Origin of the sequence: Bacillus sp. FSL K6-1560, assembly GCF_038592935.1 — a bacterium.
Classification (GTDB): domain Bacteria; phylum Bacillota; class Bacilli; order Bacillales; family Bacillaceae; genus Bacillus; species Bacillus subtilis.
This window is the reverse complement of record NZ_CP151946.1, coordinates 157,380-1,080,125: the sequence shown is the minus strand read 5'-3', so window position 1 is coordinate 1,080,125 and position 922,746 is coordinate 157,380. Positions and strand designations below refer to the sequence as shown.

Annotated in this window: 933 protein-coding genes, 23 tRNA genes, 3 rRNA genes, 1 other RNA gene, 16 pseudogenes, 5 riboswitches and 5 other annotated features (2 of these 986 running past the window's edge); of the genes and pseudogenes, 257 read left to right on the top strand and 719 right to left on the bottom strand. The window is 44.3% G+C overall.

Features of this window, described 5'->3' with window-relative positions:
- On the bottom strand, positions 1-136 hold the beginning of the coding sequence (locus tag NYE22_RS05805; RefSeq protein WP_014480629.1) for a FixH family protein. It extends 302 nt beyond the left edge of the window; the window shows 136 of its 438 coding nt (coding positions 1-136); it begins with the start codon at positions 134-136; its stop codon lies beyond the left edge, outside the window.
- Positions 137-255: 119 nt separating this feature from the next.
- Positions 256-729, bottom strand: a complete 474-nt coding sequence (locus NYE22_RS05800; protein ID WP_003219361.1) for an S-ribosylhomocysteine lyase — start codon at positions 727-729, stop codon at positions 256-258.
- A 128-nt stretch (positions 730-857) separates the two neighbouring features.
- On the opposite strand from NYE22_RS05800, the gene yidD reads away from it, so the two are divergent.
- A complete protein-coding gene (gene yidD, locus NYE22_RS05795; RefSeq protein WP_003229076.1) occupies positions 858-1,085 on the top strand; it encodes a membrane protein insertion efficiency factor YidD in 228 nt (75 codons plus the stop codon).
- Here yidD and NYE22_RS05790 read toward each other — a convergent pair.
- The gene (locus tag NYE22_RS05790; protein ID WP_014477744.1) at positions 1,082-1,645 is read right to left on the bottom strand and encodes a carbonic anhydrase; all 564 of its coding nucleotides are present in this window, start codon (positions 1,643-1,645) and stop codon (positions 1,082-1,084) included. The genes yidD and NYE22_RS05790 overlap by 4 nt on opposite strands.
- Before the next feature lie 93 nt (positions 1,646-1,738).
- Positions 1,739-1,987 (bottom strand): type B 50S ribosomal protein L31, encoded by a 249-nt coding sequence (locus tag NYE22_RS05785; RefSeq protein ID WP_003219346.1) that lies wholly within the window; start codon positions 1,985-1,987, stop codon positions 1,739-1,741.
- A 205-nt stretch (positions 1,988-2,192) separates the two neighbouring features.
- On the opposite strand from NYE22_RS05785, the gene NYE22_RS05780 reads away from it, so the two are divergent.
- The 3 genes from NYE22_RS05780 to NYE22_RS05770 are packed head-to-tail and all read left to right on the top strand — an operon-like array spanning position 2,193 to position 4,820.
- Positions 2,193-3,524: a cytochrome ubiquinol oxidase subunit I gene (locus NYE22_RS05780; protein WP_342412380.1), complete on the top strand. Its 1,332-nt coding sequence runs from the start codon at positions 2,193-2,195 to the stop codon at positions 3,522-3,524.
- Positions 3,525-3,567: 43 nt separating this feature from the next.
- Positions 3,568-4,608 carry a cytochrome d ubiquinol oxidase subunit II gene (locus NYE22_RS05775; protein ID WP_014477746.1) on the top strand — a complete coding sequence of 347 codons (1,041 nt, stop codon included), beginning with the start codon at positions 3,568-3,570 and terminating at the stop codon, positions 4,606-4,608.
- Between the two features lie 53 nt (positions 4,609-4,661).
- Positions 4,662-4,820 (top strand): DUF1540 domain-containing protein, encoded by a 159-nt coding sequence (locus tag NYE22_RS05770; RefSeq protein ID WP_003229069.1) that lies wholly within the window; start codon positions 4,662-4,664, stop codon positions 4,818-4,820.
- A gap of 18 nt (positions 4,821-4,838) precedes the next feature.
- Here the strand turns inward: NYE22_RS05770 and mntD are convergent, their stop codons facing one another.
- From mntD to NYE22_RS05720, 10 genes are all read right to left on the bottom strand, one after another.
- Complete coding sequence (mntD, locus tag NYE22_RS05765; protein ID WP_041851129.1) at positions 4,839-5,726, bottom strand: manganese ABC transporter permease MntD; 888 nt, start codon at positions 5,724-5,726, stop codon at positions 4,839-4,841.
- Positions 5,716-7,023 (bottom strand): manganese ABC transporter permease MntC, encoded by a 1,308-nt coding sequence (gene mntC / locus NYE22_RS05760; RefSeq protein WP_021480362.1) that lies wholly within the window; start codon positions 7,021-7,023, stop codon positions 5,716-5,718. The genes mntD and mntC overlap by 11 nt, the downstream gene beginning before the upstream one ends.
- Before the next feature lie 5 nt (positions 7,024-7,028).
- Positions 7,029-7,781: a manganese ABC transporter ATP-binding protein MntB gene (gene mntB, locus NYE22_RS05755; RefSeq protein ID WP_014480635.1), complete on the bottom strand. Its 753-nt coding sequence runs from the start codon at positions 7,779-7,781 to the stop codon at positions 7,029-7,031.
- A gap of 18 nt (positions 7,782-7,799) precedes the next feature.
- The gene (gene mntA, locus NYE22_RS05750) at positions 7,800-8,720 is read right to left on the bottom strand and encodes a manganese ABC transporter substrate-binding protein/adhesin MntA (protein ID WP_163116949.1); all 921 of its coding nucleotides are present in this window, start codon (positions 8,718-8,720) and stop codon (positions 7,800-7,802) included.
- Positions 8,721-8,999: 279 nt separating this feature from the next.
- A complete protein-coding gene (menC, locus tag NYE22_RS05745; RefSeq protein ID WP_342412379.1) occupies positions 9,000-10,115 on the bottom strand; it encodes an o-succinylbenzoate synthase in 1,116 nt (371 codons plus the stop codon).
- Positions 10,112-11,572, bottom strand: coding sequence for an o-succinylbenzoate--CoA ligase (locus NYE22_RS05740; protein WP_103803289.1), 1,461 nt, complete (start codon positions 11,570-11,572; stop codon positions 10,112-10,114). The genes menC and NYE22_RS05740 overlap by 4 nt, the downstream gene beginning before the upstream one ends.
- Before the next feature lie 90 nt (positions 11,573-11,662).
- On the bottom strand, positions 11,663-12,478 hold the full coding sequence (menB, locus tag NYE22_RS05735; RefSeq protein ID WP_003229054.1) for a 1,4-dihydroxy-2-naphthoyl-CoA synthase: 816 nt from the start codon (positions 12,476-12,478) through the stop codon (positions 11,663-11,665).
- A 34-nt stretch (positions 12,479-12,512) separates the two neighbouring features.
- Positions 12,513-13,337 carry a 2-succinyl-6-hydroxy-2,4-cyclohexadiene-1-carboxylate synthase gene (menH, locus tag NYE22_RS05730; RefSeq protein WP_342412378.1) on the bottom strand — a complete coding sequence of 275 codons (825 nt, stop codon included), beginning with the start codon at positions 13,335-13,337 and terminating at the stop codon, positions 12,513-12,515.
- A complete protein-coding gene (menD, locus tag NYE22_RS05725; protein WP_342412377.1) occupies positions 13,325-15,067 on the bottom strand; it encodes a 2-succinyl-5-enolpyruvyl-6-hydroxy-3-cyclohexene-1-carboxylic-acid synthase in 1,743 nt (580 codons plus the stop codon). The genes menH and menD overlap by 13 nt, the downstream gene beginning before the upstream one ends.
- Complete coding sequence (locus NYE22_RS05720; RefSeq protein ID WP_085187212.1) at positions 15,064-16,479, bottom strand: isochorismate synthase MenF; 1,416 nt, start codon at positions 16,477-16,479, stop codon at positions 15,064-15,066. The genes menD and NYE22_RS05720 overlap by 4 nt, the downstream gene beginning before the upstream one ends.
- 289 nt (positions 16,480-16,768) lie before the next feature.
- On the opposite strand from NYE22_RS05720, the gene NYE22_RS05715 reads away from it, so the two are divergent.
- Positions 16,769-17,488 carry a yteA family sporulation protein gene (locus NYE22_RS05715; protein WP_003229046.1) on the top strand — a complete coding sequence of 240 codons (720 nt, stop codon included), beginning with the start codon at positions 16,769-16,771 and terminating at the stop codon, positions 17,486-17,488.
- An 8-nt stretch (positions 17,489-17,496) separates the two neighbouring features.
- Here the strand turns inward: NYE22_RS05715 and NYE22_RS05710 are convergent, their stop codons facing one another.
- Positions 17,497-18,315, bottom strand: a complete 819-nt coding sequence (locus tag NYE22_RS05710) for a UTP--glucose-1-phosphate uridylyltransferase (protein ID WP_049140990.1) — start codon at positions 18,313-18,315, stop codon at positions 17,497-17,499.
- 171 nt (positions 18,316-18,486) lie between these two features.
- Here NYE22_RS05710 and NYE22_RS05705 point away from each other — a divergent pair, with 171 nt between their 5' ends.
- From NYE22_RS05705 to NYE22_RS05695, 3 genes are read left to right on the top strand one after another with little or no spacing between them, the layout of a single operon-like run.
- Complete coding sequence (locus NYE22_RS05705; protein ID WP_101502222.1) at positions 18,487-19,773, top strand: UDP-glucose/GDP-mannose dehydrogenase family protein; 1,287 nt, start codon at positions 18,487-18,489, stop codon at positions 19,771-19,773.
- Positions 19,770-20,720, top strand: coding sequence for an NAD-dependent epimerase/dehydratase family protein (locus NYE22_RS05700; RefSeq protein ID WP_124047995.1), 951 nt, complete (start codon positions 19,770-19,772; stop codon positions 20,718-20,720). Before NYE22_RS05705 ends, NYE22_RS05700 begins: the two co-directional genes overlap by 4 nt.
- A 2-nt stretch (positions 20,721-20,722) precedes the next feature.
- Positions 20,723-21,946 carry a glycosyltransferase family 4 protein gene (locus NYE22_RS05695; RefSeq protein ID WP_015714581.1) on the top strand — a complete coding sequence of 408 codons (1,224 nt, stop codon included), beginning with the start codon at positions 20,723-20,725 and terminating at the stop codon, positions 21,944-21,946.
- A gap of 73 nt (positions 21,947-22,019) precedes the next feature.
- On the opposite strand, the gene NYE22_RS05690 is transcribed toward NYE22_RS05695, so the two are convergent.
- From NYE22_RS05690 to cotSA, 3 genes are read right to left on the bottom strand one after another with little or no spacing between them, the layout of a single operon-like run.
- Entirely contained in the window at positions 22,020-22,454 is a 435-nt protein-coding gene (locus tag NYE22_RS05690; protein WP_342412376.1) for a hypothetical protein, read from the bottom strand.
- A gap of 1 nt (position 22,455) precedes the next feature.
- Positions 22,456-23,511, bottom strand: coding sequence for a spore coat putative kinase CotS (gene cotS, locus NYE22_RS05685; RefSeq protein ID WP_015714583.1), 1,056 nt, complete (start codon positions 23,509-23,511; stop codon positions 22,456-22,458).
- Positions 23,512-23,525: 14 nt separating this feature from the next.
- Positions 23,526-24,659, bottom strand: a complete 1,134-nt coding sequence (gene cotSA / locus NYE22_RS05680; protein WP_038829928.1) for a spore coat protein CotSA — start codon at positions 24,657-24,659, stop codon at positions 23,526-23,528.
- Positions 24,660-24,848: 189 nt separating this feature from the next.
- Between cotSA and cotI the strand changes: the two genes are divergently transcribed.
- Complete coding sequence (gene cotI / locus NYE22_RS05675) at positions 24,849-25,922, top strand: spore coat kinase CotI (RefSeq protein ID WP_342412375.1); 1,074 nt, start codon at positions 24,849-24,851, stop codon at positions 25,920-25,922.
- Positions 25,923-26,001: 79 nt separating this feature from the next.
- The gene (locus NYE22_RS05670) at positions 26,002-26,469 is read left to right on the top strand and encodes a TspO/MBR family protein (protein ID WP_342412374.1); all 468 of its coding nucleotides are present in this window, start codon (positions 26,002-26,004) and stop codon (positions 26,467-26,469) included.
- 30 nt (positions 26,470-26,499) lie between these two features.
- Here the strand turns inward: NYE22_RS05670 and glgP are convergent, their stop codons facing one another.
- From glgP to NYE22_RS05525, 29 genes are all read right to left on the bottom strand, one after another.
- On the bottom strand, positions 26,500-28,896 hold the full coding sequence (gene glgP, locus NYE22_RS05665) for a glycogen phosphorylase GlgP (protein WP_342412373.1): 2,397 nt from the start codon (positions 28,894-28,896) through the stop codon (positions 26,500-26,502).
- Positions 28,883-30,337 (bottom strand): glycogen synthase GlgA, encoded by a 1,455-nt coding sequence (gene glgA / locus NYE22_RS05660; RefSeq protein ID WP_342412372.1) that lies wholly within the window; start codon positions 30,335-30,337, stop codon positions 28,883-28,885. Before glgA ends, glgP begins: the two co-directional genes overlap by 14 nt.
- A complete protein-coding gene (gene glgD / locus NYE22_RS05655) occupies positions 30,334-31,365 on the bottom strand; it encodes a glucose-1-phosphate adenylyltransferase subunit GlgD (protein WP_080286227.1) in 1,032 nt (343 codons plus the stop codon). Before glgD ends, glgA begins: the two co-directional genes overlap by 4 nt.
- Positions 31,366-31,388: 23 nt before the next feature.
- Positions 31,389-32,531, bottom strand: a complete 1,143-nt coding sequence (locus NYE22_RS05650; protein WP_038829923.1) for a glucose-1-phosphate adenylyltransferase — start codon at positions 32,529-32,531, stop codon at positions 31,389-31,391.
- Positions 32,528-34,411: a 1,4-alpha-glucan branching enzyme gene (gene glgB, locus NYE22_RS05645; RefSeq protein WP_038829922.1), complete on the bottom strand. Its 1,884-nt coding sequence runs from the start codon at positions 34,409-34,411 to the stop codon at positions 32,528-32,530. The genes NYE22_RS05650 and glgB overlap by 4 nt, the downstream gene beginning before the upstream one ends.
- 232 nt (positions 34,412-34,643) lie before the next feature.
- Positions 34,644-34,715, bottom strand: a tRNA-Glu gene (locus tag NYE22_RS05640).
- A 25-nt stretch (positions 34,716-34,740) separates the two neighbouring features.
- Positions 34,741-34,831: transfer RNA gene (locus tag NYE22_RS05635), tRNA-Ser, on the bottom strand.
- Positions 34,832-34,834: 3 nt separating this feature from the next.
- A tRNA-Asn gene (locus tag NYE22_RS05630) sits at positions 34,835-34,909 on the bottom strand.
- 10 nt (positions 34,910-34,919) lie between these two features.
- Positions 34,920-34,996 (bottom strand) — tRNA-Ile (locus NYE22_RS05625).
- Between the two features lie 15 nt (positions 34,997-35,011).
- A tRNA-Gly gene (locus tag NYE22_RS05620) sits at positions 35,012-35,085 on the bottom strand.
- A 10-nt stretch (positions 35,086-35,095) separates the two neighbouring features.
- Positions 35,096-35,171: transfer RNA gene (locus NYE22_RS05615), tRNA-His, on the bottom strand.
- Between the two features lie 17 nt (positions 35,172-35,188).
- A tRNA-Phe gene (locus tag NYE22_RS05610) sits at positions 35,189-35,264 on the bottom strand.
- 12 nt (positions 35,265-35,276) lie between these two features.
- Positions 35,277-35,353, bottom strand: a tRNA-Asp gene (locus tag NYE22_RS05605).
- Between the two features lie 11 nt (positions 35,354-35,364).
- Positions 35,365-35,441 (bottom strand) — tRNA-Met (locus NYE22_RS05600).
- A gap of 17 nt (positions 35,442-35,458) precedes the next feature.
- Positions 35,459-35,551 (bottom strand) — tRNA-Ser (locus NYE22_RS05595).
- A 6-nt stretch (positions 35,552-35,557) separates the two neighbouring features.
- A tRNA-Ile gene (locus NYE22_RS05590) sits at positions 35,558-35,634 on the bottom strand.
- A gap of 2 nt (positions 35,635-35,636) precedes the next feature.
- Positions 35,637-35,713: transfer RNA gene (locus tag NYE22_RS05585), tRNA-Met, on the bottom strand.
- Positions 35,714-35,733: 20 nt separating this feature from the next.
- Positions 35,734-35,806: transfer RNA gene (locus NYE22_RS05580), tRNA-Ala, on the bottom strand.
- Positions 35,807-35,811: 5 nt separating this feature from the next.
- Positions 35,812-35,888 (bottom strand) — tRNA-Pro (locus tag NYE22_RS05575).
- Between the two features lie 15 nt (positions 35,889-35,903).
- Positions 35,904-35,980 (bottom strand) — tRNA-Arg (locus NYE22_RS05570).
- A gap of 9 nt (positions 35,981-35,989) precedes the next feature.
- A tRNA-Leu gene (locus tag NYE22_RS05565) sits at positions 35,990-36,075 on the bottom strand.
- A 14-nt stretch (positions 36,076-36,089) separates the two neighbouring features.
- Positions 36,090-36,164: transfer RNA gene (locus NYE22_RS05560), tRNA-Gly, on the bottom strand.
- A gap of 5 nt (positions 36,165-36,169) precedes the next feature.
- Positions 36,170-36,256 (bottom strand) — tRNA-Leu (locus tag NYE22_RS05555).
- Between the two features lie 10 nt (positions 36,257-36,266).
- A tRNA-Lys gene (locus NYE22_RS05550) sits at positions 36,267-36,342 on the bottom strand.
- A 37-nt stretch (positions 36,343-36,379) separates the two neighbouring features.
- Positions 36,380-36,455 (bottom strand) — tRNA-Thr (locus tag NYE22_RS05545).
- 32 nt (positions 36,456-36,487) lie between these two features.
- Positions 36,488-36,563, bottom strand: a tRNA-Val gene (locus NYE22_RS05540).
- 22 nt (positions 36,564-36,585) lie between these two features.
- A 5S ribosomal RNA gene (gene rrf, locus NYE22_RS05535) occupies positions 36,586-36,701 on the bottom strand.
- Between the two features lie 132 nt (positions 36,702-36,833).
- Positions 36,834-39,761, bottom strand: a 23S ribosomal RNA gene (locus tag NYE22_RS05530).
- 170 nt (positions 39,762-39,931) lie between these two features.
- Positions 39,932-41,481 (bottom strand): 16S ribosomal RNA (locus tag NYE22_RS05525).
- The 16S, 23S and 5S rRNA genes sit together here with 21 tRNA genes alongside, the layout of an rRNA operon.
- Before the next feature lie 464 nt (positions 41,482-41,945).
- Positions 41,946-42,047: riboswitch (TPP riboswitch) on the top strand.
- A gap of 99 nt (positions 42,048-42,146) precedes the next feature.
- On the opposite strand from NYE22_RS05525, the gene thiT reads away from it, so the two are divergent.
- Positions 42,147-42,725 (top strand): energy-coupled thiamine transporter ThiT, encoded by a 579-nt coding sequence (gene thiT / locus NYE22_RS05520; protein ID WP_163117262.1) that lies wholly within the window; start codon positions 42,147-42,149, stop codon positions 42,723-42,725.
- 38 nt (positions 42,726-42,763) lie between these two features.
- Here the strand turns inward: thiT and NYE22_RS05515 are convergent, their stop codons facing one another.
- From NYE22_RS05515 to NYE22_RS05505, 3 genes are read right to left on the bottom strand one after another with little or no spacing between them, the layout of a single operon-like run.
- Positions 42,764-43,285: a GNAT family N-acetyltransferase gene (locus NYE22_RS05515; RefSeq protein ID WP_038828481.1), complete on the bottom strand. Its 522-nt coding sequence runs from the start codon at positions 43,283-43,285 to the stop codon at positions 42,764-42,766.
- Between the two features lie 17 nt (positions 43,286-43,302).
- Positions 43,303-44,832, bottom strand: coding sequence for a flotillin lipid rafts scaffold protein FloT (gene floT / locus NYE22_RS05510; protein WP_003228960.1), 1,530 nt, complete (start codon positions 44,830-44,832; stop codon positions 43,303-43,305).
- 20 nt (positions 44,833-44,852) lie between these two features.
- Complete coding sequence (locus NYE22_RS05505) at positions 44,853-45,377, bottom strand: NfeD family protein (protein WP_032727091.1); 525 nt, start codon at positions 45,375-45,377, stop codon at positions 44,853-44,855.
- A 167-nt stretch (positions 45,378-45,544) separates the two neighbouring features.
- Here NYE22_RS05505 and NYE22_RS05500 point away from each other — a divergent pair, with 167 nt between their 5' ends.
- Complete coding sequence (locus tag NYE22_RS05500; protein ID WP_003242867.1) at positions 45,545-46,033, top strand: DinB family protein; 489 nt, start codon at positions 45,545-45,547, stop codon at positions 46,031-46,033.
- 5 nt (positions 46,034-46,038) lie between these two features.
- Here NYE22_RS05500 and NYE22_RS05495 read toward each other — a convergent pair whose 3' ends face one another.
- The 3 genes from NYE22_RS05495 to betB all read right to left on the bottom strand — a co-directional run bounded on the left by NYE22_RS05495 (position 46,039) and on the right by betB (position 49,402).
- Positions 46,039-46,617 (bottom strand): MOSC domain-containing protein, encoded by a 579-nt coding sequence (locus tag NYE22_RS05495; protein WP_014477775.1) that lies wholly within the window; start codon positions 46,615-46,617, stop codon positions 46,039-46,041.
- An 87-nt stretch (positions 46,618-46,704) separates the two neighbouring features.
- Positions 46,705-47,913, bottom strand: coding sequence for a choline dehydrogenase (gbsB, locus tag NYE22_RS05490; protein WP_014477776.1), 1,209 nt, complete (start codon positions 47,911-47,913; stop codon positions 46,705-46,707).
- Positions 47,914-47,929: 16 nt separating this feature from the next.
- Positions 47,930-49,402: a betaine-aldehyde dehydrogenase gene (gene betB / locus NYE22_RS05485; RefSeq protein WP_003243430.1), complete on the bottom strand. Its 1,473-nt coding sequence runs from the start codon at positions 49,400-49,402 to the stop codon at positions 47,930-47,932.
- A 198-nt stretch (positions 49,403-49,600) separates the two neighbouring features.
- Here betB and gbsR point away from each other — a divergent pair, with 198 nt between their 5' ends.
- The 4 genes from gbsR (at position 49,601) to ktrB (ending at position 53,264) form a co-directional block, all read left to right on the top strand.
- Entirely contained in the window at positions 49,601-50,143 is a 543-nt protein-coding gene (gene gbsR / locus NYE22_RS05480; protein ID WP_015251366.1) for a transcriptional regulator GbsR, read from the top strand.
- 197 nt (positions 50,144-50,340) lie between these two features.
- The gene (gene bslA / locus NYE22_RS05475) at positions 50,341-50,886 is read left to right on the top strand and encodes a biofilm surface layer hydrophobin BslA (protein ID WP_003243556.1); all 546 of its coding nucleotides are present in this window, start codon (positions 50,341-50,343) and stop codon (positions 50,884-50,886) included.
- A 144-nt stretch (positions 50,887-51,030) separates the two neighbouring features.
- Positions 51,031-51,179: riboswitch (cyclic di-AMP (ydaO/yuaA leader) on the top strand.
- Positions 51,180-51,251: 72 nt separating this feature from the next.
- On the top strand, positions 51,252-51,920 hold the full coding sequence (ktrA, locus tag NYE22_RS05470; RefSeq protein WP_003228942.1) for a potassium uptake protein KtrA: 669 nt from the start codon (positions 51,252-51,254) through the stop codon (positions 51,918-51,920).
- A 6-nt stretch (positions 51,921-51,926) separates the two neighbouring features.
- Positions 51,927-53,264, top strand: a complete 1,338-nt coding sequence (ktrB, locus tag NYE22_RS05465) for a Ktr system potassium transporter KtrB (protein WP_124047981.1) — start codon at positions 51,927-51,929, stop codon at positions 53,262-53,264.
- Positions 53,265-53,299: 35 nt separating this feature from the next.
- Here ktrB and NYE22_RS05460 read toward each other — a convergent pair whose 3' ends face one another.
- From NYE22_RS05460 to NYE22_RS05450, 3 genes are all read right to left on the bottom strand, one after another.
- Entirely contained in the window at positions 53,300-53,563 is a 264-nt protein-coding gene (locus NYE22_RS05460; RefSeq protein WP_003222348.1) for a YiaA/YiaB family protein, read from the bottom strand.
- Between the two features lie 108 nt (positions 53,564-53,671).
- Complete coding sequence (gene lytG, locus NYE22_RS05455) at positions 53,672-54,520, bottom strand: exo-glucosaminidase LytG (RefSeq protein ID WP_032726765.1); 849 nt, start codon at positions 54,518-54,520, stop codon at positions 53,672-53,674.
- Positions 54,521-54,680: 160 nt separating this feature from the next.
- Positions 54,681-56,216, bottom strand: a complete 1,536-nt coding sequence (locus tag NYE22_RS05450; RefSeq protein WP_342412371.1) for an MFS transporter — start codon at positions 56,214-56,216, stop codon at positions 54,681-54,683.
- A gap of 502 nt (positions 56,217-56,718) precedes the next feature.
- On the opposite strand from NYE22_RS05450, the gene cdoA reads away from it, so the two are divergent.
- The gene (gene cdoA / locus NYE22_RS05445) at positions 56,719-57,204 is read left to right on the top strand and encodes a cysteine dioxygenase (RefSeq protein WP_015251362.1); all 486 of its coding nucleotides are present in this window, start codon (positions 56,719-56,721) and stop codon (positions 57,202-57,204) included.
- Between the two features lie 106 nt (positions 57,205-57,310).
- On the opposite strand, the gene NYE22_RS05440 is transcribed toward cdoA, so the two are convergent.
- From NYE22_RS05440 to NYE22_RS05430, 3 genes are all read right to left on the bottom strand, one after another.
- A tRNA-Ala gene (locus tag NYE22_RS05440) sits at positions 57,311-57,383 on the bottom strand.
- Between the two features lie 107 nt (positions 57,384-57,490).
- Complete coding sequence (locus tag NYE22_RS05435; RefSeq protein ID WP_014477785.1) at positions 57,491-58,321, bottom strand: undecaprenyl-diphosphate phosphatase; 831 nt, start codon at positions 58,319-58,321, stop codon at positions 57,491-57,493.
- Between the two features lie 92 nt (positions 58,322-58,413).
- Positions 58,414-59,580 (bottom strand): AI-2E family transporter, encoded by a 1,167-nt coding sequence (locus tag NYE22_RS05430; protein ID WP_021480467.1) that lies wholly within the window; start codon positions 59,578-59,580, stop codon positions 58,414-58,416.
- A 181-nt stretch (positions 59,581-59,761) separates the two neighbouring features.
- On the opposite strand from NYE22_RS05430, the gene iolU reads away from it, so the two are divergent.
- Positions 59,762-60,748 (top strand): scyllo-inositol 2-dehydrogenase, encoded by a 987-nt coding sequence (gene iolU / locus NYE22_RS05425; RefSeq protein WP_041850599.1) that lies wholly within the window; start codon positions 59,762-59,764, stop codon positions 60,746-60,748.
- A 40-nt stretch (positions 60,749-60,788) separates the two neighbouring features.
- On the opposite strand, the gene rhaA is transcribed toward iolU, so the two are convergent.
- From rhaA to mcpB, 9 genes are all read right to left on the bottom strand, one after another.
- Positions 60,789-62,063: an L-rhamnose isomerase gene (rhaA, locus tag NYE22_RS05420; protein WP_342412370.1), complete on the bottom strand. Its 1,275-nt coding sequence runs from the start codon at positions 62,061-62,063 to the stop codon at positions 60,789-60,791.
- A gap of 25 nt (positions 62,064-62,088) precedes the next feature.
- Positions 62,089-62,403: an L-rhamnose mutarotase gene (gene rhaM, locus NYE22_RS05415; protein WP_003243762.1), complete on the bottom strand. Its 315-nt coding sequence runs from the start codon at positions 62,401-62,403 to the stop codon at positions 62,089-62,091.
- A gap of 17 nt (positions 62,404-62,420) precedes the next feature.
- Positions 62,421-63,878: a rhamnulokinase gene (gene rhaB / locus NYE22_RS05410; RefSeq protein WP_266107652.1), complete on the bottom strand. Its 1,458-nt coding sequence runs from the start codon at positions 63,876-63,878 to the stop codon at positions 62,421-62,423.
- Positions 63,879-63,882: 4 nt separating this feature from the next.
- The gene (rhaR, locus tag NYE22_RS05405; RefSeq protein WP_342412369.1) at positions 63,883-64,659 is read right to left on the bottom strand and encodes a rhamnose catabolism operon transcriptional regulator RhaR; all 777 of its coding nucleotides are present in this window, start codon (positions 64,657-64,659) and stop codon (positions 63,883-63,885) included.
- Between the two features lie 56 nt (positions 64,660-64,715).
- Entirely contained in the window at positions 64,716-66,785 is a 2,070-nt protein-coding gene (locus NYE22_RS05400) for a bifunctional aldolase/short-chain dehydrogenase (RefSeq protein ID WP_085185970.1), read from the bottom strand.
- A gap of 137 nt (positions 66,786-66,922) precedes the next feature.
- Entirely contained in the window at positions 66,923-68,911 is a 1,989-nt protein-coding gene (gene tlpB / locus NYE22_RS05395; protein ID WP_003243983.1) for a methyl-accepting chemotaxis protein TlpB, read from the bottom strand.
- Positions 68,912-69,024: 113 nt separating this feature from the next.
- Positions 69,025-71,010: a methyl-accepting chemotaxis protein gene (gene mcpA / locus NYE22_RS05390; RefSeq protein ID WP_161986845.1), complete on the bottom strand. Its 1,986-nt coding sequence runs from the start codon at positions 71,008-71,010 to the stop codon at positions 69,025-69,027.
- A gap of 125 nt (positions 71,011-71,135) precedes the next feature.
- Positions 71,136-73,124: a methyl-accepting chemotaxis protein TlpA gene (gene tlpA, locus NYE22_RS05385; protein WP_342412368.1), complete on the bottom strand. Its 1,989-nt coding sequence runs from the start codon at positions 73,122-73,124 to the stop codon at positions 71,136-71,138.
- A 176-nt stretch (positions 73,125-73,300) separates the two neighbouring features.
- The gene (gene mcpB / locus NYE22_RS05380; protein ID WP_003243461.1) at positions 73,301-75,289 is read right to left on the bottom strand and encodes a methyl-accepting chemotaxis protein McpB; all 1,989 of its coding nucleotides are present in this window, start codon (positions 75,287-75,289) and stop codon (positions 73,301-73,303) included.
- Between the two features lie 157 nt (positions 75,290-75,446).
- Here mcpB and NYE22_RS05375 point away from each other — a divergent pair, with 157 nt between their 5' ends.
- Positions 75,447-76,184, top strand: a complete 738-nt coding sequence (locus NYE22_RS05375) for a protein-glutamine gamma-glutamyltransferase (protein ID WP_015384485.1) — start codon at positions 75,447-75,449, stop codon at positions 76,182-76,184.
- A gap of 13 nt (positions 76,185-76,197) precedes the next feature.
- Here the strand turns inward: NYE22_RS05375 and NYE22_RS05370 are convergent, their stop codons facing one another.
- The 7 genes from NYE22_RS05370 to NYE22_RS05340 all read right to left on the bottom strand — a co-directional run bounded on the left by NYE22_RS05370 (position 76,198) and on the right by NYE22_RS05340 (position 81,334).
- Complete coding sequence (locus NYE22_RS05370; RefSeq protein WP_003244393.1) at positions 76,198-76,452, bottom strand: hypothetical protein; 255 nt, start codon at positions 76,450-76,452, stop codon at positions 76,198-76,200.
- A 257-nt stretch (positions 76,453-76,709) separates the two neighbouring features.
- Positions 76,710-77,108 (bottom strand): secondary thiamine-phosphate synthase enzyme YjbQ, encoded by a 399-nt coding sequence (locus NYE22_RS05365; RefSeq protein ID WP_032726779.1) that lies wholly within the window; start codon positions 77,106-77,108, stop codon positions 76,710-76,712.
- On the bottom strand, positions 77,068-77,202 hold the full coding sequence (locus NYE22_RS05360; RefSeq protein WP_003243642.1) for a hypothetical protein: 135 nt from the start codon (positions 77,200-77,202) through the stop codon (positions 77,068-77,070). Before NYE22_RS05360 ends, NYE22_RS05365 begins: the two co-directional genes overlap by 41 nt.
- Before the next feature lie 25 nt (positions 77,203-77,227).
- Entirely contained in the window at positions 77,228-78,892 is a 1,665-nt protein-coding gene (locus NYE22_RS05355; RefSeq protein WP_021480477.1) for an alpha-glucosidase, read from the bottom strand.
- A gap of 126 nt (positions 78,893-79,018) precedes the next feature.
- A complete protein-coding gene (locus tag NYE22_RS05350) occupies positions 79,019-80,308 on the bottom strand; it encodes a hemolysin family protein (RefSeq protein ID WP_038828450.1) in 1,290 nt (429 codons plus the stop codon).
- A 43-nt stretch (positions 80,309-80,351) separates the two neighbouring features.
- On the bottom strand, positions 80,352-81,029 hold the full coding sequence (locus NYE22_RS05345; RefSeq protein WP_003228889.1) for a zinc metallopeptidase: 678 nt from the start codon (positions 81,027-81,029) through the stop codon (positions 80,352-80,354).
- 41 nt (positions 81,030-81,070) lie between these two features.
- The gene (locus NYE22_RS05340; RefSeq protein WP_015483620.1) at positions 81,071-81,334 is read right to left on the bottom strand and encodes a membrane protein; all 264 of its coding nucleotides are present in this window, start codon (positions 81,332-81,334) and stop codon (positions 81,071-81,073) included.
- A 46-nt stretch (positions 81,335-81,380) separates the two neighbouring features.
- Here NYE22_RS05340 and mstX point away from each other — a divergent pair, with 46 nt between their 5' ends.
- Both mstX and kbfO read left to right on the top strand, forming a co-directional pair.
- A complete protein-coding gene (gene mstX / locus NYE22_RS05335) occupies positions 81,381-81,713 on the top strand; it encodes a biofilm formation protein MstX (RefSeq protein ID WP_021480479.1) in 333 nt (110 codons plus the stop codon).
- Positions 81,710-82,696, top strand: coding sequence for a potassium channel protein KbfO (gene kbfO, locus NYE22_RS05330; RefSeq protein WP_003228881.1), 987 nt, complete (start codon positions 81,710-81,712; stop codon positions 82,694-82,696). Before mstX ends, kbfO begins: the two co-directional genes overlap by 4 nt.
- Here kbfO and NYE22_RS05325 read toward each other — a convergent pair.
- The 5 genes from NYE22_RS05325 to NYE22_RS05305 all read right to left on the bottom strand — a co-directional run bounded on the left by NYE22_RS05325 (position 82,693) and on the right by NYE22_RS05305 (position 87,491).
- Entirely contained in the window at positions 82,693-83,097 is a 405-nt protein-coding gene (locus tag NYE22_RS05325) for a YugN-like family protein (RefSeq protein ID WP_003228878.1), read from the bottom strand. The two genes, kbfO and NYE22_RS05325, sit on opposite strands and share 4 nt — an antisense overlap.
- A 60-nt stretch (positions 83,098-83,157) precedes the next feature.
- Positions 83,158-83,529, bottom strand: a complete 372-nt coding sequence (locus NYE22_RS05320; RefSeq protein WP_072175168.1) for a hypothetical protein — start codon at positions 83,527-83,529, stop codon at positions 83,158-83,160.
- Between the two features lie 58 nt (positions 83,530-83,587).
- Positions 83,588-84,940, bottom strand: coding sequence for a glucose-6-phosphate isomerase (locus NYE22_RS05315; protein WP_003243401.1), 1,353 nt, complete (start codon positions 84,938-84,940; stop codon positions 83,588-83,590).
- 111 nt (positions 84,941-85,051) lie between these two features.
- Positions 85,052-86,224: an iron-containing alcohol dehydrogenase gene (locus NYE22_RS05310; RefSeq protein ID WP_032726782.1), complete on the bottom strand. Its 1,173-nt coding sequence runs from the start codon at positions 86,222-86,224 to the stop codon at positions 85,052-85,054.
- A 103-nt stretch (positions 86,225-86,327) separates the two neighbouring features.
- Positions 86,328-87,491 carry an iron-containing alcohol dehydrogenase gene (locus tag NYE22_RS05305; protein ID WP_342412367.1) on the bottom strand — a complete coding sequence of 388 codons (1,164 nt, stop codon included), beginning with the start codon at positions 87,489-87,491 and terminating at the stop codon, positions 86,328-86,330.
- Between the two features lie 228 nt (positions 87,492-87,719).
- On the opposite strand from NYE22_RS05305, the gene NYE22_RS05300 reads away from it, so the two are divergent.
- A complete protein-coding gene (locus NYE22_RS05300) occupies positions 87,720-87,956 on the top strand; it encodes a DUF378 domain-containing protein (RefSeq protein WP_003220771.1) in 237 nt (78 codons plus the stop codon).
- Between the two features lie 77 nt (positions 87,957-88,033).
- Here NYE22_RS05300 and yugI read toward each other — a convergent pair whose 3' ends face one another.
- From yugI to NYE22_RS05285, 3 genes are all read right to left on the bottom strand, one after another.
- Positions 88,034-88,426, bottom strand: a complete 393-nt coding sequence (gene yugI, locus NYE22_RS05295; RefSeq protein WP_003228864.1) for a S1 domain-containing post-transcriptional regulator GSP13 — start codon at positions 88,424-88,426, stop codon at positions 88,034-88,036.
- A 201-nt stretch (positions 88,427-88,627) separates the two neighbouring features.
- Positions 88,628-89,788, bottom strand: coding sequence for an aminotransferase (locus NYE22_RS05290; RefSeq protein WP_003228862.1), 1,161 nt, complete (start codon positions 89,786-89,788; stop codon positions 88,628-88,630).
- Positions 89,789-90,289: an Lrp/AsnC family transcriptional regulator gene (locus NYE22_RS05285; RefSeq protein WP_009968070.1), complete on the bottom strand. Its 501-nt coding sequence runs from the start codon at positions 90,287-90,289 to the stop codon at positions 89,789-89,791.
- A 147-nt stretch (positions 90,290-90,436) separates the two neighbouring features.
- On the opposite strand from NYE22_RS05285, the gene NYE22_RS05280 reads away from it, so the two are divergent.
- Positions 90,437-91,258 (top strand): alpha/beta hydrolase, encoded by an 822-nt coding sequence (locus NYE22_RS05280; RefSeq protein WP_032726784.1) that lies wholly within the window; start codon positions 90,437-90,439, stop codon positions 91,256-91,258.
- Positions 91,259-91,282: 24 nt separating this feature from the next.
- On the opposite strand, the gene NYE22_RS05275 is transcribed toward NYE22_RS05280, so the two are convergent.
- The gene (locus NYE22_RS05275; protein ID WP_032726785.1) at positions 91,283-91,543 is read right to left on the bottom strand and encodes a YugE family protein; all 261 of its coding nucleotides are present in this window, start codon (positions 91,541-91,543) and stop codon (positions 91,283-91,285) included.
- 86 nt (positions 91,544-91,629) lie between these two features.
- Here NYE22_RS05275 and patB point away from each other — a divergent pair, with 86 nt between their 5' ends.
- From patB to kapB, 3 genes are all read left to right on the top strand, one after another.
- Complete coding sequence (patB, locus tag NYE22_RS05270) at positions 91,630-92,793, top strand: cystathionine beta-lyase PatB (protein ID WP_070547696.1); 1,164 nt, start codon at positions 91,630-91,632, stop codon at positions 92,791-92,793.
- 125 nt (positions 92,794-92,918) lie between these two features.
- Positions 92,919-94,205: a sporulation sensor histidine kinase KinB gene (kinB, locus tag NYE22_RS05265; protein ID WP_015714613.1), complete on the top strand. Its 1,287-nt coding sequence runs from the start codon at positions 92,919-92,921 to the stop codon at positions 94,203-94,205.
- A gap of 45 nt (positions 94,206-94,250) precedes the next feature.
- Positions 94,251-94,637 carry a kinase-associated lipoprotein KapB gene (kapB, locus tag NYE22_RS05260; RefSeq protein WP_342412366.1) on the top strand — a complete coding sequence of 129 codons (387 nt, stop codon included), beginning with the start codon at positions 94,251-94,253 and terminating at the stop codon, positions 94,635-94,637.
- 26 nt (positions 94,638-94,663) lie between these two features.
- On the opposite strand, the gene kapD is transcribed toward kapB, so the two are convergent.
- Complete coding sequence (gene kapD / locus NYE22_RS05255; protein WP_014480688.1) at positions 94,664-95,281, bottom strand: 3'-5' exonuclease KapD; 618 nt, start codon at positions 95,279-95,281, stop codon at positions 94,664-94,666.
- 75 nt (positions 95,282-95,356) lie between these two features.
- The gene (locus NYE22_RS05250; protein ID WP_003243502.1) at positions 95,357-95,560 is read right to left on the bottom strand and encodes a hypothetical protein; all 204 of its coding nucleotides are present in this window, start codon (positions 95,558-95,560) and stop codon (positions 95,357-95,359) included.
- On the opposite strand from NYE22_RS05250, the gene NYE22_RS05245 reads away from it, so the two are divergent.
- The 3 genes from NYE22_RS05245 to NYE22_RS05235 all read left to right on the top strand — a co-directional run bounded on the left by NYE22_RS05245 (position 95,493) and on the right by NYE22_RS05235 (position 99,072).
- Positions 95,493-96,671, top strand: a complete 1,179-nt coding sequence (locus NYE22_RS05245) for a multidrug efflux MFS transporter (RefSeq protein WP_072692755.1) — start codon at positions 95,493-95,495, stop codon at positions 96,669-96,671. The two genes, NYE22_RS05250 and NYE22_RS05245, sit on opposite strands and share 68 nt — an antisense overlap.
- A gap of 92 nt (positions 96,672-96,763) precedes the next feature.
- Positions 96,764-98,638 carry a transglycosylase domain-containing protein gene (locus NYE22_RS05240; protein ID WP_080529730.1) on the top strand — a complete coding sequence of 625 codons (1,875 nt, stop codon included), beginning with the start codon at positions 96,764-96,766 and terminating at the stop codon, positions 98,636-98,638.
- Positions 98,639-98,658: 20 nt separating this feature from the next.
- A complete protein-coding gene (locus NYE22_RS05235) occupies positions 98,659-99,072 on the top strand; it encodes a thiol-disulfide oxidoreductase DCC family protein (RefSeq protein WP_133954398.1) in 414 nt (137 codons plus the stop codon).
- Positions 99,073-99,294: 222 nt separating this feature from the next.
- Here the strand turns inward: NYE22_RS05235 and NYE22_RS05230 are convergent, their stop codons facing one another.
- On the bottom strand, positions 99,295-99,852 hold the full coding sequence (locus NYE22_RS05230; RefSeq protein ID WP_003228837.1) for a YufK family protein: 558 nt from the start codon (positions 99,850-99,852) through the stop codon (positions 99,295-99,297).
- A gap of 177 nt (positions 99,853-100,029) precedes the next feature.
- Between NYE22_RS05230 and maeL the strand changes: the two genes are divergently transcribed.
- From maeL to maeN, 7 genes are all read left to right on the top strand, one after another.
- Positions 100,030-101,631, top strand: coding sequence for a two-component system sensor histidine kinase MaeL (gene maeL, locus NYE22_RS05225; RefSeq protein WP_342412365.1), 1,602 nt, complete (start codon positions 100,030-100,032; stop codon positions 101,629-101,631).
- A complete protein-coding gene (gene maeM / locus NYE22_RS05220) occupies positions 101,624-102,331 on the top strand; it encodes a two-component system response regulator MaeM (protein WP_014477821.1) in 708 nt (235 codons plus the stop codon). The genes maeL and maeM overlap by 8 nt, the downstream gene beginning before the upstream one ends.
- A gap of 473 nt (positions 102,332-102,804) precedes the next feature.
- A complete protein-coding gene (nupN, locus tag NYE22_RS05215; RefSeq protein WP_015384509.1) occupies positions 102,805-103,884 on the top strand; it encodes a guanosine ABC transporter substrate-binding protein NupN in 1,080 nt (359 codons plus the stop codon).
- A 75-nt stretch (positions 103,885-103,959) separates the two neighbouring features.
- Positions 103,960-105,492: a guanosine ABC transporter ATP-binding protein NupO gene (gene nupO / locus NYE22_RS05210; RefSeq protein WP_003228830.1), complete on the top strand. Its 1,533-nt coding sequence runs from the start codon at positions 103,960-103,962 to the stop codon at positions 105,490-105,492.
- Positions 105,485-106,531, top strand: a complete 1,047-nt coding sequence (gene nupP, locus NYE22_RS05205) for a guanosine ABC transporter permease NupP (RefSeq protein WP_321541242.1) — start codon at positions 105,485-105,487, stop codon at positions 106,529-106,531. The genes nupO and nupP overlap by 8 nt, the downstream gene beginning before the upstream one ends.
- Positions 106,532-107,491, top strand: coding sequence for a guanosine ABC transporter permease NupQ (gene nupQ / locus NYE22_RS05200; protein WP_014480697.1), 960 nt, complete (start codon positions 106,532-106,534; stop codon positions 107,489-107,491).
- A 154-nt stretch (positions 107,492-107,645) separates the two neighbouring features.
- Positions 107,646-108,992 carry a sodium/malate symporter MaeN gene (gene maeN / locus NYE22_RS05195; protein WP_342412364.1) on the top strand — a complete coding sequence of 449 codons (1,347 nt, stop codon included), beginning with the start codon at positions 107,646-107,648 and terminating at the stop codon, positions 108,990-108,992.
- 35 nt (positions 108,993-109,027) lie between these two features.
- Here maeN and NYE22_RS05190 read toward each other — a convergent pair whose 3' ends face one another.
- A complete protein-coding gene (locus NYE22_RS05190) occupies positions 109,028-109,243 on the bottom strand; it encodes a hypothetical protein (protein WP_041052857.1) in 216 nt (71 codons plus the stop codon).
- A 230-nt stretch (positions 109,244-109,473) separates the two neighbouring features.
- Here NYE22_RS05190 and NYE22_RS05185 point away from each other — a divergent pair, with 230 nt between their 5' ends.
- Genes NYE22_RS05185 through mnhG form a run of 7 tightly spaced genes read left to right on the top strand, consistent with a single transcriptional unit; the run spans position 109,474 to position 115,242 of the window.
- On the top strand, positions 109,474-111,879 hold the full coding sequence (locus NYE22_RS05185) for a Na+/H+ antiporter subunit A (protein ID WP_017695526.1): 2,406 nt from the start codon (positions 109,474-109,476) through the stop codon (positions 111,877-111,879).
- Positions 111,872-112,303 carry a Na(+)/H(+) antiporter subunit B gene (locus NYE22_RS05180; protein WP_003228819.1) on the top strand — a complete coding sequence of 144 codons (432 nt, stop codon included), beginning with the start codon at positions 111,872-111,874 and terminating at the stop codon, positions 112,301-112,303. Before NYE22_RS05185 ends, NYE22_RS05180 begins: the two co-directional genes overlap by 8 nt.
- Positions 112,303-112,644 carry a Na(+)/H(+) antiporter subunit C gene (locus NYE22_RS05175; RefSeq protein WP_003220730.1) on the top strand — a complete coding sequence of 114 codons (342 nt, stop codon included), beginning with the start codon at positions 112,303-112,305 and terminating at the stop codon, positions 112,642-112,644. Before NYE22_RS05180 ends, NYE22_RS05175 begins: the two co-directional genes overlap by 1 nt.
- On the top strand, positions 112,637-114,118 hold the full coding sequence (locus NYE22_RS05170; RefSeq protein ID WP_043940184.1) for a Na+/H+ antiporter subunit D: 1,482 nt from the start codon (positions 112,637-112,639) through the stop codon (positions 114,116-114,118). Before NYE22_RS05175 ends, NYE22_RS05170 begins: the two co-directional genes overlap by 8 nt.
- A gap of 5 nt (positions 114,119-114,123) precedes the next feature.
- Positions 114,124-114,600 carry a Na+/H+ antiporter subunit E gene (locus NYE22_RS05165; RefSeq protein ID WP_003228815.1) on the top strand — a complete coding sequence of 159 codons (477 nt, stop codon included), beginning with the start codon at positions 114,124-114,126 and terminating at the stop codon, positions 114,598-114,600.
- The gene (locus NYE22_RS05160; RefSeq protein ID WP_003228814.1) at positions 114,600-114,884 is read left to right on the top strand and encodes a Na(+)/H(+) antiporter subunit F1; all 285 of its coding nucleotides are present in this window, start codon (positions 114,600-114,602) and stop codon (positions 114,882-114,884) included. Before NYE22_RS05165 ends, NYE22_RS05160 begins: the two co-directional genes overlap by 1 nt.
- Positions 114,868-115,242, top strand: a complete 375-nt coding sequence (gene mnhG / locus NYE22_RS05155) for a monovalent cation/H(+) antiporter subunit G (protein WP_161986412.1) — start codon at positions 114,868-114,870, stop codon at positions 115,240-115,242. Before NYE22_RS05160 ends, mnhG begins: the two co-directional genes overlap by 17 nt.
- A gap of 38 nt (positions 115,243-115,280) precedes the next feature.
- On the opposite strand, the gene NYE22_RS05150 is transcribed toward mnhG, so the two are convergent.
- The 6 genes from NYE22_RS05150 to degQ form a co-directional block, all read right to left on the bottom strand.
- On the bottom strand, positions 115,281-115,661 hold the full coding sequence (locus tag NYE22_RS05150) for a hotdog fold thioesterase (protein WP_014477831.1): 381 nt from the start codon (positions 115,659-115,661) through the stop codon (positions 115,281-115,283).
- A gap of 18 nt (positions 115,662-115,679) precedes the next feature.
- Positions 115,680-116,324, bottom strand: coding sequence for a two-component system response regulator ComA (gene comA / locus NYE22_RS05145; protein ID WP_003220716.1), 645 nt, complete (start codon positions 116,322-116,324; stop codon positions 115,680-115,682).
- An 80-nt stretch (positions 116,325-116,404) separates the two neighbouring features.
- Positions 116,405-118,702, bottom strand: coding sequence for a histidine kinase (locus tag NYE22_RS05140; RefSeq protein ID WP_033884760.1), 2,298 nt, complete (start codon positions 118,700-118,702; stop codon positions 116,405-116,407).
- Between the two features lie 7 nt (positions 118,703-118,709).
- A complete protein-coding gene (gene comX, locus NYE22_RS05135; protein WP_003241045.1) occupies positions 118,710-118,871 on the bottom strand; it encodes a competence pheromone ComX in 162 nt (53 codons plus the stop codon).
- Between the two features lie 14 nt (positions 118,872-118,885).
- Positions 118,886-119,746, bottom strand: a complete 861-nt coding sequence (locus NYE22_RS05130; RefSeq protein ID WP_342412363.1) for a polyprenyl synthetase family protein — start codon at positions 119,744-119,746, stop codon at positions 118,886-118,888.
- A gap of 184 nt (positions 119,747-119,930) precedes the next feature.
- Positions 119,931-120,071 carry a degradation enzyme regulation protein DegQ gene (gene degQ / locus NYE22_RS05125; RefSeq protein WP_003220708.1) on the bottom strand — a complete coding sequence of 47 codons (141 nt, stop codon included), beginning with the start codon at positions 120,069-120,071 and terminating at the stop codon, positions 119,931-119,933.
- Between the two features lie 221 nt (positions 120,072-120,292).
- Here degQ and NYE22_RS05120 point away from each other — a divergent pair.
- A pseudogene (locus NYE22_RS05120) lies at positions 120,293-120,355 on the top strand (hypothetical protein); the annotation flags it as partial.
- Positions 120,356-120,533: 178 nt separating this feature from the next.
- Positions 120,534-120,902, top strand: a complete 369-nt coding sequence (locus tag NYE22_RS05115) for a hypothetical protein (RefSeq protein ID WP_017695529.1) — start codon at positions 120,534-120,536, stop codon at positions 120,900-120,902.
- Here NYE22_RS05115 and pdeH read toward each other — a convergent pair.
- The 7 genes from pdeH to NYE22_RS05080 form a co-directional block, all read right to left on the bottom strand.
- Positions 120,878-122,107, bottom strand: a complete 1,230-nt coding sequence (pdeH, locus tag NYE22_RS05110; RefSeq protein ID WP_161986411.1) for a cyclic di-GMP phosphodiesterase — start codon at positions 122,105-122,107, stop codon at positions 120,878-120,880. The two genes, NYE22_RS05115 and pdeH, sit on opposite strands and share 25 nt — an antisense overlap.
- 136 nt (positions 122,108-122,243) lie before the next feature.
- Positions 122,244-123,716 carry a nicotinate phosphoribosyltransferase gene (locus tag NYE22_RS05105; RefSeq protein ID WP_003228788.1) on the bottom strand — a complete coding sequence of 491 codons (1,473 nt, stop codon included), beginning with the start codon at positions 123,714-123,716 and terminating at the stop codon, positions 122,244-122,246.
- A gap of 15 nt (positions 123,717-123,731) precedes the next feature.
- Complete coding sequence (locus NYE22_RS05100) at positions 123,732-124,283, bottom strand: isochorismatase family cysteine hydrolase (protein ID WP_014477836.1); 552 nt, start codon at positions 124,281-124,283, stop codon at positions 123,732-123,734.
- Between the two features lie 96 nt (positions 124,284-124,379).
- Positions 124,380-124,778 carry a YueI family protein gene (locus NYE22_RS05095; protein WP_014480710.1) on the bottom strand — a complete coding sequence of 133 codons (399 nt, stop codon included), beginning with the start codon at positions 124,776-124,778 and terminating at the stop codon, positions 124,380-124,382.
- A gap of 71 nt (positions 124,779-124,849) precedes the next feature.
- Entirely contained in the window at positions 124,850-125,098 is a 249-nt protein-coding gene (locus NYE22_RS05090; protein WP_003228783.1) for a YueH family protein, read from the bottom strand.
- A gap of 72 nt (positions 125,099-125,170) precedes the next feature.
- Positions 125,171-125,392, bottom strand: coding sequence for a spore germination protein (locus NYE22_RS05085; RefSeq protein ID WP_015384524.1), 222 nt, complete (start codon positions 125,390-125,392; stop codon positions 125,171-125,173).
- Between the two features lie 59 nt (positions 125,393-125,451).
- A complete protein-coding gene (locus tag NYE22_RS05080) occupies positions 125,452-126,561 on the bottom strand; it encodes an AI-2E family transporter (protein ID WP_014480712.1) in 1,110 nt (369 codons plus the stop codon).
- Between the two features lie 114 nt (positions 126,562-126,675).
- On the opposite strand from NYE22_RS05080, the gene NYE22_RS05075 reads away from it, so the two are divergent.
- The gene (locus NYE22_RS05075) at positions 126,676-127,065 is read left to right on the top strand and encodes a DUF2283 domain-containing protein (RefSeq protein WP_015714629.1); all 390 of its coding nucleotides are present in this window, start codon (positions 126,676-126,678) and stop codon (positions 127,063-127,065) included.
- Between the two features lie 40 nt (positions 127,066-127,105).
- Here NYE22_RS05075 and NYE22_RS05070 read toward each other — a convergent pair whose 3' ends face one another.
- The 9 genes from NYE22_RS05070 to NYE22_RS05030 all read right to left on the bottom strand — a co-directional run bounded on the left by NYE22_RS05070 (position 127,106) and on the right by NYE22_RS05030 (position 139,270).
- Positions 127,106-127,342, bottom strand: a complete 237-nt coding sequence (locus NYE22_RS05070; protein WP_003220677.1) for a YuzF family protein — start codon at positions 127,340-127,342, stop codon at positions 127,106-127,108.
- A 177-nt stretch (positions 127,343-127,519) separates the two neighbouring features.
- A complete protein-coding gene (locus tag NYE22_RS05065) occupies positions 127,520-128,050 on the bottom strand; it encodes an HD domain-containing protein (protein WP_021480502.1) in 531 nt (176 codons plus the stop codon).
- Between the two features lie 197 nt (positions 128,051-128,247).
- Positions 128,248-128,979 carry a (S)-benzoin forming benzil reductase gene (locus tag NYE22_RS05060; RefSeq protein WP_015251328.1) on the bottom strand — a complete coding sequence of 244 codons (732 nt, stop codon included), beginning with the start codon at positions 128,977-128,979 and terminating at the stop codon, positions 128,248-128,250.
- A 62-nt stretch (positions 128,980-129,041) separates the two neighbouring features.
- The gene (essA, locus tag NYE22_RS05055) at positions 129,042-129,497 is read right to left on the bottom strand and encodes a type VII secretion protein EssA (RefSeq protein ID WP_015251327.1); all 456 of its coding nucleotides are present in this window, start codon (positions 129,495-129,497) and stop codon (positions 129,042-129,044) included.
- A gap of 31 nt (positions 129,498-129,528) precedes the next feature.
- Positions 129,529-132,753, bottom strand: coding sequence for a type VII secretion protein EsaA (esaA, locus tag NYE22_RS05050; protein ID WP_342412362.1), 3,225 nt, complete (start codon positions 132,751-132,753; stop codon positions 129,529-129,531).
- Positions 132,750-137,237 carry a type VII secretion protein EssC gene (gene essC / locus NYE22_RS05045; RefSeq protein ID WP_120028529.1) on the bottom strand — a complete coding sequence of 1,496 codons (4,488 nt, stop codon included), beginning with the start codon at positions 137,235-137,237 and terminating at the stop codon, positions 132,750-132,752. Before essC ends, esaA begins: the two co-directional genes overlap by 4 nt.
- 60 nt (positions 137,238-137,297) lie before the next feature.
- Positions 137,298-138,653: a type VII secretion protein EssB gene (gene essB / locus NYE22_RS05040; RefSeq protein ID WP_021480506.1), complete on the bottom strand. Its 1,356-nt coding sequence runs from the start codon at positions 138,651-138,653 to the stop codon at positions 137,298-137,300.
- A gap of 14 nt (positions 138,654-138,667) precedes the next feature.
- Entirely contained in the window at positions 138,668-138,907 is a 240-nt protein-coding gene (gene yukD, locus NYE22_RS05035) for an ESX secretion system protein YukD (protein WP_003228763.1), read from the bottom strand.
- Between the two features lie 69 nt (positions 138,908-138,976).
- On the bottom strand, positions 138,977-139,270 hold the full coding sequence (locus NYE22_RS05030; protein ID WP_003220661.1) for a WXG100 family type VII secretion target: 294 nt from the start codon (positions 139,268-139,270) through the stop codon (positions 138,977-138,979).
- A gap of 521 nt (positions 139,271-139,791) precedes the next feature.
- On the opposite strand from NYE22_RS05030, the gene adeR reads away from it, so the two are divergent.
- From adeR to NYE22_RS05015, 3 genes are all read left to right on the top strand, one after another.
- On the top strand, positions 139,792-141,060 hold the full coding sequence (adeR, locus tag NYE22_RS05025; RefSeq protein WP_050496054.1) for a sporulation transcriptional activator AdeR: 1,269 nt from the start codon (positions 139,792-139,794) through the stop codon (positions 141,058-141,060).
- A gap of 101 nt (positions 141,061-141,161) precedes the next feature.
- Positions 141,162-142,298: an alanine dehydrogenase gene (ald, locus tag NYE22_RS05020; RefSeq protein ID WP_029725879.1), complete on the top strand. Its 1,137-nt coding sequence runs from the start codon at positions 141,162-141,164 to the stop codon at positions 142,296-142,298.
- 111 nt (positions 142,299-142,409) lie between these two features.
- Complete coding sequence (locus NYE22_RS05015) at positions 142,410-143,087, top strand: YukJ family protein (RefSeq protein WP_160244674.1); 678 nt, start codon at positions 142,410-142,412, stop codon at positions 143,085-143,087.
- A gap of 43 nt (positions 143,088-143,130) precedes the next feature.
- Here the strand turns inward: NYE22_RS05015 and NYE22_RS05010 are convergent, their stop codons facing one another.
- The 8 genes from NYE22_RS05010 to NYE22_RS04975 all read right to left on the bottom strand — a co-directional run bounded on the left by NYE22_RS05010 (position 143,131) and on the right by NYE22_RS04975 (position 157,006).
- Positions 143,131-143,340 carry an MbtH family protein gene (locus tag NYE22_RS05010; protein ID WP_003228753.1) on the bottom strand — a complete coding sequence of 70 codons (210 nt, stop codon included), beginning with the start codon at positions 143,338-143,340 and terminating at the stop codon, positions 143,131-143,133.
- A 15-nt stretch (positions 143,341-143,355) separates the two neighbouring features.
- Positions 143,356-150,492 (bottom strand): non-ribosomal peptide synthetase DhbF, encoded by a 7,137-nt coding sequence (gene dhbF, locus NYE22_RS05005; RefSeq protein ID WP_342412361.1) that lies wholly within the window; start codon positions 150,490-150,492, stop codon positions 143,356-143,358.
- Positions 150,493-150,511: 19 nt separating this feature from the next.
- Positions 150,512-151,450 carry an isochorismatase gene (locus tag NYE22_RS05000; protein ID WP_070547710.1) on the bottom strand — a complete coding sequence of 313 codons (939 nt, stop codon included), beginning with the start codon at positions 151,448-151,450 and terminating at the stop codon, positions 150,512-150,514.
- 27 nt (positions 151,451-151,477) lie between these two features.
- Positions 151,478-153,097, bottom strand: coding sequence for a (2,3-dihydroxybenzoyl)adenylate synthase (locus NYE22_RS04995; protein WP_070547711.1), 1,620 nt, complete (start codon positions 153,095-153,097; stop codon positions 151,478-151,480).
- A gap of 28 nt (positions 153,098-153,125) precedes the next feature.
- On the bottom strand, positions 153,126-154,322 hold the full coding sequence (dhbC, locus tag NYE22_RS04990; RefSeq protein WP_021480516.1) for an isochorismate synthase DhbC: 1,197 nt from the start codon (positions 154,320-154,322) through the stop codon (positions 153,126-153,128).
- A 25-nt stretch (positions 154,323-154,347) separates the two neighbouring features.
- Complete coding sequence (locus NYE22_RS04985; RefSeq protein ID WP_031315322.1) at positions 154,348-155,133, bottom strand: 2,3-dihydro-2,3-dihydroxybenzoate dehydrogenase; 786 nt, start codon at positions 155,131-155,133, stop codon at positions 154,348-154,350.
- A 193-nt stretch (positions 155,134-155,326) separates the two neighbouring features.
- Entirely contained in the window at positions 155,327-156,196 is an 870-nt protein-coding gene (besA, locus tag NYE22_RS04980) for a ferri-bacillibactin esterase BesA (RefSeq protein WP_070547713.1), read from the bottom strand.
- A gap of 213 nt (positions 156,197-156,409) precedes the next feature.
- Positions 156,410-157,006, bottom strand: coding sequence for a sulfite oxidase-like oxidoreductase (locus tag NYE22_RS04975; RefSeq protein WP_342412360.1), 597 nt, complete (start codon positions 157,004-157,006; stop codon positions 156,410-156,412).
- A 100-nt stretch (positions 157,007-157,106) separates the two neighbouring features.
- Here NYE22_RS04975 and NYE22_RS04970 point away from each other — a divergent pair, with 100 nt between their 5' ends.
- Entirely contained in the window at positions 157,107-157,709 is a 603-nt protein-coding gene (locus NYE22_RS04970) for a BioY family transporter (protein WP_003228737.1), read from the top strand.
- A gap of 53 nt (positions 157,710-157,762) precedes the next feature.
- Here NYE22_RS04970 and NYE22_RS04965 read toward each other — a convergent pair whose 3' ends face one another.
- Both NYE22_RS04965 and NYE22_RS04960 read right to left on the bottom strand, forming a co-directional pair.
- On the bottom strand, positions 157,763-159,091 hold the full coding sequence (locus tag NYE22_RS04965) for a Na+/H+ antiporter family protein (RefSeq protein ID WP_003228736.1): 1,329 nt from the start codon (positions 159,089-159,091) through the stop codon (positions 157,763-157,765).
- A 147-nt stretch (positions 159,092-159,238) separates the two neighbouring features.
- Complete coding sequence (locus tag NYE22_RS04960) at positions 159,239-160,741, bottom strand: leucyl aminopeptidase (protein WP_342412359.1); 1,503 nt, start codon at positions 160,739-160,741, stop codon at positions 159,239-159,241.
- A gap of 157 nt (positions 160,742-160,898) precedes the next feature.
- Here NYE22_RS04960 and NYE22_RS04955 point away from each other — a divergent pair, with 157 nt between their 5' ends.
- The gene (locus tag NYE22_RS04955; RefSeq protein WP_003244337.1) at positions 160,899-161,375 is read left to right on the top strand and encodes a divergent PAP2 family protein; all 477 of its coding nucleotides are present in this window, start codon (positions 160,899-160,901) and stop codon (positions 161,373-161,375) included.
- Positions 161,376-161,404: 29 nt separating this feature from the next.
- On the opposite strand, the gene spsC is transcribed toward NYE22_RS04955, so the two are convergent.
- From spsC to NYE22_RS04935, 4 genes are all read right to left on the bottom strand, one after another.
- Positions 161,405-162,049 carry a stationary phase survival protein SpsC gene (gene spsC / locus NYE22_RS04950; protein ID WP_163182295.1) on the bottom strand — a complete coding sequence of 215 codons (645 nt, stop codon included), beginning with the start codon at positions 162,047-162,049 and terminating at the stop codon, positions 161,405-161,407.
- Between the two features lie 114 nt (positions 162,050-162,163).
- Positions 162,164-162,484 (bottom strand): YuiB family protein, encoded by a 321-nt coding sequence (locus NYE22_RS04945; RefSeq protein WP_257437328.1) that lies wholly within the window; start codon positions 162,482-162,484, stop codon positions 162,164-162,166.
- Between the two features lie 53 nt (positions 162,485-162,537).
- A complete protein-coding gene (locus NYE22_RS04940) occupies positions 162,538-162,681 on the bottom strand; it encodes a YuiA family protein (RefSeq protein ID WP_003243733.1) in 144 nt (47 codons plus the stop codon).
- A gap of 172 nt (positions 162,682-162,853) precedes the next feature.
- The gene (locus NYE22_RS04935) at positions 162,854-164,074 is read right to left on the bottom strand and encodes an NAD(P)/FAD-dependent oxidoreductase (protein ID WP_161986403.1); all 1,221 of its coding nucleotides are present in this window, start codon (positions 164,072-164,074) and stop codon (positions 162,854-162,856) included.
- 331 nt (positions 164,075-164,405) lie between these two features.
- On the opposite strand from NYE22_RS04935, the gene yumC reads away from it, so the two are divergent.
- Complete coding sequence (gene yumC / locus NYE22_RS04930; RefSeq protein ID WP_003220618.1) at positions 164,406-165,404, top strand: ferredoxin--NADP reductase 2; 999 nt, start codon at positions 164,406-164,408, stop codon at positions 165,402-165,404.
- Positions 165,405-165,441: 37 nt separating this feature from the next.
- On the opposite strand, the gene NYE22_RS04925 is transcribed toward yumC, so the two are convergent.
- Positions 165,442-165,582 (bottom strand): hypothetical protein, encoded by a 141-nt coding sequence (locus NYE22_RS04925; protein ID WP_161621278.1) that lies wholly within the window; start codon positions 165,580-165,582, stop codon positions 165,442-165,444.
- A gap of 277 nt (positions 165,583-165,859) precedes the next feature.
- On the opposite strand from NYE22_RS04925, the gene guaC reads away from it, so the two are divergent.
- Positions 165,860-166,840, top strand: a complete 981-nt coding sequence (gene guaC, locus NYE22_RS04920) for a GMP reductase (RefSeq protein WP_014480732.1) — start codon at positions 165,860-165,862, stop codon at positions 166,838-166,840.
- 73 nt (positions 166,841-166,913) lie between these two features.
- Here guaC and paiB read toward each other — a convergent pair whose 3' ends face one another.
- The 6 genes from paiB to NYE22_RS04890 all read right to left on the bottom strand — a co-directional run bounded on the left by paiB (position 166,914) and on the right by NYE22_RS04890 (position 171,424).
- A complete protein-coding gene (gene paiB / locus NYE22_RS04915) occupies positions 166,914-167,537 on the bottom strand; it encodes a protease synthase/sporulation negative transcriptional regulator PaiB (protein WP_069322868.1) in 624 nt (207 codons plus the stop codon).
- A 23-nt stretch (positions 167,538-167,560) separates the two neighbouring features.
- On the bottom strand, positions 167,561-168,079 hold the full coding sequence (paiA, locus tag NYE22_RS04910; protein ID WP_014477872.1) for a spermidine/spermine N(1)-acetyltransferase: 519 nt from the start codon (positions 168,077-168,079) through the stop codon (positions 167,561-167,563).
- A 339-nt stretch (positions 168,080-168,418) separates the two neighbouring features.
- Positions 168,419-168,781, bottom strand: a complete 363-nt coding sequence (locus NYE22_RS04905; RefSeq protein ID WP_003244166.1) for an iron-sulfur cluster assembly accessory protein — start codon at positions 168,779-168,781, stop codon at positions 168,419-168,421.
- A 78-nt stretch (positions 168,782-168,859) separates the two neighbouring features.
- The gene (gene dapF / locus NYE22_RS04900; protein ID WP_003243745.1) at positions 168,860-169,714 is read right to left on the bottom strand and encodes a diaminopimelate epimerase; all 855 of its coding nucleotides are present in this window, start codon (positions 169,712-169,714) and stop codon (positions 168,860-168,862) included.
- A 122-nt stretch (positions 169,715-169,836) separates the two neighbouring features.
- On the bottom strand, positions 169,837-171,051 hold the full coding sequence (locus NYE22_RS04895; protein ID WP_003228710.1) for a NupC/NupG family nucleoside CNT transporter: 1,215 nt from the start codon (positions 171,049-171,051) through the stop codon (positions 169,837-169,839).
- A gap of 136 nt (positions 171,052-171,187) precedes the next feature.
- Positions 171,188-171,424: a YuzB family protein gene (locus NYE22_RS04890; protein ID WP_003222913.1), complete on the bottom strand. Its 237-nt coding sequence runs from the start codon at positions 171,422-171,424 to the stop codon at positions 171,188-171,190.
- Between the two features lie 262 nt (positions 171,425-171,686).
- Here NYE22_RS04890 and NYE22_RS04885 point away from each other — a divergent pair, with 262 nt between their 5' ends.
- Complete coding sequence (locus NYE22_RS04885) at positions 171,687-172,754, top strand: NAD(P)/FAD-dependent oxidoreductase (RefSeq protein WP_003228707.1); 1,068 nt, start codon at positions 171,687-171,689, stop codon at positions 172,752-172,754.
- Between the two features lie 25 nt (positions 172,755-172,779).
- Here NYE22_RS04885 and NYE22_RS04880 read toward each other — a convergent pair whose 3' ends face one another.
- On the bottom strand, positions 172,780-173,106 hold the full coding sequence (locus NYE22_RS04880) for a YuzD family protein (RefSeq protein WP_049140550.1): 327 nt from the start codon (positions 173,104-173,106) through the stop codon (positions 172,780-172,782).
- Positions 173,107-173,205: 99 nt separating this feature from the next.
- Here NYE22_RS04880 and NYE22_RS04875 point away from each other — a divergent pair, with 99 nt between their 5' ends.
- The gene (locus tag NYE22_RS04875; protein ID WP_010886606.1) at positions 173,206-173,541 is read left to right on the top strand and encodes a NifU family protein; all 336 of its coding nucleotides are present in this window, start codon (positions 173,206-173,208) and stop codon (positions 173,539-173,541) included.
- Positions 173,542-173,583: 42 nt separating this feature from the next.
- Here NYE22_RS04875 and NYE22_RS04870 read toward each other — a convergent pair whose 3' ends face one another.
- The 5 genes from NYE22_RS04870 to cotNH form a co-directional block, all read right to left on the bottom strand.
- Positions 173,584-175,557, bottom strand: a complete 1,974-nt coding sequence (locus NYE22_RS04870) for a S9 family peptidase (RefSeq protein WP_342412358.1) — start codon at positions 175,555-175,557, stop codon at positions 173,584-173,586.
- A gap of 107 nt (positions 175,558-175,664) precedes the next feature.
- Complete coding sequence (gene thrB / locus NYE22_RS04865; protein ID WP_003228699.1) at positions 175,665-176,594, bottom strand: homoserine kinase; 930 nt, start codon at positions 176,592-176,594, stop codon at positions 175,665-175,667.
- Positions 176,591-177,649, bottom strand: a complete 1,059-nt coding sequence (thrC, locus tag NYE22_RS04860; RefSeq protein ID WP_032727094.1) for a threonine synthase — start codon at positions 177,647-177,649, stop codon at positions 176,591-176,593. The genes thrB and thrC overlap by 4 nt, the downstream gene beginning before the upstream one ends.
- Positions 177,649-178,950, bottom strand: coding sequence for a homoserine dehydrogenase (locus tag NYE22_RS04855; RefSeq protein WP_014477878.1), 1,302 nt, complete (start codon positions 178,948-178,950; stop codon positions 177,649-177,651). Before NYE22_RS04855 ends, thrC begins: the two co-directional genes overlap by 1 nt.
- Positions 178,951-179,117: 167 nt before the next feature.
- Entirely contained in the window at positions 179,118-180,170 is a 1,053-nt protein-coding gene (cotNH, locus tag NYE22_RS04850) for a spore coat-associated protein CotNH (RefSeq protein WP_342412357.1), read from the bottom strand.
- 152 nt (positions 180,171-180,322) lie between these two features.
- On the opposite strand from cotNH, the gene NYE22_RS04845 reads away from it, so the two are divergent.
- On the top strand, positions 180,323-180,823 hold the full coding sequence (locus NYE22_RS04845; RefSeq protein WP_003243814.1) for a phosphatidylglycerophosphatase A: 501 nt from the start codon (positions 180,323-180,325) through the stop codon (positions 180,821-180,823).
- 26 nt (positions 180,824-180,849) lie between these two features.
- Here the strand turns inward: NYE22_RS04845 and nucF are convergent, their stop codons facing one another.
- The 3 genes from nucF to NYE22_RS04830 are packed head-to-tail and all read right to left on the bottom strand — an operon-like array spanning position 180,850 to position 182,382.
- Entirely contained in the window at positions 180,850-181,620 is a 771-nt protein-coding gene (nucF, locus tag NYE22_RS04840; RefSeq protein WP_021480535.1) for a 5' nucleotidase NucF, read from the bottom strand.
- Between the two features lie 28 nt (positions 181,621-181,648).
- Positions 181,649-182,083: a DUF86 domain-containing protein gene (locus NYE22_RS04835; RefSeq protein ID WP_003228684.1), complete on the bottom strand. Its 435-nt coding sequence runs from the start codon at positions 182,081-182,083 to the stop codon at positions 181,649-181,651.
- Between the two features lie 23 nt (positions 182,084-182,106).
- Positions 182,107-182,382: a YutD family protein gene (locus NYE22_RS04830; protein WP_003228682.1), complete on the bottom strand. Its 276-nt coding sequence runs from the start codon at positions 182,380-182,382 to the stop codon at positions 182,107-182,109.
- Between the two features lie 113 nt (positions 182,383-182,495).
- Between NYE22_RS04830 and NYE22_RS04825 the strand changes: the two genes are divergently transcribed.
- Positions 182,496-183,128, top strand: a complete 633-nt coding sequence (locus NYE22_RS04825) for a YhcN/YlaJ family sporulation lipoprotein (protein WP_021480537.1) — start codon at positions 182,496-182,498, stop codon at positions 183,126-183,128.
- A gap of 15 nt (positions 183,129-183,143) precedes the next feature.
- On the opposite strand, the gene lipA is transcribed toward NYE22_RS04825, so the two are convergent.
- Positions 183,144-184,040: a lipoyl synthase gene (gene lipA, locus NYE22_RS04820; protein ID WP_003222888.1), complete on the bottom strand. Its 897-nt coding sequence runs from the start codon at positions 184,038-184,040 to the stop codon at positions 183,144-183,146.
- 234 nt (positions 184,041-184,274) lie between these two features.
- Here lipA and lytH point away from each other — a divergent pair, with 234 nt between their 5' ends.
- On the top strand, positions 184,275-185,255 hold the full coding sequence (gene lytH / locus NYE22_RS04815; protein ID WP_003243462.1) for an L-Ala--D-Glu endopeptidase: 981 nt from the start codon (positions 184,275-184,277) through the stop codon (positions 185,253-185,255).
- A gap of 27 nt (positions 185,256-185,282) precedes the next feature.
- Here the strand turns inward: lytH and yunB are convergent, their stop codons facing one another.
- The 7 genes from yunB to NYE22_RS04780 form a co-directional block, all read right to left on the bottom strand.
- Complete coding sequence (yunB, locus tag NYE22_RS04810; RefSeq protein WP_015483652.1) at positions 185,283-186,050, bottom strand: sporulation protein YunB; 768 nt, start codon at positions 186,048-186,050, stop codon at positions 185,283-185,285.
- A gap of 72 nt (positions 186,051-186,122) precedes the next feature.
- Positions 186,123-186,428: a YunC family protein gene (locus NYE22_RS04805; protein WP_019712942.1), complete on the bottom strand. Its 306-nt coding sequence runs from the start codon at positions 186,426-186,428 to the stop codon at positions 186,123-186,125.
- A gap of 64 nt (positions 186,429-186,492) precedes the next feature.
- Positions 186,493-187,881: a bifunctional UDP-sugar hydrolase/5'-nucleotidase gene (locus tag NYE22_RS04800; RefSeq protein WP_038429566.1), complete on the bottom strand. Its 1,389-nt coding sequence runs from the start codon at positions 187,879-187,881 to the stop codon at positions 186,493-186,495.
- 19 nt (positions 187,882-187,900) lie between these two features.
- Positions 187,901-188,722, bottom strand: coding sequence for a sulfite exporter TauE/SafE family protein (locus tag NYE22_RS04795; protein ID WP_003228670.1), 822 nt, complete (start codon positions 188,720-188,722; stop codon positions 187,901-187,903).
- A 17-nt stretch (positions 188,723-188,739) separates the two neighbouring features.
- Positions 188,740-189,588 (bottom strand): DUF72 domain-containing protein, encoded by an 849-nt coding sequence (locus NYE22_RS04790; protein ID WP_003243895.1) that lies wholly within the window; start codon positions 189,586-189,588, stop codon positions 188,740-188,742.
- 37 nt (positions 189,589-189,625) lie between these two features.
- Positions 189,626-189,973: a hypothetical protein gene (locus tag NYE22_RS04785; RefSeq protein WP_161986396.1), complete on the bottom strand. Its 348-nt coding sequence runs from the start codon at positions 189,971-189,973 to the stop codon at positions 189,626-189,628.
- A 96-nt stretch (positions 189,974-190,069) separates the two neighbouring features.
- Positions 190,070-191,410, bottom strand: a complete 1,341-nt coding sequence (locus tag NYE22_RS04780; protein WP_161986395.1) for an allantoinase — start codon at positions 191,408-191,410, stop codon at positions 190,070-190,072.
- A 174-nt stretch (positions 191,411-191,584) separates the two neighbouring features.
- On the opposite strand from NYE22_RS04780, the gene pucR reads away from it, so the two are divergent.
- From pucR to yuzJ, 6 genes are all read left to right on the top strand, one after another.
- The gene (gene pucR, locus NYE22_RS04775) at positions 191,585-193,180 is read left to right on the top strand and encodes a purine catabolism transcriptional regulator PucR (RefSeq protein ID WP_014477890.1); all 1,596 of its coding nucleotides are present in this window, start codon (positions 191,585-191,587) and stop codon (positions 193,178-193,180) included.
- 144 nt (positions 193,181-193,324) lie between these two features.
- Positions 193,325-194,674 carry a uric acid permease PucJ gene (gene pucJ / locus NYE22_RS04770; RefSeq protein WP_032727095.1) on the top strand — a complete coding sequence of 450 codons (1,350 nt, stop codon included), beginning with the start codon at positions 193,325-193,327 and terminating at the stop codon, positions 194,672-194,674.
- A gap of 5 nt (positions 194,675-194,679) precedes the next feature.
- Positions 194,680-195,972 (top strand): uric acid permease PucK, encoded by a 1,293-nt coding sequence (pucK, locus tag NYE22_RS04765; protein WP_041850568.1) that lies wholly within the window; start codon positions 194,680-194,682, stop codon positions 195,970-195,972.
- A gap of 12 nt (positions 195,973-195,984) precedes the next feature.
- Positions 195,985-197,469, top strand: coding sequence for a factor-independent urate hydroxylase (gene pucL, locus NYE22_RS04760; protein ID WP_043940190.1), 1,485 nt, complete (start codon positions 195,985-195,987; stop codon positions 197,467-197,469).
- On the top strand, positions 197,469-197,813 hold the full coding sequence (uraH, locus tag NYE22_RS04755; RefSeq protein ID WP_161986394.1) for a hydroxyisourate hydrolase: 345 nt from the start codon (positions 197,469-197,471) through the stop codon (positions 197,811-197,813). The genes pucL and uraH overlap by 1 nt, the downstream gene beginning before the upstream one ends.
- Positions 197,814-198,236: 423 nt before the next feature.
- Positions 198,237-198,368, top strand: a complete 132-nt coding sequence (yuzJ, locus tag NYE22_RS04750; RefSeq protein WP_038829787.1) for a YhzE/YjcZ family sporulation protein YuzJ — start codon at positions 198,237-198,239, stop codon at positions 198,366-198,368.
- Positions 198,369-198,575: 207 nt separating this feature from the next.
- On the opposite strand, the gene pucE (NYE22_RS04745) is transcribed toward yuzJ, so the two are convergent.
- Both pucE (NYE22_RS04745) and NYE22_RS04740 read right to left on the bottom strand, forming a co-directional pair.
- Positions 198,576-199,097 (bottom strand): xanthine dehydrogenase subunit E, encoded by a 522-nt coding sequence (pucE, locus tag NYE22_RS04745; protein ID WP_038829786.1) that lies wholly within the window; start codon positions 199,095-199,097, stop codon positions 198,576-198,578.
- Positions 199,088-199,579: pseudogene (locus NYE22_RS04740) on the bottom strand (molybdopterin cofactor-binding domain-containing protein); the annotation flags it as partial. The pseudogene NYE22_RS04740 and the gene pucE (NYE22_RS04745), both read right to left, overlap by 10 nt.
- Before the next feature lie 347 nt (positions 199,580-199,926).
- Here NYE22_RS04740 and NYE22_RS04735 point away from each other — a divergent pair.
- Positions 199,927-200,589, top strand: a complete 663-nt coding sequence (locus NYE22_RS04735) for a hypothetical protein (protein WP_326256402.1) — start codon at positions 199,927-199,929, stop codon at positions 200,587-200,589.
- A gap of 76 nt (positions 200,590-200,665) precedes the next feature.
- Here the strand turns inward: NYE22_RS04735 and NYE22_RS04730 are convergent, their stop codons facing one another.
- Positions 200,666-200,878, bottom strand: coding sequence for a transcriptional regulator (locus NYE22_RS04730; RefSeq protein WP_229043862.1), 213 nt, complete (start codon positions 200,876-200,878; stop codon positions 200,666-200,668).
- Positions 200,871-201,098 carry a hypothetical protein gene (locus NYE22_RS04725; RefSeq protein WP_229043864.1) on the bottom strand — a complete coding sequence of 76 codons (228 nt, stop codon included), beginning with the start codon at positions 201,096-201,098 and terminating at the stop codon, positions 200,871-200,873. Before NYE22_RS04725 ends, NYE22_RS04730 begins: the two co-directional genes overlap by 8 nt.
- A gap of 106 nt (positions 201,099-201,204) precedes the next feature.
- On the opposite strand from NYE22_RS04725, the gene NYE22_RS04720 reads away from it, so the two are divergent.
- Entirely contained in the window at positions 201,205-201,393 is a 189-nt protein-coding gene (locus NYE22_RS04720; protein ID WP_044430359.1) for a hypothetical protein, read from the top strand.
- Positions 201,394-201,437: 44 nt separating this feature from the next.
- Here NYE22_RS04720 and NYE22_RS04715 read toward each other — a convergent pair whose 3' ends face one another.
- Both NYE22_RS04715 and NYE22_RS04710 read right to left on the bottom strand, forming a co-directional pair.
- On the bottom strand, positions 201,438-201,569 hold the full coding sequence (locus NYE22_RS04715) for a hypothetical protein (protein ID WP_257962800.1): 132 nt from the start codon (positions 201,567-201,569) through the stop codon (positions 201,438-201,440).
- Positions 201,569-202,699, bottom strand: a complete 1,131-nt coding sequence (locus NYE22_RS04710; protein WP_326374330.1) for a Rap family tetratricopeptide repeat protein — start codon at positions 202,697-202,699, stop codon at positions 201,569-201,571. The genes NYE22_RS04715 and NYE22_RS04710 overlap by 1 nt, the downstream gene beginning before the upstream one ends.
- 211 nt (positions 202,700-202,910) lie before the next feature.
- Here NYE22_RS04710 and NYE22_RS04705 point away from each other — a divergent pair, with 211 nt between their 5' ends.
- Positions 202,911-204,626: a T7SS effector LXG polymorphic toxin gene (locus NYE22_RS04705; RefSeq protein WP_342412356.1), complete on the top strand. Its 1,716-nt coding sequence runs from the start codon at positions 202,911-202,913 to the stop codon at positions 204,624-204,626.
- A complete protein-coding gene (locus tag NYE22_RS04700; protein ID WP_326331041.1) occupies positions 204,627-204,908 on the top strand; it encodes a hypothetical protein in 282 nt (93 codons plus the stop codon).
- A gap of 26 nt (positions 204,909-204,934) precedes the next feature.
- On the opposite strand, the gene NYE22_RS04695 is transcribed toward NYE22_RS04700, so the two are convergent.
- The 16 genes from NYE22_RS04695 to NYE22_RS04620 all read right to left on the bottom strand — a co-directional run bounded on the left by NYE22_RS04695 (position 204,935) and on the right by NYE22_RS04620 (position 218,495).
- On the bottom strand, positions 204,935-205,906 hold the full coding sequence (locus tag NYE22_RS04695; RefSeq protein WP_342412355.1) for an N-acetylmuramoyl-L-alanine amidase: 972 nt from the start codon (positions 205,904-205,906) through the stop codon (positions 204,935-204,937).
- A 46-nt stretch (positions 205,907-205,952) separates the two neighbouring features.
- Complete coding sequence (locus tag NYE22_RS04690; RefSeq protein ID WP_019713127.1) at positions 205,953-206,375, bottom strand: phage holin family protein; 423 nt, start codon at positions 206,373-206,375, stop codon at positions 205,953-205,955.
- 45 nt (positions 206,376-206,420) lie between these two features.
- The gene (locus NYE22_RS04685) at positions 206,421-207,314 is read right to left on the bottom strand and encodes a phage portal protein (RefSeq protein ID WP_342412354.1); all 894 of its coding nucleotides are present in this window, start codon (positions 207,312-207,314) and stop codon (positions 206,421-206,423) included.
- Between the two features lie 87 nt (positions 207,315-207,401).
- Positions 207,402-207,566, bottom strand: coding sequence for an XkdX family protein (locus NYE22_RS04680; RefSeq protein WP_003229944.1), 165 nt, complete (start codon positions 207,564-207,566; stop codon positions 207,402-207,404).
- On the bottom strand, positions 207,563-207,898 hold the full coding sequence (locus NYE22_RS04675) for an XkdW family protein (RefSeq protein WP_009967793.1): 336 nt from the start codon (positions 207,896-207,898) through the stop codon (positions 207,563-207,565). The genes NYE22_RS04680 and NYE22_RS04675 overlap by 4 nt, the downstream gene beginning before the upstream one ends.
- Before the next feature lie 9 nt (positions 207,899-207,907).
- Positions 207,908-209,008 carry a pyocin knob domain-containing protein gene (locus tag NYE22_RS04670; protein ID WP_003229943.1) on the bottom strand — a complete coding sequence of 367 codons (1,101 nt, stop codon included), beginning with the start codon at positions 209,006-209,008 and terminating at the stop codon, positions 207,908-207,910.
- Positions 209,009-209,010: 2 nt separating this feature from the next.
- The gene (locus tag NYE22_RS04665; protein WP_003229942.1) at positions 209,011-209,283 is read right to left on the bottom strand and encodes a hypothetical protein; all 273 of its coding nucleotides are present in this window, start codon (positions 209,281-209,283) and stop codon (positions 209,011-209,013) included.
- Entirely contained in the window at positions 209,280-209,858 is a 579-nt protein-coding gene (locus NYE22_RS04660; RefSeq protein WP_003229941.1) for a YmfQ family protein, read from the bottom strand. Before NYE22_RS04660 ends, NYE22_RS04665 begins: the two co-directional genes overlap by 4 nt.
- Complete coding sequence (locus tag NYE22_RS04655) at positions 209,842-210,888, bottom strand: baseplate J/gp47 family protein (protein ID WP_003229940.1); 1,047 nt, start codon at positions 210,886-210,888, stop codon at positions 209,842-209,844. The genes NYE22_RS04660 and NYE22_RS04655 overlap by 17 nt, the downstream gene beginning before the upstream one ends.
- Positions 210,881-211,306 carry a DUF2634 domain-containing protein gene (locus NYE22_RS04650; protein ID WP_004398572.1) on the bottom strand — a complete coding sequence of 142 codons (426 nt, stop codon included), beginning with the start codon at positions 211,304-211,306 and terminating at the stop codon, positions 210,881-210,883. Before NYE22_RS04650 ends, NYE22_RS04655 begins: the two co-directional genes overlap by 8 nt.
- 12 nt (positions 211,307-211,318) lie before the next feature.
- Positions 211,319-211,582 carry a DUF2577 family protein gene (locus NYE22_RS04645; RefSeq protein ID WP_003229938.1) on the bottom strand — a complete coding sequence of 88 codons (264 nt, stop codon included), beginning with the start codon at positions 211,580-211,582 and terminating at the stop codon, positions 211,319-211,321.
- Positions 211,579-212,559 (bottom strand): hypothetical protein, encoded by a 981-nt coding sequence (locus NYE22_RS04640; protein ID WP_003229937.1) that lies wholly within the window; start codon positions 212,557-212,559, stop codon positions 211,579-211,581. The genes NYE22_RS04645 and NYE22_RS04640 overlap by 4 nt, the downstream gene beginning before the upstream one ends.
- A gap of 12 nt (positions 212,560-212,571) precedes the next feature.
- Positions 212,572-213,231: a LysM peptidoglycan-binding domain-containing protein gene (locus NYE22_RS04635; RefSeq protein WP_003229936.1), complete on the bottom strand. Its 660-nt coding sequence runs from the start codon at positions 213,229-213,231 to the stop codon at positions 212,572-212,574.
- Positions 213,224-217,864, bottom strand: a complete 4,641-nt coding sequence (locus NYE22_RS04630; protein WP_342412353.1) for a phage tail tape measure protein — start codon at positions 217,862-217,864, stop codon at positions 213,224-213,226. The genes NYE22_RS04635 and NYE22_RS04630 overlap by 8 nt, the downstream gene beginning before the upstream one ends.
- 2 nt (positions 217,865-217,866) lie before the next feature.
- A complete protein-coding gene (locus NYE22_RS04625) occupies positions 217,867-218,004 on the bottom strand; it encodes a hypothetical protein (RefSeq protein WP_180960774.1) in 138 nt (45 codons plus the stop codon).
- 41 nt (positions 218,005-218,045) lie between these two features.
- Positions 218,046-218,495, bottom strand: coding sequence for a phage portal protein (locus tag NYE22_RS04620; RefSeq protein ID WP_213391359.1), 450 nt, complete (start codon positions 218,493-218,495; stop codon positions 218,046-218,048).
- A 147-nt stretch (positions 218,496-218,642) separates the two neighbouring features.
- Between NYE22_RS04620 and NYE22_RS04615 the strand changes: the two genes are divergently transcribed.
- On the top strand, positions 218,643-218,747 hold the full coding sequence (locus tag NYE22_RS04615; protein WP_164834088.1) for a putative holin-like toxin: 105 nt from the start codon (positions 218,643-218,645) through the stop codon (positions 218,745-218,747).
- A gap of 281 nt (positions 218,748-219,028) precedes the next feature.
- Here NYE22_RS04615 and NYE22_RS04610 read toward each other — a convergent pair whose 3' ends face one another.
- From NYE22_RS04610 to NYE22_RS04380, 47 genes and pseudogenes are all read right to left on the bottom strand, one after another.
- Positions 219,029-219,472 carry a phage tail tube protein gene (locus tag NYE22_RS04610; protein WP_095317842.1) on the bottom strand — a complete coding sequence of 148 codons (444 nt, stop codon included), beginning with the start codon at positions 219,470-219,472 and terminating at the stop codon, positions 219,029-219,031.
- Positions 219,473-219,474: 2 nt separating this feature from the next.
- The gene (locus tag NYE22_RS04605) at positions 219,475-220,875 is read right to left on the bottom strand and encodes a phage tail sheath family protein (protein WP_342412134.1); all 1,401 of its coding nucleotides are present in this window, start codon (positions 220,873-220,875) and stop codon (positions 219,475-219,477) included.
- Positions 220,876-221,067, bottom strand: coding sequence for a hypothetical protein (locus NYE22_RS04600; protein ID WP_080010045.1), 192 nt, complete (start codon positions 221,065-221,067; stop codon positions 220,876-220,878).
- Positions 221,064-221,501 (bottom strand): DUF6838 family protein, encoded by a 438-nt coding sequence (locus NYE22_RS04595; RefSeq protein WP_019712743.1) that lies wholly within the window; start codon positions 221,499-221,501, stop codon positions 221,064-221,066. Before NYE22_RS04595 ends, NYE22_RS04600 begins: the two co-directional genes overlap by 4 nt.
- Positions 221,502-221,513: 12 nt before the next feature.
- On the bottom strand, positions 221,514-222,017 hold the full coding sequence (locus NYE22_RS04590; RefSeq protein ID WP_048655172.1) for an HK97 gp10 family phage protein: 504 nt from the start codon (positions 222,015-222,017) through the stop codon (positions 221,514-221,516).
- Entirely contained in the window at positions 222,014-222,376 is a 363-nt protein-coding gene (locus tag NYE22_RS04585) for a YqbH/XkdH family protein (protein ID WP_048655173.1), read from the bottom strand. The genes NYE22_RS04590 and NYE22_RS04585 overlap by 4 nt, the downstream gene beginning before the upstream one ends.
- Positions 222,373-222,765 (bottom strand): DUF3199 family protein, encoded by a 393-nt coding sequence (locus tag NYE22_RS04580; RefSeq protein ID WP_048655174.1) that lies wholly within the window; start codon positions 222,763-222,765, stop codon positions 222,373-222,375. The genes NYE22_RS04585 and NYE22_RS04580 overlap by 4 nt, the downstream gene beginning before the upstream one ends.
- Before the next feature lie 5 nt (positions 222,766-222,770).
- Complete coding sequence (locus tag NYE22_RS04575) at positions 222,771-223,088, bottom strand: YqbF domain-containing protein (protein ID WP_048655175.1); 318 nt, start codon at positions 223,086-223,088, stop codon at positions 222,771-222,773.
- A 10-nt stretch (positions 223,089-223,098) separates the two neighbouring features.
- Positions 223,099-224,033 (bottom strand): annotated as a pseudogene (locus NYE22_RS04570) (phage major capsid protein).
- Between the two features lie 31 nt (positions 224,034-224,064).
- Positions 224,065-225,249 (bottom strand): XkdF-like putative serine protease domain-containing protein, encoded by a 1,185-nt coding sequence (locus NYE22_RS04565; protein ID WP_342412352.1) that lies wholly within the window; start codon positions 225,247-225,249, stop codon positions 224,065-224,067.
- Positions 225,250-225,316: 67 nt separating this feature from the next.
- The gene (locus NYE22_RS04560; RefSeq protein ID WP_342412351.1) at positions 225,317-225,520 is read right to left on the bottom strand and encodes a hypothetical protein; all 204 of its coding nucleotides are present in this window, start codon (positions 225,518-225,520) and stop codon (positions 225,317-225,319) included.
- Between the two features lie 34 nt (positions 225,521-225,554).
- Positions 225,555-226,472 carry a phage head morphogenesis protein gene (locus tag NYE22_RS04555; protein WP_342412350.1) on the bottom strand — a complete coding sequence of 306 codons (918 nt, stop codon included), beginning with the start codon at positions 226,470-226,472 and terminating at the stop codon, positions 225,555-225,557.
- Entirely contained in the window at positions 226,469-228,001 is a 1,533-nt protein-coding gene (locus NYE22_RS04550) for a phage portal protein (RefSeq protein WP_342412349.1), read from the bottom strand. Before NYE22_RS04550 ends, NYE22_RS04555 begins: the two co-directional genes overlap by 4 nt.
- Positions 227,998-229,320, bottom strand: a complete 1,323-nt coding sequence (locus tag NYE22_RS04545) for a PBSX family phage terminase large subunit (protein ID WP_342412348.1) — start codon at positions 229,318-229,320, stop codon at positions 227,998-228,000. Before NYE22_RS04545 ends, NYE22_RS04550 begins: the two co-directional genes overlap by 4 nt.
- Positions 229,317-230,207, bottom strand: a complete 891-nt coding sequence (gene terS, locus NYE22_RS04540) for a phage terminase small subunit (protein WP_342412347.1) — start codon at positions 230,205-230,207, stop codon at positions 229,317-229,319. Before terS ends, NYE22_RS04545 begins: the two co-directional genes overlap by 4 nt.
- 87 nt (positions 230,208-230,294) lie before the next feature.
- Positions 230,295-230,822, bottom strand: coding sequence for a YfbU family protein (locus NYE22_RS04535; RefSeq protein WP_048655183.1), 528 nt, complete (start codon positions 230,820-230,822; stop codon positions 230,295-230,297).
- 115 nt (positions 230,823-230,937) lie between these two features.
- Entirely contained in the window at positions 230,938-231,186 is a 249-nt protein-coding gene (locus NYE22_RS04530; RefSeq protein WP_019713103.1) for a hypothetical protein, read from the bottom strand.
- A gap of 134 nt (positions 231,187-231,320) precedes the next feature.
- On the bottom strand, positions 231,321-231,932 hold the full coding sequence (locus NYE22_RS04525) for a protein Mom (RefSeq protein ID WP_048655185.1): 612 nt from the start codon (positions 231,930-231,932) through the stop codon (positions 231,321-231,323).
- Positions 231,929-232,444, bottom strand: coding sequence for a ParB N-terminal domain-containing protein (locus NYE22_RS04520; RefSeq protein ID WP_342412346.1), 516 nt, complete (start codon positions 232,442-232,444; stop codon positions 231,929-231,931). The genes NYE22_RS04525 and NYE22_RS04520 overlap by 4 nt, the downstream gene beginning before the upstream one ends.
- Positions 232,445-232,500: 56 nt before the next feature.
- The gene (locus tag NYE22_RS04515) at positions 232,501-232,977 is read right to left on the bottom strand and encodes a hypothetical protein (RefSeq protein ID WP_019712757.1); all 477 of its coding nucleotides are present in this window, start codon (positions 232,975-232,977) and stop codon (positions 232,501-232,503) included.
- A 64-nt stretch (positions 232,978-233,041) separates the two neighbouring features.
- The gene (locus NYE22_RS04510; protein WP_019712758.1) at positions 233,042-233,386 is read right to left on the bottom strand and encodes a hypothetical protein; all 345 of its coding nucleotides are present in this window, start codon (positions 233,384-233,386) and stop codon (positions 233,042-233,044) included.
- Between the two features lie 94 nt (positions 233,387-233,480).
- Positions 233,481-233,648, bottom strand: coding sequence for a hypothetical protein (locus tag NYE22_RS04505; protein ID WP_010330145.1), 168 nt, complete (start codon positions 233,646-233,648; stop codon positions 233,481-233,483).
- 487 nt (positions 233,649-234,135) lie between these two features.
- Entirely contained in the window at positions 234,136-234,522 is a 387-nt protein-coding gene (locus NYE22_RS04500; protein ID WP_019712760.1) for an ArpU family phage packaging/lysis transcriptional regulator, read from the bottom strand.
- Positions 234,523-234,603: 81 nt separating this feature from the next.
- Positions 234,604-235,002 carry a hypothetical protein gene (locus tag NYE22_RS04495; protein ID WP_342412345.1) on the bottom strand — a complete coding sequence of 133 codons (399 nt, stop codon included), beginning with the start codon at positions 235,000-235,002 and terminating at the stop codon, positions 234,604-234,606.
- Positions 234,999-235,259 carry a hypothetical protein gene (locus tag NYE22_RS04490; protein WP_342412344.1) on the bottom strand — a complete coding sequence of 87 codons (261 nt, stop codon included), beginning with the start codon at positions 235,257-235,259 and terminating at the stop codon, positions 234,999-235,001. The genes NYE22_RS04495 and NYE22_RS04490 overlap by 4 nt, the downstream gene beginning before the upstream one ends.
- A 19-nt stretch (positions 235,260-235,278) precedes the next feature.
- Positions 235,279-235,782 (bottom strand): hypothetical protein, encoded by a 504-nt coding sequence (locus tag NYE22_RS04485; RefSeq protein WP_342412343.1) that lies wholly within the window; start codon positions 235,780-235,782, stop codon positions 235,279-235,281.
- Positions 235,779-236,381, bottom strand: coding sequence for a hypothetical protein (locus NYE22_RS04480; RefSeq protein WP_342412342.1), 603 nt, complete (start codon positions 236,379-236,381; stop codon positions 235,779-235,781). The genes NYE22_RS04485 and NYE22_RS04480 overlap by 4 nt, the downstream gene beginning before the upstream one ends.
- Positions 236,382-236,414: 33 nt before the next feature.
- Complete coding sequence (locus NYE22_RS04475; RefSeq protein ID WP_342412341.1) at positions 236,415-236,687, bottom strand: hypothetical protein; 273 nt, start codon at positions 236,685-236,687, stop codon at positions 236,415-236,417.
- Positions 236,684-236,971, bottom strand: coding sequence for a hypothetical protein (locus NYE22_RS04470; protein ID WP_342412340.1), 288 nt, complete (start codon positions 236,969-236,971; stop codon positions 236,684-236,686). Before NYE22_RS04470 ends, NYE22_RS04475 begins: the two co-directional genes overlap by 4 nt.
- Before the next feature lie 17 nt (positions 236,972-236,988).
- Positions 236,989-237,468 carry a hypothetical protein gene (locus NYE22_RS04465; RefSeq protein ID WP_342412339.1) on the bottom strand — a complete coding sequence of 160 codons (480 nt, stop codon included), beginning with the start codon at positions 237,466-237,468 and terminating at the stop codon, positions 236,989-236,991.
- Positions 237,469-237,509: 41 nt separating this feature from the next.
- Positions 237,510-237,713, bottom strand: a complete 204-nt coding sequence (locus tag NYE22_RS04460; protein ID WP_014112378.1) for an XtrA/YqaO family protein — start codon at positions 237,711-237,713, stop codon at positions 237,510-237,512.
- A 73-nt stretch (positions 237,714-237,786) separates the two neighbouring features.
- Entirely contained in the window at positions 237,787-238,023 is a 237-nt protein-coding gene (locus NYE22_RS04455) for an ASCH/PUA domain-containing protein (protein ID WP_342412338.1), read from the bottom strand.
- Complete coding sequence (locus NYE22_RS04450) at positions 238,020-238,202, bottom strand: hypothetical protein (protein ID WP_342412337.1); 183 nt, start codon at positions 238,200-238,202, stop codon at positions 238,020-238,022. Before NYE22_RS04450 ends, NYE22_RS04455 begins: the two co-directional genes overlap by 4 nt.
- Positions 238,203-238,328: 126 nt before the next feature.
- Positions 238,329-239,021 carry a hypothetical protein gene (locus NYE22_RS04445; RefSeq protein ID WP_342412336.1) on the bottom strand — a complete coding sequence of 231 codons (693 nt, stop codon included), beginning with the start codon at positions 239,019-239,021 and terminating at the stop codon, positions 238,329-238,331.
- Positions 238,994-239,449, bottom strand: coding sequence for a RusA family crossover junction endodeoxyribonuclease (locus tag NYE22_RS04440; RefSeq protein ID WP_225494315.1), 456 nt, complete (start codon positions 239,447-239,449; stop codon positions 238,994-238,996). The genes NYE22_RS04445 and NYE22_RS04440 overlap by 28 nt, the downstream gene beginning before the upstream one ends.
- A gap of 532 nt (positions 239,450-239,981) precedes the next feature.
- Positions 239,982-240,677 carry an ATP-binding protein gene (locus NYE22_RS04435; RefSeq protein WP_342412767.1) on the bottom strand — a complete coding sequence of 232 codons (696 nt, stop codon included), beginning with the start codon at positions 240,675-240,677 and terminating at the stop codon, positions 239,982-239,984.
- Between the two features lie 73 nt (positions 240,678-240,750).
- Positions 240,751-241,560 (bottom strand): DnaD domain protein, encoded by an 810-nt coding sequence (locus NYE22_RS04430; protein ID WP_342412335.1) that lies wholly within the window; start codon positions 241,558-241,560, stop codon positions 240,751-240,753.
- A 206-nt stretch (positions 241,561-241,766) separates the two neighbouring features.
- A complete protein-coding gene (locus NYE22_RS04425) occupies positions 241,767-242,468 on the bottom strand; it encodes an MBL fold metallo-hydrolase (RefSeq protein ID WP_342412334.1) in 702 nt (233 codons plus the stop codon).
- Entirely contained in the window at positions 242,465-243,205 is a 741-nt protein-coding gene (gene bet / locus NYE22_RS04420) for a phage recombination protein Bet (protein ID WP_342412333.1), read from the bottom strand. Before bet ends, NYE22_RS04425 begins: the two co-directional genes overlap by 4 nt.
- Entirely contained in the window at positions 243,198-243,449 is a 252-nt protein-coding gene (locus NYE22_RS04415) for a hypothetical protein (RefSeq protein WP_010330164.1), read from the bottom strand. The genes bet and NYE22_RS04415 overlap by 8 nt, the downstream gene beginning before the upstream one ends.
- The gene (locus NYE22_RS04410; protein WP_342412332.1) at positions 243,446-245,434 is read right to left on the bottom strand and encodes a hypothetical protein; all 1,989 of its coding nucleotides are present in this window, start codon (positions 245,432-245,434) and stop codon (positions 243,446-243,448) included. Before NYE22_RS04410 ends, NYE22_RS04415 begins: the two co-directional genes overlap by 4 nt.
- Positions 245,431-245,616, bottom strand: coding sequence for a hypothetical protein (locus NYE22_RS04405; protein ID WP_342412331.1), 186 nt, complete (start codon positions 245,614-245,616; stop codon positions 245,431-245,433). The genes NYE22_RS04410 and NYE22_RS04405 overlap by 4 nt, the downstream gene beginning before the upstream one ends.
- 409 nt (positions 245,617-246,025) lie before the next feature.
- Positions 246,026-246,190, bottom strand: coding sequence for a hypothetical protein (locus NYE22_RS04400; protein WP_342412330.1), 165 nt, complete (start codon positions 246,188-246,190; stop codon positions 246,026-246,028).
- Positions 246,191-246,421: a hypothetical protein gene (locus NYE22_RS04395; RefSeq protein WP_342412329.1), complete on the bottom strand. Its 231-nt coding sequence runs from the start codon at positions 246,419-246,421 to the stop codon at positions 246,191-246,193.
- 1 nt (position 246,422) lies between these two features.
- Positions 246,423-246,689, bottom strand: coding sequence for a helix-turn-helix transcriptional regulator (locus NYE22_RS04390; protein ID WP_342412328.1), 267 nt, complete (start codon positions 246,687-246,689; stop codon positions 246,423-246,425).
- 91 nt (positions 246,690-246,780) lie between these two features.
- Complete coding sequence (locus NYE22_RS04385; protein WP_342412327.1) at positions 246,781-246,948, bottom strand: hypothetical protein; 168 nt, start codon at positions 246,946-246,948, stop codon at positions 246,781-246,783.
- Between the two features lie 31 nt (positions 246,949-246,979).
- Positions 246,980-247,213: a helix-turn-helix domain-containing protein gene (locus NYE22_RS04380; protein ID WP_342412326.1), complete on the bottom strand. Its 234-nt coding sequence runs from the start codon at positions 247,211-247,213 to the stop codon at positions 246,980-246,982.
- Between the two features lie 122 nt (positions 247,214-247,335).
- Here NYE22_RS04380 and NYE22_RS04375 point away from each other — a divergent pair, with 122 nt between their 5' ends.
- From NYE22_RS04375 to NYE22_RS04355, 5 genes are all read left to right on the top strand, one after another.
- Positions 247,336-247,752, top strand: coding sequence for a helix-turn-helix domain-containing protein (locus NYE22_RS04375; protein WP_342412325.1), 417 nt, complete (start codon positions 247,336-247,338; stop codon positions 247,750-247,752).
- A gap of 42 nt (positions 247,753-247,794) precedes the next feature.
- On the top strand, positions 247,795-248,457 hold the full coding sequence (locus NYE22_RS04370; RefSeq protein WP_342412324.1) for a hypothetical protein: 663 nt from the start codon (positions 247,795-247,797) through the stop codon (positions 248,455-248,457).
- A 107-nt stretch (positions 248,458-248,564) separates the two neighbouring features.
- Positions 248,565-249,071, top strand: a complete 507-nt coding sequence (locus NYE22_RS04365) for an ImmA/IrrE family metallo-endopeptidase (protein WP_342412323.1) — start codon at positions 248,565-248,567, stop codon at positions 249,069-249,071.
- Positions 249,068-249,274, top strand: a complete 207-nt coding sequence (locus NYE22_RS04360) for a recombinase family protein (protein ID WP_342412322.1) — start codon at positions 249,068-249,070, stop codon at positions 249,272-249,274. Before NYE22_RS04365 ends, NYE22_RS04360 begins: the two co-directional genes overlap by 4 nt.
- A complete protein-coding gene (locus NYE22_RS04355) occupies positions 249,271-250,527 on the top strand; it encodes a recombinase family protein (protein WP_342412321.1) in 1,257 nt (418 codons plus the stop codon). Before NYE22_RS04360 ends, NYE22_RS04355 begins: the two co-directional genes overlap by 4 nt.
- Positions 250,528-250,538: 11 nt before the next feature.
- Here the strand turns inward: NYE22_RS04355 and pucE (NYE22_RS04350) are convergent, their stop codons facing one another.
- The 7 genes from pucE (NYE22_RS04350) to allC form a co-directional block, all read right to left on the bottom strand.
- Positions 250,539-251,060 carry a xanthine dehydrogenase subunit E gene (gene pucE / locus NYE22_RS04350; RefSeq protein ID WP_342412320.1) on the bottom strand — a complete coding sequence of 174 codons (522 nt, stop codon included), beginning with the start codon at positions 251,058-251,060 and terminating at the stop codon, positions 250,539-250,541.
- Positions 251,051-253,294, bottom strand: coding sequence for a xanthine dehydrogenase subunit D (pucD, locus tag NYE22_RS04345; RefSeq protein WP_342412319.1), 2,244 nt, complete (start codon positions 253,292-253,294; stop codon positions 251,051-251,053). The genes pucE (NYE22_RS04350) and pucD overlap by 10 nt, the downstream gene beginning before the upstream one ends.
- Positions 253,295-254,128, bottom strand: coding sequence for a xanthine dehydrogenase subunit C (gene pucC / locus NYE22_RS04340; protein ID WP_161986392.1), 834 nt, complete (start codon positions 254,126-254,128; stop codon positions 253,295-253,297). It lies immediately after the preceding gene.
- Entirely contained in the window at positions 254,125-254,742 is a 618-nt protein-coding gene (gene pucB, locus NYE22_RS04335; RefSeq protein WP_017696714.1) for a xanthine dehydrogenase accessory protein PucB, read from the bottom strand. Before pucB ends, pucC begins: the two co-directional genes overlap by 4 nt.
- Positions 254,739-255,731, bottom strand: coding sequence for an XdhC family protein (locus NYE22_RS04330; protein WP_120028548.1), 993 nt, complete (start codon positions 255,729-255,731; stop codon positions 254,739-254,741). The genes pucB and NYE22_RS04330 overlap by 4 nt, the downstream gene beginning before the upstream one ends.
- Before the next feature lie 226 nt (positions 255,732-255,957).
- Entirely contained in the window at positions 255,958-257,208 is a 1,251-nt protein-coding gene (gene pucG, locus NYE22_RS04325; protein WP_082200973.1) for a (S)-ureidoglycine--glyoxylate transaminase, read from the bottom strand.
- A 16-nt stretch (positions 257,209-257,224) separates the two neighbouring features.
- Entirely contained in the window at positions 257,225-258,463 is a 1,239-nt protein-coding gene (gene allC / locus NYE22_RS04320; RefSeq protein WP_049139632.1) for an allantoate deiminase, read from the bottom strand.
- 244 nt (positions 258,464-258,707) lie between these two features.
- Between allC and NYE22_RS04315 the strand changes: the two are divergent.
- A pseudogene (locus NYE22_RS04315) lies at positions 258,708-258,829 on the top strand (hypothetical protein); the annotation flags it as partial.
- Positions 258,830-258,910: 81 nt separating this feature from the next.
- Positions 258,911-259,777 carry an endonuclease I family protein gene (locus NYE22_RS04310; protein WP_014480775.1) on the top strand — a complete coding sequence of 289 codons (867 nt, stop codon included), beginning with the start codon at positions 258,911-258,913 and terminating at the stop codon, positions 259,775-259,777.
- Between the two features lie 33 nt (positions 259,778-259,810).
- Here NYE22_RS04310 and ugpC read toward each other — a convergent pair whose 3' ends face one another.
- A complete protein-coding gene (gene ugpC, locus NYE22_RS04305; RefSeq protein WP_024572486.1) occupies positions 259,811-260,914 on the bottom strand; it encodes a sn-glycerol-3-phosphate ABC transporter ATP-binding protein UgpC in 1,104 nt (367 codons plus the stop codon).
- Between the two features lie 181 nt (positions 260,915-261,095).
- Between ugpC and frlR the strand changes: the two genes are divergently transcribed.
- Positions 261,096-261,824 (top strand): transcriptional regulator FrlR, encoded by a 729-nt coding sequence (gene frlR / locus NYE22_RS04300; protein WP_014480777.1) that lies wholly within the window; start codon positions 261,096-261,098, stop codon positions 261,822-261,824.
- A 24-nt stretch (positions 261,825-261,848) separates the two neighbouring features.
- Here frlR and frlD read toward each other — a convergent pair whose 3' ends face one another.
- From frlD to NYE22_RS04265, 7 genes are all read right to left on the bottom strand, one after another.
- Positions 261,849-262,703, bottom strand: coding sequence for a fructosamine kinase FrlD (gene frlD, locus NYE22_RS04295; protein WP_003228626.1), 855 nt, complete (start codon positions 262,701-262,703; stop codon positions 261,849-261,851).
- Between the two features lie 13 nt (positions 262,704-262,716).
- Complete coding sequence (locus NYE22_RS04290) at positions 262,717-263,619, bottom strand: carbohydrate ABC transporter permease (protein ID WP_003228625.1); 903 nt, start codon at positions 263,617-263,619, stop codon at positions 262,717-262,719.
- Between the two features lie 3 nt (positions 263,620-263,622).
- Positions 263,623-264,501, bottom strand: a complete 879-nt coding sequence (locus NYE22_RS04285; protein WP_077671106.1) for a sugar ABC transporter permease — start codon at positions 264,499-264,501, stop codon at positions 263,623-263,625.
- A 57-nt stretch (positions 264,502-264,558) separates the two neighbouring features.
- The gene (locus NYE22_RS04280) at positions 264,559-265,827 is read right to left on the bottom strand and encodes an ABC transporter substrate-binding protein (protein WP_049139634.1); all 1,269 of its coding nucleotides are present in this window, start codon (positions 265,825-265,827) and stop codon (positions 264,559-264,561) included.
- A gap of 80 nt (positions 265,828-265,907) precedes the next feature.
- The gene (frlB, locus tag NYE22_RS04275) at positions 265,908-266,894 is read right to left on the bottom strand and encodes a fructosamine deglycase FrlB (protein WP_015251278.1); all 987 of its coding nucleotides are present in this window, start codon (positions 266,892-266,894) and stop codon (positions 265,908-265,910) included.
- A 215-nt stretch (positions 266,895-267,109) separates the two neighbouring features.
- The gene (locus tag NYE22_RS04270) at positions 267,110-267,484 is read right to left on the bottom strand and encodes a nucleotide excision repair endonuclease (protein ID WP_003228617.1); all 375 of its coding nucleotides are present in this window, start codon (positions 267,482-267,484) and stop codon (positions 267,110-267,112) included.
- Positions 267,485-267,586: 102 nt separating this feature from the next.
- Complete coding sequence (locus tag NYE22_RS04265; RefSeq protein WP_342412318.1) at positions 267,587-268,705, bottom strand: FAD-binding oxidoreductase; 1,119 nt, start codon at positions 268,703-268,705, stop codon at positions 267,587-267,589.
- A 158-nt stretch (positions 268,706-268,863) separates the two neighbouring features.
- Between NYE22_RS04265 and sspG the strand changes: the two genes are divergently transcribed.
- Entirely contained in the window at positions 268,864-269,010 is a 147-nt protein-coding gene (sspG, locus tag NYE22_RS04260; RefSeq protein WP_015384584.1) for an acid-soluble spore protein SspG, read from the top strand.
- On the top strand, positions 269,010-269,285 hold the full coding sequence (locus tag NYE22_RS04255) for a hypothetical protein (RefSeq protein WP_003243521.1): 276 nt from the start codon (positions 269,010-269,012) through the stop codon (positions 269,283-269,285). The genes sspG and NYE22_RS04255 overlap by 1 nt, the downstream gene beginning before the upstream one ends.
- Before the next feature lie 63 nt (positions 269,286-269,348).
- Here NYE22_RS04255 and glxB read toward each other — a convergent pair whose 3' ends face one another.
- The 21 genes from glxB to NYE22_RS04150 all read right to left on the bottom strand — a co-directional run bounded on the left by glxB (position 269,349) and on the right by NYE22_RS04150 (position 287,185).
- Entirely contained in the window at positions 269,349-269,732 is a 384-nt protein-coding gene (gene glxB, locus NYE22_RS04250) for a methylglyoxalase (protein WP_003240869.1), read from the bottom strand.
- Between the two features lie 109 nt (positions 269,733-269,841).
- A complete protein-coding gene (locus NYE22_RS04245; protein WP_015251274.1) occupies positions 269,842-270,120 on the bottom strand; it encodes a metalloregulator ArsR/SmtB family transcription factor in 279 nt (92 codons plus the stop codon).
- 263 nt (positions 270,121-270,383) lie between these two features.
- Positions 270,384-271,781: a Fe-S cluster assembly protein SufB gene (gene sufB / locus NYE22_RS04240; protein ID WP_003228608.1), complete on the bottom strand. Its 1,398-nt coding sequence runs from the start codon at positions 271,779-271,781 to the stop codon at positions 270,384-270,386.
- Between the two features lie 20 nt (positions 271,782-271,801).
- Positions 271,802-272,245, bottom strand: a complete 444-nt coding sequence (gene sufU / locus NYE22_RS04235) for a Fe-S cluster assembly sulfur transfer protein SufU (protein WP_003222809.1) — start codon at positions 272,243-272,245, stop codon at positions 271,802-271,804.
- On the bottom strand, positions 272,235-273,455 hold the full coding sequence (gene sufS, locus NYE22_RS04230) for a cysteine desulfurase SufS (RefSeq protein ID WP_015714668.1): 1,221 nt from the start codon (positions 273,453-273,455) through the stop codon (positions 272,235-272,237). The genes sufU and sufS overlap by 11 nt, the downstream gene beginning before the upstream one ends.
- Entirely contained in the window at positions 273,455-274,768 is a 1,314-nt protein-coding gene (gene sufD / locus NYE22_RS04225; protein ID WP_014480787.1) for a Fe-S cluster assembly protein SufD, read from the bottom strand. The genes sufS and sufD overlap by 1 nt, the downstream gene beginning before the upstream one ends.
- 17 nt (positions 274,769-274,785) lie before the next feature.
- Complete coding sequence (sufC, locus tag NYE22_RS04220) at positions 274,786-275,571, bottom strand: Fe-S cluster assembly ATPase SufC (RefSeq protein ID WP_014477918.1); 786 nt, start codon at positions 275,569-275,571, stop codon at positions 274,786-274,788.
- Between the two features lie 193 nt (positions 275,572-275,764).
- On the bottom strand, positions 275,765-275,902 hold the full coding sequence (locus NYE22_RS04215; RefSeq protein WP_003228600.1) for a hypothetical protein: 138 nt from the start codon (positions 275,900-275,902) through the stop codon (positions 275,765-275,767).
- Positions 275,903-276,095: 193 nt separating this feature from the next.
- Complete coding sequence (locus tag NYE22_RS04210) at positions 276,096-276,473, bottom strand: carboxymuconolactone decarboxylase family protein (protein WP_014477920.1); 378 nt, start codon at positions 276,471-276,473, stop codon at positions 276,096-276,098.
- Between the two features lie 84 nt (positions 276,474-276,557).
- The gene (gene metQ / locus NYE22_RS04205; RefSeq protein ID WP_021480560.1) at positions 276,558-277,382 is read right to left on the bottom strand and encodes a methionine ABC transporter substrate-binding lipoprotein MetQ; all 825 of its coding nucleotides are present in this window, start codon (positions 277,380-277,382) and stop codon (positions 276,558-276,560) included.
- A gap of 13 nt (positions 277,383-277,395) precedes the next feature.
- Positions 277,396-278,064 (bottom strand): methionine ABC transporter permease MetP, encoded by a 669-nt coding sequence (gene metP / locus NYE22_RS04200; RefSeq protein ID WP_003228593.1) that lies wholly within the window; start codon positions 278,062-278,064, stop codon positions 277,396-277,398.
- Positions 278,057-279,082, bottom strand: a complete 1,026-nt coding sequence (gene metN, locus NYE22_RS04195) for a methionine ABC transporter ATP-binding protein MetN (RefSeq protein ID WP_003242531.1) — start codon at positions 279,080-279,082, stop codon at positions 278,057-278,059. The genes metP and metN overlap by 8 nt, the downstream gene beginning before the upstream one ends.
- 105 nt (positions 279,083-279,187) lie before the next feature.
- A riboswitch (SAM riboswitch) is annotated at positions 279,188-279,294 on the bottom strand.
- 114 nt (positions 279,295-279,408) lie between these two features.
- Positions 279,409-279,753, bottom strand: a complete 345-nt coding sequence (locus tag NYE22_RS04190; protein WP_003228587.1) for an SCP2 sterol-binding domain-containing protein — start codon at positions 279,751-279,753, stop codon at positions 279,409-279,411.
- 106 nt (positions 279,754-279,859) lie between these two features.
- Positions 279,860-280,180 carry a thioredoxin family protein gene (locus NYE22_RS04185; RefSeq protein ID WP_257436930.1) on the bottom strand — a complete coding sequence of 107 codons (321 nt, stop codon included), beginning with the start codon at positions 280,178-280,180 and terminating at the stop codon, positions 279,860-279,862.
- A gap of 1 nt (position 280,181) precedes the next feature.
- Entirely contained in the window at positions 280,182-280,544 is a 363-nt protein-coding gene (locus NYE22_RS04180; RefSeq protein WP_342412766.1) for a toprim domain-containing protein, read from the bottom strand.
- 77 nt (positions 280,545-280,621) lie between these two features.
- On the bottom strand, positions 280,622-280,858 hold the full coding sequence (locus tag NYE22_RS04175; protein WP_003228581.1) for a YusG family protein: 237 nt from the start codon (positions 280,856-280,858) through the stop codon (positions 280,622-280,624).
- 55 nt (positions 280,859-280,913) lie between these two features.
- Complete coding sequence (gene gcvH, locus NYE22_RS04170; protein WP_003222781.1) at positions 280,914-281,297, bottom strand: glycine cleavage system protein GcvH; 384 nt, start codon at positions 281,295-281,297, stop codon at positions 280,914-280,916.
- 66 nt (positions 281,298-281,363) lie between these two features.
- Positions 281,364-281,720 carry an arsenate reductase family protein gene (locus NYE22_RS04165; RefSeq protein ID WP_003222779.1) on the bottom strand — a complete coding sequence of 119 codons (357 nt, stop codon included), beginning with the start codon at positions 281,718-281,720 and terminating at the stop codon, positions 281,364-281,366.
- A gap of 110 nt (positions 281,721-281,830) precedes the next feature.
- Positions 281,831-283,615 carry an acyl-CoA dehydrogenase FadE gene (fadE, locus tag NYE22_RS04160; RefSeq protein ID WP_342412317.1) on the bottom strand — a complete coding sequence of 595 codons (1,785 nt, stop codon included), beginning with the start codon at positions 283,613-283,615 and terminating at the stop codon, positions 281,831-281,833.
- 14 nt (positions 283,616-283,629) lie between these two features.
- Positions 283,630-284,805 carry an acetyl-CoA C-acetyltransferase gene (locus NYE22_RS04155; protein ID WP_029318441.1) on the bottom strand — a complete coding sequence of 392 codons (1,176 nt, stop codon included), beginning with the start codon at positions 284,803-284,805 and terminating at the stop codon, positions 283,630-283,632.
- A 10-nt stretch (positions 284,806-284,815) separates the two neighbouring features.
- A complete protein-coding gene (locus NYE22_RS04150) occupies positions 284,816-287,185 on the bottom strand; it encodes a 3-hydroxyacyl-CoA dehydrogenase NAD-binding domain-containing protein (RefSeq protein WP_342412316.1) in 2,370 nt (789 codons plus the stop codon).
- 174 nt (positions 287,186-287,359) lie between these two features.
- Here NYE22_RS04150 and NYE22_RS04145 point away from each other — a divergent pair, with 174 nt between their 5' ends.
- Positions 287,360-287,506 (top strand): YuzL family protein, encoded by a 147-nt coding sequence (locus tag NYE22_RS04145; protein ID WP_003240817.1) that lies wholly within the window; start codon positions 287,360-287,362, stop codon positions 287,504-287,506.
- 24 nt (positions 287,507-287,530) lie between these two features.
- Here NYE22_RS04145 and NYE22_RS04140 read toward each other — a convergent pair whose 3' ends face one another.
- A complete protein-coding gene (locus NYE22_RS04140) occupies positions 287,531-288,439 on the bottom strand; it encodes a proline dehydrogenase (RefSeq protein WP_342412315.1) in 909 nt (302 codons plus the stop codon).
- A 93-nt stretch (positions 288,440-288,532) separates the two neighbouring features.
- On the opposite strand from NYE22_RS04140, the gene NYE22_RS04135 reads away from it, so the two are divergent.
- The 4 genes from NYE22_RS04135 (at position 288,533) to mdtP (ending at position 291,371) form a co-directional block, all read left to right on the top strand.
- Positions 288,533-288,778, top strand: coding sequence for a hypothetical protein (locus NYE22_RS04135; protein WP_014480799.1), 246 nt, complete (start codon positions 288,533-288,535; stop codon positions 288,776-288,778).
- 12 nt (positions 288,779-288,790) lie between these two features.
- Entirely contained in the window at positions 288,791-289,123 is a 333-nt protein-coding gene (locus NYE22_RS04130; RefSeq protein ID WP_003222766.1) for a spore coat protein, read from the top strand.
- A gap of 158 nt (positions 289,124-289,281) precedes the next feature.
- Entirely contained in the window at positions 289,282-289,749 is a 468-nt protein-coding gene (gene mdtR / locus NYE22_RS04125) for a MarR family transcriptional regulator MdtR (protein ID WP_014480800.1), read from the top strand.
- Positions 289,746-291,371 (top strand): multidrug efflux MFS transporter MdtP, encoded by a 1,626-nt coding sequence (gene mdtP, locus NYE22_RS04120; protein WP_003228559.1) that lies wholly within the window; start codon positions 289,746-289,748, stop codon positions 291,369-291,371. The genes mdtR and mdtP overlap by 4 nt, the downstream gene beginning before the upstream one ends.
- 35 nt (positions 291,372-291,406) lie before the next feature.
- Here mdtP and NYE22_RS04115 read toward each other — a convergent pair whose 3' ends face one another.
- Positions 291,407-291,790, bottom strand: a complete 384-nt coding sequence (locus tag NYE22_RS04115) for a tautomerase family protein (protein WP_015251261.1) — start codon at positions 291,788-291,790, stop codon at positions 291,407-291,409.
- 18 nt (positions 291,791-291,808) lie between these two features.
- A complete protein-coding gene (locus NYE22_RS04110) occupies positions 291,809-292,549 on the bottom strand; it encodes an SDR family NAD(P)-dependent oxidoreductase (RefSeq protein WP_021480566.1) in 741 nt (246 codons plus the stop codon).
- 133 nt (positions 292,550-292,682) lie between these two features.
- Here NYE22_RS04110 and NYE22_RS04105 point away from each other — a divergent pair, with 133 nt between their 5' ends.
- Positions 292,683-293,570, top strand: a complete 888-nt coding sequence (locus NYE22_RS04105) for a LysR family transcriptional regulator (protein ID WP_342412314.1) — start codon at positions 292,683-292,685, stop codon at positions 293,568-293,570.
- Positions 293,571-293,589: 19 nt separating this feature from the next.
- On the opposite strand, the gene NYE22_RS04100 is transcribed toward NYE22_RS04105, so the two are convergent.
- The 4 genes from NYE22_RS04100 to NYE22_RS04085 all read right to left on the bottom strand — a co-directional run bounded on the left by NYE22_RS04100 (position 293,590) and on the right by NYE22_RS04085 (position 297,290).
- Positions 293,590-293,877 (bottom strand): YusU family protein, encoded by a 288-nt coding sequence (locus NYE22_RS04100; RefSeq protein ID WP_021480568.1) that lies wholly within the window; start codon positions 293,875-293,877, stop codon positions 293,590-293,592.
- 24 nt (positions 293,878-293,901) lie between these two features.
- A complete protein-coding gene (locus tag NYE22_RS04095; protein ID WP_080265401.1) occupies positions 293,902-294,729 on the bottom strand; it encodes an ABC transporter ATP-binding protein in 828 nt (275 codons plus the stop codon).
- A gap of 217 nt (positions 294,730-294,946) precedes the next feature.
- A complete protein-coding gene (locus NYE22_RS04090; protein WP_342412313.1) occupies positions 294,947-295,384 on the bottom strand; it encodes a YusW family protein in 438 nt (145 codons plus the stop codon).
- Positions 295,385-295,493: 109 nt separating this feature from the next.
- Entirely contained in the window at positions 295,494-297,290 is a 1,797-nt protein-coding gene (locus tag NYE22_RS04085) for a M3 family oligoendopeptidase (protein ID WP_032726831.1), read from the bottom strand.
- A 134-nt stretch (positions 297,291-297,424) separates the two neighbouring features.
- On the opposite strand from NYE22_RS04085, the gene NYE22_RS04080 reads away from it, so the two are divergent.
- Both NYE22_RS04080 and mrgA read left to right on the top strand, forming a co-directional pair.
- The gene (locus NYE22_RS04080) at positions 297,425-298,267 is read left to right on the top strand and encodes an oxidoreductase (RefSeq protein WP_032726832.1); all 843 of its coding nucleotides are present in this window, start codon (positions 297,425-297,427) and stop codon (positions 298,265-298,267) included.
- Between the two features lie 89 nt (positions 298,268-298,356).
- Positions 298,357-298,818, top strand: a complete 462-nt coding sequence (gene mrgA / locus NYE22_RS04075) for a metalloregulation DNA-binding stress protein MgrA (protein ID WP_014477938.1) — start codon at positions 298,357-298,359, stop codon at positions 298,816-298,818.
- A gap of 42 nt (positions 298,819-298,860) precedes the next feature.
- Here mrgA and htrB read toward each other — a convergent pair whose 3' ends face one another.
- Positions 298,861-300,237 carry a serine protease Do-like protein HtrB gene (gene htrB, locus NYE22_RS04070; RefSeq protein ID WP_015251256.1) on the bottom strand — a complete coding sequence of 459 codons (1,377 nt, stop codon included), beginning with the start codon at positions 300,235-300,237 and terminating at the stop codon, positions 298,861-298,863.
- Between the two features lie 277 nt (positions 300,238-300,514).
- Here htrB and cssR point away from each other — a divergent pair, with 277 nt between their 5' ends.
- Both cssR and cssS read left to right on the top strand, forming a co-directional pair.
- Complete coding sequence (cssR, locus tag NYE22_RS04065; RefSeq protein ID WP_003228529.1) at positions 300,515-301,192, top strand: secretion stress-responsive two-component system response regulator CssR; 678 nt, start codon at positions 300,515-300,517, stop codon at positions 301,190-301,192.
- On the top strand, positions 301,189-302,544 hold the full coding sequence (gene cssS, locus NYE22_RS04060) for a secretion stress-responsive two-component system sensor histidine kinase CssS (protein WP_342412312.1): 1,356 nt from the start codon (positions 301,189-301,191) through the stop codon (positions 302,542-302,544). Before cssR ends, cssS begins: the two co-directional genes overlap by 4 nt.
- 27 nt (positions 302,545-302,571) lie before the next feature.
- Here the strand turns inward: cssS and spxO are convergent, their stop codons facing one another.
- Complete coding sequence (gene spxO / locus NYE22_RS04055) at positions 302,572-302,736, bottom strand: anti-adapter protein SpxO (RefSeq protein WP_003221681.1); 165 nt, start codon at positions 302,734-302,736, stop codon at positions 302,572-302,574.
- Positions 302,737-302,903: 167 nt separating this feature from the next.
- Between spxO and NYE22_RS04050 the strand changes: the two genes are divergently transcribed.
- Positions 302,904-303,779, top strand: coding sequence for a TetR/AcrR family transcriptional regulator (locus tag NYE22_RS04050; protein ID WP_003243192.1), 876 nt, complete (start codon positions 302,904-302,906; stop codon positions 303,777-303,779).
- A 39-nt stretch (positions 303,780-303,818) separates the two neighbouring features.
- Here NYE22_RS04050 and fumC read toward each other — a convergent pair whose 3' ends face one another.
- Together fumC and NYE22_RS04040 are read right to left on the bottom strand one after the other, a co-directional pair.
- Positions 303,819-305,207: a class II fumarate hydratase gene (fumC, locus tag NYE22_RS04045; RefSeq protein ID WP_003228523.1), complete on the bottom strand. Its 1,389-nt coding sequence runs from the start codon at positions 305,205-305,207 to the stop codon at positions 303,819-303,821.
- A gap of 66 nt (positions 305,208-305,273) precedes the next feature.
- Positions 305,274-305,459 carry a YvzF family protein gene (locus NYE22_RS04040; protein WP_003221676.1) on the bottom strand — a complete coding sequence of 62 codons (186 nt, stop codon included), beginning with the start codon at positions 305,457-305,459 and terminating at the stop codon, positions 305,274-305,276.
- Between the two features lie 117 nt (positions 305,460-305,576).
- On the opposite strand from NYE22_RS04040, the gene gerAA reads away from it, so the two are divergent.
- The 3 genes from gerAA to gerAC are packed head-to-tail and all read left to right on the top strand — an operon-like array spanning position 305,577 to position 309,209.
- The gene (gene gerAA, locus NYE22_RS04035; protein WP_038429601.1) at positions 305,577-307,025 is read left to right on the top strand and encodes a spore germination receptor protein GerAA; all 1,449 of its coding nucleotides are present in this window, start codon (positions 305,577-305,579) and stop codon (positions 307,023-307,025) included.
- Positions 306,994-308,091, top strand: a complete 1,098-nt coding sequence (gene gerAB / locus NYE22_RS04030) for a spore germination receptor protein GerAB (RefSeq protein WP_342412311.1) — start codon at positions 306,994-306,996, stop codon at positions 308,089-308,091. Before gerAA ends, gerAB begins: the two co-directional genes overlap by 32 nt.
- Positions 308,088-309,209 carry a spore germination receptor protein GerAC gene (gerAC, locus tag NYE22_RS04025; protein WP_342412310.1) on the top strand — a complete coding sequence of 374 codons (1,122 nt, stop codon included), beginning with the start codon at positions 308,088-308,090 and terminating at the stop codon, positions 309,207-309,209. Before gerAB ends, gerAC begins: the two co-directional genes overlap by 4 nt.
- Before the next feature lie 7 nt (positions 309,210-309,216).
- Here gerAC and liaR read toward each other — a convergent pair whose 3' ends face one another.
- The 11 genes from liaR to NYE22_RS03970 all read right to left on the bottom strand — a co-directional run bounded on the left by liaR (position 309,217) and on the right by NYE22_RS03970 (position 319,231).
- Positions 309,217-309,852: a two-component system response regulator LiaR gene (gene liaR, locus NYE22_RS04020; protein ID WP_021480575.1), complete on the bottom strand. Its 636-nt coding sequence runs from the start codon at positions 309,850-309,852 to the stop codon at positions 309,217-309,219.
- Complete coding sequence (gene liaS / locus NYE22_RS04015) at positions 309,830-310,912, bottom strand: two-component system sensor histidine kinase LiaS (protein WP_342412309.1); 1,083 nt, start codon at positions 310,910-310,912, stop codon at positions 309,830-309,832. The genes liaR and liaS overlap by 23 nt, the downstream gene beginning before the upstream one ends.
- Positions 310,909-311,634 carry a LiaRS two-component regulatory system accessory protein LiaF gene (liaF, locus tag NYE22_RS04010; RefSeq protein ID WP_003228510.1) on the bottom strand — a complete coding sequence of 242 codons (726 nt, stop codon included), beginning with the start codon at positions 311,632-311,634 and terminating at the stop codon, positions 310,909-310,911. The genes liaS and liaF overlap by 4 nt, the downstream gene beginning before the upstream one ends.
- 33 nt (positions 311,635-311,667) lie before the next feature.
- Positions 311,668-312,540 carry a DUF4097 domain-containing protein gene (locus NYE22_RS04005; RefSeq protein WP_342412308.1) on the bottom strand — a complete coding sequence of 291 codons (873 nt, stop codon included), beginning with the start codon at positions 312,538-312,540 and terminating at the stop codon, positions 311,668-311,670.
- Between the two features lie 100 nt (positions 312,541-312,640).
- The gene (locus NYE22_RS04000; RefSeq protein WP_015714684.1) at positions 312,641-313,318 is read right to left on the bottom strand and encodes a PspA/IM30 family protein; all 678 of its coding nucleotides are present in this window, start codon (positions 313,316-313,318) and stop codon (positions 312,641-312,643) included.
- A gap of 26 nt (positions 313,319-313,344) precedes the next feature.
- The gene (gene liaI / locus NYE22_RS03995) at positions 313,345-313,725 is read right to left on the bottom strand and encodes a cell envelope stress-induced membrane anchor protein LiaI (RefSeq protein WP_003228504.1); all 381 of its coding nucleotides are present in this window, start codon (positions 313,723-313,725) and stop codon (positions 313,345-313,347) included.
- A gap of 161 nt (positions 313,726-313,886) precedes the next feature.
- The gene (locus NYE22_RS03990) at positions 313,887-315,155 is read right to left on the bottom strand and encodes an MFS transporter (protein WP_038427906.1); all 1,269 of its coding nucleotides are present in this window, start codon (positions 315,153-315,155) and stop codon (positions 313,887-313,889) included.
- Between the two features lie 181 nt (positions 315,156-315,336).
- The gene (locus NYE22_RS03985) at positions 315,337-315,912 is read right to left on the bottom strand and encodes a cob(I)yrinic acid a,c-diamide adenosyltransferase (RefSeq protein ID WP_019712957.1); all 576 of its coding nucleotides are present in this window, start codon (positions 315,910-315,912) and stop codon (positions 315,337-315,339) included.
- Positions 315,913-315,934: 22 nt separating this feature from the next.
- Positions 315,935-317,263: an ATP-binding cassette domain-containing protein gene (locus NYE22_RS03980; protein WP_342412765.1), complete on the bottom strand. Its 1,329-nt coding sequence runs from the start codon at positions 317,261-317,263 to the stop codon at positions 315,935-315,937.
- Entirely contained in the window at positions 317,263-318,324 is a 1,062-nt protein-coding gene (locus NYE22_RS03975; RefSeq protein WP_161986381.1) for an iron ABC transporter permease, read from the bottom strand. The genes NYE22_RS03980 and NYE22_RS03975 overlap by 1 nt, the downstream gene beginning before the upstream one ends.
- Positions 318,287-319,231: an ABC transporter substrate-binding protein gene (locus tag NYE22_RS03970; protein ID WP_161986380.1), complete on the bottom strand. Its 945-nt coding sequence runs from the start codon at positions 319,229-319,231 to the stop codon at positions 318,287-318,289. Before NYE22_RS03970 ends, NYE22_RS03975 begins: the two co-directional genes overlap by 38 nt.
- 104 nt (positions 319,232-319,335) lie before the next feature.
- Positions 319,336-319,475: riboswitch (cobalamin riboswitch) on the bottom strand.
- Positions 319,476-319,628: 153 nt separating this feature from the next.
- Here NYE22_RS03970 and NYE22_RS03965 point away from each other — a divergent pair.
- Positions 319,629-320,420, top strand: a complete 792-nt coding sequence (locus tag NYE22_RS03965) for an SDR family oxidoreductase (RefSeq protein WP_015384617.1) — start codon at positions 319,629-319,631, stop codon at positions 320,418-320,420.
- Between the two features lie 36 nt (positions 320,421-320,456).
- Here NYE22_RS03965 and NYE22_RS03960 read toward each other — a convergent pair whose 3' ends face one another.
- The 5 genes from NYE22_RS03960 to sigO all read right to left on the bottom strand — a co-directional run bounded on the left by NYE22_RS03960 (position 320,457) and on the right by sigO (position 324,785).
- Complete coding sequence (locus NYE22_RS03960) at positions 320,457-321,335, bottom strand: SMP-30/gluconolactonase/LRE family protein (RefSeq protein WP_003228493.1); 879 nt, start codon at positions 321,333-321,335, stop codon at positions 320,457-320,459.
- 71 nt (positions 321,336-321,406) lie between these two features.
- Positions 321,407-323,149 (bottom strand): two-component system sensor histidine kinase YvrG, encoded by a 1,743-nt coding sequence (gene yvrG, locus NYE22_RS03955; RefSeq protein WP_046381321.1) that lies wholly within the window; start codon positions 323,147-323,149, stop codon positions 321,407-321,409.
- On the bottom strand, positions 323,146-323,859 hold the full coding sequence (gene yvrH / locus NYE22_RS03950) for a two-component system response regulator YvrH (RefSeq protein WP_003243545.1): 714 nt from the start codon (positions 323,857-323,859) through the stop codon (positions 323,146-323,148). The genes yvrG and yvrH overlap by 4 nt, the downstream gene beginning before the upstream one ends.
- 152 nt (positions 323,860-324,011) lie before the next feature.
- Positions 324,012-324,251, bottom strand: coding sequence for a sigma-O factor regulator RsoA (gene rsoA, locus NYE22_RS03945; RefSeq protein ID WP_003228484.1), 240 nt, complete (start codon positions 324,249-324,251; stop codon positions 324,012-324,014).
- Positions 324,252-324,254: 3 nt separating this feature from the next.
- Positions 324,255-324,785, bottom strand: a complete 531-nt coding sequence (sigO, locus tag NYE22_RS03940) for an RNA polymerase sigma factor SigO (RefSeq protein WP_003228469.1) — start codon at positions 324,783-324,785, stop codon at positions 324,255-324,257.
- Between the two features lie 201 nt (positions 324,786-324,986).
- Here sigO and NYE22_RS03935 point away from each other — a divergent pair, with 201 nt between their 5' ends.
- From NYE22_RS03935 to rsiO, 3 genes are all read left to right on the top strand, one after another.
- Entirely contained in the window at positions 324,987-325,139 is a 153-nt protein-coding gene (locus NYE22_RS03935) for a YvrJ family protein (RefSeq protein ID WP_017696403.1), read from the top strand.
- Between the two features lie 120 nt (positions 325,140-325,259).
- Positions 325,260-326,417 (top strand): oxalate decarboxylase, encoded by a 1,158-nt coding sequence (gene oxdC, locus NYE22_RS03930; protein ID WP_021480584.1) that lies wholly within the window; start codon positions 325,260-325,262, stop codon positions 326,415-326,417.
- Positions 326,418-326,477: 60 nt separating this feature from the next.
- The gene (gene rsiO, locus NYE22_RS03925; protein ID WP_003243579.1) at positions 326,478-326,888 is read left to right on the top strand and encodes an acid stress-sensitive anti sigma factor RsiO; all 411 of its coding nucleotides are present in this window, start codon (positions 326,478-326,480) and stop codon (positions 326,886-326,888) included.
- Between the two features lie 33 nt (positions 326,889-326,921).
- Here rsiO and NYE22_RS03920 read toward each other — a convergent pair whose 3' ends face one another.
- The 6 genes from NYE22_RS03920 to NYE22_RS03895 all read right to left on the bottom strand — a co-directional run bounded on the left by NYE22_RS03920 (position 326,922) and on the right by NYE22_RS03895 (position 333,062).
- On the bottom strand, positions 326,922-328,151 hold the full coding sequence (locus NYE22_RS03920) for an ABC transporter permease (protein ID WP_003244568.1): 1,230 nt from the start codon (positions 328,149-328,151) through the stop codon (positions 326,922-326,924).
- Positions 328,144-328,833: an ABC transporter ATP-binding protein gene (locus NYE22_RS03915; protein ID WP_021480586.1), complete on the bottom strand. Its 690-nt coding sequence runs from the start codon at positions 328,831-328,833 to the stop codon at positions 328,144-328,146. The genes NYE22_RS03920 and NYE22_RS03915 overlap by 8 nt, the downstream gene beginning before the upstream one ends.
- Positions 328,817-330,010 carry an efflux RND transporter periplasmic adaptor subunit gene (locus NYE22_RS03910; protein WP_021480587.1) on the bottom strand — a complete coding sequence of 398 codons (1,194 nt, stop codon included), beginning with the start codon at positions 330,008-330,010 and terminating at the stop codon, positions 328,817-328,819. Before NYE22_RS03910 ends, NYE22_RS03915 begins: the two co-directional genes overlap by 17 nt.
- 170 nt (positions 330,011-330,180) lie before the next feature.
- Positions 330,181-330,990 carry an ABC transporter ATP-binding protein gene (locus NYE22_RS03905; protein ID WP_003243882.1) on the bottom strand — a complete coding sequence of 270 codons (810 nt, stop codon included), beginning with the start codon at positions 330,988-330,990 and terminating at the stop codon, positions 330,181-330,183.
- Between the two features lie 15 nt (positions 330,991-331,005).
- Positions 331,006-332,016 (bottom strand): iron chelate uptake ABC transporter family permease subunit, encoded by a 1,011-nt coding sequence (locus tag NYE22_RS03900; protein ID WP_003244298.1) that lies wholly within the window; start codon positions 332,014-332,016, stop codon positions 331,006-331,008.
- Positions 332,016-333,062 carry an iron ABC transporter permease gene (locus NYE22_RS03895; protein WP_038427907.1) on the bottom strand — a complete coding sequence of 349 codons (1,047 nt, stop codon included), beginning with the start codon at positions 333,060-333,062 and terminating at the stop codon, positions 332,016-332,018. Before NYE22_RS03895 ends, NYE22_RS03900 begins: the two co-directional genes overlap by 1 nt.
- A 205-nt stretch (positions 333,063-333,267) precedes the next feature.
- Here NYE22_RS03895 and NYE22_RS03890 point away from each other — a divergent pair, with 205 nt between their 5' ends.
- Positions 333,268-334,215 (top strand): iron-hydroxamate ABC transporter substrate-binding protein, encoded by a 948-nt coding sequence (locus tag NYE22_RS03890; protein ID WP_021480591.1) that lies wholly within the window; start codon positions 333,268-333,270, stop codon positions 334,213-334,215.
- A 234-nt stretch (positions 334,216-334,449) separates the two neighbouring features.
- On the opposite strand, the gene NYE22_RS03885 is transcribed toward NYE22_RS03890, so the two are convergent.
- Both NYE22_RS03885 and sspJ read right to left on the bottom strand, forming a co-directional pair.
- Complete coding sequence (locus tag NYE22_RS03885) at positions 334,450-335,859, bottom strand: amino acid permease (protein ID WP_021480593.1); 1,410 nt, start codon at positions 335,857-335,859, stop codon at positions 334,450-334,452.
- Between the two features lie 103 nt (positions 335,860-335,962).
- Positions 335,963-336,142, bottom strand: a riboswitch (Lysine riboswitch).
- A 116-nt stretch (positions 336,143-336,258) separates the two neighbouring features.
- Positions 336,259-336,399, bottom strand: a complete 141-nt coding sequence (gene sspJ / locus NYE22_RS03880; RefSeq protein WP_003221612.1) for a small acid-soluble spore protein SspJ — start codon at positions 336,397-336,399, stop codon at positions 336,259-336,261.
- Positions 336,400-336,565: 166 nt separating this feature from the next.
- Here sspJ and NYE22_RS03875 point away from each other — a divergent pair, with 166 nt between their 5' ends.
- Complete coding sequence (locus tag NYE22_RS03875; protein ID WP_003228444.1) at positions 336,566-337,048, top strand: metal-dependent hydrolase; 483 nt, start codon at positions 336,566-336,568, stop codon at positions 337,046-337,048.
- Between the two features lie 79 nt (positions 337,049-337,127).
- Positions 337,128-338,981 (top strand): LTA synthase family protein, encoded by a 1,854-nt coding sequence (locus tag NYE22_RS03870; RefSeq protein WP_021480594.1) that lies wholly within the window; start codon positions 337,128-337,130, stop codon positions 338,979-338,981.
- 27 nt (positions 338,982-339,008) lie between these two features.
- Here the strand turns inward: NYE22_RS03870 and NYE22_RS03865 are convergent, their stop codons facing one another.
- Positions 339,009-339,935, bottom strand: coding sequence for a substrate-binding domain-containing protein (locus tag NYE22_RS03865; RefSeq protein WP_124047933.1), 927 nt, complete (start codon positions 339,933-339,935; stop codon positions 339,009-339,011).
- Positions 339,936-340,045: 110 nt separating this feature from the next.
- On the opposite strand from NYE22_RS03865, the gene modA reads away from it, so the two are divergent.
- Positions 340,046-340,828: a molybdate ABC transporter substrate-binding protein gene (gene modA / locus NYE22_RS03860; protein WP_021480596.1), complete on the top strand. Its 783-nt coding sequence runs from the start codon at positions 340,046-340,048 to the stop codon at positions 340,826-340,828.
- The gene (gene modB / locus NYE22_RS03855; protein ID WP_124047932.1) at positions 340,800-341,492 is read left to right on the top strand and encodes a molybdate ABC transporter permease subunit; all 693 of its coding nucleotides are present in this window, start codon (positions 340,800-340,802) and stop codon (positions 341,490-341,492) included. Before modA ends, modB begins: the two co-directional genes overlap by 29 nt.
- 30 nt (positions 341,493-341,522) lie before the next feature.
- Here the strand turns inward: modB and pgoN are convergent, their stop codons facing one another.
- Positions 341,523-342,353, bottom strand: a complete 831-nt coding sequence (gene pgoN, locus NYE22_RS03850) for a glyoxal/methylglyoxal reductase (protein ID WP_015483687.1) — start codon at positions 342,351-342,353, stop codon at positions 341,523-341,525.
- Between the two features lie 222 nt (positions 342,354-342,575).
- Here pgoN and yvgO point away from each other — a divergent pair, with 222 nt between their 5' ends.
- Positions 342,576-343,061 carry a stress response protein YvgO gene (yvgO, locus tag NYE22_RS03845; RefSeq protein ID WP_032726846.1) on the top strand — a complete coding sequence of 162 codons (486 nt, stop codon included), beginning with the start codon at positions 342,576-342,578 and terminating at the stop codon, positions 343,059-343,061.
- Between the two features lie 43 nt (positions 343,062-343,104).
- Here yvgO and NYE22_RS03840 read toward each other — a convergent pair whose 3' ends face one another.
- The 4 genes from NYE22_RS03840 to helD all read right to left on the bottom strand — a co-directional run bounded on the left by NYE22_RS03840 (position 343,105) and on the right by helD (position 351,425).
- Positions 343,105-345,117, bottom strand: coding sequence for a Na+/H+ antiporter (locus NYE22_RS03840; protein WP_015714699.1), 2,013 nt, complete (start codon positions 345,115-345,117; stop codon positions 343,105-343,107).
- Between the two features lie 254 nt (positions 345,118-345,371).
- The gene (gene cysI / locus NYE22_RS03835; RefSeq protein WP_249852296.1) at positions 345,372-347,087 is read right to left on the bottom strand and encodes an assimilatory sulfite reductase (NADPH) hemoprotein subunit; all 1,716 of its coding nucleotides are present in this window, start codon (positions 347,085-347,087) and stop codon (positions 345,372-345,374) included.
- Between the two features lie 25 nt (positions 347,088-347,112).
- The gene (locus tag NYE22_RS03830) at positions 347,113-348,930 is read right to left on the bottom strand and encodes an assimilatory sulfite reductase (NADPH) flavoprotein subunit (protein WP_342412307.1); all 1,818 of its coding nucleotides are present in this window, start codon (positions 348,928-348,930) and stop codon (positions 347,113-347,115) included.
- A gap of 170 nt (positions 348,931-349,100) precedes the next feature.
- The gene (helD, locus tag NYE22_RS03825; protein WP_253137280.1) at positions 349,101-351,425 is read right to left on the bottom strand and encodes a DNA helicase IV; all 2,325 of its coding nucleotides are present in this window, start codon (positions 351,423-351,425) and stop codon (positions 349,101-349,103) included.
- Between the two features lie 577 nt (positions 351,426-352,002).
- Between helD and NYE22_RS03820 the strand changes: the two genes are divergently transcribed.
- Positions 352,003-352,437 carry a hypothetical protein gene (locus NYE22_RS03820; RefSeq protein WP_014477979.1) on the top strand — a complete coding sequence of 145 codons (435 nt, stop codon included), beginning with the start codon at positions 352,003-352,005 and terminating at the stop codon, positions 352,435-352,437.
- A gap of 109 nt (positions 352,438-352,546) precedes the next feature.
- On the opposite strand, the gene NYE22_RS03815 is transcribed toward NYE22_RS03820, so the two are convergent.
- The 7 genes from NYE22_RS03815 to csoR form a co-directional block, all read right to left on the bottom strand.
- Positions 352,547-353,158, bottom strand: coding sequence for a trimeric intracellular cation channel family protein (locus tag NYE22_RS03815; RefSeq protein WP_003228419.1), 612 nt, complete (start codon positions 353,156-353,158; stop codon positions 352,547-352,549).
- A 185-nt stretch (positions 353,159-353,343) separates the two neighbouring features.
- Positions 353,344-353,760: a disulfide oxidoreductase gene (locus NYE22_RS03810; protein ID WP_033883427.1), complete on the bottom strand. Its 417-nt coding sequence runs from the start codon at positions 353,758-353,760 to the stop codon at positions 353,344-353,346.
- A gap of 4 nt (positions 353,761-353,764) precedes the next feature.
- Positions 353,765-354,433, bottom strand: coding sequence for a disulfide bond formation protein BdbD (bdbD, locus tag NYE22_RS03805; RefSeq protein WP_003228414.1), 669 nt, complete (start codon positions 354,431-354,433; stop codon positions 353,765-353,767).
- Positions 354,434-354,552: 119 nt separating this feature from the next.
- Positions 354,553-356,661, bottom strand: coding sequence for a heavy metal translocating P-type ATPase (locus NYE22_RS03800; protein WP_342412306.1), 2,109 nt, complete (start codon positions 356,659-356,661; stop codon positions 354,553-354,555).
- A 160-nt stretch (positions 356,662-356,821) separates the two neighbouring features.
- A complete protein-coding gene (gene copA, locus NYE22_RS03795; protein WP_342412764.1) occupies positions 356,822-359,233 on the bottom strand; it encodes a copper-exporting P-type ATPase CopA in 2,412 nt (803 codons plus the stop codon).
- An 83-nt stretch (positions 359,234-359,316) separates the two neighbouring features.
- Complete coding sequence (gene copZ / locus NYE22_RS03790; protein WP_003228406.1) at positions 359,317-359,526, bottom strand: copper chaperone CopZ; 210 nt, start codon at positions 359,524-359,526, stop codon at positions 359,317-359,319.
- Positions 359,527-359,601: 75 nt separating this feature from the next.
- Positions 359,602-359,907, bottom strand: coding sequence for a copper-sensing transcriptional repressor CsoR (gene csoR / locus NYE22_RS03785; protein WP_003228404.1), 306 nt, complete (start codon positions 359,905-359,907; stop codon positions 359,602-359,604).
- A 127-nt stretch (positions 359,908-360,034) separates the two neighbouring features.
- Here csoR and iolW point away from each other — a divergent pair, with 127 nt between their 5' ends.
- Positions 360,035-361,111, top strand: coding sequence for a scyllo-inositol 2-dehydrogenase (gene iolW, locus NYE22_RS03780; protein ID WP_014480865.1), 1,077 nt, complete (start codon positions 360,035-360,037; stop codon positions 361,109-361,111).
- A 36-nt stretch (positions 361,112-361,147) separates the two neighbouring features.
- Here iolW and azoRB read toward each other — a convergent pair whose 3' ends face one another.
- The 6 genes from azoRB to NYE22_RS03750 form a co-directional block, all read right to left on the bottom strand.
- Positions 361,148-361,783 carry an FMN-dependent NADH-azoreductase AzoRB gene (gene azoRB, locus NYE22_RS03775; protein WP_003228400.1) on the bottom strand — a complete coding sequence of 212 codons (636 nt, stop codon included), beginning with the start codon at positions 361,781-361,783 and terminating at the stop codon, positions 361,148-361,150.
- 158 nt (positions 361,784-361,941) lie between these two features.
- Complete coding sequence (locus tag NYE22_RS03770; RefSeq protein ID WP_167568479.1) at positions 361,942-363,837, bottom strand: FUSC family protein; 1,896 nt, start codon at positions 363,835-363,837, stop codon at positions 361,942-361,944.
- Positions 363,838-363,999: 162 nt separating this feature from the next.
- A complete protein-coding gene (locus NYE22_RS03765; protein WP_167568478.1) occupies positions 364,000-364,401 on the bottom strand; it encodes a YvaD family protein in 402 nt (133 codons plus the stop codon).
- Positions 364,398-364,757 (bottom strand): multidrug efflux SMR transporter, encoded by a 360-nt coding sequence (locus NYE22_RS03760; protein ID WP_003228392.1) that lies wholly within the window; start codon positions 364,755-364,757, stop codon positions 364,398-364,400. The genes NYE22_RS03765 and NYE22_RS03760 overlap by 4 nt, the downstream gene beginning before the upstream one ends.
- A complete protein-coding gene (locus NYE22_RS03755; RefSeq protein ID WP_032722523.1) occupies positions 364,754-365,326 on the bottom strand; it encodes a TetR/AcrR family transcriptional regulator in 573 nt (190 codons plus the stop codon). The genes NYE22_RS03760 and NYE22_RS03755 overlap by 4 nt, the downstream gene beginning before the upstream one ends.
- Positions 365,327-365,436: 110 nt before the next feature.
- Complete coding sequence (locus NYE22_RS03750) at positions 365,437-366,231, bottom strand: SDR family oxidoreductase (RefSeq protein WP_003228388.1); 795 nt, start codon at positions 366,229-366,231, stop codon at positions 365,437-365,439.
- A gap of 218 nt (positions 366,232-366,449) precedes the next feature.
- On the opposite strand from NYE22_RS03750, the pseudogene NYE22_RS03745 reads away from it, so the two are divergent.
- A pseudogene (locus NYE22_RS03745) lies at positions 366,450-367,296 on the top strand (IS3 family transposase); the annotation flags it as partial.
- A 109-nt stretch (positions 367,297-367,405) separates the two neighbouring features.
- Here NYE22_RS03745 and NYE22_RS03740 read toward each other — a convergent pair.
- From NYE22_RS03740 to secG, 6 genes are all read right to left on the bottom strand, one after another.
- The gene (locus NYE22_RS03740; RefSeq protein ID WP_342412305.1) at positions 367,406-368,971 is read right to left on the bottom strand and encodes a glycosyltransferase family 2 protein; all 1,566 of its coding nucleotides are present in this window, start codon (positions 368,969-368,971) and stop codon (positions 367,406-367,408) included.
- 201 nt (positions 368,972-369,172) lie between these two features.
- Positions 369,173-369,535: a transfer-messenger RNA gene (gene ssrA, locus NYE22_RS03735) on the bottom strand.
- Between the two features lie 175 nt (positions 369,536-369,710).
- Positions 369,711-370,181 carry an SsrA-binding protein gene (smpB, locus tag NYE22_RS03730; protein ID WP_003220025.1) on the bottom strand — a complete coding sequence of 157 codons (471 nt, stop codon included), beginning with the start codon at positions 370,179-370,181 and terminating at the stop codon, positions 369,711-369,713.
- A gap of 144 nt (positions 370,182-370,325) precedes the next feature.
- Complete coding sequence (gene rnr / locus NYE22_RS03725) at positions 370,326-372,665, bottom strand: ribonuclease R (protein WP_021480613.1); 2,340 nt, start codon at positions 372,663-372,665, stop codon at positions 370,326-370,328.
- A gap of 18 nt (positions 372,666-372,683) precedes the next feature.
- Entirely contained in the window at positions 372,684-373,424 is a 741-nt protein-coding gene (locus tag NYE22_RS03720; RefSeq protein WP_003242610.1) for a carboxylesterase, read from the bottom strand.
- Between the two features lie 131 nt (positions 373,425-373,555).
- Positions 373,556-373,786 (bottom strand): preprotein translocase subunit SecG, encoded by a 231-nt coding sequence (gene secG / locus NYE22_RS03715; RefSeq protein WP_003220028.1) that lies wholly within the window; start codon positions 373,784-373,786, stop codon positions 373,556-373,558.
- Between the two features lie 148 nt (positions 373,787-373,934).
- Here secG and NYE22_RS03710 point away from each other — a divergent pair, with 148 nt between their 5' ends.
- The gene (locus NYE22_RS03710; RefSeq protein WP_124059116.1) at positions 373,935-374,708 is read left to right on the top strand and encodes an alpha/beta hydrolase; all 774 of its coding nucleotides are present in this window, start codon (positions 373,935-373,937) and stop codon (positions 374,706-374,708) included.
- A 33-nt stretch (positions 374,709-374,741) separates the two neighbouring features.
- On the opposite strand, the gene NYE22_RS03705 is transcribed toward NYE22_RS03710, so the two are convergent.
- Positions 374,742-374,975 (bottom strand): helix-turn-helix transcriptional regulator, encoded by a 234-nt coding sequence (locus NYE22_RS03705; protein ID WP_003220031.1) that lies wholly within the window; start codon positions 374,973-374,975, stop codon positions 374,742-374,744.
- A 151-nt stretch (positions 374,976-375,126) separates the two neighbouring features.
- On the opposite strand from NYE22_RS03705, the gene rghR reads away from it, so the two are divergent.
- The 4 genes from rghR to NYE22_RS03685 all read left to right on the top strand — a co-directional run bounded on the left by rghR (position 375,127) and on the right by NYE22_RS03685 (position 378,239).
- Entirely contained in the window at positions 375,127-375,534 is a 408-nt protein-coding gene (gene rghR, locus NYE22_RS03700) for a transcriptional repressor RghR (protein WP_003220034.1), read from the top strand.
- 29 nt (positions 375,535-375,563) lie between these two features.
- Positions 375,564-375,983, top strand: coding sequence for a helix-turn-helix transcriptional regulator (locus NYE22_RS03695; protein WP_014480905.1), 420 nt, complete (start codon positions 375,564-375,566; stop codon positions 375,981-375,983).
- 91 nt (positions 375,984-376,074) lie between these two features.
- A complete protein-coding gene (gene catR, locus NYE22_RS03690) occupies positions 376,075-376,401 on the top strand; it encodes a catDE operon transcriptional regulator CatR (RefSeq protein ID WP_003242888.1) in 327 nt (108 codons plus the stop codon).
- A gap of 128 nt (positions 376,402-376,529) precedes the next feature.
- Positions 376,530-378,239 (top strand): methyl-accepting chemotaxis protein, encoded by a 1,710-nt coding sequence (locus NYE22_RS03685; RefSeq protein ID WP_342412304.1) that lies wholly within the window; start codon positions 376,530-376,532, stop codon positions 378,237-378,239.
- Here the strand turns inward: NYE22_RS03685 and opuBD are convergent.
- From opuBD to opuBA, 4 genes are read right to left on the bottom strand one after another with little or no spacing between them, the layout of a single operon-like run.
- On the bottom strand, positions 378,228-378,908 hold the full coding sequence (opuBD, locus tag NYE22_RS03680) for a choline ABC transporter permease OpuBD (protein WP_342412303.1): 681 nt from the start codon (positions 378,906-378,908) through the stop codon (positions 378,228-378,230). The two genes, NYE22_RS03685 and opuBD, sit on opposite strands and share 12 nt — an antisense overlap.
- A 16-nt stretch (positions 378,909-378,924) precedes the next feature.
- Complete coding sequence (gene opuBC, locus NYE22_RS03675) at positions 378,925-379,845, bottom strand: choline ABC transporter substrate-binding lipoprotein OpuBC (RefSeq protein ID WP_021480617.1); 921 nt, start codon at positions 379,843-379,845, stop codon at positions 378,925-378,927.
- Between the two features lie 11 nt (positions 379,846-379,856).
- Positions 379,857-380,510 carry a choline ABC transporter permease OpuBB gene (gene opuBB, locus NYE22_RS03670; RefSeq protein WP_064671587.1) on the bottom strand — a complete coding sequence of 218 codons (654 nt, stop codon included), beginning with the start codon at positions 380,508-380,510 and terminating at the stop codon, positions 379,857-379,859.
- A 16-nt stretch (positions 380,511-380,526) separates the two neighbouring features.
- Complete coding sequence (opuBA, locus tag NYE22_RS03665) at positions 380,527-381,672, bottom strand: choline ABC transporter ATP-binding protein OpuBA (protein WP_049140428.1); 1,146 nt, start codon at positions 381,670-381,672, stop codon at positions 380,527-380,529.
- 283 nt (positions 381,673-381,955) lie between these two features.
- Here opuBA and NYE22_RS03660 point away from each other — a divergent pair, with 283 nt between their 5' ends.
- Positions 381,956-382,489: a GbsR/MarR family transcriptional regulator gene (locus tag NYE22_RS03660; protein WP_014478002.1), complete on the top strand. Its 534-nt coding sequence runs from the start codon at positions 381,956-381,958 to the stop codon at positions 382,487-382,489.
- Positions 382,490-382,520: 31 nt separating this feature from the next.
- Here NYE22_RS03660 and opuCD read toward each other — a convergent pair whose 3' ends face one another.
- From opuCD to opuCA, 4 genes are read right to left on the bottom strand one after another with little or no spacing between them, the layout of a single operon-like run.
- A complete protein-coding gene (gene opuCD / locus NYE22_RS03655; RefSeq protein ID WP_342412302.1) occupies positions 382,521-383,195 on the bottom strand; it encodes a glycine betaine/carnitine/choline/choline sulfate ABC transporter permease OpuCD in 675 nt (224 codons plus the stop codon).
- A gap of 17 nt (positions 383,196-383,212) precedes the next feature.
- Entirely contained in the window at positions 383,213-384,124 is a 912-nt protein-coding gene (gene opuCC, locus NYE22_RS03650; protein WP_080481290.1) for an osmoprotectant ABC transporter substrate-binding lipoprotein OpuCC, read from the bottom strand.
- A gap of 19 nt (positions 384,125-384,143) precedes the next feature.
- The gene (gene opuCB / locus NYE22_RS03645) at positions 384,144-384,797 is read right to left on the bottom strand and encodes a glycine betaine/carnitine/choline/choline sulfate ABC transporter permease OpuCB (protein ID WP_003228349.1); all 654 of its coding nucleotides are present in this window, start codon (positions 384,795-384,797) and stop codon (positions 384,144-384,146) included.
- A 22-nt stretch (positions 384,798-384,819) separates the two neighbouring features.
- On the bottom strand, positions 384,820-385,962 hold the full coding sequence (gene opuCA, locus NYE22_RS03640; RefSeq protein ID WP_003243370.1) for an osmoprotectant ABC transporter ATP-binding protein OpuCA: 1,143 nt from the start codon (positions 385,960-385,962) through the stop codon (positions 384,820-384,822).
- Between the two features lie 263 nt (positions 385,963-386,225).
- Between opuCA and opcR the strand changes: the two genes are divergently transcribed.
- Entirely contained in the window at positions 386,226-386,783 is a 558-nt protein-coding gene (opcR, locus tag NYE22_RS03635) for an opuC operon transcriptional regulator OpcR (protein ID WP_003228345.1), read from the top strand.
- A gap of 16 nt (positions 386,784-386,799) precedes the next feature.
- On the opposite strand, the gene NYE22_RS03630 is transcribed toward opcR, so the two are convergent.
- Positions 386,800-387,435 carry an NAAT family transporter gene (locus NYE22_RS03630; protein WP_077671078.1) on the bottom strand — a complete coding sequence of 212 codons (636 nt, stop codon included), beginning with the start codon at positions 387,433-387,435 and terminating at the stop codon, positions 386,800-386,802.
- A 149-nt stretch (positions 387,436-387,584) separates the two neighbouring features.
- Between NYE22_RS03630 and NYE22_RS03625 the strand changes: the two genes are divergently transcribed.
- Both NYE22_RS03625 and NYE22_RS03620 read left to right on the top strand, forming a co-directional pair.
- Positions 387,585-388,199: a PH domain-containing protein gene (locus NYE22_RS03625; RefSeq protein ID WP_003228342.1), complete on the top strand. Its 615-nt coding sequence runs from the start codon at positions 387,585-387,587 to the stop codon at positions 388,197-388,199.
- A 131-nt stretch (positions 388,200-388,330) separates the two neighbouring features.
- Entirely contained in the window at positions 388,331-389,029 is a 699-nt protein-coding gene (locus NYE22_RS03620; protein WP_342412301.1) for a zinc ribbon domain-containing protein, read from the top strand.
- A gap of 35 nt (positions 389,030-389,064) precedes the next feature.
- Here NYE22_RS03620 and NYE22_RS03615 read toward each other — a convergent pair whose 3' ends face one another.
- Positions 389,065-390,882, bottom strand: a complete 1,818-nt coding sequence (locus tag NYE22_RS03615; protein WP_064671585.1) for a zinc ribbon domain-containing protein — start codon at positions 390,880-390,882, stop codon at positions 389,065-389,067.
- A gap of 119 nt (positions 390,883-391,001) precedes the next feature.
- Here NYE22_RS03615 and NYE22_RS03610 point away from each other — a divergent pair, with 119 nt between their 5' ends.
- Positions 391,002-391,469 (top strand): GNAT family N-acetyltransferase, encoded by a 468-nt coding sequence (locus tag NYE22_RS03610; RefSeq protein ID WP_077671075.1) that lies wholly within the window; start codon positions 391,002-391,004, stop codon positions 391,467-391,469.
- Positions 391,470-391,514: 45 nt separating this feature from the next.
- Here NYE22_RS03610 and NYE22_RS03605 read toward each other — a convergent pair whose 3' ends face one another.
- The 17 genes from NYE22_RS03605 to araE all read right to left on the bottom strand — a co-directional run bounded on the left by NYE22_RS03605 (position 391,515) and on the right by araE (position 411,188).
- Positions 391,515-392,747: an MFS transporter gene (locus tag NYE22_RS03605; RefSeq protein ID WP_128441848.1), complete on the bottom strand. Its 1,233-nt coding sequence runs from the start codon at positions 392,745-392,747 to the stop codon at positions 391,515-391,517.
- Complete coding sequence (locus tag NYE22_RS03600; protein WP_342412300.1) at positions 392,725-393,642, bottom strand: TIM barrel protein; 918 nt, start codon at positions 393,640-393,642, stop codon at positions 392,725-392,727. The genes NYE22_RS03605 and NYE22_RS03600 overlap by 23 nt, the downstream gene beginning before the upstream one ends.
- A 3-nt stretch (positions 393,643-393,645) precedes the next feature.
- Positions 393,646-394,323 carry a PIG-L deacetylase family protein gene (locus tag NYE22_RS03595; protein WP_015483702.1) on the bottom strand — a complete coding sequence of 226 codons (678 nt, stop codon included), beginning with the start codon at positions 394,321-394,323 and terminating at the stop codon, positions 393,646-393,648.
- The gene (locus NYE22_RS03590) at positions 394,286-395,044 is read right to left on the bottom strand and encodes a WbqC family protein (RefSeq protein WP_032726875.1); all 759 of its coding nucleotides are present in this window, start codon (positions 395,042-395,044) and stop codon (positions 394,286-394,288) included. The genes NYE22_RS03595 and NYE22_RS03590 overlap by 38 nt, the downstream gene beginning before the upstream one ends.
- The gene (locus NYE22_RS03585; protein ID WP_124047918.1) at positions 395,017-395,898 is read right to left on the bottom strand and encodes a GNAT family N-acetyltransferase; all 882 of its coding nucleotides are present in this window, start codon (positions 395,896-395,898) and stop codon (positions 395,017-395,019) included. The genes NYE22_RS03590 and NYE22_RS03585 overlap by 28 nt, the downstream gene beginning before the upstream one ends.
- A 16-nt stretch (positions 395,899-395,914) precedes the next feature.
- A complete protein-coding gene (locus NYE22_RS03580; RefSeq protein WP_077671072.1) occupies positions 395,915-397,150 on the bottom strand; it encodes an aminotransferase class V-fold PLP-dependent enzyme in 1,236 nt (411 codons plus the stop codon).
- On the bottom strand, positions 397,116-398,045 hold the full coding sequence (locus NYE22_RS03575) for an NAD(P)-dependent oxidoreductase (protein WP_032726878.1): 930 nt from the start codon (positions 398,043-398,045) through the stop codon (positions 397,116-397,118). Before NYE22_RS03575 ends, NYE22_RS03580 begins: the two co-directional genes overlap by 35 nt.
- Complete coding sequence (locus NYE22_RS03570) at positions 398,042-399,172, bottom strand: DegT/DnrJ/EryC1/StrS family aminotransferase (RefSeq protein ID WP_077671071.1); 1,131 nt, start codon at positions 399,170-399,172, stop codon at positions 398,042-398,044. Before NYE22_RS03570 ends, NYE22_RS03575 begins: the two co-directional genes overlap by 4 nt.
- Before the next feature lie 48 nt (positions 399,173-399,220).
- On the bottom strand, positions 399,221-400,555 hold the full coding sequence (locus NYE22_RS03565; RefSeq protein WP_128441851.1) for a nucleotide sugar dehydrogenase: 1,335 nt from the start codon (positions 400,553-400,555) through the stop codon (positions 399,221-399,223).
- 262 nt (positions 400,556-400,817) lie between these two features.
- Positions 400,818-402,095 (bottom strand): M20/M25/M40 family metallo-hydrolase, encoded by a 1,278-nt coding sequence (locus NYE22_RS03560; protein WP_077671070.1) that lies wholly within the window; start codon positions 402,093-402,095, stop codon positions 400,818-400,820.
- Positions 402,096-402,276: 181 nt separating this feature from the next.
- Positions 402,277-403,569: a phosphopyruvate hydratase gene (gene eno, locus NYE22_RS03555; protein ID WP_342412299.1), complete on the bottom strand. Its 1,293-nt coding sequence runs from the start codon at positions 403,567-403,569 to the stop codon at positions 402,277-402,279.
- 29 nt (positions 403,570-403,598) lie between these two features.
- Positions 403,599-405,134: a 2,3-bisphosphoglycerate-independent phosphoglycerate mutase gene (gpmI, locus tag NYE22_RS03550; protein WP_003228330.1), complete on the bottom strand. Its 1,536-nt coding sequence runs from the start codon at positions 405,132-405,134 to the stop codon at positions 403,599-403,601.
- Positions 405,127-405,888: a triose-phosphate isomerase gene (tpiA, locus tag NYE22_RS03545; protein ID WP_003243394.1), complete on the bottom strand. Its 762-nt coding sequence runs from the start codon at positions 405,886-405,888 to the stop codon at positions 405,127-405,129. The genes gpmI and tpiA overlap by 8 nt, the downstream gene beginning before the upstream one ends.
- A gap of 30 nt (positions 405,889-405,918) precedes the next feature.
- Complete coding sequence (locus NYE22_RS03540) at positions 405,919-407,103, bottom strand: phosphoglycerate kinase (RefSeq protein WP_003243051.1); 1,185 nt, start codon at positions 407,101-407,103, stop codon at positions 405,919-405,921.
- 316 nt (positions 407,104-407,419) lie between these two features.
- On the bottom strand, positions 407,420-408,427 hold the full coding sequence (gap, locus tag NYE22_RS03535) for a type I glyceraldehyde-3-phosphate dehydrogenase (protein ID WP_003219957.1): 1,008 nt from the start codon (positions 408,425-408,427) through the stop codon (positions 407,420-407,422).
- A gap of 46 nt (positions 408,428-408,473) precedes the next feature.
- The gene (gene cggR / locus NYE22_RS03530; RefSeq protein ID WP_017695173.1) at positions 408,474-409,496 is read right to left on the bottom strand and encodes a gapA transcriptional regulator CggR; all 1,023 of its coding nucleotides are present in this window, start codon (positions 409,494-409,496) and stop codon (positions 408,474-408,476) included.
- A 297-nt stretch (positions 409,497-409,793) separates the two neighbouring features.
- The gene (gene araE / locus NYE22_RS03525; protein ID WP_342412298.1) at positions 409,794-411,188 is read right to left on the bottom strand and encodes an arabinose-proton symporter AraE; all 1,395 of its coding nucleotides are present in this window, start codon (positions 411,186-411,188) and stop codon (positions 409,794-409,796) included.
- Positions 411,189-411,391: 203 nt separating this feature from the next.
- Here araE and araR point away from each other — a divergent pair, with 203 nt between their 5' ends.
- Positions 411,392-412,480, top strand: a complete 1,089-nt coding sequence (gene araR / locus NYE22_RS03520) for an arabinose utilization transcriptional regulator AraR (protein WP_015483709.1) — start codon at positions 411,392-411,394, stop codon at positions 412,478-412,480.
- A gap of 48 nt (positions 412,481-412,528) precedes the next feature.
- On the opposite strand, the gene NYE22_RS03515 is transcribed toward araR, so the two are convergent.
- The gene (locus NYE22_RS03515; protein ID WP_003228318.1) at positions 412,529-413,539 is read right to left on the bottom strand and encodes an MsnO8 family LLM class oxidoreductase; all 1,011 of its coding nucleotides are present in this window, start codon (positions 413,537-413,539) and stop codon (positions 412,529-412,531) included.
- Positions 413,540-413,695: 156 nt separating this feature from the next.
- The gene (locus tag NYE22_RS03510) at positions 413,696-414,574 is read right to left on the bottom strand and encodes a LysR family transcriptional regulator (RefSeq protein ID WP_003228316.1); all 879 of its coding nucleotides are present in this window, start codon (positions 414,572-414,574) and stop codon (positions 413,696-413,698) included.
- Between the two features lie 99 nt (positions 414,575-414,673).
- Between NYE22_RS03510 and NYE22_RS03505 the strand changes: the two genes are divergently transcribed.
- Complete coding sequence (locus NYE22_RS03505; RefSeq protein WP_029946021.1) at positions 414,674-415,591, top strand: DMT family transporter; 918 nt, start codon at positions 414,674-414,676, stop codon at positions 415,589-415,591.
- 40 nt (positions 415,592-415,631) lie between these two features.
- Here NYE22_RS03505 and NYE22_RS03500 read toward each other — a convergent pair whose 3' ends face one another.
- From NYE22_RS03500 to NYE22_RS03455, 10 genes are all read right to left on the bottom strand, one after another.
- The gene (locus tag NYE22_RS03500) at positions 415,632-416,975 is read right to left on the bottom strand and encodes an amino acid permease (RefSeq protein WP_003228313.1); all 1,344 of its coding nucleotides are present in this window, start codon (positions 416,973-416,975) and stop codon (positions 415,632-415,634) included.
- A gap of 68 nt (positions 416,976-417,043) precedes the next feature.
- Positions 417,044-417,279: a binding site (T-box leader), on the bottom strand.
- A 97-nt stretch (positions 417,280-417,376) separates the two neighbouring features.
- Positions 417,377-418,411, bottom strand: a complete 1,035-nt coding sequence (locus tag NYE22_RS03495) for a glycoside hydrolase family 18 protein (protein WP_029318387.1) — start codon at positions 418,409-418,411, stop codon at positions 417,377-417,379.
- A gap of 108 nt (positions 418,412-418,519) precedes the next feature.
- A complete protein-coding gene (lutC, locus tag NYE22_RS03490; protein WP_163136668.1) occupies positions 418,520-419,242 on the bottom strand; it encodes a lactate utilization protein LutC in 723 nt (240 codons plus the stop codon).
- The gene (lutB, locus tag NYE22_RS03485) at positions 419,242-420,681 is read right to left on the bottom strand and encodes a lactate utilization iron-sulfur protein LutB (RefSeq protein WP_014480926.1); all 1,440 of its coding nucleotides are present in this window, start codon (positions 420,679-420,681) and stop codon (positions 419,242-419,244) included. Before lutB ends, lutC begins: the two co-directional genes overlap by 1 nt.
- A gap of 26 nt (positions 420,682-420,707) precedes the next feature.
- A complete protein-coding gene (gene lutA, locus NYE22_RS03480; protein ID WP_014478017.1) occupies positions 420,708-421,424 on the bottom strand; it encodes a lactate utilization iron-sulfur protein LutA in 717 nt (238 codons plus the stop codon).
- 174 nt (positions 421,425-421,598) lie between these two features.
- The gene (gene yvfU, locus NYE22_RS03475) at positions 421,599-422,201 is read right to left on the bottom strand and encodes a two-component system response regulator YvfU (RefSeq protein ID WP_015251201.1); all 603 of its coding nucleotides are present in this window, start codon (positions 422,199-422,201) and stop codon (positions 421,599-421,601) included.
- A 16-nt stretch (positions 422,202-422,217) separates the two neighbouring features.
- A complete protein-coding gene (yvfT, locus tag NYE22_RS03470) occupies positions 422,218-423,333 on the bottom strand; it encodes a two-component system sensor histidine kinase YvfT (protein WP_342412297.1) in 1,116 nt (371 codons plus the stop codon).
- A gap of 3 nt (positions 423,334-423,336) precedes the next feature.
- On the bottom strand, positions 423,337-424,074 hold the full coding sequence (locus tag NYE22_RS03465; RefSeq protein WP_342412296.1) for an ABC transporter permease: 738 nt from the start codon (positions 424,072-424,074) through the stop codon (positions 423,337-423,339).
- Positions 424,075-424,977, bottom strand: a complete 903-nt coding sequence (locus NYE22_RS03460; protein WP_064671569.1) for an ABC transporter ATP-binding protein — start codon at positions 424,975-424,977, stop codon at positions 424,075-424,077.
- A gap of 22 nt (positions 424,978-424,999) precedes the next feature.
- Positions 425,000-425,131 carry a hypothetical protein gene (locus tag NYE22_RS03455; protein WP_021480633.1) on the bottom strand — a complete coding sequence of 44 codons (132 nt, stop codon included), beginning with the start codon at positions 425,129-425,131 and terminating at the stop codon, positions 425,000-425,002.
- Positions 425,132-425,264: 133 nt separating this feature from the next.
- On the opposite strand from NYE22_RS03455, the gene rsbQ reads away from it, so the two are divergent.
- Positions 425,265-426,074: a sigma factor SigB/phosphatase RsbP regulator RsbQ gene (gene rsbQ / locus NYE22_RS03450; protein WP_015251197.1), complete on the top strand. Its 810-nt coding sequence runs from the start codon at positions 425,265-425,267 to the stop codon at positions 426,072-426,074.
- Positions 426,075-426,109: 35 nt separating this feature from the next.
- Positions 426,110-427,321: a phosphoserine phosphatase RsbP gene (rsbP, locus tag NYE22_RS03445; RefSeq protein ID WP_038829407.1), complete on the top strand. Its 1,212-nt coding sequence runs from the start codon at positions 426,110-426,112 to the stop codon at positions 427,319-427,321.
- 52 nt (positions 427,322-427,373) lie between these two features.
- Here the strand turns inward: rsbP and ganB are convergent, their stop codons facing one another.
- The 7 genes from ganB to lutR form a co-directional block, all read right to left on the bottom strand.
- Entirely contained in the window at positions 427,374-428,663 is a 1,290-nt protein-coding gene (gene ganB / locus NYE22_RS03440; RefSeq protein WP_085185734.1) for an arabinogalactan endo-beta-1,4-galactanase, read from the bottom strand.
- A gap of 79 nt (positions 428,664-428,742) precedes the next feature.
- Complete coding sequence (ganA, locus tag NYE22_RS03435; protein ID WP_080478427.1) at positions 428,743-430,806, bottom strand: beta-galactosidase GanA; 2,064 nt, start codon at positions 430,804-430,806, stop codon at positions 428,743-428,745.
- Between the two features lie 18 nt (positions 430,807-430,824).
- Entirely contained in the window at positions 430,825-431,676 is an 852-nt protein-coding gene (gene ganQ / locus NYE22_RS03430) for an arabinogalactan oligomer ABC transporter permease GanQ (RefSeq protein ID WP_014478026.1), read from the bottom strand.
- A gap of 3 nt (positions 431,677-431,679) precedes the next feature.
- On the bottom strand, positions 431,680-432,936 hold the full coding sequence (ganP, locus tag NYE22_RS03425) for an arabinogalactan oligomer ABC transporter permease GanP (protein ID WP_014480936.1): 1,257 nt from the start codon (positions 432,934-432,936) through the stop codon (positions 431,680-431,682).
- 39 nt (positions 432,937-432,975) lie between these two features.
- Positions 432,976-434,241, bottom strand: a complete 1,266-nt coding sequence (ganS, locus tag NYE22_RS03420; RefSeq protein WP_041850515.1) for an arabinogalactan oligomer ABC transporter substrate-binding protein GanS — start codon at positions 434,239-434,241, stop codon at positions 432,976-432,978.
- Between the two features lie 134 nt (positions 434,242-434,375).
- A complete protein-coding gene (ganR, locus tag NYE22_RS03415) occupies positions 434,376-435,374 on the bottom strand; it encodes a galactan degradation operon transcriptional regulator GanR (RefSeq protein WP_021480639.1) in 999 nt (332 codons plus the stop codon).
- A gap of 179 nt (positions 435,375-435,553) precedes the next feature.
- Complete coding sequence (gene lutR / locus NYE22_RS03410; RefSeq protein ID WP_021480640.1) at positions 435,554-436,276, bottom strand: L-lactate utilization/bacilysin biosynthesis transcriptional regulator LutR; 723 nt, start codon at positions 436,274-436,276, stop codon at positions 435,554-435,556.
- A 227-nt stretch (positions 436,277-436,503) separates the two neighbouring features.
- On the opposite strand from lutR, the gene lutP reads away from it, so the two are divergent.
- A complete protein-coding gene (lutP, locus tag NYE22_RS03405) occupies positions 436,504-438,195 on the top strand; it encodes an L-lactate permease LutP (protein WP_342412295.1) in 1,692 nt (563 codons plus the stop codon).
- Positions 438,196-438,221: 26 nt separating this feature from the next.
- Here lutP and rpoN read toward each other — a convergent pair whose 3' ends face one another.
- Complete coding sequence (rpoN, locus tag NYE22_RS03400; RefSeq protein WP_031315345.1) at positions 438,222-439,532, bottom strand: RNA polymerase factor sigma-54; 1,311 nt, start codon at positions 439,530-439,532, stop codon at positions 438,222-438,224.
- A gap of 78 nt (positions 439,533-439,610) precedes the next feature.
- On the opposite strand from rpoN, the gene yvfG reads away from it, so the two are divergent.
- Positions 439,611-439,829: a protein YvfG gene (gene yvfG / locus NYE22_RS03395; RefSeq protein ID WP_003219905.1), complete on the top strand. Its 219-nt coding sequence runs from the start codon at positions 439,611-439,613 to the stop codon at positions 439,827-439,829.
- 9 nt (positions 439,830-439,838) lie between these two features.
- On the opposite strand, the gene NYE22_RS03390 is transcribed toward yvfG, so the two are convergent.
- From NYE22_RS03390 to NYE22_RS03320, 15 genes are all read right to left on the bottom strand, one after another.
- A complete protein-coding gene (locus NYE22_RS03390) occupies positions 439,839-440,807 on the bottom strand; it encodes a polysaccharide pyruvyl transferase family protein (RefSeq protein ID WP_038427926.1) in 969 nt (322 codons plus the stop codon).
- A complete protein-coding gene (locus NYE22_RS03385; RefSeq protein WP_032726894.1) occupies positions 440,786-441,952 on the bottom strand; it encodes an aminotransferase class I/II-fold pyridoxal phosphate-dependent enzyme in 1,167 nt (388 codons plus the stop codon). Before NYE22_RS03385 ends, NYE22_RS03390 begins: the two co-directional genes overlap by 22 nt.
- 4 nt (positions 441,953-441,956) lie before the next feature.
- A complete protein-coding gene (locus NYE22_RS03380) occupies positions 441,957-442,607 on the bottom strand; it encodes an acetyltransferase (RefSeq protein WP_014480944.1) in 651 nt (216 codons plus the stop codon).
- Entirely contained in the window at positions 442,604-443,212 is a 609-nt protein-coding gene (locus tag NYE22_RS03375) for a sugar transferase (protein ID WP_015251185.1), read from the bottom strand. The genes NYE22_RS03380 and NYE22_RS03375 overlap by 4 nt, the downstream gene beginning before the upstream one ends.
- Positions 443,209-444,726 (bottom strand): MATE family efflux transporter, encoded by a 1,518-nt coding sequence (locus NYE22_RS03370; protein ID WP_253137244.1) that lies wholly within the window; start codon positions 444,724-444,726, stop codon positions 443,209-443,211. The genes NYE22_RS03375 and NYE22_RS03370 overlap by 4 nt, the downstream gene beginning before the upstream one ends.
- On the bottom strand, positions 444,723-445,748 hold the full coding sequence (locus tag NYE22_RS03365) for a glycosyltransferase (protein WP_253137242.1): 1,026 nt from the start codon (positions 445,746-445,748) through the stop codon (positions 444,723-444,725). The genes NYE22_RS03370 and NYE22_RS03365 overlap by 4 nt, the downstream gene beginning before the upstream one ends.
- Positions 445,745-446,821 (bottom strand): polysaccharide pyruvyl transferase family protein, encoded by a 1,077-nt coding sequence (locus NYE22_RS03360; protein WP_342412294.1) that lies wholly within the window; start codon positions 446,819-446,821, stop codon positions 445,745-445,747. The genes NYE22_RS03365 and NYE22_RS03360 overlap by 4 nt, the downstream gene beginning before the upstream one ends.
- Before the next feature lie 4 nt (positions 446,822-446,825).
- On the bottom strand, positions 446,826-447,860 hold the full coding sequence (locus NYE22_RS03355) for a glycosyltransferase (RefSeq protein ID WP_342412293.1): 1,035 nt from the start codon (positions 447,858-447,860) through the stop codon (positions 446,826-446,828).
- Between the two features lie 24 nt (positions 447,861-447,884).
- Positions 447,885-448,988 (bottom strand): biofilm exopolysaccharide biosynthesis protein EpsG, encoded by a 1,104-nt coding sequence (gene epsG / locus NYE22_RS03350; protein WP_003228259.1) that lies wholly within the window; start codon positions 448,986-448,988, stop codon positions 447,885-447,887.
- Positions 448,985-450,139, bottom strand: coding sequence for a glycosyltransferase family 1 protein (locus tag NYE22_RS03345; protein ID WP_032726901.1), 1,155 nt, complete (start codon positions 450,137-450,139; stop codon positions 448,985-448,987). The genes epsG and NYE22_RS03345 overlap by 4 nt, the downstream gene beginning before the upstream one ends.
- The gene (gene epsE / locus NYE22_RS03340; protein WP_342412292.1) at positions 450,132-450,968 is read right to left on the bottom strand and encodes a glycosyltransferase EpsE; all 837 of its coding nucleotides are present in this window, start codon (positions 450,966-450,968) and stop codon (positions 450,132-450,134) included. Before epsE ends, NYE22_RS03345 begins: the two co-directional genes overlap by 8 nt.
- Positions 450,965-452,110 carry a glycosyltransferase family 4 protein gene (locus tag NYE22_RS03335; protein ID WP_128747243.1) on the bottom strand — a complete coding sequence of 382 codons (1,146 nt, stop codon included), beginning with the start codon at positions 452,108-452,110 and terminating at the stop codon, positions 450,965-450,967. The genes epsE and NYE22_RS03335 overlap by 4 nt, the downstream gene beginning before the upstream one ends.
- An 11-nt stretch (positions 452,111-452,121) precedes the next feature.
- Positions 452,122-453,942 (bottom strand): nucleoside-diphosphate sugar epimerase/dehydratase, encoded by a 1,821-nt coding sequence (locus NYE22_RS03330; RefSeq protein WP_172861509.1) that lies wholly within the window; start codon positions 453,940-453,942, stop codon positions 452,122-452,124.
- 234 nt (positions 453,943-454,176) lie between these two features.
- Positions 454,177-454,860 (bottom strand): protein tyrosine kinase EpsB, encoded by a 684-nt coding sequence (epsB, locus tag NYE22_RS03325; protein WP_021480653.1) that lies wholly within the window; start codon positions 454,858-454,860, stop codon positions 454,177-454,179.
- A gap of 5 nt (positions 454,861-454,865) precedes the next feature.
- Entirely contained in the window at positions 454,866-455,570 is a 705-nt protein-coding gene (locus NYE22_RS03320) for a YveK family protein (RefSeq protein WP_021480654.1), read from the bottom strand.
- A 245-nt stretch (positions 455,571-455,815) separates the two neighbouring features.
- Between NYE22_RS03320 and slrR the strand changes: the two genes are divergently transcribed.
- The 3 genes from slrR to NYE22_RS03305 all read left to right on the top strand — a co-directional run bounded on the left by slrR (position 455,816) and on the right by NYE22_RS03305 (position 458,013).
- Entirely contained in the window at positions 455,816-456,274 is a 459-nt protein-coding gene (gene slrR / locus NYE22_RS03315) for a transcriptional regulator SlrR (protein ID WP_014478046.1), read from the top strand.
- A 75-nt stretch (positions 456,275-456,349) separates the two neighbouring features.
- On the top strand, positions 456,350-457,819 hold the full coding sequence (gene pnbA / locus NYE22_RS03310) for a para-nitrobenzyl esterase (protein WP_087961276.1): 1,470 nt from the start codon (positions 456,350-456,352) through the stop codon (positions 457,817-457,819).
- A gap of 2 nt (positions 457,820-457,821) precedes the next feature.
- A complete protein-coding gene (locus NYE22_RS03305; RefSeq protein ID WP_021480656.1) occupies positions 457,822-458,013 on the top strand; it encodes a hypothetical protein in 192 nt (63 codons plus the stop codon).
- Positions 458,014-458,039: 26 nt separating this feature from the next.
- Here the strand turns inward: NYE22_RS03305 and padC are convergent, their stop codons facing one another.
- The 5 genes from padC to NYE22_RS03280 form a co-directional block, all read right to left on the bottom strand.
- Complete coding sequence (gene padC, locus NYE22_RS03300; RefSeq protein WP_003243190.1) at positions 458,040-458,525, bottom strand: phenolic acid decarboxylase; 486 nt, start codon at positions 458,523-458,525, stop codon at positions 458,040-458,042.
- A 22-nt stretch (positions 458,526-458,547) separates the two neighbouring features.
- On the bottom strand, positions 458,548-459,003 hold the full coding sequence (locus NYE22_RS03295) for a DUF3237 domain-containing protein (protein ID WP_342412291.1): 456 nt from the start codon (positions 459,001-459,003) through the stop codon (positions 458,548-458,550).
- Between the two features lie 131 nt (positions 459,004-459,134).
- Positions 459,135-459,818, bottom strand: a complete 684-nt coding sequence (gene racX / locus NYE22_RS03290) for a broad specificity amino-acid racemase RacX (protein ID WP_032726905.1) — start codon at positions 459,816-459,818, stop codon at positions 459,135-459,137.
- Between the two features lie 15 nt (positions 459,819-459,833).
- On the bottom strand, positions 459,834-461,189 hold the full coding sequence (locus tag NYE22_RS03285) for a serine hydrolase (RefSeq protein ID WP_342412290.1): 1,356 nt from the start codon (positions 461,187-461,189) through the stop codon (positions 459,834-459,836).
- A 148-nt stretch (positions 461,190-461,337) separates the two neighbouring features.
- Complete coding sequence (locus tag NYE22_RS03280; RefSeq protein WP_122894744.1) at positions 461,338-461,889, bottom strand: hypothetical protein; 552 nt, start codon at positions 461,887-461,889, stop codon at positions 461,338-461,340.
- Positions 461,890-462,544: 655 nt separating this feature from the next.
- On the opposite strand from NYE22_RS03280, the gene sacB reads away from it, so the two are divergent.
- The 6 genes from sacB to NYE22_RS03250 all read left to right on the top strand — a co-directional run bounded on the left by sacB (position 462,545) and on the right by NYE22_RS03250 (position 468,675).
- Positions 462,545-463,966, top strand: a complete 1,422-nt coding sequence (gene sacB, locus NYE22_RS03275) for a levansucrase (protein WP_327841254.1) — start codon at positions 462,545-462,547, stop codon at positions 463,964-463,966.
- A gap of 73 nt (positions 463,967-464,039) precedes the next feature.
- Positions 464,040-465,590, top strand: coding sequence for a 2,6-beta-fructan 6-levanbiohydrolase (gene levB, locus NYE22_RS03270; RefSeq protein WP_342412289.1), 1,551 nt, complete (start codon positions 464,040-464,042; stop codon positions 465,588-465,590).
- Positions 465,591-465,696: 106 nt separating this feature from the next.
- Positions 465,697-467,259 (top strand): aspartate/proton symporter AspP, encoded by a 1,563-nt coding sequence (aspP, locus tag NYE22_RS03265; protein ID WP_003228228.1) that lies wholly within the window; start codon positions 465,697-465,699, stop codon positions 467,257-467,259.
- 94 nt (positions 467,260-467,353) lie between these two features.
- Positions 467,354-467,938 (top strand): TetR family transcriptional regulator, encoded by a 585-nt coding sequence (locus tag NYE22_RS03260; protein WP_031315347.1) that lies wholly within the window; start codon positions 467,354-467,356, stop codon positions 467,936-467,938.
- 81 nt (positions 467,939-468,019) lie between these two features.
- Positions 468,020-468,355, top strand: a complete 336-nt coding sequence (locus tag NYE22_RS03255) for an SMR family transporter (RefSeq protein ID WP_014480966.1) — start codon at positions 468,020-468,022, stop codon at positions 468,353-468,355.
- A complete protein-coding gene (locus NYE22_RS03250) occupies positions 468,355-468,675 on the top strand; it encodes a QacE family quaternary ammonium compound efflux SMR transporter (protein ID WP_003228222.1) in 321 nt (106 codons plus the stop codon). Before NYE22_RS03255 ends, NYE22_RS03250 begins: the two co-directional genes overlap by 1 nt.
- A gap of 35 nt (positions 468,676-468,710) precedes the next feature.
- Here the strand turns inward: NYE22_RS03250 and NYE22_RS03245 are convergent, their stop codons facing one another.
- Together NYE22_RS03245 and NYE22_RS03240 are read right to left on the bottom strand one after the other, a co-directional pair.
- A complete protein-coding gene (locus tag NYE22_RS03245; protein WP_072175092.1) occupies positions 468,711-469,223 on the bottom strand; it encodes a DUF3231 family protein in 513 nt (170 codons plus the stop codon).
- A 155-nt stretch (positions 469,224-469,378) separates the two neighbouring features.
- A tRNA-Arg gene (locus tag NYE22_RS03240) sits at positions 469,379-469,454 on the bottom strand.
- Positions 469,455-469,724: 270 nt separating this feature from the next.
- Between NYE22_RS03240 and clpP the strand changes: the two genes are divergently transcribed.
- On the top strand, positions 469,725-470,318 hold the full coding sequence (gene clpP / locus NYE22_RS03235; protein ID WP_003228214.1) for an ATP-dependent Clp endopeptidase proteolytic subunit ClpP: 594 nt from the start codon (positions 469,725-469,727) through the stop codon (positions 470,316-470,318).
- A 44-nt stretch (positions 470,319-470,362) separates the two neighbouring features.
- On the opposite strand, the gene pgmB is transcribed toward clpP, so the two are convergent.
- The 10 genes from pgmB to NYE22_RS03185 form a co-directional block, all read right to left on the bottom strand.
- Positions 470,363-471,037, bottom strand: coding sequence for a beta-phosphoglucomutase (pgmB, locus tag NYE22_RS03230; protein ID WP_072175093.1), 675 nt, complete (start codon positions 471,035-471,037; stop codon positions 470,363-470,365).
- On the bottom strand, positions 471,034-472,719 hold the full coding sequence (malL, locus tag NYE22_RS03225) for an oligo-1,6-glucosidase (protein ID WP_342412288.1): 1,686 nt from the start codon (positions 472,717-472,719) through the stop codon (positions 471,034-471,036). The genes pgmB and malL overlap by 4 nt, the downstream gene beginning before the upstream one ends.
- On the bottom strand, positions 472,712-474,985 hold the full coding sequence (mdxK, locus tag NYE22_RS03220) for a maltose phosphorylase (RefSeq protein WP_342412763.1): 2,274 nt from the start codon (positions 474,983-474,985) through the stop codon (positions 472,712-472,714). The genes malL and mdxK overlap by 8 nt, the downstream gene beginning before the upstream one ends.
- Positions 474,963-475,847, bottom strand: a complete 885-nt coding sequence (locus tag NYE22_RS03215; protein WP_101501489.1) for a DUF1189 domain-containing protein — start codon at positions 475,845-475,847, stop codon at positions 474,963-474,965. Before NYE22_RS03215 ends, mdxK begins: the two co-directional genes overlap by 23 nt.
- Positions 475,848-475,852: 5 nt before the next feature.
- A complete protein-coding gene (gene mdxG, locus NYE22_RS03210; protein WP_038429693.1) occupies positions 475,853-476,689 on the bottom strand; it encodes a maltodextrin ABC transporter permease MdxG in 837 nt (278 codons plus the stop codon).
- On the bottom strand, positions 476,690-477,997 hold the full coding sequence (gene mdxF / locus NYE22_RS03205; RefSeq protein WP_124072690.1) for a maltodextrin ABC transporter permease MdxF: 1,308 nt from the start codon (positions 477,995-477,997) through the stop codon (positions 476,690-476,692).
- A 39-nt stretch (positions 477,998-478,036) separates the two neighbouring features.
- Positions 478,037-479,290: a maltodextrin ABC transporter substrate-binding protein MdxE gene (gene mdxE, locus NYE22_RS03200; RefSeq protein ID WP_003243721.1), complete on the bottom strand. Its 1,254-nt coding sequence runs from the start codon at positions 479,288-479,290 to the stop codon at positions 478,037-478,039.
- Positions 479,291-479,385: 95 nt separating this feature from the next.
- Positions 479,386-481,155, bottom strand: a complete 1,770-nt coding sequence (gene mdxD / locus NYE22_RS03195) for a maltogenic alpha-amylase (protein ID WP_342412287.1) — start codon at positions 481,153-481,155, stop codon at positions 479,386-479,388.
- A 112-nt stretch (positions 481,156-481,267) separates the two neighbouring features.
- Positions 481,268-482,218, bottom strand: a complete 951-nt coding sequence (locus NYE22_RS03190; protein WP_049140405.1) for a LacI family DNA-binding transcriptional regulator — start codon at positions 482,216-482,218, stop codon at positions 481,268-481,270.
- 191 nt (positions 482,219-482,409) lie between these two features.
- Positions 482,410-482,985: a TIGR00730 family Rossman fold protein gene (locus NYE22_RS03185; RefSeq protein ID WP_003228180.1), complete on the bottom strand. Its 576-nt coding sequence runs from the start codon at positions 482,983-482,985 to the stop codon at positions 482,410-482,412.
- Between the two features lie 116 nt (positions 482,986-483,101).
- Here NYE22_RS03185 and NYE22_RS03180 point away from each other — a divergent pair, with 116 nt between their 5' ends.
- Entirely contained in the window at positions 483,102-483,422 is a 321-nt protein-coding gene (locus tag NYE22_RS03180; RefSeq protein ID WP_003242570.1) for a MazG-like family protein, read from the top strand.
- Between the two features lie 26 nt (positions 483,423-483,448).
- On the opposite strand, the gene NYE22_RS03175 is transcribed toward NYE22_RS03180, so the two are convergent.
- Positions 483,449-485,041, bottom strand: coding sequence for a SulP family inorganic anion transporter (locus NYE22_RS03175; RefSeq protein ID WP_003228175.1), 1,593 nt, complete (start codon positions 485,039-485,041; stop codon positions 483,449-483,451).
- An 18-nt stretch (positions 485,042-485,059) separates the two neighbouring features.
- Positions 485,060-485,653 carry a carbonic anhydrase gene (locus NYE22_RS03170; RefSeq protein WP_003228173.1) on the bottom strand — a complete coding sequence of 198 codons (594 nt, stop codon included), beginning with the start codon at positions 485,651-485,653 and terminating at the stop codon, positions 485,060-485,062.
- Positions 485,654-486,036: 383 nt separating this feature from the next.
- Here NYE22_RS03170 and NYE22_RS03165 point away from each other — a divergent pair, with 383 nt between their 5' ends.
- A complete protein-coding gene (locus NYE22_RS03165; RefSeq protein ID WP_342412286.1) occupies positions 486,037-487,014 on the top strand; it encodes a D-glycerate dehydrogenase in 978 nt (325 codons plus the stop codon).
- A 36-nt stretch (positions 487,015-487,050) separates the two neighbouring features.
- On the opposite strand, the gene psdB is transcribed toward NYE22_RS03165, so the two are convergent.
- The 4 genes from psdB to psdR all read right to left on the bottom strand — a co-directional run bounded on the left by psdB (position 487,051) and on the right by psdR (position 491,605).
- The gene (gene psdB, locus NYE22_RS03160; RefSeq protein ID WP_342412285.1) at positions 487,051-488,991 is read right to left on the bottom strand and encodes a lantibiotic ABC transporter permease PsdB; all 1,941 of its coding nucleotides are present in this window, start codon (positions 488,989-488,991) and stop codon (positions 487,051-487,053) included.
- Entirely contained in the window at positions 488,966-489,745 is a 780-nt protein-coding gene (gene psdA / locus NYE22_RS03155; RefSeq protein WP_003228167.1) for a lantibiotic ABC transporter ATP-binding protein PsdA, read from the bottom strand. The genes psdB and psdA overlap by 26 nt, the downstream gene beginning before the upstream one ends.
- An 82-nt stretch (positions 489,746-489,827) precedes the next feature.
- Positions 489,828-490,898, bottom strand: a complete 1,071-nt coding sequence (gene psdS / locus NYE22_RS03150; protein WP_049140409.1) for a two-component sensor histidine kinase PsdS — start codon at positions 490,896-490,898, stop codon at positions 489,828-489,830.
- Positions 490,892-491,605 (bottom strand): two-component system response regulator PsdR, encoded by a 714-nt coding sequence (gene psdR / locus NYE22_RS03145; protein WP_342412284.1) that lies wholly within the window; start codon positions 491,603-491,605, stop codon positions 490,892-490,894. The genes psdS and psdR overlap by 7 nt, the downstream gene beginning before the upstream one ends.
- 146 nt (positions 491,606-491,751) lie before the next feature.
- Between psdR and NYE22_RS03140 the strand changes: the two genes are divergently transcribed.
- Positions 491,752-491,961: a hypothetical protein gene (locus tag NYE22_RS03140; protein WP_021480676.1), complete on the top strand. Its 210-nt coding sequence runs from the start codon at positions 491,752-491,754 to the stop codon at positions 491,959-491,961.
- 35 nt (positions 491,962-491,996) lie between these two features.
- Here NYE22_RS03140 and NYE22_RS03135 read toward each other — a convergent pair whose 3' ends face one another.
- The 21 genes from NYE22_RS03135 to NYE22_RS03035 all read right to left on the bottom strand — a co-directional run bounded on the left by NYE22_RS03135 (position 491,997) and on the right by NYE22_RS03035 (position 512,809).
- Positions 491,997-492,761 (bottom strand): arylamine N-acetyltransferase, encoded by a 765-nt coding sequence (locus NYE22_RS03135; protein ID WP_326274696.1) that lies wholly within the window; start codon positions 492,759-492,761, stop codon positions 491,997-491,999.
- Positions 492,762-493,019, bottom strand: coding sequence for an HPr family phosphocarrier protein (locus tag NYE22_RS03130; RefSeq protein WP_077671033.1), 258 nt, complete (start codon positions 493,017-493,019; stop codon positions 492,762-492,764). It lies immediately after the preceding gene.
- Positions 493,020-493,042: 23 nt separating this feature from the next.
- Positions 493,043-493,993 (bottom strand): DNA-binding protein WhiA, encoded by a 951-nt coding sequence (whiA, locus tag NYE22_RS03125; RefSeq protein WP_003243775.1) that lies wholly within the window; start codon positions 493,991-493,993, stop codon positions 493,043-493,045.
- 22 nt (positions 493,994-494,015) lie between these two features.
- Positions 494,016-494,969 carry a gluconeogenesis morphogenetic factor gene (gene mgfK, locus NYE22_RS03120; RefSeq protein ID WP_049140423.1) on the bottom strand — a complete coding sequence of 318 codons (954 nt, stop codon included), beginning with the start codon at positions 494,967-494,969 and terminating at the stop codon, positions 494,016-494,018.
- A gap of 1 nt (position 494,970) precedes the next feature.
- Positions 494,971-495,858, bottom strand: coding sequence for an RNase adapter RapZ (gene rapZ / locus NYE22_RS03115; protein ID WP_003228143.1), 888 nt, complete (start codon positions 495,856-495,858; stop codon positions 494,971-494,973).
- A 24-nt stretch (positions 495,859-495,882) separates the two neighbouring features.
- A complete protein-coding gene (locus NYE22_RS03110; RefSeq protein WP_010886622.1) occupies positions 495,883-496,359 on the bottom strand; it encodes an 8-oxo-dGTP diphosphatase in 477 nt (158 codons plus the stop codon).
- Positions 496,360-496,677: 318 nt separating this feature from the next.
- Positions 496,678-497,628 carry a thioredoxin-disulfide reductase gene (gene trxB, locus NYE22_RS03105; RefSeq protein ID WP_003228139.1) on the bottom strand — a complete coding sequence of 317 codons (951 nt, stop codon included), beginning with the start codon at positions 497,626-497,628 and terminating at the stop codon, positions 496,678-496,680.
- A 205-nt stretch (positions 497,629-497,833) separates the two neighbouring features.
- A complete protein-coding gene (cwlO, locus tag NYE22_RS03100; protein ID WP_326274694.1) occupies positions 497,834-499,243 on the bottom strand; it encodes a peptidoglycan DL-endopeptidase CwlO in 1,410 nt (469 codons plus the stop codon).
- Between the two features lie 380 nt (positions 499,244-499,623).
- Positions 499,624-501,078 (bottom strand): tetratricopeptide repeat protein, encoded by a 1,455-nt coding sequence (locus tag NYE22_RS03095; protein WP_032726925.1) that lies wholly within the window; start codon positions 501,076-501,078, stop codon positions 499,624-499,626.
- A gap of 125 nt (positions 501,079-501,203) precedes the next feature.
- Positions 501,204-502,973 (bottom strand): ABC transporter ATP-binding protein, encoded by a 1,770-nt coding sequence (gene bmrA, locus NYE22_RS03090; protein ID WP_217000129.1) that lies wholly within the window; start codon positions 502,971-502,973, stop codon positions 501,204-501,206.
- A gap of 166 nt (positions 502,974-503,139) precedes the next feature.
- Entirely contained in the window at positions 503,140-503,499 is a 360-nt protein-coding gene (locus tag NYE22_RS03085) for a hypothetical protein (protein WP_116315814.1), read from the bottom strand.
- A gap of 14 nt (positions 503,500-503,513) precedes the next feature.
- Positions 503,514-505,421 carry a DUF6792 domain-containing protein gene (locus NYE22_RS03080; protein WP_342412283.1) on the bottom strand — a complete coding sequence of 636 codons (1,908 nt, stop codon included), beginning with the start codon at positions 505,419-505,421 and terminating at the stop codon, positions 503,514-503,516.
- A 1-nt stretch (position 505,422) separates the two neighbouring features.
- Positions 505,423-506,139: a hypothetical protein gene (locus tag NYE22_RS03075; RefSeq protein ID WP_026113626.1), complete on the bottom strand. Its 717-nt coding sequence runs from the start codon at positions 506,137-506,139 to the stop codon at positions 505,423-505,425.
- Between the two features lie 245 nt (positions 506,140-506,384).
- Complete coding sequence (gene hisIE, locus NYE22_RS03070; RefSeq protein WP_003228125.1) at positions 506,385-507,014, bottom strand: bifunctional phosphoribosyl-AMP cyclohydrolase/phosphoribosyl-ATP diphosphatase HisIE; 630 nt, start codon at positions 507,012-507,014, stop codon at positions 506,385-506,387.
- On the bottom strand, positions 507,011-507,769 hold the full coding sequence (gene hisF, locus NYE22_RS03065; RefSeq protein ID WP_015714777.1) for an imidazole glycerol phosphate synthase subunit HisF: 759 nt from the start codon (positions 507,767-507,769) through the stop codon (positions 507,011-507,013). The genes hisIE and hisF overlap by 4 nt, the downstream gene beginning before the upstream one ends.
- Entirely contained in the window at positions 507,766-508,503 is a 738-nt protein-coding gene (gene hisA / locus NYE22_RS03060) for a 1-(5-phosphoribosyl)-5-[(5-phosphoribosylamino)methylideneamino]imidazole-4-carboxamide isomerase (RefSeq protein WP_124072684.1), read from the bottom strand. Before hisA ends, hisF begins: the two co-directional genes overlap by 4 nt.
- Positions 508,500-509,138, bottom strand: coding sequence for an imidazole glycerol phosphate synthase subunit HisH (gene hisH, locus NYE22_RS03055; RefSeq protein WP_015251140.1), 639 nt, complete (start codon positions 509,136-509,138; stop codon positions 508,500-508,502). The genes hisA and hisH overlap by 4 nt, the downstream gene beginning before the upstream one ends.
- Positions 509,139-509,723, bottom strand: a complete 585-nt coding sequence (hisB, locus tag NYE22_RS03050) for an imidazoleglycerol-phosphate dehydratase HisB (RefSeq protein ID WP_003243389.1) — start codon at positions 509,721-509,723, stop codon at positions 509,139-509,141. It lies immediately after the preceding gene.
- A complete protein-coding gene (gene hisD / locus NYE22_RS03045) occupies positions 509,720-511,003 on the bottom strand; it encodes a histidinol dehydrogenase (RefSeq protein WP_124072683.1) in 1,284 nt (427 codons plus the stop codon). The genes hisB and hisD overlap by 4 nt, the downstream gene beginning before the upstream one ends.
- On the bottom strand, positions 511,000-511,641 hold the full coding sequence (gene hisG, locus NYE22_RS03040) for an ATP phosphoribosyltransferase (protein WP_015251138.1): 642 nt from the start codon (positions 511,639-511,641) through the stop codon (positions 511,000-511,002). Before hisG ends, hisD begins: the two co-directional genes overlap by 4 nt.
- Complete coding sequence (locus NYE22_RS03035) at positions 511,634-512,809, bottom strand: ATP phosphoribosyltransferase regulatory subunit (protein ID WP_014481016.1); 1,176 nt, start codon at positions 512,807-512,809, stop codon at positions 511,634-511,636. Before NYE22_RS03035 ends, hisG begins: the two co-directional genes overlap by 8 nt.
- Before the next feature lie 250 nt (positions 512,810-513,059).
- Between NYE22_RS03035 and NYE22_RS03030 the strand changes: the two genes are divergently transcribed.
- On the top strand, positions 513,060-513,812 hold the full coding sequence (locus NYE22_RS03030) for a C39 family peptidase (protein WP_015483750.1): 753 nt from the start codon (positions 513,060-513,062) through the stop codon (positions 513,810-513,812).
- 239 nt (positions 513,813-514,051) lie between these two features.
- The gene (pelC, locus tag NYE22_RS03025; RefSeq protein WP_021480690.1) at positions 514,052-514,717 is read left to right on the top strand and encodes a pectate/pectin lyase PelC; all 666 of its coding nucleotides are present in this window, start codon (positions 514,052-514,054) and stop codon (positions 514,715-514,717) included.
- Between the two features lie 19 nt (positions 514,718-514,736).
- On the opposite strand, the gene hprF is transcribed toward pelC, so the two are convergent.
- Genes hprF through hprK form a run of 5 tightly spaced genes read right to left on the bottom strand, consistent with a single transcriptional unit; the run spans position 514,737 to position 518,623 of the window.
- Positions 514,737-515,255: a heptaprenylglyceryl phosphate O-acetyltransferase gene (gene hprF, locus NYE22_RS03020; RefSeq protein ID WP_021480691.1), complete on the bottom strand. Its 519-nt coding sequence runs from the start codon at positions 515,253-515,255 to the stop codon at positions 514,737-514,739.
- Between the two features lie 3 nt (positions 515,256-515,258).
- The gene (gene ppaX / locus NYE22_RS03015) at positions 515,259-515,909 is read right to left on the bottom strand and encodes a pyrophosphatase PpaX (RefSeq protein WP_342412282.1); all 651 of its coding nucleotides are present in this window, start codon (positions 515,907-515,909) and stop codon (positions 515,259-515,261) included.
- Positions 515,906-516,844 (bottom strand): nucleoside recognition domain-containing protein, encoded by a 939-nt coding sequence (locus tag NYE22_RS03010; RefSeq protein WP_021480692.1) that lies wholly within the window; start codon positions 516,842-516,844, stop codon positions 515,906-515,908. Before NYE22_RS03010 ends, ppaX begins: the two co-directional genes overlap by 4 nt.
- 23 nt (positions 516,845-516,867) lie before the next feature.
- Positions 516,868-517,677: a prolipoprotein diacylglyceryl transferase gene (gene lgt, locus NYE22_RS03005; protein WP_021480693.1), complete on the bottom strand. Its 810-nt coding sequence runs from the start codon at positions 517,675-517,677 to the stop codon at positions 516,868-516,870.
- A gap of 13 nt (positions 517,678-517,690) precedes the next feature.
- Positions 517,691-518,623 (bottom strand): HPr(Ser) kinase/phosphatase, encoded by a 933-nt coding sequence (gene hprK, locus NYE22_RS03000; protein WP_003228097.1) that lies wholly within the window; start codon positions 518,621-518,623, stop codon positions 517,691-517,693.
- Between the two features lie 181 nt (positions 518,624-518,804).
- On the opposite strand from hprK, the gene nagA reads away from it, so the two are divergent.
- Genes nagA through nagR form a run of 3 tightly spaced genes read left to right on the top strand, consistent with a single transcriptional unit; the run spans position 518,805 to position 521,469 of the window.
- The gene (nagA, locus tag NYE22_RS02995; protein ID WP_038829910.1) at positions 518,805-519,995 is read left to right on the top strand and encodes an N-acetylglucosamine-6-phosphate deacetylase; all 1,191 of its coding nucleotides are present in this window, start codon (positions 518,805-518,807) and stop codon (positions 519,993-519,995) included.
- Positions 519,992-520,720 (top strand): glucosamine-6-phosphate deaminase, encoded by a 729-nt coding sequence (gene nagB, locus NYE22_RS02990; protein WP_342412281.1) that lies wholly within the window; start codon positions 519,992-519,994, stop codon positions 520,718-520,720. The genes nagA and nagB overlap by 4 nt, the downstream gene beginning before the upstream one ends.
- Positions 520,721-520,737: 17 nt before the next feature.
- Positions 520,738-521,469 (top strand): N-acetylglucosamine utilization transcriptional regulator NagR, encoded by a 732-nt coding sequence (gene nagR, locus NYE22_RS02985; RefSeq protein WP_342412280.1) that lies wholly within the window; start codon positions 520,738-520,740, stop codon positions 521,467-521,469.
- Positions 521,470-521,489: 20 nt separating this feature from the next.
- Here the strand turns inward: nagR and NYE22_RS02980 are convergent, their stop codons facing one another.
- Positions 521,490-525,359: a metallophosphoesterase gene (locus NYE22_RS02980; RefSeq protein ID WP_342412279.1), complete on the bottom strand. Its 3,870-nt coding sequence runs from the start codon at positions 525,357-525,359 to the stop codon at positions 521,490-521,492.
- Between the two features lie 164 nt (positions 525,360-525,523).
- Here NYE22_RS02980 and NYE22_RS02975 point away from each other — a divergent pair, with 164 nt between their 5' ends.
- Complete coding sequence (locus tag NYE22_RS02975; RefSeq protein ID WP_021480697.1) at positions 525,524-525,985, top strand: MarR family transcriptional regulator; 462 nt, start codon at positions 525,524-525,526, stop codon at positions 525,983-525,985.
- A 38-nt stretch (positions 525,986-526,023) separates the two neighbouring features.
- Here the strand turns inward: NYE22_RS02975 and cypX are convergent, their stop codons facing one another.
- Positions 526,024-527,241, bottom strand: a complete 1,218-nt coding sequence (cypX, locus tag NYE22_RS02970) for a pulcherriminic acid synthase (protein WP_021480698.1) — start codon at positions 527,239-527,241, stop codon at positions 526,024-526,026.
- 15 nt (positions 527,242-527,256) lie between these two features.
- Entirely contained in the window at positions 527,257-528,003 is a 747-nt protein-coding gene (pchC, locus tag NYE22_RS02965) for a cyclo(L-leucyl-L-leucyl) synthase (protein WP_101501508.1), read from the bottom strand.
- Positions 528,004-528,428: 425 nt separating this feature from the next.
- On the opposite strand from pchC, the gene pchR reads away from it, so the two are divergent.
- Positions 528,429-528,938: a pulcherriminic acid biosynthesis transcriptional regulator PchR gene (pchR, locus tag NYE22_RS02960; protein WP_003228073.1), complete on the top strand. Its 510-nt coding sequence runs from the start codon at positions 528,429-528,431 to the stop codon at positions 528,936-528,938.
- Positions 528,939-528,958: 20 nt separating this feature from the next.
- Positions 528,959-530,170 (top strand): MFS transporter, encoded by a 1,212-nt coding sequence (locus NYE22_RS02955; protein ID WP_003228068.1) that lies wholly within the window; start codon positions 528,959-528,961, stop codon positions 530,168-530,170.
- A gap of 27 nt (positions 530,171-530,197) precedes the next feature.
- Here NYE22_RS02955 and NYE22_RS02950 read toward each other — a convergent pair whose 3' ends face one another.
- From NYE22_RS02950 to yvlA, 4 genes are read right to left on the bottom strand one after another with little or no spacing between them, the layout of a single operon-like run.
- Positions 530,198-530,557, bottom strand: coding sequence for a phage holin family protein (locus NYE22_RS02950; RefSeq protein ID WP_003228066.1), 360 nt, complete (start codon positions 530,555-530,557; stop codon positions 530,198-530,200).
- A 1-nt stretch (position 530,558) separates the two neighbouring features.
- On the bottom strand, positions 530,559-530,756 hold the full coding sequence (locus NYE22_RS02945; protein WP_003228065.1) for a PspC domain-containing protein: 198 nt from the start codon (positions 530,754-530,756) through the stop codon (positions 530,559-530,561).
- A gap of 4 nt (positions 530,757-530,760) precedes the next feature.
- Entirely contained in the window at positions 530,761-531,858 is a 1,098-nt protein-coding gene (locus NYE22_RS02940; protein WP_038829905.1) for a DUF4097 domain-containing protein, read from the bottom strand.
- A 24-nt stretch (positions 531,859-531,882) separates the two neighbouring features.
- The gene (gene yvlA, locus NYE22_RS02935) at positions 531,883-532,209 is read right to left on the bottom strand and encodes a protein YvlA (RefSeq protein WP_003244375.1); all 327 of its coding nucleotides are present in this window, start codon (positions 532,207-532,209) and stop codon (positions 531,883-531,885) included.
- 217 nt (positions 532,210-532,426) lie between these two features.
- Between yvlA and NYE22_RS02930 the strand changes: the two genes are divergently transcribed.
- Positions 532,427-532,657: a hypothetical protein gene (locus NYE22_RS02930; RefSeq protein WP_003235419.1), complete on the top strand. Its 231-nt coding sequence runs from the start codon at positions 532,427-532,429 to the stop codon at positions 532,655-532,657.
- Positions 532,658-532,855: 198 nt separating this feature from the next.
- On the opposite strand, the pseudogene NYE22_RS02925 reads toward NYE22_RS02930, so the two are convergent.
- The 4 genes and pseudogenes from NYE22_RS02925 to NYE22_RS02910 all read right to left on the bottom strand — a co-directional run.
- Positions 532,856-533,419 (bottom strand): annotated as a pseudogene (locus NYE22_RS02925) (flagellin); the annotation flags it as partial.
- Positions 533,420-533,499: 80 nt separating this feature from the next.
- On the bottom strand, positions 533,500-536,373 hold the full coding sequence (gene uvrA / locus NYE22_RS02920) for an excinuclease ABC subunit UvrA (RefSeq protein ID WP_101501510.1): 2,874 nt from the start codon (positions 536,371-536,373) through the stop codon (positions 533,500-533,502).
- Between the two features lie 7 nt (positions 536,374-536,380).
- Positions 536,381-538,366 (bottom strand): excinuclease ABC subunit UvrB, encoded by a 1,986-nt coding sequence (gene uvrB / locus NYE22_RS02915; protein ID WP_024573253.1) that lies wholly within the window; start codon positions 538,364-538,366, stop codon positions 536,381-536,383.
- A 185-nt stretch (positions 538,367-538,551) separates the two neighbouring features.
- Positions 538,552-538,782, bottom strand: coding sequence for a CsbA family protein (locus tag NYE22_RS02910; RefSeq protein WP_003228053.1), 231 nt, complete (start codon positions 538,780-538,782; stop codon positions 538,552-538,554).
- Between the two features lie 445 nt (positions 538,783-539,227).
- Between NYE22_RS02910 and NYE22_RS02905 the strand changes: the two genes are divergently transcribed.
- From NYE22_RS02905 to NYE22_RS02895, 3 genes are all read left to right on the top strand, one after another.
- Positions 539,228-541,723, top strand: a complete 2,496-nt coding sequence (locus NYE22_RS02905) for a PEP/pyruvate-binding domain-containing protein (RefSeq protein WP_114523626.1) — start codon at positions 539,228-539,230, stop codon at positions 541,721-541,723.
- A 75-nt stretch (positions 541,724-541,798) separates the two neighbouring features.
- Positions 541,799-542,368, top strand: a complete 570-nt coding sequence (locus NYE22_RS02900; RefSeq protein ID WP_003244088.1) for a TetR/AcrR family transcriptional regulator — start codon at positions 541,799-541,801, stop codon at positions 542,366-542,368.
- 30 nt (positions 542,369-542,398) lie between these two features.
- Positions 542,399-543,733, top strand: a complete 1,335-nt coding sequence (locus NYE22_RS02895; protein WP_032726943.1) for an MFS transporter — start codon at positions 542,399-542,401, stop codon at positions 543,731-543,733.
- A gap of 47 nt (positions 543,734-543,780) precedes the next feature.
- Here the strand turns inward: NYE22_RS02895 and minJ are convergent, their stop codons facing one another.
- The 30 genes from minJ to degS all read right to left on the bottom strand — a co-directional run bounded on the left by minJ (position 543,781) and on the right by degS (position 569,973).
- Positions 543,781-544,974: a cell division topological determinant MinJ gene (minJ, locus tag NYE22_RS02890; protein WP_003242631.1), complete on the bottom strand. Its 1,194-nt coding sequence runs from the start codon at positions 544,972-544,974 to the stop codon at positions 543,781-543,783.
- 78 nt (positions 544,975-545,052) lie between these two features.
- Positions 545,053-545,406: a swarming motility protein SwrAA gene (gene swrA / locus NYE22_RS02885; RefSeq protein WP_015251121.1), complete on the bottom strand. Its 354-nt coding sequence runs from the start codon at positions 545,404-545,406 to the stop codon at positions 545,053-545,055.
- 383 nt (positions 545,407-545,789) lie between these two features.
- Entirely contained in the window at positions 545,790-547,232 is a 1,443-nt protein-coding gene (gene ctpB, locus NYE22_RS02880; RefSeq protein ID WP_342412278.1) for a carboxy-terminal processing protease CtpB, read from the bottom strand.
- A gap of 139 nt (positions 547,233-547,371) precedes the next feature.
- Positions 547,372-548,262, bottom strand: a complete 891-nt coding sequence (ftsX, locus tag NYE22_RS02875) for a permease-like cell division protein FtsX (protein WP_009968247.1) — start codon at positions 548,260-548,262, stop codon at positions 547,372-547,374.
- Positions 548,255-548,941 carry a cell division ATP-binding protein FtsE gene (ftsE, locus tag NYE22_RS02870; protein WP_003228039.1) on the bottom strand — a complete coding sequence of 229 codons (687 nt, stop codon included), beginning with the start codon at positions 548,939-548,941 and terminating at the stop codon, positions 548,255-548,257. Before ftsE ends, ftsX begins: the two co-directional genes overlap by 8 nt.
- Positions 548,942-549,174: 233 nt before the next feature.
- On the bottom strand, positions 549,175-549,513 hold the full coding sequence (gene cccB, locus NYE22_RS02865; RefSeq protein ID WP_021480707.1) for a cytochrome c551: 339 nt from the start codon (positions 549,511-549,513) through the stop codon (positions 549,175-549,177).
- Between the two features lie 48 nt (positions 549,514-549,561).
- Positions 549,562-550,407 (bottom strand): YitT family protein, encoded by an 846-nt coding sequence (locus NYE22_RS02860; protein WP_003242677.1) that lies wholly within the window; start codon positions 550,405-550,407, stop codon positions 549,562-549,564.
- 165 nt (positions 550,408-550,572) lie between these two features.
- A protein-coding gene (prfB, locus tag NYE22_RS02855; protein ID WP_010886623.1) for a peptide chain release factor 2 occupies positions 550,573-551,674 on the bottom strand; the annotation gives its coding sequence in 2 pieces (ribosomal slippage) (positions 550,573-551,601 and positions 551,603-551,674; 1,101 coding nt in all).
- Between the two features lie 69 nt (positions 551,675-551,743).
- Entirely contained in the window at positions 551,744-554,269 is a 2,526-nt protein-coding gene (gene secA, locus NYE22_RS02850; protein WP_003228033.1) for a preprotein translocase subunit SecA, read from the bottom strand.
- A gap of 167 nt (positions 554,270-554,436) precedes the next feature.
- Positions 554,437-555,006, bottom strand: a complete 570-nt coding sequence (gene hpf / locus NYE22_RS02845) for a ribosome hibernation promotion factor (protein ID WP_003228031.1) — start codon at positions 555,004-555,006, stop codon at positions 554,437-554,439.
- A 190-nt stretch (positions 555,007-555,196) separates the two neighbouring features.
- The gene (locus NYE22_RS02840; protein ID WP_003244377.1) at positions 555,197-555,574 is read right to left on the bottom strand and encodes a hypothetical protein; all 378 of its coding nucleotides are present in this window, start codon (positions 555,572-555,574) and stop codon (positions 555,197-555,199) included.
- 9 nt (positions 555,575-555,583) lie between these two features.
- Complete coding sequence (gene fliT / locus NYE22_RS02835; protein WP_003242603.1) at positions 555,584-555,925, bottom strand: flagella biosynthesis regulatory protein FliT; 342 nt, start codon at positions 555,923-555,925, stop codon at positions 555,584-555,586.
- Positions 555,922-556,323 (bottom strand): flagellar export chaperone FliS, encoded by a 402-nt coding sequence (gene fliS / locus NYE22_RS02830; protein ID WP_003243747.1) that lies wholly within the window; start codon positions 556,321-556,323, stop codon positions 555,922-555,924. The genes fliT and fliS overlap by 4 nt, the downstream gene beginning before the upstream one ends.
- A gap of 21 nt (positions 556,324-556,344) precedes the next feature.
- Entirely contained in the window at positions 556,345-557,841 is a 1,497-nt protein-coding gene (locus NYE22_RS02825) for a flagellar hook-associated protein 2 (RefSeq protein ID WP_163117116.1), read from the bottom strand.
- A 17-nt stretch (positions 557,842-557,858) separates the two neighbouring features.
- Positions 557,859-558,188 carry a flagellar protein FlaG gene (gene flaG / locus NYE22_RS02820; RefSeq protein ID WP_021480710.1) on the bottom strand — a complete coding sequence of 110 codons (330 nt, stop codon included), beginning with the start codon at positions 558,186-558,188 and terminating at the stop codon, positions 557,859-557,861.
- A 232-nt stretch (positions 558,189-558,420) separates the two neighbouring features.
- Positions 558,421-559,338, bottom strand: coding sequence for a flagellin Hag (gene hag, locus NYE22_RS02815; protein ID WP_085185617.1), 918 nt, complete (start codon positions 559,336-559,338; stop codon positions 558,421-558,423).
- A gap of 144 nt (positions 559,339-559,482) precedes the next feature.
- On the bottom strand, positions 559,483-559,707 hold the full coding sequence (csrA, locus tag NYE22_RS02810; protein WP_003219727.1) for a carbon storage regulator CsrA: 225 nt from the start codon (positions 559,705-559,707) through the stop codon (positions 559,483-559,485).
- Positions 559,701-560,132 carry a flagellar assembly protein FliW gene (fliW, locus tag NYE22_RS02805; protein WP_003228007.1) on the bottom strand — a complete coding sequence of 144 codons (432 nt, stop codon included), beginning with the start codon at positions 560,130-560,132 and terminating at the stop codon, positions 559,701-559,703. Before fliW ends, csrA begins: the two co-directional genes overlap by 7 nt.
- A gap of 20 nt (positions 560,133-560,152) precedes the next feature.
- Positions 560,153-560,728: a DUF6470 family protein gene (locus NYE22_RS02800; protein ID WP_283933815.1), complete on the bottom strand. Its 576-nt coding sequence runs from the start codon at positions 560,726-560,728 to the stop codon at positions 560,153-560,155.
- Positions 560,729-560,774: 46 nt separating this feature from the next.
- Positions 560,775-561,671: a flagellar hook-associated protein FlgL gene (gene flgL / locus NYE22_RS02795; RefSeq protein ID WP_101501515.1), complete on the bottom strand. Its 897-nt coding sequence runs from the start codon at positions 561,669-561,671 to the stop codon at positions 560,775-560,777.
- Between the two features lie 10 nt (positions 561,672-561,681).
- On the bottom strand, positions 561,682-563,205 hold the full coding sequence (gene flgK, locus NYE22_RS02790; RefSeq protein WP_046160905.1) for a flagellar hook-associated protein FlgK: 1,524 nt from the start codon (positions 563,203-563,205) through the stop codon (positions 561,682-561,684).
- An 18-nt stretch (positions 563,206-563,223) separates the two neighbouring features.
- Entirely contained in the window at positions 563,224-563,706 is a 483-nt protein-coding gene (flgN, locus tag NYE22_RS02785) for a flagellar protein FlgN (protein WP_014481048.1), read from the bottom strand.
- 15 nt (positions 563,707-563,721) lie between these two features.
- Entirely contained in the window at positions 563,722-563,988 is a 267-nt protein-coding gene (flgM, locus tag NYE22_RS02780; RefSeq protein WP_014481049.1) for a flagellar biosynthesis anti-sigma factor FlgM, read from the bottom strand.
- Positions 563,989-564,068: 80 nt separating this feature from the next.
- Entirely contained in the window at positions 564,069-564,488 is a 420-nt protein-coding gene (locus tag NYE22_RS02775; protein WP_003227995.1) for a TIGR03826 family flagellar region protein, read from the bottom strand.
- 73 nt (positions 564,489-564,561) lie between these two features.
- The gene (comFC, locus tag NYE22_RS02770) at positions 564,562-565,284 is read right to left on the bottom strand and encodes a comF operon protein ComFC (RefSeq protein WP_305090688.1); all 723 of its coding nucleotides are present in this window, start codon (positions 565,282-565,284) and stop codon (positions 564,562-564,564) included.
- Positions 565,248-565,544, bottom strand: a complete 297-nt coding sequence (gene comFB, locus NYE22_RS02765) for a late competence protein ComFB (RefSeq protein WP_116315796.1) — start codon at positions 565,542-565,544, stop codon at positions 565,248-565,250. Before comFB ends, comFC begins: the two co-directional genes overlap by 37 nt.
- A 59-nt stretch (positions 565,545-565,603) precedes the next feature.
- Positions 565,604-566,995 carry an ATP-dependent helicase ComFA gene (gene comFA, locus NYE22_RS02760; RefSeq protein ID WP_014481052.1) on the bottom strand — a complete coding sequence of 464 codons (1,392 nt, stop codon included), beginning with the start codon at positions 566,993-566,995 and terminating at the stop codon, positions 565,604-565,606.
- A 105-nt stretch (positions 566,996-567,100) separates the two neighbouring features.
- Positions 567,101-567,946 (bottom strand): DegV family protein, encoded by an 846-nt coding sequence (locus tag NYE22_RS02755; RefSeq protein WP_003227986.1) that lies wholly within the window; start codon positions 567,944-567,946, stop codon positions 567,101-567,103.
- 97 nt (positions 567,947-568,043) lie between these two features.
- Complete coding sequence (gene degU, locus NYE22_RS02750) at positions 568,044-568,733, bottom strand: two-component system response regulator DegU (RefSeq protein WP_003219701.1); 690 nt, start codon at positions 568,731-568,733, stop codon at positions 568,044-568,046.
- 82 nt (positions 568,734-568,815) lie between these two features.
- Positions 568,816-569,973 carry a two-component sensor histidine kinase DegS gene (gene degS / locus NYE22_RS02745; RefSeq protein WP_003227983.1) on the bottom strand — a complete coding sequence of 386 codons (1,158 nt, stop codon included), beginning with the start codon at positions 569,971-569,973 and terminating at the stop codon, positions 568,816-568,818.
- 216 nt (positions 569,974-570,189) lie between these two features.
- On the opposite strand from degS, the gene NYE22_RS02740 reads away from it, so the two are divergent.
- Together NYE22_RS02740 and tagV are read left to right on the top strand one after the other, a co-directional pair.
- Positions 570,190-570,843 (top strand): YigZ family protein, encoded by a 654-nt coding sequence (locus NYE22_RS02740; protein ID WP_003227979.1) that lies wholly within the window; start codon positions 570,190-570,192, stop codon positions 570,841-570,843.
- Positions 570,843-572,018: a polyisoprenyl-teichoic acid--peptidoglycan teichoic acid transferase TagV gene (tagV, locus tag NYE22_RS02735; protein WP_161986328.1), complete on the top strand. Its 1,176-nt coding sequence runs from the start codon at positions 570,843-570,845 to the stop codon at positions 572,016-572,018. The genes NYE22_RS02740 and tagV overlap by 1 nt, the downstream gene beginning before the upstream one ends.
- 70 nt (positions 572,019-572,088) lie before the next feature.
- Here tagV and NYE22_RS02730 read toward each other — a convergent pair whose 3' ends face one another.
- From NYE22_RS02730 to NYE22_RS02675, 12 genes are all read right to left on the bottom strand, one after another.
- The gene (locus NYE22_RS02730; protein WP_032726968.1) at positions 572,089-573,165 is read right to left on the bottom strand and encodes an MraY family glycosyltransferase; all 1,077 of its coding nucleotides are present in this window, start codon (positions 573,163-573,165) and stop codon (positions 572,089-572,091) included.
- 144 nt (positions 573,166-573,309) lie between these two features.
- A complete protein-coding gene (locus tag NYE22_RS02725) occupies positions 573,310-574,503 on the bottom strand; it encodes a glycosyltransferase family 1 protein (RefSeq protein WP_080332566.1) in 1,194 nt (397 codons plus the stop codon).
- Positions 574,504-574,531: 28 nt separating this feature from the next.
- Positions 574,532-575,290 (bottom strand): glycosyltransferase family 2 protein, encoded by a 759-nt coding sequence (locus NYE22_RS02720; protein WP_003242619.1) that lies wholly within the window; start codon positions 575,288-575,290, stop codon positions 574,532-574,534.
- Positions 575,291-575,313: 23 nt separating this feature from the next.
- Complete coding sequence (locus NYE22_RS02715; protein ID WP_072173455.1) at positions 575,314-575,994, bottom strand: Wzz/FepE/Etk N-terminal domain-containing protein; 681 nt, start codon at positions 575,992-575,994, stop codon at positions 575,314-575,316.
- Positions 575,995-576,022: 28 nt separating this feature from the next.
- Positions 576,023-577,489: a teichuronic acid biosynthesis protein TuaE gene (gene tuaE, locus NYE22_RS02710; protein ID WP_032726971.1), complete on the bottom strand. Its 1,467-nt coding sequence runs from the start codon at positions 577,487-577,489 to the stop codon at positions 576,023-576,025.
- Between the two features lie 84 nt (positions 577,490-577,573).
- The gene (gene tuaD / locus NYE22_RS02705; RefSeq protein WP_032727104.1) at positions 577,574-578,959 is read right to left on the bottom strand and encodes a UDP-glucose 6-dehydrogenase TuaD; all 1,386 of its coding nucleotides are present in this window, start codon (positions 578,957-578,959) and stop codon (positions 577,574-577,576) included.
- Between the two features lie 61 nt (positions 578,960-579,020).
- Positions 579,021-580,190 (bottom strand): glycosyltransferase family 4 protein, encoded by a 1,170-nt coding sequence (locus NYE22_RS02700; RefSeq protein ID WP_070547874.1) that lies wholly within the window; start codon positions 580,188-580,190, stop codon positions 579,021-579,023.
- On the bottom strand, positions 580,187-581,638 hold the full coding sequence (locus NYE22_RS02695) for an MOP flippase family protein (RefSeq protein WP_286317791.1): 1,452 nt from the start codon (positions 581,636-581,638) through the stop codon (positions 580,187-580,189). Before NYE22_RS02695 ends, NYE22_RS02700 begins: the two co-directional genes overlap by 4 nt.
- 55 nt (positions 581,639-581,693) lie before the next feature.
- A complete protein-coding gene (locus NYE22_RS02690) occupies positions 581,694-582,353 on the bottom strand; it encodes a sugar transferase (RefSeq protein ID WP_003242561.1) in 660 nt (219 codons plus the stop codon).
- A gap of 226 nt (positions 582,354-582,579) precedes the next feature.
- Positions 582,580-584,070, bottom strand: a complete 1,491-nt coding sequence (locus NYE22_RS02685) for an N-acetylmuramoyl-L-alanine amidase (RefSeq protein ID WP_342412277.1) — start codon at positions 584,068-584,070, stop codon at positions 582,580-582,582.
- Between the two features lie 30 nt (positions 584,071-584,100).
- Positions 584,101-586,221 (bottom strand): SpoIID/LytB domain-containing protein, encoded by a 2,121-nt coding sequence (locus tag NYE22_RS02680; RefSeq protein WP_161986327.1) that lies wholly within the window; start codon positions 586,219-586,221, stop codon positions 584,101-584,103.
- A gap of 24 nt (positions 586,222-586,245) precedes the next feature.
- Positions 586,246-586,551 carry a hypothetical protein gene (locus NYE22_RS02675; protein WP_134983447.1) on the bottom strand — a complete coding sequence of 102 codons (306 nt, stop codon included), beginning with the start codon at positions 586,549-586,551 and terminating at the stop codon, positions 586,246-586,248.
- 183 nt (positions 586,552-586,734) lie between these two features.
- On the opposite strand from NYE22_RS02675, the gene lytR reads away from it, so the two are divergent.
- A complete protein-coding gene (gene lytR, locus NYE22_RS02670; RefSeq protein ID WP_342412276.1) occupies positions 586,735-587,655 on the top strand; it encodes a transcription antiterminator LytR in 921 nt (306 codons plus the stop codon).
- Between the two features lie 39 nt (positions 587,656-587,694).
- On the opposite strand, the gene wecB is transcribed toward lytR, so the two are convergent.
- Entirely contained in the window at positions 587,695-588,837 is a 1,143-nt protein-coding gene (gene wecB, locus NYE22_RS02665; RefSeq protein ID WP_021480729.1) for a UDP-N-acetylglucosamine 2-epimerase (non-hydrolyzing), read from the bottom strand.
- A 246-nt stretch (positions 588,838-589,083) separates the two neighbouring features.
- On the opposite strand from wecB, the gene galU reads away from it, so the two are divergent.
- Positions 589,084-589,962 (top strand): UTP--glucose-1-phosphate uridylyltransferase GalU, encoded by an 879-nt coding sequence (galU, locus tag NYE22_RS02660; RefSeq protein WP_003227944.1) that lies wholly within the window; start codon positions 589,084-589,086, stop codon positions 589,960-589,962.
- A gap of 37 nt (positions 589,963-589,999) precedes the next feature.
- Here galU and tagH read toward each other — a convergent pair whose 3' ends face one another.
- The 5 genes and pseudogenes from tagH to tagD all read right to left on the bottom strand — a co-directional run bounded on the left by tagH (position 590,000) and on the right by tagD (position 596,683).
- Positions 590,000-591,583, bottom strand: coding sequence for a teichoic acids export ABC transporter ATP-binding subunit TagH (gene tagH, locus NYE22_RS02655; protein ID WP_342412275.1), 1,584 nt, complete (start codon positions 591,581-591,583; stop codon positions 590,000-590,002).
- 19 nt (positions 591,584-591,602) lie between these two features.
- Positions 591,603-592,430, bottom strand: coding sequence for a teichoic acids export ABC transporter permease subunit TagG (gene tagG, locus NYE22_RS02650; protein ID WP_161986325.1), 828 nt, complete (start codon positions 592,428-592,430; stop codon positions 591,603-591,605).
- Between the two features lie 165 nt (positions 592,431-592,595).
- Positions 592,596-594,791: a bifunctional glycosyltransferase family 2 protein/CDP-glycerol:glycerophosphate glycerophosphotransferase gene (locus tag NYE22_RS02645; protein ID WP_161986324.1), complete on the bottom strand. Its 2,196-nt coding sequence runs from the start codon at positions 594,789-594,791 to the stop codon at positions 592,596-592,598.
- A gap of 137 nt (positions 594,792-594,928) precedes the next feature.
- Positions 594,929-596,122: pseudogene (locus NYE22_RS02640) on the bottom strand (CDP-glycerol glycerophosphotransferase family protein); the annotation flags it as partial.
- Between the two features lie 171 nt (positions 596,123-596,293).
- A complete protein-coding gene (gene tagD, locus NYE22_RS02635) occupies positions 596,294-596,683 on the bottom strand; it encodes a glycerol-3-phosphate cytidylyltransferase (RefSeq protein WP_134983313.1) in 390 nt (129 codons plus the stop codon).
- A 416-nt stretch (positions 596,684-597,099) separates the two neighbouring features.
- On the opposite strand from tagD, the gene NYE22_RS02630 reads away from it, so the two are divergent.
- The 3 genes from NYE22_RS02630 (at position 597,100) to NYE22_RS02620 (ending at position 600,498) form a co-directional block, all read left to right on the top strand.
- Entirely contained in the window at positions 597,100-597,870 is a 771-nt protein-coding gene (locus NYE22_RS02630; RefSeq protein ID WP_161986322.1) for a WecB/TagA/CpsF family glycosyltransferase, read from the top strand.
- Positions 597,871-597,903: 33 nt separating this feature from the next.
- Positions 597,904-599,049: a teichoic acid glycerol-phosphate primase gene (gene tagB / locus NYE22_RS02625; RefSeq protein ID WP_064671512.1), complete on the top strand. Its 1,146-nt coding sequence runs from the start codon at positions 597,904-597,906 to the stop codon at positions 599,047-599,049.
- Positions 599,050-599,169: 120 nt separating this feature from the next.
- A complete protein-coding gene (locus NYE22_RS02620; RefSeq protein WP_064671511.1) occupies positions 599,170-600,498 on the top strand; it encodes a hypothetical protein in 1,329 nt (442 codons plus the stop codon).
- A 59-nt stretch (positions 600,499-600,557) separates the two neighbouring features.
- Here the strand turns inward: NYE22_RS02620 and lytD are convergent, their stop codons facing one another.
- Positions 600,558-603,200 carry a beta-N-acetylglucosaminidase LytD gene (gene lytD, locus NYE22_RS02615; RefSeq protein ID WP_286317335.1) on the bottom strand — a complete coding sequence of 881 codons (2,643 nt, stop codon included), beginning with the start codon at positions 603,198-603,200 and terminating at the stop codon, positions 600,558-600,560.
- Between the two features lie 128 nt (positions 603,201-603,328).
- Positions 603,329-604,279, bottom strand: coding sequence for a mannose-6-phosphate isomerase, class I (manA, locus tag NYE22_RS02610; RefSeq protein ID WP_161621176.1), 951 nt, complete (start codon positions 604,277-604,279; stop codon positions 603,329-603,331).
- A 265-nt stretch (positions 604,280-604,544) separates the two neighbouring features.
- Here manA and gerBA point away from each other — a divergent pair, with 265 nt between their 5' ends.
- From gerBA to gerBC, 3 genes are read left to right on the top strand one after another with little or no spacing between them, the layout of a single operon-like run.
- Positions 604,545-605,996, top strand: coding sequence for a spore germination protein GerBA (gene gerBA / locus NYE22_RS02605; protein WP_038829878.1), 1,452 nt, complete (start codon positions 604,545-604,547; stop codon positions 605,994-605,996).
- A 5-nt stretch (positions 605,997-606,001) separates the two neighbouring features.
- Entirely contained in the window at positions 606,002-607,108 is a 1,107-nt protein-coding gene (gene gerBB / locus NYE22_RS02600; protein WP_342412274.1) for a spore germination protein GerBB, read from the top strand.
- Positions 607,105-608,229 (top strand): spore germination protein GerBC, encoded by a 1,125-nt coding sequence (gene gerBC, locus NYE22_RS02595; protein ID WP_342412273.1) that lies wholly within the window; start codon positions 607,105-607,107, stop codon positions 608,227-608,229. The genes gerBB and gerBC overlap by 4 nt, the downstream gene beginning before the upstream one ends.
- A gap of 36 nt (positions 608,230-608,265) precedes the next feature.
- On the opposite strand, the gene NYE22_RS02590 is transcribed toward gerBC, so the two are convergent.
- Positions 608,266-609,639: a sugar porter family MFS transporter gene (locus tag NYE22_RS02590; protein ID WP_070547904.1), complete on the bottom strand. Its 1,374-nt coding sequence runs from the start codon at positions 609,637-609,639 to the stop codon at positions 608,266-608,268.
- A gap of 332 nt (positions 609,640-609,971) precedes the next feature.
- Between NYE22_RS02590 and tagT the strand changes: the two genes are divergently transcribed.
- Positions 609,972-610,940 carry a polyisoprenyl-teichoic acid--peptidoglycan teichoic acid transferase TagT gene (gene tagT / locus NYE22_RS02585; protein WP_161621173.1) on the top strand — a complete coding sequence of 323 codons (969 nt, stop codon included), beginning with the start codon at positions 609,972-609,974 and terminating at the stop codon, positions 610,938-610,940.
- Positions 610,941-611,095: 155 nt separating this feature from the next.
- Positions 611,096-611,956 (top strand): 5-amino-6-(5-phospho-D-ribitylamino)uracil phosphatase YwtE, encoded by an 861-nt coding sequence (gene ywtE, locus NYE22_RS02580; RefSeq protein ID WP_021480751.1) that lies wholly within the window; start codon positions 611,096-611,098, stop codon positions 611,954-611,956.
- A 33-nt stretch (positions 611,957-611,989) separates the two neighbouring features.
- On the opposite strand, the gene pgdS is transcribed toward ywtE, so the two are convergent.
- From pgdS to pgsB, 5 genes are all read right to left on the bottom strand, one after another.
- A complete protein-coding gene (pgdS, locus tag NYE22_RS02575) occupies positions 611,990-613,231 on the bottom strand; it encodes a gamma-DL-glutamyl hydrolase (protein ID WP_003242751.1) in 1,242 nt (413 codons plus the stop codon).
- A 140-nt stretch (positions 613,232-613,371) separates the two neighbouring features.
- Complete coding sequence (edmS, locus tag NYE22_RS02570; RefSeq protein ID WP_003227896.1) at positions 613,372-613,539, bottom strand: extrachromosomal elements maintenance protein EdmS; 168 nt, start codon at positions 613,537-613,539, stop codon at positions 613,372-613,374.
- A 14-nt stretch (positions 613,540-613,553) separates the two neighbouring features.
- The gene (gene pgsA / locus NYE22_RS02565) at positions 613,554-614,696 is read right to left on the bottom strand and encodes a capsular polyglutamate synthetase PgsA (protein ID WP_003227891.1); all 1,143 of its coding nucleotides are present in this window, start codon (positions 614,694-614,696) and stop codon (positions 613,554-613,556) included.
- Positions 614,697-614,714: 18 nt separating this feature from the next.
- The gene (gene pgsC / locus NYE22_RS02560; RefSeq protein WP_003227889.1) at positions 614,715-615,164 is read right to left on the bottom strand and encodes a poly-gamma-glutamate biosynthesis protein PgsC; all 450 of its coding nucleotides are present in this window, start codon (positions 615,162-615,164) and stop codon (positions 614,715-614,717) included.
- Between the two features lie 14 nt (positions 615,165-615,178).
- Positions 615,179-616,360, bottom strand: a complete 1,182-nt coding sequence (pgsB, locus tag NYE22_RS02555; protein WP_003227883.1) for a poly-gamma-glutamate synthase PgsB — start codon at positions 616,358-616,360, stop codon at positions 615,179-615,181.
- 783 nt (positions 616,361-617,143) lie between these two features.
- Between pgsB and NYE22_RS02550 the strand changes: the two genes are divergently transcribed.
- From NYE22_RS02550 to NYE22_RS02515, 8 genes and pseudogenes are all read left to right on the top strand, one after another.
- Positions 617,144-618,124, top strand: coding sequence for a LacI family DNA-binding transcriptional regulator (locus NYE22_RS02550; RefSeq protein ID WP_015714821.1), 981 nt, complete (start codon positions 617,144-617,146; stop codon positions 618,122-618,124).
- A gap of 1 nt (position 618,125) precedes the next feature.
- Positions 618,126-619,007: a ribokinase gene (gene rbsK / locus NYE22_RS02545; RefSeq protein WP_015251074.1), complete on the top strand. Its 882-nt coding sequence runs from the start codon at positions 618,126-618,128 to the stop codon at positions 619,005-619,007.
- Positions 619,004-619,399 (top strand): D-ribose pyranase, encoded by a 396-nt coding sequence (gene rbsD / locus NYE22_RS02540; protein ID WP_161986313.1) that lies wholly within the window; start codon positions 619,004-619,006, stop codon positions 619,397-619,399. Before rbsK ends, rbsD begins: the two co-directional genes overlap by 4 nt.
- Positions 619,400-619,414: 15 nt before the next feature.
- Positions 619,415-620,895, top strand: a pseudogene (gene rbsA / locus NYE22_RS02535) (ribose ABC transporter ATP-binding protein RbsA).
- Position 620,896: 1 nt separating this feature from the next.
- On the top strand, positions 620,897-621,865 hold the full coding sequence (rbsC, locus tag NYE22_RS02530) for a ribose ABC transporter permease RbsC (RefSeq protein ID WP_003227873.1): 969 nt from the start codon (positions 620,897-620,899) through the stop codon (positions 621,863-621,865).
- Between the two features lie 12 nt (positions 621,866-621,877).
- Positions 621,878-622,795, top strand: coding sequence for a ribose ABC transporter substrate-binding protein RbsB (gene rbsB, locus NYE22_RS02525; protein ID WP_161986312.1), 918 nt, complete (start codon positions 621,878-621,880; stop codon positions 622,793-622,795).
- A gap of 81 nt (positions 622,796-622,876) precedes the next feature.
- Positions 622,877-623,413: an SH3 domain-containing protein gene (locus tag NYE22_RS02520; RefSeq protein ID WP_342412272.1), complete on the top strand. Its 537-nt coding sequence runs from the start codon at positions 622,877-622,879 to the stop codon at positions 623,411-623,413.
- 155 nt (positions 623,414-623,568) lie between these two features.
- The gene (locus tag NYE22_RS02515; RefSeq protein WP_003227867.1) at positions 623,569-623,865 is read left to right on the top strand and encodes a DUF3892 domain-containing protein; all 297 of its coding nucleotides are present in this window, start codon (positions 623,569-623,571) and stop codon (positions 623,863-623,865) included.
- Between the two features lie 39 nt (positions 623,866-623,904).
- On the opposite strand, the gene NYE22_RS02510 is transcribed toward NYE22_RS02515, so the two are convergent.
- The 3 genes from NYE22_RS02510 to alsS all read right to left on the bottom strand — a co-directional run bounded on the left by NYE22_RS02510 (position 623,905) and on the right by alsS (position 627,073).
- Positions 623,905-624,432: an NAD(P)H-dependent oxidoreductase gene (locus NYE22_RS02510; protein ID WP_015714827.1), complete on the bottom strand. Its 528-nt coding sequence runs from the start codon at positions 624,430-624,432 to the stop codon at positions 623,905-623,907.
- 99 nt (positions 624,433-624,531) lie between these two features.
- Entirely contained in the window at positions 624,532-625,299 is a 768-nt protein-coding gene (gene budA / locus NYE22_RS02505; protein ID WP_024572687.1) for an acetolactate decarboxylase, read from the bottom strand.
- 61 nt (positions 625,300-625,360) lie between these two features.
- On the bottom strand, positions 625,361-627,073 hold the full coding sequence (gene alsS / locus NYE22_RS02500; RefSeq protein WP_072173802.1) for an acetolactate synthase AlsS: 1,713 nt from the start codon (positions 627,071-627,073) through the stop codon (positions 625,361-625,363).
- A 157-nt stretch (positions 627,074-627,230) separates the two neighbouring features.
- Between alsS and alsR the strand changes: the two genes are divergently transcribed.
- On the top strand, positions 627,231-628,139 hold the full coding sequence (gene alsR / locus NYE22_RS02495) for an acetoin biosynthesis transcriptional regulator AlsR (RefSeq protein ID WP_003227859.1): 909 nt from the start codon (positions 627,231-627,233) through the stop codon (positions 628,137-628,139).
- A gap of 210 nt (positions 628,140-628,349) precedes the next feature.
- A complete protein-coding gene (locus NYE22_RS02490) occupies positions 628,350-629,678 on the top strand; it encodes an arsenic transporter (RefSeq protein ID WP_077670997.1) in 1,329 nt (442 codons plus the stop codon).
- 56 nt (positions 629,679-629,734) lie between these two features.
- Here NYE22_RS02490 and NYE22_RS02485 read toward each other — a convergent pair whose 3' ends face one another.
- From NYE22_RS02485 to cotH, 3 genes are all read right to left on the bottom strand, one after another.
- Positions 629,735-630,412: a DUF2642 domain-containing protein gene (locus NYE22_RS02485; RefSeq protein WP_064671505.1), complete on the bottom strand. Its 678-nt coding sequence runs from the start codon at positions 630,410-630,412 to the stop codon at positions 629,735-629,737.
- A gap of 59 nt (positions 630,413-630,471) precedes the next feature.
- Positions 630,472-631,668, bottom strand: a complete 1,197-nt coding sequence (locus tag NYE22_RS02480; RefSeq protein WP_064671504.1) for a hypothetical protein — start codon at positions 631,666-631,668, stop codon at positions 630,472-630,474.
- A gap of 128 nt (positions 631,669-631,796) precedes the next feature.
- On the bottom strand, positions 631,797-632,885 hold the full coding sequence (cotH, locus tag NYE22_RS02475) for a spore coat protein CotH (protein WP_014478176.1): 1,089 nt from the start codon (positions 632,883-632,885) through the stop codon (positions 631,797-631,799).
- A 141-nt stretch (positions 632,886-633,026) separates the two neighbouring features.
- On the opposite strand from cotH, the gene cotG reads away from it, so the two are divergent.
- The 3 genes from cotG to NYE22_RS02460 all read left to right on the top strand — a co-directional run bounded on the left by cotG (position 633,027) and on the right by NYE22_RS02460 (position 634,915).
- Entirely contained in the window at positions 633,027-633,611 is a 585-nt protein-coding gene (gene cotG / locus NYE22_RS02470) for a spore coat protein CotG (protein ID WP_080478428.1), read from the top strand.
- Between the two features lie 173 nt (positions 633,612-633,784).
- Positions 633,785-634,402: a flavin reductase family protein gene (locus NYE22_RS02465; protein ID WP_070547914.1), complete on the top strand. Its 618-nt coding sequence runs from the start codon at positions 633,785-633,787 to the stop codon at positions 634,400-634,402.
- Between the two features lie 177 nt (positions 634,403-634,579).
- The gene (locus tag NYE22_RS02460; RefSeq protein ID WP_046160935.1) at positions 634,580-634,915 is read left to right on the top strand and encodes a DUF4181 domain-containing protein; all 336 of its coding nucleotides are present in this window, start codon (positions 634,580-634,582) and stop codon (positions 634,913-634,915) included.
- A gap of 4 nt (positions 634,916-634,919) precedes the next feature.
- Here NYE22_RS02460 and ggt read toward each other — a convergent pair whose 3' ends face one another.
- Positions 634,920-636,497, bottom strand: coding sequence for a gamma-glutamyltransferase (ggt, locus tag NYE22_RS02455; RefSeq protein WP_101501541.1), 1,578 nt, complete (start codon positions 636,495-636,497; stop codon positions 634,920-634,922).
- Between the two features lie 213 nt (positions 636,498-636,710).
- Between ggt and chrS the strand changes: the two genes are divergently transcribed.
- From chrS to chrA, 3 genes are read left to right on the top strand one after another with little or no spacing between them, the layout of a single operon-like run.
- Positions 636,711-637,187 (top strand): chromate efflux transcriptional regulator ChrS, encoded by a 477-nt coding sequence (chrS, locus tag NYE22_RS02450; protein ID WP_101501542.1) that lies wholly within the window; start codon positions 636,711-636,713, stop codon positions 637,185-637,187.
- Positions 637,188-637,200: 13 nt separating this feature from the next.
- Positions 637,201-637,794 carry a chromate efflux transporter subunit ChrB gene (gene chrB, locus NYE22_RS02445; RefSeq protein WP_015251064.1) on the top strand — a complete coding sequence of 198 codons (594 nt, stop codon included), beginning with the start codon at positions 637,201-637,203 and terminating at the stop codon, positions 637,792-637,794.
- Positions 637,791-638,327: a chromate resistance efflux protein ChrA gene (chrA, locus tag NYE22_RS02440; protein ID WP_014665634.1), complete on the top strand. Its 537-nt coding sequence runs from the start codon at positions 637,791-637,793 to the stop codon at positions 638,325-638,327. Before chrB ends, chrA begins: the two co-directional genes overlap by 4 nt.
- Before the next feature lie 132 nt (positions 638,328-638,459).
- Here the strand turns inward: chrA and NYE22_RS02435 are convergent, their stop codons facing one another.
- The 12 genes from NYE22_RS02435 to NYE22_RS02380 form a co-directional block, all read right to left on the bottom strand.
- Positions 638,460-639,173, bottom strand: a complete 714-nt coding sequence (locus NYE22_RS02435) for an endonuclease V (RefSeq protein WP_342412271.1) — start codon at positions 639,171-639,173, stop codon at positions 638,460-638,462.
- Positions 639,174-639,304: 131 nt separating this feature from the next.
- Positions 639,305-639,658, bottom strand: coding sequence for a hypothetical protein (locus NYE22_RS02430; protein WP_014481129.1), 354 nt, complete (start codon positions 639,656-639,658; stop codon positions 639,305-639,307).
- A gap of 12 nt (positions 639,659-639,670) precedes the next feature.
- Positions 639,671-641,536, bottom strand: coding sequence for a T7SS effector LXG polymorphic toxin (locus tag NYE22_RS02425; protein ID WP_342412270.1), 1,866 nt, complete (start codon positions 641,534-641,536; stop codon positions 639,671-639,673).
- 18 nt (positions 641,537-641,554) lie between these two features.
- Positions 641,555-641,815, bottom strand: a complete 261-nt coding sequence (locus tag NYE22_RS02420; RefSeq protein ID WP_003227825.1) for a YwqI/YxiC family protein — start codon at positions 641,813-641,815, stop codon at positions 641,555-641,557.
- 9 nt (positions 641,816-641,824) lie between these two features.
- Complete coding sequence (locus tag NYE22_RS02415) at positions 641,825-642,247, bottom strand: DUF5082 family protein (protein WP_010332155.1); 423 nt, start codon at positions 642,245-642,247, stop codon at positions 641,825-641,827.
- Between the two features lie 216 nt (positions 642,248-642,463).
- Positions 642,464-642,571 (bottom strand): hypothetical protein, encoded by a 108-nt coding sequence (locus NYE22_RS02410; protein WP_125121105.1) that lies wholly within the window; start codon positions 642,569-642,571, stop codon positions 642,464-642,466.
- Positions 642,572-642,619: 48 nt separating this feature from the next.
- The gene (locus NYE22_RS02405) at positions 642,620-643,405 is read right to left on the bottom strand and encodes a YwqG family protein (protein ID WP_064671498.1); all 786 of its coding nucleotides are present in this window, start codon (positions 643,403-643,405) and stop codon (positions 642,620-642,622) included.
- A gap of 191 nt (positions 643,406-643,596) precedes the next feature.
- Positions 643,597-644,919: a UDP-glucose 6-dehydrogenase UglF gene (gene uglF / locus NYE22_RS02400; RefSeq protein WP_003243223.1), complete on the bottom strand. Its 1,323-nt coding sequence runs from the start codon at positions 644,917-644,919 to the stop codon at positions 643,597-643,599.
- A gap of 194 nt (positions 644,920-645,113) precedes the next feature.
- Positions 645,114-645,878, bottom strand: a complete 765-nt coding sequence (locus tag NYE22_RS02395; protein WP_342412269.1) for a tyrosine-protein phosphatase — start codon at positions 645,876-645,878, stop codon at positions 645,114-645,116.
- Positions 645,879-645,926: 48 nt separating this feature from the next.
- Positions 645,927-646,643 carry a tyrosine-protein kinase PtkA gene (gene ptkA, locus NYE22_RS02390; RefSeq protein WP_064671496.1) on the bottom strand — a complete coding sequence of 239 codons (717 nt, stop codon included), beginning with the start codon at positions 646,641-646,643 and terminating at the stop codon, positions 645,927-645,929.
- Positions 646,633-647,379, bottom strand: a complete 747-nt coding sequence (gene tkmA / locus NYE22_RS02385) for a protein-tyrosine kinase activator TkmA (RefSeq protein ID WP_003227811.1) — start codon at positions 647,377-647,379, stop codon at positions 646,633-646,635. The genes ptkA and tkmA overlap by 11 nt, the downstream gene beginning before the upstream one ends.
- A gap of 233 nt (positions 647,380-647,612) precedes the next feature.
- A complete protein-coding gene (locus tag NYE22_RS02380; protein ID WP_003242876.1) occupies positions 647,613-647,756 on the bottom strand; it encodes a hypothetical protein in 144 nt (47 codons plus the stop codon).
- A 203-nt stretch (positions 647,757-647,959) separates the two neighbouring features.
- Here NYE22_RS02380 and NYE22_RS02375 point away from each other — a divergent pair, with 203 nt between their 5' ends.
- Complete coding sequence (locus NYE22_RS02375) at positions 647,960-649,570, top strand: SWIM zinc finger family protein (protein ID WP_342412268.1); 1,611 nt, start codon at positions 647,960-647,962, stop codon at positions 649,568-649,570.
- On the top strand, positions 649,557-652,325 hold the full coding sequence (locus NYE22_RS02370) for a DEAD/DEAH box helicase (RefSeq protein ID WP_064671494.1): 2,769 nt from the start codon (positions 649,557-649,559) through the stop codon (positions 652,323-652,325). The genes NYE22_RS02375 and NYE22_RS02370 overlap by 14 nt, the downstream gene beginning before the upstream one ends.
- Positions 652,326-652,452: 127 nt before the next feature.
- On the opposite strand, the gene ywpJ is transcribed toward NYE22_RS02370, so the two are convergent.
- From ywpJ to ywpG, 4 genes are all read right to left on the bottom strand, one after another.
- A complete protein-coding gene (gene ywpJ, locus NYE22_RS02365) occupies positions 652,453-653,310 on the bottom strand; it encodes a phosphatase YwpJ (RefSeq protein WP_342412267.1) in 858 nt (285 codons plus the stop codon).
- Between the two features lie 5 nt (positions 653,311-653,315).
- The gene (gene glcR, locus NYE22_RS02360) at positions 653,316-654,092 is read right to left on the bottom strand and encodes a transcriptional regulator GlcR (protein WP_342412266.1); all 777 of its coding nucleotides are present in this window, start codon (positions 654,090-654,092) and stop codon (positions 653,316-653,318) included.
- Positions 654,093-654,316: 224 nt separating this feature from the next.
- Positions 654,317-654,658, bottom strand: coding sequence for a single-stranded DNA-binding protein SsbB (gene ssbB / locus NYE22_RS02355; RefSeq protein ID WP_014478203.1), 342 nt, complete (start codon positions 654,656-654,658; stop codon positions 654,317-654,319).
- 76 nt (positions 654,659-654,734) lie between these two features.
- Positions 654,735-655,118, bottom strand: coding sequence for a DynA interaction protein YwpG (ywpG, locus tag NYE22_RS02350; protein WP_003227796.1), 384 nt, complete (start codon positions 655,116-655,118; stop codon positions 654,735-654,737).
- Between the two features lie 174 nt (positions 655,119-655,292).
- On the opposite strand from ywpG, the gene NYE22_RS02345 reads away from it, so the two are divergent.
- Positions 655,293-655,703 (top strand): YwpF-like family protein, encoded by a 411-nt coding sequence (locus NYE22_RS02345; RefSeq protein WP_003227794.1) that lies wholly within the window; start codon positions 655,293-655,295, stop codon positions 655,701-655,703.
- A gap of 124 nt (positions 655,704-655,827) precedes the next feature.
- Here NYE22_RS02345 and NYE22_RS02340 read toward each other — a convergent pair whose 3' ends face one another.
- From NYE22_RS02340 to NYE22_RS02330, 3 genes are all read right to left on the bottom strand, one after another.
- Positions 655,828-656,466 carry a class A sortase gene (locus tag NYE22_RS02340; RefSeq protein WP_032727025.1) on the bottom strand — a complete coding sequence of 213 codons (639 nt, stop codon included), beginning with the start codon at positions 656,464-656,466 and terminating at the stop codon, positions 655,828-655,830.
- Between the two features lie 103 nt (positions 656,467-656,569).
- Complete coding sequence (locus NYE22_RS02335; RefSeq protein WP_342412265.1) at positions 656,570-662,533, bottom strand: SpaA isopeptide-forming pilin-related protein; 5,964 nt, start codon at positions 662,531-662,533, stop codon at positions 656,570-656,572.
- Between the two features lie 317 nt (positions 662,534-662,850).
- Complete coding sequence (locus tag NYE22_RS02330) at positions 662,851-663,927, bottom strand: response regulator (RefSeq protein ID WP_015384861.1); 1,077 nt, start codon at positions 663,925-663,927, stop codon at positions 662,851-662,853.
- A gap of 182 nt (positions 663,928-664,109) precedes the next feature.
- On the opposite strand from NYE22_RS02330, the pseudogene NYE22_RS02325 reads away from it, so the two are divergent.
- A pseudogene (locus NYE22_RS02325) lies at positions 664,110-666,047 on the top strand (sensor histidine kinase); the annotation flags it as partial.
- Between the two features lie 177 nt (positions 666,048-666,224).
- Positions 666,225-667,196: a histidine kinase gene (locus NYE22_RS02320; protein ID WP_250540491.1), complete on the top strand. Its 972-nt coding sequence runs from the start codon at positions 666,225-666,227 to the stop codon at positions 667,194-667,196.
- A 46-nt stretch (positions 667,197-667,242) separates the two neighbouring features.
- Here the strand turns inward: NYE22_RS02320 and mscL are convergent, their stop codons facing one another.
- Together mscL and fabZ are read right to left on the bottom strand one after the other, a co-directional pair.
- The gene (gene mscL, locus NYE22_RS02315) at positions 667,243-667,638 is read right to left on the bottom strand and encodes a large conductance mechanosensitive channel protein MscL (protein ID WP_021445844.1); all 396 of its coding nucleotides are present in this window, start codon (positions 667,636-667,638) and stop codon (positions 667,243-667,245) included.
- A gap of 72 nt (positions 667,639-667,710) precedes the next feature.
- A complete protein-coding gene (gene fabZ / locus NYE22_RS02310; protein WP_003221796.1) occupies positions 667,711-668,136 on the bottom strand; it encodes a 3-hydroxyacyl-ACP dehydratase FabZ in 426 nt (141 codons plus the stop codon).
- Positions 668,137-668,327: 191 nt separating this feature from the next.
- Here fabZ and rapD point away from each other — a divergent pair, with 191 nt between their 5' ends.
- Entirely contained in the window at positions 668,328-669,392 is a 1,065-nt protein-coding gene (rapD, locus tag NYE22_RS02305) for an aspartate phosphatase RapD (RefSeq protein WP_342412264.1), read from the top strand.
- A 22-nt stretch (positions 669,393-669,414) separates the two neighbouring features.
- Here the strand turns inward: rapD and flhP are convergent, their stop codons facing one another.
- The 5 genes from flhP to NYE22_RS02280 all read right to left on the bottom strand — a co-directional run bounded on the left by flhP (position 669,415) and on the right by NYE22_RS02280 (position 672,805).
- Positions 669,415-670,224 carry a flagellar hook-basal body complex protein FlhP gene (gene flhP / locus NYE22_RS02300; protein ID WP_014478212.1) on the bottom strand — a complete coding sequence of 270 codons (810 nt, stop codon included), beginning with the start codon at positions 670,222-670,224 and terminating at the stop codon, positions 669,415-669,417.
- A 32-nt stretch (positions 670,225-670,256) separates the two neighbouring features.
- Positions 670,257-671,069 carry a flagellar hook-basal body complex protein FlhO gene (gene flhO / locus NYE22_RS02295; RefSeq protein ID WP_032727034.1) on the bottom strand — a complete coding sequence of 271 codons (813 nt, stop codon included), beginning with the start codon at positions 671,067-671,069 and terminating at the stop codon, positions 670,257-670,259.
- A 162-nt stretch (positions 671,070-671,231) separates the two neighbouring features.
- Complete coding sequence (gene mbl, locus NYE22_RS02290; protein WP_003227776.1) at positions 671,232-672,233, bottom strand: cell shape-determining protein Mbl; 1,002 nt, start codon at positions 672,231-672,233, stop codon at positions 671,232-671,234.
- A gap of 165 nt (positions 672,234-672,398) precedes the next feature.
- A complete protein-coding gene (gene spoIIID, locus NYE22_RS02285; RefSeq protein WP_003221804.1) occupies positions 672,399-672,680 on the bottom strand; it encodes a sporulation transcriptional regulator SpoIIID in 282 nt (93 codons plus the stop codon).
- A 14-nt stretch (positions 672,681-672,694) separates the two neighbouring features.
- Positions 672,695-672,805, bottom strand: a complete 111-nt coding sequence (locus NYE22_RS02280) for a protein usd (RefSeq protein ID WP_010886628.1) — start codon at positions 672,803-672,805, stop codon at positions 672,695-672,697.
- 224 nt (positions 672,806-673,029) lie between these two features.
- Here NYE22_RS02280 and NYE22_RS02275 point away from each other — a divergent pair, with 224 nt between their 5' ends.
- Together NYE22_RS02275 and NYE22_RS02270 are read left to right on the top strand one after the other, a co-directional pair.
- Positions 673,030-673,443: a MarR family transcriptional regulator gene (locus NYE22_RS02275; RefSeq protein ID WP_003227771.1), complete on the top strand. Its 414-nt coding sequence runs from the start codon at positions 673,030-673,032 to the stop codon at positions 673,441-673,443.
- A 21-nt stretch (positions 673,444-673,464) separates the two neighbouring features.
- Complete coding sequence (locus tag NYE22_RS02270) at positions 673,465-674,655, top strand: MFS transporter (protein ID WP_003227769.1); 1,191 nt, start codon at positions 673,465-673,467, stop codon at positions 674,653-674,655.
- Positions 674,656-674,746: 91 nt separating this feature from the next.
- Here NYE22_RS02270 and NYE22_RS02265 read toward each other — a convergent pair whose 3' ends face one another.
- The 5 genes from NYE22_RS02265 to NYE22_RS02245 form a co-directional block, all read right to left on the bottom strand.
- Positions 674,747-676,153, bottom strand: coding sequence for a right-handed parallel beta-helix repeat-containing protein (locus NYE22_RS02265; protein ID WP_153257076.1), 1,407 nt, complete (start codon positions 676,151-676,153; stop codon positions 674,747-674,749).
- Positions 676,154-676,257: 104 nt separating this feature from the next.
- Positions 676,258-677,730: an allantoin permease gene (pucI, locus tag NYE22_RS02260; protein WP_342412263.1), complete on the bottom strand. Its 1,473-nt coding sequence runs from the start codon at positions 677,728-677,730 to the stop codon at positions 676,258-676,260.
- A 178-nt stretch (positions 677,731-677,908) separates the two neighbouring features.
- Complete coding sequence (locus tag NYE22_RS02255) at positions 677,909-679,267, bottom strand: MFS transporter (RefSeq protein WP_032727108.1); 1,359 nt, start codon at positions 679,265-679,267, stop codon at positions 677,909-677,911.
- Positions 679,267-679,836, bottom strand: coding sequence for a hydrolase (locus tag NYE22_RS02250; protein ID WP_003227761.1), 570 nt, complete (start codon positions 679,834-679,836; stop codon positions 679,267-679,269). Before NYE22_RS02250 ends, NYE22_RS02255 begins: the two co-directional genes overlap by 1 nt.
- 183 nt (positions 679,837-680,019) lie before the next feature.
- Positions 680,020-680,484 carry a hypothetical protein gene (locus NYE22_RS02245; RefSeq protein ID WP_072173785.1) on the bottom strand — a complete coding sequence of 155 codons (465 nt, stop codon included), beginning with the start codon at positions 680,482-680,484 and terminating at the stop codon, positions 680,020-680,022.
- Between the two features lie 281 nt (positions 680,485-680,765).
- Between NYE22_RS02245 and amtB the strand changes: the two genes are divergently transcribed.
- The 3 genes from amtB to bcrC all read left to right on the top strand — a co-directional run bounded on the left by amtB (position 680,766) and on the right by bcrC (position 683,104).
- Positions 680,766-681,980, top strand: a complete 1,215-nt coding sequence (gene amtB / locus NYE22_RS02240; protein ID WP_015251031.1) for an ammonium transporter AmtB — start codon at positions 680,766-680,768, stop codon at positions 681,978-681,980.
- Positions 681,981-681,991: 11 nt separating this feature from the next.
- Positions 681,992-682,342: a P-II family nitrogen regulator gene (locus tag NYE22_RS02235; RefSeq protein ID WP_003221829.1), complete on the top strand. Its 351-nt coding sequence runs from the start codon at positions 681,992-681,994 to the stop codon at positions 682,340-682,342.
- 180 nt (positions 682,343-682,522) lie between these two features.
- Complete coding sequence (bcrC, locus tag NYE22_RS02230) at positions 682,523-683,104, top strand: undecaprenyl-diphosphate phosphatase BcrC (protein ID WP_015714854.1); 582 nt, start codon at positions 682,523-682,525, stop codon at positions 683,102-683,104.
- A 40-nt stretch (positions 683,105-683,144) separates the two neighbouring features.
- Here bcrC and NYE22_RS02225 read toward each other — a convergent pair whose 3' ends face one another.
- Both NYE22_RS02225 and spoIIQ read right to left on the bottom strand, forming a co-directional pair.
- On the bottom strand, positions 683,145-683,567 hold the full coding sequence (locus NYE22_RS02225) for a VanZ family protein (protein WP_003227753.1): 423 nt from the start codon (positions 683,565-683,567) through the stop codon (positions 683,145-683,147).
- Positions 683,568-683,678: 111 nt separating this feature from the next.
- On the bottom strand, positions 683,679-684,551 hold the full coding sequence (spoIIQ, locus tag NYE22_RS02220) for a stage II sporulation protein spoIIQ (protein WP_014481160.1): 873 nt from the start codon (positions 684,549-684,551) through the stop codon (positions 683,679-683,681).
- 140 nt (positions 684,552-684,691) lie between these two features.
- On the opposite strand from spoIIQ, the gene NYE22_RS02215 reads away from it, so the two are divergent.
- From NYE22_RS02215 to NYE22_RS02205, 3 genes are all read left to right on the top strand, one after another.
- Positions 684,692-685,183 (top strand): GNAT family N-acetyltransferase, encoded by a 492-nt coding sequence (locus NYE22_RS02215; RefSeq protein ID WP_072173812.1) that lies wholly within the window; start codon positions 684,692-684,694, stop codon positions 685,181-685,183.
- The gene (locus NYE22_RS02210) at positions 685,180-685,698 is read left to right on the top strand and encodes a DUF5362 family protein (protein ID WP_038829839.1); all 519 of its coding nucleotides are present in this window, start codon (positions 685,180-685,182) and stop codon (positions 685,696-685,698) included. The genes NYE22_RS02215 and NYE22_RS02210 overlap by 4 nt, the downstream gene beginning before the upstream one ends.
- 158 nt (positions 685,699-685,856) lie before the next feature.
- A complete protein-coding gene (locus tag NYE22_RS02205) occupies positions 685,857-685,988 on the top strand; it encodes a hypothetical protein (RefSeq protein ID WP_017696029.1) in 132 nt (43 codons plus the stop codon).
- Here NYE22_RS02205 and NYE22_RS02200 read toward each other — a convergent pair.
- The gene (locus NYE22_RS02200; protein ID WP_003244359.1) at positions 685,985-686,419 is read right to left on the bottom strand and encodes a DUF5392 family protein; all 435 of its coding nucleotides are present in this window, start codon (positions 686,417-686,419) and stop codon (positions 685,985-685,987) included. The genes NYE22_RS02205 and NYE22_RS02200 overlap by 4 nt on opposite strands.
- Positions 686,420-686,661: 242 nt before the next feature.
- Between NYE22_RS02200 and cls (NYE22_RS02195) the strand changes: the two genes are divergently transcribed.
- Positions 686,662-688,110, top strand: coding sequence for a cardiolipin synthase (gene cls / locus NYE22_RS02195; protein ID WP_003243311.1), 1,449 nt, complete (start codon positions 686,662-686,664; stop codon positions 688,108-688,110).
- A gap of 23 nt (positions 688,111-688,133) precedes the next feature.
- Here cls (NYE22_RS02195) and mta read toward each other — a convergent pair whose 3' ends face one another.
- On the bottom strand, positions 688,134-688,907 hold the full coding sequence (gene mta / locus NYE22_RS02190) for a transcriptional activator Mta (RefSeq protein ID WP_120027576.1): 774 nt from the start codon (positions 688,905-688,907) through the stop codon (positions 688,134-688,136).
- A 144-nt stretch (positions 688,908-689,051) separates the two neighbouring features.
- On the opposite strand from mta, the gene NYE22_RS02185 reads away from it, so the two are divergent.
- Positions 689,052-689,435: a DUF5362 family protein gene (locus NYE22_RS02185; RefSeq protein WP_003227738.1), complete on the top strand. Its 384-nt coding sequence runs from the start codon at positions 689,052-689,054 to the stop codon at positions 689,433-689,435.
- Positions 689,436-689,469: 34 nt separating this feature from the next.
- Here the strand turns inward: NYE22_RS02185 and NYE22_RS02180 are convergent, their stop codons facing one another.
- The 21 genes and pseudogenes from NYE22_RS02180 to NYE22_RS02080 all read right to left on the bottom strand — a co-directional run bounded on the left by NYE22_RS02180 (position 689,470) and on the right by NYE22_RS02080 (position 704,428).
- A complete protein-coding gene (locus NYE22_RS02180) occupies positions 689,470-690,111 on the bottom strand; it encodes an NAD(P)-dependent oxidoreductase (RefSeq protein WP_032727040.1) in 642 nt (213 codons plus the stop codon).
- A 67-nt stretch (positions 690,112-690,178) separates the two neighbouring features.
- On the bottom strand, positions 690,179-690,580 hold the full coding sequence (locus NYE22_RS02175) for an Rrf2 family transcriptional regulator (RefSeq protein ID WP_003227734.1): 402 nt from the start codon (positions 690,578-690,580) through the stop codon (positions 690,179-690,181).
- A 132-nt stretch (positions 690,581-690,712) separates the two neighbouring features.
- Entirely contained in the window at positions 690,713-692,422 is a 1,710-nt protein-coding gene (gene ureC, locus NYE22_RS02170; protein WP_003243090.1) for an urease subunit alpha, read from the bottom strand.
- Complete coding sequence (gene ureB / locus NYE22_RS02165; protein ID WP_151869995.1) at positions 692,419-692,793, bottom strand: urease subunit beta; 375 nt, start codon at positions 692,791-692,793, stop codon at positions 692,419-692,421. The genes ureC and ureB overlap by 4 nt, the downstream gene beginning before the upstream one ends.
- On the bottom strand, positions 692,790-693,107 hold the full coding sequence (ureA, locus tag NYE22_RS02160) for an urease subunit gamma (RefSeq protein ID WP_003227724.1): 318 nt from the start codon (positions 693,105-693,107) through the stop codon (positions 692,790-692,792). The genes ureB and ureA overlap by 4 nt, the downstream gene beginning before the upstream one ends.
- Positions 693,108-693,301: 194 nt before the next feature.
- On the bottom strand, positions 693,302-693,460 hold the full coding sequence (locus NYE22_RS02155; protein WP_124059325.1) for a hypothetical protein: 159 nt from the start codon (positions 693,458-693,460) through the stop codon (positions 693,302-693,304).
- Positions 693,461-693,560: 100 nt separating this feature from the next.
- Entirely contained in the window at positions 693,561-693,629 is a 69-nt protein-coding gene (locus tag NYE22_RS02150; protein ID WP_144486809.1) for a hypothetical protein, read from the bottom strand.
- 96 nt (positions 693,630-693,725) lie between these two features.
- Positions 693,726-693,937 (bottom strand): annotated as a pseudogene (locus NYE22_RS02145) (urea ABC transporter substrate-binding protein); the annotation flags it as partial.
- A 215-nt stretch (positions 693,938-694,152) separates the two neighbouring features.
- Entirely contained in the window at positions 694,153-694,341 is a 189-nt protein-coding gene (csbD, locus tag NYE22_RS02140) for a stress response protein CsbD (protein ID WP_003227718.1), read from the bottom strand.
- Positions 694,342-694,413: 72 nt separating this feature from the next.
- Complete coding sequence (locus NYE22_RS02135) at positions 694,414-694,893, bottom strand: hypothetical protein (protein ID WP_003244390.1); 480 nt, start codon at positions 694,891-694,893, stop codon at positions 694,414-694,416.
- Between the two features lie 153 nt (positions 694,894-695,046).
- Positions 695,047-696,180: a response regulator aspartate phosphatase RapB gene (gene rapB, locus NYE22_RS02130; protein ID WP_032727043.1), complete on the bottom strand. Its 1,134-nt coding sequence runs from the start codon at positions 696,178-696,180 to the stop codon at positions 695,047-695,049.
- A gap of 192 nt (positions 696,181-696,372) precedes the next feature.
- Positions 696,373-697,398, bottom strand: a complete 1,026-nt coding sequence (gene moaA / locus NYE22_RS02125; RefSeq protein ID WP_015483814.1) for a GTP 3',8-cyclase MoaA — start codon at positions 697,396-697,398, stop codon at positions 696,373-696,375.
- A 15-nt stretch (positions 697,399-697,413) separates the two neighbouring features.
- Positions 697,414-698,202 (bottom strand): formate dehydrogenase accessory sulfurtransferase FdhD, encoded by a 789-nt coding sequence (gene fdhD, locus NYE22_RS02120; protein ID WP_021480805.1) that lies wholly within the window; start codon positions 698,200-698,202, stop codon positions 697,414-697,416.
- Between the two features lie 232 nt (positions 698,203-698,434).
- Entirely contained in the window at positions 698,435-698,596 is a 162-nt protein-coding gene (locus tag NYE22_RS02115) for a hypothetical protein (RefSeq protein ID WP_003227706.1), read from the bottom strand.
- Between the two features lie 94 nt (positions 698,597-698,690).
- The gene (locus NYE22_RS02110) at positions 698,691-699,365 is read right to left on the bottom strand and encodes a VWA domain-containing protein (protein WP_003243553.1); all 675 of its coding nucleotides are present in this window, start codon (positions 699,363-699,365) and stop codon (positions 698,691-698,693) included.
- 52 nt (positions 699,366-699,417) lie between these two features.
- Positions 699,418-699,558: a hypothetical protein gene (locus NYE22_RS02105; RefSeq protein ID WP_014478246.1), complete on the bottom strand. Its 141-nt coding sequence runs from the start codon at positions 699,556-699,558 to the stop codon at positions 699,418-699,420.
- A gap of 130 nt (positions 699,559-699,688) precedes the next feature.
- On the bottom strand, positions 699,689-700,372 hold the full coding sequence (locus NYE22_RS02100) for a VWA domain-containing protein (protein ID WP_003227700.1): 684 nt from the start codon (positions 700,370-700,372) through the stop codon (positions 699,689-699,691).
- 385 nt (positions 700,373-700,757) lie between these two features.
- Complete coding sequence (gene spoIID, locus NYE22_RS02095; RefSeq protein WP_038829831.1) at positions 700,758-701,789, bottom strand: stage II sporulation protein D; 1,032 nt, start codon at positions 701,787-701,789, stop codon at positions 700,758-700,760.
- 195 nt (positions 701,790-701,984) lie between these two features.
- Positions 701,985-703,295, bottom strand: coding sequence for a UDP-N-acetylglucosamine 1-carboxyvinyltransferase (gene murA, locus NYE22_RS02090; RefSeq protein ID WP_003227695.1), 1,311 nt, complete (start codon positions 703,293-703,295; stop codon positions 701,985-701,987).
- Positions 703,296-703,328: 33 nt separating this feature from the next.
- Positions 703,329-704,069 carry a YwmB family TATA-box binding protein gene (locus tag NYE22_RS02085; RefSeq protein WP_342412262.1) on the bottom strand — a complete coding sequence of 247 codons (741 nt, stop codon included), beginning with the start codon at positions 704,067-704,069 and terminating at the stop codon, positions 703,329-703,331.
- A 128-nt stretch (positions 704,070-704,197) separates the two neighbouring features.
- Complete coding sequence (locus NYE22_RS02080; RefSeq protein ID WP_003227691.1) at positions 704,198-704,428, bottom strand: DUF1146 family protein; 231 nt, start codon at positions 704,426-704,428, stop codon at positions 704,198-704,200.
- 169 nt (positions 704,429-704,597) lie between these two features.
- On the opposite strand from NYE22_RS02080, the gene NYE22_RS02075 reads away from it, so the two are divergent.
- Positions 704,598-705,071: a hypothetical protein gene (locus tag NYE22_RS02075; RefSeq protein ID WP_339203365.1), complete on the top strand. Its 474-nt coding sequence runs from the start codon at positions 704,598-704,600 to the stop codon at positions 705,069-705,071.
- A 33-nt stretch (positions 705,072-705,104) separates the two neighbouring features.
- Here the strand turns inward: NYE22_RS02075 and NYE22_RS02070 are convergent, their stop codons facing one another.
- The 18 genes from NYE22_RS02070 to spoIIR form a co-directional block, all read right to left on the bottom strand.
- Positions 705,105-705,503: a F0F1 ATP synthase subunit epsilon gene (locus NYE22_RS02070; RefSeq protein ID WP_014478254.1), complete on the bottom strand. Its 399-nt coding sequence runs from the start codon at positions 705,501-705,503 to the stop codon at positions 705,105-705,107.
- 23 nt (positions 705,504-705,526) lie between these two features.
- A complete protein-coding gene (atpD, locus tag NYE22_RS02065) occupies positions 705,527-706,948 on the bottom strand; it encodes a F0F1 ATP synthase subunit beta (protein ID WP_342412261.1) in 1,422 nt (473 codons plus the stop codon).
- A 25-nt stretch (positions 706,949-706,973) separates the two neighbouring features.
- A complete protein-coding gene (atpG, locus tag NYE22_RS02060; RefSeq protein ID WP_003244388.1) occupies positions 706,974-707,837 on the bottom strand; it encodes an ATP synthase F1 subunit gamma in 864 nt (287 codons plus the stop codon).
- A gap of 76 nt (positions 707,838-707,913) precedes the next feature.
- Positions 707,914-709,422 (bottom strand): F0F1 ATP synthase subunit alpha, encoded by a 1,509-nt coding sequence (gene atpA / locus NYE22_RS02055; RefSeq protein WP_342412260.1) that lies wholly within the window; start codon positions 709,420-709,422, stop codon positions 707,914-707,916.
- A gap of 16 nt (positions 709,423-709,438) precedes the next feature.
- Positions 709,439-709,984 carry a F0F1 ATP synthase subunit delta gene (locus NYE22_RS02050; RefSeq protein ID WP_017696011.1) on the bottom strand — a complete coding sequence of 182 codons (546 nt, stop codon included), beginning with the start codon at positions 709,982-709,984 and terminating at the stop codon, positions 709,439-709,441.
- Positions 709,981-710,493: a F0F1 ATP synthase subunit B gene (gene atpF, locus NYE22_RS02045; protein WP_003244051.1), complete on the bottom strand. Its 513-nt coding sequence runs from the start codon at positions 710,491-710,493 to the stop codon at positions 709,981-709,983. The genes NYE22_RS02050 and atpF overlap by 4 nt, the downstream gene beginning before the upstream one ends.
- Positions 710,494-710,655: 162 nt before the next feature.
- Positions 710,656-710,868, bottom strand: a complete 213-nt coding sequence (gene atpE / locus NYE22_RS02040; RefSeq protein ID WP_003151167.1) for a F0F1 ATP synthase subunit C — start codon at positions 710,866-710,868, stop codon at positions 710,656-710,658.
- 45 nt (positions 710,869-710,913) lie between these two features.
- Positions 710,914-711,648 carry a F0F1 ATP synthase subunit A gene (atpB, locus tag NYE22_RS02035; RefSeq protein ID WP_003242621.1) on the bottom strand — a complete coding sequence of 245 codons (735 nt, stop codon included), beginning with the start codon at positions 711,646-711,648 and terminating at the stop codon, positions 710,914-710,916.
- 7 nt (positions 711,649-711,655) lie between these two features.
- On the bottom strand, positions 711,656-712,039 hold the full coding sequence (atpI, locus tag NYE22_RS02030) for an ATP synthase subunit I (RefSeq protein WP_003243159.1): 384 nt from the start codon (positions 712,037-712,039) through the stop codon (positions 711,656-711,658).
- Positions 712,040-712,461: 422 nt separating this feature from the next.
- Positions 712,462-713,091: a uracil phosphoribosyltransferase gene (gene upp / locus NYE22_RS02025; RefSeq protein ID WP_003227670.1), complete on the bottom strand. Its 630-nt coding sequence runs from the start codon at positions 713,089-713,091 to the stop codon at positions 712,462-712,464.
- Between the two features lie 134 nt (positions 713,092-713,225).
- The gene (gene glyA, locus NYE22_RS02020; RefSeq protein ID WP_015714869.1) at positions 713,226-714,473 is read right to left on the bottom strand and encodes a serine hydroxymethyltransferase; all 1,248 of its coding nucleotides are present in this window, start codon (positions 714,471-714,473) and stop codon (positions 713,226-713,228) included.
- 206 nt (positions 714,474-714,679) lie between these two features.
- On the bottom strand, positions 714,680-715,222 hold the full coding sequence (locus NYE22_RS02015) for a TIGR01440 family protein (protein ID WP_003227667.1): 543 nt from the start codon (positions 715,220-715,222) through the stop codon (positions 714,680-714,682).
- Positions 715,223-715,234: 12 nt separating this feature from the next.
- Positions 715,235-715,684 carry a ribose 5-phosphate isomerase B gene (gene rpiB / locus NYE22_RS02010; protein ID WP_003221910.1) on the bottom strand — a complete coding sequence of 150 codons (450 nt, stop codon included), beginning with the start codon at positions 715,682-715,684 and terminating at the stop codon, positions 715,235-715,237.
- Between the two features lie 156 nt (positions 715,685-715,840).
- A complete protein-coding gene (gene prpB, locus NYE22_RS02005) occupies positions 715,841-716,293 on the bottom strand; it encodes a protein arginine phosphatase PrpB (protein ID WP_015384897.1) in 453 nt (150 codons plus the stop codon).
- A gap of 75 nt (positions 716,294-716,368) precedes the next feature.
- Positions 716,369-716,926, bottom strand: coding sequence for a manganese efflux pump MntP family protein (locus tag NYE22_RS02000; RefSeq protein ID WP_003227661.1), 558 nt, complete (start codon positions 716,924-716,926; stop codon positions 716,369-716,371).
- Positions 716,927-717,004: 78 nt separating this feature from the next.
- Positions 717,005-718,045, bottom strand: a complete 1,041-nt coding sequence (locus tag NYE22_RS01995; RefSeq protein ID WP_153257084.1) for an L-threonylcarbamoyladenylate synthase — start codon at positions 718,043-718,045, stop codon at positions 717,005-717,007.
- A gap of 156 nt (positions 718,046-718,201) precedes the next feature.
- Complete coding sequence (locus tag NYE22_RS01990) at positions 718,202-718,645, bottom strand: hypothetical protein (RefSeq protein WP_153257085.1); 444 nt, start codon at positions 718,643-718,645, stop codon at positions 718,202-718,204.
- A gap of 66 nt (positions 718,646-718,711) precedes the next feature.
- On the bottom strand, positions 718,712-719,386 hold the full coding sequence (gene spoIIR, locus NYE22_RS01985; protein WP_003227654.1) for a stage II sporulation protein R: 675 nt from the start codon (positions 719,384-719,386) through the stop codon (positions 718,712-718,714).
- Positions 719,387-719,526: 140 nt separating this feature from the next.
- Between spoIIR and NYE22_RS01980 the strand changes: the two genes are divergently transcribed.
- Positions 719,527-719,889 carry a UPF0715 family protein gene (locus NYE22_RS01980; RefSeq protein ID WP_014665730.1) on the top strand — a complete coding sequence of 121 codons (363 nt, stop codon included), beginning with the start codon at positions 719,527-719,529 and terminating at the stop codon, positions 719,887-719,889.
- 16 nt (positions 719,890-719,905) lie between these two features.
- On the opposite strand, the gene NYE22_RS01975 is transcribed toward NYE22_RS01980, so the two are convergent.
- From NYE22_RS01975 to prfA, 3 genes are read right to left on the bottom strand one after another with little or no spacing between them, the layout of a single operon-like run.
- Entirely contained in the window at positions 719,906-720,193 is a 288-nt protein-coding gene (locus NYE22_RS01975) for a DUF5316 family protein (protein ID WP_003244050.1), read from the bottom strand.
- A 59-nt stretch (positions 720,194-720,252) separates the two neighbouring features.
- Positions 720,253-721,119, bottom strand: a complete 867-nt coding sequence (gene prmC, locus NYE22_RS01970) for a peptide chain release factor N(5)-glutamine methyltransferase (protein WP_041850424.1) — start codon at positions 721,117-721,119, stop codon at positions 720,253-720,255.
- 1 nt (position 721,120) lies between these two features.
- Complete coding sequence (gene prfA, locus NYE22_RS01965) at positions 721,121-722,191, bottom strand: peptide chain release factor 1 (RefSeq protein ID WP_003227645.1); 1,071 nt, start codon at positions 722,189-722,191, stop codon at positions 721,121-721,123.
- 125 nt (positions 722,192-722,316) lie between these two features.
- On the opposite strand from prfA, the gene NYE22_RS01960 reads away from it, so the two are divergent.
- Both NYE22_RS01960 and racA read left to right on the top strand, forming a co-directional pair.
- On the top strand, positions 722,317-722,703 hold the full coding sequence (locus NYE22_RS01960; RefSeq protein WP_082090419.1) for a VOC family protein: 387 nt from the start codon (positions 722,317-722,319) through the stop codon (positions 722,701-722,703).
- A 121-nt stretch (positions 722,704-722,824) separates the two neighbouring features.
- Positions 722,825-723,379: a chromosome-anchoring protein RacA gene (racA, locus tag NYE22_RS01955; protein WP_342412259.1), complete on the top strand. Its 555-nt coding sequence runs from the start codon at positions 722,825-722,827 to the stop codon at positions 723,377-723,379.
- Between the two features lie 34 nt (positions 723,380-723,413).
- Here the strand turns inward: racA and NYE22_RS01950 are convergent, their stop codons facing one another.
- The 11 genes from NYE22_RS01950 to spo0F form a co-directional block, all read right to left on the bottom strand.
- Entirely contained in the window at positions 723,414-724,373 is a 960-nt protein-coding gene (locus NYE22_RS01950; RefSeq protein WP_003242497.1) for an AEC family transporter, read from the bottom strand.
- Between the two features lie 81 nt (positions 724,374-724,454).
- Positions 724,455-726,152, bottom strand: a complete 1,698-nt coding sequence (gene malS / locus NYE22_RS01945; RefSeq protein ID WP_003244309.1) for an oxaloacetate-decarboxylating malate dehydrogenase — start codon at positions 726,150-726,152, stop codon at positions 724,455-724,457.
- Between the two features lie 289 nt (positions 726,153-726,441).
- Positions 726,442-727,029, bottom strand: coding sequence for a thymidine kinase (locus tag NYE22_RS01940; RefSeq protein ID WP_014478269.1), 588 nt, complete (start codon positions 727,027-727,029; stop codon positions 726,442-726,444).
- Between the two features lie 88 nt (positions 727,030-727,117).
- Positions 727,118-727,318 carry a 50S ribosomal protein L31 gene (gene rpmE, locus NYE22_RS01935; protein WP_003151132.1) on the bottom strand — a complete coding sequence of 67 codons (201 nt, stop codon included), beginning with the start codon at positions 727,316-727,318 and terminating at the stop codon, positions 727,118-727,120.
- A gap of 119 nt (positions 727,319-727,437) precedes the next feature.
- On the bottom strand, positions 727,438-728,721 hold the full coding sequence (gene rho / locus NYE22_RS01930; protein WP_003221939.1) for a transcription termination factor Rho: 1,284 nt from the start codon (positions 728,719-728,721) through the stop codon (positions 727,438-727,440).
- 30 nt (positions 728,722-728,751) lie between these two features.
- Complete coding sequence (locus NYE22_RS01925) at positions 728,752-728,913, bottom strand: hypothetical protein (protein ID WP_003227632.1); 162 nt, start codon at positions 728,911-728,913, stop codon at positions 728,752-728,754.
- Positions 728,914-729,127: 214 nt separating this feature from the next.
- Positions 729,128-730,093: a class II fructose-bisphosphatase gene (gene glpX / locus NYE22_RS01920; protein ID WP_014481197.1), complete on the bottom strand. Its 966-nt coding sequence runs from the start codon at positions 730,091-730,093 to the stop codon at positions 729,128-729,130.
- Between the two features lie 30 nt (positions 730,094-730,123).
- Positions 730,124-731,413 carry a UDP-N-acetylglucosamine 1-carboxyvinyltransferase gene (locus NYE22_RS01915; RefSeq protein ID WP_003227628.1) on the bottom strand — a complete coding sequence of 430 codons (1,290 nt, stop codon included), beginning with the start codon at positions 731,411-731,413 and terminating at the stop codon, positions 730,124-730,126.
- A 377-nt stretch (positions 731,414-731,790) separates the two neighbouring features.
- Positions 731,791-732,429, bottom strand: coding sequence for a fructose-6-phosphate aldolase (gene fsa, locus NYE22_RS01910; protein ID WP_003227626.1), 639 nt, complete (start codon positions 732,427-732,429; stop codon positions 731,791-731,793).
- A gap of 119 nt (positions 732,430-732,548) precedes the next feature.
- The gene (locus tag NYE22_RS01905) at positions 732,549-733,406 is read right to left on the bottom strand and encodes a class II fructose-bisphosphate aldolase (RefSeq protein WP_003243339.1); all 858 of its coding nucleotides are present in this window, start codon (positions 733,404-733,406) and stop codon (positions 732,549-732,551) included.
- A 180-nt stretch (positions 733,407-733,586) separates the two neighbouring features.
- The gene (spo0F, locus tag NYE22_RS01900; RefSeq protein ID WP_003227621.1) at positions 733,587-733,961 is read right to left on the bottom strand and encodes a sporulation initiation phosphotransferase Spo0F; all 375 of its coding nucleotides are present in this window, start codon (positions 733,959-733,961) and stop codon (positions 733,587-733,589) included.
- Positions 733,962-734,126: 165 nt separating this feature from the next.
- Between spo0F and NYE22_RS01895 the strand changes: the two genes are divergently transcribed.
- A complete protein-coding gene (locus tag NYE22_RS01895; protein ID WP_014481199.1) occupies positions 734,127-734,648 on the top strand; it encodes a DUF2529 domain-containing protein in 522 nt (173 codons plus the stop codon).
- 81 nt (positions 734,649-734,729) lie between these two features.
- On the opposite strand, the gene pyrG is transcribed toward NYE22_RS01895, so the two are convergent.
- From pyrG to NYE22_RS01875, 4 genes are all read right to left on the bottom strand, one after another.
- Complete coding sequence (gene pyrG, locus NYE22_RS01890; protein WP_021480821.1) at positions 734,730-736,337, bottom strand: CTP synthase (glutamine hydrolyzing); 1,608 nt, start codon at positions 736,335-736,337, stop codon at positions 734,730-734,732.
- Positions 736,338-736,578: 241 nt separating this feature from the next.
- Positions 736,579-737,100 carry a DNA-directed RNA polymerase subunit delta gene (rpoE, locus tag NYE22_RS01885; protein ID WP_003227609.1) on the bottom strand — a complete coding sequence of 174 codons (522 nt, stop codon included), beginning with the start codon at positions 737,098-737,100 and terminating at the stop codon, positions 736,579-736,581.
- Positions 737,101-737,282: 182 nt separating this feature from the next.
- Complete coding sequence (gene acdA / locus NYE22_RS01880) at positions 737,283-738,422, bottom strand: acyl-CoA dehydrogenase AcdA (RefSeq protein ID WP_014478272.1); 1,140 nt, start codon at positions 738,420-738,422, stop codon at positions 737,283-737,285.
- On the bottom strand, positions 738,419-740,536 hold the full coding sequence (locus NYE22_RS01875) for a heterodisulfide reductase-related iron-sulfur binding cluster (RefSeq protein ID WP_128740803.1): 2,118 nt from the start codon (positions 740,534-740,536) through the stop codon (positions 738,419-738,421). Before NYE22_RS01875 ends, acdA begins: the two co-directional genes overlap by 4 nt.
- Positions 740,537-740,690: 154 nt before the next feature.
- Here NYE22_RS01875 and cls (NYE22_RS01870) point away from each other — a divergent pair, with 154 nt between their 5' ends.
- The 3 genes from cls (NYE22_RS01870) to NYE22_RS01860 all read left to right on the top strand — a co-directional run bounded on the left by cls (NYE22_RS01870) (position 740,691) and on the right by NYE22_RS01860 (position 743,215).
- On the top strand, positions 740,691-741,887 hold the full coding sequence (cls, locus tag NYE22_RS01870; protein WP_049140954.1) for a cardiolipin synthase: 1,197 nt from the start codon (positions 740,691-740,693) through the stop codon (positions 741,885-741,887).
- A gap of 12 nt (positions 741,888-741,899) precedes the next feature.
- The gene (gene uvsE / locus NYE22_RS01865) at positions 741,900-742,862 is read left to right on the top strand and encodes a UV DNA damage repair endonuclease UvsE (protein WP_032727054.1); all 963 of its coding nucleotides are present in this window, start codon (positions 741,900-741,902) and stop codon (positions 742,860-742,862) included.
- An 80-nt stretch (positions 742,863-742,942) separates the two neighbouring features.
- A complete protein-coding gene (locus tag NYE22_RS01860) occupies positions 742,943-743,215 on the top strand; it encodes a hypothetical protein (protein ID WP_003227597.1) in 273 nt (90 codons plus the stop codon).
- A gap of 41 nt (positions 743,216-743,256) precedes the next feature.
- On the opposite strand, the gene NYE22_RS01855 is transcribed toward NYE22_RS01860, so the two are convergent.
- From NYE22_RS01855 to arfM, 9 genes and pseudogenes are all read right to left on the bottom strand, one after another.
- Positions 743,257-743,781 (bottom strand): dihydrofolate reductase family protein, encoded by a 525-nt coding sequence (locus tag NYE22_RS01855; protein ID WP_014481206.1) that lies wholly within the window; start codon positions 743,779-743,781, stop codon positions 743,257-743,259.
- Between the two features lie 9 nt (positions 743,782-743,790).
- Positions 743,791-745,518, bottom strand: a complete 1,728-nt coding sequence (locus NYE22_RS01850) for an ABC transporter ATP-binding protein (protein WP_087614766.1) — start codon at positions 745,516-745,518, stop codon at positions 743,791-743,793.
- An 88-nt stretch (positions 745,519-745,606) separates the two neighbouring features.
- Positions 745,607-747,109, bottom strand: coding sequence for a cardiolipin synthase (cls, locus tag NYE22_RS01845; RefSeq protein WP_021480827.1), 1,503 nt, complete (start codon positions 747,107-747,109; stop codon positions 745,607-745,609).
- 130 nt (positions 747,110-747,239) lie between these two features.
- A pseudogene (locus NYE22_RS01840) lies at positions 747,240-747,448 on the bottom strand (YitT family protein); the annotation flags it as partial.
- 157 nt (positions 747,449-747,605) lie between these two features.
- The gene (gene narI / locus NYE22_RS01835; RefSeq protein WP_003242665.1) at positions 747,606-748,277 is read right to left on the bottom strand and encodes a respiratory nitrate reductase subunit gamma; all 672 of its coding nucleotides are present in this window, start codon (positions 748,275-748,277) and stop codon (positions 747,606-747,608) included.
- On the bottom strand, positions 748,274-748,828 hold the full coding sequence (gene narJ / locus NYE22_RS01830; protein WP_342412258.1) for a nitrate reductase molybdenum cofactor assembly chaperone: 555 nt from the start codon (positions 748,826-748,828) through the stop codon (positions 748,274-748,276). The genes narI and narJ overlap by 4 nt, the downstream gene beginning before the upstream one ends.
- 25 nt (positions 748,829-748,853) lie before the next feature.
- Positions 748,854-750,317, bottom strand: a complete 1,464-nt coding sequence (narH, locus tag NYE22_RS01825; protein WP_032727059.1) for a nitrate reductase subunit beta — start codon at positions 750,315-750,317, stop codon at positions 748,854-748,856.
- Complete coding sequence (locus NYE22_RS01820) at positions 750,307-753,993, bottom strand: nitrate reductase subunit alpha (protein ID WP_049140950.1); 3,687 nt, start codon at positions 753,991-753,993, stop codon at positions 750,307-750,309. Before NYE22_RS01820 ends, narH begins: the two co-directional genes overlap by 11 nt.
- Before the next feature lie 193 nt (positions 753,994-754,186).
- Positions 754,187-754,663 carry a Crp/Fnr family transcriptional regulator ArfM gene (gene arfM / locus NYE22_RS01815; protein WP_342412257.1) on the bottom strand — a complete coding sequence of 159 codons (477 nt, stop codon included), beginning with the start codon at positions 754,661-754,663 and terminating at the stop codon, positions 754,187-754,189.
- A 143-nt stretch (positions 754,664-754,806) separates the two neighbouring features.
- On the opposite strand from arfM, the gene NYE22_RS01810 reads away from it, so the two are divergent.
- Positions 754,807-755,526: a YwiC-like family protein gene (locus NYE22_RS01810; protein ID WP_342412256.1), complete on the top strand. Its 720-nt coding sequence runs from the start codon at positions 754,807-754,809 to the stop codon at positions 755,524-755,526.
- A gap of 31 nt (positions 755,527-755,557) precedes the next feature.
- Here NYE22_RS01810 and fnr read toward each other — a convergent pair whose 3' ends face one another.
- From fnr to NYE22_RS01790, 4 genes are all read right to left on the bottom strand, one after another.
- Positions 755,558-756,274 carry a fumarate/nitrate reduction transcriptional regulator Fnr gene (gene fnr, locus NYE22_RS01805; protein WP_014481215.1) on the bottom strand — a complete coding sequence of 239 codons (717 nt, stop codon included), beginning with the start codon at positions 756,272-756,274 and terminating at the stop codon, positions 755,558-755,560.
- 98 nt (positions 756,275-756,372) lie between these two features.
- On the bottom strand, positions 756,373-757,560 hold the full coding sequence (gene narK, locus NYE22_RS01800) for a nitrate transporter NarK (RefSeq protein WP_342412255.1): 1,188 nt from the start codon (positions 757,558-757,560) through the stop codon (positions 756,373-756,375).
- Positions 757,561-757,695: 135 nt separating this feature from the next.
- A complete protein-coding gene (gene argS, locus NYE22_RS01795) occupies positions 757,696-759,366 on the bottom strand; it encodes an arginine--tRNA ligase (protein ID WP_015250994.1) in 1,671 nt (556 codons plus the stop codon).
- A complete protein-coding gene (locus NYE22_RS01790; protein WP_003243604.1) occupies positions 759,363-759,791 on the bottom strand; it encodes a DUF1934 domain-containing protein in 429 nt (142 codons plus the stop codon). Before NYE22_RS01790 ends, argS begins: the two co-directional genes overlap by 4 nt.
- 311 nt (positions 759,792-760,102) lie before the next feature.
- On the opposite strand from NYE22_RS01790, the gene sboA reads away from it, so the two are divergent.
- From sboA to albG, 9 genes and pseudogenes are all read left to right on the top strand, one after another.
- A complete protein-coding gene (gene sboA / locus NYE22_RS01785) occupies positions 760,103-760,234 on the top strand; it encodes a subtilosin A (RefSeq protein ID WP_003222002.1) in 132 nt (43 codons plus the stop codon).
- Positions 760,191-760,343, top strand: a complete 153-nt coding sequence (sboX, locus tag NYE22_RS01780) for a bacteriocin-like protein SboX (protein ID WP_010886632.1) — start codon at positions 760,191-760,193, stop codon at positions 760,341-760,343. The genes sboA and sboX overlap by 44 nt, the downstream gene beginning before the upstream one ends.
- A 24-nt stretch (positions 760,344-760,367) precedes the next feature.
- Positions 760,368-761,713, top strand: a pseudogene (gene albA, locus NYE22_RS01775) (subtilosin maturase AlbA).
- Between the two features lie 12 nt (positions 761,714-761,725).
- Positions 761,726-761,887 (top strand): antilisterial bacteriocin subtilosin biosynthesis protein AlbB, encoded by a 162-nt coding sequence (gene albB / locus NYE22_RS01770; protein WP_003222006.1) that lies wholly within the window; start codon positions 761,726-761,728, stop codon positions 761,885-761,887.
- Positions 761,884-762,603 carry an ABC transporter ATP-binding protein gene (locus NYE22_RS01765; protein WP_342412254.1) on the top strand — a complete coding sequence of 240 codons (720 nt, stop codon included), beginning with the start codon at positions 761,884-761,886 and terminating at the stop codon, positions 762,601-762,603. Before albB ends, NYE22_RS01765 begins: the two co-directional genes overlap by 4 nt.
- Complete coding sequence (gene albD / locus NYE22_RS01760) at positions 762,596-763,906, top strand: antilisterial bacteriocin subtilosin biosynthesis protein AlbD (protein ID WP_120027588.1); 1,311 nt, start codon at positions 762,596-762,598, stop codon at positions 763,904-763,906. Before NYE22_RS01765 ends, albD begins: the two co-directional genes overlap by 8 nt.
- Complete coding sequence (gene albE, locus NYE22_RS01755; RefSeq protein ID WP_077671151.1) at positions 763,896-765,056, top strand: antilisterial bacteriocin subtilosin biosynthesis protein AlbE; 1,161 nt, start codon at positions 763,896-763,898, stop codon at positions 765,054-765,056. Before albD ends, albE begins: the two co-directional genes overlap by 11 nt.
- Positions 765,057-765,060: 4 nt before the next feature.
- On the top strand, positions 765,061-766,341 hold the full coding sequence (locus tag NYE22_RS01750) for a pitrilysin family protein (RefSeq protein ID WP_077670955.1): 1,281 nt from the start codon (positions 765,061-765,063) through the stop codon (positions 766,339-766,341).
- The gene (gene albG / locus NYE22_RS01745; RefSeq protein WP_077670954.1) at positions 766,338-767,039 is read left to right on the top strand and encodes an antilisterial bacteriocin subtilosin biosynthesis protein AlbG; all 702 of its coding nucleotides are present in this window, start codon (positions 766,338-766,340) and stop codon (positions 767,037-767,039) included. The genes NYE22_RS01750 and albG overlap by 4 nt, the downstream gene beginning before the upstream one ends.
- A gap of 5 nt (positions 767,040-767,044) precedes the next feature.
- On the opposite strand, the gene NYE22_RS01740 is transcribed toward albG, so the two are convergent.
- The 3 genes and pseudogenes from NYE22_RS01740 to NYE22_RS01730 form a co-directional block, all read right to left on the bottom strand.
- Positions 767,045-768,421, bottom strand: a complete 1,377-nt coding sequence (locus NYE22_RS01740) for a YncE family protein (protein ID WP_077670953.1) — start codon at positions 768,419-768,421, stop codon at positions 767,045-767,047.
- A 38-nt stretch (positions 768,422-768,459) separates the two neighbouring features.
- On the bottom strand, positions 768,460-769,815 hold the full coding sequence (locus NYE22_RS01735; protein WP_015250986.1) for a YncE family protein: 1,356 nt from the start codon (positions 769,813-769,815) through the stop codon (positions 768,460-768,462).
- A pseudogene (locus NYE22_RS01730) lies at positions 769,812-770,042 on the bottom strand (hypothetical protein). The gene NYE22_RS01735 and the pseudogene NYE22_RS01730 overlap by 4 nt, the downstream one beginning before the upstream one ends.
- Before the next feature lie 2 nt (positions 770,043-770,044).
- Here NYE22_RS01730 and rapF point away from each other — a divergent pair.
- The 8 genes from rapF to NYE22_RS01690 all read left to right on the top strand — a co-directional run bounded on the left by rapF (position 770,045) and on the right by NYE22_RS01690 (position 775,635).
- The gene (gene rapF, locus NYE22_RS01725; RefSeq protein ID WP_038829812.1) at positions 770,045-771,190 is read left to right on the top strand and encodes a response regulator aspartate phosphatase RapF; all 1,146 of its coding nucleotides are present in this window, start codon (positions 770,045-770,047) and stop codon (positions 771,188-771,190) included.
- Positions 771,174-771,293, top strand: coding sequence for a phosphatase RapF inhibitor PhrF (gene phrF, locus NYE22_RS01720; RefSeq protein WP_009968329.1), 120 nt, complete (start codon positions 771,174-771,176; stop codon positions 771,291-771,293). The genes rapF and phrF overlap by 17 nt, the downstream gene beginning before the upstream one ends.
- A 252-nt stretch (positions 771,294-771,545) precedes the next feature.
- The gene (locus NYE22_RS01715) at positions 771,546-772,025 is read left to right on the top strand and encodes a hypothetical protein (protein WP_103804110.1); all 480 of its coding nucleotides are present in this window, start codon (positions 771,546-771,548) and stop codon (positions 772,023-772,025) included.
- Positions 772,026-772,175: 150 nt separating this feature from the next.
- The gene (locus NYE22_RS01710) at positions 772,176-772,964 is read left to right on the top strand and encodes a membrane protein (protein WP_038829810.1); all 789 of its coding nucleotides are present in this window, start codon (positions 772,176-772,178) and stop codon (positions 772,962-772,964) included.
- Positions 772,951-773,625 carry a hypothetical protein gene (locus NYE22_RS01705; RefSeq protein ID WP_015714894.1) on the top strand — a complete coding sequence of 225 codons (675 nt, stop codon included), beginning with the start codon at positions 772,951-772,953 and terminating at the stop codon, positions 773,623-773,625. Before NYE22_RS01710 ends, NYE22_RS01705 begins: the two co-directional genes overlap by 14 nt.
- A gap of 9 nt (positions 773,626-773,634) precedes the next feature.
- Positions 773,635-774,432, top strand: a complete 798-nt coding sequence (locus NYE22_RS01700; RefSeq protein ID WP_235701103.1) for a hypothetical protein — start codon at positions 773,635-773,637, stop codon at positions 774,430-774,432.
- Positions 774,433-774,434: 2 nt separating this feature from the next.
- Positions 774,435-775,082, top strand: coding sequence for an ABC transporter ATP-binding protein (locus NYE22_RS01695; RefSeq protein ID WP_342412253.1), 648 nt, complete (start codon positions 774,435-774,437; stop codon positions 775,080-775,082).
- Positions 775,075-775,635: a hypothetical protein gene (locus tag NYE22_RS01690; protein ID WP_342412252.1), complete on the top strand. Its 561-nt coding sequence runs from the start codon at positions 775,075-775,077 to the stop codon at positions 775,633-775,635. Before NYE22_RS01695 ends, NYE22_RS01690 begins: the two co-directional genes overlap by 8 nt.
- 48 nt (positions 775,636-775,683) lie before the next feature.
- On the opposite strand, the gene speB is transcribed toward NYE22_RS01690, so the two are convergent.
- Both speB and speE read right to left on the bottom strand, forming a co-directional pair.
- On the bottom strand, positions 775,684-776,556 hold the full coding sequence (gene speB, locus NYE22_RS01685) for an agmatinase (RefSeq protein ID WP_172861278.1): 873 nt from the start codon (positions 776,554-776,556) through the stop codon (positions 775,684-775,686).
- 60 nt (positions 776,557-776,616) lie between these two features.
- Complete coding sequence (gene speE, locus NYE22_RS01680; protein ID WP_003227543.1) at positions 776,617-777,447, bottom strand: spermidine synthase; 831 nt, start codon at positions 777,445-777,447, stop codon at positions 776,617-776,619.
- A gap of 201 nt (positions 777,448-777,648) precedes the next feature.
- Between speE and NYE22_RS01675 the strand changes: the two genes are divergently transcribed.
- Positions 777,649-779,724, top strand: coding sequence for a transglycosylase domain-containing protein (locus NYE22_RS01675; RefSeq protein WP_032727073.1), 2,076 nt, complete (start codon positions 777,649-777,651; stop codon positions 779,722-779,724).
- A gap of 27 nt (positions 779,725-779,751) precedes the next feature.
- Here the strand turns inward: NYE22_RS01675 and NYE22_RS01670 are convergent, their stop codons facing one another.
- The 3 genes from NYE22_RS01670 to NYE22_RS01660 form a co-directional block, all read right to left on the bottom strand.
- Positions 779,752-780,189, bottom strand: coding sequence for a hypothetical protein (locus NYE22_RS01670; protein WP_231573525.1), 438 nt, complete (start codon positions 780,187-780,189; stop codon positions 779,752-779,754).
- A gap of 135 nt (positions 780,190-780,324) precedes the next feature.
- Positions 780,325-780,843: a YwhD family protein gene (locus tag NYE22_RS01665; RefSeq protein ID WP_003227538.1), complete on the bottom strand. Its 519-nt coding sequence runs from the start codon at positions 780,841-780,843 to the stop codon at positions 780,325-780,327.
- A gap of 13 nt (positions 780,844-780,856) precedes the next feature.
- Positions 780,857-781,516, bottom strand: coding sequence for a site-2 protease family protein (locus NYE22_RS01660; RefSeq protein ID WP_003243167.1), 660 nt, complete (start codon positions 781,514-781,516; stop codon positions 780,857-780,859).
- Positions 781,517-781,624: 108 nt separating this feature from the next.
- On the opposite strand from NYE22_RS01660, the gene NYE22_RS01655 reads away from it, so the two are divergent.
- Positions 781,625-781,813 (top strand): 2-hydroxymuconate tautomerase, encoded by a 189-nt coding sequence (locus NYE22_RS01655; RefSeq protein WP_003222038.1) that lies wholly within the window; start codon positions 781,625-781,627, stop codon positions 781,811-781,813.
- Positions 781,814-781,854: 41 nt separating this feature from the next.
- Here the strand turns inward: NYE22_RS01655 and NYE22_RS01650 are convergent, their stop codons facing one another.
- The 7 genes from NYE22_RS01650 to NYE22_RS01620 form a co-directional block, all read right to left on the bottom strand.
- A complete protein-coding gene (locus NYE22_RS01650) occupies positions 781,855-782,274 on the bottom strand; it encodes a MarR family transcriptional regulator (RefSeq protein ID WP_003242889.1) in 420 nt (139 codons plus the stop codon).
- A 119-nt stretch (positions 782,275-782,393) separates the two neighbouring features.
- Positions 782,394-784,310: a threonine--tRNA ligase gene (gene thrS, locus NYE22_RS01645; protein WP_282627152.1), complete on the bottom strand. Its 1,917-nt coding sequence runs from the start codon at positions 784,308-784,310 to the stop codon at positions 782,394-782,396.
- A 53-nt stretch (positions 784,311-784,363) separates the two neighbouring features.
- Positions 784,364-784,585: a binding site (T-box leader), on the bottom strand.
- 31 nt (positions 784,586-784,616) lie between these two features.
- Positions 784,617-784,838: a binding site (T-box leader), on the bottom strand.
- A gap of 33 nt (positions 784,839-784,871) precedes the next feature.
- Positions 784,872-785,100: a binding site (T-box leader), on the bottom strand.
- A 54-nt stretch (positions 785,101-785,154) separates the two neighbouring features.
- The gene (locus NYE22_RS01640) at positions 785,155-786,555 is read right to left on the bottom strand and encodes an MFS transporter (RefSeq protein WP_282627153.1); all 1,401 of its coding nucleotides are present in this window, start codon (positions 786,553-786,555) and stop codon (positions 785,155-785,157) included.
- Complete coding sequence (locus NYE22_RS01635; RefSeq protein ID WP_017696247.1) at positions 786,555-787,025, bottom strand: Rrf2 family transcriptional regulator; 471 nt, start codon at positions 787,023-787,025, stop codon at positions 786,555-786,557. The genes NYE22_RS01640 and NYE22_RS01635 overlap by 1 nt, the downstream gene beginning before the upstream one ends.
- Before the next feature lie 111 nt (positions 787,026-787,136).
- On the bottom strand, positions 787,137-787,637 hold the full coding sequence (locus NYE22_RS01630) for a YwgA family protein (protein ID WP_003227524.1): 501 nt from the start codon (positions 787,635-787,637) through the stop codon (positions 787,137-787,139).
- A gap of 35 nt (positions 787,638-787,672) precedes the next feature.
- Entirely contained in the window at positions 787,673-788,974 is a 1,302-nt protein-coding gene (locus NYE22_RS01625) for an HD domain-containing protein (RefSeq protein WP_064671823.1), read from the bottom strand.
- A gap of 161 nt (positions 788,975-789,135) precedes the next feature.
- On the bottom strand, positions 789,136-789,360 hold the full coding sequence (locus NYE22_RS01620) for a DUF1450 domain-containing protein (RefSeq protein ID WP_003222050.1): 225 nt from the start codon (positions 789,358-789,360) through the stop codon (positions 789,136-789,138).
- Positions 789,361-789,575: 215 nt separating this feature from the next.
- Here NYE22_RS01620 and rsfA point away from each other — a divergent pair, with 215 nt between their 5' ends.
- Positions 789,576-790,352, top strand: a complete 777-nt coding sequence (gene rsfA, locus NYE22_RS01615; protein ID WP_003227516.1) for a prespore-specific transcription regulator RsfA — start codon at positions 789,576-789,578, stop codon at positions 790,350-790,352.
- A 143-nt stretch (positions 790,353-790,495) separates the two neighbouring features.
- Here the strand turns inward: rsfA and NYE22_RS01610 are convergent, their stop codons facing one another.
- The 4 genes from NYE22_RS01610 to pta form a co-directional block, all read right to left on the bottom strand.
- Positions 790,496-791,386, bottom strand: a complete 891-nt coding sequence (locus NYE22_RS01610) for a carboxylate/amino acid/amine transporter (RefSeq protein ID WP_208944745.1) — start codon at positions 791,384-791,386, stop codon at positions 790,496-790,498.
- A gap of 167 nt (positions 791,387-791,553) precedes the next feature.
- The gene (gene ywfL, locus NYE22_RS01605; RefSeq protein ID WP_021480904.1) at positions 791,554-792,399 is read right to left on the bottom strand and encodes an octanoyl-[GcvH]:protein N-octanoyltransferase; all 846 of its coding nucleotides are present in this window, start codon (positions 792,397-792,399) and stop codon (positions 791,554-791,556) included.
- Between the two features lie 48 nt (positions 792,400-792,447).
- Positions 792,448-793,347: a cysJI operon transcriptional regulator CysL gene (cysL, locus tag NYE22_RS01600; protein ID WP_014481233.1), complete on the bottom strand. Its 900-nt coding sequence runs from the start codon at positions 793,345-793,347 to the stop codon at positions 792,448-792,450.
- A gap of 145 nt (positions 793,348-793,492) precedes the next feature.
- Entirely contained in the window at positions 793,493-794,464 is a 972-nt protein-coding gene (pta, locus tag NYE22_RS01595; RefSeq protein ID WP_003235941.1) for a phosphate acetyltransferase, read from the bottom strand.
- 269 nt (positions 794,465-794,733) lie between these two features.
- Here pta and hemQ point away from each other — a divergent pair, with 269 nt between their 5' ends.
- Positions 794,734-795,498, top strand: coding sequence for a hydrogen peroxide-dependent heme synthase (hemQ, locus tag NYE22_RS01590; protein ID WP_003242896.1), 765 nt, complete (start codon positions 794,734-794,736; stop codon positions 795,496-795,498).
- A 132-nt stretch (positions 795,499-795,630) separates the two neighbouring features.
- Positions 795,631-796,410, top strand: coding sequence for an NADPH-dependent reductase BacG (bacG, locus tag NYE22_RS01585; protein ID WP_015714908.1), 780 nt, complete (start codon positions 795,631-795,633; stop codon positions 796,408-796,410).
- 14 nt (positions 796,411-796,424) lie between these two features.
- Here bacG and bacF read toward each other — a convergent pair whose 3' ends face one another.
- The 23 genes and pseudogenes from bacF to spsA form a co-directional block, all read right to left on the bottom strand.
- The gene (gene bacF / locus NYE22_RS01580; protein ID WP_339231509.1) at positions 796,425-797,624 is read right to left on the bottom strand and encodes a transaminase BacF; all 1,200 of its coding nucleotides are present in this window, start codon (positions 797,622-797,624) and stop codon (positions 796,425-796,427) included.
- A complete protein-coding gene (gene bacE, locus NYE22_RS01575) occupies positions 797,625-798,809 on the bottom strand; it encodes a bacilysin exporter BacE (protein WP_019712823.1) in 1,185 nt (394 codons plus the stop codon). It lies immediately after the preceding gene.
- Positions 798,806-800,224, bottom strand: coding sequence for an alanine--anticapsin ligase (bacD, locus tag NYE22_RS01570; RefSeq protein WP_003242921.1), 1,419 nt, complete (start codon positions 800,222-800,224; stop codon positions 798,806-798,808). The genes bacE and bacD overlap by 4 nt, the downstream gene beginning before the upstream one ends.
- A gap of 18 nt (positions 800,225-800,242) precedes the next feature.
- Positions 800,243-801,004, bottom strand: a complete 762-nt coding sequence (gene bacC, locus NYE22_RS01565) for a dihydroanticapsin 7-dehydrogenase (protein WP_326208814.1) — start codon at positions 801,002-801,004, stop codon at positions 800,243-800,245.
- A 2-nt stretch (positions 801,005-801,006) separates the two neighbouring features.
- A complete protein-coding gene (gene bacB, locus NYE22_RS01560; RefSeq protein ID WP_003244300.1) occupies positions 801,007-801,714 on the bottom strand; it encodes a 3-((4R)-4-hydroxycyclohexa-1,5-dien-1-yl)-2-oxopropanoate isomerase in 708 nt (235 codons plus the stop codon).
- Positions 801,704-802,318, bottom strand: a complete 615-nt coding sequence (gene bacA, locus NYE22_RS01555; RefSeq protein ID WP_009968341.1) for a prephenate decarboxylase — start codon at positions 802,316-802,318, stop codon at positions 801,704-801,706. Before bacA ends, bacB begins: the two co-directional genes overlap by 11 nt.
- 151 nt (positions 802,319-802,469) lie before the next feature.
- Entirely contained in the window at positions 802,470-803,708 is a 1,239-nt protein-coding gene (locus tag NYE22_RS01550; RefSeq protein WP_015384960.1) for an MFS transporter, read from the bottom strand.
- A 208-nt stretch (positions 803,709-803,916) separates the two neighbouring features.
- Positions 803,917-805,328 (bottom strand): annotated as a pseudogene (locus tag NYE22_RS01545) (amino acid permease).
- Complete coding sequence (locus tag NYE22_RS01540) at positions 805,328-807,028, bottom strand: M20/M25/M40 family metallo-hydrolase (RefSeq protein WP_187001949.1); 1,701 nt, start codon at positions 807,026-807,028, stop codon at positions 805,328-805,330. Before NYE22_RS01540 ends, NYE22_RS01545 begins: the two are co-directional and overlap by 1 nt.
- 73 nt (positions 807,029-807,101) lie before the next feature.
- Positions 807,102-808,649, bottom strand: a complete 1,548-nt coding sequence (pruA, locus tag NYE22_RS01535; protein ID WP_342412251.1) for an L-glutamate gamma-semialdehyde dehydrogenase — start codon at positions 808,647-808,649, stop codon at positions 807,102-807,104.
- A 226-nt stretch (positions 808,650-808,875) separates the two neighbouring features.
- Positions 808,876-810,150, bottom strand: a complete 1,275-nt coding sequence (rocG, locus tag NYE22_RS01530; protein WP_342412250.1) for a glutamate dehydrogenase — start codon at positions 810,148-810,150, stop codon at positions 808,876-808,878.
- 176 nt (positions 810,151-810,326) lie between these two features.
- Positions 810,327-810,791, bottom strand: coding sequence for a biofilm surface layer hydrophobin BslB (gene bslB / locus NYE22_RS01525; RefSeq protein WP_014478326.1), 465 nt, complete (start codon positions 810,789-810,791; stop codon positions 810,327-810,329).
- Positions 810,792-811,114: 323 nt separating this feature from the next.
- Positions 811,115-811,570, bottom strand: coding sequence for a dTDP-4-dehydrorhamnose 3,5-epimerase family protein (locus NYE22_RS01520; protein ID WP_003222100.1), 456 nt, complete (start codon positions 811,568-811,570; stop codon positions 811,115-811,117).
- A complete protein-coding gene (gene rfbD / locus NYE22_RS01515) occupies positions 811,563-812,414 on the bottom strand; it encodes a dTDP-4-dehydrorhamnose reductase (protein ID WP_015250965.1) in 852 nt (283 codons plus the stop codon). Before rfbD ends, NYE22_RS01520 begins: the two co-directional genes overlap by 8 nt.
- A gap of 13 nt (positions 812,415-812,427) precedes the next feature.
- Complete coding sequence (gene rfbB, locus NYE22_RS01510) at positions 812,428-813,375, bottom strand: dTDP-glucose 4,6-dehydratase (protein WP_003244201.1); 948 nt, start codon at positions 813,373-813,375, stop codon at positions 812,428-812,430.
- Positions 813,375-814,115: a sugar phosphate nucleotidyltransferase gene (locus tag NYE22_RS01505; protein ID WP_017696230.1), complete on the bottom strand. Its 741-nt coding sequence runs from the start codon at positions 814,113-814,115 to the stop codon at positions 813,375-813,377. Before NYE22_RS01505 ends, rfbB begins: the two co-directional genes overlap by 1 nt.
- A gap of 24 nt (positions 814,116-814,139) precedes the next feature.
- Positions 814,140-815,159, bottom strand: a complete 1,020-nt coding sequence (locus NYE22_RS01500) for a PseG/SpsG family protein (RefSeq protein ID WP_342412249.1) — start codon at positions 815,157-815,159, stop codon at positions 814,140-814,142.
- A gap of 2 nt (positions 815,160-815,161) precedes the next feature.
- Complete coding sequence (locus NYE22_RS01495) at positions 815,162-815,884, bottom strand: spore coat protein (protein ID WP_342412248.1); 723 nt, start codon at positions 815,882-815,884, stop codon at positions 815,162-815,164.
- Entirely contained in the window at positions 815,877-816,998 is a 1,122-nt protein-coding gene (locus NYE22_RS01490) for an N-acetylneuraminate synthase family protein (RefSeq protein WP_342412247.1), read from the bottom strand. The genes NYE22_RS01495 and NYE22_RS01490 overlap by 8 nt, the downstream gene beginning before the upstream one ends.
- Positions 816,998-817,867, bottom strand: coding sequence for a GNAT family N-acetyltransferase (locus tag NYE22_RS01485; protein ID WP_003227457.1), 870 nt, complete (start codon positions 817,865-817,867; stop codon positions 816,998-817,000). The genes NYE22_RS01490 and NYE22_RS01485 overlap by 1 nt, the downstream gene beginning before the upstream one ends.
- Positions 817,868-819,037, bottom strand: coding sequence for a DegT/DnrJ/EryC1/StrS family aminotransferase (locus tag NYE22_RS01480; protein WP_048654797.1), 1,170 nt, complete (start codon positions 819,035-819,037; stop codon positions 817,868-817,870).
- A 20-nt stretch (positions 819,038-819,057) separates the two neighbouring features.
- A complete protein-coding gene (locus tag NYE22_RS01475) occupies positions 819,058-820,482 on the bottom strand; it encodes a CDP-glycerol glycerophosphotransferase family protein (protein ID WP_342412246.1) in 1,425 nt (474 codons plus the stop codon).
- Between the two features lie 4 nt (positions 820,483-820,486).
- Positions 820,487-821,257, bottom strand: a complete 771-nt coding sequence (gene spsA / locus NYE22_RS01470) for a spore coat dTDP-glycosyltransferase SpsA (protein ID WP_029946239.1) — start codon at positions 821,255-821,257, stop codon at positions 820,487-820,489.
- A 319-nt stretch (positions 821,258-821,576) separates the two neighbouring features.
- Here spsA and gerQ point away from each other — a divergent pair, with 319 nt between their 5' ends.
- Positions 821,577-822,122, top strand: a complete 546-nt coding sequence (gene gerQ / locus NYE22_RS01465) for a spore coat protein GerQ (RefSeq protein WP_014481253.1) — start codon at positions 821,577-821,579, stop codon at positions 822,120-822,122.
- A 43-nt stretch (positions 822,123-822,165) separates the two neighbouring features.
- On the opposite strand, the gene NYE22_RS01460 is transcribed toward gerQ, so the two are convergent.
- The 3 genes from NYE22_RS01460 to NYE22_RS01450 form a co-directional block, all read right to left on the bottom strand.
- Entirely contained in the window at positions 822,166-822,537 is a 372-nt protein-coding gene (locus tag NYE22_RS01460) for a DUF423 domain-containing protein (RefSeq protein WP_003227446.1), read from the bottom strand.
- A gap of 61 nt (positions 822,538-822,598) precedes the next feature.
- A complete protein-coding gene (locus NYE22_RS01455; protein ID WP_021480922.1) occupies positions 822,599-823,921 on the bottom strand; it encodes a purine/pyrimidine permease in 1,323 nt (440 codons plus the stop codon).
- Between the two features lie 19 nt (positions 823,922-823,940).
- Entirely contained in the window at positions 823,941-824,258 is a 318-nt protein-coding gene (locus tag NYE22_RS01450) for a YwdI family protein (protein WP_031315435.1), read from the bottom strand.
- 167 nt (positions 824,259-824,425) lie between these two features.
- Between NYE22_RS01450 and NYE22_RS01445 the strand changes: the two are divergent.
- Positions 824,426-825,786, top strand: a pseudogene (locus NYE22_RS01445) (aldehyde dehydrogenase).
- Between the two features lie 24 nt (positions 825,787-825,810).
- Here NYE22_RS01445 and NYE22_RS01440 read toward each other — a convergent pair.
- The 5 genes from NYE22_RS01440 to NYE22_RS01420 all read right to left on the bottom strand — a co-directional run bounded on the left by NYE22_RS01440 (position 825,811) and on the right by NYE22_RS01420 (position 828,945).
- Positions 825,811-826,488, bottom strand: coding sequence for a uracil-DNA glycosylase (locus NYE22_RS01440; RefSeq protein WP_014478341.1), 678 nt, complete (start codon positions 826,486-826,488; stop codon positions 825,811-825,813).
- Positions 826,489-826,501: 13 nt separating this feature from the next.
- Positions 826,502-827,308 (bottom strand): glycosyltransferase family 2 protein, encoded by an 807-nt coding sequence (locus tag NYE22_RS01435; protein WP_014481257.1) that lies wholly within the window; start codon positions 827,306-827,308, stop codon positions 826,502-826,504.
- 89 nt (positions 827,309-827,397) lie between these two features.
- Entirely contained in the window at positions 827,398-827,931 is a 534-nt protein-coding gene (locus tag NYE22_RS01430) for a hypothetical protein (protein WP_009968358.1), read from the bottom strand.
- A 47-nt stretch (positions 827,932-827,978) separates the two neighbouring features.
- Positions 827,979-828,614 carry a permease prefix domain 1-containing protein gene (locus NYE22_RS01425; protein ID WP_003227434.1) on the bottom strand — a complete coding sequence of 212 codons (636 nt, stop codon included), beginning with the start codon at positions 828,612-828,614 and terminating at the stop codon, positions 827,979-827,981.
- Positions 828,607-828,945, bottom strand: a complete 339-nt coding sequence (locus tag NYE22_RS01420) for a PadR family transcriptional regulator (protein ID WP_041850387.1) — start codon at positions 828,943-828,945, stop codon at positions 828,607-828,609. The genes NYE22_RS01425 and NYE22_RS01420 overlap by 8 nt, the downstream gene beginning before the upstream one ends.
- A gap of 143 nt (positions 828,946-829,088) precedes the next feature.
- On the opposite strand from NYE22_RS01420, the gene NYE22_RS01415 reads away from it, so the two are divergent.
- On the top strand, positions 829,089-829,904 hold the full coding sequence (locus tag NYE22_RS01415; protein WP_003242645.1) for a bifunctional hydroxymethylpyrimidine kinase/phosphomethylpyrimidine kinase: 816 nt from the start codon (positions 829,089-829,091) through the stop codon (positions 829,902-829,904).
- A gap of 89 nt (positions 829,905-829,993) precedes the next feature.
- On the opposite strand, the gene NYE22_RS01410 is transcribed toward NYE22_RS01415, so the two are convergent.
- From NYE22_RS01410 to scrA, 3 genes are all read right to left on the bottom strand, one after another.
- Positions 829,994-830,242, bottom strand: coding sequence for a hypothetical protein (locus NYE22_RS01410; protein ID WP_003243437.1), 249 nt, complete (start codon positions 830,240-830,242; stop codon positions 829,994-829,996).
- 93 nt (positions 830,243-830,335) lie between these two features.
- Positions 830,336-831,775: a sucrose-6-phosphate hydrolase gene (gene sacA / locus NYE22_RS01405; protein WP_125121066.1), complete on the bottom strand. Its 1,440-nt coding sequence runs from the start codon at positions 831,773-831,775 to the stop codon at positions 830,336-830,338.
- A complete protein-coding gene (gene scrA / locus NYE22_RS01400) occupies positions 831,772-833,157 on the bottom strand; it encodes a PTS system sucrose transporter subunit IIBC (RefSeq protein WP_029318665.1) in 1,386 nt (461 codons plus the stop codon). The genes sacA and scrA overlap by 4 nt, the downstream gene beginning before the upstream one ends.
- A 301-nt stretch (positions 833,158-833,458) precedes the next feature.
- Here scrA and NYE22_RS01395 point away from each other — a divergent pair, with 301 nt between their 5' ends.
- A complete protein-coding gene (locus NYE22_RS01395; RefSeq protein ID WP_003243563.1) occupies positions 833,459-834,229 on the top strand; it encodes a formate/nitrite transporter family protein in 771 nt (256 codons plus the stop codon).
- A 38-nt stretch (positions 834,230-834,267) separates the two neighbouring features.
- Here the strand turns inward: NYE22_RS01395 and sacT are convergent, their stop codons facing one another.
- Entirely contained in the window at positions 834,268-835,098 is an 831-nt protein-coding gene (gene sacT, locus NYE22_RS01390) for a sac operon transcriptional antiterminator SacT (RefSeq protein ID WP_342412245.1), read from the bottom strand.
- A 39-nt stretch (positions 835,099-835,137) separates the two neighbouring features.
- Positions 835,138-835,440: a hypothetical protein gene (locus NYE22_RS01385; RefSeq protein ID WP_003222155.1), complete on the bottom strand. Its 303-nt coding sequence runs from the start codon at positions 835,438-835,440 to the stop codon at positions 835,138-835,140.
- A gap of 529 nt (positions 835,441-835,969) precedes the next feature.
- On the opposite strand from NYE22_RS01385, the gene vpr reads away from it, so the two are divergent.
- The gene (gene vpr / locus NYE22_RS01380; RefSeq protein ID WP_342412244.1) at positions 835,970-838,390 is read left to right on the top strand and encodes a serine protease Vpr; all 2,421 of its coding nucleotides are present in this window, start codon (positions 835,970-835,972) and stop codon (positions 838,388-838,390) included.
- A 37-nt stretch (positions 838,391-838,427) separates the two neighbouring features.
- Here the strand turns inward: vpr and NYE22_RS01375 are convergent, their stop codons facing one another.
- The 3 genes from NYE22_RS01375 to rodA form a co-directional block, all read right to left on the bottom strand.
- Entirely contained in the window at positions 838,428-839,429 is a 1,002-nt protein-coding gene (locus NYE22_RS01375) for an LLM class flavin-dependent oxidoreductase (RefSeq protein WP_003244349.1), read from the bottom strand.
- A 173-nt stretch (positions 839,430-839,602) separates the two neighbouring features.
- The gene (gene nfsA / locus NYE22_RS01370) at positions 839,603-840,352 is read right to left on the bottom strand and encodes an oxygen-insensitive NADPH nitroreductase (protein WP_014478349.1); all 750 of its coding nucleotides are present in this window, start codon (positions 840,350-840,352) and stop codon (positions 839,603-839,605) included.
- Positions 840,353-840,457: 105 nt separating this feature from the next.
- Positions 840,458-841,639: a cell shape-determining peptidoglycan glycosyltransferase RodA gene (gene rodA, locus NYE22_RS01365; protein WP_003227413.1), complete on the bottom strand. Its 1,182-nt coding sequence runs from the start codon at positions 841,637-841,639 to the stop codon at positions 840,458-840,460.
- 494 nt (positions 841,640-842,133) lie between these two features.
- On the opposite strand from rodA, the gene ywcE reads away from it, so the two are divergent.
- Entirely contained in the window at positions 842,134-842,397 is a 264-nt protein-coding gene (ywcE, locus tag NYE22_RS01360; protein WP_003227411.1) for a spore morphogenesis/germination protein YwcE, read from the top strand.
- Between the two features lie 41 nt (positions 842,398-842,438).
- On the opposite strand, the gene qoxD is transcribed toward ywcE, so the two are convergent.
- Genes qoxD through qoxA form a run of 4 tightly spaced genes read right to left on the bottom strand, consistent with a single transcriptional unit; the run spans position 842,439 to position 846,385 of the window.
- A complete protein-coding gene (qoxD, locus tag NYE22_RS01355; RefSeq protein ID WP_003227410.1) occupies positions 842,439-842,813 on the bottom strand; it encodes a cytochrome aa3 quinol oxidase subunit IV in 375 nt (124 codons plus the stop codon).
- 1 nt (position 842,814) lies between these two features.
- Positions 842,815-843,429 carry a cytochrome aa3 quinol oxidase subunit III gene (qoxC, locus tag NYE22_RS01350; RefSeq protein ID WP_003227409.1) on the bottom strand — a complete coding sequence of 205 codons (615 nt, stop codon included), beginning with the start codon at positions 843,427-843,429 and terminating at the stop codon, positions 842,815-842,817.
- Positions 843,430-843,442: 13 nt separating this feature from the next.
- On the bottom strand, positions 843,443-845,392 hold the full coding sequence (gene qoxB, locus NYE22_RS01345) for a cytochrome aa3 quinol oxidase subunit I (RefSeq protein ID WP_003227407.1): 1,950 nt from the start codon (positions 845,390-845,392) through the stop codon (positions 843,443-843,445).
- Positions 845,393-845,419: 27 nt separating this feature from the next.
- On the bottom strand, positions 845,420-846,385 hold the full coding sequence (gene qoxA / locus NYE22_RS01340; protein WP_010886637.1) for a cytochrome aa3 quinol oxidase subunit II: 966 nt from the start codon (positions 846,383-846,385) through the stop codon (positions 845,420-845,422).
- Positions 846,386-846,900: 515 nt separating this feature from the next.
- Between qoxA and NYE22_RS01335 the strand changes: the two genes are divergently transcribed.
- The gene (locus NYE22_RS01335; protein WP_009968363.1) at positions 846,901-847,146 is read left to right on the top strand and encodes a GlsB/YeaQ/YmgE family stress response membrane protein; all 246 of its coding nucleotides are present in this window, start codon (positions 846,901-846,903) and stop codon (positions 847,144-847,146) included.
- Between the two features lie 70 nt (positions 847,147-847,216).
- Here the strand turns inward: NYE22_RS01335 and galT are convergent, their stop codons facing one another.
- The 4 genes and pseudogenes from galT to slrC all read right to left on the bottom strand — a co-directional run bounded on the left by galT (position 847,217) and on the right by slrC (position 851,094).
- Positions 847,217-848,764, bottom strand: coding sequence for a UDP-glucose--hexose-1-phosphate uridylyltransferase (gene galT / locus NYE22_RS01330; RefSeq protein ID WP_161621136.1), 1,548 nt, complete (start codon positions 848,762-848,764; stop codon positions 847,217-847,219).
- A gap of 3 nt (positions 848,765-848,767) precedes the next feature.
- The gene (locus NYE22_RS01325) at positions 848,768-849,940 is read right to left on the bottom strand and encodes a galactokinase (RefSeq protein WP_046160978.1); all 1,173 of its coding nucleotides are present in this window, start codon (positions 849,938-849,940) and stop codon (positions 848,768-848,770) included.
- A gap of 82 nt (positions 849,941-850,022) precedes the next feature.
- A complete protein-coding gene (locus NYE22_RS01320) occupies positions 850,023-850,406 on the bottom strand; it encodes a GtrA family protein (RefSeq protein WP_032725134.1) in 384 nt (127 codons plus the stop codon).
- Positions 850,407-850,423: 17 nt separating this feature from the next.
- A pseudogene (gene slrC, locus NYE22_RS01315) lies at positions 850,424-851,094 on the bottom strand (transcriptional regulator SlrC).
- A gap of 353 nt (positions 851,095-851,447) precedes the next feature.
- On the opposite strand from slrC, the gene slrA reads away from it, so the two are divergent.
- The 3 genes from slrA to NYE22_RS01300 all read left to right on the top strand — a co-directional run bounded on the left by slrA (position 851,448) and on the right by NYE22_RS01300 (position 853,895).
- Entirely contained in the window at positions 851,448-851,606 is a 159-nt protein-coding gene (gene slrA, locus NYE22_RS01310) for a transcriptional regulator SlrA (protein WP_014478351.1), read from the top strand.
- A gap of 442 nt (positions 851,607-852,048) precedes the next feature.
- On the top strand, positions 852,049-852,357 hold the full coding sequence (locus NYE22_RS01305) for a DUF485 domain-containing protein (RefSeq protein ID WP_003222190.1): 309 nt from the start codon (positions 852,049-852,051) through the stop codon (positions 852,355-852,357).
- On the top strand, positions 852,354-853,895 hold the full coding sequence (locus NYE22_RS01300) for a cation acetate symporter (protein WP_064671801.1): 1,542 nt from the start codon (positions 852,354-852,356) through the stop codon (positions 853,893-853,895). Before NYE22_RS01305 ends, NYE22_RS01300 begins: the two co-directional genes overlap by 4 nt.
- A gap of 12 nt (positions 853,896-853,907) precedes the next feature.
- Here the strand turns inward: NYE22_RS01300 and NYE22_RS01295 are convergent, their stop codons facing one another.
- The 7 genes from NYE22_RS01295 to NYE22_RS01265 form a co-directional block, all read right to left on the bottom strand.
- A complete protein-coding gene (locus tag NYE22_RS01295) occupies positions 853,908-854,528 on the bottom strand; it encodes a DsbA family protein (RefSeq protein ID WP_021480940.1) in 621 nt (206 codons plus the stop codon).
- Positions 854,529-854,811: 283 nt separating this feature from the next.
- Positions 854,812-856,062: an iron uptake transporter deferrochelatase/peroxidase subunit gene (gene efeB, locus NYE22_RS01290; RefSeq protein WP_041850379.1), complete on the bottom strand. Its 1,251-nt coding sequence runs from the start codon at positions 856,060-856,062 to the stop codon at positions 854,812-854,814.
- A gap of 18 nt (positions 856,063-856,080) precedes the next feature.
- Positions 856,081-857,238 (bottom strand): iron uptake system lipoprotein EfeM, encoded by a 1,158-nt coding sequence (efeM, locus tag NYE22_RS01285; RefSeq protein WP_015714920.1) that lies wholly within the window; start codon positions 857,236-857,238, stop codon positions 856,081-856,083.
- Entirely contained in the window at positions 857,235-858,680 is a 1,446-nt protein-coding gene (gene efeU, locus NYE22_RS01280; RefSeq protein WP_342412762.1) for a ferrous ion permease EfeU, read from the bottom strand. The genes efeM and efeU overlap by 4 nt, the downstream gene beginning before the upstream one ends.
- Positions 858,681-858,836: 156 nt before the next feature.
- A complete protein-coding gene (gene thiE / locus NYE22_RS01275) occupies positions 858,837-859,505 on the bottom strand; it encodes a thiamine phosphate synthase (RefSeq protein ID WP_342412243.1) in 669 nt (222 codons plus the stop codon).
- Positions 859,502-860,320: a hydroxyethylthiazole kinase gene (gene thiM / locus NYE22_RS01270; protein WP_342412242.1), complete on the bottom strand. Its 819-nt coding sequence runs from the start codon at positions 860,318-860,320 to the stop codon at positions 859,502-859,504. The genes thiE and thiM overlap by 4 nt, the downstream gene beginning before the upstream one ends.
- A 7-nt stretch (positions 860,321-860,327) precedes the next feature.
- A complete protein-coding gene (locus tag NYE22_RS01265; RefSeq protein ID WP_003227377.1) occupies positions 860,328-861,233 on the bottom strand; it encodes a LysR family transcriptional regulator in 906 nt (301 codons plus the stop codon).
- Between the two features lie 105 nt (positions 861,234-861,338).
- On the opposite strand from NYE22_RS01265, the gene NYE22_RS01260 reads away from it, so the two are divergent.
- The 4 genes from NYE22_RS01260 (at position 861,339) to NYE22_RS01245 (ending at position 863,920) form a co-directional block, all read left to right on the top strand.
- Positions 861,339-861,725 carry a CidA/LrgA family holin-like protein gene (locus NYE22_RS01260; RefSeq protein ID WP_003227375.1) on the top strand — a complete coding sequence of 129 codons (387 nt, stop codon included), beginning with the start codon at positions 861,339-861,341 and terminating at the stop codon, positions 861,723-861,725.
- The gene (locus tag NYE22_RS01255) at positions 861,707-862,384 is read left to right on the top strand and encodes a CidB/LrgB family autolysis modulator (RefSeq protein WP_014478359.1); all 678 of its coding nucleotides are present in this window, start codon (positions 861,707-861,709) and stop codon (positions 862,382-862,384) included. Before NYE22_RS01260 ends, NYE22_RS01255 begins: the two co-directional genes overlap by 19 nt.
- A 102-nt stretch (positions 862,385-862,486) precedes the next feature.
- Positions 862,487-863,689, top strand: coding sequence for a major facilitator superfamily domain-containing protein 6 (locus NYE22_RS01250; protein ID WP_015250930.1), 1,203 nt, complete (start codon positions 862,487-862,489; stop codon positions 863,687-863,689).
- A 33-nt stretch (positions 863,690-863,722) separates the two neighbouring features.
- Positions 863,723-863,920 carry a YwbE family protein gene (locus NYE22_RS01245; RefSeq protein WP_032725123.1) on the top strand — a complete coding sequence of 66 codons (198 nt, stop codon included), beginning with the start codon at positions 863,723-863,725 and terminating at the stop codon, positions 863,918-863,920.
- Positions 863,921-863,954: 34 nt separating this feature from the next.
- Here NYE22_RS01245 and NYE22_RS01240 read toward each other — a convergent pair whose 3' ends face one another.
- Positions 863,955-865,145 carry a class I SAM-dependent rRNA methyltransferase gene (locus tag NYE22_RS01240; protein ID WP_342412241.1) on the bottom strand — a complete coding sequence of 397 codons (1,191 nt, stop codon included), beginning with the start codon at positions 865,143-865,145 and terminating at the stop codon, positions 863,955-863,957.
- 120 nt (positions 865,146-865,265) lie between these two features.
- Between NYE22_RS01240 and glxA the strand changes: the two genes are divergently transcribed.
- Positions 865,266-865,646 carry a glyoxalase GlxA gene (gene glxA / locus NYE22_RS01235; protein ID WP_003243380.1) on the top strand — a complete coding sequence of 127 codons (381 nt, stop codon included), beginning with the start codon at positions 865,266-865,268 and terminating at the stop codon, positions 865,644-865,646.
- 37 nt (positions 865,647-865,683) lie between these two features.
- Here the strand turns inward: glxA and NYE22_RS01230 are convergent, their stop codons facing one another.
- Complete coding sequence (locus NYE22_RS01230; RefSeq protein ID WP_103803648.1) at positions 865,684-866,361, bottom strand: DUF2711 domain-containing protein; 678 nt, start codon at positions 866,359-866,361, stop codon at positions 865,684-865,686.
- A 78-nt stretch (positions 866,362-866,439) separates the two neighbouring features.
- Positions 866,440-867,774, bottom strand: a complete 1,335-nt coding sequence (gene celB / locus NYE22_RS01225; protein ID WP_103803670.1) for a PTS cellobiose transporter subunit IIC — start codon at positions 867,772-867,774, stop codon at positions 866,440-866,442.
- A gap of 227 nt (positions 867,775-868,001) precedes the next feature.
- Here celB and epr point away from each other — a divergent pair, with 227 nt between their 5' ends.
- The 3 genes from epr (at position 868,002) to sacY (ending at position 872,647) form a co-directional block, all read left to right on the top strand.
- A complete protein-coding gene (epr, locus tag NYE22_RS01220; RefSeq protein WP_342412240.1) occupies positions 868,002-869,939 on the top strand; it encodes a minor protease Epr in 1,938 nt (645 codons plus the stop codon).
- 432 nt (positions 869,940-870,371) lie between these two features.
- Positions 870,372-871,751 (top strand): SacY negative regulator SacX, encoded by a 1,380-nt coding sequence (gene sacX / locus NYE22_RS01215; protein ID WP_024572918.1) that lies wholly within the window; start codon positions 870,372-870,374, stop codon positions 871,749-871,751.
- A 53-nt stretch (positions 871,752-871,804) separates the two neighbouring features.
- The gene (gene sacY, locus NYE22_RS01210) at positions 871,805-872,647 is read left to right on the top strand and encodes a transcription antiterminator SacY (protein ID WP_342412239.1); all 843 of its coding nucleotides are present in this window, start codon (positions 871,805-871,807) and stop codon (positions 872,645-872,647) included.
- A gap of 52 nt (positions 872,648-872,699) precedes the next feature.
- On the opposite strand, the gene NYE22_RS01205 is transcribed toward sacY, so the two are convergent.
- Complete coding sequence (locus tag NYE22_RS01205; RefSeq protein WP_015714932.1) at positions 872,700-873,560, bottom strand: glycosyltransferase family 8 protein; 861 nt, start codon at positions 873,558-873,560, stop codon at positions 872,700-872,702.
- Positions 873,561-873,669: 109 nt separating this feature from the next.
- Positions 873,670-874,383: a TIGR02206 family membrane protein gene (locus tag NYE22_RS01200; protein ID WP_342412238.1), complete on the bottom strand. Its 714-nt coding sequence runs from the start codon at positions 874,381-874,383 to the stop codon at positions 873,670-873,672.
- A gap of 150 nt (positions 874,384-874,533) precedes the next feature.
- On the opposite strand from NYE22_RS01200, the gene ywaE reads away from it, so the two are divergent.
- From ywaE to ywaD, 3 genes are all read left to right on the top strand, one after another.
- Positions 874,534-875,049, top strand: a complete 516-nt coding sequence (ywaE, locus tag NYE22_RS01195) for a tyrZ transcriptional regulator YwaE (RefSeq protein WP_019712840.1) — start codon at positions 874,534-874,536, stop codon at positions 875,047-875,049.
- Positions 875,044-875,258 (top strand) — a binding site (T-box leader). Its footprint overlaps the gene before it by 6 nt.
- A 41-nt stretch (positions 875,259-875,299) precedes the next feature.
- On the top strand, positions 875,300-876,541 hold the full coding sequence (gene tyrS / locus NYE22_RS01190) for a tyrosine--tRNA ligase (protein ID WP_342412237.1): 1,242 nt from the start codon (positions 875,300-875,302) through the stop codon (positions 876,539-876,541).
- Positions 876,542-876,696: 155 nt separating this feature from the next.
- Complete coding sequence (gene ywaD, locus NYE22_RS01185) at positions 876,697-878,064, top strand: aminopeptidase YwaD (RefSeq protein WP_021480952.1); 1,368 nt, start codon at positions 876,697-876,699, stop codon at positions 878,062-878,064.
- A 29-nt stretch (positions 878,065-878,093) separates the two neighbouring features.
- Here the strand turns inward: ywaD and ywaC are convergent, their stop codons facing one another.
- The 3 genes from ywaC to NYE22_RS01170 form a co-directional block, all read right to left on the bottom strand.
- Positions 878,094-878,726 carry a GTP pyrophosphokinase YwaC gene (gene ywaC, locus NYE22_RS01180; protein WP_003244564.1) on the bottom strand — a complete coding sequence of 211 codons (633 nt, stop codon included), beginning with the start codon at positions 878,724-878,726 and terminating at the stop codon, positions 878,094-878,096.
- 141 nt (positions 878,727-878,867) lie between these two features.
- Positions 878,868-879,803: a 1,4-dihydroxy-2-naphthoate polyprenyltransferase gene (locus NYE22_RS01175; protein ID WP_015250916.1), complete on the bottom strand. Its 936-nt coding sequence runs from the start codon at positions 879,801-879,803 to the stop codon at positions 878,868-878,870.
- 162 nt (positions 879,804-879,965) lie between these two features.
- Positions 879,966-880,100: a hypothetical protein gene (locus tag NYE22_RS01170; RefSeq protein ID WP_021480955.1), complete on the bottom strand. Its 135-nt coding sequence runs from the start codon at positions 880,098-880,100 to the stop codon at positions 879,966-879,968.
- Between the two features lie 149 nt (positions 880,101-880,249).
- On the opposite strand from NYE22_RS01170, the gene NYE22_RS01165 reads away from it, so the two are divergent.
- The 7 genes from NYE22_RS01165 to NYE22_RS01135 all read left to right on the top strand — a co-directional run bounded on the left by NYE22_RS01165 (position 880,250) and on the right by NYE22_RS01135 (position 886,625).
- On the top strand, positions 880,250-880,399 hold the full coding sequence (locus tag NYE22_RS01165) for a teichoic acid D-Ala incorporation-associated protein DltX (protein ID WP_003227330.1): 150 nt from the start codon (positions 880,250-880,252) through the stop codon (positions 880,397-880,399).
- 17 nt (positions 880,400-880,416) lie between these two features.
- A complete protein-coding gene (gene dltA / locus NYE22_RS01160) occupies positions 880,417-881,928 on the top strand; it encodes a D-alanine--poly(phosphoribitol) ligase subunit DltA (RefSeq protein WP_049140910.1) in 1,512 nt (503 codons plus the stop codon).
- Positions 881,925-883,112: a D-alanyl-lipoteichoic acid biosynthesis protein DltB gene (dltB, locus tag NYE22_RS01155; protein WP_342412236.1), complete on the top strand. Its 1,188-nt coding sequence runs from the start codon at positions 881,925-881,927 to the stop codon at positions 883,110-883,112. Before dltA ends, dltB begins: the two co-directional genes overlap by 4 nt.
- A gap of 16 nt (positions 883,113-883,128) precedes the next feature.
- Positions 883,129-883,365, top strand: coding sequence for a D-alanine--poly(phosphoribitol) ligase subunit DltC (gene dltC / locus NYE22_RS01150; RefSeq protein WP_003227325.1), 237 nt, complete (start codon positions 883,129-883,131; stop codon positions 883,363-883,365).
- Positions 883,365-884,543 (top strand): D-alanyl-lipoteichoic acid biosynthesis protein DltD, encoded by a 1,179-nt coding sequence (dltD, locus tag NYE22_RS01145; protein ID WP_003227323.1) that lies wholly within the window; start codon positions 883,365-883,367, stop codon positions 884,541-884,543. The genes dltC and dltD overlap by 1 nt, the downstream gene beginning before the upstream one ends.
- Positions 884,544-884,633: 90 nt before the next feature.
- Entirely contained in the window at positions 884,634-885,392 is a 759-nt protein-coding gene (locus NYE22_RS01140; RefSeq protein WP_003242574.1) for an SDR family oxidoreductase, read from the top strand.
- 141 nt (positions 885,393-885,533) lie between these two features.
- Entirely contained in the window at positions 885,534-886,625 is a 1,092-nt protein-coding gene (locus NYE22_RS01135; protein ID WP_128747278.1) for a branched-chain amino acid aminotransferase, read from the top strand.
- Positions 886,626-886,657: 32 nt separating this feature from the next.
- On the opposite strand, the gene licH is transcribed toward NYE22_RS01135, so the two are convergent.
- The 7 genes from licH to NYE22_RS01100 all read right to left on the bottom strand — a co-directional run bounded on the left by licH (position 886,658) and on the right by NYE22_RS01100 (position 893,010).
- Complete coding sequence (gene licH, locus NYE22_RS01130) at positions 886,658-887,986, bottom strand: 6-phospho-beta-glucosidase LicH (protein ID WP_003244285.1); 1,329 nt, start codon at positions 887,984-887,986, stop codon at positions 886,658-886,660.
- Positions 887,983-888,315 carry a PTS lichenan transporter subunit IIA gene (licA, locus tag NYE22_RS01125; protein WP_003227313.1) on the bottom strand — a complete coding sequence of 111 codons (333 nt, stop codon included), beginning with the start codon at positions 888,313-888,315 and terminating at the stop codon, positions 887,983-887,985. The genes licH and licA overlap by 4 nt, the downstream gene beginning before the upstream one ends.
- Positions 888,316-888,333: 18 nt before the next feature.
- A complete protein-coding gene (licC, locus tag NYE22_RS01120; RefSeq protein WP_064671782.1) occupies positions 888,334-889,692 on the bottom strand; it encodes a PTS lichenan transporter subunit IIC in 1,359 nt (452 codons plus the stop codon).
- A 15-nt stretch (positions 889,693-889,707) separates the two neighbouring features.
- Entirely contained in the window at positions 889,708-890,016 is a 309-nt protein-coding gene (gene licB, locus NYE22_RS01115; protein WP_003218755.1) for a PTS lichenan transporter subunit IIB, read from the bottom strand.
- A gap of 128 nt (positions 890,017-890,144) precedes the next feature.
- Complete coding sequence (licR, locus tag NYE22_RS01110; protein ID WP_342412235.1) at positions 890,145-892,070, bottom strand: transcriptional regulator LicR; 1,926 nt, start codon at positions 892,068-892,070, stop codon at positions 890,145-890,147.
- A 162-nt stretch (positions 892,071-892,232) separates the two neighbouring features.
- Positions 892,233-892,391: a hypothetical protein gene (locus tag NYE22_RS01105; protein WP_009968374.1), complete on the bottom strand. Its 159-nt coding sequence runs from the start codon at positions 892,389-892,391 to the stop codon at positions 892,233-892,235.
- A 28-nt stretch (positions 892,392-892,419) separates the two neighbouring features.
- Complete coding sequence (locus NYE22_RS01100) at positions 892,420-893,010, bottom strand: DNA-3-methyladenine glycosylase (RefSeq protein ID WP_003227303.1); 591 nt, start codon at positions 893,008-893,010, stop codon at positions 892,420-892,422.
- Positions 893,011-893,138: 128 nt separating this feature from the next.
- Between NYE22_RS01100 and katX the strand changes: the two genes are divergently transcribed.
- Both katX and NYE22_RS01090 read left to right on the top strand, forming a co-directional pair.
- Positions 893,139-894,782 carry a catalase KatX gene (gene katX / locus NYE22_RS01095; RefSeq protein WP_032725113.1) on the top strand — a complete coding sequence of 548 codons (1,644 nt, stop codon included), beginning with the start codon at positions 893,139-893,141 and terminating at the stop codon, positions 894,780-894,782.
- Between the two features lie 103 nt (positions 894,783-894,885).
- Positions 894,886-896,088, top strand: a complete 1,203-nt coding sequence (locus tag NYE22_RS01090; RefSeq protein ID WP_342412234.1) for an MFS transporter — start codon at positions 894,886-894,888, stop codon at positions 896,086-896,088.
- Here the strand turns inward: NYE22_RS01090 and NYE22_RS01085 are convergent.
- Genes NYE22_RS01085 through sigY form a run of 6 tightly spaced genes read right to left on the bottom strand, consistent with a single transcriptional unit; the run spans position 896,085 to position 898,989 of the window.
- Complete coding sequence (locus NYE22_RS01085) at positions 896,085-896,861, bottom strand: ABC transporter permease subunit (RefSeq protein ID WP_342412233.1); 777 nt, start codon at positions 896,859-896,861, stop codon at positions 896,085-896,087. The genes NYE22_RS01090 and NYE22_RS01085 overlap by 4 nt on opposite strands.
- On the bottom strand, positions 896,858-897,745 hold the full coding sequence (locus NYE22_RS01080; protein ID WP_161986625.1) for an ABC transporter ATP-binding protein: 888 nt from the start codon (positions 897,743-897,745) through the stop codon (positions 896,858-896,860). The genes NYE22_RS01085 and NYE22_RS01080 overlap by 4 nt, the downstream gene beginning before the upstream one ends.
- Positions 897,746-897,751: 6 nt before the next feature.
- Positions 897,752-897,940 (bottom strand): sigma Y negative regulator YxlE, encoded by a 189-nt coding sequence (gene yxlE / locus NYE22_RS01075; RefSeq protein WP_003227293.1) that lies wholly within the window; start codon positions 897,938-897,940, stop codon positions 897,752-897,754.
- Positions 897,937-898,143 (bottom strand): sigma Y negative regulator YxlD, encoded by a 207-nt coding sequence (yxlD, locus tag NYE22_RS01070; RefSeq protein ID WP_003227291.1) that lies wholly within the window; start codon positions 898,141-898,143, stop codon positions 897,937-897,939. The genes yxlE and yxlD overlap by 4 nt, the downstream gene beginning before the upstream one ends.
- The gene (locus NYE22_RS01065) at positions 898,140-898,460 is read right to left on the bottom strand and encodes a YxlC family protein (protein ID WP_161986623.1); all 321 of its coding nucleotides are present in this window, start codon (positions 898,458-898,460) and stop codon (positions 898,140-898,142) included. The genes yxlD and NYE22_RS01065 overlap by 4 nt, the downstream gene beginning before the upstream one ends.
- A complete protein-coding gene (gene sigY / locus NYE22_RS01060) occupies positions 898,453-898,989 on the bottom strand; it encodes an RNA polymerase sigma factor SigY (protein ID WP_071577796.1) in 537 nt (178 codons plus the stop codon). The genes NYE22_RS01065 and sigY overlap by 8 nt, the downstream gene beginning before the upstream one ends.
- 211 nt (positions 898,990-899,200) lie before the next feature.
- Between sigY and NYE22_RS01055 the strand changes: the two genes are divergently transcribed.
- A complete protein-coding gene (locus tag NYE22_RS01055) occupies positions 899,201-900,574 on the top strand; it encodes a cytosine permease (RefSeq protein WP_003244111.1) in 1,374 nt (457 codons plus the stop codon).
- 14 nt (positions 900,575-900,588) lie between these two features.
- Here the strand turns inward: NYE22_RS01055 and NYE22_RS01050 are convergent, their stop codons facing one another.
- The 5 genes from NYE22_RS01050 to cydA all read right to left on the bottom strand — a co-directional run bounded on the left by NYE22_RS01050 (position 900,589) and on the right by cydA (position 907,338).
- Positions 900,589-901,419: an NAD(P)H-hydrate dehydratase gene (locus NYE22_RS01050; protein ID WP_124059430.1), complete on the bottom strand. Its 831-nt coding sequence runs from the start codon at positions 901,417-901,419 to the stop codon at positions 900,589-900,591.
- A gap of 85 nt (positions 901,420-901,504) precedes the next feature.
- A complete protein-coding gene (gene cydC / locus NYE22_RS01045) occupies positions 901,505-903,232 on the bottom strand; it encodes a thiol reductant ABC exporter subunit CydC (RefSeq protein WP_161986621.1) in 1,728 nt (575 codons plus the stop codon).
- Positions 903,229-904,932 (bottom strand): thiol reductant ABC exporter subunit CydD, encoded by a 1,704-nt coding sequence (gene cydD, locus NYE22_RS01040; protein ID WP_161986619.1) that lies wholly within the window; start codon positions 904,930-904,932, stop codon positions 903,229-903,231. Before cydD ends, cydC begins: the two co-directional genes overlap by 4 nt.
- On the bottom strand, positions 904,932-905,948 hold the full coding sequence (gene cydB, locus NYE22_RS01035) for a cytochrome d ubiquinol oxidase subunit II (protein ID WP_161986618.1): 1,017 nt from the start codon (positions 905,946-905,948) through the stop codon (positions 904,932-904,934). The genes cydD and cydB overlap by 1 nt, the downstream gene beginning before the upstream one ends.
- On the bottom strand, positions 905,932-907,338 hold the full coding sequence (cydA, locus tag NYE22_RS01030) for a cytochrome ubiquinol oxidase subunit I (protein WP_069703973.1): 1,407 nt from the start codon (positions 907,336-907,338) through the stop codon (positions 905,932-905,934). Before cydA ends, cydB begins: the two co-directional genes overlap by 17 nt.
- Before the next feature lie 553 nt (positions 907,339-907,891).
- Here cydA and cimH point away from each other — a divergent pair.
- The 3 genes from cimH (at position 907,892) to NYE22_RS01015 (ending at position 911,311) form a co-directional block, all read left to right on the top strand.
- Positions 907,892-909,244 (top strand): citrate/malate transporter CimH, encoded by a 1,353-nt coding sequence (gene cimH / locus NYE22_RS01025; RefSeq protein WP_015714950.1) that lies wholly within the window; start codon positions 907,892-907,894, stop codon positions 909,242-909,244.
- A 123-nt stretch (positions 909,245-909,367) separates the two neighbouring features.
- Entirely contained in the window at positions 909,368-911,056 is a 1,689-nt protein-coding gene (locus NYE22_RS01020) for a M56 family metallopeptidase (RefSeq protein ID WP_342412232.1), read from the top strand.
- Positions 911,057-911,113: 57 nt separating this feature from the next.
- On the top strand, positions 911,114-911,311 hold the full coding sequence (locus NYE22_RS01015; RefSeq protein ID WP_033882860.1) for a hypothetical protein: 198 nt from the start codon (positions 911,114-911,116) through the stop codon (positions 911,309-911,311).
- A gap of 13 nt (positions 911,312-911,324) precedes the next feature.
- Here NYE22_RS01015 and NYE22_RS01010 read toward each other — a convergent pair whose 3' ends face one another.
- The 14 genes from NYE22_RS01010 to NYE22_RS00945 all read right to left on the bottom strand — a co-directional run bounded on the left by NYE22_RS01010 (position 911,325) and on the right by NYE22_RS00945 (position 921,983).
- Positions 911,325-912,164 (bottom strand): polysaccharide deacetylase family protein, encoded by an 840-nt coding sequence (locus NYE22_RS01010; protein ID WP_033882859.1) that lies wholly within the window; start codon positions 912,162-912,164, stop codon positions 911,325-911,327.
- A gap of 104 nt (positions 912,165-912,268) precedes the next feature.
- Positions 912,269-913,366, bottom strand: coding sequence for a maltodextrin ABC transporter ATP-binding protein MsmX (gene msmX, locus NYE22_RS01005; RefSeq protein WP_003242648.1), 1,098 nt, complete (start codon positions 913,364-913,366; stop codon positions 912,269-912,271).
- 120 nt (positions 913,367-913,486) lie between these two features.
- Complete coding sequence (locus NYE22_RS01000; protein ID WP_046664013.1) at positions 913,487-914,380, bottom strand: PucR family transcriptional regulator; 894 nt, start codon at positions 914,378-914,380, stop codon at positions 913,487-913,489.
- On the bottom strand, positions 914,377-914,817 hold the full coding sequence (locus tag NYE22_RS00995) for a putative metallopeptidase (protein ID WP_342412231.1): 441 nt from the start codon (positions 914,815-914,817) through the stop codon (positions 914,377-914,379). The genes NYE22_RS01000 and NYE22_RS00995 overlap by 4 nt, the downstream gene beginning before the upstream one ends.
- Positions 914,818-914,819: 2 nt before the next feature.
- Positions 914,820-914,990, bottom strand: coding sequence for a Fur-regulated basic protein FbpA (locus NYE22_RS00990; protein ID WP_017695850.1), 171 nt, complete (start codon positions 914,988-914,990; stop codon positions 914,820-914,822).
- Positions 914,987-915,526 (bottom strand): ERCC4 domain-containing protein, encoded by a 540-nt coding sequence (locus NYE22_RS00985; protein ID WP_342412230.1) that lies wholly within the window; start codon positions 915,524-915,526, stop codon positions 914,987-914,989. Before NYE22_RS00985 ends, NYE22_RS00990 begins: the two co-directional genes overlap by 4 nt.
- Entirely contained in the window at positions 915,523-915,960 is a 438-nt protein-coding gene (locus tag NYE22_RS00980) for a hypothetical protein (protein ID WP_108029295.1), read from the bottom strand. The genes NYE22_RS00985 and NYE22_RS00980 overlap by 4 nt, the downstream gene beginning before the upstream one ends.
- Positions 915,938-916,309 carry a hypothetical protein gene (locus tag NYE22_RS00975; RefSeq protein ID WP_108029294.1) on the bottom strand — a complete coding sequence of 124 codons (372 nt, stop codon included), beginning with the start codon at positions 916,307-916,309 and terminating at the stop codon, positions 915,938-915,940. Before NYE22_RS00975 ends, NYE22_RS00980 begins: the two co-directional genes overlap by 23 nt.
- 222 nt (positions 916,310-916,531) lie before the next feature.
- The gene (locus tag NYE22_RS00970; protein ID WP_159376599.1) at positions 916,532-918,964 is read right to left on the bottom strand and encodes a phage/plasmid primase, P4 family; all 2,433 of its coding nucleotides are present in this window, start codon (positions 918,962-918,964) and stop codon (positions 916,532-916,534) included.
- A 60-nt stretch (positions 918,965-919,024) separates the two neighbouring features.
- Positions 919,025-919,465: a DUF669 domain-containing protein gene (locus tag NYE22_RS00965; RefSeq protein ID WP_017695845.1), complete on the bottom strand. Its 441-nt coding sequence runs from the start codon at positions 919,463-919,465 to the stop codon at positions 919,025-919,027.
- Positions 919,465-920,397: an AAA family ATPase gene (locus tag NYE22_RS00960; protein WP_017695844.1), complete on the bottom strand. Its 933-nt coding sequence runs from the start codon at positions 920,395-920,397 to the stop codon at positions 919,465-919,467. The genes NYE22_RS00965 and NYE22_RS00960 overlap by 1 nt, the downstream gene beginning before the upstream one ends.
- Before the next feature lie 3 nt (positions 920,398-920,400).
- On the bottom strand, positions 920,401-920,955 hold the full coding sequence (locus tag NYE22_RS00955; protein ID WP_017695843.1) for a host-nuclease inhibitor Gam family protein: 555 nt from the start codon (positions 920,953-920,955) through the stop codon (positions 920,401-920,403).
- 193 nt (positions 920,956-921,148) lie between these two features.
- Positions 921,149-921,424 carry a YqaH family protein gene (locus tag NYE22_RS00950; protein ID WP_017695841.1) on the bottom strand — a complete coding sequence of 92 codons (276 nt, stop codon included), beginning with the start codon at positions 921,422-921,424 and terminating at the stop codon, positions 921,149-921,151.
- Positions 921,402-921,983, bottom strand: coding sequence for a hypothetical protein (locus NYE22_RS00945; protein ID WP_017695840.1), 582 nt, complete (start codon positions 921,981-921,983; stop codon positions 921,402-921,404). The genes NYE22_RS00950 and NYE22_RS00945 overlap by 23 nt, the downstream gene beginning before the upstream one ends.
- A gap of 57 nt (positions 921,984-922,040) precedes the next feature.
- Here NYE22_RS00945 and NYE22_RS00940 point away from each other — a divergent pair, with 57 nt between their 5' ends.
- Complete coding sequence (locus NYE22_RS00940; protein WP_159376597.1) at positions 922,041-922,382, top strand: hypothetical protein; 342 nt, start codon at positions 922,041-922,043, stop codon at positions 922,380-922,382.
- A gap of 24 nt (positions 922,383-922,406) precedes the next feature.
- On the opposite strand, the gene NYE22_RS00935 is transcribed toward NYE22_RS00940, so the two are convergent.
- Together NYE22_RS00935 and NYE22_RS00930 are read right to left on the bottom strand one after the other, a co-directional pair.
- Positions 922,407-922,649 (bottom strand): hypothetical protein, encoded by a 243-nt coding sequence (locus NYE22_RS00935; protein ID WP_017695838.1) that lies wholly within the window; start codon positions 922,647-922,649, stop codon positions 922,407-922,409.
- A 58-nt stretch (positions 922,650-922,707) separates the two neighbouring features.
- Positions 922,708-922,746, bottom strand: partial view of a hypothetical protein gene (locus NYE22_RS00930; protein WP_017695837.1) — the 3' portion only. The gene runs 117 nt beyond the window's last position; only the last 39 of its 156 coding nucleotides appear in the window; the start codon falls outside the window, past its right edge — the gene reads right to left on this strand; the stop codon is at positions 922,708-922,710.

Genomic DNA, 922,746 nt, shown 5'->3' with positions numbered 1-922,746 from the left:
GATTTACTTTTTCAGGCCCGGTCAGCTTGACATCCAAAACCTCGGGCGTCTCAGCTGTATTTGCTTTGCTTTCACCAGATCCGCATCCATTAAGCAAAAAAGCAGAAAAAAGCAGAACAACCAACATCTTTTTCATGCCATCACCCTTTCATCGTTTACCTAAATAGTAGCAAACGCTTACAGCAAATGGTACATAAAATATGAGACGTCACAAAAAAGACCTTTTTGCTTATGCGCAAAAAGGTCCTTTCTATTTTAGCCAAATACTTTTAGCAATTCTTCTTTATCCTGTGAAAGCCAGAAACGCATTAAACGTTTAGCGCCTTCCAGATCATGAAGCTTCGCTTGGCCGCACTGCTTTTCATTCGCAGCTGGTATTTCTGTAATCTCTACCGCTTCCTTCATTGTGTCTTCAAGCAGATCAACGATTTCCGCTGATGTCGGCTCTCCGCTCACAACTAGATAATAGCCTGTCTGGCAGCCCATTGGAGAAATATCAATGATATCAAAATGATCGTATTTCTCAGCGTGAGAACGAATCGTAAACGCGAGCAAATGCTCGAGTGTGTGAATGGTGTCAGGCTTCATCGCCTGTTTATTTGGCTGGCAAAAACGAATGTCAAATTTATTTACAACGCCGTCTGTTCCCACTTTATGCACGCCGCAATGTCTTACATATGGAGCAACAACCGCATTATGATCAAGCTCAAAACTTTCTACTGAAGGCATAATGGCACTCTCCCCTTTTTTAAAAATGTAATTTCATTATAACATACTTTTCCGATAAGAATTATTGATTAACTTTTCAATCTGTGTTTTTTTTCTTATACTTGCATCAGAAAGGTTGCTGAAGAAACATGAAAACCCTATTCATCGCTCTGATCAGAGGATATCAAAAATTCATCTCGCCCCTGACACCGCCAACGTGCCGCTTTTATCCGACCTGTTCCCAATATGGAATCGAAGCGATTAAAACACATGGCGCTTTAAAAGGCGGATGGCTGACAATCAAACGGATTTTGAAATGCCACCCGTTCCATCCGGGAGGAGTCGATCCCGTTCCTGAAAAGAAACAAAAACATTAATTGTTATAACCGTTTACGATAAGATCCAGTTTTCCGGTTTTAGGATCAATGACTAAGCCATGGACCGGAACGTTTTCAGGGAACAGCGGGTGATGTTTAATAACGTCTACGCTGTCTTTCACACTCGCTTCCACTGAATCAAAGCTTTTAAACCATTGATCAAAGTCTACACCGGAGTACTTTATTGTTTCGATGCGTTCTTCCGGAATCCCTCTTGCTTTGATTTTTTCAAGCATGCTTTTGCTGCTGATTTTGCTCATGCCGCAATCGTGATGCCCGATCACACACACCTCATCTGCATTCAGCTCGTACACTGCGACGAGTAAACTTCTCATGATGCTTCCGAATGGGTGTGTCACAAGCGCACCGGCACTTTTAATGATTTTCACATCACCATTTCGCAAATTCATCGCATGCGGCAGCAGTTCAACCAGACGAGTGTCCATGCAAGAAAGAATCGCCATTTTTTTATCTGGAAATTTTGATGTTTGATACTTTTCATACTCTCTTTGTTCAGTAAATGTCTTGTTAAATTCAAGAATATCATTTAGAAGACTCATGTTCGTTGTCCCTTTCTATTCTTTTTACTCTTCAATATATCACAACCCTTGTTTATTCGTCATAATAAAAAAAGACAAACCCTCTGGTCTGCCTTATTTCCCCATGTTATAGCGTTTTTTGAACTGCTCAACTCGTCCGCCTTTTTCATTGAATTTCTGGCGGCCAGTATAAAACGGATGCGTGTCAGAGCTTACTTCTACTTTAATGACAGGATATGTGTTTCCGTCTTCCCACTCTGCTGTTTCATTAGATGTTTTCGTAGAGGTGCTGAGAAAACGGTAGCCGCTGTTGACATCCTGAAATATCACTTTGTGGTTCTTCGGATGAATTCCTTCTTTCATGTGAATCTCCTTTCAATAAATCGTAATAATTACGTTTTATTTTATAACCTTACAAACGTTTTGTCAATCTTCTTATATCCTTCCCTCTGTTTTCACATCGTAAACCTCATGGCATTTAAGAATAGGAAGAATAATCTAACCGAGGAAGCAAATAATAAACCCAAAATACATACAGAACGTCTTTTTAGAAAGGTGGTTTACGATTGTGGATGATTTAGTTTTGGCCAGAAGCCTCTTTGGCACGACAATGGGCTTTCATATCATTTTCGCAACGCTTGGAGTCGGTCTCCCGCTCATGATTTTAGTGGCGGAATTGATCTATCAAAAAACGAAAGATGACCATTATGCGATCATGGCGAAAAGATGGACGAAAGCACAAGCCGTTTTGCTGGGGGTCGCCATACCGACCGGAACGATCGCGGGCACTCAGCTCGCGCTTTTATGGCCGGGATTTATGGAAGTCATCGGCCGGGTGATGTCCCTGCCATTTCAAATTGAAATCTATGCTTTTTTTGTTGAAGCCCTATTCATGTCGATTTATGTATACGCTGCAGACCGTTTGTCACCTGCAATGAGGATTGTTGCTGTTTTCTTTGTGTTAGTCGGGGCAGCAGCATCAGCTGTTCTGATTACGAATGTTCACGCTTTTGAAGGTACGCCCGCCGGTTTTAAAATTTTAAACGGAAAAATTACAGATGTTGACCCGTGGGCTGCGTTTTTTAATCCTAGCTTTTTTATCACTGCCGGCCATGTCGTGCTGTCCGCGTTTATGACCGGTGCGTTTATCGTGGCTTCTGTTGCGGCGTATAAAATGATCCGGACGAGGAAAAAGGAAAAGGTCTATCGCTTTCACCGGAAAGCCCTTTTGCTCGCACTGACGATCGGCGGTATTTTTTCGTTGCTGACCGCTTTGAACGGACACGAATCTGCACAAATGCTGTACGAATACCAGCCCGAAAAATTAGCCGGTGCGGAAGGCCTGTTTGAAACAAGATCCCACGCCCCGCTCGCTATCGGCGGTTTTACCGACCCGAATGAAGAAAAAGTAAAATGGGCAATCGAGATTCCATGGGCTTTAAGCTTTTTGGCAGCGAACCGTTTTGACACTGTTGTAAAGGGATTAAATGCATTTCCGAGAGATGAATGGCCGCCGCTTTTCATTCACACGCTGTTCAACGCAATGGTCGGAGTAGGCATGCTGCTTATTCTTTATTCCATTATCGGAGTGATCTGGAGAAAGGTGCTCAAGAAAGACCGTTTCCCAACGTGGCTTTTGGTCATTTTCATGACAGCAGGCCCTTTTAGTCTCATCGGCATTGAATTAGGCTGGATTTTCGCATGTACGGGGAGGCAGCCTTGGGTCATCTATCATCTGCTGAAAACGTCAGATGTCGTAACAACGACTGGCTCGATCGGGGTGCTGTTCTTATTTTTCACATTTGTTTATGCCGTGTTAGGCGCAGCTGTCGTCTACGTGCTGCTGTATTATTTCCGCAAGCACCCGGTTGACGAAGATTTAAATACAGCGGAGTCGTAATGGCTCCGCAAACAGGAAACCAAATGGAAGGAAGATCGTACAAATGGAGATTTCAACTGACGCTCTGATCGCCATCTCAATTATCTGGGGCTTTGTGTTTATTTACGCCGTCATGGCGACAATGGATTTTGGAGCGGGATTTTGGTCTATGATCTATTTAAACAAGGAGCATATGAAGGCCACCGATATTGCGAATCGCTTTTTGTCCCCGACTTGGGAGGTCACAAACGTCTTTATTGTGGCCATCGTCGTGGCGCTTTTCAGTTTTTTCCCCGGCGCGACATTTGTGCTCGGAACCGTTTTATTAATTCCCGGAAGCATGATTTTGCTGCTTTTAGCGATTCGAAGCGGATTTCTCGTTTTTTCAAATACAGCAAAGGAGCGGAAAACGCTAAGATATATTTCCGGCATCTCCGGTTTTATCATTCCTGCTATTTTAATTTTGGTGCTTCCTGTGACACACGGAGGGTTTATAGAAAAAACGGATGGAATCTATAACTTAAATATGTCTAAAATCTTTTCAAGCCCCAACGCCTATTCATTTATCGGGTTTGCGATTTTAAGCACCTTATTTTTGTCCTCGCTGCTGCTTGCAGATGTTTCAAATGTGGCAGAGGAACAGGATGCGTACCGAGCCTACAGAAAAAGCGCCCTGATTACCGGCCCGATTTCACTGTTGTTTGCTGTATGCATCATGGTGACAATGCGGAATGAAGCAAACTGGCTGTACAGCGGAATGCTGAATGATTTTACTTGGATTATTGCATCGTTTATTACATTTGTCATTGCTGGAATCGCCCTTTTTCTGCCTAATAAGAGCTTTGGGCAAAACATTGGAAAACCGCGGCTTGCACTTGTCGCGATTGGGATACAGTATTTTCTCGCAAGCTACGCGTACGGGCGGGCGCATCTTCCGTATATGATTTATCCCGATGTGACAGTCATGTCAGGCTTCACAGAGCCAGCAACGTTCAGAGCGCTGTTTGCAACGTATATCGTTGCATTTATCATTCTATTTCCGGGCTTTTATTTCTTCTGGAAAATGTTTATGCGAGATAAACGCTATATCCGCCAGGAGGAATAGAGGGCAAACCAGCCGGCTATACTAATCCAGAACCTTTATAAGGAGGGGATGGCATGGAGCAGAAAATTCTATGTGAGGTCAACAACTGTTCTTATTGGGGCAAAGGTAACAAATGCACCGCTGATGCCATTTATGTTGTCAGCCATACTGGTGAAACGGCTGAAAACAGCCGGGAAACAGACTGCAAAACGTTTAAGCCGCATGATTTGTAATTAAAAGAAAGAGCTGCATCAGCCAGCTCTTTCTTTTTGCATGTTGAGTGTTCTCAGCTTTTTAGTTATGACCCCGTTTGCAGGTGAAAACAAAAAGGCGCTTGCATAACATACACCTGTCATGGCCGCCATCGCTCCTGAAATCGAAACATTAAGCCACGTTGCGAAGAAATAGCCCATGACCGCCGACAGCCCGCCAATCAACGCGCTGAGAATCAGCATATAAAGAAGCCGGTCTGTCAGCAAATGTGCCGCAGCCGGCGGAACAATCAGCATGGCCACAACCAATACAGCACCCACCGAATCAAAGGAAGCAACAGTCGTCAGGGACAGCATGCCCATTTGCACGTAATGAATGAGCAAAACTGGTATTCCCAAGGCTAAAGCCATTTGAGGATCAAACGAAGCGATTTTAAACTCCTTATAGCACACACTGATCAACACTACGTTTAAAACCAGAACAGATGTCAGCATCCAAAACGCTTTCGGCCCAATATCAACCCCGAATACCGTCACCGTATTCCACGGCACAAAAGCGATTTCTCCCATTAACGAGTGCTCAATATCGAGATGGACATTCGCTCCATACACAGAAAGCAAAATAACCCCGATTGCAAATAAAGATGTAAACACAACTCCTATGGCAGCATCTGATTGAACCCCCTTGCTATGAAGAAGCTGAACCAAGAAAGCCGTTAACAGACCGGTTGCGGCTGCGCCAATAAACATAGAAATCCCATCGAGACTTCCCGTCACTAGAAAAGCGCCGACAATGCCAAGCAACACTGTATGACTGATTGCGTCGGCCAGCATCGCCATGCTTCTCAGCACAAGAAATGTGCCGATCAATCCGCAGCTTACACCGACTAATACACCGGTAGCTATAATCCATGCTTCAAAACTCATTTGCGATCTGTCCCTTCTCGGCATCATGAGACGCTTTTCGACGCTCAGGCATCCGTCCATACAGTTTTAAGAGTGAATAAAGCCGCTCTCTCGTTTCTCTCGGTAAACGGTCCGGATCAAAGCAGTCCTGATCGGATTCTATATTGGCAAGTTCCATTTCATGCATGAGATACACTTCATACATCCGCTGCTTCAAAGCTGTGTGATAGCCTTTTTCTATCCCTTTGCTTGTGATTTGCCAAATCCCATTTTCGATACGCTCAATGCACCTCTCTTGTTCCAAGTCATTTAATGCCTTAAGGCATAATGAAGGGGATAGGCGTCTTTTCTTTCTTACACTTTCAACAGTTACACAAAGATTATTCTTTTCATACTGTTCATAAATCTCCAAAAGCACTTGCTCCCTGCTTGTTCTGCGCCGCAGCCTCATCAGCCTTATGGCTTTAGCAGCCAATCCCCGCTTAGGCGCGCAAATCATTGAAAAAAGAAAGAGCAGCGTTGCAGATAAGATCATTAATGGCCCTGTCGCCATTCCCTTCATCGTGGTGCTAAGCAGGGTTCCGGCCACGCCGCTGACCCCGCCTGTAATCCCGGCAATGACGATCATCCCGGTTAATCGTTCGGTCCAATATCTCGCAGCTATGGCAGGTGTAATCAGCATAGCCGCCATTAATATCACACCAACAGTCTGAAGCCCAATGACGACAGCACAGACAATCAGACAAGCCAAAAGCCCGTTTAAAAAACGCACCGGGATTCCTAATCCCTTTGCAAACGCGAGATCAAAAGTAATCAATGTAAATTCCTTAAAGAAAACAATACATAGGAGCAGCAGAGCAGCGGATATTCCTGCAATAAGGATGATATCCTGCCTGACCAATGAAGCAGCCTGGCCGAATAAAAAAGAATCAAGCCCACTTTGGCTTCCCGCCCCCTGTTGCTGAATATATGTCAGCAGAATGATCCCGACGCCAAAAAACACAGAAAGAACAATCCCGATCGCCGAGTCCTCCTTTGTTTTTGAAAGCCGCGGAATCAGCTGTATACAAAACGTTCCGAGCAGCCCGGCGAGCGCCGCACCCAGCAAAAAGAAAGGCAGTGATTTTTGCCCAGTGAACAGAAAAGCGAGACACACTCCCGGCAGAGCTGAATGGGCCATCGCATCGCCGATTAAACTTTGCTTTCTCAGCAGCACAAAGCTGCCCAAAACACCGCTTGCCATCCCGAGCAAAAGCGTACCGGCCAGCACCCACTGTGTATTCGGATGCTGAAGCTGCAGCCACAAACTTTCAAACATTGCGCTCACTCCTTATGTCCTTCTGCCAGCACTTTATCTTTTAAAAACGTAAGCCTTCCTCCATATGTTTTTTGCAGGTTTTCGATCGTAAAAACGTTTTCCGCCGGTCCGAAAGCGATTTTCCTTAAATGAAGCAGTAAGATCCAATCGAAATAATCCTCGGCGGTCTGCAGATCATGATGGACGACAAGCACGGTTTTTCCTTTTTCTTTGAGTTCTGCCAACAGCGTCATAATCGCGCGCTCCGTCGCTGCATCGACACCTGCAAACGGTTCATCCATAAAATAAATGTCAGCGTTCTGGCAGAGTGCCCGGGCAAGAAACACCCGCTGCTGCTGGCCGCCTGACAGCTGGCTGATCTGCCTCTTCGCATAATCAAGCATCCCGACTTTTGCTAATGCGGCCTTCGCCATCTCCACATCCGCTTTCTTTGGCCTCTTTAATAAACCGATTCTCCCGTATCTTCCCATTAGGACGACATCGAGCGCGCTTGTGGGGAAATCCCAGTCAACCGAGCCGCGCTGCGGAACATATCCGATTCTGGTCCGCTGATCCTTATAGTCTTTGCCGTAAATAGAGATGTCTCCGGAAGCTCGGGGCACAAGACCGAGAATCGTTTTGATCAAGGTTGATTTTCCCGCGCCGTTTGGGCCGATAATGCCAATAAGTTTTCCTTCAGGCACCTGCAGCGAAATGTCCTGCAGTACAGGCTTTTTATGATAAGCAACCGTCACATTATCAAGCTCAACAGGGAACATATCCTCCACCTCTTTTCTTTATTTAAGCGCTTTAGTAATCGTGTTGATATTGTGGCGGAACATTCCTTCGTATGTGCCTTCTTTTGTGCCCTTTTCACCCATGGCATCCGAATAAAGCTGACCGCCGATTGTGACTGTATGGCCTTTTTCTTTAGCGCCTTCCACCACTGCATTGATTGATTTTTCAGATACACTGCTTTCTACGAACACAGCTTTTATTTGTTTTTCTGTCAGAAGATCAACCAGCTCCTGAACATCCCTTAATCCATAGTCCGAATCTGTGCTGAGTCCCTGCAGGCCTTTTACCTTAAATCCATACTCATTCCCAAAGTACGCAAACGCATCATGAGCAGTCACAAGCACACGGCTTTTCTCCGGAATATGTGCGATCTCTTTACGCGACCACTTATCTAAATATTGCAAATCTTCTTTGTACTCTTTGGCATTTTTCCGAAAGGCATCTGCGTGCTGAGGCATTGCTTTGCTGAATTGCGCTTCAATTTCATCCACCGCATAGATCCATAACGGAATGCTGAACCAGACGTGGGGATCAAACGTCTTGCCTTCCCCCGCGGGAATAAGCTTATTTTTCGGAATGGCCTCAGCTACTGCCGTCGCTTGTTTTTGTTCGCCGATTTTTTGGAGGACATCCTCTATTTTCCCTTCCAAATGCAACCCGCTGTACAGAACAACATCGGCAGACATTAATTTTTTCGTGTCACCTTGGGAAGCTTTGTAGAGGTGCGGATCAACCCCCGGTCCCATTAAAGAGGTGACTTTTACATGCTTACCTCCGATGTTTTCTGCTGCATCGGCAATTTGAGATGTTGTCGCTGTCACTTGTAATTGCTGATCAGCGCTTTTTCCGGCTGAATCCGTTCCGCATCCCGTTAAAGCAAAGGTCGCAAAAAGCACTGCTGCCATCAGCCCTCGTCTCATATTTCTCCTCCTCTTTGCCATAAATGTCCGATTGTTTTATCTTATGTTGTCAGTTCTTAGACATGTGACATTAAATTAGCCAAAAGCATGTTTTATTTACACAGGACAAAAAGTTTCCTTTGTGCAAAATTATCGCGTTTGACCATTTTTGTCAAGCTAATTTACATAAAAAAACCGGCTGGGTCAGCAGCCGGTCCAAACGAGAAGGGATGTATTCAACGAACACTTTTACTGTAACAGCACAGTGTCATTTATTCAAAATAGCAAAATGCTTTTTTCTTACCCATGCTGTGTGAAAACATCCATTTTGGTCACATATTTTCGCATAATGTCTTGGTTTACCTCAACCCCTAAACCAGGCTGTTTTGACACAGAAATAAATCCATTATCAATACGAATATCAGGAGTTACAATATCTTCATCCCAATAGCGTGAGGATGAAGATATATCGCCAGGTATTGTGAATTGAGGCAGTGAAGCAAGCGCCACGTTCTGCGCTCTTGATATGCCTGTTTCCAGCATTCCGCCGCACCAAACCTCCATATGATGCTCTTTGCATAAATCATGAATTTTTAAGGCTTCTGTTAAGCCGCCGACACGAGAAGGTTTTATATTAATAATTTTGCAGCTTCCTAGCTCAATCGCCCGTCTCGCATCATCAACTGAACAAATGCTCTCATCAAGGCAAATGGCCGTTTTCAAATGTTTCTGCAGGTGGCGGTGGTCAACGATATCGTCGGATTGAAGGGGCTGCTCAATCATCATTAAATGGTAGTCATCAAGCTCCTTTAAACGGCTGATATCCTTCAATTCGTACGAGGAATTGGCATCGGCCATAAGCGGGATGGTTGGGAATCGGCTGCGGATGGCCTTGACCAATTCCACATCCTGCCCAGGCTGAATTTTAATTTTTATTCTTTGATAGCCTTCTTTTTGATAGCTCTCAATTTCCTTCAGCATATCGTCAAGAGGCGCCAGGCCGACTACCACCCCGGCAGGGACTTTATCTCTTGTTCCGCCCAATGCCTCAGCAAGGGATACGCCCTTCTTTTTGGCATAGATATCCCAGACAGCCGATTCAAGTCCCGCTTTTGCCATCCGGTTTCCTTTATAACGCGCCAGGCTGTCCGGCACTTCTGAAGGGTGATTGAATTCACGGCCGACCACATTTGGGATAAAAAAATCTTTTAGCATATGCAAGCATGTTCCAATGGTTTCCTCGGTGTACCAAGGCGAAGAGAAAGCGGAAACTTCTCCCCAGCCTGTGACACCTGTTGTATCAATGGCTTCCACGATCAGAAATTTACGCTCTTGAAGCGTTTCGATACTGTTTTTAAACGGTTTCTTTAAGTTCATGCTCAAATGGTAAAGCGTGATTTTTTCTATTTCGATCATAGCAGTTCTCCTTTACGCGCATCCTTCAGCTGATTTCGCAAGAGCTTATTAGACGCATTGCGCGGCAGGCGGTCAAGCACAAAGAATTTTGCCGGAATTTTATACTTCGCCAAGCGTTCTTTGCAGTAGTCAGTCAATTCTTCTGCGCTCACAGGCTTGTGAAGGACAAGATAGGCGTGAGGCACTTTCCCCCATTTTTTGTCCTCAGCCCCTGAAACCCCGGCTTCGGCCACAGCGGGGTGTGAAAGCAGCACTGACTCCACTTCGGCCGGATAAATGTTTTCTCCGCCGGATATGATCAGATCTGAACGTCTGTCTAATACATATAAAAAGCCTTCGCTGTCCAAATAACCAAGATCACCTGTTTTCAGCCAGCCATTTTGAAAGGAAGCTTCGTTTGCGCTCTCCCGGTTAAAATAGCTTTTCATGACATTCGGGCCTTTGACCATGATTTCACCGTGTTCAAACGGTTCACATGCCTGTCCGTCCCGCTCTATTTTGATTTCACACGAAAACAGCGGTTTCCCCGCAGATCCGAGCTTTTCCATACTGAATTCCGGCGACAGGGTAACAATTTGCGAGCATGTTTCTGTCATTCCATATGACTGAAAGACAGGGAATCCTTTCTCACGGCATTCCTCAAGCAATGGCAGCGGTGCAGGGCCGCCGCCGAGAAGAATGCATCTGATGGATTCAGGGCAGCGGCTTGTTTCTTCCAAAAGACTGGCCAGCATAGTCTGCACCGCAGATATCATTGTCACTTCATGCCTGTTGATAGAATCCAGCACATCACTTACGGAAAAACGCTGGTGAAGCACGACAGTTATTCCATAGATGACAGATTTAAATAATGCGGACAAGCCGCTGATATGAAAGAGCGGCAATGCGATAAGCCAGCGGTCTTGTTCTGTTATACCCAAATTAAGCGCGGACGACACCGCACTGAAATAGTGGTTTCCGAACGTTTGCTGAACTCCCTTGGGCTTTCCTGTCGTACCCGACGTATACATCAGCGTTGCCGTTGCATCCATTTGCATATAAGCTTGGATCTCAATTTCCTGTGCTGCTTCTTTCATCAATTCATCCACATCAATCGTTTGAACGATGTGTTCATACTCTTTCTTGTTAAAGCTTGAATCTGTCAGTAAAAAGCCGGATCCGGAATCCTCCAGCTGAAACAGCCTTTCATGTGTTGACAGCTTCGTATTCAAAAGCACCGCCTTAACACCAAGCAAAAAACAAGCGTGAACGGCGTATACCATTTCCGCACGGTTTTGGAGCAAAATAGCCGCAGTATCCCCTTTCCGAACCGAATGAGCGGCAAGCTGTGCCGCCATTCGTTTAGACGCGGCAAATAATTCTGCAAATGTCACGGTTTGGTCTCTATAAATGAGAGCGATTCTCTCAGGTGTCAGCTGTGCCCGCTGCATGAGCCAGTTGGGCTGTTCTGTCAGCATGTCATCATCTCCGAGGTAAAATGTCTGTATTGAAAAGAAAACAGCTTGGACCGCAAAGTCTCAAGCTGTTGGTTTACTAAGTATTGCTGATCACGGGAAACGAGGGAACTGTCCGAAATCAGGTTTGCGTTTTTCCTTAAAGGAATCACGGCCTTCTTTTGCTTCATCTGTTGTGTAGTAAAGAAGGGTAGCATCCCCTGCAAACTGCTGAATTCCAGCAAGTCCGTCTGTGTCCGCGTTAAACGCAGCTTTAAGAAAGCGCAGTGCGGTCGGGCTTTTTTCAAGCATTTCTTCACACCATTTAATCGTTTCTTCTTCAAGCTGTTCCAAAGGAACGACTGTGTTGACAAGACCCATGTCCAGTGCTTCCTGTGCGTTGTACTGACGGCATAGGTACCAGATTTCACGTGCTTTTTTATGTCCTACAATTCGAGCCAGGTAGCCAGAACCGTAACCTGCATCGAAGCTTCCCACTTTAGGGCCTGTTTGTCCGAAAATTGCGTTGTCCGCAGCAATTGTCAAGTCACATACGATGTGAAGCACATGGCCTCCGCCGATCGCATATCCGGACACCATCGCAACAACCGGTTTCGGGATGACGCGGATTAAACGCTGAAGATCCAATACGTTAAGACGCGGGATCTGGTCGTCTCCTACATATCCACCGTGGCCGCGCACTTTTTGGTCTCCGCCAGAACAAAATGCCTTGTCCCCTGCACCGGCAAGCACGATAACCCCAACGTTTTGGTCGTCTCTTGCGTCAGCAAACGCATCAATCATTTCAGCAACCGTTTTAGGGGTAAACGCATTATGTACCTCAGGTCGGTTGATTGTTATTTTTGCAATGCCATTATACGTTTCATACAATATCTCATCGTATGTCCGTTTTGTTTTCCATTCAGCCATATGATGACCTCCTTTTATTCTCTATGTGAATGAGTCAGATGCTTGTCAAAAACTCACTCACTATTTTACCAAACAATCGCGGCTGTTCCACATGGACCGTATGTCCTGCTTTTGGAACAATCTCTATTCTACTAGAAGGAAGCATCTTATGCACCTCTTGATTGACGGCGCAAAATTTTTCGTCCCACTCCCCGCAGATAAGAAGCACAGGAACATCTATTTCCTCTACACGGCTCCACAAGGAAGGCTGTGAACCGGTGCCCATGCCGGTTAAACTGTTCGCAAGCCCAATCTTATTGTTCCGCAGACGGCCCGATCGTATCCTGTGCCGAATATCTTCAGCCAGCCTCTGCTGAGATGAAAACAAAGGGATATTCTCCCAATACGCAACAAACGCTTTGAGCCCGTCTCGTAAAATAAAATCAGCAAGCTTCCGGTCCCGCATGATTCGTTCCCGCCGTTCCCCAAGTGTTTTGAGCCCCGGCGTCGTGCTTTCAAGCACAAGTGCCGATACCCGCTCGGGATATGTCATCGCAAAAGAGTAAGCAAGCCTTCCTCCCATAGAATACCCAATCAATTTCACTTTGTGAAGTTTTAATTGATCAAAAATCTCGGCAAGGTCAGAAACTTGCCGGCTTGTGCTGTATCTTTTCCCATTCAGCGGGGCATCGGTTTCCCCATGCCCTAAACAATCAATTTTGATCAAACGGGAATCAGGCAGCATTTCATCAAGAAAAGTCCATGATTGTTTGCTGCCGGTAAACCCGTGCAGACAGACGACGGCTTCGGAAGCATTCGGCCCCTCGTCTGCCACTGCATATCGGACACCATCTGATACCGTTATGTTTACAGTTCCCATTGTTTTTTCACTTCCCGCACAGCCTCATTCAGCATATCGCGATGAAGCTGGACTCTTGATTGGCGATCCGTTTTGATTTCAATCAAATGGAGTCCGGGCTTGTCTGCCTGCGGCGCGTAAAATGTTTTGAATTCATCCCAAGAAGCCGGGCATGAATACGTTCCGCCGTAAAGTGCAGCCGCATGCTTGAAATCGAGCCCAGTCGGTGTGCCGAACAAATCTTCAAAGTGTGTCTTCTCAGAAGCCTGCGGCAAAAAGGAGAAAATCCCGCCTCCGTCATTATTGACAAGAATCACAGTAAGAGGAATACCCAGCTTTTTGGCCGCCAGCAGGCCGTTTAAATCGTGATAAAAAGATAAATCTCCAATCACAAGGGTAACAGGCGCTTTTGTTCCTTCACATACCCCCATGGCAGAGGAGACGACACCGTCTATCCCGTTTGCTCCCCGGTTTGAATAAATCCGGAAAGGGCGGTCCTGCTTTTCAAAAAACGTATCAACATCCCTGATCGGCATGCTGTTTCCCACAAACAGCGAGCTGTTTTCAGGCACAAGATGCTGAAGGATTCGATAGAGATTGCCTTCAAACGAAACATCTTCACTGCTGATTGTTTGCAGATGCTCGCGGAACCGCCCATTGACAAACTGCCACTTTTCCAGCCACTCTGAGGATCTGGCAGCAGCAGTAAGGCCTGCCATGATCTCCTCAGCAAAAACAGACGCATTACAATGAATCATATGCGCGCTTGCCTGTGTCGGGTCTCTCCACCCTCCATCCTCGTCAATCACGATTTGCTGAATCGCCGGATCATCCCTAAGCCATAAGAAAACCGGTTTTGAAACAGGCATCGGTCCAAACCGAATGACAACATCAGGACGGAGTTTCCGCTTCAGCTCATCATCTTTTAAAAACGAATCATACGCATCAATAACAGTGCTTTTATCATGAACACCATTCCGCAGATTAGACAGCGGATCCGCTAAAATTGGATACTGAAGCGCTTTTGAAAGCGCAATAATGTTTTCCTTGTCCGCATCACTATGGAGCTCTCCGCAGACGATCATTCCTTTTTCAGCCTCTGCGAGCATCTCAGCCACATCAGACAGGGACTCGCGGTCAACAGACTGCGTACCCGTTTTCACAGACACATGACGGCCTGTTCTCATTCTTCCAAACGGCTCATCTGAAAGATCCGGCATCAGCGGTTCGCGCAGCGGCACATTCACATGGACAGGCCCCATTGGGCGCTTTTGTGCTTCTCCGGCAGCGCGGCTTGCCAGCGTTCGGATGTATCTCAGCATTTGCGGAGACTCTTCAGGAAGAGCAGAGTCTGTGAAAAACTTAACAAAGTTACCGAATAAGAAGTGCTGATTAATAGCCTGCGGTGCGCCTACTTCGCGCAGCTCATGAGGCCGATCAGCAGTTAACACAATAATAGGCACCCTTGAATAATGGGCTTCAACCACAGCCGGATAAAAGTTGGCCGCGGCTGTTCCAGATGTACAGATCAATAGTACGGGACGCTGCTTCGCTTTTGCCAAACCTAAGGCAAAAAATCCGGCAGATCTTTCATCAATTTGGACATGGACGCTGATATCGGGATGCGCAGCACAAAGAACAGCCAGCGGTGTAGATCTTGAGCCCGGACAAACGACGGCGTCCGTAATTCCGGAAAGGGCGAATTCATCAATAAAACTTCCGATGTAATGAGTAATCGGGTTGACTGTCAACGCCTCTCACCTCCTAATGCAGAGATCATCGGCTTCAATTTAATCTGTGTTTCTTCATATTCCGAGATTGGTTCCGAGTCTTCCACAATACCGCACCCGGCAAACAGCCTTGCTGTGCTTCCTTCGATGAGCCCTGAACGAATGGCTACCGCGAATTCCCCGTTATCCTGGCTGTCAATCCAGCCGATAGGGGCCGCATACCAGCCGCGGGACATCGGTTCAATCTCTCTGATCACGTCAACAGCTTTTTCCTGAGGTGCTCCCCCAAGCGCCGGAGTGGGGTGCAGCTTCTCAATTAAGTCAAAAATCGATGCAGACTCGCGCAGCTGTCCGACAATCGGCGTAAACAGGTGCTGAACGCTTTTTGTTTTGTACAAAACAGGTCCATCAGGCTTTTCAACCTCTGAACAGCTTGATACAAAAGCATTATGAATCATACCTACCACAATATCATGCTCAAGCAGGTTTTTCTCATCGTTTAATAATTCAAGGCCTATCCGGCGGTCGTCTTCTTCATTCACGCCTCGTTTAATGGAGCCTGCCAGACAGGAAGACATAACAGTGCCGCCGTCTCTTTTGATCAGTCTTTCCGGAGACGCGCCGACAAAAGTTTTGCCTTCTTGTTCAATTGCAAAAACATAGCTTGTATGCTGATCGTCCAGAAGCGTTTTAAGCACCGGTTCAATTTGGATTGGACCGTCAAACGTGAGCAGTAGCTCTCGGGCAAGAACAACCTTATCATATTGTTTCTCTTTAATTTGGCTTGTGGCCGTTTCGATTGCTTTCAGCCAATTATCCTTATCCAGCTCTTCGGCTGCTGCAATCACAGCCTGATCTTCTTGCTTGAAATCGGGAACCATAAATTCCGCCGCAAAAGCTTTTAAGCCTTCTAAAACAGCTTCTGCGTCTTCTCCTCCGCTTACCCATCTGTTAACTGTTAAGAACGGACCTTCAGCAGTCATCGTCAGCATAAGCGCCGGCACAAAGAAATCCCCTTCCGAGAAATGGTCCCATTGTGAACCTCTTTCTTCGCAAGGGTCAAAAGAAAATCCTCCGAATAACACAGGTCCCACTGCAGAATGCTGCAGCTTTTCTTCTTCATAAATATGAAAAGCCGTCTTTTTAAAGCGCTCCCATTGTTCAAAAACCTCACGATACCGCTCGCTGTTTTTTTGATTTGTCTGGAAAACCGCTTCTTTGCCAAGACCGACTATTGTCAATTCACTTTCAGGATCTGACCAAAAAAATCGATTGCCTGTATATTTTTTTGCTCCGTAATTGAAAAATGATAGAGGGTCAAGAGACTCGATTTGTCTCGAATAGCTTATTAAGACAGCATGGTTGACTTCTTTGGCTTTATGTAATGCATGTAGAACTTCCTTTCGGAACGTACGCTGCACCGTTGTCACCATGAGACATTCCTCCATAATCCTTAAAATGCTTTTAATACCATACACCTGTGTCTCCTTTGTGTCAAACACAGATCATGCAGTCCAAATGGCCTGCCTTACCTATTATAAACCTAATTTCAGAAATGAAAAAGAAACAAAGCTTAAATTTCTTTCTCCACTGATAGCAAAGGTTGTATCCGCTTACCATAAAAGGAAAACCTCCTATATTCCTCCACCCGCCATTTATGAAAGTTCTCAGGCGATCTGTTCATACTAAAGGTATGCATCACAGAGAAACGAGGCGATCACATTGCTTACGAAAGAACAGCTTCAGCATTTAAAAAATGAACTGGAACAAACGAAAAAAGATATCTTAAACCGTTTCAAAGACAATGATCATTTTCAGCTCAACTCAGCATTTCCTTATGATTCGTGGGGTGAGCTTTCAGCATACGACAACCATCCCGGCGATCAGGCGACAGAACTTTACGAGCGTGAGAAAGACATCGCTCTAGACTTGCATGAGCGAGAGCACCTTCGGGACATTGAGCATTCATTGAAGGCAATAGAAAACGGTACGTATGGCATTTGTGAAGTCAGCGGAAAGGAAATCCCTTTCGAACGACTTGAAGCGCTTCCGACTGCCACAACCCTCGCGGAGTATTCTTCACAGGACGTGGTTTCCAAAGACCGTCCGATTGAAGAAGAAACACCATTCGGGCAATTTGAATTTGATGATGATGAAGAAATCAGAGCGCCATATGACAGTGAGGATTCCTATCAGGATGTCGAAAAATATGGGAACTCACAAACGCCGCAGGATATGGAAAACCCTCCGCTCAGCTATGATGATATGACGATGAATGCCGAAGAGAATATCGGCAATACGGAGTCTTACGAAAATTTCATCGCTACAGATATCACTGGAAAAGAAATTACCGTTTATCAAAGCAGAGCCCATGAGCGCTATGAAGAAGAACTTGACGAAGAGGGAATCATGACCACATTCGGCGATCTCCACGCTGATTGAACCCCCGATTATTGGGGGTTCTTTTCCGTTTTCAGCATATCGTAAATCAGCTTCAGATAATCCTTTTGCAGGCCGATGTCATACCGCTCGCCCTCTAGCAATTTCCCGTATACGGTACATGCCCCGAGCGAAGCTTTTATCGCATCCGTTACCTGTACTTCTCCTCCGCTATCAGCTTCTAATGCCTCCAGCTCATTAAAAATATCCGGTGTGAAAATATAACGCCCTGCTGCGGCAAAATGAGACGGAGGGTTTTGTTTAGGCTTTTCCACAATATCCTGTATGCGATAAAGCCCTTTTTCAACAGGCTCCCCTTTTATCACCCCGTAATGATGTAAATCCTCCGTTTTTGTTTCTTTTAAGCCGATCACACTGGACTGATATTTCGTATACACTTCAATCAGCTGCCCCAAAGCCGGCTGATTGGCGGAAAAAATCAGATCATCAGGCAAAACGACGGCAAAAGGCTCTCCGCCTGCAAATTGCTTTCCGAAAGAAATGGCGTCGCCAAGACCCTTTGCATAAGGCTGCCGCACATAGTGAATCCGTATATCCGGAATGGGATGTTCACTAAGCAAATGCAGTTTATTCTTAGAGGCCAAAAAAGCCTCAAGTGCCAAAGAGGAATCAAAATAGTCGACAATCAGATTTTTATGGCTCGATACAACCATCAAAATGTCCTCAATGCCTGACTCCTTTAATTCTTCAACAAGATAATGAATCACAGGCTTAGATCCTACCGGAAACATTTCTTTCGGAATCACCTTCGTCACCGGCAGATTTCTCGTGCCGAATCCGCCTGCAGGAATGATCGCTTTTTTTATCATGTTATTTTCCCCTCAGCTCATGTTTATTACATGATATTCCAAGAGCGCATCCCGATGTTTGTACATCTGAAATTAGGCGGAAGCAACTGGGCAGAAAGCGGAATCACGAACCAGCCCTTTTTTAATAGGATATTGATATATGACCAGTAATCTTGTAAAGGAGCTCAGGTGATGAAAATTTGTGTGGTTGGCGCCGGGTATGTCGGTTTAACCCTATCAGCGGCACTGGCATCCATCGGACATGACATGATATGCACAGACAAAGACGTCAAAAAAATCGGGCAGCTGAAAAAAGGAGTCATTCCCTTTTACGAGCCTGGGCTTTCAGATGCAATACTTCGTTGCGGCAATCTCTCGTTTTCTTCTGAAGTGAAATCGAGCATGGAGGAATGTCCCGTTATTTTTATCGCAGTCGGAACCCCGCCGCGTTCGGACGGATCAGCTGATACGAAAGCCCTGCAGTCCGTCATCGGTGATTTAAGAGAGGCAATCCGATCGTATAAAACCATCATTACGAAAAGCACTGTTCCGCCCGGGACAAATGAAAACATAGCAAAACAGCTGATTGCCTCCGGAGTGTCTAAAAACCTCTTTAATATCGTATCCAATCCGGAGTTTCTGCGGGAAGGCAATGCCTTATATGACATGCTGCATCCTGACAAAACAGTCATCGGTGTTCAGGAAGAAGATCACGTATCGGCAGCCATCGTCAAATCCATTTACAAACACATTGATACCCCTTTTATCGTTACAAGCTTAGCGGGAGCAGAGCTGATCAAATATGCCAACAATTTCTTTTTAGCGGCCAAAATTTCGTTTATTAACGAAATGGCCCGCATATGTGAAGCCTATCAATCAGATATCTCAGATATTTCCCGCGCTATCGGTCTAGACCCAAGGATCGGGAAGCACTTTTTGCAGGCAGGCATCGGATACGGAGGCTCTTGTTTTCCAAAGGATCTGCAGGCGCTGCAATTTGCTGCCCAGGAAAAAAACACGGAGACCTTCCTGCTCCGGGCCGTGCAGCACATTAATGACACCCAGCTTGGCCTGTATATCAAAAAAATACAGTCATTCTTCGAAACACTTCAAGGCAAGAAAGCGGCTGTACTCGGCATTTCCTTCAAACCGAATACCGATGACATCAGGAATTCTCAGGCTGTCAGACTGATGGAAAGGCTGGCGGAGCTGGGATGTGATGTTCATGCATATGATCCTGAAGCTGTACTTCCAGAACATTTGCGGCAGCATGTAACTCAGCATTCTCAAGCTTTTGATGCGATCGAAGAAAGCGACTTTTTATTTTTGGCGACAGAATGGCCCGAGTTTTTAGCGTTTGATTGGAAAAAGGCTGCAGGCATCATGAAAGGGCGTCTTGTGATTGACGGACGCAACGTACTAAAAAAAGAACTGATCGAGGCTTGCGGCCTGATCTGTACGGGAGTTGGCCGTCCATGAAAATACTCGTCACAGGAGCAGCGGGCTTTATCGGCTCCCACCTCTGCGAAGAATTACTAAAAGATAAGAAACATAACGTTATCGGAATCGATGACTTTATCGGTCCTACTCCATTTTCCTTGAAATTAAAAAACCTTAAAAACCTGCTGCCGGAAAAGCGATTTACGTTCATAAAGGAAAATCTGCTGACAGCGGATCTTGCTCCCTTACTGGAAGGAGTGGACGTCATCTTTCATTTGGCGGCCATACCGGGTGTCCGCTCAAGCTGGGGCAGTCATTTTCACCCATATGCCGCACATAATATCCAAGCGCTCCAAAGGCTCCTCGAGGAGTGCCGGGAACATTCTATTCAAACGTTCGTCTTTGCATCCACCTCTTCCGTCTATGGCGAAAAACAAGGAAAAGTTAGCGAAAACACATCGCTTTCTCCTTTATCTCCGTACGGGGTAACAAAGCTTACGGGAGAAAAGCTTTGCCATGTGTATCAACAAAGCTTTGACATTCCAATTGTGATTCTCCGTTTTTTTACCGTATACGGGCCAAGACAGCGGCCGGATATGGCTTTTCACCGGCTCATTAAGCAGCACCTTCAGCAAAAGCCGCTTACCATCTTCGGTGATGGGCAGCAGTCAAGAGATTTCACTTATATCAGCGACTGTGTCAAAGGCATCACCGCTGTTCTTGAGAAACCCCACCTTATTGGTGAAACAGTAAATATCGGCGGTGCTGAGCGTGCCTCAGTCTTAAAGGTTGTCTCCCTCATTGAGGATATTTCCGGTAGAAAAGCAACACTGCACTTTTCGGACAAAATAGCAGGGGAACCGCGCAACACGTGGGCGGATATTTCAAAAGCAAAGCAGCTCTTGCATTATGATCCCGCCACATCCTTAAAGGATGGCTTGACCAACGAAATCGCCTATTTATCGTCGCTGTATCAGGGGGAATAAAAATGAAGCTTGCCTTTATCTGTACAGAAAAGCTGCCGGCGCCCGCAGTACGCGGCGGCGCTATTCAAATGATGATTGACGGTGTCACGCCCTATTTCAGCAGCAGGTACGACCTGACCATTTTTTCAATTGAAGATCCATCGCTTCCAAAAAGAGAAACAAAAGACGGCGTACATTATATCCATCTGCCAAAAGAACATTACCGCGAGGCGGTAGCCGAAGAGCTGCGAGCCTCTTCCTTTGACCTCATTCATGTGTTCAACAGGCCTTTAAATGTCTCTTTATATAAAAAAGCCTCACCAAACAGCAAGATCGTTCTGAGCCTGCATAACGAAATGTTTTCTGAAAAAAAGATGACCTTCGCGCAAGGAAAAGAAGTACTCGACAATGTCTCCATGATCACAACTGTGAGCGAATTTATTAAACAAACCGTCATTGAACGTTTCCCTGAAGCAGAGGACATCACAAAAGTTGTGTATTCCGGCGTTGATTTAAACTCTTATCCGCCTGTCTGGACGATGAAAGGCTCGGCTGTCAGAAAAACATACCGGAAAAAATACGGTATTGAAGATAAAAAAGTTATTTTATTCGCCGGCCGCTTAAGCCCGACAAAAGGACCTCACCTTCTCATTCACAGCATGAGACGGATTTTGCAGCAGCACCCTGATGCTGTACTGGTCATAGCAGGCGGGAAGTGGTTCAGCGATGACAGCGAAAACCAATATGTAACCTATCTGCGCACGCTGGCGCTGCCATACAGAGACCACATAATCTTTACAAAATTCATTCCCGCTGACGACATCCCAAACCTTTTTCTGATGGCAGATGTATTTGTGTGCAGCTCTCAGTGGAACGAACCCCTCGCCCGTGTGAATTATGAAGCAATGGCGGCCGGCACGCCCTTAATTACCACAAACCGGGGCGGAAACGGAGAAGTCGTAAAAGACGAAGTCACCGGCCTTGTCATCGACAGATACAACAAACCTTCTTCATTTGCAAAAGCAATTGACAGAGCCTTTACAGATCAAGAATTAATGAGCAAAATGACAAAAAACGCCCGACAGCATGTAGAAGCTTTATTTACCTTTACCCATGCGGCCAAAAGGCTCAATACTGTTTACCAATCCGTTCTCACTCCGAAAAACAAACAATTTCCGCCGCCTTTTCTGACGCAAAATTTTGATTTATCATCTATCAATCAGCTTTTTGTGAAAGCAAAAACATAAAACCTACAGCTCGTGTTGCAAAACGGGCTGTTTTTTTGCTGCAGAGAACATGAAAAAAGGCATAAATATGACTTTATGCCTTGCGCTTTACGGTTTGAGAAAACCATGGAGCTGGTTTAGATTCACTTGGAAGAATGATGATTTCCACTCTAGCTTCCTCCGCTAAGTCTGGTTCTTCATCTTCCTCCTCTTCTTCTACATATGGGGGCGCTGAGCGTTTCGAATCACGTTCCTCCTCAGGCTCTAGAATGGTTTCGAATTTCGTTTCTTCTTCATCATCGACGATTTTGTGATCTGTTTCCTTTTCCTTCGTTTCTTCTTGATATTCTTTCGGTGCATTGATGTGAGGGAGCTCTCGAATGCTGCCCACATCTAAATGCTTCTCCTCTTCTTCCTTCTCAGCTGAGGTTGAGTCATGAGCCTGCCATCCCATCGGTCCAGGCGGTGTAAATACGAATTGGTCGAGATCCAGTTTAGAAATAGAGGCTTTTTGTCTCGATGACCACATGTCAATTCGCCTCCCGATACGCTTTTATCTTTTTATACAGTTCCGGCAGTTTATCCAAAAACGAATCTTTAGATTCTTCAACAGAAATCATGTTTTGCAACGCCCAGTTATACTTCTCATCTGACCACGTTTTCTTTTGCTTCAAATAATATTTGTGCCCGATTGCACAGAACAAATGCGGAAACGCGAGATCAATCCAAAGTACCTCGTACTGTTTTTCTGTGAGTGGATACACTGCGTCGTAGGACGCAAGCAGTGCAACCATGAAATCAGTATCCCATACAGAAAGCTTAACCATCACTTTATTCAGCAGAATACGAAGGTCTCTTGACGGCAAATCGTAGGTAATCGAGTGAAGCTCCTTTAAAAAAGGCTCCCCTTCAATCTCTGTCAAACGTGCCAATGTAAAATCCTGAAAACAGAATCCGCCATGCTCGAGCGTTTCTTTTGTCCAGGTTTCGTATTCTGAGTCATCAAGCGCCTGAAGAGCTTCTTTTCCTCTTGCCAGCATTTTATCAGCATGTTTTAAGAAAGTTTGCGAAAATACGTCATCAGGATAGGATGCCGCGATCTGCATATTCCCTTCAAGTTCCTGCAGCTTCCATCGGTACAATTTGTGCCATTTTCCCAGCCTGCTTCTCTTCTTGCTTTCATCTGTGCAAACATATCCTTTTGAGGCATGATGAAAATGGCCGGCAAATGACATGACTTTTTTCATTTGCTCTGCATCATAGTAAATCATTTCTTTTCCTGTCACTTTGTCATATAAGCTGTAAGAAACCTGATCCGTGCCCAAGCAGCTCCCGCCATTTTTTGTTTGATGAATCGGTGCTATCGGCAGCCCTTTCTCTTGTAAATGGGCGTGTGCCTGAGTGATAAAAAGCATCCGCTCCGGTTTCATTTGCGCTTCTTTTAGCAGCTTTGGGCCATGATCAGTTTCGACTTCCCAGATTTTGCGTCCGCTTTTGTTCGATTTCAGCGCCACATTGTCAATATGAAAAGGATAATAGCTGAGAATTTCGGACACAATCTGTTCTTCATGCTCTTTTTGGTACACTCTGTTCACCCCTTCTATCTGTTCTTTTCATAGACGCTGAGCAGATTTTCAGCCACCCTCTGCCAGCCAAATTTGTTTTCTGCCTCGCGGCGGCTGTATTTCCCAAGCCGTTCCCGCTTTTCAGAGCTGCTCAGCAAATCATTGATGCGTTCGGCATATTGTTTAGGATTTTCAAAGTCATGAATGATGTAGCCGTTTTTCCCTTCCTCTATGACCTCTGGATTGCCTCCCCGATTGCTTGTAATGATAGGCAGTCCTGCAGCCATCGCTTCATAATGCACCCTTGCTAAAGGCTCCTGCCATTGCGAAGAGCATACAAATACATCTGACATGGTATAAAGGCGCGGAATGTCCTTTGGCTTCACAAATTGAATAAATGTGACATGATCCTTTTGCATCGCACCAAGGGTATGAAGATGTTTGACATAGTTATTTAATTCATTATCTCCGAACCATTTTGACCCGATAAACACCATCATGACATCGGGGTGCTCCTCAATGATGTCCGGCAAAGCCTGCAATAATATGTGCGGGCCTTTGACTTTGCTAAGCCGGCCGACAAACAAGACGATTTTTTTGCCGTGAAGCCCCAGCTCGCTTCGCATCTCTTCGCGAGCTCGCTGCCCTTCATTCGTCCAGCGAGGGTGGTACGTTTTTAAATCCACACCGGAATACACCGTTTTTGTTTTTGATCGTGCTGACGGAAAACGGCTTGTGATCGTCTGTCCGATATAATCGCTGACCGTAACAATCTGCGCTACGGAGTCGATGCAAATCTCGCCTTCCGCCTGGCTGATTTTATCGTAAGCGAACATTTCATTGTGAACGCTTAAAATAAAAACAGCATCCGGCGCCTGTTTCTTCAATTTCGGAACCCAGCTTGGGCGATTACAAACATGCACAAGATCAAAACGGCTCTTTTTCAGCTCTGCTCCAACGGCTTCTTCATAACGGTCTTCATCCAAATGCACATAATGGACACCGTCTACCTTCTCTCTATCAGCGAGATTCGGATCTTTAATAGAAAACACAGTCACCTCATGTTTTTTTGCAATTAAAGGGGCAACCGCTTCGAGGTAGATTTGAATGGCGCCTCCTCGAACCGATGGGACAGGAAGCTTCTCTGTGGCGATCAGTGCTATTTTCATACATAGCCTCCATTCCTGCATGATTTTTAACTAGTTAGAATCATGATACGGCTGAACAACCAACTTGTGCGGAATGGGACTGCCCTAAAAACAAAACGGGTAAACAACCAGATTCATCTATTAAATATAGTCAAATAACTCAATCATTTTTTCCTTTTGATTCATAAGGTAGGAGTAAAACAGGTAAGGATGTGTCCTTTAATGGCAGAAAACCATGAAGTCATTGAGGAGGGGAATTTATCAGAGCTTCCTTTATCAGCAGAAGATGCAAAAAAATTAACGGAGCTGGCTGAAAATGTGCTTCAAGGATGGGATGTGCAGGCTGAAAAAATAGACGTCATTCAGGGAAACCAGATGGCGCTTGTCTGGAAGGTCCACACAGACTCCGGCGCGGTTTGTCTAAAACGAATACACAGGCCAGAAAAGAAAGCGTTGTTTTCCATTTTCGCGCAGGACTATTTAGCAAAAAAAGGCATGAATGTTCCTGGCATACTCCCAAACAAAAAAGGTAGCCTATATTCTAAGCACGGCTCATTTCTATTTGTCGTATATGACTGGATCGAAGGAAGACCGTTTGAGCTGACTGTAAAGCAGGACTTGGAGTTTATCATGAAAGGCCTTGCTGATTTTCATACAGCTTCCGTCGGATATCAGCCGCCAAATGGTGTTCCCATATTTACCAAATTAGGTCGCTGGCCGAATCACTACACGAAACGATGCAAACAGATGGAAACGTGGAAGCTGATGGCGGAGGCGGAAAAAGAAGATCCTTTCTCACAGCTTTATCTTCAGGAGATAGATGGCTTTATTGAAGACGGGCTGCGCATCAAAGACCGGCTTTTGCAATCGACCTATGTTCCATGGACTGAACAGCTGAAAAAAAGCCCTAACCTTTGCCACCAGGATTACGGAACCGGGAATACACTCTTAGGAGAAAATGAACAGATTTGGGTCATCGACTTAGATACCGTATCATTTGATCTGCCTATTCGCGATTTGCGCAAAATGATTATTCCGCTTTTGGATACGACGGGTGTTTGGGATGACGAGACATTTCATGTCATGCTGAACGCATACGAATCCAGAGCCCCATTAACTGAAGAACAAAAACAAGTCATGTTTATAGATATGCTGTTTCCTTATGAGCTTTACGATGTCATTCGCGAAAAATACGTCCGCAAGTCTGCTTTACCGAAGGAAGAATTAGAATCAGCTTTTGAATATGAACGCATTAAATCAAACGCATTGCAGCAGCTGATTTAACCCCATCATTTCCCCCGCATATCGGGGGTTTGATCTTTATAAGATAAAGGGTAAATAAATACATGCGGAGGTTGCAAATATGAAAAAGATTGTCGGCGCTTTAGCCGTTTTTATGATTACATATGCGCTGTTTTCAGCCGCGGGCTACCTGTTTCCTGTGGACCAAGAATGGTACAATTCATTGAAAAAACCGGACTGGACGCCAAGCGGAACTGCGATCGGCATCATTTGGGCCATCCTGTTTGCCCTGATTTCCCTTTCAGCAGCCATTGTATATGCTGCGTTTTCATTTAAAGGTGCGAAAAGCTTTTGGTTTACACTTTTGATAAATTACGTGCTCAATCAAGCCTTCAGCTATTTTCAGTTTACGCAAAAAAATCTGCTGGCTGCATCGCTTGACTGCCTGCTTGTCGCCATCACAGCAATCGTATTACTGATCATTGCCAAAAAATACAGCAGAGCCGCAAGCTATCTTCTTTTGCCTTATTTTTTATGGAGTGCATTTGCGACGTTCTTATCCTTTACAATCAATTCAATGAATCTGTGAACAAAAAAAGCCGCTTATACAGCAGCTTTTTCACATCATCGGCTTGATGCCCCAAATGTCCTTCGCATATTCCCGGATCGTGCGGTCGCTGGAGAAATATCCTGAATGAGCAATGTTTACAATCGAACGCTCAGACCATTTCCTTCGCTCTCGATAATCAGCTTGAATTCGCTCCTGCGCATCTGCATATGAGCTGAAATCCTTCAGCACAAAATACTCATCATTATGCGGAAGCAGCGAGTCAAAGATCGATTCAAATTCATCTGCTTCTCCTTCAAAAAAACCATTGATCAGCTGATCCGCTACCTGCCTGATTCTTCTGTCATGCTGATAATATTCCCTCGATCTATAGCCGCCGTTTTCCTGATACGATAGAACCTCATCCGCCTTTAAGCCGAACGTGTAAATACAGTCAGGGCCCACCCGCTCAAGGATCTCGATATTTGCTCCGTCATGCGTGCCGATCGTCAAAGCCCCGTTCATCATAAACTTCATATTCCCTGTACCAGACGCTTCCTTGCTTGCGGTTGAAATTTGCTCACTTACGTCTGATGCCGGAAAAATTCGCTCAGCCATAGAAACTCTATAATTTTCTAAAAAAACAACTTTGATCAGCTGTTTGACCGCCGGATCATAATTGACTTTTTCTGCGACAGAATGGATCAGCTTAATGATTTTCTTGGCATAATAATAGCTTGGTGAAGCCTTTGCCCCGAAAATAAAGGTTTGCGGGTAGATTGAAAACCCCGAATCCTCCTTGAGGCGGTTATACAAATACATAATGTGAAGAACATTCAGCAGCTGCCGTTTATATGCATGAAGCCGTTTCACCTGTACGTCGAATATGCTCTCAGGGTGCACAACCACCCCGGCCGTGCAAAAAATCAAATCGGCAAGCTCTTGTTTTTTCTTGATTTTGTTGTTTTGAAACTGTTCAATAAATGCAGGATCAGTGGCGTACGGTTCTAAACGGATCAGTGATTCCGGCTGTTTGACCCATTCATCGCCGATCGCCTCTGTAATGATGGCAGACAAGCCTGGATTCGCTTTTAACAGCCAGCGCCTGTGGGCAATTCCATTCGTCTTATTGTTAAAACGATTCGGAAACAGCAAGTGAAAGTCGCGCATCTCCCTTTCCTTTAATATATCGGAATGTATTTTTGCAACGCCATTTACACTGTAGCTGCCTACTATGGCCAGATGAGCCATTTTGACAACACCATGCGCTGTAATCGCCATGTTCTCTATCCTTTTCCAGTCTCCCGGATACTTTTCCCAAACTGCGCGGCAAAACCTCTCATTGATCTCTTCAATAATCATGTACATTCGCGGGAGCAGCGGCTTAAACAAATGAATCGGCCATTTCTCGAGCGCTTCTGACAATGTTGTATGATTTGTATAAGAAATCGTATGTACAGTGATATGCCAAGCTTCTTCCCAGCTCATGTTCTCTTCATCGAGCAAAATCCGCATCAGCTCAGGCACCGCAAGCGCAGGGTGAGTGTCATTAATATGAATGCTCACTTTTTTATGCAGGCCGGATAAAGATTTATGTGTTTTACGGTAATTGTTCACAATGCTTTTTAAGCTTGCGCATACTAAAAAATACTGCTGCTTCAGCCGTAAAATTTTCCCCTCATCATGGGTGTCATCGGGATATAAGAATTCAGAAACCGCTTCTGTTTCTCGCTTATAAGACAAAATATTACCGCCGTGATAATGCGCATAGGGCTCGGCGTTCCAAAGCCTTAACGTGTTGACAGTGCCCGTTTCATAGCCGATGATCGGTATATCATAAGGAACAGCGGTAACAATTGTCGCTTGTTCGTGGCGAAAATGCAGGCGCCCGCTTTTTTCTGTCATATGGACTTCGCCCCAAAACGGCACGTCCACTGCTTGATCCGCATTCCTTACTTCCCATACGTTCCCGTTTTTCAGCCATTGCTCAGGCAGCTCCACCTGATGCCCGTCTACAATTTTTTGCTCAAACAAACCATGCTTATAACGTATGCCCATCCCGTGCCCCGGCAGGTTCAACGAAGCAAGAGAATCTAAAAAGCAAGCGGCCAAGCGGCCAAGCCCGCCGTTGCCGAGACCTGCATCGTTCTCTATCTGAAGGATTTCCTCTAAATTGATGCCGATTTCTTTTAAACCAGCTTCTACAACATCACGAACACCAAGATTCATTAAGTTTTGCTCAAGGAGCTGACCGAGCAGAAATTCGATTGATAAATAATATGTCTGCTTCCCGGAATTTGATCTGCTTTTTTCATTTGTTTCGATCCAATCAGCGCTGATATACTCTCTGACCATATTGCCCAACGTTTTATATTGATCCAGCTTGGCAGAATCTTTAAAGCTTTTTCCGCACGTCATTTCCAGACGCTTTAAAAATAAGTCTGCAAAGCGTTCTTTACTCGAGAACATCCTGTCCACTCCTTGTCACCTGCTCGAAAATACGCTGATACTCTTTAGCCGACTTCCCCCAGCTGTAATCTGCATTCATAGCGGTCTTCACGATGCTCTTCCATACATCCTGTTGGCGATAAAACGACAGTGCCCTTTCTATCGTAAATTTCAGATCATGCGCATTAAAGGCGGAAAACGTAAAGCCATTGCCCGTTCCCTCTTCCTCCTGATAGGCACGGACAGTGTCGTAAAGACCGCCCGTTTCCCTGACAATCGGAATGGCGCCATATTGAAGAGCAATGAGCTGCCCCAAACCGCACGGCTCAAATTTAGACGGCATCAAAAACATATCAGAGCCCGCATAAATTTGATGGGCTAGCGGCTCATCAAACCCGATATAAGCCCGGCACTTCTCATGATAAGCAAATTCTGCATACCGGAAATAATCTTCAAATTCACGTTCTCCTGTGCCCAGCACAACCAGCTGTATGTCTTGCTCCTCAAGAAGTTCGTGCATAATTCTGCGGACAAGATCAAGCCCCTTTTGTTTAGTGAGCCTTGTCACCATACTGATCAGCGGAATATCGTTTTTCTCTGGAAGCCCCATCCGCCGCTGAAGCTTCGTTTTGTTTTCCAACTTGCATGCAAGATCCCCTGAATCGTATTGCGCCTCTATATAAGGATCGCTTTTCGGCTGATAGAACGTATCATCAATGCCATTTAATATGCCGGTTACATCATTTTCCCTATATTGCAAAACCTGTTCCAATTGCTCACCATAATACGGCGTCAATATTTCATTTCTGTAAGTGGGGCTCACAGTTGTCACATGATCAGCCGCAATGATGCCCGCCTTCATAAAATTAACAAATCCGTTGCATTCTAACCTTTCATAATGAAAATGATCCATCTCAAGACCCAGCAAGTCATGTGTGACATCAGGAGGAAATATGCCTTGAAACTGCAGGTTGTGGATCGTGAGCACGCTTTTCATACGTTCATAAAAAGGATGTTTTCTGTACTCCTCTTTCAGCAAATAATTGACCATCGCTGTATGCCAATCGTGAGTATGAACAATATCGGCTGGAACATTCACAACTTTGGCAGCCTCCAGCACAGCTCTTGAAAAAAAGGCAAACCGCTCACCGTCATCATAATGCCCGTACAACGAATCCCTGTTGAAATAGTACTCATTGTCGATGAAGTAATAATTCACATCATCTTCGTCCATATGTTCAATTCCGCAATATTGCTGACGCCAGCCGACAGCTACGGTGCACTCAGCCTTTTTCTTCATACGCTTTTTCCACGGCTCAGGTATTTGGCTGTACTTCGGCAGCATCACATATACTTCATTGCCTAATCGCGCAAGCGCCTTCGGAAGAGCGCCTGCTACATCGGCAAGACCTCCTGATTTAACAAATGGGGTGCATTCAGACACAGCAAATAATATCTTCAAGAATTCATCAGCTCTCCTTGCACCAAACCTTTTCTTAATACAAGCGGCTGGTCAGCTGTTCCAGCAGCTTCCGTCGCCTTGCCGATTTTAACGTCCTTATCAGAAATGACCTGCTCAAGAAGGCAATCCTCGCCAATCTGCGTTTTTTGCATAATAATGCAGTTTTTCAGCTTCGTCCCCTTTCCGACATGGACCGCCCTGAACAAAATGCAGTTTTCAACCTCTCCTTCAAGCACACAGCCGTTTGCCACCAAAGAATTTTTGACAGTGCTGTGTTTTCCGTATTTCGTCGGCGGTTCATCCTTCACTTTTGTGTAGATAGGCTGCTGCGGCAAAAACACCTGCTGCCAAAAACGGGGCTGAATGAGTTCCATACTGTGGGTATAATATTTTTCCACCGAATCAATAACTGCGGCATAACCTGAATATTCATAAGGGCAAATGGTCAAGGCGGAAGATTCCTTTTCAACAGCCTCCTGAATGGTTTTATAGCCTTTTTCGCTATGTCCGTAGATCAGATCCTTTAAAAGCGTTGTTGACATGATATAGATTTGCAGCGACTGGCCGTCCTGAAATACCTCGGTGACGTCGCAGCCAACCTCCTGGTGGCGTTTCAGCACATATTGAAATTGAATGTTGCATACGGTATGGCTGTTGGAGATAACAGCATATTGCTGAGTGCTTCTGTGGAAGTAATCTAGATGGTCCGAAAACTGGCGAAAGGAACCGAATTCATCGTATTCGTGATGAAGATGGGGAGACGGGAAAAAAAAGAGGCCGTCCTTTTTCCGGTGCAAATCCCATTCCTTACCCGCCCCAAGGTGATCCATGAGCGAACGGTAACGATACTTCGGAAAAATTGCAACACTCCTAATATCCGCATTCACCATGTTGGAAAGCATAAAATCAATCAGTCGGTACCTGCCGGCAAAAGGGATCGCCCCGAGCGACCGCTGTGCTGTTAAATCCTGAAGAGAATGCTTATATGTGGTTTCATCTATAACACCTAACATTTGATTATTGAACACTGACTCTGCCCCCTCTTCAGTAATTAAATCAATTCTTTTTCTACAAATTCCTCTGAAACGAGCAGCACCTCTTCAATGTCTTTTTCGGAGCGAATCACTGCGCCATCCGGCAGCACCATCCCATTAGGAACAATGGCATTTTCAATGACTACATGCTCCCCAATCGTCACATCCGGCATTATGACGGATGATGTAACAGTCGTATGCTTTCCAACAGTCACACCTTGAAAAAGAACGGAGTGAGACACATTTCCATATACAACACAACCTTCGTTCACAAGCGAATCGTGAACCTGCGCATCAGATGAAATAAATTGCGGAGGTTGATTTGGATTGACGGAGTAAATTTTCCATTTGCGTTCAAACAGCTTCAGCTCCGAGTCCTCTTTTAACAAATCCATATTGGCTTCCCACAAGCTCTGCACCGTTCCGACATCCTTCCAATATCCCTTGAACGGATAAGCAGAAAGCTTCTTTTTCTCTTCCAAAAGCAGAGGAATAATGTCTTTGCCGAAGTCGTGGCTAGAATAAGGGTTTTGATCGTCCATCTCAAGATACTGTTTCAAAAGCGGCCAATTGAATATATAAATTCCCATTGAGGCAAGATTGCTCTTAGGGAATTTGGGCTTTTCATCAAAATGTGTGATCGTCCCATCTGGATTGGCCTTCATGATGCCGAACCGGCTTGCTTCCTCCCAGCCCACTTCGATGACAGAGATGGTCACATCTGCTTTCTTTTCAATGTGATAATCAAGCATTTTGCCGTAGTCCATTTTGTATATGTGATCTCCTGATAAAATCAGTACATACTCAGGATCATACTGATTCAAATAATTGAGATTTTCATAAATGGCGCTTGCCGTCCCTTTATACCATTTGACTTCTGATGACTCGGCATAAGGAGGTAAAACCGTCACGCCGCCATTATATCTATCCAGATCCCATGCACTGCCGATCCCAATATAGGAATTCAGCTCAAGCGGCTGATATTGCGTTAAAATCCCGACTGTGTCTATGCCTGAATTAGAACAGTTGCTTAGGGTAAAATCAATAATCCTGTATTTTCCCCCGAAAGATACAGCCGGTTTGGCCATATTTTTTGTTAATCCGCTGAGACGGCTGCCCTTCCCGCCGGCAAGGAGCATGGCTACACATTGTTTTTTCATCTTTTTATCTCTCCTCTTTTTTTAACCGCCCGTAAAATCGAGATGCCGTAAGGGGGGATGGTCATCGTGATATAACACGGTTTATGATGAAGTGCTCCCTTTTTAGCCGATAACGGCTTTTTGTTGATTTGCCCTGAGCCTCCATATGTTTCACTGTCACTGTTAAGCACTTCAATGTATTGAGTAAAAAAAGGAACTCCAACATCATATTGATGATAGACCACGGGTGTAAAATTACAAATGATGACAAGCGCCTCACCGTGCTTTTTGCCATAACGAATAAAAGAAAAGATTGATTGTTCGTCATTATGGACATCAATCCATTCAAACGATTGTGCACGATGGTCATGCTCATAAAGGATTTTGCTTTTTTGGTAAAAGCGGAGAAGATCTTGCGTAAAAACGCTGGCTTTCTGATGCATGGGGAAGGAGTCCAAAAACCAATCAAGCTGTTCTGTATCTTTCCATTCATCAAATTGGGCAAACTCTGATCCCATAAAGATCAATTTCTTTCCGGGATGCACTGTCATATAGCCCAGCAAAAGCCGATACTGGGCAAATTTCTGCCAGTAGTCGCCAGGCATTTTATTGAGAAGTGATTTTTTTCCGTATACGACTTCATCATGAGAAAACGGCAATACAAAATGTTCACTAAACGCATATAGTAATGAAAAAGAGATAAGCTGATGACAATGCCGCCTTTCTTCGGGCGGCGTCTCCATGTATTTCAGTACGTCATTCATCCATCCCATATTCCATTTATAATGAAAACCAAGCCCCCCTTCCTCAACGGCACCTGTCACTTGAGGCCATTCTGTAGAATCTTCCGCAATCATCATCACATGTGGATATGCCTCTCTCATGGTTTGATTGAGTTTTTTTAAAAAATCAACAGCATATGGATTCGTGTGGCGTTCATCCTGATTTGGCCAATACAGGATATTAGCCACTGCATCAACCCTAAATCCATCTATATGATAGAATTCCGCCCAGTACAACGCATTCGAAATTAAAAAACTATGAACTTCCGGTTTCCCCAGGTCAAAGTTTGCCGTACCCCATAACCAGTTCTCCCGATCACGTTCTTCTTTGTATTCATAAAGCGGTTCTCCATCAAACATATAAAGGCCATGTGCATCTTTACAAAAATGTCCGGGGACCCAATCCAAAATGACTCCGATATTTTGTTGATGACATTCATCAACAAACTTCATCAGATCATGCGGCGGGCCAAACCTGCTTGTCGGGCTGTAATACCCCGTTCCTTGGTACCCCCATGAACGATCATATGGATGCTCATACACCGGAAGCAGTTCAATATGGGTAAACCCATGCTCCTTGATATAAGGGATAAGCGTCTGACTTAATTCTTTATAGGAATAATGCCTGCCATCAGAATGCTTCTTCCAAGACCCAAGATGCAGTTCATAAATGAAAACAGGTTTTTCATACAGCGTCTTAGCCTTCTGTTTCTTTTGCCATTTTTGATCTTGCCAGCTGTACCCTTCCAAATCGTAAGTAAGTGACGCTGTGTTTGGTCTGACTTCTGAATAAATAGCGTATGGATCTGCCTTCAGCCTGATCTCACCGTTATTCGTCACGATTTCATATTTATATCGTTCCTTTTCTCCTATACCTGGAATAAATAACGTCCAAATGCCATTATCATTCACTCTGTGCATCACATGCTCTTCTCCAGACCAGCTGTTAAAATCTCCAGCCACTCGTACTTCCGACGCATGAGGCGCCCACACACAGAATTCATATCCGCTTTTGCCATTCAGCTCGCGGTAATGCGAGCCAAACAGCTGATAGCTTTTAAACAGACTGCCTTCGTGAAAAAGATAAACATCATGTGCTGTCGGGCTGGCAGCGGCCATGTAATCATCCTTTCTGACATCATAGTTTTCATTTATAGTATTTATTCGAAGAAATAAAAAAAAGCCCTTTCCTGAAAGCGCTTATACTTATAGACAATTAACTTCATTTTCTGAAGAAAAACGAAATATATGGAGATTTTTGTAGTCTGTTTTTAAAATAAAGAACAAAATCTAAGACATATCATGATTTATAAAAACAAAAAAACCTTGCAGGATATGCAAGGCTTCTGAATGACCCGTACGGGATTCGAACCCGTGTTACCGCCGTGAAAGGGGGGTGTCTTAACCGCTTGACCAACGGGCCGATAATTATGATATCTGTAATCATATGGCGGAGAAGGAGGGATTTGAACCCTCGCGCCGCTTACACGACCTACACCCTTAGCAGGGGCGCCTCTTCAGCCACTTGAGTACTTCTCCATTTGGCTCCACAGGCAGGATTCGAACCTGCGACCGATCGGTTAACAGCCGATAGCTCTACCACTGAGCTACTGTGGAACAAAAGTCATGGTGGGCCTGAATGGACTCGAACCATCGACCTCACGCTTATCAGGCGTGCGCTCTAACCAGCTGAGCTACAGGCCCATGACGACATAGAAATGGAGCGGGTGATGGGAATCGAACCCACGACATCAGCTTGGAAGGCTGAGGTTTTACCACTAAACTACACCCGCAATTTTTATTTGGGGCGATTGATGGGAATCGAACCCACGAATGCCAGAGCCACAATCTGGTGCGTTAACCACTTCGCCACAACCGCCAAAATATATTGATAAATGGTGGCTCGGGACGGAATCGAACCGCCGACACACGGATTTTCAGTCCGTTGCTCTACCAACTGAGCTACCGAGCCTAAGTATTTAAATGGCGGTCCGGACGGGACTCGAACCCGCGACCTCCTGCGTGACAGGCAGGCATTCTAACCAACTGAACTACCGGACCATTTTAAAATTTGGTTGCGGGGGCAGGATTTGAACCTGCGACCTTCGGGTTATGAGCCCGACGAGCTACCGAACTGCTCCACCCCGCGATGATTAGGAATATGTATGGCGGAGGAAGAGGGATTCGAACCCCCGCGGGCTTTGACACCCCTGTCGGTTTTCAAGACCGATCCCTTCAGCCAGACTTGGGTATTCCTCCGTATAGTGGTGGACCTTGTAGGACTCGAACCTACGACCGGACGGTTATGAGCCGTCTGCTCTAACCAACTGAGCTAAAGGTCCATTGGTAGCGGCGGAGGGGATCGAACCCCCGACCTCACGGGTATGAACCGTACGCTCTAGCCAGCTGAGCTACACCGCCAAATATTTTTTGAAACCAAGTGGAGCCTAGCGGGATCGAACCGCTGACCTCCTGCGTGCAAAGCAGGCGCTCTCCCAGCTGAGCTAAGGCCCCAAGAATGGTCGGGAAGACAGGATTCGAACCTGCGACCCCATGGTCCCAAACCATGTGCTCTACCAAGCTGAGCTACTTCCCGATTTCATATAGATCATGGCGCGCCCGAGAGGAGTCGAACCCCTAACCTTTTGATCCGTAGTCAAACGCTCTATCCAATTGAGCTACGGGCGCAAAACTTAATGCCGAGGGCCGGACTTGAACCGGCACGGTAGTCACCTACCGCAGGATTTTAAGTCCTGTGTGTCTGCCAATTCCACCACCCCGGCGTGGATGGTATAGTTGGAGCGGAAGACGGGATTCGAACCCGCGACCCCCACCTTGGCAAGGTGGTGTTCTACCACTGAACTACTTCCGCAGAAATGGTGCGGATGAAGGGACTTGAACCCCCACGTCTGTAAAGACACTAGAGCCTGATTCTAGCGCGTCTGCCAATTCCGCCACATCCGCAACATGTAAATGGTGAGCCATGAAGGACTCGAACCTTCGACCCTCTGATTAAAAGTCAGATGCTCTACCAACTGAGCTAATGGCTCTTCTTACAAGAGACTTGAATATTATATCATATAAAAGTGGTGCCGGCAAGAGGACTTGAACCCCCAACCTACTGATTACAAGTCAGTTGCTCTACCAATTGAGCTACACCGGCATATATGTAAAACCGATATGTATAATGAAAAATGGTGGAGGATGACGGGCTCGAACCGCCGACCCTCTGCTTGTAAGGCAGATGCTCTCCCAGCTGAGCTAATCCTCCATACTTGCACTAACGTGCAATTGCTTGGCGGCGTCCTACTCTCACAGGGGGAAACCCCCGACTACCATCGGCGCTGAAGAGCTTAACTTCCGTGTTCGGTATGGGAACGGGTGTGACCTCTTCGCTATCGCCACCAAACAAATGCCTTCAGGATGAAGGTACTGGGCGTTTCTCACAGGATGTGAGAGCCCTTAGCGGAGTTTCCTTACCTTCCGCCTTTAGAGAGTGTTCTCTCAAAACTAGATAACAGGTGTGACATCATTCAAAAATATGGTTAAGTCCTCGATCGATTAGTATCTGTCAGCTCCATGTGTCGCCACACTTCCACCTCAGACCTATCAACCTGATCATCTTTCAGGGATCTTACTTCCTTGCGGAATGGGAAATCTCATCTTGAGGGGGGCTTCATGCTTAGATGCTTTCAGCACTTATCCCGTCCGCACATAGCTACCCAGCGATGCCCTTGGCAGAACAACTGGTACACCAGCGGTGCGTCCATCCCGGTCCTCTCGTACTAAGGACAGCTCCTCTCAAATTTCCTGCGCCCGCGACGGATAGGGACCGAACTGTCTCACGACGTTCTGAACCCAGCTCGCGTACCGCTTTAATGGGCGAACAGCCCAACCCTTGGGACCGACTACAGCCCCAGGATGCGATGAGCCGACATCGAGGTGCCAAACCTCCCCGTCGATGTGGACTCTTGGGGGAGATAAGCCTGTTATCCCCGGGGTAGCTTTTATCCGTTGAGCGATGGCCCTTCCATGCGGAACCACCGGATCACTAAGCCCGACTTTCGTCCCTGCTCGACTTGTAGGTCTCGCAGTCAAGCTCCCTTGTGCCTTTACACTCTGCGAATGATTTCCAACCATTCTGAGGGAACCTTTGGGCGCCTCCGTTACCTTTTAGGAGGCGACCGCCCCAGTCAAACTGCCCACCTGACACTGTCTCCCCGCCCGATAAGGGCGGCGGGTTAGAAGGTCAATACAGCCAGGGTAGTATCCCACCGATGCCTCCACCGAAGCTGGCGCTCCGGTTTCCAAGGCTCCTACCTATCCTGTACAAGCTGTACCAACATTCAATATCAGGCTGCAGTAAAGCTCCACGGGGTCTTTCCGTCCTGTCGCGGGTAACCTGCATCTTCACAGGTACTATAATTTCACCGAGTCTCTCGTTGAGACAGTGCCCAGATCGTTGCGCCTTTCGTGCGGGTCGGAACTTACCCGACAAGGAATTTCGCTACCTTAGGACCGTTATAGTTACGGCCGCCGTTTACTGGGGCTTCAATTCGCACCTTCGCTTACGCTAAGCGCTCCTCTTAACCTTCCAGCACCGGGCAGGCGTCAGCCCCTATACTTCGCCTTACGGCTTCGCAGAGACCTGTGTTTTTGCTAAACAGTCGCCTGGGCCTATTCACTGCGGCTCTCTCGGGCTTGCACCCTAACAGAGCACCCCTTCTCCCGAAGTTACGGGGTCATTTTGCCGAGTTCCTTAACGAGAGTTCTCTCGATCACCTTAGGATTCTCTCCTCGCCTACCTGTGTCGGTTTGCGGTACGGGCACCTCTCACCTCGCTAGAGGCTTTTCTTGGCAGTGTGGAATCAGGAACTTCGCTACTATATTTCGCTCGCCATCACAGCTCAGCCTTATGGGAAACGGATTTGCCTATTTCCCAGCCTAACTGCTTGGACGCGGATATCCAATACCGCGCTTACCCTATCCTCCTGCGTCCCCCCATTGCTCAAATGGTGAGGAGGTGGTACAGGAATATCAACCTGTTGTCCATCGCCTACGCCTTTCGGCCTCGGCTTAGGTCCCGACTAACCCTGAGCGGACGAGCCTTCCTCAGGAAACCTTAGGCATTCGGTGGAGGGGATTCTCACCCCTCTTTCGCTACTCATACCGGCATTCTCACTTCTAAGCGCTCCACCAGTCCTTCCGGTCTGGCTTCACAGCCCTTAGAACGCTCTCCTACCACTGTTCGAAGAACAGTCCGCAGCTTCGGTGATACGTTTAGCCCCGGTACATTTTCGGCGCAGAGTCACTCGACCAGTGAGCTATTACGCACTCTTTAAATGGTGGCTGCTTCTAAGCCAACATCCTGGTTGTCTAAGCAACTCCACATCCTTTTCCACTTAACGTATACTTTGGGACCTTAGCTGGCGGTCTGGGCTGTTTCCCTTTCGACTACGGATCTTATCACTCGCAGTCTGACTCCCAAGGATAAGTCATTGGCATTCGGAGTTTGACTGAATTCGGTAACCCGGTAGGGGCCCCTAGTCCAATCAGTGCTCTACCTCCAAGACTCTTACCTTGAGGCTAGCCCTAAAGCTATTTCGGAGAGAACCAGCTATCTCCAGGTTCGATTGGCATTTCACCCCTACCCACACCTCATCCCCGCACTTTTCAACGTGCGTGGGTTCGGGCCTCCATTCAGTGTTACCTGAACTTCACCCTGGACATGGGTAGATCACCTGGTTTCGGGTCTACGACCACGTACTCATGCGCCCTATTCAGACTCGCTTTCGCTGCGGCTCCGCATCTTCTGCTTAACCTTGCACGGGATCGTAACTCGCCGGTTCATTCTACAAAAGGCACGCCATCACCCGTTAACGGGCTCTGACTACTTGTAGGCACACGGTTTCAGGATCTCTTTCACTCCCCTTCCGGGGTGCTTTTCACCTTTCCCTCACGGTACTGGTTCACTATCGGTCACTAGGGAGTATTTAGCCTTGGGAGATGGTCCTCCCGGATTCCGACGGAATTTCACGTGTTCCGCCGTACTCAGGATCCACTCAGGAGAGAACGAAGTTTTGACTACAGGGCTGTTACCTCCTATGGCGGGCCTTTCCAGACCTCTTCATCTACCTCGTTCTTTTGTAACTCCGTACAGAGTGTCCTACAACCCCAAGAGGCAAGCCTCTTGGTTTGGGCTAATCCCGTTTCGCTCGCCGCTACTCAGGGAATCGCATTTGCTTTCTCTTCCTCCGGGTACTTAGATGTTTCAGTTCCCCGGGTCTGCCTTCTCATATCCTATGAATTCAGATATGGATACCACTCCATTACGAGTGGTGGGTTTCCCCATTCGGAAATCTCCGGATCAAAGCTTGCTTACAGCTCCCCGAAGCATATCGGTGTTCGTCCCGTCCTTCATCGGCTCCTAGTGCCAAGGCATCCACCGTGCGCCCTTTCTAACTTAACCGTTAAAAAGAATCACTATGTGATATCTTGTATTACTAATTGAATGTGATGTCTACTGTTATCTAGTTTTCAAAGAACACGTTTCGAAGGAATGATCCTTCAAAACTAAACAAGACAGGGAACGTTCTGTTTATAAGACCCAAGGTCTTATATTCCGTATAATATCCTTAGAAAGGAGGTGATCCAGCCGCACCTTCCGATACGGCTACCTTGTTACGACTTCACCCCAATCATCTGTCCCACCTTCGGCGGCTGGCTCCTAAAAGGTTACCTCACCGACTTCGGGTGTTACAAACTCTCGTGGTGTGACGGGCGGTGTGTACAAGGCCCGGGAACGTATTCACCGCGGCATGCTGATCCGCGATTACTAGCGATTCCAGCTTCACGCAGTCGAGTTGCAGACTGCGATCCGAACTGAGAACAGATTTGTGGGATTGGCTTAACCTCGCGGTTTCGCTGCCCTTTGTTCTGTCCATTGTAGCACGTGTGTAGCCCAGGTCATAAGGGGCATGATGATTTGACGTCATCCCCACCTTCCTCCGGTTTGTCACCGGCAGTCACCTTAGAGTGCCCAACTGAATGCTGGCAACTAAGATCAAGGGTTGCGCTCGTTGCGGGACTTAACCCAACATCTCACGACACGAGCTGACGACAACCATGCACCACCTGTCACTCTGCCCCCGAAGGGGACGTCCTATCTCTAGGATTGTCAGAGGATGTCAAGACCTGGTAAGGTTCTTCGCGTTGCTTCGAATTAAACCACATGCTCCACCGCTTGTGCGGGCCCCCGTCAATTCCTTTGAGTTTCAGTCTTGCGACCGTACTCCCCAGGCGGAGTGCTTAATGCGTTAGCTGCAGCACTAAGGGGCGGAAACCCCCTAACACTTAGCACTCATCGTTTACGGCGTGGACTACCAGGGTATCTAATCCTGTTCGCTCCCCACGCTTTCGCTCCTCAGCGTCAGTTACAGACCAGAGAGTCGCCTTCGCCACTGGTGTTCCTCCACATCTCTACGCATTTCACCGCTACACGTGGAATTCCACTCTCCTCTTCTGCACTCAAGTTCCCCAGTTTCCAATGACCCTCCCCGGTTGAGCCGGGGGCTTTCACATCAGACTTAAGAAACCGCCTGCGAGCCCTTTACGCCCAATAATTCCGGACAACGCTTGCCACCTACGTATTACCGCGGCTGCTGGCACGTAGTTAGCCGTGGCTTTCTGGTTAGGTACCGTCAAGGTACCGCCCTATTCGAACGGTACTTGTTCTTCCCTAACAACAGAGCTTTACGATCCGAAAACCTTCATCACTCACGCGGCGTTGCTCCGTCAGACTTTCGTCCATTGCGGAAGATTCCCTACTGCTGCCTCCCGTAGGAGTCTGGGCCGTGTCTCAGTCCCAGTGTGGCCGATCACCCTCTCAGGTCGGCTACGCATCGTTGCCTTGGTGAGCCGTTACCTCACCAACTAGCTAATGCGCCGCGGGTCCATCTGTAAGTGGTAGCCGAAGCCACCTTTTATGTTTGAACCATGCGGTTCAAACAACCATCCGGTATTAGCCCCGGTTTCCCGGAGTTATCCCAGTCTTACAGGCAGGTTACCCACGTGTTACTCACCCGTCCGCCGCTAACATCAGGGAGCAAGCTCCCATCTGTCCGCTCGACTTGCATGTATTAGGCACGCCGCCAGCGTTCGTCCTGAGCCAGGATCAAACTCTCCGATAAATGGATCACAGGTTAAGTTCACCGCTTCCTGCGGCGACACCTGTGTGACCTGCGTCGTGCAGGCCCTAGTTTGACTGACTACGCACATCGCTGTGCGATTTATAAAAATGAATTAACAGGTACGTTTTGTCTTGTTTAGTTTTCAAAGATCATTTCGTTACTTCTCAATGAAGCACCTTTACTAATATAACATTCAGCTTCTTTTTTGTCAACAACTTTTTTCAAGTTGTTTTGAAGCATCTAGTTTGTGTCCGCTGTGCATCAGCGACGTTTAATAATATAACACCTCTATTTATTTATTGCAATAGTTTTTTAAAAAAATCTATAAAACAAATAAACTATAATCCTCGCCATGATTTCTAAAGCGTGTGTATCATATAACTTTCTTAAAAGAACATATACATCAGTCATGTGATCTTGTTGTTTTTTTCGTTTTCTTGTATAGTAGAAACGAACTAAATACTGATGACCACAAGGGGAGCATTAAAGCTGAGAGTGAGCGGTTTCGTTCTGACCCTTTGAACCTGTTAGTTAACGCTGGCGTAGGGATGTGGCAAAGTCAAATGAATTGCAGATCGTAAAGCAGTGCGTGGAACTTTTCTCATCCTTCCGCGTGCTGCTTTTTTGTTGTCCTTTTGGTTGTCTGTCAATGGAAGGAGATAGATATGAATCAATCTAAGCAACTGGTTCGCCTTATTGAAATTGCCATTATGACAGCGGCAGCCGTTATTTTAGACATTGTCTCAGGAATGTTTCTTAGCATGCCTCAAGGAGGCTCGGTCTCCATCATGATGATTCCGATCTTTTTAATTTCGTTTCGCTGGGGTGTCAAAGCAGGTCTTACTACAGGTTTGTTGACAGGTCTAGTACAAATAGCAATCGGAAACTTGTTTGCTCAACATCCTGTACAGCTATTGTTAGATTACATTGTCGCTTTCGCAGCAATCGGCATAAGCGGCTGTTTCGCTTCTTCAGTCCGTAAAGCCGCTGTATCAAAAACAAAAGGGAAATTGATTGTTTCAGTGGTCAGCGCAGTTTTTATCGGCAGTTTGCTGCGCTATGCCGCGCATGTCATTTCAGGAGCTGTGTTTTTCGGCAGCTTTGCTCCAAAAGGAACACCGGTATGGATTTATTCTTTAACTTATAATGCGACTTACATGGTACCTTCATTCATTATTTGTGCAATTGTCCTATGTTTATTATTTTTGACAGCACCCCGTCTGCTTAAAAGTGACAAAGCGTAAAAGCAATCCCCCAGCGAATTCCGCTGGGGGATTGTTCGTTATCTGTTAAGAAGTGTTTTTAAAGCTGAAAGATCCGGCCAGCCAAGACCTACTTCTTTCAACCTTACTCCGGCAATTTCAAAGTTGTCCTCCGCTACTCTTTCAGGTGAATAGGCCTGATAAAATATAATCGAGGGATTCTGCTCAATAACCCAAACAAACATACTTGAAAAGCCATGTTGAAGCAAATACTCCGCTCCTTTTGCTAAGAGCGCCCTGCCTGCACCTTGCCGCTGGCGCTCTTCCAGAAGATAAATAGCGTATAACTCGCCGTCATAGCCTTCTTGTTCAGAGCGAATAGGTCCAAATGAAGCAAAGCCGAATACTGAACCCATTTCGTCCTGAGCAACAAATACTCCTTTTAACGAGCGACTTTTCCATTTGTCTTCAAATTCCTTATAGTTCAGGCTGTTTAAATAATCAATCGGGATAGTTTCGTGGTATGTTGTCCTCCAGCTGTCTACATGCACTTTTGCAATGTCCTTTATATCCTCTAACTTCGCTTCACGTACAGTTACCATACGGTTCTGCCCTTTCCTTACTCTGATTTTTGGATCGTTTTGGCTTCTTTGATTTCATTTGTTAATTCATTAATGCTTTGTTTTACGTTTCCTTTTCCTGAAAAGTTCTCAAGCATTTCTTTTACATCAATTCCTGAGGATGCTTTTAAACTTTCTTGCAAACTTGACATTAAGTTCGTCGCATAGCTGGTTACTTTGTTTGCTCCGCTTGATTCACCGCTTCCTCCTGTATCGACAACGGTGATTTTATCAATATTTGAAAGAGGTGCCGCTGCTTGTTTCGCGTATTCCGGAAGCATTTTGACAATCATATCGAAAATCGCCGCCTGCCCGTACTGTTCAAAAGCAGCCGCAATTTTCTCTTTTGCTTCCGCTTCTGCAAGACCTTTCAGGCGGATAACCTCTGCCTCTGTCTCTCCTTTCGCTTTTTCAGCTTCTGCTTTTGCTAGCCCGTCAATTCTTACTTTTTCCGCCTCAGCCTTTGCCATTGCTTCTATACTGTACTTCTTGGCATCGGCTTCCGCGAGCTGTTTGGCTTTCTCAGCTGCTGCGGACTGCTCAACAGAATAACGGTCTGCATCGGCTTTTTTCTTTACCTCTGAGTCGTATTGACGTTCACGGCGAAGAATTTCTTTTTCTTCTAGTTCTATTTGTTTTTGGCGTTCGATAATTTTAACCTGCATTTCCTGCTCTGTGACTTGCTGGCGCGCTCTGGCAGTCTCTAAATCATATGCTTGGTCGGCATTCGCTTTTGCCGTATCTTGTTCTCTGCGGAATTCAGCCATTTTGAGCTGATTGATTTTTTCAGCTTCAGCGATTTCCGTCGCCCGTTCAAGTTCTGATTTTTTTGCGTCTTTATCGGCTTCTGCCCGCTTAATTCGGGTTTCTTTATCAGCCTCTGCTGTTGCGATATCAGCATCGCGTTTTACTTGGGCAATTCTCGGTTTCCCTAATGATTCAAGATAACCGTTTTTATCACGAACATCTTTAATGGTAAACGAGACGATTACAAGCCCCATTTTCGCGAGATCCTGTGAAGCGACACGCTGCACCTCTTGAGAGAATTTTTCTCTGTTTTTATAGATTTCTTCTACTGTCATTGAGCCGAGAATGGAACGAAGGTGGCCTTCTAAAACCTCCCGCGCTTCCTGCTCACGGTCGTCTTTTGATTTCCCTAAAAATTGTTCGGCTGCTGTAGCGATTTCTCCTATAGAACCGCCGATTTTAATAATCGCAGTTCCATCGGCCATTACTGGCACTCCTTGTTCTGTATAGACTTCAGGTGTCGAAACATCGAGTTTGCTTGATAATAGGCTTAGCGGCTCTGCCTGCTGGAAGACGGGAAGGACAAAGGTTCCTCCGCCGCGGACGATTTTAATACGGTTGCCGCCTTCATCGACATGAACATTTTTATTGCCCAGATAGCTCCCCGTTACAATTAACGCTTCATCAGGCCCTGCTGTACGATACTTCGTAATAAACACAGCTATTAGTGCAATTAATAAAAAGAATACAACTCCGATGATCATTATAATCGGCATTGTCATATCAAATTCCTCCTTGTATATTAAATGGGTTCATGCGGAGTAACCGAAAGAACTCCGTTGTTAATATCTACGACTAACACCGTTGTCCCGTAACTGATCTGCTGATTATCAAAACTGACCGCTGACTTTGAAATGGTCCCGCCTATCCCTTCTATGACCACTTCACCAAACCCGTCAACCGGCACAGCTGTAATCACTTTACCGAGTCTTCCTCTGAGATCATCTTCTCTATATGCCAATGATTCTTCTGCAGATGATAATGGTACCAGTACAAAGATGTGAAGCAATACCACCAGCATGATCGAAAGGATGCAAGATAAAAGCGCAATCAGCAAGCTTGACAGAGGCAATACAAGTTCACCTATATATCCGCCCGCTGAAAAACATGTGAAAAATGAGAGCACTAATGTCGGATTAAGAAACGGAATGCCTTCTGACAGTCCTGCAAATACATCTCCGAAAAACAGGAATAATAGCGTAAGGCTGCCCGCAATAATAAGCGTATAAAGATAAATTGTTTGTATAGGTACTCCAAATAACTCCAATTTCCTCATCCTTTCTTCATCAATGCATTGATGAACGGCCGCCGTTACCATTTATACGAGACACCACGGGAAAGGTTTCAAAATTTTAAGACAAATAACCCATTTGAAGTGCTTTATAAATGATAATTGCTTATATATATGGTAATGTCATTTTAGGAGGAGATATGATGAGTATCTTTAATGAAGCCAGATTAGAAACGTGGAACGAATTGAAAGGACTTTCTGACGAAAAGCTGAACCAAAAGCCTTCTGCTGAAGAATGGAGCATACGGGAAGTTCTTGACCATTTGAAAAAAATCGATATGACCGCACAAAAAATGTTGAAGGAACGTGTAAAGGACGCTCCGATTAAAGAAATTGAAGAAAAACCGCTTGAGGTAGCACAGGACAGAAATAATAAACGGAAAGCCCCGAGTCATCTTGAGCCTGCGCATGATTTTATTTCAGGCAGCCAAATGAAACGTGAGCTTGATGTGGTAAGAGAGCAGCTGACTGCTGCGATTGCCTCTCTGAAAGAAGAAGATTTTGAAAGAGTGCTTCCGCATCCTGTGTTTCAAGAGCTGACTGTCAGACAGTGGATCGATTTTATCGGCCATCATGAAAAACGGCACCTCAGCCAAATGAAAGAAATTAAAGAAAAGATAGAAAGGGCCTGATTTCATCAGACCCTTTCTGCTTTTCGTTTGACTTTTCGCTGATAGGAATGAACTTCTATTTCATCACCTGTGTAAACAGCACCAGGTCTTTCCACAATACAGACAATCCCTCTAATGCCCAGTGCGTGGCGGACGAAAGCCGGCGCCAGCTTCGGTTGGTCCGGATAATAAGACTGAATGACTTCTCCCGGCTGGATACACGGATCATTTTCGCCCTCACACAGCAGAGCCGCTCCGCTCGGAAAAATAATCCGGCTTCCTTCTTTTAATGAAGTAAGATCTGGCATACCGCTGACTGCCACATTCGCCCCGAGCCATTCCGGCAAAATCCTCGGCACTCCCATTTTTAAAGCGATTTCGTTGCATTCCTCTATTGAAACAATTGAAATTTGTCTGCGGTTGAAAATTTCAGTCCCTCTTGAAAACATTGGTTCTCTGGCTCCCGCTTTTTTGGTCAGGCCAAAATGCAAGTCGCCAGGGATGCCGCCATAATCAAAATCAAGCTTGTCCATTTGCTTTGTTACGAAGCTTTCTGTATCTGCGATATATAAGCCTTCCGCTTTTGCAGTCATACGCTTCCACATCAGCTGGCACCTTCTTTCTTATCTTAAATTTCCACCTATGCTTCATTATCCCAAAAAATCCCGCTCTGTAAAGGAGCGGGATTTTGATTATACCGTTTTAGGCGTAAGGTTAAAGCAGCGCTTGTAGATCCAGTTGTATGCTTTTTCATTTAAATCTCTAGGGTTTCCGAAGGTTTGCGGATCTTTCATAGCTTCTTTAGACAAGCGTTCGATCATATCAGGTGATACTCCCTGCTCTTCTAAAGTCGGCACTTCTAAATCTTCGACCAGATCATACATCCAATTGACAGATGCTTTCGCAGCTTCTTCTGTTGTCATCTTGCTTGTATCAATACCGAACGCTTTCGCAATACGCGCAAACTTCTCAGGATAGCCCTTCCAGTTGTATTCCATGACAGGGCCCATCATCGCCGCTACACATTGGCCATGAGCGACTGGGATAATACCGCCAAGCGTTTGGCTCATCGCATGAGCCGCGCCCGCTGATTCACTTCCGTAAGAAAGACCGGCAAGCATCGCAGCCTGCGCCATTCCGTACCTTGCTTCCAGATCCTCTCCGTCAGCAAATGCCCTCTTAATGTAATGAGCGGCATACTCAATCGCCATTAAGGCAACCGCATCCGTGATTGGCTGTGCAAATTTCATTGTATAGCACTCAATGGCATGGGCGAGAGCATCAATTCCCGTCATAGCTGTCACATGCGGAGGCATTGAAACATGAAGCTCAGGATCAATGATGGTCAAGTGTGCTGCAATCAGCGGACCGCCCGTGTTGAATTTGAATTCTCTTTCTTCATCTGTGATAACCGCCCATTGGGTTACTTCTGATCCTGTTCCAGCTGTAGTGGGAATTGTCGTCAGCGGAGGAATGCGGTTTTCCAGCGGTTTTTTCCCATCTGCCGCTTCATAATCAAGCACGCTTCCTTCGTGAGTTGCTTCTACTCCGATTGCTTTTGCTGTATCCATGGAGCTTCCGCCTCCGACTGCCACCAAACCATTACAGTTCTCTTTTTTGTAAAGCTCAGATCCTTCATTCACCAGACGGACAGGCGGGTTTGGCTCAACTTTATGAAAGAGCACCACTTCAATGCCTGCTTCTTTAAGTGATTCGATTACAGGATCAGCAACACCGGCTTTATAAATCCCTGGGTCTGTGACAAGGAGCGCTTTTGAAACGCCCAGAGCAGCTACTTCCTCACCCGTATGCTTGATGGCTCCGATTCCATGCTTAATCACAGTCGGAATTTCAAATGTGTGGAATTTCTGCATGCTTTCTACCTTCATATTTAATGTCATCATCAATCTCCCCCTCTTATGAATTAAACCAGTTAACCGCTGCCGGTTTTGTATTGCGGTATACATGTTTGACTTCTGTGTATTCTTCAAGGCCTATTTTTCCAAGCTCGCGTCCGAACCCGGATTGCTTATATCCGCCCCATGGCGCTTGTGCAAAGTACGGATGAAAATCGTTGATCCAAACGGTTCCCATTCTCAAGCGGGCTGCTACCCGTTCGCACTTTTCAATGTCTTTTGACCATACCGCTCCAGCCAAGCCATAGATGGTATCATTCGCAAGCTCGATTACCTCTTCTTCAGAGCTGAAGGTTTCGACTGTCAATACAGGACCGAAAACCTCTTCCTGAACGATTCTCATGTCAGAATTACAGTTTGAGAAAATAGTAGGTTCATAGAAAAAGCCGTTTTGAAGCTCAGGATCTTCCGGGCGTTTGCCTCCTGTCTCCAGCTTCGCGCCTTCCTCTATTCCGATCTCAACATATTTTTCTACCTTTGCCCTGTGCTCCGCCGAAATAAGCGGACCGCTTTCTGTCTCAGCATGAAAACCGTTTCCGAGTTTTATGCGTTTTGCCCGTTTGACCAGCTCCGCCAAAAATTGATCATGAATGGCATCCTCAACAAGCAAGCGGGAACCTGCAGAGCATACTTGGCCGGCGTGGAAAAATACAGCGTTTAAGGCCTGATCAACCGCAACTTCTAAATCCGCGTCCTTGAAAACAATATTTGGGTTTTTCCCGCCAAGTTCAAGGGCGATTTTTTTGACGTTTCCGCTTGCCGCCCGCATGATTTTTTTGCCTGTTTCAATTCCGCCCGTAAATGAAATCAAATCGACATCTTTGTTTACGGCAAGCTCGTCGCCCACTGTGGCTCCCGGTCCAAGAACAAGATTTGCGACACCTTTTGGAACACCGGCTTCTTCCATCAGCTTAAAGACTTTGATTGTCGTCAGCGGCGTAATCTCACTCGGCTTCATGACGATTGTGTTTCCTGCAGCCAGTGCAGGGGCGATTTTCCAGCTCGCTTGAAGGAGCGGATAATTCCATGGAGTAATCTGGCCGCAAACCCCGATTGGCTCCCTAATAATTTTGCTTTCTGAATCAGGAATCGGAGATGAAATGATCTCTCCGCCATCTTTGTCTGCCAAGCCGGCGTAATATTGAAAAACATTGGCGATATCGTCCATATCGGCCTTGCTTTCTTCGAGTGTTTTTCCTGTATCAAGAGATTCAAGCTCAGCCAGCTCCTCAAGATCGCGTCTGATTAATTCCGCAATTTTCAGAACAATTTTTCCGCGTTCTAGCCCGGATAGCGATGACCATTCTCCTTTGTCAAATGCTCTGCGTGCGGCTGCGATTGCTTTGATGGCGTCCTCTCGCCCTCCCTCGCTTACAGTTGCAATTTCTTCTTGATTAAATGGGTTGATAATACTGCGGATCTGTTCTTTTTCGGCACTGATCCATTCTCCGTCAATGAATAATGTTTGACTCATATAAGCCTCCTTGACGTAAATAAAGTTTGTTAAATAAAAATTTAATGTTTTTAACAACCTTAATCTAACATATGGTTTTTAAACTGTCAAAGTCCCATTTTGATTTTTCTTTTTGACTTTTCCTCATGTTTCGTTAAGATAAAGAGCATAAAGAAATAACTTAACGAATTTAATTTTCTAAAGGAAAAGAGGGTCAGTATGGATGAAAATCCAGAATTTGCAGCTATAGAACAGGCTCGGGATCTTGTTATTGACTCCATTGCTGAAACGATGGATCTTTACGGAATTACCCGCAGTGTCGGGATTTTATATGGGACGATGTATATGAGGGATGAGATGACGCTTGACGAAATGCGGGAGGAGTTGCAAATGAGCAAACCAAGCATGAGCACTGGCGTCAAAAAGCTTCAAGACTTAAATGTAGTGAAAAAAACATTTCACCGGGGCATCCGCAAGCATACATTTGTGGCTGAGAAGGATTTCTTTAAATTTTTCACAAATTTCTTTCCACCTAAATGGGAGCGGGAGGTTCAAGTGAATGTAACAGCGATCGAGGAAGCACAAGCTGATTTACAAAAGGTTTTAAGCAAGGAAGATCTCGATGAGGATATCAAAAATGAAGCACTGCAGTTATATGATCAGCTGGAAAGCTCTAAAGCTTACTATGACTGGCTGAAACGGCTTGCTGAATCGGTGCAGACCGGAGAAATTTTTAAATTTATACCGATCGAAACAAAGTAAAGCAGAAAACGCCTGGGAAACCAGGCGTTTTTTTGATGTAACTACTACAAATTTGAAAAATACGGGAAAAACACCCCATTTACTTCCAAAATATTTGATGGTAATTTTATGTAGGTAAAATTTGTATTTGGCCTTTCAGAGGAGGTGAAAAGCGGGCAGGCCTGTTTAATTTATCATTTTTTAGGGGGAATTTTGTTATGAAACGCAAATTATTATCTTCTTTGGCAATTAGTGCATTAAGTCTCGGGTTACTCGTTTCTGCACCTACAGCTTCTTTCGCGGCTGAATCTACATCAACTAAAGCTCATACTGAATCCACTATGAGAACACAGTCTACAGCTTCATTGTTCGCAACAATCACTGGCGCCAGCAAAACGGAATGGTCTTTCTCAGATATCGAATTGACTTACCGTCCAAACACGCTTCTCAGCCTTGGCGTTATGGAGTTTACATTGCCAAGCGGATTTACTGCAAACACGAAAGACACATTGAACGGAAATGCCTTGCGTACAACACAGATCCTCAATAACGGGAAAACAGTAAGAGTTCCTTTGGCACTTGATTTGTTAGGAGCTGGCGAATTCAAATTAAAACTGAATAACAAAACACTTCCTGCCGCTGGTACATATACTTTCCGTGCGGAGAATAAATCATTAAGCATCGGAAATAAATTTTACGCAGAAGCCAGCATTGACGTGGCTAAGCGCAGCACTCCTCCGACTCAGCCTTGCGGTTGCAACTAATGTAAAAGACCGGTTAACGCCGGTCTTTTTTGCGTTTTACCCTCCCCTTTTTCTCTAATCCCCGTTATCTTTTTTCTGGTTTAAAATTTAAATTGACAAACACTAGAAACAGGAGTAAATTCTTGAGTGTTCAATTTCATACAGTCTCTTTTACCGCTTAATCAAACACGAACGGGGGAACCAACGATTGGCTGTTTTATTAACAGCCTTGGGGTGAATCTTACTAAGTAAGAGGGGGTACTCTGAATCCCTAATCCGACAGCTAACCTCGTAGGCGTATACAGAGAGGAGGTCTATTATCGGCCATTCTTTGCAATGGTCTTTTTTGTTTCAAAAACGTTAATTCACTAAGGGAGATATGAACATTGGGAAGAATTAAAAATAAGCAATTTGCCGTGATCGGGCTGGGCCGGTTTGGCGGCAGCATTTGTAAAGAACTTCATAGAATGGGGCATGAGGTCCTTGCGGTTGATATCAACGAAGAAAAGGTCAATGCATATGCTTCTTACGCCACTCATGCGGTAATTGCCAACGCCACCGAAGAAAACGAATTGCTTTCATTAGGAATACGCAATTTTGAATATGTGATTGTTGCCATCGGAGCAAATATTCAAGCGAGTACGCTGACCACCCTATTATTAAAGGAGCTTGATATTCCAAATATTTGGGTGAAGGCTCAAAACTATTATCATCACAAGGTGCTTGAAAAAATCGGCGCTGACCGGATTATTCATCCTGAAAAAGATATGGGGGTTAAAATCGCACAAAGCCTTTCAGACGAAAATGTTTTGAATTACATTGATCTATCTGATGAATACAGTATTGTCGAGCTGTTGGCTACGCGCAAGCTTGATTCAAAATCGATTATTGACCTGAATGTAAGAGCAAAGTACGGCTGCACGATCCTGGCCATCAAACATCATGGAGATATCTGTCTTTCCCCCGCGCCTGAAGACATCATTCACGAGCAAGATTGCCTGGTGATCATGGGCCACAAAAAGGATATTAAACGTTTTGAAAACGAAGGGATGTAGACAAAGGTGACACTTCAAAAGGATAAAGTGATCAAATGGGTTCGGTTTACACCGCCTCAAGTGCTTGCCATTGGTTTTTTCCTTACCATTATCATCGGGGCTGTCCTATTAATGCTTCCGATTTCCACTACGAAGCCATTGTCATGGATAGATGCCCTTTTTACTGCGGCTTCCGCTACAACTGTTACAGGGCTTGCTGTTGTCGATACCGGTACTCAATTTACGGTATTCGGGCAAACAGTTATTATGGGGCTGATTCAGATTGGCGGGCTTGGATTTATGACATTTGCGGTCTTGATCGTCATGATATTAGGAAAAAAAATCGGCTTAAAAGAACGAATGCTCGTCCAGGAAGCCTTAAACCAGCCGACAATCGGCGGTGTCATTGGCCTTGTCAAAGTCCTGTTTCTGTTTTCGATCAGTATTGAATTGATAGCAGCACTCATTTTATCCATCCGGCTTGTACCTCAATACGGCTGGTCATCCGGCTTGTTTGCAAGTTTGTTTCACGCAATATCTGCTTTTAACAATGCCGGGTTTTCGTTGTGGCCTGATAATTTGATGAGCTACGTTGGCGACCCTACAGTAAACCTCGTGATTTCTTTCTTATTTATTACAGGAGGGATCGGATTTACAGTTCTGTTTGATGTGATGAAAAATCGGCGTTTTAAAGCTTTTTCTTTACATACAAAGCTCATGCTTACAGGAACGCTGATGTTGAATGCGATTGCAATGCTTACGGTCTTTATTTTAGAATACAGCAACCCCGGCACGCTCGGCCACCTGCATATAGTGGATAAACTGTGGGCGTCCTATTTTCAGGCAGTGACGCCGAGAACCGCAGGGTTCAATTCTCTAGATTTCGGCAGCATGAGAGAAGGAACAATTGTATTTACTTTATTATTGATGTTTATCGGAGCAGGAAGCGCATCAACGGCGAGCGGCATTAAGCTGACTACGTTCATCGTGATTTTAACATCTGTTATTGCTTACTTGAGAGGTAAAAAAGAAACGGTTATTTTCCGCCGTTCCATCAAATATCCGATTATCATTAAAGCTTTAGCTGTGAGCGTCACCAGTTTGTTCATCGTGTTTTTAGGGATTTTCGCCCTGACGATCACAGAACAAGCGCCATTTCTTCAAATTGTGTTTGAAACCTTTTCCGCATTCGGAACTGTCGGCCTTACGATGGGGCTTACTCCTGAACTGACAACAGCTGGCAAGTGTATCATCATTGTCATCATGTTTATCGGAAGAATTGGTCCTTTAACGTTCGTGTTTTCATTCGCAAAAACAGAGCAATCAAATATCCGTTATCCTGATGGCGAAGTGTTTACAGGGTGATATCAAAAAAATCCGGCGTGCAGTCGCCGGATTTTTTATGATTCGATATGAGATTGATTTTGTCTTTTTTCCTGTTCCGCGATGATTTCATTATCCTCCGCGTTATCACGGGTTACTTTTTGTGTAAGAATCGCACCAACTGCTACAAGTATCATAACAGCGATGTAATAACCTTTTTCATTGAGTTCCAGGTTATCAGCATTATAGAGTCCGATACTAAACAAAAATACTCCCGCAAAAAAAGTAAAATAAGCTAATACTGTAAAGGCAACCGTGTTTCTGCGTCTATATTTCTGCACCTTTGTTCCCTCCCGAAAGCATAGTTAAAAAGTGATAACTTCCGTGGAATATTATACCTCAAATTCCCCGGAATGGAACAAAGAATTAAAAATACCAGTAAAAAGGGCTTAGGTTGCCTCCTTTATTTCAACAGCTGAATCATCAATCCAGCCAATAAGTTTATCATTGATTTGGAATTGGTACCATACAGACTGGCCTTTCTGTTTTTTAGACACAACCTTTATGTCTTTGCCGACGTAAGATTGGGCAGAGGTAAGCCTTATGGAGCGATCATCAGTAGAAGGCTTGGACCATACGTCTTGAACGGCACTGTCTTTAATAGAGGCGTTTAAATCCACAGATTTGAGGGATGGATTTACCTCATCGTACTCATCTAAATCGTATTTTTCCACAATAGCACTGATTTTGTCAGCGTAGTCAGGGTCTGTAGCATATCCTGATGTTTGCAGGGCGGTTGCCGCTTCCTTATAATTCCCTGCCTCAAGCACCGGTTTATACTTCTTTTTATTCCACGATGTGCCACGGACGAACAATTGGGCGTGATCATCCATAGATTCAAAAAACGTGCTGTATTTTCGAAACTTCGCGCGAATGGTTTTTCTTTTACCTTTTTCAACTTCGTCCGTTTCCATCGTGACATGATGGCCTTTATAATTCCCTTTTACGCCAAAAAGGTTGTTGGCCTTAGCAGCCAGTTCACTGTTCCCCCAGTCCGATTCGAGAATGGCCTGAGCAATTGTGATGCTGGGGAGAACATGGTATTTTTCATACAAAATTTGGGCATGTCCGGACAGACTGTCTATAAATACTTGCTGTTCATCGATTTCTTCAGTTTCTTTGGATGTTTCAATCGGTTTTGATAAAGTTGTCGCTAAAACAAACAGAGCTAGCGGAATCGATACAATGAAAAATAGTGAAATCAAGAGTTTACGTTTTTTAAGTTTTTTACGGGCCATGAAAACCTTCCTTCGAATTAAAAGATTACGAATGTAAAAGAATCTACCTTTTAGAATTTTACTTGCACTTCTAATATTTTTCAATTCTTTAGGGATAAAGTTGGGAAAAGATTGCAAAATAAAAACCTTTTCGCTCAATGAAAAGGTTTTTACCATGTTTCTATTTTTGTAAATTTCTGAGTGCATTACGATATTCCGTATCATTTATTACTTTATATGATTTGACAGTTGCCTTCGACAAACCTTCTGCTGAAACGGCCGGTTTTTCCGGAGCTGTTTTCGCTTTATCATGTGGTTTATGTGCCAGCTTGTGCCCCATTCCAGTGGCATTCATACAAAATGACAGGCAGACGAGCAGCACGCTAAGGATAAAAGAAATGAAGAAGAGATCATGATAAGCAGTCATCATAGAATCCTGTACCGAACCGCTTTGTCTGGCAGCATCTTTTTTCGTGAAAAAGCCGATGAGAATAGGAACTCCCATATAGACAAACAATCTTAAAAACTGAACAGCTGTCATTCTCTTGACCAAATCAGGCAGCGGGCCTCCCATGGCAGCTCCCATCAGCCCTGCGGCGACTGTCAGGCCTGTTCCCGCTGCAAGCATGATAAACAGTGCCGCGAACATATAAAGAGATGATCGATCCTGCATATGCAGCCATTGAAAATTCACAAAGACGAGAATGAGTCCGCCGATAATACCGAGCATCCCTGGTCCGACTTTATCGTATAACAGAGCGCTTAAAATGGCCGCGATCGCCACTCCGATTAAAAGAGTCAAGTTTAAAAATATGAGATGCTCCTGAGAAATATCATACATTTGACGGAGCAAGCCTTGAAAAGCAGACAGGCTGACAGCTACCGTTATCGTCCCTGCAGCTATGATCAATAAGCCAAGCACCGGTTTTGGCAGCAGCATCAGTTTAATAGATATGAATGGGTTTTTCACTTTATATTCCACAATCAATAGACCAATGAGCAAACATAACGTCACCCCGAAACCAATCCATACATAACCCGATGACAGCCCCCATTTTTGCAGAAAAATGAATGAAACCGCTGAGGCTGCGGCAAGGAAAACAGATAAAAGAATTCCCGCACGATCAAGCGGCTGTTCTTGATCCGACGCTCCGTGATGCTCGTCATGAAGAAAGAAATAGCTCACCGCGACACCGATCAGGGACAAGGTGCCAAAGATGAAAAACAGCCATCTCCAATGCCCGCAGCTTGTTGCAATGGTTCCCAGGATTGTACCGATGATAACAGAACCATAGAATCCCCCGATCAGCACAAGCAGTGCATAGTTCCTGCGTTCAATCGGGAATGACAGTACAAGCATTGGAATCATAATCATCAGCATGACGCCTGTTGCCGCCCCCTGTAAAAAGCGCCCTGCCGCCATCCATGCAATATCGCCTGAACATGCGATGAGCAGTGAGCCTAGTATAAAGACAGGTAATGAAGCCAGATAGACGGGACGAGCACCGAATTTTTTCCTCAGCAGCGGTCCTGCCGGAACTAACAAGGCAAAGGCCATATTGCCGATCAATATCGGATTTACTGATGTAAAGACACTTGTTCCAACCGTTTTCTGAACAAGGCCTTGAACTGACGACAATGCCGTGTTAGACATCAATCCCGGCCCGACCGCTAAGACGGCGAGCAAAGAAATCACCCAATAGTGTTTTGTCTTCATGTTGTCATCCCTTCCTATATGAATACATGCGAAACACATCATTTTTTGAAAACAAAAGAAGCTAATAGATTTTGCATACCATTAGCTTTCATTCTAATATTCTCCCTTTCAGGGGAAATGATATTATTTTATTATAATTATGTGAATGAATGAGCATATAATCAAATATTATTTCAAATCGATTGTGTTTTGTCAATGGAGTAAATTTCAAGCACAACATAGAAAGCTTGAAAGCTTTTCCCCGATATTGTGTCTAGAACTGCACTTATGAATCCCTGCTCGTTCCCTCAAGCGAATTAAAGCAGGCCGTTTTAATCCTTTCAATCCACTATTCCAACTAATAAACTCAAATAAGTTGGTGATAAGACAACATTTTACCCCCACATTTTTTTGTGTTCACTGGGCGTTTGCCGCCTCTAAATTGTATATGGGTAAATACCATGAATTAACCTATGAAATACCAATGTAAGGAAATTCTAAATATTCCGGGAGGCAAAAACGAATGGAACTGTATGAGTGTATCCAAGACATTTTTGGCGGCTTGAAAAATCCATCGGTTAAAGATTTAGCAACGTCTTTAAAACAAATTCCAAACGCAGCAAAATTGAGTCAACCGTATATTAAGGAACCAGACCAGTACGCTTACGGCCGAAATGCCATCTATCGAAATAATGAATTAGAAATTATCGTGATTAACATTCCGCCAAACAAGGAGACAACAGTACACGATCATGGTCAATCCATTGGTTGTGCAATGGTGTTAGAAGGAAAGCTTCTTAATTCTATTTATCGCTCAGCCGGCGAACACGCAGAACTCTCCAATTCATACTTTGTCCACGAAGGAGAATGCCTTATTTCAACCAAAGGTTTAATTCACAAAATGTCCAATCCAACATCCGAACGAATGGTGTCTCTTCATGTCTACTCCCCTCCTTTGGAAGACATGACGGTCTTTGAGGAACAAAAGGAGGTATTGGAAAATTCATGATTGACAGATAAACTGCTCACTTTGACTTCACTCAACTGGAGGATTCAGAGAATGAAACCTTTTCCTCAAAACAAAAAAACCCTTATCGAATAAGGGTTTAAAGGTATGGAGCCAAGGGGGCTCGAACCCCTGACCTCTACGCTGCCAGCGTAGCGCTCTCCCAGCTGAGCTATGGCCCCGTATGTAACGTCATGTTTATTATAGATGATTTTATTTTGAAAAACAAGCTGTTTCCTCTTGAATTGACAGAAAAAATAAGGCTCGGAAAAGAGCCTTATTTTTCGACTTACATCATGATCAAAAGTAAAATCACACCGAGAATAATTCGATAGATTGCAAATGGGACAAGTTTGATTTTGTTAATCAGCCTTAAGAAGAAACGGACGACAAACAGTGCGACCACAAAGGCACAGATAAAGCCGACGATGAAAAATGGCATCAGATCCGAACTTAAGCTGTCCCAATGCTTCACGAGGCTTAGAAAGCTGGCTCCCATCATGATCGGCATCGCCATAATAAACGTAAAGTCGGCTGCAGCTCGGTGGTTTAATCCGAGAATAACACCGCCGGAAATGGTTGAACCCGAACGCGAGAAACCCGGCCAAAGGGCAAGACATTGGAATAAGCCGACGGCTATCGCCTGTTTATAGGAAATGCGGTCGAGTGTGTCTGTCGCTGTTTTCCGTTTATTGACCCAGTCAGCAAAAAGCATCAGGATTGCCCCGGCAATTAAACCGATGGCCACAGTTTTAACGGAAAATAAATATTCATCAATGTAATCTTCAAACAAAAAGCCGAGAACAGCTGCAGGCACGAGTCCGACGGCAATTTGGGCAATGCTTAATTTATGTCCCTGCTCCTGGTCGCTTGTAATATTTTTTTTCAAGCCCAGTAAATTTAAAATTCGGTCTTTAAACACGATAGCTACTGCTAAAATGGAGCCTAGCTGAATAACCACCTTGAATGAGTTAGCAGCTTCTTCTGACATCAGATTACTTGATTTAAGCCAGATGTCGTCTACTATGATCATATGTCCTGTCGAAGAAACCGGCGCGTACTCTGTTAATCCTTCTACGATTCCTAAAATGGCGGCTACAAACAATTCCCATAGAGTCATGATTTTGATTCTCCCCATTAGACATTTATTTTTTTACATAACGGGAGCTTTCCATAAATGGAAAGCCCGTCTTATATAACTATAAACGAAAATCACACTTTATGACCCGACGTATTTTCATTTTTTTCTTCATCGTATAAATGTGACTGCATTTTAAACCAGTCAAATAAATGTGTCGTAATGACTTTGGCAACTGCATAGCCAGGAATGGCAAGAATGATTCCAACAACACCAAACAGCTTGCCGGCTGTTAACAGCAGAAAAATAATCGTAATCGGATGGATGTGAAGGTTTTTTCCCATAATTTGCGGAGAGATCAGCTTCCCTTCAATCAGCTGAACAATCGTCCAAACGATCACCAGCTTAAGCAGCATGAGCGGCGATGTCACTATGGCAATGATAATCGCAGGCGTAATGGCAATCGTTGGCCCTAAATATGGAACGATGCTTGTGCAAGCCGCAATGACTGCAAGCAATGAAGCATAATCCAGCCCGATAATCAAATAACCGATAAACAGCAAAAACCCGATACAGAAGCTGACAATGATCTGGCCTCTGATATAAGAGCTTAACCGATGATTCATTTCGCTTAAGACTGTATATGTCTGTTCTTTCAATCGAGTCGGCACAAACTTCAGTATGTAGACCGGTAATTTTCTTCCGTCTTTTAGCAAATAAAATAGAATAAACGGAACCGTGACGATCGAAATGATAATCTCAGTCAGTGCGCCGATAAAATTCCCAACACCGGTAAAGGTGCTGTTCACGATCGTCGCTGCCTGATCCGAAACCTTTGTAGCAAGATCAGATATATTAATGTTCATCGTTTGCTGGGCCTGATTGACGAAGTTGCTGCCAATCAGCTGTTTCGTCTGATTTTCTACGACGTCCACATATCTCGGGATATTGTCAATCAAACTCATAATTTGTTCTTTTAAGAAGGGAATGATCGACACGATCGTGATCGTGATCAGCCCGATAACCAATAGATATAGCAGCAATATAGAATAGATTCTTCTTATTCTTCTTCTCTCCAGAAAATCGACGACTGGGTTTAACAGATAAAAAACAATGCCTGTCAAAATAATCGGAAGTGATATCGTTTTGAGCAGAACAATAATCGGGGTGAAAATAAATGATGTTTTTGTAAATACTAGAATATTTAAACCAATCAGCAGCAGCACAAGCAAAAATAAAACAAACTTATTATCCAAGAAGAATCGCTTGAATCTGCCGCTCCATGTTTGCAACGTCTCCACTATCGTTCCTCCGTCATACATAGTTTAATTAAATTGTACACTATCGTCCCTATAATGAAAAATAAAAACCGTTAATTGCTGGAAAAGCTTTCTCGGTTTTAACATTCTATTTATATCTATCATGTGATTTTGTTCTTTTTAAGCTATAATTTAGCTATATCATGCAAAAGGAGCGATACGAGTGATACGTTTTGCAATAATAGGAACCAACTGGATTACAGACCGCTTTCTTGAGTCAGCAGCGGATATCGAAGATTTTCAGCTGACTGCTGTTTATTCAAGATCGGCTGAACGCGCTGGCGAGTTTGCTGCTAAACACAACGCTGCGCATGCCTTCTCAGACCTTCAGGAAATGGCGGCGAGCGATTGCTTTGATGCCGTATACATAGCGAGCCCGAACGCTCTTCACAAGGAACAAGCCGTTCTCTTTATGAACCATGGCAAGCATGTGCTTTGTGAGAAGCCGTTTGCTTCGAATACAAAAGAAACAGAAGAGATGATCTCAGCGGCTAAGGCAAACGGTGTTGTTCTCATGGAAGCAATGAAGACCACTTTCCTGCCGAATTTCAAAGAGCTGAAAAAACACCTGCATAAAATCGGCACTGTCCGCAGATTTACCGCAAGCTACTGCCAGTATTCCTCACGATATGACGCGTTCAGAAGCGGAACTGTTTTGAATGCGTTTCAGCCTGAGCTTTCCAATGGGTCATTAATGGATATTGGCGTCTATTGTATTTATCCGGCTGTTGTGTTGTTTGGCGAGCCAAAGGATGTAAAAGCAAACGGATATGCTTTATCTTCCGGAGTGGACGGAGAAGGAACTGTCATTCTGTCTTACGACGGGTTCGAAGCCGTTCTGATGCATTCCAAAATCTCTACTTCCTATGCCCCGGCGGAAATCCAGGGTGAAGACGGGACGATTGTAATCGATACGATTCACCGGCCTGAACGTGTTGAAATCCGCTACCGGGACGGCCGCCTTGAAAACATCGCGATCCCTGATCCTAAACCGGCGATGTTCTATGAAGCAGAAGAATTTGTCACGCTCATAAAAGAGAATAAGCTGGAATCTGAAGAAAATACATTTGAACGGTCTTTGACCACCGCAAAAATTATGGAAGAAGCAAGAAAGCAAATGGGGATTGTATACCCTGCTGATCAAGCTTAAAAAAATCCGCCCGCGTGCAAATGCCGCGGCGGATTTTTTATTAGACAATCGGAGAAGATGCCTTCCTTTTTAAAAGCACCTGTTGCTCATATTCTTTGATGTCATGAAGCCATGCCTCTTTTACCGGAACGCCCATTTGCTCACAGTAGGAATCCCAGATGGCTCCGAAAGGATATGTTTTGAATTCCTCCATCAGGGCCAGCCTTTCTGTATAGCGGCCCTCTTCCTGCAATTGTTTTAAATATCCGTTCGGGAGAAGCAAGGCATACAATAAAGCTTTGATCATATTTCTCGTTCCGATGGTCCAGGCGGCTACACGGTTAATGCTGGCATCGAAAAAATCCAGACCGATGGCGACCTTCTCAAGAGCATGATTTCGTACAATTTCAAGAGCGATTTCTCTCAATTCATCATCCAAAACCACTACATGGTCGCTATCCCAACGAACAGGCCGCGATACGTGCAAGGCAAGCTTGTCTGTGTAAAGCAGCATGGACGAGATTTTGTTCGATACCGTCTCAGTCGGATGGAAATGGCCTGTATCAAGTAAACAAAGCTTATGATTCGTCAAAGCATAAGCTAAATAAAATTCATGAGATCCGACAACATATGATTCGGAGCCAAGCCCGAACAGCTTGCTCTCGATTGAATCAAGATTATGTTGTTCACTGATCTCCTCTGCGAAGATCCGATCCAGTGATTCTTTTAGTCTTTTACGCGGTGTCAGCCTATCACTCGGGATATCCTTATAGCCGTCGGGAATCCAAATATTCGTCAAGCAAGGTGTTCCTAATTCTTTCCCGAAGTATTCCCCGATACGGCGGCAAGCGATGCAATGCCTGATCCAAAATTCTCTGATGTCCGGATTAGGGTGTGAAAGGGTGAGTCCGTCAGCCGCTTTCTCATGCGAAAACAAGGTTGGATTAAAATCTAAACCGAGACCAAGGTTTTTTGCCCATTTCACCCAGTTTTCAAAATGCTGCGGCTTCAATTCGTCACGTTCTACCGCTTCCCTGTTTGTTTCTGCGTATATCGCATGCAGGTTTACGCGGTGCTTTCCAGGAATGAGAGAAAGAGTCTTCTCCAAATCTCTTCTTAATTCTTCAGGAGTTTGCGCTTTTCCGGGATAATTGCCGGTCACGTCAATTCCGCCTGAAAGCTCGCCCTTATTTACTTCAAAGCCTTCAATGTCGTCACCCTGCCAGCAGTGGATCGAAATGGGCACTTGCTCTAATTGCCGAAGCGCCTCTTCAACATCAATTCCCCATTTTTCATATGCCTGTTTTGCACTGTCATAATTGGCTTTTATGGTCATACGGCTCTCTCCCTTTATCAGTTTTTCAATCCAAATAAAAAACTTCCTTTAGATCTATCGCAACAGGACTGAAATCCGAATTTGTTTTCATTAGTGGCGCCATCGATTTCCACCATCTTTGGCAAACTTCCGTGTCCGCCATCTTTCTCCATTTCTCTTCATCCTCTATTTCTAAATATGCAAAAAGCCGGCCTGTTTCCTCATCTAGAAAAATGGAATAATGGTGTGCTCCATGAGCTTTGAGTGCTTCTGCCATCTCAGGCCAAATGTCATCATGCCGCTGTTTGTATTCTTCGTACTTGTCTTGATGGACAAACATGATACTGGCTTTTCTTTTCAAACCTTTTCACCTCTCCATCATTTAGATAGCGCTTTCAAAACGGTTTGCTGAAAGGACTGAATGATCGTGCTTCTGTCAATGTCTTTGGGTGTAAACACTTTGATCGGAAAGGAATTTCTGACGACTTGCCGGGCTTCTTTTATGTCTTTGACTTCTTTGGCAGCAATCATTTGCATCAAAAGATTTCCTGTGGCAGTTGCCTCTATCGGCCCTGCATATACCGCTTTTCCACTCATGTCTGCCGTTAATTGATTTAAGAAATCATTCCGGGCTCCGCCGCCGATGATATGAAATTGCTCGATCGGTTTTTCTGTGATTGTTTCGAGCTCTTTGATGGCTATCGCATAGATGATGGCTAAATTGCTGTAGATGCAGCAGGCAAGTTCGCCTGCAGTACGGGGAATCTTTTGGCGGGTTTGTCTGCAATAATGTTGTATTTCCTTTATCATGTTTTCTGGATTCAGGAAACGTTTATCATTTAAGTTTATAAATTGCTGGAATGGTTCTGTTTTTTTGGCTTCTTCTGCAAGCTGCTGAAAAGAATAATCTGCTTGTAGCTGCTGTTTGACTTCTTGTATCACCCACATGCCGATAATGTTTTTGAGAAAGCGAATGGTGTTGTTTGCGCCGCGTTCATTTGTATAGTTGTTTTCTAAAGCAAGATCAGTTATTATCGGTGTTTTGTTTTCAACCCCGATTAACGACCATGTTCCGCTGCTGATATACGCCCAGCCATCATTTACGCCTGGCGCCGCAATGACGGCCGAGGCCGTATCATGTGTTGCGACTGTCATCACCTTGCACACCGGGAGATCATAATCCGGGAACCACTCATTTCTTAGCTTCCCAAGTTCACACCCCGGTTCAGTGAGCGGCGCAAATTGCTGTTCCAGAACAGACACGGCTTCAAGCAATTCAGGATCAAGATTTCCCGTTGAGACGTTTAAAAGCTGTGTTGTGGACGCGTTTGTGATTTCCGTTACAGCTTTTCCGGTTAAACAATAGCCTAAATAATCAGGAATCATCATAATTTTGTCTGTCTTTTTCAGCAGCTCACGGTCTTCTTCAAACAATTGATAGATCGTGTTGAAAGGCTGAAATTGTATTCCTGTTTTTTGATAAATTGCGGCTTTTGAGAGGGTATGTTCCAGTTTGTCTATTGTGTGATCTGTTCTTCTATCACGGTAGGAGATTGCTTCCCGCAACCGATCGCCTTTTTCGTCCAGTAAGACATAATCAACTGCCCAAGTATCAATGCCTACGGTGCAGTGTTCATACCCAAGCGTCTTTACTTTTTGCAGTCCTTGCAGGATTTGTTTTAGCAAATGATCAATATCCCATAAGCACTGCCCGTCTCTTTGACTGAAACCGTTAGCGAACCTGTGAATCTCTTGTATGTCAAGCTTCCCTTCATTCAGTTCACCTACCATGATTCTCCCGCTTGATGCGCCTACATCAATGGCAGTATAAATCATCCTTTCACCCTCTCTTCGAAAGAGGAACAGCTGTCACCTTCACCTTTTTGTCCTCAAGAGCTTTTACCGATGCCGGATCAAGTCCAGAATCCGTAATAAGGCGGCTGACATCTTGCAGCGAGGCGATATGTGAAAACTCGCGGTTCCCCCATTTGCTTGAATCGGCCATCAAAATGGTCTGGTCCGACCTTTCGATCATCCGTTTTTTGAGCAGCGCCTGCCACTCATTTGAATCACTCATCCCGTTGTGTACGTCAAATCCCTTACATGACAGAAAGGTTTTATTGACATGATAGGTCTCAAGTGAACGCTCTGCTAACGGGCCGGCAAATGATAATGATTTTTCCAGCAAAATGCCTCCTGTTGAAATGACTGATATGTTTTCTGTATTACTGAGTTCAATAGCTGCTTTCATTGAGTTTGTAATCACGGTGAGCTCAATGTCAGGGAGTATTTTCGCCATGTACCAGGCAGTTGTGCTTGCATCGAGAATAATTCGGTCTCCGCTTTTTACATATTTGGCCGCTTCGTGAGCGATGGCTTTTTTTTCGATGACATTCGTGATTTCCCGTTCAGAAAAATGAATTTCTGATTCCTTCTGCTGAATACTGACCGCTCCTCCGTGGCTCCGGCTCAGTTTATGTTCTTTTTCAAGCTTTTCAAGATCACGCCGAATGGTTTCCTCTGTGACTGAAAATATGTCACTTAATTCGGAAACGCGGATGCTTGAACGCATATTTACTATTTCCACTATTTTTTGCTGCCGTTCTGCTACTAGCATCGGTAACGCCCTTCCTCATATCGTAGTCCGTCTTATATTTTTATCATAGCATATTTCTAACGCGTAAAAGCAGCAGGGACGCCGCCGTCTACCGTGATCATGCACCCCGTTGTTTTTTCGGCTTTGGAAGAAGCGAAGAATGCAATGGCTTCGGCAATATCCTCCGGATAAATATTGACGAGCAATGCTGTCCGTTTCCGGTAATGTTCCTCCAGCTGATCCGGTTCAATCCCGTACGCCGCGGCTCGTTCCTCCCGCCAGCTTGAACCCCAGATTGCCGATCCTTGAAGAACTGCATCAGGCAAAACGGAGTTGACCCTAATGCCGAATTCTCCGCCTTCTGCTGCGATGCATCTTGCTAAATGGGTTTCAAGCGCCTTAACAGAGCTGTAGGCAGAGGCGTTTTTTCCCGCATAAACCGAATTTTTCGATCCGACAAATACCATGCTTCCGCCTCTATTTTGATGTTTCATCTGTTTAAACGCTTCACGGGCTACAAGGAAATAGCCTGTTCCTAAAACATTCATATTAAGATTCCATTCTTTTAGACTTGTTTCGTCAAATGGGCTTGATGTGGCCAGCCCGGCATTATTGACGACGATATCAATGCCGCCGTAAGCAAGCGCCGCTCGTTCAAAAGCTGACTGTACGTCTTCCTCCTTTGTCACATCCATTTTGACAGCCATTGCCCGTCCTTTTCCGTATGCATCGTTTATTTCCCCGGCAATTTTCTGTGCGCCTTCTATATTCAGATCAGCTACGATCACGTGCCCTCCCTCAGCTGCAAATCGGCGGCATGCCGCACTGCCGATTCCGCCGGCTCCTCCAGTTATCAGCGCTACTTTCCGGGAAAATTCTGCTTCCGGCGGGGCCAGCGTGAGTTTATATAGTTCGAGCGGCCAATATTCGACATGGTAGGATTCATTTTCATGTAAAGAAACAAATTGCCCCAGAGCGGTTGCTCCTTTCATTACGGCGATGGCCCTCCGATATAAAGCCCCGCTTACTTTAGACATCGTATAACTTTTTCCTGTATTCACCATTCCGATTCCAGGAATCAATATCACCCGCGGGGCGGATTCAAAGATTTGATCCCCGTCCTGCTGATTGCGTGTAAAGTAAGCCTGATACTCTGATGTAAAGGTCTCGACTCCTGACTTGATCAGATCCGCAAGCTTGTGCACATCTTGAGTTTCCGGATTCCAATCAATGTACAGCGGAACCCGTTTTGTGTGAACAAGGTGATCCGGGCATGCCGCACCGATTTGCGAAAGTGCTGGCGCTTGGACACTGTTTACAAATTCCAAGACATCGTCATGATCATCATAGGAAAGGATCATTTTCTTTTCTTCACTTACTGCTCCTCTGATCACAGGCATGATGCCTGCCAAGATTTGTTTTCTTTTATCCTCCGGCAGCGGCTGATACCTTTTGCCTCCGAATACCTCATGCTGATTGATACGATCGTTAATATACTGCTCGGCTTCTTGAATGATGGATATCGTTTTTTGATAACATGTTTCAGACGTCTCTCCCCAAGTGACTAAGCCGTGTTTCTCCATTAATACAAGCTCGGCGTGGGGATTGTTTGCTACGCCTTCAGCGATCATTTTAGACAAAGTAAATCCAGGACGGACGTATGGCACCCATACAAACCGATTTCCGTAAATGTCTTCAGCGATTTGTTTTCCATTATCCGCACAGCATATGCTGATAATCGCATCTGGATGGGTATGGTCAACATGTTTGTATGGCAGAAAAGCGTGTAATAGCGTTTCAATTGAAGGGCGGGGATGTTTGCTGTCTATCATACAATGAGACAGGTAGTCTACCATTTCTTCATCGGGCATTTGGTCCCTTTTAATCAGCGGGCGGATATCATCTAATTTCAAACCGGAAAAGTTATGCGCTTTCATTGTTGCCAAATCCGAACCGCTTCCTTTTACCCACATGACTTCTATTTCACGGCCTCTAAAATCCTTTTCCGTTGTTTTCATAGATGTATTCCCCCCGCCCCAGTTGCAGACAGTGCGGTCTGACCCGATCAGATTGGACCTGTACACCAATTCCTCTACACCTTTAGGCAACTGTGCAGCTCGCTCTGAATCCCATATATGTTTCACCATATTTGATATTCCTCCATACCCTTTTATTTGTATCCGTTTTCATTATATATGATTTCTGTTTGTTTTTGAATCGTTTTTGTTTATTTTTGCTTTCTAACAAAAAAAGAAAGCAGCAGATATGCCGCTTTCTCGTTTCATTATGATTCTATTTTAAATTTCTTCGTAATGTCCTGAAGTTCTTCCGCCATGTTTGCCAACGTTTCCGCTGAAGAGCTGATTTCTTCCATGGACGCAAGCTGTTCTTCCGCCGAAGCTGCGATATCCTGAATGCCTGCTGAGCTTTCTTTCGCCACTGCAGAAATATCTTCAACAGCACTTGACACTTCCTGTGATCCGGCTGACAGTTGTTCAACCGTCGCGTTCAAGTTTTGCAATTCGCCGGAAATTTGGGTTGTCATCTCATAGATTTGTTTAAAGCTTTCTGCTGTTTGATCCGTAATCTGCAAGCCTTCTTTCACTTCATGATTCACGGATTGGAACATTGAAAGTGAGGTGCTGATTTCCCTGACAATCTCTTGAATTAATCCTTCAATTTCCTTGGCGGAGTCTGCTGATTGTACAGCAAGTTTTCTAACCTCTTCCGCAACTACTGAGAAACCTCTTCCGTATTCTCCCGCTCTTGCCGCCTCAATCGCAGCATTTAATGCAAGCAGGTTGGTTTGATCAGCAATGCCATTAATCACATTCAAGATGCTTGTGATGTCTTGCGATTTTGTTTCAAGGCCCTTCACAACCGCTTCCGCTTTTTGAACGGATTGGTCAATTGTTTTCATCTGGCCGACTGTATGCTCCACCAGCTTTTCTCCGCTGCCCGCTGCCTCAGAGGACTGAATCGATGATTTCGTAATGGTTGAAGAGGCCTGAGCCACTTTTGAAATCCCCTCGTTCATTTGAGAAAGATGATTTGAGCTTGTTTCCAGTTTCTCGCTTTGTGCCTCGTTGCCATCTGAGAACTGTTCGATGGCAAGTGTAATATGTTCAGTTGCCTTGCTTGTTTGGGCTGCGCTTGCTGTCAGCTCCTCAGAAGATGAAGCGACGTTTTCTACAGACGTTTGAATAACGCCGATTACAGAACGCAATGATGCAGACATTTCATTAAAGCTTTCGCCAAGCTGGCCAAACTCGTTTTTCGAGTGAATGTCAATGACTTCTGTAAGATCTCCGCTGCTGATTTTTGCAGACGTTGAGACAAGTTTTCTTAACGGCTTGGTGATGGCACGGATAATATAGAGTATGAGTATGCCGCCGATTACTATTGATACGCATAGAATGATAACCGCAGTGTTCAGCACCGGGCTTGAAGCATCTTGCAATTCACTGACAAAATATGTGCCCGCGATTTTCCAGCCAGTCAGTTTATTTGTCGTAAAGGCCATTTTCTTTTCTTTGCCTTCGAATGTATATTCAAATGAGCCTTCTTTTTTGGAATATACTTGGTTTGTCCAATCGCCGGAACCGGTTGTCCCCGGCTTAATGGTCGGATGGGCGATATATTTTTTGTTGCCTGTCGTAATAAATGCAAAGCCTTCTTTACCGATTTTGATTCTTTTTGATGCAGTAAGCACTTCATCCAGGTTTAAATCTAGCGCTATAACCCCTGAACCGTCTTTTAATTGTTTTGAAATTGTGACAACGATATCTCCTGTTGCTTCATCGGTATACGGTTCTGAGAAAACAGCTTGTCCTTTTTCCGCAACCGCCTGTTTGTACCAGTCACGTCCTGTCGGATCAAAGCCTTTCGGAACACCGCTATCCGGATATTTATAAAGCTTCTTATCTTCTGAGGCAGCATAGATTGCGCCTACATCGTCGTTAAGTGTCGTGTACTGCTTAAATTTCTCTTTCAGTAATGTTTTGTTTTTGCCTAACAATATGTCTTTATCGACTGTCTCACTATAATAATCTATTGCTTTTACTTTATCTTCTAATTTATTTTGCAGCGTACTGTTTAGTTCTTCAACATTTCCCTTCGCACTGCTTATGAGCTCTCTGTCTAACGCGTTCCAAGCTGATTGATAACTGAAATATGCTAAAACCCCAACCGGCAAAATAAGCACTGCCAGAAACGCAGCGATTAGCGGTTTGCTGATCGATGGCTGTTTGATCCATTGTATGAATTTTCCCATTCTTATTGACTCCTCCTTTAAGATAAATCTAATATCGTCAAACTAGGATAAAAGGTTTAATAAAAAAACTAAAAAAAACACCCAAGCGCAACAAGCTTGGGTGTTAAGGCTTATTATTCAATTTTAAATCGTTTGGTCATATCCCGAAGCTCTTCCGCCATAGAGGAAAGGGTCTCTGCAGACGAGCTGATTTCTTCCATGGAAGCTAGCTGCTCTTCAGCTGACGCCGCGATATCTTGTATATGCGCTGAGCTTTCTTTTGAAATCGATGCAATGTGCTCAGACGCTCCCGAAACTTCTTCGGAGCTGGCAGAAAGCTGCTGAACCGTCGCACTCATATTTTGCAGTTCGCCGGCGATTTGGTTCGTCATTTCAGAAATGCGTTTGAAGCTCATTTCTGTTTTATCTGTGATGTCAAGTCCTGTCTGCACCTCTTGATTGACAGATTGGAACATGCCGAGTGATGTATTGATTTCCTTCACAATTTCGATGATTAATCCTTCAATCTCTTTTGCTGAATCTGCTGACTGTACTGCCAGTTTTCTTACTTCTTCCGCTACAACGGAGAAGCCGCGGCCGTACTCGCCTGCGCGCGCTGCTTCAATTGCTGCGTTTAAGGCAAGCAGGTTCGTCTGGTCTGCGATGCCGTTGATCACACGCAAAATGTTTGTAATATCTTTCGATTTCGTTTCCAATCCGCGTACGACTTGCTCCGCTTCTTTAACGGACTTGTCAATGACATTCATTTGGCCGACGGTTTGATGAACAAGCTTGCCGCCTTCACTTGCAATTTCTGTCGATTGAACAGATGAATCAGTGATCACTTCAGAAGCTTGAGCCATATTCGTCAACCCGTCATTCATTTGATATATGTGCTCTGCTGCCGTTTCAATGTTTTCGTTTTGTTTTTCATTGCCGTTAGAAAATTGTTCAATCGCCAATGTAATGTGCTCTGTTGCCTTGCTCGTTTGCGCAGCTGATGCAGTGAGCTCCTCAGAGGAAGCGGCAACATTATCTACCGAATCCTGGATGGCGTGTATGAGAGAACGAAGTGACGATGCCATATTGTTAAAGCTTTTGCCAAGCTCGCCCAATTCATCTTTTGAACGGATATCAATGGTTTCCGTCAAATCTCCCTCGCTGATCCGCTTAGAGGAACCGACAAGCTGTTTCAGCGGTGTTGTAATCGACCGAATGATCAAAGTCATGACGATAATCCCTATGATAATAGCTGCGGCCAAGACAATTAAAGCAAGGTGTAGGACAGGCTGGGCTGCCTCATGGATTTCATCCAAATACATGGTGCCGCCGATCTTCCATCCCGTCAACTTGTTTGTGTCAAAGGCCATTTTTTTCTTATCGCCATCCATGGTGTATTGAAAATCGCCTTTATCAGCACTCAACATCTTATTGAGCCAGTCGCCTTTTAATTCAGTTCCTGATTTTTCATTCGGGTGTGCGACAACTTTTTTGTCCTTCGTCATGATAAATGCGTAGCCTTGTGTGCCGATGTTGACTTTTTTGGTTGTTTTCAGCAGATTTTCAATCGTCATGTTGATTGCGATAACGCCTGAACCATCTTTTGTCTGCTGGGCGATTGTCACAACCATCGTATTTGTCGACGCGGTTTTATAAGGATCTGTGATCACGACTTTCCCTTTATTTGCAACCGCTTTTTTGTACCAGTCGCGTTCAACCGGATTATAGCCGCTTGGCATCGGAAGATCCGGATAGCGGGTAAAGTGCCCTTTTGTGTCACTTGTATAAATGGATTCTACATCCTTGTTAATGCTGATATATTGTGAGAATTTCTCTGCAATGCTTGCATTGCTTTTTGCATTGTATTTCTCTTTTGTCAGCCATTCGCTGAAATAATCAGCACTGTTTTCTTTTTCGCCGATGCTGGTGTTAATGATTTCGTTTAATTGCTGTACATTTTCCAATGCGCTCCCCATCATCTGTCTGTCGAGTGAGCTGCTAGCCGATTGATACGCAAAGATCGCCAATATGACAACCGGTATGATGAGGATCGACAGAAAGGAAACGAGAAGCTTCCGTGTAATTGATCTTTGTTTTATGAGTTGGAGTATTTTTTTCATCATTCATTTCTCCTTTTTTATGCTACCCTTCATATCGGCTGGAAATGGGTAAATATATACAGCAAAAAAGAAGAAATTTAACAAAAGTAACTAATTCCCCATAAATAAATAGTATTTTAGACCTATTATTTATCTACTTTAAATTGTTTTGTCAGATCACGGAGTTCTTCAGACATTCTTTCAAGCGTCAGTGCAGATGAACTAATCTCCTCCATGGAAGCCAGCTGTTCCTCAGCTGAAGCAGCGATATCTTGGATGCCATCCGAGCTTTCCTTAGAAATGGCTGTGATATCATTTGAAGCTGCGGAAATTTCTTGAGCTCCCGCTGACAGCTCCTCAACCGTTGCATTCATGTTTTGCAGCTCGGAAGCAATTTGATTGGTCATTTGCGATATATGTTTGAAGCTCTGTTTAGTTTCATCCGTCATGACAAGCCCTGTTTCAACTTCTTTGTTTACGGACTGAAGCACGTTCAGTGATGTGTGAATTTCTTTTACTATTTCACTGATCAGCGATTCAATTTCTTTTGCTGAGTCAGCCGACTGTACCGCGAGCTTTCTCACTTCCTCAGCGACGACTGAGAAGCCCCGGCCGTATTCACCTGCTCTGGCCGCTTCAATGGCGGCATTTAAAGCCAAAAGATTGGTTTGATCCGCAATGCCGTTGATGACACGCAAAATATTCGTGATATCCTTTGATTTGATCTCCAGCCCTTTCACCACTTGTTCCGCTGCTTTTACGGAATGGTCAATTGTGTTCATTTGGCCGGCTGTTTTCTGGACGAGTGTCTCCCCTTTACTTGACACTTCTGTTGAATCTGCGGATGTTTCTGTAATCACTGCTGCAGCCCGCGCCAGCTCTGCCAATCCGTCATTCATTTCATTAATTTGTTCGGTTGTCGTTTCTATTTTCTCGCTTTGGCTTTCGCTGCCGTTTGAAAATTGCTCGATAGCCATCGTAATGTGCTCAGTGGCTCTGCTTGTCTGGTCTGCCGATGCAGTCAGCTCTTCGGACGATGAGGCAACGTGTTCTACTGAGTCTTTGATCCCCTGAATGAGCGAGCGAAGCGAGTGTGCCATATGATTGAAGCTCTCACTCAGAACGCCGAGTTCATCTTTTGAATTGATTTCAATCGTTTCGGTTAGGTCACCTTCACTAATTTTTTCAGCGGATGCGACAATGCGTCTCAATGGCTTTGTGATGGATCGAATCACAAAATAAATCGCCGTCATTCCAGCTGCGATGGCAATCGCCAGAACGATTGAAGCCATGATCAGAACCCTGCTTGCAGCATCGTGAATCTCGTTTGCATACATCGTGCCGCTGATTTTCCAGCCTGTTGTTTCGCTTGTTACAAATGCCATTTTTTTCTTTTTGCCTTTGTACGTATATTCAAAGTCCCCGCTTTTATCCTTGTAGAGCTTATCAACCCAGTCCCCTTTTAGCTCTGTTCCCGCTTTTTCTCCGGAGTAGGCGATGACTTTCTTGTTTTGGCTCAAAATAAAAGCATAGCCTTCTTTTCCGATATTGATTCCTTTCGCGGTAGTGACTAAGTCATCAATTTTCATATCAATGGCGACAACGCCTGACCCATCCACCGTTTGACGGGCGATGGTGACGACCATTTTTCCTGATGAAATCGATTCATAAGGCTCAGTGACAATTGTTTTGCCTTTATTGGCCATTGCTTCTTTGTACCAATCTCGTTCCAAAGCATTAAAGTCGCTTGGCATGTCAGCGTACGGATAACGTGTGAAGTCCCCGTCTTTGCCGCTTGAAAATACCGCAGCGACATTATCATTCATTTGGATAAATTGTTTAAATTCCTGTTTCAGCTCTGTTTTCTTTTTATCCTGAAATTTTTCTGCTGTAGCCCAATCGCTGAAATATGCGAGGCTTTTTTCAGTCGTGCTGATTTTATCATCAATGATGTGATCTAATATCTGAACATTTTCCTTTGCGCTTTGCGTCATCTGTACATCAAGTGAGGCAACTGCTGATTGATAAGCGCTAACCGAAAGGGCGGTTATCGGAACAATTAAGATCAGCAGGAAAGAAATAATAAGTCTCCTTGCAATTGATGATCTGCGAATAGTGGTGAGTGTTTTTTTCATTTCCTTTTGAACCTTCTTTCAATAATTTACAAATTATATCGGCGGATCTTCCTTTAAATTACATTGAAAATGGAGGAAAAAATGAAAAATAGTTCTAAATTCACCTGTTAAACTAGGACTTTATTATTGTTTACCATATAAAAAAACAGCGCTTTGATAGCGCTGTTTTTCGGTTTTTACTCGATTTTAAATTGTTTCGTCAGATCGCGAAGCTCTTCTGCCATCTGCGCAAGAGTCGTCGCTGAGGAACTGATTTCTTCCATGGAAGCAAGCTGTTCTTCAGCTGATGCGGCAATGTCCTGGATGCTTGCCGAGCTTTCTTTCGACACGTCTGCAATGCCGCTGACTGCTGCTGAAACATGCTGTGAACGGTCTGACAGCTGCTCGACGGTGGAATTCATCGTCTGCAGCTTGCCCGCGATTTCGTTTGTCATGCTGAAAATACTTTGGAAGCTTTCTTTTGTATTGTCTGTGACAACAAGTCCGGACTGTACTTCCTGATTGACCTCTTTAAACATGTGAAGAGAGGTGTCGATTTCTGCGACGATTTCTTGGATCAGCTTTTCGATTTCTTTCGCTGAATCGGCTGATTGGACAGCCAGCTTGCGCACCTCCTCCGCTACGACAGAGAAGCCGCGTCCTGACTCTCCGGCACGCGCCGCTTCAATGGCTGCATTTAGTGCAAGCAGATTTGTTTGGTCAGCGATTCCGTTGATGACTCTCAAAATGCTTGTGATGTCTTTTGATTTTCCTTCTAAGCCTTTGACAACAGCTTCAGCCTGCTGAACAGATTGATTAATCGAGTTCATTTGTCCGACTGTCTGCTGCACAAACTTCTCACCCGTTCCGGCGATTTCCGTTGATTGGATAGATGCCTTTGTAATATCTGACGATGTTTGTGAAACTTGCTGGAGTCCTTCATTCATTAAGTTCAGCTGATGAGAGCTGGATTCAACCTTTTCGCTTTGCTCCTCGTTTCCGTTTGAGAACTGCTCAATCGCCATCGTAATATGCTCGGTGGCTTTACTCGTCTGCCCGGCAGATGCGGTAAGCTGTTCGGAAGATGCGGCCACATTGTTCACCGAGTCCTGAATAGCGCTGATCAGAGAGCGGAGAGATTGTCCCATTTCATTGAAGCTTTCCCCAAGCTCTCCAAGCTCATCCTTTGAATGGATTTCGATCGTTTCGGTCAGATCCCCCCTGCTGATCGTTTTCGATGATTGAACAAGACGTTTTAACGGTTTTGTAATCGAACGAACGATAAACAGAATTAAAATTCCGCCTGCCACAATGGAAGCAATCAGCACAATCATTCCTGTTGTCAGCACAGACTTTGAGGCATCCTTAATTTCATCCATATACATTGTGCCGGCTATTTTCCAACCAGTCAGTTCGTTTGTAGTATAGGTCATCTTTTTATCTTCGTTATTAAGAGTATACTGGAGTTCACCGCTGTCATTCGCATACATTTTGGCTACCCAGTCGCCTGAAAGCTTTTCTCCAGCCTTATGGTTCTTGTGAGCGACATAGGTTTTGTTTTTTGTTGCAATGAAAGCATAACCTTCTTTTCCGACCTTGATTTGTTTCATTTGTTCTAACAATTTATCAATGGTAATATCCATGGCGACAACGCCAGATCCGTCCTTCAGCTCCTGTGCAATGGTAATGACCATGCTTCCGTCACTCGCAGCCACGTAAGGATCTGTCACGACAATTTCACCGCCGGCCTTCATCGCATCCTGGTACCAAGGCCGTTGTCTCGGGTCGTATCCTTCCGGCAATTTTTCTTTTGGCGCTTGTACATAAGTGCCGTTATCTGCGCCCCCATAAATTCTGGCTACTCCTTGATTAATAGATACATATTGTGAAAATTTAGCTTTGATCTCTTCTTGATTCGATTTCCCTTTGAATGCGGATCTTTTAAGAGATTCACTGAAAAAGGTGACTGCTTTCGCTTTTTCTCCCAGATCATTTGTAACAGTTGTATTAAATGTATCGACACTGTTTTTCGCATTTCCCATAATTTCCTGATCCAGCTTTCCGCTGGCGCTTCGGTAAGAGCTAAATTCTAATATAAGAATAGGGATAATGAGAATCGCAATAAATGAGACGATTAATTTCTTTGAAATAGACGGTTTCTTCAGCCAATTGATAAAAGTCTTCATGTCACTTGCTCCTTCAGGTTTGATACAGTATATATCGGCTGCTTAAAAAAGTTTTAAAATAAAAAATGGAAGAAGTTCTTTTTGGCTGTCTTCTGCCTTTTTAACTTTCATTGCCCAAGCTCTTTGCATATCTTATAAAAAACAAGGGGGGCTAAACATGATTATTGTATCAGGACAATTGCTCCGTCCCCAGGATATTGAAAATTGGCAGATTGATCAAAATCTGAATCCGCTCTTAAAAGAGATGATTGAGACGCCTGTTCAGTTTGATTATCATTCAATTGCTGAACTGATGTTTGAGCTTAAACTGCGGATGAATATTGTAGCAGCGGCAAAGACGCTGCACAAAAGCGGGGCGAAGTTTGCCACTTTTTTAAAAACATACGGGAATACAACGTATTGGAGGGTTTCACCGGAGGGCGCCTTGGAGCTGAAATACAGAATGCCGCCTTCAAAAGCGATTCGTGACATTGCAGAGAACGGCCCGTTTTATGCGTTTGAATGCGCAACCGCAATCGTTATCATTTATTACTTGGCCTTAATCGATACAATCGGAGAAGATAAATTCAATGCCAGCTTTGACAGAATTATTTTATATGACTGGCATTATGAGAAATTACCGATCTATACGGAAACAGGACACCACTTTTTCCTTGGAGATTGTTTGTATTTTAAGAATCCTGAATTTGATCCGCAAAAGGCGCAATGGAGAGGCGAAAATGTGATTTTACTGGGGGAAGATAAATATTTTGCCCATGGTCTTGGTATCTTAAACGGACAGCAAATTATTGATAAGCTGAATTCTTTTAGGAAAAAAGGAGCCTTACAGTCAGCCTACCTTCTGTCTCAGGCGACCAGACTGGATGTTCCGTCTCTTTTCCGCATCGTCCGCTAAAAAGCCCCATCGCCTATTTTCCGGACGATGGGGTTTCAAATGCCTTTCGTTTTCGATAGAAGGGGGCTGTGCCGAAATATTGGTTCGCAGCCCACTCCATTTTTTCAAGGTCATTTCTTGTCACGATTGGATCCTGGCTGCTCCATTTGATAAAGCGGACAAAATAGTAGCCTTTGATAGGAACCATTGTAACTTTTGAGTGAGGCCAGCCTTCAAATACAAACTCAATTTTCCCTCTTTTTTTATAAGAATATTGAAGAATGTTCATATCTGTCACCTCAGTTTATCAAGTTACGTTCGGCAAAGCTCGGTACGTTTACATCCATTGATTGACTATCCCTCATGCAGGCTTTCCTGAAAACAAAGGGTGAGGCGCGTGTCTCTTTCCCTCGCTTTTTATTTCGCATATGGACGAATGCCAAGCGCGCCTTCATTCGATAAAGCGGCAGCCGGGGCGGGTGTGACAAGCCCTCCGGCTATCGGCGTTTGTTCAGCGATCATGCTTTTGTCATAAAAAACAGCCTATTATCCCATTATTTTGATATAGCATGTCCGGGTGCGAGGCCCGTCAAATTCGCAGAAATAAATGCCCTGCCACGTTCCAAGAATAAGCCGGCCGTTTTCCACAATGACATGCTGTGAAGCTCCGACTGTACTCGACTTCATGTGTGCAGCTGTATTGCCCTCCATATGGCGGTCCAGCTCATGTTCCCACGGATATACCTCATCAAACCTTCTGAGCATATCTTTTTTGACGTCCGGATCGGCATTTTCATTAATTGTAATGCCCGCAGTCGTATGCGGACAGTAAATCAGCGCTGCGCCGCTCGTTATACCTGTTTCTTGAAGAAATGCTTCCACCTCCCGGGTGATATCAATCATTTCATCTCGTTTGGTTGTTTTGATTTGCAGTGTTTTCAGCATTTGTTTCTCCTTTCGTTTGTCCGCTCTCATCGCTTAATTCGTTCTGTGTTCTTTTTTTTCCTGTTAAACCGCTCTCATAAACCCGATAAAACAAAAAAACTCCAGTCTAAGGCTGGAGTTTAGCACCATAGATATATTCTTGCTTCATACGGCTTTAAGAGTACTGATGTCATATGCTTGTGCGGCTCTGTTTCAATATTTGACAAGACGAGTGCATCTGATGACAATGGCAATCCAGAGTGCCTGAACAACGCCGGTGTTCCTGTCAGATTGGCCGCAATCAGTGCAGTATGGCTCTCGTTTTTCCGAAGATATGCAAAGATTTGCTGATCTTCCGGTACAATGAGCTCGTATGTCCCGTTAATAAAAACATCATATGTTTGGCGCAGCTTGATCAAGCTTTTGTAAAAATGGTAAACGGATGTTTTATCGTTTTTTTGCGCCTCGGCATTCAGCCATTTGTAATTCTCATTGATTCCGATCCACGGTTTGGCCTCAGAAAATCCGGCGTATGGACCAGCATTCCATTGCATCGGCGTTCGCGAATTGTCTCTTCCCTTTTTCCAGACAATCTTCATCACATCCTCGTGTGATGTGCCTTTCGCTGTTTTTGTTTCATACAGGCGTTTCATCGCGACATCATCATAGTCATCAATAGATGGAAAAGCCACGTTCGTCATCCCGAGTTCCTGTCCCTGATAAATAAACGGTGTGCCTTTCATGAGAAAATAAACAGCGGAAAGCGCTTTTGCACTTTCTTTCAGGTACACTCCGTCGTCTCCCCACACAGAAACTGAACGGGGCTGGTCGTGATTCTCCATAAACAAAGCATTCCAGCCGATCCCTTCCAGACTGTCCTGCCAGTCAGTTAAAATTCGTTTAAATGCAACGATATCAATACTTTCATTGATCTCTACATCCCACAGGCCGAGATGCTCAAATTGAAAAATCATGCTGAATATGCCGTTTTTTTCTCCAGCCCAATCAGCTGCTTCTTTTGCAGCGACGCCGTTTGCTTCACCAACTGTCATAATCGGATAGCGGGAAAATGTGTTTTCCTTCAGCTCTGTTAACAAATCCATAATGCCGTCAGCATTCATATGATAAGGAAAGGAAGGGACATAGTCCAGCCCCTTTGGATTCGGCATGTCGGGAAGCCCTTCTTTTTTCTTAATATGCGTAATGGCATCCACCCGAAATCCGTCAATTCCTTTATCAAGCCACCAATTGATCATGTCATAAACGGCATTCCTCACCTGTTCATTTTCCCAATTCAAATCAGGCTGTTTTTTATCAAAAAGGTGCAGATAATACTGGCTTGTCTCTTGATCATACTCCCAAGCCGGCCCGCCGAAAATGCTTTCCCAATTGTTGGGCGCTTTTCCGTTTTTGCCGTCTTTCCAAATATACCAGTCGCGCTTTTCCGAGTGTATGGATGAACGGGATTCTATGAACCATGGATGTTCGTCGCTTGTGTGGTTCACAACGAGATCCATAATCAGCTTCATCCCCAGATCATGAATGTCACCAAGCAGTTCATCAAAATCTTCCATGGTGCCAAACTCGCTTAATATGTTTTGATAATCCCGGATATCATAGCCATTATCAGCATTCGGTGAGTCATACAGCGGGCAAATCCATATGACGTCAGCGCCCAGCTCTTTTATGTAAGAAAGCTTGGATCTGATTCCTTGAATATCCCCAATTCCGTCGCCATTTGAATCTTTAAAACTGCGGGGGTAAATTTGGTAAACAACGGCTTCCTTCCACCAAGCCTTTTTCATACAGCCACTCCTTCCCAGTGTACCGGTCTTATATATCCTATGTAGAAAAAAGGCTACACAGCATTGCTTTTTAAGAAATGACTTGATGACACAAAAAACAGCCGTTCGTTCCCCGGCTGTTTTTTATTAAAAATCAGTTTTTTTAATTTCTACAAAACGGATGTGATGATCTTCGGCGTCGAGGATTTTAAATTCACAGCCCTCCGCGTGTATCACATCTCCTGCTTTCAGCTCCATTTTTTGCGTTAGAAGCCAGCCTGCAATCGTATCAATTTCTTCATTTTCAATCGCAATGTCGAGAAGGTCATTCACTTCGTCTATTAGCGCTTTTCCATCCATCACATAATGGTGCTCGCCCTTTTTCAGGATGTGCGGTGTTTCATCCTGATCATACTCATCGCGGATTTCCCCGACGATTTCCTCTATAATATCCTCTACAGTGACAAGCCCCGCCGTTCCCCCGTATTCATCTACGAGAATCGCCATGTGAATCCGCTCCTTCTGCATGCGGATTAAAAGCTGCTGAACAGGAATGCTTTCAATGACTCTGATAACGGGCCTCATGATTTGATTCAGCTTTATCGGCTGGCCGAGAAAATAAGCTTTAAACATATCTTTGCTGTTGATGATCCCTAAAATATGATCCTTGTCATCTTTGATGACAGGGTAGCGCGTATACCGTTCATTAATGATGTGATGAATCGCCTCTTCAAGCGACTGCTCCAGAGAGATAACCGCAATTTCTGTCCGCGGAATCATAATCTCTCTCGCTACCCGGTTGTCAAATTCAAAAATCTTATTTACATAGCGGAATTCAGACTGATTGATTTCTCCCTTTTCATAGCTTTCAGAAAGGATCAGCCTTAGTTCCTCTTCGCTGATGACAACCTCATGCTCCTTTACTGAATGAAAGCCAAACAATTTCACAAGAAAGCTTGCAGAGCCGTTTAATGCCTTAATAAACGGGTACGTGATTTTATAAAACCAGATCAGCGGCTTTGCAATCCATAAGCTTACAGCTTCAGCTTTTTGAATAGAAACCGTTTTTGGGGCAAGCTCCCCCATCACCACATGCAAAAAAGTGACGATGATAAATGCAACTACAAATGTGACAATGTGGTTAAACGGTTCCGGCATGCCTGTCATTGTAAATAAGGGATGAAGAAAACGTTCAAATGTAGGTTCACCAAGCCAGCCAAGGCCGAGGGCTGTAATCGTAATCCCGAGCTGGCAGGCTGATAAATACTCGTCAAGATTGGAGATGATTTTATGTGCGGCTAGTGCTCGGCTGTCACCGCTTTCGATGAGCTGATTGATTTTTGAACCTCTGATTTTGACGATCGCAAATTCCGCTGCAACGAAAACAGCCGTAATGCCAATCAAAACAAAAATGGCGATCAATTGTAAAATAAGCAAAAAAAGCCCTTACCATAAATGGTAAGGGGCCACCTCCTTAACGTTAATTCTCATCACGACCGTTTAAGAAAATCATCACAAAACGAAGTAGTTCAAACAGGGAAACCAGGGCGGCGGCCACATACGTTAAGGCAGCAGCACTCAGCACTTTATTTACCCCATTTTCTTCATTGTTTCGGATGAATCCTTCTGACACAATTATCTGCTTCGCACGTGAACTTGCATTGAATTCGACAGGCAATGTAATCAGCTGGAAAAAGACAGCCGCTGAAAACAGTATGATGCCAAGCCCGATCAAATTCAGGCTGCCGAGAAGCATGCCTCCTAAGAAAAGCAAAGGAGCTACACCGGATGCAAAATTCACGACTGGGAAGATTTTATGTCTCAGCACAAGCGCACCATATGACTCCTGATGCTGCAAGGCATGTCCGACTTCATGGGAAGCTACGGATATGGCGGAAATTGAGCGGCCGTAATAGACCGGCTCAGATAAACGCACCACCCGTCTTGTCGGGTCGTAATGGTCTGTTAAAGTGCCTCTTACCGGTTCGACCGGCACGTCGTAAAGACCGTTTATATCTAAAATCCGTCTTGCCGTTTCTGCCCCTGTACGTCCGCTTGAGGCTTCCACTTTTGAATATTTTTCAAAGTTGCTCTTTACTTTAAATTGTGCCCAAAACGACAATCCCAATGCGGCTATTGTTAAAAATATAAACAGCATTTTTTCATCATCCTTTTTCCATGATCATTTCTCTATTACGATTATTTTAATGAGTTTTCTTTCCCGTGTACAGAAATGCGCTTTTTCTTCCGGCTTGGAGCACACAATCCAATCAGCAAAAAGAACAGGCCTGCTGAAAACAAATAAAAGGCGAAACTGCCGGCCAGTTCTTTCAGAAAATGAAGCCAGGAGAAGCTTCCGGAAAAGTGATTATATGAATTCAAATCGAAAATAAACAAAATCACCGCGGATGCCGCCAGCTGCGTACCGATTAAAACCACGATCGTTCTTTGAAAGATCGTCATCTTTTTCATCCTTTTTGTTTTAGTTTATGGAGAAATCCGGTTTTATATGTTTTGTACATTTTTTGAAAAACATCACCGGAAGTGGGACATACTGTTAGAAAAAAGCACGGGTGTGATGGAAGCTATGAAAGTGACGAGTGAGGAAAAGGAACAGCTGAGCACAGCAATCGACCGAATGAATGAAGGACTGGACGCGTTTATCCAGCTGTATAATGAATCGGAAATTGATGAACCGCTTATTCAGCTTGATGATGATACAGCCGAGTTAATGAAGCAGGCCCGAGATAAGTACGGCCAGGAAAAGCTAAATGAGAAATTAAATACAATTATTAAACAGATTTTATCCATCTCAGTATCTGAAGAAGGAGAAAAAGAATGAAATCAAATCGGATATTTATTTCATGGCTCAGGTGGCCGTTATTTATCCGAATCGGGGTTATTATTTTATGTCTGATTCTTTTGTTCGGCCAAATCATTTATATACTTGAGCCTAAGCAGTTCACTTCGGTATTCGAAGGTATTTGGTGGGCTGTCGTTACGGTTTCGACAGTCGGTTATGGAGACTATGTGCCGCACACTCCGCTGGGACAGGCAGCCGGAATACTGCTGATTTTGAGCGGAGCAAGCTTTGTCACAGCGTATTTCGCTACGTTATCAGCGGCCGCATTCAGCAGACAGCATCGCTACATCGAAGGAAAAGTTGCTTACAAAGGCCGGGACCACATCATTCTGATCGGGTGGAATGAAAAAACAAACCGGCTTTTGAAGGACCTTCAGCTTGCCGCCCCTTCCAAAACAGTCGTACTAATCGATGAATCCTTAACAGAAGGCCCGCTTATTGAAAACGTTCATTTCATACGCGGGCACGCTGCCGATGATGGGACACTGAAACGGGCCAATATTACTGAAGCGGAATCAGTGATGATTACTGCCGATCAGTATAAAAGTGAAACTGATGCTGATATGCTGTCAGTGCTGACTCTTTTATCTGTTAAAGGGCTTAATCCCCTTGCTTACTGCATCGTCGAAATTTTGACTGACCGTTTTGTCACCAATGCAGAGCGGGCAGGCGCAAACCAAATCATCGGAACTTCAGAATTTATCAGCCGGGCGATGCTGCAGCATTACCAAGTCAAGTTACGGCCGTCTAAACAGCAGAACGGAATCAAGCTGACACTTGATCAGCATGTGGAGCTTCTTGCTGTTCCTGACGAACTAAAGGGAGCGGCTTACAAAACCTGTGTTCTCTATTTCCTTGATCACAACACAACAATTATAGGCGTACAAAAAAAGGAGGGACCGATGCTTTCCCCTCCTCTTACATACAAGGTGCTCGAAACAGACCAATTCCTTGCCATCTAGTGTAACAGAACATCCTCCAATTCTTTCACGAGAGAGGCGCCGATATCCAAAAATGCCGGATCAATTTCCGCGTCCCGCCTTTCCGGTTCGGAAAATTGATTAAACAGTGATTGGAAAGGCCCTCCCTCGGCGTGATCGTCAACATCCGCCTGAAACACCTGTCTCAGCATAAATGGCGTTCCGATCCGGACGGCCGCCCCTCGTTCATCGAGACTGCCCTGTACCGCATTGACGGGAATTCTTAAAAATAAATAGCCGTCTCTATCATCAATTTTATAATCAAAGTAGCCATGATCGTATTCCCAGCCGCCGTTTATCACATAACCGAGCGGCTTCATCACTTGTTCCAGTTCTTGAAGCAGAAAAGACTGCCCATCTATCGCGGAAGGTATTGGTATCATCAGAATGCCCCTTTTTTTCACTTATCCTGTCCCGCCGAACAAGACTTCATTCAGGGGCGCCTACATGGAAATCGTTGTTTCTTTCGCGCGGCCAACAGGAAAGAAAGCGCATTCAATTAAGAAGTAAACAGCCATTGCCGCTGCAAGCCATACAGCTGAATCCCAAGACACATAAACAACCGTTGCATAGAGTCCTAATTTAGTGAAAAGAGTATGGGTTCGTTTTAAATGCAAAATCCGATGTACCGCATCGGTAAAAAGGGCAAGCGGCAAACCAATGAGAAGAAAGGCGTGGATGAAAAAATGTGAAAGCGTGCCGCCAAAGCTTGAAGAAAACTCTGTATACACGGCATCAAAGGAGATAAGGAAACTTAAAATAGCTGCAGAAAAACCGGCAATGATGAGATGTTTAACCAATTGTTTCATGAACATCAGCACCTTTCTGATTTTATAAAAAGCCGACCGGCAAATGCCAGTCAGCTTTCTCACATTAATCTTCCAGACGTTTTTCAAGCTCTGCTTTTTTCTCTTCAAAGCCAGGTTTGCCGAGTAACGCAAACATATTGACTTTATACGCTTCTACACCAGGCTGGTCAAACGGATTGACGCCAAGGAGGTAACCGCTCATCGCGCAGGCTTTTTCGAAGAAATATACAAGGTATCCAAAAGTATATGCATTCAGCTCAGGAATGTTAACGATTAAGTTCGGAACATTTCCGTCTGTATGGGCAAGCATTGTACCTTGGAATGCTTTTTTGTTAACGAAATCAACAGTTTTACCGGCTAAATAGTTCAAGCCGTCAAGATCGTTATCCGCTTCCTCAATTGTCAGTTCATGTTTAGGCTTCTCTACGTTCAGGACCGTTTCGAATAAATCTCTGCGGCCTTCTTGTACATACTGGCCTAAAGAATGAAGGTCTGTTGAATAGTTCGCTGAAGAAGGATAAATGCCCTTCTCATCTTTCCCTTCGCTTTCTCCGAACAGCTGCTTCCACCATTCCGCAAAGTATTGAAGTGCCGGTTCGTAGTTGATGAGCATTTCAATTGTTTTGCCCTTATTATAAAGGACATTGCGAACAACCGCATATTGGTATGCTGGGTTATCTTCCAGTTCAGATGTTGCAAAATCTTTGCTCGCATCCAGGGCGCCTTTCATCATGTCATCAATGTTGACGCCGCTGACAGCAATCGGCAGGAGACCTACAGCTGTTAAAACTGAATAACGGCCGCCGACATCGTCAGGAATAACGAATGATTCGAAGCCTTCTTCGTTAGAAAGCGTTTTTAATGCGCCGCGCTCTTTATCAGTTGTTGCATAAATCCGCGCTTTCGCTTCTTCTTTACCGTATTTCTCTTCAAGAAGCTTGCGGAAAATACGGAAAGCGATTGCAGGTTCAGTTGTCGTACCTGATTTAGAAATCACATTAATAGAGAAGTCAACATCTTCAAGAAGATCCATGACGTCTCTCATATAAGATGAACTGATGTTGTTCCCGATAAAAATGACTTGCGGATTGCCGCGTTTTGCTTTTGGCAAAGTGTTATAAAACGCGTGATTCAGCGCTTCAATCGCTGCCCGCGCTCCAAGATAAGAACCGCCAATGCCGACAACAAGCAAGACATCAGAGTCAGATTTAATTTTTTCCGCACTTTTTTTGATGCGCGCGAATTCTTCTTTATCATAATGTTCAGGGAGGTCCACCCAGCCTAGAAAATCGCTGCCCGCGCCTGTTTTTTCATGGATATTATGGTGTGCTGTTTTTACAAAGTCCCGCAGATATGTAAGTTCATGTTCGTTGAAGAAAGTCAACGCTTTTGAGTAGTCAAAGCGTACATGCGTCATTGCTTGTCCCTCCATAACGGTATAATGTTTTCATCTTTCACTTTATATGAACTTATCTGTGAAATCAAGTCAAGAAGAAAGGGCGGAATGACTGGATTCCGCCCTTTGAGTTTATAGAGACGCGCGAAGGATGGCAAGCACGTCATCTTTGTTCAATTTTTGGAAGTTGCCGAAGCCGCCGTGTTCCATTTCCTTGGCTGCGATATCAGCAATCAGCTCAAGCTTTTCTTCTCCAATATTGTAATCAGCAAGACGAGAAGGTGCACCGAGGCTTGTCCAGAACGCAGACAGTTTATCGATTCCTTCAAGCGCAATTTCTTTATCTGTTTTGCCTTCAGTATCAATGTCAAACATGTTGAGCATGAGGTTTTTGAAGCGGCCTACATTTGTATCAAGCGTGTATCTCATCCAATTTGGGAACAGTATTGCCAAACCGCCCGCGTGCGGAATATCATATACAGCTGAAACAGCGTGTTCCATTGTATGAGAAGCCCAGTCACCGAAGTAGCCCATTTGGAGCGTGCCGTTTAAAGCGATTGTACCAGCATACAAAATCGTTTCACGAAGCTCGTAGTTTTCCAGATCTTCAAGAAGCTTAGGAGCTGTTTCGATGACCGTCTGCAAAACAGCAAAGCACATTCTATCCTGAAGCGGCGTGTTTTCAACATTATGGAAGTATTGTTCGAATACGTGGCTCATCATGTCAACCATGCCGTATACTGTTTGATTTTCTGGAACGGTGAACGTATTTTCAGGGTCTAAAATAGAGAAACGCGGATGAGTGACATTGCTGCCCCATACAAATTTCTCGTTTGTTTCCCAGTTTGTAATCACGGAATCAGGGTTCATTTCAGACCCTGTTGCAGCAAGCGTTAAAACAGTGCCAAACGGCAGCGCATCCTCCGCTGTTACTTTTTTGCTGAAAATATCCCAAGCGTCGCCATCGTATTTGACGCCAGCTGCGATTGCCTTTGTACAGTCAATCACACTGCCTCCGCCGACAGCAAGCAGAAAATCAATGTTATGCTCTCTGCAAAGTCCTATGCCTTTTTCCACTGTCGCAAGACGCGGGTTCGGCTCTACACCTGACAGCTCATGAACAACAGCGCCCTCTTCTTTTAAAATGCCTGTGACTTGATCATAAAGGCCGTTGCGTTTAATGCTACCGCCCCCGTAAACAAGCAGTACATTCTTGCCGTATCGTTTGAATTCTTTTCTTAATTGTTCAAGCTGACCTTTTCCAAAAATCAGCTTTGTCGGATTATAATAAGTGAAATTTTCCATAGTAAAACCTCCAAATGATGCTGGTAAAAAACAGATTTTCCATTGTAACATAAGTTGACAAAAAAGAAAAAGGGAAGCAGCCAAACGGCTATTTCCCCTTTTTTTATAGTGATGCTTTCAAAATTGACAGCACATCTTCTTTGTTGAGTGATTTAAATTGGCCGAATGTACCGTTAGCCATTGCCTTGTCAGCGATTGTGTCAAGCTGCTCATCATTAATATCATAATCAGCAAGACGGTTCGGAGCGCCAAGACTTGTCCAGAATGCGGACAGCTTATCGATACCTTCAAGGGCAATTTCTTCATCCGTTTTACCTGCTTCTTCAACATCAAACACGCGAACTGCAAGCTGTTTCATGCGGGCAGGGTTTTCAGACAATGTGTGTCTCATCCAGTTCGGGAACAAAATTGCCAGTCCGCCGGCATGCGGAATATCATAAACGGCTGATACTGCATGTTCAATATTATGAGTAGCCCAATCCCCTCTTGCCCCCATAGAAAGCATGCCGTTTAATGCGATTGTTCCTGTGTACAGGATCGTCTCACGCAATTCGTAATTTTCGAGATCATTGATCAGCTTAGGCGCTGTTTCAATGACTGTACGCAAAAGTGATTCACACATGCGGTCCTGATACGGCGTGTTTGATACATGATGGAAGTATTGTTCGAATACGTGGCTCATCATGTCAACCATCCCGTAGATCGTGTGGTTTTTAGGTACGGTGAATGTATTCACCGGATCAAGAATCGAGAATTTAGGGAATACGAGCGGGCTGCCCCAGCCGTATTTTTCTTTTGTTTCCCAGTTTGTAATAACAGATCCTGAGTTCATTTCTGAACCAGTTGCAGCGAGAGTCAATACCGTTCCGAATGGCAAAGCATCTTTTGGCTGATGCTTTTTCGTAACGATATCCCACGCATCACCATCATACTTCGCTCCTGCGGCAATCGCTTTTGTACAGTCGATTACGCTTCCGCCTCCGACAGCCAGCAAGAAATCAATGTTTTGTTCTTTACAGATGGCAGCACCTTTATTAACAGTCGACACACGAGGATTCGGTTCCACACCTGCTAATTCATGCACGGTAGCTCCGGCTTTATTCAGCTGTTCAATCACTTGATCATACAGGCCGCTGCGTTTAATGCTGCCGCCTCCGTACACAAGCAATACGTTTTTTCCGTAAGGTTTGAGTTCCTCCGGAAGTCTTTCCACTTCGCCGCGCCCGAAAATTAATTTGGTCGGATTCCAGTATGTAAAGTTTTGCATGACATCTCCTCCTTAGATTTTTATTATGCAGAATGTCCTCACCACATGTAAAGCAATCAGCTCTCACCGATCAGCATACCAGATGGTTTTATTTTGCAAGGTGCTGGGAAAGAAGCTGATATAAGCGAGGGCAGGCCAGCTTCCCTCATATGGAGAATGCATGTATAGATTCTCCAATATGTCACAATCTATAACTGTTTTAATAATTCATGGAGGAGGTTGCAAAACATGAGTACCATTCAAAGAATTTGTCTTGTATTAACCATCATTGGCGCCATTAACTGGGGACTGATCGGATTTTTCCAATTTGACTTAGTAGCGGCTATCTTCGGCGGCCAAGGGTCAGCTCTTTCCCGAATCATTTACGGACTTGTCGGAATCGCCGGCTTAATCAACCTCGGTCTGCTATTTAAGCCAAACGAGGAAAGATCACGTGAAGAAGCAGCAAATCCTGAAATGCGATAGGATATCAATCACGCTGAAATAGGATTTAGCATGAAATCAAAAGCACCGAACATTCCTGTCCGGTGCTTTTTTCATGCTTATTTTTTGATAAGGTCTTTGCGGTTGGACATTTCGATCCACTCTTCAAGCTTATCTTTTAATGTGTTGAAACCTTGTGGTGTAGAAGCTTCTTCGCTTACTTGAGCAGCTTTAGGTTTTCTAGGTTTGCTTTCTTTTTTCTCAGGCGCAGCTTGTGTCGCACGAATTGAAAGGCTGATTTTGCCTTTTTCTTCATCAACAGCAAGTACTTTTACTTGTACTTCGTCGCCAACTGAAAGGTGCTCGTTGATATCTTTTACGAAACCGTGAGTCACTTCAGAAATGTGTACTAAACCTTGAGTTTCTTCATCTAATGCAACAAACGCACCATACGCTTGTAATCCTGTAACTTTACCAGTGTAAACACTGCCCACTTCAAATTTTGCTGCCATTCATAACAACTCCTAAGTTAAATTAAATATCTGTTTATACGCAATTTAAAATTATATCACACATGTCTTATTTCCGCAAAGAAAACTTTTTTATAAAAAATCAGGTTTATGCACAGCAAAAAGGGGGTAAACTGAAAATACCAAAGGCTTTCTAGTATTCCCCCCTTTTATTGGATGCGAACAAAAGGTTCGTATCTTTTTTTATGTTGTTTTGTGCAGGAAGCGTTTCATTCTGACTAACGCTTCTTGAAGCTGTTCAATCGAGGTTGCGTATGAACAACGGATATATCCCTCACCGCTCGGACCAAACACACTTCCAGGAACAACTGCCACTTTTTCCTGCGTCAGTAGCTCCTCGGCAAACTGTTCTGAACTCATTCCCGTGCTTTTGATAGATGGAAAAGCATAGAAAGCGCCGCCCGGATGATGACAGCTGAGACCGATTTCATTGAGCGATTCTACAAACAGATTCCGTCTTCTTCGATAGCTTTTTTTCATTTTTTCTACGTCTTCCATGCCGTTCTTCAGGCCTTCAAGGGCGGCAAACTGCGCCATTGCGGGCGCGCACATCATCGCATACTGATGAATTTTAAGCATGGCATCCCGAAGCAAGGATGGTGCCGCGGCAAAACCGAGCCTCCAGCCCGTCATTGCAAATGCTTTTGAAAAGCCTGAGATGACTACCGTCCGTTCCTTCATTCCCGGTAATGCCGCTATACTTGTAAATTCCTCATCATATGTCAGCTCCGCGTAGATCTCGTCGGCTAAGACGATGACATCATGTTTTTTGGCAAACTCAGCAATCTCATTCAGCTCTTCCTTCGAATAAACCGAACCTGTCGGATTCGATGGTGAGCAGATGAGAATGGCCTTTGTTTTTTCAGTGACTGCCGCTTCAAAATCAGCAGCCGTTGCTTTAAATCCTTTGTCTGCCGTTGTATGAACGTGAACCGGGATACCGCCTGCCAAAGAAACAAGCGCATCATACGCCACAAAACACGGCTCAGGAATGATGACTTCCTCACCTGGATTCACAATGGCGCGGATCGCAATATCCAAAGCCTGACTTGCCCCCACTGTCACAATCAGCTCATTATCTGGCGAGTAGCTAAGATCAAACCTGTTGCTCAAATAACGGCTGATTTCCTCCCGCAATGAGTATAAACCCGCATTGGCCGTGTATGACGTATATCCTTGTTCAAGAGAGAGAATGCTTGCTTCGCGGACATTCCACGCGGTAACAAAATCAGGCTCGCCGACGCCTAAAGAAATGACGCCTTCCATCGTTGCCGCCAAATCAAAGAATTTGCGGATGCCGGATGGTTTTATTTGTTGTACATAGTCTGATAAATACGAAGTCATTTACGGTGACACCACGATTCTTTTGTCGTCGTCTCCTGTTTCAAACACTTTGCCGTCATGCTTGTATTTTTTCAGGATAAAATGGGTTGTCGTAGATACAACTGAATCAAGCGTTGACAGTTTATCCGAAACAAAACGCGCTACGTCAGACATCGAATTGCCGCGAATCACGACAGACAAATCGTATACGCCTGACATCAGGTAAACTGATTCAACCTCTTGGAATCGGTAAATCCGTTCCGCCACTTCATCAAAACCGACGCCCCGCTTCGGCGTTACTTTGACGTCAATCATGGCCGTAACGCCCTCATGTCCGTCGACTTTTCGCCAATCAATCATAGCGGAATAATCGATAATAACCTTTTCTTTCTCCAGTTTGTCAATAATTGTTTTCACTTCATTTACAGGGATGCCCGCCATCTTTGCGATTGTTTCTAAATCGGCGCGGCTATTTTCGTCTAAAATTTCTAATATTTCTGTTTCTTTTTCTGTCAATTTCATTTGATTCACACCTTTGCAATGTCAAGAAATCTCATGACATTATATCACGTTTTTTGACGAATGCTAAGAAAAAACGAGGAGAAACTTCCGCTAGAATTGACAATTTCAGGGCATAATACAACCATCAAAAAAAGGGAGTGACACAGAATGGAGGCGGTTTCACCAATAAGGCGGTTTACGGTCGATGGAGTCAATGTATACTACGAACATTATCAAAATCCCGGCAGGCAAACGCTGGTCTGCGTACACGGTTTTTTATCATCTGCATTCAGCTTCAGAAAAGTAATTCCTCTCCTTCGTGACAAGTACGACATCATCGCGCTTGATTTGCCTCCTTTCGGCCAATCTGAAAAATCAAGAACGTTTATCTATACCTATCAAAACCTTGCTAAGCTTGTCATTGGAATTTTGGAGCACTTGCAAGTGAAACAGGCTGTGCTTGTCGGGCATTCTATGGGCGGGCAGATATCGCTGTCTGCTGCTCTCCAAAAACCTGAGCTTTTTTCAAAGGTTGTGCTGCTTTGCAGTTCAGGGTATTTAAAACGTTCACACCCGACGATCATTTTCGGGACCCATATCCCGTATTTTCATCTTTACATCAAACGCTGGCTCTCGAAAGAAGGCGTGATGAAAAATTTATTAAATGTGGTGCATGACAAATCGCTGATTGATGAGGAGATGATCGACGGCTATGGCAGACCGTTTCAAGACGAGCAGATTTTCAAAGCCATGACAAGGTTTATCCGCCACAGAGAAGGAGATTTAGAACCCGAGCAATTGAAGAAAATGAACAAGCCTGCTCTATTGATTTGGGGCGAAGAGGATCGAATTGTCCCAATGGAGATCGGTAAACGGCTGCACGCGGATTTGCCTAATTCCGTGCTGTACTCACTTGGCCAGACCGGACATCTGGTGCCTGAAGAACGGCCTGAACTTGTTTCTGAACACATTGCTCATTTTATCAATTAAAAAAACCGGTGCTGAACCGGTTTTTTAAGGCGTGCAGGAGCTGCTGTTTTTAATGAATAAAAGCTGGCCTGCCACTTCCCGGCAGCTGGCGATCGGCAGCGTTTGTTCAAAAGAAGTTTCAAATATTTGCTGAATGCTTTTCGCCAGCAAGTCGGGATCGTTTTCATCATAGACTGCCTGCACGACATCAACAGCCTCCGTTTCGTAAAACTCTTCTCCATATTTAAACGGGTCCCATTTGGCAATAATCTTAATCATTTCCCTGACCGCTTGACTTTCTTCCATATTCATCACCGCTTATAATAAAATTTGCAGTTCTATCTTATCATAGTGAAGCTTAGAAGAATAAACATACATGAGGGGGTAACAGAATGAACTTTGATAAACGAGAAGAACGCCTTGGCACCCAATCGGTCAAATGGGATAAAACAGGCGAATTATTTGGCGTGACAGACGCCCTCCCGATGTGGGTGGCGGATATGGATTTTCGCGCCCCGGAAGCGATAACTGAAGCGTTAAAAGAGCGCCTTGACCACGGTATTTTTGGTTATACAACTCCAGATCAAAAAACGAAGGATGCTGTGTGCGGATGGATGCAAAACAGGCACGGCTGGAAGGTAAATCCGGAAAGCATCACATTCAGCCCCGGCGTTGTAACGGCTTTGAGCATGGCGGTACAAGCTTTTACGGAGCCTGGCGATCAAGTAGTTGTTCAGCCTCCAGTTTATACGCCTTTTTACCATATGGTGGAGAAAAACGGCCGGCACATTTTACATAATCCGCTGCTAGAAAAAGACGGCGCATATGCAATGGATTTTGAAGATTTGGAGACAAAGCTTAGTGACCCAAGCGTTACATTGTTTATTTTATGCAATCCTCATAACCCTTCTGGGCGTTCATGGAGCCGGGAAGATTTACTGAAGCTAGGCGAATTGTGCCTTGAGCATGGCGTCACAGTTGTATCGGATGAAATCCATTCCGATTTAATGCTGTACGGACATAAACACACGCCGTTCGCTTCGCTCTCTGACGATTTCGCTGATATTTCCGTAACATGTGCTGCTCCAAGCAAAACATTTAATATCGCCGGATTGCAGGCTTCAGCGATCATTATTCCGGATCGCCTGAAGCGCGCCAAGTTTTCCGCAAGCCTTCAGCGAAATGGTTTAGGCGGACTGAACGCGTTTGCCGTCACTGCAATCGAAGCCGCGTATTCAAAAGGCGGACCGTGGCTTGATGAATTGATCTCTTACATTGAGAAAAACATGAACGAAGCGGAAGCCTTTTTGAGCAACGAGCTGCCAAAGGTCAAAATGATGAAGCCGGATGCATCATACTTGATTTGGCTCGACTTCAGCGCTTACGGCTTGTCCGATGCAGAGCTTCAGCAAAGAATGCTAAAAAAAGGAAAAGTTATTTTAGAGCCCGGGACGAAATACGGGCCTGGCGGAGAAGGATTTATGCGCCTGAACGCGGGATGCTCTCTTGCAACCCTGCAGGACGGCCTGCGCCGCATCAAAGCCGCATTATCGTAAATATAGCTGTAAACGCCTTTACGTCTTCATTTGTAAAGGCGTTCTTAATAAAGGAATTTTATATTTTACTTCTAATATTTAGTGTTATAATAGATTCATATTTTATACGAAAGGATTTCACACGAATGGAAATTCTAAAAGACTATCTTCTGCACATCTGCTTTATTTTGTTTCCTATTCTTCTTTACCAAGTGTTTTGGCTTGGAAAACCTGCGATTCTTGTGCCAAAAATAAACAGCGGTTTGGTCACGCTCTTCGCCTGCGGCGCCTCCGTTTTATGCATTATTTTCCCGATTCATGAAATGGACTACATACAATACGGCCTTCAGATGATTCCCGTTATCATTTGTTTATTTTACATTAGTACCGCTTCCGGACTTACAGTCGCCGCATCTGTCCTATGTTTTGAACTGCTTTTTTACGAACCTTCCGCAATGTTTGTTTTCACTTTGCTGCCTTTTCTTATCATTATCCCAATCTTATTTCAGAAAAAATGGCCATTCATGTCCAAAGCGAAAAAACTGCTGCTGTCTTTATTGATCAGCTGCGTGGAGATTTTCCTATTTTTCGCCTCAAGCTGGATTCTTTCCGCCTTGAATATTTTAAATTTTCAAAAATCAGGAATTTTCGTTTACGAGGCGGCAGTCTCAGGGCTTTTCCGCTCCAGTGTTCTTCTATTAAGCATCTATATTATCGAAAGCATCGCCGAAAATATCGCCCTGCGCTCACAGCTTATCCATTCTGAAAAAATGACGATTGTGAGTGAACTGGCAGCGAGCGTCGCCCATGAGGTCAGGAATCCGCTGACAGTTGTCCGCGGGTTTGTCCAGCTGCTTTTTAATGATGAAACCCTACAAAACAAGTCGAGTGCAGATTACAAAAAGCTTGTACTGTCAGAGCTTGACCGGGCGCAAGGCATTATTACAAACTATCTCGATATGGCCAAACAGCAATTATACGAAAAAGAGGTTTTTGACCTATCAGCCCTTATCAAAGAGACAAGCTCCCTTATGGTGTCGTACGCCAATTACAAGTCAGTAACCGTCGAGGCTGAAACAGAACCGGACCTTTTGATATACGGAGACGCAACAAAGCTGAAGCAGGCTGTCATCAACCTGATGAAAAACAGTATTGAAGCGGTTCCTCACGGGAAGGGTGTGATCCACATATCAGCCAAAAGAAACGGCCATACGATCATGATTAACATCACAGACAATGGGGTCGGGATGACAGACCATCAAATGCAAAAACTCGGCGAACCTTATTATTCCTTAAAAACGAACGGAACGGGACTCGGCCTCACCGTAACCTTTTCCATTATTGAACATCATCACGGGACCATTTCATTTAACAGCAGCTTCCAAAAAGGCACTACGGTGACCATTAAGCTTCCCGCTGATCTTCCTCACTAGCAAATCGATTGGAACTTTAATAGAATGAATGCGAGGTGATGACAGATGAGCACGTTTGAGACAGGCTCTATCGTTAAAGGATTTTACAAAACAGGTGTATACATAGGAGAAATCACGGCTTGCAGGCCGCAGCACTATTTAGTGAAAGTGAAAGCGGTTCTTACCCATCCCTCTCAAGGAGACCTTCATCATCCAAAACAGGCGGATGTGCCATTTTTTCATGAGAGAAAAGCGCTCGCATATGGTGAACAGACCAATATCCCCCACCATATGGTGAAGCCTTATGACGGTAAAGTGCCGGATTATACCGAATCTCTGCGGGAGGCGACAGCACAGCTGAGAGCCAAATTGGATGAGGATGGTTCGGAGTGGGCAAAACGCTCCCTTCATAATCTGGACATTTTAGAAAAAGAATATTTTAACCTGCCATAACCCAGTCTGACAAAAGATTGGGTTTTTCACGTCGCGCGCTTGAACAGTTCGGTTAAATCGATTCTTTCGCCGATTGTGGGCGGTTTCGGCTTTTCGAGATACTGCTTATCCTGCTCAACAAGCTTAAAAAGTTTATATGCTGTGAGAGCATCATCAAGCGCTTTATGATGGGTGCCGGTTCCGGAATCTCCATACTCTTCGGCAGCTTTCCATAAACCCGTCAATGTCCGGTCTCCAAAAAAGTTTTTGTATTCAAGCGATAAATCTCTCATTTCTCCCTTAAACGGGAAAGGGATATGGTTAAACATACAGTTTTGCTTCAGCACTTTCATATCCATGTTTCCCCACGTAATAATTGTGCTGTTTTTCTCAGGATCCAGCTCGTTTAGTTTACGGATGAAATCCTCGAATCTCATTCCTTCGTCTACCTGTTTTTGGGTTATTTTTAAAAATGATTTGCAGCGTTTCGTAAGCTTCGGGAACTTTTTCGGTCTAACATAGCTAGAAAACGTCTCAACCACTTCATCATCAATCGACTTTACAATTCCGGCTTCAATGATTTCCGGGAAGAAGTTTTGAGGACTGTACTTTCCATCAGGCATTGTAAATTCGAAATCAATAATGAGTAAGCTGTTTGTCGTCACCTTTTTACACCTGCCTTTCCTCCGATCAGAAAATGCTATCTTTATAGTATATCAATTCCCCTTCTCGACATTTCTTCATTTTCTAAAAATAATGAATTTTCCCAGCCGCTTCGTTTCTTTTAAATTATGAATCGTTTCTTTATAATTAGTAAGGAACCCGAAATAATAAGAAGGTGATGTTATTTCTATCCGTAAGAAAAACTTTGTCATTGTGTGGCTGGCGAACTTTTTTGTCTCCGCTAGCACAACGATGATCGTTCCTTTTCTCTCCTTATACATTGAGACGCTCAGCTCTTTTTCAAACGGCTTTGTGCAAAGGTGGAGCGGCTATGTGTTCGGCATTACATTTCTCATGGCGTTTTTGGTATCCCCGTTTTGGGGACGGTTCGGAGACAAACGCGGATACAAGAAAATCCTTATGGCAACCGGAACGGGCATTGCCCTCAGCATTTTCTTCATGGGCTTTGTTACATCGGTGTACCAATTATTTTTTCTGCGTATGGCAATGGGTCTTGTAACCGGATTCATTCCGACTTCTCTTGCGATGATTTCGGCACAGACTCCGAAGAGCTCAGCCGGCAAAACGCTTGGCACGCTGCAAATGGGGCAAGTGTCCGGAAGCTTGTTCGGCCCGCTTTTGGGAGGCATGCTTGCTGATCATTTCGGCTTTACGTATACCTTTTTTATCACATCCTTTGTGATTTTCTCGTCTGTTCTTCTCGTGTTATTTGGTGTCAAAGAAAAGCCTCTTGCAGAGAAAACAGCCAAACGTACGTCTTACTCGAGAAAAGAAGTGCTCTCCTATATTTTTCACCAGCCGGCGCTGTGGGTCATGATGCTGTTAACCATGCTGATTCAAACAGGCAATTTCAGTATCCAGCCCCTGCTCGCTTTATATGTAAATGAGCTGCACGGACCTGTCAATCTTGCCTTTTTCTCCGGCATGGCATTTTCAGCAACGGGGCTCGGAAGTTTGCTGCTGGCTAGAAAATGGGGTGATCTGGGCGACCGCTACGGCCACCGCCGCATTTTAATCGGACTTTTGCTCGCCGCCTCTTTCTTTTTTATTCCGCAGGCGCTCGCGTCCTCACTCAGCGTGCTCCTTGTTTTCAGATTTTTATTCGGAATGGCGATGGGCGGTTTGCTGCCATGCATTACGGCAGCGATCCGCGTTCAGGCTCCCGGCAGCATTCAAGGTGAAGTTCTCGGCTACAATGTCAGCTTTCGCTTTTTAGGCAACGTGCTCGGGCCTCTGCTGGGCGGAATCATATCGAGCCATTTTACCATTTCGGCCACCTTTTACGTCACGGCGTTTCTCTTTTTCGCCGGCGCCTGCATGCTTTGGATCATGCAGAAACTTCGGAAAGATTCTTATGCCAAAGCAAGCTGATTCCGAGAAAAAACTGAGGAATCTTCTAAATTTAACCTTCTCGTAATCTCAAAAGAATGGTACGATATGGCTAGAATTTAGGAGAAAAGAGAGTGACCATGTTACGAAAAATAATCGGATGGATTTTGCTCCTTTGCATAATCCCATTGTTTGCATTTACAGTTATCGCTTCCGGAAAAGAAGTAAAACAAATGAAGTCCCTGGATCAGGTGCTTGATAAAAATATTGATCTGAAAGATATCAGCCTTGTTCAGAACAGCTACATGTATGACAGGGACGGCTCCCTTGTCTCGGAAATCGTTAGCGACCACGAAAACCGTGTGCTCGTTCCATTTAACAAGATTCCCGAGGAAGTCAAACAGATTTTCTTAACATCTGAGGACCGCCATTTTTACGAGCATAAAGGCTTTGACTTTATGGGAATGGTGCGGGCTACTGCTTCTAACGTAAAAGACAAGAAAATTGACCAGGGTGCCAGCACCATCACACAGCAGCTTTCAAGAAACTTGTATTTGAGCCACGAACGCTCCTTCAGCCGCAAGCTGACAGAGCTCGCGTATTCCTATCAGCTGGAGAAAAAATATACGAAAAATGAAATTCTTGAAGCTTACTTAAATACCATTTATTTTAACAATGGTGTTTATGGCGTCGGTTCAGCGGCTGAATTCTATTTCAGCAAACCGCTGAAATCTCTCACAGTGGGAGAAATGGCTTTTATCTGTGCTATACCTAATAACCCTACATTATATGATCCTCTCAAGCATTTTGACTACACGAAAAGCCGTCAAGAACGTTTGCTTAAAGGGCTAAAAGATGCCGGGGTCATTACGGACAAAGAGCTGAAAAAAGCCGTAAAACAAAAAATCAAACTGGATGTTGAAAAAAGAGAAGACAAATATCCTGACTACGTTTCCTACGTCAATGATGAATTCACTCAGCTGGTGTCTGAATCAGAAGGCTTTGATAAACGCCTTCAAAAAGCATCAGGAAAACAAAAAGAAAAGATCGAGAACGAGCTGTCCGCAAGAGTCAGCACGCTGATGAAAGACGGCGTGAAAATTTATACTGCACTTGATCCGTACATGCAAAATCAAGTTGTGGCACAAATGAATTCCAAGCTCCCGTATGCGGACGTACAGGGCGGAGCGGCTGTGATTAATCACCAGACGCATCAAATCATCGCTCTATCCGGCGGGAAAAACTATCAAAAATATGACTTTAACCGCGCCTACCAGGCGTACAGGCAGCCGGGGTCATCCATTAAGCCGCTTCTTGATTACGGCCCTTATATTGAACAGACCGGCGCGACAACAAGCAGCACCATTGATGCCAGCAAGTTTTGCAGCAAAGACTACTGTCCGCAAAACTACAATAACCGCACTTACGGCACAGTGACGCTTGATACGGCGTTTAAAAATTCATATAATACCCCGGCTATTAGAATGCTCGACCGCGTCGGCATCCAAAAGGCATTCAGTTATATTGAGCCGTATCATTTTGCCAAACTTGTCGACAGTGACTATCTTCTTCCGGCGGCGCTTGGCGGATTTACAAACGGCATGACGCCTCTTGAGATGACAAAGGCTTATACGACATTCGGAAACAGCGGAAGCTATACGCCGAGCCATGCGATTACAAAGGTGACAGACCTTAAAGGAAAAACGCTTTATAAATGGAATGATAAAGCGACTCAAATATTCAGCGTCCGCACGAACATGCAGCTGAAAAAACTGATGTCTTCCGTTGTGAAAAGCGGAACAGGGAAAAAAGCATATTTCAATGCGCCTTACATCGGCGGTAAAACCGGAACATCAAATGATTATCACGATATGTGGTTTGTCGGCCTGACTGATACGTATACAATGGGTGTCTGGGTCGGAAAGGATACACCGACCAGCGTTGAATATCTTCACAGCATCAGCCCTCAGCTTTCCATCTGGAAAGGAACGCTGCAAGCGGCTTATTAAAGGATCGGAGGGGATATGGAGTGACTTCAGAACAAATTCCAAATCGCGTTTTGCTGTTTGACGGTGTCTGCAATTTATGCAATGGCGCCGTGCAGTTTATCATTAAACGTGATCCGGACGGATTGATTTCTTTCACATCGCTGCAGTCGGAAACAGGACAGAGCCTGCTGAAAAAAAGCGGGCTTCCGACTGATTGGTTTGACAGCTTTGTCTTTATTGAAGACGGCCAAGTGTACACAAAGTCAACTGCAGCCATTAAGGTTTTCAGGCATCTGCGAGGCCCATGGCGGCTCTTCGTCCTGTTTTTCGCAGTGCCGAAGCCTGTCAGAGATATGGTCTATTCTTTCATTGCCAACAACCGCTATAAGTGGTTTGGCAAAAAAAATGAATGTATGCTCCCCTCCCCTTCTATTAAAAAAAGATTTTTACCGTAAATAAAAAATGGCTAGGAAGCTAGCCATCACAGATTGTTAACAAAATCCTAAAACGCTTCGTTTTAGGATTTTGTCATCTTTTCAGCGTGATTGAAAACCTTTGAAGTCGATGAAGAGCGAGCATTGGATGTGAAACGGCGGAAACCTGAGAATCTAGCCGCCGTTTTATTGCGTATAGAGCACGAAGCGCAAATCTGACCACCAAACGCTGAAATGGCTAGCTTACACAGGTAAGCTAGCCATTATGCTATTATAAAGCTTGATAAATATGAACAGAATACCGATAACAAAGGTAAACCAAAACAGCAGTTCCAATAGAATGAACCCGACTAATGACATGAGAGAAAGCGTCGAATAAATCCGGTATACGGTAAACACAAAGTAAGCGAGCGTGACGACCGCAAACCAGATCACAATCCAAATGACATTTTGCAAGAGCACAAAGGATAAAATCCCGCCGCCCAAATAAATCATGGAACCCATTCTGAGTTTTTTCAGGTTGTTCCCTTCCGGATCATTAGCAAAAAACAGCAATGACAGCTCGGTCACGGTATTTGCAATTAATTTCAGAGCGGACAGAACCATAAAATATAAAAGTGCAAAGGCAGCAAATAACGCAAGCCTGATTCCTTTCTCTGAAAAATAATCGAGCATTCCATCATACATTCCAAATGAAGACAGCATCTTCAACGCATAAAGTGAAGTTGAGATGGATAAGGACGAACTAAAAAGCAGGATCGCAATCAGCGGAAAATATCCTGTCAAATAAGTATTTTTCATATAAAAAAGTCCCTTTCTATAATCTACCTCATTTATTATGGAGGACTTAAAACACGTTGACAAGATAAATTATTCCATTTTTTCTCCTTTTTACGAATTACGGTCCCAAATCTTCACAAAGCAGCATTTTGAGAGTAAAGTAGTACGCAGGAATCATAAAACGTAAGGAAGTTTTATATGAAAAAAACATTAAAACTGCAAACCAGACTCACCATATTTGTTTGTATCGTTGTATTAATCGCATTGCTCATTACGTTTTTTACAGTCGGTGCCCAAACCACCAAACGAATTAGAGATCAGGAAATGGCCACTGCGCTGCAGACTGCTGAAATGGTAGCTGAGGCGCCGATGACAGCCGCTGCTTTAGAAAGCGGAAAAAAACAAAAGGAACTGCAGAGCTACACAAAGCGGGTTCAGAAAATTACCGGCACGGAATTTGTTGTCGTCATGGATATGAACGGTATCCGCAAAACTCATCCTGACCCGAGCAAAATCGGAAAAAAATTCAGAGGCGGTGATGAGTCCGAGGTATTAAAAGGGCATGTTCATATCAGCACAGCCTCTGGCACGCTCGGGAAATCGCAGAGAGCGTTCGTCCCTGTCTACGCGGAGAATGGAAAACAGGTCGGTGCAGTCGCGGTCGGCATCACCGTAAATGAAATTGATGAAGTGATCAGCCATAGCTTACGGCCGCTTTACTTTATTATTTGCGTCAGCATCTTCGTCGGTGTGATCGGAGCCGTTATCGTCGCCCGTACAGTGAAAAATATCATGTACGGACTTGAACCTTATGAAATTGCGACCCTGCTTGAAGAACGGAGCGCGATGCTGGAATCGACGAAGGAAGGAATACTCGCTGTCGATGAACATGGCAAAATTAAACTTGCCAACGCGGAAGCAAAACGCCTATTCGTCAAAATGGGCATCAACACAAATCCCATTGATCAGGATGTAGATGACATCTTGCCGAAAAGCCGCTTGAAAAAGGTCATTGAGACAAAAAAACCTCTTCAAGACAGAGACGTCCGCATTAACGGGCTGGAGCTTGTGTTTAATGAAGTTCCTATCCAGCTGAAAGGACAAACTGTCGGAGCGATTGCAACATTCCGCGACAAGACCGAGGTAAAACATTTAGCTGAACAGCTTTCCGGTGTTAAAATGTATGCAAACGCACTGAGAGCGCAGTCTCATGAATTTATGAACAAACTGCATGTGATATTAGGTCTCGTCCAGCTGAAAGAGTATGATGATCTTGGAGATTATATTAAAGATATAGCCATACAGCAAAAATCAGAAACAAGTGAAATTATAAATGATGTCAAAAGCTCCGTACTGGCCGGTTTTCTGCTTGGAAAGCAAAGCTTTATACGTGAACAGGGCGCAAATCTTGATATTGAATGCAACGGTGTCATCCCGAACGCGGCAGACCCTTCTGTCATCCATGAACTTATTACAATCATCGGAAATCTCATCAACAATGGCTTAGACGCCGTTGCCGATATGCCGAAAAAACAAATCACCATGTCCATGCGCTTCCATAACAGCATACTTGATATTGAAATTACCGATACTGGAGCAGGCATGTCTGAAGAAGACCAAGCCAAAGTATTTGAACAAGGCTATTCAACAAAGGGCAAAAACCGGGGATTCGGCCTTTATTTCACACAGCAAAGCATCGAAAATTTAAAAGGCCAAATGATCCTCACAAGCGAAAAGAATGAAGGAACGACATTCAGTATTCGCATCCCGTACGAACCGAAGGAGGAAAATCATGATTAATGTACTAATAGTTGAAGATGACCCCATGGTGGGTGAATTAAATAAACGATACTTAAGCCAAATAGATGGCTTTCAGCTGAAAGGCATCGCTTCTTCCTTTCAAAGCGCTCTGCATATTTTAGGCGAGCATCATATCGACCTCATTTTGCTTGATATTTATATGCCGGGAAAAAACGGGCTGGAACTGCTGACGGAATTGAGAGCCCAAAATGAAGCGGTTGACGTGATTGTCATCTCAGCGGCCAGCGAGCTTGACGTGATCAAGAAAACACTTCGGTACGGAGCTGTTGATTATTTAATCAAACCGTTTGAATTTGAACGATTCCAAACGGCTCTGTCTGATTACAGACGAAAACAAAAGGTGTATTCAACCCATCGCAACATGAGCCAAAAAGAACTGGACGCCGAGCTTTTTCAAAAGAAAGAAGCAACAGAAAAAGTGCAGCTTCCTAAAGGCCTGACAAAAAGCACGCTGAAGCTGATCTGGTCCAGTATCCAGTCATTTGAAAATGAATCTTTTACGACAGAAGACTTGGCAAAGCACACAGAAATCTCTCAAGTATCCATACGAAAATACTTAAAGTTTCTTGAAGATATACAGGTTCTGAATGTAGAAATGGCGTACGGAACGATCGGAAGACCTGTGTTTCAGTACAACGTCAACAACAGTAACCTTAACGGAATAAAGCAATATCTATAAGAAAACGCACTGCTTGTTTTGAGCAGTGCGTTTTTCTGTCATATCTCTTGCCAAGATGCTTGATTCTATTGTTGAAAAGTTATACAAGAATAACAAAGGGCCTTTCAACATTTTTAAGCAAACAATTCTAAAAATAGATACTTTTTAAAAAATTATGCGAAATTCTATTTATTTCTTATTAGTTAAATGATAAATTATGATTGGTAAGTTGATCCCGAAAAACTAAGTCATAAGTCTTACTTCAGAAAACGATGTCACGGTTTTCCGCCCGGAACGCCTTCCACATCCTTCTCTTCCCCGCCTTTCGAAGGAAATATTCACACCACGCTTATTCAGGGAAGAATAGAACTGTCTCAGCGCATTCCATTTGTTATTATCAGAAAATTTTATCGATTCTAAGAAATTGTTCAGGACAGCCCATCACATGACTGGCCGGATCAGCTTTGAACCAAATTTTTCTGGGGGGTTATATCTTGAATAAACGAAAAATCGGATTGGCGATGTCACTTGTGATCGCAGCAGGCACCATATTAGGAGCATGCGGAAACAGCGAAAAAAGCAGCGGCTCAGGCGAAGGCAAAAACAAATTCAGTGTGGCTATGGTTACTGACGTAGGCGGAGTGGATGACAAATCCTTCAACCAATCAGCCTGGGAAGGCATCCAAGCCTTTGGGAAAGAGAATGGGCTGAAAAAAGGCAAAAACGGTTACGACTATCTTCAATCCAAATCAGATGCAGACTATACAACGAACTTAAATAAATTGGCGCGTGAGAATTTTGACTTGATTTACGGCGTCGGCTACTTAATGGAGGATTCAATCAGCGAAATTGCTGACCAGCGCAAAAATACAAACTTTGCGATTATAGATGCTGTTGTCGATAAAGACAACGTCGCAAGTATTACGTTTAAAGAGCAGGAAGGCTCATTTCTCGTCGGAGTGGCCGCAGCCCTATCAAGCAAATCAGGAAAAATCGGCTTTGTAGGCGGCATGGAATCAGAGTTAATCAAAAAATTCGAGGTCGGCTTCCGTGCCGGCGTGCAAGCAGTTAACCCTAAAGCCGTTGTAGAAGTGAAATACGCAGGAGGTTTCGATAAAGCCGATGTCGGCAAAGCAACCGCCGAAAGCATGTATAAATCAGGCGTAGATGTTATTTATCACTCTGCGGGCGCCACTGGCACAGGCGTCTTTACTGAAGCGAAAAACCTGAAGAAAGAAGATCCAAAACGCGATGTCTGGGTCATCGGTGTCGATAAAGACCAATACGCAGAAGGCCAGGTAGAAGGAACAGATGATAACGTCACCCTCACTTCCATGGTGAAAAAAGTAGATACAGTCGTTGAAGATGTAACGAAAAAAGCGAGTGACGGAAAGTTCCCGGGCGGCGAAACACTTACCTACGGGCTTGATCAAGACGGAGTCGGCATTTCTCCATCTAAACAAAATCTATCGGATGATGTGATCAAAGCGGTCGATAAATGGAAGAAAAAAATCATCGACGGATTGGAAGTCCCGGCAACTGAGAAAGAGCTGAAAACCTTTAAAGCTGAATAAGAATCGCAGGGATAAGGAGGTCGAGCCCTTATCCCTTGTTTTTCTTTTATTTTGAAATAAAGGAGCGGTCAATCAATGGAATATGTCATTGAAATGCTCAATATCCGCAAGGCGTTTCCAGGTATCGTCGCCAATGACAATATCAATCTTCAGGTCAAAAAAGGCGAAATACACGCGTTGCTCGGTGAAAACGGAGCGGGGAAATCAACATTGATGAATGTCCTTTTCGGGCTGTATCAGCCGGAGCGGGGTGAAATTCGGGTGCGCGGCGAGAAGGTGCACATCAACAGCCCGAACAAAGCGAATGACCTTGGAATTGGAATGGTGCACCAGCACTTTATGCTTGTTGACACCTTTACAGTTGCTGAAAATATTATTCTCGGGAAGGAGCCAAAGAAGTTTGGCAGAATTGACCGGAAGCGTGCTGGCCAAGAGGTGCAGGACATTTCCGATCGATACGGCCTGCAGATCCATCCTGAAGCAAAAGCAGCTGACATATCAGTCGGTATGCAGCAGCGCGCAGAAATATTAAAAACCCTCTACCGCGGTGCCGACATTCTGATTTTTGATGAACCGACGGCTGTTTTGACGCCTCATGAAATTAAGGAACTGATGCAAATTATGAAGAACCTGGTCAAAGAAGGGAAGTCCATCATCTTAATCACCCATAAGCTGAAAGAGATTATGGAGATTTGTGACCGCGTTACGGTTATCCGTAAAGGAAAAGGCATCAAAACCCTTGATGTCCGTGATACAAACCAAGACGAACTCGCCAGTCTAATGGTCGGCCGTGAGGTATCGTTCAAAACCGAAAAGAGAGCTGCTCAGCCGGGAGCGGAAGTGCTTGCGATTGACGGCATAACTGTAAAGGATACCCGCGGAATAGAGACAGTCAGAGATTTGTCTCTTTCAGTCAAAGCGGGAGAAATAGTCGGCATAGCAGGCGTCGACGGAAACGGGCAATCTGAGCTGATCGAAGCGGTGACAGGACTCCGCAAAACAGATTCAGGAACAATCACCTTAAACGGAAAACAGATCCAAAACCTGACGCCAAGAAAAATCACTGAATCCGGGATCGGCCATATCCCTCAGGATCGCCATAAACACGGTCTCGTCCTTGATTTTCCAATCGGAGAGAATATCCTGCTGCAAAGCTATTACAAAAAGCCGTATTCAGCATTGGGCGTTTTACATAAAGGCGAAATGTACAAAAAAGCACGCAGCCTGATCACTGAGTACGATGTCAGAACGCCGGATGAATATACACACGCTCGGGCATTGTCAGGCGGAAACCAGCAAAAAGCGATTATCGGGCGGGAAATAGACCGAAATCCTGATTTATTAATTGCCGCCCAGCCGACTCGCGGCCTTGATGTCGGAGCGATTGAATTTGTCCATAAAAAGCTCATTGAGCAGCGTGATGCCGGGAAAGCCGTTCTTCTCCTCTCGTTTGAGCTTGAAGAAATTATGAATCTCAGTGACAGAATCGCCGTTATTTTTGAAGGACGCATTATCGCCAGCGTTAATCCGCAGGAAACCACTGAACAGGAGCTTGGTCTCTTGATGGCAGGAAGCACGCAAAAGGAAGCGGGGAAAGCAAATGGTTAAACGACTCTCTCATTTACTCGTGCCGCTCATCGCAATCATCCTTGGTCTTGCGGCCGGCGCGTTGATTATGCTTGTGAGCGGCTACAGTGTGGCCAGCGGATATTCGGCTTTGTGGAATGGGATATTCGGTGAAATCTATTATGTCGGAGAAACCATCCGGCAAATTACGCCTTATATTTTATCCGGATTGGCTGTCGCGTTTGCATTCCGAACCGGACTCTTTAATATCGGCGTCGAGGGCCAGCTGCTCGTCGGCTGGACAGCAGCGGTTTGGGTCGGTACGGCGTTTGACGGACCGGCATATATTCACTTGCCGCTCGCATTGATTACAGCAGCAGCTGCAGGAGGATTATGGGGGTTTATTCCCGGCATTTTGAAAGCGCGATTTTTCGTTCATGAAGTCATTGTCACCATTATGATGAATTATATCGCGCTGCACATGACCAATTACATCATTTCAAACGTCTTGACAGATCATCAGGACAAGACGGGGAAAATTCACGAATCCGCCTCCCTCCGCTCTCCTTTTCTTGAACAGCTCACCGATTACTCACGGCTGCATTTGGGAATCATCGTTGCCCTTCTCGCAGCAGTTATCATGTGGTTTATCATCAACAAAACTACAAAAGGATTTGAGCTCCGGGCGGTCGGATTTAACCAGCACGCTTCCCAGTATGCCGGCATGAGCGTGCGGAAGAATATCATGACCTCCATGCTTATCTCCGGCGCTTTTGCAGGCCTTGCCGGAGCCATGGAGGGCCTAGGAACATTCGAATACGCAGCAGTGAAAGGCGCATTTACCGGCGTAGGCTTTGACGGTATCGCTGTCGCTCTTCTTGGGGGAAACACAGCCGTCGGCGTTGTACTGGCAGCATGCCTGCTTGGCGGGCTGAAAATCGGCGCATTAAATATGCCGATTGAATCAGGCGTTCCATCAGAGGTCGTTGATATTGTGATTGCCATTATTATTCTGTTTGTGGCTTCAAGCTATGCGATTCGTTTCGTCATGGGCAAATTGAAGAAAAAGGGGGGGAACTAAGTGGACATTGTGCAGATTTTATCTATCATTGTCCCTGCCACACTCGTCTATGCGGCCCCGCTTATTTTAACTGCTCTCGGCGGCGTGTTTTCCGAGAGATCAGGTGTTGTGAATATCGGCCTAGAAGGCCTCATGATTATCGGGGCGTTCACCAGCGTGTTATTTAATTTATTTTTTGGTCCGGAATTAGGTGCCGCCGCACCTTGGCTTTCGCTCCTTGCCGCCATGGCAGCAGGCGCCCTGTTTTCACTGATTCACGCGGCAGCGGCGATTTCGTTTCGCGCCGACCAGACAGTCAGCGGTGTCGCCATTAACATGCTGGCGCTTGGGGCAACTTTATTTATCGTCAAACTGATCTACGGCAAAGCGCAGACAGACAAAATTCCAGAGCCTTTTTATAAGACGAAAATCCCCGGTTTGGGCGATATTCCCGTCTTGGGAAAGATCTTCTTTTCGGATGTCTATTATACGTCTATTCTTGCAATAGCACTTGCCTTTATTTCCTGGTTTATCTTGTTCAAAACGCCGTTCGGCCTTCGTATCCGTTCTGTCGGCGAGCATCCGATGGCGGCCGATACGATGGGAATCAACGTATATAAAATGCGCTACATCGGCGTGATGATCAGCGGATTGTTCGGCGGTCTCGGCGGCGGCGTATATGCCTCTACAATTGCGCTTGATTTCACGCACTCTACCATCTCCGGGCAAGGCTTTATCGCCCTGGCAGCGCTTGTATTCGGAAAATGGCATCCGATCGGAGCACTGGGGGCCGCCTTGTTTTTCGGATTCGCCCAAAGCTTAAGCATCATTGGATCGCTGCTCCCTCTTTTTAAAGACATACCAAATGTGTATATGCTGATGGCTCCTTATGTCTTAACGATTCTCGCTTTAACCGGCTTTATCGGGCGGGCAGATGCGCCAAAAGCCAATGGCGTGCCCTATATTAAAGGAAAAAGATAAAACATTTTCCCCTGGGAAGACGATTCTCAGGGATTTTTTTCTAATCCAAAAGACCCCCTTAATTTAATTGTTTATTAGTTTTTTAACTTAAAAAAATATGAAGTGTTAACGCTTTCTTGTAGACTGTAACAAACAATACATGGGGGTGTATGACATGGGAGCAATTCCAAAAACGGGGACAATTTCACCTGAGCAAAAAGACTCACAGGGGAAAAACCTGTTTCAAAAAATCTGGTCTTGGGAAATCGGTGTGATTCCTCTGCCATTATACACAGTATTAGCAGTTATTATTATTCTTGCAGCCTATTACAATGAGCTGCCGGCAAATATGCTTGGCGGGTTTGCCATCATTATGATTCTTGGTGTGTTTCTCGGAGACATAGGCCAACGCATACCGATATTGAAGGATATTGGCGGCCCTGCTATTTTATCTTTGTTTGTTCCTTCATTTTTAGTCTTTTACAATGTACTGAATTCAACATCTTTAGACGCTGTAACCAACTTGATGAAAACGTCTAACTTCCTTTATTTCTATATCGCTTGCCTTGTTGTGGGAAGTATCCTCGGTATGAACAGAATTGTTTTAATACAGGGGTTTATCAGAATGTTCGTTCCACTGGTTGCAGGAACGATCGCGGCCGTTGCAGCCGGCATCCTTGTCGGATTTATTTTTGGCTATAGTGCCTATGATTCCTTTTTCTTTGTTGTTGTCCCGATTATTGCCGGGGGAATAGGTGAAGGAATTTTGCCGCTTTCAATCGCCTATTCACAAATACTGGGCTCATCGGCTGATGTATTTGTGTCTCAGCTGGTTCCAGCCGCAATTATAGGAAACGTTTTTGCTATCATATGTGCAGCCTTAATGAAAAAGCTTGGCGATAAGCGTCCAGATCTAAATGGCTACGGACGTCTCGTAAAATCTAAAAAAGCAAATGAGATTTTCAATCAAAAAGAAGCCGAAGCAAAAATTGATTTCAAATTAATGGGAGCAGGAGTTCTGCTCGCGTGTACATTCTTTATTTTTGGCGGGTTATTGGAGAAATTCATCTTCATCCCGGGCGCGATCTTAATGATTATTTCAGCTGCGGCTGTCAAGTATGCGAATATTCTTCCGAAAAAAATGGAAGAAGGCGCTTACCAGCTTTATAAGTTTATTTCTTCAAGCTTTACATGGCCGCTGATGGTCGGTCTCGGCATCCTCTTTATTCCGTTGGATGACGTAGCGTCTGTGATTTCTATTCCGTTTGTCATCATCTGTATTTCAGTTGTTATCGCGATGATTGGTTCTGGATATTTCGTAGGCAAGCTGATGAACATGTATCCGGTTGAATCCGCAATCGTTACCTGCTGCCACAGCGGCCTCGGCGGAACGGGTGATGTTGCCATTTTATCGGCATCAGGAAGAATGGGCCTTATGCCGTTTGCCCAAATTTCAACCCGTCTCGGCGGTGCAGGCACAGTTATTTGCGCGACAGTGCTGCTTCGTTTTTTCACTTCATAAACAGAAAGAGTTCCGTTTTATGCGGAACTCTTTTTTTATTTATTCACAATCCGAATATACTCTCGGGGACCAAACGGCAGATCCTTTGATTCCGTCTCACTCATTCTGGCTGACAGGTGGTGTTCCAGTAAATACAGCTCCCACTCATCACCAGCCGCCACACCGCTGCGCCCGTCATATTGATTCAACATGAATGCCCCTGCAAATACTGAGCAGAATAAACCTGAGCACATCACGACTTTTCTTTTCACATGACCAGCTCCTTTCCTTCAGCTTGATCAGGATTGATTTTAAATATACAAATAACCTCTTTTTTGTCAGACTTATTTTGAGGTCAAAAGAACTCATAAAAACCCATTACAGCAGTTCGAAGCGTGGCAGCTTGCAGAAAAGTGCGATATAATTTGGACTAGGTCGTTTGACCGTATATTTCATACATAGCGCATTTTTCAATTGAGAACGAGAAAAGGAGGTCTTATCTTTGCAGCTCTTACATCTTGCTATTTTATCGCCTTTTTTATTTGCTTTTATCATTCCCTTCTTGGCAAAATACGCAAAAAGAGTGCATACGGGCTGGTTTGTGTTGATCTTGCCCGTCTTGCTGTTTATATACTTTCTCCCAATGATCAGGATGACACAATCTGGAGAAACACTTCGATCGGTATTAGAGTGGATTCCGTCACTCGGCATTAACTTTACCGTTTATATAGACGGCCTCGGGTTATTATTCGCCTTACTGATCACAGGCATTGGCTCTTTGGTCACTCTTTACAGCATTTTTTATTTATCGAAAGAAAAAGAACAGCTTGGGCCCTTTTATGTCTACTTATTGATGTTCATGGGCGCCATGCTCGGCGTCGTTCTAGTAGACAATGTCATGGTTCTCTACATGTTCTGGGAGCTTACAAGCCTTTCATCCTTTTTGCTGATCGGCTATTGGTATAAGCGGGAAAAGTCGCGCTATGGCGCAGCCAAATCACTTTTGATTACGGTCAGCGGCGGGCTGTGCATGCTCGGCGGATTTATTCTCCTTTATTTAATAACGGATTCCTTCAGTATTAGAGAGATGGTTCATCAGGTTCAATTAATTGCCGGCCACGAATTGTTTATCCCGGCTATGATTCTCATTTTATTAGGGGCTTTTACGAAATCAGCGCAATTTCCTTTTTACATCTGGCTCCCTGACGCGATGGAAGCTCCGACGCCTGTCAGCGCTTATCTCCATTCAGCTACTATGGTAAAAGCCGGCATTTATGTGATTGCGAGATTCAGTCCTATTTTCGCCTTTTCAGCTCAGTGGTTTTGGATCGTGTCCCTCGTTGGCCTTTTTACGATGGTTTGGGGTTCATTCCATGCCGTGAAACAAACTGATTTAAAATCGATTTTGGCGTTTTCAACCGTCAGCCAGCTCGGCATGATCATCTCCATGCTTGGAGTCAGTGCTGCGGCCCTTCATTACGGACATACAGAATATTATACAGTTGCCGCTATGGCTGCCATTTTCCATTTGATCAACCACGCAACCTTTAAAGGAAGCTTGTTTATGGCAGTCGGGATTATCGATCACGAAACAGGCACACGGGATATCCGGAAGCTAGGCGGCCTGATGGCGATTATGCCGATTACATTTACCATTTCCTTAATCGGGACATTTTCAATGGCCGGCTTACCGCCGTTTAACGGATTTTTGAGTAAAGAAATGTTTTTCACAAGCATGCTTCGCGTGACACATTTTGACCTGTTCAACGTGCAGACATGGGGCGTTCTGTTCCCTCTTTTCGCCTGGATCGGAAGTGTATTTACGTTTATCTACAGCATGAAATTGCTGTTTAAAACATTCAGAGGAAATTACCAGCCTGAGCAGCTTGAAAAACCGGCTCACGAGGCGCCTGTCGGCATGCTCGTACCACCGGTCATTCTTGTCGCTTTGGCTGTCAGTCTCTTCTTTTTCCCGAATATATTGTCGTACAGCCTGATAGAGCCTGCGATGAACTCAATCTATCCGACACTGCTTGCCGGCCATGAGAAATTCCACGTTCACATTTCACAGTGGCATGGGGTTACAACGGAATTGCTCATGACTGCGGGTATTGTTGTGATCGGAACAATTGGTTATTTGTCGCTGAATAAGTGGAAAGGAATCTATAAACTGTTTCCTTCGAAACTCACACTCAACCGGTTATACGATAAGCTTTTGACTCTGATGGAGAAAGGCTCTTACCGGGTCACAAAACAATATATGACCGGGTTTTTAAGAGATTATTTGCTGTATATCTTCGCTGGTTTCATCATTCTGATAGGCGGAGCTTTTGCCATTAAAGGCGGATTTTCATTTAAAACGGAAGGCATGGCTAAAATCGGTGTATACGAAATCATTTTGACGCTTGTCATGATCAGCGCCACAGTGGCGACTGTTTTTGCTAGGTCAAGACTGACGGCGATCATTGCACTCGGTGTTGTCGGTTATACGCTTGCATTGTTTTTTGTCATTTTCAGAGCGCCGGACTTGGCATTGACTCAGCTCGTCATTGAAACGATTTCTGTGGCACTGTTTCTGCTTTGCTTCTACCATTTGCCGAAACTGAGGCTGAAAACAAAAACGAGAACGTTCCGGATGACGAATTTTATCATTTCTTTAGGCGTCGGTATTATTGTTACTCTGCTTGGCATCGCATCCTCAAGCCAGCGGACAAAAGACAGCATTGCGTCCTTCTTTGTCAAACACAGCCACGATCTCGGCGGAGGGGATAATGTCGTCAATGTCATTCTTGTTGATTTCAGGGGATTTGATACAATGTTTGAAATTACGGTATTAACAATAGCCGCTCTCGGCATTTACAGCATGATTAAAACAAAAGTAAAAGAGGAGGGGAAAAGCGGTGAATGAACAAAAAACAAATGACTTGATTCTTCAAACCGCGACAAAGCTTGTATCCTTTATCATTTTGCTTTTCTCTTTCTATTTATTTTTATCAGGGCATAACGCGCCCGGAGGAGGCTTTGTCGGCGGACTGATCACGTCCTCTTCCATCGTTCTCTTGCTCTTGGCATATGATTTAAAAACCGTGCGTTCCCTTTTGCCGGTCAATTTCATTTATGTCGCGGGAGCCGGCCTTCTGCTCGCTGTATTAACAGGCGTTGGCTCCTTTGTCTTCGGGGCTCCTTTTTTAACCCACACATTCGGATACTTTCAGCTGCCGATCCTTGGGAAAACGGAGCTCGCCACAGCGACGATATTTGATTTAGGCGTTTATCTTGTTGTCGTAGGCATAACGATGACCATTATTCAAACGATTGGAGAGGAAGAATAATGGAAATCTTAATGGCTGTATTAGCCGGTATTATTTTTATGGCTGCTACGTATTTGCTGCTGTCTAAAAGCCTGCTTCGTGTCATTATCGGAACAGCACTGTTAAGCCATGGCGTTCATTTAATGCTTTTGACTATGGGAGGATTAAAGAAAGGCGCCGCTCCGATTTTGAGCGAGCATGCCAAATCATTTGTCGATCCGCTTCCGCAAGCCCTGATTTTGACCGCAATTGTCATTTCTTTTGGCGTTACGTCATTCATCCTCGTCATGGCCTTTCGCGCTTATCAGGAATTGAAATCGGACGATATGGATCAAATGAGGGGAAATGATCAACATGAATAATTTTGTTATTTTGCCAATCCTGATCCCGCTTTTGTCGGCTATTCTTCTGATTTTCATGACGAAGAATCTTATGCTCATGAGAATCTTCAGCACGGCGGCATCGGCCATCGGGATTGTGATTAGCGGCATACTTGTACAGACTGTCTTCACAAAAGGCATCCAGACACTCAGCCTAGGCGGATGGAAAGCGCCGTACGGCATTGTGCTTGCCGCAGACCAATTCGCCAGCCTGCTCGTTCTCACAACAGCGGTCATCGGTTTATTGGTTGGGCTTTATTCCTTCCGTTCTGTCGGTGAAAAACGGGAGCGCTCCTTTTACTACTCCGGCGTTCAGTTCTTGCTTGCCGGCGTCAGCGGAGCGTTTTTAACAGGCGATTTATTTAATATGTACGTATTTTTTGAGCTTCTGCTTATTGCTTCCTATATGCTGATTGTATTAGGCGGCACAAAAATTCAGCTGCGGGAATCCCTTAAATATATTGTGTTTAATATCGTATCGTCTGCCCTGTTTGTCATAGGGGTCGGCTTTTTATACGCTGTAACCGGCACGTTAAACATGGCGGATCTTAGCGTGAAAATCAGCGAAACAGGACAAACCGGGCTGATCACTGTGATTGGTGTCCTGCTGCTTTTGGTATTTGGCATGAAGGGCGGAATCTTCCCCCTCTACTTTTGGCTTCCAGGCTCTTATTACGCGCCACCGGCAGCAATCTCCGCGTTGTTCGGCGCTTTGCTGACAAAAGTCGGGTTATATGCGATTGCGAGGGTTTTCACATTGATTTTTATTCACGATACAGCCTTTACCCATCAGCTGATGATTTGGCTGGCGGCGCTGACTGTGATTTTTGGTGTGATCGGTTCACTCGCTTATTCGAATGTCATGAAAATTGTGATCTATAACATTATTACCGCTGTCGGCGTGATTTTGTTCGGTGTGGCAGTACACACCCCCGCATCCATTCAGGGCGCGATCTACTATCTGATTCACGATATGCTGATTAAAGGCGCTTTGTTCATGCTGGCAGGTACGCTGATCGCATTGACTGGAACCGCGAGCCTGCATAAAATGGGCGGGCTGATCAAACGCTATCCTGTTCTTGGATGGATGTTTTTCATTTCCGCTATTTCTCTTGCAGGCATTCCGCCACTAAGCGGATTTGTCGGCAAATTTAAAATTGCAGAGGGCGGCTTCGCAGAAGGTGAATTTACGATATCCATGCTGATTCTGCTTTCGAGTTTGCTCGTACTGTACTCTGTGCTGAGGATCTTTATACATGCGTTTTGGGGCGAAGAAAAAGAAACGCCAAAACCAAATCATCGAACAGCTAAAGGACTTCTTTATCCGGCAGCTATTTTTCTCTTGCTGTCTCTTCTCTTCGGGTTGGGTACAGAATGGGTGTCGCCTTACGTTGATCAAGCGGCCGAGACGCTGCTGAATCCGGAAAAATATATCGAAGCTGTTCTGAAGGAGTAGATCGCATGGCATTTCAAATTTTATTAAATGTGTTTCTCGCTTTTTGCTGGATGTTCTTAAGCAACAGTCCAAGCGCCGCAGGATTCATTACAGGCTATATTCTGGGAATGCTCTCTCTCTTTTTCTTCCGGCGCTTTTTCACTCGCCAGTTTTATCTATGGAAATTGATTTCTATCATCAAGCTCTGTTTCATTTTTATAAAGGAACTGTACCTTGCCAATGTCAGTGTGATGAAATCAGTCTTATCTCCTAAACTGAATATCAGACCGGGTATTTTTGCTTTTAAAACTGAACTGACGAAGGACTGGGAAATCACCCTGCTTTCTCTGCTCATTACATTAACGCCGGGAACCTTGGTGATGGATATTTCAGATGACAGAACAATACTTTATATTCATGCAATGGATATCGAGGATGCGGAAAAAGCGATTTTTGACATTCGGGAGTCATTTGAAAAAGCCATACAGGAGGTGAGCCGGTGATGTTTACGCTGATCCTGCAAATCGCGCTCGGCATTATGGCAGTGTCTACCTTTTTGTATGTCATTCGTGTCATTAAAGGGCCGACTGTGCCTGACCGGGTGGTGGCTCTGGATGCAATCGGCATCAATCTGATCGCAATCACGGCGCTTGTCTCCATTTTGCTGAAAACAAGTGCGTTTTTGGATATTATTTTGCTGCTGGGGATTTTATCGTTTATCGGAACGATCGCATTTTCCAAGTTCCTGGAGAAAGGAGAGATTATCGAAAATGATCGAAATCGCTAAGGTTGTTGTGGCTGTATTCATTTTGCTGGGTGCTCTTATATGCCTCATTGCGTCATTTGGCGTCCTTCGCCTTCCCGATGTGTTTACACGCGCTCATGCTGCTTCTAAAGGCTCAACATTAGGTGTCAATATGATTCTGCTCGGTGTCTTCTTCTATTTGTGGTTTGTGACGGGGGAGCTCTCCGCTAAAATCCTGCTTGGGATTCTCTTTATCTTTATTACGTCGCCTATCGGCGGGCACTTGATCTGCCGTGCTGCGTATAACTCCGGCGTCAAGCTTGATGAGAGAAGCATACAGGATGACTATAACGGAATCAGAAACTTTGTGATTAAACGAAAAGAGGATTCTTATTTATAAAAATAAGCAGCCGGACAGGCAGAGTTCCGGCTGTTTTTTTATTTCTTGATGACAGCCAGCGTGCATCTGGATATACAGATCAGCCTCTCTTGCTCGTCATATATGTGAATATGATAGACAATCGTCGTTCTGCCGATATGAACGGGCTCGGCTACCGCCTTTACCGTTCCTTCCTTTACAGATTTTAAATGGTTGGCGTTAATCTCCAAACCGACACAAGCCTGTGTTGAATGATCAATCAAGTTCTGTGCACCTGCGCTCGCCGCTGTTTCCGCCAGGGCCACTGAAGCGCCCCCATGCAAATATCCGAACGGCTGAACCGTCCGATGATCCACCGGCATGACCGCAACGCATCGTTCCGCTGTGTTTTCAACAATCTCTATACCAAGCGCTTCAAGCAATGTGTGTTTTGTATCCATCATCTACACCCCCAACATTTAAAGTACACCGTCTGATTTCGCAATCAAAACCGCTTCCGTCCGTGAACCGACATTCAGCTTATTGAAAATCGATGTCAAGCTGTATTCAATGGACCGCTTGCTTAAATGAAGGGCATCTGCGATTTCTTGGTTTGTAAATCCCTTTTCAACTTCTTGAAGAATCAGGCATTCTCTAGGTGTGAGCACATCTTGTTCTTTTTGAGAGGAAGGAGCCGGCTTTGTTTTTTGCTGAGTCATCAGCTGTTTAAAGTAAGCAAAATCGACTAAAATTTCTCCGTTGAGTACGTGGTATATGTATTGGGTGATCTTTTCTTTAGATTCCGTTTTGCTGATGGCACCGTGCAGACCCGCACGAATCGCTTCCTCGAAATAATCCTCGACCTCATAACCGGTATACACGATAATTTTACAATGAGGATTCTCTTGTAAAATCTGTTTAGAAAGCTCCATCCCATTGACCTCGCCGCCTAAATTCAGATCCATTAAAATGAGATCATATGACGAGAAATCATGCTGCTTGATAAACTGTTCGCTCGGTTCAGGACTGAGACAATCAACAGACAAATTCGAATCCGTTTCCAAAATTGTCTTGGTGCCTTCCATGACAGCCGGATGGTCATCAATCACTAGTATCTTTTTCATGTTTTCCTCCCTTTTACTCACTCTTTTCCATTTTATAAAAAAGACTTGGCCTGTGCCAAGTCGTTTCCGTTATAAATCCATTACAATTCGATTTCAATATCAGCCTTAAAGCCCTTTCCTTCACTTGTTTCAATCCGAAGGCGCCCATCTAAAGCCCTGACTCTCTCCTTAATGCCAGAAAGCCCCATGCTCATGGAATGCTCAGTATTCTTTTCCTGATCAAACCCAACGCCATCGTCCTCATAATGAAGAACGATTTTGTTTTGAATACTAATGAGCATAATCAGCACATCCGTCGCCTGAGAGTGCTTAACCGCATTAGACAGAAACTCTTGAATGATCCGGTATAAATTCAGCTGCGAATCCAGATCAAGGGAAGCCGTAAATCTGCCGGTATTTAAACGGATATGAAACGGAACCCGCTCCTGCTGCTGCGCCACCAGCTTCGACAACGCCTTCACCAATCCAAGATCATACAGAAGCTGCGGCCGCAGCTCATGACACGTCTCCCTCGTCATCGAAATCACATCAGACATCTGCTCATTCATCTGTACAAGCTTGTCCTGCACCTCTTCACGGCACGGATTATCATCCTTCTTGAAATCACCCAAAAACAGCTCACACTGGCGTTTTAAGGAAATCAAATCCTGAAGAACCGAATCGTGGAGATCGCGGGCGAGATCCGAGCGTTGTTTTTCCTCGATCGTGTACATGAGTTTTTTGAGCCATACGGGGTTGGATTCTTGTTGTTTTATTTCTTCTAAATGACTCATTAGTTCTTCGATTTTCATGACGTTTTCGATCGATACGTTTGTATAAAAAGCCAAAGTTTTCAGCCAAGAAAGTTCTTCGAGTGTGAGACGAGGCGTATTCATTTTAGATAAACAAAGGATCACAAATGATTTACCACCGCGTTCACCTATCTTCATGACAAAACCTTTATTAAATTCAACGATTTTCCCTATCTCGGATGTTACTTTTCTAAATTCTTTTTCATAGACTTTTTCAAATGAATTTACGTTCTCAGCATCATATAGTTTAATATTTCCGTCAGCTGAAACTTCATATACATGTGCTCGGCTAACAAGAGAAACCTCAAGTATAGTATTTTTCAGTTCTTCAAATACTTGAGACAGGGAAGTAGAGTCTCTTATCATCTGCGTGAATTTATATATACTGTCTTGATAATTGAATTTTTCCGAGACCCTTTTTAATCTAAATCTGAAATCAAGTACTTCTTTATAATAAAAGACCGCCAACATGATAATATAAATTAAAAAGGTTAGTTTAACACTATAAAAATCACTATCAGGACTACTAATCAATTCAATTGTAGAGATTAGAATAATTGTTGGCGTTAGAGCTAAAAAGCCATAGTACCTTAATCTGCTTAAAATAAAATCTACATTATAGATTTTATTTGTCATGAATTGAAATACTAAGGAGAAAGGTATTAGCATCATAAATGAAGCTGCTAAAAAGGATGAAACATAGTGCGCATTTAAAAAGACATACGGTATCAAATATAAACACAAAAAAGGTGAGAAAGAAAAGATATTAATAATAGTGAGAACCTTAATAATATGCGCTTGTTCAGTATCTTTATTTTTAATTAAAATGATACAGAAATATATCCCTACTATGATAAATAAAAAGAAAAAGGATAGTAAACTTAATTTAGGCACATAATCACGAAAGAAAAGGTGTGAACGGAACATTTCACACACTACATTTATGATCGGTACCAAATATAAAATGAAAACTTTTTTATCAAATAAGGTAGTGCCTAACTCTCTAAAATAATGATAAAGAAAGAGAAGGTAGTTTAGCGGTACAGATATTAATGTTACCACCATAATACATCTGCATAGTATATCGCCTTTAACAGAAACTCCTGCACTTATATAAGCAATAGAAGCGGATAACAGAAATATAATTAAAACTAAAGCAGATGGTAAATCCTTTGATTCATTTATTTTTATTATAAATAGGCAACAAAATAAACAAACAATATAAAACATTAACGGTATTAAGTAAGTAGAAAAATTTTTATCATTAAATAAAGTCAGCTTTAGCTCAACATCCTTGCCATTTCTCTCAACAACCATTGAGCTCACATTTTTAAGCTTATTCATTTTTATTTCTTTAGTGTTTATCTTTTGATTATTAATACGCTTTACGATATCCCCTTTTTCTATTCCACTGTATGATGCCATTGAATATTCATCTACATTGGTAATTACAACGTCTCCGTTCTTCCCTTTCGAAACAGTTGCTCCAACTAACAAATTATTATTGCTTATATAGGTCAAATAAATAACATATAACAGACTTATTACAACTAACAATACAGAAATTTTATTGGTTCTAGACTTCATTTAACCCTCAATAGTGCCAATCCATCATTGAATAAATTTCTAACCCTTTAAAACCATTTATGATACATTCAGATTGATCTTTATCAACACCCAATAAACAAGCATTCCCTTCCATTACTTCCCTTAAAACATTTGGGTATTTAATTAAGTATCCTACCATTTCTTGCATAATAAATCCCCTCCTTATTTAATCATAACAGACAATAATTTTTCAGTTTTATCTTCTTCTAGTTTTAATTGTGACATTTCATTCTTTATTTTTTGGAGAGATAAATGTTTCATCACCAGTAAATATTGTATAACGCCTGCTTCTGTCAATTTTCGCTTCAAAGCCTTAGTATTAATAGAAACAAATTCCTCTGGTTTTTGATATAAACTTAGTAGCTCCGCTGAAGCATCGTTAAATTGTTTCTTTAAGTATAAGTATGCCAATGTATTTTTTTTCTGAACAAAATCGTTATTTAAGTAAAACAAACCTTTATAATCATTATCGATCTGTGAAATAATCCCAAGTTCATAAGAATATGAAGCTACAATGGGATGGTATTTGCCTGTTGCCAGCATTACTCCCATTACACAGGACAATGCCGTTAGCGCTCCTGATTTATTTTTGATCATTTCAAGACAGGCTTCTTCCGTTTGCGGCGCATTCACAATATCATCATGCTGGCCTTGAATTGATTGTAACGCAAAATTCAATATCTCTTGTGAAAATTCTGGTTCATGACTAGCTTGACACATCACTTGTATACTTAGGGTGTAAAGAGCTGTAACTGCATTTAAAGCGATTGACGAGTCAATCTTCATCCAGACAGCACTTCCATTATCTTGATCCTCTAAGTCATCATAAATATCGAATGAGAGTATAAGCAATTCAATTCCGGCAGCTAGCAATTCGATTGCTTTTTGGTCCTGACCGTTAAAAGCTAAATAATGATGAAGAGCCAAATCGGCAAACTCAAACGTATCCTTAGACTCAATAAAATTCTGAAGATATCGTTCCAAGTCCTGATTCATTATTTTTTGGCTTACAATCTCCTTCATTTTCTCCTTGATCCGGACAGAATCTAAACATATCTGCTCAATAACGACTTCCCCCCTCCCATTCCATTTTACTAAATGGGACATTTAAAGGACAGCAGGTTTTTCGTTTTTTAACAATCATATAATACTTTATCCATTTATTGTATCGGTAGAACGAAAAAAAAGACTTGTTTCCAAGTCTTTTTCACGAAATTTTCATTGCATAATTGTATTTATCGAGTTGATCAATGCTTTTGTTAATGTTTCGTAATGAATCTGTCGTTTCTTTAATATCAAGTTCGAGTCGGAATAACAATTGTTTTACTTCTTCAAGTTTCTTTTCCATCGTTTCCACACTCCTTTTTTTGAAAGATCAATGAATTGTGTATGGTGAACGAGTCCTAGGTATTTGATCTGTTACTAATAGTGTATCTGCTTTTGGCTCATTTTTCACCGAAAAGTATGCAAAAAGATCCTGCGTGACACCGCAAATATCAATAGGCCCTTATACTCAAAGAGATCACAACAAGAACGGGACTATTTTTCTATGTGCAGAAGCGTATTTTTCTGCTCAAATTGAGAAAGATTCTTAACTCCCTTGATTTTAACGTGTTTCGCATTTTTACTAAGTAAGACTATAGTCCTTCATACCGTATTTTCAAAATTGAATATGCGATTCTTGGCGTTTCCTGACCGACAAACACCGAAAAAGACCGCAACGCTAAAGTTGTGGCCTTTTCGCTTTGTCATATTCGGCAATTAGGGATCTATACATATAGAAACATCCTTTTTTTTGTGAGGTGCTCCCATGAGATATCGTTATCCCTGGTTTTACGTGTATCCGTATGAGGTACGCCGTCCGCCCGCTCCTGCCAACAATATTGATACCTTTATCCGTTCAGCGAAGCAGGCCGCAGGGATATTTGCGGATGCCCAGCTCGTTCTCGGCCGCATTGCGGGCTCGCGGGAGCTCTCGCGCCGCATTCTGACCGCAGCCGAGCAGTCCGATAAACAAACCATTAAGCGCCTGATCAAACAAATGGGCGTCCGGCATGAAGTGGATACGGTCTTTAATCCCGACGGCATCTATATCAGCCTTATCGGAACGCAAAGCCGAATGATTCTTGCTTTGCGGTGGTCAGAGGACCGCAATCATTTTGCGTCCATAAGATTATGACACCATTCCAGAGCCTCTAAATAACATTCATACGCTTCTTCTTTGTCGAGTTGATGGCCTAATTCCGAGCAAGTGTCCCAGTTGTTGCTTTCAATTAATTTCACAAGCTCAAGCATTTGGTAGTAGTCGTTTTGATGGCCTAATAATGCTTGCCCGACTTCATCTTTTAAAGGCAATTCTTGAACAATTTCCTCTATTTCTCTATGCAGGAGGGTGTCTATGAGAGAAAACATTCCGATCAGCATATAAGAAGCAGGCTGCGGACGGGATGTCTTTCTCGCCAGCAGTTCGCAAAGCTTTGCTCTTATCAAAGAAATCTTAATGATTTCGTGCTTGCTGGAATGCCCTTTCCTGCTTAAATCCTTAAAGGAAAGAATATATATCCACCGTTTGATTTCATTAAATCCCAGCAGCATAATGGCCTGTTGAATGCTTTCAATTTTCTGGCTCAAACGGCTATGGGATGAGTTTAAAAATTTTAAAATCTGATAGGACAGTGATAAATCCCGCTCTATGTACTCTGTCACACGCTTTATGTTAGGCTGCTCTTTGCTCAGTTCGTTAAGCAGTTCATAGTAAGAATAGAAATGAGTCGATAGGTCATGCCCGCTGATGATGCGCGGCTCGCTGAAAAAGTAGCCTTGGAATAATTGAAAGCCGTCTTGGACCGCCTGTTTATATTCTTTTCGGGTCTCTACTTTTTCCGCTAAAAAAATCAGGCCGCGGCAGCCGTAGGTTTGCAAAATTGTTCTGCGTTCCATTCGTGTTGTTTTGAGAAAATCAATTTTCAATATATCAATATAGCTCATGAGTTTTTCCAGTAAGTCCTCATCTTGCGGGTTTATTGCATAAAAATCATCAAGCGCCAGCATATACCCCATTTTTTTCAATTCTTTGCATCTAGAAATGAGGGCCGGCGTGATCGGTATATCTTCAAGGATTTCAATGACAAGCTGTTTCGGATTGAAGGAGGTGGGAAGATTCGAAAACATCAGGCTTTCCGTAAAATTAACAAAACAGCGTTTCCCTTCCGTCAGCTTCTCAATTCCGATGTTTAAAAAGCTGTTGATCACCAAATCTGTTGTTGCCTGATCGCCGTCTTTAGCGCTATATACGTTCTCTTCGCTTTCTCTATACAGCAGTTCATAAGCAACAACCTGTTCTTTTCTATTAAAAATAGGCTGTCTTGCAACAAACACCCTCATTGATTTATCCCCCTTACAATACGCGCGGCTTTCATCCCTAAGTATATCAAATAATTTGACGAAAATTGTCTAAACATGAAAAATAATATATACATAAAGAAAACTGGCCCTTCGCGAACGAAAGGCCAGTTTTTCTTTATTCTTCCTCAAGCTCTTCTTCAATTCTGCTTTTCACTTCGTGGATCCGCTGCATTTTATTGCTCCAGCAGTCCTCGCTTAAATCAACCGGGTATTCCTCCGGCTTGCTGATTCTCTTATATTCCTCCCAAAGCAGGCTGAGGTTATCCTGCACATACTGCTGTATGTCTGAAATCTCAGGGTTTTGGTAGCAAAGAATACCCTTCTCAAAAATCAGCTCATGAAGATCCTTCGCATAAAAATTCGTGACAAATTTGCTGATGAATGTATGAACCGGGTGGAACATTCTGAGCCGCTTCTGATCATTCACCTGCTCATCATAAAGCGCAATATAGTCGCCTTCAGAATGATGGTTGGACTGATTAATAATGCGGTAGACTTTCTTTCTGCCCGGTGTCGTCACTTTTTCAGGATTGGACGAAATTTTGATCGTGTCAACCATTTTCCCGTCCTCTTCAATGGCAACGAGTTTATAAACTGCGCCGAGAGCCGGCTGGTCATAGGCAGTGATCAGCTTCGTACCGACACCCCAGACATCAATGCGCGCTCCCTGAGCCTTTAAATTCATAATGGTGTGCTCATCCAAATCGCTTGAAGCAATCACCTTCGCATCTGTAAATCCTGCTTCATCAAGCATTTTCCGGGCTTTTTTTGACAGGTACGCCAAATCGCCGCTGTCCAGACGGATGCCAATGAAATTAATGCGGTCGCCGAATTCCTTGGCAACCCTAATCGCGTTCGGCATGCCTGAACGAAGCGTGTCATACGTGTCAACTAAGAAAACGCAATCCTTATGTGTTTCCGCGTATTTTTTGAAAGCTGTATATTCATCGCGGTAAGCCTGCACAAGCGCATGCGCATGTGTGCCGGAAACCGGGATATTAAAGCGCTTTCCGGCTCTTACATTGCTTGTCGCGCTAAAGCCGCCGATTAAGGCTGCTCTCGCTCCCCACATGGCCGCATCCATTTCGTGTGCCCGTCTTGTTCCGAATTCAAGCGCAACTTCATCACCAATGACGCCTTTAATCCGGGCAGCCTTTGTTGCGATTAATGTTTGATAGTTCACAATGTTGAGCAAAGCTGTTTCAATCAGCTGCGCTTCTACCAGGGGTGCCTCCACCCTCATAATCGGCTCATTGTTAAAAACGAGCTCTCCTTCTTTCATGGAGTAAAGTGAACCTGTAAAAGATAAGCCGCGCAAATATTCAATAAAATCTTCATGATACCCGAGTTCATCCTGTAAATAACTCAAATCGCTATCCGTAAACTTGAAATTTTCCAAGTATTCAATGGCTTTTTCCAAGCCCGCAAATACGGCATAGCCATTTTCAAACGGAAGCCTTCTGAAAAACAGCTCAAAAATCGCTTTCTTTTCATGAATGCCGTCTCTCCAGTACGTTTCCGCCATATTGATCTGATAAAGGTCTGTATGTAATGACAGGCTGTCATCTTTAAATCCGTACTCTAACACTGTTTTTCCCCTTCCTTACTCTGCCACTTGCGCTCCGATGCTGTTTGCAAAATGGGAAAGAGCCCATGCGTGCCCCTCCTGATTAAAGCTGGCAACAGCTTGTTTATGCACAACAATCCGAAAACCTTTGTTATATGCGTCAACAGCTGTATGCAACACACAAATATCTGTGCAGACACCGGCAAGGTGCAGTTCGCCAATCTGCCGCTCTCTGAGTTTGAGCTCTAAATCAGTTCCCGCAAAAGCAGAATATCTCGTTTTTTCCATGTAGTAAACATTAGGTTCATGTTCATGTTTCTGATATAGAGGCAAAAGCTTTCCGTACAGATCTTTTCCTTCCGTGCCTTTTATATTATGCGGAGGAAAAAGACGGGTTTCAGGGTGATATTGATCCCCTTCATCATGAGAATCTACTGCTAATACGACGTAATCACCGTTTGTGATGAATTCTTCAGTTAAATTGACGATCGCCTCTTCAATCATTCTGCCGGGCTCCCCGCAGGTCAATTTTCCGTCACTCGCCACAAAATCATTCGTATAATCAATACAAATAAGTGCTTTTTTCATAGCCGGCCTCCCCGCCATCAGTATGAGAACATTATATCTTATCTCCAGTTGTAAGTGAATTGCCATGAACAAAAAGACAAACGGTCCGTTTGTCTCTTAAGATTTCAGCACTGACCGATTATAAATGTCGTCCTGAATATATATCAATTCACGATTCACAGCGATGTCAGCCGCAATAACGAGGCCTAAAGGCGTATGAAACTGAAGATCAGATACAATCTTGAAGGGCACTCCGTACCGGTTCGCCATTTGGATATAAGGAGAGTAAGACTGATACTGAAGCTCTCCATTAACCAAAAGGGTGACGTTATGGCTGTTTTTCAGCTCGTGCTCCGCCTCTTTATACGGTTTACTTCTAAGCACCTGTCCTTTCGTCAGTGCCAAAACGACTCTTTCTCTTAAAGAGCCTAAAAACAAATGGCGCTCGTCAGGCTTTGTCTCCAAAGGCCCATACATTCCTTGCTGCAAATAGAGATCCATTTTATCTTCACTCAAAAGCCTGTCCTCCCGTCTTGTTTGTCTTCATTATCACCTGATCAGGCAGGAGCTAAACTTTCAAGCGCCGCTTACATTTCTGTTACCCAATGAATGATTTTTTTGGCCAGCTCACCAGCAGGGGTTTCCTCTGTATGCCGGCGCAACGACGCTTCCAGCCGTTCAGGCAGAGTTGCTTTATCTTCTTCATAGGAAATGATCGTGCTCCACTCCAGCTGCGGTACCGCTACAAGCGTGCGCAGTTCTTTTCTGTTTTCATGCAGATACACGTCCGTGATCATTCCGGTTTGCGTATTGATATTTGCTTTTCTGATTTTCATAACATGACCTCTCTATTCAAAGACTACCCATATTATACAATAAAAAAGCAACAGCCTCTTGTGAAAAGGCTGTTACCCGTTAAACGAAACTGTTTCATCAGTGATATCGGCATCTTTGAAAAGAGTTTTACTCGTTTGGTTGTTAATCTTCACAAAATCACCAAGCTGAAAAGCGCCTGACCCCGCCCCTGAATGAGCGACGCTTTTGGGCGAAATCGCAAATACGTCTCCAAAGCTTGCCGCGGCATTACCCGTAACTGACATGATATAAATCGGCCCCACAATTGCAGGCATTTCCCCACCTCCGCATTGATTTACAGCATCATATGCAAAGAGCCGCTAATGGTGCCCGCCTATTCAGCTGGCTTTGCGTTTTCCTCGAGTCGTGACCGCTGGCGCAGCTTGATCAAGCGGACAATATTCAGGAAGAACGCCTTCACTACCGCATAAACCGGCACCGCTAAAATCATGCCGAGAATTCCGCCGAAGCTTCCCGCTCCGATTAATAGCAAAATAATCGTAAGCGGATGGGTATTCAGCCGCTTTCCGATCACAAGAGGAGACAGCAGGTTTCCGTCCAGCTGCTGAACGATGACGACCACAATAATCGCAAACAGCGCTTTGGCCGGCGAGTCCATAAAACCGACAATGACAGCCGGCGCGGCACCGAGAAAAGGCCCGACATAGGGAATGATATTGGTAATCGCCATGACAATCCCAAGAATCAGGGCATACGGCAGTCCGGCAATTAAATAGCCGATAAAACACGCTGTTCCGACAAAAAGACAGATTAACAGCTGCCCCTGGAAATATGCCGCAAGCGTATCGGATAAATCTTTAAAAATCTTTAAGCCTTCTGTCCGATAAGAAGCCGGTAGAATTTTTACTGCCAAATGCGGAAAGCGGTGTCCGTCTTTCAGCATGTAAAAAAGGATAAATGGAACAGTAATAATAACAAGCGTGATGTTTGTCACGACGCCAAACACCGCAGATAAACTGGACGTGATATTTTGCGGCAGGTTTTGGAGAAAACTTGTCAATGACTGTTCAATTTTTGATATCGATACATAATCCTGGTTCATCATCCAGGTAAACCATTGAGAATGGGACAAATCCTTTGTCAGCGCCTGAATCTGTTTTATATAATCAGGAAGGTTGTTAAACAGCCCTGTCACCTGTGAGGTGATGATAGGTCCGACTGACGCTGAAATAAAGGCAAGCAAACCGATAAACAGTAAATAGATCAATAGAATGGATAATGTCCGCGGAATTTTTTTCTCAAGCAGGCGGACCACCGGATTAAATATGAAATACAAAATTCCCGCAATCAGCATCGGGAAAAACAATGTCGAGATAAAAACAATAAACGGCTGAAATACAAATGAAACTTTTGTTGCTACAAAAATAATCAGCAAAACAAATAAAATCTGCAATGTCCAAAAATGGACTTTTGATTTCAACAAGCTTTGTTCCTCCTAGTTTTTCTTTGTCTGTCAGATAAAAGAACTTATACCCCATCATTGTAACAAAAATGAACTCATATCAGAACTCTTAATATAATGAAAGGAGTGTTGGTGATGAAGGCCGTGACATACGATACAAATTCAGAACTAGCTTATATCTATGTTCTTCCTCCGAAAAAGAACAGGAATGTACGGACTGAGGAGCTCAGAGTCAATGATTGTCTCCTGCTGGATATCAGTCAAGACGGCAAAATCGCCGGATTCGAATGTTTTGGTGAGGCAGCACACCTCTGTGCCCCATTTGCCGGGAAATCCCGGCTATATGTAAAAGATTCAGACGGTTATCATTTTCGGGTCTGCCAGCATGCTTCAGTCCGTTCCTGCTATACGGTGTACGGTGTCACTTTCTGTTTTTCAGATGGTGACTATCAGGAATTTGCCGGCTTTGACCTTGATGGAACAATGTATCATAGTGCGTTTTTACAGCGCTTAACTGAAAAATAGGACGTCCCGGTGTACGCCTATTTTTCATGCGCAAGCACTGTTAGACCCGCTCACTGTAATCTGGGGTGACGGAAATCATGTGCTGGATTCTGATCAAACAAACAGAATTTCGGGCTCCTTCAATTGTGATATGGTCAGGTTTTACATCGATCAGTCTGCCTCTGACCGTATCTCGTACTGTCTGTATAACGAACCTTGAGCCGATGAGCTTTTTAATGGTCTGATAGACATAAGGATCGACTAAAGAGACCAGTTGCGGACTACCTTGGTTGACCATACTTTTATCCCCTTTGTGTGTTTTATCTCAGCTTATGCCGCGCTTATGGATAATGACACAGGCTTACCTGATAAAACAAAGGGGTGCGGAGATTTTAGGAGAATACGTTTGGAAGCGGGTGTAAAGGAAGTATCGATGAAGCGGAGACAGCGAAGAAAGCTGGGCGCTGTTCCGTACTTATACAGGCTTTATCACGGATGTCTGGGCTTGATCGATTAATTGGTCCAGCTTTTCTATTTTTTTTCGTGCGGTTGAAGGATCAATTTGGCGGTAATGATGGTGGCCGCCCGGCTCTTCATCCAGTTCGTCCGCTTTTTTGACAATCTGCTGCAGCGTGTTTTTATCTAATTCGCCTTCAGGCAAATAGGAATCTGTATGAAGCAAAATGGCTAGTGCAATCTCTTTTGCCGCTTTCGGTTCCTCGCCAAGCCGAATCAGAAGCTTATGCGCGCGTTCCGCCCCTTTAATGGCATGAATGTCATTTCTTTTGTATTTCTCATAATCCCACTTTCCGTCTGTATACCATTCATAATGGCCGATGTCATGAAGCAGTGCCGCTTTTGCTGCTAAATCAGGATTAATGTCAGCCTTCACAGACAGCCTGTATGCATGATAAGCGCAGGCAATCGCATGTGCCACGCCGGAACGCTGAAGATATTTTTGTGCAATTGGATGGGTGAAAACATCCATTAATGTAACCTTTCTCATGGAAACCCCTCCTTTAGATATTTTTAGAATCCTAACATAATTTGCAGAGAAACTCAATTCTTATGTCACATCATTTTGATCTTCTTATCATCATTGTTATACCCTAAAAGCAGCGTTTCAGTCAGTATATGCGGCTGTTCAATAAAATGCGCTGGCTGTAGCCTTTTGTATAAAAAAAAGAGCAGAAAATATCTGCTCTACAAAAACTCTTTAATATCATAAATGCGGCCGTTTTCCGTCCCTTTTTCTAGTAAAGAAAGCAGCGTGCCGGCAATAAAGTCCGGACTGCGAAGGCTTCCTGTTTCATTTAATTTCCGGAATCGTTCAATGTGGTGGAAATCCTTTTTCGATGAAGAACGGATGACGGCCTGCATCTCAGTGTCCATCACTCCAGGTGAGAACGAAATCATGTTCACCGGCAGCTCTTCATCCTCCTGTTCAAATCCGAATGTCCTCGTAAACATGTCGAGCCCGGCTTTTGAACTGCAATACGCGCTCCATCCCTTATATGGATTTTTGGCGGCTCCTGAAGTAATGTTGACAACCGTCTTTTTGCCGCTGTATGAAGCAAACCGTTTTGTAAACAGCTGACTCAAAAGCACGGGCGCAGTCAGGTTCAGCTGATAATGGCGCTGAAGCTCGTCAAGAGACGCTTCGCCGGCACGTTTGATCGGCGTTACCATTCCGGCGTTATTGATAAGGGTAATACCAGAATAACGATCTGGATCGATGGATGAGAGCAATGTTTCAAATTGCTGTTCAGCTTCTTCAAGATTGATGAGGTCTATTTGATGCTGCGTTAGTTTTTTGTGAGAGACATCTGTTTTCGTTCTGGATAAGGCATGGACTTCATGCCCCTTTTCTAAAGCCTGTAATGCAACGGCTTGACCCAGCCCTTTTGACGCTCCGGTGATGATATAAAGTTCCATTGGAAACCTCCTTTTCCGTTATTATTGTACGGCACTGCTTTTACACAACACAAGCACGCGGTCTACGCCTTCTTGTTTTCCTGCGCTGTGACTTTTGGGATGAGGAACACGATGCCTGCAATTCCGAGCAGGATCAGTACGACATAGATCATCGGCAGCAGCAATGATGATGTTTCTTGTTCATCTTCTGTTTCCGTTGATGATGTCTTTGTTATTGGTTTTTCTGCAAATGTAATTCCAAGCTGTTTCGACTGGGCCGCAATCGTGTTGGAATCCTCGGCATTTGTTGATGTAAACAAATCTTTTATCAGTTCGGCGTCCTTGTCCTTCGGTTTATCAAAAGTGATATCCTTCTGTTCCTCAGGCAGTTCTGTTTTTTCTTCATAGTAGGTATCTTCATGTAAATAATTCGTATCGATTTCGATGTCTTTTTTCTCATACTGGTTTGGCGCGACATCTGTATTTTCTTCAGTTTGGGCAGCAGCTGCAGAGGGTATGAAAAGGGAAAAGGAGAGCATACAAATCATGATCCCCTTTTCCATGCTGCGATTACGCTTCATACGTTTCATCGCTTTCTGCTGTGTGTTCAGCCATCAGCCGGATAATCAGCGGCAGAGCCGCGGCAATCACCGTAATGATCAGCAGAACTGTTATTCCCATTGTAAACAAGTGCCCAGTACCGTACTGGATGTCGATATATACTTTCGAAACCGGATCTTCAAATGTAAAGTTCGGCATGATCAAATCAATAAGCGGTGCTACATAGAATAGAATCATTGCCGCTGAAGCAACCCAGCCAGGGATTGATCCGAATCTGAATGCCGTCCGGATGAAGGCAGAGCTTGCGACCAGCAATAGAATCGTAAACACCGACCACTTAATCGTCTGATCGTCCGGCAGTGAATAAATATTCAAACCGAACAAGCTGATCATAAGTCCGACAAGGATATTCAGAATTCCGAATAACGCTCCTTTGACGAGAAGCGGTGCGTTTTGGTAATACGAGCTGAAATAGCCGATTAACAGACTGCTGATCAACACAATGACAAGGATGACAACCGGAGGTACCGTCTGAATTTTTTCTTCCGGAACCTCTCCGCTGATTTTAAGCGGATTCGCCAAGTAATCATATACATAGCCATTGTTTTGCCCATCTACTAATGTGTTTCCGAGTATGCCGTATACGTCATTGCGCACGAGTTTCGTGGAAGCGACATTTTTCCCCCAGTTGTTGTTTAAGGTGTCGGCTTTCGCTTGAACATCATTGACGCTTTGCTGCATGTTGGTTGTGTAATCAATGATGCCTGACTGGCGATCAGACAATGAACCCATCATGTCTGACATTTGCAGCACTTCCTGGCCGACCGTATCTTGGACACTCAGTGCCATGGTGCCAGACAGCCCATCGTTGCTGAACGTCGCAGATTCCTGTGTTGCGCCCGTTACAAGCTGTTCTGACGCTTTTGCGGCACTTTCAGAGATTTTCGTCAGTTCGTCGAGAACACCTGCTTGAGAGTCACGAATAAAGCCGCTGTAGTCATCCGCAAATTTGGTCATTCCGTCGATGAAGGTGTTAATGTCTTCATCAGTTTGCATCGTGTTGTTTTTGAGAGCTTCCCAGCTGGCTGATTCTTCAGGTGAGAGAGCCAGGACTGATTTGACGTTGCCCTGCTGGCCGTTAATGGCGCCGGCTTTTGCAGCACTGTCAATCGTACCGGATAATACAGAGTCATAAACAGACAAATATTTATAGTATTTCATTGCTGTATCTATATTTTCTTTACTTATATAGATTGCTTTGGTAAATGTGAGCTGATCTTTATTTTCAAGTTCTTGAATGGCGTTATACATATCACTATAAATACCTTCAAGTTCTCGCTTCCGTTTCGCTTCAAGATTTTCAAGTTTATCTTCGAGCGTTTTCACTTGGTCTTTCAGGTCTTCAATTTCATCATTAAGACCTTCCATTTGTTCTTTTAGTTCCTCTAACTTCTTTTTCAGCTCTTCATTATGGGCAGTTTCTTTTTCTTTGAGCTCTTCCTCAATTTGCTTGATTCGCTCAGACGCTTTGCTGAGCTGTTCTTTTGCTCTGGAGATATCAGAAATGTCACCGTTTCCTGGTTGATCTTGGTCCCCAGGCTCCGTCGTATCTCCGCCGCTGCCGGTATCACCTGAATCTCCGGTTCCGCCTTCATTTGCCAGCTTGATAAATTGAAGGGCTGAATCAGAAGATGCAGTCTGTTCGGCAGATGTACCCGTTTCGGTTTGTCCGCTGTCGGACGCACCATCAGAGGCATCGCCGTTCTGCTCCTGACCGTCTGTTCCCTTCTGCTGGTCTTGATCCTGAGTACTGCCGTCCGTTTGTCCGTCATTTCCGGTATCACTGCTGTTATTGTCTTCTCCAGAATTATCATTTTGATCATTTGGAATCGTCCCGTCTCCATCATTATTTCCGGAATTTGTATCCGGATCTGGAGTAGTGTCCTCTTTTTCAGGCTCCTTCAGATTGTCTGAAATATCCTGAACATCAGCAGCTATATTTTTCAGTTCTTCACGCTGTTTTTCAAGATCAATTTTGAGTTCTTCAGGATCTTCTTCTTTAGGGTCTTTATCTTTATCATTGTTGTCAGAACCATCGTCTATGACTGGGTCGTCCTCTTTCGGAACTGTCAATGCCTGACGTGCCGGGACAAGCAATTCATACACCTGATTTAGTGCAGCCTGTCTTGATGCGGCCTGATATTGTTCGATTAAATTACTTTGGATTTTTGCCATGCCAAGTTCCTGCTGGGACACTTGCCCTTCCCTAATTTGCTGGGCGTTTGCCAGCACATTGCTGGTTTGTCCGAGCTGTGACTTCGCATGTCCGATCCCGGTTGCCAATCCGCTCATGCGTTCGCTGAACTGATTCGCCTTTTGCTGTGCCTGGATGGCATCCAGACCTGTCCGGATTTGCTGCTGTGTTGAATCTTGGGCTGCCAAAAGCAGCTTTTTCTGATTTTCTTGATATTCTTTGTATCTTTCAACTGTATCAATGAATTCTTTCAGCGTATTTTTGGCTTCCTCCGCTGTAGAAGCTTTTTCTTTTGTCGTGCCTTGCGCTTCATTCATTGATTTCTTCAGCTCATCGATTAAGTCTTTTTGCTGTTTGATTTCACCTGCTAAATCATTAGAGCTTGGTTTGTAAAAGTTGTACATGACATTCTGGAATTCAGATTCTTTATTGACGATCTTGTCAAATTCTCCTCTGATGTTGTCCACTTTTTGTGAAACAAAATTCCAGTATAAGGCCGACATTTTTTTGTTCATTGTCTTTTGGGCATCCTCAAGCTCACGCTGAACTTTTTCTTTGTTAACCGCATTCAGGTTATCTTGAATGCTGAATTCGAGCGTTGCTTTTTGAGGATGGTCTTTGTCATAGCTCAAAATGTTTTTTGAGAAGTCTGAGGGAATGTAGACAATCGCATCGTATTTCTTTGAAGCGAGACCGGTCTCGGCCGCGCTTCGGTTTACGACCGTCCACGAATAATCAGGACGTTCACCCAGAACGGCCGCTACTTCCTTGCCGAACTGGGCGGATTTGTCCTCTTCATCAGACTTTACCTCATCACTCAATACGCCTGTGTCTTCATTCACCACCGCGATTTGCCGGGTGGAATTGACTGCTTTTTTCGTTGGGTCGTCTCCGATAAATCGGAAAAACAACACCGGCAGCAGCAAAATGATGATGACGGCGGAAATTAACTTGATCAAGCTTTTTCGTTGTTCTGTCATCTAGCACTCTCCCTTTCAGCAGAACATAAAGGAATTTGAACTTTTTGCTCCTTCCCGTTTTCCACAACATATCCGAAGCCCGGCTGAATCTCAGGCTCCTGTCTTTGGTACGGGAGAGGAATGACATTTTGCTCAGATTTTTTCATCAGCAGAATCGCGTGGCGGATTTGCTTCATCTCAGTCGTCAAGGAGTCATAGCCTTTTGAGAATTCGCTGTGATTTCCGCCCGGGATAAAGCTGAACCCAAGATGAGCGTATGATTTCATGAAGTTAGCGAGACGGTCTTGTATTCTCGTATCAATCGTCTGCTGGAATCTCGTTATCCCGTCAATCATCAGCACCACTTGTGAGAATCGCAGATTTTGCGTGTCTCCTTGGCGGACGGCTTCTACATACATGGCCTCTCTTGTTTTGAAAATGTCTTCTGCTGTTTCAATCCACTGCTCAATATCTTCTTTCGTTTCCAAATATGAAACATCTGATTCCTTCGCGTAATGAGATAAGCCGCGGTCAATCGAGTCAAACAGGCCGATCATTTCAGTTTCATCATCAATCAGATGTTCGAGCATTACTTTTAAGACGTTTGTTTTCCCGCGCTGAGTCTGGCCTAAAATCAGGCAGTGCTTATGCTTGCCTAAATCAAAATAGACTGGGCTGACTGTTTCTTCATGAAGCCCGATCGGTACAGATAAAGGCTTGCGTTCCAGCTTGAAGCGGATAGACAATTCTCTCGTAGACAAGCTCTCAGGCAGCATCGGAATCGGTGCCGGCTGCTCCATTGAAGCAAATCGCCCTTGAAGTTTCTGTACGTCTGATTTCAGCTCGTTGAACATGCCGATATCATCATCGGCGTCAACAGGCAGGAACATTTGCGCGAAATAAAGCTCTTCCTTTTGAATGATGACGCGTCCCGGAATCGGCTCAAGATTGAATTTCGGACGGCCGTAAATGGAATATCCTTCTGATTGATCCATGAGATAATGGACAACCTTTGTTTTCAAGTTATTTAACAATGACTGGCGGACAGCATTTACCCGCGTTGCTGTCAGCATAAAGTAGATACCCAAGCTTTGTCCGTCTCTGGAAAGCTGGACAAATTCCGATTCAAGCTCATGCATCTCATCCTTGACAATGTCAAAGTTGTCAATGGTGATAAAAATGAATGGAAGCTCTTCTTCGCTCAGCGCATTGTACATTTTGATGTGGCTGATTTCTTTTTCCCGGAACAAACGTTTACGGCGGTCAATTTCTTCTTTGATGCGAATCATGAACTTTTCAATTTTTCTTGACTGGTCCATCAGGAAGTAATCCGCGGTATGCGGGAGCTTCGCTAATGGCAGCAGCGTTCCGTTTCCGAAATCAAAGATATAGACATGAAGCTCTTCAGGTGTGTATACGTCCGCAAAACTCATCAGGAACGTTGCGGCTGCAATCGATTTTCCGTAGCCCGAAGAGCCGAAGATGCCGATATTTCCATCTTCCATCATCTTATAAGCAATTGGCGCCTGTCTTTGCAGATCAGGTTCATCGACATACGCAAAGTGGAAATGGTCTTTTTCGTTTGAAGGGAAAAGAGTGCGCGGAATACGTTCCGCAAGCGGCGGCAGCCAAGGGCTTGGCAGCTTCTCGATTCCCATTTCATCTTGGATGCGTTCAATTTCGTCAACTACAGCTTCGATCTCGGTTTGAACGTCTTTTTTCGCGTTATCTTCGGTATCAACCTCAGAAAGCGGGATCAGACCCGTATCTGTAACAATCGCGATTTCATCCTCAGTACCGTAGACTTCCTCTAAGTAAGGCGCCCCGCTCCATGCAGATTGGAACAGCTCATACACTTCATTGTTTCCGACCTGCAAATAGCCGCGGCCTGTTACGGTAATGTTTGCGGCATCGCTGTTTTTCAAAATTTCTTTACTGTCGGTGGCATCCTGGACCTTGAGCGCTACTTTAAAGCGCGAGTTACTCCAGATCTGGTCGTCGATGATGCCGCCTGGCTTCTGTGTCGCCAAAATCAAATGAACGCCGAGGCTTCGTCCGATACGCGCGGCACTGACAAGCTCCCTGATAAAATCAGGCTCCTCGCTTTTCAGCTCGGCAAACTCATCAGAAATTAAGAACAAGTGAGGCATCGCCACTTCTGCTTTCCCTTGCTTGTATAGCTTTGTATAGTCATTGATGTGATTGACTTGATACTGGTCAAACAGGCGCTGCCTTTTTTTCAGCTCGCTTTTAATGGAAGCAAGCGCACGCATACTGAAGTTTTTGCTTCCTTCAATATTTGTGATCGTGCCGAGGAGGTGGGGAATGTTGCGGAACGGCTGCGCCATTCCTCCGCCTTTATAGTCAATTAGTAAGAAAGCCGCTTCATGCGGATGAAAATGCACTGCAAGTGACAAGATGTAGGTCTGGAGAAATTCACTTTTCCCTGATCCCGTTGTCCCCGCAAGCAAGCCGTGCGGACCGTGTGCTTTTTCGTGAAGGTTCAGATACACAATGTCATCTTTCCCTTTATAGCCGATCGGCACTGACAGCGACTTCGACGATTCACTTGTCAGCCATCTTTGCTGAATGCCGATTTCTTTTACTTCCTTCGCATGAAAAAGCTCCAGGAACGATACCGTTTCCGGAATGGAATTCGTAATGCCGACCTGGTGGTTCAGCGTCCGCAGCGTGCGTGAGAACCGTTCGTTGTCCTCACGCTGATGATGATCGAGACGGAACGGAATTCTTACCGCTTTTTTCTTTTGTATTAAAATGTCGCCTTCATGCTCATTAATGTAGCGGACAAGAGTTGTAATGTTTTCCGACAAGCTTTCCTTTGTTTCCGCCGCGACAATTGTCGAGATGCCCAGATGCTCATGCTGTCCTTCTAAATATTCGAGAATGACATGCTCAGAGATCAGCTGCTGATTCGTGATGACAAATACAAAATGCGGTTTGAACTGCAGTTTTTCTTTGTCATCTTCGAGATCACGCTCTCTGATCAATTCGTAAAGTGAAGACAAGAGCTGATCTCGGGTTTGCTCATTATAAATAAATCCTTTTGCATAAATATGGGGCATTTGAAATTGCGGAAGCCACTTCATCCACTCCCAGTCTTTATACTCTTCTTCATGAAAAATAAATACAAAACGCAAATCGTGATAGCTGTTAAAGAACGACAGCTGTCCGATCAACTGGTGAATCTCATTTTTCACAATTTGCGATTTACCGACAAGCCCCATCGGACCTTCTGCCAAATCGACCGTCACCGGCGCATGGCGGATATCTTTATAGACGCGCTGCATGTGCTGCGATTTCTCCATGAGGTCATCGATATCACGATTCGCCAAGTCTCCGCCGCTCATATTGATTTCATAGCTTGACGGAACTGTTCCCGTCCCAAGCCGCAGTTGCAGATAATCCTTGCTTTCAAGTGATTTTTCCCAGATCCGGTCACTGATTTCACTTGTTAAGTATTTCATTTGTTCAAATGAAGGAAAGTGAAATTCAAGAACCTGCTTTTGCTTTTCAGCAAGTGCCTGAAGCTCTTTCCGCTTATTGTCTAAGTAAAGCTTATATACACGCTCCCGTTTTTCCTCGCGTTTTTTCCGCTGGTTTTTATCCCGGAAATATTGCACTGTCGAGGTAATGAGAGTCATCATAAACATCGCCAAAGAAACGAGTATAAATATGCCGCGCGGCTGGATGATGGCAACTACGCCCATCACGATCAGCATCACAAGCGGAGGCAGGATGACGAGCCACAGCCCTCTGTTGGTTTGATCGCTCTCCTGAGAGGGAAAACTGAAAGAAACGCGGTCATCCGGCAGATCGTATACCATCCGCGGCGTTCTTCTGTACTGCGGATATTTTTTCTGCATCTCTGTACTCGGTTTGACCGTTTCTGTTAACGCTGTTTCAAACTGGGCATAATGAACAATTTCTAAAAGGTCTTGTTCCGTCACCCTCATTTGCGTGAAGTTCCAGAATATTTCATCCCCCGGCTTGAGCGGCGTATTGGCGTTGATTTTCTCTCCGTTCAAGAAGATCGTTCCGCTTTCAGGGCGGACCGACCAGCTGCCGCCTGCACGAAGCAAAGAAAACGTGCTTTGTTCTGCAAATGCAAAATCTTGCTGATTCAGATAAATATCTGCATTCGTTTTTTCTGAGGAACATACAATTTCATCCCGATTTCCCGTAAAATAAACGGATTTCTCAGGTTCACTGCCCGTCAATATCAAGCGTATATCCTGCTGATCCGTTTGGAGAGTAAATGATATATCCGTCTCAATCGTGCCGAGACAATCATTTCCCAGGAAAACTTCGTATTGGCCGCCGGATTCCTTTCTTTTAAGAGAAATCACTCCGCTATTAAATGGAATGGAGCTGATCGTAACAGAATCCTTCACATCAGGCCCTATGGTCACCGGATGAGACGACGGGAGGTTAGACAGATTTAATTTTTGAACGTTATTTTGGTAAAAAACCCATAATAGACTCAAATGGCGAACCCCCTTACGGCCGAATGGCAGCATGCGATGACCTGTGCTTCATGTCTCACGTTATTTGTCATCTTTTTTCTCATCTTTCTTTTCTGTTTCTTTTTTCTCGTCTTCTTTTTTCTTCTGTTCTTCTTTTTTCGCTTTTTCCTCGGCTGTGGCTTTTTCTTCCGCCGCTTTCTCTTCTGCTTGTTTTTCTTCGTCTGTTTGTGTCTGTTCTTCGCTTGTATCGACTAACGATGTTTCAGAATTAGACTGTTTATTTTCTTGACGTTCTTTTTGCGCTTTTTCAAGCTCACTATTTACTGAATCAAGTTCTTTTTGTATATCTTCATCATTTGTATCCTCAGATAAAAGCTGCTGTTTATATTTAGCTAGGGCAAAGTAAATATAATCATTGTATTCCAGCTTGCGGCCGATACTGATCGCTTCTTTGTATTCTCCTCGACCATAATCAATCCAATATAAGAAATGCTGAGGGTCTGATTGAAGGGTGACTAAATTATTTTCTATATTTTTGGTTTTTGCACTCCCCAGGTTTTCGACCTCAACATAGGACGTCGCCAGCTGATACTGCACCGATTCAGGCAGGCTTTCCGCATCGTACTTGGACAGTGTGCTGATGACTTCACTGTACTGCTTGTTTAAGAACGCACGATTGCTGTCCACTATCGCCTGGTGCTTTGGCTGCGCGAAAAATAAGGCGTACATCGAATAAATAAGTGCCGGTACAAGCAAAACAATGAGCCCCAGGCCGATATATCGCTGGATGTTCCACTTCTTTCTCGGGATATGTATGTATGTTTTTGCTTTGGCTTCGAGCTCATCAATATGGGTTTGAATCAGTTCGAGCAAATCATCATAGGATTCAGCATCTAATATCGCTTTTGCCTCTGCGGAGAACGTCAGCGTTTCATTGAATTTCAGGTAGTCTTCAAACGCAAAAGCGCCGTCAACTGCCAAAGCCGCTGCCGCTTTCAGCTCCTGCCATACTCTTTCCTCATCACGCTCGTAAGGAGGAATGCTTTCTTTTACTCCATAATGGAGAAAATAAGGCGTAAGCCCTTTATCGAATACAATGTTTTCAGGAGCGACAATCAAATTCAGCCTCGACAGATTGTGCTGCTGTACGGCTTGAACAAGCTGATAGGCAAACTGCCATTTACTTTTTTTATCCTTAGCTTTCATGAAGCGGAATGCTTTATAGGAGGAGGGAGGTTGGATTGTGATGATTACTTCATCATCCGTCACATCGATTTCTTTATGAAAAAATGGATTTATATCTTTGATCACGTTAGCTTCAAGACCGTCGAGAAGCTTTATTTTTTCCCGTTGAAAAGTAAATGTATAGCCGGCATCTGTTTTCTCGGCAACAGCTTCTAATTGGTTTTCTAAATATGATTTTTGTTTACCTGACATTCAACCAGATCCTTTCATAATATTTCAAGCCGGTCTCCGTTTGTAATGCCGCAATCAGACAGCTTGCATTCTCCGGAAAACACCTTATCCTTGTTCACCACTCTGATCCAGTGCCCTTCGCGCGGAGGCATAGATACGCTTTGGGCCTGCCAAGCAATATCAATTACTTTTTTCACCGGGTGGTAATCTGACAATCTGAGATCAAAGACACTGCCGTTATAATGTTTCAAATCTATTGTAATATCAATATACATTTAGGATCACCCTTACATAGAAAGAGCGCCGTCTTCTTTTGAATCAGGCGCTCCTTCCCTTTCATACTGTTATCCGCGGATTTGATTTGCGATGTCTTGGTCAGTAGACTCAAGTGTATTTGCTGTTTGATCAAGCTGCTGATTCACATCTTGAAGCAAATCTGACATTTTGATAAATGAAGGTTTGAGCTGCTCGTATTGATCTGCGAACGCTTCGCTTGAAGCACCTTCCCACATGCTTTTCAAATCAGAGATCATTCGGTTTAAACGATCAACCTGATTTAATACTTCTTGGCTTTCAACGCCGTATTGCTTCGCCATCGCTCTTAGCTCTTCGGGTGTGACACGAATTAATCCTGCCATATTCCTCATTACCTCCTGTGCCATCAGCCTAAATATGGGCTAATTCACTTATTTTTAGAACGTCATTATTATAAAAACAGTTTTTCGGCATAGTCAAACAAATATGTTTTAATTTTACAAAATGAGTCCAATGGTTTACCCCGAATCACTTAAAAATGACATATACTGTAAAGTAAATAGGTTTATTTTCTTAATCTCCTCTTCATTCTCCGAATAATCCAAAAGACCCAAATAACTCCCCAACTCCCAAAAAAAACCTTTCAGAAAATTTGATGCTACAGCACCATTTCTGAAAGGTTCAATTTTTTCTTTCCTTAATTAGTCTCGCCTCCGATGACTTTCTTAGAAGATTAATAGGATAAGCTGTCGTATTATATGAGGCATACAACTGTCCTGCAAAAAGGCGATTACACCGCCAAATGTATATAGAACGTTTCTCTCATGAAATTGTTTTTTTGCTTCTGTTCTTTGTTGTTGATTTTCACAAACAACAACAATCATAATAAAAGGAAGGGGATGAGATGTCAAAGAGAAATCAAGCACGAAAAGTAGGGAGATTTATGACCATGCCGAATGATCCGTTTAAATATAGTTTTGACAGACTTGAAGATGTGGCTGATCATATCAGCGACGTTCTGCGGTGCCCGATCACCATAGAGGATGTTAACCACAAGCTGCTTGCCTACAGTACACACAGCGACTGCACAGACCCTGCCCGGACGTCTACCATTATTGGCAGAAGGGTACCGGAGAAGGTGATTAACAAGCTGTGGAAAGACGGGACAATTCCTGCTCTCTTAAAAACGGACCAGCCGATCAGAGTCAAGCAAATCGATGAAGTCGGGCTGAGCAATCGCGTCGCTATTTCGATTTGGAAAAACAAGCAAGTACTTGGCTTCATATGGGCGCTTGAGATCCAAAAAACATTGTCCGATGAAGATCTGCTGACATTGCAAATGGCAGCAAAAGCAGTGAAAAACAAGCTTCTCAAACTTCAAATCAGAAAAACGAAAAATGAAGAACGCAGCCAAGAATTTTTCTGGAAAATGCTGACCGGACACATCCATCAGGAGGATGATATGGCGGATGGGTTCCATAAGCTTGGAATGGTTGTTCCTTCAGAGTTTTCCGTTATGATCATCCGCATAAATGGCGAGCTGACTGAAAAAATCGAACAGCAGCTGCAATATTTACAGGAAACGACCCAGCAGGTTTACGTGCTGCTGGCGACCGTAGATTCCAATGAACTTATTATATTAACCTCACCCAAAACAGATCATCCTTTTCAAGATTTAAAACAGTTTGCTTTAAGTACGCAAAAACAGCTGAAGGAGCGGTATAAAATAGAAGACGTTTCTATCGCTTTTGGCGGAATATACAACTCTATTTCTTTTGTCTCCCGCTCCTATCAGGAAGCATTGTCCGTCTTAAAAACGAAGGAACGGTTCACTGAAGAGACCAAACATCTTTTCAGCTTTTCTGAGTTAGGCATTTATCAATACTTAGATGTCTTATATGAAAAACGGAAACAGGCGGGCCATTATAATTACTCGCTTTCCAAACTGGAACAATATGACCGGGATCACCAGTCAAATCTGGTAGAGACGCTAGAGCGCTTTATTGAAGCGGACAGCAACGTGAATACCGCTTCCAAGCTGTTAAATATACACGTTAATACGTTGAATTACCGACTCAAGCGGATCAGCCAGATCGCTGAAATTGATTTGAAAAATGTGAATCAAAAATTCACCATCTATTTAGATATCAAACTTCGGCACATGGATTTGTGAAATTTCACAAATCCATGTTTTTTTATTTTCTTAATCAAACAAAGAATTTTCCAAAATATCAAGCTACACTAAAAATATCACAGATACAGGAGGAGACAGATATGATCATAGGGGTTCCTAAAGAGATAAAAAACAATGAAAACCGTGTCGCATTAACACCCGGGGGCGTTTCTCAGCTCATTTCAAACGGCCACCGGGTGCTGGTTGAAACAGGCGCGGGCCTTGGAAGCGGATTTGAAAATGAAGCCTATGAGTCAGCAGGAGCGGAAATCATTGCTGATCCGAAACAGGTCTGGGACGCCGAAATGGTCATGAAGGTAAAAGAACCGCTGCCGGAAGAATATGTTTATTTCCGCAAAGGACTTGTGCTGTTTACGTACCTTCATTTAGCAGCTGAGCCTGAGCTTGCACAGGCCTTGAAGGATAAAGGAGTAACTGCCATCGCATATGAAACGGTCAGTGAAGGCCGGACATTGCCTCTTCTGACACCTATGTCAGAGGTTGCGGGCAGAATGGCGGCGCAAATCGGCGCTCAATTCTTAGAAAAGCCTAAAGGCGGAAAAGGCATTCTGCTTGCCGGGGTGCCTGGCGTTTCCCGCGGAAAAGTAACAATTATCGGAGGAGGCGTTGTCGGCACAAACGCGGCCAAAATGGCTGTCGGACTCGGTGCAGATGTGACGATCATTGACTTAAACGCAGACCGCTTGCGCCAGCTTGATGACATCTTCGGCCATCAGATTAAAACGTTAATTTCTAATCCGGTCAATATTGCTGATGCTGTGGCGGAAGCGGATCTCCTCATTTGCGCGGTATTAATTCCGGGTGCTAAAGCTCCGACTCTTGTCACTGAGGAAATGGTAAAACAAATGAAACCCGGTTCAGTCATTGTTGATGTAGCGATCGACCAAGGCGGCATCGTCGAAACTGTCGACCATATCACAACACATGATCAGCCAACATATGAAAAACACGGGGTTGTGCATTATGCTGTAGCGAACATGCCAGGCGCAGTCCCTCGTACATCAACAATCGCCCTGACTAACGTTACTGTTCCATACGCGCTGCAAATCGCGAACAAAGGGGCAGTGAAAGCGCTCACAGACAATGCGGCACTGAGAGCGGGTTTAAACACCGCTAACGGACACGTGACCTATGAAGCTGTAGCAAGAGATCTGGGCTATGAGTATGTTCCTGCCGAGAAAGCTTTACAGGATGAATCATCTGTGGCGGGTGCTTAATTCACAATGAGCTTGCAGAAAGATTTCTGCGGGCTTTTTTATATTTTAAAAGGAAAAAAGAGACCATTTCACGAATTATGACTATGAAGTTGATCATAAAGGAGGATTCATATGGCTGTTCAGCAATATGGCGTGTTAAAAGGCATAGTCTTAGACATGAAGCGGGAAACAGATGATGACAGTCCTCATTTCCAAGTCAAAATGCTCGGTGAAGAGAATACGTATTACAGGTGCGCCATCAATGTGATGTCCAGTTCTGAGGAATCTGAAGTATTGTATTTGGCTGACGATCAGTTTGATTCGGGCTCAATTACCATCCTTCCGAACATGCCGTATGGATATACAAGGATCAATGAAGCAAACCGTGAAGTGGCCCTGGATTATGTGCGGGGCAATTTGTTTGACCCGCGGAAAATGAAGCCTTTGCCTCATGAAATCACAGGACCTGATAATGATTTAAATGATTTTATTGAAACCTATATGAAGAAAGCACAAGATGAGAAAGCGCCGGTTTATATATTCGGTTCAAAATTCGGCCCTGAACAGGCTGCAGATAAAATATTCGGCTTTACCCCGACTAACGGAATGCACAATATCCATATGAATCAAGGGAATGCAATGGATACGCGCTGGAAAAAAGACAACGGTTCTTGGCATGACGGGGGTATTCTGATTCAGTTTGCAGATCAGTGGGCCGCTGTGTTTTTAGCGTTTTTATCCCAATCTTGGTGTACCGATGAAAACGGAAACCCGGTCAGAGATTGTGATCATACCCAAACGCCTGCGTAAGATAGAAAAAGAGACTGCAGCGAGCAGTCTCTTTTTGATACGATTACACATTTTCAACAGTCTTTAGGCTGTTTGGCCTCATATCGCTCCAATGCGATTGGATATAGTCCAAACAAGCTTCACGCCCTTTTTGCTCATGAACGACTGTCCAGCCGCTCGGCACATCTATAAAACCGGGCCATAGGGAATATTGGCCTTCTTCATTGATAAGCACCAAATACGTGCCATCCGCATTTTCAAAAGGATTTGCCATTCTATTTCTCCTCCCTTATTTATTCAACTCTTCCAGTTTGACAGCGAGAACCTTGCCGATTTGAGCCAGAGGTTCCGGCTGACATAAATCTTTATGACGGCAGTCGATGTCAATTTGTTCAATCTGTCCGTTAATATAAGGCTTCCACGAATCAGGTTCAATCGGGTCAAACCATTCAGGAATGATTGTTGATCTGAAAAACAAAACATTTCCGCGGAAGGTTTTCGGCTTATAGGAGCCTAAAATGCCGACAGAATTGACATACGTATTCTTCAAATTTAAAATGACCGTTTCATCCAGGCTCGCAAGCGCACTGCCGTCACTGCGAAGAATCTCAATCGCTGCTTCAAAATCTAGCGGTTTGTCCCCTAAGCTGTCCGGATCGTACCCGCCTAACGCCAGAAGGGCAATAAGCGCTTCCTCATCATCCGGCGCCTCTTTTATAGGAAGGAAGTGGTTTGGATAGGCATCCAGCATCACCAACAGGGAAACTTCTTCTCCTTGATTTTGCAGCTGGGTGGCCATCGCTTGAACGACATTCCCGCCCAGAGACCAGCCTAGCAGATGGTACGGGCCTTTCGGCTGAACCGTTCGGATTTGTTTAATGTAATCGGCAGCCATGTCATCAAGTGTTTTCGGAAGCTCCTCGCGCTGCCCGATTCCCCGTGCCTGCAAGCCGTAGATCGGATAATCCGTTCCTATATTCGTCATCAAACCGGCATAGCACCAGCTGAGTCCCCCTGCTGGATGAACACAGAATAAAGGAGGCTTGTCTCCACTTGTTCGGAGCGGCAGCAGAACGTCAAGAGCGCTGTGGCTTGATCCCATTTCAAGTCTTTCAGCGAGCCCGGCTACAGTAGGTGCTTCGAACAAGTTGCCGATGCTGAGTTCAACGCCGAGCGCTTCACGAATGCGGCTCATGAGCTGTACAGCAAGCAAGGAATGTCCGCCTAAATCAAAGAAACGGTCATCAATGCCGACACGCGGCAAGTGAAGCACCTCCATAAAGAGGTCACAGAGAATTTCTTCCTGCGGCGTTCTCGGTCCTCGTCCTGTCACTGCCGCTGCAAAATCCGGAGCGGGCAGCGCTTTACGATCAAGCTTTCCATTCGGTGTCAGCGGCAATTCTTTCATCGTCATAAAGGCAGCAGGCACCATGTAATCCGGCAGTCTCTCCGCAGCATATTTGCGCAGTTCCGCCGTATCAAATGTTTCTTCCGAAGGGATGACATAAGCTGCCAACCGTTTATCTCCCGGCTGATCCTCACGAACGATCACTGCCGCATCTTCAAGCTGCGGATGCTGAACAAGTGCGGCTTCAATTTCTCCCAATTCAATTCGGAATCCCCGAATTTTCACTTGATGGTCTGCACGGCCGACATAGTCGAGGGAACCGTCAGCGCGGAGGCGGGCCACATCCCCAGTGCGGTACATCCGGGTGCCTGGAGGACCGAACGGATCAGCTATGAAGCGTTCAGATGTTAATCCAGGCCGGCCTAGATAACCTCGTGCTAACCCCGCTCCTGATACATACAGCTCTCCGGCAACACCCTGCGGGACCGGCTGCAGGCGTTCATCCAGCACGTATACACCAAGATCGGGAATGCCGCAGCCGATCAAGCTGTTTGCCCGTAAAGCTGCCATGCTTCGGTCTAATTCGATATAGCTCACATGCACCGTCGTTTCTGTAATACCATACATATTGATAAGCTGCGGTCTATTTTCAGGGTGGCGGTTATACCAATCCTCTAAACGGCTGAGTTCAAGCGCTTCTCCGCCAAAAATGACATAGCGCAGACTGAGTGCCTGTCCGAGATCCGGCTGTTCCCGTTCCGCCTGCATAAACTGATAGAAAGCAGACGGTGTCTGGTTCAGAACAGTCACACCCTCTTTGACAAGCAGGCGCAGAAACGCTTCTGGCGATCTGCTGACGTGGTGAGGCACGATCACAAGACGTCCGCCATGCAGCAGAGGACCCCAGATCTCCCACACCGAAAAATCAAACGCATAGGAATGGAACATGGTCCAGATATCGTCTGAGCTGAAACAGAACCAGTGCTCGGTCGCTGCAAATAAACGTGTTACATTTTGGTGAGGAATCATCACACCTTTTGGAACACCTGTTGAGCCGGATGTATAAATGACATACGCCGTATTCAAAGGCAAAAGCGGCTGAGTCCTATCCTTATTTTTTGGATTCTCTACAGGGTACGTGTTTAGTTTCTCTGCCAGCTCGGGATCATCCAGCACGATTTTCGGCACGTTTTCAACTGGCGGAATGTGATTTGCAGCTTTAGTGTTCGTCATGATAAACGCAGGCTGTGCATCTTTTAGCATAAAAGCAATTCGATCAGCCGGATAATCCGGATCAAGAGGGAGATAAGCTGCCCCGGCTTTTAGCACCGCTAATAGGCCGACAGCCATTTCCAACGATCGGGGCAGTGCCAATGCCACAAATTGCTCCGGCCCGACACCTTCACTAATCAGCATTCGGGCAAGCCGGTTTGCTCTTTCATTCAGCTCTGCATAGTTCAGTGCCTGATTTTCATATACAACGGCAATGGCATCAGGACGTAAAGCAGCCTGCTTCTCAAATTGCTCTGGCAAACATGCGTGCGGAATCTTTTCAGATACACTTTGCCAATCAGTCACCATGCTGCTGCGTTCCTCTAGTGCAAGAATATCCAGATTTCCGATTTGCTTGTCAGGATCAGACTCGGCAGCCTCCAACAGGCGCATCAATCGGTCAGCAAGAGCCTGAGCAGTTTCCCGCTTGAAAAGATCAGTGCTGTATTCAAGCAGTCCTTCCATCCCGTTTGGTGTCCCGTCAGCAAGGCGATCTTCACTGATTTCCAGCGTCAAATCAAACTTGGCAGAACCGACACTGTTGATTCGCAGGCTGCTCTCCATATCAGGAAGATGCAGTTCAGCGTCCGGTGTGTTTTGGAACGCAAGCATGATTTGGAATAAAGGATGCGTCGCACGCGAACGAGCCGGATTGAGCACCTCTACAAGTCTCTCAAACGGCAGATCCTGATTGTCATAGGCGGCCAGATTCACTTTCCGTACTCTGTCTAGAAGCTCACGAAAGCTTGGGTCACCGGACGTATCAGTTCTGAGCACCAATGTATTAATAAACAGCCCTACAAGATCGCCCAGCGCATCATCATTCCGTCCCGCGATCGGACTGCCGATCGGAATGTCGGTGCCCGCCCCGAGCCTTGTCAATAAAGCGGCGAGACCGGATTGAAGCACCATAAACAGGCTCACCCTATTTGTGCGAGCCAGCTCCTGCAATCGCTTGTGAAACTCGGGCTCAATACGAAAATGAATCGTATCTCCATCATGACTCGGCTCAGCCGGACGTGAATAATCGGTTGGCAGTTCAAGCTGATCAGGCAGGTTTTTCAAGGTTTCTTTCCAGAAAGCAAGCTGACCGGCAATCAAGCTGTTTGGATTATCCTCGTTTCCAAGCAGTTCTTGCTGCCAAAGCGCATAGTCTGCATACTGCACAGCAAGAGGCGCCCATTCGGGAGATCGTCCGTGGCAGCGAGCCGCATAAGCCGTCCCAAGGTCTCGGGTCAGCGGTGTTAAGGACCAGCCGTCCCCGACAATATGATGGACGAGAAGAAGCAGCACGTACTCGTCAGGACCGATCACAAAAAGCTCGGCACGAAAAGCAGGTTCAGCTGCAAGATCAAAGCTGTAGCGTACAGCTTCGGCAAGCCGATCAGAAAGCTCCTTCTCAGCAATTTCAGTAACATGTAACTCAGGATGGGCTTGATCGGCATCTAAAATATGCTGATAGGATGTCCCCTGTGATTCAGGGAAGATCGTCCGAAGGCTTTCATGACGGCAGACGAGGTCATAAAGTGCCGCTTTCAGCAATCCTTGATCCAACTCACCTGACAAACGGACAGCAACCGGAATATTATAAGTAGGACTCGGTCCTTCCAGACAATGCAGGAACCATAGCCGGCGCTGGGCAAATGATAGCGGGATCTTTTCAGGCCGCTCAGCTCTCTGCAAAGCGGGACGTGCACTCTGCGCCAAATCAAGATGGGCAGCGAGTCCGGCTACTGTCGGTTCGTCAAAGAGCTTGGCGATACCAAGTTCGGCTCCCATTACCTCGCGAATGCGGCTCATCAGACGGGCTGCAAGAAGAGAATGGCCCCCAAGCTCGAAGAAACTGTCATCGATACCGACGCGTGCCAAACCGAGAACCTCTGCAAACAAGTCACACAATATCTCTTCCTGAGGAGTCCGCGGGGCCCGATCACTGACAGATGTGCTGAAGTCTGGTGCCGGCAGTGCTTTCCGGTCAAGCTTGCCATTAGGTGTTAACGGCAGCTCGTCCATCTCCACAAACGCCGCCGGTACCATATAATCAGGAAGACTGGCCCCCATATAACGACGAAGCTCTGCAGTATCAATAGCAGCATCAGCGACTACATAAGCCGCCAATCGTTTGTCTCCCGGCTGATCTTCCCGTACGACAACCGCGGCCTGTTCAATGTGCGGGTGATTGGCAAGCACGGCATCAATTTCTCCAAGTTCAATTCGGAATCCGCGAATTTTGATTTGATGATCCGCCCGCCCGATATAATCCAAAGACCCATCGGCACGCCAGCGGGCCTGGTCTCCGGTCCGATACATCCTAGTTCCCGGCGGTCCGTATGGATCTGCAACGAAGCGCTCCGCCGTTAAATCAGGGCGATGGAAATAACCTCTGGCCAAGCCGGTGCCTGCAATATAAAGCTCTCCGACAACGCCCGGCGGCACCGGCTGCAATCCATTATCAAGCACATACACCTGCGTGTTCCAAATCGGTTTCCCAATCGGAGGAACGCCCTGCAACCCTTCTTCAAGAAAAGCTGCGGCAGACCAAATCGTTGTTTCAGTGGGACCGTATAAGTTCGTGACTGAACAATGAAGGTCTTGAAGCGCCTGCAAAAGACCGCTCGGCAGCGCCTCGCCTCCTACAAGCACTCTAAGCCCCCGAAGTTTCTCAGGTTCACTCGTTACCAAAGCGTGCCACAGTGTCGGTGTCGCCTGCATGATGTTAATATCGAAATTTTCAATCATTTGAGCTAATGCCTGCGGCTCACGGATCGTTTCTTTCTTTGCGATCACAATTTGCGCTCCGCTAATCAGCGGAAGATATAACTCCAATGCTGAAATATCAAAAGCGACAGTCGTCACAGCCAACAGCCTGTCTTCTTCTCCTAGAGAAAATGCCTCCTGCATGGACAGCAGAAAATTGCTTAAGCTTTTCTGTGTCACAACGACTCCCTTCGGTCTTCCTGTTGATCCTGAGGTATAGATGATATACGCGGGATGGTCAAGAGAAACCGATACATCCGGATTTTCCGGCGAATAGCGTTTTATAATCTCCTGTGTAACAGCCTGATCAAGCACAAGCTCCGGTACAGCCAGGTTATCAGGCAGACTGGCTGCTATTTCCTCAGTCGTTATGATGCATGAAGGTTTCGAATCCTCCAGCATGTAAGAAATGCGGTCGGCTGGAAACTCCGGATCAAGGGGGAGATACGCCGCACCAGTCTTGAGCACACCAAGCATTGAGGCCACCATCTCAGGGGAACGCGGCAGCGCCAAAGCGACAAATTGCTCCGGACCAATCCCTTTTTCGATCAACAGACGCGCGAGGCGGTTTGCCTCTTCATTGAGCTTTCGATAGTTGACTTGAATGTCATCACACATGAGAGCGATACGTTCTGGCGTAAGAACTGCCTGCTTTTCGAACATGTCCTGAAGGCTGACCAGCTTCTCGGATGTTGCCGTCTCATTCCATTTAGAAATGATTTTTTCTTTCTCCTCTGGCAACAGAAGCTCCATTTGTCCAATCAGCATGTCCTCTCCGGCAGAAGCCGTTTGCAGCAGCTGCAGGATACGCTGCTGATGAAGATTAATATCAGACTCACTATATACCTCGGGATTCGCATCAACATCAATTCGCAGCCCGCTGCCGTCTGTTCTGTCATATACATTGATTGATAGATCATCAACAGGACCGGCTGAAAGATTATGCGTTGTGCCCCGGGCGCCGGCAAAGTCGAGACCGTAATCAAACGGCATAAGATTGATTTGAGGGCCAAATAATCTATGATTTTCTCCTATCAATTTCAGATCGCGCCGAAGCTCTTCATGGCGATACTTATGATGTCGCCGAATACTGCGGATTTCCCGGGAAATTTGCTGAATCAGTTCAGAAAAGCTCATCGAAGAGCTTACCGTCAGCCGGAGCGGGAGAAGGTTCATCACCATAGCCGGTACATTCAGTGACGCGGACCCTATCCGACCCATCATGGGCAGGCCGAGCACAACATCCTCAGAGCCGGTCATACGGTGCACATAAACAGCTGACACCGCAATCATGACTTCATGCCAGCTTCCTGAGAAATAGCGCGCCGCTTCTTTTAACGCGTTTACATCAGACGGAGGCAGATATGCCGTATGACGAAGAAAACTGTTAGATGTTCTTGGCGCCCGATCAGCCAAGCTCACAACTTCAGGTGCATCTGCAAAACGGTCCAGCCAGAATTGACGATCCTTCTCATACTGCTCTGATCCGCGATAATCTGTATCCTCTTCCAAAATGGCCTGGAGAGACCCAAAGGAACGGCCTTTAGCTGTTTGTCCTTTTATAAGCGCAGTATATGTACTTGCCACACGTTGGGCTATCAGGGAAAAACCGAAGCCGTCGATCGCTATATGGTGAATGCGCTGATACCAAAAGAAACGATCAGGCCCGGCAATAAACAGAGCTTCATTGAACAAAGGGTCATACCCTAAATCAACCGGCTTTGCTAAATCAGCTTTCATCCAGTTTAATGCTGTTTTTTCCGGATCAGGCTCAGAGCTGACGTCAATGACGTGCAGCTGTACATCCGGAGACGGGTTTATCATCTGCCAAGGCCCGTCCATATTTTCACCGAAGCGGACATGCAGCGATTCCGCTTCCTTGATCACGTACCGCAAAGCTTCTTCAAAAAGAGCAATATTGATTGGTCCATTGATTTCTATATATTCCGCTGTATTGTAGATTGGATTGTCCGGATCAAGCTGCTGAGCAAACCATATGCCAGTTTGCGCCCCGGTCAAAGAATATTGAAGATCTTTTGTATCAGGCATCCGTTTGTTTACCCTCCTTTTATAAATAATCCGCGTTTGGCAGCACTTGCTGGCTGCGGGTTGTGAGCAATTTCTGCCATTCTTCGACCGTTGGGCGTTCAGCCAATTCCACGAAAGTCACCTCTGCCCCTTCACGGCGCCATTGTTCCACCAATGTCATGATCCTTACCGAATCAAGACCACGATCGAGCAAATCCTCTTGATCTGTGATGTCTTCCGGTGTTTCTTGTAGAAGCTCAGCAATTTGTTTACGGATATTCTCACATGTAAACACATTCTTTTTGCCAGTGTTTGCTGACGTTTTTTGAACGTCTGCCGGCGCATTCTGCAGCTGATCAAGAAGACTGTCAGTCATCACGGTAAACGCACAGCGTCCAGCCGCATAGTCCAGCGCCATTTGATGTTTTTCTAATGAAAAATCAGCAACTGCATCTCCCACAAAAAAGGCTTTAATATCCTCCATAAATGCTTCACATGCTGTAACAAGACAGCCGATATGGGCGTAAATTCCTGTAATGATCAGCTGATCGCGTCCCTCTTTGCGCATCATTTCAAGCAGATTCGTTCTCTTAAACGCGCTGTATCTCCATTTTGTCAGCACAAGATCATCATCCTCTGGTGCCAGCTCGGTTATAATTTTCTCCTCATAAGGACCGCTGTTTAATCCCGGGCCCCAAAAATCTGTCAGCAGCGCACGGTCATCCGGATTTTGGCTTCCCGGCTGTGCGGTATAGACAACAGGAATCCCAAGCTGAACACATTGATTCTTCAGCTTTCGTATATTCGCTGAAAGCTCTGTTACCGGAGACGCTCCTGCTGTGAAAGCATCGACAAAATAGTTTTGCATATCGTGAATTAACAAGACAGCCCGATTCGGATCAGGCACCCATGATACTTTGTTTTGCGGCATATCAGATGCTGTCGGCATTTGATACGGCTGAATGGCAGGTATAGCCATATGAACACTTCCTCTCAAATTGTTGATTTATTTTTTTGACCCTGCAAGAAGTTTCTCGGAAATGGCTTCACGAAGAGCCTTTTTGCTTACCTTTCCTACCCCTGTCTGCGGAAAGGATTCGACAAATTCAACTCGGTCAGGGATTTTATATGCCGCCAGTCCGCGCTCTCTCAAAAATGCTTTAAGCTCTGCGGCTTTTGGGTCTTCATCTCGGGGAATAATGAACACACAAGATCTTTCGCCAAGAAATTGATCAGGCATGGAGACCATTGCCGCATCATGGACAGCCGGATGCGCCAGCAGATGATTTTCTACCTCTTCAGCCGCAACCTTTTCTCCTCCACGGTTAATTTGATCCTTCGCCCGGCCTTCAACGACAATATAGCCGTCTCGTGTCAGCCTGACGATATCACCCGTACGGTAAAAACCATCCTCAGTAAATGAAGCGGCATTATGCTCTTCCGCCTTATAGTAACCTCGAATTGTATATGGTCCCCGTGTCAGCAGATGTCCTGTTTCACCAGGTTTTACGTCGCGATCATGATCATCCCAAACACGCACTTCATCATATGGGGACATCGGTTTTCCTTGAGTGTTGACAATGATCTCCTCAGGATCATCCAATCTCGTATAATTGACGAGACCCTCTGCCATTCCGAACACCTGCTGCAGCGTGCAGCCGAAAACAGCTTTTACCCTGCGCGCGGCTTCAGCGCTAAACTTGGCACCGCCGACCTGCAGCACTTGAAGGCTGGATAAATCATCACGGCGTGAGGATGCCGCATCCATCCATACCATCGCAAGAGGCGGAACAAGAGCGGTTATCGTGACCTTTTCCCGTGCAATCAAAGGAAATGCGTCATCTGGACTTGGAGAAGGAGATAATACCACTCTTCCTCCAGCGTATAATACGCCGAGAACGCCAGGTGAGCTCAGCGGATAATTGTGTGCCATCGGCAGCGCGGCCAAGTACACCGTGCTGTGGTCGAGCCAGCAGACCTCCACACTCCGCTTCAGGCTGTATATGTAGTCATCGTGGGTCCTCGGAATCAGTTTTGATAGCCCGGTGCTCCCGCCAGAAAGCTGGAGGAACGCCACATCTGAAGATTTGACTTCAGGCAGTTTTACAGGTTCTGTATGCAAATCCTCCAGCGGCAAAAATTCCTCTGCCTCACCTGCGACAATGACGTGTTTCAAAGTCGGCAGCTTGCTTTGAACTTGTCTGGCAAGCGTACGGTAGTCAAAACCGGAATAAGCGTCGGGAATGATATATGCAGCCGCTTCAGCAAACTCGCAAAAATATGTAATTTCACTGCTTCGATGAGAAGGCAGTGCGAAGACTGGAAGCGCCCCCAGACGGAATAGCGCGAAAATAACTTCAAAAAACTCTTTGATATTTGGCAGCTGCACCACGACACGATCCATCTGTTGAATGCCGAGCTTCTGAAATCCGGCAGCCAAACGATCAACCCTTGTGTCAAGCTCTTGATAGCTCCAATGGGTGTTCCCGCATGTAATCGCAATGCGGTCGCCATATTTGGCTGCCCGGTCTCTTAACAAATCTCCAAACGTCTCGCCGGCCCAGCAGCCATTCTTTCGATAGGTCTCAGCTAACTCATCAGGCCAAGGCGTAAATCCTTTCAGCATGTTGCATCCCTCCAGCAATTCATTCTGTTCATATGTGATCCACGCCCATTGCCCGCAGCATTGTCCGAAACTTTGCGGACGTCTCCTGAAGCTCGTCCTCGGGCTTTGAACCGGCCACAACACCAGCTCCAGCATACAGGCGGAGTGAGCGTTCTTCTGCTTCTGCACAACGGATGGTCACGATCCATTCTCCGTCACCGGCATCGTCACACCATCCGACCATGCCGGTAAAGAAACCGCGGTCAAATGGTTCAATGCTGAGAATCGCTTCTCTTGCAAGATCAGTCGGTGTTCCGCAGACTGCTGGCGTCGGGTGGAGAGCCGCCGCCAATTCAAGTGCGGTTACAGACGGGTCGGAAAGCTCTCCCTTAATCACGCTGGACAGGTGCCACATCGTTTCCGTTTTGATCAGTGAAGGCTTCTCCGGAACCTCCAGCGTCCGGCAGAAAGGTCTCAGCGCTGCCGCAACCGCGTCAGCGACAACCGCGTGCTCATGAAGATCCTTTGCGGAAGAAAGCAATTCAGCTGCCCGGCGCTGGTCTTCAACAGGATCATTACTGCGCGGCCTTGAGCCGGCTAATGGGTTGGAAACAACCTGTGTTCCCATCCTTGAAACGAGAAGCTCCGGACTTGCTCCGAGCAATGTTCGGCGGGGAGACGTTTCCTCCTGACTGGACACGTCTGCGGCAAACGTGTAGCCATGCGAGTTATGCTGAGCCAGATGGCGAAGCAATTCATCCGTCTGAATCGGTTCAGGCGATGTCAAATGCAGCGATCTGGACAGGACGATTTTGCTGAGTGTTCCATCGGCAATGCGTGTCAGCCCTTGTTCAACACCATTTTTATAATCCTCAGGTTCAGGAACAGGCTTTATGTGGTATGTATGCCCAGCCTGCTGTTCCTTTTCCTCATGATCAAATTGAAGCGGTCCTGACCAGCGCACTTCTTCAGGTACAACGAGCCGCGCTGCTTTTACTTGATCAAAAGGAACGGCCCCGACAACAAGCGGCCGGCTTTGCCCTGATTGTTTTGCCTGACGTAACGCCTCTGCAATTCGGCCAGAAAGGGTTTCCATTTGGTTTTGCCCGTCTGCCTCCGGTACGATTTCACATATGCCTTTCGCTAACAGTACACGATGAGGAGACGCTAAGAAAAAGGCGCCCGGCTGATATTCATGAAGCAAATGCTCCGCTTTTGTTTCTGTTATAACGTTTTGATCCAACATTCTCATGAACCTCCTTTAAATTCAGTTACACGCCTAAGGTCGCGCCGCCATCTACGCATAAATTATGCATCGTAATATGCCCTGCCTGGCCAGAAACCAAAAAGAGCACCGCATCCGCAATATCCGAAGGCTTGGCTAGTTTTTTGAGCGGAATCCCTGTTTTAAATGTCTCAAGTGATCCTTTTATGACTTGCTCCGCTCCATTCTCGTCGGCCCATAATGACCACTGCATGTCTGTTTCCGTTGATCCGGGAGATACAATGTTGCAGCGAATATTGTATTCTGCAAGCTCAAGGCCAAGGCATTTCGTAAACATCACAGCCGCAGCCTTTGAAGACGCATATGCCGCCATAGATGTTCTTGGTATACCGGCAGCATTCGATCCGACTGTTACAATCGAACCCGATCTTCGGTCCATCATATATTTGCTGACTGAACGCGAGGCGTTAAATACGCCAGTCGAATTCACTGAGAACGTCGCCTCCCATTCCTCATCGCTAAGCGAATGGATCAGTCCCGGGCGAAGGACACCCGCTACATTCACTAAAATATCAATCGGCCCCATTTCACGTTCGATGCGCGCCGTGATCTCATCAATCGCCGCGCTGTCTCTCACATCCGCAGGAAAAGCTTCTGCATGGCGGCCTTCTGCTTTGAGGCTGCTCACAACCTTTTCCAGCTTTTCAGGATTATAATCAACTGCCGCAATATGTGCGCCTTGACTGGCAAGCGTCCGCGCAACAGCTTCGCCTATTCCTTGGGCAGCCCCTGTTATAAAAGCAATTTTTCCCTCTATACTCTTTGCATTCATATCATCAATTCCTTTCTTCGCTCTAAATGCCGAACAGACATCCAGCGAAAAAGACTGCTGCGCCTTGAAAAACGCAATCCATTGATAATGATTATCATTATCAATTATAAAAATAATCATATCCAAATGTCATGTGACAGTCAAATATAATTTCAGTGACAAATATTTTTTTAAAGGCAAGGCTGAGTATGTCTCAGCCCATTGATAGATGCGGTCCGTCAGGGTGAAGCGCAAAACGCAGCGCCCTGCTGACCAAAACAGGAAGAACTGAAATATGTCCTTCTCCTGAAAACTCGCAAAATTCTGCCCGTATGCCTTGTTCAGATAAAACGGCCAGCCGCTCATAAAGCTTCCTTGCATTATCATTCATCCGGCTTTTATGATGCTGCTCCAATTCTCCTACGGCAAGCAGGATATTGATAGGCTGATTGTTTTTCTTGGTGAGAGAGACGAAATGGTCCGTTTTCTCGAGAATAAACGGTTTATTCCAATGAATGGACGGACTTCCCGCGATATACGTTTGAAACGCATCGGGCTTTGTTAGCAGCACCTGCAGCACGAAAAGCCCTCCGAGCGAATGGCCAAAGATTGTTTGTCTTTTTTTATCAATCTGGTAATCTCGTTCTATCTCCGGTTTTAAATCCTCTTCAATAAATCTGAAAAAGCCCTCCGCTCCGCCATGCTCCGGCCATTCTCTGCCGTCGGGCCTTTCCGGCAGCTTCGATTGGGCTGTTGGCATTGTAAAATCCCGGTGGCGTGCTGAGGAGAACGGCTCCGCTGTCTCATAGCCAATGCCGACGATCACTGCAGGGATCACCCCGGTTTTTTCGGGTCGGCGTCCCTGTATTCGAACGGCTTCCGTCATCGTTCCGAAGACAGAATTGGCATCCAGCAGATAAATCACAGGATAACCAGCGGGTGGCGGCGGCGTACTAGGTTTCGAGATAAAAATGTGATAGGTACGGTTTTCATTGCGTGAAGACATCATACGCACTTCCGTACCAGGAATCGTAAATGCGTTTGATGTCCCGCCATTTGTCCGGTCTGTTGTTTGCTCTTTCATGCAGTACGACATTCCTCTCCTTAAACTAAACCGCAATGTATGATAATGATTTTCACTATCAACTAGACACCTCAAATAATAGGTTTTCTTCCAAAGAAAGTCAACTTTTTCCCGAATAAAAAAGGCACCTTGATCAAATAAGGTACCTGCAGACTATCAATATGGAAGTAAAAACCTAATAAAGATGCGGATTGTCCTATTTGAAATAGAACCTTAATCCCATGTAAACCTTTGATTTTGCCAAGGGTCGCCTCTCATGTGATAGCCATTCCGCTCCCAAAAGCCAGGGTGATTTTCTTTCGTAAATTGGATGCCGCGCAGCCACTTGGCGCTTTTCCAAAAATATAGATGCGGAAACACACCCCGCAGCGGAAAGCCGTGTTCAGGGGTTAAAGGTTCGCCATTATGCGCATAAGCCAGAAGGGAAGTTTCCGCTAAGAAATCATCAAGCGGCAGATTGGTCGTCCAGCCCTCTTCAGCATGTAAAATGACGTAGCCAGCTTCTTCTTTTACACCCGCTTTTTCCGCTATATCACAAGCCCGCACGCCTTGCCACACATTATCAAGCCTTGACCATCCCGTGACACAATGAATGTCATTTTTCGATTCATACCGTGGAAAGGCTTTGACATCTTCAAAGCTTAGCAGCATCGGATGGTCAACCAAACCGTATACTTGAAGATTCCATTTCGTCATATCTTCGTAATATGGGACATTTCCGGTATGAAGCACAGGAAATGAAGTGGTGATGTTTTGATTTGGCGGCACTCTTCTAGATTGATCGGACTGTTTTGTTTTTCCGAAATACATATGGGCCTCCTTTTTGTTAACCTAATTTAAAATCATGTTGACAATCTTTTTGTTCTTTATTACTCTATGATTGTGTATGTCAACCTAAGGGGGAACAACGATGAAACAACGTAAACTTCGTGCGGGAGATATGGCGCTGATTGGCATGTTCGCCGCACTTATGGCTGTCGGGGCCAACATTACATCAGTAGCACCCTTTTTACAAGTAGCCGGCATTCCGCTTTCGATGCAGCCGTTTTTCTGTCTCTTGGCAGCTTTGCTTCTTGGCAGCAAACGAGCAGCGATTGCCATGATTGTATATGCACTTGTCGGATTGGCCGGAGCGCCTGTGTTTGCTCAATTTTCAGCAGGCTTCGCCCCGTTTGCAGGGAAAAGCGGCGGGTTTATTATCTCATACATCCCGGCAGCATTTGCAGCGGGGTGGTTTTTAGAACGAAACATTCAGCCAAGTAAAATTCGATTTCTCATTGCTTCACTTATCGGAACAGCGATCATGTATCTCATCGGCACTACCTATATGTATCTTGCACTGAAGCTGTGGATTCATACGCCAGTGAGCTACGGCACGGCTTGGGGCTTTATGATTTGGTTTATGGTAAAAGATACAGCGCTGGCTGTGATACTGTCGTTTATCGCACCAGCAATCTACCGCTCTATTCATAAAGCAACCGGCTTTAACAGAAATCACATATCATCTACGTAAACGTTTTTTTATCATAACGAGAAAAGGCTCCCCAGTAAATGGGAGCCTTTTTCCTATAAAACAAGCGCTGCAATCCAGCCAAAGATGACAAGCGGAATATTATAAAATATAAACGTCGGCACACAAGTATCCCAAATGTGGTGATGCTGGCCGTCCGCACTCAAACCTGAAGTCGGCCCAAGCGTACTGTCACTGGCAGGTGAACCGGCATCGCCGAGGGCAGCAGCAGCTCCGATAATCGCAATCGTTGCCATCGGGCTGAATCCAAGCTGCATGCATAGAGGCACGAAAATGGTTGTGATAACAGGAATCGTCGCAAAAGAAGATCCGATCCCCATTGTAATTAATAAGCCGACAATGAGCATCAGCAATGCGCCCAAGGACTGACTGTGTCCGATAAAACCAGCTGACGTTTTGACCAGTGACTCGACATCTCCGGTTTTCGTCAATACGTTTGAAAATCCGGCTGCAACAAGCATGACAAAGCCGATAAAGGCCATTAAAACCATTCCATCAGTAATCAGTGAGTCCGCTTCATCACGCTTCATCACACCGCTGACAAACAGAACAATCAGACCAGCGAGCGCCCCCATAATCATTCCTTCTACTCCCAAAGTCTGAGATAAGTAAAGCTGGACGCCGAGTGACACAACAATGGCTAGAACCGCGATACCAATGCTTTTTCTCGTATATGGCGATGCTTCTGCACCTGAAATGTCTTTTGTTTCATATTGTTTCGGTTTACGGTATACGATCACTGATAAAATAAGGCCGACAACCATACCTGCAACTGGAATAATCAGTGCGTACGGAATATCAGCAAGCGGAACGTTTAACCCAGCATCCGCCATATTGTCCTTCAGCATGCCTTGGAAGATTTGGCCGAAACCGACCGGAAGCAAAATATAAGGAGCCGTTAAGCCAAATGTAATTACACACGCGATCAGACGGCGGTCCATTTCAAGTTCATTAAAGATTTTCAAAAGCGGCGGAATCAGCACCGGGATAAACGCGATGTGAACCGGAACGACGTTTTGCGAAAAACAAGATACAATTAAAATAATCAGCACAATCAGCACCTTAGACAGTGCTTTTTTTCGAGAATCTTCTTTATTTCCGATTAATTTAACGGAGGCTTCCACCATTGCGTCCGGAAGACCTGTTTTCGTCAAAGCGGCGGCAAACGCGCCAAGCATGGCATAGCTGACTGCAACGGTGGCATTTCCGCCGAGACCGTCTGTGAAAGCTTTAACCGTTTCGCCAAGACCGAGCCCGCCTGTTAACCCGCCGGCCAAGGCGCCTATAATTAATGCGATAACAATATTGACACGCAGCAGGCTTAATACAAGCATAAGCAGGACTGCGATGACGACTGCATTCATGATGATACCCCTCCAAAAATCCTTTAGTTTGCTAATGTAGTAGATAAATAAAGTACGAACGTATCGTATCATAACCGATCCACTTTAGTCAACTAAAGATTTCGGAAGAAAAAATCCCTGCCGCATCATAACAGCAGGGATTTTTCATTACTCGTTTTTATCTTCTTCCAATGTAAATCGCTCCGCAAGTGTAGCCAGTGTTCTTGCCATAACGCCAGTAGCCCCGGCCGGCCCGAAGCAGGTTGCTTTATTGGCAGTCGCTGTTCCTGCAATATCAAGGTGAACCCAAGGTGTTGACTCAGCGAATTCACCAAGAAACGTTCCTGCCATAATCGCATGTCCCTCGCGTCCCGGTGAATTGTTGAGATCCGCCATTTGGCTGCTTTTCACGCGTTTTTTATCCTTCTCTGTTATCGGCAGCTGCCAGATCGCCTCTCCGCACTCTTGTGCAGCATCAGCTACCTGCTGGTAAAAGCTTTGATCATTTGTCATTGCACCGGTTGTTTCTGTTCCTAATGCCACAACGACGCCGCCGGTAAGCGTAGCTACATCGACAAGAACTGATGCGCCATGCTGTTTCGCGTATGTAATGCCATCTGCAAGCACTAGCCTTCCTTCAGCATCCGTATTAAGGATTTCTATTGTTTTTCCGCTTAAAGATACGATCACGTCATCCGGCTTCATGGCCCCGCCGGAGATCATATTATCGGTTGATGGAATAACGGCCAGCACGTTTTGCTCGGGACGAAGCTCTCCGATCGTTTCCATAGCACCGAGAACCGCAGCTGCTCCTCCCATATCTGATTTCATGCCGACAATTCCAGATTTCGTTTTAATGGAGTAGCCGCCTGTGTCAAAGGTAATTCCTTTCCCGACTAGTCCAACGACGTTTTCCCATTCCTTTTTGCCCTGGTATTTTAACACAATCATTTTCGGCGGTTCGGTGGAGCCTTGGTTTACCGCAAGTATTCCGCCCATACCGAGCTCTTCCATCTCTGATTTCTCCAATATTTCACACTCAAAATCATATTTCGCCGCAAGCTCTTCAGCATACGAAGCAAGGTCAGTCGCTGTCAGCATGTTTCCCGGCATATTCACAAGCGTTCTAGCCGAATTTGTCCCTTGTCCGTATGCCTGGCCGACGCGAAGCCCGGCCTGCACTTCCTGTGTATCTTCATCTGTTACAACATACACAGCTTCAATTTGTTTGTCAGGCTCATTTGATTTGTGCTTATAATCCTGCACCTCATAGGAAGCAAGCAGGCAGCTCTCAGCTAAAGCATGCGCGGCATCGGCTGGAGGCACGTCTTCCGAAATAAACGTATCAAGCAGAACAGCAGTTTCTTGTTTTCGATCTTTATGAATGGCTTGAAAAACATGAGCAAAACATTCCTTCGCCTGTTCAAACGAATAATTTGCTTCTCTCCCCAGACCAACGAAATAAATCCGTTTCATACCCGCAGAAGATGGAGGGAATACTTTTGATACTTGATTCGGTTTCGCAGAGACATCCCCCTCTTTTAAAAGCTGTGTCAGATGGCCTTCGAGCATTTCATCAATTTCCAACGCTTTTCCTGTCAGCTGGCTTTTTTGAAAAAGCCCGACCACAAGGGTTTCTGTATGCTCTGATTGTTGAACCGCATAAAACATGAGGCTTACACTCCTAACGTAATGGGTATTTGTAATGAACAATGGTATAATAGGAAAAACATTCTTTCCACTATACTTATTTTAACAAACAACAGTCTAAGACTTGCTTTTTTCTTTTGAAACACGAAGGATTTTTCAAATAGAAAGGATGTCGCCGATGGAACTTTTAACGAATTTTCCTTTATTATCAAGCCTGGCCGCAATTATTTTTGCTCAGGTCATCAAAGTGCCCATACAGTTTATCGTGTCCAGAAAACTGGACTGGTCGCTGGTCACAAGCACAGGCGGCATGCCCAGCTCTCACTCCGCAGCGGTCACTGCACTTTCAACAGGCGTAGCCTTGGAGCATGGATTAGACTCCTCACTCTTTGCGGTTTCCGCCATTTTCGCCGTCATAACCATGTTTGACGCAACTGGCGTCAGACGTCATGCCGGTGAGCAGGCAACAGTCATTAATAAGCTTGTCATTGATTTTAACCGTTTCGTAAATGAAGCGAAGGACTTCCCTAAGGCTGCAGAGAAAGAAAAGCAAAAAAAGCTGAAAGAGCTTCTCGGACATCAGCCGATCGAAGTCTTTTTCGGAGGACTAACAGGTATTTTACTGACATTGGTACTCGCTTACTTTTTCATGTAAAAAAACGCTCCTGCTTTCGCTGGAGCGTTTTATTCTTTCACAGTTTTATATTGATTTCTGAACACTTGCAAAGATTTTGTTTCATTGAGCTTCTCAAGCTCATCCTCGGTAATTTTTCCCGTTCCCTTTTTAATCACATATACATCAAGGGTTTTTTTGCCCCATTCATTGTATACATCTTTGACTGTCTCATAGTACAGATCAAGGCGGTTTCCCTTAATAGCTGATCCTGTGTCGGCCACAACGCCGAGACCGTAGTTCGGAATGAATAAAATTGTTCCGATCGGGAAAACGGACGGGTCAGCAGCAACCGTGGAATATAAATCCCGTTTCACTTTCACACCTGAATATGTAAGCCCGTATAATGGATCACCGGGATTTTTGCCCGTCGACTCAGCTCCTGCTGTGTAGCCTGTTGCTGTTACTCTTTGGACTGGATATTCATCCCAATCAAATGCCTCTTCTAACGGTTTAGTTTTATCCTCAGCCGCGGACGTGGTTTGTGTTTGTTTCTGCTGCAATGCTTTTAATGTCAGTCCTGCATGCTTCAAGTGCTTCTCCTGATGTTCCTGCACCCATTTTGACAAGTCCTTCGCTTCAATTCCTGACACTGATAAAAATGTCGTGCCAAATGCAAGCAGAAATAAACAGGTCATCAGCAAACGTCTGATCATATTCACATCATTCACCTCTCCTCCGAATCATTGTTCCCAAGTGGAGAGAGCATTATTCAAAATGATGAATGAGCTGAACGCATAAAAAAAGCTTTCTTTAGAAGAAAGCGGCATTTAAAACATTTGATATCCTCTTTTTCTGAGTATGTTGATCGCTATACCGGACACGATGGCGCCGGCCAAACCGCTGACTAAAATCAGTACATCGGCAGCCGCTAATGATAAGACACGATGAAACAGGCTGGCAAAGGATTCTCCCGGCGACTGGACATAGCTGATCAGCTTTTCTTTGCTGATAATGAAAAGGCATACAATCGGATAAATCACAGCCATAATCCAAGACATTCTCAGCAGCATGTTTAATAAGAAACCGATTCCAAAAAACAAGACAAAAAACAAAACAATTGAGATGATTACGACTGGCAGACTAATCAACCTATTCCACCCCCCTGCGTTGTTTTTAGTGTAACGCTGGGGTGGAAATAAAGTCAACGGCTGGAAAAAGAATGACTGTCTTTTCCTGTCCCCTGGCAAGACGGACAAGTCTCTGAACCGCCGAGAATCAATTGAAAATATCCTTTTCCTGAACAAAATGGGCATGCATGTGAAGCGGTTGTCGTTGCAGTTTTCATCTAATCATCACCCTTTTTCTTAATTTTCTGATAATATACCATATCAAGCTGTCAACAATAAAGTCAGATCATGTGACAAATCTTTTGATGTAAGCGGAAACATACTTATTTTCCTCTCGTTTTCTTTTTATTTTGGCGTTTTTTAATAAAGAAAACCCGCTTCCGCGGGTTTTTAGAAAAACTTGAACTTGCCTTTTTTCAATGTCAGTCCGAGTCCGCCAATCATAAACAGTGAGCGGTTATCAATGACTTTTTTCATAAACGAAGCGGGCGTGCCTTTCAGCTTTCTGCCATAAACAACCCCAACCGCGTTATGCTCGCCAAGAGAAGCCACTGTTCCCTTAATGTCCGGCTTGAATTCCTCAAGCTCTCCGCCTTTAATAAGCCTGCCAAGGTTTTTAGCGACCGTTATGCCCTGCTGCATTGCAATTTGCGCAGTCGGCGGATACGGGCGCTCTGTATCTTCATTCATAAACAGCGAGCTGTCGCCGAGAATAAAGACATTGTCATATCCCGGGGCGCGGAGATCAGGGTTGACTTTGACTCGGCCGCGCATATTCTCAAAACCGGCTTCCTCCACAATCGGATGACCGCGGACACCTGCCGCCCATACAACGGTTTGCGATTTGATCTGCTCTGGTTCCTCATCTTTTTTGCCGACTCTGACTCCTTCCGGTGTACATTCTTGTACAGCCGTGCCGATCTTGAACTCAACTCCGTTTTCCTCAAGATAATGTACGGCATAGTCAACAAGTTCCGGATCAAAGCCCGGCAAAACGGTCGGCGCTGCTTCCACACAAATGATGCGGACAAGGCTTCTGTCAACGTCATATTCCTTACAGAGCTCCGGCACGCGAGCAGCCAGTTCGCCAAGAAATTCAATTCCCGTAAATCCGGCACCGCCAACAACGATCGTTAACCTGTCCGGCCGTTTTTCCGCTTCCGTATTGTAAGTCGCAAACTGCAGCTCAATATGTTCCCGCAGCAGGCGCGACGTGTTGATGTTGGCAATCGGAAACGCATATTCTTTTAAGCCTTTAATGCCGAACGTTTCAGGCACGGCGCCGAGCCCGATGACTAAATAATCGTACTGCAGTTCTCCATTCGCAAGCACAACTTTTTTCTCATCAATTTTGATTGCCTTTACGGTATCCTGTACAAAATTCACCCGTGACTGGTTGATTACATCTTTTATCTGATAACGGCAGCGGTCATGATGGAGCGTACCCGCGCTCGCTTCATGCATCCATGTCGTTTCATAATGATAATTGTGTTTATTTACAAGCGTAATGTCAGCATCATTCGGCCCGACATACTTCGTCAGCCTTGTCACCGTCATCAATCCGCCATATCCTGCACCTAAAATCACGATTTTGGGCTTATTCAATGCCATCACATCCACCTTCTCTTTTTTTGCTTTTGTTAGACCCATAATAAAATCATCATTTGTGTTAGCTTCAGCTTATTGGCGGGATTTTATGAAATATATTGAAAAGTTTTTTGTGAAGTCCTTACCCGTAGCACTATTATCATGTTTATCCGGCTGGCCCAAGAAACATTCAGAAAAAGATCATTTCATTTGGTTATTATCGTAGCGGCCTGCGGAAATATTTTCAAGAACGGATGGGCACGTTAGATCCTTACGATTTTTTCTGCTGACTCGTCAATTTGAACGGCAATATGGTATAATTAATAACAATTTTCATTTAGGAGGCAATTTTCGTATGCGAGAGGATACAAAGGTTTATGATATTACAATTATAGGCGGGGGACCGGTCGGCTTATTCACCGCTTTTTACGGCGGGATGAGACAGGCAAGCGTCAAAATTATCGAAAGCCTGCCTCAGCTCGGCGGACAGCTTAGCGCCCTATACCCTGAGAAGTATATATATGATGTAGCGGGATTCCCGAAAATCCGTGCGCAAGAGCTTATCAATAACCTAAAAGAGCAAATGGCAAAATTCGACCAAACCATTTGTCTGGAGCAAGCGGTTGAATCTGTTGAGAAACAAGCGGACGGCGTGTTTAAGCTTGTAACAAATGAAGAAACCCACTACTCTAAAACGGTCATCATCACTGCAGGAAACGGCGCATTCAAACCGAGAAAGCTGGAACTTGAAAATGCCGAGCAGTATGAAGGCAAAAACCTCCATTACTTCGTTGATGATCTGCAAAAATTTGCCGGCAGACGCGTTGCGATCCTTGGCGGTGGAGATTCCGCGGTTGACTGGGCGCTTATGCTTGAGCCGATCGCAAAAGAAGTATCGATCATTCACCGCCGTGACAAGTTCCGTGCGCACGAGCACAGTGTGGAAAACCTTCATGCGTCGAAGGTTAATGTCCTGACACCATTCGTCCCTGCGGAGCTGATCGGCGAAGACAAAATCGAACAGCTAGTGCTTGAAGAAGTGAAAGGCGACCGCAAAGAGATTTTAGAAATTGATGACTTAATCGTCAACTACGGTTTCGTTTCATCTCTTGGACCGATCAAAAACTGGGGTCTGGACATCGAGAAAAATTCCATTGTCGTAAAATCAACAATGGAAACAAATATCGAAGGCTTCTTTGCAGCAGGTGACATTTGTACATACGAAGGAAAAGTCAACCTGATTGCCAGCGGCTTCGGCGAGGCACCGACAGCAGTGAACAACGCCAAGGCTTACATGGACCCGAAAGCCCGCGTACAGCCTCTTCACTCAACAAGTCTTTTTGAAAATAAATAATAAAAAAGGAGCTTGTGTCTGCGACACAGCTCCTTTTTTATTTGAAGATATTTATATAATTCAATGCAGTTCCTACAACCAGCGCAATCACAAGGGCTGCGACTACCCAGATCATTGCCATAATAATGCGGTCCTGAATCTTTTGGGACTTCGGTATTTTTTCTTCGTTTTGGGCCATTTTATTCGCTCCTTTCCCATGTCCATGCCAAAAGAAAGCTTGGTGCTGAACGACCAAGCTTTGCTGAACGTATATCATTCGCGTTTTGATCCGCTCTCTAAGACCATTCGTTAAAACTATGATACCTAAACTCACCCTGCATGACAAGCTTCGGCACTTGCACCATACCTGCCAGCAAATCATAATGTTTGACATCCTAAATAAAACAGAGTACATTATAGAAGGCGAACATTTCATATATTATACTTTTAAATATTCGTTTTTAGGAGTGAAAAACATGGAAAACGTATTTGATTACGAAGATATTCAGCTAATTCCTGCAAAATGCATTGTAAATAGCCGTTCAGAATGTGATACATCCGTACGTTTAGGCGGACGTACATTTAAATTGCCCGTCGTCCCTGCCAATATGCAGACGATTATAGATGAAAAACTAGCGATTTCATTAGCCGAAAATGGCTACTTTTATGTGATGCACCGATTTGAACCTGAAAAACGGATTGATTTTATTAAAGATATGAACGCACGCGGGTTATTCTCTTCTATCAGCGTGGGCGTCAAAGATGAGGAGTATGAATTTGTCCGCCAACTGGCAGAAGAAAATCTGACTCCTGAATACGTGACAATTGACATTGCTCACGGGCACTCAAATGCTGTCATTGAAATGATCCAGCACCTTAAAAAACATTTGCCGGACAGCTTTGTTATTGCTGGCAACGTCGGAACGCCGGAAGCAGTCAGAGAGCTTGAAAATGCGGGAGCGGATGCCACTAAAGTCGGCATCGGACCGGGAAAAGTATGTATTACGAAAATCAAAACCGGCTTCGGCACAGGCGGCTGGCAATTAGCAGCGCTGCGCTGGTGTGCCAAGGCTGCCAGCAAACCGATTATCGCGGATGGCGGCATCCGCACCCATGGCGACATCGCAAAATCAATCCGATTCGGCGCAACGATGGTCATGATCGGTTCACTATTTGCCGGACACGAAGAATCGCCAGGCCAAACGATCGAAAAAGACGGAAAGCTTTACAAGGAGTACTTCGGCTCAGCCTCTGAATTCCAAAAAGGCGAAAAGAAAAATGTCGAAGGCAAAAAAATGCATGTGGCGCATAAAGGCTCAATCAAGGATACACTGATTGAAATGGAGCAGGATCTTCAATCTTCTATTTCTTATGCAGGCGGAACAAAGCTTGACGCCATCCGCAATGTGGATTATGTGATTGTGAAGAATTCCATTTTTAATGGGGATAAATATTAATCATAAAAAAACGCCAAGTCAGCGGTTCTCCGCTTGAGTTGGCGTTTTCTGCTACTTCTTCAGCAAAGTAAGCTTATATTTGCTTTTTGAATTTATCTTCCATCAGTTCTGCCATTTGTTTTGCATTTGGATTTTCTTCATTTTGCAACTGTTCAATAATGTTCATATAATCCGTTTCATTTCGGTTCTGGCTTAATTTATATGCCGCTTGAATATCTTCCACCTTAATCTTAAATCCAACGATACCTTTCAATTCACGTTCTAAGAGTTTTGGAGAAAGCTTATCCCATAAAACAGGATTGTCACGATGTTTTTCGTATTTCTCCAGCATGATTGTTAATTCTTCTGCTAATTCATCTTTCTCTAACATACTTGCTTTTCCATACATGTGGACAGCCTGATAATTCCACGTCGGAACATTTTCGCGAGAATACCAGGAAGAAGAAATATAAGCGTGCGGTCCCTGAAACATCACAAGTACATCTTCACAGGCTTCAAACGTTCTCCACTGAGGATTTCCATAAGCGAAATGCCCCGTAATATAGTAATGATCGTCTTTTTTATTGAATCCTAACGGCAAATGTGTGGCAATTGGTTTTCCTTGTTCTGTTGTGACAATCGTACCAAAGGAGTTTTCTTGTACAAAATTCCAAATTTCTTCAGCATTTGTGACTTTAAAATATTTTGGAATATACATCATCATCCACCCTTCGAAAAATATTATATGAGTGTTTTAGCCATGATTAAATCCGTTTGCTCTTCATCACCCATATAAAAAGAGTGGGCGCCGGTCTGAACAAACCCCATTTTCTTATAAAAGGCAATGGCATTTTCATTTTTTTCCCACACGCCTAGCCAAATGTTCTTTTTATTACGTTCCAGCGCAATTTCTATCGCTTTATTCAGCAGATGTTTGCCAAGCCCATGTTTTTGAAAGCTGTTCTTTATATAAATTCTCTCGATTTCAAGTGATTCAGCACCCATTTCTTCAGACTGAGCATCATCGATATTGACCTTTACATATCCAGCGATTTCATGATCAAAGTAAACAAAAAAGAATTGCGAAGACATATTGGATAACTCTTTTTCCAGCTGCTCAGTGTTAAATGCGCTTTCTAAATAGGCTTTCATATTTTCAGGTGAGTTCTGTTCTTTAAAAGTGTCATTGAATGTTTCAATACTCAATTGTTGAAGTGTTTGTAAATCTTCCCGGCTGCATTTTTTCATTTTTACACTCATTGTTCGGATTCAGCCCCTTTATTAAAAAATCAATTGTCTTGTGTCCCTTTTTAATATATCTAAACACGGAACAGATACTGGCCTTGTTACCATTCCAAAAATCTTCTTCATCATCAACTCCCTATCGTGATTTTGTTGTAAATGCAATAAAATATACTCCGCATTAAATATAGCGTAACTTTGCTGTATTTACAACAAAAATCAAACAACAAAGCAGCGTTTCTCATGCCGAAGTTCCCGGAACTCTCTGCATCATTTCCCCATAATAAAAACGCCTCCCTTAACGATGATTTATCGCTAAGAAAAGCGTCAGTAATAGTTGCTATCCGTTTTTAGTGCCTAGCACTCTTCAGGCTTGCCTGCATTCGTTGCTGTTCTGAACGAAGAACCGCAGCCGCATGAAGCGATGGCGTTTGGATTGTCGATGGTGAAGCCGCCGCCGAGCATGGATTGTTTATAATCAATCACGGTGCCGTTCATGATGTCAAGGCTTTCTTTGTCAACTAGAACAGTGATGCCGTGCTGATCAAACACACTGTCTGATTCACTCTTTTCATGCTCAAAGCCCATGCCGTAAGAAAGTCCGCTGCAGCCGCCGCCTTTGACGCCTACACGCAGAAACGCGTTTTCTTCTTCATGCTCTTTCATCATATCTTTTATATGCAAAGCTGCTGCTTCTGTAATTGTTACCGGGTTGCTCATCATTGTGAACCTCCTTTTAAAAACCGGTTGCTGTCTTTTATTATAAACATGATCGTTCCAATTCTCAAACAAGGTGTTTTACAAGAAATAGACACCCTCACAAACGGTTTCAGCCGGCCCTGTCATCATTACATGGCCGTTATCTTTCCAGTTTATCACCAAATCCCCGCCTGCTAAATGCACCGTGATGTCTTGATTTCGCTTTGATACGCCGTTTAATACAGATGCGACCGCCGCTGCACATGCTCCTGTCCCGCATGCCTGAGTAATCCCTGATCCCCGTTCCCAGACGCGGAAATGCAATTCTTGTTCATTCACGGTTTCAACGAATTCCACATTGATGCCTTCCGGAAATCTCGGATCTTTCTCAATCACCGGCCCCAGTGTCGTTAAGGGTGCCTGTTCAATGTCTGCGATCGGAAAAACGATATGCGGATTTCCCATTGAAACGGCAGTGCCTGTTAGTTCTACTTCACCAAATGCCATCGTTTCATTGATTGTGTGCTCTTCCCCGCCGTCAAGCATCGGGAGCTCGGATTTTGTCAAGCGCGGTTCGCCCATATCGACAGTGACCACATTCACTTTTCCGTTTTCGACTTGAACCTCCGCTTTTACAAGCCCGGAGAGAGTTTCAATCAGAAAAGATGTTTCCTCAACCAGCTTATGCTCATATGCGTATTTTGCGACGCAGCGCAGGCCGTTGCCGCAGTTTTTCCCTTCAGACCCGTCATTATTAAAAATCCGCATTTTAACAGGCGCTTGGTCTGATGGGCATATCAGGATCATTCCGTCGGATCCGATCCCTGTATAAACAGAAGAAACCTGAATTGCAATCTCTGACAGTTTTTCTTCTGGAAGCTGTTCTTCAAATTGATTCACATAAATATAACTGTTTCCCAGGCCGTGCATTTTGGTAAATCGAAATGAGTTCATAGGTGCCTCCAACTTTTTTTCTTTTTCTTAGTATAAAAGCTATTATAAGCGGACACAATACAATTATCCCCCGTTTTTCATACATAAAAGCTCCTTGCACTGACGCAAGGAGCTTTTATCGTTTATATAAACATGCCGGCAATGGCTGCGCTGAGCAGATTGGCTAATGTTCCTGCAAGAACAGCCTTCAGGCCGAGACGTGCGATATCTGAACGGCGGCTGGGCGCTAATCCGCCCAGCGTACCAAGCATAATCGCAATTGATGAAAAATTGGCGAATCCGCATAACGCGAAACTGATAATGGTAGCAGTTTTCTTAGAAAACTCGCCGATGTGCGGACCGAAGTTAGAATAAGCGACAAACTCATTCAGCACCAATTTCTGGCCGATATAGCTTCCCGCCTGCAATGCTTCATGCCAAGGCACGCCAATCAAAAAGGCGATAGGAGAAAACACATAGCCGAGAATGGATTCTAAAGTTACGCCTTTTAAACCGAACAAGCCGAAAGCCCCGCCGAGAATACCGTTTACTACAGCGATTAACGCAACGAACGCAAGCAGCATCGCCCCAACGTTTAACGCAATTTGCAGTCCTGTTGACGCTCCCTTTGCAGCTGCGTCAATGACATTGGCTGCGCCTTCGCCTTCATCCATTTTGAAATCGCTTTTTACGGTTTGCGTTTTTTCCGTTTCGGGTATAATCAATTTACCAAAGACTAGTCCAGCTGGAGCAGCCATAAAGCTGGCCGCCAGCAAGTATTCAATCGGAATACCGAGAAGCGCGTACCCAAACAAGGTAGATCCCGCTACTGCCGATAGACCGCTCGTCATAATCGTAAACAACTCAGAGCGCGTCAGCCCGGCAATCAGGGGTTTGATCACTAACGGAGATTCTGATTGTCCTACAAAAATATTGGCAGCAGCCGCCAGAGATTCCGTTTTGCTTGTTCCAAGGAGCTTCGACAATCCGCCGCCAATGACACGGAAAACGAGCTGCATGATTTTCAAATGATATAAAACTGCAATCAGTGCTGAGAAGAATATGATAACGGGCAGTACACTTAATGCAAATGCCGGACTGTCTCCGACCTTTAGAAGCGGTCCAAAAATAAAACTGATGCCTTCATTCGCATAGTCAATCAGAAGCTGTACACGGCTTGAAAACCATAAAAAAACAGCGCGTCCCGCTTCCCATTTCAACACGATGTATCCAAACGCCACCTGTGTGCATAAACCAACGATGACGGTTCTTATCTTAATATTGCTTTTCTTTTCTGAAAATAAAAACGCGATAGCAATGATCGCAACTGCGCCCAGCAGCCCCCACAGAACATTCATGAATACTCGTACACCTCTTAAATTTTATTTAAAAAAATATCTTTTATACGATAACAATAATATTTTTTGATGTCTACACATTTTTTTAGTTCTTTTGTACGACAAAATAAAAAAGGGCCTGTCCAGGCCCTTTTCTTTAAAACATTGGATTTTCTTCAATAAAGGTATATATATTCTCAACAAGCTCAGCAGGCGTTTCACCCATGACGACTTCTCCGTTTACCAGAGCGAAAAGCGATTCCATGCATGTCCCGCAGTAGCTTAAGCAGCCATATTCAAGGACATCAAGGTTGGGATCCTTCTCCAAAATCGCCCGGGCTTCCTGAGAGCCGTGAGCCAGATTGCTGACACAAAATTCAATCATTGGATTCATGCGGTTTCACCTCACATATGTCCATTATCGCGAATTTTTCACTATTCGTCAAAGACAACGGATGATTCAAAATTTATTATCGTAACATATTATTTCTCAAATAACGTTTTACTAATTTGTGTTTTCAGGCTAAATTGTAGGTTATTTTGAAACTATTATTGTGATTTTAGATCAAATTCGATATAATTCTAGATGTTATTTTACATAGTTCGTATTTTCTTCAATGTATCTATCATACTCTTCGGATTAAAGGGGAATTCAAATGAAAAAATTGGTCTTGATCGGCGGAGGTTACGGGAACATGCGTGTTCTTCATCGCTTATTGCCAAACCAGCTGCCTGATGATGTTTCAATCACGTTAATTGACAGAAATCCTTATCACTGCTTGAAAACAGAATATTATGCCCTTGCCGCAGGCACAATTTCTGACCATCATATCAGAGTGTCATTCCCAGAGCACCCTCGCCTGGATGTCCAATACGGTGATATCACATCAATTGATATTGTACAAAAACAAGTGCTGTTCCAAGATCGTGAACCGATTTCTTACGATGACGCCGTAATCGGGCTCGGCTGTGAGGATAAATATCACAACGTGCCGGGAGCGCCTGAATTCACCTACAGTATTCAAACCATCGATCAGTCCCGCGAAACCTACCAAAAGCTGAATAATCTGAGCGCTAATGCCACCGTCGCCATTGTCGGAGCGGGCTTAAGCGGCGTTGAACTTGCAAGTGAATTGAGAGAAAGCCGTGATGACCTGAACATTATTTTGTTCGACCGCGGTAATCTCATTTTATCAAGCTTTCCCGAGCGTTTAAGCAAATATGTGCAAAAATGGTTCGAAGAGCACGGTGTCCGCATTATTAACAGGGCAAATATCACAAAAGTAGAAGAAGGCGTTGTGTATAACCACGATGATCCGATTTCTGCAGACGCCATCGTGTGGACAGCCGGCATCCAGCCAAACAAAGTCGTCAGAGACTTAGATGTGGAGAAGGACGCACAAGGGCGTATTGTATTAACGCCTCATCATAATCTTCCAGGTGATGAACATCTGTACGTTGTCGGCGATTGCGCCAGCCTTCCTCATGCACCGAGCGCCCAGCTGGCAGAGGCTCAAGCAGAGCAGATTGTCCAAATCTTGCAAAAACGCTGGAATGGAGAAGCCCTGCCTGAATCAATGCCTCAGTTTAAGCTGAAAGGCGTCCTCGGTTCACTCGGAAAAAAAGCCGGCTTCGGGCTTGTTGCTGACCGTCCGCTGATCGGCCGTGTTCCGCGTATGCTGAAATCCGGCTTGCTGTGGATGTATAAACATCATAACGGTTAATGATTGAGAAGAACCGCTGATCAAGTCAGCGGTTTTCTGTATACCCATGCTTCTCCATTTCCTCATAAACGTCTTTTAATTTTGGATTGCCTTCACCGACAATTTTGTCTTCTACAAGCACAAGCGGATAAAAATACTCGTCATTTCTGATTTTTTCCGCAAGCTCTTTCGCATGTTCATTGTCAGGCGGCTCATGAATATCGATGTACTGCATCTCAAAAGGCTGATTTGGATATTTTCTTTTCAGCGCAGCCCCAAGCCACTCGTATGTATCCTTGGCTGTCGGCATATTGACACAGCTCGCACAAACGGTTTCTGCCCCGTACACGCTTAGCATGACTGGTTTCATCACTTGTAGACGCCCCCTTCTCCTATGTAAGTCCTTTCTTTTAAGTATACAGAGCCTAAGGGCGTTTTTATAGAAAAAAACCGTTTTTGTGTTGAAGTCTGAATGTGCTATAATAGGGAAAGCAACTTTGCAAACCAAACAATAGATTTTTATTGTTACACTGAATATAATGGTTTTATGACGACGAAAGGAGCGAATGTCATGACTGAAGTTGAAATGAAAGAACAGGTGCAGGAAGTACTGGACAAACTTCGTCCGTTTTTACTTCGTGACGGCGGTGACTGTGAGCTTGTAGACGTAGATGAAGGTATCGTTAAGCTTCGTCTTCTAGGCGCATGCGGCAGCTGCCCAAGTTCAACAATTACGCTGAAAGCCGGAATTGAGCGCGCTCTTCTAGAAGAAGTGCCGGGTGTCGTTGAAGTAGAACAAGTCTTTTAATAAAGCAGCCAGGCGGATATTTGATCAGCCTGGCTTTTTTTATTAGAGATATTGGTCAAACCATGAGCTGATATAATTCAGGCGCTTGATCCGCTGTCTTGGGTGTCCGGTGCGTGACAAATTGTGCGATGCATTCGGAAAACGGACAAGCTTGGTTTCCTTGCCCATTTTTTTCAGAGCGATAAACAGCTGCTCCGCCTGCTCGATCGGGCATCGGTCATCCCGCTCGCCATGCAGTATCAAAAGCGGTGTCTCCACGTTTGCTGCGTATTTTAAAGGAGACCGGTCCCAGAGCTTTTCTGTGTCCTCAAACATGTCATGCTCAAGCTGCCAGTCTGTAAAGAAATAGCCGATATCACTGACGCCGTGAAAGCTGATCCAGTTTGAAATCGAGCGCTGGGTGACGGCAGCTTTAAAGCGGTTTGTCTGTCCGACGATCCAGTTGGTCATAAAACCTCCGTAGCTTCCGCCCGTGACACCAAGCCGCTTAGGATCAATATGCGGATCTCGCTTGATAGCCTCATCCACAGCTTGCATCACATCGTCATAATCCTTTCCTCCATAATCTCCTCTGACCGCATTCACAAATTCCTGCCCGTAGCCGTGGCTTCCTCTCGGATTGATATAAACGACCGCGTATCCTTTCGCCGCCAGCACCTGAAACTCATGAAAATATGTATGTCCGTACATCATATGCGGACCGCCGTGTATGTTGAGAATAAGTGGATATGTTGTCTCACCTTCCATTTGTGCAGGCTTCATCAGCCAGCCGTTCACCGTCACGCCGTCTTCTGTAGCATATTGAATCTCTTCAGGTATTGATATCATATGCTCACTGACAAACTTGTCATTCGCGCCAGTCAGCTGTTTCTCTTCCTGTCCAAGCGGGATACTGTAAAGCTCACTCGGTCTGTCCGGCTTTGTCACACTGGCAATAAAGTGCTGTTCATCAGGTGAAAGAGAAAAGCTATTGATGTATTCTTTTTCCAGACGAACTGGATACACAAGGCCTTCAATCGAAATATAATAGATGCCCGTACTGCCTTGATCTGTGCCGATGACATAAAACCCTTGGCTGTCCTTTGTCCAAATCGGGCGCTGTTCAGCACCACCGATCAATGAATCTCCAATCAGCGCATCCGCTAAATGAACGTCCAGCATCTCAGTCAGACATGTGAGGCGGCCTTGTTCGATATCATAGAGCCACGCCTTTGAGAGCGTTGCATTCTTATATTCCTTTTCATTTCCAAGCAAAGCAAGATACCTTCCGTCTGGTGAAAATGAACTAGATCCGAATGAGCCGCGATGAGGTGTAACCTGCTTAAGATCTCCAGACTCCAGTGACATCATGTAAACATCATGCGGCTTGCTGGCATCATCTATTTCAGTTAAATTAGCTGAGAAAACAAGCCATTTGCCGTCAGGAGAAAAAGCAGGATCACCATGATCAGCTTTGTGACTTGTCAGCTCCTTCATCTCACCCGACTTTACGCTGACAAGCACAAGCTGGGCATACGCGCCTCTCGTCAGCCCTTTGCCGTCCCGTTTGTAGGAGAGGCTTTGCACTTCAACAGGTTCATAGCTGTCCTGCTCCGTTTTTTCTCGGTCATCAATGCTTTCTCCCTCTCCTAAACTGACAGTGACCAGAATCGATTCGCCATCCGGGGACCATATTGGCTTTGACACGCCATACGGGATATCAGTCAGTTTTCTCGCTTCTCCGCCTTCAGCGCTCATCATATACAGCTGTGCCGCTTCGCCTTCTCGATCAGAAATAAAGGCAAGCGTGCGCCCGTCCGGAGACCATCTTGGGTCGGTGCTTCGCTTTTCTCCATGTGTCCAAGGAACAGACCCGCCCGTTTTCGTTTCATAGATCCATATATTTGATGTATACGAATCTTTCTCTTGATTTACTTGTGATTTTACATATGCGGCACGGGTGCCGTCTGGGGCGTATTGAGGATCGGTCACAGAGACAATCGCTGTGATGTCGTCTGCGGTTATCAGCTTTTTCATATTCATCTCCTCCTTTTTACATGTATTTCGTTTTTCTAAATAAAAACTCCTTTATCTCCAGCAAAAAAAAGCGCCCTCCGCTGACGCTGAGGAACGCTTGGCATGATCTATACACTTTTTACTTGATATAAAGGATTTCGCTCTATTATACTTCCCTCTTTCGGAACGGTCAAAGCGTCTACTTCACAATGAGGGAAATGAAGCGCGAGCTGTTCTTTTAGCTCTTCTCCCTTTCCTTTTTCGGTCATGACGAGAATCGTTGGGCCTGCTCCGCTGAGAGCCGTTCCATATGCGCCCTTCATCTCGGCGACGTGCTCTACTTTTGACAGCTCAGGCACAAGCATCGCCCGGTACGGCTGATGGAACATATCCTTCTTCATGATTTTCCCGACAAGGGGCCAATCCTTGGACATGATCGCAGCAATGAGGATATTGCTGACAGCACTTGCTTTTACGGCATCGGCATATGGAAACTCCTTCGGAAGCACGTCTCTCGCGTCTCTTGTCAGCACTTCATAAAAAGGAATCACAACGACTACGTCAATGTCAGCATTCGGGACGCGGATCATTTGGGTCTCGTCATCCTCATGCAGACCGATCACAAGTCCGCCGACGAGAGAAGCGCCAGCATTGTCCGGGTGTCCTTCTTCTAGACTGGCTAAATGCAGCTTGTCCGCTTCAGACAGCTTTAAGCCGCATAATTCATCAGCCAGTTCAATGGCCGCTACAATCGCCGCGGCGCTGCTGCCAAGGCCGCGTGCAAGCGGGATGTCGCTCCACACCTTCACATGGACAGGAGGCATTTCTTTTCCGTACAAATCTGCGGTCCGTTTAGCCACTTGATAGATCAGGTTATCTGTACCCGCCGGAATTCCGGCGACTGTTTCTGTTTCAGCCTCAAAAGACCATTTGTCGCTTTCAAAGACGGTCAGCTTCAAATATCTGCTGAGCGCCATTCCGACTGAATCAAAGCCGGGGCCTAGGTTAGCTGTGCTTCCGGGAACAGTGACAGAGAACAGCATGTCGGCTTCGTTCATACACGGGCCGCTCCTTTTACATATTCAAGGATGCTGTCTTCATCAGTCGGCAATGTGACAGGCTTGATTTCTGAAATGTCGACCGCTGTGTTCGGATCTTTCAGTCCGTTTCCTGTTAACACAGCTACGACCTTGCTGCCTTTCGGAATTTCTCCGGATTTCACCTGTTTCAGCACTCCTGCGATAGACGCGCAAGAACCTGGTTCTGCAAACACGCCTTCTACACGGGCGATCAACTGATATGCGTGAAGGATTTCATCATCAGTGACTTCGTCAATTTTCCCATTGGATTCCTCGGCTGCCTTTACAGCTTTGTCCCAGCTTGCCGGGTTTCCGATACGAATGGCTGTCGCTATTGTTTCCGGATTTTCAATCACTTCATTGCGCACGATTGCCGCCGCACCCTCAGCTTCAAAGCCGCGCATTTTCGGAAGGCCTGTGCCGTTTTTCTCATGATATTCCTTGAAGCCCTTCCAGTACGCAGTGATGTTTCCCGCGTTTCCGACCGGGATCGCTAAAACATCAGGCGCTTCCCCCAGCTGTTCGCACACTTCGAAGGCAGCAGTTTTTTGACCTTCAATGCGGTAAGGGTTGACTGAGTTGACAAGGGCAATCGGTGATTTCTCACAGATGGAACGGACAATTTTAAGCGCATCGTCAAAGTTTCCGTCAATTGCGATAATCTCGGCTCCGTACATGACAGCTTGAGCGAGTTTTCCAAATGCAATTTTTCCGTTCGGGATGATGACAATGCATTTCATGTTAGCACGGGCTGCATATGCTGCCGCAGCAGCGGAAGTGTTACCTGTTGACGCGCACATAATCGTGTCATTGCCTTCTTCTTTTGCCTTTGCCACAGCCATAACCATTCCGCGATCTTTAAATGATCCCGTAGGATTGACGCCTTCCGTTTTGACATGAAGCTCAATTCCGAGCTGCTCAGACAGCTTCGGCAGGTGAATAAGAGGTGTGTTTCCTTCATGTAAAGTTAGCGCCGGTGTTTGATCTGTTACAGGTAAAAATTCTTTATATTGCTGGATAAGTCCTTTCCACATTAGCTCCAACCGTTCCCTTCTACACGATATGTGCTTTTGACTTCTTGAACGACTTCCAAATCATTTAGGTTTTGCAAAATATCACTGAAATCAGCTTCTGATGTATGATGTGTGACAATTACGATTTCAGCTAACTCATCATGGCCTTTAATTGGCAGCTGAAGGATTTTTTCAAAGCTCACGCCCCGCTCTGAGAACACAGATGTAATTTTCGAGAATGAACCAACCTCATCTTTTACATGAATTCTTAAAAACTGCTGTGCATAAATGTCAGACGGCGATTTCATGTTTTTCTCATATTGCGGTCCGACAAAGCTGTTGCCGGTTACACCGAGGCGCATATTTTTCATGACAGCGACGAGGTCAGAAACAACGGATGTCGCTGTCGGCATGCTTCCGGCTCCCGGCCCGTAGAACATCGTCTCACCGACAGCCTCGCCGTATACATAAACAGCGTTAAACTCATTATGAACAGCAGAAAGCGGATGGTGGTCAGGAAGCAGTGTCGGCTGTACGCTGACCTCGATTTTGCTGCCGTCACGCTGAGCAATCCCGATCAGCTTCATTGTATAGCCGAGGCGTTTGCTGAAGCTGATGTCCTCGTCTGTAATTTGGGAGATCCCCTTTACTTTGACGTCTTCCAGATCTACGTTCATCGAGAAGCCGAGGCGCGCCAATATCGCCATTTTCCGTGCGGCGTCAAGTCCTTCCACGTCAGAAGTCGGATCAGCTTCGGCAAAACCGAGATCCTGCGCTTCCTTAAGCACTTCCTCGTATGGGCTTTTCTCTTTGATCATTTTGGTTAAGATAAAGTTTGTTGTGCCGTTCACAATTCCCATCATTTTTGTAATTCGATCAGATGAGAGGCCTTCCTCTAACGTGCGCAGAATCGGAATCCCGCCGGCAACACTGGCTTCAAAGTAGATATCGCATCCATTTTCCTTCGCTTCAGCAAGCAGCTCGGAGCCGTATACAGCCATTAAGTCCTTGTTTGCTGTGACAACATGCTTTTTCGATCTCAGCGCGTCGACCAAATATTGTTTTGTCTGCTCAACGCCGCCGATCACCTCGATGACGACATCAACATCTGGATCATCAATGACATCATACACTTCTGTCGTGAGCACTTCCTTCGGCAAATCTACTTCTCTCTTTTTCTCTATATCTTTTACAAGCACTTTTTTTATCGTAACCGGACAGCCGACCTGATGCATAAGCTTATCCTGATGGTCTTGAATAATTTTAACGACACCGCTTCCGACGGTACCTAAACCTAAAAGCCCTACACGAATCGCTTTCAAAAAAACTCCACCTTTCTTTTGATTGTCCTCTTGAAAAAGACAATTGTTAACTCAACACAGACATATAAGTTACAAACATTATATAAGCCTGCTCCTGTTTTGACAAGACAGCATTAGGCTGAATTTTGCGAATGTAAACGCTTAATGCATTGATATGACAAGATTCTTTATTTTCTAATTATTTTTGTCAGATTTTCTCCTCCCCCTGAGCTGCCTTTGCCGAGCCAGCTGACGCGGGGAACAAACAGCTTCTGCGCCCGCATATTCATGAATTCCTGCGCTGTAATGAGAAATTGTTCATAACGCCCACAGTCATTAAGAATGAAGTCAAGCTGTTCTTCAAAATAATGCTTTTCTGATTCTGATGACATGTAATAGTTTTCCACAATTTCAAAATAATGAAGCGGGAAAAGCAGGCGGCTGTATAAAAGGCGTTTCGAAAATGAAGACAGCGGTGTGACTTGCTCGTATTCCTGTAAAAAGAGAAAACCCTGCTGATTAAAATCTTGTCTGTGATGCAAAAACGTATGCCTCATATATTCAGCCAAATCACGGGAAGCGTGGTCAAACACCCAATCGGCCGGAATCCTGATCAATGATTCCGGTGACCATGTATGCCTTTCCATCCGCTGATGGCATATCGTTCCTGAATCAGCGGCTTGGGGCTTGTCATCCAGCTCAGTGTCCACTAAATATTGTATCGCGTTTTCTGACAGTCCTAAATAATAGGGAAATGATTCGATCATTTTTTTATCGAATGGCTCATGCGGAGGGGTCTGAACCTTTCTCTGCCAAAATGCTTCCAGCTGATCAATTCGTTTTCCCCACAGATCCTTCCACTGGCCGATTCTTCCGGCTGCCTTCACCTCATACGGATATCCTCGGCCTTTTCGGTGAAATTCCGCCAGCTCCGCTCCAATGGAGAACGCCCTGTTTGAATAAGGGGGGGCCGCCTTCAGCAGAGCGTACGTTTTTCCATCATGTTCAAATGTCAGCTCACCTTCTTTTGTAAAGATAAAAACCGAAACGTATGGGTCACTTTGTTCTTGTAAATACTGACTCATGTAATAAAGCTCCGCCAGCTCTGTATCTGAGAATTGGGAAACGGGGACAATCAGAAAGTATGAATTAGGCGTCTGAAAGCATTGATATGTGTGCTGGTACATGGAAAGCTGCCTGATGTGAATGCCGTATTTTTCTTTTATTGTACCTTTCACCAAGATCACCTGCCTGTTGAATTAGGGCTCATCACATCGTAGTCATACACAGCCGGAATTATGAATACATATTTTAATCCGAAGAAGGCGCAAGAAAAAGTCGTAAACTTCTCAAGCATTTTGTATAAACTAGTAAAAAAGATTGGGTGAAGCTGATGTCAGAAAACGAACAATTCAGTCAGATGGAAGCTAAAGCAAGAGCACGGATGAAGGAGCGCGGCGTTGAGGTATCAGACATTGCCGAGCTTGTCTTTTTTCTGCAGAAAAAATATCATCCGGATCTAACCATTGATGAATGCACGCTGAACGTCAATCGTGTTCTCGCAAAACGCGAGGTGCAAAACGCGATTTTAACGGGCATTGAATTGGATGTTCTTGCTGAGCAGAAAAAACTGTCTGAACCGCTGCAAACGATGCTGGAAATAGATGAAAGCCTATATGGAGTAGATGAAGTTCTGGCATTTTCCATTGTGAACATTTACGGATCGATCGGGTTTACGAACTACGGTTACATCGACAAAGAAAAACCCGGAATCCTTAAACGATTGAATGATAAATCAACCGGTGAATGCCATACTTTTTTAGATGACATCGTCGGAGCGATTTCCGCCGCGGCTTCAAGCAGACTTGCTCACCGCGCGCGGCATACAGAATAAGGGCACCCTTTTAGGGCGCCCTTTTTTCAAATGTATGGAATCCATTCAGTCAGAGAGTCAATGGCGTGAGTCGGTTTTTCCATATCGTCTGTTATATGTTCTCTTTTCGTTACGCCTGTGTGAACGAGCAGCGTATCCATACCCGCGTTAATGCCGGCCATAATATCAGTGGCGTAGTTGTCGCCGACCATGAGTGTTTCAGACATATCTGTGCCGAGAACGCGCATCGCCTGCTCCATAATAATTGATTCCGGCTTGCCGATAAATACAGGCTGTACACCTGTAGATACGGTTAACACTGATGTCAGTGAGCCGTTTCCCGGCAGAAGCCCTCTTTCAGTCGGAATCGCAATATCTCCGTTAGTGGAAATAAAGCGGGCGCCATTTCTGATTGCCAGGCAGCCGACAGCAAATTTTTCGTATGTAATGGAACGGTCGATGCCAACAACGACAAAGTCCGCGTTTTCTCCGCCAAATGTCAGGCCGTTTTCTTCAATCGCCTGGCGGATTCCTTCCTCCCCAATCACATACACAGACGCGTCTTTTTTCTGCTGTGCAATGTGCTGGGCAGTTGCCATGCTGGTCGTGAAGACCTGCTCTTCTGTTGCCGGAATATCAAAAGACACGAGCTTGTCCGCTACCTGCTTCGGTGTGCGCGAAGAGTTGTTTGTCACGAAAAGATAAGGAACGCCGCGATCTTTCAGCGTTCTGACAAATTCACACGCTTCCTCGATTTTTTCCGTGCCATTGTACATCGTTCCGTCTAAATCAATTAAATACCCTTTATATGTTTTCATATCCAACACTCCTGTGGCTTTCCAGTTGTTATTTAAACGCAGAAACAGGTCCTAGCTCTGTTTCCAAATAGCTTCTGATCCGTTTCGGGAAGTCCTGAAGAGCTGTTTGATGCGCCTTGATCAGCCTGTAAAGCTCGCCGCTGTCAGCGAGCAGATACTGTTGAACCAACGTTTTGCGGTAGGCGATCAATTTTTTGAGCTCATCACCCTCTTTTTCCGTGACAACTTTCTCATCAACAAGTATATCCATAATGTCGTCATAGCTGCCCGGGTCCCGCATAATAAAGCCGTCAATCATGTCATTGCCTGTATCCAAAATGCATTCGATTAACAGATGGCCTATACGCTGAAGTGCCAATTCCCCGATTTCAGACTGCCAGTCTGTTTGTGAGTCAAATAGCGCCAGCTGGTGCTCGAAGAACCCTAGTGTTTTTTCGATTTTGCTTCTGTCAACAAAATACATGACAGCATCCCCTTTGTGTATATTTATTTTCTGATCCGTTTCAAGACAAAATACGCACAGCCGAAATTGCAGTATTCGTAAATATATTCATCTAATGTGCTGATTTTCGTTTCGAAGGTTGCCTTTTGATTCTGGTCGTCAAAGAAGCCCTTGAGCCTTAACTGACCGTATCCCCAGTCTCCCACAATATAATCGTATTTATTTAATATATCGGAGTAGCGGGCTTTAAAAGCCTCTTCGTTGAAGCCGTCTTTGAAATTGTGCACCAATTCAAATTCGGCATTTTGAATAAGAATCATGATCTCACCTCTTTTTCACTCATTCCTATCATAATTCATTGCCCCGTCCCCATCAATTGCTAAAGAATAAATCATGCGATTTGGCTACCCTACACATGAGGAGGGATTGATAAATGAAACGAACCGCTGTCAGCCTCTGCCTGCTGACCGGACTTTTATCCGGGTGCGGAGGCGCAGGATTGGATAATGCACAAAATGTCCGGAATCAGACGCAGAATCAAACCAAACCCATTCATGTGTCGGACCGCAACGAGGCTTTTAACAGGCATAATGAGAACGAACAATTTGGCTATGTCCGCTATCAAAAAGAACAATTTGACGGAGACCAGCAGAAAACGCCGGTGATGAACCGGGAAGAAACCGCTCACATGATATCAAGTTTAACGGTTCAGCTCCCCCATATTCAAGATGCTGCGACATTGGTGACTGACCGAGAAGCGCTTGTCGTATACAAAACCGATTCTAAAAACCGGGAGCTGACCGCCGATCAGGTGAAAAAAACAGCGGCTTCCGTGATACCGCGATACTATCACGTGTATATTTCCGATAATCCAAACCATATGCAGTCCGTCGAAAATTACAGCAATCTCGGCTCTGGTTCAAGGGATATCAGAGAGATCATGTCGGGGACGATTCAAGAAATGAAAACCTCCCCGCAAGGAAGCCCTGTCTCAGAGAATGAAAATGCCAATGGAGAAACGCGTCAGGACATGAAAATCGATAGGAATGACAAAAACGCCAGATGATCTGGCGTTTTGGCATTATGCTTGGGCTTGACGCTTTTTAGATGCTTCGTTTACTTGTTCATCCGCATGGTAAGAGGAACGGACAAGCGGACCGGCTTCACAATGGCTGAAGCCTTTTTGCATCGCGATTTCTTTTAATTCTGCAAATTCATCAGGATGGTAGTATTTTTGGACTTTCAAGTGTTTCTTCGTCGGCTGCAGATATTGGCCGATTGCCATAATATCCACGTTGTTCGCCAAGAGGTCGTCCATTACTTCAATAATCTCTTCTTTTGTTTCGCCGAGCCCGATCATGATACTTGATTTTGTCGGAATGTCAGGCTGCATTTCCTTCGCACGGCGCAAAAATTCCAATGAACGGTCGTACGTCGCACGCGCACGGACTCTTGGCGTCAGGCGGCGAACCGTTTCGATATTGTGATTCAGGATGTCTGGGCGTGTATCCATTAAGGTTTTTAGGTTATCGTAGTTTCCGCCCATATCAGACGGCAGCACCTCAATTGTTGTGAACGGGCTTTTTCTGCGGATCGCACGGACAGTTTCCGCGAAAATGCCTGCCCCTCCATCTTTCTGATCGTCACGCGCAACAGCCGTAATAACCGCGTGCTTCAGATTCATAAGCGCGACTGAATCCGCTACGCGTTCCGGCTCTTGCAGGTCAAGCTCAGTTGGAAGGCCTGTTTTGACAGCACAGAAACGGCATGCTCTTGTACAAACAGAACCTAAAATCATAAATGTCGCTGTACGTCTGACAGCCCAGCATTCATGAATATTCGGACATTTTGCTTCTTCGCATACGGTATGAAGGTTGTTTTCCCGCATGAGTTTTTTGAGCCCTGTATAGTTTTCATTTGTATTTAATTTAATTTTAAGCCATTCGGGCTTTCTGAGGTGTTCGTCTTTCTTTGCCAATTCCCATCATCTCCAATATCCAATATACTCAATTTCTGACACGAAACATTCTGAAAACGAGAAAGGTGCAGATTTTAGTTCTGCAACAAAAATAATGTTTTTCTAACTAAAGAAAGTCTTTTCTTTAGACACTTTAACATAGGAAAAATTTCTCGACAAGGGAAGATGATTACTGACATTTTTAAGCCGGGTTGCCGCAAACTATGTGTATTCAATATGAAAGGAGATTATTTTGTGAAAGTTTTGTTATCCGCTCTTCTTCTCCTTTTGTTTGCATTTGAGCCTTCTGCGTCTGGAAAAAAGCTTTCAGATCCAGTGCTGTCGAAACGGATGGAATTATATCATAAAATCGAAGCTGTGACGCAGATCCCTTGGTATGCGCTCGCCGCTGTTGATCAATACGAAGAAAACGTGCGGAGCAACCGGAAAGATCTGCCTGAAAAGGCGGGAATCATCAGCATCTATATACCCGATGATATCTGGAGCGGGCCTGAAAACCCGAATCCGAAAGACGATGCGCCGTTAAGCATTAAAGTGTTTGACGGAATCGGAATGGATGGCGATGGAGACGGGAAAGCCGAGGTCAGCAACGATGAAGATATTTTGTATACGTTCAGCCAATACTTACTGTCGTATGGCACAGATGAAGACAACATCCGGATCGGGCTTTGGAATTATTACCGGCGTGATCAGACAGTGGGGATCATATCTGAATTCATGAAGCTGTTTAAAGCCTACGGCCATATTGATCTGGGCGAGCATGCATTCCCGCTTCCGATCAGAACCGATTACAGCTATCGAAGCACGTGGGGAGATGCCCGCGGCTTCGGAGGAAGGCGGATTCATGAAGGTACGGATATCTTTGCCCATTACGGCCTTCCTGTCAAATCCACATGTTACGGCGTAGTTGAAATGAAGGGCTGGAACCGCTTCGGAGGATGGAGAATCGGCATCAGGGACATTAACAATACGTATCATTATTTTGCCCATCTCAATGGGTTTGCCAAAGGGATTAAAACAGGACAAATCGTTGAGCCCGGCCAAGTGATCGGATCAGTCGGAAGCTCCGGATACGGGCCGCCGGGAACCGCCGGGAAGTTCCCGCCGCATCTGCACTATGGCATGTACAAAGATAACGGAAGAACCGAATGGTCATTTGATCCATACCCGCATTTGAGGGCGTGGGAGCGATATGAATACCAAAAAAAGAAGTAACAAAAAGCCGCCTCTTCGACAGGCGGCTTATTTGCTGCTTTTTTCTTTTTTTGAATCAGCACCGTCTTCTTCTTTGCTGCTCGGGAGCTGGACAGAAGGCGTGACACCCGAGCCGCCGCTTCCATTATAAAACTGCGGCACTTCGCCCTGCACTGCTTTAATCGATACAGGAACATTATTTGTGACGACAGCGGTTTTGCTGGCAAATGGAATGATGACCTTCACTTTAATTTCGACAAAGATGCTGATATCAATAAGTGCGTTATTTATGCCATACGGCTTGATTTTGGTTTTGACATCTGTAAAAGCGTCACCGATTAAATTGAACCGGACCGGGATTTTCGGCCCGAGGTTTCCAAGAAGGCTGTTGCCGGTTACCTGTCCCAGCGGAATGTTGATCATAATGTTTTCACTGGCGCCGCTGTGTCCGGTATGGGTTTCCATCTCTTTCAAATGAGCCTGAAGCTGCTTTGTCACTTTTGTTTTCACACTGTTTACAACCTGTGTATTAAAATCGATTGTCGTTAAGTTTCCGTTTTCATCAGAATTCATTTGAAACATATCTTTCATATTTTCACTGTCAGACATATAGTCCTCAATCGAATCCTGGATCACCTCTGTCGCTATACGCTTCGTTTCCATCTCGCCGATGTCCATTAAAACAGGTTTGATCGAGCCATTGATCATCCAAAGGCTGACCGTTGTTGACAGGATAAAAAAGACAACGGACAGGAGCATCACGTAACGGAAAGGCAAAGGTCCTCTCTTGCGAAAAGGGCCGCGATATCTTGGCAAGAAAATCCCCCCTTACATATCACAATGTATGCTTGTAAGAGGGGACATAGTAATAGCCGGGGCCAATTTATTTTATTTCACCATTTTTAAAAGCGCTTCTCTGCCGCTCATACCGACTTTGATGCCAAGATCTTCCGCAGCGTACGTGACGGATTCTAAAGGTGCGTCTAACAGCTGGTCAATGGTGCGGACACCAACTGCGCGTCCCGCCACAATGCCGCGCTCCTTTAATTTTTCATTCAGCAGCGCCACATCCAGCGCACCGCACATAATATATCCGTGATCATTGGCGACGGCCATAAAATTCGTTTTTGGAAGTTTCACTGTCACAGCTGTAAAAGGCTGTCCTTCTATCATGATCGGTGTCAGGTTTACCACGTCAACCACTCCCTTCATTCATCACTTTATGATGAAGGGCACAGCTTGTTGTGGGCTGACTGCCTTATTGCGCAAGCTTCCAAGCAAGCAGATCACGCAAAAATTCCGGCATAAAATATTCTTTTTCTGCAGCGTCGCGAATCAACGGAAACAGTTTGCCGAGCGTAAACATATCAAGCACCGCAACGGAGTATTGTTTATGTTTTTCAATATCTTCCCCGTTCAGTGTGATCCGGGTGACGTGGGTGATCCCGTCATCGAGCCGTTTCGTTTCTACCTCAACGCCGGCATACACCATTTTCCCCATCACTTCTCCGCGGAAGCCAAGTCCTTTGATCCGGAGCTGCTCCATTTGTTCGGAAGCGGCATGGACAATGGTTTCCTTCAATTCTTCTCCCGTCAGGCGGACAGCCACCGGGTTGATCGGATGCGGACAGATGCGGTGCAGATCCAACTTTGTCACAGGACCTGCTTTTAGCGGACCGAGAATGACACCTGAATTGACCATACTGATGTCCGTCTCGCACCATTCCTTTAAGGCGTACGCCAAAAGCAAAGGCAGCTCTGATTCTTCAAACCACTTCACCTCAGCATCTTGTGCAAGCTCTGCAACGGCATCGGACAGTTTCTCCTCGGCTTCACGTTCTTTTTCATTGAGAAACGCTTTTGTTTCTGCGGATTCTCCTGTCCATTCCGCCATGTTCTGCACAGAAGCCGTTTTGCTGATGATGCTTTGCTGTACGCTGTCCACCGTGATTTCTACACAGCCGACATAATGCCCGTATTTCTCGGCGCTGGCCAGCAGTACCCCATTCACCACTTGTCCATCTTCAAGCAAATGATGGGTATGTGATTCGAGGATTACATCAATCTCAGGTACCGCTTCAGCCACTGCCTGATCATCAAGAATGCCTAAATGTGACAGCAGAACGATAATATCAGCCTGCCCTTTCACTTCCCGAATGGTTTCCTTTATGCTTTCAAGAGCATCCGTTACTGTCCATCCCAGCTTGTCATATACAGGATAATACGGCACAGTTACACCTAAGAAAGCAATGGACATACCGTTTTTCAATGATTTGATATGGTAAGGCACCGCCCAGGACGGACGGTTTCCATTTTTATCAAATAGGTTAGAGACGATGACAGGAAATTCAGCATGATCATATAAGGCAGCAAGCTCTTCATGCGGAAGCGTAATCCCTTCGTTATTGCCGATCGCCGCTCCATCAATGTGAAGGCGGTTTAAGAGATCGACATTCGCTTTTCCGAATGTCGCCTCTGTCACGAATTGAAAACGATCAAGATGATCGCCAATATCAAAAACGAGCGTCTCTTCGCCGTCTGACTGATGCTCTTTTCTTTTCTGCTCTATATAATCTACAATTTTCGGCCAATTTTCAAAATGGCTGTGCAAATCATTTGTATGATATAAGCGGAGCTTCTCCTTCATAATATCTCTCCCTAATCGTTCAGCTGAAAATGCCTTCATAAATGAGCTGGCAGCCGATCAAAATCAATACGATCCGCATGATCATAACGATCGTTTTCGTCTGCATTTTTCTGTTGATGGCGGCGCCAAGCTTTCCGCCGAACCAAGCGCCAGGCACAAGCGCGAGGGCATACAGCCAATTGACGTGCCCGGAAATCATATGTGAAACAGACCCTGTCATAGAAGACAGGAAAATAATAAACATGGACGTTGCCACCGCAACCTTCGGCGGAAACAGAAATAACAGCATCATCGCCGGAACCATCAGTGATCCGCCGCCTATACCGAAAAGTCCGCCTAAAAAACCGACAACAAAGGCAATGGCAATACCCACAGAGGCCTGATATGAGTACGTATAAGGCTCACCGGCATCATCCTGAAATGTCCGGATAATTCCTTTGTGCGCTTTGTTGATTGGCCGGGCTTTCGCTTTCAGCATTAAGGATAATGAAATCAGAATCATAAAAATGCCAAACCAAACGGAAAACGAGTTTGAATTGAACAGCTTTGACACGTAAGCCCCGATCATGCTGCCGGGACCTGAACCGATAAAGAAAATGAGCCCGCTCTTATAATCAACTGTTTTATATTTAATATAAGCCAAAGTTGAAGAAAGGCCCGTAAAAATAATGACCAAAAGCGAAGTTCCAATCGCAACCTGCGGCGTCACATCCTGAAACAGCTGCGTCACTGTGCTTAAAAACATCAGAGATGGCACAATGACAATTCCGCCGCCAAGCCCGATCAGACTTCCTACCGTACCTGCGATTAATCCCAGTACGACCAAAATCACAAACGACATCAATAAAAACCTCTTTTCTAAAATAAATCGAGCTGTCTCGGAGCAAGTCCGCTGTACTCGATATCAAGCAGTTCAAGCATCTGCTTGCCGTTATCCGCGGCGTCACCGCCGGAATTATTGTTGAACAGGACAAAAACATCCTTACATTGCTGCTGCAATTCATTCAGGTGCTTTTTCCAATCCTCCAGCTCCTGTTGGTTGTAGCGGTATAAGTACCTGACCTCCCGCCAGTTTTTCCCGCCATCAGGCTTCATCCAGCCCTGCTTGTTGCGTCCGTGAAACCTGACGAGCGTTTTGTTTTCATCGGTCGCGCGCAACACGGTCGGAACGCTGCCTTCTCCGATTTGCGGTTCATCACAGACACTGTGAATCCAGCCTTCCGCTTTCATAAATGAAAGCGTCTGCTCATAAAATGGCGGCGAGAACCAGGAACGGTTTCTGAATTCAAGCGCGCAAGGAATATCTCCCATTTGGTGCTTGCACCATCTCAAATAGGCGACATTCTCCTTCTTGCAGTCAAACCACGGCGGAAATTGAAACAGCACCATGGCGAGCTTATTGCTATGTAAATATGGCGTTAAAGACACCTTAAACGCATCAAACATCTCCTCTTTTGAGTCAAAGGGAATTTCGCCGCGCTGATGCCCTGTCATGCCCTGATATGCTTTCACGATAAATTGGAAGGTTTCGGGCGTTTCCTTCACCCACTTTTCATTATTGCGCGCCGGCTGAATCGCGTAAAAGCTCGCGTCTAATTCCACGATCGGAAAATGGGAGGAATAGGCCTGCAATTTTTTCTGGCTGGCCGTTTTCGGCGGATAGATGCTGTCATGATCCCCCCACCCCGTCAGTCCGATATAAATCACACTCATTCACCTCTCTTCCAGTTTATCACACGTGTTTTCAGGTTTCCTTGGAAATGCTGTTCATATGGCGGGAAAATGCAGAACGAAGATGCTGATATTGTTCCTCATTCGTATCTAAAAACGCCTCTTCTCTTGAGGAAGGAATATGCTGATATTCAATAGGCGCCTGAAACTGCTCACTCGTAAAATCGTACATCACACCATTGATGCCGTTGTAAAAATGCCAGCTCTCACCGACTTTTGTTTTGAAAATCGTGCCGCCGAAATGGTCTTGAATCACCAATGCCGTCACGCCGCATTGGCCGCATGACGGGCATTCTTCCGTCCATTTAGAGCTCGAATGACGCGACCAGGATTGCTTAAGTATGGATTTGACATGCTCCATTGCCTCCGCCTCCTTTAAAAAAAGATACCACGTTGATGAGATTTTAAAAACTAGAACGGAGGAAATCAAAAAACCCGGCGGTAAAATCCGCCGGGCTTACGAAGGAACGACCAGAGCTCCGTCAATTTCAGTGATTTTTTCCCCATCATTGTACACGCACCGGCCTTTGCTGTAAGTGGCCGAAATGCTGCAGGGAAATGTATGTCCTTCGTAAATGCTTTTTTTATGCTTTGCAAACATCGATTCTCTTGTAACAGTGTACGGCTCCATGCTGACGAGCACGAAATCTGCATCACACCCCGCCTCAAGCCGCCCTTTTTTCTGAAGGCCGAATCGTTTTGCAGGGGCCGCCGCTGTCCATTCTGCGATGGTTTCAAACGGAATCTGATGCTCAAGCGCCAGTTCCAGCATTCCTAATAAAGTGAACTGCCCGCCGCTGATTCCGCCCCATGATAAAAACATGTTATCCTCCCGCTTCAAGGATGGACGGCAGGGGGAATGGTCTGAGGAAACCATGTCAATGTCCCCGGCAATGAGCGTCTCGATCAGCGTCTCTTTTGATTGCCGCGACCGGAGCGGAGGCGCGCATTTTGCGACAGAGCCCCTTTGCCGTAAATCGTCATGGCTGAACAAGACATAATGCGGACATGTTTCAACCGAAACATCAAGACCTTCCTGTTTCGCCTCTCTGATCAGCCGGACCGCTTTCGCCGTGCTGATATGGACAAAATGAACCGGACAGCCTGTCACCTTCGCATACTGAATCGTGCGATACACCGCTTCAACTTCTGCTTCCTCCGGGCGGGAGGCGGCGTACGCATCCGCATCCACCTTTCCTTTATTGGCCAAAACCATCTGCAAGTAGCTTGTGATCGCGTCGCTTTCCGCGTGGAGAGCGAGGATTTTTCCTGTAGCCGCGATTTCTGCCATGCCTTTGAGCAATGTCCGTTCATCAACAGAGCGGAACTCATCAGTGCCTGACTTTGATAAAAACGCTTTAAACCCGATCGCTCCCGCTTCAGCCATCGGACGGATGTCCTCGATATGGCCTGGCACAAGGCCGCCCCATAGCGCAAAATCCACGGCAGATTTTTGCCTGCCTAGCTCAGCTTTTGCGAGAAGATGCTCTGCCGTCACGGTTGATGGAATACAGTTGAGCGGCATATCAAAATAGGTGGTGCAACCGCCTGCGGCCATCATTTGAGAACCTGTTTCAAACCCCTCCCAATCCTCCCTGCCCGGTTCATTAAAATGAACATGGCAGTCTATCACACCAGGAAACACGTATTTCCCGTCTGCCTGGATGATTTCCGTCCCGCTTGCTTCAATGTCAGAACCTATCTCGGCAATGACACCGTTTTGAACTGCAATCTCAGCTTCTATAACGCCATCTGACGTAACTGCCTTCGCACCTTTTATCACCATATCGTAAGCCATATTGATCCCCCCATGTCAGGATGACGATTTTTCATGTCAGTTTATGTAACACAACCAGTTCTATTTTCAACAGTTTACTGCTACTATGATCGTATTACATCAGCAAAACCGCTAGAATTCCTATTGAAAATTATTCACCTTAACCAATGTTTTTATAGAAAAGGAGAATGCGCTATGAATATTTTTGATGTGATGAAAATACCGGCTTTTGAAAACGCCAATTTAATCGCTGGAAAAGCAGGAGGGGAAAGAGAGGTTCAGCATGTCAATATGATGGACGCTCCGGATATCGCAGACTTTTTGCATAAGAATGAATTGCTCGTCACCACCGCCTATCACCTGAAGGATCACCCGCATCAATTATCTGAACTGATTCGGCAAATGGCAAAACGCGGCTGCGCGGGCCTCGGCATTAAAACAAAGCGCTATCTGGAAGATATCCCGAAGGAAATCATCGAACTGGCCGATTCATATGCGTTTCCGATCATTGAACTTCCAGAACACATCCGCCTCGGCGATATTGTAAATGCCACACTCAGCCACATTCTCGATATGCGTTCTAACGAGCTGCAGCAAGCCATTTACGCGCACAAAAAATTCACAAACCACATTATGAGCGGCAAGGGGCTGCAATCCCTCCTTAAAAAGGTGTCAGACCTCCTTCAGCTTCCCGTCCTGCTGCTTGACCAGCATGCCAAAATGCTGTCCGCGTCTCATCAGATTTCAGTTGAGACTGAAAAGCTGAAAGGCACCCTGAATACCGTATCCGGGCCGTTTTTCACTTGTTTCTCTACAATCTCAGATCAGAAAACATATTCTGTCCTGCCTATTTATAATCACGAAAAAAACTGCGGCTACCTGCTGATACCGGACATGGTCCAGGCCGGCGATAAAGGATTGATCCTCACGATTGAACAAGCGGCCAACGTCATTTCCTTTGAACTGCTGAAGGAAAATGCGCTGAAGCAGTTCAGCCGGCGGGCTCGCAATGAGTTTTTCAACAATTTTATTGAACGGTCCTTTTCTTCAGATGACGAAATCAAAAACCGGGCGAAAGAATTCAAGCTGCGCTGGGATCAAAAATACATGTGCATTGCCGGCAAACTCGATCGGAATGATGAATCAATCAGTTTTACAGAAAATCAGCTCGCTTCCGACAGCGTATTCGAATTTCTTGAAGGTGAACTATCAGCCTTCCCGTTTCCGCCTCACTTCTTTATGAAAGGAAATGTCGGCATTATTCTAATCGAGGCGACAGACAGCTGGAGTGAAATGCACGCCTCGGTGATCAGCTTTTTAGAACAGTTTCAAACACAGGTCAGCGCTCAATTTAAACGAACCGTGTCCTTTGGCATCAGCAATATCTGCCAAAAGCTCATTGATGTTCCCGACGCTTTCACAGAAGCTTCTGATGCTCTGCAATCGGGGCATTTGTCAAGAAGCACCGCATTTATCCAGGTGTATCACGCCAAAGATGTGCCTGAGCTTCTGCGCTTGCTCCCAGTTGAGGATTTGAAGAAATTTTACAACTCCACGCTTCAGAGCCTCGCTGAAAAACAGCAGGAGGATCAAAGCCTGCTTCATACGCTTTCCGTCTATTTAGAGACACACTGCCAAATTTCAGAGACGGCAAAGCGTCTGTACGTTCATCGCAATACGGTCATATACCGCCTTGAAAAATGCGAAGAGCTTCTGGGTAAAAGCTTAAAAGATCCTGAAACAACGATGCGTTTGCGGCTTGCCTTACGTATGCAGCGGCTGATCAGCTAACGTTTGTCACATTTTCCTACAAAATGAATCATTTTTCGTCACTTTCAGCAATCACACCTGTCTTTTTCAGCTACTGTATCCAATGACACCCCTCGGCCGGCACGATATCATGTTACTAAAGTTCACATACAGGGAGGGACTATGGTGAAAAAAAGATCGTTTAAGGTGTTTACGCTTGGCCTGCAGCATGTGCTCGCCATGTATGCAGGTGCGATTTTGGTGCCCCTGCTTGTCGGCAGGGCGCTGAATGTAACAACTGAACAGCTGTCCTACCTATTGGCGATTGACCTGTTAACGTGCGGCGTCGCGACGCTTTTGCAAACCTTGCGCGGAGCATACATCGGCATCGGGCTTCCCGTCATGCTTGGCAGTTCATTTGTGGCCGTCACCCCGATGATTGCAATCGGCAGCAATTACGGCATTCACGCGATTTACGGTTCCATCATCGCGGCCGGTGTGTTCATCTTTTTGTTTGCGCGTTTTTTCGGCAAGCTGACTGTGTTATTTCCTCCTGTCGTAACAGGTACCGTTGTGACCTTGATCGGCCTTTCACTTGTTCCGACAGGTGTGAAAAATATGGCTGGCGGCGAAAAAATAAACGGCAGCGCCAACCCGGAATACGGTTCGCTCGAAAACCTTCTTCTCTCTGTCGGTGTCCTTGTTCTGATCTTAGTCCTCAACCGCTTTCTCAAAGGATTTGCCCGAACACTGTCCGTTCTGATCGGCATCGCCGCCGGAACAGCCGCAGCAGCGATCATGGGCAAAGTCAGCTTTTCTTCTGTTACAGAAGCACCGTTCTTCCAAATCCCGAAGCCTTTTTACTTCGGAGCCCCCACGTTTGAAATCGGTCCGATCTTAACGATGCTGATCGTCGGAATCGTCATTATTGTGGAATCAACCGGCGTTTTTTACGCAATCGGAAAGATATGCGGCAGACCTTTAACTGAAAAAGATCTCGTCAAAGGCTATCGAGCGGAAGGAATCGCCATTCTCATCGGCGGGCTGTTCAATGCCTTTCCTTATAATACCTTTGCGCAAAACGCCGGCTTATTGCAGCTGACCAAAGTGAAAACAAGAAACATCGTCGTTACCGCAGGCTGTATCCTTGTCTGTCTCGGGCTGATTCCGAAGATTGCCGCCCTTGCATCTGCCGTTCCTGCTGCTGTACTTGGCGGCGCGACCCTCGTCATGTTCGGCATGGTGATTGCCTCTGGCGTCAAAATGCTGAGCACAGCGGATCTCAAAAATCAATACCACCTCCTGACCATCGCATGCTCAATCGCACTCGGCATCGGCGCCAGCACGGTCCCCGGGATTTTTGCTGAATTCCCCGCTCCGATTAGAATTCTGGTCAGTGACGGCACCATCACCGGAAGCCTGACCGCCATCTTTTTGAATCTTTTTTTCAGCTTGCGCGGCAAAAAAGAATTAACAGCACAGCAAACAGAACTTCCGGTATTAGAACGTACACTCGTATTAGAAAAAGAGGTGTAAAAAAGATGAAGGAACAACACAATGCCTTACAGCTGATGATGCTGGGGCTTCAGCACATGCTTGCCATGTATGCGGGAGCCATTCTCGTTCCGCTGATCGTCGGAGCGGCGATCGGGCTGAATGCGGGGCAGCTGACGTATTTAATCGCGATTGATTTGTTTATGTGCGGGGCGGCAACTCTTTTGCAGCTCTGGAGAAACCGATATTTCGGCATCGGCCTTCCCGTTGTGCTCGGATGTACGTTTACCGCAGTCGGCCCGATGATTTCCATCGGCAGCACTTACGGTGTCCCAGCGATATATGGTGCCATTATCGCCGCAGGACTGATTGTCGTCTTAGCCGCGGGCTTCTTCGGGAAGCTTGTCCGTTTTTTTCCGCCTGTCGTAACCGGATCAGTCGTCATGATCATCGGCATCAGCCTGATTCCAACGGCAATGAATAACCTGGCCGGAGGTGAAGGAAGCAAAGAATTCGGCTCACTCGACAACGTGCTCCTCGGGTTTGGCGTCACAGCTTTTATCTTATTGCTATTTTATTTCTTTAAAGGCTTTATCCGCTCCATAGCGATTTTACTCGGTCTTATCGCAGGAACAGCGGCTGCATATTTGATGGGAAAGGTCGATTTTTCTGAGGTCTTGGAAGCGTCTTGGCTTCATGTTCCGTCTCTGTTTTATTTCGGACCGCCAACCTTTGAGCTGCCGGCTGTTGTCACGATGCTTCTCGTTGCGATTGTCAGCCTCGTTGAATCGACAGGCGTTTATTTTGCCCTCGCTGATATCACAAACCGCAGGCTGTCGGGGAAGGATCTGGAAAAGGGCTACCGGGCAGAAGGCCTTGCGATTTTGCTGGGCGGCTTATTTAACGCGTTTCCCTATACAGCTTTCTCGCAGAATGTCGGCATCGTTCAGCTCTCAAAGATGAAAAGTGTCAACGTCATCGCCATCACAGGAATCATACTGGTCGCGATCGGCCTGGTTCCAAAAGCAGCGGCCCTGACAACAGTGATCCCCACCCCAGTTCTCGGCGGCGCAATGATCGTCATGTTCGGCATGGTCATTTCTTACGGGATCAAAATGCTATCCAGCGTTGACCTTGATTCGCAAGGCAACTTGCTGATTATCGCCTCTTCCGTCAGCTTGGGGCTTGGCGCTACAACAGTTCCCGCGTTGTTTTCATCTCTTCCGGGCGCGGCCTCTGTCTTGGCAGGAAGCGGAATTGTGATCGGCAGTTTGACGGCCATTGCACTGCACGCTTTTTTTCAAACCAAACAGCCGAATGGCGCAGACATAAAAACGTAAAGGAAGATGCCAATGTTCACAATGGATGACCTGAACCAAATGGACACACAAACACTGACAGGCACACTTGGTTCTATTTTTGAACACTCTTCATGGATTGCGGAGAGATCCGCAGCACTACGGCCGTTTTCGTCCCTTTCTGATCTTCACCGCAAAATGACTGGCATAGTAAAAGCCGCGGATCGCGAGACACAGCTTGATTTAATCAAAAAGCATCCCCGGCTCGGAACAAAGAAAACAATGAGCGATGACTCGGTACGAGAGCAGCAGAACGCGGGGCTCAGCAAATTAGAACAGCAGGAATACGAGGAGTTTCTCATGCTGAATGAACACTATTATGATCGCTTCGGCTTTCCTTTTATTTTAGCGGTGAAGGGAAAGACGAAACAGGACATTCACCAAGCCCTGCTGGCAAGGCTTGAGAGCGAACGAGAAACGGAGTTCCAGCAGGCCCTTATAGAAATTTACCGAATCGCCCGCTTTCGTCTGGCTGACATCATCACTGAAAAAGGAGAGACGCAAATGAAAAGAACTATGTCTTATGGCAAAGGAAATGTATTTGCATACCGAACGTTTTTAAAACCGCTCACTGGAGTGAAGCAAATCCCAGAATCATCTTTTGCCGGGAGAAGCAATACCGTTGTGGGCGTTGATGTGACATGCGAAATTGGCGGAGAAGCCTTCCTGCCATCATTTACAGACGGAGACAATACTCTCGTCGTGGCAACGGATTCAATGAAAAACTTTATCCAGCGCCATCTCGCATCCTATGAAGGAACGACAACCGAGGGGTTCCTACACTATGTAGCTCACCGATTTTTAGATACCTATTCTCATATGGACAAGATCACTCTGACTGGCGAAGACATTCCGTTTGAAGCAATGCCTGCATACGAGGAGAAAGAGCTCAGTACAAGCCGCCTCGTCTTCAGAAGATCGCGTAATGAACGAAGCCGCTCTGTGCTGAAAGCAGAACGAAGCGGGAATACCATAACGATTACAGAGCAATACAGCGAAATCATGGATCTTCAGCTCGTCAAGGTGAGCGGCAACTCCTTCGTCGGCTTCATCCGGGACGAATATACGACTCTTCCCGAAGACGGCAACCGCCCGCTGTTTGTCTATTTAAACATCAGCTGGCAATATGAAAATACAAATGACGCATACGCTTCTGATCCAGCCCGCTACGTCGCGGCTGAACAAGTCCGCGACTTGGCAAGCACCGTTTTTCACGAGCTCGAAACCCCTTCAATCCAAAACTTAATCTATCATATCGGCTGCAGAATATTAGCGAGGTTCCCGCAGCTCACTGATGTCAGCTTCCAATCTCAAAATCACACGTGGGATGCGGTTGTCGAAGAAATCCCGGGCTCACAAGGAAAAGTCTACACCGAACCGCGCCCGCCATACGGTTTCCAACATTTTACCGTGACAAGAGAAGACGCCGAGAAAGAAAAACAGAAAGCCGCTGAAAAATGTCGGAGCCTGAAAGCCTGATGGGAAAGCTGACAACCCATATTTTAGATTTAACCTGCGGCAAACCAGCGGCGAACGTAAAAATTGAATTGAAGCGGCTGGGCGAAAGTATTATGAAAGAGGTTTACACTAACAATGACGGCAGAGCCAATGTCCCTCTGCTGGCTGGTGAAGAGCTGGTGTCCGGAGAGTATGTGATGGAATTTCATGCAGGAGACTATTTTGCGAATAAAAACGTGAATACGGTCGACCAGCCATTTTTAACCATAGTCACCGTCCGTTTTCAGCTTGCAGATCCAGATGCACATTATCATATCCCACTCTTGCTGTCGCCGTTTGGTTATCAGGTGTATAGGGGGAGTTAAGAAGGAAGACCGCCGGTGAGGCGGGCTTCTATTTGCACTTCAATAAACTTTTGATCCTAGGACAGTACTTGCAGTGATCCCACGCTTAGTGAAACAACAGCTTGAATAAACATTCACCAATATTTTTCAGGATAATTGCCTACGAGAAAAATATCCTGTAGCCCTTTCATTTATAAATCGGGGTTTCAAACTAATAAGTCAGCTCTTAGAAGCCGAGCTCCCTTTTCCAATCCAATAAACAGACCGCGTTTTTTCTCGAAAAATTACTCTGAAAACAATTGCTGCGGTTTTAATAGTTTTGATAATGCGTTCTCTCTTACACCTTTAGACAAAATATTCATTTTTTCTTTTTTAGACTTAAATCTATGTCGAAAATGATCGTTTGGCATATCTTATACTATCTCCACTAAAGGAGGTGACATTATGGGATTCTACAATTCTGGTGGATACAATGGAAACTCTGGTTACTCAAACGGTTTCGGGAGCTCCTTCGCTTTGATCGTGGTGCTATTCATTTTGTTGATCATTGTTGGAGCAGCTATCTTTAATTATTAAGTTTAACTTTCCTTGCCTCCGCCGTATCCAACACCTCCCTGTCCGACAGACGCCATAAGAAGTTTTTATGGCGTCTTTGCTATGGATTCACTAATCATTTTCTAATCCAGAAGCTGTCAAGTTCTACGAGATTTATCGCGTGTGTTTTCCCACAACGCTTCTGCGTCTTGATCGCGCTGTCTGACTGAGGCTAAAAAAGTCCGGCTCTTAAAAGCCGGACTCCAGACTACCCCCGTTCAACTCTCTTCTAATCCTGCAAGCTGACCGCATAATCCCGCCATACCCGGTACACCGGCACAAGTTCCCCGCCAGCCCTTCTTCTATATCTTTGTCAGAAGGTTGAGGGGTTTCCCGAAACAGTGCTTTAAGCGCAATTATCATTCCTGGGGTACAGTAGCCGCATTGGAAGCCTCCTTCTTCCAGAAAAGCGGTTTGGCAGATATCCAGTTCCTCTTGTTGTACGCCCTCGATTGTTGTAATGGAGTGGCCGTCCACTTGATAAGCCATGGTCATACACGCATTGGCCAGTTTTCCGTCGATTAAAATAGAGCAGGCTCCGCAGCGGCCGATTCCGCAGGACACCTTTGTCCCGATCAGCTGAAATTCCTTTCTAAGCAAGTCACTCAGATGTGTCGTAGGAATGGCAGCAACCTCCCACTCCTGCCCATTCACGGTCATCCGGAACTGTTCCTTTTTTACAGGAAATGGCCCAGCCTCTTTTACGTCCATTGCTTCAGCCCCTTTCTGTCGATCGCTTCAAGCAGCTCTTCTCTTGAAATTGGCAGCTTGTTTATCCAGCATCCGACCGCATCATGTACTGCCTTTACAATCGCCGGAGTGATGGCGATCGTTCCAATTTCGCCAACACCGCGTGGTCCATATGCATCACCCTTCATTAGTTCTTCTATTGCGATCACCTTCATGTTAGGAACGTCTTTGACTCCAGGGATCAAATAGTGATCTAGATTTTCTGCGGCATAACGGCCGTCCGTCATTTTCGCTTCCTCCATCAGCGTATAGCCGAGTGCCATGACAGCGCCGCCTTCAATTTGACCTCGATATCCCTGCGGACTGACAACCGGACCTGCCGCAATAGCGTGCTCACAATCTATCAATTTGACATCGCCTGTTAACAGATCTACCTCCACCTCAACGGCAGCCGCTCCAAATGAGTAGAGGAAATGGCCGCCCACCACAGGATCTCCCGTTGTTTTGAAAAGCATTACTTTTTTAAATACAAAAAGAACCTATCAAATTTGATAGGCTCTCTCTGTAAGTTTTAATGTTCAAGGCAGCCCTTCATGCTACCTTAAACAAACATCTTGGAGCAAAAAAGGATTTACTATGGTTAAATTTTGTTCTTTCTTCTTTTCAAGAACCATCTAACAATTAAATAAATGATACCTAACCAAACAATAATCGGAATAATGATACCTAAAGTCGCCATAGTAAATTCCTCCTATTTTTCTTTTATTTGACAATAAACCCTATGATTTCCCTATTTTTTCAAGTATACTACGAATGTATCAAACTTCAAATAGGAAAGAGGTAGGAAAGAGTGAAAAAACGATCCTTATTAATGCCTAGTCTCGCCGCTTTGTTATTGGTCCCTGTTGCACCAGCATCAGCGTCAGAAACACCACGAGTTCACACTCCATCAAATGCTATGCAAGCCAAACTTGCTACGTCTCAAGCAATGGACACAGAACTCGAAGTTAAAAAACTAAAAGAATTAGGACAAGATCCAGAAAAACTCCAATTCAAAGATGGACAATCTCTCGAAGTTAAATTTGATGACGGCAGCCGAATTGTCTACTCCCTAGAAATAACTCCTACATCAAAAGAAAATCTTCCTAAGAACCTCACCCAAAGTGACGCTGACATCCAAGCCACATACAAAACATACACTTTAAGAAAACAATACTTCTATGTCACAGCAAATGCCAACATTTCTGTCAAAGCAGATATTAAACATGAAGGAAGAAGCTTAACTGTAAGAAGAGCTTACCATGGTTTCCAAGGTACATTCGCTAAAAACGATAAACAGTCCAGCCGTATCATTCGAAAGAATGCTACAAGCCCTAAAATGGGAATCACAGAAACAAGTGGACAGTTTACGTTGTATGCTTTCGGGAACATAGCTGACTACTATACAAGGAGCTATGTGCTAAGAATGGATATTGATACTGCTGGGTTCGCCGTACTAAGAGTAATGCAATAAAGTAAAGTTAATCAATCCACACAAAGCCTCCTTTTAAATTTATAACCAAAAGAACCCATCTATGACGATGGGTTCTTTATTTAATAATTTTTAATGTTCTTGGTGACCCCGCTTCCCAAGTTACATATTCCTTTCTTTTCAGAGCATCTAACAGCCCTTTCACTGTACTTGGTGAGGTTAACCCTAACATATTCATCAATTCTCTATATGTAGGAGCAAATCCCTTTTCGTTAATGTATTTTTCGATAACTTGGAGCGTTTCATATTGTCTCTCTGTAATTTTACGCATAATTCTTGACCCCTCTTTTATATGCTGCAGGAGAAACAGCCAGGATATTTTCGATTGTAAACGTCTTTGTTTGACGGCTATTAAAACAAAATGCCCTTATATAACTCTGATTGATTTGCCGAACAATTATTGATCGTTTTGTGATAAGACCGTCGTTTCTTATATAAATCATATCTAATGCTGTTTTCTCAGTTAATGAACGTTTTAAAATCGATTCCATGCTTTTCTCCTCCTTCTCTACCATTATTTTATACGAACATTAGTTCTATTTCAAGTTGAAAAACGAATGTTTGTTCTGGTATTATTTACTCAAGGAGGCAATTGAATTGAATGATTTTGAACAAAAAGTGTACCGGATTATTTTTAATATGACCCATTTAGGAAAAAATCCTTCGTTGGATCAATTGAAGAGAAAAACTGGGAAGGATGAACGAGCTATACGGGAAGCCGTTAAGAATCTTATGAGGCAGCGTTTGTTAAAATGGGATAAGAAAAAGAATAAATGGATTGTGTAAAAACCCCACCTTAAAAAGGATGGGGTTTAACAGGATAATATTACTTAGATATTAATAGCTTTTTCGGCTACATAGAAAGTTCCAGAATCATTCATAGCAGCATATACATTTTCCACATTTAATAAACCTGCAAAAAGAATACCGATTAAAGCGGAGCTGATTAAAAATTTTTTCATTATATAGCCTCCGTAACCTTAAGTATTTGTGTTTGTGCATGTATAGTTCTCTTTAAGAAGCTTCTTCCCTCTGCATAGTTTCTTTGCTCATAATGAAAGTCACCCAATTTTTCTGTTAATTCTGCAAAATCAGACCACAGGCGTTTCTTTTCCAAATAGTCTAAGCTTCGATTTACTTCTGTTTCATTATATTCTTCATATATTGAATTAATGATCTTTAATTTCGCCATATATTCTTCTTCATTAGAATCTTCAGCCCGTTTTAAAGCTGTTTCATAAAAGAAACGTGCTTCCTTAGGTTTGTTGCTTTGGTAAAGTACATTTGCCATCATATATAATGATCTCACACCATACACTGTATCAAGATGTTCTTTCATGTCTATTGCTTTTTTGAAATGTTCTTCAGCTGCACTTAGGTTTTGGGTCCTTAAATAAACTAAGCCTAAATTATGAAAGATCACTCCAATGATCCTTTTTGTCTTTTTCTCATTCATTCCCTCAGCGACACTTAAAGCTTCCCGGTAATATGACTCCGCCTCTGTCAGCCGGTACATATCGTACATATTAGCTCCAAACATCATATTGCATCCGATCACTTTCACCTTATATAATTGATTCTTTTCAAACAAATGCTTAGCTTTTTTCAAATGATTCAGGGAAACAAAATGCTGATCAATTTGATAGTAGGCATCTGCTATTTTATAATGAAATTCAGCTTGTTCCATTTCATCTGAAACTGCAGTCAATTCTTCCTCGGCTTTACGATAATAACTTATCGCTTCAACGTATTCTTTATGATCAAATTCATACATCCCTCGGAAAAATAATGAGTAATATTTCAAAAGGCCTGTAAGTCTTTTTTGCGGTTTTTCTATTTTTTCAAGTAGTTCATCGACTGTGGGACGATCCCGATATCTGTCTTCTGGCTCCAATGAATCTAACATCAATTGATGACGGAAACACATCAACGAATAATAAACAAGTAAATCCTGATCCTCTTCCATTTCCTCTATTTCTTGCTCCACTTCCGCTTTTAAGATTTCTGCATCAGGTACACTGAATTGACGAATCATTTTATACCATTCATTGATCTTGACTCCCACTCGGGATGACGGTAAAACTTGGTCCATACATACCCCTCCCTCTTATGTCTATTTTTGTAATATTGTAACATTTCCAAAAAGTGTTTATGCCGCAAAAAAACCGCAAACATTTTCTTCGGTTAGTTTCGTTCGGGGTTCATTTTCCAAATAAAAGGTTTTTTTGTATTTCTCGATGTCTTCATATGGTAAAATTTTGTTAAGCATTGAACCACAAAGCTTAATAAGAAAGGATATGATCATGAAGGTACTTGAAGCTAAATCACTACTTTCTGAAGCTGAGAACCGTGCAAAGGAATACAAAAATACACGGAATCAAATGGTCAAACTAAAGAAAGCCTTCAAATCAATGGCTGATCTTGATGACAGTGAGTTTTCAGGTAAAGGTGCCAATAACATAAAGGCATTTTATGAAGATCAAGCAGGGATCGCTGGCCAGTGGATTGATTTGATCGACATGAAAATCGCATTTCTCACGAGTATTACCGGCATTTTGGAAGACGCAAGTTTATCCGATGCCTACATAGAAGAATCTTTTTTAGAACACGAGCTGGCTAACGCTTATACCAAATCAAAATCCATCATGTCAGAACAGAAAAAAGCAATGAAAGATATTCTAAATGACATCAACGACATACTACCACTAGATTTATTCTCCACAGAAATTTTTAAAGACGAACTCTCATCAGCCGACAACAAACGTTCCAAGACCACCAAAAAAATTCATGAAGTCGATGAAAATTTAACATCTGAATATGCACTCTCAGAAGCAAATGAACAAATGATTCAGGCTGATTACCAAGCACTCATGAACGCTACAGCAAAAGGCAAAAGCGCCTCTCCTATCCACTATAATGCAAAGGCTTATAGGGACAGTGAAATTCATAAGATGACCGAGGATGTAAAAAAACAATCTACTGATTATATCTCCTTTAAAGATCAGCAGGCCGAACAAAGAAGAATTGCGAAGGAACAGGAAGAACTCGCAAATAGGCCATGGTATGAAAAGACCTGGGATGTCGTTTGTAATTTTACGGGGGAAGTCTCCGGGTATTATGATTATAAGAGAGCTGCTGATGGCGTAGATCCAGTCACCGGAGAAAAATTAACTGATGGGCAACGGGTGGCAGCTGGCGCAATGGCTGCGGCCGGCTACATCCCTATAGTTGGCTGGGCCGGAAAATTAGCCAAAGGCGGAAAGGCTGTCTACTCAACGAGCAAAGCCATTTATAGGGCAGACAAAGCGCTTGATATCTATAAAACACCTAAGACATTCCCTGCCCTTCAAAACTCCAGTAAAGGACTCTACGGTCTTGCGTCAGCGAATGGTTTTAGTGAAGCAATAACCGGCCGAGATATGTTTGGGAATAAGATTTCTGAGGAGAGACGTGAAAACAGCTTTAATAGTGCTCTAGCTGCTCTCGGCCCTATAGGAGCAATCGGGACGGGAAAAGTACTGAAAGCAAGCGCAGGAGCCGGAAAATCCTCAAATCTCTATCGTGGGGATAAAGATTTATATTCCACCAAAGCAGCTAACGGCTTAGGGAAATCACATATTGATCCGGACACCGGAAATCTTGTGCCAATAAATAAAGAAGGAATGTATAAAGGTAGACAAGTCACAGTAACAGAACATATTTTAGGCGGATTTAGAGGAGCTCAAAAGTCTAATAGTCCGTACACCAGTTTCACAATGAATAAAAATGTAATCACTAATTACGGTGATAGTTCTATTGAATTGAATCTGCCGGCTTTGCGAAAGGCCATCCAATCAGGAGAAGTAAAAGGAGTAGCTGTTTTATCTCCGAAACAAATTGAGCGTTTAATAAAGAATGATAAGCATTCAGATTATTGGAAGAAAAGGGCTCTTAGTTGGACAAAAAGGGATACTGAATATTTAATAAGAGGCGAGATACCAAAAGAGTATTTTAAATTACATCTAAAGGAGTCAAAATAGATGATTTTATATTTTAAAGATACAAAATTAGGAGAAATTCATGATGTTTCCGGTGAGGGAATGTGGATGTATGGAATTCTAAAACCCGAAAAAGAAATTGAAGTTTTCAGGGATCTATTTAATGATCTTATAGATGAAGAAGGCCAATTTGATGAAACTAAATACGATAAAGAATGGTTAGAAGATGAAAATTGGTACATCCTTGACGAGAACAACAGCAAACGAGGAATCATTGTTCCTGCAATTTACCCTGACGGAGCTATTAACTGGAGATGGACATAAAAAAAGGGCCCTTTTAAGGCCCTTTTTCACTTCAATTTCGCTTCAATTTTCGCTTTAGTTTTTGGCCCATAAATGCCATCAGCAGTCAGGCCACTTACTGACTGGAACCGTTTGACTGCATTTGCTGTTTTCGGACCATATACGCCGTCGATACCGTTATTCTTCGCCCCTTTGTCTGGATAGAAGTAAAGAGCCGCTAGAGCATTTTGAACCTGTCTGACATTCGTTCCTTTCGTCATCGGACTTGTCACTTTAATAACTCCGGAAGGCAGCGGGTATGACGTTTTTTTACTGCTTGGTTTAGTGCTGGATGTACTGGATCCTTTCAGTTTCAACTTTTGGCCAACTGTAATTTTATTCGGGTCTTTAATGTTATTCCAGCTCTGAAGATTCGCCACACTCACCCCGTGCTCTTTTGCAATTGCAGAAAGAGTATCGCCTTTTTTCACTGTATATGTTGTTCCGGATCCTGAAGAACCGCCTGAAGACGCTGAACTTTTTCCACCGATTTTGCTTAATTCATCAGCAATAGCGGCTTTCACTTCATCCCATCTACCCTCATCTAAAATACGGTGCGGGCAATATTTGCCGCTCCAATCTTGGTGCTTGCGGACACGATCAATACCCCAACCGCGCTCTTTAAGCAGTTGCGCCACAAACTTGATTGCCAATTTTTCAGCAGCGTAGTATTTAGCGCCCCCTGACTTGCTGTAGCAGATCTCTACTCCGATAGACTTGCGGTTTCCTGGACCATCTTTCCCGTCTCCTGTGTGCCATGCATTACGATTCAACGGAAGCCCTTGAATAACCTGTATATCATCCACCGCAAAGTGATAGCTTGTTGAGCTTGTGTTGTTCTTCATATAAGAAATTTCATTCTTTGCTGAAGCGTCGTTTGCTGTATTGTGAATAGTGATATATTCCGGAACCATGGGATTCGGACATTTCAAACTGTATTTTTCTTGAGAAACTAAATTTTTCACCACTTTTATGGCCATAATATTTCATCTCCTATTCTTTTTTTAGATTTAAAAAGGCTGCCAGTTACCCAGCAGCTCGTTCTTCGTTTTTAGTTGTTTTTTCGTTGTCTTCTTCAATTACATGAAGCCGGTCCGTGATAGCAGCCGGGATCTTAACGCCGATCTGAGCCAAGTTCTCAGTAATTGAAAGCCCCTCATTGGCAATATAAAAAAGAACGGTTCCAAATGTAAGAACACCGTTCAAATTGAGAATAGTATCGACGATATTTGCCAAGATGACCACTAGAAAGCTAAGCATTTTTCGGACATAACCAAACCAAGCACTCCGACTACGTAACTTCTTGAATTTCCAGGCCTTAATTACGCCTGTTATAACGTCAAGAATGCTGAGAACTAGCAATAAATCAAGGTATTTCACACCACCAAACAGATAAATTCTCGCTAAATCCAACGTTTCAAAGTTAATAAACACACTCGTTTCCTCCATTTCTTTATCACCTCCTTAGAGGCAAAATAAAAGGACAGCCGGATTTTATGAGACGGCCGTCCCTCTTACTGAAAAGTTTCCATTTGTTAACGCTGTGAGCTCCATCGTGATTTCTTTAAAACCGGTAATGTCAAAAGACCAGGCTTCCGATTTTCCTTTTGTGCTAGTGGCATACGTTCCGTCATCCACTTTCTGCCCTCTCAGGGCTCTTTTTGTTCCTGATAGGGATTTACCCCAGAATTTCAATTCGCTTGTCTCAGCTGTCCCATAAACCTCAATGAGCAACGTTTTAAATGATCCAACAGTGAACGGAGTACCTTCCCCAATCGTTTCTGTTTTATCGTGAAAAATAACATCTATCGTTTTTGCTTGAGTGTCTAATGAGCCGAGATTCAAGCCTTCAGTCTGAACTTTTAAGCGGCCATCATCGGTTAAGCCGCTCTTATCTATTTGCATAGTGAGCGGAGCAGCTGTCGTAATTGGAACAGCTTGTTTAATATTTATATCTTCTTCCCCAGCGCCCAGCGACTGATAAAGTAAGAAATCAGACTGTTGCAGATTACCGTTTGCATACCTGAAGCGGAAATATCGTTTAGTTAAATGAATCCACTCAGTCTCGCCAAGCGTATTTGCTTTAACAACCAATGAAGAGATTGTGGTCCATGAATTCATATCGTTACTTTCTTCAATGAATAAGGTACCTTCACGATCAGAATAAGCGTGACCTTTTACTTTTGAAATTAAAACCTGACCTAATCGATCTTGTCCATATTGCGTGTAGACTTCAGTGGCTTTTAAAACTGCGTTCGTCAGCAGCTCTGAATTACCGGAGATTGAAGCTACCGGCACAACAAAATCTCTGTTTCCTTCTCTGTATGGCTTGGCTGCCCCCGGCTTACCAGTTGCATCTGTTGAAAATTGAAAACTATATGATGCCATTATAAATCCTCCTTGCTATTGTAGATCATTAGTGGTGAGCATGGGTTTACAACGGAACCACCTCCTTTAAGGAAAAATAAAAAAGCCCTAAATGGCTTCTCCTGTGATCTCTTTATACTGTTCAGCTGTAATGAGTTTTTTCTCTATTCCTTCCTGTAAATCTTCGGGCGAACAATCTTTGAGATGAATTGCCTGTTTCACCATTTCAGAAGAAGCCCAGTTATAATGCAAAGCCAGCACCCAATAATTCATGAACCTTGCCCTCCTTGTAGAGTAAGCAGTTGCAACTTTATTTTTGAAAGCTCGCTTCCCAAAGTTTGGTTTAATTCTTCAAGCTGTTTACGAGCCAGTTTTTCCTGTGACAACTCTCTTGCAAGTAGATCCACTTGAACTGGTGGTTCATATGCAGATGTACTCTGAAGCTCTTCCCACCAAGTTTTTAACTCTGCTTCCGTGGGTATAGGTGCCCTAATATTCCACTCTGCTATATATGAGGGAGTTCCATCACCATTATTCTGGACAATAAAATCCTTTGTGGGATCAGCTGTTGGGTATTTAAAAAGAATAGCTTCACCTATATTCATCGTTACCTCCTAAAATCTTGGATAGTTTCGGCCTCCAAGTTCTTGTATATCAAAAAAGTTAAATACACCATTTTTATCATCTACTGCCCTTTTCAGTGTTTCGTCTCCTCCGTAATTACAGTAGCACCAGATTTCAACGTAATCTCCTTTATTCATGGGTACAGTCGCATTGCCGTTTAAACCAAGATTCATCCCATTATCCTTTTCCTGAAAGTCTCCTCTTACATGGTGCAGTGTTTTATATGCTTTTCCATTTAGGTAAACCTTCAAATGAAAGTTTATATAAGATGTATAATTTAAGGTATATATACTTGCCCCGATTAAGTACATTCCATCGTTCGGAGCAATAAATCGATTGTTTTTAGTATCAAAAGCATTATGGCTATCCTTGATGACCCTGTTAAATGCAATTTTAGTGTGATCAATCTTTTTTAAATACTGAACACCTGTAGTTCCAATATTCGCATGAGCAAAACCTGATATCTTTTGCCACGGAGTCCAGCCTGAACCACTCCACCAGTGTCTAATCCAAACTCCTGTACTGTCATAGTAAGTCCCAGACTCATTCCCTGTTCCGTAAAAGTATTGAGTGAAACGGTAATTATTATATTTTTCATTTTTGACAATGCCATAACCCAAGGGGTAGCCTGTAGTATTTCCCTGCCCAATGTCCATTAAGGTCAGTCCTAAAGGATATTCTTCCCCTCCTGTTCTTGCATCTTGAATAGCATTGTCTCCAGTAATTAACGTCAGATTGTTATTTTTATAGTTGGTATCCACGTAATATTTTGCATCCGATAAAGCCTTATCCGCTTTTTCCTGAGCTCCGACAATTGTTTCTTTTGCATTCCAATTCTCCCGTTCCACTGGTGTAATGTGCCGTTGTAAATCATTACGATGCTCTTCAAATTCTTTTTTCGAAGCTTGCTGTACATTATCAACGTTCCCTAGCCCGATTTGCGCCTTTGTTGTATTGTGAGGGTTGTTCATGTCATTTTTATGTACAGCTAAATCTTTATGCGCATCTTGAATGCCTTTCTCCCAACGGTTCACATCATCTTCATTAATCGGATCGTCCGGGAGCCAATCTGTTTTTGCATCATAAGCCATTGTTAAACCACCTCAAAAGTAATCCTAAAATCTAGCGTTCTATTATTACTAACGTCTAAATCTGTTGTTCTTTCCGTAATCACGTTGTTTTGATCATCAAGTATCTGAACACTCTTAATATGTTTGATGTCTTCCTCTCGTTGAGTAAGCACCGTGACAACGGCACCCTGAATGGTGAGTTCCACAATTTCTGTTTCATTTCCATTCAGCAGCACTTTCGATATTCTATTTTTCAAATCTGCAGCTGTACGCTCTCTATAAAGCTGTGTAATCATACAAGGACCACCTCGTTATTATTGAGCGTGACGGAATAACCTACCTTTAGCTCACTTGCTTTTCGATACCTTCTGTTATTCAAAATGACAGTATCTTTTATTTGGAGTGGCTCATTCAAAGCAGCTCGCAAGGTATATGCCAAATGAGCTGGCTTCATATTCTCCAATGTTTCTATGAGCTCGCTCATATGCTGCATATCATCTATATCAATATCAACCTTAAAACGGTACTCTCCGGGAAGCAGCCGAACCTGAGCTGACGGATTTTTCAGGAACCGGTTCAACGCGTGTTCAATGGCCCTATATGTTGCCGGCGGTATATTGGACATTTTAGAGATTAGGCGCAATCGGCGGATCTCATCGGTGTCACCTGATTCCCGCGGTACGTTCAAAATCTTTTCCCATCGTTCAAGCCCCCAGGTTGCCGTAGTAACAAACAGCTGATCTGTCAGATCAAAGATGCTGTTATTTTGCTTCTCAAATTCCGGAGCTTCCGCTTTAAGAAGTTCAGCCATTTCCTTTAACTTGGTAAGGAACGGCGGCAGGTAAGCAGTCATTTCATCGAGTTTGCTCAATGATGTTCACCTGCCCCAATTTAGGGATTTCGACGGCACTCAGAACCAAATTTTCGGCCACGCCGTTGATTTTAATATCTGCGTAATCACTTACTGAAGGTGAATTGTAGACGATATTATTAATCTGCGATAAACGGATGACGTTATCTTCAAAGGCAATCTTTTTAAAAAGATTTAAAACACCTGATTCAATTTCTTGCTTTACCTGATCGATAGAGCTATTGACCTCGGGAAGTACCTCGGCTGAAATCTCAACCTCTTTCCATACCGCACTCTCCACTGTGACAAAGGCACCTATTGGCGCTTGTCCCTCACCTTGTCCGGGTTCAGGATCAATATAGTTTTTCACCTTTGATATTAAAATATCGGAAGCAGGTTCCAAGTTAGCATTGGTCACGACAATTTTGACTGTACCGTCCCCGTTCCAAAGCGGAAAGACCTTTACCTTCCCCACTCCGTCTACTTCTTCAGCCCATTGTTTATAGTGTGCTTTATTGGCACTGACAGCTTCTCGACGCACGCGGGTAAAATATCTAGCTCTTAAACTGTCATCATCCTCTTCTTCACGTCCAGGAATCAGAATCTCTTTCACAATCGCTTTTTGAAGCCCAGGTATAGTGTCTAATGACAATAGATTCTGACCGGATATGTTTGCGTTCCCTGCTTCCCCCGCTGTTTCACACTCCAACGTCCCGTCAGCTGTGTATTGAAAATAAAGATTATCAACATAAAAGCGAGACCCTACAGGAATGGTCACGCCTTCAGTAAACTCCCCTGCCCTGACTGCTTTTGTGGCAGCAGTCCGCTCAATGCCTGCTTCAGTAGCTCGTCGATCTAAAAATTCCCCTTGGGCCGTGTCTGAGAAGACAAGTTCCAGAACAGTATCGAGCCAAATATAAGACTTGGCCAATTCTGCGGCTACAGGAGCTAACGCGTTATAAATCACGCTGCCTTCCCTTTTATCAATGTCCGCTGAAATGCTGTTCAACATTCGATCCATAATCGATTCATAGGTTTGATCTTCAAACATCCTCGCCAAGCACCTCCTCGATCTCCAATGTTCCTTCGTCAGTCTCGACTGTAAAGGAGACACGGAACGATTCGCCTTGTTTTTCTATTTCAAAATCTGTAACAGCAGAAATCCGATCGTCATAGATCAGTGCTTCCTCTATCAGCCGAGGGATCTCCATTTTCTTATATGCGTCTGTTGTTTCGTTATCTGCCAGCACGTCTTGAAGTTCATTTCCAATGTCATGACTGTAAACAGAATATGCGTATCGCTCAGTATGGAGAGACAAATATACAAACTGCTTGATCGCTTCAAGGCCTGTGATGATTTCATTTGTGATACGGCCATTTTCAAAATCTATTTTGTAGGTTTGCGAGGTCTCTATGACTTCGCTGTCATCTTCTATATCCTCAAACTCGATTTCCGGAGACAAAGCCATTCCAAACACCTCCTATATTTTGTCGAGAATAAAAAATGATTGCCCGCCTTTTAAGGAGACAATCATCACACGCTCACCTGTATTTAATGCTTCTTCACCGGCCCGCAGCCGCTTTGGAACAATAATCAAATCAGCAGGTATTATTAATTTGTCATTTTCATTAAGCCTTATTTCAACAGGGGAAACGGAAACCACTTCAGCCGGTAGAATATCCACTGGCGACTCAGAATCAACTGCACGGACAGCCAAATGTTTGATTGCTTCACTTAATCTCATGAGGAAACACCATCAGGGATAGAATTTTTCTCAACCACATCAATGGTCATCGTGTGTGTCGATCCTTTAAATTCGTGTTTATCTGTATCAATCCAGTATGTTTTCTTAACCCCGACTTCCGGAATTGAAATATAGACGGGCAAACCACTCTGAAGATCTGGAATCCCAATTGCTTGAATACTTTTGAGTTCTTTTTTGACGCCTTTCTTCTGTGCCTGTTTAACTTTCGCACGCTGCTGCAACTGTGCTTGGTTAATGTTATCTGATACTGTTTCAACATACTGAAGGATGCCGTATTTGCTTATGCCTGCGCTGTCGCTTGCGGTGGCTGTGTATGTTTTATTGTCTTTCTGCCGGCGGAGCTTTACTTTTGTGGCTGTGTCATTAATTGAAGTGCTGTATTGATAGCCGGTAATGTTCACACCCGTCTCCAGCACCCATACTTCCGACGGATCAGGCCAAGCGCGAAGGCCAAGCTTTCCCTTCGCAGAATATAATTGATAATTCCTTCCGGTTTGGCTTTTCGTTTGTTTCAAGGCTTTCAGAATCATGTCATAAAGGCTCGTATCATCTTTGAACACAAGTGATTTAATTGTATGACCTGTGTTTGCAATAGACATTGTGGGAATTTGAAAGTCTCTTGCCAGACGTTTTATGATCTCGTCTGCACGCTTATTAGAGAAAACATAAACATCCTTGTTTTTGACCAGATATTGCAGCATATCATAAGCCGTAAAGGTCAGCCCGTGTTCTTCCGGATTGCGAGAAAACACAATGCCCCGGAACAGTTCTTTGCCCTTCCACTTAAATAAAACTGTATCCCCTTCAGATACGCTGTAATATGAGTGGGTTCCCTGTTTTGTAATGATCTTGGCCGTGATCGATCGCGGCGCCTGATACCGTTGCCCTTCGAGGGAAACACTTTCAGTTACCAGCTCAAGCCATTCCGTTTCTTTAATGACGAAAAGTTCTATCATGTCATCACCTGCTTATTGCGGTATCTTTAATTTTTGACCAGGAAAGATCCAATGTCCTGGCTGCCTGATATTCCGTTTGCTTCGTTTGATCATCGCCTTTTTATTGACGTTCCAAATCTTGCGCCATTTTGTGCTGTCCCCATAAAATTTGCCGGCAAGGTCCCACAAGGTATCCCCTTTTTTAACCGTGTATGTTTTAGGAGCTGATTTAGACGGCCGTTTTTTCTTCGTCTTTTTCTTCTGCTTGATCTTCCGCGGCGCAGCGGTTTTGTATTCCTTCAATTTGATTTCATAATCACGATCACCTATGTCTTTTTGACCCTCACTATAAGAAAAGCCCTCAATGCTGCAGGTGAAGTTTATTTTCGTGCCAGTAATCAAAAATTGAACCGGCTTTTTCGCTTTTGCCCATTTCTCAATCTTAGCGATAGCATTTTCAGGAGAAGGAAATCCCTTATACTCAGCAAGCGGACTGTGTTTCTTTGGAAAAAAAGAAGAGAACGAAATCTCTTTCGCTCCCGGTTTATCTATAAAAGTGATCTCCCCAAAACTGGCCACTTTTACTGATTCATTTTGAATTGTGTTGGATATATCAATTTGTTCAGGAAGGACAGGAAGCCGCAGCTTGTCCTTCCCTTGTGAAATCCAGAATTCATAAACAGATCTAGTCAAACGCGACGACTCCCTTCGTACCGATGTTAATATCCTGTTCAAGCTCAGCGACAAGGGCCTGCTTAATCTTAGCTACAAGACTGTTCATGTCTTGGTCATTGTGAAAATGCTGATCGCCATTAAACTGAATAATGACCTCTTTGCCACCTGCAGCTTTAAACGTTGTTTGATTACGACCCGTTGTGGCAGCTGTTACCTGACCTGAAGATAATTCAGTTTGACCTTTTTCAGATGGGTCTGTGACTTCCATTCCGAGTGCCTTAGCTGCTTGGGCTAATAAATAACGTCCACGGATGCCTCGCTCCTCCGGAATGATCCATTCCCTTTTGTTTCCTTCACCGACACGGGCAATCTGCTCTTTGGTAATAAGTCCGCCGTTAGCGTAGCCAACATATGGACCTCCATGTCTCATGCTTCTAATGCCTGGTACATTATTAATTGATCCATATCTGCTTTTGATATAGCCAATCGCAGCAGCAGCGTTGTGAATCGGGTTAAGAATGTTATTCATGCCCGGCAATTTGTGTGCGTTGAAGGTACTTGGGATTGTCTGCATGAGCCCCTGAGATGGATGTCCTGCTTTCGCATTACTATCCCATAAGTTGATTGCCTTCGGATTACCGCCTGACTCATGCTGAGCAATTGTCATCAGCCCTGGAAGCCAGCTCATCGGTGTCTTTGTAGCCATGATAGCAGCCATGAGCCATTGCTTCACATTTCCGCTTACTGCGCCCATTCCAGAATAAGCGGCAGCTAGTGAGCCTGCTTGTTTTTCAGCAAACTTTTTTACATCAACAGAATCCAGACCTTTTACAATACCTATAGAGGCAAAACGCCCAAGACTCATCATGACACGGGAAGGTGAATGAATATCCAGCTCTTCACGAAATGCCTTCTCAACTTTTTTCGCCAGTTCCTTGGCAGCCTCATTGACTTCACTTGCCTTAGAAGTCATGCCTGAAACAAAATTACCGATCATACCGCTTCCCCATCCGTTTGATGATTCTTTAGAGCGGATAAACGGCTTGTTAATATGAGTGCTGACGTATTGATCAGTACCAGTTTGTGAGCTATTTTGTCCGGAAGCAAAACCTTTGATCGTTCCGCTTCCCCATGATGAAGATTTATTAACAGTGTTCTGAAATGGCATTTTAACCTTCGTCTGCAAGAAGCCATCTGTACCGGTCGAAGTGCTGTTTTGACCTTTAGCATAACCATTGACCACTTGCTTTCCGTAATTCGGAGAATAAGAGATTAAATTGTTCATTGGTTGTCCAACGTTTTTCTGTTTCCATGCTTCCATAGAAACAACATTATCTCTAATTCCTTGATCAAAGCTCTTCGTGAACTGTTGACCAAATGATGTTGCTTGTTCATCAAGACTGGATGTGTCAATAATAGGAGATACAGAAGCAGTCACCGCCGCACTACGGACTAGCGGGGAAGTTGCCGGTTCACCTCCTGCAGATGAAGCAGACGCTATATCATCAACCACACTCATCCCTAATTTCGAAGCAGCTTGAGAAAGGAGCATTTTGCCGCGACCTTTATTATTCTCAACAGGGATAACGAATTCTTTACCAGCTTCACCAATCCAAGATATTGTTGGCTTCGTAATGTAACCACCAGTAGCATGTTTCTTTGGCTTTTCTTTTCCCGAACCAAATAAATAATTTACGCCACTCTTCACATATCCCCACGCTTTACCAGCAGTTTTTTTCGCACTTGAAGCTACTTTACCACCAACTTCTTTTACCCCGCCTAAAATACTGCTTCCCAATTCCTTTACACTCTGCCACTTTTCAGACCACCACTTCTTACTAAAAAGGGTTTCTGAGATGGAACTCTTAACACTTTTCCATATTGATTTAGCATTGTCCCATTTATTTTTGGACCAGCTTTTTACACTTTCCCATTTTCCTGACCACCACTTCTCGCTAAATAGAGTGGATTTCAGCTTTCCTTTAACTGATTGCCAAACAGAAGACGCGCTGTCCCACTTACTTTGAGCCCAACTTTTTACGCCTTCCCATTTACCTGACCACCACTTCTCACTAAACAAAGTGGATTTTATTTTTCCCTTTACGGACTCCCAAACAGATGATGCACTATTCCATTTGTTTTGTGCCCAGCTTTTAACGCCAGACCACTTTTCAGACCACCATTTTTGATCAAATAATGTACTGTTTAGTTTCTTCTTTACTTCTGAACCATCAAACGCTTTACCTAAACTTGAGCCGCCCATGGTGCCTGCTATACCACCAACTAATCCACCAATAGCTGTTCCCACTCCTGGAATAACACTGCCAATAGCTGCTCCTGTAGCCGCTCCAGCAAGGCCACCGCCAGCTGATCCAATTTTTTCACCAACATTATCTTTATTCATCCCAATTAAATCGGTTGCCGCTAACGCTGTTCCTAATAGAGGGACTCCCTTTGCAAACTTGCCAACACTTTTCAGAGGACTTAAGACTTTCCCGAACTTCGATGTACCGCCTGCAGCTCTACCAGCTGAGTATAGCTCCGATCTCGTAGTGATTATTGCTGATCTTGAATCTCTAGTTGGATTAGTACCTACAGTTCTACCGGAACGCCTTCTCTCCAACCGTTCAGATGACACAGCAATTGAACTATCAGAAGGGTTCATTCGGTTTGGATTACCGCGTCGACCTAAAACTCTTTTCCCTCGTCTTCTACGAATGCGATCATTTTTACCTCCATCGCTACAACAGCAATATGTCAAGCTGCCGCTTCGAGGTAAACTCGTTGGACCTGTGGCAGTTTTGGATTCTCTGCCCCTTGTGCTAGCATTACGATTACTGTTTCTATTCCTCCTTTCACTTTGCGTATTAGTACCAGCTTTAGGAGTACGTTTTGGAATTAATTTTCGGATTACGCCTGCTGCATCACTTCCGACAGTACCTATGCCTTTTAACAGCGGACGAAGTATTTTCAAATAACCAATCAATCCAATTAAAGAGGGGATCACAACTTTAATCGCTGTTTTCAAATCATCCCAATGGTTGACGCTCCACTCAATGGCTACGTTTAACTTATCACCTATCTCCTCACCTAGATCAGCAATATCTTTTTTGATCTCTTTAAGTTTTTCCTGACCTTCTTTACTGTTAATGAACGAGCTGATTTTATCAAAGGCCGGTCCTAATCCAGTTAGCAGAGAGGTTCCCATATCCTTAGATATGCTTTCAAAATCTCTCATGGCATCATTAACCGGTGTCATCGGGTTATTATCCCGAAGTTTCGTAAAGCTTCGTTCCAATTCACCGCTTGTTTTGGCACTTGTACCAATACCCTCAGCCATATCTAAAATAGGCCGCTTAAGGTCTTCATATTGTGTCCCGATAAGCTCAGTCGCAATAGCAGCCCGCTTTGTTTTGTCTTTCACTTTAGAAAGGGCTTTTGCCACCCTAAATAAACTTTCCTCTCCGCTTATTGAACCATCTTTGAAGCCCTTGAACATTTTCTTAGTTTCCTTGGCTCCGAACAGTGTTTTAAATGCGTCCACTTGACTATCAGACATTTCGGTTCGGCGGATGTTAAACTCACGCATACTATCGGCTAGGTTATCGAAGTTTCTGGCTCCACCCTTTGTTCCTTTTATCATCGCGTTTGCAATTTGGCCGCCTGTGAGCTTCAAGTCTTTAAAGGTGGAACTGTATTCATTCATCGTGTCTAATAAATCATCAGCCTGGTCACCGGCATTCCGGTATACATAAGCAATTAAGTCTCCGCTTTGTTTCCCAGACAATTTCAAGTTGTTATACATTGAACTGAAAGCACGATCTACCTCTGCCTGATCAGCATTCATAAGCTGGGCAATCTTACTTGATGACTCAGTCAATTCAGCCAGAGCTTTTTTAGACGCCCCTGTCTGTTGCGATAAGTTTCTTAGAGATAAACTGACTTCTTCCCGAGAACTGCCCGCTTTATTGTTGAAATAGATCTGGTCTGTCATTCTAGCAGCGTCTTTTTTGCTGACTTTCGAAGTCGCTGAAACATAAGCGTCTTGGGACATAGCGCTTTTCCCGCTACCCATAATTGCACCAGCCGACAGTCCGCCGCCAACTGCCAGGGTGACAGTAGCGTTTTTCAGGCCGTCTAATTTTGCCTCAATTGCATCCAAAACCGCTGAAGCTTTGTCTTTAATAGAAACAGTAGGCTCAGCATGTTCGCTGTCTACATCGGACACATGGCGCCGGATCTCATCTAATTGGTTTGACGCATGATCACGAACTGAAACAGTTGGTTCAGCGTGCGAGCGATTCAAATCAGAGAGACCTCCACGAATTAAGCGAAACCGTGGTGTAGCCTGATCATTAACGGAAACCGTCACCTCATGGCTACCCTCAGTAAGATCCTCTGTTTGCTGGCGTATAGAACGCAAACCATTTGAAACCCGATCATCTAAACCGACTTCAATTGATCGAGCCCGCCCAGTCAAGCGGCTTGCTGATCGGTCAATTCGTCTCATAACCCGCTCTGTTCGATCTTCAGCATCAAAAATAAGAGGGCCATTAGCGGCCCTCTGAAGTCTCTCTGCATTCCCTTGTATCTTTCGAAGCTTTCGGGTGATCTTATCTTGTAAATCAAACGTAGCTGTTAGTTTAGCCATAGTTAATTACCTCCCTTCTTCGCTTCCTTTTCTAACAGCTCAAGCTTGTAACTGATCAAACCATATAAGAGCGCCTTGAATTCTCTCGGCGCCTCATATAGTTCTTGTAATTCTGACGGGGCATATTTGAGCTCGTGCATAGCATAATAAAGATACACGGTCTCTTTATCCCCGCCCTTTATTAGTTTTTTGCTGCTTCTTCAAGGTCTTCGGGATCATCCTCAAAACCATTGATCTCAATTGCTTTGTTCAGCCAGTTTGCATATTCACCGCCGACCGAAAGAACACGTTTTGCAACTTCCACCGGATCTTCTGTTTTGTAAGCTTCGCGCAGCTCTTTAGACTTAAAGTTCGGGTAAACAGTTGTTTCAACTGCAATACGAGCATAAAAGCGTTGGCTGTCCAAATCTTTTACACGGCCGCGTCCTTTTACATTTTTGTAAGTGGTGTTTTCTTTCTCGAGCTCGTCAATTCGTTCAGTGGTAATAGCTTTGAATACAAACGGAATCACCTTTCCTTGCTTGTCAACAAATCGCTTTGAAATAGGCACTTCTACTTCTTCCGCTTCAATTGTTTGTCCTGGCATAAAGAATGAAAGATCATATACTTTTTCGTTTTGTTTTTCGCTCATGTTAATTAGCTCCTTTTGTTTTGGTTGTCTATAGGCAATAAAAAAACACTCTCGGAGTTTGAGAGTGTTATGGTACAATATGGTTTAAGTACAAATGATTCGGCTTTCAAGGTGGGCGGCTACACCCTTTAGAAAGGGGGTGTTGCCATGACAACTTATCAAGCGATTTACTTAATGATTGCTTTCGGTATGTTCACCGTGAGCCTTCTGACGTTCATCGTTGCCTTGTTGTCGCTACTAAAGAAAAAATAGACCCACCCTTGAGAGCCCGCTAAAGTTCTAAGGGATTGGTCTATTCGAAAATCCTCTAATGAGCTGCCCATTGGGCCTCATTCATTTGTACCGACCCGGTGGCCGCCGGGTCTTTTTTTATTTTATGCATTTCAACAAAAAGAAATACATTGAAGCTTATCTAGTTACTATCAGTAGTATCGATACTATCAATACTATTCCCGTTGGAAGTGATTATAACACATTTATATAATTATTTGTGTCATCTGTAACCTTTTTCTGTTACTTTATTTATCTAAAAATTAGAATGTTGATTTCAACTGTTCAGGAACATCAAAGTCTTCAAAGGTAAACGGCACCTCTTCTTCTAATGCTTCTGAATCAACGTCAAGGCTCGCAACTTTCGCAGAATCAAAGTTGACATCGTACAGAGTGACTCGTTCTGTGCCTCGTCCGGAAGATTTATCATCCAGGACAGCCTGCAGCGTGAAGTATGGATCTTCCCCCTTCTTGACGTAGTTCATCATTAGAACCACAAATTGAGAAGTCACTTTATAAAAAGTAGCCGTCCCTGTTCCGTTTGCACCAGTTGTTTTGTGACCAGTCATCCGGCGTCCCATGATATTGACCTCAGATTTATTTTTTTCAATATTGGCTTCAAACGTTTTGATATGAGCCATTTCTTCTCCATCAAGAAACAGCCTGCCTTCTTTTCCTGAGATTGTGTTTTGCGCTTTTAATGCCATTCTTATTTCACCTCAACGTTAAAGTAGAATTTCTCAGCTGCATCAACTGGCTGCACAGCAAGATCAATCAGGAAACCGTCACGATCGCTATTCAGGGCAATTGTGATGTCATTCTCTGAATCAAAATTGGTAATGCCCCCGTTATCTTGAAGAACACTCAAGTATTGAGTAATCAATGTTTTCACGAATTGAAGACCGTCATTTGTAGCAGGAACGTCGCTGCCGCTCGCTTTACGGGACTTAATCAATGCTTTCAATTGTGATGTCAGGTCATTATTGATTGCATCCAGCACCCGCACAATTTTGTTTTTCTGGAACATCTTATTCTTCTCAGCTGTAAGACTTGTGAGAGAATTAATATCCTTCTCAACAGAAACAGATTTGTCTCGAGAATCATAAGTAAACAGGAATTCCCCGTTCGCCAGCCGCTGAATTACCTGGTCGTTATCCAGTCGAGTAAGGACGTCCACCGCTCCCGCATATTCTACGAACGTAAGCGACTGATTGAACGTCGCTCCCGCGCTGGCGCCGGCAACCCAAGCAGTGGCTTTTTCCGGAGTGATCTCCGTTCCATCTTCAAGCAGAACCCCACCTGTGACATTAATAATACCTTCGTGATCGCCTTTGTAATTAGAGAGTACGCCTTGAACCTTTAAGCCTTGATTATCTCTCAGCCGTTTGATGAATGCGACAAACGTCGCTTTCAATTGCTCGTTATCCTCAACAGGTAGCGCGATTGTGTCAAAGTATTCAGTTTCAGCCGCTTCCAAGAAAGCTGTGTAATCAGCATTTGTCGGTGTCTTGTCTGTTCCACCTGACAAGCGGATTCCGGAAGATGACGGAAGGTCCCCGCTGACATCCTCCGGAGCTGTTCCTGTTAGGGGAATCGAAACTGTTAGATCCCCTTTGCCTGTAAATTCGACAAGTTTATTTGCTTTCAGTTCCTCGGCTTTAGATACCGTTTGCTTATCGACTTCTGACTGATCAAGATAGGTTGTGACATCAACTTTTGAAGAATCAATAACGTTTTCTGTAATTCTGATAATGATGTCATTTCCTTTAGTTCCGCCATAAAGAGCGGTTGCCTTTACGCCTTCACTAATGTCTGCTTGAGCACGCAGCCCCTCCGTCAAACGGTAAAGTAAGACTGTACTTGCCTTCTTCATTGCCTCACGAAGAAGCAACAATGAAGGATCATCAATGTTTAATCCCACTTTTTTATTCAAGTCCTCGATTGAAGAGATAGAAATGAATTTCTTAACCTCTCCCCAGCTGGATGCTATCGGCAGCGCAACTGTTCCGCGTTCGCCTACTGATACACGATCTTCTGCGGTCGTTTTAAAGTTAAAATAAATACCAGCACGCTCTTTTTCCTTGCCGACTGTAAATGTTCCGCCGTTCATTTATTTGACCTCCTTCTGAAGAAACTGATCAATCAGCTTCTTCGCTTCTGATTTAGTGATTCTGTTTTTTTCTGTATGAAAAAGAGCACCGTCAAACACCTCGGGCCTTACCCCAAAGAGCTCTCGACTGTGCTCTCGCAAATCCTTAATATAAAAAGCATTTTCTGTTCTTTCCTTTTTCGTGGCCATCATTTCACCCCGCTTGTAAATTCAAAGTTTTCAAGAGAAGGATGCTGTTCTCGTTCATACCAATAGCGACTCGTCCAATTTAGAACGATGCTCGCATAATCATCTGAGATCCGGGTTTCTATACGTAATAAGCGAATAAAATCCCCCGTGACTTCACCAGATTCTCGAATGAGCGGAATTAATCCTCTCTTACTTCTAAGTGTATCCGCAATCCTTTCCGCTTCGTTATGAGCCTCCTGCGCGTTTTTATGAAAGAGTTTCACGTTTAAAACATAGGATTTTTGAAACGTAGATACTGTGTCCACCCCATCGACTGTGGAAGCCGGCGGAATGTAAAGAGATGGGACAACAAAGTCCTGCGGTATTTCTTTTTCATACACTTGCACAGGATACAGTTTGTATAGGTAGCCCATAATTGAGCCCACTTCTTGATTCATGGCAGCACCGCCTTAAAATTCTTCATCGATCCACTGCTGCAGCTTCCGCTCAAGACTTCTCTCAAACATTAGTTCAAAGATGGCCATAGCATTATCCCAAAAGCCGGACCCGTCCACCCATTGGAATTTAAGCAGCATTCCGGAACTTCTTTCGGCGGGATCATACTCGAACCGATCACCCTTCCAGCGGCCGGGGATCCACCGACGGTCCTGATTTTTAGACGGATCAATTGTAAAGTGCCCGTCATTCACATAGGAGGCGTATTCCAGATTTGTTCCGACATCCAGTTTTAAGCTGCCTGATGTCATTGAAAAAATATTGTCCTGGTCACCGCGTTGAAAGGAATTTAGCAAGCGGCGAGTATCTACTGTTTTTGTCCTGATGATTTCGTCTTGTACGATATCAATAAATTCATAACCCATAGCTTCAAGCCACTGCTCATATTTCCTTTGCAGCCCTCCTCGAGAAGCCCGGTTTAATGACTGTATGAACTGATCAAGTCCCTTTATTTTCACAAGTATTCCACCTCCCGGACTGCCGTCACTTCCCAATGATGATTCTTGATCTTCCGCGGCTTCTGTAATTTATAAGCTGTGCCATCCCAAATAATCCTGTCATTCAAGCGGATATCTGTAGAAGCTGGGAAGTGGACCAGAAATGATTGATATATGGCCGTGTTCGGTTCCTGCTGCACAATGGATTGGTTCTTTTCTGTGAAGTAACACGGCTGGCCAGCTATATCTGGAACTTCAGGATATGAAAAAGCCGGCTGAACATCTTCAACCGGCACCCCAAAGGATTGTTTTTTGTTTTCCGCTTTCTCCTGCAGGTGATAAACATCGCATCGATGAGTTAATAAAGATCTATAGCTCATATGGACCTCATTCGCATTTTTACTTCTGTACCTTCCAAACTTGGCTCAGATGATACAACATAATCTTTAATGAGTGTGTAGACGTCTGGTTTTTGAATAGAGCTGCCGTTTCCAAGAGAATATGAATAGTCTCCGATCTTCTCGGTTGTATATCCTTTGGTGATTGACTCATCAGAATTAATTAACGCGAAATACTGCGCCATTTTTAATAAAGCTAGCCGAACCGTTTCAGGGAGCGGATCATATTCTGGGCCAGAAAAATCATGGCCAACTTGATATGTTATTTCAGCTATAGCTTCTATGATGTCCTGAGTAAGAAGGGGATCAGGCCGATCCCTTACAGAATCAAAAACGGTGTATTCTTTCAGGTCAGCAGGAGTGATTAACATGCCGCTCACTTCCCGCTGTTTTCTTGATGGTTAAGGATGAAGGCAATTCTTTCGTCTGCGTTTTTGAAGTCAGACGGATTGCCACCAAGATTAGAAATAATGGTTTCATGTTCCGATTTTTGCATACCTTTCAATTGAGATTCTGTATAATTTATCGGTTCTTCACCGCCATTATTCTCGCCTTGCACCTCATTTACTTCGAAAGCTTCGTTTTGCTTCAAGTAAAGATACAATTTTCTTGAAACCGGCTGTTCTTCTCCGATTTTAAAAACCTTGTCCATCACGTGATAGTTCTTGCCTTTAGTGAGTTTAGCTGTATACATAGCTCCTCACCTACTCTTTCACTTTCACGATTTTGGCAACAGCATCTTCCTCTTCGAATTTGCTGTCCAGCTTAGCTGTCAGGACGATGATAAATTTACGCGCTCTAATATCCTTATCCACTTCAATTCTGATATTACGGGAGAAGCCGAGAATAATATTCTTCGGATGTGTAAGGATGATATCAGAAACATCAGAAGTCGTTTCCGCTTCACCAATCGTATAAGGCTGCATGTTCGCAATTCCCTTGACCGGAACACCAAAAGCTGAAGAAAGACCACCTTGAACAGCTGCATCCCCTAAGCTCGTTTGTCGATCAGCAACACGATCTTTCCACTCAACTTCAATACCAGGAGAAGTATAGAAGCGGAACTCCTGCGGAATACGCAAATATTTAGGCGGAACAGCTTTGTATCCACGTTTAAATATCTGACGTGACAGTTCTTCGCCCGCCGCGTCAACAATATGGGAAGCGGCTTGTTTACGGATACCGTTTATCTGAGCCAGAAACGGATCTGATGAAGATGTATCTCCATTAACAATCAACTCTTCAATATCAACGGCGGCCCGCTCCGCTAGAATTTGCATGATTGTATCCTGGAGACCTTCTCCTTCAATGTTATTTTCGAGAGTGTCATAAGTGATATCAATCTCTGCAATTACTTCTTTTGTGCTGAGGTCGACGGTACTTGTTGTCGGTACTGCCTTTTGATCATCAGCCAGAGCCTTTCCTTCTTGGGCTGCTCTTAAAATACGTTGGCCAAACCCGATTTTTTCGATTTTCTGAGTGTCGTGATCCATTTGAATAACTCGAGAATCCTTCAGGATAGTTGGTGTATCTTGAACCATTCGAATAAATGCACGTGCCTGTGTAGGATTCATTAACCGCCGCTTTTTAAGCTAGACAGCGTCATTTCTGCTTTTCTAATTGCCTCTTGGTTTGTCACTTCATTTCCTCCTTATGAAAAGAGTCAGGGTTTAAAGGAGCCCTGACCAGATTGATTTATTAACTTGTGTTTCAGTTTCGGAAGTTGTTTCATCTTGCTTAGAAATTCCGCGGCTTTTTTCAATCGCTTCAATACGATCAGCGAGCGGTTGAACAGCGTCTGTGATGGCTTTTTTCAGCTTCTTAGCCTCTTCTTCCTCATCTACTTTTTCCTCGTCTTTCTTCTTTTTAGGATCCTCATCTTTTTCTAATTCTGCGAGCTGCTTCTTAATTGGCTCTAATGCTTCTGCAATGGATTTTGCTACATCCTCTGCGTTCATTTCTTCTTCCTCTCCTTCCGTCTCCACCTGACTCAGCAAATTGCCGAGAGCAGTATGAGCGCTTTTAATTTCTTGCAAGTTTGAAGCCGAGAATTTTCGGCCGGCCTTTTGCAGCTCTTCAGGCTTTGGTCCAATCGCTTTCAAAATGTCATCGGAAATCAATACATTCTGAGCGATACTCACAAAGTCTTGAAGGGCTTCTCTGATTTTTTCGGGATCCGTCTCCATACCTTCGGAGTAGTCCCATTTGAATAAAGCAGAGTTTAACGCATCTTGTGCCGCCCAAAACTCACGGCGTTTACGTCCTTCATCATATTTCTCCTGTACCGCGCCCTTGGCAAGATGGGCATTGCCAGTAAAAAAGTTTTTGAGCAAATTAAAAAGCCCTTTCTCGTCGTGTTTTTCTTGAGAAACAGGCTTTTCTTCTTGTTTTGCAATATCTGCGATGCCGGCCATGGAATAACCGGTGATCTCGCCTTTCTTAATTTCCTCCCATACTTCCTCGGAGGCTTTTGTCACAAGGACCCAGGATCCTTTTTTAATGGTTTCCCCATTCATTTCAAAGTCTGCAGGTGCGACATAGGATTCAACAACCTCACCAACACCGCCTTGAAAATCATGTTGCTTATCAATTTCACGGGCATCTTTCAGGAATCCATGAGCGGCCTTTTCAATTTCTGCAGCTGTCATGAAATCGCCGTGAGCGTCCACTGTATCAGGCTCATATACGATACCGTACACAAGTTTTTGCTCGTCCGCTTCTTTTGCGAGGACCTTGACTTCCTTTTGAAAGTCCGGCTGTTTTTCTGACTTCATAAAAAAGAACTGCTTTTGATTAGCAGCCTTGTCCACGTAAGAAACATGTGTGATTTTTGCGTTTACCAATTCTCTTGGCATGTTGTTCACCTCCTTTCAAAATAAAAAACACTATCCTAACGAATAGTGTTTTCATTTCAGTATGCTTTTAAATCGCCACTGTTATTGCATTTCCTAGAATGTCTGTTGTGAACTGAAAATGATAGCCTTCAAATCTACATTGTGCATTGTTAACTGCTAAGTAATGGGCGTTTCCAACCCCACCGGAAATAATTCTCCTAACCTCACTCGTAGGCGCATCACTTAGTATAAAAAACGTTTCATCGCCTCTAATAAATTTATATGCATGCATGTATTCCCACCTCCTTATATACAATTATAAGGAGTCAATTTAGGTTTGTCAGAGCCTCGCGTCTAAGTTGCTCTTTTTCCTCTGCTGACAGCCCTAAAATCTCTTTATCAACCACGGGCGATAATACACAATGACAATGTACTCGCTCTCCGGCTGATAGTTTAGGATCCCTCGGAAACATACAAGTCTCGCTGCTACCTGGTATCTGAAATTCTTCATCTACGCCAATTACTGTGCCGTCAAGATCGATGTGATTCTCACGTGGGTTGTTCTTCTTCCCGCCGCTGTGCCGCCACTTCTTTTTCTTTACTGCCGGCGATTGTGCATAAGATTCATGCTGCGCGGCAGAGGAAGCGGCAAGCACTTCAGTTATGGCCGTTGTCCGGGCCCGATCCCTATCGAATTGCGGCATGTCTTTGAGAGTCAATTCAATGTCCTGGATAGATGCCCCGTTCTCGATAGCATCTGTCAGCACGTTTTCCACTGCCACATGAGTATTCAGCTTCATGATCTTAGCCAGCTTTTCCGACCAACCTTTGATCCAATCCGCTGCCCTGGTTGATAAAGCTTCAAACGGGACATCCGGATCCAATGAATCCATGATCACTTCAGCTAGTTCCTCGACGGTCTGCTGCAGAAATCCCTCGGTAAGTTCCTGAAATTCTTCCTCGAACTCGTCCTCAGCAAATAGATTCTGCGTAAAAAACACCAAAAGAGCTTCCAGCGTCTCTTTTGAGTCTTTACCTATAAAACCATTCAGACCATCTAAAAACTTCTTACGCTGGCGTCTGAGCAATCTGGCGATGCCTTTTTCATATTCTTCGACAAAATCGGGTATCTTAGACAAGCCGGGGAAATCAGGTACGACCTCCACGATCTTCTCTCTCTCGTCTTCCTCGGCTTTTTGAATAAAAGCAGTTAAGCTTTCCAGCAGCTTATCCGTTTTGTTCATCGCTTCATATCCTCCAGAACATCCCGCATATCTTTTAGTATCCCTATTACATTAGGAGTCCCGCTTTTCGACTTAAAGAGCGCAGCCAAAGGATCAGAAGCGGGCGCCGCGGTATTTTTGCCTATCGGTCTGCTGTACTCTTCCTCTGGCCATTCTTCAAGCGTCTTACCAAGAATACGTCCAGCCAGATCACGCAGATCATTCGGCGAGACTGCGCCAGCATTAATAAAAGGAGTCAGAACCTTTGCGATCTCGATAGGGTCCCGAAAATCTGGTCCTTTTAACTGCAGTTCTACCTTATGAATTTCAAGATCATTTAAGAATAAAGCGTTAAGCTTACCTGTAATTAATTTTCTTTCCGGCTGAAATACCTGCTCCTCAGTAATCTTTCTGGCCGTGTCAGCTGTCGCCTTGTTATAGTCCTGAGCTTCCCCGGTATAGAGCGGCGGCAGACGGAAGGCAGAGCGGAGCTTGTCCCTACTTTTTTGGTCATATTCCAGGAATAACGCATCTTGCTGAAGGATTTCAGCCAATGACTTAATTTCCACTTTAACTGGTGTGATTTCCTCATCGCCTTGAATGTTTTTCCCCTTGGCTATCCCTTCCGCTTCAAGCAAAAGAAACTTATGAGCGTTTTCCACACCCTCAAGACCGTTCATATAGTCCTGCAGCTGCTTATATGAGTCTTCAGAAAGCATTCCATTTTCAATGGTTATAGCAGCAGGAACGTGCCGGCCCTGTTTAAAGTACATGAAATTCAACTCTTCAGCCTTACGCGCGCCGTATAAATTGACGATGTGGCCAATCCACCGGGGCTTCCCGTATGCTCCGCTCCCTATTTTGAAATGCACAACTTCATTGGCCTGCTTTTCAAAAGGAGTTTTTTCATCATATTCTCCTGTTTCGGAATTTAAGATTCGAGGATCTCCGTATTCTTTGAAAAACACCCTTTTGCCATTGACGATCTGCACATATTTCCGGAAGCGTTTTTGACGCTGGATCTTCTTTAACGTACCTGACTCAAAATAATTATATGGAACCTCGATAGGTTCTGATAATGAGCAAACTCGGACATACTCAGATGCCATATGTTCAATGCCAGCGGGTTTCCCGCTTCCGTTTCGAATTACTTCGATATATCCATTACCGGTCTTTTCCCGGTCTTCTATGCTAAAGCCGAGTAATGTTTCAGCTGATTCATCAAAATGAATATACTTAATGAATTCTTCGAGTTGCTGCCATTCTTTATCCGCTGCCGTTTTTTCTGCAGAATCCACTTCATCAGAATTGATATCCTTTGAGTATTTCATCTCGAAGCCGAAGCCCACTATATTGGTCTTGTACGCATCGACACACTGCTGTAAGATCGTCGAATACTCTGCGATGTGTTTAAGCTCTTTAAGGTTATACGGCGGGGGTATGATATTCTCTCCGTACATATCTTCAAATTCATCTTTATAAATCTGCTTTGTTGTTTCATTAGGCGGAGCAGCTTTAAATACTCGCGCTTTAACTGTAGATTTACTCATTCACTTCCCCCCCTTTCTCTGCTTCGTGGTCTTGACCGTTTAGGTCTTCCTTTTGATACTTCTTTCAGATCGGTTACCTCGTAATCATCAAGCGCGTACCATATTGCTGAAAGTGTATGCGGGTCTATTGTGAACTCATCTTCTATGATATGGCCCAGCTTATCTTTAGCGTAGGTGAGCGGCTTCAGCTCATAAATCGTATTCTCACATCGAGCAGAACATATGATTTTCTTGAATCGCTTGATCTTCTTTGTATATTGAAGGCGGGATCCTTTATATTTGTGGGCGCCCACCATGTTGAATCCTTGCTGCTGAAAATATCGGATTGTTTTGGGCTCCGCTGAGTCCGCCTTAATTAACTCCTTGGTCTCAGCAAATTCACTTAGTTCTTCAGCCGTCTGGTCGTCCGTCATTCCATTTTTATAATACTCCCAATAGATATAGAGGTATTTCTTTTCATGGTCCACAGCAAGCCGGACAACGGCGTTATACGATTCCTCAAAACCAAAGTCCATGCCTACTCGTTTAAGCGGACGGTTAATATTAGTGATTGCTGTCATAACCTCTTCATGTGGCCACTCTTCAAATTGCGGCAGCACACGAACCCCATTCACGCCAAAATGACCTTGCCGCGCAATTCGGTAAAGGTCTGGGTCGTATTCTTTCATTTCATCAAGCTGCTTCACGTAGCTTCCTGGAAGAAATAAATTATCGTCCGCTGTTGAGTGGTGATAATAAGTGTCATTAATTACGACAGTCCGCTTTTCATATAGCTCTTTATCATCGAGCACAAACCGTTTTTGGCGGTCATCTTTGAAGAAATGCTTATATGTCCAGTTATCTTCTCCGACCGGGTTTGTTGAAAGTATCATATGAAGCGGCAATGTTGGGTGACGCAGACGTCCAAGCAGCTCCTTGAACCCCTCATACTTCACCTCAGAACATTCCTCAATCCATATGAGAGAAACGTTATTGATTGATTTCAGTTTGGCCGGCTTATCCAGCCCTTTAAATATGATCCGGCCACCGTTTGGAAAGCGGATCTGCATTGGCGAAGAAACGCACCTAACAATATGATCTATCTCAAGGTCATTGATAATTTCATCAAAGAGGGAAAAGGTTGAGTCCCTATGCGTGTCGTATACTTCCCTTACAACAAGAACGGTCCGCTTCTCTTCCAGTAATTTTAGAACAATCTTGAGCGCCACATGATAACTCTTCGAGGATCCATAACCGCCAACTAGAAACTGAAACTTTTGATTCCAATCAAAAAGAAAATCCTCAAAGTGCGGATTTACTGGCTTTACCTTTTCAATCATTTGTCCTCATCCTTACGCTTGCGCTTTATTGTAATGTGAACTGAATTATCAACCGGACGGGCTGTGAGCCTTTCAAGCTCTGCCTGTTTGGTTTCATTTGTAAGATAAATACCGCGCAGCTTCAATTCTTGTTCATCCATTGATCGAGTCATATCATGTTTCTGTCGGATAGCTTTTAGCCGCTTATCAGTAACTCGGGTCATCGCTTCCTCTAAGCGGAGAATTTTATCTACACTAGGCTCAGATACCTCTTCAATTTCTGTAACGACAAGGCGCTCATTCATAAGTGCTTGGTGCTTCACTAAACCGGTTTTCTGGTCCTTGGTCGGCACGATGTCTTTTACTTTTCGCAATTGCTGAAGGACGCGGCGTTGCGTTTCATTCAAGCCACTCTCTATGCGGCTTATTCTTTGCATCATGCGCCGCTCTCGAAGACTTAGCTCCCTTATTGTTAGATCAATTTGATAGAGCGGGTCTGTTTCGATCTGGCCAAACAGTTCTTTTTCTGTATCATCCATGAAATCAAATAGGATTGATTCATACTCGCCAGTACGCACAGAGTTTTTATTTCCTTTGGGGGCTGCGCCGCCTTTATTCCCTTTGGCGTTTTGATTGCCAGGTGGCGCTTTTCCCCCCTTATTCCCTTTGGCGTTCTTACTTCCTTTTGGAGCACCAGGGCGTTTAGTAACGTTACCATTGGGTTTATCATTTTGTTTAGTAACGTTACCATTCAATTTATCTTCCCAATGATCTTGGTTTTTCCACTTACGAATAAGCGAAGGGGAGCAACCAAGCTCCTCAGCTATTTCTTTTAGTAAGCGGGTTCCGCCGCTTTCTTCCCACAGACGGAACGCTTCATCTCGTTTAGGATCTCGTGGTCTCGGCATTACATCTCACCCACCTCCGGACCTCATAATTAAGTTTGAGTTTGTTTTTAAGAAAATTAAAAGGGCCTCACATGGCCCCTTAATTTTTTATTTACCTAAGATCTTTTTAATCTCCTCTAAAGACAAGTCAGTATGCGATTGTCGGTAGTGTTTCCATTCTGGTAACATCTCTTTATAACCACTTACTCTTGCAAAAGTAGAATCTAAGGACTCAAGTTTTCCTGAATCAATAAGTCCTTTTATTTCGGGATATAGACCTAACTGATGAACGACAAAATTTGCAAATTGTAAATAAGCAGACTCTGTATGACCGCAATATCCTTTAAACCTTAATTCGTCTTTATCTAACTGATCTTGCTCTTCAGTGGGTAACTTATCAAATGAATTGTTAAGACTTCTGTACATATTAAAAACATCGTATACCATGTCTTGAACTTCCATACCGAGGTCTTCTTCTATTTCACCAAAGAACTCACTATATGTTCTAGAAAACCCATTATATAAGGCATAGATTCGGTTTTCATATTCTTTTGCATTTTCCTTATCCAATCTCTTTAAAATTTCCATTTGGTTAATTAAGATTACTCTTTGTTCTTTTGTGAACTCTAGTGACATTCTACATTTCCCCTTTTATTCTAGTTTTGTTATGAGAGCAAAATAACTTTTCCCAATGCTCTACCAACCCCAATTATAAACAAAAACTAGAAATTATAACCACACTATGAAAAAATCAAATTTCCTCATCTTTCTGAAGCTCTATATCAAGCTCTATGAGTTTTTTCAAATCGTCCACAGTATTCACCTTGATATGGCCACTTTGAAAGTCTTTGACCCACTGGGCGATACCTGCCTGAATGATTTTTCGGTATTTCTCTTTTGATTGACTGATGTTCTCTAACAACTCGGCACTATGCAGGAGAAGGAGATTCTCTTTTTCATCATCAGAAAGGGAACATATGTTTCTATTTTCTATTGCCATCCTCCCTGTCCTCCATTACAATATGAGATGAGAGCGTGATGTTTTCCCACAACGCGGCCGCGTCTTGATCACGCTCTTTGACAGGGAGTTTCTCTCTGTTTAGAAAGAGAGGGTGTTGTTCAGCACCCTCTTTTTTATTTTTTTGGGTACGGTTTGCTTAAAGGTAAGATTTTCTTTCTTATCTTTTTATTTAATGGCATTAGGTATTTGTGTTTTCCAGTAGTGATATATTTTTGTGCATTTGGATCAATATTTTTTCTAATCCAATCTATCCTTTGACTGCCCTTGCCGTATTTCGAATGTATGGATTTAGGATGTGTCTTTTTCCCATTGATAATAAAATAATGTTCACCATCGGTTTTACCTGCATAAATCCAGTTAGTGGCTTGATAAATACCGCCATGGTGATGTTGTTCTGTGTCAGCATAGCTGACTATCAATTCAATATTTGGTGATTGTTCCTTTAAAAACTTTATTGATTTAGCCAGAATTTCTGAAACAAATGATTTATGTTTGGTCAAAGCCACTCTTGTTAACTCACAACATTCTTTTTGAGTTAAGCCGTAAGGAGAACCAATTCTGCTATTTGCTCCCCTACTAAAAATCACAACACCGATAAACTTCCCATCTTCCCACGCACCTATTTTCACTAACTTACCGGCTGGCAAGCTTTTGCTGTAATGAAAATTTTCACAGGCGAATTTAGCAGCTTCGTGAGTTGCCCAAGCAATTTTTAGGTCTGTCAATCTCTTTCAAACTCCTCTCCACAGTGTGGACAAGTAACCAATTTTGAACTTAAAACTCCCAAGTCTCCCTGATCTTCTTCAGATCCTTCTTCAAAATTAGGAATCTCTATATCTCCCAACATACGTTTTAGATCAACATCGCTAAAACCAGTTAACGCTAAATCTATTTCACCTTCATTACTCAACTCTTCTAACAGAACCGATAGTTTATCCTCATCCCAATTACCGCTGATCTTGTTTAATGCAACGTTGAGAGCCTTCTCTTTATTCTCATCTAAAGAAACAACGGAGACAGTAATTTCTTTTGGACTTTCCTCCATTAGAATCTTGTATCGTTGGTGACCTCCAACAAGATTGCCGGTCTTTTCATTCCAGATAAGTGGATCAATGTATCCGAATTGTTCTATGGATTTTTTCAGGGCTTCGTATTCCGCATTGCCTGGCTGAAGATCAATACGAGGGTTGTATGCAGCGGGGTTAATCTTTTCTACTGGTATAGTTCTAATATCCATGATGCTTTCTCCTCCAATAAAAAAACACCTTATTCAGTAAGGTGTCTGGTGCTTGTTTATACTCTTCTTCTAACGTGTCTTTTATTATCTGGCATTTCATCTAAACACTCTTGTAATAATCTTTTATAACCGCATATTTTCCCAAATCCTGCGAACTCTACTCTTGTTAGAATAAACCATGCTGTTCCAGCAACAAAACACATATAGAGAATCACAAAAGAAGCTGCAGCTGAATCAAAACCATCCTCTTTTATAATACCTAGAAGGAAACTCATTGTACCCCCTACTACTAAAGATACAATTGCAAAGAATGCAGTAATCAAATGACTTGTGGCTTTTTTAATTTCAATCTTGTCTTCAAGCTTTCCCAAGAACACTTGTATTTGCTTCTTATCATGCCGCTTTTTGATTTCTTCTTTGAATTCGATTTGTTCGGATAAGCTTTTGTTATGTACACCCTTTTTAACTTCTTCCAAATATACGAGGACGCTCTTAATCTCGCCAAACTCATTTATTTCTTTACTTTTACTCATAAAAATCACCCCCAGTATATATCGGAGGTGACTTTTCAATATTTAGGAATTTAAGATAGAGTGCTTACTTAATATAAAATTCGTCAGTATAGAATGTGCCTTCTGTTTTGATGTGATTTCCTTTGGAATCATAGCGCTCTACATCAACTTTAAAGCGGTATGTGCCTTTCTTGTTGTCGAACATCTCCTTGATGCCCCAATCATCATAATCCTTCTGATCGGGCTTAAGTGGGTTTGGAGAATTCGCGTTAAGAGTCTTCCACTTCCCGCTCTCTTTCCGCTGAGGAATAAGGTTAGGACCTGCAATATAGTCATTGTCATTTTTGACTGCGACCTTAACGACCTTATCTTCTCCTAAAATATGATTCTGTTTTGTTGGATTGGCGCTTACTCCCTTTAATGAAGCCATTCCGATTTCCTCCCTTATTTTGTTTTTGTGCTCCTATCCCTCTCCAAAGCACCGGCAGCCATACTCCCGATACATGACGGCTGTTCCCATCATTTCACTTTCTCCGGATCCGGCCGCCTACACGTCTGAAGGTGTCACGTCTCGTTCCCATGATTTCTTCCCAATCCCTTCTTGTCAAAGGTTCATCTGCCTTTGTTGAGGGACTTAACACTTTTTTAAGCTGCTGTTTCGTGTCAGCAGATAAAACGTCTCTCATCTTCATCTTTCATTACTCCTTGCCGAATAAGCACCGCCTTACGCTATTCGCTTTTATTTATTTGTGGCCCGCCGATTTCCCCCAGGAGGTAAGCAAAGAAAATGGAGAGCCGGATTAAAGACTTTCCTTGCAAGCGGGATCTCACCGCTTGCGTTCCCCGTGACTATCGCTCGCAATACTGCATAGACTCCAGCCGCTCCTCCTGTGAAGCTAACGACCTTCATAGTCATTCGATACATCCGAGTGCACACTTGATAAAGGAAAGGTGCGTCTCCTGGTTTGGCCATAAAAAAACGGCCACTAATCAGCTGTACAAATTCCCATGTACAAAAGATCAGCGTCCGTAGGTATCTCCTTTTTGGACTGTTATTCACGTTCGTTTTCTTGTCTCTATCGTATGACAAAACGCAATCAAAAAAAGTACCCATTTTATCCCCCATTTTGTCGGCTTTTTATCGGTGTTTTATCGGCTTTTTATCGTAAAAAACAGCCCTCAGATTATTCCGAGCGCTGTCGCGATGTTGTATATAGCCTGTCTTTTCACTTGATAGAACTTATCTCTTTTGAGACCCAGTTCTATCATGATTTCAAGATCCTTTATTTTTTCTGGAGACAAATATTTCTTTTCTATGATGCTGTATTCGTCTTGATCAAGGCAGTGCTTTAGCGCCCTATCCATCTGCTTGACCTTCAGCTCATTATATTCGGTGCTTTTCCGAAGCTGCGGGAATAACCCAATGACTCCCTTTTCCTTTTGCTCTCTCCTATTTTCCGCTTGAATTTTTAGTGATCTATACGTTTTCAGTTCTTTGATGACTGTGTTTCGCACTTCCTTTTCATTCACTTCCGGAATAAATGACAACTGTTGTGCTGCTTGCATATGATACCTCCTAAATAGTAGAAGCGGGCACCGATCACACCGCTACTGCAGCATGTTCGATGTCCGCGAAGTTTATCAAACTCACTTAATATAAATTTTTGCTGATCTTGCTGTACCAATGTAATTTCTTTCGCTTGAATCAGTGTATAGATTAATAACGACTTGATATGTTCCCGGCCGCGTTTTTGATAAGCTGAATTTCTTTAACGGTGTGCCCGATGTGAAATTACCCCGCTGCGCTCCTGAATTACTGTAATTATCCGTTCTGATTAACATAGCTGAATAATAAACACGTCCTGAGGTTGTTTTCTGTGCCTTCCAGTCTACCGATGTAGCACTCTTTGAATATGTTGTGGCATCTGTATAAACTCTCACCTTTTTGCTTGTTTGATAGCCTGACCAGGCAGCCGATGCGCCTTCCGGTAAAATCGTAACCCCTAATGTGATAACAGCAACTAAAGCAAATATGACTTTCCTCATTTGTTTTCACTCTCCCATCTGTCGATATAAGCATAGCCATCATGTGTTAACACACACCCGAAATACGGAAGCCTTTCCGCTCCTGTCAGTTCCCTTACCTTCGGATCATACTTCCCTAATTCGTCCATGTCCTCAATAAATTGCAGGAAAGAAGGATCAAACCTTTGTATCTCCCTTGCTGTTTCCGCTTCTGCGAATCCCCAAATTGTAGCGCCGCTCGCGCAGCCGTTCATAAAGTCGATATGTTTTTGCTCCATTTTCACAATTGAAGTTATTTTATTTATCCCCTTTCACTAACTCAGGATGGCTATATATGCTCTTTCCAGTCCATTCTAAAGACGAACACTCCAGTAAGGACATTTGTTTCTGATACTCGCTAATGATACGGCAGTCCCATTCATCGACTTGATCTGGGTCAATTGCTTCAATGTAGAACCCTATGCATTCCGTTCCCTCGTATTCTCCGCCGCTACCATCCTGCATATATCGACCGAATTTCACTACCGCCAGCCATTTAGTATTCCAATGCCCCTCTACTTCAACGATATCCCCCTCATACAGTTCAACGCCCTTAACCGCATCTGTTGCTTTGCTGTATAAATCTACTGTGCTATACAAATTCCTGCCGACAAATTCATAACCGTGTTCTCTGAAAATATATCTCATGTTTTTAGCGCTACCGTTTTCAAGCGTTTCGATGTCTTCGACGTGAAATTTTATTTCGCCTGTCTTCCTGTGTCTGTACACATACCGCATTTTAAATTCTTCTGTCGGATTCATTTCACGCCTTCTCCACTCTCTTTGCGCGGTACATAAATTGAATCAGCGTGGTACTGATATCCCTCGTCATCAAAAGCCCCCCAAGTTTGGTTTGCTGGGCGAATACGAACCAAAGTTCCACAGTTTTCGCAAGAAGTGAACCTATAGCCATTAGGGACTTGCTTGTCCTTTTTCAAATTACAAGACGGACATGAAAACTTGGTCTTACAACTAATCCGTTCACTGGCCGGAGAGACCTTTTTCGATTCGGATTTTAGTAAATCGGCCAACGGCGTTGTTAATGTCCGCTCACTATTCAGCAAATCAACACGACGCGGGCGGGGTGTTTCTGCTCGAGCTACTGTTTTTTTGTGTGCAGATGGGCCAGTATCCGTTTTTGGATCCTGGAGAATATTTGTCTTGTGTACAATCCCATCTGAAATACTTCTATTATTCAAATCACGAACATGTGAAGGCTGCTTACTATCAACACTTTTTACCGCTTCGCTCTTCATGTAGAACAGCAATTGTGCCAACAGTTTGCCTGTTTCTTCAGCTGTAAAACCTGACGCCTCAAATTCTGCTTGTTTTAATTTGTCTTTAACCGCTACTTTGATCATTTTTATCTCTCCCTTTATATTTTTCATTTGTTTCTATCTGATCAATTCATTTTCCCTAGAGGGAACTTGTATTTCGCACAGTAAACAAACCATGATACAAGGCATAACAGAAGTGAATTTTTCCGTTCTCGATGCTGTTAATCCTTTCAACGCTGCAGCTACTTTTTCCGCCTCTTCCTCTTGATGATCCGACGCCAGAATGATGACGCTCACTTCAAACAAGTTTTTATCAAGGTGAGTCAATTTAGACCAGGCAGCAGCCAGGTTATTAAACTGCGAATCACTTTTTTCATAAATTCGTATCAACTATTCTCACCTTCTAATTCATTTTTAGCAGCTGTTATTGTGAATTGCAGATTCTTGATAACTTGCTGTAAAGCCTTTTTATACTTGCTACTTTCCCCGCTCAGGCGCCGGATATCTTGCTGGGCCTGCTTGAACTGATTGACTGCTATTTCTTCCTGCCGTTTGTTTTCCTCGATGACGGCCAACTGTTTCTTAACCGTTTCAATCAGCCACTCTGTTGAGGCCAGAGATAGCCCCATATGCTGCTTGCATTCATTTTCGATTCTCTGAATCTTATCTTTCATACTGGCTCCTCCTTAACTCAGAACAAGCTCATTTGCTGCCATTCATTTGACGGCAGCTCCTTTTTCTCTTCTATCTGATCAAGCAGAGTTTCATCTACTTCTTGAAAATTTATAAACCAATGGAGAGGAAAAATCCCTCCGTATTTTGTTAACTCTCTATCATGGAAGTAATAGCAGTGCGTCATCCTTGGAGCCTTCGGCCTAACATAATATGTGCCAAGCGGTTCTAAGAGAGCATAAGTCGGCTTCATCCAAATAAGTTCTGCGCTGTAGATCTTTGAAGAATCAAGATACTCATAATTACCTGCAGGCGGCTCTTCTCCTATGCCCACATCAATGACTTGAAAATGTTTCTTTTCATAAGCCCCACAATGTGCATTTACACTGTCAAATTTAGATACATAATAGTGGCTATCTCCTAAAGGGAAGAGGAAGTATTCTCGCCCTTTGTCTAAAGGTGTAATGTCTGAACTGAGACATTTGCCTTTCATGGCCATAAACACTCCTCCCAATAACATCAGAGGGTGTTCCCTCCGCTTTACTTCTTAAATCCATAGTCAAAATGGATTCTTGTATATTCATTGTCTCTGGTATGCACGTTTGTAATGCCGTACTCAGGTGTATCTGCTAAATATGCGCAGCCATCCTTACCGTCAAGAATAACTAGCTTTATTTTGTTTCGTTCAATCAAGTCTCCAACGGAAAGTTGGTGTAAGTTTTCAAGTTCAATAGGTCGGTTCATTTTGCAGCACTCCCCGTGTTATAATTAATTGTCGAGATTAACTAAACCGGGGCCTTGTGCTGCGGTTTTTTATTTAAGACATCAATTTAGTTCCGAGAACGACATATCCGGGTTTTTGCTCAAAATCAGAAATGTATGTGACCAGAACATCTATTGAGCGGCCAGTAAATTCACCCTCCCATTCATTTAGGCAAAGGATATCCCCTTCTTTAAAACCCCTGTCATCATTCCTTATTTCAAAGGTTTTACGGCCATCAATCACCGCTGCAAAATACTCCGGTAAAATTTTCAGATGATGTCTGACGCTCATATATCGTCACCGTCCTCGTTATCTTCTTCTTCCCAAGCCATCTTGAAAGCCGATTCTAAAAATTTCAATCGCTTTTCAAGTTCTTCATCTGTCATCTTAGAAAGATCCGGTCCGTGACCTGGAACCATCCTGAAATCTTCCGTAAGACGTTTTAAAAGATACTCTCTCCTTGAGACCACCAATAACCCTCCATCCATTTTTAAGCCGCTGGAGCAGCTCAGATTTTCTTAAAGGCTCGTAGAGGTGGACTGCTCGTCCATCCTCCATGCGAAACAGCAAATACCAACGCCGCTGCCTTTTAACCATTAAGCCGCTCCGTGTTCGCCCTCATCCTGGTTGTCTTGCTCTTTTTCATCCTTGGATGATGTATCAGCTTCTTCACTTTCATCGAGAGGGATAGGTGGTGCATCTTTCTCCATTGGCTCAGCCTCAGCTTCTTGATCTTGCTTCCAATCCCACCAGGCTACAGCAAGCGGAGCAACCTCTTTTCTGTACTCGTTAATGAGGTCCACAATGACACCAGATGACATTTCAAGCTCATTCGCCAGTTTGCTGTATGATTCACCTTCAATCCGGCGTTTCGCAATTTCAGCAATATTTTCAGGAAATCCATCAAGAGTGGGAGCCATACCTTCAGTGATGAAAGAATCAACTATTTCTCGCTCAATTTCCATTGATTTTTCTTCGATTTTTGGCTTTTCTTTAGGAAGCCCGAGATCCGCCTCAAGTTGTTCCGGTTCTGGATCAGAGACATTTACGATACCATTTTGATCCACTGTGTAATTTGTAATCGGTCGATCTGTTTTAGTATTAATTTCTACTGTGTATTGAATTACTTCAGATTCAAGTTGTGTTTCTACTTCTCTATCAATCATTTCAGCTAAATTTTGAATGTTGTTTCCAAGTTCTTTAGTTGGAACCTCCACAACAACTTCAGTGATACCTTTTGGTTTGTGATTCACCTTTTTTACTAATCCTTTGAAATCAACGAAAGACATAACTGTTCCTCCTCTTGTGATAGTGGTTTTACCTGTATTTCAATTCTTGGTTTTTGGCTATAAAACTTGCTGACATGAAGGTCTACTATTTGGCTGTCATCATGCCAGATGACCTTATTTAAACCGTCCTTGATGCCTTTTATATAGTTATCAACATCTGGCTTTTTGCTCGGCCTCAACAGCCCTTGTTCTGCTTCAGCAGTTTTTTTCTTACTGAAGCTTTTCAATGTGGATTTATAAACCTTTACAGATAATTCAAGTGGTCCTTCTAGCAATTTAGCTGGACGATAATCTGAAGCGGCCAGCTTCACATATTGCTTAAAGTCTCTTGATTTCTTTGGATCATACAGCCTGGTCATACCATTAATCGTAGTAGCTCTCGGTCTCCCTTGCGCTACCGGTTCGCCGTAAATTGTAAAACTGATCAATACTGTTACCTCCCGTCAGCTGCCTCCAGCTGCTCAATTTCCGTCATTATTAAATCAGCGTTCATGATTATGAATGTTAAGGAGCGGAGCGTGCCGATCATTAATCTCCCTCCTCGAAGGACATTTCACGGCCAAACTTACATTTAACGATAATATGTAGCCACTCCAGATCCGGTAAAGTTAGTTCGTCCAACTCTCGTCCGTCCTCCGATTCATATTGGCCATACTTGATAAGTTCATTCATTACGTAATCCCGCCGCTCGTCTGTGGCAGTCTGTGTTACACCTGAAGGCATTTCATGCGCTCCTCTCTTTTAGAATGTTGATTTATGCAGACTTTGCTTTTGCTTCTGCAATCATCCGATCGAGTCTGTCAATTAAGGGCTTTAAATCTCGTTTTGCATTATCCTTTCGTACACACACCGGACATGGTCCGAATATGATATGTGTCGGCCTGCCCTGGCTCTTGTTCTGCCCGTGAATGTTTCGGTATACTCTTTTTTCATTGCAAATGTTGCACATGGTATCTCTCCTTATTCGTATAGTTCAAGAAGCAATGCCTCGTTTTCTTGTTCAGCTATTTTTTTGCGTATCTTTTCATCTGGCATAATGACAGGGAATGCTAACTTTTCAACTCTGCTGCTGATACGACCTTTTTTATAAATGGTATCGAGATCATCAATACTCAAGTTACTGGTGATGATCGTCGGCTTTTTGTTTTGGAGTCGATAATCAAGAATACGAGTGAACGTTTCTTCAACAAATTCGCTCACTTTTTCCACCCCAATATCATCAAGGACCACCAAGTCAGCGTTTTTAGCAGCGTCTATGATATCCGTACTTTTAACTTTTGAATCTGCATTGAATGTACTTTTGATTTCTCCTATTAAATCAGCTGCTGATGAATACAGGATCTTTAAAGGAGGATCTTCTTTGTCATATACCTTTGTGATTGCATGAAGGATGCTCGCAGCTAGTCGCGTTTTCCCGCTCCCTTTTTCTTCACTGAAAAGATATAAACCCTTGCCTTGGTCTCGCATCATATCGAATTTACGAACATAATTAATAGCGGCACGTTTTGCTTTTGCTGCCCTTTCTTTTGATTCTGTTTTTTCATAAATATTGATATCAAATGACTTAAGAGTCGCATCTTTAAACTCTTCAGGCAGTTGGGCATTTAACAACTTATTCGCAAGTTTTTTGTCTTCCCTACACTGACACTCTTTCATGAATTCTCTTTTCTCATGATGATCAATAACCCAGATAAGCCCTGAACCATCACATTTTCCATAAGGGCATGAATCAGAAATCACAGTAAGTGTCTCGTATCTGTCCGGATAAACCTTTTCTTCTTGCAACCTCTTCGAGTCTCTCAGTTTCTTTGCTAGTGCTGGATTTGCTTTTTCCAACGACTTTAAGGTGTCGGCCATGCTTTGCATTCTGCTTTTCTCCTTTCGATGCCTGATTTACAAGAACTCGATTGACGTAATTCATGTTTATCACTCCGTTTAAGAGAGCCACTTTCATTGCTTCAATGACCTTTTCATTGCCGTATTCATCCACCATTTCGCCAATTAATTGCCCTGTAAAGCTATTCAATGTGCCACCGAAGTTGTTTTCATAAAAAACAAATGCATTCATTTGGTCATCCTCCTGCTGTTCTGGCTGCTCCTTATCTTCTAGTTCTTTAATTCTTAAATTCTCTAACTTCTTGTTTGTATGTTTTTGTGTTTCTTCCGTGTCATTTTCGTGTTCTTTATGTGTTCTTTTTTTAGTCTCGTTACCACTGTAAAGTTCATATTTGACAATGGTTATGAGCGTTTTTTTTGTGTCTTTTTTATATGTGATCATCCCGTCATTTGATAGGAGTGTCAGAAAATGATTCACCTTAGTATTGGACCATGACCATTGCTCACCTAGCTTCCGGAGTGAAGTTATTAACTGACCTGTTTCAACTTCAATCAGTTCATTTCCGAGAACAATTTTGTTTGGCCTGTGATTCGCACGCATTACTAGATCAAGCCAAGCTTCATATTTTGAAAAGGTCCGTTTTTCTCCATAAAGCCAGTGATCTTGTATATCTCTGTGCAGTTTAATCCATCCTTTAGACATACACCCTCCCTCCTTCTTTAAATGCTATACACGTCGGCAAATAGCGTATTTTCCTTTTATAGCTACTACCAATAAATGAGGCTCATATTTCTTGAAATATGCTGAAATGTACATTGACAAAGTATCCTTACGCATATCTGGAGCAACATTCATCGCTAATGACACAAAACAATATGGGTAAGGAACCGCAATTAAGTCATTGTCAGTCATGGTATATAAACAACCTTTCCAGTCAATTTCATGATGTCTTCTTTAAATAGCTCCTCGTCGCTATTTGATTCAGAAAGATGCAGTAACCAAATTTCCTGAACCCTGCTCAAGTCATTTGCCTTCAAAAACTCTTTTACGTTTTCTAAACTGAAGTGCGACTGTAAGAGTCGTCTTTTCATAAATGGCGGTGTACGGCCGCTTTCGATGTTTTCGTTCAGTATTTCATTCGAGTAATTGCATTCCACCATAATGTGAGTGAGTCCTGGAAACTTATATTTGATGTAATAGGTATCAGTGGCAAACAGAAGCTTGTCACCATCCTTATTAGCCAACAGAAAGCCATACGGCTCCGCCACATCGTGCTGCACGTCAAAGGGCATAATAGACCAAGAACCAACTTTAAACGGCTGTTTAGCGCGCACAGGCTTTATTCTGTGATGAGAAATGCCAATTGCTCCGGCCGTCCCAGGAGACATGTAACAATCAATGCCGGCTTTCAGAACATCCTTAATTGCTTTGCAGTGATCCCCATGCTCATGAGAAACAAGGCAGCCAACGAATTGAGACATTTTATACTGAAACCCCTTCTGCATTTGTTTAAAGTTGATACCACATTCCAACAGAAGCGGGGTCTTACCATCGGTAACCCGATAGCAATTCCCCTTACTGCTCGATGACAGGGCTGTAATTTCAATCAAAAGTCTGGCCCGTCCGATTCAAAGACTGAGGGCTTCTCATCTTTTTTTGTTGGTTGGGGCTCCGGCTGTTCTGTTTGTGGATCCGGAATTGGTTCGATATCGATAACCTCTGCATTCGCTTTTTCATTTACCTCACGGCGCACCCGTTCTTCAGCTGGTATATCATCGTTAGCCTGCTCCTCTTCCTCTGTGTATAGATTCCCTAAGTTATTAGGGAAAGCTTCACGCAGGGCATTTACTATTGCTGTTTTTCGAATCATATTTAAGGGCATTGTCTTCCACGTGGATTGTCCTTTGCTGAATTCATCCAGGCTTATACGCACTGAAATTGGTTGCTTCCTATCCGCACGGTAAACGTCAGCCCATCCTCCAATTAGATTATCCTTAGGAAGCTTGATTGCACCCTCTATTTCAACCATATCTCCTCCACGCTCAACGATAATCCCAGCTTTAAACCCTTCAAACTGCTCGTTATTCTCTGCACGCTTCATAAATGCTTCTTTACCAACAATCATTTGAGCCGGTGAGCCTTTAAATTTCACAAGGTAAGCTTCATTTAAAAACGGATTGAGTTTTTGATACTTGCAAAGATTTATAAACATTGCCGCTTCTTGATCAGTTACATCGGAGTTTCCACGAACCAAAAAATTCTTTACTGTTTTTCCTGTAAGCTTCACGGATTCACCGTTTACTGAAAACTCAACGGGCTTAGTCATTAATTCATTTTGTTCACTCATTTGAATCCTCCTCGTCTTCGTACACAAATTTCACTTTTTTTCCTTTATGCTCAATCAAGAAATCTTCAAGCAGATCAGCAAAGTCGGAGGGTCCTACTAAATCTCTTTCTAAAATCGCGTCTTCTGGACATTCAGAAAGCGGACCCACATGCATGATTTCTTTGCCATTTATAAGCAAGGTTTCACGGCGTAGATCTTCCCAACCTTTACTCCTAACAACTGTTACTGTGACAATTTCACTCATGCACTTACCTCACAATCTACTGGAATGAGCGAGCTATCATCTAATTCAATCCGCAGCTGTTTATCTTTCTCGGAAACAATCAGGCTGAGGATCTGTGAATTTGTGTTGATCAATTTCGTCACTGCTTCAGAGTTATCAACGAAAATAGGAGCAGTGATTCCGTAGTAATCATTAAGTGTGTTAATAATGTCCAGTCCAACATTAATGCGTGCAGCATTATTTAAGCCGGACGAATACGGCACACCTTCATAAAGGGTTTCACACGTCTCTTCAAGTCCTCCGTTGATCTGATCCTTGAAGAGTTTGAAGCGAGCATATTTAAACTTACTGTTTATCTTTTCTTCGAGGAGATTCACCTTAGTGCGAACAAATTCCTCAGTCAAATAGAGTTGATGTTGTAGCTGTTCATATTGTTCTGCTAACTCTTTTTGTTCTTGCTCAAGCTGTCTTACTCGATCATTAACATGCCTTACGTGCTCAATTTTCGCTTGATCTTTTTGAAGCAGCAGAATCTCTTGTTTTTTACTGGTGATATCATCCTTAATCAATTGAACGGCTTGATCCGTGGAAGATTCTAAGTCCTGAATCTCCTTCTGGATGGTCTCGATTTCAGCTTGTTTATTTTGATAAATTGGATCCGCTGAAATATCTAATCTATTGTTTTGTGCGCACTCCAATTCTTTTTCAAGTGATAATAAAGTTTCTTCTTCACTCTTATAGGCATCCTGTAAATTAGATATTGCAGACTCTAATTCCTGAATAGCATCCTCAGACTTTTCTTTTTGACTCTTAACCGACTTGCCTTTTTCATTGATTTCAGCTAAAGCTTGGCTTTTATGAAAATTGAATTTTTCAATGGCTTGATCGATTTTTTCTTTCGGTAATTCTTGGCCGCATGTAGGGCATTCAGTTTGATGTTGATCAAACGTCTCCTCATTCTTGTCGCACCAACTCTGGCGCAGCGACTCGATTTCCGTATTTAATCGATCCAAATTGTCTTTTTCAAGTGATAACTGCTGCTGATTCGATTTAATCTCCATTAAAATTTCATCAATCCTGCTTTTCACAGGGTATAGCTGCTCTTTAATCTCATTGATCTTTTTGTATTCTTTATCCTGATGATCATTTTTGATTTCCTGAAGATCATTCTGCAGCTGGAGAATTACTTTCCTCTTCTCAGAAATAGCTTCACCATTACGAGCTGAACGAAGTTTCTCCTCCAATGACTCAACTTCTTTTTGAAGAAAATTTATCTCGTCATGTAATTCTTGTTCATCTAGACCAGATGTATCTTCGACTGTGCGCTGGATTTCATCGATTCTTACCGGTATTGCATCGAGCTGTTTATTTATTTCACGCTGTTTTCCCGCGATCACCTTTCTATGCTCTTCAAGCGACCGTTTCTTTAAGATGCTTTCCAGGGCAGCCACAGAAGGGTTTTTACTGAATACTTCCTCGGCTGTTACATCGCCGCTAATCTCAAGTAGAATCTTCCGTCTGTCTTGCCATTTCAATTGCTCATTGAAGAATGATGGAGAAGTAATGAGTTTAAATTTGTCTTCTGCAATAATTGAGCTGACTCGATCATTAAACTCTTTTTTCTTTGATGGCACTTCGTTAATAAAATAGTCAGTGGTATGTCCAGAGAATACTGCTTCAGCACTACTCCGCTTTCTTGTCCACTTCTCGGAGTACACCTTTTTCAGAGACAATTCAGCTCCATCGATCAAAAACAAGCCGCTGACTTCATGATCCAGTCCGCTAATAGGCTTGTTTTCTTTTGTTAGAGTTTTAATCTGAAAATCTTTTTTGTTTTGGCTGTCCTTATCGAATAAGAGCCAAATAAAAGCATCAAACAAAGTTGTTTTTCCTGTTGCATTATCACCGTAGACCTTGACATTCTCACCTTGAGTATCAAGAGTAAAATGTTTAATTCCCTTAAAATTACGCAGTTCTAATTTGAGCAGTTTAATTTCCTTCTTCATTTGGCTTCACATCCTTTCTCTTTAGACTTGAGAGAAAGATACTCATTTCTCGCCTCAGCTGTTGGGAAGTGAAAGCATGCATTCCCCCTTAGATCAAAGGAAATTGATCCACCTACAGTGGCAAGATTAATTTGATCGCGACGATGATCGCTAAACGGTTCAGTGTAAAAAACTTCATTCATTTGTCAAAGACCTCCAAAGATTTGATTTTTGGAAGGTGATACAGTAAACTATTGTTAACCAAATTTAGTACCACCTTCGAAGCTCACTCTGCATAGTGGGCTTTTTCTGTTTTTTGAAGCAATTCCTGAACACTGTCAGGAATTTTGTGTTCACATTTACTGCAATAAATTTTGTGAGACTGTTTTTCAATCTTTCCGCAATTTGGGCATTGCCTTGGCGGAATAATCAGGTATAACACTTAAATCCTCCTTTCTGATGCTTGTGCGCATCGTCAGACCAGGGAGAGTGGTGGTATTAAAAGAGGAATGGATGGATAAAAAAGTTCTCCTCTGGCCTGACGACAAGAACAAGCTTGCCGTGCTCTTAAAAGAGCGTTATAATACTTTTTGAACGTTTATATTTTCCTAATTAAGCAGTGAGTGTAGGAGCTTGCTGCTTTTTTATTTTCTCTATGGCTTCTTTTGCTTGGGCATTTGCCATAAGAATAAGAGCTGGATTTCTCTTTACTTCTCGACAATGTTTCACAACCTCAGATGCTTTCATCAAACGGCTTGCAGATAATACAAATGACATTTAAATCAATCCTTTCATTTTTTTGAATGTCTCTGGATACTCCACAACTTCAATTTTTTGATACCTTTCTATTTGACCAATAGAACGCTTCATGTTTTCTAAATTAAGAAGCATAGATTCCGTATCTTCTTCCTCAACAGCTTTCATAACCATAGGCACCAAAACTTCTAAACAAATTAACTCTCGTCTAATTCCATCGTGCTTAATTCTCGGAAACAATTTTTTTCTCATTTCAACCTCCAAATAGACTCATGATGTTTTGGATGCTCTGTGCGACAGTTGTGGGATCAATGCCGCACAGGGTGGCGATCATAGCTTCTTTTGCATTAGTCGCCTCCATCCATCGAACGTATGTAGGAACATCTAAGGATTTTTTATCATTTTCAAATTTCGATATGCAGCTGCGGGAACGGTGAAGTAATTCTGCAAGATGTTCTTGTGATAGACCTGCTCGTTCCCGGGCGATTCTTAGTAGTGCTCCTAATTTCAACTTGTTCACCCCCTTCCAATGTTCCAAAATGGAACGTGTTCTGAAATGGAACAGTTTTAAACCGGAACATGTTGTACTCTTAGGTGGAAGAAAACTACAGTTAAATTGCTTTTTGCTCAGCTTGCATTTTTTCTATGACTCGTGGTCCTACTGTCTTTCGAATGAATTTAGTCCATTGTTTTAAGGTGTGTTCTTTATTAGTGCTATAAGTAATTTTGCAACCCATCACTATTTCTTCAGTAACTTGAGAATTATCAATAGGTGACACAGTTTCACCTCCTCCACTGTAGTTATTAGAATCAGGCTGAGTTTTCATTATCATCTTGTAAACCATGTGTTACATCAACTTCAAAAAAAATTTCTCGGGGATCTTTATTTAAAGCATGTGCTATACGAAGCATCATATAGCCTGAAGGCTCTTGGCCATGCAATTCAATTTTTGTGATGCTTTGGCGACTTGTATTAACTTTTCTCGCCAAATCAGAAACAGACATACCAATTTTTTGTCTAACTTCCCTTACCTTGTTAACCATGTATAACACCTCCTTGTCACTACTGTAACACTTGGTTTACAACATGTCAACTATGATTTACATGCATTTTATTTTAAAATCTATTTTCCTGATGTAAACTATGTATTACAGGTGATGAAAATATGAATAATCTTGGCAATTATCTAAGGGAACTAAGGGGTAGCCTTTCTATGAGAGAAGCTGCCAAACGTATTGGGATAAGTCACACGTACCTTGATAAGATTGAAAAGGGACGCGACCCTCGATCCGGAAAACCTATAAAACCCACTCCGGAGACTCTTCGAATGATTTCCAAAGCTTATAACTGTGACTATGAAGAATTAATGGTCGTTGCAGGGTATATTGAAAGTAATCAATCAAAAAAAGAAAAAGATATTGAATTAGAAAGTCTGACACCCAACCAGAAAAAGATATATGATTGGGCCAAGTCTCAAGACGGTCTCTTCTTTCATGAAAAGCCTGAGGATCTCGATGAGTTATTAAAAGAGTTTGAATTAGTATATGAACTCTTCAAAAAAAGAAAACAGAAAGAAAAATAACTTAGACATAGAGAGTATTCAATTTGAGGGGGACAATTACTTTTGCTTTTCAAAAAAAGAATCCTATTACTTTTAGTATTTATGATGAGTTTATACTTAGCTGCGTGCAGCTCTTCTAATTCGTCAAACGAGTCAAGCAATAAAGCAGACACAACAGACGAAAATCAGGAAGATACATATCAAACAGGAAACAACCGTTCTTTAACTGAACCCGGTCAAAAATACAAAGAAGATACCGGGGAAATTGTTGAATTAAATAAAATAAAGAATCCAGATAAACATATCGATATTTCACCTCTTAAAGTGACAATAGACGATATAAAAGTGTTAACTCGCACAAATATTCCTAGCGATACTCTCCAGATGTATGAACTGAAAGTCGCCAAACAGCTTGATGAACCGTTAAGTTACATTCAAATAACTGTTACAGCTGAAAATACAGGAGATGCACTTGTAAAATGGAAAGGTATTACTACGGTCATCCCAAACACAAAGGAACAAATAGAAGTAGATAAAAATAATCTTATGGAGAATGGGCCACATGATATCTACGGGAATGCTAAAGATGAGTACACAATAGGAGTTATATACGACGGGGATCCAGAAGAGATAAATTCTTTGACTCTTGTTCTGGGAGACACTTATGATAGCGAATCATATAAAACTATAACAAACGAAAAGACTATTAAATTAGATATAAACTAAATATAGTATTTAAGCTCTTTAGGGGGCTTTTCTTTTTCGCCTATAAAGGAACACACGTTCTTATTTTTATGCATCTTTGTTCACTACACAAGGAGGAAATAGATCTAATGATATATACTTATAGCCATTTAGAAGACAATGTTACCGGAATTTATTCAAAAATAGGGATTTCTGATCCATACGAATTGACTGTAGAAAATGTATCAGAAAAACTTGGTGTTACTGTAATGCACGGGCTTGTTTCTTCTAGAGCTATGCAAAAGGGAAAAGAAAAAATAGTCATTCTTGATCTTAGATTAAAAAAGGAAAAACGGTGGCCTGTATTTTGTCATGAAGTTGGCCATCTTCTTCAACAAGCTGGAAACCAACTGAATATGCCTAATCCTTTTAGAATTTATCAGGAATGGAAAGCCAACAGTTTTATGTACCATTTTTCTATTCCTACCTTCATGCTTCAGGAAATGCAATTACCTAAAGATATAAATAGTGCTACTGTTACTGTGGCCAAAACTTTTAATGTTTCATATTCATTTGCCTACAAGAGACTAACTAGATTTTTCAATAAAATTTATGCCAATGAATTGATTTACAAAAGGGGGCTGATTCACTCATGAGGACTGCAATATATATGAGGGTTAGTACAAATGAACAGGTGGAGGAAGGTTATTCTCTTTCAGCTCAAAAGGAACGGCTGACTGCATTTGTAATGTCTCAAGGGTGGGATATAGCCGGCTATTATGTAGATGAAGGTATATCTGCTAAGGATATGAAGCGTGAACAGCTAATACGTATGATTGCGGATGTAAAAAAGGATTGATTGATGTCGTCCTGGTATATAGGTTGGATCGTCTAACTCGATCGGTTGTTGATCTTCATGAACTTTTAAAAGTATTTGATAAATACAATTGCAAGTTTAAAAGTGCCACTGAAGTATATGACACAACCACAGCTATCGGTCGATTATTTCTTACTTTAGTTGCTGCCCTTGCTCAATGGGAACGTGAGAATTTATCAGAACGGGTGTCTTTTGGTTTGACACAAAAAGCTTCAGAAGGTGGTTGGCATGGCAGCGCTGCACCTTTTGGATATGACTTAATTAATAAAGAATTAGTAATAAACGAAGATGAAGCTAAAACTGTACGCGAAATGTTTCACTTATATATAAATGGTTTAAGTGATCGGAATGTTGCTATTCACCTAAATAAAAACCACATGTTAACAAAGAATGGACACTTGTGGCAAGACGCTCGTGTTAGGTATGTCCTCAAAAATCCATTATATGCAGGTACTTTACGATGGGGTGTCCGTGTTAATAAAGAAAACGCCTTTGAAGTTGAAGGAGCCTTTCCTGCTATTATTTCAAAAGAAACCTTCGAAGAAGCTCAAAAAATCAGGAAAAAAAGAAATAGTTTTCATGGTAAACAAGTATCCAGTGACTTTATCTATTCAGGTATTCTAACTTGTTCTCGCTGCGGATCTCCACTCAAAGGCGTTACAACCACAAGAAAAGGAACTGACCGCAGAAAAAATTATATGTGCAGAAAAGTTTATCTAAAAGAGTGTGACTTGCCCATGGTCTCTGAAAGGATTGTTGAACATAATTTTATAAAATATTTAAAAGCTGCTCAATTCCAATTTACAAGTATAGAGGACGTAGAAGAAAACGAAATTGAAAATCTTGAAGAACAATTCTCTAATGAAAAGAAACAGAAAAAAATTCAGGATGATTTAGATAAACTACTTACCCGAAAAAAGAAATGGCAATATGCTTGGGCTAATGAATTGTTAAATGATGAAGAATTCAAAGATAGAATGAATGAGGAAAATAAGAAGGAAAAACAGCTAAAAGAGGAATTGAAGGCCCTTGAAGAAATAACGCCGAACGTTAAAGTAGATAGACAAGCTATACAAGAAATGATCACTGATTTAATAGAGTCATGGAGCAATTTGACAGACAGCGAAAAAAAGCAGCTTTTGCAAAATACAGTGTCTAGTATAGTAGTTGAGAAAGTTAATGAAGGAAAACCTCTTGATCGTCTCACAATTTTAGAAATAAACTTCTCAGATTAATGAGTCCGGCTTTAAGAGCCGGACTTCATTTTTTCCCTGTTGAATTCTTTTCTGATCCTGCAAGCCGATCTTATTATACCCCCGTAACCGGTACACCGACACAAATTTCCTGTCAGACCTTCTTCTATGTCTTCATCTGTGGGGTGCGGGTTTTCCTCGAACAATGCTTTAAGCGCAATGATCATTCCCGGCGTACAGTAGCCGCATTGGAAGCCGCCTTCTTCCAGGAAAGCGGTTTGGCACATATCCAGTTCTTCCTTTTGAAGCCCTTCGATTGTTGTGATGGAGTGGCCGGCTGCTTGATAGGCCATCGTCATACACGCATTAGCCAGCTTTCCGTCGATTAAAACGGAACATGCTCCGCAGCGGCCGATTCCGCAGGACACCTTTGTTCCGGTCAGCTGAAATTCCTTCCTAAGCAGGTCACTCAGACGTGTCGTAGGGATGGCTGCCACCTCGCGCTCCTGCCCATTCACGGACATCCGGAACTGTTCCTTTTTTACAGGAAACGGCCCGGCCTCTTTTACGTCCATTCCTTCAGCCCCTTTCTGTCTATCACTTCAAGCAGCTCTTCTCTTGAAATCGGCAGCTTGTTTATCCAGCAGCCGACCGCATCATGTACAGCCTTTACAATAGCGGGAGTGATAGCGATCGTTCCGATTTCGCCAACTCCCCGCGGTCCATATGCGTCTCCATTCATTAGTTCTTCTATTGCGATCACCTTCATGCTAGGAACATCTTTGACACTAGGGATCAAATAATGATCGAGATTTTCCGCCGCATAACGGCCGTCCGTCATTTTCGCTTCCTCCATCAGCGTATAGCCGAGCGCCATGGCGGCGCCGCCTTCAATTTGACCCCGATAACCCTGCGGACTGACAACCGGACCTGCCGCAATAGCGTGCTCACAATCTATCACTTTGACCTCGCCTGTTAACAGATCTACCTCCACTTCAACGGCAGCTGCACCAAAAGAATACAAGAAATGACTGCCTGGTACTACGACAGGATCAGGCGTTGTTGGAAAGTCAAAGGCCGTTTCCTCTGCCAAAGGGCCTTTTTCAGCCAGCTCCTTATACGTCACCACGAGCGCCTTTGTGTTTTTGTCACGCAAGCCTGCAGCGCCGGGAATAAGGTTTTCCGCTGAACAGCCGTTCCATTCTGCTGCCCGTTTTTTCAACTGAGATAGAAACGGCTTCTTCAAACGCTGGATCGCGTGCCACACCATGCTTGTGCCGCGGGATGCTGTGGAGGAGCCTGACTTCGGCACTTTTGCGGTATCCCCAATAACAATGGAAATATCCTCTGCGGCACAACCTAACTCCTCCATGACAATCTGTTCAATCGCTGCTAGAATCCCCTGTCCGCATTCTTCAAATCCAAACGAAGCAGTGATTTTGCCTTCACTCGAAAGAGACAAACGGCCTCCTGCCGCATCCATTCGGCCAAACCCCAGCCCGCCACCGTGCATTGTAATTGCCGCTCCCGTGCCTCTTTGCAGATACCCGCAGTTCCGGCTTGTTTTTTTAAGAATGGGAGATTTAGATATGGCATTCAACACCTGTGCCGCTCCGTCAGTCGATGCAATCCGATGCTCAAGCGGCCCCAAGTCATGCGGTTTTCTGATATTTTTTCTTCTCAGCTCCAGCGGGTCGATGCCGAGCATGCCGCTGAGACGATCGAGATGGGTTTCGAGTGCAAATGTGATTTGGTTGCCGCCAAAGCCTCGAAATTCACCCGCCACCCCGTTGTTCGTAAATACTGATATTCCTTCAGTCCGGATATTCGGAATACGGTACGGCCCCGCGGCATGCTCGACAGAAAAATCTAGAACGGCAGGCCCAAGCGTGGCGTAAGCGCCTGTGTCCGCCACAATTTTCACGTCGTGCGCCAATAGATTTCCCGAATGATCTGCACCCGTTTTTATCGTAATCTTCATCGGATGGCGCTTAATGCCAGAACGTACAGATTCCTTTCGTGTCTGATGGATTTTGACAGGGCGTCCGCTTTTCAGGGCCAAAAGCGCAGCATACGGCTGAATATTCAGCTCATCCTTCCCTCCGAACGAGCCGCCCATCGGACTTGACACAATTCTGATCTTCTCTTCAGGAATATCAAAAATACGGGCAAGCTGGAAACGGTCTTTATAGCCGTGCTGGGTTCCTGCATACATCGTAAAACCCCCGTCGTCTTCCGGAACGGCTACGCCTCCCTCCGTTTCCATATACGTATGCATCTGCCGCGGCAGCTCATAGGTTTCTTCAAGGACTGTATCAGATGCTTGAAACCCTTCTTCCACATCGCCGTTTGAAAAAAATGCGCGGTGCAGGATATTCCCGTCCTCATGCAGTCTTTGCGCATTCGGCCGAAGCGCTTTTTCTGGTGAATCTATGACTTCCAGCTCTTTATACTCAACTCGAATCAGCTCCAGCGCCGCTTCCGCGATTTCCTCCGTTTCCGCAGCAACTGCGGCGATCGCATCCCCGACATACCGCACCCTGTCCTCACATAAAACCGGCTGATCAGGGATGACAATGCCAAATCGGTTTAAGCCGGGAACGTCTTTATGTGTGACGACTGCCTGCACGCCTTCCATTTTCTCAGCTTTTATGGTGCAAACCGACACAATCTCTGCATGAGGATAAGCACTTCTCAGCACCTTGCCATACAGCATTCCCGGAAAGCTGAGATCGGTCATATATTTCAATTCCCCTGTGACCTTATCCCTTCCATCCGGCCTGACTCTTGACGGTTTGTTGATGATCATTTATTCCCCTCCCTCAGCCATCAGCTCTGCCATGATGACGTTGGCAGCGGCTTTTTTTCTGTATGCCGCTGACATAAAAGCATCTGAGGAAAACGGCAGCTCATGGATAAGTGTTTTGTACAGCTCATGCGAGTCCCACCCTGGTGCCATCCATTTCGCTTCGCTGTCCAATAATCTCCTAGGAGTGATATCGGCATGGCCAGCGGCGAGACGAATGCTGCCGTCTTTCAAAAAACGTCCAGCTGCAACAGCAGCCGCTCCTGTAAAAGCCTGACGCCTCCCAAGTTTACGGTAAAATACACGCTCTCCCTCCGCCCGCGGGATGATGACACGCGTGACGATAGCCGTTCTAAAGTCTTCCTCACTGAGCCAAGCGCCAAGCGGCAGCCTGATTAGCTCCTTTTGATATACGATAAGCTCAGCACCAAGCACAAGCAGAAGCGGAATGAAATCACCGATTTTACTCGCTATGTTGCCGCCAATCGTGGCACGGCTGCGGATCCCCGGTGCAGCGACAGCGGAAGCAGCGTCACTGAAACAGCCAAGCGCTCTCTTGATCAAAGGGTTCTTTCTGCATTCATTCAGTGATGTGAGCGCCCCGATCGACACGTGGGTGTCACTGGCGCTGATCCCTCGCATCTCGTCAATCCCTTCAAGGCTGACAAGGTGCTGTTTCGGCAGAGTTCCTTTGTCCCACTGAAGCTGAAGCAGCGTGCTTCCCGATGCGGCACACACATCCGGAGCAAGCTTCTCTAAAAGCGAATAGGCCTCATCAAGCGCTGTCGGCCTCCATAATTGAATATTCATCCTTGCTTTTGTCACTTGGCCTTTCAAGACATCGCCCTCCTTACCATGTCATATTCCTCGGGTGTATCAATATCGTCCAACTCACCGCTATCCTTTGCCTCCAAAACAGCTCCTGCTCCAAGCTGTCCGCTTTTCAGGAGCCTGCGAGCCCCTTCATCTCCCGTTAACCCCTTTACATAAGGAAAACAAGCCGACGAGAAGTAGATTGGCGGGGTGAACGCCCCTAAAAACGATGACACGGCAAATGACTCAGGAGCCAGAGCCACAAGGGCATTGAGATGATCGACGGAAAGCTGAGGCTGGTCGGCTAACAAAATGACAACGCCGTCCGCCCCCATGCTTTCTGCTTTTCTCACCCCGCTGCTGACTGAATGCCCCTGACCCTTTTCTGCGTCTTGGCAAACGTGCAGGCTCCAGCGTTTTTGAAAAGGCGGAGCGTGATACGGCGCTCCTATCCACTCAAGGGAGGCATGTTCTGTCCGCTCGACGACCAGCACGTGATCAAGGCGGGACGACAGAGCAGTTTTCAAGGAAAGTGAGCCGATGTTTTCTCCTTTTAGCGGCAAAGCCAGCTTGTTTTGGCCCATTCTTCTGCTTTTGCCGGCAGCGAGAAACACGCCGATCAGATAGGGGCTTCTCATACAACCGCCACCCGTTTTCTTGTTTGAATAATTTCTGCAACTACACTTACCGCAATTTCCTCTGGACCTTCCGCACCGATTTTCAGCCCGACCGGACTGTAAAAGTGAGACGGAGGATGTTTTCCGTTCAGCAGCCGTTTCGTGCGGTTTGCCGAACCCAACAGTCCAATATAATGGAGGTTTTGAGAAAATAAGAAGTTGATGATCGTTTGATCGTGCTGATAATGATGGGTTGCCACAACAGCTGCATCATGCGGAAAAAATTGAAATTTGCTAAGCATTTGTTCCGGAAAAGCGGTAATCAGCTGATCCGCTTTTGGAAAAAGAGAGGATGTACAATAAGCGGGCCGCCAATCCGTCACGATAACAGAAAACCCTGTGTCAGCCGCCAAATTGGCCAGCGGTACAGTATCCGGACCCGCCCCAAACAGAATGAGGCGCGGCTTCGGTTCAATTCGCTGAATAAACATGTTAGTGGGTGGATCGAAATGCGGTAAATGAAGCGTTGAAAGAGTACGTTGAATATCTTGCAGAGGCGCGTCCGGCCAGTTGCCAAAATGCCCGTTCTCCGTCAGAAATAAATAATGGGAGGATCCAATCTTTGTAACGGAAGTGACAGCTTTGCCTGATTGAAGGCAGTCCCTCACTTTCTCATAGTGCCGCCTTTTTTCCTGAGTGATTCGCTCTGCATGAACATGAATAATGCCATTGCACCCGGCTCCCATGCCCCAAGAAAGATCGTCCTCCGACCGCATGTCGTAGGGAATCAGCGTTGGTGTGAGCTGATCGCCCAGCGCACTGATTCTTTGGAATACATCTTCTTCCACACACCCGCCGCTCAGCAAGCCAATCCGTCTGCCATTTTTCTTAAAGAGCATAGAGGCGCCTGCTTTTCGATACGCGGAGCCTTCCACTTGAACAATTGTCGCCAGTACAGCCTCCTCCTGGTCTTCCAGGAGCGCATCTAACATCGTGTGAAAATTCCCCAATGCCGCATCCTCCTCTCGAAAATTGCCGTGAGAAACAACTAGTTCAGCGTGATTTTATAGGTAACTTGTATAAAGAATAGACGATGGAAGAAAAAATGACTCATGATTTGTCAGAAAATGAAACACATAGAAAGAGGATTTGTAAAAAGAGTCAAACGAAGAAAATTAGATTGGAGAAAACACGAAATCATATCTAAAAAGCTTGCGGAGTTCCGCAAGCTTTTCTTTACACCGCTGCCTGGCGGCCAGCGTTTTCATACACATCCAGCGCTGCTTGGAGCGCTTTTCCTGCTTCGATTCCTGCGTTATGTCTGAGAAGCACAGCCTCTAACCCGGCAAGCACGAATAGCACGTTTTCTTTTCTGCAGCTGTACCCCATCGTGCCGATTCTCCAGATCTTCCCTGCGAGCGGGCCGAATGAGCTGGCGATTTCAATACCGAATTGTGCCAGCAGCATGCCACGGACAGACTCGCCGTCAATGCCGCCGGGAATTTCGACACAGGTGACAACAGGCATTTTGCAGCTATCATCTCCAAACAATCTTAGCCCCATTGCCTTTATCCCTGCTGCTAATGCGGCTTCATGGTGCCGATGCCGCTCAAAACGCGCCTCAAGGCCTTCTTCAAGCACCAGTCTGACTCCCTCACGTAAGGCGTACAGCATCGTCGTCGCTTCTGTATGATGATTGAGCCGTCTTTCGCTCCAATAATCCTCAAGCTGGCTCAAATCAAAGTAGTTGCTTGTGATTGGCCGATTTCCCGAAAGCGCTTCCCTGTCAGCTTGTGACGCAATCCCCCGCTCCACCTTTTTACGAGCTGCAATCACGTCCGCCACCCGCTCATTATATGTAATCGGCGCCATTCCTGAGGGCACAGACAAACACTTTTGCGTTCCGCCGATGGCAGCATCAATCTTCCATTCATCGACTTTAACCTCGCAGCCCCCAATCGTTGCGACTGCATCGACGATAAACAATGCATCCTCGGTGCGGCAGGCTTCGCCGATGGCTTTCAGCGGGTGAATCCGTCCTGTCGATGTTTCTCCATGCACCATTGCCACAATTTTCGGCTTCACTTTTTTTATCTCCCGTATGATGTCCTCCGGGTCAAAAACCGTTCCCCATTCGCACTCAAGCATATGAACATTTGCCCCATATCGCTCTGCGATTTCAGTCAGCAAATAACCGAAACGGCCGTAAATGGGAATGAGCACATCATCTTCCGGCTCTATCACACTAGCCAGCACTGCTTCAATTCCCGCCCGTGAAGTGCCGTCAATCGGGTATGCCCAGCGGTTTTTTGTTTGGAACAGCTCCCGAAGCATCTCCATCGTTTCATTCATAATACCTGTAAACGCCGGATCAAATTGGCCGACAACCGGGGTGCTCATTACTCTTAATACACGCGGATCAACCTCAACAGGCCCTGGCGTCATAATCGTTCTTAACGGGGTGCATAATTCTCTTCTGCCTGACACAGCCATTCCTCCTTTATCAGTAAGCCAGTTTGTATAATAAATCAGTCAGTGCGCGGACGCCGATCTCAAGCTGTCTGGCTGACGTATATTCCTTCGGTGAGTGGCTGACGCCGCCTCGGCTCGGCACAAACAGCATACAAGCAGGATAGCGCCTTCCGATCATTTGCGCGTCATGCCCTGCTCCGCTCACCATTTCCTCACAGCTGAAGCCGTTTTCTAATGCTGTTTCAAAAGCCGCAGCCTTCAGCCTTTCGTCCATCGGCACAGGCTCTATCCGCATATATTCATCAATCACGGCGCGAATTCCTTTTTGTAGGCAAATGCCGTTGATCAAAGCAACCATGTCTTGATGAAACTGCTCCAGCACATGCTGATGCTGATGGCGAATATCGATTGAAAACTGGACGCGGCCCGGTATGACATTGGCTACATTGGGCTCTGCCGTTATTTTTCCGCATGTCAGACGGAGCTCCTCCGGCAACTCCTCCGACCGCAGCAGCAGCTCATGAATGATACGGCTGCTGGCTGCGAGCGGGTCCTTGCGCCATTTCATGGAGGTGGTTCCCGCATGATTGCATTCCCCCTCCAGCGTGACGAGATATCGCCTCTGACCCGCAATGCTTGTCACAATCCCGAGATCCCGTCCTGACATTTCCAATGTCTGTCCCTGTTCAATATGGAGCTCAACAAAAGCGCTGATATCTGTCCGATATGCTGCCTGAAACACACCTTTGCCAAAACCGTTCTCATGCATCGCATGTTGCAGTGAGACTCCTGATTCGTCTCTTGGCTCTGCTCCATCCTGTAATGAAAAAACACCCGTCATATTCCCTGATCCCCAATAGGTCATTGGAAAACGGCTGCCCTCCTCCTCACATAAAGATACCGCTTCGAGTGTTTTTTTCGGCGCTCCATATGTCTCTTTGAGCCGCTTTATCGCAAGCATTGCCGCCAGAACACCATAGGCGCCGTCGTATTTTCCCCCATTGATGACAGTATCGATATGTGAACCGGTTACAATGACTTCATCCGGAGACTGGGTGCCCGAAAGCCTTCCAAACACATTGCCGACATCGTCGAATCTTGTTTCAAGCCCGAAAGAAGACATTTCCGTTTTCACAGCAAGCTGTGCGTCCATCCACTCTTTTGTGTATAAAAGCCTCGTTACGCCGCCATCCGCAGACGCACCGTATTGGGCGAGCCATTCAATATAATCTGTGATGCTGTTTTTTACTGAAAGCTTCTGCTTTTCCATGTACTCCCCCCTCTGGCCGCTATGGTGACTTCATTATAGAAGGAGGAACATGATAGTTCATTGACAGATTAACCAAAAAAACGTTTATTTTTTAGTCACAGTATCTATCCAGCAACCAGATTCACCCTACATGTCACAACTATTTTAGTGTAAAGGTCAAAAGAAAACACGGTAAGGAAGAGAGCCAGCAAGAGTGAAAGAGAGGGTCAAAATGCCTTTCATATGAACAAGCTCAGCTTGCCAGAGAGGCGATGTTTGCGGAACAGATGAAAACGGAAATGCCGGCAGCTCGCAAAAACAGGACCTAAAGATATGGGAACAGGAGATCTTTCCGCCTCCTCCAAAGGGACTAATTTACAATTTTAATGAAAAATATACAAAATGACACTTCAATCCTTTATTTCAATTTTAGATAATAGACATGATCTGATAAAAGGAGGGCAAGTGATGACAAAAAAAGCATGGTTTCTGCCGCTCGTCTGTGTATTACTGATTTCCGGATGGCTTGCGCCGGCAGCTTCAGCAAGCGCGCAAACCGCATTAAGCCTTAATGACCGATTGGCGTCTTCCCCTTCAGGAACGGGAAGCCTTCTCTCATTAGCCGCCCCAGCTGCACCCTATGCTGACACAGATACCTATTATGAAGGGGCTGAAGGTAAAACAGGAGACTCGCTAAAAAGCACCCTGCACCGTATTATCAGCGGACACACGATGCTGTCCTACAGCGAAGTGTGGAACGCGCTGAAAGAAACGGATGAAGATCCGAGAAATCCGAATAACGTCATCCTGCTCTATACGAATGAATCGCGGTCCAAAAACCTGAACGGCGGCAATGTCGGCGATTGGAACCGCGAGCATGTCTGGGCGAAATCCCATGGCGATTTTGGCACGAGCAAGGGACCTGGTACTGATATTCATCATTTGCGCCCGGCTGATGTTCAAGTTAACAGCGCCAGAGGAAATATGGATTTTGACAATGGCGGCACTGAATATGCGAAGGCACCCGGAAATTATTATGACGGCGATTCATGGGAGCCCCGCGATGATGTGAAAGGCGATGTTGCCCGCATGCTGTTTTACATGGCTGTCCGTTACGAGGGTGATGACGGCTATCCTGATCTTGAGCTTAATGATAAGACAGGCAACGGCTCAGCTCCTTATCATGGCAAACAATCTGTCCTGCTCGAATGGAATAAGCAGGATCCGGTTGACGACCGCGAGCGGAAAAGAAATGAAATCATTTATGAAAAATATCAGCACAACCGCAATCCATTTATCGACCACCCTGAATGGGCGGATGAGATTTGGCCGTAAGAAAAAGGTGCTCCTTTTTAGGAGCACTTTTTTCTAATACACAGCCTCTTCCGTTTCCGCATCGAAAAAGACGACGTGGTCCATTTTCACTGAGAGCTGGATTGAATCGCCTGCATCGATTCGCGTGTTTCCGTCCAGGCGGACCTTGAGCCGCTCGTCCCCAGCCATGACATGCACTATGAGCTCCGAGCCCAAATTTTCATTCACTTCCACCTTCGCTTGAAACACTGAATCAAACAACTGGTCATTTCCTGTCATTTGTGTGATGTGCTCCGGCCGTACACCGGCAATCATCTGTTCTCCGGCATATCCCTTTTCCTTCAGCCGCTTTGCTTTTTCTTCAGGAATATGAAGCCGGATCGAAGAATTTGTGAAAAACAGCTCGCCATGCTGCTGTTCTATGATGCCTTTCAAAAAGTTCATCCCAGGAGAGCCAATGAAGCCTGCGACAAACAAATTGGCCGGGTAATGATAAATGTCATGAGGTTTTGCCACTTGCTGAATTTCCCCTTCATTCATGACGACAATCCGATCTCCCATTGTCATTGCTTCGGTCTGGTCATGCGTGACATAAATGATCGTTGCCTCTAATCGCTGGTGCAGCTTGCTGATTTCTGTCCGCATCGTCACTCTTAGTTTTGCATCCAGATTAGAAAGCGGCTCGTCCATTAAAAAGACCTTCGGCTCCCTCACAATCGACCTGCCAAGCGCCACCCTTTGCCGCTGCCCGCCGGAGAGCGCCTTCGGTTTTCTCTTCAGCAAATGTTCAATTTCTAAAATTCTAGCTGCCGCATGAACCCGCTCGGCAATTTCCTGTTTCGCCATCTTTCTGAGCTTTAATCCAAACGCCATATTATCAAAAACCGTCATATGCGGATAAAGCGCATAGTTCTGGAATACCATCGCAATATCACGTTCTTTCGGCGGAAGATCATTGACCCGCTCCCCATCAATAAGAAGATTTCCTTCAGAAATGCTTTCTAATCCAGCCACCATCCGCAGCGTTGTTGATTTTCCGCATCCTGACGGCCCCACCAGCACCAAAAGCTCCTTATCCTTTACATCTAAATCAAAGTCCTTCACGGTTAATTGTGAGTGATATGATTTTTTGACGTGTTCAAATGTTAATGAAGCCATCAGAAAAGTCCCCCTATCTTTTGACCCGTTATTTCGTCACTGGAAACAACTTGGTCTTTCTGTTATTTTTAGAGTAATCGATTCCCATTTTTGCTATATTTCTAAAATAAAAAATGTAAATTTGTATTATAACGTCATAATACATTATAATATAAATAATAGGTTAAAAGGAGGCTACCCTTTGTTAAACAACGGAAGTTCTACACCTTTATACATTCAGCTAAAACAAATCATCACTGATGACATCAAAAAGGGCGTGTATTCCCCAACCGCCAAGCTGCCTACCGAAAACGAGCTTTGCACCAAGTATAACGTCAGCCGCATCACCGTCAGGAAAGCCATTCTCGATTTAGTCGAAGAAGGCTATCTGATCAGGCAGCAGGGAAAGGGAACGTTCGTTAAAAGCCCTAAATTAAAACGAGAGCTGATCGCTGTAAACGGCTACTCGGAATTTATGGAATCAACCGGCAAAAAACCGAAGCATCATGTGCTGTCCCATGACATCATTCCAGCGTCAAAACCCATCGCAGAAAAGCTTCAAATCCATCCCGAGAGCCCTGTCGTTGAATTAAAACGGATTTTATATAATGATGATCAGCCTCTCACCTTTGAAGTGACGCATTATCCGCTTGATTTGTTTCCCGGCATTGATACCTTTATTGCTGACGGCGTCTCCATGCATGATATTTTGAAACAGCAATACAAAGTTGTACCCACGCACAATACGAAGCTATTAAACGTTGTATATGCCCAACAGGAGGAAAGCAAATACCTGGATTGTGATATCGGGGATGCGCTGTTTGAAATTGATAAAACGGCTTTTACATCAAACGACCAGCCAATCTATTGCTCATTGTTTTTGATGCACACAAACCGTGTCACTTTTACCATCAACAGCCCCTACACATAACAGGCATAAAAAACGAGACACTGCTTATAGTATTCTCGTTTTTTCACTGCTTCCCCCGTCCTCCAAGCGATAAGGATAGCCATAGCCGAAAGCTCCGTACACACCGCAAGTTTTCGCAGCCGTTTCAGCAGCCTGGCGCAAAGCATACGTTATATCCTGCTTCACGCAAAAGGCAGTCAAAAAGCCTGCTATAAAAGAATCTCCCGCTCCAAGTGTATCTATTATATCAGCTTCCACAATCGGCTGATGATAGACTCGATCACCCGCAGACAGGATTGCTCCTTGGCCCCCTCGGGTCATACAAACCATTTTGGCTCCGTACCCATGAGCTGTTTTGGCAAGCTCACCGCATTCCGACTCACTCAAATCGCTTCCTGAAAAAAACGCATACGTCACATAAGGACAGACCCTCCTCAAATAATCATCCTCCCGATTGGTTGAAAAATCAAATGAGACAGGGACCAGCCCGCACAGCTGCGGAAGATCGTTCTCAAGCCTGCTGTACACGCTCGTATGCAGCAGATCATGCCCGCTGATAAAAGATACATCTTTCTCCTGAAACGCGAGGCGAAGCCGGGACTGAATGCCGCCTTTATTTGACCTGACAAAAATGCGGTCCCCCTGTTCATCAAGGGTGACAATCGCCATCCCGTTTTCTCCGTGCGCCTGGCGGATATAATCTGCATTGACCTGCTCCAGCTTGAGAACGTTCAACAGATGCGCCGCGGCTTCGTCATTGCCGACGATTCCGATATAGGAAGACTCATGCCCGAGCCGCTTGGCAAGCACAGCAACGTTTAAGGCATTTCCTCCCGGGTAGAATGTTTCTTGATCCTGGTAATAATCTACAACATTATCTCCAACCGCAATCAATTTCATAGCGCTTCCTCCTTTATCCTTTTACACTGCCGCTTGCAATCCCGCGGACAAAATATTTCTGCATCAATAAAAATAGAATAATAATCGGCGCGGCTGAAATCGTTAACCCCGCCAGCAGGACGCCCCAGTCTGTCTGCAGCGCGTCTCTGAACTGCATCAGCCCAGCTGGAATGGTCCGCAAATTCTCATCATCTATGAAAATAATCGCAAACATAAACTCATTCCATGTATGGTAAGCCGTCAAAATGCCGGATGTCACCAAAATTGGCACGCTCATTGGTAAGAAAATTCTGAAAAATACTCCAAAACTTGTACACCCATCCAAATAGGCCGCCTCCTCCAATTCTTTTGAAATAGAAAGAAAATAAGAGCGGATCAAAATGATGGTGAACGGGATCCGATAAGCCGCATACGGCAGGATTAACGCCCAATACGTATTGTACAGGCCCAGCGACTGAATAATAGAATAAAGCGGCACAAGACTGACCTGCGGCGTCAGCATCAATCCGCCAAGACATAGCACCAAAAAGAATCCTTTTCCTTTAAACTCAAACCGGGAAAGGCCATACGCTGCCCATGCACTGATAAAGACAGTGATCACACACGTCAGCGCCGTAACGATGACACTGTTCATAAAATAAGAAGAAATCCCCTGATTCCAGGCGGAAACAAAATTTTCCGGATGCCACGAAGACGGCAGCGACCAGCTGTGCTCAAAAATATCGTCAGAGTTTTTAAAGGCGCTCATCACCATCCAGAGAAGCGGATAGGCAATCGCAATCAGATAAAGAAACAGAAAAACCCACACAGACGTTTCTCCGATATACCATTTTCGTCTAGGCTTATCTTTAACCTCAATGTGCTGGTCAGGCACCGGCTCCAATCTGAACGAATCTGTCTTCTTCTGAGGCAGCATCAGTTACTCCTCCTTTCCGGTTTTAAAGAACTTCATTTGCATGAGCGATAATGCAAGCGTAATGATTAACACGACAGTGGCAATCGCTGAGGCGTAGCCCATCATATCCTTTGTAAAGGCGCTTTTATATAAAAACGTGCTCAAGACTTCTGACGCGTTTCCCGGCCCGCCGCCTGTCAAAATGTACGGCTCATTAAAGACCGTAAAGGCCCCGGTCAGCGTCATGACCACCGCAACAAAAGACATCTCTTTCGTCTGGGGAACAGTAATATGAAAAAACTGCTGAATTTTACCCGCGCCGTCAAGCCGGGCCGCTTCATACAGTTCATCCGGTATTTTTTGAATCGACACAATGTACAGCATCGCAATATAACCGACAGATTGCCACTGGGACACAAAAATGACAGAAAGCATAGCTGTGCTGTCATCCCCGAGCCAGGCCCTCGTCAGCTGATCAAGACCGATGGCCTGAAGCAGCTGATTCAAAAGCCCTGTCTCCGGATTGTAAATAAAATCAAACAAAAGCGCGATCACAGTCATTGAGATGACAACCGGCAAAAAGAAAACGGTACGAAAAAACGGCGACCATTTTCTGACCAGCTTATCCTCAAGCACCGCCGCCAAAATCAAACCGCCAAATACCTGGCATACAATTGAGATCACTGCATAAAGCACATTATTGGTAAGTGCCTGATAGAAGACAGGATCATGAAATAATTCAACATAGTTTTTTAAGCCGATAAACGTTTTTTCCGGAGTAAATGAGCTCCACTGAAACAGGCTGAGGAATACATTCTCAAAAATCGGGATATAAACGAAAAGTAAAAAAACGAGAGCGGGCACCAAAAACAAATAGGGGATTATTTTATTCTGATTGACCAAGGGTATCTCATCTCCTTTATAAAAAGAAAAGGTGCGAAGCTTCACCTTTTCTTTGATTTATTCAGCTGACGCCCTCACCTGCTTTGCTGCCTTTTGAACGGCTTTCATCACCTGCTGCGGTGTCATGTCGCCGCCAAGCATTTGCTGGACGCCTGTTAGGTACGCATCTGCGACTTCAACATCGACATCCATATCAAACCATGGAACCATTGATTTGGCATCAACAATATGCTGAACGGCTTCACGCTGAATGGCTGTTGCATTTTCTTCAGTAGCCGTACCTTGCACTGCACTGTATTTCCCGACATCTTTCACGAGCTTTTCGCCCATTTTTTTCGACGTCAAGAACTGCAAAAATTCCATCGCTTCCTTCGGATGTTTTGTTCTTGAGGAAATCATGAATCCTTCCGGCGCTCCCGTTAACGCTTCTGAAGATCCTTTCTGCCCGCTGATTTTAGGAAATGGGAACATCCCGAGATTAACCGGTTCAACCAGCTTGATTTCCGCTGTTTCCGCATATATCATCGCCGACTTTCCGCTCTTAAATTGCTGTCTCACATATTCGTGGTCGACGGAGTTTACATGTTTATTAAAGTAAGGCATCAGCTCCTGAAGCTTTTCAAGTGCTTTTACATAGCCTTCATCAGTAAATTCACCCGTTTTGGCGTTATAGTCCTTGTCTCGCGTTTTTTCATCGACCATCCGCTGATTAAGCGTGCCGATATAGTGCGAGATTGTCCAAGTCGCCTTTGTTCCGAAGCTGATCGGTGTGTAGCCATGTTCTTTCAGCTTTTTTGACACATCGATTAATTCATCCCACGTCTTCGGGGGATCAAGATTCAGCTTTTGGAAAATGTCTTTATTATAGAAGAATGATTTAGCGTCCATTTGCCACGGCACGCCATATTGCTTGTTTTCATAAGTAAATGGTGTAATTTGCGATTGAACGAGCTGTGATGACCAATCGGTGTCATTTTTGTAGTAGGACGAGAGATCAAGTGCTTTATTGCCTCTGATAAATTTAAAAGCAAACTCATCGCTCCAAGAGAAGTAAATGTCAGGAGGGCTGGTGGTTCCCAGCATGACCTTAATTTTATCTTTATAGGAGTCATTTAAAACGGCTTCAATTTGAATGTCGATATCCGGATGTTCTTTTTCAAATTCCTTAACAACCTCTTCAAAATAACTTTTTTCCGGCTCCTTTGGCCATCTGTGGAAAAATTTCAATGTCACCTTTCCGTCCGCTGAACTGCTTTGGCTCGAACAGCCTGCGATGGTGAGCATACTGACAGCTGCAATGATCAAGAACAACAACATTTTCTTCAAAGGGTTGGCCTCCTCTGGACATTAGACTATAATGTTATATAACATTATAGTCTAATGCATAATGGTTCTTCATTTTCAGATCAATACTCAACTTTCCACATGTATCTTCTATGAGATAATGGATGATTTCTCGCCTCTGCCAGCTCGTCTGCATAGCTTCTCAGCACACGATTGAGAACGAGCGGAGCAAGATAGCCTTTAACTGAATCGTCAATTGCAGTGAAGTCGTAAGATGCAGCATCAAGCACAGTGAGCTTTTTGCCATACTTTTTCGAGAAGGTAAGCGCCCGCTCTTCAAGAGGTCTTGTTTCATCTAAACCGAGCAGGATGATAAACGGCACGGATTCATCAATAATTTCAAACGGTCCGTGAAAATATTCTCCGGCATGAATGGCGTGGGAATGAATCCATTGCATTTCCATGAGAATGCAGATGCTGTAGGAGTAAGCGACACCGTAGTTTGCACCGCTTGCCATGGTATAAATAATGCTTTCTTTTTCATGGGCTTTTGCAAATTGCTTGGCGTTGTCAGCTTCCTGCTTAAGGGCTTTTTCATATACAGCCTGCAATTGATCTAAGCCTTCAATTGCTTGTTGGAATTTCGTATTGTTTTCTAATACTTGCAGGGTTCCAAAAACGATTTGATACAAAACGCCATAGTTTGTATTGATCGCAAGCGCCTCATCACCCCAATCGTACTGGGCAACATATTGCGCTTCCTGCGCTAAAGGAGACTCCGGTTTAAACGTCATCGCAATCGTAAGTGCGCCCTTGCCCCTTGCAAACGCAGCAGCTTTGACTGTCTCCGGGGTATTTCCCGAATGCGAGCACAAAATAACAAGAGACTTTTCACCAAGCTGAACAGGATTGCGCTGAATAAATTCGTTGGCGCTGTAGAGGTCGGAGTTTATTGATTTTGACTCTCTGTCAAACACATACTTACTCGGATACATAATGGCAGAAGACCCTCCGCATGCGACAAAGAATACATGATCAATGGTTTTCCCTTTCAAATCCTGCAAGAAAGCTTGAACCTCACGATTTACTTTTGCTGTGGCCTGACTCAAATCCTTCACTCCCCGTTTTTATTATATAACGTTATATAACATTATATATTGTTATATTAAAGTCCGCGGGTAGGATTGTCAATATTATTTTCTGAAATTTCTCAATAATTTATTCGAAAGATAGACAAAGGGTCTATAAGCGAAAAAATGCCCAAATCAAAAGCCAGAACTTGACTTAAGCTCTGGCTTCGCTGTTCAATCCGCAGACTGACGTCTTATTTAAAAAATACCTTGTCTATATTGTACTTCGAGTGCTGTGTATTGATGATATATGTTTCGTAAATCTCTCTTTCCATTGGATCATCAACTACACATACCTCAATTTTATAAACTTCATCTCTGTGATGTTTGATTGGTGAAACAGTGTCTTCGAAATGCTTCTTAATTCTCTGTCTTAACTTTCTGGCTTTCCCGACAAACAGCAGCTCGTCATGAATGTTGTAAAACATAAAAATGCCGCCTTTGTCCCTTGGGATCTGGTGAAAGTCGATGAATCCGTGAATCGGTTTTATCTTCGGCTCATTATCATTAGCTGACTGCTGTCGTTCAGTGATGGTGACATTCGGTGCGGGTATATCAATTTTTATCAAAATCAGTTCACGTCCTCTTTTTCATTAAAGATAAATGCTAACACATACAGAAAAGAAAAGCTAGAACAGCTTTATTATATTTGTTTGTTATGCTCTTACTTATTATGCAAGTGCTCCGGCTGGATGATAAGGACTAAGGTCTAATTCTGTCTGCTTTCCAAGAACTAGCTTTGCGAGCTCTGCACCCAAGAACGGCCCCATCGTCAGTCCAGAAGCACCCAAACCGTTTGCAGCATATAAGCCTTGAACATTCGGCACGGCCCCTACGACCGGCAGAAATCCCGGTGTAAACGGCCTGAAGCCCACTCTTGTTTCAACAGCAGCCGCATCAGCAAGACCCGGTGCAACGGTTAACGCTTTGCTCAATACTTCGTGCTGGCCTCCGGCTGTCACACGAAGATCATCAAGACCGGCATCGTTTTCGTGTGTGGCGCCGGCTACAATTCTGCCGTTATCAAACGACAGAATGTACTGATCACTCGGCGGCATTACAACCGGCCACGATCCTGTATCTGCATCTGTCATTTCAAAATGCATAATCTGCGCTTTTTGAAATGACACTTGAAAATGAATGCCGAGAGGCTTCAATATCTCATTGGCCCATGCTCCCGCCGTCACAATGACCGCGTCAGCCGCAAACTGCTTTGTATCTGTTTGCACGCCGGTGACTGTTCCGTTTTCAAAAAGCAAAGACGCATTTCCTTTGATGACCGTTGCGCCGCGTTTCTCTGCAGCGCTTAAAAGCGACCGGCACAGCGCTCTTCCGTTCACACGGGCGGCACCGCTGATATGAACCGATTCATAGCCGTCAGCTAAAATCGGAAACAGCTTTTTCGTTTCACTTACAGACAAGCGGGTAATGTCGCCGATTTCCGGCGCATCCTCCCGTCTCTTATACGCCCTTTCCTCCATTTTATCGAGTTTAGACGCGTCAGTATGAATGCTGATGGCACCGACACGTTTGTATCCTGTATCCGATTCACCGTCTTTTTCCAATTGATGGATTAAATCCTTATAGTACCGCGCTCCCCCCTTAGCAAGCTGGTACCAATCCTGATTACGGCGTTGCGAGAGCCATGGACAGACGATCCCCGCCGCCGCATCAGTCGCTTGTCCCGGCTCTTTCCGATCAATGACAGTAACGCGAGCGCCTGATTTTGCGAGATGATAAGCCGTCGACGCGCCCAGAATCCCTGCGCCGACGATGATGTACGATTTCATATGCAAACACCTTTTCTATTATAATGTCTATTCATTTTACCAAATAGAATGCTTTCCTTCGACCTTTTGCCCTAATGTGGAAAAACCGCGAAGTTCGTCCAATCTCTTTACTCTCCTATCGAATATCCTGTCACTATCAATAGAGAAAGGATGATTCCATGAGCGAAAATCGTCATGAAAATGAAGAAAACAGACGCGATGCGGCAGTCGCAAAAGTCCAAAACAGCGGTAATGCAAAAGTCGTGGTCAACGTGAATACAGATCAGGATCAGGCACAGGCGCAGTCACAAGACGGAGAAGACTAATGAACGAAAACATCATTCCTCTCAACAGACATACTCAAGAGATACCCACTACTGAATCTGTTATCAAAAACAGCGGCAACTCAGAGGTCCATATCGACATTCACATTGATACAATGCCAATTGCTTTTGCTATATTATGCTCTGCATTAGCCGCAAAGCAGATGACAAAAGAGGAATTCGATATGGCTTATACTCAATTGCGAGAGATGAACAGAGAAAATAACAGCAGATCATCTGTAAAGCAAATTATCAATCAAGAGACAGAAGAAGAGTAAAAAACCGCGGCCCCTCGGCCAGCGGTTTTTCTTCTGCATACAAAAAGGACGCGACTGAATCGGTTACTTCTGTACAATTTGAATAAGGTTACCGCATGTATCATCGAAGACAGCAATTGTGACTTCGCCCATTTTTGTCGGTTCCATCGTAAACGTCACGCCTTTTTCCTTTAATCGGTTGTACTCTTTTTGAATATCTGCAACGCCAAACATTGTGGCCGGGAAGCCTTCGGAGAATATCTTCTTTTGATACTCCTTGGCGGCAGGATGTTCATTCGGTTCGAGTAAAAGCTCGGTTCCGTCTTGATCATCTGGAGAAACAAGCGTTATCCACCTGAATTTCCCCATGGGAACATCCTCCTTTTTTACAAACCCCAGTTTTTCTGTATAGAACTTCAGTGCCTTGTCTTGATCTTGCACGAATATACTAGTCACAATGATTTTCATATTGTTGTTTCCTCCTTTGATATTTATGGTGTATGGTACTGTGCAAACAATCCGGCTTCAAGCAAAACAAACCAACATTTGTAAGAAACTCAGTACTGGTTTTATAAAATTACTCTATCCATCCTTTCAGCAAATTTTTAAGCGGTTCGTTGTTGAATATAAGTACTCGATATTTTCCCTTTCGTTTTGATGTTACGAGTCCTGCATCCTCCAGTACAGAAAGGTGTTTAGCTATCGCCTGTCGCGTAATAGAAAGGTCGTACTTTGTAATAAGACGTATCGTAAGTTCATACAACGTCAGCTCGTTGCGTTCAGATAATTCGTCTAATATAAGCCGCCGAGTCGAATCGCCGAGTGCTTTGAATATAGCGTCTTTGTTCCAATTCATATATTGAGTATAAGCAACTCATTGGTTGCATGTCAAGTATAAGCAACTGTATGGTTGCGTGATATAGAAACTGAACCTATCCGGCGCAGGTCTGAAATATTCTAATCGATAAGGAATTAAAACCATTAAAATAACAGTGGATATGTCTCTGAAAAATAAAAGAAGACGAACTTCAAAAGTTCGTCTTCTACAATCAAATTCGGCACGCCGGCCATTTTAAAAACTATCTCTAAACCCCTTGATAAACAAAGGAGTTTTCATCATTAACCGATAGAACCTTCCATTTCGAACTTAATCAAACGGTTCATTTCTACTGCGTATTCCATTGGAAGCTCTTTTGTGAATGGCTCGATAAAGCCCATTACGATCATTTCAGTTGCTTCTTCTTCAGAAATACCGCGGCTCATCAAGTAGAAGAGCTGCTCTTCAGATACTTTAGACACTTTCGCTTCGTGCTCCAATGAAATGTTATCATTTAAGATTTCATTGTAAGGAATTGTGTCTGAAGTTGATTTGTTATCCATAATGAGCGTATCGCACTCGATGTTAGAGCGAGCGCCTTCCGCTTTGCGTCCGAAGTGGACGATTCCGCGGTACGTTACTTTTCCGCCCTGTTTTGAAATCGATTTTGATACGATTGTAGATGATGTGTTTGGTGCAAGGTGAATCATTTTCGCACCTGCATCCTGATGCTGGCCTTTACCCGCAAGAGCGATAGAAAGCGTCATACCGCGCGCGCCTTCGCCTTTTAGGATACAAGCCGGATATTTCATTGTCAGCTTAGAACCGATGTTGCCGTCGATCCATTCCATTGTTGCGTTTTCTTCACAGACTGTACGCTTTGTTACAAGGTTGTAAACGTTGTTCGCCCAGTTTTGGATCGTTGTATAACGGCAGTAGCCGCCTTTTTTCACGATGATCTCAACGACCGCACTGTGAAGTGAGTTTGTTGTGTAAACAGGCGCAGTACAGCCTTCAACATAATGAACGCTTGCTTCTTCGTCAACAATGATCAGTGTACGTTCGAACTGACCCATGTTCTCAGAGTTGATACGGAAGTAAGCTTGAAGCGGTGTTTCAACCTTCACGCCTTTAGGCACGTAGATGAAAGATCCGCCCGACCAAACAGCTGAGTTAAGCGCCGCAAACTTGTTATCAGTCGGCGGGATTACTTTTGCCCAGTGCTCACGGAAAATATCTTCATTCTCTTTCAGCGCGCTGTCAGTGTCTTTAAAGACAATACCTTGCGCTTCAAGATCTTCTTTCATGTTGTGGTATACAACCTCAGATTCGTACTGAGCAGAAACACCCGCAAGGTATTTTTGTTCAGCTTCAGGAATACCGAGCTTGTCGAATGTTTGTTTAATTTCTTCAGGAACTTCATCCCAAGAACGCTCTGAACGCTCAGACGGTTTTACGTAGTACGTAATTTCGTCAAAGTTCAGTGAGTTTAAATCTCCGCCCCATTGAGGCATCGGCATGTTGTAGAAATGCTCAAGTGATTTCAAGCGGAAGTCAAGCATCCATTGAGGCTCTTCTTTCATGCGAGAAATTTCTTCTACGATTTCTTTTGTCAATCCGCGCTCTGAACGGAAAATGGAAACGTCCTTGTCGTGAAAACCATACTTGTATTCACCAATATCAGGCATTTTTTTAGCCATCCATTTTCACTCCAATCCTTTTAATTGCCGCCTTCTTCTTTCGCGACTCCTTTTTCAAGTGCTTTCCATGAGAGGGTTGCACATTTGATACGGGCCGGGAATTTTGAAACGCCTTGAAGGGCTTCAATATCCCCAAGATCTATAGAATCATCATACTCTTTCCCTTGCATCATATCCGAGAAAATCTTAGACATGGAAAGGGCAGTTTCAATATCTTTCCCTTTAATCGCCTGAGTCATCATCGAAGCGGATGCCATTGAAATGGAACAGCCTTCCCCTTCAAACTTCGCATCTTCCACGATGTCTCCGTCAAGCTTCATTGTCAGTCTGATGCGGTCGCCGCATGTCGGATTGTTCATATCCACGACGATGCTGTCATTCAAAACCCCTTTATTTCGCGGGTTTTTGTAATGATCCATAATCACCTGTCTGTACAATGTATCTAAGTTTGCATTAAAAGACATTTGTAAAATACTCCTTTGTCTTTTGAAGAGCTTCCACAAGCTTATCAATCTCTTCCTCTGTATTATACAGATAAAAGCTTGCTCTTGCAGTAGCAGTTACATCCAGCCATTTCATCAGCGGCTGCGCGCAATGGTGGCCGGCTCTGACTGCAATTCCCTCCGCATCAAGCACAGTCGCCACATCGTGCGGATGAACATCATCAAGGTTGAATGTGACAAGCCCGGCACGCTCTTCCGGTCCGTAAACCGTTACGCCGTCAAGCTGGCGGAAGCGTTCAAGCGCATAAGCTGCAAGCTTGTGCTCATGGCGGGAAATCTCATCAAGACCGATTTCTTCGAGAAAATCAATGGCGGCACCGAGGCCGATTGCTCCTGCAATAATCGGCGTACCCGCTTCGAATTTCCACGGAAGCTCTTTCCAAGTTGATTCATAAAGCCCGACAAAGTCGATCATTTCACCACCGAATTCGGCAGGCTCCATGTTTTCCAGCAGGGCTTTCTTTCCGTACAGCACACCAACACCGGTAGGTCCGCACATTTTATGGGAAGAAAGCGCAAAGAAGTCGCAATCGAGATCCTGCACGTCAATTTTCATGTGAGGCGTGCTTTGTGCTCCGTCCACCACAATGACAGCCCCATTGTCATGAGCGATTTTAGCCATTTCTTTAATCGGGTTGACCGTGCCGAGGACATTAGATACATGAGACACCGCAACAATTTTTGTGTTGCTTGTGACCGTTTCTCTGACGTCTTCTAAAGAAATCGTTCCGTCTTCCTGCAGCGGAATATATTTTAATGTGGCGCCAGTTGCTTTTACAGCCTGCTGCCACGGAATGATATTCGCATGATGCTCCATGTAGGTGATGACCACTTCATCACCAGGTTCCAGGTTGGCGCGTGCATAGCTTAACGCCACCATATTCAGTGATGTGGTCGTGCCTTTTGTGAAAATAATCTCAGCCATTGACTTCGCGTTAATAAACTTGCGGACTTTTTCACGCGCTCCTTCATAACCATCTGTCGCTCTGGTTCCAAGTGTATGGACGCCCCGGTGAACATTGGAATTGTATTGGTTATAATACTTATCCAGTGTTTCAATGACAGCACGCGGCTTCTGGGAAGTCGCCGCGCTGTCGAGATAAACGAGATCATGTCCGTTCACTTGCTGATGAAGGATCGGGAACTGTTCACGAATATCTGTGATATTCATTACTTCACTTTCCTTTCGATAACAGAAACTAATTGTTTCTTAACGCCTTCAATCGGAAGTTCATTTACTACCGGTGCAAGGAATCCGTAAATGACTAAGCGTTCTGCTTCTTCTTTCGGAATTCCGCGGCTCATCAGGTAGTAAAGCTGAATAGGGTCCACACGGCCGACAGATGCCGCATGTCCTGCAGTTACATCGTCTTCGTCAATTAAAAGAATAGGGTTTGCGTCTCCGCGTGCTTTTTCGCTAAGCATCAGCACGCGTGATTCTTGCTCCGCATTCGCTTTAGAAGCGCCATGTTCGATTTTGCCGATTCCGTTAAAGATAGAAGAAGCGGAATCCTTCATCACACCGTGCTTCAAGATATAGCCTTCAGAAGCTTTACCGAAATGGATGATTTGTGTTGTGAAGTTTTCTGTTTGCTCTCCTCTTCCGACAACAACCGTTTTCGTATCGCCGTATGTGCCGTCACCGTAAAGGTTTGTTGTATTTTCGGAAATCGTGTCGCCGTCGTTCATCAGGCCAAGGGCCCACTCGATTTTGCTGTCGCGTCCGCGCGCAGCACCGCGGCGGTTCACATAAGTTGTCACACCGCTTGACAGATTATCCACCGCACCGTATGTCACGCTGGCATTATCACCTGTGATGACCTCACTGATAATATTGAAGACAGCGTCTTTCGGGTTTACAGTGCTGATGTAGTTTTCTACATATGTTACAGAGCTGTGGTCTTCAGCCACAATCAGCACGTGGTTGAATAGAGCTGTATCATTGCTTTCGTGGACATAAACAGCCTGAACCGGCGTCTCCACCTGAACATTTTTCGGAACATAAAGGAATGCTCCTCCGTTAACAAGAGCCGCGTGAAGTGCAGTTAACTTATGTTCGTCAACTTTCACGCCGTCCTTCATAAAGTATTTCTCCACCAAGTCGCTGTGCTCACGTGCAGCAGTCAGAATATCAGTAAAGATGACGCCTTTGTCTTTCAATTCTTGAGAAAGAGAAAGATATGCCGGCGTCTGGTCACGCTGTACGTATAATGTTTTATCTTCGTTTTCAACGTCGATCAGCGCTTTTACTTCATCAGTCAAATCTTCTAATGAAGAAAGCGGTTCGTTATCCACTGTATGCTTCGCGAAATTCGTGAAGTTCCAGTTTGTGATTTTTGTTTTGTCAGGTTTCGGCATCGGCAGATCCTCAGCTTGTTCAAGAGCCTGTAAGCGCAGGTTCTTCAGCCAGGCAGGTTCTTGGTGCTTTTCGGAAAAGCTTTTGAGATACTCCTGATCTACGGATAGTTTTGTACCTAGTGTCATATTAATCCCCCTAACGCTTACGCTTCTTGGCCAACAGTTTCGTCTTCAATGCCAAGTTCTTGTTTGATCCAGTCATAACCTTCTGCTTCAAGACGCTGTGCAAGCTCTGCACCGCCGGATTTTACAACGCGGCCTTGCATCATAACGTGAACAACATCCGGAGTGATGTAGTTTAACAGGCGCTGATAGTGAGTGATCATCAGGCAGCCGAAGCTTTCGCTGCGCATTTTGTTGATCCCTTTTGATACAACTTTCAAAGCGTCAATATCAAGACCTGAGTCGATTTCATCAAGGATGGCGATTTTCGGTTCAATCATCATTAATTGAAGGATTTCGTTGCGTTTTTTCTCCCCGCCTGAGAAGCCTTCGTTAAGATAGCGCTGAGCCATTTCAGGGTCCATTTCAAGGAACTCCATGTTTTCGTCCATTTTGCGGATGAATTTCATGAGAGAAATTTCATCGCCTTCTTCTCTGCGCGCGTTGATTGCTGAGCGAAGGAAGTCGGCATTTGTCACACCGCTGATTTCACTTGGGTACTGCATCGCAAGGAATAAGCCTGCCTGCGCACGCTCGTCCACTTCCATCTCCAGTACATCTTTGCCGTCAAGCGTGATGCTGCCTTTTGTTACTTCATATTTAGGATGCCCCATAATAGCAGCTGATAAAGTGGATTTACCAGTTCCGTTCGGGCCCATTACTGCGTGGAATTCTCCACCTTTTATTTCAAGGTTTACACCCTTTAAGATCTCTTTCCCTTCGATTTCAACGTGAAGATCTTTGATCGTTAATGTTGAAGCAGCCATATCTATACCTCCAAAAATATATAATCATTATTCTCATTTTATTCTCATTCTAATTTTATAACAAATGAAAAGTAAATACAACTTTTTATCGTGCCTTGCACATTCCTCAAGTTTAACAAAGATCAGCACTTTATTAAAGCGATTGAAAAAGAAAAAGAGTGGATTCCCACCCTTTTTTAAAAGATTGATTTTCTCAATAAGCTCCCGCAGAAATCCGCTTGCTTTTTTCATAATCAAGCTCTCTCTGCCGCTCTACCTTCATTCTTGTTTCCAGCCGGCGTCCATATTCCTCGTATCCAATTCCGTGTGACAGCTGCATCGCTTTTTCCATTTCTGACGTATAATCGAGGTTCAGTCTGTCCTGGCTGCTGCAAATAATGAATCAATCCCTTCATATATTTGCTTTTTATTGTACCAGTGCTGCGTTGGATGCCGCAAAAACGATTTGGCGTGAAATAGCGGCAGATGAGACGAAAGCATCCTTTCAGAACAAATGAGAATGGTTTTTCGGAATATTCCTTCTCTTAATGCGTGGTGTTTCCGAATTCCTCAATGCACTGTTGAACAACTGTCACGCCTTGGCTGAAAGCTGCGCCGCCTCCAAATGCCGCTGCCACACTGACGGCTTCGAGAATGTTTTCTTCTGTCGCTCCCTGATCGAGACAGCCTTTTGTATGATAGATCATGCAATATTCGTCCTGAGCATTGATGGCAATTCCGAGGGCGATCAGCTGTTTTTCTCTTTCAGTCAGAGAATTCCCGGCAAAGCACTGTTCAGTAAATTCGTTAAATTTCCTTCCCATCAGCGGCATCTTTTGTTCAAATGTACCTAAACCATGTTTATATTGTTTTAACGCGTCCTGCATGCTTCCTCTGTCTTGATTCAAAGAAAATCCCTCCATCTGTTTAACATTCCTTTTTATTATGAACAGCTTTTAGGAAAATACGCGAAAAAAACCCCGGATTTCTCATCCGGGGTTTCAGCCTTATTCAGATACAGGAAGCACAGCTCCGTCGTATTTTTTCTCGATGAAGTCTTTGATCTTTTTAGAGTGAAGAACTTCCATCAGCGCTTTGATTTTTGCAGAATCTTCTTCGCCTTTTCTTACTGCGATGATGTTAGCGTATGGGTTGTTTTTCGTTGATTCTACTTCAATTGCATCTTTTTTAGGATTTAATTTATTTTGGATCGCATAGTTTACATTGATGAAGGCCGCGTCTCCTTCTTTGTTTTCATATGCTTTTGCCGTTAATTCAGGCGCCACTTTTTTGAATTCAAGGTTTTTCGGGTTTTTCTTAATGTCTTTCAGTGTTGCGTCAATTGTTTCTACCTTAGAATCAAGAGTGATTAATCCAGCGTTTTCAAGCATTGCAAGCATACGTCCTTGTTCAGCAACGTTGTTTGTCAGAATGATTGTCGCACCGTCTGGAAGGTCTTTCAGTGATTTGTATGTTTTAGAGTAAATACCGAATGGCTCTAAGTGAACAGCGCCGGCATTCACAAGTTTGTAATCTGTGTTTTCTTTCATTTCTTGCTCAAGGTAAGGAATGTGCTGGAAGTAGTTCGCGTCCACTTCTTTATCAGCTAAAGCTTTATTGTACATTTTGTAATCACTAAGCACTTTCACTTTCAGCGTATAGCCTTTTTCTTTCAGCAATGGTTCAGCTTCTTTTAAAATTTCCGCATGCGGTGTTTTTGTTGCCGCAACGACAATTTCTTTCTTGCCAGATTCAGCGCCGTTATTCGAACCGCAGGCAGCCATGACTCCTGCAAATACAAGCAGTAATGCACCCAAAAATAGCTTTTTCAATGTAAATCCTCCCTTATCGTTTGTCTATAATATTTGTTATTAGATCACCGATGATTTGAATAATAAACACGATGATTAAAATAAACACAGTAGCAACGAAGGTAACATCAGCGTTATTAGACTGATATCCTTCTACGTACGCAAGGTTTCCAAGGCCTCCTGAACCAATGGCTCCGGCAATTGCCGTTGAGCCGATCAAAGCGATGGCAGTAACCGTAATGCCAGAAATAAGAGCAGGCATTGATTCCGGAATCAGCACTTTGAAAATAATCGTAGACGTTTTCGCGCCCATTGATTTAGCGGCTTCAATCACACCTTTATCCACCTCACGCAGCGCGATTTCAACAAGGCGCGCGTAAAATGGTGCCGAGCCGATTACCAGCGCCGGCAATGCGGCGTTTGGCCCTAAGATCGTGCCGACTAAAAATTTCGTAAAACCTAATAGTAAAATAATTAAAATAAGGAACGGAATCGATCTGAATATGTTAACAACGGCCGCAATCACAGAGTTGACCGCTTTATTCTGCCAGAGGCTTCCTTTGCTCGTCAGAAAGAGCAGCAAGCCGAGGATGACCCCGATGACAAAAGCAAACAGTAAAGAAATCAGCGTCATATAAAGTGTTTCATATGTCGCGTTCCATAATTCAGTTAAATCAACGTTCGGGAAGTATTTTTCAAACATTCGTGATCACCTCTGCTTTCACCTGTTTGTCATTAATGAATCGGATCACGTTTTGCACTTCTTCCTCGTCCCCGTCAATGTGGATGAACAGTGAACCGTAAGCCCCATCCTTCGTCTGCGAAATTTTCCCTTGCAGAATATTGACGCTGACATTGAAGTTTCTGATCATCTCTGTAATCAAAGGCTGTTCAGCTGACTCACCGACAAATGTGAGCTGAACCATTTTTCCTGATGCTGTATCATCAAGAAGGTGCTGAAGCGTCTCTTTCGTTTCTTCCGGCTCTGTCACCTGCTGAACAAATCGTTTTGTCATTTGTTCCTTTGGATTTTTGAAGACATCGAGAACCTCGCCTTCTTCGACCACCTTGCCGTTTTCCATGACGGCGACTCTGTTGCAGATTTTGCGGATGACATGCATTTCGTGCGTAATCAGCACAATCGTCAAACCGAGTCTTTCATTAATATCGGACAATAGATCCAGAATTGAATCTGTCGTTTGCGGATCTAATGCTGATGTCGCTTCGTCACAAAGGAGAACCTTCGGATTGTTTGCAAGCGCTCTGGCAATTCCCACACGCTGCTTCTGACCGCCGCTCAGCTGAGACGGATAAGATTTTTCTTTTCCTTCTAAACCTACCAGTTTAATCAGTTCATTGGCGCGCTTGATCCGCTCGCTCTTTTTCACTCCGGCAATTTCCAAAGGAAACATGATATTATCTCTGACAGTCCGCGACCAAAGCAAATTGAAATGCTGGAAAATCATACTGATCTCATGGCGTGCTTTTCTTAAACCGCGTCCATTTACTTCATTAATCTTGGTTCCCGCCACTTCCACGGTTCCTGAGGTTGGTTTCTCAAGGCCGTTCAGCAGACGGATTAAGGAACTCTTACCAGCTCCGCTATATCCTATAATTCCAAAAATCTCACCTTTTTTAATGGAAAGCGAGACGTTTTGGACAGCATTGACATCTCCATGTTTCGACTTGTAAACTTTTGAAACATCCTGAAGATTGATCAAAGCAATCACCTGCCTTAACACTATTCTAAGAAATCTTCCGGTTTTTTCTGCAAAAGAAAAGCCTTTCTGCACACTTGAGCAGAAAGGCTTATATAAAATGCCTTTCTCTCATCTTTCAAAGCTGAACGCTTCGTGTGAATTGGCACCATTTCAACAGCGTTGATGGTTGCCGGGCTTCATAGGGCACTTCCCTCCACCTCTCTTGATAAGAGAAATATATAGTCTTTTTCGTCCGGAAATTCTTAATGTAGAATAGCACGGCGAATGATTAAATGTCAATAAAATAAATGATGTCAACTTTTACTATTATAATAATTTATTATTTTTTAATTTTTTAAAATCCTCTGAAAAAATCCATTTGTCAGCCAGAGAATGGCTTCCAGTTTTAACAGGGCCCTGAATGACCCCTTTACTTTGAGGCTTCCGCTCTGAATCAGGTGCTGAAGGGAAATGTCTCCGTGCAATAAATCAATAATTTCCGTTTGGTTTCCGTAAAAGGTCAGGTTGGACGTTTGGGGCGGAGAAACTTTTTTCATTTCTCCCTGTTCGTTTATTGAGACGGTTAAGGCTTCTGCTTCTCCTTGGAAGGTAATGAGCAATGTTGAGGCATTCAAAAGGGGTTTTAAAAACAGATGCTGATACTCATCTTCTAAAACTTCCGCTTTCTCCATATGTACAACCTCCTATTTGTTGGTCATACATACACATTTCTCTCTTTGTCGCAAGAACCCCTTTATAAAACGAACGACAATTTCATTGGATATGCTGAGAAATATGTCATAAATGGGATGCGGAAGATGATTTTTGTTTGATCAGCTCATATAAATAAGAAACGGAATGAAATGCATATCCTCTTTCGACCACCTTTCCGCCTTTAAACAGCAGAAAACAAGGGACGCTTTCAATTTGATACGCTTTTGCGAATTTCGGAGAGTAATTGACATTGTTTTGATAGAAGGCGACATCCGGCAGCATTTCTTTCACCACTGTCAGCATTTTGCTTGCAAGCTGGCAGGTGCCGCAAAACGGAGTATATAAATATAGAAGGTACACATCATCTTCAATGTGATCAAGTTCGTGTTCTTGGAGTTCTTTCATGCTATACACCTCGGGACTTTCTTTCAAGAAAAATAGTATGGACATTCAGATTCGCACGCAGCAATACAGAGGCGACATGGTGCCTGGGCGCAGCCGCTACTTCCTTATAGGCTCTGTCGATATGGAGATGGCAGGCTTCATTAAATTCACGCTTCAGCTGTTTTCTCAATTTCTCACCTGATTCATCAGCATCAACTAATATATAGACGTCTTTATCATAAAGCTCGTCAGCCAATTCCTCGAGCCTCAGCTGGCTGATTGTTCCGTTTGTGCTGATAATGCGCACCGGTTCATTCAGGACGCTTTCGATTTTCTCTTTATCTGATTTCCCCTCGACAATCATAACCTTTTCCAGCTCATCCATCTTCATCTTGTTCACCTGCCGCGTCAAATTTGAAACGTTCAGATTGTAAAAGAAGGCAGTGAAATTCACCGCCAACATTAACACCAGCCGTTTTCGTAGTCACAATCTACATATTTTGCGTCGTCTCCAGAGACCACATCGGCTGTCTTATAAAATTTCTCATTTTCAAAGGAATAACCGGACTTAAGCTCATATTCATTCATGCTTGTCATTTGGCCGATCATCTCATTATCATGATATAACGAGAGCCGGCCATTTTGAAAGCGGCCTGTCACGTCATTGGTGACATCGAGCTTTTGTTTGTCGAAAGCCATATTGGACACCTCCCATAACGTTAGCGTGTCCAATTGCTTTTACGGCTATCCTGTTTTAGTCTTCTTGTGTCATCTCTTCGTATTGCTCTGCTGTCATCAGTTTTTCAATTTCAGAAGCGTCAGATGGCTCAACGACGATCATCCATGCTTTTTCGTACGGAGATTCGTTGACGAATTCCGGACTGTCATCAAGATCTTCGTTTACTTCCACAACCGTTCCGTTAATCGGTGCATAAAGCTCAGATACCGTTTTAACGGATTCAACACTGCCGAATGGCTCGTCCGCTTTGATTTCAGCGCCCACTTCAGGAAGTTCGACAAACACGATGTCGCCTAGTTCGGACTGGGCAAAATGCGTAATTCCGATTCTGGCTTTTTCTCCTTCAACTTTTACCCACTCGTGTTCTCCTGAGTAACGCAAATCTTTTGGTATGCTCAATTGAATCCCTCCATTTTTTACAGCACTACAATAAGAAGATACCACACTTTTCAAAAAAAATTTACATTAAGCCCAGTTTTCTTCAAATTGGTCTTCTTTAAATCCGACAGTCACTTTTTCACCGTCTGTTGTAAGCGGGCGTTTGATCAGCATACCATCTGAAGCCAGCAGCTCGAGCTGTTCGTCCTCTGACATGTGATACAGCTTTTCCTTGAGATTGAGTTCGCGGTATTTCATGCCGCTCGTGTTGAAAAATTTCTTGAGATCCAGCCCGCTTTTTTCATAAAGCGCTTTTAATTCTTCTTTGCTTGGCGGCTGCTCAGCAATATGTATTTCGTTTATTTCTTTTCCATGCTCTTCAAGCCACTTCTTTGCTTTGCGGCACGTTCCGCATTTAGGGTACCAGTAAAAAGTTAAGGACATCTTCTTCCCCCTCAATAAAATAATCGAGGTTATTTTAACACAGTTTGTTTTAAAAACCTAAAACAGTGCTTCTTAAAAAAGAGCTCCGCGCATTCGGAGCTCTTGGCCAATCAGACAGTATATTTCTCAGCCTCAAAAATGCCTGCCGCCGCCTCGCGTTTTTTCTGAATCACGTTTTTAGGCGTTACGCGCGTCAGCTTGCGCAGAGCGGAAAGCATCATGCGGAGTGAATCTCCTTCTTCCATTGCGATAAGGGATTCCTTCGCATGCGCTTCAATTTCGTTAAAGGCCTCTTGAACGAAAATTTCTGTGTACAGCACCTTTTGCGCTGCTTTTTCAGCGCCTTGTGCGGCAATGGCCTTTTCCGTTCTGAGCACGGCTGATTCCATTGCGTATACATTGCTGACGATATCCGCTACGTTCACGAGAATTTCTTGCTCACGATCGATCGCTTTTCCGTATTTTTGCGCGGCTAGGCCGGCAGCAAACAACGCAATTTTTTTGGCTTGCTTGACGATATATTTCTCCTGCTCTAAGACGCCGCTTCCAGGCTCTTCAGGCATAAGCATCATGAGTTCTTCCTGCAGTGACTGTGCTTTTTCAAATAGAGGCAGTTCGCCTTTAAGCGCTTTTTTCAGGAAGGTGCTTGGCACGATTAACCGGTTGATTTCGTTTGTGCCTTCAAAAATCCGATTGATCCTTGAATCCCTATAGGCCCTTTCTACTTCGTACTCCTGCATAAAGCCGTAGCCTCCATGAATCTGCACGCCTTCATCAACGATATAATCAAGCGTTTCAGAGCCGAATACCTTATTCAGAGAGCATTCGATGGCGTATTCCGCAATCGATTTGGCGATTTGCCTGCCGTCCTTGAGATCTTCGGCCGTGAACTGGCTCATATTGTCTTCAAACAGCCCGACGGTTCTGTATACAGAGCTTTCCATCGCATACAGCCTTGAGGCCATTGTCCCGATTTTTTCCTGTGTTAATGAAAAACCAGCAATCGGCGTTTTAAATTGGCGGCGCTGATTTGCGTATGCCGAAGACAGCTCGATGACGCGTTTAGATGCGCCGATTGTGCCAACCGCCAGTTTGTAACGGCCGATGTTTAAAATATTAAAGGCGATGACATGCCCTTTGCCGATTTCTCCGAGCAGGTTTTCCTTTGGCACTTCAGCTTGATCCAGAATGAGAGTTCTTGTCGATGATCCCTTGATTCCCATTTTCTTTTCTTCCGGTCCCGTGGAGACACCCGGGAACTCTTTTTCTACAATAAAGGCTGAAAACTTGTCGCCGTCTACCTTAGCATAAACCACAAATACATCGGCAAAAGCAGAGTTGGTAATCCACTGTTTTTCCCCTGTTAATACATAATGGGTTCCTGCTTCATTCAGCACAGCTGTTGTTTTTGCTCCAAGTGCATCAGACCCAGAGCCAGGCTCAGTCAGAGCATAAGCGGCGATCTTTTCGCCTGAAGCGAGTCCAGGCAAATATTTTTTCTTTTGTTCTTCTGACCCGAAAAAGACGATCGGCAAGGAACCGATACCGACATGCGCGCCATAAGAAAGAGAAAAGCTTCCCGCACGCGAAAATTTCTCAGTGATGAGTGCCGAGCTGATTTTATCTAGGCCGAGTCCTCCGTATTCTTCCGGCACATCGGCGCCAAGCAGCCCTAGTTCGCCCGCTTTCTTCAACAGTCTGACAGAATGCTCGAATTGATGGTTTTCGATATCCTCTATATGAGGAAGAACATCTTGCTCGATGTAATCCTCTGTTGTTTTCGCAATCATTTTATGCTCGTCAGTGAAATCCTCCGGTGTATACATTTGATCGTATGTGACATCCTCGATTAAAAATCCGCCGCCTTTTTGTACTTCAGCCGCTTTTTTTGCCATTTGTTTTTCCCCCTTTAGCATAATTCAAATACACCGGCCGCTCCCATCCCGCCGCCGATACACATGGTCACGACTCCAAATTGCTCGTTTCTCCGTTTCATTTCATGGATGAGTGAGAGTGTAAGCTTTGTGCCTGTACAGCCAAGCGGGTGTCCAAGCGCGATTGCACCCCCGTTGACATTCACTTTTTCTTCATCAATTCCCAATTCCCTGATTACTTGAATGGCCTGTGAGGCAAAAGCTTCATTCAGTTCAAACAAGCCGATGTCCTGCAGCTGAAGTCCGGCAAGCTTCAAAGCGCGCGGAATCGCTTCCACCGGTCCGATTCCCATCACTTCCGGCGGCACGCCGCCTACCGCAAAGGAGCGGAATTTCACAAGCGGCGCCAGGCCAAGAGCATCGGCTTTTTCCCGGTCCATCAGCATGACAGCCGCCGCTCCGTCACTCGTTTGCGAGGAATTGCCCGCAGTCACCGTCCCGTCAACGGAAAAGGCCGGGCGCAATGTCGATAAGATGTCTGCAGTCGTTTGCGGGCGAACACCTTCATCCTGAGAAAATACAAATTGTTTTTCCTGAGGCTTATGGTTTTCTCCAATTTCTGTCACCGTCACTTCTACGGGTACAATTTCATCTTTAAATTTTCCTTCTGCAAGGGCTTTAGCGGCGTTTTGGTGGCTGCGAACGGCAAACGCGTCTTGATCCTCACGGGAGACGCCGTATTTTTTCGCGACTTGCTCGGCTGTGTGGCCCATGCTCATATAATATTCCGGTGCCTTTTCTGCCAAAGCAAGGTTCGGACGGGTAACATGCCCCATCATCGGAACTTGCGACATGGATTCAGCTCCGCCGGCGATCGCTGTATCGTAGGCGCCCAGCATAATTTTTTCTGCTGCATATGCAATAGACTGAAGTCCTGAAGAGCAATAACGGTTAACTGTAATCGCCGGAACCGTGTACGGCAGGCCCGCGAGCGCACCGATATTTCTCGCCATATTAAGCCCCTGCTCCGCTTCAGGCGTTGCACAGCCAATAATCAAGTCATCAATATTGCCTTCGTAGCCGCCTGCCCGTTTCAGCGTTTCTTTTACACAAATCGCTCCCAAATCATCCGGGCGAACGGTGGCCAACGATCCTTTTTTTGCTTTCCCAACCGGTGTTCTTGCACCTGATACAATGACTGCCTCTTTCATAAGCTCCCTCCTAATTCCGTAAAGGTTTACCTTTCACAAGCATATGCTGCATTCTCGCTTGAGATTTTGCCTCTCCCGCCAAACTTAAAAACGCTTCTCTTTCGATCTCCAATAAATACTCTTCATCAACCTCTGTACCGAACGGCACTTTTCCGCCCGCAATGACATAAGCGAGTTTTTTCGCAATCTTGAAATCATGCTCAGATATATAGCCGGACAGTTTCATCTGCTCAGCGCCAAGCAATAGTGCTGCATAACCGGTTTCTCCCGGCACCTTGACCTTTTCTTTTACAGGCGGCCGCCAGCCGGTATCGTATAAAGATGCAGCCAGCTGCTTCGCATCGTACAGCAGGTGGTCTTGATTCACGCTGATGTGATCCGTTTCTTTTAAAATGTTCATCTCACGAGCCTCTTGGGCGGAAGCGGACACTTTCGCCATCGCGATTGTTTCAAATGTTTTCATTGCCGCATTCATCGGATCAAGGCCACGGCGTAGATGATTGATGTACAGCTCTTTGTTTCCCCCTCCGCCAGGGATGAGGCCGACACCTGATTCAACAAGACCCATATAGGCTTCGCTTGCCGCTTGAGTACGCGCCGCAGGCAGGCATACTTCCGTTCCTCCGCCGAGCGTCATGCCAAATGGCGCGGCGACGACCGGTTTCGCACTGTATTTGATCTTCATCATCGTCTCCTGAAAACGGCGGATCACAAAATCAACTTCCAAAAAGTTGTCATCTTGGACTTCCATTAAGATCATGGCGAGATTCGCGCCGACGCAGAAATTTTTACCTTGATTGCCGATGACAAGCCCCTTGTAATTCCGTTCTGTTTCCTCTAATCCTTTGTTGATCATTTGAATGATATCGAGGCCGATCGCATTGCTTTTCGAATGAAATTCAAGAAGGGCCACATCATCTCCAAGGTCAATTAAGCTTGCTCCGCTGTTTTTCGCAATCACGCCTTTTGTTTCTTTAAGTGCTTGTAAATGAATTCGTTTTTTGTTTTCTTTCACGGCTCTGTATTCGCCGCGGTCATAATAAAATACCGTTCCGTTCTCTTTGATGTAGAAGGTTTCATTTCCTTTGTCCAGCATCTCTTTTATCCAGCCAGGCATATCTGCTCCAAGCTGCTCAAGCTTTTCCGCTGACTGCTTGAGGCCGATGGCGTCCCACATCTCAAAAGGTCCCAGTTCCCAGCCGAATCCCCACTTCATGGCTTGGTCAATCGCATGAATATCATCGGCAATCTCGCCAAGCAGCTCGGCTGAGTAAAGCAGGGTTTGAGAAGTGATATTCCACAGCAAACGGCCGGCCCTGTCATCCGAATAAATAAGCGCTTTCATTTTGGCTTTTGTCCCTTTTGCCTGTTTTGCCGCTTCAAGTGCCGGTGATTTCATTTTTGTCCGCTCGCCGTAAGTAAGCGTCACTGGGTCAAGCTCATAAATCGTTTTTCCTTCTTTTTTATAAAAGCCTTGGCCGGCCTTGCTTCCGATCCACCCTTTTTCCAGCATATCGTTCATGAAGCTTGGAAGGCGAAACACTTCTTTCTCATCGCCATCAGCTTTGTCATACACATTTCGGGCAACGTGGGCGAATGTATCGAGACCGACCACATCAAGCGTTCTAAAGGTGGCGCTTTTCGGCCTGCCGATCAGCGGTCCTGTGATCGAATCAACCTCCCCGACCTGATATCCGCCTTTCAGCATTTCTTGGACTGTCACAAGAAGCCCATACGTTCCGATGCGGTTCGCAATAAAGTTCGGTGTGTCCTTTGCTGTAACAACGCCTTTCCCGAGGACATTTTCTCCGAAAGCTGTCATAAACTTTAAAATATCAGGATCCGTTTCCTTAATCGGAATGATCTCCAGCAGCTTTAAATATCGTGCGGGATTAAAAAAATGCGTTCCAAGAAAATGGGCTTTAAAATCATCCGACCGGCCTTCAGCCATTTCCTGCACTGATATGCCGGATGTGTTGCTTGAAACGATGCTTCCAGTCTTTCGATGTTCATCCACAAGAGCGAAAATTTTCTTTTTGACTTCAAGGTTTTCGACAACGACCTCAATAATCCAATCTGCTTCTTTCAGTTTTTCTGCATCATCCTCCAGATTGCCCGGTATAATATAGGAGGTATTTTTCGCTGATGTGAGGGGAGCGGGCTTTTGTTTCAGCAGTTTTTTCACCGCCTGCCGGCTCAGCCTGCTGCGCACCTCCGGACTGTCCTTCGTCAGCCCCTTTTTTTCCTCTTCCTTTGTCAAATCGTTCGGCACAATATCTAGCAGCAGGACAGGAATTCCGATGTTAGCCAAATGCGCCGCTATCCCGGAACCCATTACCCCCGATCCTAAAACGGCTGCCTTCCGAATGTGTTTGTGCATGAGATATCCCCCTTGAACATTGAATGAATAGTCATTCATTTTTTGACCAAAAAAAATGAAACCCGTTTCTTCTTTCATCTTAAAAGATTTCCGGTTCGACTTCAATAGCTAATTTGTTATTTTTTTGTATGAAGCCTATAAAAGTCGGGCAACTTAAGTCCGGAGGTGAAGGGAATGGTACGAGAGAAAAAAAATCCGTCTTCAGCGGCAGTCAGCGCGGCGAGCGTAAAAGGAGATGCCGGTCCGACTCAGCATTACGGCGGCGGAAAACGGACAAGTCAAAATCAGCAGTATAAAAAACATAACATGGAACAATCATAATGCAGCTGCTTCCCGCGGCTGCTTTCACTTTTTCAAAATTCCTTTTAACACAAACGCTGCATTGGCAGGCCGTTCGGCAATTCTTCTCATAAAGTAGCTGAACCAGTCCGTTCCATATGGGACATACACACGCATTCTGTAGCCTTCCTTGGCGAGTTCCTTCTGACGCTCCGGCCTGATGCCGTATAGCATTTGAAACTCAAATTGCGACGCGGGGATTTGATGTTCGGCGACGAGCTGTTTCGTAAATGCAATGATGTCATCGTCATGTGTGGCGACAGCCGTGTAGTTCCCGCTTAACAACTGCAGCTTTATTAAGCTCTGAAAATGAAGGTCCGTGCCTCTTTTGTCGGGAAACGCTACAGCCGCAGATTCTTTATAAGCGCCTTTTACAAGTCTGAGATTCGGCTTTAAGTGCCGCATCTTTCTGATATCTTCTGCTGCCCGGTACAGATACGCCTGAATGACCGTGCCGAGCTTCTCAAATTCCTGTTTGCATTGCCTGTAAATAGAAAGTGTCTGTTCATAATGAGAATAGTCTTCCATATCAATGGTCACAGCAACATCATATTGCTTCGCAACGGAAAGAATGGCGCGCAAATGAGTAAGAGCAAGTTCTTCTGAAAGATCGAGCCCGATTGAGGTCAGCTTAAGTGAAAGCTCTGAGTCCAATTGATGTTCGGCAATGGCTTGAATGGCTTTCTTGCATTCCTCTGCGACTTGGTTTGCTTCTTTTTCCGAAGCTGCATACTCGCCTAAATAATCAATTGTTGCACACAAACCGGATCTGTTTAGCCTTTTGACGGTCTTAACCGCCGATTCAATCGTATCCCCTGCGACAAACCTTCGTGCTCCAAGCCGCGTTCCGTATGCTTTTGCGAACTTGGTAAGTGTTTTATTTTGAGATAAGAATAAAAACACATGTCTCAACATCCGACTCCCTCCCGCCGTCATCTTCAAAACCCTGTATATAACTCCCAGTCTGAAGGAAACTATAAAATGAACAGAAACCAAAGGAGGATCACAATGGATAATCAGCAGCAATCTCAAATGCCGCCTTCCGTTATTTCGACAAAGGATCATTTGTATCTCAATGACATGCTGAACTGGAATTTGCTCGCGATGAAAAAAGCGCATTTCATGGCGCAGCAGTGCCAGGATCAAACGTTAAAGCAAGAACTCGACCGCATCGGACACATGCATCATGATCACTATCAAAGAATATTAAAGCACCTGCAGCCAGGCCAGCAGCAGTCCGGCTACATCCAATAAGGAGGCGCCAGAATGAATCAGCAAAATCAAAAAATCAGCAATCCGCAGACACCTGTACCGACAACATCGGAAATGAATGACAGAGATTTCGTCAACGAATTGCTGACAACCGAAAAATACATGACAACAGCTTATTGCACTGCCTTGCACGAATTCAGCCACGAGTCTCTTTATCAGGATATTCAATCCATTTTTGATGAGTCACAAAAAGCGCAAAGAAAACTATATGATCTCATGTTCCAATATGGATGGTATTCTGTTGAAGCGGAGGATGCACAAAAGCTGCAGCAGTCCTATCAAAAATTCCAGCAGACCATTCAGCAGCAGTCTCCTTATCAGCAATAACAATATCAGTAAAAAGGATACGATGTTCTTTCAGGCATCTATCCTTTTTTTGTGTAAAATCAGTTGACTTTTCATTTACGCTTATTTATATTTAATAAGCATTAACTATTTTGTCATTAAAATATATATACAGTGTATGTAACAGAGGGGAAATGAATATGAAGAGTGCGGATCAGTTAATGTCCGATATTCAATTATCGCTTCAGGCGCTCTTTCAAAAGATACAGCCTGAAATGCTGGAAAGCATGGAGAAACAAGGTGTCACCCCAGCGCAGCTGTTTGTGCTGGCCAGCCTAAAGAAACACGGCAGCCTCAAAATTTCTGAAATTGCCGAGCGTATGGAGGTGAAGCCAAGCGCGGTGACGCTGATGGCAGATCGCCTTGAACAAAAAAATCTTATCGCCAGAACACACAACACAAAAGACAGGCGAGTGATTGATCTCAGTCTTACTGACGAAGGAGACAGAAAGTTCGAGGAGGTTTTGGCAGGCAGAAAAGCCATTATGGCGCGCTATCTTTCCTTTTTGACGGAGGAGGAGATGCTGCAAGCGGCGCATATTACAGCAAAGCTCGCACAAGCAGCAGAAACGGATGAAAAGCAAAACATGAAAAGAGGAAACGGATGAAAATGAGTAAAGAAGGCAAACAATCAAAACGAACGTTATTAATAACAGGCTTAATTATTGCCATGTTTTTTTCAGCCCTTGACGGTACCATTGTCGGAACGGCCATGCCGAAAATTGTCGGTGATCTGGGCGGTTTGAGCATGATGACCTGGCTGACAACTGCATATTTGTTAACATCAACAACCATTGTTCCAATTGCCGGTAAACTGGCTGATTTATTGGGACGCCGCATTGTCTATGTATCAGGTTTGATTATTTTTATGGCCGCTTCTGCTTTATGCGGAATGGCCAACAACATGACAGAATTGATTATCTTCCGTGGACTGCAGGGAATCGGCGGAGGCATCATGATGCCGATGGCGATGATTGTCATCGGTGACTTATTCACAGGAAAACAACGTGCTAAATTCCAAGGTGTCTTTGGCGCAATTTACGGGCTGGCTTCAGTGATTGGGCCGCAAATCGGCGGCTGGATTGTAGACTCGTTAAACTGGAAATGGGTTTTCTATATTAATCTACCAGTCGGAATTATTGCGGTTATTTTTATTGCCAGAGGATTACAGGGACGCCAGCAGACTGGTCCGATCAACTTCGATATCGCTGGTATTTTCACAATGATTGTCGGTGTGGTCAGCCTCCTGCTCGCCTTAAGCTTTGGCGGAAAAGATTATGCATGGGATTCATGGCAGATTCTTGGGTTGTTCGCTCTCGCACTGATCGGCATTGTCAGCTTTATCATCGTAGAATCAAAAGCAAAAGAGCCAATCCTGCCAATGTATTTATTTAAAAACAGAACATTTACATTTCTAAACTTGATCGGCTTCTTTATGAGTATCGGTATGTTTGGCGCCATTACGTTTGTTCCTTTCTTTATGCAAGGAATTGTCGGTGTAAGTGCGTCTGAATCGGGTACAATTATGACACCGATGATGATTTCTATGATTATCACAAGTATCATCGGCGGACAGCTTGTTTATAAAATCGGGATTAAACCGCAAATCATTACAGGCATGCTGGTTATGGCCGGCGGATTCCTGCTGTTAACGACATTGGATCTCGACACGAGCAAGCTTGTCGCTACATCTTTTATGGCGATTATTGGTCTGGGAATGGGTCTTGTTATGCCGATTCTGACATTGGCTTTACAGGAAAGCTTTTCGAAGGAGGAGCTTGGAGTTGTCACTTCATCCAGCCAATTCTTCCGTTCTATCGGCGGAACATTCGGCATTACCATGCTGGGAGCCGTAATGAATGCGAGATCAGGAAATCTATTAACAGATAAATTGGTTCCATATTTAGACTCTCTTCCGGCACAGGCAAGCTCGTTTGCCGCCCAGCTAAAGGGTATGATTGATACAAATCCGCAAGGGCTGCTGCAATCACTGTTCAGTCCGGACGCGGTCAAACAAATCCCTGCGGCTTTCTCATCCCATATTGTGCCGATTTTAAAAACATCGTTGATGGATTCGCTCCACAGCGTGTTTTATACGGGCCTGATCTTTATCGCAGTCGGAGCCGTATTCACCTTGTTCTTAAAACCTATCAAGCTATCAAATAAGAAAGCGGAAGACCAACAAGAAAAAGAGAAGGCGGCAAAAGCCGTTGAATCACCTTCCCATTAATAGAGCACCCCGCGGGTATCAATCCGCGGGGTTTTTTATTCAATCATCTGGGCTCTTCCATTTCCGAAAGACCAATCCTCAGCCTGATTTCCGGCCAGCATGATAAACACATCTTCTTTTCTGACACCAAGCTCGGAATGAATCCGGCTCGCGATTGAGCGGTAAAGTGCTTTTTTCTGTTCAGTTGTTCTTGACTGTTTCAGTGTAAAATGAATGTATATCAGTTCATCAGTACGCTCGACTTGGAGATAAAATGGATCATAAAAAAATTCGCTTTTTTCATATTGTCTGATGACTTGAAAATAGTCATCTTCCGGCACATTGATTTCTTCAATCATCGATTGGTGGACAGTCCTGCTCAGTTTTTGAAGCCACGCTTCGCTTCTTCCCGACCGTAAATGAATCTGTACAAATGGCATCTCCCTGCACCCCTTTCTTTACAGCGTCTGTCCGCTGTCAATTGTGATAATTTGGCCTGTGAGTGATTCCTGTTCAATTAGTGAACAAATCAATTTGGCAACATCATCTGGTTCAGCAATACACTGCAGCGGCAAAGAGCCGATCATGCTTTTCATTTTTTCTTCCCGGCCGGCCCACCATCTCGTTGCCACAGCTCCTGGTGCTACACCGCTCACTCTGATTTCAGGCGCTAAGGCGTGGGCCAATGATTTCGTTAAACCGTGCACCGCCGATTTTGATACTGCATAAGGCATAGATGAGCCGGCACCAGTTACCCCTGCGATGCTGCCGACGTTTACGATCGCCCCGGCCTTGCTTTTCTTCATGAACGGAGCCACTGCCCGCGCGCAGAAAAACATCCCTTTCACATTGACGGCATACAGCTCATCCCATATGTCTTCTGTCGCAGCCTCAAGATTATCCATTGGAATATGCCGTGTAATGCTGGCATTGTTGACTAAAATATCAATCGGGCCGTATGTTTTCACGATTGATTGAACCATATCCTGCACGTCGCTGTTTTTGGATACATCTGCTTGGATGGCGAAGGCTTGCCCGCCAGCTTTTCGAATCTTTTCCACTGTTTCCTCCGCTTCTGATTGCGAGCGTGAATAATTCACCGCCACAATCGCCCCGCGCTTTGCCAATTCCATACTGGCTGCTTTTCCGATTCCTGTGCCGCCCCCCGTTACGAGAGCTATTTTGTTCAAGACATTCATTGCCGCCACTCCTTGCTGTTGACTAAAGTATATTTCTGATTCCATTGTAATCCAGCTTTGATGTTACGTATAATGATTGTTAAAGATACTAGATATCACTTAGATTGATAGCAAACGAACGGAGGAGTTCAAAATGGAAAGCGGAGATTTACGTGTGTTTCAAATGGTAGCTCGTGAAGGGACCATTACGAAAGCAGCCCTGCAGCTTGGCTATGTACAATCGAATGTCACGGCCAGAATTCAACAATTGGAAGCTGAGCTGGGTACCACACTGTTTTTGCGCCATAATCGGGGCATGACACTTTCTGCAAGCGGAAAATTGCTGCTGGACTACGCAAATAAAATTATAGGCCTGCTTGATGAAGCGTCTAAAGCGCTCTCATCCTCCGCAGAACCAAGCGGGCCGCTTATGATCGGCTCCACTCAGACAACCGCCGCGGTAAGGCTTCCAAAGCTCCTGGCATCTTATTATGAAGAACATCCAAACGTCCAGCTATCTTTAACAACAGGACATACGCGATTTCTCCTTGATAAAGTTCTTCGTTATGAATTGGATGGCGCGTTTATCGGATGCGAATGCCATCATCCTGAGCTCGAATCCTATCCTGCGTTTGAAGAAGAACCAGTAGTTGTTTCGGCTGCCTCCGTGCCCGATGTTGAGGAAGCCATCACAAAGCCGATTCTCGTTTACAGCACAGGCTGTTCGTATCGAGAAACACTTGAAAAATGGCTGCGTTCCGTCGGTGTCACACAGCCGGTCATTATGGAATTTGGGACGCTTGAAGCAATTATCGGCGGAGTTACAGCAGGTCTTGGCATCTCGTTGCTGCCAAGAACGGTTGTGCAGAAACATGAAGCAGAAGGATCAATTCGATTGTACCCGCTGCCTGAAGCGCTCAGCCAGATGAAAACAGAGTTTATTGTTCGAAAAGATTCGTTTATCAGCAGCGCGCTGAGAACCTTTATGGATTCCTTTACGCCAGATAAAACGGCTGAATCACAAAAAAGCAGTCTGCAATAATGAACAGACTGCTTTTTGGCTATTGTTTGTTTCGATGCGCTTCATTTAATTCCTTAATATGCTGAATGATCTCTTTAATGCCCTGCTTTGCATCAGGGTATGTCGCATTCCAATGCTTAGCGAGCGGAGGCATGCTTTTGGCTATATGGGTGTACAAAATCCATTGCTTCACTTCTTCTTTTAGCTCATCGTTTGTCTCACCAAGCAGAAGCTCAGTATACTTCTCCAGCAATCCATCCAGCTGCTCCTGAAGTTTTTGTTCCATTTGCCATCTTCCTTTCGAAAAAACAGCAAGGAGCTTTCTCAATTGAAAGCTCCTTCGCTGCGTTATTTATCCATGCGATGTGAAAGCCGCTTCCTGGACAATGCATCTGCCCCTGCCATGAGGAATGCAAAGAGGCGTTCCGAAGAGCGGGTCCTGTGTAACCTGACAGTTCATAGAAAATACATTTTGCACAAGATCACAAGTGATGACCTCTTCCGGACGGCCTTCTGCATAAATCCGTTTATCTTTTATGGCCACAAGATGATGCGCATAGCGGCACGCCAAGTTTAAGTCATGGAGTACCATAACAATCGTCCGGCCTTCCTTTTCATTCAGCTCAAACAGCAAATCAAGAATTTCAATTTGATGCGTCATGTCTAAATACGTCGTCGGCTCGTCAAGAAGGATGATATCCGTTTCCTGGGCAAGCGTCATCGCAATCCAAGCCCGCTGGCGCTGTCCGCCTGACAAAGAATCAACGGCGCGGTCAGCCATGTCCTCAAGCTTTGTTGCTTTAAGCGCTCTTTCAACTGCTTCCTCATCCTCTTTTGACCACTGCTTCAGCCAGTTTTGGTAAGGATATCTTCCTTGCTTCACCAGCTGATGCACCGTCAGCCCCTCAGGAGCCGAAGGACCTTGAGGCAGGATTGCGAGCTCTTTTGCGACTTCCTTCGTCGGAAGCTTGGCAATCGCTCTTCCTTCCAGCAGCACTGAACCGCCTCTCGGCTTCATCAGGCGCGCTAATGAACGTAAAAGTGTCGATTTTCCGCAGCCATTGCTGCCAATAAATACGGTAATTTCACCTTTGGGAATTGTTAAATTCAACTCATCAATAATAACGGCATCCCCGTATCCTAAGCTCAGCGTTTCTGTAGAAATTGCACTCATACCCATAACCGCTCCTTTTTGCTGGCTTTTTAGCAGCACTATGTATTGCACGTTTTCTATATACATGCTTTTAAGTCAATTATCATCAATGCAAGTGATTCCGATATTCAGCCATTTGATATGGTCATATATCCCTCATTGTAGCAGAAAACACTGACTTTGAAAATCATTTTCAATTAGTTTTATGGACATAATTGACGTTTATGGGTTTTTTATCACAAGATTACTTCTTGATTTCTCTGATGGAGCCGTCCTTCAGCTTCAATTTTAAATCGATATGATCATAATGACTGTCCAGATTAAATGCTGCCAGCACACTGTGTATCACTTCTGTTTCAGCCATTTGGTCTGTTACGGAAAGCTCGCTCAAAATCATTTTCATCTCATCCAATGCTTCTTCTCCCTCCTGATTGACACCGGAGAGCTTATCCTGTATTTCCGCTTTTTCCTGAGTTCCGTTCTTTGTATAGATTCCTTCATAACGGTTATGCTCACCATCCCCGTAGCTCACACGAAGCGAAAAATTACTGTAGGGAACGGACTTCAGCTGGGTGACGGCTGTATTTTCTCCTTCTACCTGCTGCTGGTCTTCATTGAAACGGCAGCCCGCAATCAGAACCACTGCGAGACATACAGCCCCGGCTGCTCTGATCAAATGCATATGTTTCCCCCCTGTAGGATTCCATTTATTTTAGGTATATCCAGAGAATGAAATCCTCATTCAGAGAAGAATTGAAAAAGCCGGGGCATTTAACGCCACGGCTTTTTCTTTAAGATTCGGTCATTTGTATAAAGGTTTCGGCGTCACGCACAGCCAGCTTGATGGCATTCTCCCAGAAATCGCGCTTCGTGATGTCAGCGCCCAAATGCTTCATCGCCAAATCCTCCACTGTCATAGAAGCCGTATCTCGCAATAGCGCCATATACTTCTCTTCGAATGCGTTTTTTTCTTCAAGCGCCAGCGCGTAAATGCCAAGAGAAAACAGGTAGCCGAATGTATAAGGGAAATTGTAAAACGGCACCCTCGTGATGTGAAAGTGAAGTTTTGATGCCCAAAAAAGCGGATGATATTCTTCTAACGCATTGCAGTATGCCTCTCTTTGTGCCTCTTCCATCAGCTCATTCAAGCGGCTGGCCGGTACCACTCCCCGCTTTCGTTCCTCGTAGAATCTCGTTTCGAATAGAAATCTTGCGTGAATGTTCATGAAGAACGCAACACTTCTTTGCACTTTATCCTCCAGAAGAACAAGCTTTTCTTCCTTGGTCTCGGCCTGCTGGACAGTCGCGTCCGCCACTATCATCTCTGCAAACGTTGAAGCTGTTTCTGCAACGTTCATGGCGTAGGAGCGGTTTAACGGCCTGACGTTGAGCATTGCTTCCTGATGAAACGCGTGCCCGAGTTCATGCGCAAGGGTAGAGACATTTGAGGCGCTGCCCGAAAATGTCATGAAAATCCGGGATTCCCCGCTGTCAGGAAAACTGGTGCAAAAGCCGCCGACTCTTTTTCCGCTCCTGTCTTCCGCCTCAATCCAGCCGTCCCGAAACGCTTTTTCAGTGAATGAGGACAGCTTTTTGCCAAACGTTGAAAACTGGCTGGTAATGATATTTGCGGCTTCATCATACGAATAGACCTTTCCGTCAGAACCGATCGGTGCCTCGACATCGTACCAGCTGAGTTTTTCAAGGCCGAGCATGGATGCTTTCCGGTTCAAAAACTGAACGAACGGCTTCTTGTTTTCAGTGATGACCTGCCACATCGTATCAAGTGTTTCTTTTTTCATCCTGTTAATTTGCAGCGGTTCCTTCAGGACATTCTCCCAGCCGCGCGCTTTATAGGTTTCGAGCCGGAATCCCGCCAAATGATTCAGCGTGTTGCTGAAAATATCTTGCTTGCTCTCCCAAGCTTGGCGGAAACGTTCATATACTGTTTTTCTGACAGTACGGTCTTGATGGTCCATCATATTCTCCGCCTGACCGACAGACAATTGCTTGTTTTCACCATTTTCCCCATACGGGATCGTCATTTTCCCGACAACCATATTGTATAAGTCACTCCAAGCGTGATATCCGTCCACCGCAAGGTTTCCGATCAGTTTTTCTTTACCGGGGCTAAGCTTTTCGGCAACCCTCTGTCTTCTTTCATTTAATATGTAAGAAACATCGCGCAATCCCGGTTTTGTTAACAATTCATTCCACACGTCTTGATTAATGTCCACAAGTTTATGATCTAATGTAACGAGCGACGATTGAAAATCTGCGGAAAGCCGGTTCATGAGTGCCTGATGCTCTATAGCCTTTTGATCATTGATATTCTGGGCCTGGAGGCAGGCAACAAACGCGCCGGCCTGCTGAAGCTTGACGGATGTCTGTTCGAATAAATCAAGCAACGCGGTCAGCCCTTCAGCCTCTTCAGGCGATTCAGGCACCTGAAACGCATCAGTCCTGTCTTGAAATGCACGCAGACTTTGTGACAGCTTCTCAATATAACCTTTGAATTCTTCCGATTGGCTCCCGCCCTTAAAAAATGAATCAAGATCCCATCTTTGGCCTACCCCTTGCAGCGCCATATCACAAAACCCCTTTCCTTCTTTCGTTCTATTATAGAACAATTCTGAATTGTTGTATAAAAATTTCTTTTTACAGGCGTCATCTCCTGTTCAGGATAGTACAATAGCTGTAGCCGTTTAATAGGAGGTATAGGATGAATAAAAAAATAGCCATCGTAACAGGAGCGTCCAGCGGCTTCGGTCTGCTGGCAGCTGTAAAGCTTGCCCGATCATTTTTCGTGATAGCCACATCAAGACAGCCTGAAAAAGCGGAACAGCTTCGAGAATTGGCTGCAGCACACAATGTGTCTGATTCCATTCTCATTACAGCTCTTGATGTCACCGAGGAACAATCTATAGTCTCATTCGGAAAAACCATTAGTGCTTATGCCCCGATCGACTTACTCGTTAACAACGCCGGAACGGCTTATGGAGGATTTATTGAGGATGTGCCGATGGAACATTTCAGACAACAATTTGAAACGAATGTCTTCGGTGTGATCCATGTGACAAAAACCGTTCTCCCTTACATAAGAAAGCATGGCGGCGCAAAGATTATAAACGTGAGCAGCATCAGCGGACTGACCGGATTCCCAGCGCTGTCGCCATATGTTTCTTCCAAGCATGCATTGGAAGGTTTTTCTGAAAGCCTGCGTATCGAGCTGCTTCCGTTCGGTATCGAAACCGCTTTGATCGAGCCGGGCTCATACAAGACATCGATCTGGTCAACGTCATTATCAAATTTTATGTCGGTGCCTGCTGACGATTCAGCCTATCATCAATACTATAAAAAGATCCTTTCCTATGTTCAAAAAAACGGAGAAGAAAGCGGAGATCCCCAAGAGGTTGCCGACCTCATTTATCAATTGGCAACAAAACAGCACATAAAGAAATTGCGATACCCGATCGGAAAGGGCATCAAGCTCACCCTGCTATTCCGATCGCTTTTTCCTTGGTCTGCGTGGGAGTCTATCCTGAAGAAAAAGCTATTCAAATAACCTAAATTATAATTATTATAATTTAGTATTGATTTTTATTTAGTATATGGTATAATTAAATCAACAGATCACAAGGAGGACGTTATCTTATGAAAACTGAAAATGCAAAAACAAATCAAACATTAGTTGAAAATTCAATGAACACACAATTATCAAACTGGTTTCTTTTATACTCTAAGCTCCACCGTTTCCATTGGTATGTGAAAGGGCCTCATTTCTTTACATTGCACGAGAAATTTGAAGAACTTTATGACCATGCGGCTGAAACAGTCGATACCATCGCTGAGCGCCTGCTGGCGATTGGCGGACAGCCTGTTGCCACAGTGAAAGAATACACTGAGCATGCATCTATCACAGACGGCGGAAACGAAACATCAGCTTCAGAAATGGTACAAGCATTGGTAAACGACTACAAACAAATCAGCAGCGAATCTAAATTCGTGATCGGCCTGGCTGAAGAAAATCAAGACAATGCGACAGCGGACTTGTTTGTCGGATTAATTGAAGAAGTTGAAAAACAAGTATGGATGCTTTCCTCTTACTTAGGATAAAAAAAAGCTGAACCCTATTTGGGTTCAGCTTTTTGTTTTTTCTTAGCTTGAACTGCTTTCTGTCTGCTTGGTCAGTGTCGCGTTCAACGTTTTCGTTTTTCCCTTTCGCAGCACTTGGATTGTTGTTTTATCTCCGACTTTTAAGTCTTTGTAAAGGATCTGACGGATATCCGCACTGCTTTCCACGTCTTTACCGTTTAGTTTGACAATGACATCCTCAGATTTAATACCTGCTTTTTCTGCCGGCGAATTTGCTTGAACTTCTTTTACATAAACACCTTTGCCCAATTGATCTCCAAACAGGCCGAGCGTATTTTCCTGATAGGTTTCAGGAACTTGTGACATGTCAATCATCTGCACGCCTAAAAACGGACGGTCCACCTTCCCGTTTTGCAGCAGCTGGTCAACAATCGGCTCGACATCATTGCTTGGGATCGCAAATCCAAGTGATTCCACGCCGCTTTCACTCACCTTCAAGCTGTTGATGCCGATGACCTGGCCACTTGCATTGATTAATGGGCCTCCGCTGTTCCCCGGATTGATCGCTGCATCGGTTTGCAGCACGTTCATTTCCACCGTCCCTTGTGTTGTATCCACATCAATTGTCCGGTTCAGTCCGCTAATGATGCCTTGTGTCACCGTACCGGAAAACTGCTGTCCGAGCGGGTTACCGATAGCGATTACCTTTTCGCCAGTGCGCAGCTGTGAAGAATCACCAAAGCTCGCCACTTTTTTGACGTTCTTGCTGCTGATTTCCAAAACTGCCAAATCAGTAATGGTATCGCTGCCGACAAGCTTGGCAGTTTCCGTTTCTCCGTTGTATAGCGTAACAGTCAGCTTGTTCGCGCCTTCAACGACATGGTTGTTTGTAATGATATACGCTTTATTGCTGTCTTTTTTGAAAATAACACCTGACCCGGTTCCGCTTTCACTTTCTGAGCTGGAGCCTCCTCCTGTGCCGAATGTGTTATTTTGAGAGGTTTGGATATTTGAGATTCCGACAATCGTAGGCTCTAAATCCTCTACCATATCAGCGATGTTTGATGCGTTCGTTATCGGCGCCGTTGTAAAATTATCAGACTGCACCTGTTTATTTGCGGAAGCGGTCTCGGTCGCCTGATTTTGGTCTGACGGCAGATAAGGCGCGATGCCAAGCATGAGGCCCCCGCCGATAATACCGCCTAAAATCGGGCTCAGCCATGCGGCTCTCCGTTTCTTTTCTTTTTTCACAGCCGTTTCTTGCTTTTCCATTTCTAAAGCAGAAGCCGTTTCCTGCCGTCCCGCTTCATACGACACAGGCGCGTCAAGCAATTCTTGTTCAGAATGTCCAATCAGCTTCTGGTTTTCTGTATTCTGCTGTTCTGTATGTGAAGGTTCAGTTTGATGTTGATCGTTTTGGCCATCACGTCGATAATCCATGTTCTTACACTCCTTTAACGGTTATTCATTTATCGTTACATATTCATCGCATGTACAAGTTCAATTGTCCCAATAATGAGGAGAAAAGCAAAGCACCAAAATAGAATATGTTTGATCATCCTACATCTTCCTCGCTCTTTTTCTCTTCCTTTCTTCCCTTAACCATATCATAAACAAACATTGTGGGATAAAGATGAAAAGAATATGTGAAATTATGAAAATTGCCTGCCGTATGTTAAAACTAGTTTATAATGACGTTGAAAGGATGTGAAGAGCCTTGTCATACACCATTTATCTAGTTGAAGATGAGGATAACCTGAATGAACTGCTGACGAAGTATTTAGAGAATGAGGGCTGGAACATTACATCTTTTACGAAAGGTGAAGACGCCAGAAAGAAAATGACACCGTCTCCCCACCTATGGATTCTCGATATCATGCTGCCGGATACCGACGGCTATACATTAATAAAAGAAATCAAGGCGAAAGATCCTGACGTGCCGGTCATTTTTATTTCCGCCCGAGATGCGGATATTGACAGAGTGCTTGGCTTAGAGCTTGGCAGCAATGACTACATTTCAAAGCCGTTTCTGCCGCGGGAGCTGATTATCCGTGTGCAAAAGCTGCTGCAGCTCGTATATAAGGAAGCTCCTCCTGTCCAAAAAAATGAAATTGCCGTCTCCTCGTATCGGGTCGCTGAAGACGCCCGCGAGGTCTATGACGAAAACGGGAATATCATCAATTTGACGTCAAAGGAATTTGATCTGCTGCTATTATTTATCCATCATAAAGGGCATCCATACTCTCGTGAGGATATCCTCCTAAAAGTGTGGGGACATGACTACTTCGGAACAGACCGGGTCGTTGATGATCTCGTCCGGAGACTGCGCAGAAAGATGCCTGAATTGAAGGTGGAGACGATTTACGGTTTCGGCTACAGGATGATGTCATCATGAAAAACAAGCCGCTCGCGTTTCAGATATGGGTTGTCATATCCGGCATCCTGTTAGCGATATCGATTTTACTGCTTGTGTTATTTTCAAACACGCTGCGAGATTTTTTCACTAATGAAACGTATACGACGATTGAAAATGAGCAGCATGTTCTGACAGAGTACCGCCTGCCAGGTTCGATTGAAAGGCGCTATTACAGCGAGGAAGCGACGGCGCCGACAACTGTCCGCTCCGTACAGCACGTGCTCCTTCCTGAAAATGAAGAGGCTTCTTCAGACAAGGATTTAAGCATTCTGTCATCTTCGTTTATCCACAAGGTGTACAAGCTGGCTGATAAGCAGGAAGCTAAAAAGAAACGTTACAGCGCCGACGTTAATGGAGAGAAAGTGTTTTTTGTCATTAAAAAGGGACTTTCCGTCAATGGACAATCAGCGATGATGCTCTCTTACGCGCTTGATTCTTATCGGGACGATTTGGCCTATACCTTGTTCAAACAGCTTCTGTTTATTATAGCTGTCGTCATTTTATTAAGCTGGATTCCGGCTATTTGGCTTGCAAAGTATTTATCAAGGCCTCTTGTATCATTTGAAAAACACGTCAAACGGATTTCTGAACAGGATTGGGATGACCCAGTAAAAGTGGACCGGAAAGATGAAATCGGCAAATTGGGCCATACCATCGAAGAGATGCGCCAAAAGCTTGTGCAAAAGGATGAAACAGAAAGAACTCTATTGCAAAATATCTCTCATGATTTAAAAACGCCGGTCATGGTCATCAGAGGCTATACACAATCAATTAAAGACGGAATTTTTCCTAAAGGAGACCTTGAAAACACTGTAGATGTTATTGAATGCGAAGCCCTTAAGCTGGAGAAAAAAATAAAGGATTTATTATATTTAACGAAGCTGGATTATTTAGCAAAGCAAAAAGTGCAGCACGACATGTTCAGTATTGTGGAAGTAACAGAAGAAGTCATCGAACGATTGAAGTGGGCGCGGAAAGAACTATCGTGGGAAATTGATGTAGAAGAGGATATTTTGATGCCGGGCGACCCGGAGCAATGGAACAAACTCCTCGAAAACATTTTGGAAAATCAAATCCGCTATGCTGAGACAAAAATAGAAATCAGCATGAAACAAGATGATCGAAATATCGTGATCACCATTAAAAATGACGGTCCGCATATTGAAGATGAGCTGCTCTCCAGCCTCTATGAGCCTTTTAATAAAGGGAAGAAAGGCGAATTCGGCATTGGTCTAAGCATCGTAAAACGAATTTTAACTCTTCATAAGGCATCTATCTCAATTGAAAATGACAAAACGGGTGTAACATACCGCATAGCAGTGCCAAAATAGACTGTAGATGTTTTGCAGTCTATTTTTTTATGTGAAAGAATAGCCGTTAAAATCTCTGTAATTTGTTTTGAGCGGCTGTTTGCATTGATGAACCCATTTTTTCTCTGACAAGGTCTGCTTCGGATATTTGACTTTCTCCACTTTGATTCCTCTGTTTCGCAAGCGGCTGATCATTTCGTCCAATTCTCTCATTCTAGATTCACCCTTTCGCTTGAGCTTTGACCATTCGGTCATCTCAATTTATAATATAAATAATACATGATAAAAAAACAAGTTACAATAAGGTTAATTTTATAACAGACGGTGTGACTATATGGTCATATCCTAGCAGGCCTCCGGGCTCCGAAAGGGTGGAACCATTGAAGGAAAAAGAAAAACTGATTATTGAAACAGCCTTAAAACTATTTGCCCAAAAAGGATACAACTCAACATCAGTCCAGGAAATCGCAAAAGAATGCAAAATATCTAAAGGCGCTTTTTATATTTATTTTCCTTCGAAAGAAGCGCTTCTTCTCTCTATGCTGAACTACTATTATGATAAAACGTTTACCCGAATTTTAAATATTAAAACGAAGGGCGACAGCCCCAGAACGGCTTACCGTAAACAGCTGACCGTCCTCTATGAAAACATTCTTGAACACAAAGATTTTATTAGCATGCAGTTGAAGGAGGGTTCTCTGCCTTACACAGAAGAAGTGGAGCAATGCGCAAAAAAAATCCGCCAGTCCTCACTTCAATTTCATATCGACAGCCTGCTGAACATCTATGGAAAAAAAGCGGAACCGTACACTGCTGAGCTTTGTTTTTTAATAGAGGGCATCAGCCAGATTTACCTGGAATGCATGATTTTGCTCGGGTACACTGTGAAGCCGTCTCAATTAGCTGATATCATTATGAATCGAATTGATGATATGGTAAAAGGCATGTCTGAACGAAACGATAAGCCTTTCATCACATTGGAAGAGGCGAGCTCTTTATTCGGGCCTCTTACGCACGGACGGCCTGACCCGCTGACTGAATCGATTGTGAAAAGCCTACGTGACAAAATTAACAGCTTAAACACAAACTCCTCTCTTGAATTATCGGAGAGCTTGGACATACTTGAAGCAGAAATGAAGAAAAAAACACCGAAGCTGGCGATCATAAAAGGAATGATTCATAATCTGACGGAGTCTGAAGCTCTCGCCAAAGATGCGGAGCAGCTTAAATATTTATTAAAACAGCAACATATTTAGAAGAACGGCTGCTTAAAAAGCAGCCGTTCTTTCTTTCTATTACGCCTTTGGTTTTACCATGTCTTCCGGCTTAACCATTTCGTTAAATTGCTCCTCTGTCAGCAATTCAAGCTTCAAAGCTGCTTCTTTGAGCGTCAATCCCTCTTTATGGGCAAGCTTAGCGATTTTCGCCGCGTTTTCATAACCGATATGCGGGTTCAGCGCCGTAACAAGCATTAATGAATTTGACAGGTTTTCCTGAATGGTTTCTTTATTAGGCTCAATACCGACAGCACATTTATCATGGAATGAATTCATGCCGTCACTGAGCAGCTGCACAGATTGCAGGAAGTTGTAAATAATAACAGGCTTAAACACGTTCAGTTCAAAGTTCCCCTGACTCGCCGCAAAGCCGATTGTCGCATCGTTCCCCATGATTTGCGCTGCGATCATTGTTAACGCTTCGCTTTGTGTCGGGTTGACTTTACCAGGCATAATGGAGCTTCCCGGCTCATTTTCAGGAATGACGATCTCCCCGATTCCGCAGCGAGGTCCGCTTGCAAGCCATCTGACATCGTTCGCGATTTTCATTAAGTCCGCCGCAAGCGCTTTTAATGCGCCATGCGCATAAGTGATTTCGTCATGGCTTGTCAGCGCGTGGAATTTATTCGGCGAGCTGCTGAACGTTTGGCCGGTCAGCTTAGTGATCTCTTCTGAGACAAGCTCTCCAAACTCTGGGTGGGCATTGATACCCGTTCCGACAGCCGTTCCACCAATTGCAAGCGCACGCATTTTATCTGTCGCTTCCAAAATCATTTCCTTCGAACGGTCCAGCATGTGAACCCATCCGCTGATTTCCTGTCCGAGGGTCAGTGGCGTAGCATCCTGAAGATGCGTGCGTCCGATTTTGACAATATCATTGTATGCTTTTGCTTTTTCATCCAGTGTATTGCGAAGCTGATCAAGCGCTGGCACAAGCTGCTCGTAAACAGCCAAAACAGCGGCAACATGCATCGCAGTCGGGAATGTGTCGTTTGAGCTTTGGCTTCGGTTCACGTCATCATTTGGATGAATCGTTTGATCAGAGTTCTTCTCTTTTAATAAAGCAGTCGCACGGTTGGCTACCACTTCGTTCATGTTCATATTGCTTTGTGTGCCGCTTCCGGTCTGCCATACGACAAGCGGGAAGTTGTCATCGTACTTGCCTTTGAGCACATCATCACAAACCGCTGCAATCGCTTCTGCTTTTTCAGCATCCAGATTGCCGAGGCGTTTATTAGCTAGAGCAGTGCTTCGTTTTAGGATTGCAAACGCCTTCACAACACGCATCGGCATTTTTTCAGAACCGATCTTAAAGTTCTCCTTGCTTCGCTGTGTTTGGGCGCCCCAAAATTTATCAGCAGGAACTTTTACTTCTCCCATGGTGTCTCGTTCAATTCTGTATTCCATTTATGTATCCCTCCATAACGGTTGCTTCAATAGATCATAATTCGCCAATGACACAAAAAATCCTTTTTATTTTTCGATCTTGGCAGATTTTAATTTTAATTCAAGATATACGCGGGAATCCTTTGAATATTTGTATTTTGGATTCGTCCTTCCGTACTCCTTTGATGTATAAGAGACATCATAATGCTTTTCAAATGATCTAATGAGCTGTTCAATTTCTTCTTGTTTTCCAGCTAGCCTTACCTGTGCCACTTCGTATCCTCCGCTTTCATAAAAAAACTTACTCCATGAAATACTCTAACACAGTATATCATTTTTTTAACAGGAAAAGATAACCTCTACTAAGGTTTTGGATAAGAGGTGACCTCATTGGAACAAACAGAGTTTAAGGAATATATACACGATAATTTAGCATTGGTGCTGCCAAAATTAAAAGAAAACGATGATCTGGTGAAAAACAAAAAAATGCTTGCGAACGGACTGGTTTTTTACTATCTCTATTTCAGTGAAATGACTGATGAGAATAAGGTGTCAGAAGCCATTAAAACTTTGATTAAAGATGAGGAGACCTTAACGCTTGACCAGGTCAAAAAACGCCTTGACCAGCTTGACGCAAGACCTATTGAAACCGCAAAAAAAACGATTGAATCGATTCTCAACGGCAATTGTGCTGTGTTTATCAACGGATTGGATAAAGCCTATATTCTGACCACAGGAAAGAAAAAAACAAGAAGCCTGACAGAGCCGACAACTGAAAAAGTGGTACGCGGTCCAAAAGTTGCGTTTGTAGAGGATATTGATACAAATCTCGCTCTGATCAGACAAAGAACCTCTCATCCGAAATTGATCACCAAAAAAATCATGATCGGCGAAAACAAGCTGAAGCCGGCAGCCATTATGTACATTGAAGGCAAAGCAAAAAAGTCCGTCATAAAAGAAGTGAAGGCGCGGCTTAAAAATATCCAGCTGGAAGATATCCAGGACAGCGGAACGCTCGAGGAGCTCATTGAAGATAATAAATATTCACCATTTCCGCAGATTCAAAATACGGAAAGACCTGACAAAGTATCTTCAGCCCTGTTTAACGGCCGTGTGGCAATTTTGGTCGACAGTTCACCATTTGTGCTGCTGGTGCCGGTTTCTCTCGGCATCCTGATGCAATCCCCGGATGACTACTATGAACGCTGGATTTCAGCATCTCTTATCCGGTCGCTGCGCTTTGCTTCTATCTTCATCACATTGTTTTTGTCATCGATTTATATTGCACTCGTTTCCTTCCATCAGGGGCTGCTGCCGACCGCACTCGCCGTCACGATTTCGGCGAACAGAGAAAACGTGCCGTTCCCTCCGATATTTGAAGCCCTGCTGATGGAAGTAACCATCGAGCTGCTAAGGGAAGCCGGACTGCGACTCCCCAATCCGCTCGGACAGACGATCGGCCTCGTCGGGGGCGTAGTCATCGGACAGGCGGCTGTAGAAGCGAATCTCGTCAGTTCAATTATGGTCATTGTCGTCAGTGTCATTGCCCTGGCATCCTTTACCGTTCCTCAATACGGAATGGGTCTGTCTTTCCGGGTGCTGCGTTTTATTTCGATGTTTTCCGCCGCTATTTTAGGGCTGTACGGCATTATTTTATTTATGCTTGTCGTGTATACGCACTTAACGAGACAAACGAGCTTTGGGTCTCCGTATTTTTCGCCAAACGGATTCTTTAGCCTGAAAAATACGGATGACTCCATTATCCGTCTCCCAATTAAAAACAAACCAAAAGAGGCGAATAATCCAAATGAGCCAAAAACAGACTCCACTGAAACTTAATACCTTTCAAGGTATTTCTATTATTGCTAATACAATGCTTGGGGCAGGACTTTTAACATTGCCGAGAGCGCTGACCACTAAGGCTAATACGCCTGACGGCTGGATCACGCTGATATTAGAAGGTTTCATTTTTATTTTCTTCATTTATTTAAACACGCTCATTCAGAAAAAACATCAATATCCTTCACTGTTTGAATATTTGAAGGAAGGGCTTGGGAAATGGATCGGCAGCATCATCGGACTTTTGATCTGCGGCTATTTCCTCGGCGTAGCAAGCTTCGAGACCCGGGCAATGGCTGAAATGGTGAAGTTTTTCCTGCTGGAGAGAACCCCAATTCAAGTCATTATTTTAACGTTTATTTGCTGCGGTATTTATTTAATCGTTGGAGGTTTAAGTGATGTGTCACGGCTGTTTCCCTTTTATTTAACGATAACCATTATTATTTTGCTGGTTGTGTTTGGGATCAGTTTTAAAATTTTTGATATTAATAATTTGCGTCCTGTTTTAGGCGAAGGCCTTGGACCCATTGCAAACTCCCTTACCGTCGTTTCCATCTCTTTTTTAGGAATGGAAGTGATGCTGTTTCTTCCTGAACATATGAAGAAAAAGAAATACACATTCAGATATGCGTCTCTAGGATTTTTAATTCCGATTATCTTATATATCCTTACGTATATTATCGTTGTCGGAGCTTTGACCGCTCCCGAGGTAAAAACGCTGATTTGGCCGACTATTTCTCTCTTTCAGTCCTTTGAGCTTAAAGGCATATTTATTGAACGGTTTGAATCGTTTTTACTGGTGGTCTGGATCATCCAGTTTTTCACCACATTTGTCATTTACGGATACTTTGCCGCTAACGGGCTAAAGAAGACATTCGGATTATCGACTAAAACAAGCATGGTGATTATCGGCATAACGGTCTTTTATTTTTCTCTCTGGCCGGATGACGCCAATCAAGTCATGATGTATAGCGATTATCTTGGCTATATTTTTGTCTCCCTGTTTCTGCTTCCCTTCATTCTCTTTTTCATTGTAGCTCTCAAGAGGAGGATTACAGCAAAATGAAAATCCGGATTTTATGTATGTTTATATGCACCCTATTGCTGTCCGGATGCTGGGACAGTGAGAATATCGAGGAATTAAGCTTAGTGATCGGAGTAGGGCTAGACAAGCCTGACGATGAAAATTTAGAGCTGACACAGCAAATTCTCGTGCCGAAAAAAATCAGCGCCAAGGAGGGCTCTTCATCTGATCCGACACAGCTTTCTATCACAAAGGGTGAAACTGTCCATCAAATGATGAGAACCTCTGCATTAAAGCATAATCCTACGTTTTCACAGCATTTGCGTCTCATTCTGCTTTCCAAAAGCGTGATTGCAGATCAAATTGGAATGGACGCGATCATTAACCAGTTTGTCAGAGACAACGGAACAAGGAGGAGTTCCTACGTCTTTATCACCAACGGCCGAACTAAGGATATATTTAAAATGAATGATGAAGACGAGCCCGCATCCAACGTGATATATGATCTGACAGAGAATAATAAAGTGACGATCAGAATGATGGAGCCAGTTACACTGGGGGAGATCTCAGAACACTTAACCTCTGACGATTCATTCCTCATCCCTCATGTCGGTAAGGAAAACGGCAAGCTCGCGATAAACGGAGCCTCTATCATCAAAAATAAATTATGGCACCGGAATCTCACCCCGATTGAGGTTCAAAATATTAACTTATTTTCTGGCACTGTCGAGGGAGGCGTCATTGAGATGAAGCACGATGGCCATCTCTTTTCTTATGAAGTATATTCGAGCAATCGGAAGATCAAGACGGCCTATAAGGACGGAAAGTTCAAATTCACCGTCACCCGCACTATTGAAGGTCGTCTATCTGAGGACTGGAATCCCAGTGAAGATTCGTTTAAGGATTCATATATTAAAAGCATTGAAAAGACAGTCGAAAAACAAGTACACAAAACAGTAACGACATTTATTACAGAGAAGCTGCAGAAAGAGATCAAAGCGGATGTGACTGGATTGGGAAACCAAGTCAGAATTCATTATCCTCAAAAGTGGAAAAAGATCGCAAGAAAATGGGATGATGATTATTTCAGCAATGCGGAAATAGACTACCGGGTCAATGTGATTGTCAGAGACTTCGGAACGAAAGGCGCAAACAAATAGGAGCCGCCTATTTGACGAGATGATTTCGATGCGCATACACCGCCGCCTGCGTCCGGTCACTGACATCCAGCTTTGATAAAATATTCGTAATATGCGTTTTGACTGTTTTAATTGTAATAAACAGTTCCTCGCCTATTTCTTTGTTTGTTTTTCCTTCTGCGATTAGGCAGAGTATTTCGAGCTCCCGTTTCGTTAGCGATTCATGCGGGAGCGCGTTTTCACCTGAGTGGCGCAGCCTGGATAATACTTTTCCCGCCACTTTTGACTCCAGCTTCGGCTCTCCCTTGCTTGCGGCGCGGATGGCATCGGCGATTTCTGCCGCTTTTGAGGTTTTCAACAGATAGCTGAGCGCGCCAGCTTCAATAACCGGGTACACTTTGTCATCATCAATGAAGCTAGTGAGCACAATAATTTTCGGGTCGGAAAGCTCCCGGCAAATTTGCTTTGTAGCTTCAATGCCATCCATGCCCTCCATGACAAGGTCCATTAAAATGACATCCGGCGACAGTTCCGCAGCAAGCCGAACACCTTCGCTGCCGTCCGATGCTTCGCCGATGACTTCAATATCGGGCTGCGCCTCCAAAAAAGCCGCGAGCCCCATTCTGACCATTTCATGATCATCAATCAATAATACTCGAATCACGTTCGTTCTCTCCTTTTTCTTCCGGGAAAATCGGGACCTTCACTTCAATTTGGGTGCCTTTTCCTTCTACTGAAATCACTTCGGCGACCCCGCCGATTTCACTTGCACGTTCTTTCATAGAATTCAAGCCGTATGAGGAGGCTTTCACCTGGTCCATTTTAAAGCCTTTTCCATTATCAATCACCTTCAGACGGAGCTGGCTGTTCTTTATGCCCAGAATCACGGTTACTTTTGACGCTTTTGAATGTCTAAATACGTTTGAAAGGGCCTCCTGCACGATTCTGAACAAGTGGTCTTCAACACCCTTGGATATCGCTGTGTCCTGTATATCCCACTCAATATCAATCGGCTGCTTTTTTCGGAACTCGTCCAAAAGCTCCGTAAGGCCCTCCTTCAGCCCTTTTCCTTCAAGGGTAACAGGCCGTAAATGGAGCAGCAGCGCCCTCATCTCATTTTGGGCTTCGCCTGCCATATGCTCGACCATCTTGATCCGCTTGACTGTTTTGTCATCAGCACCCTTGACATGTTCCAGCACGGCTGATGTCATCATCGATATGGCAAAGAGCTGCTGGCTGACCGCGTCATGAAGATCTCTGGCCAATCGCTGGCGTTCTTCTGAGATAACCGACTTCTTCATTTGAGCCTGCCATTCCGCACGTTCATTGGAAAGTTTCTGCAGGGATGCGACTTGAAGCTCCACGCGCTTCGCCATTTCGTTCAGCTGATCGGCGGCCAGGCCGATTTCATCATCACCGAGCGGCGGTATCCGATAAGCGAAATTGCCGTTTTCAAAGGTTAAAATGGATTCAATTAATGTATCAATCCTTGTCTTTAACCGGTTGCCGTACATATACCCTGAGGCGAAACCGACGGTCACGCTGATCAGAAGCAAAATCAGGATAAACGGAATTCCGAACCAGCTTGATGACAGCAAAACAAGCGGATCGAGCTGATAGTAAAACATCATAAAGGAAATCAGGCAAACAAAAAGGAGCAGGCTGATTCCCGATGTCATGCGGATGGCGCGCCATTGGAGGCTGGCAAGCATTTTTTTTCTCATACGTACTTCACATCCACATCACCGATAAATAAGGAAACGGACACTTTGACACGGCGCTTTGACTCGCTGAAATCGGTTGACGCGGCATATACCTTCGTGCTTAATCCGCTTTTCTTCGAGCCGATCAGATTGATGTCACCTATAAAAACAGCTGAGCTGACAGCCACTTCAAGGTCCGATGGTACATAAATATCAACGTTTCCAATGACTCCGCTAATGACGATTGTACTTTCTCCCTCAGGAATCATCGCTTTAGATAAATCGATTTTGATATCACCGATAAAACCAGAGACATTTAAATCATTCAGGTCAAACGGCTGCTTCATCATTTGCAGCTCACCGATAAAAAAGCTGCGCATGTCGGGATGTTTTACATCTTTTGGCGGATCATGATGTTCTTTTTTATTGAGGTTGACCTGTTTCTCATTCGGTTCGAATATCGGCTTCCCTTTGACAAGCCTGTAGCCGGCGTAAATCAGAAATGCGGCAAACGCATAGCCGAATAAATTAAAGGTGATGCTGAAGAGGTTTTTCAAAAATAGAAACGCGGCAAAGATATACATGACGGAGCCAAGCCAATCACGGGAATATTTTTTAAGGAAATAGCCGGCAATCAGAAAAAAGAGCGGCCAAAACAGCAGATCGCCTATTCCGATAATTTGCAAAAACATACTGATGCCGAATAAAGCAATGATCAATCCGAGAAGCTGTTTTTTTGTCATTCCTGGTGTCCGCCTCCTTTCTTCTGCCTGGTGCTACCGTATCGCTAGATCCCCGCTGTCCGTTTTGATGTCGATTGGATGCCGGCCGCTTCCTTGCGTGCCTGTGATGTGATGCTGTTCTTTATGTGCTTTGTCAGCAAATGAATACGGCGAACTGACGTCACCGCTTGCTGATAAAGCATTGACTGCAAAGCTGCCGTTTTTGGGAAGGCTTACATTAGCATCACCGCTTGTCAGCGTGACAGATACGGGACCGGTTACCTTTTTCAATACAGCATTAAAATCTCCTGAAGTCATTTTCACATCAAGAGAGCCTGATACATGAACCAGATTTGCGTCCCCTGAAGCTAAATCAATGCCGGCTGTTTTGGAGACGGTATTTGAAATGGAAACATCCCCCGATGATGCCTTCACTTTCAGGTCTTGAATGCGGACGTCCGTCACGCTCGTATTTCCGCTCGCAGATACTGCGTTCAGCCCGGAAAGCGCAAGATGGTCATTCCCGGCCACAGACACGTCACCGCTTGAGGTTCGTACTGCCAGATCACCTTTATAATCATACGGAAGCCTGACGATAAGAGTTGAACGGTTAAACCCATTCAAAAATTGAAATTCTTTTTCCTTTACGGTCAGCTCCAGTTTTCTTTTGTTTTCAGTAACAAATAACTTTCCTGAGTCTCCTGAAATGCCTGCCGATATGTCACTTCGTTCTTCCGCTATAATCCGGACATCCTTGCTATCCGACTCAATGACCATGCTGTCAATGTCCCGCGGCGATGCGCTGGCTGAATCGGCTTCTGTGCCATTTATGAAACCCAGGCCTGCAGCAAACACATCTTTTACGACGACGGCGAAAAAAACCAGAATACCGGCAGTGATCAACAGTTTGCCAAGCATTTTTTTCATTCGGTTTCATCCTTCTCATTCATTCTATTATAAAGGAAAAGCTTGCGAATTGATACGTGCGGAAGGGAAGGACTTGACCGCAAATCCTTCCCCGTTCCGCTTATTCATTTGCCGCTTGTGTCTGGTCTGATTTTTGCAGTGAAAGTGTCCGCATTTTTTCAATCTCCGCTTCCACATCGTCTGCGAATTCTTTACGTGTAAGTTCTGCGCCGGCTTCCGCTGACTTTGAATAATTCGCGCGGATTTCCATTTCTTCAATACGATTTTCAATACGCAAAAATTCACGATACGCGCTTTCACTGTCAATTTTGTCAAATGTCGTATTCATATGCTCTTTAGCTTTCGCCGCATTTGCCCGCGCAATCAGCGCCTGTTTTTTATCCTTTACGTCCTGAAGCTTTGTTTCAAGTGCAGCCAGCTGCTCTTTCAGATCAGCCAGCTGACTGTTTGCCTGTTCATAGGAAGCTTTATGCTCAGCCGCCTTCCCTTCTAAATACTTCATTTCAGTCAGCGCCTTTTTCGCCAGTTCTTCTTCACCTGCGTCAAATGCGAGTTGTGCCTGATTTTTCCGTTTGCCAGCCACTTCAGCGGCTTCTTCATATTTTTTCTTAAATTGATAGGCAATCGTGTGCTGTTTCACAATTGTTTGCTTTGCTTTTGCGATGTCGCTTTCCATATCGCGTACATATTGATTCAGCATCACTTTTGGATTCTCCATTTTATCAAGTCCTTCATGAACTGACGCAACAAACATGTCTCTGATTCTTTTTAATACCATACCTAATTCCTCCTAATATATTGATATTATTTTTTCTTCAAAAATTCTTCCCATTCGTCATCAAAGTGAGATTGGTAGGCAGCAGAAGCCGGTTCAGGATCAAAAGATGATACACCGCTATCAGCTGATCCGTTTTTCATCAGCTTCCAGCCGTAATAAACCATAGCGGCCGCCAATGCGATTCCGACGACAAACGGAAGTGAGCAGATGAGCATAATGGCCCCGATACCGCCCACGATGATTCCCGTAATGGTTTTTCCCGCGGCAAACCTTTTGATTCCTGCGTATGTCATCAAGCTCCCGATGGCGAGCGGGATGATAAAGCCGAAGCTTCCTCCTCCAAAAAAGACAGAGATCCCAAATACAATTAATAAGAATCCGCCTATTGTTTTCTTGTTGATCTTCATGCAGATCCTCCTTTCGTTTTCCTTGTCTTCATCTTATACAAGTTGGAAGATATGCAAAACGAATCAGAGATTGATTTTTATATAAGACCGGAGTCGTATCTCGCACCGGACCCATTGGCACAAAAAAACGCCATGCACGAGGCATGGCGTTTTAAAACCCTTTACAGATGAACACTTGCTTCCCTTTCTTTAATCAGGTCGGACCTTTCTGCTTTGGCCAGTTTTGTAAACAGCAAAATTCCGATACCCGCAATAATTTCGACAATCCCGCCGGCAGCAATCACTGTTCCTGAGCCGAAAGCATTAGCGGCATACCCGCAAATGACAGCTCCGGCAGGGATCGAAATATTGGAGATCATATGTATAACGGCGTAAACCTGCGGCTGATCCTCACTATCCACAGACGTCTGGATAATCGTGTACTCAGGAACATTAACAGCACTGACTGCGGCACCAAAGGTAAAAGCAGCGAAAAAGACGAGCGGCAAAAAGGTGTTCATCCCGGTAATAAAGAAAGCAAATCCTTCAATAATGCCGGCAGTGACGAATAACAAGCCGTACCTGTTTACCTTGACTTTCGCCAGCACAAACCCTAATAAAAACGCGCCCGCGGCGGTGGTGGCCTTTAAAAGCGAGTATACGATCGGCTGGCCGTTTAAATCTTCCGCTACGTATACGGCAGAGAGCGCTTCCCATGGGGCAGCCGCGAAATTCATAAAGATACAGTAAATGGCGAGCGGATATAAAATCTGGTGTTTTCTGACGAGCCTAAAGCCGCGTTTCAGTCTTCCGATATATGTGCCTCTCTGTGTAACAACCGCAGACTCTGATTGAGATTCAACCGCAGTGTACTTAATAAAAAGAACGAGAAAACCTGACACCAAATAGAGCACGAGTGCGATAAGCATGGTATAAGAAGGACTGATAAATGTAAGAAAAGCGCCGCATAATGTGACAGCCCCAAGCCGGACAATTTGAGCGGAGGATTGCAGCACAGCGTTTGCTTTTTGAATGCCCTGTTCATTGACGATTTGAGGAATCAAAGCGATAGAGGCGGGATTGTAGGCAGCTCCAGTAGCTGAATGCACAATCATAAGCGTCATGACAAACCACAGCGGAGAGAAGCCCGCAAAATGACATAGAGGGATAATCAAAACAATCGCCGCCCTTGTCAGATCTGAAAAGTACATCCAAAATTTCAGCGTGGTCTGTTTCATAAAAGGCCCCGTCACAGGCGCCAGAACGGCTTCCGGCAAAAACGTGACAGCAATCAATAAAGCAGTGCCGATCGCACCTTTGCCGTCATAAATTAAAAACCATAATATTGAATTAAATGCGAACATATCGCCGGATATCTTGACTATTCTTGAGAAAAACAGATAATTGAAATTTCTCTTCCAGATGCTATCACTTTCAATCAATTTCACCATCCATCAGAGCCCCCCCGTTGCCTATTTTTTACATCTATTTATTACAATATCTCATTTTTCCATTTTTCAGTCAATAATTCATAAGGTTCATTTTTTGTCGTAAAATGGGAAATTGACAGAGTGAAAAACAAAAAGCCGGCATGTATTTGAACACGCCGGCTTTCGTTTTCACTTTTTATGATTAACTGCTGTCTCGGTCCCGAAACACAATGGCACTTCTTTCATATTCTACATCGCCAATACCGTTTCTTGCATTCACAACCCGTGCGGCGGCAAAGAAATAATCGGACAGACGATTGAGATAACGCAGCACTGTTTCATGAATCTCCTCCGATTTCATCAGCGCCACCACTCTTCGTTCTGCCCGCCTTGTAATGGTGCGTGCGATATGGAGAAGCGAAGCACACTTTGATCCGCCTGGAAGAATAAATTTCTTCAGTTCCGGCGCTTCTGCTGTATAGGCATCAATGCGCGTTTCTAAAAAGGAAACAGATTCTTCCGTTAGTTTGTAGTCTTTTCTTTCTGTGACGATTGCCAGATCGCCTCCGCAGTCAAACAGCTCATGCTGGATGGTCAGCAGCTCGGCTGTCAGATCTTCAAAGCCGGGCTGCCCGGAAAGCTCTGCCAAAGTAAGCCCGATAAAGCTGTTAAGCTCGTCAATCGTGCCGTAGCTTTCGACGCGTAGGCTGTCCTTGTCCGTTCTGCCCCCGACTAAGCCCGTTTGTCCCTTATCGCCTGTTTTTGTGTATAGTTTCATACCCTGAATCTCCTTTACAGACTTATTCAAACAACTCAGCAGCCTCTTTTATACATTCAGCTGTCCCTTTCTTTATCAATTGATTCAGCCGCTGTTCTATGTTTTCGGATTGCTGAGTTTGAGTCGCGGCGATGAGAATATCACCTGTGCCTCCTCCGTCTCCCAGCACTTTCGTCCGTTCTGCTTCGGCAGCCATAAGAGCTTTGATGAAGAATTGATCTGCCGCATAGCCGTTTATCAAAATCCAAATCGAAAAGCCGGTCTGAACGCATATGAAAACGGATAACTCTCTGTCTTCATACGTTCGATACACGAAACGGTCAAGTCTTTCTGAAGAAGCCATCGCACACGTCTCCTGCAGTTGAAAACCGCTTTCTGAAAGACAGGCCGTAAGTCCTTCTATCGGATCTGGCTGATCTGGCAGCCGTTTATGGATCAGCGTCCTGCTCCACGAAAACCCTGCACCGATAGGCGTCGAGGACAATGTTCGAAGCGGGATTTCCGTTTGCAGAAGAATGTTATCACGCCCCGCTTGGAGCAATGCTTCAAATGGGATAGACTGCCGCTTCGCGCTATCTTTTTCAGGCTGAATCACAATCATCGGTTTAGGTGAGCTTTGATGTACCAAGGCGGTGACATCTGTATCATACACCGCCTTTATGCTTTGTTCTGTGACAGCATATTCCGGTTTTTGCTTAGGACCAGCGGCACCGTTTTTCATAAACATGAGCTCATCACAGTACAGGCTTGCGGTGTTCAGATCATGAAAAACGCTGACAGCTGCCAATCCGCTTTCTCTCGTCAGGCATTTGATCAGATCAAGCAGGTCTTTTTGATAAGCCAGATCGAGAAAATTAGTCGGCTCGTCCAAAAATAAAATACGCGGCTGCTGCGCCAAAGCTTGTGCCAAATACACCCGCTGCTGTTCCCCTCCGCTTAGTTCGCGAATCGGCCTTTGTGCAAAATTGGCCACTCCTGTTTGCTCCATTGCTTCCTGTACAATGGCTTTATCCTTTTCAGTCTGCTGTCTGAACATTCCCGTTTGGAATGGATATCTGCCAAAGGCTACAGTTTCTTCGACGGTAAAGGTGAAGGCTTGATCCGTTTTTTGCGGCAGGACGGCCATGATTTGCGCCAGTTCCTTCGGTTTATAGTCCGCCAGCAGTTTTCCGGCCAGATAAACCCTGCCTTCCTTGGCCGGCAGCGTACCTGTCAACAAGTGCAAAAGCGTGGTTTTTCCGCTTCCATTAGGACCAAGAATTCCGAGAAATTCTCCCTTCTCCACTGTTAAGCTGACATTGTTGATTAGGCGGCTGTCGCCGTATCCTCCCGACAGCCCTTCTGCCTTCATCATAAGCTTCTCCTCCCGCGGTGCTGCCGAATTAAAATAAGAGCGAACACAGGCGCTCCCGCCAAGGACGTAATGATCCCGATCGGCAGTTCAATCGGCTCAATGATGGTTCTGGAAAGCAGGTCGGCTAAAACGAGAAATCCTGCCCCGAGCAAGGCGGACAGCGGCAGTAAATGCCGATGGTCCGTTCCCCACAAAAGCCTTGTGATATGCGGAATCACAAGGCCGACAAAGCCAATCGTACCCGATACTGCCACAGCGCTTCCCGTCAAAAGAGATCCGGCTATTAGAATCATCATCTTCCTCTGCTGAACTCTGACTCCAAGAAGCTTTGCTTTATCTTCTCCATATGTCATCACGTTCAGTTCCCTTCCGTTTATAATCAATAAAATGGTTCCCAAAAGAAAAAACGGGAGAAACAAAATAACATAGCTCCAGCCCCTCATTGAGACGCTGCCAAGCAGCCAATGCACAATCGGAAGCAGGTTGTCTCCTGTCAAGGCGATGATAAGAGAAATAAATGCGCCCAAAAAAGAGTTGGTGATGACACCGGTCAAAATGAGGGTGGAAACAGACATCGAAGCATGAACGAGGCGGCTGAAGAAAAGGACCGCCGCCATCGTGGCAAGTGCCGCGGCTACACTCAAAACCGGGAGTGTAAACCCTCCGATGACAGGAAGGTGCAGACCTAAGAACAGAGTCACAACAGCTCCGACTGAAGCACCGGATGACACACCTAGCGTATAGGGATCAGCAAGTGGATTTTTCAATAATCCTTGAAAAGCGGCCCCTGCAATAGAAAGAGCCGCCCCCACAAGGGCGGCCAGCACAACTCTCGGCAGTCTGATATTCATCATAATATTAGTGTACATCGGATCATCAGAACCAATGGAGCCGCCGAAGCCTTGATGCCAAAAGACACGAAAAACAGCGGGAATAGGAATATGCAGGCTGCCGCAAGAAATTCCTAAGATGATGCTCACGGCTAAAAATGAGAAACCAATGATATATGCGGCATAACGATTATTCCTTAAACGTATCCGGGTAAATGCTTTCCGCAAGTTCTTCGACCCCTTCGATCAGACGGGGACCGGAACGTGTCACAAGATCAGGGTCCACATCATATACACGATGATGTTTCACAGCATTGATTTCGCTCCAGCCATCGCGTTTTTCCACAGCTTTCGCTTTCACACCGTCCGTTGTAACAATTGCATCAGGATTGAGTTTTACGATCGCCTCATCTGTCATTTGCACCCATCCTGTCTGATCCGCAGCTGCGTTTTTAGCATGGATGACATTCAGCATTTCATTCATAAACGTATCTTTTCCGGTTGTATAAATGTCAGGATCAGGAGAAACCTCGATAAATACGCTTTTCTCCTCGTCTTTTGAAATGGTTTTCGCTTTTTCTTGAATATCCTTTAGATCTGATTTCATGCTTTTCACGAACTGATCAGCTTTTTTCTCCGCCCCGGCAGCTTCTCCGATCATTTCGATTGATTTGTACACCTCGGAGAATGATTGTGCATCATTGACAGTCAGCACTGTAATGCCCGCGTCCTTCAGCTGTTTGATGGCATCCGCTGATGCTGACATGGAAGACTCATGGGCCAGAACGAGATCTGGTTTTAGAGAAATGACTTTTTCAACGTTTACATTCATATCTCCGACTTTCTCAACCTTTTTGACTTCCTTTGGATAGGTATCGTTTGTGGTGACACCGACCACTTTGTCACCAAGGCCGAGTGCGTATGTAATTTCTGTGTTGCTCGGCATTAATGAAACAATCTTTTTTGGCTCTTTTTTGATGGTTACATCTTGATTTGACGCATCATCAATGGTGACAGGAAACGCTTCTGTTTTTTGTTTTGCCTTTGAATCCTTCTGATCCGCAGGATTGCCGCAGCCTGCCAGCATAACAACAGCCAACAGGAGCGCAGTCCATATCCCGGCTCGTTTTTTCATAATTTTTTCCTCCTAAACGAACTAAAAAAGCATCTCTACGACGGTAAAGATGCTGTAAACAACACAAAAAAGCCTATTGTTTACACATCATCTGTCCTCGCAGAATTCGTGCTGATCAAACAGGCAGGTATCCTGGCTCTTGGCGCTTGGCCAATTACAGTGGCGGGACCGCACCGGCTTTTACCGGTTTCCCTTTTAAGCCGGCTGTTGTTAACGGACCGGCACCTATTTGACATTCGTATCCTTTTTTCGGAGTAATTATACTATATGACTGACAGGCTTGTATATGTGTCCTGAATGACTTTTCCCCATATTGTGTATGGGAGCAAAATCCTCGTAAACACTAAATTTGATCTTGTATACTTAATACCATCATCAATCAAAAGGAATGATTCTTATGGATTTACAGCTAAAAGACAAACTCGTCTTAATCACCGGCTCGACGTCCGGTATCGGGAAAGCCGCCGCAAAAAGCTTTCTGCAAGAGGGTGCGGCAGTCATTGTCAACGGACGCAAACAGGAGACTGTCGATCGCACCATTGAAGAGCTTTCTGGCTATGGAACAGTGCACGGTGCTGCTGCCGATTTGTCAAAAACAGATGAAGCAGCGGCTTTTATCGAAAAAGTAAATGAAATCGGTGATATCGATATCCTTGTCAACAACCTTGGTTTCTTCGAGGTAAAAGACTTCGCCGATGTGACAGATGAAGAGTGGAATCAATATTTCGAAGTGAACGTGATGAGCGCCGTTCGGACAAGCCGTCACTTCCTTCCAAAAATGCTTGCCAAAAACAGCGGCCGCATTTTAAATATTGCAAGTGAAGCAGGCGTCAAACCGCTGCCAACGATGATTCCATACTCAATGACAAAAACGGCGCTGATCAGCCTTTCAAGAGGAATGGCTGAAATGACAAAAGGCACAAATGTGACGGTTAACTCAGTGCTCCCGGGACCTACTTGGACAGAGGGCGTGGCATCCTATATGGAAGGTGCCGCACAAGCAGCCGGCCAGGATACAGACACATTTATCAAAGACTATTTCAAGGTCAATGAGCCAACCTCACTTATTCAGCGATACGCGACAGCAGAAGAAGTCGCTAACACAATCGTATTCCTCGCGTCTGACGCCGCATCCGCCATTAACGGCACGGCACAGCGTGTGGAAGGCGGCATTATCCGTTCTCTGTAGTATAAAAAAACGCATCCGTGTTTCGGATGCGTTTTTTTATACGTCTCCAGCAAATGGTACCGGCTGATATCCGCCTGTTTCCAGTTGTGCTGAAAACAACCCTCCAGCGTGAGGCTGCTCGTATCTCTCTTTTTCTGTCATTTGTTCTGTTGCCGTTGTAATGTAAAGGGTTTTTAAGTCTCTGCCGCCGAACGCGCAGCACGTGACATATTTAGCCGGCACGCTGATTGAATTGATTTCTTTTTTCTGAAACGGGTCAATGTGAACAACGCGGCTGCCGCCAAACAGCGCCACCCACAGCATGCCATTTTGGTCAATTGTCATGCCGTCCGGCAATCCGTCTGACTGATCAAAACGATAGACAGGTTCTGGATTCGAAACATCTCCGCTTTGAGGATCATAGCTGTAACGCACAATCTCCTGCGTCGGCGTGTCGATGTAATACATCAAATTCCGCTCGCGGTCCCAATCCAAACCGTTTGAGGTGGAGACTTGATCCTTGATTTTGACAAGACTGCCGTCTAGATTCAAACGGTACAGCGACGCCTGTTTTTGCTCGCCTTCCATGCTCGTTGTCCCCGCCCAAAGCCTTCCGTACGGGTCACATTTAGCATCATTAAATCTCAGGCTCTCATGCATGTCCTTCGGCTGTTTAATTTTTTCCAAGCTGTCATCCCGAAGATGATACAGGTAAAACCCGTCCTTCATCGTCATAATCAGTTCATCCTTTGAATATTTCGCAAGCGCCGTCACAAAGGATTTGAATTTGATTGATCGGTTGATTTTTTCTTCAGGGTCAAAGATATGGAGCTCGCTCCCCAGGATATCAACCCAATATAAGCGGCCGTTTTCTTCATCCCATAACGGGCCTTCTCCAATCACTGCCCGAGTGTCTGCTTCCAATACTGCATCCATGTGTTACACCTCTTTAGCTTCAGTCTATATATTGTTATTCCCGGCAAAGAGGTGTCCAAACCACTTGATGTTTATTGTTTTTTAAAAAGGATGGTAATGACCGTTCCAATGTTCATTCTGCTGTTCACATGGATCGTTCCGTTATGGAGATGGACAAGCTCCTTGGCAATCGCGAGCCCGAGACCCGTTCCGGCAGTTGAATCTTTTGTGTTCGTCCCTCTGTAGTAACGGTTAAACAAATGGGTAATCGTTTCTTCATCCATTCCTTTCCCATTGTCCTTCACCTTTAAAGATATATGATTTTTTGTTTGCTCCAGAATGACTTGAATCTCTGTTCCTTTGTCGTTGTGCTTCACGGCATTCCCAAGGAGGTTTTCTAATATGCGCCTGAACCACGCTTCATCAAGGGCAAATTCAATATGCTCTTCTTTGGATACAAACGAGATATCATAGCCTTCAGAAAACGGATTTTTCTTAAAATCCTCAATGACATTTTTAAAAAACGGGATAAGGCTAGTGAGATTTCTCTCAATAGGAAGAGCATCATTTTTCAGCCGATACGTTAAATTTAAGTCTTCAATCAGCTTGGACATGTATTCAGATTTTTCTCTGACAACCTGCCCCATTTCTTTCACTTCTTCCGGCGACCAGTCATACTGCTTCGACTCGAGCATCATGCTGTAGCCGTAAATGCTGCTGAGCGGTGTTTTTAAGTCATGTGACAAACCGGCAATCCATTCTTCCCTTGTCGCCTGGATTTTTTCTCTGTTTCTTTTATCCCTTCTCAGCGTTTCAGTCAGCTGATCCATTGATTCAAATATCTCACCGAAGAAGCGGTACGGCTGTTTGATTTTTCCTTTTTTATTTTTGCTGACAGGACGGCCGTCCCGGTTTCTAGGTTCCTCAAGCTTCCCTTTTGACAGATTGACCAGCCATCTAATCGTATGAAAAATCGGCAGCCCGAATCGGAACATATACCAAACGGTCATCCAAATGATATACATGAACAAAACGGCCATCACGAGAAACATCGCTTTTAATACAACCTTCAGGAACGATTTGTTAAACTCCTGATCGGTTACATAGACAGGGTTCGGCACCGTAGCGACCATCCATCTGTCTTTATTGAGGATCTTAACGGAAATTTCCCGCTTATAGTTCCAAGGTTTAGAGCTGTATTTAAGCAGCTCCAGCTGGTTCATCGTTTTTCTTTCGCTTTTTGTGCTGTTGATGCTGTCGAGAATCTTTCCATTGCTGTCTAACAGGTAAATGGCGCCTTTTTTCCGTTTAATATAGTCGATGGTACTGGACTTATAGTGCGCTAGTGAGTCTATCTTTTGTTCGCGCTTTTCAACGGAAGTCAGGAGCTGTTCACTTTTTGATTTCCAGCCGGACAATAGAAGGTACGACTTATCTTCAATATTGATGGCCCAATAATTCAGTTTATAGTTATGAAGCTTTTTGGTTTTATAAATAGACAAAAGCTCTTTCTTGGTATAGGTGCCAGGCACGTCTTTTGGCACGCTGTAGGAATAATCAGTGTTTCCTTCCGAATCAATGATTTGCATCCAGCCGTGCTGTTTATCAACAGATTTCTTCAGGAAATTATCCACTTCCCATGTCCCGTCTTCGTTTACATCGAGATATGCCTCAAGTGTGTCGGTCGTTGCCTTCGTCAGCCCTGAATTGGATTCCGCATCGCTAAAACGAGCGTCTAAATAGAAAAACGACGCAACAAGCATAACCGTAAGCAGCAGGATCACAATCAGCATCTGGCCGAAAAAGTGAAACAAAAACTTCCATCTTAACCTCATGACCGCTTGCCTTCAGGATTTGGGATAAAACGATAGCCGAGACCTCGAACGGTTACAATATACTCCGGATTGCTCGGATCGCGCTCAATCTTCTCCCTAAGCTTGCGAATATGTACCATGACGGTGTTGTTGTCACCGTAGGAAGGATAGCCCCATACTTTTTCATATATTTGATCTTTGGAAAGCACCACGTTAGGGTGTTCACAAAAATACTGCAAAAGCTGCAGAAGCTGGGCTGAACAGGCAACGGCTTCCCCGCCTACGATCAACTCGGCATTTTGCGGAGAAAAAGTAAAGTAATCATATGTGTAGGTTTGATTTGAACTCGTTTCTTTCGATTGATATGTACGCTTGAGATGCGCTCTGATCCGCGCCGCTAATTCCAGCGGATTAAATGGTTTTGTGATATAGTCATCAGCTCCAACCGCAAAGCCCGATAATTTGTCCGCGTCGGATGATCTTGCCGTCAGGAAAAAAATCGGAGCGTCTGAATACTCTCTGATCAATGTGCAGGCTTCAAAACCGGACATTCCGCCCATCATGACATCCAGCACAATCAAGTCAACCTTATTGGCCTTCACAACGGGAATCGCTTCTTCTGCGCTTGCCGCATCCAGTATATTTCGATAACCTTCTTTTTCGAGAACGCGTTTGATCATGTCCACAATCGCTTTCTCATCGTCTACGATTAAAATTGACGCATTTTCCACTTTTATGTTCCTTTCTGTCACTGTTTTTTTTCATCTTATCATTATATCGTTTATTTATGGTACATTTTTGAATACATTGGAGCTTGGCAAATCAAAACAGCAAAAAAGGAGCAAACAAGCGCTCCCTTTTGATGTTTTTTCATATGAAAATATTATGAGTTCTCATCCACCATGTACAAAATAAACTCCCAAAATCCCGGGACATCCTGACATAAAAGCATATCAGCCTTTTCAAACATTTTGATCTTCAGCTCTTGCTCTAAATCTTCTCTTTCTTGATAGGACGTATTGCTGAGTTTTTTTCTGATCATCGGTGAAAAGCATGCAATCAGATGCTCAATGTCATAAGTCTCGTCTTTTTGTTTCTTTTTTTGTTCAAACTGGCCGTCCACAGCTTACTTTTCCCCCTTTTTTTGCGCCGCTAGCTGCTTTCTGATATTCTCCAGCCCCTTTTTATGAATGTTGGAGATGTTTTGTCGGGACTCACCTAATGAATCTGCAATCTCCTGCATCGTGGCACCGTGAAGATACACTTTCGTCAGCACACTTTTTTGTTTGTCAGTCAGATTCTGAATCGCTTGGTAGAGCTGATAATCCTGAACATGCTGGCTCAAATCATCCTGCCTGTCTAAAAATTCTTCAAATGCATCGCTTCCTGTTTCGGAAGGAAGCCGATCTCCTGCCTCCGGATGATCAACCGTCAGCGGATACCGTTTTTGATTTTTGCGAACCCGCTTATCAAAATCAATAGAAAAGATGCGAATCATTGAATTCATATACTTGACGATGCGGATTTCTTTATAAAACTGCTTAAATAGCTCGTCCAATGATTTTGCATCTTTTTCGTTAGGGCTTTCCATTACGTTTTTGAACAAACGGTAATGCTGAGGATTGCTCAAAAAATGCTTCACGATGGGATGCTTCATTATCTCCTTACATTTTGACCGTAAAAGACTTTGATAGTCCATCAAACCGCCTCCCTACTAAATTAAATGAAGGAAAGCAAAAAAAAGTAAACTACTACTTTCCGACTAGTGTCTTCCAAAATACTTTGCAGCAGTTTACGTTTTATCGGATTTCCTTCACTTACATACATGACTGCAGAAAAAGAAGGGAGGTATTTTCCTATGGATCAGGTTTTTATAGAGGAAGTCGTAAAACAGATCGGCAATTTTGGGTTTCCCGCGCTGATTGCAATGTATCTGCTGACCCGATTCGAAAAGAAGTTTGATCAACTAATAGAACTAATGACAGAACTGAAAGATCATGCAAAAAAATAATTTTTCAATCGAAGTTGACTTTTCACTGGTTTTTTTCACTTAACAAAACAGAAGGGAAAACGAAAGGCCTTTCACCTTCTCTTTCTGCTATCACATTTAAATGTAAGGAGGAAACATTTCATGAAAAAACAAAATGACATTCCGCAGCCAATTAGAGGAGACAAAGGAGCAACGGTAAAAATCCCGCGCAATATTGAAAGAGATCGGCAAAACCCTGATATGCTCATTCCGCCTGAAACCGATCATGGCACCGTCAGCAATATGAAGTTTTCGTTCTCTGATACTCATAACCGATTAGAAAAGGGCGGATATGCCCGTGAAGTGACAGTACGTGAATTGCCGATTTCTGAAAACCTTGCATCCGTAAATATGCGGCTGAAGCCGGGCGCCATTCGCGAGCTTCACTGGCATAAAGAAGCTGAATGGGCTTATATGATTTACGGAAGTGCAAGAGTCACAATTGTAGATGAAAAAGGGCGCAGCTTTATTGACGATGTAGGTGAAGGAGACCTTTGGTACTTCCCGTCAGGCCTGCCGCACTCCATCCAAGCGCTGGAGGAGGGAGCTGAGTTCCTGCTCGTGTTTGACGATGGATCATTCTCTGAAAACAGCACGTTCCAGCTGACAGATTGGCTTGCCCACACTCCAAAAGAAGTCATTGCTGCGAACTTCGGCGTGACAAAAGAAGAGATTGCCAATTTACCTGGCAAAGAAAAATATATATTTGAAAACCAACTTCCTGGCAGTTTAAAAGATGATATTGTGGAAGGGCCGAATGGCGAAGTGCCTTATCCATTTACTTACCGCCTTCTTGAACAAGAGCCGATCGAATCTGAGGGAGGAAAAGTATACATTGCAGATTCGACAAACTTCAAAGTGTCTAAAACCATCGCATCAGCGCTCGTAACAGTAGAACCCGGCGCCATGAGAGAACTGCACTGGCATCCGAATACCCACGAATGGCAATACTACATCTCCGGTAAAGCTAGAATGACCGTTTTTGCATCTGACGGTCATGCCAGAACGTTTAATTACCAAGCCGGTGATGTCGGGTATGTACCATTTGCAATGGGTCATTACGTTGAAAACATCGGGGATGAACCGCTTGTCTTTTTAGAAATCTTCAAAGACGACCATTATGCTGATGTATCTTTAAACCAATGGCTTGCCATGCTTCCTGAAAAATTTGTTCAAGCGCACCTTGACTTGGGCAAAGACTTTACTGATGTGCTTTCAAAAGAAAAGCACCCAGTAGTGAAAAAGAAATGCAGTAAATAAAAGACTTGCGGCTTGCAGAGAGCACTCGTTCTCTGCAAGCCTTCATAAGGAGCTGAACCAGTGAAACATCAAAACCCTTCAAAACGCTTATTGCGGCTCTCCATAAAGTACTTGCTGGCCGCAGCAGCAGTGGTGTTGACCTATTTTGCTGTCATCTATATATTGTTTTCTTTAGCGGGAACGAGCTACCGCTCAGCAGCTCATGTCCTGCTTTTTGCCGTGGTATTCCTTGTTCTAGGATTATGCTTTGAACCATTTGAAAGGCTGATGATACATAGCTTTACATTTTTCAAGACAGGAAAACGTCTATTCATTCTCCTTGCCGGCATCGTACAGCTGCTGTTTTTGTGGATGACTGCTCATACAACAGACCAATTGATCAGCGACATCTGGCTGTCCACCACAGAAGAAATGATTGTCGCAGCCGTTTTTTTGATTTTAGACAAATGCAACTCGGCCCTTCCCAGCTAAAAAAAAAACGCATTCCAATTGGATGCGTTCTTTTTATTCATAGCGAAGCGCGTCTACAGGCTGAAGCTTCGAAGCCTTGATAGACGGAAGCAAGCCGAAGATAATGCCGACTGCCATTGAAAAGATGAGTGCTCCGACAACAGCTGGAATGGAGACGATAAAAGGCATCGGAAAAATGACCGTCAGCAGCTTGGCGATGCCGAAGCCCGCCAGCACACCGAGTATTCCGCCAATGCTTGTCAGAACAACAGCCTCGGTTAAAAATTGAAATAAAATCACACGCCGCTTAGCACCGAGCGCTTTCTTAATTCCGATTTCCCTCGTGCGCTCCGTTACGGAAACGAGCATAATGTTCATGACGCCGATACCGCCCACCAAAAGTGAAATACTGGCGATTCCGCCAAGCAGCAATGCAAATGACTGATTAAAGGACTCCACTTCCTGCGCGATCTCTTGAAGATCCATTACACTGTACTCTGCTTTTTCCAGCTCAGCTTCTGACAGTCCCTGATTTAAAAGATCTGCAGCCATTACACCCGCTTCTTGGATATGCTCAGAAGAATCAGCCTGCACGGCAATCTGCGTTGGCGCGTCAAACCCTTCAATAAGCGGCCACACTTTTTTCGGCACGTACAAAACCGGGTTCGCGTAGTCGCCTTCAAACATGCTTTCCTGTTGATTTTTTTCTTTAAAAACACCGACGACCTTAAACGGCACACCATTCATCTCAATGCTTTTATGCAGAGCTTCTCCGTCCGGAAACAGTTCATCTCTGACAGCTTCATTGATCATCACCACTTGGTGTGTGCTGTTTAAATCATTTTCCGTCAGCTTTCTCCCTTCGGTTATTCGGATTGGAAACATGTCGAAGTAATCATCGTCCACTCCATACACTTGGGGATACGAAACGTTAGTTAAATGAAAAACGCTCGCGCCTTCTGATAAGTAATATAAGGATAATCCTTTGACCATCGGATCTGATTTGATCGCCTTTACTGTTTCTTCCGCTACAGGCGGCGCGGACGCATACGACACCTGAGGGCCGCCGCTCTCCTCTTCTCCGCCAGACGGCTGGTAGACAACATTGATGGCGTTGTTTCCCATGCCGATCATACTTTGCTTTAATTGCTCACTTTGGCCCTTCAGCATTGAAACAATCGCGATGATTGCCGCTATGCCGATAATCACGCCGAGCATTGTCAGAATCGATCTTAATTTATGAGAGAAAATGGATTGAAAGGAGATTCGAATATGTTCAAGCATGGCTGATTTCCCCTCTCTCATCTAATACCAGCTCTCCGTCTCTGATAAAAACGGTTCTGTCAGCTTTTTTGGCAACGTCCGGGTCGTGGGTTATCATAATAATGGTTTTGCCTTCCCGATGCAGTTCGGAAAACAGTGACAAAATTTGTTCACTTGATTTGGTATCAAGCGCCCCGGTCGGTTCATCAGCTAAAATAAACCTCGGCTGATTGACAAGGGCCCTCGCTATCGCCACCCGCTGCTTTTGGCCGCCGGACAGCTTAGGCGGTTTGTAGGAGACCCTGTCTTTTAATCCGACCTTTTCCAGCGCTTCATATGCCCGTTGTCTTCTCTCTTTTTTCTTCACTTTATTGTAGATCATCGGCAGCTCGACATTTTGCAGCGCGGTGAGACGCGGCAGCAAATGAAAAGTTTGAAACACAAACCCGATTGATTCATTGCGAATTTCGGCTAAAGCCCCGTCTTTCCCTTTCAATATATCGATCTGGTCAAGCATATAGGTTCCTGAGGTTGGCCTGTCCAAACAGCCGATAATATTCATTAACGTTGACTTTCCAGAACCTGAAGGCCCCATAATAGCTAAAAACTCCCCCGCCTGAACAGTCAGATTGATATGTTTCAAGATTGGAACTTCTTCTTTTCCCAGCTTGTATGACTTCGAAATATTATTCAGTGTCAGCATTGACTGTAACCTGCTTTCCTTCCTTGACCGCGGGATCAGGATAGATCACATAATCTTCCGGCGTCAGGCCGCTCTTAATTTCCACCATGTCATTTTCATCAGTCTCTCCGATTTCAACAGGCTGCTTAACCGCTTTGTGATTCTCATCAGCTTTCCACACATACGGTTCGCCGTCATCCTGAATGACCATGTCGGACGGCAGCTTGATCGTATCCGCATCAGCATTATCACTCATCACTTCGATGTTGACATGATAGCCGACTTCAAGACCTTTATGGCTGTCTAATAAAATGGTGAAAGGATAGTTAGAGGACTGGGGGTTCATTTCTTCATCAGCAAAGCTTTCTGATTCTTCACCCTCGCCTGCTCCCGCTGGAAGCTTGCCGATCGAGGTGACCTTTCCTTTCCACTCGCCCTCACCGCCTGTTTTCAGCGTGACCCTGACTTTGCTGCCTTTTTTGATCGTGTCCATTAACAGCTCATTGATTTGGCTTTTGACCAGATATTTGCCCGTCGAAACAATCTGGATATACGGGCCTGCTGCCTGGTCACCTGTTGCACCGTCAGCGATATCCTGATTGACGCTTTGAACGATTCCGTCATGCTTGCTTGTAATGACATTGGAACCTTTGTTTTTCGTCAGGCCAGCCAGTTCTTTTTGATGCTGCTTCAGTTCGAGCTGGCTTGTTTTCAAATCGAAATTGGCCTGATCAAGTTCATCTTGAAGCTGGGTTTTCTCTTCTTTTCCTGCAACTTTCAGCTTCTTTTCCGTTTCCGTTATTGATTTTTGCAAACGGTTGATTTGCAGATTTGTCATTTCAATTTGCAAATTGGCTTGCTCCACTTCATCAGAATGATCCTCGCCCTCATACTCAAAAAGCTTATCGCCCTTTTTAACCTGATCGCCTTCTTTGACGTATGTTTTTTTAATGCTGCCTTTTTCTGAATCTATGTATACTTTCTGCTGTTTCTCAGGTTCAACCTTTCCAGAAAACGTTTGGCCTGATTCTGAATCTCCTCCCATGTATACCGCGACCGATTCAGCATAGGGCTCCGATGATACGGCAACTTGGTTCATGTGGGTAAAAAAGTAAAAACCGCCAGCGCCGATCCCAGCCAATACAAGCACACCGGCACATATCGCACCGCCAATAAGCCATTTTTTCTTCTTGGACACAACGATCTCCTCTTTCTGTAAACTATGTAATATTTTCGAAACATTCTAACCAATATTATCTATTAATTCAAAAAGACTTGCAATCCTTTTATTGAAATGACGGCATCAAATAGAAAAATTGTATTTTCAAAGCCGAATAAAAAAAATCCCGGCTTCAAACCGGGATTTTTTCATACAGTAACTAGCTCTTTTTCATTTTTAATCAAGTCATAGGTCAAGCATACAGGTTTATTTGTACGGGGATCAGTCACGATTTCGGCATCAATCTGAAATACCTGCTTCAAAATGTCCGGTGTCATGACCTCCAGTGCAGTTCCTTCCTTGATGACCGTGCCTTTTTTGAGCGCGATCATATAATGAGAAAAACGAGCTGCATGGTTAAGATCATGAATGACCATTAAAATCGTCCGCCCTTGCTCTTTGTTGAGTCTGTCAAGCAGCTGCAGAATTTCAAGCTGATGTGCAAGATCAAGATACGTTGTAGGTTCATCCAGCAGAAGCAGTTCCGTCCCTTGCGCAAGCGCCATGGCAATCCACACGCGTTGACGCTGTCCGCCTGACAATGCCTCAATCGGCCGTTCAGCATATTCAGCCATGCCTGTTTCTTCAAGCGCCCATTTGATAATCCGGCGGTCTTCGTCATTTAATCTGCCGAATCCTGATTGATGCGGAAACCTGCCGTACGACACCAATTCGTGCACTGTTAGGCCGCTCGGCGCTTCAGGTGTCTGTGGAAGAATCGCCATATCTTTCGCAATGTCCTTTGTAGACATTTTATGAATCGCTTTGCCGTTTAAATAGACGGCACCTGCATGTGAACGCATAATTCTGGACATTGTTTTTAAAATCGTTGATTTCCCGCAGCCGTTCGGGCCAATTAAGGTGGTAATTTTCCCTTTAGGAATCGATATATTTAAATCCTCTACAATCACCCTGTCGCCATAACCGATTCCAAGCTGTTCCGTTGATAATGAATTCATATTCGGCCCCCTCCTCTAATTCGCTTTCATCAATAAATAAATAAAGTAAGGCGCACCTAGCACGGAAATGACAAGTCCGACCGGAATTTCTGATGGTGCTAATACATTTCTCGCCAGCGTATCAGCAAGCAAAAACAGGAATGAGCCAATGAAGGCGGAGACCGGTATCAGCGTCTGGTGACGTGGACCGGTCAGCCTTCTAGCCACATGCGGCGCGATCAATCCGAGAAACGCAATGCCCCCCGCAGCTGCCACGCATGAAGCGGCAAGAGTGACCGCTGCCAGAAGAAGAATCCGTCTTTCCTTTTCAACAGCGGTGCCCAGCCCGGTCGCCAATTGGTCTCCGAGCTGCATAATGTTCAAATAGCGTGCCTTATATAAAGTAAACAGAAGCAAGATCACAATCCAAGGGAGAATCGCCCAGATCATATTCCAGTTCGCCCCCCATATTGAGCCGGATATCCAAACCGCGGCTTGCATAAAATCATGAGGGTCCATCTTAAGCTGAAAAATCAGCAACAGGGCATTGAATCCGGCATTCACCCCTATGCCGACTAAAATCAGCCGAATCGGTGTCACGCCTTTTTTCCATGCCAGAATATAAATGAGAAACGCAGCGAGAATTGCTCCTGCCAAAGCACTGAATGGCAGCATAAATGTTCCGAAAAAGCTGAGATCTGAAGCTGACCCTTGAAAAAAGTATATAAAAAGCACTACAGCAAGTGAACCGCCGGCGTTAATTCCGAGAATACCAGGCTCGGCAAGTTCATTTTGAGACACGCTTTGCAAAATGGCTCCAGCTACGGAGATCCCTGCTCCAACAAGCAAAGAAAGGATGATCCGAGGCAGCCTGAACTCAAATAAGACAAGTTCATCACGCGCCGTTCCTTGGCCGAAAAAGACCTGAAGCGTTTTAAGCGGTGCAATTTTGATAACGCCCAAATTGAGACTGATAAAAAAGACCACCACGATAAGCAAAAAGGTCACAGCCATTACAATAAGCGGTTTGTTTGTTTTTGTTTTCATTACAGCCCTCTCCTTTCACGACGTGCCAAATAAAAGAAAAAGGGAACGCCGATCAGAGAAGTCAGCGCGCCGACAGGCGTTTCAAAGGGCGCATTTACGAGTCTGGCCGCTATATCAGCAAAAACAAGCAAAACAGCACCGAGCACCGCCGAGCAAGGAATGATCCACCGATAATCCACACCGACCAAAAAACGGGTAATATGCGGAATGATCAGCCCGATAAATGCAATGGTGCCGGCAATGGAAACCGCAGCTCCGGTCAGAATTACTACAATAAGCATGCCAACCAGTTTCACCGCTGATGTATATTGTCCAAGCCCTTTTGCCAGATCGTCACCGAGACTTAACACTGTAACAGACCGGGCGATGAAAAACGCGAGCGTTAAACCGACAGTCCCTGCAATAAGCAAAAGCTGGACCCCCGACCATTTCACACCCGCTACCCCGCCTGCGTACCAAAAGCTGATATCCTGAGCGACATCAAAGCGGATTGCAATGGCAGTTGAAATGCCGGTAAAGAAATAAGTAACTGCCGTACCCGCCAGAGCAAGCTTTACAGGCGTAAGTCCGCCCCTTGAAAACATGCCTATGCCCATTACCGTCGATGCCCCCAGCCCCGCTCCCGCAAAGGACCATAGCACAAGCCCCATTGCAGAAAGCCCGGGAAAAAAGGCAAACGCAATCGAAACTGCAAACGCAGAGCCTGATGTCACACCCATAATCGAAGGCTCTGCCAAAGGGTTTCTCGTCATCCCCTGCATGATTGCTCCCGACACTGCCAACAATGCGCCTACAAGCGCGGCAGCCGCCGTTCTCGGAAGCCGAAGATCATTTATAATTTGGTGAGATGTCTTTGTCGGCTGATAATGAAAAATGGCGTCCCATACAGTGCGCAAATGAATATCCGCTGCACCGAGGGATATGGATAAAAATGCGCCAAGGCAAAGCAGGCATAGACCTGCAATAAGGACGATGACCGCGCCATATGTCCTTGACGTCCATTGGATTTCTTCTGATGCAGTCCGTATATTTTTATGTTGACTCAACTGCCGTACTTCCTTTCTGTTACTGATAATGATTATCAATTGCTGTTTCAGTATATCACTTTTTTCAGCTGATTTAATAGAGTGTTTTGAACAAAAATGAAAATGCATTTGCAAAAATATCGTGTCAACCGGCACTTGCAGTGGTATAATCACAGATGATAATGATTCTCTTTTTCATCTATTTTTTAGAAAGAAGGTATGAGATATGACCCATATATACAAGAAACTCGGAGCCGCGTTTTTTGCCCTGTTATTGATTGCAGCGCTGGCAGCCTGCGGGAATAACTCAGAAAGCAAAGGTTCTGCCTCTGATTCAAAAGGCGCAGAAACCTATACATACAAGGCTGAAAACGGAAATGTAAAAATCCCGAAGCATCCTAAACGGGTGGTTGTCATGGCAGACGGCTATTACGGCTACTTCAAAACACTCGGCATCAACGTTGTCGGTGCGCCTGAGAATGTATTTAAAAACCCTTACTACAAAGGAAAAACCGACGGCGTCGAAAACATCGGAGACGGCACTTCGGTTGAAAAGGTCATTGATTTGAACCCTGACCTGATTATCGTCTGGACAACACAGGGCGCTGATATTAAAAAGCTTGAAAAAATTGCGCCGACTGTCGCAGTAAAATACGATAAGCTCGACAACATCGAACAGCTGAAAGAATTTGCAAAAATGACGGGAACTGAAGATAAAGCTGAAAAATGGCTGGCCGAGTGGGATAAAAAAGTTGCAGCCGCTAAAACAAAAATCAAAAAAGCGGTCGGTGACAAAACCATTTCCATTATGCAAACGAACGGAAAAGACATTTACGTATTTGGTAAAGACTTTGGAAGAGGCGGAAGCATCATTTACAAAGACCTCGGCCTGCAGGCTACAAAGCTGACAAAAGAAAAAGCCATTGACCAGGGGCCAGGTTATACAAGTATTTCATTAGAGAAGCTCCCTGATTTCGCCGGAGATTACATTTTCGCGGGTCCATGGCAATCAGGCGGTGATGATGGCGGCGTATTTGACAGCTCCATTTGGAAGAACCTGAATGCCGTTAAAAATGGCCATGTATACAAGATGGATCCGATTGGCTTCTACTTCACAGACCCGATTTCATTAGAAGGACAACTGGAGTATATTACGGAAAGCTTGACTAAATAAACAAAAGAGCCGCCTGCCCGCGGCTCTTTTGCTTATTTATAAGGAACGGCTCAATTTGAATCATATCGGATATTTTCTTTGAGCCATTCATATTAAGCTGCATCCTCAACACGATCAGTTTTTTTATGCTGGAGAGACTGAAAAACGTTTTTTGCATATTTAACGAACGGATTCCTAACAGGAGAAATTGTGATTTTATAAAAAAGACACCTGAGCAAATCAGGTGTCTTTTCATTATGCTTGTTTTTCTTTCTGGAACTTTTTACTCACAAATGGATAAACGATTAAGCCGACAAAGAATAAACCGATGCCGAGGATAAATGTCGTTAAATCTGCTGTGCCTGTTACGATAACAAACACGGAGTATGCACACGCCAGTATCGCGATCAATCCGTCTCTTACACGGGAGCCTTTCAGCTGGTCATACGTTTCACCTTTGATGACTACCTTCAAGCTGTAGATTGCAGATACCAGATACGGAATTAAATATGCGAGTGTAGCTGCTGTCGTTAAAAATGTAAATGCGTCACTTATTGTCCGGGAAATAACCGAGAAAATGAAGACCTGTGACATGACGTTTGTAATAATGAGTGCAATGACCGGACTTCCCTTTTTATTTGTTTTTGCAAAAAATGCCGGAAAATCTCCTGCTTTAGCGGCTTGGTATGGCACCTCAGAGCCGAGCAAAATCCAGCCAAGCATCGTTCCGAATAAACAAAGGATAGCCAAAAGCGCCATAATCACGCTTCCCGCGTTTCCAACAATCGCATAGAGTACATCAACAAATGGTTTTTCAGAGCCGACAAGCTTATCATGCGGCAGAACACCCATCGTAATTAAAGTCACAATAATATATATGCTCAAGGCAATCAGCAAGCCGGTAATTGTCGCACGTTTCACATCACGCTGAGAGCGCGCACGGCCGGACAGGATCACCGCGGATTCAATTCCGACAAACGCCCACAGTGTAGAAATCGCGGCGTTATGAACCTGGCCGCCAATTCCAATGCTTGTGCCGTTTTCTCCTTGAACCGGGAAATAAAAATGACCGAATAATGTCGTTTGAAACACAAATAAACCGGCAACGATAAAGAAGACAAAACCTAATACTTTAGAAAGCGTTGTGACAAAGTTTAATTTACTTGCGCCGTTAATGCTGGCAACAAGAATCGCGTGCGTTCCCCATAACAAGATCGTACATACGGCAAACGTCAGTAATTGGCCGAGTGTCACCTCTTGCCCGCCGATCGAAAACATCTCACGTTTATCAACCAAGATCGGGAAGAACGAAGTCAAGTAACCGGCGAGACTTGTGATGATCGCCACGTTACTGATCCAGCTCGCCACCCAGTAGCCCCACACCATTGTGAAACCGGCAGCGTTGCCTTTTTTCGGGTCAGAAAACAGCGCTCTTGCATAACTTTGCGGTCCCGCTGTCAGTTCAGGCTTGCGAATGGACAAATGTCCGAACACAAGTGCAATCATCAGCACGCCGGCACCTGTCAAAAGCCAGGCGGACGTAGCTCCAAACGGACTCGCAATTGAAGCAAGCGAGCTCGGCAAGGAGAAAATTCCTGATCCAACCATATTTCCAACGACAAACGCCGTTAATAACCAAAAACCCCATTTTTTTGTCTGTTCCATTCCAGTACCTCCATGATTCTTTGTACGGACCAGACCCCGAGATCATATAAACGCAAAAAAAGCCTGAACAAAAGTCCATGCTTAAAGAAACACACACCCTTGATCTCCGGATAGCCCTCCGCGAAAAAGCACGCGGCAGTCCTGCACTTATTCAGATACAGTCCCAGCATAGAGAAGGATCGGCTTTCTCCACACTTCGGCGCTGATGCCTTTTACACATGTTTAACAGCTCCTGTCAGCCTGGCATGTGTGACTTATCATCCGCGCAACCTCTACCTCACTGAGAAAGAGTGAGGATTTAATTATTCAGTTACTCCCAGAAGGTTATCAAAGAAAGGATGATCTGTCAAAGGGAACAGATGGAAAATACGGATAGAGCCAAGCTCTATCCGCATGTGGTTATCGATTATTTTTCTTTTTTTGCACAGCTTCTTGAAGCGGATCATCTTTTAGAGCTGAACCAGCATCTTCAAGAGCTCCTTGGATTACGTTTTTTTCTTTTTCGGAACGTTTTCCTTTATCTTTATTAAAGAAACCCATTCGTATCACCTCTTTTAAAAAATAGGTACATGTTTAAGATACCTCTTTCCTGAAAAATTATGCGGGATATTTTTTATCGTCCAAAGTCCTGTTGATCAAACATACATTCTCTTGATATATTTGTAATTCAGAGATTTTTTGCAAAAGATAAAAGGAGAAGCGGCAAATGACAGGAAAAACACACATCATGGGAGGCATCGCTTCTTGTACGGCAGCGGCTTATTATTATGGATTTGATCCAGTGCTTATGGCTGCATCAGGCGCGGTTGGAGCATTAATACCCGATATCTGCCACACACAAAGCAAAATCGGGAGAAAATTTCCTATTTTATCGAAAGTGGTCAGCTCCGTTTTTGGCCATCGTACATTTACACACAGCTTGCTGTTTATGCTCATCATGTTTTTTATCACTTCTACATACATTCCAGATAAAAACATATCAGCCGGCCTGATGATCGGAATGGCGAGCCACTTGATTCTTGACGCTTGGACGGTGAACGGAATCAAATTATTATTCCCTTCAACGATCCGCGTTCGGCTTCCATTATATATGAAGACAGGCAGTTTTTCTGAGCAGCTCGTGCTAGCCGGCCTGACCCTTGCTTCATGTTACTACTTTTATATGCTGTTTCATGGGCGCATGTTTTAAACATGAGTGCTGAGATTAGTAGGTTTTACTTAAGAAGCATTTCATGCAGATGATCAAGAAAACGTGAGGAGTCATATTGATGAAAGGAACCTTTTTTCACAATCAGCGGTTTTTATGTTTTTCGATCTTATTTATGTGGATCAAAACGTATGTGATATATAAACTCGGCTTTGATTTGCAAATCGATACTCTGTTGGAGGAGCTAATGCTGCTGGTCAACCCGCTCAGCTTTATTCTTCCTTTATTCGGGATCGGCCTGCTTCTGAAAGGAAACAAGCAGCGGGCTTTTTTGCTGATTGCCAATTTGGTTCTGACTGTTATCTTGATCTCTAATACGATTTTTTACGGCTTTTATATCGATTTTATTACCATTCCGGTTTTATTTCAGGCGAGCAACATGAGCGATATGGGAAGCAGTGTAAAAGAATTGTTCCATCCTCTGTTTATCGCCCTGTTTGTGGATTTGGTTTGTCTGCTGCTGTTCGCCAGAAAAACCAAACACCCACAGACAAAAGCCGCTCCCCGCACGATCAAACGGTACTATGCAGCTTCCTGCGGCATGCTTTTATGCACACTGGCACTTGCAGAAGTACAGCAGCCGAAGCTTTTGGCACATTCTTTTGACCGGGAAATGCTAGTCAAAAGCATCGGTCTGTTTCAGTTCCATATTTACGATACAATTTCTCAGACTGTTAATATCAGCGCGAAAGCTTTTGCCGATGAAGACAGTATAACTGCCATTAAAAACTACACAGAGGCTGATTACAGCAAGCCTGATCAAAGCAAATTCGGTCTTGCAAAGGGGCGCAATGTCATCTTTGTAACACTTGAATCGACCCAAAGCTTTGTTCTGAATGAAAAAGTAAATGGAAAAGAAATTACCCCATTTATGAATGATCTCATTAAAAAAAGCTATTCCTTTGATCATTTCTATCAGCAAACAGAACAAGGCAAAACATCAGATTCAGAATTTATCGTCGCTAACTCACTGTATCCTTCCCTTAGCGGCGCCGTCTTTTTCACGAAAAGCGACCATCAATTTCATACGATGTATAAATCGCTGAAGCAGCACGATTATTATTCAGCCGTCTTTCATGCTAACCATAAAACATTTTGGAACAGAGATGTCATGTACGATACATTTGGCATTGACCGCTTTTTTGATGTTGATGATTTTCATGTCACTCCCGGGACATCGACAAGCTGGGGTTTAAAAGACAAAGAATTTTTAGAGCAGTCCGCCGAAAAGCTGAAAAGCCTGCCGCAGCCGTTCTACAGCAGTTTTATCACGTTAACGAATCATTTTCCGTTTGAGATTGATGAAAAGGATCAGCTGATAGATGAATTCGATTCAAGCAGTGATCTGTTAAACCGCTATGTGACCACGGTTCGCTATGAGGATGAGGCATTGAAGCATTTTATCAAAAAACTGAAGGACGAAGGCTTATACGAAAATTCGATGATCGTATTTATGGGAGATCATTACGGCATTTCTGAAGCCCATAACGAGGCAATGGCTGAGTTTTTAGGGAAAGACGAAATCACACCATATGACAACGTTCAGCTCCAGCGGGTGCCGTTTATCATACATATCCCGGGAATCACCGATCAAAAGCCGGAAACCATCCCTGATGCCGGGGGACAGGTCGACGTCAGGCCGACGCTGATGCATTTGCTCGGCGTTGAGACAAAAGGCGATATCCAATTCGGCAATGATTTGCTGTCGGGCGACCGCACCCCATTCGCCGTTCTGCGAAACGGCAGCTTTATTACGAACGATTATATATACACAAAGAACACGTGCTATAGCCAAAAAACAGGTAAAGTGCTGGAAGATCAGGATGCGTGCCTCCATTACAAGGAGAAAGCAAACGAAGAACTTTCTCTCTCTGATAAAATTTTAAATGGTGACCTGCTCAGGTTTTCCGAATAAAAAAATCCCTCTATCAAGAGGGATTTTTTACGTTTCCAACATCACCTTGCCAGTCAGCTTCGTTTCATAGCCGTTTAAATGAGACAAATTCGCCTTGTATTCCTCAGAATTCAAAATCTCCTTCACGGCTTTCAGCAGCTGCTCATGTTTTTTCAAAACAACGATATCATATTGTTCGTCGATGAGCGGGATAAAATCAACACTGCCCATATGTGCCGCGTGCTGCGCCCCGATTCCCGCGTCAGCCTGTCCGCTTGAAACTTGTGAAGCGGCAGCGTAATGATCAGTCACGATATCGCTATATCCCACTACATCAGCTGGATTCACACCAAGCAAGCCAAGCTGTTCATCAAGGAGCACCCTTGCGCCAGAACCCTTTTCCCTGTTGATGATCCGGATATCGGCTCTTTTCAAGTCTTTCCAGCCTTGAATGTTTTTCGGATTCCCTTTTTTCACATACAGTCCTGCTTTGCGGAGAACGACATTGAGGAGACAAAACGGTTCACCTGTCAAAATCCGTTTTACATAAGGAGCGTTATACTGGCCCGTTTCAGCATCGTACAAATGGAGGCTGACAATGTCACACTTGCCTTGATACATATCAATCAGGCTGTTTAAGCTTCCTTTGTATTTACGGAGCGGCGTCTCCTGAATGGCATTCTCCAAATGCTTGCTGAGAAGATCCATCGAAATGTCCTGTCCGCTGATCATGACATTCCGTCTGCCGTCCGGCTCAGCCTCCTGCACCTGTTTCGGCGCTTCTGTTGCAGCGATGGGCTGAGACATTCTCATATTCGTTTTATATTGCTTTAAATCTTCTTCATCCACACGCATCTGCCTTCCGACACGATAAGCAGGCAGCACGCCTTTTTTAATCAAATCATAAACGGTCAGCTTTGATACCTTCAGCAGACCTGCAACTTCTTCTATCGTATAGGAAGAGGTTTCATTCATCATCATCACTCTCCTATTTTATTATACCTTCTCGCCGAATGTAAAAAAACCCACATAAACCAAACATAATCAGTTATAATTAGTTATATCTAATGATAAGGGGTGCAATCATGTTTAAGAAGTATTCTATTTTCATCGCAGCCTTAACTGCTTTTCTCCTTGCAGCAGGCTGTTCTTCAAACCAGTCTTCAACGGACAGCGAGAAAAAAGTAACGTTAACCATCTCAGCTGCCGCCAGCGCGCAGGATGCACTTGAGGAAATCCAAAAAAATTATGAAAAAGAGCATCAAAATATTACCATCCAAGATAACTATGGCTCATCCGGCGCCTTGCAAAAACAGATTTCTCAAGGAGCAGGAGCAGATCTGTTCTTCTCAGCTGCTGAGGATAAATTTAAAAAGCTGGTGGATGATGGAGATATCGCAAAAAAAGACAGCACTGATTTAGTCGGTAATGAAATTGTGCTGGTCGTACCGAAAAACGGAGATTCACCTGTGACAAGCTTCAGCAATCTGGCTGAATCAGAAAAAATCGCCCTTGGCACTCCGGAATCCGTACCGGCAGGAGCTTATGGGAAAGAATCACTGACAAAGCTGTCTTTATGGGAAAAAGTGAAGGATAAAATTGTGTATGGAAAAGACGTTCGCCAAGTTCTTTCTTATGTTGAAACCGGCAATGTAGACGCAGGTATTGTTTATAAAACAGATGCCCTGGTCTCGAAAAAGGTCAACATTATTGACGAGGCAGAAGCAGATACACACAGCCCAATTGTCTATCCGTTAGGAATCGTAAAAGATACAAAACACCGTAAGGAAGCGAAGGAATTTTACGAATACCTGCAATCTGATGAAGCAATGAAAGTATTTGAGAAATATGGCTTTACTGCCGAGTAGCATAAGCGCTTCAGAATTTTTCACACCCGTTGCGCTTTCCTTTCAGGTGGCGGCAGTTGCCGGAATTGTTGTCATTATTCTCGGAACACTTGCTGGAGCATGGATGTCACGGGCATCATTTTTCGGAAAAACGGCACTCGAAACATGTTTTATGCTTCCGCTCGTTCTTCCGCCTACTGTTGTCGGTTTTATTTTGATCGTCATTTTCGGAAAGCACAGCTTCATCGGACAAGCCATCGAGTGGATTTTCCAGCAGCCTGTCATTTTCACCTGGTGGGCCGCTGTGATCGCCTCGGCTGTTGTAGCCTTTCCGCTTATGTATCAATCAGCCAAAAACGGATTTGCTGACATTGATCCCGATATACAAGGTGCGGCAATGGTAGACGGCGCTAGCAGATGGAAAGTGTTTATCCATATCTCCGTCCCGCTTGCCTATCCTTCGTTACTGACCGGAAGCATCCTCAGCCTTGCGCGGGCGCTCGGAGAATTTGGCGCAACACTCATGTTTGCAGGAAACATCCCCGGTGTTACGCAAACACTGCCGACGGCGATATATGTCGCATTGGATTCCGGCAACAATACCCTTGCTTGGGCGTGGGTCGTCTGTATTGTTGTCATTTCCTTTTTGATGCTGTTTTTCATTCAACAGAAAAAAACGCACTAAAAAAACTCCCCATAACGGGGAGTTTTTTGATTAAAACAGAAGCTCATCAGGATTTGGGCCGACACGCTCATCTTTATTTAATGCGTCAATTTTGTCCATGTCTTCTTGAGACAATTCGAAATCAAAAATATCAGCGTTTTCGATGATACGGTGTTCTTTAATGGATTTTGGAATGGTTACAACTTCATGCTGCAGATCCCAGCGCAAAATCACTTGAGCCACAGATTTATTGTGTTTTTCAGCAATCTGTGTCAGCACTTCGTTATCCAAAAGCTGTCCCTGCATGAGCGGAGACCACGCTTCCAGCTGAATGCCTTGCGCTTTGCAGTAATCTCTTAATTCTTTTTGCGTCAAACGAGGGTGAAATTCAACTTGGTTCACCATCGGTTTGATTTCAGCATCTTTCAACAGCTCTTCTAAATGATGAACTTGGAAGTTGCTGACGCCGATCGCGCGAATTTTGCCATCTTTGTACAGCTTTTCAAGCGCGCGCCATGTATCTTTATATTTATCTTTGCCAGGCCAATGGATCAAATATAAATCTAAGTAATCAAGCTGTAATCTTTCCAGGCTTTTTTCAAAGGCAGCAAGCGTTGTTTCGTAGCCTTGATCTTCATTCCACACTTTTGATGTGATGAAAAGCTCTTCTCTTGCCACACCGGATTCTTTAATCCCGATGCCAACGCCTTCTTCATTTTTGTAGATCGCTGCTGTATCAATACTGCGATAACCATTTTTAATTGCCGCTTTCACTGATTCAGTCGCTTCATTACCATTTTCTACTTTAAAAACACCCAGACCGAACCAAGGCATTTCAACTCCGTTATGTAACTTTACAGTATCTTTTAAACTTGTTGGCACTTGAACATCCACCCTTTCACTGAAATGTAAGCGTCTATATTATCTCACATTCCTCTCAGCCGATACCAATAATACGCTTAAGACCCTCTTTTTGCTTCTTTTTTCACAGCACAGGCAAATTCAAACACTATTTTTTTCCTATTTTAACAATATTGAGATTACAAATACATTGAGCAGGGTATGCGTGTAGTGTAACCAAATGAAAACAAAGGAGGAAACAACTTGAAACGTATTCGTATCCCAATGACACTTGCTCTTGGTGCCGCTTTGACAATTGCCCCTATGTCCTTTGCTTCCGCTGAAGAAAATCCTGCTCCGAAGATGTCGCAGACAACTACTGCTGGAACAACTGCCGCTGATGTAGGTTTAAACGTCAACCTGGATGTACTTGGAATTGCCAACCAGATCGCTGATGCCATCAAATCCGCACAGAATAGGGATGGCTTTGTGAAAAACCTCATGGAGTCTTCCTTCTACGCGTCCGGCCAAAAATATAACGTCATGGTCTTTAATTTAAGCCAGGAATATGAAGATCATTTGAACGGTGTGCAATTTTACGGCTCAGCCGTTTACGACGGCATTACGTATGGCATTTGGGTATTTGAAGACGGAACCTTTACAAACAAAGGCGATGGCGGCTGGATCAACTGGGCCTTCAGAGGCTGGTTCGACCGGGATGGCAGCACTGTCGCATTTCATCGCCCTTAATATAAAAAAAGCTGGCGCTCTAACGCCAGCTTTTTTGCTGCATTTATTCGCCGCCTTCAAGCATGGCGGCTTCGACATCATTAATGTATTGGCGAAGCTCATGGGAGATGTCCCGGGAAATTTCTCTTTCCTCGAAAAGTGTTTGAATTTCATTTCTGATCGCCTGTACAGCCTTCAGCTTCACTTCCAGCTTCTGATTTTCAAAATGGGCGCTTGATTTCAGCTCATGATGGCTGTGCTCCAGCCTGAAAATTAACTGTTTATAGAATGTAATGACAGATAAAAACACTTCTTTATGCTCTTCCGTCTTGTGTTTTTCCAGATATTCTATCGCTGCTTTTGCCGTTTTCACTCTTGTTGCCCGTATCAATCCCGCTTCATTTAAAATCGACATCTCCGGCTTTTTATGTTCACCGAAGAAAATCCAATACATCAGCCTCTTGAGCCTTGTTTTTGATAATCCGACTTTAAACGGGTTCGCATACAAAATTTCCAACTCGTTAAATCGTTCTTGCAGCACATTTGCTGTTTCTTCCGGGATGTCTCCCCGCTCCAGCATTTTCATCAGCGCCTCTTGCTCTGCCTTAACCCCTTGGGCACGGACTTTACGCTCGTGCTTTTTGATGCGATTAGACGATGTATATTGCTGAAAACGAAGATTTTTCATTTTCTCATTGTATTCAGCTATCACCGCAAGAGAGGCCGTTTTGTTTGTCTCATTCATGTCCTCTTTAATCGTTTGAAGGGCTGTTTTGATCAATTTGCGTCTCGCCGTCAGGAGCTTCTTGTTTCGTTCCTCGTCCTCTTCTTCTTTTTCAGTCAGAATCGGCAGCACAACGGTAGCAATGACAAGCGTGCATAAAATGACGCCGGCTGCTAAAAAGAGAATCAGATTTCTTTCCGGAAACGGCGTGCCGTCCTCCAGGAAATACGGAATGGAAAAAGAACCTGCAAGCGTTACTGCTCCACGCACACCAGAAATCGAAATTAACAGCGTCGAACGAAGACCCGGTTTATAGATGTTCTGATCTTTATTAAAGAACCATTTGCCGTTCCAGAAGAACAGCACCCACAGGAATCTCAGGAGCATTAACGTAAATGTGATGACTAGGATATAGCCGATCACCTTCATGTTGCTGATGGCAGTGTCGTTAAAGATAACAGAAATAACATCAGGGATTTGCGTGCCGAGAATAACGAAGACCAGGCCGTTCAAAATAAATAAAATAATGTTCCACGTACTTGATGAGACAATTTGCAGCTTGATCATCGTTGATTCCAGACGATCCTGTTCAACCGCATGGGTAATACCGCCAGCCACAACAGCTAAAATGCCGGAAACGCCGATTTCTTCAGCTGCCAAATAAATCACAAACGGCGTCAGAATTTGAATCAGCATATGCATCGTGACATCCTGCATGCCAAGGCGGCGCAGAAATAGGCGAAAACGAATAATCAAAAATGAAATGACAACTCCGCACAGCAAGCCTCCGAGAGAAATAAAGACAAAGCTGACAGCCGCTTGTGCTAATGAAAATGCACCAGTCACTGCCGCTGCAATCGCAAACTTAAAGGCCACCAGACCTGATGCGTCATTCATCAGCCCCTCACCTTCCAGCAGGCGAAGAATCCCTTTTGGCATTTTCACTCTTCCTGATAATGCGCTGACAGCGACGACATCAGTCGGTGAAAGAATGGCCGCAAGTCCAAAGGCCGCTGCCAGCGGAATAGCAGGAATCATCCAGTGAATCGTGTAGCCGCCTACAATCACAGTCGCAAATACAAGGCCGAGTGCAAGCAATAAAATCGGAGCCCTTAAATTCCAAAGCTCTGCCCGCGGTGTCCTCTTTCCATCATTAAATAGCAGAGGCGCGATAAACAGAACAAAAAACAATTCGGTATTTAATTCAAAATGAAGACCCTGTGGAAATGAGGCGGCAAGAATCCCAAGAGCCACTTGAATCAGCGGCACCGGAATAAACGGAATAAACCGGTTCACGATATTAGAAATCGCAATAATCGTTAATAATACGAGCACAACTAAAAATATGTCCAAATGCATGACCTCCTTCGTCTGTTGTGTGTCGGCATGATGAGCCAAAAAATCTGTTTGTCTAAAAGCCCTTGAGCTAGGGTGGCCTTGCATACGCTATGTGGTTTCGCAGGAGTTCTCTCCACACTTGTCTTCTTTTATAGTACCCTTTTTAGGGTATTTTTTCTCATGATATGCTCATAGTGAACTTTTTTGCAGCAGAGCAAATTACAGAAAAAAGAGACAGGAAGCTACTCCCTGTCTCTCGTCTTTCTTTCTCAATCATGAAAATTCGTACCGTCAGTTGTTGCTTTAATAATGCCCGCGCGGATGACAAAGTCACCGAAATGCTCGCCTTCTTCACGTTCTTTCGCATAGCGGGAAAGAAGGATGCGCAGCTCGCTTAAAATGTCTGCTTCACCGATGTTTTCACGGTACATTTTGCTTAAACGGCTTCCGTCAAACGCAGCGCCAAGATACATATTATATTTGCCCGGCGCCTTTCCGATAAATCCGATCTCACCGAGTGCATGACGTGCGCAGCCGTTCGGGCATCCTGTCATGCGAATGGTGATTTCCTGATCACGAAGGCCGTTTTCGTCAATAATCTCTTCAATCTTATCTAACAGGGTCGGCAAATAACGTTCTGCTTCAGCCATTGCCAATCCGCAGGTCGGAAGAGCGACGCACGCCATCGAGCTGCGGCGAAGCGCTGAATAGTGCTTGCCGTCAGTTAGTCCGTATTGTTCAATTAAAGCACTGATTTCTTCTTTTTTATCGCTTGAAACGTTCGCAATCATTAAGTTCTGATTGGCTGTCAGCCGGAACTCGCCTGTATGAACTTTGGCAATTTCCCGCAAGCCTGTCATCAGCTTATAATCATCGTAATCCGTTATACGGCCGCCTTCGACAAACAGCGTGAAATGCCATTTATCCCCGATGCCTTCCACCCAGCCATAGCGGTCGCCGTTATGATCGAAATGATAAGGCTTCGCTTCTTCCAGGCTCCAGCCGAGACGGTTTTCCAATTCTTCTTTTACGTTTTCTAAACCTAGGCGGTCAACTGTGTATTTGAACCGCGCATTTTTACGGACAGAACGGTTGCCGTAATCACGCTGAATCGTAATCGTTTTTTCAGCAACGTCATACATTTGATCGGGCCGGCAGAATCCGATGACCTTGGCTAATTGCGGATATGTCGCAGTATCGCCATGCGTCATTCCCATACCGCCGCCGATCGCCACGTTAAAACCGATCAGCTTGCCATCCTCGACAATCGCAATGAATCCGAGATCTTGTGAAAAGACGTCAATATCATTAGACGGCGGAACGGCAATACCGATTTTAAACTTCCGCGGCAGATAGAGCGGTCCGTACATTGGCTCGACTTCTTCCTCCGGCGTGCCGGCAACTCTTTCCTCATCAAGCCAAATTTCATGATAGGCTCTCGTCCGCGGCAGCAGATCATCACTTAACTTTTTAGACCACTCGTATACCTCTGAGTGGATTTCAGATTGATAAGGGTTTGATGCGCACATGACGTTACGGTTTACGTCTCCGCAGGCTGCGATCGTATCCAAAAGTGCTGAGTGGATCGTCTGAATGGTTTTCTTCATGTTCCATTTCAGAATCCCGTGCATTTGGAACGTTTCACGTGTCGTCAATTTTAATGTGCCGTTCCCGTATTTCTGGGACAGGTCATCCATGACAAGCCATTGTTCAGGCGTCGAGACGCCCCCTGGCATACGCACGCGCAGCATAAACTGATATGCGGGCTCAAGTTTCTGCTTTTGGCGTTCATTTCGGAGGTCCCGATCATCCTGCAAATAACTGCCGTGGTGTTTCATCAGGCGGTTATCATCATCCGGAATTCCGGCACTGATTCGATCGAGCATCACTTCTTTCAGCGTGCCGCGCAAATAATCACTTTCTTTTTTAATGCGTTCAACATCACTTGGAGAGCCGTCCGGTGCTTTTAGAATTTTGGTCACCATGTTGAAAAACTCCTTTCAAGTCAAATCAATATACATCACGCTGATAGCGTTTTTGCTGCTGCATATCGGCAAGATAAGCCTCCGCTTCTTCGCGGCTCATATTGCCTTCTTTTTCGATAATTTCAAGTAATGTGTGATGGACGTCATGCGCCATATGCTTTTCATCTCCGCAAATATAAACAGCCGCTCCTTCTTGAAGCCATTCAAACAATTCTGCGCTATGTTCAAGCATGCGGTGCTGCACATATACTTTTTCTTCCGTATCACGTGAGAACGCCACATCCATTTTTGTCAGCACACCGTCTTTGAGCCAATTCTGCCACTCTGTCTGGTAAAGGAAATCCGTGACAAAGTGCTGATCGCCAAAGAACATCCATGCCTTTCCTTCCGCTCCCGTCTCCTCACGCTCCTGCATAAAGGAACGGAAAGGTGCGACGCCTGTCCCAGGGCCCACCATGATAATCGGTGTTTCAGGGTCTTTCGGAAGCTTAAAGTTTTGATTGTGCTGTACATAAACCGGCAGTGTGTCACCCGGCTGCAGACGTTCCGCGCACAAAATCGAGCAGACGCCTTTTCGTTCACGGCCGTGCGCATCGTAGCGGACTGCGCCGATTGTTAAATGCACTTCATCCGGATTTGCGGATAAACTGCTTGCAATCGAATAAAGGCGGGCAGGCATTTTTCGCAAAATAGAGACAAACTCCTGCGCAGATACACTAAATGGGCCATAGTCACGGACGAGATCAAGCAAATCGCGCCCTTCAATATAGGCTTTTACATTCTCCTCATTTCCCGGGGCTAAAAGCTCTCTAAGCTCATCGTTCCCTGTCAGCTGGGCTGCCTGTTCAATAAGCGGTTTTGTGAGAACGGTAATCTCATAGTGATAAATCAGCGCTTCTTTCAGCGGACGGACATCACCTTGCTTATTAAGCGTCACAATTTCTTCCGGGTCCCAATTCATTTCCTTTAGGAGCAGCTCGACAAGTTCCGGATCGTTTTCCGGATAGACGCCGAGGCTGTCACCAGTCTCGTAAGTCAGGCCAGATCCTTCAAGAGACAGCTCCACATGGCGTGTTTCTTTATTTGATCCTCTGCCGTTTAAATTTAAATTTTCTAACACTTCAGCCCGAAACGGGTTTGTTCTGGAATACGAAGACTCACCGGTTTGTGACGCAGCCGCCGGCGCAGGCGCGGCGCTTCCGCCCCCAGCTTCATTTAATCCCTTCAATACACCCTCAAGCCATTCGGCTGCCGGTTCATCATAGTCAAGATCGCAATCAACGCGCGGAGAAATCCGTTTTCCGCCGAGTTCTTCTAAGCGCTGATCAAATTCTTTCCCTGTCTGGCAGAAAAACTCGTACGAACTGTCACCAAGCGCCAAAACGGAAAAGCGCAGGTCTTCAAGCTTAGGCGCCCGTCTTCCGTGCAGAAATTCGTGAAACGACAGCGCGTTATCAGGCGGCTCGCCTTCTCCATGCGTACTGACGACGATTAAAAGATTGGTTACCTTCTTCAGCTGATTCGGCTTAAAATCGCTCATGGATGAGACGGTCACTTGAAAACCGCTCTGTTCAAGCTGCTTGCCGGCATTTTCTGCAAGCCCCTGTGCGTTTCCCGTCTGTGAACCATAAAGAACGGTCACTTCTTTTGAAACGGCCGGTGCCGGTGCTTCCGCAGACACAGCTGCCGCCGGCGCACCCGCAGCTTCTTGGGCGGAAACAGATTGAGCGGATAAATATCCGCTCAGCCAGATTTTCTGGGATTCGGTCAAGGTCGGCAGAAGGCGGTTAAGGAGCTCTGCCTGCTCCTGATTAAACGGACTGTTCATTACCTGAAGTTGCAACGTATCCACCTCACAAAGTTATAAACTGATCGAAAATTGCATCTAATTGAACTTTACCGGAATACTAGGCTTAAGTAAAATATATTTACATGATGATAACTATTAAGAATCCTAATGATAAAACGGCTATGCTTCATGTAAATAGAAAAAAGAGAAGGACTCCCTTCTCTTCATTCAGCCATCTGATATAAGTGAGGCGGCACAGCGGTTGCAAACGGACTGGCTTCACCTGTATAAAATACCGCCAGCATGTGCATCGCACGGGTGCACGCAGTATATAAAAGCCTGCGGTCGTGCTCTGTATGATAGTGTTCTTCAGATGCATCATAGACAAGCACTGCGTCAAATTCAATTCCCTTCGCTAAATACACCGGAATCACGCAAACACCCTTTTGAAATGGTTGATTTTCTTTATGAATCAGGCGAACATCTGTATATTCACTCATGTGGGCGTGTGCCTGTATGCATTGCTGCGCTGTCTTGCAGATGACGGCTATTGTTTCGTGCCCTTTTTTCTTGAGCCGGCCAATTTCTTGCGCGAGCTTTTGGCAAAGGCTCTCATGTCCTTCAGTTTTGACAACGAGCGGCATTTCCCCGCTTCTATTAAACGGCTCAATATCCGCTCCATCTTGAAGCATCGCTTTGGTAAATTCGACAATCTGCCTTGTTGATCTGTATGTTCTCTTTAAACGAACATACTCAGCAGGCTCATCCTCAAAGCACGCATCCATACGCTGATCCCCATGTATGGTATGCGCGTAGATGGACTGATTGATATCACCGAGCACTGTCATGCTGGCAGCCGGAAAAATACTTCTCATGTAAGCCATCTGAAACGGTGAATAGTCCTGGGCTTCGTCAATAAATAGATGTTTGATCTTCGTATTTTTCTTTCTGCCCTCAATCAGATCCTGCATATAAAGAAACGGTGCCGCGTCCTCATAGAGCAATTTATTATCCGAAAATGCCGAACGGGTCAGCTCAGCTATCGCGGCCATCTTCTCATGCTGAAATTTTCCTCCCCAGCCAGAAAACAATTGCAAATACAGCTGTGTAACATCAAGAAATGCAAGGAGCCTGACTGCCTGTTTGAGCGGTTTGAAAGCTTTTTTCACAATGATGGCGGCAAGCAGCTGCTGCTCTCTTTGATAATCGTTAAACGTACTCTCGCTGAACCGTTTCCTTTCCTGCAGTTTTTTGTACACGTCCAGGTAGTCCTCTTTGTCAAGCAGCTCAGCTTCATGAACAACCCAATCCTTTCGCCGTTCCTTTTTCTCAAGCTTGTTAAGCTCACTCAGCAGCCACTTCGCGGTTTGCTCCATCCGATTCGGAATGGAGTGATTTTGATCCAATGAGTAAAAATAGGATTGAATTTGCTCCTTTGTGATCAGCTTTTGTCCGCGGAATATAATATTTTTAAAAATCATCCCGTCAGAGGAAAGCCGTGTGACGTATTCATTAATGAATTGCTGAAAGGATAAACCCGCCTTCCATGTGATTCCCGCAAGCCTTGTTGGAAAATCGCCTCCCTTTGTTTCGGTCAGGCAATATTCGAGCTGATCAAAGGGGCTTTCACATTTGAACCTGCGGCCAAGACGATGCTCGATATATTCCTGAAACGTCGCCTGCTCCATATTCTCTTCTCCTAACTCCGGCAAAACAGAGGAGACATAGCTGTTAAATAAGAAGTTGGGAGAAAACAAAACGATTTGTCCGGCATCAATGACGCCACGGTGCCTGTATAACAAATAAGCGACACGCTGAAGCGCAGCCGATGTTTTCCCGCTGCCAGCCGCTCCCTGCACGATCAGGATCTTGCTTTTTTCATTACGGATAATCTGATTTTGTTCTTTCTGAATCGTAGACACGATGTTTTTCATTTGGGTATCGGAGTGATGGCTTAATACCTCTTGCAGCATTTCATCACCAATCGTCATATCGGTATTAAACATCGCCTTGAGAGTGCCGTTTTTGATCATAAACTGGCGTTTCAGCACCATTTCCCCTTCTATCGTTTCACCGGGCACCTCGTACTCCGCTTTACCTGGGGAATAATTGTAGTACAAACTTGATATCGGCGCCCTCCAGTCATAAATCAGAAAGTGTTCCTCCTTCTCATCCAAACAGGAAGCTAAACCGATATAAATTCGCTCTGCCTGCTCCTCGCCGTTTTCAATAAAATCAATCCGGCCGAAATAAGGCGATTTTTTTAATTGATGAATTCGTTTGAGCTGCTGATCCATGCGCCGATGATTGTGTTCCCGATCAGACAGCAGCTCTGCCTGCTGCTTAATGCTTGCCATCGTTTCAATCGCTTCATGGGCATCATCAAAATTAACCTTAACATCCTCCCAAAAGCTTTTTCTTAATCCGATGATATCATGCTTCAACCCGCCCGCAGACGTTTCCAGAAACCGCTCTTTTTTTTCGAGCTCCTGCAGCACCTCATCTATTCTCGACTGCTCTTCCTTCCATTCCTTATCCTGCTGATTCATGAACGGCACCTCCAGAAAATAGTTGACAAACATAGATGAAATACTGTAAAATATAATTGGATACATATATCGAATGTATGACGAAACTGGCAAATACAATTTATCTTAGCACATTCACCCAATACCAATCAAGGTTTGGGTTATTTATATGCAGAAAAAACCGATTTCAACTCGAAATCGGTTTTTTCTCTTATGATTTCACATTGATCACTGTTGGAGGTGCTTTTCTTAGGTTGCGAATCTTCTCTTTCATCAGTATCGATTCCTTATTCCATTCAATCTTCGATATAATATTTCTTTTTCATTTTAAAAACACCGCAGAGCTTTACCGTGTTTGTCTGTTCATCTAACGTGAAGAATGACTAAACTGGCTGTTATTGTCATCTTCCATAAAGCAACTACATCCTTGCTATCGTATCTATAGTCGCAGTAAAATAGTCATTTTTCATCCAATTTCGACATATTTCAACAAATTGAAGTTTTTCATTTGGGAAAATAGGACGATGTTACATTATTTCTCTCGGTTTATGATAAGAACATGAAGAAAGAACCAGAATTAGTTAGGAGGAAATACTCAGTGAAGAAAAAGCTATCTATGATGTTGCTGGCATTCGTCGTAGCCGTAACAAGTTTTACGGCAATTGACCTAGTAAACAACAAAGCGGAAGCTAAAGATTGGGTTAAAAAAGGTCAAATATGGAGTACTCATTACCATTCGGGCTCATTTAAAAACTATACTTACTCGCCAACATTTCAGATTTATTATCCAGGACGAGGAACTTGGGCCAACATGACAGCAAACGGATCAGGCAGCGGGAAAATTACAGCAACTCTGCAACAAAAGACAAATAAAGGCTGGAAAAATGTTAAAACTTTTTATGCAACGAAAAAAGGCTCTACAAATTTAAGTTACAAACAAGCTTCTAAAAGCTACAAAACAAAATACAGATTCAAATTCACTAACACAGGAACTAAAAAAACCATCAGCTATACCTTTTGGGCTACCTATTAATTTTCAATAGCTTTGCTCTGCGCGGTCAGCATTCGAAAAGGACTTTTTATTTGATCCCGGCAGGCTACCATAAAAGAAACCTCTCCATGACGGAGAGGTTTCTTTTATTTTACTGACTATCTAAGCGAAAAGAACGGTTTGGCAGCTTCCAATTAAACATATAGGAACAAACCCGGCAAACAACGAGCACGAAAAACAGAACGTACAAGCCGAACGAGTTCCCCAGCCAGCCCAAGCCGACGATTAAACCGCCGAGAGCCGCCCAGACTGCATAAATTTCTGCCTTCAGCACAAGCGGTTTGCGCCCGGCAAGAAGGTCGCGGATGATTCCGCCCCCGCTTCCCGTCAGCACCGCAGCCACGATCACGGCACTAAGCGGATGGCCCATTTTGACAGCATACAGTGCGCCTTGGATAGCAAAGGCAGCGAGGCCGATCGCATCTGATAAATTGCCCCACTTATTCCAATGCTTCAGCAGCAGCTTCGGAAACAGAAACACAATTGTAATAGATAAAAGCGCGATTTGAAAGTACGCTCCCTGCTCCCATAGCGCTGACACCGGAACACCGATCAGCAAATTGCGGATCGCTCCTCCTCCAAAAGCGGTGACAATCCCTAATATATAAACTCCTAAAATATCATATTCCTCTTCCATCGCAACAATTGCGCCGCTGACTGCAAACGCAATGATGCCAATCACACTGAGCAGCTCCCAAGCCATTCTGATGACTCCCTTTTATGTTTGTTAAATTTTCTGACGACCTCTAGATTTTATAATCGCTCAAGCGTAAAATCAATAACATTTTTATGAGAAAAAAAGATAAATTTAGAGGGAATGCCGCATTGATGAATGGCATGAGTTTGCGAAATTAAAAAAGCGCCCGGCATACGCGGGCGCTTTTTTTGTTATTCAGATTTTTCGCCTTTCAGCAGGCACATAAAAATGATAATCAGGATAAAAGCAATCAGGGCCAGGAATGGAATCGTAATAAAACCAAACCAGTTAATATATTGGCCCGAGCACGGCACGCCGCTGACACATGGCTTAATGCCGCTAAAGCCGGGCACTTTTTGCTCTAAGTAATGCATGATCGAAATGAATGCCCCTATCATCGCCATCGGGAGCACATATTTTTTCACTCGTGTGTCCCCTTGAAAGGTGGCGATGCCTAAAATCAGGACGAGCGGATACATGAGGATACGCTGGTACCAGCACAGTTCACATGGAATAAACTTTCTGATTTCACTGAAATACAGGCTGCCCAGCATAGCGATAAGAGCCACAACCCAAGAAGCATATAAAAATACGATTCTATTTTTCATATCGTTACTTCCCTTTCAGCTCTTTTTCTATTGTCTCTTTGATTTCATCATAATCCGCAAAATTTTTGATCACTTTATCATTGACGTAAATCGTCGGTGTTGCCTGTATGTTCATTTTTTGATTAAGGTCAGAATCCTTTTCCACTTGAGAAGCGAATGTTTCCTTATCAAGATTTTCCTTGAGCGTCTCAGGTTTTATCTTTGTGGTGCTTTTTGCAAGATCACCAAGGAGGCCTGGGGTTACCCATTCCTGTTCCGTATCCGGCTGTTTTTCGAACAGCTTTTCATGGAAATCCCAGAAAGAGTCAGGGTCTTCCTTCCATACTTCTTCAGATGCAAGAGCCGCTAACCTTGAACCTTTTCCATGGAACATGACGTTCACGAAAGAAAATTTCACATCGCCCTTATCAATAAAGTCTTTTTGTATTTTTGGAAAGATGTCACTGTTAAACACCTTGCAAGACGGACATTTGTAATCTCCGAATTCTACTACAGTTACCGGTGCATCGTCCTTGCCAAGCACAGGCTGCCCTTTGATAGACGGCTGCCCGGACACCGCATCATTACCTTGTTCCGTTTTGTTATTAATGATGACAATGGCTGCTAGCAATACAACAACCACAACCGTAAGGATGACCGCGAATTTCGCAGAAGACTGCTGTTTCTTTTTCACTCCGACACCTCATCGTTTTAAAATTAAAAAAGAAGCGGATCGCAATTGACCCACTTCTTTATTTTAACAAGACAAGCGCTGATAAGAAAACCCCGAAAAAATGAATTCTCTCCGACAATTTATTTGTTTTTGAGACGCATGACGCGCATGGCGTTCGCCACAGCAAGCAGTGTAACGCCGACATCTGAGAAAACCGCTTCCCACATGGTCGCAATTCCAAATGCACCAAGAATGAGAAAGATCGCTTTCACACCTAAAGCAAAGCCGATGTTTTGCCACACGATTCGCCGTGTCCGTTTCGCAATCCGAATCGCTTCCGCTATTTTTGACGGCTGATCTGTCATCAGCACGATGTCTGCGGCTTCTACTGCGGCGTCTGAGCCAAGGACTCCCATCGCGATCCCTATATCTGCGCGGGCAAGCACCGGCGTATCATTGATGCCGTCACCGACAAAAATGAGTTTTTCATTAGGTGAAAGCTTAGCTTCCAATGCTTCGACCTGCGCGACTTTATCTTGCGGCAGCAGCTCTGCATATACCTCACCAATCCCAAGCTGTTTTCCGACGGCTTCTCCCGTTTGTTTCGAATCACCCGTCAGCATAGCTGTCTGTTTGATCCCAAGCGACTTCAGATCAGCAACCGCTTGTGCTGCGTCTTCCTTTATCTCATCCGCTATGATGATTGCTCCGGCATAGCGTTGATCAACAGCAACGTGTACGATTGTTCCAGCATTTTCATCCGGGACATCCTCAATTTGTTCTCTTTCCATGAGCTTTTTATTCCCAGCAAGGATCTCAGTTCCATTTACCTTTGCAAAAATGCCGTGACCGGAGATTTCTTCGTATGACTCAATCTCATCGGAGGAAAGCATTTTCCCGTAAGCTTTACGCACAGATTCAGCAATCGGATGCTGTGAATGAAGCTCAGCGTATGCCGCCGCTTCAAGTAATCTATCCTTTGTAAAACCTTCCGCGGGTTTGATTTCTGTCACTTCAAAGCTTCCTTTTGTTAGTGTTCCCGTTTTATCAAACACCGCGTATTTGACTTGATTCAAAGCTTCTAAATAATTGCTTCCCTTTACAAGCACTCCGGCCTTTGAGGCCGCTCCGATTCCGCCGAAGAAACCGAGCGGAATGGAGACAACAAGCGCACAAGGACAAGAAATCACTAAAAAGATAAGCGCGCGGTACACCCAATCGGAAAGCGCGGCGCCAGATAGAACAAGCGGCGGAACAAAGGCCAGCAATACCGCGATGATCACAACAGCAGGTGTATAATACTTGGCAAACTTCGTGATAAAGTTTTCTGTCCGGGCTTTACGGCTGCTCGCATTCTGAACCAAGTCTAATATTTTTGATACTGCTGATTCCTGATAGCCCTTTGTGACTTCAATATGCAGAACGCCGTTTTGATTGATAAAGCCTGACATTACATCTTGTCCTTCCGCAGCTTTTCTCGGAACGGACTCACCTGTTAAAGCAGATGTATCAACCATCGCTGACCCTTGCACGACCTTACCGTCCAGGGGTATGCTTTCTCCCGGATTAACCACAATGATGTCTCCTGTCTGAACGTCCTCCGGGGAAACCTGTTCGATGCCGTTCTTTGTTTTGAGATTGGCGTAATCAGGCCGTATGTCCATTAACGCACTAATTGATTTTCTGGAACGGCTGACCGCGGCACCTTGAAAAAGCTCACCGATTTGATAAAACAGCATAACGGCGACGCCCTCAGGGTATTGCTGAATCAGAAAGGCGCCGATTGTAGCAAGAGCCATTAAGAAATGCTCATCAAACACCTGACCGCGGATGATGTTTTTGACTGCGCGGATCATAATGTCACCGCCGATGATCAAATAAGCAGCGAGGAAAAGGAAAAGTTCAATGGTTCCCGAATGAACCAAATATGCCGCTGCGCCGAGAATGACAGCCGCCGCCATTCTGATCAGCATATTGACCATTCGATTACGATAGCCATCATCAGCTGATTTCTTTATATGCTTTTGGCGAACCGTTACATGCGGATCAATTGATTTCACTTTTTTCTCTACTTTATTCGTGACCCATTGCTCTTCTTTCCCATCGGCTGAGACAGTTAAGGTGCTTGCCGCAAAATTTACCGCGCATCCGTCAATGCCTTTTATGCCTTTGACTCCATTTTCGATTTTTTGGGCACAATTGCTGCAATCCAAACCGTCCAGAACGTATTCCTGTTTCACTAGTCTCACCTTACCTTCCGATTTAGGGTTCCCTTTTCAAAGCGTATCAATGAGTATTGCATTCATTTTAATATATATGAGCATATACTCATATATAAGTTACACCTATTATATGTTGTTTTCCAAGAACGTGTCAATGAAAAACAAAAACCGGCATATAGCCGGTTTTTCATTTTACTTTTTGCAGACGAAGAGCATTCAGAACAACGGAAACGGAGCTGAATGCCATTGCTGCTCCTGCTATCCACGGTGCTAAAAATCCAAGTGCTGCGATTGGGATGCCGAGGCTGTTATAGCCAAGCGCCCAGAATAAATTTTGTTTAATGTTTTTCATTGTCAATCTGCTCATGCGGATTGCGTCGGCAATACTGTTCAGATCGCCGCGAATCAGTGTAATGTCTGCTGTTTCCATGGCAATGTCCGTGCCAGTTCCAATCGCCATGCCGATGTCAGCTGTGGCAAGCGCCGGCGCATCGTTAATTCCGTCGCCTACCATTGCCGTCTGGCGGCCTTCTTTTTGCAAGCAGGCAATTTCTGCTGCCTTTTGTTCAGGAAGGACTTCCGCAATGATATTCGTAATTCCCGCTTCCTTCGCGATGGCTTCTGCGGTTCTGCGATTGTCTCCTGTCATCATGATGACATCAAGGCCCAACTCTTTCAGACGGGCAACAGCCTTCCGTGACGTATCCTTAATCGTATCTGCAACCGCTACTAGCCCCGCTGCTTCTCCATCAATGGATACAAGCATAACTGTTTTCCCTTCTGCCTCTAGCTCTTCCATTTGGGCGAGAAGACCCCCATGCTCAACCTGTTCGCTCTCCATTAATTTTCTTGTGCCGACGAGAATGCTTTTTCCTCCGGCTTCAGCCAAAATGCCTGCGCCGACTTTTGCTTCAAAGCGGGTAAGCTTCGGTATCTCAAGCCCTTTATCTTTCACGCCAGCAATAATCGCTTCGCCAAGCGGATGCTCTGATCCCGTTTCCGCTGCCGCTGCAAATTGAAGCAAATCTTTTTCTTCAAAACGGCCGAATGGAATGGCATCCGTCAGACGCGGCTTCCCGTTTGTCACGGTTCCGGTTTTATCAAGAACAATGGTATCGAGACGATGTGTTTTTTCTAAATGCTCGCCGCCTTTAAATAAAATCCCGAATTCAGCAGCGCGTCCAGATCCAGCCATTATGCTTGTCGGAGTGGCAAGACCGAGGGCGCAAGGACAGGCAATGACAAGAACCGCAATGAACTTGCTGATCGCTTCAGCAAAATCGCCAGGAGCCGCCCAAAGGTACCAAATGAGAAAAGTGAGAACGGCTATCCCCAATACAATGGGCACAAAAATGCCTGAAATCTGGTCAGCGAGACGCTGGATCGGCGCTTTTGACCCTTGTGCTTCCTCAACAATTTTGATGATATGAGAAAGCGCAGTATCCTTTCCGACGTTGACAGCTTTAATTTTCAGGAAACCGTTTGCGTTAACGGTTGAACCTGTCACGCTATCACCAGGATTTTTGTCAACAGGAAGACTTTCTCCTGTAATCATCGATTCGTCAACCGCTGAGCGGCCTTCAATCACTTCTCCGTCGACAGGAATTCGTTCGCCAGGTTTGACGTAAACAATGTCATTAACAAGCACTTCATCGATCGGGATGATTTGCTCCTGTCCGTCTCTTACAACAGTCGCTGTTTTCGCTTGAAGCTTCATCAGCTTTTTAATCGCATCCGAGGAACGGCCTTTTGCTTTTGTTTCAAACAACTTGCCTAATAAAATCAGCGTCAGCAAAATCGCGCTTGTTTCATAGTAAAGGCCGTCTGTATGCCCGTGAGAGCCAAGGCTTTGAAAAGTAAGATAAAGGCTATAAGCGTAAGCAGCCGTCGTACCGAGGGCGACCAATACATCCATATTGGCGCTTTTATTTCTGAGCGCCTTATACGCACCCACATAAAACGGCCAGCCGATCAGAAATTGGACTGGTGTCGCCAGCGCAAATTGCATCCACGGATTGAGAAATATATCGGGTACCCAAATGAATGATGTAAATGTAAAATGGCTCACCATCGCCCAAAGCAATGGAAATGACAGGACAGCTGAAAAAATCAGTCTCGCTGTTTGCTTCCGTTCTTCTTTCTTTTTAGCAGCAGCAGCCTCACTGTCCTGTTCCCCCTTCAACTTTAGCTTATATCCAAGCTTATCTACCGCTTCTTTCAAATCGCCGACAGACGCTTCTTTTGGATTGTATTCGACCGTAACTGTTTCTAAAGCGAAGTTTACTGGTGCATTTGCGACGCCTTCTATTTTGTTAAGCCGTTTTTCAATCCGATTGGCGCAAGCCGCACAGGTCATGCCTTCAATATCGAATTCAGCTTTTTCTGTAACAACGTGATAGCCCAGCTTTTCTATTTTTTCTTGAATCGCTGCAGTCCCTGTTTCAGCAGGATCGTAGATTACATTTGATGTTTCCGTTGCCAGATTAACATTTGCATCCGTGACACCGGGCATCCGCTTCAGGCCTTTTTCAATTCTGGCAGCACATGCCGCACAGGTCATACCAGAGACCTGCATCGCGATTTCCTTTTGTTCACTCAACATACTCACTCCTTTATATACACCTGGGGGGTATATAAAAATGAAAGAAATATCGCGCCTCCCTAAAGGCGCGATACCTTGAATCACTCAGCTACGTCATAGCCCTGATCTTCTATCGCATCCGCAATATCTTTGACTGATACTTTGTCAGCATCAAACGAAACATCGACTTTACCCGCTTCCAGATTGACATGAACGGCACTGACGCCGTCCAGTTCTCCTACGCTTGTTTCTACTGCTTTGACGCAGTGCTGACAAGACATTCCTTCAACTTGCAATGTTTTTTGTTCCATAATCAATTCCTCCTGTTTATTCTTTCTATTTACATCCTACCATACCCCCGTAGGGTATTACAATAAAAAAACGCTTTATGATTTTGTGAACTTTTTAAATACGTCCAAAAGCTCAGAAATGGCCTGTTCCCCGTCGCCGCTTTTGATGGCATCTGCTACACAATGATGGGCATGATCCTCAAGCAAATGAAGCGCCACGTTTTTCATTGCCGCCTGAACAGCTGAAATTTGCACAAGAATATCTACACAATATCTGTCGTTTTCCACCATGTTTTGAATGCCTCTGACCTGGCCCTCAATCCGCTTAAGCCGGTTTGTAATCTGATCTTTTTCTTTCGAGCTTTTATGGTTTAATGTTTTATGTTCGTTATGCTTTTCCATGCGTACACCTCTGTTTAATGATATTAATTCCCATTATACTGATTGTCCAAACGGTTGTCTAAGCATGCCGACGCAAAAAATGAATCAGTTACGTTTTACCATTTGATCAGGAGGGTATATACTTCTGTTGATAACGCTTTTAAAGGGGAGAAGAAAAGTGGATACGATCAAGGTTGGAATATTAGGATACGGATTGTCCGGTTCTGTTTTTCACGGGCCGCTGCTGGATGTTCTGGATGAATATCAAATCAGCAAAATCATGACATCTCGGACAGAAGAAGTGAAACGGGACTTTCCAGATGCTGAGGTTGTACATGAGCTTGAGGAAATCACAAATGACCCTGCCATTGAGCTTGTCATTGTCACCACCCCGAGCGGCCTTCATTACGAGCATGCTATGGCATGCATACAGGCCGGAAAACATGTTGTGATGGAAAAACCAATGACAGCAACAGCCGAAGAGGGGGAAACATTAAAAAGGGCTGCCGATGAAAAAGGCGTATTATTAAGCGTATATCATAACCGACGCTGGGATAACGACTTTTTAACGATTAAAAAGCTGATCTCTGAGGGATCTCTTGAAGATATCAATACATATCAAGTTTCCTATGACCGCTACAGACCTGAAGTTCAAGCGCGGTGGCGGGAAAAAGAAGGCATTGCCACTGGTACGCTGTATGATCTCGGCTCCCACATCATAGACCAAACCCTGCATTTGTTTGGGATGCCTAAAGCCGTGACTGCAAACGTGATGGCCCAGCGGGAAAATGCCGAAACGGTTGACTATTTTCATTTAACCCTGGACTATGGCAAGCTTCAAGCCATTCTATACGGGGGATCAATCGTTCCGGCAAACGGACCTCGTTATCAAATCCATGGAAAAGATTCCAGCTTTATCAAATACGGAATTGACGGACAGGAAGACGCACTCAGAGCGGGAAGAAAACCAGAGGATGACAGCTGGGGTGCAGATGATCCGGAGTTTTACGGACAGCTTACAACCATTCGTGGCTCCGGCAAAAAAACAGAAACGATCCCATCAGTAAATGGCTCCTACCTTACTTATTACCGCAAAATAGCGGAAAGCATACGGGAAGGTGCTGCGCTGCCAGTCACTGCTGAGGAAGGTATTAATGTCATCCGCATCATTGAAGCCGCGATGAAAAGCAGTAAAGAGAAACGAACCATTATGCTGGAGCACTAAAACAAAAGCCTCCCCAAATAAGGGGAGGCTTTTTCATTAGAATGTTTTTCCTGCTTCTTTCGCACGCGCAATCGCGTCTTCTTTGATTTGCTGTGCTTTATCAGGCTCCGCATTATGTCCCTCTACGAAAATGCCTTCGAATGATGGTACGCCGAAGAAGTTCATCATGATGCCGATGTAGCGGTGTCCCATTTCCATCTCAGCCGCAGGGCCTTCTGAATAGTAGCCGCCGCGAGCTTGGATATGAATTGCTTTTTTATCAGTCAACAAGCCGACAGGACCTTGTTCTGTGTATTTGAATGATTTTCCTGCAACAGCAACAGAATCGAGATACGCTTTCATCACTGGCGGGAATGAGAAGTTCCATAAAGGTGTAACAAATACGTACTTATCAGCTGATGCAAATTGATCGCTAAGCTCTCCCAAACGGCCTACTTTCGCTTTTTCGCTTTCAGAAAGCTCTTCAAAGCCTGTACCTGACTGAAGCTTTCCCCATCCGCTGAATACATCTGCGTCAATGTGCGGGATGTTTTCTTTGTACAAATCGATATGTACAACTTCATCATTTGGATTTGCTTCTTTGTAAGATTCGATAAATGCTTTACCTGTTGCCATACTGTACGAAGTTGCTTCGTCATGCGGATGAGCAGTGATATATAATACTTTTGCCATTTTTACCAGCCCTTTCGTTTTTAAAAATCACACACCAATTATTATCATACAGATGCATAATGATTATTCTGTCTCTCTTAGACTTTATTATAGAGACAAAGAAATTTACTTTCAAGTAAAACATCTCGAATTAAAGATTATTTAACTTTCCAAACAGCTTACTTTTCAAAAGCTGTTCTCAAGCCTGAATACAGCGCGGACAATTCTTTACTGATTCGAGGATAATGAGGAACATGCGGCACTTGAATATCCGCAGGCATCCTTTTCATGATAAAGGATTGCTGAGCCTGTTCAAAAAACGCCCGCAGCTGGTTGATCTCTTCATCAGAAAACGGAGCAGGCGGACGGCGGTGAGCTTGGGCCGAGAGCAAATAGTACCCTAAGTGCTGAGCACCGGAAATGGCAGGCCAGAGCGCATCCGCATTCGCGTGAGGAAACTCGCCAAGCGCCTTGTCATACGCATCCCGAAGCCTGACAAGACTCACCCTTAACTTGTGTTCGTCGGCATTCTGCCCGGTTAACAGTTTCTCCATAAACTGCCCTTCCAACCGGATGACGTTCCTCATCAGTTCAGGCAGCCGCTTCGTTGAAAACCGCCGCCACAAAAGCATTGTTCCCAATAGCCCGATCACGCTGCCGACAGCTACGTCCGTCAGCCTCGCTATCATAAAATAACCGGCTCCCGCGCCGCCATGCATACTTTCTGTGATAACAAGCGCGTTTGCTGTTAAAAAGGGAACAGCCAGCGCATAATTGCGGACGATCAGCATCTCAAGAAGACATTGCAGCGCTGCAATACATAACGCAATATAAACACCGCCCGGCTTAAAAAACAGGATTGCGCCAGCCAGCATTACCCCGATCACCGTTCCGGCCGAACGCTGAATAGCCCTGTGAAGCGTAAAAACAACAGTAGTGCCAAGCATGACTGCTGCTGCCGAAAGCGGAATCCAATAGGAGCGTGCAAAGCCGAATGCGAGGGCAAACATATCGGCGGCAAACAGAACAATTCCGTACTTTAACGCTCTAATCAAAACCGGAGACTTCCAGTCAAAGGCATTTCTCAAAAAGTAAAAAGAGGATGGCAGGCGGCTCGGTTCCCCGTCAAGCTGCTTATCAAAACGTCCTGAAGCGATATGCAAAACCTCATTGATTTCTTCAAACAGCTTCCGCCTAGGCTCATATTCGTTCTCATTAATCTGATACGTACAGGAAACCCGTGCATGTGCAAGCATATCTCCGGTTTGGCGAAGTGCCTTTTCAATCTGCGCGGTCTCTCTGTCCGGCGTTTCAGCTGAAAAATGAATAATGGCAATAAATATGTCGTCAGCTTTCTCAAGGAGGCGAAAAAATCGTTCATCATGCCGCGATTTTTTCCGTTTATTCCCTTTCCCAAGAACCGTTTGGCGAGCTGTTCTAAGCATGAGCACCGTCTGATGCTGTGCATTATGAAAACCTGGCGTTCCGACGGCTGAAAGACATGCAGCCAGCTGATGATATGTTTTTTGCAGCACCGCTTCCTCCGGTCCATGTTTGTTCCATAACCAGCCGATTAAAGCGATACCCATGGCGAAAATGCCTCCGAGAAACGTCAGTCCCGCTCTGAACAGCGCTTGTGAAGGATCGGCCGGCAGCCCGGAACTGACTAAAAAGGCAAGGACAAAAAACATTGGCGCAGGGCCTTGAATGCCGAGCGCGCTAAAAATAAACATCGCCGCTGCACCGATCAGCCCCAAAACAGCCGACATCATCCAAAGCGTCCCGGACAAAAGCGTCCCTAAACCAAATGAGAGGGCGATCCCAAAGGAAACCAAGAGCAGCTTCATGGCGCGCTTTTTGTACGATTCACCGCCCGCATATAAATAAACAAAGCCTCCGATACTTGCAATTAATCCGTAATCCGTGTGACCTGCCAATGCACCGACCAGCACAGGAAACCCTGAAGCGAAACCTGATCCGATAGCCTTTTTCCAAGGAAATGGATTTGCATGAATGCGAAAGGCATCCTTCACGATAGGCATGATTCTTTGATTGTTCGCAGCAGTTTTGTTCATTTGACAAAATCCTTTTCAATGAATGTGTAGAACTTTTCCCGTTTCTTCGCTTTAGTATGCCCAAAAACGCGGTTAGCTTCTCAATTGGTGCGCCCGATAAAAAAACAGAGACTTATACCGTCTCTGCTTCATTACATCAGTTTATTATAAAAGCGGCACCTGTCAGGACTGTTTTGTGCTTCTGCCTTCCTTCAAGAGCAGGTGAATAAAAAATAAAGGATAAATCAATAGATACCCATTAAACAGCCACCACACAAGATCAAAGTCACTGCTGAATGTCCAGAATGATAGCGCCTGCAGACCTGAACAACAGGTCAGCACAAGAGAAATCAGCGCCATCAGCTTCCAGTCAGCACGATTCACCCGCTGTAGGTACAAGCTGTACAACCCTGTGACAGAAATCAGGATATCCAGCGGAAAAAAAGACCAGTTCCAAGCGATCATAAACGGATGGTCATGATGTTTAAAAGCCCAGCTTTCCGGTATGAGCGAAAACCCGGCTGACAACCAGTACAAGATAAAACCGATATCAGTCACGAGAAAAAACAGCTTCATATATCTCATTTGTACTGCCCGCTTTTATGTACCGGCTCAGACACCGCAGCATGCTCGATCAGGTTTAAAGACACAACACCGGCAATAATCAATCCAATTGAAATGACTTTCATGACACTAACATGTTCTTGAAAAAACAAAAAACCAACGACTGTAATCAGGACAATTCCCATCCCTGACCATACAGCATAAGCAACTGATACATCAATGGATTTAAGCGTAAGCGTCAGAAAGAAAAGACTCCCTCCATAAAAGAAAATCAACAGCAAACTGGGAATAAGCTTTGTAAAACCAGACGATAGCTTCATGCTGACCGTTCCCGCAACCTCAAACAAAATCGCCAAGCATAGAAACACCCAATTCACGTGGCATCAGCCTCCTCATCAGCTGTTATACCGTTAAACAAAACATCTACAATTGATTCAAGCACCTCTCCTGTCGTGAACTGATGTTTCAGTGGATATTCAGGGTCATACACTTGGTTGATGCTCCCTATATACATGTGAATAAACAGGTCCGGATTGATGTTTCTGATTCTCTTTTGCTGTTTGCACTCGTTTAATAATTCTAGGACAATGGCCCATTCTGCCTTAATAAACGTGTCTAATGTAAGCCACGCATCGTAATGGTATTTCTTTAGTTCATTTAATAATCCCATGTTCAGCAGTTCCATCCCCTGCGGAAGGCTGATCAGCATTTTTTTCACCTTTTCAAGCACATTTAAACTTTCATTTTCATAGATGTCTCTTTCCATTTGCTTCATTTCGGCTAAAAATTGTTCGACAACCGCCTCAACAAGCTGATCTTTAGATGAATAATATGCATAGAGCGTCCGTTTGCTCGTTCCCAGCGCTGCAGCCAAATCATTCATCGTAAATGAAAATCCTTTTTGCTTGATCAGCCGGAAAGTTTCCGCCAGAATTCTTTTATCCATATTAATCCCCCGCTTTCAGTACCAAGAAAACTATTTCGGTACCAATATTATACGGCAGAAATTTATGGAAATCAACAATATATAAAAAAACCTCTCCTGTTGGGAGAGGTTTAAAAGACACTGCGGACCAAACCGCCGTCTGCCCGAAGTGCCGCGCCATTGATCGCAGAGGAAAGCGGGCTGCTTAAAAATGTAACGAAGTGGGCGATTTCTTCCGGACGGATCAGTCTTTGAATAATAGATGTCGGCCGGTTTTCTTTCATAAAACGTGCCTCAGCTTCTTGAACAGTCAGGTTTTCACCAGGATACAGCGAATTCAGCATGGTTTCCACACCCTCTGTTAAGGTAGAGCCCGGCATGACGGTGTTGACTGTGACATTCGTGCCGGTTGCCAGCTCCGCCAAACTGCGGGAAATGGACAGCTGCATCGTTTTTGTCGCACTGTAATGGGCCATTTCCTGTGACGGCATAATCGCCGCTTCACTGGCAATGAAAATCACACGCCCTTCTTTTTTCTCTATCATGTTATGCAAATACCTGCGTGTCAGCCTTACACCGCTCATAATATTCACTTCAAAAAAACGAAACCATTCATCGTCGGGAATATCAAAGTACTCCGCCGGTTCAAAAATCCCTAAATTGTTGACCAAAATATCAACCTCTGGATATGCCTGAAACAGCTCATTGCAGCCTTCTTCAGTTCCCAAATCAAATGCGGCCGGATAAAGAACCGCTTCAGCATGTTGTGTTTTCAGTTCATCTATCGTCTGATTCACTTTCTCTTCCCGGCGTCCGTTAATGATCACTGCCGCACCTTCTTCAGCTAACGAAGAGGCAATAGCTTTTCCGATCCCTGATGTCGAACCGGTCACCAGTGCGGTTTTTCCTTGTAAATTCAGCTTCATTATTCATCCCTCCGTTTTTGATTCCTCTTATTTATTGACAGAAATCTGATTGGTGAAACATCTGCTCTGCAATCAGTATGAAACAGCTGGGATTGAAATGGAAGTACGCACTTTTTGGTGCCTGTGGTTTGGAGAAAAAATAAAGCAGAACCCTCTAAGAGGTTCTGCTTTATTTTTAGCATGCCGGTTGAAATCAAACAGAAAGCTGTAGAAATGAGATTAGAAAGGAAGTTGATAGCTAAACGTCAGTCGAACTTGTAGAATTATTGCATAACACAAAGACCGTGCACGATATCTGTGTTCAATTAGGTATCTCACGTACGTCTTATTATCTTTGGAAGAAGAATCTGACGAAAGGTCATCTCAAGCGCACCATTTTGAAAAACAAATCGGTTCATAGTACCGGGAGTACAAGTATCGATATGAATATCGATACATTACAGCCTATTAAAAAAGGAAATCCGTATTAACCATAAATCAGTTCAACATATTATGCAGAAAAATCAGTCGGCAGTGCCGGGCTAAGGTGAAAAAGCATAAGAAGAATGGACAGCCATATGCCATGATCGATTATATATTGAATTGGAACTTTCAGTCTGATCGTCCTCTTGAAAACTAGTAACGGCCATCTCGGATTTCCCTTATTGATAGAAACAATTGTACCTTTCCAGTATTTGATTTTATACAATAGAGAAGTGATTGGAAATAAGCAAGACACAGATTTTATCTTATACACACTTAATCAACTGCCAACACAGCCTAGGAACTGCGTGTTTCATAGTGACCAAGGATCTGTGTATACATCTTACAAGTATCGAAAAGCTGTTGCACAAAAAGCATTATCATGAGCATGTCCGTAAAGGGACGCCCGCTGATATACCTTTAATCAAATCGTTTCATTCCTCACTAGAGTCTCAAACGTTCTTTCTTAACAGAATTGATTGTACTATGACCACCAACGCCGTAGAACGCACTTTCAAAAGATACATACATTATTATAACAACATTCGTATTCAAACGAAACTAAACAGCCAATCACCGATAAACTATCGGCAATTGGCTGTTAAAAAGTGTTTTAGATCCCTGTCTCAGAAACAGGGGTCAGTCCTTTTAGGAATGTGTTTTGAATAATTTAACAAGTTCAATTTGAAGTGTATGAAGGTTAATAACATAACTATTTTTTCTTAACATCTTCAATTACTTTTACTCCAACATTTCCTCGAATTGTTTTATAGATCATGAATTGTTTATTTTCCCCAATATTAACTTGAAGGCCTAGTTCTGTTTCCTTGCTGATCACAATTTTTTCATAATCGCTGTGGCGCAAAAATACAGCATAACCACCTAATTTTATTTGATCTAAATTATTTTTGTTTAACTTAATTGTTATATGATTGTCTTCGGTATGGGTAACTCCTTCTTCAATTAAGTAAATTTGTTCAACATGCGTTCTACTTTGTAAAATAAGCCCTTGAATTTTAGAAATTTCATGCCCTTTTAAGGAAATTTTCAAATCTATTTGATCATCATATTGTTTTTCCTCCGAAAGTGTAGCTTTGATAAGGATTGGGATATAAATTTCTTTTCCATTTTTCAAACGAGCTACTTTATATGGCAATCCATCTTTCTCTGTAAAATAACTTTCTCCTTTGTTTTTAGACCAATCAGCTAATGCTTCTAGCGTCTCATAATCTTGATTCATAGCAAGATTGAAATATATTCTACTTATTGGCTTTATGATAGTATCTTCAAACTGATACGGGCGTTTATATTTCTTAAAAATGTTCATAACTGTGTTGAATTTTTGATAATAAGCTTCTTTGTTTTTACTTTTAACAAAGTGCTTTCGATCAAATAATCTGGTGATACTATCAAATTCAATGAGTCGGTTAATAATTAACTTTTCATGTTCAGGTTTCAGGTTCTTCTCTAGTACATATTTTAATACGGCTATATTTGAATCCATTTTCTCAAGTGCATCTGTTTGTTTTGTTAAAGAGTTATTTTCATCTATTCTGTTAAGGTAATAAACTGGCTTTGTTGTTGTTGAAATTTCTTTTACAGCTAGAAGAACATCAATGAAAAACTGCTTATCTTCAGCAAATTTCATTTCAGGATACTTTATACCGTTTTTCTTTATAACATCAAGTTTCATCATACGAGCTCTAGGACCCAGATGATAGAATAAATGTTTAATGGAAAAAGGGGATACATTATGTCTAACTTGACTGGATTCATAACGGCCAATTACAGTTTCTTGCTCTGAATCTACTTGAATTGTTTTGCCAACAGCATAGTCAACTTTCGTCTCTTCTAACAAATCATACAGTATTTTAATTCCCTCATGAGTAAGCCAATCATCAGCATCAAGAAAAGTAATGTATTTGGAGTTAGATAAATGAACTCCAAGATTTCTTGGAAATGCTGGTGTCCCTGTATTTTTTTCTAAAAATACACTGACAATATTTTCATAGAGTCTTGAATATACTCTCAGAACATCTCTAGATCCATCATTAGAACCATCATCAACTAGAATTAAGGTAATATTATGAAATCCAATATTTTGAAGAATGACAGAATCTATTGTTTTCTTTAGAAAATCGATAGCGTTATATACAGGAACCACAACAGTTACCTTTGCTCTTCTTTTTAATGCTGACTCATTCAATATTTCATAACCAACTTTGTTAAAGTAAGGATCTTTATATGATTTATTCTTTAATCGGTCTAATACGCTCATGAACAAATAATCTCCTTTTATTGAAGTCTTGATAAATCTATCATATTTTTCATAAGAATAATAGTATTTTAAGAGGCAAATAAGGTAGTAACTAATTGTAAAAAAAGTAGTAAACATTAATGGACCGTTAATACATTATAATATTTCAAAAAAGCCTTGAAACGTTGATATCAACAATTCCAAGGCCTTTGAAATAATTCATTATGGAGACGGTGGGAGTCGAACCCACGTCCAGAAACATCGATTACTTAAGCGTCTACGAGCGTAGCCTGCATATTTATGGTTTCACTCATCTTCTTGCCTGCGGGCGGGCCTTCCGAGAGCTAGTCTGTTCATCTCTTCTTACGTTCTCAGACAGGAACGCAAGCGTAGCCTACTTGGATGTGCTCTTCACAGACACATAGGCAATGTCAGGAAGAGCTCGCTGCGCTTATTAGGCAGCTAATGCTACGTTTTGGTTAAAACTGTTAGTTTTGCCAGTTATATTTAAGTGCGTGTTTACGAGATCGCCTCTCGGCTCGCAGCTCAAGCTCGATCCATCCCTGTCGAATCCGTAACGTCCCCTTGGTATAAGGGAAATACGGGAGAAAATATCAAGCTCTCACTCAAACTGGCTATAGTCTTATTATAACATGATCACGGCTCTTTTCAATTGTCAAATCCTTCAAATGAATGGCGTCGTGATCTGATCGTGAACACAGTATAGCACAGGCCTGATTTTCGAATCAAGCACTATGCCTTAGAAGCCTTTTTGACTGTCTCTGAACGCTCTTTCGATTTCCCGCTTCGCGTCCTTGCGCTTCAGATCTTCCCGTTTGTCATAGTTCTTCTTCCCTTTTCCAAGGCCGAGAAGCACTTTGGCAAAGCCGTTTTTTAAATACAGCTTCAGCGGAACGAGAGAATAGCCTTTTTCCTTTGTTAACCCGATCAGCTTATTAATCTCCTTGCGGTGCATTAACAGCTTTCTTGTCCGAAGCGGATCGTGGTTATAGCGGTTTCCCTGCTCATATGGGCTGACGTGCATATTGTGGAGAAACACTTCTCCCCGTTCGATTTTGGCGAAGGAATCCTTAAGGTTTACGCGGCCGGCGCGAATCGATTTGATTTCGGTTCCTTGCAGAACGATGCCTGTTTCATAAGTTTCTTCTATAAAATAATCGTGATTGGCTTTCTTATTTTGAGATAATACTTTTCCTGACCCTTTTGGCATGCCAGAACCTCCTCTCTCTAAGGAAAAACTGTCCACCTTTTGCGATACGCTCTATTTTACCAAATGTCACGTACCGCTACAATGAAAAGCTGTTTCCGAAAGAAAGCAAATAGAGCGCTGCGGCCCTATTTGCTGGTTGAGCTGCTATTTCTTCTTTTTCCGTTTCTGTTTCGGAGCATTCTGGAAGCCGCGTTTTTTCTTTTTCTTCTTCGGCTTAGTGAACCACTCCCCTTTTTCCTCAGAAGGAGCTGGAGAAACAGGTGTATTGGTGCTTTGAACACGTTTTCTGGCAGGCTTTCCGCGTTTTCTGCTCCGGCTGCTGTCCAATTCTCTCGGACGCCGCGGAGTGCCCTTCATGCCGACAATTTCAAAGTCGATATTGCGCTCATCTTTATTGACATCGACAACCTTGACTGTGATTTCATCCCCGATGCGGAAGACGTTGCCTGTCCGCTCGCCAATCATTGCGAAATGCTGTTCGTCAAAGCGGTAGTAGTCATCTGTCATAAAGCTGACATGGACGAGTCCTTCAATTGTATTCGGCAGCTCGACGAACATTCCGAAGTTTGTCACAGAGCTGATCATGCCGTCAAACTCTTCACCGATTTTATCAAGCATGTATTCCGCTTTTTTCAGATCATCCGTCTCACGCTCGGCGTCAACTGCACGGCGCTCCATTGATGATGTATGTTCGGCGATATCCGGCAGGCGTTCAGCCCACTTTTCCTGAGTCGCTTCATCGACTTTGCCGTTGATCAAATACGTTCGGATCAGGCGGTGAACGATTAAGTCCGGATAACGGCGGATCGGCGATGTGAAATGCGTATAGAATTCCGTTGACAGACCGAAGTGCCCCAAGCTTTGCGGGTCGTATTTCGCCTGTTTCATCGAACGGAGCATAACAGTAGATATAACCGTTTCCTCTGGTCTGTCACGCACAGCGTCCAGAATGCTTTGCAGCGCGCGCGGATGAATATTCCCCGCCGTTCCTTTCACCACATAGCCAAATGTCGTCACAAATTCTAAAAACTTTTGCAGCTTTTCAGCATTCGGCTCTTCGTGAATCCGGTATATAAACGGGACGTTCATCCAATGGAAATGCTCTGCCACTGTTTCGTTTGCTACAAGCATAAATTCTTCAATCAGCTTCTCGGCGACAGAGCGTTCTCTGATCACAACGTCTTTAACCGCTCCTTCGTCATCAACAAGCACCTTTGCTTCTTTGAAATCAAAGTCAACGGCGCCGCGGTCCATCCGCTTATCGCGAAGAATTTGAGCCAGGCGCTCCATGTCTTTGAACATCGGAACAAGAGGCTCGTATTTTTGCTTCAGCTCTTCATCATCGTCAACAAGAATTTTATTCACATCTGAATATGTCATTCTTTCCGTTGTTTTGATGACACTTTGGAAGATCTCGTGCTCTGTCACCTGTCCCTGACTGTTAATTGTCATTTCACAAGAAAGCGTCAGGCGGTCAACCTTTGGATTTAAGGAGCAGATGCCGTTTGACAATCTGTGCGGAATCATCGGGATGACACGGTCAACCAGATACACACTTGTCCCTCTTTCAAGCGCTTCTTTGTCAATCGGCGAGTTTTCGGTTACGTAATGGCTGACATCAGCTATGTGAACGCCAAGCTTGTAGCTTCCATCATCAAGTTTCGTCACGGTAACTGCATCATCCAAATCCTTCGCATCCGCACCATCAATGGTGACAATCACCTGGTCACGGAGATCACGGCGGTCTTTCAGATCTTTTTCATCAATCGTGTCAGGCGTACTTGATGCCTGTTCCATCGCGTCAGCTGGAAATTCTCCCGGCAGGCCGTGCTTATGAATGACCGATAAAATATCAATGCCCGGGTCGTTTTTGTGGCCGAGAATGGTTTCAACCTCACCCTCTGCGTTCATGCGGCCTTCAGGATAGCTCGTCAGCTTGACAACAACCTTATGCCCTTCCGCAGCTCCATTTTTCCCATTTTTCGGAATGAAGATGTCACTCGTGATTTTTTTGTCGTCCGGAATGACAAAGCCGAAGTTTCTCGTTTCTGTATACGTGCCGACAACCCGCTGAATCGCTCTTTCTAAAATCCGTATGACGGTTCCTTCCTGCCTGGAGCCGCTTGACTGTGAATTCAGACGCACCATGACGATATCGCCGTTCATTGCCGTATTTAGCTCATTAGGCGGAATAAACACATCACTTAACGACGAATCCTCAGGCAGCAAAAAGGCGAATCCTTTCGCATGGGCTGAAATCTTTCCTTTTATTAAATTCATCTTCTCCGGAATGCCGTAGCGGTCGCTTCTCGTCCGTACGATAAGCCCTTTTTCTTCCAAGGCGACTAACGCTTTGACGAGCTCTTTAAACTCCTCGGCTTCCGTAATATTTAACATCTCCTCAAGTTCCTGAACGGTCAGAGGTTTGTACGCCTCTTCCTTCATAAACGAGAGAAGCTTTTCCATAAATGCTTCTTTTTCCATTATCCGACCTCCTGTTGATTACCAATCGAGCTTCTCTAAAAATTCATACACATCCTGATGGACGAGGTCACGTTCTTTGTCGAGTGTAATGACATGCCCTGATTCCTCGTACCATTTCAGCTGTTTATCATCAGTTTCCACTTCGTTGTAAATAATATTGGCGCTTTCGGTATTAATCATGTGGTCATGACGGGCCTGCACCACAAATGTCGGTGAATAAATCATATCGACATTATTCCGCACATCAGCAATTAAGTCTTGCAGCGCCTTGAGGGTATTCATCGGCGTTTTTTCGAATTCTTTCATTTCCTCTTCAATTTGCTCCGGGCTTTTCCCCTCAAACTTTTTGTAATTGCGAGCGTATGAAAGAACGCCTTGATACATGACCTCTTCACTCTTAATATGCATCGGTGCGCACATTGGGACAATTCCCTTTATGGGTACAGTGTAACCCAATTTCAGCGAAAAAACCCCGCCAAGCGACAGTCCGCAGGCAGCAATGCTCTCATAGCCTTCAGATTTTAAGTATTCATAGCCATCCATTACGTTTTTCCACCAGTCTTCGGGCCCCGTATGTACAAGTTCTTCAGGCGGGACGCCATGTCCTTCATATTGAGGCGCGTGGCACGTATAGCCGCGTTCATTCAAATATCGTCCCAGCATCCTTACATCCGCTGTATTGCCTGTAAAGCCGTGCAGCAAAAGCACCGCTTTGTCTCCGCCTTTAAATGTAAATGGTTTTGGTGTCACAACTTTCATGCTCATGTCTCCCTTTCTATCTGCACGATCATTATAGTTTTCCACAGTTTAATCAGAAAAAAACGTTTTGAATATCAGCCAGAAACGTGAAAAAGGCCTGACTTCACATCAGACCTTATACAAACATTGCCCTATAGGATATAAGCAAGCGCAATCGTTAACACGAAAAACAAGACTGCCAGCACTACCGTAATGCGGTGCAAAATTAAATCAAGACCTCTTGCTTTTTGTTTCCCGAAGAGCTGCTCCGCTCCGCCTGAAATCGCACCAGATAATCCGGCGCTTTTACTGGATTGAAGCAAAACGACAATAATAAGTGCAATGCTGACGATAACCAACAAGGTAATCAAAACTGCGTGCATCCCATACACCTCCAGACTCACTGGCTACATTACTTCTATTTTACATGAAAAGGGTTGGCATGTCACGCTGTATCAGACGCCAAAAGGCCGGATAAGACGTTTTATCTTGGTTACCCTATTCATATGAAAAGGTCAAAGGAGAAAAGCGATGCCGCTTATCAGCATAGACAGCAGGAAACATCTTTTTTATGAAGAATATGGACAGGGAATCCCTATCATTTTTATCCACCCGCCGGGCATGGGACGCAAGGTTTTTTATTATCAGCGCCTTCTATCCAAGCATTTCAGGGTGATTTTTCCCGATTTAAGCGGCCACGGTGATAGTGATCACATCGATCAGCCAGCGTCTATTTCCTATTACGCAAACGAGATCGCGCAATTCATGGACGCTTTGCACATTGATAAAGCTGTGTTATTCGGGTATTCTGCCGGAGGCTTAATCGCGCAGCATATCGGCTTTACCCGCCCGGACAAAGTGTCACACCTTATTCTGTCCGGCGCCTACCCAGCTGTTCATAACGTAATCGGCCAGAAGCTGCACAAACTGGGAATGTATCTGCTTGAAAAAAACCCCGGTTTGCTCATGAAAATCCTCGCTGGCAGCCACACAAAAGACAGACAGCTTCGCAGCATATTAACAGACCATATGAAAAAAGCAGACCAGGCCCATTGGCATCAGTATTATCTGGATTCGCTTGGCTACAATTGCATTGAACAGCTGCCCCGCCTAGACATGCCAATGCTGTTTATGTATGGCGGCCTGCGGGACTGGACCTTTACAAACGCAGGCTATTACCGAAGATCGTGCAGACATGCCGAATTTTTCAGATTGGAATATCAGGGACATCAATTGCCGACAAAACAATGGAAAACGTGCAATGAGCTGGTGACAGGGTTTGTGCTGACACATCATTCAATATAGAAAACGCTTGGATCTCCTTGCGTTTTCTATATCTTATTGACTTTTGTCAATAAAATCATAGTAAAAAAGATCCTCAAATTTCAAATTAAAATAGTGAAGCATTTTACCGATCACAAGCTGCCCCGGCCGTCTTTCTCCATTCAGCACGCGGCTCAGTGTGGCGGGTGAGACTCCGATTTCCAGCGCAAGCTGATTAAGGGAATAATCGTTATTAACCATATACTGCAAGACATAATCACGTCTAATCTGTATCTTTTCTACTGGCACTTTCCTCACCTTCCATTCCTGAAAAACTTTTTTCTATACTTTTACATTACGTCTTATGTTAACTTTTGTCAATACATTTCCAGTCTACCTATTCCCTTTAGTCAATAAACATACTAAAATATGAGTAACAGTGAGGGACGGGGTGAGATATATGGAAAGCTTTGGCGAACAATTACGGGCATTGCGTGAAGAGAGAAAGTTAACAGTCAACCAGCTGGCGACTTATTCAGGCGTAAGCGCGGCCGGCATCTCCAGAATCGAAAACGGAAAACGGGGCGTTCCCAAACCTGCCACCATCAAAAAACTGGCGGAGGCCTTAAAAATTCCTTATGAGGGGCTTATGTACAAGGCTGGTTACATCGAAGAAGTGCATGAAGCCAGGGCCCCTTATGAAACGAAGTGCAAGCTGCTTGAAAAAGCGGAGGCCTATGACCTGAAAAACCTTGCGCTTCTTGAGAACGAAAAGTGGCAATATCTCAATAAAGAAGATTTGCTCATGCTGGATCATTATTTTTCGTTTATTTCAGACGAAGCCAAAAAACGGTCTGCTGATGACTGACTCTTGATAGAAATGTGAGGCGATAGACCATGTCACCGTTCGGACAGCAATTACGGGAGCTGCGCCGCGCCCGCAAACTGACAGTGAATCAGCTTGCGGTGTACTCAGGCATCAGCTCGGCCACCATTTCAAAAATTGAAAACGGCAAACGCGGGACGCCAAAACCCGCCACGATTAAAAAACTGGCAGCCGTCCTGAAAGTGCCGTACGAAAACCTAATGGCCGCCGCAGGCCATATTCAGGCCTTTCCTGAAGAAATCCGCGAAGCATCTGAAAGCTATCAATCCGTTTATGAAATTTACCAGACAGCTGTCACGCGCGGAGCGGAGCACCTCCCGATTTTCAATAGTCAAAAATGGGAACATCTCTCAAAGCAGGATATTGAAAATCTCAGCAAATACTTCGATTTTTTGTCTTCAGAAGCAAAAAAACGGGCCTCTTCCTCATAATCCCCTGTTTCTCTTTCTATATTTTATCAATCACGCTTGCATACCCTCCCTCGTTATTTGCGTTATAATAGTGACAGACGAGGTGAAAAGTATGAACCAATCAGAAATGTGTCCTAGATTTGAAAAAGCAGTCGACATCTTAAGTAAACGCTGGGTCGCTTTAATCGTATTTCAGCTCTTGAACGGGTCGCAGCGATTTAGCGAAATTGAAGCAGCACTTCCAAATCTAAGCGGCAGAGTTCTGTCAGAACGGCTGAAAGAACTTGAGCTTGAAGGAGTAGTGAAGCGGGATGTCATCCCTGAAACTCCGGTTCGCATCGAATATTCATTGACTGATAAAGGAAAGGCACTAGCACCCATTTTAGGTGAGATTTCTAAATGGGCGACTGAATGGATTGACCCTTCCTTTCTTGACTAATTGCTAAAACGGTTCTGATCTCATAGACGAGAAAAGAACCGTTTTTTATTTTTTTCCCAGGTGAAAAAACGATTTCTCAGCCGATATATAGTACATCCACACATTACGTTTTTAAAGGAGACCACTATATGCGACTGACGATTTCCCGCAAATTCAGCCTGGTATTTTTGACACTGATCCTGATCAATTTACTTGTAGGCGGAATAGGCGTTCTTAATATGCAGCATATCATTCAAAAAACAGATGAAATCAACACAAAATGGATTGACGGCATCAAAGGAATCACTTCAATTAATTATGTAACCGAGCACCTGTCTTCTAAAGAAAAGGACTTTCTGATTTATACAGACAAAAGCAAAATGGATACACTTGATCAAGAAATGAATCAAATCATGGAAGACATTAACCAAAAGCTCGATAACTACGAAAAAACGATCTCCACTGATAAAGAGCAGAAACTGTTCGAGCAGCTTCAAACTGAAGTGAATACCTATATGGATATTCATGCGCAAATTATCGAAAGCGGCCGCACGAATGACATGGACAAAGCAAGAGGTTTATTGGTTCAGACTGAGGCCAGCTTTGAGGATATGAAAAAAACAATCACTCAGCTTGTTGACTTAAATCAAGAAGGCAGCAACACAGCGGTAAAAGAAACGAAGGCCGTCTATCATAAAGGGCTCATTTACACTGCTTTGCTTGTGGCAGCATCGATCCTCATCAGCATTTTCATCTGGCTTTATATCACGCGAAACATTGTAAAGCCTATCATTCGCATGAAGGAATCTGCCAATCATATTGCCGAAGGCGATCTGTCGAACGATATGGAGCCGCTCAACTCAAAAGACGAGCTGGGTGATCTGAATGAAGCGCTGCAAAAAATGGTAGGGAATCTGAGAGATATTGTCGGATATTCTAAAGACATATCAAGCCGGGTTCTTTCTTCTTCACAGGTGCTTGCAACCGCAACGAATGAAACAAGTTCCGGCAGCAAACATATTACCGAGACGATGAACGAAATGGCTGAGGGCTCTGAACAGCAGGCCCAAGACGCCGTGACGATTGCCGAATCGATGAATGAGTTCACTGAAAGCATTGATAAAGCCTATAATCACGGCATCACCATCAGCGATACGTCTCAAAACGTTCTCGAACTCGCGGTAAGCGGAAACGAAAATATGGCTACGTCATTACAGCAAATGAAAACCATCCATCATATTGTTGAAGAAGCCGTGCATAAAGTGAGATCACTGGAACAGCATTCTCAGGATATCAACAAGCTCGTTCAAGTCATCAACGGAATTGCCGAGCAAACGAATTTGCTGTCCCTTAACGCCGCGATTGAAGCTGCCCGCGCAGGAGAAAGCGGCAAAGGCTTCGCCGTTGTGGCAGAGGAGGTCAGAAAGCTGGCTGACGGCGTTTCTGATTCCGTGCAGGATATTACCCGGATTGTAGGCGGGACACAGCAGGAGATCCACACTGTCATTACGTACTTGGAAAGCAGCTTTACAGAAGTCGAAAAAGGAACGGAAAACCTGACAGACACCGGACAGGCTATGCGGCATATCAAGCAATCCGTCACTCATGTTGCAGACAGCATTAAGGAAGTAACGGATGGCCTGAAACAGTTAACAAACCAATCGATTACTATCAATCAATCGATTGAAAATATCGCTTCTGTATCCGAAGAGTCGGCCGCCGGCATTGAAGAAACATTTTCAATAACCGAGCAATCCGCCCATTCGATGGATCAAGTGCTTCAAAATGCTGAAGAGCTTGAGCAGCTTGCGAAGGAGCTTAATGAGAAGATGGGTCAGTTTTCTATTCTATGCAGCTGATGGAACGTGTTTCGCCCCGGTTCTTTTTTTCTTCACCGGACTTAATGCCCGCTCCAGCCAGGCCATGAGCAAATCCGCCCCTACCGCCATCACCGCAGTTGGTATCGCTCCGGCTAGAATAATCGCAGTTCCGTTTGTCGCGTTTGAGCCGCGGACGATCATGTCCCCAAGGCCTCCGGCACCGACAAATGTGCCGATCGCTGTAATTCCAATGGCAATGACGAGAGCCGTGCGAAGGCCCGCCATAATGACAGAAAGTGCGAGCGGGAGCTCAACCATTCTGAGCACTTGGAATTTCGTCATGCCCATTGCTTTTCCCGATTCTAAGTAGGCATGCTCAATACTGATAATGCCTGTGTACGTGTTTCGAATAATCGGCAGCAGGGAATACAGAAATAATGATAGAATCACGGTATTTGCGCCGAGCCCCATAACAAGCATTAAGACGGCCAGCATAGCGAGCGCCGGGATTGTTTGAAAAACGTTTGTTACGGCAAACACCCAGGCTGACAAACGGCGAAAATGCGCGATGAGGATTCCGGCCGGAACCCCGACGACAGCGGCAAATAAAACGCCGTAAGCCGACATGAGAAAGTGGCGGCCGAATTCATCCATGACGTAACTGCCATTGTGCGCGTAATACGTCATTAACTGTTCAAGCACGTTCATTGACCTCTTCCCCCTTTCACGATTCGAAGTAGTGATGTTTTTCTAAATATTCCTTGGCAACGACAGACGGTTCTTTGAGATTGCCGTCGACTTCATAGTTAAGCTCCTGCATCGTGGCTGTGTCGATTTTTCCGAGCATTTTCTTGATGATGCCTTCAAGCTCAGGATGTTCTTTGAGCACCTTTTCCGGAACAACCGGAGAACAGTCGTACGGCGGGAAAAATTGTTTATCATCCTTTAGCATTTTGAGACCATAGGACTTGATTCTTCCATCGGTTGAATACGCAAGCACAATGTCCATTTTTCCGCTTTTCACCGCGTCGTACACAAGGCCGATCTGCATCGGATACGTGCCGCCGAATGTCATGCCGTAGGTTTTCGTAAAATCCTGATAGCCGTTTCCTTTGAGCTTCATCCAATAGTTATCAACGCCCAGCTTTAATTGCGGCGCCCATTTTTTAACGTCTGATACGGTCTCTAAATGGTATTGGTCGGCCAACTCCTTGCTGACTGTAAAGGCATATGTATTATCAAACCCGTAGGAGTCATACCACTTTAAATCATATCTTTTTTTAAACTCCCGCTGAGTAAGCGCCAGCGCTTTGTCCGGATCTTTTTCAGGTTCCATTCTCAGCGTGCCTGTCAGCGCGTCTCCCGTATATCTTGTGGCGGCAATGTCGATTTCCCCGTTCATTAAAGCCTGCTGCTGCACCGCGTTGGAGCCAAGATTTTTAATCGTTGTTGTTTTGAGATCTGTATGGTGTTCGATCAACTGGCCAAGCATGCTGGCGATGATTTCTGATTCGCTCATGCTTTGCGCGCCGATTTTAATGGTCTGGTCTGCAGCAGCGCTGAGACCAGGAAGCGAACATCCGCTCAGCGTCAGCGTTGCCACAAGTGCTAAACCTATCATTAATTTGAGATATTTTCTTTTCATGAGCCGCCTCCTTATGACAATTCCTTCAATCTCTGCATGCCGGCAGGTGTCAGTTTTCGTTCAGCAACTGCCAGCACATAATCAATCACAATTGCCAATATCGTGACAGGTACCGCGCCCCCGATGATATATTCCGGCTGATATAAATTCAGTCCGATAAAAATGTAATCACCCAATCCGCCGCCTCCGATAAAGGAAGCAAGCGTGGCCCAGCCGATTAAGTAAATCGTCGATGTTCTGATTCCCGCCATGATCACTGGCGCGGCAAGCGGCAGCTCCACCAAGCGGACTTGTTCAGCCGGCGTCATTCCGATGCCTTTGCCAGACTCGAGCAGATTTTTGTTGACGCCGCGAATGCCGGTATACGTGTTGCGAAGAATCGGCAATACGGAATAGAAAAACAAAGCCACAATGGCCGGAACCTTTCCTACACCAAGGAGCGGGATAAAAAAAGCGAGGATGGCCAGACTCGGCAGCGTCTGAATGATATTGACAATGCCGATAATGGTGCCGGCTCCTTTTTTCATTCTGGTAAGCAAAACCCCGAGGGGGACGGCAACCAGCACACCTAAGATCACAGCAATGAGCGATATCGTAATATGCTCGTATGTTTTATAAAGAAGCTCGCCCCCATTGGTTTGCAAAAATTGAACAATATGATGCATGACTTATCGCCCCTCCCTATGACAATGCTGCGAGCTGCTTTTCTTCTCCCCAGAGGGAGTCATACACGATGTCGACCAGACTTGCCCTCGTCACAATTCCGATCAGGCGTCGGTCTTCATCCACAACGGGAACATATTTGACACCCCGTTTTAAAATTTTGCGGACCGTGTCGCGCAGCAGTGTGCCGCCCAGTACTGTGTATATATCTTCATGTAAAACCTCACCTATGAGATTGGCCTTTTTCCGGCATTGATCAATGATTTCAACATCGACATAGCCTTGCAGAACGTGCTTGTCATCGACGACCAGCAATGAATCGACCCGTTCCTGCCTCATCAGCTGAATGGCCTCAGAAAGCGTTTTATCCGCGGTGATCGTTACAGGCTGTGTGTTCATAATCTGGTCAACCCGTTCAACATCCGGGCTGGATGACTGAATCAGCCGCTCCTTGCCGATAAATTCCTCAACAAATTCGTCTGCCGGATTTCTTAAAATGTCATCGGGCGTTCCAACTTGAACGATTTCTCCCGCTTTTAAAATCACAATCCGGTCTGCCAGCTTAATCGCTTCATCCATATCGTGGGTAACAAATACGATGGTTTTATGTAAGGTTTTTTGCAGTTTTTTAAATTCTTCCTGGAGGGAATCCCTCGTAATCGGGTCGAGTGCCCCAAACGGTTCATCCATTAAGATAAGCGGCGGCTCCGCGGCAAGTGCCCGTAATACACCAATTCGCTGCTGCTGTCCCCCGCTTAATTCATGAGGGTAACGGTCTACATATTCTGGCCCCATATCGACCAATTTTAAAAGCTCACGCGCCCGCTCTTTCCGCTGCTGCTCCGGCCATTTCAGCAGTTTTGGGACGAGTGAGATATTCTGCTGAATGGTCATATGGGGAAACAGGCCGATCTGCTGAATCACATAGCCAATTTTGCGCCTGAGCTCTACAGGATCCTGGTCCATGATGTTTTCGCCGTCAATGAAAATCTTCCCGGCGGAAGGCTCAATTAATCGGTTAATCATTTTCATTGTTGTCGTTTTTCCGCAGCCGCTCGGTCCGATAAAGCAGATAAATTCGCCTTTTGCAATCTTAAGATTTACGTTGTTCACGGCTTTTTTGCCGCCCTTGTATGTTTTCGAGACATTTTCTAATGTCAGCAAACATCGCACCTCCAAAATTAAGTTTATTCAATTTGTTCAGTTTAAATTTAATTTTTCAGACAATTGAATGCTTCCCATTATAGAATAAAGTTTATAAAATAAAAAGTTTACAATTTGTTCATATTATTTATAAAGTATGTGTAAACGCTGATTTACCCGCATTGACGTGTGTTGATCTCCTTATTGCTCCAATTTCCTGCCAAATTCTCTTTTGACAGCATTTTCGCCGTATCAAAAATGTGGTATATTGACATCGGAATTGTTAGCTGAAAGGATGAAACCGTTGGAGAAAGATCCGTTAACGATCATTGAACAAGCCGAGGACCATTTTATAGAAAGAATCGCGGAAAACATGCATGCATTTGGAATGCCCTCTACCGTCGGACGAGTGCTGGGCATTATTTATATGAATCGAAAACCGATGACGCTTACGGAATTATCTGAGGCCACCGGCATGAGCAAAACACGCATGAGCCAGGTAGTGCGGGAAATGCTTGATGCCAACATTGCCGAGAAGGTGTTCGAAAAAGGCGTGCGAAAAGATTTATATGAGGTTGAGCAGGACTACTATCAAACATTTATCACGCTGTTTTCAGCCACCTGGAGCAAAGTCGTCAGCAAAAACAAAATGATGCATAAAAAACTCAATCGGGAGCTGCTTAGCGTGTTGGATGAAGAGCTTACTCCTGAAGCGGAAGAAAAAGTGAATGAACTGCTGAAAGAATTAAAGGAATGGCTTGATTATTATAATTGGCTCAGCCGTTTGATTGAGTTTTTTGAGAGCGAAGAAATTTTTAAATATGTGCCGAAGCCGTAAAAAACGCCCTGTCATTACAAGGCGTTTTTTCTTATGCGGCACCTGCCAGATTTTTCTTCTTTCTCTTTTTAATCGGGCTTAATGCTCGTTCAAGCCAGCCCATGACCAAATCGGCAATCACCGCCATCAGAGCTGTGGGGATCGCTCCCGCTAATATAATCGCGGTTCCGTTTGTGGCGTTTGATCCTCTGACGATGATGTCCCCGAGACCGCCAGCACCGACAAATGTCCCGATGGCCGTAATGCCGATGGCAATGACAAGCGCGGTGCGCAGGCCGGCCATTATGACAGAAAGCGCAAGCGGAAGCTCGACCATCCGCAGCACTTGAAATTTTGTCATCCCCATTGCTTTTCCGGATTCAAGATAGGCGTATTCAATACTGATAATCCCAGTATACGTATTTCTGATAATCGGCAGAAGAGAATACAGAAATAATGACAATATCACCGTATTAGCGCCCAGCCCCATGACAAGCATCAGCACGGCGAGCATGGCGAGAGCCGGGATGGTCTGAATGACGTTCGTGACCGCAAAAACCCATCCGCTTAATCTTCTGTATCTGGCTATCAGGATGCCGAGCGGAATTCCAACAATGGCGGCAAATAAAACGCCGTACACCGACATCAGAAAATGGCGGTAAAATTCCTGCAGTACGTAACCGCCGTTTTGCGAATAGTATGTGCCAAGCTGCTGTAGTACTTCCATATGATCCACCTCTTTTCTTAGTCAAAATAATGATGTTTCTCTAAAAATTCCTTTGCTACGACAGACGGCTCCTTCAGCTTGCCATCCACTTCATAATTAAGTTCCTGCATCGTTTCCGTGTCGATTTGCCCAATCAGCTTATTGATCACACCCTCAAGTTCCGGATGCGCCTTAAGCACCTTTTCCGGAATCACCGGTGAACAGTCATACGGCGGGAAGAAACGCTTATCATCTTTTAAGATTTTCAGATCATATGCTTTAATCCGTCCATCCGTTGAATAAGCCAAAACGGCGTCCATTTTCCCATTTTTGACTGCGTCATAGACAAGCCCGATCTGCATCGGATAAGTTGTGCCGAACTCAAAGCCATATGTGCTGACAAAGCCTTTATACCCGTCGCCTTTTCGTTTCAGCCAAGCATTGTCGACGCCTAATTTATATTGGGAGGCATTTTTTTTCAGGTCGGACACGGTGTTAATATGCTCCTTTTCCGCAAACTTTTTTGTTACGGTGAAGGCATATGTGTTATCAAAGCCGTAGGAATCAAACCATTTATAGGAAAAGCGTTTTTGAAACTCGTTCTGCACAATGTTCAGCGCTTTTTTCGGATCTTTCTCCGCTTCCTTGCCGAGGGTGCTTGTTAAATCTGTTCCGGAATAGCGCGTGGCTGAAATATCAATGTCACCGCCCAGCATCGCTTGGTGCTGAACATAGTTTGAGCCGAGGTTTTTCACTAAAGCAGTATTCAAATCTGTATCATGTTCAATAAGCTGCGCGATCATATTCGCTAAAATTTCTGATTCTGTCATGCTCTGCGCCCCGATTTTGATCGTATCGTCAGAAGCGCCGCCTAGACCCGGCAGAGAGCAGCCGCCTAGCAGCATGACAAAGACGAGAGCAAACGCGCCAAGCCATTTGATTTTTGTCATTTTCAACAGTGCCAACTCCTTACGAAACTTCCTTCATCCCTTGCAAGCCTTTCGGCGTCACCTTTCGTTCTGTCACAGCCAACACATAATCAATAATAATTGCCAGAATTGTGACAGGCACGGCACCGCCAATGATATATTCAGGCTGGTATAGGTTCAGGCCGATAAAAATATAGTCCCCGAGGCCGCCTCCCCCGATAAACGACGCAAGTGTCGCCCAGCCAATTAGATAGATCGTTGATGTGCGGATCCCCGCCATGATGATGGGAATCGCCAGCGGGATTTCAACGAGCCGAATCTGCTCCCAGCCGGTCATGCCAATCCCTTTCCCCGATTCCAGGAGGTTTTTATTTACACCTTTAATGCCGGTATACGTATTGCGCAGGATCGGCAGCACCGAATAGAAAAATAAAGCGACAATCGCAGGCACTTTTCCTACGCCGAGAAGCGGAATAAAAAAGGCTAAAATCGCCAGACTCGGCAGGGTTTGCACAATGTTTACGAAACCGATTACCGCACCTGCGCCTTTTTTCATTCTGGTAAGAGCAACGCCGAGCGGTACTGCAACGATAATGCCCAATACAACGGCTATGAGTGAAATATATAAATGCTCTCCTGTTTTATACAGCAGCTCTCCGCCGTTCGTTTGCAAAAAAGTCATCATTTGATTCATCTTAAAAGAGCTCCTCCCCTGATCAGATCGTCATGAGCTGGTTTTCCTCGTCGCCCCAAATGGAATCGTATACGATATCAACGAGGCTCGCTCTTGTCACAATCCCTGCTAAATGGTTCTGTTCATCGACCACCGGAACATACTTGATCCCCTGCTTCAAAATTTTTCGGACTGTATCGCGAAGAAGCGCCCCTTTTTGAACGGTATATATATCTGAACGGTATACATCGCCAACGATGCTCGCTTTTTTGCGGTTTTGATCAATCATTTCCACATCAACATAGCCCTTCAGCACGTTTTGCCGGTCCACAACGAGCAGCGAGTCAACACGTTTTTCTCTCATCAGCTGAATCGCCTGAGAAAGCGTTTTGTCCGCAGATACCGTCACCGGCGTTCTGTTCATCATTTGCTCTACCCGCTCGATATCCGGTCTTGACTGAATCAGGCGCTCTTTCCCGATAAATTCTTCAACAAACTCATTTGCCGGGTTTCGAAGAATCTCATCAGGTGTGCCGACTTGAACGATTTCTCCCGCTTTTAATATCACAATCCTGTCAGCAAGCTTAATCGCTTCATCCATATCGTGGGTTACAAACACAATCGTTTTGTTTAAGGTTCTCTGCAGTTTTTTGAATTCTTCCTGAAGGGAATCACGCGTAATCGGATCAAGCGCTCCGAACGGTTCATCCATTAAAATGAGAGGGGGTTCCGCTGCCAGGGCGCGCAGCACGCCGATTCTCTGCTGCTGTCCGCCGCTGAGCTCATGCGGATAACGGTCTAAATACTCTGGGCCCATATCCACAAGCTTTAACAGCTCGCGCGCCCGTTCTTTCCGTTTTTCCTCAGGCCATTTCAGCAGCTTTGGTACGAGTGAGATGTTCTGCTGGATGGTCATATGGGGGAACAAACCAATCTGCTGTATCACATAGCCGATTTTTCTCCTCAGTTCAACCGGGTCCTGTTCCATAATATTTTCTCCGTCGATAAAGATCCTTCCAGACGATGGTTCTATCAGTCTGTTGATCATCTTCATCGTTGTCGTTTTTCCGCAGCCGCTCGGGCCGATAAAACAGATAAATTCACCTTTGGCAATATCTAAATCAATGCTGTTCACAGCTTTTTTGCCGCCTTTATATACTTTTGACACTTGTTCCAATTTCAGCAATCCGTGCACCTCCGCAGGTTTCCTTTAAATTTTCTGAAAAGTATAATCCTTATTATAGTTTGAACTTTGTAAAATAAAAAGTTTACAATGTGTTGAAATTATATGTTATTTATAGATTATTTATTGTTATGACCGAGACGGAAAGGGTGTTCTTACAATTACGCCGGATACCTCCCACTTCCTCTGCATTCAGCTATTTTCAACACCAGGAAGAAATATGATATATTGACACCATCAATTGCCATTTGAAGGGATGATCAGCTGTGAAAAAAACCGCTCTCGACATCATTGAACATGCTGAAGAGCATCTCATTGAGAAGATTGCCGAAAATATGCATACGTTTGGAATGCCTTCAACTGTCGGACGTGTGCTCGGAATTATTTATATGAATCGAAAACCAATGACCTTAAGCGAGCTCTCTGAGGCAACGGGCATGAGCAAAACACGGATGAGCCAGGTTGTCCGGGAAATGATCGATGCCAATATCGCCGAAAAGGTGTTTGAAAAAGGCGTACGAAAAGACCTTTATGACGTCGAGCAGGATTATTATCAAACCTTCATTTCTTTATTTGCGGCGAATTGGACAAAGGTCGTGAGCAAAAACAAAGTGCTGTATAAAAAATTAAACCGGGAGCTGAGTGATCTTTTACAAAGGGACGGGCTTACCCCGGAAGCGGAAGAGAAAGTCAATCAGCTGCTGAATGAATTAAAAGAATGGCTTCATTACTATGATTGGCTGAGCAGGTTGATTGAATTTTTTGAGAGTGAGGAAGTCTTTCGGTACGTGCCAAAAACAAAAGAAAGCAGCTCTCTAAAATAAGGAGCTGCTTTTTGCATCATGAGGTTAAGATCGGAAACATGCCTTTCAGCCCCGCACCAATCATCCCGACCGCAACCACGGCTAAGATTAATCCCATCAGTCTGGTAATCACATTCATCTCGGTTTTTCCGAGTTTGCTGCTGATAAAAGCAGAATAGTGGAAAAAGAGAAAGGTCAGGGCAATAACGGCGGCTATGCCGATCATGACAGCCGCATAATGACCAATGCCGCTATGACCGGCGGAAAGGCTCATCACTGTTGCAATCGTTCCGGGCCCAGCAATAATCGGAATGGATAAAGGTGTGACTGATATATCCGCTTTTTCCTTGCTTTCCTTATGTTCATCATGGTGAAGAGATTGCACGTGCGATTCTTTCGCATTCAATAGATTATAGGCAATGCCGAAAATGAATATGCCGCCCGCCACTCGGAGCGCGTGAATGTTGATATCAAACAGTTTAAAGATAAGATGACCGAAAACCAAAAAAGCTGCGAGAATAAAAAAGGATAAAATAGCTGCCTTCCGGGCAATCGCTTTTCTTTCCGCTGCAGTATAGCCTTCTGTCAGCGTCAGAAATATCGGTACGTTTCCGATCGGATTCGATACTGCGAATAAAGAAATGAAGACGTGAACGATAAATGAGAACATCATATACCTCCTTGTTGATAGTCTCTGCACAGGAAATAGAATGATTCTCCACCCTTTTACCCGGAGGCGATTTCCCGGTAAACCTTTATAGCCTGTCAGAAACGCGCCATGCTACAATGAAGTGACAAATTGAATAGGAAGGACGTATACAGATGTTCAAAAAAATTGCGGCAGATGCCTTGGGCTTATCTGATATCGGAAAAATTATCGAACCTCAGGACTATGACAAAACAGACGCAGATGATTATGTCATGCATGAAGATAATGAGAAAATTTATTTCTTGATTAAAACTAAAGCAGACGAGTATTGCTTTACGAACCTGGCCCTGATCCATGTAGACGGCGAACGCGCCACTTCCTCGAAACGAACGTTGAAACGCTATCCTTATTCGCAATATAAAATCTCTGACGTTTTTCTTGAAACTGCCGGAAAAGTCGATTTGGATGTTGAAATAAAGTTTAAGCTGGGCGGAGAACAATTCGACATTGATGTCCACAAAGACCAGATTGAAAAGTTAAAAGACCTTTATAAAGCACTGCTTCGCATCGCTGAAACAACCTATGAAAATGACATTTTAATCAATCAAGCGGAGCAAAGCTTAGATAAAGCAGTGACGATTCTTCACCATACCCGCCCTGAGCACGTCAATATTGAAACGCAATATAAAGAACTGACCGAATTCGGATTCACTTGGCTGACATCCGTTCGCTCGCAGTATCATATCAAGGATTTTGGGGATGTATTTGAGAAATATATGAATAACTAGATATAAAAAGACACAGCTGCTATCGGGCACGTGTCTTTTTTTGTATGAATATTGATTACTTTACAACTTTTTTCTTTTATAATAAAACTATTAGTCTATTTTCCCTATATTACATGTAAAGGAGTTATTTTATGTATTGTCCTCAATGCGGCCATCAAACAGATGGCGGAAATTTTTGTGAGAAATGCGGATCACCGCTCCCCGGTCAATCAGGCCACCAGCATGCAGCTCAAACCGGAGCCGCTGCAAAGCAAGCAGCAAAACAGTTCGGCTCATTTGTCTTATCCGTCCTGAAACGCCCTTATCAGGAATGTAAAACAACAGGCGGAGAGCAGCTGATCAGCGCAATCATTACGATGGTTCTTTTCAGTTTGCTGACCCCTTTGATGTTTTATATTCTTTTTTCAGACGGTCCCGGAAGCGTAAGCTTTACAGCAATCTTCTTAGAGCCAACCATTTATTTTATTTTATTTCTATTTGGCCTGCATGCATGCATCTTTTTCGCCCTGAAAATCGCGGGAAACCAAGTGTCTTTCAAGGATTCATTCTCAAGATTCGGAGCGTTTCTCATACCGTTTACGGCTATTTTGATTCTTGCCCTTTTCTTCTTTTTATTACATACAGACATTTGCTTTACCATATTAGCCGTTGGTTTAAACGGTGCATTCTTCGCCATTCCTCCTGCGATGCTGGGCAGTTACCAGCATTCATATAAAGGGAAGGTTGATGTCATTTACTCAACGATTGTGATTTATCTGATCATCTGCGTTACATTTCAGCTTATTATCGAACACTATGTCAAAGGAATTTTCCGTTATATGCTCTTTTAAAAACAACCCCATCACCTGCTGGTGATGGGGTTGTTTTATTGAATAGACGTTAAGTAAATTCTTCCGTTCTTCACTACGCCGGTATAGGTCCAGTTATATGTTCTGAGCTTTGGACTGCCGCCTGATTTTGTGATGTAGAATTCTTCATACGTCTTAATCGTGATAGCCGACCCATTTTGGCTCCAGCTTTTCACTTCATAGTTATTAAAGTCTTCTGTTGTCCCCTCTTTATTTAATTTCGACACGAGATGCTGCTGGTCGGAATAAAGGGAACTGCCTTTTTCAAGGCTGTCTTCCATCAGTGAGAAATTATTTTGATTCACGGCATCTGCCTGACTTTGCAGATAACTGCCCATAAATAATGTCACTTGTTCATCTGTAACATCGCCGCTTGCAGAGCTTTCACTGCCTTTGTTTTTCGAGCCAGCCCAGGCGGAAGTGTATGTCTCTGGTTTATCATTTTTGATTTTCTTTATATTTGTGCCTGCAGATTGGAATGTTGATTCTGCATCTTCGAAAATCCACTTTTTCTGTTTTTTATCATATGAAAGAAGATATTCATAACTCGGACTGTCGTCAGTCATTTCAGATTTTGTATAGTCGTTATACGAAGAAGACTGGTGAAGTTCTTTTCCTGTTACCGATACCTGCCACGTTCCGTCGTTTTTCTGAGAGAGGGCAAATGTGTCCAGGTCAAAATCAGTTTCCAAGTATCTATCTTTTAAGTATGAATCCGCGCTTTTCATAGAATCAACGGTGTCCTTCGTCTCTGTCTTCCAATTGGCACTTGCCTCTGTCATCTGGGCTGTATTCCCATCAGATAGAGCTTTGGAGTATTGTTTTGTTGTTTTGACAATTGTGTTCATAATCTGTTCCTGTGTATCTTGATCAGGAATTAACGTTAACTCCATTTCTTTATCATCGATCGGAACGCCGGCAGTTTTTGTTTTTCCCCACGGAAATTCTGCCTCGACTGAAGCTGTCATTGATCCATCTGTCAGCAGCGGACCGTATGTTACGGATTTGAATGGGTCTTTATGAATCGACTTGCCGTTAATCAGCAAATCTCCCTTCCCGCTCTTGATGTCATCCGCTAAGCTGAATGTCACATCGTCTGCTTCCAATGAGAGATCAACACGAAAGCTGTTATCGCCAACCGCCTGAATGTCTTCCTTTTTCACAAGGTCAACGACATCGTTTTTCAGTTTGGCTGAGACTGTATATTCGCCGGGAATGTACGGACCGAGGGTTTGTGCTTGATCTGCTTTCTTTACAGATCCGGCTTCCTCTTTATTGACATATAAATCGGTATTTTTATAATTGCTGGTCACTTCAAAATAAACAGGTGCTACCTTTAAGTCGTAATGGTCAAATACCAGCAGGCTTTTTCCGTCTTTTTCTGCGTATACGATATCCTTCTGGGCTGTTTCCTCACGGAGCGATGCAAAAAGTTCATCTTTTTTGTCTGGATGATCCTTCAAATATGTAAGAAACGGTTTTACATTATTTTTAGTGAGTTTAAGATTGTCATTTACCGGTGTAAGCAGAGTCGCGATTTGGTCCTGATCCCCATCATTTACGGCCTGTTCAAACTTGTCGACTAACCTATCCTTTGAAGTAAAATACGCTCCGGTTTTATATGCGGCGAATAATATAACGCACGCCGCGGCAATGCTGCTCCATAAAATGATGGTTTTCTTAGGGATCGGTTTTCGCGGAGCCTGCCTTGTTTCTGCAGTGCTAGCTGTTTCTTGATTTGCCTGTTTGCTGCCCCCTCCGATCGGGGTGCCGCATTGTTTACAAAACTTGGCTCCTTCATTATTCTGGGAGCCGCAATTCTTACAAAAAAACATGACTTTCCTCCTATTCTACTAATTTGATAACATTTACTGCTTTTCATATTTTATAATAAAACAGAATGAAATTGGGAACGAATGAAAAAATTAAATGTCTATCAGACTAAAAAGGTGGAATGAATATGCAAAAGCTCAGGATTGAATTAGGAGAAGAAACAAATGACGAACTATATGATCTATTGCTGCTCGCCGATCCATCGAAAGACATTGTAGATGAATATCTTGAGAGGGGAGAATGTTACACAGCTTGGGCCGGTGATGAGCTTGCAGGTGTTTATGTATTGCTAAAAACAAGGCCGCAAACAGTTGAAATTGTAAATATTGCGGTAAAAGAATCTCTTCAGAAGAAGGGCTTTGGCAAACAGCTTGTACTTGACGCCATCGAAAAAGCGAAGGAGCTAGGGGCGGACACGATTGAAATCGGCACGGGGAATTCCAGCATTCATCAGCTTTCCCTCTATCAAAAATGCGGATTCCGCATTCAGGCGATCGACCACGATTTCTTTGTCAGACATTATGATGAGGACATTTTTGAAAACGGGATTCAATGCCGCGATATGGTAAGGCTTTATTTGGATCTTTAATAAAAGAGCTGCCGCATGATCATCGGCAGCTCTTTTATATAGAAATTAAAAAAACTGATTCGCTTTTTTTCCGGTATCCCGCTGCATTCCTTTCCTCACTGACAGTATAAAAAAAGTCAGGACGAGAGTCAGACCGACAGCCAGAAAAATATAATCAGCGTCCATAAACACAAGAAGCACTGTGTAAACAGCTGCTGAAAGAGGTTCTCCCATCTTTACGATAGAAAAAATAAGCGCGAATATTCTTCCGAAGTATTCAGTCGGAACCGTCTTTTGAAAATACAGAACCGTTTGCACATCAATATAGGAGATGATGACGCCCAGCACCAAAAAAATGGCACATTCCAGCCCGCTAAGCGGAAAAAACAAAAACATAATGAGCAGCCCTACCGCTGTTAAAGTTCTGGGATAAAGCCGTTCTAGCCGCTTCGTATTCCACTTGAAAAATACAGCAAGATTCCCTAAGAGCATTCCGCCCTGAAACATTGAATACATGATGGCGAACCATACGGAATAGTTCTCATGAAAACGTTCCACTGCAAGAATCGGCCCCATTACAGAAATAAACCCGGCAATGACAAGATTTACGATAAAAAAATAACCGACAGCAGTCATCCAAGATGAGTTGCCCTTCAGCATTCTGTAGCCTGTCTTAAGGGCTTCGCCCCCTTTGCTTTTTAGGCCTACAGATTCTGAAATGTGAATAAGGGCAATCAATGCAGCGGATACGAAAAATGCCGTCCCATTTATGAGAAACAGAAGCCCAAACGGAATCGCCACAATCAAAACGCCGCTAATCAGCTTTCCGACGATCAGACCAATAAGTTCGCTAGTGTTAATTAATGAAGTCGCCTGATCGAGATGTTTCTGAGGGACAAGCAGCGGAATAAGCGCCACTTTCGCCGGGGAAAAGAGCATCGATTGCAGCGATAAACAAAATGCGCATATACCAATGATCCATACAGTTAACAAACCGTTCGCACTAAGGACTGCCAAGAGAATCATGATGACTGCTCTTCCGGTATTACACACATACAATATGGATTTTTTTCGTAATGAATCAATTAAAGGTCCGGTAAACATTCCGAATGTCAATGGAACGAGCTCGATAAAAGAGATTACCCCGACCAATATTTTGCTTCCGGTCAAATCGAGCACTAGAAGCGGAAGCGCGATGAGCCAGACGCCATCCGCCGCTGAGGAAAATACTTGTGCAGACCAAAGCTTTGCATAATTTGGTGTTCGATATGCCGAATTACGTCCGCTTTTTTTCTTCATCAGAAGCACCGCCGAACCATTCTAATGTTCTCCATGATTCTTTTCTTTGTGTATAGTCCTCTTCCATCACTTCAAATACGATACCCGTGCCATCCCCGCGGTGTATCTCCTTTAACATCTCCGCCGCTTGTCTGAGCAACGGTTCATTAATCGTTCCTTCAGCGGGATGACGCCCTTCAAAACAGCGGACACCACCATGCGGGAAGGCTAGCTGGCGAAACGAACTGAAATGATAATGTTTAATGCTGTCCTTTAAGGAAAGAAACTGAAAAAAATCAGGGTATCTCAGCTTTTCATCCCTGAACATAAGTGATGATGACAGATGTGTCTGATAGGTAATGGCCCAATGACACAGATCCCATGTAATGCCGACATGTTTTAAACCGAGCTGAACCAACTCCTCAAAATCCTCAGGATAAATAAATATCGGGTCAAAGTCTTCGCCCAGATTCCCGATAATCGGCAGATTTTCGACTCCAATCCATATATCTGTTCCTTTCAGCTCATCATCAAACGCCGCAAAAAATTCAATCACTTTTCTGCGGTTTCCTTCTAAGTCATAGCTTTGAAATTCTTCAACGGACATAAATTGATTGGCATGAACAGTTATGCCCTTAGCGCCGTACATATCCGCAAGCTCTGCAAAATGCAGCAGACGGTCCTTTATATGCGCTTCGTGAACATAATCCGCATTGTCGGTGGGAAAATGAAGTGTCAATAATGACGGCTCAAGCTGTTTAGTGTAATCAAGTGTCCGCTTGAAGGTTTTCACATAATCGGTTTCTTCAAACGACTTTCCGTCGAAGATGTTGGCTTCAAGACCGTATCCTGCTTCGACCCACTTTTTATCGATTTGCTTCGGGTCTAACCCGAAAAACGGTATTTGCGCAATCATCCGTCACCACGTTCCTCTCACAAGCATAAATGCTTCTGCTGCAGAAAAACCCGATTTAGCTCCCCATACGTATGCGTTATTTTCTATCGCTTGCAAGGATCGCGGATGCGGGAAATCCCTCAGCTCCGAATCATAGCACGCCATGGCCTTCAGCTTCAATTCAAGCTCTTCTTCTATATTAATGAAGAAATTCGCATGGAATTGATCCTTCTTCAAGTAGTTCCACTCTGTCGAGGATAAGGTCTCGTATGCCAGAACCTGTTTTACGGAATGACCTGGAAGCGGGCGGGTTGCCGTCATCACCGCTCTGAATACGACGGCATGGTCAATATTAATATCACCGCCGTATTGTGTATATACAATATCGGGCTGAAACCGTTCAATTTGTTTTTCTGCCTCTTTTACGACATCCAGCAAATCCATTGAATCCAGCCTGTTATCAGGAAGATTTAACCTGACAAAATCGCTTATGCCGAGCGTGCTAAGCGCTTGTTCCGTTTCACTATAGGAATGCTGCATGATTGAATCACAAGGTTTTTCATAGTCTTCTTTTCTAGACGATTTTCCTTCAGCCATAATGACAGCCGACACACTGTCTCCTTGACGGACATGTTTCGCCAACGCTCCGCCGACGCCGATAATTTCATCGTCCGGGTGCGCCGCAAATACCATTACTTTCATCATATTGTCCCCCTTTGATTAACGTCTCGCAAATATCCGCGCCGCAGTTCATAAGCATATCAAGCATAGAGAGATGAGGAATGTGCTCTCCGAACAACTGCGGATAATGGATGGCCCTGATTTGCTGGTATTCGATTGTAATTCCGCTTCTATCAAAATCACTTTCTATTAAATAGTCTGATCCTTGGCTGCCTGAATAATAGTGATCAGCTCCAAGTTCTTTACAAAGCGCGAGCACAAAATCACTCTTTTTTTCATTACGGCATTCGAGCTCCGACACATAGCAAATTGACGTCGATATGCGAAGTTCCCGCAGAAAAAAATTAATGATGAACATATTTAAATCATGAAGATACTCCCATTCCCGCTGATAGACATCTTTAAAAAACATTTGATATTCCTCGAAATAGGGAGCCTTCGCATAATTCATTTTAATCGCCATCCAGTGTTTCTTCCGCCAGTCCTGCTCTTGGTCGATTTTCATATCACGAAGCTCGATATCCTTATAATTTTTCATCTGCAAAGGAACAGTCAGCCACATGGGGCCTTGGGAAGTCTTGATTCTGTTCCGATTGAGAAATCCCTTTTTCTCAAACTGGGCTGTATCGTGAATGGCAAATACATCTGATTTATGGATTTTTTCAAAAAAACCATACCAGGGGAGATAACTGGACTGATGGCCGCTTACCACTTTTACTCCGTTTCTGTGAAATGTCGACATCGTTTCTCTTCAGCTCCCCAATATCGTTTCGGTCTGGCAATTTCTTTACTGTGGGAATATCCAAAATCAACCCATTGCAGTTTCTTGCCGATGGCGAATGATAAAGCGTTCCGCATCAGCAAATAAGAGGCCTGCGTTTCTTTTCCGGCAGGGCTGTTTACATTCTGCCAATAATAGAAATGGGAATGGTCATATAGAAAAATACTGCTGCTGATCATGTCAGCCTCAAGAAACGCCCCCACCCAAAAGACTTGCCTTCCAAGGCTTTCTAGCAGCTTTTGAAAAAAATCCTGACTCAGCATATAGGCTGCGCCGATAGCTGCTGTATGCGCCTTATACAATTCGTAAAACTCAGAGAATGATTCTTGTCCGATTAGGCGGACGGACACATTTTTCTTTTCCGCATATCTGACGGCAGTCCGGGCTTTTCCTGAACAGTTTGTCCATAGCTCTTCAAATGTATCGGGAAGCGGCAATATGTGTGTGGCTTTTTCCGCCCAATGTTCTCCCGTTTCTTCGATAAAAGAAGTTTGGCCATGCGGAAGCAGGAGCCGCGATAATTTCTGTCCAAATAAAGCCTTGATTTCGCTTTGCAGCCATTCAAATGAAATCGGACGGTCTGAAATGACGCCGCCGTATCCTATCATATTCCCGCTGAGCAAGCCATTCTGCTCAAACACCGGAACATATATCACTTGTCCGCCGTCCGATGTCAGCTTAACAGGGTGAAACGAGGTATTGGGGAGTTCCTCCATGAGCTTCCCCCAATCATAGCTTTGAAACAATCCAGCCTGAAAAATGCCAGCAGCCCGTTCCCAAGCCTGAGGCGTTACGGAAAATGCTGTTTTTTGCATGATATATCACCAACATTCATTTCTTATTCTTTTGCTCTGCATACGCTAAAACGGTTTCAGCAATATACTTCACCTGCTCTGTGCCAAGAGGCGGTTTGAACGGCAGTGAAAGAACCCTTTTCCACAGAGAATGTTCATCCTCTTGCCGTGAATAAGGCTGATACAGCGGAATAAGGTGAAGCGGAAGGTAGTTCCAGCAGGTTTGAATCCCTTTTGCCGCTAAATAAGCAGAGCAGTCGTACCTTTCCCCTTCATGAGGGAAGACGATTGTCAAATAGTTCAGGCTTTCTCCCTCCTGCGGCTGAATCATCTTGATCCCGTATAACTCTTCTGCCCGTGCAAAAAAGTATCTTGCCGTCTCCAAATTTCTAGATGAGTCTCTCACCAGCCACTCCATCTTTGACAGCTGGTATTCGATAATGGCTTGCCTTACCGGATGCATTCGCAATAAAGGGACAGTAGCAGGTTTTTTCGGAAGGACTTCAAGCTTGCTCGTTTTCATAGAGGTCTGAACACCCGTTTTTCTGAATAAGAAAGATAGAGTCCTAGATCTCATCAAAGCCTGTATTCGCTGCTGTCTCATATAAGCATCATAATCAGCATTGACTTGCTTTCGCTGTTCCATCGGCAGCCTGGCGTTTTTGTCCAGAACTTCTTTTCGGGCGATTAACGCTCCGCCCCCTATACTGCCGAGGGGCTTTGAGGGTCCAAAGCTCAAGATGCCGAAATCCCCCAAACCGCCTGCAAAGGTTCCATCTTGTTTTGTAAACATGGCCTGAGCGGCATCGTCAATGACACGAATACGCTTTTCTTTCGCCCACTCGATAAGTTTCATGTTTTCCTGCCGGCCGTAAACGTGCGTTAAAATCACAGCGCACGTCCTCTCGGTCACTTTGTTTTTCACGTCTTCGAAGGATAGGGACAAATCATCATCCAGATTGGCAAACACTGGGGAAGCTCCGGTTTGAAGCACAGCATCAATTACATTTGGACAGCTAAATGATGAAAAAATCACTTCTTTTCCAGGCCCCGCTCCGGATAATGTCAATGCAAGCACCAACGCCGCGCTTCCACTCGAAGTCAATTCGATGCTCTTTCCATAGCGTTTTTCCAATTTTTCTGCCAACGTTGTTCTTTTAGCTGAGATTAAGTGGGTGAAAAAACTTCTGCCTGAAAGCTGCCCCGGATAAATCGGAAACTTGATCTGTTTGGGGTTTTCAGGATAATGGAAGTTTTTGTTTTTGTCTTTCAACTTTAATCAGCCTCAGGCCTTCATCTAGGTTAATTTTAGGAGCATATCCAAGCAGACGCTTTGCCTTCTCGATCGAAGGAGCACGTTTGAAAATTTCAATGTCTTTCCCCCGGACACCATCCTCGCCCAGCTTTTTAAATGTATAATGCTCTTTCTCCCTGCCAGTCATCACGTTGATTTTCTCTGCCAGTCCTTTTATGCTGATTGGCAGATCGTTTCCTATGTTGAAATCTTCATAGGCACTCCCTTTGTGCAGCAGCGCCAGGTATGTTCCGTTCACGATATCACTAATGTAGCTGAAGCATCTGATTTGGCCGCCGTCTCCGTAAAGAGGAAGCTCCGCGCCAGCTTCGGCCAAACTGAAGAACTTGTTTATGACAAAGTCCTGACGCTGCTTCGGGCCGTACACATTAAAGTATCGGACAACTCTGACATGCAGTGAGGCTGATGCCTGCTCCTTCAAATATTCCTCAGACTTTAATTTTGCTTTTCCATAAGCGGATTTAGGGAGCTTCTGGCTTGATTCCGTATATGGATAATCTGGCGAATCTCCGAACACTTCTGAGCTGGAGGAAAAAAGAAGGGTCTTGATCCCCAGCTCCTTGCATACCTCCGTTACGTTTTTCGTTCCTTCAAAATTCACCTTGATTACGTCCTCTTCATTGCTGCGGCAGCTGTCTACTCCGACCATTGCCGCTAAATGAACGACAGCATCTGCTCCTTTTAATGATTCCCGAAGCGATTGACGGTCTAAAATATTGGTTTGGCGGAATTCTGCCTGAAAATCCGGCTTTTTTTGATCAGCGATGATCGTATGATAGCCTTTCTTCTGTAATACCCCCGCTAATTCACTTCCTATAAAACCTGCTCCGCCTAAGATAGCAATGTGTTTCATTGTCCGACCTCCTGGCTTAAAGATAAAACATCTTTAATTGATTGAACGATGTATTGACAATCTTCCTTCGATAATTGGCTATAAAGAGGCAGCGATACAATTTCAGGAAAGATGCGTTCAGTTACCGGCAGCTTTGCAGGAAAATGCTCTCTATAGTAGGGATGCATATGCACAGGGATAAAGTGGACACTCAACCCAATATGCTTCGCTTTCATCTCTTCAATAAACTGGTCTCGGTCCATTTCTCCGTGTTTTTTCACCCGCAGAATGAACAAATGCCAGGAATGTGTGATATGGCTTGGGATGTCTGTTAAAGGAAGTTCTGCTCTTTCTGGATGATTGATAAGCTCAGACGCATAATAGTTTGCGATTCTGGTCCGTTTTTCTTGGATCTCAGTAGCCCGTTTCAATTGAATGAGCCCAAGAGCAGCCTGGATATCTGTCATGTTGTACTTAAAGCCGGGAAGTAAAACATCATATCGCCAGCTGCCCTTTTCACCGTATCGATTCCAAGCATTTTTTGTAATGCCATGCCATCCATACAGTCTTGCTCTTTCGGCAGCCTCTTCATCCTTAAGAATAAGAGCTCCCCCTTCTCCCGTCGTTATATTTTTGGTGGCATAAAAGCTGAAGCATACGGCATCTCCATGTGTGCCGATCATCTTCTCGTTATACCTTGTCCCAAGCGCGTGTGCGGCATCTTCAATCAAGTACAGTCCATTTTCCTTGCATATGCTGCTAAGCTCATCCAAATTTGCCGGATAACCTGCAAAATGGACCGCAATGACCGCTTTTGTCCGCGGTGAAAGCTTTTGTCTGACATCTTCCGGATCTATACATAAACTATCCTCACAAATGTCGGCAAACACCGGGGTTGCTCCTACATGCAAAATGACGTTTACACTTGAACAAAACGTGAAGCTTGGAACAATGACTTCATCTCCTTCTCCTACACCGAGTGCAAGCAAAGCCATGTGTAAGGCAGCAGTTCCTGAATTACAGCTGATTACGTGCTCCGCTCCCAGACATTCGCCAAGCTTTTTCTCAAATTCAATCACCTTCGGACCTTTTGAAATCCACCCCGACTTGATCGTTTCAGCTACAGTTTCCAATTCTTCGTTTGTCATATCAGGTCTGTGAAAAGAGATAAATTGTTTACTAATGACAGTTCCCTCCTATAGTGTGACAAGCTTTGCATTATCAGCTATTTTTTCTCTGCAAATGTTTCTCGTGTCGAAAATAATAGGCGCTGTATCCTGCAATATACTGTAATTGATATCATCATGATCGGTATGAATAATAACGACATCATATTGGTTGATCTGCTCCTTGGTGAAAGGGACGGAGTGCTTGATGCTGCCGTCTTCCAGGCAGATTTCACTGATAAAAGGATCATAGTAATCTATCATGCATCCCTTTTTCATTAAATCATCGATAATTGCAAATGCAGAAGACTCACGAGAATCATTGGTATTTTTTTTATAAGCAGCACCTATTAATAAGATATTGCAGTGTTCTTTATCAACCAGTTTCATGGCATAGTCGGACACTGAAAATGGCATTTCAGAATTGATTTCATCCGCTAAATCAATCAGCTTTGTCTGCAATCCCTTTTGGTTAGCTATCCATTTAAAATAAAAAGGATCAATCGGTATGCAATGGCCGCCTACACCAGGGCCCGGGCTGAATTTTTGAAACCCGAACGGCTTCGTGTCTGCCGCATTGATCACTTCCCATATATCAATATCAAGTTCTCGGCAATTGAGTGCCATTTCATTGATGAGAGCTATATTTACATAACGGTAGGTATTCTCTAGGAGTTTAGCTGTTTCTGCTACTTCAGGTGAGGTTACTGGATGAATGCTTGTAACGATGGTGTTGTAAAACGCTGAGGCAAGTTTTGTGCAAGTCCGGGTCATTCCGCCGACCACTTTAGGGATATCGGCGACTTCGTAATGGCTGTTCCCAGGATCAATTCGTTCAGGTGAATAAGCTATAAAGAAATCGGAGCCTATGTTGACCTGCCGCCCTGCTGCCATTCTGTCAGCAATTTTTTGTTTTGTTGTGCCCGGGTAGGTTGTACTTTCTAAAATTAAAAGCTGATTTGGCCTTCCGTAAGCCAGCATGGTGTCAACTGCACTGTCTATATAGCTAAGGTCGGGTATCTTATCTTTTTTGTTCAAAGGTGTCGGAACACATATCACAATAATGTCGCAGTGTTCTATGAGAGACATATTCTCACTCACTTGAAAACGCTCTGTGTAAAGTGCCTCTTTTAATTGGCTATCGTCTACATCTCGAATATGGCTGTGCCCGTCTTTCAGCAAAGAAACTTTTTCGCTGTTCCTATCAAAGCCGATGACGTTGTATCCTTTATTGACACATTCTAATGCAAGAGGAAAACCCACATATCCCATCCCCAATACACCTACAACAGCCTGTTTTGTTTCAATCAATTCTAAAAGCCGCTTATGACTGAGGTTTCGAGCTTCTTTTGTGACAGGATTCATTTTTGGACCCCCTATAAGATAGAAAAGGATATATTTTTACAAAATTAAACAATTATCGATCGATACTGCAATTATAACAAAAGTAAAAAAACGGTAAATGGGCTTTGTCTCCTTTTATTTGGTAGGGCATTATGATGCGATTTACTATTAAGTGGAATTTTTTGTGCCTAAGAAAAGGTATTTATCAGGGGGATAATGAGAATATTTCCTCTATTTGAAAGAATATATAGAAAATTTTAAAAACAGGCCGAGGCCTGTTTTTTTAATCTATATTTGCCTCTTGTACAGCAGATAACAAGAGCTGTCCCGCTTCGTTCAATCTTTCTTTGCTGATATGTGCGATGTTGTCTTTTTCGGTGTGATACCATGGCCCAGGCTCTTGCGTATCCGGACTGAGCCAAATCCAATTAGCCGAAGGTATGCCCGCTTCATAAAATGACACGTGATCAGAGTATCCCAGCTGTGTGAGACGAGGTGCTTTAAGCTTTGCTCTCTGGGCAGCATTCACCGCATAATTGACACTTGCATTTTTCTTGCCATCCGGGGTCGTTATATACATTTGGCTTGCGTCTTTCCAGTCAGTCGCAATCATATCAGCATTAAAGTTTGCACGGCTGTGTTTGATTTCATCCGAGGTAAGCGTACTGACATAATATGAGGAACCCGCTGACCACAGCTCTTCAGCTCCGAAAAAGATAAAACGGATTTCTTTGTTTTTGGGAAGGTACTTGCTTTGCTCAATCATCTCTAATACGGCGGATGTGCCTGATGCATTATCATCAGCCCCAGGTGCATCTTTAACTGTGTCATAATGCGCAGTTACATAAAGAATATCCGGGTGTTTTGTGTGCTGCGCTTTGCGTGTCCCTATTATGTTTTGTGAAGTGCGGTTTCGATAGTTTTTAAATTGAATGACAGCCTGCTTTTCTTTCAGTAAAGCTTCCCCGTCTTCTTTTTTCATTCCGGCAGCCGGTACCGTGATATGTTTTGGTTTTACCGGTCGGATAGCGAGAGGCTTTGTCTTGCTGTTATAAATAATGACAGCCTTTGCGCCGGCATCTTGGGCGTTTTTTAATTTCTGAGATACTGATATTTTTCCCTCTCTCATAACGGCGATTTTCCCCTTGGCTTCTTTTTCATCAAGATTGAGCCCATAGCCTCCGTCTAAGACCGCACCCTCCACTCTCTCTTCATTTTCCACAGCGCTCTTATCCGCTGATCGTATTGGATATTCATGATCGCCTGCCATTACTGAACCAGAATAATATGTTTTCACATGAAATGGCTGAATGCGAACAGCTAATCCCTCATCTTGAATCCGTTTCGATATGTATGACGCTGCTTCTTTTTCTTTCTCTGTCCCTGTTTCTCTCGGACCTATGACCTCACTCAGTTCATGAATGGTTTCATATGCATGCTCCTCATCAAACAACGGAGCCATCTCAGAAATAGAATGAGACTGTATCCCGTTCACCTGTACAGCTGAAGATCCCCATATGACGCTTCCAGCCAGTGCCGCTGACATCAAAATCATTTTCATTTTTACATTCCTCCTCTTATTCACCCCTTTCTTTTCGGTTTTGCTGTCTTGATTCCTTTAAAATGCAACAAAATGAACATTAGTTACCAAATCGAGGTAATGAGATAGGCGGAGAATAAAAGCTGAGGCTAGGAAAGTTTGCATAAAAAAGCCGCCGAGACTTATCTCGGCGGTCTTTTTATTACTTGTTTAAGTTGTAGAAAGAGTTGATACCGTGGTATTGAGCAGTTTCAGCCAACTGATCTTCGATGCGAAGAAGCTGGTTGTATTTCGCAACACGGTCCGTACGAGACGGAGCACCTGTTTTGATTTGTCCTGCGTTTGTTGCCACAGCGATGTCAGCGATTGTGCTGTCTTCAGTTTCACCAGAACGGTGAGAGATAACAGCTGTGTAGCCTGCGCGTTTCGCCATTTCGATCGCATCGAATGTTTCAGTCAATGTACCGATTTGGTTTACTTTGATCAGGATAGAGTTGCCTACGCCGTTTTTAATACCTTCAGAAAGTTTTTTCGTGTTTGTAACGAAGAGGTCGTCACCAACAAGCTGAACTTTTTTGCCAAGACGCTCAGTAAGAAGCTTGTGGCCTTCCCAGTCGTTTTCATCAAGTCCGTCTTCGATAGAGATGATTGGGTATTTAGAAACAAGCTCTTCATACCAGTCAACCATTTCAGCAGATGTTTTCACAACGCCTTCGCCAGACAGATGGTATTTGCCGTCTTCTTTGTTGTAGAACTCAGAAGATGCAGCATCCATAGCAAGTTTAACTTCTTCGCCAGGTTTGAAGCCGGCTTTTTCGATTGCTTCAACGATTGTTTGAAGTGCTTCTTCGTTAGAACCAAGGTTTGGAGCGAATCCGCCTTCGTCACCTACAGCAGTGTTTAAGCCTTTTGCGCTTAATACTGATCTCAGGCTGTGGAAGATTTGAGCACCCATGCGAAGTGCTTCACGGAAGTTAGGAGCACCTACAGGCATGATCATGAATTCTTGAATATCCACGTTGTTATCAGCATGCTCTCCGCCATTTACGATGTTCATCATCGGTACAGGAAGCGTTTTTGAGTTGAATCCTCCAAGGTATTGGTAAAGAGGAATCTGTAAGAAATCAGCAGCAGCACGCGCACAAGCCATAGATACGCCAAGGATTGCGTTCGCACCAAGTTTGCCTTTGTTTTCAGTACCGTCAAGCTCGATTAAAAGCTGATCGATTGCGTTTTGTTCAGTTACATCAAAGCCAAGAAGCTCTGGAGCAATGATTTCGTTTACGTTGTTAACAGCTGTTAACACGCCTTTTCCAAGGTAACGGTCTTTGTCGCCGTCACGAAGCTCAACCGCTTCGTATTCACCTGTAGAAGCTCCGCTTGGCACTAATGCGCGGCCGAAAGCTCCTGTTTCTGTATATACTTCAACTTCAACTGTTGGGTTGCCGCGGGAGTCTAATACTTCGCGTGCATAAACATCAACAATGTATGGCATGAGTTTTGTCTCTCCTTTTGATTTTCAAATTATTTTTGAATTAAAGATGTTCCTGTCATTTCTTTCGGTTTTTCAACACCAAGAAGGTCTAATAACGTTGGTGCAAGGTCGCCTAGGATTCCGCCTTCACGCAGCGTAATGCCTTCTTTCGTTACAATCACAGGGACTGGGTTTGTTGTATGCGCAGTGTGCGGTTCGCCTGATTCTGTAATCAGAATGTCAGCATTACCGTGATCAGCGGTAATGATGGCATGTCCGCCTTTAGCAAGAATCGCGTCAACGACTTCGCCCAAACATTCGTCCACTGCTTCAATTGCTTTAATTGTTGGTTCAACCATTCCGGAGTGGCCGACCATATCAGGGTTTGCGAAGTTAAGAATGATCGCGTCATGCTTGTCAGCTTCAATTTCTTTGACAAGCGCGTCTTTCACTTCATACGCACTCATTTCAGGCTTCAAGTCATACGTTGCAACTTTAGGCGAGTTGATGAGAATACGCTCTTCACCCGGGAATTCAGCTTCACGGCCGCCGCTCATAAAGAACGTGACGTGCGGATACTTTTCAGTTTCTGCAATTCGAAGCTGTTTTAACCCGTGCTGAGATAATACTTCTCCGACTGTGTTATCAAGATTTATCGGTTTAAACGCTACATAGCCGTCAACTGTTTCACTGAAGTGAGTCAGGCAGACGAAATACAGGTTCTTTGGATAATTCTCGCCGCGGTCGAAGTCACGGAAGTCTTTGTTTGTGAACGTGTTGGAAATCTGGATGGCGCGGTCCGGTCTGAAATTATAGAAAATCACAGAATCGCCGTCTTGGATTTTCGCAACAGGTTCACCGTTTTCTTTTGTGATGACAGATGGAATCACGAATTCATCGTAGATACCATTTGCATATGAATCATCAACAACATCCAGGGCGCTGCGGTAAGATGGGCCTTCGCCGTACGCCATTGCGCGGTACGCTTTTTCTACACGGTCCCAGCGTTTGTCGCGGTCCATAGAGTAGTAACGTCCGGAAATGCTGGCGATTTCACCTACACCGATTTCCTTGATTTGATCGTTCAACTGGTTGATGTACGTTTTCGCTGTCTGCGGACCTACATCACGACCGTCAAGGAAGCCATGGATATAAACCTTTGTCAGCCCTTCTTTTTTCGCAAGCTTTAACAGTGCGAATAAATGGTTGATATGGCTGTGCACGCCTCCGTCAGATAAAAGACCGAACAGGTGCAAGGCTTTGTTGTTTTCTTTCGCGTTGCTGATCGCGTCAAGGAAGGTTTGATTGCGTTCGAACTCTCCTTCGCGAATGGCAACATTTACGCGTGTTAAGCTTTGGTACACAATACGTCCCGCACCGATATTTAAGTGACCTACTTCGGAGTTCCCCATTTGCCCTTCAGGAAGACCTACAGCCTCGCCTGAAGCAGTCAATGTTTGATGAGGATACTGGTTCCAATAGCGGTCAAAATTCGGTTTTTTCGCTAAAGCGACTGCGTTCCCTACTGTTTCGTTACGTAATCCGAACCCATCAAGAATGATGAGTGCAGCTGGTTTTTTACTCATATTGACCTTCCTCCAATAATTGAACGAATGACTGTGGCTCAAGGCTCGCGCCGCCGACCAAAGCACCGTCAATATCGGACTCTGCCATATATTCTTTAATGTTTGCAGGCTTTACGCTTCCGCCATATTGGATGCGAAGCTTGTCTGCAGCTTCTTGGCTGAAGCTTTCAGCGACGGTTTTACGGATATGCGCACACACGTCATTCGCATCTTTCGCTGTAGAAGATTTGCCTGTTCCGATTGCCCAGATTGGCTCATACGCAATAACAGAAGCAGCAACTTGTTCTTCAGAAAGACCAGCAAGGCCTTTTTTCACTTGGTCAGCAACAAGATCATTTGTTTTGCCGGCTTCACGCTCTTCAAGCGTTTCACCTACACAGATGATCGGCACAATGCCGTGTTTGAAAGCTGCGTGTGCTTTTTTGTTAACTGTTTCATCAGTTTCAGCGAACATTTCACGGCGCTCAGAGTGGCCGATGACGCAGTAGTCAACGCCAAGGTCTTTCAGAGCAACCGGGCTGATTTCGCCTGTGAACGCGCCGCTTTCTTCGAAGTGCATGTTTTGAGCGCCGACTTTTAGGTCAGTGCCTTTAACAGCAGAAGCAAGCTTTTCTAAGAAAAGCGCTGGCGCGCAAACAACAGCTTCAGCTTTGTCTGCTGCTGGAATGGAAGATTTCACTTCTTCAACGAAGCTGACAGCTTCGCCGAGTGTTTTGTTCATTTTCCAGTTACCAGCGATAATTGGTTTTCTCATCTGTTCCACTTCCTTATAGCAGTTTTGAGATTATTTATCGTTCAGTGCAGCTACCCCTGGAAGCTCTTTGCCTTCCATAAACTCAAGGGATGCGCCGCCGCCTGTTGAGATGTGGCTCATTTTGTCAGCAAGGCCGAATTTTTCAACCGCTGCCGCAGAGTCTCCTCCGCCGATGACAGAGTATGTATCTTTCGCCTCTGCCAATGCTTCCGCAACCGCTTTTGTTCCTTGAGCGAACAAGTCGATTTCGAATACACCCATTGGTCCGTTCCACACGACAAGTTTGCTGTTTTTGATGACGTCAGCATACGTTTCGCGTGTTTTCGTACCAATGTCGATTGCTTCTAAATCACTAGGGATTTCAGAGATCGGCACAATTTTCACGTTTGCATCGTTAGAGAAATCATCTGCAACGAGTACATCTTCAGGCATGTAGAAGTTAACGCCTTTTTCTTTAGCGCGGTCCATAAATGATTTCGCAAGCTCGATTTTATCCTCTTCAAGAAGAGATTTACCGACTTCATAGCCAAGCGCTTTTACGAAAGTATAAGCAAGACCTCCGCCGATGATCAGGTTGTCTACTTTATCAAGAAGACTTTCGATTACACCGATTTTGTCTTTTACTTTCGCTCCGCCGATGATCGCTGTGAACGGGCGGTCAGGATTGGAAACCGCTTTTCCAAGTACATCAAGCTCTTTTTCCATTAAGAAACCTGCAACTGCTGGCAGATGCTCGGCAATTCCAGCTGTAGATGCGTGAGCACGGTGGGCAGCACCGAATGCGTCATTTACATATACATCTGCAAGCTCAGCAAATGCTTTTGCAAGCTCAGGGTCATTTTTCTCTTCACCAGGATAGAAACGTACGTTTTCCAATACAAGAACGTCTCCGTCCTTCATCTCGGAAATTTGTGCTTTTACAGCATCGCCGTATGCTTCATCCGCTTTTTTCACTTCTTTGCCAAGCAGTTCGCCGAGACGTGCAGCGACAGGAGTTAAACGAAGCTCCTCAACCACTTCGCCTTTCGGGCGGCCTAAGTGGCTCGCAAGAAGGACTTTTGCGCCTTGGTCTGCAAGGTGTTTGATTGTTGGAAGCGCAGCACGGATACGTGTATCGTCTGTTACTTCCCCGTCTTTCATTGGAACGTTAAAGTCAACGCGGCAGAATACAACTTTGCCTTTTACGTCGATGTCTTTGAGAGTTTTTTTATTCATGCCTAGGAGATCCTCCTTCAAAATGGTTTGCATACAGCACGAAAAACGTGAAACCGTCTGTTCAAGCGATAACTCCGCTAGGGCAGATCGCAGTCTTTTTCGGCACAGGGCAGTTCGTCTAAAAGCCAGGGCAGCGGCCTTAGGCGAAAGCGCCGGCAAAGCTGCTTAAAATGCGGTCGTTTCTCTATCACAGAGCGTTTTCTGAAAGCCGGTCTTCATGGAAAAAGGGAAAGGGAGTCCGTCCCCTTCCCTTGTCCGCTTTCATTATAGCGCTTCTATTCGAAAGAACCAAGTCAGGTCCTTTTTCAGCTATAAATTAAAGACCTTTTTTTGCGATGTAAGCTGCAAGGTCAACAACGCGGTTAGAGTAGCCGCTTTCGTTATCGTACCAAGAGATTACTTTTACCATGCTGCCTTCCATAACCATTGTAGAAAGAGCATCGATTGTAGAAGAGTTTTTGTTTCCGTTGTAGTCGCCAGAAACTAATGGCTCTTCGCTGTAGCCAAGGATTCCTTTAAGGTCGCCTTCAGCCGCTTCTTTAAGAGCTGCGTTTACTTCTTCAGCTGTTACTTCTTGGTTCAGTTCAGCAACCAAGTCAACTAGAGAAACGTTTGGAGTTGGAACACGCATTGCTCCACCGTTCAGTTTGCCTTTTAGTTCAGGAAGAACTAGAGAAACTGCTTTAGCAGCACCAGTTGATGTTGGGATGATGTTTTCAGCTGCTGCACGCGCACGACGGTAGTCTTTGTGCGGAAGATCAAGGATTTGCTGATCGTTTGTGTAAGAGTGAACAGTTGTCATCATACCGCGTTTGATGCCGAATTTATCGTTAAGTACTTTTGCAAACGGCGCAAGGCAGTTTGTTGTGCAAGATGCGTTAGAGATAACATCGTGGTTAGCCGCATCGTATTTATCTTCGTTAACACCCATAACGATTGTGATATCTTCTTCGTTAGCAGGAGCAGAGATGATTACTTTTTTCGCGCCAGCTTCTAAGTGTTTCGCAGCGTCTGCGCGTTTTGTGAAGAAACCAGTAGATTCAACTACGATTTCAACGCCTTGTTTACCCCAGCTAAGTTTAGCAGGATCGCGTTCTGCAGAAACTTCAATTGTTTTGCCGTTAACAACAAGGTTGTTACCGTCAACTGAAACTTCAGCGTCTAATTTTCCGTGTACAGAATCATATTGTAAAAGGTGAGCCAGCATGTTAGCATCTGTTAAATCGTTAACCGCTACTACCTCAACTTCAGGATTGTTTAATGCTGCGCGGAATACGTTACGTCCAATACGACCAAAACCGTTAATACCGACTTTTACTGCCATGATTGTTTCCTCCTTTAAATAAGTGAGAGATATTTATATTGAGGGATTATTCATCCCTTAATAACTTCTTTGCGGCTCCTTCGTCTGTGACGAGAACCGTGTTGCGCGGCTTTTTAAAGTAAGCCTCGATCGCTTCGGCTTTTGATGATCCGCCCGCTACCGCAATAATATCGGGAATGGCGTCTATGTCATCCAGCTGCATTCCGACAGAATGCACTTTGTGAACCACTTCGCCGTCCGCGTTAAAATAGTAGCCGAACGCTTCTGTCACCGCGTCGTTATCATCTATTTTCTTTAAGTCTTCTAAAGGCGTGTTTCTGCGCTGAGCCATAGTTTTAGCTTCGCCGATTCCGTGAACCAGCATACTCGCTGATTTAATGGTGTTCAGCACCTCTTTGACAGAAGGCTCTTCAATAATAGATGAATAGGCGCCTTGTGACAGCTGTCCCGGAACAAACAAAAGCCGGTAAGTGCCTGAAGCCTTCTCCGCCATATGCGCGCATATGGTGTTCGCCTGGTTTTTCACGTCTTCGCCTAAACCGCCTCTTGCAGGCACAAACAAAAGCTCGCGGTTTTTAGAATCCGGCGTCATCATTTCGGCGACAGCTTCAATTGTCGTACCGCCAGTTACAGCGACGATATTTTTGCCTGAAAATCTTTTTTTCATACATGCGACAGCCGCTCTTCCCATTTCTTTTTTGACCCATGGGGATTGATCGCTGTCTCCAGATACGATAATGGCATCCTTTAGATTTAAACGTTCTTTTAATGTCTTTTCCAAAAGAGTCAAACCTAAAACATCTTTCATCGTATCTTCCAAAACAGAAAGCAGTTCATAGCCCTCTTCTGTCAATGTCATGCCGTTTGTCTTAATATCGACCAGGTTCTGTTCCTTTAAAAACTGAACCTCGCCCCTCAGCACACGCTCGCTGATTTCGAGACTGGCAGACAGGCTTCTTCGCCCGATGGGTTCTGTCAGCCTGATATACTGCAAGATTTCAAACCTCTTTTGCATAACGAGCAGAAGATCAGGCAATAATTTTTTTTGAGCTTGTATTAACTGGTTCATGACTCAAACGTTCCTTCCTTTTTTGCTGGACATTATATGTCCCGCTATGACAAAAAACGTCCCGTCATAGCCAAAAAAAATCATTTCTGCTTTCTTTAATTATTTTAACAGGGTGGAATTGTTTATTCAACTGTTAAGAGCCAATTCATCGACAATATTCGCAGAGTTTTCATGCCGCGTCGTTTTATCCAGCAATATTTTATCCTATATATCTTTATCTTATACAGAAAGCGCCAAATGGTGCATCCCAATATAAACAGCCCTTCCCGTAGAAAGGGCTGTTTCATTAAAGCGTTTTCATTTTATCCAAAGCTTTTCAATTTCCTCGAGCGATTTGTTCTTCGTTTCCGGACAGATCGTAACGACAAACAGGAAACAAAAGATGTTAATCACCGCAAAGATCCAAAATGTATAGGCGAGCCCGAAAGAATCGATCATCATTGGCACAAACTGTCCGATCGCCCAGTTTGCTCCCCATAAAAAGATGGTCGCAATGCCCGCGGCCCGCGCACGCAGATGGTTCGGGAAGATTTCAGAAATCATAATCCATGTGATCGGTCCGACCGAGACACAGAAAGCAGCGACAAAACCTAATATAAGGACGATCATCATGATCCCACTTGTTAACTCAAAGTAAAACGACGTCCCGATTAAAATCATAAAAATAGCCATAAAAGCAGAACCGATGGACATCAGTTTTTTTCGTCCGACTTTATCAATCAGCAATACCGCAATAACGGTAAAGATGACTTCTACAACCCCGACGATACAAGTCGTCACAAATCCGGCGTTTTGCCCGAATCCCATCATTTTAAAGATTTCCGGCCCGTAGTAAGTAATCGCGTTCATGCCAATGACTTGGTTAAACAGCGCCAGCAGGATTCCAATGACAAGCGCCTTTCTGAGCCCCGGCTTAAACAGCTGGGAGAGCGACCCCATTTGTTCTATTTTTAAAGAGTTCTCAATGTTCTTTAATTCTTCTTTTGCAACAGTTTCTCCATTAATACGTGTCAGGACCTTTAAAGCTTCATTTGTTTTACCCGCTTTCGCCAGCCATCTCGGACTTTCCGGGACGACGAGCAGGACAAGGAAAAAGATGACGGACGGCACCATTCCATAAGCAAGCATCCATCTCCAGCCGGTGTGCACGCCCCATTCGTATGTTCCGGACCGCTGCACAGCTAGATTAATAAAGTATGTTGCGGAAATACCCAGTATCGTAAAGAGCTGATATAAGGAAGATAAACTTCCGCGTATGGCGGGCGGTGCCGCTTCTGTAATATACGTAACAGAGAGCGATGAGCCCATTCCGATTCCCAGCCCCCCGATAATCCTTGCAATGATTAAGGTGGACACGTCTTGAGAAAGTGCTGAAACGATTGCTGATATCGCAAATAACAAAGCGGCTGTCATTAAAATTTTTCTCCGGCCGAATCTGTCACTTAAAAATCCGGATATCCCGACGCCCACAACTCCTCCGATCATAATGCTTGAAATGACAAGTCCCTCCATAAACGGACTCAGGCTGTATAAATCTTTCAGAAAACCGATAGCGCCAGAAATCACTGCCGTGTCATAGCCATACAATAAGCCGCCAAGCCCCGCCGCACATGAGATCAAAATGACAAATCCCATTGAATGGCTTCTTGTTACAGGAACATTTGGTTCTAATTGAGTTGGAGTATTCTTCATTTCCCTGCCCTCCCGAATGTTGAGTAAAGCGTTTTCATTTAAACCTTCAATTGTACGTACTTATATTAAAATTTAACGAAAATTACATTTAATTAGTACGTACAAATATAGAATAATCTTGTTTGCATTTTCTGTCAATGTTTTCTTACAAAGAACGCTGTGATATACTGAAATTTGTCCGTATACATTTTGGAGGAATGGATATGTTACCAAAATACGCGCAAGTAAAAGAAGAAATCAGTTCATGGATTAACCAAGGCAAAATACTGCCCGATCAAAAAATCCCTACCGAAAACGAATTAATGCAGCAATTCGGCGTCAGCCGGCATACCATCCGCAAAGCGATCGGAGACCTCGTATCACAAGGTCTGCTGTACAGCGTGCAAGGCGGAGGCACCTTTGTCGCTTCACGCTCTGCTAAGTCAGCGCTGCATTCCAATAAAACGATCGGTGTTTTGACAACCTACATATCAGACTATATTTTCCCGAGCATCATCAGAGGAATCGAGTCCTATTTAAGCGAGCAGGGGTATTCTATGCTTTTGACAAGCACAAACAACAACCCGGACAATGAAAGAAGAGGCTTAGAAAACCTGCTGTCCCAGCATATTGACGGACTCATCGTAGAACCGACAAAAAGCGCCCTTCAAACCCCAAACATCGGCTATTATCTGAACTTGGAGAAAAACGGCATTCCTTTTGCGATGATTAACGCGTCATATGCCGAGCTTGCCGCGCCAAGTTTTACCTTGGATGATGTGAAAGGCGGGATGATGGCGGCGGAGCATTTGCTTTCTCTCGGCCACACGCATATGATGGGTATTTTTAAAGCTGATGACACACAAGGCGTGAAACGGATGAACGGATTTATACAGGCGCACCGGGAGCGTGAGTTGTTTCCTTCTCCGGATATGATCGTGACATTTACAACGGAAGAAAAAGAATCAAAACTTCTGGAGAAAGTAAAAGCCACACTGGAGAAAAACAGCAAGCACATGCCGACAGCCATTTTTTGTTATAACGATGAAATTGCGCTGAAGGTGATTGATATGCTGAGGGAGATGGATCTTAAAGTGCCGGAAGATATGTCTATCGTCGGGTATGATGATTCACATTTCGCCCAAATCTCAGAAGTGAAACTAACCTCTGTCAAACATCCGAAATCAGTGCTTGGAAAAGCAGCCGCCAAATATGTCATTGACTGCTTAGAGCATAAAAAGCCGAAGCAAGAGGATGTCATATTTGAGCCTGAGTTGATCATTCGCCAGTCCGCACGAAAACTGAATGAATAAAAAAAGCAATGTATGGGTCTCCCCGCTACATTGCTTTTTTTATAGCTGTTATCTGTTTTTCCAAACGTCAGCGATGATTTCAAACGAACGCATTCTGTCTGCGTGTTCAAAGGTTTCTGAGTTAACCATAATTTCGTCAGCCTGTGTCGTTTTGACGAAATCTTCAAGCTTCGCCTTCACTTCTTCCGGACCTCCGACAATCGTGGAGCTCAGCTGCTCATTGACCATCGCTTTTTCATACGGGCTCCAGATTTGATCCATATCCTCAACAGGCGGTTTAAGCTGGTTCGGCGTACCGCGGACAAGATCAAGAAACCTTTGATAATGCGAAGTCGCAAGGTGCTGCGCTTTCTCGTTTGTATCTGCCGCGATAATGGTGACACCGACCATCGCATACGGTTCGTCGAGCACGTCTGACGGCGTGAAAGAATTGCGGTAAAGCTCCAATGCAGGAACCGTATTCGCCGGTGAGAAATGAGCGGCAAAGGCAAACGGAAGACCTAGTTCACCAGCCAGACGGGCGCTGAAGCCGCTTGAGCCCAGCAGCCAAATCGGCACATCTATGCCCTCTCCGGGAATGGCGCGAACTTGATTGCGCACATTTCCTGACGGTTTAAAATAATTGCGCAGTTCCTCTAATTGTTCTGGAAAATCCTCCCCGCTGTTGATGTTTCTGCGGAGCGCTCTGGCTGTCAATTGGTCTGTTCCCGGCGCACGTCCAAGCCCCAGATCTATCCGCCCGGGATACAGTGTTTCCAGTGTGCCGAATTGTTCAGCAATGACTAATGAAGAGTGGTTCGGGAGCATAATGCCGCCGGAACCGACGCGGATTTTCTTCGTGCCTCCGGCAATATGGCCAATCAAAACTGCAGTGGCGGAGCTTGCAACACCTTCTATATTATGATGTTCAGCAAGCCAGTAACGGTGATAGCCCCATTCCTCTGCCCGGCGCGCCAAGTCCATGCTGTTTCGGAATGATTCTGCAATCGTTCCTCCCTGAACAACCGGAGATAAATTCAAGACAGAAAGCAAGGTATCTTTGCGTTGGTTGTTAGACATATTGTTCTCCTTTGCAAATGTGTTATCAGTAAACAGCCCAAAGCTGTCAGGTCATGATTGAAAGAACTTCTATCACACCATAACACAACTGCATTCAGGAATAAAAGAATTTGATTCGATGAAATTCGAACAATGTAAAACGAACGGTTTGGCCCGCTATTCTGCTCCAAACAGCTCCTTAGCCATCTCAATAAAGAGCTTAGCCGCCAGAGAAGCCTCCTTTAGCGACGGAACAGCAAGCTGCACATCACGGTATACCTGCGGGTCCAATTCCCGGGTCACCACATGCTCCGGAAGCGGCATCCCCGACATGGACATTTCTGATAAAATGGCCAGGCCCAGTCCTTCTCTGATCATACTGATCGAGGTGTTGATGTTATAGACCGTGAAAGCTGGGTGCAGCGTAGCGCCCGCCTGCCTGAACATATCGACAAATGGTGATTCATAGCCTCCGTCACAGACGATCATCGGTTCATGGTCAAGATCTTTCAGCGTAATGGCCGAATGACTGGCAAGCGGGTGATCGTCCCTGAGCACGACAGCCATTTTGTCTTTTTTCAAATGGATGTACTCCATCTCCTCTGTTGGATACAGAAGAATGCCGACATCTATCATCCGCGTATGAAGCCACTCCTTGACTTCATTTACAGTTCCCTCGTGCAGCACGAGCTCAAGTTTTGGATATTTTTGTTTAAATTCACTGATCAGCTTCGGCATAAAATAAGCCGAGGCAGTTGAGAATGTGCCGATATGGATCGTTCCCAGTTCAAGCCCTTTTTCCGCTGCTGCTACCTGCTCAACTTTTTCAATGCCTTTTAAGACTTCTCTAATGTGTACTAAGATCTGTTTTCCCGTATCCGTCAGCATCAGGCCATTGCGGCGGTCACGAATGATCAGCTTTACATCAAGCTCAGCTTCGATAGCAGAAATCGCATGGCTGACAGCCGGCTGTGTCATGTTCAGCGCCTGACCCGCTTTTGTAAAGCTTCCCGTTTCAGCTATTTTCACAAAAACCTTTAATTGTGTAATGGTCATAACAATTTACTTATGCTCCTTATAAAAAAGATTCATTTTATTTATCTTATGTTCTACCGTATCATATGATGGAAAAGTTCTACAAGGAGTGAATGAACAATGAAGCAGCTCTCAAAAACGCGGACAGCTCTCCTGCTCGCATTTCTCGTCATCATGTGGGGCGTCAATTGGCCGCTGTCCAAAGCCGCGCTCGCCTATTCTCCGCCATTATTGTTCGCGGGCATCCGAACGCTGATCGGCGGGCTTTTATTAGTCATTGTCGCACTGCCGCGTATTCATAAATTACGCTTAAAAGAAACGTGGCCGATTTATCTTGTTTCTGCTCTTTTAAATATTACGTTATTCTACGGCCTGCAAACGATCGGGCTGAATTATCTTCCGGCCGGCCTGTTTTCTGCAATCGTCTTCTTCCAGCCTGTTCTGATGGGTGTATTTTCTTGGCTGTGGCTCGGCGAATCCATGTTTGTAATGAAAGTGATCGGGCTCATCCTCGGTTTTGCGGGAGTAGCCGTCATTAGTGCTGCGGGCTTTGGCGGGCATATTTCTGTCATTGGGGTTCTGCTGGCTCTCGGCTCCGCCATCAGCTGGGCGCTCGGGACGGTATATATGAAAAAAACAGGCAGCCGCGTCGATTCCATCTGGATGGTCGCTCTGCAGCTGACGATCGGAAGCGTGTTTCTGCTTATCTCCGGCTTTTGGACAGAAAGCTTTTCGGCGATCCAATGGACAGCTCCGTTTATCACGAGCCTGCTGTTCATCTCCGTATTCGTTATCGCGCTCGGCTGGCTTGTCTTTTTTACGCTTGTCGGTTCAGGCGAAGCAAGCAAGGTCGCATCTTATACTTTTTTGATTCCGCTCATATCAATCGTGGCCAGCTCCATTTTCCTGCATGAACCGCTCACCCTTAGCCTCTTGGCAGGGCTGCTGCTGATTGTCACGAGCATCTGTCTCGTGAATACAAAATCAAAAGCGCAGAAAGCTGCGGCGATTGGTATAAACGAGAAAGCTGCACAATAATAAAAACCCTCTTGCCGGATGCGGCAAGAGGGTTTCTTATTTACTGATGCTTGCGTCCTTTGACCAAATATGCAACTGTAATCAAAAGGTAGATCGCCGCAGTAATGCCGGTAATGACAATTGATGTTGTCATGATGACCCCGATCAGAATGGCGAGTAATGCCACAATCGCAAACCATGTCGTGTACGGGAACCATTTTACATAATAGGCCGGTGTTTCCGTTTGCTGTTTTCTCGATTTTAAATGAGCGAATCCGATGATCAGCCAAATGAATAAAACGGTATATCCCAATGATCCCATTAAATAATTAAATGTTTGGCTTCCTGCGAACAGAGAAATCAATACGCCAATATAGAGAGAAGAAGTGCACATCAGAATCGCAAACATCGGTACGTTTTTCGATGAAAGCTTCGAGAAGACCTTTGGAAGCCTTCCGTCACTTGCCTGTGTATACAAAATGCGTGATGATCCGTATAAACCTGAATTCATAGAAGAAATGATCGCCAGCAGGATGACTGCATTCATGATATGATCCGCGCCCGGAATGCCTACCATTTTAAAGACCATCACGAAAGGACTTTCCGGAACGGAATTGACTTGGTTCCATGGAATCAGGCTGACGATGATGAAAAACGGCAGCAGGTAAAACGCGACAATCCGTGTCAGTGTGCTGCGGACAGCTTTCGGGACAACCTTTTCCGGATTTTTTGTCTCTGCAAGCGTTACACCGATAATTTCTGTACCGCCGTAAGAGTAGATGACGACAAGCATCGCCGTGATCAGCCCTGTGCCGCCGTGCGGGAAAAATCCGCCGTGGTCTGTCAGGTTGGAAAATCCGGATGCTGTATGATCACCGAATGATACAAATAAGAGCAGCAATCCCAGAATAATAAAGATAATAATAACGGTAATCTTGATCATTGCCAGCCAATATTCAGTTTCGGCGAAGATTTTAACAGAAAGCAAGTTTACAATCGTGACGATAAGAGAAATTCCTAATGCCAACACCCAGATCGGGCAGCCCGGCAGCCAATATTGAATGAAAATCGCAGCTACAACAGCTTCAGCCGCAATGTTAAGCACCCACATTTTCCAGTAGATCCAGTCCAAAAAGTAAGCGGCGTAATTTCCCAATACCTGCTGGACAAGATCACGGAAGGTTCTGGCGTTACGATTTCGAACAGCCATTTCCGCCAGCCCCTGCATAATAAACAGCAAAATAATCCCGCCGAGCAGATATGCGATAATGACAGATGGCCCTGCCACATCGATCGCTGAGCTGCTCCCCTTAAATAAACCTGCGCCGATTGCTCCGCCCAGCGCCATCATCATAATATGGCGGGACGTCATCGTGCGTTTTAACGTTTGATTGTCGTTTTTCATCCTCTTCTACCTCTCCTTCTCGTTTTCAAAAACAAAAAAGCCCGCCGTCTCCTACCTAATCTAATAGATAAAGAGACGACGAGCCTTCGGCTGACCGCGGTACCACTCTTGTTGATTCTTCATGAAGAATCCTGCTTTTGACCTGTAACGAAGGTTAGCCGTTAAAACATAGGGAATATTCAATCTATTCCGTTCCGTCTTACCACTCCCGGGCGAGTTCAAAGAAAAATCAGGCTGCGTCGCACCACCCCGCAGCTCTCTGTTCTGATCACTTTCTTTTACTGCTCCCAATCTATGTGTTTTAGTTTTCTGAAAAACTCAAATTTTATGATCTGAATATATTAACATAATATACGTGCTTCTCTTTTAACTGTCAATAACTTCAGAGAAAAAAGAAACTGTTATTTTGTCCCTTTTCGAATGGCTTTCCAAAAGGATTCTGACTCGTTTCCTAATGCGTAAACTGAAACACCTGCTATTTTATATTGCTTTGCCAGATGGCTTTTCGTTTGAACGGTTTTTTCGTTTTCATACCACACGACATGTTTATGCTTCTTTTTGTCAACATAAGAAAACGTCATCGAACCTGATTTTTTGTTGAATGCCGGCTTTGCTTTTTGTTTTTTGATGAGGGATTTGAGCTCATTCCATTCCCTTATTGTGCTGGTACTTCCGTCTTTTACATCCCAGTCATAGCCGTACGCAGGGATTCCCATGATGACTTTATTGGCTTTGATCTTTTTGACTGAAAACTGCAGAGAGCTTTTAATCCAGTTTGTGCTTGCCACTGACCCCGGCTCACCCCAAATGCCGTGTTCATCGTAGGTCATGACTTGTACGAAGTCGGCATATTTGCCGATTTTCGCATAATCATACGGCCAGCTCCAGTCATCATTTTTATCATCGGCGCTTTTGGCCGGAACGGATACCATTGTTTTAATATGTTTCTTGTTCAAAGCCTGTGAGACATATTGAATGAAGTTCGAGTATGCAGCGCGGTCTTCTGGATTTACTGCTTCAAAATCGATATTGATTCCGTAATATGAGTGCTTTTTGGCCAGTGTAATTAACTGATCAGTGAATCGTTTTTTCGCTGTTTTATTACTCATGACTCGACTCGCTAAATCTCCGTCAAAATCATAAATGGCATCATTATAGTTTGAAATGACAGCCCATGTCTTGATTTTTTTCTTTTTCGCATATGTCAGCTGCTTAGTTGGGGCATCGCCAATCACATGTCCGTTTTTTTCAAACGCAAACGTATCGGTTGCGATGGCATTCATGTATGTATGATATTTCGTAAGAGAATTGTATGAAGCCGTATCCCCAGTCGTGTAGCCTAGTGTCATTCCGGCTGCCTTCGCTTCTGTTTTTGTATACATAAACAGAACAATCGCAATCGCCAGTGAAACCGCTATGATCAGCCATTTTTTCATCGCATTTCCTCCTATTTCAAGTCATACTCTTCTCATCGGCCAAAAAATTGGAAGTTGAAGTTTTTTTCAAGCAAAAAGCCCGGCATATGCCTGCCGGGCTTCCTGAGTTCAGCGGTCAGAGACGAGAATATATGCTGCCTTTACAGGTCCGTGCACTCCCACAACTAAATCCATTTCAATGTCTGCTGAGTTGCTCGGTCCGGTAATGTAGTTGATACATGAAGGAACAGTGACACCGTCCGCAATGTTTTGGCGGATGATATCACTGGCTTGTGTCATTCTCGGTACAATGCTTGATTTCGGCACGATCGCAATATAAGTCGTCGGCAGAAGGCTGACAGATCGGCCGATGTCTTTTGAGGAGAAGAGGACAACCGTCCCCGACTCAGCCAATGTAATTTCGCTGAATGTAATCCCTACATTGGCTTGCTCCGCTTTTTTGATATTTTCCTCGCCTTTATCAGCATCCCACTCCCAGACCGTCGTTCCTTCACTCGGCCAGTCCTTGGTGAGCAGGCTTTTCAGTCCGTATTCTTCAAAGCGGGGGTCCTTCGGAATGATGACAGGGCCTCCGGAAAAGCGGCTGACTTGCTCACGCAGGGCATCGTAAAGGCCGGTTGAATCCGTTTCAATCAGCTCTGTATGGATTTTGACACAATGGTTTTTGAGCACTGTGACTAAGTCATCCGCTGAATAACCTTCAAATGTTTTATATTGCGGCTGATGCGCCCATTCAGGGACTGCCACGCCTCCTGTTCTTCTTTCACGGCCCAGGCTGGATGCGATTCGGTTTAAAAAGCTCTCTTGATTCTGAATGGTTCCCTTCGTCATCACTGCTCCTCCTTCGTGCGTTCACTTGTTTCTCTGTCCGCAAACCAGTCTCTGAATCTCGATTTATGCGGTGCCGGGAAGTCGCGGATCTGGGTCCAATTTTTAAGCGGGCCGGGCCCTTTCGAAATTTTTTCGTCCTCTGTAAAAGGCGTCATGGCGGCCGGCGCCCATTTTGAGCCCATTTTGTAAAGCGATAAAGAGGATGCGCCAAGTCCGAATGCTTTCATTGCAAGCTTTTCACTGATCGGCGCTCTGCCTTCTTTTTCGACGATATTCTGACGATGCTTGAGTAGTAGCTCATGAAGCGGGATTTTGACCGGGCAGGCTTCTGAACAAGCAGCGCACAGTGAAGATGCGTACGGCAGCTCCTTATAATCGTCATAACCGCCGAGCAACGGTGATAAAACCGCTCCGATCGGCCCCGAGTAGATTGAGCCGTATGAATGTCCGCCGACATGGCGGTACACAGGACAGACATTGATACAGGCGGCACAGCGGATACATTGCAGCACAGACTGGAATTCCGTTCCAAGGATATTGGATCGTCCATTGTCAACGATGACAAGATGGAATTCTTCCGGACCGTCCACTTCACCTTCCAGCTTCGGACCCGTCAAAGCTGTAATATAACTTGTCAGCCGCTGTCCGACAGCACTTCTTGTCAGCATGCTGACGAGCACTTCAAATTCAGAAAATGACGGGACAATCCGCTCCATTCCCATGACGGTAATTTGTGTTTTCGGCAAGGTGCTCACAAGCCGTCCATTTCCTTCATTGGTCACAAGGCTGACGGAACCCGTGTCAGCGATGGCGAAGTTACAGCCGGTAATGCCGATATCCGCTTCCAGAAACTTTTTTCGGAGAATGGCGCGCGCATGCATCACCAGCTCTTCCGGTTTTTCTGTATGTTGATAGTCCAGTCTTTCTTTAAACACATCGCGTATCTGCTCTTTATTTTTATGAAGGGCGGGCGCTACGATATGTGACGGCGGATCGTGATCATCAATCTGCAAAATATACTCGCCGAGATCGGTTTCTACGACTTCACAGCCTTCCTTCTCCAGCACCTCATTCAGATTGATTTCCTCTGTGACCATTGATTTAGATTTCACAATTTTCTTCCCGTTCTTCTTTTGAATGACATCGCGAATATAAGAAGACGCCTCTTCCGCTGTTTCAGCGAAATAGACATGTCCGCCTCTTTTCGCCACATTTTCGGCAAGCTGCCCAAGATAGAAATCAAGGTTTTCAAGGACATGCTGCCTGATTTCCTCTGATAATGAGCGCCACTCCTCCCAGTTTCCCAGTTCTTCTGCTGCCTCTAGGCGCCGCGTCCGCAGACGCTCCTGTGCACCCGAAACAGCGCCTCTCATAAATTCATTATCAATCCCCTGTGATACCCGCTCTTTAAAAGCGTCAGTACCGATTTTCATCGCCATGATCCTTTCCCCCTCTGTATCCAGTTTTATCTGCTGTTGAGCACTTCGGCGATGTGCATCACTTTGACATTCTTATCTTTTCGGCCAAGCCGTCCCCCGATATTCATCAAACAGCCGCAGTCAGCACCGATCAGCACCTCTGCTCCCGTTTCCTCCACACATTCGACTTTTTCATCGACCATCTGCTCAGAAATCTGCGCCATCTTGACGGAGAACGTTCCTCCGAATCCGCAGCAGTTATGTTTGCCCGGAAGCTCTGTAAACTGCAGGCCCTTCACATGGCTCAACAGCTTCATCGGCTCCTCCCGAACACCCAACAGCCTAGTCATATGGCACGACGTATGTAAGGTCGCTTTTGTATGAAGGGTCGCGCCGACATCCTCTACCCCAAGGACGTTCACAATAAAATCTGTCAGTTCATACGTTTTATCCGCCAGCTTTTGCGCTTTATCTGCCCATTTCGGATCATCCTGAAACAGGTGCGGATACTCCCGGAACATCGTTGTGCAGGAACCGGAAGGACTGACAACATATTCGGAATCCTGAAACGTTTCGATCATCCGTTTCATTGCTTTTTTGGCGTCATGTACATAGCCGCTGTTGTAAGCCGGCTGCCCGCAGCAAATCTGCCCTTCCGGAAAATCAACCTCGCACCCAAGCCGCTCCAGCAGCTCAACCGTTGCTTTTCCGACATTTGTTTGAAACATATCAACAAGACAAGTGACAAAAAGTGAGACTTTCATGATGAACCCCTCTCTCATCCCCAATATATGATCAGGTCATCTGATGACCTGAGTTAAAATAACTATATGAATATCGTACACTATTCTGACAATGGAAGGAAAGGGTTTTCTAGGGATATTTTCATTTGTGGCATATCAAAAACACTCCCGATCTCCCAGGAGTGCAGTATATGGTTAGATCCAGCCCTTTTCCTCAGCAATGCTGGCGGCTTCTGTCCGATTTTTCGCATTAAGCTTTTGGATGATTTCTGAGATATAGTTTCGAACTGTGCCTTGAGATAAATAGAGCTCCAGCGTAATGTCTTTTGTTGTCTTGCCTAAAGCCGCAAGCCTCAGAATTTCTTGCTCTCTAACGGTTAGCGGATTTTCGTCTCGCATCATATTAAACGTCAGCTCAGGGCTGAAGACACGTTTTCCCTTTACACATTTTCGAATGGCATCGGCCAGATCGTCAATTTCGCCGTCTTTCAGCAGATAGCCATGTGCACCGGCCTTTACGGCGCGTTCAAAATATCCGGGGCGAGCAAAGGTGGTTAAAATAATGACCTTGCTGACGCAGCCTTTTTTCATTAATTCCTCTGCCACATCCAGCCCGCTTCGAACCGGCATTTCAATGTCCATAATGCATACATCCGGCTCCAGCTTCAAAATAGCATGTAGCGCCTCTTCCCCGTTTAATGCTTGTCCGATGACTGTCATATCCTCTTCTAAATCAAGCAAAGATCCCAAAGCGCCTAAAAGCATTCGCTGGTCCTCAGCAATAAACAGACGAATCATTCTTTTCGTCCTCCAATCATTCTGCTTTTTTAATAAGCGGAATCGTCAGTGCCACAACCGTTCCGTTTTGATCTGAAACCGTTAATCCCCCTTCAATGAGCATGAGCCGTTCCTCCATTCCCCGCAGGCCATTCCCAAACATTTTCTCCTTCGGCGCTCCCTTTCCGTCATCCCGTATCACGATCCTCATTTTGTCAGCAAACTGGGAAATGGTGATGGCACAGTGGGTTGCTTTGCTGTGCTTGATAATGTTAGTCACGGCTTCCCGCATACACATACTGATAATATTTTGAGTGACGGGAGATATCGCTGAAAAGTCGGCGGCTCCTTCGTATTGAAAGGTAATGTTCCCCGCTCTTAATATGTGCTGAATGTTTACGAGCTCCTCTGTTATCGTGACCGTTCTCATATCAGAAACCAGCTCTCGAACTTGCTTGAGTGCGGAGCGTGAACTGGTTTCCATTTCTTTTGCCTCAAGCTTGGTCCGTTCTATATCAGATGCAGCCAGCCGCTGAATGAGCTGGCTTTTTAATGTAAGCAGCGACAGGGTGTGGCCAAGGGTATCGTGAAGATCACGGGCGATTCGAACACGCTCCTCTCTTTTAGAGAGTTCTTTTATCTGTTCGTTGGCTTGTGCAAGCTTATTTTCAAGCTCAATCCTCCGAAACATAGAACGAATGCCGAATGGAGAAATGAGCATAATGACGAGAAACGGGAGAACAGAAAAAAGCTCCCGAAGCGAGACCGAATTCGCGCTAAATTGGTATAGGCATGGAAAAAGCAGTATAAAGATTAAAGCGCAGAACGCACGGTTAAAATTCGTTTTCTCTTTGTAATAACCAACAAAGTTTGCCGGGAAAAAACCTAAGTATATATAGGTGATATTGTAAAACACACTATATATCAAAATAACCGCCATTTGCACGATAAGCCAATATGTAAACGAAGCTTTGCCCACGCTGCAGAATAACTGGCGATATGCCGCTACAAAAAGGAGCAGCATGCCATATCCGATCCCCTGTTTGACACCTGATTCTTTTAATAAAGAGAGGAACGGCATAATCGTATACACCAGAAAGATATAAGGGAAAAACCCGAATTCCTTCGGGAAAATAGATATTGCCTTTTTCATGCATTACACCGCTTCTTGTTTTCTTCTTATATATTTAGATAGTAGCATGAAGAGCATCATATAAGCGATTAATATCAGAATATTTTCCCAAGTCGGACTCCCACCCCGGACAAGTTCCCACGCTCCGCTCCCGAAATGATAAGACGGAAGCCACTGGCCAATGCTCTGCATCATGTCAGGCATGACCTCAAACGGCATCCACATCCCTCCGCCTAAAGCCAGCAGCATATAAAGCACATTACTGATTCCGGCCGCTGTTTCTACTTTTCTCATGAGGCCGATTAGTGTGCCTAATGCTAAAAAAGGCAATGCGCCAAACAAAATCCACAGTCCGCTCATCATCCATTCAAACGGTGACAAGGCAATATCATTGATGATTGCGCCGAACAGAAATATGACGGTAATCGATAAAACGTGAATGACACTTTGGCCGATCATCTGAGCTGATAAATAGATATGATCCGGAAGAGGCGTAAGGCGGATAAAGGCGGTCCAGCCTTGTGACCGCTCTTGTACCATTCGGATGCCAAGCGTCATGATAGAGGAACCCATCACGCTGAAGACTGTCATCGACATCAGGTAATGGGCTTCCCATGCACGTTGATCAGGGACGTTGGTATTCACTACATTTGTAAAGAAATAATAAAAGGCAATCGGCATGATCAGAGACCAAAGCACAAAGTACTTGTTCCTAAGCACCCTTTTCATTTCAGCGATGCTTTGCTTTTGCAGCATGTTCACTCACATCGCCTCCCTGTTGCCGTCAGCCAGCTGGCGAAATGCCTCATCGAGCGTCGCTTGCTCAATTCGAATATCTCGTGCTGGGATGTTTTCTTGAAAGATCAGCGCCAACACTTTATCTGTATTTGATGTCTGGATGATGGTTCTCTCATGCTCATGGATCACTCTCTCGACTTCCGGGTGACAAGACAGCCTTTCCAATGATTCACTTGAATGAAGCGTAAAGGAAACAGACTGTTTTTGAATTCTTGAGCGGATTTGCATTGGTGAGTCGTCTGCAACAAGCCGTCCTTCAGTAAAAAATAGGATTCGCTGTGCGGCATCGTCTGCTTCTTGTAAATAATGAGTTGAAAAAATAATTGTTTTTCCTTGGTCCGACAGTCCGTGAATGGTCTGCCAGAATCGATGTCTTGATGAAGTATCCATGCCGACTGTCGGTTCATCAAGTATAAGCAGCTCCGGGTTCCCGGCAAGAGCCAAAGCAAAGCTCAAACGGCGTTTTTGTCCGCCGGATAATTTTTCTGCTCTTGTTTTCAAATCTTCTTTGGTGAGTGCTGTTAACGAAACGAGTTCTTTCATGGACAATGGATTCGGATAATAGCTCCGGAAGAGTTCAAGAATTTCATCCACCTTAAGGCCCGGCATGACACTCACTTCCTGAAGCATTACACCTATTTTTTCACGAACCAGTTGATCATCGGGAACCCGGTTAAATAGTTTGATTTCTCCCTCGCTTGGTTTCAGCAATCCTAATATCATAGAGATGACGGTCGTCTTCCCTGCCCCATTTGGCCCGAGAATGGCTGCAATTTCTCCTTTTTCAATACTGAAGCTGATGTGGTTTACAGCGGTTTTTCGATGGAAATGTTTTGACACGTTGCTTACTGTTATTGCTTCTTTCATTACATGAGCACCTCCTGATCGTTTACATTGATTGTAAAATGACAGAGAAGACGATGTTAGTATGGGGTGTCATGATGATGAAGTGACAAATGTCATTTTCTTTCTCACCCCGGTGTCTAGGTAATCCTCCTCCTGCATCTTCCAATTCATCCATCTTTTCTATCTCCCATGTCCTCTTTCTTTTAAACTGCTGTGACATTCATAGAAAGATACACTCTTCAAACCATCCGAGTGTTATGATAGACATATTGAACTTTATATTACTTTCCGGCTGAAAGGAGCCAATCATGAACGAAGCGATTTTGTCTAGAAATCATGTGAAGGTGAAAGGCAGCGGCAAAGCATCTATCATGTTCGCACCTGGTTTTGGATGCGATCAAAGTGTGTGGAATGCCGTGGCACCTGCCTTTGAAGAAGATCATCGGGTGATTTTATTTGATTACGTCGGTTCGGGACATTCAGATTTGCGCGCATATGACATGAATCGTTACCAGACACTTGACGGCTATGCCCAGGATGTTCTTGATGTTTGTGAAGCTTTAGATCTGAAGGAAACCGTGTTTGTGGGGCACTCCGTCGGGGCCTTGATTGGGATGCTTGCATCCATCCGCCGCCCGGAGCTTTTTTCCCATCTGGTGATGGTGGGGCCTTCTCCTTGCTATTTGAATGATCCGCCTGAGTATTACGGAGGATTTGAAGAGGAGCAGCTCCTTGGCTTGCTGGAGATGATGGAGAAAAATTATATCGGCTGGGCAACTGTATTTGCGGCAACCGTTCTGAATCAGCCAGATCGGCCTGAAGTTAAGGAAGAGCTTGAAAGCCGTTTTTGTTCTACTGATCCTGTCATTGCCCGCCAATTCGCGAAAGCGGCGTTTTTTTCTGATCACCGAGAGGATCTTTCGAAGGTAACGGTTCCCTCTCTTATTCTCCAATGTGCAGATGATATCATCGCACCTGCAACAGTAGGTAAGTATATGCATCAGCATCTGCCTTATAGCAGTCTGAAACAAATGGAGGCTCGCGGACATTGCCCTCATATGAGCCATCCAGATGAGACGATACAGCTGATCGGCGATTATTTAAAGGCACACGTGTGATATAGGAACGAAAGGGATAGAGGTGACCCTCTTAGATGGACAAACAATTGAATGATGCACCATGCGGTTTCCTCGCTTTGTCAGAAGAGGGGTCGATCATAGCTGCCAACCGCACCCTTATCAAGATTCTGGATTATGAACCGGAGCAGGTTATCGGCCAGCACATGAATATGATGTTGACCATTCCCGCACAGCTTTTCTGCCAGCTTTATTTTTTTCCGCTTTTGAAATTGGAGCATCACATCGAAGAAATATACATTTCCCTGAAAGCAAGAGATGGAGAAGAAATTCCCGTCCTTATCAATGCTATTGCGAGACACGATAGCGAGGCTTCTGTCTTTGATTGTGTTCTGATTCCAATGCGAAAGCGAAATGAATATGAAAATGAGCTGCTGATAGCCAGAAATGAGGCTCAGGAAGCTTTGCTTGCCAAACAGAAAGCCAATGCGGAGTTAGAAATTGCCTTGGAAACGCTGAAAGCAAAACAAGAAGAACTTCTTGAGATCAATAAACAAAATCAACAATTTAAATTAAACACCAAAAGAGAGCTTGAACTCGCCAGAAAGATCCAGAAAAACTCGTTGACTGAACCGATTGTAAACGATCAGGTTCAGATTGACTCTTATTACAACGCATCGAGTGAATTGTCAGGTGATCTTTACGGATATTATCAAATCGATGAACACCGTTACGGCATTATTATCCTTGATGTGATGGGGCACGGAATTTCATCTGCATTGATTACGATGTCTCTTCATCCTTTGTTCCAGCGCCAGATCACGCAAGGTCTCAGCCCCGTTAAAGTTATGAAGGAATTGGACCGGCACCTTCACAGCTTGTTTCAAAATGATGAGGAAGCAAGACATTATTGCACTGCTATTTATCTCGAGATTGATATAGCACGGCAAAGAATTGATTATGTCAACGCAGGGCATCCGCCGGCACTTTGGCAGGACGATAGCGGAACTCAACATCTGCTTCACGCGACCTCGCCTCCGATCGGGATGTTTGAAGACTTAGAGTTTCAGTCAAGCAGCCTTTCATACACGGAGGATGGAAGATTGCTTCTGTATACGGATGGCGTGATGGATCCTACGGCTTCATGTTATTTATTTGATTTACTAAAGGATCATCCTGATTCGCCAATCGCTGACCTGAAGGAGAAAATCCTTACATCACTGCAGCATCAAAAGGAAGCTCATCATAAGAGTGATGACGAATGTTTTATATTAGTTGATGTAAAATAAAATGATCCATGAGACATAACAATGATTTGTTACATCTCATGGATTTTTTGTTTCAGCGTTTCTTTGGAATATGTCCTGACTCCGCATATTGAAACACCTGCAAGGAAGGCAGCGGGTGTCCATTAAAATCAAACAAAGCTTGATTATCTACAGCACTTCCCCCATACCACTTCCCGGCGTCTTCAGGGTCGTATTCAGCAGCGTAGCTGGAAGCCCACCCTGACCCGTATGTTTCCCATAACACTTTGTTTTTCTCTATCTGTGTTTTCAGTCCGACCGGAATCCACGCAGGCTCCCAGTAGAAAACACCAAGTCCTGCTTTGCCCGTATTCGCCACTGCCTCCATTACATCTCTTACTGCAGTTGCCTGGCCTTGAACAGAAATTGGATATGGCAGCGTCTGCCCGCTTTTTGGTGCTGTATTTCCATGCCCATCGCCATCTTCAGCGGTATAGGTGTACGATGTCTCCGCCACCATGACTTTTTTGCCGTAAGTATTGGCAACAGCCTTCAGCACGGAGGTCAAATTTTGTAATGTGCCATGCCAGAAAGGATAATAGGAGCTCGCAAACACATCATAATCCACTTTGTTTTTGCTGAGTGTTTCCGCAATAAATGAATACCTTCCAGCCGTTTCAGGATTGGTAAAATGCAGGGCGACCAAAATATTTGAATTTGTCTCCCTGACCGCTCGGCTTCCTTCATTAAATAATTGGCACATCTTCGTCCAATCAGTCTCACCGGCAAATCCTCCTGTTGTTTCATTTCCGACCTGAACCATGCCGATGTCAACGCCTTCCTTGATCATCTTTTGCAGGCTTTGTTTCGTATACTCATAGAGCTTTGCTTTTTTTGCTTCAAAGCTGAGATTCACCCAGGCTTTGGGCACCTTTTGTTTCGCTGGATCGGCCCAGAAATCAGAGTAGTGAAAGTCGGCCAGCACCTTCATTCCGTTCGCTGTCGCTCTTTTTCCGATTTCGATGGCTTTTTGAACATCATTGTTTCCCCCGCCATATCCATTGCCATTTGAATCATACGGGTGATTCCAGATGCGGACGCGAACATAGTTGACCCCAGCCTGTTTTAAGGTTGTAAAGATGTCCTGACGTTTTCCGCTTGTATTGTAAAAGGTGACACCGCTGTTTTCCAAAGCAATAACGCTGGACACATCTGCCCCTTTGATAAAATCCTTGTTCATCCCCTCTACTTTTTTAACAAAAAGATCCTCTGCCCGAAGCTTTGACACGTGCTTCTCCTTCTCAATGGCAGCGGCATATCCTGTTGAACTACATGCACTCCACACGATGGCAGCCGCAAAGAACAATTTCACTTTGCTTTTCATGATTTCATCCCCCCAAGACTTAGTGAGCGTTTTCATTCTATAGAAAAAAGAATCCGCCCATATCGAGCGGAGCATCAGCCTAATGTGTGTTTACGACAATTCTCACTTCATACTTTTCCATCGTCAGGTCGCCTGACAATATGTCTCCTGTCATTATGTCCTTCACACTCTGATCAAACGTGACCAGCTGTTTTTCTTCCGTGAAATTCATGATAAAAATATAATCATTGTCCTGATCCTGCCTCGCTTGTACGGAGACGCCTTTTCCGTGCCGAACCGGAAAAACTGGAGAAAGAGACAGGTCTGTGATCAGACCCTCATAGAAATCACGCTGAAATTGATCCTCCAAACGCGCGCCGATAAAATACGCCTTGCCCTGCTGATACTCATGGCTTGTGACCGCTGGCGTGCGCGCATAAAAATCTTCTTGATACACCGCTTCCACTGAAGCTGTCTTTACATCAATCACGGTTGCATAATCCTTCATTTCATATATTTGGCTGCGGTAGCTGACAGCGTTTCGATCCTTCGGATACAGGGTGTCCGTTTCAAGAGGCTCAACTCCAAATATAGCTTGAAGATCCGGATGCCATCCGCCTGTGTATGTTAAGTCATGCTCATTCACAACCCCGCTGATATACGTCATGACTAAGGTGCCGCCATCAGCCGTAAACGCTTTTAAACGGGAAATGGTGTCCTCGCTGATTAAATACAGCATTGGGACGATCAGCAGTTTATATGGAGAAAAGTCTTGTTCTTTCGTGATGACGTCGACAGGGATATCGTGTTCCCAGAATGTGCGGTAATGCTGCTGAAGCGTTTGCGGATAACGTTTTGTCGCCTTCGCAAACCCCTGAGCATCCTCGAGCGCCCAATGATTTTCCCAGTCATATAAAATCGCGGTTTGAGCCGTCCTCTTCGTTCCGACAACTTCGGACAGCCGTTCCAATGTCTCGCCTACCTTGGCCACTTCTTGAAAGACGCGGTTCTTCGGGCTATTGTCATGATCCACAACCGCTCCGTGTAATTTTTCTGATGACCCCCGTGATTTGCGGTATTGGAAATAGAGAACGCTGTCCGAGCCGTGGGCAATCATTTGCATGGATGACAGCAGATTCATGCCCGGGCGCTTTGCCTTGTTGACGTTATGCCAATTGACCGCGCTTGGTGTACACTCCATTAATAAGAAGGGCTGCTGCTTCAAGCTTCGGTACAGATCATTGATAAAGCCGACCTTCATCGCCAAATCAGCTGTGCTTTCCCAGTCATTGTGCCAGACAGGATAAGCGTCCCAGCTGATGACATCGACATGCTTTGCAAATTTGCTGTAGTCGAGGCCCTGATACGGGATCAAATCCGGTGTGTCAGCCATAAAATTCGTTGTGATAGGGATATCAGGCGTCAATTCTTTCAGCGGAATGATTTCATTTTTATAAAACGAAATCGTTTGATCGGTGACGAACCGGCGCCAATCTAAATTCAGGCCATGCAAGCCATTTTCACCGATCGGCGAAGGGCTTTCAATTTGTGACCAGTCATTGAACGTATGGCTCCAAAAAGGAGTCCACCACGCATGGTTCAACGTCTTGAGGCTGTTGTCATATTTCGATTTCAGCCACTCCCGGAAAGCATGCTGGCATAAATCACAGTGGCAATCTCCCCCGTATTCGTTTGAAATGTGCCACATTAACAGCGCCGGGTGATGTCCGTATCGTTCTGCTAATAAGCGGTTGATGTGCCGTGTTTTTTCTCGGTAGACTTTAGATGTGAGGCAGTGGTTGTGCCTTCCGCCGTGCAGCTGTTTGACGCGGGAAGCATTGACGCGCAAAACTTCCGGATAGGTTTGCGACAGCCAGGCCGGACGGGCTCCGCTCGGCGTTGCTAATATGACCCGGCCGCCTATACTGTGAATCCGCTCAAAAATATCATCCAGCCATTCAAATTGATATACGCCCTCCTCCGGCTCAAGTGCGCTCCATGCAAAAATGCCGACAGAAAACGTATTCGTATGAGAAAGCTTCATCAGTTTGATATCGTCAGCTAAAATATCGGGCCGATCCAGCCACTGATCGGGGTTGTAGTCTCCCCCATGGAGCATAAATTTCGCTTCTGTTACGTGCGTTTTTTCAAGCTTTGACATCACATTCTCCTCCTTGTTCTCTTAGCCCTTCGTTCCGCCTGCGGTTAATCCGGACACAAAATTCTTTTGCAGCATAATAAAGATGACGGCAACCGGTATGCTGATAAGCAGGGCTCCGGCCGCAAATGTCGTATAGCTGGCCCCCATGACATCATTCACTAAATTGAATAGACCGACGGGCAATGTATATGATTCAGGCGTTCTCAATATGGTTGAGGACAGCACAAAATCTCCGAGCGGACCGGTAAAGCCGTTCATGGCCACGACTGCCGCCATCGGTTTTGATAATGGCAGAATGATCTGGAAGAAGATTCTGGTGCTGCTGGCTCCGTCAATCTTGGCGCTTTCGTCTAAATCCATCGGAATGGAATCCATGTACCCTTTCATCAAATACGTATTCATCGGGATCAGGCCGCCGATATAAAGCAAGATTAGCAGCCAGTGGCTATTGATCATTCCCAAGATTTGCGCCAGCACAAACAAGGCAATTAAAGCTGAAAACTGAGGAATCATCTGCAGCAATAAAAAGAGCGTTAAAGCGTATTTCCTCCCTTTAAACCGAAAGCGCGAAAACGCATAGGCCGTAAACGTCACACAGAGCAAAGACCCTGCCATTGTAAACAGGCTGATCTTCATAGAGTTGACATACCACTGCACATATTGAAGGCTTTCCTTGCCCGCAAATAATTCCTTGTAATGATCGAATGTCGGATGCTTCGGAATGATGGATGTACTGATTAAGCTGTTGCCGGGATTAAAGCTTGCGCCTGCCGTCCAAAGGAGAGGATAAACAATGATGACCGCCATAAAGGCTAGCAACAAGTAAGAGAAAAGGAGACGGATATATTTTCTGACTTTCATATCTGCCAGCATACCTTATGCCCCCTCTTTAAAAGACTTTGTCTGTCTGAATTGCCACAATGCGATGGAGATAACAAATACAGATAATAAAATGGTTAAAGCCGCAGCAAGAGAATATTGACTGGACTGCATTGTCAATTTATAAATCCATGAAACGAGGATATCTGTCCCGCCGGCTGTTGATCCGGTTACAGCCGGACCTCCACCATTGAATAGATAGATAATATTAAAGTTATTAAAATTAAACGTAAACTGGGTAATGATAATCGGAGCCATTGCAATGAACACCATTGGAAGCGTGATGTATCTCAACTTTGAAAAGACAGAAGCGCCATCAATCGTAGCTGCTTCATACAGATCGTCCGGGATGGATTGCAATACGCCTGTTGAGACGAGAAAGATGTACGGAAATCCAAGCCAGCCCTGCATGAGAATCAATGCAAGCCTCGACCAATTGGCATCTGTCATCCACGGAAGCGGATCTATCCCGAAGAAAGCCAAGATGTCGTGATTCATCGCACCGAAGCTATCATTAAACAGTCCCGCAAAAATTAAAATCGTCACAAAACCGGGAACGGCCCATGGCAAAATCAGAATCGTCCGGAAAAAACGTTTAAACCGAAGGTCTTTCTGGTTAACAATGATCGCGAGAAAAATCCCCAAGGTGACTTGCAGTGTGGATGCAGCAAGTGTCCAAACCACCGTCCAAGCCAGTACATCAAAAAAAGTCGACCTCCAAATATCAACTGTGAAAATATTTGCGAACGTTTGAAAACCGACCCAATCAATTAATTTTGCAGGAGGAGAATGATACAAATCATAGTTTGTAAACGCTAATGCAAAGCTGAATAAGATAGGAAAGATCACGGCGAAAATTAAAATAAACAAAGATGGGCCGCTGACGACATAAGGATAGCCCTCAGAAATGATATGCTGGTATTGTTCCTTTAAGGAACTTAATGGCTTATTTTCATCACGTTGTTTTCCGCTTTGGAACGCATCGCGAAGATTTACATAATACACCGCAAGGCCAAAGCAGGTCACGATGACAGCAATAATCCCTTCCGCCAGCAGAAAAACGGAATTATCCCGCGGCACTTCTGTTCCCAGTGTAAAGATTCCCCAAAACCCCATATTGAGCAGATCTCCAAAGACCGCAAAAAACGATGCGCCTAAGAAAAGAAAGACAATACCTTTTATCCATTGCTTGTTATAAAATTGCCCGAGTCCCGGAATGATAGAAAGCAACAAAGCGACTTGACGATGCTGCACCGTTTTCACCTCTCTTACAATACAAATCTAGCTTTCTCTTTATTTTCCGCTGTGCTTTGCCTTAATTTGTCCTTTGGCCGTTTCAGCTGCTTGATCCAATGCTTGTTTCGGATCTGCCTTCCCTGTTGCAACCGTCTGTAATGCTGAATCAGCCGGCGTCCATATTTCATTCATTTCCGGAATATTTGGTGTTGGCTCTGAGAAACGGGATTGTTCAGTAACAGCCCGTGCCGCCTCGCTTTTCATAATAGCCGGGTCATTGGCTAGGGATTTCACAGCAGGAACTTCTTTCGTTTCTTCATATCGTGTTTTGGAATTTTTTTCATTTGCTAGGAAAACGGCTAATTCTTGCGCAAGCTCTTCATTCTTTGAAAATGCACTGACGTTGTAGCTTTTGACGCCGATAAAGGAGCTCATGTTTTTCCCATTTTCCAGCTTCGGCAGTTTCGTAATGCCATAATTGATTCCTGCTTTCGAAAAGGCTTCTACATTCCATGGACCAGAAATAATTGCGGCGGCTTTTCCTTCTGTGAACAGCGATTCCAATACGTTAATCCCTTGTTCTCCAATAATGCCAGCCGGGAACAGGCCATCTTTGTAAAACTTCTGAATCAGCGCCGCACCTTTGACAGCTCCTTCATTATTAATTCCAATGTCTGACGGGTTATAGCTCCCATCTTTGGCCTTTCCAAAAATGTATCCGCCATATCCGCTCATCACACTTTCTGCATAATAAATTTGATCGAATAGGGCTAAAAAGCCAAATTTGCTGCCATTAGCAGTCTTTTTGGAATAGTCGTACCACTCTTCCAGCGTTTTGGGCAATTCCTTTTCGGAGATGAGATCTTTGTTGTAAAAAAGGACAGTCGTTTCGACCGCTTTTGGCAGTCCATAAAGCTTTTGATCTACCATTTGAGACTGAATGGAAGCGTCAGTATAAAGTGATTGAACGTCTTTTTTGACATGTAATTCCTTGAGTAATCCTTCCGTGACAGCGGTTCCGATTTGGTCCCCTGGCATTGTTAACACGTCAGGGCCTGTGCCGGCCGGTCCGTCCATTCGCAAATCTTCAATCTGCTTGGCATACGGTTTTTCAACGACTTTGACCTTCACATCATGCTCTTTTTCAAACGCAGCAACGGCGTCTTTAATGCCGATGCTCTTTTCTTTATCCTCCCATACAACAAGCTCTGACCCTTTTGAACTCGATTTGGCGCTGCTGCTTTCCTTTGGGCCGCAAGCCGCCAAGGATAAACTGACAGCTGCGCAGAGCATGAATAAGGAACACTTTTTTGCCATTTTCATTGATTGTCACCCTTTCGGTAGGAATGAAAGCGCTTTAAAGATAATATAGCACGCCTGAGAAAATGTGTAAACAAACTTTTTACCTTATAGAGTAAATTTTTTTACCCAAATAAAAAATGACTTAGTGTCCTAAGTCATCCTTCATTCATACTCTTCCTGACGATTAATTCTGCGCCCACATATAATGTTTTTACCGTTCTTCTCTTGTCCTGCACTTGTTCAAGCAGTAATTGAACAGCATTTTTACATAATTCATGTATATCAATATGAAACGTCGTCAGAGGAGGCGAGACATACTTCGCGAAGCTGATGTTGTTGATACTCACAATGCTTACCCTGTTTGGTATGGCAATTCCTTTTTCGTTCAGGGCTTGCAGGCAGCCCACTGCAATCGGGTCCGCTGCAATCATAAAAGCAGTCGGAAGCTGATCGCCTAATGTGTCGATCGCTGCTGACATCAGGCGGTAGCCGTTTTCTACAGAGAATCCGCGATGACAGAAAATATAGCGCTCGTCCAGCATGGCTTTTTCCCTCATATAGGATCTGAAGGTTTGTTCACGGATGTCCATTTCATCCTGATTGGTATTCGGATTTTTGTATGTGCCGCCGATAAAACCGATGCTCTTATGCCCCTTCTCAGTCAGGATGTTTACCGTCTTCTTTGTCATTTGTGCCAAATCGGGCCTTACCGAGTCAAAATGATCGGGATCAGGAGTTGAATCGATGAACACGCCGTTTTCAGTGAGATTTCTGAGGAAAGCCAGCTCTTCATCTGAAAATGTGCCAACGGCAATAAACCCTTCCGTATGTTCAGGAATGCTCTCGATTCCATCCGCTATTTTATAAGTGGTCATATCGACATTGAATGCTTTCGCCAGTTTCTCTACTTCTAATCTCATCGTTTTAAAATAGACATCTTCTAATTCTTCTTTATCTGTCAGCCAATATAAAAACGCAATATGTTTCACTAGCGGCCTTACTGTTTTTTTGCGGTAATTGAGCTTCTCCGCCGCTTCATAGATTTTCTCCCGTGTCTCATCAGGAACAGAAAGGCTTTCATCGTTATTTAAAACGCGGGAAACGGTTGAGATTGAAAATCCCGCTTCCTGCGCGATATCTTTAATTGTCGCCATTGTATCTGCCTCCATTATTCAGCTCGGATTGTTTTAGTAAAATATTTTACTTTATTTTTCACAAATGTCAAGTGCACAAAGCCCTCTGGCTTCCATGTAAAAAGACTGAACCATTTGCGGCTCAGTCTCAGTTGTTCGTATCATTCGGAACCGGCGGAATTGCCCGGGAAATGAGTTGGTTATTGCACATTTTCCTCGAAATATCCCGAAAGCACATCTTCCACATTCGTCAAATGCGCCAGCATGGCGGCTTCCGCCTGTACACCGTTCCCGGCAGCCACAGCATTGTAAATCCGTTCGTGCTCCTCATACAGCCGCTGAACGGAGGTCTTCTTGGAAAACAGCCAGATTTTCCTCGTTTCCCTCATTGTTTCCAGCAGCAATGATGACACGTGATTCATCAAGTGTTTAAGAAGTTCATTTTGAGAAGCGTCCGCAAGCGCAAGATGAAATGCGAAGTCTGCTTTCTCTCCCAGCTCCCCGTCTGCTTCAATGCTGCCCATTTCCTTTAGTGCATCCTGAATTCTTTCGAGATCTGCTTCTGTCCTTTTTTCAGCCGCTAGTGAAGCCACGCCGATTTCAAGCAGTTTTCTGACCTCGAGCAGCTGCTTGACGTCCTCTTTTTTCATCAGAAGGGCCGCTGAGAGCGGCTGAGAAATTTGATTGAGCTCAAATTCCTTCAGATACGTGCCTTCTCCCTGTTTCATTTCGACAAGCCCCATCGCTTTTAGCGCAGAAAGTGCTTCGCGAACCGCTGAACGGCTGACTTGAAAGCTCTCAGCAAGCGCCTGAACAGAGTCCAGTTTATCCCCCGGCTTCAATTCGCCGTTTTTGATCATATCTAATAGGGCATCCGCTACTTCTTCATATATTTTTTTTGTTTTAATCTGTTTGTATTTCAATGCAATTCACCCCGTAACTTGTAGGTCTGGCTGTTTACGATCTATTATACTCTGTTTTGTGGGCCGCCAAAAGATTTTGACTATTTTGTCAAAAAGTCTTGTACTTTGATTTTTTTCAAAATATAATGCTAGGTAACTGGTCTTATTACCCAGTCATCAGATGATCATATCATCTATAGAAACCGCTTACATATGGCGCCAGTTTATGTTTCAAGGAGGGGTTTGGGATGCAATGGACACAGGCATATACGCCTATAGGGGGAAATTTGCTATTATCAGCGCTTGCCGCACTTGTACCGATTATTTTCTTTTTTTGGGCACTCGCGATTAAACGGATGAAGGGGTATACAGCAGGCTTGGCCACATTGGGGATCGCCCTTATCATTGCTGTATTGGTTTATCGGATGCCGGCGGAAAAAGCGCTGATGTCCGCGACACAAGGAGCCGTATACGGATTGTTGCCGATCGGCTGGATCATTGTGACGTCTGTTTTTTTGTATAAAATCACTGTGAAAACGGGACAGTTTGATATCATTCGCAGCTCTGTTCTCTCAATTACTGATGACCGACGGCTTCAAGCTCTCTTGATCGCTTTTTCATTCGGGGCTTTTTTAGAAGGGGCAGCAGGCTTCGGAGCGCCGGTCGCCATTTCTGCCGCGCTGCTGGTCGGTCTCGGCTTTAATCCTCTTTATGCTGCGGGGATCTGTTTGATCGCCAATACGGCACCCGTTGCCTTTGGGGCGATTGGGATTCCAATTACAGCCGTAGAAGGGCCGACAGGGATTCCGGCGATGGAGATTTCGCAAATGGTCGGGCGGCAGCTGCCGTTTTTATCCGTATTTATCCCTCTTTATTTAATCATTATCATGAGCGGTTTCAGGAAAGCCTTGGAGGTCTGGCCGGCGATTCTCGTATCTGGTGTTTCCTTTGCCGTTGTTCAATATCTCAGTTCCAATTTTTTAGGGCCTGAGCTGCCCGATGTTTTGTCAGCTCTTGTTTCAATGGCTGCACTTGCTGTGTTTTTGAAATGGTGGAAGCCGAAAACAATATTCCGGTTTGCCGGTGAACAAGAGTCGGCCGCCTCAATTGAAACGGCGCGCACAAATCCGGCGGCGCCTGCGTACAGCGGCGGACAGATTTTTAAGGCTTGGTCGCCATTTCTGCTGCTGACGGCGATGATTTCCGTATGGGGCATTCCATCTGTCAAATCTGCACTGACCGGGCATTATGAAGGCTCTGCGGTGTTCTTGAAATGGCTGAATGCTGTTGGAGAAAAATTGACTTTTGCCCCCGGTGTGCCTTTTTTGAACAATCAGATTGTCAATGCTGACGGTACGCCGATTGAGGCGGTTTACAAGCTTGAGGTGCTTGGTTCAGCCGGCACCGCGATATTGATTGCCGCAGTGCTGTCAAAGTTCATCACGGCGATTTCGTGGAAAGACTGGGGAACCGTTTTTAAAGAAACAGTCCAGGAATTGAAGCTTCCGATTTTGACCATCGCTTCTGTCGTTGGTTTTGCCTATGTCACCAACTCCTCGGGAATGAGCACGACACTCGGGATGACACTCGCGCTGACAGGTTCGATGTTTACCTTCTTTTCGCCCGTCCTCGGCTGGCTCGGCGTCTTCATTACCGGCTCGGATACTTCCGCCAACCTGCTGTTCGGCAACCTGCAGAAAGTCACCGCATTATCAGTCGGCATGGACCCCGTTCTGTCTGTGGCCGCCAACTCTTCAGGCGGTGTCACAGGAAAAATGATTTCACCGCAGTCGATAGCGGTGGCGTGCGCCGCGGTAGGACTCGCCGGAAAGGAGTCAGATCTTTTCCGCTTTACCATTAAACACAGTCTGTTTTTGCTGCTGCTCGTCTGTATCATCACCTTTTTGCAGCATCACATATTCAGCTGGATGATTCCTTAAAAAAATCCTCCCGTCTAGGGAGGATTTTATTTATATCGCTTTCTCGCTGCCGATGACGGAATATTCATTTGATCGCGATATTTTGCCACGGTGCGTCTCGAGATTTGGATGCCGTGTTGTTCATACAGCAAATCGACAAGCTTTTGGTCTGAAAGCGGTTTTGTTTTGTCCTCTTGATTGATCAGGTCTTCAAGATGCATTTTGACTGCATAATTCGACGCATCTCCCTCTCCTGAAGCCTCGGCTTTTGCTGAGAAAAAGAGTTTCATCTCAAACAGCCCGTAAGGCGTTTGTATTGTTTTCCCTTTAATGGCCCGGCTCACAGTTGATTCATGAAGGCTTAGACAGTCCGCCACCTCTCTCAGAGTCAGCGGCTTCATTGCGCTTCGCCCTTTCAGAAAGAAATCCTTTTGGCGTGTGATCAGTTCATTGATAATTCTCGTGATTGTCTGTTTTCGTTGCCGCAGCGCGCGGCTCAGCCAGCGCCACTCCTGATATTTCGCAGATAAATAGGAGACAGTATCCTGACAAGAGCCGGATGATAAAAGCGTTCTGTACTGCGGATGCAAATCGATCTCGGGAAACGAGCGGGTATTCAGTTCCGCTGCGATGTGCCCGTTTTTTACGGTGATAAAAATGTCAGGCTCAATATACACATCTTGCTCTGGCCGGGCAAACAGAAGGCCAGGTCTAGGATGAAGAGCCGCGATATCATCTGAGATATCTTGAATGGTATGAAGCGGAATTCCTGTCTCTACTGAAAGCGCTTTCCATTTTTTTTGCGCAAAAGCATCAAAATGAGCTGAAACCAGCATTTCTGCTTGTTCATTTCTGTTCGGCAGCCGCTGTAATTGAAGAAGGATGCATTCCTGCAAAGATCTCGCACCGATTCCAGCCGGTTCTAATGACTGGAGTTTTGCCAAAACAGCCTCCGTTTCCTTAGCCGATACAGATAGGCGCCGTGCTGCCTCCTCCACATCTTCTTCCAAGTACCCGTTTGAATCAAGCGAATGAATCAGATAATTAAAAATCTTTTTTTCAGTGTTGGTCAGATTCATATCGAGTGACTGCTGTTTTAACGCATCCTGCAATGTTTTTTGCGGATCACTTAATTGAAGGCCCGCTTCCTGTGCATTCATCCTGTTTTTGTTTGTTTTATGGTAAGATAGTGGCGGTGTGTCTGTTTCCTTTCGTTCAATAAGAGGGTTTTCCAGTGAGAGCTCATCAATGTACTCGGCGAGTTCTGCCGAATGATAGCCAAGCAGTGTGATGGCCTGCCTGAGCTCCTGTGTCAGTTGAGGCTTTAATACTTGTACTTGCTGAAGTTTCATATCCATCATGCTCACTCCCCTTTCTTCATTGTACATGATTGAGATCACACCGTATACATTTATGAAAAAGGAGCTGCCAAAGAAATGTCTGAACTTTTTTCCGTCCCTTATTTTATTGAGAATTTAAAACAGCATATTGAAATGAATCAGTCTGAGGATAAAATCCACGCGATGAACAGCTACTACCGTTCCGTTGTCTCAACACTCGTGCAGGACCAGCTGACGAAAAACGCAGTTGTCCTAAAACGGATTCAGCATTTAGATGAAGCATACAACAAAGTCAAACGTGGAGAATCAAAATAAACCTTCCGCTCACATGTGAGCAGGAAGGTTTTCCTTCTTTGAGGCGTGCTGGATGAGCCGGGTGCCTGGCACTCCTTCCATCCAGGTATGAAAGTAATTGGCGTTTTTCCCATAGGAATTATCAATGACCGTGTTTTCTTTTTGAAGAAGAGCGGACAAGATGTGTCCGTGCAGCCTTGACGTTTCCACCGATTCGTAACGGCTGAAAAACCGAATGGCTTTTTGGACGATATAATCCGAGTATTTTCCCCATATATACGCAATGGGCAAAGGGTTGCCTGCTTTTTTATTCAGGACGTTCAGCGTTTGCAGAAAAGCAATCGTCCGGCGGTCTGAAGCTGACAGCACCGTGCGCCAGTCGTAGCTTTCCGCTTCTGTGTGTTCCTGAAGCGCCTGGTTTGCTTCATGATCTGTTCGGATAAATCTCAGCTTTTGATTGGACGGCTGCTGCGTGGGAATGACGGGAAACAGCTGATGAGCCATATCAGGCAGAAGCTGAATGTGATTTTTTGAAAAATAAGCCTGTGCCGTAGCATAGGAGGCTTTTTCCCTTGTCATGATGTGAAGGTTCGCATGCTTAGAAAATATCTCTGCCGTCCGTTTGAGGTTGTCTTTGTTTTGAAAATAAATCGATTGCGGCAGGATCACAATTTTGTGGTTCGGATAGGTTTGGACGATTTTCTCTCTAAAGCCTTGATAATACGGATACAGATCCCCGAAGTTTCCGCCTCCCTGGCAGACGATGATGAGATTAGGATCCAGCTTTCGCCCGACTGGAAAATTGTCAGGATTCCAGCGTTTTCTGACCCGAATCCCGTGTTCTTTAAAGAAGGCTTCTGTTCCTTTCATAATAAATAAATCCCCTACATTCCCATATAGAGGATAGTCAGCATATATAATCTCTGATTGTTTCGGAATGACGTCGAGCAGCCCGGACAGTTTCTGTTTCAGGCTGATCATCGAATGCTTGCTGTCCATTTCTTCACCTCGGCAGTTTGGAATAAGTGCAGTAGCACTTCAATGACCCGGTCTTGCTCATCTTCTGTCATATTGGACCCCGATGGGAGACAGATTCCTCGCTTGAACAAATCTTCGCATACGCTCCCTGTATCTTCATGAGAATAAAATAAAGCCGGATCGAACAGCTGCTGGGTATGGAGCGGCTTCCACAGCGGACGGGCTTCAATGTTTTCTTCAGCAAGACGTTGAACTACGTCATATGGGCTGAGCCCGTTATCAAGTGTGAGCGTGGTGAGCCAGCGATTGGATACGCCTGCTGCGTACTCCGGCATAAAGCGGACGCCGGCTATGTGACCGAGCGCATTTTTGTATCTCGTGAAAATGGTCCTTCTTTTCTCCACTCGCTCATCCAGCACCTCAAGCTGGGCAATGCCGACGCCGGCTAAGATATTGCTCAGCCTGTAATTATGTCCAATTTGACTGTGCTGATAATGAACAGCCGGCTCTCGTGCCTGCGAAGCGAGAAATCTTGCTTTTTCAATTGCTGCTTCATCATTTGAAACGAGCATCCCTCCCCCTGATGTGGTAATGATTTTGTTCCCGTTAAATGAAAAAATGCCGAAGCGCCCGAAAGTTCCGCTTTGCTTCCCTTTATAGACTGTGCCGAGAGATTCGGCTGCGTCCTCAATGACAGGAACTCCGTATGCATCACACAGGCTTACGATTTCATCCATTTTCGCGCTCTGCCCATATAGATTGACGGCAATCACCGCTTTTGGCAGTGTTCCGTTTCTTTTCGCTTCCTCCAATGCTCTTTCAAGGGCTGTCGGCGACATATTCCACGTATCAGGCTCAGAATCAATAAAGACGGGCACCGCTTTTTCATATAGAATCGGATTGGCGGTTGCTACAAATGTGAAGGACTGGCAAAACACGCTGTCACCTTCTTTTACCTCAAGCAAACGCAGCGCGAGATGAATCGCCGCCGTTCCTGAGCTGACCGCAGCAGCTGCTTTTACACCGACTCGTTCTGCCAGCTGTTCTTCAAATGAATTCACGAGCGGCCCAAGCGGCGCAATCCAGTTTGAGCGAAAGGCTTCTGAAATATAGTGCTGCTCCCTGCCGCTCATATGAGGGGGAGATAAGTAGATTTTTTTATGCATAGAATCATCCTTTGTTTGATGTTTGAATGGAAGAAATGATGCGTGCCGGAGCACCGGCCGCCGTTACCCTGTCCGGTATGGGACGGATCACCGCGGAGCCGGCTCCGACAATGCTCCAAGCCCCGATTGTGATCTGCGGTATGACGGATGCACCAGTTCCGACGTGAGCGCCTTCCTGAACGGAAACCGCTCCTGACAGCGTGACACGCGGGGACAGATGAACGTAATCGCTGATTTGATTATCGTGCTCTGCCACTGCACCCGTATTGATGATGCAATGAGCGCCGATGCGCGCATCCGCCTGAATGATCGCGCCCGCCATAATTACTGTCCCTTCCCCAATGACAGCCGACCTGCTGACGATGGCTGACGGGTGAATCAATGTAATAAAATCATCTTTCCTCAGTCCCAGTCGCTCCGCCAGCTGTTTTCTGACACTGTTATTCCCAACAGCAATCAGAAACAGCACATCAGGAATGAGCCTGCGCAGTTCAGTAACGGCTTCCGGCGGTCCTGTGTACCATTCTTTTCCGCCTTCGAACGTTTTGAATTTATCATCCAGCACCGCGGCTAAGCGCGTATCTGAGCGGGCGTTTATCAGCTCTCTGATCACCTTTCCGTGTCCGCCGTCACCCACAATGGCCACGTTTTTCATGAGGACACATCTCCGCTTCCGGTAAACCGTTCCGCGGTCACATGATTGGTTTGCTGAATCCCTTCTGAAACAAGGACCTTTCGCACCGTCAAACATAAAATTTTCAAATCGAGAAAAAATGACCGGTTGTCAACGTACCAAACATCTAATTCAAATTTCTTTTCCCAGGAAATCGCGTTTCTGCCATTGATTTGCGCCCAGCCTGTGATACCCGGCTTCACCTCATGGCGCCGTGCCTGTTTTTCTGTATAAAGAGGCAGATAGTCCATCAAAAGCGGCCGCGGCCCGACAAGGCTCAGATCGCCCTTCAGGACATTCAGGAGCTGCGGAAGCTCATCAATGCTCAGCTTTCTGATCAGCCTGCCTGTTTTCGTCAGCCGGACTTCATCGGGCAGCAGATTTCCCTCACCGTCCCGTTCATCCGTCATTGTCCGGAACTTATATAGGGTGAACGGTTTGCCGTGCAGGCCTGGCCTTACTTGCTTAAAGAAGACAGGTGATCCTATTTTCAGCCTGACAACGGCGATGGTGAACAGAATGATCACACTTGTACAGCACAACAAAAAAATGGCGGCCGTCAGATCAAAAAGTCGTTTCAGGATCAAAGATTCACAGCTCCTTTCGTTTTTCGAAACCGTTTTAATACCAGCTGTCTTTCCTCTTTTGTACAAACGAGCATAAAAGCGAAAACAGCGTAGAAAAAGCTGACTGTCACTCCCGTCGCTATCAATGACGGCCAGCTGTCAATCTTCACAATGAACTGAATTGCCTTACAGACCGTCCAGGCAAACACAGCGGCTGAAAGAGGCCCGATAATGCCTTTAAAGAACACGTGCTTTTTGTAGCCTGTAATGCGGGATACGTAAAGCGGCGTAAAGATGGCATTTTTTAAAATAAGAGAAATGGCCCCTGCCAATGTTATGCCGTACAGACCGAGATGAGCCGGCCCGCTCAGCGTGACCGCCAGCACCACATTCACCGCACCTAACAGCAGGGTAACAATCGCCGGTGTTTTTTGTTGATTAAAAGCGGTCCATATATAAAACAGTGGCATAAAGGCGAGACTGACAACCAAGTATCCGGCATGAATAAATAAAAGCGGTGCTATCGACGAAAAGGACGGTCCGAGCCAGATTGTCAAAAAAGGTCCCGCCAATCCGCCCAATAAGGCAGCAGGAAGTGCAAGCAAAAGACCATTGAGCCTCACTGCCTTATTGGCGTAATTCATCAATCCGTCCATATCGCCTTTTGAATAATATGAAGTCATGATAGGCGCAAACAGGGATGCGACCGTTCCGGCCAAGCTGCGCAAAAGCAGCGGAAACTGGATAATTGCCGCGTATTTCCCAGATGCGGACGCCCCAAGCATCAAATTGGCGGTTAACAGATCAATCTGCAAAAAAAGCAGGACGCCGATTTGATTGACGGAGCTCCATGCGCCAGCTTGAAATAGCTCCTTGCTAGTGCGGAATGAAAGATCCTTCATACGAAACGAAAACCACGGAATCAGCTTTTTGAAGAAATAGAAAGACAGCACAGACGCAATGACAGCACCAGCTAAAGCTGCAAGCTGGATCTGCCAGATTTTCGGCGCAAAGCATGCAAACAGGAGCAGCACAGACAGCACCCGTATAAGCATTTGCACCGCCTGAATGGAACTGGTGATATAAAGGCGGTTGGCATAAAATGGTGCAGCACCGAAACCCGCCATCAGAAACGTTAAAATAAACAGTACACTGCCGATTAAAATCGACAAGCGCACATCTGCCAAAAGCGCTTGCGGCACATTCATGACGCGGTCAATAAAAAAAGCCGAACCCGCAAGCGGCAGCAAGAGCAGCAATGAAATCAAAACAGAGGCCGCTAAATAATTGCTGATATACGCATTTGCTTTCTCCCGCTCTCCCCTGTGGGCAGCAACAGAAAAGAACCGAACGACAACCGAGCTGAGCGCCACGGTAATAATCGAAAAGTAATTAATCACATTTTGTGTCAAGTGAACAAAGCCAAACGCTTCCACACCAAGCGTTTTGACAATAAAAGGCGTCATCCAAACCGATAGGAAAACGGACAAGAGAAAAGCCGTGAGATTAGCGCTGAAGTTTATCGTGAATTTCATGCCTGCTTCGCACTGCCTTTCATTGTCCCCCGCTGCTCGAAAAACAGCTTGATGAGAAAAGTGAGCCGCCATTTACACAGTGCTAATACCAAACGCTCTCCTCTTAATAATTTCTCATGCTGAATCGGTGTATGTCTGACAGCCTGCCGCACCATGTCATAGGACAAAATCTTCCTGATCTTCTTTTTGATGTCTTTCGGAGAAGCACAGGCATTTGCCAAAAGCATCGGAAGCTGGTGCCTGCAAATGTACACATTCAAATCTTCTTTGCATGCGCCTGCTAAGCCATAGTGATTGTAGAATGCAATTTTAGCCTGATATTGTTTTTGAAGATGTTCATCCATCGCCGGCTTATAAGGGATTTCTGTCAGGCTGTTCGGGTTTTCACGATAGATGTACAAGCCTTCATCCAGCATTTTCACCCGCTCCGCTTCGCAAAAAGCGGACAAATTGAAGGGAGAGTCTTCAGCAAAACGGATGTCTTCATCAAACAACAGATTCGCCCTTTCAAAAAGCTCACGACGGTAAAGATAACGCCATACATACCAGATAAATCTCGTTTCGTGAGCATGTTTAAGCTGTTCAGTCATTTCTGGTTTCGTCAGCACGCGGTTTGCCTCAAGCTGCGGCGGCACATATGTCCGCCTGTCCGATGACTGCTTGTAAAAACCGCATCCGACGATGTCAAGCTGATTTTGCTCCGCTTCTTCAGTCAGCCTCTGGAACATGGCGGATGATACATAATCGTCTCCGTCTACAAAGCCGATGTAAGTGCCCCGCGCGGCCTTTATTCCCGTATTTCGCGCTGAACTAAGCCCGCCGTTTGCCTGATGAATGACCCGGATTCTCGCATCCCGTTTTGCATAGTCCTCTGCAATCTCGCCTGAACGATCCGGTGTTCCGTCATTCACGAGGATGATTTCAATATCAGAAAGCGTTTGACGAAGCAAAGAATCAATGCACTCTTCTATAAATGGTTCAACATTATACATCGGGACAATAATGCTGACGAGCGGGATCATTGCGCTTCACCGCTGATTTTGTCACGCAGGCCTTTAAAATACACATCTCTCGGAAAGCCTGCACGGGGTGTTTCTTTTGTTAAAAGCTCATTGACTGCGGCTGTTACGCGCTCTGGCTCCGGATGTTCTATCAGCTTCATGAACGGAATGTCTTTAAGCCATTGATAGCCCTCCATCACCTTATGGTCAAAGGAGCGAATGACAACACACGGCGTTCCTGTCAGCGCGCAAAAAATCATGCCATGAAGCCTGTCAGTGACGACGGCTTCTGCGCTTTGCAGCTTAGACCACAGTGCTTCAAGTTCTTGTTCGCGTGTATCCCGGCTGACCCGGCGGCCGATCGTTGTCGTAAAGGATTTGATCTCGCCGAATTCCTCAAATAGCGCAGCCTTGACCCGGTTCCTCTGGTCCTCCTGAAGCACGCTTTCCTGATCCTCGCGCAAACACATATAAACCCCTTCGCGTTCTGCGGGGGTCTTGCTTCTGTCTAAATACAGCACCATGTCCGGCTGCTTCAAAATTGTTTTTTCATGAAAATGCTGTTTCATAAATTGATACGTTGTTTCATCCCGTGCCATGAGCAATAGGCCGGGGTGCGCATTATAAATTTTCTGTGCCCGTTTCAGCTCTTTGCGCCCCTTTTTCGTGTCAGAAAAATGAGCCGTTGCCGGAAGCTGGATAACCCGATAGTCATGGAATGTTTTAATGATGAAGCGGCGCGTCCACTCCTCATAACGGTATAAATCCCCCATATTTCCGCCGCCGATGATAAAGACCATATCCTCCGGATGGCGCGAGCGGATCAGGTTTTTTGCTGATTTGTAAATGTCCTTCATATCGACCTCGACGATGTCAAAGTCCGGGTATTCTCGCTCAAGAAATGCCTTGCTGGCATAAGCAATTGCGTGATCTCCCAAATTGTCATGGGACGGCAGCAGGGTCAGTATGATTTTTTTCTGATGTGCTGCGGCCTTTACCGGTTGATCTCCCGCTCCCAGCCAATATTGGGACGGGTATTTGACCTTTAGCAGCAGCCATTCTGCAAAATTGATTTTCAACGATTGTAACGACATGTCCTCACCCTCTGTTTCTCATTTTGTACTCGATCACCCGCTGATACACAGCCGATGCCATAGCGACGAACGGAATTATTCTGTATTTCGCCATCAGAAGCAGGCATGACCGTTTTGCGTCAAAAGGAGCGGTACCCGTTTTTGAAAGACTTTCTTGAAACACCGGGTCCGCGCATATCACGCCAACATTTCTAAGCTTTTCAAACAGCCGGCGGCTGCCGCTCGTTTTCCATTCATTCAGCATACAGATGCTGCTGTGAAGAACGATAAAGGTATCAAGCTCCTTGCGATACTCCTCCAGTTTGTTGTTCTCCTGTAAAAACGCCGCATTCGCCTCATACAGCGCAAGTCCTGATTCAAACAATTTTTTCTGATAGCGCTGCACAATGGAGGAAAGGTGAATTCGATAATGATAGAGCGGCGTTTTTACGTAGGATACTGAGCGGGCGAAAAAGTGAGCCCTGAAGCTGAAAAACTGATCCTCGACATGCTCCAGCTCGCCTCGGAGCGGAAACGACAGCCGATGGGCTTCAATCATGCTTCTTCTGTACAGTTTGTTCCATGAAAACCCTCTGACCTTCCCTTCGAATAACGCCTTGATATAGTGCTCCTTCGGCTGATCCTGATAGGTTTGGGCAATGTCTGAGTCCATGGTTTTGCCAGTGTCCTCAAACTCTGCGGCGTAATTGCAAATGACCAGATCAGTTTCATCGCCTGCTGCCCGGAGCATCTGCTCGCAATAATCAGGCTCAATCCAATCGTCTGAATCGATAAACGCGATAAATTCGCCGCGTGCAGCTTCAATGCCTTTATTCCGAACCGCACCGAGTCCCTGGTTTTCCTGATGAATCACCTTGAACCTGTTGTCCATTTTGGCGTATTCTTCTGCGATATCCGGGCTGGCGTCAGCTGAACCGTCATTGACAATGATGATTTCAATATTGTCCACTGTCTGGTTCCGCAGTGATTCGAGACACGTTCTGATATATGTTTCTGTGTTATAAACAGCGACTAACAGACTAACCGCAGGTGTTTCCATAATGACCGGCTCCTCGTGCATAAATTACCGGGAAAAAATCGTTCTGTAAGGCAGAACCGATGAATCGACCGGCATAAGCAAATAACTGTAAAGAAAATAACAAACAACGATAGCGATATAGATAAGAGCGTTCGATTTTTCATCAAATATCCTGACAAAATAAGGGACTAGGATCATTTGATACAGACCGAAATAAATATTGAATCTGGCAAAAATCACGTCCTTTGTGGCCAAAAGGCCGAACAAAAAACCTAGCAGGCACAAATTGACGACAATATCAATTTGCGGCCACAGACTCCGCAGTCGTTCTTTATAGCAAAATGCAAGGAACAGCGGCAGAACCAACACAGCGATTTTGATCACATTCATTCCATTTGTGTTCGTCATGAGCCATTTTTCATAATGGCTGTATGAGCTGTTTTCAAGCACAACGACAAACACAGAAATAAACTTTTGATATAAAAATGTCATGCCGAGAAATAAAGCGGATAGGCCGAATATCGCCGGTGACCAGGCTTTTCTTCTGACAATAAAGTACACTGGAATCATAATCAGCGCCGACGAATGAAAGAGCGAGCTGACCAGCACAATCAGGAAATATCGCTTCCAGTTCCCGCTAATGATATAACGGATCGCCCAAAACAAAACAGCTGCCACCATGTATTGCCTGATGCCGTTAAAAGATGCGTAATAATGAAAGGTTCCCAAAAATAAAAAGACACTCAGCTCAAACGGCCTGCCATAGTCGGCGAGTGTCTTCATAATAAAGCTGTAGGTCACGACCGCCACCGTAAAATACATGATTTGAGGATCTTCCGTGATGAAATTCATCAGCCAAAGGAGTGCGGTAAACCCCGGATCTGTCGCTGTTTTCGCTGTGCCGAAACCGAATATCTGCCACACATTTTGATAATCGCCCGCCAATTCGTACAACAGCGTGTACGTCTGAAAATCCGTGCCGACTCGATAGCGGAGACCTGACACGAGCACAAGTGAAGCGAGCGGAATCCAGATCAAAAGCTTATTCGGCCGATACCCCGTGGCAAGCGAATCATCACGGCCGCCGCACATTTTAGCGAACCAAGACCAAATAAATACAATCCCCATATTGACGGCATATACAATCATCGGTTATGGTCCTTTTCCGTGCTGATGTTGTATACATTCAGCAGCGCTCCTACATTTTGCTGTGCATCGTAGCCAAGTTGAGCGAGTGTTTCTTTGATGAACTCACGCTTCGGCCTGCCTGCGGCGGCGGCCCTTGCAATGGTTTCAGCCCAGACGCTGATCGGCTCAGAAAGACTTAATCTTGTGACAAGCCCGAGACCGGCGTCGACTTTTTCTGTAATGCTGTCTGAAATGATGCATGGAAGCCCCGACGCCTGCGCTTCCACAAGCACAACCGGCAAGCCTTCGTACAGAGACGGCATGACAAATACATCGAATGTTCGCATCAGTTCATGGATCCGTTCTTCCGTGCCTAAAAAGAGGACGTCTGATAGCAAATTCTGCTGCCGCGCCTCCTCCTCTATCTCCCCGCGCAACGGCCCGTCTCCCGCCAGAACGAGCTGAAAGCGAATGCCTCTTTCCTTGAGATGTGCGGCAAGCTTCAGCAGGAACGCGTGGTTTTTCACTTCATGAAACCGGGCCACATGGCCAATGATGAGCCGGTCGGCTGCAATGCCGCGTGCTGCTTTTTCTTCATCAGCCGCCTGCCCATTTGGGGCGAACAACTCAAGGTCAATCCCGTTAGGAAGAAGGTGAACACGCTCCCGCTCCATATTGGACTGTCCAAATAAAAACCTGCCCGCATCCTCTCCGCAGGCACACAGCGCTGTCGCATTTGCCAAAATGAGCCGCCTGAACACGAGCAGCTGCAATCGATCCTTCCAGTTGAAGCCGGTCTTCCAAGACGTATTGTGGGAGTGGCATACCCTGACCGGCACTCCGGCGAGCCTTGCCGCAAGGGCGATAAAACCCGTTTGGAAATCCGTGTGCGCATGAACGGCGCTGAACGGCCCATTTTCTTTTATCGCGTTTCTCACATTCCTCACAAATGTAAGGGGATTGCTTTGCCCAATGCTCGGGACATAAAAAAGCCGCCCGCCTAAAGATAAAATCTCTTCATCATAAGCGCACGGATCATTTCGATACGTTAAAAAATCAAATTGCACTTTGCTTTTGTCCATCTTCCGATATAAATTCATTACCATGGTTTCCGCGCCGCCCCTGTTCATGCCGCTGAGAACATGGAGCACGCGCTTTTGGCTGCTATTCATGCTTGACAAGCCCTTCCTTTTGGTTCATCACTCTTTTTTTATGGTAGCGATTCATCACGGCTGCAGGCATAAAGGCGCGAATTAACGGTTTTGCGATATATATGTAATCAGATAAAGGAAGCTTCAAGCGTCTGCACGCCTGATAGACAAGAATGGCATTGTCGATTGAATACGTAAATGACCGCCGTTTGAATGCATCGCTGTCTTCCCTCACTTTATACAAGGCTTCCTGAAGATTATAGCCCCTGAAGCCCTCTTCAAAAAAGCGAAGCCACAAATCAATATCTTCCATTCGTCTCGTCCGCCGCACCGACCGGTAGCCTTTCAGCGTGCGGTAGGCACTCGCTCTCATCATAATCGTGCCGTGGCAGAATGGAGTCCCTTTTGCCATGATGCCCGGATCCGGAACAGAAGGCAGAATGCGGGTGCCTCTTACGCCAAATTCATCAAACACAAGCATGCCGGTGCCAACCACCTGATAGTGTCGGTGCTTTTCTAAAAACGCGACCTGCTTTTCCAGACGGCGCGGAAACGAAAGGTCATCTCCGTCCTGACGTGCGATATAATCGCCTGTCGCATGCGAAAGACAATGATTTAATGATGCGGCAAGCCGCTTATTTGTTTTGTTTTGAATCAGTTTGATGCGGTCGCTGTAATGAGCGGCATACTGCTTCGCGATACGGAGCGTGCCGTCTGTTGACGCATCATCGCACAAAATCAGCTCCCAATTTTTATAGGATTGGCTGAGAATGGATTCTATGCTTTCTGCCAAAGTGCGTTCGCAATTATAAATGCCCATAATGACAGAAACTTTCGGTCCTGAGTTCATACGCTTTTCTCCTTTGTATCCATATCCATGTACGCGGAATAAATATCTGCCATTTCTTCCACCGTTCGCGCCTCCGAGAAGCGCAAGGCTGTTTTTCGGCCTTCCTGTCCCAGCTTTCGGCAGATCTCCGGCTTATGGTAAAGCTGTTCAATCCGGCGGGCAAAAGCAGCACTGTCACCGATTTTGATCAGAAAACCGTTTTCTCCGTCGCGAATGATTTCCCGATGCCCGCGATTATCTGTGGCGATCGCCGGTTTTTCTGCCGCCATTCCCTCAAGCACATTCATGCCGAGGCCCTCTCTAATGCTGGATGCGACAGATACATCCGCAAGCTGAATCAGCTCATGTATGTCGCTGCAAAAGCCGTAAAAACAGACATTGGCGGAGGCACCAAGCTTTTCAGCTAACGTTTGATACGTTTGTTCCATTGCCCCTTCCCCGGCAAACACAAGGCGGAGCGAGGGAATTTTTTCTTTTAGCAAGGCTGCGGCTTCAATTAACTGCTTCTGGTTTTTGTTCAGATTGAGCTCAGCCGGATAAACCAATATAAAATCATCTTCACGGAACCCGTGCTTTTCTCTGAGTCTTTGCTGCTCTATCGGACTGACAGGCCGGAAACGCTCGGTGTTGACGCCAATGCCGTGAATTTTCTGCGTCCTTCCGCCCGGCCTTTGAAGTCCTTTCGCCCGTTTATAATCCTCTTCATTAATCGTAATCAGGCAGTCCGTATATGCTGAAAGCCATTTCTCGACCGGATAGTAAAGAAGCCAATTTTTCATTGGTGCTCCTTTGCAGAAGTGAAATCCGTGCGCTGTATACAGCACCTTTGTTCCGTGCCGCCGTGCCTGCCTCGCTGCTAGTCTGGCGAGAACGCCGCCGACCGGTGTATGGCAATGGACAATGTCGTATTCATAAGTGTCGATCACTTTCTTCAACTGCCTATAAACGGCCAGGTTCTGAGGGTCAAAAGGTGACCTGCGAATCGGGATGGAGAATTTCTCATCTACATACGGCAGCTTGGTTTGTCCGTTCGCGGCGACATGAACCTCCCAGCCCCTTTGTTTAAACCATTTAAAATAAGGGAGGTGAAAGGCCTTAAAATGATAATCAACAGTCGCGCAAAACAAGATCTTTTTCGTCATTTTCACTCCCCCTAATGAACACTGGCAGCCGTCATTTTGTCTGATGTATTGATTGCCGCAAACAGCCTCGCTCTCAGGTCGGCCTCCGACAGCTCATGAAAATCCTCGATAAAGCGCATCAACACCGGCCAATCACCGTCCACCGCTTTACCGATGTGAATTTTCGGAAAGATTTGTTCAGCATGGACTTCATTTTTGTTCAGTAATTCTTCATACATTTTTTCGCCCGGACGAATGCCTGTGAATTCGATTGGAACCTGCTCTGTCGTGTAGCCGGACAAATGAATGAGGTTTTTGGCAAGATCTACAATCTTTACGGGCTCTCCCATATCGAGAACAAAAATCTGACGCCCTTTCGCCAGTGCCCCAGCCTGAATCACAAGCCTTGATGCCTCGGGAATCGTCATGAAATAGCGGGTCATTGCCGGATGTGTTACTGTCACCGGGCCGCCTTTTTCAATCTGTTTTTTGAAAATCGGAATGACGCTGCCTCGGCTCCCGAGTACATTGCCGAAGCGAACAGCGACAAATTTGGTTCTGCTGACTTTCCCAAGATTCATAATAATCATCTCTGCGAATCGTTTTGTCGCCCCCATTACGTTGGCTGGGTTCACCGCTTTGTCCGATGAAATCAGCACGAATGTCTCTGTTCCCGACATATCGGCTGCTTCCGCGACATTTTTTGTTCCGATAATATTGTTTTTGACCGCCTCTTCAGGATTATGTTCCATTAAAGGCACATGCTTATGGGCAGCTGCATGATAGACAACATGCGGCTCGTATTTTTTCATCAATGTAAACATTTTATCGCGGTCCTGCACATCAGCGATTTCCGTATGGAACACAATGTGTTTGCCGAATCGTCCGTTCAGCTCTGTATAAATTGAATGAATGCTGTTTTCCCCATGGCCGAGCAGAATAATTTCCTTAGGCTGAAACGCGCTGATCTGCCGGCAGATTTCTGAGCCGATTGATCCGCCCGCTCCCGTGACGAGAACTGTTTTTCCTTTGATGCGATTCGAAATTTCGCTAGTGTCGAGGGTTACCGGCTTTCTGCCGAGCAAGTCCTCAGCTTTTACATCTCTAATTTGTCCGGCAGTTCGTGTGCCAAGCAGCATTTCATCAAAATGAGGCATAATTTTAATGCTTACTCCGGTTCGCACACATTCTTTATATAACACCTGAAGCTCATGGGTGCGGAGTGAAGGAATGGCAATAATAATAAAATTAATTTTGAGCTTTTGCACCGCAGGCATGATACTTTCTTTTCCGCCGATTACGGGCAGCCCCATAATTTCTAATTTATGCTTCGTTTGGTCGTCATCAATAAAAGCGACGGGTATGATATCTGGTTCATCTTTCGAAAGCAGCTGCCTGACCATCAGAGTCCCACCTGAGCCCGCCCCGATAATCAGCGCGCGGGACGAGGCGCAGCGTTTTTTCCTGATGCTTTCGTTTAATACTCTGGATAAAATACGGGTCCCTCCAATAGACAAAAGCTGAAGCACCCAGCACGCGGTTAACAGTCGGAAGAACATCGTGTGATACACAGCATACTGAATGACGCCGGTCACAGCGGCTGAAAGCGTAATGCCCTTAAGCAGGACAATCAGCTCGCCGAGTCCGGTGTATGTCCACACCTGTTTATACTGATTGAACAGGAAAGCACACACATGATAGCTGAGGAGCAAGCTGACAGCGGTAAGCAGTAATGCTCCGGAGTCATAAAATTGATAGGAATCTTTTAAAAATTGATATCCTGCAATAACTGAATTTAAAACGAGGTAAGTATCCAGCGCAATAATCATTGACAGTCTTCTCCGGTAACTCAACCTTTTCCCCCCTAATTCTTTTATCGGTTTAGCTGCGGCGGTTTTCGTCTCTCCAAAAAATCGGCAGCAGCTAAACCGACAATACGTCCTATGTATATATCAGATAAGTGGGCATTTAACCCATCCTCACGCCCCGCCAGCGACGACCAGCATCTAAGGCAGCAACTTCAGCTGCCCACAGCAGAGCCGAGTGCCTCCATTGATACAGGTCAGGAGACATCACCTTTACAAAAACTAGTAGGAATAGTGTTCCGATTTTTTCATTTTCTTTTTGTTTAAAAGAGCGCCTAACAGCTTCGCATTGGATTGTTCCAGTGCATCTTTTGCTTTCAGAACGGTATCGGTTTTTGTTTTTCCGCTTAAAACGACGAGCACGCTGCCGTCTGTTTGATTTGCTAGAATCTGAGCATCTGCAACAGCCAAAAGCGGAGGGGAATCAAAGATGACGAGGCTGAATTGTTCATAGATCTCAGATATTAAATCTCCCATTGCTTTTGAAGACAGCAGTTCTGCCGGGTTTGGCGGGGTCGGCCCGCTTGTCAGTACATATAAGTTATCGATCGGCGTCTTTTGCACCGTCTCACTGAGTGAAGCATTACCGACCAGCACATTTGTCAGCCCGGTTACATTATCAACCTGAAACGTCTGATTGATGGTCGGCTTTCTTAAATCGGCATCCACCAGCAGTACTTTCTTTTCCTGCTGCTGCGCAAAGACAGCCGCAAGATTCGCTGCACTGAACGATTTACCTTCACCAGGCACAGAGGAGGTGACGAGGATAGATCGCAAGCTGGTCTGGACAGATGAGAACTCAATGTTTGTCCGAATGGTGCGATATTGTTCCGCAACAACTGATTTATTGTGTAAAACAGATATTTGAGCCAAACCTCGCCTTGCTTTCTTTTTTCTAAAGATCACTCGCTTCACTCCCCGAAATGTTTTATCCCGCGATTCCGCCCTTTGTGGACATCAGGAACGGAGCCTAAGCATGGCAATCCGGTTCTCTCGCTGAGCTGCCGTGCGCTTTTGCACGTATCATCGAGAAAATGCAGAAAAAATGCCAGTGTAATGCCGCCCATGACAGCAGCGCCAAAAGCCATGACCATATTTCGCAGCCTGGCCGGCTTGATCATCGGGCTTTCAGAAGCCTTCGCCTCTGATAATATATGTACGCCTTGTACATTCATTCTTTCATCTACTTCTTTTTCAAACTTGTTCACTAACGTGTTCGCAATCTCAGCCGCTTTCGCCGGATCGTGATCCTGGACGGCAACGTTGATAATTTCTGATTCATTTTCACTGCTGGTGATTACTTTTCCTTTCAGCGAGGAAGCCGATTCAGATAGGTGCAATTCCGCCTTAACTTCTTCCATCAAGGCAGTGCTTTTCATAATCGATTGGAACGTGCTGCTATACTGAAGATTTCGCTGGATGTCACTGAGATTCGAGTTTTCTTCACCGTCTGATTCATGAACCAGCACCTGTGTCGACGCCTGGTAGGTCGGTGAAATGACCTTAAATTGTACAAAACCCATCATAAGGGTGACGCCGATTGTGATGAGCAGAATCAGCACGAATCTGTGTCTGACAATCGCATATAATTCTTTGAAACTCATATTCTCATTCATGTATTCATAGCCTTCAGCCTTCCCGCGGCTGGCTTCCCGCGCCCCTTTCTGTTAATGATTGGATTATAAAAGAAAACGTTATTATTTAAAAATTGCAAAATAAGCCAATAAGTTCTCTTTAGAGAACAAAATCATGATTTTCCTCTAATTTACTGCACTTCCCTTATTATTTTAAATTTTATAAAGAACGAAAAATTCCTTATAATGAACGAAATAACGACAGGAATAGAGGAGAATTTCATATTATGATTGGAAGAATTATCCGTTTGTACCGTAAAAGAAAAGGCTATTCTATTAATCAGCTGGCTGTTGAGTCAGGTGTATCCAAATCCTATTTAAGCAAGATTGAAAGAGGCGTTCACACGAATCCGTCCGTTCAATTTTTAAAAAAGGTTTCTGCCACACTGGAAGTTGAATTAACAGAATTATTTGACGCAGAAACAATGATGTATGAAAAAATCAGCGGCGGTGAAGAAGAATGGCGCGTACATTTAGTGCAAGCCGTACAAGCCGGGATGGAAAAGGAAGAATTGTTCACTTTTACGAACAGACTCAAGAAAGAACAGCCTGAAACTGCCTCTTACCGCAACCGCAAACTGACGGAATCCAATATAGAAGAATGGAAAGCGCTGATGGCTGAGGCAAGAGAAATCGGCTTGTCTGTCCATGAAGTCAAATCCTTTTTAAAAACAATGGGAAGATGATGATCGATTAAAGGGCTAACGTTCGCATCTATAGGGGAAATCTGTTTATAATGGGGGAAAAAGGGAGAGAACACAATGACTCATCAAATAGTAACGACTCAATACGGCAAAGTAAAAGGCACCACGGAAAACGGTGTACATAAGTGGAAAGGCATCCCCTATGCCAAGCCGCCTGTCGGACAATGGCGTTTTAAAGCACCTGAGCCGCCTGAAGTGTGGGAAGATGTGCTTGATGCCACAGCGTACGGCCCTATTTGCCCGCAGCCGTCTGATTTGCTGTCACTGTCGTATACAGAGCTGCCCCGCCAGTCCGAGGATTGCTTGTATGTCAATGTATTTGCGCCTGACACTCCAAGTCAAAATCTTCCTGTCATGGTGTGGATTCACGGAGGCGCTTTTTATCTAGGAGCGGGCAGTGAGCCATTGTATGACGGATCAAAACTTGCGGCACAGGGAGAAGTCATTGTCGTTACATTGAACTATCGGCTGGGGCCGTTTGGCTTTTTGCACTTGTCTTCGTTTGATGAGGCGTATTCCGATAACCTTGGGCTTTTAGACCAAGCCGCCGCGCTGAAATGGGTGCGGGAGAATATTTCAGCGTTTGGCGGTGATCCCGATAACGTAACAGTATTTGGAGAATCCGCCGGCGGCATGAGCATTGCCGCGCTGCTTGCTATGCCTGCGGCAAAAGGCCTGTTCCAGAAAGCAATCATGGAAAGCGGCGCTTCTCGAACGATGACGAAAGAACAAGCGGCGAGCACCTCGGCAGCCTTTTTACAGGTCCTTGGGATTAACGAGGGCCAACTGGATAAATTGCATACGGTTTCTGCGGAAGATTTGCTAAAAGCGGCTGATCAGCTTCGGATTGCAGAAAAAGAAAATATCTTTCAGCTGTTCTTCCAGCCCGCCCTTGATCCGAAAACGCTGCCTGAAGAACCAGAAAAAGCGATCGCAGAAGGGGCTGCTTCCGGTATTCCGCTATTAATTGGAACAACCCGTGATGAAGGATATTTATTTTTCACCCCGGATTCAGACGTTCATTCTCAGGAAACGCTTGATGCAGCGCTCGAGTATTTACTAGGGAAGCCGCTGGCAGAGAAAGTTGCCGATTTGTATCCGCGTTCTCTGGAAAGCCAAATTCATATGATGACTGATTTATTATTTTGGCGCCCTGCCGTCGCCTATGCATCCGCACAGTCTCATTACGCCCCTGTCTGGATGTACAGGTTCGATTGGCACCCGAAGAAGCCGCCGTACAATAAAGCGTTTCACGCATTAGAGCTTCCTTTTGTCTTTGGAAATCTGGACGGATTGGAACGAATGGCAAAAGCGGAGATTACGGATGAGGTGAAACAGCTTTCTCACACGATACAATCAGCGTGGATCACGTTCGCTAAAACAGGAAACCCAAGCACCGAAGCTGTGAATTGGCCTGCGTATCATGAAGAAACGAGAGAGACGCTGATTTTAGACTCAGAGATTACGATCGAAAACGATCCCGAATCTGAAAAAAGGCAGAAGCTATTCCCTTCAAAAGGAGAATAAATATGGGGAAAACAGGATACATTGGTGCTGCCATTGTTGTGGCAGCTTGTATCATTATTTTGTCGGCCGTGGTATGTTTACGGGACACAGTCTATTACCAGCCTATGTTCTGGACTGGCATCATACTGTTTTTCGCGGGAATTGTGATGGTTCCCGCATACTCAGCAAAAAGAAAACCCGGAAAAGAGAAGTAATTCTCTTTTCCGGGTTTTTATGTTTATTATAATCTTCCCGCGCGAATATCGTCTGTCATTCCCTCATAAGGAGCCTTCGAAATCACTTCTTCGTTGTCGACTCCTTCATTTTTCAGAAATGTAATTTCCGCAAATTCAGGTACAACGTATTTTGGATACGTTTCATATTTTTCGCGGGATTCTTTCATCAAATCAATGTGGTCATTTTGGTAGCAAACCGTAATTTCAGGATGTTCATGCACCCATTTCGGGAAGAAAATAATGCCATGCATGCGTTTTTCATTTGGCATAAAGTTTAATGAAACATCCGTGCCAGTCGGCTCTGTCCAAGACACTTTATATACGCCTTCTGTCAGTTTGACAATATTCACTTCCTGATCCCGAACCCAGCGTCCGGCAACCATTCCGCTATGAATTCTATAATCAATTGTATGGTCGTTTTTAATATAAATCTCGTATTCCCATCCGTTTTCATACGTATAAATCATGTGGCTTCCGATAAAGTTTTCCATCTTACACACTCTCCTTAGTCTTTTACTGTACTTCATAAATGTCTAGTAGAACGTAATCAGGGGTTCTTTCTGCGGAACCGATAAACAAGCGGTCATGGAGCCATTGATAGACTTCACTGCCTGTTTCAAACGTCGGTACCGTACGAAAATAAACATGCTCCGGATCAATAATTTCCCCGGCTGCCGCTTGTTTTCGAAACGGCTCGCTGACTTGCCGTATTCCATTGTTTTCAATGTAAATCAGTTCATGATCTGCTGTTTCAATCACATACCTGGCAGATAAATCTGTTCTGCCGTTAGCGCGAATCATTTGTGAATCGGCACCGCCCGGCAAAATACGTCCCCTTACTTCCCCGGTTATTGTTCCCGAACGAATCGGAATGAATCGTCTCAGTCCCAGGCTTGTCTCACCAATCGTGATAGGCGGATCAACCTTGATTTCTAAAGAGGCGAATGGTTTTAAAACCGGCTTCTTCACGAGAACCACCTCACCTTCAGAAAAAAATCATGTAACTATTTACATGTTTACTTTAACACTATTGCAGTTAACTGTCAAACAATAGGAACATAAAAAAACAAGGACTGTTTGAAGACAGTCCTTGTCTGAAGCTAGCTTTGATAAGCAAGATATGTGCTGACAGTGCTTTTGGCAAGACAGGCAGAGGAATCTATAATCGGAATCTCACTTTGAATATGATCTAACACCGCATTTAAATCTGTGCAGGCTGAAATGATGATGTCTGCATGCTGACTGATTTCTTCATATAGCGTCTGCCACAATGCTTGTGTATGCTGCATATGATTTGGCTGTTTGATTGCGGCGATAAGCTGGTTCACAGCCTGCTGCCAATGGTCCTTGTGAATAACTTCTTGTCCATTTCCCTTCAGAACTTTTTGGTAGATGGCGGATTGGATGGTTGGCTCTGTTCCTAAAACCACCGCTTTTTTTGCGAGATGCGGAATCTCTTTTATCGTTTCCTCAACAATATGCAACATAGGAACCGACAATGCCTGCTGAATCTCTTCATAGTAGACATGCGCCGTATTACAAGGCAGCGCAATGAAATCCACGCCTGTTTTCTCGAGCTTTACCGCTCCGTCGATAATCGCTTTTTTCATCTCGTCATGGTCAATTGGACGATCTGCATAGAAGGGCGTCGGGCATGAATAGATCATCATGTGCGGGTAGTCAATATCGTTTGAAGCCCCATACAGCTTCTGACAGTAATCAATCACCTTATCAATAAACGGCGAGGTCGATTTCGGCCCCATTCCGGCTAATATTCCGATCATCAAATTCATTCCTTTCTACTTCGTACGGACCGCTTCTTCCTCTGAGCCATCCTCATAGAGGATAAAGCTTTTCGCAACATCCACACCTAATGTAAACTCGACTTCAACAGACAATGCTCGCAGAAAGAAACGGGTTTCCGAAGAAGGAAATAACTCCAGTCTCAGCTGTCCGGCGATCTCCAAATAAAGCCGTTCATTCTCGGCAGTCACCTGTGCAGCCGTCCCATCCTGCAACAGGTAGCTGCCAACATAGCGGCTGTATATCGCCGTATCAATTGCTTTTTTCTTTTTATCAGCAGGACGTTCCGGGACCTCATATGGCTGGCCAAATAGAATATGTTCCGCCGCCTTCAGAATCGCTTGTTCATATTCAGTATCCTCTTCCTTATTACTCAAATAGATCAGTGTTTTACGATGATCGATATATCGGATCATCAACGTCGAATAGCCGGGCCATCCTCCGCTGTGGCTGACAATCCGCCCTTTTTCAGGACTATTTTGCAGTACCCAGCCAAAGCCATAATCAATTGTTTCTCCATTGTTGAGGCGCACTGGAGAAAACGCGGATTCTTTAGAAGCCTTGCTGATGAAATCGTCCTCATATAAAGCCTGATCAAACCGAAACAAATCGCATGTGACAGAGTTCACCGTTCCATCTCCCTGTATGCCATCGAGATACACAACATAGTTCGTTTCCTCCAGCTCATCAGGGAGGACGTAAGTTTCGGAATGTACATCATACACATATCCATATGCATAATGATCTATTCGCTCAGGCGAAAGCCTCCTGTTATACACTCTTGTTTCATTCATGCCGATCGGTGAAAAAATACTTGTTTTCATAAAATCCGCATAGCTCATGCCAGATGCTTTTTCAATGATAACCGCCAGTAGCACATACCCCGTATTGCTGTACATCCAGCCTTCATTCGGCTCAAAATAACCAGATAGCCCCTCATTCATCAGCATATCGACAATATCCTGATTCACCGCAATCTTGTGGGAATCCCAATTGGCAAAAAACCACCCCATATAATCAGGAAGCCCTGACGTATGGTTCAATAAATGCCGAATCGTTACACCCTGGTACGGAAAACCGGGCAACCAGCGATCCACTTTATCTTCATAGCCAAGAATCCCTTTCTCCTCCAGCAAGATGATTCCCAATGCTGTAAAAGGCTTTGACAAAGACGCTAACTCAAACAAAGAGTTGGTTTTCAACGGGCGTTTTTCCGTCATTTCCGCATAGCCAAAAGAGTGGTGATATAAAATATCGCCACCCTCCGCAGCCAGAACCGTCCCGTTAAACTGATGTTTTTCGCCTAATGTCTCAAATAACGCCTGAAGATGCTTTCTTTTATTCTGCTTCATTCCTCCACCTCCCATTACTCTGTACGTTACTAAGCTACTAACGTTTCAAATATTTTGAAAACAATAAAAAAAGCTGATTAATCCTCAAATAGGAAAAATCAACTTTAATATAGCGGTATTAGATCTGCATGAATCAAAAAATCCTCTTTTATGAAGTCGGAGAAGGAACTCTAGCGGCTGCAAAATGGGTTCTCGTAGTCGCTTGAATGACTCCTGCGGCAGTACTCCTCATTGCAACTGTCACCGTATCTCCGGCGTTTAACTGAAGAATTTCCGTAATGGCTACGACAGCGGGGAGATTCCCTGCTTGAAATTGGTTATTTCCGCCGCCTACCACATCTTGATTCACGAGAAATACGACTTCTAAGTTGAAGCCAACATTCGCATTCGCTTGAAATTCAACTGATGCATTAAGAGAATACACGCCTGCTGTTCTCGGTGAAAATGTAGATGTGCCGGGATTATATTCATTCGCCAAATCAAATTGGACATTTTGAAAAAGAACTCCACTGGCTGCATTTGCAGCAACTGACAGATTCATATTGCTGGTGGCTCTGAAAGCAGAAATAGGCTGGTTCGTCATTGGTGCGAAGGACTGGTTTTGTTGAGCTGATGGGGTATTTCCATTTGTGACACTTGGTGATAAAAGGGGTTCTGGTCGATCGTTCCTCTTAATCCATTTAGTTGGCCGTGGCGGCATAACTTTTTCCTCCTTATAAGCCTTACGCTCTATCATTTGTTTGCTAGTTAATACATTATTATATTGATCGTTACAGACATTGAAACGGTATCTGCCCGACTGTATTCAAAAATAAAAATAACAGCAGCATGTTCCCAAAACAGATTACTGTTTTTGATCCAAGAAGCATGCTTCACCAAGGCATCAGATAATCTTATATGAAAGACCTCAGTTAGAGATCCTTTTTAATCGATCAATAGAAAAATGAGATATTGTCATATTTTCTGAATTATGATTAAAAAGGCAACTTTATGCCCATGCAACAGAAACTATAAAAAATACAGAGAATGAAAAGAAACAGATAGATTTTTTAGTTCTTTAGGCCCATAGTCCGCAAATCCTTTTATGATTTTCTATCAAACAAAAGAGGAAAATAGACCAGTTGCAATCCAAACGAGAGTCTAATAGAATGAGGTCGAAAAGTAAATCGAGCGGGTTTGTTACTGATAAAGCAGGCAAGACCTAAAATGTGTAAAGGGCAAAGTGTATACTTTGGCATCGCCCCTTACATATTTTAGGTCTTTTTTTATTGTGCGTAACTAACTTGCCATCTTCAAACAGGAGGGCTGGAAGAAGCAGACCGCTAACACAGTACATAAAAAAGGAGACATGAACGATGAACATCAAAAAATTTGCAAAACAAGCAACAGTATTAACCTTTACTACCGCACTGCTGGCAGGAGGCGCAACTCAAGCGTTTGCGAAAGAAACGAACCAAAAGCCATATAAGGAAACATACGGCATTTCCCATATTACACGCCATGATATGCTGCAAATCCCTGAACAGCAAAAAAATGAAAAATATCAAGTGCCTGAATTCGATTCGTCCACAATTAAAAATATCTCTTCTGCAAAAGGCCTGGACGTTTGGGACAGCTGGCCATTACAAAACGCTGACGGCACTGTCGCAAATTATCACGGCTACCACATCGTCTTTGCATTAGCCGGAGATCCTAAAAATGCGGATGACACATCGATTTACATGTTCTATCAAAAAGTCGGCGAGACTTCTATTGACAGCTGGAAAAACGCTGGCCGCGTCTTTAAAGACAGCGACAAATTCGATGCAAATGATTCTATCCTAAAAGACCAAACGCAAGAATGGTCAGGTTCAGCCACATTTACATCTGACGGAAAAATCCGTTTATTCTACACTGATTTCTCCGGTAAACATTACGGCAAACAAACACTGACAACTGCACAGGTAAACGTATCAGCATCAGACAGCTCTTTGAACATCAACGGTGTAGAGGATTATAAATCAATCTTTGACGGCGACGGCAAAACGTATCAAAATATACAGCAGTTCATCGATGAAGGCAACTACAGCTCAGGCGATAACCATACGCTGAGAGATCCTCACTACGTAGAAGATAAAGGCCACAAATACTTAGTATTTGAAGCAAACACTGGAACTGAAAATGGCTACCAAGGCGAAGAATCTTTATTTAACAAAGCATACTATGGCAAAAGCACATCGTTCTTCCGTCAAGAAAGTCAAAAACTTCTGCAAAGCGATAAAAAACGCACGGCTGAGTTAGCAAATGGCGCCCTCGGCATGATTGAGCTAAACGATGACTACACACTGAAAAAAGTGATGAAACCGCTGATTGCATCTAACACAGTAACAGATGAAATTGAACGCGCGAACGTCTTTAAAATGAACGGCAAATGGTACCTGTTCACTGACTCCCGCGGATCAAAAATGACGATTGACGGCATTACGTCTAACGATATTTACATGCTTGGTTATGTTTCTAATTCTTTAACTGGCCCATACAAGCCGCTGAACAAAACTGGCCTTGTGTTAAAAATGGATCTTGATCCTAACGATGTAACCTTTACTTACTCACACTTTGCTGTACCTCAAGCTAAAGGAAACAATGTCGTGATTACAAGCTATATGACGAACAGAGGATTCTACGCAGACAAACAATCAACGTTTGCACCAAGCTTCCTGCTGAACATCAAAGGCAAGAAAACATCTGTTGTCAAAGACAGCATCCTTGAACAAGGACAATTAACAGTTAACAAATAAAAACGCAAAAGAAAATGCCGATATCCTATTGGCATTTTCTTTTATTTCTTATCAACATAAAGGTGAATCCCATATGAACTATATAAAAGCAGGCAAATGGCTAACCGTATTCCTAACCTTTTTAGGAATATTGCTGTTTATCGACTTATTTCCAAAAGAAGAACATGACCAAAAAACAAAATCAAAACAGAAGCCGGACTACCGGGCGGCATATCATTTTACCACGCCGGATAAATGGAAAAATGACCCTCAAAAACCGATCTATTTTGATGGCAAGTATCATTATTTCTATCTATATAACCGGGATTACCCAAAAGGTAACGGCACAGAATGGCGCCATGCCGTCTCAGAGGATTTGGTGCACTGGACCGATGAAGGCGTGGCGATTCCGAAATATACAAACCCGGACGGTGACATTTGGACCGGTTCCGTCGTGGTTGATAAAGAGAACACAGCCGGCTTCGGGAAAAATGCGCTTGTCGCGATTGTGACACAGCCCTCAGCCAAAGACAAAAAACAGGAACAATATTTGTGGTACAGCACAGATAAGGGAAAATCATTCAAATTCTACAGTGGCAACCCCGTTATGCCTAATCCAGGCACAGACGATTTCAGAGATCCGAAAGTCATATGGGATGACCAGGATAACAAATGGGTCATGGTCATGGCTGAAGGATCAAAAATCGGCTTTTATGAATCCGATAATCTTAAGGACTGGCATTACACAAGCGGATTCTTCCCAGAACAAGCGGGAATGGTGGAATGTCCCGACCTCTACATGATGCGGGCAAGCGACGGAACGAATAAGTGGGTTCTCGGTGCCAGCGCGAATGGCAAACCGTGGGGCAAACCAAATACGTACGCCTACTGGACCGGAAGCTTCGACGGAAAAGAATTCAAAGCGGATCAGACTGAAGCCCAATGGCTTGACTATGGCTTCGACTGGTATGGCGGTGTGACGTTCGAAGACAGCAAAAACACAGATCCATTAGAAAAGCGGTATGCGCTTGCCTGGATGAACAATTGGGATTATGCCAACAACACCCCGACAATGAAGAACGGCTTTAACGGCACAGATTCTGTCATACGCGAACTCCGGCTGAAGGAGCAGGATGGAACATACAGCCTCGTCTCACAGCCGGTTGAAGCTTTGGAGCAGCTGACTGTTTCAACTGACGAAATAGAGGATCAGGATGTGAACGGATCAAAAACATTGTCGATAACAGGTGATACGTACCAGCTTGATACGGATCTTTCTTGGTCAGAGCTAAAGAATGCAGGCGTCAGGCTCAGAGAATCAGAAGACCAAAAACGCCATATTGATGTCGGTATTTTCGCTGAAGGCGGCTATGCTTATGTCAATAGAGCAGGCACAAATCAGCCTGACAAAAGCAATACCTATGTCGAAAGCAAAGCTCTTTATGATGTAAGCAAACGTAAGGTGCATTTGAAAATACTTGTCGATAAAACAACGATAGAAGTATTTGTTGGCGACGGGAAAACCGTTTTTTCAAATGAAGTCTTCCCAAAGCCTGAAGATAAAGGAATTACCCTTTATTCTGACGGCGGCACAGCCTCCTTCAAAAATATAACAGTGAAACACTTTGATTCGGTTCATGAATAAAAACAGGGGCAGCGCAGGCTTCCCTGTTTTTTTATTAGGAGCGGTATTCTCTGTTACATATTGGGCATTGTAAGAAATATAAGGCTGGTTTCAAAGGAGGAAGCGAATGTCTAAACAAGGAAATTTTCAAAAATCAATGTCGCTGTTTGATCTGATTTTGATTGGGATGGGAGCCATCTTTGGATCAGCGTGGCTGTTCGCTGTCAGTAATGTCGCTTCAAAAGCAGGGCCCTCCGGCGCTTTTTCCTGGATCCTCGGAGGAGCCATTATTTTGTTAATCGGGCTCGTATATGCAGAGCTCGGAGCCGCTCTGCCCCGTACCGGAGGCATCATTCGATACCCCGTTTATTCACATGGCCACCTTGTCGGCTACTTAATTTCGTTTGTCACGATTGTCGCTTATACAAGCTTGATTTCAATTGAAGTGACAGCTGTGCGCCAGTATGTGGCCTATTGGTTTCCCGGCCTGACCATTAAAGGGTCTGATTCGCCAACCATTTCCGGCTGGATCTTGCAGTTTGCCCTATTATGCTTGTTTTTCCTGCTGAATTATTGGAGCGTCAAAACCTTCGCTAAGGCGAATTTCATCATATCGATTTTTAAATATATTGTGCCGATTACCATCATTATTGTGCTGATCTTTCATTTTCAGCCGGAGAATTTATCCGTTCAAGGATTTGCACCGTTTGGATTTACAGGTATTCAGGCTGCCATCTCGACAGGCGGCGTCATGTTTGCGTATCTCGGCCTGCATCCGATTGTATCTGTAGCAGGTGAAGTCCAAAATCCAAAACGCAATATCCCGATCGCTTTAATCATTTGCATTATCGTTTCAACCATCATTTATACTGTTTTGCAGGTCACCTTTATTGGTGCAATCCCGACAGAAACACTGAAACATGGCTGGCCGGCAATTGGCCGGGAGTTCTCATTGCCGTTTAAGGATATTGCGGTCATGCTCGGGTTAGGCTGGCTTGCAACGCTTGTCATTTTAGACGCCATTCTGTCTCCCGGAGGAAACGGGAATATCTTTATGAATACGACATCCCGCCTTGTTTACGCCTGGGCGCGTAACGGCACATTATTTGGCATATTCTCAAAGGTCAATAAAGATACGGGGACACCCCGCGCTTCGCTTTGGCTTTCGTTTGCCCTGTCCATTTTCTGGACACTTCCCTTTCCTTCGTGGAACGCGCTCGTCAATGTCTGTTCAGTCGCGCTCATTCTTTCATATGCGATTGCACCCATTTCTTCAGCTGCGCTGAGGGTCAACGCGAAGGACTTAAACAGGCCGTTTTATTTAAAGGGAATGAGCATTATCGGGCCGCTTTCCTTTATATTTACAGCGTTTATCGTGTACTGGTCAGGATGGAAAACAGTCTCCTGGCTGCTCGGTTCACAACTCGTGATGTTTTTGATCTATCTCTGTTTCAGCAAATATACGCCTAAAGAAGATGTCAGCCTCGCTCAGCAGCTGAAATCAGCCTGGTGGCTTATCGGGTTTTATATTATGATGCTGATCTTTTCCTACATCGGTTCTTTCGGACATGGTTTAGGGATTATCAGCAATCCCGTCGACCTCATTTTAGTCGCGATCGGCTCACTTGCGATTTATTACTGGGCAAAGTATACCGGGCTCCCAAAAGCCGCCATTGATTACGATAAATAAAGAAGCAAGAGGTTTTCTTGCTTCTTTATTCTTTACAAACATACATACACGCGATAAAATGAATGAGAGTCAGTCATTATCGGAGGTGTTCCTCATGCCAAAACAATCATCGGGCAAATATGAAAAAATTCTGCAGGCTGCCATAGAAGTCATTTCTGAAAAAGGCCTCGACAAAGCTTCTATTTCTGATATTGTCAAAAAGGCCGGCACTGCCCAAGGAACATTCTATTTGTATTTCTCATCTAAAAATGCCCTCATACCGGCCATTGCAGAAAATCTTCTCACCCATACACTTGATCAAATCAAAGGCAGGCTGCATGGGGACGAGGATTTTTGGACCGTTTTAGATATATTAATTGATGAGACTTTTCTCATTACTGAACGCCATAAGGATATTATTGTCCTCTGTTATTCCGGGCTTGCGATCGACCACTCCATGGAAAAATGGGAGACGATCTATCAGCCTTATTATTCCTGGCTTGAAAAAATCATCAACAAGGCCATTGCAAACCTTGAGGTAACGGAAGGAATCAATTCAAAATGGACGGCCAGAACAATTATCAACTTGGTCGAGAACACTGCGGAACGATTCTATATCGGATTTGAACAAGATGAAAATGTTGAAGTGTATAAAAAGGAAATTTTTACTTTCTTAAAACGGAGCTTAGGCACTGCTTAAAAAATGACTGGGTAACACCGCTCATTTTTTAATGCCCTAAAAATGACTGACGTTCATTCATAAAATAGAGAGGTGTTTCATTTGAATTGGGTTCTTGTTTTTATTGCAGGGCTTTTAGAAGTTGTTTGGGCCTCTTCCCTCAAACATGCCGATTCGCTTTTGGATTGGATCATCATTTTTATCTTAATCGCGGTCAGCTTTATCCTGTTGATCCGCTCTTATCAAAAAATCCCGATGGCCGCCGCGTACACTGTGTTTGTCGGAATCGGAACCGTCGGAACATATCTGACTGGAATTGTTCTGGGCGAATCCTTCTCAGCAGCCCAGATGTTCTTTTTAGCTTTATTGCTGGCTGGCATTTTAGGAATGAAATTATTTACGAAAGAAAGCAAATCTCAGCCGGGAGGTGAACAATAATGGCATGGTTTTTATTAGTGATTGCCGGCATAGAAGAAATTATAGCTGCCATTGCCATGAAATATATAGACGGAACAAGAAAAAAATGGCCGATCATTGTGATGACTGTTGGATTCGGCTTATCCTTTTACTGCCTGTCCCAAGCGATGATCGTCCTGCCTGCCGGAGTCGCATATGCCGTCTGGACTGGCATTGGAAGCATTGGTGTTTCGGCGGTCGGGCTCATTTGGTTTAAGGAGCGGTTTCAGCTATCACAGGTGATTTCACTTTGCCTTATCCTAGCCGGCGTCATCGGCCTGCGTCTTACGTCATCTTCATAAAATCAAGGCATATACAGCTGTATATGCCTTTGCCATTAAGCTTCGTGATGTTTTTGAAGATGAAGCGGCGGCGGGATGAGCCAGCCTTTGTTTTTTAGCAGCCTTAAGTATTTTGCGCCGGTTGCCGCTTTCGACATATGAAATTGCCCAAACATCATGGCAATATCCTCACGAATCGATTGCCCCATCATTTTGCTGCATGTCACAAGACCTGCAGCATTTTGTGCTGCCGCGGAGGCCGCCACATCCGGATCGAGAAACCGTGCGCCAGGCGGAATATCGTTAATATCTGCTGTCGGCGGTTCAGGAGAAGCCGGCGGCAGCGCCACCCCGTTTTCTTTCAGGATCGTGCTGACCTGCTTGATTTCATCTTGGCATTTCTCAATAGACTCACGAAGCAGCTTCTTCAGGTCGTCATCACCGACATGATTCAATAGCATTTGGTAATTGCCGACCATTTTATTGCCCGCCATCACATAACTCCATAAGCCGAATACCTCACCATAATGCATCGGTTCATCCTGCGGATTTCCGCTTAAAATACCCATGTTCATCCTCCTCGCAAATTCAATATCGCACACATTCCATAACGTGCCCGAGAGAAGGAAAATTTATGTTTCAGCGTGAGAGATTTATGAAACAAAACAAAAAAGACAAGAGCGGCAAATCGCCAAACCCTTGTCTTTCCTGTTGTTCTATTGGACGCGCTCGGAGGGATTCGAACCCCCGACAGACGTGGTACCGGAAACCACCGCTCTATCCAACTGAGCTACGAGCGCAGAATGACTGCGTTATGAGAACGTCAGCACAACTAATTATACGATAATTCCATTCAAATAACAACCCTCTATTTGTGAGAGGCCGTTTTTTAAATAGACAAAGCATCTTAATTGGCAATCTGACATACGATGGTTTGAACCCCTGTATTTTTGGGGAAAATGGGAAAAAGAGACGACTTTGCATATTAGGCCAGCTTTTTGTTTGACCTTTATTGACCAAAAATGTATCATGTAACTACATACTTACCTAAAAGGTGAAGGAGGAGCATTATGAATTTAATACCTACAGTCATTGAACAAACGAACCGCGGAGAAAGAGCGTATGACATTTATTCTCGTCTATTAAAGGATCGTATCATCATGCTTGGATCTGCGATTGATGACAACGTTGCGAACTCCATCGTGTCACAGCTTTTATTCTTAGCAGCAGAAGACCCTGAAAAAGAAATTTCTCTTTACATCAACAGCCCGGGCGGCTCTATTACAGCCGGTATGGCGATCTATGATACCATGCAGTTTATTAAGCCGAAGGTATCTACAATTTGTATCGGTATGGCTGCGTCAATGGGCGCGTTCCTGCTTGCAGCCGGCGAAAAAGGCAAACGCTATGCGCTTCCAAACAGTGAAGTCATGATTCACCAGCCTCTTGGCGGTGCGCAAGGTCAAGCGACAGAAATTGAAATTGCTGCGAAACGCATTCTCTTGCTTCGCGACAAATTAAACAAAGTCCTAGCTGAACGTACTGGCCAGCCGCTTGAAGTGATCGAACGTGACACAGACCGTGATAACTTCAAGTCTGCTGAAGAAGCGCTTGAATACGGCCTGATTGACAAAATTTTGACTCACACAGAAGACAAAAAGTAATAACACAACCTGCAAGAGCTGCGTCTCTTGCAGGTTTTTTTCATTTAAACACTTTTGATTCTAAACTGCTCCCATTCCTCGTGTAACAGCTCAAGTGTTAGATCATTCGTCTGCCTCACAACCAGATCAGCACCAAGCATCGGCTGTCCTTGACCGACACCAACCGCAAACATCCCTGCAGATTTGATTGCAGAAATGCCTGCTTCTGCGTCTTCTATTGCCGCGCAATCAGCAGGGGAAACATCGAGCATCGCTGCAGCTGTTAAAAAGATGTCAGGATCAGGCTTCCCCTTCGCAAGAGTCGTCGGATCAACAATGGCATCAAAATCATCGATAATTGCCAAACGTCTTAAAATCTTAGGAGCATTGCGACTTGAAGATGCTAACCCGATTTTTATATTTTCGTTTTTCAATTGACATAGGAGCCTGCCAATCCCCGGTAAAAGATCTTCCGGCGTCAATTTGCTGATCAACGTTTGATAATCGTGATTTTTCCGATGCATTAGTTCTTGTTTCTCCGCATTTGTATACTTTGTTTCCGCACCGCCAGAGATCAATATGCTTTCAAGTGACTCTTCTCTGCTGATTCCTTTTAGCCTTTCATTCATGTCTCTGTCAAAGGGGATATTGATTTGTTCTGCGATGTGCTTCCAAGCGAGAAAATGATATTCAGCAGTATCTGTTATCACTCCGTCTAAATCAAAAATGACCGCTTTCATATACTAATGCCCATCACAGCTTCATAAGGTTTGAGGCTAATACTCTTTAAGTCAGCCCGCTCCTGCGGATAGTTTGAAATCAGCACTTTCCAACGCTCATGAATCAGTTCTGGAGGCGCTTCGAACAGAGCCTTTTCTTCCGATAAATTCACAACGACAAGAAGCTTTTCCCCTTGATATTCTCGAAGGTAAGAAAAGACCTGCGGATCATTCTCCTGCAACAGCTGATAATCGCCATATATCATAATCTTATATTGCTTTCGTAATTGAATGAGCTTCTGATAGTAAAAGAAAATCGAATCTTGATCTTTCAAGGACTCTTTCACATTGATATCTTGATAGCGGGAATTTACCGGTATCCACGGGTCTCCGGTTGTGAATCCCGCATGTTTTCCGGCATCCCACTGCATAGGTGTTCTCGCATGATCCCTTCCTTTTATCATCACGGCTTTGACAAACTCTTTTTCTGACATCGTTTTGTTTTCGACGACTAGTTCACGATATGCATTCTTTATTTCAAGATCATCATACATCTCCAGCGGCATATCGCTGTTGACCATGCCGATTTCTTCTCCCTGGTAAATAAACGGCGTTCCTTTCATGCCGTGCAAAACCGTTGCAAATGCCTTCGCACATTCCTTACGCAGTTTCCTGTCATTGCCCCAGCGGGAAATAACCCTCGGCTGATCATGGTTCTCAAAATAAAGGGTATTCCAGCCGACATTCATTAACCCGGTCTGCCACCTTGTCATCGTCTTTTTTAAAGCAATCAAATCAAACGGCTTGATCTGCCATTTCCCATTTGGCGAGTTTTGTTCTGTATCAATATCCATATGTTCAAATGTAAAGATCATATTCAGCTCTTGCCTGCTTGCATCTGTGTACTTTTTCGCCTCTTCAATATCAGAGCCGTTTGCCTCTCCGACTGTCATGCAGTCGTAATGAGAAAGCACTTCCCTGTTCATCTCTTGAATAAACTCATGAAGACGTGGGCCGTTAGAGTGATAACGGCCGACAATATAGCTGCGGCTGTGATCCGTTTCGTAGTCCGGAAAATCGGTGTATTTAGAAATAGAGCCAATCACATCCATCCGCCAGCCGTCAACGCCTCTATCCATCCAGAATCTCATTACATCATAAACTTCCCGGCGAACGGCTTCGTTTTCCCAATTTAAATCAGGCTGTTTTTTCGAAAAGTAGTGCAAATAATACTGCCCTGTTCCTTCATCGTATGTCCACGCTGAACCTGAAAAGATCGATCCCCAATTATTCGGCTCTGAGCCGTCCGGTTTAGGATCTTTCCAAAAATAATAATTCCGGTAAGGATTGTCCTTCGACTTGCGGCTTTCAGCAAACCAAGCATGCTCATCTGATGTGTGGTTCACGACCAAATCCATGACGATTTTCATTCCGCGTTTATGGACTTCATCAATCAGCTGAAACATATCTTCATTTGTCCCAAACTTTTCATACATGTTTTTGTAATCACTGATATCATATCCGTTGTCATCCTGCGGGGAATCAAATACCGGGGAGAGCCAGATGACATCCGCCCCGAGATTTTTGATGTAATCCAGCTTTTGAATCACACCTTGCAAATCCCCGAATCCATCTCCATTGGCATCATAAAAACTGCGCGGGTAAATTTGATAAACGACAGCTTCTTTCCACCATTCACTCATTAGGCGTTCTCCTTTCACATCGTCCCTGTAGGACAACTGGTTCCTCATAAACGTTCATGTGCAGCGGCTCGCCTTTTACAAGCTCAAAAATAACGCGCTTTTCGTCAACCGTCACATTGATTAATCGATTTCGATAATTGATGTTGAATGAATATTCGTCCCATTCTTTCGGCAAAAACGGAGCAAATGACAGCGTCTCATTCGCGGTGCGCATGCCTGCAAAGCCATGAACGATTGCCAGCCAGCTACCCGTCATTGAAGTAATATGCAAGCCTTCTTCCGTATCATGATTGTAATTATCAAGATCAAGCCTTGCTGTGCGCTTATATAATTCGAGCGCTTTCTTTTCCAGCTTGAGTTCGGCTGCGAGAATCGCATGGACAGAGGGCGATAGGCTTGATTCATGAACAGTCATCGGCTCATAAAATTCAAAGTTTCGCCGTTTTTCTTCCATTGTAAAACGGTCATTAAAAAGATAAATGCCTTGGAGAACATCTGCCTGCTTAATAAAATTGGAGCGGAGAATCTTGTCCCATGACCATTTCTGATAAAGAGGCCGCTCCGCTGGATCTAATTCATCAACTGCTTGCAGATCTTTGTCCAAGAACGTGTCATGCTGAACGAAAATTTGCAGTTCTTCATTATACGGATAGTACATGTGCTGGATGATTTCTCTCCAGACTTTCAATTCTTCTTCCTGTACATCCAGAAGGCGGCGTTTCTCCGCTGAGATACTTTCGAGACTTTGTAGAGTATACTCCAACGTCCAAGCCGCAATGACATTCGTATACCAATTGTTGTTAACGTTGTTTTCGTATTCATTCGGCCCTGTGACGCCATGGATCATATACTTATTTTTTCGTTTCGAGAAGTGAACACGGTCGGCCCAAAATCTGCTGACTGCCACAAGTACGTCTATCCCGTATTCTTCCATATAGTTACGGTCGCCTGTATAATTGATATAATTGTAGATCGCATAACAGATCGCGCCATTGCGGTGAATTTCTTCAAAGGTGATTTCCCATTCGTTGTGGCATTCATCACCTGTGAACGTCACCATCGGATAAAGTGCCCCCTTCATCCCCAATTTTGCAGCGTTTCGTTTGGCAGCCTCCAACTGATGATAGCGATACAAAAGCAGGTTTTTCGTCACCTCCGGCTCGGCTGTCGCCAAATACATCGGAACGGCGTACGCCTCAGTATCCCAATATGCGGCACCTCCATATTTCTCGCCAGTAAATCCTTTCGGCCCGATATTCAAACGGGCATCGCCCCCGTAATATGTCGAGAATAACTGAAAGATATTGTAGCGGATTCCTTGTTGAAGCTCCTCATCTCCTTTAATCTCAATGTCCGCTTTTGCCCATCTTTCCTTCCATCGATCAGTGTGCCTCCGTTTTGCATCTTCATAGCCGTTCTCTACCACATCCGCCAAAAGCTCCTTGGCTTTCGATAAAAGCTCTTCCTCACGAAAATCACGTGAAGTCGTGACAATCACAAACTTTTTCAATGATGCCTTCGTTTGATAACTGTAGCGATTCTCGACATACATTTCAGTCGTTTTAAAGCTTTCATGGACAAAACCCTCCGTCTCGTTTGCCATTGCGGCTAAAACCGTGAAGCGCGGTGTTCCAAATGGATTTTCGATTGTTTTTGCCGCTAAATGGCCGCTGTGAGAATCAGCACCTTTCGCTTCCTCCTGCCAAAACTGTTCTTCGTAGTTAGAATCTTCATTTGCCACATTTCCATCCAGGTAAGGAACAAGCGTAATGACAGCATCTCCCGTCAAGCACTCCGCTTCATAATGAATCGCACAGAGTTCTTTTACAGCAAGGCTAAGAAACCGCTCTGACCTGATTCTGACGGATTTATCTTGAATGCGGACAACAGCGCTTCGCCGCAGAATCCCCTCTTTCATATTGAGTTCTACCTCAAATGATTTGATTGGGTTTTGATGGAGATCGATTTTTTCACCGTCAACATATAAGCCTATGCCCATAAAGTTCATTGCATTGATCACTTTTCCGAAATATTCCGGATACCCGTTTTTCCACCAGCCGACTCGCGTTTTGTCGGGGAACCACACGCCTGCAATATATGTGCCTTGGTGACTGTCGCCTGAATAGCCTTCTTCAAAATTCCCTCTGACCCCCATATAGCCATTGGCAAGAGACGTCAGGCTTTCCAGCAGCCGTGTATGCTCCTTATTAAATGTATTTGTTTTGATTTTCCATTCATCAATCTCAAATAACCGCTGATTTATCATCATTTCCTCCCGAATGTAAGTTTCCATTATCACGGCGGATTTTGGTCAAATATCTAAATGCAAAAGAGATCATCAAAGTAACGCCACACGAATGGATCATCAATACAGTAATCAAATCAAAATGAACCATGCCGATAGCAGCTGCCGCAAATGCCGGCAGTGCTGATGCGCAAATCGCTATAGAGGCCGCTTCCTTGAATGATGCAATAGAGACCATGTTTGATATTTTTGTGATCCAGAGACCTCCGGCAAGAACAAACGTTAACAAAAGCTGGATCATAGAAACCACCGTATATGCCAGCATCATGATCATCGGCTTATACTGTGCCAACCACAATGTATCGATCAAGACCTCTACATCATGGACGTTTGGTTTCTCGAGCTTAACGTCCATTTTCGCATAGCCAACAGAAAACCCCGTTTCGTTTTGATCGGTGATCACCAGTTGATCAGGTTGAAATATGATGGCGTTTTCAAATCCAGTTACTTTCAATCGCCCATTTTCACCGCTTGTCTCATATTCATGCTTCATATCGACTGCCATCACATTCTGCCCATCTTCAATTCTCTCAGAGCTCTTCCCGCCTGTTAGTTTTCCGTTCCTGATTTGAAAACCCTGCAATTGATCAGCAAATTGATCATTAACCCCTTGAATCGCTGACGGCATGAAAGATGCAACGCTGAAGCGATCCATTTTCACAAACGAAACCGCTAACGGCGTCATTAAGCAGGCCGTTAAAAACATAAAGAGAAAAGAGAGCTGCAGCCAGCTGAAGGTATTCCCGTAACGGCAAACACCTGATGGGGATGCAGCCGCCTTCAGGCAGCGGATGATAAAGCTTTTATTCTCCAGATTCTTCATTTGCATTACCCCTTTGTTCCGCCGGCTGTCAAACCGGACACAAAGTTCTTTTGGAGAAAAAAGAATAGAACGCATATCGGCAGTGCGGCAAGGATGGCACCGGCTGCAAATAGAGCTACTTTTTGCTGCTGCGGATTAGAAATAAAGGATTGTAATCCTACAGCGATGGTCAGCCTTTCCGGTGAGCGAAGCAGAAATTTCGCCAGCAAATAGTCGCCAAACGGTGCCATAAACGCCCAAAGCGCTTGTACCGCGAGCATTGGCTTAACAAGCGGTAGAACAATTGAAGCGAAAATCCTCAGATGTCCCGCTCCGTCAATTCGCGCGGCTTCATCAATTTCTCTCGGCACAGTATCAAAATAACCTTTCATCAGCCACGTGTTCATCGGAATTCCGCCGCCGATATAGATCGCTGTTAAAAACCAGTATTGATCGAGTGCGCCTATTAGCATCGCCAAGACATAAAAAGCAGTCAGCGCCGCCATTGTCGGCACCATTTGAATGATTAAAAAGAATATCAGGCTCTTTTTTCTGCCTGCAAACCGATAGCGGCTGTACGAGTACCCGGCAAGTGTCACAATCGTAACCTGCAAAACCATGACCGATAGCGCGATGACAAGTGTATTGCTGTACCAATTGAGATAAAGCGTTTCGTCAAATAGCCGCTTAAAATGATCCAATGTCCAAGGACCCGAAAAATCGAGCTGAAAAGCCGCCGAATTCCCCACACGGAAGGCTGATGATGCCGTAATCAGCAACGGATATATAATGACAATACTTAAAAGCGTCAAAAAGAAATACGTACAGATTTTATTAAGCATTCTGGCAGTGCTCGCGTTCACCTACATAACCTCCTCATTGCCAAAAGCATTCGATTTTTTGAAAGCAATCAGTGAAATTCCAATGACAATGAAAGAAATTAACAGTGTCACAGCCGCCGCAACGGAATATTGGGGTGATGTGCCTGTTGTCAGTTTATAAATCCACGAAATTAAGATATCGGTCGACCCGGCCCCGGCTCCCGCACTGCCTGGCCCTCCCTCATTAAATAAATAGATGATCGAGAAATTATTGAAATTAAACGTATACTGAGTAATCATCACGGGTGCTGTGGCAAATAAAATCATCGGGAATGTAATATGCCGAAAACGCTGAATAAAAGTGGCCCCGTCAATCTTTGCCGCTTCATACAATTCACCTGGAATCGCCTGAAGCACTCCCGTTACCATGACATATATATATGGAAAGCCGAGCCACGTTTGAATCATAATGAGGGCTGTCTTTGTCCAGAAAGGATCGGTCTTCCACGCGATCGCAGGCAGCTCGACAAACGGCAGGTGATTGAATAATGGTATCACCTGTGCATTCACCGCTCCTATGCTGTCGTTAAACATGTTGGAAAAACTCATGATTGTAATAAACGCCGGAACAGCCCATGGAAATAAGAAAATCATTCGAAATATCCGCTTGCCTTTTATAAAATCCTGATTGACGAAAAGTGCCGTCACAATACCTAAAATGATTTGCAGCGTTGTTGCACAGATTGTCCAGATAACCGTCCAGCCCAGTACATTCACAAATGTTTCACGATAGGAGCCAAGGAAAAAAATATTCAAGAAATTTTCAAACCCGACCCAGTCAATCAGACGATTAGGCGGAATATGATAAAAATCATAGTTTGTTAATGCAACAAACAGAGTCACCAAAACCGGAAAGATAATCACAAACACCATCATGATATATGCCGGCAGTGTAAATAGATATGGAAACCCTTTATCGCCCGCATGACAGATCATATCCTTGGCTGTTGTATTGACTTCCAAACCCGCCGCTTTCATTGCGGCGGTCTTACGCGAATCATGAATATTAAAGATATAGAACATGAGGAAAATCATTGTCACGATCAATTGCAGCGTGCCTTCAATCAGCATAAACAGCGAGTGATCTTCACCGGGAACACTTCCCAATGTCATCAATCCGGTTAGCGCCTGTATACCGAAAACGCATAATTCAAAAGCAAACAAGCCTGTGATGGCAAGAAATAAGAGCCCCTTTGACAACTGCTGATTCGCAATCTGCCCAAGTCCTGGAATAATCGATAAAAGCCCTGCCTTTCGTTTTTGCTTTGCAAGTGTGTGATGTTTATTCATTTTTCCGCCCTCTATTCTTCCGGACGCTATCCCGCCGTTTTATTTCACATACTTTTCTTTAATATTTTCCTTTATGACGTTTACAGCATCATTCGCTGATGTTTGTGTCGATTTTTTTCCTGAAGCTGCATCAAAAATTAAACTTTCCGCTCCTGTCCATACTTCAGCCATTTCCGGAATATTTGGAGTCGGCGTTGCTGTTTCATATTGTTTAATCACAGCTGACGTCAGTTCATTCTTTTGCTCATCGGCTTTCTTCCTTGCAGCCGTGTTGGCCGGAACTTCGTTTGTATCCTCATAAAAAGCGTAAGCATTGGCATCATTTGCAGCATACTCAAGCCATTTTTCAGCCAGCTCGGGCTCTTTTGTATATTTCGAGGCAACCCAGCCCTTCCCGCCAGCAAAAGGGGCGTATTCTTCTCCATTTGGCAATGTCGGAATGGGAGCCGCTCCGTAGTTCAATTTAGCCTCTTTATAGTTGGCAGCTGACCAAGGACCGCCAATGATCGCAGCCGCTTTGCCTTCTAAAAACATCTGCTGAATAAAGTCGTCTGCGCTTGAATTGTCTTGCATTCCTTTCGGCCAATATGTCTCAAACCATTTCTCCGCATATTTCACCGCTTCTACAGCCCCTTTATTGTTCAGGCCGATGTCCCCGGAATCTGTGCCGTTTTTTCCAAACACATATCCGCCGTATCCAGCCAATAAGCCGTACGACATATAAAAGTCAGTCCATTTTGCTAAAAATCCGGTTGATTTTCCTTTTTCCGAAGCAAACGCGAATCGAGGATCTTCCGTTAACTTTTCAAGGTCTTTAAATGTTTTTGGCGCTGTTTTTAAAAGATCTTTGTTGTAATACAAAATAAGTGTCTCAATGACTAGCGGCATTCCGTACACTTTGCCGTCAACTGTCACCTGCTGCATTTCTTTATCACCAAAGCTTTTTGTGTTAGATGGCTTAATATCAAGTAAATGTCCTTGTTGTCCCAAACCGCCGATCCGGTCATATGCAGCAAGCATAACATCAGGCGCATTACCCGCCGGGCCATCAAGAGGAAGCGCTTCCAACTGTTCGAACATTTGCTTTTCAACAATTTTTACTGTGACATCATTTTCTTTTTCGAACTTTGTTTTTATGCTTTCAATGTATTCTTTATACGTTTCTTCGACAGACACAGTCAGCACCTTTTTGCCATCAGAGCTTGCTGGATTTTTTGAACTTGAGCAGGCGGCAAGGCCGATTGCCAGGAATGATGCCGCCAATATGGCGAACCCCTTTTTTAAAAGAACCATCTCTTTTCCCCCTTCTATTTACGAAACTATAACAATTGTATTGTCCTATAGAAAGCGGTTACAACAACTTTCGATTTGTTACCGATAACAGAATGTTATACTGGGGCAGCAGCACTCAAAATCAAAAATTCTCCCGGCTGAACGGCAATGACATCGTGATGCTGAAGCGGCTGCTCTGTCCATGCATCACAGATCCTCTTATTCCTTTCAATATTCAAATCTAGTAAACTGACGTGTTGAACCACATTCCCTTGATTAAAGAAATAAATCAGTATTTTTTCATCAAGAGTCCGTGAAAAGCTAATAAAATCGTTTTGGTCATCCAGCAGATTCCACTCAAGATGTCCTTCAGTCAATAAAGTGCTTTCCTGCTTGCGTAAAGCAATTAACCGTTTCATAAATTGCAGCATGTCTTGGTTTTGCTTCTCCTTTTCCCAAACCATACATTTCCGGCATAATGGATCATTTTCGCCGTCCAGCCCGATTTCCGTCCCGTAATAGATGCATGGTGAGCCTGTCTGGGCAAACATAAAGGCCAGCAACGCGCGTGCTTTCTTCTCATCATTGCGGCATCTGGTCAAAAGGCGCTTTGTATCATGGCTATCCAGTAAATTAAACATCACCTCATTGGCCTGCTTCATTCCATTCATCAAATGTGCATTGACACGGTAGGCCATACGTGAGGCTGGGATCGTCCGGTCAGCAAAATATTCAATCATAGGCTCAGTAAAAGGGTAATTCATCGCCGCATGAAATTCATCCCCTCTAAGCCAGGGTTCGGCAGAATGCCAGATCTCACCTAAAATATAAACGTCAGGCTTTTCAGTAGATACAGCCTGCCTGAATGTCTTCCAAAACACGTGATCCACTTCATTTGCGACATCCAAACGCCAGCCGTCAATGTCAAATTCGCGAATCCAGTACAAAGCAATATCAAGCAAATATTTCTGCACTTCGGGATTAGCCGTGTTTAGCTTCGGCATATCAGCTGTAAAAGCAAACCTGTCATAATTGTCGCCTGTGACGGGAAAAGAGTGAATATGGAACCAGTCTTTATAGCGGGATCGAGCTCCGTTTTTGACGACATCCTGCCATTGCGGAGACGCGCTTCCTATATGGTTAAAAACCGCATCTAACATAATTCTCATCCCCCGCTGATGAAGCTGGCTGACCAATGTACGAAAAATCTCTAGATCCCCGAAATGCGGATCAATAGAAAAGTAATCCAGCGTGTCGTATTTATGATTAGAAGGCGCGGAAAAGATCGGCGTCAGATAAATGCCGTTCACCCCTAAATCCTCTAAATAATCAAGCTTGTCAACAATCCCTTGCAAATCTCCTCCAAAAAAATCATTGACGTCCGGGTCCTTGCTCCCCCACGGCAATGCATTCTTCGGTGACAAGTCTTCTCTTCCATTTGCAAAACGCTCCGGAAAAATTTGATACCAAACCGTTGACTTGACCCATTCAGGCGCTTGAAATGTATCAGCCTCGTGAACAAACGGAAATTTAAAGTAATAATGAATCGTTTCCAGTGTTTTTTCGTTATAAGGGCATACACCCGAACTTCCGAAAAAGATGTCTTCATGATCGTCTGTTACAACAAACGCATATTGTAAACGCCTAAATGGCGGCACCACTTCAGCAAACCAATAGTCATGCATTTCTGTTGCAGCAATTTTTCTCATCGGCTGCTCGTTTGCCGACCATTTGCCGTCGTTGTACTCATAGGGATCACCCCAAATGAATCGAATGTGATCTGCATTACCTTTTTTCGTCCGAATCTTGATATGCACAGTCCGCCCATCATAAGAATAAGCATCTGTGCTGAATGGCTGGTGGTGAATCGCTGCATATTCCATCATGTTTCCCCCTTTGATTTCCGTTTTATTGAAGCCGGCTCATAGTTTGAAAGTATCATGATGAAATTGTGGGAACAATCCTTTTCACCCTGTTACCGATAACAGAATACGGCGCTTACAGCGTTGATTCTCGTACAATTAACTCTGGTTCAAAAAATAGACTTCCTTGTGCAGCACCGTCTTCATTCATTTTTTTCAGCAACATTTTCGCACAGGCTTCCCCCATTTCAACAACAGGCTGTCTGACCGTAGTCAAGCGCGGCGAGGAGATGCGATCAAGAAACACACCGTCATTTCCGGTAACCGCAACGTCTTCTGGAATTCGCTTTCCAAGGGATTGCGCCGCACGAATGACGCCGAGCGCGATTCGATCAGATGCGCAGACAAATGCGGCCTGATTGTCCATGGATTTCAGCAGTTCTCTTGCAAGGCCTTCACTTTTCTTAGAACTGTTGTCGATCCGAAACATATTCGATTTTTTAAATCTTTTATTCATCGCCCGCATATACCCCTGTTCTCTTGCACGTTCGAAAGGCTCATCTAAATCAATGCCAAAAAAGACAACTTCCCGCTCCCCCAGCCCCATAACATGGCGGGTTGCCATAAAAGTGCCTTTCTCGTTATTCACATCGATAAAGTCATAGCCCATTTCATTTTGTCCAAATACGACGAGCGGCTTCTCAAAAGCTTTTATTACACCTTCAAAATCGTTCTTTCTCAAGCCGGTGGCAATAATGCCGTCACATTGGCCAATATTAAGAGAATTTCTTGTCACAAGCTGGAGAGCATAGTGATTGCGATCCAGCTCCCTGCTGATTCCTGTCAGCAGGTTCATGTAATATGGTTCTGTCGTATCCATTTCCTCAAGTATCAATAGTTTCACAACCTGTGTTCTGTTTTGCACGAGCGCTCTCGCCGCATAATTAGGGATGTAATTCAGCTCTTTCATCGCAGAATGAACAAGCTTTTTCAATTCATCTGTCACCGTCTCAGGGTGATTGATCACTCGTGATACCGTCATTTTTGAAACATTTGCTTTTTTCGCCACATCTGACAAAGTTGCCATTTTCATCCCCTCCTTATCTGTGCTTATTATCCAAACTAGTGATAAAGTCCTCTATTACTGCTAAATATACGATGCAGGCAAAAGAGAAATAAAAAAGAGATTTCCCTTAAGGAAACCTCACTTTGTTAAAAACACTCGATATTTCATGGATCATAACTCATTCTCTCCACTTCCATGAGAAAGTCTCTTTTTTAAATTTCTGTCCACTTTTTTTCTAAAATCGGATAAGAATAATTTTGCATTTGCTCAATTAACTCATCCGGCCGTGACGAGCTGTGAATCAGTTTTAGGTGCGATTCGTTAGAAAACCCTTCTTGAATGCTGTATTTCACCATTTTCATCATTGGTTCAAAATATCCGTTTACATTGTACAGTCCGATTGGCTTTTGGTGGATGCCGATCTGTGCCCAGCACAGCACTTCAAATAATTCTTCATATGTACCGAAGCCGCCCGGCATCGAGATAAAGCCGTCCGCCAGCTCGCTCATTTTAGCCTTTCGTTCATGCATCCCGTTTACTTCAATCAGCTCAGTCAGGTTTTGATGGACAACCTCCCCGCTGAACAAACCGCTCGGCATGACCCCGATTGCAGTTCCGCCGTTTTCCATAATCGCGTCAGCAATCGTGCCCATCAAGCCTACGCGGGAGCCCCCATAGACAAGGCCGATTCCCTGCTCAGCCATATACACGCCAAGCTCTGCCGCTTTTCTTTTATACGCTTCATTTCCCCCAGGGTTTGATCCCGCAAATACACAAATGGTTTTCATCTTGTCATCTCCGCATCTATATATCGTGTTAAATATTCAAAAACACACTATATATTGTCCCATCTTCATGTGATAATATCAATATGAAATACATAAAGAATGCAGGAGTGATGGGGTTGCAACTGGCTGATGCAGAAAAATGGATGAAAGAGTTTTACGAAAAAAGAGGTTGGACAGAATACGGACCTTTTATTCGCGTCGGCTTTTTAATGGAGGAAGCCGGAGAATTGGCCCGGGCTGTCAGGGCGTATGAAATCGGCAGAGACCGGCCGGATGAGAAAGAATCGTCACGCGCTGAGCAAAAACAAGAATTGATTGAAGAAATGGGAGATGTCATCGGAAATATCGCCATTCTTGCTGATATGTATGGTGTCTCTTTAGAAGACGTCATGAAGGCCCACCAAGAAAAACTGACAAAACGATTTGAGCATGCATAAAAAAGCGGCCGCGATGGCCGCTTTTTTTAACCTGTGATTTCATCATGGTGATCAAAGAAATGCTGCTTTCCTATTTTGTGAAAAAGGCCTGTTTTATGCAGCAGCTCCTTCGGCTGCGATTGCAATCCTACAATCATCAGCTTTCCATTGTGGCGTTTAATTCGATTCATAATGTTCCCAAGCACCGCTTCAGCTGACGTATCCATATAGTGCACCTTATTCATGAGCAGAATGAGGGTTTTCGGTTTTTTCTGTACATGCTCCAGCAATGACGATTCAAGGGAATCAATTGATCCGAAAAACAGCGGCCCTTCTATGGCATACATGCTGACAGATGGATCTTCTCTCTTCGCCAGAACAGGATGCGATTCCTGATTGTGGATGCGGGTCGCTTCGCTCATTCTTCTGATAAAGAACACAAATGCAAGCAGCAATCCGGTTGCCACACCGATGATTAAGTCAAACAGAACCGTAAGGGCGAAGGTCGCCGCCAAAATAAAGGAATCAGCGTTTTTCAGTCTCAGCATGTTTGCGACTTCCTTGCGCTCACTCATATTCCATGCGACCACCATGAGAATCGGTGCCATACTGGCGAGCGGCACATGGGACGCATAAGGCGCAAATACAAGCAGGACAAGGAGAACGACTACGCCGTGAACGACGCCGGAAACTGGAGAAACCGCTCCGTTTTTTATATTGGTCGCCGTTCTCGCAATCGCTCCTGTAGCCGGGATTCCGCCAAACAGGGGCGCTGCCATATTCGCAATCCCCTGGCCGACAAGCTCCTTGTTGCTGTCATGCTTTGAGCCCTTCATGTTATCGGCGACCATTGCGGACAAAATCGACTCAAGTCCTCCAAGAAGCGCGATGACAAGCGCAGCCGGAAACAGCATAACCATTTTATCCAGAGTAAGCTCAGGAAACTGAAATTCAGGCAAATGGCGGGGGATTTCACCATAAGTTGACCCGATCGTTGCCATGCGGTCAGGGAAAAAGACAACCGCGACCACTGTGGAAATAAGAAGCGCCAACAAAGCGCCCGGCACTTTAGGCATCACCTTGGCGGATACAAGCAAAATGACGAGCCCGATCACAGCTGTCAAAATGGCATACACGTTAAAGGTGCCGAGCTGCTGCACAATTTCAAACATGTTGTGGTGAAAGTTCTCATGTTTTTCAACATTTCTCAATCCGAGAAAATTAGCGATTTGTTCCGTAAAGATCAGCACGGCAATTCCGGCTGTAAAACCGACGATAACGGGTTTAGGCACAAATTTCATTATTTTTCCGAGCTTAAACAGCCCAAACAGCACCAGCATTACCCCTGCCATAAACCCTGCGATCAGCAGATTCTCTAATCCGTACTGCATGATAATGCCGAACAGTATCGGGACAAAGGCGCCTGTCGGACCGCCAATTTGATATTTAGATCCCCCGAACAAAGAGATACAAATCCCCGCTATAACAACAGTGTACAGCCCGTATTCGGGCTCGACTCCCGAGGCAATGGCAAACGCCATTCCTAAAGGAATTGCCACGACACCTACTACGATACCTGCAATTAAGTCTTTCTGAAATTTCTGTAAATTATATCCCTTGAATCTCCCTGAGAATCGCATATTTTGTTATAACCTCCCTTATGAGTGATTGTTTATTAGCTCAGTTTCATAACCGTTAATGACCACATCAAGTTTTCCTGTTTCAGGGTGAATGACAAGCCCGTGAACCGGCACTTTTTTTGGAAGCAGCGGATGGTTCTTAATCATGTTCACACTGTGGGAAACGCTTTCTTCCACGCTGTGAAAACCGGTCAGCCACGTTTTCAAATCAAGTCCGGCGCTCGTCAGCAAATTCAGGCAGCTATCCTCCACCCCGCGTTCCTTTGCTTTCTCAAGAATCGAGGACGCATTCAGCCCTGACATTCCGCACTCATGATGGCCGACAATGCATACCTCTTCAGCCTGCAATTCATAAATCGCGACCAGTATGCTTCGCATCACGCTTCCAAATGGGTGAGAAACGATGGCTCCCGCGTTTTTTACAATTTTAGCATCACCGTTTCTAAGCCCCATTGCTTGCGGAAGAAGTTCTGTAAGCCTTGTATCCATACAGGTGACAATGACGAGCTTTTTCGAAGGAAACTTTGTCGTTTTGTACGGTTCATACTTCTTCTCTCTGACAAACCGCTGATTGTGTTCCAAAATTGATGTTAAAGAAACCATTTGATTCATCTCCCATCCATATGATTTTGCAAGCCTTCTTACCCAGCTTACAGTAAGGAATTATAGCATAGGAATAAGCCAAGAAAAGGATTTCAAAAAAAGACACTATAATTGGACTGTAGAATCAAAACATAAACATTTATATCTTTCAAAGATAATAAAATTTATATTTAATGAATCCTATAATCCGGCTGCTGCTCGCATATTGATGATTTGTCTGACAAAAAATATGGGTGAATTCTGATAATTAAAAAACTTTTTTAAGCAGATTTAGCTGTTCGATCTCCATTTTAAGTTCAAAAGAACCAGAAAATAAAAAGAACGCAGCTATATTTTTAACATCTATTTATTTCCGATATAATGAAATAGACAACAGCCATAAAGGGGGAGCCTTGTTGAAACCATTTGTATTTATCACAAAACCGATTCCTGAAGAGATTGAAGCATTCATCGGTGAACATTGCCGTTATGAAGTATGGCAGGAGGATACGCTTCCGAGTGACGTGCTATTTGAAAAATTAAAAGATGTGGAAGGGCTTTTAACGTCAGGGACTTCCGGGCCGTCAATCAATCGTGAGTTGCTGGAACACGCGCCTAAGCTCAAAGTGGTCAGCAACCAATCAGTAGGCTACGATAACTTCGATATAGAAGCAATGAAAGAAAGAGGAGTCATCGGCACTCATACACCTTATACACTGGATGACACAGTTGCAGATCTGGCTTTTTCACTGATTCTGTCTTCCGCCAGACGTGTTGCCGAACTGGACCGTTTTGTCAGAGCAGGAAAATGGGGAACCGTGGAAGAGGAAGCGCTTTTCGGAATTGATGTTCATCATCAAACGTTAGGCATTATCGGCATGGGCAGAATTGGAGAACAAGCAGCGAGACGCGCCAAATTTGGTTTTGATATGGAAGTGCTTTATCATAACCGACATCGCAAACAAGAAACAGAAGACAGCATCGGCGTTAAGTATGCAGAGCTTGATACATTGCTGGAGCAATCTGATTTTATTCTTCTCATTACGCCGCTGACTGATGAAACCTATCACATGATAGGAGAACGTGAATTTAAGTTAATGAAGGATTCAGCAATTTTCGTCAATATTTCCCGGGGAAAGACAGTCGATGAAAAAGCACTGGTTCGCGCTCTTCAGGAAGGCTGGATCAGGGGAGCCGGCTTAGATGTATACGAAAAAGAGCCTGTCACCCGAGATAATCCGCTTCTGCAGCTGGATAATGTCACGCTGCTTCCTCATATCGGTTCAGCAACAGCTAAAGTGCGCTTCAACATGTGCAAACAGGCCGCCGAAAATATGATTGCAGCCATTCAAGGACAAACACCGAAAAATCTCACAAGAGAATTTCAATAAATCAAAAATCCGGTCTGATAACAGACCGGATTTCTATTACATACGCTGAAGAACAGCACGCTTATAAATATGGCGGGTGACGATATAATAAACAGCCTGGAATACAAAATAAATGAAGATGACAATTACGGCCTCAAGAAATAAATTGGAATTCAGCATATTACTTAACGCTGCATACGCAAAGCCGGCGTGAATCGTACCTGCGATAAATGGGATGAAGAATAAAAATCCTATTTGCTTTCCAAGGATCGAGTGAATCTCTTTGTCCGTAACCCCTATCCTTTTTAACGCTAACACCTGCACTCTCGTATCTTCTATTTCCGTAAACATCCGCAAATACAGCATGCTTCCTTGCACGATAAAAAACAGCACGCTGACAAACAGACCAATAAACAGCATTAATGCAACTCCCTGCTTCACAATTTGATAACTAGGAGCACGTGTTTGAAAATCAGATGTATGTTCTTTCGGCACCATGTTTTCAAGCTTTTCAGAGACATCCACCGTCTCCTGCCAATGCTCAAGCTCATAACCTACCATTCTCATCTGTTCCTTCAGCGGCACATCCTGTGACAGACTGTCAAAGCTCTTTTCGCTGACAACCAATAAACGGCTGACTCCATCGACAGACATCAATATCCCTTTGTTTTGCTGCTTTTTCATGACGTAGGAAAGGGGTTTTCCAGACTTCATATGAAATGCTGCTGTTTCCCCTTCTCCAAATGTGTCTTTCACCATCATTTGAAAAGAAACATTAATAAATGCTTCATTTTCTTGTAAATGAATAACTGGGAACCCTTTTTCCTTTGCGACTTGATTATAGACTTTTTCTGAAATCAGCAGAGCTTCCGCTTCCATCTTCTTATTTCCATACGGCAAGTCTGACTGAAAAGTGACAGGAATCCCTGTGGCATCCACCTTATACTTGATAACAGCATGAGCTTTTTTCAATGTATTCTCAGCTGTCTCAGGCTTCATGACCTGAAAGCGGGAAGCATCCTTTTCCACCCAGGAAACAGACTGAGGAATGCTTTGCTCCTCCTGCCTTTGTAAATCGGAATAAAACATATAGATGACACCTGTAGCTGTTAATATGACCGCTGTAATGACAGAGGTTAAAAACAGCATGCGTGCATGATCCTTCAGCCTGAATATCATGTTGGAACGCACAATGATATTCGTGCCTTTGTAGAAGCTGTGTTTCTTTCGGTACAGCATGCGGAAAAACGCCACACTGCTTTGTGTAAAAAAGAAATACGTGCCAATTAACACTAAAATCAAAATTGGAAATACCCGAAACATCATGTCAATTGCATTGGCTGTTGCAGATAGATAATAACCGCTGCCAAGACATAGCAAAGACAATACAGTGAGCCATTTCGAATAAACTGGCAAACTTTTCGGCTTTTTGGCCGATTTAATCAGTTCAATAATTTCCAGCTTCCGAATCCGTCCCAGTGATAAAATGAGCAGCGTCTGAAACAGGATGAGAAAGCCGGCAATTGTCATCACAAACGCTTTCGGCACAATGGCAAACGAAATCGGCACCTTCACGCTGAGCATCCATGTCATGATCATAAAAAACAGTTTTGAAAATAACAGGCCTGCTCCAATGCCGGCCGCAATCGCCGCAAGAGAAATAAGTGACTGCTCATAATAAATCATCTTGCGAAGCTGCTGCTTTGATGTGCCAAACAGTGTCAGCAGCCCAAACTCTTTCTTTCTTGCCTGCAAAAACGCTGAATTGGAATATGTGATGAAAAATATACAAAACACAATGATGACGACAAGAGCTGCGCTCAAGCATGTTTTGACAAGGCTTCCGCCATATATATTGTCTTCATTGACATCAGGATGAAAAATAAATGATGTGAAGACAAAAAACACCGAAACGGCAAACACACAGCTTAAAAAGTAGGCCACATACCGTTGCAGATTCCCAAGAATGTTTTTACGGGCGATAGTTCTCAAATTCATGAAAATCGCCTCCCAACACACTCAAGGTATCCAATATACTTTGATAAAACACCTGCCTGTTTGTTCCCCTGTGAATCTCTGAAAAGAAACGTCCGTCTTTAATAAAAACAATTCGTTTACAGAAACTTGCTGCTGTGGCATCATGCGTAACCAACAGAATCGTCGCTTCCTTTTCCTCATTCAGCTGAGCCAGTGTGTTCATCACTTGCTTTGCCGATTTTGAGTCGAGGTTTCCTGTCGGTTCATCGGCAAGAATGAGCGCCGGATTGTGAATAATCGCTCTGGCACAGGCTGCCCGCTGCTGCTGTCCGCCCGACACCTCATATGTGCGATGATCGAGAATGTGCTTGATTTGCAGCGTATCCGCCAGTTCATCCAATCGGGCTTCCATTTCTCTCAGCTTTACCTTATCCAATGCGAGTGGCAAGAGAATATTTTCACGAATCGTCAGCGTATCAAGCAGATTAAAATCCTGAAAGACGAAGCCGAGTTCTCTTCTGCGAAACAAAGCCAGCTCTTGGTCCTTTAACGTTTTCGGCTGAATGCCGTTGATCATCATCTCGCCCTGGGTCGGCTTATCAATGGTAGCCAGCAAATTCAAAAGCGTAGTTTTTCCGCTTCCCGACGGCCCCATAATCCCGACAAATTCTCCTTTTGACACACTGAGATCAAAGGCGCTGAGCGCTTGGTATGATATTGTTCCTTTATTTGAATAGTACGTTTTCGATAGGTTCGTTGTTTGCAACACGTTCATGTTCTGCTCCTCCTTTTTCTTTATTATAAAAAGGAAGTCAGCATCCTCCCATCGAACTTTCTTGCAATTCCGCTCCCCAACCTTACAATGCTGTCACATTCACGAGGGTGTCACTTGAAAACACGATGGTCATCACAGTGCCAGCCCCTTCTTTTGATTCCGCATACAGCTTATGGCCGAGACGGCTGCAAACCTGTTTTGCTAAATAAAGGCCCATTCCAGTTGCCTCTTTCATGGTTCGTCCATTTTCTCCGGTAAAAAACGCGTCAAAAATCCGCGGCAGATCCTGCGGCGGTATGCCGATTCCTTCGTCGGCAACCGACAATCGCGTCTCATGTCCCTGCGTTTCAATCCGGATTGTAATAGGGTCTCCCACACCTTGCTTTGAGTATTTTAAGGCGTTGAAAAGGATTTGCTCAACAACAAAGGAAAGCCACTTTTGATCACTGGAAATCTGAACGGCATTTGGCGGCACATGTAATGTTGGAAAAAGGCGCCGCTTGATAAACTGACGTTTTTCCTGATTGATCAGTGAACGAACCATTTCTGCCAAATCAAAGGTTTGCGGTTTTACATCAAATGCAAATTCCTCCAGCCGAGCCGTTTGCAGCATCATATCAAGACCGTGGCGAAATCTCTCATTCTCATCCTCTAGCTCCTCTAAAAACGTCGGAAAAGAGGATGAGGTTCCGTTTTTTCCTTCCTGAATCATTAAGGATATGACGGATACCGGTGTTTTCATATGGTGGACCCATTGGTTGGTGAAGGTATAATGCTGTTTTTGCTGATTGATATATTGTGAGAGCCTGCTTTCGTATTGCTGCCCGAGTGCGTTGATCATTTTCGTCCAAAGCGCTTGCTCTCCTGTTCTTGGCTTTCGGGCTTTCAAAGACTGTCCGATGTCATTCGAAGAAGAGGCTTGTTCTGCAAGCTTTTTAACATATGTAAGAAAGGAAAATTGCCGAACATAATCAATAGCAAAACCTGCGGCTAAAAGAGTACCGGGCAAAATCCAGATGTACATCATATTTTCTTTGGAAGGTTCTGCGCCGCTCTCTACAATGCTTAAATACGCAATCAGCATGGCGGACCCTATCCCTAATAATGAAAATAGAATAATGGCTAAGCGGTCGGTGAGATAAGTTTTTAACACTCCGCTTCATCCTTCCGATTGACTTGAAATTGATAGCCTTGTCCTCTGATTGTGGAAATGCAATCTGTCAGTCCTGCATTCTCCAGTTTTCTCCGCAGCCGGTTGACATTGACCGTTAACGTATTGTCATCGACAAAATCAACGTCATCCCATAACGCCTCCAATAGTTCATCACGAGAAACAATTTTTTTATGCTCCCTCACAAAAATCGAGAGAAGCTGGAATTCTTTTTGGGAAAACAGAATACGGGAGCTGTTCCATTCGGCCTCATTTTGATCAGGATAAATCGTCAGCCCGCCAAGCTCCACTATTCTAGATTCCTGCGGCAAAGAGGGCGAGTATTCACCATATGTGCGGCGCAGGACGCTTTTGATTTTGGCCATCACTACCTCTAGATGGAACGGCTTTGTGATATAATCATCGCCGCCATTTTCAATCGCCATTACCTGATTCAGCTCATCGGTCCGTGCCGATATAAAGATAATCGGCGCATTGGAAATGGTACGAATTTGCCTGCACCAATAAAACCCGTCAAAAAAAGGCAGGTTGATATCAAGCAGCACAAGATCAGGCTTCATTTCTCCAAATTCCAATTTTATATCATTCAGCTTTTCAGCAATTTTCACTTCATATCCGTATTTTTGAAGATGACCGCCCAGCAAAGAAGCAATCCGCTCATCATCTTCCACAAGCAAAATCCGATACACGTTGATCCCCCTTATATGTACATCACGATGATTTTTCTAGAAGATTCCAAAATTATTATAGCATGTGCGGAATAGTAAATCGGTCTTTTTCTTTTCGTTATGATAGAATGATAAAGGTAAAATTTTCATAATAGGCAGGTGTCGTGGTGAAGAAAATCATGCTGTTTCTGGCAATTACGTCAATTCTTTCTGCATGTCAGCCCAACTATACCGGGAAATACATAGAAATTGGGGATACACTAACTGAATATGAAAAAGAGTGTTTTAAAGAGAATGAAATTCCTTATAAATACGAAAAGGGAAAACTGTATATCCCAGAAGATGCATTTGATACAGCAATCTACACTTGTTCATAAGAAAAAGCTTGCAGATAACCTGCAAGCTTTTCACGTTACAAAAAATGAGTATTTAATTTCTCTTCAAATCCTGAAGGACCGATGTCGCTTTTTTGAATGTCACCGCCGTTTTCATAAATCGTAAAATGGCGCTCTGACATGACCATCCTTCCGCTCGGCGTCAGCTTTGAGGCAAGCAGGGATTTGTTAAAAGGAGATTTTTCATGAGAGTGAATGATGTCCTTCATGTTATCTAAGTCCCCGAGATCACTCTCTTCAAGAGTAAAGGCGTACCCGATTTGCCAGCCTTCTCCTTTGTCCATCAGAAGAACATGGCTGCCCTTTTCTGTCTCTTCTTTTTTGATTCGGAATGACCCAACTGGTGACTGTACCGTTTCTCCGGAAAGCGGTATCGGCTGGAGCGCCAGGTTGATGCCGAAGCCGATATCAACGAGGTAATCGCCGTTTTCCGCAGACAGCCATACAGCAGCATGCGTCCCTTCTAGTGCCCATCCCTCTTGATTGCCTGCATAAACCGTTCCTCGAATGAGCTTCACATGAAACCCGGCCTCATGCAAGACAAAATAAAGGAAACCATTTAGATCGTAGCATAGGCCGCCGTGCTGATCTTTGAGCAGACGTCGCCATAGCTCTTCTTTTGTGATCTTATAATTCTCTTTTGCAAGTACGGCACGGTTTTCGAATGGAAAACGGTATGCCATTGCTTTGAGAAAAAGGGGAAGATCGCCGAAGCTGACATGATCTTTCTCCCAGCCAATTTTCTGAAAGCAATCTTTTAGAAAGTCACTCATTTTTATCACCTAAACTTCTTCTTGAACGTAAGCAGCCAGCTTCTCCAGCGCCTCTTGTTCATCTTCTCCCTGGGCAATCAAGATAACCTCAGTGCCTGTGCTTACCGCAAGGCTCATCAGCCCCATGATGCTTTTGGCGTTTACTTTTTTCCCATCCTTCTCAAGAAACACATCTGACGTAAACCGGTTTGCTTCTTGTACAAACAAAGCAGCAGGACGTGCTTGCAGTCCTGTCTTTAATCGAACTTCCACTTTCTGTTGAACCATAAGATCTCCCCTTTTCTTTACGGTTATTTTAAAGTGACGGTTTGCCCTGTCCGCAGCTGTTCTGCGATTTCGTCAAGTTTTCTCAGCCTGTGATTGATCCCTGATTTGCTGATTTTCCCGCTTGCTACCATTTCCCCCAGCTCTTTCAGCGTCACTTCCTGATAATCAATTCGCAGCTGCGCAATTTCCCGAAGTTTTTCAGGCAGCGCCTCCAGGCCGATTCTTTCATCGATGTATTTAATATTTTCCACCTGTCTCAGCGATGCGCCGATTGTTTTGTTTAAGTTGGCTGTTTCACAATTGACGAGGCGGTTGACCGAATTTCTCATGTCCCGGACGATTCTGACATCCTCAAATCGCAGAAGCGAATTGTGAGCGCCAATTACGTTCAGAAACTCTGTAATCTTTTCAGCCTCTTTTAAATAGGTAATGTAGCCTTTTTTCCGTTCAAGCGTTTTGCTGTTTAACTGAAACTCATTTAACAGGTCACATAATGAATCGTTATGCTCCTTATAAAGAGAGAAGATTTCTAAATGATACGAGGAGGTTTCCGGGTTATTGACCGAACCTCCTGCCAAAAATGCTCCTCTCATATAAGAACGCTTGCAGCATCTCTTTTTGACCAGCTCTTTCGAAATACTTCGTTCAAACACAAAATTCTCCCCGAGTATTTTTAAATCCTCTAAGATCGCTTTTGCATTTTCTGAAAAACGCACAATATAGACGTTATTCTTTTTCAGCCGCATTTTCTTTCTGACCAGCAGCTCGACCGACACATCATATTGTTTTTTCAGCAATGTATAGATGCGGCGGGCAATCGCCGCGTTTTCGGTTTGAACATCGAGTACGAGATGGCGGTTTGTAAATGATAAAGCTCCATTCATCCGAATGAGTGCAGACAGCTCGGCATTAATGCAGCAGTCCTTCACTTCCAGATTCGTTAATTCTTTTTTTGTTTCTGATGCAAATGACATATAGCCACCTCATTTCAAGGCTTCATTCTTTCAGTAAATCAACAAGAAGAGAGGCCACTTTATGTGTATCGTGACGTATTACGTCATTTTTATACGTTACAATTTGATCTCTGATGACTTCAAGCCCCATCGCTTTCAGCTCTTCGATATCAAAATCAACAGGACGCGCCGATTCCATTTCGTACTTACGTTTTATTTCGTCGGGAATGTCTTCACTGTTCACTAATATCGTATCAATAAAACCGCAGCCCATATGCTGATTGAGCGCTTTCACATGATCAGCAGCGGTGTAATGGAGCGTTTCGCCGGGCTGAGTCATCACGTTGCAAATGTATACTTTTTTCGCCGGCGCCTTTATCACTTCTTCCCCGATTTTTGGGACGAGCAAATTGGGAAGAATGCTTGTATAGAGGCTTCCCGGGCCGATAATAATCAAATCCGCTTCCCTGATCACGTCTATTGTTTCCGGCAGCGGATCAATCTGTTCAGGCGTGAGAAAAACACGCTTAATGCGCTGTCCGTATTCTGGGATCGTTGACTCGCCTGAGACCACGCGGCCGTCTTCCATCTCAGCATGCAAAACAACACTGGCATTGGCAGCCGGCAAAACCTTTCCTCTTACATTCAGCACCTTGCTCATTTCAGTGACAGCGTGAAAAAAATCACCGGTTATATTTGTCATCGCTGCCAAAATCAAATTCCCGAGAGAATGGCCTGTTAAGTCATTCCCTTTATTGAAGCGGTGCTGAAAAAGATCTTCAACAAGCGGCTCCACATCGGATAAAGCGGCAAGCACATTTCTGATGTCTCCGGGAGGCGGAATTTTCAGTTCATTCCGCAGACGGCCAGAGCTTCCCCCATCATCGGCAACTGTTACAATGGCCGTGATGTCAACAGGTTTATGCTTTAAGCCCCGAAGCAATACAGAAAGACCTGTACCGCCGCCAAAGATTGCAATTTTCGGCTTATGTCCCATCTTATTTCCGGCTTCTCTTTTCAATGTCCCGGTGAGTAACATGAGTATAGTAATCCTTTTTGAAATAATCAGCTAAATTCTCGGCTAATGTCACAGAGCGGTGCTGGCCCCCTGTGCAGCCGATCGCAATGACAACCTGGCTTTTTCCTTCTCTTTTATAAGATGGAAGCATAAAGCTCAGCAGATCAATTAATTTCTCATTGAACTTTTGTGTTTCATTCCACTTCATGACGTAAGAGGAAACCTCTTTATCCTTGCCAGTCAGCGGCCGCATACTTTCGATATAGTACGGATTCGGCAAAAATCTGACATCAAAGACGAGATCTGCATCAATTGGAATACCGTATTTAAAACCAAATGACATGACATTCACGGTAAATGTCTCTCCTTGGTTTGTCGCAAAGTGCTTCACGATTTTTTCACGCAAATCACGCGGCTTCATGTCAGACGTATCGTAAATGATTTGAGAGCGGCCTTTTAATTCCTCAAGCAGCTCTCGTTCCAGCGCGATGCCTTCAAGCGGCAGGCCAGTCGCTGCCAGCGGATGCGAGCGTCTCGTCTCTTTATATCTTGTGACGAGAATGGAATCCTTCGCGTCCAGGAATAAAATTCGCGGTGTGATCCACGGATTTTCGGCCATTTCATCCAGCGCTTCAATCAGCCGGTCAAAAAATTCGCGGCCGCGCAAATCCATCACGAGCGCAACTTTGCTCATTTTCGAATTTGATTCCTTCATCAGCTCTAAAAACTTCGGAAGCAATGAAGGCGGAAGATTATCGACGCAGAAATAGCCGAGATCTTCAAAGCTTTGGATCGCGACCGTTTTCCCCGCTCCCGACATTCCGGTTATAATGACAAGCTGAATATCATGTGATTCACTAGCACTCATCTTTCTCCCCCCTGACTTGTCTTTCTATTTGATGTGCTGCGGGTCTAAACGATAACTGAGCAGCTCAAATTCCGGTGTATACGTAAATGTGCCGTGCAGCAGCCCTTGTCCCTTCATCATAAAATCAAGGATATGGCCGTCTCCAGGGGCCATAGGCAGGTTCTGAATGTCATTGACATCGTGCCACTGCAGTTTGCCTTCCTCTGATTCTGATACATTTTGTCCTGTATATGAATCAGCGACAAACGTAAACATCATCCACTCGGAGACAATGTGGTCACCGTCTTTAATAATAAAGGTAAAAACGCCTTTTAATTGAGGATTTATGATATAGATACCAGTCTCTTCTCTGTACTCTCTGATGACGGAGTCTCTAACTGATTCTCCGCTCTCCATCTTGCCTCCCGGCGCGACCCACCATCCGCGTCTCGGCTTTTGAAGCAGAAGAACTTTGTCATCCGTCTGAAGCACACAATTTGTCACTCTTTGCAAGTACGTCACCTAACCTTCGTCCTGTCATCGTCTCTTTATTATACCGCTTCAAGATGCCTCCCACAATGAAGAGACATTGACAATCTTTTCTTCTATTTTACAGCATATTCATTCCTTAATTCAGATGATTTTGCTGTAACTGGCATTCATCTTTTATTTATGGACAAAAAAAGGACACGGATAACTGGAGAATCCGTGCCAAAAAAGTGTATTCATTATAAAAAGGGGGTCAATTACTTTATTAATCATAACCGAAAAGCATTACACATGTGTTACAGCGGAATTAAAACCCAGTAACGTAATGTGAAACTCGTATGACAGCCCTTTTTATTTTAAGGTTTTCAGCGTTTCTTGGAGCTCTTCGACATAATGCTGTACGCTTTGTGCCGCAATACTTCCGTCTCCTGTAGCCGTTACGATTTGGCGCAGTGATTTTTCGCGGATGTCTCCGGCAGCGAAAATCCCTTCAACCTTTGTCTCCATGCGGTCGTTTGTTTCGATATAGCCTTCTTCATTCGTAATGCCCAGGTTTTCAAACGGTTTAGACAGAGGAAGCATGCCAATGTAAATGAATACGCCGTCTGTTTTGAATTCACTTTCTTCACCGGTTACCGTATCGACAAGCGTTACGTTACCGACTTTGCCGTTTTCCTCATGAATTTCCTTCACGGTTTTGTTCCACAGGAAGTCAACTTTTTCATTATCAAATGCTCTCGCTTGAAGAATACTTTGAGCACGGAGTTTATCTCGTCTGTGAACAATTGTTACTTTTGAAGCGAAACGAGTCAGATACACGCCTTCTTCAACCGCGGAATCTCCGCCGCCAACAACAACAAGCTCTTTGCCTTTAAAGAAAGCCCCGTCACATACTGCACAATAAGATACACCGCGGCCGCCCAATTCTTTTTCGCCAGGCACACCGATTTTTTTATATTCCGCACCAGCAGCAATGATGACAGCACGGGCTTTATATTCTTTTGAACCGGCTTTGACTACTTTGTACTCTTTGCCGTCAACGACCTCTTTAATATCGCCATAAGCGTATTCAGCGCCGAATTTTTTCGCGTGTTCAAACATTTTGTTAGAAAGCTCAGGCCCAAGGATACTTTCGAATCCAGGATAGTTTTCTACATCTTCCGTATTGGCCATTTGTCCGCCAGGAATTCCTCTTTCAATCATTAATGTCGATAAATTCGCTCTTGATGTGTATACAGCGGCCGTCATCCCAGCAGGGCCCGCGCCGATTATAATCACGTCATAAATTTTTTCTTCTGACACACTATTCACTCCTTAAACCATCTTTTCAAGTTTGGGCTCTTTCTTATAAGATAAGAATCCCCATCAAACGTATTCCTTACCCATATCCTATAAAATCTCATGGTGATACGCTATTTTTTTGCTCAACACGATTAAATGTATTCGAAAAGGGTATATGTTAATAAAGAAAGAGCCTTCTGTTTATAGAAGGCCCTTGTCATATTTATTATTGAACAACACGTCTTACAACGCCTTTAAATGCTGCTTTCCAGTAAGGATTGCTCATAGAGTCAACAGATACGCCATGAGATGTATTGTCGTTTAGGAATGTACCGTTACCTAAGTAGATTCCTACGTGTCCATTCGTTTTATAAGTGTCAAAGAACACAAGGTCTCCGCGTTTCATTTCGGACGCGCTGACAGCTTGTCCTCTGCCAACTAACGTATCAGTTGTTGTTCCGCCGACAGGTCCAAGGTTAACACCTGCAGAAGCGTATGCCCAGCGTACGAATGATGAGCAGTCAAAAATACGGTTGTTGATATCAGACTGAGTGCGTCCGCCGCCAAACTTGTATGGAGATTGTCCTACAATGCTTGAACCAACGCTGATCGCGCCTTCAATTCCGCCAGAGTTGCTGATAACAGTGCCGCCTGAATTGCTGTTTGAGCCGCTGCTCTTCTTAGAAGATGAGCCGTTAGACGAACTGTTTGATGAACCGTTAGAAGAATTGTCTGAAGAATCATCAGATGAGCTTGCTTTTGCTGATTCAGTTGTAGCCGTTTGGCTGTCATCTGTTTGTGTTTCATCAGATGCTTTTTGTGCTTCTTCCTGCTTTTTGATCAAAGCAGCCGCTGCTTCTTGTTCTTTTTTGATGCGTGCTTGTTCAGCTTCAGTATTTGCTTTTTGATTTGCAAGTTCAGACGCCTCTGATTTTAATTCAGAAATCGCTTTAGCCGTTTTCTTTTGGCTTGCATTTGCTTCGTCGAAAAGCTTGTCTTTTTCATTAAGCTGTTTATCAAGGTCTTTTTGCATTGTTTCTAATTTAGCCAATGCAGCTTGAACTTCTTTCAGCTTGTCATTCAAATCCGCTTCAGAATCTTCGAGCTTCGCTTTATCCTGCTCTTGCTGTTTGATTAAATCTTTGTCTGCATCCACAATAGATGAAACCGCAGTCGCACGAGAGATAAAGTCACCAAAGCTTGTTGATCCTAGAAGAACATCTATGTATCCTTGAGATCCGCCGCTTTCCTGTAAAGAACGAACGCGTTTTTTCAGGATTTCATTGCGTTTTTCGATACGTGCTTCTGTTTCTTTAATCTCTTTTTTCAGTTTTTTGATTTCTTCTTTTGTTTTATCATTTTCTTCTTTTTTATCTTCGATCTTGTTGCTTGTATCAAGCGCCTTAGCGTTAATGTCTTTCAGTTCTTTTTCAATCTTTGATTGATTTTCCTGAAGCTCAGTTAATTCTTTTTCCTTCGCTTCAATGCTGGAAGCAACCTCAGATTGCTTGCTTTCGATTTTTTGTTTCTTTTCATCTAATGTTTCCGCCGATGCAGTTTTACTTGTAAATGGGATCAAAAAACTGCTTGTCCCGATGACGGAAGCCAAACCAAGTGTAATTAAACTCTTTCTCACTTTTTATATCCTCCCTTTTACTGTGAACCTGTCCTCATTTGGAATCGTATTTTGAACATCAAGTTTCGTTCCTCATACTCTACGAGGAATGATGGTTGTTTATGGTTAATTATTCTGTGCATCTCTTATTCTGGTTGTATAGCGTTTATTTCACATCATATGTAAAAAACACTAATTCCTTATGTACGAGAATCATTATACCATCAAGTTTCGACAAATTAGCGATAAATTTTATTACATTTATGTTTCAAACAGATGTCAAGTCACACATCATTTGTCATTTTTCTTAAGCGTGTAAAAAAACTGTCGATATTATTTTCTTAATATAATCTATCAAACAAAAAAAGAGTCGATTAAATAAATCGACTCTTTAAAATTTACTATTCTAGAATATCATCAATATATTTCATATATTTCGTCAAAGTTGCCGGAGAGATGCCGAATCGGGCCGCTGTGTCTTTTTTCGTGTCTTGCTTGCCATGGGCTTCTTTCCAAATATAACAGATGGCTGCTGCCCAGCCTTTCTCATTTTTCAACGGGGCAGCTGCACGAATTTGCTGGATGACATGGAAAACCCAGCAGCTCATGACTTCTGTTTTCATCTCTTCTTTTTCAGCTTGCTCTAATAGTTTGACCGTTTGATAGGCGAAAAGTGCATCCTCTGAAACGTCAGCAGCCGCAGAATCTCCATTTAGAAGCAGCTTTACAAAATGATTTTCAAAAGGAGCGGTTATTCTCTTTGAGCGTATCACCGCTTCAAGATGCTCTGTTTCTCCCTTTGTGCTGCTGATATAATAGGCTGCGAGACGCTGTTCCACAGATGAAGGAAGAGCTTCCCTCCGCTCAATCCAAGGCGCCGGGCGGTCTTCGCCGGGATATTGCGACTCGACTTTTCTCCAGATCGTCTCGGCAAAGTCGGTATGTCCCGTAAAATAAGCAGAGCATGAAAGCCAGTAAAAGAAGGTGTCGTCACCTTCAAAGCCGATTTTATATAATGATTTGAGCCATTTATATCCGATCTCGTAGCGGCCGACAAGCGCCAAAGTAGCACCCAATTTATAACGCTGCTCCATTAGCATCGGATAGACATTGGAGAGCTGATCACTCAATTCCGCCACTTTTTCGTCTTCTCTTTCATAATAGTAGAAAACGAGAAGATTGCATAAGGCGTGAAGATTTCCTTCATTATGAGAAAGCACTTCATAAGCGGTTTGCTTCGCTTTTACAACGTTTCCTGAATAGAAATAGGCAAGCGCGAGATTGTTGTATGCTGACCAAAGCTCCGGATATTCAGCTGTGATTTCCTCAAGCGCCGCAACCGCTTCAGCAAGCTGGCCGCTTTCCAGCAATGACTTTGCCCGATCCTGTTTCACCAGCAGTTCATCCTGATCATACAACGAATCCTCAATGCCGTCGTCTCCTAAATCGAGCAAATCAAGCAGACTATCGTTTTCTTCGGCGAATTCACCATCCGGGTCCGCATCAGAATAAGCGGCCGCTTCTTTATAAGCTTCCTGGAAGAGCCCCAGATGGGCAAAGTTATTCGCTTTAAAGTAATGGCACTCCGGCATTTCGGCCTCCAGATTTGCCATGATATAGTCAAGAAGATCGTTCGACTCTTGATACTGGCCCATTTCCGAATAAATGACCGCAAGCTGTGAAAGCATCTCTGAATCCTCCGGCTCCAAATGAACCGCGCGCTGAATCAGTTTGCTTGCCCGTTTTAGATTGCGCTCTTTATACGCTTTCAAGCCTTTATGAAAAAAATATTGTCCATCTTGAAGCAGCTGGACAATTTGTGCGTGATTTTTATGTTCAGAAGTGTGTTTTCCCACAACTACCCTCCGTTTTATACAATATTACCGTCAGTAGTATACCATAAATCGTAAGCCCCTCAATAGTTCAAAAGGAAGGATTGGGAAAATCCCTCCTCTTTTTTATTGGCTGATTCGACCAAAATTTACCCGGCTTTGTTTTCTAAGTCTGCATTCATTTTCAGCTGCTGTTCAGCAAAATCCCGATAAAGGCCATGGGAAGCCATTAACTCATGGTGTGTTCCACGACCGGTAATTTCCCCTTTTTCAACAAACAAAAGCTGGTCCGCATCTACAACGGTAGATAATCGGTGAGCGATAACAATCGTTGTGCGGCCCTCCATCAGCACCTCCAGCGCCTGCTGAACTGATTTTTCAGATTGGCTGTCGAGACTTGAGGTAGCTTCATCGAGCATAAGAATGCTTGGGTTACGGAGAAGCGCTCTCGCAATCGCAATTCTTTGCCTTTGTCCGCCTGACAGCATAATGCCGCGTTCGCCCACTTCTGTATCAAACTGATTCGGCAGCTCCTTTATAAAATTGAGCGCATATGCCATCTCCGCGGCTTTTTCGATCTCAGCATCCGTCACATCTCGTTCTAACCCGTAGCAAATATTTTCTCTGATTGTCCCGGACATTAACGGGCTTTCCTGCGATACATACCCGATGTGCTCCCGCCACGATTCAAGCGAATAAGTATCAATCGGCTCGTCCCCCAGCCGAATGGACCCTGCAGTCGGAGAATAAAAACGTTCAAGCAGCTTAAACAGCGTCGTTTTCCCCCCGCCGCTCGGACCGACAATCGCTGTGACTTTACCTGCTTCAATGACAGCGCTGACCTCTTTTAAGATCAGCTGATCAGGCTTATATCCAAAAGACACGCGATCAAGCTGGATAGGCAGATGCGCATTTTCAATTTGTTTTCCTGTCACTGTATCTTCCTCTTCCTCTGCCAAAATCTCAATCATTCGTTCTGTTGCACCGATTGATTTTTGCAGCTGTGTGAAAAACGTTGTAATCTGGCCCATCGGCATAATAATTTGAAATAAATATAAAATAAAAGCCACGAGCGCTCCGGCTGTGAGCTCGCCTGATGAGACCTGCATGCCGCCATATCCGATCACTGCGACAAGCGCTGCCATTAACACGAGTGAAATAAGCGGACCGACAAGCGATTGAACCTTGGCTTCACGAACGCCAAGCTTAAATAATGAGGAAATCCCCATCTTCCCGCGCCCATATTCGACATCCTCCGCATTTGAAGCCTTAACAAGTCTGATTTCCGGGAGAATTTGATTCAGCAGTCCTGTAAAACGAGCCGTTTCATCTTGTGTTTCCCGTGAAATGGAGAACATTTTCCGTCCAATCGGCACCAAAATAAGAGCGGCCAGCGGAACGACCACTAACACAAGCAGTGTCAGCTTCCAGTTCATAATAAACAAGATTGTCAATGATCCAATGACAGAAATGATGCCTGTAATAAATCCGCTGATATGGGTTGTAATCAATTCTTTGACCACCATCGTATCGTTCGTTACACGGCTGACTGTTTCTCCGGAAGCATTTGTATCGAAATAAGAGACAGGAAGCTTAATTAATTTCTTCCATAGTAACTCCCGCAGCCCGGAAATGATTTTTTGTCCATTATAGTTAAGGGCATAGGTGGCATAAGCGCTTAAACCCGCCTGAACGAAAAACACCAGCGCGATCAACCCGATTTGCGTGCCTGACAGATTTGACATAGAAAAACCATCGACAAGCTGCTTCGTTAATAATGGAATGAGCAGGCTGACCAGTGTGGTTACAACACTGAGGGCAAGCGCAAAGGCGAGCTTTCCATAAGAAGGATTGGTCCGTCTTACTAAGGCAAAAAAGGGTTTCAATTTACTTTTAGATTTTTGTTTCTGGTTTGGCATATATTTTCCTCCTGTTTCAGCGTTCAGAAAGGTGAAAAGTCATAGCAAAAGGATGATTTTTACTCTTTCTCAATCATATCAATGGCGAGAGACTTTTTCAGTATATTTTTGCCGTGATCAAAATAAAAGATCTCCCACTCATTGTTTGAATAGGAGATTTTTTATGTTAGACATCTTTCACAGGCTTCTTTTTTCTGTAGGTCAATGTTACATCCTGCTGTCGCAGGTCTTCTATTATCATTTTGTATCGATCAACTTTTGCAGTATGTTCTTCTTTTATCATCTCAAGGGCGGCTTTTCGTTTTTCGCTTTTAGACTCAAGCTCTTTTTTTATTTTTTTTACAATCAACCCTTTTTGCCCTTTGATTTCCTCTTTTAATGAAGACTCAAATTTCTTTGTCAGGCTGAGAAAGTCGTTGATCGGTTGATTGAGGGTGCCCGCTTTCCCCTTCATTTCATCTTGGGTAAGAAACATATAGGTTGTTGATACAATTTCTGTTTCACTTTCTGAAAATAAGGAAGTCACTCTTCATATTCCTCCTAAGGCTGAAAATCAAATAACTGAGAAATCATTTCTTCTTTTTCAAACAGCTTTTCAATACTCTCGCGGATATTTTTGATAAAATCTCTTTTTTCTGTTGTCTGTTTTTTTAATTCAGCAACAATTCCATCATTAGCAGGAAGCGCACCTGTGTGGAATGATTCATGAACTGAGATTTTCTCCAATTTATCGAATGTGTGGCTGAAACCAGCTGCAAGCCGGAATTGAAGATCGAAGGCATAATGCGAAGGGTTTTCTTCCATATGATGAACCGCCGTGGTGATCGCCTGTTTTTTATCTATGAAGTCTTCATCGATTTCCTGACTGTAAACCTTCTGGTACTTAGAAATCGCATCTTCCATATCTTCAACGATTTTCATACCGTTTTGATAGATTCTGACAGCGGATGAGAGATTGACTTGAATCGTTTCTCCCGAGCCGCTCTTCCCTGTAAAATAAATATCGGAGCCTTTATAGCTGAAGCCTTTTTCCTTTGACAAGGCGTTGAGCATTTGAACGATACTGTGGCCGTCGACGATAAGTTTTAGTGCGTCTTTTGTTTCTGTGTCGAGTGTTTCAAATGCATCTTTTAATTCATTAACACTGCCTATTAACTCACAGACATAATAAACAATTGCAACAACATTATTAGTAGAAAGTGCGTATTTTAACTGTTGATATTGAATTTCTATATCGCCTATCTTACTATTAACAATTTTTAACTGTTTTTTGATACTCTTCCTTTGCGCCTCATCAATATACCCATTCTCTTCAAGCTGATCCACAACTGTTCCGCTATTATTCAAGATAGTATGAAAGAATTTGATAAAGGCCGGCATTTTTCCCCCGATATTTTTAACCATTACCTGTATATCACCAAACCGGTCTTTCACTATTTTCCCTTTCGCCACATTTCCATCAGCACTAAATATACTGCCGACAAGCTCTGCATCTATCCCGGTCGAAGCCATGATAAATCCGTTTAGCCCGCCTTTTTTATATTCATCCGAATACTTTCGTAAAAAAGTTTGGATAGAACGGACTTCCTCATCAGGAATCTTATCTATAATACTTCTGATTCCTTTGACATCTGTATTTGTATCTTTCATCTTTACATTGCCAAATGTAATAAAATCGGCCTTTCCGCTGACGCCATAGAGCGGGTCATCTTTAGAAATACGCTGGGTGATCTTTGCTGTGACGCCTTTGTCATTGTAGTATTGGGTGATTGCTTTTTTAAGGTCTTCTTTGCGGACGTTTTCAAGTTCATCAGTATTCAGAACATTAAATTTATTGATCATAGCATCAAGTAAATCTTTATCAGCCTGTAACAAATGATTTACACTAACCTGAGCACCGTTTACCCCATATACTTCATCAAATTCTCCATCTATTAACTGAACCATTACCTGGTTGTTATTTGCAAGTGAATGCCCAAGAGCATAAGTATGTAACTCATCAGAATTTCCAGCTCTTTTCTTTGCTTCCTTAGTAAATTCTCTCGTTGCTCTGTATTGGCTATTGTCGATCCCTAAGAAGAGGCCAAAAAAATTATAAGACCAATCCTCGTTATCAGCACTACCTTCTGAAATAATATGAAGTTGGTCTATTTGATTTTCACTATCTTTTATATATATTGCCGTACCATCATAACCCGATTCTTTTATTGACTTATCTTTTTGGTTATTTTTCTTAATCAGTTCTTTAGATGTATATATCTCAATATCCTTAGGAAGATTTTGATTAGTTTCTTCTTTATAGATCCTGCGGACTTCCGCTTCAAATTCTGCTTTTGCTTCCTTTATTTCTTTAGGATTGTTTGATGCAAACTTTTTTTTATAATCATACTCTAAATTTATTAACCGCAGTTTTACATTTTCATTTGAAAATATATTATAGTTAGCCATCTTACCCCTCCTTATTTAAAAAGGTGATGGATTTTACGAGCTTTTTAACCTGATCTCCTAAGTTATCTTTATCTAACGTACAAGGCTTATCATTATTTGGGCATCTAAACATAAACGAAAACACAATACCTATTTGGTCTTTCTCAGTAGATTTAATATAACCGAAGTATCTGTACGAAAAATTATATTTATTTTTATCATTTTCAAAATTATTTTTCTTGTGAGCAATATAAATATCTTTACCTTCGCTCTCTAGTTTTTCAAAATTACCATTATAGCCATTTTCACTACTAATTTGGTCTAACATTGTCTCAGGATTGTTAATAAAAGTTACTCCTTGATAATACTCTATTTGTGCATTTAGCATTTTATTTTTTGTTTTTTTATAGCTATCAAATGCTATGATTTCTTCATTTTCATCATGGCTAGACAAATAGCTTGAATACTTCCCATCCTCCGGAAACAACATCCTAAACCCTTTCAGCTTAGATTCCAGCAAATAATATCCTGGTTCCTCTTCTTTTGTTGACACCATATACTCTCTCGTTTTCTCGTCCTGAAACGCAGGTACTTGGGGCAGATCCTTGGGATCCATGTCTTTTGGTTTTACCGCTTCTGTTTTATTGTCATTTGTGGTGTTTTTATCATTGTCATTCATACTGCATCCTCCTGTCAGGGCAAGTAATAAGCTGAAGCAAATAAAGATGATCTTTTTCATTACGAACCTCCACGGGTTTTGTGAGAATAGTATTCTATTTTTATACCAAAAATAATTCTATTGACCTGGTTAAGAGATGATTATTTCATCCTTTTTCATGTTACATCATGGCGGAATTTGGATAAATAGGAAATCAGACTCGGTTTTGATCTCCTTTTATTAACTAATCATATATAACACCTCATATAAATCTAAATACCTATTACTTTTTTCACAAAACAAAAAGAGCCGTATCATACGGCTCTTTACTCTTCTTTCTCAGAATGGCGTTTTTTCAATACGTCAAGCACATCATCCAGCGGCAAGGCTTGTTCTCTGAGCAGGACAAGTAGGTGATACAGCAGGTCTGCCGCTTCCCATTTGAGTTCCTCGTGGTCCCGATTTTTCGCGGCGATGATGACTTCGGATGCTTCTTCACCGACTTTTTTCAAAATCTTATCGACGCCTTCACGGAAAAGGTAAGTAGTATAAGCTCCCTCAGGCATTTCCGCTTGGCGTTCCGCGATCACGCGTTCCAGTTCGTTCATGATGCCGAATCGGCCTGCGGCCTGTTCTTCTGTTTGTTCCTTCATAAAACAGCTGTAGCTGCCAGTGTGGCATGCCGGGCCGGATGGCTCTACAAGTACGATCAATGCGTCCTGGTCGCAGTCATACCGGATACCTTTGACGGCTTGCGTGTTCCCTGAGGTTTCTCCTTTATGCCATAACGCTTGGCGTGAGCGGCTGTAAAACCATGTTTCCTTCGTTTCCAGCGTTTTTTCGTACGATTCCTTGTTCATATACGCAAGTGTCAGCACTTCTTTGCTTGCCGCATCCTGCACGATGGCAGGAATTAATCCGTCCTCGTTAAAACGCAGTTCATCTGCCTGTTTCATCTCACATTCACCCCGTATTCTTTCAAGTATGATTTCACTTCTTTAATCGATGTTTCTTTATAATGAAAAATTGAGGCGGCCAGCGCGGCGTCAGCTTTTCCTTTTGTAAAAGCCTCAAGCATATGCTGTGCGTTTCCCGCGCCTCCCGAGGCGATAACAGGGACGGGGACAGCTTCGGAAACAAGCTTTGTCAGCGTGTGGTCGAAGCCTTTTTTCTCACCGTCAGAGTCCATGCTTGTCAGCAATATTTCTCCTGCCCCGCGTTTGACGCCTTCTTTTGCCCACGCGGTGACCTCCCAATCTGTTTTCTTTCTGCCGCCGTGCGTATAGACCTTATATGTGTCAGATTCTTTGTCATACTTGGCATCAATGGCAAGAACGATGCATTGCGAACCGAAAAACTCGGCTCCTTCTGCAATCAGCTCAGGGCGGAGAACAGCTGCCGTGTTCACCGACACTTTGTCCGCTCCGGCACGCAGTATCGTTTTCATATCACTGAGCTGATTGATGCCGCCGCCGACTGTAAACGGAATCGCAAGCTTCGCGGCAACCTGCTCCACAACGTCAACCATCGTTTTGCGTCCTTCATGCGAGGCAGAAATATCAAGAAAAACGAGTTCATCCGCGCCTTCCCGGTCGTACACTTCCGCCAGTTCAACTGGGTCACCGGCATCCTTCAATTCAAGAAATTGAATTCCTTTGACAACGCGTCCTTCTTTGACATCAAGGCATGGAATAATCCGTTTTGTGATCATTTGCGCTTCACCCTTTCAAGCGCCTCACCCAGCGTAAACTGATTGGTATACAACGCTTTTCCGATGATTGCTCCAGAGACGCCGTCCGCCTCATAGCGGGCGAGGTCTTCGAGATCCGTGACGGAGCTGACTCCGCCGGAAGCGATCACCGATTTCCCCGTTTCCTTAGCAAGCTCGACCGTGCTTTTAACATTGGGGCCTGACAGCATTCCGTCTGTCGCGATGTCAGTAAAAATAAAGACTTCCGCACCTTCATTGGCAAGCTCTTTGCCCAGTTCAGTTGCCTTAAGGGTTGATGTTTCCAGCCATCCCTCTGTTGAAACAAAACCGTTTCTCGCATCCAGTCCGATTGCAATTTTCTCGCCATATTGTTTCAGCATTTTTTTGACAAACGGAGGGTTAGAAACTGCTGAGCTTCCGAGAATTACCCGATCGACTCCTGCTGATAAATATTCGTAGACGTCTTTTTCGGAACGGATCCCGCCGCCGATTTCGACTTTCAGGTTCAGCTTTTGCGCAATCTCAATCACATGGCGGTCATTCACTCTTTTCCCTTCTTTGGCCCCGTCGAGATCAACGAGATGGATCCATTCGGCACCCTCTCTCGCAAATAACTCAGCCATCTCGTACGGTGAATCGCCATATATCGTTTCCTTATTATAATCCCCTTGAACAAGGCGGACACATTTGCCATTTCTCATATCAATTGCCGGATATAATGTAAAAGCACTCATTTTTTCACCTTCTGTTCTGCTGCCATTTTCGTAAATTGGGTTAAGATAGACATTCCGACCGTGCTGCTTTTTTCCGGGTGAAATTGGGCGCCGAAGACGTTCCTTTTTCCAACTACAGCAGGCACTCGCACACCATAATCGGCGCTTGCCAGAAGCGCGTTCTCCTCCATCCCGTCTATGTAATAGGAATGAACGAAGTAAGCGTAGCCTTGTTCTGTTTTAGTCAGCAGCGGAGATTCATTATGAAAAGAAAGACGATTCCAGCCCATATGCGGAACCTTCAGTTTGTTTCCTTTTTCATCTTCTGCTTTCAGCCTGACTGCTTTTCCTTTTAACAGCCCGAGTCCTGAAGCGGTGCCGTTTTCTTCGCTTTCTTCAAATAAAAGCTGCATGCCGAGGCAGATCCCTAGAAGCAGCCTTCCCTCTGAGACCATATCGTGAATCAATTGATCAAGCTTCGTGTAGCGCAAATTGTCCATCGCGTCTCCAAATGAACCGACTCCCGGCAAAATGAAGGCATCAGCTTCTTTCAGCTCCTCCGGCTTTTCAGAAACAAAATACGGCACGCCGACACGTTCAAGCGCCTTTGAGACACTGTATAAATTCCCCATTCCGTAATCTATCACGCCGATCATTTACAGCATCCCTTTCGTTGACGGTATTCCTTTAACTCGCGGATCGATCGTTGTCGCTTCATCAAGCGCACGTCCCAGTGCTTTAAAAACGGCTTCAATCATGTGGTGGGTGTTTGTGCCATAATGAACGATGACGTGCAGGTTCATTCGAGCTTCGAGCGCCAGCTTCCACAAAAATTCATGTACAAGCTCCGTATCGAAAGTTCCAACTTTAGCAGCCGGGAAGTCAGCGCGCATTTCTAAGTGCGGCCGGTTGCTTAAATCAATCACAACTTGAGCAAGTGCCTCATCCATCGGCACAAACGCCGATCCGTAGCGTTTGATTCCTTTTTTATCGCCCAACGCTTCGAGCAGCGCCTGCCCTAAGCAGATGCCGATATCTTCAGTCGTGTGGTGATCATCTATATCAACATCGCCTTTTGCGTTAATGGAAAGATCGAATTGGCCGTGTTTCGTGAATAAATCCAACATATGTGTCATAAACGGCACATCTGTTTTGATATCCGCTTGTCCCCCGCCGTCTATTGTAAATGCCAGCTCAATATCTGTTTCGTTTGTTTTCCTGACGCGTTCCGCTTTTCTCATTTAGAAATCCTCCGTTCTCTCGCTTCAATTGATCTGGCATGGGCTTCTAACCCTTCCAGTCTGGCAAAAGCCGCGATGCTTTCAGCATGTTCTTCAAAGGCTGATTGACTGTAAGAAATAATGCTCGATTTCTTTTGAAAATCAGTTACGTTTAATGGACTTGAAAATCTGGCTGTTCCGTTTGTCGGAAGCACATGGTTCGGTCCGGCAAAATAATCACCGACAGGCTCAGGGCTGTATCTGCCTAAAAAAATTGCACCCGCATGTTTGATACTCCCAAGCAAAGCTTCCGGAGACTGTGTTATGATTTCTAAATGCTCTGGCGCGAGTGTATTGACAGTATTAATCGCTTCCACCATTGTTTCCGCCACATATATACAACCGTAATCTCTCACTGAAGCTTCCGCTATTTCTCTACGCGGCAAGGTTTTCAGCTGCTTACTCACCTCGGCTGAAACCGCCTCGGCCAGCGCCATGGAATCTGTGACAAACACACATGAGCTGAGCTTATCGTGTTCCGCCTGTGACAGCAGATCGGCTGCAATTTCGCTCGGAATCGCTGTTTCATCAGCCAGCACGACGATTTCACTAGGTCCGGCAATCATATCGATATCGACATCGCCGAACACTTCCCGTTTGGCAAGCGCGACATAAATGTTGCCCGGACCCGTGATTTTATCCACTGGCTCAATGGTTTCTGTTCCGTATGCTAACGCCGCAATCGCCTGAGCGCCGCCCATTTTGTAAATGTCTTTTATGCCCAGCTCGGCTGCAGCAACCAAAACTCCAGGAGACAGCAGACCGTCTTTTCCCGGAGGCGTGACGAGAACGATTCTTTCAACGCCCGCTACGAGCGCCGGAATCACATTCATCAAAACAGATGAAGGATATGCGGCCGTTCCCCCCGGCACATATACACCGGCGGAATCCAGCGCCGTCACTTTCTGCCCCAGCATTGTGCCGTCCTTTCTGTGATAAAACCAGGAGGATTCAAGCTGTCTTTCGTGATATTCCCTAATATTTTCGATTGCCTGCCTAATCACCTGAAGAAGACGTGGATCCAGTGAGGTGTATGCCTCCTCAAATTCTTCTTTTGTGACCAGCGGGCTGTCTATTTCGATGCCGTCAAATTTCGCCGTGTAGCTGCGAACCGCCTGATCACCGTTTGCTTTAACATCTTCAATAATGGACCGGACCGTCTTTCTTTGCTCTTCCGTTCCGGCATCGATGGAACGCTTGAGAGAAAGCCGTTCCGCTCCGCTGATGGTTTTGATCTTCATTTTGCCGTCTCTCCTTCCACAACGAGAGATAGGCGGGATGCCATTTCGTCAATCACATCGTCTTTCATGCGATAGCTTACCGGGTTAACAATAAAGCGAGAGGTAATGTCACAAATGTGCTCCGTTTCAACAAGCCCATTTTCCTTCAGCGTCTGTCCTGTGGAAACAATGTCCACTATCCGATCTGCAAGCCCAATGAGCGGAGCCAGTTCAATTGAACCGTTGAGCTTAATAATCTCGACTTGTTCTCCCTGCTCTCTGAAATAACTGGAAGCCACATTCGGATACTTTGTCGCGATTCTTGGCGCTACGCCGCTCCAGTCTGTATTCGGAAGTCCGGCGACAGCTAAGTGGCATTTGCTGATTTTTAAATCCAGTACCTCATACACATCGCGTTCCTCCTCCAGCATGACATCCTTGCCCGCAATTCCGACGTCTGCCACGCCATGCTCCACATACGTGGTTACGTCCATCGGCTTCGCTAATATGAAACGAAGATTTTCCTCCGGCACATCGATGATCAGTTTTCTCGAATCTTCAAACTCCTCAGGGAGCCTGTAGCCTGCCTGCCTCAGCAACCCTGCCGCTTCTTCAAATATCCGGCCCTTTGGCATCGCCATTGTGAGTAACTTACCCATTTTGCTCTTCCTTTCTGGCACCGATAAAATAAGTGACGTTTGCAAAAGATTTTGTCATCTGGTCGATATTTTCTATTCCCGATAAATCTTGAAGAACCACTTTGTTCCCTTTCATGCGTTCTTCATTCGCATAAGCGATGGCTTGCGCCCGCTGCTCTTTGCTGAAAATAACAGCGTCTATATCACAAGGTTCTTCTTTCATATGAAGGGCTTCAATCAGCCGGTCGATCCGAAGCCCGAAGCCTGTTGCCGGTGCAGGTGAATCAAAATGGCCCAGCAGCTTGTTGTAACGGCCACCGCTTCCAATGACAAAACCGACATTCTCGGCGTACACTTCAAATAAAATCCCTGTGTAATAGCTCATGTGGCTGACCATATTCAGATCCAGGCGGACATTTTCCGTACATCCGTAATCCTCAAGAATGTCCCACAGCGCCTTCAGCTCATCAACCACGCTTTTTCCTTGCGCAGAATCGACGATTTCCTCGGCACGTCCGCATACTTCTATACCGCCCCGCAGTTCAAGGAGCTCAAGCAGCCTGCTTTTATCAATGGAGGAAAGCGGGAGAGACTTGACATGCTCTCTGTAGCCGACGTAGTTCTTTTCATATAAGAACCTCCGCAGCACATCAGCTCGTTCAACGTTCCCGAGCACCTCAACAAACAAAGCATCCGCAATGCCGGCATGGCCGATGGCAATTTTAAAGGATGCCAGCCCAGCGTTTTTCAATGCCCCGACGACTAAAGCAATGACCTCCGCATCCGCGCTCGTCGTGCCGTCACCGATTAACTCCACTCCGACCTGCTCAAACTCAGCCGGACGTCCGCCTTCACGCTCCTGAGCCCTGAATACATTTGCCGCATAGCCGACTCTTAGCGGATGACCGTGTTTCAGAAGCTTCGATGCCGCCACCCTTGCAATCGGTCCCGTCATATCCGGGCGAAGCACCAATGTCTTGCCGTCCTGATCAAGTAGCTTAAACAGCTGTTGCTCTTCAATTGCTGACTGGACGCCAACGGTATCGTAAAACTCCAGTGTCGGCGTTTCCATAAATTGATATCCCCATTTATCAATCAAATCGGTTAACGATCGTCTCACCTTTTTTTTCGTTTCGTATAAACCGGGCAGTGTATCTCTCATGCCGTGCGGTTTTTCAAACATAAACATCAACCCGAGCACCTCCGCTGTTATCTTATGAAGGAAAATTCCGAATCCTTTAGTTCGCTAATATGATAATATGTTAGCAGATGAAAGAATGAAAATCAACGCTTAACTTCAGTAAGGATATTTTTAGTTCGAATATCCTTCTCCTCATTATGAAAAAATCATGAATAATGTATTAAAGGTACGTAATATCTCAAATTCTTTATGTTTGGCATGCTATAATACAAATCAAATAGAGAACAAGGAGATAAAGATGAAAACACTGCGAACTCTATGTGTCCTGATGATTCTTTCAGGCGTTATTTTTTTCGGACTTAAAATAGATGCAAAAGATATAGATATTCCTTTTTTGAACAGCCTTAAAAAAGTGGTTTCTGATAGCGATACAGACTCAGCTGCGAATAGCAAAAAGGAGCTGAAGGGAAGCGCAAAACCGCTGGATGTCATCCTTTACAATCAAATGGACGCACCCCGGCTCTATAACGGCTGTGAAGTAACAAGCCTTGCGATGGTGCTGAATTACGCAGGATACGACGTGACAAAAAACACCCTGGCAAATCAGGTTGCCACAGTGCCTTTGACATACAGCAGCGGATTAAAGGGTGATCCGAATGACGGATTTGTCGGGGATATGGCGAATGGCCCTGGTCTCGGTGTCTACCATCGACCGATCTATCAGCTGGCGAAAACCTATGCGGGAGACAAAGTGTCCGATCTGACTGGAAAAAGCATTTCTGCTGTTTATGAACAGCTTGAAAAAGGCAATCCAGTTTGGGTTATCACGACAGCCAACTTTACGCCAGTTGACAACATGCAGACATGGAAAACGCCAAACGGAACGATAGAGATTACGTACAGCGAACACAGCGTCGCCGTTACGGGATATGATGATAAATATGTGTATCTCAATGATCCGTATGGCTATAAAAACAGAAAAACCGATAGAACAAGCTTTGAAAAAGCGTGGAAACAAATGGGCAGCCAGGCCGTAGTTATTCAAAAGTAAACACCTGAAGCCTCACTATGCTCTATCCTGAGCAAATACGACAATATTCATGCTTTTTGTTTCAATCGGTAAGATCGATTCATTTTCCATTTATCATCCAGAATTGTCTTTACTATCAGGCTATCTGTTTTTATGATTAAAGCAGATTCAGCCTTGCCCCGATCTATGTGAGAGAAGCCGGTGCAAGTCGCTGACGCTTCTCTTGCAAAAAATGAAAGATATCCGGGGAGGATTTATCATTGAAAAAATTCGTGTCTATCCTATTTATGTTCGGTTTGGTTATGGTGTTCAGCCAGTTTCAGTCATCAACCGCTTTTGCAGCAGACAAAGTGGTGCACGAAACAATTATCGTACCAAAAAATACAACATATGACGGGAAAGGACAGCGGTTTGTGGCAGGGAAAGAATTAGGCGACGGAAGCCAGTCAGAAAACCAAGACCCTGTTTTTCGTGTGGAAGATGGAGCAACCCTGAAAAATGTGGTGCTTGGCGCCCCTGCTGCTGATGGCGTGCACACTTATGGAAACGTTAACATTCAGAATGTGAAATGGGAAGATGTTGGTGAGGATGCGTTAACGGTGAAGAAGGAAGGAAAAGTGACGATCGACGGCGGTTCTGCTCAAAAAGCGTCAGATAAGATATTCCAAATCAATAAAGCCAGTACATTCACAGTGAAAAACTTCACGGCAGACAATGGCGGAAAGTTCATAAGACAGCTTGGCGGTTCAACCTTCCACGTTGATGTGATCATCGATAAGTGCACCATCACAAACATGAAGGAAGCGATATTCCGGACGGACAGCAAAACAAGCACGGTCAGAATGACAAATACACGCTACTCTAATGTCGGTCAAAAATGGATTGGTGTTCAGCATATTTACGAAAACAACAACACTCAATTTTAACCAAAAAAGTCCGCTGATGTTATTCAGCGGACTTTTTCAATCTTTCTTGCATTTCTTCCTTCGTATAGATGATCCTCATCGGATTTCCGCCGACAAATGCGCCGGCAGGCACGTCTTTATGGACAAGTGTTCCGGCGGACACAACTGCGCCATCTCCTATTTTCACCCCGGGCAGAATGGTCGTGTTGGCACCAATCATCACTTCGTCTCCGATCAGAACTTTGCCGATCCGGTATTCGTGAATCAAATACTCATGGGCCAGAATGGTCGTATTGTACCCGATGATTGTATTTGTTCCGACTGAGATCTTTTCCGGAAACATGATATCTGGCATCACCATGAGGGCAAAGGATGTCTGATTTCCAACCTTCATCCGCAGAAATGTACGGTACAGCCAGTTTTTCATCCCTATAAACGGCGTATATCTCGCAATTTGAATGACAATGAAATTTTTGACGACCTTTAAAAAAGGTACCGTTTGATAGACATGCCACAGTGAGTTGGCCCCCGAGACCGGATGACGATCTGTTTTTCTCACAGATTACTTCACTCCAACGATTTGTAATAGATCACTCATTTTCTCAAGCATAAAATCCGGCTCATACTTCGCCAGCATTTCCGGCCCTTTAATCGTCCATGCGACTCCTGCCGTTTTTGTACCGGCGTTTTTCCCTGCCAGCACATCATGGTAATTATCACCGACCATAATGGCTTCCTCGGGCTCGCTTCCTAGCTGTTTCAGCGCTAACAGCACAGGCTCGGGATCAGGCTTTGCATTCGTCACATCATCAAGGGTGACAACTGTTTCAAAGAATTCGCCGATTCCCGTGAGCTTGAGGCCCATATTGACAGTATCTCTTAATTTTGTTGTCACAATCCCTAATGTAAAGCCGGCTTTTTTTAATGCATCCAGGGTCTCATATACCGTTTCATATTCAGTCACGAGTGAATCATGCCTGTCATGATTGTACGCTCTGTACATAGCGATCATATCCTCGCATTTATCAGGGTCCATCGAAGAGAACGTTTCAAAAAGAGACGGCCCGATAAATGCAAGGACATCTTCTCGTTTATACTTGCTCGGATAATAATGCTCCAGTGTATGCAAAAAGGACGCGATAATTAATTCATTCGTATTAATAAGCGTTCCGTCTAAATCAAACAGAATCGTCGTTACTTGTTTGTCACTCATATTGCTTCCTTTCCAACCGCTGAGGGTTTCCACTTTTTCCATGTATGCGCAATAGCCATTGTCAGCAGAACTGCTGTGGTGACACGAATCAAAAGAAGCGGCCAGACTGGTATGCCGAGCGGAATAAAGACAAGTGTATCTTCCACGACCGCGTGGCAGGCAACGAGAAATATAAATGCCAATGTCATATCCCGCCTGCTCACGCCGTCATCCTCGACAGCTTTGATCATGACACCCGCTCCGTAGGCCAGACCAATCGTCAGTCCCGCCACCATTGTCATAGACGTATTTTTATTCATGCCAAGCAGCTGCGTAAACGGAGACAGCCACCTGGAGAACCGATGCAGCCAGCCTAAATCTCTTAAAAACTGGATGATGATCATCAGAGGTATGACAATTGCCGCCAGCTGCAAAACACCAAGTCCGGCTTTCGTTAAGGCTTCTGTCAGCATTGCCAGCCAGCTGTCTGGCGCCACGCTCTTCGCAGCGATAAAACCGTACTGCGCCGTTTCCTGTCCGCCATGCCAAATAAGGTTGATGACGATGGCTGACACAGCGGCTAAACCGATGCGCACGGCCAATATGACGCCAATTCTGATGCCAACCTTTGCGGCAACTGTCGATTCGATAATCAAGTTATGACAGAATGAAAGCATAACAGCTAAAATAAAGACTTCTTTCACAGATAAATCCAATGTTAAAATCCCGGCAATTCCCGCATACAGATTCAGCATATTTCCCAGTACAAGCGGAATGGCCGCTTCACCAGAAAGCCCGAAGAGACCCATTACCGGTGTGATCAGCCGTACAAGCCAATCCATGACAGGGGTATGCTGAAGCAAAGTGACCAATAGCGTTACCGGGAAAATCACTTTACCCAGCGTCCATGTTGTTTGAAAACCTGCTGCAAGACCGGCCAGAAAGATTTTCTTCATGCCTCATCCCCCTTTGTTGACGTCTACTCCGCGTACCGCTCCTTCGAGTATCCCTTGACGCGTCTGAAGATGATGGCTGCCACAGCCAAAACAATCAATACGATTGAAATCACCTGAGCGATGCGAAGTGAATCTGTCAGCATTAAGCTGTCAGTCCGCATTCCTTCAATAAAGTATCTTCCTATTGAATACCAAATGATATAGATCAAGAACATCTCGCCTCTACGCAAATTCGCTCTGCGAAGCAGCAGTAAAACAATGACGCCGACAAAACTCCATAGTGATTCATATAAAAAAGTAGGATGATAATATTGCCCATTGATATACATTTGATTGATGATAAATTCAGGCAGGTGCAGGTTTTCTAAAAAGGCTCTGCTGACAGCCTCGCCGTGCGCTTCCTGATTCATGAAGTTCCCCCAGCGGCCGATCGCCTGGCCAAGCAAAATGCTGGGCGCGGCAATGTCCGCAAGCTTCCAGAACGAAAGTTTTTTCACTCTCGAAAACACATAACCCGTTAAAATGGCGCCGATTAATCCGCCATGAATGGCAATGCCGCCCTTCCAAATCTTAATGATTTCTCCCGGATGTGCCGCATAATAGTCCCATTCAAAGGCAACGTAATAAATTCGCGCGCAAATAATCGCAATCGGAATGGCAAACAGGACAAGATCAATAAACGTATCTTTCTGCAGCCCCCGTTTTTCACTTTCCCTCATCGCAATCCACAGCCCGAGCAAAGCGCCGAGACCGATAATGATTCCGTACCAATGGACGGCTAACGGCCCCAGCTGAAATGCTATCGGATTGAGTGGTTCTATCGCTTCATTCATTTAACGCCAACTCCTATTCTTCTTGTTCACCGTCTTCAATGACGTCCGCCAGCTTGTTGGTAAATTGTTCAGCGGCATTCAGCCCCATCCGCTTCAATCTGAAGTTCATTGCTGCCACTTCGATGATGACTGCAAGATTTCGGCCTGGGCGGACGGGAATCGTCAGTTTTGTAATTTCTGTATCAATGATTTTCATGGTCTCTTCCTCAAGTCCGAGCCGGTCGTATTGCTTGCCCTGCTCCCAGAGTTCAAGATTCATGACAATCGTGATTCGTTTATTGCTTCTGACCGCGCCAGCGCCAAATAGCGTCATCACGTTGATAATGCCAAGGCCCCTGATCTCAAGAAGGTGCTCAATTAATTCCGGAGCGTTTCCCACAAGAGTATCCTGATCCTCCTGCCGTATTTCAACGCAATCATCGGCAACAAGGCGATGCCCTCTTTTCACAAGCTCCAGCGCTGTTTCGCTTTTTCCGACGCCGCTCTTTCCTGTGATCAGCACGCCGACACCATATATATCGACAAGAACACCATGAATTGCTGTGGTAGGCGCCAGCCTGCTCTCAAGGAAGTTGGTTAAACGGCTTGACAGTCTTGTCGTTTTCAGCGGCGATCTGAGGACAGGCACCCCATTTTTCTCGGAGGCGTCAATCAGCTCCTGCGGGATGGGCATATCTCTAGAAAGAATAATAGCTGGTGTTACATCAGTGCACAGAGAATCCATTCGCTGTTTTTTCTCCTCTTCAGGAAGCTGTTCAAAGAAAGAAAGCTCTGTTTTTCCGAGAAGCTGCACGCGCTCTCTCGGGTAATATGTAAAATATCCGGCAATTTCAATGCCTGGTCTTGATAGGTCACTCATTGTAATCGGGCGGTTAATTCCTTCTTCTCCGCTGATTAATTCCAAATTGAACTGTTCCATTACGTCTTTTGTGCGAACCTTTGCCACGATATGTTCCTCCTGTTCCGGGCTGCCCCGAGCTTGCTCACAATACTTTCATTTTATCACTTTCAGGCTTGAACCTAAAACAGATTTTATAAAAGGCGGGAAAACACCTCAGCTGGTCTAGATCACTAGTCTGAAAAAGAGTAAAATAAAGGTATTCAAATTCCAGAAAGGCGGATCATCTATGGCAGAGAGTCTTCTTATCAAAGACATTGCGATCGTGACAGAAAATGAAGTAATCAAAAACGGCTATGTCGGAATCAATGACGGAAAAATCAGCACAGTCTCAACAGAACGGCCCAAGGAGTCATATTCAAAAGAAATTCAAGCACCTGCGAATTCCGTTTTGCTTCCCGGCATGATTGACATTCATATCCACGGCGGCTATGGCGCAGATACGATGGATGCAAGCTTTTCTGCGCTCGACATCATGTCGTCAAGACTGCCCGAAGAAGGCACGACGAGCTTTTTAGCCACAACGATTACCCAAGAGCATGGGAACATTTCTCAAGCTTTGGTGAACGCAAGAGAGTGGAAAGCGGCTGAAGAGTCCTCTTTATTAGGTGCAGAACTGCTCGGCATTCATTTAGAGGGCCCCTTTGTTTCGCCTAAAAGAGCCGGAGCGCAGCCAAAAGAGTGGATTAGGCCTTCGGATGTTGCGCTTTTCAAAAAGTGGCAGCAGGAGGCGGGCGGACTGATCAAAATTGTTACACTTGCGCCGGAGGAGGATCAGCATTTTGAACTGATCCGCCATTTGAAAGACGAATCGATTATCGCATCCATGGGGCACACGGATGCCGATTCCGCAATGCTGTCGGATGCCGCAAAAGCAGGGGCGAGCCATATGACCCATCTGTACAACGCGATGAGCCCGTTTCATCACCGAGAACCCGGAGTGATCGGAACGGCGCTGGCCCATGATGGGTTTGTGACAGAGCTAATAGCCGATGGCATCCACTCCCATCCTTTAGCGGCTAAGCTTGCTTTTTTGGCGAAAGGCAGCAGCAAGCTCATTTTAATTACCGATTCCATGAGGGCAAAAGGACTGAAAGACGGCGTATATGAGTTCGGCGGCCAAAGTGTGACGGTAAGAGGACGAACAGCTCTTCTTTCAGACGGAACCCTTGCAGGTTCGATCCTCAAAATGAACGAGGGCGCACGGCATATGCGTGAGTTTACAAATTGCTCTTGGACGGATATAGCTAATATAACTTCTGCAAACGCGGCCAAACAGTTGGGCATCTTTGACCGAAAAGGCAGTGTGACTGTGGGAAAAGATGCAGATTTGGTGATTGTCAGCAGTGATTGCGAGGTGATTCTCACCATTTGCCGCGGAAACATTGCATTTATATCCAAGGAGGCTGACCAGATATGAAAGTAATGGAATGTCAAACGTATGAAGAGCTAAGCCAAAAAGCAGCCAGAATAACGGCAGATACAATCAAAGAAAAACCTGATGCCGTTCTCGGGTTAGCGACGGGCGGCACACCGGAAGGCACTTATCGCGAGCTGATCCGCCTGCACCAAACTGAGAATCTCTCATTTGAAAACGTCACTACAGTTAATTTGGATGAGTACGCCAGACTTTCAAGCAATGACCCGAACAGCTATCACTTCTATATGAATGACCGTTTATTTCAGCGTATCGACAGCAAGCCTAGCCGGCATTTTATTCCGAATGGAAATGCAGACGATTTGGAAGCCGAATGCAGACGGTATGAACAGCTAGTCGAGTCCCTCGGCGGCACTGACATTCAGCTTCTCGGCATCGGCCGAAACGGACACATCGGCTTTAACGAACCGGGAACGTCTTTCAAGTCGCGAACTCATGTTGTGACATTAAATGAGCAAACCCGCCAAGCGAATGCCAGATATTTTCCTTCCATAGACAGCGTGCCGAAAAAAGCACTGACAATGGGAATTCGAACGATTCTCTCAAGCAAACGCATTCTGCTGCTTATTTCTGGGAAAAGCAAAGCAGAAGCTGTTCGTAAGCTGTTAGAAGGAAACATAAGCGAAGATTTTCCCGCATCTGCTTTGCACCTGCATTCCGATGTTACGGTTTTGATTGATCGTGAAGCCGCGTCATTAAGACCTTGAAAGGAACATGCTGACTTATGAATATCAATAAACAATCGCCTATTCCGATTTATTATCAGATTATGGAGCAATTAAAAACCCAAATTAAGAGCGGAGAGCTGCAGCCGGATATGCCTCTTCCTTCCGAGCGCGAATATGCCGAACAATTCGGGATCAGCCGGATGACAGTTCGCCAGGCGCTTTCTAATTTAGTTAATGAAGGCTTGCTCTATCGCCTGAAAGGGCGGGGCACCTTTGTCAGCAAGCCAAAAATGGAACAAGCACTTCAAGGGCTGACAAGCTTTACCGAGGATATGAAAAGCCGCGGGATGACACCGGGCAGCAGGCTCATTGATTATCAGCTTATTGATTCAACTGAGGAGCTCGCGGCTATATTAGGCTGCGGGCACCCCTCCTCTATCCATAAAATCACTCGGGTGCGGCTGGCAAATGATATTCCAATGGCGATTGAGTCCTCACATATTCCGTTTGAGCTTGCGGGTGAATTGAACGAATTGCATTTTCAGTCGTCGATCTATGATCATATTGAAAGGTATAACAGCATACCGATTTCCCGTGCAAAACAGGAGCTTGAGCCAAGCGCTGCCACCACGGAAGAAGCGAACATTCTTGGTATTCAAAAGGGAGCGCCAGTCCTATTAATTAAACGAACAACATATCTGCAGAACGGAACTGCTTTTGAGCATGCAAAATCCGTATACAGAGGCGACCGTTATACATTTGTCCACTATATGGATCGTCTTTCATAAAAAAAAGCCTCCAACCCTTTTTAAGGATTGGAGACATGGCGAAAATCAAACTGGTCTGGTGCCGGACGATATGTTTCTTTTTTCGTCTTGAACTTCCAGATCGGTGATTTCGTTTTGCCGTTAAAACTGTCTTCCACTATAATGTACCAATAATAAACAGACTGCGGTTCAAGATGATCCCAGCGGAATTCAGCTGTATCCCCGCTCTTCACTTGCTCCCGTTTTCCAAGCTCTTCATTGGTATATACGTTACATTCAAAATAATCGGTTTCCACCTTTTTGATTCTTGGCTTCAAATCAAGCGAAAGGGAAAATTCATCCTTGTTGCCATAGGTATCCGTATCATAGTAATTCTTATCCTTTACATACGGAGAATACGTCGATACGTGCACCATGTCATTGGCCTGGTCAAATTGAAGCAAACGCAAATACCCTTGACCGCCTTCTGGCCCGCCCTGATAATCGGCCAGCATTTGATGCACAAGACGATCCGGTTTCCCATCACCATCATCATCCAGCTCATCTGTTTTTCTCATCGCACTATGATAATGCCCGCTCAATACCATCACGACATTCGGGTTCGGCTTTACGATTTCTTTGAATATTTTCTCTCCGATCGGGCTTCTGTTTCCGCTGACCAGCAAATACTCATGAAAAGCTAAAATGGCCATCCGGTCAGGGTGTTTCTTCAGCACCTGATTCATCCACGCGATGTCTTCATCCGTAATGCCCCACCCCATGTACAGCATGATATAATCATTGCCGTTGCTAGAAATCAGATCATAATGTCCGCGGTTATTTTTATAGGAACCGCCATAATGCAATTTTTTATCAAAACGATCGCTGCCAAAATATTTGCCAAACGCCCTGTAGGAGCCGTCCTTATGCCCGACATCGTGATTGCCGGCCAGCACGCCGTAAGGAATTCCGTTCTTATCCAGAACGGACATTGACCGATCAGCGTTTTTCCACTGTCTGATATCGGCGGAATCATCTACAATATCACCCGTGTGGAACACATATTTGATATTGAGCTGCTTTTGATTATCCTTTATCCATTCGGTCTGTTTATCAAAAATATGCGGATAGCTTTCGGCGTAATACTGTGTATCAGACATCCAGACAAATGTGTACATATCCTTCGCAGGGGGAATTTCATCCTGTACAATCACATTCATTTTCGACTCCCGTACAAAATCGGCGGCAATCACAGACGCTTTCAGCGTAAACGGTTTGTCATCCTTCGCGACGAAGCTGTCAACAGGCTGCCATTCGTTTGTCCGATAATTCCAAGCATACATCGTCACCTTTCTCCCCGGCAAAGAACTGCCCTTCCAAACCGCTTCTGCCAGATCATTCTCATCAATTGATGGATCAACCGTCACTTCAAAGCGATGATAAGGGAAAAGCTCTTTGTTTTCTGTCGATACTGTTTTTCCATCAGTAGCTGATACCCGCTCCAATTCTTGATTCGTAAATGGGGTCTCCCTTTCCGGCACAAAGCTTTTCGGCGGTTCAGTCAGTGACGCGTGCTTAAATATTTTCACATGATTTCGCGCTGTATATTGAAATCCCCTATAAAAACCAACATCCATGGCATCATTCGTCGGATCTTTCACCCGGACAGAAAGCTTGGCCTTATGCGTGTCGGCATCGCTGTCTATAACCTCCGGCTGGTCCGGATGCTCTCGTTCGGTTTTAAACGTCCTCTCAATCACTGTTTTATTGCCCGCGAGATCCGTTGCTGTCACTTTTAGAGAATGTTTTCCCGGCAAAAGATCAGAAGAGGACGTATGATATGGGAGTGTAATGCTTTCTCCATCTAAAGACGCTTCCGCTTCCTCAATTTTGCTCCATTTATCATACATATCCGCCTGCAGGATAAGATTTCCTTTATACGTTTGCCCCTCGGTGATATTCGGCTCAATGTGAGGTCCTGAATTATCTACCCGTACAACCAGGCTGACATTTTCCTTGCCGTCGCTTGCTTGAATATGGTGAGTGCCTTCAGAAAGCTTTGATGTGTCCCACTCCAGCAGCTGTGATGTAAATAGTCCGTCAGGCAGATTGAACTGAAATTGCCAGCTTTTATTCGAGCGCTGATTATCGCCAATAAAGAGTTCCTTCTCAGGAGACACCCTCTGATCCCTGATCACCGTTCCATCCGATAACACCAATCGGGCGTTTTTGACTAAGAAGTCATCACGGTTTTCAGCCGTATCAAACGGAGACACCTTCGAACCCGATCGTATTGTAATACGCTGCAGCTGCTTCCCTTTCCGAAGCAGTGTCTCTGGCAATGGAACAGAATAGGTGCGGTATTTATTTGTTGTATCATCGAACACCTTCAGCACTTTTCCTTCCATCGTTACCGCGTTTTTAAAATAAAGGTTCGTTTTCCTCGTATCGAACGCAAAATATACTTCTTTTTCCATCGCGTGCTCTGTCACTTGTTTTTTCCCGTCAATCCATAGCTTAATGCGGTCAGCTCGCCCTTCTGTCGTGGCTTTGAGAAATTGAGTTCCCGACAGCGTGTCTCTGTTTTCAATATTCATCCGCAGACCGTGCGACTTGCTTGTTTGTTTAATATCAATCATTTTGACCGGCGTTCTCGCTTCATTTATCCCGTCCCCGGCCGCCACATAATACTCTAGCTGATCCTTCCCGATCAATTCAGGCGAATACACAATATAATGGTAGAGATTATCGTTGCGGTCTTTTTCAGCAAGAATTCGCTTAAACGGTTTGTTCTCATCCGTCCGGTAGTAAAAGGCCGCTGTTTTCACTAGACTTCGGTCCCGTATGTCAGCCCGCAGCTCAATGCTTTCAGCAGGGCGGACAGGCTTGCGGTCAGTCAAATCCTCAATGACCGGCTTTTCTTTATCGAGCTTGATTTTCCGTTTCTGCTCGGGCACCTGTGCCTGTAATACGGTTCCGGGAGACGGATTCTTTTCCCCGATTGAAATGTTCAGAAGTTCTGCGGTTCCGTTCAACGGATACTTATAAAGCACTGATGACAGCCGGCGCAGCGCATGTTTCCGATAATGCGCAACCGAAATGTCCTTTCCTGTATTCGTTGATATCACAACGGCCCGCGGCCTCGTATTGGCCATACCCTCTGTCTCGTCTATCACCGCGAGATTTTTTCCTTCTTTAAGTTGTGTCTGATAATAACGATTGAAATCCTCTGACGTCAATTCTGGATGCCCGGCAGGCTTCAGCCAGACGACAAACGTTTCGCCGGATGGTATCAAGATCCTTTCATCAGGTCTCCAAATCAAATCGGAGTCAGGCCCTTCTTTTGGGTAGCGGTAACGGATATGGTAGTCTTTAAAATCAATCGTTCTGTCAGTCGTATTAAAAATCTCAATAAATTCATAACCGTCTGCACGTCCTATATTCTTCGTATCAACCGCCAGCTCTGTGATCAGAAGCTCCGGAATATGGGCAAGGTCAGCCTGGTATCCTTCAAGCTTCAGTTTCTTCGTCTCCGACTCCACCCGCTGCTTCCCATTCGACATCACAATGTAATACTCAAGCTCGCTGTTCCAAATCAAACGTTTCGGAATTTGTGCCAAAAACTTGCGGACCGCTCCGGGGGTCGGGTCCATCGGCACCATTTTGTAGCCCAGCTCATTACTTTGTTTATAAAAAAGAAAGGCGGAAAATGCTTGATACGAATTATCGCGAACTTGAGCCTCAATCATTAGATTGTTTCTCATTTCAGCTTTCACATCAATTTGAGGAGGATTTTCAAGCAAGGGTATGTAATGAGGCGTTTGAAATAGTTCCTGCTGTACAACAGGAAAAGCTTTCGATTCATGATGGCCGCCAGACAAAACGGAAAGAAAAGACAGTAATATAGAAGCAATAACCGTGTATTTCCTCATCAAAGCACCTCCCTTTTCATGTATTTTGCGTCTGAACAGGGAAGCTTATGAGTTCATTTTTGTGCATAAAGAACAAAAAAACGTCTGCCTCTTGAAAATTCCACTATTCCCCAGTAAACTAAGGATAGTTAACCAGTTAACAATTAAATCAGAGAGGCAAATTGATGAACAACAGCATTCATGATGAATTATTTCAAGCTATACAACAATTCGCATTAAAAAGAGATAAACGCGTCTGGCAAAAGGTGCAGATTCCGTCCTCACAACATCTCGACCACCTCAAAAAAGACTGGACATTGACCCAGCTTCACATTGTTTCCTGTTTACATACCAGCAAAAATGTGAATAACAGCTTCTTAGCATCCCGCTTACATATCTCAAAAGCAGCTGTTTCAAAAGCAATTCAAGCTTTGTTGAAACATAACATCATTACAGTGACAAAAAAGCCGGGCAACAAAAAAGAAATTTTTTATACGTTAACTGAAAGCGGCAAAGAACTGGCGGGGTTACATGAACGGCTTCATCAAAAAGCAAAGGAGCAATACAAACAGCTCTTCAATGAATTTTCAATTGATGAGTTGAAAACAGTGACTGCGTTTATTAACTTGTGGATCAAGCATATGTAAAAAAGCCTCACCCGCACGGGAGAGACCTTTCCATATTATTAAGCCCTGTCAAATACAATATGAAGTGAGACGGGTCCGCGTGTATACAGACCGGACTCAGCATAACAAAAATCTTCCTCTAATCTGATATTCCGCATCTTATCCAGCACAATATTAGCTACAATTTCGATTTCGGTTTTGGCAAAAGCTGCTCCTACACAGTTATGAATGCCGGATCCGAAAGCGAGATGCCGGGCGGCGCCGCTAAAAGCGCTCTTGATGCCAAGATCTTCCCGATGAATATTAAACACGTCAGGCTGTTCAAATGCTTCAGGGTCCCGGTTAGCCGCACCGATCATACAAAAAACAATCGTATCTTTTTTGATTTCCATACCGCCGACCACTGTATCTTGGGACAGCTGCCGCGGAATCAGCTGAACCGGCGGTTTATAACGCAATGTCTCCGCAATGGCTCTCGGAACTAACGAACGGTCAGCCAAAACATCATTCATCTGCTCAGGATTGTTGAGCAAATGGTAGATCATCAGTGCCAGCGTCTTATCAGCCGGTTCCGTTGCGGCTAACAGCACATTAAGAATCAGTGCGAGTATATCCTTGTCCGACATCGCCATGCCTTCATATTCAGAAGTACATAGGATGGAAATTAAATCTGATCCCGGATTGACGCGACGTTCTTCAATGACCGGCATCAAGTATTGGGAAAGCTGTTCGCTGCACCATAACGAATGTGCCCGCGCTTCAGGAGATTGAGAGATACTCGTGATAAAATCGGCAACTCCGCTGTGCCACTCAGAGATTTTTTCATGGTCTCTTTTATCCAGCCCGAGCATGTCCATCGTGACGCACACCGCAAACGTCTTTCCAAAATCATTGACGAGATCAATTTTCCCTCTTTCAAGATAAGGCGCTAACAAGTTTTCTGCATTTTGTTTAATCAATGGAGACAGATGATCCAGTGCGTCACCGATGAAGCTTCTCACTACAATTCTTCTTTTGGCAGAGTGTTCTTTTCCATGCATTTGGGCCAGCACAGGGCCTCGCATTACTGGTTCGGCACGCTCAACAAGTGATTTCGTCGTGAAAATATCCGGATGCTGAAGGATATAGCGGACATCATGATAGCGGCTGATAAAATAACTGTCTATCGACTCTTCATAATGAACCGGATCTTCCTCCCGCAGTTGTGAAAAATAAGCATATGGATTGTTTTGAAATTGATCAGAAAGCACACTAAACAATTTAATCGATTGGCTCATGTTTTACTCCCCCTATCATCCTTCACATGTGATCCGTTTCTCAGAAAGCATCTGCGCCATTTCCTGTACAATGAGATACCCTTGATTCGGCCGCATACAAATAGAAAATTCATGGTTACTGATCTTCTCACCGAGCTTCCACGGACGATGATAAGCAAGGAGCGTCTCTTCCACCTCTAAAATATCCGGAGCTCCGATAAAAAACGGCAGCTCAGCTATGACATATTCCACAGCCAAATTCAGCATATCCTCACTGACTTCTTCCATCATCAAACTGACGCCCCGTGCACGCCCGATTATCGCTTCACGAGACATGTCCAAACAAGCATGTCGAAAATGAGGCTGCTCAAAAAAAGCATGTTCAACTTCTTGTCTCAACAGCTGGTAGGCTTTGTTATCCATAAAATCAGAAAATGTATGAATCGCCTTCGGATCCCCGCCATGAGCCACAAGAGCTCTTTCTGCAAATCTCCTGTTTCGTGATACCTCTTTCCTTACTTTTCGTTCAGCCTTTCCTCTCGGAGTTCCAAGCGCTTCTAGAAGATTAGCGGCCTCATGCCCCGCAAGTAAAACAGAAACGCTTTTAAATTGAGCTTTCGCCCATCCAATTAATCTGTAAATATAATCCTCTGAAAACCTGCTGTTAAATGGGCTGATCCCCACCAAAACATGCCTGCGCCGTTCAAATATTTCTCTGCAGTTTTCCGTTAATGGCTCAGCAATAAAACGCACAGACCTTCTTTCCGTTACCATTCCGGTCATCTCATTCACCCCTAAAACTTATCCCGCTTTAAGTCATCACCCTCAAATACAAGATGGAATAGCTAGAACAACTGAACAAGACGAATGGCAGGCATCACTTAAAGTTTCCAAATGTTTTTTAAGATTTTAATAATCATTTTCAATACCCATATCATGATAAATGTTTACTAGTAAACATTAGTCATTTTATCCCTTTTCCTTCCAAACGTCAATATGATCTGTGCCCAAATATTTGAAAATAAATGTAAACATCACATTTTCCACACACTTTTTACACGCATATTCAGCATGACATATCAACAAATAGTCTAAACACCAACAATTGACAACGAAAACAAGAAAAGATAAAATAAAATTGTTCACCAGTAAACTATTTGTTTTAGTGTTTCATCGTAAACTATTATTCCTAAGAAAGAAGGTAGCCTATGTCTGATTTGACAAAACAGATGATATACGACATATACGTGAGACTGCTGCACCTTAATGAACAAAAAGCGAACACTTCACTTCAGCAATTTTTTAAGGAGGCCGCAGAAGAGGATGTAGCTGAAATTCCCAAAAATATGACAAGCATTCACGTCATTGACTGCATCGGCCAGCATGAACCCATTAACAATGCGGGGATTGCCAGAAAAATGAACTTATCGAAAGCGAATGTAACGAAAATCAGCACAAAACTGATCAAGGAAGAATTCATTAACAGCTATCAGCTGACAGATAACAAAAAAGAAGTTTATTTTAAATTAACCCGTAAAGGCAGACGGATTTTCGACTTACATGAGAAACTGCATAAAAAAAAGGAGCTGGCTTTTTACCAATTCCTCGATTCATTTTCACAAGAAGAACAAAAGGCTGTATTGAAGTTTCTAGAGCAGTTGACGTCAACACTTGAAGCAGAACAAACCGATGGGACTCCGGACAAACCTGTAAAGTAAACAAAAAGGCGGTGTACACTTTGGCTCATACAAAATCAAAGGCAGTATTGATCTTATACACTGTTTGCTTCAGTGCATTTTTTGCATCTTTAAGCCAGAACATTTATTCACCTATTCTTCCGATCATTAAAGAATCATTCCATGTTTCCACAGCTATGGTGAACCTGTCAGTCTCAGTTTTTATGATTGTGACAGCAATAATGCAAATTATATTAGGAGCGATCATTGATTTTAAAGGCGCTCGGATCGTCTTGATTACCGGTATTCTGGCAACGGCAGCAGCCAGCATCGGCTGTGCGGTGACTACTGACTTTACTTTGTTTCTGATATTCAGAATGATACAGGCAGCCGGTTCCGCAGCACTGCCTCTTATTGCTGCCACAACGATCGGACAGCTGTTTACAGGCAATGAACGCGGGAGTGCAATGGGAACGTATCAAATGCTCCTGTCTGTCGCACCGGCTATTGCCCCAGTTCTAGGAGGATTCATAGGCGGAGCAGCCGGATACGAAGGGATTTTTTGGATACTTGCGGCCATCTCGATCGTTTTGCTGGTGACAAACAGCATCACCTTTCCTAAAGATTCTCCAACTGAATCTATGCAGCAAGCCAAAGGCAATGTGTTCGCTCATTATAAATCAATATTTACAAATCGAACAGGGAACGTCATTTTGACTTTAAGTTTTGTTCTCTTTTTCATTTATTTTGCAGTAATTGTCTACCTCCCAATATTGCTGACAGAGCATTACCATATAGATGTGGGTATAGCAGGACTGTTATATTTGCCGCTGGCGCTGAGCACGATTGCAGGTACGTTTCTGTTTAAAAGAATACAGGCAAAAATCGGGCTGCACACCTTGTTTATCGGAAGCAATGTGATTGCCGCCTGCAGCATCATTTTATTTGCTGTTACACATTCCGTTTCTCTCGTTCTCATGGCTCTGACGCTGGCACTGTTTGGCATCTCGATGGGGGTTATTCCTCCCTTGTACTCTACAATGATTACTAATGAATTTGAGCACAACAGAGGGAGTGCAATCGGAATGTTTAACTTTATCCGATATACAGGCATGGCAGCAGGTCCGATGGTATCTGCCTACTTGCTCACAATGATGCCGTCTGCCATGTCCTTTAGCCTCCTAGGCCTTGGATTTGCCGCATTGAGCTTTTGCCTTCTTCCGCCAATGTTTTCGCCGCAGAAGCGCACGAAACAAAAAAAGCACCACATGTAAAAAAGCTGCCTTTGCGGGCAGCTTTTTTTATTTTTTTCTAAGCGGCTCTAAAATGCCTTTTTGAATCAGCAAATGGAAGACCGACAGGATAACGGATGCCCATATCGCTGTGCCGAAGCCGTCGATTTGAAAGCTGTCACCCATAATGGACGCGGTCATCATAAGCGTGATGGCGTTAATCACAAACAAGAAGAGTCCAAGCGTCACCATGGTGACCGGCAGTGTAAAGATAATTAAAAGCGGTTTAATCAGCACGTTTAAGATCGATAAAATGAGGCTGGCGATAATCGCTGCCCCAATGCTGCTGATATGGATGGAGTCAATATATCCATCAATGACGATTAATAACAATGCATTGACTAAAATGCTGACTGCCCATTTTACCATGTCATTTCATATCCCTTTCTGACGGGACGATAAAAATCCAAATGATATAAATGAGCAAAACCGGCAAGACACTTGTCATAATGGCTAAGATGACAGTTATGACTCTGAGGAGTGATGCGTCCCAATTGAAATATTCCGCGAGACCTCCGATAACACCGGCGATTTTCTTATTTTTTTCTGAGCGATAAAGCTTATTCATTCGATCACCTCTGTGAGTACTTTAGTTTGATGGCGCCTGTTAGTGATTCTGAGAAGACGGTGATGTTTTGATCATGTGCCTGATTTGAAGTGAACATCATTTCTTTTTGAATGGTATCATTTTTTTCCTTCAGCATCTCAACATCCATTAATTCATGGGACAGCGAACCAAGATTGCTTTTCAGCTCTGCCTTCACTGCGAGATCGTCCGGAATCGCAAGCTCCACACTTCCAGTCGTTGTTTTTGCATAAATGGAGCGGCAGTCTGATTCTGTTACGTTAATCGCAATATTTCCGTTAAAGCTTTGAACGTCAATGGATTCGCTTTTCCCTCGGAGATCGATCAATCCGTTAATGGTTTCCGCTTCTATCGTTCCGCAGCTGTGGTTGGCAAGCTTAATTTGCCCGTTGGCCGTTTCAGCTATGGCTTTTTCGGCTGTTAAGTGCGAGAACGACAGCACGCCGTTTGTCGTTTTCGCTGAGAACTCTTTTACATGTAAATGTTCCCCTCTGACCGGACCGTTAAACAGCTTCACTCGAATCTTATCATACTCCTTCTGAGGAATATACAAAGTGACATTCGTTTTCATCGTCTTTTTCTCAGTACGGATAAAAAACTTATTTCCTTTGATTTCACATTCAATATGCTGAAGAAATGCGTGTCTCGCCGCATCCTGGCTATCAGCGCGATATACCTTCGCCTGGCATTCCGCTCTGATATCGTCATCTTCCCAAGGGACGATATTCACGCTGCCATTGGCAATTTGCAGCTCAACACTGGAAAAGTCAGTATCTTTAAATTGAAAAATGTGCTGAACATCATACGCATGGCCAAAGTTTAAATCAAGGTCAACTTCCTTGACCTTTTTTACAGCAGAATCAATCCAGTCAAACAGCTTGGCTCCTAAAGACGGCTTGCCGCTTTCTTTTTTTGCCGTTGTAAATGGCTCTTCCTCGTCATGAACGTGAACTGAGAGCGCTGTGATTTTCTCTTCTTTTTCCTTGTAGTCGCTGTCAAGCTTTTCAATCAGTGTCAAAGCTTCTTGTGCTGTAAGCTTCCCTTCCTCAACAAGCTTAAGGATTCGTTCCTTTTCTTGCTTCATTACGATCTCCTCCCCATTGTCTACTTATGCTGCACGCAGGACCTTAATGCCCTGAATCACATTCCAAATAATAATGCCAATGACAACTAAGAAATAAATAACCGCTCCCCCGATGATTACAAATACAGGAAGCAAGCTGTCTCCATCAATCGCAACGGCTCCGCCAAGTAAAGCAATAAAAAGGAACAGCCAGCCGACAAACGGAACTATGTGAGAAATAAGAGAGCGTATCGCATGGCGTTTTGTTTCTTTCTCATTTACAACAAAATATGCGACAATCGGCACAATGATTGGCGCAATGAACACACTGAAATAACAAAGTGATGCAATAATAGCTTGATTACGGTTCAATTCATTCCACACTCCTATTGTGAATTGTCCATGACAAAAGATCAGGGACGTTTTACTTATTTATACGTTTAAAATCTCTTCAGGTTTCAAATTCATTCTTTAGACATGCTCCGATTTACGGAAATTGGATTTTAAAAAGTTTTAGAAGTAGAATCTTCCGGCTATACCGATTACAATATGTAAAAAGCTTACGGCAACCAAGGAGGCTGGACAAGCAATGGAGAAAGATCCCAGTGACTATACAGTAACACAAGAATCAGTGTTAAAGCTGATTCATGAACAAAAAAGAATGAATCGTGAAATGATCGCCGAGCTTGAGCAGATTCACGGACCCTTCCCGATCTCTCACGATATCCAATATATAAAAGTGCTGCTCGACAGCAGCAACACGCATATTGTTCAAGATTTAATGAGTGTAAGTAAGCAGCTGTATAAGAAGACTTTGTAATTGCGGAAAACATATCATTCATTATAACTGAAACAAAGCTAAAGGTTAGATGACAATATCTTGCCTTTTTTGTTTTGAAAAAACAAGTGATTCCCTGGCTGTCACAAAATGATTGTAACAAAAAAAGCCTGCCGGCACATCCAGTTAATGGACTCTGTCGGCAAGCTGTAACTATCAGAAAGAGATAGCCGTTCAAAATTAACGTAACAATTGAAGCACGTTTTGCGGCTGTTGGTTTGCTTGAGCAAGCATCGCTTGAGAAGCTTGAGAAAGAATGTTGTTCTTTGTGAAATCGCTCATTTCTTTCGCCATGTCAACGTCACGGATGCGAGACTCAGCAGCTGTTAAGTTTTCAGAAGAAGCACCAAGGTTGTTGATTGTGTGCTCTAGACGGTTTTGTACCGCACCAAGTTTAGCACGTTGGTTTGAGACATTGTTGATTGCAGTATCAATACTTTCAAGTTGAGTATCAAAAGGAGTATTAGCAAAATCTGTTACATTAAGTGCGTTTACTCCTAAAGCAGTTGATGACATGCTGTCAATGTTAACTGTAAGCTGCTGGCCAGCATTTGCTCCAATTTGGAAAGTGAAACCATCAGTTTCAGTACCATCTAATAACTTTTTGCCGTTGAATTCAGTACGATTTGAAATGCCATCAACTTCCTCAATAAGCGCATCCATTTCATCTTTAATTGCACCAAGATCTTCTGCTTGTTGTGTACCTGTGTTTCCTGCTTGAACAGTAAGTTCACTTCTAAACCTATTATGCCGTAAAGAAAAAGCTTGCCTGCTAAGCCCAAGGATGGACTTGCTGACAAGCTGTCCCCTCTTAACAGAGGGTTTTAAGATGTAGCTGTTTCTTTCGCTTTCAAGAGCGATTTCATGCGTGTTTTGTCACGTTCGATAACAGGCTTCAAATAACGGCCTGTATATGATTCTTCCACTTCAGTGATTTCCTCAGGCGTTCCTGACGCGACAATGGTTCCGCCCCCGGCTCCGCCTTCCGGGCCCAAATCCACAATGTAATCGGCTGTCTTAATGATATCAAGGTTGTGCTCAATAACAAGTACAGTGTCTCCGTTGTCTACCAACCGTTGCAGCACGACAAGAAGCCTGGCGATATCGTCGACATGCAAACCTGTCGTTGGCTCATCTAAAATGTAGAGCGTGCGTCCGGTCGAGCGTTTGTGCAGCTCTGACGCGAGCTTCACGCGCTGCGCTTCTCCGCCTGACAAGGTCGTCGCCGGCTGGCCGAGCGTAATATAACCTAAACCAACATCATAAAGGGTTTGGAGCTTGCGTTTGATTTTCGGGATATTTTCAAAGAAAGAAAGAGCATCTTCAACCGTCATATCAAGCACATCAGAGATGCTTTTTCCTTTGTACGTCACTTCAAGCGTTTCACGGTTATAGCGTTTGCCGTGACACACCTCGCATGGAACGTATACGTCAGGAAGGAAGTGCATTTCAATTTTAATAATCCCGTCTCCGCGGCAGGCTTCACATCGTCCGCCCTTCACGTTGAAGCTGAAACGGCCTTTTTTATAGCCGCGGACCTTCGCTTCATTTGTCTGCGCGAATACATCACGAATGTCATCAAATACACCGGTGTATGTCGCAGGGTTGGATCTCGGCGTTCTTCCAATTGGCGCCTGGTCAATGTCAATGACTTTGTCTAAATGATCCAAACCTTTAATCTCTTTATGGCTGCCGGGCTTCGCTTTCGCTTTATGAAGCTTTTGCGCCAGCGCCTTATGCAAAATTTCATTAACGAGTGTACTCTTTCCTGAACCGGAAACACCTGTAACTGCTGTAAACGTCCCAAGCGGGAACTTGGCATTCACTTTTTTCAGGTTGTTTTCTGAAGCACCTTTAATTTCAATGTAACGTCCGTCCGGCTTTCTTCTTTCAGGAGGCAATGGGATAAACTTTTTCCCTGATAAATAGCTGCCCGTTAATGAGTTTGGATCTTCCATCACTTCTTCCGGCGTACCCGCAGATATCACCTGTCCGCCGTGAATGCCGGCTCCCGGTCCAATATCTATTAAATAATCTGCTGCCATCATCGTGTCCTCATCATGTTCGACAACAATCAGCGTGTTCCCGAGGTCTCTCATATTTTTCAGAGCGCTGATCAAGCGGTCGTTATCACGCTGATGCAGACCGATAGACGGCTCATCTAAAATATAAAGCACACCGGATAAACGCGAGCCAATTTGAGTCGCCAGCCTGATGCGCTGTGCCTCTCCCCCGGACAATGTACCCGCTGCCCTGCTCAATGTCAGGTAATCGAGGCCGACTTTGTCCAGAAAGCTTAAGCGCTCCACAATTTCGCGCAAAATCAAATTGGCGATCTGCATATCCTTCTCAGAAAGGGTAAGGTCTTTAAAGAAGGCAAGTGCGTCGGCGACAGACAGCTCGGTAATTTTTCCAATGTGGCGGCCGTCAATCAGTACGGCAAGCGCCTCTTTCTTTAACCGATAGCCTTTGCACGTCGGACAAGACTTCTGAGACATATACTGCTCCATTTGCTCACGTATGAAATCGGAGCCTGTCTCCTTATAGCGTCTTTCAATGTTGCGCAATACGCCTTCAAATTGAATTTCACCTTCGCGGATTTGTCCAAAATCATTTTCATATCGGAAATAAATCAGGTCATCTCCGCTGCCGTACAGCACTTTATCCAGTTGATGCTTCGGCAAATCTTTGACCGGCACATCCATATCAATCCCGTAGTGGGTGCAGGCTGCCTCAAGCAGCTGAGGATAATATTGTGAGCTGATCGGTGTCCAAGGGGCGACCGCATTCTCCTTCAATGACAAATCTTGATTGGGGATGACAAGATCGGCATCCACTTCAAGCTTCATTCCGAGACCGTCACACGTCGGACACGCCCCGAACGGACTGTTAAACGAAAACAGACGCGGCTCAAGCTCACCAATTGAAAATCCGCAGTGCGGACAGGCATGATGCTCGCTGAACATCAGCTCTTCCTCACCGATGACATCGATCATAACCCGTCCTTCACCTAAACGGAGCGCCGTTTCCAATGAATCTGACAGCCGGGCTGCCACGCCTTCTTTCACGACAATCCGGTCAATGACTACCTCAATGGAATGCTTCTTGTTCTTTTCTAATTCGATATCGTCGGAAAGCTCAGCCATCTCGCCGTCAATTCTGACTCTGACATAGCCTTGTTTTCTAATCTGTTCAAGCACTTTGACATGAGCGCCTTTTCGGCCCGAGACAATCGGCGCCAGCACCTGAAGCTTCGTCCGTTCCGGGTATTCCAGAATTCTGTCCACCATTTGCTCGATGGTCTGGGATGTAATCTCAATTCCGTGTTCCGGACAATGAGGCTTCCCTACTCTCGCATATAAAAGACGCAGATAATCATAAATCTCAGTTACCGTACCGACAGTAGACCTCGGATTGCGGCTCGTTGTTTTCTGATCAATGCTGATGGCGGGAGAGAGCCCCTCAATTGCATCCACATCCGGCTTATCCATTTGCCCTAAAAACTGGCGGGCATAGGCAGACAGCGACTCGACATACCGTCTCTGTCCTTCAGCATATATCGTGTCAAAGGCAAGGGAGGATTTACCTGATCCGGACAAACCCGTGACAACGACAAGCTGATCTCTCGGAATCGTTACATCTATATTTTTCAGGTTATGCGCCCTGGCTCCCTTCACCTCTATCCGATCCATAGCCATTTGTTCATCATCCTTCCGCTTTTAGCTCTAAAAGTAAATCGCGAAGCTCCGCGGCTCTCTCAAAGTCAAGCGCCTTGGCGGCTTCCTTCATTTCATGCTCCATCTGTTCAACGACTTTCTGGCGTTCTTTCTTCGTCATTTTCGACAGCTTCGGCGCGGCTTTTGTTTTGTATTCCGCTTTATCCTCAGCTGCTACTGTGGCACGAATGACATCGCGAATTTCTTTATTTATCGTTTTCGGCGTAATGCCGTGCTCTTCGTTAAACCGCTCCTGCTGCTCGCGGCGGCGTTTTGTTTCATTAATCGCAATTTCCATAGACTTCGTTATTTTATCGGCGTACATAATGACGCGGCCTTCCGCATTTCTGGCTGCCCGTCCGATGGTCTGGATCAGCGACCGCTCCGAACGAAGGAAACCTTCCTTATCCGCATCCAAAATCGCAACAAGGGATACTTCGGGAATGTCCAAACCTTCCCTCAACAGGTTGATGCCGACAAGCACATCGTACTTGCCAAGGCGCAGGTCGCGGATAATTTCAATCCGTTCAAGCGTCTTGATCTCAGAATGCAGATAGTTTACTTTAATGCCGATTTCCTTTAAATAATCGGTCAGATCCTCTGACATCTTCTTCGTCAAAGTTGTCACAAGCACCCGTTCATTCCGCTCGATTCTTGCTTGAATTTCGCCGATCAAGTCGTCAATCTGACCTTCGATTGGACGGACGTCAATAAGCGGGTCAAGAAGCCCCGTCGGACGAATGATCTGTTCGACCATTTCATCTGTATGTTCAATCTCGTACGGCCCTGGTGTTGCTGATACATACACGATATTGTGCATATGCTTTTCAAATTCCTCAAAACGAAGCGGACGGTTATCAAGCGCTGATGGAAGCCGGAAGCCGTGATCCACGAGCACCTGTTTCCGCGCCTGGTCTCCGTTAAACATGCCGCGCACCTGAGGAATTGTCACATGCGACTCATCCACCACGATCATAAAATCGTCTGGGAAATAATCAAGAAGCGTATACGGCGTTGAACCTGGAGGCCGCAGAGTCAAATGTCTTGAATAGTTCTCGATGCCGGAGCAGAAACCCATTTCACGCATCATTTCAAGATCATATCTTGTCCGCTGCTCTAAACGCTGCGCTTCAAGGAGCTTTCCGTTTTCATGCATGACCTTCAGCTGCTCCTCAAGCTCCTTCTCGATATTTTGAATCGCCTTCTCCATTTTCTCGGCCCGCGTTACGAAGTGGGATGCCGGGAAAATCGCAACATGATCTCGGTCGCCGAGAATTTCTCCTGTCAGCGCATCTACTTCCCGAATCCGTTCGATTTCGTCACCGAAAAATTCAACTCTGACACAATGCTCATCACGGGATGCCGGAAAGATTTCCACTACATCCCCGCGCACACGAAATGTACCGCGCTGAAAGTCGATATCGTTGCGGGCATATTGGATGTCTACAAGTTTTCTGAGCAGCTCGTTGCGCTCAATTTCCATTTCACTCCGCAATGACACGACCATTTCCCGGTATTCCTCAGGCGAACCGAGGCCGTATATACAAGACACACTCGCAATAATAATGACATCTCTGCGCTCAAACAAAGCTGATGTGGCGGAGTGTCTCAGTTTATCAATTTCATCATTAATACTAGCGTCTTTCTCTATAAATGTATCCGTTTGAGGCACATACGCCTCCGGCTGATAATAATCATAGTAGCTGACAAAATACTCGACAGCATTGTTCGGAAAAAATTCCTTGAACTCACTGTAAAGCTGTCCAGCAAGGGTTTTGTTATGGGCAATCACGAGAGTCGGCTTATTGACTTCTTTAATCAAATTAGACACCGTAAATGTTTTCCCAGTTCCTGTCGCACCCAGCAGAGTCTGATGCTTCTTGCCCTCCTGAATTCCTTTCACAAGCTTTTCAATGGCTTTCGGCTGATCTCCCTGGGGCTGATATTTCGAGACTAACTCAAAGCGATCTTTCACAAAAATAAGCCTCCGTTTCTTTAACGAAATCTTCCTATAGATATAGTAACACAATGGAAAGCAAAATCACTAAAAATACGAACTAAAGTTCGGTGGTTTTTTATTTCCAGCTGTTTTTGTGTATAAAAAACCTGCTTTTAAATCGTAAAAGCAGGTATTCAGTCTTTATATTCATTATGTCCGATTTATTCTTCTTTTTTCTCTGCAGCTTTTTTGGCCATATACAGTCCCCCAGCCACAAGAGACACAACATCCAATCCTACAATAAAATACGTTTCTGTATAGCCTTTTAAATAAGAGGCAAACAGCAATGCAGCTGTTAAAGCGATCGCCACATAATGATTAAAGGTGACTCTAGTAAATAGAACAACAAGCATAAAAGGGAAAAACAATGCAAAAACGGCTTTTGTAATCAACAAAAACCCTCCTCAGGGATTCTTCATCTGATCTGATTATAGTAAAAAATGAAGAATCGGACAATCGTGCATTCGCTCCCTCTCCTACACCATACCCCTTTTCAGCCAAAATCAATCACCATATTTGCATTTTGGTGCCGGTCAAAACTTATTCCATGGTGCCGCTGTTCTAATCAGCGGCACTTTTTTTATTACATCATCAAGTCCGCCGCCAGATTCCGAGAATAAAAGAAAATAGGCATACAGTACCAGTACGGCCGCATTTTTCAGGATAATATAACCAACTTAACTATTCATTTTATTTAGGACTTTCTGCGTTTGACAGCATTTTCCTGAAAACCTACAATTGAATGATAGTGTTTACTATCATTTTTTAAACACAGGCTCCGCAATAAAAAGACTAGAGAGAAAAACAAAATGAATGAAGAAAAGAGGGGTTTCAAATATGTATTCTGTTTTATTTCGCCAGGCAGAAGAGTCCAGCCAGCTGGCTGGAGCAAAAGGAATGAATTTGATTAAATTGACCAAACACGGTCTTCCTGTTCCGGACGGGTTTATTATTCAAACGAATGCGCTCGCACGTTTTATGGAGGACAACCAGCTTCAAGAGACTAGCGAAAACGTCGAAAGCGGGATCATTTCCGGAACATTTTCGGATGAGCTGAAAAATGAGCTGACTAGTTCCTTTTATAAGCTTAGAGAATCATATCGATCCGTAGCCGTGCGTTCTTCGTCTGCTTCGGAAGATTTAGAAGGCGCCTCATTCGCGGGTCAATATGAAACCTACTTAAATATCAAAACAGAGGAAGAGTTTCTGGCTAAAGTGAAAGAATGCTGGGCCTCATTTTTTTCTGGGCGGGTCAGCAGCTATAAGAAAAAAATGAACAATCAAATCGCAGAGCCGTTAATGGGAATAGTCGTTCAGGGGCTGATCGATTCAGAAATGTCAGGTGTTATCTTCAGCCGCAACCCTGTTACCCATGATGATAGAGAGCTTTTAATCAGCGCCAGCTACGGGTTGGGTGAAGCTGTTGTTTCAGGAAGTGTTACCCCAGACACGTTCATTGTTAATAAATCTTCGTTTGAGATTCAGAAAGAAATAGGTGCAAAGGAAATCTACATGGAGTCTGCGGCAGAAGGAATTGCTGAAAAAGAAACGAGTGAAGACATGCGCAGCCGTTTTTGCCTTACAGATGAACAAGTGATTGAATTGGCTGAAATCACAAAAAAAACCGAAGACCTGTACGGATATCCTGTCGATATAGAATTTGGAATTGCTGATCATCAAATATACCTTCTGCAAGCTCGCCCGATTACAACCATTGATCAGGACAAAAAGGCGGCAGAAGAAAAACGCAGCTTCATGATTACCGACACTGATATGAATGATTTCTGGCTTAACATGGAGTCTAATATTGAAGGTCCGGTGAGTCCGTTATTTTCATCCTTCATCGTGCCGGCATTGGAATATGGCTTGAAGAAGAGCATGCAAAAGTTTCCGATTGGTGTAGTTGTTGATGAAGTAAAACTTTATCGCGGACATATTTATTCCAAAAACCAAGGTGGACAGCAGCCTCCTTCTGAAGACTGCGGCAAAGAGCTTTTCCCGATTTTATCGGAGCATATGTATGACATCATCAATCACACATACCTCCCTTTTTACCGGACACTGGACCAGCTCGCACAAACTGAGCATACCGCAGAAAGCGCACTGGATGCTTTTCAAAAACTAAAGGCCTTTTATCTCACGGCTTATGAAGAGCACTTCAATATCGTTTTCCCGCAAATCCTTTTAACAAACAAACTGCAAGCGATGTATCAGGACATTCAAGGAGAGTCCGAAAACGCTCATTTTTATGAGATGCTGACAGGAAAAATGAACAAATCACTGGAAACGGACCGTTGCTTATGGCTATTTTCTATGGAAGTTCAGGAGAACCCGAACCTTCTGACCATTTTTGAAAACAACAAGCCTGAACAGCTCCAGGAGAAATTAGAACAAACAGATGAGGGGAGACACTTCCTGAAGAACGTCCATGAATTCTTGCAAGAATACGGATGGAGATCTGTTAAAAGTCATGATCTGATTGAACAAATCTGGGTGGAAAATCCGTATTTCGCTCTGGCTAATATTCAAAATTATGTCCGTAATGGCTATCATTTTGACAATGAATTTCAGAAAACGAAAGAAAAACGAGAGAAATTATACAATGAATTCTTGGAAAACATAGAAGATCCCGGTTTGCGCACCGAATTTGACCGCTATTATCAATGGACACTGAACTCTGCAAATATAAAAGATGATCACCACTTTTATATTGACGCCATGCTGGATGCCAAGGCGAGAATCTTTCTGCTGAAGATAGGTGAATTGCTGGCGGAAAACGGTGTCATTCAAGATCGTGAGGACCTTTGGTTTTTATATGACGACGAAGTGGAACAAGCGCTTCTTCACCCTGTATCCCTGCAAGAAAAGGCTGAAAAACGCAGACAGATTTTTCATGAGTATGAGCTGGCCCAAGCCCCTGCCTACCTCGGCACCCCGACAAAAGAACAGCTCAAAGCAGCTGAAGAAATTGTCGGCGCTGTGATAGAGGATGAAAAAAACACAGAGAATCATATTTTTGGCATTGCGGCATCAAGCGGCATTGCGACAGGTCCGGTGAAAATCATTCGGGACGCCAATGAATTTTCTCAATTCGCGCCTGGGGACGTACTCGTTTGCAAGATGACCACACCGCTATGGACCAGCCTGTTTCAAGACGCCAAAGCGATTATTACAGACACAGGCGGCATTTTGTCTCACGCTGCGATTATTGCCCGTGAATACGGCATTCCAGCCGTTCTCGGCACACGCACGGCAACCGAAAGACTGCGAGACGGTGACATCATCACTGTTGACGGAAGCAGCGGCAAAATCACAGTTGTCAGCCGGTCCTGATGCGTCCCCCTCTTTCTTATACAAGCGGGGCGGGTGTATACTTGTCCTGCCAGTATACTCGTGAGGTGAAACGTATTGAGACCGACAAACAAGAGAATCCTTGACGCTGCCATGCAGCTGCTCGTCAAAAAAGGATATCGCGCAACAACTACAAAAGAAATTGCAGAAAAAGCAAATGTAAGTGAAGCGACGATTTTCAGGAACTTTAAAAACAAACAAGGACTAGTTGAGGCTTTGCTTTCTCAGCATTCTTCAAACAGAGGCAGCATTTTGGAACAAACAGAAGGGGATTTGTACAAAGACCTGCTTCATATCGGAACCTGTCTCTTGGAGGAGCTCGAACATAGAAAAGATATCATTAAAATCAGCTTTCGTGAACCGGCCATGTTTCAGGATGTCATTAACCACGTCACTGAATATCCCCAATCTATGAAACAGCTATTGGTTGATTATCTCAAAACAATGGGTGAGAAAGGGGTTATTCAGACAGGAAATGAAGCGGAGCATGCCGACGTGTTCATGTCGATTATCTTCGGTTATTTCATTCACCGTCTCCACTTAGGAGACCGGGTCATATCAATGCCCCAGGAAAAAATGCTGGAGCACAGCACAGCTCTATTTGTCAAAGGAATTTCTGCTGATTAACTCCTTGGCATAATAAAAAGGAGGATCCCAATGAGCTCAAGAAAAGAATGGGCGCTGATCGTCTCGCTATTATTGGGGGCCATTCTGGCTCCCATTAATTCAACGATGATCGCGGTCGCGCTCTCATCTATTTCCCATACGTATAACGAGTCCATCGCAAGCATCACTTGGGTGGTTACCGTTTATTTAATCGTGATGGCAGTCACACAGCCGATTGCAGGAAAGCTCGGTGACATGTACGGCAATAAAACAATGTACTTATGGGGAGTCGGCCTTTTTCTAATCGCATCTCTAGGCTGCGCCCTTTCACCGAGTCTGCTCCTGTTAATTGTTTTTCGGGCATTGCAGGCTGTCGGCGGGGCATTGCTTACGCCAAACAGCATTGCCATTATCCGGCATGTTGTTTCTGAAAAACGCCTACCGAAAGTGTTTGGATTTTTCGGACTGGGTGCGGGACTTGGTGCAGCACTCGGGCCTTTTATCGGCTCTATACTGATTGACAGCTTCAGCTGGCATTCGATTTTTTGGGTCAACATCCCGTTCCTCGCTATTGCTTTATTTACGGCATTAACGATGTTTCCTCAATATAAAGAAAATAAATCTGACGCGCCGCTGGATATCATCGGCTCTCTCTTGCTTGCAGGCAGCATCGTTTCCATTATCCTGCTGACGAAAAATGAGGCTCCATGGGGATATGCGGTATACAGTGTATTGATACTTCTTTTTGTTCCGCTTTTTTTCAGAAGAGAAAAACGTACCAAGCACCCTATCATTGACTTTGCACTGTTTAAAAGCTCAACCTTTACAAATGCGAATTTATCAGTCTTGTTAAGCAATTTGATGATGTATGCCGTCTTATTGATTATGCCGTTATTTATGACGAACCAATTTGGGCTTAATACGTCTAACAGCGGGATGGCGCTTTCTGTATTTTCAATCTTCATGTCAGCCAGCAACTGGGTGGGCGCGCAGCTCCATCACAAATGGGGAGCCAAAAAAATCATTTTTCTTTCATTTGCCATGATGGCTGGTGCGAATCTATTATTTTTGCTGTTAAGCAGCTCGCATTCTGTCTTGTTCCTCATGCTCTCTCTTATCCTTGGCGGGCTCGCTTCCGGAGTCGGTCTGACCAGCATGCAGGTGTCATCCCTTGCCACAGTAGACCCCGGAATGTCAGGAGTGGCATCCGGTATTTTCTCGACCTTCCGTTATTTCGGAAGCATCATTTCATCAGCCTTAATTGGCCTGATTTCGGGATATCACATCCTATTTATGATTCTCTTTGCTGTATCCATCATCGGCGTTTTTGTTTCATTGGGCATCAAATCTGATGAAACGGCACGGATAGAAAAAAACTCAGCGTAACACAAAACAGCCCGGCATCGCATCTTCCTGCGGTGCCGGGCTGCCTTTTATGATCCAGAAGCGACTGCTTCGTCTTCACGGTCATCCTTTACGAAGAGGATGCCCAATTCATGATGTTCTCCTTCATAAGAAGCTCGCTGGTCAAAACGAATTTCTCCATTCAAACCGATAATTTCAAGCTTCACATATGCACGGTTATGCTGAAGCGCTTCATAGAAATCAGAAACGTTCTTAACCGGTATGCCATTGACTTTCGTTATGATTTCCCCGATTTTCAATTCCAGGTCCTCAGCCGGCGTATTGGGGATAATCCCAAGCACCATTAAGCCCTGATCCCTTTTCGAGAAGTAAAACGGAGCCGCGTTATCATTCACTCTTTGCTTTATGGACAGAAAAATGCGCCCTAACAAAGCAGTACAGACCGCTGCACCCGCAAGCGGCGTCCACAGTAAGCTCGCTGCACCGAGAACTGCGACGGCAAGACCGAGAATACAAACGCGTTTCGCTGTGATCCTTATACTCGTTTCAGGCAGCGATCCCTGTACCCTTTGTCCAAATCCGACAAAGTAAGGAATCCATAGAAAATGGAATGAGCCGCCGGGAACAGTAAACACGGGCCACCAGCTAAGGTGCGATTCTAAACCATTACCGGGCACGAGAAGGAACAGCGGCAAAAGCCAAACCCGGTTTGCCAGCTGCTGTCCGATCGGCAAACCGCGGCTGCTTACGACAAGTGCCGGTGATGTTCTCACATGCGCAGAACGATAAGCAACCGCTCCTTCAGTGATAATCAGCAAACCTAGAAACACAGCTACAGCCGGCCAAACAACTGCAAATCCTTGCGGAAATCTCTCCAGAAAGGGCTCCGCCTGATATATTTGCAGTCCAAAACCTATCAGCATACTCACACTGACGATATATGCAGCAGACATCCAGTTTGCGCGAAGAGTGAACGCTGCCGCTGCAGTGATAACGGCAATAATCGCAAGTAAACCGAGAGGAATCGATATTCCGAGTCCACCTAAAATAACTGACAAAAGAAGACCTGGAATCAGTCCCTTTGTATATGTAAATTTCAGATCATCATAAATATCTGCTATTCTTGTATGAAAGGTTTTTCGTTCCCGTTTGATTCTTACATAGCCGAAAGCCAGGGTTATGATGATAAAAAACCAGAAAAGCGGGTGTAAGAAGAACAGGCCCGCGCTTTTTAACAGTTCAATTCCCCATTGAACAGACACTATCTCTCACCGCCTCAAGCCAAACATGTTACTTATATTCTATCAAATATTAAATGGCTTGGATATCCTCAGGAGAGTTTATCTCTCTTGCGTCATCCACAGCGTGACATTCGATAGTGAAAAATCCTTTAAATAGTGGTTTACATCCACATCCAATAACCCGCTGATTAGATGCATCGACCTTTTTATATCTGTCAGATTAATTCCTAATCGCTTATGATTTTTCATTAAGTAGTTAAAATAATGTTTGGCGCATTCCTCATTAATGTCATTTACTGATTCGACATTGGTGTAATTGACCAAATATCTGCTGAACAGCATAAGAAGACTTAGTGCTTTTGTAGCTGAAAATGTTACGTCTTGTGTTCTGTCTTTTAATTGTTCCACTAATTCATAATATTTTTTTTCACGCACAATACTTGCCCTCTTCAATTGTGAACCCCCATTTTCTTTATACAGATAAGCACGGGCCAGTATAAGCAGCAGTACTGGAGTGCTAACAAGCATTCTCGCTAACGTTACTCTTTAAATACCTGTCGTTCAGCTGCCATTAACCTGATTACTGTTCTTTTTAGAACCTTCTTATATTGTATGAAGTAAACAAAGACTAGGCAACTTGCAAAAGTTTCATTTTAAATGCATATTAACTCGTTAGAAAGTCTCTCTCATATATTGATATCGGGTAATAACAGTCCTTTATAAATGTTTATTTGTGAAAATTTTTTTAATTTCTTGTCAAAAACTCATTTTTTATGTGACTTATGATCCATAATCTCTTTAAGCACAAAGAAACAGGAGATGGAATACCATCTCCTTTAATTGACAAATAATGATTTCAATGCTGTTTGAAGCTGCAAATCATTTTTTTCATCTGATTTTTTCTTTTCTATCTGCCGGTTTAATGTCTCTGCAGTGCGAGTGTCGATCACACCGGTTTTATTCAGCTTGTTTTGATCCTGAAAAGCCATAACCGCTTTTTTCATGTCTTTGCTGAAATAGCCATCCTCACGTCCCGGATCAAAGCTGAGACCTTTTAACAATACCTGCGCATGCTTGACGTCTTCATTGTTCATGTCCACTTTAAGCGGCTCTTTCAGCTGTAAAGGCCCGGCGGAAAAATAATCGGGCTGCTTAATCGCAATGGTCGGTTCAATTCCTTTCTTATGAATCCAGTTTCCATTTGGCGTCAGCCACTTGTAAAGCGTTAATTTGATGTTGCTGCCGTCCCCCATTGGCACAGCCTGTTGAACCGTTCCCTTTCCAAAAGACGTATCGCCTACAACATCATAATGACCAGCTTCCTTTAATGCGCCGGCAAGAATTTCTGATGCAGAGGCACTTCCTTTATCCGTAATCACATTGACAGGGTACGCTTTTTTATGGGTCAATGTTGAAAAATAACGTTTTTTATCCCCATTGCGTTCAGCAATCTGAATATACGGCTGATCCTTTGTAACGAAATGCTTAAGAATTTCTTCCACACTTTGAAGATATCCGCCCGGGTTGCCGCGTACATCAATGACAAGTCCTTCTATTTCTTTTTTCTCAAGCTCCCTCAGCGCTTTTGCAAAATCCTCTGCGGTGTGCTCAGAAAAAGTAGAGATGGCAATATATCCGACAGAATGCCCCTGTACTTTTTTCTCTGATGCAAAAACCGTTTCGAGTGGAATCTCAGCTCTCTTGATCCGGAATGACAGCTGCTTCTTCGTTCCAGGCCGCTGAATCTTCATTGAAACGCTGGACCCTTTTTTTCCTCTTATTTTTAACACAGCGTGGTTTAAATCCTTGCCGGCCATCGATTCTCCATTGATGCTGATAATTTCATCATTAGGCTTCAACCCGGCTTTTTCCGCTGGCGATTTCTTGAATGGAGAAACAATAATAATTTTGCCGTCTTCCATGCCAACCTCAGCCCCGATGCCTTCAAATGAGGAATCAAGAGAATCAGAAAATTGCTTAGCTGTCTGCTTATCCATGTAAACAGAATAAGGATCATTTAGCGTAGACAGCATTCCCTGGATGGCTCCCTCGAGCAGCTTTTCTCTATCTACTTTTTCTACGTACTCATTCGAAATTAACTCATACGCTTTTTCGATTTTGTCCATAGCTTTATCCCGTTCAGAGTCAGCTTGTGCCGTCGTGGGAACTGCTGCAGTCTGGGGCTTATCCATCTCAAGCAGGTTGATTCCCGCATATACACCGGCGCCTCCGAACAGCATGCTCCCTGCTGCTATCACAGCCATTATTTTTTGATTCATCCTTTACTCCTCCTGTATGCCAGACTGTCTTTACCAAAACCTAGAGATAGTATATGTAAAGGATGGAGATTTCATGTAATCATAGAAGAAAAAGAAGGCAAATGAAAAGCCGTCCCGAAAGCGGAACGGCTTTTTCACTTTATACTCGCAAAAACTTGCGGATGGAAGTCAGACTTCCCCATACTCCAATTACTGCGCCGATTGCAATCAGCACTAGCGAAACTTGGAATACAAATGGATTATAAGGAAGAAGAGAGACAAATGATCCTTGAACCTTTGGAACGACCCATCCGATGACGTATTGGTAAGTGCTCAGCACCAGTGCAATCGGAATCACAGAACCGAATACGCCTAGCAGCAATCCTTCAAGGAAAAACGGCCAGCGGATAAACCAGTTTGTCGCGCCGACAAGCTTCATGATTTCAATTTCTTTTCTTCTTGCGAAAATTGTAATTTTAATGGTGTTGGAAATTAAGAACATCGCCGTAAATACCAGGCCGATAATTAACGCGATTCCAATGTTGCGGGAAACGCCGACCACTTTAAACAAACGGCTGACCTCTTCTTTTCCATAAGTGACTTTATAAACATGATCCATTTTTTCGATCTTTTTCGCCACGTTCGGCGTATCATGCGGATCTGTCGTTTTGACGACAAACGCATCATTAAGCGGGTTTTCCTGATCCTTCATTGTCAGAGATTTTCCGCTGTCACCAAAACTGTCAACCAGCTGGTCAAGCTCTTTTTCTTTAGATGAAAAAGTAACACTCTGAATGCCCTTCAGTTCCTTAATATCGTTCTGAAGCTTGTCCTGTGCCTTCTGATCTGCAGTCAGATCAATCAGCACTTTGATTTCAACTTGTTTTTCAGCATTCGTGGCCATGTTATTCAAATTCAGCATAATCACTAAAAACACGCCGACTAAAATCAGCGTAACGGTTACAGCACTAATGGATGCAAATGTCATCCATGTGTTTCTACCGAGAGATTTAAAACTCTCACGCAAGTGGCGCCCGAGAATTTTAATCATATGAACCATACTCCCCTCTTGACTCATCACGCACAATGATACCATCTTCGATTGCAATGACACGTTTCTTCATGGTGTTTACGATTTCTTTATTATGTGTCGCCATCACGACTGTTGTCCCACGGTTGTTAATTTCCTCCAGCGTCTTCATGACTTCCCAAGACGTATCCGGATCAAGGTTTCCTGTCGGTTCATCAGCAATGACAACATCAGGATTGTTCACAATTGATCTTGCAATAGATACACGCTGCTGCTCCCCGCCTGAAAGCTGGTCAGGAAATTGTCGCGCTTTATGCTTCAACTGCACGAGATCAAGCACTTCAAGCACCCGTTTCTTAATGACAGACGGCTGTTCTCCAATCACTTCAAGGGCAAATGCCACATTTTCAAAAACAGTAAGTTTCGGAAGAAGCTTGAAATCCTGAAAGACAACGCCTATTTTGCGGCGCACGAAAGGAATCTCTTTTTCTTTAATTGTCGCGAGATCTTTATGATTGATTAAAATTTGTCCTTTTGTCGGTTTTTCTTCTCTGTAAATCATTTTAATAAAAGTAGATTTACCCGCTCCGCTCGGACCAACAACATACACAAACTCGCCGGGATGAATGGTAACAGAAATCCCATTGAGCGCTTTTACGCCGTTCGGATAGGCTTTATATACTTCCTTCATCTCTATCATGAAATCACCTAATCTTTTATATCATTTTATCTATCACACGGTCATACTCTTCGAATGCATTCGACAATTTATGACCCATTCATTTGTAAAAAGATGAAAAATCTGAAAGTTCCCTTTTTCAATACACTTCATTATACGTCAAATTTAGACATAATACTATTACAGTTTCTTTTCATTCATATTGTCAAGGCATAAAAACATCCTTGCCGGCACTCGGCAAGGATGTTTTTATCTTACTTTTTTTCTGACAGCCATTTGGCAATAACAGCGGCTTCGTTATCCTCTACAAGCCCCTTTGGCATATTGCCGCGGCCGTTTTTAATAATGCTTTCAATTTTGTGTTCATCGTATTTGCCTCCGACCTCTTGGAGATTAGGCCCTGACACACCTTCTAAATCCTTGCCGTGGCAGCCTACGCAGCTTTGCTGATATAATTCTTCCCCTTCAGATGCAGTGGCTTCCGTCTTGCTGCCGGTGTCTGCCTTCTCTTCTTTTGCATCGTTTGATCCGCAGGCAGCCAACAGAACAGAAAGCGCAAATCCAATCATTAGTATCGATAACTTTGATTTCATGTTGAGAAGCACAACTCCTTTACGATCTCTTCCATATTATAACCTCGTTTAAGCGCGTTTGAAACCCTCGCCCAGCACCTCGCTCGCGTCTGCTACAATCACAAAAGCTGACTCATCAATCTGTTTGACGATTTGTTTCAATTTGGTGAATTCAGTTTGCCCAACCACGCACATTAAAATCGGACGGTCATCGTCAGTATATCCGCCGACTGCAGAAATTTTTGTCACGCCTCTGTCAATCTTCTGTAAGACAGCCTCCTTGACAGCCTGCTCCTGCTTTGTAATGATGAGTGCCATTTTTGAACGATTAAAGCCGACTTGCACAACATCAATGGTTTTGCTGGACACATAGACGCCAAGCATGGCATATAAGCCTTGCTCAATATTAAATACGATCATAGCCGTAACAACAATCATTCCGTCAATGATGGCGAGGCACTTCCCCAATGACAGACCGGAGTACTTATGAATGATCTGTGCAGCCAAGGCTGTACCTCCCGTCGAACCTTTCCCTAAGTACACAATACCAATTCCGATACCTATCCCGACACCGCCAAAAATCGCCGCCAAGAGTTCATGATGAGTGGCGGGCTGAATATCCCTTGTCAGAAACACTACTAGCGGCAAAAACACAGAACCTGCAAGCGTCTTTAGTCCAAATTTCCCGCCGAGCAAAATGACGCCAGCAATAAATAAAGGGATATTAATAATCCACTGTACATACGCTGCTTCAAAACCATATGATTGTAAAATCGTACTGATCCCGCTGACACCGCCGGCGGCAATCTTATTCGGAAGCAAAAATACATTAAAGGACACGGCCGTAATCGCTGCTCCTATCAATATGTATACATAATCCCGCAAAATCCACAATGTTTTATTCCGTACGTCCATCATATATCCTCCGTTTCTTCCAATGCTCTCCGATAGCATTTTAATCCTTCCCTGATTAGATGTAAATAACACCCAAATACAGTGGTAATATGCTAAAGCAGCAGTGAAATCAAGGATATAAGGAATAAAAAAACACACCCGTAAGCATCAGGTGTGTTTTTCAGCTTATGAAAGCTTAGAACGCAGGTAGGCATCAATGAACGTATCAATGTCACCATCCATTACAGCTTGAACGTTCCCCATTTCTGTATTGGTCCGATGGTCTTTTACCATGGAATACGGATGGAATACATAAGAACGGATTTGGCTGCCCCAGCCGATTTCTTTTTGTTCACCGCGAATTTCATCCAGCTCTGCCTGCTGCTCTTCAATTCTGCGCTGATACAGCTTGGCCTTCAGCATTTTCATGGCTCTTTCACGGTTTTTAATTTGTGAGCGCTCCGTTTGGCATGTCACAACTACGTTCGTCGGCAAGTGAGTAATCCGAACGGCTGAATCCGTCGTATTGACGTGCTGTCCGCCCGCGCCGCTTGCACGGTACGTGTCAACTTTAATATCCTCCGTACGAATATCAATATCAATTTCATCGTTAAATTCAGGCATGACTTCACATGAAACGAAAGATGTGTGGCGGCGGCCTGATGAATCAAATGGTGAGATCCGCACAAGACGATGAACACCTTTTTCTGCTTTGAGATACCCGTAAGCGTTGTGTCCTTTGATGAGCAATGTCACTGATTTGATTCCCGCCTCATCACCTGGAAGGTAATCGAGAGTTTCTACTTTAAAGCCGCGGCGCTCTCCCCATCTTGTATACATTCTAAGAAGCATAGAGCCCCAGTCCTGTGACTCTGTACCGCCAGCACCAGGGTGCAGTTCTAAAATCGCGTTATTTTTATCATACGGCTCGCTGAGAAGAAGCTGAAGCTCAAACTCATTGAACTCTTTTGTTAATGATTTTAGTTCTTTTTCAAGCTCAAGCTGGAGATCAGTGTCCGGCTCTTCTTTCAAAAGATCATGAGTCATTTGCAATTCTTCGTGGGATTCATTCAATTTTTTATACGAATTGACATAATCCTTTAAACCGTTTGCTTCATTTATAACCGTTTGAGCTTTTTGCTGATCATTCCAGAATTCCGGATCAGCCATTTGTTCATCTAGCTCAGCAATGCGGGCCTCCTTTGATTCGAGGTCAAAGAGACCCCCTAAAGTCCGCTAAACGAGAAGCCATATTTTCGAGCTCTGCTCTGATTTCTGATAATTCCATTTCATTCACCTCATTAAAAGATCCGCAGGCGCCTGCAGGCGCCGCGGTCAGTAAACTTGCCGGGGCGAACTATTCAGTACGGCCGCAGCAATTTTTATATTTTTTCCCGCTTCCGCAGTGGCATGGGGCATTTCGTCCGATATCAACCACTTTGCGAACCGGTGCTTTCTTTGCTTTTTTGTTGTCGTCGCCTTCTTGCGGCTGATGAGCTGTTGTTTGGCCTTGTACAACCTCTTCACGCTCCAGATTGTTTTCAATCTCAGCTTTCATCACAAATTTTGCGACTTCGTCCTCAATTGATTCAATCATATGCTCAAACATCGCAAAGCCTTCCATTTGATACTCACGAAGCGGGTTCGTCTGCGCGTAAGCACGAAGGTGAATCCCTTGGCGGAGCTGATCCATCGCATCAATATGATCCATCCATTTAGAATCAACGGCACGAAGAACGATAACTTTTTCGAATTCGCGCATTTGCTCTTTGCCGAATTGCTCTTCCTTCTCATTATATTTTGTGATGATGCGGTCCATAATGAGCTCAAGCATTTCATCCGGTTCTTTCCCGAAGATATCGCTCTTCTCAAGCGCACCTTCATCAAGATAAGTTGTGTTGATAAGATCAACTAGACCGTCAAGCTTCCACTCCTCAGGAAGCTCTTCTCTTGGCGTATAGGCTGCAATTGCGCGTTCGAGAGAAGACTTGATCATATTTTCAACGATTTCACGCAGGTTTTCAGAGTCAATGACTTCAAAGCGCTGCTTATAAATGACCTCACGCTGCTGGCGGAGAACATCATCATATTGCAGAAGCTGTTTACGCGAATCGAAGTTATTGCCTTCGACACGTTTTTGTGACGATTCAACCGCGCGAGATACCATTTTGCTTTGGATTGGAGTAGAGTCGTCCATGCCGAAGCGGTCCAGCATCGCCATTGTCCGCTCAGCTCCGAATCTGCGCATCAATTCATCTTCCATAGAAAGATAAAATTGAGTAATCCCCGGGTCTCCCTGACGTCCGGAACGACCTCGAAGCTGATTGTCAATCCGGCGTGATTCGTGTCGTTCTGTTCCGACAACAGCGAGTCCGCCAAGCTCTTTTACACCTTCGCCAAGCTTAATGTCCGTTCCGCGCCCCGCCATGTTAGTCGCAATCGTAACTGCGCCTTTTTGGCCGGCCTCTTCAATGATCTGCGCTTCACGTTCATGGTTTTTGGCATTTAACACTTGATGCGGAATTCCTTTGTTTTTAAGCAGCTTAGAAATCAATTCAGATGTTTCAACGGCAACCGTACCGACTAAAACAGGCTGTCCCGTCATATAACGCTGTGCGACATCCTCCGCAACTGCCTTAAACTTTCCTTCCATCGTGCGGTAAATTAAATCCGGGCGGTCATCACGGACAACAGGCCTGTTGGTAGGGATCGTGACAACCTGCATGTTGTAGATGTTGCGGAATTCTTCTTCCTCTGTCTTAGCTGTACCCGTCATACCGGCAAGTTTTTCGTACATTCGGAAGTAGTTTTGGAACGTAATCGTCGCCAAGGTCATGCTTTCGTTTTGAATCTCAAGCCCTTCCTTCGCTTCAATCGCTTGGTGAAGCCCCTCACTGTAGCGGCGGCCTTTCATCAGACGTCCCGTGAAGGAATCAACAATAACAACCTGTCCGTCTTCCACTACATAGTCAACGTCCTTTTGCATCGCAACGTGAGCTTTTAAGGCCTGGTTGATATGGTGGTTGAGCGCGACATGCTTCACATCAAAGAGGTTATCGATGCCGAACGCTTTTTCCGCCTTCGTCATTCCTTCTTCAGTAAGCTGTACAGCTTTTGTTTTGATATCGTACGTGTAATCCTTCTCCGCTTTTAACGTACGGACAAAAGCATTTGCCTGTACGTACAGCTTAGTGGATTTGGCAGCTTGTCCAGAAATGATAAGAGGTGTTCTCGCTTCATCAATTAAAATAGAGTCAACTTCATCTATTACCGCAAAATGAAGCGGGCGCTGAACCATCTGCTCTTTATAAAGAACCATATTGTCACGCAAATAGTCGAAGCCAAGCTCATTGTTTGTAGAGTAAGTAATGTCAGCTGCATAAGCTTCCCGTTTTTCGTCTTTTGACATTGAGTTTAAATTCAAGCCGACAGTCAGACCGAGAAACTCGAAAATTTTCCCCATTTGTTCAGCGTCACGGCTTGCCAAGTATTCGTTGACAGTCACGACGTGTACGCCTTTACCTGTTAACGCATTTAAATAAACAGGCAGAGTAGACGTTAATGTTTTCCCTTCCCCTGTTTTCATTTCCGCGATATTTCCGTCATGAAGCGCTACGCCCCCCATGAGCTGGACTTTAAACGGAAACATACCTGTTACGCGGCGTGAAGCTTCTCGAACAACAGCGAAAGCTTCAACAAGAAGATCATCCGTTGTCGCCCCTTTTTCAAGACGCTCTTTAAATTCAATTGTTTTATGTTTCAACGCGTCGTCAGAGAGATTTTCATAGTCTCCGCGAATCGCATCAATATCGTTAGCAATTTTTTCGTATCTATTCAGCGTACGTTTTGTTGGATCAAACATTTTATTTAAAATTCCAAGCATTTATAACGCTCCTCTATCATCACATGCCTATTTTAAAGGCATGTATAAATAATTTACTAGTCCATGTATACCTCTCATTATCATATCATACCTTTTGTTATTTCCAAAGAATTTGCAAATAAGAAAAACAAAAACCTTCCGCGGACATCACGGAAGGCTTCTCTTCATTATTCAGTCGGTTCAATTAAGCCATATTTCCCGTCATTTCTGCGGTACACGACATTTGTAAGGTTTGTTTCCGCATTTGTGAAAACAAAGAAATTATGGCCGAGCATATTCATTTGCAGGATCGCTTCTTCACTATCCATCGGCTTTAAATTAAAGCGTTTCTGACGGACGATATCCAAGCTCTCCTCCTCTTCTATGTCATCCTGAACCGCAATATCTGTATCAGAGCCAAGACCGTTTGCCAATAAATATTTTGGAGAGCCCTGCTCACGGAATTTACGGTTTACTTTCGTTTTATGCTTACGGATTTGACGTTCCAGTTTGTTTGTTGCGAGATCAATTGCGTTGTACATATCCTCGTTATGCACCTCGGACCGAAGCGCCAGATCTGTCATCGGAATCGTAACCTCAACCTTAGACTCCTTGTCATTGTAAAACTTCAAGTTGACGTTCACATCAGCATCCACGCTATGGTCAAAATAGCGCTCCAGCTTGCCGATCTTCCTCTCGACATGATCCTTTAACGCGGGTGTCACTTCAATATTTTCTCCTCTGATGTTATAGTTCATCAAAGAACGCCTCCCTTTTATTAAGGATATGTATCTATTTCTCTTTTACCCTTTACAATTCCTGCTGAAACATAAATCTTTTGTGAAAATTCAGTGAACTTTGTCGAATTTTGTTTGTATTTGCTCTGTTATTGGCGGTTCGGAGGTATATGTATATGCTGATTGAACGAAACAAATACCTCACACACGCCTAATTGATTAAAAAGGGTTCCATACATTGATGAATAGACAGCATCCATTTTCTATAATGAATCAGAAAATGTTCCTTTAAATACTCACAGAACTCATGAGAGGGAAAAGAGAAAGAGACCAATTGATCAAACTCCGCAAAAATTTGGTCAAATGCTTTCACACAAATTTCAGCACACCGCGAATCCATAATGAAGAGAAGTGTTGAATGTGTTGAATCCAAATAAAAAAAGGCTTGGATCAGATCTTGGTAGATCCGATCCCCTTCTGTTTTTGATAAATTCTCTTCAGCCTCTATCAAATAACACAATCCTTCTTCAATGGTAAAAAGAAGATGATAATAAGCTGATAAAAGCGTATAATCTTCAATGCTCTTCAAGGCACTCACCTATTTACGCTTGTCATAATATGTGCCGTCAATCGTAATGTTGTTATAAGGGTTTAAATACGTCGTATGCATCACACGTTTTCTTTTCATCTGCTGAAGTTCTGTTGCGATTGACTGCTTCAGTCTTTCCATTTCCTTCACAATCAGCTGATCCCATGTCAAAATAAGTTTCATCTGCTTTCGCTCTTCTTCTGAAAGCGGCAGAGATATCTCCTGAATCAGTTCAGACCGTGTAGCCACAAAGTCTTCAATTTGCTTTAAAAGTTCATCGCTTTCCGGCGTATTTTGTATGTGTGACAGCATACTCTTCGTCTCAGTGTATAGTTGATCTATATTATTCATGCGATCCCGCCTGATCCGTGCCGGTCCTTCCGTTCACTTTGAATGGCTTGTTTCCAAGCATCGCGAAAATCTGTTACATAACCTTCAACCTCAGCCAGCATGCCCGTATCATTTTTGATATTTGCCTGTACCAATCTGCGATACATATAATCGTACATCGCACCCATAGAAGCGGAAAGCTCTATGTTACGGTTAAGTGTAAAATTTAATTCCTGAATAATATTTTGCGCTTTAATCAGATTTTCATTTTTACGTTCCATATCATCATTCTCAATGGCCTGAGCGGCAAGTCTTATAAATTTCAAACAGCCATTATACAGCATAAGCGTCAGCTCACCGGGTGTAGCCGTATTCACTGAATTTTGCTGATAGGCTGTATAAGGATTTTGGATCGCCATGTGTCATCCTCCAAATTACATTTATTGTACAAGAAGCTGTGATAAATAGGACGCTTGTTCGTTCATTTTTTGAATCGCAGAATCCATTGCACTGAATTTTGTATAATAGCGGTTTTCTATTGTGGTCAACCGGTCCTGCATTTTGGTAATATCTGTGCTGATCGTGTTTAAATTTTTACCGATTGAATAATCATTGGTTCCCATTGTCGAGTTGCCGGCTTTTGCTTCAATGCTCTTCACCGTACTTTTCAGGGTGTCACCGATGCGTTTCATAACCCCTTTATCACTATAGGCGCTGCTGTTCGATCCACTTGTAAATAAAGCGGCAACGCTTTGCGGATCTTCTTGTATTTTGGCTTTCAGTTTGTCTTCATTAATCTCTAAATGTCCCCGCATTTGGTAAGCACTTGAGGTTGTTATGCCGAATTCTGTCAATTGATAGGTTTTCCCATCCGCATTAACTTGAGTATAAAAGTCAGTCCGCATTTGGTTCGTGCCAGTGCTGATGCTGGAATCATTTCTAAGCAATCCGCTTTTCGCCTTCTCCTCCCAGAGCTCTACCTCTTTATCGGACATGGCTTCTTTTTGTTCACTTGTCAACGGAGTATAGTCTCGGTATTTTTCTTCTTTCAGCTTTTCATTCAGGCTGTCAACCATTTCATTGTATTTATCTACAAACTCTTTGATTTGGTTATAAATCCCGTCAACATCAGTAGAAACAGATGTGGTAACAGGGCCTGTGGCTGCAGTTGTATTTTTAATCGAGTAAGTAACACCATTTACCGTGAAATTGTTTGTCAGCTTCTCCATTTCAAAGCCGTTAATTGTGACTTTGGCATTTGTGCCTTCTTTGTAAGCAGTGAGCTTATTATCAGCATCCAAAGAAAAACCAAGCTGACCGGACATAAAGTCAGCTGTAGCAGAGTCTGCTGCCTGTATACTGCCCCCTGCACCTGTTGCTTTAGAAGAAAACGCAATGGTTTCTACGTACTCTGTACCATTCCAAATTTTATCTTTAAAAGCTGATACTCCTAGATCTGAGCTGTTAAGTTTAGAAATCACATTATCAATCGTATCGGCGCTCGTCACACTAATGTTCACTGTTTTTGCCGTTGTCTCACCAGGCGCAACAACGTTAAATGCCAAATTATAATCGCCTTGTGTATAACCCGTATAATTGTTTGCCTTATACGTTGCTGCGGTTGCCAAGCTCGCCACTTCAACAGTAGAAGAAGAGTTTGGTGCACTTGCGCTTCCTGTAGCAGTTAACACAGACTCATTAGAGCTTGTCACAGTTTTGCTCTGATACGTGCTAGGATATGTCAACGTATTTTTAGACATATAATCTTGCAATTCTTTTATTTTTGTATTGACTTCACGATAGCTGTCACGCTGCCATTCAAGAGTCTGCTTTTTTTGCTTCAGCTTATCAAGCGGCGCTCTTTCTGTCTGCATCAGCTTTGATACAATATCATCTATATCCATTCCTGATGCCAGACCTGTTATTCTTGTGACCATCTCAAACCACTCCTATTCTACTTTTTTTCATCTACAAATAACCCGAGAAATTCAGTCATAGCCGCATAAAAATCAAGCCACCGTTTTGGTGGAATTTCGCGGATCACTTCATTTGTAGAGTCCTCTATTACTTTTACATAGTATTCATTTAACTTCTCATGAAGCTCAAACTTCAGGTGAACTTGCGAAGGTTCCAAAAGCTTGTTCATTTCCCCCACCATTTCAGCAAGATTGGTATATGAAACTTGATGAACAGGAACCTCGTTATCATTATCTTTCTGATTATGTATTTGAGTATCATAACGATCCCAAACAGGTTGTAACGTAGTGAGCCTTTCAATGTTCAATTGATCATCCCCTATGCCCCAATCTATCGTTTATATCGACTAAATCGAGATAAGATTACACATATTTTTGGAAAAAAAATCTTCTGTTTTAGATTTCTTGTTTGGAAATACTTATAAAAAGTTAGTGGAGAATCCGGTTATTATATCACGAGTTAGTGACAGCAAGGGGGAAGTATTCGGAGCTAGAAATATTAAATAAAAGACCTTGGCGTTGCCAAGGTCTTTTTTAAAATTAACGTAATAATTGAAGTACGTTTTGCGGTTGTTGGTTTGCTTGAGCCAGCATCGCTTGAGAAGCCTGAGAAAGAATGTTGTTCTTTGTGAACTCACTCATTTCTTTAGCCATGTCAACGTCACGGATACGAGACTCAGCAGCAGTTAGGTTTTCACCAGAAGCGCTTAAGTTGTTGATTGTATGCTCAAGACGGTTTTGTACCGCACCTAATTTTGAACGTTGTTTAGAAACTGTGTTGATTGCGTCATCAACTGTTTTAAGTTGAGCATTGAATCCTACAGTAGCAGTGTCAGCTGCATTGTCTTTGAATTTTGTTACATCGATGTCAGATACTGCTTGTCCAGTAATAAGAGTACCTGTAGCAGTGTCTACTGCACCGATATCTTTCGCAGCCATACTTTCGATATTAACAGAAAGCTGTTGACTGCTGTTAGCTCCGATTTGGAATGTTAATGATTTACCGCTAGCTTGCGAGAAATCGCCATTAAGAAGTTTTTTACCGTTAAACTCAGTACGGTCAGAGATACCGTTAGCGTTTGTTCCGCCACCGATTTCTTCAACAAGTGAAGTGATCTCGTCTTGGATCGCTTGAAGGTCAGTACCATCTTGAGTACCTGTGTTTCCTGCTTGAACAACTAGTTCACGAACACGTTGAAGAATAGAGTGAGTTTCAGTCAATGCACCCTCAGCTGTTTGGATAAGAGAGATTCCGTCTTGAGAGTTTTTAGAAGCCATTTCAAGACCTCTGATTTGCCCTCTCATTTTTTCAGAGATCGCAAGACCCGCTGCGTCATCTCCCGCACGGTTGATACGAAGACCTGAAGACAGTTTCTCCATGTTCTTTTGGCTCGCACCGTTGTTTGAAGACAAACGGTTCAGTGTGTTAAGCGCTGCGATATTGTGGTTAATTCTCATTGTTTTGTTCCTCCTTGAATTTGTTGTTAAGGCACGTCCTTGTGCCCTTATTTTGTAACTGGCGGAGTCTTTTGCGCCTCCTCCCGGCTACATCATTAATATCGGATTGTCTCTGATTTTGTTAATACAAAAATAAAAAAATCCTCACTTTTTTTGTGAGGATAATGCGGAGATCACATCGCTGGATAACGCTGCTGCACGGTTATTTTCTTCCTGAATGGTCAAGTAAATTTCTTTCCTGTGAATATCAATATGCTTTGGGGCGTCAATTCCAAGCTTCACTTGATCCCCTTCAACCGCAATCACTTTTACTTCAATATCAGCACCTATTTGAATCGCTTCGTTTATTTTCCGCGATAAAACTAGCATGATTCTCCTCCAATCGGATGCTTTGTCGTATATGAGGAGTCGTGTAAAACGACTTGCTTAGCCATCATGTTCTTGCGATTCACAATAATGGGAGCCAATAAATTCGCAGTAGACTTTTCAAATGGCTCTGCCATAGTCAATATTGTCATGACTTCTACGTCTTGAATATTATCGATATCCAAAAGTTCAGCAGTTGATTCATCAAGATCAAATTCATAATTCTTAAAAAAGATAAACGGACTTACGACGATAAACGCAAGATTTTCTGAAGTGACGGACTGCAGTGCCACGAATGGAGAGTCTTCTGAAAGCGGAAGTATGACAAATTGTTTTTCTTCTAAAAAGCCTGGAATCCCGCTTTCAAAAAGAATGATTTGTTCTTCTTTTATGTTCATTTGGCCATGGTACTTCGTATGAATGATCATTGTTCACGATCCTTTTCTTTTTACTTTTCGGGTGATTCTTTCGGGTATTCTACATCTATATTTAAATCAGGGTATTGGAGCATGTCAACCTTAACATTTCCTGGCGTATATTCAACAATTGGCTTATGCGGCTCAGCCTGAATAACAGGCTTTCGCGGCGTAATCTGAACATCAAGCTGTGACGGAGTATATTGTATTTTCACCCTAGATAGAGAAGGAGCATAATTTTCGCCTAATTGAATTTGGTGCATTTCAGAGTTCTTCCTTGCTTGTGAAGCGATTGGGTTCCCCTTATTTTCAATCCTCATAAGCTCGTCGCCTTCTTCTGCAGTGCGCGCTATTCCCTCCATTACATCCTCATGCCCTTGTTGTGCGGCTTCTTCAATTCTCTTGAAAACATGCTTTCTGTCTAATTCTTCCCATGCTTGTGTCTGGTCAATCGTGAGTTTTCCAGGTGTCACCGATATTTCCATTTCCGCACTCGGCTGTTCGATCTCTAGATCAGCTTGAGGCTGCTCCATTTTTAAGCTGGCAGGCGTCGTTGTTAAACCAATTTTTCCTTGAACACTATGCATAATCAATCTGGGAATCTGCATCACTCTACCTCCTGAACTATAAAAAAAGCGAACTCCTGAGAGCCGCTTACTTTAAAAAGTCAATCAATGTAGGCTGAACAATTTGCGCATTAACGGCCAGAGTAGCCCTGTGCACACTTTGCTGCGCAATAAATTCAGTTATTACTTCTTCCAGTTCTACATCTTCATTGTCTGATAACACTTTGGTAGCTGTTTCTTCTTGCGCTGACAGTCTTGTATTAACCAGTTCAAGACGATTATATCTCGCTCCAAGATCAGATCGTTCAGCACTCATGCCGTCAGAAAAATGATCAATATCATCTAAAACACTGTCCATGCCATCTAGCGAACCAGAATTTAGTGCTTTCTCAAAAGAATCAAGCATTTCAAATACATTCTGCCCGCTTTCAGAAGTGCCTCCAAAAGCTGACTTTGGATCTGAATTCACTTTCAATGACATATTATTTGATATATTGACTACGACATCAGCTGTATCAGAAATTGTATAAGTTCCGTCTCCGTTATCTGTAACCGGAGGCTTATCTGAATTTGTGCCATTAAAGATATATCTGCCGTTCACTTGTGTATTCGCAATATTTAAAAGCTGTTCCTTTAACTGCTTTACTTCTACGCCAATCGCTTGCCGCTCCGCCTCGCCGTTTGTATCATTTTGAGCTTCAACCGCTAATTCTCTGACCTTTGACAAGATGTCAATTCCTTCTGTAATGTTTGTTTCTGTGTTTTCGAGCCAGGTAAAGGCTTGAGAGGCATTGCTTTTGTACTGCTGCACTTGAGACAGTTGCGTATTATACTTTAAGCTTTTCATTGCTACTACAGGATCGTCGGAAGCTTTTGAGATTTTTTTCCCTGAAGAAATCTGCGACTGGAGTTTATCCAGCTTCGAGTAGCTCGAACCGATATATCTCAGTGAGTTTTGCTGTATCATGCCTTGTGTTACTCTCATGTGACTCTACCTACCTTCCTCCAACACCCATACCGTTGATCACTTTATCAAGTAATTCGTCTTGTAAAGTCACCATTCTTGCAGCTGCATTGTATGCGTGTTGGAATTGAATCATATTCGTCATTTCTTCGTCTAAAGAAACTGCGCTCATTTGCTGACGGTTTATGTCAGCATCATTAAGCTGTGTTTCTGTATTAGACGCCAGTCGATTAGCCTCTTGAGCTTCGATCCCTAGCTCGCCAATCAGACCCGCATAATAATCTAAAACACTAGTTTCTTTACCGTTAATGGTTATTTTACCGGTTAAAACATTTGCTAATTTTGTAGCATTTGCGTTATCGTTGGCTGCGCCAGTCAGTGAGAAAGCAATGTTTGCGCCTTTTGAATCTATTATGCTGTCAGCCACTTTGATCTTGCCCGCCGCGCCCTTGGCAGGTTCAGTTTCACCGCCAGTAAAATCAAAAAAGTCTCCGCCTTGTTCACCGCTCTTGGTCACACCATTTCTGTGCACTTCATTGAAAGCTTTCGCGAATTCAAGCGCCATATTGTCAAGATCAGAAAGCATTTCCGGGTATACGCCCTTTTCTTGGCCATCTGCTGTTATATACCCATAAGACTCTATAAATCCTAAAAGGGATCCCTTGCTGCTAAAGGACTCCGCCTGCACAGCTGTATCCCCGATTGAAATACTTGATACTAACCCAGTTTCATTATCATAGTTGGCTGCAAGTTCTGAAACCTCGTAATTTTTACCGTCCAAAACAGTTCCTAGCGACTGTTTATTTTTATCAAGGATTTCAATTGATACAGTTCCTTCAGCAGATGCAAGTGCATTCCCACCTGATTTGTTGTAGTTGACTTTGATATCAACCATTGAGGATAATTTATCGATCAGCAAATCTCGCTGGTCATATAAACCATTCGGAAGAAGCCCGACCGGCTCTACTTGTGCAATTTGCTTATTTAAACTGTTTAATTGAGAAAGCAGAGAATTGACATCCAACACAGTTGTATTTAGCTCTGCTTTTAAATTCGATTGGACATTTGTAAGTGATTCAGAAATATAATTAAACGTTTCAGCTACAGCTTGTCCTTTTCGAGCAACAACAGAACGTGCACTTTCTTCATTTGTATTATTCGATAATTCCTGCAGGGAATTCCAAAACGAATTGAGCACACTGTTCAAGCCGCTGTCATCCGTTTCATTTAAAACGCCTTCCATTTGGGACAGCGCTTTTGCCTTCGTGTCATAGTATCCGGCACTGTTGTTTTGAAGACGGTATTGGTAGTCAAGAAAGATATCTCTTATTCTCTCAACTGATTTTCCTTGAACGCCCGTACCCATTTGTCCCGCTGTTTTTTCTGCATTTTTAGATACAGCAGGGAAATAGTCAGTTGCCTCCAATGAGACCCGCTGTCTTGTATAACCATCAGTATTGGCATTTGCCACGTTATTTGCAGTAGTGCTTAACGCTGCCTGCTGAGCGCTTAACGCCCGCCTTGCAGTTTCAAGCCCCATAAAGGTAGATGTCATTTTCTGAATTCCTTTCTGCTAAGCTTTTGAATCAAACAGTTTCATTTGGCTGCTTTTCGGCAGCTCAGCTTTAATTGATTTGCTGTAATTGAAGTTATTTTCCTTAGGAACCAGCATATCGTACGAAATAGAGATGAATTGCAGCGCGTCTCTTGTCAGCTGCCTATTCATCTCATTTACTTTTTTCAGACGTCCGAGAACTTGAGAAAGAGATTCGTATAATTGTTCCAGCTCTTCCTTTTCACTGCCTGAGGTTTTGGCGATACATGCGGAAATAGTATTATTTTCGCTATATCCGAGAAAGGCCGAAGTTGTTTTGATCCGGTCATCTTCTGTCTGCGTGATTGCTTGAATATATTTTTGCTCTTTTGTCAAAATGTTAGAAAGCTCTTTTGTTTTGCCGGCTTTGAGCGCTTCCGTCTTTTCTTCAGACAGCGTGAGCAGGTGCTCATGCAGAACGCAAAGTCGCTTCAATTGTTCAATAATTGCCTTCGCTGACATGGGCTTTCTCCTTTTTTATTGCTTTTTATAAAAATTAATTATATTTTTCGCGATATGATTTGCGTCTACTTTGTATGACCCGTTTTCAATTTGCGCTTTAAGCTGCGCAATTTTTTCCTGTCGTGAACCAGTGACTGCGTCGGATGCATGTTGCATTTCTTTAGCCTGTGATGAAATTTCAATTTTATCTTGAGGCTGTGCAGCAGTTTTTTGCACCGCTTGCTTATCATAATTTTTTTGATATGGATTAACGGATTGTGTTCCAAATTGATTGATTTTCATAGGATTCCTCTCGCTTTCCGTTGCAGTCTTTAAACAATCTTAACCCTTTTATCGACTGCGTTTTCAGTTAGTTTAGGGAATCAGCTGTTTTTGGTATTATAGGCATAGTATGTGTCTTTTTTACTATTTTCTTTCTCGATTTTCAGAGCATCCTCGTGGTTCAAATGATCCATTTGATCCTTAATATCGGACTGGCAAGCCTTGCAGAACTTGCCTTCTCTAATCGATGTCCCGCACCTTTCACAAGGGTATGCCAAATTAGGAAGATGAGTGATCTGAATTCGCTTCTGCCTGATGAATTTCAATATCAGCTCTTCTTCCACACCTGTTTCCTCAGTTATCCGGCTCAAAGTTGATTGCCGGTTTTCCTGTTTTCTTAAAAATTTATAGACAGTCTCAAATGATTTTTCTTCTTCCTTAATACACGCCTGACATACGGTTTGCAGCTTTGTTTTTAAAAATAAAGCATTGCATTTCGGACAATTAGCCAGTTCTCCCATCTTTTTTTCTCCTTATTAGATAATATGCCTGTGTCAATTTCTAGTGATTATATCGGCATAAAAACAGAATCATTTAGCTTCTGATCAAGGTAAAAGATGACACTGAAGCGGCTTTTCCTTTTTCTAATAAACAGCGGGCTGCGAAGTGCAAGGTGGCGCCTGTTGTATAAAGATCGTCTATTAAAATGATATCCATACCTTCTGCTGAATTATTTTTTGTATCAAAAATGCGCTCTGACAGCAGGCGTTCTGTTTTCTTTTTCTTTGACTGTTTCTCATTATTCAGGCGAATGAGGGGATGGTGGGAAGGCCGGTCTAAACATTCTGCCAAGAGCTGTGCCTGGTTAAATCCGCGCTCTTCTTCCCGTTCCTTGCTCAGCGGAATAGGTACAAGAACAAAATGCTTATCGGGGTAAACCTTAGAAAAGGTTGAAGAAAAATCACTTTTAAATGCATTTATGATTTCTGCATCTCCTCTAAATTTAAAACGGGAGAGCGTTTCTTTCATCATATCATTATATGTGTAAACTGAACGGTTCTGACGCAATAGCAAACTGTCTCTGATCCTTGTTCTCCACACCTCGCAATCCCTGCATACGGCATGAACAGATTGAGGTCTGCCGCACAGGGGGCAGATATGTCCTGTGATTTTCTTTAATTTGCTTCTGCAAGAATAACAAACCTTTTCATCAGGCTTTAGTAAAAAAAGGGCTCTCCATGTAACATCTTGAGAAAATTGCGAATCACATAATAAACAGATCAGTTTATGAATACCTCCTCCTGCTTCGTGTGACATAAATCGCTTGGACTCTCTGAAACTACTGCAGCAGATTCAGCCAAAATGACAAGCATTGCTGTGTTTTTTTGTTTATCTACCAGCTCAGCTTTCGTATATGCGATCTTTTTAAGATCAGTAACGTAGGATGGACTCACTTTGTTTAAAGAAAGTGCCAATACATCGTTCTGGCATACTTGGCAAGTACAGGCCATATGAAGCTGGTCCATATATCGGTCGAGCAGTTCTTTCATTACGATTTCTTTTGAATTGACAAGCATTTTTACAGCTCCTCATCATCGGTTATATGAGTATACTGTACCACGTTTTCAAATAATGGCTAGTCTGTACATTCAACTTTTGCTGCCAATTCATTCATTTCTTTTATATGCTTTCTTGCATCGAGCATACTCTTTGTTTTGCCGAAGTGAAAGAAAATGACATCGCCGTCCGCATATTCTTTATGCCGGCCGGTTCTTCCTGCAATTTGAACAAGTGCGCTTTCCGTAAAGATAGGTGATTCCGCTCCTAGTACACCCGTTTGCACCTTGGGGACTGTGACGCCTCTTTCCAGTATTGTTGTTGTGATTAATAGATCGAGCTGACCATCTCTGAATTGCTGCACTTTCTCCTTTCTATGCTTGTCTTCCGCGTGCACAGATGCGGTTCGGCAATGAACACCTCTAAAGCACGCAGCAGCCTTTTCCAGAATAGAAACGGAAGGAACGAATAAAAAAACAGGCCTCCCTTCTTTTACATGAAACTCTATCCATCTTTTCACCGCTGGCGGAATTTTATTTCGGTTTAATTTCTTCTTCCAGTTTCCACACCATACAAAGCGCGGTTCGGGTAAAGGTTTCCGGTGGTGTCTTGCGGGGATGCGAACTGAATGTAACTGTCCGTTCAGTGCTTTTCTTTTTAATTCTTTAGGAGGTGTTGCACTTAAATAAACGAGGGTGCTGTTTTTCTTTCTTGCTTTTTGAACAGCGAATTGAAGGGTTTGATCAGCAGAATATGGGAAAGCGTCAACTTCATCAATGATCATAACATCGATTGCATCTTTATATCGCAAAAGCTGATGCGTAGTGGAAATCATAAGCGGAGATAGCCGCCCTTTGTCATCGCTTCCTCCGTAAAGCGCTGAAATGTCAGCACCCTGAAAGGCAGCCTTGAGCCTTGGAGCAAGCTCTAATACAACATCGGTGCGAGGTGTTGCAATACATACACGCAGTCCTTGATTTAACGCTGATTCTATACCAGGAAACAGCATTTCTGTTTTGCCAGCGCCGCAAACCGCCCAGATGAGGAGCTCTTCTTTTTTTGATATTGCTTCAATTAAAACATTGGCGGCTTTTTGCTGTCCGCTTGAAAGCTTGCCGTCCCATGTCAGTTTAATTGACTGCCAGTTTGGTTCATTTTCCTCTTCCCATGAATATAAAGGAACCTCCTCACTCACTCTGCCCATCATGACACAGGAACGGCAATACAGCTTATTCTTTCCAGATGAGTGATAAAAAGAATAATACCGCTGATCAGTTTGGCCGCACCTATTACATCTATATCCCCGTTTATTTATGGATATAGAATTTTCAGCAGTGATATATCCATTCTTGATATGCCATTCAATCATCTCATCGGAAAATGAGAGCTCAGTCCTGAGCAAATGACGGCTTCGAAGCGTCTGCTGCAATTCTCTAGAAAAGGAACTGTTTTTTTCAACTGGCACATTCACATAGCACGCCTCCTTTCGAGACAGTATGCCTGAATGAATATTTTCTGTCCAACTATTAAAATAAGAATATAAAAAAATCTCCGCTCTAAAAACGGAGATTTAGCCTTATTTAAAACACCAGCAAATTCCTAACGCACCTTCACCCAAATGAGTGCCGATTACCGCGCCAAAATAGCTGTTATAAAATTCAACATGAGGATATTTTGCAGAAAGCTCTTCAATGATTTTCGCTGCTTCTTCCTCTCGATTAGCGTGGATAACAGCAGCTCGCATAGGCAACCCTTTACTCGCATCTTCGTCTAAAAGCTCATAAATTCGCGAAATTGCTTTTTTACGTGTGCGAATCTTCTCAAAAGGCACAATTACCTTATTGTCAAAATGAAGGATAGGCTTTACCTTTAGAAGACTACCAATGAAGGCTTGGGCGCTGCTTAATCGCCCGCCGCGCTGAAGATGAGCTAAGTCATCTACCATAAAATAAGCACGAACTGTTTTTTTCATTTCTTCCAGTTCTTTTATAATATCTTCCGGCGATGATGCTCCGTTTTTGATTAATTCAGCAGCTTTAAGGGCATAAAAGCCTTGAGCCAAGCAACTGATCTCTGAGTCAAATGGATACACATCAATATTGTCGACCATCGAATCAGCCGCTGCTGCACTGCTGAATGTTCCGCTGATCCCGCTGGAAAGATGGATACTGATAACCGCATCATAAGACTTGCCAAGCTCTTCATATAGCGCAACCAACTCGCCGATTGGCGGCTGAGAAGTCGTCGGGAGCTCATTATGTTTTTTCACTTCTTCGTAAAAGCTTTTCCAGTCCAACTCAATTTCTTCACGGTAAGTCTCCTCCCCAAAAACAACCTGGAGAGGGATCATATGTATCTGATGTTGTTCACGCATTTCTTTCGGAATATATGCCGTGCTGTCTGTTACGACTGCAATATTCATAGCTTCGATACCTGCCTTATTGCTTTATAACTATATTGTAAGGGAAACGGCAGCCTAAAAAAAGACCTGCCTAGAAAAAGGCAAGTCTCCTATTATACTATCTCATTTCTACCCAGCCATTTTTAATGGCGACCACAACGGCTTGCGTCCGGTCGTTTACATTCATTTTTTGTAAAATATTGCTGACATGGTTTTTAACGGTTTTCTCACTGATAAACAATGATTCACCAATTCCGCGGTTGCTTTTTCCGTCTGCAAGCATCTGCAGAACTTCACATTCCCGCCTAGTTAAAATATGTAATGGTCTGCGGATTTCAGGGTAAACCTCATGTTGAGGGTGTGCAGAAACTCCGCTTGTTGCAAGGCGGCGGAATTCGTTAACGAGGTTGTGAGTAACCTTCGGATGAAGGTAAGATCCGCCCTCAGCCACTACTTTAACCGCTTCAATTAATGTATCAGCATCCATCTCTTTCAGCAGATAACCTCTTGCACCTGTTTTCAGGGCATGTGTTACATAATTTTCGTCATCGTGAATTGATAGAATAATTACTTTAGATTCAGGATACAGCTCTACAAGCTGTTTTGTAGCTTCCACACCATTTACGTTTGGCATATTGATATCCATGATCACAACATCAGGATGATAGTGCTCAACAATACGAGCCGCTTCGTCTCCGTCATCACCTTCGGCTACCACTTCAAAGGTAGGTTCAAAATCCAATATCCGTTTAACACCTTCACGAAATAACTGATGGTCGTCGATAATAACAATGTTTACTTTAGTCACAAGCCACGCCTCCTTGTATTATTGTTCTATATACTCTAGCATTCGGTCAATATGCCTTTTGGCTCTATTTTACAAATCATAGTCAAAGAGATAACGGAACCTTAATCATAATAAATGTCCCAAGACCTATTTTCGAATCTATTGTCATCGTTCCTTCCAATAAATCTACTCTTTCTTTCATGCCCAGCAAGCCGAATGATTTGTTTTTCTTCTCTTTCGCTTCCTTCAGGTCGAACCCTTTACCGTTATCTTTTATCATTAAAATCACAAAATCCTTTGTGATCTCAACTTTGACTGTAATTTCTTCAGATTCAGAATGCTTTAGCGCATTAGACACAGCTTCCTGTGCGAGCCTGAAGAGCGCAACCTCAAACTGAGGCGCTAGCCTCTGATCCTCTGTTTCTCCAATGCACTGAAAATGTATTTTGACCTTCCCGTTATATTCCTCGGTTGTATATAAATATTTTCTTAAAGTTGGAATCAGGCCTAGGTCATCAAGGGCCATCGGTCTTAAATCATATATAATCCTTCTCACTTCGTAAAGGGCATTCCGAACATTTTGGCGTAGATTTTTAATTTCTTGGAATCCGTCCTCTGCGCCCCGGTCACGGAAAATCCGCTCGATTAATTCCGATCTCATCATAACATTCGCCAGCATTTGAGCGGGTCCGTCATGGATTTCTCTTGAGACTCTTTTTCGCTCTTCTTCCTGCGCTTCAATAATTCTTAAGCCGAAATCCTGTTTTGCCTGAGCATCAGCAAGAAGCAGTCCAACTTCGCGCAAATCCTGATTCAAGTAGTTGAGCACAACTGTAATTTGGCTTACTAATGATTCTGACCGCTCAATGATTTCCTGAAGCCCTAGCAATCTGCGCTCCAAATCGTCCCGCCGTTCGCGCAATTGCTTCTCACGCTGCTGGATCATCGTCAATTCTACCTGCAGCTTATGGGCTTTTTCATAAGCATTGCGGATTTCCTCTTCACTGAATCTATGAAAATTACGGCTGACCTCGGATAAACGGTTTCTCGCATGGCGGGTTTGCACTTCAAGTTTATCGCCAAGCTCGATCACTTCATACACCTGCTGTTTAATTTGTTTCAGTTCTTCGACCAGCTGTTCATACTGCTGGCGTGACTGCTCCCCGATTTGAAAAACTTCGTCCTTGCTCCCGTCAACGGTTTTCAGCATCTTCATCAAAATAGAATCCAGCACTTTGGAATCCATCTTTGTTTTATTCATAATTTCCCTCCGTCACGGCGTTGTCATATATTTTTATTATAAATGTAATTGATCTGCAAATTATGTCGAATTATAATGAAAGAATGCGTATATTCTAGAAAAAAACATTTTTATATACTATCTACTCTTTATGATACCAAAATACGCACAAAAATTCTAAAGACTGTACGAATTTGTATAGGCAGTCTTTTATGCTTAGCAGGAGGGTCAGCTAGCATGCTGCACAGCTATTTTACTGTGAAAGAAGCAGGAGAACACGAGATTGTTATAGAAAAATCGCGTTTTATCTGTCATTTAAGCCGTGTTTCTACCGAACAAGAGGCACAGGAATTTATACAGAAAATAAAGAAACAGCACTGGAATGCGACTCATAATTGCTCGGCTTATGTTATTGGCGAGAATGATCATATCCAAAAAGCCAATGATGACGGGGAACCAAGCGGTACAGCGGGAGTGCCGATGCTCGAGGTTTTAAAAAAACGCAGGCTGAAGGATACTTGCGCCGTCGTTACACGCTACTTCGGAGGCATTAAGCTTGGTGCTGGCGGATTAATTCGCGCTTATGGGAAATCAGTGTCTGAAGGATTAAATCATATAGGTGTTGTAGAACGGAAGCTTATGCGAATCATGCATACTTCTGCAGATTACACATGGCTTGGCAAGATTGAAAATGAATTAAGGGAGTCACAATTTCTGTTAAAGGAAATCCATTATTCAGAAAATGTTGAATTCGAAACATACGTCGAAGAAAAAGAAACAAACGCTTTTTCTGAATGGATGACAGAACTGACAAATGGAAAGAGTGATATTAAAGAGGGAGAGTTGACGTATCTTGAAAAAGCCGTCAATCACATAAAGGAGACTGAATAATGGCTGAACGCGTTAGAGTGCGTGTGCGAAAAAAGAAAAAGAGCAAACGCAGGAAAATTTTAAAAAGAATTATGTTATTGTTCGCCCTTGCACTATTGGTAGTTGTAGGGCTTGGCGGGTATAAACTTTATAAAACAATTAACGCTGCGGATGAATCGTACGATGCCCTATCCCGCGGGAATAAATCAAATCTTCGCAACGAAGTTGTAGACATGAAGAAAAAACCGTTTTCTATTTTATTTATGGGAATAGAGGATTACGCGACTAAAGGACAAAAAGGGAGATCAGACTCTCTTATTGTTGTTACCCTGGATCCCAAAAATAAAACCATGAAAATGCTGAGCATTCCGCGTGACACACGTGTGCAATTAGCTGGTGACACAACGGGAAGCAAGACGAAGATCAATGCCGCTTACAGCAAAGGCGGTAAAGATGAGACAGTTGAAACTGTTGAAAACTTCTTGCAAATCCCGATTGATAAATATGTCACAGTTGATTTTGACGGATTTAAAGATGTGATTAATGAAGTCGGCGGTATTGATGTAGACGTGCCTTTCGATTTCGATGAAAAAAGTGATGTAGACGAAAGCAAACGGATTTACTTCAAAAAAGGCGAGATGCATTTGAACGGCGAAGAAGCCTTAGCATATGCCCGGATGAGAAAACAGGATAAACGCGGAGACTTTGGCCGTAATGACAGACAAAAACAAATCTTAAACGCGCTGATTGACCGAATGTCAAGTGCAAGCAACATTGCTAAAATTGATAAAATCGCAGAAAAAGCCAGCGAAAACGTTGAAACCAATATTCGCATTACTGAAGGTTTAGCGCTTCAGCAGATTTACAGCGGCTTTACCAGCAAAAAAATCGACACATTGAGCATTACAGGTTCTGATTTGTATTTAGGGCCTAACAACACATATTACTTTGAACCTGATGCTACAAATCTCGAGAAAGTCAGAAAAACGCTTCAAGAGCATTTAGATTATTCTCCTGATACAAGCACTGGCACTTCCGGTACCGGAAGTGCCACAGACGGGACTGACAGCTCAAGCAGTTCTGGCAGCACTGGCACAACAACTGACGGGACGACGAGCGGAAACAGCTATTCGAATGACAGCAGCACAAGCTCAAACAACAGTACAACGAATTCAACAACTGATTCATCCTATTAAAAAATGCCCGGTCCTTTTAGAGGATCGGGCATTTTTGCGCAGAAAAAAACTCCGGCATAAGCCGGAATTTTTAATTCCTTTTCACCAGCCGTTTATAAAACTTTGTAAACGGCTTAAATTTTTCATTCACGAGTCCTGTCACTTCTGCTATGATTTGCATAAAAATAATTAAAATGAAGATAATAAACAAAGAAAGCCAAATTGTGGCACTTTTAAGTACAATCGCACTGATACTGAAAATAAATCCAATTAAATAAATAACTAAGACCGACATCCGATGTGAAAGGCCAAAGGCCATCAGTCTATGGTGAATATGCGACTTATCCGGCGCTGAAATCGGCTGTTTGTTTAATATTCTTCTGATGATAGCAAATGTTGTATCAAAAATCGGTACGCCTAATATAATAATCGGGATAACGATACTGAACAATGTGACACTTTTATACAGGCCTAATAATGAAAGAATCGAAATACTATACCCTAAAAAAAGTGATCCCGTATCTCCCATAAAGATTTTTGCCGGGTGGAAGTTGTAAAACAAAAACCCCAGCGTGCTGGCAATAACGACTAATGAGAGTGACAGAATGAGCACTTTTCCACCGGATAGCGCCATGACAGCGATCGTTGACAGGCCGATAACAGAAAGACCGGCAGCAAGGCCATCCAATCCATCAATCAGGTTAATTGCGTTCGTGATGCCGACAATCCATAATACCGTCAGCGGATAAGCCATCCATCCTAACTCAAATCGTTCTGTTAAAAAAGGTACTGAGAAAAAGTCCATTTTTAAGCCAGTGCTTACAATCATAATGGCTACACCTAATTGAATCAAAAACTTAACTTTTGCACTTAATTGATATTTATCGTCAAGAATACCTAACACAATAATGATGAATGCTCCGACTGTAATTGCCGTCATCCTTGTTTCTGTGTAAATACCGGATGCAAGCACGCCTGCAACCACCCCGATAAATATGGCCAGCCCGCCCATGCGGGGCATGATTTTGTCATGTACTTTTCGATTGCTGGGCTGGTCAACTGCACCTATTTTAATCGCAATCCTTTTTACGATTGGGGTCATGATTAAAACTGTCAGCAGCGAGACAATAAACGCAACAACAATGCGAATCATGCGTTCGTCAAGCATAAAGAAGTCTCCTTTGGAATTAAATGAAGTCTTTATTTATATAGAGAACCGTTCCTTCCATTATACCTTCTCCTTAGTTATTATAACAAGCTTCATCAAAAAGAAACACGTATAATCAAAAAACGCGCATCCCAATTTATAGGACTACGCATGTTTTTGAATCCCTGTATATTTCATAATTTGTGTAAATAAGCAATTCCAATCTTGTGTGCGAGCGATGTTTCGGCGCATTTCTTTATAGGTTTCGTCTCCGTTTTGTTCGAGAACTTTTTCACAAGCTGCTATAAAATCAATTGGATGATCACCTTCTACATATTCGTATACATACGGCTTTTGCATTTTTGAGGTTGACGGAAGATTAGAGCCGACGACAGGTTTTCCTGCCGCTAAAAATTCAAATAGTTTCAGCGGAAACACAGCTTGATTATACGATGATTTTTTATAAGGCATGATGCCAATGTCGATAAGCTCCATAAAATGCGGAACTTCTTTCGGATCTGCCGGGCCGGTCCATATGACATTTGGAAGCCTCAGCAGCTCTTGAAACGAAACGTCACCATTGGTGGCATCCGGGCCAACCCATAAAAATGTCCAATCAGGCTTTTGCAGGGCGGCTTCTTCAATCATTTTAAAATCGAGCTTCGGTTTAATTCCGCCGATAAAACCTAACACTGTTCCTTCTCTCCCCTGCAGTATACTGCGATCGGGAGCTTGTTTGTTTGCAGAAAACAGCTCATACTCCACACCGTTTTCCACAGTATGAACCTTTTCTCGTCCTGCAGTCAGTTTTTTGTCTACTTCCTTGTGAAGATAATCTGATGAACAGGTTATTGAATCTGCTCGTTGTATAATTCTCAGCTCTGCCGATTTAATGACTTTTCGCCGGAATTCAGACAGCAGATTTGATCGGCCGCTGATCGGCGCCGCCCATAAGTCACTGCAGTCATAAATGACCTGATCCCAAGGATACAGCGAAGACAGCAGCGGGAATCCCGGAAACGTGTACCATAAACAGCAGCGTTCACCGTTTGCAGAAGCAGATGTAAGCTCATCGAGTAATGGGGAGAGCTTATGTCTGTAAAAGACATCTGTATATCGTCCGAAACGAAACATTTTTTTCTGCAGCAGGTCTTTGACAGCGAATTGCCTGATGCCAGAATGGACTTCCTGAAACTCTTTCCCTTGGGCACGCGGAGCCGGACATACCCAAATAACTTCCTTCGTTTCCTCCTGAGCAGCTAAAAATTCTGCCAGCCGGTGCCTTCTGTATCTCAATTGGTCTTTTCCCCATTCAGCAGTGGCAACGATGACATGAATGATTGCTTCTTTTGTTTCCACCTTCATCACCTTTTCTCTCTGTTTGCGGCTATAATCTTTTTTTCACCGCGTTTTTTGCATATTGAACAAAACACCATGTTGCTTTCATAAAATGAAGCCGTTCGATCTCCCTGTAGACAAACCACGTTTTTTTCGCAGCCTTCCATTTGTTGCTGGAAATTGAGTTATTGACAAGCCGATATTCAGCCAGGCATTCATTCATTCCATAGGCAGTAAATCCTTTTTTTAAAAGAGACAGCCATGTGGCTAAGTCCTGTCTCGTTCTGATATTCGGCATTTGGATCTGTCCCGTTTGCTCCCTGTCAATCATCACCGTCAAGCAGCCGATAATTGTATTTTTCAGGGCGTCATCGTACGTCAGGCTTTCCGGCGCATGAATAAATTTATCGAGTGGGGTCCCGTCCTGCGCCATTAAGCTGTAGCCCGTGAAAGAAAACGCACAGGAGCGCTCCATCATAAACTCAAGCTGCTTTTCCAGTTTGTCTTTTTTCCATTTGTCATCACTGTCCAAAAATGCTACGTAGCGCCCTTGAGCGCGTTCCAACGCTTTGTTGCGAGCAACCGCAGCTCCGGAGTTCTCTTCCAGATACACCACATGAATTCTTTCGTCTATTTTTTCATACTGCTGTAAAATGTCGCGGGTCCCATCCGTTGAGCAATCATCCACGATAATCATTTCCCAATGAGGATGGCTCTGATCTAATACCGAATGAACCGTGTCTTCAATATAGTCACGCGCATTATAGGAAGGTGTAATGACAGATACGAGAGGTTTCCAATTGGTCATGATCACATCTCCATCGTATGATTTTAAAAGGATTCTCTGAAAAATTCAGGAATGACAACGAACATAAAGGCAATCGTAAGGCCAATCATAACGCCGAGAACTGCTTTCTTTTTCGGAGACATTCCGCCGCCTGCTGTCTCACTTACGGTTTCGGAATCAGTAACACTTGCCGCTTTCAGGTTAAGCTGTGTGTTTTTGAGCTCATATAAAAATCTCTCTTTATCCACTTTGGAATCCTCGCTCACCGACTCGCCTTCAAGCGCGTCTATGCTGCTGCGGATGACGGCTTCTCTTTCTGCATACAGCTTTTGATCATTTTTGAGGAAGGTGGAGGATATGGCGTTTAAGACAGATTCCGTTCTATCCTTATCCTCGTCGCTATAGCTTAAAGTCAGTAACGATTTGGATTCCGTTTTGATGGTAAGCTTCTCTTTGATCTCTGCTACATCTTCATCCTTTTCATCAGGAAGCGCCTCCTTCAAAAAAGAGTCGCTCTTAAGCAGAAGCGGAATCTCTTCTGTGCTGTTATAAACCGGATGATCATAGCTTCCCACAGCCAAAGTATCTTCAGCTGTATAGCTCTTTTGATCAGCGATCTGTGACGGCAGGATATACCCCGCCGCACCTAATATAATTGGCACCGCTACGATCCAAATGATATTTTTTTTTATGCGACGGGCTATTCTTATCAATATATCGTTCATATAAGTCTCCCTGCTTTTTGTAGTCTGTTTATCTGTACATCGGCTCAGGCATTTGTCTGGATCGCCTTAACACATTCACGGCGGCGATGACGAGCGCCATAAACACCCAATGGAAAAATAAATTTGAAACAGAGCTTGGGCTGATACTTGATACCAGGAAACTGACCATAGCGGTAATAAGTCCTTCTGTGATCAGTTTTGACTGATTTTCTAATTTTCTTTCATAAAACTTGTAAAGCACCCATATGAGGTAGGCATAAACGGACAGATATCCCAGCATGATGAACAAGCCAAAATTAGCAAGAATTTCAACAAGCCAGTTATGCACCTCTGCCACATTGTCAGTATCATATACAGCATAATGCTCAAGATAATAGGATACATTTCCTGCCCCGACTCCGAATCCGTATGAATCAAGGAAAAAATGCCAAGCGTTTTTCAGCAGATTTGCCCGAGCCACATTTGATGGAAGCCTGTCATGAAATGAATGCAGCGTCTGCGGGGCCAGAAACAGCTCCCAAAACTTTGAATAGATTTTGCTGGCGAAAAGAACTGCGAAAAGAGCAATTCCCGCCGCCGACAGCCATATAGCCATTTTCTTTAAAACAGGCGGCAATACAATGAAGATGTAGACAGCAATACCTGCAAAAATACCCAGAAGGCTGGCTCTTGAACCAGTGGCAAAAATTAAATACAACGCACAGAGCGAGAGCACAAGGCCAATTGCCTTGATGTATCCATTCTTAATGTTTTTCATCATCGTGATGTAAAAAAAGAAGCTGATGGATAAAAAGGTCGCAAAGTCATTTTGATTAAAAAAGACCGATGTCGGATAATGCTGCTTATACTCCGGTCCGCTGTACAATGTGGAACTCGCAAGATGATGGTGGGTGATATGATTGTAAAAACCAATGATCATCAGAAATACCGTCATCACCAGCCAAATGGCATAAACAATCATCAGCCGCTCCATTTTTTGCACGTACATGACAATAAGATAAATGAAGAAAATTCCCATTGCCAATAAGGCTAAATACTTGAGGCCAACTGTTACCGACTTGGCCCACAGCAGAGAAACAAGGCCATATATAAACCAAAAGGCGAAAAAGAGTAAAATCCCTTTTACTTGCAGCCCATGCCATCTTTCAATATGGGTTCGATTCCGAACCATGCCGAAAATATGAAGGCAACCCGCTGCAATGAGCAGAAGCCGGTAAAGGAACAAACTGAAAAATCCAAGATGAATAGCGAAAAATGCATTATTTAAAAAAGTGCAGGCGATCAAAATATAGATTACAGCCATAAAGAGCCGTTCTTTTGTTGTAAATGCGGTTGCAAGCGTCAGTAAAAACAGGCCAATTGCCAACACCGCAAGCACAGCAGCCATCTGCATGAAACCTATATCTTTATGGATGGCTCCCAGCAATAGGACGACTCCAAATATAGCAGCGGCCAGTAACGCTAGCGTATGGACCGCTGATCGTTTGATACTCACATGTTTAACCCCTTTCCTGATGTTTCAGGAGCCGGCGGCCGAGCCTAGCAGCCGGCAGCTTCAACCAAGTAACACTTTTTCTTTTTATAAATTGACGCTTCCCAAGTCTTTAGCCAATTCTTCAAGCGGCAAGCCCGGAAAATACTTGTCAGAAGGTTCCGTTCCCCGAACAACGGGACGGCCGATAGAGTGATAAATGTATCCGGCTGCCTGCATCTCTTCAAGTGAAAATAAATTTCTGCCGTCGATGATGACTGGCTGTTTTAAGAGGGTTTTCACTTTTACAAGCTCCATTTCTTTCACTTCCGGCCAATCCGTTAAAATCAGGCATGCATCAGTGTCTTCAATCGCAGCATACACATCTGTGTAATACTCGACCTGTTCGCCAAGGATCGCTGAAGCTTCAGGAATAGCAATCGGATCGTATGCTTTTACATGGGCGCCCAGCTGCTGCAGCATTGGGATAATATCAAGCGCTGGAGCGGATCTCACATCGTTCGTATTCGGTTTGAAGGCTAATCCCAGGACTGAAATGGTTCTCCCTTTGACGCTTCCCATAACAGTCAAAAGTTTATCTACAATATGAACACGCTGCTTTTCGTTCGTTTCAATGACAGCTTCGATGAGCTTGAATGGATAGCCTGCCGATTTTGCGATTTGAAGCAACGCGGTTGTATCCTTTGGAAAACATGAACCGCCGAATCCAATACCCGCTTTAAGGAACTTTCTGCCGATACGGCTGTCAAGACCAACACCATCAGCAACTTTTGAAACGTCTGCGCCGACTCGCTCACAAATGTTTGCGATATCGTTGATAAAGGAAATCTTTGTCGCCAGAAATGCATTCGCGGCGTATTTAATCATTTCTGCACTTTCTAGGTTTGTTTTAATGACAGGAGCATGGAATGGCTGATGAAGTTCCTCAATGATGGCAGCGGCTTTATGACTTGTTGAACCAATCACGGCACGCTCCATATTCATCGTGTCATGAATCGCTGACCCTTCCCGAAGGAATTCAGGGTTAGATACAACATCAAATGAGTATCTCCCCTTTGAGGCTTTTTGAACGATAGATTGCACCAGTTTCCCTGTTCCAACCGGGACTGTGCTTTTATTTACGATCACTTTGTAGCCGTTAAGATGCTCACCGATTGTTTTCGCCGCCGCTTTGACGTACGTTAAATCAGCTTCACCTGTTTTGGACATAGGCGTTCCGACTGCAATATAAATAATATCTGAGGCCCGAATGGCGGACGGGATATCGTTCGTAAAGGTCAGGCGCTGATCCAGCACATTTTTTTCAACTAAGTCTGCAAGCCCTGGTTCATAGATTGGGATTACCCCATTTTTCAGGCTTCTGATTTTTGATTCATCGATATCACAGCAAACAACTTTATTGCCGATCTCCGCAAAGCAAGTGCCTGATACGAGTCCTACATAACCTGTTCCAATGACAGCTATTTTTTTCACAGCGCTCAACCCTCTCCTGTAAAATGATCTTCCTATTTATAATGGTCGCAGTGTCTTACGATTAAACGGACGTTTTCGTGACCGTCTGATACTGATGATGCAAGGCCTTGGCGTTTTTTCCTGCGTCAAATTGAGCCTGCACGGTTTCATACAAGTCATCTGCTACTTCCGGCTTCCATATTTGCTCATGTTCGTACCGAGTGATCGCTTCCGCCAAGGCTTGAGCGGATTTCGGTTTAATCAGCAGATGTTGGTGCTTTCCGAATAAAGACGACACTCCGCCAACATCCGTACAAATAACAGGAACCCTTAGCGCCAGCGCCTCAATCACAACAGTCGGCATCCCCTCACTGTAAGAAGGAAGTACAAATAGATCTGCCGCAAGTAAATAGTCTCTTACCTGATGATTCGGCACTTGGCCTGTGACGATATGCCCCTTCTGCGTCAGCGTCGATTTTGCGGGACCATCCCCGACAAAGACTGCCTTAGGAGAGTCCTGCAGCGATTCGATCGCTTCAGACAGTTCAAAAATGCCTTTCTCTCTGACCAGCCGGCCGACATAGACAGCCAGACGCTGATCGAGCGGGAGTCCGAGTCTTTTTCTGATTTCCTCTTTCGTCTCCTCATTCTCCTGAAAACGGCTGAGCTGTATGCCGATTGGCAAAACCGAGCTGTCAAAGCCCGAAAGCTTTTTGGCTTCTTCCTGAAGCTTGTGGCTGACTGCTAAAACAACTGACGCAGAACCTACGGCACGCTTGAAGGCTTTAAACGCTCCTTTGCTGTAATGCGGATAGACATTCACATCACTGCCATGCAAGGTCAGGACATAAGGAATTTGCGCTGACTTTGACACGACTGCCGCAGCCCCGCCCGATGGCATGGCAAAATGCGCATGGATCAGATCCGGATATAGGTCGCGCTGTTTCATGGTTTTTAAAACGGCTGATGCGATTCTCCGATGAGGCTGCGCCCACTTCAGCTGGCCGGGAACTGCCCGATAGAAAGGCCGGTAAACCGGTATTCCCTTTCTAATCTCATACTCCGGTCTGGCATCCTTTTTTCGATATGTCTTTTTCAGCATGCGGACAGGTGCTGAATGAAAAGGCCGTGGGCATATCACAGTGATATCAAGCCCGAGTTTTTGCAGCTCTTGCACCTGTGTCTCATGAAACACACCCTCTCCGGGTTTCATACTGCTCGGATATACGCTTGTGATCCACAAAATCTTCATGACAAACGTCCTTTTCTTAGTAGTTTGCTTTTTGTTTGAGGGTACGCTTTTACCAAAAGAAAGAGATAGCACAGCGCCCCGGCCGCAACTGAAATGACCAGCCGCATTTCTGCCTGCATACTGAAGTGTTCGGTACTGAGGCTTACACCAAACGCGATGATGCCCATCGCCGCAGTAATCAGAAATGGCTTCATAATCGACTGGAAATAAGCCGAAAGGTTAAGCTTGATGACATATGCCAAAAGCCAGCGCCCGATCAGGAAATTAACAACGCTGATAATGGCATACACCCATGCGACTGTCAGCAGGCTTCCCGTCTGTACAGCTGCAAAGAGTGATAATCCGTACAGCAGCAGGACGCCGGAATCCCAATAAAACGATAAGTCTGCTCTTCCTTTAGCCAGCAACACAGATCCATTTGGATTCATGAGCACTCTTAGTATTCCGACAATCGCCAGAACATTTAGGATCGGAACAGCAGCAAGCCATTTTTCTCCGAAAACCGCTGTGATAAAGGCGTCTGACACAGATACGAGCCCGATTAACAGCGGAAACGAAACAAGCGCCAGCATTTTTGTCATATTCAGAAAGCCTTCTCTGATCACGCTGTTTTCATATTTGTTTTTTGCGAAAACAGGGAATGCCACCCGTGTGACAATCGGATTGATCTTCAAAACCGGAATGGTGACAATCTGATAAGCGAGGTTATAAATCCCCAATGCTTCAGCACCAATAAACCGGCCGATCAAAATCATGTCGATATTTGCTCCCAGCCTGTTCACAAGACGGGATGAAAGCTGAAAGGCTCCAAAAGAAAAGAAATCCTTCATGCCTCTCAAATCAAAAACAAAAGCAGGATGCCACTTTTTTCGGTATACTGCCCAATATAAAATCCCTTTACTGGACTGCAGCAGGACTTGAGAAATCACGTACGCCAAAATCGCATCCATCATAAAAACCGCTATCGCTAAATATCCGAATGACAATACATTTGAAAAAATCTCTATTTTGCTTAACGTATTAAAATGCAGCTGCTTTTGCAGCATATACTGATATTGCTGTCCAATTGGCGCGATCAAAAACATAATCGCCAGAATCCGAACCAAAAACACCAGCTCTTCTCTTTGATAAAATCCCGCAATGACAGGACTGCTCACATATAAAAGAACAAACAGCAAAACGCCCGTCATAATGTTAAGCCAATACAATGTTGACAGCTGGCGCTCCGTCGCGTCGTCTCTCTGAATTAATGCTGCGCCAAAACCCATATCGAGCACAATCTGGGCGAAAACTGTAACCGTTGTAATCATGCCGACAAGCCCAAATTCTGTTAAGGTCATCATATTTCCAAGCAGGGCAAACTGAACAATTTGTATGATTGTAATACACATGGTTGAAATACTTGTCCACTTTGCACCGCTCATGATTTGTTTTGTAATACTTGGCATCATATTCCCTACTTCTTTTTAAGCTCAGATTGATGGTGAATAATGGCATTCTGTTTTATCTTGCACCATCACCCGTCCAAACTACTTTACAAGTTTTTAACATAATTTTTAATTCTAAAGTGAAAGTCAGATTGCGAATGTAATATAAATCAAATATCAGCTTTTCCTTCGGCGTCATATCGTAACCGCCGTTCACCTGAGCCCAGCCGCTCAATCCCGGTTTAACAGCCAGACGCTGTGTAAAGCCTGGAATCTCATTCTGGAATTTTTCCGTGAATACGGGCCGTTCCGGACGAGGGCCTATCATACTCATATCGCCTTTCAGCACATTAAACAGCTGAGGAAGCTCGTCAATTCTCGTTCTTCTGATAAAAGCTCCGATCCTTGTCACCCGCGGATCTTGCTTCTGTGCCCAAACCGCCCCAGACTTCTCGGCATCTATTTTCATGGAACGAAGCTTATAAAGCTTAAATGGTTTCCCGCCTTTCCCTACGCGTTCCTGCGTATAAATGGCAGGCCCCGGCGTCTCCAAACAAATCAATATTGAAAATACCGCAATCATTGGCAGCGCAATCGCCAACCCAATGAGCGCAAACCAAATATCCATTACGCGCTTTATTGCCAAATAACGAGCCGTCTTTTCAGATAATGTAAAAGAATGTATTTGCTGAACTGAGAATTCACGACTCACATTCATGCTTTTCTCTGCACTCACTGACACACACCTCACGATTTGTTTGGGATGTTATGATGACCTATGCCAGTCAGTTTAGCAGACGGATGTTAATTGGATGTAAATGGTATGTTAAGAAGTGTGAATTACGTGTTTTTTCTGATAAATGTTGTTAATACTCTTTTACTATTTTATATACAAGTCCTATTTGTTTTAATCATTTCATATAAAAAAGAGACAAATCTGTGATTAGATTTGTCTCTTTCGATTATCTGTAATAAGATACTGTGCCGTCATGAATAGCTTGTGCAGCTTTATCTTTATAAACCGCTTGCTTCAATTTACTTGCATCTGATGCATTAGTGATAAAGGCAGTTTCAACTAAAACACTCGGCATTTTAGAATATTTAATAACGTAGAAAGCAGCTGTTTTTACTCCCCGGTCTCTCGTTCCAAGATTAGCCGCTAACTTTGGTTGAATTTGTTCAGCCAGTCTCTTGCTATTTGCGGCTTGATATGTTGTATCGTAGTACGTCTCACTTCCATTTGGGGATGAGCTATCATTAGCATTTGCATGTATACTGATAAATAAATCTGCTTGTGCAGAAGCTGCTTTATTTACTCTCTCCTGTAAAGAATAAAAAGTATCATTAGATCTTGACAGTACTGGAAGAGCACCTGAAGCATTTAGCTTTGTATTGACTCTTTTCGCTATATCAAGGTTGACTTCTTTCTCAAGGAGTCCATTGCCGATTGCTCCTGAATCTTGATCACCGTGACCCGGATCAATAAAGATTGTTTCACCAACTACCGGGTTCTTTAATTGATTAGCTACTTTATTCTTAATAGCTCCTTCTTTTCCTATAACTGTAAATTTAGATGTATTTTTGCTTCCTATAATCTTCCGTGCACCCATTGATAAATTTTTACCATTCGTCAAAATAAGAGATTGGTTATTCCTCGCAGCCAAGTAAGCTCCTGCTATTGAATCGTGATAAAGCCATCCATTGCCTACATGTACATTGCTTGTCGGCAAATTTAATTTTTGAACAATATTAGCTGCGAGTTCATATCTGTTTGAACCGCTAATTCTGGTTGGAGAAGGTAGTTTGTTATATACTGTGTTATTAATGCTTGCTGTACCACCTACGACAATTGTGCTTTTTATACCATTTGATTTAATGGCTTCTGCTGTTGCGCTTTTTAAAGACGATTCTCGCGTAAATAGAATTGGATACCCATTTCTTGCTGCATAAGTGACAATAGCTGGTGCATCCGCATATACAAAACCATTTAAAATAATAGCCTTAGAAGTTGACTTCATTTCTTTTGCTACCTTTGCTGCTGTTTCATAGCGACTACTGCCACCTATACGTTTCACACTAATCCCTAGATTTTTAATTTGATTAGCTACATTTTCGGAAACTGCCGGAGTTCCCCCTACTATTATTACATTCTTTGTGTGCAACTCTTTTAATCTATTTTTAGTTTCACCAGACAATGTCTTAGTATTCGTATAAAGTAGAGGAGCGTTTTTCTGATATGCAAGCGGTACAGCCGAAATAGCATCCGGATACGCACTACCTCCTACTACCACTGCAGTGCTAGCTGTTGAATATATTTGCTTGGATAGTTGAATGGCTGTATCATATCTGTTGTCACCGCCGACTCTTTTTACTGAATTATCTGCCAAAGCGGATGGTACAAACAAAATGAGTCCCAAAAAACACATCGTGAGGACTTTTATATATGAACGCAATCAAATTTCCTCCTTATATGCCTATTAATATTAATAATTTGTCAAAGTTGTACCTGGGTAATAAAATTTCAAAATAGAGCTGTATGAATCTCCAGCTTCCGCCCTTGCTTTTGCACCATATTGGCTCATTCCTATTCCATGACCATACCCTTTACCGATAATTGTGTACTTAGATGCCTCTTTTTTGATAGTGACATATGTACTCTTAAATATGGTTGTACCCATCATAGTTCTTAACTGGGTAGTCGGTATTGTGATCGTTGTGCTTTTATTTAAGCTATAGTCTCCAGTATTATTTTTCACGTGGTACTTAACTTTCAAGGATGCTGTTTTGGCACGTTGTCCTTGCGTAGTTCCGCTAAAACTCAAATCTTCTAAACTTACGATCTTTACATCAACTGCACTCGTTTCTTTATTTTTCAATATCCATGTTTTCACACCAGAAAGTCTTGATGAATCTGTTTCAACAGCCGAAGACCACCACGAAGATGGTTTGTTTGTGTCCAATGAATTCATATCAAGCTGTTGCTTTGATAAAGATAGTGTCCAACTAGTCTGAGGATCTTTGGTATCTTTTTTAGCAACTAGATAAGGAACACTTGTTGACCAAACCTCGTTACTTGCCTCAGTGTAACCACCATTGCTTGATGAATAAGTTGCAGATATTAAAGAATTGTTATACTTTAAGACCTTTCCTTCCGTCTGCTCAACGGCCTTGGTCGTATTAGAATTCCAGCTAAATCCTCCATATACTTGAAAAGCAGTCGTATCAGCTACTGTACTACCGGTTTTAGTAATAGAATATGTTCTAGCAGCGACGGTTTGTGCTTTTAAAGCTTCAAGCGGCCAGCTAGCGGGCATTTCATTTGGAATAACACCTTTTAGGTAATCTTCAAACGGTATGTTTTCATTGACTGGTCTAATGTACTTGGTAGATTCAATAGAGAAATTCACTGTACCAAGGTACTCTCTTCCATTAAGGCTGATTCTGTTTGAAGTAGAATATTTCTCAGGTTTTATTCTGAGAGAATTTCCGTATGTTTTTATGTTTTCGAGATTCAGTTTCCCACTGTTGATTTTTAAATTGTAGCTTTTTCCACCTGCAAGATAAAATTTGTCAGCTAGAGATTTCTCGACTCCTGTAGAAATAACGCTTGTACTTCCAATAAAATCGTAAGCATATGTTGCTTTATTTTTCGTCACATTTTCTGTAACATCAGGTACAGTGTCTTGCTTCACAAATAAAATTGGAGTGTTTTTCTTTGCGGCAAGTGAAGCACCTACTAATACATCAGCATACTTTTTACCATTTGCTATAACTGCTTTATCAGCTTTTAAGTTTAATTGTTCCACAATATTTGCGGCCATTTCATATCTGTTTGCTCCAGGTATTCTTTGCACAGTTGATGTTTTCTTGATTTGTTTTTCAACACTTTCACTGACACTGGTTGTACCGCCGACAATAATGACTTTTTTAGGCAAATCATAATCCGGTAAGTTATCTTTATTTGTTAAAAAAATTGGATATCCATGTGCTGCTGCATAGGGGGCAATAGCTAATGCATCCTGAAACACTTTACCAGTGACGACAATAGCCTTATCATAACTACCCATCTTTTTAGCAATATTTTCAGATAATATATATTTGTTCTTACCACTTATTCTTTTAACCGTCCCGTATGTTTTCAACTTAGTCTCAATATCCTTAGAAATACTCGCTGTTCCTCCGATGATCAAAATATTATCGGGACTAAATCTAGCAATCTGCTCTTCTGTGGCTTTAGATAATTTATCAGGATGAGTTAGCAAAACCGGAGCATCTAGCTTTTTTGCCAGTGGAATTATTGATAAAGAATCACCGATCGTGTCACGATTGACCAATATGACAGTACTCGGATACTTCCATTGGCTGCTTGATGCAAGAGCTGCAGTTTCATACCGTGAAGAACCTCCAAATCGGTCCGTAACGGCCACATTGCTACCGGTTACTTTATAGAACCCTGTTGGAGTCAGACTGATGCTTGATTTATTTCCGATATAGTTTGTCAACTTTACTGAGATGTTAGAGTCTGCTGCAAAAGTGATAGATGGAATACTGATTAAAAAAACTGCAGCAAAGAAACATAAGATTATTCGTTTGGAAGACTTCAAGATTTCAAGTTCCCTCCTCATCGTTTAATTAGTGCGTTCAATATCTTTTAACAAAAGTTGGCCTTTTTCATTTTTTTCATATTTAACTTTGACCTTATCACCATTATTTAAGTTACCAAGATCACTCGTCGATTCATCAGTAATATCAAAACTAACAGGCTCATTATCCACAGTTACTTCAATTGTGTGAGTATCCGCTAGTCCTACATAAACTCCTTCCTTTATTACAGTATTATCATTCGACATTTCTTCACCTTGACTCTTTTGACTATTAACCCCGCAACCCGAAAGAAGCAATATAAAGAACAGTAAAGCAATAAATTTTTTCATTTTTTTCACCTCATTATATTTTATCGTCAACCTATTTTATATTTTAAAGAAAAATTAAGAAACAATGAAACTTTTTTTTATAAAAAACGACTATTTTAGGATTTCATTCTTGTATTAAATAGAGTTGTATTTATTGGAAATTTAACTCATAATGAAAGTAATTTAACAGACGAGGTGCAATGGATGAGAAACGAACGCAGAAAAAAGAAAAAAACTTTATTACTGACAATTTTAACGATAATCGGACTTCTTGTACTCGGAACTGGTGGCTATGCATACTACTTATGGCATAAAGCAGCATCAACCGTGGCAAGTATTCATGAAAGCATTGATAAATCTAAAAAGAGGGATAAAGAGGTCAGTATCAATAAAAAAGATCCTTTTTCCGTCTTAATCATGGGTGTGGATGAACGCGACGGCGATAAGGGCCGTGCCGATACGCTCATTTATATGACTGTTAACCCAAAAACGAATACAACCGATATGGTCAGCATTCCGCGTGACACGTATACAAAAATTATCGGAAAAGGCACAATGGATAAAATCAACCATTCATACGCTTTCGGCGGCACGCAGATGACGGTAGACACTGTTGAGAACTTCCTCGATGTTCCGGTTGATTATTTTGTAAAAGTGAACATGGAAAGCTTTAGAGACGTTGTTGATACACTTGGCGGCATTACAGTTAACAGCACATTCCCGTTCAGTTATGACGGTTATTCGTTCGGCAAAGGAGAAATCACGCTGAACGGAAAAGAAGCGCTCGCTTATACCCGGATGAGAAAAGAAGATCCGAGAGGCGACTTCGGACGCCAGGACCGCCAGCGCCAAGTCATCCAAGGTATTATTAATAAAGGCGCTAATATTTCTTCCATCACGAAATTCGGAGATATGTTTAAAGTTGTTGAAGATAATGTGAAAACGAACTTGACCTTCGATAACATGTGGGATATCCAGTCGGATTACAAAGGTGCGCGGAAACATATTAAACAGCACGAACTAAAAGGTACAGGCACGAAAATCAATGGAATTTACTACTACCAAGCTGATGAAAGCGCCCTTTCCGATATTACAAAAGAGCTGAAGGAAAGCCTCGAAAAGTAAAACAAAAAGAAGCTTCGCACAATGTGCAAAGCTTCTTTTTTATTTGCCTGTAAATGAATCCGGTTGTTCTTTCCGATACCCATAATGAAACAGCAATTCTTCCACAATCCGGCGGGAAGCCTCTCCATCTCCATACGGATTAGAAGCCTGGGACATTTTCTTGTACTCATCATGATCAGTTAACAGCTGTTTTGCCAGCTGATAAATGTTTTCCTCATCCGTCCCTGCAAGTTTCAGCGTTCCCGCTTCCACTCCTTCAGGCCGTTCCGTCGTATCACGCAGAACAAGCACCGGTTTCCCGAGAGATGGGGCTTCCTCCTGCACGCCGCCCGAATCTGTCAATATAAAATGCGATTTCGCTGCAAAGTTATGGAAATCAATCACCTCTAAAGGTTCAATCAGATGCACTCTGTCAGAATCACCAAAATGCTTCTGAGCCGCTTCCCGGACAACAGGATTCAGGTGCACAGGGTAAACGACTTGTACATCTTCAAATTCCCCTACAATTCTGCGGATGGCCTTGAACATGTTTTCCATTGGCTCACCCAAATTTTCCCGGCGGTGAGCGGTCAAGAGAATCATTTTATCCTCACCCACCTGATCGAGAACAGGATGTGAGTAACCATCCCTAACCGTTGTGTTGAGTGCGTCAATCGCTGTATTGCCCGTTACAAAAATAGAGTCGGCCTTTTTGTTTTCTTTTAATAAATTGTCTTTCGCCTGGCCTGTCGGAGCAAAATGCAAATCAGCAATCGCCCCTGTCATCTGTCGATTGAGCTCTTCCGGAAACGGGGAATACTTATTCCCTGTACGGAGCCCCGCCTCCACATGACCGACAGCAATTTGATGGTAAAAAGCGGCTAGGCTTCCGGCAAACGTCGTCGTCGTATCACCATGGACAAGCACAATATCGGGTTTGATATCTTTAAACAACTCATCCAATTTTACAAGTGCGTTAGACGTAATCTCTGCCAGTGTCTGCCGCTCCTTCATAATGTTCAAATCGAAGTCAGGCTTGATGTGAAACGCATCTAACACCTGATCGAGCATCTGTCTGTGCTGTGCAGTTACCGTTACATAGGAATCTATTTCAGGATATTTTTTCAATTCAAGCACAAGCGGTGCCATCTTGATCGCTTCAGGCCTGGTCCCGAAAACGGTCATCACTTTTAGTTTTTTCATATTTGTCACCTGGTTTTCTGCTATAGTAAATAAATTCATACTACATATTCTACATGAAAATGCTTCATTTTAAATCATTTCATTCTTGATTCAAATAAAATGATATAAGTTTTTAATATTAAGGATAAAGCTTGTTTAAAAATGGTTTATCCGATATCATAAAAATGTGTAAAAACATAATGAAAAGGGTAAATAGAGAATAGTTTAACCATAAATTTTTTCGATCATAAGGAAGGTGCCTTTTAAATGAAAAAAGTACGTAAAGCCATAATTCCAGCAGCAGGCTTAGGAACACGTTTTCTCCCGGCTACGAAAGCAATGCCGAAAGAAATGCTTCCTATCGTTGATAAACCTACCATTCAATACATAATTGAAGAAGCTGTTGAAGCCGGTATTGAAGATATTATTATCGTAACAGGAAAAAGCAAGCGTGCGATTGAGGATCATTTTGATTACTCTCCTGAGCTTGAAAGAAACCTAGAAGAAAAAGGAAAAACTGAGCTGCTTGAAAAAGTGAAAAAAGCTTCTAACCTGGCTGACATTCACTATATCCGCCAAAAAGAACCTAAAGGTCTCGGACATGCTGTCTGGTGCGCGCGCAACTTTATCGGCGATGAGCCGTTTGCGGTACTGCTTGGAGACGATATTGTTCAGGCTGAAACACCAGGGTTGCGCCAATTAATGGATGAATATGAAAAAACACTTTCTTCTATTATCGGTGTTCAGCAGGTGCCTGAAGAAGAAACACACCGCTACGGCATTATTGACCCGCTGACAAGTGAAGGCCGCCGTTATCAGGTGAAAAACTTCGTTGAAAAACCGCCTAAAGGCACAGCACCTTCTAATCTTGCCATCTTAGGCCGTTACGTATTCACGCCTGAGATCTTCATGTATTTAGAAGAGCAGCAGGTTGGCGCCGGCGGAGAAATTCAGCTCACAGACGCCATTCAAAAACTGAATGAAATTCAAAGAGTGTTTGCTTACGATTTTGAAGGCAAGCGTTATGATGTTGGTGAAAAGCTCGGCTTTATCACAACAACTCTAGAATTTGCGATGCAGGATAAAGAGCTTCGCGATCAGCTCGTTCCATTTATGGAAGGTTTACTAAACAAAGAAGAAATCTAAACAAAAAGGCTATTGGACATTCATCCAATAGCCTTTTTTATTTCGACATCAAGGTCAGCGTATGCTCTTCATTATCAACTGCAAAAACCTGATCAGCTGTATTCACAAGAAAACGCTTCTTGCTGCTGTCATACAATACATCGCTATCACTTAAGGATAGTGACGCCGGGGTGATAGGAGAAATGTTATGAAAAATAAGCTCTGTTGCTTTATCATTCTCCAACACATAGCTGATTTTTTCATGATCAAAATCCAGCTTCTTTCTGCCGTCAGCTGTATCTCCCTCAGTGTATTCATTCAATTTCGATTGGATGGTGCTACTTCTGTCTCCTAAGAATTTCAGGAAGTGTTCATAGGAAGATGCTGCAGTTTGTGGGATATAAGGCGTAAAGTCAGCAGCCCGCAATTCAGCATGTTTCACGTTTGTTGCAACAGCCCTCTTCTTCACAAAATAAGATTGTCCGTTAAACTGTATTTTCGCTGCTTGTTTGCCTTTTGCAGCTACCGTCACCTCTGTACCGAATGGCAGTGTAACGTCAGCCTTCTGTTTCAAACCCTGATCCTTATAAGCAGCCGCTTTTTCATTTGCTATAAACCCTTGCTTATTGACTGCGGTTAAGCGTTCCTCTGACTTGCCCTTTGCATCGCCATGATGGTTCTTCACTTCATTTTGCGGAATAGCGCCAAACGAAGCAATTGTACGAAGCGGGGCATTAAAGAACATCGTTCCCGCCATGAAGACAGTCAGAATAGACAAAATAGCAATTTGAACAGCATTAGCCAGTGATTTTGGCTTTTTCTTTTTTTTGCGGAGACGGTCAAGCGCTTCAGGATCTTCTTTCTTCCGCTCTTCCGTTTGCTCCTTTTTATATGTTTCTTTTTCTTTTTTAGACAGCTTATTAAACCAGTCGATAAATGCTTTGTACTCTTTGACAACGTTTTTTGTTTCATCAAACATACGAAGCTCGCCGTAGTGCATCCAAGCGACGCGGTCACACATCTTTTCAATCTGGCCGATCGAGTGGCTGACAAAGAAAATCGTTTTTCCTTGCTTTTTAAACTCATTTATTCTGTCCACACACTTCTGATAAAACGTTTGGTCCCCTACAGAAAGAGCTTCGTCAATAATTAAAATGTCAGGGTCAATATGAACGGAGATCGCGAAACCGAGACGCGATTTCATCCCGCTGGAATAGTTTTTAACCGGCTGATCAATAAAATCGCCAATCTCAGCAAATTCCACGATACTGTCGTACATCTCGTCAATTTCTTTGTTGGTTAACCCCATCATCAAACACTTGAGCCGGACATTGTCCCGGCCCGTCAATTGGTTATTTAAACCCGCCGAAATCGCAATCAGCGACGGCTGGCCGTTCATTTCAATTTCACCGCTGGTCGGCGGAATAATTTTAGCCAGCAGGTTAGACATGGTCGATTTTCCTGACCCGTTTATTCCTACAAAGCCGATTGTCTCCCCTTCATACACGTCAAAGGAGACATTCCGCACAGCAAAAAAACCATTATCCTTAGCCGGAAAAAACAATCCTTTAATCTTGTCTGATTGTTTTTTATACAAATGATACTGCTTTGAAACATTTCGAAACGAAACTTTTAGTTTCATCGTACAATCTCCTTACGTATTAAAGAAAGTCAACAAACTTGTCTCTGAATTTCATATGCAGGATAGAACCTACTAACAATAAAAGAAATGTGAACAACCAAAAGTACAGCGTGTACTTCATGTCATGGAAAAACCATTGACCATCTAAGAAGCTATTACGGAATCCTTCAATAATATAGAAGAATGGATTCAGCTTCAAAAAAGGAACTAATTCTGGATGACTATGACCAAGTCTTTCATTGACATCCCAAAAAATTGGTAACAAAAAAAACAAAAGTCTTGTTACAGCCTGCAGCAAAAATTGATAATCCCTAATCAGTACACTGATCGTTGAATTAAACAAACTAAACGAAAACATAAAAGCAATCATACAAATAAAGTAGTAAATATATTGTAGCCAATGCGCACTCGGAAAAATACCATTTAATAGTAAAGCAATAATATAAATCGCCATCATAATAATATAACTAAACAGGTTAGACGCAATAGCGACTGATGGTAAAGAACTAATCGGAAAGTTCATTTTAGCCACCATATTAATGCGCTTAAATACACTGTTTGAGCCATCAAGTATAGTTGGACTGATAAAAAACCATGGAATTAACCCTGCCAACATCCAAATAATAAATGGCACTTCGCCCGCTCCGGTTGTGACAGGACCGCCCTTTCTAATCCCCATACCAAACACGAACCAGTAGGCCAGCATTTGGATAAGCGGATTTAAGAACTGCCATAAGACACCTAAATAATTCATTTGATATTTAGACTTGGTTTCATAAGCCGCCAATCTTAAAATTAAAGGAAATGACGTTATTTGTTCTCTGAGTATTCGCAACAAATCATTCATTTTTTATCTTCCTTAGACTAAGTTGTTTTTAGCATCTTTCTGTTATAAAAACTGAAAGCACTGCAGATAATTGTAACAGATAATATGTTTTTTTTCACTTATCAATAAGTGTTAAAAAGCTGTCGAGTCCTCGACAGCTTTTTAACATCATGCTGTAATGCTATATTAGTTATTCTCTAAGAATACTTTCTTTACAACTTTATCTGTTGAATTTCCATCATGCCAACTACAGAACTTTTCATAAAAATCATCATACTTTGCTTCGTATTGTTGCTTTACAACATCAATATTTAATATTTTGTTTATCACGTCATCACTTGTTTTAACTACTGGTCCCGGAACATCTTCTTCAATGTTAATGTAGAAACCTCGTAGCTTGTCACGGTACTTTTCCAAATCATATGCGAAAAATAAAATTGGTCTTTTTAAATTAGCATAGTCGAAAAATACAGATGAGTAATCTGTTATTAAAATATCAGAGATCAAGTAAAGCTCTGCAATTTCATCATATTTAGACAAATTAAAAGCAAAATCTTCTAGTCCATCAGTGTTTATCTCGTCTGCAATAAAGTAGTGCATTCTGAGTGCGATAACATAATCATCGCCTAGCTTTTCTTTCATTTTTTGCAAATCAAGTTTCAAGTTAAACTTATATTTCCCTGCTGCATAATAGTCATCGTCTCTCCATGTCGGAGCATAGAGGATTACTTTTTTATTTAAAGGTATGCCTATTCTTTCTTTAATATCATTAATCTTTTTAGGCTGATTATCTCGATATAAAATATCATTTCTTGGATAGCCTGTTTCAAGCATGTTCTTTTCAAATAAAAAAGCTGATTTGAAAATGTTAGAGGAATATTTATTGGGTGCGATTAAGTAATCCCATCTTCTGGACTGAATATAAAAGTTCTTCTTATAGTTTGGATTAGCAGAATAAATTTCCTTCATATCAAATACAAGCCTTTTGAGAGGAGTACCATGCCATGTCTGTAAATAAACATTTTCTTTTCTTTTATCTATGTGCATAGGTATTCTTGAATTGCTTACCCAATATTTCGAAACACCTAAATAATAATAATATTTAAAACTAAATCTCTTTACAACTTTGGCGGGGCCTGGAATTTTTCTGTTCTTATCATTAAAAATCCAAACAAATTTATAATCCAAATTATGTTTAACCATGTATTCATAAATATCTCTCGGGCTATCTGAATAATTTTTTCCTAAAAAGCTTTCAAACACGATGTGTTTTTCTTTAAGCGGCATTTTAATAAAGAATTTTCTATAACAATAAATTTTAAATTTCTTTAAGCTCTTCAAACCTTGTCTTAAGCTTCTGATTTCTAGATGGGTTTTAATATTCTTTTTGTATTTTTTCACATTTTCATTACGAAGTTGCTTCAACTCTACTCTAATATGCATTGGCTGATTTGCTAAAGTCTTCCGACTAAGTCGTTTGGCAGCAACAGCAATATCTTTGAAAAATTGATCTACTTTTTCTATATCTTTAAAAAGCAATACAATGTTTTTTCTGTAAAAATTCAGGAACAACAAATCTAAATAGCGTGTGACTTTTTCATTGGTTTTATATGATTCATGTAAATGCTCATAAATCGTTATAAAGTCATTTGTTTTAACTTCATTCGATAATTGCATTACCCCAGGATTAGTTATTGGATCATTTCTTCTGCGCTTATAATATGTCGGCTGCTTGACCAACGCGATTTTATCTATTTGAGTTATCAGTTGAACCAATAAAGATATGTCAGTAAAACAAGTTGTGCCTTCATAAAACAGGTTTGACTGTATATCATTAAAGATATCCCGGCGAATTAGCAGATTCAGCACACTTCGATTTTTAAAGACCTTAAATAGTTTTTTTATTACTAATACTTTAGATTTATTTCGCAAAGAAATGTTCATCAAATCAAGCGGCTTATTAAGACGTCTAGTTGTCCCTACTATCAATTGATCGTCCTTAATATACTTTGTAAGAAGTTCAATTGCATTTTTTGTTATAACATCATCACTATCTAAAAAGTATAGGAAACTTCCTGTACTTGCTTTTAAACCAATATTGCGTGCAGAAGCAACCCCTCGGTGTTTTTCAGATTTAATATAAACTATACGGCTATCTTCTGGCATAATCTTTTCTAAAAATACAGTATCATCATCGGCGGAGCCATCATTTACAATAATAATCTCCAGATTTTCATAGGTTTGTTCCAATACTGAATGTAAACATTCTTCTATATAATCTTTTGTATTGTAGTAAGGGATGATGATTGAAACCTTACCTATATCTTCAATAGGCTCAAGATTATCCTGTTCCATTACATCTTCTTCATAAGCATCGATCATTTTAAAAGTCACACCTTCTAAATAATTTCCAGCTTCACATCATTTTACTTCTGTTTCCAAAATCTTTACTTATCAGAAATACTAAGGCTGGCTCTTGTTCGTTTTTTTTAAAAAACAACTAATTATAAACAGAGTCATTATAAATCTAAGTTGAAAATTTTTTCAACTACCTTTTTAGTTGAGTTTCCGTTTTCAAGATAGCAAAACTTTTCATAAAAAGATTCTAACACACTGTTGTTTTTCGGAATTTCATTCAGTGATTTTATTTGGTCGATTACTTCTTGAGTTATTTTTAATAATGGCCCTGGCGCCTCTTTTTCAAAATCAAAATAGAAACCGCGGAGATTATCTCTATAGTCTTCCAAATCAGGAACAAAAAATAACATAGGTCTTTTTAAATTTGCGTAATCGAAAAATACAGAAGAATAATCAGTTATAAGCAAATCAGATATTAAATACAGATCCCTAATATCTTCGTATAGTGAGCAATCGATAACAAAGCCTTTGTACTTTTCCAAATCAAAGTTCTCTGCGACAAGATAATGCATTCTCAATATAATAACATACTCATCACTAAGAGCTTCTTTCAGCATATCCAGATCAAGATCTAAATCAAATTTATATCTACCTTTTCTATAAAATTTATTGTCTCTCCAGGTAGGGGCATACAATATAACTTTTTTTGTTAAAGGGATATTTAGTTTATTCTTTATATTTTTAATGTAAGAAAGGTTATTTTCTTGATAAAGAATATCATTTCTTGGATAACCTGTCTCTAGCAATTTTTTATTAAAGCGAAAAGCTCTGATAAAGATCTCTGAGGAATATTGATTCGGCGAAATCAAGTAATCCCAATTAGAAGCTTCTTTAACAAAGTTCTTTTTATAACTCTCAGTATTTGTCCCAGGCATTAGCACCTCATCCATATCCATTGCTAATCGCTTGAGAGGGGTTCCGTGCCAAGTCTGAATATAAGTGGTATGAGCAGGTTTCGGAATCCAAAGAGGCAAACGGCTATTAATCACCCAATATTCAGCCCTTGCCATTTTAAACAGCCACTTTATAGATAATCTATCAATATAATGAATTCCCCTATCTTCAAATTGTTTTTTGTAAGCCTTATTTACGCTCCATATAAGATTGTATTCCGGACAATGTTCAATCATATATTCATAGATTGCTCTAGGGTTACAACTAAACTGTTTACCATGGAAACTTTCAAAAATAACAGTACCCTTTTTTACCGGAAGCTTACTCATCAGCAGAAAAAGGATTTTGTAAACTCTTCGCACAGCCTTATTCCTTATACTTTTCAATTTCCCTTTTATCTTCATAAAACAACCACATTTCTTTCGACAATAGTGATATTATAACATTGAAAAATTTTCACAATAACAAAATCTTCCTTTCGAATATTCAACTAGTTAGAAAAAAATAACATTAAAAAGTACTTCTTATTATTATAAGAAGTACTAAAATAGAGTTTTTAGTCACAATTAAATTTAAATTCCTGCAAGCTCTTTCTTGATTTGAGTTGTTGAAATCCCTTCAGTTCGAGGAAGATAAATAACTTCACAGTGTTCTTTCAAAAAATCAAACTTTCCTTCCCAATCGTCACCCATAACAAAAACATCAATATTATGATCAACCACATCATGAACTTTTTGATCCCAGCTATTTTCAGGAATAACTTCATCAACATAACGGATTGTTTCTAAAATCAGTTTTCTATGCTCATAGCTATGGTAAGACTTTTTTTGTTTTTGAAGATTAAATTCATCTGTAGAAATTGCAACAACTAAATAATCTCCAAGCTGTTTCGCACGCTCTAGCAATTTAATATGTCCCCAATGCAATAAATCAAAAGTCCCATAAGTAATGACTTTCTTCATAAAAGTGAAAGCTCCTTTCTAATAAACATACATTATAGTAAAACTGGATAACAAATTGCTTTATCCCTGATCTTTAAATTTGACATCTTTTTAACGAGCTTATGGAACCTAATTATAGCACATAGCCTATAAAAGGTTAAGCAAATGTAAACATAATCTGAAATCCATTTTTTGCATCGTTTTATTGCTGACAGTCCTTCGTTTATAAGTGTTTTAAGCATTGATTTAGAATGTTATTTCCATAAAAACGTGAAAAATTGTTGTTTGTTTTAAATTTTTGTAAAACCCATGTTACATATAGGTTAATAATTTGTGATAAAATAAATCTTAAATAAACGAAAAACGAAGCATTTTTCAACTCTCATGGTTTTTCATAGATAACTAAATCGAATTAAAATGAAGGGAGGCACAAATAATTGCAAACTGAATATGTTCACAATCTTTCTTATGTTAACGGAGACTTAGAGCAATTCATTTCTTATTTAAACACTCATTATATTAGTCAGCATCGGGGAGCAGTTATTTCTACTGTAAATCCTGAAATTGGTTATGCAACAACAAAAGATAAAAATTATCACCATATCATTTCGTCCTCTGATTTTGTGTTACCTGATGGGATTGGAGTTGTTTTATTATCACGTTTAACTCATAACCCTTTACAATCACGAATTGCAGGATACGATGTGTTTATATCATTATTAGAACTTGCTAACCAGTTGTCTAAAAAAATATATTTATACGGAGCAAAAAAAGAAGTTCTGAATGGAGTTATATCTAAGATCAAAAAGGAGTTTCCAAATATAGAAATAGTAGGATACAACGATGGATATTCAGCAGATAAACAATTTGTAGCTAAACAAATATACAAATCAAAACCAGATATGGTCTTTGTAGCTTTAGGATATCCTCATCAAGAAAAGTTCATTCATAACTACAGACATTTATTCCCTAAAGCTATATCTATAGGTTTAGGCGGAAGCTTTGATGTATATAGTGGCAATGTCAAAAGGGCTCCTTCTTGGATGATCCGTTTAAATTTAGAATGGTTCTATCGTTTAGTAACGAATCCATGGCGCTTGAAAAGAATGCTTAGCATTCCAAAATATGCTTTAGCTGTTTTAAACGGAAAGAGGAATGGAAAAACTTTTTATCCAAAGCCTGAAAAAGATCATACAAAACAGATTTAAAAACGAAAACTTTCAAATAAATGGATGATAAAAATGAAAATAAGATCACTACTGGCGAATTGCTATTTGTATTTTTTATCAGCAATCGCCTTTTTTCTGCAATGGGTGAAACCTGAAAGCAAAGTGACCCTCCTGATCTCATTCGAAGCAAACGCAAAAGCGATTCTGGAGGAATATGAACAAGGACAATACTCTTATAAACTTAACATCCTGTATACCCAACAGGCCTCTTCTATTGCCGAGAGCTTCCCGAATGTAGATGCATATTTATTACAAGAAAAAAACCCTATCCATCTCATTAAAGCTGTATACCTAATGTTTAACAGTAAAGTGATCATAACAGATAATTACTTTCTATTAACAAGTGTGTTAAATAAGCGGAAGCAAACGAAATGTATCCAAGTATGGCACGCAAATGGCTCACTCAAAAAATTTGGTTTGGAAGACATTACAAACATGCAACGGACGAAAACTGATATTAAAAGGTTCCAAAAAGTATACAGTTCGTATGATTATTTAACTGTTGGCTCAGAAGAGATGGCAAATATCTTCAAGAAATCATTTGGAATAAAGGATAACCAATTATTAAAAATAGGTGTACCTTTAACAGACCCTTATTACCGAGAAAACAAGAAAAAATTTTCAGATACTCTAAACATACAAAGAAAAAAAATAATCCTCTATGCACCGACATTTAGAGATTATAATATGCAATCAATTCAATTGCCTTTTACAGAAGAACAATTAATTCATCAGTTAAAAGAAGAATATGTTTTATTTGTTAAGCTGCATCCCGCCATTCAGAACAATATTGATATTAAATATTCCAGTGATTATATTAAAGATGTTTCTAACTATGCCTTGTTTGATCTACTCATGGCTGCAGACATATTAATCACTGACTATTCTTCTGTTCCCTTTGAATTTTCGATTTTAAATAAACCCATTCTTTTTTATACTTATGATTTAAAACTTTATCAACAGAAGCGGGGATTGGTTGATAATTATCTTTCCATAATACCTGGAAGAGCCTGCTATGACAGTGAATCATTAATAAATGAAATTCAAACCCCATTTAATTATTCCAAAATAAAAGTTTTTTCCGATAGATGGAATAAGTATTCTGATGGGAATTCAAGCCAAAATTTATTGAATTTCATCGAAAATTTAATAAGCTAAATGATGACACTTGTTCAAAAATAGAACAAGTGTTCTTTTTTCTCTTGACTACCGAACGTATGTTTGCTTTAATGTAATTAGTTGCTTATGGCAGCAAATAATAATAGAGGTGGTAAATTTATGAGAAGAAAAGAACTGTTTGATTTCACCAACATCACGCCAAAATTATTTACTGAACTACGTGTAGCAGACAAAACCGTACTTCAATCATTCAATTTCGATGAGAAAAACCACCAAATTTATACAACCCAAGTCGCAAGTGGATTAGGAAAAGACAACACCCAAAGCTATCGCATAACTCGTCTATCTCTTGAAGGTTTACAATTAGACAGCATGCTGTTGAAACATGGAGGTCATGGTACAAATATAGGAATTGAAAACCGTAATGGCACCATTTATATTTGGTCTCTATACGATAAACCAAACGAAACAGATAAAAGTGAATTAGTTTGTTTCCCATATAAAGCAGGCGCGACTTTAGATGAAAATTCTAAAGAACTTCAGCGATTCTCGAATATGCCTTTCGATCATAGGGTTACACCTGCTCTTGATATGAAGAATAGACAGTTGGCAATTAGACAATACGATACAAAAAATAATAATAATAAACAGTGGGTGACAATCTTTAACCTGGACGATGCAATAGCAAATAAAAACAATCCTCTTTATACTATTAACATTCCTGACGAACTTCATTATTTACAAGGTTTCTTTTTAGATGACGGTTATTTATATTGGTATACAGGAGATACAAACAGCAAAAGCTATCCGAATCTCATAACTGTATTTGATTCCGATAATAAAATAGTGGTGCAAAAAGAAATTACTGTTGGCAAAGACTTGTCCACTAGATATGAGAATAACTTCCGTGAACCGGAAGGGATCTGTATGTACACCAATCCTGAAACTGGGGCAAAATCATTAATGGTGGGAATTACAAGTGGAAAAGAAGGAAATCGTATAAGCAGAATTTATGCATACCATTCTTATGAAAACTTCATGAATCATGTACCTATGCTTCGATCCCCTTTATTAAAAACCGTGGGGCACCAAGATACACCTCCGGAAAGATTTCAACCATTTATTCAAACCTTCATTTTAGAGTATAATGCTCAAAACAAAAAATGGATGGTTCCGACTTCAGGTTATTTACCATCTTACACATCAAATTTAGTCCGAAATATTACTATCAATGCAGATGGAAACTTGCAAGTCACATTAAATGAACGCTATATTAGTTTACTGCATCAATCGATAGAAGGAGATTTCCGCTTAAAACAAAAGGATATCCGAATGGGATCCTGGTATTTTGCCGGCGGAGAAAAATCAAATGTGCTTGAAATAGGTTTTATGAAAGGGAGTACAAAAATCAGACCCGATGATGCAGCCATCTCAAATGCTTCAAGAATGAGTATTTTTATGATTGTTGCGGACAAGATTGAGGTGTGATATACAAATAGGCTGTAGCTATTAAATAGCTACAGCCTATTTGCAACTTTCTAAGTTTTTTATCGATATTCCGGAACATCAAAGTAAAGTGTATAACCGTCCAGCAATGAATACAGGCTGTACATGCGGTTTACTTGTTTGTACGCCCAGCCGATGTCTGTTGCGTATTGATGTGTCGCTGTAGCTGACCATCTCATTTTGTACAGTGTGTCCTGATTGTAAGCTGTGTTGTGGATATACGATGAGCCTATGAATTTAGCTCCGCCGATAATGGCCGCTTCTGGTGTGAACCAGCCTTGCTCGTACGCGTATTTAGCGCCGTAGTAATTCGGGTTGCTGTCGTAGGCGCCAATTCCGTACATGTTATATACGGTTTTTCCGTTATAGGTTAAGCCATTGGCTAAATCAGATGTTCCATTGCCTGTTTCAAGGAGAGCGTGTGAGATTAAGTACAGCTCGTTGATGCCGTATTTATTGGCGGCATCGATAAATGCTTTTGCTTTTCCTGTCAGGATGCCTTTACCCGCAAGCACTTTCTGATTGACTTCAGTAGCGTTTAGTCCGGCCGTCTGTGACAGCTTGAGAAATTGGAAGTAGTATTTGCTGTCTCTGGAAAAGTTATTCGGATCCACGTATTGAACCACTTCATCACTGCTTGCGTTTCGCCAGCCTAAATTAATTTTGGCCCAGCCGTTTGTCTGGCCGATGATTTTTACCTTATCGCCTTTTTTAAATTGGCCGATCACGTTCGTCGGGCTGACTTCCGGCGTTGACCGGATATTTAGTGCATCAGCCGTAACGGTTGATGTTGCTGTATTAATGTACGTGAGCGATACGTAAGCCGCCCCGTCTGTTTGCGGACTTACTGTCATTTGTTTTTGGACCATATCACGAAGCGAGAGATTGTAATTTGTTTTCATGATTTGCGGACCGTTTTTGACTTTCACGATAGATGATGCCCATCCGTATAATTGTTTTAGCTTGGATGATGCCGCAGCAGCTGTATCATTGCCTGTGAACTGTTCGTTTACGCTGATTTTATAAAGCGTATTGCTTTTCGTTGTGTAGCTCGGAGTTAAACCTTGCGATTTAAGATAGGTTAACCCATTGTTCAATGCAGTTTTGCTGCTGAGCTGGGCTGTCACGATTTTGTATTGTGTATATGCAGTCTGGCCTGTTTTTGATGTTGTGACTGCGATTTTATTTTGTTTGAAAAATGTTAAAACGCGGTCAATCTCTTCTTGGCTGATGATAGCTTCAGTTGTGATTTGGTAGCTGCTCGCAGCTGTCTGACCGGTTTTCTGGCTTGCTGCTGATATATGATTCGATTTGAAAAACGTGAGTGCCTGATTGACTTTCGTTTGATCAAGCAGAGATTCGGTTGTGATTTTAAACGTGTCAGCTATTTGTTTTTTGACGGATTTCGCAGAAGCACTCAGCTGATTTTTCTTTAATATGTTCAAACCCTTTGTGACTTTTGATTGGTCTGATGTTTCTTCTGAGATGAGTTGATATTGATTTTCTGCTGTAGTTCCAGCTGTTGTTTTTGTGGCTTTTACTTTTTTCTGAGCAAAGAAGGCTGCTGCTTTGTTTGCTTGCTGCTCGCCTAAAATCTTTGCCGTCGTGATTTGATAAGCTGCAGACGTTGTCGTTTTTTTGACGCTGGATGACGTGTAATGCCATTTTTTCTTTTTAAAGAAAGTGTCTATTTTTTGGAGCTGCTGTTTTGTTATACCCTTCATATTCACGGTATATGATGTGCTTTTTCCAACCTGTTGATAACTGCCGGATACGCCGGTGTTTTTCTTGATTTGGCTGATGGCATCCTTTACTGTATTCAGTCCTTTGAAATAAGCTGATTGGACATTGTATGACTCAACGGTTGTTTTTTGATTGATGGACTTGTAGCTGCCTGTGATGCCAGTGCTCTGTTTCAGCTGCTGCAATAGAGTCTTGGCATTCGCTTCACCTGAAATGGCAGCAGTTGTGAACGTATAATAGGCTTGCCCTTTCACTGTTTCCTTTAATGATGCCTGCAGCCCAGATTCCTTTTGGAAGGCGTTTTTGATCTGCGCTGCTCTGCTGTCTCCCACGATTGTGCCAGACTGAATGGTTGTGACAGACACCGTGTGTGTGATGGGCTGATACGAGCTTTTAATCCCCGTTTGCTTGGCCAGGCTCTGGATAAGCGCCTTGACTTTTGTCTCATCAGCAATGTCTGATGTCATGACGTTCATATAGGGCTGAGCTGCTCCGTAAGCTTTTACAGCGCCAGCCACTCCCGTCTCCTGTTTCAGCTTTGCTAGGATAGTGTTGGCCTGTTTTTCTCCGGAGATGGCACCTGACGATATTGTGACATATGGCTGTTTGCTTCCAACAGGACTTGACGTTCCTGTAATCGATGTCTGTTTGGCGAGTCCGCTCAGTATTGCTTTCGCTTCTGATTCGCTATGAATGCCTGAGGCGGAAATTTGGTAGGTCGTTGTTGTGCCTGAAGCCTGATAGGATGCATCCCAGCCAGTATCTTTTTCCAGTTTGGCGACAGCTTGTGAGGCTTGGCTTTCTGTACTGAATGTATTCGACGGCTCTACTTTATATAGTGAGTAGTCGGTATACGCGGCTGCCTGGGCAGAACCAGACATGGCAAAAAAGGCAAGGGACGCGGCGGATAGAAGCATAGGTGCGATTAGTCTCTTTTTCATTCCTTCTCCTCTTTCTTATTCTATGAGTATATAAAACTAGTTTATTTATCGGCACGCGCATGCTTCATTTATAGGTGAATCACTTCCATTTTCTAATAAAAAAACTTAATCTCGAAGTGAGATTAAGTTTAAATATGAGACACGATAAGGGTACAAGTTCCTTTTATCGTAAAATCGGGCATTTGAGCCGGCAAAATAAAGTGATCGCCTTTTTTGAGCAGACATGTTTTGTCCTCATACATGAGCAAACCGCTTCCTTCTATCACGCTGCAAATCAGAAAGGATTCATCCTGAGCCATTTCAGCTTCGCCATTGATGTCCCATTTATACACCGAAAAATATTCCCCTTGGACAAATGTTTTAATGGTTATGCCTTTTCTTGATTCTGTCGATTCATCTATATACCCGTCCACATGAGGAACCGTAGCCGCATTGACCGCTTTGGCAAAATGAAGCTCTCTCGGACTTCCGTTGCTATCAAGACGGTCATAATCGTACACCCGGTATGTGGCATCAGAATTTTGCTGAGTCTCTAAAACAAGGGCCCCCTTGCACAATGCATGCAGCGTTCCGCTCGGCACATAATAGAAATCACCCGGTTTAATTTTGATTCTTCGCAGCAGGCCCTCCCAGTCACCGCTGTTGATCATTGTGACAAGTTCGGTTTTTGAGCGGGCCGTATGCCCGTAAATGATTTCTGCGTTTTCCTTACAGTCGATAATGTACCAGCATTCCGTCTTGCCGAGTTCTCCCTCTTCGTTTTCTCCGGCATAGTAGTCATCAGGGTGAACTTTAATTGACGTATCTTCCTTCACATCCAGCAGCTTTGTCAGAAGCGGGAACCGATCCCCCTCTACGCCGCCGAATACTTCACGGTGCTCTTCCCAAAGCTCGATCAATGTCTTTCCTTTATACGGGCCATTTGCAACAGTGCTCGGTCCTTTTGGGTGAGCGGAAATGGCCCAGCATTCCCCCGTTGTTTCTGAAGGAATACTGTATCCAAATCTATCTCGTAAAGCGGTTCCGCCCCAGATTTTTTCTTTAAACACAGGCGTTAGAAAAATCGGTGATTGCGTCATGATCCGTACCCCTCCCCTGTAAATAACTGATCATCATTTTCCCGGTGCGCCCCTCTTACAAACGCCCGTATAAGCTGTCTTTTTTCCGATGACAACATATGTACAAAGCATCATCTTTTCACTACCCCTTCAAAGAAAACGCTTCCTATCTATTATATCACGTCGAAAAGAAGCTTTGTTTCAGCCTTTTCCTCGATAAGAATAATTCTCCTTTTTTGATACAAATTAATAAAAACCGTCAATCTGTTTACGAAGGAGAGAAACTATGCAAATCGACTCTGATCTCCAGAACAATTTAAACACACTGAAAAAAACATTGGGACAAAACGACGATATGATGTTTTATACATTTGCTTTCGGAGATAGCAGACAAAAGGCGTGTTTACTGTATATTGACGGTCTGACAGAGAATAAAATGCTGGCGCAATACGTCATTTCTCCTTTACAAAAAGAGGCGTTAGCCCATAAGGAAAGCTCGATTGAAGACTTATCCGCCTTTTTTTTCGGCTTTCACCACAGCGTTGTTTCTACAATGAAAGAAATAGAGCAACTCGTTTTTTCAGGTCAAGCCATTTTGCTCGCTGATGGCTATCGCGGAGGATTAGCTTTCGACACAAAGTCAGTCGCAACACGCAGTCTTGATGAACCCTCCTCCGAAGTCGTGGAACGCGGCCCTAAAATAGGATTTATTGAAAAACTGCGGACAAACACGGCGCTTATACGTGAACGGACGAGTGACCCTAATCTTGTCATCAAAGAAATGACACTCGGAAAAAGGACGAAAAAGAAAATCGCTGTCGCTTATATTCAGGATATCGCCCCCGATTATGTCGTCAAAGAAGTGTTTAAAAGGCTGAAATCAGTCAATATAGATAATTTGCCGGAATCGGGGACGCTTGAACAGCTGATTGAAGACGAACCATTTTCAATTTTCCCCACGATTTTAAGTACAGAACGGCCAGATCGTGTAGAGGCTGCTCTATTAGAAGGACGAGTATCCATATTAGTGGATGGTACGCCGTTTGCTTTGATTGTACCGGCTACGGTTGACGAATTTATTCATTCGCCCGATGATTACAGCCAGCGCTGGATCCCAATGTCACTTGTACGCCTTCTTCGTTATTCCAGCATCCTGATCACCATTTATTTGCCCGGTCTGTATATTTCTCTCGTTTCTTTTCACACCGGGCTGTTGCCGACTAGAATGGCCATTTCCATTGCAGGCAGCAGGCTTAACGTACCGTTCCCGCCTTTTATAGAGGCCTTTATCATGATCTTTACGATCGAATTGATTCGAGAAGCCGGATTAAGGCTGCCTAAGCCGATTGGACAGACAATTGGCCTTATCGGCGGGGTCGTCATCGGACAGGCAGCTGTTCAGGCACAAATTGTCAGTGCGCTTATGGTCATTGTCGTTTCTGTCACAGCACTGGCATCCTTTACCGTTCCTTCATACGCCTATAACTTTCCGCTGCGGATCATTCGGATCGGGGTTATGATAAGTGCAACAGCGCTTGGCATGTATGGCGTTATAATGGTTTATCTGTTTGTGATCGGCCATCTCATGCGCCTGAAAAGCTTTGGACAGGATTACATTATCCCGATCATGGCGCAGCCTGGACAGGATTTGAAAGACACAGTCATCCGTATTCCCACGATGTTTTTAAAAAGAAGACCGACACGAAACGATCCCGAAGATAACATCAGACAAAGGTGATGGCTATGAGGAAATCAGAGCATAAACTGACATTTATGCAGACGCTCATTATGATCAGCAGCACACTGATCGGTGCCGGGGTGCTGACCCTTCCCCGCTCAGCTGCCGAAACCGGCAGTCCGAGCGGATGGCTTATGATACTGCTGCAGGGCGTTATTTTTATTATCATTGTTCTGCTTTTTTTGCCTTTCCTTCAAAAAAACAGCGAAAAAACCCTTTTTAAGCTCAACAGCATTGTAGCTGGAACATTCATCGGCTTTCTATTGAATTTATATATCTGTCTATATTTCATTGGGATTGTTTGCTTTCAAGCTCGGATTTTGGGAGAGGTTGTCGGATTCTTTTTGTTGAAAAACACGCCAATGGCAGTTGTTGTGTTTATATTTCTTGCAGTTGCCATCTATCATGTGGGCGGAGGCGTTTATTCAATTGCAAAAGTATACGCTTATATTTTTCCTATAACCCTTATTATTTTTATGATGCTTCTGATGTTCAGCTTTCGCTTGTTCCAGTTCGATTTTATCCGGCCTGTTTTTGAAGGAGGCTATCAAAGTTTTTTCTCTTTATTCCCAAAAACACTTTTATATTTCTCAGGATTTGAAATCATCTTTTATCTCGTCCCATTTATGAGAGATCCGAAGCAAGCGAAAAAGGCTGTTGCTTTTGGGATCGGGACTTCTACAGTGTTCTACAGCATTACTTTGTTCATTGTGATTGGCTGTATGACTGTGGCTGAGGCAAAAACGGTGACATGGCCGACCATTTCCCTCATCCACGCATTAGAGGTTCCGGGTATTTTTATTGAACGATTTGATTTGTTCTTACAGCTGACCTGGACAGCTCAGCAATTTACCTGTATGCACGGATCCTTCAAAGGCGCCCATATCGGGTTAACGGAAATCTTTCATCTAAAAAATAAAAACAATGCTTGGCTGCTGACTGCAATGCTGGTTGCGACGTTTTTCATAACGATGTATCCCAAGGACTTGAATGACGTGTTTTATTACGGGACGCTTCTTGGATATGCTTTCTTAATTGTGATTGCAATTCCATTCTTCGTCTGGCTTTTAAGCTGGGTACAGAAAAAACTTGGGAGGAGTCAGCTGCAATGAAAACAGCAACAAAATTCTCCGTCATGTTTTTTATGCTGCTGGCCCTCTGCGGGTGCTGGGATGTCAAAGATATCGAGCAACTATCCTTCGCCAGAGGGCTGGCGATCGATGAGACAGATGATCACCAGTACAAACTGACGTATCAAAACCTTCTTCCCCAAAGCGAAGACAGCCAATCATCCGGAAAACCCGAATTTGTTAATGTGACGTCCTACGGGAAAACGATCCTGGAAGCAGTCAGTGACGTATCCATCAAGGACCCTCCTGTTTATAGCGATCATTTAAAAGTGATTCTTTTGGGAGAAAAACTGATGAGGAATCAAAATGTAGACCAAGTCTTCAACCACTTTATCCGGGATGATGAGCTGCGGCGAAGCAGCTATTTGATGGCAGCCCGAGGGAATGCAGCTGATGTTTTCACAAAAGGAAACCCCAATCAGCAGCAGCCGATGCCCTCAGAAAAACTGATTGATTTGACAACTCACAGCGGATATAACGGTAAGATTATCATACCGCTGCGCATCGGCAGAGCATCTATATACTCTCAGAACGGGTACAGTTATCTTATTCAAGCCGTGAAAAACCAAAAGGGAAAAGCCAAGTATGACGGTTCAGGCGTTATCAAAAGAGGCAGCAATAAACTCGTTGGGTTTCTTTCAGCTGATGAAACCCAAACACTGACATGGGTCATGGGGACGATCCAAGGCGGTGTCATGCCAACGACAGATAAAGGACATCCGATTACGTTTGAAATTAAAAAGTCGAAAACGAAAATTAAGCCCGTCATTGAAAACGGAAAGCCTGTCTTTCAGATTTCTGTTAAAACAAAGGGCATCCTGACAGAAGACCAAAACCCGAATGAAAACTCCTTTAGCAAAAGATATTTGCACAGGCTGGAGAACATTTTTGAGAAAAAGCTTGAACGAGACGTAAAGCAGGTAATGGATAAACTGCAGCACGAGTATAAAACCGATCCGGTCTTTTTATCAGACCACATAAGGATTCAACACCCTGACTACTGGAATAAAGTAAAAGGGCATTGGGATGAAATATTTTCTGAGGCTGATTTTAAGTACGATATTTCTTTTAAAATCATTAACTTTGGCACTGTGGGAAAGTAAGCAATCAAAAGGGTGCGCATGATCGCGCACCCTTTTTTATGTTCCGACAGTCTGCTGTTTTCCAGCTGATCCTCCCTGCCCGTTTTTGTTTCTTAAGTCCTGCTCAATTTCTTCAAGGCTTTTTCCCTTTGTCTCTGTCACTTTAAAACGGACAAATAAGAACGCCATGATACCGATCGCCGCATAAATCAGGAATAAATAACTGATGCCGATCGCTTCCATTAATATTGGATAGGTTAATGAAACAATCAATGTCCCAACGTGCAGCATCAAGGTAGATACCCCGGTTCCGATCCCTCTGACGTGAAGGGGGAACAATTCAGGAAGCATCACCCACACAACCGGTCCCCAGCTGACTGCAAAGACAACAATAAAGACACCTAAACAAATGACGGTCGTCCATGAGGCAGCAGGAGTGTTATCGAAAAAGAGATTTACTAAAGCGAGAACGATCAAGCTGATCACCATTCCCGCATTCCCGAATAGCAGTAACGGCTTTCTTCCAATCTTGTCGATGATTTTAATCGCTACTAATGTCATGAGAACATTGACTGTGCCGATTCCGACTGTGCCTAAAATCGAAGCGGAATTTCCGAATCCGACGTTTGTAAAGGTCTTTGGCGCATAGTAGATGATCGTATTCGTTCCGATAAATTGCTGCAAAAAAGCGAGTCCCAAACCTGCAATAAGCGCTGGGCGCACCCATGGATCGAACAGCTCCTTCAGGCCGCCTTCATCCTGCTTTTCCGCTTCTTTTATATCATGTATTTCCTGATCAATATCTTTTGTGCCACGCAATTTTTCAAGAATTTTCTTTGCTTTGCTTTCTTCGCCATTCGTGAACAGCCAGCGCGGGCTCTCCGGCATAAACAAAATGCCAATGAGCAAGAGCAATGACGGCACAGCAGCCAATCCAAGCATCCAGCGCCACGCTTCGGCATCGGCAAATATGTAATTGACAATGTAAGAAAGAAGGATGCCGACCGTGATCATCAGCTGATTCAGCGATGACAGCGCCCCGCGTTTATGTTTTGGCGCCAGTTCAGATAAATAAAGGGGCACGATTGTCGTCGATGTTCCGACTGCAAGTCCCAAAATGATGCGAAACAGCACCATGACTCCCTTATTTGGGGCAAGTGCCACACCAAGACCGCCTATACAAAACAGCAGCGCGGCTGCCATAATTGCTTTTTTTCTTCCGAAACGGTCAGTCAGCTTGCCGGCCGCTCCTGAGCCTAATATCGCCCCAACCAGCAAGGAGCTGACAACAAGACCTTCTGTAAACGCGTTTAAGCCTAACTCCTTTTTCATAAATAAAATAGCTCCGGAAATCACTCCGGTATCATAGCCATATAACGCGCCTCCAAGAGCTCCGAAAAAATAAAGCCATATATTTGACTGCTTTTTCATAAAAATGACTCCCTTTCTCCATCAGCTGCAATGACATTGTCTGTGGGATTTTTTTAGAAATCTTTTAGCCTCTTTTTCCGGCTATTAAACCTTTTTATTTTGCTGATCATAGGTTTTCCAATCATTTACTTGTATTTTTTTCAATGTCACTGAAACATTTTACCTGCTGCGGCGTCCAATATAAGGTGATTCAGCACATCATCATTATCAATTTTCAAAAACAAGAACTTATAAATATAGGAATATTTATCGAAAAATGTCTTTCGAGGAGTTGCCCCATGGCAAATAGAATGGTACGCTTCAAATATTAAAGAAACGTGAGGTATTGATATATGGAAGAACGAACACAACGCAGAAAGAAAAAGAGAAAACTGAGAAAATGGGTGAAAGTCGTTGCCGGTTTAATGGCTTTTCTAGTCATTGCGGCAGGCTCTGTCGGCGCCTACGCTTTTGTAAAGCTGAACAATGCTTCTAAGGAAGCTCACGTCAGCCTTGCACGCGGAGAACAATCCGTAAAACGGATCAAAGAATTTGATCCTGGAAAAGATTCATTTTCTGTATTGCTCTTAGGAATTGATGCCAGGGAGAAAAACGGCGAGACCGTCGATCAGGCAAGAAGTGACGCGAATGTGCTGGTTACATTTAATCGGAAAGAAAAAACAGCTAAAATGCTGAGCATTCCGCGTGATGCCTATGTAAATATCCCAGGCCACGGGTATGATAAATTCACACATGCTCACGCCTACGGCGGCGTTGACCTGACTGTGAAAACAGTTGAACAAATGCTGGATATTCCCGTCGATTATGTCGTAGAAAGCAATTTCACGGCTTTTGAAGACGTCGTAAACGAGTTAAATGGCGTCAAAGTAACTGTAAAAAGCGATAAAGTCATTCAGCAAATCAAAAAAGATACAAAAGGTAAAGTCGTTCTTCAAAAAGGAACACATACGCTTGATGGGGAAGAAGCGCTCGCTTACGTAAGAACACGTAAAGCGGACAGTGACCTTTTACGCGGGCAAAGACAAATGGAAGTGCTGAGCGCCATTATAGATAAATCAAAATCATTGAGCTCAATTCCGGCTTATGATGATATTGTGGATACGATGGGGCAAAATTTAAAAATGAACTTATCTCTTAAAGATGCCATCGGCCTGTTCCCGTTCATCACTTCATTGAAATCAGTTGAGTCTATTCAGCTGACGGGTTATGATTATGAACCTGCCGGAGTCTATTATTTCAAATTGAATCAGCAAAAGCTGCAGGAAGTTAAAAAAGAGCTGCAAAACGATTTAGGTGTATAATGAACGGGATGGCGATTACGCCATCCCGTTTTACATATTTCCTTGTTGAAAATTATCAAAGTAACGTTTAGCCTTAATTTATATGGATTATGTTTCACAGGCAAGCTGAACATACTACACGAAGCAGCTTCATTTTTAAGGAGGTTCCCCTACATATGAAATGTATTGCGATTGATTTAGACGGAACATTACTGAATAAAGAAAGCGTCATTTCTGCGGAAAACAGAGAGGCGATCAAGCGGGCCGTTGATGCCGGCATCCTCGTCACCATTTGCACGGGAAGAGCGACATTTGATGTAAAAGCACTGCTGAATGACTTGGACATCCCTATCATTGCAGCTAATGGCGGCACGATCCATGACACGGGTTACCGTTTGATCAGCCGGACATTAATGGATCAGGAAGCCGGTAAAGCGATTGCTGATTACTTACTTTCAAAAAACATTTACTTTGAGGTATATACAGATGACCATCTGCTATCTCCTTTTGACGGCGAAGCTAAGCTGCACGCGGAGCTTGACATTCTAAAGAGCGCAAACCCAAACGAGCAGACGGATGAATTGTGGCAGGGAGCCATGACTCAATTCAAACAGTTTGGCATTAAACCAATTCCTCATATCGAATCGGTTTTTGACGGCGGTGAAAACATTTATAAGCTTCTTTGCTTCTCCTTTGATATGGACAAGCTGAAACAAGCGAAGGAAGAACTGAAGCATCATAAAAAACTGGCGCAAACTTCTTCAGGAAAACATATTATCGAAATCCTGCCGGCCTCATCAGGAAAAGGACGCGCGTTAACAAAGCTGGCTGACATATACGGAATTGAAACACAGGATATCTATGCGATCGGCGATAGTCCAAACGATTTGTCCATGTTTGAAGTCGCCGGACACCGAATCGCCATGGAAAATGCGATTGATGAATTAAAAGAAAAAAGCACCTTTGTCACAAAAAGCAATGACGAAAATGGTGTGGCCTACTTTATAGACCAGCTTCTTTCAGGCCAATATGCATAAAGAAAAGACTCCAGAGATTGGAGTCTTTTTCTTTTATTGCACCCGTATACTTCCTGCGTATTTATCCTTCCAATATGTGCTCGTGTTCATATTGGTGATGGTCACGCCGTTTGATAATGTGACATGAACAACTTGTCCGTTTCCGATATAGATGGAGGGATTTAAGCTTGTTGATTGAAAGAACACAATGTCTCCCGGCTTCAGGTCCGCCTTCTCAATCTTAGTTCCGGCATTGTACTGGCTTGTTGCGTATCGAGGCAGGGAAATACCAGCTGCTTTCTGGTATACATATTGGACAAATCCAGCTGTATCAAATCCTGTCTCAGGTGTTACTCCGCCCTGTTTATAAGGTACTTCTCCGACATAAAGCGTCGCTTCGGAAACAATCGGATTTTCTTTCGGGATTGTCAGGTTGTCAAATCGGCGAATACCCGTCATCTTCGATTTCCAGTAATCCTCTGACAAATAGGAAATGGTTACTTTTTCTGACCGGCTTGCCTGAATGAACCTGCCTGCGCCCGCATAAATGCCTGCATGTGAAATTCCCGTTTTATACGTATTACTGAAATAGACGACATCACCAGGCTTTATGTTCTGAGGGGCTACCTTCTCGCCCACTGCCCACTGCTGTTCGGCTGATCGTGGCAGATAAATGCCGAGTGCCTGTTGAAACACATATTGCACAAGCCCCGAGCAATCAAAGCCCTCTGACGGCGTGCTTCCGCCAAACACATATGGGACACCGATATATTTTTCAGCCTCCTGTACGACAGGAACATCAGCCGTTGCCGGATCGGCAGCGATTCGTCTCGCCCCGATATAAGTTCCGCTCCAATAGCTGCTTTTTTTGTAATTGGTGATGATAACCCCTTTTGACTGTGTACTGTGAACCATTTGGCCGTCTCCGATATAAAGGGCGTCATGTGTCGGAACAGTGCCGGTGCTTCCCTCTTTCTTGAAAAACAAAATATCACCCGGCTTCAGGTTTTCCGGCTTTACAGCTGTTCCGATTTTATACTGGTCGTTTACAGATCTCGGCAGATGAATATCAGCCTTACTGAACACATATTGTATCAATCCTGATGGATCGAAACCCTCTTTCGGCGTTTCCCCGCCATATTTATACTGATATCCAAGCAGGTTTTTTGCTTCGCTGACAATCAATTCTGATGATGTATCAGCTTCCGCAATCTCCGCTTTTGTCATAATTGGAACCAAAAAACAAATGATAACCGCCACAAGCAAAAACTTCTTCCAGTTTGCCAGTGTGTTCACTTTTATTATCTCCTCCTCTTTTTGCAGTTTTAACATCGGTATTTTTTTGAATATGTTAAGAGACTTTTTGATATTTTTACATAATGAATATGCTGGGCAAATAAAAAGAGAGTGTCTCATCAGACACTCTCTTTTTTGAATTATTTATTGGCGTTTACCGGTTCTTCCTGCTGTTGGATTTTATTCATTTCCATATCAATCTTCTGTTTTTCCTGATCTGTCAGCTGATCATTGAATTTAAAAGCTGACATAAACATGAACACGATGGCTACGGCAACAAATGGCCAGATGGCTTTGACAAATTTCATCTTTATCACTCCGTTTATTTAGATTTTAGTTTGTCACTATGATCAATATCAAACGTCAGTTTTCCGTCTTCTACTTTCCAAGCGAAATTAGAGTCTTTCGTCAGTTCGCGAATAATGGTTTTCTGTTTAAGGCTGTCTTTTTTCACAGGTGCAGGTGTCGCTTCATGGATGTCGATCGGTGTCACTTCAAAGCGTCCTGTTCCATTTTTCTTCAGGTGATACTGAACCAGTGCACTGTCTCTTGTTCTCGTCCAGCCTTGGTCAAAGACAAAGTTGCCGAGGCTGTAGAAAATGACGGTTCCGTTATATACTTCAATCGGTTCTAAGACGTGCGGATGATGGCCGACGATGATGTCAGCTCCCGCATCAGACATGGCTCTTGCAAGCTGGCGCTGGCGGTCATTTGGATCATTGTCATACTCTTGTCCCCAGTGTGACTGCACAACAACAATGTCAGCATGTTTTTTCGCTTCTGAAATCATAGGGATGAAGATTTCAGGATCTGCGGGAAGCACGCCCGGCGTATTCTTTTTAGCCGCGAAACCTTTCCCGGACACATCGGTAAAGCCAAGCGTTGCAATCGTTACCCCGTTGACTTTCTGGTACGAAATTTTCTTTTTCGCATCACTTAAGCTGTATCCCGCTCCAACGATATCAAGGTTTTGCTTCGCAAATTCTCCAAGTGTATCTTTCATGCCCTGAACGCCGTAATCCATTGCGTGGTTGTTGGCGCTGTTGAGAACTGTGAAATTCATGTCCTTCAAGACTTTTACTGATTCCTTATTCGTCTGCAGATGAATCTTTTTATCTGCTTGTTTATAATTCTTTTGATAGGTTACCGGGTTTTCAAAGTTTCCTGCTACATAATCCGAAGCTCTAAAGATCGGTTCAACATATTGAAAAATACTGTCTGCCCCTTTTTGCTCCGTTACTTTTTCAACATAGCGTCCCATCATAATATCGCCTACAAATGAGGCTGAGAGTACGTCGTCAGAATACGTTTTGACCTTCGGCGTTTCCGCTTTTCCCGCCCACATGAAAGCGAACATAAGGACAAAAACGATCGGAATGGCAATAAATACGTGCTTATTGGTTTTCTTTTTTTGCTGTTTTGTCAGCTTTAGCAGCTTTTCATGAAAGCTCAGTTCTTTTTTCATCGTTTGACACACCTTACATTAAATTAAGTAGTAAACAAACATGATTGCAAAGGTCGCTCCGCTCAATAGCAGCGTGCTTCCGAACGTAATAGTTAAACCTTGTTTCTGAATGGTATTGGCAATTAAACCTGGCACGATGATGCCGATTCCTCTAAATTCTGCGATTTCAAATGGTACAATCGGGTATAGAAAATCAAATGCGATTTTCAGTACGATCCCTGTTATCAGCATGGCAGCGAATTTTCTGCGTCCGTACAAAATCATAAATTTGGATAAACCGTATTTCACAATGACATACGTGAGCAAGCTCACTAGCAAAACAAGTAAAATAAAGACCGGCTGATTAAACACAAGTCCTAAATATCCCGGTACAACAAGTCCTGCCGGCACGATCCCTGTTTTTTCCGCAAAAATTAAACTGAGTAGTACACCTAAAATTAGTGCGATGTATAAATCTGATCCGAACATGTCTGCATTTCCCCCTAGCTTACGAGCTGCTTTACCTTGTATTCGTGGATTTTTTCAATTAAAGGCTCTGCGGCACCATGAATATTGCCGACGCCATATATGACACGGTTGTGCATTCTTTTCTTTAACAATTCCATAATTTCATCTGTTGACTTATACTCTAGATCATGCAGTTTGTCTGCAGGAATTTTGCCTTCTTCGTAGGCTTTTACGATCGGTTCTGTTGTTTCACCGATTAAGATTAGTTCACTTGCTTCAATATAAGGCAATACGTCATTTGCGAATTGCTGTGTCCGATCGACACGGTCTGCGCGGCAGTTCATGATGATGATCGGATCATCGGTCGGGTAACCGATTTCTTTTACACGTTTCCATATATTCAAAGTAGAAGAAGCGTCGTTTGCGGCAAACCCATTAACAAAGTGCCCAGGCTCGCTCGGACTGATCAGCGGAAGAATTCTCATTGCTCCCGGATCTGGCGGCGCATTCAGCATTCCCTTAAATGCTGTTTCTTCGTCAATGCCGAGTGCTTGAGCCACACCCAGCGCCAGAGAAGCGTTATCAGGGAATACCATGTATTCAAATTTACGTAAATATTCATCTGTAATTTTTGAGTTATCAGCAATGATGACTTTTGTGTTTCGTTCTTTTGCTTTTTGTTTAAAGAACTCGGTATATTCACTATCTGTAATGACAAGATGGCCATTATAAGGAATTGTAGCGGTAAACGCTTCTGCAATTTCATCAAGCGTCGGCCCCATGACATCCATATGGTCTTCTAAAACATTCACAATGACGCCGATATTGGCCTGCAGAAGTTCTTCCTGAAAGATGATTTGATAATCTGGGTTAACAGCCATGCATTCACTGACAATCGCGTTAGCCCCTCTTTCTACTGTTTCTCTCATGACTTCTTTTTGCTCTCCGATATTCGGCCCCTGAGGTTTCCGTTTAATCGGCTTTTCCTCCGGTGTGTCCCAGTAAATCATTCTTGCATCTGTTCCTGTTGTTTTTCCAACAGTCTTGTAACCGGCTTCTATTAATATTCCGGTTGTCAGCCTTGTCACAGTCGATTTTCCGCGGATGCCGTTAATATTCACCCGAACAGGGAGGGCATCAATGTTTTTCTGATGTCGTCGTTTTTCTAATATTCCGATGACCAGTATGACAGCACAGGCTATAATGAGTAACCACATTGCTTTTCGACATCTCCTTCTATATTGTTGTAAATTCATTCATCAGTATATAGAATCACTATGAATTCTCAATCGGCATTATGTAACATAATCTTCCCTAATCGACTAAGCCAAACTTCTCTTTTGAAAGAGATTTTATACCTACAAACTGTTTTCTATTTTTGGAAAACAGCAGGACTTACACCTTATCACTTTTTTTAAAAATCAAATAGAATGCGCTTTCATTTTTCTCCTGATATCCTTCTGGACGTATAGTCACACCCCGCTGTTTGTATTTAATATGCATTTCAAATCAATCTTTTTTTCAGCCTGTGTTATCAAGCATCTCCTGCTATCATGCGTGTTTCCGGTTCTTATGAACACAAAATAGTTTTATCCTGTTTCTTAAGGACAAGGTCATAATGTCATCCTTTCTGCATGGAAGCGGCAATATTAGGCCCATTCCAAAATGACTAATGGGACCAGCCATGAAAACGCTAAACATACGAGTCCGAATTCTCTAACATAATTAAACATTTTCTGGGATGATAGTCTTTTCTGTTTCTCACCATTTACAGGTCTAAACGCATGACTTTGAAACAATTTTAATAAAACTTAATATTTGTTCAAGAAATCTTCATCCATATTTGTGAAGACTTTGTCAAAAAAAGAGTGAAAACCTTAAATTTTTCAATTATATATACAATTTACAAGTAGATTTCTTTTGATATTTTTATTGCTAACTTCGGATTGTTCATGATAATCTATCTATGTAAACGGTTACATAAACAAGGAGGAGCTGTTTTGGCTACAATTAAAGATGTTGCCGGAGCGGCGGGCGTTTCAGTTGCGACGGTTTCCCGCGTCCTGAATGATAACGGCTATGTACACGAAGAAACGCGAACGCGTGTCATAGCGGCGATGGCGAAGCTGAACTATTACCCGAACGAAGTCGCCAGATCTCTATATAAAAGAGAATCCCGACTGATCGGACTTTTGCTCCCGGATATCACAAACCCTTTCTTCCCCCAGCTTGCCCGCGGTGCGGAGGATGAATTGAACCGGGAAGGCTATCGCCTTATTTTCGGCAACAGTGACGAGGAATTGAAAAAAGAACTTGAATACCTTCAAACCTTTAAGCAAAATCATGTCGCAGGCATTATTGCCGCAACAAATTACCCGGATCTCGAGGAATACAGCGGCATGAATTATCCAGTTGTTTTTCTGGACAGAACACTTGAAGGGGCTCCTTCTGTGTCCAGTGACGGCTATACAGGAGGAAAGTTAGCCGCTCAGGCTATCATTCACGGAAAAAGCCAGCGCATTACGCTCTTGAGAGGACCCGCTCACCTGCCGACCGCTCAAGATCGATTTAACGGTGCTTTGGAAATCTTAAAGCAGGCTGAAGTTGATTTTCAGGTCATTGAGACGGCTTCATTTTCAATTAAAGATGCACAATCGATGGCGAAGGAGCTGTTTGCCGCTTATCCAGCGACAGATGGTGTGATCGCGAGTAATGATATTCAAGCCGCTGCCGTTTTACATGAAGCATTGCGGCGCGGAAAAAACGTGCCGGAGGACATTCAAATTATCGGCTATGATGACATTCCGCAAAGCGGACTTCTGTTCCCGCCACTTTCTACAATTAAACAGCCCGCATATGATATGGGGAGAGAAGCTGCCAAACTGCTTTTGGGTATCATCAAAAAACAGCCGCTGGCAGAAACGGCAATTCAAATGCCTGTCACCTATATAGGAAGAAAGACGACAAGAAAGGAAGATTAAGATGCGTAATATTTGTGTGATTGGTAGCTGTTCTATGGATTTAGTGGTCACCTCGGACAAACGCCCAAAAGCCGGTGAAACGGTTCTTGGCACGTCATTTCAGACTGTGCCGGGCGGCAAAGGAGCAAATCAGGCCGTTGCCGCAGCCAGACTTGGGGCGCAAGTGTTTATGGTCGGCAAGGTCGGAGACGATCATTATGGAACAGCTATTTTGAATAATCTCAAAGCTAACGGCGTTTGCACTGACTATATGGAACCGGTTACACATACGGAAAGCGGAACCGCTCATATTGTGCTTGCTGAAGGCGACAACAGCATTGTCGTTGTCAAAGGCGCGAACGATGACATCACCCCAGCGTATGCGTTAAACGCACTCGAACAGATTGAAAAAGTCGATATGGTGCTGATTCAGCAGGAAATCCCAGAAGAAACGGTTGATGAGGTGTGCAAATACTGCCATTCTCACGATATCCCGATCATGCTAAACCCAGCACCGGCCCGCCCGCTCAAGCAGGAAACAATTGATCACGCCACCTATCTGACGCCGAATGAACACGAGGCTTCGATTTTATTCCCTGAGCTTACCATTTCTGAAGCTCTGGCGCTTTATCCGGCAAAGCTCTTTATTACGGAAGGAAAACAAGGCGTCCGCTATTCGGCTGGCAGCAAAGAGGTGCTCATCCCGTCCTTCCCTGTTGAGCCCGTTGATACAACCGGAGCCGGTGATACGTTTAACGCAGCCTTTGCCGTGGCCCTGGCTGAGGGAAAAGATATTGAAGCCGCATTGCGGTTTGCCAATCGTGCCGCTTCCCTTTCTGTCTGTTCCTTCGGTGCCCAAGGCGGAATGCCGACAAGAAATGAAGTAGAGGAGCTGCTTTCATGAAAAAACACGGTATACTGAACAGCCATCTTGCCAAGATTTTAGCCGAACTTGGCCACACTGATAAAATTGTCATCGCGGATGCCGGACTGCCGGTTCCTGACGGCGTTTTGAAAATTGATCTTTCACTGAAGCCGGGCCTTCCGGCTTTCCAAGATACAGCGGCAGTACTCGCTGACGAGATGGTCATCGAAAAAGTCATTGCTGCAGCTGACATAAAAGCAGCCAATCAGGAGAATGCGAAATTTCTAGAAAATCTTTTCTCTGAACAAGAGATTGAATACCTTTCTCACGAGGAGTTTAAGCTGCTGACAAAAGAAGCAAAGGCAGTCATAAGAACAGGAGAATTCACACCATATGCCAACTGCATCCTGCAGGCGGGTGTGCTTTTCTAGAAAGGAGGATGAAACATGCAGATTGAAATGAAAGACATTCATAAAGCATTTGGAAAAAACCAGGTGCTGTCAGGCGTTTCCTTTCAGCTCATGCCCGGCGAGGTTCACGCATTAATGGGAGAAAACGGCGCCGGCAAGTCCACGCTTATGAACATTTTGACAGGCCTGCACAAAGCAGATAAAGGTCAAATCAGCATAAACGGAAACGAAACGTATTTTTCCAATCCGAAAGAAGCGGAACAGCATGGAATAGCCTTTATCCATCAGGAATTGAATATCTGGCCGGAAATGACCGTTCTTGAGAATCTATTTATCGGTAAAGAGATATCCTCCAAGCTGGGCGTCTTACAAACAAGAAAAATGAAAGCGCTAGCAAAGGAGCAGTTTGACAAACTCTCCGTCTCTCTTTCTCTTGATCAAGAAGCCGGTGAATGTTCGGTCGGACAGCAGCAAATGATCGAAATCGCAAAAGCGCTTATGACAAATGCCGAGGTCATCATTATGGATGAACCGACCGCAGCGTTGACTGAACGTGAAATCAGCAAGCTCTTTGAGGTCATTACAGCGTTAAAAAAGAACGGCGTCTCCATTGTCTATATTTCGCATCGCATGGAAGAAATTTTTGCGATTTGCGACAGAATTACCATCATGCGTGACGGAAAAACGGTGGATACAACAAACATCTCAGAAACTGATTTTGATGAAGTCGTCAAAAAAATGGTCGGACGGGAGCTGACTGAACGATATCCAAAACGCACTCCTTCTCTCGGTGACAAAGTATTCGAGGTGAAAAATGCCTCCGTAAAAGGGAGTTTTGAAGATGTCAGCTTTTATGTTCGTTCCGGTGAAATCGTCGGTGTTTCAGGATTAATGGGAGCGGCCGGACAGAAATGATGAGAGCGCTGTTCGGTGTTGACAGGCTGGACACGGGTGAGATATGGATCGCTGGGAAAAAAACGGCTATTAAGAACCCGCAGGAAGCCGTGAAAAAAGGTCTCGGCTTTATTACAGAGAATCGCAAGGATGAAGGGCTTCTGCTCGACACCTCGATCCGCGAAAATATTGCCCTGCCCAATCTGTCCAGCTTCTCACCAAAGGGCCTCATTGATCATAAGCGGGAGGCTGAATTTGTCGATCTGTTAATCAAACGCCTCACTATCAAAACAGCATCACCGGAAACGCACGCACGCCATTTATCAGGAGGAAACCAGCAAAAAGTGGTGATAGCCAAGTGGATCGGCATCGGACCGAAAGTGCTTATCTTGGATGAGCCAACAAGAGGTGTGGATGTTGGCGCCAAACGAGAGATTTATACGCTGATGAATGAGCTGACCGAACGCGGCGTCGCTATCATCATGGTGTCATCAGAGCTGCCTGAAATTCTGGGAATGAGCGATCGGATTATCGTTGTCCATGAAGGCAGAATCAGCGGAGAAATCCATGCGCGAGAAGCGACACAAGAACGAATTATGACACTTGCCACGGGAGGGCGGTAATATGAAAACGGAACAACTGCAAACAGAACAAAAACGCATTCACTTCGACGGAGTCATGCAAAAACTCGGCCCATTTCTTGGTTTATTTATTCTCGTTATCATTGTATCTATTTTAAATCCCAGCTTTCTTGAACCGCTGAATATTTTAAACCTGCTTCGCCAGGTCGCCATTAACGGATTAATCGCGTTCGGAATGACCTTTGTCATTTTGACAGGCGGCATTGATCTTTCTGTCGGCGCTATTCTTGCCCTGTCCAGTGCTTTAGTTGCGGGGATGATTGTGTCCGGTGTCGATCCGGTTCTCGCGATCATCCTTGGCTGTATCATTGGTGCCGTACTAGGCATGATCAACGGATTATTGATTACTAAAGGAAAAATGGCGCCCTTTATCGCCACGCTTGCGACCATGACTGTGTTTCGCGGACTGACGCTAGTGTATACAGATGGAAATCCGATTACCGGACTTGGCACAAACTACGCTTTTCAGATGTTCGGACGCGGTTACTTTTTAGGCATTCCTGTACCGGCAATTACGATGGTTCTTGCCTTTGTCATCCTTTGGGTGCTTCTTCATAAAACACCATTCGGACGCCGAACGTACGCTATCGGCGGCAACGAAAAAGCCGCGCTCATTTCAGGCATCAAAGTGACGCGCGTGAAAGTGATGATCTATTCTTTAGCCGGGCTTTTATCCGCTCTTGCAGGTGCCATATTGACTTCCCGCCTGCATTCGGCCCAGCCGACTGCGGGAGAATCGTACGAACTTGATGCTATCGCGGCAGTCGTCTTAGGAGGGACAAGTCTTTCCGGCGGCCGCGGACGCATTGTCGGCACGTTGATCGGGGTCCTGATCATCGGCACACTTAATAACGGGCTTAATCTGCTTGGCGTTTCATCATTTTATCAGCTGGTTGTCAAAGGGATTGTTATCTTGATTGCGGTATTATTAGACCGCAAGAAGTCAGCTTAGGAGGGTTTTCACATGAAAAAGGCTGTATCCGTCATTTTAACGTTATCATTATTTTTGTTAACCGCCTGTTCGCTTGAGCCTCCCCAATGGGCAAAGCCGTCAAACTCGGGGAACAAAAAGGAATTCACCATTGGCTTGTCCGTATCAACACTTAATAATCCTTTTTTTGTCTCATTAAAAAAGGGTATCGAAAAAGAAGCTAAAAAACGGGGAATGAAAGTCATCATTGTTGATGCACAAAATGATTCATCGAAACAGACGAGTGACGTGGAAGATTTAATTCAGCAAGGTGTTGATGCATTATTAATCAACCCGACTGATTCTTCGGCGATCTCAACGGCAGTAGAATCTGCAAACGCAGTCGGTGTGCCCGTCGTAACAATCGATCGATCTGCCGAACAAGGAAAAGTTGAAACCCTCGTTGCTTCCGATAATGTAAAAGGCGGTGAAATGGCCGCGGTGTTTATTGCCGACAAACTTGGAAAAGGAGCAAAGGTGGCAGAGCTTGAAGGCGTCCCCGGCGCATCTGCCACACGGGAACGCGGCTCAGGATTCCATAACATCGCAGACCAAAAACTCCAAGTTGTCACAAAACAATCAGCTGACTTTGACCGCACGAAAGGCCTGACTGTCATGGAAAACCTGCTGCAGGGACATCCTGATATCCAAGCTGTTTTTGCTCACAACGATGAAATGGCGCTCGGTGCTCTCGAGGCAATTAACAGCTCGGGGAAAGACATATTGGTGATTGGTTTTGACGGCAATAAAGATGCGCTCGCTTCCATTAAAGACGGAAAGCTGTCAGCCACCGTAGCTCAGCAGCCTGAATTAATCGGTAAATTGGCTACAGAAGCAGCAGATGATATTTTGCACGGAAAAAAAGTGCAAAAAACAATATCCGCGCCTCTCAAACTAGAAACACAAAAATAATTGTCTGATGTTTAGGAACCTGCGATAACGTGAATAGAGATATAGAATGAATTATTTCTCTTACGTGAGGAGAGGAACGGCATGAACAAACCAACAAAACTATTTTCAACATTAGCACTTGCGGCTGGAATGACTGCGGCGGCTGCTGGCGGCGCTGGAACGATCCATGCTCAACAGCCAGAAACAACGGTAAGCATTGATGATTTATACAGTTATCCGATTGATTCTTATTTGGTATCAGCAGAGGCTCTAAATGTCAGAACGAAGCCTTCCGCATCAAGCCAGAAAGCCGATACGCTGCACCTAGGAGATAGCTTAAAGCTGATTTCCTTCTCAAATGCTGACTGGGCAAAGGTTCAGTATAAAAACGGAAAAATAGGACTTGTCTCCACTCATTACATTGTAAAAGCAGCGACAACGGTAAAAACCAAAACAAAAACAAAAGTATATACTTCCGCTGATGGAAAGAGCATTAAGACTCTTCCAGCAGACACAAGCGTTTCTTTTTTAGGCTGGAGTAAAACGAATAAAGGCGGTTTTGATTTTGATTGGGTATTCGTTGATATCGGCGGTGCGACAGGTTATATGAAAACAAAGGATTTACACATGACAAAATAACTGAGAGGGATTCCGCATTTATGCGGAATCCCTTTTATTATGAATTGATTTGTCACATTCCCAAGATATTTCTCAGGAAATATTGTCGTATGCTGTGTCGAAACCTTACATGATCATCGACATTTTTGTTCACGCTAAAAAGCGGAGGTGTAAATATGGATCAATTTGAAGCAGCATATGAATCGTATAAAGCCCGGCAAACAACTGTCGATCAAGAAAATGTTCCATCTGGAAAAGAAGAAATTATTGCGGTTAGAAGAAATGAGGAAGACAATATTATCGCAGTGAAAACCAATACAGGAAGAGAGCTCGACTACCCTACTGCGCTGTCAGAAGCAAAATCAGGAAAACTCGCTCATGTTGATGTCTTCCATAAATACGGGCGTGACATTTTGCGAAGTGAACCGGACGGCATCAAGGAAAATAACCTGTCTGAGCTGCCGGATTTTTAAACAAATACAGCCCTGCCGTATGTTGGACAGGGCTGTATTTTAAACAAAAGGCTGCTGGATGTATTCGGCTAACCGTTTTGCACTGTGAGAAATATCCTCTGCAGCTGCATAATTCACGCCATAGAACACATATGGAGGCAGATACTTCATGCCGATCAGATTACTCGTGGCCTGAAATGGTTTCAATAGCTCACTGATCGAGTAATGATTTGCTCCGCCCGCTTGATATTTTTCCGCTTCGCTCCCTGTTGATACAGCCAGCATCAGCTCCTTGCCATGCAAGGCATTTCCTTCTGAACCAAAAGCCCAGCCGTAAGTCAGCACAAGATCCTGCCATTTTTTCAAGAGCGGCGGAGAGCTGTACCAATATAGCGGGAATTGAAAGACAATCCGATCGTATTCCTCGCACAGCTGCTGTTCCTTCGCAACATCTATTTCTTCATCCGGGTATTCCTTATAAAGATCCCGTACTGTGATATTGTCATGTTTACTCAATTCCTCAGCCCACGCCTTATTGACAACTGAGGTCTCCATATGAGGATGAACTGCCAAAACCAATATTTTCATCAGACCACACCTTTACTGTTTTGATGTTATTTTAACTAAAATCAGGAAAAGAGCCAAATAAAAAGAAAGCCCTGCTAAAAGGGGCTTTCTTTTTTTCTTTTATTCAGGACTTCCTTCAGTTGTTTCGATATCTTTCGCAAAATCAGGATTATCCAGATTCGCATTAAAGAAATCCGCTGTGTTCGGAAGTCTGAGATTCATGTTCATTTTTTGAGAAATCGTAACCGTGCAATCCTCAAGCACATAGTCAAAAACGTGTCCGCCTGAATTGCGTCCTTCGTCAATGAAGTGCAGGTGATAGCCTGAAACGGCGATTCCGTTTGCATAAGCTGGTGTCAAGAAACCTACGATTGTTCCTCTCACGTTGTCGAAGTTGAAAATCGGCTGTGTTTTGACCGCTTCAACCATTGGCACGTAAGGTTTTTCTTGAAGTTCTACCGTTCTTGTCTGCACCTTTTTAAACAATCCGTCAATACGAATTGCATAAAATAAGTTTCTGCTTGGCAGCATGCTGTTGATCTCTTTTTCAAAGTCTTCGCGTGTCATTTTCGCATCAATTTTGTGCGTCATGTCCGGTGTAAAGAACGTAAATGAACAGAACGGTGAACGGTCTCCTTTTTGGACCGGTGTCGCGGTTCCGTCTGAGCGAAGACGGTAAAATTCGCCGTCAAACCCAATCAGCTCTCCGTCAAGCTTGTTAAAGGTTCCGATACCGAAGTCTCCATATTTCGGAATCTCTGACAGTTCAAAATCTCCGTCATATACTCCGTCTAATAGAGAAGTCATTGTTGATACTTGATAAATCTGGCTCACAGGCTGGTCTTTTTGACCGCGGCTGAGCACTTGAATGTTGCTTTCTCGTTTCATATTTCCCTTCACTCCTTTTATTTAGTGCTGTTCATAAAACAGTGTCGTGATGCGCAGAGTGCTAGAGAGCTTTCGTTTTCATGAGTTCCCCGAATTCTTTCGGAAGCTTGTCACTTGCTAAATTAATGTTATCACTGTAGTCAACCGGGACATCGATGATGACAGGACCTTCAGCGTTCATGCCTTGACGCAGAACATCTGCCAGCTGGTCTGGTGATTCCACGCGCAAGCCAGTTGCTCCGAAGCTTTCCGCATATTTTACGATATCGATATTTCCGAAATCGACCGCAGATGTACGGTTATATTTTTTCAATTGCTGGAATGCAACCATGTCATATGTGCTGTCGTTCCATACAATGTGTACAATTGGTGCTTTTAGTCGAACTGCTGTCTCTAATTCCATTGCTGAGAATAAGAAACCGCCGTCACCAGAGACAGAAACCACTTTTTCTCCCGGTTTCACCAATGAAGCGCCGATTGCCCAAGGAAGCGCAACGCCGAGTGTTTGCATACCGTTACTGATCATTAATGTTAACGGCTCGTAGCTGCGGAAATAACGTGACATCCAAATGGCGTGCGAACCGATATCGCAAGTTACTGTAACATGATCATCGACTACATTACGCAACTCTTTAACGATTTCAAGAGGGTGCGCTCTGTCTGATTTCCAATCTGCAGGCACCTGCTCACCTTCATGCATATATTGTTTTAAATCAGAAAGAATTTTCTGCTCACGCTCTGCAAATTCCACTTTCACAGCATCGTGTTCGATATGATTAATCGTGGACGGAATGTCACCGATCAATTCAAGATCAGGCTGGTAAGCATGATCAATGTCAGCGATAATCTCGTCTAAATGGATAATTGTCCGGTCTCCATTGACATTCCAGAATTTCGGATCATATTCAATCGGGTCATAGCCGATCGTCAGAACAACATCTGCCTGCTCTAGCAGTAAATCGCCAGGCTGGTTGCGGAACAAACCGATACGGCCAAAATACTGATCCTCTAAATCTCTAGAAAGGGTACCGGCAGCTTGATATGTTTCAACAAATGGAAGCTGAACCTTTTTCAAAAGCTTGCGAACCGCTTTAATTGCTTCCGGTCTTCCGCCTTTCATGCCGACCAAAACGACAGGAAGTTTTGCTGTTTGGATTTTTGCTATGGCCGCACTGATTGCATCATCTGCTGCAGGACCGAGTTTTGGCGCTGCAACAGCACGCACGTTTTTCGTATTTGTGACTTCATTCACAACATCTTGCGGAAAGCTCACAAAAGCGGCCCCAGCCTGCCCTGCTGACGCTATCCTAAACGCATTTGTAACAGCCTCCGGTATATTTTTTACATCTTGAACTTCTACACTGTATTTTGTAATCGGCTGGAATAGCGCCGCATTATCCAAAGATTGATGTGTCCGTTTTAAACGATCTGCACGGATCACGTTTCCAGCAAGCGCAACGACAGGGTCTCCTTCAGTGTTCGCTGTCAACAGGCCTGTTGCCAAGTTAGAGGCACCCGGTCCTGATGTGACTAACACGACTCCCGGTTTTCCAGTTAAACGGCCGACTGCTTGGGCCATGAATGCTGCGTTTTGTTCGTGCCGAGCAACGATAATTTCAGGTCCTTTATCTTGTAAAGCGTCAAATACCGCATCAATTTTTGCACCTGGAATGCCAAATACATGTGTGACACCTTGCTCCACTAAGCAATCAACAACAAGCTCCGCCCCTCTGTTTTTCACAAGGGATTTTTGTTCTTTTGTTGCTTTTGTCAACACCCTCACTCCTTATTATGCATTTTAAACGTAAAATTTTAAATATCTTGTGATAAGTTTCACTATACACTCTTTGGAAATTGACCTCCAATATCGATTCGCCTTATGATTAATATGTAATACGAATTATTAACCTATGGAAAGGAATGCATATTGAATGGAGCTTCGCCATCTTCAATACTTTATCGCAGTAGCCGAAGAGCTTCATTTCGGAAAGGCTGCCCGGCGGCTGAACATGACGCAGCCTCCTCTCAGCCAGCAGATCAAACAGCTGGAGGAAGAAGTCGGAGTTACGCTTCTGAAAAGGACAAAACGATTTGTCGAGCTTACCGCAGCAGGAGAAATCTTTTTAAATCATTGCCGCATGGCCTTGATGCAAATCGGACAAGGAATTGAACTGGCACAGCGGACGGCCCGCGGCGAGCAAGGCCTTCTCGTAATCGGTTTTGTCGGATCAGCTACATATGAATTTCTGCCGCCGATTGTCCGGGAATATCGTAAAAAATTCCCATCTGTGAAAATAGAACTGCGTGAAATATCCTCGTCTAGGCAGCAAGAGGAGCTACTAAAGGGCAACATTGATATTGGTATACTTCATCCTCCCTTACAGCATACAGCTTTACATATCGAAACCGCCCAAAGCAGCCCTTGTGTTTTAGCTTTGCCTAAGCAACACCCATTGACTTCTAAGGAATCAATTACGATTGAGGATTTAAGAGATGAACCAATTATTACTGTTGCTAAAGAAGCATGGCCTACTCTATACATGGATTTTATTCAGTTCTGTGAACAAGCGGGCTTCAGACCCAACATTGTCCAGGAAGCCACAGAATATCAAATGGTGATTGGTTTAGTCAGTGCCGGAATTGGTATGACATTTGTTCCTTCCTCAGCCAAAAAATTATTTAATTTGGATGTTACTTATCGAAAAATGGACCAAATACAGCTTAATGCCGAATGGGTTATCGCTTACCGCAAAGACAATCATAATCCGCTTATAAAGCATTTTATTCATATTTCAAATTGTCAGCAGACAAGAACTAAAGAGAGTGATGCAGGTACATGAACGATACTTGCAATCTCTTTTTTCTTTTGGGATTCTTATGGAAATTTTATTAATTTAATATAATCGCTTAGTACAACTTCATATCAGTATACGTATACATACAGTACAAATAGTTGGCAAGGACATTAGTAAGCGCAGGACATTAGTTTGATTTTAAAAATGAAAGATAGAGAGGTGAAGTAAATTATTGAGTTCACCGGCATATTCACATTGCTCGCTTTTTTCGTAACAATGATTTTTATTTTCTGGAGACCAAAAGGACTAAATGAAGCTATCCCCGCCACATTTGGCGCTTTAATGGTTTTATTGTGCGGAAGTGTGTCATTGGCAGACTTAGGGGAAATCGGAACAAAAGTCACGGGTGCATCGGTTACAATCCTTGCCACTATGATTATGGCCATTGCACTAGAAAGCTTTGGTTTCTTTTATTGGGTGGCTGCAAAACTGCTCCAACAATCCAAGGGTTCAGGCATCAAGCTTTTTTGGCTAACCAATTTGCTCTGCTTTCTCATGACCATTTTCCTGAATAATGATGGGAGCATTTTGATCACAACTCCAATCCTTTTGCTTGTACTAAAATATTTAGGTTTAAAAAAACATCAAAAAACCCCATATTTATTAAGCGGTGTTTTAATAGCCACAGCCTCTAGCGCACCGATTGGCGTAAGTAATATTGTTAATTTAATTTCTCTCAAAATCATTGGAATGGATCTATATCTTCACACTGCCATGATGTTTGTCCCTAGTATGATGGGACTCATTTTTATGACTTGTCTACTGTTTATGTTCTTTTATAAACGTCTTCCCAAGAACCTGCCAGATATACCGAGCCATTTTCAGTCTCTGCGGCATAGAAGGTACCATCCTCTTCATTCGCCATCAGCTCCTTTACCAGAACGAAATCAAACAAAAATCATGTTGTTTGTGCTTGCATTTGTTTTTCTCGTCAGAATGAGTCTATTTGCAGCATCATATACCGGTATTTCTGTTCCTCTAGTCGCTGTCATCGGATCTTTTATCCTGTTGAGCTGGAGATGGATTTATTTCAAAACCTCCCCAAGAGACTTGTTATATAAATCGCCTTGGCACATTTTTATATTCGCTTTTACTATGTATGTCTTAATTTATGGTCTGCATAATATTGGATTCACTGAGTTACTTGTGAATTATTTTGAACCTGTCGTTTCTGGAAGCCTCGCCCACGCAACTTTCGCATCAGGTATCTCTACTTCAGTTTTTTCTAATCTCTTTAACAACCATCCAGCTTTAATGATCAGTACTTTTACCTTAACTGAAATGACCCTGAATCCTTCAACAACAAAAATCATCTACTTGGCAAATATTATCGGCAGTGATATCGGTTCATTATTATTACCTATGGGAACCTTAGCAACGCTTATTTGGATGCATATATTAAAACAGCATGATGAAAGTATTTCATGGGGCGAATATATAAAAACGACCATTATCATCATTCCGCTGACTGTTCTTTTTACGTTAACATGTTTATATTTTTGGATCAGTTGGTTATTTCTTTAGTACAGTATGAAACGAAAAACTGCCTTCTGCTATTCAAGAGGGCAGTTTTGCATACACTAGGGAAGATGCATTGTCTTTAGATGATTTAACTTCCAAATGATTGGCTCTCCATTTGCGTTAATAAGCTCAATGATATTATTAGAGACATCCTTTAATAGACCAACTTTTTCTGGCACCTCTCCCATATCAAATATGACCAATTCACCAATATTTTTTTTGATCTGCTCCTCAAAATTACGCACAAGAGGAACTTTGGAAGGCACGACAGGCAATTGTGAGTTGTCAAGAGTGTACGGTGTTTGTTCAGTTGAATAAGGGGTAAACCATTTTAAATGATGCATAGATATAAAAAGTATTTTAAATACAGGTGAGAAAAATACAATATAATCGTTTAAAACATTTGTAACATACCCATGGATCGATCGACCCCCAGTTACATAAACTTCAATAAACTGGCCTTTGACCTTGTTTAATGTATTTCTATATGAAAAAGCTTGAGTTTCTGCCTCTATCATTGGATCTTCCGGATTGATCAAAAATGGCTTCTCAGTACTGGTCATTATTTTCGCCTTTTTCATTTGATGAAGATGCAACAAGGGAATATAAAGATAATTGCAGCCATCAAAAATAACAAAAATATCCTGTCCGATATCTATGAGGGTGCCGACAAACCTTGTATCTCCTGAAATGACAACCTCAACATCTGTGTTAAGGAATTGATTCAAACCTTTCACGATTCTCCTCCTTTAACTGAAAAAGGGCATCACTTAATCTGATGCTCCTCCATTATCTATTAAAATTTACGTTTCCAGTGATAGTCTATCGTTCTGACAATCGTTTCATAGCTATAATCTTCCTTTTGTTTTCCTGAACTTTTTATTGAACTTGAATAACCTGGTGATCTTGATGATTGATAATCTGAAGATCTTGGTGATCGTTTAGATGATTTTGATGAACTCTTTGAACCTGATGAGCTGTATGATTTTGATGATTGATAATCTGATGATCTTGGCGATCGTTTAGATGATTTTGATGAACTTTTTGAACGTGACGAACAGCCAGATTTGGATGATTGATAATCCGAAGATTTTAGTGATCGTTTAGATGATTTTGATGAACTTTTTGAACGTGACGAACGACCAGATTTGGATGATTGATAATCTGAAGATTTTAGTGATCGTTTAGATGATTTTGATGAGCTATATGATTTTGATGAGCTATATGATTTTGATGAAATGAACGAATTGCTGTCCTTATCATTATTGTCTTCCTGGCTTTGTTCATTCTTTTGATCCTCTTTTTTGTACGACCCTTTTGGGCCTAAGCTGATGCTTTTTATGTGATAAGAATAGATGCGAAGCACCTCTTGATTTTTCACTATAGTATAATGGCCGTCGGCATTATCTACAAGGATACCCTCAATGGCTTCCGGACCTCCACGATTAATTGAAACCCATTTATGAGTCAGACTCTTAAAAACCTCGCTTAAATCATCAGCTTCCAAGACACCTGATGGCGTCTGTCCTTCTATTTTCAAATCTGGCTCATGTTTACTTATACTCTTTATGTGATGGATATTAAAATACACTACCCCATCCTCATTTGTGTTTAACGCAGCGTAATCATCTCCCAGCCAGACCAATCTTCCTTTTTTAGATTCCGGACCCCCTTGATTAAATTGAACTGATTGGTTCATGAATTGTCCGATTAAGCTATGAAAATCGTCAGCGTCGGGCATTTCCTCAGTCTCAATTGCTGTGGTGCTATTATTGGTATCCTCAGTAATACTTTTCACATGATCCAACTGATAATAAATTATTTTTTTTTCAGCTTGTAAAGCAATATAATCTGATTTTACAGCAGTTAATTTTCCTTTTTTAGATTCCGGACCTCCACGATATACAGTAACAATTTTATCTTTCATTGAATGCAAAAAGTTATAATAAGATATTTCATCATTTGAATGATACTTCATTCTCCTTTTGCTCATTCAAGTTCCTCCTAGTCACTTATACATAGATGATAAACATATTGCATATATACGTGTCACGTTTATTTGTTGAACTAATTCAATAGCCTAATTGTCGCTTTTTCAGCAGAATACCTATTTTCACACATTCATAAAATACTTAAATTATTTTTGAGGTATTGTGAACGGTTTTTAATATATTCACAAATCACATCCGGCTCGCGGTCAAAACGCTCAACATCATTCTTTTTGTATGGGTCCATCAAGATAAAAGGCCTAATCCGCTCATACATCGCCATGATTTTCGGTTCCATATATTCTATCGTAAAAAGAGATTGGAGCGTTTTTTCTAACAGGCGCTTGTAGGACTTGCGAAACTCGGATTCATCCAATATCCGGGCGGTTAGTGTATTAAATCCTTGAATTCTTACATAATCGGCAGCCATCCGCTCTCCATGGATATCCCTGCCCCAGGTCGCATCATAATCCCAAGGAATCACCTCAAATAATCCGGTTTCCCCGCTTCTGTATAATGCGTAGTTGTGGACAAACCCGTCATAGTTCGAGGTGAATACAATACCGGCAAGCCAGCGCAAATACTTATCGACATCCACGTGTTTTGTCACTTCTGACTTAAACTGAGCTTTAGGGACAGTATTAATTTTAAAAATCATATCCTGTAAATAAAAATCATCTTCCACAGTCCCTGTCTTCTTTTCATATCCAAGCTCCAGCGACGTCTTCGTTTCCTTTTCCAAATCGCTCATCAGAGAAAAATTAGCATCATCATCCACCGCGTAAAAAATCGCGCCATCAGCCAGCTTCCTTTTCGCCAAATAATATTCATCTACGGATTCAAGTTCAAGATAAACCCCTTCATTCTTCCCGTTCACCTTTACAAACACAAACTCTGCCTTTGGAGACAGTGTCCCTAGCTCCGAGAAAAAATCCAGAGACAATTTGTTTCTCATCAAGGAAGGGTCTTTATACTCCGCATTTAAGTGAATCTCTCGCGCGCCGCGGAATGTTTTCGGCTGATAAAAGGAAATATGGTATGACTTCTTTTTGAAGTCTCTGATATGTGATCCCCGATAAGCGATATCAATATCCAGCCTTTTTTGATTTACCTTCATCACAGCTGGCACCGGATCATCGTCCCATATATCCTTTTTTAATTCACGCAAATCTTTTGGATGAACAAACAGCTGATAAAGCGGTAAATTGGATTGATTCTTCATCCATAATCCTCCTTACAAATATTAGGCTTTTATTTTTATAAGATCTCAGCGGAACACTTATACACTTTTTAAAACCGCGCGTACTATGAGGGTAGTAAGGATCTTCATCCTTAACATCATTTTTAAAAGGAGGATTTCAAATTGGGCCACTATTCCCATTCTGACATCAAAGAAGCGGTGAAATCCGCAAAAAAAGAAGGTTTAAAGGATTATTTATACCAAGAGCCTCATGGAAAAAAACGCAGTCATAAAAAGTCGCACCGCACTCACAAAAAATCTCGCAGCCATAAAAAATCATACTGCTCTCACAAAAAATCTCGCAGTCACAAAAAATCATTCTGTTCTCACAAAAAATCTCGCAGCCACAAAAAATCATACTGCTCTCACAAGAAATCACGCAGCCACAAAAAATCGTACCGTTCTCACAAAAAATCTCGCAGCTATAAAAAATCTTGCCGTTCTTACAAAAAATCTCGCAGCTATAAAAAATCTTGCCGTTCTTACAAAAAATCTCGCAGCTACAAAAAATCTTGCCGTTCTTACAAAAAATCTCGCAGCTATAAGAAGTCATGCCGTACACACAAAAAATCTTATCGTTCCCATAAGAAATACTACAAAAAACCGCACCACCACTGCGACGACTACAAAAGACACGATGATTATGACAGCAAAAAAGAATACTGGAAAGACGGCAATTGCTGGGTAGTCAAAAAGAAATACAAATAATCTAAGTTTTCATTGTTTCAATAGGCTGCCGGCGGAGGTACGGAAGCCTATTTTTTTATTTGCCCTGTATTAGATATATGTCATGACATAACATATGCAACCCGCATCATTTGGTTTCCTTTAAACCATTTCGTTATAATCAAGGTATCCTAACGATAAAGGCGGTTGTTGCTATGTACATATTTCAAGCTGATCAGCTTAGTGCCAAAGACACATACAAGCTATTGTCAGGTACCGTTATTCCCCGCCCCATTGCATTTGTGACAACACTTTCTTCAGAAGGAGCGGTCAATGCCGCGCCTTTCAGTTTTTATAACGTCGTCAGCTCAGATCCTCCGCTTCTCAGTATTTCTGTTAACAGGACGGAAGGACGCCAAAAAGATACAGCGCGAAACGCAGTGGAGAACGGAGAATTTGTCGTTCATGTCAGTGATGAAGCCATCATTGAAGATATCAATGAAACAGCTGCAAGCTTAAGGCCGGATGAAAGCGAGCTTACACGCACCTCGCTTCATCCTGTTGAAAGCAAAGCTGTTTCAGTTCCCGGCATTAAGGAAGCCCGCATTCGCTTTGAGTGCAAATTAGAGCGGCATATTACCTTTGACAATGATCAAGGCATCACTACAGCAGATCTGCTCATCGGAAGAGTTGTCTGCTTCCACCTAGATGAAAAGGTGTATGATGCAGAAAAGGGATATATTTTAACGGATGAATTAAAGCCTGCCTCACGATTGGCGGGAAATCACTATGCCAAGCTGGGGGAAGAATTCACACTGATTCGTCCCAGCTGAAGAGAAGGACTATTTAAATAGAAGAAACTAGTCAAAAAGACCTTATGATTACAAAATGTCGCCTGTAAATAACTGAAAAAATATCAAAAAAAAGAACACCCAGAGTAAGCTCGGGGTGTTCTTTTATGAAACGTTTTTCCTTTTTCTTCGTATAAAGGTAGATGAGGAGGAATTGGAATGACAAACTTTTGGATTTTAATGCTGATCGCTATTACCATCAGTCTCGCCTCTCAATTTTTTATAAAGAAAAAATACGGTATTGATAAATCCGGCTGGCGATATAAGCATGTCAGCAATACACACAAATGGATCGAAATCACTTTACTTATTTTGTTTGTGGTTTCACTCTCCTTTTTTCCAGTTGAATATTTGCTTCTTTTATTTTTTATTGTGATTGACTCAATACGAATTTTTATGGAGTGGCATTATAGACCTGAAGATAAACAGTATATGTACCACATTGTAGAGGTCTCCCTCATGTTTATGCTTTTGATTTATATTTGTACCCTATAGTTATTTAAATCCCCACAGCCGCTCCGTCTCCCCGAGGATCGGCTCCGCCTTGGAGAAAGCCTTCTTCATCAACTTTGATTGCAGCCGCGTGTCCCATCAGCGGATCATAGTCACCGACAACCTCCACGAGATGCCCGCTGTCTTTCAGTTTTTGGATTGTTTTGTCTGTGAATCTGCCCTCGACTCTGAGACCTTCGTATTCCTCTCCCCACGTTCTGCCCCATACCCAGCGCGGTTCGCTGATTGCCTGTTGTGGATGCATTTCGTAGTCCAGCATTCGGGTAATGATGGCCGTCTGGGTCTGCGGCTGGCCTTCGCCGCCTTGTGTGCCGTACAGAATTTTTGGCTTTCCGCCTTTACAGACCATAGCCGGCATCAGCGTATGGAAGGTGCGCTTTCTCGGTTCAAGCGTGTTGACATGATTTTCATCCAGTGAGAAAAATGATCCGCGGTTTTGCAGTAATATGCCTGTATCACCGGCAGTGACTACCGAGCCAAATTCAAAGTACAGGCTTTGAATGAATGACACTGCGTTGCCATCCGCATCGATTACGGCCGCATATGCCGTATCACTTCCCACCGGCCTGCTTTCTGCCGGTTCTGCCAGATAGCCGATTTCTCCCGCCAATCGTTTCGCATAATTTTTATCTAAAAGCCTTTCAAGCGGAATGTCAGCAAACGCAGGGTCAGTCAAAAAGGCATTCCGATCTACAAAACTCTTTTTCAACGCCTCCACAAGCACATGATAATACTCAAATGAACCGTGCTCGATTTGTGTGAAATCATAGTTTTCCAAAATGTTCAGTGTTAATAAACCGGTAAATCCCTGAGAATTCGGCGGCGCCTGATACACACTGTATCCTCGATAATCACTTGATACAGGCGCTGCCCACTCACCCCGATGCGCTTTAAAATCATCGATTGTCATGTAACTGCCGTTATTTTGTAAATGTGAGACAATCCGCTGAGCGAGATCTCCTTCATAAAATGCGCTTCTTCCTTTTTCAGCAATCAAGTTCAGACTGTCTGCAAGCTCTTTTTGCACAAACCGCTCTCCCGGGACAGGTGCTTTGCCCCTTCTCGTGAAGATGTCAGCCGTGTAAGGCGTGGAAGCCAGCAATTCAATATTCTTTTCTGTGTGACGACACTGATCAGCTGATACAGGAAACCCATTTTGGGCATAATCGCGTGCGGGCTCCAATACATCTGCAAGAGACAGACGCCCGTACTCCTTCAGGACCGCATCCCAGCTATCAACCATTCCCGGCACGGTAATGGCACTGTCAATCCCCCGCAGCGGAATCGCGCTTTTTCCCTTATATACATCTCTCGTTACGTTTTTTCCTGAACGGCCGCTGCCATTGTAGACTTTTACTGCCTTTGTTTCCTGGTGAAAGGTCAGCCAAAAGGAATCCCCGCCAAGTCCGGTCATATGCGGGTACACAACCGCAAGACAAGCACTCACCGCAACAGCGGCGTCAAACGCGTTGCCTCCCTTATCCAGTATAAGGTTTCCGGCTTGAGAAGCGAGGTAATGCGGACTGACGACCATTTGCTTTGTACCGATGACAGATTTGTTCATCACAAGTCCCCTTTTTTAAGAAATTTTCTTCAGTATAGGGAGCCTGATTTTTCACATCTACTGATCCGGCAGAAAAACTGACGAACTTTCTTCTTTTCGCAAATAATAAGATATTTTCGCATTCATTTCGAAAACAAATGAAAAATTATTATTTCGATACGTAACTTTTATGATAAAATGATTGCTAAAAGGCTACGAAAGCAGGTGGAGCAATTGAGTCATGAATATCAAATCCCCAACCTTGTACTTGATCAGACTGATAAACAAATTCTCACGATTTTGCATGAAGAAGGCAGAATTTCTTATACGGATCTTGGCAAAAGAGTCGATTTGTCACGGGTCGCCGTGCAGGCCCGTATCAACCAATTAATTGAAGCCGGTGTGATTGAAAAATTCACCGCTGTCATCAATCCCGCTAAAATCGGCATTCATGTTTCCGTGTTTTTCAATGTCGAGGTAGAACCGCAATTTTTAGAAGAGGTCGCTCTTAAGCTTGAGGAAGAGCCTGCGGTCACCAGCCTTTATCACATGACAGGCCCGAGCAAGCTGCATATGCATGGGATCTTTGCCAACGATCAAGAAATGGAAGAATTTTTAACAAAACGGCTGTATCCATTGCGAGGCGTCGTCAGTGTTGATTGCCAGATGCTGATCAAACGATACAAAAGCCGTATGGGAATGAAGCTGTAAAGGAGAGAAACGAATGAAAAACCATCCTTATCGGGATATGACGGCCGCAATGGTTCGCACCGGCATATTAGGGTTCGGCGGCGGACCTTCCGTGATTCCGCTGATCCGCCATGAAGCGGTCAATAAATATAAATGGATTGACGATGATGAATTCGGAGAAATATTAGCAATCGCTAATGCGCTTCCCGGACCGATTGCCACCAAAATGGCTGCTTATCTGGGCTTTAAGCTAAAAGGCACATTAGGTGCAGTTGTGGCGACCCTCGCCCACATTCTGCCTACATGTCTTGCGATGGTGGGCTTGTTTGCGGCTGTAAATGTGTTAAGCCATTCAGCAATTGTTGCAGGTATGATCGGTGCCGTCACGCCGGTAATTGCGGTAATGCTCGGAATCATGGCGTACGAGTTTGGCCAAAAAGCGCTTAAAGGTTTCGGCTGGGTTACCGGCATCCTGTTTTTTATCATCGCTTTTATCGGCCTGCAAACTTTACAGATTAATCCCGGCCTGGTCATTATCATTTTCTTAGCGTACGGGGCGTTTCATTTTAAACTGAAAGACAAAATCACAAATAAACATTCAAAAGATAAAGGAATGTCAGCCTCATGATATCGATCTATTTATTTATGGCGTTTTTTATCGCAAACCTACTGGGATATGGCGGCGGACCAGCTTCTATCCCGCTAATGTTTGAAGAAGTCGTAAACAGATACAGCTGGCTCTCAAACGATCAATTCTCAAATATGCTCGCACTTGCGAACGCATTGCCGGGCCCGATCGCCACGAAAATCGCTGCGTATGTCGGCTACAGCGCAGGCGGGTGGCCCGGCTTCCTAATTGCCCTGATCGCAACCGTCGTACCGTCGGCGCTCGCATTGATCGTCCTGCTGCGCATCATCCAGCGCTTCCGCCAATCACCTGTCATCAAAGGCATGACGCTGTCCGTCCAGCCTGTCATAGCGGTCATGATGCTCATTCTTACCTGGCAAATCGGCGCAGACGGCATCAAAGCGATCGGCTGGATCCAATCGATTGTGATTGCGGGGATCTCCCTCCTTGCCATGACAAAATTCAAGATGCATCCGGCGTTCCTGATTATCGCGGCGTTTTTGTATGGCGGCCTTGTGATTCCTCATTTATAGAAACAAGCACCTGGACAGGTGCTTGTTTATTTTGGCCCAGAAATGCCGTTTGATATATGGTTCCTCGCATTCTCACAGAATGCCCTTATATAGGAGTCAATGAAAAAACTTGCAGCTCCCGGCCTGCAAGTTTTACATGTGATTTTTCTGATAAAACATTCGCAAAACATGCGTCTCAAGGTCAGCCAGGCGGACAGGGATCGGCAGCCTGCTTTCTTGATTGATCAGGCTCATCGTGATCTGATAGCTGCTGTCTAAATCAATATAATTACCGCAAGACAAGAAAATAGGCTTCACGTCCCGCCGCGTTCGCAGCGCCCGTCCATATACCTCGCCGTCAATGATAATATCGGTGTATGCGCCTACTTCATTTTCAGGCGTCACGAAATCGCAGCCTTTGATTTTGAGATAGGTTTTCGCTATCCCAATCGTCGGCTTACCCAGAAAAAAAGCCGCATGGGTGGCAACGCCCATATGATTGTAATGCAGATATCCGTTGCCATCAAATAAGAAGACATCCGGCTCCGTCTCCAGCTTTTTCGCCGCCTCGATGATCAAAGGCAGCTCACGAAACGCAAGAAAACCGGAAACATACGGTACGCTGATTTTGCCCATGCTATGCACTTTTTCAATGACTTCTTTTGTATCAGCGTCAACCACGATAATACTGCACACCCCATACGGTTCTCCATCCTGCTCCCAATAGGCCAGGTCGACGCCAGCGCAGGTTTTGATGGAGTCTAGGTTGATGGAGGTGGATAGGTTGATTTTATGGATAAGGGATTGTTGTGTTTTTACAAATTCTTCTCTGTTTAGATTGAAAGAATGTATTTGTTTAACATGCATCTAAAATCAATCCTACCTCCTGTTAACTAGTGTCTGTTTTTCTTTGTATTCATTTTTACTTTGAAAATTGTTTGAAAACTTACAACTCCAGGTTCTGCAAACTTTATTAATAGTTCTAATTAAATGTTTAACTACATTTCATTATTCGTAACTTTGTTTAATATAAATTCTATATTTTTAACTATTTCAATATGGCTATTTGTCTGAAATTCATATATGGGTTGATCCCAATCCTCATTTTGCATCATAACTAGTTGATAAAATCCATTAGCATCCGCATCTGGATACCAACCTAAATCAAGTAAGTAATTTTTACGAGAGTATGTTAATTGCATTAAATCTTGTGAAAAAAACAACCATTTTTCATCGTCTGGTGCTAGGTTTTTCGGATCAATTTCTCTAAAACTGTTTTGATTTATGGTCCATCCTTTTGGAATCCTTAAGGGTTGTAAACTTATTTCTGGCATTTTTTTTATCTTTCTCATAAAAGCCTCCTATTACTTATCAATACCAAGTTGTTTTAAATACTTATCTAATCGACTTCCAGCAATCGGATGACCATGATATTCACCACCAGAAAACTCCGCTCTAATCCAGCTTGTTGGTGTACCTAGATCATAACCGACTGTTTTTCCTGCATCATAAATGAAATAATAGTTGTTATTTCCATTATCAATAATATGACCTTTTAAAAGTGCCTCTTTTTCTAAAGCTTTGTTATTCACATCTGGTAAGTACTGAGCAGCTTTTTTACCTGTCATACTAAAACGTTTTGCTTCTTCAGGTGTTTTAGCCTTAACATGTTTATGGCCATGCGGAGTAAACGAAGCATTATTAAGCATCGTTCTAAATTCTTTACGACCATAATATCCATCGTGCGCTACTTTATCGTGATTTTTAGAAATGTTAGGACTATGAGAGCTTCCCTTACGACCGCCATCACTAACCATCTTCACAATCCCAAGATCCTTAACAGCCGTCTTTTCCACATCGACACGAACTGTCGGGATTCCGAATGTGAAGCCATCCGGAGTAACAGGGCGTTCTGCGTACACGCGGACGTTTGTTGGGACTTTGAATTGTTTTACTTTCTCTAGTGTTTTGTTTGCTTTTTGGACTTTTGAATGGGTTGCAAGCGGGATGCCTTTATCAATGTGTTTCGCCAATGCACCGGCTCCAACCAAGCTCAATGCCGCTTCGAGCGCCCCTTGCTTCCGCTTCTCCTCAGACACTTTGTTTCCGAACATATCCCGGCCTGTGACGGCTTCTGAGAATCCGTTTGACGCTACAAGGCCGTATGCGCCCATTTCAGTCATTTTGAGAATGTCTAAGGATTTGCCTGTTTTGTAGGCATCTAAAGCGTGTTCAGCCGCGATAGCAGCTTTTCCGGTTTTGTAGATGGCTTTTCCGCCTTTGAAGGCGCGGCCTGCCCAGCCGACGACCGGTATAAATCCGGCTGCGGCCATAGCTCCTGCTGTCACACGCTCTGCGGTGGAGAGTTTTTCTCCGGTAACCGGATCAACGCCTTCAGTTGCTCTTTTATAATCATAATAGCCAGTGACTTCTCCAGTAAAGTTGCAAACTCCATCCCATGTTTTTTCGTACCATGGTTTGTTTGCTTCTTCCTCGGCTTTTTCCTGGAGCCGTCTTGCTTCTGCTTGCTGGGCTTTTGCATCGATATATGTTGTTCCTTGATTTTCTACTTCAATGACGCTTTTGTAGACTTCATTGCTGTGGAAGGCTTTTTTGTCATAGTACATAGGGGATGCGCTCTTCCCATTGCTGGTGGCCTGCATGAGAACAGAATATTTGGTGAGCACTGCGTTGTCCAGAGATTCTAAATTTTGATATTCAGTGGTCAGGGATTCATCAAGCTTATCGACAGCTGTGATTGTATCACGTCTGATTTTTTGGGCATCGCCCATCTTATCTGCATAGTCGTCAAGCGTGTACATGTCGAGATCAATAATATCGCTGATGCCTGACAAAATAGAATCGATTTCTTCTTTATGAGCGGAGACAATCTCTGAGGCTTTCAGGTCTCCATTGGGCAGCTCATGATCCAAAAAAGAAGTTTCCACATATGAATCATTCAGTTCTTGATCTTTAATATCTCCTGAAATGCCGTTTAAAAACGCAATTTGAGCAGAGACAAGCGTCAGCCAGCTGTCTACGATTTCTGCCTGTCCCTGAAAAAAATCTTTAATATTGTCCGCGCCTTTTCCTTTAAAATTATCGCCTAAATCGGCAACTCCCTGAAACACTTTTTTCAGCGTATTCAGCTGCTCTTCAAGCGTCTCATATTGTTTTTTTCTGCTCTTCGCTTCATTGATTAACGACTGTGATTCAAATACTTTGCTCATCGCACTGCCCTTTCTGTTCTATTTTACAGCTATCGCCTCGTCCTGCTCTTTGAGTGAATCTACGTTATCCTTTGTATCCTCGATATTTTTCTGTACCGCTTTTTTGTAATCTCCGAGCATGGTTTTGATGTTCTCCTCACGCTCATGATATTTTTTCGTATAATCGAGTTTGTTTTTTCCATTGGACCCCGCGGCGCCGATTGATACGTCAGCAAGCGCATCTTTGACAGAATCCAATGTTTTGATGACTGTGTCGTACTTCAGCTTAATTTCTGACATAAAAAAAGATCACCACCATTTTAGTTTACTAATTTGTCTTCCTGCTTCTTCTACGAAATCTTCTCCTTTAGCAAGAAGGTCGCCTGCGGCATTCGCTGCACTTTTTGTCAAATTCAGCTCAAATTTCTCTGTCTCAAGCCAGAATATTTTGCTTTGAATCGAAGCCATATACTCGTTATATTTATCATTCACAATCTTAGATGCTTCCGATTTCGCCTCTTCTCTTCCCTTGTCGAAATCATCGGCTTTTGTTCCCGTCCAATGCTTGCCCAATTCCGGTTTCACAATTTCTTTGATTTCAGTGATTGCCTCTTCTTGCAGTGTGTCTATGTCCTTTTTTGCTTTTTTCAGCTTTTCGATCTTGTCTTCCACGTCGGAAATTTTTCCGTTGAGCGAACTTTTGATATCCGCCAGCATACTTTCATAACCCATCTGAATCACCTCTTAATACTCAAAAAGTCGTATGGAGGGGCTGATGAAGATAGACTTTTCCATACTTTATTTCCATATATTATATTTTAAAATAGCCAGAAGGCGGCTTAAATAGGGTAAATGGCTTAATTTAGGCATATAATGCTCTTGAAATGTAGGTATTTGATCTTGTTTTTGTTCGTTATACTGCTAATGAAAACGTTTTTTAAAATGAAATCACCTAATGTCATAGTTATAAAGGCACTTGAAAGAGGCAGATGTTGTTGATCTGCCTCTGTTCATGTTTATGTTCTTCATCTGGTCGGCCACGTCTGATTTTGTCATTTGGCTTATATTATTTCCGCTTCTGACCCTTTGGATCAAAAGCTTGTATTAGCTGCAGTCCCAGTTGTACAGAACGTTTGAAAAGTCTTTTTTCTTTAAATCTTCAGGTGTGATGAAAAAATTGGCGATGCCGACGTCTCCCCACATTGAATCGACATCATCGTCTGAATCAATTTGTAAAAGCATGATGGTGTGTTCTTTATATGCGTATTCCCGGGGATCATGCTGGGTAAAAGAAGCGTATCCGCCAATTTTATGGCCAAATCCGTTTTCAGCCAGTTCATTATAAATGTCTTCTTCATCCTCGCCGAACTGACCAAAGAACTCCATTGTTTCCATGCCCGTATACTGCTCAAATTGAAAATCTGTAGGCAGCACCCATTCCGAAGATTTCACAGGCTCGACTGCCGCTTCTGATAAAATCGGAAAATCACATTCGCCTGTGCCAATAAATGAAAAATCAGAAACAAGCTCGTCATCGTTTTCTACGATATTTTCAAAATAGATCACTCTGAAATTCTTTTGTTCACATCGATCGTCAAAATTCAATCCATAGACGTCATCATGAACAGAAATGTAGAACTGCAGGATACCTGAAGAAGGGTAGCCGTCAAGCTGGGGAATGTGCGAGAAATTAATCTGCGCCAGAAGCTTCATCGGCTGTCCATTTTCGTCAGTCGGATATGTTTCATGCTTGGGGAAATAGGGATCACCGGCAATTTTGCTGTCATATCGTCCTGTTTTCCCCTTTCTCACATTCAGTTTCACGTATTCTTTCGCTGATTTCTCCAGCAAGTCGCGGTACGGTCTCATTTTTTCGGGCAGATGATTCATCAGATTCTCTCCTTTTCCGGCATCTCCAAGGTTTTATTTTCTGGTTTTCTTCTAATGTTTTTCAAACGAATGTTTAAAGAAGCCCTACTTCTGCATAATTTTCCAAACAATAGTTAAATAGTAGCAAATGTATTCAGCACCCCGCAATAGATGAAAAAAAGACTGGTGCGCAACCAGCCTTTCTTTTTCATCTATTGAATTGCACCTGACGGAACAACCGCCTTCCGTCCGACAGAATAATACTCCACTCCTGCAGCCAAAGCCTCATCCAATGTGTAGCAGTTTCTGCCGTCAAATATGAGCGGCGTTTCCATCAAATCCTGATAAGCCGCTAACGGGAATTGTTTAATGTCAGCCCAGTCGGTTAAAATCATGACGGCGTCAGACCCTTTGACAGCTTCCTCGATCGTCTCTTTATATTCAACAGCTTGCGGGAGAACATGCTTTGCATGGCTAACTGCAATGGGATCGTAGGCTCTGATACGGGCGTCGAGCGCAGCGAGACGGTCTGCAATAACAATTGACGGCGCTTCTCTCATATCGTCGGTATTCGGTTTAAATGACAGGCCTAAAAGGGCAATCGTTTTTCCCGTCACCCCGCCGAGCCTGTTCAGCGCTTTATCAACCAGCATCGCCTGCTGATTGTTGTTGACTTTGATAACCGATTTCAGCAGTTCAAAATCATGCTCGACATTGCCGGCAATTTGCACGAGGGCGTTTGTGTCCTTTGGAAAACAAGAGCCGCCGTAGCCTATGCCCGCTTTCAAAAACTGGCTCCCGATCCGCTTATCCTGTCCCATCCCGTATGCGACTGCTTCAATATCGGCACCGACCTTTTCACATATATTCGAAATTTCGTTTATAAAACTGATCTTAGTGGCCAGAAAAGCATTTGAGGCATATTTGATCATCTCGGCGCTTCTGATATCCGTTTGGTAAATCGGGATTTGAAACGGACGGAAGAGCTCCTCCAGCGTATTTGCTGTTTTCTCATCGGCCGTCCCGATCACGATCCTGTCACCATGAAAGGTGTCATAGATCGCCGACCCCTCACGCAAAAATTCCGGATTGGATGCGACCGAAATACTGACAGGCTCCGCTAGATGTTCAGTGATCAGTCCATTAATCAAATCGTTTGTCCCAACGGGCACTGTGCTTTTCGTTACCACGACTGTATCTCGTTTGACATGCTTTGCGATGCGTTTGGCCGCATCTGTAATTTGCTCCAGATTGGCGTGCCCGTCGCTTTTCTGCGGTGTGCCGACCGCTATAAAAATGATGTCTGCCTGGGCCAAGCCTTTCTCATAGCTCGTTTCAAAGTTCAGCCGTCCATCAGCTGTATTTTTTCTCATCAGCTCTTCAAGACCTGGTTCAAATATGGGGGAAATGCCCTTTCTCATTTCATCAATCTTGTGAGCGTCAATATCAATGCAGGTTACATGATGTCCAATCTCAGAAAGAGAAACACCTGTCACAAGACCGACATAGCCTGTTCCGATGACTGTTATATTCATTGTTTCCCTCCAACAGTTAAATTGCCGCTTTGCAGCTTCCGTAATATCGTATGAGAACATCCTATCATGAATGCGAAAGATCTCCCGCATAGCCTGTCGGGTACAGCCTGTACAGATTTCTGAAATGTGATTCAACCATACAATACACTATTATATCGCTCTCAAAAAGAAAGTGGTGAAATGAGAATCGGCTGTTAAAAAAGACCAAACAATTTTCTTCTTTTGACCGGTTGCGGAGGCTGTCTGAAGATGGTCTGATTCCGCAGGAGAAGCTCTGCATTTTCCGTCAGCATATAAGGAAGTTCCGAGCCGAATTCTTTCTCTAGAACATAAAGAGCCTCTTGAGTGTGAAAATTTCTCGTTTTCACATTATGGGCATCTGAGGCTACTAAATGGATCAAATTGGCTTCAACCAGCCGGAGAGAAAATGCTTTCAGCTGCTTGCCGAAGGTCCCCGCAAGACTTCCTGAAGTAATCTGAGATGCTGCTCCTTTTTCCACAAGATGATACAGCAAAGACGGGTTTTCGCGAATTTCCCTGTTGCGTTCAGGATGGGCGATAACCGGAATATATCCTTTCAGCTGCAAATCATAAAAAAGCTGCTCCGCATATCGGGGAACGTGATCAAACGGAAACTCAATCAAGATGTATTTTGTATCATTCAGCGAAAGCAGCTGCTGTTTGGCAAGGTCTTGTTCCACCTCGCCGCAGATTCTGATTTCCTGTCCCGGAAGCACATGTAAAGGAATGTCTTCTTTGATTAAACGTTTGTTTAACTGATTTGCTGCTTCTCTGACTGCGGCTGGCTCGTTTTTATACACACCGTTGTTATGATGAGGTGTCGCAATGATCGTCCGGATTCCCTGACGAACAGCGGCTCTTGCCATTTCTATGCTGTCGGCCGAATCACCTGCCCCGTCATCCAATGCGGGAAGAATGTGACAGTGAATATCGATCATGTCCTAGCCCCCTTTTTTCGCAAAAATAAATAACGGGCACGATGCACGTTATTTATTTTGCATGAAATTGTCCTTGTTTCCGTAATATCCGTATTCAGAGTGCTTCGAAAGCTTTTTGCCGTTTATAATCGCCCCAAGGAGCTTGCTTTTGCACGTTTCAAGCGCCTCTTTCGCTTTTGCGGCTTGTTCTTTTTCTGTTTTCCCACTTGAAATAACCAGAACAGAACCGTCTGCCACGTTGCCTAAAATCTGTGCATCTGCTACGGCAAGAATAGGCGGCGTATCAAAAATGACCATATCATATGCCGCACACGCTTCGTATGCAAGCTCCTTCATCCACTTCGAGGAGAGAAGCTCGGCCGGGTTTGGCGGGATCGGGCCGCTCGTCAGCACGTCAAGATGTTTTTCATTCGATGCTTGTACAGCCTGCTCCATAGAGCTTTTCTTTAATAAAACAGATGTTAAGCCAACCGTATTTTCAAGAAAAAAGGCCGTATGTACTGTTGGTTTTCGCAAATCAGCATCAATCAGGAGCACTTTTTTTCCCTGTTGGGCGAATACGACAGCCAGATTGGCGGCCGTTGTTGATTTTCCTTCCCCCGGACAAGCCGATGTAATCATGACTGATTTCATTTGCCGGTCCACTGAAGCAAATTCTATATTCGTGCGAATCGTCCGATATTGTTCAGAGTTCAAGGATTTCGGCTCTGTCATTGCAATGACATTTCTCCGCATCCGCGAGTCTCTGCTTTTTTTAAGCGCCAAAATGTCCACTCCCCGTTTTTTCAGATTGGAAACCCTGTAAGGTCTTTGCTGTTTTCTGCTCATTCGCAATGGTGGAAACTGTCCCTAAAACAGGTATGTCCAGCAAGGATTCGAGCTGCTCTTCCGATTTGATCGTATTATCCAAATGCTCAAGCAGGAAGGCCAGTCCGATGCTTCCCGCCAATCCGGCCGCAAACGCGATGGCAATGTTTAGAAGCGGCTTTGGCGATACAGGGGACGGATGTTCTGAAACCTCGGCTTTTGACAGAATGCTGACATTGTCAACATTCATAATAGATGTGATTTTGTCTTGAAAAACAGATGCTATAGTATTGGCAATATGAGCCGCTGTTTCCGCGTTTTCATCCCTGACTGATATGTTGACCACTTGGGAGTCCTGTTCGCTGGATACAGTAATTTTGTCATTCAGTTCTTGGGATGTCATCGACAGGCCCATTTCTTTAATGACTTCATCTAAGATGGCAGGGCTCTTAATGATGACATTGTACGTATTGATTAACTGAAGATTGGTTTGGACATCGTTAAATTGGACTTCTTTTCGTTCATTTTTCGATTGGTTGACCAGAATCTGAGTTGAATTTTCATAGATGGGTGTAAGTGCGAAGAAACTAATGAGTCCGCCGGCAGCAGTGGCAGCCGCGGTTACAATCATAATCAAAAGTATGCGTTTTGTTAACGTTGATAATATCTCTTTTAAGCTTGTAGATTCTCCCATGATACCTCCAAATCTCTTATAACATCCTTTTCCATCTACGATTATACAACGTTGAAACCGCATTTCTCCAGCTTTTCACGTGACATAATTCGACATTTTTTTACAATGCGTTATGTTAGCACTTTTTATGTAAGCGCTATATTTACTGTGTTGACAGCGCTGTCTCATTTTCTCTTATTCGTGCAGTCACGTCTTCTCGCATAAAAAAATCCCGCTAAAGGCGTGCGGGATTTTTATGTTGCATATCCATTTTTAATATGAGAAATCAAATTTTCAAGCATTTCCTTCGTCGTCATCTCAGATGACTGCTCACCAATTTCATGTGCATGCATCAAAATTTTCAGAAATTCTTCTTGATTCAATTTCTTTTCACTCATCTTTTTATTCCTTTCAGCTTCCATTAAGTTGAAAACACGATTATTATATGATGCTGGTTATCAATTTGCAATCTCTAATACATCATTCGACACATCCCATTTTTTATGTCCTTTTTTAGGAAAAACTTTTTAAGGCCGATGTGTTGCGATATAATAGAGAAATTGGATCTTTTTATTACGTGACTCGGTTAGGAGCGATAATCATGCTTCAGAATATGATTTCCAAAGACGATGTGCTGGCATCTGCTGAACAGTTAAAAGAACTTCTTCCTTACAATGAAGAAAATGTTCAGCTGATTAAAAAAGCCCTTATTTTATATCGGCAGGATTCAGTCTATCGTTTACAAGCAGTGAGTCCGACGGAAGTTACGGCTTACGTGCAGGATGTTGTGCCTGTGCGGGTCACATTGAACTTGTTTGTCATAGTCAAAAGCGGCTGTTCATGTCCGTCCGGAAGAATCTGCCGCCATATGCTGGCTGTGTTTTTATATGTATATGCAATGTTCGAGCGAGTGGGTACTTTTACAGAGTATTGGCTCGAGAGGGAAAAGCTTGAGGAAAGCAAAGAGCTCGTCCGCCGCCAGTTTCAGGAAAAGGTGCTGCCTAATGAAGAATCGCTTTCAAACTGGCTTGCTTTTTTTGATTCAGAGTTTTCTCTCTGGCAGGCACGTACGCCAGAAGGCAGCCAAAACATGCAGGGCCTCTATTACGGCTACCTGTCCGCATTAAAAAAACATGCGCCGAACAAGCCGGAGCTGAAAAGCCTGTACCAGATTCATTCCGCGATTGCGGTTTGGCTTCGCATGTTCACATTGATTGAAGCGGGCAAGCTGAACCCCGAACAAGATTTTTATTCCCTCAATCCGTACGTTGAACAGCTGATGGATACAATCTACAGCTCTATTGATAAATTAAAAACGTACGCGCTGTCTTTTGCGCTTGATCCGTTTTTGGATAAAACACCGGATGTTATCCGGCATTTGCTGTTGAAAGAAGAAATTTTCCAATATGAACGCATCCGCGTCTTCGGTGAAATTTGGAGTGCGCTGCTGTCGCGGCCAAAATGGGTGGCACGCGAACAGGAGATATTGAAAAAAGAAGCAGGACGGCGTTTTTCTCCCGAATTGCAATTCGGGCGCCTGCATTTAGAATTCCTGCAAAAGAATGATGACGTTATTTTTGCGGAAGCGGATCAATTCCCGCCAGAAGCGCTCCCTTATACATTCCAATGGCTGAGTGAAATGACTGCCAAGAAGGACTGGAAACGGCTTAAAATATGGTACCAGCAAATTGAACCAATTGCGATGGGTTATACGAAGCTGGATAAGCCGTTTAAAGAGATTCGCGATGTGATCGGCGAGCTGTTCCTTCTGTTGAATTCCTATGTGAAGCAAACCAATGATCAAGCGCTGTTTGAACGCTTTGCCGCGGGCTGTCTGCCGTATACGTTCACAGAATACAGCCATCATTTATATGAAAAAAAACGCTATGCCGAGTGGATTGAAATTCATAGCCTTGTCGGCTTTTCCATCAATGAAATGGATAAAATGATGCTCAAGGAAATTGCAGCGAGCGACCCTGAGGCGCTTATACCGGCTTACCATAGAGAAGTGGCTTTTTTCATTGATCAGAAGAACCGCAGCTCGTACAAGGAAGCCGCCCGGTATTTGAAAAAATTGCGCACCCTGTACAAAAAAGCGAAAAAGCAGAAGGTGTGGGAGCGGTATATTCAGCTGCTGAGCTCGCATTACAAGCGCCTGCGTGCGCTTCAAGAAGAACTGCAGAAAGGAAAGTTGATTGATGGCGAGTCTTAAAGAAATTCTCATCCACGTCGAACAAATGGAAGATGGGTCATTTACGCTCTCAGCCTTTGATGAGAATGAGCAGCCTCTTCCCTACAACCATATGAAAAAGCATTTGTTCCAATGGCATGAATCCTCATTTTACGGAACCTTTCTAGAGGATGTCAGCTTCATCGGGACGACTGCTGTCCTGCTATCTCCATGGATGACTGTAGAGCTTCTCGGCAAAAACTCGTTCAACTCATTCAGCTCCGTGCAGCTTACAGAAGAAACGGAGCCGCTGATCGAGGCGGCATCGACCATCTATGAATTTATCGCGGACGGCGATTTTATGCCTGACTATGACGCATGGACAAACGGTGTTTTTCGCTGGAAGGACCGCGATAATATACTGGAGGGCTTTACTGCGGAATGGTTTTCCGCTGCCGTACAGGATTACATCCAGTACGACGATGACCTGCGGGAGAAATGGGAACATATCAAGGAGAAATCGCCTGCGGTTACGACATTCCGCGGCCATTTTCTTGATGAAGAGGATTTTCTGGAAGGCATTGGCTGGATTGACGACCAATCTCCATTTACTGTCGGCTTGCGCTTAAATGAACCGGACTTTGACGGAGACGAATGGAAGATCGAGATGTTTTTACGCGATAAAAAGAGCGGTGCTGTAGAATTCTTTGACGGACTGAAGAGCCTCAAAAAATCGTGGCAGGCGTACAGCGATAAAATCGCGCGTGAGCAGGACCGCTTTCACAGAACGGTTCCGTGGCTGTCGTTTGATTCCGGGACAACGCTGATCTCGGAGGAAGAAGCCTGGATCTTCCTGTCAGAAGCAAGTGAGGCGCTTGTCGATATGGGGGTAGAAATCCTCCTGCCGTCCTGGTGGCAGATTGTCAGAGACAGCAACATGATGCTGAAAGCAAAGGTGTCGTCCTCCCCGCGCGGCGAGTCATTTGTCGGCATGAATGCACTGCTTGATTTTAACTGGCGGTTTGCGACAAATGGAATTGAACTGACTGAGGCTGAATTTAATGAGCTTGTCGCCAGCAACAGGCGCCTTGTTAATATCCGCGGGCAATGGGTTAAAATCGATCCGCAGTTTATCAAACAGATGAAACGCCTGATGGAAAAAGCAGAATCAGAGGGACTCCACATGTCTGATATTCTGGCGCGGGAGCTAATGGATCAGCAGGATGGCGGACTTGAGGATTCGGATCTGATTGATACATCCGCTTTCGCCGGCATTCAGTTTGATCTGTCTAAACAGCTCAGGTCACTGATTCGAAAGCTCACTGCCGCGGAAAACCTGCCGGAGCACGAAGTCAGTCCTTCTTTCAAAGGAACGCTCCGCCCTTATCAGAAATACGGCATGAACTGGCTGCTGTTTCTGCGGGAAAGCGGTTTTGGCGCCTGTCTGGCTGACGATATGGGGCTTGGGAAAACGATTCAAATGATCGCCTATTTCCTTCACGTGAAGGAAATAGGCCGGCAAAAAACGCCTCATTTGATTATTGCGCCGACATCCGTACTTGGCAACTGGCAGCGGGAGCTTCAAACCTTTGCCCCTGATCTGTCTGTCGCGCTCCATTATGGGCCGCGCCGGCCAAAGGGTGATGATTTCGCAGCGCATTATGAAAACGCAGACGTGGTGCTCACTTCATATGGACTGTCACATGCCGATACTGAAGAGCTTTCTTCTGTGACATGGAACACGATCTGCCTTGATGAAGCGCAAAATATTAAAAACGCGCATACGAAGCAATCACGCGCAATCAGGAAGCTGAAGGGGCTTCACCATATCGCGCTGAGCGGCACGCCGATGGAAAACCGCCTGACTGAGCTGTGGTCTATTTTTGACTTCATGAATAAAGGCTACCTCGGCAGTTTGACCGGCTTCCATAAACGCTATGTGCTGCCGATCGAAAAAGACCGTGACGAAAAGAGAATCGGACAGCTTCAGCAATTAATCCGGCCATTCCTTCTCCGCCGGACGAAACGGGATGAAGAGGTCGCGCTTAATCTTCCTGAGAAGCTGGAAGAAAAAGAATTTATCCCGCTGTCAGCCGAGCAGGCATCCCTTTATGAGCAGCTCGTCAAAGACACTTTTGACCATATGACATCCCTGACCGGCATGCAGCGAAAAGCGCTGATCCTCAGCATGCTTGGACGGCTTAAGCAAATATGCGATCATCCCGCGCTTTATTTAAAGGAAGAGCAAACCGAGCTGCTGGCCGGCAGATCAGTCAAGCTCGAAAAATTGCTGGAACTGATGACAGCGATCCGCGCCCAAAACGAAAGCTGCCTGATTTTCACGCAATACATTCAGATGGGGAACATGATGAAGCGGCTGCTTGAAAAAACGTTCGGGGAACCTGTGCAATTTTTAAATGGGAGTCTCTCCAAGCAAGAGCGGGATACACTCGTTGAGAAATTTCAAAGGAAAGAATATCCGACACTGATTCTTTCACTCAAAGCTGGAGGCACCGGACTTAATTTGACCGCCGCCAATCACGTCATCCATTATGACAGATGGTGGAACCCGGCGGTTGAAAATCAAGCGACTGACCGTGCATACCGCATAGGCCAGGAGCGCTTTGTCCACGTTCATAAAATGATTACGACAGGAACAATCGAAGAAAAAATTGATGTCATGCTTGAATCCAAGCAAACCCTGAACGATCAAATTATCCAAAGTGAAAACTGGATTACCGAGCTTTCCACACAGGAGCTCGAAGAACTGTTTACATTAAGCGCAACAGCGCAATAATCATGACTAAAAAAGCTGGCTCTGAAAGAGCCAGCTTTTTTCCGTTCATAGCCGTCACGCCGAATTTCCAAAAAATCCGTTACGCCGGTTATATCAACAGGATGCGCTTTTGGAGCAGCACATATACCTACAGCAAATGTTTCATCATATGTGCGACACCGTGTTCGTCATTGGTTAAGGTGACAGCATCGGCTATCGATTTGATGTCTTCCCGGGCATTGCCCATCGCTACACCTTTTCCCGCAGCCTCCAGCATCGATTTGTCATTTAAACTGTCACCTACAGCCGCGGTTTCCTCGAGCGGAATATTTAGCTGTTCCGCAAGCCTCTTCAGCGCCTGCCCCTTGGAAGCTTTTCGGGAAGAAAGCTCAAAGTTGTGCTCAGCCGAACTGACAAGCGTCAAATCTTCGGCATGCTCATATCTTTTCCAGCCTGCCTCAAGCTTTTCTTTGAAGAAAGAAAAGCCGAGAATATTATAAAAATCGATTGGCTCATCGGCTTCAAACAGCTCTTGAAAGGAGTTAATGTAAGCAAAGCCCGATTGGCTGTATTGCACCTCGGCCGCCTGCTTAAGGACAGAAAGATCCGCTTCCGGATTTGCGCTTCTGAATCTGTCCAGCTCAACATCAAGAAGTTCTCTGCCGCTTTGCGGCGTATAAATCGCTGAACCTGTGAATACCTCATAATAATAGTTTTCCGACTCAAGCCATGAGAGAATGTCATACGCCCGTTTCGTATCAATCGTTTCGTGATGATAAAGCCTGCCGTCGGGATCGTGAATGACGGCGCCGTTTGCACTGATGACCCATGTTTTGATCCCCAGCGGTTCAAAGATTGACATGACGTCAAAATGAGCGCGCCCAGTTGACACCACCACCTCAATACCGTTCCGCTGCGCCTGCCGCAGTGCGTTTTCATTTTCCAAGCTTACCTGATGCTTGCTGTTGAGTAAGGTTCCATCTAAGTCAATCGCAATTAATTTCACGTTTGTCAGTCCTTTCCTTCATCCTGCTCTGTCACGAGAAGCTCAACGCCGTTTCGGTCAAGCAAGTCACAAAATGCCTGATTCGGCAGCCTGTCTGTAATCAAAAGGTCGATTTCATTCAGCTCCGCATACTGATAAAAACTGGTGCTGCCCAGCTTCGAATGATCTGCAAGCGCGATGACCTGCTTTGCCTGCTGTATCATTTTCCGCTTCACCATGCCATCCTCTTCATGCGCAATTGTAATGCCATGTTCGGAAATACCGACCACACCAATCAGCGCTTTATCAACATGGTAGTTTGAGAGCTTTTCAATCACAGAGGACCCGTACAGAAAGCGGTGCTCCTTTTCCAGCTTGCCTCCCAGCAGATAAATTTCAATTCCCTCTTTATCGGACAGCACATCCGCAAGATTAATCGAATTGGTGATTACCGTACAATCAACCGCATTCAAATGCTTTGCACATGCCTGAACAGTTGTAGAGGCGTCTAAAATCACCCGGTCACCATCATGAATAAGCGATGCTGCAAGCCTGCCGATCTTATTTTTTTCCTTAGACACTGTTTTCAGGCGGCCGGAATAGCTTTGAATTTTCTGATGCACAGTCGGCAAAATGGCGCCGCCTCTTGTGCGGATGATGGCATTCTGTTCCTCAAGTTTCACAAGATCTCGTCGCGCTGTATCCCTTGACACTTGCAGGAGCGTACAGATCTGCTCCGTTGTAATTCGGTTATGCTGTTTTAAAAAATCCAAAATCGCTACTAATCTTTCTTCTTGGTACACGCCCTCATTCCTTTTCTCAGCAATCATTTATAAGCAATTATAAGTTTTTATTTAATTTTATTCAATATTAATAAGTGATTTTAAGTAAAAATGCGTCGAGAGAACCAATTTTTCCTAAGTGGACAAAAAGAAAGAACCAGTCTGGTCGACTGGTCAATTTTGAGGGGATGATGCGGAGATCCGGATAATAGTGAATGGATAGATAACGGGAGGAGCAGGGGGTGTCAATCAGCAGCTTTTTCCCGGGGTTTAGGGTCCATAAAACGAACAGTGTCAGCCAACACTTCTGTTACATACACGTTAACGCCTTCCGCGTTTTCATAGCTTCTTGTCTGAATCCGTCCGCTTACGCCGACGAGAGAACCTTTTTGGCAATACAACGCCGTGTTTTCAGCTGTTTTTCTCCAAAGTGTGCAATTGACGTAATCAGCTTCGATTTCACCTGAAGCATTCTTGAAGCTGCGGTTCACCGCGAGCGTAACATGTGCAACTGCCGCACCGGCGGAAGTGTAGCGAAGATCAGGATCTTTTGTAAGACGTCCGACAAGCATGACCTGATTGAACATGCGATTCCTCCTCTCCTTGCGGTTGTATGTATTGTAAATGATGCAACAAGAAAAGAAAAACGCTTAAAAATGGCTTTCAGCCTCTGTTTTTATCTTTCGTTTTCATTTTTCCTTCAGCTAAAAACATCTTTTGCTTCTTTCCTTTGAAGAAATATGTACTTTTTAAAAAACGGAAAAAGATTTGCTTTGTCAGCCAGTTTTGCGTATTCATGCGCACATAGGAAGAGCCATCCCACGCAAACCACTGAAAGCTCAATTTTTTTTCCGGCATTGACAGCTTGATTTTATACTGCTCCATGCCATCTTGTGTTTCGTATAAAAAACTTATTCTTCCTTTTTTGTTCAGATGAACCTCAAACACTTCTTTACGGCTTAACATATATGTTACTTCCTTTTGAATCAAATGACTTTCAGAAGGAACGCCGTCAATATAAATTTCTTTTAAACGAAATTGATTCATACCACATCTCTCCGTAATCCATAGTCAGTTACAGTATAATGAAAAAATAGAAATTATTAAATGTTTCGCTCATACAAAATTCTTTAGCCCCAACATTGCAGGATTTTTTCCTCGAAAACGTTTATGTTATAATGGAAGGCAAGAAAACTTTGGAAGTAATCGGGGTGAGAAGAAATGAAAACCTTTAAACTGGTTGACCTGAATGTGGAACGAGTGGACAAGGAAGAACAATCAATTGAACAGTTTCCCCTTATTGACGGACTGATTATAAATAAAGAAGACGGTGAAAATCACTGGCTGATTGAGGCGCTTGTACAGAAAGAACATCTGTCTTTTTTTGAACAGCTTCAAAACAGCCAATCTGAAGCCAAAGTATTTGTAACGATCACGAAAAAAAGCAATCGCCCCGCCCAGCTGACAGCAGCAGTGAAAAATATCGTCAAGCTGGAAGAAAGCATTCAGGTTTTACTCTACGGACAAATGGTCACAAGAAAACAGCAGGGCACTGAAACCATTCTCGAGTCCCTTGTAAAAGAGGGCTATACAGGAACAAAACTCATTGAGGCATTTAAACAAAAGTTATAAATACGAGGGGGCATGTTCCCCAAAACAGACACAGAACCGAAGAGCATCACAATAAACATTTAGAATAGATATGTTCTGCATGAAAAAAGCTGCCGTTTTAAACGGCAGCTTTTCTTTTCCATATTTAATTTGTATGGCCAAAAGAATCAACCAATTCCCCTTTCACAACAAGGCGCCCTTCAGTTTTGACAGCCTTGTCACATGTGATTAACGTAATCTCCTTTTTGTTTGTCTCCTCAACTACATCTGCATCCATTTCCGATATGATGTCTTTAGATGTTACAGAATAGATATAATCCTTTTTAAAATCCGTGATGACAATTTGGGCACCTGTTTTTATGTTTTCCAGAGGTCCGAACAAAAGATTCTTTTGCTTCAAATGATGGCCCGCCAACGGATAATTTCCCTCGCCCATTTTTTGATCCGGGCGCATTGTTGCCGCCCCTATCAAAAGATTTTCATTGGTTGTGCCTTTTACGATCGGAAGCTCCAGATCAACACTTTTAATTGTTATCCGCCCGATAACCGCTTTTTGATCGTGATCAAAGCCGGCCTTTACAGCATCCATCAACTCAGGCGGCTCGATTGAATCAAATTCATATTCCGCTTCTCTCTCATTATTTTTTTTCAGCTGCTCCACAGTTAAGGCCGATTCACTCTGGCTTTTGCTAAGATAAGCTATAATTCCACCTTTGATATAAGGAGAAGAGATCAGCAGCAGTCCGAAAAGGATGAACACCGTAATGATCATTTTCTTGTACATGCAAAAAACCCTTTCTTATGCATCCTTCTAAAAACGCTCCGTGTCACTTTCACTTTTCAAAAAAGCACCTGATCGATTCTTCGATGATCAGGTGCCTTCAACTTTATCCTTTTCTTTGTTTCTTTCTTGAGGCAACAGCTAAGCCTCCGCCTGCCATAAGCAGCAGGATACCGATCATTGCTGTCAGCATGCTGTCTGTATCTCCGGTTTTTGGAAGGGTTTTGTCTGTGTTCGACTGACCATCCGAGCTGCCATCTGTACCATTGGTATTCGGATGATCTCCATCATCTTTTCCATTTCCACCCGGTGCAGGTTTATCAGGATGATCATGTTTATCAGGCGCTGGTGTTTTCACTTTTTGATTAGAAACTACGATCTCAACAGCTTTTGACTGTCCTTTTTCAATTGTGAATTCAATCGGTGTTTCGTCAAGTTTATAACCTTCGGGAGCCTTCGTTTCAATCAATTGGTAGCTTCCCGGCGCAAGGCCTTTTACAGTGAACTGCCCATTTTGATCTGTTTTCCAGAGTTCAGAAAGCTCTTTTCCATACCCGTCAGTTTTTACAGGCTTGCCGCTTTCGTCCAATAACTTGAATTCAGCGCCCTCCAAAACGGTATTTTTATCGTCTTGATCCACTTTTTTCACATTTACGTCACCTGGTGCCAATATGTTTTCCACGGTGATTTCGACTGTTTTCGTGTCTGTGTTTGTGATCTTGAACGATATAGGAGTTTGGTCCAACTCATAATCTTTAGGCGCTTTTGTTTCAACAAACTGATATTCGCCAGCTTTAAGGCCGTGCACCGTGATTTGTCCTTTGTCATCGGTAACCAAACCGGACTTCAGCACTTTGCCGTTGGCATCTGTCAAATTGAACTCCGCACCTTGCAGAACTTTATGCTGATCATGCTGATCCACTTTGGTGAGGACAACAAGGTTCTTCGTATTAACCGCTGTTGCTTTCACTTGCTCAGGTTTGCCGCCATATTCTGCTTTAATGGTGAATGACACTGGCTTTTCGGATAAAAGATATCCATCTGGCGCCTGTTTTTCGATAAATTGATAGCTTCCCGGCGCTAACCCGTCAACTTCAATTTTGCCGCCTTCTTTTGAGACTAGATCGTCTCTCACTGTTTTCCCATTGCTGTCCGTGATTTTGAATACCGCGCCTGCCAAGCCTTTTCCCTCTTGATCTTCCTTCATCAGCTGAACCGATCCTTGATAGTTCACGGCGATCCCGGCATCTGCGGCTTCAGGCTTTCCTGCTGCAAATTCTGAGATGGTAAACTCTATTTTCTCCGTGTTCAGCACATAACCGGCTGGCGCTTTCGTTTCAACAAAGGCGTAACGTCCCGGCGCAAGGCCCGAAGCCTTTACTTTTCCATCTTTATCGGAAGTCAGCTCTTCTTGAACCGTATTTCCTTCCTCGTCGACAATATTGAATACTGCACCTTCAAGCTTCTTGCCTTCAGCATTTTCCTTCGTCAACTCAACGGAGCCTTTATGGTTAGTAGCGATCCCGGCATCTGTAGCTTCAGGCTTTCCTTCAGAGGAATCAGAGATCTCAAACTCAATTTTCTCTGTATTCAGCACATAGCCCGCTGGCGCTTTCGTTTCAACAAAAGCGTAGTGTCCCGGTGCAAGGCCTGAAGCTGCGACTTTCCCATTTTTATCTGAGGTCAGTCCTTCTTGAACCGCATTACCTTCCTTGTCGATAATCTTAAAGACGGCTCCTTCAAGCTTCTGGCCATCGGCATCTTCCTTCGTCAGCTCAACAGAGCCTTTATCGTTAACGGCGATTCCGGCATCTGCGGCTTCAGGCTTTCCTGCTGCAGATTCTGAGATGGTAAATTCTTTTTTCTTTGTATTCAGCACATAGCCGGCTGGCGCTTTTATTTCCACAAAGGCGTAGCGTCCCGGCGCAAGACCCGAAGCCTCGATTTTACCGTCTTTATCTGAAGTCAGCTTCTCTTGAACGACCTTTCCATCTTGATCGACAATGTTGAATACTGCGCCTTCAAGTTTCTGGCCTTCAGCATTTTCCTTCGTCAGTGAGACTTTTCCTTGATAGTTGGTCATTTTCCCTAAATTAACGTCGGACACTTGATTCTTTTCATTCTTTGCGACTGAGAAGTGAATCGCTTTTGTATTTACGATAAAGCCTTCAGGAGCTTGTGTTTCTGTCAAGCGATAGTAGCCCGCCGGCAAACCGTTCATTTCTACTTTTCCGTTTTTATCAGATTTTATATCTGTTCGTATGAGAGTATAGGTGCCGTCATTTGATTTTTTCTCCAGCTTGAAAACAGCACCCGCCAAAGGATTGTTTTGTTCGTCTTGTTTGATAAGCGTCACCTTGTTCTGTTGATTTATGACTTTGTGCAGCGCTCCTGTCTTGGAGGAGTTGCTGTCTATCTTAACAGAGACTCCTTTTGCATAAGCATCACTGATGGTATATCCGTCAGGCGCTTTGACTTCTTTTAATACATAGGAACCGTAGCGAATATTTCCGAATGTAAGCTTCCCGCCGGCATCCGTCGTACCAGTGCGGAGGAGCTGTTTGGAGTCCTCAGACCATAACTGGAATTCTGCTCCTTCAAGAGCTTTATCGTCCTCTCCAGTCTTAAAAATCGTCAGGCTTCCTTTTTCTCCGGATCCGGAACCGTCGCCGCTTGAAATGGCAACAAAGATCGAGCTGCTGTTTTCTTGAGTCTGCTCCTTCACATTTGTTCCTGAAATGGACACCTTATTTTTAACATGGCCGCTCGTGCCGGCTATGTTAATCAGTGACCGGTATTTGATCACATAGGCGCGGTCAATTTGTTTATAGCTGCCTATGAATTTCAGGACAAACGATTGTTCACCTGTTGTATTGTCCGTTTTGATGTCTAACGTGTAATCTTTGTCTTTTTGAAGCTCGACATCTCCCGCAGTCAGATTTCCGCTGCTGTCTTTGACCACTCCGTTTTCATCATATTTTGCTTGATACACTTTAAAAGAATCCGCATCTAATATTTGATTTTCATCCGGCGTATCAGTAACTTTTACATCATCCAGCGTTGATTGGCTGGAGTTGACATTGATGTTCCAATCGATATAGCTTCCATTTTGTTTACCGCCTTTGAAAACCAGACTTCCTCCGTTCGTAACTGAAACAGAGCCCGTCAGTGTGCGGTCTGCATAACCGTCATTATAGTAGGTTGCCTTGTTTGTGTACTGATTCTGATCAATGACCTGTCCTTTGAGTGATGTCTTAAACTCAATCAGATATGGTACAGAATCGCCTGTTTTAAGGTGTACCGTCAGCGTGCGTTCATTTTTTGCAGAAGGCTCTTCGACATCATACTTGGAAGGATCAAGCGCGTCTCCTTCTGTGATCGAGCCGTTTTTATTGATCGTATAACTCTTAACGACAACGGAACCCGGCACAAATTGCTGAGGATCTGTTATGGCATCTTTGATATAAGGGTTTTTCGTCGGCTCGCCGTTATAGTTGACGCCGATTTTCCACGTGATTTCCTTTGAAACCGCGTTATATGATCCGTTTTTGAAACCATTATTTGAAGTCTGATGATTCGGCGTAAAACCGCTTGATACCTTATTCGTGCGCTCATTGCCGTTTTGATCAGTCCATGTCGACTGAGCTGTATTCTTAACGCTTTCGTTAGAATAATCGGCATTGAACGTTGTCGTATAAGTGATCTTAAATTGACTGTCTGTTTTTGCATAATCCCCGATCAATGCCAAAGTAAAGCCTTTATGATCCGGTTTTTTTATTAACGTGTAGTCTTTGTCTTTCTGCAATGTTTTGTTGTTCGTTGTGTCTTGAAGCTTGAACGATTCATCAAGCAGAACCATTCCGCCGCTTTCAAATTGATCATTCAAAGTCCAATTGTTCATCAAGTATTTATTTTTATTAACTGTAATCGTCCAATCAGCCGTCTTCTTCTCATAATCTACGTTTGAATATCCTTTGATGAGGTTTTGCTGAATGGCTATTCCGGAAGCCTCTTTTGAATCCCCTGTTCCGGTCACAACGCTGTTGGTGTATGTTGTAGATTTATCAATGATCACTCCGCTGTTGACCTTTGTTTGATATGTGATTTTGTACGCGCTGGTAATGGTTTTATTAAATTTGACTTCAAATCCGCTTCCATTATCGATCAGCGTATAGTCCTCGCCTTCCTTTAAAGGCGTTCCCGCTTGCTCACTGCCGTTCTGTCCAAAGGTAATAGGAATAACCTTCAAAGAATCTTTCACAAGATGCAAATCGCCAGTTCCAAAAGCATCTTTAATGCTGGCCTTGGATTGGTCGATCTGTTTCTCACCGTAATTGTATGAAAGAGCCCAGCTGAATGTTTGAGATTCTCCATCATAGCCGGTCGATGATTTCGCGATCATTTTTCCATATTTGGCTGCAACAGTGGCTTCGGCAGAAATGGGTTCCAGGTTGTCTCCGCTGAATGCCGCCTTGTTCGTCAGCGTTACATTTCCGCCTTCACTCGGCTTCGCACTATTGTCAATGTCGGTTTCGTATACAAGGCGGTATGCTGAATCAATTGTCCCGTCAAATGTGACATTTCCTTTTGAATCAACACTGTAGCCGGAAGAAACTTCATTTCCTCTGCTGACAGAACCATCAATGTTCACATTGAGTTCATACACTTTAACTGAACGGTAGATGACGCCATCTGGAAGGCTTTCCGTGAGTTTGGCATTTTTGACTTGATCCAACTTTTTATTGACATCGACCGTCCATGTTACTTTACCAGGGTTGATGCCTTTATCCAGCACACCTGATTTATCAATGGTTTTACTCACATTGGGTTTAAAATAAACTGTTGTTTCAGGAGTATCGGCATTCACAGGAAATGGAATCTTTTGTGTTGTCGAACCCGTTATTTTTTTCTCGTTGAACTGCGTATTGATAACCAATGTGCCTTTGACATTAGAACTGTCTTTTACCTCGCCGTTAAATGTCATTACCACATGTCCGTTCGTATCAATAGAAAATGTCCCGTATGTGGTGTCTCCGGCGCTTAAAGGCAGGTTCACAATGTCATTATGCATAATAAATTCTTTAGGCAAATCAAATTCATATTTATCGCCGGCATTGATTGTTTTTCCTAAATTGTCGGGAATGGCCCAATCAATTGAAATTTTCACCGGAGAATTCGTATTGGCGCGATTGCCCTTGTCATATGGCTTTCCGTTTTCGTCCGTCAACGTCACGCCAGTTAAAATATTTTGCGTGATTTGTTTTTCTTCAGTTTGCAAACTTTTGAAAGCTGATTGACTTGAGGATGACACTTTTTTTGAATCATCACTCTTAGAGGCTTCGCCGCTCTTAGCGTCATCTGACGGCTGCTGTTCTTCCTCTTTTTGATCCTTGCTGACTGAAGGTGCAGGTTTGTCATCTTTCCCTTCCCGATCACCCGCAGTATCAGAAGAGTCGTTTTTTGGCTCTTCCGCCTCGGCATCTGGTGTCTCCTCTTTCTTAACAGGAATGATCACCTGCTGGGTTTTGCCTCCCCCTAGCTGAAAAAGGGCTGCTGCTGTATGTTCATCGCCTTTTACATCTGCAGTAAACTTAGCTGGCAGTGTAATGGTCCCCTTGGCATCAGGAGAATCCGCGGATGCAGTTGTTAATTTTACTGTCATGGTGCTGCTGCCCGCCGGCACTTGATAGCTGCCGATGACCTGATCAGCAGATTTGATCTCACCTTCTGCACCTTTATCAAATGTAAAGCTTTTAGGTATCTCCACATTGATATCCTGTTCGCTATCTGCTTTATTGTCTTTTTTCAATGACCATTCATATGTCAGTTTCACTTCGTCCCCCGGTGTTAGTGCCGGTTTGTTTCCTTTTGATCCGTCAACAATCTGGCCCTTGGCGTCCTTAACTGTTACCGAATCGAAGAATTGGCTGTCACTTGACGTTACGTCCACAGCCTGTGCTGTAAGAGTATAGCTGGCGATCTGGCTGAAGAAGAAAAAGATGGCAAGGCTTATGATCATAACGATCCGCCCGCTTTTTTTCAGCCCTAAGGGAAAACTCCTCGTTCTCAACTTTTCATTCCTCCCTTTCTTATCTATCTTTCACTTGCCGATTGATCCGCGAGACCATAACATCATGTCTCATCCCCCAAAAAGAACTGCTAATACCGAATGAGTTTCAAAACTAAGATTTGCCATCCGAACCAAACTACATTGTATGAAATGGAACTATACAATTTCTGTACAACTCAGAAATCATGTATGATTGAAGTGAATTGGAGAGAGTTGAAGTTTCACCCAGGAGACATATGGCGAGGGCCTTCCCTTTAAGTGCACAAAAAAACCAGTGTGCATCGAAAGGCAATCGACACATACTGGTTTGGAGTTCTTTAATTAATTTGATCCTTCATTTGTTTGTAACGCTGATATTCTTTTATCGCCTCTTCTACCTTCCCGTTTTTGTTGAATAGCTGCAGCTTGTATTGCATAATTTTATGATCGCATGGCTCAATTTTCTCGGCTTGCAGGCAAATGTCCATCGCTTGATGATCGTTCATTTCATGAATATGATAATCGATCAGTTCATAGGCCTTTCCAAGCCAAAGCTGGGAAAGACGCGTCTTTTCCGGTTCTGCCCAAAGATAACCGTGCTCCATTAGGTAATGATTTTGATAGGACATGAAAATATCCATGTGCAGATGTAATGTAGCCGTATTGAGCGGCGGCGCCCCTTTTAGTGATTTTTCCCATTCGACAACATCGATTTTTGCGCCTGAAAGCCGAAGAATATACCCAGTATCAGTCTTCTCGATAGTTTGGCTGAAAGGGATCTGGCTGAATAATTTTCGTATTTGGTAAATGGTGGAGTAAAGTTGGGTGCTTGCTTTTGAAACATCGTAATGAGGCCAAAAAAGATCGATTAGCATGTCTTTACTGACCACATGGCCTTGATTGTGAAGCAAAAATAAGTATATTTCACGTGCTTTCGACGTTCTCCACTTGACTGGAATGCTTGTTTTGACATCCTTTAAGGTTTGATGAAACTGCAAGCTCCCAAAGCATTGGATGGAAAAATGCGCCTCGGTATTTTCTGCATTTTGTCTGAGCATATTATTCGTTTTGATTCGTTCAACAGTTGTCTCAAGCCGCTTGTATATGACAGGCTTCAGCAAATAATCAATGGCATTCAGCTCAAACGCTTTGATAGCAAACTCATTATAAGCCGTGATGAAAACGACTTGGATGTTTTCATTCATCGATTGAATCGCCTCAGCAAGCTCAATGCCGTTTACCCCCGGCATTTCAATATCAAGAAACACCGCATCTACAGCAGGAGTCTCAGGATGCTCTAAGGCTTCAACTGGATCTTGATACGCCATAATAGATTGAAAGGCGTTTGTTCGTTCAAGCATTTTCTTAAAATGAAGCAATGCCAAGTGCTCATCATCAACAATTAACGCTTTCACAAAACATCCCACCCTATATGTAAAATCGAGATATCAGTAAATAACTTCTATTATATCATGACAAATAACCCCTTTATCTGGATTCTTTTTCTTTCTATTGTAGTTTTTGAAATTTTGCACTTACAATATTTATAAAAAGGTAGGAATTTAGAATGAGCCTGCTTAAATAAAGGAGCTATAATATGAAAGAAAAATTCATCTTTACTTCAATTATTTTCGGTTACGCTGCATTTTTTATGGTTTTCATTGCCATTGGCCATTTTTCCGGAACAACGCTTCCTGCGGCAAGGCATGGGGTCATGAACCTGGAGAAGTGGGATTTTCAGAAGGATGGGAATGTACAGCTGAACGGAGAATGGACATTGTATCCAAATCAGATTCTGTCACCAAAAGAGATCGCCTCAGCAAAAGGAAAAGATCCTCTCTTCGTTGATGTCCCCAGCAATGTGAAGCTAGCCAAGCAGGGTATCAATGTGGATTACGGAACGTATAAGCTGACCATCAGATCAAAGCAAGACAATCAGGTTTTTGGGATCAGCACGTCGTTTATTTACAGTGCCAATCGCATCTATTTTAATGGACAATTCATTGGCCAAAGCGGCAACCCTTCAAATAAACCTGATTTTGCGGCACAAAACCGCCCATATACGAGCTTTTTTACGCTTCACAAGGGTGACAATGAACTTGTCGTACAATTTTCGAACTTCGGAAAAACGCCGGGATGGGGAATCGCAAAGCCAATTACTTTTGGCACCCAGGAGCAAATAGTGCGGGAAAATAAAATTTCCTTTCTTAATGATACAATCATGATTACAGCTTTTTTCATTACCGGATTATATTTTCTGGGCTTTTTCCTGCAAAGAAAAAAAGATAAACATTTGTTGTTTTTTTCTGTTATGTGTCTTCTGTTTTCGTTCATTATTCTGATGATCGGAAAAGAGCGGATTATATTTCTCCTCTTTCCGTCAATTTCATTTTCACTGCTAAATTCATTGAGGGCAATCTCTACAGTGCTCGTCAGCATTGCGGTTTTTCTCTATCTCTTTTTCGCTTACAGAGAGATTGTTTCAAAGCGTTTTATTCGCATTGCCACTGTTTCTTCCGGGCTGGTCTTAGTCACAGATTTTTTAACCGTGGGTTTTATCGGCCATACCTCGTACATCTTACATTCTGTGCTAGCCGTCTCGACTCTGGTTTATATTACATATATTTTTACGATTGCTGCGATCCGCAAAATGGAAGGAAGTCTGTATCTTACTATTGCATCTATATCAATGAGTGCTTTTGTCATTTTAACCACCATTTCAGCTTACAGCGGCAAAACGGCTTTTTCCTTTAATTCGATTTATTCACTGCCAACAGTTATCGCTTTACTGGCGATCGTTCTGCTGATGGCGCAGCAATTTGCCGGAGCATTCCGTGAAAATGAAGTGCTGTCGTGGAAATTGCTCAGAATTGACCGGCTAAAGGATGAATTTATCGCCAAAACATCACATGAATTCAAAACACCGCTGAACAGCATCATTAATATATGCCAGACCCTGCTGGCCGGCAAAGGAAAAAGAACGATAGAAGAAGAGAAAGAAAATATGCAGCTCGTCATCCGCATGGGCTACAGGCTGTCCAATCTGGTAAATGACATTCTAGATTTAGAAAAAATAAAGCAGGGCATGCTTCAAATCCACCCGGTTCCTGTTGATATTTATACTTTAGTTTGTTCGGAAATGAATTTCTACAATCTTTTATCGAGACATAAAAACTTGAATATGATGAACCATATCCCTGACGATCTTCCTTTAGTGCTCGCAGATGAAAACCGCTTCCGCCAAATATTAACCAATTTAGTAGACAATGCAATCAAATATACAAAAGAGGGCCAAATCACACTTTCTGCTTCAAGACTGAACGACAACATGATCAAAGTGACAGTAGCGGATACAGGAAGCGGCATTTCAGAAGCCGATCGCCAAACCATCTTTGAGTCTTTTCAGCAAGCCGAAAAGAATAAAGACGATGGTGCCGGTCTTGGCCTCAGCATTGTCAAACAGCTGGTTCAGCTCCATAACGGAGACATTTGGGTCGAATCGGAAGAAGGAAAAGGTTCGGCATTCCATTTCACCTTGCCGATCGCCCAAAATGAACCTGTATCTGAAACAAAAAAACGCCTTCCTGAATTACAATCCGAGAGAGATCTATCAGATATCTCATTTAGCACGCCTTATTACTCTGAGCATATTGACGCTCCAACCATCCTGATTGTCGATGATAACATTGACAGTTTAAAAATTTTGAGCGATATGCTTGAAGGTGTGCCCTACAATGTGATTGCTGTGAAGAACGGAAAGGAAGCATTAGAAATCATCTCTTGCACGAAGCTTGATTTGGTTATTTTGGACTTGATGATGCCGGATATGACTGGTTTCGAAGTCTGTATGAAAATTCGCGAACGATTCAGCATGGTTGATCTTCCGGTTCTGATCATTACAGCTGCCATTATCGGCCATGACAAATACAAGGCTTTTCATGCCGGAGCGAATGACATTTTGCAAAAACCCTATCATTACTCTGAATTTATGGCGCGTATTCAAAACCTGATCATGATGAAACATACAGCAAATCAAGCCACTAGAATGGAAATGGCATTTCTCCAATCGCAAATCAAGCCTCATTTTCTTTATAATGTATTAAACACGATTATTTCTCTCACTCATTTGGATATTGAAAAGGCCCGAGAGGTAACAGAGGAATTTACTAACTATTTAAGAATGAGTTTTGACTTTCAAAATACATCAGCCATCAGTTCCTTCAGACATGAGCTTTCGATTATCAATTCCTATCTTTCTATAGAAAAGACGCGATTCGGTAATCGGCTTGAGGTTCTTTTCGATATAGATCAAGACATTGACTTTATCCTTCCGCCTTTAATGATTCAGCCCTTGGTGGAAAATGCCGTTCTTCACGGTGTCAGTAAGAAAAGAGGCGGAGGATGGATCAAACTGACAGCTAAAAAACAAAGCAAAAATGAGTATTACATCAATGTAGAGGATAACGGTGCCGGGATGACTCCTGAAAAACAAAAGGACCTCTTATCTGCGGATTTCGATCGCAGCGTCGGATTGAAAAATATCAATCAGCGGCTGAAACATTTTTGCGGAAGCGAGTTGATGATCAGCAGCATTCCGGATGCAGGCACCTCTGTCTCAATGCTCATTCATCTCGCTGAAACAACAGAAAGCCCTGCAGAACTGAAGGACACAGAACGAACCTAAACGAAAATTGAGATAAAAAAAGACGCCGTTTCTAACGGCATCTTTTTTATTCCGGCGACTTTGCTTGCTGCTTCAGCAGGTCTCTGATTTCTTTCAGCAGCTCCTCCTGCGCATCCACCGCTTCCTCCGCAGCCTCTTCTTCTGCTGCTTCTTTTTTGCGCCTTAACCCATTCAAAGTCCGAATGACGATAAAAATGGAGAACGATATAATTAAGAAGTTCACAATCGTCTGTATAAAGCTTCCATATTTCACTACAGCATCGCCAAACGTAAACGACAGGCCTGAAAAGTCAAGCCCTCCCAGCAGCAAACCGACCAAAGGCATAATGATATCATTTACTAGAGATGTGACGATCTTTCCGAAAGCGCCGCCTATCACAACACCAATCGCAAGGTCTACGATATTCCCCCGCATGGCAAAGGCTTTAAATTCATTCCACATACAATCACCTGCTTTTCTATATTTGTAAAGAAAAAAAGACAAATGTGCCGCTGGCCATCTGCCTTTTTTCAATTATTCTCCGAGGGCAAAAGTCAGTTCTACTTCGCAAACGACTTCGCCATCAACTGTGGCAACGCCTTTTCCGCGCCCGATTGTGCCGCGGGCACGAATGATTTCAACCTCAAGGTGAAGCTGGTCACCAGGCTTGACTTGTTTTTTAAAGCGGCAGTTATCAATGCCTGCAAAAAAAGCCAGTCTGCCGCGGTTTTCTTCTTTAATCAACATCGCAACAGCTCCGACTTGAGCGAGTGCTTCTACGATTAATACGCCGGGCATAACCGGGTACTGAGGAAAATGTCCGTTAAAGAACTCTTCATTAGCGGTTACATTTTTATAGCCTTTTGCCCGTTTGCCCTCTTCAACTTCCGTAATCCGATCCACAAGCAAAAACGGATAACGGTGAGGAATAATTTCTTTAATTTGCTGAGTATCAAGCATTGTCTTGACATCTCCTTCATCTGCATTAGTATGTATAGCAATCATCAAAGATCCAATCTGTACATTTGAAAAGTATATTATGAATTAATCTCTTTTTCAACCGCGCTAAAATGTAACCAACTGTCAATGAGAGCCGTCAAAAGTTATGATATGATAATTATAGATTTTACCAATAGCAAAGAGGTAGGAAAATGATTTCGAAGTTTATTGAAAAAAGAATGCTAAACATGTTAGACGAGTGGTATTCCGCAATGAGCAAACGCAAAATGAATCACGTTTGCACACTGAAAGAGAAAATTGACCAGCACCTTCCGAAGATCAAAAAAAACACAAAACTTTGGATGCGTTATCAATTGTTTCAGGCCCGCCATCAGCTGCTTTTTGAAAACCAGAACGGACTCGATTCATTGTTCGATGACCTATATGGCCTGGAAGACAAAATGGATGATGAATTGAAATATTATCTGTATTTTTTCTCTGGGTTATACGAGATGGTAAAAACAGCTCCGAAACATGCAGTACATCATTTTAAAAAAGCTGAACAGTACCTGGCCGCCATTCAAAATACGTTTGAAGCCGCTGATTTATATTATCAAACCGCCGGCGCCTATTACTTGATGAAATCACCGCCGCTTTCCATCCAATACGTCAAAAAAGCATTACACATCTATTTGCACCAATTCGGCTATATCAAAAAGGTAATCACCTGTAAACTTTTGCTCGCCGTGAATTATATTGATCAAGAACGCTATGAAAAAGCTGAACAGCTTTTCAAAGAAATCATTAAGAAAACCCAGCAACTACATGACGAAAACCTGCTATGCCACGCTTATTATAACCTTGGCTTTTTAAAAGCGACCGAGAAAAAAGACCAGGAAGCGCTTCTTTACTTTAGAAAAGTATTAAAGAATCAAGAATTTGAAATGAATTCACCAGTCTCATATCTTCATTGTGTGTACGAGTCTGTCAGAGCGCTTTTTAAAACAGGGAACATCACAGAAGCTAAAGCCGTCCTTCAAAAAGGAAAAGAATTATCTGAAAAGGTAGACATTCAAACCATTTATTTAAAATTAAAAACGCTTGAAGCCCTCTTCACATCAGCCGAAGACCCTTATGAGCAGCTGCTCGAATATGTGCTTGAATTAGAAAAAATCGAGGCGTGGGTGGATTTAGAAGTGCTGTTAGAAGATATTACGGAATACTACAAAAAAAAGGACGATTTCGAAAAAGCCGCTTTTTTTATCATGCGCGGCTGATTGAAAAACGCCCATTTTCTTATTATCTGACTGAATTGATTAAACCGAGCATTTGATCTCCCATTGTGATCGTTCTGCTGTTCAGCTGATATGAACGCTGGGACGTGATCAAATCTGTCATTTGTTCTGAAATATCGACATTGGACATCTCAAGTGAGCCCTGCTGCATGCCGATGTTTTGTCTATTAGCGCCGTTCAGCTCTTCAAAAGCTGCCGCATTATCAATAGAGAAAAGGTTATTCCCTTCGGATTTCAGCTCTTGAGGGTTATTCACTTGGACAACGCCAAGATTAAACCGCTGAACCGCGTTTCCGTCAGATGCGGTTAAGGTGCCGTTCTTATTGATGGTGATATTCTTCATTGAGCTGTCGATGTTCACTGTATTGCCGTTCTCATCAAGTACGGGATACCCATTTCCAGTGACAAGCTGCAGCTGGTTGGCATTCGCAGCGGACGGCGTTACATACAGCGCCCCGTCCCTCGTATACTGGCGGTTTCCATTTACATTTACCTGAAGATACTGGTATGGAGACGTAAATGCGATATCCAGATCGCGATCGGTCTTCTGAATGCTTCCTTGATCAGAGACCAGGCGTGAATTCATCATCGCTCCAACGCCAAGGCGCAAGCCGGGCGGCGTTTTTCGGGCTTTTGCCACTTCCTCGTTTTTTTCATCAACCTGATCGAATTGCTGTCTGACAAGCTCAGAAAAATTCGTATCTTTTGCCTTATAGCCGGTTGTGTTGCTGTTTGAAAGGTTGCTGCTGATTGTGTCAATCTGCTGCTGCAGCTGGTTTAAGGTTGTTGATGCCGTTAGCATTGACCTGAGCATAGTTGATGTCCCCCGTTTTTTCTTCCGTTATCTTAAATTTTTCCAATTTCATTTGCTGCTTTATCCATACTTTTATCGTAAGCCTGAATAACCTTCTGATTCGCCTCAAACGATCTGTACGCTTCAGTCATTTCTGTATAGGCGCTTGTCACATCCACGTTTGAAAGCTCTGAGACGCCTTGTTTTAATGAATAGGCTACCTGATTATTTCCGGCTGCGCTTGGCAGATCATTACCGTCCGCCGTGCTGTACAAATCATTTCCGTCCCGTTTGAGATTGCGGACATCTTCCGCCATTCTGACATCAATCTGGCCGGCTGTGCGTCCGTTCGTTGTCACAGTACCGTTTTCAGACACAGTGAAATTCTCATTATCAACAGTGATTGGCTGGCGATCCGTCGATAAAATAGGGCGTCCGTTGATCGTCAGCTGATTGTTTTCATTTAGTGAAAATGTGCTGCTTTTTGAATAACGGATTCCATCCGCTGTTTGAACCGGATAAAAAAGAGCAGCTTTTTCATTGGTTTCCGCATTCATCGGAACTTGATTTTCGATCAATGCAATGTCTGTAGGCTGGTCTGTGGACTTCAGGCTTCCCTGTGTAAAGAGAGGCTTGAGCTCCTGCATATATACTCCGGTATTCACGGAACCGATTTCCGTCCTTGATGTCCCGGCCGGAGATTTTGATTCTATTCTGCTGAGCAGCATCTCAGGGAACGCGCGCATAGAGCCTTGATCAGCTTTATATCCTGATGTATTTGCGTTAGCAATATTATTTGAAAGCATTTCCGTTCTTCGCTGCTGGGCAATCATTGCGGATGTTGCTGTATATAATCCTTTTAACAAATTTCCCACCTCTAAAAATGGCATTTTTTCCAGTTGTCATATAGGAACGTTCGTTCTGTAATAAAAACTCAGTATTTTATCCTATTATCGTCATTTAACACCTTTTCGTGAAGGCTTTTTCATAAAAAAACCTCATTCTTTTTCAGAATGAGGTTTGTGAAATCAGCTTAGTTTGCGTTTAGGAAGCTTGTCCATATTATCAAGCATGACACCTGTGCCGATGGCTACGCAATCCATAGGATTTTCAGCAACGAGGACCGGTACCTTCAGCTCTTCAGCAAGCAGCTGGTCAAGGCCGTTTAAGAGCGCGCCTCCGCCGGTAATAATAACGCCGCGGTCAATAATATCAGCAGAAAGTTCAGGCGGTGTTCTTTCGAGCACTTGTTTCGCAGCCTGAACAATAACAGCGACAGATTCACGAAGGGCTTCTTCAACTTCTTTACTGTTTACTGTAATTGTTCTTGGAAGACCGGAAACCATGTCCCGTCCGCGAATGGAAATTTCCTCGTGACGTGCGTCTGGGAAAACAGTTGCGACTTTAATCTTAATATCCTCCGCAGTACGTTCGCCGATCAGCAGCTTGTACTCGCGTTTGATATAATTTAAGATTTCCATGTCAAACTTGTCCCCAGCCATTTTAATAGAAGAGGAGGTGACAATATCGCCCATTGAAATAACCGCGATATCCGTCGTCCCGCCTCCGATGTCTACAACCATGTTACCGCTTGGCTGGAATATTTCCATACCCGCGCCGATAGCGGCAACTTTAGGTTCTTCTTCAAGGTACACATGTTTCCCGCCGCTTTTTTCTGCAGCTTCTTTAATTGCTTTTTGCTCAACGGATGTAATATTCGTCGGGCAGCAAATGAGCATGCGCGGCTTTGAGAACAGGCCTTTTACATTCAGCTTGTTAATAAAATGTTTCAGCATTGCTTCTGTTACTTCAAAGTCAGCAATAACTCCGTCTTTCAGCGGGCGAATCGCAACAATATTCCCAGGTGTACGTCCAACCATTCGTCTTGCCTCTTCGCCAACCGCCAGCACTTTGCCGCTGTTTTTATCAAGTGCAACAACGGAAGGTTCATTCAGAACAATTCCTTTACCTTTAACATGGATCAGTACATTTGCAGTACCGAGGTCAATACCAATATCCCTTGCAAACATCTATTTATATCCTCCTTGAAAATCTGTTTCACAGTAAATATCCACATTGTGCCCTAATTATATATATTATCATAAAATATAGAAAAAAAGTTGGAAGCACAATAAGTTCTTTACAAATTTTTGCGGATGTTTTATGAACGATTTCAAGAAGGCAATGCCAGGTGATTACGATTGCTGAACAGGCTCTCCTTCGAGAATTTCATCTTTTTTATATTTGAGCTTTGTCGCTTCTCCTCCTCTTAAATGCCTGATGGATTTATGATAATCGAGTATTTCTTTCACTTCGTTTGCCAAGTCGGGGTTAATTTCAGGCAGACGCTCTGTTAAATCCTTGTGTACTGTACTTTTGGAAACACCAAATTCCTTCGCAATGACACGAACGGTTTTCTTTGTCTCCACGATGTACTTCCCTATCTTGATTGTTCGCTCTTTGATGTAATCGTGCACACCACTCGACCTCCCTAAAATGGATGTGAGAAGTGTGAAATGAGATCCGTATTCTGTAAAGAGTCGTTCATTATGCCGCTTCTTCGTTGTATGGTTTTAAAAGTAAGTTTGTGAAATATGCCCACGATCCCTCACCTCAAACACTCTCTTTGTTAGGTTTGTAACAGTGTATTAGCATTCTTTTGGGAATATGCTAAAAACTCAATAAGGACAAGGGGTGAAACGAACTTTTTCAGATTCAGCAAACTATTTCGCGTCACTAAATTTTCATCTTTACAACTATTGATCGCTCCTGTAAAATGAAATAAGCAATTAGTTACTTAGGTAAGTTTTTTAGAAGGAGACCGACATGTCCTACGTCAACAGACACCTCATTCATCAAATCAACCAAAGCGCCCGCCTGATTGCCAAGAAAGCCAATGAACAGCTAGAGCCATTCGGCCTTTATTCATCTCAATGGTCAGTTTTATATTGTTTGCGTACGATCGGACCAATGACTCAAAAAGAGATTTGGTCCTATTTAAATGTGGAAGCGCCGACTGTGACTCGGACGATCAAACGCCTGGAGGAGAACGGCTGGGTTCAGAGACGGCAAGGTGAAGACAAACGGGAAAAACTTGTTGTCCTCACAAAAGAAGCCGAGAAAAAATACGAAGAAATCAATGTGAAAATGCTGAAATTCGAGGAAGAGCTGCTTGCAGATTTCCGGGATGAAGATAAAGAAGCTTTTTCTCATTTATTCCGCATGTTTTTACAACAATGAAAATAAGGAAGTGACATACATTTGAAAAAAGCGGATGCGATATGGACCAAGGATTTTATTATGGTCCTGCTTGTCAATTTATTTGTGTTTGTGTTCTTTTATACATTTTTAACTGTATTGCCGATCTATACACTGCAAGAGCTTGGCGGCACAGAATCACAAGGCGGGCTTTTAATCAGCCTGTTCCTTCTGTCTGCGATCATTACACGGCCTTTCTCCGGAGCCATCGTTGAGCGTTTCGGGAAGAAAAGAATGGCGATTGTATCAATGGCGCTCTTCGCCCTATCATCTTTTCTGTATATGCCGATTCATAACTTTTCCCTGCTGCTCGGATTGCGGTTCTTCCAAGGAATTTGGTTCAGCATTTTAACGACTGTTACAGGTGCAATTGCCGCTGATATTATTCCAGCCAAACGGCGCGGTGAAGGGCTTGGATACTTTGCCATGTCTATGAACCTCGCTATGGCGATCGGGCCTTTCCTTGGTCTGAATTTGATGAGAGTGGTAAGCTTTCCTGTATTCTTTACAGCCTTTGCGCTGTTTATGGTTGCGGGCTTACTTGTTTCGTTCTTGATAAAAGTGCCGCAAAGTAAGGACAGCGGTACGACTGTATTCCGTTTTGCGTTCTCGGATATGTTTGAAAAGGGCGCACTCAAAATTGCGACGGTCGGTTTGTTTATTTCTTTCTGTTATTCAACAGTCACATCATATCTGTCTGTATTCGCCAAATCAGTTGACCTTTCGGATATCAGCGGATATTTCTTTGTTTGCTTTGCGGTGACAATGATGATTGCACGCCCGTTCACAGGGAAATTGTTCGACAAAGTCGGACCGGGCATTGTCATTTATCCATCAATCCTGATTTTCTCTGTTGGACTCTGCATGCTGTCCTTCACACATAGCGGCTTAATGCTTCTGCTTTCAGGGGCGGTTATCGGTCTTGGCTACGGATCAATCGTTCCTTGCATGCAAACATTGGCGATTCAGAAATCTCCGGCTCACCGCTCCGGTTTTGCAACGGCAACGTTCTTTACCTTCTTTGACAGCGGAATTGCTGTAGGATCGTATGTATTCGGATTGTTTGTAGCATCTGCCGGCTTCTCTGCCATTTATTTAACAGCGGGGCTGTTCGTTTTAATTGCTCTGCTTCTCTATACGTGGAGCCAGAAAAAACCTGCAGAGGCTGAAGGAAAAGTGTCTATTGCAGAATAAATTTCAGGCTGCCGGGAAATCCCGGCAGTCTTTTTTGCATATAAAAAACGGCGTCCCTCTCGGTTGAACGAGAGAACGCCGCTTATAGCAATTATTCAATGACAGGCCGCGCAGGTGAATCAGGATCTAACGAAAAATCATAGGACGCTTCATCACGAAACATCGGATCGGCATAAATGGATTGCTGATCGTTTTTTGTTGCTTTTCGATACGAAGAGAATGAATCATATTCTTTCTTTTTCCACATCCATATGCCGTCTTGATCCGCTTCCTTGTGGTACACGTTATGATTGACCGTATTTCCTTCATTTTCTGTAAAATCGTTTCCGATAAATAATCTGGAATCACCGGCGGTCAATATATTCTTTTCAATTGTGTTGTTTTTCGTATCGTACTGCAGCAGCAGCTGTCCGCCATACAGTCCCTTTGTGTCATTCCGGTACATAATATTGCGGGCAATCAGAGAATTGCTGGTGCCGCCCCGCTTTTTGTCATATCCTCCGATTGAAATACCGGTGTACGCATTGTTGTACACTTTGTTGTCAGTGATCTGAATGGCATTTGCATACTTTCCTTTGTGTTCAGACGTTGCTTCAATCCCAATATCGTTATCGTAAACTGTGTTGTTCTTAATTTCGATATCGTGTCCTCCATCGACATAAATCCCGCCCGCTGAGTATTCATCTCCATAAGCAGGATTGCCGTAAGTCGAGTTTTGATAAACTGTATTGTTTTCTACGACTCCGTTTCGCACGTAATCGTTTTTATCCGCGGTTCCCTCATAACCAATTAGATCAATCCCGATGTTGTTATTGTTGCGGACCACATTGCCTGCAACTGTGAAGCCGTCGATATTACCGTTCAGCACAACTGCTTCACTCGCTCCAAGCGTCAGTTTCTCAACTGTATTGTCCTCGATTCGGATGTCTTTCATGCTGCCAGTCCCATAAACTGCGATTCCGTGAGCATTTCCTTCATCCGCTGTTGTCTTAATCCCCCGGATGTGATTATCCTTAATGGCGATATGACTGCTGGACCCTGATACATAAATCCCTATAGCAGTTGCTTCCTCAGATGAAACAGAAAGATCTTGAATTGTTAAACCGCTGATGGCAATGTCATGTTTATCGTGAATACGAATAAGCGGTGTTTCATATTCAGCGTCCGTAACGGATTCACCGCTAATCACGACGTTTTCATTTTCATAGTTTCGGAATGTGATAGGCTTTCCGTCCGTACCGCTGTGCTTTACATCAAGGGTCTCATGATACGCGCCCTCCCGAATCATGACAGTTGTGCCGGCAGCAGCCTTCTCAGATGCGTGTGCCAATGTACGAAACGGCTTTTCTTTTGTTCCTTCATTTTGATCACTGCCATTTGGCGAAACATACAGATAATCCCCAGATCCTTCCTCATTCGCTTTTGTCTTATCATAAACGAAAGCGAGGATGACAGACGTTAAAACACCCGCCAAAAGAATAAAATACCATTTTCTCATTTTCGATTCCCATTTCGTTTTAGAATAGATTTCTAAAACCATTATAAATGTTCTATTTATGGAAAACCATTCAAAAATATGAAAATATACCGTCTAAATAGATCTTATTCAGCCTGGCTGACCTGCGCATGTTCAACCGTTTCAATTGCCAATGATGCAGGCGGGTGAACACGCATCAGAACAATGTAGAAAAGAAAGGAGATTAGCACACCTACAAACCAAGATATATCGTATAAGCTCTTCAATGCAGGAACATACATGCCAATCAGCGAAATCAGCGCCCCTAACATTGTGGCTGCAAACGCACGGTAATTGTAGCCCTTCCAATACACATACCGTCCTGTTTCGGAATACAGGTCATCTACCGAGAGCTCACGTTTGCGAATGATAAAATAGTCGGCCATCATCACGCCTGCCACCGGTCCAAGCATGCCGCCTATTAAGCCAAGAAACGCATACACGCTTGTCGCGCTCTCCATCAGCTTCCATGGAACCGTAAATAAAGCGAGCAACGCTGTGATAAAGCTGCCACGTTTGAAATTGATATATTTCGGCAGGGCATTCGCTATATCATAAGCGGGCGATACGATGTTCGCCGCGACATTTACAGAGATCGTGGCGATGCAGAGCGTGATCACGGACAAGACGATGACATAAGGGTTATCAAACCGCGCCAAAATATCGACAACATCCCAAATCGGCTCTCCGAACGCGACCTGCGAGCCGGAGGTCACCGTAATACTGGCGAATGCGAACAGCGCAAACGTTCCCGGCAAGCCGTAAAATTGTCCTTTGATTTGCTCTTTTTGTGTTTCAGCAAACCGTGTAAAATCAGGTATATTTAAGATCAATGTCGCCCAGATGCCGATGATGCCAGTAACTCCGGCAGCAAACGGCCAGAATGTTTCTGAAAACGTATGAAACTTTCCTGGTTGAGAGTATATCGGGCCCAATCCTCCAGCAATATCAACGGCCCACCATACAATGCCGCCAAATACCAGATACACTAAAGGCCCTGCCCACACCTCAAAACGTTTAATCGACTCCATGCCGTGATGCAATACGAGTAAATGAATAGCCCAAAAGAATACAAAGGAAAGCAAACCGGACAAGTGAATGCCGAGAATGTTCCACTCGCCGCCAATTTCTCCCCAGCCTGGCCACATATTCAAAAGCAAAATGTTCAGTGCCGTGCTACCCGCAAATGTCTGGATGCCAAGCCACATGATAGCTGTAAATGCCCTTAGAAGCGCGGGGATATTCGCGCCGTATATCCCGTAAGAAGCCCGAATGATCACTGGAAACGGCAGCCCGTATTTTGTCCCCGCATGGCCGTTTAAGGCAAGAGCGCCAAATAGGATAAGTGATGCCGTAATAATGATCGCCAGCACCTGCCAAGGCGAAAGGCCGATCGCAATTAATCCTCCCACCGTCGCGTAGGTCGGTATGTTATGTATACATCCCATCCAAATGGAGGCAAAGTTCAGGGCTTTCCACGTCCGTTTTTCCTGTCCCAAAGGCACCAGATCTTCATTGCTCAGCCTGTTGGATTGCTGCTGACTCTCTTTTAATTTCATAGCCGGCTCCCCTTTCCATATTGTCTATATGTCATCACGTTATGTTTTTTGACATTAGATGTCACTTAATATAACTGAAGAGTCAGACAATAACACTGGCTATGATATACAATTTTCCCGTTTGTATTTGAACAGCTTAAACAAGAAAAAGAGACAGACCTCAGAGCCCGTCTCTTTCTTAAGATGCAGTTTTCATTAATGCAGCAAATCTCACAGCCATTAACAGGCTTGCTCCGCCCGCTATAATCATAATGATTCCCATCATATCAAAATGGGCTGCCGTGATTTCTTTACCAAAAAGAATGCCAAGGATCACCGAAGACAAAATCGATCCTAGGTAACGGCAGGTTTGAAACAGGCCTGAAGTCGTTCCTACCATGTTGGAAGGACTCGTTTCCAGCATCGCTGCCTGAAGCGCGACATTGCCCAGTCCGTAGCCTATACCCAAGAGCGACAGAATGAGGCCTTTACCGATGGTCTGGACATTGATAAAAAAGATGGTTAAGAGCACGGCTCCAGCCGTCATCAAAAGCGCTCCCGCAAAGATCGGCTTGACGACACCAGATCGGTCGATCCATTTGCCGGTTAGAGGTGACACAACGATGCTCATTCCAGACATAAACAGCATAAACAGGCCGCTCGTTTGAACAGAAAGATGCATTTCATCCTGAAAGTAACTTGGCAAACCAAAAAATAAACAATAGAAGAAAACATTCAATAAAATAAACTGAACATACACGGCTGACAGGTTTCGCTGTGTTTTAAACAGACGGACATCAATAAACGGCTTATCCGTTTTCAGCTCGCGCCAGACAAACGCACAGAGCAGAAGCAAGCCAAGCACACCTTCAACCGCATGCGGCGACGTGCTGAACGACAGCAAAAAGGATAGAAGGAAAATGATTCCCCCGGCAAATAAAACAATTCCAAGAATATCGAGCTGCCGAATAATGGTTTTGATTCCTGCCCCTTTTTTCTGATCTTTCGGGAACATATACAGGCCCAATAAGAAGCTGAGGATAATAAACGGCAAATTAACGATAAAGATCGCCGGCCAGCCTCCCCATACAATCAAAAACCCGCCGACTGTCGGCCCCAGCGCCGTCATGGCGGACGCAAAAATAGAGAGTACAGCCAAGGCTGAAGCTTGGCGCTCATGAATATGATTCCGAATCAAGCCGACACCTGACGGATAAATCGCACTGCTCCCCACCGATTGAAACAGCCGCATGACCAATAATGTCATAAACGTCGGCGCAAACGGCGCCCCGATGGCAGAAACCGCAACAAGAATAAGCCCGAATAAAAACAAGCGTTTCCGCCCAATCAAATCACCGAGCTTTCCCGTTACGGGCTGCGCTACGGCACTCGCCAAGTAAAACGAGGAAATCAGCCAGGAAACCGTTGTAAACGAGAGGTGAAACTCATGCTGGATGCTATGGAGCGCAAGAGAGATCATAGACGAGTTCAGCGGATTCAGCATTGTTCCCGAAGCCACAGCTGTTAAAAAAACAGCTCGGCTTTTTTTCGATAACATCATTTCACTTGTTCCAGAAACTCTTCCGTTGTCCGCGATTTACCGATTCTCGGGAAAATAAAGCGCAGTGTGGCTTCATGCTCTTCATCGCTAAATGTGGACATGGCATCTGTAATAAAAATCTGCTGATAGCCAAGCTGAAATGCCTCCCGTGCTGTGCTTTCCACCCCGATATTCGTTGCGATGCCGCACAATACAATCGTATCAATGCCGCGACGTCTCAGCTGCAAGTCTAAATCTGTGCCAAAAAAAGCACCCCATTGCCGTTTTGTCACAGTATAATCGCCATCCTGCACACCGATTTCCGGAACAAATTCGGCCCAGTCCGCCGGCATTTCCCCTGAACCTCCCTGCGCAGGCTCATCCGTTTGCGGCTTCAGGGCGTCCGCTCCATCATGAAAGGCTACATTTACAAAGCTGATGAACCCGTTATGTTTCCGAAATTCATCTACGAGCTTTTTCGCGTTCGGGACAACCTGGCCGCTTTGATCAATCGGCACAATCCCCTTTTGTAAATCAATGATAACCAATGCTGTTTTTTGAAAATCAATGTTGAGTGTATTCATCATACGTCTCCTCCTGATACTGTTAGTGTTTCTCACATTGCATATTTTACTCTTCACACTGCCTAAGTTCTTTTATGATGCTTGTGAAATTCTCAGAAGGAACGTTTTCTCATGATTTTTCTTTTATGTAGTAGTAACAGGTTGTGCATACGAACAAACCGGCAAGCACTGTAATCATAAGGGGCGTCATCGCTTCATCACCTGCCTGCTGTCTATCGGTTCCTGCCTGAAAATGCCCATGAATTTGCGGCGGTCCATCCAAAGCAGGATAAGACACATAACCATTAATATCGTGCTAAGATCCTGCACGCCAATATCAAAACAATAGTTAATCAAGACGATGTTCACAATAATGGGCATAAAAATAACCGCCCCTAATGCAGCCGTTCGCGGAATCAGTAATAAAACAGCTGCCAGGATTTCACCAAAACCTATAAACAGTTCATAGACATGAGAATAACCGAAAAATGTCCACGCGATCGTAAACCCCTTCCCGGCAGCCGCCTCGATTTCAGGCGTCACCTCGCCAAACTGGCCAATTACCACTTTCGCCAGACCGTACACGAAAAAATTAAAGGCTAAAAACAATCGGAACGTCGCGGGAATCGACTTGCGTACCGCTTTCCTCAGCCTGCCGCCTTTCTTCATCATACATCCCCCTCAGTGTATTATTTGATATAGTACACTTAATACAGTATATAGTATTCTAATTAATGTCAATTCCCTTTTCAGCTCATATGAATAACTTCTTTTATAGATACAAAGTCTTATATCGTAAAAAATGTCGTTCTCCTTTCTTTCCGTCCCTCGATAACATTTCTTAAAAACCATGTTAGGAAATCTTACATGAAAATGTTTTATCATTCTTTTTTCTCTATAATGAAGAAATATAATAATTGCTTTTTATTCTGAAAGATACGGAGGAATGAGACATGCAAATGGGCGATACAGTTTTTATGTTCTTTTGCGCTTTACTCGTGTGGCTGATGACCCCGGGATTAGCGTTATTTTATGGAGGAATGGTAAAGAGCAAAAATGTGCTGAGCACTGCCATGCACAGTTTCTCTTCCATTGCCATCGTTTCCATCGTTTGGGTGCTGTTCGGATATACACTTGCCTTCGCACCAGGCAATTCAATCATCGGCGGGCTGGAGTGGGCCGGCCTCAAAGGGGTCGGATTTGATCCGGGAGATTACAGCGATACCATCCCCCACTCGTTATTTATGATGTTCCAAATGACGTTCGCCGTTCTGACTACAGCGATTATTTCCGGGGCTTTCGCAGAGCGGATGCGATTCGGCGCTTTTCTTTTATTCTCGGTTTTATGGGCCTCTTTGGTTTACACACCCGTAGCGCACTGGGTATGGGGCGGCGGCTGGATCGGCCAGCTTGGAGCGCTCGATTTTGCTGGCGGCAATGTTGTTCATATTTCCTCCGGTGTGGCAGGACTTGTTCTTGCCATTGTGCTCGGCAAACGGAAAGACGGTACAGCGTCTTCTCCGCATAACCTCATTTACACCTTCTTAGGAGGAGCTTTGATTTGGTTCGGCTGGTTCGGCTTTAACGTCGGCAGCGCTTTGACTTTAGATGGTGTAGCCATGTACGCGTTCATCAACACAAACACCGCGGCTGCAGCCGGGATCGCCGGCTGGATCTTAGTAGAATGGATCATTAACAAAAAACCGACAATGCTCGGAGCGGTATCTGGCGCAATCGCCGGGCTTGTCGCCATTACGCCGGCTGCCGGATTTGTCACACCGTTCGCTTCTATTATTATCGGCATCATCGGCGGGGCAGTTTGTTTCTGGGGAGTATTCTCGCTTAAAAAGAAATTCGGATACGACGACGCGCTTGACGCCTTTGGCCTGCACGGGATCGGCGGCACATGGGGCGGAATCGCAACAGGATTATTCGCAACAACCTCTGTTAACTCAGCGGGCGCAGATGGGTTATTTTACGGTGATGCAAGCTTAATCTGGAAACAAATCGTCGCCATCGCCGCCACTTATGTTTTTGTATTTATTGTCACTTTCGTTATTATTAAATTTGTAAGCCTCTTCCTTCCCCTTCGCGCAACTGAAGAAGAAGAGTCACTTGGGCTTGACTTAACGATGCACGGGGAAAAAGCATATCAAGATTCTATGTGAGGAGTGACGCTATGAGCGGTCAAATGTTCAAGGTAGAAATTGTAACGCGTCCGGCAAATTTTGAAAAGCTGAAGCAGGAACTCGGAAAAATCGGAGTGACCTCTCTGACTTTCTCCAATGTACACGGCTGCGGCCTTCAAAAAGCACATACGGAGCTCTATCGAGGGGTAAAAATAGAAAGCAATGTATACGAGCGTTTAAAAATAGAAATCGTGGTCAGCAAGGTTCCTGTTGATCAAGTGACAGAGACCGCTAAAAGGGTGCTGAAAACGGGATCACCGGGTGACGGTAAAATATTTGTCTATGAAATCAGCAATACGATCAACATCCGCACAGGCGAAGAAGGACCTGAAGCACTTTAATATCGGTACGAGATTCGGACACTCCGGATCTCTTTTTTTGTGCACAGAATCCCCCCAGAAACCGCGATTCCTCTTCGAATTCTCTTCAAGCGCCGTTATTTCAGACAATCTCTATTTTTATTTGAAACTTTTCATGAGTAAGATTAGTCTACTAAATATAAAAATGTAAAAGGTGATTATTTGAACTACGAAATTTTTAAAGCAATCCATGGACTATCTCATCACAATTCAGTTCTCGATTCCATTATGGTCTTCATCACGGAATATGCCATTGTCGCCTATGCCCTTATCCTATTGGCAATCTGGCTGTTTGGGAACACACAAAGCAGAAAACATGTGCTATACGCAGGCATCACAGGAATTGCAGGCCTTGTGATCAACTATTTGATTACGCTTGTTTATTTCGAACCGCGCCCGTTCGTTGCGCATACAGTGCATACACTGATTCCGCATGCTGCGGATGCTTCATTTCCAAGTGACCATACGACAGGTGCATTAGCGATTTCTATTGCGATGCTTTTCAGAAACCGCAAAATCGGCTGGCCGCTTGTCATTTTTGGGCTTTTGACAGGCTTTTCGAGAATTTGGGTGGGACATCACTATCCGGTAGATGTATTGGGCAGCCTCGTTGTCGCCATCATTATCGGGTTCCTTTTCTTTAGATTTTCAGATCTGCTTCGCCCGTTCGTCGATTTGATCGTGAGGATCTATGAAGCCATCATCAATAAACTGACGAAAAAACCAACCGATCAAAATTTCTAAGAAAGACAAAAGCCGGCGTCTGAAATCAAGACAGCCGGCTTTAATATTTCTCATACATCTCTTGTTTTCTTCGCTTCGCCAACACATATAAACCATAAAACAACCCAATTCCAACAGCATCGATGAGCACATCCCGGATACAACCATTCCTGCTGAAGAAGAGCTGAAGAACTTCTGTGAAAAAAGCAAACGCAAATGAGCCGGCTGCAGCTGATCTTATGCTGCCCCGCTGTTTCCACAGCAAATATGTCAGCACAAAGAAGGAAAACGCGTGTCCGATTTTTTGAATAAACGCTTCAGGTACAGTAAGCTCAGTAAAATCCATAACTAAAAATTGAGACAGATCAGGGTGCGGCTGAAAATGAAAAGCCACCGTTTGCGATACGACCATGCCGCTGAAGCTTTCCGTACAGACAGAAAGCAGGATAAAAAAGATCCAGCCTGCGAGCAATAGGCGGTTCATGACATAACCTCCTTTATAACGTACGTGCCTACATGTAACAACATAGACGGTAAAACAAAGCAAAAAGTAACAGAAAAAAAACGCCCATCACAAGGATAGACGTTTTCTTCATTAAGACTGTTCAGTGTCTTCTGTTGTGCTGCTTTCTTTAGAACCAGATTTGTCAGTTGAATCATCCTTTTTCTCACCGGATTTTTCTTCTGTTCCTTTTTCAGTTGATCCGTCCTTTTTCTCGGAAGATTGCTGAATGGATTCTTCTGTTTCTTGGGTGGCAGCTTTTTCTTCAGCAGCTGCTGCTTTTTCAATAGAAGAAACTGGTTTGTCCATAAAGTTTAACGGATTCATTGCGACCCCATCTTTACGGATTTCAAAGTGCACGTGGTTTCCGCTGTCTTCACTGTAAAGGTTCTTGCCAGATTTTCCGATCACTTGATTTTGTTTTACTTTGTCACCTTGCTCAACGCTTACTTCGGAAAGAGATTGATACACAGTCGATAAACCGTCGGCATGTTCTACTTCCACAACATATCCCAGCACTGGATCTTTTTCAGCTTTAACAACCGTACCGCTCAGAGAAGCAGAGACATCGAAATCTTTTCCGTCTTTCTCAGCTAAGTCAATTCCTTTGCTTAGGCTGTACGTGTTATTATAGGTAACGAGTGCTGCTTCTTTCTCTTCTTTTGCGGCATCGGTTTCATAGAACTTTTTCACAACAGAAACGTTTTCAGAATCAACAACCGGCATTGCGACATTTTCCATTGACTTTCCTACTTCAACTGCATCGTCGTTGTTGTCATATGCGGAGTTTCCGCCGTTATCAGCCAACTGATCCTTTACCTCATCATTTGATACTGATTGATACCAAAGGACAGCTGTTAAAATGACGGCCGCACTGACTAAGTAAATTGCAGGGAACACCCAGCGTTTACGAAAAAACTGCTGAAGTTTTTTGACTTGAGAAGTTTTCTTTTCTTCCTCTCTCATTGTTTCATCACCTCAGCAACATTCTGAACACTTTTCTGAAAATATATACAACCTATCCAAAAAAACTTTTTTAGATGTAGTTTGCACAGACTGAACGAAAATATGTATTTTTTTGAGAGGAGTGCCAAAAACGTATGAACATGACATTGCGCCTTGCTGAAAATAAAGATCTGGAGGCTGTTGTGGCGATTTATAATTCAACGATTGCTTCTCGAATGGTAACAGCCGATACCGAACCGGTAACTCCTGAAGACCGGATGGAATGGTTTTCGGGACATACAGAGGCACGTCCGCTCTATGTGGCCGAGGATGAAAACGGAAACGTCGCTGCCTGGATCAGCTTTGAAACATTTTATGGAAGGCCAGCCTATAATAAAACAGCGGAGGTCAGCATATACATTGACGAAGCATGCCGCGGCAAAGGTGTTGGATCATATTTGCTTCAAGAAGCGCTCCGCATTGCCCCGAATCTTGGCATCCGCTCACTTATGGCCTTCATTTTCGGGCATAATAAACCAAGCCTGAAGCTGTTTGAAAAGCACGGGTTTGCAGAATGGGGACTATTCCCCGGCATCGCCGAAATGGACGGGAAAAGATACGATTTAAAAATTTTAGGGAGAGAGCTTTCATGATTAGTCTGGATAAAGATGAAAACGAAATTGAAAATCATAATGAAGAAAATAGCCTTGTTAAACAGGAGACTGCACCTGTTGAGGAGGAGACCCGCCAGCTGAGCGCCTCTGCTGTCAAGTCGCTATCCGACATTGCCAAGTGGGGCAAAATTTCTGGCATCTTGTTAATCATTATGGGATCGCTTGTCACTCTTTCTGTTTTGATGACAGTGATTGGCGCCATTCCGGGCGTACTGCTCATTATATCAGGCGTATTTTTGATGCGCTCAGCAAAAGCAGCCGCGGAAGCCGAAGGAAATCTAACCGGCAGCGCTGGCGAAAGCATGCTTGAAAATTACGGGACATTTATAAAAATGCAGCTGTTTTATGCAGCATCCAGTATCGTTACTGTCCTGATCGGGATCATTGTAGCCATTTTCGTGCTGGTGGTAATCGGCATTGCTGCTTTTGAGAACACGCCTTCGTATGATGATCCGGATTCTTATTATTATGAGGATGATCCGGTGTTTGAATAATGATGAGACAGTACAGGGCATGAGTTCCATATAAACGGAACCATGCCTATTTTATTTGACTATTCAAAGCAGGCCGGCGTAAACACCAAATCCTGAAGCAAGCATACAATAGACATCTCTAGTAGAGGAAATCAACAAAGCAACGCTGTTACCCAGAAATGAATATCAAAAAAACGGATGAAGTCGGAATCAATCCGAAACCGCACTTTTTATTTCGGGTGTCTGCATGCAAAAAAACACACCCGGATCGTCTGGAAAATCTCAACAATCCGGGTGCAGCTCTTCTTTAATACATTTTTTTGCGTCTGTCTTCCTCAGTCAAAAATTCAACAAAACTCCGCATCGCAAAAGGCTCTTCCTTTATTTGTCGTGCGTAGGAGCTTTTCCGCTCTTCTGAAAGGATTTCGCTCTTTTTGATCCTGTTCAGCATATAGATGTGAACCGTTTTTTGGATTTGTTTATGCTGATAGCCTGCCTCTTTAAAAAATGCGAGCCCGAGCGCCGCCAAAAGGGCGAATATGCCTGCGCTGATCAGGGACTCCCTGTCAGCTGAAGCATGAAATAGAAAAGCAGCTAAATTAAAGAGAGAGAATGCAGCAAGCGGAATAGCAAGAAAACGGTAAATGACGGTTTTTTTCATGAAAGGCTGTACGGCCTTTTGAATTTTTTGCATTTCTGTTTTGATGAACCCCGGCATTTGTTCGACTCTGTAAAAGTTCATGTAATCCTCCCCCTTTATTTGATGTTTCAAGCTTCACGAACGTTATCATATGTGTTTATTTTAACGCAGGTGCAAGCTGGTTTTAAAGAAATCTGCCCGTATTTTTCACGAAGAATCTGGATCGCCGCTCTTTATTCTTTTAAAATGTGAGTGTTATAATTTGTAATGGGAATCAGATCACTGTTATTCATGGAATACTAATGGCAATCTTCTTGATAAATATGAATGAGCGGGGTTACAAAGTGAGTATTTCTTCCATCCTTTTATCACTTTTTTTCATTTTAAATATTCTTTTGGCCATCATTGTCATCTTCAAAGAACGGCGCGATGCCAGTGCATCTTGGGCGTGGCTGCTTGTTCTTTTCTTTATTCCCGTTTTAGGCTTTATTTTATACTTATTATTCGGCCATAATCTCAGACGCAAGCATTTGTTTCAATGGGAAGACCGGAAAAAGATTGGAATTGAAAGGCTGCTGAAGCATCAGCTTGAAGATTTAGAAACCAAGCAATTCCAGTTTAACAACCGGGCAACCTTTGATAACAAAGATTTAATTTATATGCTGATTATGAATAACCATGCTGTGTTTACAGAGGATAATTCAGTTGACGTCATTACAGATGGACGGGATAAATTTCAGCGGCTGCTGAGTGACATTTCAAAGGCTAAGGATCATATCCATTTACAGTATTATATTTATAAAGGCGATGAATTAGGCAAAAAATTGCGGGACGCTCTCATCCAAAAGGCGAAAGAAGGTGTTCAGGTCAGAGTGCTTTATGATGAACTCGGGTCCAGAACGCTGAGAAAAAAGTTTTTTAAAGAGCTTCGCGAGGCTGGCGGGCATGTGGAGGTCTTTTTCCCGTCAAAGCTCAGGCCGATTAACCTGCGGCTGAATTACCGGAACCATCGAAAGCTTGTGATCATAGACGGTATGACCGGTTATGTCGGAGGCTTTAACGTCGGAGATGAGTATCTAGGGCTTAATCCAAAATTCGGTTATTGGCGGGATACGCATATCCGGCTGCAAGGAACGGCCGTGCACGCCATCCAAACACGGTTCATCCTTGACTGGAACCAAGCTTCTCATCACCATACGCTGACATATATTCCAAATCACTTTCCTGATTACGGCCCAAAAGGCAACGTCGGGATGCAGATTGTCACAAGCGGCCCTGATTCGGAATGGGAACAAATTAAAAATGGCTACATCAAAATGATTTCAAACGCCAAGCGTTCCATTTTGATACAAACACCTTATTTTATCCCAGATGCAAGCCTGCTGGATGCTTTAAGGATCGCTTGCCTTTCGGGCATTGACGTTAACATTATGATTCCGAACAAGCCCGATCACGCCTTTGTATACTGGGCGACACTTTCGTATATCGGCGATCTGCTGAAAGCCGGAGCCACTGTCTATATTTACGATAACGGCTTTATTCACGCGAAAACCATCGTGGTGGATGACGAAATCGCGTCAGTCGGCACAGCCAACATTGATGTCCGAAGCTTCAGGCTGAATTTTGAGGTTAATGCATTTATATACGATATCACCATTGCTAAAAAACTGGTTTCAACTTTTAAAGAAGATTTGCTAGTATCCAGAAAATTCACCTATGAGGAGTATCTGCAGCGCCCGTTGTGGATTCGAATAAAAGAATCCGTCTCGCGGCTGTTGTCGCCGATCTTATAAGATGCGCCAAAAACCCCCGGCCTTTACGGCCGGGGGTTTTCCTGATGGTCACAGTAAATGATGATCGCATCCCGCAAAAAAGCGGCAAGACCTTCTCCATATTGATTGATTGAATCGGTAAATCGCTCGTCAGTGATATACACTTCCCCGAGTCCTCTGAAAATGTCGAGTGTGCAATCGTAATGATATTGGCAAATATGATCGCGAAATGCCCCCACAGCGGCCTGAATCTCTGCATCATCGGGCCCATGCTTCATTCGAGCCGCAATTCGTCTGTAAATCGAATCAAATTCAGCCATGATCGAGCTCCAATCATCTGCCGAGTATGCAGATGTCCTTTTCTCTGTTTCTTCTGCGATTTCCTTTCCATACAGCTTTCTGACTTCATCAGCGTATGTCTGCTGGTGCTCTTCAATGTCTTTCATGCTTAATCCGGCAAATAAATCCCTCTTATTCATCGTTTCCCCTCCATCAACGGACAAAAGCGTCCTGTCAATTGTTTGAATCATCTCATCCATTCTTTGTTTTTTCTTCATCAATATCTCCTTTTGCGACTGAAGTGCCGCTTTCCGGTCAAAATTCGGATGATCCAGCATCTCTTTAATCTCATCCAGACGAAACCCGATTTCCTTGAAAAATAAAATCTGCTGCAGTCTTTCCAGGTCTGCGTCACTGTACAAACGATACCCAGCATCAGTAAGCGCTGAAGGATTCAGAAGCTCAATATTGTCATAGTGATGAAGCGTCCGAATGCTAACGCCTGATATCTCCGCCACTTGTTTAACTTGATATTTCATACATAACACCTCCTCTTTTTTATCGTAAACAATCACGCAACGTTAGGGTCAATCCCCAAAATGTTATTTTCTATATACAAAACTTCTCACAAATAGTGTATAAAAGAAAAGTGAGTATTTTTTTGTAAAGGGGAGCCAGTATACATGAATCCTGAAACAATGAACAAAACCCTCATCAGCATTTCGAAATGGGGAAAAGCTACAGGCATTTTATTTATTATTATGGGCGCAATTACCGCGCTTTCAGGCGCGTTCTTTTTTCTAATCGGTGCCGTGCCAGGCGTACTGCAAATTATTTCCGGTATCTTTTTGATGAGGTCAGCTAGGGAAGCAGGCCAAATGGCTGAACACAATAGCGGACAGTCTGAAGACTTAATGCTGGAGAATTACGCGAAATTCGTAAAGATGCAAGGGATTTATTTGATCGTAAGCATTGCTGTATCCATTCTTGCGATTATCGCCTTCTTCATCTTTTTAATGCTTGGGATTGCTGATGGCCTTTTCAGCGATACGTACAGCACTTATTAATGAGAAAAACCCGGAGCTGGCTCCGGGTTTTTTATTATTCCGCTTCGCTTACCACTGTGAAGCGTTCATTTTTGTGTTCGGGATGTTCAAGCTCATCCAACACGGCAATGGCATAATCTGCATAGCTGATATAGCTGTCGCCTTTTGCATTTACGATGACATTGTCTTTTCCTTTTTGGTAAGAGCCAGTCCGTTTTCCTGCTGGATCAAAAAATGCCGCAGGACTGAGGAACGTCCAGGAAATGGAGTCTGTCTGCTGCAAATCTTTCAGGTTCTCGCCTTGATTTGATGCAGTTGGCAAATATTCTTTCGGAAATTCCGGCGTATCCATTAAACGGGTTGTTTTGGCTTCATCAACAAACAGGCTTCCCGCTCCGCCAACAACAAGCAATCTTGTGTGCTTCGCGTCCTTTAAGATGTTGATGAGTGCTCTTCCTGCTTCAACATGAAGATGTTCTTGGCCGGGTGCTGCTCCAAAAGCGTTTACGACCGCGTCGAAAGACTTGATGTCTTCCGCAGTCAGTTCAAACACATCTTTTTCCAAAACCGCTACGTCCTGCTCCTGCACTTTTGAAGCGTTTCTGACGATGGCTGTCACTTCATGGCCTCTTGTTTTCGCTTCTTTCAAAATCTCGTTTCCCGCTTTCCCGCTTGCGCCTATAATACCAATTTTCATTTTTCATTTCCTCCTTATTTGTAACAATTTTAGTTACATGTTAGTGGTGAGAAGTCATCCCTTTTGATTAAAAGAGATGATTCATAACATCTTTTAATGACTTGCTTGCCAGTTCATTTTCCATCGCTCTTTGCACACTTTCAAACGTTTCATCCAGAGCGTTCTGAATTTTTTTCCCTACCGGACATTTCGGATTCGGGTTTTCATGAACCGCAAAGAGTTCTTCTTGCTTTTGGACAGCCCGGTACACTTCTAAAAGAGAAATATCAGCAGGATCTTTTTTAAGGCTTGCACCCGGCACCCCTGCGCGTGATGTGAGAATATCAGCTTTTTTCAGCAGGCTGATCATTCTTCGCACGACTACTGGATTCGTGTTGACACTGTCTGCAATGATTTCTGAAGATGTTTTTTCATCCATCGAGATGAGGGATAAAATATGAATGGCAACAGCAAGACGGCTGTTAATCATGTTTTTTCACCACCGTTGTAACTATAATAGTTACATTTGATTCGTTTGTCAACATCTAATATACACTAAATACATGGGTTTTGTGCACCGTTTTTAGTCAATAGAACGGCCGGATGCACTCCGGCCGCGTTATCAGAATAAGAAATATCTTTGTCCAAGTGGGACATAATCGACAGGCTGGCAAGACAATTCCTCCCCGTCAGCAAAGACCTGATAGGTTTTTGGATCAATCTCAATCTTCGGCAAAGCCGAATTCAGCTTCATATCCAGCTTGCTCAGCTTTCTGATATTTTTGACTGGAGAAATCCTTTTTTCCAGCCCTAAGCTTTCCGCCACACCACGCTCTATGCTTGCCTGAGACATAAATGTAATCGAGGTTGAGCGGTTGGCTTTTCCGTAAGACGCATACATTTGGCGCATGAAAACCGGTTCAGGAGTCGGGATGGACGCGTTCGGATCTCCCATTTGCGCACGTGCAATCATGCCGCCCTTTAAGACCAGTTCCGGTTTTACGCCGAAAAATACCGGGTCCCACAGAACGAGATCAGCAAGCTTCCCTTTTTCCACCGAGCCGACTTCATGGCTGAGCCCGTGCGTAATTGCCGGATTAATCGTGTATTTGGCAATGTACCGTTTTGCGCGCACATTGTCATTTCCATTTTCGCCGGCAAGAGCGCCGCGCTGCTTTTTCATTTTATCGGCTACCTGCCATGTTCGGATAATCACTTCACCGACCCGCCCCATCGCTTGGGAATCCGATGATGTCATGCTGATCGCACCGATATCATGGAGAATATCCTCCGCGGCAATCGTCGCCGCCCTGATTCTGGAATGGCTGAACGCCACATCTTCAGGCACTTTCGCATCTAAATGGTGGCAAACCATCATCATGTCAAGATGCTCATCCATCGTATTAACGGTATAAGGAATGGTTGGCGTTGTAGATGACGGCAGAATGTTCGCGTAAGAAGCGAGCTTCATAATATCCGGGGCATGGCCGCCGCCTGCACCTTCAATGTGATAAGTATGAATGACCCGATCCCCGATCGCGTCGAGCGTGTTTTCCAAAAAGCCCGCTTCGTTAATCGTATCGGTATGGATGGCAACTTGAATATCAGCCTCGTCCACAACTTCCATACACGTTTTAATGGCGCTTGGCGTCGTGCCCCAGTCTTCATGAAGCTTAAGGCCGATGGCGCCGGCTTCCACCTGCTCGATCAGCGGCGCTTTATCGGATGCATTCCCTTTTCCTAAGAAACCGACATTGATCGGAAACTCCTCGGCCGCTTCCAGCATCCTTGCCATATACCACGCGCCGGACGTACATGTTGTCGCTTTGCTGCCTGTAGCGGGTCCTGTTCCGCCTCCCAAAAGGGTTGTCACACCTGAAGAAAGCGCAACTTCCATCTGCTGAGGACAAATAAAATGAATGTGCGTGTCCACTCCCCCGGCTGTTAAAATTTTGCCTTCACCGGAAATCACCTCTGTCCCCGCTCCGATGACCATGTGCGGATCGACTCCATCCATAATATCAGGATTTCCGCTTTTTCCGACACCAACAATCCGGCCGTCTTTCACACCGACATCCGCTTTGACAATGCCTGTGTAATCCAATAGCACGACGTTGGTGATAACCAAATCCAAAGCGCCGTCCTTCCCTGTGATTCTGCCGTTTTGGCCCATGCCGTCGCGGATTGTTTTTCCACCGCCAAAGATCATTTCTTCACCGTATACTGTGAAATCCTTTTCGACTTCGATCCATAAATCCGTGTCGCCCAATCTGATTTTATCGCCCGTTGTCGGGCCAAATAGTTCCGCATATTCCTCCCGTGACATTTTCATCGGATTACACTCTCCATCCAGCCGGCTTGTTTTAAGTTGGCCAACGTTTTTTCTTTGCCGCGTTCATCGATAAACGTGTCGGCCATTCCGTTCAGCCCTTTAATTGTCTTGCGTCCTCTGATTTCCACTAGTGAGACCGTTTTCTGCTCTCCCGGCTCAAAACGGACCGACGTGCCTGATGGAACATCAAGACGCATGCCTATCGCCAGTTCACGGTCAAATAATAAAGCCCCGTTGGCCTCCGCAAAATGAAAATGCGAACCGACTTGAATGGAGCGTGATCCGGTGTTTTTTACCGTTACCTCCCGTATCTCACGGCCTTCATTAATCGTAATGGTTCCCTCAGCAATTTGAAATGCTCCCGGCTTCATGACTTCACCTCCGCAGAAATTGGCTGATGTACCGTAACAAGCTTTACTCCATCCGGAAATGTGGCCTCCACCTGAATGCTGTCCAGCATCTCAGGCACACCTTCCATCACATCTTTTTCCGTTAATACATGGCGGCCGGCTTCCATCAGCTCTGCTACTCCCTTCCCATCACGTGCGCCTTCCATAATAAAGCAGGTGATATAAGCAGCAGCCTCAGGATAGTTCAACAGAACGCCCCGCGCCTTTCGCTGTTTGGCTAATTCCCCCGCTGCAAAAATGAGCAATTTTTCTTGTTCAACCGGTGTCAGTTTCATCTGTAATCCTCCTTCTTTTGTCATATAAAGCGGATGCGGTTACTACGAATTTGTGGAGCATGCAGGCGGGACATCACCTCCCTTTCTTCGAGAATGGGGGTCATACGGTAGGGTGCCTTTCAAAGCGGCATGCCGTTTCTTCATCAGCCTTGCCATGGTCAACAACCGTTCCCCTGTCGATTACAGAAAGATAGTCAGCACAGGTTAACGCGTTTTCCAGACTGCGCTCGACTAAGATAACAAATGTCTTTTTTTCTGGAAATTTCTATAATAACTTGTCTGACTAGTTCGACAATTAAAATCTGAATTCCTTCCAATTGTTCATTAAGTAAAATATTTTTCGGATTTACCATCAGCGCTCTGGCGATTGCAAGCTGCTGCTGAGACCGCCTTTTCGTTTTGAACAAACGTTTGATTAAAACAAATAGCCCCCCTGTTTAGCCGGAAGCAGGCCTATGAAGTGGATTGGCCGACTCCATTTCGGCCTAATACAGCGACAATCTGCCCCGGGTGAACCTCCATGCTGAGGCTGTGCTAAACCATCGATTGATCATAACCAGACGTTACATTTCTGATGGCAGCCCGTTGTTTTGCTCCGCAACCGGAAGCATGGCATGGAGGCCAGTCTGAGGCGCCGTCCTCCACGATACCGAGAACCCGATTATTGCCATTAACTCCGCATCATAGACGGACACTTCGCTGATCGCCACCGTTCGGCTTAACGAGTGAAGAATCCCGACCTTCACTGAATCCCGCTTGTGTCGATATCAACTGTTTTTTCGCACTCCCGTGGCTTCCGACACTTTCTTCGATGCAGTACATTCCGTCATCCAAACCCCTTTGTTTGATTTCTCAAATGATGTAATAAAAGTTTACAACTTATGTCATTATTATATAGAAGACGTCTATTAATTCAAAGAATATTTAAAAAATTTAGTTACCTTGACCAAATCAGCTTCTTTTTTTGTTATATTTATTCACATACATCAAAAAAAGCGAACAAAAAAAGACAAGAAACATTTCGTTTCCTGCCTCTTCCGTACGATTAATCTTTATCTGAAAATTTATCCTTGGCTTTCCCGATATCCTTTTGGATTTCGCCTTTCGCCTTATCTTTTTTGCCTTCAGCCTGCATGTCCGTTCTGTCAGCCATATCTCCGACTTTATCCTTCACTTCTCCTTTGGCTTTATTGAAGCCGCCCTTCATTTTGTCTTTTACACTATCGTTACCCATGTTAATTCTCCCCTCTCAATTATGTGTGTACTTGTTACCTTCCCGATCTGAGAGGCAATAAACATTCTAATGTTATTTATCGATTTCGTAGCGCTCTCCGTAACGGAGCACCTTGTATATCGCCAGCCCGTCTGATGACTTTTTCTCCGAATATCGGACCGGCAGCAGGGCAAAAAACACATAATACGTAGAAAAATAGACAAACTGATAGAAAAACACATTCGGCTTTAATACACTGTGTATAATCAGCAGATTGATTGCAAAAATCGTGATGAGGTTAAACAAGCAGCCCCCTGCATACACGAGTGCATTTGAGAATCGATTGTCAATTTTCAACTCCCCGTACCGGCAAAAAGAATCGATAAAATAAATCGTTCTGAACCGTATGGGTCCAATTTTAAGCAGCGTTTTTCCCATGCCTATATCCAACGATCCTTTTCCGCCAAAAATAAAAGCCATAAAGCTGTGCCCTGAAACATGTATAATCTGTACAAGCGGCAGAACAATGAGGAAAGACCACAGAAACTTCACCATATCATTAAAACCAAACATTGAATTCCCCCTCACGTGCAGATGCATCCCAAAACGGCTTTTGTTCAAAAAACAGTGCTGTAGCGATTTTTCCTGTTCTCCCCGGAAATAAACGTTCCGATGCTCCCCTTTTTTTGCATAAAAAAAAACCATCTGCCAGCAGATGGTTTTGCCTCATACTTCATATAAGCAATCGTTCCTTTGAATCATCTCTCTCATGCTGACCGCTTTTTCATAAAAATACACCGCTTCTTTATATTGTTCGCGATGACTGAAATAGGAGGCAGCATCTAAAGCAAATTCTTCAATATATACGTACAGGCCCTTTTCTTCCATATAATCAAATACTTCTTGAATCATATCCAAATTGACAGATTCCACATATAATGCCTGCAGAAATTTATATTTTGCCAGACTGAAGAAGTCGTTTCGTTTTTGGGCAATGGCAATCCCTTTTTCATAGTACCGCATCGCGGCTTCGCTATCTTGTTTTTTGAAAAGAACGCGAGTCAGGCTGAAGAGCGCTTTTGGAAGCTGTTCCAGCTGATAATCTTCGAAGACAGGAAGCGCTTTTTCAAAGTATTCGGCGGCCTGATCCAGCTCCCCCTTGTCATCATAGCAATTCCCAATATTATAAAGGGCTGATCCGATTAAACGGGGCTGTCCTTCCAATAAAGCAAGGCGATACGCGTCATCTAAATGTTCAAGCGCTTTTTCATAATTTCTGTAGTCAATGTAGTTTCCTGATATGACGAAATGGCATTGAATTCTTCTGACTCTGTAAAAATCGTGAGCCTTATACGTCTCCAGCGCCTGTACGGCGTGGTTCATGGAAAAGTGCGTCTGCTTCATAATATAAAAGACTTCCGCCACTTTAAAATGAAATTCCGCTCTTTCAATTTCATCTTCTACAAACGCAAGCATCTTCTCAGCTTTCCGATAAAAGGATATAGCCGAGATGTAATTGTTCTGTTCAAATTCGTACATTCCTCTAAACAAGTGAAAATAATACTCAGATAATCCGGAGATGCTGTCCTGATTGCTTTCCAGCGTTTTGATCAATTCACGATATTGAAGCTGAGATTCCTCGTGCAGGTCAGGCTTTACATAATCCAGCATAATTTGGTGCCGGTAGCTGATCAGCTGATAATACAGGAGAAGCAGCTGATCCTCTTCCATCTGTTCGATATCTAGATCAATTTCTTCTTTCAGCTTTACGGCATCAGCCACTTGAAATGCTAAAATGTGCTTATACCACTTATTGATTTTCACTCCTACTTGAGATGACGGGATCTCGTACGCGGCCATGCCCCTCCAACCCTTTCTATTTTCTAATTGGTTATATTTTATCATAATGTATGGCTTTGGAATTAAATTTTCTTACAATGATTCCTTCTTTATGCCTATCCTTATATATTTCGGTTTTTATACGTATTTTTTGCACTCGGATTCTAATAAAAAAAGCTTACCGGACAGTGCCGATAAGCTTTTGGCTTCATATTACCCGCCAATATAAGACATTTCCACTTTCTTTTTGCCAGATGCTTTTGATAGCGTACGATCGACTGAATACTGATCGATCCGATTTTTCCATACTGTCCCGATCATTTCTGATAGTTCGTCATCACTTAATTCCTGGCGAACCGGAGCTCTGAGGTCAAATCCGCTTGAAGCGAATAAGCAGGTAAACAGCTCTCCTCTCGCAGAAAGACGGGCTCTGTTGCAAGATCCGCAGAACGCATCAGATACAGATGATATGACGCCGATTTCTCCGGAGCCGTCCAAGTAGCGGAATCTGGAAGCCACTTCGCCTATATAATTAGGCGCTATCGGCTCAACCGGCATGTGTTCATTGATCAAATCTATGATTTCCGCCTTTGTCATGACGTCTTTCTTTTCCCATTGGTTGGTGTTGCCTACGTCCATAAATTCAATGAATCTCAGGATATGCCCTTTTTCTTTAAAATAACGGGCCATAGGCAGTATATCTTTTTCATTGACGCCCTTTTGAACGACCATATTGATTTTAACACCGAGCCCCGCTTGCTTCGCCGCTTCAATGCCTTCCAGCACCTTGCTGACAGAAACACCGCGCCCGTTTATCTTCTTAAAACGCTCGTCTTCCAAAGAATCAAGGCTGATCGTAACCCTTTTCAGCCCAGCCTCCTTGAGCCTCTTAGCATAAACAGGCAGCAGTGATCCGTTTGTCGTCATCGCGATGTCACGAATACCCGGTATGCGGGCCAGTTTTTTGATTAACTCCGGCATATCCTTTCTCATGAGGGGCTCTCCGCCGGTCAAGCGGATTTTTTCAACGCCAAATCTTGTGACAAACAATGTCGCAAGCCGTTCCAGCTCCTCAAATGAAAGCAGCTCCTCTTTCTTTAAAAAAGGATAATCCGGACCGAATAATTCGGCGGGCATACAGTACGTGCATCGGAAGTTGCAGCGGTCTGTAACAGAAATGCGAAGGTCTCTCAGCGGTCTGTTTCTTTTATCCAACATCTGACGCGACTCTGTAATCATAGCTACAGCCCCTTCCTACTCCCTGATTCTCTCAGGGTGTGTATATACATTAAATGATCCGTTTCTGACAAATCCAATCGCTGTGATATTCAATTCTTCAGCCATTTGAATCGCAAGCTCCGTCGGAGCCGATTTGGAAATGACAATCGACACGCCGATTTTGGCCGCTTTTAACAGGACCTCTGATGAGATTCTGCCGCTGAACACAATCAGTTTGTCGCGTACGGACATCCCGTTTAGAAGGCAGTGTCCGTATAGTTTATCAAGTGCGTTGTGCCGACCGATATCTGTGCGCATCAACAGAAGCTTCTCTGTGTCGCAAAGCGCCGCATTATGGACGCCTCCCGTATCCTGAAACGTCCCGCTCCCTTGCTGCATGTCCTTCATAAGCGCCAGACATGCCTCAGGCGATATCTTGATTTGGCTGACAGCCGTCTTGGCTGTTTTGACATCCTGCTGAAAATAAAAATGACGGCCCTTTCCGCAGCATGAGCCGATCACCCGTTTCGTATAATCCTTTTGATCCAATGTCTCAGGGTGAACGAGGTCGACATATACAAAACCGAGACTTTCATCTATTGTAAACCTTTTAATTTCTTTTTGAAATCGTATAACACCCTCTGATGCGAGAAATCCGATGACAAGCTCTTCGATATGCTCAGGCGTACAAACGAGCGTCACAAATTCACTGCCATTCAGTATCACTGTCAAAGGGAATTCCGTCACCATCCGGTCTTCTACTTTCCTTATTTCCCCTTGTTCATAGCGCCATACATCCCTGACCGCAGTTACTTTATCGTTCAATGTCTCTTCCCCTCCGCAATGTTCCTGCCTTTATATTTTTTCACACTCCTCGGATTTTGTCGAATTCTGAGACACAAAAAGAGCCCTCTATATAAAGGGCTTTCACAGGATGTAATGACGGCGGTGTTTAGGCAGGGTGCCTAAGCATTTAGCCGCCATTCCTTTTACCAATGTGCATTGACAACGAACGCTGGGCTTGTCGACACGCTGAGAGCCCTCTATAGAAAGGACTCTATGTTTGATTATGCTGATTCTTTTTCAGAACCGTAAACAGCACAATAGCTGCGATCAAGGTGAGAATGCTGACAAAAAAGAAGGCTGCCAGTTTTAGAAGAACACCAAGCAATATGAATGCAACGGTGGCTATAAGAAAAATCATTCCGAATAATTTCATATGTTCAACCCCTTTTTAGGGTATCATTCCCGGCCAAATTGTTTTTAAACCAATAAAAAAAGGCGCCTGGGGGAGCGCCTGATCTTTAGGTTCCTTACTCAGTAAATTTTTGTGCTTCTTTTTCCCAAGCCTGTTCGAACTCATCCGCACTGTTCGCTGAAATATATTCTCCGCCGCCAGCGACAGCTGCTTGTTTCATCTCTTCATTACCCTTGACATCAAAGTTGAAGCCAATGATGTTTACAATCGTATCCACATTTGATGCACGGAGCTTTTCGATTTCCGCCGCAGGGTCTCCGCCGCACGTTTCTTCACCGTCAGTGATTAAATACACCACGTTTTTCCCGTCTGCGTCAAATGCTTCAAATTCTTTTCTTGTGTCTGCAAGTGCTTTGGCAATCGGTGTCCATCCAGTCGGCTTGAGCTCACTCAATGAATTGTCAAACAGAGACCCTTCATATGGATGAAGGCCGTAAATGGTTTCCGTCGTACTGCACGAAAGGGCTTTACCGGACAGTTTATTGTTCCCTGCATGCCCGAAAACGCGAAGCATAAGATTTGTATCCTTTGGAAGAAGTTCGGCAAAAGATTTTACTGATTTTTTGGCAATGTCTATTTTGCGCTCTCCTCCTGTTTTTTGGACCATGCTTCCGCTTCCGTCAAACAAAACAGCTACATTTGTATCAGCCTGTTTCTCAGCGGCAAAAGACGGGGAGGCAATGGAAACAGTCAACAATCCAATGATACCGGCAGCCAGCAATTTTTTCATATGATTACTTCCTTTCTTTTTCATATTTTCCAACTATATGTTGGATTCTTCTTTATGCTAGAATACGAAAATGCAAAAAGATATAGGACATGCTGCCTTTTGTGCTGCTTTCACGATCTGTCCAAAATCGCTTGAAATGCCGTTCATTTTTAGCCATTTCCGCCCAGAAAGCATAAACAGATTGTGTGATCATTCATTCTTTTTTCGCCTTGATTATGACAGAAAAACGGAAATCTGCTACTATGCTACAGGCAGACAGCTAATTAGTTTTGAAGTTTTTGTTACATACAAAAAGAGGCTGACCATCACCAGCCTCTTTTTTCTTATTTAGATAACATTAGTGATTGCTGAGTGAAAATTTTCTCAACATCTTTTTGGGTATAAGCCGGGAAGTATTCACCGCCGCCTACTTTCGCAATTGCGTTCAGCTGGCCTTTGTATCCCTCTTTATAATCAAAGCCGATTACATTAACAGTGATATTGTCTTTTTGCAGTTCCTTTGCTGTTTTAATCGGGTTTCCTCCGCACGTTTCCTCACCGTCTGTCAACAGATACACCACTTTTTCCCCTTTTGCATCAAGCTGGTCAAAAGAAGATTTCGCTTCGTTCAGCGCTTTGGCAATTGGCGTCCAGCCAGTCGGCCCAATTGTATTGAGAGAATTGAGGAAGCTTTGCTCGTTAAAGCTTTGGAAGCCGTATACGTTGCGAATGGCTTCACATGACTGAACTTTTCCGGAATTTTTATTGTTTCCTTCAGAGCCAAACACGCTCATTTTCACCTGAGTTCCTTCTGGCAATGAGCTCGCAAACTTTGAAATTTCTTTTTTGGCTGAATTAAATTTAGATACACCATCTATTCTTTTCGCCATACTTCCGCTGGCATCAAGCAAGACCGCCACGTTCGCCGGCGCTTTAGCCTCCGTTTCTGTCTTTTCAGCTGCAAAAGCAGGTGAAGTTAATCCAAAAAGCAATCCTGTCATCATGATCAGTGAAAATCTTTTCTTCATGTTCGTACCCCTTTACCAATTTGTTTCTGCGTGCAGATGTTCAACGCTGAACATAATCTATCGTAATCAACAAAAACCGAGAAATAAATAGGGCGGGCTTCCCCATTGCTGTTGTTTACTTTTGCATAGAAACCTATGTTTTTATTAGTGATTTCCACCTAACGCCCCTATGAAAAGAGAAGATTGTCCGCCTTTCGGCTTTCGTTATATGAGTCTGTCGAAGTCTGTCGACAAATGTGGATGACTTTACCACAATCTCAAAGCCTGAAATCAGGAAAAAAGGACTGATCCTTAAAGATGGTCAGAAGCTCCTCTAAACCGTTTCAGCTGCTCTTAGATAAAAGATATTCAGGAACAGAAAAAGACGCCCAATGAGCGTCTTTTTCTACTTTTTCGCCATATATTTATTCAAAAACGCATCTGCCTCAGAAATTTGTGTGCCTTGGTAATAGTACTTTACAATGTCATCAACCGTTTTGCCTTCTTTGGCCATAAAATTCGCTCCGTATTGGCTCATCCCCACACCGTGGCCAAATCCTCTCGTCGTGACTGTAATTGTGTCTCCATTTCGCTTCCATTCAAAATCGGCGGAGTTGAGACCCAGCTTTTCACGTATGTCTCTTCCTTTCAGCGTCTTGCCGTTAATGACGGCAGTTGCGACCTGGTGGCCCGGTGTCTCGCCGGTAATCTTCCCTACTGCGCTAGATCCATCCAGCTTGACGCCAAGCTTTTGCTGAAATTCTGCCACTGTAAAGGTTTTCGTTGCCTTATATTTCGGAGACTTTTTATCCCATGGGCTTTTGACGCTTTTTAAATATGGGATAGCACTTGTCCAATAAGCTTCTGCATTCTCTGTGTAGCCGTTGCTTGTGGAGAAAAAGGAGGCTTCAATCGGCTGGTTGTTGTACGTTAAGATTTTGCCTTGCGTACTGGCTACCGCAGCTGTGATTTTCTTCAGTTTTGTCTCATAGCTTGTTCCCCACTGTTTTTTCAGCTCCGCTTTGTTTTTATACACCTGGAACATCTGTGTATCATCCACCAGTGAGCCTTTAGGAGCCTCAACCGCTGAATTTGACACCATCAGTCTGACAATAAATGTTCTGGCGGCGAGGGCCTGGGCTTTCAGTGCTTCAGATTCAAAGGTTGCCGGCATTTCGGAGGCGACGACTCCAATCACATACTCTTCAAGCGGAATGTTTTCTACGGATTGATTTGCGGTTCGATAGACGGGAATAGAAACAGGTGATGCTTTCAATGTTTCTGCTCCTTTCGATGCTGGTTTCGTGCTGACTGCTGTCTTTTCTGATTCTACGCTGGCCCCCGCTTCCTTATTATGCTGGAATGGTATAACCAAGAGTGTGGGAACCAAGAGAATCAATGCACATAGTACGGATAGTGTGATTGCGAATTGTTTCATATTCAGCTGCCTCCTGCTCGGGATTCGACTCTAGTCTAGTCTATGGGCAGGGACAAGCTAATATGACTCTCGTTTTGGACAGAAACTTTATTTGTCATTTACGTATTCTTTTTTGCTATTTTGCGCATAATGATGATAATACACAAAAAATAAAAAACCAGTATGCCAGAGTGACATACTGATTTTCAAGTAAGTTTATGCATTTAAGTCAGAAACGACTTCTTTATTCTCTTGCTCAGAAGCAGACTCATCATTTACACGTTCGATGTCTGCACCCAGAGCGGCAAGCTTCTGATGGAAATCAACGTAACCGCGGTCTAAGTGCTTCAATTCAGTAACACGTGTGTGACCTTCAGCCACTAACCCCGCAAGAATCAGCGCTGCACCTGCACGCAAATCAGTCGCTGCAACTTCAGCTCCCTGAAGCTGTACAGGACCGTTAATGATGACAGAACGTCCTTCAATCTTGATATCACCATTCATACGGCGGAATTCTTCCGCATGCATAAAACGGTTTTCAAAAACGGTTTCTGTAATCATGCTTGTGCCGCTTGCACGAAGCAGAAGCGCCATCATTTGTGACTGCATATCAGTCGGGAAGCCCGGGTGAGGCATTGTTTTGATGTCAATCGGTTTAAGTTCTTTCGGGCCGATGACACGCAGACCTTCACCTTCATCCTTAATTGTTACACCCATCTCTTCCATTTTTGCAATTAAAGAGGTGAGGTGTTCAGGAACGGCTCCTTTTACTAATACGTTTCCTTCAGTGATCGCAGCAGCAACCATAAATGTGCCCGCTTCAATGCGGTCAGGAATAATATGGTGTTTTACGCCGTGAAGCTTTTCGACTCCTTCAATTTTGATGGTGCCGGTGCCAGCTCCGCGGATTTTTCCGCCCATGCCGTTGATATAGTTTGCTAAATCAACGATTTCGGGTTCTTTTGCCACGTTTTCCAGCGTTGTTGTTCCTTCAGCTAGAGCGGCTGCCATAATCAGGTTCTCTGTAGCTCCTACACTTGGGAAGTCCAGATAAATTTTTGCGCCTTGCAGTCGGCCTTTTACTTCAGCTTCAATGAAGCCATTACCGACTTTGATTTCTGCGCCCATTGCTTCAAATCCTTTTAAATGCTGATCAATCGGTCTGGAACCAATTGCGCATCCGCCCGGAAGTGCAACTCTTGCATGACCTGTACGCGCAAGAAGCGGCCCCATGACAAGCACAGACGCACGCATTTTACGAACATATTCAAAAGGTGCTTCAGTTTGCAAAGCGTATGAAGCATTTACAGTCACTTCATTATTTTCAAAATGCACATCTGCTCCTAAATGACGCAACACTTCGTTAATTGTATATACATCGGAGAGCGTAGGTACATCACAAATTACGCTTTTTTCTTCACTTGCTAATAAAGATGCAGCGATAACAGGTAAAACGGCATTTTTAGCGCCTTCAACTTTGACTGTGCCGTTTAACTTCTGACCGCCGCGGACGATGATTTTTTCCAAGGTATTCCCCTCCGCGTCCCTAAATTCTCTATATTAATATTCAGTCGTAACGATTGGTGTGCCAACCGTAACGGTATGTTTTCCGCCCATTCCTGCACTTCTAAGTGCAATTTGCAAATTCATTTTATGTTTCGAGGTCATAATGTACTCTTCCCACTCATCTGTAAACGCAGAAATAGAAACGAAATTTGGCTCAACTACATGTTCTACTGATCTTGCTTGAAATTCATTTAATAACTGATTTGCTTTTTTTTGCAAAACAATATTCATATTATCATCTAAGTGACCATTTAGACAAGTAAAAATAACTACTTTTTCTTGGAATATCCCAAGTGTCTCCCGTTCAAACTGTTCATATGTATCATTCCAGCTATCCGGTGTCTCTAGACTCATTTGCTCATATAATAAATACGAAGTTGGATTGTGTTTTTTGAGGGTTGTGACAAGCTGCAGTCTAAAAGAAGTACGATTTTTTTTGTCAGTATATGTGCCAATTGCCTTTATAATTTTATCTTCCCGTGCAATCACCCAATCATATTGACGATACTCTGATTTTAAACGTTGCACTTTTTGATAAAATTCTTTTTCGGTCAGTGACATGTTTTGTTTTGCATGCAATGTCCACTTATCTATTGACACATCTTGGCGTTCCATCCCCTCTGCCATTTGTGCTAACGGCGTTAATTCACTCGCATGAATGGTATGGAAAACAGCAATGACGAAGCTTAACATGACGGAAATGATAATAGCGTGGCTTACTTGTTTTTTCTTCATGTTCATCTCTCCCCCTTATCCCCAGTTTTACCGGAGGCAAGAGGCGCCATACGTAAAAATCTTCGTCAAAACTCGAGCTATTCGCCTCAACCCGCTTCTCCCAACCATTTAATAATGTTCAAAACCTATTAAAATAGATAGGGAAGCTGCTGTGAATAATTGAGGTAATCTAAAAAGAAATTGGCAACGGCCGTTCCAATGGCGATTGTCAGCAAAATCATCAGGAGTCTTGCCTGCACGACTTTGCCTTTTTTGATTAACGGATCTATATTGACGGCTTGCAACGCCCACCAAGTCACTGCTATAAAAATCAGGTGAACGACAATGCCGATTGCAGCCTGCTGTCCCAATACACTCATCTATTACACTCCTTTCTCTGCGTTCATACCCTTTCTTATTATATAAGAAGCACAGATAAAGATGATACATTTTATACAGAACGGAATAATCAGCCAAATCTAGGGCTAATCCCCGCTTAAAGTGCGATTCTTTTACATGGTATACTTTATTGGAAAGGAGCTGGCAAATGTGAATCATTCTTTTTTTCAGCCTGAAAAGCAATATGGTGAGGACCTGCCAATTTTTGATCAGGAATGGGAAGCAATTGCATTCTATTATGATTATAGACAGTCACAGATTGAAGAACTGAATGAATTGTGTCAGTTTTTTAACATTTCTCTTACCTATACGAGAGAAAGCCTTGAAGAGCTTGAAAACCTTTATTTTCAAAGTATACAAGAGCTTTTGCTTGCTGATTGGAATCTTCCTATTGAAGAATTCGAGAAAATGATCAGTGTTTATCTTATAGATTGCGTGATTGCCCGCCATGAAGATGCTGAATGGGTTGTAAAACCTTATCCCTATAAAGACGGCGCTTATACACTTGGCTTTAGAAGACATCACAAATCGTGGCATACAATGAATGCCTGTGATGGTTTATACCTGCGTCCAAAAGAGGATCGCCCGCTGTTATCGCTGTTTGATTCTCTTGTGCGTTCATAAAAAAATCCTTCTCATAAAGAGAAGGATTTTTTCTTATTTCCCTGCTACATCCAATCTGTTCAAAGCCCGCTGTAACGCAAGCTCAGCCCGACGAATGTCAGTATCATCTGATTGAGAATTCAAACGCTCCTGCGCCCGCTGGCGTGCAGCTTCAGCGCGCTCTTTATCGATGCCTTCCGCTGTCTCGGCAGCCTGGGCAAGGATGGTGACCTGATCAGGACGGACTTCGACAAATCCGCCGCTGACGGCAACCATTTCAGTCTGCCCGTCTTTTTTCAGACGGACAGCGCCGATTTTAAGAGGAGCCACGGTTGGAATATGGCCTGGCAAAATACCGAGATCGCCGCTTTCGGCTCTCACACTCACCATTTCGATATCCGCATCGTATACTGGGCCGTCGGGAGTAACGATATTGACTTTAACGGTCTTCATGCTTTTACCCTCCTAGGACCAGATTAAACTTCTACACCCATTTCTTTTGCTTTCTCAACAACTTCTTCGATACGGCCTACAAGACGGAATGCATCTTCTGGAAGATGGTCATATTTACCGGCTAAGATTTCTTTGAAGCCTTGTACCGTCTCTTTTACAGGCACGTAAGAACCTTTTTGTCCAGTGAACTGTTCAGCCACGTGGAAGTTCTGAGAAAGGAAGAACTGGATACGGCGTGCGCGGTGAACGACAAGTTTGTCTTCCTCGCCTAATTCATCCATACCGAGAATCGCAATGATATCTTGAAGCTCTTTGTAACGCTGAAGCGTTGACTGTACTTCACGCGCAACCGCATAGTGCTCTTCTCCGACAATTTCAGGAGCAAGGGCGCGTGATGTAGATGCCAACGGATCAACCGCAGGGTAAATACCCATTTCAGTTAATTTACGCTCAAGGTTTGTTGTCGCATCCAAGTGAGCGAACGTTGTTGCCGGCGCCGGGTCAGTGTAGTCATCGGCAGGCACGTAGATCGCCTGGATAGATGTAACTGATCCAACATTCGTAGACGTGATACGCTCTTGGAGCTGACCCATCTCAGTTGCAAGCGTCGGCTGATAACCAACCGCTGAAGGCATACGGCCAAGAAGGGCTGAAACCTCTGAACCCGCTTGTGTGAAACGGAAAATGTTATCGATAAAGAACAGTACGTCCTGTCCTTGTACATCACGGAAGTGCTCAGCCATTGTAAGGCCTGTCAAAGCAACACGCATACGTGCGCCCGGCGGCTCGTTCATTTGTCCGAATACCATGGCTGTTTTGTTGATTACGCCAGAGTCACTCATTTCGTAGAAAAGGTCGTTTCCTTCACGAGTACGCTCTCCTACGCCGGCGAATACAGAGATACCGCCGTGCTCTTGCGCGATGTTGTTGATTAATTCCTGGATTAATACGGTTTTACCTACACCGGCACCACCGAACAATCCGATTTTACCGCCCTTAATGTAAGGAGCAAGCAAATCAACAACCTTAATACCTGTTTCAAGAATTTCAACTTCTGTTGAAAGCTGATCGAATGAAGGCGCCTGTCTGTGAATCGGATCCTTTTTCGCATCCGCAGGAACCGGCTCATTCAAATCAATATTTTTTCCGAGAACGTTAAAAACACGTCCAAGTGTTACATCACCAACCGGTACTGAGATTGGCGCTCCTGTATCTACAGCTTCCATACCGCGCTGAACACCATCCGTAGATGCCATTGCGATTGTACGGACTGTATCATCACCTAAATGAAGAGCGACCTCAAGCGTTAAATCAATACCTACTTCGTTTTCACTTGCAGCTGGCTGTGAAATTTTAATCGCATTATAAATTTCAGGCAAGTGACCGTCTTCAAAACGCACGTCGACGACCGGTCCTAATACCTGGCTAACGCGTCCTTTCTTCATCGCTATCCCTCCTGACAAAATCTTTCTATTCTAAAGCGGCTGCTCCGCCGACAATTTCCGTAATTTCTTGTGTGATGGCTGCTTGGCGAGCGCGGTTGTAAGAAAGCGAAAGTGAATCGATAAGTTCCTTCGCGTTGTCTGTCGCATTTTTCATCGCCGTCATTCTTGCAGCGTGCTCACTTGCTTTACTGTCAAGAAGCGCACCGAAGATTAAGCTTTCTGCATATTGAGGAAGCAAAACCTCCAGAACCTCCTCTTCAGATGGTTCAAATTCATAAGACGCCGTTCTTTTTCCGCCGCCGCTGCCCAAATCAGATAACGGCAGAAGTTTTTTCTCCGTTACTTCTTGAGTAATGGCGCTGACAAAATGGTTATAAACAAGGTGCAATTCATCAAACGCACCGTCTATAAACATTTGGATCGTTTGACGGGCAAGATCTTTAATTTCTGTAAACGTCACTTCATCCCCAAGTCCTGTTAACTCGGAAATGATCGGAATCTCACGTTTCTTAAAGAAATCACGGCCCACTCTTCCGATGGCAATCACCGCATACTCATCCTTAGACTGATGACGTTCTTGCATGGCCTGATAAGCACTCCGTAAAACCGAACTGTTAAAAGCGCCGGCAAGACCGCGGTCAGACGTAATGACAAGGTATGCCGTTTTTTTCACTTCTCTGCTGAGAAGCATCGGGTGCTTCACGTTGCCGGAAACTCTTCCGACGTTTGACACAACCTCTTGGATTTTATCCATATATGGCACAAATGATTTTGCATTGTTTTCAGCACGATTCAGCTTAGCCGCAGATACCATCTGCATGGCTTTTGTAATCTGACTTGTTTTTTTCGTTGACGTGATCCTTGACTTAATATCGCGTAATGAGGCCAAAGATTTCACCACCTTTTCTCTTCATCTGCGTAAAAAGAGAGAAAAAGAGAACCTTTTTCTCTCATCAGCATTCGAGTTAGTTGCTTGGTGCAAATGTGCGTTTGAAGCCTTCGATTGCAGCATTGAAGTCTTCATCAGCAGGAAGGTTTCCTGTTTTCGCAATTCCGTCAAGCAGGTCTTTATGGTTTTGGTCAAGGTACATGTAGTACTCTTCTTCAAAACGTCTGATATCCGCCACAGGAATATCATCGAGATATCCTTTTGTCAGCGCATAAAGAATGGCTACTTGCTTTTCAACCGGAAGCGGCTTGTTCAGATCCTGCTTCAGCACTTCAACTGTACGCGCACCGCGGTTCAGTTTTGCCTGAGTCGCTTGGTCGAGGTCAGAACCGAATTGAGAGAATGCTTCCAGCTCACGGTATGACGCAAGGTCAAGACGCAAAGTACCTGATACTTTTTTCATCGCTTTGATTTGCGCTGAGCCGCCGACACGGGATACAGACAATCCGGCATTGATCGCTGGACGTACGCCTGAGAAGAACAAATCAGATTGCAGGAAGATCTGTCCGTCGGTGATGGAAATGACGTTCGTCGGAATATAAGCAGAGATATCTCCGGCTTGTGTTTCTACGAACGGCAGAGCTGTAATTGATCCTGCGCCTTTCGCGTCGCTAAGCTTTGCTGCACGCTCAAGCAGACGGGAATGAAGATAGAATACATCCCCAGGGAACGCTTCACGGCCTGGCGGACGGCGAAGAAGCAAGGACAGCTCACGGTAAGCAGCCGCTTGTTTAGAAAGATCATCGTATACAACAAGAACGTGCTTGCCGCTGTACATAAATTCTTCTGCCATTGTAACCCCAGCATACGGTGCCAGGTACAGAAGCGGTGCCGGCTGTGACGCAGACGCCGTTACAACAATTGTATAATCAAGCGCGCCGTGTTTACGCAATGTTTCTACTACGCCGCGGACTGTTGATTCTTTTTGACCGATCGCAACATATACGCAGATCATGTCTTGGTCTTTTTGGTTCAGAATCGCATCGATCGCAACAGATGTTTTACCTGTTTGACGGTCACCGATGATCAGCTCACGCTGGCCGCGGCCGATTGGAATCAGGGCATCGATCGCTTTGATACCGGTTTGAAGCGGTTCATGAACGGATTTACGGTCCATAACGCCTGGTGCAGGGCTCTCAATCGGACGAGTTTTGCTTGTAAGGATCGGGCCAAGTCCGTCTACCGGCTGGCCTAACGGATTTACAATACGGCCGATTAACTCTTCACCAACAGGAACCTCCATGATGCGGCCTGTTCTTTTTACTTCGTCTCCCTCACGGATCTCACTGAAAGGTCCTAAGATGACGATACCTACGTTTGATTCCTCAAGGTTTTGAGCCATACCCAAAACACCGTTTGAAAATTCGACAAGTTCACCGGCCATACAGTTATCAAGGCCGTGCACACGTGCAATACCGTCACCGACTTGGATGACTGTACCTACGTCTTGAACTTCAATATCAGATTGATAATTTTGTATTTGCTGTTTTATCAGCGTGCTAATCTCTTCAGCTTTGATGCTCACTTAGGTTTCACCCCTTCTATCGATTTTCCCCGGCTAATTGACGTTCAATGCGCTGAAGCTTCCCGCTTACGCTGCCGTCATAAATCCGGTTTCCAATGCGGACTTTAATGCCGCCTATTAAATCCGTCTGCACTTCATTTCTGATTCTCAGTGAAGCGACTCCGGCTTTTTTTGCAAACACTTGTGATAATGGTAACATTTCTGCATCCGTCAGCGGTTTCACTGAATATACGATTGCGTCTTCTGTTTGACGGGCCTCATTTGCGAGTTTGATAAACTCATCTGTGAGCTCAGGCACAATCGCGGCACGATGGCGGTCAATCAAAAGAAAAATCGTATTAAGCACGGACTGTGACAAAGAGCCAAATGCATTTTGGATCAGCTCTTTTTTCTTCGCAGCCGGCACCTTCGGATGGTTCAACACATCATTAAGCGCTTTTTCATTTTGAAATACTTGTTTTACAACAGTTAGCTCTTCTTCTACTTGATTCAGCTGAGCGGACTCATTGGCTATATCAAAAAGAGCTGATGCATATCGTTTAGAGACAGCTGATCCACTCATCGGCTTTCTCCTACCTCTTTAAGATAGTCCTGGATCAATTTCTCTTGCGCTTGTTCATCCAGTTCTTTTTCGATCACTTTCGACGCAATCATGACAGAAAGAGACGCTACTTGCTCACGGAGAGCAGAAACCGCCTGTTCTTTTTCCTTCACGATTTCAGTTCTTGCTGCTTCTTTCAGACGTTCAGATTCTGCACGTGCAGCCTGAATAATCTCTTCTTTTTGCTTCTCTCCCAGTTTCTTTGCGTTTTCGATAAGAGTTTGGGATTCCTGTCTTGCTTCTTTTAAAAGAACGCGCTGCTCTTCAATCAGCTGCTGCGCTTCTTTATTTTTTTCTTCAGCAGACGTAATTTCTCCAGCGATGTGGTCTTCACGCTGTTTCATTATGTTTAATAGCGGCCCTAAAGCGTATTTCTTCAGAAGCGCTAATAAGATTAACATAGCTAACAGTTGGAACAGGATATCTCCGCCGTTAAACGACAATCCTAGTTCAAGTGGTAATTGAGACATCTACTACGGCAACTCCCTTCTGCAGGTTTTTCTTTGCTGATCCAGCAGCCGCACTTGTCTCTTTTCAGCCGGCAAGGCGGGATGCTTATCAGACATAAAGCAATGGCGAAGGTTCTCTTGGAATGATCTTCGCCATTTTTAGTTCATATAAGGCTTTTATGCTTAGCCAAAGAACGCTAAGAATGCGATAACGACAGCGATAATAGGAAGGGCTTCAACTAATGCGATACCCATGAACATAAGAGTTCTCAGTTCTTTACCTGCTTCCGGCTGACGGGCAATCCCCTCTACCGTACGTGAAACAATCAAACCGTTACCAATACCTGCACCAAGTGCGCCTAAACCAATTGCAATCGCAGCTGCTATTAAATTCATGAAAAAGTTCCTCCTTTAAAATGTTATCCGTTTGGATATAATGTTTTAATGATCATGACTGATTTTATGAGACATGTACACCATCGTCAGCATTGTAAAGATAAATGCCTGGATAGCACCAATAAATAAACTGAATGCTTGCCATGCCAGCATCGGCAGAATGGCACCGATTGTACCGACAAGACCGAGAGCCACGCTTTGCGAATAATGGCTTGTTGCTAATCCCGCAAGCAGGCCGAGAAGAATCTCACCGGCGAAGATGTTACCATACAGCCGCAAACCTAGAGTCAGCGTATTCGCAAACTCTTCGATGATTTTCATCGGGAGCATGAATGGAACAGGTCTTAAATAGTCTTTGGAATATTCCTTGAGCCCTTTCATCTTCACACCATAGTAGTGGGTTAAAGCAACAACCATCACGGCTAGCGTTAATGTAATGGCAGGATCGGCTGTCGGAGACTTCCACCAGAGCTCATGTCCGATTGTAATAGAGAACGGCAGCCCCAGCATATTCGACACAAATATGTACATCAGCAATGTGACACCAAGTGCCAAGAAGTTAGCCCCTGTTTTTAAATCCATTGTACTGCCAATAATATTGCGGACGAAATCAACAATCCATTCCATAAAGTTCTGGGCTTTTCCGGGACGGATCGAAAGCGTTCTTGTCGTCAATATAGCAATCAATAAAACAATCACACTCGCCACAGTAATCATCAGAATGTTTGTCAGATTAAAAGTAAGACCTAGAAATTCTATAGTTCTGTAACCATGATTCAAAGGGTTTTCACCTCTCTTCCATTGATGAACGTTTAAGCTGGATAAAGGAATCTATCATAATGACAGGGTATATTGTCATTAATCCAATAACTGTACTTGCCATATGAAAGTATTCGGGATTTTTATAGGCAACAGCCACAGCAAGAATCGCATTGCACCACCGCGCTGCGCTCCCGAGAGATCGTATGGACTTTCCTTTCTCAACAGCTCTGTCAAAAGCATTCATTCTTCTGACGAGCAGTAAAAAATTAAACAAACTGAAAACAGTTCCCAGAATAAGGCCTAAAAAAACGGTTTTATACGCTGTTAAACCATAACCCAGTACATACACTGCCAAAATGAACAATAAATATTTGCGTTGTCTGCTAAATGTAAGCTTGGGATCGTCCATCAATTATCTGTCTCCTGATGAAAAAATAATGTATAGCTTGGATACGGCAAAAATCAGCGGTTAACCCTTAGTAGAAGACCTTTTTTGACCGGCAAAACGGGCCTGTTCGAAAAAATCATTCATCCGCAAGCCTTGCAGGGATGCTGTTTCATTCGCTTAAATAAATCCTCATAATACGGGTTTGCTGAGAGGATTTACATTGAGGATGAGGACTATAATGAAAGCTATGAAAACCTTCTCATAATACCCTCGTTTAGCATACAATAGCCCCTAACATGTGTCAATCTGTTTAAAGTTAAAAAACTTTTTATACTTTACGTCTCCACAGAATGTTCACATTTTCACCTATAATTGTATACAGATTCACCGAATAGCAAAAAACTGGATAAAAAAATGAAACCCCCTTTTGGGGATTTCATTTTTTATTTTGTTCCAAACATGCGGTCACCCGCATCTCCGAGACCTGGAACAATATAACCTTTTTCATTTAATTTTTCATCTAACGCCGCAATGTAAATATCAACGTCCGAATGATGCTTCTGCAATTCTTCCACACCCTCCGGCGCTGCTACAAGACACATGAAACGGATATTTTTCGCACCGCGTTTTTTAAGGCTGTGAATGGCTTCAACTGCGGAACCGCCTGTAGCGAGCATCGGGTCAACCACGATGAATTCACGCTCTTCCACATCAGAAGGAAGCTTGACATAGTATTCCACGGGTTTTAAGGTTTCTGGATCACGGTAAAGGCCGACATGTCCCACTTTTGCCGCAGGAATCAGCTTTAAAATGCCGTCAACCATTCCCAATCCTGCTCTGAGGATAGGAACCACTCCGAGTTTTTTCCCTGAGATGACTTTCGATTTCGCAGCCTGAACCGGTGTATTGATATCCACTTCTTCCAGAGGAAGATCGCGGGTAATTTCAAATGCCATGAGTGTAGCCACTTCATCTACTAACTCTCTAAAATCCTTCGTACCTGTATTTTCATTCCGTATATATGTCAGCTTGTGCTGAATTAAAGGATGATCAAATACATAAACCTTTCCCATACTGTGTTTCAGCTCCTTTTTTATTGTCCCATCAACAATTACACACTTCTATTGATTCTACAAAAAAAGACATTGAGTTTCAAGAACATCGTCAAAAAACCCGCCGGGCATAAGCCCCAGCGGGTTTTAGGATCTTAATAATCTAATTCTTTATATAAAGGAAATTTATCAGTCAGAGCAGCTACACGCTGTCTTGCTTCTTCAAGTTTTCCTTCATCTTCGTGGTTTTTCAATGCAAGCGCAATGATAGCACCGACTTCTTCTAATGCGTCTCCGTCAAAACCGCGGCTGGTTACAGCAGCTGTACCAAGACGGATGCCGCTTGTTACGAAAGGTTTTTCAGGATCATATGGAATCGCGTTTTTGTTAGACGTAATACCGATTTCATCAAGTACATGCTCCGCAACCTTACCAGTCAGTCCGAGCGAACGAAGGTCAACAAGGATAAGGTGGTTGTCTGTTCCGCCTGAAACGAGCTGGATGCCCTCTTTCGTTAAGGCTTCAGCCAGACGTTTCGCGTTTGAAATGACGTTTTCTGCATATGTTTTGAAATCGTCCTGCAATACTTCACCGAATGAAACAGCTTTTGCGGCAATAACGTGCATCAGCGGGCCGCCTTGAATTCCAGGGAAGATCGATTTATCAATTTTCTTGCCAAACTCTTCACGGCAAAGGATCATACCGCCTCGAGGACCGCGAAGTGTTTTATGTGTTGTTGTTGTAACGAAATCAGCGTAAGGAACCGGGTTTGGATGAAGGCCTGCCGCAACAAGTCCTGCGATATGTGCCATATCCACCATGAAGTAAGCGCCGACTTCATCAGCAATTTCACGGAATTTCTTAAAGTCGATTGTACGAGGATACGCACTTGCTCCTGCTACGATAAGCTTCGGTTTATGAGCGAGGGCTTTTTCACGCACGTCATCGTAATCAATATATTGAGTTTCTTTATCTACGCCGTACTCAACAAAGTTATATTGAACACCGCTGAAGTTGACTGGGCTTCCGTGTGTTAAATGGCCGCCGTGGGAGAGGTTCATCCCAAGTACAGTATCGCCTTGCTCCAAAATCGTGAAGTACACTGCCATGTTTGCTTGCGCGCCTGAATGAGGCTGAACGTTTACATGCTCCGCTCCAAAGATTTCCTTCGCGCGGTCACGGGCGATATCTTCAACGACATCGACGTGCTCGCATCCGCCGTAGTAGCGTTTGCCCGGATATCCTTCTGCGTACTTATTTGTCAAAACAGATCCTTGTGCTTCCATAACCGCTTCACTTACAAAGTTCTCAGAAGCAATCAATTCGATCTTAGTCTGTTGGCGTTCACGCTCATTTTTAATGGCGTTAAACACTTGTTCGTCTTGCGCAGGTAAATGTTTCATCAGCGAGATCCTCTCCTATCCGTATCCTGTTCTTTGTTTTTACCATCACTATTGTACATGGTTTTTAAGGCCGATGTAAAAGATTATTTTTAAAAAATCTAAATTTTTATTGGTAAAAACGAATATTAATAACTTAAATTTAATTTAAAGTTCGGAATTTATTTCACTGCCTTAAAATAAAAGAAAAGACTGGCTATGCAGTCCTTTCACTCGCACTCATAAACCGCCCGCACTCCGCCGATTAGTTTCGGCCGTGTACGCGCCAATGTCACATGAGCTGAACCGAGGCTGTTTTGAGAGACACGCACAGGGACAGCCACCGGCTTCAGATGCATGCCGATAAACGTATCGCCTATATCAATTCCGGCGTCAGCCTGAATGGTTTCAACAAGAACAGGAGACTTCATCTGCTTAAACGCATAAGACGCCATCGCTCCGCCCGCTTTTGGAACGGGCACGGCAGAAACGGTTGGAAGCCTGAACAGCTTGGCCGTTTCTGCTTCGACGACAAGCGCTCTGTTTAAATGCTCGCAGCATTGAAACGCCAGATGGATTCCCGTTTTTTCCCGAAGCTCAGCAAGTCCGCTGTAGATGCTTTCAGCGATATCTACACTGCCCGATGTGCCGATCCGGCTGCCGGCCACTTCGCTCGTGCTGCATCCAAGGACGAAGAGCTGATCTTGTTTCAATTCCGCTTGGTCCTGAAACTCAGACAGCATCGTCTTCCACGTTTGTTTCAACTCATTCATTAAACAGCACCCCTACAGGTTTTTCTCTTCATAATCTGAGATTTTTCCAATACGCGTTTGGTGTCTTCCCCCGGTAAACTCAGTAGTCAGCCAGATTTTTGCGATTTCCCGAGCCAAACCAGGTCCGATCACCCGTTCACCCATCGCAAGGATGTTTGTGTCATTATGCTCCCTCGTCGCCTTCGCGCTGAAGGTATCGTGCGCCAGCGCGCAGCGAATCCCTTTTACTTTATTAGCGGAAATGCTCATGCCGATGCCTGTCCCGCAAATTAAAATGCCTCTGTCAACTTCGCCGCTAACCACTTTTTCGGCCACCGGAAAAGCATAATCCGGATAATCGACAGAGCCGCTGCCGCAGTCACAGCCCATATCAATATATTCAATTTGCAATTCGTCCATTAACTCTTTGATTTCATTTCGAATGTGAACGCCGCCATGATCCGATGCAATGGCTACTTTCATCTGCTTTTCCTCCCAGCGTGTGTGATGCGGCCCGCCCGCTTTATTGACCGCGCAGCCTGTCCGCTCTTTGATTCACACCATATGATGTGCTTTTCACTATATTCTACTCCTTCACGCAGGATTTGCAAATGACCTGTTTACAGATTTTCTGACAACTTATCTGCGGTCTTTTTTCAGCTGTTTTGCCAGCTGCCGAAGAAGCTCTTCAAGCTCATCTCGCGTTTGTTTATAGATGTCAATTGAGCCGCCGAACGGATCGATGACATCACCATGGCTGCCTGTGACATATTCTTTTAACGTAAACACTTTATCACGATAACGTCCAAATTGGCTGGCAATGATCTGCTTGTGCTGATGGGTCATAGCCAGAACCAAATCAGCCGACTCCATATGTTCTTCAGTTAATGGAGAAGACACATGATTAAGGGCAATGTGTTTTTCAAACAGCGCTTCGACTGCATGAGGCGTCGCTTTCCCATTAGGTGAAGCAAACACGCCTGCCGAGCGGACATTGACATTCAGCCCTTCCATTTCTGCAATTGATTTAAAAAGCGCCTCAGCCATTGGGCTGCGGCACGTATTTCCAGTACAGACAAAAATAATATCCATGTCAGTCACCCCTTATTTTTCTCTATTATATATGAAGAAAAAAGAAACGGCGACTTCGTTTCTTTTATTGGTATATTAAATTGGCAAAAGCAGCTTTAGTCCAAACACGATTAATATGATGCCCCCGAGCGCTTCGCTGTATGTGCCAAGCCAAGACTGCACTTGTTTTCCGACCAGCAGGCCCAGCCATGTCAACATCATGCTGAACAGCCCGAACAGGGTAATTGTGAGGAGCGGATGCGAGCCGTATATCCCCAAGCTCAAGCCGACGGAAAAGCTGTCAAGGCTGACGCCGATGGCAAACAGCAATAAGCCCGGCCCTGCCGGTGACATGAATCGTTCTTCTGACTGTTTAAAAGAGGCCATAAGCATTTGAACCCCAAGAACAAAAAGCAGCGCCCCACCGATATAAACCGCTAACACGCCGAGGAGCCCTGACAGCATGTTACCGGCCGCCATCCCTGCGAGAGGCATGATGACGTGAAAGAGGCCGATGATGAAACCAATATAGAATATCTGCTTCTTTCTAAGTTTGACCATGCCCATTCCAAGGCCGACAGAAAAAGCATCCATCCCTAAAGCAAACGCCATGATGCTTAATGTAATCAGTTCGCCTATAAACAAATCCGACATACATAAATAACCCCCTTGGACACGCCCCGCTTTTTTAGCCTATGCGTGTCCAAAAAGGGTTAGAACATCTGACTGCTTTCAGCGAATCACTCTTCCTCCGGCGGCTTTCATCAGCCTGTTCATAATAGCAAGACCGACACCTGTGTCCGGAAAGGATTCCGCAATAATGAAATCCACCTTATTCTCATCAAAGCTGCGCAAAGCATCATACAGCCCTGCCGCAACAGTCTCAAGCTGAGCCCGTCTTCCGCAGCTCTTTACATAATCAGCGGAATAAACGCCCGCGTTTTCTTCTGTCGTCAGGACACCGACCCGTCTTCCGCCCTGTTGATATTCTTGAATGAGGTGCTGAATGCGCTCTGGGCTGCCTTCGCAAATGGCAAGAGGCGCTGTCGGCGCATAATGTGTATATTTCATCCCTGGAGAAATCGGCTTCTCGTTTTGGTCGCTGAGCCCTTTATCCACATGGATCGGCCCGATCACCGCTTCAATTTGTTCCTTCGTAATGCCGCCAGGACGCAAGAGAACAGGGATGTCGTCCGCACATGAAAGCACGGTTGATTCGACCCCGATTCCGGTAGGGCCTCCATCCATAATACCGGCTATGCGGCCATCCAAGTCGTGAGCCACATGGTCTGCTTTTGTGGGACTTGGTTTGCCTGATAGATTGGCGCTCGGTGCTGCAATCGGCAGTCCCGATTCGCGAATCAATGCAAGGGCAAGCGGATGATCCGGCATTCTAATGGCAACCGTTTCAAGACCTGCCGTTACACGAGGTGAAAGCGCATCAGGTTTGCAAGGCAGAATGAGCGTAAGTGCTCCCGGCCAAAACCGTTTCATCAATGTTTTCGCCTTTTCCGGCGCCGGGCCCGTTAAATCCTCAAGCTGGCTGATATCCGCAATGTGGACAATCAGGGGATTATCGCTCGGCCGCCCTTTCGCCTCATATATTTTTTTGACGGCATCCGTATTTTTTGCGTTTGCGCCTAGGCCATATACTGTTTCTGTCGGAAAGGCAACGACCTCATTTTCTCGGAGCAAAGCGGCTGCTTGTGCAATTTGTGGATCATTTGTGGATAACTCGTCAGTTACATCCACAAACCATCTTTTCGTTTTCATTTCTGACCAAACTCCTTATTCACAACAATAAAACGATTGTTTTACGCGTGTAATCCTTTTGAAAGTATAAAAGATGTCCTGTAATAAAACAAGCGTTATCCACAAATTGTGGACAACGCTAATAAAGAAGTGGATAAGTATGTGTATAAACTGCACTTATCCAGACGCTTTTTTCATCAAAACGGCTCCTTCTGTTTGCCGCGATTCACAGAAGTGATCAGAAGAAAACAGCTCCTCCGGTACACTCTCAGCTCTTTCAAAACCCATGGCCGTCAGAAAGTCCGCAGAGGAATGCTGATTTGCTACTAGGTACACGGTTTTGATCTGATGCTTTTCGCACAGCACCTCCATGCTTTGAAAAAGCGTGACAATGTGGCCTTGGTGAAGCTTGTCCGATATGACAAGTGATCGCAGCAGCCCCTGGTCACAGCTTATTTTTTCAATACCGAGGCATCCGGCAATGTTTTTCTCACTGTCCTCCAGCATAAGAAATTGAGTGAAGCCCTCTTTCACGCCTTCATAGCTGGTTTTTGCCTGTTTTAAAAATGCCTCGAGCACATCTCCGTCTTTTTCCCTTGCCTCCCGCAGTTGATAAAACATCCGTTCACCCCGTTTTTGCGTTCTTTCTTCCAATCTATGAAGCAAATCTATTTTTAGACCAGATGATTAGGAAAAAAGATCGGAAATCCATTCGACTAAAAAGAATTTCACTTCTGTGCCGTCTTCTTTTTCTTCGTTCTCTTCTTTTTTGGCTTTTTCCGCTTTAGCAGTTACGTCCTCAAGCACTTTTTCAGTCTGCTTTTTTGAGGCTTCTTTATCTTCTTGTTCTTTGACGGCTTCCCCGTTAGAAAAATCGAGAAAGCAGAGGGGCGGGAACAGCACACACCACCAGTTGGCTCCGTCTCCGTTTCCAAGCGTAATCAAAATCGCTTCATACTCACCGGCAGGATATACCATGTTGCCGTAAAGCTTTGTCGGAAACGAGATTTTGTCAAAATCAACGGATATCGACTGATTCGCTCCTTCTTTCTCCATTGTTTCCTTTGCAATTGCTTTGATTTCAGGCAGCTTTGAACGAATCACGCGACGCGCTTCTTCAATAGAAGTAATATCCTTTACCCAAGTTGTGATTTCTTTATTCACCGCGTCTCTTATATGACGTTTTAATTGCTGATCTTGGTCACTATCGCTGTTTGCCAATATTCTCAGACGAATCGCCTGATCCGGTATGACCACCGGCTGATTTTCCGATTTCTGTGCCGTCTCTTCTTTTGCCAGCCCTACGAGCGCTCCAGATAGTAAAAGAAAGATATATATACAAATGATTACTGTTTTTTTCATCGGTCCCCACCGTTCCTCTCCGTGCTTTGTTTCTAGCCCTATTATGGACAAGTAGAGCCAGGGGTAAACGTGCAGGGTGAAAAAAATCTAGCAAGCTGTTAATCTTATTTATGGTACGATAGTGTTTTAGGAGGTTTAAGATGAAATACAATTATACAGTGCTGTTATCAGCATTCACGATGTCCGTTCTTTATTCAGTAATTTATATTCATTCATTTATCATTGCCGCTCTCATCACAATGGCATTTTATTTTCTGTTTCCTTATTTGATCTTCGCACTGCCGCTTCAAATCATGATGAATAAAAAGCCGAAACGGTTCAGCCCTTTGTATCTGCTGTATTACCTTGTCGCTGCTTTTATTGCCAACGCGATCATTTTCGGCGTGCTTCAGCCTTCGGGACAATCTTTGTTTCAAAATACAGCCTTCTATCTTTTCGCTGTATTAACAGCTCTTATCTATTGGATATGGGACTCTGTTTTACTGCAAAAAAAGGAAGCCTAAGAGGCTTCCTTTTTTATTAAAACAAAATCGTCAGCAAATAACATAGAATGGAAGGTATCGCCGCAACAAAGAAAGCGGCCGCCATTTTCATGCGAGATGTACGGCCTTCTTTGGTTTCTGAATGGTAGTTTGCCCGCTGATCGCTTCCGCTTACAGCCAAACCCGATGTAATGATCGCGAGCCCCACTAAAACGAGAGACGCAACGCCAAAAATCGCTTCATATGAAAGAGCCTGCGGAAAAATGGTGCCAATCATGCTCTCAATCGCAATGAGCAGGATTCCTGCTGTCAGGGCCTTTTTCATGTTTACATCCCCTTTGCTGGTGTTAAACAGCTTGATCCATTCACTCGCCAGCAAGCTGCTTATTTATTTTTATGAATCAGAGCGCATATGGTTCTGTCTTTTCCATTAATATCTTTCAGCACTTCCACTTCCGCTCCCTTAAACGCCTTGAGGATCAGGTCTTTGACCGCCGCTCCCTGTTTCCACCCGATTTCAAAAACAACAAATACTTTATCCTTCATGACAAGCGGAATGTCTTCCATAAACCGCTTATAAAATTTCAGCCCGTCTCCGCCATCGGTGAGCGCGTGCAGCGGCTCATGAAAACGGACAATTTCCGATAGATCAGCCATTTCTTCCTCTGATATATATGGCGGGTTTGAGACAATGATATCCGCTTTTTTTCCCGCCTTAATAAAAGGCTCAAGCAGATCGCCCTGATAAAAGCGCACATTTGCTCCGAGTTTTTCTGCATTGGCAGAGGCGACTTGCAGCGCCTCTTTCGAAATATCGACCGCCGACACAGAAAAGTTTTGGTTTTCAAGCGCAAGCGTGACGGCTATTGCGCCGCTCCCTGTACCAACGTCAACAACTTCGAGCTTGCCGTCTTCAGAAAAGACACTCCGATATTTTTCAAGCAAATGAAAGACAACTTCTTCAGTTTCCGGCCGCGGGATCAGCACATCATCATTCACCATAAATTCCCGTCCATAAAAAAACTCTTTTCCTATAATGTATTGAACCGGCACGCCCTCTTTATGCATCTCAACGTGACGCTTAAAGCGATACAGCTCGTCTTCACCAATCGGTTCCTGTAAGCTTGCGAGCAGTTTGCTTCTCTCCATTCCGGTATCATAAAGCAATAGGAGCTCGGCAGCATTTTCTTCTCTTCCCGCTTCGGTTAAATAAGAAGAAGCCCATTTCAGGGCTTCGAATATCGTCTTCATCTTAACCTTCCGACTGCTGAAGCTTGCTTGCCTGATCTTCAACAATCAGCGCTTCAACCACTTCGTCAAGTTTTCCTTCAAGAATCTGATCAAGCTTTTGAATCGTCAAACCGATTCTGTGATCCGTCACACGGTTTTGCGGGAAGTTGTATGTGCGGATACGTTCAGAGCGGTCACCAGATCCGACTGCTGATTTCCGTGTTTGATCATATTCAGCCTGGGCTTCCTGCTGAAATTTATCATAGATTCTGGCACGGAGAACCTTCATTGCTTTTTCTTTGTTCTTAATTTGAGATTTTTCATCCTGGCATGATACAACTACACCTGTCGGCAAGTGAGTCAGACGAACCGCAGACATTGTTGTATTAACGCTTTGTCCGCCCGGTCCGCTTGAAGCAAACGTATCGACACGGATATCCTTCTCATGGATGTCAACCTCTACCTCTTCTGCCTCAGGAAGACATGCTACTGTTGCAGTGGATGTATGGATGCGTCCGCCTGATTCTGTTTCCGGAACACGCTGTACGCGGTGGGCGCCGTTTTCATATTTGAGTTTAGAATACGCGCCGCTTCCCGTAATCATAAAGATGATCTCTTTGTAGCCGCCTGTTCCGGTTACATTCGCTTCCATGACCTCTGTTTTCCAGCCCTGAAGCTCGGCATAACGGGAATACATTCTGTACAGATTGCCCGCGAATAAAGCGGCTTCCTCGCCTCCCGCGGCTCCGCGGATCTCCATAATAACGTTTTTATCATCATTAGGATCTTTCGGGATCAAGAGCACTTTCAGCCGTTCTGACAGTGTTTCCGTTTCCTTCTGAAGTTCAGAAATCTCTTCCTTCACCATGTCGCGCATCTCAGCGTCCAGCTTCTCTTCAAGCATCGCTTTTGCATCAGCCAGCTGTTCTGACGCATCTCTGTATTGTCTATATACGTCAACTGTTTCTTGTATATCAGATTGCTCTTTTGAATATTCTCTCAGCTTTTTCGGATCGTTGACTACTTCTGGATCGCTCAAAAGCTCATTTAATTTCTCGTATCGTTCTTCAATTGATTTTAAACGGTCTAACACGGTCTTCACCTCTGTTTTCCTGTGCGTAACATTCTCATTATAGTATAGTGATTAACCCCAGTCAAAAGCATTTCAATCCCAGCTGGAAAAGCCCCCTCTGCTATACTGGAATTCGAGGAGGGATGATGTTGCTGAAATCCATACATCATATTGCAATCATATGTTCAGATTACGAAAAGTCGAAAGCTTTCTACGTACATAAGCTTGGTTTTCAGGTGATTCAAGAAACGTACCGCGAAGAGCGCGGCTCCTATAAGCTTGATTTGTCGCTTAACGGCTCGTATGTCATTGAGCTGTTCTCGTTTCCCAATCCGCCCGAACGACAAACCCGGCCTGAAGCCGCAGGCCTGCGCCACCTCGCCTTTACAGTCAGCAGCTTGGATAAGGCGGTTCAGGAGCTTCATGAAAAAGGAATCGAAACAGAGCCAATCAGAACAGACCCGCTGACCGGCAAACGTTTCACCTTCTTTTTTGATCCTGACCAGCTTCCATTAGAACTGTATGAACAATAACAGTTTTTGAAGAAAAAAAGGAGATACCCACTTTCTTTGCCGAATCTTTTCTTGTTTTGTCTAACGGGAAGGGAACCTCATTCTATGGTCGAATACCTAGCTTAAAAGGAGGTATGGGATCATGAATACAAATATGGTAGCAAGTGAACTCGGCGTCTCCGCAAAAACGGTGCAGCGGTGGGTGAAGCAGCTGAATCTTCCGGCCGAACGCAATGAGCTCGGACACTATTCGTTCACGGCAGAAGACGTGAAGGTTCTAAAATCCGTTCAAAAACAAATCTCTGAAGGTACGGCGATTCAGGATATTCATCTGCCGAAAAGCGCTAAAAAGCGCACAGGCTTCCTTGTCCAAAAAACAAATAGCGACACAGAACGAAGAATCGAGCAGCTTGAACAAAAGCTGGACACCCTTTTACAGCAAAGGCAGGACGAAAGTGAATTGATGGCAAGGATGTCGGAACTGGAACGCCAGCTGAAACAAAAAGCCGATGAAGGTGTATCTTACCAGCTGCTTCAGCACCGCAGAGAAATCGACGATATTCTTGCAGATCAGCAATCACTGACCTCACAAATGAAAGAATTCACCGCTCAGCCGATCCCCGAGACCGCTGCTGCTTCTGAAAAAAACAAAACAAGAAAAAAACCGCTGCTGTCACTGTTCAAATTTCAAACCTAAAGCAAAAAGCTCCCCGTAAAGGGAGCTTTTTTTGTTACGCAGTAAGCGCGATAATGATTGGAAGTGAAATCAATGACAGAATCGCACTGACCACAAACGCAGTTGCAGTTTCTTCTTCTTGTTTCTCGAAACGAGTCGCAATCATGGCTGCAACGGCAGAACCAGGGAATGCAACAAGAAGGATTGCTTTTGTTGTTTGGTCAGCCGGAAGTCCGATAGCAAGAGCAATCAAGAACATTAATGCAGGCTGAACCGCAACTTTTAGTAACGCAATACCGATAGCCGGCATACTGAGTTTAATTTTACGAATACCAACGGTAACACCGACAGCAAAGAGAGCAACACCAGATGTTGTGCTTCCAAGCTGATCAAGCATTTTAACACCCAGCTCAGGAAGAGTGAAATTGAAAACCAGCACTAAGATCATACTGATTAACGGAGCAGCTGCAAGCGGCTCACAAAGACCATGCAGGATTGATTTTCCTGTCATCTTCCAGAAGCTGTCGCCACTCTCTTCGTTTTTCTTAGAAGACTCACCAACAGTAGCGATAATGATCGCGAGCGGATCAAGAATCGCGTTAACCACGATACCTGTGACCGCGATCGGAATCGCAACTTCATTCGCTCCGAATAAGCTTCCCAATACCGGGATACCCATAAATGCGAATGTCGGCTGTGCAGAGTTCAAAGAAAATACAGATGAGTTCGTTAAATCATACTTGAAAATAAATCTGCAAACCAAAAGAATGATGATATAGAAACCAACAATCCCAATAATTAAAGAAATCATTAAAGGTACTTGTGATAAAAATTCACTTCTGGAAGTTGTCAAAATACCAGCGATAAAGTGAGCTGGAAGTGCGTATTTCGTTACTAACGTACTTACCCCTTTTGCCGACTTGGCATCATAACTTCCAAAATGTCCTGCAAACCAACCCAGCACGATAACAAAGAAGATCGGCGCCAGGAGGATTAAGATATCTAAGATGCTCAAAATATTCTCCTCCAAATCCTATGTCCGTATACTTTAGCTTTACAAAAAGCTTTCCCTCGGACAGAAAAATTTACTCGCTAATTATTTCGCGATGACTTTTTTGTATTCAGGTGTCCACATTGCATCAAGTACCGCTTGTTTCACATCTTCAGGCTGACGATTTGCCACGCCATCTTTAATTGCTGCTTCAGCAACGGCAATCGCAACTTGGATAGAAACCTCTTGAAGCTTATCAATGCTTGGAAGCAATCCTGCTCCAGGTGTTTCAAGATCAACCATTTCAGCAATCGCATCAGCAGTTGCAGCAAACATAGCAGGTGTAATGATACGCGCTTCAGCTACAATTGAACCAAGTCCAAGACCAGGGAACGCGAATGCGTTGTTAGATTGTCCGATTTCATAAGAAACACCGTTGTATTCTACATTGTCAAATGGGCTTCCTGTTGCAATAAGCACTTTTCCGTCAGTCCATTTGAACAGATCTTCAGGAACAGCTTCAGCAAGGTGAGTCGGGTTAGACATCGGCATGATAACCGGACGGTCTACGTGAGATGCCATTTCTTTTACAATTTCCTCTGTGAATGCACCTGAAACCCCTGAAGTACCAATCAAGATTGTTGGTTTCGCTTGACGAACCACTTCATCGAATGGAATTTGACCTTTTTCATCGCGCTTCCAGTCTTTCACTTCATCCGCATTGCGAAGGTAAGGTTTTTGGAAATCAAGGATGCCTTCGATGTCTTCAGTCAGCAAGCCTCTGTAATCAAGTGTGTAGAAACGTTTGTTAGCTTCTTCTTCAGATAATCCGGCTAGCACCATTGTGTCACGGATTTGATCAGCAATACCGATACCAGCAGAACCAGCACCGAAGATAACAACACGCTGATCTTTAATAGAAGCGCCGGTTTTCTTCATAGCAGCAAGCACACCTGCAAGTGTAATCGCGCCAGTACCTTGAATATCATCATTAAATGTCAGGATTTCATGATTGTATTTTTTCATGATGTTGCGTGCATTTTTGTTGCCAAGGTCTTCCCAGTGAAGAAGCGCTTTAGGGAAGAATTTCAATGCAGCTTTTACATAAGCGTCAATGAAAGCTTCGTAGCGTTCACCTTGAACACGTTCATGCTTGTTACCAATATATAAAGGATCGTTTAGAAGTTTTTCGTTGTTCGTACCGACATCAAGCACAACCGGGATAACACGGCTAGGGTCAATACCAGCTGCAGCAGTGTAAACAGCCAATTTACCGATTGCGATATTAATACCGCCTACACCCCAGTCACCGATACCGAGAATGCTTTCGGAGTCAGTAGCAACGATAAGATCAATATCGCCTGCTGTCGCATGAAGGTTTTCAAACGCTTTTTCAATACCGTCAATGTTATCGATTGACAAGTAGATTCCTTGAGGTCTTCTATATTCATGGCTGTATTCCTGAATCGCTTCACCAACTGTTGGCGTGTACACAACAGGAAGCATTTCGCGAAGATGGTTTTTCAGCAATTTATAGAAAAGAACTTCGTTACGGTTTGCAAGATCACTTAAGTAAACATTTTGACGAAGGCGGTCAGGCTGCGCTTGGAATTGCTCGTACGCGCGTTGTGCTTGTTGATCAAGAGAAAGTACAGTTGGCGGCAGAAGCCCTTCTAAGCCGAGTTCTTGTCTTTCTTCTAGTGAAAAAGCAACGCCTTTATTTAAAGTAGGAATAGATAAAACTTCTTTTCCTCTAAGAGTTGTTTCTAAGTGGCCTTCTTTCGTTTTTTTTATGTTATTCAAGCAAATCTCCTTCTTTCTTGAAATAGTTAACCAAGTTAAGTAATAACCCATCTAAAATATGACCGATCATGATCTTTATGCGACTTTGTGACAATTATTCGAACAATGTCTCAAAACTATTTACATTACGTAAGCTATTGTATGCCTGTCAAAATCAAAATTCAAGGGAAGAAAATTACTTAATTTTTTAATATACTTATTTAAATTTTTTAATTGAATATTATCAGAATATAAAAAAAACACCGGTGTTTTTAGCCGGTGCATTCTATCTTTATACCCATGTTTTGGACTATTTTTTAGATTTACCTGGGACTTCGTGATGATGTCTGCATCTTGCTTCATATGATTCAGATGCACCAACCAAAATGACCGGATCATCGTAAGAAGCAGGTTTGCCGTCAATGAGGCGCTGGGTTCTGCTCGCCGGTGATCCACAAACAGAACAGACGGCTTGCAGCTTTGTCACACTTTCCGCAATCGCCATGATATTCGGGACGACACCGAACGGCTCTCCCCTAAAATCCATATCAAGGCCTGCTGCTATCACACGGTAGCCTTTATCGGCAAGAGATGATAAAACCTCAACAATTTCCTGATCAAAAAACTGCACTTCATCAACCGCAATCACATCTGTACTTTCACTGATGTGATCCCAAATGTCCGCAGCAGACGAAATGGCATAGCTCGTCATCGATGTTCCATTATGGGAGACAACAGCAGCTTCGCTGTATCGGTTATCAATTACAGGCTTAAATACCCTGACTTCCTGCTTGGCATAAGTTGCTCTCTTCACTCTTCTGATCAGCTCTTCAGATTTCCCCGAGAACATGCTGCCGCAAATCAGCTCAAGCCACCCGCTTTGTTTCATTATGTACATAGGCTTCGCTCCCCTCTCTCTGCCAGCTGTGTTTTAGACAATATAAAAAACAGGCAAGACTGCTGCTTGCCTGTTGAGAAATCTATTATTACTTAAGACCGTATTTTTTGTTAAAGCGATCAACACGACCATCAGCAGAAGCGAATTTTTGACGGCCAGTGTAGAATGGGTGGCATTCAGAGCAAATCTCAACGCGTACCTCTTCTTTTACTGAGCCTGTTTCAAATTCATTTCCGCAAGCGCATTTAACTGTTGCTTTTTTGAAATTAGGATGAATTCCTGCTTTCATTGTATCCATCTCCTTCCGCCCTGAATCCCGTGTGGAAACAGAGTTATTATTTCGGAGCATTTGTCCGAAACGCATATGAGAAAATTATATCAGTGATTTACTTCTTTTGCAAATACAATTTACCTTCTTGCAGATGATAGATTTGCCTGTTTCCATTCTTGATTGAGAATATCGAAAAATTCCTGGTTTGTTTTGGTTTTTTTCATTTTTCTCATGAACTTTTCTGCGAAATCAGGTGAATCAGACATCGTTTTGCGGATAGACCATAAACGATCAAGATGCTCTTTAGGCACAAGCAGCTCTTCTTTGCGCGTTCCTGAACGGCGGATATCGATGGCAGGGAAGATGCGGCGCTCGGCAAGAGAGCGGTCAAGATGGAGCTCCATGTTGCCTGTTCCCTTGAATTCTTCATAAATGACATCATCCATACGTGATCCTGTATCGACCAGAGCCGTAGCAAGAATGGTTAAGCTGCCGCCCTCTTCGATATTTCTCGCAGCTCCGAAGAAGCGTTTCGGACGGTGGAACGCCGCTGGGTCAATCCCCCCGGAAAGCGTTCTTCCGCTCGGCGGAATCACTAAGTTGTAGGCACGGGCAAGCCGTGTGATGCTGTCCATCAGGATAATGACGTCTTTTTTGTGTTCCACGAGACGCATCGCACGTTCAAGCACAAGCTCGGCCACTTTGATATGGTTTTCCGGCACTTCATCAAACGTTGAGCTGACGACATCCCCAGCTACAGAGCGCTCGATATCGGTTACTTCCTCAGGTCTCTCGTCAATTAAAAGCACGATCAGCTCTGCTTCAGGCTGGTTCGCTGTAATGCTGTTGGCAATTTCCTTCAGCAGCATCGTTTTTCCGGCTTTCGGCGGCGCAACAATCAATCCGCGCTGTCCAAATCCAACCGGCGCCATCATGTCCATAATTCTTGTAGACAAGAAGTTCGGCTTTGTTTCAAGCACCATTTGACGATCCGGATAAAGTGGCGTAAGAGCGGGGAAATGCACACGCTCTTTTGCAGATTCGGGATCATCCCCATTTACTGCTTCAACGTGCAAAAGTCCATAGTAGCGCTCATTTTCTTTTGGCGGGCGAACCTTGCCTGATACTTTGTCTCCGTTCCGCAAATCGAAACGGCGGATTTGTGAAGCTGAGATGTAAATGTCTTCTGAGCTTGGAGAGTAGTTGATCGGTCTCAGGAAGCCGAAACCTTCAGACTGGATGATCTCAAGAACGCCTTCCATAAACAGCAGATCTTCTTGTTCTGCATTCGCTTTCAGAATGGCGAAAATGAGTTCTTTTTTTGTCAGTTTGCTGTAATAGGAGATTTTATAATGTCTTGCAAGTTCATAAAGCTCTTTCAATTTCATATTTTCCAAAGAGGAAATAGATACGTCTTTCATAAAAACACCACGCTTTTCATAGTCAATATCTTACTCTGAACATGTCATCTGCTGCTTTTGCACAACATCCGCCAAAGCACATTCTTTTTTTAACATAAAGGAACTTCTATCGGTAACACTTCCACCCATGATCGGCGCTTTTGTTAAAAGGATTGTCTTAATGAGTTTTGAAGGAAGCGAGGACAAAAACATGAGAAGATCAATACTTATATCGTCTGTATGCGGTAGAAATTGAAACTTTCCTAGTGCTTAAAAGAAGGTATTACGCAGTAAAATTCGCAGCACTCTTTATTTTTACCTTATTTCAAAAAATTATTCAACTGAAATAAGGTTTTGACACGGAATTGATAGAGTTGACGCTTTTCTGCAAAAGTTAAAGCGGGCTCACACCCGCTTTTTCTGTTTGTTATGGACGGATTACAAGATTTGGTTTCTTTTTCAAGCTGTGTCTGCCGTCAACGAAACGAACAGTACCCGATTTTGCGCGGATAACTAAGCTTTCAGTTGTACCGACAGAGCCTTTGAATTGAACTCCTTTTAACAGCTCGCCGTCAGTAACCCCTGTAGCTGCAAAAATCGCGTCATCACCCTTCACAAGGTCTTCCATGCGAAGGACTTTGCTTAAATCAAGGCCCATTTTGTGACAGCGAGTGATTTCTTCTTCGCTTTGCGGAAGAAGTTTACCAATGATTTCTCCGCCGAGTGCTTTTAACGCAACAGCGGAAAGCACACCCTCAGGAGCGCCGCCTGATCCGAACAGGATATCAACGCCCGTGTGGTCGAAAGCCGTGTTGATGGCGCCTGCGACATCGCCGTCATTGATCAATTTGATTCTGGCGCCGGCCTCACGAAGCTCGGAAATGATTTTTTCGTGTCTTTCACGGTTTAAAATTGTGGCAACGACGTCCTCAACATCCTTGTTTTTCGCTTTTGCCACCGCTTTAAGGTTGTCAATGACAGGTGCTTCGATGTCAATGCAGCCCACCGCTTCCGGACCGACTGCGATTTTTTGCATATACATGTCAGGAGCATTCAGAAGCGTGCCATGGTCTGCCACCGCGATAACCGTCAGCGCGTTCCAGCCGCCGCTTGCTAAGATGTTTGTGCCTTCAAGAGGGTCAACTGCGACATCAACGCGAGGGCCGTACCCGTTTCCGAGTTTTTCCCCGATATACAGCATCGGCGCTTCGTCCATTTCCCCTTCACCGATTACAACGGTCCCTTTCATCGGCACTGTATCAAAAACGTCTCTCATTGCACTTGTTGCCGCTTCATCAGCCTCATCTTTTTTTCCCCGGCCCATCCATCTTGCTGATGCCAATGCCGCAGCCTCGGTTACACGTACCAATTCCATTGATAAACTTCTTTCCATTTCAACACGATCTCCTCTCACAAGAAACCATTATGAATTTTGAAGCTGTTCTATTTCTTCGTCAGTCATTCTTTCACGCCAAATTGTCGCTCCAAGCCCCTCAAGCTTCTTCTCAAGGCTGCTGTATCCGCGGTCAATATGCTCCAGTCCCGTAATTTCCGTGACGCCATCAGCCATTAGTCCGGCTACCACCAAGCAGGCTCCGGCACGCAGATCACTCGCCTTCACTTTTGCGCCTTGAAGCTCGACAGGACCTGTGATGATGGCAGATCTGCCTTCTACTTTCATATTGGCACCCATTCGTCTCAGCTCATCAATGTGCTTGAATCTTGCCGAGTAGATGGTGTCTGTGACGACACTCGTCCCTTTCGCCCTTGTCAGGAGCGCCGTCATCGGCTGCTGTAAATCAGTCGGAAACCCCGGGTATACGAGGGTTTTGACGTCAACCGGCTTTAAGTTCTTCTGCCCGCCGACAATGAGGAGCTGGTCGTCACTTGTTTCGATATGATAGCCCATTTCTCTCAGCTTTGCCGTTAACGACTCAAGATGAGTGGGAATGACATTATCGATAATGACTTCCTTGCCCATTGCAGCCCCTGCAATCATAAATGTCCCGGCTTCAATTCTGTCCGGAATGATCGTATGCTTGCAGCCGTGCAGCTCCTTCACGCCGTCGATTCGAATCACATTGGTGCCCGCACCTTTGATTTTGGCGCCCATGCTAGTAAGCAATGTCGCGACGTCAATGATCTCAGGCTCCTTGGCAGCGTTTTCGATGATCGTTTTCCCTTCTGCCAAAACAGCGGCAAGCATAATGTTAATCGTTGCCCCAACGCTTACGACATCTAAATAAATCCTTGCGCCTCTCAGCCTTTCAGCTCGCAAATAAATGGCGCCTTGTTCATTGGTTACTTCAGCTCCGAGTGCTTCAAAGCCTTTGATATGCTGATCAATCGGACGGGGCCCTAAGTGACAGCCGCCAGGCAATCCAATGACCGCCTGCTTGAAGCGGCCGAGCATCGCCCCCATTAAATAATATGACGCGCGAAGCTTTTTTACTTTCCCGTTAGGAAGCGGCATGCTGATCATCGACGTAGGGTCAACAACCATTTCCCCATTCTCAAAATGCACGTTGCCGCCGATTTCCTTTAACAGGTCACGCAGCGTTTCAATATCTGAAATCTCTGGAAGCCCTTCAATTGTCACCTCGGAATTTGCCAAAATGGTTGCAGGTATTAACGCAACAGCGCTGTTTTTAGCGCCGCTGATATGTACTGTACCGTTTAACGAGTCACCGCCGGCAATATTCAACTTTTCCATGATAGTCTCCTTCCATAAGAAGATAGCTGCGGAGCTAAATAAAATGTCATTTTATTCTGTCTCTGCAAATAAAGCTCATGTCCAAAATCTAGCCAATTCGAAGAGAAAGAATACAACACATTGTAAAATATCAGGAAGAAAATAGCGAAGCTTTGGGGGGTACAGGTTTCAAAAGATCACAGAGACCCGCCGGCTCGAGAGACATCGTCGTCATCCGGCAAAAGCAGTACGCATACCCTTCATTCCGATATCAGCTTCTGCAGCCCAATGATTCCTTCTCTGTAAAGCGGCGTCAGCATCTGAAGATCCGCTGTATCAGGTCGGTGAAATACAAAGGCCGCGGCAAACAGGCATAAAGCTGTTTGCCGCCCCTTTCATTATTTGTTCCAGTCTGCCAGGAATTGTTCGATTCCTTTGTCTGTTAATGGGTGCTTCGTGAGCGCATGAATGACTTTCAGCGGCATTGTGCCGATATGAGCCCCTCTAAGAGCAGCTTCTGTCACGTGCTGCGGATGGCGGATTGACGCTGCAATGATTTGCGTGTCAAGGCCGTGAATGTCAAAAATCTGTTTAACTTCTGAAATCAAGTCAAGCCCGTTGTGGCCGATGTCATCTAAACGTCCCAGGAATGGAGATACATATGTTGCCCCCGCTCTGGCAGCAAGAAGCGCCTGGTTGGCATTGAAGATCAATGTAACGTTTGTTTTGATGCCTAAGTCAGTAAGTGCTCTTACCGCTTTTAAACCGTCAGACGTCATTGGAATTTTCACCGTAATGTTCGGAGCGATCTTCGCCAGTTCTTTTCCTTCCTCGATCATTTCCTCAGCTTTCAAAGAAATAACCTCTGCGCTTACAGACCCTTTCACGACGTCTGTGATCTCGCGAAGACGGTCGTGGAATGATACGTTAGCTTCCTTTGCTACTAAACTAGGATTCGTCGTTACACCGGCGAGAATTCCTAATTCATTCGCTTCTCTAATTTCATCGATATTGGCTGTATCAACAAAGAATAACATTTTCAAAAAGCCTCCCTGATTAAGAAATTTTCTGAACTGTGAATATGATTGCGCTTTCTAAAGATAGACGGAAAACCGCCTGTCAAGCTGTCAGGCGGCTATAAAAAGTTCCAATTGAATTAAGCTTGGTTTGAAGAACCAAATTCACGCATTTTACCGATAACTGTTTCTTTGATCGCTTCACGAGCTGGTCCAAGGTATTTACGTGGATCGTACTCGTCAGGCTTAGCTGCCAATGTTTCGCGAACAGCTTTTGCAGAAGAAATTTGGTTTTCAGTATTCACGTTGATTTTAGCTGTACCAAGTGAAATTGATTTTTTGATGTCAGCAGTCGGAATTCCAGTACCGCCGTGAAGAACTAGCGGAAGACCAGTTGATTTTCCGATCTCTTCCATTTCTTTGAAGCCAAGGTTTGGCTCACCTTTGTAAGGGCCGTGAACAGAACCTAATGCAGGTGCAAGGCAGTCGATGCCAGTGCGCTCAACAAGCTCTTGGCACTCTTTAGGATCAGCGTAGATTACGCCTTCAGCGATAACGTCATCTTCTTGTCCGCCTACTGTTCCAAGCTCAGCTTCTACAGATACTCCGTGGAAATGAGCAAGCTCAACAACTTTAGCAGTTGTTGCTACGTTTTCTTCAAATGGATGGTGAGAAGCGTCGATCATTACAGATGTGAAACCTGCATGAATCGCTTTCGCACAAGATTCAAAGCTTGAACCATGGTCTAAGTGAATCGCAACAGGAACTGTCACTTTGTACTCTTCCATAAGTGCTTTTACCATAGCAACGACTGTTTTGAAGCCGCCCATGTAGCGTCCCGCACCTTCGGAAACACCAAGGATCACTGGAGATTTTTCTTCTTCAGCTGCTTGTAAAATCGCTTGAGTAAACTCAAGGTTGTTTAAGTTAAATTGTCCTACAGCGTACCCTTTTTCTTTAGCTGTATTCAACATTTCCGTCATAGAAACTAAAGGCATGTCGAATGTCCTCCTTATGTAGCCTGATTGTCTTCTAGCGAAAAAAGCTTTCCACCCTAGCATGACCCATATATTGCTGTCATATGTAAATACTCAGATCGCTTTTTCTCCATAACTAGGATACCAACTTTTCGACAAATCGGCAACATAATGACATGATTCATTTGTTTCTTCTTTTTGTCAGTTAGACTTCAGGGGCAGATATTTTTTGACGGCGTCTCTGATTTCGTCGATGTCAAACGGCTTGGCAAAGTGCGTCAGAGCGCCCAATTCCTTCGATTCCTGGATCATGTCGAGCTCTCCGTATGCCGTCATGATAATGACCCGGATGTTTTCGTCAATGACCTTCATCCGTTTTAAGATTTCGATTCCGTCCATGCCGGGAATTTTCATGTCCAAAAGCACAAGGTCGGGCCGTTCTTTTGTCACAATGTCAAGCGCCTGCAGGCCGTTCGCAGCCTGAAACGTCTGGTAGCCTTCTTTATTGAACACTTCATTTAGCAAAATACGAATGCCGTATTGATCATCAACGATTAAAATTTTTTCATTCATCATTTTACACCCCAATATTATGATTTTCGTCAAAAGTAAGCAGTATTGTATGTATTCTGTTTGATTTTCCTATTTCCTTTAATTATAATAGTCTACTTTACGACATTTTCTGAGCATTTTCTCTTTTGTTGTATACTGATATTGTACGTTATAAAGGAGGATTCACTTATGTTGAAAATATTCACGACGCAGTTAACAGGTATTTTTTCCCGCATTCAGGATAAGGAATCTGACGCGATTGAAGATGGGGCGCGGCTGCTTGCTCAAGCGGTGATCAGCGGGCATTCCATTTATTTATACGGAGCAAATGAGCTGCAGGGCGTCTTTTTTGAGGCCACTGAAAGCAAAGAACCCTTCCCATCTGTCAAAGCCTTTCCAGAAAGCGCTGAGGAAGTGACAGAAAGCGACAGGGTGCTGATGTTTTGTTCAGGGACGGGCACAGCCGAAGAACAGGCGCTCGCAAAAGAGCTTTATGAAAAAGGTGCGGGAGTCGTATGCGTATCGCCCGCAGCCAAAGACAGTGCGGGAATAGAACAGTATTGTGATGTGCATATTGATTCTAAATTAAAAATGCCGCTTGTTCCCGATGAAGACGGCACCCGTTACGGATTTCCCTCTTTAATGACAGCACTGTATGTCTATCACGCTTTATCGTTTACACTAAAAGAAATTCTGCAAGAGTATGCATAATATCTTATTGTACATGCTGGAACTTGCCGGAAACAAATAAAAAAGACTTGCCCGCTTTTGACAAACGGCAAGTCTTTTTTATTACTTCTGATTTGCAGCTTCGACAGACGCTCCGATAAAGCCTTTGAATAGAGGCTGAGGTCTTGTCGGTCTTGACTTGAACTCTGGGTGGAACTGAGAAGCTACGAACCAAGGGTGGTCTTTCAGCTCGATGATTTCAACAAGGCGTCCATCAGGGCTTGTGCCTGAGAATACGAAGCCTTGCTCTTCCATTTGCTGTCTGAATTCATTGTTAAACTCATAGCGGTGGCGGTGGCGCTCGTACACCACTTCATCCTGATACACTTCAAAGGCTTTCGTGCCTTCTTCAAGCTTACAAGGGTAAAGGCCGAGACGAAGCGTTCCCCCGAGATCCTCCACATCCTTTTGTTCAGGAAGAAGATCAATGATCGGGTATTGAGTTGACGGATCAATTTCCGCTGAGTGAGCGCCTTTTAAGCCCAATACGTTTCGTGCGTATTCAATAGATGCCACCTGCATGCCCAAGCAAATGCCCAAGAACGGAATGTTGTTTTCGCGCGCGTATTTTGTCGCGACGATTTTACCTTCAACACCGCGGTCTCCGAATCCGCCCGGCACAATGATGCCGTCTGTTCCGCTTGTGAGTTCTGCGATATTGTTTTCTGTCACTTCTTCCGCGTTGATCCATTTCACTTTTACATCTGCGTCAAACGCATAGCCCGCATGGCGGAGAGACTCGACAACAGAAATGTATGCGTCAGGAAGCTCAACGTATTTGCCGACAAGGCCGATTGTAATCGTTTGAGACAGGTTGCTGACTTTGTTAACAAGCTCTTTCCATTCGGACATTTCCGCTTCTTTGCATGCCAATTTCATGTGCTCGCAAACAAGCTTATCAAGCCCTTGTTTTTGAAGCTCCAGCGGAATGGAGTAAAGGTTGTCCGCATCTTCACATTCAATAACCGCTTTTGTATCGATGTCGCAGAAAAGCGCGATTTTATCTTTCATATCTTGAGAAATCGGCATTTCTGTACGAACGACGATGATGTTTGGCTGAATGCCCAAGCTGCGTAATTCTTTTACGCTGTGCTGTGTCGGTTTTGTTTTTAATTCACCAGCAGCTTTAATGTAAGGTACGAGCGTACAGTGGATGTACATTACGTTTTCACGGCCGATATCGCTCTTCATTTGGCGGATCGCTTCAAGGAATGGCAGTGATTCGATGTCTCCGACAGTACCGCCGATTTCTGTAATGACAACATCTGCGTTTGTTTCTTTCCCTGCGCGGTAAACACGGTCTTTCAATTCGTTTGTGATGTGCGGAATGACCTGTACGGTTCCGCCAAGGTAATCTCCGCGGCGTTCTTTTTTAAGAACTGTTGAATAGATTTTACCTGTTGTCACGTTGCTGAATTTATTCAGGTTAATGTCGATAAAACGCTCATAGTGACCAAGGTCCAAGTCTGTTTCAGCGCCGTCATCCGTTACGAATACTTCACCGTGCTGGTACGGGCTCATTGTTCCCGGGTCAACGTTGATGTATGGATCGAATTTCTGAATCGTCACGTTCAGTCCGCGGTTTTTCAGCAAACGCCCTAATGAAGCTGCTACAATACCCTTTCCAAGTGAGGATACAACTCCCCCGGTTACAAAAATATATTTCGTCATTTCGTTTGCTCCTCTCTTCGCTCTTAGCTACATTTTTAAAATGTACTATTTTATAAAAAATCATTTAGCCTTTTAAATGATTTATAAGAAAAATGAGGGGTGAAAATAAGAAAGCTCCCTTTCAATTTCTTGAAAGGGAGCATAACGTACTATGTTCTCTCTTCGTTTTTGAAGAGCCCAAAATACATACTACATAGTTCGACTATGAAAGTCAAGATCGTTTTGAAGATGAAATCTGATACTATTTAATTTCCTCTTCTTCATCATCATAGTCTTCATCATCTTCATCAATAATATCTTCTTCGATCTCAAGATCATCGTCGTCTTCATCAAGATCTTCATCGTCAAAATCGTCGGCTTCAAGATCGAGTTCTTCCTCAACTTCATCCAAATCAAGGTCGTCTTCGTCGATCTCTTCAAACTCGTCAAGATCAAGATCTTCTTCGACTGCTTTCTTCGCTTTTTTCTTTTTCGCCTTGACTGTCGGCTGAGTTTCTTCATCAAGCTGATCATACGGATACCAGCTGCGAAGCCCCCACGTCTGGTCAGAAAGCGCCAGGAAGCGGCCGTCAATGTTTAAATCTGTATAAAATTGAGCGATGCGGTCTCCAAGCTCTTCTTTTTTCACGCCGAGCAAAGATGCGATTTCATTTAAAAGCTCCTGAAAAGGAACTGGTTTTTTATGTTCTTCAAATAATTCGTGAGCGATTTCAACTAAAGCCATTTCCTTTAGCTCTTCCTGTGAATATTGTTTGATACCCAAGGTCGGACACTCCCTTTCTATTACTTATATGTATCTGTTTTATCAATAATGAAAGCGATTTTGTATCGTTCTTATACAAACCATACCTCTCATTATAAACAAAATAAAACAGAATATGCTACCCTTAACAGCGTTAATTTAAATAATTTTACAAGAGTGATCCGACTGAGAGATGTTTTCCGTTAATCCGCGAGCATTCTGGAGATGACCAGTCTTTGAATTTCTTGAGTGCCTTCATAGATTTGCGTGATTTTTGCATCACGCATATAGCGTTCTACCGGATAATCTTTTGTATAACCGTAGCCGCCGAAAATCTGCACGGCTTCGGTCGTTACCTTCATCGCCGTATCCCCAGCCATCAGTTTGGACATGGCGGAAGCTTTTCCATATGGAAGGCCCGATGATTCTAACCATGCAGCCTGATAGGTCAGTAGCCTTGAAGCTTCTATCATTGTCGCCATATCCGCGAGTTTAAAAGCGATGCCCTGCTGCTCGGCGATCGATTTTCCGAATTGCTTTCGCTCTTTTGCATATTGAAGCGCCGCATCAAGCGCTCCTTGGGCGATGCCTACAGCTTGTGCAGCTATGCCGTTTCTGCCTCCGTCAAGCGTCTTCATCGCGATTTTGAAGCCTTCTCCTTCTTCTCCGAGACGCTTTGATGCGGGCACTACACAATCTTCGAACATGATTTCCGTTGTCGGTGAAGAACGAATGCCCAGCTTCTTTTCTTTCTTGCCTGTAAAAAATCCTTCAAAATCCTTTTCTACTATAAAAGCGGTAATGCCTTTTTTCTTTTTCTCGGGATCGGTGACGGCAAAAACAATGTAAATATCAGCAACGCCGCCGTTTGTGATAAACACTTTGGAACCATTTAACACATAGTCATCGCCGATTCGTTCAGCAGTTGTTTTCATGCTGCCGGCGTCAGAGCCAGACCCTGCTTCGGTCAAAGCGAATGCGCCGATTTTCTCTCCGAGGGCCAGCTGTGTTAAGTACTCTGTCTTCTGTTCCTCTGTCCCAAAGGCAAACAGCGGCCAGCTGCAAAGAGAGATATGGGCGGAAAGCGTCACACCGGTGGAGGCGCACACTTTTGACAGCTCCTCCACCGCGATGACATAGGCTAAATAGTCACTTCCGATTCCGCCGTAATCTTCAGGCCACGGAATTCCCGTCAGCCCCAGATTTGCCATTTCCCGAAACAACTCGCGATCGAAGCGTTCTTGTTCGTCTCGTTCTGCCGCTGTCGGGGCCACCTCATGCTTCGCAAAATCGCGCACCAATTTTCGTATCATCTCATGTTCTTCTGATAATGAAAAATTCATTGCTTCTCCCCCATTTTCAGATCAGCGCCTAAAACGGATTGAGCCAGAAGCTCGACGACGTCGTACGTTTTGACTTGGTCTTCGGCTTCCTTCGCCTTTGTGCCGTCCCCAAGCATTGTGAGACAATACGGACAGCCAGAACTGATCACCGATGGATTGACTGCGAGCGCTTGCTCTGTCCTGGCGACGTTAATCCTGTTGCCTGTTTCTTCCTCCATCCACATTAATCCCCCGCCGGCTCCGCAGCACATGCCGGTTTCCCGGTTTCTCTCCATTTCAACAAGCTGCACGCCCGGAATGGCTTTCAAAATCTCTCTCGGCGGATCATAAACTTCATTGTACCGGCCCAAATAGCACGAATCATGGAAGGTAATCGTCTCATGAAGCGGGTGCTGCGGTCTTAATTTTCCGTTTTTCACAAGCTCGGCCAGCACTTCTGTATGATGATAAACCTCGCCTTCAAATCCGAAATCCGGATATTCGTTTTTAAATAAATTGTATGCATGGGGATCGATCGTAACGATTTTTTTGACATCATTTTTTTCAAATTCAGAAATATTCTTCTCAGCCAGCTCTTGGAACAAAAATTCATTTCCGAGGCGGCGCGGCGTGTCTCCTGAATTTTTTTCTTTATTGCCGAGGATCGCGAAGGACACGCCCGCGTGATTGAGCAGCTTGGCAAAGGAAATTGCGATTTTCTGGCTTCTGTTGTCGTAAGACCCCATGGAGCCTACCCAGAAAAGGTACTCAAATTCTTTTCCTTCTTTTTTCATTTCTTTTACAGTCGGAATCTCAGCATCCGGCGCCTCGTCACGCCAATTTTCACGTTCCTTGCGGTTGAGTCCCCACGGATTCCCCTGCCGCTCAATACTTGTCATTGCGCGCTGGGCGTCACTGTCCATTTTTCCTTCTGTCAGTACGAGGTAGCGGCGGAGATCGATGATTTTATCCACGTGCTCATTCATGACCGGGCATTGATCCTCACAGTTCCGGCAAGTGGTGCATGCCCAAATTTCTTCCTCTGTGATGACGTCGCCGATCAAGCTTGGATTGTAATCAAGCGCCGCTGCGGCTTCCTGCGATCCGCTGCCCGCTGACGCCGCAGCCAGCTGATTGCCTCTCGTATGCCGAAACGCTGCTGCGGGCACCCATGGGGAGCGCGAGGTGACGGCAGCGCCTTTTTCCGTGAGATGGTCTCTGAGACGCAAAATCAAGTCCATCGGAGAAAGCATTTTTCCGGTGCCTGTTGCAGGACACATATTGGTACAGCGGCCGCACTCGACACACGCATATAGATCAAGCAGCTGAGACTGTCTGAAATCCTCAATTTTTCCCGCTCCGTAGCTTTCTTTCGTTTCGTCGGTAAAATCAATTTTTTCAAGTTTTCCGGCAGATTCCATTCGATTGAAAAAGACGTTTGCCGGGCCGGCGATTAAATGGGCATGCTTCGACTGAGGCACGTACACTAAAAAGCTAAGCAAGAACAGAAGATGGATCCACCAAGCGATATAGAAAATCACCGCCGCGCCTGTTTTCCCGACACCGCTAAGCATAAACGCAATACCTGAGGCAATTGGCTCGCTCCAAGAAAGCCCATGCTCATGCCAAATCAGATTCATCCCGTTCCCAAGCAGAACGGTCAGCATTAATCCTCCGATAAAAATGAGAACGAGTCCGGCTTTGAAACCGCGTTTCAGCCTCACGAGCTTTTCGATATAACGTCTGTAGAATGCCCACCCAACAGCAATTAAAATGAGAAACGTAACAATTTCCTGAAAAAAGGTGAAGGCGGGATAGACAGGGCCAAGCGGCAGATTTCGGCCGGGAGCCAGTCCTTTGATGATAAAGTCAATTGCTCCGAACTGAACCAATATAAATCCGTAGAAAAACATGACGTGAATGATTCCGCTTTTCTTGTCCTTGAGCAGTTTTTTCTGTCCGAATACATTCGCCCATATGGCGTGAAGCCGTTCCTTGAACCGTTGATCAAATTGTTCTTTCTGGCCGAGCTTGATGTAGGCCAGTCTTGTTTTGACCAAGTACACAAACAAATAGACAGCGTAAGCGGTTACAATCAGAAATAATAATGCATTTGCGATGAGAAAGCCGCTCATTCCAATTCCCCCTTTTTACTGATAAAGACCGCGATCCCCTACCCCCGAATCTGTATAAGATTATCTTTATGATAAATAATGAATGAGTGTTCAGTCAATAATTAAATTCCTGCTGTTCGGGCACACTACCTTTACTACGGAAAGGAGTGCCGGTATGAAGGTATTTATCGTGATTATGATCATTGTCGTTATTTTCTTTGCCTTGATTCTGCTTGATATCTTCATGGGCCGTGCCGGATACAGAAAAAAGGCGTACGAGCCTGTTTTTTCAAAAAAGAAGAGTGACATCGAATTGATCCACTGCGGCGCTGATCTCGTTGAGCGGATGATGAATGATATTCGCCAGGCCGCCTCTTCTGTTCACATGATGTTTTTTATTATGAAAAATGATGAGGTCAGCCACAATATGTATACCTTGCTGAAAACAAAAGCCCAAGCTGGCGTCTCCGTTTATTTGCTTCTGGATTGGGCTGGCTGCCGGGCAATTAAAAAAACGGCGCTGCAGACGATGAAAAATGCCGGCGTCCATGTCCATGTGATGAATCGTCCCCGTTTTCCTTTTTTCTTTTTTCACATGCAAAAACGGAATCACCGGAAGATTACGGTGATAGACGGAAAAATCGGTTATATCGGCGGGTTTAACATCGCCGAAGAATATCTTGGAAAGAAGGCGAAGTTCGGCAATTGGGAGGATTATCATCTGCGCATGATGGGAGAAGGCGTACATGATCTTCAAACGCTTTTTGCTTCTGATCTAAAACGAAATACCGGAATCCAACTGGGTTCGGATGTTTGGCCAAAGCTTCAGCAAGGGACTATTTCTCACAAGATATATGCGACCGACGGTTATTCCCTTGAAAACAAATACTTGGCCAATATTGCCCAAGCGAAGAATCGCCTTACGGTTTGCACGCCTTATTACATTCCATCAAAACCGCTTCAAGAGGCCCTTATTAACGCAAGAAAAAACGGCGTATCCGTGAGAATCATTGTACCGATGAAATCAGACCATCCGCTGGTACGAGAAGCTGCTTTTACGTATTATTCGGAGCTCTTGGATGCCGGCTGTCTTATTTATCGTTATTATCAAGGGTTTTATCATGTAAAAGCCCTCATCATAGACGACGATCTCAGCATTATCGGAACAGCCAACTTCGATAAACGAAGCCTGTTTTTAAATGAAGAGGTGAATGTCGAAATTGATGACGAAGCGTTTACAAGTGAAGTCTATGCCACGATTGAGGAGGATATGAAAAAGTCGGAGCGGCTGACGATGGAGGATTTCAGCAAGCGCACATTCAGGCAGCGCCCGGCGGAATGGCTCGGCAGGGCATTATCTTATTTCTTATAAAGGAGAGTTCCTATGATTTTCAGATTCGGGTTCGTTTCAAATGCGATGAGCCTTTGGGATGCGTCTCCCGCTAAAACATTGACATTCGCGCGTTATTCAAAGCTTTCAAAGACTGAAAGAAAAGAAGCGCTTCTGACTGTGACAAAAGCCAATTTGCGCAATACGATGAGAACCCTTCACTATATCATCGGACACGGCATCCCTTTGTACCGTTTTTCCAGTTCGATTGTGCCGCTGGCTACGCATCCCGACGTGATGTGGGATTTTGTAACACCGTTTCAAAAAGAGTTTCGGGAGATTGGAGAGCTTGTTAAAACCCATCAACTGCGAACAAGCTTTCATCCAAATCAATTCACTCTGTTTACGAGCCCGAAGGAATCCCTCACAAAAAATGCGGTAACCGATATGGCGTATCACTACCGCATGCTTGAAGCCATGGGCATTGCTGATCGCTCCGTTATCAACATTCATATTGGCGGCGCTTACGGAAATAAAGACACCGCCACTGCGCAATTTCATCAAAATATAAAACAGCTGCCGCAGGAGATCAAAAAGCGGATGACACTTGAAAATGATGATAAAACATATACAACGGAAGAAACGCTTCAGGTCTGTGAGCAGGAGGATGTTCCGTTTGTCTTTGACTTTCATCATTTTTACGCCAATCCAGACGATCACGCCGACCTGAATGTAGCACTGCCCCGCATGATCAAAACGTGGGAGCGGATCGGCCTTCAGCCAAAGGTTCACTTGTCTTCCCCAAAATCGGAGCAAGCGATACGCAGCCATGCCGATTATGTTGACGCCAACTTTTTGCTGCCGCTGTTGGAACGCTTTAGGCAATGGGGAACGAATATTGATTTCATGATTGAAGCAAAGCAGAAAGACAAGGCGCTTCTCCGCTTGATGGATGAATTAAGCTCCATCCGCGGTGTCAAACGCATCGGGGGCGGTGCGCTGCAATGGAAATCATAAATGTGCAAAAATAGGTTTACGACTTGTCAGCTTTGGGAACTTAGGCTATATAAGACAACAATCGATGGAGGAGAAAGATCATGAAAAATATCAAGTCTCTGAAAGTAGCCGCACAGGCCTTTACTTTAAGAAATTTGATTCATCTTTATAAAATGTGCCATTCCGGAAGCCACGAGGTTTATATTTATTCAAAGAAAACGATGTGCAAAATCAAAAGCTTAATTGAGCTTGAAACGTTCCGCATGGCTCATAATGAAAAGGAATATCTGATCGTAGTTGAAGGAACAAAAGCATCACAGCTCATTGAAAAATTCCAAAATCTCATCGAGCCTGCTGAGAGAGAAGCGCTCTAACTTACATACAAAAAAGGATAGACATCTGTCTATCCTTTTTCTTATGCTCTTACATAATGGAGCTGAACCGCTTGTCCAAATTGTTTTGTCCCTTTTAACCGCAGTTTTGTTTCATTTGTTAGTTCGTGAAACAGCGGGATGCCGCTTCCTAAAACGACGGGAATAACAGTGATGATGAATTCGTCGATGGCATCTTCTTTCATAAAGTCATTCACAAGCTCTGCCCCGCCAGCTATCCAGATGTTTGAGCCTTTTTCCTGTTTCAAACGGGCAGTGAAGGCTCTGGCTCCCTCATTGATAAACGTCACATGTTCATCTTGATAACTGTCGGGCGATCCTGTAAAAACATAGCAGGTTTTATCCTGATATGGGAAAACCGGTGTTAGCACTTTAACGTGCTCATATGTGCCCCGCCCTAGAATGACTGTATCAACAGTCTGATAAAAATCACTGTAGCCGTTGTCACCTTCACCTTCAAATTCATCCAGCCAATCGATGCTTCCATCTTCTTTTGCGATCATCCCATCCAATGAAACAGCAATGTACAGCACAGTTTTTCTTTCCATGTTCTCCTCCTATCGCTGCACAATTTGCCCGAATTGCGCTTGATGCAGCCTGCTGTATAGGCCTCCGGCTTCGATCAGGTCTTGATGACGGCCTTGTTCTTCAATACCGTTGTTTGTGACAACTACAATTCTGTCCGCGTCTTTGATAGTCGCCAGCCTGTGGGCGATGACAAGCGTCGTGCGCCCCTCAGACAACTCTTGAAGCGCCTTTTGGATCGCCGCTTCCGTCTCTGTATCAAGGGCTGAGGTGGCTTCGTCGAGAATCAAGATCGACGGATTTTTCAAGAACATCCTTGCAATTGACAGACGCTGTTTTTGCCCGCCGGAAAGCTTCACGCCGCGTTCGCCAATCATAGTATCCAACCCATCGGGCATGTTATGGACGAGCTCTTCCAGATGCGCCTGCTTCACAGCTTGCCAAATGTCTTCTTCTGATGCGCCTAGTCGGCCGTAGGCGATATTTTCTCTAAGCGTGCCCGAGAATAAGAAAACGTCCTGCTGCACGACGCCAATCTGCCCGCGCAACGAAGAAAGCGTCATGTCTTTTATACTGATCCCGTCAATCGTAATGTAGCCCTCCGATGCTTCATAAAAACGCGGAAGCAGACTGCAAAGCGTTGATTTCCCCGCACCTGACGGACCGACGAACGCCACCGTTTCCCCCGCTTGAATGGATAGGTTGATGTCATTGAGGACATTGTGATGGCCATCATAGCCAAACGAAACATGTTTATAGCGGATATTGCCCTTCAGGCCGGAAACATCTCTCGCATCAGGTGAATCCTGAATGTCCGGCTCTGTCTCCATGAGCTCCATATAGCTTTTGAAACCCGCGATCCCCCTCGGATACATTTCGATAATGGCATTAATTTTGTCAATAGGCCTGAACAGCACATTTGTCAGGAGCACAAACGCCACGAATTCCCCGTACGATAAGGAGCCGCGAATGACAAACCACGTCCCGCACAAAAGAACAAACAGCGTGACAAACCGTGTCAGCATATAGCTGATTGACCCGTTTTTCGCCATGATTTTGTAGGAAGAAAGCTTTGTTGCACGGAAACGCTGGTTGTTGACGGCGAAGCGTTCTTTTTCAAACGCTTCATTTCCGAACGCCTGCACAAGCCGGATGCCGCCGATGTTATTTTCTACACGCGCGCTGAAGTCTCCGATATCCTTGTTCAGCGTGGTAAATGCTTTGGTCATTTTTTTGTTGAAATAAAGCGCTAGCCAAATGACGATCGGCATAATGATAAACGTTAATAAAGCAAGCTGCCAGTTAATAAACAGCATCACTCCGAACGCCCCGAGAATGGTCATGACCGCAATGAATAAGTCTTCCGGTCCGTGATGGGCGACTTCACCGATATACATTAAATCGTTCGTGAGCTTCGACATCAGCGTTCCCGTCTTGTTGTTGTCGTAAAATTTGAACGAGAGCTTTTGCAAATGGTCAAAAAGTGACTTTCTCATATCAGTCTCAATATTGATACCAAGCATGTGTCCCCAGTAGGTCACGATATACTGAAGAGCCGAGCTGAGCGCGTACACCGCAAATAACCCGATTGAGGTCGCGATGATCAGCCCCCAGTCCCTGCCCGGCAGCAAGGTATCAATAAAATAATTGACGATCAAAGGAAAACTCAGCTCCATTAAACCTCCCGCGATTGCTGAGAAAAAGTCGAGAAAGAACAACGTTTTATATGGTTTATAATATGAAAAAAATTGCCGCAGCACCCTATCTTCCCCCAATGTATAAATAACTGATAATATTTCTCAATTATACTATACACGGGCTGTTTTGAAAGATCAGATTTCTTTTTTCTTACAGAACACCTGAAAACAGGCGGGCAAATGACTCTTTTGTCCGGTCAGCCACGCCTCTTTTATAAAAGCCGACAGGGCTGAGCTTTTCACTTTCCTGCATATCCTCTTCAAAATGGATCTCAAGGGTTCGGATCGCTTCGGCATCCGTGAAGAACACATTCACTTCAAAGTTGAGCTGAAAGCTGCGCATGTCCATATTCGCGGTGCCGACGGAGGCGAGATCACCATCAATGATCATGACTTTTTGATGCATGAAGCCTTTTTGGTAGGAGTACACTTCAATGCCCTCAAGAAGCAGCTCCGGGAAATAGGACCTCGACGCGTATTGGGTCAAAAAGCTGTCGTTCTTCTCCGGCACCATAACCCTTACCTCTACCCCCTTTGTCGCCGCTGCTTTTAGCGCCGTGCGAATGGATTCATTGGGGACAAAATAGGGCGTGGCGATCCATATTGATTTCTGCGCTGAAGAAATCATTTCATAATAAAGGTCGCTCATGCTTTCCTTCATGTCAGGGCCTGTCGCGACAATTTGATAAATGCCTCCTCCTTCCACAGGAACCGGGGTATTGTACTCCTCTTGATCAATTAGCACTTCATTGGAGACGTATTCCCAATCCAGCATAAAGATAGCGTGGAGCGTTTGCACAATTTCCCCCTCAAGCCGCAGGTGTGTATCTCTCCAAAATCCGATGTACGGATCTCTGCTGATATATTCCTTCCCAACATTTAATCCGCCCACAAAACCGGTTTTCCCATCGATGATCACGATTTTCCGGTGATTTCTGAAATTCAGCTTCTGGTTGAAAAACCCGTATTTCAGCGGAGAAAACGGGACGATGTCCACCCCCGCTTGTTTCATTCTCATAATATCTCTTCTTGCCAGCTTCATGCTTCCTGCCGCATCGTATAAAAACCTCACCTCGACACCCTGGCGCGCTTTCTCCATCATAATATCCATCATGCCGCGTCCGAGCATGTCTGATTTAAACATGTAGTATTCAATATGTATGTAAGATTCCGCTTTTCTCATTGCTTTGAAAATGTCCGGGAAGGTTTCTTCGCCGTTTTTCAGCACTTTGATGTTGCTTTTCGTATTGATATTCATATGGGCAGCCCTGATGGAATAGGTAAAGAACCTCTCTTGATTGTCCTTCAGCCCTGTCACTTCGGGCGTTTCCTCCTTGTCAAACAGCTTCCTGAGCTTTTCCCTGTTGTACATTCGTTTTGTCTTAAACAGCTTTCCCTTTACATAAAGCTGTCCCGAAAACAGATAAAACACGTAGCCGGCGATTGGAAAAAAGACAAGAATATGGATCCATAGCAGCGTGTGCTGCGAGGTGCGGTTTTCAAGAATTAATGAATAGATGCTGAACAAAATAATGCTTATATAGCAAAGCAATCCTCCGTAAAACTCAAGTCTGGAAACCGGAAAAAACCAAATGACATATGCCCCGATGAGCATCATATATAAAAAGAAAAATTCCAGTCTCCTTTTCAGCATCCTGATTCTCTCCAATCTGATTCAATTACCTCTGTATTACCTCTTTTTTCTAATCGATAAACCTTGTAAGTAAAAAACCTCTCTGCCAAAAGAGGAGAGGTTTAGTGAAAACTAACTGTCAAGGAATTCATCCGCATCGTTTCTGCAGAAATAAAGCAAGACTATTGGCAACGCCGAGTGAAGCCTGATGCTACAACATGGGTGGCAGGCCGAACCCGCTGAGCACTCCGGCAAGCGCCGAAAAAGAGGCGGCGCTGTGACTGCAAATACGGTGGATAGAGTGAATTTGATACCCATTCTGATGAGAGAAAATATATAAAACGGGAAATTGATCAGAAAGATATAAGGAGTTAGTCAGGCTGAGTCATAATCTGCTGTTCCGCCGGTTTAAAATGAATAAAATCCTTGATGTTATTTCCAAATACAAACACAACAGGATTCCCGGCCGCCCAGCCATTACCTTGGCAGAAAAAACCCCCTCTTGCAAGGGGGATTTTCACGAGCGTTTCCGATATACAACGTAGCTGCGGGTCAGATACTTGAGCGGCAGACTGAACACATGAACCAATCTCGTAAACGGCCACAGGATAAAAACGACGTATCCTATCACAATATGAAACTTAAACCATAGCGGGACACTCTCCATCAAAGAGGCATCAGGCCTGAACAAAACGATTTCCCTGAACCAGGGCCCGACTGTGGTCCGGTAATCGAAGCCTTTCGAATCAATGTTGAGAAACGTGGCCGCAACGCCTGACAGCATCATGAACAGCAGCAGGAGGAGCGTAAGGATATCGGATGGCGAGCTCGTTTTGCGGATTCTTTTGTCAAACAGCCTTCTGTACGTCAGGATGACAAGTCCGGTACATGCCGCAATGCCCGCCGGCAAGCCAGCGCCAATCGCCATTTTGTGATACATATGCTCTGAAATGCCAAGGGAAGCATACACGCCTTCCGGGATCAGAATCCCCATGACATGCCCGCCGACAACGCACAGCAGTCCCCAGTGAAAAAGTGTGCTGCCCGCCGCAAGTTTTTTCTTTTCTAACAGCTCGCTTGATTTCGCCGTCCAGCCAAATTGGTCATGCTGGTAGCGGTAAATATGGCCGCCGATAAAGATCGTCAATACAATGTATGGCATAATACCCCAGAGGATCTGCCCGCTCATGCCTGAACAGCCCCTTCAACGCTTTCACGTACGCCGATGTTTTCAAGCGCGGCCAGCAGCACGTGCAGCAGTTCAGCGTATATACTGTCATTTTTTTCGAGACGGGATGCCAGCTCCCTCACATTGGACAGATATTTCTCAAACACGCTTCTCGCTGCTTCAATTTCTGCAGCCGCAGCAAATTCCAGCATCAGCGGCAGATAATCAGGCAGCTCTTTCTCTGTCGGCAGAAAACCGGATTGTTCGTATGCGTTTTTTAAATGCAGCAATTCAATGCCGCGTTCCCTTTGCTCGCCCGAGTTAAAGTAGGTGACATACATATTTGTTTTTTTCCCAAAGTCGAATGTATAGACATAGTGTTCAATCAGCGCTTCCGGTGAAAAGCTGGCTGACGCCTCGAAAAAGTGCAGCAGCTTCTTCCGGATTTGCCCGTTGCCGATTTCATGGATAAGAGCCTTCCATTCGGGAATCTCGGCTCTCCACTCTTCATCCGGATAAGAGAGAAGAGAGGAAAGAGCGGAGAACGTAATTTGCCGGTCTGTGGTGTTCATCTTGTTACACCTCATTTATCAAAAGTTAGAAACAGGAGCCGGGGCCGCCTGAAAATGATAAGCCGCAGCTCCCTTGTTCAGCATATAAATCTGAAACTTCTTCTCGATGACTGCTCGGTATCACAAAGCGGTCATCATATTTGGCAATCGCAAGCAGCCGATACATATCTTCAATTTGCTGTTCTGTTAAGCCGACACTGGAGATCAGTTCCGGGTCGATTGATTTATTCGTCTGGATCGCTCTCATATACTGGCGCATGACAGACATTTTCTTTAACGTTGACCGAATATGATCCGTATCACCGGCTGTTAACAGCTGCGCCAAATAATCTATCGGGATTCTCATTTGGTCGATAGCCGGAAAAATATCTTCTGCGGATTGCCGGCTGCCTTTTCCTTCAAAGAGATTCATAATCGGACTGAGCGGCGGAATGTACCACACCATTGGCAGCGTGCGGTACTCTGGATGAAGCGGCAGCGCAATCTTCCAGTCAATGATCATTTTATAGATCGGCGATTGCTGCGCAGCCTCTATCCAATCAGACGGAATGCCTTGTTCTTTTGCCAGCTTGGCAACCTCAGGATCATTTGGGTCAAGAAAAACGTCCAATTGTGAATGGTAGAGATCCTTTTCATTTTCAACAGATGCCGCTTCCTCCACTTTGTCCGCGTCATACAGCATGACGCCGAGGTAGCGGATTCTGCCAACACACGTCTCAGAGCAGATGGTCGGCAGTCCCGCCTCCAAACGCGGAAAGCAGAGTGTGCATTTTTCCGCTTTGTTCGTTTGCCAGTTAAAATAGACTTTTTTATAAGGACAGGATGATACGCAATATCTCCATGAACGGCATGCGTTTTGATCCACAAGCACAATGCCGTCCTCCTCGCGTTTGTACATGGCGCCGGATGGACAGGATGATACGCACGCCGGGTTGATGCAGTGCTCGCAAATACGGGGCAAATACATCATAAAGACCTCATCGAATTCTGTTTTGATCGATTCCTCCATCTTTTGTACGTTGGGATCTTCAAGTCCCGTTATGTGGCCGCCCGCGAGATCATCCTCCCAGTTCGGTCCCCATTCGATATTCATAAAATCCCCCGTCAAGGACGATTTCGGGCGTGCTACCGGCTGGTGTTTTTTCTGCGGGCTATTCGTTAATGTTTCATAATCATAGTTCCAGGGCTCATAGTAATCATCAATCGACGGCTGATTCGGATTATAGAAAAGGCCTGCAAGCCGATTGGTTTTCGAGCCCGATTTCAGCTCGAGCTTTCCTTTTTTCAATGTCCAGCCGCCTTTATATTTGTCCTGGTCCTCCCATTGCTTCGGGTAGCCGATGCCCGGCTTTGTTTCTACATTATTGAAGTACATATATTCCGCACCGGAACGGTTTGTCCACGTGTTTTTGCAGGTGACGCTGCACGTGTGGCAGCCGATGCATTTATCCAAGTTCATGACCATACCGATTTGCGCTTTAATCTTCAAGCCAATCGACCTCCTTCAGCTTGCGGATGACGACGTTCAGGTCGCGCTGATTCCCCGTTGGACCGTAATAGTTAAAGCCGTAGCTGAGCTGGGCGTAGCCACCGATCATCTGTGTCGGCTTGACGTGAATCCTTGTCGGGCTGTTATGGGTGCCTCCGCGGTTATTCGTCAGCTTTGTTCCTGGCACGTTGATGTGGCGGTCCTGGGCATGGTGCATAAACGCCATTCCTTTAGGAATCCGATGAGACAAAACGGCTCTCGCGACGACAACACCATTTCGGTTAAAGCATTCAATCCAATCGTTGTCTTTGATATCCGTGTCCTCTGCATCATCTTTATTCATCCACACGGTTGGCCCGCCGCGGAACAGCGTCAGCATTGGCAGAGAATCAAAATACATGCTGTGGACAGACCATTTATTATGCGGCGTCAAATAATTGAGGACGATTTCTTTTCCCTCTTGATCAGGCCGCTTGCTCAGAAACGGGCGATGCTGGAGGATCGGTTTGAATGTCGCCATCGTTTCACCGAATTCCATCATCAGTTCATGATCGACATAATAGGATTGTCTGCCTGTCAGCGTCCGCCACGGAATTAATTTTTCAACATTCGTTGTAAACGGCGAATACCTGCGCCCTCCTTTTTCAGAGCCGGAAAACGCTGGAGACGTGATCACCGTTTTCGGCTGGGCTGTAATTTGTTCGAACGTAAAGCATTCTTCCTCGCGTTCTTCCGCCAGGTCTTTCAGCTTCAGGTTCGTGATGTTTTCAAGTGATTCCCATGCTTTGACGGCGACCTTTCCATTCGAAGTGGATGATAGGGTTAAAATCGCTTCTGCTGCCTGCTTTGCTTCACTTATATTTGGACATCCCTTTGCGACACTGTCCGAGGTGATTTCTCCCAATCTCTGTTTGAGTGATTCATATTCATCGGCTATTGACCAGCTCATCCCTTTTGTTCCGCTCGGCTTTAAAGCAACGTTCGGACCAAGTGCAGTCATTTTATGAAAAATGTGTTTGTAATCCCGTTCAACGACTTGGATGTTCGGCATCGTTTTTCCCGGAATGGCTTCACATTCGCCTTTGCTCCAGTCATTGATTTTGCCGAATGGCTGGGCCAATTCCTGCATGGTGTCATGGAGGAGCGGCGTCGCAACCACTTCTTTCACGGGCTCCATATCGACTTCTTCTGCCAGATCGGAAACGGCTTTTGACAGCGCCTTGAAAATATCCCAGTCTGACTTCGATTCCCACGGAGCCGAGATCGCAGGAGCAAATGGATGAATGAACGGATGCATATCTGTGCTGCTGAGATCGTGTTTTTCATACCATGTCGCCGCCGGCAGCACGATATCGGAATACAGCGCCGTACCGGCCATTCGGAAGTCAAGATTGATTAACAAGTCGAGCTTTCCTTCCGGCGCCTGCTCCCGCCATTTGATTTCTTCAGGGCGGATGCTGTCGCTGTCGTCATTCATCAAGCCGTTTGTCGTCCCTAACAAATGCTTGAGAAAATATTCATGCCCTTTTCCTGAGCTCGAGATCAGATTTGCCCGCCATACGAAGAGATTTCTTGGGAAATTCACTTCATTATCAGGATCTTCAATCGCGAATTTCAGTTTTTTCTCTTGGAGCTGTGAGGCCACGTACGCACCAACGTCTTCAGGTGTTTCTGCCCCTGCTTTTTCAGCTTCTTTATACAGATCGATGCCATTTTGATTGAAAGTCGGGTAAGACGGAAGCCACCCCAGCCGCGCGGCCAGCACATTGTAATCAGCGTGGTGCTTGTAGCGGGATGACGCAGCAATCGGCGATGCCAAATCACTGATCGGCTGGTCCTCATAACGCCACTGATCTGTCGCAAAGTAGAAAAATGAGGTGCCGTTTTGCAGCTTGGGCACGCCTTCCCAGTCCTTTGCAGTTGCAATGGTCTGCCACCCTTCAGCAGGTCGGAGCTTTTCCTGCCCCACGTAATGGGCCCAGCCTCCGCCGTTTACGCCTTGGGCGCCTACAAGTAAAACAAGATTTAACACCGCTCGGTAGATCGTGTCGGAGTTGAACCAGTGGTTAATGCCGGCCCCTACGATAATCATGGATCGGCCGTCTGTATCGATCGCATTTTGGGCAAACTCTCTGGCAATCTTAACGACAGCTTCTTTTTTGATTCCTGTCATTTGTTCCTGCCAGGCAGGCGTAAACGGCTCAGGATCATCATAGGAGACAGCCGATCGTTCGCCGATGCCCCGGTTCACGCCGTAGTTAGCCAGTATCAAGTCAAACACGGTCGTGATGTACGTTTCTTCACCGTTCAGGTTCATTTTTTTAATAGGAAGATCCCGCTCGAGCACTTTGTTTCCGTCATTTGAAAAATACGGGATGCGCACCGTGCCGATTTCGTCCTCTATTCCCAGCACAGAGAGACGGGGTTCAATCGGTTCCCCGGTTTCTTCATCAATCATGTGCAGGTTCCATTTCTGCTGCCCGTCCCAGCGCGATCCCATTGTCCCTTGGGGTATGGCAAATGAACTTGTTTGTTCATCCCAAACCGCAGGCTTCCACTGATCATGCTTTGTCTGCCGCCCGATGTCCTTCGCATGCAGAAACCGTCCCGCTGTGTATACGCCATTTTCTTTTGACAGGGTGACGAGAAATGGAAAATCAGTGTATTGCTTCGCGTACTCAATAAAACGTTCAGTTTCTTGGTTCACGTAAAATTCCTGCAGAATGACATGACCCATCGCCATCGCAAGTGCCCCGTCAGTCCCTTGGCGAATACTCAGCCAGTCATCCGCGAACTTTGAGGATTCCGCAAAATCCGGACTGATCGAAATGACCTTAGCGCCTTTATAGCGGGCCTCCGCCAAAAAATGCGCGTCAGGCGTTCTCGTTAACGGAACGTTGGAGCCCCATGTGATGATATAGCCGGAATTGTACCAATCACTGCTTTCCGGAACGTCCGTCTGGTCACCCCAAATTTGCGGGGATGCTGGTGGAAGATCCGCATACCAGTCATAAAAACTGAGCATAGGGCCTCCGATTAACGACATAAACCGGGAGCCTGATGCATGGCTGATCATGGACATGGCCGGAATCGGAGAAAAACCGACGTTTCGGTCAGGCCCATATTTCATCACTGTATACAGCAGAGAGGCTGAAATCAGCTTCAGCACCTCCGGCCATTCAGCGCGCACAAAACCGCCTTTCCCTCTCGCCTGTTTATAGGACTTCGCTTTTTCAGGGTTTTCGACGATCGATTTCCAGGCTTCCAATGGATTTTGATGTTCTTGCAGTGCCTCCCGCCATAAATTAATCAGTACACCGCGCACGTATGGATATTTCACACGCAGCGGGCTGTAGATATACCATGAAAAACTGGCCCCCCGCGGGCAGCCTCTCGGTTCAAAATCAGGCATATCCGGTCCTGTTGATGGATAATTCAAATTTTGCCCTTCCCACGTGACAATTCCGTTTTTTACATAAATATTCCAGCTGCAAGACCCTGTACAGTTAACGCCGTGGGTGGAGCGAACGACTTTGTCGTACTGCCATCTGTTTCTGTATACATTCTCCCAATCGCGATCCTCGCGGGTAGTTTGGCTATGTTTATTTGAATGGTGTTCGATAGGAGAGAAATAATTCAATCTCCTAAACAACGGACTCATTTTCTTTTTCTTCATGAGAGTTCACTCCTTCCGAGTCAGGTGATGCTAAGTTCACTATAAACAGAGACAGCGTGTTTCCTTGTGAACTATGTCACACACTCTGCTTTTTTCACAAAATGTTCACACAAAGGAGAAGGAAGGCTGCGTTCAGGCAGGACGCTTGGGTCATTAGCCGCCTTTCATTCAAAGACAAAAAAACCGGCTCTATTTAAGAACCGGGCTCAGCGTTTTCATCCTGTGATGTATGCAGATACCGCAAAAATAATTGATAGGAACAAAAAACATTTTGCTGAAGCATAGCCAAAAAGTTCATTTGCAGCTGCGGATGAAAAGACATCATTTTCTTAAATATGTAATATGGGATGTTGAGAATCAGAATGTCTGAAGTGGCATTGACTGAGATAAAGGGCGATAAATAAAGCCCGCCTTTTTCATCAATCGGAAACACATCGCCTTTTTCCCACAGCGCAACGGTTTTCGACCCTTCAGGGAGCCTGCTGTCCACGAAACGGACACTGCCTTTTAATACAATATAGACAGATTGAGAATGAAGAAAAGATGGAGACTGATCACATGAGCCGCGGATAAACGTGCCGTTTTTCAGCAAGGTTTCGACAATGGATAGAGGCACTTCATTAAACATAGGAAGTTGTTTCAGAAATAATAAATAGTCACACTGATTCATAGGAAAACCTCCTGTGCTAAGGATAGCTTTAGTGTAGCTCGACTGAGCCTGTACAGCAGTGATGTATTTCACAGCCTGTATGATGAATGTCACTTATCAGGAGGGTGACTGCATTTATAATGAAAGAAAAAAGGAGGATTTCGATGAAGGCGCTGATTCCGAAGCAGCACGGCGCGTGGGCGATGCTGCTGATCCCATTTTTACTCGGCATGGTCAAGGGAGGCCCCGTTATTTGGCATATTCCGCTCTTCCTAGGCTGGCTTTTCCTATACTTAGCGGTTTATCCCGTTACGCTTGCCTTAAAAAAGAAACAAAGCAAACAATATCAAAAGTGGATGTGTTATTACGGATTTCCCGCCTGCTGCTTTTTGATGTTCTCGGTCTTTCATAAGCCGCCTCTCATCTGGGTGGGCGTTTCTTTACTGCCGCTGTTTCTCATACATATGTATTTTGCCCGCAGAAAAAACGAACGAGCCCTATTGAATGATGTTGCAGGTGTCTTGTTCTTTTGTTCGGGCGGGTTTGCGAGCTGCTGGCTGGGGATGGGAACCCTCGACGGCTGGGCTTGGTTTATTTTCTTGCAGTCTGCTTTATTTTTTATCGGGAGTTCCTTTTATGTGAAATCGGTGATTCGTGAAAGAAAAAACAGGACATTTGCATACTGGTCATGGGGATATCACCTGCTGCTCCCCTTTTTATCCGCTCTTTTCGGAGCAGGATGGGCGTTTCTCGCTTTTATCCCGAGCAGCTTGCGGGCATGGTTTTTTCATGGAAGAGATTGGCCCGTAAAAACGATTGGCATTCTGGAAATCGTGAATGCCTGCTTCTTTTTTGCCGTCATGTGCCTCTTTATGACAAGGTAAAAAAACAAGGACACCGCTGTCCTTGTTTTTTTCAGTCAATATTGCAAATCTCCAGCGGGCAATTTTCACACTCAATCTCACATCGTAAATAGTCCCGCTTGTGTAAAATAATTTTTCCGGATTCGTCTATCGAAATAACCCCTTTTTTGCGAAGATCTCCCAGCATACGGTTGATGCTTTCCCGTGCAGCCGCACAAAACTTTGCCAAATCCTGATTTGTCAGGACAATGTTAATCAGAATGCCGTCGCTTCGCTCCACTCCGTAGCTGTTTGATAAGCGGATAAGGGTAGAATAGAGCGCCCCCTTTTTGCCATGAAGAAGCAGATCCCTGATTTTGGACTGAATCTTCCGGAGGTGCGTGCTCATCCATTTCATGAACTCAAATGTCAAAGCGCCGTTTTGGATTAATTCTTTTTCCAGCTTATTTTTATTAATGACGAGCACCTCGCCATCCTCTAGCACTTTTGCACTGAGCATATACCTTGGTTCTTCAGTGAAAAGTGTTAATTCTCCGACGATATCATGCTTTTGGCAGATTCTAAGCGTCAGGTCTTTTCCATCAGATGTCAGCTTGCCGATTTCAATGAGTCCTGATTGAATCAGATAAAGCTCTTCTGCATCCATTCCTTCTCGAAACAAATACGTGTGTTTTTCCATTTTTCTTTTCGTGCTGATCGATTCCAGCAATTCATGCAGATCGCTGGAAATAAGATCACTATCAGATGGTCGAACAGAGAGAAAATTCATGAGCTCACCTCGAAGAAAGTCACGTTGTGTGTTTATTGTAACGTGAATTGATTTGTACCCATCGAGAAAAAACTAACAATCTTGTGAATGCCCCAGTGTTAGTTGATGCTCTGGCTGTTTCTCTCCGTGTGTGTTTTCATTCTTTCCTGCCAATACATCCATATGACAAGGACAAAGCTGGCTAACGCCACCTCTGAAAGCGCCATAAACCCAATCGAGTACTGGCCTGTTGCCTGAAACACACTCGCCAATATGAGCGGAGGAAAAAAGCCGCCTAATCCGCCCATGGCAGACACAATCCCATTGGCAATCCCCGCTTGCTTCGAAAAATAGAATGGCACCAGTTTAAAAACAGTCCCGTTTCCTATGCCTGAGCTGACGGCCACGGTTAATGATCCAAACGTATAAAGGCCAATTGTCGGCGAGAACGATAGGATAATGCCTGATAATGTAAGCCCGGCAAAAACAAACATTAAGATGCGGAGCGGGCTCATTTTATCAGCCAGGAATCCGCCCGCAGGCCTGAGCAGCGTAGAAACCGCAATAAAGCCAGCCGTCCGCAAGCCGGCATCTGCAGGATTCAGCCCAAAATGCTCGACCAGAAAGTTCGGCAGATAGATAGTGAAGGCGACAAAGGCACCGAACGTAATAAAATAAAACAGGCTCAGAAACCATAGCACATGATTTCGGTAAACGGCTTTGATTTGAGTCTTAACAGAAACTTTGACCTTCTTCTCATGCCTGTCGCCGAACAAAACGTGCAGTAAGGCAAAGACAGCCAGCAAAACCAGATACATCTGCACGGTTGATTTCCACCCGACGGCTTGAGCGATAACCGGCGCTGCAAATGTCGTAACGGCTGTCCCGATATTTCCTGCACCGTAAATCCCATTGACGACACCGTGCTTTTCTTTCGGATAATATTTCGGGAGGGAGGTCACTCCAATGGAAAACACCGCTCCCCCGATCCCTAAGAAAAAGCCGCCTGCGATTAAATCAAACAGAGAGTCCGCGATACTGATCCAAAATACAGGAAATAAAAGCAGGATGAAGCTGACCATAAACATGAGCCGCGCGCCAAACCTGTTCGTTAAATACCCTAAAGGAATGCGGAGAAGCGACCCGAGGATCACAGGAATCGCCGTCACCAAAGAAATCTCGCCCTTGCTTAAATGAATATCTAATGTGATTTGGGAAATGAGTGATGAAATCAGCACCCAAACCATAAACCCTGCCACCAAGCTTAATGACTGTAACGATAATTGAATGTGTTGACGGTTGATCATTTGGCTTGCCCCTTTCAATGATTCAATAATCAGTCTTATCATACAAAAACTCGCCAAACAGGATTGTGAATTACATCACACGTTTTTCTCATAAAAAAAGGACAAAGCCCGAAGACTTTGTCCTTTTGATCGTGATTACATTTTTTCCGGAGCCGATACGCCGATCAGCTGAAGCGCATTGTTCAGCGTAATTTGCGTTGCCTTCATTAAAGCCAGGCGCGCGCGGCTTTTCTCTTCATTTTCAGGGTCGATGACTTTCTCTGCGTTGTAGAAGCTGTGCAGAGCAGAAGCCAGATCATAAATATAGTTTGTGACACGGTGCGGAATTCGTTTTTCCGCTGCTTCCGCCACTGCCTCTGGGAAGCCGCCGATCGTTTTCAGCAGATCGTATTCTTTTTCTGATTGAATATGGCTGAAATCAAGATCTGCCGCCGGTTTAAGTCCCTGCTCTTCCCCTTGGCGAAGCATGCTGCAAATACGGGCATGCGCGTATTGTGCATAATACACAGGGTTTTCGTTAGATGTTGATACAGCAAGATCTAAGTCAAAATCCATATGGGTGTCCGCACTTCGCATTGCAAAGAAGTAACGAACAGCATCCAAGCCGACTTCTTCAATCAGGTCACGCATCGTTACGGCTTTACCGGTCCGTTTGCTCATTTTCATTTTCTCGCCGTTTTTGTAAAGGTGAACGAGCTGAATGATTTCTACTTCAAGCGTTCCTTTTTCATAGCCCAGTGCTTCGATTGCCGCTTTCATACGCGGGATGTAGCCGTGGTGATCGGCGCCCCAAACATTGATCAGCTTATCAAAGCCGCGGTCAAGCTTGTCCTTATGGTACGCGATATCAGGAAGCAGGTACGTGTACGTGCCGTCCTTCTTGATCAATACGCGGTCTTTATCATCGCCGAACGTCGTGGAACGGAACCACGTCGCGCCGTCTTCTTCATAGACATGGCCTTTTTCGCGGAGCGCTTCAAGCGCCGTGTCGATTTTTCCATTTTGGTACAGTGAAGTTTCGGAATACCACACATCAAACGGCACACGGAAGTTTTCCAAGTCCTTGCGAAGCTTGTCCAGCTCGTATTTCAGGCCGTATTCACGGAAAAACGCGAGGCGTTCACTTTCCTCTTCGTTAACGAAACGGTCACCGTATTCCTCAGCGAGACGCTTTCCGATCGCAATGATATCCTCGCCGCGGTAGCCATCCTCCGGCATCGGTTTTTCCAATCCGAGCGCTTCAAAGTAACGGACTTCAACAGAAAGCGCCAGATTGTTGATTTGGTTTCCCGCATCGTTAATGTAGTATTCGCGGCTTACATCGTAACCCGCTTTTGAAAGCACGTTGCACAAGGAATCGCCGACAGCCGCCCCGCGCGCATGCCCGAGGTGAAGGTCTCCCGTCGGATTCGCTGATACGAATTCTACCTGAACTCGTTCACCGTTTCCGATGTTCGTTTCCCCGTATGCTTCCCCTGCTTCCAGTACAGACGGAATCAGCTTTGTTAAATATTGATTGTTCATATAGAAATTGATAAAACCCGGGCCGGCGATATCCAGTTTTTCAATCGAAGCCTTTCCTTTATCAAAATGAGCGACAATCTCTTCAGCGATTTGGCGCGGCGCTTTTTTTGCGACTCTTGCCAGCTGCATCGCCATATTCGTTGAGTAGTCGCCGTGTGTTTTATCTTTCGGTGTTTCTAAAACAACATTGGGGATCTGGCTTTCTTCAGCCAGTCCCGCTTTCAGAACGGCCGCTTTGATTTCTTCTTTCAGCACGTCCTTCATTTGTTCCGCAATGTTCATGCGTGAGTTCCTCCCTCATACGTGATCGTCATATTATGTAAATGCTCCTGCTCGTCTCCGACATGCATGTCATATGCGATGCTGATACGGCCTTTTTCTTCATCGAGATCAGATTGAATCGATTTTGTGCTTGTTTTCAGCTCAAGCTCACCAAATGACATTTTATATTTAGCAATTGTGGAAGCTCCCGTTACGAAACGCTGATTCATTTTGACAGCGCCTGACCTCATGACCAGGACTTCGCCTTCGCTTACTTTCACAATCGTTTTGACTTTGCCTAAGTCGTGTTCTTCATAATAAGATAGATACACTTTATTTTGTTTTACATAGTAAAATCCGGTGGTGCGGAATTCGATGACTTCTTGGTTTCCGTCATCCTCGATCACAGACTTCACATGGAGTGTTATCGGTGTCTCTTGCTTCATTCTGACACGTCCTTTTCATCATTCCACTTTGACTTGAATAGTATAATCATTCGGTTTGTAAACTTCAACTGCTTCTATCTTACCATCATTGCTCATCAGATTTGAAGATAAACCTCATAAAAAGCATTTCCTTATATAGAAGAGAAAATCATATCACTAATTACCTTTAGGAAATGTTACATTTTTCCGAAATCTATCATTTCCTTTTCACATTTTTTTCAAATTATATGTATTGAATTAGTAATTTGATAGTTTTAAGATAAAAGTACAACTAGATCTGCTAGAAAAACAAAAAAAGGGAGGATTCAATTATGAAAAAAGCTGTCATTGTAGAAAACAAAGGTTGTGCAACATGCTCGATCGGAGCCGCTTGTCTAGTAGACGGTCCTATCCCTGATTTTGAAATTGCCGGTGCAACAGGTCTATTCGGTCTATGGGGGTAAGGATCTCCCAAAAGGGCATAGTCATTCTACTATGCCCTTTTTAAGTAAATTACAATTTTTAACTAAAATCTACCTCTTGGATATACATACACAACCGTTTTTCATTTGAATCATATGTATAGGGGATGGTATTTTGTTTATAGAGCAGATGTTTCCATTTATTAATGAAAGTGTAAGAGTTCACCAGCTTCCTGAGGGCGGCGTGTTAGAAATCGACTACTTGCGCGATAATGTCTCCATTTCTGACTTTGAGTATTTGGATCTCAACAAAACGGCTTACGAGCTCTGCATGCGCATGGATGGCCAAAAAACAGCTGAGCAGATTTTAGCTGAGCAATGTGCAGTGTATGATGAATCACCGGAAGACCATAAAGATTGGTATTACGACATGCTCAACATGCTCCAGAACAAGCAGGTTATTCAGCTTGGAAACCGGGCCAGCCGCCATACAATCACCACGAGCGGAAGCAATGAATTTCCGATGCCGCTCCACGCCACCTTTGAACTGACGCACCGCTGTAATTTGAAATGCGCCCACTGTTATTTGGAAAGCTCACCTGAAGCGCTCGGCACCGTGTCGATTGAGCAATTCAAAAAAACGGCTGATATGCTGTTTGATAACGGTGTATTGACATGCGAAATCACAGGCGGAGAAATTTTTGTCCATCCAAACGCCAATGAGATTCTTGACTATGTGTGTAAAAAGTTCAAAAAAGTCGCTGTCTTAACAAACGGAACACTCATGCGAAAAGAGAGTTTGGAGCTTTTGAAGGCTTACAAGCAAAAAATCATCGTCGGCATTTCTCTTGATAGTGTCAATTCTGAGGTCCATGACTCCTTTAGAGGGAGAAAAGGCTCTTTTGCCCAAACTTGTAAAACGATAAAATTGTTGAGTGACCACGGTATATTTGTCAGAGTCGCCATGTCTGTCTTCGAAAAAAACATGTGGGAAATCCACGATATGGCCCAAAAGGTTCGGGATCTCGGGGCGAAGGCGTTCTCTTACAATTGGGTTGACGATTTCGGAAGAGGCAGGGATATTGTCCATCCAACGAAGACGCCGAGCAGCACCGCAAGTTTATGGAATACGAGCAAAATGTGATTGATGAGTTTAAAGATCTGATTCCGATTATTCCTTATGAGAGAAAACGCGCGGCAAATTGCGGCGCTGGCTGGAAGTCCATTGTGATCAGCCCGTTCGGCGAAGTACGTCCTTGCGCCCTCTTTCCAAAGGAATTTTCATTGGGAAATATTTTTCATGATTCCTATGAAAGCATCTTTAACTCCCCTCTCGTCCATAAACTGTGGCAAACGCAAGCGCCGCGGTTCAGCGAACATTGCATGAAAGACAAATGCCCGTTCAGCGGCTATTGCGGAGGCTGTTACTTAAAAGGGCTGAACTCTAACAAATATCACCGAAAAAACATTTGCTCTTGGGCGAAAAATGAACAATTAGAAGACGTGGTCCAGCTTATTTAGGAGGGAAACGATTTGTCACCAGCACAAAGAAGAATTTTACTGTATATCCTTTCATTTATCTTTGTCATCGGCGCAGTCGTCTATTTTGTCAAAAGCGATTATCTGTTTACGCTGATTTTCATTGCCATTGCCATTCTGTTCGGGATGCGCGCGCGGAAGGCTGACTCGCGATGAGCATTTTGGATATACACGATGTATCCGTTTGGTATGAACGGGACAACGTCATCTTAGAACAAGTGGATTTACATTTAGAAAAAGGCGCCGTTTACGGGTTGCTTGGGGTAAACGGCGCCGGAAAAACGACACTGATTAATACGCTGACAGGCGTGAACCGCAATTTCAGCGGGCGCTTTACACTGTGCGGAATTGAAGCGGAGGCCGGCATGCCGCAGAAAACATCAGATCAGCTGAAGACTCACCGTTACTTCGCCGCCGATTACCCGCTGCTATTTACAGAAATTACGGCGAAGGACTATGTGTCTTTCGTCCATTCGCTTTATCAAAAGGATTTTTCAGAGCAGCAGTTTGCCAGTTTGGCCGAGGCCTTTCATTTTTCGAAATACACCAACAGGAGAATTTCGGAGCTGTCCTTGGGGAACAGGCAAAAGGTTGTATTGATGACAGGCTTATTGCTGCGCGCTCCCCTGTTTATTTTGGATGAGCCGCTCGTCGGTTTGGATGTGGAATCGATAGAGGTTTTTTATCAGAAAATGCGCGAGTACTGTGAAGCAGGCGGGACCATTTTGTTTTCTTCTCATCTGCTCGATGTCGTGCAAAGATTTTGTGATTATGCGGCTATTCTTCACAACAAACAGATCCAAAAGGTCATTTCGATTGGAGAGGAGACCGATCTGCGGCGGGAATTTTTCGAGGTGATCGGCCATGAATAACATAATCCCCATCATGTCTTTGCTGTTCAAACAGCTTTACAGCCGGCAAGGGAAAAAGGACGCCATCCGCATTGCCGCAGGCCTTGTCATTCTGGCCGTGTTTGAAATCGGGCTGATCCGCCAGGCCGGCATTGATGAATCGGTGTTGCGCAAAACGTATATCATACTCGCGCTTCTTTTGATGAACACATATATGGTGTTTCTTTCCGTGACATCTCAATGGAAGGAATCTTATATGAAACTGAGCTGCCTGCTGCCGATTTCTTCACGGAGCTTTTGGCTCGCCCAGAGTGTCGTTTTGTTTGTCGATACCTGTTTGAGAAGAACTTTATTCTTTTTTATTTTACCGCTGTTCTTATTTGGAAACGGAACGCTGTCAGGGGCGCAAACATTGTTTTGGCTCGGCAGGTTTTCGTTTTTTACCGTTTACTCCATTATTTTCGGAGTTGTGCTAAGCAACCACTTCGTCAAAAAGAAGAACTTGATGTTTCTGCTGCATGCGGCGATATTCGCCTGTGTATGTCTCAGCGCCGCTTTGATGCCGGCCACCACGCTTCCGCTTTGCGCGGTTCATATGCTGTGGGCGGTGATCATTGACTTTCCTGTCTTTCTGCAGGCGCCTCCGCAGCAGGGCAAGATGCATTCATTTATGCGGCGATCTGAATTTTCGTTTTACAAAAGAGAATGGAACCGATTTATCTCTTCTAAAGCGATGCTGTTAAATTACGCGGTAATGGCGGTATTCAGCGGCTTCTTTTCGTTCCAGATGATGAACACCGGCATCTTCAATCAGCAAGTGATTTATATCGTGATTTCCGCGCTTTTGCTCATCTGCTCGCCGATCGCCCTTTTGTACTCGATTGAAAAAAATGACCGGATGTTGCTCATCACGCTTCCGATCAAGCGGAAAACGATGTTTTGGGCGAAATATCGCTTTTATTCAGGCCTATTGGCAGGCGGATTTCTCCTTGTCGTGATGATTGTGGGTTTCATCAGCGGCCGTCCGATTTCAGTTCTCACTTTTTTGCAGTGCATTGAGTTGCTGCTGGCGGGAGCTTTTATCAGGTTAACTGCGGATGAAAAAAGGCCCTCCTTCAGCTGGCAGACGGAGCAGCAGCTATGGAGCGGTTTCTCAAAATATCGGTCTTATCTGTTTTGTCTTCCCCTATTCTTAGCCACATTAGCCGGCACCGCTGTATCCTTGGCGGTCATTCCGATAGCCGGTCTGGTCATAGTCTATTACCTGCAAAAACAGGATGGTGGTTTCTTTGATACAAGCAAAAGAGAACGGCTTGGAAGTTAACCTGCTGAAGACTCATCAATTTTCAACTATATCAATCGCCGCGAGCTTTCTGAAACCGATCGAAAGCGCGGCGGAACCTGAGGAAGAAACAATTTATTTTTACGGCGCCGCCGCGTACCTGAAGGAGCAAATCATTGACGCTTTCGGTTGTGCTGCTGGCAGCCGTTTCATGTACTCAGCGAATCTCTTTTTTGATCAGCAGCTGAAAACCTGCGGGACCCGTTTGATTCACCCATTATATAACGGGAATCTTCATGTTGACGCCCTGCTGAAAACTTTTGCAGACTTGTCTTTCCCTTCTTCTCTTTCATTCGAAGCAGTTGAAAAGGCCAGGAATGAGCTGCTGCTGAGAATCGAAAAGAAATTCACTGATCCTTTCTCCTACTCGGCGGCGCGCTTGGCTGAGGAGGTCTTCGGAAACCCGATGTACGGCACAGGCATGTTTGGCCGGAGAGACAGGATAAAGGCGATTCATCCTAAACGGTTTCTCGACGCAACGGACTTTATCGTTGATTTAGTGTCCCAGCAAAAACAGCTGAACATATTGGGACAAGTACAAGCATGTGATGTTCGGGGACATGCCCCGCAAACGTCCGCTGTAACGTCCGGAAGAATACCCGTAAACCGGCATGTTTTTGAAACAGAGACACGCAGTGCTGCAGGTCCTTCCGTCTTGACACTCGGATTTGACTGCGGAGAGATGAAAGATGCCAGCGATTATATCAAAATACAGCTAATAGACGGATTACTGGGAAAGTACGGCCATTCCGCTTTATTCAAGCACTTCAGAGAGAAGGATCTGGCAGTCTATCACGTTATCACCCGTTACGATGTCATGAACAATTTGCTGCTTGTTTCAATATGTACAGATCAGCTTCATGAGAAAGACATTCCCCCGCGCGTTTTGGAAGCTGTCTCAGCTTTTCATACAGATGAGCGGGAACTAGAACAGGCAAAGCAGTTTTTACGCAATGAATTGCTGCTGCAATTCGATTCTCCCGAAGGTCTATTGGCCTATATGGGGATCCTGCGCCGCTTCTCCTGCACGAAAGAAGCCTTGCTGGATGGCATCTCAGCGGTTACATGCCGTGATGTATTGCAATTCATAGCGACCATCAATTATATCGGAGCTCATGTAGTAAGGGGATGAAGAGATGGAAAAGAAAGCCTTTTTTCAACAGCTGGATGAACGAACCGATATCAGATACACAGACAGCGGACTAAAAATATTCAGATTGAAATTCCCCCGCGCCCACCTGCGGCTGTGCAATGTAAAAATCGATTTTGGAAGCCGGGATGTATGTATACGGGCAGAATCCGGTGATACACTGCTTCCGTATGGCACAGCGCATTTTTTAGAGCATCTTCTCTTCTGGCATAACGGCCGCAATCTGTACAGTGATTTTTTTGCGCATGGCGCGCTTTTAAACGCATTCACTACCTACACCGATACCAATTTCATGTTTACCTCATTACCGGATCGGCTCAGACAAACGATTCCCATCCTGCTTGATGCTTTATGGAACCACTCATTTGACAAGAAGATTGTCGCTCAGGAAAAAGCTGTGATTACAAGCGAAATTCAAACAGCACACCTTAACCATCAGCTCTCATATCATTATCAGCTGATCAGCATGCTTTCTCCCTCCTCACCAGCTGCCGTTTTCCCCGCAGGCAGAATCGAAGATATTGAGGCGCTGGACATCAATGATTTACAAAAAGCCTATAAGGCTGCCTACCAAGCCCATCGGATGACACTGTTTTTGATTGGGGGCTCAGAAAATACAGAAACGCTTTTGCCTCCTCACCTCCAGCTGGAAAAGCGTCCGGATTATCATGCTGAAAGAAAAATCATCCCGGCATGCCCTCCAGCCCTCTCACAAAAAATGGTGCTGGGTGATGAGGTGCGGATGGAAGATACCTGGACCGGATTACAGATCGGCGCACTTCCCGGGCAAAACGATCTGTTGTCGATAAAGCTTTATTGGGATATCGCGGCTCGTATTCTATTTCAATTAGATTCACCGTTTTTTCAAGAGATTCAGCAAACGTACCGTCTGGAAATCGATCGCTTGTCAGCCGAGACTTATATATATGAGGATGGCGGTTTCTTGATCCTTCACAGTCAAGGGACCCATTCTTCAGCTTATATCGATGTGGCTTCATACTATGTCACACAGAAGAAAGAACAGGTTGCCGCCTGGCTTCAATACGGCAAGGACTCTTTGACAGACGCGATCATTTATGACAGCGATTATGTGCGTAAATGCTTCGAATGGGCAGCCGAGTGTGACAGGTGCGATTGCTCGTTTCTTGACATGTACCACATCATTCAAAGTATGGATGCGCAGGTTTTCTTGTCTCTCATTGATGCAATTGCATCTTCTAACAAAGCGATCATTCACGTTTCTCAGAAAGAGGCGATCAGACAATGAAAAAAAACACTGTCTTTACCCTTTTATTGCTGCTTATAGGTATGGCGGCTTATTCCTTCGGCTGGGTTCAGGCCTTTGCCGAAGCCGCCGCCCAATATGTACAGATGATCAACAATGATGCTGTGCGGCTCGGACTGCTGGCTTGTACCGCTGCCCTCCTGATGCTGCCTGCTTTTCTCTATCTTCATTATGTCACCCAATCCGTGAAAAACATGACAGCAGCTTTTCAGAAACTCACACAGTCTCATCAAAGCTGCTGTGACTTTCAGCAACACAACTTGTGCAGCCGATATGCAGAAGACGTCAAATCGCTGCGTGACAGCTATAAAAACGTCCGCCAAACATACGTGATGGCTGCCGTGTTGTGCCAAGTCATCATATTCGGCTGCATGTTCGAAATCGTTAAAGCCGTCCCTTTCCGCCTTCATACGCCCCCTGCCCTTTCAATGGGACTTGCGATGCTACTGATCCTGTATTTATTGTTTTGCATGCGAACGTATTTGCGGCAGCTTTTCCGGCACGGCAGCCTGTTCAGAAAAGTGTTTGCGGGAGTGCTGGCAGCAGCCGGGATTTGGTGGATGCTCAGTTTCTCTATAAGTGAACTGCTGTTTCTGATTATCCTGGCTGCCATTCAGCAAATCGGATCATTTATTTATAAACGATTCTCTTATCGCAGCACCGCTTCTCTTGATCTATAAAATAGCTACATCGCAATCGCAGACGGACCCGCGCCAACCGGAATCACCGTCACGGCTGTATAATCACTTGTGCGGTACACGGTCACAGCATTGTCGTTGGGCTGTGCCGCATAAATATACTGTTTGTCCGGCGTTACGGCGAGGTCAAAGGCGCCGGGGAGAGACACGTTTGCAATGATCCTCTGTCTGGCCGTATTAACTACATATAAGTTATTAATGAGAAACGGTTCACTATATGGCTCTAGAAAATAAGCTCTAGTACTATCGAGAGAAAATACAATCGTCATCAGCGTTTCAAATAAACGGCTGAAGTCCCCTCCCCTGCTTAATGGAGACAAACTAATCTCCGTTACACCTTTCGGCCACAACTCACCATTCAACACGTACGCAAAATTTCCAGCGTAAGGAGTTGCAATTAAACTGGGAAATTCAAATGAATCTATGATACTTTCTACCAACTGCCCAGTATTTACATCATATTTATCAACCGACCAACTGCTTCCATTAGCGGTATAGACATACTGTCCATTCGGATCAAGAGCAAAGTCTAAAGCGCCGGGTATCGGAATGACATCAATGACCGATTGAGAGGCCGTGTTAATCACATATATAGATCCGGCGGCCATCACGTATGCGAACTCATCTGTTGGATCAAATTCGATTTTTCTCGGCCCTCCTCCAACAGTAATGGTATTTATGATAGTTAATGTTTTATTATCAATCACTGAGACAAGGTTGGTATTTCCATGGAGGATATACGTGAATGCTTTATCGAAAGTAATGCCTAGATTAGTTGGCACAGCAGAAAACGGGATTGTTTTTACAACAGTGTTTAAATCTGCATCAATGACCGAAACCGTGCTGTCTCCAGTATTGGCAGTAAACACATATGATTGAGGGTCTGGCGATGGCGGTAAAACAAGTGTCCCGGCCACCGTAAGCGGACTGCCGTAGAAAGGCGGTACAATGAGAAGATCTTCCACTGTCATTTGACTAAAATCAGGACAGCGGTCAGACTGTGCTGCATAATAAACAACTTGATCAATCTCTTCGGTATGAATCACCGAAACAGCCCCGTCTCCTTGTCCATATTGATTTCGTACAGGCGAAACACTGACAAGAAGCGTAATGGTCCCTTGTACTCTCACGGCATATCGAACACCGATATCTTCTGGTTCCGGCCCAGTCTGGATTAAGCAAGGCTCACTGATACAGGACAAATTGTCTGTACTCCATGTAACAGCCGCTGACGCTTCTGCCGAATCAACCTTGAAGCCCTCAGGGATATCTATCGGCACTTGAAACGGCGCTTCCCGGCTAATTTCCTCATCACAAAAACAGAAACAATTTTCCTGTAAAGCAGAAAGATCATTCTTTTTCATGATTTCACGTCCTTTTAGAAATGCACAACATGCAGCGGTTAAATCGTAATGGCACCCGGTGAAACCCCAAGAGATATCACAGTTTCCTCAGAATAATCATCTGTGTTGTAAACAATGATGCTCTGCTCTATAAAACGAGTTGCATACAGAAAATCGCCATTCGGGGTAAACGCATAGTCTGTTGCTGATTGCGGAAGATTTCCAATTACACCTGCTCCATTCGGACTGACAGAATATAAATTGCCAGTGAAGCTGTCATGTAAATACACCTCTGATCCACTCGTAAACATTACATATAGCCCGTCAGGCTCCAGCTCTTGGGTATCCCTGATCGTAAACGTATTTAAATCAATAACCGTCAAATAATTGAATAAGAATTCTTGTTCTAATACATACGCATACCGCTCCGTAGAATCTGTTTCTATGGATGATACGATAAGCTCTCGTTCAATCGTTCCTAAGACTTCACCGGTAGATAAGTCCACTTTTTGCACTAACCCAAAATTAAGAACATAGGCGAACAACCCATTGGGGTCAATTGCAATATCAAAACCTTCTACAGGAATAGACCTCTCAACAGTCAACGTATCAATTCCAATCACATAAATGGCAGTACCGGTGAAAACATAAGCAAACTCATGATTAGGGATAAATCTAATCAATCGAGGCGGCTGATCCAGCAATATAGTTGCTGTCACTGTTAATGTGTCATAATCGATGACAGAAATCACATTATTGTTGGGATGTAAGACAAACACAGCGCTTTTATCTGGCGTAATTTCAATACCTGCCGGATTGTACGGAAGAGCAATCGTTGTCACAACAGTATGGGTGTTTGTATCAATCACAGAAACTGATTGATCATTTGGATTCGCTGTAAACGCGTAGACGGGTTCCGGCTCCGGTACAAGCACAATCGTCCCCGTCACCGATAAAGGACTGCCGTAAAACGGCGGAACAACAACAAGGTTCTCAATCGTGATGTCACTGATATCCGGGCAATCATCCGGTTCATCGGAATAATAGACGACTTGATCGATTTCTGCATTGTGAATGACGGAAACAGCCCCGTCCCCTTGTCCATATTGATTTCGCACAGGTGAGACACTGACGAGTAGCGTAACGGTTCCCTGCAGGCGCACTGCAAATTGAACACCGACCTCATCAGGCTCTGGCCCCGTTTGAATTAAGCAACGGTCACTGACACAAGAAAGGCTGTCTGCATTCCACGTCACGTTTGCAACAGCTTCAGCCGGATCAACGACAAATCCTTCAGGTAATTCAATCGGCGCTTGAAACATGGCTTCTCGGCTTGCTTCTCCCTCACAAAAACATAAGCACTCTTCTTGTTCTGCTCCTGCTTTTTCTTTAAAGGAAAGCTTATTTTTTCTCATTCCTTCACTTCCTTTTCAGACATACACTGCTCACGCAGATATAACAGAATATGGAAGAGTAACGTGTTTGCTTGTACAAATTACTGAGGGTAAAAGCTTCTTTTTGAAAATATATCTCCAAACATGCGGTGTAACGAAAGAAAAAATTGCGGTTTTTTTGCGCTTCTCACAAGAATGTTGATGATAAAATATGACATATATAGAATTATGAAGGGAGGGATTTGCAAACGTGACAGGTGTCATATCTTCTTCTTCCATCGGAGAAAAGATTAACGAATGGTATATGTACATACGCCGATTCAGCATACCCGATGCAGAATATTTGCGACGAGAAATCAAGCAAGAGCTGGATCAAATGGAAGAAGATCAAGACCTTCATTTGTACTATTCACTGATGGAGTTTCGGCACAACCTAATGCTTGAGTACCTTGAACCGTTAGAAAAAATGAGGATTGAGGAACAGCCGAGACTGTCTGATCTGCTGCTTGAGATTGATAAAAAACAGGCTCGTTTAACTGGTCTGCTTGAGTACTATTTTAATTTCTTCAGAGGCATGTACGAGCTGGACCAGCGGGAATATCTGTCGGCTATTAAATTTTTCAAAAAGGCCGAAAGCAAGCTGATATTCGTTAAGGATCGGATAGAGAAAGCTGAGTTTTTCTTTAAGATGTCTGAATCTTATTACTATATGAAACAAACGTATTTTTCAATGGACTATGCACGGCAAGCATATGAAATATACAAAGAACATGAAGCTTATAATATAAGATTGCTGCAGTGTCATTCTTTATTTGCCACCAATTTTTTAGATTTAAAACAGTATGAGGATGCCATCTCACATTTTCAAAAAGCTTATTCTATGGCAGAAGCTGAAAAGCAGCCCCAATTAATGGGGAGAACTTTGTACAATATCGGGCTTTGTAAAAACAGCCAAAGCCAATATGAGGATGCCATACCTTATTTCAAAAGAGCAATAGCTGTTTTTGAAGAATCAAATATTCTTCCTTCCTTACCTCAAGCGTATTTTTTAATTACACAGATCCATTATAAATTAGGAAAAATGGATAAAGCTCATGAATATCATAGTAAGGGAATGGCTTATTCACAAAAGGCCGGAGATGTAATATATTTATCAGAGTTTGAATTTTTGAAATCTTTATACTTATCAGGCCCGGATGAAGAAGCAATTCAAGGATTTTTTAATTTTCTCGAAAGTAAAATGTTGTATGCTGATCTTGAAGATTTCGCTATTGATGTGGCAAAATATTATCATGAACGTAAAAATTTTCAAAAAGCTTCTGCTTATTTTTTGAAGGTGGAACAAGTAAGGCAACTTATTCAAGGAGGAGTGAGTTTGTATGAAATTGAAGTCTAAACTATTACTCTCTTGTCTGGCTCTAAGCACTGTGTTCGTGGCAACAACTATTGCAAATGCACCTACACACCAAATTGAAGTTGCACAACGAGGAATGATTTAATGAATACAACCGGTTTTCACCGGTTGTTTTTTTGTTAAATACACAATTGGGACAAAAGTTTTATTTTTTGAATCTCTAAATATTATTACTAACTAATTTAAATTGGTTACCTAACCCACAAACATAGGAAACAAGATAATTTTTATTATATGAAAATAAAAATATGTTTACTTTTCCTTTTTTTTGAACTAATATATATATGACTTAAGTTCAGTATCACTTCAATTGGAGTTTAAAAATGGAGGATTTATTTTGAAAGTTCAATTCAAAAAAAGGATTAGTTTACTCATCATCATGTTTGGGATCGCAGTTTCCTCACTGGGTGTTACACAGGCGGTTCATGCAAAAGCAAATACGAGCGATTCAAGGGTGCATTTTACTTTCAGATGGTACAGCCCTTACGACTATACAACTGCTCGAAGAAAACAAAATAGAAGCTACATGTATATGCATCTCCTAAAGAAAGATGATGGAGGTAAATTTAATGTATGGGCAGAGGCAGATAAAAACGTTCACTCTGGCGGGCGCGACTGGCACAATGTATCCGGTGGTGGAACTCACGAAGGAACAGTACACCCGGGTCATACATACTTATTTTCCAACACTGCTGTTGAAAATTACGGGAGAAATGTACCCGTAAGGTTTGGCGGTTACAGCCGCAGCAGTGATTCTTTCCCAACTGATTGGAGTCCTGACAGCGTAAAACCTAAGGGAAATTATACAATCTATTAATAGCTTTTCTCAAAACAAAGCGATCTTACATTAAACATGTAAGATCGCTTTTTAAGGTAAAAATAATATCCACTCTTCAAGATTGTTTATTAAAATAAAACTATCCAAAACTCACACAGAGTTTTAATAAAATAAACAGGAGCCTCGCACATGATTTCGTTCTTTTTAAAGCGTTTATTGAAAAATAAAGAGATTTATTTTTCTTTATTCATTAGTATCGTTCTTATGATCGTCAGTTATCTAGGTATACTCTTCTTTCATCAGAAGATCAATCTTCCTTATGAAATCCATAACTCACCGTTTTTATCGAATATTGCAGAAGGAAATACAACCTCAGCTCAGACTGTCTGGATTCTCATTCTTCCGTTATTAGCATCACTTCCAATGTCCGGTATGTACCGTGAAGATAAAAATACTGGATTTTTTATGAATGTTATAACGAAAACAACTAAAAAGAAATACTTTACAGTATTATTCGGATTGAATGTTGTGATTTCTTTTTTGGTTATTTTTTTACCGTTATTATTAAACCTTTACTTGCTGATGATGACATATCCTTCAGTAAATCCGGACGGAATCGTCAATTATATGGACCCAATCGTTTTGGGCGGAACTGATTTAGCAAACCTTTATTATCAAAACTCGCTGATTTATACTCTCATTTTATTTATACTAAATGGTTTGTACGGTGCCATTCTCTCTTCCATTGGATTAGCTTTATCATTTTTTATTAAAAAGAAATATTTTGTTTATATCATACCTTTCTTAATTAATTTGATAGGCTTTACTTTACTCAACAACCATTACAATCCAATGAAATATATTGTTAACGATGGAGGGTTTTTGAGTGTAGATAAGTTTATTTATTTGAACCTTAGCGTGTTCATTGTAACTACTTTACTTTATATGTGGGGAAAAAAACGCCGTGTTTTATTATAATACTCTAAAATCAACATTAAGAATGAAGTGGCCGGGTATCACCGTCGCATTACTGCTGCAGTTAATTGCTGTTTATTTCTTTTTTCATCAAGAAAATGGTAGTGATGATAGTTTTGTACTGGAAAATATTTTTTCCTATTGGCATCTCGTTTCTATTTTATGCCCTGCTGCCGTTGTATTTTCTGTTTTGATCTCATCCGATTACTTTTCAATTTATACTGTAATCCGAGTAAACAATGCACCTTATCTAACAATGATATACCTTTTAAAAACACTTTTATTTTCAGCAGTATACGGGATTATCATTATGGGTGAATTATATACTTTATGTGTATTCAATGATACGGGACTATTGTATGTGACCCCGATATCTTTCATCACTCATGTCTTTGCATTTATTTTCATTTGTTATGTTGTTTCATTTATTTTACTGTATTTGAATCAAATCATTGTAGTTTTTCTATTCATTCTTTTATTTTTAATTGATTACCTTGCATGTAATGGTATGCTCTTTTTAAATGGTTTTGTACTGGAATTAAGTGATTCGGCTGAATTATTATTGATTAGATTAGGGATTATGTTGTTATTATTCGGGATTTCTATAGAATCTATAAAGCGACGCAATTATTTACAGCAGGTTGAGGAGAAAGGAGCAAACTGATTGTCTTTTATGAATATGCTGAAACGTGATATTGTCATGCGTTTCAATGAAAGTAAGATTACATACTTTGTCATTAGCTTAGCTGTTGCCCTCCTTCTTTTATGCTTCCTCTGGAATAGCAATAAGACGGGACAGCTAGAACATCAAAGTTTTTCCGACAGCCTGACCACACTATTTCATTCGATGAATTTCTTTGATCTACATATCTTATATACACAGCATAGATTATCTATCCCTCTACAATGGATTAGTTTTCAAGTGCTGCCTTTGTTGATTGTGGGTAATTTTATGTTTAGTGACATTCAAATTTCTGGAGCTTATATCCTTCCAAAACTCCCCAAAAAAGGAGTATATATATTCAGCAAACTTCTGTCACTGTTTGTTCTGATTGGATCTATTTGGTGCGTATGGCTTTTTATATACATTATGTTATTTACCTCATTTAATGGCTTTACAGCAGAACTGAACAGCAAGGTAATATTATTTATGTTAATTCAAATCTTAGTTTCGTTTATGTATGCAGTTTTGCTAGAAACTTTAACTTTCATGATATCTTTTATATCAGCATTTATTATTATTGTTGCTTATATTGTAATATCTATTTTTTTTCACAGCTCTTTATTCATCGCTTCATTTGCTATGGCTGGAAAGTGGGCTTTTATTGATTATTCGCGCATGAACATTAACTACTCAGATGGTCGTTTTTTTCATGCCTCTGACTTTTTATTGATTGCACTTATTTTCTGTGCAGCTTGTACTTTTATCAGCCTAGTTTTTATTAAAAAAACAGATATTTTAGGAGAGTAATTATGACGTCGTATATCGAGTGTAAAAATATAGTAAAAAAATTAAAGGGAAATCATGTATTAGATGATATCAGTTTTTCAATTAAAGAAAACGAATTTGTCGTGTTAAGAGGCCATAATGGATCTGGAAAGACAATGATTTTAAGAGCCATCGCCGGACTGCTAACATTAATAAAAGGCGAAGTTTCTGTTAACGGCCTCGTGATCGGAAAAGATATTGACTTCTCTGAACATACAGGTCTGTTAATTGAATACCCGAGCTTCATCCCTGTCTATTCGGGATTTCAAAATCTGAAATTCCTTGCTTCTATCAAGAAAAAAGTATCTGATGAAGAAATCAAAGAAGTAATAAGAAAAGTTGGGTTAGACCCCGAAGATAAGCGTAAAGTCAAACGCTATTCTTTAGGGATGAAGCAACGCTTAGGAATTGCTCAAGCAATAATGGAAAAACCCAAATTACTTCTTTTAGATGAACCGACAAATGCCTTAGACAAAAAAGGGATTAATCTTATACTGGATATCCTAAAAACCGAAAAAGAAAACGGCACAACGATTGTAGTGGCTAGTCATGATGATACACTATGTGAAAATAGTGTTGTCGACAGAATTATTGATATTAGTGAAGGTAAACTGGAGGATACAGATGAATAAACGTTGGATTTTCTTTATTGTTTTATTAATAATAGTAACATTCAGCTGTGTTCGTTTCTATACAGTGAATGCCCAAAATGATAAATATACTCCAAAAAATATTAATATTGCCGCAAACCAAACAATCGATACAGGAAAAGGAATAAAATTCCATATTTTAAAACCATTAAAGCCGGTCAAGTCATTTGATAAAGATACAAATTCCATAAAATATATATACATTTTGCCTTTTAATGCTGAAAATACTTCTAATCATAAAATTACTCTAGAAGATCTTTCACCGGACGGAAAAAACTTTTTATTTTTTGGTCAGTATCAATATAATAAACAATTGATGCCTTATAATTATGATTTGCCGGATAAGTATCAATTCAATACAGAGATTCCACCAGGGAAAACAGTACTAGGATATGTAGGATTAAGTTTGTATCCCGACGAAAAAGTAAATTATAAAAATTTCAATCCTGAATCATCAAAAGTATCTGCTTATTATACTGTAATAGACAACGAATCTAATAAAAGAATTTCTTATAAAATGACTTTAAATAATTAAAAGATAAAAAAGGGCCTGGATGTAATTCAGACCCTTTTTTATTAAAAACTATTTCACAAACCCAAGCAGCATTTCACGGATGATTTTGCTGGCTGTGTTTGCCGTTTGCTCTGAGTGGTCATACACCGGTGCGACTTCCACTAAATCAGCGCCCTTTACGTTTACCTCTGAACGCGCAATTTCATGGACGGATGCAAGCAGTTCTTTAGACGTGATGCCGCCGGCGTCAACCGTTCCTGTACCCGGTGCGTGTGCAGGGTCTAATACGTCAATGTCAATTGTGACATAAACCGGACGGCCCGCCAGCTTCGGAAGCACCTCTTTCAGCGGTTCAAGCACTTCAAATTTTGAGATGTGCATGCCGTTTTCCTTCGCCCATTCAAACTCTTCTTTCATGCCGGAACGGATTCCGAATGAATACACATTGTGCGGTCCGATCAATTCTGCCGCCTTACGGATCGGCGTGGAGTGAGAAAGCGGTTCTCCCTCATAATCAACACGAAGATCTGTATGTGCGTCAAAATGGATAACCGCAAGGTCTGGGTATTTCTTGTACATCGCTTTAATGACAGGCCATGACACGAGGTGCTCCCCGCCCATACCCATTGGGAACTTCCCTTTTTCTAAAATGCTGTCCACGTACTCTTCAATCATATCTAGGCTTCGCTGCGGATTTCCGAACGGCAGCGGAATGTCGCCGGCGTCAAAGAAGTTCAAGTCAGCCAGATCGCGGTCTAAATATGGGCTGTATTCCTCAAGGCCGATTGACACCTCACGGATTCTGCTTGGACCAAAGCGTGAGCCCGGGCGATAGCTGACTGTCCAGTCCATCGGCATGCCGTAAAGAATGGCGTCCGCCTCTTCCCACTCGGGACGGCTCGCGATAAATACTTTTCCTGAATAAGCTTCATCAAATCTCATCTATAATACCCTCGCTTTCCTGTAAAAAAGCGCAAGATTCGCTCCTGCGCCATACCTTCATTATTTAATCAGGTCACTCACAAATTTCGGCAGAACAAACGCCGCTTTATGAATATCTTTTGTGTAATATTTCGTCTCAATATCGAAGAAACGGCTGTCTTCCACTGCAAGCGGATCATATTTTTTCGAGCCAATTGTAAATGTCCACAAACCGCTCGGATATGTCGGAATGTTCGCCGTATACAGCTTCGTAATCGGGAAGATTTCCTTCACGTCGCGCTGTACATTTGTGATTAATTCCGGTGTAAACCATGGGTTGTCCGTCTGTGCGACAAAAATGCCGTCTTCTTTCAGCGCTTTAGCGATTCCTGCGTAGAATCCTTTTGTAAACAGGTTTACAGCCGGTCCGACTGGTTCAGTCGAATCTACCATGATGACGTCATATTGATTTTCAGATTTTGCAATGTGCATAAATCCGTCATCTACCTGCACGTCAACGCGCGGATCATCCAGTTTGCCTGCGATAGAAGGAAGGAACTTTTTAGAGTATTCGATAACCTTGCCGTCAATATCTACAAGTGTCGCTTTTTTCACGCTTGGGTGCTTCAGGATTTCTCTGATAACGCCGCCGTCACCACCGCCGACTACGAGAACGTGCTCCGGATTTGGGTGCGTGAATAATGGGACATGCGCCACCATTTCGTGATAAACGAATTCGTCTTTTTCAGATGTCATCACCATGCCGTCCAAAAAAAGCATGTTGCCGAACTCTTCTGTTTCCACCATTTCTAAATGCTGAAACTCCGTTTGTTCTGTATGTAACGTCTTGTTAACCTTCATCGTAATGCCAAAGTTTTTCGTCTGCTTCTCTGTGTACCAAAGTTCGCTCAATTGTCATCTCCCTTTCGAGGCTGTATTCATTTATTGTAAGCGTCTTATCAGCTTTTATTCTCGGTTGAAATCTCATTTTCACCTAAGGAAAAAGTATAGAGGATGGCGGGGAAAAAGTAAAGATGCGTCCTGTTCTGCGATGTTTAAAAACGATCTTTTTTTCTCATAATAGTAGAAACATAAAAAAAGGGGGAACCCGTTGTGGATGCAATGACAAATAAACGGCTGAGACTGACGCTGAAAACCGTTCGCGCCTTTATCTTTTTAGGGACTTTTGCGGCCTTGGCGGCAGCTGCCGTGTTTATGACTGTCATTTTGATAGCCAAATACCAGGGCGCTCCCTCGGTGCAAGTGCCGCAATCCACGATTTTGTATGCGAGTGACGGCTCAAAGCTCGGGGAAACGAACTACGGCGAAAAGCGCTATTGGATCCCCTTAAAGGACATGAATCCGACGATCGTAAAAGCGACAGTGGCGATTGAAGACCAGAATTTCTACGATCATCACGGCTTTGATTATAAACGCATGGCCGGCGCGGCGCTTGCTGACCTGAAAGCATTTGCCAAGGTTCAGGGTGCAAGCACCATCACCCAGCAATATGCGAGAAACTTATACCTTGAACACGACAAAACGTGGAAACGGAAATGGAATGAGGCGTTCTATACGATCCGTCTGGAACAAAACTATTCTAAGGACGAGATATTAGAAGGCTATTTAAATACGATTTACTACGGACACGGCGCCTACGGCATTGAAGCAGCTTCCCGCCTGTATTTCGGCAAGCATGCCAAAAACCTGACGGATGCGGAGGCGGCGCTTTTGGCAGGTATCCCGAAAGGCCCTTCCGGCTATTCACCGTATGTCAATGAGACGAAGGCCAAGGAACGCCAGAAAACGATTGTGCGGATGATGGAAAAGCAGCAGATGATCAGCCAAAAGAAAGCGGATGAATTGATCAAGGAACCTCTTTCCTATCAGCCTTTGAATAAACAAGTTTCCAAGAGAAAGGCTCCTTATTTCTACGACAATGCGATGAGAGAGCTGGAGAAAAAGCTCGGCATGACACGGGAGCAAATTGAAACGAGCGGGTTAAACGTCTATACAACGGTAGATAAACGGATGCAGCGCATCGCCGAGGAGACCATTACCGAAACGGTTAACGCGGGCTCTGACATTCAAGTCGGGTTTTCAGCCATTGATCCCCGCACCGGAAACGTTCTCGCCCTTGTCGGCGGCAGGGATTATCAAAAAAGCCCATTTGACCGGACGACACAGGCGAAGCGCCAGCCTGCTTCGACGATCAAGCCGTTGCTGTACTATAAAGCGATTCAGAGCGGATTTACGCCAGTCACTTTGATGAAAAGCGAAGAAACCGAGTTTCAAATTGATGCAAAGGGAGAAACCTATTCTCCAAGCAACTATAACGGATACTATGCCAACAAGCCGATTACGCTTCTGCAGGCGCTGGCGCTTTCCGACAATATTTACGCTGTGAAAACGCATCTTTTTCTCGGCACGAACAAACTTGTAAAGACGGCAAAGGAATTCGGCATTACCGCCCAACTTCAAGCACTGCCGTCCCTGGCACTCGGCACCGAACCCGTACGTCCGATTGAGATGGTCAACGCCTATGCCATGCTCGCAAATGGCGGAAAGAAAATCGAACCGACTTTTATTTCAAGAGTAACGGACGCAGCCGGCCACGTGCTGTACGAAAACCCGAATCAGCATAAACAGGTGCTTGATGAAAAAGCCGCTTTTGTCACAGCGAGTATGATGACAGGCATGTTTGATACCGATTTAAATGGATATACGTCGGTTACGGGGCGAACGATAGCCAACCGCCTGACAAGAACGTATGCCGGAAAATCAGGAACCACCAGCGCAGACAGCTGGATGATCGGCTTCAATCCGAAGCTGGCCGCCGGTGTTTGGACCGGCTATGACAAAAACAGCACCATCGACTCGGTCGAAGAAAAAAGCTATGCTAAAACCATTTGGGCGGACTTCATGGAGGACGCGCTCAAAGGCGAACCGGAAACCGCGTTCAAGCCACCAAAAGGCGTAACCGGTGTGTACATTGATCCGGAAACAGGCTACTCATCAGGTCCCGGCTGCGCCGCTAAGCATTACACATATTTTGTGAAAGGGACAGAACCCGCAAACGTGTGCTACGGGGCAGAACCCGCAAAACAAACAAAAGACCGGCTTCCATCCAAAGAAAAGCCCGCTTCCGAGAAAAAGTGGTGGGACAAATGGCTGGGGCGACATCATTGAAAATAACCCGGCTCCTCGGAGGCCGGGTTATTCGTATGGTTGGTCAATGACCCATGGAAGAAGCGTAACACAATCGAGCTGAATAATTGGTTTTGGAAAACCCTTAGGAATGTAAATTTGGTGTTGCGGCACTGAAAATGAAATATGCCACGAGAAATCAATCTTTTTCGGATTCCATTCTTGTTTTCCTTCAACAATACGGCCTACTATAAAATAACTCGCTATATAAAAGTGCAGATGATCTTTTACCCCATGATAATTTATATCTGTGCATTTGGACGGAATGAGGCCGAAACTTTCTAATACTTGTGCTTTTTGGACTGGCAGTTCATTCACTGCCTCGTAATAGTTAAGACAGTTACCGCATTCACACATATCCTCTATATCTTTCTCATATTGCTTTCTCGTTTCTTCCACGTCGGCTTTTATCAACCAATCGCCGACTCGAATGGTTTCGAACATCATATCCCCCTAAAAATGAAAAACCCCGAGTCTTGTTTCGGCTCGGGATTTTCCATGTCCTATTTCTGTATCACCAGTTTACTCAATGTTTACGAAAAATATCTCAAATACTTTAAAAGTTCACAGAAAATTCATAAATTAATTGTTTTCTGGAAGCAGGCTCGTTTTTAACTCATCTGAGGAACGGTCCCATAGGCCCTGATCATGCTTTTTCAGAAATTCGCCTAGTACACGCTTCGAGCTGTCGTCCATTTTATCAACGATGATTTTCCGTTTCATGGATTTATCCATCAGATTCACATGCTCAGGCAGTGACTTGTAGCCTCTTCTGATGCTTCTGTCGACCGTCATTTCACAGGCTGTCACACCAGCGTAATAAGGCCCCTCTTCTCTTCTGTCAATCGTCACCCACACAAGCCAGTATGGTTTTCCGTTCGGAACTTCTTCTTTATTCGGGAGAAATTTAATTCCTTTTTCAACGGTGCTGCGGGCATGCATGGCACCGATGTCTACGAACGCTTCTTTTTCCTCTACATCGACGAATACTGGAGAAATGTTATCAAGGCTGAGTGCCCCTACGCCAAAACCGCCGTGTCCGTCTGTCGGATCACTTTTGATAATATTAAACCCGATTGATTTTTTCTTTTTTTCTTCCATGAAGTTCTACCTCCTACAAAAGCGGTTGAAATATCGCTGAAAACAGCTTTAAAATCGAATCTCTTCCTGCATTGAGCATCGGCCACAGCACGTAAGATCCTAGCGGTGTCACAAACAGCACCAAAAATACGATAAAGCCGTAGCTCTCCGCCTGCGTCATTTTGGCACGCACGCCCGGCGGAACGAGATCTTCTATAATTCGATAGCCATCGAGCGGAGGAAGCGGCAGCAGATTAAATAAAAACAAGACAAGATTCAGCTGTATCCAAATAGAAAAAAACTGATCCAGCCCCGTGCTGAACGCCGCAAGCATTTCCATTCCGTACGCATGCATCAACACTAACAAAAAGAAACCAATAAACGCAAGAATCAGGTTACTGACGGGCCCGGCTATAGATACGAGCACACCGGCAAGCCGAGGCTTCTTAAAGAAGCGTCTATTCACGGGAATGGGGCGCGCCCACCCGAATCCGGCCACCAGAATCAAAATGGTTCCGAACGGATCAAGGTGTTTAATGGGATTCAGCGTCAGTCTTCCTTGTTTTTTCGCCGTATCGTCACCGAATTTGTATGCGACATAAGCGTGGGCAAGCTCGTGCATCGTAAACGACACAATTAGCGTGATGACGAGGTATGGCATTAAAGATAACGGATAATATAAAAAACGGTCCAAGTGAGATATCCCTCTTTCTCAAAATGCAAGAATTTACTTTATTCAGTATACTATAAGAAGCCTCTTTTTCTAAAGAGAGGAAACGAGATAAAGGAGGATTCAGCACCCATGCCATACGTAACTGTCAAAATGCTCGAAGGCCGTACAGACGAGCAAAAACGCAATCTTGTCGAGAAAGTAACAGAAGCCGTAAAGGAAACAACCGGTGCTTCTGAAGAAAAAATTGTTGTCTTTATAGAAGAAATGAGAAAAGACCATTATGCCGTGGCAGGCAAACGCCTGAGCGATATGGAATAATCTCTATAAAGCCGGCGCGTCGCGCACCGGCTTTTTTATCCCTATTGAGCCAGCTTCGCAATAATCGCCAAGAACGTCTTTTTCTCTTCGGCTGTTAAACGTTCAAACATCCCGTCAATCAGCTGCTGGCGGTTTTCGATCATTTGTTCAGCCGCTCCCCGGCCCGATTCAGAAAGCGTAATCCATACAGTGCGGCGGTCATTGTTATTTCTGGATCTCTCAATAAACCCTTCCTGCTCTAAATGATTCAGAGCTGTGGTCGTGGCAGAGGGAGACAGTGTGACCTCCTTCAAAATATCCTTTATGGTGCAGCTCCCATGTCTGTATATGATCCGCAGAATAAATCCTCTTACATTATTCACGTGTTTCGGAACGGTGGCTTCATCTAATTGCTTCGTGCTTTTCAAATATTTTGTAAGTGCGTGATCCAGCAAATTTGCTTCCAGTTTGTCATGGTCCATGTAAATTTCCCCATTTCGAGATGCATTCATAACATACGAACGATATGATTTACTTATTATTTTACTGATTCCGAATAGGGAAAGTCAAAAAAGCAAAATGTGAATTCACAGCTTTTATCCTACATGCCTCGATTTTCCACCTGTTTGACAAGTTTATCTTTAAAAGTTTGGAAAGGAACGTGTTCACTCTGCTGATGTCCGAATTGGCGGACGTTTACCGCATTCTCCTGCTCCTCATGATCTCCAAGCACCAGCACGTACGGGATTTTCTGCACCTGCGATTCTCTGATTTTATAGCCCAGCTTCTCATTGCGCTCATCAATGCCGGCTCTTATCCCCACCTGCTTCAGCTCCGCCTGCACCTTTCTGCAATAGTCTAAGTGAACGTGCGAAACCGGTATGATTTGAACCTGGAGCGGTGCGAGCCAGACTGGAAAAGCCCCGCCGTAATGCTCGATCAAAATGCCGAAAAAACGGTCGATTGAGCCGAAAACCGCTCTGTGGATGACAACGGGACGAACCTTCTCATTGAGTTCGTTGATATATGTTAAATCAAATTTTTCCGGCATTTGAAAATCAAGCTGAATTGTCGCGCATTGGTGGCTCCGTTTCAGGGCATCTTTTATGTGGAAATCAATTTTCGGCCCGTAAAACGCCCCATCGCCTTCATTGATCTCATAAGAGAGGCCAAGCTCCTCTAGGACGCGTGCTAAGGCACGTTCCGACGCTTCCCAAAGGCTGTCATCGCCTAATGAATCCTCCGGGCGAGTCGAAAGCTCAACAGAATACACGAAACCAAATGTCCGATATACCTCATCAATCAGCCGAATCGCTTCTTTGATCTCACTCTCAATCTGATCCTCCCGAACGAAAATATGGGCGTCATCCTGACAGAACGTCCGAACGCGAAGCATTCCGTTTAAAGCGCCGCTGTATTCATGGCGGTGCACCTGTCCGAATTCCGCCATGCGAATTGGCAGATCCCGATAAGAATACAGGCTGTTTTTAAAAATGAGCATGTGGCCGGGGCAATTCATCGGCTTCATTGCGAATCTTGTATCATCCACTTCTGAAAAGTACATATTGTCGCGATAATGGTCCCAATGGCCTGACTGCTCCCATAACCGCTGATTCATCATAAACGGCGTACGCACCTCATCGTAGCCGGCATTTGTTTGCAGCTCACGCGAGAAGCGCTCCAGCTCATTACGGACAATCTGCCCTTTCGGCAAATAAAACGGCATCCCCGGCGCTTCTTCAGAAAACATAAACAGCCCTAACTGTTTGCCGAGCTTGCGATGGTCTCGTTTTGCCGCTTCTTCCAGCATATGCAGGTGCGCATCCAAATCTTTTTTCTTTTGAAAGGCAACCCCGTACACCCGCTGCAGGACTTCATTTTTGCTGTCTCCGCGCCAATAAGCGCCTGATACTCTTGTCAGTTTGAACGCCTTGATCATCCCTGTAGAAGGAAGATGCGGCCCTCGGCACAGGTCAACGAATTCCCCTTGCTGGTACAGTGTGATATCCTCCCCGCGCGGAATATCCTTTAAAATCTCAAGCTTGAGCCGCTCGTCTTTTTGTGCAAACAGCTCTTCAGCTTCTTCGTAAGAAACCTCTATACGTTTGATTTCAAGGTTCTCATTTATTATGTTTTTCATTTCTTTTTCGATGGCCTCTAAGTCTCCTGATGCCAAGCTTTTCCCCAGCTTCATGTCATAGTAGAAGCCGTCTAAAATCACAGGCCCTACCCCCAATGACGCTTCGCCGTACAGCCGTTTTACTGCTTGGGCCAGCACGTGCGCTGTTGTGTGGCGAAGCACCTGCAAGCCTTCTTGTGAATCGAGTGTGACAATCGAAAGCTCAGCATCCTCCTCCAGCTTGAAACTGAGATCAACAAGCTTGCCGTTGACCTGACCTGCGGCCGCTTTCTTTTGCAGACTGGAACTGATAGAACCAGCCGCTTCTTTGATTGTGATGCCTTTCGGATATTCCTGGATCTGTCCGTCCGGAAGCTGAATGTGTACATGTTTACTCATTTTAGAACACTCCTTATTCATTGTTATATATAAAAAAACACACCCGTCCCGCAGATAGGGACGAGTGTGTGATTAACCCGTGGTTCCACCCAAGTTCCCGACAAATACTATGTTGTCGGCTCGGTGCTGTAACGCAGCATAGACGGCATTGGTTACTTCAGTTCCCCAATGCTGCTCCAAGGCGGTAAATGATATTCCTAAGCTGGGAAGCTCTCACCTTTCCTTCCCTCTCTGAAAACCGTAACTATCATTCATGTCCTTTTCTTCGCATGTATTCAATTCATAAAAAAACACACCCGTCCCACAGATAGGGACGAGTGTGTGATTAACCCGTGGTTCCACCCAAGTTCCCGACAAATACTATGTTGTCGGCTCGGTGCTGTAACGCAGCATAGACGGCATTGGTTACTTCAGTTCCCCAATGCTGCTCCAAGGTGGTAAATGATATTCCTAAGCTGGGAAGCTCTCACCTTTCCTTCCCTCTCTGAAAACCGTAACTATCATTCATGTCCTTTTCTTCGCATGTATTCAATTCAAATAAAAAAACACACCCATCCCTCTAAAAGGGACGAATGTGTTGATCATCCGTGGTTCCACCCAAATTCCCGATCAATTACACATGGTGATCGGCTTAAAGATGCTGTAACGCAGCATGACGGTATCAGATACTTGTTTTCCCCGATACGGCTCAAAGGCGGTAAGCTGCTTTCCCTGCGTTAGGAAGATCTCAGCTGTCCTTCCCTCTCTGGAAACCGTAAAAAGCATCTCGTGTCCTTATCAGTGCCTGTTGTTTCAATAATTTTTTATATCTTACTATATATTCCCACAAAGCGCAATCAGTGATTTACATTTTTTCTGACGCGGCAGTCCCGTTATGGGCAGCCAGAAACAGCCATACAAGTAATGCAGCGAGGCTGTATGCCGCTCCCATCATCAAAAACGTAAACCCGGCACCAGCATACCAAGTGGCGGACAGATGAATGATCACCCCGGTTATCGCTACGCCGACCAAGGCTCCGATTTGCCGGTTTGCATTTAACGCCGCACCGGCGATATTCGCATGTCTTTGCCCGGCAGCCTGCATGATCACAGTTGTCATGGCAGGAACTGTAATACCGGTACAGAGGTTCATAACAGACATCAACACCGCCAGCTGCCAATAAGGAAAATCCGGAGAAATCAGCACAAACAACAGCAATGCAATGATACAGCTGACCGACATTGATACAAACATAAGCTGACCGGCTTCAAACCGATTCGCCAGACGGGCAAACAGCAGATTGCCGATCACGAAGACCGCCATCATCGGCAGCAGCTCCACTCCAGCCATAAAGGAACTTGCGCCTCCTGCTTCCTGCAAAAAAAGGCTGAGCATAAACATGCCGCCAAAAAGGGCGAAATTCAGCAAAAACCCGATAAATTGGGCTGCTGAGAAGCGGCCGTTTTTGTATAAGGACGCCGGCAGGATGGGTGCTTTTGCAGAAATTTCTCGCAGCAAAAACAGCACAAATGCCAAAATCGTTGCAGTAAATGCTGCAAGAATCACTGGCGAGCGCCAGCCCGCTGAAGGCCCCTGTATCAAAGCATAGGAAAGAAACCCGAGAGCCATCATGCCAAGCAGATGCCCGATGATGTTCACGCGGCTGCTTTTTCCCGGAACGTGGCTGAGGATTCGGTAAGCTGAAATGAGCGCAGCAGCCCCTATTGGCACATTGATCAGAAAAATACTCTGCCAGCCCGCCAACTCTACCAGCACGCCCCCGATAAAAGGCCCAAGGGCTGAAGCGGCGGAAACAAGCGCGGCCCACAGTCCAAACATTCTCGCCCGCACCCGCTCATCAGGGTAAGAGGCAGCCAAAAGGCTGAGTGAGCTTGGCATAAACAAAGCTGCTCCAATTCCCTGTATGAGACGTCCGGCAATCAGCATCTGCCCATTTATAGATGCAGCGCATAGACAGGAGGCCAGAACAAAAACAGCTAGACCCAAGATATAGATCGTCTTCGAGCCGAAACGGTCAGCCAAGGCTCCGCCCGCCAGCAGAAGCGACGCAAAAGTAAGAATGTACCCGTCCACAACCCACGTTACACCTGAAAGTGACATTGAAAGAGTGTTTTTCATATCAGCCATCGCCACATTCACAACGGTCACATCAAGAGTTGCCATGAGGAAACCAAGTGCGAGCACGATCAGCACGGATATGCCTGTTGATGATGTTGATTCTTGTATAGACCCGCTATTTTTCATTACAATTGCCCTTTCACTTGCTTGATTACCCAATCATCTATTTTTTCAAGATCATACAATTCCCCGACTCTGTCCATGACATGCTGCAAGGATTCTTCTCTCATAAGATTGGACCATTTATCCTCGATTTCCCCCATGACTGTCTCCAGCACACAGTGACTTTCACCCTCAAATACAGATTGCAGCAGGCCTTTCCCCTGATACATCGAACCTCTGCCTTCGACCGCTTGATAAACATCATAAAGCGTAATGTCAGCCAAAGGCTTCGTCAGGGTAAAACCGCCCTTCGTCCCTGGTAAGGATTCTGCCAAACCGGCTTGAACTAATGTTCTCATCAGCTTCTTCAAGTAAGACGGAGACACACGCAATCGCTGGCTTATAGCCTCTGACGTCAAAGAAGCCTGTACCGGCAGCCGTGACAGTAACAGCAGCACAGAAACCGCCTGCTCCATTCCTGATTTCATTTTCATCCTATTCACTCCTGATTCATTATAGATAACTATTATCCATAATGAATCTCTTAGCAGCTTTTGTCAATAAAAAAAGCAAAAGAAACGATTCATTTCTTTTGCTTGGTATGGTTAACAAATCTGCTTCAGTTCCTCTATGTATTGAAGCGCTTCGTCATATTCTTCATTTGTATATTTTTGCTTGCTTTTGATGGTAAAGACTTTTTCTTTCTTTTCCTCATCCTCAAGCCCGTCAAAGTAAAGGATCGTGGAAACCAGCTCTAAAAACCGTGATGAACGGCTGTTTACACTGTCGATATAGCCTTTCATATCCGGCATGTCCAGATCAGCATGGTCTAAAAATGCGGAGCCTGTCTCAGTCAGCGAATACCGGTATTGAAAGTAGCCGCCCTTTTTTTCCTTCACCTCATGCAGAAATCCAAGGTTGCACAGCTCTTCAATCTGGAGCGTCAGTTCCTCTGAATATGGTCCGTAAAAGTGAAAATCATATTTCTCATAGAAAGGAAACTGCATTTTCTTGGCGATATAAATCATTTTCTGCAGCTTCTTTCGCCCGATGATTTCTCCAGAATCCGAGAACACCTTCATCAGTTTTGCATGTTCTTTCAACAAATTCCCGACATCTCCTTTTTCCTTCTTTCCAATTTCTATGTCAGTCCCAGCAGCTGCCGGATTTTCATTTTCGCTTCCGGATGTTTAGAGCCGTCACAAATTAAGTCCTTTGGATAGTACAGCTTGTGGTCCGTCCGCCGTTTACCTGAGATGGATTCCACAATAGCCGACTGCCTGGACAGCTCTTTAATTTGGCCGTTTTGCGTCAAGAGATGGATCGGCAGACGCTCCTCTTCCTCTCCTGGTCGGTAAAAATCGTATGGCAGATCTGATGAAGAATCAACGACCAAATAATAGCTCGGATCGATCCCCGCCTCTTTGAACAATGAAGTCAGCTCAAAATAAGCCGACATTTCTTCATTAGGATTGAATTCAACGTATTGGAAAAGCTGGCGGTTAATGAATCTGCGGCACAAGTCGGATAAAATCACGTCTTCTTCATCCTCCCAGGCCTGGAAGTAATACAAAATAATAGATTCATCCAGCTTTACATAATCCTCCAGTGTCAATTTCCCTTCAAAAATAGAATAGAAATGAACCGGAGCGTGAGTGAAGACATAGCCTTCATCGTGCAGCTGCTTCGCCCTGTGAAGAATCTTCGTTAAAATGACCTCTGCACTTCTGGTCACAGGATGGAAGTAGACCTGCCAGTACATTTGGTAACGGCTCATGATATAGTCTTCGACAGCGTGCATTCCGCTTTCTTTAATGACGATCTGATCCTCGCGCGGCCGCATCACCCGAAGAATCCGCTCCATATCAAAATGGCCGTAGCTGACGCCCGTATAATATGCGTCGCGCTGGAGGTAATCCATGCGGTCTGCGTCAATCTGACTCGAAATCAGGCTGACCACTTGCTTGTTTTTATATGTTTTGGCAATGACTTCAGCAACATCCTGAGGGAAACCCGGGCTCACCTTTCTGAGCACCTGATTAACCTCCGTGTCTCCCAAAATGATACCTCTTGTAAAATCCTCGTGGTCAAGGTGAAAGACCTTTTCAAATGAATGCGAGAACGGCCCGTGCCCGAGGTCATGAAGCAGCGCCGCAGCCAAACAGAGTTCGCGCTCACTGTCATCCCATTCAGGGCGGCCTTTAAAGACGTCATCAACCATTCTTCTGACAATTTCATAGACACCGAGAGAATGGTTGAACCGGCTGTGCTCAGCCCCATGGAACGTCAAATAGGTCGTGCCGAGCTGCTTAATTCTGCGGAGACGCTGAAATTCACGGGTTCCGATTAAATCCCATATCAGCTTGTCCCGAACATGAACATAGCGGTGCACCGGATCTTTAAACACTTTTTCTTCTGATAATTTTCCATTTGGATACGCCATCGTCATTCCCTCTTTTTTTTAGCCGTGTTTCTATTATATCGACTCTATTCTTTGAAAACATCCTTGAATTTGCCCGGCGATTTGTTCCATCTTCATGAAAAACACATCTTGTGAAGCAAAAAAGCCTGACCTGAGGGCCGAGGCTAAGAAAAAATATGTTTTTACTTTTTTATTTTCTTTTTTACTTTGTCAATCAGCTCATCCTCTGTCGGAGCTGACAGCGGGCGATTGTTCACAAAAGCAAATGATTTTTTCCGTCCGGGCCCGCAATAAGATTGGCATCCTACCTCAACCTTTGCGTCCGGGTCCACTTCTTTCAAACGCGGCAGCAATGTTTTGATATTAGTGGCTTGGCAATCATCACACACTCGAAATTCATTAGCCATGACGTACGCTTCCCTTCATTTCTATGTTCATCTATGTGAATAACCTAAAATCACGTTTCAAAAAAAAATCACATCACTCTTCATTTTACAAGGATTCGACTGTTCCTGCAAGCCGGTCCACCCTTCGTATCTCCTATTCTTTCAGCCAATTTGTATAAATATTTTCCAACCTGGACATTCTAATACCATGAAAAGAAAAATGGGAGTTGAGATAAATGACAAAACAGCGACAAGACGCTTGGTCAGAGGAAAACGATCTGCTTTTAGCCGAAACAGTGCTTCGGCATGTGAGGGAGGGCAGCACTCAGCTGAACGCCTTTGAAGAAGTCGGCGATAAATTAAACCGGACATCTGCAGCCTGCGGATTCAGATGGAACGCAGTGGTCCGCCATCAATATGAAAAAGCGCTTCAGCTTGCGAAGAAACAACGAAAACAGCGGATGAGAGCGCTCGGAAACGGGCAGCCTGCGAAAAAAAGATTATTATATCAGCCTCCTGCCGTGGATCCTGAAATCATTCAAGAAACCGCTGCAGAAGAGCCGGTTAAAACGGAAACACCTTCTGTCGAAAATGAGCAACCTTTAATGTCTGGCGAACATATGCCTTTTGTTGATGAAAGCTTTAAGGAAGAGTTAGCTAGTCTATCACACTTATTGTCTCCTCAAACGCCTGCAGCTGCGCCTGAGATGACGATGAATGATGTGATCCGCTTCCTGCAGAATTACGAAGGCAATAACGAACAATCATCAGCATTAAAAATGGAAAACGAGCGTTTAAAGAAAGAAAATCAGGAATTGCAAAACAAAACAGAGCAGCTAGAGGCAGAAGTTCAAAAGCTTGAAAAAGACCAAAAAACGATCCAAGAAGATTATGAAACCTTGGTGAAAATTATGAACAGAGCCAGAAAGCTAGTTTTATTTGAAGAAGATGAACATGCCTCTCCGTCCTTCAAAATGGACCGGAACGGCAATTTAGAAAAATTAGCGGAATGACATAGAAAAATCCCAAAACGGGCAGCTGTTTTGGGATTTTCGCCATGTACAAAATCCCCTTTTCTATTGAGAAAAGAGAATTTCCTCATTTTGCAGCCGGATCAGCTATTCTTGTAAAATGAGGCGAAGCTTATGTGAATCTATTAAGACATGTGAGTTGCCTCGGCCGTTTTTTGTTTTCGAGGCTCAGCAGAAATGACCAAAAGCCCCAGCATCATAAGCGCAATGCCCAGCCACGAGGAAGGCGAAAGCATTTCCCCTATGAAAAACACGCCAAGCAATGAAGCCGTCAGCGGTTCAGCTAAAGACAGCGTGACCGCCGCCGAGGCCGGAACCCCGGTAAGCCCTTTCGCAAACAAAAAGTATGCGGCACATGTTGCAATTAACCCGATGTAAAGGCTTGTTCCCAGTCCTCTAGGGGTCCATATCCACGAGATATCTGACTGCCATAATAGCGGCGTCAGCAAGATGGCGCTGATCATGAATACAACGGCGGAGGTCGCTCGAGGAGGCTGGGTTTTCATCATCGCTTTACTGATGAGCGTATAGCCTGCAAAAGAAGCACCCGCTCCAAGCGCCATAAGAACACCAGCCACATCAATCCGAACATTGGAACTGTCGGAAAACAGAAGCCAGCAACCCGCTAAAGCCAGCACAGTCGCAATCCACCAGGAGTTTCGCGGGCGTTTCTTCAATACAGCCCATTCGAGGGTCCCGGCAATGATAGGCGCACTGCCGATGGCAATCACAGTTCCCACTGCAATTCCCGTTTCTTTAACCGCTGTGAAAAACAGCGGCTGGTAACACGCCATACAAACAGCGGCTAAAAATACGAGCGGCCATGACCAATTTTTCACGTGAAGCTCCCGGCTGATCCAAACCGCAAGCAGCATGGCGCTTCCTCCTATTAATAACCTGAACGCTCCAAATGCCAGCGGTGTGGCGCTTTCTGGAGCCAATGCCTGAACGGTTCCCGTGGTCCCCCAGAAAAAAGCCGCAATCAATACAAAAAGGCTGTAAATATTCCCTTTCATCTGCCTCTCCCCTTTAATATGGATGCTGATGTCATTTTATCGTTTTTCTTTTTGCTGTGGTTATCTGTATGTAAGAAGGATTTATCTGAAAATAAGATTATTGGGGTAAAATGCCGCTTGTGATAAAAAATGCATGCCGGCATATACAGCCGGCATGCGAAGAACGTTCACCCAAATACCTTTGCATTCCGCTCAGCCATCCGGACGAGGTTTTTCTCAAATTCCATTTCCTCATCAGTGGACAGTCCGGCAGAGTAAAGATGAGTGCTTAACGCTTTTAATTCCGTCAATAAAGCGAACATTAAGTCTTGTACGGAGATGTCTTTTTGCAGAAGCTCACTTAAGGACGCCATCGTTTCCGGACGTATTTCCGGATAGACGCCTTTTTTATCGTTTTGTTTGTCTTTCAGCGCCGCTTGATAGAATCGTCTGATCAAGTCGGCCCTTTCACTGCCGCTTTTATCCGCACAGAGATAAATTTGAACAGCGACTCCGCCGCGAACGCGTCTCTGAGAGATGCCGGCGAACTTTTTGCCATTTATACTGAGGTCATAGCTGCCGGGACAATAAGACCCTTCAATTTCATAGGCTTCGATCTTTGCGTTGTACGGTCTCAGCATTCGTCTCATCAGCTCGACCATCGCTTCATATCCTTTGTCTATATCGATGCCTTTCTTTTCGTCCTCGAATATGAGAGAGATATTTAAAACACCGTCATCCAATACGACGGCAAGACCGCCGGAATTGCGTACGATCACACGGTATCCTTCGCTCTCCAGCAAGGAGATGCCATCCTGCAAAAACGGGAGGCGTGTATCCTGTATTCCAAGGACAATTGTATCGTGGTGCACCCATGAGCGCGCTGTCGCCGGCGACACGCCTTTTCCGACGGACATGCACAGCGTATCATCCATTGCGAAGGATTGCTTCGCATCAAATAAAGGGCCGAGACTGGATTGGTCAATGACTCTCCATTTCGGCTGCATCAGTAAATCAATCGGTTGGTTTGCCATCTATGTAAAACCCTTTCATGTTAGGCTTATTGAACGAAAACTATTATATCATTTCAGCAGCTGTGATTGATAATTGCTTTTCAGCATCGTAATAAAAATTTCTTTATTTTTTGTATTCTCCATGAGAGGAGAATGAATGTAAGACAGCTTGCGCTTTAACGAGAAATCTTTAATATGCAGAATTGAGATTTCGCGGTGGATCAAATCCTTATGCAGTACGCTTCTGGATAGAACCGAAAGTCCCATGCCGTTAATCACCGCTTCCTTTACACCTTGATTGCTGCTGATGGTGAACATTGATTTCGGCCGAAGTCCATTTGAACTGAGTACATGATCGAGATATTCTCTCGTCCCGGAGCCTTTCTCTCTTGTCACCCACGCTTCGTTCTGCAAATCGCTGATCGAAATCTCTTTCCGCCCGGCGAGCGGATGCTGATTTGGAGCGGCAATGCACATTTCATCCTCCATGAACGGTTCAATTTCCAGCTCATTCTCGTTTGTATGTCCTTCAATCAGCCCGATATCAGCCTGAAGCATCCGCACACGCTCGCTGACCTCCTCTGTATTGCCAATCATGACATCTAGATTCAGCTCTGGATACAGCTTTTGCAGCTGGGCCAATAGCGGCGGAAGAATATACTCACCGATTGTAAAGCTTGCAGCTATTTTCAATTCGCCCTTCACATAGTGATGATGCGCATAGATTTCAGCCTTGGCTTGTTCGTAGAGAAACACCATTTGCTTTGCTCTTTGATATAAAATGTCTCCTGTCGGCGTTGTCGTAAAGTGTTTTGGCGACCTGTTCAGAAGAGCCGTTTGAAATTCTTTCTCAAGATTTTTGATATGCAGACTGACGCTGGGCTGGGAGATCATCAGCTTTTCCGCCGCTTTTGTGAAGTTTTTTTCTTCTACCACCGCTATAAACGTTTTCAGCACGTCGTAATACAAAAACCCCACCCCTGTCATTAATGAAATATATGGTTATGATTAGTTTTCTTTATTGTACTCATATCATCCGTCTTGGTAAAGAAGGCTATACGGAAGCGCAAAAAAGGCAGCCCTCGGTCGAGAGCTGCCATCGTCTTCATTTTTATTACAGTGCTTGCGCCGCTGTAATTAATGCGAGATTGTAAACATCTTCAGCGTTACATCCTCTTGAAAGGTCGTTTACAGGCATATTTAAACCTTGCAGGATTGGTCCTACCGCTTCAAAGTTGCCCAAACGCTGAGCGATTTTATAGCCGATGTTTCCTGCTTCAAGGCTTGGGAATACGAATACGTTAGCGTCCCCTTTGATTTCGGAATCCGGCGCTTTTTTCTCAGCTACAGATGGAACAAATGCAGCATCAAATTGGAATTCGCCGTCAAGTGTCAGTTCAGGCGCTTTTTCTTTCGCGATTTTCACTGCATCCGCTACTTTTTCTGTTTCATCAGATTTTGCTGAGCCTTTTGTAGAGAAGCTGAGCATTGCCACGCGAGGCTCAATGTCGAACATTTTTGCCGTATTGGCACTTTCGATCGCAATCTCGGCAAGATCTTGGCTGTCAGGCGCAATGTTGATCGCGCAATCTGCGAATACGTATTGCTCTTCTCCGCGAGCCATGATGAACACGCCGGAAGTCTTTTTCACGCCTTCTTTTGTTTTGATGATTTGAAGAGCCGGGCGGACAGTGTCAGCAGTTGAGTGAGCAGCTCCGCTTACAAGTCCGTCTGCAAGTCCTTTATACACCAGCATTGTACCGAAGTAGTTCTCGTCTAATAACGCTTTGCGAGCCTGTTCTTCTGTCGCTTTGCCTTTGCGGCGTTCTACGAATGCTTGTACAAGGTCTTCCATGCCTTCATATGTATGAGGATCATAAATCTTAACGCCGTCCAGCGTAAGGTTCAATTCTTTTGCTTTTGCTTGGATCTCATTTTCATTGCCGATCACAATCGGATTCAGCACTTTGTTTCCTGCAAGCTTGCTGACCGCTTCTAAAATACGCTCGTCTAAGCCTTCAGGAAATACAATTTTAACGTCTTTTCCAGCTACTTTTTCTTGCACTGTTGAAAATAAATCTGCCACAATAAAACCTCCTCAAAAAGTTACAAAAACGCTTTCTTTTACTAGCATACTCTTCTTCCAATCAAATTCAAACAGCCAACTTTCATTATAGCGCTTTCATAAAAAAATCTTATTTTTCTAACTAATTTAAGTGACTCAATCTTCCCTTATAGGTTCTTCTATTTTGATGGAGTTATACGGAAGGGATGTTCAAGGTTTCTCCACAGTAGAATCGGATAAACTATGGTATAGTGAAGGCAATCATGAAAAGATAATGGGAGTGAAGATAAATGAGTGAACAGCAAATGACGAATGAAGCGGCAAAAACGCTTGACGGCTGGTATGCGCTTCATGATTTCCGCACAATGGATTGGGCTTCCTGGAAGCTTCTGTCCAGTGATGAGCGCCAATCTATCATACATGAATTCACCGGGTTGCTTGAAAAATGGGGCGTAGCCCAAAAAGAAGGAAAAGGATCCCAAACTCTTTACAGCATCGTCGGCCAAAAAGCTGATTTTATGCTGATGATCCTTCGTCCTACAATGGAAGAATTAAATCAAATTGAGCTTGAATTCAACAAATCAAGACTTGCTGAGTTCACCATTCCGGCATACTCCTACGTATCAGTGGTAGAGCTGAGCAACTACTTGGCAAGCGGTGACGGCGATCCTTACGAAAATCCGCATGTGCGCGCGCGCCTTTACCCTGAACTGCCGGAATCAAAATATGTATGCTTCTATCCAATGGATAAAAGAAGATCCGGCAACGACAACTGGTATATGCTTTCAATGGAGGAACGCAGAAACTTGATGAGAAGCCACGGTTTAATCGGCCGCAGCTATGCGGGCAAAGTCAAACAGATCATCACCGGCTCTGTCGGCTTTGACGATTACGAGTGGGGCGTTACATTATTCAGCGATGATGTCCTTCAATTCAAGAAGCTAGTGTACGAAATGCGTTTTGACGAAGTCAGCGCTCGCTATGGCGAATTTGGTTCATTCTTTGTCGGCAATCACCTTTCGCTTGATACACTTCCTCAATTCCTATATGTATAATATCCCCTCCCGCCCTATCCGGCGGGAGTTTTTCAATTCTCCTTTATCAGAATTTAAAAAAAATTTGCTATTTTCTTCGTTTTTTCTTACGATGTAGATAATAATCCATTTTTTTCAAAGGGGTGCAGTTATTTGTCAAAACGAACCGCATTTGTTATGGGAGCCAGTCAAGGGATTGGGAAAGCAATCGCTCTGAAATTAGCAGACCAGCACTTTTCCCTCGTCATTAATTCGCGAAATTTGGATAATATTGAATCTGTCAAAGAAGACATTTTGGCCAAGCATCCTGAGGCGAGCGTCATTGTCCTTGCGGGCGATATGTCTGACCAGCATACGAGAGCGGCCATTTTTCAGGCAATCGAATCTCAATGCGGACGGCTTGATGTTCTGATTAATAATATCCCGGGCGGCGCGCCTGACACATTTGATAACTGCAATATAGAGGATATGACGGCCACGTTCACTCAAAAGACCGTTGCCTATATTGACGCAATCAAGCGTGCTTCCTCACTGATGAAACAAAACGAGTTTGGCAGAATCATCAACATTGTCGGAAATCTGTGGAAAGAACCCGGCGCCAACATGTTCACAAACAGTATGATGAATGCCGCTTTAATTAACGCCAGTAAAAATATTTCCATCCAGCTTGCTCCTCACAACATTACTGTCAACTGTCTAAATCCTGGTTTTATCGCTACAGACCGTTATCATCAATTTGTGGAAAATGTGATGAAAAAGAACAGCATATCCAAACAGAAAGCAGAAGAACAGATTGCTTCCGGGATTCCGATGAAACGGGTCGGATCAGCCGAAGAAACCGCAGCGCTCGCCGCGTTTCTTGCCTCTGAGGAAGCCTCCTACATCACGGGGCAGCAAATTTCCGCTGACGGCGGCAGCATGAAAAGCATATAAAAACATCCCGCTTTTTAGCGGGATGTTTCTTGTAATGACCCGAACGGCAGGTTCAGCTTTTGAATCCGCATGACAAATTCCCTCAGATCCTCCTGCTTCGACACCATTGAGATTCTGACATGCCTTTTTCCGTTGCTTCCAAAAATTTCGCCCGGTGTGACTACGACATGGGCATGCTCCAGCAAGTAATCGGAAAATTGGTGAGATGTCTCAAACGTATTCGGAATTTCAGCCCATACGTAAAAGGTTCCTTTTGGCTTTTCCATCTTCCAGCCCAGTTCCTTTTCGCAAAGCGCCGTAAAAAAGTCAATTCGTTCCTTATAAATTCGTTTCAACGATTCCGTATGCTCCGGATCTCCAGAAAGCGCCGCACTCGCTGCCTGCTGCAGCCCGCCGAACATGCCGACAAATACATGATCCTGAAATTCATTGACAGCCTGAATGATCTTTTCGTTCCCAACCGCAAACGCCATTCTCCAGCCGGCCATGTTAAATGTTTTTGAAAATGAATAAAGCTCTGCTCCGACAATTTTGGCATCCTCTGCCTCAAGAAAGCTGGCCGGTTTTTGATCGAATTCAAACGCTCCGTATGCAAAATCATGAATCAAATGGATATGATGCTCTTTTGCAAAAGCAGCAGCTCTTGCATAAAAAGCCGCATCAGCCACAGCTCCAGTGGGGTTGTTCGGATAGTTTAAAAACATAAGCTTCGCTTTTTCCAGCACGGCTGGATCAATCTTTTCAAAATCCGGCAGATAGCCATTTTCTTCATACAGCGGCATTTCGTAAAGCTCAGCTCGCGCCATCGTAATCCCTGATAAATATTCAGGGTAGCCTGGATTCGGGACTAAAGCGATGTCTCCCGGATTGAGCAGGCATTGTGTCAGCACATACAAACCGGCTTTCCCGCCTCCGAAAAGCGCGACCTCCGTTTCAGGATTGATTGTCACGCCGTATTCTCTTTTATAGAAAGCAGCGATTGCTTCCTTCAAAAAAGGATAGCCCCTGAAAGGGCCGTATCCATGAAACGAAGGATTCAAGGACGCCTCCCGCAAAGCCTCCACAATATGCGGCGGAGTGGGAAGGTCAGGGTTCCCCTGTCCGAGATTAATGATATGGGCTCCCGTTTTTTCCATTTCCTTTACCTTTTGAAAAACGAGAGAAAACTCCTGCCTTGGAAGTGTCTTGATGACATCGGACGGTGTTATTTCCATCTAAAAGACTCCTTTTTGCTCCGTTTTGTTATCCCGTTCCAAAAACGATTTGTTGACGAGCTTCGTATGCAGAAACAAACCGCATACGATCACGACAATCAGCCCCATAATGACCGGAGCGCTGAGGATGTTAATGAACATTGAACCAATAGAAATGCATAATCCGATAGACGCTTCGGCCACTGAAAAAATGCGCCCTTGAATCTGGTTTGCCGCATTTTCCTGAACCTTCACTTTTGCAAGCACTTCCCCGTATTCCATCGCGATGAAAAAGAGGATCGCCGCGATGACAGAAACAGCGAATATCGGTGTGAATAAAAACAGCGCCAGCGAGACAATGGATAAAACGGTAAAGTACGTCAGGCCTCTATTATTGTTAAAGCCCCATTTGCCGACAAGCGCCGCTCCGATAAAGCCGCCGAAACCGATGCAGAATGTGAGAATAAAGTTGCCGATTTCCCCGTCACCCAAAAAGCGGCTGACAATCGGAAAATAGCTGTACACAACTCCCCACAGCAAAGCCATTGTAATCATCGTAAACATGGCGTTTAATACGAATGCATTGGTTTTGATTTCCTTGAGTCCTTCCTTAAAAGACTGAAAGGCCTCTTTAATGTTTTCAGATTGAATCGGCACAAATTGCAGCTTGATACGGCTGATAAAAAATGCCGAAACCAGGTATGTCACACCGTTAAAGGCAACAGCCAGCTCTACAGATCCCCCTAACAGAAAGAGCCCTCCGGCAGCCGCCCCGACGATAATGGAGATGGTTGTCGCTTTTGCAAATAACGTGTTGATGCTTTTAATATCTGATTCCAAGGACGACATGACAGCGAGACGGGCGGGATTAAAAAACACGCCGCTTCCATAAGAAATAAACAGCAGGGCCAGAAAAATCAGCGGATACTCGCCTTTTGGAAGAAATGTGAGCCCCAAAAAGATGATGCCTCTGATGATATCCGTCCACAGCATGATCTTAATTCTGTCTAACCGGTCGACCAGAACCCCCAAAAACGGCTGAAACACCATCGGAATGCTTCTGACCACGATGACCCCGGACGTCACCCAATAATCGTGATAATATGTAGACAAAATGAGCAGGGCAGGGAGAACACAATAGTCTCCCATGAACGATAGCGCCTGCCCGTAAAGCAAGTATTTAGAGTTGGGTTTCAGCTGTTTCATACTGGCAGCACATACTTTGCCGTCAGCTTTGCATGCTGCTGAATTTGTCTGATTGATTCAGCCACATCCTGTGAATTACTGCCTTTCAGTTCAAATGCAGCAATGGAATTGAAAGCTTCAAACAATGTCAAATCAACTGAAGTGCCTGGTGCTGCGGCCGAAAAAGAAACGATTTCAGTATCCCCTTTTAAAAGCCCGTCCGGAATATCGATCGCTTCAATGACCAAATCCTCAGCAGTTTCTGGAATCTGGCCATTTTGTTTGAAATGCTGCGGGTACAAATGGCAGTCGGCGACATAGTAAGGCTCTTGATCCAATAATCCGTCAGGCAGATCGGCGTCTTTTCCGAAACAAAGGACATCTAATAATAATTGCGCCATATCAAGGCCGAAAACCTTTTTAATGTTAGGGATCATATTCCAGCCGGCAAATCTGGCTGCTGATTCTATTAAACCCGGTTCTCTGTTTTTCATTAGCTTGATCTCTGTATGTGTTGCGCAATTTTGCAGGCCAAGCCCTTCATTTGCCTTTTTGGCAGCTTCAACAATTTTCTTTTTTGCCTCTTCATCCAGAATGGACGGCGTAATGTGGGATGTCTCTGTAAACCCGATTTGCGGCGTTTTATCATGAATGGCGATCGGGAAATACTCACCGTCAGCCATGATGCCTTCTATACTGATATAGTCGGAGTACCCTTCTGTTTGATACCAGTCTCCGTACTCACCCTGTAAAAATTCTTCAGCGATAAACGGCGCTTCAAACGTAACCGCCTTTGGCACGTTAATTGATTTCAGATAGTCATTGACTCTGTTAAATTCATCTTCTGCCGTCTCAGTGTCCGTAATCAGCGTTACACCGATTGAACTCGCTAAGTATGTAGGCTTTAAGATAAGAGGTGTGCCGATCTCTTCAAGAGCAGCACGGAAATCTTCAAGAGTTGTGACTCGTTTGTTTTTGATCGATTTGACTCCGGCCTTATTAAAAGCGTCCCTCATTTTATTTTTATCTCTGGCATTTTCGGCTGCCTGCACGCCGGCACCTCTCAAGCCCAGACGTTCACAGGCTTTCGCCATCGGAGCAATGAATAATTCATTGTTTGTTGTGATGGCATCCGCCCCAAACATTTCGGCAACCTTGACGATTTGCTCGACGACCTCTTCCTCAGGCTTGTTATGATCCTCATGCGCCCAATAAATGGAGTCAGGATGCTCAAAATCAGCTAAACTCTTAAAATAGTCTTTATCTTTTATGACCGCGACCGAGTATTTTTCAATCAATGCTGCATGGGAGGCTGTAATTGCAAAAGGTCTTGGAATAAAGCTGACCAGGTTATATTTTTCAGCAGCGCTTTTATAAAACATGTGCGGCGGGCAGCCTCCAAGATCAGCGATGACCAATACTGTTTTTCTCTCCATATGTAAAACACTCCTTCTCTATTGTGCGGTGTATCCTCCGTCTGCGGTGATGGCGCTTCCGGTCATATAGCTTGATAAATCCGAGGCTAAAAACAGCATCACGTTTGCGATTTCTTCAGGTTTTCCAAGCCTCAGCAGCGGATTTACCTTCGCCTTTTCTTTTTTGATCTCTTCAAGTGTGCCTTCATTATTTTCAAGGAATGATTTTTCATTCAGCGGTGTGTCGATGATCCCCGGGCATACGCAGTTCACGCGAATTTGATGCTTCGCATAATCAACGGCCATTGATTTAGTCAGCTGCAAAACCCCGCCTTTGCTGGCGTTATAGGCAGGAATATCAGGCCATGCCACGAGTCCGCCGACAGAGCACGTATTAATGATGTTGCCCTTGCCGGCGGCCAGCATATGCTTGAGTGCATGTTTGCTCATTAAAAACATGCCGGTCAAATTGACTTGCAGCACCTTGTTCCAATCGCTGAGCTCCATCTCGTGAATAGGCGCCACGATTTCGATGCCTGCATTATTAATCAAGACATCGAGTCCGCCAAATGTATGAACCGCCGATTCAACTGCGTGCTGGCAGGCAGCTTCGTCTATGATGTCCGTTTGCACAAAGTGCAACCTGTCATTATTTTCTTTTCGTACCATTGCTTCTCCCTGCGCTTCATCAATATCCGCCACAACCACATTGGCCTGCTGGCCCAAAAAAGCCTGAACCGCAGCATAACCAATGCCTGATGCGCCTCCTGTTATGAGGACGATTTTATCGGTGAGGTTCATGATCATTCATCCGCCTTCATTTTTTTTGCTTTTGCTCTGTTGTAGCGCGGCGGGAAGAAGATATTAATCGATTTTGATTCTTTTTCCGAACGGTTGATGGCACCGTGATCTTCACGAGGCTCACAGAAATAGGCTGTGCCGAATTTCATCTCGACTGTGCAGCCTTCGACCGTCATGTCATAGCCGCCGCCGATGCAGATGCCGATTTGTTCATTCCGATGTTTATGGAAAGGCATTTCTCCGCCATTTCCAGGGATTTTGGCAAGCATAATTTCTACCCAATCCTCAACAAAGAACGTGACTTCCATGCCCGGCAGCAGGTCTCTTGTTTTGAAAATATCCAAAAAGTAGTCCTCAGGACTTGTATATGTTTCATCAGCTTTCAGCCGCTTGATATCAATAGCAATCACTTCTTGGTCTGTGTCGTTTCTTGCCCCGTGAGGCACATGCGGCGGCGCGATATAGGCAGATTCCAAGGCTGTCATTTTTCTTGTCACATCTCCGACAGTCATCATCAGCTCGCCAGAAACGACCATGCCGATTTGGACCTCCTTATGCTGATGGGGTTCAACATTGGTATGCGGCGGGACGTAAGACATTAATACTTCAGTATCCCCTCGTACGGTTGAATACTGCCTCACTCCGTTTTCCCATTCAATTAATTTCGGTGTCGGGAAATAAAGCTCCTGCATATCTTCTTTAGTTTTCATCATCAACGTCTCCTTTTCCAAATAATGACCAGCTCATTGGAATGCTTTTGAATGTTTTTACAAAGGTTAGCCCGTACTTTTGCCGTGCAAGCTCATTGGTTAAGGCAATGTCATACAAACCTTCTTTTACTTTTCTTGCGGCTTGACTGGTTGAATTGACTAGTTTGAAACGAACATCTTTGCGGGTAAAATATTTTATTAAATTAATAGGTGAAGGATGTGAAACAATAACAGATGTATCAAGCATATCGTCTCTGAATTCAAAATCAGGACGAACAGCCAGGCCGTACATCGGTGTGTCGCACCTGAAGATCTGCAATAGCTGCAAATCCGGCCTCATGTAGAAATGCTTAATGCCATCGTAAGCATGTGGGACGATGGTATATTCCAGCGGGCTTTGGAGCGTCCTTTCGATGCATGATTCAAAAGTATCATGCAAGGACAATTTACTGTTCAGCCCTTGTAGAAGAGTAAAATTGGAAATGAAATGCTTTGCTGCGTACTCACTGCTTGTCCCCTCAGGGCCGAGCGTGTTGACTGTAATGAGTTTGGATAGTGAATCAGTTCTTTTTTTTGTCTGAATGCTATTATCCAATATAATCATGAGCACCAACCAATCTTTTAAAATTTTAAGTAAATTTTATCCAGCGTCAATTGAACTGTCAATGTTTTTTGAAAATATTGATAATTATTCCCATACAAACAAAAAAACCCTTTATAAAGGGTTTTTAATTATAGGAATTTAGAAACTTTGTTTATTGAGATAAGGACTGATCGGCCTTCTGCTCAAGTTTGCCGTACTTTTTATATGCGAATATACTGAGCACAAATCCGAGGACTGTGATGGCTGCGCAAATCAATCCGACAGCTGCATAGCCGTATGCCACATAGACGGGTCCCATTAAAGCAGAACCTAATGTCACGGCCAGATTCGAGGCGAGGCTGTAAAACACCATGACTTTTCCGCGATGACGCTCTGAGCAGTCACTCAAAATGGTGCTGAGCAGCGTCACCGTCAAACTTTGCATTAATCCCCAAATAAATAGGCTGACGATTAACAGAAACATTGACGCCGGCGCATATGGTAAACACGCCAGCAGAACGCTGATGACCCCCAGCGCAATCAAAAGGGAGCGCATTTTTCCGATGCGGTCGGCTATCTTTCCTGTAATCACACTCATGGAAAACCCGATTCCATAAATCATGATAAATAAGCCCGCAGCCGTGTTTCCTCCGGTAAAAACGTCTTGAAGATAGGTGCCTAAAAAGGAATACATACCGTAAAAACCAATCATATTACAAAAAGTTATCGTGATATAAACAGGTACACGAGGGACTTTCAGCGCATCCCGGAATGTTCCTGCCGGCTCTTCTATTTCTTCCTTGCCGCTGTTTTTATGTTGGGCATGGCGGCGCATTTCAAGGAGAATCAGCAGGACAACTAAAACGCCCATCAAGGCGAAAATCCAAAACGTCCATCTCCAATGCAGGACGCCGCCGATAAATGATCCGAGCGGCACTCCGAAAATCAGCGCCAGCGACCAGCTTGAAACGATCAGTCCCATCACCTTGCCCCGGTATGTATAAGGAACACGATCACCGACAACTGCGTATGCGGTCGGAACAAACGCTCCCGCAGCCAATCCCGAGAGCGCCCGGCCTAAAAAGAAGAAAAAAATATTTTGAGCCAAAGCGCATATCACCGTTCCTATGATAAAGATCATAAGCCCGGCCAATAAGCTCAGTTCTCTGGAGTATTTATCGCCTAATGGAACCAAAAGCGGCGCACCGATAAAAATCATAATGCCGTAAATACTGATAGATAATGCAAGGACACTAACATCTGAGCTGAAGGCTTTTGCTAAATCCGGCAGCAGCGGTGAGATCACAAGCTCTTCAGATCCGGCTGCAAATACCCCCATCGTTAAAGCCAGTGCCAACAATAACGGAAAATGATGTTTTGTTTTGATGTCATTGTTTTGATTGCTGTTCATTCTTTCTCAAACACCTCTTCCATAATATTCTTATCATAAAGTTGTATTATAGTTTAGCATTGTTTTTTCTCTATTTACAATTCGAACGAAATATTTATAAGTTTTATTATTTTCATTTAAATCCCATTATATATTTCTATATTTCATTCTAAAAATACATGAGGATGTAACGCGTAAAAAAGCTCTCCGGCCTCCCGGAGAGCTTTTTCTATTGCGCCTCTGTCTGCTTTTTTTCAATCGATTCATGATTTATACGCTTTTTGATGCTTAGATGATAGTATGCATAGCAGAAAATAATGATCGGCACACCGCAGTATAAGCCGATTCTTTGATCCGGAATGAAAATAAGGCTGATCAACACGCAGCCATATAAACAAAATCCGAGCATCGGGACTAGCGGATAAAGCGGCGTTCTGAACTCCAGATCATTCACATTTCCGCCTTCAGCAAGGAAACGTCTGCGAAAGAAAAATTGCGACGCACAAATGGACATCCACGCGACAACTGTCACCATGCCCGAGATTGAGATACACCATAAATACACTGTTTCTGCGGCCATGACACTTGTCAGCAGCGAACAGCCTGAAATGCCCAACGTAATCAGCAGGGCATTCATCGGCACGCCTTTTTTGTCAGTCTGGTGAGAAAGGATGGACCCATTTGATTTGATGAAAGTGACCACATCATACGCGACGCCGCATACAACCCCGAATTAGCAACAGATAAAATGGCTGTTAAGATGACAAAGTTCATGATATCTGCCGAAAATGGGATGCCGATTTGATCGAGTACCGCTACAAATGGGCTTTCAATCACCCCCGCCGTTTTGTACGGAAGGATGGCAACCAAGACGAACATAGCGAGCACAAAGAAAAACAGCGTGCGCCAAATGACATTTCGAATGGACTTTGGCAGTGTTTTTTCCGGGCTTTCACTTTCCCCTGCCGCAATGCCGACAAGCTCCGTTCCCTGGAACGAGAAGTTCACCATGACCAGCGTAAACATAACGGCCAGCACCCCATTAGGGAAAAGTCCTCTATCAGTCATAAAGTTAGACAAAAAGGGTGTCTCCTGTCCGCCTTTAAAGTCAATCAAACCAAACACAGCGGCTCCGCCAATCACAATAAATAATATGATCGCCGCCACTTTGATGCTTGAAAACCAAAATTCCATTTCCGCAAAGCTTCTGACAGAGAGCGCATTAATCAAAAAGATGACGATGCCGAACACGAGGCACCATATCCAGATCGGAACAGAGGGCAGCCACCTTTGCATCAAAATGCCTGCTGACGTCAGCTCTAACCCCACTGTATTCGCCCAGCTGAACCAATACAGCCAGCCAATCATAAAGCCTGTCGACGGTCCCAGAAATTTAGTGGCGTAGGCCTGAAACGATCCGGCCACCGGCATGGCAACAGCCAATTCTCCTAAACAAAGCATGACGAGATACATTAAAAATCCGCCGATGATATAAGCGGCAATGGCGCCGAGCGGTCCCGCCTGGCTAATGGTAAAGCCAGAGCCTAGAAACAGCCCAGTGCCAATCACCCCTCCCAAAGCAATCATAAACAAATGCCTGCTTTTCATGCTGCGCTGCAATTCATTTTTATGATTCTGCATCATCCTTCCCCCTTTGGTTCTTTTGCCATGATGGTCATCCGGTAGCTCTGCAAAAGGTGAACGGTGGTTTGCTGTATGAGGAGAGGCAATACATGAAATGTGTACGGTTTATACACTCGTTCTGTCCATTTATGGCCGTCTTTTCCGTACACACCCATATTAATGGATGGAATATTCAGCTTGCGTATGTCTTTGAACGGAATGGTCCCAATCCTATTCCACCCAGGAAAGTTCCTGATAAAAGAATCAATTTCGCCATCGGTTTCGTGCAGTGATAAAAAACTGCCGTCTGCCAAGTAGGGGAAAAACTTTTTGAAGACAAATGTTTCGCCTGTCGATTCAGCGGTTTTGTCAGCCGCTTCTTTAATCACATGCTGCAAAAGCTGATCTCTTGCGCTATCTTCTTTCAAATAGTTATGCGGCAGGTAAGGAGGTGCGTAAAATAGAATGACTTTTGCGCCTTGATCGGGGTCAAGCTTTTGAAGCTCTTCGATTGCCTGAAAGCATCTCATGCGAAGTTCAAGGTGCTCGTTGGCTTTGAATGTCTGCTCGATACACTGCTCGGGATCTATCCCCCGGTTTCTCAGCTTTTCTAAGTATTGCTCCAGGCTATACACTTGAATGTCCCATGATAAATGTTTCTTTGGCAGGTTGGCTCTTTTTGCATATTCTTCATAATAATCTGATAATTTTTGTTGTGTCTCTCGGCATGCTTCCTCAGTGACTTTAATAAGCAAATCCATCATTTCTTTTGCTGTTCTTTCATAAATAAAACAATTGAAATACAAGCTGGTGCTGACAGCCGTTTGCACATTATAGGATTCCTTGTTATCACGCTGATACAAACAGGATGGTGGCAGAACCAACTCCCCTTCAACCTTTTCTGCCAGATGGATGTTATTGTGGAGACGGCTTGTGATTTCAGATGAAATGAAATTCGGGTCAATCCCTGCCAGTGTATCGCCAACATGGACTTCCCGCCCGTGGATGTAAAAGCACGGCAGCAGTTTTCCCGCGGCTCCGGTATAGATATATCTTGTCTGATCACCATCGTAAAGCGGGGTAATAAAGTCCGTATTAATAGCGGCCAAATAGTGAAGCTGTTTTTCTTTTTTTAGCCGGTTCAGCTCTGAAATGCTGGCGAGAATGCCCGAATGCTGGCTCTCCTCATCGGGATTGGCCATAAACAATACATTTCCCGGCAACGTCTCAAGGTTCTCCGAAAAATGTAGGAGATTGGCTAGATGCACGGCGATGCCGCTTTGCATATCGACAGATCCTCTTCCGAACATCCACTCGCCTGATTTGGCATCCCGCTGAACATCCTGATCGAACTCATAGCGGCTGAAATACTCGGCCAATTTCTCACAATCAAAAGCGATATCCTTTAAAGGGCCGAAATCTTCAATTCCGACTGTATCCAGATGGGCATGGTAAATGACTGTATTTCGGCTTTCTCCATGTCCTTCAATAAACGCAAAAATATTTTTGCGATTGTATGGGTCATTGGGAATGGCCTGTTCCCACACATGACTGGGGTTTTCCTGAAAATAAGGATAGCTCGTGATCACTTCTTTGATGAAATCTGCTTTTGTCCCTTCTCCTACGGTGCCGTTCACGCTGCTGAGGCTGACCAGAGATGCTGTCAGCGCCTCCACTCTTTCAGCCGGATTCATGTGACTGATTTTTGTATACTGCATAAATTGTCCTCCTGATCAAAAAGTTGAAATCGTGCGATCCGCTAAAGAATCGCACGATTTTATTTCTCTCAAATCAAAAAGCTTCGGACGTTGTTTTGGCTTGCATATGAAGAATTAAGTAATCGGGACCGCCTGCTTTTGAGTCTGTTCCTGACATATTAAAACCGCCGAACGGCTGATAGCCGACAATTGCTCCGGTACATCCTCTGTTAAAATATAGGTTTCCGACATGGAAATCCTCGCGCGCCCGTTCAATGTGCGCACGGTTTTTCGTCAGAAGCGCACCTGTTAATCCGTATTCCGTGTTATTGGCAATCTCCAGCATATGATCGAAATCACGCGCTTTGCAAATCGCAACAACCGGGCCGAAAATTTCTTCCTGCATCAAGCGGGCGTTTTCATCAACATCTGCAAAGATCGTCGGCTGAATAAAGTAGCCTTTTGAATCATCGCCTTCTCCGCCGGCCAATAGCTTGCCTTCAGATTTGCCGATTTCAATGTATTTCATCACTTTGTTGTAGGATGCTTCATGAATCACGGGACCCATATACGTATCAGGATCTTCTGGATTGCCGACAGTCAGCGTTTTGGTCAGCGCCACAGCTTTTTCCACCACTTCATCATAAACATCCTGATGAATGACCGCGCGGGAGCCCGCAGAACACTTCTGCCCTGAATATCCAAATGCTGAATACACGATAGAGGATGCAGCAAGGTCAAGATCGGCGTCCTTGTCAACAAGCACTGTGTCTTTTCCGCCCATTTCTGCAATTACCCGTTTGAGCCATTTTTGGCCCGGCTGCACTTTGGCGGCTCGCTCATAAATCCGGCAGCCGACTGCACGGGAACCTGTAAATGAGACAAACCGTGTCTTCGGATGCTCAACTAAGAAATCACCGATCTCCGCTCCATCTCCCGGAATGTAATTCAGAACGCCGTTTGGCAGGCCCGCTTCCTCCATGACCTCGACAAATTTTGCTGCCACTACCGGGGCTGCGTCAGCCGGTTTTAAGAGAATCGTATTTCCTGTCACAATCGCTGCCGCCGCTGTTCCCGCCATAATTGCGAGCGGGAAGTTAAATGGAGAAATGACGATGCCGACGCCAAGCGCTTCGTAATGATATTGATTGAACTCGCCAGCACGGCTCTTCACCGGAGCCCCTTCCTTGAGCTTTAACATTTGGCGCGCATAGAACTCTAAAAAGTCTATCGCTTCAGCCGTGTCCGCATCTGCTTCCTTCCACGGTTTTCCCGCTTCCTTCACAAGATAGCTTGAAAATTCATGCTTTCTTCTGCGCAAAATAGCCGCTGCCTTAAAGAGAATATTCGCGCGGTGCTCCGGTCTTTGTTTTTTCCAGGAATCAAATGCCTGTAATGCGGCTTGCATTGCTTTTTCAGCAAGCTCTTGATCTGCTGTAGACGCGTACCCAATGATCTCTTCTTTATTTGCCGGGTTAATGGAAATGATTTTGCGGTCCGTTTCAATTTTTTCTCCATTTATGACAAGCGGATAATGCTTGCCGAGCTGAGAGTTTACAAAGGCCAATGACTCCCCAAATGCAGTTTTATTCTTTGCTTCCGTAAAATCGGTAAATGGTTCGTGCGCGTATGTGACTGTCATATGTAGTCCCCCTCGTGTTATGAAATATATCTTCGCATATGAATAAAAATGCAAGAATCATGCCATTTTCTTGTCTTTTACTGAAAAAACTTGTTGAAGCGAACAGAAATTTGTCTAACAGGTGATCATCTTTCACTATTTCCGATCTTGAACGCAAATTTATTTTGCGATTTTTGCTCTTTAGGCAAAAAACAAATGCAAAATTATTTTGCGGAGGCTTCTCAAATTAGACCCATCCGCGGAATCGCGATGCTTCTGCCGATTTTCTGATGCCCGTCATGTAAGCCGCCAAACGCATATCCACTTTATGTGTTGCCGCTGTCTGATAAATTGTTTCGAACGAGCTGACCATGACGCTTCTCAATTTTTCTGCAACCTCTTCTTCCGACCAATAATATCCTTGGTTATTTTGCACCCATTCAAAATAAGAAACCGTGACGCCGCCGGCACTCGCCAGGATATCCGGCACAAGCAGCACGCCTCTTTCATTCAGGATCTTAGTGGCATCAATGGTTGTCGGGCCGTTCGCCGCTTCGACAACAATTGACGCCTGAATGTTATGTGCGTTTTTGGCTGTGATTTGATTGGAGATCGCAGCAGGCACTAAAATATCGCAATCCTTTTCAAGCAGCTCCTCATTTGTGATGACGTCAGTAAATAAGTTGGTGACCATACCGAAGCTGTCCCGTTTATCGAGCAAATAAGGAATATCAAGGCCGTCCGGGTTGTAGAGCCCGCCATTGGCATCAGAAATCCCGATCACCTTCGCGCCCGCATCGTGCATGAATTTGGCCAGGAAGCTACCCGCGTTTCCAAAGCCCTGTATGATGATGCGCGCGTTTTGCAGCTTGATCCCTTTTTTCTTCACCGCCTCTTCAATACAAATCGTGACGCCCTGTGCCGTCGCCGTTTCCCGTCCTTGCGATCCGCCCAAAACAAGCGGTTTACCTGTAATAAAGCCCGGAGAATCGAATTCCCGCAGCCGGCTGTACTCATCCATCATCCACGCCATAATCTGTGAATTTGTGTATACATCTGGAGCTGGAATATCCTTTGTCGGACCGACGATCTGGCTGATGGCACGGACATACCCCCTGCTCAGCCTTTCCAGTTCTCCAAATGACATTGTCCGCGGATCACAAATAATACCGCCCTTCCCGCCGCCGTAAGGAAGATTGGCAATCCCGCATTTGAGCGTCATCCAAATGGATAACGCCTTTACTTCCTCTTCATTGACTTCTGGATGGAAACGTACGCCCCCCTTTGTCGGACCGACAGCATCATTGTGCTGTGACCGGTAGCCTGTGAACACTTTGACGCTCCCATTGTCCATTTTGACTGGAATGCGGACAGTGAGCATTCTCTGCGGCTCTTTCATGAGTTCATACATATCTCCCGGATAACCCAGCTTCCGAAGGGCTTCCTTAATGATTGTTTGGGTAGACAGAAATAAGCTAAGAGCTTCTTTTTCTTCATCTTTCGAGACTTGCTTTGCTGACATCTTTTTCACCTCATTGTTTTTTTGGCCGGCTGTAATGTAAGCGCTTTAAAAAATCAGCCCGCCAATTCCTTTCTGCATTGGATTCACCCTTATCATCATGCAAGATCCGTACCAGCTTTTTTAATCAACAAAAAAGAGACTGAAAACATCTCAGTCTCTGATTAAAAATCTATTTATTAACGAGGGTCAATCACAAGCTGCGTTTCAGCATTTAAACTACCGATTCCCAAACCGTTTACTACATCGCCTTTAATCGTGTAAGTGCCTGCGCGCGGAAGGGTTTTGCGCACCATGACGAGGTCAAATTCGGATGCGCCTAACAAATCAAGCGTAAGCGGGAGTCTGACTGTTTTTCCATCGTTTAAAATCTGTGTTTCTTTCAGTGTTCTTCCATTCACTGAATCTCTTGTCGTAGCATGAAACCCGTCAGGAAATTGAAATTCTACCGCTCCGAGAGAAAGCACCGCATTTGGTTTATATGTCACTTCAATATCAGAAGTGGTCCACTCTTTCGTGCTGTTAATTGTTTTTGCCTCGATTGATGCAGACTGTGCATGAGCTTGGCCCGAAGGAAGTAAGATTGATAGTAAAACAGCTGAACTGATGAATAATGAAGATACGAATGAAGTTCTTTTTAACATGACATTTCCCCCTAATTGATTGTTGAAATTTGGCCAGAGCGTCCTCTGCAGAAAAAGCGCCTTTTCGTAATTCGCGAATTACCAGTTCTTTTTCTTAAAAATTAATCTATCATCATTTCCCATGGAAGTAAATGCTTTTTAAGGAATATTAACACTTGGAATTCATTGAGAATTCCTTCCTGTTTATACAAGGTTCAAATGGACGATTTCTCTCTCTTTTTCTAGTAACATCCGCCTGACATTTCCTATCTTTTATCCTATTTTAAAAAAGGACAAAAAAAGTCGAAGATGCCTCTGCTCTTCGATTGATCACGTTCCTATTTTTATCTGAATTCAGTGTTCCAGTTAAAACCGATCGTCTCATCATTCCACGGAATTCTTTTTTCATCAGGCTGATCCGGGTTATACGACATGGTGGTAAAATAGATAATTGTCAGCGGCGTCTCTCCCAGCACTCTGTATCCGTGAGCCACCCCTTTTGGGATTAATAACAGCATCGGGTTGTCTTCGCCCATATAATAGACGTCCGTTTCTCCTTTTGTCTTTGAATCCTCTCGAAGATCGTATAGGACAACCTGAGCGTGGCCGGTTGGGAAGAACCAGAGATCATCCTGCTTCTCATGATAATGAAATGCCTTAATCACACCCGGATAGCTTTTCGACCAAGAGGCCTGCCCAAAATGCTCAAGGAGATTCTCATCGTCCCGGACCAGCTCAGCAAAAAAGCCTCTGTCATCGCTATGCTTCGTCAATTTTTTTACCTTGACTCCATCAATCACACGCACTGCTCCTTTCCTGCAAATACTCCCGTAATGCTTCCCGCCAGTGGCGGGGACGGATGCCGGCTTCTTCAATGGCCCGATGGCTCAGCACAGAGTAAGCCGGACGGGGCGTTTTGTTCCCATATTCCTCTGTCGTTACAGGCAAAATGGCTGTTTCCAGCCCGCTTTCTTCCATAATTGCCGTCGCAAACTCATACCAGCTGCATATGCCTGAATTGCTGACATGATAGATGCCCGGCGGATGGCTGAACAGTTTGATGACCGCTTCTGCTAAATCCTTCGTATAAGTCGGCGAACCAATTTGATCGCTGACAACCCGAAGCTCTTGTTTCGTTTCAGCAAGCTTCAACATGGTTTCAACGAAATTACTGCCGCCATGTCCGTACACCCACGATGTTCTGATGATTGTGCTGTCTTTTGTCGTTAATCGTATCAGTTCTTCTCCGAGCCTTTTGCTTTTGCCATAAATGGTTTTCGGATCGAGGGGATCGTCTTCCCTATATGGCTGGGTTCCTTTCCCATTGAATACATAGTCCGTGCTGATATGAACATATTGAGCTCCGATGCGGGTTGACTCAAGCGCTGTATAATAAGCGCCGATTCCGTTAATCAAGTACGCTTTATCAAGCTCTTTCTCGCATTGATCAACCGACGTAAACGCGGCGCTATTGACCACGATATCCGGCTGATAATGGCCAAACGAATGCCGTACTGAGCGCTGGTCAGCAATGTTCATCATCTTCTTTGTTAACGCAATGACCTCATATCCGGCTTGCTTCAGCTGGCGGCATAGTTCCAAGCCAAGCTGTCCTCCCGCCCCAGTCACCAATACCTTTGTCAATCAGATCACCTTCTCATCGGTCATTGTCTGTATACCACTGAATCGTACGCGCAATGCCTTCTTCAAACGTCACTTCCTGCCGCCAGCCCAGTTCGTTTTTCAGCTTTGATGCATTGATCGCATAGCGCCGGTCATGCCCTTTTCGGTCTTCCACGTGGGCGAACAGTTCCTCACAGCCCAGATGCTTCAAAATGACACTCGCCAGCTCTTTATTCGTGCGTTCATTTCCGCCTCCGATGTTATACACCTCGCCGTCGGTCCCTTTTTCTAAAATCAGCTTGATCGCGCGGCAATGATCCTCCGCAAACAGCCAGTCTCGGATCTGGAGTCCATCGCCATACAGCGGAACAGGCAGGCCCTGCTTCGCATGACGGATAATCGTCGGAATCATTTTTTCGCTGTGCTGATAAGGTCCGTAATTGTTGCTGCATCGTGTAATGATGGCCGGAAGCTTGTGGGTTTTCACATAAGACAACACGAGCAAATCAGAGCTTGCTTTGCTGGCTGAGTATGGGTTATTAGGAGAAAGCGGCGTCGTTTCTGTAAACGCGGGATCATCCGCTTTTAAATCCCCGTATACCTCATCTGTTGAAATATGAATCAGCTTCTTGGCTTTTCCTTTTAAGACCGCTTCCGCCAATCGGTATGTCCCCATCACATTTGTGGTGATAAACGGCTCCGCTTGGGAAATGCTTCTGTCCACATGCGATTCTGCTGCGAAGTGAATGACGCCATCGTAGGTCTCATCAAAAGCGCGGTCGATATCCTCCTGAACGCTGATGTCCCCTTTTACAAAGCGAAAACGGCTGTTTTGCTTTAATTTTTCCATTTCCTCCGGGTGGCTGGCGTACGTCAGTTTATCTAAAACGGTAATGCGCGCATCCGTTTCCCTCAGCATGAGCTTTGTAAACGTGAGCCCGATGAAGCCGGCCCCGCCTGTAATTAAATATGATTTTGCCATCACTTTTCGTCCTGTCCTTTCCGTAAATCCTGGTGTACAAGCTGGGAAGCGAGATAAAGCGATTCGTGAGTTCCGGCATCTACCCACCAGCCTGATAACACATCATACGTAAGCTGGCTGTTTTCGATGTATAGATTATTCACATCGGTGATTTCCAGCTCGCCGCGCTTTGATGGTGATATTTGTTCAATATACGAAAACACCTCTGCATCATACATATAAATGCCGGTAACACAAAGGTTGGTCGGTGGCTGTTCGGGCTTTTCGATGATGGAACGAATCCGCTTGTTTTTCTCATCAATCTCAGCAATCCCGAAGCGTTCTGGGTCATCAACTTCTTTCAGAAGCACTTTTGCTCCTTTCCCCTGCTGTTCAAAGCGTTCTGTATAAGGCTTTAATGAATCTTCAAAAATATTATCACCTAATAATAAAATGAAAGACTCTTTTTTCGTAAAGCGCTTTGCATAAGACAGCCCATCCGAAATGCCCGATGCTGCCGGCTGTACTTGATAAGTGATAGTAACGCCAAGCTCTTCTCCGTTTCCAAGCAGTTTATAAAATTGCGGCATATGCTCTTTTTGGCTGATGAGTAAAATGTCTTTTATTCCGGCTTCCTCCAGCTTCATAATCGACCAGTATATCATCGGATACGGGCCTACAGGAAGCAAATGCTTGTTGACGGCTTTCGTTAAGGGCATAAGGCGTGAGCCGTTTCCTCCGGCTAAAATAACACCTTTCACATTAACACTTCCTTACATGCATTTTTATATCTTTTGTTCATATAAATCTTGAAGAATAGCTGTTACCCGCATAATGCCTTTGCCATCCACGAGCGGCCTTCCTCCCTTATGCAAAGAAAGGCGAAGAGGATAGCTGCTCATAATGCGCGACATCTGATAGATGAGTGTTTCATCCGGTACAAGCTCACCCAATCCAAGATCAAGAGCGGCGCCTTGGTCAGCAAATGTTTTGGCTGTAGCCGTTTGATGCTCAACCTGAGAAAGAACAAGGCACGGCACGCCGATGCAAATGGCTTCATATAGAGAGATGCCGCCGGCGACAATGGCTGCGTCCGCTTGTTTCATCAAACCTGCCATATCATTTGTCTGTTCGATCATCTTGTACTGCGGCTTCTTTTCGATCCGCCTTCGGACTGCCTCTTGATGCGGTGAAGCGCTCCCCATCACAAACATTATGTTTTTGTCTTTTATGTCGGGGACTTGATCAGCGGCAGCCAGCACTTTAAAAATAAGCTGCTTCGGATCACTTCCTCCTAATGCAACAAGGATATTGCGGCAGTCTTTCTTAAGTGTGTAATCCTCTCTTGCGGCCTGAAAGGCGGGGTGAAGAATAAGATAGTCCGGACCTTCATAGATGCGTGTGTTTCCCTGAACGTACACCCTGCTTCTGATGTCACCGTAAATTCCGTTAATGACTGCGTCACTATATTGAATCGATTTACTGTTTTTCTCTTCAAAAAGAACAATTTTCGCATCTGTCTCCGTCTTTATTTTCTTTAACAGCTCTGCAGGCACGCCTAGAATATCAAACAAAAGCAAATCAAGCTTCTTGCTTTTTATTTCCCGGAGAATAAATTCGTGCTGCTGCAGCTCCGGCTTTACGATGACCTGCCAATGCTCTTCATGAAGAAACGCTTCAGAATCCTGATTCGTATAAAACGTAATCAAGCATCGCTGTTTGAGCCCCTCCGCAAGTCTCTTCATCCGGACAACATGGCCCATTCCCTTTTCATAGCCGCCGTCTGCGAAGATCCCAACATGCATGGCTATTCAGCCTCTCGTTCGATTGCCGCATCGGGATTCCGGTTCAGAAGGGTGATAAGCTCTGAGGCGGATACATCGGGGCGCTCGCCTGCTTTTTGATAGAGGGCCTTTATCGATTCATAGTCTTCCTTTGTATCAATGGTCAGCCGATATTGAGGGGCGCGAAATCGTTCCGGCGCCTCTAAAAACTGCACACGATAAAGAGCTGGATGATTCCTTATATATAACGTGACATGCTCCTGATATTGATCCTCCATATTCTGAATACGGCTGATGTCAATTAACAGGTTGGCGTTGACCACTTCGCCGCAAATCCCTAATGGGGCATTCAGGATATACGTATAATCCGACCCTTGATCAAAATGCGCCTTAATCATTACATCGAGCAGCTCCGGATCGACAAACGGATTATCACCCGTTAACCGGATGATGACTGACGGTTTAACAGCTTCTATGACCTTCACAAACCTATCGAGGACACGTTCTTCGCTCCCGCGGAAAACACGAAAGCCTTGTTTGATACAGTGCGCCTCTAATATGTCGTCAGTTTCTTTGTCAGACGTGGCGATGACAAGATTATCCCGATCCTTTTGGTAAAACGCGCTTTTCTGAACGCGGTGAACGAGAATATCAAGTAAAGGACTCGATCCGAGCGGCCGAAGCACTTTTCCCGGAAGTCTTGTTGAACCCATTCTTGCCTGAATGATAAAGAGAATATCATTCATGAAACGGGCTGTCCTTCAGTAAAATGTCATCCCAGACAATGCCTGTGTCGGCCGGAATGTCTCTTACAGCCCGAACACCGCTGGTCAGCAGTTCAAAAAATCTCGGGTGCAGCCCCTGCGGCTTTTGTCCGGGCCGAAGCACTGCGATATTGTCTTCACTAAAGGCTTCACCTTTTTGAATCGGAGCTGTTGTAAAAATGCCTCTGTATGCAAAGTTTCTGATTTCTCCTTCGATGGAGGTCGTTGTTTTGTATGAACTGCCAAGCAGTTTTTCAGAGACCGGCTTTGTGATCCCCTGTTTCAGCTCAGCTTCCGTTTTCCTGATGCCATTGACCATTTCTTTCAATTCATCCGGATTTAATGCAAACGAGTGGTCGGCACCCGGCAGATTTTTATCGATCGTAAAATGCTTTTCTATCAGTTTTGCTCCGAGCCGAACCGCGGCACACGGCGCTTCTGTCGGATGCTCGCTATGATCGGAGAAGCCGATTACCGCCTCAGGAAAAGCGGCGGCAAGCATCGGAATGACGCTGAGGTTGCTGTACTCCGGCGGTGCTGGGTATTTCGCCACACAATGCATTATGGCAATTTGATTGTTTCCCTCTGCCCTGATGGTGCGCCAAGCTTCGTGAACATCAGAGATTTCAGCTCCGGCTGTCGAGAAAATCATCGGCCTGTTCAGCCGGGCGACATATTTAAGCAGCGGGAGATGGTTAATTTCATAGGATGCGATTTTAAAAGCTCTCGGCGAGGTAGACTGAAGCAGATCAGCTGACCCCTCGTCACATACCGTACTTAAAAAGATCACCTGCTTTTCGCGGCAGTAATCCAATAGCGGTAAAATCCACTCAGCAGGCATTTCCATAGATTGAACCAAAGAAAAAATAGAGACGTCCTTGCCCGCTGCCGTCTTGTACAAACCAGGATCTTTCTGGTACATCCTATCAGCTTGGAACATTTGAAATTTCACGGCATCCGCTCCCGCTTCCACCGCGGCGTCTATCAGCGCAAAAGCCTGATCAAGCTTCCCGTCATGATTAATCCCCGCCTCAGCAATAATAAAAACAGGAGCGTCTTTGCCTACAGTTTTATTCGCGATCTGAAACGCTGCCATTATTTCGCCTCCTTGCCCGGCCAAATATGATAATAGTAATACGATTGTTCAGCGGTGAAGCCCATTCGTTCATAAAGGCGGATCGCCCTTACATTGTGAAGCTGCGTCCCCGCTGTTACCGTTCTATGCTTCTGGGTCTCCGGTTGTTCTATGAGATTCGCCAATAAATGAAACGCAATACGTTTCCCTTCAAATCCCGGCTTTACAGCCATCAAATCGAGAATGCATTCATCATCTCTTGATAAGCCCTGAAGATAGCCGATGACCTCGCCATTGTGTTTAGCGACAATATTGACCGCCGCCCTTCCATTCAGATTGTTTCGTGTCCACTCCTGAAATATTTTGTTTGCTGCATCGCGGCTGAGATGAGGATCCTGAAAATATCTGCTTTTTGTAAACGAGTCTCGGGCCAGCTCACATATCGCTTCTGTGTCTCCGGGCTCAGGCGGGCCCAGTTCAAAAAATGGCGGTGTTTTGTCATAAAAAGACGGAGGCATCGCCAGCTTCAGCAAACTCCCGACAAAGTAAGAGGATGGCTGCTGTTGTATCACATGCGCGGCTCCGATATCTTCAGCCGGAACACGGACAAAGATAAAATCCGTTTCATCCATTTGGCGTACAGTATAAAAAGCTTCAAACAGCCTCTTTAGCTGCCCGGTACTATTTGCCGCAAGAAGTTTGACGTTCATGACTTTCTTCTGAAGCACCTTGCTTTCCCACAAAGAATCTTCGTAAAGCAATACGCCTTGGAGCCTGCTGTTTTCAAAAAGGCCGAGGGAAAATTGATACGGAACATCCAGTGTAAGCTTTCTGCTTTGGAGAAATTCCTCAATTGCCTCTTTGGAAACATTTTCTTTTACCGTATACACTTAATCAGCCCCTTTTACGATATCCCGCACAGCTTCAATGACATCATCTACATCGTCGTCAGACATTGATGGATAGAGCGGGAGAGAAAGGGTTCGTTTATAGTAATTCATGGCATTCGGAAAGTCCGCTTCCTTATATCCAAATTGCTTTTGATAATACGGATGAATGTGTACTGGAATAAAATGAACGCTAGTGCCGATATTGTATTCATCCTTTAAAGCCGTAATCATTTCGCTGCGCGTAACCCCGGCCTTTTTTTCATCAACTTGCAGAACATATAGATGCCAGGCGTGCCTGCCGTCATCATGGACAAACGGCGTGATCAGCCCAGGAATCTGCTGAAAAGCGGTTTGATAGCGGCCGGCAATCTCTTCTCTCCGTTTCTGCATATCATCCAGCCGTTTCAGCTGATGAAGTCCGAGGGCCGCCTGCAAATCAAACATATTCATCTTATAGCCGGGCGATTCGACTTCATAGTACCAGCTGCCATTTGAAGAATAACGGTTCCATGCGGCTTTACTCATGCCGTGAAGGCTTAGCACCCGTATCTTATCGGCAAGCTCCTCATCATCAGTCGTCAGCATGCCGCCTTCCCCTGTCGCGAGGTTTTTGGTGGCGTAAAAGCTGAATGCCGTTGCATCCCCGATAGAACCGATCATTCTTTGCTTATAAGTCGTATATACCGCATGTGCCGCATCCTCCAGCACGAATAAACCATGATTTTGGGCAATAGCCAATATTGCATCCATATCGCAGGACTGCCCGCCAAAGTGGACGGGCACAACTGCTTTCGTTCGCGGTGTGACGGCCGCCTCAAGCTTTACCGGGTCAATATTGAGCGTGTTTTCGTCAATATCCGCAAACACAGGCGTCGCTCCCGTATGAATAATCGTATTGGCGGTCGAGCTGAACGTAAGCGGAGAGGTAATGACCTCGTCCCCGGGCCCGATCCCTTTTGCTTTCAAAGCCAAAAATAAAGCTGCGGTACATGAATTCACCGCCACGGCGTGCTTCGCCCCGACAAACGCGGCAAACTCTTTTTCAAACTGCTGAACCTTCGGGCCTTTAGAGAGCCATCCCGATTCAAGCGTTTCTGTAACCTCCTGAATTTCTTCCTTACCGATTAACGGCAATGAGTAAGGGAGAAAATGATTTCTCTTTTGCACCATTTCTTTGCGCTCCTATCATTTTATTCAGTATCTTCCCGCCTGTAATCAACCCCTGTTTTGGCTTTCAGTTCCGCAAATAAAGCATTTGTTGATTCTGCCACCGGATAATTAGCCGCTATGAATGCCAGGCGCGCCTCTTCTGCTTTTTGATGCACGACGGGACTTCGAAGAACCTCAACCAAGGTCTGAGCCAGTTCATCCGGCTGGTCAAACATAAAATCGCCAAGAGACTCATAATACGGATACGAGCGATTTCCGGACGATTTTCCGATCAGCACTGGCTTTTGAAACAGCATGGCTTCAAGACCGACTGTTGAGGTTTGCGTCACTGCGGCATCAACATACGGCAGCAAATCATAAAGCTCCAGCTCCTTTTTGATGACTCTGCATGCTTTATGTTTTTTCGCCGCCTCGTGATACAGATCAAGCTTGTTTTTTCCGATTTCCCACGGGTGGGGTTTGATAATGATTTGCAACTGCTTCTGATCAGAAAGCCCCTGCAGCACACCCGAATAAAAGTCTTCTGAAAAGGGCTGAGTGGCAATGAGCACAATTTTTTTAGTCGGCTGAAAAGCAAGTTTTCGATAGAATATGGACATATCCATAGGCGTTCTGTTAAAAATCTGATCGAAGCGGGGATGTCCCGTTACGAGAATCTGCTCGGGTTTACAGCCTTTTCGTATGAACCACTCTGCTTCATACGCACCAAAAACAGCTTGATAGGTTGTAAAAACAGGAATGAAGGCTTCATCTCCCATCAATGCGCCATGCTGAAGACAAATGCTGACGGCCCCTTTTCTTTGACACATGAGAGCGAGCACCCTGCTGTAAATGTCTTCTGCCGTTCCGACAATAACAGCTGAAATCTTTTCCTGCTCAAACAGCGCATCAACTGTATCAATGGCCTCTATAAATAAAGGAATATCTTTGAAAAGCCGGTCGCGAAACGCTTGATCACCAAATGCCGGGTGATCATCATAAGGGGCGAGAAGCGAACAGGCTGTTTCGAGATACTGCTTCGAATCGCCTTTTTGGAATGAATCTGCAATCTCCCGCTTGCTAATTACAGGCAGATCACAATAATGCGGCAAACTCCATCTGGCCAAAACAGCCGTTTTTTCAGGATCAAATTGATAGTAATTTTCGTTTGAAAAACGCAGGTAATCAAAGTGCAAAATGACTTTCCCTTTAACAGGTTTGTCATTTGTTTTAACGATTTTTCGGATTCTTTGTTCAAAAAACGGCTGAATCTGTCCCTCATCGATATGCTGATCCACCGATCCGAATAATTCCGGTTCTTCTTCCATCATCACTCTCAGCTCAGGGCTGATGTATTGATAAAAATTACTGATAAGCCCAAGCGGAATCCCTTTGTAGCGAAGTTTGTCAAAAAGCTCCACGTACTTCCGGTACAGCACCCAATAATTGCTTAAATAGGCCGACAAGCTCTCACCCCATTCCAAGCTTTTTTAATGATTCACGCAGTTCTCGGCAATTTCGCTGCGGAGGAAGGTTCCTGACAAATTCATTTTTTTCTGATTCAAACAGCTGAAAGTGAATCGATTGGTCGGTAATATAATTCAGGTCCAGCTCCTCATCCAGCGGGTAAAACGGATAAAAATGATTGACTCTCCAAAAGAACCGGGCATCTCCAATACGGTAAAACGCCGGGCTTTCATCCCAATAGGAGCCAAACTTCTCCTTTACCTTCTCAAGCACCGAATACCTGTGCATCACCGAGCAATGATCAATTGCGCACGGTGCGTTCCATGTCACTTGAGCGGCAGGCCTGACAGTTTCTTTTACAATGTCGCGATTCTCGTTTAAATGATAGGTTTTGGAGGCTGAGTAAATCACAGCCTTTTCAGGATGGGTATCGAGCTCCCGCACCATTTTCAGGAGGCGGTCCGGCATATAGATGTTGTCATCCGTCGCATAGGTGATATATTCACCCTCCGCCATCTCAATCGCCTGATTGATCAGTGCCGCGTATCTCGTTTTTTCTGTTCTTTCCTTCACTCCAGATACATCGCTTTGATAAAAACGCACTCGGTTATCATTCAAAAAAGGACGGATTACATTTAGCGTCTCTTCATTGGAGTTGTCATCCATAATAAACAATTCAAAATCTGAAAACGTTTGTGAGAGTATGCTAGAAATGGACTTTGCCACATAATCGCTTTTGTTATAGCTCGTCATAATGACTGATACTTTCGGCAAATCCTACACCTCCTTCTTGGAACTTCACACCTGAAACTATCGTTATCTTATGTTGCTTATGCTCAAGTTGCGCTAGGGATACAAACCAATATGCGAAAAGTTTGTGTATGTCTCTGAAAAACAGCGGATGCCCAGAGCGAAATCTGATCGGTCCGCTGTTCTTTTTCAGCATAATCCAAGCATCAGCCTCATAAGGTGAAAGAGATAAAAATCGCACCAGCGACTAAGATCGATTTCCATCGGAGGTGAGTCATCGCGGAGCGTTCACCTATACATCCAGAACATGTTTTGAATGGTTTTCATAAAAAGGAGGAACGATATGAAACCGAAAAAAAATCAATATCAGCAAATGCAGGCATTTGATAATATGCAGGGGTATCAGCCTCAGTTTGGCGCCAACCCGTACCCGCAGCAAGGCCAAGGCTCACAAATGCAGCCAATGGGGATGCAGCCAATGATGCCAATGCAGCAGGGACAGCAAGGACAGCAAGGACAGCAGGGATTTGGATTCCCGGGCCAGCAGCAGGGCGGCGGTTTTCAAATTCCATCGGGGCCTACACCGTCAGGACCGGGCCAAAGCGTTCCCGGCATGCTGCCTGTTGAGGAATCTTACATCGAGAATATTTTGCGCCTGAATCGGGGAAAAACGGCCACCATTTATATGACATTTGAAAACAGCAAGGAATGGGGCTCGAAGATTTTTCGCGGCGTCATCGAAGCTGCGGGCCGGGATCACATTATTATCAGCGACCCGAAATCAGGAACACGCTACCTGCTCCTGACAATCTACCTCGATTACATTACATTTGATGAAGAAATTGCTTATACGTATCCATATTCCATGGCGTCCTATTCGCCAAGATAAGAAAAAAGCCAATCACTCATATGATGAGGATTGGCTTTTTTGTTTATAGATATTTGACGGCTGCGACAACGATCATAATCCAAGAAATAATAAACGCCACACCGCCGAGCGGGGTGATCGCTCCAAGAATGGAGATTTGCGTCACACTTAGAATATATAAGCTTCCGGAAAACAGCACAATTCCCGCAAACATCAGCCATCCGGCTGTTGTGACACTGCCTATGCCGGATAATTTATCAGCCAGAAACGCTACAACGAATAACCCAAGGGCGTGATACATATGATACTGCACGCCTGTGTGCCAAACCTGAAGATATTTATCAGGTATTTTCCCTTCTAATCCGTGAGCGCCGAATGCTCCGAGTCCCACGGCAAGCAGGGCGTTAATGGCCCCTAATATGATAAAAACTTTCATCTATCTCTCCCGCCTTTTCGTTAAACTCATATCATTTATCTTATCGCACCTGCACCAAAATTCAATGTTTGTTCTCCGTTGACACGAGATTGTCGGATTTTCTCCTGCGCCAAAGCTGGAACTGGTCAGCCGCTATTGCAGCAAGCGTCCCTAATACGAGCCCGTTGCTTAATAGAGAAATAAATACCGGATGCAATCCCTTTAACGCAGTTTCAGGAACAAACATGATACCGACCCCTGTGAGCAGCGAGATGCCGATGATAGACCTCACCCTTTTTGATTCTTCTTTCTCATATGAATCAAATTCGGCAAAGGCCAGACCGCCCATTGCGGAGAACACAACAAAATTCACCGCAAATCCAACGGGTGACGGCAGGCTCGCAAACGTATTCATAAAAAACGGGATTACGCTGATCACGATAACCAGAATACTGCCGAGCATAAACGGTTTTTTAGAAGGCATTTTGGTCGTTTCAATAAAACCCGCGGCTCCCGAAATCGGAACAGGCGCAATAGCTCCCGTCAAACCGCTAAGCAGATGGCTGAATGAAGCGGCAAAACCGGCATGGCGTTCATGATGCTTTCCATCAGGCTGTTTGCTGAATTTTTTCACGGCGATGTCCACGACCTTCATGCTCGCCAGCATATTCACGATCAGCAAGATGGTAATAAAAATAGAAGTGATGATCAGGCCGCTGTTAAATAATGGTGTCCCAAAAGGAAACAGGGAAGGCAGCTGAAACAGCCGGTCCGGCATTTCAATCGGCTTTGCCGCTCCGGCAGCCGCAAACAGCACCCATCCGCCGAACAAGGCTAATAAAATAGAATATTGCTTAAAAAACATGATGTTCGAATTTGTCATTATAAAGGCGGCTGCGATCACAACAAGCGCCAGGCCAAATACAAGACCGTCCACCCCGTCCTGTCGATAACCGATTCCGAGAATTCCTTTTATAATGGGCTGACTCAGCTGCATGACAAGAAGCAATAAATAGACGCCCGTTACAACCGGAGTAAACAATTTTGCAAGTCTGTCAATGACCTTGAAAACACTTAACAAAAAGAAACATACAGCGCTTACAAGAAGAGCTCCCTGCAAACCCCGCAGTGTGTCTCCATATGTCGCAAACACAGTTCCCGTTAGCCCTGCGTAGATCGTATACACTCCCCACCACAAGCCGGCTGGGCTTTCATTGATCGGCAGTCTGTGGCCTTTCAAACACTGAATGACGGCGGCAATCCCCAGTACAAAAAAAGTGCTTTGAATCAATCTCGCAGAATCTGAGTGATTCAGATGGAACGACTGGGCAACCGCCACCGGAACAACTATCGCCGCAGCAATGATAAACGCTGTCCATTGCAGCGCGCCAAGAACCAATTTCACGTAAGCTCAACCTCTCTCTTTAAAAATCAAATAAAGACTCTCCGTTTCCATCCTCTTCCTGCTTCTCTTTTTCTTGCTTTCGAAATTTGTTTAATCCCGCGCTCCCCATCATTTTTTCCATCATCAGCTGGTCTGTCGATGGCGGCGCGGCAGGACTTGGCGTAACGCTCGGCTGTATGCGGGGCGCGCTCGCGTTCTCCGGCTGATCAAGCACGACATCACACAGAGAACGGACAACCGCTACATAACGCTTCAGCTCCTCATCCCGTTCAGCCGTTTTTGCTTTTTTCAGCTCTTCTTCCATCTTTTGAATCAAAGCAGATATATGAATGTTCATGAAGCACCCTCCAAAAAAATAAATGTTGTCTTCCTGCATTTTATCAAATTCCTGCTGTAAACGCAGATATGAGTTTGTTATTTTTTCTGACAAACCTTGCGCGATTGACAAGCAGAAGAGATTTTTCACATAATAAATCACCATACCTTACAAAAAGGAGAAACGGAATGAACAGCATCCCCTCTATCATCAGCAAGCATAAAGCCTATTTTGCGGCGGGACATACGAGACCGCTTGAATCGAGACTGAACATTTTGCGAAAGCTGAAACAAGCCGTCAGAACTCATGAAGCCGATCTCATAGCCGCTCTCTACCAGGATCTCCACAAATCCGAGCAAGAAGCATACTCAACAGAAATCGGAATCGTCTTGGAGGAAATCAGCTTTGTCATGAAACGGCTGAGAAAATGGTCCAAGCCGAAACGAGTCAAAACGCCGTTGACTCATCTAGGCTCCAAAAGCATCATCATCCCTGAGCCGTATGGAACCGTTTTGGTGATTGCGCCTTGGAACTATCCCTTGCAGCTGGCGCTTTCTCCGTTGATTGGAGCCATTGCGGCGGGGAACACGGTCGTTCTCAAGCCATCAGAATATACGCCGGCTGTTTCCCGAAACTCATCAGCAGCGTTTTTCCGACCGATTATGTCGCTATGGCAGAAGGCGGGCCCGACGTCAGCACAGCATTATTACAGCAGCCCTTTGACTACATTTTCTTTACAGGCAGCGTAGCCGTGGGAAAAATCGTCATGGAGGCCGCCGCCAAACAATTAATTCCCGTAACCTTGGAGCTCGGCGGCAAAAGTCCCTGCATCGTCCATAAAGATGCTGACATTCAGCTTGCCGCCAAACGCATCGTCTTCGGGAAATTTACAAATGCGGGACAAACCTGCATCGCACCGGATTATTTATTTGTCCACGAGGACATCAAAACGAAGCTCACAGAAGAAATGAAGCGTGCGATCAGAGAATTTTACGGTCCTAAGCCGGAACGGAATCCGCAGTACGGCAAAATCGTCAGTGAACGGCACTATCAGCGGCTGCTCAGCTTTCTGAATGACGGCATCCCGCTCACAGGCGGACAATCTGATCCCAATCATCACAAAATTGCGCCGACCATTCTCGAACAAGTGAGGGATGACTCTCCAGTGATGCAGGAGGAGATTTTCGGGCCGATTCTTCCGCTCTTTATATACCGCAATATCGGGGAAGTCATTGAAAAAATCCAATCGCGCCCTAAGCCGCTCGCCCTGTATCTCTTCACCACAAACCAAGAAATTGAGCGCGCTGTTTTAGGAAATCTGTCGTTTGGCGGGGGCTGTGTCAATGATACGTTAATGCATGTGGCGACGCCGTATTTGCCATTCGGCGGCGTCGGGGAAAGCGGCATCGGCAGCTATCACGGGTTTGACAGTTTTAACACATTCACGCACAAAAAAAGCGTCGTCAAACAAACGAACCGCTTCGACTTCGCATTTCGTTATCCTTCCTCCAAAAACGGGCTGCGAATGATTCGAAAAATACTCAAATAAAAAAGCGCAGATCACCTGCGCTTTTTACAAATCCTTAATACACCAATCAATCGGCGCCTCTCCCATTTTCTCCAAATAGGCATTCGCCCGGGAAAACGGTCTGCTCCCGAAAAATCCGTTTCTCGCCGAAAACGGGCTGGGATGCGTCGATTCAATGATAAAATGCTTGGACGTGTCGATCCGTTCTTTTTTCATTTGGGCATGCCGTCCCCATAAAATAAAGATAACCGGCCGCTCCCTTTCATTCAGCACGTCAATAATTCGGTCCGTCAGTCGCTCCCAGCCTTTTCCCTTATGGGAATTCGCCTGTCCGCGCCTTACTGTCAGCACAGTATTCAGCAAAAGAACACCTTGCTTTGCCCAGCTCACAAGCGACCCGTGATTCGGGATGCTGCACCCGATGTCCTGCTGCAGTTCAAGAAAAATATTTTTTAACGAAGGCGGCTGCTTTACACCGGGCTTGACAGAGAAGCTTAAACCTTGAGCCTGTCCCGGCCCGTGATACGGATCTTGTCCCAGAATGACGACCTTGACATCATCATATGATGTATAATGCAGCGCATTGAAAATATCCCGGCTGTCCGGATAAATCGTTTGCTCCGCGTATTCCCGCTTCAGCATTTCTCTGAGCTCTTGATAATACGGTTTCTCAAACTCTTCCTTTAGCTGATTCCACCAGCTGTCTTGTAAAAGCTGTTTCAAGATTCAGGCCCCCTTACGAACGATGAAGTCTGGAATAGACAGGCTCGCCATCCCAAACCATTTCACTTTTCGCTTCCCGCCTCTTCATCTCAGGCTCTTCAAGCAGGACGGCAAAGTTTTTCGTCGGCAGCTCCCCGAGTCCGTGCTTTTCACTTAAACGATCCAAATATTGCTTCCGCTTGGCGCCAAGGTCCGCAGACTGATTGTCTCCCGCGTCACTGAAGGCATAAATCACACTGGCGCAAGGGACACGCTTCACCCGGTAATCCTTGGCCGCGCGCAGATAAAAATCCCAATCCCAGTAATTGTGCACATCAGCATCGAAATACCCGATTTCATCATGCAGAAAACGTCTGTACATGCTGCCCGACGGCACGTATGTAGAAAACACTCTCATATCCTCATAGTCAGCGGTATAAGCAAACAATTTCCGTGACACTGGATATCTTGTTCCGTATTTCTCTTCAAACGAAACTATTTCCGCATCAGAATGAACGAAGTCAGCCGTTTCTATTTCCTTTGCCATTTTCTCGATATGCCCTGGCGTAAAGAAATCATCGTCATCACACAGCATAATGCAATCGCCAGACGCCTCTTTTACACCGGCATTTCTCGCAGCCACATGCCCCGAGTTCTTTTCTAAATTGATGACAGCAATCGGCAGCTCCGGATACAGTGCTTTGACCGGCACGACCGATTCCCCGGCATCATTCACAATAATAATTTCATACGGCTTCAAGGTCTGGCGGGAAATCGACTCCAAAAGCTCACACAAAGCCGGAATCCGATTATAGGTCACAATTACGATAGAAATCTTCATGATGCTCTCCTTCTCATTTTCATAGTCATGTACTATTAAAACATATATTGAACAGGAGATCAGTGGGAATATCCTACTGAAACGGCATACTACAATGATAGAAACAGCAAAGTGGCTCCGATCAGAAGCACCATGATCAGCATCAGATCTCCAAAGACATGAAAGATATCTTTCATGCGGACGCCATTCGGAAGGATAAGACGCCACAGCTTAGATTGATAGACCGGCAGCAGCACCAGTGCATAAGAAAGACACAAAAATGTAAAAGCCGGCGGCACAAAAGCACAGCCTGCATCGTCCCAATTCATCATGATGTCTTTCATACTAGATCCATCCAATAAAAACAAAGATATCATGAGGGCTAGCAACACAAAGGACCCCAATTGAACCTCAAACAGGCGCATTTTCTGGTTATATGCAAATCGGACCGCCCAAAACCAGACATAAGCATATGAACATAGCAGCGTAAGAATGGCACCTGCTGTAAAGACGACATCAGGCAGCCGATCAAGCAGAAAAACAAAAGGCAAGCTGGCTGCCATAGCCAAGAGCATGCAGCCACCAGTAAACAAAAATACTGCCCCATGAGCTACAAAACCATATAAACAAGAGCTAATCCTCACGACATACACCTCCTTTACATAGAAATTCTATGTATATACCTAAAAAATCAGACAAGCTGACGCCTGCCAATATAACAGCCCATTCGGCCAAATAACGGAAATAACAGCGTTGCAAAAGCACAAGTTCCAACAAACCAAGGTGTCAACAAGGATTGAAACAGCGCAGCAGGAATTACATTGAATAGAAAAACAAGCATAAAAATGACGTTTGGCACCATTGAGATCAGAATCGTATGTAGAACAAGCTTTTCTCCACGTTTTCCAAACTCCTTCACGCCTTGATACCCAATCAGCACCCAGTAGATCATATATGCAGCTAAGATCAGCCAAACAGAAACAGAAATGCCTTTCCATACTGCTTGAACAAACGGTGATTCAAGCCATACATGCATTATTGTAATCGCAATGCCGACAGCGAATAGGGCACTGTTACAGAAAAGATGGAACATCAAAAACGCACGGAACGTTACTGGCTGTATTTTCTTAAACGAAGAAACAATGTCAGTTGGTGTTCCAAACGCCTGCAATAAAGTCTGCATAGCTTCCTCCTCACTCTTTCCTTCCTGAAAAGAACGAAACAGATGATGTTCAATATGACTCTCAATCTCTTCTATCATCGCCTCACCCTCAGGAAGCCCTTTAAGCCCGCTTTTGATTTCGGATACATATGTTTCTTTATCCATTTTGTCCGCTCCACTTCAGTATTCGGTCCATCATGGCTGAAAATACGCTCCATTCCTTCGTGCGTTCCGCCAGCACTTCTTTGCCTTCGTCTGTAATCCGGTAATATTTGCGGTCCGGTCCTTTCTCCTGCTTCTCCCAGTAGGAAGAAATATATCCTTGGCGTTCAAGCTTGTGAAGAGAAGGATACAAGGTCCCTTCTTTCATCTGCAGTTCATTTCCGCTGCGGTTTCCCATTTCTTTTACAAGCTCATAGCCGTACATCGGCCGCTCGTTCAGAAGCGTCAATACCAATATAACCGTGCTTCCCTTAACCAGCTCACGATTTAACATCTCAAAACCCCTACCTAGTTTTCTTATGTAGCATTTTACGAAAGCCCCTTGAGATTGTCAAATGATTCCTATAGATCTTCTATATTGTGATACAGAGAAAATCTAACTATAATGAAAGACAAAACACGATGGAGGTTCAAGACATGTCTATGCATAAAGCACTCACCATTGCCGGCTCAGATTCCAGCGGCGGTGCTGGGATTCAAGCTGATTTAAAAACATTTCAAGAAAAAAACGTATACGGGATGACCGCCTTAACGGTGATCGTTGCGATGGACCCAAACAACAGCTGGAACCATCAGGTATTCCCGATCGATACTGATACAATCCGCGCCCAGCTTGCAACAATTACGGACGGCATCGGCGTGGACGCCATGAAAACAGGAATGCTGCCAACCGTTGACATTATCGAGCTTGCGGCAAAAACGATCAAAGAAAAACAATTAAAAAATGTGGTAATTGACCCGGTTATGGTTTGCAAAGGTGCTAATGAAGTCCTTTATCCGGAGCACGCCCAAGCCCTGCGTGAGCAATTGGCTCCGCTAGCCACTGTCATTACGCCAAACTTGTTTGAAGCCAGCCAGCTCAGCGGCATGGATGAACTAAAAACAGTTGACGATATGATCGAAGCCGCGAAAAAAATTCACGCACTCGGCGCTCAATATGTCGTCATTACAGGCGGAGGCAAACTCAAACACGAGAAAGCCGTTGATGTTCTCTATGACGGAGAAACAGCGGAAGTCCTTGAAAGCGAAATGATCGATACGCCTTATACACATGGCGCAGGCTGTACATTCTCAGCAGCCGTGACAGCGGAGCTTGCCAAAGGTGCGGAAGTCAAAGAAGCCATTTACGCAGCGAAAGAATTCATCACAGCGGCCATTAAAGAATCCTTCCCGCTAAACCAGTATGTTGGTCCTACGAAGCATTCTGCACTGCGCCTGAATCAACAATCATAAAAAAAGGGGCTGCCTTACAGAGAGGCAGCCCTTTTTAAATCACCGAAGACTTTTCACAGAAAAAACTGCCGATCCCATCGGCAGCCTGTTTATTTGATTTTTAAATTGTTTGCAGATTTCCTCAAAAATGTTTCTATCGACTGAACAAAAAGTGCATATTCCTTCATTTGTTCATATGCCCGCGTGAGAATTTCCGCCGTTTCACTGTGCGGCGTTGTTCCGCCAAGCATTTTTTTCAGCTGAAGCAGCACATCCTTATATTCTTCTCGCTTATCTTCAACTTGGTTAGCAGCCTTTTCCAAACATTCCGGTGTTATCTTCTGTTCATGTATATTCAAGAAAACAACTCCTTTTACAGAAAAAAATAGTAGGTTATCGTTGAAGAATAGCACAGATGGCTCAGATTTCACATAAGAAAATAGAAGGATTTTCTACATAAGTGTCCAAATTCCGACATTCATTTCAGATTTCCCGGTCGCACTGGCTGTTACTTCATGATTTCCCGGGAAAGGAAAATATCTTGCACTAAAGACCTCTTCTCCGTTATTGATAAAGATTTCCACAGATGACGCGTCGAGAAACATGTGTACGGTATGCAAATCCTTGATGCGGCAATGTCTCGCTTCTGTTCTTTTTCCGTCAAAGCTCTTTCGTTCCAGCGTAACAATCCCCTCGTCTTTATGGAAGGAAAACGTAGCCGTTCCGCGGATACTGATTGAAAAGCCAGACTCCGTATGAATGTCTTCCAGTAGAATCTCAGTTCTTTCAGGTTTTTCCACTGGAAGCGCACCAGATGATCCATGCATGTTGATGTGTATTTTTTTCTCATTTCTGCGCATGGCTTTTAGCTCAGGCAGCGGCTGCTGAATCAGCTTCTGTCCTGAAAGCGTCAGCTGTCTCGGCAGCGTCATGCAGTGAATCCAGTGGCAGTCAATGGTCGGATGGGACCCTTCATCCTGATCAGGCACCGCCATCCATGCAAATAAAATCCGCCTTCCCTGATCGTCTTCAAGTGTTTGCGGCGCGTAAAAATCAAAACCTTGATCAAGCTCCGTAAATTCACCATGCTTCAGTTCAGGCTTGTTATAATTGAGGCGGCCGACAAAATAACCTGATTGATATACGTTCTGATAACGGAAACCGTCAGCCTCAAGCCCTTGAGGCGAAACAATCAGCACATCCGATCCTTGAAGGGAAAACAAATCAGGGCATTCCCACATGTATCCAAAATCGTCCAGCCCGTTGAAGCCCGCGCCGGTTATCGGGCCAAGAAATCTCCACTCTGTCAGGTTATCAGAAGCAAACAACACAGCCTGCCCTTTCAAATTCTCTGTTTGCGCACCAATCACCATATACCATGTGCCTTCATGCTCCCATACCTTCGGATCGCGAAAATGCGCCGTATATCCTTCCGGAAGGCGGGCGACGACACCCTTTTTCTCAAAGGACAGCCCGTCGTCAGAAACAGCAAGGCATTGATACGTTTCCCGATTTCCATCCTGATCCCTGACATTTCCTGTGTAAAAAAGATAGAGCCGATCGTCTTTCGTGACAGCGCTGCCCGAGTAGCAGCCGTTTTTATCAAACCAATCACTCGGAGCCAGCGCAATCTCTTCCCGCTTCCAATTCACAACATCCTGTGTCGTATAATGCCCCCAAAATTTTGCGCCGTGCCCCGTCTGAAACGGCTGCCACTGAAAGAATACATGATAGCTGCCCTTCCAATAAATCACGCCATTCGGGTCATTCAGCAGCCCAACCGGCGGCATGATATGAAAATGCTGGCGGTGCGGATCGCTGTTAGCGATGGGCTCTTTTTTCTCCACTTCTTCATAAGCCCGGCGACGAAGCTCCTGGTCATGTGCTGTCATTTTTTCCTCTCCTCATCCTCATTAATCTTCATGACAAATGCTGCAATGAACGCTGACACTGCCGCAATCGCCATGCCAATCAGATAGTGAATCAAGTTGCTGACGCCAAACGGAGCCGCAATGGCGATCATCGGAATTCCCGTTAACCCGTAAGCGTTTGCAGCTACATGTGTAAAGACGACATATGCCCCACCCAATGCGCCTCCGATCATCGCAGCGATAAACGGTTTTCGGTAGCGAAGATTGACTCCGAATATGACGGGCTCAGTAATGCCGAGAAAAGCGGAAAATGCTGCCGGAAGCGCGATTTCTTTTGTCTTTGCCTTTTTCGCCATAAAGAAGACGGCAAGACCTGCCCCGCCCTGTGCGACATTCGCCATTGACCAGATCGGCAGTAAGTAGTTTTTGCCTATATCTGCAATAAGCCCAGCCTCAATCGCATGGAAGCTGTGATGAACACCTGTCAGCACGATGAGTGAATACGTGCCCCCGAAAATCAAACCTGCCACAAAACCGGCATGGTCATACACATAAGTTAAAGCAACCGTAATCCCGGAGCCAAGCGCTCTTCCCAGAGGGCCAATCGCGATAAAAGCAACAAACCCGGTGACAATTACAGTAACAAAAGGTGTAACAAGCAAATCTACCGCATGCGGAACCACTTTTCTCGTCCATTTCTCTACCTTGCTCATCACATACACCGCAAGCAGGACAGGGATGACAGTTCCCTGATAGCCTAGAAGCGCGATATCAAATCCAAAAAGATGCATATAATCAGGTGTCGCTTCAGCCAAACCCCATGGATTCAAAAGGTTTGGATGAATCATGATTCCCCCAATGACCGCTCCCAAGTACGGGTTGCTGCCAAATTCTTTTGAAGCGCTTACTCCGATTAGAATCGGCAAGAAAATGAATGCTGCACTTGAAAACATATCAAGCAGCTGAAAAACTGCAGAATCCTTGCTCATCCAATGAAACGCATTGATCATACCCAGCAATCCCATTAACAGGCCGCTGGCCACAATAGCCGGGATAATTGGGACAAAAATATTAGAAAGCGTTTTCGCAAATCTCGCAGCGGGATTCAGCTTTTCTTTTGCCGCATCCTGATGATTGACGTGTTCTTCACGCTCGATATCAGCTTCTTTAGAAAAGGCATCGAATACTTTATTCACAAGGCCTGTTCCGAAAATGATCTGGTACTGGCCAGAGCTGCTGAAAGCCCCTTTAACGCCATCAAGCTCTTCTACTTGTGCTTGATCTATCTTTGATTCATCTTTCATCACTAAACGCAGTCTTGTTGCACAATGAGCCGCGCTGATAATATTTTCTTTCCCTCCGAGAAGCTCAATGAGGCGTTTTGCAGTCTCTTTGTAATCCATCTATTTCTCCCCCTTTTATTTAAACAAAAAAGACCTAAAATTCGCCAACGAATAAAGGACACAGCGATCCTTTTTCATTTACGCAAATTTTAGGTCTTGCCTGCTTTACCAGTCACAATCCCGCTTATTCAGATTAAGAATACGCTTTCATCATAAATCATGATAGCGTTTTCGTCAACTATTTTTTTAGTTAAATAGTTTGATATAACATGTAGACAAAAATTCGTAAAAATTAATTGTGAAATACTTCACAATATCGTGCTATACTATGCTCAATCATGAAAGAAAGCAGGAAAAGACAATGGAAACTCAAGCATTACAAAAGGTTGAACAGTATGCTTTGAAAAAACAAAACATATTCGCTTCAAGCAAAATCCGTTATGTGCTTCGGTCCATTTTGGCCAGTATATTTATTGGTTTTGGCATTACAGCCGCAAGCAAAACAGGCAGCTATTTCTTTATGGCTGATTCTCCGTTTGCCTTTCCGGCAGCCGCTGTCACTTTCGGGGCCGCTATTCTGATGATTGCTTACGGAGGCGGAGATTTATTTACCGGCAACACCTTTTATTTCACCTATACCGCGCTCCGGAAAAAAATCAGCTGGCGCGACACCCTATACTTGTGGATGTCAAGCTATGCCGGCAATTTAATCGGCGCCATTCTGTTTGCCATCCTGATCAGCGCGACGGGACTTTTTGAGGAGCCTTCTGTTCATTCCTTTTTGATTCATTTGGCAGAGCACAAAATGGAGCCGCCGGCTTCCGAATTGTTTTTCAGAGGAATGCTGTGCAATTGGCTTGTGTGCCTCGCCTTTTTCATTCCAATGTCTCTCAAAGGGGAAGGAGCAAAGCTTTTTACCATGATGCTTTTCGTTTTCTGCTTCTTTATTTCCGGCTTTGAACACAGCATTGCCAATATGTGCACATTCGCCATCTCGCTTTTGATCGAGCACCCTGATACAGTGACACTGATGGGAGCAGTCAGAAACTTAATCCCCGTTACGCTCGGCAATCTGACCGCGGGAATAGTTATGATGGGCTGGATGTACTACACACTGAATCCTGATCAATAAAAAAACTTCCAGAGATCACTCCCTGCAAGTCAAAGCGGTTATTCCGAGAGATCTTGAAGACGCTGGACATGCAGCGTGATATAGCCGGCCTCGGATTCCGGCAAATGTAATTGATATTCATTTTTCAAAAACTCCGCCAGCTCCAGCGCACATTGATAGGCGAATGAATACTTTTTTTGGATGAAATAAAGCATCTCCTCGTCCATACGATGGAGCGCTTCATTTGATTCCAACCGGCTGACCGCGTATCGCAAATGCGTGACAAGGCGTTGATAGGAAATGCTGTTTTCATCCACCTTTCGATTAAAGTATTGTTCTATTTTCTCTATCATTTCTTTGATCATGGTCGTATGCTTCAGCGCTGAATACATGCTCTCCGCATCCATCTTCGCCGTATGGATGTGAAGGGCAATATAACCCGCTTCATCTTCAGGCAGAGACACGCCCAATGTCTCTTTTACATGTCCGATCGCCCACAGGCCGATCTCATATTCTTTTTTATAGAGCGCCTTTATCTCATGCAGCAATTTATTCTGCACAAGCAGCCCATTTTGAATCCTTTCGATCGCAAAGGACAAATGGTCGGAAAGCGCGATATGAATGTGATCGCTCAGCGGCGCCGCGAGCTCTCCTTCCGCATACCTGATAATATCCTCAGCTATTTCTATATGCTCCTCCGGCAGTGTTTGCAGGATTTGTTTGAACTTTTCATTCTCGTCGCGCACGACAAAGATCTTTTCCACTTTATTCATAGGGATGAGATCATTTTTCTTTTTTTGAAAAGCGATTCCCGGTCCCATCACGATTTTTTCCTGATCATCCTCTTTTATTAAAGCCGCATTGTTGTTTAATACTTTATAGATTTTCAAGAGGTTATCTCTCCCGCCAATTTGCTTTTGACTGGGATTTTACCTCCTTTTGACCGCCATGTAAAGATGCGGGCCCGCTCTCTCCTGCTTTGGCGATTCCTTGAAGGCTTGCAAACATCTTCTTTTATAAAGCGCGGCGGCTTTCGCTTTCTGCTTTTCTTCCTCATTCACAGCCATCCGCCATTCATAAAACGAAACGAGTCCTGCGGCCTGCACAGCCGCCTTTCTTTGGTATGTACGCTGAGCCGAATAGACCGCGGCAGCCGCAGTTTTTCTGTCCGGCGTCACCCAGTTCATCAAAAAGACCATCCACACCCGTAAAGATACAAGCAAACGTTTCATAGAAAAACATCCCTCCGCTTCTTTTTGGCAGGCAGCCTTTTTAGCAGCCCGTTTTCTCAGCCGCAGCCCGCAAGAAAAGACGGCCGATTTCTTTTCTCGCAAACTAGCGGCTCTAGCAAAACTCATGACTCTATGATAGACCGTGGAAAGAGAATTCTTTGTCACAATATGAGTGAAAAAACCAACTAGTTTTTAGAAGTTTTGTTGAAAGCTGAAAGAATTGAAATGAAAATTGGAGAACCGCTTTGAAAACTTTATACACAAGTTATCCCAAAGATAAGAACAACTTAATCACAAGAGATATCCACATGTCCACAAACTCTATCTATATTTTGTATACGAACGTATATTCCTAACTATATATATACACAGGTTTATTCACTTATACACAGGGTTCTGTGTATAACTCCTTCGTTATACACAAACAAAATCCAATAAATGGTCCAAATGACACAAGGATTTTTTTGAATTTTCAAGAAATATATACTAGATCTTTCACATTTTTTCTAAATACAAAGGGGGAAACACATTGAAAAAGGGGATCATTCGCTTTCTGCTTGTAAGTTTCGTCTTATTTTTTGCGTTATCCACAGGCATTACGGGCGTTCAGGCAGCTCCGGCTTCTTCAAAAACGTCGGCTGATCTGGAAAAAGCCGAGGTATTCGGTGATATCGATATGACGACAAGCAAAAAAACAACCGTTATAGTGGAATTAAAAGAAAAATCCTTGGCAGAAGCGAAGGAAGCGGGAGAAAGCCAATCGAAAAGCAAGCTGAAAACCGCTCGCACCAAAGCAAAAAACAAAGCAATCAAAGCAGTGAAAAACGGAAAAGTAAACCGGGAATATGAGCAGGTATTCTCAGGCTTCTCTATGAAGCTTCCAGCTAATGAGATTCCAAAACTTCTAGCGGTAAAAGACGTTAAGGCAGTGTACCCGAACGTCACATATAAAACAGACAATATGAAGGATAAAGACGTCACAATCTCCGAAGACGCCGTATCTCCGCAAATGGATGACAGTGCGCCTTATATCGGAGCAAACCATGCATGGGATTTAGGCTACACAGGAAAAGGCATCAAGGTGGCGATTATTGACACTGGGGTTGAATACAATCACCCAGATCTGAAGAAAAACTTTGGACAATATAAAGGATACGATTTTGTGGACAATGATTACGATCCAAAAGAAACACCAACCGGCGATCCGAGGGGCGAGGCAACTGACCATGGCACACACGTAGCCGGAACTGTGGCTGCAAACGGAACGATTAAAGGCGTAGCGCCTGATGCCACACTTCTTGCTTATCGTGTGTTAGGGCCTGGCGGAAGCGGCACAACGGAAAACGTCATCGCGGGCGTGGAACGTGCAGTGCAGGACGGGGCAGATGTGATGAACCTGTCTCTCGGAAACTCTTTAAACAACCCGGACTGGGCGACAAGCACAGCGCTTGACTGGGCCATGTCAGAAGGCGTTGTCGCTGTTACCTCAAACGGCAACAGCGGACCGAACGGCTGGACAGTCGGATCGCCGGGCACATCAAGAGAAGCGATTTCTGTCGGTGCGACTCAGCTGCCGCTCAATGAATACGCCGTCACTTTCGGCTCCTACTCTTCAGCAAAAGTGATGGGCTACAACAAAGAGGACGACGTCAAAGCGCTCAATAACAAAGAAGTTGAGCTTGTCGAAGCGGGAATCGGCGAAGCAAAGGATTTTGAAGGGAAAGACCTGACAGGCAAAGTCGCCGTTGTCAAACGAGGCAGCATTGCATTTGTGGATAAAGCGGATAACGCTAAAAAAGCCGGTGCAATCGGCATGGTTGTGTATAACAACCTCTCTGGAGAAATTGAAGCCAATGTGCCAGGCATGTCTGTCCCAACGATTAAGCTTTCATTAGAAGACGGCGAAAAACTCGTCAGCGCCCTGAAAGCTGGTGAGACAAAAACAACATTCAAGTTGACGGTCTCAAAAGCGCTCGGTGAACAAGTCGCTGATTTCTCATCACGCGGCCCTGTTATGGATACGTGGATGATTAAGCCTGATATTTCCGCGCCAGGGGTCAATATCGTGAGCACGATCCCAACACACGATCCTGACCATCCATACGGCTACGGATCAAAACAAGGAACAAGCATGGCATCGCCTCATATTGCCGGAGCGGTTGCCGTTATTAAACAAGCCAAACCAAAGTGGAGCGTTGAACAGATTAAAGCCGCCATCATGAATACCGCTGTCACTTTAAAGGATAGCGATGGGGAAGTATATCCGCATAACGCTCAAGGCGCAGGCAGCGCAAGAATCATGAACGCAATCAAAGCCGATTCGCTCGTCTCACCTGGAAGCTATTCATACGGCACGTTCTTGAAGGAAAACGGAAACGAAACAAAAAATGAAACGTTTACGATTGAAAATCAATCTTCCATTAGAAAGTCATACACACTTGAATACTCATTTAATGGCAGCGGCATTTCCACATCCGGCACAAGCCGTGTTGTGATTCCGGCACATCAAACCGGGAAAGCCACTGCAAAAGTAAAGGTCAATACGAAGAAAACAAAAGCTGGCACCTATGAAGGAACGGTTATCGTCAGAGAAGGCGGAAAAACGGTCGCTAAGGTACCTACATTGCTGATTGTGAAAGAGCCCGATTATCCGAGAGTCACATCTGTCTCTGTCAGCGAAGGGTCTGTACAAGGTACCTATCAAATTGAAACCTACCTTCCTGCGGGAGCGGAAGAGCTGGCGTTCCTCGTCTATGACAGCAACCTTGATTTCGCAGGCCAAGCCGGCATTTATAAAAACCAAGATAAAGGTTACCAGTACTTTGACTGGGACGGCACGATTAATGGCGGAACCAAACTTCCGGCCGGAGAGTATTACTTGCTCGCATATGCCGCGAACAAAGGCAAGTCAAGCCAGGTTTTGACCGAAGAACCTTTCACTGTTGAATAAGAAAAAGCCCTGCCGATTCGGCAGGGCTTTTTAAAGATCAGTCAGCAAACGCCTCCTGCAATAAGCGATACGATCGGAGCTTATCTTCAAAATGATGCGTGATGGTCACCACCATGATTTCCTCTGTTTCATACGCGTTACTCAAAGCTAACAGCCGCTCCTTAACCTGTTCTTTCGTACCAACAATCATTCGATTTCGATTATCAGCAATTCGTCTCTGTTCATAAGGAGAATACGTATTTTTCCGAACAGCTTCATACGAAGGAACTCCCTCTAAAGGAATACCCTGCTCTCCCGCCAAAAGTGTAAAATCAAGCACAGCCCCAAGCTCCTCTGCCTTCTCCTCCGTGTCAGCACAAAGAACAAAAACAGCAACTGCCGCTCGAGGCGTATCTCCTAACACAGACGGTTTGAATCGCCTCTTATACTGTCTGACAGTACCCTCTCCGCCCTCTCCATTGATAAAATGGGCAAACATATAGCCAGCGCCAGATTCAGCTGCGAGCAGCGCGCTTTCTCCAGATGAGCCGAGCAGCCACACATCCGGAGCCGTTGAAATATGCGGCGCAGCGGTCAAATTCGGAAAACGGTGTTTGTCATCCGCCAAATCATGCAAATACATGGTCAGCTCCTTAATTTGCTGCGGATACTGATCAGCATTGCGCTTACCACCGTCATTCAGCGCCCATGATGCAATCGGCATTCCCCCCGGTGCTCTGCCAAGCCCCAGGTCAATTCTTCCTGGTGTCAGCCCCTCCAGAACACGAAAGTTTTCAGCTACTTTATAAGCACTGTAATGCGGCAGCATGACTCCTCCTGATCCAACACGAATTCGCTTTGTTTTCGCTGCTATATGACTGATTAGCACCTCAGGACTGGACCCTGCCAGCCGTTTTGAAAAGTGATGCTCAGAAACCCAAAATCTCTTATATCCAAGGTCCTCAGCAGCTTGGGCAAGCGCAACGGTTTGCTGTAAGGCCGTTTCTGCATTGCTGCCCTCTGATACTGGAGATTGATCTAATATACTTAATGAAACCATCCCTACCACCTCATCCTCATCGTATCACTGATCCCCTATTTTTTCTCCAAAGCCGCTCACACTGCTTATCAGTGTCCCCTATCATTCGCCATTTATTTGTGAAAGCATGTCCCTATTTGTCGGAATATGTTACACGTGAAACATAAAAACCCCTCCAGACGGAGAGGTTTGCTTTAGTTTTTATTAAAGCCCTTTTCTTTCACGTAGTCATTTAAATACGTACGCGGCTTTTGCTTCATAAAGTTCAGTATTTGATCGGACCACGTTTCTTCCCGCTGCCCGTTTGTTCTTTCTCTATAGTAATCAGAAATGGTTTTGTCATACGTATTCATAGTATGACGGAAATCGTCTGTGTTCACATTATACGTATTTTCATGATAAACGGCCTGCTTTGGCAATCTCGGTTTTTTGCCGGAAAGGTTCGCAGGATGGCCTACTGCCAGTCCGAAAAGCGGGAGCACATGGTCAGGCGTTTGCAGCACCTCTGTCACCTTGTCCAATTCATTCCGAATGCCGCCGATATAGCAAATGCCAAGCCCCATGGATTCAGCGGCAATGCTCATATTTTGCGCAGCCAGCGCCGCATCAATCAAGCTAACCATAAACATTTCTGTATTCTCGAGCAGCTCAGAAATATGTTCACCTTTTTCCTCAGCCAGTTGTTGATGGCGGTACAAATCCGCACAAAATACAAAAAAGTGTCCGTTCTTCTCAACGTAAGGCTGATTCCCAGCAAGCACGGACAGCTCACGTTTTTTCTCAGGATCAGAAACCCCGATAATCGAATATGCCTGCACATAGCTGGATGTAGACGCAGCCTGCGCACTTTTCACTAATGTATCAATTTCTTCAGCTGTCAAAAGCTGATCAGTAAAAGACCGGATTGACCGATGATTCAAAATGGTTTCGATTGTGTTATTCATCACAAAAACCTCCTTATCACTTTTTATCATATCCGAAAAAAAGTGATCTCAAAAGTGAAATGCTCTGCACAAAAAAAGACAGCCTCTGTAAAGGCTGTCTGCATATCAAGAATTAAAAAGATAACTTCTGTATTTCGTCAGCTGCACACTTGCATTATATACAATCCCAAATCCGATTAACGTGGAAAGTGTCGAGCTTCCCCCATAGCTGACAAACAGCAGCGGAATCCCGGTAACAGGCATAATGCCAATGTTCATTCCGATATTCTGGAATGTGTGGATCACAATTAACGCCGTATAGCCAACGCAAAAGAAAGAAGCGAAACGGTTAAACGGATGTATTTTGTCTATCAGAACAACAAGCCTGTAGATTAAAAAGAAGAACATGATGACAACAATTGCACAGCCTATAAAGCCAAATGACTCACCTATTATAGAAAAGATAAAGTCAGTCGTACTCTCTGGAACATAAACCTTCAAATTAGAAATACCATTACCTAAAATACCACCAGATCCTATTGCCATGATGGCCTGGTCAACTTGCCAGCTGTCATTTGAATCTTCCTGTGTCTCATTTGAAGCAGACACCCAAGAAGTGACCCGCTTAATTTGATAATCCTGTATTCCAACTGATTTAGCAACGTCAGGAAAGTTTATCATTACTAATAAAATTAATGAAATGAGTAAGATACCTGAACCAGCTATGATCGCAATCAATTTCCAATTTATCCCTGACATAAAAACCATTACAAGAACGATAAACATACATATTCCCGCAGTCCCAGCATCCTGCATCAGGATAAGACCTACAGGAATAACTGCGACACCCGCAATCTTTAATAACAAGTGGATATCATCCCTAAGCGTCCGAACTCCTTTAGGATTTGCTTTTCCAATAACTGAAGCAAGCATCATAATCAAACCAACCTTCATAAACTCTGACGGCTGTATTGTTATTCTACCGATCCTAAACCAACTTTTTGCCCCTTTAATAACAGGTGCAATAGACTCGGGACTGATTTTAAGAATAATCAAAGATAAAATACCAATGATAAAAATATATAAACTTAACTTTTCAAGCTGTTCTAAATCAAAGTACAAAAGAACTGTAATGGCAACAGCCCCCAAAAGATAAAACACAATTTGCTGAATCCAATCCGTGTTCCCATACTGCCCAAACTGACCGGCAGCATAAATTGATACTACGCTTATAATAAAAAACACACCAAATATAAAAATCAAATCCCCCTGGTAAAAGGGGCTTTGCTGTTTCTTATATCGACTCATTCTATCCCGCCTTACATTTTCATCGGAAAATCACTAATGTTTATTATACATGAACCACGTTCAAGATGACACGTGAAGCTCGCTTCCTTTTATGTTTTTTCAGCATTTGCGGCGCTTTTTCAGCTACACGAAATATGACGTATCATAAACCGAAATGTTTCGATTGACACAAAACTTTTCAAATGAAAAAAACGCCATACCAATAGAATTTGTTAAAAAACGAATGCGATAATGTGTTATGTTCCCAAATAATGTATACCTCATAAGAAACAGCTAAAAATTCAGAGCCCCATGCCCATACATTCTCCTAGCACATTAAACAAAAAAAATAAGACGATAGATCCAGTCCATTTCTGCAAAAACACGTATCAATTTCTGGAAAACATGGTATAATAATTGTAACAGAATGTTCAAAAAACAATCACAAAACAGACACAACTCAGTTCCTCTATTTCATTTTTGTAAACGTTATCACAAAATGAAAGGAGACGGGTATGATGGACATGTTTTTTGCTTACTTATTGGTTGCCAGCGCAACGCCTCTCTTTATTTGGCTTGATAACAAAAAAGTCGCACTCTCAGCTATTCCGCCAATCATTTTAATGTGGGTATTCTTCTTCTTTTACGCAACAGAAAGCCTTTCTCCACTTGGACACACTCTCATGATTATCTTGTTTGCCGTTAACGTCATTGTCGCTCATATCGCCGCATTTATCATTTACGGCCTTCCGTATCTTCGCAGAAAGCGAAGCAGCTGAAGACAGCAAAAAACCCTCTTCCAATGAAGAGGGTTTTTGTATTATTCGTTATGGCCTGAATGCTCTGAGTGTTCAGCGCCTCCAGGAGGATTTCCGTCCATATGGTCACCATGGTGATAGTGAGCCGCGAAAATCCAGATGGATCCAAGTACGATAACGATCGCGCCAAAGAATCCGAACAGCGTGTTTCCGACTTGGATCGTGCCGTTTTCGCTCTCTGTCATATGCATGAACATGAGAAGCTGCAGCGCCGCCTGAATGAAGGCGAAGCCGAAGATAATCCAAAGTTTTGCTGATGAGCTCAGGTCAGTATACACTGCAACCCATAGAGCCAGCAGGGTCAAAACGATAGACAGGATAAAACCTACAATGTGTTTCCATGGAAAGTGACTGTGTTCAGCAGATTTGTTTGCCATTTTACAGACCCCCCAATCCCATGAGATAGACACCTGTAAAGATGAAAATCCATACAACATCTAAGAAGTGCCAGTACAAGCTTGAGATAAAGATTTTAGATGAAGTTTGCGGAGTTAAGCCGCGTTTCTTCAACTGAATCAGAATTCCTGTGATCCAAAAAATCCCGATTGTTACGTGAGTTCCGTGAGTTCCAAGTAAAACAAAGAATCCAGACCAGAACGCACTTGTACTGAGAGCCGCTCCTTCATGTACATAGTGAACAAACTCGTTGATCTCGCATCCGACGAAGCCGGCACCGAGAAGAAGAGTGATAATTGTCCAAATGACTACGCCTTTTAAACTTCCGCGGCGCATTTCATGAACAGCGATCCCGCAGGTAAAGCTGCTGATCAGCAGCAAGAACGTCATAATCATTACCAGATTGACTTCAAATAGTTCGTCTGGCAAGACACCTCCAGCTGTTCTGTTTTTAAGAACGAAGAAGGTTGCAAATAGTGTTGAGAACAACACAATTTCTGCCCCTAAAAAGATCCAAAACCCGAGAATATTAAGTCTGCCGGTTTCAGATTGATATTCCATAGGCGCGTTAGAATTGCCGTGTTCTGCATGTTCCATAACTCACGCCTCCTTATTCGGAAATCTTTCTTTCCGTCTCTTTTATTTCATCAACACTAATGTAGTAGCCGTTGTCGTATTCGAATGAACGCAGAACCATGCAGAGCAGGACTCCGATCAATCCGACTACGCCCATCCAGTACCATTCAAAGACAAGTCCAAAGCCTGCAAGACCGAAGGCAACAGACATAAAGAACGGTCTGCCTGAGTTGCTTGGCATATGGATTTTCTTGAATTTGCTTTCAGGGTATAATTCAGTTTTTTCTTCTTTCATATGCAGGAATGCATCTTGAGATTTGACTTCAGGAAGCACCGCAAAGTTGTAATGCGGCGGAATCGCAGAAGAAGTCGCCCAATCAAGCGTACGTCCCACACCCCATGAATCTCCGCTGATTTCACGAGTAGAGTAACGGAAGCTGTAGTAGATGTTATAGCAAAGGATTAAGAATCCTACACCCATCATGAAAGCTCCGACTGTTGAGATAAAGTTCAATGTTGTCCAGCCGTCATTCGGTCCGTATGTGTAAATACGGCGAGGCATGCCTTGAAGCCCCAAGAAATATTGCGGGAAGAAACAAATATTGAACCCGATCATAAAGATCCAGAAGAACCATTTTCCAATTCTTTCGTTCAGCTTGTGGCCGAACATTTTTGGATACCAGAAAATAAATCCGGCGAAACAAGCAAATACAGTACCCGCAATCAGCACATAGTGGAAGTGAGATACAAGGAAGTACGTATTATGGTATTGATAATCCGCTGCTGCCATCGCAAGCATAACCCCTGTAACCCCGCCGATAACGAAGTTAGGAATGAACGCAAGCGCCCACAGCATAGGTGTTGTAAAGCTGATTCGGCCTTTATACATTGTAAAGAGCCAGTTAAAGATTTTAACCCCGGTTGGGATTGAGATTGCCATTGTCGTAATTGAGAAGAATGAGTTAACGGACGCACTGTTCCCCATTGTGAAGAAGTGGTGAGTCCAAACTAAGAAACTCAATACAGAGATGGCGATAATAGAACCAACCATCGCTTTGTAACCAAACAATTGTTTTCTTGCAAAGCTTGAGATGATTTCTGAGAAAATACCAAACGCCGGAAGAATAACGATATATACTTCAGGATGTCCCCAAATCCAGAACAAGTTAGCCCAAAGCATCGGCATACCGCCTGCTTCCAATGTGAAAAAGTGAGCGCCGAACAAACGATCAAATGATAAAAGTGCTAATGCTACTGTAAGTACAGGGAACGCAAACACGATAATAACCATTGTGATCAGTGTTGTCCATGTGAACATCGGCATACGCATTAATGTCATGCCTTTTGTTCTCATTTTTAAGATTGTTACCATAAAGTTGATCCCTGTCATCAGGGTACCGATACCGGCAATCTGAAGTCCGAGGAGGTAGTAGTTCTCACCCGGCCCAGGGCTCATGTCGTTACTTGCAAGCGGCATATAACTCGTCCAGCCTGCGTTCGGAGAACCTCCGATAACGAAAGAAATATTGAAAAGCATCGCCCCTACAAAGAACGTCCAGAAGCTCAGGTTGTTCAAGTAAGGGAACGCAACGTCGCGGGCACCGATTTGAAGAGGCACAACAACGTTGATAAGACCGATTAAGAACGGCATCGCCATGAAGATGATCATGATTGTACCGTGAGTTGTAAAAATTTCATTATAGTGGTTTGAGTCTAAAAAACTGTTATTCGGAAGCGCTAGCTGGGCACGCATCATCAGACCGTCGACACCGCCGCGGAATAACATAATTACAGCAGATATAATATACATGATTCCGAGTTTTTTATGGTCAACAGTAGTTATCCATTCAGACCACAGCCATTTCCACTTTTTAAAGTAAGTCAGTACAAAAATAATGGCAATGGTTGAAAGTGCAATGGAAACTTGTGCGCCCAGAATTAATGGGTCACCAGTTACGAAAAATTCGTCCCATTTGAATTTCATGCAGGCTTCCTCCTTTCCTGATCAATATCATTCTTCTGTATCATCAGACTTCTTAAATTCGTTTTTCTTTACGTTTTCAAACGGATCTGTTTTAGAGTGCGGTGAAACGGCTTGATAGCCAAGGCGTTTGCGCGCCTCCATCGCGTACTCAGCGTCTTGTCCGTGATCAACGTATTTCAAGTGAGTAGAAGAGAACGTTAATTCGTCCACATTTTCAGGAAGCATCAATTCATCATACTTCTCTTTTGTCAGCTTAGGAGCCTCGTTCTGAGTCTTTTTCACCCAGCTGTTAAAGTCTTTTTCTGTGACTGCATTCACATCAAACTCTTGGTCTGCAAAATGTTCACCTGTGAAGTTCGCGTTGCGGCCTTCGTAAGTACCCACTTTGTCAGCCTGTAAGTATTGATCCATCAGCATTCCTGCCATCGCATATTTTTGCCCTCCAAGCTGAGGAATCCATAGCGAAGCCATTGAATCTGCAGATGAGATTTTGAACAAGATCGGGCGGTCGACAGGAATGTTTAAGTAGTTGACCGTTTCAATATCCTGTTCAGGGTAGCTAAATACCCATTTCCAGTCTACCGAAGTAGCATAAACAACAAGAGGCTCTTTGTCTTTTGTTGCTTCAGGAGCTTTTTCTAACGAATATATCGTCTGTACTGTTGGCACAGAAAGTGCAATGACGATTAAAATTGGGATCACTGTCCAGACTACTTCTAAAAACGTGTTACCGTGAATTTCTGGGTTATAAGATCCATTATCTTTGCCTTTACGGTCGCGGTATTTTACTAAAATAATGGTAAATAGAACAAAGACGACCCCGACGATAAACAGCATAAATCCGATAGATAACAGGATTAAATCACTTTGCTGTTCAGCTACAGGTCCTTTCGGATCTAGTACTGAAGCATTGCTGCATCCCCCAAGGACGAAAACCACAGTTAACAGCGCTAATACAAGCAACGGTTTTAATGCTCTGAACAAGAAGATCACCATCCTTCCTATTGATGTAATAAATCTGAAGTGCATACTTCCTCAAAATCTTTTCTCTACTTTGTTATGCTATCAAAAACTTCACTTATTAGCTTTATTTTTTTATAAACTTCATCCCATTTTCGCTTAAATGTCATAAAATCGACAAAAATTGCTCCAACTTTATTCACATCTATCGCTTAAGATGAAAAGTTTCTAGTTATTTCCGCATATAAAGTAAAGAAAGATGATGAAGAACTAATTCTGACAAATTAAGGTTTACCACAATAAAAAACTTAGGTCAATCAAAAATTTCATTTTGTTAAACTTTCTAGATAGGAATTATTTTTTCCTCGTCTAGCATCTTTTCACACGGTTACCATTTTAACGCATCAAATATTGAAAGAAAAGGCGCAATGAAGAGCCAATATGCTCTGAATTGTCCGTATTTTTTTATGAGAGCATCCAGTTGTTTATCTTATACAAAAAAGAGGAATGATATAAGCAAATAAATAAAAAATAGGATGTGTTGCATGATGAGTTTTCTTATTTCACTTATCGTCGCTATTATTATCGGATGGCTTGGAAGCCTGTTTGTAAAAGGAGATATGCCCGGAGGAATTATCGGGTCTATGATCGCAGGTCTTATAGGCGCCTGGATTGGACACGGGCTGCTTGGAACATGGGGGCCGCACCTAGCCGGATTTGCCATTATTCCAGCGGTAATCGGCGCAGCCATTGTTGTCTTTCTAGTAAGCCTGTTAACCAGAAAAAGAGGATAAAAGCAGCAGCACCCGAAGCGTCAGCGCTTTGGGTGTTTGTTTTGCGATAAAAATCGAAAAAGCCTCAACCCTAGCGGTTGAGGCTTTTGACTGGTTTGGCGCCCAACTGATCGATGAACCTTCTGAAGGCCTGTTTTCCCACTGCTGTCTGCTTAAATACACCGGCGTGTTCAAGAATGCGAGCGAATACATGTCCCAGCTCTTCTTTTATGACTAGATCTGCATTCTCTTTTGTTATGGTTCTTTTTTCCATCATCCGAAGAGCCCATTCACTATGCTTTGCCGTGAGCGGATTTTGTTCTAAGGCTGTTTTTGGATCAGCAGAGCATAGCGCCGCTGCCGTTTCTTTCATTTCCTCCTGTAAGCGGCCAGGCAATATCGCCAATCCCATGACCTCAATCAGGCCGATATTTTCTTTTTTAATATGGTGGACTTCTTGATGAGGATGAAATATTCCTAATGGATGCTCCTCATCCGTCCGGTTGTTCCTCAGTACGATATCGAGTTCGTACAAGTCTCCCCTGCGCCGCGCAATCGGTGTGACCGTATTATGGGGCGTATCGCCTGTATAGGCGGCAATGCCGGCTTTTTCATCGGAATACGTCTGCCACGTGCGGAAGATATGGTCAGCAGCTTCGGCGACATGACCCGGTTCGTCTCCTTGGAGCCTGAGCACAGACATCGGCCACTTCACTAAGCCCAGCGACACGCCGGGATAATCATTTAATTCATAAACGTCTTCCGCTTCTGCACGTGCCATTGGAAAATCATGCGCGCCGCCTTGGAAATGATCATGGCTTAGGATGCTGCCGCCGACAATCGGCAGATCCGCGTTTGAACCGATAAAATAATGCGGATATTGGCCAAGAAATGACAGCAGCCTTTCAAATGTTTTTTTGCTGATCTCCATCGGTTCATGTTCACCTTTTAAGACAATGCAGTGCTCCGGATAATAGACATATGGCGAGAATTGCAGGAACCATTGTTCGTCCTCAAGAATGACCGGAATGATTCTGTGATTTTGCCGGGCTGGATGATTCACGCTTCCCTCGAAGCCGACATTTTCTTTACACAGCAAACACATCGGATAATTTGTCTGTTCCTGCTCTTTTGCAGCCGCAATCGCTTTCGGGTCCTTTTCAGGCTTTGATAGGTTAATGGTCATTTCCAGCTCGCCATATTCGGTCGGCACCGTCCAATGAACATTTTTGGCGATTCTGTCAGTCCGTATATAATAGACATCCTCTGAATATTGATAGAATTCCTTTGTCGCCTGTTTTGGGCCGTATAATGCTTTTGTCTCTTCAAATTTGCGAATGACCTCGGACGGGGCAGGCACAAAACAGCCCATCAGCTTTGCGCTGAGCAGGTCACGGTACGTATCTGTATCCGCTTCCATTCGGCCGGTTTCGGCAGCCCATTTATAGATGGGAGCTAGCAAGTCCGGCAGGCTTTGTGACTGCTTGATGCTGGTGCTGGTGCTGGAGATCGGCTCGGGATGTGTGATGCCCAGCGCTTCATAAAGACGGTTTCTCGTATATTCCCGATCCCAGATCGAAATCAATTTTCGTTCCAGGCCATACTCAAGCAGCTGTTCCAGATGTTCAATAATACTCATATGTCACTCCCCCTTTAGTTCTCTCGCTCCCTCTCCGATATCCGCGACATAAAAGTCCGCTCGGAGCCCTGTTTTTTCTTGATATCTGTCTCCAACCTTCTGAATAAAATCATCAACGAACTCATCTTTTACAATGCTGATGGTGCAGCCGCCAAAGCCTGCTCCCGTCATTCTTGATCCAATTACACCTTCGTGATCCCATGCCGCAAACACAAGCTCATCAAGTTCAGGGCATGTTACTTCATAGTCATCCTTCAATGAAAGGTGGGATTCCTTCATTAACTGCCCGATTTCATCTATATTGTTCTCTTTGAACATATGGGCCGTCTTAATAGCACGATGATTTTCGTATACAGCGTGCTTTGCCCGGCGTCTGTTCGTTTCATTTTGGATCAGGCTGGAATGCGCATCGAAATCAGAAGGCTTGATGTCGCCCAGTGCTGTAATATCGAGGCCTTTTTTCAGATCAAGCAATGCATCATTGCATTCTTGGCGTCTCGTATTATAGCTTGAGTCAGCCAATGTTCTTTTTTTGTTCGTGTTCGCGATGACCAGCGCGAGGCCTGAGACATTGAGTTTGCTATATTCATAGTCAAGCGTGTCACAGTTCAGCAGCATCGCATGATGTTTTTTCCCCATTCCAATTGCAAATTGGTCCATAATTCCGCAATTGACGCCGATAAAATGGTTTTCCGCATGCTGCGCCATTTTCACAAGCTCTAGCGCATCTACTTCAGGATGAAAATAGCTTTGGAGCACGACCCCCATCAGCAGTTCAATAGAAGCGGAAGACGACAGCCCCGCCCCGTTTGGAATATTCCCTGAAAATACAATGTCAAAGCCATGGGGAACTGCATATCCCCTCTGTTGAAATTCATAAATAACGCCTTTTGGGTAGTTCGCCCAGTCGTCTTCTTTTTGATAGCGAATGTCGTCAAGGCTGCATTCCTTGATCCCCGCGTCTTTAAAGTTGTCTGAATACATCCGGACAACCCCGTCTTTTCTTTCTGCAACAGCAGCATATGTACCCATTGTCAGCGCGCACGGAAAGACATGCCCGCCGTTATAGTCTGTATGTTCTCCAATCAGATTCACTCTTCCAGGTGCGAAAAAAAACCGTAACCCCTCTTTTTCTCCGAATACACTTGCAAATATCCCCTTTAGCTCTTCCCGCATGTGCAATCACCTTTCTGGTTTTTATTTTTTATTCCCCTTATTTCTCCATAGAAAACGGCAGATCATATGCTGCTGTCCTCTGTCATACCCCTTCTTCTTTTGTTTTTTTAAAGACGAGCCATTTGCTCGCAACATAGTTGACGACAACAATGACCGCGTTGTCGAGTATTTTGGCCAAGGTTTCATTTGTATTGAACTGGCCGACAAGAATGATCATCATGCCTAAATCTATGCCGAGAGACAGGACCCGAACGCTGAAAAAAGCAGTGAGCTCTTTCAGCAGGCTCTGCAGATCATGTGTTTTTTGCTGAAACACATATAATTTATTTGTTATGTAAGCAAACAGCACGGACAAAATCCAAGCGGCGACAGTGGCTGCTTTGTAATCCACATTCATGATCTCTACCAATATATAAAAGCTGGCGATATTCACAATGGTTGTGAAAGCCCCCATAATGATATACATAATTATTTCTCTATACTTCACTGATGTTCCTCGCTTTCTGAAAAACTTTTCAAAATTCTTGGCGTCTCGTGCTCTCTGTCTAAAGTGAAAAATACCGAGAGTGCGTCTAAAAAGCTGCGGAAGGTGGCTGGCTGGCCCAATACATATGATTGTTTGATGATTCCGTCGAGGACTGCACATATTATTTTAGCCGTATATTCAGGATCAATACAGGCGTCAATCAGCTTTCTCTCCTTCAGCCACTTAATATATAACACATTTTCTTCCACCCACAATTCGTACAGCCGGACATAGGCCTTGCATTTCTTTAAGACTTTATACGTCGGCATGTTCATGGCAAACGAGGTGATGTCCCACGACGGCTTATTTATGTAATAGGAATAAAGCAGTTCTGCAGCGTGTTTTGCAGCCTCGTCCAATGTCAGCGATTTCACTGACTCCCGCTCCATTTGATCAAGATACCCTATAATGATCTTTTTTTCATCTGACGTTTTTCGAGAAGATACAGCAGAAAATCGTCCTTGCTGACAAAATGAACATAAAATGCTCCTTTGCTGTACCCGGCGGCTCTGCTGATATCTTCTACAGAAACCGGATCATACGCTCGGTCAATCAACAAATTCACGCCAGCGTCTATAAAACTTTCAAATGTTGCTTCTCTTTTAATTTGAAATTTGTTTTTTTTCATATTTTTCTCCTGGCGGTAATGATTACCCTTATCTTACACCGGATCAATCTTTAGCGGTATTTATTTCTTTGAACGGTTATGCTATTCGGTTTCCCAGGGGTCATTTTTAATAGGCTAAATGATTTATTTTCATTTACATACTATCCAGTCAGTATTTAATTGTTTATTATTATAAATAAGGTCCATTGGTTATATTAGTCATTTTTTTAGGGAATAGGTAGGTGGTTTTTCCTTCAGTTTGTGAACACCGAGCAACTATGTGTGAAATTTGTTGTACTCGCCTCATCATCGCGCTGGCTTGTCTTTTATTGCCCGCATGTTGCAGGAAAACATTTATACAATTGGAGGTTACTATGAAAACTCATGTTAAAAAAGATTTGGACAAAGATTGGCATATGTTAATTCAAGAAGCTAGATCCATTGGATTAGGCATTCATGATGTGAGGCAGTTTTTAGAATCTGAGACAGCATCGAGAAAGAAAAACCACAAAAAAACCGTCCGGCAAGACTAGTCCGAACAGGCGGATCTATTTACCTCTGGCTTTTCTATCACCTGATCTGAGTTTTCACCATATCCTCTATTCAAAAGCAAATCGCTGCGCTGAGCTTGAGGACAAACGGTGTGTCAGCTAACTACGACAGACAGCCGGTGATGCGATCACCTCTTGGCACATGCATTGTCATAAAGAGGTGATGCGAACATGATAACCGTGCTCTGGTAAACAGCAGCTTTGCTGAGAACAAGCTGCATTCGGTGAGGTTTTGAAAGCAAACTCGTTTATACACGGCCGAGCTTGAAAACCTTCGCCTGTCTTTAGACCACTGTGTTCACCTCTTCACGACCTCCTTCTTTTTTCATCCTCCAGATATTGTTCAACGCATAAATCGGACTTTCAGTACATACCTATTGGTGTACCTTTTTGCTTACGTTTAGCGAACAAAAGGAGGAAAGCCATGTACAAAGCTGATTATAAACAGATTGCTGCAACGCCGTCTTTTCAAGCTTTTTTAAAGCAGAAACGCGCTTTTATTGTTCCTTCTGCGATTTTCTTTTTTGTCTTTTATTTTTCACTCCCTGTTTTGACATCTTATTTCACCTTTTTGAATGCACCGGCCATTGGAGCTGTTTCATGGGCTTGGCTGTTCGCCATCGCCCAATTCGCTATGACCTGGATACTGAGTACTGTGTATTCCCGGAGAGCCGCTCATTTCGATCGGTATGTAAGCGCTTTAAAAGAGGATCTGAAGGGTGAACAGACATGAATATGACTGCTTTTTTATTGTTTTTGGCGATTGTTGGCCTGACGCTTATTATCACGTATTTTGCCGCGAAGCGGACGAAAACGACGAGTGAGTTTTATACGGCGGGCGGCGGGCTCACCGGCGTTCAGAATGGACTGGCAATTGCCGGTGACTACATGTCTGCCGCCTCGTTTCTCGGGATTGCCGGAATGATTGCGTTATATGGATTTGATGGCTTCTTTTACAGCATCGGTTTTCTGGTGGCTTATCTCGTTGTCTTGTACATCGTGGCGGAGCCGCTTCGGAATCTTGGAAAGTACACGATGGCAGACATGATTGCCGCTCGCTTTAAAGAAAAGAAAATCCGCGGTGTCGCGGCTCTCAATACCATTGCCATCTCTACTTTTTATATGATCGCTCAGCTCGTGGGGGCGGGAGCGCTGATCAAACTGCTTCTAGGGCTGGATTATACCGCGGCTGTCCTCATCGTCGGAGTGCTGATGACCATTTATGTCGTGTTTGGCGGCATGATCGCGACAAGCTGGGTTCAAATTATTAAAGCCGTTTTGCTGATGGCCGGTACACTCGTGATTTCGATTATCGTGTTTTCGAAATTCGGCTTTAGCCTTAATACCATGTTTGAACAGATGAAAACGGCTACTCCGCTTGGCGCTGATTTTTTGAATCCCGGAAATAAATACAAGGTGCCGCTTGAGACCTTGTCGTTAAACTTGGCACTCGTGCTGGGAACCGCCGGGCTTCCGCATATATTGATCCGGTTTTATACCGTTAAGGATGCCAAGACGGCCCGTACATCCGTTGTGTCAGCGACATGGATTATCGGTGTGTTTTACATTATGACGGTGTTTCTCGGCTTTGGTGCCGCGGCATTTGTCGGTTTTGACGCGATTACAGGGGCTGATCAAGCGGGAAATATGGCGGCTCCGCTTTTAGCAAAAGCGCTCGGAGGAGACTTTCTGTTCGCGTTTGTATCAGCCATCGCCTTTGCCACCATTTTGGCTGTCGTGACAGGGTTGGTGCTGTCTGCCGCCTCAGCATTTGCCCATGATATTTACAGCCAGATCATCAGAAAGGGAGAAGCAACTGAAAAAGAACAAATGAAAGCGGCCAGATGGGCTTCTGTCGCCGTGTCAGTACTCTCGATTCTCCTTGCGATTTTTGCACAATCCTTAAATGTGGCGTTCCTTGTTGCACTCGCGTTTGCAGTAGCCGCCAGCGCAAACCTTCCGCTGATTGTGTTTACAGTCTTCTGGAAACGATTCAATGCCTCAGGCGCTTTATGGGGCAGCCTGACAGGCCTGATCAGCGCGCTTGTGCTGGTATCGATGAGCCCTAGTGTGTGGGACCCGGCCGGAGGTGCTATTTTTACCGGTGATCCGCTCATTCCGCTGTCTAATCCAGGAATTATTTCCATCCCGCTCGGCTTTCTCGGCGCGTGGCTCGGAACGGTGTTGTCGTCTGATAAAACAATTGATGAAGATACGTTTGCAGAAATACAGGTGAAGGCGCATACTGGCGTCCATATGGAACAGGAATAAAAAAAGCTCTCTTTATAGAGAGCTTTTTCCTTGTCTTTTCTTCTGTTCTTCAGAAATCGCTTTTTCAAATACATCCTTGCCGGCAGCACCTGGAATTACAGTGTCGCCAATAATAAAGGTTGGAACGGCTGTGATGTCAGCCTCTTCATAGGCGTGCTTCAAGGCTTGGCGCTGCACGTCCTGATATGTTCTTGTTTCCAGTGCTGATTTGAATGATGCACCGTCTAATCCCACTTCCTCGGCGAGCTTCGTCAAGATGTCAATATCGCCAATATTTTGGCCCTCCTGGAAAAACGCCTGAAAGACACGGGTGTTGTATTCATGTCCTTTATTGTATTCCTTCGCAAAATGGAAGCCTTCAAACGCGAGGTCTGTATACGGATGAGGCGAGACGTTTGGAAAATTGATCTCGACTCCTAATTTCTCCGCCATTGGCTGAATTGATGTCTGCCACATGTACTGTTTGGAAGGATCATTGACCGGATCAAGCTGAGGAGATGGACTTGGGCGCAGTTCAAACGGCATCCACTCGACTTCAACATCCTTTCCTTTTATCGCTTCTTCAAAAGCGGCTTTTCCAACAAAACAAAATGGACAGACGTAATCTGAATAAACTTTAATGTGTACTGTCATGATAATCTCCTTTCATACTAAATTGATTTTAAACTGTAACAATTAAAGTTACAACTGTTTTTTAAATAAAGAAGCCGATTTAGGCTTCTTTCAGATTGATGACAAAATCCTAAAAAGTTTTAGGATTTTGTCATCCTTTCAGCGTGATTGAAAACCCTTGAAGTCTAGGAAAGCCGAGCATTGGAGCGGAGCGAATGCTCTAATTCGTGAGCACCAACGCACAGGCTTGACAACGAATGCGAGGGTTTGTCGACACGCTGAAAGAAGCCTGTAAAGGCTTCTTTTATGATTCCAGCAAACGCTGGGCAATATATTCTCCTTTTTTGCAGCCGCCTGGGCATGCGTATAAAGCAGAACCGATTGTTTGTGTATATTCGTTTAACGCATCCTTTGCTGAAAGAGCCTTCAGCATCGGGATAAACTGATTGTCGGGATTTTTTTGAAAACTGATAAACAGGAGACCTGCATCCATATAGCCGGTTTTCGGATCAAGTCCCTCTGTGTAAGAGAAAGCTCTTCGCAAAATTTGTTTTCCCGTAGATTTCGCTAGACTGACGTGTGAATTAGACGGAATTTGATTCAGCTTCACGGGATCTGTTTCCTTTTTCTGCCCAAAAGGCGCCCCTGAGCTTTTTCTGCGGCCGAAGGTATCCTCTTGGTCCTTGAGGGAAGAGCGGTCCCATATCTCAAGGAACATTTTAATTTTCCGGAAAGCCATATAGGTGCCGCCCGTCATCCAGTGAGGCTCACCGGACTGAACCCACACGATCGAGTTCATCAAGCTGTCATCCTCCGTGCTCTGGTTGCCTGTTCCATCTTTGAACCCGAAGAGGTTGCGCGGTGTTTCACCATTTTTTCCTCCGCTTAAAAAGCCTTTGTTAACAAAGCGGACCTCACAAGTGCCGACCGCTTGATTTAGCAGGTTACGCAGCGCGTGAAACGCCACTTGCTCATCGTCTGCACATACTTGAATGCAGATGTCCCCGCCTCCCTGCTTTTCATCCAGGTTGTCATTGGGCATCGCTGGAAGAGCGGCTAGGTGCTTCGGTTTTTTGCTTTTCAGTCCGAAGCGGTCCTTTCCGTCTTTTTCAAAAAAGCCAGGCCCGAATCCGAATGTGACCGTTAAGTTAGAAGGGGATAAATCAGCAGACTCACCTGTATCCTGCGGCGGCAGATACTGATTTCTCTGCTCAGCTGACATTTTCTTGCCAGACGTCAGCATCTGTGTGAGACTTGTCCAGTTTCTAAATAACGTAATGATGTCGCTTTTCTCTTTTGCTGTTACATCCAATGCAGCAAAATAGACATACGTCTGATGGGCAGTTGTGATTCCGGCCTGATGTTTTCCGTAAAACGGAACAATCTGCTCCTCCTCTTTTTCATCCTTTTTCGATGGCTTAGCCGCAGTCTGAACAAGCGGAGCGAGACCACCGAGACCGCTGGCACCGATCGCAACGGCTGCCCCCGCCATTGCTCCCCATTTTAAAATGTCCCGTCTGTGAATTTGTTCTGGCTTTTTTTGTTCATCGCTCATGATGTTACAAAACTCCTTTTATAGCACATTCGCAATCTTCGACATGGTTTCAGAAAGAGTCGTCAGCTTAGTGCTCAGCTCTCTGATTTGCTTTTCACTTAATTTATCATAAGACGTATAGGACTGATCATTTGTTTTGTATTTTGCCATTAAAACTTCAAATTCGCTGAACTCCGTATCCAGTTTTTCCGTCAAGTCGGAGTGATCTTTTACAAGCGCGCTTTTCACTGTTTGATAAACGGCTTCGGAGCCTTCCACATTTGCCATAAGGTCAACTAAATCAATTCGTGAGTAGCGTTCTTCTTCTCCCGTGATTTTCGAAATTCCGGCTTCGTTCAGAAGCTCCATCGCGCCTGCAACAATTTGTTCAGGGGTTAATTTCAGTGATTGAATTGAACCGTCAAGCTCTTTTACATCCTTGAGAAGCTGGTCAGCTGTTGCCTTTTCCCCGGAAATATCTTGATCCTTCCAAATGGCCTTCTCAAGCTTATGGAAGCCTGTCCATTTGTCTCCTTCTTCAACATCGTTTTCTCGGGCGTCAATTTTCGGATCAAGATCTCCGAGGCTTTCAGCGATCGGTTCGATTCGCTCGTAATAAACACGCGCTTTCGCATATAACGTTTTGGACTTTTCGATATCGCCGGATTTCACAGCGCTTGTAAATGATTCAGTCGCTTTTACAAGCTGATCGCTCTGCTCTTTGACATAGCTTTTATATTCATCCGCTGCTTTTGCCAGCTGATCGCTAGCCTTTTTGCCGCTCTTCTTCGCTTCTGTCAGGTCTTCTAAGGACGCTTTCAGTGACTCGGATTCTGTCTTGATTTTTGCTGCATCCGGTTTGTCTTTTTGCGCTTCTGTGTAGATTGGCTGAAGATGCTTTTCGATTTCTGTATATTCGAATGGATAGTCGCTGCGAATATCGTTTTCAAAGGAAAGCCAGTAGCTGTTTAACTCTTTCCCCTTCTTTTCAATCTCTTTTTGGTCTCCTTTTTCCGCTGAGTCATTCAGCTTAGAAATGATGGTTTCCATTTTATTTACGGATGCGGTGATTTCTTTAGTGACCCCGCTTTTTTCAGATGAAGCTTTTTCTTTGGTTGAAGATGTGTCATTGGCTCCGCAGCCAGCGCACAGCGCAAGGATGCATCCGGCTGATACAGCGATTTTTGTGAAATTCATTTTGTCAGTTCCTTTCCGTTTGTAAAATGTTTTGCCGCTTCTGAAACAAGCGCAATCAGTAAAAAGAGTAAAATCAACATTTGCGGAATCGTGCTGTACACGGACGGATAAATTCCTAGCACCGATACAGACGGCAGCCAGCTTTCTGCATCAGACGGAAGAATGCCCGCCAGCTGAAGGCTGTGAACGCCGGTTCCGAGAAATTTCACGCACATATACAGGACAACCGCCATTGATAGAAGAAAAAACGGCTTCAATGGAATGCGCATTCCGAGCTTGATCATCAGAACACCGACGATGACGAGAACGATAAGCCCTGCGGCAGTTCCGCCGATCAGTTCAGTGAGCGGGAGCTTCCCGACAAGCCCGATGAAAAAGATGACCGTTTCGAGACCTTCTCTTACAACTGCCAGAAATGCAATGAGCGCAAAGGAAAGCAGGCTTCGTTTTTTTAGTGCCTGTGACTTCTGGATATTGATTTTTTCTCTCCATTTATCCATTGAGGCGTTTCTGTGCAGCCACACCCCGACATACAAAAGCATGACAGCGGACAGTACGCCGGTAACGCCGCCAAGCAAGAAATTGTTTTCTCCGAATACACTGGAGGAGAACAGAACCGTGACACCGATGCCGGCTGCTAAGGAAACAGCCATGCCGGCGGACGCCCCGCCCCAGATCCATGTCGAGGAACGCGTAACCCGCGCTTTTTTTGTCATGGTTAATAGCGCTCCGATGACAAGGAGGGCCTCCATTCCTTCACGAACCGGGATCAGCGCCGCATCCCACCAGCTGTAGCTGCTTGAAGCGATCGGCTCGAGCAATTGAATCATTTCGTCAATTTGCTTTGATACCTTTTCAGGATGGCTGCCGATCTCCGCCTTCATCAGCGCCAGATTTTCCTCCGATGTCGTATAGGCTTCTTTCGATTGGGAAACGACGTCTCCCTCAACAGCGAGCCAGGATGTAACTAAATTGTCGATTGCGGATGACGCTTCATCCATTTGTTTTTTTTCTATGAACTGTTTTGTGTCTTTCAAGCTTTGTATATAGGCTGTTAAGGACGCCCTTGATTGACCTGAGGATGTCTTTTTCAGCACGACAGCCTGCTGATAGGTTTCTAAATGAGACGAAAGCTCTTCAAGCTGTGATTTGAGCTTGCCTGCGTCTTGATTGATAAAAGAAAGAGAAATCATCGCGATATTCGCGTCCATTTCACTGTGAGAAGAAAGGTTTTCTTTCTTAATAGAAGGTTCTTCTTTTTTCCACTTCGCTTTGAAGGTTTCAAACGTTTGTTGTGCCGAATCCATATCCCCGTCTTTTACGGATTTGATCATTTGCTTGTTTAATTGAATTAATGCGGCGATCGGATCATCTTCCGCATGTGCCGCAGAACCGAAAACCATCAACAAGCTGAATAGAATAAGTGCCAGCCCCCTAGCCATCATGTTCCTCCTATAATTGAAAATGATTATCATTGTATAACATAATCATAGCCAGTTCCTGTCCTTTGTCAATTAAAATTTGAAGGTCTGAAAACCTTGATGGACAGCAAAAAAGCTGTCCTTTTACAGAACAGCCCTTTGAAGGAAAATGAACGATTATCTTCCTGTTTTATACGTTTGAATTTCCTCACGAAACTTGCGTGCAGCACTCTCAGGATCCTCCGCCTGACTGATGGCGCTGATCATACTGACACCATCGGCCCCCGCTTGGATAACAGGTGCGGCATTATCTATTGTGATTCCGCCGATGCCGACAATTGGAATGCTGATGCCTTGGCGGCGCACTGCTTCGATAAGAGATACACCCTGTACCGCTCTCGTATCCTTTTTCGTTTCAGTCGGATAGATCGGCCCAAGCCCGACATAATCGGCTCCGTCTTCTTCAGCTTGCTTCACCTCAGACATCGTATGGGCAGAAACGCCGAGAATCATATCACCTATGGCAGCTCTTACCTTTTTCGCATTTGCGTCTTCCTGGCCGATGTGGATACCGTCAGCTTTCAGCTTCAGAGCCAATTCCACATCATCATTGACAATGAACGGAATACCAGCTTCACGGCAAGCTGCCTGCGCTTTTTCAGCAAATTCAATCCGAGCCTCTCCTGTCAGCGCATCCCCGCCTTTTTCACGGAACTGGTACAGGGTGGCACCGCCTTTTAACGCTTTTTGTACAACTGTAACAGGATCGGCTTTCGTATTGTTTGACCCCATAATGAAGTATACAGATAATAACTCTTTCATCATTTCCCGAGAAATACGAGTCATGAGACAGTCACCCTTTCTATAGTCGCCCATTCTTGGACGTCTTGTTCAGTAACAGTTGAAAGCTTGTTCAGCAATTCAATCTGAAAGCTTCCAGGGCCTTTGTCAGCCGTCTGCTGTGCGGCAAGCTGAGCGGCGACCCCATACGAAGAAATGGCCGCAATAGCAGCAAACAATGGATTTTCTTCCACAGCGCAAAACGCACCGACGACGGAAGTCAGCAGGCAACCGGCGCCTGTCACTTTTGTCAGCAGCTTGTGGCCGTTATGAAGGGTGTATACATGTGACGTGTCGGCTATGACATCAACTTCACCAGTTATCGCAATGACCGTGTTTAGCTTATGTGCCGCCTGCTGAGCCAGCCGGATGATGTCGCCTCCACCTTCACCCGCATCAACACCTTTGATCAGCCAATCGGTCACGCCGACGGTATGGGCAATTTCCGCCGCATTTCCTCTGATTGCAGCAAGGCGCACCTCACGAATGATGTCACGTGCCGATTCAGTGCGGAACGGTGTTGCTCCGGCACCGACAGGATCAAGAATGACGGGAACGCCATGTTCATTAGCTGATTTTCCCGCGATGATCATCGCTTCGACTGACTCCTTGCTCAGCGTTCCGATATTTAAAACGAGTGCACCCGCAATCTTCGCCATATCGGCGACCTCTTCTTTTGCGTACGCCATAACGGGCGATGCGCCGAGCGCGAGCAGGCCGTTTGCTGTGAAATTCGTTACGACATTGTTGGTTATGCTATGCACCAGTGGGCTATGCCGGCGGACAGCCGTAAGACATTTTGCTGCTGATTGTGCATCCATGTTTGCATCATCCTTTACTATCTTTTTTCGGGTCCCATAAATACGATTTCGTATGTTCGAGCCAAGCTCTGGCGGCAAACGACAAGTACCTGTCCTTTCTCCAAATAATGGCGAGGTGCCAAGGGATGACCGGATCGACAAGCGGAATGACTTTCACTTTTTCCGGGTCAAGGCCGCGGCAGATCCGTTCCGGCAAAAGCCCGATCCCAAGGTTGGCTGATACCATCTCACTAATAAAATCCCATTGTGATGTTTCATAAATGATATGGGGCCGGAACCCAGCCTTGATACATTCCGTCATAATTCGGTTGTGCAGGACAAAATCCTCCCTGAAGAAAATAAAAGGCTCGTCCTTCAACTCACGCAGCTGACATTCTTTCTCATCAGCCAGCCTGTGGGAAGGGTGAACGACAAGCATTAAGGTTTCTTTTACGATTGTAAACGAATGAAAGATATCTTCGTTTGCGGGAAGGACCACAACGCCGATATCAAGAGAGCCGTCCCCGACACCTTCTTGGACTTTTATAGAACCGTCTTCGACTAGCTGAAAGGTGACATTCGGATAGTTTTCACGGAAATCGCCGAGCACTCTGGGGAAAAACCCCGATCCGATCATCGGCGGCAGTCCAATCCGTACGTGCCCTTTCTTGACTTCCATAATATCATTTAATTCTGACGTCAGGTTTTGAAATGATTTAATGATTTCCTGCGCCTGCACATACATGCTATGACCGGCATCAGTCAGTTCCACCTGCCTGCCGTTTCGGTAAAACAGTTCAATTCCGAGCTCTTCTTCTAAATTTTTGATCATTTTTGATATCGTCGGCTGAGAAACATAAAGGGATTGGGAAGCCTTCGTAAAACTTTTTAAACGGGCGACTTCCAAGAAATATGTTAAATGGCGGATATCCATGCGCTTCACCCTTTCTATAGACAAAAGGAATACTTCTTATTCTTAATATATATTTTACCTATAGAGAGACCTTATGTACAATAAGTATATAAGGGAGGCATCAATATGAAAAAACTGTTGCTAACCGTTATTCAAATCGCTCTGTTATTTATATTTGCTCGGCTGATTAATTGGGTGACAGCCCTTCTTCATATAAATATTCCCGGCAGTATAATAGGGATTGTGATTCTTTTCACATTATTGCACTTTAACATTATCAAGCTTGAATGGATCGAGCTTGGTGCAGCGTGGCTTCTCGGGGAGCTGCTTTTATTTTTTATCCCGTCTGCCGTCGGAGTGATTGAATACGGAGACATTATGTCGAAATTTGGTGTCAGCATTCTGCTTGTTGTCATCATCAGCACGTTTGTCGTGATGGTGTCTACAGGAACGCTTACACAACTCATTGCAAAGAGAAAGGAGAAAAAGCATACGTGTTCATCGGAATTGTAAGTTTGTTTTTAACGGTTTTGGTGTATTTAGGAGCAAAAAAGGTATATCAACGCTTTCCGCGTGTTTATACGTCGCCGCTATTGGTGACGCCCGCCGTGTTAGTCGGTCTGCTGCTGCTGGTGAATGTCCCGTACGAGTCCTATAATCTCGGCGGCGGATTGCTGACCGATATGTTACAGCCGGCCACCGTGGCATTCGCGATCCCGTTATATAAATATTTCCCTGTTTTGAAGAAATACGCAGTGGAAATTATTTTGAATGTGGCCGTCGGTTCATGCATCGCGATTATTTCTACCGCTCTTATTGCGAAATGGCTTCACCTCGGCACCGGCTTAATTGACAGCCTCGTCCCGAGATCAGTGACAACGCCGATCGCGATGAACGTATCTGAAATGATCGGCGGAATGCCTGCCGTCACAGCTGTGTTTGTGATTTTAACCGCTTTGTTTGGCACAGTGATTGGCCCGATGGTCATCCGTTACTTCCGCATTGATAACGAAATCGCGCGGGGCGTGCTGCTTGGCACAAGCGCGCACGGAGCGGGAACGTCAAAGGCATTTGAGCTTAGCTCTGTGTCTGGCACGATTTCCAGCGTGTCGATGATCTTGGCTGCGATTATGACGCTTTGCGCGGCGCCGTTTTTGCTATCATTTATGTAAAAAACTGTCCTCTCGAGGGCAGTTTTTTTATGTGCTTCCCCTTATTGAAAAGCTGGAGAATTCCAATATAATGTATTTGTGGATACCAAAGGAGGCACCCTGATGCACAACTTGCAGGTGAGGCGGCATTACGCCGCGTTAAAAGGATTTTATTTGTTTGCTTTTCTCGGTACGGGCAGCATGATTCCCTTACTCAGTATGTATTTAACGAAGGAACAGCATTTAAGCGGCTCACAGGTCGGCTTGATCATGTCACTGGGCCCGATTGTGATGATTTTCTTTCAGCCGTTTTGGGGCATGCTGAGCGACTATACGCAAAAAACGAAAGGCCTGCTGGCGGTTTGCACATCAATCACAGGCATCATTGGATTAGCCTATATTGCATTTGACAGTTTCCCTCTGTTTATTTTGATTGCGGCCTGTTTTGCAGCCTTTCAAAGCACGATTATTCCACTTTCGGACAGCATTTCACTAAGGTACACACAAGAAACAAACGGCAACTACGGCGGAATCCGCCTGTTTGGTTCTCTCGGCTTCGGTGTCGCGGTGTTTGCCATGGGACAGGTGACGAACCAGCTGTACCCCATTCACGTGATCTTTATCTTTGGCTGTGCCTTTCTGTGCATTGCCGCCATATTGGCTTCACAAATGCCCGGCCAGCAGAAAACAAAAACAAAGGTCAATATCCGCAAAGGATTCCGGGAGCTTATCAGCAACAAAACTTTCCTCATCTTTATGATCATCACCTTTACGACATTTGCTCCAAACTTAGCGAACAATACGTATTTCAGTCTTTTTCTGGACAAAAGCGGCGCGTCACTTTCCGCTATCGGCATTTTATTTTTCATCGGTGTCATTTCAGAAATTCCATTTATGAGATTCGCCCAAACATTTATAGATAAAATGGGGCTGCTCAACGTCATTATGCTGTCAGGCGGAGTCTCATTATTCAGGTGGGCGCTCTATTTCACGGCGCCTTCACTATGGATCATTTATGCGACGGTCTTTCTTCAGGGAGTGGCCATCGGTTTATTTATCCCGGCAGCGCTTCAATATGTGAAAAAGATTACCCCTAGACACGTTGAAGCGACGGCGCTGACCATGTACGCCGCCATCGGCAACGGGTTCGGCAACTGGTTCTGCACATTTGCAGGCGGGTACATTTTTGACTACGTGTCGATCTTCGCAGTCTACTTGCTTTTTGGCATTCTGAGCATAGCAGGCTTTGGCCTGACATTATATTTAATGAAGGCTGAAAAAAACAAACATACACTTCATCAGCCGGCTGTTACTTTTAAACCATAATGACTATAATGAACAAAAGAAAGGATGTGCGTTATGAACGGGCAAGAGCGAAACAGCATTTCGAAAGGGTTGCAGGTTGATATTGTATTGAAAGCAGATCAAAAAACAGGAAAACTGACGAGAGGGACAGTGAAGGATATTTTGACGAAATCAAACTTTCATCCGCATGGCATTAAAGTCCGTCTTGAAGATGGCCGCATCGGCCGCGTCCAGCAGATCGTTTCTACATAAAAAAAAGCTGCCCCTGAACAGGGCAGCTTTTTCATTATTTTTTCTGCAGAAGGACCACTTTCAGGTAGTTGCCTTCCGGAAATGCCGAAATCGTTTTGAAATCCTCCGGCAGCGTAAATTCCTCAATGATGGTGTAGCGTTCGTTTGTCTCTTTAAATGCGGCATCGATAAAGCCTTTGAACTTCTTCATGCCAAAGGCGCTGCTGTTTGTAGAGGCAACAATGACACCCTTGTCAGCAGTGATGGCGATCGTTTCCTTCAGCAGGTTTTTATAATCCTTGGCCGCGCTGAAGGTGCGTTTTTTTGTGCGCGCAAAGGAAGGCGGATCTAGAATAATCAGATCAAAGCGCAAATCCTTTTTTGCAGCATATAAAAAATAGTTAAACACGTCCATCACTTTAATGTCGTGCGCTTCGTAATCCAGCTTGTTCACGCTGAATTGCTCGATCGTTTTGGCCAGGCTTCGATTTGCCACGTCGACGCTTGTTGTTTTCTCCGCTCCGCCAAGCGCCGCTGCCACGGAGAATGCACCCGTATAAGAAAACGTATTTAAAACGGTTTTCCCGTTTGCATAGCGGTCTCTGATCGCCTTGCGCACATGTCTCTGATCCAAAAAGATGCCCGTCATGGCGCCTTCATTCAGATCCACCGCGTATTGAATGCCATTCTCTTGGATGATGATCGGGAACTCGCCCCTTCTCCCTTTCACGAAGTCATCATCTTCAACGTATTGTCCAGCCGTGTCGAAGCGTTTCTTCTCGTAAATCGCTTTATAATCAAGATCCATCTCATCCAATGCGGAAATCAGCATGTCTTTAAAGGTGTAAATCCCCTTGCTGTACCATTGAATCAGCAGGTAGCCGTCATAATAGTCGATGGTGACGCCGCCGACACCGTCGCCCTCACCGTTGAACAGGCGGAAAGCTGTTGTATCTTGAGCCTCAAATAGTTTGGCGCGCGCTTGGGCCGCTTTTGTTAATTTGGTGAGAAAAAATGCCTGGTCAACCTGTTCATGTTTATTTCGGGTAAGCGTCCAGCCGACCCCTTTGTTTTGCAGGCCATAATAGCCCCGCGCGAGAAACTCGCCGCCGCTCTCAGACACGATATCAACGAGGTCTCCTTCTTTCATGTGCCCCGCACTCCCTGCGAGAGCTTCTTTTTCAATAAGGGGATAGCCTTTTTTTATTTTGGCAGCGTGTGCTTTTTTTAGGGTGAGTAGCTTCATATATGTCGTCCTCTTTCCGTTTGCTTTCTCTTATGGTACCACAAAACGCCAAGATGTCTGCATTGACAGAAAGGAAAGGTTTTTCTACGATAGACAAAAAGAGTTACGAGGAGGAGCAGCATGGCAAAACGAATTGACCATACAGGCATCATGGTAAGAGATATTAACGCGTCCATCACATTTTATGAAGAGGTACTCGGCATGAAATTGAAGGATCGCATCACTCACACGAACGGTGTAATCGAGCTTGCTTTTCTTGGCTTTGAAGACGGCCCGGAAACAGAAATTGAACTGATTCAAGGCTACAGCAGCGAGCTTCCCGCTGAAGGAAAAGTGCACCACATTGCCCTGCTGACTGATGACATCGCGGCTGAATATACAAAAGCGGAAAAAATGAACGCGAAATTTATCGACGAGGAGATCACAACACTTCCAAACGGATACCGTTATTTCTATATCGAAGGCCCTGACGGTGAGTGGATTGAGTTCTTTCAGCGGTAAAAAAAAAGAACGTACATTTTGTGATGTACGTTCTTTTTTATCTATACCAACTGATATACGTTGACTCATCGCAAATCATAGCTTCCCAGCCCATACGCTGAACCAGGTCATTGATGTTTTTATCTTTTGCTAAAAAGACATTAATGAATGAGTCATATACACTCATAAACACAAAATCCATTTTCTCATCAGTTAAAACGAGCTCTGCTGCGGCTTCATCAAGAACCGTCCGCAAGTTGGCTTCAGTTATGTCCAAAACGCCGCGGTTTTCCACAATCGGTTCTGCGTAATAAAACCGATTGGATCCGTTCGCACCTAATACCTTTACCAAACTCGGAATATGAAAATTTGAAATATGATCCTCACTGGGATAATAGAGGTCTCCATTTATGTTTTCATATAACACCTCAGCCAAATCCTCTCTCGCGAACTCGTCCCTTAAAGCGCCTATCGACGTCATTAAAGCCAGCGCCAGCTCAGCATGTGTTTGAAAGCAACAAGAAGACATAACCTTCTTCCAGGAAACAGCCTTGCCTATTCCTCTTATTTCATCATCGTTTGGATAAATATGTTCATAATCATTTTTTCTTTTTGCATTCTCCCATCCTTCAGGCATTTGGATAAAAGGAGAAAAGATAAGTGCAGCAGATGAGTATTCAACTGGTACTTGTTGTAAGATTGGTGATTCGTCATCTAACCATATATAATCTAGCATGCGCACCTCCTTTACATATTCTAACATTCTCTTTCGTTTAAAAGGAGATGATCAGCCCTATGACAGGCTGGTCATCTATCACATCACATTTTTATCCCCAGATTCAACCGCACTCTCTTCCCGCCATTTTTGATAATCCCATATTCTGAAAAACGGATAGTAGATAGCACAGGTGATCAGCAGATTTACCAGCTGCATAACGGCGCCCGACACCTTTCCGCCTGTCGCCAGGTAACCTGATATGAGCGGCGGCATCGTCCATGGCACCGCGATTCCGGCCGGTCTTGCCACCAGCCCGGTGCTCATGCCGATATAAGTCGCGGTAATCGTGAGGAGCGGTGCGATGATAAATGGGACAATAAGGAGCGGATTCATGACAATCGGCATGCCGAAAATGATCGGCTCGTTGATATTAAATAGCGCAGGGCCGATTCCTAATCGTCCAAGCTGCTTCATTTGTTTGCTCCGGGAGCGCACAAGCATCGTCAGGACAAGCGCCAGCGTCGCCCCGCTTCCGCCGACATTGATCCAAATTTGAAAAAACTGAGTCGTAAAAATACTCGGCAACGCCTCGCCCGCTTGGAAGGCAAGACGGTTGGCATCCATCGCGCCGTACCAAATCGGCGCCATGATTCCGCCAATGATGGAAGCCCCGTGAATCCCGCACGACCAAAGCAGCATCTGCACAAATTCAGCGATCAGGCTTCCGCCGAGACTGCCGCCAAGGATGGAAAGCGGTGTGCCAAGCAGGTCTCCTACGACATTGTGCAGACTCTGAAAAGGTGTCATTTCAATCAGAAGACGCGCCAGCCATACGAGAAGCACAATGATAAAGCCGGGAATCAGCGCGACAAACGATTTGCTTACCGCAGGCGGCACACCGTCTGGCATTTTGAAGACGATATTTTTTTGAATAATGTACCGATAGATTTCGGTTGAAAACAAGGCGATCAGCATGGCGACAAATAAGCCCTTGCTGCCGAGCAGCGTGATCGGAATTCCGCCCCCTACCATGATGGACTCCGTTGAGCCATCCGGTGTAAACGGCACCTCAAACGGCGTTGCCAGCAGAAATGCGGCAATTGAAATCGCTCCGGCAGAAAGGGCATCGACACCATAGCTTTCTGCCAGCCGATAGGCGATCCCAAAAGCGGCAATCATCGCCATAATATCAAACGAAGCGTTAACAGGATATCCGAGCTTATCAGCCCACTCTTTCCCAAACACACTCGCCATGAAATCAGCATACCCCGGAATCGGCAGGCTCGTTAAAATCAAGAAGACAGACCCGATAATAATCAGCGGCATGGTCAGGATAATTCCGTCACGCAAAGCGCTGAGATGCCGCTGCCCGGCAATTTTCCCGGCGACAGGCATTATTTTTTCCTCCATCACCCGAGTGAATGTGCTCATCTTAAAAGCCCCCTTTTCTCATTGCTTTGTGAACAACCTCCGCAATGTTTTCTTTATCTTATTTTGAAAACGCTTACAAATTCATTTGGAAAATTTCCTCTTCATGCGGAAAAAATCTGTATTTTGTTAAACAACCCTGCCCATGAAAAATTTTTTCCTTCTTACTATTAATCTCTCTTTTTTTCTCCGATATATATATCAAACATCATAGAAAAAGGAGATGAATCATGAAAAACATGTCTTGCAAACTTGTTGTATCAGTCACTCTGTTTTTCAGTTTTCTCACCATAGGCCCTCTCGCTCATGCGCAAAACAGCAGCGAGAAAGAGGTTATTGTGGTTTATAAAAACAAGGCCGGAAAGGAAACCATCCTGGACAGTGATGCTGATGTTGAACAGCAGTATAAGCATCTTCCCGCGGTAGCGGTCACAGCAGACCAGGAGACAGTAAAAGAATTAAAGCAGGATCCTGATATTTTGTATGTAGAAAACAACGTATCATTTACCGCAGCAGACAGCACGGATTTCAAAGTGCTGTCAGACGGCACTGACACCTCTGACAACTTTGAGCAATGGAACCTTGAGCCCATTCAGGTGAAACAGGCTTGGAAGGCAGGACTGACAGGAAAGAATATCAAAATTGCCGTCATTGACAGCGGAATCTCCCCCCACGATGACCTGTCGATTGCCGGCGGGTATTCAGCTGTCAGTTATACCTCTTCTTACAAAGATGATAACGGCCACGGAACACATGTCGCAGGGATTATCGGAGCCAAGCATAACGGCTACGGAATTGACGGCATCGCACCGGAAGCACAAATATACGCGGTTAAAGCGCTTGATCAGAACGGCTCGGGGGATCTTCAAAGTCTTCTCCAAGGAATTGACTGGTCGATCGCAAACGGGATGGACATCGTCAATATGAGCCTTGGCACGACGTCAGACAGCAAAATCCTTCATGAGGCCGTGAACAAAGCATATGAACAAGGTGTTCTGCTTGTTGCCGCAAGCGGTAACGACGGAAACGGCAAGCCAGTGAATTATCCGGCGGCATACAGCAGTGTCGTTGCGGTTTCAGCAACAAACGAAAAGAATCAGCTTGCCTCCTTTTCAACAACTGGAGATGAAGTTGAATTTTCAGCACCGGGGACAAACATCACAAGCACTTACTTAAACCAGTATTATGCAACGGGAAGCGGAACATCCCAAGCGACACCGCACGCCGCTGCCATGTTTGCCTTGTTAAAACAGCGTGATCCTGCCGAGACAAACGTCCAGCTTCGCGAGGAAATGCGGAAAAACATCGTTGATCTTGGTACCGCAGGCCGCGATCAGCAATTTGGCTACGGCTTAATCCAGTATAAAGCACAGGCAACAGATTCAGCGTACGCGGCAGCAGAGCAAGCGGTGAAAAAAGCGGAACAAACAAAAGCACAAATCGATATCGACAAAGCGCGAGAACTCGTCAGCCAGCTGCCGGGCTCCGACGCCAAAACTGCCCTGCAAAAAAGACTAAATAAAGTACAGTCTTACAGAAATGTAAAAGATGCGAAAGACAAAGTCGCAAAGGCAGAAAAATATAAAACACAGCAAACTGTTGATACAGCACAAACTGCCATCAACAAGCTGCCAAACGGAACAGACAAAAAGAACCTTCAAAAACGCTTAGACCAAGTAAAACGCTACATCGCGTCAAAGCAAGCGAAAGACAAAGTTGCGAAAGCGGAAAAAAGCAAAAAGAAAACAGATGTGGACAGCGCACAATCAGCAATTGGCAAGCTGCCTGCAAGTTCAGAAAAAACGTCCCTGCAGAAACGCCTTAACAAAGTGAAGAGCACCAATTTGAAGACGGCACAGCAATCCGTATCTGCGGCTGAAAAGAAATCAACTGATGCAAATGCGGCAAAAGCACAATCAGCCGTCAATCAGCTTCAAGCAGGCAAGGACAAAACAGCATTGCAAAAACGGTTAGACAAGGTGAAGAAAAAGGTGGCGGCGGCTGAAGCAAAAAAAGTCGAAACTGCCAAGGCAAAAGTGAAGAAAGCGGAAAAAGACAAAACAAAGAAATCAAAGACATCCGCTCAGTCTGCAGTGAATCAATTAAAAGCATCCCATGAAAAAACAAAGCTGCAAAAACGGCTGAACGCCGTCAAACCGAAAAAGTAACCAAAAACCTTTAAGACTTGCATTCCAGGTCTTAAAGGTTTTTTACATTCTAAGAACACCACACACAACCTTTTTCCCATCCATTGTACAGGCTTTTCATACTATTGCTATACAGCCATGAACAGCATAAAATGAACGTTATTACAGTTATCACCACATATGGCGGGATTGTGACTGGGCAGTCAGGCAAGACCCAATGATGCAAAGGGAGTATTAATGCCTAAAAAGCAGGGCATTTTAACTCTTCTTTTCGTGTTGGGCTCATAACGGCGCCTTGGACAACCCCCTATTCTCATGCTCCGTCGTCGCGTCGACGCGGGCATTTTTGTCATTTTCAGCCGATATTTCTCACTTTTTTCATTTTGATTGTCAACTTTTCATTTGATACGATGAACAAGCCGACTTTTCTTCAGCAAAGGAGGTTTTGATTGCTTGCATAAAGAGATTGCAAAAGAATTACTGCTGCTCGCAGGAGGAAAAAACAATATTATCAGCATCAGCCATTGTACGACCCGTCTTCGTTTTGATGTAAAGGACGAGACGAAAATTGATATACATGCCATTGAGAACCTGCAAGGTGTGCAGGGCACCTTTTTCCGTTATGGGCTTTTCCAGATTATCTTCGGAGCAGGCGTCGTCAACAAAATATATAAAGAAGTCGTTCATGTATGGGAGAACGCGCCTTCTGAAGAACCTGTCCACCAGAAAAAAGCCAGCCGGAAGCTGAACCCTGCCGCAGCTTTTGCGAAAACACTGTCCGATATTTTTGTGCCGATTATTCCGGCAATAACAGCAAGCGGCCTGCTCATGGGGCTGATCGGCATGATTAAGGTGTTTCACTGGTTCGCTGCCGGCAGCCCATGGATTAAAATGCTCGACCTCGTGTCCAGCACAGCCTTTATTTTACTGCCGATTTTAGTCGGCTTCAGTGCCGCACGGCAATTTGGCAGCAACCCATACCTAGGGGCAGTGATCGCGGGGCTTTTGACGCATCCTGATCTGCTGGACCCGTCTATGCTCGGCAGCAAAACCCCGTCTTCTTTAGACATATGGGGGCTTCATATCCCAATGATGGGCTATCAGGGTTCCATGATACCGATTCTTCTTTCCGTTTTTGTCATGAGCAAAATTGAGAAGCTATTAAAATCGATTGTGCCGAAGTCGCTTGATGTCGTGATCATTCCCTTTATTACGGTCATGGTGACAGGATGCCTCGCGCTGATTGTGATGAATCCCGCCGCGTCCATCATCGGCCAGATCATGACACAATCGATCGTCTATATTTATGATCACGCCGGCATTGCCGCCGGAGCTCTTTTCGGCGGCATCTACTCCACCATCGTCCTATCTGGATTGCATCATAGCTTTTATGCAATTGAGGCAACGCTGCTTGCTAATCCGCATGTCGGTGTCAACTTTTTAGTGCCGATATGGTCGATGGCGAATGTGGCCCAAGGCGGAGCGGGGCTTGCGGTATTCCTCAAAACGAAACAATCAAGCCTGAAAAAAATTGCGCTCCCCGCTTCTCTGACCGCGTTTTTAGGCATTGTTGAGCCGATTGTATTCGGGGTAAATCTCAAATTGATCCGTCCCTTTATCGGAGCAGCCATCGGCGGTGCTATTGGCGGAGCATACGTGGTTGCGGTACAAGTTGTGGCAAATTCCTACGGGCTGACAGGCATTCCGATGATTTCAATCGTGCTGCCGTTTGGCGCCGCTAATTTTGTTCATTATATGATCGGTTTCTTGATCGCAGCCGTCTCTGCTTTTATAGCTACATTGTTTCTCGGGTTTAAAGAAGAGACAGAATAACTGGATTTATTCGTTTTCATTCATAAAACGGGGGATGAAAGGACAAAAAAGCTATGAAAATTAAAAGAATCTTAAATCATAATGCTATCGTCGTAAAGGATCAAAATGAAGAGAAGATTCTCTTGGGTGCAGGAATTGCGTTTAACAAAAAGAAGAATGATATTGTCGATCCGTCAAAAATAGAAAAAACCTTTATCAGAAAAGATACACCTGACTATAAGCAGTTCGAAGAGATTTTAGAAACATTGCCTGAAGACCACATTCAGATTTCTGAGCAAATTATCTCTCATGCCGAAAAAGAGCTGAACATCAAAATCAACGAGCGCATTCATGTCGCTTTTTCAGACCATCTTTCTTTTGCGATTGAACGCCTGAGCAATGGGATGGTTATCAAAAATCCGCTGCTGAATGAAATCAAAGTCCTTTATCCAAAGGAGTTCCAGATCGGCTTATGGGCCAGAACACTGATTAAAGATAAACTGGGGATTCACATTCCTGATGATGAAATCGGCAATATCGCCATGCATATCCACACAGCAAGAAACAATGCCGGCGATATGACACAAACGCTTGATATTACAACAATGATCCGTGATATTATCGAGATTATCGAAATTCAACTGTCTATTAATATGGTTGAAGATACCATCTCTTATGAACGGCTTGTGACCCATCTCCGCTTTGCCATTCAGCATATCAAAGCAGGCGAATCCATTTACGAGCTGGACGCAGAAATGATCGACATCATTAAAGAGAAGTTTAAGGATGCCTTCCTGTGTGCCCTAAGCATCGGCACCTTTGTGAAGAAGGAATACGGCTTTGAATTTCCTGAAAAAGAATTGTGCTACATCGCCATGCATATTCAGCGGTTCTACCAACGGTCAGTCGCACGCTGAGACAAACAAAAAACGCTTTTGATCATCTCAAAAGCGTTTTTTTATATCTGTATTATTGGTTGATCGCCGGATTCCCAATCGTATTCCACTTCGTATAGGACATGTAATGGAAATACTCATCGCGATACGGATGTTTTGTATTGGAGTTCCAAGGCTTTTCTCCGCCGCAGAAGTGCACGATTGCCGGGTTTTCTCTTGTTTCATTATATTGCTTCCGCCCTAACAGAGTAGATGGGGTTTTCAGCTTTAACATGATATAGGTTTGAGCGTTCCAGCGCGGATGAAGTTCATACCACTGATCATATAAAATCGCATTCAGTGCATCTTGGTCATGCAGCACAAGAAAGTCTTCGTCTGGGTGTTCATTGATAAAGTTGATGACTTTTTCTGTGATGTTTTGCTTTCTCCAAGACTCAAAATCAATAATCATGATACCTGAGTTAAAATACTTCCCTGTATCAGTGACGTTCATTTCTTTCAGGCGTTCATGCTGCCCCGCATCCTCAACAGCGGCTACGGTGTATGGCGCAATGTCTAAGTCCCATAGCTTAGAAATATCCTCTAGGACAAGCGCATCACAATCGATGTAAATCATTCGTTTGATGCTTTCATCCTTAATTAAGTCGGGAATCGAAATGCGGTAATACGCGGCTTTTGTAATATGGCTGCTCTCTACCGCATGTTCATACATTTTGGTATCCACTTCTAAAAACTCAATCGGCACTCCGAATTTCAAAGTGGTTTCTTCCAGTCTTTTTTTGTTATCAGGCTTAATTCCGCCATCAATGACGTATAATTTTACCTCTCTCTCCTGATCCATGTTAGTCAATAAAGAAACGAACATCCCACCTAAATGACGAGCATAATTATCATCTGCGCATGATACGATATGCATGATTTCATCTTTCCTCAATGGTATTCATCTCCCTTTTTGTTGTACAAGTTACATACCCTTTTTCAAAAAAATAAACACGTTCTCCGACATTTTTTTAAACAGAATGTGTGATACAACAAAAAAGGTGTCATTTTTTGAAGATGCGATAAAGCAAATAAAGAATGAAAAAGCTGGCGATCGTGATGGCTTCAGCCGAGACGATATACCATGGCCATGGCCCGAGAACATCTAAGAGAGAGGATCCGCCCGGTTTTTTCGTCAAATACATATAATTCGCGCCAAGCCAGCGATCAATCAGGAAAATACAGACGCCGTACACATTAACAAGCAGGACTGTCACCCATAACGAGCGCTGGCCCATTCTGTAGGTGCCAATCACAGCCATCAGCAGACAGGATAAAAACACAGACCCGTGAGAAATAAAAAAGAGGATATATCGGATATGCGGAAATGAAAACATACCAAGGTCAGGAGTGGCAAGAGCCTGAATCGAACTGCCGATGCCGACAAAAAATAAAAACACAAACAGCTTTCTGCTTTTTGTCACTAACATAATAGCTGACAAATACACCGACAGGTCACTAAGCTGGAGAGGCAATGAAGTGCGCACCGACCACCTGTCCGTGGCGACCATCCATATTTGATAGCCGATTTGCGAACCAAGCAAAAGAAACACAAACAGAGAACGTAAAAACCGGCTGGCCCTCGGCTGCTTGACCTCATCTTGGAACAAAAACAACAGAATGGCCAAAAGGGCGATAATCGCTAACGTCACTACATGCTCTGTCGAAAACAGATGAAACGGATCATGTTTATAGACGGATTGAACATATTTTTGCAAAACTGCACCCCCGTTTGCGGTTTTTTGTTTATTTTGGCGTTGTTTGGGCTTTTTTTATTCAACCGATATATGGGCTTGAAGTTCACATCATACTCTGTTACAATTCGTTTCATAGCTAATGATTCTGATAATTTAAGGCAGGCCTAAAAAATGGAACGTTCACATCAACATCAGCAGCTTCGGAAGGAAGAACACGATACACTTTCTAAGCTCAAACAAATGCCCGTCGAGTCACTCAACCTGGAAGCCATTTCGATCGCTACGAATTTGTATCGGTCTGCACAAAGGCTCCGTGTCAAAATGGAGACTGAGGTTCTTTCTTCCTATAACCTTTCTTGGACAGCTTTCTCCATTCTTTATGATCTATGGGTATGGGGAGCGCTCGAAACGAGAAAAATCGCTGAGCTGTCAGGGATATCTACAGCTACAGCAAGCAACGTGATCAAAACGCTCGAAAAAAAGAATTTTTGCCGTAAAAGCATCGACACAAGAGATCGGCGACTCGTGTTTGTCTCTATCACAGATTCCGGCAAACAAGCGATCGAAGAACTCTACCCGGAGTTTCACAAAGGGGAAACAGAGCTCATTGCGGGAATGACGAAGGACGAACAGAAAATATTGACAGGGCTGCTTAGAAAGGTAGCTGACAATCTTCATACAACATAAGCTTTGACGGGAATCCAGTAGCGGTTTGTCTCCCTGTTTCAGAGAGCCGGCGGAAGGTGCGAGCCGGCACACAGCAAACGTGAATTACCTCCCCAAGCTTTCTTTGTGAACCTTAAAAGTAGCAAAGAACGGGAAACCGTTATTCGAATGAGCGGAAGACAATGTCTTCAACCAGGGTGGTACCGCGTGCATTGAGCCACGTCCCTTATTGGGATGGGCTCTTTTTTGTGTTTGTAAAAAAGGAGGAAAAATGATGAGAACATTTGAGCAGCTCACAGCGTCACAGCAAAAAGAGGTAGAAAGACAGCTTCAGCTATACATGACAGGCGCCCACGAAGTCATACCGCCGGAGGAATTAAAGACAAAGCTCGTGAAATCAATTTCCACGGGCACGCCGCTTAAAATTAAGCTCGGATTAGATCCGTCTGCACCGGATGTACATTTGGGCCATACGGTTGTGTTAAATAAGCTTCGCCAATTTCAAGAAAACGGCCACATTGTCCAGCTGTTAATTGGGGATTTTACAGGAAAAATTGGTGATCCGACCGGAAAATCGGCAGCCAGAAAGCAACTGACTGATGAAGAAGTTCAGCACAATGCCAAAACCTACTTTGAGCAATTCGGAAAAGTGCTTGATCCAGAAAAAGTCGAGCTTCACTATAACTCAAAATGGCTGAAAACATTGAATCTGGAAGATGTCATTGAATTAGCAGGGAAAATAACGGTAGCCCGCCTGATGGAGCGCGACGACTTTGAAGAACGCATCGCCATGCAAAAACCAATCTCACTGCATGAATTCTTTTACCCATTGATGCAGGGCTATGATTCCGTCGTTCTTGAAAGTGATATTGAATTAGGCGGAACGGATCAGCATTTCAATGTCCTCATGGGACGGCATTTTCAAGAACGATACAACAAAGAAAAACAAGTCGTCATCCTTATGCCGCTCTTGGAAGGCTTGGATGGCGTCGAGAAAATGTCGAAGTCGAAACACAACTACATTGGCATTAACGAACATCCAAACGACATGTACGGAAAAACGATGTCACTGCCCGACAGCCTGATGAAAAAGTACATCCACTTGGCGACAGACTTAGAGCTTGAAGAGAAAAAACAGCTCGTAAAAGACTTAGAAACCGGCGCCGTTCATCCGCGTGATGCCAAAATGCTTTTAGCCAAAACAATCGTCCGAATGTATCACGGAGAGAAAGCAGCAGAAGCTGCCGAACACTCGTTTAAAACAGTCTTTCAGGAAAACAGCCTGCCGGAAGATATACCAGCCGTAAACTGGAAAGGCGAAAAAACGATAGCGATGATTGATCTGCTCGTCAAGCTAAAACTCCTCTCTTCGAAGAGCGAGGCGCGCCGCATGATTCAAAACGGCGGTGTACGCATCGACGGAGAGAAAATAACAGATATTCACGCCAAAGCAGAGATAAGAGAGAATATGATCATCCAAGTCGGCAAACGCAAGTTTTTAAAGCTCCAATAGTTTGATATTCCGAAACGCTTATGACCCTTCATTCATAAGCGTTTTTTTGCAGGTATAAAGCACTGTCTTTTCAAAAACGCTCTCCATCTTGCAGGAAACTCCTTTAGCATCCCGAAATATTCCCCAACCATACATTTAGGGGAGGTTTATTTTTGATGAAAAAGCTTTTGACTGTCATGACGATGGCTGTTTTAACTGCCGGCACACTGCTCTTGCCGGCACAGAGTGTCACCCCTGCCGCGCACGCTTTACAAATATCAAATAGCGAGCGCGAGCTTCCATTCAAAGCAAAGCATGCGTACTCTACCATTTCTCAGCTAAGTGAAGCAATCGGCCCCAGAATAGCCGGAACTGCAGCTGAAAAAAAGAGTGCCCTATTGATCGCCTCATCCTTGAGAAAATTAAAGCTTGATGTGAAGGTTCAACGATTCAACATTCCTGACCGGCTTGAGGGTACACTGTCTTCAGCAGGACGCGATATTCTTCTCCAAGCGGCGTCGGGCTCAGCTCCGACTGAGGAACAAGGGCTGACGGCCCCGCTTTACAATGCGGGATTGGGCTATCAAAAGGACTTTACCGCTGACGCCAAGGGCAAAATCGCCTTGATTTCCAGAGGAGACCTGACTTATTACGAGAAAGCCAAAAATGCCGAAGCCGCCGGAGCGAAAGCTGTCATCATTTATAACAACAAAGAAAGCCTCGTGCCTATGACGCCAAACCTGTCGGGAAATAAAGTCGGCATTCCGGTCGTCGGCATTAAGAAAGAAGACGGCGAAGCACTTACCCAGCAAAAAGAAGCCACCTTAAAACTAAAAGCAATCACAAACCAAACCTCCCAGAATATCATCGGAATCAAAAAACCAAAGAACATCAAACATCCAGACATTGTGTACGTGACGGCCCATTACGACAGTGTTCCTTTTTCGCCCGGAGCAAATGACAACGGCTCAGGTACCTCTGTTATGCTGGAGATGGCGCGTGTCTTAAAAAGCGTTCCATCTGATAAAGAAATCCGCTTTATCGCTTTCGGCGCCGAAGAGCTCGGCCTGCTCGGCTCCTCTCACTATGTAGATCATCTATCGGAAAAAGAGCTGAAACGAAGCGAAGTGAACTTCAACTTAGATATGGTAGGCACAAGCTGGGAAAAAGCGTCTGAGTTGTATGTCAACACATTGGACGGCCAATCTAACTATGTTTGGGAATCCAGCCATACGGCTGCTGAAAAAATTGGGTTTGACAGCCTGTCTCTGACACAGGGAGGATCATCTGATCATGTGCCATTCCACGAAGCCGGCATTGATTCCGCCAACTTTATTTGGGGAGACCCGGAAACAGAAGAAGTTGAGCCGTGGTATCATACCCCTGAAGACTCGATCGAACATATCAGCAAAGAACGCCTCCAGCAAGCAGGCGATCTTGTGACAGCCGCAGTCTATGAGGCTGTGAAAAAAGAGAAGAAACCGAAAACCATTAAGAAACAAATGAAGGCCAAAGCAACTGACATTTTTGAAGATATCAAATAAAAAAAGACGGCACTTGGGTGCCGTCTTTTTTAATCCACTTCTTTCTTAATCCCCAGCATTTTCTCATCTAGGTAATGGGCAATCTCCGCGGCTTCCTTCAGCTCATCTGTTAGTTGCTTAGGAACGTCATTGTTCAATTTATAGTAAATTTTATGTTCAAGGCTCGCCCAGAAATCCATCGCGATTGTCCGGATTTGAATTTCTGCTTTGACGTATTCCACACGGTTCGTTAAATTCACAGGCATCTCAATGATTAAATGCAGGCTTCGATAGCCATTCGGTTTGGGTGTCTGGATATAATCCTTTACCTTTACGATTCTCAAATCTTCATGCTGCTTCAACACATTCACGACATTATAAATGTCAGAAATAAAGGAACAGATGATGCGCACGCCGGCAATGTCGTGAATATGCTCCTTCATTTCCTTCGTCGTAATCTCACAGCCCTTTCTCATTAACTTATTCACGATGCTTTCAAAGCTTTTGACACGGGATTTTGTATGTTCAATCGGGTTGTGTCCGTGAATGAGGTTATATTCCTGGCTGATAATTGAGAACTTTGTATCGAGCGCATCTAGCGCAAATTTATAAACTAATAACTCATTTTTCCAATCTTCCATTACTGTTTTTAAATCGTCCATATGTGTTACAGATAAATCCATGTTCGTCATCTCCTTTAACGGAACTTTATCCGCTGTCCATGTACTAGACGTCCCTGTCTGCTGCAAGGTTCTATGAATTTTTTTACAAAATGCGGTCGATTGTAACAAAAAAAGACCGCACGAAACGAGCGGTCTTTTTTATTATCGGAAGTAGCTGATCAATAATCCGATCGAGAGCAGGAATCCGAAAAATGTATTTGTTTGGGCTGTTGATTTCATTGCAACAATCATGTTCATCGGCATTTCTTTTTGGACGAAACCCTTCACTGCTTGAACCGGCTTAGGCACGCTTAAAAAGACGACAAACAGCCATGGGCTTGCGGCACCGGTAATAACCAAACCGACAACCCAGATATAAGCGACGGCAAACGACGCAGCTAACAGAGTAACAGCTCCCTTATGCCCCATCAAAATCGCCAATGTTTTGCGTCCGCCTTTTTTGTCCTCTTCAATATCACGAATGTTGTTCGACAGGTTAATCGCGCCGACAAGAATCGCAATCGGGATGGAAATCAAAATGCTTTGCGTGTTGATCATATCTGTCTGAATGAAAAACGAAATCAGCACAAACACCGAACCCATGCAAATGCCTGAGAATAATTCACCGAACGGCGTGTACGCAATCGGCAGCGGCCCGCCTGTATACAGGTAGCCGATCGCCATGCCGACAAGGCCGATCAGCGCAAGCCACCAGCTGCTGCTTGCACAAATATAGACACCGAGCAAAATGGCAATCCCGTATGAGGCCAGAGCTAATTGCAAAATCGTTTTAGGCTTCATTCCGTGGCGTACAATGGCCCCTCCGATTCCGACTGATTCTGCTGTATCTAACCCGCGTTTAAAATCATAGTATTCATTAAATAAGTTCGTCGCGATCTGGATCCATAGGCAAGAAAACAGCATAGCCAAAAACAGCAGCAGATCAACCTTCACATAAAACATCGCCAAAACGGTTCCGAGCAGCACAGGCACAAACGATGCGGTTAACGTATGAGGACGGGTTAACTGCCAAAGGATCTGCCCCATGCTTTCTTTTTGCGGCGCTGTCTGACCCTCACCCTTATTTGTTTGGTTCATCTTCCTCTTCCTTTCTATTAAAAGGCTTACTTTTTTTCAGCCGGCAGCTTAATAAAAAACTCCTTTTGCTTCCTTATCTATCATAATGACTTCTCCCTTATTTCACAAGATACCGCAAGAAGGCGTTTTCTTTCTTATTATACGCTTCTCGCCCTGATTTCATTAGGTTTCTGCTTTCACTTGAACGAACAGGTACAGAAAAATTTTTTTAAGTACATTACACTTTTTAAAAGTTAAAAAGATCTTTTGACTCCAGCTATCTTTTCCTTTATTATGAATCAGCTCGAAACATTCCATTCTTGCCCTTGCAGGTATAAAGATTCATTTTCAAAAACATACGCCGATATATTAATTTGAGGGAGATTAGGGAAAAAATGAAACTTTTTGAGCATCTGATCGTCAAATAATCATGTGATTGTCGAAAAAACGGGAAGGGAATTTTTGATATGCTGCAATTAATGAAACAGCTGTATGAAAAACCCGCTGTCAAGTGGACATGTCATACAGGCTTTTATTTGATGATACTGCTTGTTTTGTTTTTTATGTATGGTTTTCACACCGCGAATACCGGTTCATATATTTATAACGATTTCTAATTGGAGAGAGAATAACTATGAAACTTTTACATGCTATTCAAACACATGCGGAAACTTATCCGCAAACCGATGCCTTCCGCTCTCAAGGCCAGTCGCTCACGTATCAGGAATTATGGGAGCAGTCTGACCGCGCGGCTGCCGCGATCCAAAAACGCATTTCTGGGGAAAAGAAATCTCCTATCCTTGTGTACGGCCACATGGAGCCGCACATGATCGTTTCCTTCTTGGGAAGTGTCAAAGCGGGACATCCTTATATTCCGGTTGACCTTTCTATTCCGTCCGAACGGATTGCGAAAATTATCGAAAGCTCTGGAGCAGAATTGCTGATCCATGCAGCAGGACTCTCAATTGATGCAGTCGGCCAGCAGATTCAGACAGTTTCTGCGGAAGAACTGCTGGAAAACGAAGGCGGCTCTGTCAGCCAAGATCAATGGGTCAAAGAACACGAAACGTTTTATATCATTTACACTTCCGGAAGCACAGGAAATCCGAAAGGCGTGCAGATTTCCGCTGCGAATCTTCAAAGCTTCACAGACTGGATTTGTGCAGACTTTCCAGTCAGCGGAGGAAAAATATTTTTAAACCAAGCGCCGTTCTCATTTGATTTGTCTGTCATGGACCTATATCCGTGCCTTCAATCAGGCGGGACATTACATTGCGTGACAAAGGATGCTGTGAACAAGCCGAAAGTCTTATTTGAAGAGCTGAAGAAATCCGGGCTGAATGTGTGGACATCAACACCTTCCTTTGTGCAAATGTGCCTGATGGATCCGGGTTTTTCACAGGATCTGCTGCCTCATGCGGACACATTTATGTTTTGCGGAGAGGTTCTTCCGGTTTCTGTGGCAAAAGCGCTGCTTGAGCGTTTTCCGAAAGCAAAGATTTTTAATACGTACGGCCCGACTGAAGCGACAGTGGCTGTCACATCGGTTGAAATTACGGCTGACGTCATCAGCCGCAGCGAATCGCTTCCAGTGGGCTTCGCCAAACCAGATATGAACATTTTCATTATGGATGAACAGGGACAGCCGCTTCCTGATGGAGAAAAAGGAGAAATCGTCATTGCAGGGCCGAGTGTAAGCCGAGGCTACCTTGGTGAGCCAGAGCTGACGGAAAAAGCGTTTTTCTCTCATGAAGGCCAGTGGGCATACCGAACTGGCGATGCCGGCTTTATTCAAGACGGTCAGATTTTCTGCCAAGGACGTTTGGATTTTCAGATTAAACTTCACGGCTATCGAATGGAGCTGGAGGAAATCGAGTTCCATGTCAGACAGTCACAGTACGTTCGCTCTGCTGTCGTGATTCCTTATCAGCCAAACGGAACAGTTGAGTACTTGATCGCTGCTATTGTGCCTGAGGAGCATGAGTTCGAGAAGGAATTCCAGCTGACAAGCGCTATTAAAAAAGAGCTTGCCGCTTCCCTTCCGGCATATATGATCCCGAGAAAATTTATCTATCAGGATCACATTCAAATGACGGCTAACGGCAAAATTGACCGAAAACGCATTGGCGAAGAGGTTCTTGTATGACGCCTTACAGCTCGTTTTTATTCTTTATACTGCTTGGCATTCTTCTTCTGCCGACGATCATTCTCGGCTTAAACGGAAAAAGATTTCAAGCATACAACATGTTCATATCTATCATTATATTGGCTTTAATTTTTTCGCACGACTTACACGGGGTCATCGCGCTGTGCCTGTTTACAATATGGCAGGTGCTCCTGATCAGCGGCTATCTGGCATACCGGCAGAAAGCGAACAGCGGCTTTGTCTTTTGCGGGGCTGTTATCGCGTCGATTCTGCCTTTATTTCTGTCAAAAATATGGCCGTTTCTGTCGCACCCGCAGCCGCATCATGCGCCGCATAACCTGATCAGCTTTTTAGGGATTTCATATTTAACCTTTAAAGGCGTTCAGCTGATTATGGAAGCAAGAGACGGACTGCTGAAAGAACAGCTGCCATTGCACCGCCTGCTGTATTTCATCCTGTTTTTCCCGACGATTTCCTCCGGCCCGATCGACAGATACCGCCGGTTCGTCAAGGATGAACAGAAGGCTTGGACGAAAGAAGAATACGCCGACCTGCTGTATACGGGAATCCATAAAATCTTCATCGGTTTCCTGTATAAATTTATTATCGGCTACGCGATCAATACGTACTTCATCATGAATCTTCCCGCAATCACGCACAATAAGATTCTTGGGAACCTGCTGTACATGTACGGCTACAGCATGTATTTATTCTTTGATTTCGCCGGCTACACGATGTTTGCCGTCGGGGTCAGCTACATTATGGGCATTAAATCACCAGAAAACTTTAATAAACCGTTTATCAGTAAAAATATTAAAGATTTCTGGAATCGCTGGCATATGTCTCTGTCATTTTGGTTCAGAGATTATGTGTTTATGAGATTCGTATTTTGGATGACTAAGAAAAAGTGGATCAAAAACCGTATGGCCGTCTCAAACATCGGATATTTCGTGCTGTTTATGCTGATGGGGGTTTGGCACGGGCTCGCGCCGCAATATATCATTTACGGCCTCTATCACGCCGTTCTGATGACGTGTTACAACTTTTTCGAGAAGTGGAATAAGAAATATAAATGGCTGCCGTCCAACCGCTGGACAACCATTCTCGCGATTGTGATCACATTCCATTTCGTTTGCTTCGGGTTTTATATTTTCTCAGGAAAACCATTTCATCACCACCATTAAAGGAGATTAGAAAGCTATGGATTTTAAACAAGAGGTATTAGACGTTTTAGCAGAGGTTTGCCAGGATGACATCGTAAAGGAAAATCCTGATATTGAAATTTTTGAAGAAGGTTTGCTTGATTCTTTTGGAACAGTAGAATTGCTGCTTGCGATTGAAAACCGTTTTGATATTTTAGTGCCGATCACTGAATTTGACCGGGACGTTTGGAATACACCTAACAACATTGTAAATCAGCTGTCTGAGTTGAAATAATGAAAAAGCGTTTTTTCGGTCCAATTATTTTGGCGTTTATTCTATTCGCAGGCGCCATCGCAATTCCATCTTCATGGCTGACAGGCTTCATCACCGATAAGCGTGTGAAAGAGTCAGCAACAGCCTTGAATCCGAGTATGTTTCAAGGGCTATATTTACAAGATCAGATGCTCAAAGATCCGACATATCTTCCGATTTACGGGTCTTCTGAGCTTTCTCGGCTGGACGAGTTCCACCCATCTAATTATTTTCAGGTAAACAATGAGGGATTCACGCCATACCTTGTCGGCAAAGGCGGATCCCAGTCATTGATTCATTCTTTAAACTTCGCTGCCCATATGGATCAGCTGAAGGGCAAAAAAATCGTATTCATCGTGTCTCCGCAATGGTTTATTAAGCGCGGGTCTGATGAACAGCATTTCGCGCCGAACTATTCTGCGCTGCAAGGGCTTGATTTGGCATTTAACGATCAGATCGATCCTGAAATTAAAAAGAAAATGATGAAACGCATGCTGCGCTTTAAGGCTGTGCAAAACGATGCCATTCTTTCTGAGCTGTACAAAGCAATGGTAAACGGCCAGACGTGGAAAGTGAACGCGCTGAAGCCGGCGGCCAAAGTGTATTACAGCATGCTGGAAAAGAAAGATCTGTATTATTCAACGACAGAATCATCCGGGCCAAAGCGCTATATCTCGCAGTCAGTAAAGGATAAGTCATGGTCTGAATTGAATAAACTAGCGGATCAATCAGGCAAACGCCACTCCGGTTCTAACGATTTTCACATCGACAACCCTGTCTATAAAAAGCTGAAGCCGAAAGTGCCTAAGCTGAAAGGGAAAAACAAAGGAAGATCGTATGCGGTGTCACCGGAATATGGCGACTTTGAAATGATGCTCGATATCCTGAAGGATGCGGGCGCAGAGCCTATGTTTGTCACCATTCCTGTTAACGGGAAATGGTACGATTACACGGGCTTCCCGAAAAAAGGACGCACTGACTATTACAAAAAGGTAAATAAACAAATCAGAGCGAAGGGCTTCCAGGTTGCTGATTTCTCAGGGCATGAATATGACCCGTATTTCATGAAAGACACCATTCACATCGGCTGGAAAGGCTGGGTGTATGTCGATAAAGCAATTGACGAATTTTATAAAACCGGAAAAGTCACTTCATCCTGAGCATCTCATAGGACGCGGCTGCATATTTCCTGCTAAGATTTGAAATAGTAAAGGAATCACAGCCAACTTAATTAAGAGGTGTTACATCCAATGAAGATGACAAATAATACGGTTTTAATCACAGGGGGTTCTGCTGGCATCGGGCTTGAACTGGCCAAGCGCCTGCTGGAACTTGGCAATGAAGTTATCATTTGCGGACGCAGCGAAGCACGTCTTGCGGAAGCGAAGCAGCAGCTCCCAAACATCCATACAAAGCAATGTGATGTTGCAGACCGTTCGCAGCGGGAAGCATTGTATGAATGGGCTTTAAAGGAATATCCGAACTTGAATGTTCTCGTCAACAACGCCGGCATTCAAAAGGAAATTGACTTTAAAAAAGGGACAGAGGAGCTTTTTGTGGACGGTGATGAAATTGAACTTAATTTCCAAGCGCCTGTCCATTTATCCGCCCTTTTCACACCTCATTTGATGAAGCAGCCCGAGGCGGCAATCGTTCAGGTCACATCCGGGCTTGCGTTTAACCCGTTAGCTGTTTATCCGGTGTACTGCGCAACAAAAGCGGCACTTCACTCGTTCTCGCTTACGCTCAGACACCAGCTCCGCGACACGAGCGTGGAAGTGATTGAAATGGCACCGCCTATGGTGGACACGGGCTTAAACCAAAAATCACGCGATAAACAAGGCCTGACGTACCGGGGCATTTCATCTGAAGAATATGTTCAATATTTCTTGGACGGCTTGAAGGAAGGCAAACAGGAGATTACAAATGAACGTGTTGAAGGTCTTCGGGATGCCACTCGCGCCGATTATGACAGGTTATTCGAGCAAATGAACACGCAGGAGAATTAATTTCTCCTGCTTTTTTCATATGAATTTCTTACAAATTTGAGCAAACCTATTGCGATTATTTGTTGAAGGTATACAATAGAATATAAATTATTTTCAAATAAGTTTGATAATATAAACAATTTAACAGCAGGGAGATTGACCATGACTAAACAAACAATTCGCGTTGAATTGACATCAACAAAAAAACCGAAACCAGACCCAAATCAGCTTTCGTTCGGAAGAGTGTTTACAGACCACATGTTTGTAATGGACTATGCCGCAGATAAAGGTTGGCACGATCCAAGAATCATTCCTTATCAGCCCTTATCAATGGATCCGGCCGCAATGGTCTATCACTACGGCCAAACCGTGTTTGAAGGGTTAAAGGCTTACGTGTCAGAGGATGACCATGTTCTGCTTTTCAGACCGGAAAAAAATATGGAACGCCTGAATCAATCAAACGACCGCCTCTGCATCCCGCAAATTGATGAAGAACTGGTTCTTGAAGGCTTAAAGCAGCTTGTCGCAATTGATAAAGACTGGATTCCAAATGCGGAGGGCACGTCCCTTTACATCCGTCCGTTCATCATCGCAACCGAGCCTTTCCTTGGTGTTGCGGCATCTCATACGTATAAGCTCTTGATCATTCTTTCTCCGGTCGGCTCTTATTACAAAGAAGGCATTAAGCCGGTCAAAATCGCTGTTGAAAGTGAATTTGTCCGTGCGGTAAAAGGCGGAACAGGAAATGCCAAAACCGCAGGGAACTACGCTTCAAGCTTAAAAGCGCAGCAGGTCGCCGAAGAGAAAGGATTTTCCCAAGTGCTTTGGCTGGACGGCATTGAGAAGAAATACATCGAAGAAGTTGGAAGCATGAACATCTTCTTCAAAATCAACGGTGAAATCGTAACGCCGATGCTGAACGGAAGCATCCTGGAAGGCATTACGCGCAATTCAGTCATCGCCTTGCTTAAGCATTGGGGCCTTCAAGTTTCAGAACGGAAAATTGCGATCGATGAGGTCATCCAAGCCCATAAAGACGGCATCCTGGAAGAAGCCTTCGGAACTGGTACAGCAGCTGTTATTTCCCCAGTCGGCGAGCTGATCTGGCAGAATGAAACACTTTCGATCAACAACGGTGAAACAGGAGAAATCGCAAAAAAACTATATGACACGATTACAGGCATTCAAAAAGGCGCTGTCGCAGACGAATTCGGATGGACGACCGAAGTTGCAGCGCTGACTGAAAGCAAGTAAGAAAAAAGCCGGCCCATTACAGGCCGGCTTTTTTACGCTTCAATTTTATTGAAAAACTGCGGCAGATACGCTTTGTGCGCCTCCAGCATTTCGTCTAAAATCTGTTTGGCCACAGTATCGGACGGGACAAGCGGGTTAATCGTCATGGCAAGGAGTGCAGTTTGATAGTCACCTGTAACTGCCGCTTCTGCCGCGACACGTTCAAAGGATTTGATTTGCTGGACAAGGCCGCGGACAGACACCGGCAAGTCACCGACAGCAATTGGCTTAGGGCCGGTTTTCGTCATCACACAGTTCACTTCAACTGCGGAATCGTCTGGAATGCTCGCTATCGCACCATTATTGATCGTGTTCACCGGCTGAATGTCATGTTTATCATTATAAATGGAGCTGATTAAGTTACATGCTGCATCACTGTAGTAAGCCCCGCCCCGTTTTTCCAGCTGCGGCGGTTTGATCGCAAGGTTCGGATCTTTATAAAGCTCGAACAGCTCTTTTTCGACCTTCTGTACGACTTCAGCGCGGGTGCCCTCCGTTTGTGATGCTTCCAGTTCGTGCTCCAGCATCTCTTTTGTTTTGAAATAGTAACGGTGATAGCCGCAAGGGATCACATTGAGCGCTTTTAAGAAATCTGGTTCCCATTCGGCGCCTGAGATATTTTTCATCGTCATCGCGTTTTTCGGGTCACCCATCGCCTCGATGACTTGCTCTTTCACACTTACGCCGTCCAAGAAAACATCCAGCCCGAATACCATATGGTTCAGTCCGGCAAATTGGACTTCTACGCGGTCCACATCTACATCAAGCGCTTTGGCTACGCCCATTTTGATGCCGATTGGAACATTGCAAAGACCGACGACTTTCTTCAGGTTGGAGTAGCGAAGCAAGGCTTCTGTTACCATGCCGGCAGGGTTTGTGAAGTTAACAAGCCAAGCGTTCGGGCAAAGCTCTTCTATGTCCTTTGCGATCTCAAGGATGACCGGAATTGTGCGCAATCCTTTAAACAGGCCTCCCGGGCCGTTTGTTTCCTGGCCTATTACACCGTATTTTAGCGGAATGCGCTCATCCTTTGCTCTTGCCTGCAAAAGTCCGACACGGAATTGGGTCGTAACAAAGTCTGCGTCTTTCAGCGCTTTTCTCCGATCGAGCGTAAGATGAATGTCAATCGGAACGCCAGCTTTTTCAACCATCCGTTTGGCGAGTGTGCCGACAATATTCAGCTTTTCTTCGCCCTCGGGGATATCGACAAGCCATAATTCACGGACAGGCAGCTCATCATACCGTTTAATGAACCCCTCCACTAGCTCGGGCGTGTAGCTTGAACCTCCGCCAATCGTTACAATCTTCAATCCTTTTGTCATATGCTTGCTCCCCTTTGCTCGGTGATTTTTTCATATAACTCAATGATCTCTGCAGCCATATCCTTCACTGTCATTGCATTCATTAAATGATCCTGTGCATGAACCATCAGAAGCGTCATTTCCGTCTTTTCTCCGCCCGCTTCATTTTGGATCAGCTCTGTCTGATAATGATGGGCTTTTGACAATTCTTCAGCAGCGTCTTGAAGCTTTTTCCGCGCTTCTTCTGCGTCACCGCTTTTCGCAGCGGCAATGGCCTCCATTGCGGAGCTCCTACCGTTTCCTCCGTGAAGGATGATTTGAAAAATGATTTGTTCCATTTCCTCATTCACGCGATTCACTTCCTTTCTCTACAGAGCCGCTTCTTTGTCATCTGATGTTGCAGGCGTTTGAACCAGCTCCAGATCGTTTTCTTCTTTCAGCTTCTGCTTATCCCACATTCTGAAGAACGGGTAGTAGACAACAAAGGATACGACAATATTAATGGCTTGCATGACCGCGCCTGAGACTTTTCCTCCTGTCGCCAAGTAGCCTGAAAAGATCGGCGGCATGGTCCACGGCACTGCGATACCCGCCGGTTTTGCGACAAGGCCGGTGCTCATTCCGATGTACGTAAGTGTCACTGTGACAAGCGGTGTGATGATAAACGGAAGTAAGAGCATTGGGTTCATGACGATCGGCATTCCGAATATAATCGGTTCGTTAATATTGAAGATGGCCGGGCCGACCGCAAGCTTCCCGAGCTGCTTCATTTGTTTGCTTCGGGCGCGCAGAAACATCGTGACAACCAGTGCCAATGTGGCGCCGCTTCCGCCGATATTGACCCAGATATCGAAAAATTGCTGGGTGAAAATCTTAGGAAGCTCCTCACCGGCTTGGAATGCGATCCGGTTGGCATCCATTGCGCCGTACCAAATTGGTGCCATGACGCCGCCGACAATGTTTGCACCGTGAAGGCCGCAGGCCCATAAAAGCATTTTGACGGCTTCGGCGACAAGGCTTCCTCCAAGGCTTCCTCCCAGAATGGAAAGCGGAGTCCCTAATAAAACGCTTACAATATTATGAAGGCTTTCAAACGGTGTCGCTTCAACAATCAGCCGGGCTGCCCAAATTAGGAAGATGACGGCAAAGCCGGGGATTAACGCGACAAATGACTTGCTTACCGCCGGCGGGACACCGTCCGGCATTTTGAAGACTAAATTGCGCTGGATAATAAGGCGGTAAATCTCTGTGGACACCATTGCGATAATCATGGCGACAAATAGGCCTTTGCTTCCCATGAGCGAAAGCGGAATCCCGCCGCCAACCATGATTTCTTTCGTCGCGCCATCCGGCATAAACGGCACTTGATAAGGTGTTGCTAATAAAAATGCCGCAAGGGAAATGGCTCCGGCCGACAAGGCATCAACACCGTATTTCTCGGCGAGCCGGTAGGCGATGCCGAACGCGGCGACAAGACCCATAATTTCAAAGGTCGCGTCGACTGGGTAGGCCAGTTTTTCAGACCAGGAGCTGCCAAACGTTTTTGCCATAAACTCAGCGTATCCCGGGATCGGGAGGTTGCCAATGATGAGGAAAAAGGAACCGATGATAATCAGGGGCATCGTGAGGATGATACCATCACGCAGCGCCTGCAAATGACGCTGTCCCGCAATTCTTCCCGCTATAGGCATGACCTTTTCTTCTAAGATCTGATTGACTTTATTCACATAGCCCGCCCCTCTCTATGACACATGTCCAAGCTGTTCAGCTGATTTCAGCACTTCCGCCCCGTTGCACGTGCCATAATGGACGGTATTAATGACGTCTACCGGAACCCCCTTTGACTCTCCTAATTTTTTGAGCTGTGGAAGCATGTAACGGACTTGCGGACCGAGAAGCAATACATCCGCTTTATCGATATGATTTTGTACAGAATCGCCTGAAACTGCCCAAATGGTATAGTCTTTTCCCTGTTCCTGCGCACTTTTTTCCATCTTGCTCACCAGTAAGCTAGTAGACATGCCTGCTGCACAAACGAGTAATATATTCATGTAAAAGACCCCCTAGAGTTTGATCAATTTTGTAATGTCCTGCTGTTGCTATCATCATATTATGAAATCGCTTTCATAAACACTCAGGGTTTTTCCGCAGGCAACGGAAAAAAGGTATATACAGGCTGTCAGCTCAGCATTTTTTGGTCAAACACATCCGAAAGCTCTTGATATGAACGACATTTGATCAGCTGGTTCACCGCCGCCGGGTCATCCAAAATGCTGCCAAGCAGTTTATACATGCTTTGCAAATCCGCTTTGTTCTCCTTTTCGACACAAAGCAGACAGACAAATTGAACTCGCTGACTCTCCCAATTGATCGGTTTTTTGAGCGTACAAACGGCCCAAAACGTTGTTTTCGTCTGCGGAACAAGCGGGTGCGGGATGGCAACAAGATTGCCAAAACACGTTGGCGACATGTCTTCTCTTTCAAAAATGGAATCTATGATTTCTTCATCGGCAAAGCCGCATTCGACCGCTTTCTGCCCTAAAAATTGAATCACTTCTTCTTTTGAGCGCAGATCCTCCTGAAAAAAAACGAGTTCTTTTTTTAGGTAGCGATTGGCTTTTTCCTTTTCATCACTCAGAATAGATTCTATTTTTGTAAAGTCAGTTCCGCCTAAGATGGTGTTAACCTTCAGTACTGGTACAGGGAGCTCTTTTTTAATCGGAATGGTGCTGATGACAAAATCAATTGATTCGTAGGACATTTGTTCAAGACTATAATACTCAGCCGTTCCAAGAATATCGAGCCGCTTGCCGAAATGGGAACGCAGTTTTTCGCGCAGAAGCTGGGCGCTTCCGGCACCCGATGCGCATACAATGATACAGCGTTTCGGCGGGCTTTCTGTTTTTTTTCGTTCAATCGCGGCGCCAAAGTGGAGAGCCAAATATCCAACTTCGTTTTCATGAATCTCAATACCCGTTTGTTCCTTTATCACGATTCCGGCAATGATCCCGGCTTCAAAAGCGAGTGGATAATGTTCCTTGATCGCTGCCAGCATCGGATTTCGAAGATTCATGCCGTATCGGTTGCGGCTGATCGCCGGCTTCATATGCAGTGCCAATCCGATTTTCAGCTCTTTGTCATGCAGGATGCCAAGCTTCAGTTCACGATCAACAGCTTTGATCATGGCAAGTGTCAGCTGATCGGTTTCCTCTTCTATTGAAAATGTGTCCTCTCCGCATTGTGATTGTGTCATTCGTTTTGTGCCAAGGAGATGCATGGTGATGTAGGCCGTCTCGTCTTTCGGAAACGTAACGGCAAGCGCTGATTCCAGCTCTTTTACGATGGCTTCTGCAGCCTGGTACTCCTTTTGATGCAGGATATGATCCATATCTTTCGGGAAAAGAGATACATAGTTTTCCGTTCTGATCCGTTTACAGGCGATAGCGATATGGATAATGAGGTTATTCAGTCCCATGTTGGACAGAGGGATGCGGTCGTTTTTCATTTTTTTCAAGATGGCGGAACGGATGATCTCAATTTCTTCTTTTGGCAAAATATCAGCCTTTTCATTTAAAACATCTATCTCCGTTTCTCTTTCATCGACAATGTACTCCGCCATGCAGTACCTCATCTGCACCTCGTCCCCGCGCAGCTTGAAGCCGTAATTCGGACGTGTTTCCATGACGATGCGGTAAGGCAGCAGACGTTTCTTTACTTCCTTTAAATCCGTTTGGAGTGTAGATTTTGAGATAAATAGTTCTTCAGCAAGTTCATCGAGCTTGAGATAATGGTCCGCCAGCAGCAGACGTTTCATAAGATAGGCCATTCTCTCCTCCGGCAATACCGGCAGGCCCTTTTTTTGCTGAAATTCATCTTGCAGCAGTGTTCTGAATACTTGCTCGTCATCAATGCGGAGCTTGTAGCCCGAGCCTCTTACAGATTGTACAAAGGCACCGTGACCGCTTAGCACACCTTGAAGTTCCTTTATATCATTGCGGACTGTCCGCGTCGTTACGTTTAATTGCGCGGCAAAAAACGAACTTGTCACCGGGGCTTCAGCCGCCATCAGCAAGCGCAGAATATCACGAAGTCGCCCATGAAGCATGAGAAAAACCTCCTATCTAGTAGATGCAGGGATTCAGTGAATAGGCAGAAAGGATGATGAAGGGATGCGAAATGTATATAAATTCTATAATGGAGAGAATGGCAAGTCAATGAACATCCGGAGGACTAGAGGGAAAACTGACCTATAAAAAAACAGCCGGGATCAGCCGGCTGTTCTAGATGCGGACATATTCTTTTGTTTAGACGCCTTGCGATCCTTCATGATTTTTCGAACAATCGGGTAAATGACCGGCGCCCATTTGATAACGGTTTTGATCATCTTTTTCAAAGCTCCGATTCTCCCTTCTTTTTTCTCAACCATTCCCCTGATTGCCTCTTCCTTAAACATTCTAACGCGACACGTACCTGTTTCCCGTCACCCAGAAACGCCATGGATAATCGCGTGCCTCCCCGCTGTTGTCAATGCCGATGCGCGGGCCGGTTGAAATTGCTTCCGGTGTGTACCCGCTTTCGATGTAAAGCGGCTGTTCCGTAATCCAGCGTCCGTAGTCATTCATCGTGACGCCAAGCGCTTTCGTCAGCTTTCCTGGTCCGTTTGTCCATTCCCTCGGACTCCTGCCCGGCCTTCTCTCCTCCATTAACAGCTGGCCTTCATGCGGCTCAATCGCCCTGATTAATACCGCTTGCGGGACATCCTCTTCCGCGGCAACGACATTCAGCAATGTATGGGTGTGCATCACGTATGTATATACCCGCCCAGCTTCTGCAAACATGATCTCAGTCCGCTTCGTCCGGCGGTTGTTAAAGCTGTGTGCCGCTCTGTCTCCAGCACCCATATAGGCCTCTGTTTCCACAATATAGCCTGACGCTGTGCCTTCGTCTGTTTCTTTTACAAGAAGGCAGCCCAGAAGCGATGGGGCAAGCTCAAGAGCGGTTTTTTGATAAAACGTGATGGGCAGCGGATTTTTTTCTCTCGTCACGAATCGACCTCTCCTTTTACCGATTTTTGTACATTGTACCATTCCCGAAGCAGATCAAAAAAAACGGCTGTTTTAAAATCTTTCCATTCAGGGAATATTGTTACCGTTCAAAAAAGGAGGGCCAACCATTGAAAGATGATCATCAAAACAAGCAGCACCAATCAAATGCCCAAGGGAGCGAGGAAGCGCTTTCCCACAAGACATCCGGGAAAAACGAGTCAGAGGATACCTTAACGAATAGGCAGGGGCATCCTGTTACTGACAACCAGAATGTAAGAACCGTCGGGAATAGAGGGCCTACAACACTTGAGAACTATGATTTTCTCGAAAAGATCAGCCACTTCGACCGGGAACGCATCCCTGAGCGGGTTGTTCATGCCAGGGGAGCAGGTGCACACGGGTATTTTGAAGCGTACGGAAGCTTCGGAGACGAACCGATTTCAAAATACACACGGGCCAAGCTCTTTCAGGAAAAAGGCAAGAAAACACCGGCATTTGTCCGTTTTTCAACTGTGAATCATGGAAAACACTCGCCTGAAACATTGAGAGACCCGCGCGGTTTTGCTGTAAAGCTATATACAGAAGACGGAAACTGGGATTTGGTCGGGAACAACCTGAAAATCTTTTTTATCCGCGACCCGCTGAAATTTCCGGATCTTGTACATGCATTTCAGCCTGATCCAGTGACCAACATCCAGGATGGTGAACGTATTTTCGATTTCATTTCTCAATCTCCAGAAGCGACACACATGATCACCTTCTTGTTTTCGCCTTGGGGCATTCCGGCCAACTACCGGCAAATGCAGGGTTCAGGCGTACATGCCTATAAATGGGTGAATGAGGAGGGCAAGGCCGTTCTCGTGAAATACCATTTTGAACCGAAGCAGGGCATCCGCAACCTGACACAGAAGGAAGCAGAAGAGATTCAAGGGAAAAACTTTAACCATGCCACACAGGATCTATATGACGCGATTGAAAATGGCGATTATCCAGAGTGGGAAGTATATGCTCAAATCATGAGCGATGATGAGCATCCTGAACTGGACTTTGATCCTCTTGATCCAACAAAACTGTGGTATAAAGACGATTTCCCATGGAAACCGATCGGCAAATTGGTGCTGAACAAAAATCCGGAAAACTACCATGCGGAAGTGGAGCAAGCTTCATTTGGAACGGGAGTGCTTGTCGACGGGCTTGATTTTTCAGACGACAAATTGCTCCAGGGGCGTACGTTTGCCTACTCTGATACGCAGCGCTACCGTGTAGGCGCAAATTACCTGCAGCTTCCGATCAACTCGCCGAAAAAGCATGTCGCCACCAACCAGGAAGGCGGGCAAATGCAATATCGGGTCGATAGAGCAGAAGGACAAAACCCGCACGTCAACTACGAGCCATCCATTATGGGCGGGCTGAAGGAAGCGAAGCAAGACGGAAAAGACCATACGCCGCATGTCGAAGGTGATGTAAAGCGTGAAGCGATTGACAGAACAAACAACTTCGGACAGGCTGGAGAAACGTACCGGAGATTTACTGAATTTGAGCGGAACGAATTGATTACGAATTTGGTGAATACGCTTTCTACGTGCCGAAAAGAAATTCAGGATCAAATGATTGAGAATTTCACAAAAGCTGATCCTGACTACGGAAAACGCGTAGCAGAAGGGCTAAAAAAGGTTTCCGAAAACAACAGCAACGGGCCGATCGGCACAACTGAAACGGAACAGGCTGCAAAGCAGGCTGAACAGGAGAGTCATCCGTCTGATCCGTATTAACAACAGCGAACAGGGCTTTTTTAGAAGCCCTGTTTTTTTATTTTTCTATTGAAACGCTTTCAACAATTGTGTTGTACTGGAAGGAAAGGGGTGGAGAGATACGATGGAATTACAGCAGGACTTGATTCCTCATAAAAAAACAATCGGTGCTTTAGATCACGCCGTTTTTTTATGCATGGTATTTTGTTTCTGGTTTTCAGGCTATATTTACGTTCCTGTATTCAGTCTGTATTTGGAGGATCTGCACTTTTCATATGGCGCAATCGGCATCATTCTCGGCAGCTACGGGGTCACGCAAATCCTTCTGCGATTCCCGCTCGGCCTTTTGTCAGACATCCTGTTTTCCTTGCGCAAGCAATTGTTAATTGCCGGGTTCGGCTTTTCCGTCCTCAGCAGCCTGCTTTTTCTGATGTTTGATTCTTTCTTCTTCGTGCTGGCCGCCCGGCTTTTCGCAGGAATCACTGCTTCTATGTGGGTGATGGCGACCATTTTATACGCACATTATTTCAACAATGGCAATGCATCAAAAGCAATGGGCATCATGCAGTTTTTTACCGTCATGCCTCAGTTTGCCAGCATTGTGTTCTGCGGGCTTGCGGCAGCCCATTTAGGCAGGCAGGTCCCTTTTTGGATGGCGCTGGCAGCCTCGGTCGCCGGTCTGGTGATCTGCTGCTTTATTAAGGATCCGTCTGCTCCTCCCGCAAACCGTGGCACCATTCGTGTCAATCAGTACATCAAAGATACATTGCGGCTGCCAAAGCTGAAGCTTTTCACCATCCTGTCTATGACGGCCCATGCCGTATTATTTATCACAGTGTTTGGTTTTACGCCGCTTTACATGAATCAGCTCGGAATGGGCGACGCGGAGCTGCTTTGGGTGATGAGCGCCTTTTTCCTCCCACACGCGGCCGCCACATTAAGCTTTGTGTTTCTGCGCTTTACAAGCCGTATCGCTTACTCCGTGATGCTCATTAGTTTCGCTGTCACCGGGGTCTGCTTGCTATACGTTCCTTTTTCAGCTGCATTGTTCACGGTTTGCATCACACACGCCTGTATTGGGCTGGCGCTCGGCTTCGTTTTTCCTCTGCTGCTAAGCCATGTCGTCGAAATCAGTTCTGCCCGATTAAAAATGTCAGTGATGGGGTTTTATCAATCATTTTATGCGCTAGGCATCTTCCTCGGGCCCCTTCTTGCCGGAAAAATCGCACAGCTTATCGGGCTTGCGGGAGTTTTTTATGGAGCCGGGTCTCTGGCATTTGCCGCCTTTTCTGTGATGCTCGCGCAAAAACGTAACATGATCAATTAATAGCTTTCATACCGCCGGAAGCGCCACACAGAAAACACGGCCAGAAGCATGATGCACAGAATGGAGAAAGTGAGTGACCATCCGAAAAAATCTGCCCGCTCTCCATGAAGAAGGATATGCTCCGCCTGCTTGCAAATCTCAGCCGGAAGCCACTTCGCACCTTCTGGAAATAGTGAAACAGCAAAGGAAACGGCTGCTGTGAGCCCGATCCCGCAAGCCGCAGCTGCTCCGACAGACCGGAATATCGTACTTCCGGCAAGGCCGGCGGTCACAATAAATATCACCCAAAGCGCGTAAAGGCCAAGGCTTGCGGCAAAGCGGCTGAATGATGCGTCCTCAAACAGCAGCCGGACGTAATAGTAAGCAAGCCCGTATCCAGCTGCAAACGACATAATGCCGATCACGCTTTGGATGAGCCATTTACTCACGATATAATGGGCTGCCGTCACAGGCCGCGACATAATCAGCGCTGTTACCCCTTGATTTCTTTCATTGGCTACACTGCCCATCACGCTAAAGATGACCAGAGCCATGCCAAGCGTGTTGAATTGAGAAAGCGTGCTGACCATCACTTCAGACCCGGAGGGCATCGTAAAACTGATTTTCATGCTGTCAGGAAGGTTCCCTCCATGTGCGATGATTTCCGGCATATAATAAATGGTCAGCGGCTGTGTCAGCCCGACGATCATCATCGCAATCGGCAGCCAAATCAGCTTGCCGCTTTTCCATCCTTCCAGCCACTCCTTCTGCAAAAGCGCCATCATCACCTTCATGCGTGCACCACCTTTAGATAGACGTCTTCTAGAGACTCCGTTTTCTGTTCAAATCGGGTGACGGTCAATCCCTTTCGGATACAGTCACTTAATAATGACCGGCCAGCGTGTATATCAGGCAGCTCGAAAACAGCTTGGGACGGATTCTTATAGACAATAGCTGAGACGTAAGGCTTCTCTTCAAGCCAGCCTTCCAGCTTCTCTTTCACTGAAAGGGTAAAAACGTTCGTTTGCTGCTGTTGTTTCAGCTCCTGTAACTCGCCTTTCCATGAAATTTCACCGTTTTTCATAATCACCACTTGATCACACACCTGCTCTGCATCGTGCAAAACATGTGTAGAAAACAGAACGGCCATATGCTTTTTCAGCTCACGCATCATGTCCAGCACCTCGAACCGTCCTGTCGGATCAAGTGCAGACACCGGTTCATCCAATATCAAAAACTTCGGTTTATGGAGCAGTGCCTGTGCCAGACCGAGTCTTTGTTTCATTCCTCCTGAATAGCCCCCGATCCTTTTGTGCGCCGCTTCGTGCAAACCGACAAATTCCAGCATCTCACCGATTTCCTCTTGGCATTTTCTCTTCGAAAGGCCGGACAGTCTCCCCGCAAATGTCAAAAATTCATTTGCGGTCATCCACGAATAAAAAGCAGGATACTGAGGGAGGTACCCAATCAAACGCCGATCCGGCTTTTTTTCTCCTAACAGCTTAATGTTTCCGGAGGTTGGCGAAAGCAGTCCGGCCAGCATTTGCAGAGTCGTGGTTTTGCCGGCTCCATTAGGTCCTAATAGTGCGACACACTCGTGTTCATTCACGTGAAAACTGACATTCTTTACAGCTTCGTGATGCCGATATGTTTTGCATAATGACTCAATAGACAGCATGCCAGCTCACCTTTGCTTTCTGCCGACGGTGAAAAATAATATCGGCCCGATAATATTGATACATACGATGATTGCAGCCCACATCCACTTTGGCCCGTTCGTCCGCTCTTCTTTTATACAGCTGATGAGGGCAAACACCGCCAAAGCCAGCTGTAATACAATCAGCGGCAAAATCATTTCCCAAGAAATATTCATTGCTTGATCCCCCTTTTCTTCCGATCCGGCCTAATGACAAAAAAGTAATAACAAATCAGAGGCATCGGTGCTTGAATCAATCCGACAATCCCCCAAACCCATGCCATGCGATTACGTTTTTTCGCATCAATAAATAAAAAGATTCCCTGCGCCAATACGATGAGACAAGCCGCAACCGTTATGATAATTTCTGTTTGTGTCATCCGCGTTTCACCTCGCATTCGCCGAGATGCCTTTTTTTCTCAGCCGCAATCAAAATCGGCAGCACCGCAAGCACACAAACCTGAAGCACAATAAACACAGCAGGAACTTGAGTGAAAGCAAAGATTGCAGCACTCACAACCATCAGCGCACAAAATACAAATAAAATGATCTCTTGAAGAAGTTTTTTTCTGTATTCAGCTTTCATTTGTGACAGCTGGTGAAGCAGTTCTTTTTGAGTCGGTATAGAGGGATTGGCTGTTTGATCAATTTTTTTCCATTCTGACTTTAAATGATCAGGAAGCTTTTCTTTATTCATCGTCCCACTCCTTTCTGATTTGCTGGAGCCCTTTATGAACTCTGGACTTTACAGTGCCTTCTTTGATTTGAAGCATCATCCCGATTTCGGCGTAGGTATAGCCGTAGTAATGCCTTAATAAAACTGGTGTGCGCAGTTTAGGGTCCAGCTTTGAAAACAGGTCGAGCGTTTCGCTCCACTCTGCCCCTTTCGCCGACACGTCCCACTTGATCTTGCGGATTGTTTCCTCCGTAACTGTCTGATTCCGTTTCCATTCTCTCTTTCTCTTTTTCTGGTGATCGAGATAGAGCCGCGATGCAATGGAGATTAGCCATGTGGAGAATTTTGAACGGCCCTGAAAGCTTCTTAAATGGATGTACCCTTTCAGAAAGGTTTCCTGAACAAGTTCCTCGCTGAGATCGGGGTGAAGGGAAAGCTTTAACAAGTATTTATATAAGAAAGAATAGTGATAGTGGAAAAGGGCTGTAAACGCCTCGTCGTTTCCCTCTTTCGCCTGCTGGATCAGCCGCTGTTCTTCATGTGTATCCAATGACCGTGATCCCCCCTTTTTTGTTTTTCTGCCTTATGAGACGACACCGGATTCAAAAGCGTTCATCTTTTTTACAATTCTTTTCAGCCATTGACAGATCAGGCTTCCCGGCCGTTTGGCTGCATATCCTTATTTGTAAACCCCCTTATAGTCTGTTAAGCTATGACTTTATGTCGATTTCAAAAAAACATCCAATATGGAGGACGATGCATTGAAAGTAGAAAGGCGAACGATTGAATATATTCCGAATGAAGAAAGACATGGTAAAGCGAAAGATTTATTTCCCGTATGGTTCGGGGCTAATATGCATATCACCACGTTAGTGACCGGCACGATTCCCGTTGCAATGGGACTTAATCTGTTTTGGAGTGTTGCCGCTATTATTTGCGGAACCTTAATCGGTGCCATATTTATGGCGTCTCATTCCGCGCAAGGCCCTCAGCTAGGCATCCCGCAAATGATTCAAAGCCGTGCCCAATTCGGCGTAATCGGAGCGATTCTTCCCCTCTTCTTAGTCATGTTTATCTACCTTGGTTTCTTCGCAAGCAGCACGATTCTGGCGGCCGGAACCTTAAGCAGCTTTGTTCCCATCCCGGGATCATGGAGCATTATAGGCTTAAGCGCCGTATGTTTTTTACTCACCATTTTCGGCCATGATTTGATTCACAAAATGCAAAAAATCCTTTCTTGGACCTCTTTTGCTGTATTTTTTGCTGCAACGATTCTCATTTTTCAATTGCCGATTCCGGCAGGCAGCTGGATTCCCGGAGCGATTGATCTGCCAATTTTCTTGGTGGCAGTTAGCGCAGTTGCGACGTGGCAGCTTGCCTACGCGCCGTATGTTGCCGATTATTCAAGATATCTGCCAGTTAAAACACCGGCTTCAAAAACATTTTGGTACAGCTATGCAGGTACATCTGTCAGCTCCATCTGGATGATGCTGCTCGGCGCATTGCTGACAACCTCACTTCCTGACTTTACGGCAAACTCAGGCAGCCAGATTGTCCAATTGTTCGGTCCCTTCTCGTTTATTATGCTGATCATTGTGCTATTTGGACAAATGGCAATTAATGTTTTTAACCTGTATGGGGCCTTCATGTCCACGACAACAACGCTGGAGCCGTTTCTGAAATTAAAAGTCACGCCCAAAGTCAGAATCATCATGATCCTGGGTGTCACGCTTGTCGGCACAGTCTTAAGCCTACTGGGACAGAGCAATTTTATGGAGCTGTTTTTGAATTTTATCTTTTTCATCAGTTATTTCTTAATTCCGTGGACGGCAATCAATTTAGTCGATTACTACTTCGTTCGCCACGGAAAGTATCAAGTCAAAGCCATGTTCGACGTAAACGGGCCTTATGGAAAGGTCAATTGGATCACCACAATTGCGTTCGTTCTGTCTATCTTGCTGGAAATTCCGTTTATCAACACAAGCTTTTACATCGGACCGCTTGCCAAAATGTTTGGCGGCGGAGACATCGCATGGATTATCGGCTTGGCCGTGCCTTCTGTGCTTTACTATGTATTAATGAAACCGCGTCTGAAAAAACGGGCGGGGTATCAAGAAAAGCTGTCTTCTCTCTGAAGACAGCTTTTTTATCATTCAAATCGTTTCCACACGCGGGGCAGGATGTCAGATAGCTCATGAGCGAGCAACGTATGAGCGGAGTGCTCGTCCGTCCAGAGCTCGGCGCACGCACCATGCAAATAGACCGCGTTTAATATGGCGTGCTTTGGATCTTCATGGCAGCAGAGCATCCCCAATATCATGCCCGTCAGCGTGTCACCGGTTCCGCCCTTGGCGAGCGCCCCGTTTCCGGTTGGATTGAGCCAGCAGTCTCCATCAGGAAACGCGATGACGGTTTGGTTTCCTTTTAACACAATGACAGTCTGCAGCTGAGCCGCCCATTCCTTTGCATATTCCGCTCTTTTTTTCTGCAATTCGTTCACGGGCACCCCTGTCATTCGGGAAAACTCGCCCGGGTGCGGCGTGAGGATGACGGGAGCCTCCCGTTTCGGATATGTGCGCTTCGCCAGCGCTCCGGCATCCAAAATAACAGGACAATCAGCCGCAAGCACATGATCGACTGCCTGCTGTACGCTTTCCGTTTGCGGAAGGCCCGGTCCGATGGCAATGGCCCGGTACGTCTCTTCAAGCTGAGCATCCGCCGCCTTTTTCCAGCCGTCACGCCAATAGGTCGCCTCGGGCAAAACAGGAACAATTAGCGGGATTACGCTTTCTGATGTACCGATGACAAGCTTGCCGAGACCGCTCCGCATGGCCCCAAGCCCTGCAAGCAGCGCTGCCCCCGGCATGTCGTCACTTCCAGCCAGCAGCAAAGCCGTACCGTACGTGCCTTTATGGCTCTCCGCATCTCTTTCAGGAAGCGTGGCCCTTACATGCTCTTCCGTCCAATATGGAACATTCATCTCTATCCCTCCTCTGCTTTCTTTTCCTATTTTTCCTGTCCCTTTTCTTTTTCAAACAAAAAAGACAGCCTTTTAGGGCTGTCTTCTATTTTACAGGAACATCAAGGTGATACAGGCGGCTGTACCGTTCGTTTGCCGCCAGAAGCTCCTCATGGGTTCCTTCCATTTCTGTTTTGCCGTTTTCGAGAAATACGATTTTATCAGCCGCTTCCACTCCCGCGAGATGGTGGGTAATCCATAAAATCGTTTTTCCTTTCAGCACCTCAAACACCGTTTCCATCAATTCACGTTCGGTAATAGGATCGAGGCCGACTGTTGGCTCATCGAGGATGATGATCGGTGTATCCTGCAGCAAAATCCTCGCAAGCGCGATCCGCTGGCGCTCTCCACCGGAAAAACGGATGCCCGTTTCCTGTACAGAGGTATGATATCCGTCAGGCAATGACTCAATGTAGTCATGCAGCTTGACCTGCTTTGCGGCGCGGCGCACATCTTCGTCGCTTGCTTCTCCGTTTCCGAGCCTGATGTTGTTCAGAATACTTGTATCAAACAGGTGCGGTTTTTGATTTAACACGGCCACCGCATCCGCAATCTGATCCTTTAACAGCGCTGTCTCCACTCCGTTTAACGTTACAGAACCGGAGTCCGGTTTCAAGGCGCCCTCGATTAATGCAAGCGATGTTGATTTCCCAGAGCCGCTTCGGCCGAGCAGCGCCATTTTTTCTCCTTGGCGCAGCGTAAAGGAAAAGTTGTCAAGCACTTGGCTGCTGTTGTCATAAGAAAACGTCACATCACGAAAGGCCAAGGTGACATCTTGAAGATCGAGCATTTGAGCCCCTGATTCTGTTTGTGACGCCTCCGGCTGAGGAGCCACCTTGTTCATGCGTCTGATAGAATCCTGATAGCCCGGCACTTCGCCTAAGGCATCCGAAAGCGGCAAAAAGGCTTCCGTCAACGGAAATACCACTAGCACAAAAGCGGCAATCATCGTTTTAGCGAGCTCGCCGTCCGCTTGCTGTCCCGCTGTCCAAAACAGCATCAGCAAAATAAGGCCGGCGACAAAGCATTGCGCAGCAAAGTCCCGCCATCTCGTAAAACGTTGTTTTTTCCGTTCAAGCTCAAACCAATCATGTTCCTCTTTTTCATAAGCATCAATAAAAGCATGCCGGCGTCCGCTGAACATCCAGTCGCTGACACCCATCACGGCATCTGTCAGACGGCTGTACAGCACATTCCGTCCGCTTTTCAGCCTCGCATTCTTCGCTCTCGTCACGAGCAAAGACACAACCGGAAACAATACAACAAGAACAAACAAATAAAGCGCAAGCAATATGGCAAACAGCCAAGAGAAGAAGCCGAGCGCTATCACTGACACAGCATACAGGAGCAAGGCTGAGATCGCAGGAAAAATCGTTTTTAAGAAAGCATCCTGCAAATGCTCAATATCCTCAGACAAAATGCCGAGCATATCCCCCGTGCGAAAACGGGAACGCAGCATCAAAGCACCCGGCTCAAGCATATTGTAAAGGCGGACGCGCATGTCAGATACGATTTTCAAAATGATGTGATGCCCGACGAGCCGTTCCACATATCGCGACACAGACCGCGCAATCCCAAAGGTGCGCACAGCGACAATCGGCACATAAATGAGCAGAATGTTTTCCGGCCTTGTCGCCGCTTTAGAAATCAAAAAACCTGAGGTGAACATGAGAAAAGCAGCAGAAAAAATCGTCACCGCGCCCAAAAAGATAACCAGAACGAACAGGCGGGCATTTTGCTTGATATACGGCAAAATCCATTCTTCTTTCTTCATGCTCTTTCCCCCAGTTGTGCCTTCACGAGTTTGGTATACACACCGTTTTTCTCCAGCAGTTCATTGTGAGTCCCGATTTCCGCAACCCTGCCCCCGTCAAGCACGATAATTTCGTCCATATCGAGCATCCAGTGAAGGCGGTGAGTCGCGAGAAAGACGAGCTTATCCTCAAATAAATCCAGCATCGTTTCTTTTATTTCATATTCTGTTTCGATATCAAGATGGGCGGTCGGCTCATCCAGCAGCAGGATCGGACGGTTTCCCAAAAAGGCGCGGGCCAGCGCGACACGCTGTGCCTGGCCGCCGCTGAGCGCCCGGCCGCCTTCCCCGATCCGCCCCTCTAATCCTTCAGGAAGGCTATCCACCAGCTCCGCCAGTCCCGCCGCCGCAGCAGCACGGGCTGTATCCTCTGCCGAAGCGCTTGGGTGGTAGAAGCGAATGTTATTGCCAAGCGTATCATCAAAAATGTACGGATGCTGGGGAATGTAAAGAAGGTTCTTCTGCCAGCTGCCGTCCTGCAAATGGGACCGGCTTGTACCATTAACCTCAATCATCCCGCCATCCGGCTCTAAAAATCCGCCGAGAATATCAATTAATGTTGATTTTCCGGCGCCGCTTGCACCGATAATGCCGATTTTTTTCTTGCCTTTGAATGAGAGATGAATATCAGACACCGAACGGCCGACTGACACGCCTGACAGCTTCAGCTCATCCTGATCAGACCAAGCTTCGAGCTGAAGCGGCGTCTCTTCTTTAAAACCAGGCTGCGACAAAATCTCTTGAATGGTTTTTCCTGCTTCCTGGCCGTTCAGCGTTGCATGATAATCATTCCCCACTTCCCGCACCGGCAAAAAATACTCAGGCGCCAGAATAAGCGCCGTTAAAGCGGGGCCAAGCAAAATATCGCCGTCAATAAGGCGCAGGCCCAGAAATACTGCGACTGTCGCCACCGACAGCATCGTGAAAAAATCGAGGGCGAATGATGACAAAAACGCCACCCGGAGTGTGCTCATCGTTGCCTTGCGATACCGCTCACTCACATAGAAAATATTTTTGCTGTGTGACTTGCTCAAACCTAGGAAACGCAATGTCTCCAGCCCGCGAAGAGAATCAACAAAATGATTGGAAAGTCTCTGATAGGATTTCCACTGACGATCCGCTTTTCTCTGCGCGACAAGGCCGAGAAGAATCATAAAGATGATCAGAATCGGCATAGCAGCGACTAAAATGATGGCTGATGTCCGATCCTGAAAAAACACATAAATGACAACCGCCGCAGGCACAATCGCCATGCTGACCATTTTCGGCAGAAACAGCTCCAGGTAGCGGCGGAACTGGCTGATGCCTTCCATCGCCAGCGTCACCATTTGCCCCGTCCCCTCTTTCTTTGCAAAGCGGGGGCCTAATCGGAACAGCTGATCAAGAAAACTTTTTCTCAAATCTGCTCCTGTCCGGGCGGCGTATTGATAGACGATTTTCTGTCGCGCCACCGTCACCCCGTGCCGGGCGATAAAAGCGATGAGGAAAAAGCCGATCACCGGAAAAAGGGAGGTAATGCCCTTCCCGTTGAACAGTCCGGTTACGGCCTTACTCAGCCACTCTGCCTGCATAATAATGGCGGCTGTCTGAATCAGCGTTAAACAAGTAATCACGGTGAGAATCCGCTTCATTCCTTTATATCGAAACAGGTCTTTTCCCATTAATAAGTCATAGGCTCCTTATGGCTGACGCGCTTCCGGAAGACATAATAGCTCCAGATCTGGCTGCCGATGACGAACGGCAATAGCGTTAATGCTGCAATTGACATGACTTTAAGCGAATAATCTCCGGAAGAAGCGTTAGCTACTGTTAAATCGTATGCGCTATGAAGCGAGCTGACCATTACGCGAGGGAATAGGGAAATAAAGATCATTCCCACGGTCAGCGCCAGACCAGCGCCTGTCATCCCAAATGTCCAGCCGTCTTTTTTCTTACGAATAAATACAGCCGCGAGCATAAAGCAGATGACAATCAAAACAGCGAGCGGAATGGTAATCTCGCCGCGGCGTGTAAACATGTCTGTCTGATACGCAGAAACGGCCGCGAAGGCAAGAACCGCTACAAAAACAACACCCATTATCTTTTGCGCCATTTTCCGGGCGCGGTTTTGCAAATCACCAATCGTACGCAGCGTGATAAACATTAATCCATGCTGGAAGCAAAGAAGTGTTACCGTCACACCGCCAAGTATAGAATATACATTGATATAATCAGATACATGTGCGTGAATGTTCATGTCGGCATCAATCGGCATCCCGCGGAATAATGTCGTGAACAGCACACCAAGCACAAACGGAGGAATCAGACTGCCGAAGAAAACGACCCAGTCCCAAACCTTTACCCATTTTAAATGATCCACCTTGCCGCGGAACTCAAACGCGACCCCGCGGCCCATTAACGCAAGCAGCACTATGACAAACGGAATGTAATAACCGCTCAGCATCGTTGCATACCAGTTTGGGAATGCCGCGAAAATGGCGCCTGCGCCAGTCAAAAGCCACACTTCATTCGCGTCCCAGAACGGCCCGATCGTGTTGATCAGCACTCTGCGTTCTAATTCATTATGGCCAAGAAAACGGGTCGCCATGCCGACCCCGAAATCAAAGCCTTCCAAAAAGAAGAAACCTACAAACAATACGGCAACGAGTATAAACCAAAGATCATGAAGAGATGCCATGGTATACCTCCTGACTAAATGGATCTGTTGATACAGGAACATCATGATGATCACTATGCTCCGCACCTTTTTTAATCTCACGGATAAACAAGAAGACAAGCAGTGCACCAAGAATCAAGTACATCACACCGAATGCGATGATTGAGAATAACAGGGAGCCCGCTGTTACATTAGGCGACACAGATTGAGCGGTTGTCATTAACCCCATAACCGTCCAAGGCTGACGTCCGATTTCTGTCATAATCCAGCCCGCGGAGTTCGCAAGAAACGGGAAGGAAATCAACGCGATCATGATGCGCAAATACCATTTGCTGTTTTCAAGCTTTTTACGGCGGTTTAACCAAAGGCCGCCTAACGCAGCAAGAATCATGACAACACCTGCTCCTACCATGATGCGGAAGCTCCAGAATGTCGTTTTCACTGGCGGAATGTAGTCGCCTTTTCCGTATATTTTTTCGTACTCAGCCTGAAGGGTTTTCATCCCTTTGACACTTCCGCTGAATTTCTGATAAGCCAAGTAGCTCAAGGCATAAGGAACTTTGATTTCATTTGAGCTTTTTTCATTTTTTGTATCGATCGTCGCAAAAGCGGTCCAAGCAGCAGGGTCACCGCTGTCTTCCCATAGACCTTCACTGGCAGCCATTTTCATCGGCTGTGATTCCATCAAGTGCTCAGCCTGCATGTGTCCGCTAAGGCCGACGCCAAGACCTGCACAAAGGCCGACGATCATTGCGAGTTTAAAAGATTGCTTAAAGAACGGCACTTCTTTTTTCTTCAGCAGTTTAAAAGCACTCACTCCGGCAATAAAGAAAGCTCCAGTGGCAAGCGCACCAAAAATAACGTGCGGGAATTCAACCCAAAGCTGAGGGTTTGTAATCAACGCGCCAAAATCATTCATTTCCGCGCGGCCGTTTTTGATCGTAAAGCCGACTGGCTCCTGCATAAAGGAGTTTGCTGTTAAAATCCAGAAAGATGACATGATCGTTCCGAATGATACGAGCCATATGCAGAGAGCGTGAATTTTCTTCGGCAGGCGGTCCCAGCCAAAAATCCATAATCCGATAAAAATAGACTCCATGAAAAACGCCAATAATGCTTCAATCGCAAGCGGCGCACCAAATACATCTCCGACAAAACGGGAGTAATCAGACCAGTTCAGTCCAAACTGGAATTCTTGCAAAATCCCTGTTACAACACCGACTGCGAAATTTATTAAGAATAAGTGTCCCCAAAACTTTGCCATTTTGAGATACAGCTCATTTTTCTTTACAAGATAAAGAGTCTCCATCAACGCAACCATAAACACAAGCCCGATAGACATCGGCACAAACAAGAAGTGAAACAACGTTGTTGATGCAAACTGTATGCGGGCTAATACCAATTCACTCATGCTTTCTCCTCCATTTCCGGTTAAAACTGTAATTTGCTCACTACTTCACAAATAGAACCGAGACTTTGATCAGTAATTCACAAAATAGACGAAAAAAATATTGCTCAATATTTCACAAATGTGTCAAAAAGTCATCCAATATGATGCAAGATTGCCAGACTGACCAAATGACACAATCTCTGACTGGTTCATATTAAGTACTTTACAACGATTCATTTCAAAAATAAAGCCTAAAATACCTAAAAAGTCCCGCCCAATGTGACGGATTTTTGTCTATTTTGTTGCTTATTTATGTCGGCTGCTAGGATAAATGACCCTTTATTATCGTACATCAACACATCGTTCCTTGCGAACAAAATGCTTGCCCTGCACCAGCACTCGTTTCTCAGCACTCCGTCATAAACAGATTTTAGGCAGGATGCCTCTTTTCATTTGAACCGGCAAGTGGAGAAAAGTTGAATAGTAAATTTTTAATATATTAATAATTTCAATTTTTTAGTATACTTAACATAGTGAACAATTTCACTGCATCAAGAATAGGGGAGGTTTTTCAATGGGAGAGCTTCAAACACAAATGCAATTGCAAACGGATACAATTCACGAAGGGGTTCGAAAAGAGAATTGGTTTGCGAAAGCCATGAATATAAAAGTAGGCATCATACCGCTTCCTGTGTATGCCTTGCTGTTTATATTAATCACTGTTTTTGTTATGCATCACGATGTAAAAAGTGACATTTTGACATCCATTGCCGTCATGGCGTTTTTCGGGTTTACCTTTGCCCAAATCGGCAAATCGATACCGATTGTGCGTTCTATTGGCGGCCCGGCCATCCTAGCTACTTTTATTCCGTCCGCTGTCGTGTACTATCACCTGCTGCCTAATGATATCGTCAAATCCACCACAGAATTTACAGAAAACTCAAACTTTCTATATTTGTTTATCGCCGGTATTGTCGTCGGAAGCATTCTCGGCATGAAAAGAGAAACACTCGTAAAAGCATTCATGAAAATTTTTATTCCGCTTATTGTCGGTTCTGTCACAGCCGCTATTGTCGGACTGGCTGTCGGGACATTGCTCGGACTCGGATTTCAGCATACCCTGCTGTACATTGTCATTCCGATTATGGCTGGAGGAGTCGGAGAAGGCGCTATCCCGCTGTCCATCGGATATTCTGACATCATGCCCATTTCTCAAGGGGAAGCGTTTGCACTTGTTCTGCCATCGATTATGCTAGGCAGCCTGTGCGCGATTATTCTAGCGGGATTGCTGAACAGAATCGGAAAGAAAAAACCGGAATGGACAGGCAACGGCAAAGTGGACCGCTCCGAAGAAGAGTCCCCTGCGCTGGAGGAATCTCAAAGCGGACAGCAAATGTTCAACCTTTCTTTATTTGCGTCAGGCGGTATCCTTGCTGTTTCTTTATACTTAGTCGGCATGCTCGCTCACGATTTTTTCGGTTTTCCGGCACCCGTTGCCATGCTGTTACTGGCTGTTCTCATAAAGCTGTTCAGATTGGTGCCTGCCTCAATTGAAAATGGTGCGTTTGGAGTGTCCCGCTTCTTTTCAACAGCTGTGACCTACCCGCTTCTCTTTGCGATCGGGGTATCCATGACTCCGTGGGACAAGCTTGTCGCCGCTTTTAACCTCAGCAATATTATCACGATTCTGTCTGTCGTTGTGACCATGATGGCCGTTGGCTTCTTCACTGGAAAATGGCTGAACATGTATCCGATTGAAACCGCCATAATCAATGCGTGCCATTCTGGACAAGGCGGTACGGGTGACGTCGCTATTTTAAGCGCCGCTGAGAGGCTTGAGCTAATGCCTTTCGCCCAGGTGTCTACCCGCATCGGGGGTGCAATTACAGTATCCTTAACCTTATTGCTGCTGCACCAGTTTTATTGATACACCTCGGAGCAAGTTCTTCGTCAAACGAAAGAGCTTGCTTTTTTGCATGTCCATATTTTTGCAAGTTCCCATCCCATGCTATAGTAATAGTTGGAAATACTAGATAGAAAGGAATCTGGCATGCCTATGGGAACTCATCTATTTCTCTTTATGCTTCTCGGGCTGGGATTTTATTTGATATCAGCCCTGGCTGCAAAACTCATTCCGGCCATAGACTTCTGGATTGATATTGTTCTATGGGTCGGCGCTGCAGTTTACATCTTCTCTCACCTCTCATTCATGGACGGCATTGTCTCAATCGCGACAATGTTCTACTGCTATTGGACCGCAATGGATCTCATTGTTTCAGAGCGTGCGGAAAAACCTTCGGGAGACTGGCAGGAGATCGAGCTGGCCAGAAACAAAACACGCCTCCTGTCAGACATTACGCTGACCGCCATTGTGTTTGCAGGGGCTGTTATTTTTTTCATCTATGGACCTGACCCAAGCCCCCTCAAATATGTAATCCTTTTCGGCATGATCTCCGGCGGAGGGGCACTGGTGAAGCGTATACTGAATGTTTTCAGCGTAAAGGTTTTTTATTCAGCAGCCTTAGAAAAATTGCATATCAGCTCACACTATGAAACCCGTACATACCCGCTTTCCGATTTGAAGGACATTCAGCTTGAATCAACAGCTGATCTCTTAAAGCTCCATCCGCTTCTGACGATGTATTCATCACGTTTAGATTTGACAACAAGCTTTCAGCAAGTCATTAAACTGTCTCTTCCCGGCGAAACACTGTTTCTGACGGTGAAGGAACCGCAAAAATGGAAAACAATTCTTCAGGAATACACAGATGCAAAAAACAATGTGGACAATGTGATTTCTGTTTTGCCGTTTTATCATAGAAAAAATGTGAAGCGGCTGCTCGGGAAGCTTTATTTTGCCGCCAGCGTAAAAGGGGTATCCGCTTACGCCTTATTGGTGCTCGCGTTATACGCATTACACGCCTCTCCATGGGTCATGGCTGTTGCCGTAATCCTATATTGGGTATTCAACATGTATATGTCAGACCGTGTGTTACGGGCGGCAATGGACGCCAAGCCTTGTCATCATCCGCATGTACAGGCAGCGGCCGATAAGATTTTCCGATCGGCCGGCATTTCCCATGTCCGCATATACGAAACGGAGAGTGATGATTACAACGGAATGGCAGTAGGCATGAATGTCGGGAGGTCAATGGTCATCCTAACAAGCGCCACACTAACACTTCCACAGCGTGTCATCGAAGGCATTCTGGCCCATGAGGCAATTCATATCAAAAAACGTGACGTTCTGTCATCACAGCTTTTGCGTTTTCTATATCTTGGAGCTGTCGTTGGGATTTTCCTCTTGTTTGAGCAGCATATCACCCATCCCGAGGCCCACAAAATTGCGCTTTGGGCTTTCATTATGGCAATCATTATCCTGTTCCAGCTCTATCAATCCTTTTGTTCACAATGGATGGAGGTGCGTGCTGACAACCTTGGCGCATCATTGCTGGAGGGCGGTTACAAACAAATGGCTGAAGCCTTGAGAATCTTGGCGGTTCGGCAGGATGAGGACATACAGAAACAAAGTGCCTACAGCTCTGAAGCAGGTGAAGACGAGCTTCAAATTGATTCTCTCACCCGTGATAAAAGCTGGCTTTTCAGACTGATTGATTTTCAGTTCGCTCCTCATCCCCCTATGTATTGGCGTGTCGGCACTTTATTGTCAAACAAAGGACATGGGGTGCTAAAGCGCTGGCTCAGAGACCGCCTGAAAGAATCAATCACTTTGAAATGAAACCGGTCAGCGTTTCATCCGTATAACAGATATGGTGAAAAAAGGGAGTGAGCAGAAGTGATAGTGATCTTATTGATAATAGCTATTATTGTTTTTCTTTCAGTCATTCAGCCGCAGTCATCGGATAATAAAAGCCGCCAGCAGGCGGACAGCGGGTATTTCGGTTATTCAGACAACGGCTCACACCATGATGGATGCAGCAGTGACGGAGGTTTCAGCGATTCCGGCTGTGGCGGCGGAGGGGGCGGCGATTAAACGCCGCCTTTTTTTACTTCATTGATTCGATGTACGCACCAAAAGCCGAGCCTGACATGCCTGGGGACACGCGCACTCGATGGAGGGCATACATTCCCTGGTCTCTCGAAGCCGCGCCCGGTTCTGTCGTCACGCCCATTTGATAGCCTGTTTTTTCAGCGGCCTTCAGCGTCTCCTCATTGTAGCGCCCTACCGGATAGCTGATGATGGTGGTTTGCTGATGAAACATGTTGTCGAACAGCTTTTTCGAATCCGCCATCTCACTTTGCTGCTGTTGAGGCGTTAATCCGTTCAGCTCAAGGTGGTCAATCGTATGGCTTTCAATCGATATGCCGTGCTGTGCCATTTCCTTCATTTGTTCCTCTGTCAGATGGTGTTTATGTCCGATCGATTTGCCGATCATAAAAATCGTTGCCTTCATCTCGTACTTTTTCAGCACCGGATACGCATCTTGATAATTGTCGGTGTACCCGTCATCAAATGTGATCAGCACGCACTTCTCACTCGGTTTTTTATCCTGCGTCAGCATGAGATATGCCTCTTTCGGCGTTAATGTCTGATAGCCGTTATCATGAAGCCACTTCATATGCGCCTCGAATTCTTTCTTTGGCACACGGAGGCTGTTTCCTGAAGAAATGCTGTGGTACATCAAAATCGGCAGCTTTGCCGGTTTCTCTGTTTTGATCCATGCGGATGTATCGTCTTCTTTTTTCTGAACTTGTACTGCCTTTTTTTCCGGTTTCTTTTGTTCCGCTTTTGGCATCGGCTGCTCTGCATTCGCCTTTTGATCAGCGCAAGCCGCAAGCGCCAAACAGCTGCCCAAAAGAAAGATGCTTAAAAACAATCGTTTCATCGTTCTCCTGCTTTCTGTCTATTTCTTCCTCCTTTTTCATCGGTTTGATTCTGAGATTTTCAATAGCAAAAAACCGGACATCCCCATGTCCGGTTTTTTTGATCTTATCGGATTCTCACTTCTGTCTCACTGTCAAAGAAATGGCCTTTATTCATATCAAATGCGACCGTCAGTTCATCGCCCGATTGAATATCGAGGCGGGCGTCGATCCGCGCAATAAAGTCTTGGTTGTCGATCTGCGAATAAATCATGATTTCAGAACCGAGCAGCTCTGCAACATTGATTTTGGCCTTAATCGAAGAGTTCTTATATGATTCCACGACAATCAATTCATCATGTATATCCTCAGGACGGATGCCGAAGATGACCTCTTTGCCGATGTAGCCTTTTTCACGCAGCACTTTCATTTTTCCTTCCGGGACGGTTAATGCCGCAGAACCGATTTTGATTAAACCATCCGTGAGCTTTCCTTTGAAAAAGTTCATCGCCGGTGATCCGATAAACCCGCCGACAAAGACGTTTTCAGGGAATTCATAAACATCCTTCGGCGTCCCGATCTGCTGAATTTTCCCATCTTTCATGACTACGATCCGTGTCGCCATCGTCAGCGCTTCTGTCTGGTCATGTGTCACATAAATCGTTGTAGTCTGCAGTCTCTGGTGGAGCTTAATGATTTCCGCCCGCATTTGCACCCTCAGCTTCGCGTCCAGGTTTGACAAAGGCTCATCCATCAGGAACACCTTTGCATCCCGCACGATTGCCCGGCCCAGCGCAACACGCTGTCTCTGACCGCCTGACAGCGCTTTCGGTTTACGGTGCAAATATTCCTCAAGCCCGAGAATTTTAGCGGCTTCTTCTACTCTTTTTTTGATTTCAGGCTTTGGCATTTTCCGAAGCTTGAGCCCGAACGCGATATTATCGTAGACCGTCATATGCGGATAGAGCGCGTAGTTCTGAAACACCATCGCGATATCCCTGTCCTTTGGCGCTACATCATTGACCCGTTTTCCTTCAATATAAAAATCGCCTTTCGAAATTTCTTCAAGTCCTGCGACCATTCGCAGCGTCGTTGATTTCCCGCAGCCGGACGGGCCGACGAATACGATAAATTCCTTATCGGCAATATGAAGGTTAAAGTCATCAACCGCCGGTTCCTTTTGATCATAAAATTTATAAATGTGCTCCATCCGCAATTCAGCCATCTAACATCCCCCTTTGTTATTGTAAACGCTTTCTTATATTGAGTGTAACAGCAATTCCCTCTCGCTAAAATGGGCAGCGTTCATAAAATCACCCAGCCATTTTTCGTGCATATTTCCAATTTATTCTGAACTTTCATTTTGCAGGCAGATAAAATAGGCAAGAAGCGCGCCTTTGTACGATTTGATATCTATCCCTGACCGCTCAATAAATTTATCAATCCGATATTGCAGGCTGTTGCGATGCAGATGCAGCTTTTTCGCTGTTAATGTGACGTTTGAGTTGTTTTCAATAAACAGCTTAATGGTCTTCCTTAGCTCAGATTCACTTCCAAATAAAAGCTCAGCTTCTTCAGAGAGCAGTGTTTCCAGTTTTTCTTTTTCTGTTTCTAATAATAGAAAAGGAAAGATCATCTCAAAGGTCACACTCTGCACCTGAGGCAGCCGTTTTTCAGCAAACAGGAAATACGCCTGTTCACGAGTGTAATGTTTTCGCAGACACTCATCCGGCTCGTAAAATCTTCCGGCGTAAAAACGGACACTGAAGTAGAAATCACTTTCAAGAACTTTTGCGAGCGATTCCAGTTCGCCCTTCTTCGCCGCCGCTTCACTTTCCTGCTCGACAATCACGCCTCTGTCCTCATGAATCCACACAATCACAAAAGACACCGGCCAAAAATGGCGAACCGCTTCTGTAAAGGACGTCCTTTCTATTTTGCCGAATAAATGAAAGTGAACAAATCTCGTCCGTTTCTTTATGTACGCCGGCAATTCCCCTCTGGAAAAAAGGAACGAAAACCACTTGTTTTCCTCAGGTGATTTCATAGACAGTTGATTGCCCTCATCCGCAGGCGTCAAAAATGATTGCAGCACCAATACTTCTTTTTCACTGATCTCTGTTTTCGGAATGGAGATATATCTCTGATTGCTCTCATCAAAAAAACATAGACAGCCTTCCCTTATGCAAAGCTCCTCAGACACAATCGAACCGGGATAAATAGCCAGCAGCGATTTCATAGAGTCTCCTCTCTTATGTAAGGATCTGTATATCCAGTATAAGGCGAAACACACATGTTCTCCACTAAAAAAGAGTATATCCGGTATAGATAGACGAGAAACTGCACAGTCACCCACTTACTTTGATCTTTCGGATCTGGCTCTTCCCATTCTTCTCGAGTAAAATGGCAAAGCTCATGATCTACCAGAGCAGCGCGTTGTTCCTCCGGCATCGTCTTCCATGCAGCCTTATTGATAAACACGAAAAGCATGTAAGCTGTCATATGACGCTCGAATGCTGTACATTTTTTCGCCTTACCAGCCCATTTGCTGTTCCCTTCACGAAGATAAAAACCAATTTGCTGTTTAGCGTCTTTTAAATGTGGATGATGTTTATCAATCAAACTTTCGGCCAGCTGCCGAACCTCTTGTGATTCTTCAAAGCCTACAAATGCCATAGTTATTTTCCCCTTTCAATCAATTTCTTTTTGAATATTTCGTCTAATTCAGTTAATGAAAGCTCATACAGCTGCCGTCCGTCAGGCGTTTTAAAATATCCCATTTTAAGAAGCCGCGCTTTAAGCTCGTCCTTTTTTCTTTCATAATAAAGGGCCTTCATTAATTCATTCACACAAGGCCCCCCTTTAACAATTCTCGGGCCATGTAATGAAAATGGTGATAGATATAGTTTCCGGTCGCGCTCGGGTTAATAAAAACGGTTGAAAAATTGTAACGGACTTCAAACGTTTTTAAGCTGCCAAGCAGAGACTGCGGCTTATATTGTGAGCGATATTTTCCGTTCAGTATTTTTTGATACCCTTCCAGGTCTTCCACAAGAAGAGTGAACGGATGCCTGGACGCCCGGATCAATTCATTTTCAAAACGAGAACGGTCTTTAATCGACTGCACCAACTCGTCCACTCCATTTTTCCGTTCAATTGCTGCATTCAAATACATATCACGACTGATTCCAAGTTCATCATTCTTGGGAATCATGGCCGAGTAATCGCCGGTTTTCATTCCTTTGAATTTGATTGCCACTTTCTTTTTACGGAGATAATCAAGAACATGCTGATTCTTCTGCTCCCTCGTATCCACAATAATGATCATGCTGTCGAGAATATTTTTCATTTCAGTATCTGAATAGTTATAGTGAATAATCGTCATGCTTTCTTCCCCTTAAAGTACGACATGGCCCTTTCATAGATTTCTAAAGAGAGCTTGTCCGTTTCTTCATCCTCAAAATTCGCAACGGAGCTGTTCAGATCTCTCCAGCCATTCTTCCAAAATAGAACGAGCAATCTCGCGACTTTGATTGCCGCATCCCAATCATGATTGAACCAGTCGTCTATTTTTGGATTCATTTCTTGATCTATGCCCATAAAGTAATTAATGATTTTGTCAATGGTCTGTTTGACTTTATGATCCTGCATTGAGTATTCACCTTTTAAATACTGGATGAGCCGTTTTTTATAAGACTGAACAAATTCCACAAGTTCTGGATATACATTCTCCGGATTCTCAATATAAAGGCCATCCCCATCCAGTACCAAAGGTGATTCCAAAAAGGCAAGGTCATCACAAATTTGTTTTGGGTGCATTTTCCTCACCTTTGACAAAGAGCTTATTTCCTTTACCTCTTTTGAATTCATAACCATAGGTAGCTACAACATTATAAAAATTTCTTTTGCCTAGTAATAAGCTTTTGACCCACTTTTCATATTCTTGATAAAGTTGTTTAGCCTCAATCTGTTGTTTGGAAATTTTAGAGGAATACTTTTTCAAAAATGTTGATATTAATGATTGTTCATCATTTTCATTCCGAACACTTAGTTGTTTTTCTAAGTCTTCAATGACTTTGTTCAACCTATCAATTTCTCTTTTTTGATTAATATACAATTTATTTTTTTCTGTTAAGGTCAGTTCATCTATTTTCAATATCATACTCATTATTAAGACTCCTTTCATCCGTCCCCGCACAAATTTCCAAACATTAGGGGTTACTGAGTTATCATGGGTTGTCGGTTTTGACATTAAAGCCCTATAAGTAATTAATATATATATATTTATTTTTTTATTTTATTTTTTTCAGTAGACTAAACAGACAGATTCGACAACCCCTAGTAACCCCCAATAAATGTAAAACATCAATAAATCCTTATATATCAATAGTTAAAGCTTCTTTCTATTGATTGAAGTAACCTTATCCGGGTTACCTTTTGAAGTGATTTCAGTAACCCCTTCAGTAACCCTCCCATCATTATTTTTCAAAAAACTTCCTCCGGCGTACTGATTTAATGTTATTCCATGGATAAATGTCTTGTTTTTTGCCCCTTTTGCTTTTTTAAAACCTCGAATTTCTAATTGACGATAAAAGGCACGGTTTTTTAACTCAACGTCATCATTTTCATAACACCAATCCTTATACTCTTTGTAGAGCTCCTTGGCTTCAATCTTTACAGCTGAATGAATAACACACCTTTCATCCAGAAACGGTCCAAGAATGTCCATATCATCCCGATATCCTTCCGTCGCCTTCCTGATCGCTTCAGGTTCTCCCAGACCTTCCTTCTGCCACTTCAAACAGCCTTCAACGGCCCAGCGAAGGATCCCAGGCATTTCCGCAGCCAGTTTCTGCGGCAGTTTCTTGTCTACTTTTTCTTTTGGGATCGTGACAGTAAACGGAATCAACCGGATCCGGCGCCAAATACCCTCATCGCTGCCTTTAACGATCGGTTTATGGTTTGTGGTAAAGAAGACTTTAAATTCCGGCGTAAACTCAAAATACTCCTGTCGCAGGAAACGTGCTGACATCTTTTCACCGCCGGTGATCTGCTTCACCAACGATTCAGACAGCTGCTGCCCTTCTTCACTCTCAACGGCCGACACAAACCGGGCGCCGTCCAGCCGGGCAATATCATTGTTTATGGCACTGTCATTTTTCTTCTTTATGAAGGTGTCGCTGTTGGTCTGGCGGCCATAATCCCCAAACAAGTGCTGAACGGTATTGATAAAAGTTGATTTACCATTCCGGCCATTCCCGAATAGAAAAAACATGACTTGCTCCGTGGTATCCCCGGTCAGTGAATAGCCAATTGCCTTTTGCATGAAATCAATAATTTCATAATTTGGCGCGCCCTGGTCATCTATAAAAATGCTTTCCAAAAAAGCTTTCCAGTTCGGGCAGTCGGCGTCCGGTTGATACGAGATAGGGGATATTTTCGTAAAAAGCAGATCCCGATCATGTGGCAGAAGTTCTCCTGTTTTCAGATCGATAATACCGTTATCGCAATTAAAAAGATAATTGTGGGAATCCAGTTCCTGCTTCCTCACTGAAACCATTGGCCGCACATCTAAAATTGTGTTCATCCTGATGTTGCGACGCTCGCACTTCTTCGCCCAATCGTTCAGCTGCTTTTTTCGGAATTTGTCTTCCGTGGCTTTTGCTTCTCCATACAACGCCCGTAATGTTTTGGCGGTGATAGCTTCAATTTTTCGTTTGCTGTCTTCTTCCCATCTCTTCCCGTTCCAGATCAGCCAGTCAAGCTCGTTACAATATCGAATATTTTTTCCGTGGTAGTAGACAATCCGTTCAGCATTGCCGAGCTCCGTCAAATGAAAAACCGGCGGGGTGTCAATGATCTCTTCCGTATCCTCAACTTGAGAATTATCGGGATGGGAAATATACACTTCATACGGCTGTTCCTGCTGCTCTTCCATCAAATCAGAAATTGTCGTATGGGTAGAATAAACGGCTGCAGCAATGGTCATTTCTCCATATGTAGAGCCGTCAGATGAATGCTGTCGATCCCATTTCTCCCGAAACAACCCTGACTCCCGAAACATCGAATCCATTTTTGTGGGATCCTTATCCGTCCAGAATGCCAGGTGATTACATAAAGCCATATCTGTGGCGGAGTGATCATCATTTATCAGATGACCGTTAAACAGATCCTGAATGCTCTTCCCGTTCTTGCTGTTGAACATCCTTTCCCATATCTCCTTATTGGAGAGATTGCTCATATCACGGGATGAAGCAGCAGGCGGGTTGGACGGTTTCGATTCTTCTTTTTTGTCCTTCAAATATTTATCGAACAGCTCTTTGAGCTCGTCCGTTCGTTCTTCAACTGCCCCGATCCCAAGGCTGTTGCCGGTAAAGGTAAAATAGCGGCCATGGCGGTATACTTCCAGCCCGAGTTCCGGATTTTTTCTCCCTGTGCCCGGCCCGCGCAATGGGATCTTACCTTTTGTAATAATATGGACGCCCTTGCCGCTGGGCGAATATTCGGTGTAGCTGCCAATCGCCTGAACAATTTCCTCAGCGAACGGGGACAAGACACCATCCTCCACACAATGATCTATGTCTATGCCGATGAACGGATCATCTTTTGAAAACATGAAGCCGATCCCGTCATAATCTCGATCGTTATAAAATTTCAAAACGGTCGGGAACGTCGACCAGGTTCTTTTATTACTGGATTGAGCCATGCTGCCGTCAATCTGGTATGGCACTTTTGTTTGCTTACCGTCACGTTCTTCGGAACGCCATAAAATCCACTGAGGGGCGTTTTTTAGCTCTTGCGGTATGTTCTTAAATTCGTACATGTGATAACTCCCCTTTAAAAACGAGGGAGCTATACACTCCCTCAAATGTGTTTTTTATGATCAAAACGGTACATCATCGTCACTGATATTAATCGGTTCGGCTTCCGGCGCTGGCGCCTCAGACGGCTTAAACGCTTTGACTTCCGGATATTTTTTGCCGTTGTGCTCTCGTTCTCCGACAACCAGGCGAACCGGTTTATTCAGGAACGCGTTAGCCCATTCGATATGATCCTTAAATTGCATTCCGTTTGGAAAACCCGCGGCCTTTGATGCTTGGTGAAATCTCCACATTGCATTTTCCGTAACGGTGAAATTGTCGTATAGGATTTTCTGGCCCTGACATGGTTGCTCAACGTCAGAACGGATTTCATAGTCTACGACAAGGCGCTTATTTCCGGATGAAGCTGCTGTTTTCTCCTCGAAATTGATAACTGTGGCCTCATATTCTCCTGGTTTAATCGGTTCAAAAGCTTCACCTTTGCTGTGGTCTACTGTAAACATTATTTTTCCTCCTTAGTCTTTAAATCTTGTAATCTATCAAGTGCGGCAGATGCCAGCTTAATAGTCCATTGTTCAAGTTTTTTATTTGCTTTGATCTGAAATTCTTCAATCATCTGCGCAGCTGTTTCGTTGCCAGCGACGATTGTTTTAATTTCATCAATCAAACGGATACGTTCGGCTTCTTCCTCTGCTTTCACGTCAATACCGAGCTCAAGCCACTGATAAAGTTTGCGGCCGACTTCCGGGTTTAGCTTGATTGAAGATCCTTCAAACATTCGCGTATTGTCTTTTGAGGTCTCAGCCATATGATCAATGTCAATATTAAAGTTGAGCATAAACTCGTATTCCATTTCATCTTTCTGTACAGGTTTTGTCCCAACCTTACGAGGAGCCATTTTACCGTTATTATCAGGCTCCACTACATACTCCGTTTTTGTTCTCAATGTCGCTAAGATGTGAACATCATTTTGCGTTAACGTCTTAATGAGCTTGGTTGTTTCCGGCGCAAGCTTGCCCCAGTTTTGAAAAGAGTTACCGGACATGCTGCCATGTGTTTCAACTATTCCGCCTTCACCCTGCCAGTTGTGTGAGAGTGAATCAATTACGACAACCTCAGCACCGGCGTTCTTAATCGCTTCTACAGCCATTTGATAACGCTCAGTTGTATACGGCGGTGTAAAATCAATATGCTTAAAGCTACCGATGCGAATTTCATCAAACTGTAAATTAGCGTACAGTTTTGCGCGTCGGTGCTCAGTATCAACGACACCGATCTTTGACCAGATTACCTCGTCGCTTACTTCTGGGTATGCTTCACGCATCATTCCGTAAGCTACCAGCAGGGCGCCGGCTGTTTTACCGGAACCACTTGGACCGATAAATCCCACAATTGCTTTTTCCTTTTGACGCTGCGCGTCTGTTACTTGAAACATCCCTTACACCTCCACTTTGAAGCTGACTGTTTCTGGCTGCACTTCTACGCCGGGGACAGCTTGTCCATTTGAATCAATTACGATCGGTTTACCTTCAATCTCAGTGACAGTCAATGTCTTCTTAAGATCACCCCATGCCACAGACTCTTTTATAAATTCAGTCATGCCAGCATCTTTCACATGATGCAGAAGTTTTTCCTTGTCCACTTCTTTAGGCGCTGCTTTTGTTGTCCGGCTTTTTGATTTCCCATAAGGTGTGGAAAGTGTTTTTGCCTTCGGGTCTTCCTGCAGTTGCTTTGTATGATAGACACTCACCAAGTTTTCAAAGAATGAAAGACTGTCAGCTAAAGGCTTAAGCTCCTGCCTTTCCCATTCTTCAATACGTTGCTTTTCTGTGGCCGCCAGCGCTTTGATTTCCTTTTCCTGCGACTTAAGAGCAGCTATTTTCCGGAAAGCCCAGTTCAGGCTGTTCATATCAGTGATTTCAAACTGTGGACGGTCCCCCGGCAGTTCGCCGTTGTTAATTTCATTTAATTCAAAATCCTGCAATGGATTCATATCAGACACCTTCCTCTATTTGATTTTGTTGAGAATTCCATTTAAAATGGAGTTGCTTGTTTGTTTTTAGTCCACATAGCCGTGTGGGCTTTTTTATTGGTCTTCTTCATCGGTATCCTCTTCCCGACCCCGTTCATACTGCAGATACTCTTTTGGGTAACCATAACGGTTAATTTCTGTTATGATTGGATGCTCAAGATTCATATACAGGCCTCTTTACGATTGAGACATTAAGACCTTTGCTTAGAAACTGACTTGCAATTTCATGTAGCTGAACGACTTGTTCAGGATGATGCATCTGTTTGATTTCCTTGAACATTTCAGCAGCTGACAAACAGAGATCAATACATTCATCGAAATTGTTGTCCTCTATTTCATCTGGAAGCAATTCGTTCAGCAGAAACTGTGCGGATGCCAATTTACGTTTAGCTTTTTCCTTATCTGATTTAAGAAAATGATTTAAGTTCATGTTTGAGCTCCTTTCTTTTTAGAAAGAAAATACCGTTAGGATTTGACCCGTATTTTCTTCTAAAAGTTTGATTCCCTTTTCGCTGAATCTCATGTCGAGACATCAAAGGTGTGGTAGCCGCGGTATATGGATCCCAACCTTTATTAGTCACCCGGTTTTGTAGATTTGTATAACTGACACCGTTCGATTCAGCTAACCTGACAAGATCTTCTGAGAATTTACGGCGCTTGGTTCTTGGGGAGAGTTCACACATTCTTTTCATATGTTCGTTTTGATCTATTTTTGGTGTTGTAGCCGCCTTTTCGCTATCCCATCCCATCTTCACTCTTCCATAGAAGACAGATCTCGAGACGCCATTTTCTTCAGCAAACTTTCCCCATTTACTCCATTCCACTCTGAATTTATCCCGGTCTTGGAACTGAACCGGTTCGGTTAATGCTCGCTGTTTGCTCCAACCTTTCCTACGTATTCGCCAGATGAGTGTGTCCTTACATATCCCGTTTGCCTCAGCTTGTGCAAACTCTTCTGGTGTAATATAGAAATCATATGGGTGAAACATTATCGATCCTCCTTTTTTGGTATAATGTTCCTATCAAGATAATAGGAGGTGAAAAGAATGGTAGTTGTTGCAAAAACTCTTGATGATTTCTCACATATCGTTAGGAATCATGGTCTAAATGGAATCGAGCCAGTTCACATTTATTATTCATGCGATTATGAAGATATTGCTTATAATCAAATTGTTGAACCTGGCCGTACATATAAATACACCCTTGCTCTTTTTTCAACGATTCAAACAGTTTTCCATAGTGGAACATTTGATATCCAATCTGCCAGGGAAGTCGGCCAAACAATAAGTAATTTGAAAAGTGAATTTGGATTCCGTCCTGAGTTATGCCAAACATTAGAATTAATTGATGGAAACATAATCGCTTCAAATTTCATGGATATGGTTTAGTAATCTAATAGCGTCCCTAGGGCGCTATATTTTTTTCAGTAAGATGCTGTTTATCTCTTGTTTAACAAGTCTTTTAGCATATTCGGCAATAACTTGTTCAGTTTTTGGCTTATATCTAAATTGATCTAAACAATGTAGTAAGTCTCCATATGTCTGACAAAATGTTTTGAGTTGTCTAATGAGGTCTTTTGCTGTATTCTCCAAAGCTTCTTCATATTCAACTGATTTGATTTTTACTTTTTGCATTTCCGATCTATAAGGCTTCACTTTCTTTTCTCCTCCCATGGGTGTCCATTTTAGCGACTCCCTTTCTTATCTTCTTTGATTATTGAAGCGACAGAATTAATGCAGTAAGAGACAGAAT

Excerpts from the sequence above, each read along its gene's own strand:
- NYE22_RS05800 (WP_003219361.1), bottom strand. The coding sequence starts at position 729 with ATGCCTTCAGTAGAAAGTTTTGAGCTTGATCATAATGCGGTTGTTGCT.
- yidD (WP_003229076.1), top strand. The coding sequence starts at position 858 with ATGAAAACCCTATTCATCGCTCTGATCAGAGGATATCAAAAATTCATC.
- NYE22_RS05790 (WP_014477744.1), bottom strand. The coding sequence starts at position 1,645 with ATGAGTCTTCTAAATGATATTCTTGAATTTAACAAGACATTTACTGAA.
- NYE22_RS05785 (WP_003219346.1), bottom strand. The coding sequence starts at position 1,987 with ATGAAAGAAGGAATTCATCCGAAGAACCACAAAGTGATATTTCAGGAT.
- NYE22_RS05775 (WP_014477746.1), top strand. The coding sequence starts at position 3,568 with ATGGAGATTTCAACTGACGCTCTGATCGCCATCTCAATTATCTGGGGC.
- NYE22_RS05770 (WP_003229069.1), top strand. The coding sequence starts at position 4,662 with ATGGAGCAGAAAATTCTATGTGAGGTCAACAACTGTTCTTATTGGGGC.
- mntD (WP_041851129.1), bottom strand. The coding sequence starts at position 5,726 with ATGAGTTTTGAAGCATGGATTATAGCTACCGGTGTATTAGTCGGTGTA.
- mntC (WP_021480362.1), bottom strand. The coding sequence starts at position 7,023 with ATGTTTGAAAGTTTGTGGCTGCAGCTTCAGCATCCGAATACACAGTGG.
- mntB (WP_014480635.1), bottom strand. The coding sequence starts at position 7,781 with ATGTTCCCTGTTGAGCTTGATAATGTGACGGTTGCTTATCATAAAAAG.
- mntA (WP_163116949.1), bottom strand. The coding sequence starts at position 8,720 with ATGAGACGAGGGCTGATGGCAGCAGTGCTTTTTGCGACCTTTGCTTTA.
- menC (WP_342412379.1), bottom strand. The coding sequence starts at position 10,115 with ATGATCGAAATAGAAAAAATCACGCTTTACCATTTGAGCATGAACTTA.
- NYE22_RS05740 (WP_103803289.1), bottom strand. The coding sequence starts at position 11,572 with ATGCTGACAGAACAGCCCAACTGGCTCATGCAGCGGGCACAGCTGACA.
- menB (WP_003229054.1), bottom strand. The coding sequence starts at position 12,478 with ATGGCTGAATGGAAAACAAAACGGACATACGATGAGATATTGTATGAA.
- menH (WP_342412378.1), bottom strand. The coding sequence starts at position 13,337 with ATGGGAACTGTAAACATAACGGTATCAGATGGTGTCCGATATGCAGTG.
- NYE22_RS05720 (WP_085187212.1), bottom strand. The coding sequence starts at position 16,479 with ATGGTGACAACGGTGCAGCGTACGTTCCGAAAGGAAGTTCTACATGCA.
- NYE22_RS05710 (WP_049140990.1), bottom strand. The coding sequence starts at position 18,315 with ATGATAAAAAAAGCGATCATTCCTGCAGGCGGATTCGGCACGAGAAAT.
- NYE22_RS05705 (WP_101502222.1), top strand. The coding sequence starts at position 18,487 with ATGAAAATTTGTGTGGTTGGCGCCGGGTATGTCGGTTTAACCCTATCA.
- NYE22_RS05700 (WP_124047995.1), top strand. The coding sequence starts at position 19,770 with ATGAAAATACTCGTCACAGGAGCAGCGGGCTTTATCGGCTCCCACCTC.
- NYE22_RS05695 (WP_015714581.1), top strand. The coding sequence starts at position 20,723 with ATGAAGCTTGCCTTTATCTGTACAGAAAAGCTGCCGGCGCCCGCAGTA.
- NYE22_RS05690 (WP_342412376.1), bottom strand. The coding sequence starts at position 22,454 with ATGTGGTCATCGAGACAAAAAGCCTCTATTTCTAAACTGGATCTCGAC.
- cotSA (WP_038829928.1), bottom strand. The coding sequence starts at position 24,659 with ATGAAAATAGCACTGATCGCCACAGAGAAGCTTCCTGTCCCATCGGTT.
- cotI (WP_342412375.1), top strand. The coding sequence starts at position 24,849 with ATGTGTCCTTTAATGGCAGAAAACCATGAAGTCATTGAGGAGGGGAAT.
- NYE22_RS05670 (WP_342412374.1), top strand. The coding sequence starts at position 26,002 with ATGAAAAAGATTGTCGGCGCTTTAGCCGTTTTTATGATTACATATGCG.
- glgP (WP_342412373.1), bottom strand. The coding sequence starts at position 28,896 with ATGTTCTCGAGTAAAGAACGCTTTGCAGACTTATTTTTAAAGCGTCTG.
- NYE22_RS05650 (WP_038829923.1), bottom strand. The coding sequence starts at position 32,531 with ATGAAAAAACAATGTGTAGCCATGCTCCTTGCCGGCGGGAAGGGCAGC.
- glgB (WP_038829922.1), bottom strand. The coding sequence starts at position 34,411 with ATGGCCGCTGCCAGCCCGACAGCACATGATGTTTATCTTTTTCACGAA.
- thiT (WP_163117262.1), top strand. The coding sequence starts at position 42,147 with ATGAATCAATCTAAGCAACTGGTTCGCCTTATTGAAATTGCCATTATG.
- NYE22_RS05515 (WP_038828481.1), bottom strand. The coding sequence starts at position 43,285 with ATGGTAACTGTACGTGAAGCGAAGTTAGAGGATATAAAGGACATTGCA.
- floT (WP_003228960.1), bottom strand. The coding sequence starts at position 44,832 with ATGACAATGCCGATTATAATGATCATCGGAGTTGTATTCTTTTTATTA.
- NYE22_RS05500 (WP_003242867.1), top strand. The coding sequence starts at position 45,545 with ATGAGTATCTTTAATGAAGCCAGATTAGAAACGTGGAACGAATTGAAA.
- NYE22_RS05495 (WP_014477775.1), bottom strand. The coding sequence starts at position 46,617 with ATGTGGAAGCGTATGACTGCAAAAGCGGAAGGCTTATATATCGCAGAT.
- gbsB (WP_014477776.1), bottom strand. The coding sequence starts at position 47,913 with ATGACATTAAATATGAAGGTAGAAAGCATGCAGAAATTCCACACATTT.
- betB (WP_003243430.1), bottom strand. The coding sequence starts at position 49,402 with ATGAGTCAAACATTATTCATTGACGGAGAATGGATCAGTGCCGAAAAA.
- gbsR (WP_015251366.1), top strand. The coding sequence starts at position 49,601 with ATGGATGAAAATCCAGAATTTGCAGCTATAGAACAGGCTCGGGATCTT.
- bslA (WP_003243556.1), top strand. The coding sequence starts at position 50,341 with ATGAAACGCAAATTATTATCTTCTTTGGCAATTAGTGCATTAAGTCTC.
- lytG (WP_032726765.1), bottom strand. The coding sequence starts at position 54,520 with ATGGCCCGTAAAAAACTTAAAAAACGTAAACTCTTGATTTCACTATTT.
- NYE22_RS05450 (WP_342412371.1), bottom strand. The coding sequence starts at position 56,216 with ATGAAGACAAAACACTATTGGGTGATTTCTTTGCTCGCCGTCTTAGCG.
- cdoA (WP_015251362.1), top strand. The coding sequence starts at position 56,719 with ATGGAACTGTATGAGTGTATCCAAGACATTTTTGGCGGCTTGAAAAAT.
- NYE22_RS05435 (WP_014477785.1), bottom strand. The coding sequence starts at position 58,321 with ATGACTCTATGGGAATTGTTTGTAGCCGCCATTTTAGGAATCGTAGAA.
- rhaA (WP_342412370.1), bottom strand. The coding sequence starts at position 62,063 with ATGACCATAAAAGCCAATTATGACAGTGCAAAACAGGCATATGAAAAA.
- rhaB (WP_266107652.1), bottom strand. The coding sequence starts at position 63,878 with ATGATTTATACTGCCATTGATGTAGGCGCATCAAGCGGGAGAATCATG.
- rhaR (WP_342412369.1), bottom strand. The coding sequence starts at position 64,659 with ATGCTAGTAGCAGAACGGCAGCAAAAAATAGTGGAAATAGTAAATATG.
- NYE22_RS05400 (WP_085185970.1), bottom strand. The coding sequence starts at position 66,785 with ATGGTGAAACATATATGGGATTCAGAGCGAGCTGCACAGTTGCCTAAA.
- tlpB (WP_003243983.1), bottom strand. The coding sequence starts at position 68,911 with ATGGGAAAATTCATACAATGGATCAAACAGCCATCGATCAGCAAACCG.
- mcpA (WP_161986845.1), bottom strand. The coding sequence starts at position 71,010 with ATGAAAAAAATACTCCAACTCATAAAACAAAGATCAATTACACGGAAG.
- tlpA (WP_342412368.1), bottom strand. The coding sequence starts at position 73,124 with ATGAAAAAAACACTCACCACTATTCGCAGATCATCAATTGCAAGGAGA.
- mcpB (WP_003243461.1), bottom strand. The coding sequence starts at position 75,289 with ATGAAGACTTTTATCAATTGGCTGAAGAAACCGTCTATTTCAAAGAAA.
- NYE22_RS05375 (WP_015384485.1), top strand. The coding sequence starts at position 75,447 with ATGATTATTGTATCAGGACAATTGCTCCGTCCCCAGGATATTGAAAAT.
- NYE22_RS05370 (WP_003244393.1), bottom strand. The coding sequence starts at position 76,452 with ATGAACATTCTTCAATATTCTTATAAAAAAAGAGGGAAAATTGAGTTT.
- NYE22_RS05365 (WP_032726779.1), bottom strand. The coding sequence starts at position 77,108 with ATGCTGAAAACACTGCAAATCAAAACAACCAAACGAGATGAAATGATT.
- NYE22_RS05355 (WP_021480477.1), bottom strand. The coding sequence starts at position 78,892 with ATGAAAAAGGCTTGGTGGAAGGAAGCCGTTGTTTACCAAATTTACCCC.
- NYE22_RS05345 (WP_003228889.1), bottom strand. The coding sequence starts at position 81,029 with ATGCTGTTTATATTTTTAACAATAGCCGCATTGGGATTGTCGTTTTGG.
- NYE22_RS05340 (WP_015483620.1), bottom strand. The coding sequence starts at position 81,334 with ATGACGATCTTTCAAAGAACGATCGTGGTTTTAATCGGTACGCAGCTG.
- mstX (WP_021480479.1), top strand. The coding sequence starts at position 81,381 with ATGTTTTGTACATTTTTTGAAAAACATCACCGGAAGTGGGACATACTG.
- kbfO (WP_003228881.1), top strand. The coding sequence starts at position 81,710 with ATGAAATCAAATCGGATATTTATTTCATGGCTCAGGTGGCCGTTATTT.
- NYE22_RS05325 (WP_003228878.1), bottom strand. The coding sequence starts at position 83,097 with ATGATACCAATACCTTCCGCGATAGATGGGCAGTCTTTTCTGCTTCAA.
- NYE22_RS05320 (WP_072175168.1), bottom strand. The coding sequence starts at position 83,529 with ATGTTCATGAAACAATTGGTTAAACATCTCATCATTGCCGGTTTTTCT.
- NYE22_RS05315 (WP_003243401.1), bottom strand. The coding sequence starts at position 84,940 with ATGACGCATGTACGCTTTGACTACTCAAAAGCGTTGACTTTCTTCAAC.
- NYE22_RS05310 (WP_032726782.1), bottom strand. The coding sequence starts at position 86,224 with ATGGAAAATTTCACTTATTATAATCCGACAAAGCTGATTTTTGGAAAA.
- NYE22_RS05305 (WP_342412367.1), bottom strand. The coding sequence starts at position 87,491 with ATGCAAAACTTTACATACTGGAATCCGACCAAATTAATTTTCGGGCGC.
- NYE22_RS05300 (WP_003220771.1), top strand. The coding sequence starts at position 87,720 with ATGAGTACCATTCAAAGAATTTGTCTTGTATTAACCATCATTGGCGCC.
- yugI (WP_003228864.1), bottom strand. The coding sequence starts at position 88,426 with ATGGCAGCAAAATTTGAAGTGGGCAGTGTTTACACTGGTAAAGTTACA.
- NYE22_RS05290 (WP_003228862.1), bottom strand. The coding sequence starts at position 89,788 with ATGACTTCGTATTTATCAGACTATGTACAACAAATAAAACCATCCGGC.
- NYE22_RS05285 (WP_009968070.1), bottom strand. The coding sequence starts at position 90,289 with ATGAAATTGACAGAAAAAGAAACAGAAATATTAGAAATTTTAGACGAA.
- NYE22_RS05280 (WP_032726784.1), top strand. The coding sequence starts at position 90,437 with ATGGAGGCGGTTTCACCAATAAGGCGGTTTACGGTCGATGGAGTCAAT.
- NYE22_RS05275 (WP_032726785.1), bottom strand. The coding sequence starts at position 91,543 with ATGGAAGAAAGTCAAGCGGTCAGGGAAATGATTAAGATTATTGCCAAA.
- patB (WP_070547696.1), top strand. The coding sequence starts at position 91,630 with ATGAACTTTGATAAACGAGAAGAACGCCTTGGCACCCAATCGGTCAAA.
- kinB (WP_015714613.1), top strand. The coding sequence starts at position 92,919 with ATGGAAATTCTAAAAGACTATCTTCTGCACATCTGCTTTATTTTGTTT.
- kapB (WP_342412366.1), top strand. The coding sequence starts at position 94,251 with ATGAGCACGTTTGAGACAGGCTCTATCGTTAAAGGATTTTACAAAACA.
- NYE22_RS05250 (WP_003243502.1), bottom strand. The coding sequence starts at position 95,560 with ATGTATAAGGAGAGAAAAGGAACGATCATCGTTGTGCTAGCGGAGACA.
- NYE22_RS05230 (WP_003228837.1), bottom strand. The coding sequence starts at position 99,852 with ATGAAAAATACTTATTTGACAGGATATTTTCCGCTGATTGCGATCCTG.
- maeL (WP_342412365.1), top strand. The coding sequence starts at position 100,030 with ATGAAAAAAACATTAAAACTGCAAACCAGACTCACCATATTTGTTTGT.
- maeM (WP_014477821.1), top strand. The coding sequence starts at position 101,624 with ATGATTAATGTACTAATAGTTGAAGATGACCCCATGGTGGGTGAATTA.
- nupO (WP_003228830.1), top strand. The coding sequence starts at position 103,960 with ATGGAATATGTCATTGAAATGCTCAATATCCGCAAGGCGTTTCCAGGT.
- nupP (WP_321541242.1), top strand. The coding sequence starts at position 105,485 with ATGGTTAAACGACTCTCTCATTTACTCGTGCCGCTCATCGCAATCATC.
- maeN (WP_342412364.1), top strand. The coding sequence starts at position 107,646 with ATGGGAGCAATTCCAAAAACGGGGACAATTTCACCTGAGCAAAAAGAC.
- NYE22_RS05175 (WP_003220730.1), top strand. The coding sequence starts at position 112,303 with ATGGAAATCTTAATGGCTGTATTAGCCGGTATTATTTTTATGGCTGCT.
- NYE22_RS05170 (WP_043940184.1), top strand. The coding sequence starts at position 112,637 with ATGAATAATTTTGTTATTTTGCCAATCCTGATCCCGCTTTTGTCGGCT.
- NYE22_RS05165 (WP_003228815.1), top strand. The coding sequence starts at position 114,124 with ATGGCATTTCAAATTTTATTAAATGTGTTTCTCGCTTTTTGCTGGATG.
- NYE22_RS05160 (WP_003228814.1), top strand. The coding sequence starts at position 114,600 with ATGTTTACGCTGATCCTGCAAATCGCGCTCGGCATTATGGCAGTGTCT.
- mnhG (WP_161986412.1), top strand. The coding sequence starts at position 114,868 with ATGATCGAAATCGCTAAGGTTGTTGTGGCTGTATTCATTTTGCTGGGT.
- NYE22_RS05150 (WP_014477831.1), bottom strand. The coding sequence starts at position 115,661 with ATGGATACAAAACACACATTGCTTGAAGCGCTTGGTATAGAGATTGTT.
- comA (WP_003220716.1), bottom strand. The coding sequence starts at position 116,324 with ATGAAAAAGATACTAGTGATTGATGACCATCCGGCTGTCATGGAAGGC.
- NYE22_RS05140 (WP_033884760.1), bottom strand. The coding sequence starts at position 118,702 with ATGAAGTCTAGAACCAATAAAATTTCTGTATTGTTAGTTGTAATAAGT.
- comX (WP_003241045.1), bottom strand. The coding sequence starts at position 118,871 with ATGCAAGAAATGGTAGGATACTTAATTAAATACCCAAATGTTTTAAGG.
- NYE22_RS05130 (WP_342412363.1), bottom strand. The coding sequence starts at position 119,746 with ATGAAGGAGATTGTAAGCCAAAAAATAATGAATCAGGACTTGGAACGA.
- degQ (WP_003220708.1), bottom strand. The coding sequence starts at position 120,071 with ATGGAAAAGAAACTTGAAGAAGTAAAACAATTGTTATTCCGACTCGAA.
- NYE22_RS05115 (WP_017695529.1), top strand. The coding sequence starts at position 120,534 with ATGAGATATCGTTATCCCTGGTTTTACGTGTATCCGTATGAGGTACGC.
- pdeH (WP_161986411.1), bottom strand. The coding sequence starts at position 122,107 with ATGAGGGTGTTTGTTGCAAGACAGCCTATTTTTAATAGAAAAGAACAG.
- NYE22_RS05100 (WP_014477836.1), bottom strand. The coding sequence starts at position 124,283 with ATGAAAAAAGCACTTATTTGTATTGATTATACGAATGATTTTGTGGCG.
- NYE22_RS05090 (WP_003228783.1), bottom strand. The coding sequence starts at position 125,098 with ATGAAAATCAGAAAAGCAAATATCAATACGCAAACCGGAATGATCACG.
- NYE22_RS05085 (WP_015384524.1), bottom strand. The coding sequence starts at position 125,392 with ATGCCTGCAATTGTGGGGCCGATTTATATCATGTCAGTTACGGGTAAT.
- NYE22_RS05075 (WP_015714629.1), top strand. The coding sequence starts at position 126,676 with ATGAAGGCCGTGACATACGATACAAATTCAGAACTAGCTTATATCTAT.
- NYE22_RS05070 (WP_003220677.1), bottom strand. The coding sequence starts at position 127,342 with ATGGTCAACCAAGGTAGTCCGCAACTGGTCTCTTTAGTCGATCCTTAT.
- NYE22_RS05065 (WP_021480502.1), bottom strand. The coding sequence starts at position 128,050 with ATGAGAAAGGTTACATTAATGGATGTTTTCACCCATCCAATTGCACAA.
- NYE22_RS05060 (WP_015251328.1), bottom strand. The coding sequence starts at position 128,979 with ATGGAACTTTATATCATCACCGGAGCGTCAAAAGGGCTGGGTCAAGCC.
- essA (WP_015251327.1), bottom strand. The coding sequence starts at position 129,497 with ATGCTCTCCTTTTCCCTTTTCATACCCTCTGCAGCTGCTGCCCAAACT.
- esaA (WP_342412362.1), bottom strand. The coding sequence starts at position 132,753 with ATGACAGAACAACGAAAAAGCTTGATCAAGTTAATTTCCGCCGTCATC.
- essB (WP_021480506.1), bottom strand. The coding sequence starts at position 138,653 with ATGTCAGGTAAACAAAAATCATATTTAGAAAACCAATTAGAAGCTGTT.
- yukD (WP_003228763.1), bottom strand. The coding sequence starts at position 138,907 with ATGTATATTGATATTACAATAGATTTGAAACATTATAACGGCAGTGTC.
- NYE22_RS05030 (WP_003220661.1), bottom strand. The coding sequence starts at position 139,270 with ATGGCAGGATTAATTCGTGTCACACCCGAAGAGCTAAGAGCGATGGCG.
- adeR (WP_050496054.1), top strand. The coding sequence starts at position 139,792 with ATGTCAAAGAGAAATCAAGCACGAAAAGTAGGGAGATTTATGACCATG.
- ald (WP_029725879.1), top strand. The coding sequence starts at position 141,162 with ATGATCATAGGGGTTCCTAAAGAGATAAAAAACAATGAAAACCGTGTC.
- NYE22_RS05015 (WP_160244674.1), top strand. The coding sequence starts at position 142,410 with ATGGCTGTTCAGCAATATGGCGTGTTAAAAGGCATAGTCTTAGACATG.
- NYE22_RS05010 (WP_003228753.1), bottom strand. The coding sequence starts at position 143,340 with ATGGCAAATCCTTTTGAAAATGCGGATGGCACGTATTTGGTGCTTATC.
- dhbF (WP_342412361.1), bottom strand. The coding sequence starts at position 150,492 with ATGCCTGATACAAAAGATCTTCAATATTCTTTGACCGGGGCGCAAACT.
- NYE22_RS05000 (WP_070547710.1), bottom strand. The coding sequence starts at position 151,450 with ATGGCTATACCTGCCATTCAGCCGTATCAAATGCCGACAGCATCTGAT.
- NYE22_RS04995 (WP_070547711.1), bottom strand. The coding sequence starts at position 153,097 with ATGCTGAAAGGATTTACGCCTTGGCCTGATGAGTTAGCTGAGACCTAT.
- dhbC (WP_021480516.1), bottom strand. The coding sequence starts at position 154,322 with ATGTTGGATCAAAACGTTATAACAGAAACAAAAGCGGAGCATTTGCTT.
- NYE22_RS04985 (WP_031315322.1), bottom strand. The coding sequence starts at position 155,133 with ATGAATGCAAAGAGTATAGAGGGAAAAATTGCTTTTATAACAGGGGCT.
- besA (WP_070547713.1), bottom strand. The coding sequence starts at position 156,196 with ATGAAAGAGCAAACAACAGACCGGACAAATGGCGGGACATCAAACGCA.
- NYE22_RS04975 (WP_342412360.1), bottom strand. The coding sequence starts at position 157,006 with ATGTATTTCGGAAAAACAAAACAGTCCGATCAATCTAGAAGAGTGCCG.
- NYE22_RS04970 (WP_003228737.1), top strand. The coding sequence starts at position 157,107 with ATGAAACAACGTAAACTTCGTGCGGGAGATATGGCGCTGATTGGCATG.
- NYE22_RS04965 (WP_003228736.1), bottom strand. The coding sequence starts at position 159,091 with ATGAATGCAGTCGTCATCGCAGTCCTGCTTATGCTTGTATTAAGCCTG.
- NYE22_RS04960 (WP_342412359.1), bottom strand. The coding sequence starts at position 160,741 with ATGTTTTATGCGGTTCAACAATCAGAGCATACAGAAACCCTTGTGGTC.
- NYE22_RS04955 (WP_003244337.1), top strand. The coding sequence starts at position 160,899 with ATGGAACTTTTAACGAATTTTCCTTTATTATCAAGCCTGGCCGCAATT.
- spsC (WP_163182295.1), bottom strand. The coding sequence starts at position 162,049 with ATGATCAGACGTTTGCTGATGACCTGTTTATTTCTGCTTGCATTTGGC.
- NYE22_RS04940 (WP_003243733.1), bottom strand. The coding sequence starts at position 162,681 with ATGAAAACTGCAACGACAACCGCTTCACATGCATGCCCATTTTGTTCA.
- NYE22_RS04935 (WP_161986403.1), bottom strand. The coding sequence starts at position 164,074 with ATGGCATTGAATAAGCCCAAAATCGTGATTTTAGGTGCAGGATATGGC.
- yumC (WP_003220618.1), top strand. The coding sequence starts at position 164,406 with ATGCGAGAGGATACAAAGGTTTATGATATTACAATTATAGGCGGGGGA.
- NYE22_RS04925 (WP_161621278.1), bottom strand. The coding sequence starts at position 165,582 with ATGGCCCAAAACGAAGAAAAAATACCGAAGTCCCAAAAGATTCAGGAC.
- guaC (WP_014480732.1), top strand. The coding sequence starts at position 165,860 with ATGGAAAACGTATTTGATTACGAAGATATTCAGCTAATTCCTGCAAAA.
- paiB (WP_069322868.1), bottom strand. The coding sequence starts at position 167,537 with ATGTATATTCCAAAATATTTTAAAGTCACAAATGCTGAAGAAATTTGG.
- paiA (WP_014477872.1), bottom strand. The coding sequence starts at position 168,079 with ATGAGTGTAAAAATGAAAAAATGCAGCCGGGAAGATTTACAAACACTT.
- NYE22_RS04905 (WP_003244166.1), bottom strand. The coding sequence starts at position 168,781 with ATGAGCAACCCGGTAACAATTACAGAAGCAGCAGCTTTGCATATAAAA.
- dapF (WP_003243745.1), bottom strand. The coding sequence starts at position 169,714 with ATGAACTCATTTCGATTTACCAAAATGCACGGCCTGGGAAACAGTTAT.
- NYE22_RS04895 (WP_003228710.1), bottom strand. The coding sequence starts at position 171,051 with ATGAATGTTCTGTGGGGGCTGCTGGGCGCAGTTGCGATCATTGCTATC.
- NYE22_RS04890 (WP_003222913.1), bottom strand. The coding sequence starts at position 171,424 with ATGAATCCAATGATTGAATTTTGTGTCAGCAATCTGGCTCACGGCTCT.
- NYE22_RS04885 (WP_003228707.1), top strand. The coding sequence starts at position 171,687 with ATGAAAAAATTGGTCTTGATCGGCGGAGGTTACGGGAACATGCGTGTT.
- NYE22_RS04875 (WP_010886606.1), top strand. The coding sequence starts at position 173,206 with ATGTGCTATAATAGGGAAAGCAACTTTGCAAACCAAACAATAGATTTT.
- NYE22_RS04870 (WP_342412358.1), bottom strand. The coding sequence starts at position 175,557 with ATGAAAAAGCTGATAACCGCAGACGACATCACAGCGATTGTCTCTGTG.
- thrB (WP_003228699.1), bottom strand. The coding sequence starts at position 176,594 with ATGAACGAAGCCGACATGCTGTTCTCTGTCACTGTTCCCGGAAGCACA.
- thrC (WP_032727094.1), bottom strand. The coding sequence starts at position 177,649 with ATGTGGAAAGGACTTATCCAGCAATATAAAGAATTTTTACCTGTAACA.
- NYE22_RS04845 (WP_003243814.1), top strand. The coding sequence starts at position 180,323 with ATGTCAGAAAACGAACAATTCAGTCAGATGGAAGCTAAAGCAAGAGCA.
- nucF (WP_021480535.1), bottom strand. The coding sequence starts at position 181,620 with ATGAAAACATATAAAGGGTATTTAATTGATTTAGACGGAACGATGTAC.
- NYE22_RS04835 (WP_003228684.1), bottom strand. The coding sequence starts at position 182,083 with ATGTATTTTGTTGACAGAAGCAAAATCGAAAAAACACTAGGGTTCTTC.
- NYE22_RS04830 (WP_003228682.1), bottom strand. The coding sequence starts at position 182,382 with ATGATTCTTATTCAAAATGCCGAATTTGAATTGGTGCACAATTTCAAA.
- NYE22_RS04825 (WP_021480537.1), top strand. The coding sequence starts at position 182,496 with ATGAAACGAACCGCTGTCAGCCTCTGCCTGCTGACCGGACTTTTATCC.
- NYE22_RS04800 (WP_038429566.1), bottom strand. The coding sequence starts at position 187,881 with ATGAAGGAGAAGCTCCGCTTATATCATACAAATGATTTGCACAGCCAT.
- NYE22_RS04795 (WP_003228670.1), bottom strand. The coding sequence starts at position 188,722 with ATGTCGTTTGTGATTTTGGTCGTACTGGGATTAATCGCAGGTACGGTA.
- NYE22_RS04785 (WP_161986396.1), bottom strand. The coding sequence starts at position 189,973 with ATGGAGCATGTCAAATCCATACTTAAGCAATCCTGGTCGCGTCATTCG.
- NYE22_RS04780 (WP_161986395.1), bottom strand. The coding sequence starts at position 191,410 with ATGGCTTACGATATGGTGATAAAAGGTGCGAAGGCAGTTACGTCAGAT.
- pucR (WP_014477890.1), top strand. The coding sequence starts at position 191,585 with ATGAATATTTTTGATGTGATGAAAATACCGGCTTTTGAAAACGCCAAT.
- pucK (WP_041850568.1), top strand. The coding sequence starts at position 194,680 with ATGAAGGAACAACACAATGCCTTACAGCTGATGATGCTGGGGCTTCAG.
- pucL (WP_043940190.1), top strand. The coding sequence starts at position 195,985 with ATGTTCACAATGGATGACCTGAACCAAATGGACACACAAACACTGACA.
- uraH (WP_161986394.1), top strand. The coding sequence starts at position 197,469 with ATGGGAAAGCTGACAACCCATATTTTAGATTTAACCTGCGGCAAACCA.
- yuzJ (WP_038829787.1), top strand. The coding sequence starts at position 198,237 with ATGGGATTCTACAATTCTGGTGGATACAATGGAAACTCTGGTTACTCA.
- pucE (WP_038829786.1), bottom strand. The coding sequence starts at position 199,097 with ATGGACGTAAAAGAGGCTGGGCCATTTCCTGTAAAAAAGGAACAGTTC.
- NYE22_RS04730 (WP_229043862.1), bottom strand. The coding sequence starts at position 200,878 with ATGCGTAAAATTACAGAGAGACAATATGAAACGCTCCAAGTTATCGAA.
- NYE22_RS04725 (WP_229043864.1), bottom strand. The coding sequence starts at position 201,098 with ATGGAATCGATTTTAAAACGTTCATTAACTGAGAAAACAGCATTAGAT.
- NYE22_RS04715 (WP_257962800.1), bottom strand. The coding sequence starts at position 201,569 with ATGAAAAAATTTTTAATCAGCTCCGCTTTAATCGGTATTCTTTTTGCA.
- NYE22_RS04710 (WP_326374330.1), bottom strand. The coding sequence starts at position 202,699 with ATGGACCAAGTTTTACCGTCATCCCGAGTGGGAGTCAAGATCAATGAA.
- NYE22_RS04705 (WP_342412356.1), top strand. The coding sequence starts at position 202,911 with ATGAAGGTACTTGAAGCTAAATCACTACTTTCTGAAGCTGAGAACCGT.
- NYE22_RS04700 (WP_326331041.1), top strand. The coding sequence starts at position 204,627 with ATGATTTTATATTTTAAAGATACAAAATTAGGAGAAATTCATGATGTT.
- NYE22_RS04695 (WP_342412355.1), bottom strand. The coding sequence starts at position 205,906 with ATGGCCATAAAAGTGGTGAAAAATTTAGTTTCTCAAGAAAAATACAGT.
- NYE22_RS04690 (WP_019713127.1), bottom strand. The coding sequence starts at position 206,375 with ATGGAGGAAACGAGTGTGTTTATTAACTTTGAAACGTTGGATTTAGCG.
- NYE22_RS04685 (WP_342412354.1), bottom strand. The coding sequence starts at position 207,314 with ATGGCATCATATAGTTTTCAATTTTCAACAGATGCAACTGGTAAGCCG.
- NYE22_RS04680 (WP_003229944.1), bottom strand. The coding sequence starts at position 207,566 with ATGAATTATTGGGTGCTGGCTTTGCATTATAACTGGGCTTCTTCTGAA.
- NYE22_RS04675 (WP_009967793.1), bottom strand. The coding sequence starts at position 207,898 with ATGAATATAGGTGAAGCTATTCTTTTTAAATACCCAACAGCTGATCCC.
- NYE22_RS04670 (WP_003229943.1), bottom strand. The coding sequence starts at position 209,008 with ATGGCTTATGATGCAAAAACAGATTGGCTCCCGGACGATCCGATTAAT.
- NYE22_RS04665 (WP_003229942.1), bottom strand. The coding sequence starts at position 209,283 with ATGATTACACAGCTTTATAGAGAGCGTACAGCTGCAGATTTGAAAAAT.
- NYE22_RS04655 (WP_003229940.1), bottom strand. The coding sequence starts at position 210,888 with ATGTTTGAAGATCAAACCTATGAATCGATTATGGATCGAATGTTGAAC.
- NYE22_RS04650 (WP_004398572.1), bottom strand. The coding sequence starts at position 211,306 with ATGGCTTTGTCTCCGGAAATCGAGTTTGAGGATATAGAAGATGACAGC.
- NYE22_RS04645 (WP_003229938.1), bottom strand. The coding sequence starts at position 211,582 with ATGAGATTAAGTGAAGCAATCAAACATTTGGCTGTCCGTGCAGTTGAT.
- NYE22_RS04640 (WP_003229937.1), bottom strand. The coding sequence starts at position 212,559 with ATGATAGAACTTTTCGTCATTAAAGAAACGGAATGGCTTGAGCTGGTA.
- NYE22_RS04630 (WP_342412353.1), bottom strand. The coding sequence starts at position 217,864 with ATGGCTAAACTAACAGCTACGTTTGATTTACAAGATAAGATCACCCGA.
- NYE22_RS04625 (WP_180960774.1), bottom strand. The coding sequence starts at position 218,004 with ATGCACGAGCTCAAATATGCCCCGTCAGAATTACAAGAACTATATGAG.
- NYE22_RS04620 (WP_213391359.1), bottom strand. The coding sequence starts at position 218,495 with ATGAGCGAAAAACAAAACGAAAAAGTATATGATCTTTCATTCTTTATG.
- NYE22_RS04615 (WP_164834088.1), top strand. The coding sequence starts at position 218,643 with ATGACAACTTATCAAGCGATTTACTTAATGATTGCTTTCGGTATGTTC.
- NYE22_RS04610 (WP_095317842.1), bottom strand. The coding sequence starts at position 219,472 with ATGGCATTAAAAGCGCAAAACACAATCTCAGGAAAAGAAGGCAGGCTG.
- NYE22_RS04605 (WP_342412134.1), bottom strand. The coding sequence starts at position 220,875 with ATGAACGGCGGAACATTTACAGTCGGCAAGGAAAAAGAGCGTGCTGGT.
- NYE22_RS04600 (WP_080010045.1), bottom strand. The coding sequence starts at position 221,067 with ATGATGGCCACGAAAAAGGAAAGAACAGAAAATGCTTTTTATATTAAG.
- NYE22_RS04595 (WP_019712743.1), bottom strand. The coding sequence starts at position 221,501 with ATGAATCAAGAAGTGGGCTCAATTATGGGCTACCTATACAAACTGTAT.
- NYE22_RS04585 (WP_048655173.1), bottom strand. The coding sequence starts at position 222,376 with ATGAGCTATAGATCTTTATTAACTCATCGATGCGATGTTTATCACCTG.
- NYE22_RS04580 (WP_048655174.1), bottom strand. The coding sequence starts at position 222,765 with ATGTTAATCACTCCTGCTGACCTGAAAGAATACACCGTTTTTGATTCT.
- NYE22_RS04575 (WP_048655175.1), bottom strand. The coding sequence starts at position 223,088 with ATGTATACAGCTAAACTCACTAAAGGCAAGAACTATCACGTGATGGAC.
- NYE22_RS04565 (WP_342412352.1), bottom strand. The coding sequence starts at position 225,249 with ATGCCAAGAGAATTGGTAAACGCAAAAATCACACATGTTTCTTACGTG.
- NYE22_RS04560 (WP_342412351.1), bottom strand. The coding sequence starts at position 225,520 with ATGCATGCATATAAATTTATTAGAGGCGATGAAACGTTTTTTATACTA.
- NYE22_RS04555 (WP_342412350.1), bottom strand. The coding sequence starts at position 226,472 with ATGAACAAAACGGATAAGCTGCTGGAAAGCTTAACTGCTTTTATTCAA.
- NYE22_RS04550 (WP_342412349.1), bottom strand. The coding sequence starts at position 228,001 with ATGAGTAAATCTACAGTTAAAGCGCGAGTATTTAAAGCTGCTCCGCCT.
- NYE22_RS04545 (WP_342412348.1), bottom strand. The coding sequence starts at position 229,320 with ATGATTGAAAAGGTAAAGCCAGTAAATCCGCACTTTGAGGATTTTCTT.
- terS (WP_342412347.1), bottom strand. The coding sequence starts at position 230,207 with ATGCCGAGACCACGAGATCCTAAACGAGATGAAGCGTTCCGTCTGTGG.
- NYE22_RS04535 (WP_048655183.1), bottom strand. The coding sequence starts at position 230,822 with ATGTCACTAGAGTTCACAAAAGAACAAAGAGTAATCTTAATTAACCAA.
- NYE22_RS04530 (WP_019713103.1), bottom strand. The coding sequence starts at position 231,186 with ATGGCAATAGAAAATAGAAACATATGTTCCCTTTCTGATGATGAAAAA.
- NYE22_RS04520 (WP_342412346.1), bottom strand. The coding sequence starts at position 232,444 with ATGGATATTAGAACTATACCAGTAGAAAAGATTAACCCCGCTGCATAC.
- NYE22_RS04515 (WP_019712757.1), bottom strand. The coding sequence starts at position 232,977 with ATGAGTAAAAGTAAAGAAATAAATGAGTTTGGCGAGATTAAGAGCGTC.
- NYE22_RS04510 (WP_019712758.1), bottom strand. The coding sequence starts at position 233,386 with ATGGCTTCATTAAAGGGAGTAAGCGCCAATCCAACAAAACAGAATCAT.
- NYE22_RS04505 (WP_010330145.1), bottom strand. The coding sequence starts at position 233,648 with ATGAAGATGAGAGACGTTTTATCTGCTGACACGAAACAGCAGCTTAAA.
- NYE22_RS04500 (WP_019712760.1), bottom strand. The coding sequence starts at position 234,522 with ATGCAAGCAGCACAACAGTTGTCATTTATTCCGGAAGTGAATGAAAAG.
- NYE22_RS04495 (WP_342412345.1), bottom strand. The coding sequence starts at position 235,002 with ATGAGGAAAGTCATATTTGCTTTAGTTGCTGTTATCACATTAGGGGTT.
- NYE22_RS04490 (WP_342412344.1), bottom strand. The coding sequence starts at position 235,259 with ATGGAGCAAAAACATATCGACTTTATGAACGGCTGCGCGAGCGGCGCT.
- NYE22_RS04485 (WP_342412343.1), bottom strand. The coding sequence starts at position 235,782 with ATGAATCCGACAGAAGAATTTAAAATGCGGTATGTGTACAGACACAGG.
- NYE22_RS04480 (WP_342412342.1), bottom strand. The coding sequence starts at position 236,381 with ATGATCAAAGTAGCGGTTAAAGACAAATTAAAACAAGCAGAATTTGAG.
- NYE22_RS04470 (WP_342412340.1), bottom strand. The coding sequence starts at position 236,971 with ATGAAAGATAAGATTCAGAGAATCGAAAATGAATGCAAGCAGCATATG.
- NYE22_RS04465 (WP_342412339.1), bottom strand. The coding sequence starts at position 237,468 with ATGGCCATGAAAGGCAAATGTCTCAGTTCAGACATTACACCTTTAGAC.
- NYE22_RS04460 (WP_014112378.1), bottom strand. The coding sequence starts at position 237,713 with ATGAACCGACCTATTGAACTTGAAAACTTACACCAACTTTCCGTTGGA.
- NYE22_RS04455 (WP_342412338.1), bottom strand. The coding sequence starts at position 238,023 with ATGAGCGTCAGACATCATCTGAAAATTTTACCGGAGTATTTTGCAGCG.
- NYE22_RS04445 (WP_342412336.1), bottom strand. The coding sequence starts at position 239,021 with ATGTCTTTCGTTGATTTCAAAGGATTAGTAAAAAAGGTGAATCACAAA.
- NYE22_RS04435 (WP_342412767.1), bottom strand. The coding sequence starts at position 240,677 with ATGAAAGAGTGTCAGTGTAGGGAAGACAAAAAACTTGCGAATAAGTTG.
- NYE22_RS04430 (WP_342412335.1), bottom strand. The coding sequence starts at position 241,560 with ATGTCTAAAGGATGGATTAAACTGCACAGAGATATACAAGATCACTGG.
- bet (WP_342412333.1), bottom strand. The coding sequence starts at position 243,205 with ATGAGTGAACAAAATGAATTAATGACTAAGCCCGTTGAGTTTTCAGTA.
- NYE22_RS04415 (WP_010330164.1), bottom strand. The coding sequence starts at position 243,449 with ATGAGTGAAATTGTCACAGTAACAGTTGTTAGGAGTAAAGGTTGGGAA.
- NYE22_RS04410 (WP_342412332.1), bottom strand. The coding sequence starts at position 245,434 with ATGAAGAAGGAAATTAAACTGCTCAAATTAGAACTGCGTAATTTTAAG.
- NYE22_RS04405 (WP_342412331.1), bottom strand. The coding sequence starts at position 245,616 with ATGAATGAAGTTTTTTACACTGAACCGTTTAGCGATCATCGTCGCGAT.
- NYE22_RS04400 (WP_342412330.1), bottom strand. The coding sequence starts at position 246,190 with ATGTCATTTGTATTATCTGCAAGCCGTTTGATGAAAGCATCTGAGGTT.
- NYE22_RS04395 (WP_342412329.1), bottom strand. The coding sequence starts at position 246,421 with ATGAGAAAAAAATTGTTTCCGAGAATTAAGCACGATGGAATTAGACGA.
- NYE22_RS04380 (WP_342412326.1), bottom strand. The coding sequence starts at position 247,213 with ATGGTTAACAAGGTAAGGGAAGTTAGACAAAAAATTGGTATGTCTGTT.
- NYE22_RS04375 (WP_342412325.1), top strand. The coding sequence starts at position 247,336 with ATGAATAATCTTGGCAATTATCTAAGGGAACTAAGGGGTAGCCTTTCT.
- NYE22_RS04365 (WP_342412323.1), top strand. The coding sequence starts at position 248,565 with ATGATATATACTTATAGCCATTTAGAAGACAATGTTACCGGAATTTAT.
- NYE22_RS04360 (WP_342412322.1), top strand. The coding sequence starts at position 249,068 with ATGAGGACTGCAATATATATGAGGGTTAGTACAAATGAACAGGTGGAG.
- pucE (WP_342412320.1), bottom strand. The coding sequence starts at position 251,060 with ATGGACGTAAAAGAGGCCGGGCCGTTTCCTGTAAAAAAGGAACAGTTC.
- pucD (WP_342412319.1), bottom strand. The coding sequence starts at position 253,294 with ATGATCATCAACAAACCGTCAAGAGTCAGGCCGGATGGAAGGGATAAG.
- pucB (WP_017696714.1), bottom strand. The coding sequence starts at position 254,742 with ATGAGAAGCCCCTATCTGATCGGCGTGTTTCTCGCTGCCGGCAAAAGC.
- allC (WP_049139632.1), bottom strand. The coding sequence starts at position 258,463 with ATGGAAAAGCAGAAGCTTTCAGTAAAAAACAGCATCACAGATTATATT.
- NYE22_RS04310 (WP_014480775.1), top strand. The coding sequence starts at position 258,911 with ATGACAAAAAAAGCATGGTTTCTGCCGCTCGTCTGTGTATTACTGATT.
- ugpC (WP_024572486.1), bottom strand. The coding sequence starts at position 260,914 with ATGGCTTCATTAACATTTGAACACGTCAAAAAATCATATCACTCACAA.
- frlD (WP_003228626.1), bottom strand. The coding sequence starts at position 262,703 with ATGAAATTGATTGCGGTTGGAGATAATGTTGTAGATTATTACCAGGAT.
- NYE22_RS04290 (WP_003228625.1), bottom strand. The coding sequence starts at position 263,619 with ATGCTGCCTCAGAAGAAGACAGATTCGTTCAGATTGGAGCCGGTGCCT.
- NYE22_RS04265 (WP_342412318.1), bottom strand. The coding sequence starts at position 268,705 with ATGAAATCGTACATCATCGTCGGCGCAGGGATTCTGGGCGCGTCGACG.
- sspG (WP_015384584.1), top strand. The coding sequence starts at position 268,864 with ATGAGCGAAAATCGTCATGAAAATGAAGAAAACAGACGCGATGCGGCA.
- NYE22_RS04255 (WP_003243521.1), top strand. The coding sequence starts at position 269,010 with ATGAACGAAAACATCATTCCTCTCAACAGACATACTCAAGAGATACCC.
- glxB (WP_003240869.1), bottom strand. The coding sequence starts at position 269,732 with ATGAAAATCATTGTGACTAGTATATTCGTGCAAGATCAAGACAAGGCA.
- NYE22_RS04245 (WP_015251274.1), bottom strand. The coding sequence starts at position 270,120 with ATGAATTGGAACAAAGACGCTATATTCAAAGCACTCGGCGATTCGACT.
- sufB (WP_003228608.1), bottom strand. The coding sequence starts at position 271,781 with ATGGCTAAAAAAATGCCTGATATTGGTGAATACAAGTATGGTTTTCAC.
- sufU (WP_003222809.1), bottom strand. The coding sequence starts at position 272,245 with ATGTCTTTTAATGCAAACTTAGATACATTGTACAGACAGGTGATTATG.
- sufS (WP_015714668.1), bottom strand. The coding sequence starts at position 273,455 with ATGAATATCACAGATATTCGTGAACAGTTCCCGATCCTTCATCAGCAA.
- sufD (WP_014480787.1), bottom strand. The coding sequence starts at position 274,768 with ATGACACTAGGTACAAAACTATCCGTAGATCAGGAGTATCTCAAAAGC.
- sufC (WP_014477918.1), bottom strand. The coding sequence starts at position 275,571 with ATGGCTGCTTCAACATTAACGATCAAAGATCTTCACGTTGAAATCGAA.
- NYE22_RS04215 (WP_003228600.1), bottom strand. The coding sequence starts at position 275,902 with ATGGAAAAAGCGATGCAGCTGTCACACGGAATTGGATACGAGGAATAT.
- NYE22_RS04210 (WP_014477920.1), bottom strand. The coding sequence starts at position 276,473 with ATGGAGGGATTTTCTTTGAATCAAGACAGAGGAAGCATGCAGGACGCG.
- metP (WP_003228593.1), bottom strand. The coding sequence starts at position 278,064 with ATGTTTGAAAAATACTTCCCGAACGTTGATTTAACTGAATTATGGAAC.
- NYE22_RS04190 (WP_003228587.1), bottom strand. The coding sequence starts at position 279,753 with ATGGAGAAAGCGGAAGTTTTAGAAGATGAGTATCAGCATCTGTTTTTA.
- NYE22_RS04185 (WP_257436930.1), bottom strand. The coding sequence starts at position 280,180 with ATGAAAGAACTCCAAGAACACGAACTTGATCACATTGAAGATGATGTG.
- NYE22_RS04180 (WP_342412766.1), bottom strand. The coding sequence starts at position 280,544 with ATGGATGAGCTGGAAAAGGTTATGATTGTCGAGGGGAAATCAGATAAA.
- NYE22_RS04175 (WP_003228581.1), bottom strand. The coding sequence starts at position 280,858 with ATGGCTTTCGACAAACAAAAGCTCGATGTCACCAATGACGTGACAGGC.
- NYE22_RS04165 (WP_003222779.1), bottom strand. The coding sequence starts at position 281,720 with ATGTCCTTAACTTTTTACTGGTACCCTAAATGCGGAACGTGCCGCAAA.
- fadE (WP_342412317.1), bottom strand. The coding sequence starts at position 283,615 with ATGGCAAAAAAAGCGGCTGAAGTACAAAAAGGCGGCGGATTTTTAATC.
- NYE22_RS04155 (WP_029318441.1), bottom strand. The coding sequence starts at position 284,805 with ATGAAAGAGGCAGTCATTGTATCAGGTGCAAGAACACCGGTTGGGAAA.
- NYE22_RS04150 (WP_342412316.1), bottom strand. The coding sequence starts at position 287,185 with ATGCACAAACACATTCGGAAGGCAGCCGTTTTAGGATCGGGGGTAATG.
- NYE22_RS04145 (WP_003240817.1), top strand. The coding sequence starts at position 287,360 with ATGGTACGAGAGAAAAAAAATCCGTCTTCAGCGGCAGTCAGCGCGGCG.
- NYE22_RS04140 (WP_342412315.1), bottom strand. The coding sequence starts at position 288,439 with ATGTTGAGACATGTGTTTTTATTCTTATCTCAAAATAAAACACTTACC.
- NYE22_RS04135 (WP_014480799.1), top strand. The coding sequence starts at position 288,533 with ATGGATAATCAGCAGCAATCTCAAATGCCGCCTTCCGTTATTTCGACA.
- NYE22_RS04130 (WP_003222766.1), top strand. The coding sequence starts at position 288,791 with ATGAATCAGCAAAATCAAAAAATCAGCAATCCGCAGACACCTGTACCG.
- mdtR (WP_014480800.1), top strand. The coding sequence starts at position 289,282 with ATGAAGAGTGCGGATCAGTTAATGTCCGATATTCAATTATCGCTTCAG.
- mdtP (WP_003228559.1), top strand. The coding sequence starts at position 289,746 with ATGAAAATGAGTAAAGAAGGCAAACAATCAAAACGAACGTTATTAATA.
- NYE22_RS04115 (WP_015251261.1), bottom strand. The coding sequence starts at position 291,790 with ATGCCATTTGTACAGATTCATTTACGGTCGGGAAGAAGCGAAGCGTGG.
- NYE22_RS04110 (WP_021480566.1), bottom strand. The coding sequence starts at position 292,549 with ATGAATGTCTTGAACAAAATAGCTCTCGTAACGGGGGGCGGCACAGGA.
- NYE22_RS04105 (WP_342412314.1), top strand. The coding sequence starts at position 292,683 with ATGGAAAGCGGAGATTTACGTGTGTTTCAAATGGTAGCTCGTGAAGGG.
- NYE22_RS04095 (WP_080265401.1), bottom strand. The coding sequence starts at position 294,729 with ATGGGTATGAGTGCAATTTCTACAGAAACGCTGAGCTTAGGATACGGG.
- NYE22_RS04090 (WP_342412313.1), bottom strand. The coding sequence starts at position 295,384 with ATGCATTTGATCAGAGCAGCCGGGGCTGTATGTCTCGCAGTGGTTCTG.
- NYE22_RS04085 (WP_032726831.1), bottom strand. The coding sequence starts at position 297,290 with ATGGCGCTGCAAGGGGTAGGCCAAAGATGGGATCTTGATTCATTTTTT.
- NYE22_RS04080 (WP_032726832.1), top strand. The coding sequence starts at position 297,425 with ATGAATAAAAAAATAGCCATCGTAACAGGAGCGTCCAGCGGCTTCGGT.
- mrgA (WP_014477938.1), top strand. The coding sequence starts at position 298,357 with ATGAAAACTGAAAATGCAAAAACAAATCAAACATTAGTTGAAAATTCA.
- htrB (WP_015251256.1), bottom strand. The coding sequence starts at position 300,237 with ATGGATTATCGACGTGATGGCCAAAACGATCAACATCAAACTGAACCT.
- cssS (WP_342412312.1), top strand. The coding sequence starts at position 301,189 with ATGAAAAACAAGCCGCTCGCGTTTCAGATATGGGTTGTCATATCCGGC.
- spxO (WP_003221681.1), bottom strand. The coding sequence starts at position 302,736 with ATGAGAGAATTGGACGAAATGATCAGCCGCTTGCGAAACAGAGGAATC.
- fumC (WP_003228523.1), bottom strand. The coding sequence starts at position 305,207 with ATGGAATACAGAATTGAACGAGACACCATGGGAGAAGTAAAAGTTCCT.
- gerAB (WP_342412311.1), top strand. The coding sequence starts at position 306,994 with ATGAGCCAAAAACAGACTCCACTGAAACTTAATACCTTTCAAGGTATT.
- gerAC (WP_342412310.1), top strand. The coding sequence starts at position 308,088 with ATGAAAATCCGGATTTTATGTATGTTTATATGCACCCTATTGCTGTCC.
- liaS (WP_342412309.1), bottom strand. The coding sequence starts at position 310,912 with ATGAGAAAAAAAATGCTTGCCAGCCTCCAATGGCGCGCCATCCGCATG.
- liaF (WP_003228510.1), bottom strand. The coding sequence starts at position 311,634 with ATGACAAAAAAACAGCTTCTCGGATTGATCATTGCTTTATTCGGCATC.
- NYE22_RS04005 (WP_342412308.1), bottom strand. The coding sequence starts at position 312,540 with ATGAAAAAAATGCTTGGCAAACTGTTGATCACTGCCGGTATTCTGGTT.
- NYE22_RS04000 (WP_015714684.1), bottom strand. The coding sequence starts at position 313,318 with ATGGTATTAAAAAGAATCAGAGACATGTTTGTTGCGTCAGTTCATGAA.
- liaI (WP_003228504.1), bottom strand. The coding sequence starts at position 313,725 with ATGAAGATCAACAAGAAAACAATAGGCGGATTCTTATTAATTGTATTT.
- NYE22_RS03990 (WP_038427906.1), bottom strand. The coding sequence starts at position 315,155 with ATGGTGAAATTGATTGAAAGTGATAGCATCTGGAAGAGAAATTTCAAT.
- NYE22_RS03985 (WP_019712957.1), bottom strand. The coding sequence starts at position 315,912 with ATGAAACTATACACAAAAACAGGCGATAAGGGACAAACGGGCTTAGTC.
- NYE22_RS03980 (WP_342412765.1), bottom strand. The coding sequence starts at position 317,263 with ATGAAGGCAGAAGGGCTGTCGGGAGGATACGGCGACAGCCGCCTAATC.
- NYE22_RS03970 (WP_161986380.1), bottom strand. The coding sequence starts at position 319,231 with ATGAAAAAACGAGCCGGGATATGGACTGCGCTCCTGTTGGCTGTTGTT.
- NYE22_RS03965 (WP_015384617.1), top strand. The coding sequence starts at position 319,629 with ATGGATTTACAGCTAAAAGACAAACTCGTCTTAATCACCGGCTCGACG.
- NYE22_RS03960 (WP_003228493.1), bottom strand. The coding sequence starts at position 321,335 with ATGGATGCAGTATTGGAAGCAGACACTCGGGCAGTGATTGGAGAAGGC.
- yvrG (WP_046381321.1), bottom strand. The coding sequence starts at position 323,149 with ATGAGGTTAAGATGGAAGTTTTTGTTTCACTTTTTCGGCCAGATGCTG.
- sigO (WP_003228469.1), bottom strand. The coding sequence starts at position 324,785 with ATGAAGCATCCCATCGTGAAGCATTTTTTGAGCAATCCTCAGCATTAC.
- NYE22_RS03935 (WP_017696403.1), top strand. The coding sequence starts at position 324,987 with ATGGATCAGGTTTTTATAGAGGAAGTCGTAAAACAGATCGGCAATTTT.
- oxdC (WP_021480584.1), top strand. The coding sequence starts at position 325,260 with ATGAAAAAACAAAATGACATTCCGCAGCCAATTAGAGGAGACAAAGGA.
- NYE22_RS03920 (WP_003244568.1), bottom strand. The coding sequence starts at position 328,151 with ATGCTTGAACATATTCGAATCTCCTTTCAATCCATTTTCTCTCATAAA.
- NYE22_RS03915 (WP_021480586.1), bottom strand. The coding sequence starts at position 328,833 with ATGCTGACACTGAATAATATTTCGAAGTCATACAAGCTGGGAAAAGAA.
- NYE22_RS03905 (WP_003243882.1), bottom strand. The coding sequence starts at position 330,990 with ATGAATTCATTATCAACGGAACAGCTTGGAATCGGTTATGGCGACAGG.
- NYE22_RS03900 (WP_003244298.1), bottom strand. The coding sequence starts at position 332,016 with ATGAAAACAAAAACAAACAAACCGCTTATTGTAATGGCTGTGACCTTT.
- NYE22_RS03890 (WP_021480591.1), top strand. The coding sequence starts at position 333,268 with ATGACCCATATATACAAGAAACTCGGAGCCGCGTTTTTTGCCCTGTTA.
- NYE22_RS03885 (WP_021480593.1), bottom strand. The coding sequence starts at position 335,859 with ATGGAACAGACAAAAAAATGGGGTTTTTGGTTATTAACGGCGTTTGTC.
- sspJ (WP_003221612.1), bottom strand. The coding sequence starts at position 336,399 with ATGGGTTTCTTTAATAAAGATAAAGGAAAACGTTCCGAAAAAGAAAAA.
- NYE22_RS03875 (WP_003228444.1), top strand. The coding sequence starts at position 336,566 with ATGACAGGAAAAACACACATCATGGGAGGCATCGCTTCTTGTACGGCA.
- NYE22_RS03870 (WP_021480594.1), top strand. The coding sequence starts at position 337,128 with ATGAAAGGAACCTTTTTTCACAATCAGCGGTTTTTATGTTTTTCGATC.
- NYE22_RS03865 (WP_124047933.1), bottom strand. The coding sequence starts at position 339,935 with ATGAATGAAACCTCTTCCTATACGATAGAAGAAGTTGCAGGTCTGCTG.
- modA (WP_021480596.1), top strand. The coding sequence starts at position 340,046 with ATGTTTAAGAAGTATTCTATTTTCATCGCAGCCTTAACTGCTTTTCTC.
- cysI (WP_249852296.1), bottom strand. The coding sequence starts at position 347,087 with ATGGTGACCAAAATTCTAAAAGCACCGGACGGCTCTCCAAGTGATGTT.
- helD (WP_253137280.1), bottom strand. The coding sequence starts at position 351,425 with ATGAATCAGCAGGATAAGGAATGGAAGGAAGAGCAGTCGAGAATAGAT.
- NYE22_RS03815 (WP_003228419.1), bottom strand. The coding sequence starts at position 353,158 with ATGGCTTGGGAGCTGCTCAGTGTGATTGGCATCATTGCGTTTGCAGTC.
- NYE22_RS03810 (WP_033883427.1), bottom strand. The coding sequence starts at position 353,760 with ATGAAAAATAGAATCGTATTTTTATATGCTTCTTGGGTTGTGGCTCTT.
- copZ (WP_003228406.1), bottom strand. The coding sequence starts at position 359,526 with ATGGAACAAAAAACATTGCAAGTTGAAGGAATGTCTTGTCAGCACTGC.
- csoR (WP_003228404.1), bottom strand. The coding sequence starts at position 359,907 with ATGGAAAAGCATAACGAACATAAAACATTAAACCATAAAAGCTCGAAA.
- azoRB (WP_003228400.1), bottom strand. The coding sequence starts at position 361,783 with ATGGCAAAAGTATTATATATCACTGCTCATCCGCATGACGAAGCAACT.
- NYE22_RS03770 (WP_167568479.1), bottom strand. The coding sequence starts at position 363,837 with ATGAACAAAACTGCTGCGAACAATCAAAGAATCATGCCTATCGTGAAG.
- NYE22_RS03765 (WP_167568478.1), bottom strand. The coding sequence starts at position 364,401 with ATGAGATATATGAAGCTGTTTTTTCTCGTGACTGATATCGGTTTTATC.
- NYE22_RS03755 (WP_032722523.1), bottom strand. The coding sequence starts at position 365,326 with ATGGATAAAAGAATTCTGGCGGAAACTTTCCGGCTGATCAAGCAAAAA.
- NYE22_RS03750 (WP_003228388.1), bottom strand. The coding sequence starts at position 366,231 with ATGAAGCTGAATTTACAAGGAAAAACCGCACTGGTGACCGGTTCGACA.
- NYE22_RS03740 (WP_342412305.1), bottom strand. The coding sequence starts at position 368,971 with ATGAGCGTATTAGACCGATTAAAGAATAAATCATATAAAGATCCTTAC.
- smpB (WP_003220025.1), bottom strand. The coding sequence starts at position 370,181 with ATGCCAAAAGGGTCAGGAAAAGTATTATCTCAAAATAAGAAAGCCAAT.
- rnr (WP_021480613.1), bottom strand. The coding sequence starts at position 372,665 with ATGGAAAAAGAAGCATTTATGGAAAAGCTTCTCTCGTTTATGAAGGAA.
- NYE22_RS03720 (WP_003242610.1), bottom strand. The coding sequence starts at position 373,424 with ATGAAAGTTGTGACACCAAAACCATTTACATTTAAAGGCGGAGACAAA.
- secG (WP_003220028.1), bottom strand. The coding sequence starts at position 373,786 with ATGCACGCAGTTTTGATTACCTTGTTGGTTATCGTCAGCATTGCACTT.
- NYE22_RS03710 (WP_124059116.1), top strand. The coding sequence starts at position 373,935 with ATGCCGCTTATCAGCATAGACAGCAGGAAACATCTTTTTTATGAAGAA.
- rghR (WP_003220034.1), top strand. The coding sequence starts at position 375,127 with ATGGAAAGCTTTGGCGAACAATTACGGGCATTGCGTGAAGAGAGAAAG.
- NYE22_RS03695 (WP_014480905.1), top strand. The coding sequence starts at position 375,564 with ATGTCACCGTTCGGACAGCAATTACGGGAGCTGCGCCGCGCCCGCAAA.
- catR (WP_003242888.1), top strand. The coding sequence starts at position 376,075 with ATGAACCAATCAGAAATGTGTCCTAGATTTGAAAAAGCAGTCGACATC.
- NYE22_RS03685 (WP_342412304.1), top strand. The coding sequence starts at position 376,530 with ATGCGACTGACGATTTCCCGCAAATTCAGCCTGGTATTTTTGACACTG.
- opuBD (WP_342412303.1), bottom strand. The coding sequence starts at position 378,908 with ATGAACGTGCTTGAACAGTTAATGACGTATTACGCGCACAATGGCAGT.
- opuBC (WP_021480617.1), bottom strand. The coding sequence starts at position 379,845 with ATGAAAAGAAAATATCTCAAATTAATGATAGGTTTAGCACTTGTGGCA.
- opuBB (WP_064671587.1), bottom strand. The coding sequence starts at position 380,510 with ATGCATCATATTGTTCAATTTTTGCAAACCAATGGGGGCGAGCTTCTT.
- opuCD (WP_342412302.1), bottom strand. The coding sequence starts at position 383,195 with ATGGAAGTACTACAGCAGCTTGGCACATACTATTCGCAAAACGGCGGT.
- opuCC (WP_080481290.1), bottom strand. The coding sequence starts at position 384,124 with ATGACAAAAATCAAATGGCTTGGCGCGTTTGCTCTCGTCTTTGTCATG.
- opuCB (WP_003228349.1), bottom strand. The coding sequence starts at position 384,797 with ATGAATCAAATGATGACTTTTTTGCAAACGAACGGCGGAGAGCTGCTG.
- NYE22_RS03630 (WP_077671078.1), bottom strand. The coding sequence starts at position 387,435 with ATGATGTTCTCATTTATCGTTCACGTCTTCATTTCTTTATTCGCAGTA.
- NYE22_RS03625 (WP_003228342.1), top strand. The coding sequence starts at position 387,585 with ATGTTCAAAAAAATTGCGGCAGATGCCTTGGGCTTATCTGATATCGGA.
- NYE22_RS03620 (WP_342412301.1), top strand. The coding sequence starts at position 388,331 with ATGTATTGTCCTCAATGCGGCCATCAAACAGATGGCGGAAATTTTTGT.
- NYE22_RS03615 (WP_064671585.1), bottom strand. The coding sequence starts at position 390,882 with ATGTTTTTTTGTAAGAATTGCGGCTCCCAGAATAATGAAGGAGCCAAG.
- NYE22_RS03610 (WP_077671075.1), top strand. The coding sequence starts at position 391,002 with ATGAATATGCAAAAGCTCAGGATTGAATTAGGAGAAGAAACAAATGAC.
- NYE22_RS03605 (WP_128441848.1), bottom strand. The coding sequence starts at position 392,747 with ATGAAGAAAAAAAGCGGACGTAATTCGGCATATCGAACACCAAATTAT.
- NYE22_RS03600 (WP_342412300.1), bottom strand. The coding sequence starts at position 393,642 with ATGATTGCGCAAATACCGTTTTTCGGGTTAGACCCGAAGCAAATCGAT.
- NYE22_RS03595 (WP_015483702.1), bottom strand. The coding sequence starts at position 394,323 with ATGAAAGTAATGGTATTTGCGGCGCACCCGGACGATGAAATTATCGGC.
- NYE22_RS03590 (WP_032726875.1), bottom strand. The coding sequence starts at position 395,044 with ATGTCGACATTTCACAGAAACGGAGTAAAAGTGGTAAGCGGCCATCAG.
- NYE22_RS03585 (WP_124047918.1), bottom strand. The coding sequence starts at position 395,898 with ATGCAAAAAACAGCATTTTCCGTAACGCCTCAGGCTTGGGAACGGGCT.
- NYE22_RS03575 (WP_032726878.1), bottom strand. The coding sequence starts at position 398,045 with ATGAAACACATTGCTATCTTAGGCGGAGCAGGTTTTATAGGAAGTGAA.
- NYE22_RS03570 (WP_077671071.1), bottom strand. The coding sequence starts at position 399,172 with ATGACAAACGAAGAATTGGAAACTGTAGCTGAAACGATCAAGTCGGGG.
- NYE22_RS03565 (WP_128441851.1), bottom strand. The coding sequence starts at position 400,555 with ATGAATCCTGTCACAAAAGAAGCTCGAAACCTCAGTCATAAGCGGCTT.
- NYE22_RS03560 (WP_077671070.1), bottom strand. The coding sequence starts at position 402,095 with ATGAAAATGATTTTGATGTCAGCGGCACTGGCTGGAAGCGTCATATGG.
- eno (WP_342412299.1), bottom strand. The coding sequence starts at position 403,569 with ATGCCATACATTGTTGATGTTTATGCACGCGAAGTATTAGACTCCCGC.
- gpmI (WP_003228330.1), bottom strand. The coding sequence starts at position 405,134 with ATGAGTAAAAAACCAGCTGCACTCATCATTCTTGATGGGTTCGGATTA.
- tpiA (WP_003243394.1), bottom strand. The coding sequence starts at position 405,888 with ATGAGAAAACCAATTATCGCTGGTAACTGGAAAATGAACAAAACACTC.
- NYE22_RS03540 (WP_003243051.1), bottom strand. The coding sequence starts at position 407,103 with ATGAATAAAAAAACTCTCAAAGACATCGACGTAAAAGGCAAAGTTGTA.
- gap (WP_003219957.1), bottom strand. The coding sequence starts at position 408,427 with ATGGCAGTAAAAGTCGGTATTAACGGTTTTGGTCGTATTGGACGTAAC.
- cggR (WP_017695173.1), bottom strand. The coding sequence starts at position 409,496 with ATGAACCAGTTAATACAAGCTCAAAAAAAATTATTGCCTGATCTTCTG.
- araE (WP_342412298.1), bottom strand. The coding sequence starts at position 411,188 with ATGAAGAATACTCCAACTCAATTAGAACCAAATGTTCCTGTAACAAGA.
- araR (WP_015483709.1), top strand. The coding sequence starts at position 411,392 with ATGTTACCAAAATACGCGCAAGTAAAAGAAGAAATCAGTTCATGGATT.
- NYE22_RS03515 (WP_003228318.1), bottom strand. The coding sequence starts at position 413,539 with ATGTCTAACAACCAACGCAAAGATACCTTGCTTTCTGTCTTGAATTTA.
- NYE22_RS03510 (WP_003228316.1), bottom strand. The coding sequence starts at position 414,574 with ATGACCATTACACAATTAAAGGTTTTTGTGAAAATAGCTGAAACGGGA.
- NYE22_RS03505 (WP_029946021.1), top strand. The coding sequence starts at position 414,674 with ATGAAGCAGCTCTCAAAAACGCGGACAGCTCTCCTGCTCGCATTTCTC.
- NYE22_RS03500 (WP_003228313.1), bottom strand. The coding sequence starts at position 416,975 with ATGAAAAACGACAATCAAACGTTAAAACGCACGATGACGTCCCGCCAT.
- NYE22_RS03495 (WP_029318387.1), bottom strand. The coding sequence starts at position 418,411 with ATGAAAAAATGGCTGATCATAGCGGTTTCACTGGCGATTGCGATTGTT.
- lutC (WP_163136668.1), bottom strand. The coding sequence starts at position 419,242 with ATGACGAAGGGAACCATTCAGAATCAAGAGAGCTTTTTAAACCGAATC.
- lutB (WP_014480926.1), bottom strand. The coding sequence starts at position 420,681 with ATGGCGATGAAAATCGGTACTGACGCTTTTAAAGAGCGGGTATCACAG.
- lutA (WP_014478017.1), bottom strand. The coding sequence starts at position 421,424 with ATGAAAGTCTCACTTTTTGTCACTTGTCTTGTTGATATGTTTCAAACA.
- yvfU (WP_015251201.1), bottom strand. The coding sequence starts at position 422,201 with ATGATTCGTCTGTTTATTGCTGAGGACCAGCGAATGCTTTTAGGCGCT.
- yvfT (WP_342412297.1), bottom strand. The coding sequence starts at position 423,333 with ATGAAAAAGGCAATATCTATTTTCCCGAAGGAATTCGGGTTTTTCCCT.
- NYE22_RS03460 (WP_064671569.1), bottom strand. The coding sequence starts at position 424,977 with ATGAAAGAAGCAATAACAGTAAGCAACGTGTCAAAACATTTCCATCGA.
- NYE22_RS03455 (WP_021480633.1), bottom strand. The coding sequence starts at position 425,131 with ATGGATGAATTGGAAGATGCAGGAGGAGGATTACCTAGACACCGGGGT.
- rsbQ (WP_015251197.1), top strand. The coding sequence starts at position 425,265 with ATGAACGAAGCGATTTTGTCTAGAAATCATGTGAAGGTGAAAGGCAGC.
- rsbP (WP_038829407.1), top strand. The coding sequence starts at position 426,110 with ATGGACAAACAATTGAATGATGCACCATGCGGTTTCCTCGCTTTGTCA.
- ganB (WP_085185734.1), bottom strand. The coding sequence starts at position 428,663 with ATGAAAAGCAAAGTGAAATTGTTCTTTGCGGCTGCCATCGTGTGGAGT.
- ganQ (WP_014478026.1), bottom strand. The coding sequence starts at position 431,676 with ATGCTGGCAGATATGAAAGTCAGAAAATATATCCGTCTCCTTTTCTCT.
- ganS (WP_041850515.1), bottom strand. The coding sequence starts at position 434,241 with ATGAAAATGGCAAAAAAGTGTTCCTTATTCATGCTCTGCGCAGCTGTC.
- ganR (WP_021480639.1), bottom strand. The coding sequence starts at position 435,374 with ATGGCGACAATTAAAGATATCGCGCAGGAAGCGGGATTTTCAATCTCA.
- lutP (WP_342412295.1), top strand. The coding sequence starts at position 436,504 with ATGCAATGGACACAGGCATATACGCCTATAGGGGGAAATTTGCTATTA.
- rpoN (WP_031315345.1), bottom strand. The coding sequence starts at position 439,532 with ATGGATATGAAACTTCAGCAAGTACAAGTATTAAAGCCTCAACTGACA.
- yvfG (WP_003219905.1), top strand. The coding sequence starts at position 439,611 with ATGTCTGAACTTTTTTCCGTCCCTTATTTTATTGAGAATTTAAAACAG.
- NYE22_RS03390 (WP_038427926.1), bottom strand. The coding sequence starts at position 440,807 with ATGGACAGCAAGCATTCGATGATCAGCCTGAAACAGAAACTGTCCGGG.
- NYE22_RS03385 (WP_032726894.1), bottom strand. The coding sequence starts at position 441,952 with ATGCATAAAAAAATCTACTTATCTCCCCCTCATATGAGCGGCAGGGAG.
- NYE22_RS03380 (WP_014480944.1), bottom strand. The coding sequence starts at position 442,607 with ATGAAAAACGTGGCCATTGTGGGTGACGGCGGACACGGAAAGGTGATC.
- NYE22_RS03370 (WP_253137244.1), bottom strand. The coding sequence starts at position 444,726 with ATGAAATTCACGATAAACTTCAGCGCTAATCTCACGGCTTTTCTCTTG.
- NYE22_RS03365 (WP_253137242.1), bottom strand. The coding sequence starts at position 445,748 with ATGATCCCGCTCGTCAGCATTATTGTCCCGATGTATAATGTTGAACCA.
- NYE22_RS03360 (WP_342412294.1), bottom strand. The coding sequence starts at position 446,821 with ATGTCGTTACAATCGTTGAAAATCAATTTTGCAGAATGGCTGCTGCTA.
- NYE22_RS03355 (WP_342412293.1), bottom strand. The coding sequence starts at position 447,860 with ATGGAAACACCTGCGGTTAGTCTGTTAGTCGCTGTTTATAACACAGAA.
- epsG (WP_003228259.1), bottom strand. The coding sequence starts at position 448,988 with ATGATTGTATATGCCGTCAATATGGGGATTGTATTTATTTGGTCTTGG.
- NYE22_RS03345 (WP_032726901.1), bottom strand. The coding sequence starts at position 450,139 with ATGAATAGCAGCCAAAAGCGCGTGCTCCATGTTCTCAGCGGCATGAAC.
- epsE (WP_342412292.1), bottom strand. The coding sequence starts at position 450,968 with ATGAACTCAGGACCGAAAGTTTCTGTCATTATGGGCATTTATAATTGC.
- NYE22_RS03335 (WP_128747243.1), bottom strand. The coding sequence starts at position 452,110 with ATGACGAAAAAGATCTTGTTTTGCGCGACTGTTGATTATCATTTTAAG.
- NYE22_RS03320 (WP_021480654.1), bottom strand. The coding sequence starts at position 455,570 with ATGAATGAGAATATGAGTTTCAAAGAATTATATGCGATTGTCAGACAC.
- slrR (WP_014478046.1), top strand. The coding sequence starts at position 455,816 with ATGATTGGAAGAATTATCCGTTTGTACCGTAAAAGAAAAGGCTATTCT.
- pnbA (WP_087961276.1), top strand. The coding sequence starts at position 456,350 with ATGACTCATCAAATAGTAACGACTCAATACGGCAAAGTAAAAGGCACC.
- NYE22_RS03305 (WP_021480656.1), top strand. The coding sequence starts at position 457,822 with ATGGGGAAAACAGGATACATTGGTGCTGCCATTGTTGTGGCAGCTTGT.
- padC (WP_003243190.1), bottom strand. The coding sequence starts at position 458,525 with ATGGAAAACTTTATCGGAAGCCACATGATTTATACGTATGAAAACGGA.
- racX (WP_032726905.1), bottom strand. The coding sequence starts at position 459,818 with ATGATCGGAATATTAGCCGGAATGGGGCCGAAATCGACCTCGCCGTTT.
- NYE22_RS03285 (WP_342412290.1), bottom strand. The coding sequence starts at position 461,189 with ATGAAGCAGAATAAAAGAAAGCATCTTCAGGCGTTATTTGAGACATTA.
- NYE22_RS03280 (WP_122894744.1), bottom strand. The coding sequence starts at position 461,889 with ATGCCGCCACGGCCAACTAAATGGATTAAGAGGAACGATCGACCAGAA.
- sacB (WP_327841254.1), top strand. The coding sequence starts at position 462,545 with ATGAACATCAAAAAATTTGCAAAACAAGCAACAGTATTAACCTTTACT.
- levB (WP_342412289.1), top strand. The coding sequence starts at position 464,040 with ATGAACTATATAAAAGCAGGCAAATGGCTAACCGTATTCCTAACCTTT.
- aspP (WP_003228228.1), top strand. The coding sequence starts at position 465,697 with ATGTCTAAACAAGGAAATTTTCAAAAATCAATGTCGCTGTTTGATCTG.
- NYE22_RS03260 (WP_031315347.1), top strand. The coding sequence starts at position 467,354 with ATGCCAAAACAATCATCGGGCAAATATGAAAAAATTCTGCAGGCTGCC.
- NYE22_RS03250 (WP_003228222.1), top strand. The coding sequence starts at position 468,355 with ATGGCATGGTTTTTATTAGTGATTGCCGGCATAGAAGAAATTATAGCT.
- NYE22_RS03245 (WP_072175092.1), bottom strand. The coding sequence starts at position 469,223 with ATGGGTATTTTAAGCGGAAATCCGCAGGATGAACCGATGCATTATGGT.
- clpP (WP_003228214.1), top strand. The coding sequence starts at position 469,725 with ATGAATTTAATACCTACAGTCATTGAACAAACGAACCGCGGAGAAAGA.
- pgmB (WP_072175093.1), bottom strand. The coding sequence starts at position 471,037 with ATGAAAGCGGTCATTTTTGATTTAGACGGAGTGATAACAGATACTGCT.
- malL (WP_342412288.1), bottom strand. The coding sequence starts at position 472,719 with ATGAGTGAATGGTGGAAAGAAGCTGTCGTTTATCAAATTTACCCGCGC.
- mdxK (WP_342412763.1), bottom strand. The coding sequence starts at position 474,985 with ATGATAAATCAGCGGTTATTTGAGATTGATGAATGGAAAATCAAAACA.
- NYE22_RS03215 (WP_101501489.1), bottom strand. The coding sequence starts at position 475,847 with ATGAAGAATCTGGAGAATAAAAGCTTTATCATCCGCTGCCTGAAGGCG.
- mdxF (WP_124072690.1), bottom strand. The coding sequence starts at position 477,997 with ATGAATAAACATCACACACTTGCAAAGCAAAAACGAAAGGCAGGGCTT.
- mdxE (WP_003243721.1), bottom strand. The coding sequence starts at position 479,290 with ATGGTTCTTTTAAAAAAGGGGTTCGCCATATTGGCGGCATCATTCCTG.
- mdxD (WP_342412287.1), bottom strand. The coding sequence starts at position 481,155 with ATGATGGAATATGCAGCGATTCACCACCAGCCATTCAGCACAGATGCT.
- NYE22_RS03190 (WP_049140405.1), bottom strand. The coding sequence starts at position 482,218 with ATGGCAACTTTGTCAGATGTGGCGAAAAAAGCAAATGTTTCAAAAATG.
- NYE22_RS03185 (WP_003228180.1), bottom strand. The coding sequence starts at position 482,985 with ATGAAAACCATTTGTGTATTTGCGGGATCAAACCCTGGGGGAAATGAA.
- NYE22_RS03175 (WP_003228175.1), bottom strand. The coding sequence starts at position 485,041 with ATGCGATTCTCAGGGAGATTCAAGGGATATAATTTACAGAAATTTCAG.
- NYE22_RS03170 (WP_003228173.1), bottom strand. The coding sequence starts at position 485,653 with ATGAATCAAATGGTTTCTTTAACATCAATTTTGGAACACAATCAGCGG.
- psdB (WP_342412285.1), bottom strand. The coding sequence starts at position 488,991 with ATGAATTTGAGAACTATCGCCCGTAAAAACATTCTTGGGAATCTGCAA.
- psdA (WP_003228167.1), bottom strand. The coding sequence starts at position 489,745 with ATGAACGTGTTGCAAACAACGAACCTATCGAAAACGTACTATTCAAAT.
- NYE22_RS03130 (WP_077671033.1), bottom strand. The coding sequence starts at position 493,019 with ATGGTTCAACAGAAAGTGGAAGTTCGATTAAAGACAGGACTGCAAGCA.
- whiA (WP_003243775.1), bottom strand. The coding sequence starts at position 493,993 with ATGTCATTTGCATCAGAAACAAAAAAAGAATTAACGAATCTGGAAGTG.
- mgfK (WP_049140423.1), bottom strand. The coding sequence starts at position 494,969 with ATGGGACATAAGCCGAAAATTGCAATCTTTGGCGGCGGTACAGGTCTT.
- rapZ (WP_003228143.1), bottom strand. The coding sequence starts at position 495,858 with ATGAGTGCTAGTGAATCACATGATATTCAGCTTGTCATTATAACCGGA.
- bmrA (WP_217000129.1), bottom strand. The coding sequence starts at position 502,973 with ATGCCAAACCAGAAACAAAAATCTAAAAGTAAATTGAAACCCTTTTTT.
- NYE22_RS03080 (WP_342412283.1), bottom strand. The coding sequence starts at position 505,421 with ATGGCTAACTATAATATATTTTCAAATGAAAATGTAAAACTGCGGTTA.
- NYE22_RS03075 (WP_026113626.1), bottom strand. The coding sequence starts at position 506,139 with ATGAAAAAGATCATCTTTATTTGCTTCAGCTTATTACTTGCCCTGACA.
- hisIE (WP_003228125.1), bottom strand. The coding sequence starts at position 507,014 with ATGAAACAGGCAGATGAACTGCGTTTTAACGAGGACGGATTAATTCCT.
- hisF (WP_015714777.1), bottom strand. The coding sequence starts at position 507,769 with ATGATCACAAAACGGATTATTCCATGCCTTGATGTCAAAGAAGGACGC.
- hisA (WP_124072684.1), bottom strand. The coding sequence starts at position 508,503 with ATGAGTGCTTTTACATTATATCCGGCAATTGATATGAGAAATGGCAAA.
- hisH (WP_015251140.1), bottom strand. The coding sequence starts at position 509,138 with ATGATCGGCGTGATAGATTACGGAATGGGGAATTTATACAGTGTCTCA.
- hisB (WP_003243389.1), bottom strand. The coding sequence starts at position 509,723 with ATGAGAAAAGCGGAACGCGTCAGGAAAACAAACGAAACAGATATTGAG.
- hisD (WP_124072683.1), bottom strand. The coding sequence starts at position 511,003 with ATGAAGATCAAAACCATCAGCGGAGCGGAACGGCTTTCTCTCAAGCGT.
- hisG (WP_015251138.1), bottom strand. The coding sequence starts at position 511,641 with ATGGGTAAGTTACTCACAATGGCGATGCCAAAGGGCCGGATATTTGAA.
- NYE22_RS03035 (WP_014481016.1), bottom strand. The coding sequence starts at position 512,809 with ATGTTTATGTTTGAAAAACCGCACGGCATGAGAGATACACTGCCCGGT.
- NYE22_RS03030 (WP_015483750.1), top strand. The coding sequence starts at position 513,060 with ATGAAAACACTGCGAACTCTATGTGTCCTGATGATTCTTTCAGGCGTT.
- ppaX (WP_342412282.1), bottom strand. The coding sequence starts at position 515,909 with ATGAGTGACAAACAAGTAACGACGATTCTGTTTGATTTAGACGGAACG.
- NYE22_RS03010 (WP_021480692.1), bottom strand. The coding sequence starts at position 516,844 with ATGAAGAAAATCTTTCTGGCCGGTCTTGCAGCAGGTTTTCAAACAACA.
- lgt (WP_021480693.1), bottom strand. The coding sequence starts at position 517,677 with ATGAATGAAGCGATAGAACCACTCAATCCGATAGCATTTCAGCTGGGG.
- nagA (WP_038829910.1), top strand. The coding sequence starts at position 518,805 with ATGGCAGAGAGTCTTCTTATCAAAGACATTGCGATCGTGACAGAAAAT.
- nagB (WP_342412281.1), top strand. The coding sequence starts at position 519,992 with ATGAAAGTAATGGAATGTCAAACGTATGAAGAGCTAAGCCAAAAAGCA.
- nagR (WP_342412280.1), top strand. The coding sequence starts at position 520,738 with ATGAATATCAATAAACAATCGCCTATTCCGATTTATTATCAGATTATG.
- NYE22_RS02980 (WP_342412279.1), bottom strand. The coding sequence starts at position 525,359 with ATGAGGAAATACACGGTTATTGCTTCTATATTACTGTCTTTTCTTTCC.
- NYE22_RS02975 (WP_021480697.1), top strand. The coding sequence starts at position 525,524 with ATGAACAACAGCATTCATGATGAATTATTTCAAGCTATACAACAATTC.
- cypX (WP_021480698.1), bottom strand. The coding sequence starts at position 527,241 with ATGAGCCAATCGATTAAATTGTTTAGTGTGCTTTCTGATCAATTTCAA.
- pchC (WP_101501508.1), bottom strand. The coding sequence starts at position 528,003 with ATGACCGGAATGGTAACGGAAAGAAGGTCTGTGCGTTTTATTGCTGAG.
- pchR (WP_003228073.1), top strand. The coding sequence starts at position 528,429 with ATGTCTGATTTGACAAAACAGATGATATACGACATATACGTGAGACTG.
- NYE22_RS02950 (WP_003228066.1), bottom strand. The coding sequence starts at position 530,557 with ATGGTAAAATGGGCAGTCAGCATTTTAGTCAATGCATTGTTATTAATC.
- NYE22_RS02945 (WP_003228065.1), bottom strand. The coding sequence starts at position 530,756 with ATGAATAAGCTTTATCGCTCAGAAAAAAATAAGAAAATCGCCGGTGTT.
- NYE22_RS02940 (WP_038829905.1), bottom strand. The coding sequence starts at position 531,858 with ATGAAGCAAGAAAAGGAACGAATCCTTAAGCTTGTTGAGGAAGGGAAG.
- NYE22_RS02930 (WP_003235419.1), top strand. The coding sequence starts at position 532,427 with ATGGAGAAAGATCCCAGTGACTATACAGTAACACAAGAATCAGTGTTA.
- uvrA (WP_101501510.1), bottom strand. The coding sequence starts at position 536,373 with ATGGCTATGGATCGGATAGAGGTGAAGGGAGCCAGGGCGCATAACCTG.
- NYE22_RS02905 (WP_114523626.1), top strand. The coding sequence starts at position 539,228 with ATGTATTCTGTTTTATTTCGCCAGGCAGAAGAGTCCAGCCAGCTGGCT.
- NYE22_RS02895 (WP_032726943.1), top strand. The coding sequence starts at position 542,399 with ATGAGCTCAAGAAAAGAATGGGCGCTGATCGTCTCGCTATTATTGGGG.
- ctpB (WP_342412278.1), bottom strand. The coding sequence starts at position 547,232 with ATGAATCAAAAAATAATGGCTGTGATAGCAGCAGGGAGCATGCTGTTC.
- ftsX (WP_009968247.1), bottom strand. The coding sequence starts at position 548,262 with ATGATTAAAATTCTCGGGCGCCACTTGCGTGAGAGTTTTAAATCTCTC.
- ftsE (WP_003228039.1), bottom strand. The coding sequence starts at position 548,941 with ATGATAGAGATGAAGGAAGTATATAAAGCCTATCCGAACGGCGTAAAA.
- cccB (WP_021480707.1), bottom strand. The coding sequence starts at position 549,513 with ATGAAATCAAAGTTATCGATACTAATGATTGGATTTGCGCTTTCTGTT.
- NYE22_RS02860 (WP_003242677.1), bottom strand. The coding sequence starts at position 550,407 with ATGGACGTACGGAATAAAACATTGTGGATTTTGCGGGATTATGTATAC.
- secA (WP_003228033.1), bottom strand. The coding sequence starts at position 554,269 with ATGCTTGGAATTTTAAATAAAATGTTTGATCCAACAAAACGTACGCTG.
- hpf (WP_003228031.1), bottom strand. The coding sequence starts at position 555,006 with ATGAACTATAACATCAGAGGAGAAAATATTGAAGTGACACCCGCGTTA.
- fliT (WP_003242603.1), bottom strand. The coding sequence starts at position 555,925 with ATGAATAATATAGATCAACTATACACTGAGACGAAGAGTATGCTGTCA.
- fliS (WP_003243747.1), bottom strand. The coding sequence starts at position 556,323 with ATGGCGATCCAAAATCCTTATACAGCCTATCAGCAAAATTCAGTGAAT.
- NYE22_RS02825 (WP_163117116.1), bottom strand. The coding sequence starts at position 557,841 with ATGGTCACAAGAATAACAGGTCTGGCATCAGGAATGGATATAGATGAT.
- hag (WP_085185617.1), bottom strand. The coding sequence starts at position 559,338 with ATGAGAATTAACCACAATATCGCAGCGCTTAACACACTGAACCGTTTG.
- csrA (WP_003219727.1), bottom strand. The coding sequence starts at position 559,707 with ATGCTAGTTTTATCGCGGAAAATAAACGAAGCGATTCAAATAGGTGCT.
- fliW (WP_003228007.1), bottom strand. The coding sequence starts at position 560,132 with ATGATCATTCATACGAAGTACCATGGCCAAATGAACATAAAAGAAGAA.
- NYE22_RS02800 (WP_283933815.1), bottom strand. The coding sequence starts at position 560,728 with ATGCAGATTCCCAGATTGATTATGCATAGTGTTCAAGGAAAAATTGGT.
- flgL (WP_101501515.1), bottom strand. The coding sequence starts at position 561,671 with ATGAGAGTAACACAAGGCATGATACAGCAAAACTCACTGAGATATATC.
- flgK (WP_046160905.1), bottom strand. The coding sequence starts at position 563,205 with ATGACATCTACCTTTATGGGGCTTGAAACTGCAAGGCGGGCGTTAAGC.
- flgN (WP_014481048.1), bottom strand. The coding sequence starts at position 563,706 with ATGTCAGCGAAGGCAATTATTGAACAATTGAAGCGACTTTGCGTTCTG.
- flgM (WP_014481049.1), bottom strand. The coding sequence starts at position 563,988 with ATGAAAATCAATCAATTTGGAACACAATCCGTTAATCCATATCAAAAA.
- NYE22_RS02775 (WP_003227995.1), bottom strand. The coding sequence starts at position 564,488 with ATGGGAGAACTGGCTAATTGTCCGAAATGCAATGCTTTATTTTTAAAA.
- comFC (WP_305090688.1), bottom strand. The coding sequence starts at position 565,284 with ATGTCACACGAAGCAGGAGGAGGTATTCATAAACTGATCTGTTTATTA.
- comFB (WP_116315796.1), bottom strand. The coding sequence starts at position 565,544 with ATGCTTGTCAATTCAAAAGAAATCGTAATGAAAGAACTGCTCGACCGA.
- NYE22_RS02755 (WP_003227986.1), bottom strand. The coding sequence starts at position 567,946 with ATGAATATTGCAGTCGTAACAGACAGCACGGCATATATTCCGAAAGAA.
- degS (WP_003227983.1), bottom strand. The coding sequence starts at position 569,973 with ATGAATAAAACAAAGATGGATTCCAAAGTGCTGGATTCTATTTTGATG.
- NYE22_RS02740 (WP_003227979.1), top strand. The coding sequence starts at position 570,190 with ATGCTGCACAGCTATTTTACTGTGAAAGAAGCAGGAGAACACGAGATT.
- tagV (WP_161986328.1), top strand. The coding sequence starts at position 570,843 with ATGGCTGAACGCGTTAGAGTGCGTGTGCGAAAAAAGAAAAAGAGCAAA.
- NYE22_RS02730 (WP_032726968.1), bottom strand. The coding sequence starts at position 573,165 with ATGCTTGACGAACGCATGATTCGCATTGTTGTTGCGTTTATTGTCTCG.
- NYE22_RS02720 (WP_003242619.1), bottom strand. The coding sequence starts at position 575,290 with ATGACCAATTGGAAACCTCTCGTATCTGTCATTACACCTTCCTATAAT.
- NYE22_RS02715 (WP_072173455.1), bottom strand. The coding sequence starts at position 575,994 with ATGAACGATATATTGATAAGAATAGCCCGTCGCATAAAAAAAAATATC.
- NYE22_RS02700 (WP_070547874.1), bottom strand. The coding sequence starts at position 580,190 with ATGAAGATTTTGTGGATCACAAGCGTATATCCGAGCAGTATGAAACCC.
- NYE22_RS02695 (WP_286317791.1), bottom strand. The coding sequence starts at position 581,638 with ATGCCAAGTATTACAAAACAAATCATGAGCGGTGCAAAGTGGACAAGT.
- NYE22_RS02675 (WP_134983447.1), bottom strand. The coding sequence starts at position 586,551 with ATGAAAAAATTTATTGCTTTACTGTTCTTTATATTGCTTCTTTCGGGT.
- lytR (WP_342412276.1), top strand. The coding sequence starts at position 586,735 with ATGAGAAACGAACGCAGAAAAAAGAAAAAAACTTTATTACTGACAATT.
- wecB (WP_021480729.1), bottom strand. The coding sequence starts at position 588,837 with ATGAAAAAACTAAAAGTGATGACCGTTTTCGGGACCAGGCCTGAAGCG.
- galU (WP_003227944.1), top strand. The coding sequence starts at position 589,084 with ATGAAAAAAGTACGTAAAGCCATAATTCCAGCAGCAGGCTTAGGAACA.
- tagH (WP_342412275.1), bottom strand. The coding sequence starts at position 591,583 with ATGAAACTAAAAGTTTCGTTTCGAAATGTTTCAAAGCAGTATCATTTG.
- tagG (WP_161986325.1), bottom strand. The coding sequence starts at position 592,430 with ATGAATGATTTGTTGCGAATACTCAGAGAACAAATAACGTCATTTCCT.
- NYE22_RS02645 (WP_161986324.1), bottom strand. The coding sequence starts at position 594,791 with ATGATCGATGCTTATGAAGAAGATGTAATGGAACAGGATAATCTTGAG.
- tagD (WP_134983313.1), bottom strand. The coding sequence starts at position 596,683 with ATGAAGAAAGTCATTACTTATGGGACTTTTGATTTATTGCATTGGGGA.
- tagB (WP_064671512.1), top strand. The coding sequence starts at position 597,904 with ATGAAAATAAGATCACTACTGGCGAATTGCTATTTGTATTTTTTATCA.
- NYE22_RS02620 (WP_064671511.1), top strand. The coding sequence starts at position 599,170 with ATGAGAAGAAAAGAACTGTTTGATTTCACCAACATCACGCCAAAATTA.
- lytD (WP_286317335.1), bottom strand. The coding sequence starts at position 603,200 with ATGAAAAAGAGACTAATCGCACCTATGCTTCTATCCGCCGCGTCCCTT.
- manA (WP_161621176.1), bottom strand. The coding sequence starts at position 604,279 with ATGACGCAATCACCGATTTTTCTAACGCCTGTGTTTAAAGAAAAAATC.
- gerBA (WP_038829878.1), top strand. The coding sequence starts at position 604,545 with ATGCAAATCGACTCTGATCTCCAGAACAATTTAAACACACTGAAAAAA.
- gerBB (WP_342412274.1), top strand. The coding sequence starts at position 606,002 with ATGAGGAAATCAGAGCATAAACTGACATTTATGCAGACGCTCATTATG.
- gerBC (WP_342412273.1), top strand. The coding sequence starts at position 607,105 with ATGAAAACAGCAACAAAATTCTCCGTCATGTTTTTTATGCTGCTGGCC.
- NYE22_RS02590 (WP_070547904.1), bottom strand. The coding sequence starts at position 609,639 with ATGAAAAAGCAGTCAAATATATGGCTTTATTTTTTCGGAGCTCTTGGA.
- tagT (WP_161621173.1), top strand. The coding sequence starts at position 609,972 with ATGGAAGAACGAACACAACGCAGAAAGAAAAAGAGAAAACTGAGAAAA.
- ywtE (WP_021480751.1), top strand. The coding sequence starts at position 611,096 with ATGAAATGTATTGCGATTGATTTAGACGGAACATTACTGAATAAAGAA.
- edmS (WP_003227896.1), bottom strand. The coding sequence starts at position 613,539 with ATGAAATTTGTCAAAGCCATCTGGCCATTTGTTGCCGTAGCCATCGTG.
- pgsA (WP_003227891.1), bottom strand. The coding sequence starts at position 614,696 with ATGAAAAAAGAACTGAGCTTTCATGAAAAGCTGCTAAAGCTGACAAAA.
- pgsC (WP_003227889.1), bottom strand. The coding sequence starts at position 615,164 with ATGTTCGGATCAGATTTATACATCGCACTAATTTTAGGTGTACTACTC.
- pgsB (WP_003227883.1), bottom strand. The coding sequence starts at position 616,360 with ATGTGGTTACTCATTATAGCCTGTGCTGTCATACTGGTCATCGGAATA.
- rbsK (WP_015251074.1), top strand. The coding sequence starts at position 618,126 with ATGCGTAATATTTGTGTGATTGGTAGCTGTTCTATGGATTTAGTGGTC.
- rbsD (WP_161986313.1), top strand. The coding sequence starts at position 619,004 with ATGAAAAAACACGGTATACTGAACAGCCATCTTGCCAAGATTTTAGCC.
- rbsC (WP_003227873.1), top strand. The coding sequence starts at position 620,897 with ATGAAAACGGAACAACTGCAAACAGAACAAAAACGCATTCACTTCGAC.
- rbsB (WP_161986312.1), top strand. The coding sequence starts at position 621,878 with ATGAAAAAGGCTGTATCCGTCATTTTAACGTTATCATTATTTTTGTTA.
- NYE22_RS02520 (WP_342412272.1), top strand. The coding sequence starts at position 622,877 with ATGAACAAACCAACAAAACTATTTTCAACATTAGCACTTGCGGCTGGA.
- NYE22_RS02515 (WP_003227867.1), top strand. The coding sequence starts at position 623,569 with ATGGATCAATTTGAAGCAGCATATGAATCGTATAAAGCCCGGCAAACA.
- NYE22_RS02510 (WP_015714827.1), bottom strand. The coding sequence starts at position 624,432 with ATGAAAATATTGGTTTTGGCAGTTCATCCTCATATGGAGACCTCAGTT.
- budA (WP_024572687.1), bottom strand. The coding sequence starts at position 625,299 with ATGAAACGAGAAAGCAACATTCAAGTGCTCAGCCGCGGTCAAAAAGAC.
- alsR (WP_003227859.1), top strand. The coding sequence starts at position 627,231 with ATGGAGCTTCGCCATCTTCAATACTTTATCGCAGTAGCCGAAGAGCTT.
- NYE22_RS02480 (WP_064671504.1), bottom strand. The coding sequence starts at position 631,668 with ATGAGCAAAAGGAGAATGAAGTATCATTCAAATGATGAAATATCTTAT.
- cotH (WP_014478176.1), bottom strand. The coding sequence starts at position 632,885 with ATGAAGAATCAATCCAATTTACCGCTTTATCAGCTGTTTGTTCATCCA.
- NYE22_RS02465 (WP_070547914.1), top strand. The coding sequence starts at position 633,785 with ATGTACATATTTCAAGCTGATCAGCTTAGTGCCAAAGACACATACAAG.
- NYE22_RS02460 (WP_046160935.1), top strand. The coding sequence starts at position 634,580 with ATGACAAACTTTTGGATTTTAATGCTGATCGCTATTACCATCAGTCTC.
- ggt (WP_101501541.1), bottom strand. The coding sequence starts at position 636,497 with ATGAACAAATCTGTCATCGGTACAAAGCAAATGGTCGTCAGTCCGCAT.
- chrB (WP_015251064.1), top strand. The coding sequence starts at position 637,201 with ATGAAAAACCATCCTTATCGGGATATGACGGCCGCAATGGTTCGCACC.
- chrA (WP_014665634.1), top strand. The coding sequence starts at position 637,791 with ATGATATCGATCTATTTATTTATGGCGTTTTTTATCGCAAACCTACTG.
- NYE22_RS02435 (WP_342412271.1), bottom strand. The coding sequence starts at position 639,173 with ATGCATGTTAAACAAATACATTCTTTCAATCTAAACAGAGAAGAATTT.
- NYE22_RS02430 (WP_014481129.1), bottom strand. The coding sequence starts at position 639,658 with ATGAGAAAGATAAAAAAAATGCCAGAAATAAGTTTACAACCCTTAAGG.
- NYE22_RS02425 (WP_342412270.1), bottom strand. The coding sequence starts at position 641,536 with ATGAGCAAAGTATTTGAATCACAGTCGTTAATCAATGAAGCGAAGAGC.
- NYE22_RS02420 (WP_003227825.1), bottom strand. The coding sequence starts at position 641,815 with ATGTCAGAAATTAAGCTGAAGTACGACACAGTCATCAAAACATTGGAT.
- NYE22_RS02415 (WP_010332155.1), bottom strand. The coding sequence starts at position 642,247 with ATGGGTTATGAAAGTATGCTGGCGGATATCAAAAGTTCGCTCAACGGA.
- NYE22_RS02410 (WP_125121105.1), bottom strand. The coding sequence starts at position 642,571 with ATGACAAAATCAGACGTGGCCGACCAGATGAAGAACATAAACATGAAC.
- NYE22_RS02405 (WP_064671498.1), bottom strand. The coding sequence starts at position 643,405 with ATGAATCATCTGCCCGAAAAAATGAGACCGTACCGCGACTTGCTGGAG.
- uglF (WP_003243223.1), bottom strand. The coding sequence starts at position 644,919 with ATGAATATAACAGTCATCGGAACAGGCTATGTCGGTCTTGTGACAGGT.
- NYE22_RS02395 (WP_342412269.1), bottom strand. The coding sequence starts at position 645,878 with ATGATCGATATTCACTGTCACATTCTTCCCGCATTGGATGACGGGGCA.
- tkmA (WP_003227811.1), bottom strand. The coding sequence starts at position 647,379 with ATGGGAGAATCTACAAGCTTAAAAGAGATATTATCAACGTTAACAAAA.
- NYE22_RS02380 (WP_003242876.1), bottom strand. The coding sequence starts at position 647,756 with ATGAGTGAAAAGAAATTGAATCAAGAAGAATTTCTGAAAATTTTGATG.
- NYE22_RS02375 (WP_342412268.1), top strand. The coding sequence starts at position 647,960 with ATGCTTCAGAATATGATTTCCAAAGACGATGTGCTGGCATCTGCTGAA.
- NYE22_RS02370 (WP_064671494.1), top strand. The coding sequence starts at position 649,557 with ATGGCGAGTCTTAAAGAAATTCTCATCCACGTCGAACAAATGGAAGAT.
- ssbB (WP_014478203.1), bottom strand. The coding sequence starts at position 654,658 with ATGTTCAATCAGGTCATGCTTGTCGGACGTCTTACAAAAGATCCTGAT.
- ywpG (WP_003227796.1), bottom strand. The coding sequence starts at position 655,118 with ATGAATCAATTTCGTTTAAAAGAAATTTATATTGACGGCGTTCCTTCT.
- NYE22_RS02345 (WP_003227794.1), top strand. The coding sequence starts at position 655,293 with ATGAAAACCTTTAAACTGGTTGACCTGAATGTGGAACGAGTGGACAAG.
- NYE22_RS02340 (WP_032727025.1), bottom strand. The coding sequence starts at position 656,466 with ATGTACAAGAAAATGATCATTACGGTGTTCATCCTTTTCGGACTGCTG.
- NYE22_RS02320 (WP_250540491.1), top strand. The coding sequence starts at position 666,225 with ATGCTTGAAGGTGTGCCCTACAATGTGATTGCTGTGAAGAACGGAAAG.
- mscL (WP_021445844.1), bottom strand. The coding sequence starts at position 667,638 with ATGTGGAATGAATTTAAAGCCTTTGCCATGCGGGGGAATATCGTAGAC.
- fabZ (WP_003221796.1), bottom strand. The coding sequence starts at position 668,136 with ATGCTTGATACTCAGCAAATTAAAGAAATTATTCCTCACCGTTATCCG.
- rapD (WP_342412264.1), top strand. The coding sequence starts at position 668,328 with ATGATTTCGAAGTTTATTGAAAAAAGAATGCTAAACATGTTAGACGAG.
- flhP (WP_014478212.1), bottom strand. The coding sequence starts at position 670,224 with ATGCTCAGGTCAATGCTAACGGCATCAACAACCTTAAACCAGCTGCAG.
- mbl (WP_003227776.1), bottom strand. The coding sequence starts at position 672,233 with ATGTTTGCAAGGGATATTGGTATTGACCTCGGTACTGCAAATGTACTG.
- NYE22_RS02275 (WP_003227771.1), top strand. The coding sequence starts at position 673,030 with ATGTCCTACGTCAACAGACACCTCATTCATCAAATCAACCAAAGCGCC.
- NYE22_RS02265 (WP_153257076.1), bottom strand. The coding sequence starts at position 676,153 with ATGAGAAAATGGTATTTTATTCTTTTGGCGGGTGTTTTAACGTCTGTC.
- pucI (WP_342412263.1), bottom strand. The coding sequence starts at position 677,730 with ATGAAATTAAAAGAGAGTCAGCAGCAATCCAACAGGCTGAGCAATGAA.
- NYE22_RS02255 (WP_032727108.1), bottom strand. The coding sequence starts at position 679,267 with ATGTTATCGAAAAAAAGCCGAGCTGTTTTTTTAACAGCTGTGGCTTCG.
- NYE22_RS02250 (WP_003227761.1), bottom strand. The coding sequence starts at position 679,836 with ATGATGAATACACTCAACATTGATTTTCAAAAAACAGCATTGGTTATC.
- NYE22_RS02245 (WP_072173785.1), bottom strand. The coding sequence starts at position 680,484 with ATGATGAAGAAAGGCGGCAGGCTGAGGAAAGCGGTACGCAAGTCGATT.
- amtB (WP_015251031.1), top strand. The coding sequence starts at position 680,766 with ATGCAAATGGGCGATACAGTTTTTATGTTCTTTTGCGCTTTACTCGTG.
- NYE22_RS02235 (WP_003221829.1), top strand. The coding sequence starts at position 681,992 with ATGAGCGGTCAAATGTTCAAGGTAGAAATTGTAACGCGTCCGGCAAAT.
- NYE22_RS02225 (WP_003227753.1), bottom strand. The coding sequence starts at position 683,567 with ATGAACCGCCTATTGCTCGCAGGCTGGATCTTTTTTATCCTGCTTTCT.
- spoIIQ (WP_014481160.1), bottom strand. The coding sequence starts at position 684,551 with ATGAGAGAGGAAGAAAAGAAAACTTCTCAAGTCAAAAAACTTCAGCAG.
- NYE22_RS02215 (WP_072173812.1), top strand. The coding sequence starts at position 684,692 with ATGACATTGCGCCTTGCTGAAAATAAAGATCTGGAGGCTGTTGTGGCG.
- NYE22_RS02210 (WP_038829839.1), top strand. The coding sequence starts at position 685,180 with ATGATTAGTCTGGATAAAGATGAAAACGAAATTGAAAATCATAATGAA.
- NYE22_RS02205 (WP_017696029.1), top strand. The coding sequence starts at position 685,857 with ATGAATATCAAAAAAACGGATGAAGTCGGAATCAATCCGAAACCGCAC.
- NYE22_RS02200 (WP_003244359.1), bottom strand. The coding sequence starts at position 686,419 with ATGAACTTTTACAGAGTCGAACAAATGCCGGGGTTCATCAAAACAGAA.
- mta (WP_120027576.1), bottom strand. The coding sequence starts at position 688,907 with ATGAAATATCAAGTTAAACAAGTGGCGGAGATATCAGGCGTTAGCATT.
- NYE22_RS02185 (WP_003227738.1), top strand. The coding sequence starts at position 689,052 with ATGAATCCTGAAACAATGAACAAAACCCTCATCAGCATTTCGAAATGG.
- NYE22_RS02180 (WP_032727040.1), bottom strand. The coding sequence starts at position 690,111 with ATGAAAATTGGTATTATAGGCGCAAGCGGGAAAGCGGGAAACGAGATT.
- NYE22_RS02175 (WP_003227734.1), bottom strand. The coding sequence starts at position 690,580 with ATGATTAACAGCCGTCTTGCTGTTGCCATTCATATTTTATCCCTCATC.
- ureC (WP_003243090.1), bottom strand. The coding sequence starts at position 692,422 with ATGAAAATGTCACGGGAGGAATATGCGGAACTATTTGGCCCGACAACG.
- ureB (WP_151869995.1), bottom strand. The coding sequence starts at position 692,793 with ATGAAGCCGGGAGCATTTCAAATTGCTGAGGGAACCATTACGATTAAT.
- ureA (WP_003227724.1), bottom strand. The coding sequence starts at position 693,107 with ATGAAACTGACACCGGTTGAACAAGAAAAATTGCTCATTTTTGCAGCG.
- NYE22_RS02155 (WP_124059325.1), bottom strand. The coding sequence starts at position 693,460 with ATGGTAAATCCGAAAAATATTTTACTTAATGAACAATTGGAAGGAATT.
- csbD (WP_003227718.1), bottom strand. The coding sequence starts at position 694,341 with ATGGGTAACGATAGTGTAAAAGACAAAATGAAGGGCGGCTTCAATAAA.
- NYE22_RS02135 (WP_003244390.1), bottom strand. The coding sequence starts at position 694,893 with ATGTTTGGTTTTAATGATATGGTGAAGTTTCTGTGGTCTTTCCTCATT.
- rapB (WP_032727043.1), bottom strand. The coding sequence starts at position 696,180 with ATGGCCGCGTACGAGATCCCGTCATCTCAAGTAGGAGTGAAAATCAAT.
- moaA (WP_015483814.1), bottom strand. The coding sequence starts at position 697,398 with ATGATTACAGAGTCGCGTCAGATGTTGGATAAAAGAAACAGACCGCTG.
- NYE22_RS02115 (WP_003227706.1), bottom strand. The coding sequence starts at position 698,596 with ATGAAATTATTCGGAATGATTTTTCTTATAGCCACCGTTGCATTCATA.
- NYE22_RS02110 (WP_003243553.1), bottom strand. The coding sequence starts at position 699,365 with ATGAAAAAATTGCTGGCTGCCGGTATCATTGGATTGTTGACTGTTTCC.
- NYE22_RS02105 (WP_014478246.1), bottom strand. The coding sequence starts at position 699,558 with ATGATCACACAATCTGTTTATGCTTTCTGGGCGGAAATGGCTAAAAAT.
- NYE22_RS02100 (WP_003227700.1), bottom strand. The coding sequence starts at position 700,372 with ATGAAGAAAAGATTTTCACTGATCATGATGACAGGATTGCTTTTTGGA.
- spoIID (WP_038829831.1), bottom strand. The coding sequence starts at position 701,789 with ATGAAACAATTCGCAATCACACTATCCGTACTATGTGCATTGATTCTC.
- NYE22_RS02085 (WP_342412262.1), bottom strand. The coding sequence starts at position 704,069 with ATGAAGAAAAAACAAGTAAGCCACGCTATTATCATTTCCGTCATGTTA.
- NYE22_RS02080 (WP_003227691.1), bottom strand. The coding sequence starts at position 704,428 with ATGAGTGTATTGGGACAGCAGGCTGCAATCGGCATTGTCGTTCACCTG.
- NYE22_RS02070 (WP_014478254.1), bottom strand. The coding sequence starts at position 705,503 with ATGAAGACCGTTAAAGTCAATATCGTTACTCCCGACGGCCCAGTATAC.
- atpD (WP_342412261.1), bottom strand. The coding sequence starts at position 706,948 with ATGAAGAAAGGACGCGTTAGCCAGGTATTAGGACCGGTCGTCGACGTG.
- NYE22_RS02050 (WP_017696011.1), bottom strand. The coding sequence starts at position 709,984 with ATGAGTGGATCAGCTGTCTCTAAACGATATGCATCAGCTCTTTTTGAT.
- atpF (WP_003244051.1), bottom strand. The coding sequence starts at position 710,493 with ATGTCTCAATTACCACTTGAACTAGGATTGTCGTTTAACGGCGGAGAT.
- atpE (WP_003151167.1), bottom strand. The coding sequence starts at position 710,868 with ATGAATTTAATAGCAGCTGCGATTGCAATTGGTTTAGGCGCACTTGGT.
- atpI (WP_003243159.1), bottom strand. The coding sequence starts at position 712,039 with ATGGACGATCCCAAGCTTACATTTAGCAGACAACGCAAATATTTATTG.
- upp (WP_003227670.1), bottom strand. The coding sequence starts at position 713,091 with ATGGGAAAGGTTTATGTATTTGATCATCCTTTAATTCAGCACAAGCTG.
- glyA (WP_015714869.1), bottom strand. The coding sequence starts at position 714,473 with ATGAAACATTTACCTGCGCAAGACGAACAAGTGTTTAACGCCATTAAA.
- NYE22_RS02015 (WP_003227667.1), bottom strand. The coding sequence starts at position 715,222 with ATGAATGAGTTGAAACAAACGTGGAAGACGATGCTGTCTGAGTTTCAG.
- rpiB (WP_003221910.1), bottom strand. The coding sequence starts at position 715,684 with ATGAAAGTAGCCATTGCATCGGATCATGGCGGCGTTCACATTCGAAAT.
- prpB (WP_015384897.1), bottom strand. The coding sequence starts at position 716,293 with ATGGATATTATTTTTGTCTGTACTGGAAATACGTGCCGCAGCCCAATG.
- NYE22_RS02000 (WP_003227661.1), bottom strand. The coding sequence starts at position 716,926 with ATGTCGGATTTGTTTATAGGCGAACTGATTACATTAAGCATCATGGCG.
- NYE22_RS01995 (WP_153257084.1), bottom strand. The coding sequence starts at position 718,045 with ATGAAAACGAAAAGATGGTTTGTGGATGTAACTGACGAGTTATCCACA.
- NYE22_RS01990 (WP_153257085.1), bottom strand. The coding sequence starts at position 718,645 with ATGTTTTATCAACTGCGGGAGGCAAGGGAAAAAGACGGAGATGTGCTC.
- spoIIR (WP_003227654.1), bottom strand. The coding sequence starts at position 719,386 with ATGAAAAAAACAGTAATCATTTGTATATATATCTTTCTTTTACTATCT.
- NYE22_RS01980 (WP_014665730.1), top strand. The coding sequence starts at position 719,527 with ATGAAATACAATTATACAGTGCTGTTATCAGCATTCACGATGTCCGTT.
- NYE22_RS01975 (WP_003244050.1), bottom strand. The coding sequence starts at position 720,193 with ATGAAAAAGGCCCTGACAGCAGGAATCCTGCTCATTGCGATTGAGAGC.
- prmC (WP_041850424.1), bottom strand. The coding sequence starts at position 721,119 with ATGAAGACGATATTCGAAGCCCTGAAATGGGCTTCTTCTTATTTAACC.
- NYE22_RS01960 (WP_082090419.1), top strand. The coding sequence starts at position 722,317 with ATGTTGCTGAAATCCATACATCATATTGCAATCATATGTTCAGATTAC.
- racA (WP_342412259.1), top strand. The coding sequence starts at position 722,825 with ATGAATACAAATATGGTAGCAAGTGAACTCGGCGTCTCCGCAAAAACG.
- NYE22_RS01940 (WP_014478269.1), bottom strand. The coding sequence starts at position 727,029 with ATGTACATAATGAAACAAAGCGGGTGGCTTGAGCTGATTTGCGGCAGC.
- rpmE (WP_003151132.1), bottom strand. The coding sequence starts at position 727,318 with ATGAAAGCAGGAATTCATCCTAATTTCAAAAAAGCAACAGTTAAATGC.
- rho (WP_003221939.1), bottom strand. The coding sequence starts at position 728,721 with ATGAAAGACGTATCTATTTCCTCTTTGGAAAATATGAAATTGAAAGAG.
- NYE22_RS01925 (WP_003227632.1), bottom strand. The coding sequence starts at position 728,913 with ATGTTTTTGTCCTCGCTTCCTTCAAAACTCATTAAGACAATCCTTTTA.
- glpX (WP_014481197.1), bottom strand. The coding sequence starts at position 730,093 with ATGGAAAGAAGTTTATCAATGGAATTGGTACGTGTAACCGAGGCTGCG.
- NYE22_RS01915 (WP_003227628.1), bottom strand. The coding sequence starts at position 731,413 with ATGGAAAAGTTGAATATTGCCGGCGGTGACTCGTTAAACGGTACAGTA.
- fsa (WP_003227626.1), bottom strand. The coding sequence starts at position 732,429 with ATGTTATTCTTTGTTGATACAGCCAATATCGATGAAATTAGAGAAGCG.
- NYE22_RS01905 (WP_003243339.1), bottom strand. The coding sequence starts at position 733,406 with ATGCCTTTAGTTTCTATGACGGAAATGTTGAATACAGCTAAAGAAAAA.
- spo0F (WP_003227621.1), bottom strand. The coding sequence starts at position 733,961 with ATGATGAATGAAAAAATTTTAATCGTTGATGATCAATACGGCATTCGT.
- NYE22_RS01895 (WP_014481199.1), top strand. The coding sequence starts at position 734,127 with ATGTTGAAAATATTCACGACGCAGTTAACAGGTATTTTTTCCCGCATT.
- pyrG (WP_021480821.1), bottom strand. The coding sequence starts at position 736,337 with ATGACGAAATATATTTTTGTAACCGGGGGAGTTGTATCCTCACTTGGA.
- acdA (WP_014478272.1), bottom strand. The coding sequence starts at position 738,422 with ATGAATTTTTCATTATCAGAAGAACATGAGATGATACGAAAATTGGTG.
- NYE22_RS01875 (WP_128740803.1), bottom strand. The coding sequence starts at position 740,536 with ATGAGCGGCTTTCTCATCGCAAATGCATTATTATTTCTGATTGTAACC.
- cls (WP_049140954.1), top strand. The coding sequence starts at position 740,691 with ATGAAGGTATTTATCGTGATTATGATCATTGTCGTTATTTTCTTTGCC.
- uvsE (WP_032727054.1), top strand. The coding sequence starts at position 741,900 with ATGATTTTCAGATTCGGGTTCGTTTCAAATGCGATGAGCCTTTGGGAT.
- NYE22_RS01860 (WP_003227597.1), top strand. The coding sequence starts at position 742,943 with ATGAAAAATATCAAGTCTCTGAAAGTAGCCGCACAGGCCTTTACTTTA.
- NYE22_RS01855 (WP_014481206.1), bottom strand. The coding sequence starts at position 743,781 with ATGGAAAGAAAAACTGTGCTGTACATTGCTGTTTCATTGGATGGGATG.
- cls (WP_021480827.1), bottom strand. The coding sequence starts at position 747,109 with ATGCTGAAAAGGAGACTGGAATTTTTCTTTTTATATATGATGCTCATC.
- narI (WP_003242665.1), bottom strand. The coding sequence starts at position 748,277 with ATGAGCGGGCAGATCCTCTGGGGTATTATGCCATACATTGTATTGACG.
- narJ (WP_342412258.1), bottom strand. The coding sequence starts at position 748,828 with ATGAACACCACAGACCGGCAAATTACGTTCTCCGCTCTTTCCTCTCTT.
- NYE22_RS01820 (WP_049140950.1), bottom strand. The coding sequence starts at position 753,993 with ATGAAGAAAAAGAAAATGAGTCCGTTGTTTAGGAGATTGAATTATTTC.
- arfM (WP_342412257.1), bottom strand. The coding sequence starts at position 754,663 with ATGAATCAGTGTGACTATTTATTATTTCTGAAACAACTTCCTATGTTT.
- NYE22_RS01810 (WP_342412256.1), top strand. The coding sequence starts at position 754,807 with ATGAAGGCGCTGATTCCGAAGCAGCACGGCGCGTGGGCGATGCTGCTG.
- fnr (WP_014481215.1), bottom strand. The coding sequence starts at position 756,274 with ATGAATTTTCTCTCTGTTCGACCATCTGATAGTGATCTTATTTCCAGC.
- narK (WP_342412255.1), bottom strand. The coding sequence starts at position 757,560 with ATGATCAACCGTCAACACATTCAATTATCGTTACAGTCATTAAGCTTG.
- argS (WP_015250994.1), bottom strand. The coding sequence starts at position 759,366 with ATGAACATTGCGGAACAAATGAAGGACGTGCTGAAAGAAGAAATCAAA.
- NYE22_RS01790 (WP_003243604.1), bottom strand. The coding sequence starts at position 759,791 with ATGAAGCAAGAGACACCGATAACACTCCATGTGAAGTCTGTGATCGAG.
- sboA (WP_003222002.1), top strand. The coding sequence starts at position 760,103 with ATGAAAAAAGCTGTCATTGTAGAAAACAAAGGTTGTGCAACATGCTCG.
- NYE22_RS01765 (WP_342412254.1), top strand. The coding sequence starts at position 761,884 with ATGAGCATTTTGGATATACACGATGTATCCGTTTGGTATGAACGGGAC.
- albD (WP_120027588.1), top strand. The coding sequence starts at position 762,596 with ATGAATAACATAATCCCCATCATGTCTTTGCTGTTCAAACAGCTTTAC.
- NYE22_RS01750 (WP_077670955.1), top strand. The coding sequence starts at position 765,061 with ATGGAAAAGAAAGCCTTTTTTCAACAGCTGGATGAACGAACCGATATC.
- albG (WP_077670954.1), top strand. The coding sequence starts at position 766,338 with ATGAAAAAAAACACTGTCTTTACCCTTTTATTGCTGCTTATAGGTATG.
- NYE22_RS01740 (WP_077670953.1), bottom strand. The coding sequence starts at position 768,421 with ATGAAAAAGAATGATCTTTCTGCTTTACAGGAAAATTGTTTCTGTTTT.
- NYE22_RS01735 (WP_015250986.1), bottom strand. The coding sequence starts at position 769,815 with ATGAGAAAAAATAAGCTTTCCTTTAAAGAAAAAGCAGGAGCAGAACAA.
- phrF (WP_009968329.1), top strand. The coding sequence starts at position 771,174 with ATGAAATTGAAGTCTAAACTATTACTCTCTTGTCTGGCTCTAAGCACT.
- NYE22_RS01710 (WP_038829810.1), top strand. The coding sequence starts at position 772,176 with ATGATTTCGTTCTTTTTAAAGCGTTTATTGAAAAATAAAGAGATTTAT.
- NYE22_RS01700 (WP_235701103.1), top strand. The coding sequence starts at position 773,635 with ATGAATATGCTGAAACGTGATATTGTCATGCGTTTCAATGAAAGTAAG.
- NYE22_RS01695 (WP_342412253.1), top strand. The coding sequence starts at position 774,435 with ATGACGTCGTATATCGAGTGTAAAAATATAGTAAAAAAATTAAAGGGA.
- NYE22_RS01690 (WP_342412252.1), top strand. The coding sequence starts at position 775,075 with ATGAATAAACGTTGGATTTTCTTTATTGTTTTATTAATAATAGTAACA.
- speB (WP_172861278.1), bottom strand. The coding sequence starts at position 776,556 with ATGAGATTTGATGAAGCTTATTCAGGAAAAGTATTTATCGCGAGCCGT.
- NYE22_RS01670 (WP_231573525.1), bottom strand. The coding sequence starts at position 780,189 with ATGATGTTCGAAACCATTCGAGTCGGCGATTGGTTGATAAAAGCCGAC.
- NYE22_RS01665 (WP_003227538.1), bottom strand. The coding sequence starts at position 780,843 with ATGGAAGAAAAAAAGAAAAAATCAATCGGGTTTAATATTATCAAAAGT.
- NYE22_RS01655 (WP_003222038.1), top strand. The coding sequence starts at position 781,625 with ATGCCATACGTAACTGTCAAAATGCTCGAAGGCCGTACAGACGAGCAA.
- NYE22_RS01650 (WP_003242889.1), bottom strand. The coding sequence starts at position 782,274 with ATGGACCATGACAAACTGGAAGCAAATTTGCTGGATCACGCACTTACA.
- thrS (WP_282627152.1), bottom strand. The coding sequence starts at position 784,310 with ATGAGTAAACATGTACACATTCAGCTTCCGGACGGACAGATCCAGGAA.
- NYE22_RS01640 (WP_282627153.1), bottom strand. The coding sequence starts at position 786,555 with ATGAAAAATAGCGGGTCTATACAAGAATCAACATCATCAACAGGCATA.
- NYE22_RS01635 (WP_017696247.1), bottom strand. The coding sequence starts at position 787,025 with ATGAAAATGAAATCAGGAATGGAGCAGGCGGTTTCTGTGCTGCTGTTA.
- NYE22_RS01625 (WP_064671823.1), bottom strand. The coding sequence starts at position 788,974 with ATGGCGTATCCAAATGGAAAATTATCAGAAGAAAAAGTGTTTAAAGAT.
- NYE22_RS01620 (WP_003222050.1), bottom strand. The coding sequence starts at position 789,360 with ATGGCTAATGAATTTCGAGTGTGTGATGATTGCCAAGCCACTAATATC.
- rsfA (WP_003227516.1), top strand. The coding sequence starts at position 789,576 with ATGACAAAACAGCGACAAGACGCTTGGTCAGAGGAAAACGATCTGCTT.
- NYE22_RS01610 (WP_208944745.1), bottom strand. The coding sequence starts at position 791,386 with ATGAAAGGGAATATTTACAGCCTTTTTGTATTGATTGCGGCTTTTTTC.
- ywfL (WP_021480904.1), bottom strand. The coding sequence starts at position 792,399 with ATGGCAAACCAACCGATTGATTTACTGATGCAGCCGAAATGGAGAGTC.
- hemQ (WP_003242896.1), top strand. The coding sequence starts at position 794,734 with ATGAGTGAACAGCAAATGACGAATGAAGCGGCAAAAACGCTTGACGGC.
- bacF (WP_339231509.1), bottom strand. The coding sequence starts at position 797,624 with ATGGAAATAACACCGTCCGATGTCATCAAGACACTTCCAAGGCAGGAG.
- bacE (WP_019712823.1), bottom strand. The coding sequence starts at position 798,809 with ATGAAACAGCTGAAACCCAACTCTAAATACTTGCTTTACGGGCAGGCG.
- bacD (WP_003242921.1), bottom strand. The coding sequence starts at position 800,224 with ATGGAGAGAAAAACAGTATTGGTCATCGCTGATCTTGGAGGCTGCCCG.
- bacC (WP_326208814.1), bottom strand. The coding sequence starts at position 801,004 with ATGAACCTCACCGATAAAATCGTCCTCATAACAGGAGGCGCATCAGGC.
- bacB (WP_003244300.1), bottom strand. The coding sequence starts at position 801,714 with ATGAAAACTAAAGAAGATATGCAGGAGCTTTATTTCCCGACACCGAAA.
- bacA (WP_009968341.1), bottom strand. The coding sequence starts at position 802,318 with ATGATTATATTGGATAATAGCATTCAGACAAAAAAAAGAACTGATTCA.
- NYE22_RS01550 (WP_015384960.1), bottom strand. The coding sequence starts at position 803,708 with ATGAACAGCAATCAAAACAATGACATCAAAACAAAACATCATTTTCCG.
- NYE22_RS01540 (WP_187001949.1), bottom strand. The coding sequence starts at position 807,028 with ATGCAGTATACAAAAATCAGTCACATGAATCCGGCTGAAAGAGTGGAG.
- pruA (WP_342412251.1), bottom strand. The coding sequence starts at position 808,649 with ATGACAGTCACATACGCGCACGAACCATTTACCGATTTTACGGAAGCA.
- rocG (WP_342412250.1), bottom strand. The coding sequence starts at position 810,150 with ATGTCAGCAAAGCAAGTCTCGAAAGATGAAGAAAAAGAAGCTCTTAGC.
- bslB (WP_014478326.1), bottom strand. The coding sequence starts at position 810,791 with ATGTTAAAAAGAACTTCATTCGTATCTTCATTATTCATCAGTTCAGCT.
- rfbB (WP_003244201.1), bottom strand. The coding sequence starts at position 813,375 with ATGGCAAAATCATATTTAATTACAGGCGGGGCCGGCTTCATCGGGCTC.
- NYE22_RS01500 (WP_342412249.1), bottom strand. The coding sequence starts at position 815,159 with ATGCATGTTGGGATCTTCGCAGACGGCGGCTATGAAAAGGGAATGGGC.
- NYE22_RS01495 (WP_342412248.1), bottom strand. The coding sequence starts at position 815,884 with ATGAATGATATTCTCTTTATCATTCAGGCAAGAATGGGTTCAACAAGA.
- NYE22_RS01490 (WP_342412247.1), bottom strand. The coding sequence starts at position 816,998 with ATGGCAGCGTTTCAGATCGCGAATAAAACTGTAGGCAAAGACGCTCCT.
- NYE22_RS01480 (WP_048654797.1), bottom strand. The coding sequence starts at position 819,037 with ATGGTGCAAAAGAGAAATCATTTTCTCCCTTACTCATTGCCGTTAATC.
- gerQ (WP_014481253.1), top strand. The coding sequence starts at position 821,577 with ATGAAACCGAAAAAAAATCAATATCAGCAAATGCAGGCATTTGATAAT.
- NYE22_RS01460 (WP_003227446.1), bottom strand. The coding sequence starts at position 822,537 with ATGAAAGTTTTTATCATATTAGGGGCCATTAACGCCCTGCTTGCCGTG.
- NYE22_RS01450 (WP_031315435.1), bottom strand. The coding sequence starts at position 824,258 with ATGAACATTCATATATCTGCTTTGATTCAAAAGATGGAAGAAGAGCTG.
- NYE22_RS01435 (WP_014481257.1), bottom strand. The coding sequence starts at position 827,308 with ATGAAGATTTCTATCGTAATTGTGACCTATAATCGGATTCCGGCTTTG.
- NYE22_RS01425 (WP_003227434.1), bottom strand. The coding sequence starts at position 828,614 with ATGGATAAAGAAACATATGTATCCGAAATCAAAAGCGGGCTTAAAGGG.
- NYE22_RS01420 (WP_041850387.1), bottom strand. The coding sequence starts at position 828,945 with ATGTTAAATCGTGAGCTGGTTAAGGGAAGCACGGTTATATTGGTATTG.
- NYE22_RS01415 (WP_003242645.1), top strand. The coding sequence starts at position 829,089 with ATGTCTATGCATAAAGCACTCACCATTGCCGGCTCAGATTCCAGCGGC.
- sacA (WP_125121066.1), bottom strand. The coding sequence starts at position 831,775 with ATGACAGCACATGACCAGGAGCTTCGTCGCCGGGCTTATGAAGAAGTG.
- scrA (WP_029318665.1), bottom strand. The coding sequence starts at position 833,157 with ATGGATTACAAAGAGACTGCAAAACGCCTCATTGAGCTTCTCGGAGGG.
- NYE22_RS01395 (WP_003243563.1), top strand. The coding sequence starts at position 833,459 with ATGGAAACTCAAGCATTACAAAAGGTTGAACAGTATGCTTTGAAAAAA.
- NYE22_RS01385 (WP_003222155.1), bottom strand. The coding sequence starts at position 835,440 with ATGAAACGTTTGCTTGTATCTTTACGGGTGTGGATGGTCTTTTTGATG.
- NYE22_RS01375 (WP_003244349.1), bottom strand. The coding sequence starts at position 839,429 with ATGGTTTCATTAAGTATATTAGATCAATCTCCAGTATCAGAGGGCAGC.
- nfsA (WP_014478349.1), bottom strand. The coding sequence starts at position 840,352 with ATGAATAACACAATCGAAACCATTTTGAATCATCGGTCAATCCGGTCT.
- rodA (WP_003227413.1), bottom strand. The coding sequence starts at position 841,639 with ATGAGTCGATATAAGAAACAGCAAAGCCCCTTTTACCAGGGGGATTTG.
- ywcE (WP_003227411.1), top strand. The coding sequence starts at position 842,134 with ATGATGGACATGTTTTTTGCTTACTTATTGGTTGCCAGCGCAACGCCT.
- qoxD (WP_003227410.1), bottom strand. The coding sequence starts at position 842,813 with ATGGCAAACAAATCTGCTGAACACAGTCACTTTCCATGGAAACACATT.
- qoxC (WP_003227409.1), bottom strand. The coding sequence starts at position 843,429 with ATGGAACATGCAGAACACGGCAATTCTAACGCGCCTATGGAATATCAA.
- qoxB (WP_003227407.1), bottom strand. The coding sequence starts at position 845,392 with ATGAAATTCAAATGGGACGAATTTTTCGTAACTGGTGACCCATTAATT.
- NYE22_RS01335 (WP_009968363.1), top strand. The coding sequence starts at position 846,901 with ATGAGTTTTCTTATTTCACTTATCGTCGCTATTATTATCGGATGGCTT.
- galT (WP_161621136.1), bottom strand. The coding sequence starts at position 848,764 with ATGAGTATTATTGAACATCTGGAACAGCTGCTTGAGTATGGCCTGGAA.
- NYE22_RS01325 (WP_046160978.1), bottom strand. The coding sequence starts at position 849,940 with ATGCGGGAAGAGCTAAAGGGGATATTTGCAAGTGTATTCGGAGAAAAA.
- NYE22_RS01320 (WP_032725134.1), bottom strand. The coding sequence starts at position 850,406 with ATGTATATCATTATGGGGGCTTTCACAACCATTGTGAATATCGCCAGC.
- slrA (WP_014478351.1), top strand. The coding sequence starts at position 851,448 with ATGAAAACTCATGTTAAAAAAGATTTGGACAAAGATTGGCATATGTTA.
- NYE22_RS01305 (WP_003222190.1), top strand. The coding sequence starts at position 852,049 with ATGTACAAAGCTGATTATAAACAGATTGCTGCAACGCCGTCTTTTCAA.
- NYE22_RS01300 (WP_064671801.1), top strand. The coding sequence starts at position 852,354 with ATGAATATGACTGCTTTTTTATTGTTTTTGGCGATTGTTGGCCTGACG.
- NYE22_RS01295 (WP_021480940.1), bottom strand. The coding sequence starts at position 854,528 with ATGACAGTACACATTAAAGTTTATTCAGATTACGTCTGTCCATTTTGT.
- efeB (WP_041850379.1), bottom strand. The coding sequence starts at position 856,062 with ATGAGCGATGAACAAAAAAAGCCAGAACAAATTCACAGACGGGACATT.
- efeM (WP_015714920.1), bottom strand. The coding sequence starts at position 857,238 with ATGAATTTCACAAAAATCGCTGTATCAGCCGGATGCATCCTTGCGCTG.
- efeU (WP_342412762.1), bottom strand. The coding sequence starts at position 858,680 with ATGGCTAGGGGGCTGGCACTTATTCTATTCAGCTTGTTGATGGTTTTC.
- thiE (WP_342412243.1), bottom strand. The coding sequence starts at position 859,505 with ATGACTCGTATTTCTCGGGAAATGATGAAAGAGTTATTATCTGTATAC.
- thiM (WP_342412242.1), bottom strand. The coding sequence starts at position 860,320 with ATGGATGCACAATCAGCAGCAAAATGTCTTACGGCTGTCCGCCGGCAT.
- NYE22_RS01265 (WP_003227377.1), bottom strand. The coding sequence starts at position 861,233 with ATGGATATCCGCCATTTAACATATTTCTTGGAAGTCGCCCGTTTAAAA.
- NYE22_RS01260 (WP_003227375.1), top strand. The coding sequence starts at position 861,339 with ATGAAAAAACTGTTGCTAACCGTTATTCAAATCGCTCTGTTATTTATA.
- NYE22_RS01250 (WP_015250930.1), top strand. The coding sequence starts at position 862,487 with ATGCACAACTTGCAGGTGAGGCGGCATTACGCCGCGTTAAAAGGATTT.
- NYE22_RS01245 (WP_032725123.1), top strand. The coding sequence starts at position 863,723 with ATGAACGGGCAAGAGCGAAACAGCATTTCGAAAGGGTTGCAGGTTGAT.
- NYE22_RS01240 (WP_342412241.1), bottom strand. The coding sequence starts at position 865,145 with ATGAAGCTACTCACCCTAAAAAAAGCACACGCTGCCAAAATAAAAAAA.
- glxA (WP_003243380.1), top strand. The coding sequence starts at position 865,266 with ATGGCAAAACGAATTGACCATACAGGCATCATGGTAAGAGATATTAAC.
- NYE22_RS01230 (WP_103803648.1), bottom strand. The coding sequence starts at position 866,361 with ATGCTAGATTATATATGGTTAGATGACGAATCACCAATCTTACAACAA.
- celB (WP_103803670.1), bottom strand. The coding sequence starts at position 867,774 with ATGAGCACATTCACTCGGGTGATGGAGGAAAAAATAATGCCTGTCGCC.
- epr (WP_342412240.1), top strand. The coding sequence starts at position 868,002 with ATGAAAAACATGTCTTGCAAACTTGTTGTATCAGTCACTCTGTTTTTC.
- sacY (WP_342412239.1), top strand. The coding sequence starts at position 871,805 with ATGAAAATTAAAAGAATCTTAAATCATAATGCTATCGTCGTAAAGGAT.
- ywaE (WP_019712840.1), top strand. The coding sequence starts at position 874,534 with ATGGAACGTTCACATCAACATCAGCAGCTTCGGAAGGAAGAACACGAT.
- tyrS (WP_342412237.1), top strand. The coding sequence starts at position 875,300 with ATGATGAGAACATTTGAGCAGCTCACAGCGTCACAGCAAAAAGAGGTA.
- ywaD (WP_021480952.1), top strand. The coding sequence starts at position 876,697 with ATGAAAAAGCTTTTGACTGTCATGACGATGGCTGTTTTAACTGCCGGC.
- ywaC (WP_003244564.1), bottom strand. The coding sequence starts at position 878,726 with ATGGATTTATCTGTAACACATATGGACGATTTAAAAACAGTAATGGAA.
- NYE22_RS01175 (WP_015250916.1), bottom strand. The coding sequence starts at position 879,803 with ATGAACCAAACAAATAAGGGTGAGGGTCAGACAGCGCCGCAAAAAGAA.
- NYE22_RS01170 (WP_021480955.1), bottom strand. The coding sequence starts at position 880,100 with ATGGAATGTTTCGAGCTGATTCATAATAAAGGAAAAGATAGCTGGAGT.
- NYE22_RS01165 (WP_003227330.1), top strand. The coding sequence starts at position 880,250 with ATGCTGCAATTAATGAAACAGCTGTATGAAAAACCCGCTGTCAAGTGG.
- dltA (WP_049140910.1), top strand. The coding sequence starts at position 880,417 with ATGAAACTTTTACATGCTATTCAAACACATGCGGAAACTTATCCGCAA.
- dltB (WP_342412236.1), top strand. The coding sequence starts at position 881,925 with ATGACGCCTTACAGCTCGTTTTTATTCTTTATACTGCTTGGCATTCTT.
- dltC (WP_003227325.1), top strand. The coding sequence starts at position 883,129 with ATGGATTTTAAACAAGAGGTATTAGACGTTTTAGCAGAGGTTTGCCAG.
- dltD (WP_003227323.1), top strand. The coding sequence starts at position 883,365 with ATGAAAAAGCGTTTTTTCGGTCCAATTATTTTGGCGTTTATTCTATTC.
- NYE22_RS01140 (WP_003242574.1), top strand. The coding sequence starts at position 884,634 with ATGAAGATGACAAATAATACGGTTTTAATCACAGGGGGTTCTGCTGGC.
- NYE22_RS01135 (WP_128747278.1), top strand. The coding sequence starts at position 885,534 with ATGACTAAACAAACAATTCGCGTTGAATTGACATCAACAAAAAAACCG.
- licH (WP_003244285.1), bottom strand. The coding sequence starts at position 887,986 with ATGACAAAAGGATTGAAGATTGTAACGATTGGCGGAGGTTCAAGCTAC.
- licB (WP_003218755.1), bottom strand. The coding sequence starts at position 890,016 with ATGAATATATTACTCGTTTGTGCAGCAGGCATGTCTACTAGCTTACTG.
- licR (WP_342412235.1), bottom strand. The coding sequence starts at position 892,070 with ATGCTTCATGGGCGACTTCGTGATATTCTGCGCTTGCTGATGGCGGCT.
- NYE22_RS01105 (WP_009968374.1), bottom strand. The coding sequence starts at position 892,391 with ATGGTTGAGAAAAAAGAAGGGAGAATCGGAGCTTTGAAAAAGATGATC.
- NYE22_RS01090 (WP_342412234.1), top strand. The coding sequence starts at position 894,886 with ATGGAATTACAGCAGGACTTGATTCCTCATAAAAAAACAATCGGTGCT.
- NYE22_RS01085 (WP_342412233.1), bottom strand. The coding sequence starts at position 896,861 with ATGAAGGTGATGATGGCGCTTTTGCAGAAGGAGTGGCTGGAAGGATGG.
- NYE22_RS01080 (WP_161986625.1), bottom strand. The coding sequence starts at position 897,745 with ATGCTGTCTATTGAGTCATTATGCAAAACATATCGGCATCACGAAGCT.
- yxlE (WP_003227293.1), bottom strand. The coding sequence starts at position 897,940 with ATGAATATTTCTTGGGAAATGATTTTGCCGCTGATTGTATTACAGCTG.
- yxlD (WP_003227291.1), bottom strand. The coding sequence starts at position 898,143 with ATGACACAAACAGAAATTATCATAACGGTTGCGGCTTGTCTCATCGTA.
- NYE22_RS01065 (WP_161986623.1), bottom strand. The coding sequence starts at position 898,460 with ATGAATAAAGAAAAGCTTCCTGATCATTTAAAGTCAGAATGGAAAAAA.
- NYE22_RS01050 (WP_124059430.1), bottom strand. The coding sequence starts at position 901,419 with ATGAATGTTCCATATTGGACGGAAGAGCATGTAAGGGCCACGCTTCCT.
- cydC (WP_161986621.1), bottom strand. The coding sequence starts at position 903,232 with ATGAAGAAAGAAGAATGGATTTTGCCGTATATCAAGCAAAATGCCCGC.
- cydD (WP_161986619.1), bottom strand. The coding sequence starts at position 904,932 with ATGGGAAAAGACCTGTTTCGATATAAAGGAATGAAGCGGATTCTCACC.
- cydB (WP_161986618.1), bottom strand. The coding sequence starts at position 905,948 with ATGGCATCTCTTCATGATCTTTGGTTTATACTCGTTGCCGTATTGTTT.
- cydA (WP_069703973.1), bottom strand. The coding sequence starts at position 907,338 with ATGAGTGAATTGGTATTAGCCCGCATACAGTTTGCATCAACAACGTTG.
- cimH (WP_015714950.1), top strand. The coding sequence starts at position 907,892 with ATGGGAGAGCTTCAAACACAAATGCAATTGCAAACGGATACAATTCAC.
- NYE22_RS01020 (WP_342412232.1), top strand. The coding sequence starts at position 909,368 with ATGCCTATGGGAACTCATCTATTTCTCTTTATGCTTCTCGGGCTGGGA.
- NYE22_RS01010 (WP_033882859.1), bottom strand. The coding sequence starts at position 912,164 with ATGAAACGATTGTTTTTAAGCATCTTTCTTTTGGGCAGCTGTTTGGCG.
- msmX (WP_003242648.1), bottom strand. The coding sequence starts at position 913,366 with ATGGCTGAATTGCGGATGGAGCACATTTATAAATTTTATGATCAAAAG.
- NYE22_RS01000 (WP_046664013.1), bottom strand. The coding sequence starts at position 914,380 with ATGAAATCGCTGCTGGCTATTTATCCCGGTTCGATTGTGTCTGAGGAG.
- NYE22_RS00995 (WP_342412231.1), bottom strand. The coding sequence starts at position 914,817 with ATGGCATTTGTAGGCTTTGAAGAATCACAAGAGGTTCGGCAGCTGGCC.
- NYE22_RS00985 (WP_342412230.1), bottom strand. The coding sequence starts at position 915,526 with ATGACGATTATTCACTATAACTATTCAGATACTGAAATGAAAAATATT.
- NYE22_RS00980 (WP_108029295.1), bottom strand. The coding sequence starts at position 915,960 with ATGCACCCAAAACAAATTTGTGATGACCTTGCCTTTTTGGAATCACCT.
- NYE22_RS00975 (WP_108029294.1), bottom strand. The coding sequence starts at position 916,309 with ATGAGTATGATATTGAAAATAGATGAACTGACCTTAACAGAAAAAAAT.
- NYE22_RS00970 (WP_159376599.1), bottom strand. The coding sequence starts at position 918,964 with ATGTACGAATTTAAGAACATACCGCAAGAGCTAAAAAACGCCCCTCAG.
- NYE22_RS00965 (WP_017695845.1), bottom strand. The coding sequence starts at position 919,465 with ATGTTTACAGTAGACCACAGCAAAGGTGAAGCTTTTGAACCGATTAAA.
- NYE22_RS00960 (WP_017695844.1), bottom strand. The coding sequence starts at position 920,397 with ATGTTTCAAGTAACAGACGCGCAGCGTCAAAAGGAAAAAGCAATTGTG.
- NYE22_RS00955 (WP_017695843.1), bottom strand. The coding sequence starts at position 920,955 with ATGAATCCATTGCAGGATTTTGAATTAAATGAAATTAACAACGGCGAA.
- NYE22_RS00950 (WP_017695841.1), bottom strand. The coding sequence starts at position 921,424 with ATGAACTTAAATCATTTTCTTAAATCAGATAAGGAAAAAGCTAAACGT.
- NYE22_RS00945 (WP_017695840.1), bottom strand. The coding sequence starts at position 921,983 with ATGTTTCACCCATATGATTTCTATATTACACCAGAAGAGTTTGCACAA.
- NYE22_RS00940 (WP_159376597.1), top strand. The coding sequence starts at position 922,041 with ATGGTAGTTGTTGCAAAAACTCTTGATGATTTCTCACATATCGTTAGG.